Origin of the sequence: Streptomyces sp. NBC_00510 (genome assembly GCA_036013505.1) — a bacterium.
Taxonomy (GTDB): domain Bacteria; phylum Actinomycetota; class Actinomycetes; order Streptomycetales; family Streptomycetaceae; genus Actinacidiphila.
Genome location: CP107851.1, coordinates 3758964 through 4666945, shown reverse-complemented (window position 1 = coordinate 4666945; position 907982 = coordinate 3758964). Strand labels below are relative to the sequence as shown.

Genomic DNA, 907982 nt, shown 5'->3' with positions numbered 1-907982 from the left:
AACGGCCGCCGTACCGGTGGCCGCGCCGGCCGGGGCCGCGCCGCGAAGGGCGCCTCCCGCGGGGGCGCCGCGAGCCAGGACACCGCGAAGATCCGCGCGTGGGCCAAGGAAGAGGGTTACGAGGTCAACGACCGCGGCCGTGTCCCCGCGCAGATCCGCGAGGCGTACGAGAAGGCGCACGGCTGATCGGTCCGGGCGACACGCAGCCGGACCCGGTGGCAGGCGGTCGCGAGCGCGGAGACCAGGGCCGTCAGGCCCACGGTCCCTCCGGAGCGTCCGTCCGCCGCGGGGTTGGGCTGCGTGCCGAGGGTCATGGCGGGCAGGGAGAACGGCGCGCCGGCGTGGCGCCCGCCGTCCGGAACGGGCGGCCGGAGCCAGGCCTGCGCGCCGTCGTCGTAGGCGGCCTCCCGCCCGCACAGCGGTACGAGGTCGAGCGGGATGCCGCTCCACTCCAGCCAGTCCAGCAGGCCGGGCAGTTCCTCGGCGCTGCCCGGGGCGACGAAGAAGCGCATCCGGTACCCCGCCAGGGCGACAGGTCCCGTCCGGGGCGCCGGGAAGCGGCCGAGCACCTCGTGCCCCGCCTCCGCGGGGACGTCGAGGGCGTCCGCGTGTTCCAGGGTCGCCGGGACCCGTGAGGCCTGCATGCCCTGCGCAACGCTCCCCGGGGGTCCCGGGTTACGAGGCGGGTCACCGGGAGTGCCCGGCCGGCCGGTTCCCGTCACCCTCCGTGAATCCCCAGGACGCAAGTCTGTTCGCCTATAGCAGACAGCGGGCGTGCTCCCGGCATGGACTGTCCGTGCGGGCGGGTAAGAAATACCTAGTGGGAACGGACGACGGCCATGTCGGACAGGCGGGGCGTTCGCCCTCGGCGTACTGGATAAAGGGCTATCCGCCTGGCCTGCGGGAACATCGTCTCGCACCATCGGGTTGAGGCTGTTGTCGACGGCGCGGGGGTTAACGACCTCGCAAGGTGTCGACGGTTGAAGTGAGCTGCCCCGCTGTGCGGGACTAGCATGCGGAAGGACAGGGAGGGGACACGCCCCTAACTGCCCGACCGCTCTGAGGAGCGATTAACGATGTTCGAGAGGTTCACCGACCGCGCGCGGCGGGTTGTCGTCCTGGCTCAGGAAGAAGCCCGGATGCTCAACCACAACTACATCGGCACCGAGCACATCCTCCTGGGCCTTATCCACGAGGGTGAGGGTGTCGCCGCTAAGGCCCTGGAGAGCCTCGGGATTTCGCTCGAGGCGGTCCGCCAGCAGGTTGAGGAGATCATCGGACAGGGGCAGCAGGCCCCGTCCGGCCACATCCCCTTCACCCCCCGGGCCAAGAAGGTCCTGGAGCTGTCGCTCCGCGAGGCCCTCCAGCTCGGCCACAACTACATCGGCACCGAGCACATCCTGCTCGGCCTGATCCGCGAGGGCGAGGGCGTCGCCGCCCAGGTCCTCGTGAAGCTGGGCGCCGATCTCAACCGGGTGCGGCAGCAGGTCATCCAGCTGCTCTCCGGCTACCAGGGCAAGGAGGCCGCCACCGCCGGCGGTCCGGCCGAGGGCACCCCCTCGACCTCGCTCGTCCTGGACCAGTTCGGCCGCAACCTCACGCAGGCCGCTCGTGAGACCAAGCTCGACCCGGTCATCGGGCGCGAGAAGGAGATCGAGCGCGTGATGCAGGTGCTGTCGCGCCGCACCAAGAACAACCCCGTCCTCATCGGCGAGCCCGGCGTCGGCAAGACCGCCGTCGTCGAGGGCCTGGCCCAGGCCATCGTCAAGGGCGAGGTCCCGGAGACGCTGAAGGACAAGCAGCTCTACACCCTGGACCTCGGCGCCCTGGTGGCCGGCTCCCGGTACCGCGGTGACTTCGAGGAGCGCCTGAAGAAGGTGCTCAAGGAGATCCGCACCCGCGGCGACATCATCCTGTTCATCGACGAGCTCCACACCCTGGTGGGTGCGGGCGCCGCCGAGGGCGCGATCGACGCCGCCTCGATCCTCAAGCCGATGCTCGCCCGCGGCGAGCTGCAGACCATCGGCGCCACCACGCTCGACGAGTACCGCAAGCACCTGGAGAAGGACGCGGCCCTGGAGCGCCGCTTCCAGCCCATCCAGGTCGCGGAGCCGTCGCTGCCGCACACCATCGAGATCCTCAAGGGCCTGCGGGACCGCTACGAGGCCCACCACCGCGTGTCCATCACGGACGCCGCCCTGGTGGCCGCGGCGACCCTCGCCGACCGCTACATCTCGGACCGCTTCCTGCCGGACAAGGCGATCGACCTGATCGACGAGGCCGGTTCCCGGATGCGCATCCGCCGGATGACCGCTCCGCCGGACCTGCGCGAGTTCGACGAGAAGATCGCCGACGTGCGCCGGGAGAAGGAGTCCGCGATCGACTCGCAGGACTTCGAGAAGGCCGCTTCCCTCCGCGACAAGGAGAAGCAGCTGCTCTCCGCGAAGACCAAGCGGGAGAAGGAGTGGAAGGCCGGCGACATGGACGTCGTCGCCGAGGTCGACGAGGAGCTGATCGCCGAGGTCCTGGCCACCGCCACGGGCATCCCGGTCTTCAAGCTCACCGAGGAGGAGTCCTCGCGTCTGCTGCGCATGGAGGACGAGCTGCACAAGCGCGTCATCGGCCAGAAGGACGCGATCAAGGCCCTCTCGCAGGCCATCCGCCGTACGCGGGCCGGTCTGAAGGACCCCAAGCGCCCCGGTGGCTCGTTCATCTTCGCCGGCCCGTCCGGTGTCGGTAAGACCGAGCTCTCCAAGACGCTCGCCGAGTTCCTCTTCGGCGACGAGGACGCGCTGATCCAGCTCGACATGTCCGAGTTCAGCGAGAAGCACACCGTCTCGCGGCTGTTCGGCTCCCCGCCCGGATACGTCGGCTACGAGGAGGGCGGCCAGCTCACCGAGAAGGTGCGCCGCAAGCCGTTCTCGGTCGTCCTCTTCGACGAGGTCGAGAAGGCCCACCCGGACATCTTCAACAGCCTGCTGCAGATCCTGGAGGACGGTCGCCTGACCGATTCCCAGGGCCGGGTCGTGGACTTCAAGAACACGGTCATCATCATGACCACCAACCTCGGCACCCGGGACATCTCCAAGGGCTTCAACCTCGGCTTCGCGGCCGCGGGTGACGTCAAGACCGGGTACGAGCGGATGAAGGCCAAGGTCGGCGAGGAGCTCAAGCAGCACTTCCGCCCCGAGTTCCTGAACCGTGTCGACGACATCGTGGTCTTCCACCAGCTCAGCGAGGAAGACATCATCCAGATCGTCGACCTCATGATCGCCCGGGTGGACGAGCGCCTCAGGGACAAGGACATGGGCATCGAGCTCAGCCCCGAGGCCAAGTCGCTGCTCGCCAAGCGTGGCTACGACCCCGTGCTGGGCGCCCGGCCGCTGCGCCGGACGATCCAGCGCGAGATCGAGGACGTGCTCTCCGAGAAGATCCTCTTCGGCGAGCTGCGCACCGGTCACATCGTGGTCGTGGGCACCGAGGGCGAGGGCGAGAACATCAAGTTCACCTTCCGGGGTGAGGAGAAGGTCGCCGTCGCCGACGCGCCTCCGGTCGAGGCGGCCGGCGGGCCGAACCTCAGCAAGGAAGCGTAACCGCAAGTAATCGCACAGCGAGCCGACCCCGTCCGCACATTAGTGCGGGCGGGGTCGTCGTGTTTTGTGTTCCCCATGAACCCACCCTTGTTGCGCCGGTTGCATTTGTGGAAAGGTGAGCGATGTTCAGCACGGACTCCTCCTTCTCCGTGCTCCGGCCGGTGTCGTGCCGTCATTCCGGCAGGCATTCGAAAAGATCAGCCGAGAGTGAGGAGAGGCCACCTTGCCCCTTCACCGGCGCCCCGGCCTCACCTCCCCCCACGTAGCTGCGTCCCGCGCCGGCACATTGGTTCGTACTTTTCCCGGCGGGGCGAACGCGGAAGGAAACTCTCGTTGAAGGAATCCCCGCATCCGAATTCCGCGCACCCCGGCCGGCTGTTCGGCGTACCGGACGAGGCGTTGTCCGGAGAGATCGGAAAGTCCCTGGGAAAGGAAGGCGCGCACCAGCCGTTCGAGGAGTTGCTGGCCCGCCATTGGCGGCCGGTCTCCGAGTACGCGGAGTTGTGCACGGTCTCCGGACACGCCGCCGGCATCCTCGCGGCGGCCGCGTTCACCCGGGTCTTCGTCGACACCTTGCGGCTGACCGGGCCCTCGGCGGCCTGGCGCCCCGAACTCCTGATCACCGTCCACAAGATCGCCGAGGAGTGGGCCGTCGACCGCCGCCGCGCCTGGCTCCACCGGCGGCTGCGTCCCCGGCCCGACCAGACCGACACCCGCCTGGCGGTACCGGAGAACCGCCGGCTGGCGAACCGGGCCTTCATGCGGCTGCCCGAGCCCGCCCGCTGCCTGCTCTGGCACGCCGAGGTCGACGCCGAGCCGCTCGACGTGCCGGCCGGGCTGCTGGGCATCGACCCGGAGCGGGCAGCGGCACAGCTGGAGCTCGCCCGCACCCGCTTCCGCGAGGCCTGCGTCCAGGCGCACCGGGACCTCGCGCCGTACGAGGCCTGCCTGCAGTTCAGCCGTCTGCTGGACATATCCATCCACCGCGGGGGCGCCGGTCTCGTACCCGACCTGCAGCGGCACATCGCCCGGTGCGACCACTGCCGGTACGCGGCCGAGCAGCTCGACCACTCCGGGGACCGGCTCGGCGTGCTGATCGCCGAGGCGGTGCTGGTCTGGGAGGCGCGGGGCTACTTCGACTCCCGCCCCACCCGCCGGGCGGCGCGTGACAACGATGCCGAGAAGGGCTCCGGCGGTTCTCCCGGGCGGCGCCACGGCGGCCGAAGGCGCCGCGCCGCGAGCGGCGGCCGCCGGGGGCTCGCCGCGACCCTGCTGGGCATCGGCGGCTGCGCCCTGGTGATCGCCCTGGTGGTCGGCCTCACCACCGGCGACGGCGGCAGCGACGACCGTGCCTCCGGTACGGCGCCCACCGCGGCCACGGCGTCCCCCACCGCCTCGGCCTCGGTCACCACCTCGGACACCGCGCCGGGCACGGTCACCGCCGACCCCGCCCCCACCGACGGGCTCCGCGGCCGGCTCCGGAACAACGGCGACGACCTGTGCATCGACCTGTCCGGCCGCCGCACCGTGATCGGCACCGGGGCGGCCACCGCGCGCTGCGACTCCGGTGCCACGCAGTTCTGGTCGTACGAGCCGGACGGGCTCATGCGGAGCGTCGCCCAGCCCGCGTACTGCCTCAACTCCCACCGCGGTCCCGCGCTGGAACTGGGTCTGTGCACGGCGTCCTTCGTCACCGGCGCCGAGGACGTGCGCTACGACCTCACCCTGACCGGGGACCTCATCCCCCGCTGGAACCAGCAGCTCGCGGTCGCCCCCGAGGGCCGCGAGCCGGGTGCGGAGGTCGTCCTGCGGCCCCGCGACGGCCGGCCCGTCCAGCGCTGGACCTTCGACACCTCCGTCGCCCCGCCCCGCTTCCAGTCGGTGGCGTACACCACCGGCTCGCAGCTGCTCGCCGGCTCGACCCGGGTGGCCGCGCTGCCCTCGGCGCCGCCGAGCCCGACGCCCACGGCCACCGGTTCCCCGGCCCCCGGCGGGGAGCCCTGCGAGGGGGACTGCGACGGCGACGACGGCCGGGGCCACGGCGGCTGGGACGGCTGGGGGGACCGGGACGGCGGCTACCGCCCCTGACCCGGTCCCGGGACGACGGTCACGTGCGCGGGCAGCCGGTCGGCCCCGGCAAGACGGTCGGCCGGCAGCGGGATGCGCACGGTCAGCGGCCCGGGGTGGGCCGCCAGCGGTGACAGGTCGAACCGGCCGTCGGCCGGGGCGGCCAGCTCCAGCTCCCGCAGCGCGGGCAGCCCGCCGATCGACCCCCAGTCGGCGGGCGTGCCCGGACCGAGCAGCGCGAGCCTGCGCAGGCCCCGCTGGCCCGCCAGGAAGCGCAGGTCGGGCAGCGCGCAGTCCTTCAGCCTGACCTCGGTGAGGGCGAGCCCGGCCACGTACCCGGTCAGCTCGTCCACGGGCAGGTCGCCCCGCAGGTCGAGGCGGGTGGGCCGCAGACCGAGCCTGCGCAGTTCGCGCAGCTGGTCGGCGGAGCGGACGGTGAAGTCCAGGCCGTCCGGGTCGAGACGGGCGACGACCTCCTGCGCGTACACGGCGCAGTCGAAGCGGTGCCAGGACCACATCAGCTGGGCGCGGACGCGTACGGACGGGTGCGCGGCGAAGCGGCCCAGATAGCCGGCGGCCCGGTCCGAGGGCAGGTGGCAGGCCGTGACCACGACGTGGAGGGCGTCCTCGTCGGAGAGCCCGTCGGGGCCGGGGAGCAGGTCCAGGACGAGCGGTCCGGCCTCCGCCAGGGCGCGGGCCTCGGCCGCGTCGGCGGGCGGGACGAGCGCGGCGGCGCGCCGTTCCACGGCCCCGCGCACGGCCGGGTCGAGTGCGGTGGCGTGCTCCAGGCAGGCGGCGGCGAGGAGGTGGAGCCGTGCCCGGGTGCGCCGGTCCGCGGCGAGGTCACCGCGGTCGAGGAGGTCCTGGAGGATCGCGACCCGCTCGCTCGGGCGGGCGAGCGCGACGGCCATGCGCAGGACGTCCTCCCACCGGTCGTCGGCGGCGTGGGCGGCGAGCAGCCCGAAGTCGCCCTCCTCGACGGCGGCGCGGGCGCCCAGGTAGTCCTGGAAGGTGCGGTGCACGAAGTCGACCGTGCCGGGTGCGGGCCGGCGCAGCACGCCGCCTCGGTCGAGGAGGTGGGTGAGGACGGCGGCGGCGTCGCCGAGCGCGGCGGCCTCGGGCACGGCGGGCAGCGCCCGCGCGACGACGGCCTCGGCCCGGTCGAGGTCCATCTCGGTGCGGCCGTTGCGGACCAGCCAGTGCGCCAGCCGCTGCAGCAGCTCGATCTGCGCCTCCTCGCGCAGCGGCACGACCGCCGCCTCCCGTTCCCGGTCCCGGCGGACCAGCAGCATCGACAGGGCGGCGGCGTACAGGTCCTTCCTGGCCCGCGGGAGGTAGCCGCGGCGGTCGTGGTGCAGGGCGCAGATCAGGCCGCACATCAGGGGGTTGGTGGCGAGCCGGCCGAGGTCCGGCTCTGCTCGTACGGCGCTCAGCAGCCCGTCGGCGTACCCGGCCGGCTCCGGCCCGGCGGCGGCGTGCCAGCGGCGGACGAAGGCGGCGACGTCGGCGGGGCCCATGGGGGTCAGGGCCAGCTCGGTGAAGCCCTCCCCGGCCAGCCAGTCCTCCCGTACGGCGGAGGGGCGGGAGGTGACCAGCCAGCGGTTGCCGGGATGGGCGTCGAGCAGGTCGCGGAGCCAGGCCCGGGCGCGGCGGCGCTCGGACTCGGGGATCTCGTCGATGCCGTCGACCAGCAGCAGCCCGCGGCCCTCCGTCAGGACCCGGGTCTCCCAGCCGGCGGGCTGCGTGCCGGCGAGCGGGCAGCCGGCGGCGGCGAGGAAGCCGGGGGGCGCGGGCAGGCGTTCGCCGTGGCGGGTGAGGGTGCGCAGCGGGAGGACGAAAGGGATCCGGTCCTCCAGGTACGCCATGCCCTCGTCCGGGTCCTGGCGCGCGCAGGCGATCGCCAGCCACTGCACGAGCGTGGTCTTCCCCGACCCGGCCTCGCCGCGCAGCAGGACCCGCTCGTGCGCGGCGAGCGCACGGTCGGCGGCGCGGGGTCCCCCGGGCCCCTCCGTCCCACCGTCCGCAGGCCCGCCGTCCGGGGGCCCGGCGGACGGTGCCGCCTCCAGGCTGAGGTAGGCGGTGTCCAGCGGCCAGCGGTCCGGGGTGTCCGCCAGGTCGAGGCCGTGGATCGTGAGCCGGCCGTGCTTCTTCGCGACGTACGCCAGGTAGCGCCGCTCGAAGGCCGCGTCCTCGCCGCCCGGCAGCGGGGTGCGGGCGATGAGCTCGTCGACGCGGGCGGTCAGGTCGCCCAGGGTCCGGCTCTGCTCGACCAGGGTGGCGGCGACGAAGGTCGAGCGCTGGGTGAAGAAGTGCAGGATGTGCAGGCAGGCCGTGTCGAGCAGCCGTTGGTGGAAGTGCGCCCCGTCGGCGCTGAGCTCCCGTTCCGGGGACCCGGCCGCACGGCGCAGGGCGCGGGCGAACGCGGTGTGCCCGAGGCCCACGGCCTGCAGGTCGGTGAGGTCGAGGTCGCCCAGGGCCCGCAGGGAGGCCGCGAGGGCGTCCGCGACGGGGGTCTCCTCGTCGGCGCCGACGGGGCGTTCCCCGGTGCGCAGGGCCTGGTGCACCAGCTTGGCGGCCAGGGCGCGCAGGTCCGCGTCGGTGAGGGTGCGCTTCTCGCCCCTGAAGGAGACGCGGGAGGAGATGCGGACCGGCCGGTCCACGAGGCCCGCGCCGGGGCCCTCTGCCACGAAGAGCCTCTTGACCAGTGGCCCCGCGACGGCCGACGCCAGCCGTACGCCCACGGTAGAAGGATCCACGTTCCCGCCCCCCGTCGCGCGGTTCGCGCGGTTTTCCTTTTCGCGCGCTCCGCGTGCTCCCGGATTTCCCATTCCGTGTGACCCGGGCCACGGGACCTAGGTCCCGAAGGGCAATTCCCTTTGGTCCCTGGGCCGGTGACGTGACCCACGTGACCTGGGCCACGTACGAATCACCATAGGGGACAGGGCTCTTGCCGCAGGCGGGGAAGCGGGGCGCGGACGGTGAATCCTACGAAAGACGGTAGTAATCGGGGGGGTTTGTCCGGGGCCGGAATGTCGGGTTACCAAGGGATCGCGGCGAACGCGTCGCAATGTTCTTGTCCGGCTATTTCCGCGAGGTAATTCCGAATGCGCATGCCCAAGATCTCGAACTCCGTCTTCCGCGGCCGTCGCACCGTCGTCACCGCCGGCGTCTGCGCCTCGCTGGCACTCGGTGCGGCTGGGACGGCCATGGCGGAGACGCAGGACGGGAGCCTGCTGGGCCTCGGCGCGGCCGGGAAGCTGGCGGACGTCACCCGGGCGCAGGCCGACGTGCAGCAGCGTGCCGCGCAGGCCGTGAAGGCCGACCGTCACGCGCGCGCCGAGCTGCACTGGAAGCACCGGAACCACGTGGCGCAGTCCGCGAAGAGCGCCCCGCAGCAGCAGAGCCGCAGCAACAGCGCCTGGTCGGTCCCGGTCAAGAAGTACGCGCTGTCCGCCGGTTACATGCAGAACGGCGCCCGCTGGGCCCACAAGCACTCCGGCCAGGACTTCGCCGTGCCGATCGGCACCAACGTCCACGCCGTGAGCGCCGGCACCGTGGTCGAGGCGGGCTGGGGCGGCGCCTACGGCAACAACATCGTGATCCGCCACGCCAACGGCATGTACTCGCAGTACGGCCACCTGTCGAAGATGCAGGTGCGCATCGGCCAGCACGTCGGCCAGGGCCAGCAGATCGCGCTGTCCGGCAACACCGGCAACAGCACCGGCCCCCACCTGCACTTCGAGATCCGCAAGACCCCGTACTACGGCTCGTCCGTGAACCCGCTGCCCTACCTGCGGGCTCACGGCGTGTCGGTCTGACCCCGGTAGGTCTGGGCGATCAGTTCCTGGGCGACCTCGAGGACGGCGGCACGCTTCTCCTCGGGGTCGCCCTCGAGGTTCTGCATGGCGAACATCCCCGCGTGCATCGCGAAGACCGCGGTGATCGAGCGCACCTGGTCGGTCAGCGGCGCGTCCGGGTCCTTGAGCAGGGAGTGGACGGCGAGCAGCTTGGTCTTGAAGGTCTCGCCGATGCTCAGGTCGCGGACGGTGGCCTGGTTCTCCTGGACGAAGCGGAACAGCGGTCCGGCGCTCCACAGCGCGTCCGCGTAGCGGCGCAGCACCTCGCACTTGGTCTCCAGGGTGCGCGGCTGCTCCGTGGCCCAGGCGATCAGCTCGTCGACCGGTGAGGCGAGGTCCTCGACGATGCTGTTGAGGATGTCCTCCTTGGTCCTGAAGTGGTAGTACAACGCCGCTTTGGTCACGTCCAGGTGCTCGGCGATCTCGCGCAGGGACGTCTTCTCGTATCCCTGCTCGGCGAAGAGTTGCAGCGCGACGTCCTGGATGCGGCGTCGCGTATCACCTCTGCGTGCGTGGGGCGTTGCCATGGGCGAACTTTAACTTACTTGACGCCCGGCTAGTAAGCCGCATACTGTCAGGGTGCCCCAGGCAACTAGCCGGGCGGCAGGTAAGCAACCGAAGACAAGCAGGAAACAAGTAGGGGAGCTTGTGATGGCGGACACCGCCGACACCCCGCAGCGCAGCGTGCGCGTGGTGTTGTTCGGGCTCATGATCGCGATGTTGCTCGCGATGCTGGACAACATGATCATCGGCACCGCGATGCCCACCATCGTGGGCGAGCTGGGCGGCCTGGAGCACCTTTCGTGGGTGGTCACCGCGTACACGCTGGCCACCGCCGCATCGACGCCCGTCTGGGGCAAGCTCGGCGACCTGTACGGCCGCAAGGGCATCTTCATGTCGTCGATCGTGATCTTCCTGATCGGATCGGCGCTGTCCGGCATGGCGCAGGACATGGGCCAGCTGATCGCCTTCCGCGCCGTGCAGGGCCTGGGCGCCGGCGGTCTGATCGTCGGTGTGATGGCGATCATCGGTGACCTGATCCCGCCGCGGGAGCGCGGCAAGTACCAGGGCATGATGGCCGGCGTCATGGCGGTCGCCATGATCGGCGGACCGCTCGTCGGTGGCAGCATCACCGACAACTGGGGCTGGCGCTGGAGCTTCTACATCAACCTCCCCCTCGGCGTGGTCGCCCTGTTCATGATCTCGGCGGTGCTGCACCTGCCGAAGAAGCAGATCAAGACCAGCATCGACTACCTCGGCACGGTGCTGCTCACCGTCAGCATCACCTCGCTGGTCCTGCTCACCACCTGGGGCGGCAACCAGTACGCGTGGGGCTCGCCGCAGATCCTGGGCCTGCTGGTGCTCGGCCTGGCCGCGCTGGCGGCCTTCCTCTTCGTGGAGAACCGCGTCGCGGAGCCCGTCATCCCGCTGCACATCTTCCACAGCCGCAACTTCTCGCTGATCTCGGTGATCGGCTTCCTGGTCGGCTTCGTGATGTTCGGCGCGATGACCTTCCTGCCGCTGTACCAGCAGACCGTCCAGGGCGCCTCCGCGACCAACTCCGGCCTCCTGCTGCTGCCGCTGCTGCTGGCGATGATGGTCGTCTCGCTGATCGCCGGCCGGATCACCACCCAGACCGGCAAGTACAAGATCTTCCCCATCGTCGGCGGCGGCCTGATGACCGTCGGCCTCTACCTGCTGTCCACGATGGACACCGGCACCACCCGCTTCGTCTCCGGCCTGTGGATGGCCGTGCTCGGCGCGGGCATGGGCTTCCTGATGCAGATCACGATGCTGATAGCGCAGAACAGCGTCGAGATGAAGGACATGGGCGTCGGCTCCTCGTCCTCCACCCTCTTCCGGACGATCGGCGGCTCCTTCGGCGTCGCCCTCTTCGGTGCGATCTTCACCCACCAGGTGCAGAACACCATGACGGACCGCCTCGGCGGCGGCGCCGCGGGCGCGGCGTCCGGCTCCGCCCAGCTGGACCCGGCGGGTCTGGCCAAGCTGCCCCCGGCCGTCAAGGACGCCTACCTCCACGCCGTCGCCGGCGGAACGCACCACGTCTTCCTGTGGGGCGCGGCGGTCAGCGTCATCGGCTTCCTGCTGGCCTTCTTCGTCAAGGAGATCCCGCTGCGCTCGGCGCCGACCACGCCCAGCACCGAGGAAGCGGTCGCCGCGGTCGAGGTCGTCTGAGCCTCCGGCCCACCCCGCCCCACCCGCTGCCGATGCTCGCACGGGGGTCGTCGTCCGACCCGCGTGCGAGCATCGTCCGTTCGGCGGACAACCTGCGGCCCACGGCGTGGGACCGCTGCGTCGGGCCCGCCGTCACTCGCGGGGCAGCAGCAAGCGGGCGACCGCGCCGCCGCCCTCCTCCTCGGGCACGTTGCGGAAGGTGAGGCGGGCGCCGAGGACGCGGGTCTGACCGGTGGCGATGGTCAGTCCCAGGCCGTGGCCGCTGCCGGCCCGGTCGCTGCTGCCCGTGCGGAAGCGGCTCGGGCCGTCGCGGAGCAGGTCGCGGGGGAAGCCCGGGCCGTGGTCGCGGACCTCCACGTACGGGCCGTCGACGGTGACCTCGACGGGCGGCCGGCCGTGCCGCCCGGCGTTCGCCAGCAGGTTGCCCAGGACACGCTCCAGCCGGCGCGGGTCGGTGCGGACGACGGCGTCGTCGCGGACGGTCACGGTCGCCTCGGGAGCGGCGGCCGCGACCCTGCGCCGTACGAAGTCGCCGAGCGCCACGTCCTGGAGGTCGGCCTGCTCGGCGGCCCCGTCCAGCCGGGCGACCTCCAGGACGTCCTCGACGAGCGTGCGCAGCGCCTGCGAGCGGTCCCTGACCAGCTCGGAGGGGCGGCCCGGCGGCAGCAGCTCGGCCGCGGTGACCAGCCCCGTCACCGGGGTGCGCAGCTCGTGGGCGATGTCCGCGGTGACCCGGCGCTCCGCCTCCAGCCGGCCGGCCAGGACGTCCGCCATGGCGTCCACGGCGCGCGCCAGCTCGTCCGTCTCGTCCCGGACCCGGCCGCCGATCGCGTCGCGCACCCGTACGTTCGTCTCCCCGTCGGCCACCCGGCCGGCCGCCTCGGCCGCCTTGCGCAGCCGCCGGGACAGCTGCCCGCCGATGAGCACGCCCAGCGCCGTGCCGCCCACGACGACCGCCGACGAGCCGATGACCAGCGCCTGGTCCAGGTCCTCCAGGACCGAGAAGCGGTCGGTGAACGCCGAATTGAGGGACAGGACCTTGCCGTCCGCCAGCGGGGTCTCCGCCCACACCACGGGCGCGCCGCCGGTGTCGGAGACGTAGGTGGCCCGCTTGCCCTCCCGGGCCAGCCGCCTCAGCGGCGCGGGCAGGTCCGGGTCGTCCAGCCGGGCGTCGAAGGTGAGCCGGCCGGTGGACTCGTAGATCCGCTGGGCGAACTGCACCCGCTCGTTCTGCACGTCACGGGAGTTGTCGATCATGCTGGCCCGGGCCGCGTTGTGCACCACCAGGCTCAGCACCAGCGCGACCAGCGCCGACACCACGGCGATCGCCACGCAGACCTTCCAGCGCAGCCCGATCTTCGGCAGCGGACGGGGCCTCCTCGCCGCGGGGCCCCCGGGACGCGCGGTCACCGCGTCAGCCCCTGAGCTTGTAGCCGAAGCCGCGCACCGTCTCGATGCGCTCCTGCCCGATCTTCGCCCGCAGCCGCTGCACATGGACGTCCACCACCCGGGTGTCGCCGCCCCACTCGTAGTCCCAGACCCGCTCCAGCAGCCGGTCCCGGGACAGCACCGTCCCCGGCGCCGCCGAGAACTCCAGCAGCAGCCGCATCTCCGTGGGCGTCAGCGCCAGCCGGTCACCGGCGCGCCGCACCTCCATCCCCTCCGGGTCCACCTCCAGGTCCCCGAAGGTCAGCACCCCGGCCCCGGCCGGGGGCTCGTCCGCCGCGGCCACCCGGAAGCGCCGCAGCACCGCCCGCATGCGGGCGGTCAGCACGGCCCCGTCGAAGGGCTTGGTGACGTAGTCGTCGGCACCCGCCTCCAGGCCCAGGACGACGTCGATCGCGTCGGCCCGCGCCGAGAGCATGATCACCGGCACCGTCGACTCGTCCCGGATGCGCCGGCACAGGCTCACCCCGTCCAGGCCCGGCACCATCACGTCCAGCAGCGCCAGGTCAGGCTGCCGGGCCCGGAACGCCTCCAGCCCGGCCAGACCGTCCGGCACGGCGGTCACGTCGAAGCCGTCGCGCTCCAGCGCCAGGGTCGTCGCCTCGCGGATGACGTCGTCGTCCTCGACGAACAGGACGTGCGTGTCAGCCATGCGGACCGCTCCCGGTGTCGTCGTCCGTCTCGTAGTCGCGGTGGGAGAACGAGACCTCCTCGAAGCGGGAGCCGTTCCACCGGTACGTGGTCACGTCCTCGCCCGAGGGGTTGGAGACCGCGTCCTGCGGCTCGTACACCTGGTGGGTCACCTTCAGGGTGCCGTCGCCGATCTCGGCGAAGACGGGGGGTTGCTCGTCTGCGAAGACGTTGACGTACGCGCCGTCCACACGCCGGTAGACGTAGCTCCCGATGCCCACGCTGTCCGCGCAGGTCGAGACGTTGACCACCAGGTCCGTGCCGTTCCCGCCGGTCAGCCGGCCTGAGCGGCGGTCCACCGGGTACGGCTGCTCCGCGGCCTTCGGGCGGGTCCCCGCACCCGTGGACGGCGCGGCGCAGGCCACCAGGCTGTCCCGGATGTCCCGGGCCACCTTCGGGTCGTGCTTCACCAGGCGCACCACGTCCGCGGTCGCCTTGGCGTCCACCGCCCGCGGGTCCGCCGACCGCCCGCCGTCCAGCGTGCGGGCGTCCGGGACCGGCGCCGACACCGAGGGGGACGGCAGGGCCGGGGAGGCGACCGAGGCGGTGCCCTCCTCGCGCACGCCGCCGGCGTCGCGGCAGCTGGTCACGGCGACGAGTGCCCCGCACACCGCGACAGCGGCGGCGGCGGTACCCACCGGGACTACGCTGCGGCGCACACGCCCTCCGTCCTGCCCGTGACGGGCTCCACGGGCCTTCCGTATCCGTTGCTCTGCCGCTCGAGCTCGGCGCGCAGCCGCGCCAGCGCCCGGTGCAGCGTGCTCTTCACGGTACCCACCGACATGCCCAGCGCGTGCGCCGTCTCCTCCGTGCTGAGCTGCCGGTAGTGGCGCAGCAGCACCACCTGGCGCTGCTTGGGGGCCAGCATGCCGAGCGCGTCCAGCAGCATCGCCCGGTCGGCCCGCTGGTCGGCGCCGTCGTCCACGGATCCCTCCGGCAGCTCGGGGGTCGGCACCTCCTCCAGCCGGCGGGCGCGCCACCACTCGGTACGGGTGTTGATCATCACCCGGCGCATGTAGGCGTCGGCCAGGTTCTTGTCGGCGATGTCGCCCCAGCGCGGGTAGGTGCGGGCCAGCGCCGTCTGCACCAGGTCCTGGGCGTCGATCGGGTCGGGGACGAGCCGGCGCGCGCTGCGCAGCAGGGCCTCCTGCCGGTTCCGCACGTACTCCTCGAAGTCCATGACCTGGGCTGTCCCCTGGGCGTTCGCCGCCATGGCGTCCCTCCGTCCGGCGCGCTTGATTACGACCCGGTCGACGCTACGGAGCGGATGTACGGCTTTCGCGACCACCGCCGCACAGCGGACCCACAGCCACCCATCGGTTGTGTAACGACAGGGCCGTCCGGAGTGCGCGGCACTTAGCCGGGCAGCCGGTACAGACCGTCCTCGAGGGGTTCCACCAGGCCGTCGGCGACCAGGCCGTCCAGGGCCCGGGCGCGCTGGACGGGCTCGTGCCACACGGCGTCCAGCTCGGCCTGCGCCACCGGCTCCGTGCCCTCGCGCAGCACGGCCAGCAGCCTGCCCCGGACCTGGCGGTCGGTACCGGCGTACGTCTGGCCGCGGCGGGGCGGGCCCTCGTGCGCGGGGGAGCCGGCCAGCCGCCAGGCGCACTGCCCGGCGATCGGGCAGCGCACGCACTCGGGGCCGCGGGCGGTGCAGATCAGGGCGCCCAGTTCCATCGTGGCCGCGGCCCAGCGGGCGGCGGTGGCCTCGTCGGCGGGGAGCATCCGGTGGGCGATCCGGCGCTCGGCGGCGGTCGTCGCGTTCGGCGGGTACTCCACACCGGTCACGGCGCGCGCGAAGACCCGGCGCACATTGGTGTCCAGCACCGCGTGCCGCTGCCCGTACGCGAAGGAGGCCACCGCGGCGGCCGTGTACTCGCCGACCCCCGGCAGGGCCAGCAACTCGGAGTGCTCCGTAGGCACTTCGCCGGCGTGCAGCTGGGCGATCGCGGTCGCCGCGGCGTGCAGTCGCAGCGCCCGGCGCGGATAGCCGAGCCGGCCCCAGGCGCGGACCGCCTCGCCGGAGGGCTCCGCCGCGAGGGCGCCCGGCGTGGGCCAGCGCTCCAGCCACGGCCCGTACACCGGCAGGACCCGGCTGACCGGGGTCTGCTGCAGCATGAACTCGCTGACCATGACGCCCCAGGCGCCCGCTTCGGGACGGCGCCACGGCAGGTCCCGGGCGTTGTCGTCGAACCAGTCGATCACGGGGGAGTGCAGCTGCTGGTGGTCGCGGTCGTCGTTCATAGCGCCTCCGATCCTACGTCCCCGGGGCCGCCGTGGCGGGCAGCGCGAACGGGTGGGGGAGCTCCCCGGAACGGAGGGGAGATCTGCTGATCAATCACACAAGTTGCCAGCGTGCCGCGCGTGCCTTGGTCCGATTCAAGGGAAACCGCATAAGGTTTGCGCGTGGGCTCAATGCGCAATCCCGTGGGACCTCTCCCGTCCTCCATCTACTGGCGGCGACGGGCGGTTGTGCTGCTCCTGGTCGGGCTGCTCACCGTCCTGGTCGTATGGGCCGTCAACTCCCGTGACGGCGGGGGGAACAGCGCCAACGGGCCGGACGGCCGTTCACCCGCGCCGTCCATCACCCCCGGCCCGTCCGCGAGCGGTCCGCTCAACAGCTCCCGCCCGGGCGGCTCGGTCGGCGGTGGCTCCGGCGGCGACGACGGCGGTGACGCCACGGACGGCGGCACCGGCAACTCCGGCGCCACGGACGGCAGTTCGCAGGGCGCCGACTCCGGTGCCACCGACGGCGGCACGGACGCCGGTGCCTCGGGCGCCGCGGACGCGGGTGGCTCCGGCGGCAGTGGCGGTGGGAGCGGCAGCGGCGGTGCGCAGTTGCCCGCGGGCTCCTCGCTGCCGAACTGCGGGCCGGGCGTCTCGCTGAGCGTGCGCAGTACCGACAACGCCTACGAGCCCGGTGAGCGGCCCCGGTTCACGCTGACCGCGACCAACCCCTCCGCCACCGCCTGCAAGCTGGACTTCGGCCCGGACTCGGCGGTCTTCTCCATCAGCGACGTCAACGACCACCACGTGTGGGCCAGCGACGACTGCCCCAAGAGCCGTGCCTCGTACCTGCTGCAGGTCCCGGCGGGCGGCTCGACCTCGTACGACGTCGAGTGGGACCGCCGGACGAGTTCCCCGCAGTGCGCCACGCCCAAGGGCGGGGCGGCCCCGTACGGCACCTACCTGCTCGAGGTGAAGCTCCCGGGCCGCTCCGCGAAGCAGACGTCCTTCGTCCTGAAGAACGTCTAGGACGTCCGGGGCGGCCAGGACGCCCGGACGTCCGGCGCGGGGCGGGACCCCCGGGCCTCAGACGTAGCGTTCCAGGATGGAGGACTCCGCGAGGCGCGACAGCCCCTCGCGGACGGAGCGGGCCCGGGCCTCGCCGACGCCGTCGACCGTCTGCAGGTCGTCCACACTGGCGGCGAGCAGTTTCTGCAGCCCGCCGAAGTGCTCGACCAGCCGCTCCACGATCGTGTTCGGCAGCCGGGGCACCTTCGCCAGCAGCCGGTAACCGCGCGGCGAGACCGCGGAGTCCAGCGCCTCGGGGGAGCCGGCATAGCCCAGCGCCCTTGCCACGGTGGGGAGTTCGAGCAGCTCGCCCTGGGGCAGCGAGTCCAGTTCGGTGAGCGCCTCGGCGACCGTGCGGCTGCGCTTGGCGGTCGGCTCCGGCACGTAGTCGCGGACGACCAGCTCGCGCTCGGGCTCGACGCCCGCGATCAGCTCGTCCAACTGCAGGGAGAGCAGCCGGCCGTCGGTGCCCAGCTCGACCACGTACTCCGCGATCTCCGTGGCGATCCTGCGCACCATCTCCAGGCGCTGCGCGACCGCCGTGACGTCCCGGACGGTGACCAGGTCCTCGATCTCCAGGGCGGAGAGGGTGCCCGCGACCTCGTCCAGGCGCAGCTTGTAGCGCTCCAGGGTGGCCAGCGCCTGGTTGGCGCGGGAGAGGATGGCCGCCGAGTCCTCCAGGACGCGGCGCTGACCGGCCACGTACAGGGCGATCAGCCGCATCGACTGGCTGACCGAGACGACCGGGAAGCCGGTCTGGATGGAGACCCGCTGCGCGGTGCGGTGGCGGGTGCCGGTCTCCTCGGTGGGGATCGCCGCGTCCGGCACCAGCTGGACCCCGGCCCGCACGATCTTGGTGATGTCCCGGTCGAGGATGAGGGCGCCGTCGAGCTTGCACAGCTCGCGCAGCCTGGTGGCGCTGAACTCGACGTCCAGCACGAAACCGCCGGTGCACAGTGATTCGACGGTCTTGTCCATGCCCAGCACGATGAGGCCGCCGGTGTTGCCGCGCAGGACCCGCTCGAGGCCGTCCCGAAGGCCGGTGCCGGGGGCCACGGCGCTCAGGGAGGCGCGCATCAGACCCTCACCGCCCGAGCCCTCGCGACTCCAGGCCTTGCCGGGAGCTGACGCCCGGTCGTTGGCTGCCACTGCTCTCCTCCGGTCGTACGGATGCCCGGATGGGCGAGACCAGGGCAAAGTTTACCGTCGGAAGGGTCAGGGACGTGGGGCCCTCTTGGGCAGGACGCGCAAGGCGTCCCCTATGTCCGCCACCTCCGTCACCTTCATCCCCGACGGGATCTTCCCCGGGTCCGGCGGCACGAGGGCGTGGGTGAAGCCCAGCCGGGCCGCCTCGGCGAGCCTGCGCTGCACCCCGGTGACCCTCCTGACCTCGCCCGCCAGGCCCACCTCACCCACCGCGACCAGGTTCTTCGGCAGCGGCGTGTCGATCGCGGCGCTGGCCAGGGCGAGCGCCACCGCCAGGTCGGCGGCCGGCTCCCCGAGCTTCACGCCGCCGACGGTCGCCGTGTAGATGTCCTGCTTGCCGATCGACCGGATCCGGCCGCGCTGCTCCAGCACCGCCAGCATCATCGACACCCGGGAGTTCTCCAGCCCGGAGGTCGTACGGCGCGGGGAGGGGATCTGGGTGTCGACGGTCAGCGCCTGCACCTCGGCGACCAGCGGGCGCTTGCCCTCCAGGGTGACGGTCAGGCACGTGCCCGGGACCGGCTCGTCGCGCCGGGTCAGGAAGAGTCCGGACGGGTCGGCCAGGCCCGTGATGCCCTCGTCGTGCAGCTCGAAGCAGCCGACCTCGTCGGTGGCGCCGTAGCGGTTCTTGATGCCCCGGATCAGCCGCAGGCGGGCATGGCGGTCGCCCTCGAAGGACAGCACCACGTCCACCAGGTGCTCCAGCAGCCGGGGGCCCGCGATCGCGCCGTCCTTGGTGACGTGGCCGACGAGCAGCGTCGACATGCCGCGCTCCTTCGAGGCGCGGATCAGCGCGCCCGCCACCTCGCGGACCTGGGCCATGCCGCCGGGGGCTCCGTCGATCTCGGGGGAGGCGACCGTCTGCACCGAGTCCAGGATCAGCAGCGAGGGCTTGACGTCGTCCAGATGCCCCAGCACCGCCGACAGGTCGGTCTCGGCGGCGAGGTAGAGGTGGTCGGACAGGGCGCCGATGCGGTCGGCCCGCAGCCGCACCTGCGACGCGGACTCCTCACCGGTCACGTAGAGCGTGCGCGCCTGGGGCCCGGCCGCCTTCGCGGCGACGTCCAGCAGCAGCGTCGACTTGCCGACGCCCGGCTCCCCCGCGAGCAGCACCACGGCCCCGGGCACCAGCCCGCCGCCCAGGACCCGGTCCAGCTCCGGCACGCCCGTGCCGCGCGCGGTGGCCTGGCGGCCGTCCACCTGCCCGATCGGCTTCGCCGGCGTCGTCACCCGGCCGGCCGCGGTCGTGCGCACCGGCGACGCGCCGCCGTACTCCTCGACCGTGCCCCACGCCTGGCACTCGCCGCAGCGGCCGAGCCACTTGACGGTCGTCCAGCCGCACTCCGTGCAGCGGTACGACGGACGGTCCTTGGAAGCGGGGCGGGTACGGGCAGCCATGTGCCGCACGCTATCGGGTGCCACCGACAACGCCGCACCGCCCGGGGCGCGGGTCCCTGCCGTCCCGCTCCGGAAAAGGCTCGCGCACGCGGCCGGAGGGTCACCCGACCGGGTGAGCGGCGTGTGCTCTTTCGGGCGGGATCACCACCCATTTGGATTAAAGCCCGCCGTGATGCCTGAGGGTGTACGGGTCGTGGTCCTACCGTCACGGAGTGATGAGCAGCAGGTCTGACACACCCTCCCAGACAACCGGCGCGCCCCGCCGACACCGCGCGCCGGTCCAGCGTGGCCGCGCCGCGCCGGGGACCACGGGGTCCCCGGCGCGGCGGCGGCCGCGCCCGCAGGGGACCCTGCCCGCGCAGCCCCCGGCGCATTACGAGCCGTACCTGGACGGGCTGTTCACCTACTGCCTCTCCGTGCTGTGCGAGCACGACTCCGCCGCCGCCGCCCTCGGCGACGTGCTGGCCGTGGCCGAGCGCCAGCGCGCCCGGCTGCGCGACACCGAGCTGCGCAGGCCCTGGCTGTACGCGCTGGCCCGCTGGGCCTGCCTGCGCACCCTGGCCGAGGGGCGGCCGGTGTCGGTGCAGGCCTCGGCGGACGTGGCCGCCCGCAGACGCGGCGAACTGGCGGCGCTCGCCTGGCCCGAGGCGGCCGGCACCACCCCCGAGCAGCGCGAGGCGCTGGAGCTCGCCGTCAGGCACCAGCTGGCGCCGCACGAGGTGGCCCTGGTCGTCGGGCGGGAGCCGGACGCGACGCGCGCGCTGCTCGCCCAGGCGGCCTGCGAGGTGGAGCGCACCCGGGCGGCGCTCGCCGTGGTCGAGCTCGGCAACTGCGCGGCGGTCGCCCGCCTCGCCGGTGACGCCCGGGTGCTGCTGGGCTCGGCGCTCCGCCGCGAGCTGGTGACCCACGTCGACGTGTGCGCGCACTGCCGGGTCACGGCCGAGCGCGCCGTGGCGACGGGACCGTGGCCGGGCCTGGCCACCACCGCCGCGACGGCCGTGCTGTCGACGGTCGAGGCCCCCCGCTCCGCCGCGTACGCCGCCTTGCTGCACGCCATGCGGGGCGGCGTCGGGCGCGCCCGCCAGGGCACCCCGCGCTTCGACCGGCGCGGCTTCCCGATGGACCTGAAGGAGCGGATGGCGCGGCGGGCCCGGATGCGGCACCGCGCGGTGACCTCCACGGTGGTCGCGGCCGTCGTCGCGGCACCGGTGCTGGCGCTGTGGGCGGCGTACCACGGGGCGCCGCTGGCGCCCGAGCACAAGGGGGAAGGTTCCTTCAGCGCCGGCGAGGGCCTCGACGGCGTGCAGTACGAGAAGGCCGGTGTCGCGGGCGCGGCCGACGCGCGCGGGCGTTCCACGCGCGGCGGCCAGGGCCGTCTGTCGGTCTCCGTCGTGTCAGCCGCCCCCTCGGCGTCCGCCGCCGCCTCCGCCTCGGCCGGCGCCCGGGGCTCCGCCTCGCCGCCGGGCGACGCCACGGACGGCGACGACCGCTCGGTGCCCCGCCCGGGCCGGCTGCTCGTCGAGGCCCGCTCGCGCGGTCATGTCACCGTCGTCACCCTCACCGCCGAGGGTGCGGCGCCGGTCCGCTGGAGTGCGGCCACCTCCGAGCCGTGGCTGCGGCTGAGCCGGAGCCACGGCAGGCTGCGACCCGGGGAGAGCATGACGCTGACGGTCTCCGTGGACCGCTCGCGGGAGCCCGTGGGGCCGTGGACGGCACGGATCTGGTTCGACCCGTCGGGCGCGGTCGTCACGATCGAGGGGAGGGGGAGGCAGTCGCCTTCCCCCGACCCCTCTCCGACCCCGTCCGCCCCCGACCCGTCACCGAGCGACCCGCCGAGCCAGAGCCCCTCGGCCTCCCCGTCCTCCGCCGAGGGGGACGACCAGGGCGACGACTAGGCGTCCTCGCCCTCGTCCTGCCCCTGATCCTCACCGCGGGAGCCCGGCACCGGGTCCGCGGGGTGCGGCGCCATCGGCAGCAGGGAGGCGAGCCGCTGCTCGCACAGCTCGACGAGCCGGTCGTAGCCCTGCGGTCCCATCAGCTCCGTGAGCTCCGCCCGGTACGAGACGTACACCGGTTCGCCCGCGCCGTGCGCGGACCGCGCGCCCGTGCACCACCAGTGCAGGTCGTGACCGCCGGGGCCCCAGCCGCGCCGGTCGTACTCGCCGATCGAGATCATCAGCACGCGCGTGTCGTCGGGCCGGTCCACCCAGTCGTACGTCCGCCGGATCGGCAGCTGCCAGCACACGTCCGGCTTGGTCTCCAGCGGCTCGCGGCCCTCCTTGAGCGCGAGCGTGTGCAGCGCGCAGCCGGCGCCCGCGGGGAAGCCGGGGCGGTTGAGGAAGATGCAGGCGCCCTGGTGCCGCCGGGTCTGCCGGTCGCCGTCCTCGTTGACCTCGGCCCAGCCGCCCTCCTCGCCGACCGGGTGGAACTGCCACAGCTCCGGGGTGAGCCGCTCCACGTGCCGCGCGACGCGCTTCTCGTCGTCGTCGTCCGAGAAGTGCGCGCCGAGGGTGCAGCAGCCGTCGTCCGCCCGGCCCGCCTGGATGCCCTCGCAGCCGCGGCCGAAGACGCAGTTCCACCGTGAGGTGAGCCACGTCAGGTCGCACCGGAAGACCTGTTCCTCGTCCGCCGGATCGGGGAACTCGACCCACGCGCGCGGGAAATCGAGCCCGACCTCGTCCGACACGTCCGGGTGATGCTGCCGCTTCGTCGCCTTTTTCACCTTCGCCACGATGTCAGGGTAAGCATGTGAAGCTCCTCCAGTGGTCACCCGCGCATGTGCCCATACCCCGCATGTCCCCGGTCAAGGCGCGGCGCAGTAGCGTTCCGGGCATGAGACTCGGTGTCCTCGACGTGGGTTCGAATACCGTCCACCTTCTGGTCATGGACGCGCACCCCGGCGCGCGTCCGCTCCCCGCCTACTCCCACAAGGCGGAGCTGCGGCTGGCGGAGCTGCTGGACGAGGACGGCGCGATCCGCGAGGACGGCGTGCGGCGGCTGGTCGCCCAGGTCGCCGAGGCCCTGGTCGTCGCCGAGGACAAGGGCGTCGAGGACGTCCTGCCGTTCGCCACCAGCGCGGTGCGCGAGGCCGCCAACGGCGAGCAGGTGCTCGCCCGGGTCGCCGCCGAGACCGGGGTCGCCCTGACCGTGCTGTCCGGGGAGGACGAGGCGCGGCTCACCTTCCTCGCCGCCCGCCGCTGGTTCGGCTGGTCCGCCGGCCGGCTGCTCATGCTGGACATCGGCGGCGGCTCCCTGGAGGTCGCGTACGGCATGGACGAGGACCCGGACGCCGCGGTCTCCCTGCCGCTCGGCGCCGGCCGGCTCACCAGCGGCTGGCTCCCCGGCGACCCGCCCACCTCCGACGACGTGCGCGGCCTGCGCAAGCACGTGCGCGCCGAGATCGCCCGCACCGTGGCGGAGTTCAGCAGGCTCGGCGGGCCCGACCACGTGGTGGGCACCTCCAAGACCTTCAAGCAACTGGCCCGGATCGCGGGCGCGGCCCGCTCCGCCGAGGGCCTGTACGTGCAGCGCACGCTGAGCCGCAAGGCGCTGGCGGAGTGGGTGCCGCGGCTGGCCGCCATGACGGAGGGCGCCCGCCGGGACCTCCCGGGCGTGTCGGAGGGCCGGGCCCGCCAGCTGCTGGCCGGGGCGCTGGTCGCGGACGCGGCGATGGACCTGTTCGGGGTCACCGAGCTGGAGGTCTGCCCGTGGGCGCTGCGCGAGGGCGTCATCCTGCGGCGCCTCGACCTGATGACGAGCGACCGGGGCTGAGCGCGGCGCACGGCGTACCGCCGCCGTGCGGGCGCCGCGCCGCCCCGCGTGTCGATCGCGTCACGTCGGCCGGGTGCGATGTGCCGTCGGGCCGACCGGCCGCCGTACGCTGTTCCCCGTGGCAGCCCCTGACCCTGTGGACCCGAACGGACACACCGTGCGCGTACCGGACGCGAAGGTCGCGCTGTCCACGGCCTCGGTCTACCCCGAGTCCACGGCGACGGCCTTCGAGATCGCGGCCCGGCTGGGCTACGACGGCGTCGAGGTGATGGTGTGGACCGACCCGGTCAGCCAGGACATCGAGGCGCTGCGCCGTCTGTCGGACTACCACGGCATCCCGATCCTGGCGGTGCACGCGCCCTGCCTGCTGATCACCCAGCGGGTGTGGTCGACCGACCCCTGGGTGAAGCTGCAGCGGGCCCAGACGGCGGCGGAGAAGCTGGGCGCCTCGACCGTGGTCGTCCACCCGCCGTTCCGCTGGCAGCGCAGCTACGCGCGGGAGTTCGTCGCCGGCATCTGGCGGATGGCGAACGAGACCGACGTCCGGTTCGCCGTCGAGAACATGTACCCGTGGCGCTACCGCGACCGGGAGATGCTCGCGTACGCCCCCGACTGGGACCCCACCAAGGACGACTACCGGCACTTCACCATCGACCTGTCGCACACCTCCACGGCCAGGACCGGGACGCTGGAGATGCTCGACCGCATGGGCGACCGGCTCGGTCACGTCCACCTGGCCGACGGCAGCGGCTCCGGCAAGGACGAGCACCTGGTGCCCGGACGCGGCAACCAGCCCTGCGCGGAGGTGCTGGAGGGCCTGGCCTCGCGGGGCTTCGACGGCCATGTGGTGATCGAGGTGAACACCCGGCGCGCGATGTCGGCCGCCGAGCGCGAGGCGGACCTCGCCGAGGCGCTGGCCTTCACCCGGCTGCACCTCGCCGCGGCCGCGCGGGTGCGCTGATGGCTCCGCAGGACGGGACCGGCAGGCGCGGCCGCGGCCGCCCCGCCGGGAGCCGCTCGGGCACCGCCGAGACCCGCGAGCTGATCCTCGCCGCGGCCCGGCAGGAGTTCTCCGCCCGCGGCTACGACAAGACCTCGATCCGCTCCATCGCCAAGTCCGCGGGCGTGGACCCGGCGCTGGTGCACCACTACTTCGGGGCGAAGGAGCAGGTCTTCGCCGCCTCCATCGAGTTGAGCTTCGAGGCCGCCTTCGGCGTCCCCGACGTCCTCGCGACCGGTCCCGAGGGCGTCGGCGAGCGGCTGGCCCGCTTCTTCGTCGCCATCTGGGAGAACCCGGTCTCCCGGGCCCCCATGCTGGCGATCGTCCGCTCCGCCGTGACCAACGACACCGCCGCGGGCGTGCTGCGCGGCATCGTCCTGCGGCGGCTGCTGGAGCGCGTCGCGTCGGAGCTGAAGGTCCCCGACCCCCGGCTCCGCGCGGAACTCGCGGGCGCCCAGATGATCGGCATCGTGATGATGCGCTACGTCATCAAGATCGAGCCGCTGGCGTCGGCCGACATGGAGGACGTCATCGCCCTCATCGCGCCGACCCTCCAGCGCTACCTGACCGATCCGGGGCCCGTCACGGGATGAGCCGGCCGCATGGCAAACGGGTCGACAATGGGGGAGAGCGCCCCGTCGCCGGCCCGCTGCGGACCCGTCGTGTCCGGTACCGGATCGCCATCCACACCGTGGACTCGCCGTCCGCAATACGGACACACCGCCGCGTACCACGACCGGGGGCGTACGCTCGAAGGCTCCGAGATGGAAACGTAGGGAGTGGTCCCCGTGCCCGAGCTGAGGTCCCGCACAGTCACCCACGGCCGCAACATGGCGGGCGCCCGCGCCCTCATGCGCGCTTCGGGCGTAGCGAGCGAGGACATCGGCAAGCCGATCATCGCGGTGGCCAACAGCTTCACGGAGTTCGTGCCCGGGCACACCCACCTGCAGCCCGTCGGCCGCATCGTCAGCGAGGCGATCAAGGCCGCGGGCGCCGTGCCGCGCGAGTTCAACACGATCGCCGTCGACGACGGCATCGCCATGGGCCACGGCGGCATGCTCTACTCGCTGCCCTCCCGCGACCTGATCGCCGACTCCGTCGAGTACATGGTCGAGGCGCACTGCGCCGACGCGCTGATCTGCATCTCCAACTGCGACAAGATCACCCCGGGCATGCTGATGGCCGCCCTGCGCCTCAACATCCCCACCGTCTTCGTCTCCGGCGGCCCCATGGAGGCCGGCCGCGCCACCCTCGTCGACGGCACGGTGCGCACCCTCGACCTGATCGACGCGATCGCCGACGCCGTCAACGACAAGATCTCCGACGAGGACATCCTCCGCATCGAGGAGAACGCCTGCCCCACCTGCGGCTCGTGTTCCGGCATGTTCACCGCCAACTCGATGAACTGCCTCACCGAGGCGATGGGCCTGTCGCTGCCCGGCAACGGCTCGGTCCTGGCCACCCACACCGCCCGCAAGGCGCTGTACGAGGACGCCGGCCGCACGGTCGTGGACATCACCCGGCGCTACTACGAGCAGGACGACGAGTCCGTGCTGCCGCGCTCGATCGCCACCTTCGAGGCCTTCGAGAACGCCATGGCCCTCGACATCGCCATGGGCGGCTCCACCAACACGATCCTCCACCTGCTGGCCGCGGCCCAGGAGGCGGACGTCCCCTTCGGCCTCACCGACATCGACGCCGTCTCGCGCCGCGTGCCGTGCCTGGCCAAGGTCGCCCCCAACGTCGCGAAGAGCCGCACGTACTACATGGAGGACGTGCACCGGGCCGGCGGCATCCCCGCCCTGCTGGGCGAACTCCACCGGGCCGGCCTGCTCAACGAGGACGTCCACTCCGTCCACTCGCCGTCGCTCGCCGACTGGCTCAAGACCTGGGACGTCCGCGGCGGCTCCCCCTCCGCCGAGGCCGAGGAACTCTGGCACGCCGCCCCCGGCTGCGTCCGCTCCGCCGAGGCCTTCTCCCAGTCCGAGCGCTGGGAGGCCCTCGACCTCGACGCCGCCGAGGGCTGCATCCGCTCCGCCGAGCACGCCTACTCCAAGGACGGCGGCCTGGCCGTGCTCCACGGCAACCTCGCCGTCGACGGCAGCGTGGTGAAGACCGCCGGCGTCGACGAGTCCATCTGGACCTTCGAGGGCCCGGCCGTGGTCTGCGAGTCCCAGGAGGAGGCCGTCGACAAGATCCTCCGCAAGGAGGTCAAGGAGGGCGACGTCGTCGTCATCCGCTACGAGGGCCCCAAGGGCGGCCCCGGCATGCAGGAGATGCTCTACCCCACCTCCTTCCTCAAGGGCCGCGGCCTCGGCAAGGCCTGCGCCCTCGTCACCGACGGCCGCTTCTCCGGCGGCACCTCGGGCCTGTCCATCGGCCACGCCTCCCCCGAGGCGGCGTCCGGCGGCACGATCGCGCTGGTCGAGGACGGCGACCGCATCCGCATCGACATCCCCGGCCGCAGCATCGAACTCCTCGTCCCCGAGGAGGAACTGGCCGCCCGCCGCGCCGCCCTCGGCGGCGTCTACGCCCCCAAGGACCGCGACCGCAAGGTCTCCCTGGCCCTCAAGGCGTACGCCGCGATGGCCACCAGCGCCGACAAGGGCGCCGTCCGCGACGTCACGAAGCTCGAGGGCTGACCCCGGCCCCGGCCCCGTCGTCGTCCCCGGGACCCCTTCCGCCGATCCCCACGATCACCAGCGGGAGGGGTCCTTCGCGTCCACGGCGAACACACTGCCGTCGGGCGCGGTCGCGAACACCTTCCCGTCGGCGACGACGGGGGAGGGCGGGGCCTCGGTGTTGCCGGGCCCGTCGCCCAGACGCGGCTTCGTCTGTCCGAGGAACACGCCCCGCTCGGTGTCGACGGCGAGCAGCCGTCCGTCGCTGGAGGAGAGGTACAGCCGGCCTCCCGCGACCATGGGCTGGGAACCGTCGCTCACCGAGGTCTCCAGCCGCCACAGTTGGGCCTTCGCGTTGAGCCCGCCGGCACCACCGGCGTTGACGGCCAGCAGTGTGCCTCCGTACCCCAGCACGTAGACCACGTCGTCGCGGACCACCGCCTGTGCCGCGTCCAGCGGTTTGGTGAGCGGGATACGCCGGACCGTGCGGTCACGTAGATCGAGTCGGAGAACCGCGTCGGTACGCGAGTACGCGTCGAAGGAGGTGAGGTACAGGGCCGAAGCGGAAGCCCCGACGGCATGGAGTTCCCCCTCGAGCCGGTGCTGCACCAGCAGTCTCCCGTCGGCCGGATCCACCGAGCTCACCAACGTGTGCCCGCCGTCTCCCGACACCTCCGTGGCGTACGCGCTCGTGGAGCCCGGGAACATCGTGAAGAGCGGCCGGGAATGCCCCCGCAGTCTCTTGTGCCACCGCTCCGTACCGGTCCGGCCGTCGACGGCGGTCACCGTACCGTCCCGCCCCACGAGCAACACGGAACCGCCGGCGTCGTAGAAGGCACCGTCGTTCGCGGAGATGTCGAGCGCCCAGATCAGCTTGCCGTCGGCCGGGTCCAGACCTTCGAGACGGTTCTCGCCGCGGGTGACCACACGCAGGACCCCGTTGCCGAGGACGGGAGGGTGGGACGTTTTCCGCGCGTCGTTCACGCCGGAATTGGCACGGGCGGACCACTGCAGGAGCCCGTTGCTCGGGTCGATCTTCGCCGCGTCCACCCCTCGCTGGGAGCAGAACAGGAAATGCGTCGCGTATGTGCAGCCCGCCAACGCGTTCCCCGTCGTACCGCCCTGCAGAACCGTGGACCAGGGCCGGAAATCCACGGAGGAGGCGGTGCTTGCCGCGTGACGGGAGGCGGTCTCGCCGAAGGGACCGCCGTGGATCTGGACCGCGGCGACACCTCCGGTGATCAGCAATGCCGACGTCGCCGCCACTGCGGCGATCCGGCTCATCCCACGCCGGGGCGCCCCGGTGCCGGAGTTCCGCTCGGACGGTGGTTCCTCGGCACTCCGTGGTGATTTCCCGGAAGCGGCCCGTCGCTGCAGGGGGATGAGGCCTTCGCTGTCGATGCCTTCGACGTCGAAGGCACTGAAGGTCTGTGTGTCGTAGGAGGCCGAGATCGTTCTCAGCTCGGCCATCAGCGTGTCCGGAGTGGGACGGTCATCCGGGTCCTTGGCGAGGCAACGCCTGATGAGCGGGAGCAGGTCCGCGGGCAGGCCGGTCAGCTCGGGCTCGTCGTGGACCACCTGGTAGGCCACGATGTAGGGACTGTCGGAGTCGAAAGGGCTGCGTCCGGTGGCAGCGTGCACCAGGACGCTGGCCATCGCGAAGACATCGGCTGCAGGGCCCACCGACCGTGGACGCCGGAACTGTTCGGGAGCCATGAACGGGGGCGTCCCGATGAGTTTGCCCGTCTCGGTGCGCAGTTCGCTGTCCAAGGGGCGCGAGATGCCGAAATCGATCACCTTCGGGCCGTCGGCGGCCAGCAGCACGTTGCTCGGCTTGAGATCGCGGTGGACGACGCCCACTCGGTGAATGTCTCGCAAAGCCTCGGCGAGGCCCGCCATCAGGTAGCGCACCTGGGGCGGCGAGACCGGCCCGTTCCGCTTCACGAACTCGGCCAGCGTCGGCCCGGGTATGTAGAGCGTGGCCATCCACGGCCGCCCGGCATCCGGATCGGCGTCCACGACGGACGCGGTGAAGGCCCCGCTCACGCGCCGGGCGGCGGCGACCTCCTGTCGAAAACGCGCCCTGAACTCAGGGTCCTTGGCGAACTCCTCGTGCACGACCTTGACGGCAAGACGCATGCCCGACGTGGAGCGTGACAGATGCACCACGCCCATGCCGCCGGAGCCGAGCCGACTCTCGAGCCGGTACTGCCCCGCGTATTCCGGATGTTCCGCTTCCGGGTCGGTCCCGAGTCCCCGTAGTGGCGGCATGACCCACCCCCGTGTGTTCGTCCGCAGCCGCAACTCGGTGAGCCTAGTCGATCCCCGTAACGGCGACGGCTCGGATTGCTAGCCTGCACTTGACAGAGCGTGAATCTTCACGGGGGAGGGCCAATGGCCGAGAAGAGCCTTGACGAGCCGGCGCACGAGCAGAGCGAGAAGACCGCTGCCGCGGCCGACGTCTCCCTGGTGTACTACTCCGTCGCGCCGGGTTGCCGGGTCAACGTCCGCACGGGTCCGGGCACCAGCTACCAGCTCGTCAGGATCCTGCCGTACGACGCCAAGGTGCCGATCTTCTGCCAGACCCCGGGCACGACGGTCAACGGCTACTACGGGACCTCGAACATCTGGGACCGGATCGCCCCTGGCCAGTACGTTTCCGATGCCTACGTGCACACCGGCAGCGACGGGTACGTCGCCGGACGCTGCGTCTGACGTGAGACCGTCGGCCGGGAACGGTCGCGGTTCATCACAGCTCAGCTCCATCCACCCGCCGGGCTCCGTGGCTTGCCGGAGAGCCCTCGGCGTGTGCGTCCACAAGTGGCCCATCCCACGGGAGGAACGCGTTGAGCAAGAGCAAGGGCAAGAACAGGCGCGTGGTGCTGGCGGCCGGGATGGCCGGCGCCGTTTTGGTGGTGCTCGGGGGTGCCGCCGAAGCGACCGCGGCGTCCGCTGATCTCGTGTACTACCCGGTCGCTCCCGACGTACGGCTCAACGTCCGTATCGGCCCCGGGACGGGCTATCAGATCGTCAAGGTGCTGCCCTACGACGTCAAGGTGCCGATCATCTGCCAGACCCCGGGTGAGACGGTCAGCGGCTATTACGGCACGTCGAACATCTGGGACCGGATCGCCCCCGGCCAGTACGTCTCCGACACCTATGTGCACACCGGTAGTGACGGGTACATCGCGGGACGCTGCGGATGACCGTCCGCGGTTCTTCATCCATCAGGAGGGCACGTTGAGCGAGGGCAAGAGCAGACGCGCGTTACTCGTCTCCGGCGCGGCGGCGTTGACCGGGGTGGCGTTCCCGGTGCTCGGGGGCGCCGGCGATGCCGCGGCGGCCACGGCTTCGGCCTCGGGCGATCTCATCTACTACTCGGTCGCGCCGGACGTGCGCCTCAACGTCCGCTCAGGGCCGGGCACCGGTTACCACATCGTGAAGGTCCTTCCCTACGACGCCAAGGTGCCGATCTTCTGCCAGACCCCGGGCACGACGGAGAGCGGCTACTACGGGACCTCGAACATCTGGGACTGCATCGGCACCAACCAGTACGTCTCCGACACGTACGTGCACACCGGCAGCGACGGGTACGTCGCGTCGCGCTGCAGCTGACATCGGCCGTTCGTGTCCGTACGTTCACTGGTCGTCCGCAGGAGGAACGTGTTGAGCAAGGGCAAGGGCAGAAGCAGGCGCGCCGCACTGGCGGCCGGCGCGGCCACCGGCATCGACGGCTACGTGGCCGCACGCTGTACCTGACCGAGCCCACGCGGTGGGTCGCACCCGCGTCCGACGGGGAAGGACAACCCCCATGACCACACACCCGGCCCACCGCGTGCTCGCCCAGTCGTTCGACACCGTCGCCGCGCAGTACGCCGCGGCCCGCCCCGGTTACCCGGGGGAGCTGTTCGACGCCGTCGAGGAGATCAGCGGCCGTCCCTTCGCCGGGGCCGCGGTCCTGGACGTGGGGGCCGGGACGGGGATCGCCACGGCGCTGCTGCGGGCGCGCGGGGCGAACGTGACGGCCGTGGAGCCCGGGGCGGGGATGGCCGCGCAGTTGCGGGCGGGGCAGCCGGACGTGCCGCTCGTACGCGGGGACGGGGACGCGCTGCCGTTCGCGTCCGGGGTGGCGGACTTCGTGACGTACGCCCAGGCGTGGCACTGGACGGACGCGGCCAAGTCCTCCCCCGAGGCGGCACGGGTGCTGCGGCCCGGCGGCGCGCTCGCGCTGTGGTGGAACGTGCCGGACATGGGCGTCGCCTGGGTGCGGGAGCAGGAGGAGCGGCTGGCCCGCGCGGTCCCCCGCTACCACGAGAACGGCCTGACGGGGACGGCGGAGGACATCCTCCGCTCGCTCGGCTCCCGCCTGGGGATGCGCACCGAGACCCGCGTCCTGCACTGGACGCGCACCGTCGCGCTGGACACGCACCTCACGATGCTCGGCAGCCGTTCCTACTTCGCCGTGCTCGCACCGGACACCGCCCGCCGCATCCTCGACGACGAGCGGCGCGCGCTGCTGGCGCTCTTCCCGGACGGTCACGTGGTCGAGCCCTACAAGGTCGACCTCACGGTGGCGGTCAAGGACTGACGGTCAAGGACTGACGGTCAAGGACCGAGGGGGTCGGACCGAGGGTCAAGGCCCGGCGGGCCGGCCCTAGCCGGCCCGCCGCCTCCCGGCCACCGAACCGACGACGCCGACCACGCCCGCGACGAGGACCCCTCGCCACAGGCCGTCCCAGAGGCTGCCGAAGAAGCCCTCGGAGGTCAGGATCTGGCGCATCACGACGTCGGTGACGAGCAGCATCCCCGCCGGGACCAGCGCGACGCGCCAGGGGTGGGCGGCCGCCCAGCGGCGGATGCGGCGGTCGGCGCGCGGGCCGCGCCCGGTCACCGCGCCGGCGCCGCCGACGAGGAAGAAGAGCATCAGCGCGACGGACACGGCGCCGGCGACGACGCCGAGCCCGAAGTCGCCGCTCAGGGCGGAGGCGGCGAGGGAGACCCCGCCGCCGATCGCGCCGACCGCCGCCGCCGGGCGCCAGGGGCCGAGGGTGGCCGAGGCCACCGCGAGCTGCCGCTTCTCGGCTCCGGTCACGTCCCGGGATACATCGGTAGAACGCCTCATATGGCCACGGTCACTCCGCTCCGCTCCCGAAGCCATAGGGGATGACCCTGAGACGGCCCGGAACCGTGGGTCAGGGGCGGCGCCCCGTCCCGCCCGGTCCCGGGCCGCCGCGTCACACCGGTGCGCCCTGCACCCGGACGGGCGTCACCCCCTCCTCGTTGTGCCGCTCGGCCCAGCCGAGCAGGGCCATGCCGCAGGCGTGGTCGAGGTGCCGCAGCCGGCGCAGGTCGAGTTCCATCGGGCGGTCGCGGGGCAGGGCCTCCAGTTGGTCCAGCAGCTTGGGCAGCCGCAGGAAGGTGGCGTTGCCCAGGACGCGGACGACGATCGGGCCCTCGCCCTTGTCGTGGATCTCCACATGCGTCTGCGAGGTCTCCCAGGCCGCCTTGACCACGGCCGTGAGCAGCCCGATGAGGACCCCCTCGAACATGTTGGTGGCCACGATCGCCGTCGCGGTCACCACCAGGACGACGGCCTCGCCCCGGTGCGCGCGCCACAGCGGCACGAGCTCCTTCACCGGTACGAGCTTCCAGCCCGCGTGCACCAGCACACCCGCCAGCGCGGCCACCGGGATCACCCCCAGGGCGCCGGGGATCAGCGCGGCGAACAGCAGCAGCCACACGCCGTGCAGTACCCGTGCCGCCTTCGTACGGGCGCCCGCCTGCACGTTGGCCGCGCTGCGGACGATCACCGCGGTCATCGGCAGGGCCCCGAGCGCCCCGCAGACGGCGTTGCCCGCGCCCTGCGCGATGAGTTCCTTGTCGTACTCCGTGCGCGGCCCGTCGTGCAGCCGGTCCACCGCGGCGGCGCTGAACAGGCTCTCGGCGGAGGCGATCAGCGTGAAGGCCAGCACGGTGCCGATCACCGACAGACTCGCCAGCCCCGCGAACTGCTCGGCACCCGGCGGCTGGATGACGTCGAGCAGTCCCGCCACCTCGACGCGCTCGACCGGCAGGCCAAACAGCACGGCCGCGCCCGTGGCCAGCGCGACCGCGGCCAGTGGCCCCGGCAGCAGCCGCGCGGCACGCGGGATGCGGGGCCACAGCACGAGGACCGCGATGGTGCCGCCGCCGACGGCGAGCGCGGTGAGCGCCGTGGGCGAGGCGACGGTGCCCGCGACCAGTCCGGGTAATCCGGCGATCTTCGCGACGCCGCCTGCCGGTGCCGCGGTGTCGGTGAGCGCGTAGACCTGTCCGGCGATCAGCACCAGGCCGATGCCGGCCAGCATGCCCTGGACGACGGCGACGGAGATGGCCCGGAACCAGCGGCCCAGCCGGAGCACGCCCATGGCGAGCTGCAGCCCGCCCGCGCAGAGCACGAGCACGCCCAGTGAGGGCAGTCCGAACTCCTGGACCGCCTCGTAGACCAGGACGGTGAGTCCGGCGGCCGGGCCGGACACCTGGAGGCTGCTGCCGGGGAGCAGCCCGGTCACGATCCCGCCGACGATGCCGGTGACCAGGCCGAGTTCGGCCGGCACCCCCGAGGCGACGGCCACGCCCACGCACAGCGGCAGGGCGACGAGGAAGACGACGAGGGAGGCGGTGACGTCGGCGCGCAGCGACTGCGGGCGGGGCAGTCGCGACGTGGCGCGCATGAGGCGGCTCACCGCGCGGGGGCGGGGGTGAGGGAGCCGCGGACGGGCCGGAGGGGCCGGGCGGCTGGTGGGGGGAGGGCGGCTGGTGGGGGGAGGGCGGAACAAGAGGTGGGGGATGGGGGGATGAAGGTCTTCACGCGGGTGTCCTCCATTGCGCCCCGGCGCCGGTGTGGGCGGGGGCGTACGTGGTCGAGCAGTGTGGGGGGACGGTTCTCCCGGACCGCGGGCGCCGCGTACGAGTGCATGTGCGTGCACGTGGACGCGCGGGCGCCGGCGCGGGCTCGGGCCGGGGTCGGGCCCGGGCCGCGGGCGACGACCGCGGTCAGGAGGGAAGGGCAGGCGGCAGGCCGTGCCTCAGCAGCGGAACGCGCCGAGGGCGATCGGTAGTTCTCCGGATCTGGAGAGGGGTACCGCCTGCCGGGCGGTCCGCAGCGCCGTCACGGCGGCGGACACCTGGGCGCCTTCCGCCGGGACCGTCTCATCGGTCCCGGTGCCGCCCCGTGGTGCCGGTGCCGGTGCCGGGACGCTCACGGTCCCGGGCAGCACCAGGCGTATGCCGTTGCTCCCGTGCCTGCGTGCCAGGCAGTTCCGGGTCTCGGGCTCCACGCGCGCCACCGTCGTGCCCGCGCCGCGGCCGGAGACGGGAACGGGCTCGGCGGCGGCGCAGCCTATCGCCGCGAACAGGGAGAGCAGCAGTGCCGCCATTCCGGCGACAGCACGCGCAACTCCCTTGGCCGATACCACAGGTGCCCCCGTTCCGATGCGTAGCCGCCCTCCATTTTGCGCAGACAGCCACTCCATTTTGCAAGCTCTTTAAGCAAACGGAGTGTAAATGATCCGTCACTCAAACGCATGCATCCGCCGCTCCTTGACGTCCCGACGCGCCCCGGAGCATTATTCACCGCATGATGAATAAAGCCGAGGAGCCCGGAGAACCGGGCCCCGGATCCGCCGTGCACGCCTCCGGGCTCACCGTCGCCCGCGGCGGCCGCACCGTCCTGGACGCCCTGGAGTTCACCGTCCCCCGTGGCGAGATCACCGGCCTGCTCGGCCCCAGCGGCTGCGGCAAGTCGACCCTCATGCGCGCCGTCGTCGGCACCCAGGCGGGCGTCACCGGCACCCTCGACGTCCTCGGCCTGCCCGCCGGCCACCGCGACCTGCGCCCCCGCCTCGGCTACGTGACCCAGGCCGCCTCCGTCTACCTCGACCTGACCGTCCGCCAGAACCTCGCGTACTTCGCCGCCGTCCTCGGCGGCGACGCGCCCGACCACGTCGAACGCGCCATCGCCGACGTCGACCTGGCCTCCCACGCCACCGCCCTCGCCGGCAACCTCTCCGGCGGGCAACTGGGCCGCGTCTCCCTCGCCGTGGCTCTGCTCGGCACCCCCGAACTGCTCGTGCTCGACGAACCCACCGTCGGCCTCGACCCCGTCCTGCGCCGTGACCTGTGGGAGCTCTTCCACCGCCTCGCCGCCGAACGGGGCGCCACCCTCCTCGTCTCCAGCCACGTCATGGACGAGGCCGAGCGCTGCCACCGGCTGCTGCTCATGCGCGAGGGCCGCATCCTCGCCCAGGGCGCACCCGACGAGCTGCGCGCAGGCACCGGCGCCCCCACCGTCGAGGACGCCTTCCTCCGCCTCGTCGACGAGGCCGCCGGGAAGCTCCCCCACCAGACCGAGGAGCCCGTCCGATGAGCACGCGCCGCACCCTCGCCACCGCCCGCCGCGTGCTGCTGCAACTGCGCCACGACCCGCGCACCATCGCCTTGATGGTCGTCGTGCCCTGCGTCCTGCTCACCCTGCTGTCCTGGGTGTACGACGCCAGCCCGCGCACCTTCGACACCGTCGGCGCCTCGCTGCTGGGCATCTTCCCGCTCATCACGATGTTCCTGGTCACCTCGATCGCGACGCTGCGCGAACGCACCTCCGGCACCCTGGAACGCCTGCTGTCCATGCCGCTCGGCAAGGGCGACCTGCTGGCCGGGTACGCCCTCGCCTTCGGCGCCATCGCCGTCGTCCAGGCCGCCCTCGCCACCGGGCTCGCCGTCCTCGCCCTCGGCCTCGAGGTCACCGGCTCCGCCTGGCTGCTGCTCCTGGTCGCCCTCGCCGACGCCTGCCTGGGCACCGCCCTCGGGCTCTTCGTCAGCGCCTTCGCCGCCAGCGAGTTCCAGGCCGTGCAGTTCATGCCCGCCGTGCTGCTGCCGCAGATCCTGCTCTGCGGACTGCTCATGCCGCGCGACCGGATGCAGCCGGTGCTGGAGGCCATCTCCCACGTCCTGCCCATGTCGTACGCCGTCGACGGCATGCAGGAGGTCCTCACCCACACCGGCGTCACCGGTGACTTCGTCCGCGACCTCGCCGTCGTCGCCGGCAGCGCCGCGCTCGCACTCGCCCTCGGCGCGGTCACGCTCCGCCGCCGTACGGCCTGATCCCCCAGGGTGACCGCACCGTGGACGGCACGGCCTCCGGGCCGCCCACGGTGCGAGGATGACCCCTATGACGCAGAAAGTCGCGGTGCTCGGCACCGGCAAGATCGGCGAGGCCCTTCTGTCGGGCATGCTCCGTGCCGGCCGGCAGCCGGAGAACCTCCTCGTGACCGCCCGCCGCCCGGCGCGCGCCCAGGAGCTGCACGCCCGCTACGGCGTCGAATCGGTCTCCAACGAGAAGGCGGCCAAGACCGCCGACACCCTCATCCTCGCCGTGAAGCCGCAGGACATGTCCGCCCTCCTGGAGGAGCTCGCCCCGCACGTCGCCGCCGACCGGCTGATCATCAGCGCCGCGGCCGGCGTCCCGACCTCCTTCTTCGAGGAGCGCCTCGCGGACGGCATCGCGGTCGTCCGCGTCATGCCCAACACCCCCGTCCTGGTCGACGAGGGCATGTCCGTCATCTCCGGCGGCAGCCACGCCGCCGAGGAGCACCTGCTGCGCACCGAGGAGATCTTCCAGCCGGTCGGCAAGACCCTGCGCATCCCCGAGTACCAGCAGGACGCCGCCACCGCCCTCTCCGGCTCCGGACCCGCGTACTTCTACTACCTGGTCGAGGCCATGACCGACGCCGGCATCCTCCTCGGCCTGCCGCGCGCCCAGGCCCACGACCTGATCGTGCAGTCCGCGATCGGCGCCGCCGTGATGCTCCGCGACAGCGGCGAGCACCCCGTCAAGCTCCGCGAGGCCGTCACCTCCCCGGCCGGCACCACCATCAACGCCATCCGGGAACTGGAGAAGCACGGCGTGCGCCACGCCCTGATCGCCGCCCTGGAGGCCGCCCGTGACCGCAGCCGCGAGCTGGCCTCCGGCAACGGCTGACCGACCGGCCGGCCGGGGTCGGCGGGCCCCGGCCGCCGTCAGCACGACCTCAGCCCGGCGGCAGCAGCCCGATCGCCCGGTAGGCCGCGTCCACCGTCGGCCGGGCCAGGGCCCGCGCCCGCGCGGCACCGTCCCTGAGCACCCCGTCCACGTAGCCGGGCTCGGCCACCAGCGCCGCGTGCCGTTCCCGCAACGGCCGCAGCTCCTCCACGACGGCCTCGGCGGTGTCCTTCTTCAGGGCGCCGTACGAGTCGTACCCCGCCGAGAGGTCCTGCGGCGCCCGGCCCGTGCACGCCGACAGGATCTCCAGCAGGTTCGCCACCCCGGGCCGCTCCTGCGGGTCGTACGCCACGTCCCGCCCGCTGTCCGTCACCGCCCGCAGCACCTTCCTGCGGACGACGTCGGGCTCGTCGAGCAGGTAGACGATCCCCGGGCCGGTGTCCTCCGACTTCCCCATCTTCGACCCCGGGTCCTGCAGGTTCATCACCCGCGCCGCCACCTGCGGCAGCACCGCCCGGGGGACGGCGAACACATGCCCGTAACGGTGGTTGAACCGCACCGCCAGATCCCGCGTCAGCTCCACGTGCTGCGCCTGGTCGTCCCCGACGGGCACCTCGTCCGCCCCGTACGCCAGGATGTCCGCCGCCATCAGCACGGGGTACGTCAGCAGCGACAGCCGCACACTGCCGCCCCGCCGCTGCTCCCGGGCCGCCTTCTCCTTGTACTGGACCATCCTGCGCATCTCCCCGTCAGTGGCGGTGCATTCGAGGAGGTACGCCAGGCGGGCGTGCTCATCCACATGGCTCTGCACGAAGAGCGTGCAGACCCGCGGGTCGAGGCCGGCGGCCAGCAGGAGCGTCGCCGCCTGGCGGCTCAGCCGCCGCACCCGCGCCGGATCGTGCTCGACGGTCAGCGCGTGCAGGTCCACGACGCAGAACAGCGACTCGGCCCGGTGCTGGTCCACAGCCGCCCACTGCCGCACGGCGCCCAGGTAGTTGCCCAGGGTCAGGTGTCCCGTCGGCTTGATCCCGCTGAAGACCCTCGTCATCGCTGTTCCTCCCGGCTGTGGGACCACCGCGGTCGGCGAGCCGGAGCAGAAACACGTACGGCCGCCGAAGCGGCGGCCGTTGGATGCATGCGCTGAGCGTCGGCCGCCGTCAGGCGGCCCACCACAGGTACGAGTGCGCATGCTCGGTCATGCCCCGAAGGTAACGCGCAAACCTGTTGACGGCCACAGGTTTGAAGCACCCCGGGGCGTGGTGTAGTGTTCTCAAGCTGCCTCGGACGGGTCACCTTCTAGAGGTGGCCACTCAAGCCGCCCGGCGGCAAACCACTACTGCACGACTTCCCCTCGGGGACGATTTCGGCATGCCGAAATCGGATCCGAATGGCTCGATTATGAACCGCCGGGGAAATCCGCTAACGTGGTGGACACGCCGGAAGGCGCGAAACGAAAAACCCCGCTCCAATAGGGGGCCGGAAACGAAGAGCGGAAACGCGAAACGGATCTGGTAAGGTTGGAGACAACGAAGGGAAAGCCCGGAGGGGCCGGTGAAACGGTCTCGAAGGAAGCTTCCGTTCCTTGAGAACTCAACAGCGTGCCAAAAGTCAACGCCAGATATGTTGATACCCCGTCCATCTCGGACGAGGTTCCTTTGTAAAAACACAGCGAGGACGCTGGGCACGTCGGGATTATTCCTCCCGATGGTGCCGCTCTCGTGAAGACATTCACGGAGAGTTTGATCCTGGCTCAGGACGAACGCTGGCGGCGTGCTTAACACATGCAAGTCGAACGGTGAAGCCCTTCGGGGTGGATCAGTGGCGAACGGGTGAGTAACACGTGGGCAATCTGCCCTGCACTCTGGGACAAGCCCTGGAAACGGGGTCTAATACCGGATATTACCTTCCTCTGCATGGGGGTTGGTGGAAAGCTCCGGCGGTGCAGGATGAGCCCGCGGCCTATCAGCTTGTTGGTGGGGTAATGGCCTACCAAGGCGACGACGGGTAGCCGGCCTGAGAGGGCGACCGGCCACACTGGGACTGAGACACGGCCCAGACTCCTACGGGAGGCAGCAGTGGGGAATATTGCACAATGGGCGAAAGCCTGATGCAGCGACGCCGCGTGAGGGATGACGGCCTTCGGGTTGTAAACCTCTTTCAGCAGGGAAGAAGCGAAAGTGACGGTACCTGCAGAAGAAGCACCGGCTAACTACGTGCCAGCAGCCGCGGTAATACGTAGGGTGCGAGCGTTGTCCGGAATTATTGGGCGTAAAGAGCTCGTAGGCGGCTTGTCACGTCGGTTGTGAAAGCCCGGGGCTTAACCCCGGGTCTGCAGTCGATACGGGCAGGCTAGAGTTCGGTAGGGGAGATCGGAATTCCTGGTGTAGCGGTGAAATGCGCAGATATCAGGAGGAACACCGGTGGCGAAGGCGGATCTCTGGGCCGATACTGACGCTGAGGAGCGAAAGCGTGGGGAGCGAACAGGATTAGATACCCTGGTAGTCCACGCCGTAAACGTTGGGAACTAGGTGTGGGCGACATTCCACGTCGTCCGTGCCGCAGCTAACGCATTAAGTTCCCCGCCTGGGGAGTACGGCCGCAAGGCTAAAACTCAAAGGAATTGACGGGGGCCCGCACAAGCGGCGGAGCATGTGGCTTAATTCGACGCAACGCGAAGAACCTTACCAAGGCTTGACATACACCGGAAACACCCAGAGATGGGTGCCCCCTTGTGGTCGGTGTACAGGTGGTGCATGGCTGTCGTCAGCTCGTGTCGTGAGATGTTGGGTTAAGTCCCGCAACGAGCGCAACCCCTGTCCTGTGTTGCCAGCGGATTATGCCGGGGACTCACAGGAGACCGCCGGGGTCAACTCGGAGGAAGGTGGGGACGACGTCAAGTCATCATGCCCCTTATGTCTTGGGCTGCACACGTGCTACAATGGCCGGTACAATGAGCTGCGATACCGCGAGGTGGAGCGAATCTCAAAAAGCCGGTCTCAGTTCGGATTGGGGTCTGCAACTCGACCCCATGAAGTCGGAGTCGCTAGTAATCGCAGATCAGCAGTGCTGCGGTGAATACGTTCCCGGGCCTTGTACACACCGCCCGTCACGTCACGAAAGTCGGTAACACCCGAAGCCGGTGGCCCAACCCCTTGTGGGAGGGAGTCGTCGAAGGTGGGACTGGCGATTGGGACGAAGTCGTAACAAGGTAGCCGTACCGGAAGGTGCGGCTGGATCACCTCCTTTCTAAGGAGCATCTAGACCTGCGCAAGCAGGTCCAGAGCCACTTCGCCGGCGAATGTCCGGCGGTGGTTAGCTCATGGGTGGAACGTTGACTATTCGGCACGGCTGGTTGTGAGTGTTAGTACTGCTTCGGCGTGGAACGCACATCGTCAACTGGTCGGGTCGGGCGCGCTGTTGGGTCCTGAGGGCACGGAAGTGTTCTCGGTTGTGGACCGGACTCGATCGAAGCTTCGCTGGTTGCGGGGTGGGTGTTGGGTGACGGGTCGTTGTTTGAGAACTGCATAGTGGACGCGAGCATCTGTGGCCAAGTTTTTAAGGGCGCACGGTGGATGCCTTGGCACCAGGAACCGATGAAGGACGTGGGAGGCCACGATAGGCCCCGGGGAGCTGTCAACCAAGCTTTGATCCGGGGGTGTCCGAATGGGGAAACCCGGCAGTCGTCATGGGCTGTCACCCGCTGCTGAACACATAGGCAGTGTGGAGGGAACGCGGGGAAGTGAAACATCTCAGTACCCGCAGGAAGAGAAAACAACCGTGATTCCGGGAGTAGTGGCGAGCGAAACCGGATGAGGCCAAACCGTATGCGTGTGATACCCGGCAGGGGTTGCGCATGTGGGGTTGTGGGATCGTACTTCAGTCGTCTGCCGGCGGCTGGGCGAGTCAGAAACCGTTGATGTAGGCGAAGGACATGCGAAAGGTCCGGCGTAGAGGGTAAGACCCCCGTAGCTGAAACATTAGCGGCTTGCTTGTACGACACCCAAGTAGCACGGGGCCCGAGAAATCCCGTGTGAATCTGGCGGGACCACCCGCTAAGCCTAAATATTCCCTGGTGACCGATAGCGGATAGTACCGTGAGGGAATGGTGAAAAGTACCGCGGGAGCGGAGTGAAATAGTACCTGAAACCGTGTGCCTACAAGCCGTGGGAGCGTCGCATGCAAGCTTGCTTGTATGTCGTGACTGCGTGCCTTTTGAAGAATGAGCCTGCGAGTTTGCGGTGTGTGGCGAGGTTAACCCGTGTGGGGTAGCCGTAGCGAAAGCGAGTCCGAATAGGGCGATTTTAGTCGCATGCCCAAGACCCGAAGCGGAGTGATCTAGCCATGGGCAGGTTGAAGCGTGGGTAAGACCGCGTGGAGGACCGAACCCACCAGGGTTGAAAACCTGGGGGATGACCTGTGGTTAGGGGTGAAAGGCCAATCAAACTCCGTGATAGCTGGTTCTCCCCGAAATGCATTTAGGTGCAGCGTCGTGTGTTTCTTGCCGGAGGTAGAGCACTGGATAGGCGATGGGCCCTACCGGGTTACTGACCTTAGCCAAACTCCGAATGCCGGTAAGTGAGAGCGCGGCAGTGAGACTGCGGGGGATAAGCTCCGTGGTCGAGAGGGAAACAGCCCAGAGCATCGACTAAGGCCCCTAAGCGTACGCTAAGTGGGAAAGGATGTGGAGTCGCACAGACAACCAGGAGGTTGGCTTAGAAGCAGCCACCCTTGAAAGAGTGCGTAATAGCTCACTGGTCAAGTGATTCCGCGCCGACAATGTAGCGGGGCTCAAGCGTACCGCCGAAGTCGTGTCATTGCAGCAATACTCCCAACGGAGGCTGTGATGGGTAGGGGAGCGTCGTGTGCCGGGTGAAGCGGCCCTGTAAGGGAGTCGTGGACGGTTCACGAGTGAGAATGCAGGCATGAGTAGCGATACAAGAGTGGGAAACTCTTGCGCCGATTGACTAAGGGTTCCTGGGTCAAGCTGATCTGCCCAGGGTAAGTCGGGACCTAAGGCGAGGCCGACAGGCGTAGTCGATGGACAACCGGTTGATATTCCGGTACCCGCTTTGAAGCGCCAGCGCTGAATCTGGTGATGCTAAGGCCGTGAAGCCGCCCTTGATCTCTTCGGAGTGATGGGGAGTGGTGGAGCCGCTGAACCTATCCAGTAGTAGGTGAGCGATGGGGTGACGCAGGAAGGTAGTCCAGCCCGGGCGGTGGTTGTCCCGGGGTAAGGGTGTAGGCCGAGTGGTAGGCAAATCCGCCACTCATTGAGGCTGAGACCTGATGCCGAGCCGATTGTGGTGAAGTGGATGATCCTATGCTGTCGAGAAAAGCCTCTAGCGAGTTTCATGGCGGCCCGTACCCTAAACCGACTCAGGTGGTCAGGTAGAGAATACCGAGGCGTTCGGGTGAACTGTGGTTAAGGAACTCGGCAAAATGCCCCCGTAACTTCGGGAGAAGGGGGGCCATTGCTGGTGAGGGGACTTGCTCCCTGAGCTGGTGGTGGCCGCAGAGACCAGCGAGAAGCGACTGTTTACTAAAAACACAGGTCCGTGCGAAGCCGTAAGGCGATGTATACGGACTGACGCCTGCCCGGTGCTGGAACGTTAAGGGGACCGGTTAGCTCCATTTCGGTGGGGCGAAGCTGAGAACTTAAGCGCCAGTAAACGGCGGTGGTAACTATAACCATCCTAAGGTAGCGAAATTCCTTGTCGGGTAAGTTCCGACCTGCACGAATGGCGTAACGACTTCTCGACTGTCTCAACCACAGGCCCGGTGAAATTGCACTACGAGTAAAGATGCTCGTTTCGCGCAGCAGGACGGAAAGACCCCGGGACCTTTACTACAGCTTGATATTGGTGTTCGGTTCGGCTTGTGTAGGATAGGTGGGAGACTGTGAAGCGATGGCGCCAGCCATTGTGGAGTCGTCGTTGAAATACCACTCTGGTCGTGCTGGATGTCTAACCTCGGTCCGTGATCCGGATCAGGGACAGTGTCTGGTGGGTAGTTTAACTGGGGCGGTTGCCTCCTAAAGAGTAACGGAGGCGCCCAAAGGTTCCCTCAGCCTGGTTGGCAATCAGGTGTTGAGTGTAAGTGCACAAGGGAGCTTGACTGTGAGACTGACGGGTCGAGCAGGTACGAAAGTAGGGACTAGTGATCCGGCGGTGGCTTGTGGAAGCGCCGTCGCTCAACGGATAAAAGGTACCCCGGGGATAACAGGCTGATCTTCCCCAAGAGTCCATATCGACGGGATGGTTTGGCACCTCGATGTCGGCTCGTCGCATCCTGGGGCTGGAGTCGGTCCCAAGGGTTGGGCTGTTCGCCCATTAAAGCGGTACGCGAGCTGGGTTTAGAACGTCGTGAGACAGTTCGGTCCCTATCCGCTGTGCGCGTAGGAGTCTTGAGAAGGGCTGTCCCTAGTACGAGAGGACCGGGACGGACGAACCTCTGGTGTGCCAGTTGTTCTGCCAAGGGCATGGCTGGTTGGCTACGTTCGGGAGGGATAACCGCTGAAAGCATCTAAGCGGGAAGCCTGCTTCGAGATGAGGACTCCCACCCCCTTGAGGGGTTAAGGCTCCCAGTAGACGACTGGGTTGATAGGCCGGATGTGGAAGCCCAGTAATGGGTGGAGCTGACCGGTACTAATAAGCCGAGGGCTTGTCCATAGGTTGCTCGCGTCCACTGTGTAGTTCTGAAACAACGAACCGTTGGGTTCGTATAGTTTCATAGTGTTTCGGTGGTTATAGCGTTAGGGAAACGCCCGGTTACATTCCGAACCCGGAAGCTAAGCCTTTCAGCGCCGATGGTACTGCAGGGGGGACCCTGTGGGAGAGTAGGACGCCGCCGAACAATCATTAGCCTCAGCCCCTGAGTTTCGACTCGGGGGCTGAGGCTTTTCTGCGTTGTCCCCCAAAAGCGCCGGGCCGGCCGGATCCGGTGCCCGACTACAGTGGGGCGGTGCGCTACGACCTGGTCATCTTCGACAACGACGGCGTGCTCGTGGACAGCGAGCCGATCGCCAACCGCATCCTGGCGGGCCTGCTGACGGAGTTGGGCCACCCCACCACGTACGAGGAGTCCGTCCGCGACTACATGGGCTCCGCGATGCACCGCGTCCACGACCTGGTCGCCGAGCGCACGGGGCAGCGACTGCCGGAGGACTTCGACGCCACGTACTACGCACGGGTCTTCGAGGGCTTCCGGCGTCAACTGGAGCCGGTACCGGGCGTGGCGACCGTGCTGGGGAAGCTGGCGGCGGACGGGGTGCCGTACTGCGTCGCGTCCTCAGGCAGCCACGAGCGGATCCGGGTGGCGCTGAAGAAGACCGGGCTGTACGGGTACTTCGACGAGGAGCGGATCTTCAGCGCGCAGGACGTCGGGCGCGGGAAGCCGGCACCCGACCTGTTCCTGCACGCGGCGCGCACGATGGGCGTGGCGCCGGAGCGGTGCGCCGTGGTGGAGGACAGTCCGCTCGGGGTGCAGGCCGCGGTGGCGGCCGGGGATGGACGCGTACGGCTTCACGGCGATGACGCCGGCGGAGAAGCTGGCGGGAGCGGGAGCGGGAGCGGGAGCCGGGGCGCGGGAGTTGTTCGCGGACATGGCGGAGCTGCCCGCGAAACTGTTCGTGTGATCGATCTACCCGTCCGTAGCCCGCGGCCCTACGCTGCACGCTCATGGACGGCATCGACGGCGGATTGCGCCATGGACGGGCCTCGTTGGCCGTCAGTTTCTTCGCGCAAGGGGCGGCGTTCGCGCTGCTGGTGACCCGGATCCCGGCGCTGCAGGACCGTTACGGCATCAGTGACGCGCTGCTGCCCGTGTTCCTGGCCGCGGTGCCCGTCCTGGCCGGCGTGGGCAGCGTCGCCACCGAGCACCTGGTCAAGCGGGTGCGGCCGAGCGTGGTGCTGCGCTGGGTGCAGCCCGTGGTGTGCCTGGCGCTGCTGGGCGCCGGCGCCGGGGACGCGCTGTGGCAGTTGGCGACGGCACTGGCCGTCTTCGGGATATGCGTCGGCGCCCTGGACGCGTCCATGAACATGCTCGGGGTGAGCCTGCAACGCGCGTACGGGCGCAGCATCATGCTGGGCTTCCACGCCGCGTACAGCTTCGGCGGCATCCTGGGGGCGTCGCTGGCCTGGGCGGGGGCGCACTGGCACCTGTCGCTGGCGGTGCTGTACGGGCCGGTGGTCGCGGTGCTGATCCCGCTGACGCTGGCGGGCAGTCGCTGGTACGTCGACCAGAAGGCCGATGCCCCCGACGGGCAGGACGCGACGGCCTCGCCGGCCGCGACCGCGGTGGCGATGCGGCTGCTGCTCCCGCTCTGCATGGTGATGGCCTTCGCGTACATCGGGGACTCCACCGTCTCCAACTGGAGCGCGAAGTACCTGCAGGACGTGCTCGGCAGCTCCGAGCAGTTGGCGACCGTCCCGTACAACGTCTACATGGTCACCACGCTCCTGGGCCGCGCGGTCGGTGACCTCGGGGTGCGGCGCTTCGGGGCGGCGGTGGTGGTGCGCGCGGGCGCGCTGGTGGCGGCGGCGGGCTTCGCGGTGGTCGCGGCCGCGCCGGGCGCGTGGGTGGGGATGGCGGGGTTCACGCTGCTGGGCCTGGGGCTGTGCGTGATCGTGCCGCAGACGTTCGCGGCCGCCGGGCGGCTCTTTCCGGGGGCGTCGGACACGGCGATCGCGCGGCTGAACATCTTCAACTACGTGGGTTTCCTGGTCGGTTCCCCCTTGGTGGGTGCGCTGGGCGACGCGTGGAGCTACCGGGGGGCGATGCTGGTCCCGATGCTGCTGGTGACGGCGACGCTGCTGTACGCCCGCTCGTTCGGGGCGGAGCCCGCCCGATACGGTGTCGACCATGAGCGGCCGCGCACAGCTGATGTGGGACGAGCAGGTAACGGGCTATGACTTCGGTCGCGGCCACCCGATGGACCCGGTGCGGCTCGCACTGACCATGGGGCTGGTCCGGGCCTTCGGTCTGGACCGGGCGGTGACCGTGGCCGCGGCCCCCGCGGCCGGCGACTCGACGCTGCGCCTGGTGCACGACGCGGAGTACGTGGCGGCGGTGCGCCGCGCCTCCGCCGACCCCAAGGGCATGACGGAACTGGCGTACGGCCTCGGCACCGAGGACACCCCGGCGTTCGAGGGCATGCACGAGGTCTCCGCGCTGATCGCGGGCCAGTCGGTGGGGGCGGCCGAGGCGGTGTGGCGCGGCGAGGTGACGCACGCGGTGAACTTCGCGGGCGGGCTGCACCACGCGATGCCCGGGATGGCCTCGGGGTTCTGCGTCTACAACGACGCCGCGCTGGCCGTCGCCCGGCTGCTGGAGCTGGGCGCGGAGCGCGTCGCGTACGTGGACGTGGACGTGCACCACGGGGACGGCGTCCAGACGGCCTTCTGGGACGACCCGCGCGTGCTGACGATCTCGCTGCACGAGCACCCGCGCACGCTCTTCCCGCAGACCGGCTGGCCGGAGGAGACCGGCGGCCCGGAGGCGGAGGGCGGCGCGGTGAACGTGGCGCTGCCGGCCGGCACCGGGGACGAGGGCTGGCTGCGGGCGTTCGACGCGGTCGTCCCGGAGCTGCTCGCGGCCTTCCGGCCGCAGGTGCTGGTGACCCAGCACGGCGCGGACACGCACTTCGAGGACCCGCTGGCGCACCTCGCGGTGAGCCTGGACGCGCAGCGGGCGGTTGCGGAGGCGCTGCACGGCCTGGCGCACGAGCACGCCGAGGGCCGCTGGGTCGCCCTGGGCGGGGGCGGCTACGCGGTGGTCGACGTGGTGCCCCGGACGTGGACGCACCTGGTGGGCATCGCCGCCGGGCAGCCGGTCGCGCCGGAGGCGGCGACGCCCGAGGAGTGGCGGGCAGAGGTGTACCGCAGGACGCGGCAGATGGGGCCGCTGCGGATGACGGACGGCCGGGACGCGGCGTTCACCGGCTTCCACGATGCGGGGTACGACCCGGCGGACCGGCTGGACCAGGCGATCCTGGCGACCCGGCGGGCGGTCTTCCCGCTGCACGGGTTGCTGCCCTAGGTGTACTCGGCCGACACCAACGTGTCGGCCGAGTACACCTAGGCCGGGCGTCAGGTACGGCCGGGCCCCGCGAGGGGCGGTGGGGCGCCGGCCCGCAGCAGCTCCGCCGCCCGTTCGGCGATGGCGTAGACCGTGGCGTTGGTGTTGGCCGAGACCGGGGCCGGCATCACCGAGGCGTCGGCCACGCGCAGACCGTCGACGCCGCGCACCCGCAGGGCGGGGTCGACGACGGCGTACGCGTCGGTGCCGATGCGGCAGGTGCCCGCGTAGTGGTTGTAGGAGCGCAGGTTGCGGCCGAGGTAGGCGCGCAGCTCGGTGCCGCCGGTGGTGTCCGGGCCGGGGAGGACCTCCTCGCCGTACCAGTCCGCCAGCGCGGGGCCGGCGGCGATCTCCCGTGCCGCGTCCAGGCCCCGCACCATGGTGTCGAGGTCGCGGATGTCGGCGTAGTAGCGGGGGTCGATGAGCGGTGGCGCGCCGGGGGCGGTGCCGGAGAGCCGGACCGTTCCGTGGCCGTAAGGCGCCATGAGGGCGACCATGACCGTCCAGCCTTCGCCGACGGCCGGCCCGGGCAGGCTCTCCTCGCGGATCGGGACGTCGACGACCTGCAACTGGACGTCGGGGCCCGGTGCGTCGGGCCGGGTGCGGATCAGGCCCTGGACCTCGCCGTGGTTGTTGGCGCCCGGCGGGACGGGGCGGGGGGCCCGTACGACGACGCCGGAGACCACGTGGTCCAGCAGGTGGGAGCCGACGCCGGGCAGGTGCACGGCGGTGGGGACGCCCCAGTGGCGCAGGTGGTTGCGGGGGCCGATGCCGGAGAGCATGAGCAGTTGCGGGGTGCCGACCGCGCCCGCGGCCAGGACCACCTGCCCCGACGGGGAGCAGCGGGCGGTGCGCAGCTCGCCGTCCACGGCGTACTCCACGCCCGTGCAGCGGTCGCCGGCCAGGAGGACCCGGTGTGCGAGGGCCCCGGTCAGCACGTGCAGGCCCGGCCGGTGCCGTGCCGGGCGCAGGTAGGCCGTGGCGGCGTCCTGGCGTACGCCGTCGGCGATGCTGAGGTCGCCCCAGCCGAATCCCTCCTCCAGGCCGCCGGCGAGGTCGCCTGCCTCGGGTTGGCCGGCGTCGACGGCGGCGCGCAGGAAGTCCCGGGCGACGGGGTGGCGGTCGGCGGCGGGGCCGACCCGCAGGGGTCCTTCCATGCCGCGCAGTTCCGGGTCGCGGCCCGGGACGCCGGTGAGGTCCTCACTGCGGCGGAAGCAGGGCAGCAGGTCGTCCCAGCCCCAGCCCTGCGCGCCCTCGGCGGCCCAGGCGTCGTAGCCGGAACGGTGGCCGCGCAGGAAGTTCATGGCGTTGATGGCCGAACTGCCGCCCAGGCCGCGGCCGCGGGGCCACGGCACGGTGAGACCGGTCCCGGTCTGCGGCACGGTGCGGTCCGCCCAGTCCAGGGAGGTGCCGAGCAGGCCGGGCCAGGCCGCGGGGACGGAGACCTCCGGAGGGTGGCCTGCCCCTCCGGCCTCCAGGAGCAGCACGCGGGCCGCGTCGTCCTCGGAGAGACGGGCGGCGAGCACGCACCCCGCGGATCCCGCCCCCACCACGACGTAGTCGAACTCGCCCGCGTCGGCGGAGGTGTCGGCCACGGGGGTCCTCCCATCGCTGTCGCGCGCTATGTCCGTATTGTACGGAGGGTTTCGCCGGGTACGCCGACCCGAACGGCCGCCCCTCGGGAGTGATGTCCGGGCTGTTCCGGCACGTGAGGGGGGCGGGGGAGGCCACCATCGGCGCGTGGTGACTGTTGCCGCGCTGCGGGCGCATCTGGTGGGGGCGGGGATCGCGGGGGTCGTGACGACACCGCGGGAGAAGAGCCTGCGCAGCTATCGGCTGTTCGCCGCGGGTGATCCGCGGCAGACGCTGGGACTGGAGCCGGCGCGGCCCTGGACGCAGTCCGGTCTCTTGCGGTTGATGGCCGACCGATGTGGGGTTTCGCCTGACCCGGGGCACACTTCCGGGCAGGATGTGATCGACCCGGACCGCACGCTCGCGGGGCTCGAGGCCTTCGCCGGCCGGCTGAAGGAGGCCGCGCGGCGCAGGGAGCCCGTGCTCATCGGTACTGGTCACCCGCATCGGCTGCTCGGCTTCTACGCCGGATTGGCGGCCGGGCTGTCGGCGGCGGGATGTCCCGTCCTCACCCCATCGCATGGCCGATGTATCGACATGGCGACGCAATTCGGTCTACGCACGTACAACCTCTGGTACGTAGGGGGCGTCGCGACGGTCCGGGATGCGCCGGGTGAGGGCGCCCGTGGTGCGCCGGCGGTACACACGCACTCCCCGCTCCCGGTTCGGGCCGCGCTGGCCGGTGCGGCAGGACGCGGGGGACTGCTGCCGAGCCTCGTGGTGGGAGACCACGGCTGGGTCTGCGGAGCAGGTCAGCTGGGCATCGAGGCCATCGGGCTGGCCGATGCGGACGACCCCGCGGTCTTCGTCGCCGAGGCGGAGGGCAGGGTTTCGGTCGCGGTTCCGCTTGATGACGCTGTGCGGTCCGATTACTACCGACCGCTTACGCGCTATGTACTCAATCGAGCGTGTCTGTCACAGTAGTCAACCGATCGCTACTCCTCTTCCCCACTTGCATCACCCGCACCTAATCTGGGGAGGAGCGCACGTGCGAGAGGGAGTCACCGGAGGGGAAGCCGGTGCCCGTCATGTGCGGAAGGTTCAGGTGTGTCATGGCTTCAAGCGAGAGGCCTCTCAACGAGGTCGTGTTCCTGACCGTGGCAGAGGTCGCCGCGGTGATGCGAGTGTCCAAGATGACCGTGTACCGGCTGGTGCACAGCGGTCATCTGCCGGCGATCCGGGTGGGGAGGTCCTTCCGGGTGCCGGAGCAGGCCGTCCATGACTATCTTCGGGAGTCCTACGTGGGGGTGGGGGAAACTGCCTGACGGCCGCCTCGGTTTCTACTCGGCGCTTGCGGACGGGTAGGCTGAGCCGACGTAGGTCGTGTGGGCTCGGACGCCCCGCACCGAGTGAAAACGAAGCGAGGGTAGTCGTGGGCTCTGTCATCAAGAAGCGGCGCAAGCGTATGGCCAAGAAGAAGCACCGCAAGCTGCTGAAGCGTACGCGTGTGCAGCGTCGCAACAAGAAGTAAGCGAGCTACGCGTCGCACTTCACTGCCCTCCCGCCCCCACGGACCGTGGGGGCGGGAGGGCAGTCGCGTTCCCGGGGGGACCGCCGGCCGGGCCCTCCTTGACGGTGCTCGTACGTTCGGGCGTCATCACGGCGCAACATCGAACCGATACGGTGCGTACATGCGGTGCGAGGGAAGGCGCTGATCTTGGGCAAAGTGGTGCTGGTGACCGGAGTCGCCCGCCAGCTCGGCGGCCGGCTGGTACGACGCGTGATGCGCGACCCCGACGTCGACCGGGTGATCGGGGTCGACACGATGCCGCCCCCGCACCATCTGGGCGGCGCGGAGTTCGTCCGTGCCGACATCAGGCACCCGATGATCGCGAAGGTGCTGGCGGAGCACTCGGTGGACACGGTGGTCCACATGGACGTCAGCGGCACGCTGCCCGGCCGCAGCAGCCGGACCGCGGTCAAGGAGACCAACGTCATCGGCACGATGCAGCTGCTGGGCGCCTGCCAGAAGGCCCCGACGGTGCGCCGCCTGGTGGTGAAGTCCACGACGAACGTGTACGGCTCGGCGCCCCGTGACCCGGCGGTCTTCACCGAGTCCATGCCGCCCAAGTCGTTGCCCAGCGGCGGCTTCGCCAAGGACGCGGTCGAAGTCGAGGGATACGTACGCGGCTTCGCACGGCGTCGCCCGGACGTTGCCGTATCGGTTCTGCGGTTCGCCAACATCCTGGGCCCGCGGGCCGACACCCCGCTCGCCGAGTACTTCGCGCTGCCGGTGCTGCCGACCGTGCTCGGCTACGACCCGCGGCTGCAGTTCGTGCACGAGGACGACGTCATCGACGTCCTGATGCTGGCCCTGCGCGACGAGCGCAACGGGACGATCAACAGCGGCACGTTCAACATCGCCGGTGACGGGGTGCTCCTGCTGTCGCAGACCGCGCGACGGCTGGGGAAGCCCACGGTGCCGGTGCTGCTGCCCGCCGTCACCTGGGTGGGGCAGATGTTGCGCACCGCCGGCGTCACCGACTTCTCGCGCGAGCAGATCCGGCTGCTCACCCACGGCAGGGTCGTGGACACCACGCAGATGCGCGAGACGCTCGGTTTCACCCCGAAGTACACCACCGCCGAGACCTTCGGCGACTTCGCCCGCAGCCACGGCCCCGGCCTGCTGCCGCCGGACCGGCTCGCCGAGGCCGTCGACCGGCTCGCCGCGCTGGTCCCCGCGGGCGGCCCCCGAGGACTGAGCTCGTGAGCACTGCTGCGAGGAGGAACCGCACCATGGCGGACGCCAAGGTCATCCCGTTCGACGAGGACACGCGGACGCGGAGGGGGGCACCGCGCTCGCGCGGTCGGGCCGCGGCCCGCGGAAAGGCGGGCGGCGACACCGGGAACGCGGTGGCCGCGCTGCCGGTGGAGGAGCGGGCCGTGCGCGTCGCCTCGGAGCCCGACGCCGTCCAGGACGCCGTGACGGCCTCCGCGGACACCCCTGGCACCGATGGTGCCGGTGAGGCGTCCGAGGGCGCGCAGGCCGCGGCGGAGGGCGCTGAGGGGCACCCCGGCACACCGGGCGGCCCGCTGGTCGCCGCGCTCGGCTCGGCCGCTGACCGGCTGCTGGGCGGGCCCTGGGAGCGCCGGGTGGCGCACGGGCTGGCCTTCCTGCGCCGCCGGATCACCGGCGACTACGAGGTCGACGACTTCGGCTACGACGAGGAGCTCACCGACCAGGTCCTGATGTCGCTGCTCCGGCCGCTGTACGAGTCGTACTTCCGGGTCGAGGTGAAGGGCATCGAGAACATCCCGGCCGAGGGTGGTGCCCTCGTGGTGGCCAACCACTCCGGGACGCTGCCGATGGACGGGCTGATGATGCAGGTCGCCGTCCACGACCACCATCCCGCGGGGCGGCACCTGCGACTGCTGGCGGCGGACCTGGTGTTCGTGCTGCCGCTCGTCAACGAGCTGGCCCGCAAGGCCGGGCACACCCTCGCCTGCGCGGAGGACGCCCAGCTGCTGCTCGAACGCGGCGAGGTGGTCGGCGTGATGCCCGAGGGCTTCAAGGGGCTCGGGAAGCCCTTCTCCGAGCGCTACAAGCTGCAGCGCTTCGGGCGGGGCGGCTTCGTCGCGACCGCGCTCAAGACCGGGGTGCCGATCGTCCCGTGCTCCGTCGTGGGCGCGGAGGAGATCTACCCGATGGTCGGCAACGCCAAGACGGTGGCCCGGCTGCTGGGCTTCCCGTACTTCCCGGTGACGCCGACGTTCCCGTGGCTGGGGCCGCTGGGCATGGTGCCGCTGCCGACGAAGTGGACGATCCAGTTCGGCGAGCCGATCCCGACGGACGGCTACGCACCGGAGGCGGCCGAGGACCCGATGCTGGTCTTCAACCTGACCGACCAGGTACGCGAGACGATCCAGCACACCCTCTACAAGCTGCTGGTGCAGCGCCGCTCGGTCTTCTTCTGAGGTTCCCGGGCTTTGTGCCCGGCCGGCAGGAGCCGGACATGGCGGTGGGCCGGGGCATGGCGCCCCGGCCCACCGCCGTGAGGTCCCCGCTCAGTCGCCCCTGTCGTCCTCGGCGCTGAGCCCGAGGCCCGGGAGCAGCCCGGGCAGCAGCGGCGGGAGGGTGACCGACGGCTGGGTGCCGTCGCCGCCCGAGGAGCTGCCGGTCGGCGTGGGGTCGAGCAGATCGCCGGTGCCGCCGATGAGGCCGCTGTCCGAACTGCGCGACGCCGAAGGGCTGGCCTTGTCGCCGCCGCGCTCGTCGGCGGACCCGCTCGCGGAGCCGCTGACCGAGGGCGAGGGCCCGCGGGTGCCGCTCGCGGAGCGGTCGCCGCTGCCCGGGACGCCGCGGCCGTCACCGTGGCCGGAGCCGGTGGAGGGCGGCAGCAGCCTCTGCAGCGGGGCCACTTCGTCCTCTATGGCGTCGAAGACGGAGGTGACCTTGTTGCCCACGTCGTCGAGCCGGGAGGGGAGCTTTCCGCGCAGCTCGGTCCAGCCCTTGCGGTGGTTGCTGGAGAACGCGGAGAGCGTTTCGATCGGCTGCAGCGAACCGTCCTTGCGGTACGCGGCGGCGAGCAGTCGGTGGCCCTCGGAGGCCTCCTGCTGCATCCCCGACAGCGCCCTGCGGATCTCGCCCACGGACTCGTCGTCGAGCTCGCCGCCCCGGCCGCGTTCCATGAGGCGGCGCGCCTCCTGGAGCCGGGTGGAGGCGAGGTCGAGATAGACCTTGCCGCGGTCGGCGTCGTCGTCGGCGAGGTTGAGGCGCATGTCCTCCATGCCCCGTTTGAGGCCGTAGAGGGTGTCGCCGGGCAGCGCGTCCGTGCTCGCGGCGGCGACGCCGCCGAGGGCGCCGGCCGCCACACCGACGGAGAGGCCGCTGGCGGCGAGCCTGCGCGACCACGCGGAGCGCGGTTTCAACTTGCCGAGACCGCGGCCGTCGGCGCGGTGTGCGCCCCGGCCGCCGTCGCGCTGTACGGGAACCGTCAGGGTGCCGTCGGCGAGCGCGGCCTCCATGGCGGCGATCAACTGGGCACGCTGGACGGTCTTGGTCTCCGGGTCCAGCGTCGGTCGCGGTACGTCCCGCAGGGCGTCCGCCAGGGCCAGGAACGTGCCCTGGCCCGGATCCGCATGCCGGTCCGCGGCGTGGGCGCCGTGCTGTACGCCGGCACCCGTCTGGGGGCCTTCGCCCTCGAGGGCGTCGGCGAAGGCGTTAGCCCGCCGGTGCGCCGTTGGATTCGCGATCACGGGCGGCACCTCCTCTCGTCATCCACCTCGACTCCCCGTAGTGCCTTCAAGGTTGTGCACCTTGAGCCTTTCCACCCGATCGAGTGATCGGAAGCGGGCAGAGCACGGCATTGGGGGGTCCGCATGTGATGCAACGAGTGCCGCCCGAGTTGGGTTACGCAGTCATGATGATCGGACCGTGGAGGCAGTCGCAAGATGAAGATCCATCCATCGCGCTATCGCGCGTCGTCGGGGAGCAGCCGGGCGAGGGTCCGTACGGCGCGGTACTGCAAGGTCTTGATCGCGCCCTCGTTCTTGCCCATGATGCGGGCCGTCTCGGCGACCGAGAGCCCCTGCAGGAAGCGCAGCGTCACGCACTCCTGCTGCTGGGGGTTGAGCTTGCGGACAGCCCTGAGCAGCGACTCGTTGGACAGCGCCTCCAGGACGCAGTCCTCCGGGCTGGGCTCGACCTCGTTGGCGTCGAGCATCTCCCCGGTGGTCACCTCCAGCCGGAAGCGGCTGGACTTGAAGTGGTCGGCCACCAGGTTGCGCGCGATGGTGACCAGCCACGCGCCGAAGTCACGCCCCTGCCAGGTGAAGGTGCCGATGCGGCGCAGGGCGCGCAGGAAGGTCTCGCTGGTCAGGTCCTCGGCGGTGGCCTTGCCCCCGACGCGGTAGTAGATGTAGCGGTAGACGGTGTCCGAGTAGTGGTCGTAGAGGCGCCCGAAGGCCTCGGTCTCGCCGGCTTGCGCGCGCTCGACCAGGTCCATCATGCGTCCGCTGTCACTGTCGGCCGCCGGCCGGCGCGGGGTGGCGCCCGTGGACCGGTCGGCCTGCTGGGTGCTGCGGGACCGTCTGCCGACCGTGGCCCGGCCGTCGGCCAGCGCGTAGGCGCGGCCGGCGGGCGCTGCCGCCGTGGCGAGTGCGGGGACGAGCACGGCGTGCGCGGGGACAACGCGCAGCAGGTGCTCGGCCACCAGTGCGCGCAGCGTAGCCAGGCCAGAGGCGTCAACCCCGGTGTGTGGGTACACGGGACTCCCAGAGGCAGAACTTCCATCACGTGCAGTACGGAACCGTTCACCCGTCGTAGGGACGTGTGGGTACCGGCTTGCGTCTGAGGAGAATAACGCTTCGTACAGGCGACGCTACACCGAGTTGCTGAAATCGTCGGTTCCGCCCACTCTCTGGCGGAATGGTGATCGATCAATTATCGAACACCGAAACACTGTTGACCACATAGCGTCGTGAAATGCTCGCGTGGAGAGCGTGTTGTGGCTGTGTGGCTCACCGTGAACTGACGGGGCGCCAGAGGGTGACCCGGGCGTGTCGCCCGCGTCCCTAGCGGCGGCGGCGTTGCAGGGCCATCGCGGCGGCCGCGCCGCCCGCCACGGCGCCCACGCCTGCTGCCGCCGGGATGCCGATCTTCACCGCCTTGCGGCCGGTGCGGTAATCGCGCAGCCGCCAGCCCTTTTCGCGTGCGTGTTTGCGCAGCCGCGTATCGGGATTGATCGCATATGGATGTCCGACGAGCGACAGCATCGGGATGTCGTTCGACGAATCGCTGTACGCGGCGCAGCGCGAGAGTTCGAGTCCCTCCACGGCGGCGAGCGCCTTGACCGCCTCGGCCTTGGAGGGGCCGTGCAGCGGCTCGCCGACCAACCGGCCGGTGTAGAGGCCGTCGACGTGCTCGGCGACGGTGCCGAGGGCACCGGTGAGGCCGAGCCTGCGGGCGATGATCGTCGCCGTCTCCACCGGGGCGGCCGTCACCAGCCAGACCCGCTGTCCGGCGTCGAGGTGGGCCTGGGCGAGCGCGCGGGTGCCGGGCCAGATCTTGTCCGCCATGTACTCGTCGTAGATCTCCTCGCCGATGGACATGAGTTCCTCGACGCGGTGCCCCTTGATGATCGAGAGCGCGCTCTCCCGCACCTCCTGCATGTGCTCGGGGTCCTCGGACCCGGCGATCCGGAAGTACGCCTGCTGCCACGCGAAGCGCGCGAGGTCACGGCTCTGGAAGAACTTCCGCTTGTACAGGCCGCGCCCGAAGTGGAAGATCGCGGCGCCCTGCATCACGGTGTTGTCCAGGTCGAAGAAGGCGGCCGCGTGCGGATCGCCGACCACGGGGAACGCGGGGACGCCCGCCCGGTCGTCCTTCTTCTCCACGGGTGCCGCGAGCGCGGCCTCCGCCGCGGCCTCGCCGGCCAGCACGCTGCGCGCGGTGGCGGAGCGCTTACGGGGGGTGAGCCATCGCAGAGCGGCCATGGGGCGAGCATAGCCAGTCCGTTGGGCAACTCCGGTGCACCGATGGAGCAGGTGAATGAACTCCTCGCGACGAGGGTGTTACTGCGGGTCGGGAGTTGACGGAGGCAGAATGGCCGGCATGAGCCCTCTGTTCGGACGCGATGCCCGCAATGCCCGGAGAAACCCGGCGGATCGGACGGTGACGCTGATCGCCAAGCCCGGCTGCCACCTGTGCGACGACGCGCGGACGGTGATCCGCAGGGTCGTCGACGACCTGGGCGCGCGCTTCGAGGAGAGGGACATCACGCGCGACGAGGAGCTGCACGACCGGTACTGGGAGCAGATCCCGGTCGTCCTCATCGACGGGGAACAGCACACCTTCTGGCGTGTCGACGAGGGCCGGCTGCGGCGCGGGCTGGGCGCCTGAGGGCCCTGGTGCGACAGGTGGGCGATTTGCGCGTGTTCCTCTGGACGCGGGTGCTCGATTACCATCAAGGCGTTTTGTGTAGTGCGGGGGTGCGTGAGTAAGGGTGGTGACTGCGTGCTCCCGGGCAGACTTCAGGCGCGCGGCGGCTTCGCCGTGGTCGATCTGGAGGCCACCGGTTCCAGTTCGCGGCGCCACCGGGTGGTCGAGCTGGCTGTGGTGCTCCTCGACAGCGAATTCGGGCACGAGGGTGAGTTCTCCACCCTCGTCGACCCCGAGGGGCCGGTCGGCCCCACCCACATCCACGGCATCGAGTCCCGCCACGTCGAGGCGGTCGGCGCACCCCTGTTCGGGCAGATCGCCCCGAGGCTGCTGGGGCTGCTGCGCGGGCGGGTGCTGGTGGGGCACAACGTCGGCTGCGACCGCGCGTTCCTGGCGGCGGAGTACGCCCGGCTCGGCGTGGAGTTCCCCGTCGTCCCCGAACTGTGCACCATGCGGATGGCCGCGCTGCGGGAGACCGCCCCGGGCGGGCTGAGCCTGCTGGCGTGCGCCGAGGCGGCGGGACTGACCGGCTGGACCGCGCACACCGCGCTGGGGGACGCCCGTACGACGGCCCGGCTCTTCGCCTCGTACGTCCCGGACCACCCGGGTGGACCCGCGCAGACCGAGAAGGCGCTGGCGCGCGCGGCGGTGGTCGAGTGGCCGCAGCTGGCCGGAGCGGACGCGCTGTGGGTGGGGCGCCGGAGTGCGGACCGGGCGCCCGCGTGGAACGTTCCGTCGCAGCAGAAGGTTTCTTATGTCCGTAATGGGGGTGCGTGATGCCGGTCACTTCCCCCGGGCAAATCGGACACCATCTTTGTGCACGCGTTCACAAAGACATAGCCTGGCGTGCACGGGGCGGTCCCAATGACGGGTGCCGCTCGCAGCCCAGCTCTACCCGCAGGAGCATCGTGGCAACTGGCCGAACTCACCGACCGGCGACCCGCAGCCGAGGGATTCCCGAGGCCACCGTCGCCAGGCTCCCGCTGTACCTGCGGGCCCTGACCGCGTTGTCCGAGCGATCGGTGCCCACCGTGTCCTCGGAGGAACTCGCGGCCGCCGCCGGGGTGAACTCGGCCAAACTGCGCAAGGACTTCTCCTACCTCGGTTCGTACGGAACCCGCGGGGTCGGCTACGACGTCGAGTACCTCGTGTACCAGATCTCCCGCGAGCTGGGCCTCACCCAGGACTGGCCGGTCGTCATCGTCGGCATGGGAAACCTCGGGGCCGCGCTCGCCGGGTACGGCGGCTTCGCCTCGCGGGGTTTCCGCATCGCCGCGCTCATCGACGCGGACGTCCAGCTCACCGGACGGCTCATCGCCGGGCTGCCCGTGCGGCACGCGGACGAGCTGGAGGGCATCGTCCACGACAACCAGGTGTCCATCGGAGTGATCACCACGCCGGCCGGGGCCGCCCAGGAGGTCTGCGACCGCCTGGTGGGTGCCGGGGTCACCTCGATCCTCAACTTCGCCCCGACCGTGCTGACCGTCCCCGACGGGGTCGACGTCCGCAAGGTCGACCTCTCCATCGAGCTGCAGATCCTCGCCTTCCACGAGCAGCGGAAGGCCGGCGAGGAGCTGGAGGGCAGCCTCGCGGCGCCCCCGGTGGCGGCCAAGGCGGTCCGTGACGGCGGCCGCCGTCCGGGACCTGACGGGGACGTCCCCGCCGTGATGCCGGCATGAGCCTCCTCGTCGTCGGACTGAGCCACCGCACCGCCCCCGTCAGCGTCCTGGAGCGCGCGGCGCTCGGTGAGGACACCAAGGGCAAGCTGCTGCTGGACGTCATGGCCGCCGAGCCCGCCGGTGAGGCCGCGGTGCTGTCCACCTGCAACCGCATCGAGCTGTACGCGGACGTCGACAAGTTCCACGCCGGTGTCGCCGAGCTGTCCACGCTGCTGGCGCGGCACAGCGGGGTCGGTCTCGACGAGCTGACCCCGCACCTGTACGTGCACTACGAGGACCGGGCCGTCCACCACCTGTTCTCGGTCGCCTGCGGCCTGGACTCCATGGTCGTCGGCGAGGGCCAGATCCTCGGCCAGATCAAGGAGACCCTGGGTCTCGGCCAGGAGCTGCACACCGCGGGCCGGTCCCTGAACGACCTGTTCCAGCAGGCGCTGCGGGTCGGCAAGCGCGCGCACTCCGAGACCGGGATCGACCGGGCCGGTCAGTCGCTGGTCACCTTCGGCCTGGAGCAGATGGCCGAGGCCGTCGGCGGCGTCCCCTTCGAGGAGTGGGGCAAGGGCAAGCGCGCCCTGGTCGTCGGCGCCGGCTCGATGAGCTCGCTCGCCGCGGCCACCCTCGCCCGTGCGGGGGCGGGCGAGATCGTGGTCGTCAACCGCACGCAGGAGCGCGCCGAGCGCCTCGCCGAGAGCGTCGGCGGCCGCGCCGCGTCCATGGCGGACCTGGCCGGCGAGCTGTCGTACGCCGACATCGTCGTGTCCTGCACCGGGGCGACCGGCCTGGTGCTCACCGCCGACACCGTCGCCCGCGCCACGCTCTCCCGGGCCCTGCGCTCCGGCGGCGAGCCCGTCGCGCCCATCGGGATGCTCGACCTCGCACTGCCGCGCGACATCGACCCGCTGGTGCACTCCCTGGACGGCGCCCACGTCACCGACCTGGAGACCATCGCCGCGGCCGCCGCCGACGCCCCGATGGCCGCCGACGTCGACGAGGTGCGAAAGATCGTTTCCGCTGAGGTGGCCGCCTTCGGCGCCGCCCAGCGTGCCGCGCACATCACGCCGACCGTCGTCGCCCTGCGCGCCATGGCCGCCGACCTGGTCGCCACCGAGCTGGCGCGCCTCGACGGCCGCCTCCCCGACCTGGACGAACGGCAGCGCGCGGAGGTCACCCAGACCGTGCGCCGCGTCGTCGACAAACTCCTGCACGCGCCTACTGTGCGGGTCAAGCAGCTCGCGGGCGAGCCCGGCGGTGCCGGGTACGCCGACGCGCTGCGTGAACTCTTCGACCTGGACCCCCAGGCGGTCGCCGCGGTCAGCAGGGCCGACTCACCGGGCACGCCGGTGATCCCCTCCGCGGCCGTCCCGCCGGCGGTGTCGGCTGCTTCAGCAACGAGTGACTCGAATCGAGGGCGGGCATGACGAGCCCAACCGCACTGAAACTGGGAACCCGGCGCAGCGCGCTGGCGCTGGCGCAGTCCGGCATGGTGGCCGAACAGGTCCGCCGGATCACCGGCCGTGACGTGGAGCTGGTGGAGATCACCACCTACGGCGACGTCTCGCGCGAGCACCTGGCGCAGATCGGCGGTACCGGCGTCTTCGTCTCCGCCCTGCGCGACGCGCTGCTGCGCGGCGAGATCGACTTCGCCGTCCACTCCCTCAAGGACCTCCCGACCGCCGACCCCGAGGGCCTCACCCTCGCCGCGGTCCCCCTGCGTGAGGACCCGCGCGACGCCCTGATCGCGCGCGACGGCCTCACCTTCGAGCAGCTGGCCGCCTCCCCCCGGGGCGCCCGCATCGGCACTGGCTCGCCGCGCCGCATGGCGCAGCTGAACGCCTGGGCCCGCTCGATGGGGGTGCGCGTCGAGACCGTGCCGATCCGCGGCAACGTGGACACGCGCATCGGATATGTTGCCTCAGGCGACCTCGACGCCGTCGTGCTCGCCGCCGCCGGACTCAGCCGGCTGGGCCGCCTCGCGGAGGCCACCGAGCTGATCTCCTGCGACGTCGTGCTGCCCGCTCCCGGACAGGGGGCGCTGGCCGTCGAGTGCTCTGCGGACGACGCAGGGCTCGCCGGTGTGCTCGCCGAGCTCGACGACCCGTTCACCCGGGCCGCCGTGACCGCCGAGCGCGCACTGCTCGCCGCCCTCGAGGCCGGCTGCTCCGCGCCCGTGGGCGCGCTGGCCGACCCCGTCGTGGACGGGCAGATCACCGAGCTGCGCCTGCGCGGTGTCGTCGGGACCACCGACGGCTCCTCGCTGGTGCAGATGTCCATCACCGGTCCGACCCCCGCCTCCCGGGACGAAGCCGTGGCCCTCGGCCACGAGCTCGCCACCGAGATGCTCGCCAAGGGTGCGGCCGGTCTTATGGGGGAGCGCGAACTTTGAGCCCCACCGCCGCCGCAGCGACCAACACGACCGCAGACGCCACCGCGGCCGGGCCGGTAGGACCGGCAGGAACGGCAGGCAGGACGGGTACCGCGGGAACCGCGGGCCAGACCGGGACCGCGGGCACGGGTACGCCGCGTTCCGCCCACGGGCACGTCACCTTCCTCGGTGCCGGGCCCGGTGACCCCGGGCTGCTGACCCTGCGCGCCGTCGAGGCGCTCGCCCACGCCGACGTCCTGGTCGGCGACCAGCACGTGCTGGACGTCGTACGGACCCATGCCCGGCCGGGCGTGGACACGGCGCAGCCGGGCGACGCCGAGGGGGAGTTGAGCCCTTCGGCCGCCGCGGCCAAGCTTTTCATGGCCTCCGCGCGCACCGGCAAGCGGGTCGTCCGTGCGATCGCCGGGGACCCCGGACTCGACTCCGCGGCCGCCACCGAAATGCTCGCCTGCGCGCAGGCGGGCATCCCCTTCGAGGTCGTCCCGGGCGTCGCCGCGGCCGTGGGCGTGCCCGCGTACGCCGGCGTGCCGCTCAGCGGCGACGTGCGGTTCGTGGACGCCGCGACCGCGTCCGGACGGTGCTGGAGCGAGGCGGGCACGAGCGACGCGACCCTGGTCGTCTCCACCACCCTGCAGACCGTCGCCGCCAACGCGGCGGAGCTGGTCTCGGGGGGCCGCAAGCCGGACACCCCGCTGACCGTGACCGTCGCCGGTACGACGACCCGGCAGCGCACCTGGTCGGCGACCCTGTCGACGATCGCGGCCGAGCTGAAGGCGACGAAGGCGCTGCCCACCCCGGAGGGCCCGATCGCGGCGATAGCCGTGGTCGGCGAGCCGACCACGCGGCGCGACCTGCTCTCGTGGTTCGAGACCAAGCCGCTGTTCGGCTGGAAGGTGCTCGTCCCGCGCACCAAGGAGCAGTCCGCGTCCCTCTCCGACCAGTTGCGCTCCTACGGAGCCGTGCCGCACGAGGTGCCCACCATCGCGGTGGAGCCGCCCCGTACGCCGCAGCAGATGGAGCGCGCGGTCAAGGGCCTGGTCACCGGACGGTACGAGTGGATCGCCTTCACCTCGGTGAACGCGGTCAAGGCCGTCCGCGAGAAGTTCGAGGAGTACGGGCTCGACGCGCGTGCCTTCGCCGGGATCAAGGTCGCGGCGGTGGGCGAGCAGACCGCCCGGGCGCTGGTGGACTTCGGCGTGAAGCCGGACCTGGTGCCCAGCGGCGAGCAGTCCGCCGCGGGCCTGCTGGAGGACTGGCCGCCCTACGACCCCGTCTTCGACCCGATCGACCGGGTCTTCCTGCCGCGCGCCGACATCGCGACGGAGACCCTCGTGGCGGGCCTCGTGGAGCTCGGCTGGGAGGTCGACGACGTCACGGCCTACCGGACCGTGCGGGCGTCGCCGCCGCCGGCGGAGACCCGTGAGGCGATCAAGGGCGGCGGGTTCGACGCGGTGCTGTTCACCTCGAGCAGCACGGTGCGGAACCTGGTCGGCATCGCGGGCAAGCCGCACAACGTGACCGTGATCGCCTGCATCGGCCCGGCCACCGCGAAGACCGCGGAGGAGCACGGGCTGCGGGTGGACGTGATGGCCCCGGAGCCGTCCGTCCACGCGCTCGCGCAGGCGCTGGCGGACTTCGGCGTCCGGCGGCGCGAGGCGGCGATCGCCGCGGGCGACCCCGTGACGCGTCCCAGCGAGCGCCGTCCCGGGTCCCGGCGCAGGGCCCGCGTCTGACGGGTCGGCGGGCCCCCGCGGCCCCGCTCCTCGTGCCCCCGGCTCCCTCCGTGGAACCGGGGGCCGTCGCGTTCCGGGGCCGACACCGGGTCGGCATGAGCACGGCGCACACGGGCGTACCGTGGAACGCGGAAACGGCCCGGGACGGAGAAAGGCGCGGCGCGGTGATGAGCGGAAACGGAAGCGGATACGGTCAGTTCCCCGGTACGAGGCCCCGCCGGCTGCGCACGACGCCCGCGATGCGCCGCCTCGTCGCGGAGACCCGGCTGCACCCCGCCGAGCTGATCCTCCCGGCTTTCGTCCGCGAGGGCATCGACGCGCCGGTGCCGATCTCCGCCATGCCGGGCGTCGTCCAGCACACCCGTGACACCCTCCGCAAGGCCGCCGTTGAGGCGGCCGAGGCGGGCGTGGGCGGGATCATGCTCTACGGCGTGCCGCTGGAGGAGAAGAAGGACGCCGTGGGAACGCCCGGCACGGACCCGGACGGGATCCTGCAGGTGGCGATCCGCGACGTGGTCGGCGAGGTCGGCGACGCCCTGGTGGTCATGTCCGACCTCTGCCTGGACGAGCACGTCGACCACGGCCACTGCGGCGTGCTGGACGCCGAGGGCCGGGTGGACAACGACGCGACGCTGGAGCGGTACGCGGAGATGGCCCGGGTCCAGGCGGACGCCGGCGTCCACGTCGTCGGCCCCAGCGGCATGATGGACGGTCAGGTCGGTGTGATCCGGGGCGCCCTGGACGCCGCCGGGCACCAGGACGTGTCGGTGCTGGCGTACACGGCGAAGTACGCGTCGGCGTTCTACGGGCCGTTCCGGGAGGCCGTCGGATCCTCGCTCAAGGGCGACCGCAAGACCTACCAGCAGGACCCGGCGAACCTGCGGGAGTCGCTGCGCGAACTGGCGCTGGACGTCGCCGAGGGCGCCGACATGGTGATGGTGAAGCCCGGGCTGCCGTACCTGGACGTGGTGGCGAAGGTCGCCGAGTCGGTGGACGTGCCGGTGGCGGCGTACCAGGTCAGCGGCGAGTACGCGATGGTCGAGGCGGCCGCCGAGCGCGGCTGGATCGACCGCGACCGGGCGATCATGGAGGCCCTGACCGGCATCCGCCGCGCGGGTGCACAGCTGATCCTCACCTACTGGGCGACCGAGGTGGCCGCGCAGCTCTGACGGCTCCGACGGCTCTGCCGGCGGCCGATCGGCCCGCCGGTACGGCCGTCACCGCGCACCGGGCGCCGCTGCCGATGAACAGCCGCGCCGGGCAGGCGACTCCGGTCATGGCCGCGATCGGCGGCGGAAGCGCCGGGACGCGCCACCTGACCCGCTGTCACCCCTCGGCAAGCGGGTCGCTTCCGCGTGCGCATCGCCCGTGTCACCGTTCGGCAGGTGAGGCAACGTGCCGCGGTGCCCGTGCCGTTCGGGTCCACACGGCGTGGGACGGGCGGCTGCCGGTCGTCCTGGGCCCGGTCGGGGCGTGATCGGCGGCAGAGGAGTGATCATGCTCGGCCGGGTCTGCAGCCGGGGCGGTCACCTGCCGAAGGAGGGGTGGCGGCGTTCTTCCCGCCTGCTCGGGCGTGGTGCCTTCAGATGATCGCGCGCAGGACGCGGAAGCGGACGGCATGGTTCCAGACCGCGCGGCATTTCATTACATCAAGTGGCTTTGGTGGCGATTCGGACTTAACGGCTGATGTGGGTGGCAAATTCACAGCAAGTCCACAGCAGGCGGAGGCGCAAGGGCCTCCGCCGTGAAAGGAGAACCGCGATGCGGATTCCCCGATTCGCCGCCGCGCTGGGCGTCGCGGCCGCCGTCCTTCTGGGCGGGGCCGGTGCCGCCGGCGCCGCAGCGCCGCCACCGGCGGCGGTGTCGCACACGACCCAGGCGACAAACGACCGGGGCGGCGAGTACCGGCACGACGGTGACCGAGGCCGGGGCGGCGAGTACCGGCGCTACGGTGACCGCGGCCGGGGCGGCGAGTACCGCCGTGACCGGGGGCGTGACGGCCGCTGGTACCACCGCCACCACCGGCACCACCCTCGTTGGCACCACCGCCACCACCGTCACGACCACCGCTGGCACTTCCACCGCTGAGCGGTACTGACCGGGTCGTCTCGGGGGTGTCCTTCCACCGCGGGGAAGGACACCCGTACCTCGGGCCCGGCAGGGGATCCGTCTAGTCCCACCAGAAGGACCAGGTGGGCACGTCCACCAGGGACTTGGCGTACGTGCGGAGCGAGCCGCTGCCCTGGGTGACGTTGTCCGGGCAGAAGGCGAAGTGCTCGGCGGCCACGGCCTCGGCCTCCCGCACGGTGGCCGGCGGCGCTGCCACGGACAGCACGAGCACGTCGAAGGCGAGGGCCACGACGCGCACGCCGAAGCGCTCCTCCCAGGAGCGCAGCACCGAACAGAGCCGGGCCACGTCGTTCTCGTGGTTGCACGGCCCCGTCCAGCCGATGGCCGCGGGGACGTCGGCGCTGCGCCGGGCGGGGACGAGGGCCGCTCGGGGGTCCTTGAACCACCCCGCCTCGACCACGGCCGCGGCGACCTCGGCCGCCCTGACGTCCGGGTCGGCCTCGAACTCCCGCGCCGGGGCGAGGCCGGGCCACGCCCGGCCGAACGGGGCGACCAGGTCCGCCGCGTCCTCGTCGGGGGCCTCGTCCTCCTGCTCGTCGTCCTCGTCCTCATGGCCCCAGAAGCCGGCCAGCACCTCGTCGGCGTCGTGGTCGCCCGGGTAGGACATCATCCCCGGGTCCAGTTCCGCCGTGGCCGGCAGCGCCGCGTCCATGGAGAGCAGCACCGGGTGCAGCCCCGCCGTCATCCGCGCGGGGAGCAGCCGTTCCCAGGAGCCGGGCCCGGCGGTCTCCTCCGCGTGCCAGAGCAGCGGTTCGGGCCACCGGCCGTCGCACGTGGCGTCGACGAGCGTGCCGGGCGGGAGGTCGAGGCCCAGGGACCGGCCGGCCGGGTCCTGCGCGAGCTTCGGGAGCTGGTTGGGGAGCATCGCCATGGCCGTGAATGTAGGGGTGCCCACTGACAACGGCGGCCCCGGGGGGAGTGTTGACTCCCGCCGGGGCCGCCGTCGTACGGACGCGGGGCGCGTCAGAGGCGCTCGGGCGTGCGGATGCCGAGCAGCGCCATCCCCTGGCTCAGGGTGCGGGCGGTCAGGTCGCAGAGGAAGAGGCGGTTCTCCCGCAGTTCGGGGGTCTCGGCCTTCAGGACCGGGCACTGGTCGAAGAAGGTGGTGTACGCCGAGGCGAGCGCGTACAGGTACGAGGCCAGCTTGTGCGGCTCGTACGTCTCCGAGACGCCCGCCAGGGTCTCCGCGAACTCGTCCAGCAGCAGGCCGAGCGCCCGCTCGGCCGGTGCCAGCGGCAGCTCCGGGTGCGCGACCGGCTTCGCGTCGCCGGCCTTGCGCAGGATGGAGCGGTTCCGGGCGTACGCGTACTGCAGGTACACGCTCGTGTCGCCGTTGAGCGAGACCATCCGGTCCAGGTCGAAGACGTAGTCCCGGCCGAGCGAGGTCGACAGGTCGGCGTACTTGATCGCCCCGATGCCGACCTCCTTGGCCCGCTCGGTGACCTCCTGGTCCGTCAGGTCCTGGGACTTCTCCCGGATGACGGTCGCGGCCCGCTCCACGGCCTCGTCCAGCAGGTCCACCAGCCGGAAGGTCTCCCCGGACCGGGTCTTGTACGGCTTGCCGTCCTTGCCGAGCAGCGTGCCGAACGGGATGTGGAGCGCCTTGACCTCGTCGGTCAGCCAGCCGGCCCGCCTGGCCGTCTCGAAGACCATCTTGAAGTGGAGGGCCTGCCGGGAGTCCACCACGTACAGGAGGGTGTCCGCGTGCAGGTCCGCGGTGCGGTTGCGGATCGCGGACAGGTCGGTCGCGGCGTAGCCGAAGCCGCCGTCGGCCTTCTGCACGATGAGCGGGACCGGCTCGCCGTCCTTGCCCTTGACGTCGTCGAAGAACACGCACAGCGCGCCGTTGGAGCGCACGGCGACGCCGGACTTCTCCAGCAGCTCGCAGGTCTCGACGAGCATGTCGTTGTAGCCGGACTCGCCGACGACGTCCTCGTCGCGGACCTCGATGTCGAGCTTGTCGTAGACAGAGTTGAAGTAGATCTTCGACTCGTCCACGAACCGCTGCCACATCGCCAGCGTCTCCGGGTCGCCGGCCTGCAGGTCCACGACCCGCTTGCGCGACCGGGTCTTGAAGTCGTCGTCGGAGTCGAAGACGGCCCGCGAGGCCTTGTAGAGCCGGTTGAGGCGTGACATGGAGGCCTCGCCGGCCTCCTCGCCCGCGTCGGACGCGTCGTGGTCCAGCTCGTGCGGGTGCTCCACCAGGTACTGGATGAGCATGCCGAACTGGGTGCCCCAGTCGCCGATGTGGTGGCGACGGATCACCGTCTCGCCCTCGAACTCCAGGATCTTGACCAGCGCGTCGCCGATCACGGAGGACCGCAGGTGGCCGACGTGCATCTCCTTGGCCACGTTCGGCTGCGCGTAGTCGATCACCGTGACGCCGGGCGCGGCCTTCGCGGGCACGCCGAGCCGTTCGTCGGCGGCCCGGGCGGCGAGCGTCCGGGTGATCGCGGAGTCGGCGACGGTGATGTTGAGGAAGCCGGGGCCGGAGACCTCGACGGAGGAGATCAGCCCCTCGTCCGCCGGGAGGGCGGCCACGACCTCGGCGGCCAGCTCGCGCGGGTTCGCCTTGTTCCGCTTGGCGAGGCCCAGCACACCGTTGGCCTGGAAGTCGGCCCGGTCGCTACGTCGCAGCAGCGGATCGGCACCGAGGGCGTCAGCGACGCGCTGCTGGATCGAGGCGGAAAGCGAGTTGACCGAGGCCATGGGATGGGTGCTTCCTGAGAGGGATCGGAGATCAACCCTCAGTATCCCACGCGCTACCACTCATTTTTCTCTGGGACAATTGCCGGGTACCGCGCTACCCGCTGCACAGGTGGAAGGAAGTCGAGACAGTGGCTCAGAGCACCGAGGCCGACTGGGTCGCCCGCTTCGCGGACGACGTCATCGCGGAAGCCGAGCGGCGGGCTCCGGGCAAGAAAATCGTCGTCGCCTCCGGGATCAGCCCCTCCGGGCCGATCCACCTCGGCAACCTGCGCGAGATCATGGTCCCGCACCTGGTCGCCGACGAGATCAAGCGGCGCGGCGTGCCGTGCGAGCACATCCTGTCCTGGGACGACTTCGACCGTTACCGCAAGGTGCCGGCCGGCTACGACCCGTCCTACGCCGAGCACATCGGCAAGCCGCTGACCTCCGTGCCGGCGCCCGAGGGCAGCCCGTACGAGACGTGGTCGGACCACTTCAAGGCCCCGTTCCGCGAGGCGCTGGCGGCGCTGGGCGTCGAGGTCACCGAGATCAGCCAGACCGTCGAGTACACCTCCGGCACCTACCGCGAGCGGATCCTGCACGCGATGCGCGAGCGCCGGCGGATCGACGAGGTGCTCGGCCGCTACCGGACGAAGAAGAAGGGCGGCGAGGAGCAGGACGACGAGGAGGCCTCGCTCGCACAGGCCCCCGAGTACTTCCCGTACAAGCCGTACTGCTCGGCCTGCGACAAGGACCTGACCACGGTCGTCGCCTACGACGACGACACCACCGACCTCACCTACGAGTGCCAGGCCTGCGGCAACCGCGAGACGGTGCGGCTGAGCGAGTTCGACCGCGGCAAGCTGGTCTGGAAGGTCGACTGGCCGATGCGCTGGGCCTTCAAGGGCGTGGACTTCGAGCCCTCCGGCGTGGACCACCAGTCGCCCGGCTCCTCGTGGATGGTCGGTCAGCAGCTCGTCCGCGAGATCTTCGGCGCCGAGCCGCCCATCGGCCCGATGTACGCCTTCGTCGGCATCAGCGGCATGGCCAAGATGTCCAGCTCCAAGGGCGGCGTGCCGATCGCGGCCGACGCCCTGCAGATCATGGAGCCGCAGCTGCTGCGCTGGCTGTACGCCCGCCGCCGGCCGAACCAGGCGTTCAACATCTCCTTCGGCGACGAGATCTCCCGCACCTACGACGAGTGGGACGCGCTGGAGCGCAAGGTCGCCGAGGGCACGGCCGCCCCGGTGGACCTCGCGGTGCACTCGCGGGCCGCGCGCACCGCGAGCGGTGAGCTGCCCACCACCCCGCGCAAGCTGCCCTACCGCACCCTCGCCTCGGTCGTGGACATCACGACCGGGGACGAGGAGCAGACGCTGCGCATCCTGCGCGACTTCGACCAGGAGCAGCCGCTGGCCTCCCTGGACGAGGCCCGGCCGCGGCTGGACTGCGCCGAGCGCTGGGTGAACACCCACGTCGAGCCCGAGGCCCGCACCCGGGTGCGTACCGAGCCCGACGCGGAGGCCCTGGCGGCGCTGTCCGGCGAGGAGCGGGAAGCGCTGAAGCTGCTGGTGGACGGGCTGCCCGAGCACTGGTCGCTGGACGGGCTGACCACCCTGGTCTACGGCGTGCCGAAGGTCCAGGCCGGGTTCGCGCCCGACGCCAAGCCGACGCCGGAGATGAAGGTCGCCCAGCGGTCCTTCTTCGCCCTGCTCTACCGGCTGCTGGTCGGCCGGGACACCGGGCCGCGGCTGCCCACGCTGCTGCTGGCGGTGGGTCAGGACCGCGTGCGGGAGCTGCTCGCGGCGAGCTGAGCCGGACGCGGATGTGACGGCGGCGGGTGGCGATGCCACCCGCCGCCGTCGTCGTGCGGGCCGGCGAATATTCGAACGCGGCGGTGAGCGGCGCGCGCTATGGTCATCGGGCGCGGGGCGGCTCACGGTGTGCTTCCTTCTCTCACTTTCCCTGAACCAGGGCACCGGCTTCCCGCCCCGCCCACGCAAACCGGCTCACCGGCCCGGACATGGGGACCGGGCACGGGACCACCGGTTCCCGAGGCGGCTCCGGGCGTGCTTCCTCCTCACAGTCATCGCTATTGCTGTGCCGCGAAGGTTGTCAGCGCGCCCACTTCCCGCCCCGGCACGTCCACCAGGGGGAGACACAGGGATGTCCACGGCCACCACCACCGCCACCACGACCGCGCCGCGCACGCTCGCCGGCATCCTGCTCGCGCGCCGCGGAGCCGTCCACCTGCCGGCCGCTTCGGCCGGGCCGTCGCTCGCCACCACGGCGGGCGTGGCACTGCTGGAAGCGGACCTCCTCGACCGCGGTTACCTGATGGCGCCCGCCCTGCGGGCGGCGCTCACCGAGCGGAGCGAGGCCGCGCTGACCGCTGCCGGCCGGGCCCTGCTGGCCGACGTCGACCAGGCGCTCGGCGCCGACCGGCCCCACGAGCCGCTGTTCCGCGACTTCCCCACCAGCACCCCGAGGGACACCTTCGCCTTCTACGTCGACCGTGTCCTCACCCTGCTCTTCCAGCACGCGGAGCAGCCCTGCGTGCTGTGCGGCACGCAGGGCACCGTCCACGCGGTCTCGCCCTGCGCGCACCTGGTGTGCCGTTCCTGCTTCGACGGCGCGGACTTCTCCGCGTGCCCCGTCTGCCACCGCCGGATCGACGCGGACGACCCCTTCCTGCGACCGCGCCGGCCGCGGCGTTTCGGCGGGCTGCGACGCACGCTGCCCGAGCGGCTGCGCGTGCTGCAGTACGGCGGCGACCTCGCCGCCCGGGACGCGGACGCCACGGGGGAGATCCGCGGGCTCCTCGCCCGTACCGGCGCCCTGAGCCCGCAGGACGCCGACGACCTCATGGCCCTGCTGGAGACCCGCGACCGGGCCGGCCTGGCGTGGCTGCCCGAGCAGATCCCGGGCCGGGAGACCAAGGCCCGGGTGCTGGCCTGGCTGCTGGCCGATCCCGACGCGTACACGACGAGCCTCCCGGCCGTCGCGGCCCGCGTCGACACCGCGACGGACGTGCTGCGGCTGCTCGCCGTGCGCTCCGGCGGCGACCCGGGTCTGGTCGACCTGCCGCGGCTCCGCACGATGCCCAGGCCGCTGCGGCGTGCCCTGCTCGGGGTGCTCGACGGACTGGCTCCGGACCTGGTCGCACAGGACATGCGCCGGCACCGGCACGCCTGGCTGCGGGCCGCGGAGCTCCTTCACCCCTTCGAGCACGCCGGCCGCTTCCCGCGGGCGGCGCTGGCCGTCGCGGCGCTGCGCGACACCCGCCTCGCGGACGGCGACGCGCTGACCGCGACCCTGCGGACGGCGGCCGACGGCGCGGCGCGGGTCGACGCGACGGGGACGGTGGTGCGGGTCCGCGGCTGGGCGGGCCGGGTCGAGGCCGCGCTGGACGCCATGGACGTACCGGCGGCCGTCGCGCTGCTGGCCCAGCGGCCGGGCGAGTTCGTACGCCGGCTCGACCACCTGCTGCGGCTCTCCGAGGCCGCGGAGGCGGACGTCGTGCTGTCGGCGCTGGAGACGGCGGTGCCCCGGGTGTCGCCCGCGGTGCTGCTGTCCGCGCTCGGCGCCATCCGCAGCCGTCCGCACGCGGACGGCACCCGGGTGTTCTTCCCGAAGGGCGGCAGCGCCAAGGCGCACCTGGCGGACGACGACCGGCTGCCGATCGCGGCCGACGTGGTCGGGAAGGCCGTGGCCGTCCTCCACGCCGAGGTGCTGCGGAGGGCCGCGGAGCGGGAGGCGGTCGACGTCGCCGTCGTGGACGCGGGCCTGGACGGCCTGATCGCGCCGTTCACCGAGCGCACCGCCTCACGCGCCCTGGTGACCCTGCCGCGCGGCAGCGAACTGCCCGTGCCGGACGGGAGGACGGTCCGGCTGTTCCTGCACTGGATGGAGAGCGAGCGGTCCGGGCGGACCGATCTCGACCTGTCCACCGCCCTGTTCGACGCGGAGTGGAACCCGGTCGGCCACTGCGACTACACGCGCCTGCGGTTCGCGGAGGACGCCGCCGTGCACTCCGGCGACCTCACCAGCGCCCCGGCGCCGCAGGGCGCCAGCGAGTTCGTCGACCTCGACCTGGACAAGCTGGCGGACGCCGGGGTCCGCCACCTGGTCGCGGTGGTCTTCTCGTACAACAACGTCCCCTTCGAGGACCTGGCGGAGGGCTTCGCCGGGCTCATGGCGCGCGACCTGCCAGGCGACCACGGGCCGGTCTTCGACGCCCGCGCCGTGGAGCAGCGCTACGACCTGACCGGACGGTCCCGCGCGGGCGTGCCGCTGGTGATCGACGTGGCGGCCCGCACGATGCGGTGGCTCGACGTGGTCAAGGGCGTCACCGGCACCGGCCACTCCGTGGCGCGGCACGGCGACGACCTTGCCGCGCTCGGCAAGGCCCTCACCACTCTGTTCGCCTCCGGGGCCCGCGTGGGGCTGGGCGAACTGGCCGTGTGGCAGGCCGCGGCGCGCGCCGCGACGGTCCTGATGCGGCACGCGGACGGTTCCACGACCGCCTACCGGCGCCGGGAGGCCGAGTCCGCGGCGGAGTTCGCCGCGCGGATCGGGAGCCCGTCCGGTGACCCGGCGGACGGCGCCGTGCGGGAGGCGGCCCGGCTGGCGTACCTGCTGCGCGGCGACGTCGCCCTGCCCGAGGGCGGCGAGGTGTTCGCGCTGCACCCGGCGGCCCTCGACGCGGCGAAGGTGCGGCTGCTGTCGGCGTCCGACGTGGTCGCCTCGCTGGCCCCCGCCGCCGGCTGAGGCGCTACGACGCGTACTGGCCGTCGAGTTCGAGGCGGCGGCGCAGTTCGCGGACGTAGGGGCGCAGCGTGCTCTCGCTGAGCGGGCCGCCGTTGGGGCTGGAGATGCCGTACCGGTCCTGCAGGATCAGGCCGAACTGGCGGGCGTTGGGGAAGTTGCCGAACTGCTGGTGGTAGGCCCGGAAGGCGCGGTCGTAGATCTCCTCGCGCGAGGTGTCGTCCGTGACTGGCTCCGGTTCGGGCTCGGGCTCGGGGTAGTAGTCCGAGTCGGGCTCCGGGGCGAACTCACTGCGGGGCGTGGGGATCACACCGTTGCCGTCGGCGAGGGCGCGGCGGCGGTTTCCGGCGCCGACCGGGGCGGTGACCTGCTCGGCCGCGGGGGCGGGCGCCTGGTACGGCTCCGGTGCCTGGTACGGCTCGGGCGCCTGATAGGGCTCGGGTGCCGGTTCCGGCGCGGGAGCGGGGGCCCGGTACGTGACCTGCGCGTCGGCCCGGACCGGTTCGGGGGCCGGGGCGGGGGCGGGCTGCTGCTCGGGCGCGGGTGCCGGTTCGGGTGCCAGTGCGGCCTCCGGGGCGGGCAGCGCGGCGACGGCCGGGGCCGGCAGCTCGATGCCCGCCGCGGCAAGGCCGATGGCGGCGGTCTGCTCCATCGGCACCCCGTACCGGGCGAGCTTCAGCGGCATCAGGGCCTCGACCGGGGCCTTGCGGCGCCAGGCGCGGCCATAGCGGGCGCGCAGCCTGGCCCGGTAGACGAGACGTTCCTGCTCGACCCGGATGACCTCGTCGTAGCTGCGCAGCTCCCACAGCTTCATGCGCCGCCAGAGGCGGAAGGTCGCGAACGGCGCCAGCAGCCAGCGCGCGAGCCGGACCGACTCCATGTGCTTGTCGGCGGTGATGTCGGCGACCCGGCCGATCGCGTGCCGGGCCGCCTCCACCGAGACGACGAAGAGGATCGGGATGATGCCGTGCATCCCGACGCCGAGCGGGTCGGGCCAGGCCGCCGCGCCGTTGAAGGCGATCGTCGCCGCCGTCAGCAACCACGCCGTCTGGCGCAGCAGGGGGAACGGGATGCGCAGCCAGGTCAGCAGCAGGTCGAGCGCGAGCAGGACCACGATCCCGGCGTCGATGCCGACCGGGAAGACGTTGGCGAACCAGCCGAAGCCCTTGCTCAGCGCCAGCTCGCGCACGGCCGCGTACGAGCCCGCGAAGCCGATCGCGGCGATGACGACGGCGCCCGTGACGACCACACCGATCAGGATCCGGTGCGTCCGGTTCATGCGTATCGCGGACACCCGCGACCCTCCCAGGCTCGGAAACTGGCCTGCCCAGCCTGCCACACGGGGCAACGGGCAGGTTGCCCAAACGTGGTGAATCGGTACAGCGGATCCCGCAGTTGTTACGCGTTCGCCGCCGCGACCGCGGTGGCCGCCTCCTTGGCCGCCTTGAGCGCGCCGGTCTTCAGGCCGGACTCGGCCGGGGTCTTCGCGTCCTCGAGGCCCGCGCCGTTGTAGGTGAGCACCAGCACGGCGTTCCCGGTGCGGGCGACGACCGTGACGTCCCGGTACTCCTCCTTGTCCTTCCTGACCGACGAGGTGACCGCGGTGCCCGCGTCCCACACGCCGTCCACCGTGACCGGCGTGCTCTTGGCGCCCTTCGCCCTGCCGGCCTCGGCGACCTGCTCGGCGTAGCGCTCCTTCGCCTGCTCCTCGGCCGAGCCGAGGCCCGCCACCGCGTCGTAGCGCTGGAGCGAGACGTCCAGCCAGCGGTACTGGTAGCCGTCCAGGCCGTTCCAGGAGCAGCCGCCGCGCTCGTCGCGCTCGGCCGAGTGCGCGGGGGTGCCCGCGGGCTTCTTGGCCTTCGGTACCAGGGACTTGACGGTCTTGGCGCCGATGACCCGGCACGGGTCGGGGAGTTCGGCGTACCTGGCGGCGACGGCGCTGGGTGACGGTGACGCGGACTTCGACGCGGGGGCCGATGCGGCCGCCTTCTGCGCGTCGTCCTTCGACGAGTCCGAGCCGGAGGAGCAGCCGGCGACGAGCATCACCGGCACGGCCGCGCCGACGAGCAGGCGGGCGAGGTGCGGGGCTGATCGGTGCATGGATCCTTCGCTCATTTCGGTGCGTTTCATGTCATGGCACAAACGGCCAGACTACGCGCTTCGCCTCATTCGTCGAGTTGATCTGCGAGCTCCGCCGCGACCTGGCGGGCCCCCAGCTGCAGCTCCTCGCTGGGCGGTTCGACCGATTTGTCCGTTGACCACTGCGAGAGTTCGACGGTGACCAGGACGTTCGCCATGCGGAAGACGACGGTGATGTCGCGGTGGAGTCCGGGGCCCTGGTTCTTGAGGACGTCGTCGAGGAAGGCCCCGTCGCCGAGGTCGTCGAGGGTGCGCGGGGCGGTCTCGCCGGTGGCCGTCACGGACGGCGAAGGGGCGTCCGGTGCCACCGGGCTGCCGCCCTCTGAGCTGGGCCGACCCGCGGTGGCCGACGCGGACGCGGCGGCGTCGGCCGGCGCCGTGGCGGCCGGGATGTGGGCCTCCGCGGCCCGGCTGTCGTAGTCCGCCGTGGCCTGGCTCTCGTCGCTGACGGATGTGTCGTACGACACGACGCGCTCGAGGTCGATCTGGAGGTAGCGGTTGCCGAGGTCGGTGCGGCCGGTCCACTTGCAGCCCACCTTGCGGTCCGTGTCGAACGTCACGGTCGCCTCGCCCGCGTCGTCGTCCGCGTCCGGGACGAACTTCTCGAGGGTGTCCGCGGCGACCGAACCGCACGGCTCGGGCAGCACCCGGTAGCGGCCGGGTGGGGCCGCCGGGGTGGACTGCCTGCCGTCCGCGGTGTCGCCGTTGCGTGCGCCGTCCCCGGAGCCGCCCGACCCGCTGCACCCGGACAGTGCGGCGACGGCGAGCGCCGTCGTGCACGCCGCGGCCAGCAGGCCCCGGATCCGGTGGACGCGGTCTCCCGTTGGCTGCACTGAGGTGGCCCCTTCCTCCGGCGGTCGGTCCGGCGCCCGCGTAAATCCCTTGGCGGGGGTGGGCGACGGGTAGACACAATGTCTACCGCACGCGCTGCGGCCGTCGCCGGATCATGGGGCTGTATGGCTGACTTCGCCCTTTATTTCGCTTTCCATTAAGACGTGTTGTTTGTGTTGCCTTGATGGATTCCACCGTCCGACCCAGGGGGGAAAGAGATGTCGTACACGGAAGTGCCCGGAGTGCAGGTACCGATCCGCATGTGGACCGACCCGGCCGCGGTCGAGGGCGTCGCCATGCAGCAGCTGCGCAACGTCTCCTCGCTGCCGTGGATCAAGGGACTCGCCGTCATGCCCGACGTCCACTACGGCAAGGGCGCCACGGTGGGCTCGGTGATCGCGATGCACGGCGCGGTCTGCCCGGCCGCGGTCGGCGTGGACATCGGCTGCGGCATGAGCGCGGTGCGGACCTCCCTGACGGCGAACGACCTGCCCGGTGACCTCTCGCGGCTCCGCTCCAAGATCGAGCAGGCCATCCCGGTCGGCCGCGGCATGCACGACGAGGCCGTCGACCCCGCCCGGCTGTACGGCCTGCCCGCGGCCGGCTGGGACCGTTTCTGGGACGGCTTCGACGACCTGGCCGAGCCCGTCAGGTTCCGGTACGAGCGCGCGACGAAGCAGATGGGCACGCTCGGCTCCGGCAACCACTTCATCGAGGTCTGCCTCGACGAGGAGGGCGCGGTCTGGCTGATGCTGCACTCCGGTTCGCGGAACATCGGCAAGGAACTCGCCGAGCACCACATCGGCGAGGCCCAGAAGCTGCCGCACAACCAGGGCCTGGTCGACCGCGACCTGGCCGTCTTCATCGCGGACACCCCGCAGATGGCGGCCTACCGGCGCGACCTGTTCTGGGCTCAGGACTACGCGAAGCGCAACCGCGCGATCATGATGGCCCTGTTCCAGGAGGTGCTGCGGCGCGAGTTCCGCAAGGCCAGGGTCACCTTCGACGAGGTCATCTCCTGCCACCACAACTACGTGGCCGAGGAGCGCTACGACGGCATGGACCTGCTCGTCACCCGCAAGGGCGCGATCAGGGCCGGCAGCGGCGACCACGGCATCATCCCGGGCTCCATGGGCACGGGTTCGTACATCGTCCGCGGGCTCGGCAACACCGACGCCTTCAACTCCGCCTCGCACGGCGCCGGCCGCAAGATGAGCCGCAACGCGGCGAAGAAGCGGTTCTCCACGCGGGACCTGGAGGAGCAGACCAAGGGCGTCGAGTGCCGCAAGGACTCGGGCGTCGTGGACGAGATCCCGGGCGCGTACAAGCCGATCGAGAAGGTGATCGAGCAGCAGCGGGACCTCGTGGAGGTCGTCGCGAAGCTCAAGCAGGTCGTCTGCGTCAAGGGTTGAGCCCGGCGGGCGGGTCCGGGGCCGTGCGCGGCCGCCGGACCCGCCGGTCGTACGGCGACGGCGGGAGGAGCGGTGACGCGCCCGCCGGGCGGCTACGGCTCCCGGTGCTCGCGGTGCACCCGGTGCTGGGCGGCCTGGGCGCGGGGGCGGACGACCAGCAGGTCGACGTTGACGTGGGACGGGCGGGTGACCGCCCAGGTGACCGTGTCGGCGATGTCCTCGGAGGTGAGGGGCTCGGCCACCCCCGCGTAGACGGCGGCGGCCTTCTCCTCGTCGCCGTGGAAGCGGGTGAGGGCGAAGCCCTCGCTCTTCACCATGCCGGGGGCGATCTCGATCACGCGGACCGGCTCACCGAGCAGCTCCAGGCGGAGCGTGCCGGCGAGGGCGTGGGTGCCGTGCTTGGCCGCGACGTAGCCGCCGCCGCCCTCGTACGGGGTGAAGGCGGCGGTGGAGGAGAGCACGACCACGGTGCCGTCGCCGGAGGCGATCAGCCCGGGCAGGAACGCCTGGACGGTGTGGAGCACGCCGAGGACGTTGACCTCGTACATCGTGCGCCACTCCTCGGGGTCGGCGGTGGCGACCGGGTCCGCGCCGAGGGCACCGCCGGCGTTGGCGAACAGGACGTCCACCCGGTCCAGCGAGGCGGCGAGCGCGTCGACGGCGCCGCGGTCGGTGACGTCGAGGGCCACGGCGGCCGCCGAGTGGCCCGCGGCGGTGATCTCCTTGGCGAGCGCCTCCAGGCGGTCGGCGCGGCGGGCGGTGAGCACGACGTGGTAGCCGGCTTCGGCCAGCCTGCGGGCGGTGGCGGCACCGATGCCGCTGCTCGCGCCGGTCACGACTGCGGTACGGGGGCTCATGGTCGTGCTGCCTTTCGCCGGTCGGGAGGTCGGGAGGTCGGGAGGGGCAAGTGCCCGCCTACGCTTGCAGCATAGGCGCGGTGGTGCCGGGCGCTCTCAGGGCGGTCCGCTGGGTGAACCACAGCAGGAACACCGGCTCCCTGCCTTGCCCGCAGCCTCCCGTCCCGTGCCCGGCGGCAGTCAGGTGCGGATGCCCGCGGTCGGCCGGGACATGTGTCCCGCCTCCCCGGCCCACGCGGTGAGGGCGGCGCCGTGGTCGCCGCCGGCGGCGCCGTCGGCGGCCCAGGCGACGTAGCCGTCCGGGCGGACGAGCAGCGTGGTGCGGCCGCCGTCCGTACGGGTGACGTGGACGGCGCGCGCGTCGGCGGGTCCGGCCGCCGCGCCCTCGGGGGTGACGAGCACGAAGCGGCCGGCGCGCAGGGCCTCGTACAGCCGGCCCTCCCGCAGCGGCAGGTCGGGGGCGCGCCCGCCGGTCAAGGGGTGGGCGCCGCGCGGGGCGGGGTAGGCGATGCCGATGCCGGTGATCGCGCCCAGGGCCCTGCGGCGCAGCGTCGGGAGGTGGCCCACGGCCAGGGAGACCAGGTCGCGGAAGGCCCGCTGGAGGGCGTTGTGGGCCATGGCGAGCCGGATGATGCCGCCACTGCTGCGCAGCACCGTCGCGCCCACCGGATGCCGTTCGGCCTGGTAGGTGTCGAGCAGGGCGTCGGTCGCGTGGCCGCGGACCACCGCGGCGAGCTTCCAGCCGAGGTTGGCGGCGTCCTGCAGGCCGGTGTTCATCCCCTGGCCGCCGGCGGGGGAGTGGACGTGCGCCGCGTCGCCGGCGAGCAGCACGCGGCCGGCGCGGTAGACGGGCACCTGGCGTTCGTCGCTGTGGAAGCGGGAGAGCCAGCGGGCCTCGCCCATGCCGTGGTCGGTGCCCAGGGCGCGGCGCGTGACGGCGCGGACCTCGTCGAGGCCGACCGGGTCGCCGTCGGGCCGCTCGCCGGTGCGGTCCCAGCACATCACGCGGTACCAGCCGTCGCCGAAGGGCGCGAGGAAGGCGAAGGCGTCGCCCGTGCCGCCCACGGTCAGCAGTTCCGCGGGCGGTTCGGCGAGCCGGACGTCGGCGAGCACGATCGACCGGATGACGGACCGGCCGGGGAAGGGCAGGCCCAGGGCGGTCCGGACGGCGCTGCGGTGGCCGTCGGTGCCGACGGCGTACGCGGCGCGCCGGGTGGTGATCGTGCCGTCCGCGGTGCGGACGTCGAGTGCGACGCCCTCGTCGTCCTGGCGTACCGCGAGGACCTCGGCGCCGTGCTCGAAGCGCGCGCCCGCGGCGCGGGCCCGGCGCTCCAGCAGCCGCTCGACCTCGTACTGGGGGGTGATCAGCAGGTACGGGAAGCGGGAGGGCAGCTCCGTCAGGTCCAGCGACAGCCGGCGGAAGAGCCGCAGGCCGCGCAGCCGGTGGCCGGTGGCGACCAGCTCGTCGGCGAGGCCGCGGGCGTCGAGGAGTTCGAGGGTGCGGGCGTGGACGCCGAAGGCCCGGCTCAGGTTGCCGTGCCCCGGGCCGCGCCGCTCCAGGACGGTGACGGGGACACCGGCGGCGGCCAGGTCCCCGGCGAGCAGCAGACCGGTGGGGCCCGCGCCCACGACCAGGACCCCGGCGGGGTGCTCCCCGGTGCCGGTGGCGGTGGCGGTGCGGGTGGCGTCGGTGCGGGTGGCGTCGGTGCGGTTCTCGGTGGTCATGGCGGTCTCCTCGGATGCCAACACTTGTAGGCCAACGCTTGTTGGCAAACGTAGCGCCGCCGCTCTGGCGATGTCAACAGCCGTTGGCCTACAGTTGTGGGCATGACCACGACGTCCCCCGCCCCCCGCCGTTCCGACGCCACCCGCGCGGCGATCCTCGCCGCGGCCCGCGACCGCTTCGCCGCCGACGGCTACGAGCGCGCGACCATCCGCGCCATCGCCAAGGACGCCGCCATCGACCCCTCGATGGTCATGCGCTACTACGGCAACAAGGAGGGGCTCTTCGCCGCCGCCTCCGAGTTCGACCTGCGCATGCCGGACGTGACCGCGGTCGCGACCGAGGACGTCGGGGCCGTCCTCGTCGCGCACTTCCTGGAGCGCTGGGAGGAGGACGAGACCCTGACCGCGCTGCTGCGCGTCGGCGTCACCAACCCGGCCGGCGCCGAGCGGATGCGGTCGATCCTGCAGTGGCAGCTCGCACCGGTCGCCGCCGCCGTGTGCCCGGACCCGGAGCCCGGCCGCGCCACGGAACGCGCCGTGCTCGTGGCCTCGCAGATCCTCGGCATGGCCGTCAGCCGGTACGTGCTCCGCTTCCCGCCGGCCGTGGCGATGCCGCGCGAGGAGGTCGTGGCCTGGCTGGCGCCCACCGTCCAGCGGTACCTGACGGCCGCGGCGCCCTGACCCCCGCGGACGGATCCGCGAACGAAGGAGTGACGAGGCATGGAGCCGAAGAACGTCCTCGCGGTCATCGCGCCGCACGTCGGGGGCCGCCGCGTCGGTGCCGCCATGGCCGGGCTCTTCGAGGGCCGGGCCGCCGTGACCGTCGTCGAGTCCGCCGACGAGGACCCGGCCGCCCTGGCCGCGGCCCACGTGATCATGACCGCGCTGGGCCCCGTGACGGCCGGGCACCTCGCCCGCGCGTCCGTCCTGGAACTGGTCCAGTGCACCGGCCACGGCCACGAGCACGTGGACGTCGCCGCCGCCCGCGCCCGCGGGGTGCCCGTGTGCACCATCGGCTCCAGCGGGGCCGAGACGCAGAGCGTCGCCGAGCAGACCTTCGCGCTGATGCTCGCGCTCGCCAAGCGGATCGTCCCCGCGCACGACGCGCTGTCCCGCGGCGAATGGCCGCTGCCCCGCCTGCAGCGGTCACTGACCGAGCTGGACGGCAGGGTCCTCGGCGTGATCGGCCTCGGGGCGATCGGGCAGGCCGTGGCCCGGCGGGCCGCCGCCTTCGGGATGACCGTCCGCTACACCTCGCGCGGGCCCGTACCGGCCGCGACCGAGCAACTGCTCGGGGCCCGCCGCCTCCCGCTGGAGGAGCTGCTGGCGACCGCCGACTACGTGTCCGTCCACGTCCCGCTGAACGACGCGACCCGGCATCTGCTCGACGCGCGACGGCTGGCGCTGCTCAAGCCCACCGCCTTCCTGGTCAACACCGCGCGGGGCGCGGTCGTCGACCAGGACGCGCTCGCCGACGCGCTGGAGGCCGGGCGCCTGGCCGGTGCCGGGCTCGACGTCTTCGACCCCGAACCGCCGCCGGCCGGGATGCGGCTGCTCCACGCGCCCAACGTCGTCCTGTCCCCGCACGCGGGCGGCGCCACCGGGGACACGGTGGCCCGGATCGCGCTCGCCGCCGTCCGCAACGTCCTGGACTTCCTCGACGGCCGCCCGCCACGCGACGTGGTCACCGCCACGGAGGCCTGAACCGGCCCGCCCCGGCTCAGGCGCTTTGATCGCCCTCGACGTTGGTGCCCGGGCCGAGCCCGGCGAGCGCGTCCTTGGCCACGGCAAGGGCGCCGTCGCGGACCTCGGACTCGTCCGGCGCCTTCTTGTTCTCGAAGTCGCTGCCGTTGTACGTGACGGTCACGACCGCGTTGCCCTTGCGGAACACCACGACCGCCTCGCGCGTCTGCTGCTTGTCCTCGGTCGTCAGCTCCACGGACACGGACGCCTCGTCACCGATCCCGGACGCCGTGGTCGCCTTCTTCAGGCGCTTGTAGGAGGCCTTCGCCGCCGCCTCGCCGTCCTGGCCGCCACCGGTCGTGGACACCTCGAAGGTCACGTCGAGCCAGCGGTAGTCGAAGCCCTTGAGGGCGTTCCACGAGCAGCCCGTGCGGTGCGAGGGGTCGGTGAGGGACAGTTGCTTGCCCGTCGTCTTGGCCTCGGGGACCAGCTTCTTGATGGTCGCGGTCTTGATCGCGGTGCACGGCGCGGGTGGCTTGGAGTACGTGGCGGGCGCGTCTTTGGAGCCGTCCGAACCGGAGCCGGAGCCGGAGCCGGAACCGGAGTCCGAACCCGCGCCGGAGTCCGACCCGGACGGCGCGGTGGAGCCGGTCCGGGATCCGTTCGCCGACGTGCGGCCGGCGTCCTCGTGGGACGAGGAGGCCATCGTCCAGCCGACGATGGCGAGTATGGCGGTGGGCAGCAGACGAGCCGCCAGGGTGAGGGGCAGGGACGCCACGGCGGTCTTCTCTTCGTCGATCCTGAGGAACCTGGGGCTGAGGAGGTGAGCGTGGGGGACGTGGGCCTGAGCGTACGACGTGAAGATGAGATTGCCATATGAAAGTGGCCCGGGAACAGACCAGGCGCGTAGGGGTTGCGGTACCGGGCGTGACGGGTGTAGCCGCGCGCCCCTGAAAAACCGGGCGCGCCGCGGACACGTCGACACCGGGACGGGTGCCGTGACGGACCGCCCCCGCGCACGACCGGTGACAGCGTGGGAGCGCTCTCATAGCATGCGGGGGCATGAAGAGCCTGACCAAGCGCGCCCTCACCGCCGGACAACTGGCCGCCCTGCTGCGGGAGTCGGCGGGCCTCGGCTGCAGCGTGGAGGCCGAGCTCACGGACGGCTGGTTCAACGCCGCCTACCGGGTGCGGCTCGACGACGGGCGTCCGGCGGTGGTGAAGATCGCCCCACCGCCGGACGCCCTGGTGCTGCGCTACGAGCGCGGCATCATGGCCACCGAGGTCATGGCGCACCGCCGGATGGCCGCCCTCGGCGATGTGCCGCTGCCGGAACTGCTGCACGCGGCACCGGACTTCATGACCCTGTCGGTCCTGCCCGGCACCCCCTGGGACAAGGCGGCGGACCGCCTCCCCGCGGACCGGCAGGCCGCGCTGCGCCGTGAACTGGGCCGGATCGTGGCGCGGCTGCACACGCTCGCCCCGGAGGACGGCCGGTACGGCTACCCGGCCCCCGAGGCCGGGCTGTCGGCGGCGGACTGGCCGACGGCCTTCCGCGTCATGGTGGAGGCGATGCTGGAGGAGGCCGTGCGCTGGAGCACCCCGCTCGGCGTCGCCCCCGACGAGGTCCGCGCGCTCGTCGCGGAGGGCGCGGACGTCCTGGCGGAGGTGACCGAGCCGCGGCTGGTCCACTTCGACCTGTGGCCCGGCAACGTCTTCGTCGCCGAGGACGGCTCCGCCGTCACCGGGCTCATCGACCACGAGCGGGCCTTCTGGGGCGACCCGGTGGCCGAACTGGTCTCCCTGGCCCTCGGCGGCGACGCCGGCCCCGGCAGCGACCTCGTCGCCGGCTACCACGAGGCGGGCGGCACCCTGGACTTCGGGCCCTCCACGCTGCACCGGCTGGCCCTCTACCGCGTCTACCTCGGCCTGATCCTGGTCGTCGAGTGCGGCCCGCGGGGCTATCCCGCCGACCACGCCGACCACGTCCGCGACGTCCTGCGCCGCTGGGTCGCGGAGCTCCGGGCCGTACGGCGGGGCTAGGCCGTGTCGTCACATGCCCTCCCCCAACCTTCGGCCGGGGGTGCCCCCACCCCGCGGCGCTCCCCCAGCTGGCGCTGGGAGGTGCGTCCAGGCACGGCACTCCACCAGCCTTCGGCCCGGGGGACTTGTCGAATCGTCCGAGTAGCCCACTACGAGGACGATCCTCCGCCTTGCGATGCACCGCATCTGGGGGCACCTCCCAGCGAAGCTGGGGGAGCCGCGGGGCCCGCCCTCCGGGCGGTGGGGGCACCTCCCAGCGGTAGCTGGGGAGCTCATTTGACGACACGGCCTAGTACAACCCCGGCGGCCCCTCGTGGGTCTCCTCACCGCGGCACCCGGGTCCCGGGCTCCCGCCCGACCCCGTCCCCCTGCTTGGAGACACGTAAGTGAAGCACCCCCTGCGCGGCGCCGCGGCGCTGGCCACCCTGCTCGCCGCGGGCCTCGCCCCGTTCGCCCTCTCCTCCCCCGCCTCCGCCGCCCCCTCCGGCCTCGCGGGCGACTTCAACGGCGACGGCTACCGGGACGTCGCCATCGCCGCCCCCGCCGCCAAGGTGAGCGGGAAGCTCTGGGCCGGTCAGGTCGCCGTGGTCTACGGGACAGCGAGCGGGCTGAACCCCGCCAAGCACCAGGTGATCAGCCAGAACACCGCGGGCGTCCCCGGCGCGGCGGAGGCGGACGACGAGTTCGGCGACCAGGTCGCCGCCGCCGACCTCAACCGCGACGGCTACAGCGACCTCGTGGTCGGCGCCCCACGCGAGAAGGTCGGCAGTTACCCGGACGCGGGCACGGTCGTCATCGTCTGGGGCTCCAAGAGCGGCCTGTCCGGCGGCACGACGGTGAAGAACCCGCTGTCGTATGCCGGAAGCTACTTCGGCATGGGCCTCGCGGCCGCCGACTTCACCGGTGACGGCAAGCCGGACCTGGCGGTCTCGACGCAGGGCCGCACGGGCGAAGCCTCCTGGCGGATCCGGTTGATCCGCGGCCCGTTCGCCAAGTCGGGCAGCACCGGCAAGGCGTCCTCGTACGCCCCGGGCATCGACCGGCCCGCCCTCACCGCGGGCCGGGTCGACGGCGACAACAGGGCCGACCTCGTGGCCACCGGCAGCAAGGCCAATCGCGACCAGCTCGGCTCCGCCGTCTACTACCGGGGCACCGCCTCCGGCATCACCAGGGCGGCGACCCTGCGGCCCGCCGGGACGGCGGCGATCGGCGACCTGAACAAGGACGGCTACGGCGACATCGCGCTCGGCAACCCCGAGGACCGGGCCGCCGAACCCACGGCCTCCACCGGCGGCAGGATCGACGTCGTCTACGGCACGTCGTCCGGTCCGAGCGCCACCCGGCGCGTCGCGCTCACGCAGAACTCCGCGGGGGTCCCGGACTCCTCGGAGACCGGGGACCGCTTCGGCCAGGCCCTCGCGATCGGCGACTACGACAAGGACGGTTACGGGGACCTCGCGGTCGGCGCGCCGGGCGAGTCCTTCGGCGACGCCGTCGACGTCCGGACGTGGGCCGGGGCGGTCACCCTGCTCCGGGGTACGGCCTCCGGCGTCACCACGGCCCGGTCGGTGTTCCTCACGCAGGACAGCCCCGGTGTGCCCGGCGAGACGGAGATGAACGACGCCTTCGGCCACCGCCTCCTGGCCTCCGACGTGAACCGCGACGGCCGTGCCGACCTCACCGTCGTCGCCGACGGGGAGAACGACCCCGAGGGCGCCGCCTGGTTCCTGCCGGGTGCCGCGTCCACGCTCTACTCGACGACGGCCTCGACCAGCTTCGGCCCGGCCAAGGTGGGGCTCCCGGCGCATACCTACACGGCGTTCGGATACGGACTGGCGGGCTAGCCTCCCAGCCGCACCCCGCGGTTGAAGCGGAAGAGGTCGCCGGGGTCGAGGGCCGCCTTCAGGCGGGCGAGGCGTTCGGCGTCCGGCGCCGGGTGGCCGGAGCGGAACTGGGCCGGGTTGGCCCCCGCCCCGTCGCCGTAGACGAAGGTCAGGCAGCGCCCGGCCGTCCGGTCGGCCACCTCGGCCAGGACGCGGCGCTGCACCGCCCGGACCGGCTCCATCTCCGGCCCGGTCGCCGAGATCACCCGCAGCAGGAACCGCCCGTCGCGGTGGCCGGTCGCGCCCGGTACGGCGGGCGGCCGGGACAGGGCGCCCCCGAGGTGGCGCAGGTCGACGACGGTGCCGGCGGCCGCCGTGAGGACCCGGCGCAGGGCGGCCGCGTCGACGTCGCGCAGCACGGCGTTGTCGGCGGCGTAGGCGTGCGGCCGCGGCGGGTCGCGGTGGATGGCGCCCGACTCGGTGTACGGCACGAGCCGCACGTCGTCGGTCGTACGCGGCCCGGTCGCGCGCAGCGGCGCCACCAGGCGTTCGCCCTCCGCCGCCGGGCCGTTGAAGGCGATCCGCACCGAGGCGAGGTGCCGTCCCCCGGGCCCGGCCGGGACCAGGGCCACCGAGGACGTCAGCTCCTCGGGCACCTCCCGGGTCCAGCGCAGGTACGCCTCCAGCACCTCCTCCGTCGCCCCGGCCGGGAAGACCAACTGCCCGCCGTACAGCGCCGGCACGGGCAGCAGTCCGATCTCCATCCCCGTGACCACGGCGAGGCCGTGGCCGGCGCCGCGCAGCGCCCACGAGAGTTCCGGCTCGGTCCGGGCGGTGACGTGCCGGGCCCGGCCGTCCGCCGTGACGACGTCGAAGGCCCGTACGTGGTCGCAGGCCCAGCCGTACTGGCGCGCCGTCAGACCCAGTCCGCCGCCGAGGGTGTAGCCGACCGCGCCCACGTCCGGCGAGGAACCGCTCGGCGGCGCCAGCCCGAAGGGCGCGGCCGCCGTGACGACGTCCGCCCAGCGGGCACCCGCCCCGACGTACGCGGTGCGCGCCACCTGGTCCACCCGGACCGCGCGCATGCGGCGGGTGCTGATCAGCACACCCCGGTCGGCGGCCACGGACAGGCCGTGCCCGGTGGCCTGGACGGCGACCGGCAGCGCGCGGGCCGCCGCGTGGACCACCGCCGCCCGGACGTCCTGGGCGGTCCGGGCGGCGACGATCAGGTCCGGGCGGTGGAGCCAGGCGGTCTGGAAACCGGAGCGCTCGGCGTCGTACCCCGCGTCGCCCGGGGTGATCAGGGTGTCCTCGTGCGTGTTCGTCCTCATGGGGACGACGCTAGGAGCGCTTGAGGACACATCCTGTCCCCAGGCTGTGGAAATCTCGGCGCATGACGACGGACCGCCCGACGATGCCCGCCCGGATGCTGCGGCTGCTCTCGCTGCTGCAGAGCCGCCGCACATGGTCCGGCGCCGAGCTCGCCGGCCGTCTCGGCGTGACCGGCCGCACCGTGCGCCGGGACGTCGACCGGCTGCGCGAACTGGGCTACCCCGTGCACGGCACCACGGGCACGGCCGGTGGCTACCGGCTGGCCTCCGGCCGCGACCTGCCGCCCCTGCTGCTGGACGACGACGAGGCGGTGGCGATCGCCGTCGGACTGCGCACGGCCGCCGCGGGCGGTGGTGTGGCGGGCATCGAGGAGACGTCGGTACGCGCCCTGGCCAAGCTGGAGCAGGTGCTGCCCGCGCGGCTGCGGGCCCGGGTCGCCGCCGTCGGCGCGGCCACCGTCCGCGTCCCGGTCGGGCAGCCGGTTCCGGAGGCCGATCCGGAGGCACTGGCCGTACTCGCCGCCGCCTGCCGCGACCACGAGGTGGTGACCTTCGACTACCGCGGGCGCGCCGCCACCGCCCCGGAGCGGCGCCGTGCCGAGCCGCACAGCCTCGCCACCGCGTACGGGCGCTGGTACGTCATCGCCTACGACACCGACCGCGCGGGCTGGCGGGTGTTCCGGCTGGACCGGCTCACCGGCCCCGCCCCCGTCCACCGCCGCTTCACCCCGCGCGACCTGCCCGGCGGCCCGGGTACCGACCCGGCCGCGTACCTCGCCGCGACGCTGACCGCCGCCCCCTACCGCTTCACGGCCGCGGCCACGGTCGGCGCCCCCGCCGCCGAGGTGCTGGCCCGCCTCCCGGCGCCGCTGCCCGGGCGGGTGACGCCACTGGACGAGGGCCGCTGCCGCGTGACGTTCGGCGCGGACTCGCCGGACCTGATCACGCACGACCTCGTGGCGCTGGCCGGGCTCCCCGTCGTCCTCGACGAGGACACCCCGGCCGCGCTCCGCGCCCATCTGCGGGACGTCGGGCGCGCGCTCGCGGCGATGTGAGCCGTTGAGCGGTTGAGCGGTTGCCGGGGGAGTGGGGGGCTACCCGGCGGCGGTCGTGGGCTGCTCCACGATGTTGCGGCCACCGAGCGGCGCCATCCTGCCCGGGTGCTCGGGCTGCTGGCCCGGCATGAGCCCGGTGCCGGACGCCGGGGCGGATGTGTGGGCCGACGCGTGCGCGGATGTGTGGGCCGCCGTGTGGGCCGACGCGTGCGCGGGGGCCGCGTGGGTGGGAGCCGCGTGGGCGCCGCCGGACTGCTGCGCGGCACCCGGCGCGATCGCCATCGGGGCGGCGGAGGAGGGCACCGCCGCGGTGACCGCACGGCTCGCCTCGGTCTTCGGGTGTTCGTCCTTGTCGGGCGCGTGGCTCACCCCGAAACGGGTCCGCAGATGGTGCCCGGCCGCCTCGTCGAGGCTCACCGGCCGCTGCAGCCGCACCGCCAGCCGGCTCGCCTCACGGCCCAGCGCCGCGAGGTCCTCCCACCGCAGGTGCACGACGAGCGGCAGTTCCGCCTCGCCGTCGGGGAGCGCTTGAAGGCCCTGGAAGGGGACGTTGCTCTGAGCGTTCATCGGCCGGTCCTCACCATTGGCTGCAGTGCGGTACGGCAGGGGATACGCACCCCGTCACCGGAACGTTCAGCCGCGCCCCCGCAGTGCCCGCCGCGCGGCGGGGATGATGGGACCGTGCGCACCCTCGGGATCGACCTGGCCGCGAGCCCCCGGACGACCGCGGTCGCGGTCGTCACCTGGCCCGGTGACGGCACGGCCGTCGTCTCCCCGCCCCTGCTGGGGTGTGCCGACGACGTGCTGGCCGACCTGCTGTGCGGCCTGGAGCCGGGGGAACGGGCCGGGGTGGACTGCCCCTTCGGCTGGCCGATCCCGTTCGTCGAGGCCGTCTCCGCGCACGCGGCGGGCACGCCGTGGCCCGGGCGGGGCACCGACGGCTCGGCGTACCGGGCGACCCTGCGCCACCGCCGCACCGACGTCCTCACCCATGAGGAACTCGGCGGCCGGTGGCCGCTGTCCGTCGCCTTCGACCGGCTGGGCGCCACCGCCGCCCGCTGGGCCCACCTCGCCGACGAACTCGCCGCCCGCGACCGCCCGGTGGCCCGTGACGGCTCCGGCCGGATCGCCGAGGTGTACCCGGCGGCGTCCCGCAGACGATGGGGCCTGGGCACCGAGCGCTCGACGGCCGGACTCCGCGCGGCCGCCCCCTGGCTGCGGTGCGGCCCGGCCGAACGCGCCGCGTACGACGGCAGCGAGCACGCCTTCGACGCACTGGTCGCCGCCCTCGCCGCACGGGCCGTCCAGCGTGGACTCACCCGCGGCCCCGCCGGCCCGGAGGAGACCTACGCGGCCGCCGTCGAGGGCTGGATCCACATCCCCGGTGAAGGCACGCTCCCGGCCCTGCCGTGAGTCCGGGTGCGGACCGCAGGGTGGGCGCCGCCAGAGGTCGTGCTCGGGCGGCCGCCGCGCACAGCGGCGGGCGTGGCGGACGGGAGCGGGCCGGGGATCGCCAGGGCGTTCGCGGTGTGGTGCGTGGGTGACCCGGACCGCAGGAGCCCCGGAGGCGTGCTCGGGGCGCCGCGCGGAGGGGGCCGCGCGGCGGCCCGGGCGGCCCGGCCCTGCCCGGGCGCCGCCCGCTCAGTGGAGGCGGATCGCAAGGGTGACGACCGCGCCGACCGGGCCCGTGGCGATCGTGAGGTGGTCGGTGACCAGGCGGGCGAGCCACAGGCCGCGCCCGCAGCGGGAGTCGAGGCCCGGCAGCAGTTCGGGAATGACGGTGGCGCTGAAGCCGGGGCCGGCGTCGGTGATCCGGCACTGCACCTCGCCGTCGGTCCGGCGCAGCATCAGGCGGCCGCGGCCGCCGCCGTGGGTGATCGCGTTGGAGGCCACCTCGTTCACCGCGAGGACGAACTCACCGCGGCGTGCCGCCGGGAGCCCCGCCCACATCGCGAACTCCTCGGCCAGCACCCGCAGTCGGGGCAGCTCACCCTCCGTGAAGTCGCGTTCCAGCCAGCAGCCCCCGGCGGCCGGATCGCCGGCGGAGGGTTCGTGCAGCTCCTCCAGCATCAGCCGCTCACCTCGATCAGTGTCAGCCCCGGCAGGGACGTCGCGCCCAGCGTGCGCAGCAGCGTCAGGTGGAAGGCCGAGCAGCGGACCTCCACCCGTACCCCGCGCTCCCCGGCGGAGGCCGCCAGCGTCAGGAGTTCCGTCGCGCAGCCGACGCCGAGGAAGTGCAGGTCGCGCAGGGCCAGTACGAGCCGCCCGCCCTCCGCGGTCCGCCGCAGCGCGTCCTCGACCACGCCGTGGAACCGTTCCCGTGTGCTGAGGTCGGCTCGCCGAGCAGCCGCAGCAGGCCCTCGGTGTGCGTCGCGTACAGCGCGCCGAGCCGGGTCAGCAGGTTGCGCGGGTGGGCCTGCGCCATCGCGTCGAGCACGTCCCCGGTGAACCACCGGCGGTCGTAGGCGCAGATCTCCGCGTACGGCCGGCCGGTGAAGAGGTGGTCGGCGTGGGTCTCGCGGTGCACCATCGCGTCGATGGGCGCGCCCATGTCGCGCACCCAGTGCATGTCGATGTACGCGCGCAGGCCCGCGTACCCGTCGCGGACCGCGCGGTCCGTCTCCTCGGCGAGCCGGCCCTGCTGCCGCACCGCCGTGAACGCGAGGTCCGGACGGATCAGCTCGCGCATGCTGCTCAGCACGAGCTGTCCGCGCCGGTGCGCCGATTCCACCCGTGCGTCGGCGTGCCCGGGATGCCCGGCGTCGTCGGCCGGACCCAGGTGGGCCAGCACCTCCCGGTCCGGCACGCCGGGGGCGGCGAAGACCATGACCCGCTCGCCGGCCGCCAGCCCGAGCCGTGCGAACGCGGCCAGGACGTCCCAGCGTGTGTCGTCGCCGTCGTAACTGACGAACGCGTGGTCGCCGGGCCGCATCCGCTGCACCGGCACGACCCGCACATCGGCGGCAGGCATCGGTCCTCACCCCCTGGTTTCCGAGCTGCCGAGGGTAGGAGCGCGCACCGGGACCACCAGGCGGGACCGACTCTGCCCGGGATCGGGCGGGGAGCGATCGCGGGCACGCCGGAGCTGGCCGGAAGCGCCCGTCCGTCAACGCGAAGTGACGGACGGGCGATCAACGCACCGGCCGTCCGGACGCCGGCCCGGCCGTTCTGCGTGACGTCACCCGGATGCGCCATGAAGCGGAGGTTCTCGTCCCCGCCGTGGTCCAGTGGGTAGCGAGGTCCCGCCCCCACCAGCAGGGAGCGGCGGCCCGTGCCAAGCTGGGGTCCGTCAGGTCTGTGGTGTGCGTCACACGCGGTGACCCCGCTTCTCGCCGGCCGGACAGCGTCGGCCGAGGACGCCACGGGCGGCGTACGCGCCCCGGCCCGACCGTCGGGCCAGGGCCGGCGAACGGAGTGGGGACCGTCGGATCGGCCGTGGGAAGGAGGTGGCGGCGACGCCCCGCCGGGCCCGGCACGACTGTGAGAGCGGCCACGTGCCCCCCTTTCGGCGGGCTGCGGGGATTAAGCACCGGTAAACTCCCTGTTCGCCATTTGTGACGCCGGGTGAACGAACCCGTCGCCAATCCGGTCCGGACGGCCGCGGTACGGGGATGCCGGGCGTGCGCCAGTCGCGGGGACGACCCCGCGCGCCGGGACACCGTGGTCCCCGGCCGGCCGGTCGAGGGGCACCGGCACCGCAGTGGTCCTGAGTTTTTGGAGGGTTTGACATGCGTCTGTCTCTGGCCGTGAGCGACCGGAACAAGGTGCCCGGCGCGTCCGCGGCGGCGCCACCGACCCCCGGCTCGTCCGAGCCGGGGAGCACCGTATGACCCTCGTCGAATCGCCCTTCCCGCTCCTCGAGGACCCCGCGCCCGCCGGTGTCGCCGGCACCTCCGGCGTCCTGTGTCCCGCGCGGGCGCTCTTCCGGGCCGGCGACGCCGCCCCCGTGCGCACCCTGCTCGGGGTCCTGGCCGCCACCGCCCGGGCGCACCCCACCGCGCCCGCCGTCGACGACGGCACCACGACGCTGAGCTACCGGGCCCTGGCCGCCGCGACCGAGCGCCTGCGCCGCCGCCTGGCGGAGGCCGGCATCGGCGCCGGCGACCGGGTGGGCGTACGGGTGCCCTCGGGCACCGCCGACCTGTACGTGGCGGTCCTCGCCGTGCTCTCCGCGGGCGCCGCCTACGTGCCGGTCGACGCCGAGGACCCCGAGGAACGCGCCCGGCTGGTCTTCTCCGAGGCGGAGGTGTGCGCCGTCATCGGCGAGCACCTCACGATCACCCCGTGCGCCGAGCCGCGCGGCACCGTCGGCCGCCGTCCCGGGCCGGACGACGACGCGTGGATCATCTTCACATCCGGTTCCACCGGCAAGCCCAAGGGCGTCGCCGTCACCCACCGTTCGGCCGCCGCGTTCGTGGACGCCGAGGCCCGGCTCTTCCTCGCCGAGGAGCCGCTGGGACCCGGCGACCGGGTGCTGGCCGGGCTCTCGGTGGCCTTCGACGCCTCCTGCGAGGAGATGTGGCTGGCGTGGCGGCACGGCGCCTGCCTGGTGCCCGCGCCGCGCTCCCTCGTCCGCACCGGGCTGGATCTCGGCCCCTGGCTCGTCGAGCAGGGGATCACGGTCGTCTCCACCGTGCCCACCCTGGCCGCGCTGTGGCCCGTCGAGGCGCTGGACGACGTCCGCCTGCTGATCTTCGGAGGCGAGGCCTGCCCGCCGGAACTGGCCGAACGGATGGCCGTCGAGGGGCGCGAGGTGTGGAACACCTACGGCCCGACCGAGGCCACCGTCGTCGCCTGCGCCGCCCAGCTCACCGGCGAGGGCCCGGTCCGCATCGGACTGCCCCTGGACGGCTGGGAGCTGGCCGTCGTGGACGCCCACGGCGAACCGCTGGCCATGGGCGCGACCGGCGAGCTGGTCATCGGCGGGGTCGGCCTCGCCCGCTACCTGGACCCCGCCAAGGACGCCGAGAAGTACGCGCCGCTGCCCGCCCTCGGCTGGGACCGCGCCTACCGCAGCGGCGACCTGGTCCGCGCGGACGCGGAGGGCCTGGTCTTCGTCGGCCGCGCCGACGAGCAGGTCAAGCTGGGCGGCCGCCGCATCGAACTGGGCGAGATCGACGCCGCGCTGCAGGCGCTGCCCGCCGTCGCCGGGGCGGCCGCCGCCGTGCGCACCACCAAGGGCGGCAACCAGATCCTGGTCGGCTACGTCGCGGTGACCGGGGACTTCGACCAGGCCGACGCGCTCGCCCGGCTCCGCGAGGCGCTGCCGGCCGCCCTCGTCCCGCTGGTCGCCGTCGTGGACACCCTGCCCACCCGGACCTCGGGCAAGGTCGACCGGGACGCGCTGCCCTGGCCGCTGCCCGGGCTCGACGCGCCCGCCGTGGAACTGGGCGGCACCGAGGGCCTGCTCGCCGGCCTGTGGGGCGAGCTCCTCGGCGCGCCGGTGACCGGGCCCGACGCCGACTTCTTCGCGCTCGGCGGCGGCAGCCTGACCGCCGCCCGCCTCGTCTCGCAGCTGCGCACCCGCTACCCCGCGGCCGCGGTCGGCGACGTCTACCAGCACCCCATCCTCGGGGCGCTCGCCGCCCGCCTGGACGAGGCCGACGCCCGCCGTGCCGCCGCGCGCCCCGTACGGCCGGTGCCCCGGCGCGCCGCCGCGGTCCAGCTGGCGCTGATGCTCCCGCTGTTCGTCCTGGCCGGACTGCGCTGGGGCGTCGTGGCGGCCGCCATCGGCAACGCGCTGCGCCTCCTCGGCCCGTTCCCGTGGGTCCCGGCCGTCTCCTGGTGGTGGGTGCTGGCCGGCTGGGCGCTGCTCATCAGCCCCGCCGGACGGGTCGCCGTCTCCGCGGGCGGCGCCCGGCTGCTGCTGCGCGGGGTGCGCCCGGGCACCTATCCGCGCGGCGGGGCGGTGCACCTGCGCCTGTGGGCCGCCGAACGCCTCGCGCAGGTCAGCGGCGCCGGCAACCTCACCGGTGCCTGGCTGAGCCACTACGCCCGCGCGCTGGGCGCCAAGGTCGGCGACGGCGCCGACCTGCACTCCCCGCCGCCGGTCACCGGCATGCTCAAGCTCGGCAAGGGCAGCGCCGTGGAGCCCGAGGTCGACCTGTCCGGGCACTGGCTCGACCGCGACCTGCTGCACATCGGCAAGATCCGCGTCGGGGCGGGCGCCACGGTCGGCTCCCGCAGCACCCTGCTGCCCGGCGCCCGGATCGGCAAGCGCGCCGAGATCGCCCCCGGTTCCGCGGTCGTGGGCGCCGTCCGGGCCGGGCAGCGGTGGGGCGGCGTGCCCGCCGTCCGCACCGGCAAGGCCCCGCACCGCAGCCCCGACTCCCGCCCGCCGCGACGGCTGCGCTGGTCGGCGGCGTACGAGGCGACCGCCTTCGCCCTGGACCTGATGCCCGCGGTGTCGGCGCTGCCCGCCCTGCTGGTGCTGGCCCGGTTCCTGCACGGCGCCGGCGCCGCGCCGCTGCCCGCCGCGCTCGCGGCCGTGCCCCTGGCCACGCTCGCCTGGCTGCTGACGTACGCGCTGCTGGTGCTGGCCGGGGTGCGGCTGCTGGGCGTCGGGCTGCGCGAGGGCCACCACCCCGTGCACGGCCGTGTCGCCTGGCAGGCCTGGACGACGGCCCGGCTCATGGACCGGGCCCGCGCGCACCTGTTCCCGCTCTACGCCAGCCTGCTGACGCCGGTGTGGCTGAGGGCGCTCGGCATGAAGGTCGGCCGCCACGTCGAGGCGTCCACCGTGCTGGCGCTGCCGACGATGACCACCGTCGGCGACGGGGCCTTCCTCGCCGACGACACCATGGTGGGCAGCTACGAGCTCGGCGGCGGCCTGATGCGCATCGCGGAGGCCCGGATCGGCAAGAAGGCCTTCCTCGGCAACTCCGGCATGACCGCCCCCGGCCGCTCGGTGCCGAAGAACGGCCTGGTCGGTGTGCTCTCGGCGACGCCCAAGGGGGCCAAGGCGGGCAGTTCCTACCTGGGCATGCCGCCGATGCGGCTGCCGCGCGTCCCCGAGACGGGCGACCGCAGCCGCACCTTCGCGCCGCCCCGGCGGCTCGTGCTGGCCCGCGCGGCCGTCGAGCTGTGCCGGGTCGTCCCCGTGATGTGCGCGGTCGCGCTGGTGGTGCTGGTGCTCGCCGGGTACGCGGCGGTGGCGGACCGGTACGGGGCGCCCGTGGCGCTCGCCGCCGGCGGGGCGCTGCTCGCGGGCGCCGGTGCGGTCGCCTGCGCGGTGGCCGTGGTGATGAAGTGGCTGCTGGTCGGGCGGGTGCGGACGGGCGAACGGCCGCTGTGGAGCTCGTTCGTGTGGCGCAACGAACTGGCCGACACCTTCGTCGAGGTGCTGGCCGTGCCGTGGCTCGTCGGCGCGGTCGGCGGCACCCCGCTGATGAACCTGTGGCTGAGGTGCCTGGGGGCGCGGATCGGACGCGGCGTATGGTGCGAGACGTACTGGCTGCCGGAGGCGGACCTGGTCCGGGTCGGGGACGGCGCGACCGTCGGCCGCGGCTGCGTGGTACAGACACACTTGTTCCACGATCGGATCCTGCGGATGGACGAGGTCGTACTCGGGGAGGGCGCGAGCCTCGGCCCGCACGGCATCGTGCTGCCCGGGGCGACGGTCGGGGCCCGGAGCGCGATCGGTCCCGCCTCGCTCGTCATGCGGGGCGAGAGCGTGCCCGAGGGCACCCGCTGGCTCGGCAACCCGATCTCCGCCTGGCACACAGAGGGGGCCCGCACAGGGTGAGCAACGGCAAGCGCGTGCGTGGCGGGGCCGCCGTCCCCGCCACGCCCGGGGCGGAGGTGTCCGCGGACACCTACTTCCCCGAGCACGGCAACGGCGGCTACCGGGTCACCCACTACGACCTGGAACTGGAGTACCGCCCGGCGGCCAACCGCCTCTCGGGCCGGGCCCGGATCTCCGCGCTGGCGGACCGGGCCCTTTCCGCGTTCAGCCTGGACCTCGGAGCCTTCCGTCTCGACCGGGTCCTCGTCGACGGGCGCCCCGCCCGCTACACCCACCGCGCGGGGAAGCTCCGCGTCAAGCCCGCGAAGGCGCTGCCCGAGGGCCCGTTCGCGGTCGAGGTCCGCTACGTCGGCAACCCGAGGCCCGTCCGCTCCCGCGACTGGGGGGAGCTGGGCTGGGAGCAGCTGGAGGACGGCGCGCTCGTCGCCAGCCAGCCGATCGGCGCGCCCTCCTGGTTCCCCTGCAACGACCACCTCGGCGACCGGGCGGGCTACCGGATCACGGTGACCGCGCCCTCGCCGTACACGGTCGTCGCCAACGGCAGCCTGGAGTCGTACCGGGTGGGCGCCTCCACGACGACCTGGGTGTACGACCAGCCGCGGCCGATGCCGCCGTACCTGGCGACCGTGCAGATCGGCCAGTACGAGCTCATCGACCACCTCGGCGGCGCCGTACCCCAGCCGGCCGCCGTCCCGCCGCGCCTGACCGCGGACTTCGACCACGACTTCGGGCGCCAGCCGCGGATGATGGAGGTGTTCAGCGAGCTCTTCGGGCCCTACCCCTTCGGCGAGTACGCGGTCGTCGTGACCGACGAGGAGCTGGAGGTCCCGGTCGAGGCGCACGGGCTGTCCGTCTTCGGCAGCAACCACCTGGACGGCCGCCGCGGCTCCGAACGCCTCGTCGCCCACGAACTCGCCCACCAGTGGTTCGGCAACAGCCTCGCCCTCGCCGACTGGCGGCACATCTGGCTCAACGAGGGCTTCGCCGCGTACGCCGAATGGCTGTGGGCCGAGTCCTGCGGCGAGGCGACCGCCGCCCGCAACGCGGCCCGCGCCCACGCCAGGCTCGCCGCCCAGCCCCAGGACCTGCGGCTGGCCGACCCCGGTGCCCGGAACATGTTCGACGACCGGGTGTACAAGCGCGGCGCCCTCACCCTGCACGCGCTGCGCACGGTCATGGGCGACCCGGCGTTCTTCCGGCTGCTGCGGGCCTGGACCGCCGCGCACCGCCATGGCACCGTGACCACCGGGCAGTTCACCGCCCTGGCCCAGGAGCACACCGACCGGCCGCTGGAGGCGCTGGTCTTCCACCCGTGGCTGCACGGGACGCGGCTGCCACGCCTGCCGATCGGGGGAGCATGAGCGACGCGCACACGGACGGGGGCGGGATCGTCGTCTACTGGCGGCCGGGCTGCCCGTTCTGCATGAAGCTGCGGGCGCAACTGCTGTTCACGCGGCTGCGCCACACCAAGGTCGACATCTGGCGCGATCCGGACGACGCCGCCTTCGTGCGCTCCGTCGCGGACGGGAACGAGACCGTGCCGACCGTCACCGTGGCGGGCCGGCCCCTGGTCAACCCCTCGCTGCGGCAGCTCAAGGAGGCGGTCAGGGCGTACGCCCCGCACCTTCAGGCGAAGCGCGACACGTAGCGGCGCTGCCAGGGCGTCTCCACCGCGCGCCGGGTGTAGTGCTCCCGGACGTAGGCGACGGCCTCACCGGACGGCACCCCGTCCAGCACCGCTAGGCACGCCAGGGCCGTCCCCGTACGGCCGAGTCCGCCGCCGCAGGCGACCTCCACCCGCTCGTCCGCAGCACGCCGCCATGCCGCGCGCAGCGCCTGAGCGGCGTCCGCACGGTCCGCGGGCAGCCGGAAGTCCGGCCAGCGCACCCAGCGGCTCTCCCAGGCCACCGCCGGGGGTTCGTGGCCCAGCAGGTACAGCCCGAACACGGGGACGGGACCGGCCGGCAGCGGGTGCCGCAGCCCCCGTCCACGCACCAGCCGCCCCGACGGCAGCCGCAGCACCCCCGGGGCGCCCGGCTCCCAGCCGGCGGCGGGCTCAGCGCCCATGGCCGCCGCACGCCGCCGGGTAGAGCACGGCGCCGGCCAGTTCGCCGCCGTCCGCGGCGTCCGCCGCCAGGCCGGACAGGCGCAGGCACGCTTCGGCGGTGGCGTCCACGGGAGGGCACTCGACGCCCACGGCGCCGACCGCGGTCACCGAGCCGTCGTGGTGGAGTTCGCCGCCGGAGGACGGCGCGGGCAGCCCGCCCTGCAGGGTGCCGAGGGCGACGACGTCGCCGGACGCGGTCGAGGCCTCACGGATGTCGAAGCGCCAATGGGCGTCGCTCGCTTTGAGGAGGTATTTCCCGGACCTCCCGCATTCAGCCAGGGAATCCCGGCGGGCGCGGACGAGTTCGGCTATCGCGCAGCACAACGGGGCGTCATGTCCGGCCGTCGTGCGGAAGCGGCTGAAATCGGCGAGCGGCGCGGACCGCATCGCGCCGTCGAGGAGGACGACCGCCGACTCCCGTGCGTGCGGATGGCCCTGCTCGGCGATGTCCAGCAGAAAGGGGGCCGCGACCACGGCACCGGGGAGCACCTCGCCGGTGCGTCCGCGCAGCAGGGAACTGCTGGTCAGGGCCGCCACGGCGGAGGCGACCGCATCGAGGTCGTGGGCCGCGGCCAGTGCCCTCAGCCCGGCCGCGGGGTCGGGCCGCTCGGCCCGCGCCCCGTCCCGGGCGTCGGCGGTCCGAGGGCGCGGCCGCGGCGTGGGAATGGCATTCCAATTGACGGCGTCGATCTCGGTGAGCAGCATCCGCACATGATTCCACCCGCTCCGGAATTTCGGGGTTCCGCATGCGGGACAAGCGTTCGAGCGGCTATGCTCCGCCGCCTCAAGCGGTATGACGCAGATACAGCGCGCCGCAACTGTGGCAGAAGGGCTGCGCCGCCGGCGTCCCCCACACGTCCTCCGCCTGCACGGCCGCGGCGGGGGAGAGCTCCCGACCGCAGAGCCCCGTCGCGGCGCCGTCCTCCACCATGTGCCACGCCCTCAGCGGGCTGCCGTCGGCCGGGCCGCCGTCCTCGGTGTCGTACTCGGCGCGCATCTCGTACACGGGCATCGTGGTGCCTCCGGGTCGGTCATGCCCTTCTTGGTGCCGGTAGTCCAGTATGTCCGGGCTCCGTGTGTGCGGCGATCGCAGCCCCGCGCGGGCGGACGTACCGCAGACGGCGGGCCCGGGGCTCGGCCGGTCGTACGACCGGCCCGGGCGGGAGCGCGTGCGCCGACCGGCGCGGCGGCGTCCCGGCGGCCACCGGCCGTCGCCGGCGTCACTGTGGGCCCCGCCGGGCCCGCCGGTGTCCGGGGCACCGATTGACAGGCCGGGACCGGCGTCCTTGAGTGAGGGGCGCCAGGCAGGAGCCTCAGGGGGAAGCGTCATGCCGAGCCACGGTCAGCCGCCCGCACCGCAGCCGCCACTGCCCGGAGTGCCGCCCGAGCGGCTGTGCGGGGAACTGCTCGGCGCGAGCGACGCCGCCGCGGACGTGGGGGACCTCGCGACCGCCGCGGTCCACGCACGTACCGCCGCGATGCTGGCGGCCTCGGCGGGGCTGCCGGCGCTGTTGCGCGCCGCGCACTGGCAGCAGGGGCGGCTGGCGCGCTCGCCGGCGACCGGGAGGCCGCGGACGGCTGGTTCCGGCAGGCCGGCCCTTCCGGCGCCGCCGCTCCCGCCGTCCCTTCCGTTCCCTCCGGCCCGGTCCCGTCCGGGGCCGACGCCGGCGGCGCCGGGCTGTGGGCCCGCTTCCGCCGCGGCCCGCGCGCACCGGAACAGCCCGCGCCGCCACCGGACCGCCCCGCCGCGCCACTGCTGGCGGTGGGCCTGCTCGGCTCGCTCAGCGTCAGCGTCGACGGTGTTCCGGCCGAGGGCTGGCACGGCCACCGCACCCGTTCCCTGCTCGCCTTCCTGCTCACCCACCGCGACCCCTGGCCGCACCGGGAGACGCTGATGGACGCCTTCTGGCCGGACTCGGCCCCCGGGGCGGCGCGCAACAGCCTCGGCGTCGCGATGCACCAACTGCGCCAGACGCTGGGCACCGCGACCGGTGAACCCGTGGTCGTCTTCCGCTGCGGTGCCTACCGGCTCGGTCCCGGGCTCGGCCTCTGGCTGGACTGCGACGAGTTCGACCTGCTGCTGCGCACCGCCCGGGAGGCGGAGGACCGGGGCGACCGCACCGGCGCGGCCGAGGAGTACGAGCGGGCGCTCGCCCTCTACCGGGGCGAGTTCCTCGCCGAGTCGCCGTACGAGGAGTGGACCGTCCTGCACCGGGAGCGGCTGCGGCTGGCCCACCTCGACGCCCTCGCCCGGCTGAGCGAACTGCACTTCACCGCGGGCCGCTACGCCCCGTGCGCCGAACTCTGCCGCCGCCTGGTCGCGTTGGACCCGTGCCGGGAGACCGCGCACCGACGGCTCATGCGCTGCCTGAGCCGGATCGGCCAACCGCACCTGGCCATCCTCCAGTTCCGGGTCTGCGTGCGGACGCTGCGCGAGGAACTCGGCGTGCCGCCGCAGCGCGAGACCGTCGAGCTGCACCAACGGCTGCGCGACGACCTGCCGGTGTGAGCGGTGCGCCCGCGCTTATCGCGTCGCGGCCGCCGGGTTAAGCGACGGCACGGCGGCCGGTTAAGCGCGGTGCGGAAGAACGGACGCCGAGCCCGGCGGCGACCCGCCGCCGCGCCGGCGCCCACCTCGCAGGGGAGAGAACATGCCCGCACAGCCCGACCTGAACAACCCCGCCTTCGGCTTCGACGCGCGCGACATCCAGGTGACGGACAACGACGCGATCCCGTCCGGCCTGGTCCTCACCGCGTCCCTGCCGATCACGGTCAGTGTGACCTTCGAGGTCGGTGGCCTCACGCTGCCGTTGCTGCACGACACGCCCTTCAGGGTGACCTACGCCTTCGCCGCGCTCTCCGGCACCGACGACTTCACGTGCCCTGTCGACGGCAGGCTCGTCACGCTCCCGGCGCCCGCGACGACCCTGTACAGCGGTGCCGACACGGCCGTCACCGTCCCGGCGAACACGCTGCAGCCCGGGCTCTACCAGGTCTCGGCGGTGATCCAGTTCCCGGGGGCCACCACCATGGGCGCCTTCGCCACGCTGCCGGTGATCGAGGTCGTCGAGGGGCCGTGAACGAGGACGAGCTGACCCGGATCGACGGCGTCGGCGCGACCACCGCGCGCCTGCTGGCCGCCGCCGGGATCCGTACGTACGCCGAGCTGTCCGCCGCGTCCACGGACGAGGTCATCGCCGCGGTGCGTGACCTGCGTGTGGTCTCCGCGATCCGGGTCGAGCAGTGGCGCAAGGACGCCGCGGAGCTGGCCTCGGCGGTACCGCCGCCGGGGCCGGCTCCGGAGGCGGAGTCGGCGGACACCGGGTACGAGAGCTTCGTGCTGCGGGTCCGGCTGGACCGGGGGCGGATCCGGGCGACGGAGATCCGCAGGGTGCGCACCGGGGAGACCCGGCACTGGCCGGAGTGGGACGCCGGAGCGCTGCTCGCCTGCGTCCTGGGCCGCCCGGCCGATCCCGGTCCTGGTCCCGGCTCCGTTCCCGGGTCCGTTCCCGCTCCCGATCCCGTCCCCGGACCCGGACGGGCGACCGGGGCCGGGACCGGGGGCGGGAACGACGGCGATCCCCGTGCCGGCGTCGCCCCGCCGGTCACGCTGCTGGCCGAGCCGCTGCCGGCGGTCGCGGGCGGCGCCGTACGGCCGGGCGTGCCGTTCACGCTGGACGTCACGCTGGCCCTGCCCCCGGCCACCGGTTCCGGGGCGTGCTTCGCGTACTACGCGGCCGTCACCGTGAGCCCGGGCGGCGCGGGCCGTCGCGTGCTGGCGGACGACCGGGGCGTGCTGCGGGCCGGCGATCCGGTCGTACGGCTGTCGCTGCCCGGCCTGCCGCCGGGCACCCACCGCCTGGGGATCGCGGTGAGCCTGCGCGAACCCGGCGGGCACCGTCCCAGCGCGCTGGCGGCAACGGTGGACGGGATCGTGCTCACCGTGTGACGTGCCACCGCGTCACGCGGCCGAGTCCGTGTCCTCGTCCCACTCGACACCGATCTCCCGCAGCCAGCGCCGGTCCTCCGGGCCCGGAGGACCGGGCGGCCCGGCCAACGGCTGCGGGGGACCGGTGAGTTCGGCGCCGGTGAGCGACACCCCACCCTTGCCGCCCGCGTGCGCGACGCTCTCGTCACCGCGTTCGAGGACCAGGAGTTCGTAGTGGGGCGGCCACCGCAGCAGGATCCGCCGCCGGCAGACCGGGCAGTACCACTCCTCGGCGCCGGAGCTCCTCGTCTCCGCCAGCCGCATCTCGTGGATCTCGCTCATGCTCGTCTCCGTCCGCGCGAAGGGCACAGGGGAGGGCGGCGAACCGCCCCGCGTACCGGGTTGATGCCCGATCCGCCCCGATCAACCCCGCTTGTACGGGCGCCTCGTGTGACCGGCGGACGACGGGCCGTCACCGATTTCGTCACCCTTCGTGACCGGGGAAGTTCCCACCGCATGAATCGAGTCCGAAATTAGGGGATTTCACCCTATGTATTGACTGCGGGGAGTAATGGAACTTAAGGTTCATGTCAGAGGATGACTCCTATGAGCCGCATCCCGTCCGACATTTCACGTCTGTGATGGTGCGTCCGCACCCGAGGCCCGGACGCACCCCCCGTCGCACCCGTGCCATGCGCACCGGCCGGTGCGACCCGCGCCCGGTCCCCCACGGCCGGCGCCGACGTTCCGCATCTCGAAGGGAACGACCATGCGCGTCACGAGCACGACCATCCGCCGGGTCGCCGCAGCGGCACTCGCGGCACCGATCCTCGCCCTCGTCGGAGCCGGCGCGGCCGGCGCCGCGCCGCAACAGGCTGCCCCCGCCTCGCACCAGTCCGTCGTCACCCACGGGGACGGCTGCCGGGGCTACGGCGACTGGGGTTACGGATGGCGTTACGACCATCACTTCGACGACGACTGTGGCTACGGCTACGGCTACGGCGGTTATGGAGGCTACGGAGGCTACGGAGGCTACGGCTACGGAGGTTACGGCTACGACAACGGCGTCGTCGTGGTGGTGCTGTAACCGTCAGTGAACCCGCACCCGCCCGGCGCCCGTCACGGCCACACCAGGCAGTACAGCTGGTGCCCGCTCTCGTGACAGCGCTGGGCGAAGTCCTGCCACTCGTGCAGCATCGTGTAGATCACGAACGCGTCCCGCGGCCCGCGGCGGTCGGGGACGGTGGACCAGATGAAGGCGGCGGCGCCCAGGGCCTCCTCGTCGGCCTTGCGCAACGGCTCGACGACGGAGTGGGGCAGCTTGACGACGGCGTAGTCGGGGTGGAGCACGACGAGTTCCAGCGGCGGGACCTTGGCCGGGGGTATGCCCTCGATGCCGGTCAGCACCATGGCGGCCATGGTCTCCGGCTTGACCTTGGTGTACATGCCCTGGCCCAGCTCGTCGCCGCCGAGTTCCTCGGGTCGCATCGAGATGGGGACCCGCGCGGCGGTCGCACCATCGGGTGCGCCGAAGTACTTGTAGGTCACCCCCACTCGGCCACCCCTGCTCCCGCTTTTCTCAACGGCCCTGTCGCGCTCTTTCGGCGGCCGGCGGCGCCGACCGGTGGGGCGGGCGTGCTCCGCGTCGGGGTCGTCCGCCCCGCCGCCCACGTCGCCGCGTTCGCCACCGCGCTGCATTCCACTACCCGACCATCCGCAGACCCAACCGCGCAACCCGATCATCGTCTCAGATGCACGGTCGATACCTCGTCGCGCAACGCCCGGCATTTGAGAGCATGTGCTTGTGAGCTATCCGTACGCCTACGAAGCGCCAGTTTCTCAGACCTTGTTCGATCGAGCAGCCACCGTGACCCCCGGTGGGGTGAACAGCCCGGTACGCGCCTTTCGTGCCGTGGGCGGTACGCCCCGGTTCATGGTGTCCGGAACGGGTCCTTACCTGAAGGACGCGGATGGTCGCGAATACGTCGACCTCGTCTGCTCGTGGGGGCCGATGATCCTCGGCCACGCCCACCCCGAGGTGATCGCCGCCGTGCAGGCGGCGGTTGCGCGGGGTACGTCCTTCGGCACGCCCGGTGAGGGCGAGGTGGAACTGGCCGAGGAGATCGTGGCGCGCGTCGCGCCGGTGGAGCAGGTGCGGCTGGTCTCCTCCGGCACCGAGGCCACGATGTCGGCGATCCGGCTGGCACGCGGGTTCACGGGCCGGGCCAAGGTGATCAAGTTCGCGGGGTGTTACCACGGTCATGTGGACGCCCTGCTGGCCGCCGCGGGTTCCGGGGTTGCCACTTTCGGGTTGCCCGACACCCCCGGGGTGACGGGCGCGCAGGCCGGGGACACGATCGTGCTCCCCTACAACGACCTGGGGGCCGTACGGGCCGCGTTCGCCGCCCACCCCGGTGAGATCGCCTGCGTGATCACCGAGGCGTCGCCCGGCAACATGGGCGTCGTGCCGCCGGCCGAGGGCTTCAACCAGGGCCTGGCGGACCTCTGCCGGGAGAACGGCGCGCTGTACGTCTCCGACGAGGTCATGACCGGCTTCCGTGTGTCGAGGGCCGGCTGGTACGGCATCGACGGCGTCCGCCCCGACCTGATGACCTTCGGCAAGGTGATGGGCGGCGGCTTCCCCGCCGCGGCCTTCGGCGGCCGTGCCGACGTGATGGCGCACCTCGCGCCCGCGGGCCCGGTCTACCAGGCGGGCACGCTCTCCGGTAACCCGGTGGCCACCGCCGCGGGCCTGGCCCAGCTGCGGTTGCTGGACGACGCGGTGTACGAGGCGGTGGACTCCGTCGCCGCCGAGGTGTCGGGCCTGGTCGCCGCCGCGCTCTCCAAGGAGGGTGTGGCGCACACCCTGCAGACCGCGGGCAACATGTTCTCGGTGTTCTTCACCGGGGACCGGGTGACGAACTACGACGAGGCCAGGAAGCAGGAGGCGTTCCGCTTCACGGCCTTCTTCCACGCGATGCTCGCCCAGGGCGTGTACCTGCCGCCCTCCGCCTTCGAGTCCTGGTTCGTGTCGTCGGCGCACGACGGCGCGGCCATCGAGCGGATCGCGGCCGCCCTGCCGGCCGCCGCCCGCGCCGCAGCGGAGGCCACCGCATGAGCGAGATCACAGTCGTCCACCTGATGCGGCACGGCGAGGTGGAGAACCCCACCGGCGTGCTCTACGGGCGCCTGGCCGGCTACCACCTGTCCGAACTGGGCCGGAAGATGGCCGACCGGGTCGCCGAGCACCTCGCGGGCCGTGACATCACCCACGTCGTCGCGTCCCCGCTGGAGCGCGCCCAGGAGACCGCGGCGCCGATCGGCACCGTCCTCGGCCTGGACGTCGCGAGCGACGAGCGGCTGATCGAGGCGGACAACGTCTTCCAGGGCAAGACCTTCGGCGTCGGCGACGGCGCGCTCAAGCGCCCCGCCAACTGGAAGCACCTGGTCAACCCGTTCCGCCCGAGCTGGGGCGAGCCGTACGCGGACCAGGTCGTCCGCATGACGGCCGCGCTGGAGGCGGCCCGGGACGCGGCCCGCGGCCACGAGGCGGTGTGCGTCAGCCACCAGCTGCCGATCTGGATCGTGCGCAGCGCCGTCGAGCAGCGGCGCCTGTGGCACGACCCGCGCAAGCGGCAGTGCACCCTGGCGAGCCTGACGTCCTTCACGTTCGAGGACGACAGGATCGTCTCCGTCGGCTACACCGAGCCCGCCCGCGACCTGGTCCCTGCGCATCTGCTCGCCGGGGCGAAGCCGGTCAAGGGCGGCAGCAAGGGCTTCGGCGCCTGACGACCGCCTCGCGCTGGTTCCGGAGGGCACCGGTCACGCAGACCGGCGCCCTCCGGCACGCCCTGTGACGGCCGCCGCCGCGGGGCCCGATCCGGCGCCCTGCCCGGTGAATTCGTGCGCCCCGCGAAGGAACCCGCCGTACGCGCACGGCATCTAGCGCGGTGAGCGGGGGCGAGGCACGGGGATTGGGGCGCGGAATGCGGGAGATCAGCCGACGAGGGGTACTGGGCCTGGCGGCCGGAGCGGCCGCCGTCGGGCTGGCGGGCTGCGCCGGGGAGGGTCCCGGCGGCCGGCACGTCAGCGAGGGGCCGTCGGCGTCGCCCACCCCGTCCGCCGGCGGCCCGCAGGGGCGGCCCTCCCTGTCCCCGTCGGTGCGGACGATCGGCGACGGCTCGACGGCCGACACCGGGCCGCAGCCCCATCAGCCCGCCGTGGAGCGCCTGGAACCCGGGCAGACGCCACCGCAGTTCGTGATCTTCTCCTGGGACGGGGCGGGCGAGCTGGACAACGGCCTCTTCGAGCGGTTCCGCAAGCTCGCGGGCGAGCACGGGGCGACGATGACCTTCTTCCTCTCCGGCGTCTACCTGCTCCCCGAGTCGAAGAAGAGGCTCTACAAGCCGCCGCGCAATCCCGTCGGCGCCTCCGACATCGGCTACCTCACCGACGCCCACGTCCGCGCCACCCTGCAGCAGTTGCGGCTGGCCTGGCTGGAGGGCCATGAGATCGGCACGCACTTCAACGGCCACTTCTGCGCGGGAGCGGGCTCGGTGGGCCGCTGGAGCCCGGCCGACTGGCGCAGCGAGATCGAACAGGCCGTCGGCTTCGTGGAGAACTGGCGCACCCACACCGGTTTCACCGACCTGCCCCCGCTGCCCTTCGACTACCGCAAGGAGCTGATCGGCGGCCGTACGCCCTGCTTGCTGGGCCAGCGCTCGCTGCTGCCCACCGCCGCCCGCCTGGGCTGGCGGTACGACGCCAGCGGGCCGGGCGGCCTGCAGGTGTGGCCGGGCAAGAGCCACGGGCTGTGGGACCTGCCGCTGCAGGCGGTGCCCTTCCCCGGCCGCTCCTTCGAGGTGCTGTCGATGGACTACAACATGCTGGCCAACCAGTCGGTGAACTCCACGCGCGGCAACCCCGCCCACTACCCGGCCTGGCGGCGGCAGGCCCGCGACGCCTACCTGGGGGGCTTCCGCCGGGCGTACGAGACCAACCGCGCGCCGCTGTTCATCGGCAACCACTTCGAACAGTGGAACGGCGGGATATACATGGACGCCGTCGAGGACGCGCTGCGGCGGATGGCCGACCACCGGGACGTGCGCCTGGTGTCGTTCCGCCAGTTCGTGGACTGGCTGGACGCGCAGGACCCGGCGGTGCTGACGAAGCTGCGCACCCTCGGCCCGGGGCAGCGCCCCGCGGGCGGCTGGCGCCGCTTCCTCGCGCAGGAACGTTCCTCCGTGTCACCCTCCGCCACGCCCTCCTCCGCCACGCCCTCCGCCTCTTCCTCCCCCTCCTAGACCGATCCGCCCGTTTCGTCCCGGGGGTGGCGGGCAGGCGAACCGGTGAACGGGAACGTCCCGGAGGACCGAGCCGAGGAGGTCGGAGGCCATGCGCGCGTCCCTGAAGGGGAGGAGGATCGCCTTCCTGGTGGCGCCGGAGGGCGTCGAGCAGACCGAACTCACCGGCCCCTGGGAGGCCGTCCGCGAGGCGGGCGGGACGCCCCGGCTCGTCTCCACCCGCCACGGCCGCGTCCAGGCCTTCGAGCACCTCGACCGGGCCGGCACCTTCCCCGTCGACGACACGCTCGGGGACGTGGTCGCCGCGGACTTCGACGCGCTGGTGCTCCCCGGCGGTGTCGCCAACCCCGACCTCCTGCGGATCGACCCGGACGCCGTCGCCTTCACCAGGGACTTCTTCACCGAGGGCCGCCCCGTCGCGGCGATCTGCCACGCGCCGTGGCTGCTCGTGGAGGCCGGCGTCGTGCACGGACGTACCCTCACCTCCTGGCCCAGCGTCTGCACCGACGTCACCAACGCCGGCGGCACCTGGATCGACCAGGAGGTCGTGGTCGACTGCGACGGCCCCAACGTCCTGGTCACCAGCCGCAGGCCCGGCGACCTCAAGGCCTTCCAGGACGCCCTGGTGGACGAGTTCGCGCACCAGACCGGGAGTCGCGATTAACCATCGCTTACTTGGGGCATTTGCCGCTTTCGGCAAAGCTGTCGGGGGTGCGCGAGATCGCTCCCGGCCTCATGCGAAACTTTTCACATGAGTCCTACGCGCGCCCTCCGACGCCGTCCGCTCCGCGGTGCCGCGGCACTCGCCGGAGCAGCCGCGTTCGCGCTGGCCGTCACGGCCTGCTCGACCTCCACCGCGTCCTCCGACGGCACCGGCCCCGGAACGAACTACGTCGGCGGCACCGGTGAGATCTCCACGGTCAAGCCGGGCCACCGGGTGGCCGCGCCGGAGCTGAGCGGGAAGTCCGTCGAAGGAGCCCCGCTCAGCCTCGCCGACCACAAGGGCAAGGTCGTCGTCCTCAACATCTGGGGCTCGTGGTGCCCGCCCTGCCGGGCTGAGGCGCCGCACCTGGCCAAGGTGGCCAGGGAGACCGAGTCGCAGGGCGTGCAGTTCATCGGCATCAACACCCGGGATCTGCAGACCGCGCAGGCCAAGGCATTCGAGAAGGAATTCGCCATCCCCTTCCCGAGCTTCTACGACCCGTCCGGCGACCTGGTGCTGCGCTTCCCCAAGGGCAGCGTCAACCCGCAGGCCATTCCCTCCACGCTGATCATCGACCGCCAGGGGAAGATCGCGGTGCGCGCGCTGAAGGAGCTCGGCGCCGACGAACTGCACGAGGTCCTCGACCCGGTGATCGCGGAGAAGTGACGTGAGCGTACTCGCCGCCGGCGCCAACCAGACCGTGGTGAACGGCGCCCTGCTCGCCGCCGTGCCGGTCGCGCTCCTCGGCGGCCTGGTCTCGTTCTTCTCGCCGTGCGTGCTGCCCCTCGTCCCCGGTTACCTGTCGTACGTGACCGGCGTCACCGGCACCGACCTGGCCGAGGCCCGGCGCGGCCGGATGTTCGTGGGCGCGTCGCTGTTCGTCCTCGGCTTCACCGCGGTCTTCGTCTCCGGCGGCGCGCTGTTCGGCAACTTCGGCACGACGCTGCTGGAGCACAAGGTGGTCATCACCAGGGTGCTCGGCGCGCTCACCATCGTCATGGGGCTCGCCTTCATGGGGGTGGTCGGCGGCATCACCCAGCGTGAGTTCCGCTTCCACCGCAGGCCCGCGATGGGTCTGGCGGGGGCGCCGCTGCTCGGTGTGCTCTTCGGCATCGGCTGGACGCCGTGCCTGGGTCCGACGCTGAGCGCCGTCAACTTCCTCGCCTTCAACGAGGCCAGTGCCGGCCGCGGGGCACTGCTCACCGCCGTCTACTGCCTCGGCCTCGGCCTGCCGTTCATACTGGCCGCCATCGCCTTCCGCCGTGCGCTCGGCGCCTTCGGCTGGGTCAAGCGCCACTATGTGTGGGTGATGCGCCTCGGCGGTGGCATGCTCGTCGCTGTCGGCCTGCTGCTCGTCACCGGCGTGTGGGACCACATCGTCTACCAGATGCAGATCTGGTCGTCCGGCTTCACTCCAGGGATCTGATCCATGAGCTCCAAAGACACCGCCGGGACACCCCCCGACGCGGCGGCGGACGCCGGTGCCGACCTCGGCGCGGCCGGCGCACAGCTGTCGACCGCGCCCGTCGAGGACCTCGGCCAGGTCGTGCCCGGCTCCTTCGGTGGCGTCCGCAGGCCGGGTACGGCCGGCGGACTCGCCTGGACCGGGCGCGAGGTGTGGGGCTGGACGCGCTGGACCTGGCGCCAGCTCACCTCGATGCGGGTGGCGCTGATCCTGCTCTTCCTGCTGTCGCTGGCCGCCGTCCCCGGTTCGCTGGTGCCGCAGACCAGCGTCGACGAGATCAAGGCGCAGACCTTCAAGGACGCCCACACCACCCTGGCGCCGCTCTACGAGAAGCTCGGGCTGTTCAACGTCTACAGCTCGGTGTGGTTCTCGGCGATCTACATCCTGCTGTTCGTCTCGCTCGCCGGCTGCATCGTCCCGCGCAGCTGGCAGTTCGTCGGCCAGCTCCGGGCCAGGCCGCCGGCCGCCCCGCGCAACCTCACCCGGCTCCCGGCGTACGCGACCTGGCGCACCGAGGCCGAGCCGGACGCGGTGCTCGCCGCCGCCCGGCGTGCGCTCCGCGGCCGCCGCTTCCGAACCCAGGTCACCGGTACGGCGGTCGCCTCGGAGAAGGGCTTCCTGCGCGAGGCCGGCAACCTGCTGTTCCACATCGCCCTGTTCGGCCTGCTGATCTCCTTCGCGGTGGGCGGGCTGTTCAAGGCCGAGGGCGGGAAGCTGATCGTCGAGGGCGACGGCTTCAACAACACGCTCACCCAGTACGACGACTTCAAGCCGGGCACCTTCTACGACGCGGACGACCTGGACACCTTCGGCTTCAAGCTGGACGGCTTCACCGCCTCGTACGCGCGCAGCGGCCCGCAGAAGGGCACCCCGCGCACCTTCCGCGCCAACATCCGCTACTGGACGAGCCCGGGCGGCAAGCAGACGAAGTCCGCGATCGAGGTCAACGAGCCGCTGGAGGTCGGCAGCTCCAAGGTCTACCTGATCGGCCACGGCTACGCGCCCGTCGTCACCGTCAAGGACGGTCAGGGCAACGTCGTCTTCCAGGGCCCGGTGCCGTTCCTGCCGCAGGACGGCAACCAGACCTCGGTCGGCGTGATCAAGGCGATGGACGTCCGCGACCACGCCGACAAGAAGACCCAGTACGGCTTCCAGGGTCTGTTCACCCCGACCTTCGCGCTGAACGCGCAGCAGGGCCCGCACTCGTCCTTCCCGGCCCTGGACTACCCGGCGCTGATCCTCACCGCCTACCACGGCGACCTGGGCGTGGACGCCGGTCTGCCGCAGAACGTGTACCAGCTCGACACCGACAAGATGAAGCAGTTCAAGGACGCCGACGGCCGGATCGTGAGCAAGGCGATGAAGCCGGGGGAGACGCTCGCGCTGCCCGACGGCGACGGCTCGCTCACCTTCGACGGCGTCAAGACCTGGGCCACCTTCCAGGTCTCCCACCAGGCCGGCAACGGCTGGGCGCTGGTGAGTGCCGTCGCCGCCATCCTCGGCCTGGCCGGATCGCTGTTCATCCAGCGCCGCCGGGTCTGGGTGCGCGCGGTGCGCGGCGCGGACGGTGTCACCGTCGTCGAGCTGGCCGGACTCGGCCGCAGCGAGTCGGCTCGGATCGCCGACGAGCTCGGCGAGCTCGCCGCCGACCTCACGGCCACGGCCCCGCCGCTGCCCGAAGCGGATCCCGAACCCTCAGAAGAACCCCTGCCCGATGACGAAGGAGCGCGCGCGTGACCATCGCTGCCGCGGTCAACGAGAACGTCGCCCACCTCAGCAACTACCTGATCTACTCGGCGATGGCGGTCTACACGCTGGCCTTCCTCGCCTACATCGCGGAGTGGGTCTTCGGCAGCCGCAGCAAGGTCGCCAAGACCTCCGCCGCGCTCGCCCCCGGCGCCGCCGGGTCCGCGCCCGCGGTCACCGTGACCGTGAAGCAGGGCGGCGGCACCGCCACCCTGGCGCGTCCCAAGGTCGTCACCCGGGCCTCCGCCAGTGACCGCGGCTTCGCCGACGGCCCCGGCGCGGCCGGCGACACCGAGCAGGGCGACCTCTACGGCCGCATCGCGGTGTCCCTGACCGTGCTGGCCTGGGCGCTGCACGTGGCCGCCGTGGCGGCGCGCGCCTTCTCGGTGCAGCGCGCCCCGTGGGGCAACATGTACGAGTTCTCCACCACCTTCGGCGCCACGGCGGTCACCGCCTACCTGGTGCTGCTCCTGCTGGGCAAGAAGGTCCGCTGGATCGGGCTCTTCCTGACCACCACGGTCCTGCTCGACCTCGGCCTCGCCGTCTCGGTCCTCTACACCGACAGCGACCAGCTGGTCCCGGCGCTGCACTCCTACTGGCTGTGGATCCACGTCTCCTGCGCCATCATCTCCGGCGCGGTGCTCTACCTGGGCGCGGTGGCGAACGTGCTCTACCTCTTCCGCGACCGCTACGAGACCGGCCTCGCGGCCTCGGGCACCGCCGAGGGCACCTGGGCGAACATCATGTACCGCCTGCCGTCGGCCGCGAGCCTGGACAAGTTCGCGTACCGCGTGAACGCCATGGTCTTCCCGCTGTGGACGTTCACGATCATCGCCGGCGCGATCTGGGCCGAGGCGGCCTGGGGCCGCTACTGGGGCTGGGACCCCAAGGAGACCTGGTCCTTCATCACCTGGGTGGTCTACGCGGCCTACCTGCACGCCCGCGCCACCGCCGGCTGGAAGGGCCGCAAGGCCGCCTACCTGGCGCTGCTCGCCTTCGCCTGCTTCCTGTTCAACTACTACGGCGTGAACATCTTCATCACCGGCAAGCACTCCTACGCCGGCGTCTGAGCCCCGGCGTCCGGCTCCGGCCGGGGGTCAGCCCAGGCCGATGGCGTCCAGCTTCGCCCGCAGGTACGCGTGCGAGTCCACCGGCTCGTACGCGTGCCTGCCGACGGGCGCGGGCAGCGGCGTGACGCGGGTGCCGGGGTCGCACTCGTAGAACCACACCAGCGACATCAGCTCCTCCGCCGGCGCGTCGGCCGGCGGGGGCAGCACGCGGTGCCGCCCGGAACGCCAGCGGTCGCCGGTCCAGCGGGCCATCAGGTCGCCGATGTTGACGGTGAAGGAGTCCGGCTCCCAGGGGGCGTCCTGCCAGCCGTCCTCGCCGGTGTGCACCTGGAGCCCGCCCTTGCCCCGCTGGCGGTCGAGCACGGTGACCGTGCCGAAGTCGGTGTGCGGGCCGATCCTGAACTGGCCCGGCTCGGGCGGTCCGACCACGTCGGTGCCCGGGTACCAGTTGATGTTGAAGCCCCAGGTGGGGTGGCGGGTGTGCCGGGTGAAGAGGTCCCCGGGTCCGCCCAGGGCGGCGGCCAGCAGCTCCAGCAGGTGGTCGGAGAGATCGCGCATGTGCGTCACGTACGCGTCCACCAGCGGTCGCAGCCGCGGCGCCTCGGCCGGCCAGAGGTTCGGCAGGAACCACTCGGCGTCCACCGCCGGGTCACCGGTCGGCTCCTCGGCGGCGAACGACCAGGACTCCTTCAGGTCCGGCGGGGTGGCCGTGCCCTCCGCGTAGCCGTTGGCCTCCGCGCCCTGGCCCAGCCAGCCGCGGCCCCCGACCCGTACCGCGTACGGCTCCTTGACGGCGGCCGGCAGCCGGAAGAAGCCGCGGGCGGCCTCCCGGATCGCCGCGCGCAGTCCCGGGTCGACGCCGTGCCCGGTGACCAGCAGGAAGCCGGCCGAGCACAGCGCCTCGTCGACGGTGGCGGCGACGCGGGCGCGGCCGGCGGCGTCACCGGTGAGCCAGGGCCCGAGGTCGATGGTGGGGATCATGCGCCGATGTCCTCGTTCCACAGCTCGGGGCGGGCCGCGACGAACTCCGTCATCAGGGCCACGCACTCCGGGTCGTCCAGCAGGACGATCTCCACGCCGTGCTCGGCCAGCCAGTCGTGGCCGCCGTGGAAGGTGCGGGCCTCGCCGATGACGACCCGGGAGATCCCGAACTGCCGGACCAGGCCGCTGCAGTACCAGCACGGCGACAGGGTGGTCACCATCGTCGTCCCGCGGTAGGTGCGCTGCCGCCCGGCCGCGCGGAAGGCAGCCGTCTCGCCGTGCATCGACGGATCGCCGTCCTGCACACGGCGGTTGCGGCCGCGGCCCAGCACCGTGCGGCCGTCCGGGCCGTACAGGGCCGCCCCGATGGGGATCCCGCCCTCCGCGAGGCCCGCCCGGGCCTCGGCGACGGCGGTCGCCAGCATCGTCTGCGCGTCGTCCATGACGCCCAGTGTCCCGCAGGATCAGCCGCGGGGCTGGTTGTCCTGGCCGTCGGCCGGGCCGTTCTCGCGCTGCCGCAGCTCCTCCTCGCGGCGGCGCAGGTCGGCCTCCCAGCTCTTCAGCAGCTGCTCGTCCTTCTTGTTCTCCTCGCGCAGCGAGTGCAGGAACTCCGGGTTGTCGTCCGGGGCGACCCACTGCGTGCGGTGGTTGCGGTGCCACTCCGCGGGCGTGCTGCCGCCGGCCGGCGCGGTGCGGTGCTTGCCGGCGACCAGCCAGGCGATCGGCCCGATCAGCACCTCTCCGAAGAGCAGGATGACGATGACCCACACGACCTTGGGGAGGCCGCGGACCTGCTCCTCGGGCGTGTTGAGGCAGTCGATGAAGGCGTAGATCCACAACGCCAGCACCAGCAGGAACGGGATGTACCGGATCATCGCGGGAGTGCCCCCCAGGCAGCGACGGCGGGGCGCGGCAGGGCCCCGGTGACGGGTCCAGGGTAGTGCGTGCCGGATACTGGACCGCATGGCTTACGACGATCTTCGCTCGCTGCTGAGGGCCCTGGAGAAGGAGGGGGACCTCAAGCGCGTCACGGCAGAGGTCGACCCGTACCTGGAGGTCGGTGAGATCGTCGACCGCGTCAACAAGGCGGGCGGCCCGGCGCTGCTGTTCGAGAACGTCAAGGGCTCCTCGATGCCCCTGGCGATGAACGTGTACGGCACCGACCGCCGGCTGCTGAAGGCGCTCGGCCTGAAGTCCTACGCCGACATCGGCGACCGCATCGGCGGGCTGCTCAAGCCGGAGCTGCCGCACGGTTTCGTCGGCGTCCGCGAGGCCTTCGGCAAGCTCGCCGGGATGACGCACGTACCGCCGAAGAAGGTGAAGGACGCCCCCGTCCAGGAGGTCGTCCTCACCGGCGACGACGTCGACCTGGACGCGCTGCCGGCCCTGTTCACCTGGCCCGAGGACGGCGGCTCCTTCTTCAACCTCGGCCTGACGCACACCAAGGACCCCGAGACCGGCGTCCGCAACCTGGGCCTGTACCGGCTGCAGCGGCACGACCGCCGCACCATCGGGATGCACTGGCAGATCCACAAGGACAGCCGCAACCACTACCAGGTGGCCCAGCGGCGCGGCGAACGGCTCCCGGTGGCCATCGCGTTCGGCTGTCCGCCCGCCGTGACGTACGCCTCCACCGCGCCGCTGCCGGGCGACATCGACGAGTACCTCCTCGCCGGCTTCGTCGGGGGCAGGCGCGTCGAGATGGTCGACTGCAAGACGGTGCCGCTGCAGGTGCCCGCCCAGGCGGAGGTGGTCCTGGAGGGCTGGCTGGAGCCCGGGAAGATGCTGCCCGAGGGGCCGTTCGGCGACCACACGGGCTTCTACACCCCGCAGGAGCCCTTCCCGGCGCTGACCATCGACTGCGTGACGATGCGCCGCCGGCCGCTGCTGCAGTCCATCGTGGTGGGCCGGCCGCCGACCGAGGACGGCCCGCTGGGCCGGGCCACCGAGCGGTTCTTCCTCCCGCTGCTGAAGGTCATCGTGCCGGACATCGTGGACTACCACCTGCCGGAGGCGGGCGGCTTCCACAACTGCGCGATCGTCTCGATCGACAAGAAGTACCCGAAGCACGCCCAGAAGGTCATGCACGCCATCTGGGGCGCGCACATGATGTCGCTGACCAAGCTGATCGTCGTGGTCGACGCCGACTGCGACGTGCACGACCTGCACGAGGTCGCCTGGCGGGCGCTGGGCAACACCGACTACGCCCGTGACCTGTCGGTGGTCGAAGGTCCCGTGGACCACCTCGACCACTCCTCCTACCAGCAGTTCTGGGGCGGCAAGGCAGGCATCGACGCGACCCGGAAGCTGCCCGAGGAGGGCTACACCCGCGACGGCGGCTGGCCCGAGATGGTGCTCTCCGACCCAGAGACCGCCGCGAAGGTCGACCGCCGCTGGAAGGAGTACGGCCTGTGAGCGCCGAATCCGCGACTCCGGATCTCTTCGGACCCTCCCCGCGCCCGGACGGCAAGGTCCGGGCGTTCCTGCGGCTGGTGATGATCGAGCACTCGGTCTTCGCCCTGCCCTTCGCCTACATCGCCGCGCTCAGCGCGATGTTCGCGCAGGACCGGTCCGTCCACTGGTGGCAGCTCTTCCTGATCACCGTCGCCATGGTGGGCCTGCGCACCTTCGCGATGGCGTGCAACCGGATCATCGACCGCGAGATCGACGCCCGCAACCCCCGCACCGCGGGACGCGAACTGGTCACCGGCGCCGTGTCCGTGCGCTCGGCGTGGACCGGCGCGCTGATCGCCGTGGTGTTCTTCCTGGGCGCCGCCGCGCTGCTCAACCCGCTGTGCCTGGCGCTGGCGCCGATCGCGGTGGTCCCGATGGTGGTCTACCCGTACGGCAAGCGGTTCACGGACTACCCGCACGCCATCCTCGGCCTCGCCCAGGCCATGGGCCCGGTCGGCGCCTGGCTCGCGGTCTCCGGCTCCTGGTCGTGGGACGCCGTCGTCCTCGGCCTCGCGGTGGGCGTGTGGATCGGCGGCTTCGACCTGATCTTCGCCTGCCAGGACGTCGCCGCCGACCGCGCCCACGGGGTGCGCTCGGTGCCGGCCCGCTTCGGCGTCGACGGCGCGCTGTACGGGGCGCGGGTGAGCCACGTGGTGACGACCGTGCTGCTTGTCTGGTACGGACTGGCGGTCGGCGCCGGGGCCTTCTGGTGGGTCGGCATGCTGATCGTGGGCGGTGCCTTCGTCTACGAGCACAGCATCGTGAAGCCCGGCGACCTCAGCAGGCTCAACCGGGCGTTCTTCACGGTCAACGGCTTCATCGGGATGGCGCTGTTCCTGTGCGCCCTGCTCGACCTCGCGGTGCGCGGCCTGGGCGTGTGACGCCCCCGCGCCCGGCGCGGTCGCGCCGGGTCAGCGGCGCACGAACGGCAGGGCGACGAACTTCGGGTAGCTCCACCACTGGCCGCCGTTGGCCTTGGTGCTGCCGATGATGCAGAAGATCACCCCGGTCAGGAGGTGCAGCGCGGCCAGGGCCATCAGGCCGAAGGCCACGAAGGGCAGCCAGACCGGTCCGCCGTGGTCGTACGCGGCCACGGAGGCGATGCCGCCGACGTAGCCGACGATGCCCAGGAGGCCCGCGATGGCCGCGGTGATGCCGTAGTTGATCCCCTGCGCGGCGTGGTGCCGGATGAAGGGGTCGTGCTTGTTGCGCTCGTTGGAGCGGATGACCAGCGGGGTCACCCAGGCCAGCGCCCAGCCCAGGCAGCACATGCTGCTGCCCGCCACCACGGTGAGGAGCGCGCCCAGGTGGGCCCACATGGCCGGTGTGGTGGGCGGCCGCAGCGGTGGGGGCGGGAACGGCAGCGGCCCCTGGGCGTGGCCGTAGCCGTAGCCGTACGGGGGCTGCGGCGGTGCGGGCGGCGGGTACGGCGGGGGCGGCGACGGCATGGCGTGGGGCCCCTGCGCCGGACCCGGCTGCGGTGGCACGGGCGGCACGGTGTCCCGCGGCGGTACGTCGTCGTGCTTGCTGAAATCGGTCATGGAGAACCGCCCCCCGTCGTTTGGTCCCCGGATCCTACGGCCTCATCTGATCAGCCCGTCGGCGGGGCGGTCCCGGAAGAGGAAGGCGCCCACGACGCCGCCGAGGAGGCCGAAGAGGTGGCCCTGCCAGGAGACCCCCTGCGCGGTCGGCAGGACACCCCACAGGATCGAGCCGTACGCCACCGCGACGACCAGCCCGACCGCGATGTCGATGAGGCGCCGGTCGACGAAGCCGCGCACCAGCAGGTACCCGAACAGGCCGAAGACGACGCCGGAGGCGCCGGCGGTGTTGGTGTGCGGCGGCGCCACCAGCCAGACCCCGCCGCCGCTCGCCATGACGATGACGAACACCACGCTCAGCAGGCGGGTCGTGCCGCGCAGCGCCGCGAGGAAGCCCAGCACCAGCAGCGGCAGGCTGTTGGCGGCGACGTGGTCGAAGCCGAAGTGGATGAACGCGGCGGGGATGATGTCGCGCAGTTCGCCGATCTGCCGCGGCACGATCCCGAAGGTGTCGAGCGCGTGATGGGTCATCACGTCCACGCACTCGATCAGCCAGAGCAGCCCCACCCAGATGAACATGATCGCCGCGGCCGTCTTCGCCCGCTCTCCCGGAGCGGCGTCGCCCCGGACACGCCGCCGGGCGTCACCGGCGTCATGGCCGGCGATGGGTTCGTACGCCACAGGCCCCCCTCGTGGTGGTGGACCGCCCGCCGGTCCGGCCGGGCTCCCCTCACGGTAGACAACGACGACGGCATCCGCGGCGGTTCCCGGGCCCACTCGTCCATTCCGCCCAGCCGGACCGGCCGGGGTCGTGCCACGGGTGGCCGGATAGGCTCGCGGCATGGACGACAGCGAACGCGGGACACCGTGGGTGGTCGGGGTCTCCGGGGCTTCCGGGACGCCGTACGCCGCGGCGGTGCTGCGGGCGCTGCTGCACGCCGGCGAGGCGGTGGACCTGGTGGTCAGCCGGGCCGCCCGGCTCACCGTCCTGGACGAGACCGGGTCGCCTTTCCGGGACGCCCACTGGCGCGAGGACCTGGCCCGCTGGCTGGCCCGCGGCGCGGACGGCACCCCGGACCGGTTCGAGACCGATCTGAGCCGGGTGCGCCACTGGTCCGCCGGGGACCTCGCGGCCGGGCCGAGCTCGGGTTCGTACCCGGTCAAGGGGATGCTGATCGTGCCGGCGAGCACCGCCTGCGTGGCGGGCGTCGCCCTCGGGCTCTCCAAGGACCTGCTGCAGCGGGTGGCGAGCGTCACCCTGAAGGAGCGCCGGCCGCTGGTGGTCGCGGTACGGGAGACGCCGCTGGGCGGGCAGACCCTGAGGCACCTGGTCGCGCTGGACGAGGCGGGCGCCGTGGTGCTGCCGGCCTCGCCCGCCTTCTACGCCGGGGCCAGGGACATCCAGGACCTGGTCGACTTCGTCGCCGGCCGCGCGCTGGACGCCGTACGGGTGCCGCACAAGCTGTACCGCCGCTGGGAGGGCGAGCTGGGGGCCGCCGGGGCCGGGGTCGACGGGGCTGCCGCGGATTGATGCGCAGGGCACATCCCCGTTCATGCCTTAGATTCTTGTCCTGACAGCGCAGTCGCGGCACGAATGAAGGGGTCCAGTCTGATGGACGCGGTGGACAGGCAGCTCATCCAGGCCCTCCGTGAGAACGGCCGGGCCTCGTACGCCGAGCTGGGCCGGCTGGTGGGCCTGTCCGGACCGAGCGTCACCGACCGGATCAACCGGCTGGAGCAGGCCGGTGTCATCACCGGCTACCGCGCCACGATCCGCCCCGCGGCGCTCGGCCTGGGGGTCACCGCGCTGGTGGGCCTGCAGCTCAGCGACGCCGCCGACCACGAGGACGTGGCGACCCGGCTGCGCGACCTGGACGAGATCGAGGACTGCTGGTTCATCGCCGGCGACGACTCGTACATGCTCAAGGTGCGCGTCCCCGACGTGGACGGCCTGGAGCACACCATCCGCCGGCTGTCCGGCACCAAGGGCGTCGCCCGGACCCGCACCACCATCGTGCTCTCCACGAAGTGGGAGAACCGGGTCGGGGAACTTCCCGAGAGCATCTAGGCGTAAGGTCGGACGGTCGATTACGGATGGTGAAGGCGAGGCGGGCGATGGACGCGGGGCTCAAGCGCGAGCTGGAGGAGAAGGTCTACGCGGGTGAGCGGCTGACCCGCGAGGACGGCATCGCCCTCTACGAGTCCGACGATCTGGCCTGGCTGGGCGGTCTCGCCCACCACGTGCGGACGCGGAAGAACGGTGACGTCGTCCACTTCAACGTCAACCGTCACCTCAACATGACCAACGTCTGCACCGCCTCCTGCGCGTACTGCTCCTTCCAGCGCAAGCCGGGGGAGAAGGACGCCTACACGATGCGCATCGAGGAGGCCGTCCGGCTGGCGAAGGAGATGGAGGGCGAGAACCTCACCGAGCTCCACATCGTCAACGGCCTCCACCCGACGCTGCCGTGGCGCTACTACCCGCGCTCGCTGAAGGCGCTCAAGGAGGCGCTGCCGGACGTCTCCCTGAAGGCCTTCACCGCCACCGAGATCCACCACTTCGAGACGATCTCCGGGATGAGCGCGAGCGAGATCCTGGACGAGCTCATCGAGGCGGGCCTGGAGTCGCTGACCGGCGGCGGCGCCGAGATCTTCGACTGGGAGGTGCGGCAGCACATCGTCGACCACCGCACCCACTGGGAGGACTGGTCGCGCATCCACCGGCTGGCGCACGAGAAGGGCCTCAAGACCCCGTGCACCATGCTGTACGGGCACATCGAGGAGCCCCGGCACCGGGTGGACCACGTGCTGCGGCTGCGCGAGCTGCAGGACGAGACGGGCGGCTTCCAGGTCTTCATCCCGCTGCGCTACCAGCACGACTTCGTGGACCTGAAGGACGGCAAGGTCCGCAACACCCTCCAGGCGCGCACCACGATGGCCAGCGGCGCCGAGGCGCTGAAGACCTTCGCGGTCTCCCGGCTGCTGTTCGACAACGTGCCGCACGTGAAGGTGTTCTGGGTCATGCACGGCGTGCAGACCGCCCAGCTCGCGCTGCAGCACGGCGCGGACGACATGGACGGCTCGGTCGTCGAGTACAAGATCACGCACGACGCCGACAACTACGGGACGCCCAACAAGCTCACCCGCGACGACCTGCTGGAGCTCATCCAGGACGCGGGCTTCCGTCCGGTGGAGCGCAACACCCGGTACGAGATCATCCGCGAGTACCCGGGTCCCGACGCGGCGCGCCGCGAGTCGCCGCAGCCGATGCGTCTGTGAGCCCGGGCGTGCGCCGTCGCGCGACGGCGCACGCCCAGCGCACATTTCCCGGCCCCCGGAACTCACGCGGGGGCTTCGAGGCCTCCCCTTCACCCTGACGTCGTCCGGCGGCCGGACGCCCGTCGATCGGTGTCAGCCTCGATGCCTAGGGTGTGCGCCATGGCACTGCGCTTCACCCTCGACCCCGAGCTCACCCCCGAACTGCGGGAACAGCTCGTCTCCCTGTGGACCGACGTCTCCAACGCGGGCGGCGCCGTCGGCTTCGTCGCGCCCGTGGCCCGGGCCGACGTGGCCCTCGAGGCGGAACGGCACTACGCGGCACTGTCCGGGGGCAGGGCGCACATGGTCGCCGGTTTCGACGGCGACCGGCTGGCCGCCTCGACCTTCCTCACCTTCAACACCCACCGCCTGATGAGGCACTGGGCCTGGCTGTACACCGTGATGGTCGACCCGTCCCTGCAGGGCCGCGGGAACGGCGCGGAGTTGCTGCAGGCCGCGGAGCGGTCCGCCCGCGACCTCGGACTGGAGGGGCTGAAGCTCACCTGCCGCGGCGGCATGGGTCTGGAGCGCTTCTACGCCTCGGCCGGCTACAAGGAGGTCGGGCGTGTCCCTGCGGCGATACGCGTCGCCGCAGGTGACGACCGTGACGACATCACGATGTGGCTCCCGCTGACCTGACCCTTCCGGGCCCGTGCTTCACTGATACGGGTACGTCCGGTACCTCCCGCAGGCCGGAACGAGGGAACGAAGGAAGTGGCTACGACCGTGAGCTGGAAGCCGAGCCCCATGCTGCGCTACTCCCTGATGCGTCTCGGCCTGTTCGCGGCCTGCTTCCTGGCGATCTGGGGCCTGGTCTACGTCCACGTGCTGCCCGCCGGCCTCGGCGACTCCAACCTGCTGTGGGTGATGCTGCTCGCGCTGGTGATCAGCGCGCCGCTCAGCTTCGTCGTGCTGCGCGGGGTGCGCGAGGAGGCCTCCGTGCAGGTCGCCGAGCGCGTGGAGCGCACGAAGGCCAACCTCGCCGCCAGCGCCTCCCAGGAGGACGAGGCGGACGACGCCTCGCGTGCGGCGGCGCAGCGCGGCTGACACACCGGAGGCCGGGACGCACACCGCCGGCCACCCCGACGGCTGAGCCGTCCTCCACCGTCAGGCGCGCACCGCCGGCGAGCCCTTCGCGGCCGAGGCGGACGCCCTGCGCGAGGGGCTCCTGGCCGCGGAGTCCCCGGCCGACCGGCCAACGGCGCGTCCGGCGCCTTCGGCGTCCGTCCCGGGCCCGAGGACACCGCCGCCCCGCTCGCCCGCGCCTGGACCCCAGGGTCCGACGGTCCCGGTGAGATGGATCCGGTCCCCGGAGCGGACGACGAAGCTCCTTCCCTTGCCCGGCCGGGAGGGGTCCGGGGCCGAGGCCGCGTAGGTGACGGTGGCGGGCAGCAGGACGGGGGCCTTGAACTCGGCCCGCAGGGTGACCGTTTCGGCGTCCTCGGGCACGGCCTCGGCGGCGCAGCGCGCGACGGTCCACATCCCGTGGGCGATGGCGCGGGGGAAGCCGAGCGGCCGCGCGGTCAGCGGATGGACGTGGATCGGGTTCCAGTCACCCGACACGGCGGCGTGCCGGCGCCCGAGGCCGGCGGGGAGCCGCCACTGCGCCACGGCGGGCAGTTCCGCCCCCTCGGCGGCCGCGGTGCCGCCGCCGACCGGGGCCCCGCCTCCCGTACCGCCCGCGCGGGTCCGCGCGAGGTAGCCGCTGCGGTCGCGCCAGACGACCTCCCCGCCGACGGACGCCTCGGTGACGAGCACGACCTCCACGCCGCGCCGGTGGACGCGCAACTGATCGGCGTGCACGGTGATGTCGGGGCGGTCGCCGGGCAGCAGCGGGCGCCGCTGGACGATCTCGATCCACGTGTGCACGAGGCCGAGCAACGGCAGCGGGAAGCTCCGCCGGGCCATCAGCCGGGCGGCGAGCGGGAAGCCGAGGACGTGCGGGTAGGTCAGCGGGAGCCGTTCCGCAGGGGGGAAGCCGCACACCTCGGCGTACGCGGCGAGCCGCCGGGGGTCCACCCGGACGTCCGGCGCGGTCATGTGACCGGCGGGCAGCGGCGCGTCGGCGGCCGGGTGCTTGCCGAGGCCGGTCAGTACGCCTCGGGCGAAGGTGAGGAGCAGGGGCATCGTGGGTTCCCGCGCGGGTCGGTGGGCGGTCGGTGGGTGGTCTACCCACACGTGATGTTACCGAAAGTAACAGCCCCGGCGTGAGCGCCGGAAGCGGATGCGTCACAGGGCCGGGGCCCGACCGGGCGCCCTGGTCTCCGACGCGGAACTGCCGGTCGACCTCCACTCGGCCGTGGACGACGCGCATTCCACCGTTTACCGTGCCGAGTCCCTGGGCCGTTTCGCCGTGCTCCCCGTCGAATTCAGCGGTCGGGGCATCCCACCGCGTCCAGGAAACCGCGCCGGGCGGTCGTCGCCGCCGAATTCGCACAGGAGATCGAGGTGCTTTGCGCCGCGTTCTGACCGGGGCCCTGCAAAGGCAGGAGCCCCGCACGACCGTGCGGGGCTCCTTGGGTACTGCTCGTTGGGTGCGACGTGTCAGTCCGCGATCAGGCGGGGGAGACGTTCTCGGCCTGCGGGCCCTTCGGACCCTGCGTGACGTCGAAGGTCACCGCCTGGTTCTCCTCCAGCGAACGGAAGCCGGAGGCGTTGATCGCCGAGTAGTGGACGAAGACATCGGGGCCGCCGCCGTCCTGGGCGATGAAGCCGAAGCCCTTCTCGGCGTTGAACCACTTGACGGTTCCGGTAGCCATAAGCCCTCCTTGGGCCAAAGGGTTGCCCTGCTCCAGAACCTGCCCTGCGCACTGCAAGAAGTCTGAAAACTACAAAAGCCCGCGGTCACATGCTCCGCAGGCTCTGTACTGCAAGGGAAACCAAACTGCAACTTGCGACGACAGTAGCACGGAGCATCTGCGGCGGGGAAGAGCGACAAGATCGGTTTTCAGCCGTGCCGCGGGACGCGCGAACGCGGCGTGGACGAGGTGCCGGACTGCGACGGCCCGGCGTGGGAGGCCGGTACCCGCCGCAAGATCCCGGGGGCGGGGGTCTAGCCTCCTGATGTGGACAAATCTGCGCCTCTTCCCTCCGCCGGTGGTGTGCGCCGGGCCCGGCCCCGCGTCGGGCACATCCAGTTCCTGAACTGCGTACCCCTTTACTGGGGGCTCGCCCGAACGGGTGCCCTGCTCGACCTGGAGCTGACCAAGGACACGCCCGAGAAGCTCAGCGCCCAGCTCGTCTCCGGGGACCTGGACGTCGGCCCGATCACCCTCATGGAGTACCTCCGGAACGCCGACGAGCTGATCGCGCTCCCGGACATCGCCGTCGGCTGCGACGGGCCGGTGATGTCCTGCGTGATCGTGAGCCAAGTGCCGCTGGGCGCGCTGGACGGCTCCCGGGTCGCCCTCGGTTCCACCAGCCGCACCTCGGTCCGCCTGGCCCAGCTGCTGCTCGCCGAGCAGTACGGGGTCGAACCCGAGTACTACACGTGCCCGCCCGACCTCTCGCTGATGATGCAGGAGGCCGAGGCGGCCGTCCTGATCGGGGACGCGGCGCTGCGCGCCTCGCTGCACGACGCGCCGCGGCTCGGCCTGGAGGTCCACGACCTCGGGCTGATGTGGAAGGAGTGGACCGGGCTGCCCTTCGTCTTCGCCGTCTGGGCCGCCCGCCGCGACTACCTGGAGGCCCTTCCCGCCGTGGTGCACGAGGTGCACCAGGCCTTCCTCGCCTCCCGCGACCTGAGCATGGAGGAGGTGGAGAAGGTCGCCGAACAGGCCGCCCGCTGGGAGGCCTTCGACGCCGGCACCCTCCAGCGCTACTTCACCACCCTGGACTTCTCGCTCGGCCCCGAGCAGCTCACCGGCATCGCCGAGTTCGCCCGCCGGGTGGGCTTCCCGGCGCAGGCGCGCGTCGAACTGCTGGGCGCCGGGGGCTGATCCGCAGGGCCGGCGGCAGCCCGCCGCCGGCCCGGGCCCGGCCCGCGGGCCCACTACGATCGGCGACGGCCCCGGCTGGGGTGACCACGGCGGCCACGGGTACAACTCCACTGACCTTCCGCACCGGCGAGAGGCGCGCAGATGCAGCCCCTGCAAGCGAACGACCCCCCGGCGATCGGCCCGTACCGCCTCCTCGGCCGGCTGGGGGCCGGCGGGATGGGCCGGGTCTACCTGGGGCGCAGCCCCGGCGGCCGGACGGTGGCCGTGAAGGTGGTGCGCTCGGAGCTCGCGGACGACCTGGAGTTCCGCACCCGGTTCCAGCGGGAGGTCGACGCGGCGCGCCGGGTCGGCGGTGCGTGGAGCGCGCCGGTGCTCGACGCCGACACCGACTCGCCGGTGCCGTGGGTGGCCACCCGCTACGTCGCCGGTCCCGCCCTGTCCGAGGCCGTCGCCACCTTCGGGCCGCTGTCGCCGCAGGGCGTACGGGCGCTGGGCGCCGGACTCGCCGAGGCGCTGGAGGCCGTGCACGAACGGGGGCTGGTGCACCGCGACATCAAACCGTCCAACGTGCTCCTCTCGCTCGGCGGTCCCGTGCTGATCGACTTCGGCATCGCCCGCGCCATGGACGCCACGGCCGCGCTGACCAGCAAGGGGGTCGTCGTCGGATCGCCCGGCTACATGGCGCCCGAGCAGGTCACCGGCAGACCCACCGGCCCCGCAGCCGACATCTTCGCCCTCGGCGCGGTGCTGGCCTTCGCCACGACCGGCCGCGGCCCCTTCACCGGGGACAGCGCGGCCGTCCTGCTCTACAAGGTCGCCCACGAGGAGCCCGAACTCGACGGCATGCCCGATGAGTTGCGCCGGATTGCGGAGTCCTGCCTCGCCAAGGACCCCTCGGTGCGCCCGACGCCCCGCCGGCTCGCCGAACTGCTGACGGCCGGCGGCGACGCCGCCTCGCTGGTGCGGGCCGGCTGGCTGCCGTCCCCGCTGACGGAGCGCCTGGGGAGGCAGGCCGTCGAGCTGCTCGACCTCGAACCGACCCCGCCCCCGGGCTCGAACGGCCCGGTCGGCGGTCCCCCCGTCGGGATCACCGGGGGGACCGCCGGGGGGCCGGGCGGCGGCTACGGCTCGTACGGTTCGCACCCCTCGTACGGGTCGTTCGGGCCGCCGCCCTCGCTGACCGAGCCCCAGGACGCGCCGCCGTTCGCCGCCACGCCCCCGCCCGCCCCCGTCCCGGGCCGGCGCCGCGGCCGCGCCGCCGCGCTGGCCGCGACGGGGATCCTGCTGGCCGCGGCCGCCGTGACCCTGGCGCTCGTGCTGCCGGGGCTCGGCGACGACGCGGACCAGGCCAAGGGCGGTGAGCGCACCCCCTCGCAGAGCGCGGGCTCCGGGCCCTCGACAGGGTCCTCGGCCACGTCCTCGGCCACGTCCCCGTCCTCGCCGCCGGCCTCGGAACCGCGGCTGGACGCACTCCCCAAGGCCTTCGTCGGTACGTGGAAGGGCGACACCGTCACCGCCCACGGCGTGCCGGGGACGATGGAGATCACCCTCCGCGAGGGCAAGGTCGGCGCGGTCGTCGGGCGGGACAGGAGCGTGCTGGACCTGCTCGGCCAGTCCTACGACTGCAGCGGCGACTGGAAGCTCGCCGAGGCCACGGAGAAGAGCGTCGTGCTCGACACCAGCGGCGGCACCAACCCGCATCCCGGGGTCTGCTCGGACGGCTCGGCCGACGAGCGGTTCACGCTCAACGCGGACGGCTCGCTGCACTACCGCTCGGGCGACTCCCTGGCCGGTCAGCCGGAAGGGGACCTCAGGAAGCAGGGCGGCTGACCCCCTGGCGTAGGCTGGGCGCGTCCGTCACGACCCCCGGAAGGGATGCCCCGGTGAGCGAGAACGCCGACCTGCAGTCCGTCCTCGACCGTGCGGCCGACGGCGGCCGCATCACGCCCGAGGAGGCGCTCGACCTCTACCGCTCCGCGCCCCTGCACGCCCTCGGCGCCGCCGCCGACGCCGTACGCCGCCGCCGCTACGCCGGCACCGAGCACATCGCGACGTACATCATCGAGCGCAACATCAACTACACCAACGTCTGCGTGACGGCGTGCAAGTTCTGCGCCTTCTACGCCGCGCCCAAGGACACCGCCAAGGGCTGGACCCGCGACCTCGACGACATCCTGCGCCGCTGCGCGGAGACCGTCGAACTCGGCGGCACCCAGATCATGTTCCAGGGCGGCCACCACCCCGACTACGGCGTCGAGTACTACGAGAAGCACTTCAGCGCCATCAAGCAGGCCTTCCCGCAGCTGGTCATCCACTCCCTCGGCGCGTCCGAGGTCGAGCACATGGCCCGCATCTCCAAGGTGCCGGTGGAGGAGGCCATCACCCGCATCCACGCCGCGGGCCTGGACTCCTTCGCGGGCGCCGGCGCCGAACTGCTGCCGGCCCGGCCGCGCAAGGCGATCGCCCCGCTGAAGGAGAGCGGCGAGCGCTGGCTGGAGATCATGGAGGCCGCGCACAACCTCGGCGTCGAGTCGACCTCCACGATGCTCATGGGCACCGGCGAGACCAACGCCGAGCGCATCGAGCACCTGCGCATGATCCGTGACGTCCAGGACCGTACGGGCGGCTTCCGCGCCTTCATCCCGTACACCTACCAGCCGGAGAACAACCACTTGAAGGGCCGCACGCAGGCCACGCTCTTCGAGTACCTGCGGATGATCGCCATCGCGCGGATCTTCCTGGACAACGTCGCCCACATCCAGGGCTCCTGGCTCACCACCGGCAAGGAGGTCGGCCAGCTGTCGCTGCACTACGGCGCCGACGACCTCGGCTCGGTGATGCTGGAGGAGAACGTGGTCTCCTCGGCCGGCGCCAAGCACCGCTCCAACCGGATGGAGCTGATCCACCTGATCCGCGCCGCCGGCCGGGTCCCCGCCCAGCGCGCCACCACCTACGAGCACCTCGTCGTCCACGACGACCCGGCGAACGACCCGGTCGACGACCACGTCGTCTCCCACCTGTCGTCGACCGCCATCGAGGGCGGCACGGCGCACCCGGAGCTGAAGCTGCTCAGCACCTCCTGACCCCGCCGATGCTGACGATCCATTCCGGGACCGACGGCACGGCCCTGCTGGTGGACGGCGGTCTCGTCGCCGCCGTCGGCCCGCTCGACGCGCTACGGGCGGCCCACCCGGGCGCCCGTGTCCGGAGCTGGCCGGGAGCGCTGCGTCCGGGCCTGACCCACGAGGGCGGGCTCCCGCAGGCGCCCACCCCGCGCGAACGCGTGCACGCCCTGCTGCTGCGCGGGGTCACCGCCGTCGCCACCGCCCCGGCCGACCCCGCGCTGCGCTCCGCCCTGGACCGCAGCGGGCTGCTGCCGGCCCGCCAGGCCCCGCCCCTGGAACCGGGCGTCCGGGCGGACTTCGCCGTCTTCGACGAGCAGGGCGCCTGCCTCGCCACCGTCGTCGGCGGCCGGCTCCTGCACCGCAGGGCCTGACGGGCCCACCCCCACCAGCGCGCCCGACGGACCGCCGCGCGGCCCCGGGCGGTGCTCCGCGCGGGCGCTCGCCCCCGGATCCCGCCCGGCCTCCCGTGGCGGTAGCCAGGGCCCCTGCGCGGGACGCGGGGCCGCCGGGTGAAGAATGGGGGGCGTGACCCGAGCCTCCCTGGACAAGCAGCCGCACGAAGTCGCCGCGATGTTCGACGACGTCGCGGCCAACTACGACCTGACCAACGACGTGCTGTCGCTCGGCCAGGACCGCCGCTGGCGCAAGGTCGTCGCACAGGCCCTCGCCGTCCGTCCCGGCGAGCGCGTGCTGGACCTCGGCGCCGGCACGGGCACCTCCTCCCTGCCCTTCGCCGAGGCGGGCGCCCACGTGGTGCCCTGCGACTTCTCCCTGGGCATGCTGCGGGAGGGCAAGCGCCGCCACCCCTTCCTCCCGCTCACCGCGGGCGACGCGACCAGGCTGCCGTTCGCCGACGGGGTCTTCGACGCCGTCACGATCTCCTTCGCGCTGCGCAACGTCCACGACACCGACGCCGCGCTGCGCGAGATGCTGCGGGTCACCCGTCCCGGCGGCCGGGTCGTCATCTGCGAGTTCAGCCACCCCACCTGGGCGCCGTTCCGCACGGTCTACACCGAGTACCTGATGCGGGCGCTGCCGCCGGTCGCCCGCGCGGTCAGCAGCAACCCCGACGCGTACGTCTACCTCGCCGAGTCCATCCGGGCCTGGCCCGACCAGCCCGGCCTCGCCGCGCGACTGCAGAAGGCCGGCTGGTCGAAGGTCGCGTGGCGCAACCTGTCGGGCGGCATCGTGGCACTGCACCGCGCGGTGCGCTAAGCCGGGGCGCCCGGCCCGCGCGCAAAAGCGGCCACATAGACTGCACGGGTCCGGTCCGGCCGCCGCCGGCTGGTCGCAGACAGGCCCGCATCAGCCCAGAGCAGCGAGGAGCACCGTGACCGAGACCGCCGCTTCGGAACGCAGCGCCGATGTGATCGTCGTGGGTGCCGGGCCCGCAGGTTCGACGACGGCGTACTACCTGGCGAAGGCGGGACTCGACGTCCTGCTGCTGGAGAAGACCGCCTTCCCGCGCGAGAAGGTGTGCGGCGACGGTCTGACGCCCCGGGCGACCAAGCAACTGGTCGCGATGGGCATCGACATCTCCGAGGAGGCCGGCTGGCTGCGCAACAAGGGCCTGCGCATCATCGGCGGCGGGGTCCGGCTGCAGCTGGATTGGCCCGACCTGGCCTCGTTCCCCGACTACGGGCTCGTGCGCAAGCGCGAGGACTTCGACGAACTCCTCGCCGGCCAGGCGCAGAAGGCCGGCGCACGGCTGTACGAGCGCTGCAACGTGGGCGCCCCGATCCGGGACGAGCGCACCGGCCGCATCACGGGCGTCGAGGCCAAGCTGGGCGAGGAGAAGACCCCGGTCACCTTCCACGCGCCGCTGGTGGTCGCCGCGGACGGCAACTCCACCCGGCTCTCCCTCCAGATGGGCCTGCACCGCCGTGAGGACCGCCCGATGGGTGTGGCCGTCCGCACGTACTTCACCTCGCCGCGGCACGACGACGACTACCTGGAGTCCTGGCTGGAGCTGTGGGACCGGCGCGTCCCGGGCAACCCGCGGCTGCTGCCCGGCTACGGCTGGATCTTCGGCATGGGCGACGGCACCTCCAACGTGGGCCTGGGCGTCCTCAACACCTCCGCCTCCTTCAAGGAGCTGGACTGGCGTGAGGTGCTGAAGGCCTGGTGCGCCTCGATGCCCGAGGAGTGGGGATACACCGAGGAGAACATGACCGGGCCGATCCGCGGCGCGGCGCTCCCGATGGCCTTCAACCGCCAGCCGCACTACACCAAGGGCCTGCTGCTGGTCGGTGACGCGGGCGGCCTGGTCAACCCGTTCAACGGCGAGGGCATCGCCTACGCGATGGAGTCCGGCCAGATCGCCGCCGACGTCATCGTCCAGGCGCACGCGCGCGGCACCGCGGCCCAGCGGGAGCTGGCGCTCCAGTCGTACCCGCGGATCCTCAAGGACACCTACGGCGGCTACTACACGCTCGGCCGGGCCTTCGTGAAGCTGATCGGCAACCCGAAGGTCATGAAGCTGGCGACCCAGCGCGGCCTGACGCACCCGATGCTGATGCGCTTCACGCTGAAGCTGCTGGCGAACCTCACCGACCCGTCGGGCGGCGACGCGATGGACCGCGTGATCAACGGTCTGTCGAAGGTGGCGCCGCGCTCCTGACGCCCCGGCATCCGCTTGCCGCGCCGGCCCGTGCTGCACGGGCCGGCGCGGCTTTTTGCTGCCGTCACATCGCGAGAGGGTATCCGCAAACGTCCCTAACATTACCTTCACGGGGTAGGATGCGTCCCCATGGAGAGGGAGTGGTTGTCCGTCGAGCAGGTCGCGGACCGGCTCGGCCTGCACGTGCGCACGGTCCGCGGCTACATCCGCGACGGCCGGCTGAAGGCCGTGCGCATCGGCAAGCAGTACCGCGTCGCCCGGGCCGACCTGGACGCACTCACCGGTGCGCCGGCCGCCGCCCGGCACCGGGTGGAGGTCTCGGCCATCGTCGAGGTCGACGGCATCGGGGCGGCCGCAGCGGACCGTCTGAGCACCCTGCTCGTGGCCGGCGCCCAGATGGCGCGGGACCCCCACGAGTTGGCCCGGGTCCGGACGGCGTACGACGACGAGCGCTCGCGGCTGAAGGTCGTGGTGCTCGGCGGCGCCGCGGCGACGGCGGACGTCCTGCGCACCGTCGACGGCGTCCTGGGAGGGGAGAACGACATGTTCCCGGAGGAGCAGGCCGAGGACCCGGAGGCGGGCCGTGGCTGACGTGGTGACCGAGCGAGGGGGCGTGCCCGTCCTCGTCTGCGGCGAGGAGGGCGCGAGGATCTCCGGCGTCCAGGACGCGCTCGACGTGATCGGATCCGCCTTCTCCCGGGCGGAGGTGGTGGCCGTGCCCGTCGGCCGGTTCGACGAGCGGTTCTTCGTCCTGCGCACCGGGCTGGCGGGGGAGATCCTGCAGAAGTTCGTCAACTACCGCATCCGGCTCGCCGTCGTGGGTGACGTCTCGGCGTACACCGCGGCCAGTACGGCCTTTCGCGACCTGGTACGCGAGTGCAACCGCGGCGACCGCACCTGGTTCGTCGACGACCTCGAAGCGCTCGACGCCCGCCTGGGCTGACCGGGCGCCGGCCGGCCCCAGGGGCGAATTCCCCGCATCATGGCGCCCGTTGCCCCGGCCGGCGCCGCGGCCCGCCGGGCGGGACGGCGAACTCCGCCGTCTCGGGGACCGGTTGACACGGGTCGGCGGGAAGGGGCGTGGGCCGGGCGGATCGCCGATCCTCTGACATCGATGTCGTTGACATCGATGTCAGATGCGCCTGCCCCGGAGTCAGCTCGCGCCCGAAATGCGGGATTTGAGGCGTTGTGCTCATACTTTTGATCACTGCTCGGGGATCCGTGATCAAGAGAAGGGTGCAGTCATGAGCACGCGCATAAACCAGGTCCTGGCCGCCGCGGCCGCATCGGTCCTGCTCGCCGGAGGGGGCGTGCTCGCCGCCGGCCCGGCCTCGGCGGCCCCCACGGACCACCGCCCGGGCGACCGCCAGGGCGATGACCGGCGGGGTGACGACCGGCGGGGCGACGACCGCCGCGACGACGACCGCCGGGGCGACGACCGGCGCGACGACGACCGGCGGGGAGACCGGCAGGGGCAGTGCTCGGTCGGGCACGGTTCCTGGAAGCTGGAGTACCGTCCCGGACGCCTGGTGCGGGTGTCCAGCCACGGCCGCGCCAAGTGGGTCCGCACGCCGGGCCAATGGGTCAGGGTCTGGCACAGCGGGGGCCGTGACTGCCACCGTCGATGAACCCGGCGTCCGGAGCCCGGTCCCCCGCCACGGCGGAGCCGGGCTCCGGCCCGTGAGCCCCGGACGGGGCTCCCCGGTCGTCCGGCCCCGTGTGCGGTACGTCTCCTTGCGGCGGGGCCGGACTTTCGTTTGCGGCCGCCTGCCGCGGGGCGCGGTGCGGCGGCGCCCCCTCGCGGCGGCGGGGGAGGAGGGCGCCGGGTGGCCCGGCGCACACGTGCGTGGGTCCTGTCCGGGGCACGGAGGACCGCACGGGGCGGAACGGAGGAGGCCGCCGGCCCGGTGCGGGCCGGCGGCCTCCGTGGGGACGGGGCGCGTGATCAGAGCACGCGGACGGCGGACGTCGGCATGTAGTTGGACATCTGCTGGATGACGACGCCCTTGCTCGGGTTCGCCGCGTCCAGGTACTGCCCGCCGCCGATGTAGACGGCCACGTGGTAGGCGGAGCCGACTCCGCCCCAGAAGACGAGGTCGCCCGGCTGGACCGCGCTCACGGAGATCTGGGTGCCGAAGGTCGACTGCGCCTGCGAGGTGCGCGGGAGCTCGACGCCGATGGTGCGGAAGGCGGCCTGGGTGAGACCGGAGCAGTCGTACGCACTGGGGCCCGTGGCGCCGTAGACGTACGGCTTGCCGACCTGGGCCTTCAGGAAGCCTATGACGGAGGCGACGCTGCCCGTCGCGCTGGAGGAGGAGGCCAGCGCGGTGCGTCCGGCGGAGCGCGACGCGGTCGCGGTCTCGCGCGCCTTGGCGGCCTTGGCCGCGGCGCGGTCGCGCGCGTCGGCGGCGGCCTTCTTCTTCTGGGCGGCCTTCATGGCCTCGGTGCGGGCCTCCGCACGGGCGGCGTCCAGCTGCTGCTCGACGACGGTCTCGTCGATGGCGTCAGCGGCCTCCGCGGCGGTGGCGGTGGTGGAGAGGGCGGGGATGACGGGGATGCTCCCCGTGGTCGCCGGGTCGGCGGCCGAGGGCTCGGCGTTCGCCGAAGACGACATTCCGGTCAGGGCGAGCGTTCCGATGACGCCGCCGGCGACTCCTGCGCGGCGCACCCAGTTGGGGCTCTGCGAGGCGCGTCGCCGGCGGCGTATATGCGAGGTCTGAAGGGACATGAAGACTTGGGTATCAGGCCCGGTCGGTTCCGTTCAACAAAAGTGTGATGCGCCACAGTTGGCTGTCGAGCAGTGGTATTGTCCCTTTTTTGATCTTCCTTATTCAGGATGTTCTGGACATTCAAGTCCAAATCCTCGTGCGCGCGTTCACGTGCCTCCGGCCGCCGTCAGCGGGGTGTTTCGCGGCTCATCCGCAGGAGTGGCGAGGCGCTATCACGTCCCCCGGTCCAGCTCCAATTTGCCTTCGATCGTCGGCGCCTGATAGTGCGGCACCCTTGTTCACCAGCGGAAACGCAGGAAAATGTGACTTCTGGTGATCGTTTGGGATTACTGAGTGAGAAGATCACCGCTCATCCCCGTTCATGATCGTTCGCCTGGTGTCAGAGATCACAAAGGTCAGAGTGAACCCCGTGTCGCAGATCACAGACCAGGAGGCATAGGATGCGGGCAGTCTGGGCTTGTGAACTGCCTCACATGGAGAGGATCTAGGTGGCGCGGGGCGCACGTCCGGGCACGGTCCGTCATCAGTCATCGTCGACTGGAAGGAGCGGGGACGTGAATGCCTACGCGCCCATCCTCGTGCTGGGCGGCCTCGGGGCCGGCTTCGCGATCTTCTCCGTGGTCATGGCCTCCATCATCGGCCCAAAACGGTACAACCGGGCCAAGTTGGAGGCGTATGAGTGCGGCATCGAGCCGACTCCGCAGCCAGCCGGGGGCGGCCGTTTCCCGATCAAGTACTACCTGACGGCGATGCTCTTCATCGTCTTCGACATCGAGATCGTCTTCCTTTACCCCTGGGCCGTCACGTTCGACGCCCTCGGGGTCTTCGGGCTCGTCGAGATGCTCCTCTTCGTGCTCACCGTCTTCGTCGCCTACGCCTACGTCTGGCGTCGCGGCGGCCTGGAATGGGACTAGGGGCGGAGAATAGCCATGGGTATTGAAGAGAAGTTGCCGAGCGGCTTCCTGCTCACCTCCGTCGAGGCGGCGGCCGGCTGGGTCCGGAAGGCCTCGGTCTTCCCGGCCACGTTCGGCCTCGCGTGCTGCGCCATCGAGATGATGACGACCGGGGCCGGGCGGTACGACCTGGCCCGTTTCGGCATGGAGGTCTTCCGCGGGTCCCCGCGCCAGGCGGACCTGATGATCGTGGCCGGCCGGGTGAGCCAGAAGATGGCCCCCGTCCTGCGCCAGGTCTACGACCAGATGCCGAATCCCAAGTGGGTGATCTCGATGGGGGTCTGCGCATCGAGCGGCGGGATGTTCAACAACTACGCCATTGTGCAGGGTGTTGACCATGTGGTGCCTGTTGACATTTATCTCCCTGGATGTCCGCCCCGTCCCGAAATGCTGATGGACGCGATTCTCAAGCTCCACCAGAAGATCCAGCACAGCAAGCTCGGCGTGAACCGCGAAGAGGCCGCGCGCGAGGCGGAGGAAGCGGCGCTGAAGGCGCTGCCGACGATTGAGATGAAGGGGCTCCTCCGATGACGGATTCCCCGGACACCCCGAACCCGGACAAGGACGTCAACGCGGCCGGGCTGCCCGGCCAGCGCGGCGACCACGGGGAGGCGATCCGCGTCCAGCGCGGCATGTTCGGTGCCCGCAACGGCGGCGACACCTCCGGGTACGGCGGCCTGGTGCGCACCGTGCGGCTGCCCGGGGCGGCGAGCCGGCCGTACGGCGGCTGGTTCGACGACGTCGCCGACGAGCTCGAGGGTGCCCTCGAGGAGCAGGGCCTCGTCCCGGACAACGCGATCGAGAAGGTCGTCGTGGACCGCGACGAGATCACCTTCCACGTCGCGCGCGAGCACCTCCCGCTGGTGGCCAGGACCCTGCGCGACGACCCCGCGCTGCGCTTCGAGCTCTGTACGGGCGTGAGCGGCGTCCACTTCCCCGAGGACAAGGGCCGCGAGCTGCACGCCGTGTACCACCTGCGCTCGATCACCCACAACCGGCTGATCCGGGTGGAGGTGAGCGTCTCCGACGAGGACCGGCACGTCCCGTCGCTCGTCGAGGTCTACCCGACCAACGACTGGCACGAGCGCGAGACCTACGACTTCTTCGGGATCGTCTTCGACGGCCATCCCGCATTGATGCGGATCATGATGCCGGACGACTGGCAGGGCCACCCGCAGCGCAAGGACTACCCCCTCGGCGGCATCCCCGTCGAGTACAAGGGCGCCCAGATCCCTGCTCCGGACCAGCGGAGGTCGTACTCGTGAGCACTCACCACGCACCCCGGCAGGCATCGGAGCGGGAGACCACCGAGGGCCGGGTCTTCACGGTCACCGGCGGCGACTGGGACGAGCTGTCCGAGACCGTCGGCAAGGCCGACGACGAGCGCATCGTCGTCAACATGGGCCCGCAGCACCCGTCGACCCACGGCGTGCTCCGGCTGATCCTCGAGATCGACGGCGAGACGGTCACCGAGGCCCGCTGCGGCATCGGCTACCTCCACACCGGCATCGAGAAGAACATGGAGTTCCGGACCTGGACCCAGGGGTCCACGTTCGTGACGCGCATGGACTACCTCACGCCGTTCTTCAACGAGACGGCGTACTGCCTGGCGGTGGAGAAGCTGCTCGGCATCACCGACGCGGTCCCGGACCGCGCCTCGGTCATCCGCGTGATGCTGATGGAGCTCAACCGCATCTCCTCGCACCTGGTGGCCATCGCCACCGGCGGCATGGAGCTCGGCGCCACCACGATCATGATCTACGGTTTCCGCGACCGCGAGATGATCCTGGACGTCTTCGAGCTGATCACCGGCCTGCGGATGAACCACGCGTTCATCCGCCCCGGCGGCCTCGCCCAGGACCTGCCGCCCGGCGCCGTGGACCAGGTCCGCGAGGTCGTGAAGAAGTTCCGCAAGAACCTCCCCGAGTACGACAAGCTCGCCACCGGCAACCCGATCTTCAAGGCCCGCATGCAGGACGTGGGTTACCTGGACCTGGCCGGCTGCATGGCGCTCGGCGCCACCGGCCCGATCCTGCGCTCCACGGGCCTGCCGCACGACCTGCGCAAGTCCCAGCCGTACTGCGGTTACGAGACCTACGAGTTCGAGGTCCCGACCGTCGACACCTGCGACTCCTACGGGCGGTTCCTGCTCCGCCTGGAGGAGATGCGGCAGTCGCTGGACATCGTCGAGCAGTGCCTGGACCGGCTGGAGCCCGGCCCGGTCATGGTCGCCGACAAGAAGATCGCCTGGCCCGCGCAGCTCGCGCTCGGCCCGGACGGGCTCGGCAACTCGCTCGACCACATCAAGAAGATCATGGGCACCTCCATGGAGGCCCTGATCCACCACTTCAAGCTGGTGACCGAGGGCTTCCGGGTCCCGGCCGGCCAGGCGTACGTCGCCGTCGAGTCGTCCAAGGGCGAACTCGGCGTCCACGTGGTCAGCGACGGGGGCACCCGCCCCTTCCGCGTCCACTTCCGCGACCCGTCCTTCACCAACCTGCAGACCATGGCGGCGATGTGCGAGGGCGGCCAGGTCGCCGACGTCATCGTCGCGGTGGCGTCCATCGACCCCGTGATGGGAGGCGTCGACCGGTGACTGAGGTATCACTCGGCATCCCCGCGATGCCCGCGCCGGACTACCCGGCCGACGTACGGCAACAACTGGACGCGGACGCGGCGAAGATCATCGCGCGCTACCCCGGCAGCCGCAGTGCCCTGCTGCCGCTGCTGCACCTGGTGCAGGCGGAGGAGGGCTACGTCTCCCGCACCGGGGTGCGCTTCTGCGCAGAGCAGCTGGGGCTGACCACGGCCGAGGTCACCGCGGTGGCCACCTTCTACTCGATGTACCGGCGGGGGCCCTCCGGCGAGTACCAGGTCGGGGTCTGCACCAACACCCTGTGCGCGGTCATGGGCGGCGACGCGATCTTCGACGAGCTCAAGCAGCACCTCGGCGTCGGGAACGGCGAGACCACCGACGACGGCAAGATCACGCTGGAGCACATCGAGTGCAACGCGGCGTGCGACTTCGCCCCCGTGGTGATGGTCAACTGGGAGTTCTTCGACAACCAGGACCCCGCGTCGGCCAAGCGGCTCGTCGACGACCTCCGCGCCGGCCGCACCGTCGAACCCACCCGCGGCGCTCCGCTCTGCACGTACAAGGAGACGTCCCGGATCCTCGCCGGGTTCCCCGACGAGCGCCCCGGCGCCGTCGAGGCGAGCGGCGGCGCCGGCCCCGCCTCGCTGGCGGGCCTGCGGCTCGCCCGCGGCGAATCGCTGCCGGGCACCGGGGCCGGCGTGCCCCGGCAGACCTCCGCCCCGCCGCAGGACGAGACACCCCCGGCCCACCCCAGCTCCCACGACGCTCCGTTGGACTCCGCGGTCTCCGACCCGGAGCACCCGGCGGGACCGGTCACGCAGGAGCGTCCGACGGAAGGTGAGGAGGACCGGTGACCATGGTCGACTCGGCGGAGAAGGTGCTGTCACCCGTTCTCTCGGCCTTCTGGGACGATCCGCAGTCCTGGACCCTCGACACGTACCGCCGCCACGAGGGCTACGAGGGCCTGCGCAAGGCGCTGGCCCTGCCCCCGGACGACGTGATCGCCCTCGTCAAGGAGTCCGGCCTGCGCGGCCGCGGCGGCGCGGGCTTCCCCACCGGGATGAAGTGGCAGTTCATCCCGCAGGGCGACGGCAAGCCGCACTACCTCGTCGTCAACGCGGACGAGTCGGAGCCCGGCACCTGCAAGGACATCCCGCTGCTCTTCGCCAACCCGCACTCGCTCATCGAGGGCATGGTGATCGCCTGCCACGCGATCCGCTCGAACCACGCCTTCATCTACCTGCGCGGCGAGGTCGTCCCCGTGCTGCGGAGGCTGCACCACGCGGTGGCCGAGGCGTACGAGGCCGGACTCCTCGGCGAGGACATCCTCGGCAGCGGCTTCGACCTGGAGCTGACCGTGCACGCCGGCGCCGGCGCGTACATCTGCGGTGAGGAGACCGCGCTGCTGGACTCCCTGGAGGGACGCCGCGGCCAGCCCCGGCTGCGCCCGCCCTTCCCGGCGGTCGAGGGCCTGTACGCCTGCCCGACGGTGGTCAACAACGTCGAGTCCATCGCCTCGGTGCCGTCGATCCTGCTCAAGGGCAAGGACTGGTTCCGCTCGATGGGCAGCGAGAAGTCCCCGGGCTTCACGCTGTACTCGCTCAGCGGCCACGTCGCCAACCCCGGCCAGTACGAGGCCCCCCTCGGCGTCACACTGCGCCAGCTGCTGAACCTCAGCGGCGGGATGCGTCCCGGCCACAAGCTGAAGTTCTGGACCCCGGGCGGCTCCTCGACGCCGATGTTCACCGACGAGCACCTCGACGTCCCGCTGGACTACGAGGGCGTCGGCGCCGCGGGCTCCATGCTCGGCACCAAGGCGCTGCAGTGCTTCGACGAGACGACCTGCGTGGTGCGGGCCGTCACGCGCTGGACCGAGTTCTACGCCCACGAGTCCTGCGGCAAGTGCACCCCCTGCCGCGAGGGCACCTACTGGCTCGTCCAGTTGCTGCGCGACATCGAGGCCGGCAAGGGGACCCTGGCGGACCTCGACAAGCTCGCCGACATCGCCGACAACATCAACGGCAAGTCCTTCTGCGCCCTCGGCGACGGAGCGGCCAGCCCGATCTTCTCCTCCCTCCAGTACTTCCGCGACGAGTACGTGGAGCACCTGGAGGGCCGCGGCTGCCCCTTCGACCCGTCCAAGTCCACGGTCTGGGCCGACAAGTCTCACCTGGAGGTGAACGCGTGACCGTCACGACCAACGCCGCCTCCGGTGAGGCGGCGGTGCCGCCCGAGGACCTGGTGTCCGTCAGCATCGACGGTGTCGAGATCTCCGTGCCGAAGGGCACCCTGGTGATCCGTGCCGCCGAACTGATCGGCATCGAGATCCCGCGCTTCTGCGACCACCCCCTCCTCGACCCCGCGGGCGCCTGCCGCCAGTGCATCGTCGAGGTCGAGGGCCAGCGCAAGCCGATGGCGTCCTGCACCATCACCTGCACCGACGGGATGGTCGTCAGGACCCAGCTCACCTCCGACGTCGCGGACAAGGCCCAGCGCGGGGTGATGGAGCTGCTGCTCATCAACCACCCGCTGGACTGCCCGGTCTGCGACAAGGGCGGCGAGTGCCCGCTGCAGAACCAGGCGATGTCCGCCGGGCAGGTCGACACCCGCTTCGAGGGCCGCAAGCGGACCTACGAGAAGCCGGTCCCGATCTCCACGCAGGTGCTGCTGGACCGCGAGCGCTGCGTGCTGTGCGCGCGCTGCACCCGCTTCTCGCAGCAGATCGCCGGAGACCCGATGATCGAGCTGGTGGAGCGCGGCGCGCTGCAGCAGGTCGGCATCGGTGAGGGCGACCCCTTCCAGTCGTACTTCTCCGGCAACACCATCCAGATCTGCCCGGTCGGCGCCCTGACCTCGGCGGCCTACCGCTTCCGGTCCCGGCCCTTCGACCTGGTCTCCTCGCCGAGCGTGTGCGAGCACTGCGCGGGCGGCTGCGCCACCCGCACCGACCACCGGCGCGGCAAGGTCATGCGCCGGCTCGCGCAGGACGACCCCGAGGTCAACGAGGAGTGGATCTGCGACAAGGGCCGCTTCGCGTTCCGCTACGCGCAGCGCCCGGAGCGGCTCACCACCCCGCTGGTCCGCAACGCCGACAGCGGTGAACTGGAGCCCGCGAGCTGGCCCGAGGCGCTGGAGGCCGCGGCCCGCGGACTCGCGGCGGCCCGCGGCCGCACCGGTGTGCTGACCGGTGGCCGGCTCACCGTCGAGGACGCCTACGCCTACGCCAAGTTCGCCCGCGTCGCCCTCGACACCAACGACGTCGACTTCCGGGCCCGCGCCCACTCCGCGGAGGAGGCCGACTTCCTGGCGGCCGTCGTGGCGGGCCGCGGCCGGGACCTGTCCGGCGACGGCGTCACCTACACCCTGCTGGAGAAGGCCCCCGCCGTCCTGCTGGCCGGACTGGAGGCCGAGGAGGAGGCGCCCGGCGTCTTCCTGCGACTGCGCAAGGCCTGGCGAGGGCACAAGCAGCGCACCTTCGCGCTGGCGCCGTTCGCCACGCGCGGTCTGGAGAAGGCGGGCGGCACCCTGCTGCCCGCCGCGCCCGGCACCGAGACCGAGTGGCTGGACGCCCTGGCCAGTGGCGTCGGCCTGGACGGCAACGGCCTGACCGCCCACGAGGCGCTGCGCGCCGAGGGCGCGGTCGTCCTGGTCGGCGAGCGGCTGGCGGCCGTCCCCGGCGCGCTGACCGCGGTCGTGCGGTTCGCCCAGGCGTCCGGCGCCCGGCTGGCGTGGATCCCGCGCCGCGCGGGCGAGCGCGGTGCCGTCGAGGCGGGTGCCCTGCCCGGGCTGCTGCCCGGCGGCCGCCCGGTCACCGACCCGCGGGCCCGCGACGAGGTCGCCGAGGTCTGGGGCGTGACCACGCTCCCGTCCCGCCACGGACGCGACACCGGCCGGATCCTGGAGGCGGCGGCGAGCGGCGAGCTCGGCGCGCTGCTGGTCGGCGGCGTCGAGCCGGCCGACCTGCCCGACCCGGCCCGGGCCCGCGCGGCCCTGGACGCGGCGGGCTTCGTGGTCAGCCTGGAGCAGCGACCCGGCGAGGTCACCGACCGCGCCGACGTCGTCCTGCCGGTCGCCGCGGTCGCCGAGAAGGCCGGCACCTTCCTCAACTGGGAAGGCCGGGTACGGCTCTTCGAGGCCGCGATCAAGCCGGCCCAGCAGGTCCAGCGGCACCAGTACCCGGACGCCCGGGTGCTGACCATGCTGGCCGACGCGATGGACGTCTCCCTGGGCCTCGCCGACGTCCGCTCGGCCCGCGCCGAGCTGTCCCGGCTCGCCCCGTACGAGGGCCCGCGCGCCGAGGCTCCGCAGGAGACCGGCCGGCAGCTGCCGAAGCCCGGCAGCGGCGAGGCGGTCCTCGCGGGCCACCGGCTGCTGCTCGACCGGGGCCTGCTGCAACAGGGTGACGACGCCCTCGCCGGCACCCGCCACCCGGCGGTCGCGCGCCTGTCGGCGACGACCGCTCAGGAGATCGGCGTCGCCGAGGGCGAGCTGATGGAGGTGACCGGCCCGCTGGGCTCGGTCAGGCTGCCGCTGCAGGTGACGGCGATGGCCGACCGGGTCGTGTGGGTGCCCCTCAACTCGGCCGGCGGGGGAGTCGCCTCGGACACCGGCGCCCTGCCGGGCCAGGTCGTCCGGATCGCCCCGGCCGCCGTGGACGCCGCTGCCGCACCGGAGGTGACCCCGTGACGGGACTGACGACCCTCGCCGCCGAGGACCTGTCCATGTTCGGGCGGGACCCGTGGTGGCTGATCGCCATCAAGGCGGTCTTCTGCTTCGCGTTCCTGATGGTGACCGTGCTCTTCTCCATCGTGTGGGAGCGCAAGGTCGTCGCGTGGATGCAGCTGCGCATCGGCCCCAACCGGCACGGCCCCTGGGGCATGCTCCAGTCGCTCGCCGACGGCATCAAGCTGATGCTCAAGGAAGACCTCATCGTCAAGAAGGCCGACAAGGTCGTCTACGTGCTGGCCCCGATCGTGGCGGCCATCCCGGCCTTCATGGCGGTCGCGGTGATCCCCTTCGGCCCGGCGGGCAACGAGATCTCGATCTTCGGCCACCGTACGCCGATGCAGCTCACCGACCTGCCGATCGGCGTCCTCTACATCCTGGCCACCGCCTCCGTCGGCATCTACGGCATCGTGCTGGCCGGCTGGTCGTCCGGCTCGACGTACCCGCTGCTCGGGGGCTTGCGCTCCTGCGCGCAGATGATCTCGTACGAGATCGCGATGGGCGTCGCCTTCGCGTCGGTCTTCCTCTACTCCGGCTCGATGTCGACCTCGCAGATCGTCGCCCAGCAGGAGGACCGCTGGTACGTCCTGCTGCTGCCGGTCTCCTTCATCATCTACATCGGCACGATGGTCGGCGAGACCAACCGCGCCCCCTTCGACATGCCCGAGTCCGAGGGCGACCTGGTCGGCGGCTTCAACACCGAGTACTCGTCGATCAAGTTCGCGCTCTTCATGCTCGCCGAGTACGTGAACATGGTGACCGTCTCGGCGGTGGCGACCACCCTCTTCCTGGGCGGCTGGCGGGCCCCGTGGCCCATCAGCACCTTCTGGGAGGGCGCCAACCACGGCTGGTGGCCGCTGCTGTGGTTCGTGGTGAAGGTGCAGTTGCTGCTCTTCTTCTTCATCTGGCTGCGCGGCACGCTGCCCCGCGTCCGCTACGACCAGCTGATGAAGCTGGGCTGGAAGGTCCTGATCCCGGTCTCGATGGTGTGGCTGATGCTGGTCGCCACCGTCCGGGCGCTGCGCAACGAGAACTACGACTTCCAGTCGATCGTGCTCTACGTCGGTGGAGGAATCGTCCTGCTGCTCCTGGTCTCGCTGGTCTTCGACGTCTTCCGCGACCGCGGCGACAAGGCGAAGGAGGCGGCCGAACAGGCCGGGCCGCAGGAGCCGTTCGATCCCATGGCGGGCGGGTACCCCGTGCCGCCGCTGCCCGGCCAGGAGCTGCCGCCCGTCCCGCGGCGGCCGTCCCGCGCGGAGCGTCAACTCGTAGGCAAGGAGGCCGACGATGCCTGAGTTCCTGGGCCCGGTCGCGGGCTTCGGCGTGACCTTCAAGGCCATGTTCAAGAAGCGCCTGACCGAGCAGTACCCCGAGGAGAAGAAGCCGACCGCGCCGCGGTTCCACGGCCGCCACCAGCTCAACCGTCACCCGGACGGGCTGGAGAAGTGCGTGGGCTGCGAGCTGTGCGCCTGGGCCTGCCCGGCGGACGCGATCTACGTCGAGGGCGCCGACAACACCGACGAGGAGCGCTACTCGCCGGGCGAGCGCTACGGCCGCGTCTACCAGATCAACTACGCCCGCTGCATCCTGTGCGGGCTGTGCATCGAGGCCTGCCCGACGCGCGCGCTGACCATGACCAACGAGTACGAGCTCGCCGACAGCAGCCGCGAGTCGCTGATCTTCACCAAGGAGCAGCTGCTCGCGGGCCTGGAGGAGGGCATGGTCGACAGCCCCCACGCGATCTTCCCCGGCATGGACGAGGGCGACTACTACCGCGGCGCGGTGACGCACGCGGCCCCCGGGACCGAGCGCCAGGTCGCGGTCTCCAAGGGCGAGAAGCCGGACGAGACGGTGGAGGGCGAGCGGGACGGCGACGGCACGGCGGGCACCGAGGTCCCCGCGACGGGCGGCGCCGCTCCGGCCGGGACGGGAGGCGAGGCATGAACGGCGTGACCACGCTGGCCGCGTACACCACCTCCACCGGGGAGGCGGTCCAGTTCTGGGTGCTCGGCACCGTCGCGGTGCTCGGCGCGCTCTCGACCGTGCTGATGAAGAAGGCCGTGCACAGCGCACTGTCGCTGGCCGGGACGATGATCGTCCTGGCGGTCTTCTACCTGGCCCAGGGCGCGTACTTCCTCGGCGTCGTCCAGATCGTCGTCTACACCGGCGCGATCATGATGCTCTTCCTCTTCGTCGTCATGCTGGTCGGCATCACCGCCGCCGACTCGCTCAAGGAGACGCTGAAGGGGCAGCGCTGGCTGGCCGCCGGAGCCGGCATCGGCTTCGGCGTGCTGCTGATCGCCGGCATCGCCAACGCCTCGATCAAGAACTTCCAGGGGCTCGGCCAGGCCAACGCCGGCGGCAACGTCGAGGGACTCGCCTCGCTGATCTTCACCAAGTACGTGTGGGCCTTCGAGATCACCGGTGCGCTGCTCATCACCGCCGCGATCGGCGCGATGGTCCTCACCCACCGCGAGCGCACCGAGGCCCGTGCCACCCAGCGCGAACTCGCCGAGCGGCGCGTGCGCGAGGGCAAGCAGATCACCCCGCTCCCCGCGCCCGGCGTCTACGCCCGCAACAACGCGGTCGACGTCCCCGGCCTGCTGCCGGACGGCACGGTCTCGGAGCTCAGCGTCAGCCCGACGCTGCGCGGCCGCGGCCAGTACCGGGACGTGTCCGCGGAGGCGGTCGACAGGGTCGCCGAGCTGGAACAGCGCTCCGAGGAGGCGTCGAAGTGAATCCGGTCAACTACCTGTACCTGTCGGCGCTGCTGTTCACCATCGGCGCGGCCGGGGTGCTGATCCGGCGCAACGCGATCGTCGTCTTCATGTGCGTCGAGCTGATGCTGAACGCCGCCAACCTGGCGTTCGTCACCTTCTCCCGCATGCACGGCAACCTCGACGGCCAGATCATCGCCTTCTTCACGATGGTCGTCGCCGCCGCCGAGGTGGTCGTGGGCCTGGCGATCATCGTGACGATCTTCCGCTCCCGCCACTCGGCCTCGGTCGACGACGCCAGCCTGATGAAGCTCTAAGGGGTAGCGAAAGTGGACTACTTGATCGGATGGCTCGTCCTCCTGCCGCTGCTGGGCGCCGGCGTGCTGCTCACCGGCGGACGGAGGCTGGACCGCACGGGCCACTGGATCGGCACCACGCTCGCGGGGGCGTCCTTCGTCGGCGCGGCGGTGCTCTTCTTCGACATGCTGGGCCGCGGCGGCGAGGACCGCGCGCTGCACTCGACCGCCTTCACCTGGATCTCCGTCGGCGGCTTCCACGCGGACGTGGCCTTCCAGCTCGACCAGCTGTCGATGACCTTCGCCCTGCTGATCACCGGTGTGGGCACGCTCATCCACATCTACTCGATCGGCTACATGGAGCACGACGAGCGGCGCCGCCGCTTCTTCGGCTACCTCAACCTCTTCCTCGCGGCGATGCTCCTGCTGGTCCTCGCCGACAACTACCTGCTGCTGTACGTCGGCTGGGAGGGCGTGGGCCTGGCCTCGTACCTGCTGATCGGCTTCTGGCAGCACAAGCCCAGCGCGGCGACCGCGGCCAAGAAGGCCTTCATCGTCAACCGCGTCGGTGACGTCGGCCTGTCGATCGCGATCATGCTGCTGTTCACCACCTTCGGCACCTTCACCTTCGAGCCGCTCTTCGGCCAGGTGGACAAGGCGGGCGAGGGCGTCCTGACCGGCATCGGCCTGATGCTGCTGCTCGCCGCCTGCGGCAAGTCGGCCCAGGTCCCGCTGCAGTCCTGGCTCGGCGACGCGATGGAGGGCCCGACCCCGGTCTCGGCCCTGATCCACGCGGCGACGATGGTGACCGCCGGCGTCTACCTGATCACCCGCTCCGGGGTGATCTTCAACGCCGCGCCCACCGCACAGGTGGCCGTGGTGACGGTCGGCGCGGTCACGCTGCTCTTCGGTGCGATCGTCGGTTGCGCCAAGGACGACATCAAGAAGGCGCTGGCCGGCTCGACGATGTCGCAGATCGGCTACATGGTGATGGCCGCGGGCCTCGGCCCGATCGGCTACGTCTTCGCGATCATGCACCTGGTCACCCACGGCTTCTTCAAGGCCGGGCTCTTCCTCGGCGCCGGATCGGTCATGCACGGCATGAACGACGAGGTGGACATGCGGAAGTACGGGGCCCTGCGGAAGTACATGCCGGTCACCTTCGTCACCTTCGGCCTCGGCTACCTGGCGATCATCGGCTTCCCGGGACTGTCCGGCTTCTTCTCCAAGGACAAGATCATCGAGGCCGCCTTCGCCAAGGGCGGCACCGAGGGCTGGATCCTCGGCGGCGCGGCCCTGCTGGGCGCGGCGATCACCGCGTTCTACATGACCCGCGTGATGCTGATGACCTTCTTCGGCGAGAAGCGCTGGCAGCCCGACGCGGACGGCCACGAGCCGCACCCGCACGAGTCGCCGAAGTCGATGACGATCCCGATGATCGTCCTGGCCTTCGGCTCGGTCTTCGCGGGTTTCCTGTTCAGCTGGAACGAGGCCTTCGTGAAGTGGCTGGAGCCGGTCACCGGTCACGAGGAGGGCCACCCGCCGATCGGCGCGGCCGCCGTCACCGGCGCCACGATGGTGGTGATGGTGCTCGGCGTCGCCCTGGCCTGGGCCGTGTACGGACGCCGCCCGGTGCCGTCCGTCGCCCCGCGCGGCAGCTGGCTCACCCGCGCCGCCCGGCGCGACCTGCTCCAGGACGACTTCAACCACGTCGCCCTGGTGCTGCCCGGCGAGTACCTCACCCGCGGTCTGGTCTACGTGGACCACAAGGGTGTGGACGGCGTCGTCAACGGCACCGCGGCCGCCGTCGGCGGCCTCTCCGGCCGGATGCGCCGCCTCCAGAACGGTTATGTGCGCAGCTACGCCGTGTCGATGCTGGCGGGCACCGCGGTGCTGGTCGCCGCGACGCTGCTGATGAGGGGTGTTGCCTGATGTCCTTCCCCCTGCTCACCCTGACCGCCGGCCTGCCGGCGCTCGGCGCGATCGCCACCGCCGCCGTGCCGGCGGCGCGGCGCGAGGCCGCCAAGTGGCTGGCGCTGGCCGTCTCACTGGCGACGCTCGTGCTGGCCGTGATCGTGTTCGTCCGCTTCGACCCGGGCGGTGCCCGCTACCAGCTCACCGAGTCCCACGCGTGGATCGCCGACTTCGGGGTCCGCTACGAACTCGGCGTGGACGGCATCGCCGTCGCGCTCATCGGGCTGACCGCGCTGCTCGTCCCGTTCGTCATCGCCGCGGGCTGGCACGACGCCGACCCGCTGGAGGAGAAGAACCCAAACCGCCGCTGGCGGCCCACCCAGGGCTTCTTCGCGCTGATCCTGCTGGTCGAGGCGATGGTGATCATCTCCTTCGAGGCCACGGACGTCTTCCTCTTCTACATCTTCTTCGAGGCCATGCTCATCCCGATGTACTTCCTCATCGGCGGCTTCGGGGACCGTGCCCACGAGCACGGCGAGGAGGAGGCGGCCCGTCAGCGCTCCTACGCGGCGGTGAAGTTCCTGCTCTACAACCTGGCCGGCGGGCTCATCATGCTGGCCGCGGTCATCGGGCTCTACGCCGTCACCGCCGACCAGCTCGGCCAGGGCACCTTCTCCCTCCAGGAGATCCTGCAGGCCCGGGCGGCCGGCAAGCTCGACATGTCCACCACCGCGGAACGCGCCCTGTTCCTCGGCTTCTTCTTCGCGTTCGCGGTCAAGGCCCCGCTGTTCCCGCTGCACACCTGGCTGCCCAACGCCATGGGCGAGGCCACGGCGCCGGTCGCGGTGCTCATCACCGCGGTCGTCGACAAGGTCGGCACCTTCGCGATGCTCCGCTTCTGCCTCCAGCTCTTCCCCGAGGCCAGCAAGTGGGCGACGCCGGTGATCCTGGTGCTGGCGCTGATCAGCATCGTCTACGGCGCCCTGGTCGCCGTCGGCCAGCGCGACATCAAACGGCTGGTCGCGTACGCGTCGATCTCCCACTTCGGCTTCATCATCCTGGGCATCTTCGCGATGACCTCCCAGGGCCAGGGCGGGGCGACGCTGTACATGGTCAACCACGGCATCTCCACCGCCGCGCTGATGCTGGTCGCGGGCTTCCTGATCTCCCGTCGCGGCTCCCGTCTCATCGCGTCCTACGGCGGGGTGCAGAAGGTGGCCCCGGTGCTGGCCGGCACCTTCCTGATCGGCGGTCTGGCCACCCTGTCGCTGCCGGGGCTCGCCCCCTTCGTCAGTGAGTTCCTCGTCCTCGTCGGGACGTTCAGCCGCTACCCGGCCGTCGGGATCGTCGCCACCACCGGCATCGTCCTCGCCGCGCTGTACGTCCTCGTCCTGTACCAGCGGACGATGACCGGCCCGGTGAAGGCCGAGGTGCAGGGGATGCCCGACCTGAAGGTCCGGGAACTCGCCGTCGTGGCGCCGCTGATCGCGCTGCTGATCGTGCTCGGGGTGTACCCGAAGCCGCTCACCGACGTCGTCAACCCGGCGGTGCAGCAGACGCTCTCCGACGTGCACAAGACCGACCCCAAGCCGGCGCTGGAGGCATCCAAGTGAGCAGCACAGTTGCCGTCCACAGCCTGTGGACAACGGCGGCACCGCTCGCCGCCGACAAGATCAACGCGCCGAAGATCGAGTACGCCCAGCTGGCTCCGGTCCTGATCGTCTTCGGTGTGGCCATCCTCGGCATCCTCATTGAGGCGTTCCTGCCGCGGCGCCTGCGCTACACCGGGCAGGTCGGCCTCGCGGTCGTCGGCATGGCCTCCGCCTTCGCCGCGGTCGTGGCGCTCGCGGCGGGCGGCTACGCCACGACGAAGGCCCACATCGCCGCCATGGGCGCGGTCGCCGTCGACGGCCCGGCCCTCTTCCTGCAGGGCACGATCCTGCTGGTGGGCCTGGTCGGGGTGTTCACCTTCGCCGAGCGCCGGCTCGACCCCAAGGCGCACGGCCGGCACGTCGACTCCTTCGCCGCACAGGGCTCCGCGGTGCCGGGCAGCGACCAGGAGAAGAACGCCGTCAAGGCCGGTTTCACCACCACCGAGGTCTTCCCGCTGCTGATGTTCGCCGTCGGCGGCATGCTGATCTTCCCGGCGGCCAACGACCTGCTGACGCTCTTCGTGGCCCTGGAGGTCTTCTCCCTCCCGCTCTACCTGCTCTGCGCCCTCGCCCGGCGGCGGCGTGTGATGTCGCAGGAGGCGGCGGTCAAGTACTTCCTGCTGGGCGCCTTCTCCTCCGCCTTCCTGCTGTTCGGCATCGCCCTGCTGTACGGCTACGCGGGCACCGTCTCCTACTCCGGCATCGCGTCGGTCGTGGACGGCACCGCCAAGCTCAACCCGGCGCTGGCCGACTCCGCGGGCAACGACGCGCTGCTGCTGATCGGTGCCGCGCTGGTCGGCATGGGCCTGCTGTTCAAGGTGGGCGCCGTGCCGTTCCACATGTGGACGCCGGACGTCTACGAGGGCGCTCCGACCCCGGTCACCGGCTTCATGGCCGCGGCCACCAAGGTCGCCGCCTTCGGCGCGCTGCTGCGACTGCTCTACGTGGTCCTGCCGGAGCTGCGCTGGGACTGGCGGCCGGTGCTGTGGGGCGTGGCGATCCTCACGATGCTGGTCGGCGCGATCGTCGCGGTCACCCAGACCGACGTGAAGCGCCTGCTCGCGTACTCCTCGATCGCGCACGCCGGCTTCATCCTGGCCGGTGTCATCGCGACCACGCCGGAGGGCATCTCCTCGGTGCTCTTCTACCTGGCGGCGTACTCCTTCGTGACGCTGGGCGCCTTCGCCGTCGTCACGCTGGTGCGCGACGCCGGCGGGGAGGCCACGCATCTGTCGCGCTGGGCGGGCCTGGGACGGCGCTCCCCGCTGGTGGCCGCGGTCTTCGCGGTCTTCCTGCTCGCCTTCGCCGGCATCCCGCTGACGTCCGGCTTCGCCGGGAAGTTCGCGGTCTTCAGCGCCGCCGCGCAGGGCGGGGCGGTGCCGCTGGTGATCGTGGGTGTGATCTCGTCCGCCATCGCGGCGTTCTTCTACATCCGGGTCATCGTGCTCATGTTCTTCAGCGAGCCCAAGGCCGACGGTCCCACGGTCGCCGTGCCCTCGCCGCTGACGTCCACGGCCATCGCACTGGGCGTGGCGGTCACCCTCGTGCTGGGTGTCGCGCCCCAGTACTTCCTGGACCTCGCGAGCCAGGCGGGCGTCTTCGTCCGCTGACCCCACCGCACGGCCCTGCCCGTGCGGCCATCCACGGCGCGGCTCCCCGCACTTGGCGGGGGCCGCGCCGTTCGGCATGGCGGGCGGCTCGCGGGGAAGGCGGGAGAGCGACGGAGGCCCCTCGCGGAGCCCGCTCCGGGTGCCGTGCGGGGGCGTGTGCGAGGCGGCGGTGAGGCCCCGCGGCCGGGCGTGGTACCGGAAAGGACCGGCCGTACACGCGGGCAAAACCGGGCGTAGTGGCCCGCGGGGGCCATGCCCTCGCAGTGATCGAGAGGCGACCGGTTACTCTGCCAGGTGTAGTGCAGCGCCACGCCGCAAGCCGCAGAAGTGATCTCAGCGACAGGAGAATCCCAGGTGACGACCGTCGTCGGGCCCTTCGGGCTGAGCGTAATGGACGAGGACCTCGAGTCCGCCGTCCGGGCCGGGCTGTCCGCCGTCGAGGCAGGCCTCCTGGAGGCCACCAAGAGCGATGTGCCGTTCATCACGGAGGCGGCCCGCCACCTCGTGCACGCGGGCGGGAAGCGGTTCCGTCCGCTGCTGTCGCTGCTGGCCGCCCAGTTCGGCGATCCGCACGCGCCCGGCATCGTGCCGTCGGCCGTGGTGGTGGAGCTGACGCACCTGGCGACGCTGTACCACGACGACGTCATGGACGAGGCCGCGGTGCGCCGCGGCGTGCCGAGCGCCAACGCCCGCTGGGACAACTCGGTCGCCGTGCTGACCGGCGACTTCCTGTTCTCCAAGGCCTCGCACATACTGGCCGACCTCGGGCCGGAGGCCGTACGCATCCAGGCCGAGGCCTTCGAGCGGCTGGTCACCGGTCAGATCCTGGAGACCGTCGGCCCGCGCGACGGACGCGACCCGATCGACCACTACCTGGAAGTGATCGCCGGCAAGACGAGTTCGCTGATCGCCGTCTCGTGCCGCTTCGGCGCCATGATGTCCGGCGCGGACGAGAGCGTCGTCGACATCCTCACCCAGTACGGGGAGCGCGTCGGCACGGCCTTCCAGCTCGCCGACGACGTGCTGGACATCGCCAGCGACTCGCACGAGTCCGGCAAGACCCCGGGCACGGACCTGCGCGAGGGCGTGCCGACCCTGCCCGTGCTGCACCTGCGTTCGGCCGTGGCCAAGGCCGACGGATTCGCCTCGGCGGACGACCTGCGGCTGTGCGAACTGCTGGACGGCGATCTGACGGACGACCGGCGGCACGCCGAGGCGCTGGAGCTGATGCGCGCCCATCCGGCGCTGGAGCAGGCCCGGCGCGACACCGTGCGCTACGCGGACGAGGCGCGGGCCCTGCTGGCACCGCTCCCCGGCTGTGCCGCCAAGCAGGCCCTGGAGGGGCTCTGCGAGGCCGTGGTGCACCGCGCGGGCTAGGCCGGCCCGGGAGGTGACCCGGACGGCCGTCCCCCGGCGCCCGAGCGGTCACCGGGGGCGAAGGGCGCCTTCCGCCCTGAGCCGTTGTCAGGGATCGTCATCCCAGAGGTGTATGCCGAGTTGATCCCGGCGGGCGATGCGCCTGAGTGGCCGGATTGATGGGATAAGAGGCACCACCACACGGCGGATCGGGTGACAATGGCCCGAGGTGGACGAGTGCGACGATGACGGGAACCCGCCGTTGACAACGGAGGTAGGGACGTAATGGCACCCATCCAGCCCATGGACGACGACCGGGAGCCCCGGCGCCGGACCAAGGCGATACGTTACGCGGTCCCGGTGGCGGCGGCGGGAGTCGCCGCGGCGACCATCGGGCTCGTACCGGCGCTCGCGAACGCGGGCAGCCCGGATCTGCCCGGGATCACGGCCGAGGAGCTGATCGCGAAGGTCGCGGCCTCGGACACCCAGACGATCTCCGGCTCGGTCCGCATCAGCACGGACTTCGGCCTGCCGGCCCTGCTGACCGGCGCCACGGGCGCCGGTGGGCCCTTCGGCGGCGGTGGTGGCGGCCGCGGCGACTCCTCGGCCGACCCGAAGGAGCAGCTGACCCAGCTGCTGGCCGGCTCCCACACCCTGCGCGTGGCGGCCGACGGCCCGCAGAAGCAGAAGGTGTCGATCGTCCAGAACGCCGCGGAGTACAGCCTCATCCACAGCGGTGACGAGGTCTGGGCCTACGACAGCGGCAGCAACCAGGCCTACCACCTCACCGGTCTCCCGCGGGAGGCGCAGGGTGAGGACCAGGCCAAGGGCGACCGAGAACTGCCCGAGGGCTGGCCGGCCACCCCGCAGGAAGCCGCGAAGAAGATCCTCGACGCGGCGGACGACAGCTCCACCGTCACGGTGGACGGCACCGCGCGCATCGCCGGGCGGGACGCCTACCAGCTGGTGGTCAGGCCCAAGGCCACCGACTCCACGGTCGGGTCGATCCGGATCGGCGTGGACGCCGGCACCGGTGTGCCGCTGAAGTTCACCCTCGCCCCGAGGGGCGGCGGCAAGGCCATCGTCGACGTCGCCTTCACCAAGGTCGACTTCTCCCGGCCCGCCGCCTCGGTCTTCGACTTCACCCCGCCGAAGGGCGCGAAGGTGACGACGGAGAAGGCCGGCGAGAAGGCGGACGGGACGGCGGACGGGAAGGCCGGGCGGGAGGCCCGCGGGGCGCACGAGGAGTTCGGTGACCTCGGCGGCCTGGACGGTCTGGAGGGCCTCGGCGTCCTCGGCAAGGGCTGGGACTCGATCGCCGAGCTGAAGCTGCCTCAGGAGGCGCTGAACGCCGGCCCGTCCGAGGGCGGGGACAAGGCCCCGGGCCTCGGCGGACAGGGGCTGCTCGGCACCTTCGGCAAGGAGGTCAAGGGCGAGTTCGGCACCGGCACGGTGGTCGGCACCCGCCTGGTGAACGCCCTGATCACCGACAGCGGCAAGGTCTACGTGGGCACCGTGACCCAGGACGCCCTGATCAAGGCCGCCGACGCGGCCGCCGAGTAGGGCCCGGAGCAGGGCACCGGCACAGACCGAAGGAGCGCCGATGGGGGAGCCGTCCGCCGAGACCGGTGAGCACGCGATCTCCACGAGCGGACTCACCAAGAGGTACCGCGGCGGACAGCTCGCCGTCGACGGCCTCGACCTGGCCGTCCCCCGGGGCAGCGTCTTCGGCTTCCTGGGGCCCAACGGCTCCGGGAAGACGACGACGATCCGCATGCTCATGGGGCTCATCGCCCCGACCTCCGGCACGGCGCGGGTACTCGGCGAGCCCATGCCGCGCGCGGTGCGCAGCGTCTTGCCGCGCGTGGGCGCGCTGATCGAGGGCCCCGCCCTCTACGGCTTCCTCTCCGGCCGTGACAACCTGCTGCGCTTCGACGCGGCCGATCCGACCGCCGGTCCCCGCACCCGCGGGGACCGGGTCGACGCGGCCCTGGAGAGGGTCGGCCTGGCCGCCGCCGCGGGCAAGAAGGCGCGCGCCTACTCCCTCGGCATGAAGCAGCGGCTCGGCCTGGCCGCCGCGCTGCTGCGGCCCCGCGACCTGCTGGTGCTGGACGAGCCCACCAACGGCCTGGACCCGCAGGGCATGCGGGAGATCCGCTCGCTCGTCCGCGAGCTGGCGGCGGACGGCACCACGGTGTTCCTCTCCTCCCACCTCCTCGACGAGATCGAACAGGTCTGCACCCATGCCGCCGTGATGTCCCGCGGCCGGCTGATCACCCAGGGCCCGGTGGAGGCGCTCTCCTCCGCCGGACGCCTGGTGGTCACCACCCCCGACCCCGCCGAGGCGGTGCGGGTCCTGAAGGAGCAGGGGGTCACCGGCCTGGCCGCCGAGGGCGACCGGGTCACCGGGGAACTGCCGCAGGACCCCGCGGCACTCCCCGAACTGGCCGACCTCAACGCCGCACTGGTCGCCGCCGGGGTCCGCGTCCGCGGCTTCGGCGTCGAACGGGCGTCACTGGAGGACGCGTTCGTCGCGCTGACCGGAGAGGGCTTCGATGTCGCAGGCTGACACCCTGACCAGGTCGGTGTGGCCGATCCGCTCGCTCGGGCTGTTCCGTAGCGAACTGGTGACCGTGCTGCGCCGCTGGCGCACCCTGGCCCTGCTGGCCGTCCTGGCCGGGGTCCCGGTGCTCATCGGGATCGCGGTGCGGATCGAGACCGGTGACGGCGGCTCGGCCGGCGGCGGGGGCGGCGACGGCCCGGCCTTCGTCGCGCTGATCACCAACAACGGCCTCTTCCTGGTCTTCGCCTCGCTCGCCGCGACGCTGCCCTTCTTCCTCCCCATGGCGATCGGTGTCGTGGCCGGAGACGCCGTCGCCGGCGAGGCCAACGCGGGCACCCTGCGCTATCTGCTGGTTGCCCCGGCCGGGCGCACCCGTCTGCTGGTCTCCAAATACGCCTCCGTCCTGGCCTTCTGCCTGATCGGCACCCTCGTCGTGGCCGTCTCGGCACTGGTGACCGGTGCCTTGCTCTTCCCGCTCGGCGACGTCACCCTGCTGTCGGGTACGACGGTCCCCTTCTCCGAGGGGCTGTTGCGCGCCCTGCTGGTCGCCCTGGTCGTGGCCGCCTCGCTCACCGGCATCGCCGCGCTGGGCCTGTTCATCTCCACGCTCACCGACAGCGGCATCGCCGCCATGGCCACCACCGTGGGCCTGCTGATCACCGTGCAGATCGTCGACACCATCCCCCAACTGCACGCCGTGCAGCCCTACCTCTTCCCCCACTACTGGCTGAGCTTCGCCGACCTGGTCCGCGACCCCGTCTACTGGGACGAGATGCGCAGCAACTTCCAGCTCCAGGCCCTCTACGTCGCCGTGTTCGGCTCCGCGGCCTGGGCCCGCTTCACCACCCGCGACATCACGGCCTGACCCCCGCCGGTCAGCTGAAGAAGGTCTTGGCCCGGCCCAGGGCCGCCGTGTCCCTCAGCACGTCACCCGGCCGGGTGCCGTAGCCCAGCAGCGCCCCGCCCCAGCGCATCCCGGCGTAGTCGGCCGTGTGGCGCAGCGTCCCCACCAGCGGGGCGGCCGTCGCCGGGTCCTGGCCGCCGTGCACGGTCACCGACCACAGGGTCTTGCCGCGCATCCGCTCCAGGAAGTCCAGCCCCGGCACCCGCATCCAGCCCGACCAGTGGTCCAGGTAGAGCTTGGTGCTGGTCGAGACGCTGTACCAGTACAGGGGGGAGACCACCACGATGTCGGTGGCCGCCAAAGTGGCCTCCAGGAGTGTCGCGGCGTGCCCCGACGGTGCGGGATAGCGGCCCTCGCCGTCGTGCCGGAGGTCCTCGAAGAGCGGCAGCGGCAGGTCCTTCAGTCGCAGCCAGCGCCGGTCCACCGCGGGCGGAAGCTGCTCGGCGGCGTGCCGCGCCAACATCTCCGTGTTGCCGTCGGCGCGGCTGCTTCCCACCAGGAACAGGAAGGTCCGCTCTGAGTCCGACACCCCGTCATCTCCTTGCGTATGCATTAGTTGCGTACGCATGGAGATGTTGTCACCGCGCCGCCCCCGCCGTCAAGGCGAGTGCCGGAGGGCCGGCGGGCTACTCGACGTCGAACTCGTTCCCCTCCGGGTCGGCCATGGTGACCCAGGTGCCGGAGGGCTCCGCTATCCGCCGCAGCACCGTCGCGCCGAGCCCTTCCAGCCGGGCCACTTCCGCCTCCAGCCGTCCGGTGCCCGGGTGGAGGTCGATGTGCAGCCGGTTCTTCACCGTCTTGGCCTCGGGCACCCGCTGGAAGAGGATGCGCCGCCCGAGGCCCGAGCCCTTCTCCTCGTCGTGGGGGTCGTCGGGGTGGCGCACGGCGGCCAGGTCCCGCCAGGCCTTGCGGCCGGCCGCCTCCGTCAGGACGTCCTCCGTCACGGCGCCGAACCCCAGCAACTTCCCGATCAGCACGCTGTGGTCCTCGAGCGTGTACTCCAGGGCCTCCGCCCAGAAAGCGGCCTGCCGGTGCGGATCCGCCGCGTCGATCACGAGCTTCCAGTGAACCGCCATGCCGAGCCCCCTCGTTCGCGTCTCCTCCGGCCCTCGGCCGGTCTGTAACCAGTTATATTGGTTACGTGACGGAGCCCGCAATCGGTCTGGTCCTCCATTCATCCGAAGGAGTCGCCTACCGCTTCGATCCGGGCGCGCTCGGCCTGGAGCTGCTGCCCACGGGCGGCCCCGGCGCCTACGCGCGCCACGAGGTCCTCCACGAGCCCGGCGACCTGGTCCGCTGGGCCGTGGCGTCCCGGCTGCGCCCCGAGCCGGGCGGCCTCGCCGTCTCCCCGGAGGACGTCGCCGCGGCCCGCTACCTGCGCGACGCGCTCTGGCACATCGCCGTCGCCCGCGTCCACGGGGAACCCCTCCCCGCCCCGGACCTCGTTGTCCTCAACGAGGCCGCCGCCTGGCGTCCCCCCGCCCTGCGTCTCGCCCCCAACGGGGGCCGCACCTGGCGTACCCCGATCACCGGCACCCAGGTGCTGGCGGCCGTCGCCCGGGACGCGGTGGAGCTCTTCTCCGGCCCCCACGCCGACCGCGTCCGCGAATGCTCCGCCCACGACTGCCGACTGGTCTTCGTGGACACCTCACGCCCCGGCCGGCGTCGCTGGTGCTCCATGGAGCACTGCGGCAACCGCCACAAGGTCCGTGCCCACCGCTCCCGCAGACAGGCGTACGAGGCGCCGGAAGGCTAGTGACCGTGCGCCCCGCGCGCCCGTGCGTGAACGCCGCTCAGCCGGTGACGGCCCCGCGCGGCGCCGCCTCGCCGGGCACCACCGCGGCGTCGCGCACCGCGATCCGGCCGCGCCGCGCGGCGCGCAGCGCGTCCCAGGTCAGCAGGGCCAGGGCGAGCCAGACGAGGGCGAAGCCGGCCCAGCGCTCGGCCGGCATCTCCTCGTGGAACCAGAGCAGTCCGAGCCCGAACTGGAAGACCGGCGCGAGGTACTGCAGCAGCCCCAGCATGCTCAGCGGGATGCGGATGGCCGCCGCGCCGAAGCAGATCAGCGGCACCGCGGTGACGACGCCGCACGCGGCGAGCAGGGCGGCGTGGCCGGCCCCGTGCGAGGCGAAGGTGGTGTCGCCGCGGGTGCCGAGGAAGGCCAGGTAGCCGAGCGCCGGCAGGAACTGGAGGGCCGTCTCGGCCGCCAGCGACTCCAGGCCGCCCATGCCGACCTTCTTCTTGATGAAGCCGTAGGTGGCGAAGGAGCAGGCCAGGGTCAGCGCGATCCAGGGCAGCCGCCCGTAGCCCAGGGTCAGCACCAGGACGGCGGCGGCACCGACGCCCACGGCGGCCCACTGCGCGGGACGCAGCCGCTCGTGCAGGACGAGGACGCCGAGGCCGATGGTGACGAGCGGGTTGATGAAGTAGCCCAGCGAGGTCTCGACGACGTGGCCGCTGTTGACGCCCCAGATGTACAGGCCCCAGTTCACGGATATGACGGCCGCGGCCACGGCCAGCAGCGCCAGCCGCCGCGGCTGGCGCAGGAGTTCGGGGACCCACGCCCAGCGGCGCATCACCAGCAGTACGAGGGAGACGACGACCAGCGACCAGACCATGCGGTGGGCGAGGATCTCGCCCGCGCCGGACGGTTCGAGGAGCGGCCAGTAGAGGGGGAAGAGCCCCCAGAGCCCGTAGGCGGCGAATCCGTACAGCAGACCGGCACGCTGCTCGTTCACTCGTTCCTCCCGGGGCGCTGGCCGACCGCTCGAAGGTAGCGTGCGGGGCCTTCTCCCGTCATCTGCGTATCGCATGACGGTCATGACACCCTCGTCGCGGGCCGGGAACGCACCGGGACCGGGCGGACACGGGGCGGGGCCCCCGCGGCAGGAGGGGATCCGCCGTGGGGGCCCCTCCGTCCGGGCGGGCGGCCGGGGTCAGCCCTTGAGCGCCGCCGCGATCGTGTCCGCGAGCGGGGTGGTGGGACGTCCGATCAGCCGGGCGAGGTCGCCACTGCCGCCTTGGAGGAGGCCGCGGGAGACACCGGCGACGTCCACGTCGACGTAGATCCCGGCCACCGTCTCGGGCAGCCCGGCGCCGGTCAGGACCGCCAGGAAGGCGTCGGCGGGCAGGTCGGCGTAGGCGACCGGGCGGCCGGACTGCCGGGCCAGCTCGGCGGCGTACTCGGCCAGCGTCCAGGCCTCGTCCCCGCTGAGCTCGTACACCGCGTCCTCGTGCCCCTCGCCGGTCAGCACGGCGGCCGCGGCCGCCGCGTAGTCCTCGCGGGTGGCGGAGCCGATGCGGCCCTCGCCCGCGCTGCCCGCGACCCCGTGCTCCAGCTGGACGGCGATCTGCGCGGTGTAGTTCTCGGTGTACCAGCCGTTGCGCAGCAGCGTGTAGGTCAGCCCGGAGTCCAGCAGGGCCTGCTCGGTGGCCTGGTGCTCGGCGGCGAGCCGGAAGTCGGCGGCCGGCCCGCCGAGGACGCTGGTGTACGCGAGCCGGGCGACCCCCGCCTCCTTGGCGGCCTCGATCACGGCGGTGTGCTGCGCGACGCGCTGCCCGACCTCGCTGCCCGAGATCAGCAGCACCACGTCGCCGGCCCGGAAGGCGCCCTTGAGGGTCCCGGGCGCATCGTAGTCGGCCACCCGGAGCTCCACGCCCCGGGCGGCGAGGTCCGCGGCCTTGTCCGCGTCGCGTACGACGGCCACGACCCGCTCGGCCGGGACGTCGGCCAGCAGCCGCTCCACGACCAGCCGGCCCAGCTGTCCGGTGGCTCCGGTGACGACGATGCTCATGACGGGTTCTCTCCAGTCCCTGGTGTCCTTGTGCGTGCTGACGGGACTAACCCTAGGGCCGGTACTAACTTCCAGAAAGTACCCACTTCAAAGTAAGCTAGTGGTATGGACGTAAGGGACGAGCTCACCGCCGTGCTGCAGGCGCCCCCGGACGTGAACGCGCGCAACTGCCCCTCGCGGGTGATCCTCGAACACGTCACCAGCCGCTGGGGCGTACTGGTGCTCGCCGCACTGACCGACGGCACCCTGCGCTTCAGCGAGCTGCGCCGCACGGTCGGCGGGGTCAGCGAGAAGATGCTCGCCCAGACCCTGCAGACCCTGGAGCGCGACGGCTTCGTGCACCGCGAGGCGCACCCCGTCATCCCGCCGCGCGTGGAGTACTCCCTCACCCCGCTCGGCAAGGAGGCCGCGGACCAGGTCTGGGCCCTGGCCCGCTGGACCGAGGGCCGCACGGAGCAGGTGATGGCGGCCCGCCGGGCATACGACGAGGCCCGGACCTGATCGTCAGGTCCGGGCCCCGTACGGCCGCTGCGGTCGATGTGAGGGACGCCGGGGGGTCAGCCCACGACCGTCCACGTGTCGTTGCCGGCCAGCAGGGCGGCGACGTCGCCCTTGCCGTGCTGCTCGACGGCCTGCTCCAGCTGCTCGGACATCAGCACGTCGTAGACCGGCCGTTCGACGCTGCGGAACACGCCGATCGGCGTGTGGTGCAGCGTGTCGGGGTCGGCGAGTCTGGACAGGGCGAAGGCCGTCGTGGGCGACGCGGCGTGCGCGTCGTGCACCAGGACCTCGTCCTCGTTGGAGGCGTCGACGTCGACGACCTTCAGGTCGCCGGTGGCCCGGTCGCGTACGACCCCCTTGGCGTTGTCCGCGCCGAAGCGGATCTGCTCCCCGTGCTCCAGCCGGATCACCGCGTTCTCCGCGGAGGCCCGGTCCTTCAGCACCTCGAAGGCGTTGTCGTTGAAGATGTTGCAGTTCTGGTAGATCTCCACGAAGGCCGTGCCCGGGTGCGCGGCGGCCGCCCGCAGCACGCCCGTCAGGTGCTTGCGGTCGGAGTCGACGGTGCGCGCCACGAAGGAGGCCTCCGCGCCCAGCGCCAGCGAGACCGGGTTGAAGGGCGCGTCCAGCGAGCCCATCGGCGTCGACTTGGTGATCTTGCCGAGTTCGGAGGTCGGGCTGTACTGCCCCTTCGTCAGGCCGTAGATCCGGTTGTTGAAGAGCAGGATCTTGAGGTTCACGTTGCGCCGCAGCGCGTGGATCAGGTGGTTCCCGCCGATGGACAGCGCGTCGCCGTCACCCGTGACGACCCACACCGACAGGTCGCGCCGCGAGGCGGCGAGCCCGGTCGCGATGGCCGGGGCACGCCCGTGGATGGAGTGCATCCCGTAGGTGTTCATGTAGTACGGGAAGCGGGAGGAGCAGCCGATTCCGGAGACGAAGACGATGTTCTCCCGGGCCAGGCCCAGTTCGGGCATGAAGCCCTGCACCGCGGCGAGGATCGCGTAGTCACCGCAGCCGGGGCACCAGCGCACTTCCTGGTCCGACTTGAAGTCCTTCATGGACTGTTTGGCTTCGGCCTTGGGGACCAGGGACAGCGCCGGCAGCCCCGGCGTGCGGTGTTCGACGGCAGGCGCCTCAGACATCTGCGCTCTCCTCCTGGATGGCGGCAGCGAGTTGCTCGGCCTTGAAGGGCAGGCCGGTGACCTGGGTGTGCGAGCGGGCGTCGACCAGGTACTTCGCCCGCAGCAGGTGGGCGAGCTGGCCGAGGTTCATCTCCGGGACCACTACCTTCTGGTAACGCCCGAGGACCTCCCCGAGATTCCTCGGGAAGGGGTTCAGATGGCGCAGATGGGCCTGCGCGACCGCGCCCCCTGCGCCCCTGATGCGCCGTACGGCCGCCGTGATCGGCCCGTACGTCGAGCCCCAGCCGATCACCAGCGTCCGTGCCTGGCCGTCCGGGTCGTCGACGACGACGTCGGGCACCTCGATGCCGTCGATCTTGGCCTGCCGGGTGCGCACCATCAGGTCGTGGTTGGCCGGGTCGTACGAGATGTGCCCCGTGCCGTCCTGCTTCTCGATGCCGCCGATCCGGTGCTCCAGACCGGGGGTGCCCGGAACCGCCCAGGGGCGCGCCAGGGTCTCGGGGTCGCGCAGGTACGGCCAGAACTCCTCGGTGCCGTCCTCCGCGACGTGGTTGGGCGTCGTCGCGAACTGCACCCGCAGGTCGGGCAGCTCGTCCAGCTCGGGGACCCGCCACGGCTCGGAGCCGTTGGCCAGGTAGCCGTCGGAGAGCAGGAGGACCGGGGTGCGGTAGGTCAGCGCGATGCGGGCCGCCTCCAGCGCCGCGCCGAAGCAGTCGCCGGGGGTGCTCGGCGCCACGATCGGGACCGGCGCCTCGCCGTTGCGCCCGTACATCGCCTGCAGCAGGTCGGCCTGCTCGGTCTTGGTCGGCAGGCCCGTCGAGGGCCCGCCACGCTGGATGTCGACGACCAGCAGCGGCAGCTCCAGCGAGACCGCGAGGCCGATGGTCTCCGACTTCAGCGCGACACCCGGGCCGGAGGTGGTCGTGACGGCCAGCGAGCCGCCGAAGGCCGCGCCGAGAGCGGCGCCGATGCCGGCGATCTCGTCCTCGGCCTGGAAGGTGCGCACGCCGAAGTTCTTGTGCTTGCTCAGCTCGTGCAGGATGTCCGAGGCCGGGGTGATCGGGTACGAGCCCAGGAAGAGCGGCAGGTCCGCCTGCCGGCTCGCGGTGACCAGGCCGTACGACAGCGCCAGGTTCCCCGAGATGTTGCGGTAGGTGCCCGCAGGGAAGGCCGCCTCGGCCGGGGCCACCTCGTAGCTGACCGCGAAGTCCTCGGTCGTCTCGCCGAAGTTCCAGCCCGCGCGGAAGGCCGCGACGTTCGCCTCGGCCAGCTCGGGCTTCTTCGCGAACTTCTTGCGCAGGAAGTCCTCGGTGCCCTCGGTGGGCCGGTGGTACATCCACGACAGCAGCCCGAGCGCGAACATGTTCTTGCTGCGCTCGGCCTCCTTGCGGGTCAGCGGGAAGTCCTTGAGCGCCTCGACCGTCAGGGTGGTCAGCGGCACCGGGTGCACCGCGTAGGCCGACAGCGAGCCGTCCTCCAGCGGCGAGGCCGCGTAGCCGACCTTGGCCATCGCGCGGGTGGTGAACTCGTCCGTGTTGACGATGACCTCCGCGCCGCGCGGCAGGTCCCCGATGTTCGCCTTCAGTGCCGCCGGGTTCATCGCGACCAGGACGTTCGGGGCGTCACCCGGGGTGAGGATGTCGTGGTCGGCGAAGTGCAGCTGGAAGCTCGACACGCCCGGCAGGGTGCCTGCCGGAGCCCGGATCTCGGCCGGGAAGTTCGGCAGGGTGGACAGATCGTTGCCGAACGACGCCGTTTCCGAGGTGAACCGATCTCCCGTGAGCTGCATGCCGTCGCCGGAGTCCCCGGCGAAACGGATCACCACCCGATCGAGCTTCCTGGTCTCCTTGGCCGGTTTCCGCTGCTCTCCCAGAACGGGATGATCGGGGGTTGTCGGGCTGCTGACCTGGCTGGTCACTGAATCGGACCTCCTTCGAGGCGGCGGCTCACGACCGGGGCCGTGACCTTGTGTCCCACGCGCCATCGTACGTGGGTAAGGGTCGCCTTCCCGGGTCTTCCCGCATCGTGAACGCCGCGCTGGGCTCCCTTTGTGCCCTGATGGGTCACGGTCACCGCCCCCCGGAGCCCGTGCTGCCTGCTTCCTCCATATGGGACGCCTTCCGGCGCCGCTTCGGTTCTACGCTCCGCGGGATCCTCTGACGATACGTCAGACGATCAGGAATTGAGGTACGTGAGCACGGCCAGGACACGCCGGTGGTCGCCCTCGCTGGGGGCCAGCCCCAGTTTGAGGAAGATGTTGCTGACGTGCTTCTCCACCGCCCCGTCGCTCACCACCAGCTGCTTGGCGATCGCGGAGTTCGTCCGTCCCTCCGCCATCAGCCCCAGCACCTCGCGCTCCCGCGGGGTGAGACCGGCCAGCACGTCCTGCTTGCGGCTGCGTCCCAGCAGCTGCGCGACCACCTCCGGGTCCAGGGCGGTACCGCCGCCGGCCACCCGTACGACCGCGTCGACGAACTCCCGCACATCGGCTACCCGGTCCTTGAGCAGATACCCGACCCCGCGGGAACTGGCGGCCAGCAGCTCGGTGGCGTACCGCTCCTCCACGTACTGCGACAGCACGAGCACGCCCAGCCGCGGGTGGTCGCGGCGCAGCCGCACCGCGGCGCGTACGCCCTCGTCGGTGTGGGTCGGAGGCATCCGCACGTCGGCCACGACCACGTCGGGCACCGCGTCCTCGGCGGCGAGCTCGCCGATCACCTTCAGCAGGGCCTCGGCGTCGCCGACCCCGGCGACGACCTCGTGCCCGCGGTCGGTCAGCAGGCGGGTCAGTCCCTCCCTCAGCAGCACCGAATCCTCGGCGATGACCACCCGCACCCTGTCCTCCACCGCTACCGGCTCCCCCGTGTCGACGTCGACGTGCTGTCCCTCCCCAGCATTCCAGCTTCCGGCGGCGGGCACACGGCCTTGCCGCCGGGGCGGAGTGCGGGGAGGGACGGAGGGGGCGCGGTCAGCGTCCTCTCGGTTCTTCCGGTCTTCCCGGTCCTATTGGTCCTTGCGGTTCTTCTGGTTTTTCCGGCTCTTCCGGCTCTTCCGGCTCTTGCGGTCCTGCTGCCCCGGCGGTCGGTCCCCCGCGGGGTCAGGTCCGCCAGGGCAGCTCGGCCGCGACGGTGGTCGGGCCGCCGGCGGGGGAGTCCACCGCGAGGACGCCGTCCACCGCCCCCAGCCGCTCGGCGAGCCCGGCCAGGCCGGAGCCGCGGGCCGTGGAGGCGCCGCCGCGCCCGTTGTCGACGACGTGGATCATCAGCCGGTCTCCGGAGCGCCACAGGTCGACCGTGGCGCGCGAGGCGCCGCTGTGCTTGCTGATGTTCTGCAGCAGCTCGGAGACGGTGAAGTACGCGATGCCCTCGATCGCCGGCACCGGACGCCCCGGCAGGTCCACGCTCACCTGCACCGGCACGGTGCAGCGCGCCGCGAGGGAGGACAGGGCGGCGTCCAGGCCACGGTCGGTGAGGACGGCCGGGTGGATGCCGCGGGCCAGGTCGCGCAGCTCCTGCAGCGCGAGCTTCACCTCGCCGTGCGCCTCCTCGACCATGGTGGCCGCCGCCTTCGGGTCCTCCTGCAGCTTCTCCTTGGCCAGGCCGAGGTCCATGGCGAGCGCCACGAGCCGGGCCTGGGCGCCGTCGTGCAGGTCGCGCTCGATGCGGCGCAGGTCGGCGGCGGCGGTGTCCACCACCGTGCCCCGGTCCGACTCCAGTTCCGTGACGCGGCTGGCCAGCCGCGAGGGCCCCAGCAGCCCGGCGACCAGGCCCCGGTCGACGTACGCCATGCCCCGGATCAGCCAGGGGGTGGCCAGGACCAGCAGCAGTCCCAGCACGGAGGTCATGGCCACCTCGAACGGCGAGTCCAGCCACCAGCCGTTGCCGTTGCCGTCCCCGTACAGCTGGAGCCCGGGCTGGTCGGTGTAGGCCGGGAACACCCACTGCCACAGCGGGTACGTGAGGAGCCCCCAGCCGTAGGTGAAGAAGGAGATGGCCACCGAGAAGGTGAACACGCCCCACGGGAAGTGCACGAAGAAGTACAGGATGTGCCGCCAGGAGGCGCCGCTGGTCAGCTGGCCGCCGAGCCACGACATGAAGCCCTGGCCCGGCCGCCGGCGCAGCGGTTCCGGCGCGGCCACGTCGATGCGCAGGCACTGGCGCGCCCGCTCGCGCTCCACGACGCCGAGCCCCCGGCACCCGGCCAGCATCACGGCGAGGACGGGCAGTCCGAGGAAGGTGACCAGCAGGCCCGCGCCCAGCGACAGCATCGTCACCGTGAAGACGAAGCCGATGATGCCCATTGGCAGGTTCAGCAGGAGATACAGGAACTCGCGCCAGGTGCGGGCCTCGATCGGCGCGCGCAGCGCCGCGGGCAGCCGGTGCTCGCGCGGCTCCGGGAAACCGTATGCCATGGTCACGTCCGTCCTCTTCGTCGTACCTCTGCGTCCGCTGGTGATGCCTCCAGCCTCGTCCTGCGGGCCCCTCGCGCCCATGGTGCGGATCGGCGTCTTGGACCTGGGGAAAACCCCACCCCCGCGGTGCGGCGGCCGGGACCGGGGCGGTGTCAGCGGGGGAGCCGCAGCGCCAGCCCGTCGAGGACGACGTCCAGGCCGTAGGCGAACTTGGCCTCGCGCAGCGCGACCGGGTCCTCGATGGCGGCCGTGGGGTCGGCGTAGGAGCCGGACAGGTGGTCGTGGGGCGCCGCGGCGGCCTGGGCTGCGGGCATGAGACGGGCGATGAAGCCGGCCTCGGTCTCGCCGGAGCGGGCGACCGTGGTGAGCCAGGCGGCTTCCGTGGTGCTCATGCCGATCACGTAGCTCAGGAGGGTGTCGATCGCCCGGCTCGGCTCGGGGAAGCCGGCGGCGGCGAACAGGGCGGCCAGCCGCTCGGAGTACGACATGAGGTTGGGGCCGAGGTAGGCGAGGCCCGCCTGGCCCAGGACCGAGGACAGCCACGGGTGGCGCAGCGCCGTCGCGCGGAAGGACCCGGCGGCCTCGGTGACCGCGGCGCGCCAGTCCGCGCCGCCGGCGGCGGGGACGGCGATCTCGGCGGCGACCTCGTCGACGGCCAGCTCCATCAGCTCGTCCTTGGTCGCGACGTGCCGGTAGAGGGAGGTCGCGCCGGCGTTCAGCCGGGCCCCCAGCTTGCGCATGCTGAGGGCGTCGACGCCCTCGGCGTCCAGCATGGCGATCGCCTCGCGGACGATCGCGCCGCGGCTGAGCGCGGGCTGGTCGGCCTCGCGCTGCTGCCGGGCCCACACGGACGGGATCGGGCTCGGCTTCGTCCTGGCGGCCATGGCGCTCCTTCGGGGACCGGCGTGCGGGCGGACTGCTGCGTACGGCGTTCGCATTCAGCGTACAGGAGCGAGTGTTGCGCACACCGTTCCGCCATGCGTACAGTGTTCGCATTGAAGGAACGGTGTACGCACGAGCCGATGCCCGAAAGGACGCCCCATGGAGACCCGCAACCCCCGCCGCTGGTGGATCCTGATCGTGCTGTGCCTCAGCTCGCTGGTCCTGGTGGTCGACAGCATGGCGCTGACCGTGGCGGTGCCCGCGATGACCGCGGACATCGGCGCGAGCGCCCAGGACACGCAGTGGATCCTCGACTCCTACATCCTGGTCTTCGCCGGTCTGCTGCTGGCCTCGGGAAGCCTCGGGGACCGGTTCGGGCGCCGGAAGGTGATGCTCGCCGGCCTGCTGCTCTTCGGGGCGGCCTCCCTGGCGGCCACCTTCTGCACCAGCCCGGGTGAGGTCATCGCCGTACGGGTCGCGATGGGCGTCGGCGGCGCGCTGATCATGCCCTCGACGCTGTCGATCCTCATCACCGTCTTCGACGAGGAGGAGCGCGGCAGGGCCATGGCGGCGTGGAGCTCGGTGTCGATGCTCGGCCTGGTCGGCAGCCCGGTGCTCGGCGGCGTGCTGATCGACCACTTCTCCTGGCACGCGATCTTCCTGATCAACGTCCCGGTCGTCGCGCTCGCCGTCGCCGCCGGCCTCACCCTCATGCCGGAGTCCAAGGGCCCGTGGAGCAAGCCCGACCCGCTCGGCGCGGTGCTGTCCGCGGCCGGCATGACCGCCCTGGTCTGGTGGATCATCGAGCTCCCGCAGCACGGCGCCTTCGGTGGCCGCTCCGGGGTCACCCTGGCCGTCGCCGTCGTCGCCCTGGGCGCCTTCGTGGTCTGGGAGAACGTCACCCCCGCGCCGATGGTCCCGCTGGTCCTGTTCCGGCACCGCAACTTCAGCGGCGGCTCGCTCTCGCTGACCCTGGTCCAGATCGGCAACGGCGGCCTGCTGCTGGTGCTCACCCAGTACCTGCAGTTCGTGCTGGGCTACTCGCCGGTCAAGGCGGGTGTCGCCTTCGTGCCGCTGGCCGTCGCCGCGCTGGCCGGCAACGTCCTGGGCACCACGTTCGCCGCGCGGATCGGCAACCGCCTGCTGATCCTCGGCGGCATGCTCGTCATGGCCTCCTCCTTCGCGCTGCTGACCACCGTCTCGGCCGGCACCGGCTTCGCCGTCCCGGCAGCCGCCCTCGGCCTGCTCGGCCTCGGCGCGGGGCTGGCGATGCCGGCCGCCGTCGGCGCCCTCATGGCCACCATCCCCGCGGAGAAGGCGGGTGTCGGTTCCGCCCTGAACGACACCATCCAGCAGGCCGGTACCGCGCTCGGCATCGCGATCCTCGGCTCGTTGCTGGCGAGCGGCTTCGCCCGCGAGATGCCCGCAGGCACCCCCGAGGAGGCGAGGCACTCCATCGCCGGCGCGCTGGCCGTCGCCCAGGGCGACAGCGGGATGGTCCGCGCGGCCCGGGAGGCGTTCACCGCCTCGATGTCGGCCACCTTCACCATCAGCGCGATCGGCGTCCTCGCCGCCGCCCTGCTGGCCGCCCTGGTCATGCGCGACAGCAGGCCCGAGCCCTCCGCCACCCCGGCGCAGGAGACGGAACTCGCCGCCTGACGCGAGCACAGAAGGCCGGTGCCCTCGCTGGAGGGCACCGGCCTTCCCGCACGCGGCTCAGCCGCGGTCGCGCCAGGGCAGCTCGGCCGTCACCGTCGTCGGGCCGCCGGCCGGGGAGTCGATCACCAGCAGGCCGTCCACCGCGTCCAGCCGTTCGGCCAGCCCGCCCAGCCCGCTGCCGTCCGACGCGCTCGCCCCGCCCCGCCCGTCGTCACGGACCTGGATCATCAGCCGGCCGTCCGAGCGCCACAGCTCGACGACGGCCCGGCGCGCCCCGCTGTGCTTGCTGATGTTCTGCAGCAGCTCGGAGACGGTGAAGTACGCGATGCCCTCGATCGCCGCGGCCGGCCGGCCCGCCAGGTCCACCTGGACCTGCACCGGCACCGTGCACCGGGCGGCCACCGAGGACAGGGCGGCGTCCAGGCCGCGGTCGGTGAGGACGGCCGGGTGGATGCCGCGGGCCAGGTCGCGCAGCTCCTGGAGGGCCAGCTTCACCTCGCCGTGGGCGTCGCCGACCATCCTCGCCGCCGCCTCCGGGTCCTCCTGCAGCTTCTCCTTGGCCAGGCCGAGGTCCATGGCGAGCGCCACGAGCCGGGCCTGGGCGCCGTCGTGCAGGTCGCGCTCGATGCGGCGCAGGTCGGCGGCGGCGGTGTCCACCACCGTGCCGCGGTCCGACTCCAGCTCGGCGATCCGCCGCTCCAGCTCGTCGGAGGGCGACAGCAGGCCGCGGACCATCGCGCGGTCCGCGTTGGCCAGCCCCCGGGCGATGAACGGCAGCACGGGCCACGCCACGAAGAGCGAGGTCAAGGCGACGGTGAAGGTCGCGATCCCCCACGGCAGCCGGATGAAGAAGTACAGCGCGTGCCGCCATCCCACCGGGTCCTTCAGCGAGGTCCACAGCCAGGGGAAGAACCCCATCCGCCCGGGACGCAGCGACCGGGGCTCGTCCACGGCCACCCCGAGCATGCCGCGCGCCCGTATCCGCTCCAGCCGCCCCAGCAGCCGGCACCCGGCCAGTCCCAGCGCCAGCAGCGGCAGGCCGACCACGGTCACCGACAGCCCGATGCCGAGGTAGAGCACGACGGCGACGTAGACGAAGCCCACGAGGTCCACGGGCAGGTTCGCCAGGAGATACGCGATCTCCTTCCACGTCACGGCGTCGAAGGCGAAGCGCGCCGGCGGCAGCGGGGCGGCTTCCCCGCGCTGGGAGTTGATGGTCATGACGCCAAGCCTGCCGGGGACCGGGCGGCCACCGCCATGGGGTGCGCCTGCCAGGACAAGGTGGGGTTATCCGTACCACCGGACAGGACGGGTGGTTCCGCTCCGGGAGGCAGGGCCTAGACTCCGATCGTACAGATCGTCTAAAGATCCACCGGGATCGCTGGACAACGCGCTTACGACGAGAAACGAGGGGCGGACGGACGTGGACTACTTCCACGGCTACTCGGTCGTCGGGCTGGTCGCCGTGCTCGGGGTGCTCTTCGTGACCGTGGCCTTCGGGGCCGGTCGCCTGCTGCGGCCCGTCGTGCCGACGCAGGAGAAGATGCTCACGTACGAGTGCGGCGTCGACCCCGTCGGCGAGGGCTGGGCGCACACCCAGATCCGCTACTACGTCTACTCCTTCCTGTACGTCGTCTTCGCGGTCGACGCGATCTTCCTCTTCCCCTGGGCGACGGTGTTCGCCGCCGAGGGGTACGGCGGCACCACGCTGGTCGAGATGTTCGTCTTCCTCGGCTTCCTCGCCGTCGGTCTGCTCTACGCCTGGAAGAAGGGCGTCCTGGAATGGACGTGACCGATGTGACCGATGTGAGCACTCCCGAGTACCTGCCGGAGCCGCGCCGCCTCGGTACGCTCGCGCGGCTGGCACCCGAGCCGATGAAGGTGGTCCTGAACTGGGGCCGCCGCTACAGCCTGTGGGTCTTCAACTTCGGGCTGGCCTGCTGCGCCATCGAGTTCATCGCCGCGTCCATGGCCCGGCACGACTTCATCCGGCTCGGCGTGATCCCCTTCGCGCCCGGCCCGCGCCAGGCCGACCTCATGATCGTCTCGGGCACCGTCACCGACAAGATGGCCCCGGCCGTGAAGCGCCTGTACGAGCAGATGCCCGAGCCGAAGTACGTCATCTCCTTCGGCGCCTGCTCCAACTGCGGCGGCCCCTACTGGGACTCGTACTCCGTGACCAAGGGCGTCGACCAGATCATCCCCGTCGACGTCTACGTGCCCGGCTGCCCGCCGCGGCCCGAGGCGCTGCTGCAGGGCATCCTCAAGCTCCAGGAGAAGATCGCCCGCGAGTCGCTCGGCGAACGCTACGGCGACGGGGGCACCCCGCCCGCGTCCACCGCCGCGCTGCGCAGCGGCCTCGTCCAGGCCCCGCCGCCGCCCGGGGAGGCCGCGAAGTGACCACGCCCTTCGACCGGCTCCCCGAGCCGGACGCCGTCGCCGAGGTCTTCGGCGCCGAGGCCACGGCGGAGGAGGCGTACGGCCTGCTGACCGTCGACGTCCCCGCCGCCTCCTGGACCGACGCCCTGCGGGCCGCCCGGGACACCCTCGGCTGCACCTTCTTCGACTGGCTCAGCGCCGTCGACGAGGGCGCCACCGGGTTCCGGGTCTGCGCCCACGTCGTGGCCCCCGCGGTCGGCTCCGTGCGGCGCCTGATGATCCGTACGACCGTCCCGCACGAGGCCCCGGCCCTGCCGACCGCCGTCGGCGTCTACGCGGGCGCCGCCTGGCACGAGCGCGAGACGCACGAGATGTTCGGCGTCGACTTCACCGGCCACCCGCACCTGGTGCCGCTGCTGCTGCCCGAGGGTTTCGAGGGGCACCCGCTGCGCAAGGACTTCGTCCTGGCGGCGCGTGTGGCGAAGGCGTGGCCGGGCGCCAAGGAGCCGGGGGAGCCTGCGGCGGGAGCAGCGCACGGCGGCCCCAAGCGCCGCCAGATGCTGCCGCCGGGCGTGCCCGACCCCAACGAGTGGGGCCCGCTGAAGGGGCAGTTGCCGCCCGCCCCGGCGAGGCCCGCCCGCACCCCGCGCGCGGCCGGAGCCGCCGGTGCCGCCGGCGAGGCCGGTGCGGCGGGCGCCGCGGAGCGTCCCGCCCGGCGCACCCGCAGCGTCACCGAGGGCTCGGCGAGCCAGGCCGCCGCCGCGGCCCCCGCCGCCACCCCGCGCCGCACCCGCTCGGCGGGCGATGGCTCCGTCAGCCAAGCCGGCATCGCCGAGACCCCGGCGGCTCCCGGGACCCCCGCGGCTCCGGCGGAGCCCGCGACGCCCCGCAAGCGCACCCCGGACGCTCCCTGGGACGTCCCCCGCGACCCCGAACCGGCCGCCGCCCCGGCAGCGGAAGCGCAGCCCGACGCCGAGCCCGCGCCGGCCGCACCGGCGAGCCCCGACGGGCCCGCGCAGCCCGACGCGGCGAAACCCGCGACCGCACCGGACGAGGGCCGGGACGGCGAACCCGCGCGGCCCCCCGCGGACGGCGACACCCCCGGCACCACCCCGGACACCCCCGGCAACGACGACGCAGAAGGAGGCAGCACACCGTGAGCGACGCCCTCGAAGTGATCCTCCGGCTGCTCGCCGTGCTCGTCGCCTTCCTCGTCCTGCCCCTCGTCGTCGGCCAGACCGAGCACAAGGTCATGGCCCACATGCAGGGCCGCCTCGGACCCATGTACGCCGGCGGCTTCCACGGCTGGGCCCAGCTCGTCGCCGACGGCGTGAAGTTCGCGCAGAAGGAGGACGTGGTCCCGGCCGACGCGGACCGGAAGATCTTCCAGCTCGCGCCCGCCGTTGCGCTGCTGCCCTACCTCCTGGTCCTCATCGCGATCCCGGTCGGCCCCGACGGACTCGTCGGCCAGGACATCGACGCGGGCCTGTTCTTCGTGCTCGCCGTCATGGGCGTCGGCGTGCTCGGCTCCCTCATGGCCGGCTGGGCCTCCGCCAACAAGTTCTCCCTCCTCGGCGGTCTGCGCACCGCCGCGCAGCTGATGTCGTACGAGCTGCCGATGCTGCTCGCCGCCGCGTCCGTCGCCATGGCGGCCGGGACGCTCTCGCTGCCCGGCATCGTCGACGCGTACGCCTGGTGGTGGACGCCGTGGCAGCTGATCGGCGCCTTCGTGTTCTTCACCGCCGGCCTCGCCGAACTCCAGCGCCCGCCCTTCGACATGCCCGTCGCGGACTCGGAGATCATCTTCGGTGCCTACACCGAGTACACGGGCATGCGCTTCGCCCTGTTCCTGCTCGCCGAGTACGCCGGCATCGTCGTGCTGTGCGGCCTGACCACCGTCCTCTTCCTCGGCGGCTGGCACGGCCCCTGGTCCGGCAGCCTCGGCTGGCTGTGGACGCTACTCAAGACCGCGGCCCTGGCCTTCGTCGTCATCTGGCTCCGGGTCACGTACCCCCGCCTGCGCGAGGACCAGCTGCAGAGGTTCGCCTGGACCGTCCTCATCCCGCTCGCCCTGGCCCAGATCGCGCTCACCGGCGTGGTGAAGGTGGTGATCTCCTGATGGGCATCCCCGGTTCCGGCCTGGCCAAGGGCCTCGCCGTCACCCTGCGCACGATGACCCGGCGCTCGCACACCGCGCAGTACCCCGAGGTGCAGCCCGAACTGCCGCCCCGCAGCCGCGGCGTGATCGCGCTGTTCGAGGAGAACTGCACGGTCTGCATGCTGTGCGCCCGTGAGTGCCCCGACTGGTGCATCTACATCGACTCCCACAAGGAGACGGTGCCCGCCGTGACCCCCGGTGGCCGCGAGCGCAGCCGCAACGTGCTGGACCGCTTCGCCATCGACTTCTCGCTCTGCATGTACTGCGGCATCTGCATCGAGGTGTGCCCCTTCGACGCCCTGTTCTGGTCGCCGGAGTTCGAGTACGCGGAGACCGACATCCTCGACCTCACCCACGAGCGCGACAAGCTGCGCGAGTGGATGTGGACGGTGCCGGCCCCGCCGCCGCTCGACCCGGCCGCCGAGGAGCCCAAGGAGCTCGGTGCCGCCCGCAAGGCCGCGGAGAAGGCCGCCGCCGCGGTCGCCGCCGCCGAGGCCGAGCCCGAGGCCGGGCAGCCGGGGGGAGACGCGTGAACCTCTCCGCAGCCCACCCCGGTTTCCTGTCCCCGACCGGGGTCGAGATCGTCTTCGTCCTCGTCGGCGTCGCGACCCTCGCCGCCGCCGTCGTCAGCGTCACCACCAAGCAGCTGGTGCACGCCGCGCTGTGGCTGGTCGTCGCACTCGGCGGCGTCGCCGTCGAATACCTGCTGCTCACCGCCGAGTTCATCGCCTGGGTGCAGGTGCTGATCTACGTCGGGTCGGTCGTGGTGCTCGTCCTGTTCGGGCTGATGCTCACCAAGGCGCCCATCGGCCGCTCCCCGGACGCCGATTCGGGCAACCGGATCGCGGCGCTGGCCGTGGCCGTCGCGGCCGCGGGCACGCTGGTGTGGGTCGTGGTGGATGCCTTCCGGGCCACCTGGATCGACGTGGACGGCGCCGCGCAGGGCTCCACCAAGGTCACCGGCCAGATCCTCTTCCGGCACTGGGTGCTGCCGTTCGAGGCGCTGTCCGTGCTCCTGCTCGCCGCGCTCGTCGGTGCGATCGTCCTGTCCCGCAAGCAGTTCCGTCAGCAGCCGGGGGAGCGCTGATGCATCTCGCCTATCCCGCCGTCCTCGCCGTCCTCCTGTTCTCCGTCGGCCTGTACGGCGTCCTCGCCCGGCGCAACGCGATCCTCGTCCTGATGTCGGTCGAGCTGATGCTGAACGCGGTCAACCTCAACCTGGTCGCCTTCGACGTCTGGCTCCGCGACACCCTCCACGCCGGGCAGGCGCTGACGCTGTTCGTCATCGTCATCGCCGCCGCCGAGATCGGCATCGGCCTCGCCATCGTCCTGCTGGTGTACCGCAACCGGGGCAGCTCGGACGTCGACCGCCTCACCGACCTCGCCGAGCACGACCCGCAGGGCGAAGGGGACGGGCCCTCCGCACCCGAAGAGAAGGCCGAGGCCGCAGCGTGACCCTGACGACCCTCGCCGTCCTCGTCCCCCTCCTCCCCTTCCTCGGCGCCGTCGGCGGGCTGCTGCTCGGCCGCACCGCCCCCGGCTTCGTCCGGCCGCTGGCCGTGCTGCCCACCGCGACCGCCTTCGTGCTGGCCGTCGTCGTCGCCGTACGGCAGGGCAGCGGCCCGGCCACCGACGCCGCGACCCGGCTCACGCCGACCGGCTCGGTGCCCGTCGACCTCGCCCTGCACCTCGACGGCTTCGCGGTCCTTATCGCCGTCCTCGTCGGCCTGGTCGCCACCTGCGTGCAGCTGTACTCCACGGCCTACCTGCGCCACGACCCGCGCTACGCCTCCTACTCCGCCCTGGTCTCCCTCTTCACCGCCGCCATGTTCCTGGTCGTCTACACCGGCGACCTGATGGTGCTGCTGGTCGGCTGGGAGGTCATGGGCATCTGCTCGTACTTCCTGGTCGGCCACTACTGGGAGACCGAGGTCGCCCGGGCCGCCTCGCTCAAGGCCTTCCTGGTCACCAAGCTCGGCGACGTCCCCTTCCTGATCGGCGTCTTCGCGCTCGCCGCCGACGCCGGGACGTTCCGGATCAACGGCATCCTCACCGCGGCCACCCACGGCGGGATCGCGCACCCGACCGTCGTCGGCCTGCTGCTGCTCGCCGGCGTCGCCGGCAAGTCGGCGCAGTTCCCGCTGCACACCTGGCTGCCCGACGCGATGGCCGGCCCCACCCCGGTGTCCGCGCTGATCCACGCCGCCACGATGGTCGCGGCCGGCATCTACCTCGTCGCCCGGCTGCTGCCGGTCTTCGAGGCCTCCACCGTCACCCTCGCGGTGCTCGGCGTGCTGGCCGCCGTCACCATGATCGGCTCCGGTCTGGCCGCGCTCGCCCAGGACGACATCAAACGCGTGCTCGCCTACTCGACGATCGGTCAGCTCGGCTACATGGCCGCCGCCCTCGCCGTCGGCGACCGCAGCGCCGCCGTGTTCCACCTGGTCTCGCACGGTGCCTTCAAGGCCCTCCTTTTCCTTGCCGCCGGCGTCGTCATCCACGCCGCCGGCACCAACTCGCTGGCCGCGATGTCCCGCATGGGCGACCTCGGCAAGCGCGTCCCCGACGCCATGTGGACCATGGGCATCGCGCTGGCCGCCCTGGCCGCGATCCCGCCCTTCTCCGGGTTCTTCTCCAAGGAGTCGGTGCTGCGGGCGGCCGAGCACGCCGCCTCCGGCCACGCCGAGGGCGTCCCCTCGGCCGTCGGCTGGCTCGTCCTGGTCGCCGCGCTGGTCACCGCCGTGCTCACCGCGGGCTACGCCACGCGCCTGTTCCTCCTCGCCTTCCGCGGCCAGGGCGCCGCGGCACCCCAGGCGCACGGCAAGGAACCAGCCGTCATGACCGCCGTGCTGTGGGTGCTGGCGATCCCCACGGTCGCCTTCGGTGCCGTCTCCCTCGTGCCGAAGTTCTTCGACCTCCCCGCCTGGCTCGACGGCAACGAGCTCGCCCCGACCCTGGTCACCTCGATCCTCGGCGTCGGCCTCGCCGTCGTCGGCATCCTGGCGACCTACGGCGCCTGGCAGGCCACCGCGACCCGCCGCGGCGCGCCCATGGGGGCTCTGGTCCCCGCGGCGGCCGACGAGGAGCCGGCGCTCACCGAGGCCGCCGCCTTGCAGACCCACGAACAGGTCTACGGTGACGTCGCCGCCGCCCGGGACCCCGGCGACCCCGGACGCCTGCTGCTCGGCCCGCTCTTCGAGCCCGCCTCGCACGGCTTCCGCCTCGACGCGCTGTACGCGGCGCTCTTCGTCCGCCCCGTGCTCGCCGCCTCCGGCCTCGTCCGCTTCCTCGACCGCGAGGTCGTCGAGACGTACGTCCGCGGCGCGGGCGGACTGCCCCGGCTGCTCGGCGCGCTCGTGCGCCGCACCCAGACGGGCAACGTGCAGACCTATATCAGCGTGCTGCTGGCCGGCTCCGTGATCCTCGCCGTCCTCGTCGCCGTCGGAGCGTGAGCCGTGAACGACACCGTCCTCCAGTACGTCCTCGCGGCCGCCGTCGTCCTGCCGCTGCTCGGCGCCGCGGCGGCCCTGCTGCCGCCCCCGCCCGGTCTGCGGGGGAAGGACCCCGACCAGGCCGTGCTGCGCCACGGCGTCACCGTCACCGGTCTCGTCCTCGCCCTGAGCATCGTCCTCGCCGTGGGCTTCGACCACGACCACCCCGCGACGATGCAGGCGAGCACCGACATCAGCTGGATCCCGGCCCTCGGCATCCGCATCCACCTCGGCATCGACGGCATCAGCCTCCCCCTCTTCGTCCTGAGCGCGCTGCTGACCTTCCTCTGCGCGCTCTACAGCTACTTCAAGATGCCCGCGGGTCCTTCCCCGAAGGCCTTCGTGGCGCTCCTGCTCCTCCTGGAGACGGGCACGCTCGCCACCTTCGCCGTGCTCGACCTGCTGCTCTTCTTCCTCGCCTTCGAGACGGTCCTCATCCCGATGTACTTCCTCATCGCCCGCTGGGGCGGCGAGAACCGGGAGAAGTCCGCCCTCCGTTTCATCCTCTACACACTGCTCGGCTCCGTGATCATGCTGCTCGGCCTGCTCCTCATCGGGCTGAAGGCGGGCACATTCGACATGGTGGCACTCGCCACTGACAGTGGCCCCGGAGCGGCTCTCAGTCACTCCACGCAACTGGTCGCCGTCCTCGCCATCGGCCTCGGTCTCGCCGTCAAGACCCCGATGTGGCCGCTGCACAGCTGGCTCCCCGACGCCCACACCGCCGCCCCCACGGTCGGCTCGGTGCTCCTGGCCGGCGTCCTGCTCAAGATGGGCACGTACGGCTTCGTGCGGATCCTTCTGCCCATCGCCCCCGAGGGCATGCAGACCTTCGCGCCCTACCTGGCCGCCTTCGGGGTCGTCGGCATCGTCTACGGGTCGCTGGCCTGCCTGGCCCTGGCCCGCCGCGGCGCCGGCGGCGACCTCAAGCGCCTCATCGCGTACAGCTCCGTCGGCCACATGGGCTTCGTGCTGCTCGGCATCGCCAGCCTGACCACCACCGGCGTCAACGGCGCGCTCTTCGCCAACATCGCCCACGGACTCATCACCGGCCTGCTCTTCTTCCTGGTCGGCGCCCTCAAGGACCGCTACGGCACCACCGACCTCGACGGCCTCGCCGGGCAGACCGGCGCCGCGCTGTACGGCAAGGCCCCACGCATGGGCGGCCTGCTGGCCTTCGCGGCCGTCGCCTCCCTCGGCCTGCCGGGCCTGGCCGGCTTCTGGGGCGAGATGCTGGCGATGTTCGGCTCCTTCAAGCCCGCCCCGGGCCTGGACCGCGGCGCCTACCTCGTCTTCACCGCGGTCGCGGCCTTCGGCACCCTGCTCACCGCCGCGTACCTCCTCCTCGTCGTGCGCCGGGTCTGCATGGGCGAACGCGACACCGTCCACGCCGCGCCGGCCCTCGCCGACGTCCGGGGCTACGAGTTCGCGGCCTGGACCCCGCTGGTCGTCCTGACCGTCCTCGCGGGCCTTTGGCCCGCCGCCCTGCTCGGCCTCACCGACCCGGCCGTGCGCACCCTGCTCGGAGGCAGCTGATGAGCACCCTCGCCACCTCCGTCGTCCAGTCGGTCGACTGGGCCGCGATCGCCCCGCCCGGCATCGTGGCGGCGGCCGCGCTCATCGTGCTGGTCGCCGACCTCTTCCTGCCCGACGGCCGCAAGCAGCCGCTGGTGGGGATCACCCTCGCCGGCCTCGTGCTGGCCGGGCTGAGCCTGCTGCCGCTGCTCGACGGCGACCGCACCACCTTCTGCCTCGTCGGCAGCCCCGCCGACTGCTCCTACGTCGCCGACCACTTCACGCTCGTCGTGCAGCTGCTGGTCCTGGCCGGAGCGCTCGTCGCCGCCCTGCTGTCGGTGCACACCCTCGACGAGCTGCCGGCCGGCGAGTTCTGGTTCCTGCTGCTCTCCTCGGCCTCCGGCGCCGCGCTGCTGCCCGCCTCCCGTGACCTGGCGACCCTCGTGATCGCCCTGGAGGTGACCACCCTCCCGTCGTTCGCCCTGGTCGGCCTGCGCCGCGGCGACCGGCTGTCGAGCGAGGCGGCCCTGAAGTTCTTCCTGTCCTCGGTCGCCGCGACCGCCGTCACCCTGCTGGGCGTCAGCTTCGTCTACGCCGCCACCGGCACGCTCCACCTGGAGGCCATGGCCAAGGGACTGCAGGGCGTCGACCCCCGCCTGGACACCCTCGCCGCCGCCGGCGCCGCCCTCACCGTCGTCGGCTTCGCCTTCAAGCTCGCCGTCGCGCCCTTCCACTTCTGGGTGCCCGACACCTACACCGGCGCCCCGCTCCCGGTCGCCGGCTACCTGTCGGTCGTCGGCAAGGCCGCCGGGTTCGCCGGCCTCATCCTCGTGACCGTCGTCGCCTTCCGGCCGTACGCGCACGTCTGGGGCCCCGCCGTCGCCGTCCTGGCCGCCCTCACCATGACCGTCGGCAACGTCGCCGCCCTGGTGCAGCGCCCCGACCGCCCGCGCAGCGCGGTCCGCCTGCTGGCCTGGTCGTCCATCGGCCAGGCGGGCTACCTGCTGGTCCCGATCGCCGCCGCCGCGTACACCGACCCCGACCGCCAGGTCGGCACCACCCTCGCGTACGCGCTGATGTACGGCGCGGTGAACCTCGGCGCCTTCGGCGTGGTCGCGCTCGTCGCCCGCACCGCGCCGCAGAACCGGCTCACCGACTACCGCGGCCTCCACAGCGGCCACCCGCTCGCCGCACTGGCCATGGCCTTCTTCCTGCTCTGCCTGGCCGGCCTGCCGCCCGGCGTCATCGGCCTGTTCGCCAAGGTCGCCGTCTTCTCCTCGGCCGTCGACGCGGACCTCGGCTGGCTGGCCGCCGTCATGGCCGTCAACGTCGTCATCGCACTCGTCTACTACCTTCGGTGGACGGTCCTGCTCTTCGCCAAGCCCGGGACGGAACCGGCCGCCACCGCCCGCCCGGCCGGCACGCCGCGCCCGCTCAGCGCCGCCATCGCGCTCACCGCCGTCGTCGGGATCGTCCTGTCCGGCGCACCCCAGCTCATCCTCCGCTTCGCCTCCGACACCCTGCTCTGAGCACCCGGAAGAAGGTGCACAAGGGAACTAACGCCCCTCCGGTGGCGTTGGCCCCTACGGGAGGTTCTCCTTGGACGAGGAGAGAAGGTCCTCCTGATGCACACCTTGGAGGGTGTACCGTGCACCGCCGGCACAACGGCCTGAAGACCGCCGCGCTCCTGGGCGGAATGTCGGCTCTCATCCTGGTCATCGGCAGTTTCTTCGGCCGTACGGGACTGATCGTCGCACTCGTCGTAGCCCTCGGGACCAACACCTACGCCTACTGGAACAGCGACAAGATCGCACTGCGCTCCATGCGTGCCCGCCCGGTCAGCGAGTTCGAGGCGCCGGCGCTGTACCGCATGGTGCGCGAACTCTCCACCTCCGCCCGGCAGCCCATGCCGCGGCTCTACATCTCCCCGACCGAGGCCCCCAACGCCTTCGCCACCGGCCGCAACCCGCGCAACGCCGCCGTGTGCTGCACCGAGGGCATCCTGCGCCTCCTCGACGAGCGCGAGCTGCGCGGCGTCATCGGCCACGAGCTGAGCCACGTCTACAACCGCGACATCCTCATCTCGTCCGTCGCCGGTGCCCTGGCCTCCGTGGTGATGTTCCTCGTCAACTTCGCCTGGCTGATCCCCATCGGACGCTCCGACGACGACGAGGGCCCGGGCCTGTTCGGCCTGCTCCTGATGATGATCCTCGGCCCGGTCGCCGCCTCCCTCATCCAGCTCGCCGTCAGCCGCTCCCGCGAGTACGAGGCCGACGCCTCCGGCGCCCGCCTCACCGGCGACCCGCTCGCCCTCGCCTCGGCGTTGCGCAAGCTGGAGACGGGCACCAAGCGCGCCCCGCTGCCGCCCGAACCCCGGCTGGAGACCACCAGCCACCTCATGATCGCCAACCCGTTCCGCCCCGGCGACGTGTCCAAGCTCTTCTCGACCCACCCTCCGATGGGCGAGCGCATCGCCCGCCTCGAGGAGATGGCCGGCCACCGCCGCTGACGCCCACGTGCGGCCCGGCCCGCCCGCGGGTACGGGCCCTGTGGGGGACGGCTGACGGAGCGGCGGCTCCCGTCCTCCTGACGGGCGGGGCCCCCGGACGCATGGGAGGCTTGGGCAATGAAGGCGGTCAACATCGTCCTGAACGTCGTGTGGCTGATCATCTGGGGTCTGTGGATAGCCATCGGCTACGCCCTGCTGGGCCTGCTGATGTTCATCTTCATCATCACCATCCCCTGGGGGATCGCGTCCCTGAGGATCGCCAACTACGTGCTGTGGCCCTTCGGCCGCACCACGGTGGAACGCCGCGACGCGGGCGTCGGGTCGCTGCTCGGGAACATCATCTGGCTGATCTTCGCGGGGATCTGGCTCGCCATCGGCCACGTGCTCGCGGGCATCGGCTTCTGCCTGACGATCATCGGCATCCCGTTCGGCATCGCGAACTTCAAGATGGTGCCGATCTCCCTGGTGCCGCTCGGCCGCGAGATCGTCCCCGTCGACGCCCCGTACGCCACCCGCTGAGCCGCTGCCCCCCGGCCGGGGCCCCGGCCGGGGTCAGTCCGGCTCGATGTTGTGGTTGAGCCGGAAGACGTTCTGCGGGTCGTACTCCGTCTTCACCCGGGCCAGCCGCCCCAGGTTGTGCGCGCCGAACCCGGCGATCACGCGGCCCTCGCCCTCGTCGCCGATGAAGTTGAGGTAGACCGCCCCGGAGGACCACTGCCGTACGTCGGCGCGGATGCCGTGCGCCCACCGCCGGGCCCGCTCGTCGTCCGCCGGGTCCGCCCACAGGCCGAACGGGTGCACGACCCACGGCGCCCGTCGCCAGGGCAGCGGGTAGTCGGCGGAAGGGCGCGCCACGGCGCCGCCCACGGGGAACAGCACGTGCTGGGAGGGGGAGGGGACCACCATGTCCCGGGCCCGGGCGCAGAAGCGGTCCACGGCCTCGTCGGGGAAGTCGTCCAGGTACTCCGCCGACCAGTGGTTCCGGTAGCCCGGCGGGTCGTCGAACATGGACTGCAGGTCCGCGTACGGCAGCTCCATCACCAGGCGGCCCTGGGGGCCGAGCGCGAGCAGCGGGTCCAGCACCTCGCGCGCCGCGTCCCCGGTGCCCGCGTACGTCACCAGGACGGCGCAGGTGAGCGCGCCCACCAGGTGCTCCGGCACGAACTCCTCCGGGGGGCCGGTCAGGAAGAGCAGGCCCCCGCCCATCTCGTCCGGCGCCGACGCCAGCAGGGTGCGGTAGGCGCGCAGCACCTCGGGGCCGGCGTCCGGCGGCCACAGCAGCAGGGCCATGGTGACCGCGGGCAGCGGGTGCAGCCGCAGCGTGAGCGAGGTGGCGACGCCGAAGTTGCCGCCGCCCCCGTGCAGAGCCCAGAACAACTCCGGGTTCTCGTCCTCGGCGGCCCGCACCATGGTGCCGTCCGCCGTCATCAGCTCGACTTCCACCAGGTTGTCGCAGGCCAGCCCGAACGCGCGCTCCAGCCACCCCGATCCGCCCCCGAGGGTGAAGCCGCCCACGCCCGTGGTGGACACCCGGCCCCCGGTGGTGACCAGGTCGTACGGCTGCGTCGCCCGGTCCAGGTGGCTCATCGTGGCGCCCCCGCCGACCCGCGCCGTGCGCGCCTGCGGGTCGACGACGACCGCGTGCATGCGCCGCAGGTCGACGACGATGCCGCCGTCCGTCAGGGCATTCCCGGCGACACTGTGCCCGCCGCCGCGGACGGCGACCTCCAGCCCGCGCTCACGTCCGAAGCGGATCGCCGCGGCGACGTCCTCCACCGACTCGCACAGGGCGATCACGGACGGCCTGCGGTCGATCATGGCGTTGAAGAGCGTGCGGCTCTCGTCGTACGACGGGTCGCCCGGTGCGACGACCTCGCCCGCGAAGCCGGAGCGCAGGGCGTCCAGGGTCGCGTCGTCCAGGACCCGGGGTGCCATCGGCGCTGCCCCCTCTCTCCACCTCCACGGTAGGACGAGGGCATGGGCCCGGCACGTCGGCGCCGGGCCCGCGCGGTCAGTCCGCCAACCCGGCGGCCAGGGTCGCGCCCAGCTCCCAGCAGGCCTGCAGATCGGCCTTGGACGGCTCTCCGGTGACCGTCACCTCGGCCGCCGCCTGCTCCCAGCCCAGGCCCGTGGTGATCGACCGGATCCCCCGCACCGTCCCCGTCACGTCGTTGCCGCCGTGCACGTAGTAGCCGAACGGGCGGCCGCGCGTGCCGTCCAGGCACGGGTAGTAGACCTGGTCGAAGAAGTGCTTGAGCGCCCCCGACATGTAGCCGAGGTTCGCCGTCGTGCCCAGCAGGTAGCCGTCCGCCGCGAGCACGTCGGAGGCGGTCGCCGCGAGGGCGGCCCGCCGCACGACGTCCACGCCCTCGATCTCGTCGGTGGTCGCGCCGGCGACCACCGCCTCGAACATCGCCTGCAGGTTCGGCGACGGCGTGTGATGCACGATCAGCAGGGTCGGCACTCAGCTCACTCCGACGGGCGCCGACGCCGGCAGGCTGTCCATGAACGAGCTCACCGAGAACACCGCGTTGCCGGGGCCGGCCGGGCCGTACCCGGGCGGCGAACTCAGCCCGTACTCCTCCAGCGTCGCGCGGTACACGTCCAGCAGGCGGATGTGGTACTCCAGCGGCGCGCCCTCCGGGTTCGCCTTGCCCAGCGGGGTCGTCGGCTCCGGGCACCAGGTGGTGAAGCGCGGCGTGATGCCCCGCGACATGAAGAAGCGCAGGCCCTCCGCCGTGGAGTCGATCGCCTCCCCGACGCTGCCGAAGCCGAACGGCTCGGCCATCTCCACGCCCGCCACGAAGTTGGGGATCACGTTGCGCGGGCCGAAGATCTCCGCCGAGTCCAGGATGCGGCGGTGCCACTCGTCCCGGCCGACGTAACGCTCCTTGCCGGGGCAGTACAGCTCGAACAGACGGCGGTCCCACACCTCGTAGTTGGGGTGGTAGATCTGCACGCCGTAGTCCTTGAAGCGCTGCACGTCCTCCTTGGGCAGCGCCTGCGCGACGACCTTGCCGATCCAGCGGCCGGGGAAGCGCTCCTCGATGGCCTTCGCGTAGTGGCCGTAGAAGTCCGCCTCGTCCCGCCCGGCGACCTTGGAGGTGATCGCCCCGCCGGTGAGGGTGTACGCGGTGGAGGACTTCGTCTCGTCGTACTTGTCGATGATCTCCAGCGCCTCCAGCACCTCCTCGACCGGCTTCACACCCGTGTAGGGGCGCCCGGCCGCCTTGTGCTGGCGCCAGTTGTGGTTGATGTCGCAGTACTGGCACTCCTCCTTGGCGCCGAAGTACTGGCACACGCGGAAGACCGTCAGGTAGATCAGGTAGCCCCACTGGATCGTCGGCGCGACCTCCATCACCGACTTGCCGTTCTCCAGGGTGTGCCGGTAGTACGCCGGCATCGGCGGCAGGCCGACGTCCGCGATGCGCACCCCGTCGAGGTAGAGGCCGAGCACACCGCGCCCGCCCGCCCGCACGCGGTACGGCGAGGCCGGGTTCACCCGCACCGACACCACCGTGCGGCGCAGGTCGTACGGCCCGCCGGTGAGCACGATCTCCTCCGGCGGCCGCTTCAGCGCGGCGGCCCCCAGCTCGGGGAGGGTGCGGTGGTCGAAGGAGAAGATGAAGTACGACTTCGGCTTGACGTCGCCGTCCTCGTTGCCGCTGAGCGCGGACTCGTCGAACGCGATCCCGCCGCGCAGCAGGTCCTCCTTGATGACCGCCTCGCGGGGGACGTGCGGGAAGCGGCTCATCAGGTCCTCGACCAAAGCGGTGCGGCTTTGCATGCCCGGCTCCATCCTCGAGACGCTGCCCCGGGTCCGCCGTCGACGGGCGGGGTAGGTCCCGGGGAGACCTAACAGGAAGACACTACGCACCTGCGGCGGCTTCCCGGGCGGCACCCTCCGAATGCGCCCCGTCGTGCGCGTGGCAAAGGCCCCGGCCGCCTGCTCCCGGCCGGGACCTCGGCAAGACCTCGCTCAGCGGTAGTTCACGAACTGCAGCGCGAAGTCGAGGTCCTTGCCCTTCAGCAGCGCGATGACGGCCTGCAGGTCGTCCCGGCTCTTGGAGGTGACGCGCAGCTCCTCGCCCTGGACCTGAGCCTTGATGCCCTTGGGCCCCTCATCGCGGATGATCTTGGCGACCTTCTTGGCGTTCTCCTGCGAGATGCCTTCCTCGATGGTCGCGAAGATCTTGTACTCCTTGCCGGACAGCTGGGGCTCGCCCGCGTCCAGCGACTTCAGCGAGATCCCCCGCTTGACCAGCTTGGTCTCGAAGACGTCCAGGATGGCCTTGACCCGCTCCTCGGAGTTGGCCTGCATCAGGATCTTGTCCCCGGACCACGAGATCGACGCGCCGACGTTCTTGAAGTCGTAGCGCTGCGAGATCTCCTTGGCGGCCTGGTTGAGGGCGTTGTCGACCTCCTGCCGCTCGACCTTCGAGACGATGTCGAAACTGGAGTCGGCCATCTTCTGTTGGCTCCTTGGCTCTGATCCGTCAGGTCCGCGACCCGCCTGCGGGCCGCCCCCGCAAGCCTAGCCACCGGACCCGCCCGAAGCGCTGATCAATAGGGTGGCGAAGCACCCCCGCGCATCGGGTATTGTTTACGACGTCGCCACGGGGACCGCACACAAGCGGCCCGCGGAGACACTTCCCAGGCGGTGTGCCCGAGTGGCCAATGGGAGCGGACTGTAAATCCGTCGGCTTAGCCTACCCAGGTTCGAATCCTGGCGCCGCCACAGGAGCGAAAAGCCCCTCTGACCAGCAGAAACGCTGATCGGAGGGGCTTTTTTCGTGCCGGTTCCAGCACTACCGAACGAGAACCGAAAACAGTGGCTTTGTCTCGCCCTGTCTCGGGTGAGTGGCAGCCCTGATCAGGGCGTGTCCCCCAGGTGTCCCCCGGGGGACGGAGGCTCCGGCGTGTGCCACTCCCTGAGCGCCGCGTCGATGCGCTCATTGGCCCGCTCCCGCGTGTGCGCCAGCACCTTGGCATAGACCCGCAGAAGGACGGCGAGGCTGTGCCCAGCCCTCCGTGCGCACTCCATTGGGTCCACTCCCGAGCTGAGCCAGAACGACACCCCGGCATGGCGAAGGTTATATCGGAGCCATCAGTCACCCTGAAGCATCGAGACCGGGTGTGCACGAGGGCCTTCGCCTTGGAAGCGAAGGCCCTCGCGATGGGTCAGAAGGCGCCGTTGAGGATCCACCAGTCGGCGTTGTTCTTCTCGGCCGGCCGCAGGCCGCCCGTACCCTTCCCCTGGTACTGGACCAGCCAGTCGCCGCTCGTCGCGAGAAGGTCTGCACGGCCGTCGCCCGACCAGTCGCCGACGGCGATGAGAGAGCTCATGGCGTTCCAGCCGCTGCTGCCGATCAGCACCCGGGTACCGAGGTGGCCGGCCTTGCCCGGGTAGAACCACAGCTTGCCGGTGGCGGCCTGGCGGGCGATCAGGTCCGCCCGGCCGTCGCCGTTCATGTCGCCCGCGCCCACGAGGGCGTTCATGCCGTTCCAGCCGGTGCCGATCAGCTTGCGCGCGCTGTGTCCGCCGTTCCCCGTGCCGGGGTAGAGCCAGAGCTTGCCGGTGGACTTCTCCACGGCGAGCAGGTCCGCGCGTCCGTCGCCGGACAGGTCACCGAACGCGGTGATCTTGGTCATGCCGTTCCAGCCGGTGCCGATCAGCTTGCGCGCGCTGTGTCCGCCGTTCCCCGTGCCGGGGTAGAACCAGAGCTTGCCGGTGGACGCCTCGCGGGCGATCACGTCCTCCCGGCCGTCGCCGCTGAAGTCACCGTGCCGGACGAGGGCGTTGAAGGCGTTCCAGCCGCTGCTGCCGACCAGGCGGCCGGTGCCGTCACCGGGCAGGAACCACAGGCGCCCGGCTGTGTCGCGAACCAGGATGTCCGACCTCCGGTCGGCGTTCATGTCGCCGAAACCGGACAGCTTGGGCGCGGTCTCCGCATACCAGTAGGGGTAGGCGGGACCCTCGCACTCACGCACGGTGCGGACGAACTTCAGCGAGCTGGCGTAGCCCGGGTTCATGCCGGTGGGGTAAGACTCCTTGGGCTGATGGATTCTGTACCCGTGCGCGGTGCTGTACTTCGGGTCGTCGTACATGCAGGAGATCAGGGACGTGCGGTTGATGACCAAACGGAAGCTGTTGTCCCAGGTGCCCAGCGTCGCCTTGTTCGTGTTTGTCTTGAACATCGACCCTGTGCCGCTTTCGTTCTTCCAGGCGCAGAAGTACCCCGATGGGCAGCTGCTGACCGCGGCTTGCGCGGGCGTCGCGCCCGCGCCGAGCAGGCCGAGCGACGCGAGCCCCAGCGCGCCGGCCGCAGAGGCCAGGCGCCGGAGCATTGATATACGCATTCTTTCCCTCCCTATAGCGGCGTGCACAGGCTTCGTGCCGCACCGTGAGGGCACCGTACCCGCGCTCCTGCTCACCCGGCGAGCGGGTTACCCTCGCTTGTTTGCCCGCGGGCTCAGAGGCTCCCGCCGAGAATCCCGGCGATTTTCACCAGGGCCGCATGGGGGGTACACCCCTTTGAACAGTGGATACGCCGATCAAAGGGGCTTTTTCGTGCTGGTTCCAGCATTACCAAATGAGAACCGAAAATAGTGGCTTTGTCTTGCCCTGTCTCGGGTGAGTGGCAGCCCCTGATCAGGGCGTGTCCTCCAGGTGTCCTCCGGGGGACGGAGGCTCTGGCGTGTGCCACTCCCTGAGCGCCGCGTCGATGCGCTCGTTTGCCCGTTCCCGGGTGTGCGCCAGGACCTTGGCGTAGACCCGGAGAAGGACGGCGAGGCTGTGCCCCGCCCTCCGTGCGCATTCCATTGGGTCCACTCCTGAGCTGAGCCAGAACGACACCCCCGCATGGCGAAGGTCATACGGACGCCGGGCGAGGGGAGACGCCACTTCCTCCTGCGAGAGCGCCGCGGCCCTCGCCTTGGCCCACACGTCCCCGTAGCCGCTCTCCTGCAGCAGCCCATCGCGTGCCGTGCGGAACAGCCGGCCGTCCGGGGCAGTGCCGTGCTGGTCGAGGTGGGCCCGGAGCATCGCGACGAAGTGCGGAGGGATGGGCACCGGGCGGGAGTCCTGTTCGGCGCGGGCTTTCAGGTGCCGGGTCTCGTGTGCCTTGCCGTCGCGAGTCCAGCCGCGGCCCGCCCGCACGACGCCCCTCCGCAGGGTCAGGACACCCCATCCGGTCTCGGGCAGGTGGCACCGGTCCCGGGTTAGCGCCGCGGCCTCTGCCGGGCGCATGGCGGCATAGTAGAGACACCCGAAGAACGCTTCCAGGAGTTCCCCTCGCTTGCCCTGTTCCCGGACTCCGGACAGCAGAGCGCGCACCTGCCGGGGATTTGCGACGGCTTCGGGGTCCACGTCTTCGACGGTCTTCGGCGCCGTCCACTTCACGGCGGCGAGGGGATTGACCGGCATGGTGAAGTACTGCGCCTCCACAGCGAAGCCCAGGACATCGCTCAGGCACGCTCGCTTACGGCGGGCGGTACGCGCGGCGGCCGGCTTGCCGTCCAGCTTCTTCCCTAGGGCGTCCAATGCCTGTCGGAGAGTCGCCGGATCTTCCAGCGCCGATATGGGCAGTGAGTGGCGCTCCATCCATGCGAGGGCGTCGCTGATCTCCTTGGGCGGGGTCTCAGCCCAGCGATTCCGGTTGAAAGCCCAGCCGTAGAGGGCACGTCGCAGGGCGGATTGCTCTGGCATGCCGGCGCGCGTCCTGACGAGGGCGGGCGTGATCGTGGCCAGGGCATCGGCGTACGACTTGCGCGATTTAGCGGGCGCCAGGTCCCACTTGCGGTCCACGTAGTCACGGGCGTGCTGATACCAGGTGACCGAACCGCGTTGCGCCCGCAGCTCCGATACCGGCAGGCCGGACTCTTCATCGAACTGATCGCCGGAACGTACGGCGCTCATCAACTCCGAGCGTCGCCCGTCTGCCTGGGCCTTGAGCGTGTAGCTCTTGGAATGCTTCTTCGTACCCACAAGCCAGCGCAAGCGGTACGGCTTGGGCCGGTCTGAGCGGGTCTCCAGCGAGTAAATGCGCACGTCGTACGTCAGTTTCATGGATCTCCGATGGCAGAAGTAGGGCCCGCCGGTAGCCTCCGGCGGGCCCTACGGCTTGATCAGTGGGCGTTCAGCTCGTAGGTCGCCCACCACGTGTCGAGATCCGTGCGACGGCAGCGGATCTGCCCGTTGGGCAACTTGATGAGACGCGGTGCTTGGCCGCGGGCGCGCATCCGGTAGAAGGCGGCGCGGCTCATGCCGATCTCTTCGAGGACTTCGGGGAGCTTGAGTACGGGCGGGCGGGCCATGAACGCACTCCTTCGGGTGTGTGGGCCGTCGTCGGCCCCCTTCCTGTCAGGTCCGCTACTTCCGCTACCTCCGCTACCGCCCTGGTCAGGGGCATGATCGAGGTAGCGGATAGGGGTAGCGGTAGCGGATAAAGCCGCTACCGGCCCTGGGCCAGCGTGGCCAGCGCGGGTAGCGGATGAAGCGGCGAGGTAGCGGATACGCGGGGGCTATCCGCTACCTCATCTAGGGCTCTGACCTGCGCGGTAGCGGAGGTAGCGGAAGTAGCGGACTTTCAGAGGGGGGTGGGCAGTACCGCTGCCACGCGTCGTGGAGGTCGGTGGCGTAGTAGCCCTTCATGACGTTCCCGCCGGCCTTGATGTTGCGGGCGGCGATGGGGGTGTTGTCGCCGGTCATGTACTCGCGCAGCATCCGGGACAGCCCGCGTGCGTCCAGCGGCTTGCCGGCCATATCCGCCCACGGTGCCTCTTCGAGGCTGTGGAGCCGGTCCAGTACGGCGACGGTGGGCAGGCGGTCGATGCCGTTGAAGACCTGGTCCCGCAGGTCGGTCAGCAGCCGAATGCCGGTGCTGCCCTTGTCGTCCACCTTGGCGGCGTTGACCAGCTCCACGCAGGCTTCCCGGGCCCGCTTGGGCCAGTCCCCGCCGGCAGCGTCCGCCACCGCGAGCAGGGCTTCCCACACGTCTGCGGGCCGGTCGGTGACGCCCTCGGGCATCTGCGGGAAAGCACCTTCGACCCGGTCCCGGACGCTGTCGGCCCACGCGGCGAGGCGGTCCCGCAGTACGTGTCCCTCGCCCTCGTGGACGCGCTGCCGGAACGGCTCCACGCGCTCGTTGCGGGCCCGGCGGCGCATGCGGATGATGACCGAGCGGGTCAGGATCGTGTCCGGCAGCGAGCCGAGCCCGGCGACGGCCACGGCGCAGAACGAGGGGAACTCCTGCACTTGCTGGTTGGCGCCGTCGCCCACGCACCGGTACATCACTCCGGAGCGGCGGTGTCCGGCGTTGAGGAATCCCCGGAGCTGTTCGTTCTCCCCGGCCTTGGGGCCGAAGACGGTGTCGATCTCATCGAACAGGATCGTGGGCCGCGCGCTCAGCCCGGACACGGCCCGGAACAGCGCGGACGCTGACGCGTTGACCGCGACCATCGGATACGGGACCAGGGTCTCCACGATCTCCAGCGCCCGGGACTTCCCGCTCGCCGGCTCCGGCGACAGGAACGCCAATCGGGGCGTGGCGTCGAAGCAGTCCAGTAGGTGCGCGTGGGCGTCCCACAGGACCACCGCGACGTAGGCGGCCTCCAGCGGGAAGACGTTGAATCGGCGGTGGAAGGCTTCCACCTCGCTCAGCAGAGCCGCGCCGTCGCTCATGCGGCGTTCCTCCTCTGGTCTCGGGTGCGCAACGGACAGAAGTCCCGGTGCGCGGTGTGGGCGTCGATCAGGCGCAGGACGGCGGCTTTCCCGGTGGCTTTGCGGTCGCGTCCGCAGGCACACCAGGACCGAGCGACCGCGGCCCGGCGCCAGGACGTGGGCGCGGACACGTGCAACCACGCCACGGGGGTGCGTCCGTTGCCGGGCGGCGGGTCCGGGCGAAGAGATGACAGGACGCCTTCGGCGGCGACCTTTGGCGCACCACCCGCCGCGGACCTGCCGGCCGGTGTGGCGGGGTTGGGCTGATCCGGGGTGGAGGTGAGGCGTTTCAGGCGGGGGGTGGATCCGGCCGTGGTCATGCCGTCTCCCGCGGGCGGACCGTGCGCAGGGAGTAGGCCAGTGCGCTGCGGATCGTGGCGCGGCACTCGGCAGCGGTGAGTCCCGCCGACTCGCCCGCCTCCTGAAACGCCGTCTCTACGGCCGTTCGGTCGATGTTGCCGCGCGCGACGTACCGGCCCACGCGGATGACTGCCCGCAGCAGTTCCTCATTGCGCCGCCCGGCCTCCCGGCGCGCGGCCACGCCGGCACTCTCGCGTTCGAGGGCGACCGCCGCGCAGCGGGTGGCGTTACGGACCGGCGCCAGCCGGATTGCCGTCGCCGTCGGCTCCTGAGGGGCCGTCAGAGCGTGGTGGAGCCATTCGGGTAGCTCTGCAACGGGGGTGTTGTCCACGACCGTGTACGGGCCGTGTGGCGTCTTGCTGCCGGGGGCGACGACGTACCCGCCGCATCCCCGAGTGTCGATCTTCTTGGCCAGGCGTCCCGCGGTGGAATGCAGCCGGGCCCCGGGCGGGGCGGTGAAGTACAGATGCACTCCGCCGCCCGCGGTCCGCACGGTGCGCGTGGTGGGCACGGGCTGTCCGGCGCGCTCGCAGAGCGCCGCGAAGGCGGTTACGCCGTCAGGTGTTCCTTTCTTGTCTGTGGGCTTGAGCGTGTCCAGGTCCACGACCAGCAGCCCGGCCGGGCCGGTGGCGATGCCAACGTTGAACGGCCTCTGTGACCACGCGGCGCGGATGCGGTCGGGGTCGGTGGTGGCGCGCTGTTCCCACTTGCGGTGCCCGGTCGTGCAGTCGCCGGTGCGGGGGCAGTGACGTTCCCCGTGCAGGGCGGGTGTCTTGCGGCCGGCGTGGAGCGGGAAGACGTGCCATCCGCGCTCGGCTGCCTGTAAGGCTGCCGACAGCAGCGCGGATTGTGCGTCGTAGGTCATGCTGGAGGTCTCCAGTTCTCTGGTGGGACGGAGATCCGGGCGGGCCGCAGTCTTTGGCGAGAGGCGGCCCGCTCGGGGCGTTAGTCGTCGGTGTCGACGGGTGCGGGGAAGCGCGTGGACGCGCGGACCGGCGGGTGTCATGATCACGCGAGTGTTCGGCGTGGGTCCGGCTTGTAAGGGGGAACCGTGAAGCTCTACTTGGGCATAGCGCTCGTGTTGCTGGCGTCGCTTGTTGCCGTCTCTGGCGTGGCGGCGCTTGCCCGGGGTTGGGTGCTTCCCTGGAACCGGCGCCATGTCAACCGCCTGCGCCTCTACGGCTGGGGCCAGTTGGTGCTTGCCTTTGCCCTCTACTGGCAGGCGCTTTTCGGGTTGGTGCTCAACGACCCGGGCGCTCGGGCGTGGGGCACCCTGGCCGGCAGCGTGATTCTGTTGGCCGGCGTCATCGTGATGGGGTTGGCTCAGTTCATGAGCAGCAGTCGACGGGGCAGCGGCACGCCTTAACTGGTTCAACCGTGGAAGTTGTTGCGCTTGAAGACGGCCTTGCGGATGTTGACTGTGGTCCCGCGGTCGCCCTTGTCGCTGCGGAGGACCTGTACGGCGATCCATCCGCCGAAGATGACCGCGGCCAGGATGATGAGCTGGTGGACCAGGGCCGCGAGTGCGGCGATGAACGTCGTCAGTAGCACCAGCCCGCCGCACACCGCGGCGAAGCCGACACCCCCGAGCGCGATGTTCACCGCTGCGCGGGACACAGCCGGCCGTGCCTGCTCCGGCACTGGGGCGAGGCCGTGTGGTGTGAGGGTGTAGCCGGTGACGATCCGCCCGTCCGGGAGCTGCACGCTCTGCACTGCCGGGACGGCGCCGGATGCGGTGGGCATGAGCGGGGCCGGGTAGGGCTGCGCGGGCGTGAGCGGTATGGGCTGGTGGACTTCCACGGCCGCGTTCGCAGTGGCCGGGTGGGTGCTGTGGTGTGTCATGGCGGATTCTCCTCAGCGGAGGTCGGCGAGGCTGGCCGCGAGCGCGGCACACAGGTTGCGGATGGGGTCGTAGGCGCCGGTTCCGGCGGTGAAGAACCCGAAGAGGAACAAGACGACGGCGGCGGCGCCGTTGGCGGCTTTGGTGCGGACGGTGAAGTAGGCGGCGATGCCGAGCAGCAGCACCGCGGAGACAGTCAGGGCCACGGGGTCTCCGTTCGGGTCAGCGGGTGCCGTCGCGGTGGATGGCGCGGGCGAGGTTGTACAGGTGCCGGCCGGTGCGTATGCGGATGCCGTGGCCTTTGCAGGGGCGGCAGGTCTTGCCGCGCTGCGGCCGTCCCTTGCGGTCAGTGGTCGTGGCGAAGCCGAAACCGTTGCAGTGCCGGCAGCGCGCGAACGGCTGAGTAGCACACACACCGGCATAACCGAGCGTGATGGCCAGCAGGAGTGCGATAGCGAGCAGGGGGAGGGTCACAGGGTGCCTCCAGGCGTGTTTTCGGGGTTTTCGCAGGCAGGGCCGCTAACGGCTAGCGGCCAGATCAGATAGGGCGCGGGCTGCTAGCGGGACCTCTAGCGCTAGAGGGTTGAGCCCCTAGCGCTAGAGGCCCTGGTCGGTCAGCCCGCGGACCGCTTCCGGTCACGCTCCGCAATCGCCGCGGCGATGTGGGCGCGCTCGAAGCCGGTCCGGTTGACGGTCTTGCCGTTGATCCGGCGGGCGACCTGCCCCGTGGACACGCCGTGGGGCTTGAGTGCGGTGGTGAGCTGCCGTGCCTTGTCGGCAGGCTCCATCTCGCCCCACGGCCCGTACAGTTCCGGCCGGAGTTCGGCGAGCCGGTCCACCGCGACGTCGTTCCACACCTTCGCCTCGCCGGAGGGCACGACGGCGAGCACGTCGTCCAGCAGCGTGTCCGCCGCCTCCCTGCGCTCCGGCGCCTCGCCTGCGGCGAGACCGGTGAGGGTGCCGGCGTTCTTGCGGGCAGTGCGGGCCCGCTCGCAGATCCGGTCCGCGGCCGGGTTGTCCAGGTAGTAGGTCCGGACGATCTGCGGATCGTCGGTGGCGCCGGCGAGGTAGCCGATGCCCTTGTCGGACTTGGTGAACGTCGTCGCCCGGATCCCGTTCTTGTACGCGGAAGTCCCCAGGATCATGTCGTTCTCGATCTGACCCATGACCCGCAGGCAGAACCGCGTGCCCACGTTCGCGCTGATCGAGGTGGGCAGGCTGTCCTTGTCCGGGCGCTGCGTGGCCAGCAGCAGGATCACTCCGAGGGCCCGGCCGCGCTTGATGATGCCGGTGCACAGCGCGCCGGCTTCCTTGCCGTACTCGGGGTGGGAGAACAGTTCCTGGCACTCGTCTATCGCCAGGACCAGCGGATGCAAGCCCAGCGAGCGCACCGCGGCGAGGTCGGGGGTGACCTTGTTCTCCGGGCACTTGTCCTTCGGCAGCGAACTGATCACCTTGGCGCGGCGTTCCAGGTCGCCGTAGACGTAGCGGATGGAGTCCAGCGCCGCCGCGGCGGTGGCGTCGTCCGGCCCGGAGCCGTAGTCGGCCGCCACCTTCGCCAGGGGCTCCAGGTCGCCGGTGCCCTTCAACTCCCACACCAGCAGCTCCGCCAGCGGGTCCAGCGCGGCGGCGAGCAGCGGCAGGCGCAGCGAGAACGTCTTGCCCATGCCGGGCATGGCGCCGATGAGCACGTTGTCGTACATCAGCGTCATGTCGATGGGCCGGCCGCGCTGGTCAAGGCCGAACGGGACCGGCTTGAACAGCGACACCGCGCCGGCCTTGGCCAGCGGTCCGGCCACCGGGGGCAGCTTGTTGAGGGCCTTGTCGCCGACCCACAGCATCATCCGGCCGGCGTGCTCGTCGGCGACGGGCTCGGGCCAGACGCACCCGAGCGGGCGGCGCAGGCCGGAGGCGAGCCGGTCCCGGCGGTCGAGGATGTCGGTCACCGTCACCCCGTAGGGCAGGTCGACATCCGCGCGCCAGCCGGGGCCGTCGCGGGTGATCGGGGCGGGGAAGCGGATGCCCTCGCCGCCCTTGCCGAGTGCCTTGTTCACCTCGGCAATGCCCAGCGCCCCGAGGGCGCGTTCCACGACGGTGGAGGTGAGGCGTTCCACCTCGGTGGCGACCACGGCGTGGGAGACGACGGGCTTGTCGGCCGGCGCCCCGGCGAACCCGAACACCGTCACGAGTGCTGCGACGGCCACGGCGAGGATCCACGTCGGGCCCAGCACCCACAGCGCGAGCGCCAGGATCGGGCCGACGATCGCGGCGAGGGTGAACAGGATGCCGCGCAGCTTCACCCGCCGGTCCCGCTGCCGGGACAGGTTCAGGTACTCCCCGGCGTCCTCACGGCGGGCCGCGGCCCGACGCAGCGGGTCCCCCTCGGCGTCGGAGACCCAGCGCAGGGAGGCGCCGACGAACTTGGCGAACCCCACCGGCGCGCGGGCGGTCAGCACCGCTGCGTACCAGGGAAGGCGCACCGCGTGGAACGCCGTGGAGTGCCCGGCGTATCCGGCCAGCCACCCGGCCGCGTTCACGAACTCCGGCCGCGAGGTCGCCCACCCGGGCAGCACCGGCCGACGCCGCGCACCCCGTACGCGCTCCATCACGCCCGGACCGGTCGGCCCCGGGGCGTCCACCAAAGTCGGCCCGCCGTCGTCCGACGCGTCACCGGACCGCCAAGCGTTCGGGTCGTCCATCGCGTCGGACGACGCGTCGGTGTCGGAGTCGGGTCGGGGGTCGGCCGACTCGCGGGCGGCGCGGGCCTTGTCCAGGTCCACCACCTCACCGCCGAAGTCGGACGACAGGTCGGCTTCCAACCGGTTGAAGAAGTCGTTCTCGTCCTCGTGCTTCACTGAGGTTCCTTCCAGAAATGGCAGGGGAAGCGGGTCCGGCCGACGCTGTGAGAGGTTGAGCGGTCGGACCCGCGGGAGCTTTCCGCCCGATCAGGCGGCGCGCTGTTCCTCGGGGTAGGCGCACGGCACGCACGTGCCGAGTGAGCCGGGGATGACGTATCCGGCGTCGGTACGGCACTGCGGGCAGGTACGGCGGGCGGTCATCGCCGCAGCGAGCGCCCGCCGTTTGCCCGGCGTCATCGGCCGCACCGGCAAGGCAAGGTCGATCCGGTACAGGTAGGCGATCAGCACGCCGGCTTTCCGGCGCCGTGCCTGTCGCATGAGTTGCGCAGCAACGGGCTGACCGCCCGGCCGCAGCCCGCGGGCGCGCAGTTGCCGGCGCGTGGCGTAGCCGTCCGGGGCGAGCCGCCATGGGAAGGTCGGTATGCCCCACGTGGCGCCGGTCGGGTCGTAGCACTTGCCGAACGCCGGGGACATCACGCCACCGCTCCGCGGCGCCCGGAACGGCGGCCAGCCACGGTGGCGAACAGCCGCCCGATCCCCGCCCGCCTCACACCGGCGTGGGCGCGCTTGGCGGCGTACATCGCTTCATCGGCCCGGCGCAGCAACTCCGGCAGGCCCTCGCCGGGGAAGTCCGTGACCCTCGCCCAACCGAGCGAGACCGTGGTGTGCACCGCCGGGTCAAGCCCCTCAGCGGGCCGTGCCAGGACGCTGCCGAGTACGGCGAGCATGTCGTCCGCCATGCCGTGCCGGTCGATCACCACCGCAGCGAACTCATCGCCCCCGAGCCTGCCCGCCACTCCCGTGGGGCCGGTGTAGTGGGCCAGGCGGCCCGCGGTCGCCCGCAGCAGCGCATCCCCGGCAGCGTGCCCGTGGGTGTCGTTGACGTGCTTGAAGTGGTCCACGTCCGCCAGCACCACTACCGCCCGCGGGTCGCGCAGCAGTACCGCGGCGCGGCGGGCGAACCCCTCGCGGGTCCACAGGCCGGTCAGCGGGTCGCGGCGGGCCGACTCCAGCCGCCGCCGCAACCACCACAGGTGCACCGACCACCCGGCCACCAGCGGACCAGCGGCCATGGTGGCGGCAATCAGGGCGCTCATGCTGCCACCGCCTCCGGCTCACCCGCGCCACCCTCGCGCTCGGCGCGCAGGGCCTCGCGGGCCGTACGGGCGTGGGCGGCGCCGCAGCTCACGGCCTGCCGGATCCGGTCGGCCGTCAGGTGCTCTACCGGCCAACCGGCCGTGACCTCGCGGGCTTCGCTCAGCACGTCATCGACGCTCCGGCGGGCCGGCTTGGACGCCGGCTTCCCCGGGCGCTTGCGCGGTGCCGGCTTCGGCCCGGACGGCGCCACCGCAGGTACAGCCACGGTCTCAGCGGGGGCGGGTGCCGGGGCGGTGTCGGCCGGTGCCGTCTCGCCCAGCTTGAGCAGCACCCGCGTACGCCGATCCGTCTTGGACCGCCACCGCCGGCCGTGCCGCTCCCGCAGATCCGCGCGGGCCAACTGCCGCTCCCGCTCCCGGGCGAGAGCATCGCCGTAGGAGGTGATCTCCCACAGCGTCATCCGCCGCCACAGCACGAACGTGCTCACCGGGGCGAGCAGCCACCGGGACCGGCGGATCTTCTCCATCCGCCTGCCGGTCACGGCGCCGATCCGCGCTGCGTAGACGTGCGCGACAACCTCGGACAGCACCACCCACAGCAGCGGCATCGTGCCGTGCGCGATCTTCGCCGAAACCGATTGACCGGCCGCGATGTTGAGCCAGCAGGTGACCAGGGTCAGCGCCCACGGCACGAACCGCACCCAGCTCAGCGCGATGTCCAGCCGGGTCAGCAGCAGATTGACCACGGTGAACACCGGAATCGCCAGGTCGATGGCCAGCGGCAGCATCTCCGGCGTGGCGAAGCCCCACCGGGCTCCGGCCGCGGACACGGTGTCGAACGACATCGCCAGCCCCACGCCGCCGACCCCCACGCCCAGCAGCCCCGCCACAGCGACTAACAGCCGCTCCGGACCAGACAGCGGGGGCAGTGCGGGCCGCTCCTTCTGCGGGGCGCTCATGCCGCCACCGCCCCGTTTCGGCGCGGCCGGCGGCGCGGGGTCGCCCGCGGGAGGGCCGCCGCAGCGGCGAACAGCTCCGGCGCGTACGCCTCAACCGCCTCTGCCGCGACCTGGCTCAGCCGGTCCGGCAGCATCGGGTCGTCCGCGAGGATGTCCCGAGCCGCCGCCAAACGCGCCGCCCGCTCCATCTCGCTCTCACCCTCAACCCCCAGCCACAGATCCACCGGGGTACCAAGCGCAAGTTCCACAAACTCCGTGGCAGTGACAGCCACATGACCAGCAACGATACTTTTCACGGGTCGTGCTCCCTTCACCAGGAACGGCCCACAGCACGGCCCCGGGTCGCACCCCGGGGCCGTGCGCCGTAGAGCGGAAGTACTTCCTCCGGCTCCCCTCAACGCTGCTCGTACGAGACGAACAGCGGAGGCAACCGCCGCAGCAGCAGAGCCGCGGAAAGGTTGGTTGCGCTACACCTCACGCGGGCGTCAGCCCACGTAGCCGCCTACTTGGCCGAGGAGAGGCGGCATGATCCCCATTCAGTTTTCAAGGAGCGGCTGCTTCCGGCAGGTGCGGTAACCCCTAGCGAGGGCTCCCGTGCGTGGACACATGGGGCCCACCGGTGCAGCGAAAGCTACCTAGGTAACTTTCCTGAGATCGAAGCTACCTAGGTAGCTTGCTTGGGTCAACCCCGCCAACACGGCAAGGGCGAACTACCTAGGTTGGATAAGCTCTAGGCATGGACTGGAAGCCGGAGAGACCCCCGACCGCCAAGGAGATCGCTGCCCGGTTCCGCGACAACCTCGCGGACGGCCTGTACTCGCCCGGGAGCCGCCTCCCCGGGGCCAAGGGTCTGGCCAAGGAGTTGGACGTCTCGCTCATGACGGTGCAGAGCGCGTACAAGCAGCTTGCGGACGACGGCCTGGTAGAGGGTCGGCCAGGAAGCGGCACGTACGTCATCGACCCACGCGAGGGCGAGCCCACAGCCGCCAAAATGGCTGCCGGACTCCGCGAACTGCAAGACCAGCTGACTCATGTCACCTCCCAGCTCTCCGAACTTCGGCGCCGGGTCGAACATCTGGAGACTGTCCGCTCCGGCGGCGCTGACGAGAACCAGTAAGCCGCACCACTGCGAGATACGCAGCGAACAGGGTTAACAGCCCGGACCCGTTAGCTGTTAACCACCCACGTCAGACGGTGTGTTGGCATGATGAGGATCTGCCCGCATCGTCTGACGGCTGGGGAACGCGATGAAGACGAAGCTGCAAGAGGCACGTGTGCAACGGGGCTGGACTCAGTCTCAGCTCATACAGGCTGTGGAAGACGCAGCCGAGCGGCTTGGGATCACGTTGCCATCTCTCTCCAGCTTGAAGGCTCAGATCTCGATGTTCGAGAACGGTCGAAGGGTGCCGGGGAACGACTACCAAACGCTGTTCTGCGAGGTGTACCAAGCCAGCCGCAGAGATTTGGGCCTCGCCCTTGAGTCAGCCCCTTCCCAGCTTGAGACCCTGCCGACGCTGCCAAGCCCACAGGGCCCGGCGCCTGAAGCGAGTCCGGCAGTGCTGGACTACCTCAAGTCCGTGTTCGTCCAGCATGCGCAGGCCGAACCCCTTGTCGGGCCCCGCTTCCTGGTCCCCGCCGTACAGAGTCAGGTCCCGCTGATCGAGGAGCTCTGCAAGGAAGCCTCCGGCCCGCACCGCGAAGAAGTCGTCCGCCTCGGCTCCCGGTACGCCGAATTCCTCGGGTGGCTGCACCAGGACTCCGGAGACTCTCGGTCTGCGATGCTCTGGACGAACCGTGCGCTCGACTACGCAGCGGAACTGGACGACCCGGCACTCAGCTCGTACGTGTTCCAGCGGCGGAGCAACATCGCAGGCGAGGCAGGTCAAGCTGGCTATGCCATGGGGCTGGCCAACGGAGCCTTACGAGAGGGCCGAAGGCTGCCGCGGAAGATCCGCGCCGTTGCTCTGCGGGCCAGTGCATACGCCCATGCTCAGCTTGGGCACGCTGACGAATCAGCTCGCGCGCTCGACGACGCCCGGACACTGGCTGATGCCGCAGCCGGCGAAGGGTCCGACCTCGCCCCGTACTGTTCCGTCTCGTACATCGACATGGAGGCAGCGAACTGTGCCCTCCAGCTCGGACACCCCGAAGACGCGGTCCAGACGTTGGAACAGAGCTTGACGCGATGGCCAGCCGAGCAGCAGCGAGACCGAGGGCTCTGTCTCGCACGCCTCGCCACGGCTTACGCACAGATGGAGGACGTGGAGGCGGCATACAACGCGGCCTCGCAGGCGGTGTCCATCGCGCAGACGACGGGATCCGCGCGCATCCTGGCTGAACTCGGGCGGTTACAGGGCTACCTCACGCCATGGAGCAAGCTCGTGGAGATTGCCGAACTCAACCGTACGTTGGGCACTATGAAGGGGAGCTGAGCCGAACCGGAGGATAGCCGTGAACCTGCTGCCTACCATCACCACCGTAGATGTCCAGGACCAGGCCCCGCGGGTCGCCGTCCTCCCGATCGGGTCATTCGAGCAGCACGGCGCGTACCTGCCGCTCATCACAGACGCAGCCATCGCCAGCGTCATTGCCCGGGAGGTTGCCGCGGCTTACCCCGTGCTGCACCTCCCGCCGATCACCATCGCGTGCAGCCACGAACACGGCACGTGGGCTGGAACGGTCAGCATCAGTGCTCGGACGCTGCACGCGCTCGTGACGGACATCGCTCAGTCCCTCGAAGCATCCGGCATCCGCAAGCTCGTCCTGGTGAACGCCCACGGTGGGAACTACGTCCTGTCGAACATCGTCCAGGAAGCCAACCTCACTGAGCCGCGAATGAGCCTGTTCCCTCAGGGCGGCGAATGGAACCGCGCACGCGAGCGCGCCGGCCTGGCCACCAACGCGCACGAAGACATGCACGCGGGAGAGATCGAAACCTCAATCCTCCTCCACGCTGAACCGTCCCTCGTCCGCCCCGGCTACGAGACCGCCGACCACGACGGCGGCGAACGCCGCTTCCTCCTTACCGAAGGCATGAAGGCATACACCGAGACTGGCGTCATCGGGTTTCCGTCCTACGCCACGGCGGAGAAAGGGAAAGCCGTCCTAGGAAGTCTGGTGGAAGACTTCGCATCGCACTTGCAGGTGCTTGGCGAGCCAGCCAATTCCCGCTAATGGGCGACTGTATGGAGTGGAAGTCGCGCTTTCCCGTCACTTCGACGGCATGACTGCAAGTCAAGCTGTGGTTCGCCGTGCCCACTGATTCGCAAATTCGACTGCGGCTTCTACCTCCTCAACGTCTGCCATGCCTAGATCCACGTATTCCTTGAACATTGAAGAATTGAGGGGAATCGACTCGCCTTGGCCGTTCAGGAATATTTCATTAGGCCCAATTCCGCACGCTGCAAGTTCGTCGTCACCGCTCGCCGTGAAGCTACACAGGGGACAGTAAAAAAAACGCAAGTCGGAGCCTTCCAGAGGTCCAGACCCAATATTCGGCAAGTTGAAGACTAGGTGACCAGTGCAATGGCATGCCGGACAACCCTTCGGTGAGCGGAGGCTGTAGAGGCCGCACCGGGCAATAAGCCCGTGACGCGCGACGTCCGGATCTCCCGCCTCTGCATGCTCGTAGATAACAGAGACGGCCTTTTGTGGTAGGTACTTCAATCGCTCGGAGAGGTGGTAGCGCGCGCCCTCAATTCGCCTTGCTACTTCCTTGGCAACGTATTCGAGTGCGTCACTTTCCGTGATTTCAATAATTCCAATCCAATCGTCCCAGTATTCTTCGCGCTCCTTTCCGAGATAGCGCAGCAGGGCTGTGGTGGCTCTCACGAAAACCGACAAGCCGTCGAATGATTCGTCAGCGTCGGCGTCCAGGTGTGCGATTCCATTCCGTAGCTCGATCAGCTCATCGAGCCCCGTATCTTGTTTCGGTAGGACGTTCATCACTCGAAGTCGAGCCAAGGCTTGTGCGGCTCCAACAGTCCTAACCTTGGGTGCCTCCTGCACGCCAGCTAGATGCAGCAAGGTATCTTCCTTTCCCTTCATTTCGATGAGGAGAAAGGGGGATTGCTTCGACAGGGCAGATTTGGCAAGCCTTTCAATGCTGACGCCCGCGTGCAATAGAAACACGTCCCGATCGTTTCTGGCGTGGGCATCCATTGCCGTATGCGCAAACTTCCGCGCGCCCTGGTAGAGGCTCTCATGGGAGAGGAAATCGCTCATAGTCGAAAGTTAGTGCAACGACCTCGCTCCACGCGACCCCTTTGACGCAACGCAGTCAGGTGCCGCCTCGGACCTTCGTAAGCGCTCGGACAGTGCGTGGTCCACCGGACCAGTACGGCACGGACTCCGCAGCAGAGTCTGGACCGTTCGGGGGCTGTCCCCCCGCGACGGCCCGACCTTGGTTTACCCCGACCGCCATCTACAGGACAGCCCTCAGCTGGCACATGCTGTGATGCCGAACCTGAGGGAGCTGGATCAGACCCTGCGACTAAGGCTTGTCCCGTTACTCCCGACCGCGGGGACGTGAGTGCTGGCATGATGACGTCCATGACTGCATACCGAAAGGCAGATGCCGCGTAGACGGCCTGGCGCCCTGCGCGTCGAACAGCATGGGCCTCGCGCCTGGGAGTGCCCGCCGCCGGATCGAATCCATGGGCTCTCTAGCTGCACTAGCCTCGCGATACATCGAGTGGAGAGGCTGTCAGCCGACTATTACGTCTATCTCGGTGCCACTGACCGTGCGCTGCGACGTTACCAAACGTTTCTGGAACCGCTTGGACGTCGGCCTCTCTATCCGCAGGACGCGGAGTGCTCGTGCCGCGGCTGTTCCTTTGACGATGTGAGGCATGCCCGGGACGTGCTCGAGCTGGTCCTGGAGCAGCTGCCTGTCCGGGCTCGTGCCGAGCTGAAGCGCAAAGTGGTCTCTCTGGACACTGTGTATCTCAAGCGCACCCTTCCCGACCCGTTTGCCCACTGCCGGCAGTGGCGCTCTGACCTTTGGTGGCGTCGTCGGCTTGCGGGCGGCAGGGAGGCTGGGTGAATACCCGAGGTCCAGAGCAGCAGCAGTGAAATGATCACGGCGTGGCTGGTGTGATCACGGCGTCGGCGCCGTCCTGGATAGCGCCCTTCAGCGGGCTGAACCCGCGCCAGTTCGGCAAGTTGGTGACTGCTGTGCGGCGTCAAGGTGCAGACGCTGCACGTCGGGGACGGCCGTGGGGGCTGCCGCTGGAGGACCGGGTGCTGCTGGTTGCGGCGTACTGGCGAACCAACTTGACGCTACGCCAGCTCGCCCCGCTGTTTGGGGTCTCGAAGTCTTCAGCCGACCGCATCGTCGGCCACCTTGGCCCTCTGCTTGCGCTCCCGCCCCGCAAGCGGTTCTGCAGAGACACCGTGCTCATCGTGGATGGAACTCTTGTTCCAACCCGCGATCACGCGGTGGCCGAACAGTCAAAGAATTATCGGTACTCCACCAATCACCAGGTCGTCATCGATGCGGACACTCGGTTGGTCGTCGTGGTCGGCCGGCCGCTTCCCGGCAACCGAGCCGACTGCAAGGCATGGGAGGAGTCTGGCGCCAAGGCCGCCGTCGGCGGCACCATGACGATCGCCGACGGCGGCTATCCGGGCACCGGCCTCGTAATGCCCCACCGGCGCCGCAAAGACGAGGAACTCCCCGACTGGAAGCAGGCTCATAACAAGTCCCACAGACAGGTCCGTGCCCGCGTCGAGCACGCGTTTGCCCGCATGAAGGCCTGGAAGATCCTGCGCGATTGCCGACTCAAGGGCGACGGCGTACACCACGCCATGAGCGGCGTCGCCCACCTGCACAACCTCGCCCTCGCCGGATAGGCGATCGGGTCGAACGACTGTTGACCTCGCCCACGCCTCATCGAAGATCAGTTACGGGACAAGCCTTAGGCTGCATCGCGGGCGGCCGATATGACATCGGTTGCCGCCATGCCGCACTGCGCCCATGTCATTCCGAAGCTCGCGCCCGCTCTAACGTTCTGACCGTCAATTTGATAGGGCGCGCGAATCTCATTCTGTAGCCGCAGCATTATTTCTTGCGCACCCGAGTGGTCAACTCCATGGATGAGTACGACGAACTCGTCTCCGCCGAGTCGGGCCACGGTATCTCCGGCCCGAAGCGGGAGAGCCAGGCGCCGGCCGACTTCGATAAGGACTGCGTCGCCACTGTTGCGGCCAAATCGGGCATTGAACGACTTGAAGCCGCGGAGCGCGCAGAAGATGACAGCCAGGCCTTGGGTGCTTGAGTCGTCATCGGGGGCCACCACATGCCGGTGGTATTCCTGGAAGCCAGTGGGTTTGTCGGTGGGTTCGTCGGTGGCTTGGCACAGGCGGTCACTGAGGCGAGTGTGGAGCTCGGAGGCGTTTGGCAGGCCAGTGAGCTGGTCATGTGAGGCCCGATGGGCGAGCTCAAGCTCGCGGAGCTTACGTTCCTGGATGTCCTCAACATGGGTGAGCAGGTAACGCGGCCCGTCTTCGGTGTCAGCAACGACAGAGTTACGGAGGGATACCCATACGTACATGCCGTCGCGACGACTGAGGCGCAGCTCGGCGCGCCCTCCCTCTGCAGACGTAAGGAGCAGGGTGCCAACATCATCGGGGTGGACAAAGTCGATGAAGGAGTAGCGGCCAATCGCGGTGGCAGAGCGGCCCAGTAGGCGGCATAGCGCGTCGTTTATGCGGGCGAATCGGCCGTGCTGGTCGCCGCCCATCTCGGTTATGGCCAGACCGCTGGGTGCGTACTCGAAGGCCTGCCGGAAGCTTTCCTCGCTTGCCCGCAAGCTCTCTCGCTCCTGCTCCAGGCGGACAAGCGCACGCTGCATGCTAGCCCGAAGCCGAGCGGCTCTGATGGCGATCGCGGCTTGGAACGCGTACGCCTGCAAGGCCTCACACTGCGCTAGTCCAGGTCGGCGGCTGGAACGTGGTTTGCCTACGGAGATGATCCCTATCAACTCGCCGTCGGCGAACATCGGCACGTATAGCCGGTCCGCTGGGTGCCACTCATACTCGGAGGACGGTGCGGGCCCACCTGCGAACCACTCCGGAACATCGTCTCCGTCGAGGACCCAGCCCTCGGTATGGGGAATGAAGCGGACCCCGCCCCAGGCCTCTGCCAGGCATAGGCGGCGCTCCCAGGAGGCGCGGGAGCCGCTGCGTCCGGTGAGGTCGGGCGCGGCCTCGTCGTCGCCGGAGAACGACGCGACGACAAGGTCGCCATCCGAACTCACAAGGTGTACCCACGCCAGCTCAAATCCCAGAGCGCTTACAACGCCGTCCGAGACAGCCTTTAGTGTCTCGGCGAGGCTGCGGCCTAGATGGAGGTCTTGGATGGCGGCCTGTAGGTCATACCGCAAGTCATGTGCCTGTTCCGGCACGTAGGCGGAGTTCCTGGCAAACGACGTTCGCCCAACCTGATTGCGGCCCAAACATTGAGGATCGGGTCGCGCCTGACGCCTCAGGATGGACTGAACCCCTTGGAAAACCGTGTCAAGGTCGAGCAACTCGGGGGCGTCGGCCATGCCATCGGTCAAGACGCGGACCAACGCTCCAGTAAAAGCCGTGAACGCTTCGCCGGGCGGTGCCAAAGCGATAGCGCGTTCGTCGGCCGCTGCGAGCACATACGTGCCCTCCGCCTCGGCGAGCTCCGCGATGCTTGATGCGGGAGACTGCACCCCCATCGCACGTGCACTAAAACAGCAGTCGAGAATTACGATGCACCGCGAAGCGCCACTCTCGGCCAGGCGCATGCGTATCCAGTCGTAGGGAAATGAGGTGGAGTGGACTGAATCCTTGTCACTGTCGGACATAGCAAGATGCAGACGTCCCTGCCGATCGAGCAGCCCATGCCCGGCGTAGTACAGGAGCAAGGTATCCGTTGCCGCTTTCGCGGCACGCGAGATCGCTTCGTCCACTTCCCGAGTCGAAGCGGGATTGAGTAACTGCGTGCAGTGCGAATAATCCAACCCCCACACGTCACCAACAAACAAGTCGACGAGGGTCGAAAGATTCCGACGGACTGCTGGCAACGGATCGAGGCTGTCAAACGTGTCTACCCCGATGAACAGTGCCTGCGACTTATTTGGATCGGGGAGCTTACTCACTCGCGACGCCTACTGTTGATCATTGAGCAGTTGCTCGATCAAGCGCTGCGCCTCATCTCGGGAAGCGCCTGTGACCGTCACCTTGCTGCCGTCGGCGCGCTCGACAGTGACGGTTGGTTCCTTGGGGCGTGTAGACCGCCATGCAGCGAGGGCCACACCAAGCGAGGCCGCGTTGAATCCACTACCGACCGCCAGCGACACCAAGTCCAGTAGATCCCCCTGCTGCCCAGGGACCGGCACAGATGATGACGCCATCTCCACCTGGGCCTCGCGCCTGAGATTACGATCCAGGAGCAGCCAGTCGTACAGGGAGCGGACGTCGTCCTCGGTCGAGTCCCCTTCAATCCGCAGCGTCAGCCGCACATCCCACCCCCACACTGCCCAACCTGACAGAGCTACAGCATAGGCAGCCAACAGACCCAGAGGTAGTGGATCCCGGTATCGGGGACCCACAGGGTTGGTTCATACGGAGCAGGGCCCGAGCGGTCCGTGCTGCTACCTCGATGCCTGGGCCAGTGACGAGAGCGCAGGTCGGTCAGATGCCGCTGCCAGAACGGGGTACGGTTTTTGCTGGCACGCTTCGCGGTCGCAGCTCGGCGGTCGCCTGCCGAGCGCCGCGGCGCCAGTTGGCGATCTGGTGTTAACGGCAGCGAGCGTCTTCGCTTGCGCTGTCCCCCATGTGTCCCCCGCGCGGGCTCATGCACAGGAATTTGCCAGGTCAGGCCTACTAAGAGTGGCCCGCTGTAAATCCGTCGGCTTAGCCTACCCAGGTTCGAATCCTGGCGCCGCCACAGTGGAAACACAGCCCCTGAGCTGCGGAAACGCGGCACAGGGGCTGTTTTGTTTGCGCCAGCGGATGCGGGTCACTGTCTCGCTCCGTCCCGTTCTCGCACGGTCTCTACCAGCGGTTGTGGACGGGGCGTGGACGGGAATCTGGGGCCCGACCTGCGGCTGTGGGGCATCCGTGGGACGGCGGACCCTGGTCGGCGTCGACCGCGTTGTCAGTGGCCGGTGCGAGGCTCCCGGCGTGGCTGTGCGAGGAGATCATCATGGGTACCTGGGCTACCGGCCCCTTCGACAACGACACTGCCGCGGACTTCGCCTGCGCTCTCGACGACGCCAAGCCCGAGGAACGTGAAGCCCTGATCCGCGGCGTCCTCACCCGCACCGTGGACGCCGGCGGCTACCTCACGGAAGCGGAGGAAGCTGTGGCCGCTGCGGCACTGATCGCGGCGCAGTGTCCAGGCGGTGAACCAGTCGACACGTCCTACGGCCCTGAAACACCCATGCCGACCTTCCGCTCCGACCTCCGGAACCTGGCGGACGAAGCCCTCGCCCGCATCGTCAGCGACGAATCCGGAGTGGCGTCGAACTGGGTCAATCCACGGGACGGCAGGCAATGGCGGGCGACGCTCAACAGCCTTCGTGCCGTACTCGCCCCGCCGCCACCGACCATCCCGCTCTTTGACGTCAAGCCATAGCGCAGGGCTCAAGAGCCCACTGTGCCACCGGGGTTCATCAGCCACTGCATGTACCAGTCGTGGAAGTCCGGGCCGGGGTTGAGCCCCTGGTCGGAGAGGAGGTGGTCCGACCTGACCTGGCCGCGGGCCTCGCCGGTGACCACGAGGCGGAAGTAGGAGGCGCAGCCGATCTCGGCGATGACGAGTGAGCCGGTAAACCAGCACGGGTCGTAGTACTCGTCTTCGGGAGCGTGCCGTGGACGGGCCGTCTCCTCGGGCCAGGGCTGGAAGCGATCGGTGTGGGGGAACGGTGTGGCCGGCAGGTCTGCCCACCGTTCGCCGAGATCGGTCTGCTGGCGTGCCCACACTTCACTGCCGAACCGGAACAGCCCGTGGCAAGGCCCCCCGCCCCCGCTTCCCACTGCCGTGATGAAGGCGCGGTAAGAAGGAGGAAGGCTTATCCCGTGCTCCTGCTCGAAGCGGGCTATTCGGGATTCCGTGACCGGCGGGTCGAGCAGGTAGCGGTGACGTGCCGCACCGAATCGCCGATGGCCGGGGTCGGCTTCGGTCAGCGCCTGGAGCCGCTCGTGCACCTCCGTGACGTTCCACATGCGCCGATCGTGGCACGAGGTGAGCTCGCCGACGCTGGATTTTCGCAGCGCGGGCTCCCGCACCGGCGGACGACGACTCGGTGGAAGGGGACCGGAAACTCACTTCCGGTCCCCTTCCCGGCTGTCGCCGCCGGCGCGGGCGGGGTCAGTAGCTCAGGGCGGCGACCTCGGACGCGCCCGATTCCGTGCCGTCCGCGTAGAGGACCGTGACGCGGTAGTAGACCGTGGTGGCGGCCGGCTGGGTGCGGTCGGACCAGTACCAGTCGGTCGAGTTGCCCTTGGGCTCCGTGGCGAGCACGTCGAAGCTCCCGCTCTCGCGGTTCCATCGGCTCACGGTGAAGGCGGTCACCGGGCTGCCGTTGGCGTTCCTGTCGTCGGTGAGGAACCAGTGGAGGGAGCCGGTCTCGTTGCTGTTCAGGTGGATCGGGGCGCCGGTCGCCGGTGGGGCGGTGGGGCGGAGGTCGAGTTCGGTGACCTCGGTGACGGTGGCGCCGGTGTCGGGGGTGAGCTGGTTGCCGTACTGGTCGACGGAGACGACCGCGTAGCGGATCCGTTGGCCGTCGGCCGCCGTCCGGTCGTGGAAGGTCGTCGCCTTGATCTCCCGCGGCCGCAGGGTCCAGGGGTCGATCAGCGGGGCGTACGTCCACCGCCCGTCGGCGAACGTGCCGCGCAGCACGCGGTAGTGGTCGAGGCCCGGTGCGGTGTCGGCGTCCCAGGTGAGGGTGACGCCGTTCTCCTTGGGGTCGGCGGTCAGGCCGGTGACCGGGGCGGGAGCCGTCGTGTTCCCGGAGACGGTGACGACGACCTCCTGGGACGGGGTGCCCCCGTTGCCCGCGTGGTCGACCGCGACCACCCCGTAGTAGTAGGTGGCGCCGGGCGGCGGCGCGGGGTCCGTGAACGTGGTGCCCTCGACCCCCGTGCCGACCACCTCCCGCGGGCCCCCGGTACCGCGCGGATTGGCGTACCGGATGACGGTGTAGCCCGCGAAGTCGTCGCTGGTCCGCTCGGAGGGATCCCAGGTCAGCGTGACGCCTGCCTCGTCCTCCCGGCCGCGCGCGTTGAGTGCGGTGTCGACCGGACCCGTCAGGTCGCGGGTGTAGTACATCGCCGCCTTGGAGGCCGCCGACTCGTTGCCGTGCGTGTCGACGGCGGTGACCACGTAGTAGTGGATGTCGCCGGTCGGCGGCAGCGGCCCCGTGTAGCCGCCGTGCGACAAGGCGTCGCCGGTCACCCGGTTCTCCGGGGTGAGGGCGACCGGCAGGGACGTCGAGCGGTAGACGCGGTAGCCGGCCAGGTCGGGCTCGGAGTTGCTGTCCCAGTACAGGGTGATGGTGCCGGGGTAGCCCATGGCCCAGTTCTCCTCGACGCCCTTCGGGGCGGCGGGGGCGGTGCGGTCGACGGTGGTGATGCCGAGGTCGGCGGTGCCCGACGAGGTGTTGCCGGCCTTGTCGTAGGCGCGGACCTCGTAGTAGTAGACGTTGCCGTCCTTCGGGACGGTCGTGTCCGTGTACGAGGTGGACGTCGTGGTGGCGATCGGCTTCGAGGGGAAGGAGGCGCCCTTCAGCCGCCGGTACACGCGGTAGCCGACGAGGTCCATCTCCTTGTTCTTCGCCCAGCCGACCTTCGTGGACGCGGTGTTAGCGCTGTAGGCGACGGTGGTGCCGGCCGGGACGAGGGGCTTGACCTTGTCGACCGTCGCCGACGTGCGGGGGGCGTAGCCGAACGTGACGTTGGCCGCGCCCGTCCAGTTGACGAAGTCGACGCGCAGGGTGTGCTTGCCGGAAGGGACGGTGACGTTGGCGGTCCTGCGCACGGTGGACGACACGTTCTTCCACAGGTCGACCTTGCGGACGCCGTCGAGGTAGACGCGGATGCCGTCGCGGGAGGAAGCGGTGAACGTGAAGGGCCCGCCGGAACCGAAGTCGCGTGTGGTGGACCAGCGGACGCCGAAGTTGTTGACCGGCAGGCCCTTGTAGGGCGCGCCGGTGCCCCAGTTCTGGTCGATCGCGGAGTCGCAGTCCGTGTGCCTGGGTGTCCCGGAAAATGTGGTGTTCGCGTAGAACGTCCGCTTGAAGACCGGCGACGTGCAGGTCACGGCGGCGGAAGCGGGCGTGGCCGCGGTGAGCAGGCCGCCCGCGGTGGCGAGCACGACGGTGGCGGCCGTGGCGACCGTCGCGCCTCTGGGTCGGTTCATGCGTTCCTTCGCTCCTGGTCCTCGGCGGCATGACGGCACCGCCGACGATCAGGACTGGTGAGGAGCGCGCTTGGTTGTACGCCCCGAACCTCGGTTTCCACGGTTTCTGCCGCGGCGTAGGAGCAGGAAGACGGCCTTGGCCAGGACGACGGCCACGAGGGCGCCGACGGCCCAGTGCTTCCAGGGCCCGGACGCCAGCAGCAGCCCGCCCAGGCCCAGGTGGGCGACGACGACCAGCACGACGACGGCTGCGACGCCGAGCTTCGTACGCCGACGTGCCAGGTACCGGGCCGGGTGGTCGGTACGGACGTGCCCTTCGGCCTGCTGCGACCGCTCGACGCCCATGATGAGGAACCCCCACCTTCCGTGGTCGGTGTGCTCTTCGTCCATGACGACAGGGCGGCGGGGCGGTATGTGACACCGGCCGTGCGACGGGTCCCCTCCTCCCGGGTCAGCGCCAGTCGGTGTCGCGGGTGAGGCGGTGGTGGTGGGTGTCGTACTGGTCGACGGTGGCGATGGTCCTGCCGTCGGGTATGGCGACGGCCCAGGCGCGGTAGTCGGTGCCGGGGACGGTGACGGTGGTGGCCTTGAGGTGGGTGCCGTCGGTGAGGTTGACGATGCCGTGGGCGACGTCGGCCTCGGGGTTGGAGACCATGAGGCGGGAGCCGGTGGTGCCCTTGTCGTGCAGGCCCCACAGGCCCATGCCGCCGCTGCCGGCGGGGTCGTGGGCGCCGGTGACGGGCTGGCAGTCGGACCAGGGGCCGCCCTGGTGGTCGATGCGGATGCCGCCGATGTACATGCGCTGGCACAGCAGCGCCGTGCCGGGGGCGGTGGTGCCGTCGGGGAGGGTGGGGAGGCGGTAGCCCCGCGGCAGCGTCCGGTGGAACTCCAGCGCCACCGACCAGGGGGCGCCGCCGGTCGTGCCGCCGGCCACCCGGACGGTGAGGGGGCCGGGCGTCGCGGTGGCGGTCGGGCTCGCCGCCGGGGAGGAACGGTCCGCGGGGCCGGCGGAGGGGCGGGCCCCCTGGATCGACACCGCCACGACGACGGCGAGGACGCAGGCGGCACCGGCCACGGCGCCGACGGCGACCGCCGCGCGGTGGCGCTTCCTGCGCGCCCGCGCGGTGGCGAGGATCCGGTCGACGGGGGCCTGGGAGGCGGGGTAGGCGTCGCGCGACCGGGCGAAGGCGTCGCGCAGCCAGTCCTCTTGGGCGGGACGGCGGTCGTGGTCGGGAGTCATCGTGCCTCTGCGGGGCGGCTTGACGGGTGAAGACGGGCGAGGGTCGCCCGGTTGCGCAGTTTGTCCAGGGCCCGGGAGGCCTGGCTCTTCACGGTGCCGACCGAGCACCCGAGGACGTCCGCCACTTCCTCCGCGGACAGGTCCTCGCAGTAGCGCAGCACGACGACCGCCCGCTGCCGCTCGGGCAGTCCGGCGAGCAGGCGGGCCAGGGCGTCGTACCCGTCCACGCCCCCGACACCCGCCCCGTCCTCGGGGGCGGGGCGGGTGTCGGGCAGTGACGGGAGGAGGAGGTGGGCGATCCTGCGGCGGCGGTGCCGGCTGCGGTTGGTGTTGACCAGCGCCCGCCGCACGTAGTGCTCCGCGTGCTCGGGCCGCAACCGCCCCCAGTGCGGGTACACCTTGGCCAGCGTCGACTGCACCAGGTCTTCCGCTTCGTGGAAGTCCCCGGTGAGCAGGTACGCGGTGTGCGTCAGGGCGCGCCAGCGGGCGGCGACGAACCGGGTGAACTCCGCGTCCGGTTCGCTGCCCTCGGCTAGGTGGTCACGTGGCTGCACGGCAGGAGGTGCCCGTCCTTCTTCCCGGGATCAGCGCCAGTAGGTGTCGTGGCTGAGGCGGTGGTGGTGGCTGTCGTACTGGTCGACGGCGGCGATGGTCCTGCCGTCGGGTATGGCGACGGCCCAGGCACGGTAGTCGGTGCCGGGGACGGTGACCGTGGCGGCCTTCAGACGGGTGCCGTCGGTGAGCTCGACGACGCCGTACGCGATGGCGGCCTCGGGGTTGGAGACCATGAGGCGGGAGCCGGTGGTGCCCTTGTCCTGGAAGCCCCACAGGCCCATGCCGCCGCTGCCGGCGGGGTCGTGGGCGCCGGTGACGGGCTGGCAGTCGGACCAGGGACCGCCCTGGTGGTCGATGCGGACCCCGTCGATGTACATGCGCTGGCACAGCAGCGCCGTGCCGGGCGCGGTGGTGCCGTCGGGGGACGTGGGAAGGTCGTAGCCCTCCGGCAGCGTCCGGTGGAACTCCAGCGCCACCGACCAGCGCTTGCCGTCCACCCGGCCCTTGCCGATCAGCTGCGTGACGACCTGGGGCGCCTGCTTCCCGGGCGCGGCGACCGCCTTCGCGGCCACGGCGGCGGGTGCGCCGGCGCGGTGCGTGGCCGGGGCGGACGGGGCCGACGGCGCCGCCATGGCGGAGGCGCCGAGCGACATCGCGCCGATCGCGACCGCCGCGGCGGCCGCCACGCCTGCCTTCCTGGCAAAACTGAGAGCCACGGAGCATTTCTCCTTCGAAGCCGCCACCCGGCACCGCGCCGGGCGGTCCTTGACGGCCGGCGCGTGGGCCCGCGCGCCAGCCTGCGGTGGCCACCGGATGCGGTGGCCGCCGCTTGGACGTCCATTCGTAGGTACTCCCGAATGCGCGCGGAGGGTTGCACGGCCGCGCAACTTCCCTCGGGAAGCGGCCGGTTGCGGTCGCACCGTACGGTGGCGTCCGGCAGGCCCCGTCACGTGGGCCGCAGGTGAGAGGGGGCCGGGAATGGCAGGCACGACCGCGTCCGAATGGTGGGAGATGCTGCCGGCCGGGGTCCGGGAACAGGTCGACGGGTACGTCCTGCAGGACAGCCTGCTCCGCGCGGTGCGGGTCGTCTTCGAGGCCGGCCGGGCCCGTGGCCTCGGGCTCCACGAGGCCCAGATCGTGGTGGGCGAACGCTACGACCACCACGGCGACCGGATCGCCCGCACCCCCGACAGCCCCCTCGACACGGAATCCCTGCACGCCCGCGCCGCCGGTCTCCCCGGCCGCGTCGTCGCGATCGAGGCGGTGTGGGACGGCGACACCGTGCACGACTGGTTCGTGGAGCTGCTGGCGATCACCGCGGATCCCGCCGGCGAGCATCACCTGGCCACGATCTACTGGGGCACCGCGGTGCGGTACCTGGGCGAGGAGCGGGACCCGGGTCGGCGCCACCCCTCGGCGGTCGCTGCCGACCGGGCAGGCCGGGCACTGGCCTCCGTCCTCTCGGTCCCCTTCCACTTCGCGAGTCCGGACACCCCGGACGACGAGGCGCCGCGCCTGCGGCTCTGAGCGACGCGAGGCCACCGCCGGCCACCGGTGGGCATCGGTACCACCCGGCACTTCCGGCATTTCGGGATGAGATGTGCGAAAGAGGGGGAAGTGGTTGAACGTGGCACACAGCTGTCGCGTACCTCCTGCTGAGGGAGGAGGGATGCCTGTGTGATCCGCGGTGACTGCACTGACGAGGGGTTTCCCCATGCATCACATAGCCGAACGATTGCGCGTCCAGCCGCAGGCCGAGGACGCCGTACAGGCGCCGCCGCGGGTGACCGCCGGTGACTGCGGCCTGCTGCTGATCCGGCTCACCTTCGGTGTCCTGATGGCGGGGCACGGGCTCCAGAAGCTCTTCGGATGGTTCGGCGGCCAGGGGCTCACCAGCACCGGCAAGAGCTTCGAGATGATGGGCTACTCGCCGGGGAAGGTCTTCGCCGCCATCGGCGGGGCCTCGGAGTTCCTGGGCGGCGTGGGCCTGGCGCTGGGGCTGTTCACCCCGCTCGCCGCGGCGGCGCTGATCGGCGTGATGATCAACGCCATGGTCACGGTGACCGGCGCCCGCGGGCTGTGGGACGAGCAGGGCGGCATCGAGTACAACCTGGCCATCACCGTCGTCGCCCTCGGCATCGCCGCCATCGGCCCAGGGAGGCTCGCGCTGGACCGGTACTTCCGCTGGGGGAGGGGCGGCTGGGCCGATGCCGCCGTCGCGCTGGCCCTGGGCGGCGTGGGGGCGCTGGTCGTCCTGAACCTGTAGGCCGGGCCCCCGTACCGGGGGTGCACCTGCCCGGTGACCCCGGGGCGCAAGGGAGCCCCGGGGTCACCGGACGTCCGACGCGGGCGCCGCGGCAAGCTCACCCCTACGAGTGACGTGTGAGGCGTGCGCAGTAAATCGAACACATGATTGAATCCTGTGCATGGCCGACACCGTGTTCCCGCCCGACCTGGTGCAGGCGCAGCGCGAATGGCACCGCACCTACGCGCAACTCGCCGCGGAGCCCGCCCACGCGGCGATCCTGCGACGACGCCTGCTCTGGCTCTCCTGCCGGCTGTTCTGGCACCCGTACTGGCGTACCGGCCCCGGCCGGTCGCCCGCGGCCCGCGTGGAGCTGCGGCGGCAGGCGCGGGCCGCTCAGAACCCGAGGTCGGACAGACCGGGATGATCGTCGGGGCGCCGTCCGAGCGGCCAGTGGTACGCGCGCTCCGACTCGGCGATCGGGGTGTCGTTGATGCTGGCCAGCCGTACGCGCATCAGGCCCTCGTCGTCGAACTCCCAGTTCTCGTTGCCGTACGAGCGGTACCAGTTGCCGGAGTCGTCGTGGCACTCGTAGGCGAAGCGGACCGCGATGCGGTTGCCGTCGAAGGCCCAGAGCTCCTTGATGAGCCGGTACTCCTGCTCCCTGGTCCACTTGCGGGTGAGGAACGCGACGATCTCCTCCCGCCCGTGGACGAACTCACCGCGGTTGCGCCACCGGCTGTCGGGTGTGTAGGCGAGGGACACCTTCTCGGGGTCGCGGCTGTTCCAGGCGTCCTCCGCGAGGCGGACCTTCTCGATCGCGGTCTCGCGGGTGAACGGGGGTGCCGGGGGCTTCATCGGCATGGTCTCTCCGTGACGTCAGGGGGATGGCGCTGGCCGTCCCCATACGATCAAGTGCAGCCCAGAGGAGGACTGATCGCATCTCGGCCGTTCCCCCTCTACCCGTCCGCCCGCGCCCGCATCCCGCGCCCCGCGGAATCCGCCCGTCTCAACCCGGAGGCGAACTCGGCGCCAGGGCCCACCAGGCCACGTGCTCCCTGACGTCCTCCACCGGTCTCCGCCCTGCCCGGGGGTGCGGTTCAGTTGCCGGCGACGTCCTTCACCGCGACCGACACCGGGGTGTGACCCTCGATCAGTTCCAGGGTGAGCCCCGCCGTCGAGGGCGTGTCGAGCAACTCCGCCAGGACCGCCGCGACGTCGTCACGGGTCACGGAACCGCGCCCGGTGGAAGCGGCGAGCCGGACCCGCCCCGTGCCCGGGTCGTCGGTCAGCCGGCCGGGGCGGACGATCGTCCATTCCAGGGCGGCGCGACGGCGCACCTCGGCGTCGGCGGCGCCCTTGGCGCGCAGGTAGGCGGTGAAGACCTCGTCGGTGCCGGGGCGGGACCCGGCGTCGGCCCCCATGGCGGAGACCATCAGGTAACGGCGTACGCCCGCGCGTTCCGCCGCGTCGGCCAGCAGCACGGCGGCGTCCCGGTCGACGGTCTCCTTGCGGGCGGCGCCGCTGCCCGGCCCCGCTCCCGCCGCGAAGACGACCGCGCCGGCGCCGGCCAGCGCCTGGGCCACCTCGTCCACCGATGCCGACTCCAGGTCGAGCACGATCGGCTCGGCGCCGGCCTCGCGCAGGTCCTCGGCCTGTTCCGGCGTGCGGATGATGCCCGCCACCTCGTCCTCGCGCGCGGCGAGCAGCCGCTCCAGCCGCAGCGCGATCTGTCCATGTCCACCAGCGATCACAGTGCGCATGCCACCGACGCTACGCCCGGCGCGCCGTTCATGCCGGGTCACGGCGGCTCCTCGACTGACGCGGCAGGTCGAGCGCCAGGGTGTCGGTGTACTCGCGTACCGCGCTGGTCCGGGAGACGACCCGCCCCCGGTGGATGACGATCCGGCTGTACGCGAGCGAGAGCGCGCTCTCCAGCCGGTCGGCCCGTACCGCGAGCAGCTCGGCGGGGAAGCCCGCCTCCACCCGCACCTCGGGCAGCCCCATGACGGCGCGGGCGTCCCGGCTCACCGTCTCGTACGCCTCCCCGGGGGCGCACTCGCCGTGGGAGGCGAGCAGGAAGGCGGCCTCCAAGGGGTCGCCGCGGCCGACGGGGTTGGTCAGGTCGCGCAGCGCGCCGCTGCCCGCGGCGATCCGGACGCCGGCCGCCCGCAGGATGCGCACCGGCGCGGTGCCGCCGCGGCGCAGCGACTCCAGGGCGCCGCAGCCGCCCTGCGGGAGGGCGGTCAGCGAGACCCCGGCGGCGGCGAGCTGCCCCGCCAGGCGGACGGTCGTGTCGTACGGGAGCCGGGTCAGGCCGCCGCAGGGGCCGAGGGCGACGCCGGGGCGCAGTCCTCCCGCCATCGCGGCGAGCCGGGAGAGCCGGGCCGGGTCGGCGGCGTCGGTGTGCAGGTCGACGGGGAGGCCGAACTCGGCGGCGACGGCGAGCACGGCCTCGGCGTACCCGCCCGGGTCGGGGTCGAGGTCGGGGCAGCCGCCCACCACGTCGGCGCCCATCTTGAGGGCGTCGCGGAGCACGGCGAGGCCGTCCGCGCCGGCGGGCCCGGTGAGCACCCGGGGCACGGCCACGGTCTGCACGTCGACCAGGCCGCGCAGGGCGCGCCGGGCCTGCAGCGCCGCCTCCAGGGCGCGCAGCCCCTGTACGTCGCCGATGCGGATGTGCGTGCGGACCGCGGTCGCGCCGTGGCCGAGCTGGTGGAGGGCGCCCTCGGTGACCCGCCGCTGCACGTCCTCGGCGTCGTACGAGGGCGGTCCGGCGGAGCCGGCGGTCAGGGCGGTGTCGAGGTGGGCGTGCGGTTCGGCGGGGGCGGGCAGCAGGAGGTAGCCGCCGAGGTCGACACGGGTGCCCTCGTGGAGGCTGCCGGCGGTGCCGACGGCCTCGATGCGCGCTCCGGCCAGGCGCACGTCGACGGTGCGGCCGTCGGCGAGGCGGGCACCGCAGAGCAGGAGGGCGGGGGCTGGGGCGGTTTCGCCCAGCGGCGGGTCGGTGGGCTGCTGCGGCTGGCTGTCGGTCATCGCGCTCCTCGGGGCCGGAGGCAAGATCACGCGGTTCCGAGCCTAGGGCGCTGCGCCCGGTCCGTCTGGGAAGAGCGAATAGTCGTACTGGTGACGTCAAGTGACGTATGGGGCCGAGCGGCTGGGGCGGCGGAGGTGGGAGGTGGTCCGGCGACTGCCCGCAAGATACGGATTTCACCTTCGGCGGCGGACCGTGTAATGTCTTCCTCGCTCGCCCCAATAGCTCAGTCGGCAGAGCGTCTCCATGGTAAGGAGAAGGTCTACGGTTCGATTCCGTATTGGGGCTCTGGTGATCGGATGACCCGCCACCCGGCGGGTGATCTTTTCATCGAAGCGGCGTAGCTCAGTCGGTAGAGCAAGCGGCTCATAATCGCTGTGTCACCGGTTCAAGTCCGGTCGCCGCTACCCCGCGTAGCCGATTGTGGGATCGGTCCTTCAATCGGCTACTCTTTCCGTGTTCAAACCTTATTGCCGTTCGTCAAGGAGCACTCACGTGGCCGCCACCGACGTCCGCCCGAAGATCACGCTGGCCTGCGTGGAGTGCAAGGAGCGGAACTACATCACCAAGAAGAACCGGCGCAACGACCCGGACCGTCTTGAGATGAAGAAGCACTGCCCGCGCTGCAACGCGCACACCGCGCACCGCGAGACGCGCTGATCCAGGCCGTAAGACCAAAGAGGCCGCCCCTGTACCGGGGGCGGCCTCTTGGCGTTGGCGGACCCGCCGACGCGCAAACCACAGCTCCAGGAGGTGCCGATGGCGCTGGACCAGTCCTTCGTGGGGCGGACGTATCCGCCCACCGCTCCCTATGAGGTGGGCCGGGAGAAGATCCGCGAGTTCGCCGAGGCCGTCGGCGACCCGAACCCGGTCTACACCGACCCCGACGCGGCCAAGGCCCTGGGCCACCCGGACGTGATCGCGCCGCCGACCTTCCCGTTCGTGATCACGTACAAGGCCTCGGGGCAGGTCGTCCTCGACCCGGAGCTGGGACTGGACTACGGCCGGGTGGTGCACGGCGACCAGAGGTTCAGCTACACCCGCCCCGTGCGGGCCGGTGACCGCCTGTCGGTGACGGTCACCATCGAGGCCATCAAGTCGCTCGCGGGCAACGACGTCATCGACGTCCGCGGCGAGGTCCACGACGAGAGCGGCGAGCACGTGGTGACGGCGCTGATGAAACTGGTGGCGCGCGCGCCGGAGGGTGAGTGAACCGATGACGGCGAAGATCTCCTACGACGAGGTCGAGGTCGGCACCGAGCTGCCGGCGCGGTCCTTCCCCGTGAACCGCGCCACACTCGTGCAGTACGCGGGCGCCTCCGGTGACTTCAACCCGATCCACTGGAACGAGAGGTTCGCCACGGAGGTCGGCCTGCCGGACGTCATCGCGCACGGCATGTTCACCATGGCCTCGGCGATCCGCGTGGTGACGGACTGGGCGGGCGACCCGGGCGCGGTCGTGGAGTACGGGGTCCGCTTCACCAAGCCGGTCGTGGTGCCGAACGACGACACGGGCGCGCTGATCGAGGTCAGCGCCAAGGTCGCGGCCAAGCTGGACGACGACGAGCGCACGGTCCGGGTGGACGTGACGGCCGTCAGCGCCGGACAGAAGGTGCTGGGCATGTCGCGCGCGGTGGTCCGGCTGGCGTAGTCGTGAGGAGAGGGCGGCGGGGCGTCCCGCCGCCTTCCTCTTGCCCAGGATTGTTATTGACTGATAACTTACTTGGCATGGCAGGTGACGGCATGCGGATGAGCGCGGAGGAGCGTCGCGAGGCGGCGATCCGCGCGGCGATGACGGAGTTCGGCACGGGTGGCTACAACGGCACCTCCACCGGCGTCATCGCCAAGCGCATGGGTGTGTCGCAGCCGTACCTCTTCCGGCTCTTCCCGAACAAGAAGGCGCTGTTCATGGCCGTCGCGGCGCGGTGCGTCCAGACGATCGAGGCGCACTTCGAGAAGGCGGCCGAGGGGCTGGAGGGGGAGGAGGCGTTCGAGGCGATGTGCGGCTCGTACCAGGAGCTCATCGGGGACGGTGACGTCCTGCGGATGCAGTTGCAGATGTACGTGGCCGCCGTCGACGACGAGGAGATCCGCGAGGCCTGCCGGCGCGGCTGGCTGGGCCTGTGGGACTACGTCAGGGCACGCACGGGGGTGGGTGACCGCGATGCGGCGGAGTTCTTCGGCACGGGGATGCTCGTGAACGTACTGGTGGCGCTCGGTGTCCCACAGCACGAGCGCGGCTGGGCGGGGATCGAGGACCTCTACGCCGACCGCTTCCCGGGGAAGGGCTGACGGGTCGCGCCGGCCTGCCGCGGGGCCCACCCATGTCCATGAAAGTTATTGATCAATTACTAATCAGCTGGGGGAGTTCATGGCACAGCAACCGACGGAGGGCCGGCGCGGCAGCGTCGTGTGGGCACTCGTCATCACCAGCGTCGCCGGGTTCATGGCGGCGCTCGACAACCTGGTCGTCACCACGGCGCTGCCCTCCATCCGCGCGGACCTGGGCGGCGCCCTGGAGGACCTGGAGTGGACGGTGAGCGCCTACACGCTCACCTTCGCCGTCCTCCTGATGTTCGGTGCGGCCCTGGGCGACCGCTTCGGCCGCCGGCGCATGTTCCTGGTGGGCCTCGGCGTCTTCTCCGCGGCCTCCGCCGCCGCGGCCCTCGCCCCCGGCATGGGCGAACTCATCGCCGCCCGCGCCGTCCAGGGCGTCGGCGCCGCGATCCTCATGCCGCTGACCCTCACCCTGCTCTCGGCCACCGTGCCGCCCGAGCGACGCGGCATGGTGTTCGGCATCTGGGGCGCCGTGAACGGTCTCGCGGTCGCCGCCGGACCGCTCATCGGCGGCTCGCTCACCGAACACATCTCCTGGCAGTGGATCTTCTGGCTGAACGTCCCGATCGGCGTGCTCCTCCTGCCCCTCGCCCGGCTGCGGCTCGCCGAGAGCCGCGGCCCCGACCCCCGGCTCGACGTGACCGGCACGGTGCTCGCCAGCGCGGGTCTGTTCGGCATCGTCTACGCCCTCGTCCGCGGCAACGCCGACGGCTGGACCAGCGGTCCGGTCCTCGGCGGACTCGTCGGCGGCGGTGTGCTGATGGCCCTCTTCGTCCGGCACGGCATCCGCGCCCGCAACCCGATCCTGCCGATGCGGCTCTTCCGCAGCCGTGCCTTCGCCGCCGTCAACACGGCCAGCCTGCTGATGTTCCTCGGCATGTTCGGCTCGATCTTCCTGCTCAGCCAGTTCCTCCAGGGCGTCGCGGGCTACTCCCCGACCGAGGCGGGGCTGCGCATGCTGCCCTGGACGGGCATGCCGATGATCGTCGCGCCCATCGCGGGCTTCCTCTCCGACCGCGTCGGCGGCCGCCCGGTCGTCGCCGCCGGACTCGCCCTGCAGGCGGTGGGCCTCGGCTGGTTCGCCGTGGTGATCGAGCCGGGCGTGTCGTACGCGGCACAGGTGCCGGCGCTGATCGTGAGCGGCATCGGGATGGCGATGTACTTCGCCCCGAGCGCCAACATCGTCATGGGCAGCGTCCTGCCGGAGGAGCAGGGCATCGCCTCGGGCGCCAACAACGCCCTCCGCGAGGTCGGCGGGGCCCTCGGCGTCGCGACCCTCGCGGCGGTCTTCTCCGCCCAGGGCGGCTACGAGTCGGCGACGCGGTTCGTCGACGGCCTCACCCCCGCCCTCTGGGTGGGCGCGTCCGCCGTCGCGGTCGGAGCGCTCGCGGCCCTGCTCATCCCGGGCCGACGCGCCGCGAAGGCCCCCGAGTCGGCCTCCGCCCCGCCCAAGTCCCTGGTCGACGCGACTTCCTGACGCCCCGTCCGGCGCGCGTCACCACCGGCCGGTCCGGTGGTGACGCGCGCTCCGGTCTACCCGGACCCCGTCCGCCCCGCGGGCGTCCACCCCTCGCTGCGGATGTCGAGCGCCAGGTCGCGGTCGTGGACCTCCTCGCCGCACGCGCGGCAGTACTCGACCGCGTCCACCGGATGGTCGTCCCGGTGCCGGAGCACGACCGGCGGCTCGTCCACCGCCCACTTGTCGCCCCACACCACCAGGGCCCGGATGACCGGCGCGAGGTCACGCCCCGCCTCCGTCAGGTGGTACTCGTACCGCGGCGGCCGCTCGCTGTAGGCGCGCCGCTCCACGATGCCGGCCTCCTCCAGGGCGCGCAGCCGCGCGGTGAGGCGGTCGCGCGGTGCGCCCGTGTTGCGGGCGATGGCGTCGAAGCGCCGGTTGCCGTAGAGGATCTCGCGGACCGCGAGCAGCGCCCACTTCTCGCCGACGACGTACAACGCCGCGGCCGCCGAGCAGGGGCGCCCCGGCAGCGGGGGCACAGGTGTGGTCGGGCTCACCGGGTCAGTCTCACACGGAAGGTTGTGATGTCAAACCCTCTCGTCCTACCCTCGTCCTCACGCGATCGTTGGAAAATCAAACTAACTACGCACCGCACCCTCAGGAGGCGAGAACGTCATGCGCGACGCCGTCATCGTCGAAGCCGTCCGCACCCCCATCGGCAAGGGCAAGCCGGGCGGGGCGCTCGCCGGGACGCACCCGGTGGAACTGCTCGCCCACACCCTCAAGGAGCTCGTCGGCCGCAGCGGCATCGACCCGGCGCTGGTCGACGACGTCATCGGCGGCACCGTCGACCAGGTCGGCGAGCAGGCCATGAACACCACCCGCTGGGCCTGGCTGTCGGCGGGCTTCCCCGACTCCGTCCCGGCCACCACGGTCGACCGGCAGTGCGGCTCCTCCCAGCAGGCCGTGCACTTCGCCGCGCAGGGTGTCATCGCCGGCGCCTACGACGTCGTCGTGGCCTGCGGTGTGGAGTCGATGAGCCGGGTGCCCATGTGGTCCAACGTGCCGCCCGGCGCGGACCCGTTCGGCCCCGGCGTCGCCGCGCGCTTCCCGGGCGGACTGCTGCCGCAGGGCGTCAGCGCGGAGCTGATCGCCGCCAAGTGGTCGCTGGGCCGGGAGGCGATGGACGCCTTCGCCGCCGAGTCGCACCGCAAAGCCGCCGCCGCCTGGTCGGCCGGCGCCTTCGACGCCGAGGTCGCGCCGCTGGCCGGGCTCACCACGGACGAGTCCGTCCGTCCCGCGACCACCCCGGAGATCCTCGCCGGGCTGCGCCCCGCCTTCGCCGACCCCGGCTACGCCGAGCGCTTCCCGCAGATCGACTGGTCGGTCACGGCCGGCAACAGCAGCCCGGTCAACGACGGGGCCTCCGCCGTGCTGATCACCAGCAGCGAGACCGCGGAGCGCCTGGGCCTGCGTCCGCTCGCCCGGCTGCACAGCTTCGCGGTCACCGGCTCCGACCCCCTGCTGATGCTGACCGGGGTCATTCCGGCCACCGAGCGGGTGCTGCGCCGCGCCGGGCTGGACCTGGCGGACGTCGACCTGTTCGAGGTCAACGAGGCCTTCGCCAGCGTCGTCCTCGCCTGGCTGCAGGAGACCGGCGCCGACCCGGCCAAGGTCAACGTCAACGGTGGCGCCATCGCGCTGGGCCACCCGCTCGGCGCCAGCGGCACCCGGCTGATGACCACCCTCGTCCACGCCATGCGGGCCCGTGGCGCCCGCTACGCGCTGCAGACCATGTGCGAGGCGGGCGGCCTCGCCAACGCGACGGTCCTCGAGGCGCTCTGATCCGTACGGGGCGGGCGGCATCCCTGGCGGGGCCGCCCGCCCCGTAACCTGAATGCCGTGCACGTACTCAACGACGCCCCGCTCGCACCCCTGACCACCTTCCGCCTCGGTGGCCCCGCCACCCGCCTGGTGACGGCGACCACGGACGCCGAGGTCGTCGAGGCCGTCCGGGAGGCGGACGCGGCCGGGACGCCGCTGCTGGTCATCGGCGGCGGCAGCAACCTGGTGATCGGCGACGAGGGCTTCGCGGGCACCGCGCTGCGCATCGCCACCAGCGGCTTCCAGCTCAGCGGCACCGAGCTGGAGCTCGCGGCGGGCGAGGTCTGGACGGACGCCGTCGCCCGCACCGTGGAGGCGGGCCTGGCGGGCGTCGAGTGCCTGGCCGGCATCCCGGGCTCCTCCGGGGCCACGCCCATCCAGAACGTGGGCGCGTACGGCCAGGAGGTCGCCAGCACGATCACCGAGGTGGTCGCGTACGACCGCACCACCGGCAAGACGGTCGTCCTGGACAACGCCGCGTGCGCCTTCTCCTACCGGCACAGCCGCTTCAAGGCGGACCCCGCGCGCCACGTCGTGCTGCGCGTGCGCTTCGCCCTGGAGGACGCCGGCGGCATGTCCGGCCCGCTGAAGTACGCGGAGACGGCCCGCGCCCTCGGCGTCGGGACGGGCGACCGGGTACCCCTGGCCACCGCCCGCGAGACGGTGCTGAAGCTGCGCTCGGGCAAGGGCATGGTGCTGGACCCGGAGGACCACGACACCTGGTCGGCGGGCTCCTTCTTCACCAACCCGGTCCTCACCGAGGCCGGTCACGCGGACTTCCTGGCCCGTGTCCACGACCGCCTCGGCCCGGACGTCACGCCCCCCGCCTACCCCGCGGGCGACGGCCGCATCAAGACCTCCGCCGCCTGGCTGATCGACAAGGCGGGCTTCGCCAAGGGCTACGGCACCGGCCCCGCGCGGATCTCCAGCAAGCACACCCTCGCCCTCACCAACCGGGGCGGGGCCACGACCGCCGACCTGCTCGCACTGGCCCGCGAGGTCGTCGAGGGCGTCCACGCGGCCTTCGGGATCACCCTGGTCAACGAGCCGGTGACGGTCGGCGTCAGCCTCTAGGCCGCCGCGGGGCGCCGTTCTCGTCGCACCGCTCCCGGTCCACCCCTCGTACTAGTACGCCACCCCGACCGCCTGCTTCAGCGTCGCCGCGTCGTCGACCACCGCGAGCATCGCGTGCGCCACGTCGGCGCGGCCGATGGTGAAGCCGCCGCGCAGATTGGCGTTGAGCGCGGTCCGGTAGACCCCGGTCAGCGGCCTGTCGCTGAGCTTCGGAGGCCGTACGGCGGTCCAGTCGGTGGCGCTGCGGCGCATCTCGTCCTCCATCGCCCGCAGGTCGTCGTAGACGGGCCGCAGCAGCCCAGAGACGACGGGTGCGGTGATCCGGCCGAGCAGCGTCTCGTCCTCCGGGACCGGGCCCAGCGGGGCCGCGCTGACCGCCACGAAGCGGCGCACGCCCTCCGCCTCCATGGCCCGCAGGACCGGACGGGTGACCGCGGTGGCGATCCCCGCGTCCCTGCGGCGGCGCGGCCCGAGACCGGAGAGCACCGCGTCCCGCCCGGCGACCGCCGCGCGCAGCGGCTCCGGGTCGGTCAGCGACGCCGTGACGACCTCCAGGCCGGATCCCGTCACGGGCAGCCGTGCCGGGTCGCGCACCACCGCGGTGACGCGGTGCCCCGCGGTCAGCGCCTGGCGCACGATCTGCCGGCCTATGCCCCCGGTCGCGCCGAACACCGTGATGTCCATCGTTCCCTCCCTGGTGGGTGAGTACTCACTCACCCTTAGGGTGAGTGCATGCTCACCCCCGAGTCAACACCCACCCGGACGCGGATCCTGGACGCCGCCGAGCGCCTGATGCGCACCATCGGCCTCGCCCGCACCACCACCAAGGAGATCGCGAAGGCGGCCGGCTGCTCGGAGGCCGCGCTCTACAAGCACTTCAGCAGCAAGGAGGAGTTGTTCGTCCAGGTGCTCAAGGAGCGGGCGCCGCGGCTCGGGCCGCTCATGGCCGAGCTCACCGCCGACCCGGGCGACCGCAGCGTCGAGAGCTGCCTCACCGACATCGCGCGCACCGCGGTCCTCTTCTACGAGTCCAGCGTGCCGATCGCCGCCTCGCTCTTCGCGGAGCCCGCGCTGCTGGCACGGCACCGTGACGCACTGCGCCCCATGGGCTCCGGGCCGCACGTGCCGCTGCGGGAGCTCGCCCGCTACCTGCGCGCGGAGCGCGACAGCGGGCGCATCCGGGCCGACGCCGACCCCGAGGCGGCCGCCGCGCTGCTGCTCGGCGCGTGCTTCCAGCGCGGCTTCCTCAACTGCTACCTGGGCGAACCCGTCGACGACCAGCCGCTGGACGACTTCGCGCTCGCCGTCGCCCGCACGGTCCTGGCCGGGATCAGTCGCTGAGCCAGTCGTCGATCCCCGCCAGGAGCTTGGTCCGCACGCCCTCCGGCGCCGCGGAACCGCGCACCGACTGGCGGGCCAGTTCGGCCAGCTCCTCGTCGGTGAAGCCGTGCGCGTCCCGGGCCAGTTCGTACTGCGCGGCGAGCCGGGAGCCGAACAGCAGCGGGTCGTCGGCGCCGAGCGCCATCGGCACCCCGGCGTCGAAGAGGGTGCGCAGCGGCACCTGCTCGGGCTGCTCGTAGACGCCCAGGGCGACGTTGGACGCGGGGCAGACCTCGCAGGTCACGCCGCGCTCGGCGAGCTTCGCCATCAGCCGCGGGTCCTCCGCCGCCCGCACGCCGTGCCCGATGCGGCTGGCGTGCAGGTCGTCCAGGCAGTCGCGGACGCTGCCCGCGCCCGCCAGCTCGCCGCCGTGCGGGGCCGCCAGCAGGCCGCCCTCCCGGGCGATGGCGAAGGCGCGGTCGAAGTCCCTGGCCAGCCCCCGGCGCTCGTCGTTGGAGAGCCCGAAGCCGACCACCCCGCGGTCCGTGTAGCGCACCGCGAGCCGGGCCAGCGTACGGGCGTCCAGCGGGTGCTTGGTGCGGTTGGCGGCGACGAGGACGGCCATGCCCACGCCCGTGTCCCGGGAGGCGGTCTCCACCGCGTCCAGGATGATCTCCAGCGCCGGGATCAGCCCGCCCAGGCGCGGCGCGTACGAGGTGGGGTCGACCTGTATCTCCAGCCACCCCGATCCGTCGCGGGCGTCCTCCTCGGCGGCCTCGCGCACCAGACGGCGGATGTCGTCGGGGGAGCGGAGCACGGAACGCGCGATGTCGTACAGGCGCTGGAAGCGGAACCACCCGCGCTCGTCGGTCGCGCGCAGACTGGGCGGCTCGCCCGAGGTCAGTGCCTCGGGGAGGTGCACCCCGTACTTGTCGGCGAGCTCCAGCAGCGTCGCGGGCCGCATCGAGCCGGTGAAGTGCAGGTGGAGGTGCGCCTTGGGGAGGAGGGATACATCGCGTGCCATCCACAGATCCTGCCGCACCGGCGGGGGGTGCCGGTACCTCTTTCGGTCGCTTTCCCCGAACGAGCGCTTGCCCGCACACACACGCGGGCCCCCGGACCGGCCGGTCCGGGGGCCCGCGGGGCGGTCGGCTCAGGCCTTGGCCTCGCCCAGCAGCTTCTGCAGCCGGGAGACGCCCTCGACGAGGTCCTCGTCACCGAGCGCGTACGACAGGCGCAGGTAGCCGGGGGTGCCGAAGGCCTCGCCCGGGACCACGGCGACCTCGGCCTCCTCCAGGATCAGCCCGGCCAGCTCCACCGAGCTCTGCGGCCGCTTGCCGCGGATCTCCTTGCCGAGCAGCGCCTTGACCGACGGGTACGCGTAGAACGCGCCCTCCGGCTCGGGGCAGACGACACCGGGGATCTCGTTGAGCATCCGCACGATGGTCTGGCGGCGGCGGTCGAAGGCCTTCCGCATCTCGGCCACGGCCACCAGGTCACCGGAGACGGCGGCCAGGGCGGCGACCTGCGCGACGTTGCTCACGTTCGAGGTGGCGTGCGACTGCAGGTTGGTGGCGGCCTTGACGACGTCCTTGGGGCCGATGATCCACCCCACGCGCCAGCCGGTCATGGCGTAGGTCTTGGCCACGCCGTTGACGACCACGCACTTGTCGCGCAGCTCGGGGAAGAGCGCCGGCAGCGAGACCGCGGCGGCGCCCCCGTAGACCAGGTGCTCGTAGATCTCGTCGGTCAGCACCCACAGGCCGTGCTCGACGGCCCAGCGGCCGATCGCCTCGGTCTCGGCCTCGGTGTAGACGGCGCCGGTCGGGTTGGACGGCGACACGAAGAGCACGACCTTGGTCTTCTCCGTGCGGGCGGCCTCCAGCTGCTCGACGGAGACCCGGTAACCGGTCGTCTCGTCGGCGACCACATCCACCGGGACACCGCCGGCCAGCCGGATCGACTCCGGGTAGGTCGTCCAGTACGGCGCCGGGACGATGACCTCGTCACCCGGGTCGAGGATCGCGGCGAAGGCCTCGTAGATGGCCTGCTTGCCGCCGTTGGTGACCAGGATCTGGGAGGCGTCGACCTCGTAGCCGGAGTCGCGCAGCGTCTTGGCGGCGATCGCGGCCTTCAGCTCCGGCAGGCCGCCGGCCGGGGTGTAGCGGTGGTACTTCGGATTGCGGCACGCCTCCACGGCCGCCTCGACGATGTAGTCGGGCGTCGGGAAGTCGGGCTCGCCGGCTCCGAAGCCGATGACCGGTCGCCCGGCGGCCTTGAGGGCCTTGGCCTTCGCGTCCACGGCGAGCGTCGCGGACTCGGAGATCGACCCGATGCGGGCCGACACGCGTCGTTCAGTTGCAGCGGTCATGCCTGCATCGTCGCAGACCCGGCGGTACCGGAGCACACGAGTTCACGTTCCGGTCGGAACCGCGCGCAACCGCGCCGAACCGCGCCCGGACACGCGACGCATTCGACGCCCGGCCCGCGAACACGTACACTCATCCGTCGATGGCCCCCGCGAGCTGATCTTGGCTGCACACATCGTGCAGCCGCTCGGATGCGGTACGTTGGGGGGCACTCAAAGGGTCGTAGCTCAATTGGTAGAGCACTGGTCTCCAAAACCAGCGGTTGGGGGTTCGAGTCCCTCCGGCCCTGCTACAAGCAGGCAGACGCTTTGAGGATTGTTTCGGCAAACGACCCGGATTCAGGTGAGGACGAGTGACGGAAGCCCTGGGCTCCACCGCGACGCCTGAAAGTGGTCGTCCCGACGGTGAATCCACGGACGCCGGCTCCAAGAAGCCCCGCCGCGGCGGCAAGCGCGGCAAGAAGGGGCCCCTCGCGCGCCTCGCGCTCTTCTACCGCCAGATCGTCGCGGAGCTCCGCAAGGTCGTCTGGCCCACGCGCAGCGAGCTCATCACCTACACCAGCGTGGTGATTGTCTTCGTTGTGGTCATCATCGCGCTCGTTACCGTGATTGACTGGGGATTCAACAAGGGCGTCTCGTACGTCTTCGGGTGATTCCTCCCGCGGAGGGCGCCCGCGGCGCCCGACCGCCTGTTCCACATCGTGAAGGAAGAAGCAGCGACCGTGTCTGACCCGAACCTGTACGACGCCGACGAGACCGTCGAGGGCGACGACACCGCGCTTGACATCGTCGAGGCAGCCGACGGCGACATCGACCAGGCGGAGGCTGCAGACGAGGCCGCCGGCGAGCCGGCCGAGCAGGCTGCCGTCCAGGTCGTCGACGAGGACGAGGCCACGGAAGAGGAAGCCGCGGAGGAGCAGGCCCCGGTGGACCCGGTCGCCTCGTTCCGCGAGGAGCTGCGCGCCCTCCCCGGCGAGTGGTACGTCATCCACACCTACGCCGGCTACGAGAACCGCGTGAAGTCCAACCTGGAGCAGCGCGCCGTCTCGCTGAACGTCGAGGACTACATCTACCAGGCCGAGGTGCCCCAGGAAGAGGTCGTCCAGATCAAGAACGGCGACCGCCGCACCGTCCGCCAGAACAAGCTGCCCGGCTACGTGCTGGTGCGCATGGACCTGACGAACGAGTCCTGGGGCGTCGTCCGCAACACCCCCGGCGTCACCGGCTTCGTCGGCAACGCCTACGACCCGTACCCGCTGACGCTGGACGAGGTCACCAAGATGCTGGCCCCGGAGGTCGAGGAGCAGGCCGCCGCCGCCGAGGGCGGCGAGGGCGGTGCCGTCCCGAAGCGCAAGGTCGAGGTCCAGGTGCTGGACTTCGAGGTCGGCGACTCGGTCACGGTCACCGACGGCCCGTTCGCGACGCTGCAGGCCACGATCAACGAGATCAACCCGGACTCGAAGAAGGTCAAGGGCCTCGTCGAGATCTTCGGCCGCGAGACCCCGGTCGAGCTCAGCTTCGACCAGATCCAGAAGAACTAGCAGCCCGGAACACCGGAAGAGCCCCCGCCCGCGGTCACCCGCCGGGCGGGGGCTCTTCCGCGTACGGCGGGGACGGTCACCGCGGGGGTGGGCGAGCGTCCGGCCCGGCCGCGAAGACTCCCTCGGCAGGCGGCGCGGACGGCCGCTCCAGGCGGTTTCCGGGGGTCCTCGGGTGTCCCGCCGGGTCGTCTCTGACCTGCTCGGTTTCAGAGCTCGGCACGATACCCGCTATCGTGGTGCGGTATGCCTGCTCGCAGGCAGGAAACTCTCACTAGGACCCGGAGAGAGCACATGCCTCCCAAGAAGAAGAAGGTCACGGGGCTTATCAAGCTCCAGATCAACGCTGGTGCGGCCAACCCGGCCCCGCCGGTGGGCCCGGCGCTGGGTCAGCACGGCGTCAACATCATGGAGTTCTGCAAGGCCTACAACGCGGCCACCGAGTCGCAGCGTGGCTGGGTGATCCCGGTGGAGATCACGGTCTACGAGGACCGTTCCTTCACCTTCATCACCAAGACCCCGCCGGCTTCCCGCATGATCCTCAAGGCCGCGGGTGTGGAGAAGGGCTCCGGCGAGCCGCACAAGACCAAGGTCGCGAAGCTTACGCGCGACCAGGTCCGCGAGATCGCCACGACCAAGCTGCCCGACCTCAACGCGAACGACCTGGACGCCGCCGAGAAGATCATCGCCGGCACCGCGCGTTCCATGGGCATCACGGTCGAGGGCTGACCACACCACCAGCAGTTCCGTGGCAGGGCCTGCTCGGCCCGCACCACGACTCCTCAGGACACACAGGAGCAGTAGTGAGCAAGCGCAGCAAGTCTCTCCGCGCTGCGGACGCCAAGATCGACCGGGAGCGTCTGTACGCGCCCCTCGAGGCCGTCCGTCTCGCCAAGGACACCTCCACCAGCAAGTACGACGGCACCGTCGAGGTGGCCTTCCGCCTGGGCGTCGACCCGCGCAAGGCCGACCAGATGGTCCGTGGCACCGTGAACCTTCCGCACGGCACCGGTAAGACCGCCCGGGTCCTGGTCTTCGCGACCGGTGACCGTGCCGAGGCCGCGCGTGCCGCGGGCGCCGACATCGTCGGCGCCGACGAGCTCATCGACGAGGTCGCCAAGGGCCGTCTGGACTTCGACGCCGTCGTCGCCACCCCGGACCTCATGGGCAAGGTCGGCCGCCTCGGCCGCGTCCTCGGCCCCCGTGGTCTGATGCCGAACCCGAAGACCGGCACCGTCACCCCCGACGTGGCCAAGGCCGTCACCGAGATCAAGGGCGGCAAGATCGAGTTCCGTGTCGACAAGCACTCGAACCTGCACTTCATCATCGGCAAGACCTCGTTCGGTGAGCAGCAGCTGGTCGAGAACTACGGCGCGGCCCTGGACGAGATCCTCCGTCTGAAGCCGTCCGCCGCCAAGGGTCGCTACATCAAGAAGGCCGCCATCAGCACCACGGTGGGCCCCGGCATCCCGGTCGACCCGAACCGCACCCGTAACCTCCTCGTCGAGGAGGACCCGGCCTCCGTCTGACCGGGTCGGGCCCCTGGGCCCGTGCAGTTGTGAACCGGCCCCGCGCCTCTCCGGAGGTGCGGGGCCGGTTTTTTCGCACGACCGTGTCGGCGCGGTGCGTTACCGTGGCAAGCGGTTCCACGGGGACCCGGGGACGACGGACGGCATGGGGTGGGGATTTCATGAGCTTGTCGGCAGCGAAGCGTCTGGGCGTCGGTCTGGCGGCCGTGGCCGTCGTGGTCGGGCTCGCGGGCTGCGACGACGGCGACGGGGGCGGCAAGAAGCGCAAGAAGGCCGATGCGCCCCACGGGGCGGTCCAGGCGCAGGGCGAGGTCGCCAAGGCCATCCAGGCCGCCTTCGAGAAGACCTCGGAGGCGAAGTCCGCCAAGGTGCGCATGACGCTCACCCTGCCGGCCGGCGCACAGGGCGGCGGCACCCTGCGGATCGCCGGCGTGCAGGGGTGGGACCCAGCGGTCATGGACGTCACCATGGCGGGCTCTGCCTTCACCGCCGCCGACCCGGACGCCCCCTCCCGGATCCGCATGATCATGCTGGACCAGGCCATGTACATGGACATGGGGGCGAAGCAGGCCGCCGAGATGGACGGCAAGCGCTGGATGAAGCTGGACCTGAAGGCCGCGGCCGAGGTGAGCGGCAGCGAAGAGCTGCAGAAGCAGATGACCGGCGGCCTGAACAACATGAACCAGGACCCGGCCGAGCAGCTCGCCCTGCTGCTCCAGTCGCCCAGCCTGAAGCACGTCGGCGCGGAGAAGGTCGGAGGTGTCCAGGCGGACCACTACAAGGGCACGCTGACCTTCGCGGAGATGGTGGACGCCAACAAGGCCACCGGCGTCCTGTCCGAGAAGGAGCGCAAGGCCCTGGTCGCCAACGCCGAGAAGGCGGGCATCAAGGGCTACGACACCGAGATCTGGGTCAACCAGGACCACTACCCGGTGAAGATGGTCGTGGGCGTGAAGACGCCCGAGGGCACGCTCCGCATGAACGCCTCCTACTCCGACTACGGCACCGCGGTGAGCGTCCAGGCGCCGCCGGCGAAGGACACCGTCGACCTCTTCGGGATGCTCGGGGACATGAAGGCGTCAGGCTTGACCGGGGGCTCCGGCCTCACGGGCTGACCTGCCCCGACACCGGATTTGCCTGGCGCGGATCCGTTCGCGTACTCTTCAATGGAAGCCAAAGACCGCTGGTTGTTGGCGCGCCCGTGAGGGCGCGGCAGCCGAAGGATCCGCTGATGCGGACGGCCCGCGCAGGTGACAGTGGATGCACTCCCGGAAACGCTCCTCGCGATCCCGGTCGAGTCACGCCCCGTGCGCCTGCGCCGGGGCGTTTGTTTTGCCCGGCCCCTTCCCGTGCGGTCCGAATCACCCGGAAGGAGGCCGAGGCTCTATGGCGAGGCCCGACAAGGCCGGTTCGGTTGCCGAGCTGACGGACAAGTTCCGCAGCTCCAACGCCGCCGTGCTGACCGAGTACCGCGGTCTCACCGTGGCGCAGCTCAAGACGCTGCGCCGTTCGCTCGGTGAGAACGCCCAGTACGCCGTGGTGAAGAACACGCTGACCAAGATCGCGGCCAACGAGGCCGGGATCACCGCTCTGGACGACCTGTTCGCGGGTCCGACGGCGGTCGCCTTCGTCACCGGTGACCCGGTGGAGTCGGCGAAGGGTCTCCGTGACTTCGCCAAGGAGAACCCGAACCTCATCATCAAGGGCGGTGTGCTTGACGGCAAGCCGCTGTCCGCCGATGAGATCAAGAAGCTCGCGGACCTCGAGTCCCGCGAGGTGCTGCTCGCCAAGCTGGCGGGTGCCATGAAGGCAAAGCAGGGCCAGGCCGCTGCTGTCTTCCAGGCCCTGCCTTCGAAGCTCGTCCGCACCGTGGAAGCGCTGCGCGAGAAGGTCGAGCAGGGCGGTGCCGGTACGCCGGCTCCCGCCGAGGACGCGGAGTAGTCACTCCCGTGCTCTAGCGGGCCCGTACGCCCGCCGACATGTACATCCGGCACCTGCCGAATTAGTGGAAGGACCGCCATCATGGCGAAGCTCAGCCAGGACGACCTGCTCGCGCAGTTCGAGGAGATGACCCTCATCGAGCTCTCCGAGTTCGTGAAGGCCTTCGAGGACAAGTTCGACGTCACCGCCGCCGCCCCGGTCGCCGTCGGCGTTGCGGGCCCGGGTGCCCCGGTCGCCGAGGCCGTCGAGGAGAAGGACGAGTTCGACGTCATCCTCACCGGCGCCGGTGAGAAGAAGATCCAGGTCATCAAGGTCGTGCGCGAGCTGACCTCCCTGGGTCTGAAGGAGGCCAAGGACCTCGTCGACGGCACCCCGAAGCCGGTCCTCGAGAAGGTCAACAAGGAGGCCGCCGAGAAGGCCGCCGAGTCCCTCAAGGCCGCGGGCGCGTCCGTCGAGGTCAAGTGATCCCTGCCCCTTCCGGGGGGCTGATCAGCCGCGGGGCGGCCACCCTTTCGGGTGGCCGCCCTCGGTCGTTTGCGTGGTGCGTCACCCGGTCCGGCGACCGACCCGGGTAGGGTGATCATCACTGTTCCGGGACCGTCGGCTTCCTCGAGCTGTGACGATCTCCGCGGGGCGGAGGCCTTGACGAACCGCACGCAGCGCGCGATTCTCAGGACGCGTCGTCACATCGGCCATGGACCGAGGCATGGAACGAAGGCGATGCGGGAATGCCTAGCGTGGCAAGCGTGAAAGAGGGCATGACGGCTCACAACAAGGGGCTCCTACCGACCCCTCCGGAGGACGAGATTGGTGCAGTACCGGTCTCCGAAACTCTGCACTGGACATCAGTGTGCCAAGTGGCTACACTGACCCTTTGCGCTGCCTGTTAGCTGCCGCCTGGCCCGTCACCAGGGGCAAGCCCAAGCCTGAGCACACATGAGGAACCGTCCTGACCAGGGCCTCCTTGTCTGCGCCCGGGGGCGGAAGCCGGTACGCGCGTAGTGAGTCCGAGCCCTCGGAAGGACCCCCTCTTGGCCGCCTCGCGCAACGCCTCGACTGCCAATTCGAACAACGGCGCAAGCACCGCCCCGCTGCGCATCTCTTTCGCGAAGATCAAGGAGCCCCTCGAGGTCCCGAACCTCCTCGCGCTGCAGACCGAGAGCTTTGACTGGCTCCTCGGCAACGCCGCCTGGAAGGCTCGCGTCGAGGCGGCCCTGGACAGTGGCCAGGACGTCCCCACCAAGTCCGGTCTGGAGGAGATCTTCGAGGAGATCTCCCCGATCGAGGACTTCTCCGGGTCGATGTCGCTGACCTTCCGCGACCACCGTTTCGAGCCTCCGAAGAACTCGATCGACGAGTGCAAGGAGCGCGACTTCACGTACGCGGCCCCGCTCTTCGTCACGGCCGAGTTCACCAACAACGAGACCGGCGAGATCAAGTCCCAGACGGTCTTCATGGGCGACTTCCCGCTCATGACCAACAAGGGCACCTTCGTCATCAACGGCACCGAGCGTGTCGTGGTGTCCCAGCTGGTGCGCTCGCCGGGTGTCTACTTCGACAGCCAGATCGACAAGACGTCCGACAAGGACATCTACTCCGCCAAGGTCATCCCCTCCCGTGGTGCCTGGCTGGAGATGGAGATCGACAAGCGCGACATGGTCGGTGTCCGCATCGACCGCAAGCGCAAGCAGTCCGTGACCGTCCTCCTGAAGGCGCTCGGCTGGACCACCGAGCAGATCCTCGAGGAGTTCGGCGAGTACGAGTCCATGCGCGCCACCCTGGAGAAGGACCACACCCAGGGCCAGGACGACGCGCTGCTGGACATCTACCGCAAGCTGCGTCCGGGCGAGCCGCCGACCCGTGAGGCCGCGCAGACGCTGCTGGAGAACCTCTACTTCAACCCCAAGCGCTACGACCTGGCCAAGGTCGGCCGCTACAAGATCAACAAGAAGCTGGGTGCCGACGCGCCGCTCGACGCCGGCGTGCTGACCGTCGAGGACGTCATCTCGGCGATCAAGTACCTGGTCAAGCTGCACGCGGGCGAGACCGAGACCACCGGCGACAACGGTTCCTCCGTGGTCGTCGAGGTCGACGACATCGACCACTTCGGCAACCGTCGTCTGCGCAACGTCGGCGAGCTCATCCAGAACCAGGTCCGTACGGGTCTGGCCCGCATGGAGCGCGTCGTCCGCGAGCGGATGACCACCCAGGACGTCGAGGCGATCACGCCGCAGACCCTGATCAACATCCGGCCGGTCGTCGCCTCCATCAAGGAGTTCTTCGGCACCAGCCAGCTGTCCCAGTTCATGGACCAGACGAACCCGCTGTCGGGCCTGACCCACAAGCGCCGTCTGTCCGCGCTGGGCCCCGGTGGTCTGTCCCGTGAGCGGGCCGGCTTCGAGGTCCGTGACGTGCACCCGTCCCACTACGGACGCATGTGCCCGATCGAGACCCCCGAAGGCCCGAACATCGGTCTGATCGGCTCGCTGGCCTCCTACGGCCGGGTCAACGCGTTCGGTTTCGTGGAGACCCCGTACCGCAAGGTCGACGAGAACGGTGTCGTCACCGACGAGGTCAACTTCCTCACGGCCGACGAGGAGGACCGCTTCGTCATCGCCCAGGCGAACGCCCCGCTGACCGACGACAACCGCTTCGCGGAGTCGCGCGTCCTGGTGCGCCGCCGTGGTGGCGAGATCGACTACGTCCCCGGTGAGGACGTGGACTACATGGACGTCTCGCCGCGCCAGATGGTGTCGGTCGCGACCGCCATGATCCCCTTCCTCGAGCACGACGACGCCAACCGCGCGCTCATGGGATCGAACATGATGCGCCAGGCCGTGCCGCTGCTCAAGGCGCAGGCCCCGCTGGTCGGCACCGGCATGGAGTACCGCTGCGCGGTCGACGCCGGTGACGTCATCAAGGCCGACAAGGACGGCGTGGTCCAGGAGGTCTCCGCGGACTACGTCACCGTCGCCAACGACGACGGCACCTACAACACCTACCGGGTCGCCAAGTTCTCCCGCTCGAACCAGGGCACGTCCTTCAACCAGAAGGTCGTCGTGGACGAGGGCGCCCGCGTGATCGCCGGCCAGGTGCTCGCCGACGGGCCGTCCACCGAGCGCGGTGAGATGGCGCTGGGCAAGAACCTCCTGGTGGCGTTCATGCCGTGGGAGGGCCACAACTACGAGGACGCGATCATCCTCAGCCAGCGTCTGGTGCAGGACGACGTCCTCTCCTCGATCCACATCGAGGAGCACGAGGTCGACGCCCGTGACACCAAGCTCGGCCCCGAGGAGATCACCCGGGACATCCCGAACGTCTCCGAGGAGGTCCTGGCCGACCTCGACGAGCGCGGCATCATCCGCATCGGTGCCGAGGTCGTCGCCGGCGACATCCTGGTCGGCAAGGTCACCCCGAAGGGCGAGACCGAGCTGACCCCGGAGGAGCGCCTGCTGCGCGCGATCTTCGGCGAGAAGGCCCGTGAGGTCCGTGACACCTCGCTGAAGGTGCCGCACGGCGAGACCGGCAAGGTCATCGGCGTGCGCGTCTTCGACCGCGAGGAGGGCGACGAGCTGCCGCCCGGCGTGAACCAGCTGGTCCGCGTCTACGTGGCACAGAAGCGCAAGATCACCGACGGTGACAAGCTCGCCGGCCGCCACGGCAACAAGGGCGTCATCTCCAAGATCCTGCCGATCGAGGACATGCCGTTCCTGGAGGACGGCACCGCGGTCGACATCATCCTCAACCCTCTGGGTGTCCCGTCCCGAATGAACCCGGGACAGGTCCTGGAGATCCACCTCGGCTGGCTCGCCGCCCAGGGCTGGGACGTCTCCGGCCTCGGCGACGAGTGGGCGCAGCGCCTCACGGCGATCGGCGCCGACCAGGTGGAGGCCGGCACCAACGTCGCCACCCCGGTGTTCGACGGTGCCCGCGAGGACGAGATCGCCGGTCTCTTCGAGGCCACGATCCCGAACCGCGACGGCCAGCGCCTGGTGCTGCCCTCCGGTAAGGCCCGGCTCTTCGACGGCCGCTCCGGCGAGCCGTTCCCGGACCCGATCTCGGTCGGCTACATGTACATCCTCAAGCTGCACCACCTGGTGGACGACAAGCTGCACGCCCGTTCCACCGGTCCGTACTCGATGATCACCCAGCAGCCGCTGGGTGGTAAGGCGCAGTTCGGTGGTCAGCGCTTCGGTGAGATGGAGGTGTGGGCCCTTGAGGCGTACGGCGCGGCCTACGCGCTGCAGGAACTCCTCACCATCAAGTCCGACGACGTCCTGGGCCGCGTGAAGGTCTACGAGGCGATCGTCAAGGGCGAGAACATCCCCGAGCCGGGCATTCCCGAGTCCTTCAAGGTGCTCATCAAGGAAATGCAGTCGCTCTGCCTCAACGTGGAGGTGCTGTCCTCGGACGGCATGTCCATCGAGATGCGCGACACGGACGAGGACGTCTTCCGCGCGGCGGAGGAGCTCGGTATCGACCTGTCCCGGCGCGAGCCGAGCAGCGTCGAAGAGGTCTGACGGGCCGGCCGGGGAGCTGCCGTGAGCAGCTCCCCGCCTCCCCCGGACCGTTCAGACATGTTTGACTTTCGACCCCGAAAGAGGGATTGACGACAAAGTGCTCGACGTCAACTTCTTCGACGAGCTGCGGATCGGCCTTGCGACCGCGGACGACATCCGACAGTGGTCCCATGGCGAGGTCAAGAAGCCTGAGACCATCAACTACCGCACCCTGAAGCCCGAGAAGGACGGACTCTTCTGCGAGAAGATCTTCGGCCCCACCCGGGACTGGGAGTGCTACTGCGGCAAGTACAAGCGTGTCCGCTTCAAGGGCATCATCTGTGAGCGCTGCGGCGTCGAGGTCACTCGCGCCAAGGTGCGTCGTGAGCGGATGGGCCACATCGAGCTGGCCGCCCCCGTGACCCACATCTGGTACTTCAAGGGCGTTCCGTCGCGGCTGGGCTACCTGCTCGACCTCGCCCCGAAGGACCTCGAGAAGGTCATCTACTTCGCCGCCTACATGATCACGTGGGTGGACGACGAGCGTCGTACCCGCGACCTGCCCTCGCTGGAGGCCCAGGTCTCCGTGGAGCGTCAGCAGGTCGAGCAGCGCCGTGACTCCGACATCGAGTCCCGGCAGAAGAAGCTCGAGGCAGACCTCGGCGAGCTGGAGGCCGAGGGCGCCAAGTCCGACGTGCGCCGCAAGGTGCGCGAGGGCGCCGAGCGGGAGATGAAGCAGCTGCGCGACCGCGCCCAGCGCGAGCTGGACCGGCTCGACGAGGTGTGGTCCCGCTTCAAGAACCTCAAGGTCCAGGACCTGGAGGGTGACGAGCTGCTCTACCGCGAGCTGCGGGAGCGCTTCGGCACCTACTTCCAGGGTTCGATGGGTGCCGCGGCGCTGCAGAAGCGCCTGGAGTCCTTCGACCTCGACGAGGAGGCCGCCAAGCTCCGCGAGATCATCCGTACCGGCAAGGGCCAGAAGAAGACCCGTGCGCTCAAGCGCCTCAAGGTCGTCTCCGCCTTCCTGCAGACCACCAACAAGCCCCAGGGCATGGTGCTGGACTGCGTCCCGGTGATCCCGCCGGACCTGCGTCCGATGGTGCAGCTGGACGGTGGCCGCTTCGCGACCTCCGACCTGAACGACCTGTACCGCCGCGTCATCAACCGCAACAACCGCCTCAAGCGCCTCCTCGACCTCGGTGCCCCCGAGATCATCGTGAACAACGAGAAGCGCATGCTCCAGGAGGCCGTCGACGCGCTCTTCGACAACGGCCGTCGTGGTCGCCCGGTCACGGGCCCCGGCAACCGTCCGCTGAAGTCGCTGTCCGACATGCTCAAGGGCAAGCAGGGCCGGTTCCGTCAGAACCTGCTCGGCAAGCGCGTCGACTACTCGGCCCGTTCGGTCATCGTCGTCGGCCCGCAGCTCAAGCTGCACCAGTGCGGTCTTCCCAAGGCCATGGCGCTGGAGCTCTTCAAGCCGTTCGTGATGAAGCGCCTGGTGGACCTGAACCACGCGCAGAACATCAAGTCGGCCAAGCGCATGGTCGAGCGCGGCCGCACGGTCGTGTACGACGTGCTCGAAGAGGTCATCGCCGAGCACCCGGTGCTGCTGAACCGGGCGCCGACCCTGCACCGTCTCGGCATCCAGGCCTTCGAGCCGCAGCTGGTCGAGGGCAAGGCCATCCAGATCCACCCGCTCGTCTGCACCGCGTTCAACGCGGACTTCGACGGTGACCAGATGGCCGTGCACCTGCCGCTGTCCGCGGAGGCGCAGGCCGAGGCCCGCATCCTGATGCTGTCCTCGAACAACATCCTCAAGCCCGCCGACGGCCGTCCGGTGACGATGCCGACGCAGGACATGGTCCTGGGTCTGTTCTTCCTCACCACGGACGCGGAGGAGCGCGAGCTCCGGGGCGAGGGCCGGGCGTTCGGCTCGACCGCCGAGGCGATCATGGCCTTCGACGCGCGCGAGCTCTCGCTCCAGTCGCGGATCGACATCCGGTTCCCGATCGGCACCGTCCCGCCGCGTGGCTGGACCCCGCCGGCGGACGTCGAGGGCGAGGAGCCCTGGCAGCTGGGCGACTCCTTCCGGCTGAACACGACCCTGGGCCGTGCGCTCTTCAACGAGCTGCTGCCCGAGGACTACCCGTTCGTGGACTACCCGGTGGGCAAGAAGCAGCTCTCCGAGATCGTCAACGACCTCGCCGAGCGCTACCCGAAGGTCATCGTGGCGGCGACGCTCGACAACCTGAAGGCGTCCGGTTTCCACTGGGCGACCCGTTCCGGTGTCACCGTGGCCATCTCCGACGTCGTCGTGCCCGAGGCCAAGAAGGCCATCATCGCGGGCTACGAGGCACAGGACGAGAAGGTCCAGAAGCAGTACGAGCGCGGTCTGATCACCAAGGACGAGCGCACGCAGGAGCTCATCGCGATCTGGACCAAGGCGACCAACGAGGTCGCCGAGGCGATGAACGCGAACTTCCCGAAGACCAACCCGATCTTCATGATGGTCGACTCGGGTGCCCGCGGAAACATGATGCAGATGCGTCAGATCGCGGGTATGCGTGGCCTGGTGTCCAACGCGAAGAACGAGACCATCCCGCGGCCGATCAAGGCGTCGTTCCGCGAGGGTCTCACCGTGCTGGAGTACTTCATCTCCACCCACGGTGCCCGTAAGGGTCTCGCGGACACCGCTCTGCGTACCGCCGACTCCGGTTACCTGACGCGTCGTCTGGTCGACGTCTCCCAGGACGTCATCATCCGCGAGGAGGACTGCGGCACCGAGCGCGGCCTCAAGCTGGCGATCGCCGAGCGCTCCGAGGACGGTTCGCTGCGCAAGACGGACGACGTCGAGACCAGCGTGTACGCGCGCTGCCTCGCCGAGGACGTCGTGGTGGACGGCAAGGTGCTGGCCACCGCCGGCACCGACCTCGGCGACGTGCTCATCGAGCAGCTCATCCACAACGGCGTCGAGGAGGTCAAGACCCGCTCGGTCCTGACCTGCGAGTCCGCGGTGGGCACCTGCGCGATGTGCTACGGCCGTTCGCTCGCGACCGGCAAGCTGGTGGACATCGGTGAGGCGGTCGGCATCATCGCCGCCCAGTCCATCGGTGAGCCCGGCACCCAGCTGACGATGCGTACCTTCCACACCGGTGGTGTGGCCGGTGACGACATCACGCAGGGTCTGCCGCGTGTCGTCGAGCTCTTCGAGGCGCGTACCCCCAAGGGTGTCGCCCCGATCTCGGAGGCGGCGGGCCGCATCCGGATCGAGGAGACCGAGAAGACCAAGAAGATCGTCATCACCCCGGACGACGGTGCCGAGGAGATCGCCTACCCGATCTCCAAGCGTGCCCGGCTGCTGGTGGGCGAGGGCGACCACGTCGAGGTCGGCGAGAAGCTGACCGTGGGTGCCACCAACCCGCACGACGTGCTGCGCATCCTGGGTCAGCGGGCCGTCCAGGTCCACCTGGTCGGGGAAGTCCAGAAGGTCTACAACTCGCAGGGCGTGTCGATCCACGACAAGCACATCGAGATCATCATCCGGCAGATGCTCCGCCGGGTGACGATCATCGAGTCCGGCGACGCGGAGCTGCTGCCGGGCGAGCTGGTCGAGCGCGGCCGCTTCGAGACCGAGAACCGTCGGGTCGTGGCGGAGGGTGGCCACCCGGCCTCCGGCCGTCCGCAGCTGATGGGTATCACCAAGGCCTCGCTGGCCACCGAGTCCTGGCTGTCGGCCGCCTCCTTCCAGGAGACGACCCGAGTCCTCACCGACGCGGCGATCCACGCCAAGTCCGACTCGCTGCTGGGCCTCAAGGAGAACGTCATCATCGGCAAGCTCATCCCGGCCGGTACGGGTCTGTCCCGCTACCGCAACATCCGGGTCGAGCCGACCGAGGAGGCCAAGGCCGCGATGTACTCGGCCGTCGGCTACGACGACATCGACTACAGCCCGTTCGGCACCGGCTCCGGCCAGGCCGTCCCGCTGGAGGACTACGACTACGGCCCGTACAACGGCTGAGTCGTCCGCTCGAAGCCGCTGGGCGGCCATCCCTCGGGGTGGCCGCCCAGCGGCTTTGTGCCGCCCTGGACGGGCCTGTGGGGCCTTTCCGGGGCGGTACGGCCGGGGGAGGGGCGGCACGGACCGGCCGACCGTGTGACGGGGCGCCCTGGGAACGTGGTTTTCCGGGCATAATGGAGCGATGCGGGCTGCGAACGATGATCGCGAGCGTACGGTGGACGTGCTCAAGGCTGCGTTCACCGAAGGGCGGTTGACCCAGCCGGAGTTCGAGGACCGGGTGGGGCTGGCCTACCAGGCGGTGACGTACCAGGAGCTGTACGGACTCACCGCGGACATCCCGCGCCCACGCCGGCTCCCCGCGCCCCCGCCGCCGGTCAACGCCAAGGCGGTCGCCTCACTGGTCTGCGGCGCGGTGGGCATGTTCGGACTGGTGATCCCCGGGATACCGGCCGTGGTGCTGGGGCACATGGCGCGCCGGGAGATCCGGCGCACGGGCGAGCGGGGCGACGCGCTCGCGGTGTGCGGACTGGTGATGGGATACCTTCTGACCGCGTTCACGGTCGCGATCACGGCGATCGTCGTTATGGTGGTAGTGGCGGTCAGTCACGGCTGAGTGCGTTCTCGCGAGCTCCCCGCGGGGCCCGGCGGGAGGGTGCGGCATCGGCCGAGACCATATGTTTTGACCGAAGGCTGGGCGCTGGGTACGCTCTGACCTTGTGCCTGGGGTGTGCCCGGGTTCTCGTGCGTGCACTTGTCCGTACGGGACACCGAGGCCGATACACCGACAAATACGCAGTTTCGTTTCGACGGAAATCGTATGAGGTGCGCGACACACCCGACCGCGTGGGTCGGCGTGAGCCGCTGAAACCCCAGGTTAGAAGTATCGAGTCGGCACACAGAAACCGGAGAAACGGTGCCTACGATCCAGCAGCTGGTCCGAAAGGGCCGGCAGGACAAGGTCGAGAAGAACAAGACGCCCGCACTGAAGGGTTCCCCTCAGCGCCGCGGCGTCTGCACGCGCGTCTACACGACCACCCCGAAGAAGCCGAACTCTGCCCTGCGTAAGGTCGCGCGTGTGCGACTGACCAGCGGCATCGAGGTCACCGCTTACATCCCGGGTGAGGGTCACAACCTGCAGGAGCACTCCATCGTGCTCGTGCGTGGTGGTCGTGTGAAGGACCTGCCGGGTGTTCGCTACAAGATCATCCGCGGTTCGCTCGACACCCAGGGTGTCAAGAACCGCAAGCAGGCCCGCAGCCGCTACGGCGCCAAGAAGGAGAAGTAAGAATGCCTCGTAAGGGCCCCGCCCCGAAGCGCCCGGTCATCATCGACCCGGTCTACGGTTCTCCTCTGGTGACGTCGCTCGTCAACAAGATCCTGCTGCACGGCAAGCGCTCCACCGCCGAGCGCATCGTGTACGGCGCCCTCGAGGGCCTGCGCGAGAAGACCGGGCAGGACCCGGTCATCACGCTCAAGCGCGCCCTGGAGAACGTCAAGCCCTCCCTGGAGGTCAAGTCCCGCCGTGTCGGTGGCGCGACCTACCAGGTGCCGATCGAGGTCCGCCCCGGCCGTGCCAACACCCTGGCGCTGCGCTGGCTGGTGGGTTACTCCCGCGCCCGCCGCGAGAAGACCATGACCGAGCGTCTGATGAACGAGCTGATGGACGCCAGCAACGGTCTGGGCGCCGCGGTGAAGCGTCGCGAGGACACCCACAAGATGGCCGAGTCCAACAAGGCCTTCGCGCACTACCGCTGGTAGTCCGCGCCCCCATCGAGAGAACCGAGAGAAGACTGAAGCCTTATGGCTACCACTTCACTTGACCTGGCCAGGGTCCGCAACATCGGGATCATGGCCCACATCGACGCGGGCAAGACGACGACCACCGAGCGGATCCTGTTCTACACCGGTGTCTCGTACAAGATCGGCGAAGTCCACGACGGCGCTGCCACCATGGACTGGATGGAGCAGGAGCAGGAGCGCGGCATCACGATCACGTCGGCCGCGACGACCTGCCACTGGCCGCTGGAGAACGTCGACCACACCATCAACATCATCGACACCCCGGGTCACGTCGACTTCACCGTCGAGGTGGAGCGCTCGCTGCGCGTGCTCGACGGTGCCGTGACGGTGTTCGACGGTGTCGCCGGTGTCGAGCCGCAGTCCGAGACCGTCTGGCGTCAGGCGGACCGCTACGGTGTGCCGCGTATCTGCTTCGTCAACAAGCTCGACCGCACCGGTGCCGAGTTCCACCGCTGCGTCGACATGATCGTGGACCGCCTCGGTGCGGTTCCACTGGTCATGCAGCTGCCGATCGGTGCCGAGGCCGACTTCAAGGGCGTGGTCGACCTCGTCCAGATGAAGGCCCTCGTGTGGTCCGCCGAGGCCACCAAGGGCGAGATGTACGACGTCGTCGACATCCCGGACACCCACACCGAGGCCGCCGACGAGTGGCGCGGCAAGCTGCTCGAGGCCGTCGCCGAGAACGACGAGGAGATGATGGAGCTGTACCTGGAGGGCACCGAGCCCAGCCAGGAGCAGCTGATGGCGGCCATCCGCCGCATCACCCTCGCCTCCAAGGGCGGCGCGGGCTCCGTCACCGTCACCCCGGTGTTCTGCGGAACCGCGTTCAAGAACAAGGGCGTCCAGCCCCTGCTCGACGCGGTCGTGCGTTACCTGCCGTCGCCGCTGGACGTCGAGGCCATCGAGGGCCACGCCGTCGGCGACGCCGAGCAGATCATCAAGCGCAAGCCCTCCGACGACGAGCCCTTCTCCGGCCTCGCGTTCAAGATCATGAGCGACCCGCACCTCGGCAAGCTCACCTTCGTCCGGGTGTACTCGGGCCGCCTGGAGTCCGGCAGTTCCGTGCTGAACTCCGTCAAGGGCAAGAAGGAGCGCATCGGCAAGATCTACCGCATGCACGCGAACAAGCGTGAGGAGATCGACTCGGTGGGCGCCGGCGACATCGTCGCCGTCATGGGCCTGAAGCAGACCACCACCGGTGAGACGCTGTCCGACGACAAGAACCCGGTGATCCTGGAGTCCATGGACTTCCCGGCTCCGGTCATCCAGGTCGCGATCGAGCCCAAGTCCAAGGGTGACCAGGAGAAGCTGGGTGTCGCCATCCAGCGTCTCTCGGAGGAGGACCCCTCCTTCCAGGTCCACTCGGACGAGGAGACCGGCCAGACGATCATCGGCGGCATGGGCGAACTGCACCTCGAGGTGCTGGTCGACCGCATGAAGCGCGAGTTCAAGGTCGAGGCGAACGTGGGCAAGCCCCAGGTCGCCTACCGCGAGACCATCCGCAAGGCGGTCGAGCGGATCGACTACACGCACAAGAAGCAGACCGGCGGTACCGGCCAGTTCGCGAAGGTGCAGATCGCGCTGGAGCCGCTGGAGGGCGGAGACGCCTCCTACGAGTTCGTCAACAAGGTCACCGGTGGCCGCATCCCCCGCGAGTACATCCCGTCGGTGGACTCCGGTGCCCAGGAGGCCATGAAGTTCGGCATCCTGGCCGGCTACGAGATGGTCGGCGTCCGCGTCACCCTTCTCGACGGTGGCTACCACGAGGTCGACTCCTCCGAGCTGGCGTTCAAGATCGCCGGTTCGCAGGCCTTCAAGGAGGGCGCCCGCAAGGCGAGCCCCGTCCTCCTCGAGCCGATGATGGCCGTCGAGGTCACCACGCCCGAGGAGTCCATGGGCGACGTCATCGGCGACCTCAACTCCCGCCGTGGCCAGATCCAGGCCATGGAGGAGCGCAGTGGTGCCCGGGTCGTCAAGGGCCTGGTACCGCTGTCGGAGATGTTCGGCTACGTCGGCGACCTCCGCAGCAAGACGTCGGGTCGCGCGAGCTACTCGATGCAGTTCGACTCCTACGCCGAGGTTCCCAAGAACGTCGCCGAGGAGATCATCGCGAAGGCCAAGGGCGAGTAACCCAGCAGTTGTTCCCGCACTAGGCTTGACCGGGAGGCTTGGGGGCATTCCGCCGCGAACCGCGAGGGGAGCGTCGGATGCCCCGGCCGCCCGTAACCCAGCAAAGATCACCCTGGCGCCGATGAAGTAAGGCGTACAGCAACTCCACAGGAGGACCCCAGTGGCGAAGGCGAAGTTCGAGCGGACTAAGCCGCACGTCAACATCGGCACCATCGGTCACATCGACCACGGTAAGACCACTCTTACCGCTGCGATCACCAAGGTGCTGCACGACGCGTACCCGGACCTGAACCCCTTCACGCCGTTCGACCAGATCGACAAGGCGCCGGAGGAGCGGCAGCGCGGTATCACCATCTCCATCGCGCACGTCGAGTACCAGACGGACGCGCGTCACTACGCGCACGTCGACTGCCCGGGTCACGCGGACTACATCAAGAACATGATCACCGGTGCCGCGCAGATGGACGGCGCCATCCTCGTGGTCGCCGCCACCGACGGTCCGATGCCGCAGACCAAGGAGCACGTGCTCCTGGCCCGCCAGGTCGGCGTTCCCTACATCGTCGTCGCCCTGAACAAGGCCGACATGGTGGACGACGAGGAGATCCTGGAGCTCGTCGAGCTCGAGGTCCGTGAGCTGCTCTCCGAGTACGAGTTCCCGGGCGACGACCTGCCGGTCGTCCGCGTCTCCGCGCTGAAGGCGCTGGAGGGCGACAAGGAGTGGGGCGAGAAGCTCCTCGGCCTGATGAAGGCCGTGGACGAGGCCGTCCCCACCCCCGAGCGCGACGTCGACAAGCCGTTCCTGATGCCGATCGAGGACGTCTTCACGATCACCGGTCGTGGCACCGTCGTCACCGGTCGTATCGAGCGCGGCATCCTCAAGGTCAACGAGACCGTCGACATCATCGGCATCAAGACCGAGAAGACCACCACCACGGTCACCGGCATCGAGATGTTCCGCAAGCTGCTCGACGAGGGCCAGGCCGGTGAGAACGTCGGTCTGCTGCTCCGCGGCATCAAGCGCGAGGACGTCGAGCGCGGCCAGGTCATCATCAAGCCGGGTACGGTCACGCCGCACACCGACTTCGAGGCCCAGGCCTACATCCTGTCGAAGGACGAGGGTGGTCGTCACACCCCGTTCTTCAACAACTACCGCCCGCAGTTCTACTTCCGTACCACGGACGTGACCGGCGTCGTGACCCTCCCCGAGGGCACCGAGATGGTCATGCCGGGCGACAACACCGCCATGACGGTCGCGCTGATCCAGCCGATCGCCATGGAGGAGGGCCTGAAGTTCGCCATCCGCGAGGGTGGCCGGACCGTCGGCGCCGGCCAGGTCACCAAGATCCTGAAGTAAGGATCCCGGCGATCTGCCGCTTGCCTTACGCGAGCTGTACGAGGGCCCCGGCCCACCGTTCACGCGGTGGGCCGGGGCCCTCGGCGTTTTCCGGGCCCGGGGCCGGGGGGCCGGGGGGCTAGACCGGGGTGCGCAGCTCCGGCCGCCAGATCCAGGGCGTGGCGTCCGTCCCGAACCCCACGACGGCCGGCCGGGCCCCGGGGCGGGTGTGCAGGGCCGGGAAGCCGTACCCGGGGGCGCCCCGGCGCAGCGCGCCGGCCGGGTGCGTGAGGCCGGCGACGTGGACGGCACCGTCGGCGGCGCGTCCGGCGAGCAGCCCGTGGGCCTGGGCGAGGGGGCCGTAACCGTCGAAGAGCCGCGGCCGGTCCGGCCCGAGCGCCGCCGGGACCACGCCGAGCCGGTGGACGAGGAGTCCGTCGCTCGCGGGCAGGCGGTAGACCAGGGACAGGGAGCCGTCGGGCTCCGCCGCGGCCGCCGGGGGATCGGCGGGGACCGGCAGCGCGGTCAGCGCCCGGCAGAGGAGCGGCCGGCCCGGCGCGTCCTGGGACCAGTGGTGCACGGCGGTCCGCCCGGCGGCGAACACATGCACCCTCCCGTCGCGGTCCACGACCGCGCTCAGCCCGTCCTGCACCTCGCCGCCGCCCAGGTCCTGCCAGCCGGTCCACGTGCCGTCAGGCTCCCGTACGCGGGTGCTCAGGCCCTTGGCCGCGTTGCGCACGAACAGGTGCACCCGGCGGTCCGGCGCGGCCACCGCGACGGGTACGCCGATCCTGCGCCCCCGGTCCGGGTCGTCCTCGGGCGAGCCCAGCCCCTCCCAGTCGCGGCCCTCCGCCAGCACCACGACGTCACGGGTGTTGGCCGCCCGGTCGCTCTCCAGGGCGGCGAACCGCAGCGCGAACAGCAGCGGTCCGCCGCCGGCCGGGTCGGTGACGACGCTCAGCGCGGGGGCGAGCGGTCCGCCGCCCAGGTCCCGCGGCGTGCCCCAGCGCCCGCTGCCGGGTGCGGTCTCCCGCCAGCGCACCGCGCGCGTGCCGAGCACCCCGTGGGCGACCAGCCGCCCCTGCGCGTCGGTCCCCGGTACCAGGCGGGCGCCGGGGTGGCGGTAGTGGGTGCTGCGCACCCAGCCCTTGCGGTTGGCGAGCGGCCTGCCCATGCCGACCTGGTAGTCGCCGCAGCCGGAGGGGTCGCCGCACGGCCAGTCGGGGGCGCCTCCGTACGGGGCGAGGTAGCCGGCCTTCCGGCGCAGCAGCGCGGGCGGGAGGTTGTAGGGCCAGTGGTGGTTGTAGTAGCCGCGGTAGGCCGTCGTCAGGAAGGCGGGCGCGATGCCCTCGCCGCGGGCGACGCCCTCGGCGTAGCGGGCGATCGCCTTCCAGGTGAACAGCGCGGTCGCGGTGTGGTCCCAGTGGTCGCTGTAGCCGGGTTGCTCGACGTCCCGTCGCCGGGTGGCCGCGTTGGCCTCCATGTCCGGGTCGGGGTCGAGGGTGTGGACGAGGGTCGGCCGGTGGTGCCGCAGCAGTCCGGCGAGCACGTCCACCAGTACCTCGTGGGTGTAGGTGTCCCTGGCGGCGTTCGGTGAGCCCGCCGAGGCGAAGGTCGGCAGCGTCATGCCTGGCAGCTGCCACAGTTGCGGCAGCCCGACCCTGTCGGTCGTGCCGTGCATGGCGAGGTTGAGGAAGACCAGCACCGCCTCCCGGTCGCCCACGCGCAAGGTGTCGACCTCGGCGGTCATCCCGTGGGCCAGCCGCGTGGTGCCGCGCCGCCAGGGCGTGAAGATGTCGGTGCCCAGCATCGCCGCGTACGCCTGCCGCAGGCCCTGGTGACGGGCGGCGGAGTAGGCGGCCTTGTCGGGGGCCGGACGCGGCTGTCCCGGTGGGCGGTTGACCCCGTGCGCCTCGCCCGCGGTGACGTACACCGACACCACGGGGACGCCCGCTTCCACGGCCTGCACGGTGTCGGGGTTCATGAAGTACAGCTCGTCGTCGGGGTGCGCCAGCACCTGGAACAGCCGCGCCCCGCCCGCCGGGGCGCTGAACGCCAGGGGGGCGGGCGCCGGACCGGTGGCCGTGCCCCCGGACCGGGAGCAGCCGCCCAGGGCGACGGCCGCGGAGCCGGCGGCGAACGCGGCGAGGAAGCGCCGACGGGTGGGGACGATCTTCACGCCACGTTAGAGGGCCGTTCCAGCCGGGAGGTTGCCGGGCCCCGCCGCGGCGTGCGCCACTCGGGCGACGCGTGTACGTCATCGGGGCGCCCGCTCACCCGCTCGCCCGATTGGCACACTGCGCGAGCAGCGTACGACCACTCGGTGTTACGACTTGTGACGTTCGGTGCACACCCGTACGAGTCCCCCGAGGAGCCCGCCATGCGCCTGTCCCAGCGCCGGGCAGTGGTCGTCGCCGCCGTCCTGGCGGCCGTCCTGCCCGCCCTCGGCGGGGCCGCCGCGACGCCGGAGCCGCCCGGGGCCCCGCTGCGGATGGCGGCGCAGGGCGGCATCACCGGGCAGTACCTGGTGATGCTGCGGCCGGGCACGGACCCGGGCTCGGTGCTGCGCAGCGTCGAGGCGCAGCCGATGTTCACGTTCACCAGCGCGCTGGTGGGCTTCGCCGCCCGGCTGAGCGACGGCCAGGTCTCCCGGCTGCGCGCGGTGCCCGGGGTGGAGGCCGTGGAGCAGGACGCCGAGGTCGCGGCACCGAAGCCGGCGACGCAGGTGGCCGCGGCCGCCGCCGAGACGTCCTGGGGCCTGGCCCGGATCGGCAACCGGGCCCACGACGGCGGCGCCTTCAGCGTGCGGGCGACGGGAGCCAAGGTCACCTCGTACGTCATCGACACCGGCATCGACTTCGGGCACGCCGAGTTCGGGGGACGGGCGGTGCCTGGATTCGACGCGGTGGGGGACGGCCGGGACGGCACCGACTGCAACGGTCACGGCACGCACGTCGCCGGGACGGTCGGCGGTGCCACCACCGGGGTCGCCCGGGCGACGAAGCTGGTCTCGGTACGGGTGCTGGGCTGCGACGGCCGCGGATCGGTGGCCACGGTGGTCGCCGGGATGAACTGGGTGGCCGCCCACGCGGTGAAGCCCGCGGTCGCCAACCTGTCGACCGGTGGCGCCCGCAGCGAGACGGCCGACCGCGCGGTGGAGGGCCTGGCGGCCGCGGGGGTCTTCCCGGTCGTCGCCGCCGGCAACTCCGACGGGGACGCCTGCCAGGTCTCCCCGGCCGCGGCGCCCGGCGCGTTCACCGTCGCCGCGATCGACGAGTCGGACCGCAAGGCGTCCTTCAGCAACTGGGGTGGCTGCGTGGACATCAGTGCCCCGGGGACGGGGATCACCTCCGCGGCCATGGGCGGCGGCCTGGTCCGCATGAGCGGCACCTCGATGGCCGCCCCGCACGTCACGGGGGTGGCGGCGCTCTACAAGGACACGTACGGGGACGTCTCCACGTCCTTCCTCGCCTCCTGGCTGCTGGCCGGCGCCACCCCGGGCGTGCCCGTCGACGCCCCGGCCGGCACCCCGCGGCTGCTGGTGTACACATCCGGACTGTGACCCGGGTTTGGGGGAGCGGCGGCGGGGGGTAAGGTACTGCGCCCCGATTGGCGTCCGAGGCGTCCGGTATGGCAGACTAGCCGGGTTGCTCGGTCGAGTGCCGATGCTGCGCGCCTCCCGTCGGGAGGACCGGAAGCGAGTCCCACAGTACTCGTCGTCACTCTCCGCCCCAGGCGGGGTGGCGGACGTACGGGAATCTTCCGGGAAGCTCAGCGGGGTGCTCACCAGGTGCTCGGTGGGTGTCTTCTCCCACGTATCCCCTCCCTGAGGGTCTCCGTCATGCGGTGATTTAAGGGAAGGGAAGCGACACGCCCGACCGCGTGGGTCGGAGAAGGCGGTCGAACCACCGAGTTCCAGAGCGCTGACTAGCAGACAGGACTACGAAGTAGCCATGGCGGGACAGAAGATCCGCATCCGGCTCAAGGCCTACGACCACGAGGTCATCGACTCCTCGGCGAAGAAGATCGTCGAGACGGTGACGCGTACTGGTGCGCAGGTCGCGGGCCCGGTGCCGCTGCCCACTGAGAAGAACGTGTACTGCGTCATCAAGTCGCCGCACAAGTACAAGGACTCGCGCGAGCACTTCGAGATGCGCACGCACAAGCGCCTGATCGACATCCTCGACCCGACGCCCAAGACCGTTGACTCGTTGATGCGCCTGGACCTTCCGGCCGGCGTCGACATCGAGATCAAGCTCTGAGAGGCGCGGAACAGATGGCTAAGCAGATCAAGGGCATCCTGGGCGAGAAGCTCGGCATGACCCAGGTCTGGGACGAGAACAACCGTGTCGTCCCGGTGACCGTGGTCAAGGCCGGCCCGAACGTCGTGACCCAGGTCCGTACGAACGACGTCGACGGTTACGAGTCGGTCCAGATCGCCTTCGGCGAGATCGACCCGCGCAAGGTGAACAAGCCCCTCAAGGGCCACTTCGCCAAGGCCGACGTGACCCCCCGCCGCCACCTGGTGGAGCTCCGTACCTCCGACGCCGCCGAGTACACCCTCGGCCAGGAGATCACCGCGGAGGTCTTCGAGGCGGGCGTGAAGGTGGACGTCACCGGCAAGAGCAAGGGCAAGGGCTTCGCCGGTGTCATGAAGCGTCACAACTTCAAGGGCCTCGGCGCCGGACACGGCACCCAGCGCAAGCACCGCTCTCCCGGCTCCATCGGTGGCTGCGCCACCCCGGGCCGTGTGTTCAAGGGTCTGCGCATGGCGGGCCGCATGGGCAACGAGCGGGTCACCACCCAGAACCTGACCGTCCACGCCGTTGACGCGGAGAAGGGCCTGCTGCTCATCAAGGGCGCGGTTCCCGGCCCGAACGGCGGCCTCGTCCTGGTCCGCACCGCGGCCAAGGGGGCCTGAGGATATGAGCACCATTGACATTCTGTCGCCCGCGGGCGACAAGGCCGGGACCGTTGAGCTCCCGGGCGAGATCTTCGACGCGAAGGTCAGCATCCCGCTGATCCACCAGGTCGTCGTGGCGCAGCTGGCCGCCGCCCGTCAGGGCACGCACAAGGTCAAGACGCGTGGCGAGGTCCGCGGTGGCGGCAAGAAGCCGTACCGCCAGAAGGGCACCGGCCGCGCCCGTCAGGGTTCGACCCGCGCCCCGCAGTTCGCCGGTGGTGGCGTCGTGCACGGTCCCGTGCCGCGTGACTACTCGCAGCGGACCCCGAAGAAGATGAAGGCCGCCGCCCTGCGCGGTGCCCTCACCGACCGGGCGCGTCACAACCGCATCCACGTCGTGACCGGCGTCATCGAGGGCGAGTCCCCGTCGACGAAGGCCGCCAAGACGCTGCTGGGCAAGATCAGCGACCGCAAGAACGTGCTGCTCGTCGCCGACCGCGCCGAAGAGGCCGCGTGGCTGTCCGCCCGCAACCTGCCCCAGGTGCACATCCTGGAGGCCGGCCAGCTGAACACGTACGACGTGCTCGTCTCCGACGACGTGGTCTTCACCAAGGCCGCCTTCGACCGCTTCATCGGTAACGGCGCCGCCGAGACCGAAGGGAGCGACGCCTGATGGCCGAGCAGACCGCGATCACCAGCCGGACCTTCACGGACCACCGTGACATCCTGGTCAAGCCGGTGGTCTCCGAGAAGAGCTACGCGCTGCTGGACGAGAACAAGTACACGTTCGTCGTCGACCCGCGTGCCAACAAGACCCAGATCAAGCAGGCCGTCGAGGCGGTCTTCCAGGTCAAGGTCACCGGGGTCAACACGATCAACCGTCAGGGCAAGCGCAAGCGCACCAAGACCGGTTTCGGCAAGCGCAAGGACACCAAGCGCGCCATCGTGACCCTCGCTGAGGGCGACCGCATCGACATCTTCGGCGGCCCGGTCTCCTAACGGGGACCGGAACGTTCAGAAGTCCGGAATCTTCCGAGGACTGAGAAATGGGTATCCGCAAGTACAAGCCGACGACCCCGGGCCGTCGTGGCTCCAGCGTCGCCGACTTCGTCGAGATCACGCGGTCCACGCCGGAGAAGTCGCTGGTCCGCCCCCTGCACAGCAAGGGCGGCCGTAACAACACCGGTCGTGTGACCGTTCGCCACCAGGGTGGTGGCCACAAGCGCGCCTACCGCGTGATCGACTTCCGTCGTCACGACAAGGACGGCGTGCCGGCCAAGGTCGCGCACATCGAGTACGACCCCAACCGCACCGCGCGCATCGCGCTCCTGCACTACGCGGACGGCGAGAAGCGCTACATCCTGGCCCCGGCCAAGCTGAACCAGGGTGACCGCATCGAGAACGGCGCCGGCGCCGACATCAAGCCCGGCAACAACCTCCCGCTGCGTCACATCCCGGTGGGTACGACCATCCACGCCATCGAGCTGCGGCCCGGCGGCGGCGCGAAGCTGGCGCGCAGCGCCGGTGCCTCCGTCCAGCTGCTGGCGAGGGAGGGCTCCATGGCCACCCTTCGCATGCCGTCCGGTGAAGTCCGCCTGGTCGACGCCCGCTGCCGCGCCACCATCGGCGAGGTCGGCAACGCCGAGCAGTCGAACATCAACTGGGGCAAGGCCGGCCGTATGCGCTGGAAGGGCGTCCGCCCGACCGTCCGCGGTGTGGCCATGAACCCCGTCGACCACCCGCACGGTGGTGGTGAGGGCAAGACCTCCGGTGGTCGCCACCCGGTCAGCCCGTGGGGTCAGAAGGAGGGTCGTACTCGCTCGCCGAAGAAGGCCAGCAGCAAGTACATCGTCCGCCGCCGCAAGACGAACAAGAAGCGCTAGGAGCGGGTTTAGATGCCGCGCAGTCTCAAGAAGGGGCCCTTCGTCGACGACCACCTGATCAAGAAGGTGGACGTTCAGAACGAGGCCGGTACCCACAACGTCATCAAGACCTGGTCCCGCCGCTCGATGATCATCCCGGCGATGCTGGGCCACACGATCGCGGTGCACGACGGCCGTAAGCACGTCCCGGTGTTTGTCACCGAGTCGATGGTCGGCCACAAGCTCGGCGAGTTCGCGCCGACCCGCACCTTCCGCGGCCACGAGAAGGACGACCGCAAGTCGCGTCGTCGCTGATCTGCGGAGAGCGAAGACCATGACAGACACCGAAGGGACAACCATGGAAGCCAGGGCCCAGGCGCGGTACATCCGCGTCACGCCCATGAAGGCCCGCCGCGTGGTGGACCTCATCCGTGGCATGAGCGCCACGGAGGCTCAGGCGGTCCTGCGTTTCGCCCCGCAGGCCGCGAGCGTGCCGGTGGGCAAGGTGCTCGACAGCGCCATTGCCAACGCCGCGCACAACTACGACCACACCGACGCCGAGTCGCTGTACATCAGCGAGGCGTACGTCGACGAGGGCCCGACCCTGAAGCGGTTCCGTCCGCGTGCCCAGGGTCGTGCCTACCGGATCCGCAAGCGGACCAGCCACATCACCGTGGTCGTCAGCAGCAAGGAAGGAACCCGGTAATGGGCCAGAAGGTTAACCCGCACGGGTTCCGGCTCGGCATCACCACGGACTTCAAGTCCCGGTGGTACGCCGACAAGCTGTACAAGGACTACGTCAAGGAAGACGTCGCCATCCGCCGGATGATGACGCAGGGCATGGAGCGGGCCGGCATCTCCAAGGTGGAGATCGAGCGCACCCGCGACCGCGTCCGCGTCGACATCCACACCGCCCGGCCGGGCATCGTCATCGGCCGTCGCGGCGCGGAGGCCGACCGCATCCGCGGCGACCTGGAGAAGCTGACCGGCAAGCAGGTCCAGCTGAACATCCTCGAGGTCAAGAACCCGGAGACGGACGCTCAGCTGGTGGCCCAGGCCGTCGCCGAGCAGCTGTCCTCCCGCGTCTCCTTCCGTCGTGCCATGCGCAAGAGCATGCAGAGCACGATGAAGGCCGGCGCCAAGGGCATCAAGATCCAGTGCGGTGGCCGTCTCGGCGGCGCCGAGATGTCCCGCTCGGAGTTCTACCGCGAGGGCCGCGTTCCGCTGCACACGCTGCGCGCCAACGTCGACTACGGCTTCTTCGAGGCCCGTACGACCTTCGGCCGCATCGGTGTGAAGGTGTGGATCTACAAGGGCGACGTCAAGAACATCGCCGAGGTCCGCGCAGAGAACGCCGCCGCCCGCGCCGGCAACCGCCCGGCCCGCGGCGGTGGCAACGACCGTCCGCAGCGCCGCGGTGGCGAGCGCGGCGGCCGTGGCCGTCGTCCCCAGGGTGACGCCCAGGCCCCCAAGGCCGAGGCGACCACCGCTGAGGCTCCGGCTGCGGAGACCACCGGAACGGAGGCCTGACCCCCATGCTGATCCCCCGTCGGGTCAAGCACCGTAAGCAGCACCACCCGAAGCGTGATGGCATGGCCAAGGGTGGCACCGAGCTGGCGTTCGGTGAGTACGGCATCCAGGCCGTCACCCCCGCGTACGTGACGAACCGGCAGATCGAGTCCGCTCGTATCGCCATCACCCGTCACATCCGCCGTGGTGGCAAGGTCTGGATCAACATCTACCCGGACCGTCCGCTCACGAAGAAGCCGGCCGAAACCCGCATGGGTTCCGGTAAGGGTTCCCCGGAGTGGTGGGTCGCGAACGTCAAGCCCGGTCGGGTGATGTTCGAGCTGTCCTTCCCGAACGAGAAGGTTGCGCGTGAGGCGCTCACCCGAGCCGCCCACAAGCTTCCGATGAAGTGCCGGATCGTCCGGCGCGAGGCAGGTGAGCTGTAATGGCGGCCGGTACCAAGGCGACCGAGCTGCGTCAGCTGGGCGACGAGGAGCTCGTCGGCAAGCTGCGTGAGGCCAAGGAGGAGCTGTTCAACCTCCGCTTCCAGGCGGCCACCGGACAGCTCGAGAACAACTCCCGGCTGAAGGTTGTCCGCAAGGACATCGCCCGGATCTACACCCTCATGCGTGAGCGTGAGCTCGGCATCGAGACGGTGGAGAACGCCTGATGAGCGAGAAGAATGTGACTGAGAGCAGCGAGCAGCGCGGTGACCGCAAGACCCGTGAGGGTCTCGTGGTCAGCGACAAGATGGACAAGACCGTCGTGGTCGCCGTCGAGGACCGTGTGAAGCACGCCCTGTACGGCAAGGTCATCCGCCGTACCAACAAGCTCAAGGCGCACGACGAGCAGAACGCCGCGGGCGTCGGCGACCGTGTCCTCCTCATGGAGACCCGGCCGCTGTCCGCGAGCAAGCGCTGGCGCGTCGTCGAGATCCTCGAGAAGGCCAAGTAAGACTGCTCGGCCGGCCGGGCCGCGCGACCCGTTCGCGCGGTCCGGCCCCGGCCGGCACGTAATTCCTGCGGGGGGTTCCCCGCAGGACGGTTCCGCCAGGCTCTCCGGGCCCGCCCCGGAGGGAACCGGCAGACGATCAGGAGATAGACGTGATCCAGCAGGAGTCGCGACTGCGTGTCGCCGACAACACGGGCGCGAAGGAGATCCTTTGCATCCGTGTCCTCGGTGGCTCCGGTCGCCGCTACGCAGGAATCGGTGACGTCATCGTCGCCACCGTCAAGGACGCGATCCCCGGTGGCAACGTGAAGAAGGGCGACGTCGTCAAGGCGGTCGTCGTGCGCACCGTCAAGGAGCGCCGCCGTCCCGACGGTTCGTACATCCGCTTCGACGAGAACGCGGCCGTCATCCTCAAGAACGACGGTGACCCCCGCGGCACCCGTATCTTCGGCCCCGTGGGCCGGGAGCTGCGCGAGAAGAAGTTCATGAAGATCATCTCGCTCGCGCCGGAGGTGCTGTAACCGATGAAGATCAAGAAGGGCGACCTGGTCCAGGTCATCACCGGTAAGGACAAGGGCAAGCAGGGCAAGGTCATCGCGGCCTACCCGGCTGAGGACCGTGTCCTGGTCGAGGGTGTCAACCGGGTCAAAAAGCACACCAAGGCCGGCCAGACCGCCCGTGGTTCGAAGACCGGCGGCATCATCACGACGGAGGCTCCCGTCCACGTCTCCAACGTCCAGCTGGTCGTGGAGAAGGACGGCAAGAAGGTCGTGACCCGCGTCGGCTACCGCTTCGACGACGAGGGCAACAAGATCCGCGTTGCCAAGCGGACGGGTGAGGACATCTGATGACTGCCACCACTTCGCCTCGTCTGAAGGCGCGCTACCGCGAGGAGATCGCGGGCAAGATGCGTGACGAGTTCCAGTACGAGAACGTCATGCAGATCCCCGGTCTCACCAAGATCGTGGTCAACATGGGTGTGGGCGACGCCGCCCGCGACTCCAAGCTGATCGAGGGCGCGATCCGCGACCTCACCACGATCACCGGCCAGAAGCCGGCCGTCACCAAGGCCCGGAAGTCCATCGCGCAGTTCAAGCTGCGTGAGGGTCAGCCCATCGGCGCCCACGTCACCCTCCGCGGTGACCGCATGTGGGAGTTCCTGGACCGGCTGCTGTCGCTCGCGCTCCCGCGCATCCGCGACTTCCGCGGTCTGTCGCCGAAGCAGTTCGACGGCCGAGGCAACTACACCTTCGGTCTCACGGAGCAGGTCATGTTCCACGAGATCGACCAGGACAAGATCGACCGCACCCGGGGTATGGACATCACCGTGGTGACCACGGCGACCAACGACGCTGAGGGCCGCGCGCTCCTCCGTCACCTCGGCTTCCCGTTCAAGGAGGCGTGAGCCGTGGCGAAGAAGGCTCTTATCGCGAAGGCCGCCCGCAAGCCCAAGTTCGGCGTGCGTTCCTACACGCGCTGCCAGCGTTGTGGCCGTCCGCACTCCGTGTACCGCAAGTTCGGCCTGTGCCGCGTGTGCCTTCGTGAGATGGCGCACCGCGGTGAGCTGCCGGGCGTGACCAAGAGCTCCTGGTAACCACCAGGGGCTCTCGGTAAGCAGATGAGTGGCGGGAGCCCAGCCCTGCATACCGTAAGGTAGAAGGGTTGGGCGCCCGCCGCCCATGACCGTCTTACTACGCCGTAGGTCCCCGCGCCGCACCCGTCCCCAGTCTGATGGGGGAGAGGGATGGCGCATATAGGAAACCCCGGCGAGAGAGGCCTAAGGCCATCACATGACCATGACTGACCCGATCGCAGACATGCTGACGCGTCTGCGGAACGCGAACTCCGCGTACCACGACGAGGTCACCATGCCGTTCAGCAAGATCAAGTCGCACATCGCGGAGATCCTCCAGCAGGAGGGTTACATCACCGGCTGGAAGGTCGAGGACGCCGAGGTCGGCAAGAACCTCGTTCTCGAGCTGAAGTTCGGTCCGAACCGCGAGCGCTCGATCGCCGGCATCAAGCGCATCAGCAAGCCCGGTCTGCGGGTCTACGCAAAGTCCACCAACCTGCCGAAGGTGCTCGGCGGCCTGGGCGTGGCGATCATCTCCACCTCCCACGGGCTCCTCACCGACAAGCAGGCAAACAAGAAGGGCGTGGGTGGGGAAGTCCTCGCCTACGTCTGGTAGTCGGGAAACGGAGGTATAGCCATGTCGCGTATTGGACGGCTGCCCATCCCGGTTCCCGCCGGCGTGGACGTCACCATCGATGGCCGGACGGTCTCGGTGAAGGGCCCCAAGGGTTCCCTGACCCACACCGTTGCCGCGCCGATCGAGATCGTCAAGGGCGAGGACGGCACCCTGCAGGTGTCGCGTCCGAACGACGAGCGTCTGAACAAGGCCCTGCACGGCCTGTCGCGCACGCTGGTGGCGAACATGATCACCGGCGTGACCGTGGGCTACGTGAAGAAGCTCGAGATCAGCGGTGTCGGCTACCGCGTCCAGGCGAAGGGCTCCAACCTGGAGTTCGCCCTGGGCTACAGCCACCCGATCGTCGTCGAGGCCCCCGAGGGCATCTCCTTCAAGGTCGAGAACCCCACCAAGTTCTCGGTCGAGGGCATCGACAAGCAGAAGGTCGGCGAGGTCGCCGCGAACATCCGCAAGCTGCGGAAGCCCGACCCGTACAAGGCCAAGGGCGTCAAGTACGAGGGCGAAGTCATCCGCCGCAAGGTCGGAAAGGCTGGTAAGTAAGCCATGGCATACGGTGTGAAGATCGCCAAGGGCGATGCTTACAAGGGCGCCGCCAAGAAGCGCCGCCACATCCGCGTCCGCAAGCGGATCTCGGGCACCGAGGCGCGCCCGCGCCTGGTCGTGACCCGCTCCAACCGCGGTATCACGGCGCAGGTCATCGACGACCTCAAGGGCCACACCGTGGCCTCGGCGTCGCACCTGGACACCTCCATCCGAGGCGTCGAGGGTGACAAGACCGAGCAGGCCAAGAAGGTCGGCCAGCTGGTCGCCGAGCGCGCCAAGGCGGCCGGTGTCGAGACCGTCGTGTTCGACCGTGGTGGCAACCGGTACGCCGGGCGCATCGCCGCCCTTGCCGACGCCGCCCGCGAAGCCGGGCTCGGTTTCTGAGCCGGTTCCGTAGCTAGCGGAAACAGAGAGAGGTAATCCAATGGCTGGACCCCAGCGCCGCGGTGGCGGTGCCGGTGGCGGCGAGCGGCGGGACCGGAAGGGCCGTGACGGCGGCGCAGCTGCCGCCGAGAAGACCGCGTACGTTGAGCGCGTTGTCGCGATCAACCGCGTCGCCAAGGTTGTGAAGGGTGGTCGTCGCTTCAGCTTCACCGCGCTGGTCGTGGTGGGCGACGGTGACGGCACCGTGGGTGTCGGTTACGGCAAGGCCAAGGAGGTGCCGGCCGCCATCGCCAAGGGTGTTGAGGAGGCCAAGAAGCACTTCTTCAAGGTCCCCCGTATCCAGGGCACCATCCCCCACCCCATCCAGGGCGAGAAGGCCGCGGGCGTCGTCCTGCTCAAGCCTGCTTCCCCCGGTACGGGTGTGATCGCCGGTGGTCCGGTGCGCGCCGTTCTGGAGTGCGCCGGCATCCACGACGTGCTGTCGAAGTCGCTCGGCTCCGACAACGCGATCAACATCGTGCACGCCACGGTGGCCGCTCTCCAGGGCCTGCAGCGCCCCGAGGAGATCGCCGCCCGTCGTGGCCTGCCCCTCGAGGACGTGGCTCCCGCGGCTCTGCTCCGGGCGCGTGCTGGGGTGGGTGCGTAATGGCTCGCCTCAAGGTCACGCAGGTCAAGTCGTACATCGGCAGCAAGCAGAACCACCGTGACACCCTGCGTTCGCTCGGCCTGAAGCGGCTGAACGACGTTGTGGTCAAGGAGGACCGCCCGGAGATCCGCGGCATGGTCCAGACTGTCCGCCACCTCGTCACGGTCGAGGAGGTTGACTGACATGGGCACCGACAACACGTCGAACCCGCTGAAGGTCCACAACCTCCGTCCGGCCCCCGGTGCCAAGACCGCCAAGACCCGTGTGGGTCGTGGTGAGGCGTCCAAGGGCAAGACGGCCGGTCGTGGTACCAAGGGCACCAAGGCCCGCTACCAGGTTCCGGCACGCTTCGAGGGTGGGCAGATGCCCCTCCACATGCGTCTGCCGAAGCTCAAGGGCTTCAAGAACCCGTTCCGCACCGAGTTCCAGGTCGTGAACCTGGACAAGCTGACCGCGCTCTACCCCGAGGGTGGCGAGGTCACGGTGGCCGACCTGGTCGCCAAGGGTGCCGTGCGGAAGAACCAGCTCGTCAAGGTGCTGGGCACCGGCGAGATCTCCGTGGCGCTGCAGGTGACCGTCGACGCGGTCTCCGGCTCCGCCAAGGAGAAGATCACCGCCGCGGGCGGCTCGGTCACCGAGCTCGTCTGAGAGTGATGCCACATCCAGCCGGGGATGTTCCGCACTTTCGTGCGGGGCATCCCCGGTTGGTCATTCCGGGGACGGACGCTCGCCGGTAAGGTGGGCCGGGCTAGTCTTGCGGAGCCTGTGCGCTGACGCGGGTCAGGCAACCCCCATCGTTTTGCAGTTCGACCATTCGTAGCTTTCAACACCGTCACCTCCCGCCGAAGAGGCGGGGGGCGCAGGAGGCACCGTGCTCACCGCGTTCGCCCGGGCGTTCAGGACGCCCGACCTGCGCAAGAAGCTGCTGTTCACGCTGGGCATCATGATGCTGTTCCGGCTGGGAGCGCACATCCCGATCCCTGGGGTCGACTACCAGGTGGTCAACTCCTGCATCAAGGCGGTCGGCGGGAACCAGGGCCTCTTCGGCCTGGTGAACCTCTTCAGCGGCGGCGCGCTTCTGCAACTCACGATCTTCGCGCTCGGCATCATGCCGTACATCACCGCGAGCATCATCCTGCAGCTGCTCACCGTGGTCATCCCGCGCCTGGAAGCCCTCAAGAAGGAGGGCCAGGCCGGTCAGACCAAGATCACGCAGTACACGCGCTACCTCACCGTGGCGCTGGCGATCCTGCAGGGCACCGGCCTGGTGGCCACCGCCCGCTCCGGCAGCCTCTTCCAGCAGTGCCCCGACCGCTTCAACATCGTCCCCGACCAGTCGATCTTCACCACGATCACGATGGTCATCACGATGACCGCGGGTACCGCCCTCATCATGTGGCTGGGCGAGCTCATCACCGACCGCGGCATCGGCAACGGCATGTCGATCCTGATGTTCCTGTCGATCGCGGCCGGCTTCCCCGGCGCCCTCTGGGCGATCAAGAAGTCCGGGAAGATCGCGGACGGCTGGGTCGAGTTCGGCGCGGTCATCATGGTGGGTCTGGCGATGGTCGCCCTCGTCGTCTTCGTCGAGCAGGCGCAGCGCCGCATCCCCGTGCAGTACGCGAAGCGCATGATCGGCCGTCGTTCGTACGGAGGAACGTCCACCTACATCCCGCTGAAGGTGAACCAGGCGGGTGTGATTCCCGTCATCTTCGCGTCATCGCTCCTGTACATCCCGTCACTGGTCGTCCAGTTCAGTGGATCGACCTCTACCTGGGCAAACTGGGTCAGGGACAACCTGGTCAAGGGTGATCACCCGATCTACATCACCGCGTACTTCCTGCTGATTGTCTTCTTTGCCTTCTTCTACGTGGCCATCTCGTTCAACCCCGAAGAAGTCGCGGACAACATGAAGAAGTATGGTGGGTTCATCCCGGGCATCCGGGCTGGTCGTCCCACCGCGGAGTACCTCAGCTACGTGCTCAACCGCATCACGTGGCCGGGCGCGATGTACCTGGGGCTGATCGCCTTGGTGCCCACCGTGGCGCTGGTGCTGTTCAACGCGAACCAGAACTTCCCGTTCGGCGGGACGAGCATCCTGATCATCGTGGGTGTCGGCCTGGAGACCGTGAAGCAGATCGAGAGCCAGCTTCAGCAGCGTAACTACGAAGGGTTCCTCCGCTGATGCGCATCGTCCTCGTCGGGCCCCCCGGGGCCGGCAAGGGTACGCAGGCTGCGTACCTTGCCAGGAACCTGTCGATCCCGCACATCTCCACGGGCGACCTCTTCCGGGCGAACATCAGCCAGGGCACGGAGCTGGGCCGCAAGGCCCAGGAGTACATGGACGCCGGCCGGCTGGTACCCGACGAGATCACCATCGGGATGGCCAAGGACCGCATGCTGCAGCCGGACGCCGGGAACGGCTTCCTGCTCGACGGCTTCCCGCGGAACGTGGGCCAGGCGCAGGCGCTCGACAAGATCCTCGCCGAGGCCGGGATAGCGCTGGACGCGGTGCTGGACCTCGAGGTCCCCGAGGAGGAGGTCGTCAAGCGGATCGCCGGTCGCCGGCTGTGCCGCAAGAACGGCAGCCACGTCTTCCACGTGGTGTACAACCCTCCGGCCGGTGACGGCGTCTGCGACGAGTGCGGCGGCGAGCTGTACCAGCGGTCGGACGACACCGAGGAGAAGGTGCGGGTCCGGCTGGAGGAGTACCACAGCAAGACCGAGCCGATCATCGACTACTACAAGCAGCAGGGCCTGGTGCGCACCATCTCGGCCCTGGGCAAGGTCGCCGAGGTGACCAAGCGGGCGATGGACGCGCTGCACGACAAGAAGGACTCGGGCGACAGCGCCGCCTGAGCACATGCGTGACCGGTACGGCCGCGGTGTCCCCCAGGACCCCGCGGCCGTACCGTTGAGGTATCCGGTGGGACGAAGGAAGGCCAGGACCGATGGTGGAGATCAAGAGCCCCGAGCAGATCGCGAAGATGCGCGCGGCCGGCCTGGTCGTCGCCGCGATCCACGAGGCCACCCGTGAGGCGGCCGTCCCCGGAGCCACCACCAAGGACCTGGACGACGTCGCCCGCAAGGTCCTCGCCGACCATGGGGCCAAGCCGAACTTCCTGGGGTACGGCGGTTTCCCCGCCACCATCTGCACCTCCGTGAACGACGTCGTCGTCCACGGCATCCCGGACACCGCGACCGTCCTGAAGGACGGTGACGTCATCTCGATCGACTGCGGCGCGATCGTCGACGGCTGGCACGGCGACGCCGCCTACACGGCGTTCGTGGGCAGCGGCCACGCTCCGGAACTTGTGGAGCTCAGCCGGGTGACCGAGGAGTCCATGTGGGCCGGCATCGCCGCCTTCCGCAAGGGCGACCGGCTGGTCGACATCTCCCGTGCCATCGAGACGTACATCCGCCGGCAGCCGAAGCCCGGCGGCGGCAAGTACGGGATCATCGAGGAGTACGGCGGCCACGGCATCGGTTCGCAGATGCACATGGACCCCCACCTGCTGAACTACGTGTCCCGCAAGCGCGGCAAGGGCCCCCGCCTGGTGCCCGGCATGTGCCTGGCCATCGAGCCGATGGTCAGCCTCGGCACCCCGCTCACCCACGTCCTCGAGGACGAGTGGACGGTCAAGACCGACGACGGCACCTGGTCCTCGCACTGGGAGCACTCCGTCGCGCTCACCGAGGAGGGCCCGCTGGTCCTGACCGCCCGCGACGGCGGCAAGGCCAAGCTGGCGGAGTACGGGATCACGGCCGCGCCGGACCCGCTCGCCTGAGCGCCCCCGTCCGCCGCGCTTACCGATCATCTTTCGCGGGCATACACCCCGGATTCGTCTTTCCAGATCGGCTGACGTAGACTGTCACGTCGGCCCGCGTATGCCTTCAGGCATGCCAAAAGCCGACCAAGGTAGCCGATCCCGAAAGCAGGACATGGCCAAGAAGCAAGGCGCCATCGAAATCGAGGGCACCGTGATCGAGTCTCTGCCGAACGCTATGTTCAAGGTGGAGCTGCAGAACGGTCACAAGGTCCTCGCGCACATCAGTGGCAAGATGCGCATGCACTACATCCGCATCCTTCCCGATGACAGGGTCGTTGTGGAGTTGTCCCCCTACGACCTCACGCGCGGACGGATCGTCTACCGCTACAAGTAGATCTCAAGACCCGGAGAACCTGACATCCCATGAAGGTCAAGCCGAGCGTCAAGAAGATCTGCGACAAGTGCAAGGTGATCCGCCGTCACGGCCGGGTCATGGTCATCTGCGACAACCTGCGCCACAAGCAGCGCCAGGGCTGACGCACGCCGACCTGCACCTCGCAGTTCTTCGCGCGACGCGAAACACATGTACATACGCAGCGCCCGTCCGGTCGGAACGCTCCGGCTGACGGCACCTCCGGCGGGGGCCGGAGACCTGATCCGTACCTGGTACGGCGGTCAGGAACGGCGCTGTGGAAGACCCCCGGACACCAACAGGAGCCATTGAATGGCACGCGTTTCAGGTGTCGACATCCCGCGCGAGAAGCGTGTGGAGGTCGCCCTCACCTACGTCTTCGGCATCGGCCGCACCCTGGCCAAGGAGACCCTCGCCGCCACCGGCGTGAACCCGGACGCCCGGGTCCGCGACCTGGACGAAGAGGACCTGGTCAAGATCCGCGAGTACGTGGACGCCAACATCAAGACCGAGGGTGACCTCCGTCGCGAGATCCAGGCGGACATCCGTCGCAAGGTCGAGATCGGCTGCTACCAGGGCCTGCGCCACCGTCGCGGCCTGCCGGTCCACGGCCAGCGGACCCACACCAACGCCCGCACCCGCAAGGGCCCGCGTCGCGCCATCGCCGGCAAGAAGAAGCCGGGCAAGAAGTAGTCCTCAGCGGACGCTCGTCAGCGGTCTTCGCTGTAGGACCGACCACCTCCACCGGGAGTAACCACATATGCCTCCGAAGGGCCGTCAGGCCGGCGCCAAGAAGGTGCGCCGCAAGGAGAAGAAGAACGTCGCTCATGGGCACGCCCACATCAAGAGCACGTTCAACAACACCATCGTTTCGATCACGGACCCGTCCGGCAACGTGATCTCCTGGGCCTCCGCCGGCCACGTCGGCTTCAAGGGCTCGCGCAAGTCGACCCCGTTCGCCGCGCAGATGGCCGCCGAGTCGGCCGCGCGCCGCGCGCAGGAGCACGGCATGCGCAAGGTCGATGTGTTCGTCAAGGGCCCCGGCTCCGGCCGTGAGACCGCGATCCGCTCCCTCCAGGCCACCGGCCTCGAGGTCGGCTCGATCCAGGACGTCACTCCGACCCCGCACAACGGATGCCGCCCGCCGAAGCGCCGGCGCGTCTGATCAGCAATCCGCTGAGCAGGTAGGAGACAAACAGGAATGGCGCGTTACACCGGGGCCGACTGCAAGCGTTGCCGTCGGGAGAAGCAGAAGCTCTTCCTCAAGGGGAGCAAGTGCGAGAGCGCGAAGTGCCCGATCGAGATCCGTCCTTACCCCCCGGGTGAGCACGGACGCGGGCGCACCAAGGACAGCGAGTACCTGTTGCAGATGCGCGAGAAGCAGAAGTGCGCGCGCATCTACGGTGTCCTTGAGAAGCAGTTCCGCGGGTACTACGTGGAGGCGAACCGCAGGTCCGGCAAGACCGGTGAGAACCTGCTCCGCATCCTCGAGTCCCGGCTGGACAACGTGGTCTACCGGGCGGGCTTCGCCAAGTCGCGTGATCATGCGCGGCAGCTGGTCCGTCACGGCCACTTCCTCGTGAACGGCGTCAAGACCGACATCCCGTCGGCCCGTGTCGTCGCGAACGACATCGTCGAGGTCCGCGAGTCCTCCCGTAACCTGACGCCGTTCGCGGTGGCCCAGGGGGAGGCCGGCGAGAGGACCGTCCCGGCCTGGCTGGAGGCGATCCCCTCGCGTCTGCGGATCCTCGTGCACAACCTGCCCGAGCGCCCGGTGATCGACACCCAGGTGCAGGAGCAGTTGATCGTCGAGCTCTACTCGAAGTAGCAGCGCTCACGGTCCCGGGCGGTGCGGTGCTCCTGGCGCCGCGCCGCCCGTACCCTTGAAGCCTCGGCATCAAATAGTGGGTGCCGAAGACTGGAGGCATTACCCCATGCTGATCGCTCAGCGCCCTTCGTTGGCCGAAGAGGTCGTCGACGAGTTCCGTTCCCGGTTCGTGATCGAGCCGCTGGAGCCGGGCTTCGGCTACACCCTCGGCAACTCGCTCCGCCGCACGCTCCTCTCCTCGATCCCGGGTGCCGCCGTCACCTCGATCCGGGTCGACGGCGTCCTGCACGAGTTCACCACCGTGCCGGGTGTCAAGGAGGACGTCACCGACCTCATCCTCAACATCAAGCAGCTCGTCGTCTCCTCGGAGCACGACGAGCCCGTCGTGATGTACCTGCGCAAGCAGGGCCCGGGTGTGGTCACCGCCGCCGACATCGCGCCTCCGGCCGGTGTCGAGGTGCACAATCCCGACCTCGTCCTGGCCAGCCTGAACGGCAAGGGCAAGCTGGAGATGGAGCTGACCGTCGAGCGCGGTCGCGGCTACGTCTCGGCCGTCCAGAACAAGCAGCAGGGCCAGGAGATCGGCCGCATCCCGGTCGACTCCATCTACAGCCCGGTGCTCAAGGTCACCTACAAGGTCGAGGCGACCCGTGTCGAGCAGCGCACCGACTTCGACAAGCTGATCGTCGACGTCGAGACCAAGCAGGCCATGCGTCCCCGCGACGCGATGGCCTCGGCCGGCAAGACCCTGGTCGAGCTGTTCGGTCTCGCCCGCGAGCTGAACGTCGACGCCGAGGGCATCGACATGGGCCCGTCCCCCACGGACGCCGCCCTGGCGGCGGACCTCGCGCTGCCGATCGAGGAGCTCGAGCTCACCGTCCGTTCCTACAACTGCCTCAAGCGTGAGGGCATCCACTCGGTGGGTGAGCTCGTGGCACGCTCGGAGGCCGACCTGCTCGACATCCGCAACTTCGGTGCGAAGTCGATCGACGAGGTCAAGGCGAAGCTGGCCGGCATGGGCCTGGCCCTCAAGGACAGCCCGCCCGGATTCGACCCGACCTCCGCCGCCGACACCTTCGGTGCGGACGACGACGTCGACGCCGGCTTCGTGGAGACCGAGCAGTACTGATCTGACTGCCCCCAGGCGTCCGCCTGGGGGGCCTGACACCGGTACCTGACACGGCCGGTGCAGAGATTGAGGAGAAACACCATGCCGAAGCCCGCCAAGGGTGCCCGTCTGGGCGGCAGCGCCGCGCACGAGCGTCTGCTTCTCGCGAACCTCGCGAAGTCGCTGTTCGAGCACGGTCGCATCACCACCACCGAGGCCAAGGCGCGCCGTCTGCGTCCGGTCGCGGAGCGCCTGATCACCAAGGCGAAGAAGGGCGACATCCACAACCGTCGCCTGGTACTGCAGACGATCACGGACAAGGGCATCGTCCACACGCTCTTCACCGAGATCGCCCCGCGGTACGAGAACCGCCCGGGTGGTTACACCCGCATCACCAAGATCGGTAACCGCCGCGGCGACAACGCGCCGATGGCCGTCATCGAGCTGGTGGAGGCGCTGACCGTGGCCCAGCAGGCCACGGGTGAGGCGGAGGCCGCGACCAAGCGCGCGGTCAAGGAGGCCGAGGCCAAGACCGAGGCTCCGGCCGAGGTCGAGGACAAGGCCGAGGCCACCGAGGCTCCGGCCGAGGAGTCCAAGGACGCCTGACGTCCTGACCGGACGGGCCCGCACCCAGATCTCTGGGGGCGGGCCCGTCCGCGCGTTTGAGAGGATCTGCGGGTGAGTGTGGCGAGCGATGAGGTGGAGCCCGGGTACGTCCGGGTGCGGCTGGACCTGGCGTACGACGGGGCCGAGTTCTCCGGCTGGGCGAAGCAGCGCAACCGGCGGACCGTGCAGGGGGAGCTGGAGTCGGCCCTGCGGACGGTGCTGCGGCTGCCCGAGCCGGTCGAGCTGACCGTCGCCGGGCGTACGGACGCGGGTGTGCACGCCCGCGGGCAGGTCGCGCACGTCGACCTGCCGGAGGACGTCTGGGCGGCGGAGGGCGGCAAGCTGCTGCGCCGGCTGGCCGGACGGCTGCCCTGGGACGTACGGGTGTGGAAGGTCTCGCAGGCCCCGGCCGGCTTCAACGCGCGCTTCTCCGCGATCTGGCGCCGCTACGCCTACCGGGTCGGCGACCACCAGGGCGGGGTCGACCCCCTGCTGCGGGGGCACGTGCTGTGGCACGACCGGCCGGTGGACGTCGACCTGATGAACGAGGCGGCGCGCAAGCTCCTCGGCGAGCACGACTTCGCGGCCTACTGCAAGAAGCGGGAGGGCGCGACGACCATCCGCACCCTCCTGGAGCTGCACTGGGAGCGGGACGCCTCCGGGCTGGCGGTGGCGACCGTACGGGCGGACGCCTTCTGCCACAACATGGTGCGCGCCCTGGTCGGCTCGATGCTGCTGGTCGGCGACGGCCACCGGCCGGCCGGTTTCCCCGGGGAGGTCCTGGCGGGACGGGTCCGGCACTCGGCGGTCAACGTGGTGCGGCCGCACGGGCTGACCCTGGAGGAGGTCGGCTACCCGGCGGACGAGCTGCTGGCCGCGCGTAACCGCGAGGCCCGCAACATGCGTACCCTGCCGCTGCCGCGCGCCTGAGGGGCGGCCGCGCCGCACCGGGCCGCCGCGGGCCCGTGCGTTCATCTGCGGCGCCGCAGTGCCGTGACCACCTGCGTGAGGACGTAGCCCGAGCCCAGGGACGTCAGCACCAGCGGGACCGGGCGGAGGCGGTCGTGGAAGGCGCCCCACCAGGAGAAGCAGGCGGCCGGGACGAGCAGCAGCAGGTAGAGCGCGCGCATCGCCCACCAGCGGGCGGGGAGGCGCACCGGGGTGTCCCGTGGGGGGAGCGGCATCGCGCCCGTCTCCGTGGTGAGGGTGTCCCTGACCCCGGAGAGGAAGCCGCGCGGGGCGAGCACCCGGGCCCCGGGCACCCCGTCGAGCGCGGCCGGACGCTCCCCGAAGCCCTCCGGCAGCACCGGCAGGCCCAGTGCCGCCACCGTGTCCGCGAGCCGCCGCCCCGGGTCGTCCATGCCGCGCAGCAGCGCCGTGAGGGGCCGTGCGTCGTGGACGCCGTAGGCCGCGGCGAGGGCGGCGGCCGTGGCGCCGGCGGCGTCCAGGGAGGGTACGGGCGCCCCCGGTGCCCACTCGTGCGCGGCGACCTTCCTGCCCTTGGCGTACAGCGTGATCCCGTACCGGTCGCCCGAGCGCTGCAGGACGACCGCGGGCCACTTCTCGCCCGCCGTGAACAGGTCGACCGCCCCCGCCAGACTGCCTTCCCCGGTCAGCTCGACATGGGTGAATCCCGCTCCCGCCGGGGCCAGCCGCAGCTCGGTCCGGCACAGCAGCGCCGCCTGCGCGACGGCGGTGAGCGGTGCGGAGGCCACCGCCAGGGCGCGCGGCGCCCAGTCGGGGGCGCCGGCCGGTACGGGGACCGCGGGCGGGGCGGAGAAGAACGGCGTGCGGGTGGCGACCTGCATCCGCACCCCGGTACGGAAGTCCAGGAACTCCTGGCGGGGGTCCGCGCCCAGGTGGGCCCAGGGGAGGCTGGTGGCGTGCACGCCGATGTCGCGGAAGACGCGCAGCGCCTCCTCCCAGCGGCCCGCGCGCATCAGCATCAGCGCCAGGTGGTTGCGGAACCCCGCCGCCTCCGGGTCGCCGGGGTCGTACCAGCCGGACAGCTCCAGGGCGCGGTCCACGGCGGCGGCGATGCGGGCGGGCTCGACGGCGTCCGCGCCGGACGCGTCGTCGGCGGCGGGTCCGCCCGCGACGATCTCGTACTCGACGGCGGCGAGCAGCGGCAGTGAGTTGATCTTCGAGCCGGGCAGCGCCTCCTCGGCGGCCTGCTCGGCGAAGTCGAACATCTCGCGGTGGGCGCCGTACCACTTGGCGCACAGGTACTGCAGGGCGGAGGCGTGGCAGCCGTAGTGGTGCGGGGCGCGCTCGACGGCCTCGGTCCAGTACGCGTCGAAGATCTCCCGCGAGGACTGCATGCCCCGCGCGTGGGTGAGCGCGACGCGCCACGGCACGGGGTCGGCGGGGTTGAGCTCGGCGGCGGCGCCGATCACCGGCACCGCGTCCTTGAGCAGCGCGAAGAAGGCCTTGAACTGCTCCGGCGAGACCTCAAAGGCGCGGGCGCCGCTGCGTATCTCCCAGGCCTGGAGGACGCACAGGTCGGCCTTGACCAGCGCCGCGTCCGGGTCCTCGGGCGCGGCGGCGAGCCAGGCGTCCAGCCACCCGGGGTTGTGGAGCGCGAACTGCGCCAGCTCGCAGACGTAGGTGTCGCGCAGTTCCCACTGGCAGCCCAGCCGGCTCGCGGACAGCAGCTCCCGGGCGGGCCCGTGGTCGCCGGTGCCCGCCGCCGCGAGCGCGCCGCGCAGCGGGACGCCGGGGACGTCCAGGAGGACGGCCTCGTCCGGTGGCAGGCCGGCCCCGACGGCGGCGCCGTGGCGGAGCATGCGGGGCAGGGTCAGCAGCGTGCGCAGGGAGGGCATGGGTGGGGTCAGCCGGCCGGCGTGCCGGCCTCGGTGGGGCAGGGGCCGGAGCCGCCGGATCCGACCCGTCCGAGGAGCACGTGGCGCCGCTCCCGGGGGACGCCCGGGACGCCCTGCCGTCCCGGCGGTGCGGTCCATCCCTCGTCCGGGTGGTACGGCTGCAGCGGCCCGTCAGTCATGGCGCGGATTCTATAGAGGAGAAAACCAGTTTGGCGGCGGGCGACCGTGCTACGAGAATCCACGGCATGGGACATGTGGACGTTGCGCATCTGGAGTACTACCTGCCGGACGGCCGGGTGTTGCTGGGCGACGTCTCGTTCCGGGTGGGCGAGGGCGCCGCGGTGGCCCTCGTCGGGGCGAACGGCGCCGGCAAGACGACCCTCCTGCGGCTGATCTCCGGTGAGTTGAAGCCGCACGGCGGCACGGTCACGGTGAGCGGCGGGCTGGGGGTCATGCCGCAGTTCGTCGGCTCGGTGCGGGACGACCGCACCGTGCGGGACCTGCTGGTGTCCGTGGCGACGCCGCGGATCCGCGAGGCCGCCGCCGCCGTCGACGCCGCCGAGCTGGAGATCATGGCGCAGGACGACGAGGCCGCCCAGCTGGCCTACGCGCAGGCGCTCAGCGACTGGGCCGAGGCCCGCGGCTACGAGGCCGAGACGGTCTGGGACATGTGCACCACGGCCGCGCTGGGCGTCCCGTACGAGCGGGCCCAGTGGCGCGAGGTGCGGACGCTGTCGGGCGGCGAGCAGAAGCGGCTGGTGCTGGAGGCGCTGCTGCGCGGCACCGACGAGGTGCTGCTGCTGGACGAGCCGGACAACTACCTCGACGTCCCCGGGAAGCGCTGGCTGGAGGAGCAGCTGCGGCAGACCAGGAAGACGGTGCTGTTCGTCTCCCACGACCGGGAGCTGCTGGCCCGCTCCGCCGAGAAGATCGTCAGCGTGGAGCCGGGACCGGCCGGTTCGGACGTGTGGGTGCACGGCAGCGGCTTCGCCACGTACCACGAGGCGCGGCGCGAACGCTTCGCCCGCTTCGAGGAGCTGCGGCGGCGCTGGGAGGAGGAGCACGCCCGGCTGAAGAAGCTCGTGCTGACCCTCCGTCAGCAGGCGGCGATCAGCCCCGACATGGCCTCCCGCTACCGGGCCGCGCAGACCCGGCTGCGGAAGTTCGAGGAGGCGGGGCCGCCGCAGGAGCCGCCGCGCGAGCAGGACATCCGCATGCGGCTGTCCGGCGGGCGCACCGGCCTGCGCGCCGTCACCTGCGGGCGGCTGGAGCTGACCGGGCTGATGAAGCCGTTCGACCTGGAGGTCTTCTACGGGGAGCGGGTGGCCGTCCTCGGTTCGAACGGCTCGGGCAAGTCGCACTTCCTGCGGCTGCTGGCCGGTGACCCCGGCGTGCGGCACACGGGGGAGTGGAAGCTGGGCGCGCGGGTCGTACCGGGGCACTTCGCGCAGACGCACGCGCACCCGGAACTGGCGGGGCGCACCCTCGTCGACATCCTGTGGACCGAGCACGCGCGCGACCGCGGCAAGGCGATGTCCGCCCTGCGTCGCTACGAGCTCGACCGGCAGGGCGACCAGCGCTTCGACCAACTGTCGGGCGGGCAGCAGGCGCGCTTCCAGATCCTGCTGCTGGAGCTGGCCGGGGCGACGGCACTGCTGCTGGACGAGCCGACCGACAACCTGGACCTGGAGTCGGCGGAGGCGCTGCAGGAGGGGCTGGAGGCGTTCGACGGGACCGTGCTCGCGGTGACGCACGACCGCTGGTTCGCCCGCAGCTTCGACCGGTACCTGGTCTTCGGTGCGGACGGGGTCGTGCGGGAGGCGCCGGAGCCGGTGTGGGACGAGACACGGGTCGCGCGGGAGCGGTGACCGGGGGCCCGGGTCGGGGGCCCGTGGCCGCGCCCCCGAGGCGGGCGTGCGGGCGGGGGCGGCCGGTGCGGGCACGCCCCCGCACCGGCTGTTTTGACCCGAACGGGCAGCCGCGGGTATTCTGCAGGTTCGTTATGCGTATTGGCTTGCTCGTTCTCACGTGAGAGGCCGCTACGCCGGTCCACCGGGCCGATGACCAGCGTTCACCTCGCGGTATGCGTCGCCGCAGGGTGACAGGGCTGTCGTGATCGTCCGGGTGGCCTTGTCAGTACCCACTCACTGAAGAAGCGAAGGCTACGACCGTGCGTACGTTCAGCCCCAAGCCCGGCGATGTCCAGCGCCAGTGGCACGTCATTGACGCGCAGGACGTCGTCCTGGGCCGTCTGGCGTCCCAGACCGCGTCCCTCCTGAGGGGCAAGCACAAGCCGATTTATGCGCCTCACGTCGACACCGGTGACTTCGTCATCATCATCAACGCCGACAAGGTGCACCTCTCCGGTAACAAGAAGCAGCAGAAGCTGGCCTACCGCCACTCGGGCTTCCCGGGCGGTCTGCGTTCCGTCCGCTACGACGAGCTGCTCGACAAGAACCCCGAGAAGGCCATCGAGAAGGCCGTCAAGGGCATGCTGCCCAAGAACAGCCTGGGCCGCCAGATGCTCTCCAAGCTGAAGGTGTACGCGGGTGCCGAGCACCCGCACGGCGCCCAGCAGCCGGTTCCGTTCGAGATCAGCCAGGTCGCGCAGGGCTAGTCCCGGCCACCACCGATACAGAAAGCATCTGAGGAGCATCGTGGCCGAGACCACCCCTGAGACCCCTCTCGTCGAGGACGGCGAGATCGTGGAGACCATCGAGATCCCGGAGGAGTACACCTCCGAGTCCCTCGCCTCCCGCTTCGGCGAGCCCCAGCCGGCCGCCGGCACGGGCCGCCGCAAGGAGTCCGTCGCCCGCGTCCGGATCATCCCGGGCTCCGGCAAGTGGACGATCAACGGTCGCACCCTTGAGGAGTACTTCCCCAACAAGGTGCACCAGCAGGAAGTCAACGAGCCGTTCAAGATCCTTGAGCTCGACGACCGTTACGACGTCATCGCCCGCATCAACGGCGGCGGCATCTCCGGCCAGGCCGGCGCGCTGCGCCTGGGCGTCGCCCGTGCGCTGAACGAGGCGGACGTCGACAACAACCGCGGCCCGCTCAAGAAGGCCGGCTTCCTGACCCGCGACGCTCGCGAGATCGAGCGCAAGAAGGCCGGTCTGAAGAAGGCCCGCAAGGCGCCGCAGTACAGCAAGCGCTAAGCATCACGCGCGCGCTGCACTGCACGTACGCCCCGGAGGCACTTTGTGCGTCTCCGGGGCGTACGCATTCCGGGGGGTATAGACGTATAACCGGATGAACGCCCGGTGAGTACGGGGCGGAGCACGGCAACATCTCGGAGGTAAAGACGTGGGACGACTCTTCGGTACGGACGGTGTGCGCGGTGTCGCGAACGCGGATCTGACGGCTGAGCTCGCGCTCGGACTGTCGGTCGCGGCGGCGCACGTGCTCGCCGAGGCGGGCACGTTCGAGGGCCACAAGCCGGTGGCCGTGGTGGGACGGGATCCGCGCGCGTCCGGAGAGTTCCTGGAGGCCGCGGTGGTGGCCGGGCTCGCCAGCGCCGGCGTCGACGTGCTGCGGGTGGGCGTGCTGCCGACCCCGGCCGTGGCCTACCTCACCGGCGCGCTCGGCGCGGACCTGGGCGTGATGCTCTCCGCGAGCCACAACCCGATGCCCGACAACGGCGTCAAGTTCTTCGCCCGGGGCGGCCACAAGCTCGCGGACGACCTCGAGGACCGCATCGAGTCCGTCTACGAGGAGCACCGCACCGGCGCCCCCTGGGACCGCCCCACCGGCGCCGGCGTGGGCCGCGTGCGCGACTACGACCAGGGCTTCGACCAGTACGTCGCCCACCTGATCGGCGTCCTGCCGAACCGCCTGGACGGCCTGAAGATCGTCCTGGACGAGGCCCACGGCGCGGCCGCCCGCGTCTCCCCCGAGGCCTTCGCCCGGGCCGGCGCCGAGGTGGTCACCCTCGGTGCCCAGCCGGACGGCCTCAACATCAACGACGGCTGCGGTTCCACCCACCTGGACCTGATCAAGGCCGCCGTCATCGAACACGGCGCGGACCTCGGCATCGCCCACGACGGCGACGCCGACCGCTGCCTGGCCGTGGACCACCAGGGGAACGAGGTCGACGGCGACCAGATCCTGGCCGTCCTGGCCGTCGCCATGCGCGAGGCGGACCGGCTGCGGAAGAACACCGTCGTCGGCACGGTCATGTCCAACCTGGGCTTCAAGCTCGCCATGGAGCGCGAGGGCATCGAGCTGATCCAGACCGCCGTCGGCGACCGCTACGTGCTGGAGTCGATGAAGGAGCACGGCTACGCGCTCGGCGGCGAGCAGTCCGGCCACGTGATCATCCTCGACCACGCCACCACCGGCGACGGCACCCTCACCGGCCTCATGCTGGCCGCCCGGGTCGTCTCCACCGGCCGTTCGCTGGCCGAGCTGGCCACCGTCATGGAGCGGCTGCCGCAGGTCCTGGTCAACGTCCGGGACGTCGACAGGAGCCGAGTCGGGTCCTCCACCGAGCTGTCCGCCGCCGTGGCCGAGGCGGAGGCCGAACTCGGCACCACCGGCCGCGTGCTGCTGCGCCCCTCCGGCACCGAGCCGGTGGTCCGCGTCATGGTCGAGGCCGCCGACATCGACCACGCCCGCTCGGTGGCCGGCCGGCTCGCCGACGTCGTGAAGTCCGCGCTCGGCTAGACCGCCCCCGCGCCAACGACGCCGCCCGCCCGGACTTCCGGGCGGGCGGCGTCGTACGTCCGGGGGTGAGGCGCTCAGAGCTTGCGCAGGGAGAGCTTCTGTACCTTGTGGTCGGGGCCCTTGCGCAGGACCAGGGTGGCCCGGCCGCGGGTCGGGAGCACGTTCTCCAGCAGGTTGGGCTGGTTGATGGCGCGCCAGGTGTGGCGGCCGTACTCCATGGCCTCCACCTCGGAGACCTCGGTGTAGCGGTGGAAGTACGACAGGGGGTTCTGGAAGGCGGTCTCGCGCAGCTTGCGGAAGCGCGCCAGATACCACTGCTCGATGTCCTCGGTGCGCGCGTCCACGTACACGCTGAAGTCGAAGTAGTCGGCGAGCGCGACCCGGGTGCGGCCGTCCTTGCCCGGCAGGGCGGGCTGCAGGACGTTCAGGCCCTCGACGATGAGGATGTCCGGCCGCCGGACCAACAGCTCCTCGTCCGGCACGATGTCGTAGATCAGGTGCGAGTAGACGGGTGCGCGCACCTCGTCCTTGCCGGCCTTCACGTCGGCCACGAAACGTGTCAGGGCGCGCCGGTCGTACGACTCGGGGAAGCCCTTGCGGGACATCAGCCCGCGGCGCTGCAGCTCGGCCTTGGGCAGCAGGAATCCGTCGGTGGTGACCAGTTCCACCCGCGGGTGCTCCGGCCAGCGGGCGAGCAGCGCCTGCAGGATGCGCGCGGTGGTCGACTTGCCGACCGCGACGCTGCCGGCGACGCCGATGACGAAGGGCGTACCGGTCTGCGAGCCGTGGCCCTCGCCGGTGTCGTCGAGGAAGGTGTTGACCGCTCCGCGCAGGCCGTGGGTGGCGCCGACGTAGAGGTTGAGCAGCCGCGACAGCGGCAGATAGACGTCGATCACCTCGTCCAGGTCGATGACGTCGCCGAGGCCGCGCAGCCGCTCGACCTCTTCGGCGGTGAGCGGCAGCGGCGTGCGGTCGCGCAGCGCGCTCCACTCGGCCCGCGTCAGGTCGACGTAGGGAGTCGCCTCCGACCTGGGCCGGTGGGCGCTTTGGGGCATCGGGGAGACCGGTGAGATCACAGTCCATTGTTAACGGAGTTTGAACGGGACGGTGGAGTGGGGTGCGTCACGCCGCGGCTACCAGGGCAGGAGTCGGGCATCCAACCCACTGGTTCTGTTTTCCGGTGAGGACGGCGGCACCGGGCAGCGGAGGGACGTCCGGCCGAAGAAGGCGGCGAAGGCGCAGACGACGGTACGGGCCGGTGTCGTCAGGAGGCGCGAGTCGCCGTCGCGGTGGCAGGCGTCTGCCGACGCCCGCCACCCCGACGGCATACGGCCCTATGCCGAAGTTGCGCTCTGCGCGGGCCTGGCGACCGGGGTGTCGGACGGCTCGTCCGGGGCCGACTGCCCTCGCCGGCCCCTGAGCCGGCGCAGCACCACCGGCCAGGCCAGGCCCAGCAGCGACACCCCGGCGACCGCCGAGCCCAGCCGTAGCCCCGGCGGGTGGAAGTCGCAGCTGATCCGAGTGGTGTCGCCGTCCAGTGGCACCGAGATCAGGCCGAGGTAACTGCCGGCCGGCTTCGCTTCACCGTCGCCGGCGGCGCACTGCCAGCCGGCCGTCCGCGGGACGGCGATCACGGCCGTGCCCGTGCTCCCGGCGGGCAGTTCGGCCTCCAGGCCGCTGCCGCTGACCTGGACGCCGGTGGCCGCGGCGGCCTTGAGGCGCTGTACGGTGGCGGCAAGCCGGGTCGGGTCCAGGCAGCCCACCGGCTGCTCGGGCAGCACTCCTGGCAGGCCGGCATGCAGCTCGACGGTGAGCGGGGTCGTTCCTGTGGCCGTGCCGAGCCGTCGCATCGCGGCTCCCCTGTGCGGCGGTCTGCCCTGGAACCCTTGGGCCGGTCCGCCGGAGAGCCGCGCGGTCCCGCTGTATCCGGGGGCCCACAGGTACACCTCGCTGCCGGCCGGGCAGGAGAAGGTGAGCCGGTCCGTCGCCCCTGCGCCGTCCGCACTCCGTCCGGAGAGCCGGTAGCCGTGGTCGGGGGTGCGGGCGGGGGCCTGGCCGTCGGCCGGGCTGACCGAGATGCCGGGCAGGGTGTAGACCTGCGCGCCGAGCAGCTGTTCCTGGTTGCGGAAGGCCGACCGGCCGAAGGCAGGGGGGTGCTCGGACGGCCGCACGGTGACCAGCGGCGGCACATCCCTGCGGGTGACCGTCATGGTGTCGGGGTGCACCCGGGCGCCGATCGAGAAGATGGCGTCGGTGACCGGGTTGTCCAGGCTCTGCGGCGACCGGCCGAGCGCGGTCCAGCCCGCGCCCAGGGAGAACAGGGTCCGGCTGAGAGCGACCGAGGTGAGGCTGCTGTAGTACTGCGCCCCCTGCCCACCGACGACCAGCGGATCGTTGCCGACGGTCTCGGGGTGGCCGGGTTCGGTGCGGTACCGCGGCCAGCCGTCCGCCTCGGCCGCCAGCTGACTCTGGCGCTCCTGGTACGCCCCCCACACGGGGTGGCCGGGGAACGCGCGCTGCCGTTCCCGGGCCGCGTAGAACGTACTGACGGTGGCCTGTCCGAGCTGCGCACCCACGAGCAGTACGGCCGCGAACGCCACCAGGAACCGGCGGTGGCGGCGAGCGGTCAGGCCCAGCAGCACCACGGCGCCTGCAGCGGCCGCGGTGCCCGCGAGCAGGGTGGGCAGCGTCCAGCCGCTGATGAGCTCGCTCCGCATGGCGCCCGCGGTGATCAGCACCAGCGTCCCCAGTCCGGCGAGCAGCGGCCGGAAGCCCGGTACACCGTGCGCGAAGGCCTGCCAGGCGGCGATCACCAGCAGCCCGCAGAAGATGAACGCCTGCCGGTAGGCGCTGCCGTTGGGCGTGGTGAAGGCATGCCAGGCCAGATGGGTGGGCCCCCACTGCATGGACGCCAACGTCCCCACCACCAGCAGGGTCCACACCAGACGCACGCGTGCGGGTACCGCGCCGTTGAACGGCAGACACAAGGCGAGGAGCAGCACCGCGGTACTCACGTAGACGGCGGGATCCAGCGAGCTGTAGGTGGCGGGGAGCATCCGGGCGAGTACGTCCGTCCAGTCCCGGGGGGAGAACTCCCTGACCAGTCCGGGATAGGCGTGCCGGGTGCCCAGCGCGATGGTGAACAGCAGTGGCGCGGACAGACCGATGCCGAGCGCCGTGGTGAGTGCGGCGCGCAGTAGGGCCGCGCCGCGCTCTCTCAGCGTGGTGTCGCTGATCAGCAGCTGGGCGACCAGCACCAGGCCGGCGCCGATGGTCGCCATGTACGCCGTGTAGAAGTTGGCGATCCAGACCACCGCGACCAGTGCCGTGCCGAGCAGTCGGCGACGGCCGGAGCGCGCCCACTCCCCGACCAGGCACAGCAGCGGGAATCCGATCAGTCCGTCCAGCCACATGGGGTTGATCGCGCCCTGGAAGAGCGACCAGCCGCACAGCGCGTACCCGGAGCCCAGGGCCGCCGCCACCCAGCCGCGGCCGCGCCTCAAGGAGAGCAGCAGCCATGTCATCGCGGCTGCGGCGACGGCCAGTTTCAGCACGGTGATCACATAGAGCGCCAGGTCGATCCGGTCCCTCGGGAAGAGCACGACCAGCAACGCGAAGGGGCTGCTCAGATAGGTGCCTACGTCGGGCAGTGAGCTGGAGCCGTAGCCGGACTGCCAGTTGACCGGCAGGCCGCCGTCAGCGCGGCCGTGCAGGAGGTCCCACAGCCAGGTGTGGAAGGGGACGAACTGGTTGGCGAGGTCGATCACACTGCGGGAGCGGGGTCCGAAGGGGAAGCTCCGGGCCAGCGCGTCACCGGCGCAGAGGGCCACGGCGGTGAGCAGCGCGGCAAGTCCCGCGGCACGCAGGCGGTCCCTGTCCGGCGTCCGGATTGGCATCTGGCCCCTTTCCCTCCGAACGGTCTCCCGGAATAACGCGCGCCGCTAATGCGAGCGCGCACGCACGAAGTCCGGACTGATCGCCCGAAAATCGGACTGAACTCGGGGATGCTAGCAGCACGAGTTAAACCGCCTAACCCGCTCCACGTCGTGCTGTGGCAGGGTGACGGCGTGCGGAGTGCCGGGCCGGCCGAAGGTGCCGATGCCATTGTTCGGTAAGTGGACTTGTTGTCGTTACCCACGGCACATCCTCGGCGGGTATACAGGGCAGCCTGTCGGTCCGTCAGGCCGCATTCGTCACCGCCCCCGCCAATGGACTCGTGTTAGGGTCGCGGCGCACTTGGCCTAGTAGCACGCTTGGAGCGAGAAGCATGCTCATATCCGTCGTGGTTCCCTGCTTCAACGAAGAGGACGTCATAGCGCGCTTCCATGATCACCTGGTCATGGAACTCGCGATGATCGGCCATGACTTCGAAATCGTCTACGTGGACGACGGAAGCCGGGATCGGACCCTCTCCATCCTGGAGCAGCTGGGAAACCGGGACGGCCACGTGCGATTCGTCTCCTTCAGCCGCAACTTCGGCAAGGAGGCGGCCATGCTGGCGGGACTGCAGCACGCCTCGGGCGATGCCGTCGTGATCATGGATGCGGATCTGCAGCACCCTCCCGAGCTCATACGGCGCATGGTCGACCTGCATGCCGACGGTTACGACCAGGTGATCGCCAAGCGAACCAGGGAGGGCGACCGGGTTACCCGGACGATCGCCGCCCGTGCCTACTACCGGCTCATCAACCGCCTGGTCGACGTGGAACTGGTCGACGGGGTCGGTGACTTCCGGATGCTCTCCCGCCGCGCGACGGATGCGGTGCTCGCGCTCACCGAGTACAACCGCTTCTCCAAGGGCCTCTTCGCCTGGGTGGGATTCTCGACCGCCACTTTCGAGTACCAGAACGCCGTGCGCGAAGAGGGCCGCAGCAAGTGGACGTTCGGCAAGCTGCTCAACTACGGACTCGACGGCCTGCTGTCCTTCAACAGCAAACCGCTGCGCATCGCGCTGTATCTCGGCATGCTGCTGCTTTCCGTCGCTTTTGCGTATGCCGCATGGATTGTCGGTGGCGCACTGGTGAACGGAGTGAGAACTCCTGGATATGTCACGCTCGTGGTGGTCATCACGGCGCTGTCGGGTGTACAAATGGTCATGCTGGGAGTGGCCGGTGAATATGTTGGCCGAATTTACTACGAGGTCAAGCGGCGCCCGCACTATCTGGTGAAGGCGACCAATATCGCCTCCGCCCGGACCGGGAGCCGGAACGCGTCGGAGGTGCAGAAGGAACTGGTCGGCTGATGCTCGGCCAGCTCATTCGGTTCGGGTTGGTGGGAGTCGCCAACACCGGCGTCTACTACGGCCTGTACCTGTTGTTTCTGCTGCGGCTGCCCTACGTGGCGGCGCACATCCTGGCCTTTGCGCTCAGCATGATCGTTTCGTATTTCCTGACGACCTGGTTCACCTACCGGACCCGGCCGAGCTGGCGCACTTTCCTGCTCTTCCCGCTCACCAACGCGGCCAACTTCGTGATCACCACCGGAGGTCTCTACCTGTTGGTCGACGTGCTGCGTCTGGGGAGCTGGTTCGCGCCGCTGATCGCCTCGGGAGCGGCCGTGCCGATCACCTTCATGGTCTCCCGCATGATCATGGTCCGGCCCGGGGCCGAAGCGGTCGGTGGGCAGGCGGTGTGACGCACGGCACCGCCGTCCCGGAAGATCCTCCCCGAACCCCGCGTGTGGATCTCGGGGCGGGCCCGTCGAGATCGAGCCCGACCACCGCCGGGTGACATCGCGGCGCAACGGCCCGGCGCACCAAGGGTTCGTGCCCGTGGGAAATTCCGATTCCGGGCAAGCTCCGGCAGGTCCGGGCGCCAGTCGGACCGTAGGCTACGGCACATGTGCGGAATCGTTGGATACGTGGGCGGTCAGTCCGCCCTCGACGTCGTCATCGCGGGTCTGAAGCGGCTCGAGTACCGGGGATACGACTCGGCGGGTGTCGCCGTCCTCGCCGACGGCGGGCTCGCCGCGGCCAAGAAGGCCGGCAAGCTCGCCAACCTCGAGAAGCTGCTGGACGAGCGTCCGCTGCCGAGCGGCCCCGCCGGGATCGGGCACACCCGCTGGGCCACCCACGGCGGCCCCACGGACGCCAACGCGCACCCGCACCTGGACAACGCGGGCCGGGTCGCCGTCGTCCACAACGGCATCATCGAGAACTTCGCCGCCCTGCGCGCCGAACTCGCCGAGCGCGGCCACGACCTGCTCTCCGAGACCGACACCGAGGTCGTCTCCCACCTCCTCGCCGAGGCCTACTCCTCCACCGGGGACCTCGCCGAGGCCATGCGCCAGGTCTGCGGCCGCCTCGACGGCGCCTTCACCCTGGTGGCCGTCCACGCCGACGCGCCGGACGTCGTGGTCGGCGCCCGCCGCAACTCCCCGCTCGTCGTGGGCGTCGGCGACGGCGAGAACTTCCTCGCCTCCGACGTCGCGGCCTTCATCGCGTACACCCGCGAGGCCATCGAGCTCGGCCAGGACCAGGTCGTGGAGCTGCGCCGCGAGGGCGTCACCGTCACCGACTTCGAGGGCAAGCCCGCCGACGTCCGGCCGTACCACATCGACTGGGACGCCTCCGCCGCCGAGAAGGGCGGCTACGACTACTTCATGCTCAAGGAGATCGCCGAGCAGCCCAAGGCCGTCGCCGACACGCTGCTGGGCCGGATCGACGCGAGCGGCCTGCTGACCCTCGACGAGGTACGGATCCCGGCCTCCGTGCTGCGCGAGGTCGACAAGATCGTCATCGTCGCCTGCGGCACCGCCTTCCACGCCGGAATGATCGCCAAGTACGCGATCGAGCACTGGACCCGCATCCCCTGCGAGGTGGAGCTCGCCAGCGAGTTCCGCTACCGCGACCCGATCCTGGCCCCGCGCAGCCTGGTGGTCGCCATCAGCCAGTCCGGCGAGACCATGGACACCCTCATGGCCCTGCGGCACGCCCGCGAACAGGGCTCCAAGGTGCTGGCCATCTGCAACACCAACGGCTCCACCATCCCGCGCGAGTCCGACGCCGTGCTCTACACGCACGCCGGCCCCGAGGTCGCCGTCGCCTCCACGAAGGCGTTCCTTACCCAGGTCGTCGCCTGCTACCTCGTCGCCCTCTACCTGGGCCAGGTGCGCGGCACGAAGTGGGGCGACGAGATCCTCGCCGTCATCCGCGAGCTCTCCCAGATCTCCCGTCAGGTCGAGCAGGTCCTGGAGACCATGGAGCCGGTCCGTGAACTGGCCCGGTCCCTCAAGGACAAGAACACCGTCCTCTTCCTCGGCCGCCACGTGGGCTACCCCGTCGCCCTGGAGGGCGCGCTCAAGCTCAAGGAGCTCGCCTACATGCACGCCGAGGGCTTCGCCGCCGGCGAGCTCAAGCACGGCCCCATCGCGCTGATCGAGGAGGACCTCCCCGTCGTCGTGGTCGTGCCGTCGCCGCGCGGGCGCTCGGTGCTGCACGACAAGATCGTCTCCAACATCCAGGAGATCCGGGCCCGCGGCGCACGCACCATCGTCATCGCGGAGGAGGGCGACGAGTCCGTCGTCCCCTACGCCGACCACCTGGTGCGGGTGCCGCAGACCCCGACGCTGCTGCAGCCGCTGGTCGCGACCGTGCCGCTGCAGGTCTTCGCGTGCGAACTGGCCACGGCCCGCGGCAACGAGGTGGACCAGCCGCGGAACCTCGCGAAGTCCGTCACGGTCGAGTGAGCACGCCGTGATCATCGGGGTGGGCATCGACGTCGCCGAGATCGACCGCTTCGAGCAGTCCCTGGAGCGCACCCCCGGCCTGGCCGAGCGGCTCTTCCTCCCCGGCGAGCTCCACCTCCCCAGTGGGGCCCGCCGGGGCGGCGCCTCCCTCGCGGCGCGGTTCGCCGCGAAGGAGGCGGTCGCGAAGGCGCTGGGGGCGCCCGGGGGGCTGCACTGGTCGGACGCGGAGGTCGTCACGGAGGATTCGGGGCAGCCGCGGCTCATCGTCCGGGGGACGGTGGCGGCGCGGGCCGAGCAGTTGGGGGTGCGGACGTTCCACGTCTCGCTCAGCCACGACGCGGGGGTCGCGTCCGCGGTGGTCATCGCCGAGGGCTGACCCCGTCCGGGGTACGTTCCGTGGGGCCCGGGTGCGTTCTGTGCGGGCCGGTTGTTGTGTGCGGGTCCGTTGCGCCTGCGGCGGGCTGTTCTCCCGCCCTCCCGCCCTCCCCCAGCCTTCGGCCGGGGGGACCCCCATCCGGCACGGTCAGTGACCGCCTCGCGGCGTGCGTGGTGGGCCGGGGGCGGGGCCTCCGGGGCTGCACGTCCTGGACTGGCATATTTTCGTGCATGGCGGGCGGTAGCCGTTGTGCCGTCTCTGCCGCACACAAATATCCCGCAGCGTCCAGAACATCCACCCTCCCCCAGCCTTCGGCCGGGGGTGCCCCCAACTCCCCCGCCCCCTCCATTTCGCTGGGCGACTGACGGCCGGTGGGGGGTCATGAGGGCACGTGCGGCCGCCCCGGGACCGCCTTCTCACCCTCCACCGGCCGTTGGTCGCCCGCGATACGGAGGGGGCGGGGTCGTAGGGGTGGGCGTTCTGGACGCTGACGTGTATTTGTTGTGCGGCATCCGGGGCAGCAAGAGCAGGTGCCCGCCATGCACATAAATATGCGGTACAGAATGCCCAGCCCCGGAGGCCCCGCCCCCGGCCCACCACGAACGCGCGACGCCCGCACCAACCGCGCCGGGCAATCGGGAGGGCGGGCGGGTGGACGCCCGCCGCAGGCGCAGCGGACCCGCACGCGACAACCGGCCGCAACCACAACCGCGCTGTCACAAGGACCGCGCGCAACAATGCGCGCCCGGTGGGAACATGGCCGCATGCGGGTGGCGTACAGCGTGGAGACCGTACGGGCGGCGGAGCGGGCGCTCATGGCGCGGGTCCCGGAGGGGGCCCTGATGCAGCGGGCGGCGGCCGGGCTGGCGGCCGCGTGCGCGAACGCGCTCGGCACCGGGGGCGGGGTCTACGCGGCCCGCGTCGTCGTGCTGGCCGGGAGCGGGGACAACGGCGGCGACGCGCTGTACGCGGGGGCGCGCCTGGCGCGGCGCGGGGCGGGGGTGACCGCCGTCCTGGTGGCGCCGCAGAAGGCGCACCGCGGTGGCCTGGCGGCCCTGCGTGCCGCGGGCGGCCGTGCGGTCGCCCCGGACGACGTGGACGCGGTGGCCCTGATCCACCGTGCCGACCTCGTGCTGGACGGCATCGTGGGCATCGGGGGCAAGGGCGGGCTGCGCCCCGAGGCGGTGCCGCTGGCGGAGGCCGCGCACGCGTCCCGGGCGGTCGTGGTCGCCGTGGACCTCCCCAGCGGGGTGGACGCCGACAGCGGCGAGGTCCGGGGCGCGGCGGTGCGGGCCGACATGACGGTGACGTTCGGGACGTACAAGCCGGGCCTGCTCGTGGACCCGGCCGCCGGGCACGCCGGCGCCCTGCGCCTGGTCGACATCGGCCTCGGCCCCTGCCTGGACGGCACCCCGCCCGACCTGGAGGCGCTGCAGCACGCCGACGTCGCCGCGCTCCTGCCGGGCCCGGACGCCGAGAGCGACAAGTACCGGCGTGGCGTGGTCGGCGTCGTCGCGGGCTCGGAGCGCTACCCCGGGGCCGCCGTGCTCGCGGTGGCGGGGGCGTTGCGGGCCGGCGCGGGGGCAGTGCGGTACGTGGGCCCGGGGGCGCGGGCCGTGCTGGCCCGCTTCCCGGAGACGCTGGTGTCGGCCGGGCCGCCGCACAAGGCCGGACGGGTGCAGGCCTGGGTGGTGGGCCCGGGGCTGGGCGACGGGCCGGAGGCGCGGCGCTCGGTGGACGACGTGCTCGCCTCGGACGTGCCCGTGCTCGTCGACGCGGACGGCCTGCGGCTGCTGGACCGGGCCGTGGTGCGCTCCCGCGCCGCGGGCACCGTGCTGACCCCGCACGCGGGGGAGGCGGCGGCGCTGCTCGGTGTGGCCCGCGAGGAGGTGGAGGCGGCGCGGCTGGACCATGTGCGGCGGCTGGCCGACGCGTTCGGCGCGACGGCGCTGCTGAAGGGCTCCACGACGCTCGTCGCGTCCCCGGAGTCCGGGGTGCCGGTCCGGGTCAACCCCACGGGGACGTCCTGGCTGGCCACGGCCGGCAGCGGTGACGTGCTCTCCGGTATCACCGGGTCCCTGCTGGCCGCCGGGCTCGCCCCGCGCGACGCGGCCTCCGTCGGCGCCTACCTGCACGGTCTGTCGGCGCGGGTCGCCGCGGGCCCGGTGGGCGCGCCGATCGCCGCGCACGATGTGGCCGCCGCCCTTCCCGACGCCTGGCGCGACATCAGGTCCTGAACCGCCGTCAATCAACTGGGCGAAACGGGTGGAGTCCGCCGACGTGGCGTTCCGCCGGGCGGCCGCACGTCAATTTGTGTGTTCATGGGAACGTATGCCAGAAGCAGGGCCCGGCTGCTCACCGCGGCAGTGGTCGCCCTTGCCGCACTCGGTGTGCACACGACGGCCGCCGCGGACGACGACTGGCCGGTGCCGGTCGACCGGCTCGTCCCCGGGGTCCCCTTCGGCCCGGCCGCCTCCCGGCAGGTCGACACCCCCGACCAGGGCGCCCTGCCCCGCACGATCGGCGTGTCGCCGACCGGGCCCACACGCAGCGCCGTGCCCTCCGAGGACGAGGGCGAGGACTGGGTGGATCCGCAGTTGGTGGAGTTCGTGCCGGCCGAGGACGTCGAGCGGGCCCGCACGTTCGAGAAGGAACGGGCAGCCGAGGAGGAGGACGAGGACCCGTACTACGACGAGGACGAGGACGACGGGGGGAACCCGCGGCCCGCCGAGTACTGCACGTCCTTCACCGGCCCCTACCAGCGCGAGGTCGAGAAGCGGCTGCGGCTGCGCGTGAACGGCAGGCAGTCCGCGGCCGACTGCGCGGAGATCCGCCGCTACCAGAAGTCCAGGGGCATCGTCCCCGCCACCGGCTTCGCGGGCCCCACCACCTGGGGGTACCTCCGCCTCGACGAGGCCACCAGGAAGGGCCCGAACGCCTCCCGCCGGTGCCCGGCCCCGGCCCGGGGCAAGCGCATCGTCTGCATCGACCTCAACCGCCAGCTGTTGTGGGTGCAGAGCAGCAGCACCAAGGTCGTCTTCGGCCCGGTCGCCATCCGCAGCGGCCGTACCGGTTACCTCACCCGCACCGGCCGTTTCTCCGTCTTCTGGCGCCACAAGGACCATGTCTCCGACATCTACGACGCGCCGATGCCCTACAGCCAGTTCTTCAGCGGCGGCCAGGCGATGCACGCCACTCCCGGGAGCGTCTACAAGGCGCCCGGATCGCACGGCTGCATCAACCTGTCCAACCGCAACGCGCGCCTGCTGTGGAACGTCCTGAAGCTCCAGGAGGCGGTGTACGTGTGGGGCAGGAAACCCGCCACGTGACGGCGGCACAGGGCCGGCCTGAGACACTGGGCGCGATGGATGAGACGAATCTGCGCGCCCAGGCCACGATCGACCTCGCCGCCCTGCGGTCCAACGTCGCGGCGCTGCGCGCCCGCGCGCCCCGCTCCGGGCTGATGGCCGTGGTCAAGGCGGACGCCTACGGCCACGGGATGGTGCCGTGTGCCCGGGCCGCCCTCGAGGCGGGCGCGGGCTGGCTCGGCACGGCGACGCCCGACGAGGCGCTGGCCCTGCGCGCAGCCGGGATCACGGCCCCCGTGCTGTGCTGGCTGTGGACGCCGGGAGGGCCCTGGCGGGCCGCCGTGGAGGCGGACGTCGACGTGACGGTCAGCGCGCTGTGGGCGCTGCGCGAGGTCTCGGAGGCCGCCGCGGCCGCGGGCCGGACCGCGCGCGTCCAGCTGAAGGCCGACACGGGCCTGGGCCGCAACGGCGCCCAGCCCGCGGAGTGGCCCGACCTCGTCGCCGCCGCCCGCGCCGCCGAGACCGAGGGCCTGGTCAAGGTCACCGGGCTGTGGTCGCACTTCGCGTGCGCCGACGAGCCCGGCCACCCCTCCATCGCGGCGCAGCTCGCCGTCTTCCACAGCGCCTTGGAGACCGCGGAGCGCGCCGGGTTGCGCCCCGAGGTCCGGCACATGGCGAACTCCCCGGCCACGCTGACCCTGCCCGAGGCGCACTTCGACCTGGTCAGGACCGGGGTGGCGATGTACGGGATCTCGCCGGTCCCGCAGGTCGGCGGCCCGGCCGACTTCGGGCTGCGCCCGGTGATGACGCTGTCGGCGCGACTGGCCTCGGCCAAGCGCGTCCCCGGCGGCCACGGGGTCTCGTACGGGCACCACTACACGACGCCCGGCGAGACGACCCTCGCCCTGGTGCCCGTCGGGTACGCCGACGGCATCCCGCGGCACGCCTCGGGCACCGGCCCGGTGCTGGTGGCGGGCAAGTGGCGGACGGTCGCCGGGCGGGTGGCGATGGACCAGTTCGTGGTCGACCTCGGGGGCGACGGCGCCGACGCGGGTGACGAGGCAGTACTGTTCGGCCCTGGTGACCGCGGTGAGCCGACCGCCGAGGACTGGGCACGGGCGGCGGGCACCATCGCATACGAGATCGTCACTCGGATCGGGACCCGGGTGCCGCGCGTCTACGTGGGTACGTAAACGCGTAGCCAAGGGGAAGCAGCGATACGACCATGACCGAGAGCGGTAAGGCAACGGGGACGGCGATCGAGGCGGTGGCCGAAGCGGCCGCCGCTTCCGGTCGCTGGCAGCGCGCCGGGATCGTCGGCGCGGCCGTGGGCGTCGTCGCCGCGGGTGCCGCCGCGGGCGTGGCGCTGGAGCGGGCCACGGTGGGCCGGGGCATGCGCAAACGCGCCCGGCTCGCCCTCGACCTGGCCGGGCCGTACGGCTCGCTGCGCGGGATGCCGGGCAGGGCCGCCGCGGAGGACGGCACCGAGATCTACTACGAGGTCGAGGAGGCGGACCCGGCGGCGGTCGACGCGGCCGCGCCGACGCGACGCTGGCAGTTCTTCCGACGCAGCGGCCAGGCGCCGCCGCTGACCGTGGTCTTCTGCCACGGGTACTGCCTCAACCAGGACTCCTGGCACTTCCAGCGCGCCGCGCTGCGCGGGGCGATACGCGCCGTCTACTGGGACCAGCGCAGCCACGGCCGCTCCGGCCGGGGCAAGGACCAGGCGGACGGCGAGCCCGCCACGATCGACCAGCTCGGCCGCGACCTGAAGGCGGTGATCGACGCCGCCGCGCCGGAGGGCCCATTGGTGCTCGTCGGGCACTCCATGGGGGGCATGACGGTCATGGCGTTCGCCGACCAGTTCCCCGAGGTGGTGGCCGAGCGCGTGGCCGGCTTCGCCTTCGTCGGCACGTCCTCCGGCAAGCTGGCCAGCGTGACGCTGGGCCTGCCGGCGGCCGGCGCGCGGGCGCTGCGGGCGCTGGCGCCGGGGGTGCTGCGGATCCTGGGCACCCAGGTCGACCTGGTGGAACGGGGGCGCCGGGCGACGGCCGACCTCTTCGCCGGGATCATCAAGCGTTACTCCTTCGGCTCCGAGGTGGACCCGGGCGTCGCGCGCTTCGCCGAGCGGATGATCGAGTCGACCCCGATCGACGTCGTCGCCGAGTTCTACCCGGCCTTCACCGAGCACGAGAAGAGCGAGGCCCTGGACGTGCTGGACGGCCTGCCGGGGCTCGTACTGGCCGGGGACAAGGACCTGCTGACGCCCAGTGAGCACAGCCGGGCCATCGCCGAGCGCCTGCCGGACACCGAGCTGGTGGTGGTGCCCGGGGCCGGGCACCTGGTCATGCTGGAACACCCCGAGCTGGTCAACACGCACCTGGCGGCGCTGCTCGCCGAGGCGGCCGACGCCTCGCGCGCAGCGGTCCCGCAGGCGCTGCGCGAACTGGCGGTGCCGCCGCCCGCCGGGCCGGGCAGGGCGGACCGCGTGGTCTCCGGCGGCGCGTAGCATTCGGGCACATGGGCATGGAAGCCATCGGCATGGAAGCGATCCGGGTCACCGTCAAGACCCCCGACCAGATGCGCGAGCTGGGGCGCCGTCTCGCGCCGCTGCTGCGCGCCGGCGACCTCGTCGTCCTCAGCGGTGACCTGGGAGCGGGCAAGACCACGCTGACCCGTGGCCTCGGCGAGGGCTTGGGCGTCCGGGGCGCGGTGACGTCGCCGACCTTCGTGATCGCGCGGGTGCACCCCTCGCTGGGCGGCGGCCCCGCCCTGGTGCACGTGGACGCGTACCGGCTGACCGGCGGCCTCGACGAGATGGAGGACCTGGACCTCGACGTCTCGCTGCCGGAGTCGGTGGTCGTGGTCGAGTGGGGCGAGGGCAAGGTCGAGGAGCTCTCCGACGACCGGCTGCAGCTGGTGATCCACCGCGCGGTGGGCGAGGTCGCCGCGAACGGGCAGGAGGACCACGACGTGCGCGAGGTCGTCGTCACCGGGGTCGGCGGGCGCTGGGCCGGTGAGGACCTGGCGGGGCTCGGCGTCTGAGCGCGTAACCGTTCCGACAAGGTGTCGGGAAGATGTTGCGTACGGCACGTTCCCCGTGTTCTGCTGGAGTCCAGGAGTTGGTTAGGGCTGCCTAACCCGACCCCCGTCGGACCCAGGAGGCATCCATGTCGGCCCACACGGCCCCGGAGCCGGAGCCGGGTTACTCGATGCAGGCGCTGCTGGCGGCGGCCGCGGCGGCGAACGCGGTGTGCACCCCGCCGGGGGAGCCCGAGGATCCGGAACCGGACACGGACACGGCGCAGGACGAACCCGCGCGGCGCCCCGAGGCGGACGCTGCCTAGTCGGACGCTGCCCGGGCGGAGGCCACCCGGACCTGCCCGGCCGGGCAGCGGGACACGAGGTGCCCGCCGCCCGCCGGCTGAAGCCGGTGGGCGTTCACTCGTCCGGGGGAAATCAGCGCACGACGACGATCTTGGTGTTCACGGTCGCGAACTTCCACAGCGCCGTCCCGTCCTTCCGCTTCTCGCGGATGCCGCCGGTGTGCTGACCCGGGGGCGGGGCGTCGGGCAGGGAGCCGTCCTTCGCCGCGCTGAAGCCGATCACCACGCTGTCGACGGTCGTGAACCGCACCACGTTCTCGACGGCCACGCCGTCGCCGCCGACGCTGCCGGCGCTGCGGGAGGTCACGGAGTAGGTGCCGGGGGCGGGGTCCACGGTGCCGGGGACGACCTTGTACGTGGTGCGCACCTTCCCGTCGTCGCCGACCAGCCACACGCGGTCCGCGCGCAGCGAGTACACGACCCTGCTGCCGCTGCCGGAGGCCGCGGGGAGCTCGTCCGTCCGCTCCGGCGAGGGCGAGGCGGAGGCCGCCACGGAGGTGTCGCGGCCGCCGGTGTCCGTGGGACGGACGCCCTTGGTCATCTCACTGGCGGAGCTGGAGGCCTGGACGGCGAGCACGCCGACGGCGGCCAGTGCGGCTGCGGTCAGTCCGGTCACGATCGTCCCTGAACCGATCCTTGCCACGGCTTTCCTCCGGAGGTGGGCGTCACGCTGGGTTGACGTTAGCAGCCGGGCCGCACGCCGACGGGAGCGCCGTCCCGGGCCGCGGTGGTGCCCCCGTCCTGGCAGGGCCACCCCGGTGAACGCCGTAGGCTGAACGCGTGCTGCTGCTTGCCTTCGATACCGCAACCCCCGCCGTGACGGTCGCCCTGCACGACGGCCGGCGCGTGCTCGCCGAGTCGACGGAGATCGACGCGAGACGGCACGGGGAGCTGCTGATGCCCGCCGTGGACCGTGTGCTGCGGGAGGCGGGGACCGGACTGGGCGACGTGACCGGGATCGTGGTCGGCGTCGGCCCCGGTCCGTACACGGGGCTGCGCGTCGGGCTGGTGACCGCGGTCTCCTTCTCCGACGTGCTCGGCGTCCCCGTCCACGGGATCTGCACCCTCGACGGGCTGGCCTACGCCGCCGGGATCGAGGGGCCGTTCGTCGTGGCGACGGACGCCCGCCGCAAGGAGGTCTACTGGGCCCGGTACGAGGGCCCGCGGGCCCGGGTGACCGACCCGGCCGTGGACCGGCCCGGCGACATCGCGGGCGAGGTCGCCGGGGTGCCCGCGGTCGGCGCGGGCGCCGCCCTCTACCCCGAGGCCTTCACCGACGTCCGCCCGCCCGCCGACCAGTCCGCCGCCGCGCTGGCCGCGCTCGCCGCCGTGAAGCTGGCGGACGGCGAGGACTTCCTCCCCGCGCTGCCGCTCTACCTGCGCCGCCCGGACGCCCAGGTGCCGGCCGGCTACAAGGCGGTCCTGCCGAAGTGACCGCGCTGATGCGCGAGATGCGCTGGTGGGACCTGGACCCGGTGATGGAGCTGGAGCACCGGCTCTTCCCTGACGACGCGTGGTCGCGCGGCATGTTCTGGTCCGAACTGGCCGACGCGCGGCACCCGTCGGCGACCCGGTACTACGTCGTGGCCGAGGACGAGGCCGGGCGGATCATCGGCTACGGGGGCCTGGCCGCCGTCGGCGGCACCGGGGACGTGCAGACCATCGGCGTCGCCCCCGAGCAGTGGGGCACCGGCCTCGGCGCGCTGCTGCTCGGGGAACTGCTGCGCCAGGCCACCGCCTTCGAGTGCCACGAGGTGCTGCTGGAGGTGCGGGTCGACAACGTCCGCGCCCAGCGGCTGTACGCGCGCTTCGGCTTCGAGCCGATCGGCTTCCGCCGCGGCTACTACCAGCCGGGCAACGTCGACGCGCTCGTGATGAGGCTCGGCGAGCTGCCGGCATCCCCTGACGTACCGGGACTACAAGGAACAGAGACCACCCATGGCTGACGAGCCCCTTGTCCTCGGCATCGAGACGTCCTGCGACGAGACCGGTGTCGGCATCGTGCGCGGGCACACCCTGCTGGCCGACGCGATCGCGTCCAGCGTGGACGAGCACGCCCGTTTCGGCGGCGTCGTCCCCGAGGTCGCCAGCCGCGCGCACCTGGGGGCGATGGTCCCCACGATCCAGCGCGCGCTGAAGGAGGCCGGCGTCGCCGCCTCCGACCTCGACGGGATCGCCGTCACCGCCGGCCCCGGGCTCGCGGGCGCGCTGCTGGTCGGCGTGTCGGCGGCCAAGGCGTACGCCTACGCGCTCGGCAAGCCCCTGTACGGGGTCAACCACCTGGCCTCCCACATCTGCGTGGACCAGCTGGAGCACGGGCCGCTGCCCGAGCCGACGATGGCGCTGCTGGTGTCGGGTGGCCACTCGTCGCTGCTGCTGGCCCCCGACATCACCGGCGACGTGCGCCCGCTGGGCTCCACCATCGACGACGCGGCAGGCGAGGCCTTCGACAAGGTCGCCCGCGTGCTGGGCCTCGGCTTCCCCGGCGGCCCGGCCATCGACCGCGCGGCCCGCGAGGGCGACCCGGGCGCGATCCGCTTCCCCCGCGGCCTGACCGGCTCCCGCGACCCGCTCTACGACTTCTCCTTCTCCGGCCTGAAGACGGCCGTGGCCCGGTGGATCGAGTCCAAGCGCCGGGAGGGCGTGGAGGTGCCGGTCGCGGACGTGTCCGCGTCCTTCCAGGAGGCCGTCGTCGACGTCCTCACCCGCAAGGCGATCCGGGCCTGCAAGGACAACGGCGTCGACCACCTGATGATCGGCGGCGGCGTCGCGGCCAACAGCCGGCTGCGCTCGCTGGCGCAGGAGCGCTGCGAGGACGCGGGCATCGTCCTGCGCGTGCCGCGCCCCAAGCTGTGCACCGACAACGGCGCCATGGTCGCGGCCCTCGGCGCGGAGATGGTGGCCCGCGGCCGGCCGTCCTCCACGTGGGACCTGCCGGCGGACTCCTCGCTGCAGGTGACGGACGTGTCCGTGCCCGGCCACACGCACGACCACGACCACGACCATCTCCACGAGCTCAGCAAGGACAACCTCTACTCGTGACCGTCGCCCTGATGTGGGAGGCCCGCGCCGTCGAGGGGCGCGGGCCCGAGCTGCTGGCGTGGGCCCGCGAGTGGACGCTGTCCCCGGCCCCGCTGCGCCGGGAGACCTTCTCCGCCCCTCAGGACCGGGTCCTGGTCATCACCTGGTGGGACGCCCCGTACGACGCGGAGCTGCCCGAGCTGCCCGAGCCCGGCGACGGCCTGGCGCGGCGGGCCGTCCACCGCTGGCGCTTCGAGTCGGTGGGGGACACGGCCTAGCCCCGGGTCGCGGGAGGGCCGGTCGTATGATGAGTCCGGCGTCGATCGCAACCGGGCTTCTGCTCGGCGCCGCCCCCGAGCAGGCGTCCTGCCGGACGACCGGTGTCCGGGAGGCGTTCTCGCAGGTGGCGAAGTACGCGTGACCGATTCCGGCTGTGCCGTCCTCTTCGATCTGGACGGCGTCCTCCTCGACAGCCGGCGGGCGATGCGACGGGCGATCCTCGACGTCGCCTGCGCCGCCCTGGGCGAGCCCGTCGACGAGAGCCGTCTGCCGGCCGGACTCGACCACCTTCCCCATCACGAACTCCTGGCGCGTCTCGGCGTGACCGACGAGGAGACCGTGTTCGGAGCCTCCTGGGAGGACGCGCTCGCCCTCGCCACGTGGGGTGCGTCGCCGTTCCCGGGCGCCGTCGACGTGCTGCGCGACCTCGCGGCCTCCGGTACGGCGATCGGGGTGGTGACCATGCAGCCCGCGAGCCGCGTGGCGCGGCTCGTCCCCGCGGAGCTGTCCGCGCACTTCGGCGTGGTGGTCGGATGGGGCGACGCGGCGCCCAAGCCCTCCGGGGAGGGGATCCTGCTCGCGCTCGACCGTCTCGGGGTGCCGCCCGGCAGCGCCTGCTTCGTGGGCGACAGCCCCTCCGACGTCGCCGCCGCGGCGGCCGCCGGGATCCCGTCGATCGGCGCGGTCTGGGGGTACACCGGCCCCGCGCTGGGCAGCTGCGACCCCACCGTCCTCGCCGGTGCCCTCACCGACGTGCCGGGCGCCGCGCGGCGCCTGCTGCGGCGGACGTAGCCGCCTCAGCCGCGGGCCGGGCCGCCCAGCAGCATGCTCGGGGCGCCCGCGACTCGGGTGAGGAAGACCGTGGCCGCGTGGGGGCCCTGCGGCTTGACGCGGCGGCGCACCTCCTCCGGCTCGACGGCCGAGCCGCGCTTCTTGACGGTCAGCACGCCGACCTCGCGTTCGCGCAGCAGGGCCTTGAGCCGCTTGAGGTTGAAGGGCAGCACGTCGGTGATCTCGTAGGCGGTCGCGTACGGCGTCGTGTGCGGCTCGTCCGAGGTGACGTACGCGATGGTCCCGTCGATCAGCCCGCCGCCGACCTGCGCCGCCACGTCGGCCACCATGTGGGCCCTGATGACCGCGCCGTCCGGCTCGTACAGCCAGCGCCCCACGGGGCGCACCTGGGGGTCGGGCAGCCCGGCCGCGGGCAGCGTGGCACCCGACGGCAGGAGGGTCGCGCGGCGGGCGCCCGGCGCGGTGCCGAACCACAGCACGGCCTCCTTCACGTCGCCGTGGTCGGAGACCCATTCCGCCTCGGCGTCCTCCGGCACGGCCTCGTGCGGGATCCCCGGCGCCACCTTCACGGCGGCCAGCGGCGCGCTCCGCGCCGCCGCCACCGCCCACGACAGCGGCGGGGAGTACGCCTCGGGGTCGAAGATCCTGCCCCGTCCGCCGCGCCGGGCCGGGTCGGCGAACACCGCGTCGAAGCCGTCCGTGGCGGTCTCCGTCACATCGGCGCAGCGCACCTCGATCAGGTCGGCCAGCCCCAGCGCCTCGGCGTTCGCCCGCACCACCGCGCAGGTCAGCGGGGAGCGGTCGACCGCCAGCACCTCCACTCCGGCGCGGGCCAGCGGGACGGCGTCCCCGCCGATCCCGCAGCACAGGTCCGCCAGCCGCCGCACCCCGAGCGCGGCGAACCGCTCCGCCCGGTGCCGGGCGACGGAGGCGCGCGTCGACTGCTCGACCCCGTCGGGCGTGAAGTACATCCGGTACGCGTCCTCCCCGAACTTCGCCGCCGCCCGCTGCCGCAGCCGGGCCTGCGTCAGCGCCGCCGCCACCAGGGCGGCGTCGTGCTGCCGCCGCAGCCGTGTCGCGGTCGCCAGTTCGGCGGCGGGGTCGTAGTCCCGCAGGGAGGTCAGCAGCGACTGCCCCTCGTCGGTCAGGAGAGCCGAGAACGCGTCAAGATCCACGCCGTCCATTGTCCCGCGGCGCCGGTGCGTGCTGGACTGGCCCGGTACGTGTGGACGAGGGGGGACGGATGACGGCCGTGCTCAGCACGGAATGGGACTCCTTGCGGCAGCGGGCCACGCTCGGTGCCGGCGCACCCGGCCGCGCCGCCCCGGTGGAGCGCGTGGACGCGCGGACCCGGGCGGAACTGCTCGGGCGGCTGCGCTGGGAGGTCCTCCAGGGCGGCAGCCTCTTCCTGGCCTACTCCCAACTGCTCGACGGCGCCGCCTTCGCCGTGCTGCGGCCCGCCGAACTCCTCGACGAGCTCGCACTGCGCGCCGTCGGCGGCGGGGCGATGATGCCGATCCGGGTCAACGCCCGCGACGCGGACCTGGCGGGGCAGCTCGTCGCACTCCTCTCCCGCGGCTTCCTCTTCTCCTCCCTGCCGCTCTCCGACGACCGGTGCCTGCGCCTGCAGCGCGAGCTCGCCGCCCGCGCCGACCCCGCCGCGGCCGCCGCGACGCTCGCGGCGGAGGGTCCGGCCGCCACGGCGGACCGGCTGCTCGCGGCGACCGGGGTCCTCGGCACCCCGTTGCGGCGGCGCGTGGTCACCCGCTGGGACGACTGGCTGCAGGCGGCCGGGCGCGGCCAGCTGGAGGTCAGCCCGCTGCGGCCGGCCGACTACGGGGCCGCGTACGCCGTGCAGCCCCCGCCCCCGCCCGGGGCGCTCGCCGGTGCCGCGGGGCGGGCCGTGCTGGCCGCGTGGACCGGCGGGGAGTTCGACGTGGACGGCATGCCCCAGCGCAGCCGCGTGCACGAGCGGCTGGACGCCTTGCTGCACGACCCGGACCCGGACGTACGGGCCGACGGGCGCATGCTGCGCGACGCCTTCGACGAGACGTACTACCGGGCGATCGCCGCCGGTGAGGGGTGCGCGCTCGGGGTGAGCGCCACCCGGCACGGCGTACCGCGGGCGGAGGCCGAGGCGCTGGGGGAGCGGACCCGGGTGGTGGCCTGGCCGACCCGCTTCGAGCTGCGGCTCGGGCTGCTCACCGCGGCGCAGTGGCAGCGCTTCACCGACGACGCCGCGGACGCCCTCGCGGTGTGGTGGGAGCGGCAGGACCTCGCCGCGCTCCAGGAGGTCGGCGACCTGCTCGGCGGACGGACCAAGGAGCCCCCGGAAGGCCGCGGGGACGAGGTGCCGGTGACCCGCGTCCAGCGCGTCGCGCGGGCGGTCCGCGGGCTCGGCACCGAGACCCTGGCGGCGGGCGGGCTGAGCGTCGCCGCGGGGGTGCTCGGCCAGGGGGCGCTCGGTTCGTTCGCGGCCGGCGCGGCCGGGGCCTTGACGCCCGTGCTCGTCGCCGCCGTGACCGCGGGGCTGCCGCGCCTGCGGGGCTACCGGGGCCGGTACGACGTGATGGAGTTCCCGGCGACCCCGCGGGGGGCGGTCTGATGGACGGCGAGGCGGCCCGTACCGGGAGCCGCAAGGCGTACGTCGACGCCGAGGGCGGGCGGTGGTGCGAGGTCCACCTCGACACCTACCGGCTGCCGTCCGGGGCGGAGGTCGAGCTGCACCGGGTCCGGGTCGGCGGCGGTCGCACAGGTGTCGTGGTCCTCGCCCGACGGGGTGAGGACGTGCTGATGGTCCGTCAGTGGCGGCCTGCGGTGGGACGCTGGGCCTGGGAGCTGCCGCGCGGCTTCGGCGAGGCCGACCCCGCCGCCGACGCGCTGCGCGAACTCGCCGAGGAGACCGGGCTGGTGGGCTCGGCGGCGACGGTGGTGGCGGTCCTGGACGTCGACTCCGGGCTGCTGGAGAGCCAGGTGGCCGTCGTGGAGGTGGCCGTCGCCGGGGACGCCGTGGCCGGGCCCGGTGCCGCCGGGGACGGCGAGGTCGCCGAGGCGCGCTGGTGGGGCCCCGACGACATCGCCGGGGCGGTCCGCTCGGGCGAGCTGCGCGACGGGTTCACCCTTGCCGCGCTCGGCGCGTGGAGCGCCGTCCGCCGGTGAGCGGCGCGGGCGAGCCGGGCCCGGAACCGTGCGTCCGGGCACCCCGTTCCCCCCGGGGGAGCGCGGATCGTGCGGCGCGGCGTTGGCACTCCGCTTGACCGAGTGCTAAGCGCGTCCTAGTCTCGGACCTGGCACTCAGCCATCCCGAGTGCCAGCACAAACGCGACGGGCAGGTCCGGCACCCGCGACGACGGGCCTACCAGGTCGCCACCCCAGACAGACACTCCCGTGAGCCCTTTGAAGGGGGAGGTCGGATCGTGACGACCACCAGCACCAAGGTTGCCATCAAGCCGCTCGAGGACCGCATCGTGGTCCAGCCGCTGGATGCCGAGCAGACCACCGCCTCCGGCCTGGTCATCCCGGACACCGCCAAGGAGAAGCCCCAGGAGGGCGTCGTCCTGGCCGTCGGCCCGGGTCGCTTCGAGGACGGCAACCGCATCCCGCTCGACGTCAAGGTCGGCGACATCGTGCTGTACAGCAAGTACGGCGGCACCGAGGTCAAGTACAGCGGCGAGGAGTACCTCGTCCTCTCGGCTCGCGACGTCCTCGCGATCGTCGAGAAGTAAATCCGGCGCCGCTCGTAACCGAGAAATGCCGTGATCACGCCCCGGGCACACCGAGTCCTCGCACGGACCGGGGACCCGGGGCGCGGTCTTTGACGAGAACCCAAAGACGAGGAATTCCGCCGGTATGGCCAAGATCCTGAAGTTCGACGAGGACGCCCGTCGCGCCCTCGAGCGTGGCGTCAACAAGCTCGCCGACACCGTGAAGGTGACCATCGGCCCCAAGGGCCGCAACGTCGTCATCGACAAGAAGTTCGGCGCCCCGACCATCACCAACGACGGCGTGACCATCGCCCGCGAGGTCGAGCTCGACGACCCGTACGAGAACCTCGGCGCGCAGCTGGTGAAGGAGGTGGCGACCAAGACCAACGACATCGCGGGTGACGGCACCACCACCGCCACCGTGCTCGCCCAGGCGCTGGTCCGCGAGGGTCTGCGCAACGTCGCCGCCGGCGCCTCCCCGGCCGCCCTGAAGAAGGGCATCGACGCCGCCGTCAAGGCCGTCTCGGACGAGCTGCTCGCGACCGCCCGCCCCATCGAGGGCAAGGACGACGTCGCCGCCGTCGCCGCGCTGTCCGCCCAGGACAAGCAGGTCGGCGAGCTGATCGCCGAGGCGATCGACAAGGTCGGCAAGGACGGTGTCATCACCGTCGAGGAGTCCAACACCTTCGGCCTGGAGCTGGACTTCACCGAGGGCATGGCCTTCGACAAGGGCTACCTGTCGCCGTACTTCGTGACGGACCAGGAGCGCCAGGAGGCCGTCCTGGAGGACCCGTACATCCTCATCACCCAGGGCAAGATCTCCTCCATCCAGGACCTGCTCCCGCTGCTGGAGAAGATCCTGCAGGCCGGTGCCTCCAAGCCGCTGCTGATCATCGCCGAGGACGTCGAGGGCGAGGCCCTGTCGACCCTGGTGGTCAACAAGATCCGCGGCACCTTCAACGCGGTCGCGGTCAAGGCCCCCGGCTTCGGCGACCGCCGCAAGGCCATGCTCGGCGACCTCGCCACCCTCACCGGCGGCACCGTCGTCGCCGAGGAGGTCGGCCTCAAGCTCGACCAGGTCGGCCTGGACGTGCTCGGCACCGCCCGCCGCGTGACCGTCACCAAGGACGACACCACCGTCGTCGACGGCGCCGGCGAGTCCTCGGAGATCACCGGCCGGATCAACCAGATCAAGGCCGAGATCGCCTCGACCGACTCCGACTGGGACCGCGAGAAGCTCCAGGAGCGCCTCGCCAAGCTGGCCGGCGGCGTGTGCGTCATCCGCGTCGGCGCGGCCACCGAGGTCGAGCTCAAGGAGAAGAAGCACCGTCTGGAGGACGCCATCTCCGCGACCCGCGCCGCGGTCGAGGAGGGCATCGTCTCCGGTGGTGGCTCCGCGCTCGTCCACGCCGTCAAGGTGCTGGAGGACGGCCTCGGCAAGACCGGCGACGAGGCCACCGGTGTCGCGGTCGTCCGCCGCGCCGCGGTCGAGCCGCTGCGCTGGATCGCCGAGAACGCCGGCCTGGAGGGCTACGTCATCACCTCCAAGGTCGCCGAGCTGGAGAAGGGCCACGGCTTCAACGCCGCGACCGGCGAGTACGGCGACCTGGTGAAGTCCGGCGTCATCGACCCGGTCAAGGTCACCCGCTCCGCCCTGGAGAACGCCGCCTCCATCGCCTCCCTGCTCCTCACCACCGAGACCCTCGTGGTGGAGAAGAAGGAGGAGGAGCCCGCCGAGGCCGGTCACGGTCACGGCCACTCCCACTGAGCTGGACCGCGAAGGCCCCCGTTCCCGGCCGGGAACGGGGGCCTTCGGGCTGTCCCGACCAGGGACGGCCCGCGCTGCCCGGACGGCGGTCTCAGTCGCGGGGGTAGGCCGGACCGAAGCGCCTCCCCGCCTTCGACGAGACGCGGCCGAGCGCCCCGCTCGGCGCCAGCCTGGCCGCCGCCACCGCGACCTTGTAGCGGGGGTCGGGGACGCTGAGGGAGCGGCCGCGGGCCAGGTCGCGTAGGGCCGCGGCGACCACCTTGTCGGCGTCCAGCCACGCCCAGGAGGGGATGCCGCCGGTGTCCATCCCGGCCCGCTGGTGGAACTCGGTGCGGACGAAGCCCGGGCACAGCGCCAGCAGCCGCACCCCGGTGCCCGCCAGGTCGCGGGCCACGCCCTGGGTGAAGCTGACGACCCACGCCTTGCTGGCCCCGTACGTGCCGCGCGGCACGAAGGCCGCCACCGAGGCCACGTTGATCACGAAGCCGCGCCCGCGCTCCCGCATGGCGCCGGTCGCGGCGCCGGTCAGCCGCAGCACCGCCTCGCAGTGCACCTTGAGCATGGTCAGCTCGTCGGTCATCGGCACGTCGCCGAAGCCGCCCCGGTTGCCGAAGCCCGCGTTGTTGACCAGCACGTCGACCGGGCGTTCGCGGTCGCGGAGCCGTGCCTCGACCGCCCCGATGCCCTTGTCCGCCGACAGGTCGGCGGGCAGCACCTCGACGGTCACCCCGTACGCGCGCCGCAGGTCCTGCGCGCACTCCTCCAGCCGCTGCTCGTCGCGGGCGACCAGGACGAGGGCGTGACCGTCCCCCGCCAGCCGGCGCGCGAACGCCGCGCCGATCCCCGCGGTGGCTCCCGTGATCAGTGAAGTCGTCATGCACCGCAGGCTAGTGAGCCCCCGTGCGTCCGCGGGCCGCGGCGCGCACGTCCTGCGGGAGCGCGTCCGCCGCCAGCAACCGGGGGAGCAGCGCGGGCTCCAGGGTGACCGCGCGGAAGGTCAGCGCGACGGTGACCTCGTGGTCCGGGCGGTGGACGACCTCGACCCGGTCGCCCGCCCGGACCTCCCCGGGTTCGGCGACCCGGAGGTAGGCACCGGGCAGCGCGGCGCGGGTGAACGTCTTGATCCAGCCGCCCTGTTCCAGCCAGCCCTGGAACGTGGCGCAGGGGATCCGGGGGCAGGACACCTCCAGGACGGCGCCGCCCGGCCCGCCGATCCGCCAGCGTTCGCCGATCAGGGCCTGGTTGACGTCCAGCCCCGAGGTGGTCAGGTTCTCCCCGAACATGCCGTTGCGCAGGGGCAGGTCGAGTTCGCGTTCCCAGGTGTCGAGGTCCTCGCGTGCGTAGGCGTAGACCGCCTGGTCGGTACCGCCGTGGTGCGCCACGTCGTACACCCGGTCGCCGGCGAGGCCGACCGCGCCGGTGCCCTTGGGGCCCGGTGCGGTCACCGCCACCGGACCCGGCACCGGGAGCTTGTCGATGCCGGTCGTCCCGCTGGTCTTCCACGGGTTCGGACGGGGCCGGCCCACGTTCACCGAGAGCAGCTTCATCCCGCGACCGTACGGCTCCCGCCCGGCACCCGGCGAGGTCTTTTCCGGCGACCGGGACCGCCCGGCGGTGCCTAGCCCGCGAGCACCCGGAGCAGCCGGTCCACGTCCGCCTCGGTGTTGTACAGGTGGAAGGCCGCCCGCAGGTTCCCCGCGCGGGCCGAGACGCGGATGCCGGCGGCGGCCAGCCGTTCCGCCGCGTCGCCCAGGCCCGGGACGGCCACGATCGCCGAGGCCTGCGCGCCGGAGGGCACCGGCTTGTGGCCGAGCCGCAGCAGGCCCGCCCGGAAGCGCTCGGCCAGCGCGACGTCGTGGGCGCCGATGGCCTCGACGCCCAGCTCCTCGACGAGCCCCAGCGAGGCCGCCCCGGCCAGGTACGGCAGCAGCGGCGGCATCACGTCGAACCGCCGGGCGGAACGCGCGAGGTGCGCGACCGGCCCGTAGCAGTCGCCCCAGGGGTCCTCGGCCGCGTACCAGCCGGCGAAGTGCGACGACAGCCCGTCCTCGGCGCCCTCCCGCACGGTCAGGAAGGACACCCCGCGCGGGGCGAGCAGCCACTTGTAGCCGCCGCACACGACGAAGTCGAGGCCGTCCGCGCACAGCGGGAGCCAGCCGACCGCCTGGGTGGCGTCGACGAGCACGCGCGCCCCGTGCCGCGACGCGGCCTCGCGGACCGCCGCGAGGTCGGCGACCCGGCCGTCCGCGGACTGCACCGCGCTGACCGCGACGAGGTCGGTGGTGGGACGTACGGCGTCGGCGACGCCCTCCAGGGGCACGGTGCGCATCACGACGTCGGCGCGGGAGGCGAAGGGGTTGACCAGCGAGCTGAAGTCGCCGTCGGCCAGCACGACTTCGGCCCCGGCGGGGAGGGCCGCGGCGATCATGCCGACGTGCGTGGTGACGGAGGAGCCGACCGCGACGCGGTCGGCGGCGACCCCGGTGAGGCGGGCGTAGGCGGCGCGGGCGGCGTCCAGGACGCGCTCGTCGCGCACCCAGTCGTCGGTGCCGTCGGACCAGGCGGCCACGGCGGTGCGCAGCGCCTCGACGGAGCGGAGCGGGCCGATGCCCGAGGAGGCGGTGTTGAGGTAGGTGATCCCGGCGTCCAGCGCGAATTCCCCGGCGATGTCCATGGTTCCTCAGCCTGCGCCCCGGTCTGCCCAAAGTCCATCATCGATCACTGAACGCCACCCCCAAGGAACGCTTGTGCTCGGGGCGTGTTCGAGGCCCGCCACCTCCGTGTGCTGCGCGCCGTGGCCCGTACCGGCTCGCTGTCGGGCGCCGCGCGGGAACTGGGCTGCACCCAGCCCGCGGTCAGCCAGCAGATGAAGGCGCTGGAGCTCGCCGCGGGCACCCCGCTGCTGGTCCGCGGCGGGCGGACCACCCGGCTGACCGAGGCGGGCGAGGCGCTGGCCCGGCACGCGAGCGGCATCCTGGCGGGGCTGGCCGCCGCGGAGGAGGAGGTCGCGGCCATCGGGGGCCTGCGCGCCGGGCGGGTGCGGCTGGTGTCGTTCCCGAGCGCGGGCCCGTCCCTGGTACCCACCGCGCTGGCCGCGATGCGCGCCGCGCACCCGGACGTACGGATCACGCTGGCCGAGGCCCAGCCGCGGCGGGCGGTGGAGATGCTGCGCGCCGGCGAGTGCGAGCTGGCGCTGGCCTACCGCTACGAGGACGAGGACGGCGGCGAGCAGGCGGCCGCGTGGGAGGGGCTGCTGGTGCGGCCGCTGCTGTTCGACCGGCTCTTCGCGGTGCTTCCCGCCGGGCACCGGCCGGCGCGCGGGGGTGGTCCGGTGCGGTTGTCCGACCTCGCGGACGAACCGTGGATCGCGGGCTGCCCCCACTGCCGCCGGCACCTGGTCGAGCTGTGCCGGCGGGAGGGTTTCGAGCCGCGCATCGACTTCGCCACGGACGACTACCCGGCGGCCGTCGGCCTGGTGGCCTCGGGCATGGGCGTCCCGGCGCAGCCCGGCCTCGCGCTGGAGGCGGTACGGCTGCGCGCAGTGGCCGTACGCGAACTTCGGCCGGCCGTACGCCGTGAGGCGGCCGCGGTGACGCTGCCCGACCTGGCCCAGGTGCCGGCCGTCGACATGATGCTGGGGCGGCTGCGTCTCGCGGCTCTGCGCGACCGCCCTTCGGTCCGAGTCCGCGCGGAGGCGGACGTCCGTCGTTGTGGTGAAACGTTTCCTCTGTGGCTGTTGTCCGGTGAGTCAGTGACTGCCGGTGGCGTGCGAGCTCATGACCCGGTTGCGGGACCGGCCCATCATCTCCTCGCGCTCGTCCTCGGTGAGTCCGCCCCAGACCCCGTAGGGTTCGCGGACCGTCAGAGCGTGCGTCGCGCACTCGGCGCGGACGGGGCAGCGCATGCACACCTCCTTCGCCGCCGCCTCACGCGCGCTCCGGGCAGCACCGCGCTCTCCCTCGGGGTGGAAGAACAGGGAGCTGTCGACACCGCGGCAGGCGGCGACGAGCTGCCAGTCCCAGAGGTCGGCGTTCGGGCCCGGGAGGCGGGAGAAGTCTGCCATTGCTCATCTCCTCGAGAGGTGGGCTGCAGGGACACCGTCCAGGCGCGTAGCTCTGGGAGGGTGCTGTCGACGTTACATCTACTGTCGAAGTAGATGTAAATATGATTCATCACAAAATCGCCAACGAACTCCCGCCATGCGGGTAAAAAGCCTCCAAACAGGCAAAATCTGACATTGCCCCCCGGTCGGCGGCTGATGTGTGCTGCAAGCGGGCGCCCGTTGTGCGGGTTTTTGGGGCCCGGCGAACGGCCGCGACCTGCGACGTTGCTGATCCGTGTCGGTCCGCGCACGGAGAGTGCGGGAGTCGGCCGCCAAACTCCGTAACTCTTTCGAGTGAGGGTCGTTGAAGGTGCGGAAGTGGTTGGCGGTCGAACTAATCGGGCAGACGCCCGAGGCCGTCATCCCCACCGGTGAACGATTCGTACAGCCTGGAGGCTCAACGTGACGCGGATCAGCTGCGGAGGACGGTCATGACTTCCGTTCTCGTCTGCGACGACTCCCCGCTTGCCCGAGAGGCCCTGCGCCGCGCGGTAGCGACCGTGCCCGGCGTGGAGCGTGTGACGACCGCGGCCAACGGCGAGGAAGTCCTCCGCCGCTGGGGCGCCGACCGCTCGGACCTCATTCTCATGGACGTCCGGATGCCCGGCCTCGGCGGCGTCGAGACCGTACGGCGGCTGCTGTCCGCCGACCCCGGCGCCCGCATCATCATGCTCACGGTCGCCGAGGACCTGGACGGGGTGGCCCTCGCGGTCGCCGCCGGTGCCCGCGGATACCTGCACAAGGACGCTTCGCGCGCCGAGTTGCGGGCCACGGTCACCCAGGCGCTGGCCGACCCGACCTGGCGGCTCGCCCCGCGCCGGCTGCGCTCGGCCGAGATGGGCGCCGCCCCGACCCTGACCGCCCGCGAGATCCAGGTGCTGGAGGGCATGAGCCACGGCCGCTCCAACGCCGAGATCGGCCGCGAGCTCTTCCTCTCCGAGGACACCGTCAAGACGCACGCACGACGCCTGTTCAAGAAGCTCGGCGCCTCGGACCGGGCCCATGCGGTGGCGCTCGGCTTCCGCTGGGGCCTGGTGCGCTGAGGCAGCGGCTTCGAGGGCTGGAGGGGCCGATGAGCTGTGGGGCAGCTGTGCGGCTGCCCCGCTCGTACCGGTTTCCGCGCCGAGGGCGCATGCTTGAGGCATGGACTCTCGGGGACACGGTCGGGCGGGGCGGCGGGTGCATGACATGACTACGGCCGGTGCGGTCCCTCGGAACGCTCCGCACGGCGCGCCGCATAACGCTTCGGAGCACAACCATGGGTGTGAGCCCACGGAGCGGCCCGCGGCGATGCACTATGGACGGATGCGCGACGAGGCCACCGGCAATGAGACAGCCATAGGGGCACTCGTACGTCGAGCCGTGGACGGCGACGAGCAAGCGACGCACGATCTGCTCGCCCATGTGCACCCGCTCGCCGAGCGGTACTGCCGTACGAGGCTGTCGCGGCTGCCGGGCGGCGCGCGCCACTTCGTGGACGACCTCGCGCAAGAGGTCTGCCTCGCGGTGCTGTGCGCACTGCCCCGCTACCGGGACCAGGGCCGGCCCTTCGAGGCCTTCGTCTTCGGCATCGCCGCGCACAAGGTCGCCGACCTCCAGCGGGCCGCCATGCGCGGTCCGGGCTCGACGGCCGTGCCCTCCGACGAGATGCCCGAGCAGCCGGACGACTCGCTCGGGCCCGAGGAGCGGGCGCTGCTCAGCAGCGACGCGGAGTGGGCGAAGAAGCTGCTCGCCAACCTCCCGGAGCACCAGCGGGAGCTGGTGCTGCTCCGCGTTGCCGTGGGCCTCACGGCCGAGGAGACCGGTCAGGTGCTCGGCATGTCGCCGGGCGCCGTCCGGGTGGCGCAGCACCGCGCGCTGTCCCGGCTGCGGGCGCTGGCGGAGGAAGCCGCCGCGGGTGCTCCCGGGCTGAGCGCCTAGCGCACGCCGCCCCCGGCCCCCACACCAGGGGCGGAATTGGTTTCGCGCGGGAGCCATTAGCATTGAACATCTCGCCGGGCAAGACCATGGGGAAGGTGTCATGACGCTGAACGCCGACGGAGTAGCCGAGAAGTTCGGGCTGCTCGGACTCACCTACGACGATGTGCTGCTGCTCCCAGGTGCGTCGGACGTCGTGCCGAACCAGGTCGACACCCGCTCGAAGGTCTCCCGGAACGTCAGCGTGAACATCCCGCTGCTGTCGGCGGCGATGGACAAGGTCACCGAGGCGCGGATGGCCATCGCGATGGCCCGCCAGGGCGGTGTGGGCGTGCTCCACCGCAACCTGTCCATCGAGGACCAGGTCAACCAGGTCGACCTGGTGAAGCGGTCCGAGTCCGGCATGGTGACCGACCCGATCACCGTCCACCCCGACGCCACCCTCGCCGAGGCCGACGCGCTGTGCGGCAAGTTCCGCATCAGCGGCGTCCCCGTCACCGACGCCTCCGGCAAGCTGCTGGGCATCGTGACCAACCGCGACATGGCCTTCGAGAGCGACCGCTCCCGGCAGGTCCGCGAGGTCATGACGCCGATGCCGCTGGTCACCGGCAAGGTCGGCATCTCCGGCGTCGAGGCGATGGACCTGCTGCGCAAGCACAAGATCGAGAAGCTGCCGCTCGTCGACGACGAGGGCCGTCTCAAGGGCCTGATCACGGTCAAGGACTTCGTGAAGGCCGAGAAGTACCCCAACGCCGCCAAGGACGCCGAGGGCCGCCTGCTGGTCGGCGCCGCGGTGGGTGTCGGCGACGAGGCCTTCCTCCGCGCCCAGCGGCTGGTCGAGGCCGGTGCCGACTTCCTGGTCATCGACAGCGCGCACGGCCACAGCCGCGGCATCCTCGACATGGTCGCCAAGGTCAAGGCCAACATCAAGATCGACGTGGTGGCCGGCAACGTCGCCACCCGCGACGGCGCCCAGGCGCTGATCGACGCGGGCGCCGACGGCATCAAGGTCGGTGTCGGCCCCGGCTCGATCTGCACCACCCGGGTGGTCGCCGGTGTCGGCGCGCCCCAGGTGACGGCGATCTACGAGGCCTCCCTCGCGGCCGGCCCGGCCGGTGTCCCGCTGATCGGCGACGGCGGCCTGCAGTACTCCGGCGACATCGCCAAGGCCATCGCGGCCGGCGCGGACACCGTCATGCTGGGCAGCCTCCTCGCGGGCTGCGAGGAGTCGCCGGGCGAGCTGCTCTTCATCAACGGCAAGCAGTTCAAGTCCTACCGCGGCATGGGCTCGCTCGGCGCGATGCAGTCGCGCGGGCAGGCCAAGTCGTACTCCAAGGACCGCTACTTCCAGGACAACATCCTCTCCGAGGACAAGCTCGTCCCCGAGGGCATCGAGGGCCAGGTGCCCTACCGCGGCCCGCTCTCCGCCGTGGCCCACCAGCTCATCGGCGGCCTGCGCTCCTCCATGGGCTACGTCGGCTCCCACACCATCCCCGAGCTCAAGGAGAAGGGCCGCTTCGTGCGGATCACCGCGGCCGGGCTCAAGGAGAGCCACCCGCACGACATCCAGATGACCACCGAGGCGCCGAACTACCACACCCGCTGACCGGTACGAGCGGATCACCCGGAGCCCGCGGCGCCGCACGGCCGCGGGCTTCCGGCTGCCCTGCCTGGGATACTGGACGGGCAGGCCACGAAGGAAAGGCATAGCGACAGTGACTGAGATCGAGATCGGGCGGGGCAAGCGCGGCCGCAGGGCATACGCATTCGACGACATCGCCGTCGTCCCGAGCCGCCGTACGCGGGACCCCAAGGAGGTCTCGATCGCGTGGCAGATCGACGCCTACCGCTTCGAGCTGCCCTTCCTGGCGGCCCCGATGGACTCCGTGGTCTCCCCGGAGACCGCGATCCGCATCGGCAACCTCGGCGGCCTGGGCGTGCTCAACCTCGAGGGTCTGTGGACCCGCTACGAGGACCCCGAGCCGCTGCTCGCCGAGATCGCCGAGCTGGACGACGCCTCCGTCACCCGGCGCCTGCAGGAGCTCTACGCGGCACCGATCAAGGAGGAGCTGATCGGCCAGCGCATCAAGGAGGTGCGCGACGCCGGTGTGGTCACGGCGGCCGCGCTCTCGCCGCAGCGCACCGCGCAGTTCTCCAAGGCCGTGGTCGACGCGGGCGTGGACATCTTCGTCATCCGCGGCACGACGGTCTCCGCCGAGCACGTGTCGGGCTCCCACGAGCCGCTCAACCTGAAGCAGTTCATCTACGAGCTCGACGTCCCCGTCATCGTCGGCGGCTGCGCCACGTACACCGCAGCGCTGCACCTGATGCGCACCGGTGCCGCGGGCGTCCTCGTGGGCTTCGGCGGCGGCGCCGCCCACACCACCCGCAACGTCCTCGGCATCCAGGTGCCGATGGCGACCGCGGTCGCCGACGTGGCCGCGGCCCGTCGCGACTACATGGACGAGTCCGGCGGCCGCTACGTGCACGTCATCGCCGACGGGGGCTTCGGCTCCAGCGGCGACCTGCCCAAGGCGATCGCCTGCGGCGCCGACTCGGTGATGATGGGCTCCCCGCTGGCCCGCGCCACCGACGCACCCGGCCGCGGCTTCCACTGGGGCATGGAGGCCACGCACGAGGAACTGCCGCGTGGCAAGCGCATGAACCTGGGCACCGCCGGCACGACCGAGCAGATCCTGCTCGGCCCCTCGCACGCGCCCGACGGCTCCATGAACTTCTTCGGCGCGCTGCGCCGCGCGATGGCCACGACCGGCTACTCCGAACTGAAGGAGTTCCAGCGGGTCGAGGTCACGGTGTCGCCGACGCACCACCGCTGACCGCCGTTCCGGACTCCCGGGGCCCGTACCGCCGCCCGGCGGTACGGGCCCCGGCGCGTTCCGTGGGTGATGAACGGATGCCGCACGGAGCCGGGCTTAATCGGCGAGTCCGGTTCCGGTTGGGTCGCTAAGAGACCGTCAATTACGGGCACTCGGGACGGTCTTTGGGTGAAGCAAAGACATCCGGAAGGTTAAGCACCATGGATGAGCATGTGGTTTTCGATTACGATCGTGTATCCGTGGTTCTGCTGTGCTAATTGTCGTCTACAGTGATCGATGCCATCGGATGGGTCCGGCTGGGGGGTGTGAGAGCACAGATGCCGGGTCTCGACTTGGTCTCTGCGTACACCACCAGCTGGGGGGAACCTGCTGTGTCCACTCTGTCCATCGTCATTCCCGCCTTGAACGAGGCCGAGAACCTGCCGCACGTCTTCGGGACGATCCCGCTCGAAGAGCTCACCGCGGAAGGTTGGGGCGTCGAGGTGGTCATAGCCGACAACGGTTCCACGGACGGCACCGCCGAGATCGCCGCGTCCTACGGAGCCCGGGTGGTGCACCAGCCGTTGCGCGGCTACGGCAACGCCTACAAGGCCGGGATCGCCGCGGCGTACGGCGACGTGATCGCCACCGGCGACGCCGACTGCACCTACCCGTTCGACGACCTGCCCCGGCTGCTGAGGATCGTCGACGAGCACCAGGTCGAGTTCCTCAACACCAACCGGCTCGGCCGCGAGAACCGCGCGGCGATGAAGCCCTCCCACACCGTCGCGAACCACGCGCTCAGCCTCGTCAGCCGCGTGCTCTTCAAGAGCGAGATACGTGACTCGCAGAGCGGGATGTGGGTGTTCCGCCGTTACATCTGGGAGACCCTCAAGGTCACTTCGGACGGCATGGGCTTCTCCCAGGAGATCAAGAACGCCGCCGTGCGGGAAGGTTTCCGCTGCATGGAGGTGCCCATCGAGTACCGGCCCCGCGGCGGTGAGGTGAAGCTCAACGCGGTGTCGGACGGCGTGGCCAACCTGTCCCAGCTGTTCCGTCACCGGCTCCGGGACAACGCGCTGCGCACCGACACCCGGGCCCAGTGGTACGACCGCTCCACGCGGCCCGAACCGACGCCGTTGATGCCCCAGCAGCGGCAGGCGGAGTCGTTCGAGGTGGGCGACGCGGAGTGGGGACGAGTGCCGAGCGAGCACTACACCATCTGACGGGCACGGCAGATGAGCGGTGTCGTGCCGGCTGAGGCGGCGCCAGGGAGACCGGGAGGACGTCCGGTGCGCCCAGGGGGACCCGGACCGGGCGGCCCGTCCAGGGGGCGGGAACACGCCGTGAGGGATTGGCCTACGCTGTGCGCATGGTGAAGGATTCCAGTAGACGGCATCGCCTCCTCGTGGCGCTCGTGGCGTTCGTGGTCTCGGCGGTCGCGACCGTCGTCGCCGCGTCCATGCCGTCGACATCCCCCCGTGCCCCGCAGGCCGGTGGTGCGAAGAGCCCCACGCCGTCCCCTTCGGAGAAGGCCGGCGTGCGCGATGTGAAGATGGGCATCTCGTACGGTGACACCCTCACCTGGAAGTCGGACGCGGACCTCGCGCGGGGCCTCAACGACGCGGTCGCGGTCGGTGCCAAGTGGGTCCGGATGGACCTGTCGTGGAACAACATCCAGCCGGACTCGCCCTACGCCTACGAGTGGCAGCGCTTCGACAGGGTCGCCGAGGCGGCCAGGTCCCGTGGTCTGAACGTGCTCCCGGTGCTCGGCTACACCCCGAAGTGGGCGCGCCCGGCGAGCTGTACGTCCACCCAGAACTGCGGGCCCGCCAACCCTGACGTCTTCGCCGCCTTCGCCAAGCTGGCCGCCGAGCGGTACGCCCCGAAGGGGATCCACACCTGGGAGGTGTGGAACGAGGAGAACATCGGCTTCTGGCGCCCCACCCCCGACCCGGCCGCCTACACCGCGTTGCTGCGGGCGACGAGCAAGGCGCTGCGCGCCGGTGACCCCAAGGCCTACGTGGTCATGGGCGGCCTCGCGGTGTCCAAGACCGAAGCCGAGTCCCGCAGGATATCCCAGACGGACTTCCTGACCGCCGTCTGCAAGCTGGGCGGCAACAAGTACGTGGACGCCGTGGGCTACCACCCGTTCAACTATCCCACCCTGCCCAGTGCCACACCCGGCACCGGTACCGCCTTCGAGCGGATCAGCAGCTTCCGGGACAACCTGGTGGGGATCCTGGACAAGTACGGCACCCCCGACATCCCCATCTGGCTGACCGAGACGGGAGCACCGACCAGCGGGCCCGGTGAGGTGTCGGACGGCAGGGTGACGCCCCCCGGCACCACGCACGTGACCGAGGGACGCCAGACCGAGATCGCCACCGACACGGTCCCGGCCGCGGTGGCGAATCCGCACGTCGACGCGATGTTCTGGTACACCGACCAGGACCAGGCCCGTCCCGAGGAGAAGAAGGAACGGGCCCTGTACTACGGGATGCGCCGCTACGACGGCACGAAGAAGCCGTCCTTCGAAGCGCTCAAGGCGGCGATAGCCGCCTACGAGCGCAAGAAGAAGTAGCGGCCGGCCCGCGGGCCGGCCGCCGCTACAGCGCCTGGAACAGCCTGATGTAGTGCTCCATCAGGCCGTTCCAGGCGAAACGTCGTTCCGCCTCCTGCCGGCCCCGCGCGCCCAGCCGGTCGGCGAGTGCGGCGTCGGTCAGCACCTTGCGGCAGGCGGCGGTCAGCGCACCGGGATCGCCCTGCGGGACCAGGAGCCCGGTCTCGCCGTCCGTCACGACGTGCGGGATGCCCCCCACGGCGGAGCCCACCACCGGGGTGCCGCAGGCCATCGCCTCGACCAGCACCATGCCGAAGGACTCCGCCTCGGTGCGCGACGGCAGTACCGCGAGGGCGGCCGTCCGCACCACGTCGACCAGGGCGTCCCCGGTCAGCTCGCCGACCGCCTCCACCCGCTCCGCGATGCCGAGTTCCGCCGCGAGCCGCAGATGGTCCGGCACCGCGTCGCCGCCGCCGACCAGGCGCAGCCGCGCATCGGGCACCTCGGCCGCCAGCTCGGCGAACGCCCTCACCAGGACGTCGACGCCCTTCCAGGCCGACGAGCGGTCCATGCGGCCGACGTATACGACCGTCCGGGGACGTTCCGAGGCGGGCCGCCCGGGGGTGAACCGCTCGACGTCGACGCCGGGGGTGATCTCGACCGCGTGCGGGTGCCCGGCGGCCAGTGAGACCGGCGACACCGCCACCAGCGTCCGCGCCCGCCGGAACACCCGCGGCAGCACGCGGCGTTCGTACAGGCCGATGAGCCGGTCCGCCGCACCACTGCCGGGCTCGCCCTTGTGCATCGAGCCCGCGTGGTAGGTGAGGACGGCCGGCCGCTTCCCGGAGACCGCGACCGCCAGGTCGGCCAGCCCGGGGACCGGGGCGTGGGCGTTCACCACCTCGGCCCCGGTCCGGCGCAGCCAGCGGCGCAGTTGCAGCGGCCATAGGGGGCTGAGCGGGGTGTTGGACAGCTTCAGCCAGGCGCCGAGCCGGATGACCTGCACGCCCTCCTCGACGTCCACGGTGGTGCGGAGCCCGGAAAGCCGTGTCGTGATGACGACCGGCCTCAGCCCGGGCGCGTCGGCGACCGCGCGGGCGATCCGGGCGGCGTAGTTCTCCACGCCGCCGACCTTGGGAGGGTAGTAGGGGGCGACGACCGCGACGGTGCGTTCGGTGGTCATCCCCGGGTCACCTCGGGTACGTCGGTGCGCAGGAGGCCGACGAACTCCTCCGCGCGCGCGGAGTAGGCGGGGATCGCGGTCTGGAGGTGCTGACGGTAGGAGTCCGCGTCGGCCAGCAGCTTGTCGACCAGGCTGATCAGCGAGTCCGGCGTCGCTTCCGACATCCGGATGACCCAGTGCTCCAGACCGAGGTCCCGCATGATCCCGCGGGTCTTGTGGTCGTACTCGATCGCGGCGCAGGGCACCTTGGAGACCAGACCGAAGATCACCGAGTGGAAGCGCGTGCCGAGGATGAAGTCGGCGGCGCCGTAGAGGGCGAAGATCTCGTGGTGGTCGATGGCCTCGTCGTCCAGGACGTGCAGCCGGGGGCTGTCGAGGGTGGCGGCGATCCGGCGGTTGACGATGCGGTCGTCGTCCGCCTGGAAGGCGCAGGTGACCTGGGGGACGATCACCACGTGGCAGTCCTGGTCGAGCAGGTGCCGGACGGCGGCGGTCATCGCGTCCTCGTACGCGGACTGCGCCGCGGCGTCGAGGAACTGGCGAGCGGTGACCAGCACCAAAGGTGCGTCCTGGGGAATCCCGAGCTCGTGCCGCCAGGGCCGCTGGGACATGCCCTGGAAGGCGAAGGCGCTGTCCACGCCGCGTATCACCATCCGGTCGGGGACGCCGGCCTCCGCGAGCCTGGTGAGGCTGATCTCCTCACGCGCCACGACGCGGCGGCTCCTGCCCAGCACCCGCCGCATCACCAGGCGCTGCCACCGGGTGGGGAACGGGCCGTACGACTGGGGGGCCAGCACGACGGGCACCTTGAAGCGGTGGGCGAACCACATCGGCAGCAGCAGGAAGGTGATGCTGAGGTCGGAGGCGAAGTCCGCCTTGCCGTTGAGGTAGCCGCCGCCGAGGGAGAGCACCAGATCGGCCTCCGCGAGGGCGCGCACCTCCGTCCGCATCTCCCGGGGGAGGAGCCGGGCCAGCGCCTTGACCAGTCGCCCGCCCCCGGGGAGGGCGGCGAGTGCGGCGAGGGCCAGGGCCGTCGCCTTGCGGGCGGGCCGGGCGAGCCGTCCGGCCTTCTCGTCACCCACGTACCTGCGGACCGAACCGAGGTTGGGGACGCCGTCGAACTCGGGCCAGACCTCCGGCTCCTCGAAGCCCGCGATCGCGATCCGCGCCGACGGGTAGGCCCGCTGCAACTGCTGGATGGCCACGCTCAGCAGGGCCGCGTCGCCGCGGTTCCCGCGTTCGAAGGCATTGACGACAACGATCTTCACTCTGCAACGACCTCTTTGTAGTGATGTTCGAGGGCGTCGAGGAACTCCTCGACGCCGTACCGCTCGGCGCGCGCGGCCGAGGCCTCCCCCATGCGCTCCAACACCTGCCGGTCGCCGACGAGCCGGCCCAGCGCCGCGGCGAGCCCGGCGACGTCCCCCGCGGTGACCAGCGCACCGTTGTCCTCGCCCACCAGCTCCGGCAGTCCGCCGACCCTGGAGGCGACCAGCGGGCGGCCCATCTGCAGGGCCTCCAGCCCGACGGTGGGGAAGTTCTCCGGCCACAGCGACGGCAGCACCACCACGGAGGCAGCCCTCAGGCAGTCGGCGACGCCGTCGGGGGAGAGCCAGCCCCGGAAGGTCACCCGGCCTGCCTCGACGAGCCCGGCGGCGGAGTCCTCCAGACGCTTGCGGTCCGTTCCGTCGCCCACGATGGTGAGCCGCGCGTCCGGATGGGCCGTGAGCAGCTCGCGGAACGCCTCCAGCAGCACGTGGACACCCTTGACCGGCTCCAGTCGGCCGACGAACACCAGGTGCCCGGTCTCCTTGATCGGTTCCGGGAAGGTGCTGCGCTCGATCCCGTTGGGCGTGACGAAGACCGGGACGGCGCCGGCGTCCGCGCGGACGGCGTCGGCGTAGTACCGGCTGGGGGCGATCACCCGGTTCACCCGCCGCAGCCGCGGCAGGTACGCGGGCCGCTGGAAGTACCGCAGGTAGAGGTAGCGGGCGGCGTCGCCGGCCGAGAGCCGGCCGCCGGAGGTCGCGCTGGCCAGGTTCCACCGCAGCAGCGACCTGGTCCAGTCCTCGGGCCCGTGCACGGTCAGCACCCGCGGGCTGCCCTTGGTGGCCGCCAGTACGGCGGGGCTGAACTCCCCGATGGTGTGGAGGTGGACGACATCGGGCCGGAAGTCCCGCAGGACCTGACCGACCCGGCGGTACGCCGGGCGGTGCCAGAAGTAGCCGAGAAGCCGCTTGGCCGGGTTGCCGGTGACGGCGGGGACCAGGTCGTGGGCGAAGACCTGCTGGTCGGCCGCCCCGGTCAGCAGGAGGTCGGTGGAGAGCACCCGCACCTCGTGCCCCCGGCGGCCGAGACCGTCCATGATCAGCCGGACGCTCTTCTCCGCTCCTCCGGCTTCGAATCCGATGTTGACGATCTGCAGGATCCTCATGCCTGTGCCTCCACGGTCCGGGGCGGGTCCAGTTCCAGTTGGTGCTTCTGCGCCCGTACGGCCGCCAGGCTGCGGCGCCGGTGCCCGAGCACGGCGACCAGGGCGACCACCCCGGACGCGAGGTTGCCCGCACCCCAGGCGACGCCGACCCAGACCAGACCCCGGGACGCCCAGAGCAGGGTGAGGGAGACGGACACGGTCACGTACACGACGTTGTTCACGACCAGCTGCCGCATCTGGCCGGTCAGCTTGAGCGCGAAGTTCGCCCAGGTGGTGAGTGCGACCGCCAGGCCTCCGGCGGCGAACGCGATCAGCAGGGGCTTGGCCTCGGCGGCGTAGCTGCCGCCGAACAGCTTCAGGATCAGCCCGCTGCCCAACGCCACCACCGCGGAGGCGGGGATCATCAGCCCCGCGATGATCGCGGCGGTCTTCCGGAGGAGGACGCCGATCCGGGAGGGGTCGTTGGAGCCCTCCGCGAACAGGGCCTCGCCGACGGAGAAGGACACCGAGTTGAGCAGGCTGGCGATCTGGAAGGCGACGTAGTAGTAGCCGGCCGCCGCCGCGCCGAGCTGGTGCAGCACGATGAGCGGGACGACCAGCTGCGGCAGCAGGTTGAGCAGGCTGGTGACGTAGCTCGCGACGGAGAACCGCAGCTGTTCGCGGAGCCTGGTGCCCCGGGCGCGGAAGTCGAAGCGGAAGCCGAGCTGGCGGTGCATCAGGAACAGCGCGACCAGCGCGGTCGCCGCGAAGCCGCCACCGGTGGAGCCGAGGATGCCGGCCGAGCCGTAGCCGACCAGGGCGACCGGCAGGGCCAGCTTGACCAGTCCCTGGAGCAGGCCGTAGACCAGCGCGTTCTGGTGGGCCATGCGGGCGCTGACGAAGACCGAGAAGGTCAGCTGGCTCACCGCCGCGCAGATGCAGAACACCACGAACGCGGCGGCCGCCGTCGCATGGTCGCGGATGAAGACCAGTTTCGGCGCGTACAGCGGCAGGCCGAGCAGGTAGAGCGCGGCGATCAGGAACGAGACCGTCCCGACCAGCGCGATCGACTGGGTGAGCTGTCCGTTGCGGGCGGGGCCCGCCGCCGGGAAGCGGATCAGCGTGCTGTTGAGCCCGAACAGGCTCAGGTAGGAGATCAGCGAGGTCGCCGAGATCAGCGACGTGGCCAGACCGACCTGTTCCGGGGTGTAGAAGCGCGCCACCACCACCCAGAAGACGAAGCCGAGGGCGGCCGTGGTCGCCGTCGACGCCATCAGGAAGAACGAACTGCGGTACACCTGGTCCGAGGGACGGGCGTGCCTGCCCCTGTTCCTAGCCATCGGTGGCCGGTTTCGCAGCGTCCCGGTAGTACTGGGTCAGCGCGCTCACGTGCTCCTCCCAGGCGAAGGCCGTGGTCGCGAGTTCGCGCGAGTACAGGCCCATGTGCTCGCGCCGCTGCTCGTCCCCGGCGAGCGCGGACAGCGCGGAGCGGATCTCCCCGGCGTCCCGGTTCAGCAGTGTGACGCGCGAGCGGTCGAGACGGTAGGGCGCGTAGCCCGGGTCGTCGGTGGTGACCACGGGAAGCCCGGAGGCCATGGCCTCCTGGACGGTGAGGGGGAAGCCCTCGGCGGTCGACGGCAGCGCGAAGACGTCGCAGGCCCGGTACGCCTCGGCCAGTTCCTGCGGGGGCAGCCCGCCCAGGTGGTGCACGCCGGGCCGGCCGGTCAGGGCGGTGGAGTCGCCGTCCCCGGCGAACACCAGGTCGTAGCCGGCGGAGGGGTCGTAGCCGGACAGCAGCAGGTCGTAGCCCTTCTTCGGCACCAGGCGTCCCGCGAAGAGCACCAGCGGCCGGTCCTGCGGCAGGCCGAAGTGCTTGCGGGCCAGCGCCCGCTCCTCGCCCGAGGCGGCAGGCCGGAAGAGGGCGGCGTCCACGCCGTTCGCGAGGTGGCGGGCCCGGGCGGGACGGGCGCCGTAGCGGCGTACGAAGTCCGCGACCGAGGCGTTGAGCGTGATGACGGTGCGGGCCCGTCGCAGCAGGCCGCGGCCTGCGACGGCGTACACGGCCCGCTGCACCCCGCGCACCAGCGCGGACGGGTGCTGCACCAGGGCGACGTGCTGGGTGACCAGGTGCGGGGTGCGGGTGAGCGCGGAGACGAGTCCGGCCGCCCACGAGGTCAGGTACAGGCAGTCGTGCACATGGACCACGTCGGCCCGGCGGACCCAGCGGAATGCGGCCGTCAGCAACCGCGGCGACAGTACGGGGAAGGGCACACCGGCCCGCTCCGCGCCGTTCCACGCCGCGACACGGACGACGCGTACGCCGTCCTCCTGGCTGATCGCGGTGCGCTCGCCGCTGGTGAGCACCGTGACGTCGACACCGCGCGCGGCGAGGTGCACGGCCTCCATGCGGACGACGTTCTCGATGCCGCCGACGTGCGGCGGGTAGTAGTGGCTGACCAGGAGGACCCTCATCGGTAGATCCTTGCTCCCTCGCTGCTGTAGATCTCGTTCTTGGTCTTGTCGAGGAGCCCGACGGGGTAGCGGAAGGTGATGAGGTCGCCCCGGTAGGAGAAGGTCACCTGTCCGGTGCGCACGGTCGAGGTACCCAGCAGGAGGTACGAGTCGGTGCGCAGCCTGGTGGGGAAGATGTTGCCCATGACCGGGCCGGTGAGGACGGTCTGCTGCCGGTTGAAGGTGAAGCCGTCGGTCTGCACCAGGGTCGGTCCGCCCTCGGCGGCGAAGCGCTGCGACAGCCAGTAGGCGGCCATCCGCTCCTCGGTGCTCGGATAGTAGATGTCGTAGTACTGGCCGGCGTTGCTGAGCTGCAACTGCGGCGGGTAACCGCCGAGCAGTTTGGGCACCACGCCGGTGAGGTCCAGGAAGAGCGCCACCACCAGTGCGTACACGGTCAGGATGCGGCGCCGCCCGATCCAGCGCAGGACGGACAGCATGCCCGCCGCGATGAAGGGCGCGAAGAAGAACAGTCCCTGCTGGAAGGCGCGGAGCACGCCGTAGTCGACCGAGAGCTGGGGGACGACCGTGAGCACGCCGAGCAGGGCGACGGCGCCGATGGTCAGGGTGGTCTGGTCGCGCACCGGCCGGAAGGCCCCGCGCTGCCCGATGTCGATCACGATGACGCCGATGATCAGCAGCAGCTGCAGCAGGCCCGCGGTGAACTGGCGCAGCAGGGAGTTGACCGTGACCGCCTTCAGCCCGACGGCGTCGAGCACGTGCCCGGCGGTGGTGAGGGCCATGTTCCGCTGGGTCATGACGGGGGTCGGGTAGGCGTCCACCGTCTCGAGGGGCAGATACGATCCCTTCGCGCGGTCGGCGGCCGTCTCCTTGATGGTCTCGGCGCGGTACTCGCTCAGCCGCTGCTGCGGCGTCAGCGAGGGCCCGCCGCCGAAGAGGCTGTACGAGGTGTCGGACGAGCCGCCCTGCGCATGCCCCGGGTTGGTGATCTCCTGCACGACGCCGCTCAGCGTGCTCCGTAGCTGCCCGCTGGTGTGCGTGACCGGGCCCGCCCACACCAGTGCCATGGCCGCGGCTCCCGCCACGATCCACCAGGTCAGGAAGGAGGCGGCCTCGGCCGGACGGTATTTGCGCTTGCGTGCGCGCTTGGACTTGAACCGCTCCACCCAGCGCCAGACCACGTCGCTGGCGACGGCGACTCCGAGGACGACGATCACCACGTAGATCGTCGAGTAGTGCGAGAGCGTGATGCCGGCGAGGAGCACGACGAACGCGATCCGCCGCACGCGCAGCGGCCGCCCGGGGTCGGTGAGCACCATGATCCCGCAGCCGAGCAGCACGAACGCGACCTCCTGGCGGCCCAGGAAGGTCATGTCGGAGAGGAAGGTGGGGAAGAGCATGAAGAAGACGGCCGACAGCAGGGACACCAGCTGCGGGGCGACATTGCGCACCGCGCGGTGGACCAGCACCGGGGTGAGCGCGAACAGCACCGGCAGCACGATCTTGAAGACGTAGATGTCGGGGATCGCGGTGAGCCGGAACACGCTCACGGGCAGCAGCGTGATGCTCAGGCAGGCGTTGTACGCATCGGGATAGGTGGAGATGTCCCAGAGCGATCCGCCGAGCGTCAGCCGGAAGTACTCGTACTCGCGCTGGATGTCGTGTCCGGTGATGGACCAGCCGCGCAGCGAGTTCAGCAGGAGCAGTGCGGCCGCGCCGAGGAACAGGCCGGTTTCGAGGACGGCGACCGGGTAGCGCCAGCGCCGGACCATGAGCAGCACCAGCAGCGCGACGACGGCGATCAGCGCGGTCATGCTGACCCCACCGCCGTAGCCGTTGTTCAGCCGGATCGCCCCGGCCACCGACAGCACCAGGGCGACGCCCGCGAGCGCCGCCACGGGGATCGCGCCCGGCGGCAGTCCGTCGCGGAGCCAGGACCTCCTCTGCTCCGGCCGTTCCTCCTCCGGCACGAAGGCGCCGATCACGATGAGCGTGAGAGCCGTGGCCCCGGCCAGCGACACCCGCGTCAGCGGGCGCTCCACCCCGGCCAGCGGCAGCACCGTGTTCACGGCGAGGGCGATCACGAGATCCGTGATGATCGCCATGCCGACGGCGAGCAGGAGGCTGCCGTCCCTGGTGGACACCACACGGGAGGCGACGCCGCGCCACACCGCGATGGGCGCCCCGAACAGCAGCCACAGGCCCGCCACCGTCAGCAGCACCCCGGGCACGCCGGGCAGCATCTCCACGACACAGGCCAGCGCGATGCCGAGCAGCACCGCGAGACGGCCGCGCAGGAGGTCGGCGGCCCGCAGGCCCGCGGCCGGGGCATCCCCGGACGACGCCACCTCGCGGTTCGCACCCCGGCGTCCGCGCCGGGACCCACCGCCCGCAGCGTCGTCCTCGGCCGGGTACGTCAACGGATCCGCATCCGCCTCGGCGGCCCACGACGGGGACCTGGTGGCGCGGCTGCCGCTGGTTCCCGTGTCATGGGCCGTCATACGCCGGCCTCGGGGTAGACGCGGGCGTAGACCTGCTCGACCTGGGCAGCCACGGCTTCCCAGGAGTAGTCGGGGGCCTTCGCGGCGCTCTGCCGGGCGAGCCGCAGGCGCAGCCCGGGGTCGGCGGCCACCGAGTCGATGGCGGCGGCCAGCGCCGCCGGTTCGGGAGCGGCCAGCAGTCCGACCCCCCTGAGCAGTTCTGCGGTGCCGGGGACGTCGGTCGCGATGACCGGCAGGGCGGCGGCCATCGCCTCCAGGACGACCAGCGGCATGCCCTCCCGGTCCGACGGAAGCACGAAGGCGTCGGCGTCCGCGTAGGCCCGCACCAGGTCCTCGCCGAGGAGCCCGCCGGAGAACTCGACGTTCCGCAGCCCCAGCTCGGCGGCGTGCGCCTCCAGCTTCTCCCGCAGCTCGCCGTCGCCGACGATGCGCAGCTGCACCGGCTCCCGCAGCAGGGCCGTCGCCTCCAGCAGCCGGGCCACGTTCTTCTGCGCGCTCAGGCGGCCGACGAACAGCAGCCGCAAGGGGCGCTGCGCCGTCTCCCGCACCGGCATGAAGTAGCCGGCCCCCACGCCGTTGGGGACGACGAAAATCCGGTCCGCCCGCACGCCGTAGGTGTCGCGGACGAAGGCGCCCTGTTCCTCGGTGAGCACGATCACCCCGGCGGCGGCGCGCATCGACCGCCCGAAGACGTGCTTCTTGTAGGCGGGGAGCAGCCCGCCGAAGCGCCCGGAGGCGTCCACGTCGAGGTGGAAGTGGAGGATGAAGCGCTGCCCGCGCATGCGGGCGATGACGGCCACGAGCTCGGGCATCAACGCGTGCGCGCAGTGCAGGTGCAGCACGGCGTCGCGCGGCGTGCGCACCGCCAGCGAGACCGGCAGGCCCGGCGCGAGCGCGGTGTGCGCCACCTCGACCGCGCGGTGCCGCCGCACGGTGACCCGGCCGGCACCGTAGCGGCGCGGTCCGCCGTCGGCACCGAGGGCGGTGGTGATGACCCGCACGTCGTGGCGCTGCCCGAGCTGGTTGGCAAGGTGCTCCACGACGCGTTCGAGCCCGCCCAGGTGGGGCGGATAGTACGGGGTGATCTGCAGAATGGTGCGTCGCATCAGGCTTCAGTCTCGTACGTCGGAGGGGGTCGCACTCGGGGATCGCTTCGGGGTCTTCGGGGTCTTCGGCGTCACGAAGTTGTAGTGCAACGACTGGGCGTGGCCGACGAGGCTCACCCGCAGGAGCGCCGTCTTGGTGGCCTTCGTGAACCGCGCGACGACGGGGACCGCCGTGCCGTCCTTGGGCTTGAGGCCGACCGTCCTGGAGGCCACGGGCTTGCCGTCGGCCGATTCCAGCGTCACCTTCAGCCGCAGCGGCGCGGGACCCGTCCCGTGGGCGTTCACGGCGACGGGGACGATCAGCGTGCCGCCGTCGAAGCGGGGCGCATCCGTGAAGTAGAGCTCGGTGAACGGGGCCGGCTGCCGGGTGAAGGACTGCAGCAGCACCGTGCGCACCGGCGGCACGGACCACAGGCCCGCGGACAGTGCGACGGCGACCACCACGGCCACCGCCGCACCCGCTATCCGCCGTCCCGGCGGGACCGGGGAGCGGCGCTTCCTGCGGTTGCCCCGGGCGGCACCCGCCCGGCCGGGCGAGGCCGGTTCCGGACGGGGCTCCGGGGCGTGAGCGTCGGACTGGTCGGGCTCGTCAAGCGGGGGGTTCATGCCGTTTCACACCGCTCTGCGGCCACGACGTCCGGCAGGTCGCACGCTTCGCCGTACGCAGGGATGGCTATGGACAGGCTTCTCATGCGTCATGCCCCCCCGGGCGCTCGGACGGGGCGGCGAGCCCTCGTGAGTTTCTCCGCAAGACATCTCTGCGCAAGGAAATGGCCACCAGCGGCCAATGGCGGCGGTGGGAACTCCGGCAAACGAAGGGCGCTCGCCTGTCAGAACGATGAAGTGCGGAACAGATGCGACTGTAGTCCAACATTTTGAAGTGCTGTTGATGGTGTGACCAACTTGTGATGACTAACGAGCAAAAGTGATCGTCAGCCGATCAGCCAGGAGGCGATCGGCTTGGCATCGCCGCCGGCCTGGCCCTTGCTGAGGCCCGCCACCTGGTCCTTTGTCAGCGCCTTGTCCCAGACCATGACGTGCCCGAGGACACCGGCCCAGTAGTCACCCCAGGTGCCGTGCGTACGGGCCCGGCCGAGCTGCAGCGGGCCCTTTCCGGCCCAGATGCCGGGGACCTTCTTGGCGCCGGCGGGCTCCCCGTTCACGTAGAGCGTGATCGCCTTCGCCCCGGCGTCGTACGTACCGGTGAGCAGCACCCACTCGTTGACCGTGTTGACGGATTTGGCGGCCTCGGCCTGCAAGGTCGTGCTGTCCGCCCCGCCGGCGGCGGTCTGCACCTTGAAGACCCACTTGCGGTCGGCGCCCGAGGCGTCCCGGCCCAGGCTGAAGGAGGAGGAGACGCCGTCGCCCTGGCTGATCGCGGAGCGGGAGACGTTCGGCGCCTCGTTGTAGACCCACGCCGAGATGCTGAAGCTCTTGGTGACGTCGATCAGTTGCGCCGTCGACTGGGCGTAGGAATTGCCGTTGCTCCGGAACCTGACGGCGTAGCCGTTGGTCACCTGGCTCACCCCGGCGTCCGGCCCCAGGGCCAGATTGTTCTGCCCGGATTTGTCCGCCAGGACCTTGTCATCTCCGGGGACCGTGGGCGAGTCGGCCTTCGCGGAGGCGGATACCGAGGGGGAAGCGCTGGGGGTGGACGGGGTGGCCGTGTCCTTCGTGTCCTTCGTGTAGTGGAGCGCGACGACGCCGGCCCCCACCCCGAGCACGCAGGCCACCAGGACGATCACACCCGTCCTGAGTCTGTGGCGGCGACGCTGTCTGGCCTCGTTGGCGTCGGCCAGCGCCTGCCAGTCCGGCTGGGGGGAGTAGGAGGGCTGCTGGTAGCCGGTGGCCGGCCCGAAGCCGGGTTGCTGCCCGTACGGTATGTGTTGCTGTGGGTACCCGTAACCGCCCGGCGCCGCGGACGGCTCGGGAGCGGACGGGGTGTTCCAGGGGCTCTGCCCAGGAGCGGCAGCCGCGTCTTCCGGGTTTTCCACGGGGTCAGTCACACCACGGATGCTAGAGCAGCACCGTGGTGTCCCGTAAAGCCACTTCGCGTCGGCTACAGCCGTGCGGCCGCTCCGGCCGGGGTGGCCCCGCGGGTGTCCAGCATCAGCTGGGCCTTCACCGCCAGGCCCTGCATGTCGTAGGTGCGGTGGTGCTGGAGCAGGACCGTCAGGTCGGCGTGCGCCGCGGCCTCCCACAGGGAGTCGGCGCGGGGGACCGGGCGGTCCAGCACCCGCCACTGCGGGGCGTACGGGTCGTGGTAGCTCAGCTGCGCCCCCAGCTCGACGAGCCGGGCGCCGATCTCGCGGGCCGGTGAGCGCTCCTGGTCCGGCAGGTCCGGCTTGTACGTCACGCCCAGCAGCAGCACGCGCGCCCCGCGCAGCGACTTGCCGTGCTCGTTCAGCAGGGCCGCGGCGCGCTGCACCACGTAACGCGGCATGCGGGCGTTGACCTCCTGCGCGTACTCGACCAGGCGCAGCGGATGGCCGCCCACCCGGCCCTGGTACGGCCGGTGACCGGGGTCCAGCGGCATGGTGTGGCCGCCGACCCCGGGGCCGGGGCGGAAGGCCTGGAAGCCGTGGGGGCGGGTCTCGGCGCAGCGGATGACGTCCCAGACGTCCACGCCGATGTCGTGGCAGAACACGGCCATCTCGTTCGCCAGGGCGATGTTGACGTGCCGGTAGTTGGTCTCCAGCAGCTGCACGGTCTCCGCCTCGCGCACGCCCCGGGCCCGGACGATCCGCTCGGTGAACCGGCCGTAGAAGACGGCCGCCGCCTCCGTGCAGGCGGGGGTGAGCCCGCCGATCACCTTCGGTGTGCCGGGGTGTCGCGCGGGGGCGTACGCCAGGTGGAAGCCGTGGCCGGCCCGCAGGCCGGAGCCCTCCTCCAGCAGCGGACGCAGGAAGTCCTCCGTCGTCCCCGGGTACACCGGCGACTCCAGGACGACCGTGCTGTGCGGCCGCAGCTGCCCGGCCAGCGCGCGGGCGGCCTCCGCCAGCGCCGTCAGGTCCGGCTCCCCGCCTTCCCCGAGCGGGGTCGGCGCGCACAGCACGGCCGCCCGCACCCGGCCCAGGGCCGCCGTGTCCGCGGTCGCGCGGAAGCCGCCCGCGAGCATCCGCCGCACGTCGGCGGCGGCCAGCGCCCCGCAGGGCACCCGGTTGCCGGCGTTGATCGCCTCCACGACGTGCTCGTCCGGGTCGTACCCGATCACCCCCAGCCCGGCGGCGCTGGCCGCCTGCGCGAGGGGCAGCCCGGCGTGGCCGAGTCCGATGACTGCGAGGTCTGCGGGCATGGGGGTCCTCTCCGGCGGCGGGGTGCGCCCTGGTACGTCCTGGTACCCAAATGGCGCGAAATCAGGCTAACCAGACAGGTAGCTGATATGACTGCACGCCACGCGGTCCGGGGTGCGCCTATGGAGCCCGTCTCGTGTGCGGCGCCGTTGTGTGTTGCGGGCGGCTGCGCCGGGCTGCCCGGGTGTCTGCGTGCGGGTTGTTTGCGCCTGCGGCGGGCGTCCACCCGCCCTCCCTCCCTCCCTCCCTCCCCCAGCCTTCGGCCGGGGGGACCCCCACAGCGCTCGCGGTTTACCCCCACGTCGTTCGGTGCCGCGTTCGCCGCTCCTCTCCCCCAGCCTTCGGCCGGGGGGACCCCCATGGGCGCACCCCGCCACACCCCCTCATGCCGGTTGGGGCGACTGACGGCCGGTGGGGGTTCAGTGGGGCACTTGCGGCGACCCCGGACCGCCGTCTCAGCCACCCTCCGGCCGTTGGTCGCCCGCGATAGGGAGGGGGCGGGGGAGGTGGGGGCACCCCCGGCCGAAGGCTGGGGGAGGGTGAGCGTTCTGGACGCTGACGTGTATTTGTTGTGCGGCACGGGCGGCACAACAAATACCGCCCGTCATGCACATAAATATGCGGTCCAGAATGCCCAGCCCCGCAGGCCCTGACCCCGGCCCACCACGAACCGCGCGAGGCCCGCACCAATCGCGCCGGGCAATCGGGCGGGAGGGCGGGGGATGCCCGCCGCAGGCGCAAACAACCCGCACACGACAACCGGCCCGCACAGAACACACCCCGGACCGGCGGAGCCCGAAGTAGCCGGGGCCCACGACACGGGTAACGATCGTGGGGACGGGGAATGCGCTGAGGCGCGACCCCGCGTCACGACGGGAGGCCAGGATGCTGACGGCGACACTGGGACCGGCGGAGCGTGCCTCCGCGCTCGCCCGGATGGCGGAGCAGGAACTCGACGTACTCGTGGTGGGCGCGGGCGTCGTGGGCGCCGGGACGGCGCTGGACGCCGCGACGCGCGGGCTGGCGACCGGCATCGTGGAGGCCCGCGACTGGGCGTCCGGGACGTCGAGCCGGTCGAGCAAGCTGATCCACGGCGGGCTGCGCTACCTGGAGATGCTGGACTTCGCCCTCGTCCGGGAGGCCCTCAAGGAGCGCGGTCTGCTGCTCCAGCGCCTGGCGCCGCACCTGGTGAAGCCGGTGCCGTTCCTGTACCCGCTGCAGCACCGCGTCTGGGAGCGCTTCTACGCGGGCGCCGGTGTGACGCTGTACGACACGATGGCGTTGTCCTCCGGGCACGGCCGCGGCCTGCCGCACCACCGCCACCTGAGCCGGAAGAACGCGCTGCGGGTGGCGCCGTGCCTGCGGAAGGAGGCCCTGGTCGGGGCGCTGCAGTACTACGACGCGCAGATGGACGACGCCCGGTACACGATGACGCTGGTCAGGACGGCCTCCGCGTACGGCGCGCTGGCCGCGAACCGGGCCCGGGTGATCGGGTTCCTGCGCGAGGGCGAGCGCGTGGTGGGCGCCCGTGTCGAGGACGTGGAGGCCGGGGGCGTCTACGAGGTGCGCGCCCGGCAGATCGTGAACGCCACCGGGGTGTGGACGGACGACACGCAGGCGCTGATCGGGGAGCGCGGCCAGTTCCACGTGCGGGCGTCCAAGGGGATACACCTGGTCGTGCCGAAGGACCGGATCCACTCCTCGACGGGGCTGATCCTGCGGACCGAGAAGAGCGTGCTCTTCGTGATCCCGTGGGGCCGCCACTGGATCGTCGGGACGACGGACACCGACTGGAGCCTGGACAAGTCGCACCCGGCCGCGTCCAGCGCGGACATCGACTACCTGCTGGAACACGTCAACTCCGTGCTCGCCGTGCCGCTGACGCGGGACGACGTGGAGGGCGTGTACGCGGGCCTGCGGCCGCTGCTGGCCGGGGAGTCGGAGGCCACCAGTCAGCTGTCGCGCGAGCACACCGTGGCGCACCCGGTGCCGGGCCTGGTGGTGGTCGCGGGCGGCAAGTACACGACGTACCGGGTGATGGCCAAGGACGCGGTGGACGCGGCCGTGCACGGCCTGGCGCACCGGGTCGCCGAGTGCGTCACCGAGGAGGTCCCGCTGGCCGGCGCGGAGGGCTACCACGCCCTGTGGAACGCGCGGGCCCGGATCGCGGCGCGCACCGGGCTGCACGTGGCGCGGATCGAGCACCTGCTCAACCGTTACGGCTCGCTCTGCGAGGAACTGCTGCAGCTGATCGAGGACGACCCGTCGCTGGGCCGCCCGCTGGGCGCGGCCGACGACTACCTGCGTGCCGAGGTCGTCTACGCCGCCTCGCACGAGGGGGCGCGGCACCTGGACGACGTGCTCACCCGGCGCACCCGCATCTCCATCGAGACCTTCGACCGCGGCACGCTCAGCGCCCGTGAGGCCGCCGAGCTGATGGCCCCCGTCCTGGGCTGGGACAAGGAGCAGGTGGAGAAGGAGGTCGAGCACTACGAGAAGCGGGTCGAGGCCGAGCGGGAGTCCCAGCGCCAGCCCGACGACCAGACCGCGGACGCGGCCCGGCTGGGCGCCCCGGACATCGTCCCGCTGTAGCCGCCGCCGGTACGCCGCGTGAGGCGTGGGCCACGGCTTCGGCGGTTCCCGTGGCCCGGCCGGATATCGTTCCTTCTCGTAGGTTCCAGGAAGGGGCGCGCGATGTCCGAGCTCGGACGCCTGGTGGCCGGGAGATACCGGCTGGTGGAGCGGATAGGCCGTGGCGGCATGGGCACGGTCTGGCGGGCCGAGGACGAGCTGCTGGGCCGCGCGGTGGCGGTCAAGCGTTTGCACCCGCCCCAGCCGCACCTGCAGGACGACGAGCTGGAGACGTTGTTCGAGCGGACCCGGCGGGAGGCGCGCAGTGCGGCGCGGATCAGTCATCCCAATGTCGTGGTGGTGCACGACGTGGTGGACGACGAGGGTCTGCCGACGATCGTGATGGAGTACGTGCCGTCGACGACCTTGGGTGATCTGCTCAAGGAGCGGGGTCCGGTGGGGCCGGCGGAGGCGGCCCGGATCGGCCGGGGGATGGTGGCGGCGCTGCGTGCGGCGCATGCGGCGGGGGTGCTGCACCGGGATGTGAAGCCGGGCAATGTGCTGTTGTCGGAGTCGGGGCGGGTGGTGCTGACCGATTTCGGGATCGCGCAGGCTTCGGGGACGTCGACGCTGACGCGGACGGGTGAGTTGATCGGTTCGATCGATTTCCTGGCTCCGGAGCGGCTGACCGGTGGTGCTCCGGGTCCGGAGGCGGATCTGTGGGCGTTGGGGGCGACGTTGTTCCAGGCGGTGGAGGGGCGTTCGCCGTTCCGCCGGGACACGGCGATCGAGACGGCGTACGCGATCGCCACCGATGAGGTGCCGGTGGCGGGTCTGGCGGGGCCGTTGGGGCCGGTCATCGCGGGGTTGCTGGTGCGGGAGCCGGAGCGGCGTCTGTCGGCGGCGGACGCCGAGCGGATGCTGCGGGCGAGCGCCGCCGAGACCGAGACCGCCAACGTCCCCCGCGAGAGCCTCACCCTGTCGCACACCGCGCCGACCGCCGTCGTCCGGCCTCCGGCACCGGCCGCGCAGCCCGCGCCGTCGCACGCCCCCACGGTCCCGTCTGGGGTTCCGGTCCCGCCGCCCGTCCCGGAGCGGCGGCGCAGCACCGGTGTACGGGCGCTGGTGGCCGTGGCGCTGGCCGCCGCCCTCGCCGGCGGCGGGTTCTACGCCGCCGAGCACTTCGGCAGCTCCGGCGGCGCGCAGGGCGACGCGGCGCGGCCGAGCCATTCCGCGACCTCGTCCTCGCCCTCCTCGCCCTCCTCACCCTCCCCGTCCGTGCCGGGTCCGTCGCCCGTGCCGGCCGGCTACCACCTGGCGGAGGAACCGGACCGCGGGTTCTCGGTCCCGGTGCCCGACGGGTGGACCCGTCAGGTCAGCGACGACGGCCAGCAGGTCATCTACATCGACCCGACCGGTCTGGCCGGCATGCGGATCGGCACGCTGGACTACGCGGCGAACGACCCGCTGGCGCACTTCGAGGAAGAGGAACAGCAGACCATCCCCAAGCTGCCCGGGTACGAGCGGCTGCGCATGCAGAGCACCCGCTGGCGCGAGCGCCCGGCGGCCATATGGGAGTTCAGCTTCGAGGGCAAGGCCCGCGACTTCCGCGCCATCGACCTGGGCTTCGGGGAGCCCGGTGAACGCGAGTTCGCCGTCTACCTCTCCGCGCCGACGGCTCAATGGGGTGATTTCCGGCCGGTCTTCGACAACGCGGTGGCCGGACTCGTCGTCCACGACTAGCACACGCCGGGGCCGGGGTGGGACCACGGCCCCGAGTCAGGGATGATGGAGGTCTCCATCCCCCGGTCGCCGAAAGCAGGCGATGAGGGAGCTTCATCTTCAGCGACGGCAGAGGGAATTCATGGGCCAGGCGCACGACACCGACCAGCGTCTCATCGCCGACCGCTACCGTCTCGGCGCCGTCCTCGGCAAGGGCGGCATGGGTACCGTCTGGCGGGCCGTCGACGAGACGCTCGGTCGCACGGTCGCCGTGAAGGAGCTGCGCTTCCCGCACAACATCGACGAGGACGAGAAGCGCCGCCTGGTGACCCGCACCCTGCGCGAGGCCAAGGCGACCGCCCGGATCCGCAACACCGGGGCCGTGACGGTCTTCGACGTCGTCGAGGAGGACGGCCGGCCCTGGATCGTCATGGAGCTGGTCGAGGGCCGCTCGCTGTCGGACGCGATCCGCGAGGACGGACCGCTCACGCCCAAGCGGGCCGCCGAGGTCGGGCTGACCGTCCTGGACGTCCTGCGGGCCGCCCACAAGGAGGGCATCCTCCACCGCGACGTGAAGCCGTCCAACGTCCTGATCGCCGACGACGGCCGCGTCGTGCTCAGTGACTTCGGCATCGCCCAGATCGACGGCGACCCGTCGGTCACCTCCACCGGCATGCTCGTCGGCGCTCCCTCGTACATCTCGCCGGAGCGGGCGCGCGGCCAGAAGCCTGGCCCGCCGGCCGACCTGTGGTCGCTGGGCGCCCTGCTGTACGCCTCGATCGAGGGCCGGCCGCCCTACGACAAGGGCTCCGCCATCGCCACGCTCACCGCGGTCATGACCGAGCCGCTGCGCACCCCGCGCAACGCGGGCCCGCTGGCCGACGCGATCCAGGGGCTGCTCAACAAGGACCCCGAGCTGCGGCTGGACGACGCGGGTGTGCGCCCGCTGCTCACCGGCGTCGCCCACGCGCCGGACGTCCCGGTCGCCGAGGCCACGCGCACCATGCCGCTGCCGCCTTCCGACCCGCAGCCGACCCCCACCGACGCGCCGCCGGCCACCCGGGCCGCCGCCGCCGACCAGGCGGCGCTGCGGGCCGCCAAGGCCAAGCCGGAGCCCGAGACCACCCCGGCGACCGCGGTCACCCCGGCGACCGCGTCCGCGCCGGTCGCGCCGGTACCGGTCCCCGCCCCGGCCGCCGCCCCCCGGGTGCCGTTCCTGGCGTCGCTGGACGAGCGCCGCCGCCGCGGACTGCTCTTCGCGGCGGTCGTGGTGGCCCTCGCGCTGCTCGGAACCGGGATCGGTTTCTGGGCCGCCCAGGGCGACGACGACCCGGGCGCGAGGCAGCCCGCCGGGCCGGCCGCCTCGGCGAGCCCCAAGTCCGGTGACGACGGCGTCCAGGACGGCAAGGGCGGCGACGACCAGGGCAAGGGGAGCGAGGACGACTCCGGCAAGGGCGGCGACGACAAGGGGAACGACGACAACTCCGGCAAGGGGTCGGGCAGTTCGTCCTCCGGGTCCTCGGACGGCTCCGGCAGCGGGAAGGACGGCGCCGCTGCCGTTCCGGCCGGCTGGAAGACCTACACCTCGTCGGCCGGTGACTTCTCGATAGCGCTGCCCGACGGCTGGGCCGCGAACAGCAAGGACAACGGCTACGGCACCGGCCGGATATTCAACGCCGGCAACCGGCCGCGTGTGCAGGTCGACTGGACCACCACGCCCGGCAAGGACGCGGCGGCCGCCTGGCGGGACCAGGAGCCGCGGTCGAGGAGCGGGTACCCCGGCTACCAGCGGCTGTTCATCAAGACGGTCGACTACCGCGGTTACCGCACCACCGCCGACTGGCAGTTCACCTTCACCTCCGGCGGCACCAAGATGCGCGCGGTGAACCGGGGCTTCGTGGTGGACGACCACCACGGCTACGCGATCCTGTTCACGGCGCCCGCCGCGGACTGGGACAGCCCGAAGACCCAGGCCATGCTGGCGAGCTTCTTCAAGACCTTCAAACCGGCCAAGTGACGCCGCTCGAGCACGTATCGTGAGTCATTGCGGACTGTCCGCATCCAGAACGGATCGGATCTGACGCTTTGGGGAGGCGTCGTGGACGACTACGCGGGACGCGTACTGGCCGACCGCTACCGCCTGCCGCGGCCGCCCGCCGACGAGTTCGAACTGGTGGAGACCCGGGCCTGGGACACCTTCAGCAACCAGGAGGTGCTGATACGCCAGGTCCTGCTCCCCGAGGTCGTCAGCGCCGAGCCCGATCCCCAGCACGGTGACGGCAGGGACACCGCCCGCCGGGCCCTGGAGGCGGCGCGGGCCGCGGCCGCGATACCCGATCACCCCCGGCTGGTGCAGGTCTTCGACATCTTCGTCGAGGGCGGCAGCGTGTGGATAGTGAGCGAGCTGGTCGCCGCCCGCCCGCTGGCCGCGGTCCTCGCCGACAAGCGGCTCAGCCCGTACCGCGCCGCCGAGGTGGCCTCCGACGTGCTGACCGCCCTGCGCGTGCTGCACACGCAGGGCTGGGTGCACCGCAATGTCACCGGCGGGACCGTGCTGGTCTGCGACGACGGCCGGGCGATGCTCTCGGGCCTGGCCGTGGGCGCCGCCCAGGAGGCGCTGTGCGGGTACAACCCGGTGCCGGTGCCCGCCATGGTCGGGGGCGGTGAGGCGCCCGGCGGCAGCTGGGACGGCCCGCACTCCGCGCTGGAGCTGGAGCGCGCCCGGCAGGCCCGGCTCACCGTGGTCGGCCCGGTCACCGAGCGGTGGGCCCCGGAGCAGGCCACCGAGGTCCACGAGAACTGGCAGCTCGCCCCGCCGGTCGGTCCGGCCGCCGACCTGTGGGCGCTGGGGTCCCTGCTGTTCCGCAGCGTCCAGGGGCATCCGCCGTTCCCGGAGGAGAGCACGGCGGAACTGGTCCAGCTGGTCATCGCCGAGCCGCCCGCGTACGCCGAGGAGTGCGGCCCGCTGCGGCCCGTCGTGGAGTCCCTGCTCCGCCAGGATCCCGAGGAGCGGCCCGACGCGGAGGAGCTGCGCGGCTGGCTGCGCTCGCTCGTCCGGTCCGCGCCCGAGCCGGACGTGGGGCTGAGCACGGTGCCCGTGCCCGCCGACGATCCGCACAAGCTGCCGGTCGTACGGCGCCGCGGCGAACTGGTGCGGCGCCGCAAGGCCGCCGCCGACCCCGTACCCGCCCATCCCGCCCACGGGCGCCACAAGCGCACCAAGGAGCGGCGGCAGGGGACGGCACGCGGTCCGCGCAGCCTCGGGGTCACCCTGGTCGGTCTGGTGCTGCTCCTGATGGTCGCCGCCGTGCTGTACGCGGTGCTCTTCATGCCGCGCGGCGGGGCCATGGACGACCAGGGCGCGGCCGGCGCCACGCGGACCCTGCCCGCGCAGGTGCCCGGCGGCGACGAGCGGCCGCAGACGACCAAGCCGCCGGGCACGAAGGCCCCGCGGAGCACGGCCCCCGCCACGAGCGCCCCGCCGCCCACGCGGTCCGCCCCCGCGGACGCCGCCACCACCACCGGCCTCGGCGGCGACTTCCGGCTGCGCACCGACCCGGCCGGCTTCAGCCTCGCCGTCCCCAACGGCTGGCAGCGCACGGGGAAGAACGCCGACGGGCAGGTCCGCTACACCGGCGGCGACTACCAGCTGCTCGTCGTACCCGGCCGCGACTCCGTCGCCGACAAGGGCGGCGACCCGATCGTCTACCAGAACGACGAGCCGGAGCTGGCGGGCTTCCGCGCCTCCGGGTGGTCCTCGGCCTCCGGCCTGCGCCGCCTCGACATGGGTGGGATCGCCGCCGCCGAAGGGGAGTTCAGCTGGAGCGACGGCTCCGGGCGGCAGCTGTTCGCGCGCAACCTGGTGATGATCCGCGACGGCAGGTACCACGTCGTCCTGGTCATCGGGCCGGACGGCCGGCGCGCCGACGTCAAGCGGTACTTCGAGAAGGCCGCGGAGACCTACCGCACCACCTGAGGGCGGCGCCCGGACCGGAACCGCGCGGCTGCGGCGCGCGTCGCAGAAGCCGTGGGGGCAGGGGAGTGAGCGGGAGCGGAAGCGTGCTGGCCGGACGGTACCGGCTCGGCGACGTCATCGGCCGCGGCGGCATGGGGCGGGTGTGGGAGGCCCAGGACGTCGTGCTGCGGCGCACCGTCGCCGTCAAGGAGCTGACGCTCGGCGCCCACCTCGCCGAGGACGACCGCGCCGTGCTCCAGGAGCGCATGAAGCAGGAGGCCCGCGCCGCGGCCCGGATCAACCACCCCAACGTGGTGACCGTCCACGACGTCGTGGAACAGGACGGCCGGCCCTGGATCGTCATGGAACTGGTCGACGGCCGTTCCCTGGACGAGGTGGTGCGGCGGGACGGCCCGCTGCCTCCGCGGCGGGCGGCCGCCGTGGCCGCCGCCGTGCTGGAGGCGCTGCGCGCGGCGCACGCCGCGGGGGTGCTCCACCGGGACGTGAAGCCGGCCAACGTGCTGCTCGCCCGCGACGGCCGGGTCCTGCTGACGGACTTCGGCATCGCCGTCGTCGAGGGCGACTCGGCGATCACCCGGACCGGCGAACTCGTCGGCTCCGTCGACTACCTGGCGCCCGAACGGGCCCGCGGCGGCCGTCCCGGGCCGGAGTCCGACCTGTGGTCGCTGGGCGCCACGCTCTACGCGGCGGTCGAGGGACGCTCGCCGTTCCGCCGCACCTCGCCGATCGGCACGCTGCAGGCCGTGGTGTACGAGGACCTGCCCGAACCCCGGGCGGCCGGTCCGCTGCGCCCGGTGATCGCGGCGCTGCTCGCGAAGGAGCCGGCCGCGCGGCCGGAGGCCGGGCGGTTGGCGACCACCCTCGCGGCCATCGCGGCGGATGGTCCCCGGCGCCGCCGCCCCGGCGGGCGGCGCACCGCCCTCGTGGCGGCCGCGGTCGCGGTGGCGCTGCTCGCGGGCACCGGAGCCGTCCTGGCGGTGGTGAAGGGGCACGGCGACGGCACCGGGGTCCCGGCCGGCTACGTGCGGGTCCACGACCCGGCGGGGTTCAGCCTGGCCGTGCCGCGCGGCTGGAAGCGGCAACTGGACGGCGACCAGATCGACTACACGCCCGACGACGGCGCGCACCGGCTGCGCATCGGTGTCGGCCGCGCGGCGCCGGGGCTCAATCCGTACATGCACCTGCTCGAACTGGAGAAGAGCGTCCGGGCGCTGCCCGACTACACCCGGGTGCGGCTGCACCAGAACACCTTCCGGGGCGGCGACGGCTGCCTGTGGGAGTTCAGCTGGACCGACTCCAAGGAGCACCCGGGCCCGCGCCGCGCCGTCGACCAGGCGTACGTCGCGGCCGACGGCAGCGAGTACGCCATCTACATGGGGGCGCCGGCCGGCGACTGGGCCGCCGCCTCCGCCGGGTTCCAGGTGGCGCTGCGGACCTGGCGACCGGAGCCGGGGAACTGACGGTGCGGCATCATGGCCCCATGACGGGCGACGGGGGGCGGCTGGTCGCCGGGCGCTACCGGATCACGGGGCGGCTCGGGCGCGGCGGCATGGGCACGGTGTGGCGGGCCGACGACGAACTGCTGGGCCGCCGGGTGGCGGTCAAGGAGTTGCACGCCGAGGGCGAGGAGGACCGCGCCCTGCGGGAGGCCCGCACGGTCGCGCAGATACGGCATCCCCACGTGATCGTCCTGTTCGACGTGGTCGAGGAGGACGGCCGCCCCTGGATCGTCATGGAACTCGTCGACGGCCGCTCGCTGGCCGAAGTCCTCGCCCAGGACGGCCCGTTGGCACCGCGCGAGGCCGCCCGTGTCGGCGCCGCCGTCACCGGCGCGCTGCGGGCGGCGCACGAGCGCGGGGTCCTCCACCGCGACATCAAGCCCGGCAACGTCCTCGTCGAGCACGGCACCGGGCGGGTCGTGCTGACCGACTTCGGCATCGCGCGGGTGGCGGGCGCGACCACGCTGACCAAGGCCGGGGACTTCGTGGGCTCTCCCGAGTACACCGCCCCCGAGCGCATGTCCGGGCAGGCCGCCGGGCCCGCCTCGGACCTGTGGTCGGTGGGCGTCCTGCTGTGCGCGGCCGTCGTCGGGCGGTCGCCGTTCCGCCGTGACTCGCTGGGGGAGGTGCTGCACGCCGTCGTCTTCGACGAGATCCGGCCGCCGGAGCGGACCGGGCCGCTGCTGCCGGTGGTCGAGGCGCTGCTGCGCCGCGAGCCCGGGCGGCGGCCGACCGCGGAGGAGACCGAGACCCTGCTCGCCGCCTACGCCGAGACCGGTGTGCCGCCCACCGCGGTGCCCGCGCCGGCGCCCGTCCCGGAGGCGGAGCGGCAGGACGCGCCGCTTCCGCGGGCCCGGCGCAGACGGGCCCCGCTCGCGGCCGCGCTGGGCGTGGCGGTGCTGGCGGGGGCCGGTGTCGCGGCGGCGTCCCTGCTGCCGGACGGGGGATCCCCGGGGGGTGGCGCCTCCCCGGTCCGCACCGTCGCCACCAGCGGCAAGGCCACGCACGCCACCCCGTCCGCCTCGTCCACACCGGCCTCCCCGGCGCCGTCCGCCTCGGAGCTCCCCGCGGGCTTCCGCACGGTCGACGACCCCGCCGGTTTCTCGCTCGCCCTGCCGGAGGGCTTCCGGCGCTCCCCGGAACCGCCGCGGATCTTCTACTACTCCGCCGGCGAGGAGTTCCGCGTCGGCATCCGCAGCCAGCCGCCGGACGCCCGCGGCCCCGAGGCGGTCATGCGGGCCCAGGACGCCTCCGGCCCGGCGGCGTACCGGGGCTACCGGGACGGCTTCGTCACCCCCACCACGCAGAACGGGCACCCGGCCGCGCTGTGGCAGTTCACCTGGGACGGCTTCACGCTCGGCGAGCCGCGCCGCACCTTCGACCTGTGCTGGGAGGAGGGCGGCCGCCAGTACGACCTGTGGGTCTCCTCGCCCCTGCAGCTGGCCGAGCGGGGACGGGACTACTTCGACACCGCCCGCGTCACCTTCCGCACCGGATGACGTCCCGGCACGGAGGGGCCGGGGACGGGTCGCGGCGTTCCTGCCAGCTTTTGCTGGCGTAATTGTGAAAACTGGCTACTGACGGGTATGCACGCGGTGTCACCCCGTCGTACGCTCCCGCCATGACGGACTCTCCTACTGCCGGTAACGGCAATCCGGTCGCCCCCTCCGGCACCAGGACCGCCGCGGACGTGGTGACACCGGACCTCGTGGCGCGGCTGACGCGGGGCGTCGCCGGCAGCGGCCGGACCGTGAACCACACGCCGCTGACCGGCGAGAAGCTGGCGGAGCTCCCCGAGTCGACGCCGGAGGACGTGGCGACGGCCTACGAGCGGGCGCGGGAGGCGCAGAAGGCGTGGGCGGCGACGCCGGTGCGCCGCCGCGCCGCGGTGCTGCTGCGCTTCCACGACCTCGTACTGGCCCGCCAGTCCGAGGTGCTGGACCTGATCCAGCTGGAGACCGGCAAGACGCGGCTGCACGCGCACGAGGAGGTGCTCGCGGTCGCCGTCGCCGCGCGGCACTACGGCGTCAAGGCCCCGTCGTACCTGAGGCCCAAGCGGCACACCGGCGCCATCCCGGCCCTCACCAAGGTGCGGGAGCTGCGGCACCCGCGCGGTGTCGTCGGCCAGATCGCGCCGTGGAACTACCCCCTGGAACTCTCCATCGGCGACGCGCTGCCCGCCTTCGCCGCCGGGAACGCCGTGGTGATGAAGCCCGACACCGAGACCGCGCTGACCGCCCTGTGGGCGCGCGAGCAGCTGATCGAGGCCGGACTGCCCGCCGACGTCTGGCAGGTCGTCATCGGCGAGGGCCCGGTCGTCGGCCCGGCGGTCGTGGAGCACGCCGACTACGTGTCCTTCACCGGCTCCACCCGTACCGGCCGGGACGTGGCCACGCGTGCCGCGGCCCGCCTGATCGGCGCCTCCCTCGAACTCGGCGGCAAGAACGCCCTGCTGGTGCTGGAGGACGCCGACCTCGACAAGGCGGCCGAGGGCGCGGTCCGCGCCTGCTTCTCCTCGGCGGGCCAGCTGTGCATCTCCATCGAGCGGCTCTTCGTCCACGCGTCCGTCGCCGACGCCTTCCTGGAGCGCTTCACCGCGCGCGCCGGGGCCCTCAAGCTCGGCACCGCCCTCGCCTACGGCGCCGGGATGGGGTCGCTGGCCGGCGAGCGCCAGCTGGAGACCGTCACCCGGCACGTGGAGGAGGCCGTCGCCAAGGGCGCCACCGTCCTCACCGGCGGCAGGGCCCGGCCCGACGTCGGCCCGTACTTCTTCGAGCCGACCGTCCTGGACGGCGTCGAGCCGCCGATGGCCGTGTGCGCGGAGGAGACCTTCGGCCCGGTGGTGTCCGTGTACCGCTTCACCGACGAGGACGAGGCGGTCGAGCGCGCCAACGCGACGCCGTACGGCCTCAATTCCAGCGTCTGGACCAAGGACACACGCCGCGGCGCCCGCATCGCCGCGCGTCTGCGCAGCGGCACCGTCAACGTCAACGAGGGCTACGCGCCGGCGTACGGCAGCGTGCAGTCACCGATGGGCGGCATGAAGGACTCCGGGCTCGGCCGCAGGCACGGCTCCGAGGGCATCCTCAAGTACACCGAGGCGCAGACGGTGGCGACGCAGCGCCTGCTGCCGATGGCCCCGTCGCTGGGCATGGACGACGCGGCGTACGCGGCCTTCATGAGCCGCAGCCTCCGGGTGATGAAGGCGCTGAGGCTCCGCTGATGGAGGGGGAGCGGATGTCCTACGACTACGACGTGATCGTGATCGGGTCCGGCTTCGGCGGATCCGTGTCGGCGCTGCGCCTGACGGAGAAGGGCTACACGGTCGGCGTCCTGGAGGCCGGCCGCCGCTGGACCCGGGAGTCGCTGCCGAAGAACTCCTGGCACATCAAGGACTACCTGTGGGCCCCGGCGCTCGGCCTGTACGGGATCCAGCGCATCCACCTGCTCGACAACGTCATGATCCTGGCCGGCGCGGGGGTCGGCGGCGGTTCGCTCAACTACGCCAACACCCTCTACGTCCCGCCGAAGGCCTTCTTCGAGGACCGCCAGTGGGGCCACATCACCGACTGGCAGGAGGAACTGGCCCCCCACTACGACCAGGCCAAGCGCATGCTCGGCGTGCGGCTCAACCCGACCATGACCCCCTCGGACGTCCACCTGAAGGCGACCGCCGAGCGGATGGGCGTCGGCGACTCCTTCCACATGGCCCCGGTCGGAGTGTTCTTCGGCGACGGCCAGGACGCCTCGGGCGACGCCAAGGCCACGCCCGGCGGCGAGGTGCCCGACCCGTACTTCGGCGGCGCCGGCCCCGCCCGGCGGGCCTGCACGGAGTGCGGGGAGTGCATGACCGGCTGCCGCCACGGCGCCAAGAACACCCTCAACGAGAACTACCTCCACCTCGCCGAGAAGGCGGGCGCCGAGATCCACGCGATGACCACCGTCACCGGGCTGTCGGAGAACGCCGAGGGCGGCTACGACGTCACCGTCGTCCCCACCGACCGCCGGCGCAAGGCGAAGCCGCGCGTGCTGCGTGCCGGGCACGTGGTCGTCGCCGCCGGCACCTACGGCACCCAGACGCTGCTGCACCGCATGCGCGACGCGGGCCGGCTGCCCGGCCTGTCCGCGCGGCTCGGCGAGCTGACCCGCACCAACTCCGAGGCGCTGGTGGGCGCGCAGACCGACAGCCGCCGCTACCGCCGGCGCACCGGCGAGCAGCGGGTGGACTTCACGCGGGGCGTGGCCATCACGTCCTCGATCCACCCCGACGAGAACACCCACATCGAGCCGGTCCGCTACGGCAAGGGCTCCAACTCGATGGGCGGCCTGTCCATCCTGCAGGTCCCGCACGGCACGCGGCTGCCGCGCGGGCTGGCCTACCTGGCGCACTGCGCGCGCCACCCGGTCCTGCTGATGCGGTCGCTGTCCAACCGCCGCTGGTCCGAGCGCACCATCATCGGCCTGGTCATGCAGTCCCTGGACAACTCGCTGACCACCTACCGCAAGCCCAAGGGCCTGGGGAAGGGACTGCTCACCGCCCGGCAGGGGCACGGCGCGCCCAACCCCTCCTTCATCCCCGAGGGCGCCGAGGCCGCGCGCCTGCTGGCCGAGGAGATCAACGGCTTCGCGGGCAGCAACGTCGGCGAGTTGATGGGCACCCCGCTCACCGCCCACTTCCTGGGCGGCTGTGTGATCGGCGAGGACGCCGGGCACGGCGTGATCGACCCGTACCACCGGCTGTTCGGGCACCCGGGCATCCACGTGGTGGACGGCGCCGCGGTCTCCGCCAACCTGGGGGTCAACCCCTCGCTCACCATCACCGCGCAGGCCGAACGCGCCATGTCCCTGTGGCCCAACAAGGGGGACGCCGACCCGCGTCCGGCCCAGGGCGAGGCCTACCGGCGCGTCCCCGCGGTCGAGCCCAAGCACCCGGTCGTCCCGGCGGACGCCTTCGGCGCCCTGCGGCTGCCGGTGCTGCCCGTCCCGCCGGTCCCGCCCAAGGCCTGATCCCGCCGGACGCCGAGGGGGCCGCACCCGCCCGGGACGCGGCCCCCTCGGCCGTGCTCCGTACGGGTTCCGGACCGTGCGGGGGCGCGATGCGGGGTCCGACTCACTCGATCGAGGGTCGGATACCTGCTCAAGTGCCGCGAAATGAGTAGTGTGTTCCTCGCAGAGCGGCCGGTCCCGGGCGTCCCCGGAACCGACCGCCACTTTGAGTCGTGACCGGGCTGCTGTCCCCTGCTGTCCGGTCACTGGATCACCGGAGCGAGGTCCCACGGCGCGGCCGCATTGCTTCCACTCGCGCGGGCGCGCCTCATCGCTCCGGTGGCACCCCGCCCAGCTGCGTCTGAGCGGTGTCCACGCGTGGTGTTCGACGTCCTTGCTTCCCTGGCCCGGGGTGACCGCGCCTGGCTGGCACGGACACCGGATTCAACGAAGGCGTCCGTAGGCGGTCACGTGCCGTACGGGTGATGCCCCCCGAACGGGTCACAGGGCCGGTGCCACGGGGGTTTCAGACCCGTCCGCGGCACAGTTCCAGCAGGGTCATGGCGAGGGTGGTGCCGGGCTTGCCGAGCCGGTCGCTGTAGCGGCGCAGGATGTCCATCTCGCGGGAGAGGTGCACCCGGCGGCCGCCGGACTCGATGCGGGCGCGCTGGATGCCGGCCGAGACCGTCATGCGTTCCCCCACCAGCGCGATGATCCTCGCGTCGAGCTCGTCGATGCGCTCGCGGGCGTCCGCGATGACGGCGGCGGGGTCGGTGGCGGGGGCGTTGGCGGGGCCGGTCGTCCGCTGTGCTGCCGGGGTGCCGCTCATGGGGGTTCCTCCTCGGGGGCCGGGCCCCCGGGCCGCACGGGACGGGAAACGCCAGGCGCCCCGGGCCGTGTGGCCCGGGGCGCCTGGTGACGTCTGGTTGCGTTTCCTCGCTCAGACAGCACGACCATGGCAGCCGGACCAGCCGGTGCCATAGGTAAACGCGAAGCGCGTGCCGTGGAGCATGCGGCACAGTGTGCGCCCTCGGGCCGGGGAAGTAAAGCTGTGGGCCCCGGTAGACTCGGTGGGGACCCCACGTTCGACACCGCCGGAAGGCCCACCGTGGCATCAGCGACCCCAGCCGCCCCCGACACCGTCCTCGTCGTTGACTTCGGGGCGCAGTACGCCCAGCTCATCGCCCGCCGCGTCCGCGAGGCCCGGGTCTACAGCGAGATCGTGCCGAGCACGATGCCGGTCGAGGAGATGCTGGCCAAGCGGCCCGCGGCGATCATCCTGTCGGGCGGCCCGTCGTCCGTGTACGCCGAGCACGCCCCGCGCCTGGACCGCGCCCTGTTCGAGGCGGGCGTCCCGGTCTTCGGCATGTGCTACGGCTTCCAGTTGATGGCGATCACCCTCGGCGGCACCGTCGACAACACCGGGTCGCGCGAGTACGGCCGTACCCCGCTGCACGTCGGCAAGACCGGCTCCACGCTCTTCGAGGGCACCCCGGCCGAGCAGTCGGTGTGGATGTCGCACGGCGACACCTGTTCCGCCGCCCCCGAGGGCTTCATCGTCTCCGCTTCCACCGACCTGGTGCCGGTGGCCGCGTTCGAGAACGACGAGAAGAAGCTCTACGGCGTCCAGTACCACCCCGAGGTCCTGCACTCCGACCACGGCCAGCAGGTGCTCGAGCACTTCCTCTACCGCGGCGCGGGCATCGCCCCCGACTGGACCACGCACAACGTGGTCGAGGAGCAGGTGGCCGCGATCCGCGCCCAGGTCGGCGACAAGCGCGCCATCTGCGGCCTCTCCGGCGGCGTGGACTCCGCGGTCGCCGCGGCCCTGGTCAACAAGGCCATCGGGGAGAAGCTGACCTGCGTCTACGTGGACCACGGCCTGATGCGCAAGGGCGAGTCCGAGCAGGTCGAGAAGGACTTCGTGGCGGCCACCGGCGTGCAGTTGAAGGTCGTCGACGCGCAGGAGCGCTTCCTGACCGCGCTCGCCGGGGTCTCCGACCCCGAGGAGAAGCGCAAGATCATCGGCCGGGAGTTCATCCGGGTCTTCGAGCAGGCCGCGAGCGAGATCGTCGCCGAGGCCGGCGCGCACGGCGAGTCGGTGGAGTTCCTGGTCCAGGGCACCCTCTACCCGGACGTCGTGGAGTCCGGCGGCGGCACCGGCACCGCCAACATCAAGTCCCACCACAACGTGGGCGGCCTCCCCGAGGACCTGCAGTTCCAGCTCGTCGAGCCGCTGCGCAAGCTGTTCAAGGACGAGGTCCGCATGGTCGGCCAGGAGCTCGGCCTGCCCGAGGAGATCGTCCAGCGCCAGCCCTTCCCGGGCCCGGGCCTGGGCATCCGCATCGTCGGCGAGGTCACCAAGGAGCGCCTGGACCTGCTGCGCGACGCCGACGCGATCGCCCGCGAGGAGCTGACCGCCGCCGGTCTCGACCGCGACATCTGGCAGTGCCCGGTGGTCCTCCTCGCCGACGTCCGCTCGGTGGGCGTGCAGGGCGACGGCCGCACCTACGGTCACCCCATCGTGCTGCGCCCGGTCTCCAGCGAGGACGCCATGACCGCGGACTGGTCGCGGCTGCCGTACGAGGTGCTGGCCCGGATCTCCACCCGGATCACCAACGAGGTGGCCGACGTCAACCGCGTCGTGCTGGACGTCACCAGCAAGCCCCCGGGCACCATCGAGTGGGAGTAGCCCCCGACGTGGGGCAGGCTTGGGGCGATACCGGGGAAACCTGGTATCGCCCCTGTTCATCTGCGGTACCTCGGGGTAACTTCCGCGCCATGACCGACACCGTGCCGCAGCCCGTACCCCCCGATCGGCTGCATTTCGCCCTCCCGCCCACCTTCGAGGACCCGGCGGAGGAACGCCGCCACCGCAAGGAGCGGCTGGTGGTGGCGCTGCGGGCGTTCGCGGAGCTGGGGTTCGAGGACGGGGTGTCGGGGCACATCACCGTGCGCGATCCGGATCTGCCGGACCACTACTGGGTGAACCCCTTCGGGGTGCCGTTCCGGCACCTCGCCGTGGGCGAGCTGATCCTGGTCAACCAGTACGGCGCCGTCGTCGAGGGCCGGCACCACGTCAACCAGGCGGCCTTCACCATCCACGCCCATGTGCACACCGCACGGCCCGACGCGACGGCCGTCGTCCACAGCCATTCCACCTACGGCCGGGCGCTGGCCGCGCTGGGGGAGCGGCTGGAGCCGATCACCCAGGACGCCTGCGCCTTCTACGAGGACCACGCCCTGTTCGACGCCTACACCGGGGTCGTCGTGGACGAGGCGCAGGCGCGGCGCATCGCGGTGGTCCTGGGGGCGCACAAGGCGGTCGTGCTGCGCAACCACGGGCTCCTGACGGTCGGCGAGACCGTGGACGCGGCGGCGTGGTGGTTCATGACGATGGAGAAGTCCTGCCAGGTGCAGCTGAGCGCGAAGGCGGCGGGCAAGCCGGTGTGGATCGCGCACGAGGACGCGATCGCCACGCGTGAGCAACTGGGACACGATCTGGTCGCCTGGATCAACTACCAGCCCACCTATGAGCGGATAGCCCGCGATAATCCAGAGCTTTTTGATTGAACGACGGCCGCTTCGCCTACGTATCTCCTAGGGCGCTCCTGGAGAATCGGTCCGGGAGGGGGTCCACGGCAGGTGTGTGCGAGAGGGCGGACGTCATGAGCGTGACGGGCATAACGGGCATGAGCGGAACGAGAGACACGGAGCGGTACCCCAGTCAGGGACCGTGGCGGGACACGGCACGGCGTTACGCCCTGCTGCCGCTGCGCATCTTCCTCGGCGTGACCTTCGTCTACGCCGGCTTCGACAAACTGCTGTCCGACACCTTCTTCACCGACGGCGCCCCGGGCTCGCTCGTCGGCACCCTCAACGGGGTCCGCGGCACCGCCGCCATCCCGGCCATGATCGACCTGGCCCTGGAGAACCCGCACGGCTTCGGCTACGCCATCGCCTTCGGTGAGATCGCCGTCGGCATCGGCACGCTGCTCGGCCTGCTCAGCCGGATCGCGGCCCTCGGCGGCGCGCTGATCTCGCTGAGCCTGTGGCTCACGATGAGCTGGTCCACGCAGCCGTACTACTACGGCAACGACCTGGCCTACCTGATGGCCTGGCTGCCGCTGGTCCTCGCCGGCGCCCCGCTACTGTCCGTCGACGCGATGATCGCCGGACGCCGCGGCCGGGGACGGCGCGGCCTGGCCTGAGCTCCGGGCGCTCCGCCCCCGGAGCATCCGGGAGGTGACCGCGCCGAGCGCCGCGAGCCCCAGACCCGCGCAGGTCAGGGGCACCGCGGCGTGCGGGGACAGCGACACCTCGCCGGCGGCGTCGAGCAGGAACACCGCGGCCAGTCCCAGCAGGACCAGGCCGGTCAGGAGCGCCGAGGGCGCGAACCGATGCCGTCTCACGGGAACTGCACCACCTTCACCTGTCCGACGCCGACTTCCACGTCGAGTTCCACCGTGCCCGCGGACTTCCGGCCGTCCACCGGGTCCAGGGTCACCTTCCGGTCCAGCCCGGGCTGGACGTCGATGTCCTTCTCCTTCTCGCCGGGCAACTGCACGTCGCCCACGCCCACCTGGACGTGCATCCGCAGCGTGACGTCCTCCGGGATCCTGACCACCAGCTGTCCCGCCCCGACCTCGGCCCGCGTCGTGACGGTGCGCCCGCCCGGCTGGAGCTTGGACAGGTCCAGCGTCGCCCGGCCCGTGCCCAGCTCGTACGAGTCCTGCACCGCCGAGAGCGTGGTGGGCGTCCAGGTGCGCTGCTTCCAGTCGGTGCCGACCGACCGGGGCAGCGTCGTGGAGCCCACCAGCAGCGCGGCGGTCAGCAGCACCGCGAAGACGGTGCCGCCGCCGAGCCGCCCCCACCAGGTGCTCACCACGAAGCCCAGGCCGAAGACGGCCAGCGCCGAACCGAGGCCGATCTGCACGCCGGTGGCCAGCGGCTGGGACGACCAGGACGCGGCCAGGCCGGCCGCGGCCGCCGCCGTCGCCGCGAAGAACACGAGCACGCCCAGCCAGGCGCCCTCGCGCCGCACCGCCCGGCGCCGGTCCCGCCACTCGCGGCGGTCGCGCTCCACGTCCGCGGGGCCGTCGTCCGGCCCCCACAGGTAGCCGCCCGGCCCCGGCACCGGGGGCGCGTCCTCGACCGAGGTCTCCTTCCACCACGCGGCCGTGGCGGGCTGCGGCGGCGGCTGGGTCGGCGGTGGCGCGACCGGCTGCGCGGGCGCCTCGGTCGCCTGGCGCCGGTGCACCGACCAGTACACGGCACCGGCGAACGCCGCCAGCAGTCCCAGCGAGAAGGCCAGGTTCCCGCCGCTGCCCAGCATCGACAGGAACAGCCCGCAGCCGACCAGCGCGACCAGCACCGCCGTCAGCGCGGTCCCCTCCACCCGGCCGGACAGCAGCCGGTGCGCCTCGCTCTCGGTCTCCCCCTCCAGCGGGACGAGCAGCCACGCCAGGCCGTAGGCCACCAGCCCGAGGCCGCCGGTGAGCGCCAGCACGCCGAGCACGATCCGGAAGACCACCGGGTCGATGTCGAAGTACCGTCCCGCGCCCTCGCAGACGCCGGCGACCACCTTCCGTTCGCGGCAGCGCGCCAGCCGCCGGCCCGGCGGTGCCCCGGCCGCCTCCGTCTCCGTGTGCTGCTCCGTCATGGCTCCATGGTGGCGGGCCGGGACGTGTGCCGGTATCCGGAACGACCCTGACCCCGCATGGGGGCCAACCCTGATACCCACCGTGCGCGAAACGTGTGACGATCGGGACATGCCAGCCGCCGGACCACCGACCAGCCCACCCAACGGGGCGTCGTACTTCGCGCCGCCGGACCCGGCCGGATCCCCGGTCCGCAAGCTCTACCGCAGCTCCGAGGGCCGGATGATCGGCGGTGTCGCCCGGGGGCTGGCCGGACACCTCGGACTGCCCGTGGCCTGGGTGCGCGTCGTCTTCGTCGTCCTCGCCACCATCCAGGGCCTGGGCATCCTGCTGTACGCGGTCTTCTGGTTCGTGGTGCCGCTCGGCGTCGGCGGGGTGGTCGAGGCCAAGGAGCCGCGCGACGCCCGCTCCTGGCTCGCCGGACGCAGGCCCGACCGGGGCCAGATCGTCGCGCTCATCGCACTCGCCATCGGCCTCGGCATCCTGCTGGACAACCTCAACCTCGGCAGGGCCAACGCCTACGTCTGGCCGCTGCTGCTGATCGGGCTCGGCGTCGCCCTGGTGTGGCGGCAGGCCGACAACGCCCGCCGGGCCCGCTGGGCCGAGCTGAGCCGCCGCAGGAGGCTGCTGCCGTTCGCGCGCGGCGCCGCCGGGGTGATCCTCGTCGGCGTGGGCGTGACCGGTTTCCTCGTCGTGCAGGGCTCCGTCAGCCACCTGGGCACCATCCTCCAGGCCGCGCTCGCCGTCCTGGTCGGCGTGGCGCTGATCGCCGGACCGTACCTCGTGCGCATGACCCAGGACCTGTCGGCCGAGCGGCTGGCCCGCATCCGCGCGCAGGAGCGGGCCGAGGTCGCCGCACACGTCCACGACTCCGTGCTGCACACCCTGACCCTCATCCAGCGGCACGCCGAGGACCCGCGGGAGGTCGCACGGCTGGCCCGCGCGCAGGAACGGGAGCTGCGGGCCTGGCTCTACCGGCCCGAGGGCAACGGCAAGGAGGACGAGCCGGCCACCCTCGCCGAGGCGGTGCGCCGTGCCGCGGCCGAGGTGGAGGACGCCCACGGCGTCCCCGTCGAAGTGGTGTGCGTCGGCGACTGCCCGCTCGACGAACGCCTGGTGGCGCAGATGCAGGCGGCCCGCGAGGCCATGGTCAACGCCGCCAAGTACGGTGGGGACGAACCCGTGCAGGTGTACGCGGAGGTCGAGGAGAGCAGGGTCTTCGTGTCGGTCCGCGACCGCGGACCCGGCTTCGACCTCGACGACGTACCGTCGGACAGGATGGGCGTCCGGGAGTCCATCATCGGCCGGATGCGGCGCAACGGCGGCGAGGCGCGGCTGCGCTCCGCGCCGGGCGGGGGGACGGAAGTGGAGCTGGAGATGGACAGGGCCCAGGGACCAGGGAGGTCGTCATGAGCACGGAACGACGCGTGAGGGTCGTCCTCGTCGACGACCACCGGATGTTCCGCACCGGGGTGCAGGCCGAGATCGGCGAGACCGAGCGGACCGGGGTCGACGTGGTCGGCGAGGCCGCCGACGTGGACCAGGCGGTCTCCGTGATCACCGCGACGCGGCCAGGCGTCGTCCTGCTCGACGTCCACCTGCCGGGCGGCGGCGGGGTCGAGGTCCTCAAGCGCTGCGCCGGTCTCATGACCGACGCCGAACACCCCGTGCGCTTCCTGGCGTTGTCGGTCTCCGACGCCGCCGAGGACGTCATCGGGGTGATCCGCGGCGGCGCCCGCGGCTACGTCACCAAGACCATCACCGGCCCCGACCTGGTCAGTTCGGTCTTCCGGGTCGCCGACGGCGACGCCGTCTTCTCACCCCGGCTGGCCGGCTTCGTCCTGGACGCCTTCGCCTCCACCGACGCCCCGCCGGTCGACGAGGACCTGGACCGGCTGACCCAGCGCGAGCGCGAGGTGCTGCGGCTGATCGCGCGCGGCTACGCGTACAAGGAAGTCGCCAAGCAGCTCTACATCTCGGTGAAGACGGTCGAGTCGCACGTCTCGGCGGTGCTGCGCAAGCTGCAGCTCAGCAACCGGCACGAACTCACCCGCTGGGCGACCGCGCGCCGGCTGGTCTGAGGGCCCGCGGCGCGGGCGTCACGCCGGACGCGCGGCGCCCGCGAAGGGCATCTGGTCGACCGGGGCGAGTTTGACGACGTCACCGGTGCGGGGGGCGTGGATCATCATGCCGTTGCCCACGTAGAGGCCGACGTGGCTGATCCCCGAGTAGAAGAACACCAGGTCGCCGGGCTCCAGTTGGGAGCGGGAGATCCGGGTGCCCGCGTTGATCTGGGTGTACGTCGTGCGCGGCAGGGAGACCCCGGCCGACCGCCACGCGGCCTGCGTGAAGCCCGAGCAGTCGTACGCCGAGGGCCCGGTGGCGCCCCAGACGTAGGGCAGGCCGAGGGAGTCGTAGGCGAAGGAGACGGCACGGGCGGCGCGTGCGTTGGGGGCGGCCGCGGGCGCCAGCCCGGCGCGGGAGCCGGTGGCGCCGCGGCCGGCGCGGGCCGGGTCGGCGGAACCGTGGCCCCCGTAGGACAGCACCTCGGCGCGCTGGGCGGCGGTGAGACGGCCGAGCAGCTGCCGCGCGGAGGCCAGGCGCCGTTCCACGGTGTGCTTGTGGCGGGCGAGTTCGGCGCGGGTGCCGCGCAGTTCCGCCAGCTCGCCCTCGGTCTCGGTGCGCAGCTGCTCGATGCCCCGCCGCTGGGCCGACAGGGCGCGCAGCGCGGCGTTCTGGCGGCTGCTCATCCGGTCCAGCATCCCGGCGCGCTCCAGGTAGTCGCCGGGGGAGGAGGCGAGGGCCAGCTGGACGGCGGGGTCGATGCCGCCGCTGCGGTACTGGGCGGTGGCGAGGGAGCCGAGGCCGTCGCGGGTGACGTTGAGCCGCTCGGTCCTGCGGGCGAGTTCGTCCTGGAGGCGCTCGATCCGCCCGGTGGCCGTGTCCGCCTTCTCCTTCGCTCCGTTGTACCGCTCGGTGGCCTGCTCCGCCTCCTCGTACAGCCGGTCCACCCGGGCCCTGGCCTCGTCCGTGGTCAGCCGGGGTTCGGCGTGCCCGGCCTCCCCGAACAGCGTCACGGAGGCCGCGCCCGCCAGGGCCAGACCGGCTGCGGTGCGCGCGGTCGTGCCTGCCAGGCCGCGTTCCTTGGGCCTTCTGTGCGACGCCACGCGCCGTCACTCCTTCCGGGCTGTCCGTACGCCCCCCTGCGGTCCGGCGGCGGGCGGACGGGGAGCCGTCCACCGCCGGACCTTCGGCGGGGGCGGCCGTGCCGGGGACGGGGTCCTCGCGGCAGTGGGGATCGGCCACCTGGGGCAGGACGCTAAACCTGGACGTCGTGAGCGGGCTCCGGACTGTGCGGGACTGGTCCGATTCGGCCGCGGACTGCCCGCGGATGACCGCTGTTCGACGGGTGACCTGGTCACTTGCGGTCCGGCCGTGACCGATATGACGGAAGAGGGCGACCTCGGTGCCGAGTGCTGCTATGAGCCTGACTAGGGTCCTGAGCCATGGACGTACTCATCAACCTGATCGTCGGCCTGCACATCATCGGCATCGCCGCGCTGCTGGGCGGCTTCCTCACCCAGATGAAGGCCATGGGCCGCGGCGAGGCCCGGTTCGTGCCGGGCATGCTGCACGGCGCGCTGACCATGCTGGTCACGGGCGCGCTGCTGGTCGGCCTCAACCAGGCCGACGACCAACCGGTCAACAACATCAAGATCGGCGTGAAGCTGGCGATCCTGGTGGTGATCCTCGGCCTGGTCTACGTCAAGCGGGACGAGGAGAAGGTGCCGGCGGCGGCCTTCGGCACCGTGGGTGCGCTGACCACCGCCAACATCTTCATCGCGGTGCTGTGGACCTGAGCCCGGCCGGGGGGACGGGGCGGGCGGGGGCTCAGGCCATCCGGGCGTAGCCGTAGATCGGCATCTCCGTGATCGGGGCGATCTTCACCACGGTCCCGGTGTGGGGGGCGTGGATCATCCGGCCGCCGCCGATGTAGAGGCCGACGTGGGTGACGTCCGAGTAGAAGAAGACCAGGTCGCCGGGTTGCAGCTGGTCGGCGGTGACGCGGCTGCCGAAGTCGACCTGGTCGTAGGTGACGCGGGGGATCGAGACGCCCGCGGCGCCCCAGGCGGCCTGGGTCAGGCCCGAGCAGTCGTAGGAGTTGGGGCCGGTGGCCCCGTACACGTACGGCTTGCCCAGCTGGGCGCGCGCGAACTCGATCGCCTTGGCCGCCTTGGCGGCGTAGGTGCCGGACACCGGGGCCGTCGAGCCCGACTCCCCGGCCGCCTCCTGCGCGGCCTTCTCCTTGGCGGCGATCTCCGCGGCCTTCGCGGCGGCCTCCTCCTGCCGCTTCTTCTCCAGCGCCGCCAGCCGCGCCTTCTCCTGGGCGGTGAGGCTGTTCAGCAGCTTCTGCGCCGCGGCGAGCTTCTGCTTGACCGTGGTCTTCTCCGCGTTCAGCCGCCGCTGCGCGTCGGTCAGCTTCTGCAGGCTCTCGACGGCCTCGGCGCGCTTGGCCGTCGTCTCGGCCTGCTCGGAGCGGAAGGTCTCCAGCGCGTGCTCCTGGCGGTCGGACAGGCGGTCCATCAGGTGCGCCTGGTCCAGGAACTGCTGCGGGTCGGAGGTGAGCAGGAAGCTCGTCGTCCCGTCCAGGCCGCCGCCCCGGTACTGCGCCGCGGCGTACTCGCCGATGGTGCGGCGGGCGGAGTTGAGCGTCTCGGTCCTGCGGGCCACCTGGTCCAGCAGCGCGTCGGCGCGCGCCCGCTGCTGCTCGGTCTGCTCCTTGGCGCCGTTGTAGCGCTCGGTGGCGGCTTCGGCCTGGTGGTGGAGCTTGTCGACCTGGGCCTTGACCTCGGTGATGGAGGGCTTGTCGGGTGAGGCGGGCGCCGCGCTCGCGCTCTCGCCGAAGAGGGTGACGGTCGCCAGTGCGGCGGTCGTGAGCCCCACCGCGGCCCGGGGGCCGGGGACGGTCAGCGCGCGCGGGCGCGGCTTGCGGTGCGTCGCCAAGTCAGGCGGCTCCTTCCGTGGACCGCCTACCGGGTTAGCTGTCGGGTTCGGGCTTCGGAAGGCCGCCCTACGGGCCGTGCGGGCGCGCTGCGCTCGTACGGACCGATTCACCCCAAGGTCGTGGGTCCCCGGCTCCGGCGGTCGCCGGACTCAGCGGAGGCGGCCCGTGACGGCACGGTCGCCGCCGCATGGAGCGGACCGCCTGATGCGGCACGGTAGTCAACTGCGGGGGTCCGTGGGAACCCTGGTGTTCGAATTGTCCGCAATCATTTCGTGACCTTCGCCATGCGGGGCCGCCGCGGGCGGCGACGGGCCGTGCCGCGGAGGGTGCGGACGCGGGCTCGGGCTCGGGCAAGCGGCGCACCGCTGTCCGTCCCACGGCCTAGACTCGGGAGGCGATGAGCAGCCTCTTTGACGACAGCTTCCTGGCCGGCCTCGAACCGAGGGAGGAGGAGCCCCCGCCGCCTCCCGAGGACGAGCCCGACACGGCTCCCGACGACCTCTTCGAGGGGCGCTTCGACGCGCCCGTCGACCGGGACGCGTACTACCGGGACGGCGCCCCCCGCCCGGTCGTCGACCCGACCGCGCTGCTGGAGGGGCTCAACGAGCAGCAGCGTGCCGCCGTCGAGCACACCGGCTCCCCGCTGCTCATCGTCGCCGGCGCCGGCTCAGGCAAGACCCGGGTGCTCACCCACCGCATCGCGTACCTGCTGGGTGCCCGCAAGGTGCACCCCGGCCAGATCCTGGCGATCACCTTCACCAACAAGGCCGCCGGCGAGATGAAGGAGCGCGTCGAGCAGCTGGTCGGCCCGCGCGCCAATGTGATGTGGGTCTCCACCTTCCACAGCGCGTGCGTCCGCATCCTGCGCCGGGAGTCCAAGAGGCTCGGCTTCACCTCCAGCTTCTCGATCTACGACGCGGCCGACTCCAAGCGGCTGATGGCCCTGGTCTGCCGCGACCTGGACCTGGACCCCAAGCAGTTCCCGCCGAAGTCCTTCAGCGCCAAGGTCTCCAACCTCAAGAACGAGCTCATCGACGAGGAGACCTTCGCCGACCAGGCCGAGAACCCCTTCGAGAAGAAGCTCGCCGAGGCCTACGCGATGTACCAGTCGCGGCTGCGCGAGGCCAACGCGCTCGACTTCGACGACATCATCATGACCACGGTCAACCTGCTCCAGGCCTTCCCGGACGTCGCCGAGCACTACCGGCGCCGGTTCCGGCACGTCCTGGTCGACGAGTACCAGGACACCAACCACGCCCAGTACACCCTGGTGCGCGAGCTGGTCGGGACCGGTGACGCGGAGGAGGGCGGCGAGGGGCCCGCCGAGCTGTGCGTGGTCGGTGACGCCGACCAGAGCATCTACGCCTTCCGCGGCGCCACGATCCGCAACATCCTCCAGTTCGAGGAGGACTACCCGCAGGCCCGCACGATCCTGCTGGAGCAGAACTACCGCTCCACCCAGAACATCCTGACCGCCGCCAACGCCGTCATCGAGCGCAACGCCTCCCGCCGCCCCAAGAACCTGTGGACGGAGGCCGGCCAGGGCCCCATCATCACCGGCTACGTCGCCGACCAGGAGCACGACGAGGCGCAGTTCATCGCCGACGAGATCGACCGGCTCACCGACGCCGGCGACGCCCGCCCCGGCGAGGTCGCGGTCTTCTACCGCACCAACGCGCAGTCCCGTGTCTTCGAAGAGGTCTTCATCCGCGTCGGCCTGCCCTACAAGGTCGTCGGCGGGGTCCGCTTCTACGAGCGCAAGGAGGTCCGGGACGTCCTGGCCTACCTGCGCGTGCTCGCCAACCCCGAGGACACCGTCCCGCTGCGCCGCATCCTCAACGTGCCCAAGCGCGGCATCGGGGAGCGCGCCGAGGCCATGGTCGACGCCCTGGCGTCACGCGAGCGGATCTCCTTCGCCGCCGCGCTGCGCCGGGTCGACGAGGCCTTCGGCATGGCGTCGCGCTCGGTCAACGCCGTCAAGCGCTTCAACGAGCTCCTGGAGGAGCTGCGCACCGTCGTCGACTCGGGCGCCGGCCCCGCCACCGTCCTGGAGGCCGTGCTGGAGCGCACGGGCTACCTGGCCGAGCTGCAGGCCTCCACCGACCCGCAGGACGAGACCCGCATCGAGAACCTCCAGGAACTCGCGGCGGTGGCACTGGAGTTCGAGCAGGAGCGCACCGAGGAGGAGCCCGGCACGCTCGCGGAGTTCCTGGAGCGGGTCGCGCTGGTCGCCGACTCCGACCAGATCCCGGACGACGACGAGGGCGGCGGCGTCATAACGCTGATGACCCTGCACACCGCCAAGGGCCTGGAGTTCCCGGTGGTCTTCCTGACCGGCATGGAGGACGGGGTCTTCCCGCACATGCGCGCGCTCGGCCAGACCAAGGAACTGGAGGAGGAGCGGCGGCTCGCCTACGTCGGCATCACGCGGGCGCGGCAGCGGCTGTACGTGACGCGGTCGACCATGCGCAGCGCCTGGGGCCAGCCCTCGTACAACCCGCCCTCGCGCTTCCTGGAGGAGATCCCGGAGCCGCTCATCGAGTGGAAGCGCACGGGCGCCTCCGCGGCACCCTCCGCCTCGGTGTCGGCGGCGGCCTCGATGCTGTCGCGTTCCCCGTCGAAGAGCGGGCCCTCCGGATTCGCGACGCGGCGCACCCAGGACCGCCCGGTCATCTCGCTGGCGGTCGGTGACCGGGTCACGCACGACACCTTCGGGCTGGGCACGGTCGTCGCGGTCGACGGCAGCGGGGAGAAGGCCAAGGCCACCATCGACTTCGGCGACGAGCGGCCGAAGGTGCTGCTGCTGCGGTACGCGCCGGTGGAGAAGCTCTAGCCGGCTTCAGGAGGGGTCCTCGCCCGGCCCTCGTCCGGTCCCGGTTCCGACCCTGGTCCCGGCCCTGGTCCCGCTCCGGCGGGGCCCGGGCTCAGCGCGGGTCGATCCCGTGCTTCAGCAGCCACTGCAGCGGGTCGATGGCCGCGCCGCCCGCGGGACGCACCTCGAAGTGGAGGTGCGGCCCGGTGGAGTTGCCCGAATTGCCGGAGTAGGCGATGACCTCGCCGGCCTTGACCGAGCCCGAGCGGATCTTGGTGCTGCTCAGGTGGCAGTACCAGGTCTCGGTGCCGTCGGGGGCGGTCACTATCGCCATGTTGCCGTAAGCGCTGTTCCACTGGGTGCGCACGACGCCGTCGGTCGCGGCCATCACCGGGGTGCCGTAGTCCACCGGGAAGTCGATGCCGGTGTGGACCGACATCCAGTTCACGCCCGCCTGCCCGAAGTAGGCGCTCAGGCCGTGCTGCTTGACCGGGAGCAGGAACTTGGGGCGCAGCTGCTCCTTGAGGGCCGCCTCCGCCGCCTTCTTCGCGCGCTCCAGCGCCTGGCGCTCCTTGAGGTCGATGCGCTCCTGGTTACGGCTGGCCCGGTCGGTGAAGTCGTCGACGTCCCGGTTGACCCCGGCGAGCTGCTGGTCGAGCTTCGTGGTCGGGGCGTTGGCCGCCTCGGGCACGCCGTCGGCCTGGGTGCGGCTGCTGTCGGGGTCGTCGGTGTTGACGGTGACGGCGGCCGCGCAGGCGACGCCCATCACCGCCACGGAGGGGACGGCGACGGTGAGCAGGGCGGAGCGCCGGGCCGGGCGGCGCCGGCGGCTCCCGACGCCGTTCCCGCTGCGCGGGCGCGGCAGGGGGGCCGGGGCGGCGCCGTCCTCGGCGCCGTGCTCCGGGTCCGGCTCCGCGTCGTCCTCGGCGGTGTCGTGGGCGTCGGGCTCGTAGGGCTCGGCCTCGTACGACTCAGGCTCGTACCGGTCGGCCTCGTAGTGCTCGGCCTCGTAGTGCTCCTGGGCGTACGCCTCGGTCCCGTACCGGTCCGGCTGCTCGTAGGCGGCGGGCTCGGGAGCGTGGGCGTGAGCGGCCTCGGGAGCGTGGGCGTGGGCGGCCTCGGGCTCCTCGTAGGCGGCGTGGACGGCCGTGTGCTCGTACTGCGCGTAGTCGTAGGCCGCCGCCGGCTGCGCCTGTGTGGCGTCCGGGTACCAGGTGCCGGTGGCCGTGCCCGCGTGGTCGCCGTAGGCGGCGGTGCCGGCGGCCTGCCCCGAGGGCCAGTAGCCGGTCGCGGTGGTGTCGTACGAGACGGTGGCGTAGGACCCCGTGTCGTAGGCGGGGTAGCCCTGGCAGGAGCCGAAGAGTGGATCGTCATCCGCGTGAGCGGCGCCCACGGGCGCGTAGGAGGCGTCGGAATGCCCCTCGTACCCATAGCCGCTGTACTCGGGGGCGTACCCCGCCGGATGACGGTCGTTCACCGCTTCTCTTTCGCCTCGGCAGCAGGAGAATTAGCGGCGACTGTATCCCCCAGCGGGCGACGCCCACAATCTTCGGCGGGATTCGGGTATCCCCGATGCCTTGTGTTCGATGGCCTTTCGATGCTTATGGGGGCAAGGCCGTCAGGCGGCGTCCACGGCCCCCGACGCCAGTTCCTCGCCCAGCAGTGCCTGCCGGATGCCGGCGGCGATGGCCGCGTGGACCGGCATGGTCAGATGTCCGACCCCCGCGACGTGGACGTTGCGGGCGATGAGGTCCGGGTGATCGAGCCGGGCGGCCTCGACCGGGCTCATCAGCTCGTCCAGATCACTCCAGAACGCCACGAAACGGGTACGGCACCCGGTCGCCGGCTTGGCCAGTTCCTCGATGAGGTCGGAGTTGGGCCGCATCTGGCGGACGATCGGATGCGGGTTCAGTAGCGGCGCGGCGCGGGTCCCGGCGTGCGGGGTGCCCAGGGTGACCACGGTGCGCACCCGCGTGTCGCCGCCCAGGCGCTGGGCGTAGTAGCGGGCGATGAGCCCACCGAGGCTGTGGCCCACGATGTCCACCTGGCGGTGCCCCGTCTGCTCGCAGATCTGTTCGACGTGGCGTCCGAGGAGGGCGGCCGCCGTACGGATGTCACAGGTCAGCGGCGAGTAGTTGAGCGCCTGCACATGCGGCCAGCCGTGCCGTCGCAGCGACCGGCGGAGCATCGCGAACACCGAACGGTTGTCCACGAAGCCGTGCAGCAGGAGCACCGGGGGATGGCTCCGGCCCGCGGTGGGGAGGCGTGGCGGCGCCTCGGAGTCGCCGGCCGCCAACTGTGGCCCGCGCTCCTGGAAGATACCGGTCGGGTAGAGGAAAACATGACCGGTCAGGATGGCGATCTCGATCGCCGCGGCTCGTACGTAGGCCGCCTGGCGTACCAAGCGGTCTCCGACACCGAAAGACAGGACGCCCATGGCCTACCTCCCGTGGGCACACGGAGACGGCCCTGTCCCCCGTGCGCCGAGAACGCGACGGCCCGTGTCGCCTGCTGAACGAAGGACGGCCACGGGCCGAACGCGTTTCTAACGTGAACGTGTCCCATGTGTGATTTCCCCCTCGGGGCCCTTCGTGAAACTGTCCGCACGGGGGATGCTGGCGATAACGTTCGTTCACACATGTGCCCGCTGAGCGCAGCAATCGTGTATGGAGGCAGCGATGGGAGTGTCCGGACCGATCCGTGTGGTGGTCGCCAAGCCGGGCCTGGACGGCCACGACCGCGGGGCCAAGGTCATCGCGCGAGCGCTGCGGGACGCCGGCATGGAGGTCATCTACACCGGTCTCCACCAGACGCCCGAGCAGATCGTGGACACCGCGATCCAGGAGGACGCCGACGCCGTCGGGCTGTCCATCCTCTCCGGAGCCCACATGACGCTGTTCGCCAAGGTGATCGAGCTGCTCCGGGAGCGTGACGCGGAGGACATCAAGGTGTTCGGCGGCGGGATCATCCCCGAGGACGACATCGCCCCGCTGCAGGAACTGGGCGTGGCCGCGATCTTCACCCCGGGCACGTCGACCGGCGACGTCGTCACCTGGGTGAACGACAACATCCGCCATCCGGCCGAAGCCTGATCGTCACGGGCGGCGGTGCGGGCCTTTCGCCCGGACCGCCGCCCGCTCCCGGTCGCCCGCTCCGGTCGCCCGTTCAGGCGAGCTCCGCCAGCATCGCGGCCCGCAGGCGCAAGGTGCCGACCAGTCGCTGGAAGGCCTCCGCCCAGTACGCCCCGGCGCCCGGTGAGGTGTCGGCGGACTCGGCCGGCACCGCGGCCAGCGGGGCCGCCCGGTCGGCCTCCGCGGGGTCCATGCAGCGTTCGGCCAGGCCCATGACCCCGCTGAAGCTCCACGGGTAGCTGCCCGCGTCCCGCGCGATGTCCAGCGCGTCCACCGCCGCCGCCCCCAGCGGCTCGGCCCAGGGCACGGCGCATACCGCGAGCATCTGGAACGCCTCCGACAAGCCGTGCGCCGCGATGAAGCGGGCCACCCACTCCGCCCGCTCCGGGGCCGGGAGGATCGACAGCAGCTTCGCCGGGTCCCCGACGGGACTGACCGCCGTCGCGGGCGCCGGGGTGGGGCCCAGCAGGGCGCGTGCCCAGGCCGCGTCCCCCTGGCGCACCGCGGCCCGGCACCACGCCGCGTGCAGATCCGCCTGCCAGTCGTCCGCGACCGGCAGCGCGATGATCTCCTCCGGCGTCCGGCCGCCGAACCGCTCCCGCCACGTGACGAGCGGCGCCGCGTCCACCACCTGGCCGAACCACCACGCCCGCTCCCCGCGCCCGGCGGGCGGTATCGCCACCACGCCGTCGCGTTCCATGGCCGCGTCGCACTCGTACGGCGCCTCCGCCCCGATTCGGCCACCCCCCGGATCCCACGCGACGCACGTCCTGGCCCGTGCGGCCATCCGGGCGGCGAGGGCGGAGCCGGGGAGCGCCGACAGCAGCTCCGCGGCGGTGGCCCGCACATTGCGGCTGCGGTCGGTGAGGGCCTGCTCCAGGAACGGCTCGTCCTGCGGCGACAGGCCCTCGCGGAGCGAGTCCAGGAACATCAGCCGGTCCTCGGCGCGCTCCGCGGCCCATCCCGAGCGCAGCAGCTCCAGCGCCTGCCGCGGGTCGCGGGCCCGCAGCCGGGACAGCAAGGCCACCCGTTCGGCGAACAGCCCCTCCTCCCACAGCGTCCGCACGGCGCCCGGGTCACCGGTGTCCGGTACGACGCCCGGCGCCCCGGCGCGCAGCGCGAACCGCCAGTCGGAGTTCAGCTCCGCCAGCCACAACCCGCGCGGTCCCGCCAGCGCCAGGGCGTCCGGCCGCAGGTCGGTGCGTGCGCGGGCGGCGTCCAGCAGCGCGGGCAGCAGCTCCGGCGGGGCCGCCCAGCCGCGGGCGTTGGCCACGGCGAGCCACTGGGGCAGCAGCTCGGCGAGGTTGGGGGCGGCGCCACGCCGGCTGCCCCCGCCGCCCCCGACCGAGCGGTCCGCCAGCAGCAGGGACAGGCGCCGTCGTGCCGCCTCGGGCAGCGGCGGCCGCGGGTCGTGGGGCGTCGTGGCCGGCCGCGCCCCCGCCGTCGCCGGCCGCGCTCCGGCGCGGCGCCGTACGACGGCGAGCGCGGCGGAGTCCAGCAGCTCCTCGGGTGTGCTGCCCCTGCGGTCGGTGCCGAGGAGCGCGGTGCCGACCAGGTCGGCCCAGGTCGTCGTCATCGGTCCTCCTTCGTCGTCTCCTCCGTGCGGCCGCCCGCGGGAGCCCGCCGGGATCACACCGTCAGCGGCACCGGCTCCGCGCCCGCGCCGCCCCAGGCCGTGAACGGCCGGAAGCCCTGGTGGCCGAGCTCGCCGAACACCGTCACCGGGTGGCCGCCGGAGACCGCCGCGAGGCGCCACAGACCCGCTCCGGCACCGGCGCCGCCCGCCGTGACCGGGACGGCGTCGCTCCCGTCCCCGTCCGCCACCTGCCAGCCCGTTCCGCCCGGTATCGGCACGACGCCGGCGAGCACGACCGGCCAGGCGTCCAGCCACGGGTCGTCGGCCAGGGCCTCCCCGTAGGCGCCGAGTGCCGCGGCGACCGGCACGCCCGGCGGCACACGGCCGGGCAGCGGCGTGTCGTGCCGCGGCCCGAGCACCGCCCGCAGCTGACGGGCCCCCGGGTGGAAGGCCAGCTCCGCGTCGAGGCCGAGGCCGACCGGCAGTGCCGGCTCCGGCGCCCGGCCCGCGGCCCCGAAGGACAGCAGCAGCGCGGTACGGGCGGTGGCCTCGCCGTGCAGCCAGGTCCTGCGGGTGGTGAGACGGTCGTCGGCGGTGTCGTGCCGTGCCAGGACCAGCCAGCGGTCCCGCACCGTCGGTCCCGCCAGGAGCTCCGCCGAGTCCACCGTGAAGCCGACCCGGGACCGGACGGTGGCCGCCAGCGGCGCGGGCAGCGCGTCCTGCCGCAGACAGCCCCGGGCCAGCAGATGCAGCAGCGCCGTCTCCTCCAGCAGCCGTGACGGCCAGTCGCCCCCCGACCCCGCCAGCGCGCCCAGCTCGCGCACCCGCGAGGCGAGCCCGGGGGCCTGGGCGTCCACCATGCGCGCCGCCGTCTCGTCCCACCGCCGGTACCCCTCGCGGTCCGCTCCCGCCAGGCCGTCCCGCAGCAGATCCGCCAGCCGTCGCTCCAGCTCCGTGGCGCCGGCGGCCACCCGCCCCGCCCGGCGCTCGGCCCGTCTGCGCGCCGCCTCCGGGTCACCGCCGCCGGACGTGCCGCGCCCGCCCGGGGACGTCCGCTCCTCGCGCGCGCGGCGCGCGTCCAGCCACTCGGTGACCCAGTCGGGCCGGCCGCCCCCGTGTGCGGCCGGTCCGACCTCGCCCCCCGCCCACAGCAGGAGCAGCGCGAGCGCGTGCTTGCACGGGAACTTGCGGCTGGGGCAGCCGCACCTGAAGGCGGGCCCCGCCGTGTCGACCACCGCCTGGTACGGCGTGCCGCCGCTGCCCGCGCACAACCCCCACACCGCCGTGCCCGAGGACCCCGTCCCGGACCAGCGGGCGGCCGTCGCCAGCGCCGTCCCGGCCTTGCGCGACGACGCGTCGGGCGCGAGTGCCAGGACCTGGTCGGCGGTCCACCGCTCCGCCCGCTGTCCGTCCATCCCGTCCATGGCCACGACGCTACGGGCAGGCACTGACAAACCGCCCTGAGCTGCGGGTTCCTGACGGGGGGACGGGATTGTCAGTGGGGTGCGCGAAGGTGGGAACGCGGACGCCCCGCGGGGGGCTGACGGGGCGTCCGCGCCATCCGCTCCACGTGAGAACAGGGGAGAACCATGTCCGTGGACACCGCACTCCGGCCGCACGCCGAAGACGCGTTCGCCCATGAGCTCAAGGCTCTCGCGGCGGCCGACGACCGGCCGCGCCCCGCCCGGTGGAACCTGTCGCCGTGGGCGGTCGCCACGTACCTGCTCGGCGGCGAGCTGCCCGACGGCACGGTCGTCACCCCCAAGTACGTGGGTCCGCGGCGGATCGTGGAGGTCGCGGTCAGCACGCTCGCTACCGACCGGGCGCTGCTGCTGCTCGGTGTCCCGGGCACCGCGAAGACCTGGGTCTCCGAACACCTCGCCGCCGCCGTCAGCGGTGACTCCACGCTGCTCGTGCAGGGCACCGCGGGCACGCCGGAGGAGGCCATCCGCTACGGGTGGAACTACGCCCGGCTGCTCACCGGCGGGCCGAGCCCGGAGGCCCTGGTCCCGAGCCCGGTCATGAGGGCGATGGCCGAGGGGCGCATCGCCCGCGTGGAGGAGCTGACCCGCGTCCCCGCGGACGTCCAGGACACGCTCATCACCATCCTCTCGGAGAAGACGCTGCCGATACCGGAGCTGGGCACCGAGACCCAGGCGGTGCGCGGGTTCAACCTGATCGCGACCGCCAACGACCGGGACCGCGGTGTCAACGACCTGTCCAGCGCGCTGCGCCGGCGCTTCAACACGGTCGTGCTGCCGCTGCCCGCGACCGTGGAGGAGGAGGTCGACATCGTCAGCCGCCGCGTCGGCCAGCTCGGGCGCTCGCTGGAACTGCCGGCCGCCCCGGAGGGCGCGGACGAGATCCGGCGGGTGGTCACCGTCTTCCGTGAACTGCGCGGCGGGGTCACCGCCGACGGGCGCACGAAGGTGAAGTCCCCCTCCGGCACGCTCTCCACGGCCGAGGCGATCTCCGTGGTGACCAACGGGCTCGCCCTGGCCGCGCACTTCGGCGACGGCGTGCTGCGCGCAGGGGACGTCGCCGCCGGGCTGCTCGGCGCGGTGGTCCGCGACCCGGCCGCCGACCGCGTGGTCTGGCAGGAGTACCTGGAGACCGTCGTCCGTGAGCGGGAGGGCTGGAAGGACTTCTACCGCGCCTGCCGGGAGGTGACCCCGTGAACGCCGTGACCGCCGCGGACGGGGTGGCGCTGCTGGGGGTGCGGCACCACGGCCCCGGGTCGGCCCGCGGCGTGCGGGCCGCGCTCGACCGGCTGCAGCCGGGGATCGTGCTCGTCGAGGGGCCGCCGGAGGCGGACGCGGTGCTGGCACTCGCCGCCGATCCCGGGATGCGACCGCCGGTCGCGCTGCTCGCCCACGTCGTCGACGAGCCGTCCCGGGCCGGCTTCTGGCCCTTCGCCGAGTTCTCCCCCGAGTGGGAGGCGATCCGCTGGGCGGCCGGACGCGAGGTGCCGGTGCGCTTCATCGACCTGCCCGCCGCGCACTCGCTCCTGCTCCGCGACGAGCGAGGAGAAGGGGAGGGAGGAGAAGGAGACGGGGGAGAAGCGGAGGCGGAGGGGGCGGACGCGCGCATCGACCCGCTCGCCGTGCTGGCGCGCACGGCCGGCCACGACGACCCGGAGCGGTGGTGGGAGGACGCCGTCGAGCACCGCGGCAGGGACGGGGAGGGGGACGGCGACCCGCTGGCCGCGTTCGGGGCGCTCGCCGAGGCCATGGGCGTGCTGCGCGAGACCTACGGCGACGGGGGGCATCCGCAGGACGCGGTGCGCGAGGCCCACATGCGGCTGCGGATACGGGAGGCGCGCCGCGCGCACGGGAGGGTGGCCGTGGTGTGCGGGGCCTGGCACGTGCCCGCGCTCGCCGGGGGCGGCGGGGTCACCGCCGACCGGGCCCTGATCAAGGGCCTGCCCAAGGCGAAGGTCGAGGTCACCTGGGTGCCCTGGACGCACCGCAGGCTCTCCCGGGCCAGTGGCTACGGGGCGGGCGTCGACTCCCCCGGCTGGTACCGCCATCTGTTCACCTCGCCCGACCGGCCCGTCGCCCGGTGGATGACCAAGGTCGCCGGCCTGCTGCGCGAGGAGGACCTCCCGGTCTCCTCCGCGCACGTCATCGAGGCGGTACGGCTCGCCGGCACCCTCGCGACGCTGCGCGGCCGTCCGCTGCCCGGGCTCGGCGAGACCACGGACGCGGTACGGGCGGTGATGTGCGAAGGATCGGATGTGCCGCTGGCGCTGATCCGGGACCGGCTGGTGGTGGGGGACGTGCTGGGCGAGGTCCCCGAGGGCGCGCCGGCGGTGCCCCTCGCCCGCGACCTGGCGCGTGAGCAGCGCAGGCTGCGGATGAAGCCGGAGGCCCTGGAGAAGGAGGTGGACCTGGACCTGCGCAAGGACACCGACGCCGGACGCAGCCGCCTGCTGCACCGGCTGCGGATGCTCGGCATCGGCTGGGGCGAGCCGAGCCGGTCGCGCACGGCCGCCACCGGCACCTTCCGCGAGAGCTGGCGGCTGCGCTGGGAGCCGGAGCTCGCGGTGGCGGTCGCGGAGGCCGGGGTGTGGGGCACCACGGTGGAGTCCGCGGCCACCGCCCGGGCCGAGGACGAGGCGGTGAGCGCGGGGGCGCTCGCCGAGGTGACGGGCCTCGCCGAACGCTGCCTGCTCGCCGGGCTGGCGGACGCCCTGCCGACGGTGATGCGGGTGCTCGCCGACCGCGCGGCGCTCGACGTGGACGTCGCGCACCTCGCCCAGGCGCTGCCGGCGCTGGTGCGCTCCCTCCGCTACGGCGATGTGCGGGGCACGGACGCGGGGGCGCTGCGCGAGGTGGCCGAGGGGCTCGCGGAGCGCGTCTGCGTCGGGCTCCCGCCCGCGTGCGCGGGGCTCGACGCGGACGGCGCCGCCGAGATGCGCGGTCATGTCACGGAGGTGCAGCGGGCCCTGGTCCTGCTCGGCGACGACGCGCTGCGCGACCGCTGGGCCGGCGTGCTGCGGAGGCTGGCCGTGCGCGACCGCGGCGTACCGGGGCTGCTGCGGGGCAGCGCCGCACGGCTGCTCCTCGACGACGCGCGCCTGGAGCCCGGGGAGGTGGCCCGGCTGATGGGGCTCGCCCTGTCGCCCGGCACGGCGCCGCAGGAGGCGGCCGCCTGGGTCGAGGGCTTCCTCGCCGGGGGCGGGATGCTGCTGGTCCACGACGAGCGGCTGCTCACGCTGGTCGACGGCTGGCTGTCCGGGGTGCCGGCGGCCGCCTTCGACGACGTGCTGCCGCTGCTGCGGCGGACCTTCGGCGGCTTCGACCCGGGGGCGCGGCGCACGGTGGGGGAGCTGGTGCGGCGCGGCCCGGGAGGCGGGGGAGCGGGCGGCGGGGCCGCGGGGGAGGGCCTGCCGGGCTTCGCCCCGGGGCTCGACGAGGAGCGGGCGGAGGCGGCGCTGTCCACGGTACGGCTGCTGCTCGGGCCCGGCGGAGAGGACGGGGGTCGGGACGCATGACGGGCACGGACACGGGCACGGGCACGGACGCCGACGAGCGGCTGCGGCGCTGGCGGATGGTGCTCGGCGGAGGGCCCGCCGACGGCACGGGCCGGCGGCTCACCGGCCGGGACGCGGCGATGGACCAGGCACTGGAGGCGCTGTACGGCACCGCCCCGCACGGCGGGGGCGGGGCACCGCCCGCGCGGAGCGCCGGGCTGGGCGGCTCGGCGCCCCAGGTCGCGCGCTGGCTGGGGGACATCCGCAGGTACTTCCCCAGCAGCGTCGTCCAGGTGATGCAGCGCGACGCCATCGACCGGCTCGGGCTGTCCGCGCTGCTGCTGGAACCGGAGATGCTGGAGGCGGTCGAGGCCGACGTCCACCTGGCCGGCACGCTGCTCTCGCTGAACAAGGTGATGCCCGGGACGACGAAGGAGACGGCGCGGGCGGTGGTCCGCAAGGTCGTGGAGGACCTGGAGCGGCGCCTGGCGACCCGGACCCGGGCCACCCTCACCGGCGCGCTGGACCGTTCGGCGCGGGTCCACCGTCCCCGGCACCGGGACATCGACTGGGACCGCACGATCCGTGCCAACCTCCGGCACTACCTGCCCGAACACGGCACCGTCGTCCCCGAACGGCTGATCGGCCACGGCCGGGCCTGGCAGGCGGTGCGGAAGGACGTCGTGCTCTGCATCGACCAGTCGGGCTCGATGGCGGCCTCCGTGGTCTACGCGTCCGTCTTCGGCGCCGTGCTCGCCTCCATGCGCAGCATCGACACCCGGCTGGTCGTCTTCGACACGGCGGTCGCCGACCTGACGGAGCATCTGGACGACCCCGTCGACGTGCTGTTCGGCACCCAGCTCGGCGGCGGCACCGACATCAACCGGGCGCTGGCCTACTGCCAGTCCCTCATCGGCCGGCCCGCCGAGACCGTCGTCGTCCTCATCAGCGACCTGTACGAGGGCGGCATACGCGACGGGATGCTCAAGCGGGTCGCGGAGATGAAGGCGTCCGGTGTGCAGTTCGTGGCACTGCTGGCGCTTTCGGACGAGGGCGCGCCCTCCTACGACCGCGAACACGCGGCGGCGCTCGCGGCGCTGGGGGCGCCCGCGTTCGCCTGCACCCCGGACCTCTTCCCCGAGGTCATGGCGGCCGCCATCGAGAAGCGGCCGCTGCCCGTGCCCGAGCCCGCCCCCGGAGGGTGACGCAGGGACCGGGCGGGTGGGAGCGGCCTCGTCACCCTCGGTGAGCGGACCTCGGCCGCGGCGGACCCCGTTCCGGCGGACCCCGCCGGGGCGACCCGCCCACGTCCCCGTTGCCGCGGGAACCCCCCGAACGGCTGGTCTGTGACCGTTCTCACCGCTCTCGCACCATCTCGGATTTACCCGTGCCGCCTGCGCGGCGATAACCTGCGAGACGGACATGCCGCGTGCTCGGCCGACGTGTGCGCCCCCCGTACGGCCGTTCGTATGGTTCGTTACGAAGACGTCAGCGACGACCCGCCCCGGCACGCAGACAACGAACCGCGATAACCAAGGACGGACGCGCGTGGACCTGTTCGAGTACCAGGCGAGGGACCTCTTCGCCAAGCACGGTGTACCGGTGCTGGCCGGTGAAGTCATCGAAACGCCTGAGGCGGCGCGCGAGGTCGCGGAGCGGCTCGGTGGCAAGGCTGTCGTCAAGGCACAGGTGAAGACCGGTGGCCGTGGCAAGGCCGGCGGCGTGAAGGTGGCGTCGGACCCCGAGGACGCGGTGGCGAAGGCCGGCCAGATCCTCGGCATGGACATCAAGGGCCACACGGTCCACAAGGTGATGCTGGCCGAGCTGGCCCCGGAGATCGCCTCCGAGTACTACGTCTCCTTCCTCCTCGACCGCGCCAACCGGACCTTCCTGGCGATCGCGTCCGTCGAGGGCGGCATGGAGATCGAGGAGGTGGCGGCGACCAACCCGACGGCCGTCGCCCAGATCCCGGTGGACGCCATCGAGGGCGTGACCCCGCAGAAGGCCCGCGAGATCGTCGAGGCGGCCGCGTTCCCGGCCGACGTCGCCGACCAGGTCACCGAGATCCTGCAGACCCTGTGGAAGACCTTCATCTCCGAGGACGCGCTCCTCGTCGAGGTCAACCCGCTCGCCAAGGTCGCCGACGGCCGCGTCATCGCGCTCGACGGCAAGGTCTCGCTGGACGAGAACGCCGACTTCCGCCAGCCGGAGCACGAGGCGCTGGTCGACCACGCCGCCGCCAACCCGCTGGAGGCCGCGGCCAAGGCCAAGGGCCTCAACTACGTCAAGCTCGAGGGCGAGGTCGGCATCATCGGCAACGGCGCGGGTCTCGTCATGAGCACCCTGGACGTCGTCGCCTACGCCGGCGAGGGCCACGGCAACGTCAAGCCCGCCAACTTCCTCGACATCGGCGGTGGCGCCTCCGCCGAGGTCATGGCCAACGGCCTCGAGATCATCCTGGGCGACCCGGACGTCAAGTCCGTCTTCGTCAACGTCTTCGGCGGCATCACCGCCTGCGACGCGGTCGCCAACGGCATCGTCCAGGCCCTGGAGCTGCTGAAGTCCAAGGGCGAAGAGGTCACCAAGCCGCTCGTCGTCCGCCTGGACGGCAACAACGCGGAGCTCGGTCGGCAGATCCTGACCGACGCCAACCACCCGCTGGTCGAGCAGGTCGACACCATGGACGGCGCCGCGGAGCGCGCCGCCGAGCTGGCTGCGAAGTAAGGGACAGGTCACCACATCATGGCTATCTTCCTGACCAAGGAGAGCAAGGTCATCGTCCAGGGGATGACCGGTTCCGAGGGCACCAAGCACACCCGGCGCATGCTCGCCTCGGGCACCAACATCGTCGGCGGCGTGAACCCGCGCAAGGCCGGCACCAGCGTGGACTTCGACGGCACCGATGTGCCGGTCTTCGGCTCCGTAGCCGAGGCCATGGAGAAGACCGGTGCCGACGTCACCGTCATCTTCGTCCCGCCGAAGTTCGCCAAGGACGCGGTCATCGAGGCCATCGACGCCGGTATCGGCCTCGCGGTCGTGATCACCGAGGGCATCGCGGTCCACGACACCGCCGCCTTCTGGGCGTACGCGGGCAGCAAGGGCAACAAGACCCGGATCATCGGTCCCAACTGCCCCGGCCTGATCACCCCCGGCCAGTCCAACGCGGGCATCATCCCGGCCGACATCACCACCTCCGGCCGCATCGGCCTGGTGTCGAAGTCGGGCACGCTGACCTACCAGATGATGTACGAGCTCAGCGACATCGGCTTCTCCTCGGCGGTCGGCATCGGCGGTGACCCGATCATCGGCACCACCCACATCGACGCGCTGAAGGCGTTCCAGGACGACCCCGAGACCGACCTGATCGTCATGATCGGCGAGATCGGCGGCGACGCCGAGGAGCGTGCCGCGGCCTTCATCGCCGAGCACGTCACCAAGCCGGTCGTCGGCTACGTCGCGGGCTTCACCGCGCCCGAGGGCAAGACCATGGGCCACGCCGGCGCCATCGTCTCCGGCTCCTCCGGCACCGCCCAGGCGAAGAAGGAGGCCCTCGAGGCCGCCGGCGTCAAGGTCGGCAAGACCCCGTCGGAGACGGCCCGCCTCGCGCGCGCCATCCTGCAGGGCTGATCCTCGCCTCCGTACGCAGGCACGCACACGGGCCCGCTCCCTCCGGGGGGCGGGCCCGTGTGCGTGCGTGCGGGCGTGCTCAGCGCGCGGGGGCGGAGGTGCGCTGCCCGACCGGGTCGTGGTCGGCCGCGACGCGGTCGCTGAGCGGTCCGAAGACCAGCCCGACCGCCGTCGCCAGCGCGATCACCACCGTCGCCACCACGGCACCCACCGTGCGGATGCGCAGCCACTGCTCGCTCAGTTCGCGCACCATGGCCGCCGGGAACTCCGGCTGCGGCTGCTCGTCCAGCAGGTCGCCCAGCCGGGCCGGCGCCCCCTCGCCCAGGGCCTCGCGCCCCCGGACGATGCGCCGCCTGGTCATGGAGGTGGTGGCCATGCTCTCCGCCGCCGTGCGCCGCAGGCTCAGCCCCAGGCCGTCGTGGAGCAGTACGGCGTGCCGGGTGCCGCGCGGCAGCCGCTGGAACGGGCTGCGCTCCCGTGGCGGGGTGCGGTACCAGGGCAGCGTCTGCTGCCAGGGCGCGAGGGCGTGGTGGTGCGCCTCCGCACGGATCCACCCCGCCGGGTCGGGGTCGACGGCGACCTCGGGCCACCGCTGCCAGGCCAGGTCGAAGGCGCGGTGCACGGCGTGCCGGGCCAGCCGCATGTTGCCGGTGAGCAGTTCGACCTGGCGGAGCAGGGCGGGCGCGTTGCGGGTGTACAGCCCGTCGAAGGCCGCCTGGGCGGCCTCGGCGATCCGTACGGCCTCGATCGCCGGGTCCTCCGCCTCAGCCGCGGCCTCGACCTCCGGCTCCGGCTCCGGGGCGGGCTGCCCGCCGGGCCCCTCGGCCCCCGTCGGCTCCACCCGTTCCGCGGGCGCGCCCGATTCCCCCGCAGCGGCCGCCTGCGCGGCCTGCGGGTCCTTCGCGGCGTTCCCGGCCTGCGCCGCCCCGAGGGCCTTGGCCGGCCGGGGACGCCTTCGCTTCCTGATGGCCTTCGCGGCCCTCGCCGTGGATGTGCGGCTCATGCGATCGACCACTCGGATCGAATGAAGAAACGCATAACGCCATATTCCGCGACACGACGGTCATTCGCATGCTGCCACGACGAAAGGGGGTGTTCTTGGCAGCATGAGATCCGTGAGTGCCGCAAGCGCCCTGAGTCACGTCCTGCACCGGATCCGGGCCGCCCACGAGACCCTGCGCACCTCCGAGTCCGCCCCCGCCTTCACCGGCGGCGTGGTCGCCGCGGGCCTCGGCCTGGGCGGCTTCGCCATGCTCGTGCTCTTCCTGTGGGTCGTCTCGCCGTTCCCCGACAGCGGGCTGAACGGCGCCCTCCACGTCGCCGCGGACTGCTGGCTGCTCGCCCACGGCGGCGGCCTGGTGCGCACCGAGACCCTCTCCGGCGTCGCCGCGCCCATCGGCGTCACGCCGCTGCTCCCCATGGCGTTCCCGGTGTGGTTGCTGTACCGGGCGGGGGCGGACGCCGTCGCGCCGGCCTCGGACGACAAGGTCGCGCGGTCCGCCGTCGCGTGGCTGATCGGCGGGTACCTCGCGGTGGGCGCCGGGGTGGTCGTCTACACCTCGTACGGGCCGGTGCGCAGCGACGCCCTCGGCGCCGCGGTGCACCTGCCCCTCGTCGCCGCCCTCGCGGCGGCCGCGGGGGCCTGGATGGAGCGGGGGCGGCCGCGGATCCCGCTGCCCGCGTGGCTGTCCCGGGTGAGCGTGACCGTGACGGTGCCGCTGCGGGACGCCGCGGTCGTGCTGCGCTCGGCGGGGGCGGGCGTCTGCGTCCTCGTCGCGGGCGGTGCGGCGCTCATGGCGGTGACCCTGGCGCTGCACCCCGGCGCCGCGGGGGCGTCGTTCACCCGGCTCAGCGAGGCGCTGTCCGGGCGGCTGGCGGTGCTGGCGGTGGCGGTCGCGCTGATCCCGAACGCCGCCGTGTGGGGCGCGGCCTACGCGCTCGGCCCCGGTTTCGCCCTCGGCACCCAGGCCGCGGTGCGTCCGGCCGGCGTGGTGGGGGAGCCCGTGCTGCCGGACTTCCCGCTCCTCGCGGCGCTGCCCCAGCCCGGGCCCGGGACGTCGCTGACCTGGGCGGCGCTGGTCGTGCCGGTGCTCGCCGGGCTCGCGGTCGGGGTGCTCGCCGTCGACCGGCGGGAGCCGTGCGGCCTCGGGCGCACCGCGGCGCACGCCGCCCTGGGCGGGCTGGTGTGCGGGATCGCCATGGCACTGCTCACCGGGTTCGCGGCGGGGCCGCTGGGCACCGGGGCGCTGGAGGACTTCGGGCCGTCCTGGTGGCTCACCGGGTTCGCGGCGGCCGGGTGGACGGCGGCCGCCGGTACGCCCACGGCCCTGCTGGTGCGCTGGGTGCGGGTCCGCCGCGCCGCCGCCGCGACAAAGGGCCGGGACGCGGAGGGCGAGGAAGCGGTGGCCGAGGAAGCGGTGGGCGAGGAAGCGGAGGCGCAGAACGACGCGCTGCCCGGCGCCGCCCCGTCGGAGGCCTGAGCCTCCGTCCGGGGTCGGCGCGAGCGGCGCGTCAGGGCGTGTGGAGCACGTCGCGCAGCGGGGTCGGCAGCAACTGCTGGCAGGCGTCGCGCGACGAGGAGGTCAGCGCGTCGCGCGTGCAGGAGTAGTAGTCCTTGTAGACCACCTGGGTCGTGAAGGTCGTCGCCACGACGCAGAGGGCGAGCCCGCCCATGATCAGACCGCCGAGCGCGGCCGGGCGCTGCGGCTTGCTGCGGGGGTCGGTGGGCCGCTGCGGCGGAGGGGTGGCGCCGCCCTCGGTCAGCAGGGCGGCCGCCTCGGCGCGGGCCTTGGCCCGTTCCTCGGGCTTCATCCGCAGCGCGTTGACGCTCCAGTACAACGCGAGGGCGCCGAGCAGCAGCCCCACGTACGTCCAGCCCAGGAACAGGGCGAAGAAGAGCCCCCACATGCCGCAGATCATGGCGTAGCGGGCACGCCGCTGGGCGGGGTCGGTGGGGTCGAAGCGCGGTCCGTCCGGGCGCCGCCCGCCGCCGTAGCCGCCACCGGGGCGGTCGCCGTAGCCGCCGTCCTGCCGGCCGGGCTGCCGCTCGCTCCACTGGCCGCCCCATGCCGGGGGCGGCGGAGGCGGTGTGGGCGTGGGGCGCTCGTCCCCGGAGTCGGAGGGCTGCTCCGGCCGGCGCGGCTGCCAGGGCTGCTCGGGCGCGTTCTCCGCCGGCGGGGCGAACGGGTTGTCCTGCTCGTGGCCTCGGCCACTGCTCATGCTTGCCTGGGTCATCCCCTTGCCGTCGACTCCTCGAGTTGTCGGACGTGTGACTTCGCCGTTCTTCACCCCAGACGCTACCGCCCGCGCGCTCCCCCGTCCCGTGGGGGCGGTCGGGTGTGCCGGTATCGTTGCTGACGGTCGACGGCCTCGTAGAGTTCCCCGGAATTCCGGCGATCTTCGAGTCGTACGATCCTCCAAAGCGTCGGATCCCGAGAGATGACCCGCAGTGGCCACAGTCTTTCCGCCCCTTTCCCGCCCCGCCCGACTCGTCGTGCTCGTCTCCGGTTCGGGCACGAACCTGCAGGCGCTGCTCGACGCGGGACTGGACGTCGTCGCCGTCGGCGCGGACCGGTCCGGCATCGCCGGCCTGGAGCGCGCCGAGCGCGCCGGGCTGCCGACGTTCGTCTGCCGGGTCACCGACCACGGCGACCGTGAGGCGTGGGACGCCGCGCTGACCGGGGCGGTGGCCGCGCACGAGCCCGACCTGGTCGTCTCGGCCGGGTTCATGAAGATCGTGGGCAAGGAGTTCCTCGCCCGGTTCGGCGGCCGCTTCGTCAACACCCACCCGGCGCTGCTGCCGAGCTTCCCGGGTGCCCACGGGGTGCGCGACGCCCTCGCGTACGGGGTGAAGGTCACCGGCTGCACCGTCCACTTCGTCGACGACGGCGTCGACACCGGCCCGATCATCGCCCAGGGCGCGGTCGAGGTCCGGGAGGACGACACGGAGGAAGCGCTCCACGAGCGCATCAAGGAAGTCGAGCGCACGCTGCTCGTCGACGTCGTGGGGCGGCTGTCCCGCGACGGCTATCGCATTGAGGGACGAAAGGTTCTGTTGCCGTGAGTACCAAGCGGGAGATCCGTCGCGCACTGGTCAGCGTCTACGACAAGACCGGTCTGGAGGAGCTGGCCCGCGGCCTGCACGAGGCGGGCGTCCAGCTGGTCTCCACCGGCTCGACGGCCGGGCGGATCGCCGCCGCCGGGGTGCCGGTCACCAAGGTCGAGGAGCTGACCGGGTTCCCCGAGTGCCTGGACGGCCGGGTGAAGACCCTGCACCCGAAGGTGCACGCCGGCATCCTCGCCGACCTGCGGCTGGAGGACCACCGCCGGCAGCTGGAGGAGCTGGGCGTCGAGCCCTTCGACCTGGTCGTGGTCAACCTCTACCCCTTCCGTGAGACGGTCGCCTCCGGCGCCTCGGAGGACGAGTGCGTCGAGCAGATCGACATCGGCGGCCCCTCGATGGTCCGTGCCGCGGCCAAGAACCACCCGTCCGTGGCGGTCGTGACCAGCCCCGAGCGGTACGCGGACGTGCTCGGCGCCGTCCGTGAGGGCGGCTTCGACCTCAGCACCCGCAAGCGCCTGGCGGCCGAGGCGTTCCAGCACACCGCGGCGTACGACGTCGCGGTCGCGAGCTGGTTCGCGAGCTCGTACGCGCCCGCCGACGACAGCCCCTTCCCGGACTTCCTGGGCGCCACCTACGAGCGCAAGAACGTGCTGCGCTACGGCGAGAACCCGCACCAGGCCGCCGCGCTCTACACCGACGGCGGCGCGGGCCTGGCCAATGCCGAGCAGCTGCACGGCAAGGAGATGTCCTACAACAACTACGTGGACACCGAGGCCGCGCGCCGGGCGGCGTACGACCACGACGGGCCCTGCGTCGCGATCATCAAGCACGCCAACCCGTGCGGCATCGCGGTGGGCGACGACGTCGCGCAGGCGCACCGCAAGGCGCACGCCTGCGACCCGCTGTCCGCCTTCGGCGGCGTCATCGCCGTCAACCGGCCCGTGAGCGTGGCCATGGCCGAGCAGGTCGCCGAGATCTTCACCGAGGTCATCGTCGCGCCGGACTTCGAGGAGGGCGCGGTCGAGGTCCTCGCCCGCAAGAAGAACATCCGCGTGCTGCGCTGCCCGGAGGCGCCCGTCGCGGAGACGGAGTTCCGTCCGGTCGAGGGCGGGCTGCTGCTGCAGGAGAAGGACCGCCTCCAGGCCGCCGGGGACGACCCCGCCACCTGGACGCTGGCCACCGGCGAGCCGCTGACCGCCGACGAGCTGGCCGACCTGGCGTTCGCCTGGCGGGCCTGCCGGGCCGTGAAGTCCAACGCCATCCTGCTGGCGAAGGACGGCGCGACGGTCGGCGTCGGCATGGGCCAGGTCAACCGGGTCGACTCCGCCAAGCTCGCCGTCCAGCGGGCCGGCGAGGAGCGGGCCGCGGGCTCCTACGCCGCCTCCGACGCCTTCTTCCCCTTCCCGGACGGGCTGGAGGTGCTCACCGGCGCGGGCGTCAAGGCCGTGGTGCAGCCCGGTGGTTCGGTGCGCGACGAGGCCGTGGTCGAGGCCGCGCGCAAGGCCGGCGTGACCATGTACCTCACCGGGACGCGGCACTTCTTCCACTGACCGGCCGGTGTGCCGGAACGCCGAAGGCCCCCGCTCGCGCGGGGGCCTTCGGCCTGCGGGCGGCCCGCTCAGTACTGCGGGCGCTTGAACCAGGCCGCCGTCTCGGCCTTCGCCGCGAAGACGATCAGCAGCACGCTGAGCGCGAGCGGTGCGAGCAGCAGGAAGGCGCCGCTGATCATGGTGGCGACACTGCTCAGCGCGACCAGCACGCCGATCACGATGGACCCGATCCGTGTGCCGTTGCCGCCGGTCCTGTACTTGGCGCCCATGCCGATCGACAGCACGGCGAAGGCGAGGAAGAGCACCCCCATGACGTAGACCAGGCCGATGGGCATGGTCAGTTCGTCGGTGTCGTCCACGCTCTTGAGCGCCGCGGCCCCGAGCAGGAGCAGCAGGCCGCCCAGGATCTGCAGCCCGCCGAGCACGAAGAGCATCGCCCGGGCCGTCCTGGCCGACGACGGCATGACCTCCGGCCCGCCCGGGTACGCCGCGAACGGCGCGTGCGGCTGCGGCTGCTGGGGGTAGCCGTACGGCGGCTGCGCCTGCGGCTGGGGCTGCGTCGGGTAGCCGTAACCGGGCTGGGCCGGGGGCTGTTGCGGGTATCCGTACGGCTGCTGCGGTGGCTGCCGGCCGTAGGGATCGCCGGGGCCGGGCGGATAGCTCACTTCTCACTTCCTTCGCGGGGACGGGACCGGGGAACCGGGCCTACTGGGTCTTGACGACGACCGAGTTGAGGATCTTGTCGGCGAAGGTCTGCTTCTTGTCGTCCCACAGCGGCCACAGGTAGCCGATGTAGCAGGCGGCGCCGTCCAGGCCGTGGCACAGCCGGCGGACGAAGGCCATGCCGAAGCCGAGCGGACGGCCGTCCAACTCCCGCAGCACGCTGATGCCGAGGGCCTTCTTGCCCGGCGTCTGGCCGGTCTTGCCCTCGCGGTAGCACAGGAACAGGCTGCCGGCGAGGGACAGCAGGAAGCCGAGGCCGATCAGGGCGATGGCGCCACCCGGCATCGTGGGCGCGGGGCAGGAGTAGGTGCCGCTCTGGTCGCACGCGCGGGCCGCGTCGACCACCTCGGCGATGAACTGCGCGTAGCCGATGCCGATGAGGATCATCGGCACGAGTCCGGCGACCAGGAAGTCGATCAGCGTCGCGCCCACCCGCGCACCCCAGCTCGCGAACGGGGGCATGCCCGGGACGGGACCGGCGGGGCCCCCGGGGTAGCCGTAGCCGTACGGGCCCTGGGCCTGCGGCGGAACGGCGCCGTAGGGCGGCTGGGGCTGCGTCGGGTAGCCGTAACCGGGCTGGGCCGGGGGCTGCTGCGGGTAGCCGTAGGGCTGCTGAGGCGGCTGCTGGCCGTACGGATTGCCGGGACCGGGCGGGTAGCTCACGTTGGCTTCTTTCGCGCGGATGGGACTGGGGACGGGCCACATCGTCCTGGGCGGCGTCATCCGCTGTCCAGCGTTGGTGTGCGGACCTGAGAAGATGGAGGTATGACCGCCCAGATTCTCGATGGCAAGGCCACTGCCGCCGCGATCAAGTCCGAACTGTCCACCCGCGTCCAGGCGCTCAAGGCGCGGGGTGTCACCCCGGGGCTGGGCACGCTGCTGGTCGGCGACGACCCCGGCAGCCGCTGGTACGTCGCGGGCAAGCACCGCGACTGCGCGGAGGTCGGCATCGCGTCCATCCAGCGCGAGCTGCCGGAGACCGCCACCCAGGAGGAGATCGAGGCGGTCGTCCGTGAACTCAACGACGACCCGGAGTGCACCGGCTACATCGTCCAGCTGCCGCTGCCCAAGGGGATCGACACCAACCGCGTCCTGGGGCTGATGGACCCGGCCAAGGACGCCGACGGACTGCACCCGACGAACCTCGGGCGGCTGGTACTGAACGAGCGCGGCCCGCTGCCCTGCACCCCCAACGGCATCGTGGAGCTGCTGCGGCGGCACGGCGTGGAGATCAACGGCGCGCACGTCACGGTGGTCGGCCGCGGCGTCACCGTCGGCCGCTCGATCGGGCTGCTGCTGACCCGCAAGTCGGAGAACGCCACCGTCACCCTCTGCCACACCGGCACCCGTGACCTGTCCGCCCAGCTGCGCCAGGCCGACGTCATCGTGGCCGCCGCGGGCGTGCCGCACCTGGTGAAGCCGGAGGACGTGCGACCGGGCGCGGCCGTGCTGGACGTCGGCGTCAGCCGCGACGAGAACGGCAAGATCGTCGGCGACGTGCACCCGGGCGTGGCCGAGGTCGCCGGGTGGATCTCGCCGAACCCCGGCGGCGTCGGCCCGATGACCCGGGCCATGCTGCTGGCGAACGTCGTGGAGGCCGCGGAGGGCCGGTACGCATGACCGGGACGGGGCCCCGTACGCGAGCGACGGAACCGGAGGGGGCCGGCGAAGCCGGCCGCAGCCGCCGCTTCCAGGTGCTGACCCGCGGTACCGCGCGCCCCGAGGGCGGCGGCCGGGCCATGGGCGCCCACGCCCCGGCCCCGGCCCGTCAGTGGCCGATCCTCGTGGTCTCCGGCGCGGTGCTGCTCGGCCTGGTGCTGGTGGCCGCGGACGTCACCCGGGCCGGCCTGGTGCTGGTCGGCTCGGCGCTGCTCGCGGGCGCGCTGATGCGCCGGCTGCTGCCCTCAGTCGGCATGCTGGCCGTCCGCAGCCGCTTCACCGACATGATCACCTACGGTGTGCTGGGCGCCCTGATCGTGCTGCTGGCGCTGATGGCGCAGCCGCACCCGGTGCTGGAGATCCCCTTCCTGGAGGATGTCGTCCGCTTCTCCGTGCGTTGATCCGGTTACGCTGTGTGGCGAGTGTCCTGACGTACGACGTGCACCCCGGGCACACGTCACCGGTGTGAGAGGGAGAACGACTCCCATGGCCAAGATCAAGGCAAGGAACCCGGTCGTCGAGCTCGACGGCGACGAGATGGCGCGGATCATCTGGCGGTTCATCAGGGACGAGCTGGTCCTGCCGTACCTCGACATCGAACTGGTCCGCTTCGACCTGGGCATCGAGCACCGGGACGCCACCCACGACCGGGTGACGGCGGAAGCGGCGGAGGCGGTCGGCAGGCACGGCGTCGGCGTGAAGTGCGCCACCGTCACGCCCGACGAGGCCCGGGTCGCGGAGTTCGGCCTCAAGGGGATGTACCGCTCCCCGAACGCCACCATCCGCGACCGCCTCGGCGGTGGGATCTTCCGCGAACCCGTCGTCCTGCGGAACGTGCCGAGGGCCGTGCCCGGCGGGACCCGTCCCGTGGTGATCGCCCGGCACGCCTTCGGCGACCAGTACCGGGCCACCGAGCTGCGGATCCCCGGCGCGGGCACCCTCGCCCTGAGCTTCACCCCGGCCGACGGCTCCGACCCGGTCGAGCTGGAGGTCCACCACTTCCCGGGCGCCGGCGTGGCGCTCGGCATGGTCAACCTGGACGACTCGATCCGCGAGTTCGCGCGCGCCGCCTTCCGCTACGGGCTGGCGCGCGGGCTCCCCGTCTACCTGTCCACGAAGAACACGGTGCTCAGGAAGTACGACGGCCGCTTCAAGGACCTCTTCCAGGAGGTCTTCGACGGCGAGTTCCGGCGCGAGTTCGAGGCGTCGGGCCTGGGCCACGAGCACCGCCAGGTCGACGACATGGCGGCCTCGGCCCTGAAGGGCGCCGGCGGCTACGTCTGGGCGTGCAAGAACTACGACGGCGACATCCTGTCCGGGGTCCTCACCCGGGGCGTCGGCTCGGCGGGGCTGATGACCTCGGTCCTCATGACCTCCGACGGCAGGACCGTGCTGTCGGAGGCGGCGCACGGCACGGTCACCCGCCACTACCGCAGGCACCAGGCGGGCCGGCCGACCTCGACCAACCCCATCGCCATGGTCTTCGCGTGGAGCCGCGGCCTGGCCCACCGCGCCCGGCTGGACGACACCCCCGAACTCGCCCGGTTCGCCGGGACGCTGGAGAACGCCTGCCTGGAGGTCGTCGAGGCCGGCCAGCTGACCCAGGACCTGGCGGTGCTGGTCGGCCCGGAGCAGCCGTGGCTGACGACCGAGCGGTTCCTCGCCGCCGTCGACGAGAACCTGCGCAAGCGCATGTCCGTCTGAGCCGGACGTCCGACGCCGCGCGGCACCCGCACGAGCGGGTACCCCGTCCTCCCCCCGTCGGAGGACGGGGCACCGTCGTGTTGGGGCGCCCCCCTCTGGCCCCCGGCGACGACGCTACGGCCGGCGGTGCCGGGAGGTCGTCCCGTGCCGGTTTGACCTTTGGGAACAGGACGTACAACTTCCGTGGTACGGCGGGGGACTGACGCACACCCGTACGGCCGGGGCCTACGCTGCGCCCGTGGGGAAAAAGGGGCTGGTCGACGTCCTGCTGGCGGTGGGCTTCACCGCCGCCAGCATGCTGCTGGGGCACGAACGGCCACCCGGGGACTGGATACGGCTGGACCTGTTCGGCTACGCGCTGACCGCCCTGGTCAACCTGCCCATCGCGGTGCGCCGCTGGGCGCCGGCCGGTGTCTGCGTCTTCGTCTGCGCAGCCTGGACGCTGTACGTCGCCGCCGGGTACTGGCCGGTCGTCAACTCGATGGCGCCGCTGCTCGCGCTCTACACCGTCGCGGCCCTGCGCCCGGTGCGCACCGCGCTGGCCTGCGCGGCGCTGACCGGCGCGGTCTGGGTGTACGCCGGGCTGACGGCGGCGCAGAGCTCGATGGCCACGGTGGCCGCCCAGGCCGTGGTGTTCGCCCTGGTGATGTGCCGTTTCGGGCGGTCCGCCCGGGTGTCGGGCAAGCGCGAGGAGCGGCTGGCCCGGCTCACCGAGCAGCTGCGCACCGAGCAGCAGGACCGGGCCCGGGAGGCGGTGGCGGAGGAGCAGGCGCGGATCGCCCGCGAGCTGCACGACGTGGTCGCCCACCACATGTCGGTGATCTCGGTGCAGGCGGGCATGGCAGCGTACGTCTTCCACACCTCCCCGGAGACCGCCCGCGGCGCGCTCGACACCATCTCCGACACCACCCGTGAGGCGCTGCAGGAGATGCGCCGCATGCTCAAGGTGCTCCGCGCCGGGCCGGGCGAACCGGAGGAGGGCTGGGCCTCGTACGATCCGATGCCCTCGGTGACCCGGCTGGGCGAGATGATCGAGCGGGTGCGGGCCGCCGGCCTCGCCGTCGAGCTGCGGATCGAGGGCGAGCCGCGGCCCGTCGCCCCCGGTGTCGGCCTGTGCGCGTACCGGGTGGTGCAGGAGGCGCTGACCAACGTGCTCAAGCACGCCCCCCTCGCGCGGGCCCGGGTCCTGGTCGTCTACGAGCCGCACCACCTGGCGGTGACCGTCACCGACGACGGCACCGGCACCGGCACCGGCCCGGGCAGCGGCTCCGGAGCGCCACCGGGCCGATCCGATCCGGCCACAATCGTCCCGGGAACGGGCCACGGCTTGATCGGCATGCGGGAGCGCGCCAGGCTCTACGGCGGGACGGTGGACATCGGCCCGCTCGGCGAGGGCTTCGAGGTACGGCTCGTGCTCCCCACGTCCGCGCGGGGGACAGAGCGGCGAGGGGACGCATCGGGCGTATGACCAGGGTGCTCGTCGTCGACGACCAGTTCCTGATCCGGGCCGGCCTCGTCGCGCTGCTGCACGCCGCGCCCGGCGTCGAGGTGGTCGGGGAGGCGGGCGACGGCGAGGAGGCCGTGGAGCGCGCGGCGCGGACCGTGCCCGACGTGATCCTCATGGACATCCGGATGCCGGGGATCAGCGGGGTCGTCGCCACCGAGCGCATCCTGGCCGCCGCGGCGGACCCGCCGCCGCGGATCCTCGTCCTCACCACCTTCGACCTCGACGAGTACGTCTACACGGCGCTGCGCGCCGGGGCCTCCGGATTCCTGCTCAAGGACGCCGGTCCCGAACGCCTGATCGCCGCCGTCCACGCCGTCGCCGGAGGGGACACCCTCTTCGCCCCCAGCGTCACGCGGAGGCTGATCGAGGCCTACGCGCCGCCCCGCCCCGGTGCCCCGCCCGTCGGCGCGGACCGTGCCCCGCCCGCCGAACTGGCTGCGCTGACCGCCCGGGAACTGGAGGTGCTGCGGCTGATCGCCCGTGGCCTGTCGAACCCGGAGATCGCCGACCTGCTCTTCATCAGCGAGGCGACGGTCAAGACCCACCTCAACCGCACGATGTCCAAGCTCGACCTCGGCAGCCGCGCCCAGGCGGTCGTCCTCGCCTACGAGACCGGACTCGTCACCCCGCGGGGAGCGTGAGGATTCTCCGGATTTCATGCATCGAGCGTATGTGCGTCGCTACCGTGGGTTGACCGACGGAGCCGGGGGGTGCGTGGTGGCACGCTGGGAGCCATTGCCCGAGACACTGGACGGTGGCGCGCGCCGTCTCGCCGTGCATCTGCGCCGGATGAAGGACCGCAGCGGGCTGAGCGTCCCGGCGCTCGCCGCACGCACGGCGAGCAGCACCGGAGCCTGGGAGCAGTACCTCAACGGCGTGCGGATCCCGCCGCGTGACGCGGTCGAGGTGCTGGGGCAGCTCAGCGGCGCCGACTACGACCGGCTGATCGCCCTGTGGGAGCTGGCCGACCGCGGGGTCACCGACACCATGAAGGGCTTCCCGTACGCCGACCCGCTCGACCCGCTGGCCCCCGTCGAGGGGATGCCCCGGCACGCCCTGCGGCGACGGCGCAAGGCCCTGCTGGCGGCCGCGGGCGGGCTGGTGCTGGGCGGGGTGTTCGCGCTGCTCGTGGCGAGCGGGGTGGCCACGGACGGGACCGGGCGGGCCGATGCGCCGCTGGCGGCCCGCCCCACGGCCAGCGTGCCGGCCGGCCCCGCGCCCTCCGCCACGGGCTCCGCCGGGTCCGCCGTCACCTCCTGGCCCGGGTCGGTTCCCCCGGCGCAGGCGACGGACGCGCGGGCCTCCCGTACCGCGGGCGCCATGTCCCCGGACGGCGGCACGCCCGCCGCGCAGGTGGCGGAGACCGGCGGGGTGTCCTCCGCCCCGGCCAAGGGCCCGCACACGGCGCCCGGCACGGGCGGGACGACGACGGCGGCACCCGGTGGCGGCGCCCCCACCACCCAGGCACCGCCGCCCGCGACGAGCGCCCCGGCGGCGCCCTCCCCCTCCCCGAGCCGCAGCTCCGGCAAGGGGCTCTGCCTGGGCCTGATCATCCTGGGCATCTGCATCGGATGACGGGCGCAACCGGACGGGCCGCCCGAAGCATCTTCAACGGTAGCCTTCCGGGGCAGAACGGCAACAGCAAGAGGGGGAACGAGAGATGGCCCGCTGGCGGCCACTGGCCGATGACCTGGACCCGCGGGTACGGGAGTTCACCGAGCAGCTGCGGCGCCAGGTCGACCGCGGCGGCCTGAGCGTCGCGGCGCTCGCCGAGGCGACCGGGTACAGCAGGAGTTCGTGGGAGCGGTACCTCAACGGCCGGCTGCTGCCGCCCCGTTACGCCGTGGTCGCCCTCGCGGAGGCGACGGGTGCCGACCCGGCGCACTTCACCACGATGTGGGAGGTCACGGAGCGGGTCTGGAGCCGTGCCGAGGGCCGCCACGACGTCACGATGGAGGCGCTCCGGATCGCCGAGGCCCGCGCCGCGCTCGGGGAGTTCGGCCCGGCCCCGGGTCCGGCTCCGGCCCCTTCCGCTTCTGCTCCCGCGTCCACTTCTGCTTCTGGTTCTGTTTCCGCTTCCGCTTCCGCTTCCGCGGTACGGCGCCGTCCGGTCGTGCTCTTCGTGGTGGGCGTCGTGGCCGTCGTGCTGGCGGTGGTCGGCGCCACCGTCCTGACCGGCGGCGGGGGAGGGGACGACCGCGCGCGGCCCGGCCCGTCCCCTACCGCGCGGGCGGCCGAACTGCCCGCAGGCGTGAAGTGCACCGGCCAGGACTGCACCGGCAAGGACCCGGAGGGCATGGGGTGCGGCGGCGGCAACGCCCGTACGGCCGCGGCGGCCTGGGTGGGCGGCGCGTACGTCGAGATGCGCTACAGCCGGGTCTGCGCGGCCGCCTGGGCCCGCATCTCCGCCGGGGCCCCCGGCGACACGGTCAGCGTCACGGAGGCGGGCGGGGCACGTCGCTCCCAGCACAGCCGCATCGGCCAGGACCCCGCGGCGTACACGTCGATGCTCGCCGTCCGCACCCCCGGTGCCGCCCGCGCCTGCGCCACCCTCACCACCGGCCCCCACGGCTGCGCCACACCCCCGCCGGGCTGACGACCGCCGCCGACCCCCCGGGCGGTGCGGCGGCCGTACGCCCCGCACCGCGACGGACCGTCCCCAACGGAGCGGCACCGCCACGGTGACCGGGGACGAGCCCGCTGCGCGGGGGCGGTGACCGGGGCCACACTGGGGGTGGCAGCCGCCACGACGGCACGGGTATAGCCTGGCGTGGGTCTCTTGACGCCGAGAGATCCCCGTTCCGGGGCAAGGGACGCTGCCGGGGCGGCAAGGGATCCAGCAGGAGAAGGCCAGGAGAAGGCAATGACTCGCACTCCCGTCAACGTCACCGTAACCGGAGCGGCCGGCCAGATCGGCTACGCGCTGCTCTTCCGCATCGCCTCCGGCCACCTGCTCGGCCCCGATGTCCCGGTGAAGCTGCGGCTGCTGGAGATCACCCCGGCGCTCAAGGCCGCCGAGGGCACCGCGATGGAGCTGGACGACTGCGCGTTCCCGCTGCTCCAGGGCATCGACATCTCCGACGACCCGAACGTCGCCTTCGACGGCACCAACGTGGGCCTGCTCGTCGGCGCCCGCCCCCGCACCGCCGGCATGGAGCGCGGCGACCTGCTGGAGGCCAACGGTGGCATCTTCGGCCCGCAGGGCAAGGCCATCAACGACCACGCCGCGGACGACATCCGCGTCCTCGTCGTCGGCAACCCGGCGAACACCAACGCGCTCATCGCGCAGTCCTCGGCCCCGGACGTCCCGGCCGACCGCTTCACCGCGATGACCCGCCTGGACCACAACCGCGCCATCTCGCAGCTGTCGAAGAGGACCGGCGTGCCGGTGAGCGAGATCCGCCGCCTCACCATCTGGGGCAACCACTCCGCCACGCAGTACCCGGACATCTTCCACGCCGAGGTCGCCGGCAAGAACGCCGCCGAGACCGTCAACGACGAGAAGTGGCTGGCCGAGGAGTTCATCCCCACCGTCGCCAAGCGCGGTGCGGCGATCATCGCGGCCCGTGGCGCGTCCTCCGCCGCGTCGGCCGCCAACGCCGCGATCGACCACGTCTTCACCTGGACCAACGGCACCGCCGAGGGTGACTGGACCTCCGCCGGTGTCGTCTCCGACGGCTCCTACGGCGTGCCGGAGGGCCTCATCTCCTCCTTCCCGGTGACCGCGAAGGACGGCAAGTTCGAGATCGTCCAGGGCCTGGACGTCAACGAGTTCTCCCGTGCGCGCATCGACGCCTCGGTCAAGGAGCTCGAGGAGGAGCGCGACGCGGTCCGCGGCCTCGGCCTCATCTGAGCCCGGGACGCCGAGTCCCACGACCGGCCCTCCGCCGCGCCCCGCACGGGCGCGGCGGAGGGCCGTTCCGTGTGCTCAGCCGGTGTGCGCCGCGAGCAGCGCGCACAGGACGTCCAGGCAGCCGGCGAAGGCGTGCTCGGGCGGTGCGCCGTAGCCGACGACGATCGCGTCGCCCTCCGTGCCGCCGAAGTCGGCGATGCCCTGCAGGGCGAGGCCGTGCTCGCGCGCCTGTGCGACCAGCGCGTCGGCCGGGGTGCCGGGCGGCAGCCGCAGTACGGCGTGGAGGCCGGCGGCGATGCCCGACACCCGTACGGCGGGGGCACGGGCGGCGAGTGCGGTGACGAGGCGGTCGCGGCGGCGGCGGTAGTGCAGCCGCATCCGGCGCACGTGGCGGTCGTAGCCGCCGGAGACGATGAGTTCGGCGAGGGTCAGCTGGTCGAGCACGGGGGACTGGTGGTCGGCGAGGACCTTCTCGGCGAGTACGGGTTCCACGAGGGCGGGCGGCAGGGCGAGCCAGGCCAGCCGCAGCCCGGGGGCGAGGCTCTTGCTGGCGGTTCCGGCGTAGACGACGTGCTCGGGCGCGAGTCCCTGCAGGGCGCCGACCGGCTGCCGGTCGTAGCGGAACTCCCCGTCGTAGTCGTCCTCGACGACCAGGCCGCCGGTGGCGCGGGCCCAGGCCACCGCGGCCGTGCGCCGCGCGGGGGAGAGCGGGGCGCCGTACGGGAACTGGTGCGCGGGCGTGAGCAGCGCGGCGTCGACGCCGGCGTCGAGGAGGGAGACCTGCGCCCCGTCGTCGTCGACGGGCAGGGGAACGGTGGTGAGCCCCGCCTTGCGAAGGATCCGCAGGGTGTGCGGGTAGCCGAGCGCCTCGACGGCGACGCTGCAGGCCCCCCGGGCCCGCAGGGTACGGCCGATCAGCCCGGCGGCCTGGACGAAGCCCGTGCACACCACGACGAGCTCCGCAGTGGTGCGCACGCCGCGCACCCGGCCCAGGTACGCCGCGAGGGCCTCGCGCAGTTCGGGGCGGCCGCGCGGGTCGGTGTAGCCGAGGGCCTCGTTGGGCGCGGCCGCCAGGGCGCGGCGCGCGGCGGCGGACCACGCGGCGCGGGGGAACGAGCCGAGGTCGGGCGAGCCCGGCCGCAGGTCGTACGGGACCTGTTCCCGGGGCCGCGGCGGGCCGGCCGGTTCCGGGATGCCGGCGGGGTCCGCGGTGCCCTCCGGTTGCGGTGCGGTGGTGAGGGCGTGGCGGCCACGGGGCGGGGCGGCCGCGCGCCAACCGTCGCCGACGCGTGTGCCGGAGCCCTGGCGGGCGGTCAGCCAGCCCTCCGCCACCAGCTGCCCGTAGGCGTCGGCGACGGTGTTGCGGGCGACGCCCAGGTCCTTGGCGAGCGTCCGGGAGGACGGCAGCCGGGTGCCGGGGGCGAGCCTGCCGTCGCGCACGGCCTCACGCAGGGCGTCCTCCAGCCCGGCGCGCGCACCGGTGCCGCCGGCGAGGTCCAGATGGAGGTCGACCCCTGAAATGGCCCACTCGTTCACCCTCCAAGTGGACCACGGGCCGAGGCCACCCCGTCACTACGTTGGGTCGCATGACGATGATCACGACTCCCGCCGGCGCTCCGTCCGACCTTGGCCCGGACGACCTGGTGCCCGCCCACGCGCCGCGCATGGTGCTCGGCAAGGCCGCCCCCGACTTCTACAAGGCGATGATCGCGCTGGACGCGGCGGCGGCAACCGGCCTCGACCCCGTGATCAAGGAACTGGTCAAGGCCCGTGCCTCGCAGCTCAACGGCTGTGCCTACTGCGTGGACCAGCACCTGAACGACGCCCGCAAGCTCGGGCTGACCGAGCAGAAGCTCAACGGGCTCACCGTGTGGTGGGAGACCCCGTTCTTCACCGTGCGCGAGCGTGCCGCGCTGGCGCTGAGTGAGGCGGTGACCCGGCTCGGGGAGCGTGGCGTCCCGGACGAGGTCTACGACGAGGCCGCCCGGGTCTTCGACGAGGAGGAACTGGCCCGGCTGATCGCCATGTGCATCACCATCAACGCCTGGAACCGCATCGGCGTGACGACGCGGATGTCCCCGGCGGTCCGCCCCGACGGCGTCTGACCGCCGGGGCGCACCCCTCCACCCGGCCCCGGTTCCCGGGGCTCAGGCCGACAGCACGGCCCGCAGCTGGTCGAGACCCCAGTCCAGGTCCTCCTTGGAGATCACCAGCGGCGGCGCGAGCCGGATCGTGGAGCCGTGGGTGTCCTTGACCAGGACACCCCGCTCCAGGAGCCGTTCGGAGACCTGCCGGCCGGTGCCGTGCTCCGGGGCGATGTCCACGCCCGCCCACAGACCGCGGCCGCGGACCTTCGTGACGGCGCCGCTGCCGGTCAGCAGTGCCAGCTCGTGGTGCAGGTGGTCGCCGAGTTCGGTGGCCCGCTGCTGGTACTCGCCGGTGCGCAGCATCGCCAGGACCTCCAGGGCCACCGCGCAGGCCAGCGGGTTGCCGCCGAAGGTGGAGCCGTGCTCGCCGGGCCGGTAGACCCCGAGCACCTCCGCGGAGGACACGACCGCCGAGACGGGGACGACGCCACCGCCGAGCGCCTTGCCCAGCACGTACATGTCCGGGACGACGCCCTCGTGCTCCGACGCGAAGGTCCGGCCCGTCCGGCCCAGTCCCGACTGGATCTCGTCGGCGATGAAGAGGATCCCGCGCTCCTCGGTGAGCCGGCGCACGCCCGCCCAGTACCCGGCCGGCGGCACGAGGACCCCCGCCTCGCCCTGGATGGGCTCCATCAGCACGGCCACGGTGCGGTCGTCCAGCACCGCCTCCAGCGCGGCCAGGTCGCCGTACGGGACGACCTCGAAGCCGGGGGTGTACGGGCCGAAGTCCGCGCGGGCCTCGGGGTCGGTGGAGAAGCTGATGATGGTGGTCGTCCGCCCGTGGAAGTTGTCCGCGGCGACGACGATCTTGGCCTGGCCGTCCGGCACGCCCTTGACCCGGTAGCCCCACTTGCGGGCCGTCTTCACCGCCGTCTCGACGGCCTCCGCGCCGGTGTTCATCGGCAGCACCATCTCCATGCCGCACAGCTCGGCCAGCTCCGTGCAGAAACGCGCGAAGCGGTCGTGGTGGAACGCCCGCGAGGTGAGCGTCACACGGTCGAGCTGGGCCTTGGCTGCCTCGATGAGACGGGCGTTGCGGTGCCCGAAGTTCAGCGCCGAGTAGCCGGCGAGCATGTCGAGGTAGCGGCGGCCCTCGACGTCCGTCACCCAGGCGCCCTCGGCGGAGGCGACGACGACCGGGAGGGGGTGGTAGTTGTGGGCGCTGTGCGCCTCGGTGGCGGCGATGTGCTCGGCGGCGGTCGACACGTGAGTGCTCCGTTCGTGGTACGTCGGGAGTTGTGGCGCTGGGGCCCGGTGGGGCCCCTTTCTATCGTCGCTCGTCCCGGATGCGAAGAAACCTCGCGCCGGGCGGCTTCCCCACGGGCGTTGCTAGGCTGGCCACGGGTCGTGACTGGCGCGCTGGGATGGGATTGACCATCGGGGAGCGGCCCGTGAACTGTGTGCCGTGCGCCTGGGCCGTCCCGTATGCCGTGCCGTGCAGCAGGAGGTCTGACATGACGAGTGGTTCCACCGAATCCACCGCCTTCCGCAGTGCCCTTGAGGTGATCAGGGGCGTCGAGCCGCGCGTGGCCGATGCCATCGGCCAGGAGCTCGAGGACCAGCGTGCCTCGCTCAAGCTCATCGCCAGTGAGAACTACGCCTCCCCGGCCGTGCTGCTGACCATGGGCAACTGGTTCAGCGACAAGTACGCCGAGGGTACGGTCGGCCGCCGCTTCTACGCCGGCTGCCGCAACGTCGACACCGTCGAGGCGCTCGCCGCCGAGCACGCGCGCGAGGTGTTCGGCGCCCAGCACGCCTACGCCCAGCCGCACTCCGGCATCGACGCCAACCTCGTCGCCTTCTGGGCCGTGCTCGCCGCCCGGGTCGAGGCGCCCGCGCTGGAGCGGGCCGGGGCCCGCCAGGTCAACGACCTGACCGAGGAGGACTGGGCGCGGCTGCGCCACGAGCTCGGCGACCAGCGCATGCTCGGCATGTCCCTGGACGCGGGCGGCCACCTCACGCACGGCTTCCGGCCCAACATCTCGGGAAAGATGTTCGACCAGCGCAGCTACGGCACCGACCCCGCCACGGGGCTGCTGGACTACGAGGCCCTGCGCAAGACCGCCCGTGAGTTCCGGCCGCTGATCATCGTGGCGGGCTATTCGGCCTACCCGCGGCTGGTGAACTTCCGGATCATGCGGGAGATCGCCGACGAGGTGGGTGCCACGCTGATGGTCGACATGGCGCACTTCGCGGGCCTGGTCGCCGGCAAGGTCCTCACCGGTGACTTCGACCCCGTGCCGCACGCGCAGATCGTCACCACCACCACGCACAAGTCGCTGCGCGGCCCGCGCGGCGGCATGGTGCTGTGCGACTCCTCGCTCGCCGAGCAGGTCGACCGCGGTTGCCCCATGGTGCTCGGCGGCCCGCTGCCGCACGTGATGGCCGCCAAGGCGGTGGCCCTGGCGGAGGCCCGCCGCCCCGAATTCCACACCTACGCGCAGCGCATCGTGGACAACTCCCGGGCCCTGGCCGAGGGGCTGCTGCGGCGCGGTGCCACGCTGGTGACCGGCGGCACGGACAACCACCTCGTCCTGATCGACGTCGAGTCCTCCTACGGGATCACCGGCCGGCAGGCCGAGGCCGCGCTGCTGGACTCGGGCATCGTCACCAACCGCAACTCCATCCCCCAGGACCCCAACGGAGCCTGGTACACCTCCGGCATCCGCATCGGCACCCCCGCGCTGACCACCCGCGGCCTCGGCACCGGTGAGATGGACGAGATCGCCGGGCTGATCGACCGGGTGCTCACGGCCACGACGGCGGGCGTCACCTCGGCCGGCAAGCCGTCCAAGGCGCAGCACGTGCTGGACGTGAAGGTCTCCGACGAGATCGCGCAGCGCGCGGCGGACCTGCTCGCCGGTTTCCCGCTCTACCCCGGGATCGACCTGAGCTGACCCGCCGCCCGCGCGGGGTGCGTGCCGGTGTGGCCCGCACCCCCGTCGCGTCAGGCCTCGACGAGCTCCTGGCGGGGCCCCTCCCCGGGCGTGTGCCGGGATATCCGGCGCAGGACGAGGAAGGTGCCGGCGCCACCGACGAGCAGACCGACGCCGAGCCCGGGCAGGGACGGCCACCAGCCGTCCGGTCCGCCGCCGTCCCCGGCCGCCGTGGCCTGCGGGGCGGTGGCGGGGTCATCCGGTACGGCCGCCGCGGTCTCCTCCACGGTCGTGGCGCCGTCCGGGCCGAGCGGGTAGTCCGGGGCGCTGATGCCGAGGCCCTTGTCGGACCCCATGAGGCCCAGCCGGCCGAGCAGGCGGTCGAGCTTCTCCGGCTGCGCCGCCTTGTGCCACACGCCCTGCTCCGGCAGACCCGTATCGGTCACCGTGCGGGTGTGGACCCAGGCACCGCCGGGACCGTCCGGGTACACGTAGTCCACCTTCCAGACCGACACGTCGTGGATCAGCCACGTCAGGGTGACCTGGCGGTGGTGGTCGTTCATCACGTCCGACAGCGAGTCCGGCGGACCCTCCTTCGGGCCGTTCCCGATGGACTGGTCCAGTTCCTGGTAGTCGGGTGAACTGGCGTAGATACCCGCGGCCTTGCCGCTGCCCGGAGCGACCAGCATCACGCTGGTCGGCCCGCCCGCGGCCGCCGGGCCCGACCCGCCGATCACGGCGGCGAGCGCCGTGACGGTGACTCCGGCCCAGCTGACGATCCTTCTGATCCGCATCCGGTCCCCCTCTCGCTCCGTCCTGCCCCTGTTACACCGCCCGAGCCCGCCAGGTTCCCGTCCCCGGGAAAAGGGGACGGAAGAGGCACGCGGAGAAGGGCCCTAACGCGGCCGGGCGGACTTCGCGACGGCGACCGCGCGTGCCAGGTCCGGCACGCCCTCCAGGCGCAGCGTCGTCTGCCCGCGCTGCCAGACCAGGGTGGCTCCGGCCGTCCGGGGAGGCTCGCGGCGGGCACGGCCGTCGGGGTCGACGAGCCGGACGTAGTGAGGCTCGGCGAACCACACCCCGTAGTCGCTCCCGGGGCCCAGATCGACCCATTCGACCGCGTCGCCGACCGTCTTGAGGAAGACCACGTCGATCGTGGCCCGGAACTGGTCGAGCCGTACCGTGCGCCCGTCCACCCGCCAGCTCATCGACAGCACCCGCCCCCCGTCGACCACCGACACCCCGTCCGGCTCGCCCAGCTCGGCCGGCACGTACGCCCCGTCCAGCGGCGCGTCCCCCCGCACCGGCGGCGGGGCGCCCGTGCTCGGGCGGGCGGAGGGGTCCCGGTGCACGACGACACCGCCGAAGCCGAACCAGTCCGCGACCGCGGCCCGCACCGGCGGGGTGAGCACGAGCACCACGAGCAGCCCGCACAGCGCCGCCGTCAGGGCACGCCAGCGCGCCGCGGCCCACGCGCGCGCCCGGGCGCCGCGGCCGGGGCCGGGCACGACGGGAGCGGGCACGACGGGGTCCGGCACCGCCTCGGCCAGCAGCCGGGCCAGCACCTGCTCGGCGACGGAGTCGGGCGACGGCGCCGGGATCTCCAGCCGCCGGCCCACCTCGCGCAGCTCCTCCGGGAGACGGTCGGTCATGGGCGCCGCCCCCCGTCGTCGCACGGGCTGGACAGCACCGGCTCGCCGAGCCCCGCCCGCAGCCGGGCCAGGGCCCGGTGCAGCCGGGACTTCACCGTGCCACGCGGCCAGCCGAGCACCGTCGCCGTCTCCTCCTCGTCCAGGTCCAGCAGATAGCGGCAGGTGACCACCATCCGGTGCGGCTCGCTCAGCGCCCGCACGGCGGACAGCAGCTCCGCCCGGCGTTCCCGCGACACCGCCAGCGACTCCGGGTCGTCCTCCGCGAGGGGCAGGGCCTCCAGCGCGGCGTTGCGCTCCACCGCCGACCGCAGACGGCGCGCCGCCCGCCCGGCGTTCCTCGCCTCGTTGGCGACGATCCGCAGCAGCCACGGCCGGAAGGCGGCCCCCTCCTGGAAGGTCGCGAGCGCGCGGTACGCCTTGACGAACGAGACCTGCACCACGTCCTCCGCGTCGGCGCCCGCGCCGAGCAGCACGGCGGTGCGGTGCGCGACGTCCGCGTGCGGGCGCACCAGCTCCGCGTACGCCTCCCGCTCACCGGCGCGTACGCGCGCGATCACCGCCGCCTCCCCCTCCGTGGCGGACCCCCTCCCGTCGCCGGCGCCGCCCCCGTGCGGCTCCCGTCACCCCTACTACACCGCTGCCCGCCCCCGGGTTCCCACCGCGGCCGTGGAATCCGCGCGGACCTGAGAGAATGAGTGCCATGGCTCTCGATCGTCCCCGTGTGCTCTCCGGCATCCAGCCCACCGCAGGTTCGTTCCACCTGGGCAACTACCTGGGCGCGGTCCGCCAGTGGGTGGCCCTGCAGGAGTCCCACGACGCCTTCTACATGGTCGTCGACCTCCACGCGATCACCGTGCCGCAGGACCCGGCCGAGCTGCGCGCCAACACCCGGCTCGCCGCCGCCCAGCTGCTGGCCGCCGGGCTCGACCCCGAGCGCTGCACCCTGTTCGTCCAGAGCCACGTCCCCGAACACGCGCAGCTCGGCTGGGTGTTCAACTGCCTCACCGGCTTCGGCGAGGCGTCCCGCATGACGCAGTTCAAGGACAAGTCCGCCAAGCAGGGCGCGGACCGGGCCACCGTCGGCCTGTTCACGTACCCGATCCTGCAGGTCGCGGACATCCTGCTGTACCAGGCGAACGCCGTCCCGGTCGGCGAGGACCAGCGCCAGCACATCGAGCTCACCCGCGACCTCGCGGAGCGCTTCAACGGCCGGTTCGGCGAGACCTTCACCATCCCCGGCGCCTACATCGTCAAGGAGACGGCGAAGATCTACGACCTGCAGGAACCGCTGTCGAAGATGAGCAAGTCGGCGGCGTCCCCGAAGGGCCTGATCAACCTCCTGGACGAGCCCAAGACCTCGGCGAAGAAGATCAAGAGCGCGGTCACCGACACCGACACCGTGATCCGCTACGACGAGCAGGAGAAGCCGGGCGTCAGCAACCTGCTGACCATCTACTCCACCCTCACCGGCACCGGTATCCCGGAACTCGAGCAGAAGTACGAGGGCAAGGGCTACGGTGCGCTCAAGACCGACCTCGCGGAGGTCTTCGTGGAATGGGTCACGCCCTTCCGCGAGCGCACCCAGGAGTACCTGGGCGACCCGGAGACGCTGGACTCGGTCCTCGCGAAGGGCGCCGAGAAGGCCCGGTCCGTCGCCGCGGAGACCCTGGCGAAGGCGTACGAGAGGATCGGCTTCCTGCCCGCGAAGCACTGACGGCTCCTTCCGCGCCCGTGGACGCCCGGAAAGAGGGGCCTTAGGTCCCGCGCAGGTGTGACGGACGACGCTCGCGCGGGAGGCCGCGCGCGCGTCACACTGGCAGCTGACGCAGTGGTGTCGTACGGCGTGCGTACGATGCCGCGAACCGACCCGGGGAAGGGGTGAACACGTGGGAAACCGCATGATCGGCGTGTCGATCGCGGTCCCCGAGCCTTACGGCAGCCTGCTGCAGCAGCGCCGCGCCGGCTACGGAGACCCGCTGGCGTACTGCATCCCGACCCACGTCACGCTGCTCCCGCCCACCGAGGTGGACACGGCGCTGCTCCCGACCTTCCGGGAGCACCTCGCCGAGGTCGCCGCCACCGGCCGTGCCTTCCTCATGCGGCTGGAGGGCACGGCCAGCTTCCGGCCGGTCACCCCGGTCGTCTACGTCGAGCTCGTCCAGGGCGGCCTCGACTGCGCCGACCTGCAGGAGCGCGTCCGCTCCGGCCCGGTCCGGCGCGAGCTCCAGTTCCCGTACCACCCGCACGTCACCATCGGCCACGGCATCCCCGACGAGGCGCTGGACCGCGCCGAGACGGAGCTGTCCGACTTCGTCGCCACCTGGACCGTCAGCTGCTTCTCGCTGTACGAGCAGGACGACGAGGGCGTCTGGCGCAGTGTGCGGGACTACCCCTTCGGCGGCGCCGGGCCTTCCCTCGTGCCGCACCAGCCCGGTGCGTGCGAGCCGCTCAGCCCGGCTCCCGCGGGAGGCCCACCGCACGCGTGAGCACGCCGGGCGGAGCCGCGCACGACCGCCCGCCTACGCTGCCGCCATGCACCCCACACTCGCCGCGGACCGCGCACACCTCCCCGAACTCCTCCAGGCGGTAAGGGACCTGGCCGCCCGTGAGCTGGCCGCCGTCGACGACCGCCCGGCCGCCCGCCCCGGGCCCGCACCCGAGCCGCAGCCCCTCCCCGTCACCGGGACCGGCGCCGACGGCGCGCTCGCGCTCTTCGAACGGCGCTGGGCACCAGGTTTCTCGGGCAGCGCCGGCCCGCGCTACCTGGGCTTCGTGACCGGGGGAGCGACCCCCGCCGCCGTCGCGGGGGACTGGCTCACCAGTACCTACGACCAGAACGTCTCGGCGGGCGGCGACTCCTCCGCCGCCGCCCTGGAACGCGAGACCGTCGGCTGGCTCCGCGCGATGCTCGGCCTCGGCGAGGAGCACAGCGGCGCCTTCGTCACCGGCGCGACCGTCTCCAACACCGTGGGCCTGGCCGTGGCGCGCGAGTGGCTCGGCGAACGGCGGGGGCTGTCCGTGTCCCGCGACGGGCTGGCCGCGCTCGGCCCGGTGACGGTGCTGTCCGGAACCCCGCACTCCAGCATCGGCAAGGCCCTGTCCGTGCTCGGCCTCGGCCGGTCGTCCCTGACCCGCGTACCGGTGCTGCCCGGTGGCCGCGAGGCGGTGGACGTCGACAGGCTCGCCGCGGCGCTGGAGTCGCTGGAGGGCCGTCCGGCCGTCGTGGTCGCCAACGCGGGCACCGTCAACACCGTCGACTTCGACGACCTCCGCGCGATCGCGGCCCTGAAGGAGCGCCACGGCTTCTGGCTCCACGTCGACGCCGCGTTCGGCGGCTTCGCCGCGCTGTCACCCGCGTACGCGCACCTCGCCGAGGGCATCGACGCCGCCGACTCCGTCTGCGTCGACCTCCACAAATGGCTGAACGTGCCCTACGACGCCGCCGTCCAGTTCACCCGCCGCCAGGACCTCCAGGTCCGGGTCTTCCACAACGACTCGCCCTACCTGGGCCTGCCGTCCCTCCCCGACCCGGACTTCCTCCACCTCACCCCCGAGAACTCCCGCCGGCTGCGCGCCCTCGCCGCGTGGTTCTCCCTCACCGCCTACGGCAGCGAGGGCCACCGCGAGGTCGTCGAACGCAACGCCGCCTGCGCCCGGCGCCTCGGCGAGCGCATCGAGGCCGACCCCCGCCTGCGGCTGCTGGCCCCCGTCCGGCTCAACGTCGTCTGCTTCACCCTGGCCGACGACCCCACGCCCGAGCGCGTCGACGCGCTCGTCCGCGCCGTCGCCGCCTCCGGGGAGGCCTTCCTCACCCCGACGGTCCTCCACGGCGTGCCCGCCGTGCGGGCGGCCTTCAGCAACTGGCGTACATCCGAGGCCGACACGGACCGTGTCCTGGACGCGATCACCACCGCGACGACGACCGCCACCTAGAGTGCACGTCGTGACGGAGGGTAGGCGCGCGGTATGGAATGGCTGACTCGGCTCCCAGGGATCGGACCGTGGATCGCGCGGCTCATGCGCACCCACGCCTGGCGCACGTACGAACATCTGGAGGACGTGCACTGGACGCGGCTCGCCGCCGCCATCACCTTCGTCAGCTTCGTCGCGCTCTTCCCGCTGCTGACCGTCGGCGCCGCCGTCGGCGCGGCCCTGCTGTCCCCCGGCCGGCTGAAGGAACTCGAGGACAAGCTGGCCGAGCAGGTCCCCGGCATTGCCGACCAGCTCAACATCGGCGGGCTCGTCGACAACGCGGGCACGGTGGGCACCATCGCCGCCGTCCTGCTGGTCGTCACCGGCGTCAGCTGGGTCGGCGCCCTGCGCGACTGCCTCAGGGCGGTCTGGCGCAAGGACGACGAGGCCGAGAACCCCTTCGTCCAGAAGCTCAAGGACTTCGGCGTCCTGGTCGGCCTGGGTGTCGTCGCCCTGCTCTCCGTCGCCTGCTCGGCCCTCGCCGGGACGGCCGTCGGCCGTCTCGGCGACGCCCTCGGCCTCGACGAACACGGACCGGGGCGGGCCCTGTTGTCGGTGGCGGGCTTCTGCATCGCCGTCCTCGTGGACCTGCTGATCCTCGCCTACCTGCTCACCCTGCTGCCCGGGGTCACCCCGAACCGCCGCGATCTCGTCGTGGCGAGCCTCATCGGCGCGATCGGCTTCGAGTTGCTGAAGCTGCTCATCAGCGGCTACCTGCAGAGCGTGGCCACCAAGAGCATGTACGGCGCCTTCGGGGTACCCATCGCGCTGCTGCTGTGGATCAACTTCACGGCGAAGCTGCTGCTGTACTGCGCGGCCTGGACGGCCACCCCGCACAGCGCCGAACTCGCCACCGCCCGCACGGACGAGCCGGGCGGGCCGGGCGCCCCGGAGCACGCGCGGCCCGAGCGGCCCGAGACCGCCTGACGAGGCGGAAGGGCCCGGCCGTCAGTAGGCCGGCGTCGCCGGCCAGGCGCCCCGGCGCGCCAGGTCCACGACGAGGGCGGCGATGTTCCACGCGTCGTCCTCGCCGCGGTGGTGGCGGCCTTCGACGGGCAGCCCGACGAGCCGGAGCGCCTCCGCCATGCCGGGGCGCTTGGTGAGGCGGTGGGCCTGGGTGAAGAGCGTCTTGACGTTGATGTGCCGGCTGCCGAAGGGGTACGTCGTATCGGTCGCCCGGCACTGGCGGTTGAACTGGTGACGGTCGTAGTCGCCCCAGCTCGCCCATGCCCGCGACCCCGCCCGGTGCTCGACGGCGAGCAGCTTGCACGCGTCCGCGAAGTCCAGGCCCGAGTCCACCTCGGCCTGCGTCAGGCCGGTCAGTTGCGTGCAGAAGGGACTCACGGCGGAGCGTGCGGGCCGTACGAGGACGCGGTGGCGGGCGACGCGCTCGCCCGCGACGAGGTCCACGACGGTCAGCCCGATCTCGATGATCTCGCTCACCGAGCCTTGCGGCGGCTCGCCGTCCCAGCACGTCGCCTCGACGTCGATGACGTTCAGGAGTCCCAGGTCACTGTCCATGGCGCGAACCCTACGTCGAGATCAGGCCACTGGTCACTACTGTTTACGAATGGTTTTGTCACTCTGAGTTCGAACCAGACCGTTTTACCGATGCCGTACGGCCGAGGTTGAACGTTCCAGGCGTCGGCGAGCAACTCCACGAGCGCCAGCCCGCGTCCCGACTCGTCCGTCGCCGACGCCTGCCGTGGTACGGGCGGGTCGTCGCCGGCGTCGCAGACCTCCACCCGCAGCGTCCCCGAGGCCAGGGCGGCGCGAGCGGCGATCCGTCGGTCCGGTGGGACCCGTGCGTGGCGGACTGCGTTGCCCATCAACTCGCTGAGCAGCAGGACCGCGGTGTCCGTCGCCTCGGCGCCGAGGCCCCACGCGAGGGCCTGTTCCCGCAGCCTGGCCCGCGCCCGCCCGACGCTGCGCGGGTGGCGCGAAAACCACCACTCGGCAGGGGGAGTTGTCTCGTCCATGGCTCAAAAGTGCAGGTCGCAGCGTACCGTCGGGAGTAGCGGCGCGAGTACGGAGGGTGGTTGTACCCGAGTGGCCAGTGACGTGTCCCCGCCTCCGATGGCGTGGCGGTACTGCGGCAACCAGGTCAAGCTCTGGCGCGAACACGCCGGCGTCACGCGCGAGCAACTGGCCGACGAGGCGGGGTACGGCTACGAGACCGTCAAGTCGATGGAGCAGGGGCGCCGCCGCCCGACACAGCGGCTGCTCCAGATCGCCGACGGGCTGTGCGGGGCACAGGGCAAACTCACGGCGGCGGAGGCGTTCCTCGCCCCGGAGAAGTACCCGACCTACGCCCGGGACTACATGCGGTACGAGGCCGAGGCGATCGCCGTCAACTGGTACGAGAGCCAGTACATCCCGGGGCTCCTCCAATGCGAGGCGTACGTGCGCACGTTGCTCTCGTCCCATTGGCCACCGCTTGACGAGGAGACGCTCGAAGAACGGGTGGCGGCGCGGCTGGAACGCCAGTTGATGCTGGACAACCGAACCCGCTCGTTCAGCTTCGTGATCGAGGAGTCGGCGCTGCGCTCCTTCGCGGACCCCGGCGCACACCGGGAGCAGCTGCGGACGCTGCTGGTGCGGGGACGGACCCGGAACGTCACCATCCAGGTCATGCCCGCGGAGCGGGGCCTCCATCCCGGGCTGCACGGCCCGTTCGTGTTGCTGGAGACCGCCGAGCACCAGCACCTCGTCTACGAGGAGGGACAGACCACGGGAGTCCTCTATGCGGACCCGGCGCGGGTCAGTATCGTCATGCGGCGCCACGACATGATCACCCGCCAGGCCCTCGGCCCCGAGGAGTCCGCGCGGTTCATCGAAGACTTGGCGGAGAGGCCATGACCGACGGGCTCGTGTGGTTCACGTCCAGCTACAGCAACTCCGAGGGCGGCGCCTGCGTCGAGGTCGCGTTCGGCCCCGGCGCGGTCCTGGTGCGGGACTCCAAGGACCGGGCCGGGGCTCGGCTGACGTTCACGCCCGGCGCGTGGGCGGACTTCGTGGCGTACGCGGTCACGCGCGGCGCAGACGACGCCAGGCGACGACGCCCATCAGGGCCGCGATGACGATGGGCGTGGCCGCGTTCTCGCCGTCGAAGTAGACGACCTGGAAGGTGAACGCGCCGGCCATCAGGCCGATGAAGGCCACCGCCGCGATCCCGGCCAGGCGCGGGACGACGAGGCCGATGGCACCGGCGAGTTCGAGGGCACCGATGAGGTACATGAACCAGTTGCCGTAGCCGATGGTGTCGAAGCTCTCGGCGGCCGAGGAGTGCGCGATGAGCTTCGGCGTGGCGCTGGCGAGCGCGAAGAACAGGGCGAGCAGGATCTGCAGCGCCCACACGGCGGTGTCCGCCCGGCTGCGGTCGCGGGACGGGGCGGTCGTGGTGGTGGCGGTCATCGTGGTCTCCTCCGGTGTCGGGTGTACGCGGAGGTGGACCGGACGGCCGCCCGGAACTCATCGGTTCAGCGCAGGAAGTGGGCGACGGTGAACCACGCGGCGGCCAGCACCAGCACGGTGACGAGGATGTAGCCCACGAGGTAGACCCCGGCGAGCACGGCCGCCGGGGCGGCCATGAACCATCCGGCGCGTCCGGCGGGGGTCTTGGCCCGGAGTGCCGAGCGGAGACAGTAGGCGACCGCGACGAGGCCCAGGACGAGCCCGAAGACCGACAACATGCCCATGGCGTGCTCCCTTCCCGAACCGGCTTTGCCTGGTTCCTGGGTACCGGCCGGGCGGCCCGCGCGGCAGGGGGCGGTCGCAGCGGGGTGGGCGCACGAGCCGCACGTGCGCCGTCGAGCGCCCCCCGGGCCCCGGGCATGTGCGCGTGGCACGACACGACTGCGGCCGGTGGCGGGAGCCACCGGCCGCAGCCCGGCCGCAGGACCGACGGGAACGATCTTCCGGCTCGGGCCGACCTTAGTGGGGCGCCGCCGGCCGGCGAAGCGGGACGTGACGGATCAGGCCACGTCGGCCGGCGGTCAGGCCGGATGGTCCGCCGTGGCTTCCGCCTGCTGCGCGGGCGCCTCCCGCTCGGTGCCCTCCGCGGCCGCCCCCTCCGCCTCGTCCGCCTTCTCCGCGGCCTCCTTCGGCCCTTCCTCCGCCTTCTCGGCGTCGGCCTTCTCGGCGTCCGCCTTTCCGGCGCCCGTCTCCGTGTCCGCCTCGGCGGTCTTCGCGGGCGCGTCGTCGCCGGGCTTGGTCGGGGCGGGGATGGCGGCCGTCGACGTCCGCTGCGGCAGCGGCCAGCGGCGCCGTACGAGGAAGGCCAGGGCGGCGACGACCAGGACGGAGCCGCCCGCGAGCGCGAGGGCGGTCCACGCCCCGCCGCCACCGGAGGAGGCGTGCGGGGCGGCCTGCGCCCGCGCCTGCTTGCCGGGGGAGGCGGAGGGTGAGGGCGAGGCCGACGCGATGGCGGACTTCGGGGGCACCAGGGTGCCGACGGGGGTCACCATGCCGTCCGCCTGGAAGCCCCAGTCGAGCAGCTTGGCGGCCTCCTTGTAGGCCATGTTGTGGCCCTCACCGGGGTGCATGACGGTCACCAGCAGCGTGCGGTCGCCGCGCTGCGCGACACCGGTGAAGGTGTTGCCCGCGTTGGTGGTGTAGCCGTTCTTCACGCCCGCGATGCCGTCGTAGGTCGCGAGGTCGTAGTCGCCGGAGAGCAGCCGGTTGGTGTTCTGTACCTCGAAGGTCCCGCGCTTCTTCGTGCTCTTCTTGCCCTTCTTCCCCTTGACGGTCTTCCACTCGCCGGGGAACTTGGCGCGCACGGTCGAGCAGTACTCGCGGAAGTCCGCGTTCTGCAGGCCGGCGCGGGCGAAGAGGGTCAGGTCGTACGCCGAGGAGACCTGGCCGGGCATGTCGTAGCCGTCGGGGGAGATCACGGTGGTGTCGTCCGCCTGCAGGTCCTCGGCCTTGCGCTGCATCTCCAGGACGGTCGCGTCCACGCCGCCGTTCATGGAGGACAGGACGTGGACGGCGTCGTTCCCGGAGCGCAGGAAGACACCGAGCCACAGGTCGTGGACGGTGTAGGTGAGGTTCTCCTTGATGCCCACGAGGCTGCTGCCCGCGCCGACGCCGTCGAGGTCGGAGGGTTGCACCTGGTAGGTCTGCGACTTGTCCAGCTTCGGCAGGACCGTGTCCGCGAACAGCATCTTGAGCGTGCTGGCGGGCGGCAGCCTCCAGTGCGCGTTGTGGGCGGCCAGCACCTGCCCGGTCTCGGCGTCGGAGACGATCCACGACCGTGAGGTGAGCTTCCCGGGCAGGGCGGGAGCGCCGGTCAGCGGGCTGACCTGGGTGCCGGGCTGTCCCAGCCGTTCCCCGCCGACCGCCGACATCCGTGCGGGCGGCGTCGGAGTGGCCGAGGGCGACGGGGTCTTCGCGTGCGCGACGGGCGCGGCGGTCAGGGCCGTACCACCGGCGAGTGCGAGGGCGGACAGCACCAGGGCGGAACGGCGCGCGGCGCGGGGGGAGGAGTTCGGCACGATGAGAAGTTACAGGCCGTCCGGGACCTGCGGCAGTCGTGGGGGGCCGATCGGGCCGTGACCGATCCCACGTCCCGGATGTGCAACCGGGCGGTGCCCACGGGCGTCTTGGGCGGCGGCCCGCGGTACGGGTGGCGGGACGACCCCGGCGGAGGGGGCCGCGCGGCGGCCCCCATACTGGTCGCATGAAGCTCAGCCGCCCCGTGTCCTGGTTCCTGACCGCCTTCGGGGTGTGGAGCTGGATCGTATGGACGACGTTCGTCAAGAACCTGTGGAAGGACGCCAGCGGGCTCGCCTTCGAGGGCGGTGACCACGGCTCGCCCACCGCGTACTTCTGGGTGCACCTGACGCTGGCGGTGACCTCCCTCGTGCTGGGCACCGCGATCGGCGTCCTCGGCGTCCGCGGTCTGAGAGCGCTGCGGGCTGCCCGGTGATCCTCGCGGTGGTCGCCGTCGTCGCGGCCGTCCTGGCCCTCCTCGGCGGGGTGCACTACTACCTGTGGCGCCGCCTGGTCCGCGACGTGTCCGCGCCCGGGGGCTGGTGGCGGCGGACGGGGACGGTGCTGGCGGTCGTCCTGCCGCTGCTGAGCCTGGGCGCGCTGGTCGGCGGGCGGGCGCTGCCGCTGGCGGCCGAGCGGTGGCTGGCCTGGCCGGGCTACCTGTGGCTGGCGGTGCTGCTGTACCTGACGCTGGCGGTACTGGCCGGTGAGGCCGTACGGCCGCTGCTGCGGGGCGCGCTCGAACGCAGGGACCGGTCCCGGGGCGTACGGGAGGCCGGGGCCGGGGCCGCCGAGCCGACTGGGCAGGACGCCGCGGATCCCGGGCCGCGGCCGGAGCCCGCGCCCGCCGGGCAGACGAGGCGGCTGTTCGTCGCCCGTACGGTCGGTGCCGCGGCGGCCGTGGCCGCGGGGGTGACGGTCGGCCAGGGCACGTACGGAGTGCTGCGCGGCCCGCGCCTGAAGTACGTCACCGTGCCGCTCGCCAAGCTCCCCGCGCGTGCCGACGGCTACCGGATCGCCGTGGTGAGCGACATCCACCTCGGCCCGGTCCTCGGCAAGGCGCACACCCAGCGGATCGTGGACACGATCAACGGGGCCCGCCCGGACCTCGTCACCATCGTCGGCGACCTGGTCGACGGCTCGGTGCCGGAACTGGGCGCCGCGGCCGAGCCGCTGGCCCGGCTCCGGGCGCGGGACGGGAGCTTTTTCGTCACCGGCAACCACGAGTACTTCTCCGGGGCCGCACCCTGGATCGACTTCGTGCGCGACCTGGGCGTCCACCCGCTGGAGAACGCCCGCACCGAACTCGCCGGCTTCGACCTGGCCGGGGTCAACGACATCAGCGGCGCGGACCACGACCACGCCCCCGACTACACCAAGGCGCTCGGCGACCGGGACACCTCGCGGGCGGTCGTGCTCCTCGCCCACCAGCCGGTGATGATCCACGAAGCGGTCCGGCACCACGTCGACCTGCAGTTGTCCGGGCACACCCACGGCGGGCAGCTGTGGCCCGGCAACTACATCGCGGAACTGGCCAATCCCACGGTGGCCGGCCTGGAAAGCTACGGCGACACCCAGCTGTACGTGACCCGTGGCGCGGGGGCCTGGGGCCCGCCGGTCCGCGTGGGCGCGCCCTCGGACATCACGATCGTGACCCTCGCCTCACCGCGCGCCTGAATGTGGCCGGAAAGTTCTCACCGAGTGAGAACAATCCGACACGGAGCGCATTCCCCGCGTCGAAACTGGTAAGGGATGGCGCAACGGAAGGGGGGCGTTCGCTCATGGGGAGAGTGACCTGATGAGGCGCAGTGCGTTCCGGCTGCCCCGGCACCCGACCTCGGTCGGGCTGGCCCGACACCGGGTGCGTGACCACCTGGAGGGCTGGGAGCAGGAGGGCGAGACCGTCGAGTCGGTCGTCCTGGTCGTGTCGGAGCTGGCGACCAACGCCGTACGGCACAGTCCGCTCCTGGAGCGGGAGTTCGAGGTGGCGGTGACCGTCCACAGCGACGGCTCGTGCGTCGTCGAGGTCTCCGACGGCGATGCGCAGTCCCGCCCCGTGCCGCGCGAGGCGGGGGACGGCGACGAGTCGGGGCGCGGTCTGCGGCTGGTGCAGGCGCTCTCGGACACCTGGGGCGTCCGGGAGCGCGGCCGGTACGGCAAGACGGTCTGGGCGGTGCTGGCCGAGCCCGCCGTGGGCTGACGGGGTGCGCCGTAGGACCGGTGGGAGCGGCGGGAGCGGCGGGCCGGCTCAGCGCCGGAAGAGGAACTCCGAGAGCAGCTCGCGGATCTCACGCACGATCGGCCGCAGCAGCCGGTAGCGGGAGAGCCTGAGGATCCGCGCGCCCAGCGGAGCGGTCCGCGCGACCAGCCGGCGGGTGCGCTCGGTGTCGGGGGAGTGGTCGAAGACCCAGTAGACGACGATGCCCATCTGGTACATCCACATCAGCTCGGGCAGCACCTCGGCCAGTTCGGCGTCGACCTTGATGTCGGAGCCGGAGAGCACCCGTTCGTGGATGGAGATGGCGGCGTCGCGGGCCGGGTGCGACTCGGGGGAGAAGGGGCTGAGCGGGCTCGCCGGGTCGGCGGCGTTCTTGAAGAACTGCGCGGCGAACTGGTGGTAGGGGCGGGCCACGTCGATCCAGGAGGTCATGACGGTGAGCAGCCGTGCCGCCAGGTCCCTCTCCCCGCCGCCGTCCAGGAGGCCCTGGACCGCGGCCGCGTGTTCGGCGGCGAGGCGGTCGTAGAAGCCCTGGACGAGGTGCTCCTTCCCCTCGAAGTAGTAGTAGGCGTTGCCGACCGAGACCCCGGCCTCCTTGGCGATGGCGCGCATCGTCGTCTTGTCGTAGCCCCGTTCCTCGAACAGCCGCATGGCCGTCTCGAGGATCAGGGCGCGCGTCTGCTCGCTCTTGGGGGGCCGGGGTGCCCCGGAGGTCGTGCCGGGGGGTGCTTCTTCCACGTCCGTGAGCCTAACCGGGCGGGGCGCAGCCGTCCGCGCAGGCGTCCGGGACGGCGCCCGGGGCACGGTGCGTCCAGCCGTCCTTGGGGTCGTAGGACCAGCCCTCGCCGCTGGGGTACACACGGCCGCCCCAGCCCGTCGCGGCGGCCCCGCCACCCCACTGCGCCTCCCGGTAGCGGGCGGCGGCGAGCACGGCGGCCCGGGCGACGGGCGCTCCGGCACGGGTGCTGAGGCGGTGCGCCATCGGCCGGTACTCGGCCAGGGCCCACAGGCAGACCAGCCAGGCGGCGTCGTCGCGGTAGACCTGTCCCGAGTCCCCGACGACGGTGATCTCGCGCAGGGTCGCGGTGTGGTCCAGCTCAGGGAAGCGGCGGCGGGCCTCGTCGGAGCCGAGCGGGACGAGGTCCAGCGGCACGATCTGCCGCTGGCGCTCCAGCCAGCGGCGGACGAAGGAGCAGAGCGAGCAGTCCGGGTCGTACAGGACGGTCAGCAGACGGACCGGCACCGGGGCCGCCGGAGCGGCCCCGGTCGCTGGGGTGCGGTCCATCGCCGTCACGCCCCGGGCCGCGCGGGGGCGGTCCAGCCCTGCGGGCGGACGGGCGGGATCTGCTCGCGGTCCATGACGCCCCGGCGGCGGATCTTGTTGAGGACGTACACGTTGCACAGGTGCAGCACCCCGAGGACGAGCAGGACGACACCGAGCTTGACCGACAGCGCCTCGAAGAGCTCGCGGGCGTTCCCGACCTGGTCGGCGTTCTTCAGGTACAGCGCCACGAAGCCGAGGTTCACGAGGTAGAAGCCGACCACCAGAAGGTGGTTGACGGCGTCGGCCAGCTTCTCGTTGCCGTGGAGCACGTCTTCGAGGAAGACCTTGCCGGCCCGGCTGAGGGTCCGGGCCACCCACACCGTCAGCGCGACGCTGACGAGCAGGTAGATGACGTATGCGACGACCGTGAGGTCCATGGGTCCCACCCTTTTCGAACGTGTTCAAAACCCGTTGCCGATGACTGTAGACCTGTTTTTGAACATGTTCAAGCAAGAAGTGCGGTGGCCCGCAGGGGCCGTGGGGCGGGTGCGCCCCGTCCCGGGGCCGTCAGCCCTTCGCGGTCAGCCCTTCGCCGTCCGGTCGGCGGCCGGAACGGGCGCGGCCGGCTCCGCGTGGACCTGGGACCCGATCGCCCGCACCGCGGGCACCGCCGCGGTCGCCAGGCAGGCGGCCGCCACCAGCGCCGCCGACACCGCCAGCGGGACCGCCGAGCCCCACAGGTTCGCGGCGAGCGGGGCCAGCGCGTAGCCCACGGGCATCGCGGCGAGCGACAGCAGCCAGTCGTACGAGGTCACCCGGGCCAGTGCCCGCGGCGGCACCTGCTGCTGGACGACCGTCTCCCAGACCGGGTTGAGGTAGCCGAGCGCGGTCAGCGCCAGCCCGTACGCCGCGACGAGCAGCGGGGCCGGGGCGGCGAGGGCCAGCAGGGTCAGCGGCAGCGCGTACGTCGCCAGGCCCAGGTTGGCGACGAGCACGGGACGGCGGGGACGGGCCCGCGCGGCCAGCAGGGAGCCGAGGACGAGGCCGACCGCCCCGGCCTCCAGGACCCAGAACCACACGCCCTCGCCGCCGAGCCGGTGGATCGCGACGGCCGGGCCGAGGGTGGTCAGGACCGCGGCTGCCCCGTTCCACACGGCGTGCGCGACCAGACTCGTCCAGTACCAGTCGCGGGAACGGACCTCGCTCCAGCCCTCCTTGAGGTCCGCGAGCATCGACGCGCGGGGCAGCGGGGTCCGCTCGACCCGCAGCACCGCAAGGAGCGCGGCGCTCACCGCGAAGGAGGCCGCGTCCAGCACGAAGGCCAGGCCGGGGCCGGCGGCCCAGATCAGCGCCGCGGCCAGGGCCGGGCCGCACAGCCGGGTCGCGCTGTTCGCCACGCCCATCAGGGCGTTGGCCCGCTGCCGCGCCGCCCCGTCGGTCACCGTGCCGGCGACCAGCGGCGACTGGGTCGGCATCGCGAACGCCGAGGCGGTGCCGCCCACCGCCTCGGCGAGCGCGATGGGGGCCAGCGACAGGTCGCCGCCGAGCAGTTCGAAGCCGACGAAGAGCTGGGCGGCGCAGCGTACGAGGTCGGTGAGGAGCGCCACGCGCCGGGCGTCGAAGCGGTCCGCGACCACCCCGCCGAGCGGCAGGAGCAGCAGCTTGGGCACCATCGCGCAGGCCAGGACGAGGGCGAGGGCCGAGACGTCGCCGGTCGCCCGGGTCACGGCGATGACCAGTGCGGCGGGCACGACCCCGTCGCCGAGCAGGGACAGGGTGCGTCCGGCGAACAGCAGCCGGAAGCCGCGGAGCCGGAGGGGATGCGTGGTCGTCATGGCACCGCAATGTATTTCGGCACCGAATCATTCGCCACCGAAATATACTGCGCCGTAGGATTCGGCCATGGACGCAGACGCCGACGCCGACGCCGTGGGAGCCCCGGTGGAACGGGACTGGACCGACGGGCACGTGGAGCGCTGGCTGCCCCTCCTGCCGGACCTCGACCCCGACATCGAGGGCGCCGTCACCCGCATGAAGCTCGTCACCAGCCACCTGCGCAAGGTCCGCGAGCAGTCGCTGGTCGACTTCGGCCTGCAGCGGCACGAGTTCGACACCCTGCACGCCCTCGCCGGGCGTGGCGGCCGCGCCGCCCCGTCCGAACTCGCCGCGGACCTCGACCTGGCCCCCGCGTCCGTCACCGGCCGCCTCGACGCGCTGGAGGCCCGCGGCCACGTCCGGCGCACCCACTCCACCGCCGACCGCCGGCGCGTCGACGTCGAGCTCACCGACGACGGCCGCGCCACCTGGCTCGGTGCCATGGACGTCCTCGGCCACGAGGAGTACCGGCTGCTGGGGACCCTCGACGCCGACGAACGCCGTTACCTCTCCGACCTGCTGCGACGCGTCATGGTGGTGGCGGAGGGCGGCTGAACACAGGATCCGGGAAGATCCGACATCCTGTGCGAAATTTGTGAGCGTTCCCCGCTGACAGGCCGCCGAACCGCCGAGTAGCTTTACCTTCTCTTCGGCACGCAACCGCTCCGTCACCGGCCGAAGGCCCGACCTGGGGGCAGCATGTTCGACGAGGACCGCTACCGGACCCTCCCCTACCCGCGGGGACCCTTCCCGGGCTTCCCCGTCTCCGGGGGCGTGGGACTCGCCACGCCGTCCGGCGACATGCGCCGCCCCGGGGCCGTCTGGCTCCTGGGGTCCCTCACCTTCGGCGTGTACTGGCTCGTCTGGTACTACCGGGCCAACAAGGAACTGCGGGAATTCGACCCCGGCATCAAGGTCCGCCCCGCCCTCGCCGTGCTCGCCGTCAGCCTGGGCGCGCTGCTGCTCGTGCCCGCCGTCGTCTCGCTCTACAACACCGGCTGCCGCATCGCCCGTGCCCAGCGCCGCGCGGGCCTCCACGACACGGTCTCCGGCCTCAAGGGACTGCTGCTGGCCCCCGCGTTCGGGCTGACCTCCTTCTACTACCAGGAGCAGCTCAACCAGGTCTGGGTCGCCCGCAACTGACGCTCAGCCCGTCGCGCGGTCTCCCGCTCCCAGGTCCGCGGCGCGGTCGGGGCGCGTGAACTGCTCCGTCACCTGGATGAACGCCGCCTTCAGGTGTTCGGGGATGCCCAGGGCGTCCGCCGCCTGCGCGGCGGTCATCCGAGGTCCCGCGGGGCCGGCGCCCGAAGCGTGGACGTCCGGCCGGGGAAGGTCGTCCTCGGTCAGCTTGCCCGACCGGACGAGCACGTCGCGCACGGGGATGCCGAGCGCACGGGCGAGCCCGCGCATCGTCTCCAGATCCGGCATGCTCTGCCGCTGCAGCAGCCGTGTGATGGCCGCGCGGTGCACCCCGGCGTCGTCCGCGAGCTTCGACCTGCCGCCCCCGCGCGGGCTGTCGATGTCGTACCCCCGGCCGCGCATGAGGCCTTCGATCCAGTCGGCGAACTCTTCGATGTGGTCGGCATCGCTCGGCACCTGTGGGGCTCCTCCCTCTTGCTTCTTCACGATAACCAGCGTGCGCGCACGAAATGTACCGTTGCGCGTTCGCATCGGTGAAGATCCCGTGTTCAGGGCGCCCCTGGTCCGCGGGATGTCGGGCATATTCCTCAGGCACGTGCCGTAGGCCTGCGCCGGGAACAAATTTGTTGCGTGCGCGTTCGCAACATGCGAAAGTATGTTCGAATTCGCAACGTCAACCGTCGGAGGGTCCGACCGTCGTGTCCTTACGTTCCCCGTACGAACCTCAGCCCCCGCAAGCCGCCGCCTGTGCCGGTCTGCCGCCCTCCGTGGTCTTCGCCCGGCACGCCCGGGAGGCGCTGCCGGCGCTGCTCGCCTGCGGCCGGTGCCCGATCCGCGCGGGGTGCGAGGAGGTCGTCGACCCCGAGCACAGCTGGTTCGACGGCGTCTGCGCGGGCCGCCTGTGGCGCAACGGCCGGGTGACCGCGGTGGCGCCGGCGCCCGGCCTGTCCGCGTGAGTCCGCGTGAGTCCCGGGACCGCCGTCCGCAACGAAAGGAATCGTCACGTGACCTGCAACCTCGCCACCGAGCACACCGCCCGGGCCGTCCGGTGGCTCGACATCCTCCGGCGCCAGTTCCCCGAGCTCGTCCGCGAACTCGTTCCCGGAAGTCCCGGCTCCGCGGGCCCGTCCAGGGACCCCCTCACGCCGCAGGCGCTGCGGACGCTCGCGGAACGCGACCGGGAGGACCGGACCGACCGCGAGTGGGTGCTCGGCGGGGGCGCCGCTCCGCTGCGGCTCCATGTGTCCGACGCCCTGCGGGACATCACCGACGGCGTCGTCGAACTGGAGGAGGCCGTCCGGGACAAGCTCGGCCTCGGCCGTGCCCGCCGTGCCCCCGTCCCCGAGCGGTTGGGCCGGATCGCGGGCCTGCTCGACCGGGTCGCCGAGCACCCCGTCCTGGCCGCGCACGTCCTCGACGAATGCCGTCGCATGGCCCGCCGCTGCGGGTCGGTGCTGGGGGAGACCGAGGTCCTGGTCCGGGTGGACGGACGCTGCCCCTGGTGCGACTCGGTCTCGTTGCGAGCCCTTCCCGCCCGGAGGACGGTGCTCTGCGTGAACCCCGGGTGCCGCTGCACGGACGAGGACTGCGGCTGCGCGGACGACCCCGCGCACCGTCACACCTGGGCCGAGACCGCATGGGGACAACTTCCCCTGGATCCGGCGGCGATCGCCGGCCTCGTGGACCGGGAGGCCGTGTGAGGAGCGCGCGGTACCCCGGCCCGACGCTGATCAACGGCGAGTCCGCCGCACGGGAGACGGGGGTCGTCCCGGCCACGGTCCGCAAGTGGGTGCAGCTCGGGCACCTGGCCGCGGCCGGCCGCAGCGGCCGGGCGAGCCTGTACCGGCTGGAGGACGTGTTCGCCGCCGAACGGGTGGCGCGTGGCCGAAAAGCGCCCACGCGGCGCGCCTGACGCCACGACATCTCCCTGCATCGCCCCGCGTACCCGAGGAGGTACGCGGGGCGGCGTCGTGTCCGGGGACCGGCCGGCGTCAGGTCATGCCCGCCCCCGGCAGACCCCGGGGCGGGCGGCGCGGGCGCCGCGGCCGGGGAGCCGGCGCGGGCCCCGGCGGGGCGGACGCCGTGTCGGGCGCCGGGCTCACGAGCCGCGGAAAGTCCCCCGGCCGGGGACGGGCGACGCCGTCCTCCCGCTCCGTCTCCGCCTCCTCCTCGTACTGGCTCATCGCGTCCTGCCAGCCGTGGGCGTAGGCGCGCAGAGTGATTTCCTCCAGGTGGGAGCGGGTGACGGCCACGAGGCCCTCGGGCAGGCACGCCTGGACGATCTCCTCGATGAGCCCTCGGGCCTCCGCCTCCGTCAGTGTCCGGGCGGCCGGCGGAGCGGCCGGCCGGGCCTGTTCCTGTGCGTGTTCCTGCGTGCGCTCCCGCGCCCGGTGCTCCGCCGGTTCGTGCATGTCCTCCGTGCCTGGCACGGCACTCCCTCCCCGTTGCCCCCTGGTGCCGAGCGGCGGTCGAGCGTCGCCGGACCCAGACGTCCTTCAAACACGTGTTCACCACTTTCGGGTGCCGCCAATCCTCGGGCGGCGCGGTTCGGTCCACGGATCCAGCCATTGCGGAGACGATTCAAGTTGCGCGCGCGAGCGCAATCAATCACCATGGATGCAGCGGCGGAGCTGTGCCCGGGACCGGGCGACGGACCGCCGCTTCGTGCTGGACGGCGGCCCACCGCTCGCACCGCGGAGCCGCCGCCACCGTTCGAAGGGAGCAGAAACCCTTGCCCAATCCACCCGTCTTCCCCGATGTGGAGAAGCTGGTCGTCGACTTCCTGAAGGCCCGCCCCGAACTGACCGGAGCGACCGTCGACAACGCCGCGCCCGCCGGCTTCGACGGCACCCAGCCGGTCGTGCTGGTCTCCCGTGCGGGAGGGGCCTGGATCGACGACGCGCACCTGGACCAGCCGCTGGTCGACCTGGAGGTCTACGGCCCGACCAAGACGGCCGCCCACACCCTGGCCCTGTCCGCCCGGTCCGCCGTGCAGGCGCTGCGGGCGACGACCTACGGGACGGCCGTCGTCACCGACGTCGTCGAGGCCGACGGCCCGCGCTGGCTGCCCGACTGGAACCGGGCCGCCGCGAACCGCTACTACTCCACGACGCGGCTGTACATCCGGCCCGCCTGAGCGCCCGGCGCTCACCTCTGATCAGGCCCTGCCGTCCGGCGGGGCCTTCGTCATATCCGCATCCCCGGCAAGGAGTTCAGCATGGCAGGCAACAACTCTTCCGAGATCCGCGTCGCCGGCACCGGCCGCATCCTCGTCGCCCCCGTCGGCACCGCCGCCCCGGCCGACACCGTCGTCGCCTGGGCAGCCGCCTGGAAGGACCTCGGCTACACCTCGCCCGACGGCATCAAGTTCAACAAGAAGGACAAGCTCGACCCGGTCGAGACCTGGCAGTCCGTCAGCCCGGCGCGGTTCATCTACTCCGACCGGGACCTGAGCGTGAAGTTCCAGCTGCTGCAGCTCAACGAGGACACCCTGCCCTTCTTCATGGGCGGCGACAGCGTGGCCGCCTCCGGCACGGAGTGGAAGTACGACCTGGCAGGCGCGCCGAAGTTCAACGAGAAGGCGATGGGCATCGAGTTCACCGACGGCGCCAACGTCACCTACCGCTTCGTGATCCCGCGCGGCCAGGTGACCGAGACCGAGGAGATCACGCTCAACCGCACCTCGTCGGTCAAGCTCGGCGTCACCTTCACCGCGCTCGCCGTGGACGACGTCAAGCCGCTGGCCACGATCCTCATGAAGGACGCCTCCTACGCGTAGGCGCCCCGTCCGACCGCCGGGGCCGGTGGCGTCACGCCACCGGCCCCGGGTCCGGCCCCCGTCCCGCACCTTCCGCTCCACCCACCCATCACAGAGGGGATCCACCATGGCCGGTTTCGACGTCAGCGCAGCCCGGGCCCAGCGCCTGGAGGCGCTCGGCCGCTCCTGGACCTTCACCGTCGACGGTGACACCTTCGAGCTCCCCACCGAGCTCGGCCGCTCCACGGCCCGCAAGCTGCGGGCCCTGGACGACAACGACGTGGACGGGCTGCTCGAACTGCTCCTGGGCGACTCGCAGTTCGAGCGCTTCGACCGCCACGAGGTCACGATGCAGGACATCGCGGCCATCCTGGAGGCCTACGGCAAGGAGACCGGGCTCGGCCTGGGGGAAGGCTGAGCCTCGGCGGGTTCGTCGACGAACACGCCGAGGCGCTCGAGGCGGACCTGCTCCGCCACTACGGCGTGGACCTGCTGGACTGGCACCGCGGCCGGCTGTCCTCCCGCCGGCTCGCGGTGCTGGTCCGGCACCTGCCACGCGACAGCGCGACCCTGCGCCGCATCCACGGGGAGGCCGCCGACTGGTCGGTGGGCGACCACCTGCTCGCCCACGTGGTCGACCACCTCGCCGAGGCCAACTGGATGTTCGCCACCGTGAACCGCGACGAGGACGCGGAGGCGCTCGAGTACCCCCCGCCCGTCCCACGCCCCGGCGCCGGGACCGGCCCCGGCGCGGACCAGGGCCCGTCGCCGGTTCCCGAGAACCCCACGCCCGCGCAGTTGATCCGTTTCTTCGCTTGAGGGGCCGATCCATCCGTGACCAGTTACACGGCGCTCAGCGCGCTTCCGTATCCGCAGTCCACCGACAACGCCGACCTGCCGGCCCACGTGAAGGCCCTCGCCGAGGCGGCCGACGGCCGTACCGTCCTCCGCTTCCCCGACGCGGCGACGCGGGACGCCAAGATCACCGCACCCGCCGCGGGCATGCTCGTTTGGCTGACCGCTCCCGGCTGCTTCACCTACTGCACCGGCACCGCCTGGGTCGGGCTCGGCGTCTGGAACGGCTACACCCCCACATGGACGGCCGCGACCACCAACCCCGCGATCGGCGACGGTACGATCGCCGGCCGCTACGCCCTCGTCGGCAGGACCTGCCACTTCCAGATGTACCTCGCCGTCGGCGCCACCACGGCGAACGGCAGCGGTGCCTACACCTTCGGCCTGCCCGTCGTCGCCGGCGCCACCGGCACCCTCGTCCAGTTCGTCGGCAACGCCTCCAACTCCACGGGCCGCGCACTCGTCAGCGGCCAGCTCACCGCCGCCTCGGGAGCCACCGGCTTCACCGTGTGGGCGCCGGGCTCGACGAGCGCGTCCACCCTCAACCAGGTCGGCAGCGGCGGCGTGTTCGGCACGGCGTTCTCGAGCGGGAGCTTCCTCCGCGTCAGCGGTACGTACGAGACGGCGTGAGGCCGGCGCGGTCCGGGGTGGCGCGTGGTTGCGCGGTCGGCCCTGTCTTCAGCGGGACCTGTCACTCACTCAGTTCACCGGCCGGGGACGGGCCTTACGCCAGCGGACGAACGGCTTCAGTACGCCGCGGAAGAAGAGATACTCGGGCGTCTCCTGGATCGAGTCCCATCCCTGGTAGAGGTCCAGGTTGGCGATGTGCGGTGCTTCGGCCCGCAGCGTGTCCAGGCGGTCGAGGACGGACGACCCCATGCCGGTGTCGCCGACGAACTGCCAGAAGACGTTCCCACCGGACGCCGCTTCGAGCTGGTCGGCCAAGCCGGGACCCTCCGAGTGGAATCCCCACACGAAGAACAGCACGAGGGCCGGGCCGTCGTCCGCGCCGAGACTGCGCGCGATCTCCCGGATCGCCGCGGCTGCGTCCTCGGGGCCGAAGAGTTCGTAGCGCTCCGCGTGCCGGGCCAGGGGATTGCCCGGCACGGCGTCCCGGGAGAGCAGCGGCTCGCGTGGGAGCACCGCCCAGTCGGCGATCCACCCCGCGGCTTGGGGCAGGCGGAGCTCCGGAAGGCGGTGCGGCCGTGAGGTGTACATCCAGACGTCCACGCCCGCCCCCGGAGCCAGGAATCCGCCCAGCGTGGCAGCTCTGCGGGCCATGTCGGCGATGACGCCGGTCTCGAACGGATAGCGGTGTGCGCCGGGGAGGGCGAGGACGACACGGGTCGAATGCCGCTTCGTTCCGCTGATCCGGGTGGCCATGGAGGCAGCGAAAATCCCTTTGCGGGGGTTCGCGCCCTTTCCCGGTGGACGCAGCTCTCCGGCAGCCATGTCGGGAGGCTATGACGCCGCCCGACGTCGATGCAACCAGGACTACAGGAGTTCGCATGGGCTTTGACGTGGACAAAGACCTCTACTTCGTACGCAAGGAAACGGAGGGAATCAAGAAGGCCCTGACCGGAATAAGCCTCACGACGACCGGAATCAGTCATTCGATGACCGGAATCAAGGGTGACGTCGAGGGACTGAAGGCCGCCGTCGCAGTGGTGGCGGCCACCGCGCAGCTGTTCAAGGTCGACTACAGCTTCGTCAAGATCGACGAAAAGGGACTCAGCGTCCGCGGTGTTCAGAGAATCACCTTCGGCAACGTGAAGGCGGCGGAGCAGGCGAAGGACGAGAAGAAGCAGAGGGAACTGGACAACCGTCTACGGCGGATGTTCCTCGCCCAATCGGAGCACCATGCGATTTCCAGCGCCCAGGCGGCGGCCGACCGGGCGAACAGAGATGTCCGTGACCTCAGGACCAGGCTGCGCGGCATCGGCCAGGGAGCGGACCTCGGTGTCCGGGGCGGCAAGCGCGAGGAGTTCAACAAGCTGCGGGGCTCCGTGCAGGGGCTCAGCCAGGCGCTCGCGGGGATCTGATCGCTCAGCACAAGGGAATTGAGGCAGACATGAATCTGAAGCAGGCCATTGCCGGAGTGGATGCCCGGCTCGCGGGACTGGGGGGTTCCCTCAGCCGTACCGGGACGGCGATGAACCGGGTCAAGGGGGGTGCGGACTCGGCCGGCGGCGCCGTGGGCAGGCTGCGTACCGGTCTCGGCACAGCCGACACGGCCCTCGGCAAGTCCCGTGGGAGCACCGACAAGTTCAAGACCTCCCTCGACAAGCTCAAGGGTTCCTCCGGCAAGGCCGAGGAGGCACTGCGCGACGTGAAGCGTCAGTCCGACGCCGTCGAGAAGTCCGTCGGGAAGGCCGGCAAGAACGCCGACCGCGGTGGGAAGTCCATGGGGGGCCTCGGGAAGGGGCTCAAGGGGGCCTCGCTCGCGCAGCGGGGGCTCAACCTCGCGATGGCGGCGAACCCGTTCGGGCTCGTCATGGCACTGCTCGCGCCGATCATTTCCCAGTTCATCAACATGGACAAGGTGTCCGCCGCCCTGGCCAAGGGCGTGAAGTGGGCCTGGAACGCCATCCTCGGTGCCATCAAGTCCCACGCGGGTCCCATCAAGTCCGTTCTGAAGGGCATCATCAACGCCTTCACCGCGCTGCCCCGCGCCTACATCAGCGGCATCAACTACATGATCTCCGCGCTGAACCGGGTCCACGTGTCGATCCCGGGCTGGGTGCCGGTGATCGGCGGCAAGTCCTTCTCGATCCACCTCCCGCAGATCCCCAACATCCCCACCCTCGCCCAGGGCGGTGTCGTCCCCGCCCGCGACGGCGGCACGCTGGCGCTGGTCGGTGAGGGCGGTGAGGCCGAGGCGGTCATCCCGCTCAGCAGGCTGGAGCAGATGCTCGGCAGGGGCGGCGGATCGCCGGCGCACATGGCGCGGCTGGCGGCGGCCGTGGAGAAGCTCGCGGAGCGCCCCGTCGTCGTCCAGGTGGACGCGCAGACCATCGCGCGGGCCGTGTCGCTGGGCAACCGGCAACTCGCGCGGCGCTGAGCCGCGCCCCTCTCCGCCCTTCGTACGGATTCGACGCCGGCGACCGTGTCGCCGGCCTTTTTCATGCCCTGACGGCAAGAGACGAGGTGACACATGGGCAGGAACCTGTGGATCGGACCGCCCGGTTCGCTGTACGAGATCGACCGCGCGGCACGGAGCTTCGACCGGAGCGCCGACCTCGGCGTGTCGGAGTTCACGTCGCTCGGCGGCCGGGTGACCGTCGTGCGCAACGCGCGCGCCAACCGCCGGACCAAGCTGAGCTGGGACACGCTGGAGCCCGCGCAGGCCAGGGTGCTGGACCGGCTGGCCCGCCGCACCGACGGCACCGGGCCGGTCGCGCTGCTCGACCCGGCGGCTGCCAACATGCTGGACGCCCTGCAGGCGGCCGGCCGGGGGGAGCCGGGGAGCCTGGGGCTCAGCCAGTGGTTCCTGGTGGTGGGCGGTGGCACGGGGACCGTTGCGGAATCGGCGTCCCCCGGGGTCTTCGCCTTCACCGCCTCGGACACCGCCGGAAAGGTCGCCTGGCGCCACCGCTACTGGGGCAACCACCCCGTCGCGCCCGGCACCCGGATCTCCTTCCGGGCCCCCACGGCGATCGCCGCCCTGCCGACGTGCGCGGTGAACCTCGACTTCAAGAACGCCGCCGGTGCCTACCTGTCGTCGGTGTCGGCGAACGGCGCCTACGTGGCGGGGACCGTACCGCCGGGCGCGGCCTTCGTGACGCCCTGCGTGAAGCCCGGGGCCGCCGGGACGTACGCCCTCGCCGGGGCCTGCCTGTCGTACGACGACGGCGCCGCGGACGGCGTCCCCGGCGACGGCTGCCCCGCGATGGCGGTCACCGGGTACAGCGACGTGCCGGCCCAGCCGCTGCCGTACCGCGGCGTGAGCATCGACCTGGTGGAGGTGGCCGGTGCAGCGGGCTGACGACGCGCTCGGCGCGGCCCTCGCGCAGGGCGAGCGGACCACGTCCCACTCCACCCGCTTCGGCGGCAAGGACCTCGGCGCCCAGGTGCAGTCGTGGAGCGTGGACCGGTCGTACGCGACCGACCTTCCGGAGGCGATGCGGGCGTTCGCCGGCAGCGCCTCGGCCCAGGCCGAGTTCGAGATCTCGGGTGCGGCCGTCTCGTCGGACGAACACCTGCAGGGCAGAGCCGACCAGTCCGGCCCGCAGCTGTACTCGCCGTGGGCGCCCAGGAGCACGGGAGACCTCGTCCGTCCCGGCCAGTCCGTGGTGCACGCCGCGGGGCTCGGCGGGAACGACCTGGCCGTCTTCCGCGGCACGGTCCGGGCCCGCAGCGCGGCCTCCGGCAGCGACACCGTCAAGGTCACCGCGCTGGACGGGGCCGAGCGGCTGCGCGGCCCCGCCGTCCTGCCGAAGCCGTACATCGGGTTCTTCCGGAAGCGCCCGGTGTCCTCGGCGACCTGGTGCGTGGACGAACTCCTCCGGCAGGCGGGACTCCACAGCTCCCCGCCCGCGCGCTACCCCGAGTTCGTCGAGGGGCAGCCGCTCACCCTCGTCCACGCGACGCTGCACGGCGGGTTCACCACGCCCTACGGCCAGCCGGAGGTGCTGCCCGATCCGCGGAACTACACGTGGACCAGGCAGGACGCGCCCCACGAGATGGCGCTCGTGCCCACCGGGCTGGAGCCGGGCACCACGGGCCTGACGACCTCCTGGTTCCCGCGCAGCCGGGTCACCGTGCCGGGCAGCCGGCTGTTCGCCGAGGCGTGGGTCAACAACGCCGTCGGCATCGGCGACACGGTGGAGATCCACCTCCAGCTCAACCGCACGGGATCGGCGACGGGCACCCTGCGCCTGGTCGTCGACTTCGTCGCCGGCACCGTCCGCCTCTACTCCGAGGGCTCGGACCAGGGCTACTGGTACTTCGAGTGGTCATGGCCGGCCATCAGGGCACAGCGGGGCGTCTGGCACATCGGCGCGTTCTTCGACACGGCGGGCACCGGGACCGCGGTGTACCCCACCGTGCAGCCGAGGCTGACCGCACCCGACGGAACGCAGCTGCTGGGGACGGCGGCCACGTACGTCCAGCCGTCCGGCCTCCAGAAGTCCGCCGAGCTGGACCAGGTGCGGCTGGTCACCACCGTGGCCGTGGAATCGCTGCAGGTGACCTCCGGGCTGGCCGCGATGCCGGCCGCGGCCGTCTTCGGCCAGTCCGGCACCTGGACCAAGGGCGCGGTCCTCGACGACGCGGTCTTCCCGCTGGTCTCCGTCCCCCGCGTCTCGGGCTCGCAGTGGGACGTGCTGACGCAGATCGCCAAGGCGACCATGGCGACCGCCGAGTTCGACGAGCTCGGCGTATTCCGCTGGCGCAACCACACCCGGTTCGCCCAGCCCCCCACGGCGGCCGACCTCACGCTGACCACCGTGCGGGACATCGCCGCGCTGACCGTCACGGAGGAGATCGACGCCTGCCGGAACTACTGCGTCCAGCCCGCCAAGGACTGGTCCAAGACCGGCGCGGCGACCGGGACCGTCTACGACGACGGCACCATCCGGGAGATCCCCGCGAACCGATCGGTCACGGTCAGCTACGTGATGGCCGAGGAGGAGTTCGACATCGGACCACCGCTGACCGACGACGACTCCGTCACCACCTCCGGGTCCTCGGTGCGCTTCGCGACGTCGCCCGCGGCCGGGGCGACGGCGGTCAAGGGCGCGGTCGACGTCCTGACCCGCCGCGAGGACGGCTACCTCGTGGTGCGCTTCAGCAACCGCAGCGCGCAGACGCTCTACACCGTCACGAAGACCGGCGAGCCGTCCGTCCACCTCGAGACCCTCAAGCCGGCCGACGACCCGGCCGAGCGCTTCGCCACATCCTGGGTGGCGGGCAGTGCCGGCGAACGGTTCTACGGACGCCAGGAGTACTCCGCCGAGGCCACGGACTGGGTGCAGGACCTGCGGGGCGCGCAGTCGCTCGCCGACGCCATGCGCAAGGCCGGCGAGTACCCCGTCCCCGTCATCGGCGACGTCGAGGTGCTCCCCGACCCGCGGATCCAGCTCGGCGACGTCGTGCGGCTGGTCGACACCAGCGGCGCCCGACTGGACACCCTGGCCTGGGTCACCGGGATCAAGACCTCGGCGACGGCGGCCGGCGGGGTGCGGCAGAGCCTGACCCTGCGCGGGACCGTGCCCAACGGGGTCCCCGCGGACTCCGGGCTGACCCCCGACGCCCCGGCGGCCCTGGTGACGGAGGTGTGGCAGACGTACGCCCAGGTGGCGGCCGCGTATCCGACCCTCGCCGAGGTGAAGGCCGGCGGCCGGACCTGGCGGGACATCAAGGAGGGCACCCATGCCTGAGAACACCCCCGGGTCGCCCGGGCCCGTCACCCTGACGGACGTCCAGTTCCTGCAGCTGGCCGACGCGGTGACGACGGAACTCGCCGGATACCTCGGCGTCGGCGCGGCCGCGGACCACGGGCCCGACCTTCCGGTCGCCGTCACGGTCAGCGACGGCCTGCCGCCGGACGGGGAACCGGACCCGCCGTCCCCGCACGGCCCCGGCGAGGAGGAGGAAGCCACCCCGTCCCCGTACACCGCCGAAGGCGGCGGCGTACCCGAGCCCGCAGCGGAGGCCACCGCGTGAGCACGCAGTACACCCCGATCAGCAATCTCCCCTACCCCCAGGCCACCGACGCCGCCGACCTGCCCGCGAACCTCAGGGCGCTCGCGGAGGGCGTGGACGGCCGCACCGTGATGCGCTTCGCGGACGCGGCGTCGCGCGACGCCAAGGTCACGGCACCCGTGGCCGGCATGGTCGCCTGGCTGACGACCCCCGGACGGCTGGTGCAGTACACCGGGACCGTCTGGGCACCCGTGGGGGCCGTCCCGGTGTTCCGGGTGAACGTGGACGGTGGCACCACGAACTCGACGACGTACGCGGAGACCCTGACCGACGCGGTCGGCGACCCCATGGCGGCCGCCTTCACGGCGCCCGCCTCCGGCCAGGTCATCGTGACGGTGGGCGCCTACATGTGGAGTTCGGGGGCGTACAGCTCCTACATGTCCGCCACGGTCCGCAGAGCCTCGGACAACGCGGTGATCCTCGCCACCAGCGACGACCGGGCGGCGCTGGTCACCAACACCGGCCGGGGTTCGTCGTCCAGCCAGTTCCTCGTGACGGGCCTCACGGCGGGCACCGGCTACACCGCCACACCCGCCTACCGCTCCGGCAACGCGTCCAGCACGGCCAACTTCGACACCCGCTTCATCCGGATCGACCCGCTGCTGTAGGACCGTCCGCCCCCGGGCCCAGAACCCCGGGCCGCCGTGCACACGGCGGCCCGGGGCTTCCCCGTTCCCGTTCCCAGTCCCAACGTCCCACCGTCCCACCGATCAGAGGAGGAACCATGGCCACACCCGTCTCCGCGACGGCATTCCTGGCCGCTCTCGATGCCGAAGGCGTCACCGTCGCCGGACACGGCGACTGGCGCACCCACAACCGCAACGACGTCGCCGCCTGGGGCCAGGTGCACGGTGTGATGCTGCATCACACCGCCGGCCGGGACAGCGTGGGCCTGTGCCGGACCGGCCGCGCCGACCTGCCGGGACCGCTGTGCATCGGGGTCATCGCCAAGGACGGCACCGTGCACCTGGTCGGGTACGGGCGCACCAACCACGCCGGCAGCGGTTCGAGCGCCGTGTACGACGCCGTCCGCGCCGGCCGCTCGCTGCCCGCGAAGCCCGGTGCCGACGCCGTCGACGGCAACGCCCACTTCTACGGGTTCGAGATCGAGAACGTGGGCGATGGCCACGACCCCTACCCCGCCGCCCAGTTGGCGGCCGTGGAGAGGACCGCCGTCGCCCTGTGCCGGGTGCACGGCTGGAGCGCCGGCCACGTCATCGGGCACAAGGAATGGACGCGACGGAAGATCGATCCGAGCTTCCCGATGCCGGCCATGCGGGAGCGCGTCGCCAAGCGGCTCGGAACCCCGCCCGCGCGGACGTACGAGCCCTTCCCGGGCGCCGCCTTCTTCCGGCCCGGCCGTCGCAGCGACGTCGTCACGGCGATGGGCCGGCGCCTCGTCGCCGTCGGCTGCGGCCGCTACCGGCAAGGGCCCGGGCCGGAGTGGACCGAAGCCGACCGCCGCTCCTACGCCGCCTGGCAGCGCAAGCTCGGCTACGGCGGCGCGGACGCCGACGGCATCCCCGGCCGCACCAGTTGGGACGGACTGCACGTCCCGAAGAGGAAGGAGACCACATGACCGACGCCGACCGGCGTACCATCCGCACCCTTGTCCAGACCGGCGTCGCCCTCGCCGCCGCCGCGCCGCTGCTGGTCGACGCGACCTGGCCGGGCGCCTGCACCGTGCTCGCCGTCGCGGCCGCCGTCACCCGCGTGATGTCCCTCGACGCCGTCGAGCGGCTGCTGCCCTCCTGGCTGAGGCGGTGAGGCAGATGACCACGCATCAGGAAGGCACCCTCGGGGTCGCCCTCGAACTCGAGCGACTGCGCCGCTCCGTCGACGTCGGCTTCGCCACCACGCGGGGTGATCTCGCCCTGCTCCTGCAGCGCGCCGACCAGACCGACAAGGTGCTGGGCGAGCATGAGGACCGCATCGAGGCGCTGGAGCGTTCCCGCTGGCCGCTGCCCGCCGTGGCAGCGCTCACCGGGTTGCTGGCGCTGGTCGTCGCCGCCTACGGGACCTTCGCCGGGTGAGCCGCGTACCCCGGCCGCGGGACGGCGACCTCAGCGGGCGCGGCTCGAGCCGCGCCCGCGCCGCCCGGCGTCCCCCCGGGCCGCCGCCCGCTGCGGCAGGGGGCGGCGCCTGATCGCCAGGACGAACGCCGCGACCGCCGCCACCAGGACCGTCTCCACGGCCGGTCCGAACCACGAGGAACCCTTCGACGCGTCCCCCGCCGCCGTGGGCCGCGGGCCGCGGCTCTCGCCGGGAGGTCCCCCGGCCATCGCGCGCACCTGGCTCAGCGTCGGCACCAGCTCCCCGACCGGTTCCACGCGGCCCACCGCGTCGAACCCCCAGTCCAGCAGGTCGGCCGCCTCCCGGTACACCTCGTCGTACCCCGACTCCGGGTGCATCACGGTCACCAGCAGCGTCCGTCCGTCGCGCTCCGCCGCGCCCGTGAAGGTGTTCCCGGCGTTGGTGGTGTAGCCGTTCTTCACCCCGATCATGCCGTCGTAGTCGCCCAGCAGCCGGTTGGTGTTCTGGATCTCGAAGGTCGCGCCCTTCTCCGCGGGGAACCGCGCGACCTGCGTCCGGCAGTAGTACCTGAAGTCCGGGTTCCGCAGCCCCGCCCGCGCGAAGAGCGTCAGGTCGTACGCCGACGACAGCTGGTCGGGCGTGTCGTAGCCGTCCGGGCTCACCACATACGTGTCGTTCGCCTGCAGTTCCCGCGCCCGCGCCCGCATCTCCCGGACGGTCTTCTCCACCCCGCCGTTCATCGAGCACAGCACGTGCACCGCGTCGTTCCCCGACCGCAGGAACACCCCGAGCCACAGCTGCTCGACCGTGTAGGTGATCCCCGCCTCGATCCCGACCAGACTGCTCCCGGCTCCTATGTCCGCCAGGTCCGCGTGCGTCACCTCGTGCCGGGTCCGCCGGCCGAAGCGGGGCAGCAGCGTGTCCGCGAACAGCATCTTCAGCGTGCTCGCCGGAGGCAGCTGCCGGTGTGCGTTGTACGACGCCAGCACGTCACCGGAGTCGGCGTCCGCGACGATCCACGACAGGGATTTCGTCTCCGGCAGCCTCGGCGCCCCCGCCGCCACCTGCACCCCGCGCCGCCCCAGCCGCTCGCCCCCGACCACGGATCTGCCGGCCGCCATCGCCTTCCCGGCGGGAAGCAGCGCGGCGGCCACGCCGAGTCCGAGGACGGCACGTCGCGGCGGTGTGGGGGGTGTCGCGGCCATGGGGGGACGGTACAAGCTGCGACCCCCCACAACCGAACCGGGGGCACCGCTGTGGACACCGGTCGGCCCAGCGCATACTGGGTTCCTTGATGCGAATGGGGGAAGGGCGGGAACCCGTTGCGCCGGATGCTGGCCGTGCACTTCGCGCCGAGCGCCCTGTTCGTCACATACGCCTGGACCCTCACCCGTGCGGGCGCGTTCTCCGGCCGCACCCGATGGCACGAAGCCCTCCCCGCCACCCCCGCCTCGGCCGCGGCCGCAGTGCTCGCGATCTCCGCCTCCGCCGCACTGCTCGGCCTGCTGCTGCACCCTTTCCAGGTACGGGCCGTCCGGGTGCTGGAGGGCTACTGGGAGCGGTGGGCGCCGACGTCGCGGCTGGCGGGGGTGCTGGTGGAGTACCAGCGGCGCAGGTGGCTGGTCCTGTTCGACGCCACCACACGCGAGAACACGGCCGTGGAGAGCCCCACGGGCAAGAGTCTCGGCGAGCAGATACGGGAGCGGGACTCCCTCGCCCGCCTCGAACGCGACCGCCATCAGGCCGTCCTGCGACTGGCGGCGCTTCCCCCGGGCAACGTGCTGCTTCCCACGGCCCTCGGAAACGCCCTGCGCGCGGGCGAACTCAGAGCCGGCGAGCGCTACGGCCTGGCGACGCTGGCCTCCTGGCCGCGGATCCTCCCGCAGGTCTCCGGCCGCCTGGCCGCCGCGCTGAGTTCCGCCCGGGACTCCCTCGACACCGCGGTGAACCTGTGCCACTGCTTCCTCGCCTGCGCCCTGTGCGGCGCGGTGGCCTTCCACGACGAACCGCGGCAGTGGTGGCTCCTCGCCGTGTCCCTGGCGGGTGCAGCCCTCGCGTACAAGGGGGCGGTGACGGCCGCCCAGGCGTACGCGGGGCTGATGTACGTCGTCTACGACCTGCACCGGCTCGATCTGGCCAAGGCGCTGGGCCACGAACTCCCCGACCACGATGGTGAGTGGGACCTGTTCCGGCAAATATCCGACCGTCTGCGATGAGCGCTACGCCCGTACGAGGCTGACCGCGCCGCCCAGTCCCAGGAGATGCAGGCCCACGCCACCGGAGTCCGTGTCGATGGCATCCCTCGGCCCTGAGTCGGTGACCCGCGTGAGGACCATGCCCGTCGTCTGCACCGTGACCGGCCAGCTCCGGGGAACGGTCAGATGCACGTGCCCCGCGACCGCCGTGATATGGACGGTCACGTCGCCGTCGAGCGCCGAACCGGTGAGGTCCGCCCGTATCTCACCGGCGACGGCCCGCAGCTCCAGGCGCGGGTGCCGGGTGCGTTCTCCGATCGCCCCGGGACCGCGGACGCGGCCTGTGGACAGGAACCGCGTCCACCGCCCGTCCCCCGGCCGAACGGAGGGGCGCAGCAACGCGACGCCCACGACCGCGAGTGAGACGGGCAGGACGACGTTCACCAGGACACGGCCGCTGACGGCGTGCCCGTGGGCGAGCCCCACGAGAGCGATCGCGGCCAGGACACCAGGGGCTATGAGGGAGCTGACGGCGACGAAGGACCGTACGAGGTTGAGTACCGCCAGCGCGAGCAGCAGCCAGGGCCACCACGTGACGGCCCACTCCGCTGCCACGCGCACCCGGTGCAGGGTGTCCCCTACGGCGAAGCTCCCGAGCGCCAGCGCGCCCAGACCCAGCCACGGGGCGGGACGACGCCCCCGTTCCCTGTCCGTCCGAGCCACGCGCGTCATCGTAGTGGCGGGCGTGGCCCAGGATGCCGGACGGGTGGCTACTGCCCCTGGTTCAGGGCCTCGTTGAGCGCAGCGAGGTCTTTCTTGAGAGCGGGCCTGGGATTGCCGCCTTCATGCGTGGCCGCGTTGTGGACCGATGGCGGAAGGTCCCGGAATTGGCACTTCGCGTTGTGCGCCACATTGTTGTGTTGCCTCTGATATTCGGCGATGACGAGCGGTCCCATACTGAGAGCCTTTTTCCACGCCTCTTGCGTATCTGCACCGGTATTACTGGGAATCAGTCCGGAACATCCCACTCCCCAGCACTCTTTCTCCTTGCCGGTGTTGTCCGGTTCCGGGACGATTCCCGGCAGTGTCATGGAATCCGAATTCATCGCTGCCTCGCTCCTCGCTGATGCGCGGGTCGTCGCTCTAACGCTGCCGATTCCGTTCCCTGTACAGGTACGTGATCCATAGAATGTCTGCGACAGTGCACGCGAGGACCATGGCGAGCGCCACCCAGCGCCAGACGGCCTGAGGTCCGCCGTTCGCGGGTGCGAGGGCGAGGGAGACACCCAATCCCAGCAGAGAGGTACCCGCGTTGAAACACACGATGGCCCAACGGATGTAGCGCCGCCACTCGTCGAGATCGAGCCGCTGCGCAGCGCACAGATCAAGGTATTCTTCGGACTCGGTCGACACGTCCGGGCCGTACCATGCCTGGATATCCGCCGTCGTATAGTAATAATGGCGGGCGTGGTAGTGGAGCTGGATGCTCGCGACGAGCGTGAGAGAAGCGGCGACCAAGACCAAAAGCGTCGGTCCGGGCCATAGGAACAATTCCGGGGCCGCGCCGGCGACGACGCCTGCCAAGGCGAGCGCCGCGGCGGTCAGCATAGGGGCCGCGATGGAGTGGGCCTCTTGGGCCGCCTGGCCGTGTCCGAGCGGCTTGGGCCGCCCCGTTATGCCCATGATCCCCCCACAGGAGCTCCCCGCATCCTGCTCGGAGCATGACAGATCATCAATAAACGCACCATAGGCTGAATCAAGTCACGTACAAGCGCAGACGGGGCGTTGTCAGAGGGCGGTCCTACGCTCGGCGGGGATGGGGACTGCGGGGGTCGCCGCACAGGGGGTGGACGGTGAGTGTGATCGCGTGGGGGGACGTCGGGGAGCCGGCCGTGCCCGGGTACGGGATCGGGGTGGCGCAGCGGCTGGGTGGGGTCACCGCGGAGCTGGGGATCCGGGACGGGCGGGCCGTGCTGGGGTGGCGCAGCGCGGCGGGCAAGGCCCTGAAGGGCGCCCCGGCCGCCGTGCGGCGCGAGCACGCGGGGGAATTGACGCGGCTCAGGGCGACCGTCGGGGACATCGACCGGACGCTGGCGGCGCAGGCCGCGTGGCTGGAACGGCAGTTCCCGGAACGGCGCACGTGGGCGTACCCCGTGTGGCGGGAGCGGCTGCTGGGCCATCCGCTGCTCGGGACCCTCGTCCGGCGCCTGCTGTGGACGGTCGACGGGGTCGCCTGCGGGTGGGCCGAGGGCGGCCTGCGCACCCTCGACGGCGAGCGGGTCCTGGGCGGCGGGGAGGACGTCGTCGGACTGTGGCACCCCTGGGGGCGCGACCGCGTGGAGATCACCGCCTGGCGGGAGTGGCTGGAGCGGCACGGCGTCACGCAGCCCTTCCGGCAGGCCCACCGCGAGGTGTACGGCCTCGCGGACGCCGCACGCGTCACCGCCACGCACCACGTCCTGAGACAGCACCGGTTCGCCTCGCTGGCCGCCGCCCGCGGCTGGCGGTACCGCCTGCGCCTGCCGGTCGACGAGGCCTTCCCGCCCGCCACGCGCGAACTCCCGCGGTGGGGGCTGCGGGCGGAGCTGCGGGTCCAGGGCGTCGACGGGGACGGCTTCGGTCACTTCGGCAGCCATCTGTACGTCGACACGGACCAGGTGCGCTTCCTCCCGCTGTACGCCCCCGGGAACCGGGCCGCCGATCCGCTACCGCTCGCCGACGTCCCGCCGCTCGTCCTCAGCGAAGTCCTGCGCGACGTGGACCTCTTCGTGGGCGCCGCCGGCATCGGCAACGACCCCACCTGGCAGGACGGCGGCCCCGACGGCCGCTTCCGCGCCTACTGGGCGTCCTACGGCTTCGGCGAGCTGACCCCGTGCGCGAAGACGCGCCGCGAGGTGCTGTCCCGCCTCGTACCGCGGCTGGCCATCGCCGGACGTTGCACTGTCGAGGGACGCTTCCTGCGCGTCCGCGGTGACCGGCACACGTACCGGATCCACATAGGTTCCGGCAACGTCCTGATCTCCCCGGGCGACCGCCACCTGTGCGTCGTCCCGCCCGCCCACGCCTGCGCGGTCCCGGGCCCCCTGCCCTTCGAGGGCGACCCCATGCTGTCGGTGGTCCTCGGCAAGGCGCTGCTCCTCGCCCGCGACACGGAGATCACCGACCCGACGATCGTGAGCCGGCTGTGAAGCGCGCGCTGACCCCGGGAACGCCCGAGGGCCCCGCTGCCGGCTGACCGGCTGCGGGGCCCTCGGGGGAGCCTCGGCGGAGGGGATCAGAAGCGACGCGTGATGAGCGCGCGCTTCACCTCCTGGATCGCCTTGGTGACCTCGATGCCACGCGGGCAGGCGTCGGTGCAGTTGAACGTGGTGCGGCAGCGCCACACGCCGTCCTTGTCGTTCAGCACCTCGAGCCGCTGCTCGCCGCCCTCGTCACGCGAGTCGAAGATGAAGCGGTGGGCGTTGACGATGGCCGCCGGGCCGAAGTACTGGCCGTCGTTCCAGAAGACCGGGCAGGACGACGTGCACGCGGCGCACAGGATGCACTTGGTGGTGTCGTCGAAGCGCGCGCGGTCCTCGGCGGACTGCAGGCGCTCGCGCGTCGGCTCGTTGCCCTTGGTGATGAGGAAGGGCATCACGTCCCGGTAGGCCTGGAAGAACGGGTCCATGTCGACGACCAGGTCCTTCAGCACCGTCAGGCCCTTGATGGGCTCGACGGTGATGGGCTTGTCCGGGTTGATGTCCTTGATCAGGGTCTTGCAGGCCAGCCGGTTGCGGCCGTTGATGCGCATGGCGTCGGAGCCGCAGATGCCGTGGGCGCAGGAGCGACGGAACGTCAGCGTTCCGTCCATGTCCCACTTGATCTTGTGGAGACCGTCGAGGACCCGCTCCTTGGGGTCGATCTCCAGCTCGAAGTCCTGCCAGGTGGCCTCGTCCGAGATCTCCGGGTTGAACCGGCGGATCCGGAAGGTGACCGTGATGTAGGGCGAGGCCTGGGCCTCGGCCTCGACCTTGTCGAGGGTCGCGGTGCTCATCAGTACTTACGCTCCATCGGCTGGTAGCGGGTCTGCACGACCGGCTTGTAGTCGAGACGGATCGCCTCGGTGCCGTCGGCACCCACCTCGCGGTACGCCATCGTGTGCCGCATGAAGTTGACGTCGTCGCGGTTCGGGTAGTCCTCGCGGTAGTGGCCGCCGCGGGACTCCTTGCGGGCCAGGGCCGAGACCGCCATGACCTCGGCGAGGTCGAGCAGGTTGCCGAGCTCGATGGCCTCGAGCAGGTCGGTGTTGAACCGCTTGCCCTTGTCCTGGATCGACACGTTCCGGTACCGCGCGCGCAGCTCGCCGATCTTCTCGACGGCGGTCTTGATGGTCTGCTCGGTGCGGAACACCATGACGTTCGCGTCCATGGTCTCCTGCAGCTCCTTGCGCAGCTGCGCGACCCGCTCGTTGCCGGTGGAGGCACGCAGCCGCTCCACCAGGTCGACCACGAACTGCGCCGGGGCCTCGGGGAGCTCGACGTAGTCGTGGTCCGCGGAGTACTCGGCGGCGGCGATGCCGGCCCGCCGGCCGAAGACGTTGATGTCCAGCAGCGAGTTGGTGCCGAGGCGGTTGGCGCCGTGCACGGAGACGCAGGCGACCTCGCCGGCGGCGTACAGGCCCGGGACGACGGTGGTGTTGTCCGACAGGACCTCACCCTGGACGTTGGTGGGGATGCCGCCCATGGCGTAGTGCGCGGTCGGCTGGATCGGGATCGGGTCCGTGTAGGGCTCGATGCCGAGGTAGGTCCGCGCGAACTCGGTGATGTCCGGGAGCTTGGCGTCCAGCTGCTCCGGCGGCAGGTGGGTCAGGTCGAGGTAGACGTGGTCGCCCTCGGGACCGCAGCCGCGGCCCTCGCGGATCTCGGTGTAGATCGCGCGGGAGACGACGTCACGCGAGGCGAGGTCCTTCATGACCGGCGCGTACTTCTCCATGAAGCGCTCGCCGTCCTTGTTGCGGAGGATGCCGCCCTCACCGCGGGCGCCCTCCGTCAGCAGGATGCCCATGCGCCAGATGCCGGTCGGGTGGAACTGGAAGAACTCCATGTCCTCCAGCGGCAGACCGCGGCGGTAGACGGCGGCCTGGCCGTCACCGGTGAGGGTGTGCGCGTTGGAGGTGACCTTGAAGAACTTGCCGGTGCCGCCGGAGGCGTACACCACGGCCTTCGCCTGGAAGACGTGGATCTCGCCGGTGGCCAGCTCGTACGCGATCACGCCGGCGGACCGCTTGACGCCGTCCTCCTCGACGATGAGCTGGTCGAGGACGTAGAACTCGTTGAAGAACTCCACGCCCTCCTTGACGCAGTTCTGGTACAGCGTCTGGAGGATCATGTGGCCGGTGCGGTCGGCCGCGTAGCAGGCACGGCGGACCGGGGCCTCGCCGTGGTTGCGGGAGTGGCCGCCGAAGCGGCGCTGGTCGATCCGGCCCTCGGGGGTGCGGTTGAAGGGCAGGCCCATCTTCTCGAGGTCGAGGACCGCGTCGATGGCCTCCTTCGCCAGGATCTCGGCGGCGTCCTGGTCGACCAGGTAGTCACCGCCCTTGATCGTGTCGAAGGTGTGCCACTCCCAGTTGTCGTCCTCGACGTTCGCGAGGGCCGCGGCCATGCCGCCCTGGGCGGCGCCGGTGTGGGAGCGGGTGGGGTAGAGCTTCGTCAGCACTGCGGTGCGGCTGCGCTTCGTCGCCTCGATGGCGGCGCGCATGCCGGCGCCGCCCGCGCCGACGATGACGGTGTCGTACTTGTGGATCTGCATGAGGGGTCGCTTCCCTGTCCAGCCCTGGCTAGCGGATGTTCGGGTCGAAGGTGAAGATCACCAGCGTGCCGAGGATGATGGTGAACGCGGTCGCGGTGTAGACCAGCATCTTCAGCCAGAACCGGGTGTTGTCCCGCTCCGCGTAGTCGTTGATCACGGTGCGCAGGCCGTTGCCGCCGTGCAGCATCGCCAGCCACAGCATGAGCAGGTCCCAGGTCTGCCAGAACGGCGAGGCCCAGCGGCCGGCGACGAAGGCGAAGCCGACCTTGGTGACGCCGCCGTCGAGCACGAGCTGGATCAGCAGGTGACCGATGACCAGGACGACCAGGACGATGCCGGACAGGCGCATGAAGAGCCAGCCGTACATCTCGAAGTTGGTCCGGGTGCTGCGCGGGGTGCGCTTGGTCCGGGCGCGCGGCGGCTCGATGACCGGGGCCGGGTTGTCGGGGCCGTAGGCGGCGCTGGAGGAGCTGAGCTCCACGTGGTCCGTTGCGGACATGACTTCGCTCAGCTCCCGAACAGCACTCGTGCGGCGTGACCGAGGACGGGGTAGATGGCCCCGATCATCAGCACGACCCAGATTCCGATGACCGTCCACAGCATCTGCTTCTGGTACTTCGGGCCCTTGGACCAGAAGTCCACGGCGATGACGCGCAGGCCGTTCAGAGCGTGGAAGAGGACAGCCGCGACCAGCCCGTACTCGAGCAGGCTGACGATGGGCTGCTTGTAGGTGTTGACGACCTTGTCGTAGTCCTCGGGGGAGACACGCACCAGTGCGGTGTCGAGGACGTGGACGAACAGGAAGAAGAAGATGAGGACACCGGTGACTCGATGAGCCACCCATGACCACATGCCTTCCCGGCCGCGGTACAACGTTCCAGCCGGCACGGAAAAAACCCTCCGGGAGCGGTGTGGGGCCTGCCGGCTTCGTTGGTCGGTCGGCCCGGCCGGGTACGGTCCTCCGGCCCTGGCCATCGTAGCGACGGCTTGTCGGCCACGTCCTGCCGGGTCCTTCAGGTGTGATCGATCCCGCACGTGTGGGTGTATCGGCCGGGAACCCCCGGCTCGCCCCGCGCGTCCCCGAGGGCCAGTCGCCCCAGGCGGGACCGGGTGACGCGGCGCAGTTCCTCGGCGGCCGTGACCCGCTCCTCGTCCGCTTCGTTGCCGAGACGCTGACGGAGTGACGCCAGCATCCGGTCGAGGGACTCACCGGGGTGCACCCCGTCGAGGGAGAGCACGAAGACGTGGCCGAAGCGAGCCTCGTACGCGGCCTGCGCGGCCCGCAGCGCCGTGTGCGCGGCGAGGCTGCCGCGGGTGGGGGCGGCGTCCGGCGGGGCGCCGGCCGCTTCGGCGGCGAAGGCCTCGGCGAGGTCGGCGGGCGTGAGGTCGTAGGCGGCCTCGTCGGCGGCGGCCAGCAGTGCGGCCAGGTCGGGGTAGGGGCGGTGCGCGGCGACCCTGCGGGCCCAGCGCAGGCTGCCGCAGCAGGTCAGCAGGACGGCCTCGGCCGCCCCGGGGGAGGCCTCGTTGAGCCGCCGCAGGCCGTGGGGGAGGCCGGGACGGCCCGTCGGCGCCGGTCGGGGGGCCCGGCCGCGTGACTGCGCCGGGAGGTGCGCAGGGAGGTGCGCCGGGGTCCGCGGCGGGACGGCGGGGGTGTCGCTGGACAGCGGTGGGCTCCTGGGAGGGAACGGTGACGGGGGTGGGGGGAACCGCGAGGCGGCTGCGCGGCGTGAACCACAGGGGGACGACGAGTGACGACCACCGTATCGGCCTATGTTCGGCCCTGTACGACGGATGCACGAATTTCACTCGTACGGGAACGAAAGTGCACGGCTTCCCCTGGTCCGCACGGCGAGATGCGCACAGCGGGCATAAATTCGGATCATGTGGCAGATGCGGGCGAAACGTGCGTCGGCGTACGCGGCGACGGCCGTGCTGACCGCCGTGCTCGGGGCCGGTCCCGCGCTCGCCGCACCCGCGGGGACCGCGGGCCCCGGCGCCCCGCCGACGGAGCGGGCGAGCACGTCCACCGGGTTCCCCTCGATCCCCGCCGTCCGTTCCTTCACCCCTGCCGCCGGTACCGCCGCCTTCGTACCGGGCCCCGGCTCGCGGGTGGTGGCGCCCGCCGGGAGCGCCGTGGAGGACGAGGCGCGGCTGCTCGCGGAGGAGCTCCGCCGGCCGTACGTCAGTGGGCCCGCCAAACCGGGGGACATCGCGCTTTCACTCGAACGGAGTAATGCGGGCCCGGAGTCGTACGAGATGACAAGTTCGGCCGACGGGGTGACAGTGCGCGCCGGCACCGACGCCGGGGTCTTCTACGGCACGCGAACCCTCCTCCAGGCGGTCCGTTCCACCGGACGGGTGCCGGCCGGCACCGTCGAGGACCGCCCGGACCGGCCGGAGCGCGGACTGATGATCGACATCGGGCGCAAGTACTTCAGCCGCGAATGGCTGGAGGCCAGGGTCCGCGAGCTGGGCGACCTGAAGTACAACCAGCTCCACCTCCACCTCAGCGACGACCAGGGCTTCCGCGTCCAGAGCGACAGCCACCCCGAGATCGTCTCGCCCCGGCACCTGTCGAAGGAGGACATCCGCGCCGTCGTCGACCTGGCCGCGCAGCGGCACATCACCGTCGTCCCGGAGATCGACAGCCCCGGTCACATGGGTGCCGTGCTCGACGCCCACCCGGACCTCCAGCTGCGTTCCGTGGACGGCACCCCCGTGCGCGGGGCGCTGGACATCTCCCGGCCCGGTGCCGCGGACGTCGTCGACGACCTGCTCAAGGAGTACGCACCGCTCTTCCCCGGCGCGTACTGGCACGTCGGCGGCGACGAGTACGGACCGCTCGTGGCGGACCACCCCGAGACGTCCTTCCCGCAGCTCGCCGCGTACGCGCGCGAGCGCTACGGCCCGGACGCCGGGGTGGCCGACGCGGCGGCCGGCTGGCTCAACGACCGCGCCGCCACCCTGCGATCGCTCGGCAAACGGGTCGAGGCCTGGAACGACGGCTTCTCCGACGGCGCCCGGGTCGCCGCGGACCCGGACCGGGTGGTCGCCTACTGGTCCAGCAACAAACTGCGCGGACGGCTGCCCGAGGACCTCCTGCGCGAGGGCCGGCAGCTGCTCAACCTCAACTCCTGGTACCTCTACTACGTCCTCGGCGCGCCGGCGAACTTCCCCTACCCCAGCGGGCGGCGCATCTACGAGGAGTGGACCCCGGCCGTCGTCTACCGGGACGGCGCCGTGCCCGCGGCGCTCGCGGGACCGGACCGCATCCTCGGCGCGCGGCTGGCCGTGTGGTGCGACCGGGCGGACGCCCAGACCGAGGACGAGGTCGCGGCCGGCATCCGGATGCCCCTGCGCGCGCTCACCCAGAAGCTCTGGGACCCCGGCCCGCCGGTCCTGAGCTGGCAGGACTTCAGCACCCTCGCCGACCGGGCCGGCTGAGCCGCCGTACCCGGCCGTCTCAGGTGAAGCGGCCGAAGTCCGCCTCCCCCCACAGGAGCGTCTTCGGCCGCTTCTGATTGTTAAAGCGTCAACGCGGCCGAAAATGTCACACCCATCGCCAGGGCGGCCCGACAGGTGTGACGATTCAGTGCGAATCCACGCTGTACAGGATGTCGGCGATTCGAGAGGACAGTGTGGCCAGCAACGGGGGGCGCCACGACCCGCGGACCGACCGCGACATGGAGCTCGGGGCCGCGGTCGGGCGCGCCCAGGGCGGGGACGAGCACGCCTTCGCGGTGGTCTACCGGCTGGTCCAGCCGTTGCTGCTCGGCTACGTGCGCGGCCTCGTCGGCGACGACGCGGAGGACGTCACCTCCGAGGCCTGGCTCGAAATCGCCCGCGACCTCGGCCGGTTCCGCGGGGACGGGGCGGGCTTCCGGGGCTGGGCGGCGACCATAGCCCGGCACCGGGCCCTGGACCACCTGCGGCGCCAGGACGCCAGGCCCCGTGCCCGTCCCCTCGACACCGAACTGCTGGACCTCCCCGCGGCCGAGGACACCGCGGACCGCGCGCTGGAGGCGCTGGCCACCGAGCGCGCGCTCTCCCTGATCGCCTCGCTCCCGCCCGACCAGGCGGAGGCGGTGCTGCTGCGCGTCGTCGTCGGGCTCGACGGGGTGTCCGCGGCCCGGGTGCTGGGCAAGCGGGCGGGAGCGGTCCGTACGGCGGCGCACCGCGGTCTGAAGCGGCTCTCCCGGCTGCTGTCCTGACCCTTGGTGACCGGCGGGTAGCCGCCCCCGGACGCCCTGCCGGCGCCCATCATGGGGCAGTATGGTGCGCGATTCCGAGGGGGAGGCCCGCACGTGGATTTGGCGACCGCGGTACGCGCGGCGCAAGAGGGGGACGAGGACGGCTTCCGGTTCGTGTACCGAGCGGTGCAGCCGCAACTGCTGCAGTACGTACGCTCGCTGGTCGGCGCGGGGGACGCCGAGGACGTGGCGTCGGAGGCGTGGTTGCAGATAGCGCGCGACCTGCCGGCCTTCCACGGTGACGGGGACGCGGTACGCGGCTGGGCGGCCCGGGTCGCCCGCAACCGGGCGCTGGACCACCTGCGGGCGGTGGGCCGCCGACCGCTGGCCGCCGCCGGGGTGGAGGAACTGCTCGACCGGCCCGCCGTCTCGGACACCGCCGAGGAGGCGGTCGCCGCGGTGGGCACCGGCGCCGCGCTGGCGGCGATCGCCGCCCTTCCCCACGACCAGGCCGAGGCCGTGCTGCTGCGCGTCGTGATGGGCCTGGACTCCCGGTCGGCGGCCGAGGTCGTCGGCAAGAGGCCCGGTGCGATGCGCATGGCCACCAGCCGCGGCCTGCGCCGTCTGGCTGAGCTGCTGGATTCCGACGGCGGGTCGTCAAGTGTGACGTTTTCGGCGTCCCGAACGCTTGAGGACATGAGATGAGCGATAACCGAGGACAGGACTGGCTGGACGAGGCCACCGCCGAGCGGTTGCTGCGGGGTGCCCACGGTGACGACCCCGCGGAGCGGGCCTGGCGCGACGAGCGCGCCGCCGCCCTGGCCGGGTTGCTGGCCGCCGCCGCGGCTCCCGCGCCCCTCGACCCGGAACGCGAGGAGGCCGCCGTCGCCGCGTTCCGTGCCGCGCGCGGCGACGACGCGCTCACCGGAGGTTCCGCGGGCGTCCGCCTCGGCACGGCCGACGACTGGTCGCCCGGCGCGGGCGCGGGCGCGGTGCCCCGGAGCGGGCGGAGCCGTACGGCCCGTCACTCCAGATCGCTGACGGGGACGTTGATCGCGACCGCCGCGGTGGCCGGGGTGAGCGTGGCGGCCGCCGCCGGCGCGCTGCCGGCCCTGCTCGGCAACGGCGTCCCGGACCCCTCCCCGGTGCACACCCAGAGCGCGGCGACGGCGGCCTCGGACAGCGGTTCGCCGTCACCCGGCCGCACCGCCCCGCCGACCTCCCGCCCCGGTCCCGGCCACGGCCGCCCGGCGGGCGGCACCGGCGGCACCCACGGCACCGTCCTGCCCGGCCGGCCGGCCGGGACGCCGTCCTCCACGCCGGCCCTGGACCACAAGGCGCTGTGCCGGGCCTACGCCGCGGCCGGCCGGCACCGCAAGGGCGTGGACGAGCAGGCCTACAAGCAGCTGCGCAAGGCGGCGGGCGGCGGCCAGCGCCAGATCCGCCGCTACTGCGCCGGGCTGCTCGGCTGGAACGCCGGGCACGAGGGGAACGGCGGCAAGGCCGGGAAGGGGGACGAGCGGGGCGACGACGACTCCCGGGACGCCCGCGGCCGTTGGAAGAACCGTTCCGGCGGACACCACCGCCTGGGCGGCCACGGCCCGCGCGGCACCTCACGGTCCGCCCCGGCCGCACCGTCCGTACCGACCTCCAAGGCCGCCCCGTCCGCCCAGGCCGCACCACCCGACGGGCGGCCGGGACCGCACCGCGGTCACGGCCGCGAGTGACACTTTCCGGCCGCCGCGCGCTCCCATGGAGGGGCCGATTGGTCATCGGCCCCGCGGATCCGGGCTCTTCCCGTGCCCACGGGTCCGCACCCGGGCGCGGCCGGGCAGCTCTCCCTCCCGGCCGCGCTCCCGGGCGCGGCGGGTGCGGGGTGTGACACTTTCGGCTTCCCGGGCGCTTTAACCAGTAGACCGACTGGTCATCGGTCGAGGGGTCGCCCGGTCCCCCCGTATCGGGCCCCCAACGAGGGACGTGGGCGGAGCGCTTTCCCCCCGCTCCGCCCGCGTCCTCACGTAGCGCCGCAGGAGCGGCGGCGTAGGGTCGACGACGTGATCTTCCGGATCGAGCGGCGCTGCCCGCTCCCCGCCGCCGAGGCCTGGCGCCGGGTCACCGACTGGGAACGCCACGCGGAGCTGGTGCCGTTCACCACCGCCGTCGTCACGGGGGAGCGGTCGTTCACGGCACGCACCGGACTCGGGCGGATGGCCGTCGACGACCCCATGGAGATCGTGCGCTGGGAGCCGCCGGACGCGGGCCGTCCCGGGCGGTGCCGGCTGGAGAAGCGCGGCCGGACCGTGCTCGGCTGGGCCGAGATCGAGGTGTGGCCGCGGGAGGAGGGGGGCTCACGCGTGGTGTGGCGCGAGGAGTTGAGGGTGCGTCCGCTGCCGGGGGCGTTCGACCGGCCCACCGCGTGGGCCGGCCGGCTGCTGTTCGGGCGGGCGCTGGACGGGCTCCTGGCCCGGGGTCACCAGTAGACGACGACCTTGTCGCCGACCCGCACCTGGTCGAAGAGCGCCGAGATCTTCGCGCGGTCCCGCACGTTGACGCAGCCGTGCGAGGCCCCCGCGTAGCCGCGGGCCGCGAAGTCGGCCGAGTAGTGCACCGCCTGGCCGCCGCTGAAGAACATCGCGTACGGCATGGGCGTGTGGTAGATCGTCGACACGTGGTTCCGGCTCTTGGCGAAGACGCTGAAGGTGCCCTCGCGGGTTGGCGTGTACTGGGAGCCGAAGCGGACGTCCATCGCGGAGACGACCTTGCCGTTCACCACCCAGGCCAGGGTGCGGCTGTTCTTGCTGACGCACAGCACGCGGCCGGTCATGCAGCGCGGGTCGAGCTTCGCCACCGGGTTGCTGGTCGGCGGGTACATGGCGCCGCGCGTGGGCTGCCGGGTGACCGAGCGCAGCTTCGCCCAGGTCCTGTCGGTGACGGTGCCCGAGGCGGGCAGCTTGTGACGGGACTGGAAGGCGCGCACCGCGGAGGCGGTGACGTCGCCGTAGTAGCCGGTGGGGTTGCGGCCGAAGAGACCGAGCTGCTTCAGCCGCGCCTGCAGTTCGCGCACCTTCGCGCTGCTGCTGCCCCGCGCGATGACGACGACCGGCCGGGGGGTGCGGTCGGCCTCCGGCTTCTTCGTGGCGGACGGCGACGCCGTCGGCGAGGGGGAGCCGCTGCTCGGCGTCGTGCTCGGGCTCGTGCTCGCGGAGGGGCTCGCCGCGGGGCCCGCGGTGTCCGGTGCCACGGAGGCCCTGGCGGTGGGCTCGCTCGCCTGGGCCGTACAGCCGGCGAGGAGGGCCCCGGTGAGCAGCGCGCCGGCCGCGGCCGCCGCGCGTGATCTTGTGACGGATATGAGTGCCACTTCGTCCCCCTGGAGATGAGTCGGTACACCCTTTGACTGATTTCCCCGGCATGTAGTTGCACCGGCCCGGTCACGGTTCGCCGCACACTGAGGAAAGGGGACCGAGTCGCTGGAGGCATGACGCATGGCACGCGAGTCCGAATCCGGTCTGCCGATCGAGCCCGTCTACGGCCCCGACGCCCTGGACGGCTGGGACCCGGGCGAACGGCTCGGTGAGCCGGGCGGCTACCCCTACACCCGCGGTGTCCACCCGACGATGTACACCACCCGGCCCTGGACGATGCGCCAGTACGCGGGCTTCGGCACCGCCGCCGAGTCCAACGCGCGCTACCGGCAGCTGATCGCCCACGGCACCACGGGCCTGTCCGTCGCCTTCGACCTGCCGACCCAGATGGGCCACGACAGCGACGCCCCCCTCGCCCACGGCGAGGTCGGCAAGGTCGGCGTGGCCGTCGACTCGGTCGAGGACATGCGGGTGCTCTTCGACGGCATCCCGCTGGACCGGGTCTCCACCTCGATGACGATCAACGCGCCCGCCGCCCTGCTGCTCCTGATGTACCAGCTCGTCGGCGAGGAGCAGGGGGTGCCCGCGGACCGGCTCACCGGCACGATCCAGAACGACGTGCTCAAGGAGTACATCGCCCGCGGCACGTACATCTTCCCGCCCAAGCCCTCGCTGCGGCTGGTCGCGGACCTCTTCCGCTACTGCCGCGCCGAGATCCCGCGCTGGAACACCATCTCCATCTCCGGCTACCACATGGCCGAGGCCGGCGCCTCGCCCGCTCAGGAGATCGCCTTCACCCTCGCCGACGGCATCGCGTACGTCCGCACCGCCCTCGCGGCGGGCATGGACGTCGACGACTTCGCGCCCCGGCTGTCCTTCTTCTTCGTCTCGCGCACGACGCTCCTGGAGGAGGTCGCCAAGTTCCGTGCCGCCCGCCGCATCTGGGCCCGCGTCATGCGCGAGGAGTTCGGGGCGAGGAACCCCAGGTCGTGGATGCTGCGCTTCCACACCCAGACCGCGGGCGTCCAGCTGACCGCCCAGCAGCCGGAGGTGAACCTGGTGCGGGTGGCCGTCCAGGGGCTGGCGGCGGTGCTGGGCGGCACGCAGTCGCTGCACACCAACTCCTTCGACGAGGCGATCGCGCTCCCCACCGAGAAGTCCGCCCGGCTCGCGCTGCGCACCCAGCAGGTCCTGGCGTACGAGACCGACGTGACGGCGACCGTGGACCCCTTCGCCGGGTCCTACGTCGTGGAGTCGATGACCGACGACCTGGAGGCGGCCGCGCTGGAGCTGATGGCCAGGGTGGAGGAGCTCGGCGGGGCGGTGAGCGCGATCGAACGCGGCTTCCAGAAGGCCGAGATCGAGCGCAACGCCTACCGGATCGCCCTGGAGACCGACTCCGCGGAGCGGGTGGTCGTCGGCGTCAACCGCTTCCAGCTGGGGGAGGAGGAGCCCTACGAGCCGCTGCGCGTCGACCCCGCGATCGAGGAGGCGCAAGTTGCGCGGCTGGCCGCGTTGCGTGCCGGGCGCGACGGGCGGGCCGTGGACGCGGCCTTGTCCGCGCTGCGGATGGCCGCCGAGGGCACGGAGGACGTCCTGTACCCGATGAGGGACGCGCTCCGTGCCCGGGCCACGGTGGGCGAGGTGTGCGGAGCGCTCCGCGAGGTCTGGGGGACGTACGTCCCCTCGGACGTCTTCTGAGTCACCCGGCGAAGCGGGCGAGCCAGGCGGTGACGCGCTCCGGGTCGCGCGTGGCGAGGCCGACGTAGCCGTCCGGGCGGACCACGAACAGGCCCTCGCCGTAGGTGCGGTGGACCGCGCTGCCGGGCCCGGCGCGGTGCGCGCGGGCGAAGCCGGGCAGCGCCGCGGGCGGTTCGGCGCCGACGGCCAGCACCGTGAAGTGGGGGCCGCGCAGGACGTCGAAGAGCCGCCCGCCGCCGGTCAGGGGTGCGTCGGGCGCGCGGTCCCCGGCCCGCAGGGCGTCCTCGGCGAGACCCTCGCGGGTCTCGGCGGTGAGCGGGCCGTCGCGGTAGCCGAGACCGAGCTGGTGGACCTCGGCGCCCCGCTGGTTCATCGGCCGGCCCCGGCTGATGGTGCTGCGGTGCAGGTGGGTGCTCATGCCGAGGACGTCGGCGGCGACCGGCAGCCGCTCCTGCCCGTAGCTGTCCAGCAGCTTGGCTGCGGCGCCGTGCCGCAGCACCTGGCCGAGCTTCCAGCCGAGGTTGTAGGCGTCCTGGATGCCGGTGTTGAGGCCCTGGCCGCCCGCGGGGGAGTGGATGTGGGCGGCGTCCCCGGCGAGCAGGACCCGGCCCTCCCGGAAGCGCTCGGCCAGGGCGGCGCGCGGCCGGAAGTCGGAGCTCCACATGACCTCGAGCACGTCGTCGGCCGACAGGTGGGTGCGCTGTCCGACGGTCTTGCGCACCCCGTCCGGTGAGGTGTCGGGGCGCTCCGCGCCGGCCGGGTACGTCGCGACGAACTGGAAGTCCCGCTCGGTGCCGCCCATCGGGAAGGCGACGGCACCGGTGTCGCCCGGGCCCCGCCACACGTGGGTGTGCTCGCGGTCCAGGCCGGTCAGCGTCACGTCGGCGACGAGCATCGGGGCGGGGTCGACGGTCTCGCCGTGCATGGCGATGCCCAGGGCCCTGCGTACGGCGCTGCGCCCGCCGTCGGAGGCGACCAGGTACGCCGCCCGCACGGTCGTGCCGTCGGCCAGTTCCGCGGTCACGCCGTCCGCGTCCTGGGCGAGACCGGTGAGTCCGGCGCCGAAGCGGACCGCGCCGCCCAGTTCGCGCAGCCGCGCGTACAGGATCTCCTGCGTGCGCCACTGGGGGATCATCCACGTCGCGCCGTAGGGGGCGGCGGAGGTGGCGGGCACCCGCTCGAACATCTCCCACTCGTGGACCGGGCGGCCGTCCTGCCAGACGCGGCCCTGCGGGTAGGGGCCGCCCGACGCGAGGACGGACCCGACCACGCCGAGGTCGTCGAGCACCTCCAGCGAGCGGGGCTGCAGGCCCTTGCCCCGTGAACCGGGGAACAGCCGGTCGGAGCGCTCCACGACGAGCGCGGGCACGCCGCGGCGGGCGAGGTCGATGCCGAGGGCGAGTCCGGTGGGGCCGGCCCCGACGATCAGGACGCCGGTTTCCTTAACGCTGTTAAGTTCCATGTCCCGAGGGTCCCCTTAACGGTGTTAAATTGTCAAGGGGTACCGACGGACGGACAGGATGGGCACGTGGCAGCGACGCGACTGGACCGCGACAAGGTGGTGGAGACCGCCCTCGGCCTGCTGAACGAGGAGGGGTTGGAAGGGCTGACCCTGCGCCGGCTCGCCAAGGAGCTCCAGGTGCAGGCACCGGCCCTGTACTGGCACTTCGCCAACAAGCAGGCCCTGCTCGACGCCATGGCCACCCGCATGCTGCGGCAGATGCTGGAGCGCGGCATGGGTCAGGAGGTCCCCGGTTCCGACTGGCGGGACTGGATCGCCACCGCCTGCCGCGGCACCCGTGCGGCCCTGCTGGCCTACCGGGACGGCGCCAAGGTCTTCAGCGGCACGCACCTCACCGACGACAGCCACGCGGGCGCCCTGGAGCGCTACCTGGGTGCCTTCGTCGAGCAGGGCTTCCGCGTCGAGGACGCCCTCAACGCGTGGTTCACCGCGTACACCTTCACCATCGGCTTCGTGATCGAGGAGCAGGCCGTGCAGCCGCTGCCCGGCCGGCGTGACCCGCGCTACGACACCGACGAGCGGCAGGCCCGTCTCGGCGGGGAGTTCCCGCTGGTGGGCGGGGCCGGCCGGGAGATGTTCGACCACTACGACGCGCGCTTCGAGACCGGTCTGCGGATCCTCGTCGCGGGCATCGAGCGGACCCTCGCCCCGGACGGCGCGCGGTAGTCACCGTGCGGTCGTCACCGCGCGGTGGGCCGGCGCGATCCTCCGCGCCGGCCCTCGTGGCCCTGACGGCCGCGGTCAGCCGCGGGACGTCACATGCCTGATCCGCCGTGCGACCCTGCGCACGGCCGGGTTGGCCGGCAGGAACGCCAGCTGGGACGGCACCGCCCCCGGGAGCGCCAGGGACGCCAGCCGGCGCCGCTTGAAGTAGCGCCAGGTGCCGGTGTCCAGGCCGTCGGTCAGGTAGCGGACCGCCTCGTCCCGCAGATGCGCGTACGTCTGGTGCTGCATGCAGTAGCCCACGGCGCGCACCAGCGGCGTCAGGTCCCGCTCGACCCGCTCCGCCGTCGGCGGCCGCCAGGCCTCCGCCGCCTCGCGGTACGTCCGGTCCTCCAGGTCCGGCAGGAGGCGGTCGGCGATCGTGACGGGCACGCGGTTGCTGTTCTGGTACGGCGACAGCCGGTCCAGCACCAGCTCCGTGCCGACCCGGGCGACCGGCAGCCCGTACAGGGCGGACGCGGTGAACAGCGCGGTGGAGAAGCAGCCGACGACCAGCCGCGGGCGGGCCCGCAGGAAGAGCACCTCGGCGAGCTCGGCCGCCCCGGCCACGGTCAGCTCCGCCCCCAGGGCCTCCGCCTCCCGCTCCAGCCGCCGGGACCAGTGCGCGGGCGCCGTCGGGTGCGGCTTGAAGACCACCGTGCGGTGCCCCGCCGCGACGGCGCCGCGCACCATGCGGACGTGCAGCTCCTCCTCCTCGGCGGTGGTGAGGACGTCCAGCGCCGACAGGTACTGGCCGAGCAGCAGCGCGCCGCCCTCGGGGAGGGGAGCCGGGGCCGCGTCGTGCTCCGCGATCCCCGCCAGGACGCCGGTGAAGGCCTGCGCGGGGACGAGCCCGGCGGGGACGTCGTGCTCCGACAGCAGCAGCGGCCGCAGCCCGGGGACCAGGTCCAGGTGCAGCAGCCGGCCCACCCGGGTCGTGACCAGCGGGTCCAGCTTGTCCCGGGTCGGGCCGTAGACCATGAGGCCGTCGGCGTACACCTCGACGGGCGCGCCCGGGAAGACGTTCACCAGCGCCAGGGCCGGGTCGACGTGCAGGGACTCGACGACCAGCTCGACCTCGTCCTCGCCGAGGTCCCACAGCCGCCGAAGGTGGCGCTCCCACAGGGGCACGTCCTCGGGGCGCGGGGACCAGCCGGAGGGGTGCAGCGGGGCGATCGTGTCGTTCCACGAGAGCACCCGGTCGAAGCGGCCGCGCAGCGCCCCGAAGCCCGGTGCCGTGTCCAGCGCCGGCGCGATCTCGGGCACGGCGGCGTTGTTGCTGACCAGCAGCAGCCTGCGGTCGGCCGGGGTGAACAGTCCGGCGTCCATCGCGGCGGCCACCGTGGCGGCGCCGAACAGCGTCGACGCCAGGAACACCTGGGTGCGGGGCATCACGCGGCCACCGCCCCGGCGACGCCGAGGCGCCTGCGTGTCCGGCGCAGCAGCAGGCTGCGCTTCATGTCCATCGAGTCCAGCGCCTCGTTCAGGATCTCCTGCGGCATCTGCTTCAGGGCGGCCGCGCTCATCGCCTTCAGCTTCCGCGCGACCCGGGGCTCGTAGCGGCCCATGGCGCCCAGGTGGTGCGCGATCACCGCGCAGTAGGTGCGCACCGCCTTGGGCAGGAAGCGGTCCGCGTCGGGGTCCGCCGCGGTCTCGGCGAGGACCTGGTCGAAGGAGCGGATGAAGTCCAGCTGGCGGATGTCGCCGATCTGGGTGAGCGAGGTGGCCACCCCGCGCCGGTAGAAGACGCCCAGCAGGCCGACGACCGCGAAGGACTTCGCCTCGCGGTGCAGCCGCCAGATCCACGGCCGGTCCTCGGCGGTGCGCAGCCCGTCGGGGAAGTGCAGCAGACCCGCGTCGACCAGCCGCCGGTGGTAGATGCCGGCCCAGGCGTACGGGTAGTCCACCGAGGTCGTGCGGTCGGCGGGGAGGATCGCCTCGCGCGGGTCGAGGGCGACCCCGCGGCGGCCGTGCGGCACCCGGGCGACGGTGCGCCTGCGCCCGTGGGAGACGACGTGGTCGGTGCGCACGAAGTCGGTGCCGAGGGTCTCGATGGCCTCCAGCAGCCGGGGCAGGTAGCCCTCGGCCAGCCAGTCGTCGCCGTCGAGGAAGGTCAGGTACTCGCCCCGGGCGGCGTCGATGCCCGTGTTGCGGGCGGTGGCGAGCCCGCCGTTCCTGTCGTGGGAGACGAGTATCGCCCCGGGCAGGTCGGGCAGCGCGCGCTCGAGGATTCCCGGGGTGTCATCCGTTGCGCAGTCGTTCACGAGAATGAACTCGAAATCCGCGCGCGTATTCGCGCGGAGGCTCCTCAACATGTCAGGAGCAAAATCCTGCACGTTGTAGAACGGGACGATGACGGAGAGCTTAACCACGTCGCGCACCCTATGGGGCGGCTCGTCCCCCACCCTGACGCCTTCCCCACCCCCGGGTGAACGGGAGATGGCGGAATCATGAATCCGCCGTCAGGGGCAGCCGATTCCCCATTCGGCGGCGCGTTGTTAACCGTCCGTTGGCGTTGCGTTGGAGACCCGCTCGGAATGCATTCCTAGCGTCTGCGGCGTGCCAGCAAGTACCGCCGACCCGATCAGGGTCACTGTCCTCGCCGACTCGGACACCCGATGGAAATGGGGTGCGCTGACGGCGCGCCGCATCGCCCCGGAGGCGCGGCTCGACGCCCGCCTGCTCCGCGGCCGGGCGACCCCGACCGAGCGCCAGCTCGCCGAGGTCGGCATCCCCGCGGACTCGATGCGCGAGGTCACGGCCGCGCAGTTCCTGGCCGGGACCTCGCGTGACACCACGGACGTCGTCGTGCTCTCCTGCGTCGGCGGCACCGTCCAGGCCATGCTGCACGGACTCGCCCGCTCCTGGCAGGGCACCCCCCGCCGCCCGGTCGTCGTCACCGGCTACGTCGGGGTCGTCTACGAGAAGCTCGCCGACGGGCTCCTGCTGCGGGCCGGTGCCGACGCCGTGCTCGCCAACAGCGCCCACGACGCGCAGCGCTTCCGCGACGTCTACGAGGGCGTCGGAACCGACGCCGGGACGGTCGTGGAGACCGCCCTGCCCTTCCTGGAGGGCAAGCCCTACGAGCCCTCCGGGGACCGGCCGTTCACCGTGGTCTTCGCGGTCCAGCCCTCCGTGCCGGACAGCCGCAGGGACCGCACGTACCTGCTGCGCCGCGCGGTGGACCACGCGCGCTTCCACCCGGAGCGCGAGGTGCTGGTCAAGCTGCGCAGCAAGCCGGGCGAGCACACCACGCACATCGAGGAACAGCCGTACCAGAAGCTGGTGTCCAAGCTGGACCCGCCGAAGAACCTCAAGCTCGTCTACGGGCACATGGGCGAGGTTCTGGACCGCACCGACCTGCTGGTGACGGTGAGTTCGACGGCGGCGCTGGAGTCCATGCACCGCGGCATCCCCACGGCCGTCCTCACCGACCTCGGGATCCGCGAGGCGCTCGGCAACCACCACTTCCTCGGTTCCGGCGCCTACGCCTCCTGGGACCAGATCGACTCCGGCGAGGTGCCGAGGGTGCACCCCGAGTGGGCCCGCAGCCAGGGCATCGCCTCCGACGGCGACCCCTTCCGTGCCGTGCGCGAGCGCGTCACGGAACTGGTCGCCGCCCCTGTGCTCCCGCCGCTGGCGCCGTACTACACGACCACCACCGCGCCCGGTTACCTGCCCGGCGTGCTCGCCCGCCACGGCCTCGACCCGAAGGGCGAGCCGCTGCCCGGCGCCGCGACCGAGCCCACCGAGCCCAGCCCGCTGCGCCGGGCCGTGCGCGACATCGCGCGCAACTCAGCGCGCGCCGCGTACCGCCAGGGCGTGCAGCGCGTCGCGCCCGTGATCCGCAGGTGGGGCCAGCTGTGAACCCGCCCCCCAAGTCGCAAGGAGCCACCATGCCAACGGTGTTGGCCGTCATTCCCGCCCGCGGCGGCTCGAAGGGCGTACCCGGCAAGAACCTCGCACCGGTCGGCGGTGTGCCGCTGGTCGTCCGCGCCGTGCGCGCCTGCCGGGAGGCCGACCTCGTCACCGACGTCGTCGTCTCCACCGACGACCCCGCCATCGCCGAAGAGGCCCGCACCGCCGGCGCCGAGGTCGTCCTGCGCCCGGCCGCCATCGCCGGGGACACCGCCACCAGCGAGGCCGCGGTCCTGCACGCGATGGACGCGCACGAGGCGATGACCGGGCGCGGCGCCGACGTGGTGCTGCTCGTCCAGTGCACCAGCCCGTTCATCACCACCGAGGACGTCAACGGCGTGGTCGCCGCGATCGTCGAGGACGGCGCGGACACGGCCGTGACCGTGGCCCCCTTCCACGGCTTCATCTGGCGTGACGCCGCCGACCAGATCGGCGCCGCCGCGGCCGCCGACGAGGCCGCCGAGGGCGGCCGGTCCCGTACGACGGTGGCCGCCGCGACCGGCGGCTACGGCGTCAACCACGACAAGGCCCACCGTCCGCGTCGCCAGGACCGCCCGCAGGACCTGCTGGAGACCGGCGCCGCCTACGCGATGCGCGTCCCGGGCTTCCGCGAGGCGAAGCACCGCTTCTTCGGCCACACCGCGCTGGTGCGGACCGACCCCGCCAAGGTCCTGGAGATCGACGAGCCGGACGACCTGGCCCGCGCCCGCGCCCTGGCCCCGCTGCTCGACCCCGCGACGGAGACCGCCCCAAAGGCGCCGGCGCACCCGACCCGCGACGACGTCGACGCGGTCGTACTCGACTTCGACGGCACCCAGACCGACGACACGGTGCTGGTCGACTCCGAAGGACGCGAGGCCGTCACCGTGCACCGCGGTGACGGGCTCGGGATCGCCGCCCTGCGCGACAACGGCCTGCCCGTCCTGATCCTGTCCACGGAGACCAACCCGGTCGTCGCCGCGCGGGCCCGCAAGCTCAAGGTCCCCGTGCTCCACGGCATCGACCGCAAGGACCTCGCACTCAAGCAGTGGTGCGAGGAGCAAGGAATCGCCCCCGAGCGGGTCCTGTACGTCGGCAACGACGTCAACGACCTCGGCTGTTTCGCGCTCGTCGGCTGGCCCACGGCCGTCGCCAACGCGCACGACATCGTCAAGGACGCCGCCCGCTCCGTCACCGCAATGCCCGGAGGAAGCGGAGCTATCCGCGAGATCGCCTCGTGGATCCTCGGCCCCTCACTTTCCCGAAGGGAACTCTCCCAGTGACCACCACCAACGCCCGCCTTCGTCCGATCGGCGACCGCCTGGTCGGCCCCGGCCAGCCCGTCTACGTCACCGGCGAGATCGGCATCAACCACAACGGCTCCCTCGAGGACGCCTTCGCCCTGATCGACGCGGCCGTGGAGGCCGGCGCCGACGGTGTGAAGTTCCAGAAGCGCACCCCGGAGATCTGCACCCCGCGCGACCAGTGGGACATCGAGCGTGACACCCCCTGGGGCCGCATGACGTACATCGACTACCGCCACAAGGTGGAGTTCGGTGAGGACGAGTACCGCGCGATCGACGCGTACTGCACCAAGAAGGGCATCGACTGGTTCGCCTCCCCGTGGGACGTCCCCTCGGTCGAGTTCCTGGAGAAGTTCGAGAACGTCCGCGTCCACAAGGTCGCCTCGGCCTCGCTGACCGACGACGAGCTGCTGCGCGCCCTGCGCGCCACCGGCAAGACGGTCATCCTCTCCACCGGCATGTCCACCCCGAAGCAGATCCGCCACGCGGTGGAGGTGCTCGGCAGCGAGAACATCATCCTGTGCCACGCCACCTCGACCTACCCGGCGAAGCACGAGGAGCTCAACCTGCGGATGATCAACACCCTGCAGAGTGAGTTCCCGAACGTGCCGGTCGGCTACTCCGGCCACGAGATCGGCCTGCAGACCACGCTCGCGGCCGTCGCCCTCGGCGCGGTCTTCGTGGAGCGCCACATCACCCTCGACCGCGCCAACTGGGGCTCGGACCAGGCCGCCTCCGTCGAGCCGCAGGGCCTGGACCGCCTGGTCCGCGACATCCGCATCATCGAGCAGGCGCTCGGCGACGGTGTCAAGAAGGTCTACGAGGGCGAGCTCGGCCCGATGAAGAAGCTGCGCCGCGTGCCCGGCGTCATCGCCGAGCAGGAGGCGGCCCAGGCGGCCGCCGCGGCCGAGCCGCAGTCGGTGTCGGCCTGATCCATGAGCGACAGCGGCACTCTGGCACTCGTAGAGAGCCCCGTTCAGCTGCTCAACGTGCTGGAGTGGGCGCATGTTCACCCGCCCGCGGTGCCCACGCCGCGGCCCGGGACGGCCACGGCCGTCCCGGGCCCGGTGGCGCCCGGGCGGCCGCTCACCATCGTCGCCCTCGCCCCGCGTGACCCCATGACGCGTGGCCAGCTCCGCCGCATGACGGAGCTGGCGATGGACGAGGGCATCACGGTGCGCTGGTGCGAAGCCCGTTCCTCCCGGGGTTCGCTGGTGCGCACCGCCGTCGAACTGACCCCGGCCCTGCGGGCCGCGGGACGGGTCGTCCTCGGCGACCCCTTCTCCCGGCTGGTGCAGGTGCTCCTGCCGCTCAGCCGGGCGAAGGAGATCACCGTCGTGGACGACGGCACGGCGACCATGGAGTTCACCGAACTCCTCGCCAGGGGTGCCCGGCTCGTCCGCTGGCACCGCAGCGGCCGCCGGCTGTCGCCGGTGGACGCGGCCTTCGGCGTCTTCGCCTCTGCCGCCCGGCGCCGACTCACCCCAGGTGCCGGGCGGCGGGTCGAGCTGTTCAGCTCGATGCCCGCCTCGCCTCCCCCCGGAATGGCGCTGCGGACCAATCGCTTCGCCTGGACACGGGCACGGTTCGGCCCGCCCACCATCAGTGCCGGCACCGACATCGTCGGCACCTCCCTCGTGGAGACCGGGGTGGTCGACCCCGAGCGCTACCTGGCCGCCGTCGCCGCCCTGACCAGGGCGCACGGTGCCACCCGCTACTTCGCGCACCGCCGGGAGAGCGCCGACAAGCTGCACCGGCTCTCCGCGGAGACCGGGCTGCAGATCGTCCGGCCCGACCTGCCGCTGGAACTGATCGCCCGCCGTGGCCCGATCGGGCACACGGTCCTGAGCTTCCCCTCCACGGTCGTGCACACCCTGCCGCTCGCCCTGGAGGGCACCGGCGTCAAGATCACGGTCTGCGACGTCGATCCGGAGTGGCTGACCGACCGGGCCTCGCCGCGGGCCCAGAGCTTCCTGTCCGGGATCACCGGCAGCGCCCGCGACCTGCACGGCCTGGCCTCGGTGGCCTCGGGCACGGCCGCCGTCAACTGAGCCCGTCCGTCCGTCCGGTCGGCCCTCCGGTCGGCCGGACGGACGAGACCGACCCGCACCGGCCCGCCGGCCCGTTCCGCCGGCGGGTCAGTGCGTCACGGAGACGAGCTCCATCTCCGTCGGCAGACCGCCGCTGCCCAATTGGGCGGCCAGCCGGCCGGCGGAGCTGCGGGTGTAGTTGCCGGTGATGACGGCGGTGCCGCCGGTGATGGCCGAGTTGACCAGCGGCGCCGACAGCACCGCGCCGTCCAGCACCATCGCGCACTGGTTGGCCGGGCTCAGCTGTGCCGCCAGCTGCGCGGTGAGGTCGGCGAACTTCCGTGCGCCGCTGCTGCCGAAGGTCATCCGGATCTGCCATCCGGTGGCGTTCCGCGCGTCGAGCACGGCCTCCGCGTCGCTGATCTCGGTGCCGCCCAGGGCGACGGGTCCGAGCAGGTACTTCGTCCACGTGCCGCTCTCGGCCCGTTCGGCGCAGGCCACGGCCCACCGTGCGGCGCCCTGCTGGTGGTCGACCCGCTGGGCGGGCGCCGAGCAGTCCAGAGCGGCGTACTCCGCGCCGCCGGGAGCGGAGCCGCCGGTGCCCGGGCCGGGACCCGTCCCGGAGCCGGACGGGGGCGCGGGCGAGCCGGTGCCGGAGGTCTCCAGCAGCACCACCGGCCGGAAGACCAGGACCGCGGGCTTCCCCAACGAGTCGATCTCCCGCTCGCTCCCTCCGCGCAGGGAGAGGGTGACCCGGCCCGCGCCGGCCTCCACGGTGACGTCCTCGTAGCCGAAGCCCTCGGCGCGCCGCCCCATGAGGTCGGCGATCTGCCGCAGCCGCGCCGCGTCCACGGGATCACGCGGGGCGAACACCGCCGTCGTACGGGGGCCGTCGGCGGACTTGCCCGCCCCCTCGCCGTCCCCCGGCAGCGAGCACGCCGCCGCCAGCGCCGCACAGCAGACCGCGAGCGCCGCCATCGACCGCCCTCGGCGCGGACGCTCACCCACCGGTGATCGCCCGTACGCTCTCGTGCACCGCCGTGACCAGCCCGGTCAGCGCGGTGGCGTCGCCGACGAGGGCCCGCAGCCGGGTCAGCCGTTCGCCCACCCGGCGCCCGTCCACCTCCTCCGCCGTGAGGTCGTCCGCCAGGGCGCCGGCCTCCTCCCCGGCAGCCTCGGCGCCCTCCAAGGCGTCCAGGCGACGGCGGAGTTCGCCGATCGCGGCGAGCGCCGCGCGCAGCGCCTCGGCGTCCGTGCCGTCCTTGCGGGCGGACGCCCCGCGCCCGGCGGCCAGGGCCGAGTCGCCGACCCGGGCGTCGCCCGCGATCACGATGCCGTGGTTGATCTGCGGAGCCGGATCCTGCGGCGTCACTTCGCGCCCCCCTCGCTGCCCGTCCCGGCCGCGGGCTGCCGGCCGCCGGTGGAGATCGCGGCGGTACCGGAGCCCGCCGCGATGCTGCCGCTCATGGAGCCGCCGGTCATCATGATCCCCTGGTTGAGGATGACGTTCCGATGCTGTGTCAGATCTCCTCGGTCCAGGCCGTGTTCGGCGAGGAACTCGGTGAGCGTGCCGAGGATCTGCAGCTCGATCTGCTTGCCGATGCGCGTGACGTCCACCTTCTGGAAGAAGTCGCGGTAGGTGTGCGAGGACGCCAGCTCGCGCAGGCTGATCCTGGCCCCGAAGTCATAGCGCCGGTCGTCCGTGATGGCCGTCCGCTGCGCCGCCAGGGCGCGCTCGCGCCGGGCCGGGGCGCGCAGCTCCGCGTAGGCGTCGGGCAGCGCGGACATCAGCACCGAGCGGCTGAGCAGCAGCGCGTCCGCGAGTCCGGGCGCCGCCTCCTCGGCCTCCTCGGGACGGGAGACGGAGTCGGCGACCCGGTAGGCCTCCCGGACCGGGGTCAGCACCAGGGTGTCGGCCTGCAGGTACAGCGTCGCCCCGCTCACCGCGGTCTGGACGAAGACCGACAGCACCAGGTCCGTCCCCCAGCTGCGCACCTGCGCGGCCAGGCAGTGCCGTACGGGGCCGTCGACGACGCCCCGGGCCGCCGCGATCCGCTCCGAGGAGAGCTGGTCGGCCGGCCTGCCCTCGGGCGGCCAGTGGCCCGCGGCGCCGGGCCAGAACACCGCCTCCCCGTACAGCGCGTTCTGCCGCAGTTCCGTGCCGTGGACGAAGACCTTCTCCGTGACCTCCAGGCCGGGGATCCGGTCCACCGGGGAGGCCGCGGCCGCGCGCAGGGCGTCGAGGTCGTCGGCCATCCGCCGGATCAGCCCGGCCGTGTCGAAGGGCACCGCAGGCGGTTCCTGCCCGGAGCCCGGCTCATGGCCCTCGGGGGTCAGCCGCATCGCGAAGGACCACGAGGTGACCTCGTCGCCCGCGCCCACGAAGGGCCGGTAGCCGCTGTAGACGACCAGGTTCGCGTCGCCGCCCACGGAGGACTGCGGCAGCCCCGCCGCGTCCGGGTCGCGGGGCGGATCCTCCGCGGGGGAGCGGAAGGCCTCACGGGTCAGCTGCTCACGGATGGCCTTCCACGCCGCGTTGCGCTGCTCCCAGGTGAACAGCCACGGGCAGCCGATCAGCAGCACCAGCGTCAGCAGGAAGGTCACCACCGGTCCGGCGCTCGGCCAGAACGGCACCAGCGCGCCGAGCCAGGAGGCCGCCAGCAGGACGGCGAGCTGCACCGCCAGGGCCCGCAGCACCGCCATGACGGCCGGGTCGCGCTGCCCCTCCCGGACCCGGCGCCGCCGCGGCACCACCGAGCCCGCCTGCGTGCCGCCCCCGGGCAGGAAGGCGGTGGCGAACCAGTAGGCGAGGGTGGTCACCGGGGCGACCAGCAGCGAGAGGACGAAGACGGCGCCGACGGCCAGATCCCGTTTGCGCAGGTCGCGCAGGGTCTGCTCGGCGTGGGCGCCGACCCGGTCGAGGTCGACGCCGTAGGACGGCGCGCAGGCCCGGTACCGCTCGTGCCGCAGCTCGTGCACCACCCGGCGCGCGAAGCCCTCGTCCAGACGCGCCCCCGCACACATGTAGCGGGTGGACGCGCTCCAGTCCTCCTCGGCGCCGTACGGAGCCGCGGACGCCCCCTGCGGCGTCCGCGGCGCGTGCCCGGGGCGGGGCGGCGGCACCGCGGCCGCGCCTCCGTCGTCCGCACCCCCGTCTTCCGCGCCGTACGCCTCCGTGTCCCCGGTGGCCCCCGTGCTCCCGGCGCCCGGGTATCGCGATGTCACACGCCCCACCCCTTTTCCCCTCGTCACACCAGTCTGGTGGCCGCCGGCGAGCTCCCGAAAGGCGTGGCAAGAGGGAAAACCGGTCGCGCCGGGGCGTGTTGAAGTGCGGGGGCGCGCAAGGGCGCGCGGGTCGGCGGCCGGTGTCGTTCCACTCTCCGCAAGATCCACTTCACCGAGCGGTCACCCGTACCCGGTTGTCTTGATCCATGGCAACGGCACCGAGGTCCGCGCCGCGCATCGCGGTCCTCGCGGACAGCGCGCTCGACGGCGACTCCCGGGCGCACCGTGTGGCGGCGGCCGCGGCCGCCGCGGGGTACGAGGTCACCCTCATCGGCCGTGCCCCGGAAGGGCCGGCCGCCGGTGCCGGCACCGCGCCCGGGGGAGTGCGGCTCATCCGCGTCACCGTCGCCGAGACGCTCCACCGGCGTCGGCTGCAGCGCCCCCGTCCGGGCCTGCGGCACGCCCTCGCCTACCGCAGCTCCGAGTCGCACGCCTACCGCAACGCGCTGCTCGCCGCCCACACGGCCCTGCTGGCCTCCCGCGGGGCCGAGCTGGACGTGATCCACCGCCCTTTACCGGTGAAGGCCGCCGCCCGTCTGGCCCACGCGGGCGGCAGGTTCCGGCACGTGCTGCGCCGTGCCTGGACGGCGCTGCGCTCGGCGCAGTACCGTGCCGCCGTCCGCCGCCGCGCCACCCCCGGCGGACCCCTCGAAGGCGCCGCCGCCACCACGACCCGGCTGCTGCTCGGCAAGCGCTGCTGGCGCCGGCTCGACCCGCTCCTGCTCGACCTGGAGATCGCCTACGGCCCGGTCCTCGACGAACTGCGCCCGCACCTCGTGCACGCCCTGGGCCACCGGACCCTGGGCACCGCCGTGCGGGCCGCGATGCGCGCCGAGGGCACCGGCCACCGGGTGGAGGTGGTCTGGGACACCACCGCCAAGACCGAGCCCACCCGCCGTGCCGCCGTCGCCCGCGACGCCCACGAGCGCAGCTACGTGCCGCTGACGGACGGCGTCGTCACCGTCGCCGACACCTACGCCGACCGCCTCCGCGAGCGCCACGGGCTGCCCGCCCGCCCCGCGGTGGCCCGCAACACCCCGCCGCACGAGCCGCTGCCCTCCCCGCCGCCGCCCGGTGTCCGCGACCGCTGCCACCTCGCCCCGGAGGTCCCGCTGCTGGTCCACAGCGGCTCCGCCGGCCCCGCCCGCGGCCTGCTCACGGTCGTCGACGCGCTGCCCAAGCTGTACGACCTGCACGCCGCGCTGGTCGTCCCCGACCTCGACGACCCCTGGATCCGCACCCTCACCGGCCGCGCCGCCGAGCTGGGCGTGGCCCGCCGGCTGCACGTGCTGCCCTACGTGCCGCCCGCCGAGATCCCGCGTTTCCTGTCCTCGGCCGACATCGGGGTGCTCCCGGTGCACCGCCTCCCCGACCGACAGGTCGCGCTCCCGGCCCGTTACTTCGAGTACGCGCACGCCCGGCTGCCCGTGGTGGTCAGCGACGTCCGCGTGCTGGCCCGGCCGACCCTGGAGATCGGCAACGGTGAGGTCTTCCGCTCGGCAGACACCGCCGACTTCGTCCGTGCCGTCGGCGCCGTGCTGACCAACCCGCGCCGCTACCGCAAGGCCTACGAGCGTGCGGACGTGCTGCGCGAGTGGTCCTGGCAGAAGCAGTCCGAGCCGCTCATCGACCTCTACGCGCGGCTCCTGGGCCCGCGCCGGCCCTCCCCTGAGCCGTCCGGATCCGAGGCTCCCGCCGCCTTCGCCTGAGCCGCCCGGGGCCGGTCACAGGGCGTCGCCTAGCGGCGGGCCGGCCGTCCGTGCCGGCCAGGTCCGCGTGCCGACTCGGCCGACCTCGCGGAGGCCGGCGGGCCGCCCGCCGGTGCCGGAGCCAAGGGGGATCCGGGCCCTCGCCCGACCCGTGCCGGGTCACCCGCGGGGAGTGGTCCCGCGCCGGGTCGTCGGTGGTGGACCGTGCCGTCCGCATTGCCGGTCCGGCAGACGCCGGAGGACGCTCCTGGGCCCGCGCCGCCCCTCCTCTGAGCCGTCCGGATCCGGGGCTCCCGCCGCTTTCGCCTGAGCCGCCCGGGGCCGGTCACAGGGCGTTGCCTCGCGGCGGGGCGATCGTTGGGCCACTATGGAGTGGCTAGGGATAAACCAGGTTCATACCCCTGTACAGGGCGGGGTACGCGCCGGACGGGGGAGTTTTTCTTCCTCGCGCGGCATGAATTTACGGCGATGTAGCGATCAGGAGTACAGATGCGGTCTAGCCTGTCGGAGGTGAACGACTCAGCCTCCGAACCCTCCGAAAACCCCGTGCCAGTGGCGCCCACAGTTCCCGCCGCACCCGAAGGTGCGCTGTTGGGCGTCGTGCCCGAGCGGCTCCGGGCCGAACTCGTGGCGTTCCGGCGGGACCTGCACATGAACCCCGAGCTGGGCCGGCAGGAGTTCCGTACCACCGCCGCGGTGAAGGCCCGCCTGGAGCAGGCCGGCCTCAAGCCCCGTGTGATGCCCGGCGGCACCGGTCTGCTGTGCGACATCGGCGCCACCGACCCGGAGCGTCCGCGGCTGGCGCTGCGCGCGGATCTCGACGCGCTCCCGATCCCGGACACCAAGCGTGTGGAGTACCGCTCCACCGTCCCCGGCCGGGCGCACGCCTGCGGCCACGACGTGCACACCACGGTGGTGCTCGGCGCCGGCCTGGTACTGGCGGAGCTGGAGCGCGAGGGCAAGCTGAGGCGTCCGGTACGGCTGGTGTTCCAGCCGGCCGAGGAGGTCATGCCGGGCGGTGCGCTGGACGCCATCAAGGCGAACGCGCTGGAGGGCGTGGGCCGGATCCTGGCCCTACACTGCGACCCGAAGGTCGAGGTCGGGCGGATCGGGCTGCGCCAGGGATCGATCACCTCCGCCGTGGACCGGCTGGAGCTCTCCCTGGACGGCGCGGGCGGCCACACGGCCCGCCCCCACCTGACCACCGACCTGGTGATGGCCACCGCCAAGATGGCCACCGAGCTGCCGGCCGTGCTGGCCCGCCGGATCGACCCCCGTTCCGGGATGAGCATCGTGTGGGGCCGCATCGAGGCCGGTCACGCGGCCAACGTCATCCCGCAGCACGCCGAGCTGGAGGGCACGGTCCGCTGCCTGGACCTGAACGCCTGGCACGAGGCCCCCGACCTGGTTCACGAGGTGATCGACCAGGTGGCCGCCATGTACCGGGCGAAGTGGGAGCTGACGTACCACCGCGGGGTGCCGCCGGTGGTCAACGAGGCGGACTCGACCGAGCTGCTGCGCGACGCCATGACGGCCCGCTACGGCGCGCACACCGTCGAGGACACGGAGCAGAGCCTGGGCGGCGAGGACTTCTCCTGGTACCTGGAGAAGGTTCCGGGCGCGCTCGCGAGGTTGGGCGTACGGCCCGTTGGGGACACGTCAAAGCGTGATCTGCATCAAGGTGACTTCGACGTCGACGAGGGCGCGATCAAGGTCGGCGTGGAGCTGTTCACCTCCGCTGCGCTGCTGGCATGACGGTGGGTGACCCGGTCGACACGGCCGGGTCACCTGGCCGAAATGCGACGATCCGATAACGGGCGGCCAACCCCCCTTTACCTGACATCTACGCGCGTTAAGCTCCGGTTAAGCCAGCGCCGGACGGGGCGCTCAGAGTTGAAGGGGTACCCTCTTGCGCCGGGTAACCAAGATCGCCGCCGCGGGTATAGCCTCCGCGGCTCTCGCGCTCACCGCGACCGCTTGCGGCAGCAGCTCCAAGGACAGCGACGGTGACAGCAGCAGCAGCGGCAAGCTGAAGGTCGGCGTCGCCTACGACGTGGGTGGCCGTGGTGACCACTCGTTCAACGACTCCGCCGCCCAGGGCCTGGACAAGGCGAAGGAGGACTTCGGCGTCGACGTCAAGGAGCTGACCGCCAAGACCTCCGACACCGAGGCCGACCGCGAGCAGCGCCTGGAGGACCTGGCCGACGCGGGTTACAACCCGGTCATCGGTGTCGGCTTCGCCTACGGCGAGTCCATCACGGCCGCGGCCAAGAAGTACCCCAAGACGACCTTCGCGATCGTCGACTCGGTCGTCGATGCCAAGAACGTCGACAGCATCGTCTTCACCGAGGAGCAGAGCTCCTACCTCGCCGGTGTCGCCGCCGCCCTGAAGACCAAGGACAACAAGGTCGGCTTCATCGGTGGCGTGGACATCCCGCTGATCAACAAGTTCGAGGCCGGCTTCCGCCAGGGCGTCGAGGAGACCAACCCGAAGGTCAAGGTCACCACCCAGTACCTGACCAGCGGCTCGGACCTCTCCGGCTTCTCCGACCCCGCCAAGGGCAAGGCCGCCGCGCAGGGCATGCTGGACAACGGCATCGACGTGATCTACGCGGCCGCGGGCTCCTCCGGCAACGGCGCCATCGAGGCCGTCGCCGGCAAGTCCGGCGCCTGGGCGATCGGTGTCGACTCCGACCAGCACGAGCAGCCGGGTCTGGCCAAGTACAAGGACTCGATCCTGACCTCCGCGCTGAAGAACGTGAACGTCGCGGTCTACGAGGTCGTCGAGTCGGTCAAGAGCGGCTCCCCGCTGACCGGCACCCACGCCTACGACCTGGCCAAGGACGGTGTCGGCCTGTCCACCAGCGGTGGCTTCATCGACGACATCAAGTCCCAGCTGGACGAGGCCAAGAAGAAGATCGTGAACGGCGACATCAAGGTCAAGACGACCGTCAAGTGACGCCCGGTCTCTCGTGAGCGCCGGTCGCGAGGCTCGGGAGGGGACAGCCCAGGCTCCCCCCTTCCCGGGCCTCGCGCCTGCGTTCAGCCGGGTGTCGCGCACGCGGTGTCCGTTGTGACTCTTCCCCTTATGGATCTGGCAACGCTACGCGCGTAGAGGCCCCTCCTCGCGATACGTTCGCCACACCCCGCCCGCCCCGCTCTTTTCCGCGAGGAGAGTGCGCCATCAACGCGTCCAGCCCCCCCAGCCAGAATGCCGTGGAGCTCCGCGGCATCACCAAGCGATTCCCAGGCGTCGTGGCCAACCACGACATCGACATCACGGTTCGCCGTGGCACGGTGCACGCCCTCGTGGGCGAGAACGGCGCCGGCAAGTCGACCCTGATGAAGATCCTCTACGGCATGCAGAAGCCGGACGAGGGCACGATCACCATCGACGGCGAGCGGGTCACCTTCCACGACCCGGGCGACGCCATCGCCCGCGGCATCGGCATGGTGCACCAGCACTTCATGCTCGCCGACAACCTCACCGTCCTCGAGAACGTCGTCCTCGGCAGCGAGAAGCTGTACGGCATCGGCGGCAAGGCCCGGGCCAAGATCAAGGAGATCTCCGACGCCTACGGCCTCGGGGTGCGCCCGGACGTCCTGGTGGAGGACCTCGGTGTCGCCGACCGTCAGCGCGTCGAGATCCTGAAGGTCCTCTTCCGCGGCGCCCGTACGCTGATCCTCGACGAGCCGACCGCGGTCCTCGTCCCGCAGGAGGTCGACGCGCTCTTCGACAACCTGCGCGAGCTCAAGGCCGAGGGCCTGACCGTCATCTTCATCTCCCACAAGCTGGGCGAGGTGCTCTCCGTCGCCGACGAGATCACCGTCATCCGCCGGGGCACCACGGTCGGCTCCGCCGACCCGCGGACCACGACCCCGAAGCAGCTTGCGGAGCTGATGGTCGGCAGCGAGCTGCCGTCCCCCGAAACCCGGGAGTCCACGGTCACCGACGTCCCGATGCTGACCATCGAGGGTCTGCACCTGTCGGAGACCGACCTGGAGGGCATCGAGCGCGTCGTCCTGGACCAGATCTCCTTCACCATCCACAAGGGCGAGGTCCTCGGCATCGCGGGTGTCGAGGGCAACGGCCAGGCGGAGCTCGTCGAGGCGATCATGGGCATCCTGCCGCCCGACGCGGGCCGGATCGGCCTCGACGGCGACGAGATCACCCACCGCCCGACGCGCAAGCGCCGCGAGGGCGGCATCGGCTACATCCCCGAGGACCGGCACCGGCACGGCCTGCTGCTGGAGGCCCCGCTCTGGGAGAACCGCATCCTGGGCCACGTCACGGAGCGCCCCAACAGCAAGGGCGGCTTCCTCGACCCGGCCGCGGCCCGCCGCGACACCGAGCGGATCGTGCGCGAGTACGACGTCCGCACCCCCGGCATCGAGGTGACCGCCGCGTCCCTGTCCGGCGGCAACCAGCAGAAGCTGATCGTCGGCCGCGAGATGAGCCACCGGCCCAAGCTGCTGATCGCCGCGCACCCCACCCGCGGTGTGGACGTCGGTGCCCAGGCGCAGATCTGGGACCAGATCCGCGAGGCCCGGCGCGAGGGCCTGGCCGTCCTGCTGATCTCCGCCGACCTGGACGAGCTGATCGGCCTGTCCGACACCCTGCGCGTCATGTACCGCGGCCGTCTGGTCGCCGACGCCGACCCCGCCACCATCACCCCGGAGGAGCTGGGCTCCGCGATGACCGGCGCGGCCGCCGGCCATCTGGAGCACGAGGACGGCGACGCCGACCACGGGGGAGAGGAACGATGAAGAAGATCGACAAGGAGCGGGTGCTCCTCGCCGTCGCCGCCCCCGTGCTGGCGCTCGTGGCCGCGTTCGTGATCACGGCGCTGGTGCTGCTCGCCACGGGCAAGGAGCCGTTCGGCGCCTTCGGGACGATGTTCGACTACGGCTTCAAGAGCGACAGCCAGGTCGAGATCATCAACAAGGCGACCACGTACTACATCGCGGGCATCGCGGTGGCCGTCGGCTTCCGCATGAACCTGTTCAACATCGGTGTCGAGGGCCAGTACCGCCTGGGCGCCTTCTTCGCCGCGGCCGTCGGCGGCGCCGTGACGCTGCCGGGCTTCCTGCAGGTTCCGCTGATCATCGTGGTCGCCATGATCGTCGGCGCGATGTGGGCCGGTATCGCGGGCCTGCTGAAGACCTCGCGCGGGGTCAGCGAGGTCATCGCGACCATCATGCTGAACTCGATCGCCACCTACATCGTCGGCTACCTGCTCAAGGACGGCCGGCTCGGCCACCTGGACAAGGCGCAGACCTCGGTGTCGACCACGCCGCTGCCCTCCTCCGGCCACCTGTTCAACTTCGACATGGGCGAGGACATCGGCCAGATCTACGGCTTCGTCGTGCTCGCCGTGGTCATCGGCATCGGCTACTGGTTCGTGCTGGGCCGTACCCGCTTCGGCTTCGACCTGCGCAGCGTCGGCATGTCCGAGAGCGCCGCCACCGCGAGCGGCGTCAGCGTCAAGCGCATGGTGATCACCAGCATGCTGATCTCCGGCGGTCTGGCCGGTCTCACCGGCATGCCGCTGCTGCTGAACGACGCCCACGCCTACGGCTCCGACCTCTTCCCGGCCGGCATCGGCTTCACCGGCATCTCGGTGGCCCTGCTGGGCCGCAACAACCCGGTCGGCGTCGCGCTGGCCGCGCTGCTGTGGGGCTTCCTGGAGCGTGGCTCGGGCCGCCTGGAGTTCGACGGCTACGACAAGGAGATCGTCGGCGTCATGCAGGGCGTCATCGTCCTGAGCGTCGTCATCGCCTACGAGGTCGTCCGGCGTTACGGCCTCAAGCGCCAGCAGCAGAAGGTCGGCGAGGAACTCGCCGCCCAGGCCCGCACCAAGAAGGAGGTGACGGCGTGACCGCCACGATGACCCAGACCCCGCCGCCCGCGGCTCCCAAGGCCGCAGGGGCCAAGGGCCGCAAGGGCCGCCTCTCCTTCCCGATGGTCCTGCTGATCATCGCCGCCGCGCTCGCGCTGGTGTCGGTGGTGCGGATCATCACCGGTCAGGACCAGCTCACCGCCCAGGGCCAGATCACCGCGGCACTCGGCCTCGCCGTGCCGATCGGCCTGGCCGGTCTGGCCGGTCTGTGGTCCGAGCGTTCCGGCGTGGTCAACATCGGCCTCGAGGGCATGATGATCCTCGGCACCTTCTTCGGTGCCTGGGCCGGCTGGCAGACCAACCCGTGGCTGGGCGTCCTCGCCGGAGTCGTCGGCGGTGCGCTCGGCGGTCTGATCCACGCGGTCGCCACCGTCACCTTCGGCGTCGACCACATCATCTCGGGTGTGGCCATCAACATCCTGGCGCTCGGTGCCACCCAGTACCTCGCCAAGCTGTGGTTCTCCACCGGCGACGCGGCCACCAAGGGCGGCAACCCCAAGCAGTCCCCACCGGTCGACGCCCTGCCGTCGTTCGACATCCCCGGGCTGTCCGACGGGCTGGCGAGCATCGAGAAGCACGGCTGGTTCTTCGTCTCGGACCTCGCCGGCGTGCTCGGCGGCCTGGTCACCGACGTCTCCGCGCTGACGGTCGTCGCGGTGCTGCTCTTCGTCGGCAGCTTCTTCCTGCTGTGGCGCAGCCCGTTCGGTCTGCGGCTGCGGTCCTGCGGTGAGAACCCGGTCGCGGCCGAGTCTCTCGGCGTCAACGTGTACCTGTACAAGTACATCGCCGTGATCACCTCCGGCGGTCTCGCCGGCCTCGGCGGCGCCTTCCTGGCGATGGTCCCCGCGCACATCTACCTCGAGGGCCAGACCGGCGGCCGCGGTTACATCGGCCTCGCCGCGATGATCTTCGGCAACTGGCGCGTCGGCGGCCTCGCCACCGGCGCCGGACTGTTCGGCTACTCCGACGCGCTCCAGCTGCGCAACGGCGGCCCGACGGTGCACGCGCTGCTGCTGCTCCTGGTGGTCCTGCTGGTGGTGCTGGCGGCCTGGAAGCTGTGGAAGCGCAGCTTCTGGCAGGGCGGCGTCAGCCTGGTCGTCGGCGCGGCGGTGCTGGGCTGGTACCTGTTCACCGACGAGGTGCCCGGCGAGTTCGTGGGAGCGACCCCGTACGTCGTCACCCTGCTGGTGCTCTCCCTGTCGGCACAACGTCTGAGGATGCCCAAGGCTGACGGTATGAGGTACCGGAAGGGTCAGGGCAAGTGAGCGACACCGCGGGCCCGGTCGGCGTCGACGACGTCGACTGGGAAGGCCTGCGGGCGCAGGCCCGGGACGCCATGTCCCGGGCCTACGTCCCCTACTCGCACTTCCCCGTCGGCGTGGCCGCACTGGTGGACGACGGGCGGGTCATCTCGGCGTGCAACGTGGAGAACGCCAGCTACGGCCTCGGACTGTGCGCCGAGTGCGGGCTGGTGTCGATCCTGCACGCCACCGGGGGCGGCCGGCTCGTCGCCTTCACCTGCGTCGACCGCAAGGGCGACCAGCTGATGCCGTGCGGCCGCTGCCGTCAGCTGCTGTGGGAGCACGGCGGCCCCGAACTGCTGGTGGAGATGTCCGACGGCATCCGCACGATGCGCGACGTCCTCCCCGACGCGTTCGGCCCGGACGACCTGACCAACCGCTAAGAAGGTACGTGAACCATGGACGCCATTTCCGTCATCCGCACCAAGCGCGACGGCGGCCGCCTCGGCGACGACCAGATCGACTGGGTCATCGACGCCTACACCAAGGGTGAGGTCGCCGACGAGCAGATGTCCGCGCTCGCGATGGCGATCCTGCTCAACGGCATGGACCGGTCCGAGATCGCGCGCTGGACGGCTGCGATGATCGCCAGCGGCGAGCGCATGGACTTCTCCTCGCTGCCCCGCCCGACCGCCGACAAGCACTCCACCGGTGGCGTCGGCGACAAGATCACGCTGCCGCTCGCACCCCTGGTCGCGGCCTGCGGCGCGGCCGTCCCCCAGCTGTCCGGCCGCGGCCTCGGCCACACCGGCGGCACCCTGGACAAGCTGGAGTCCATCCCGGGCTGGCGGGCGCTGCTGTCCAACGAGGAGATGCTGCGGGTCCTGGGCGACACCGGCGCCGTCATCTGCGCCGCGGGCGACGGCCTCGCCCCCGCCGACAAGAAGCTGTACGCGCTGCGCGACGTCACCGGCACCGTCGAGGCGATCCCGCTGATCGCCTCGTCGATCATGTCCAAGAAGATCGCCGAGGGCACGGGATCGCTCGTCCTGGACGTCAAGGTCGGCTCCGGCGCCTTCATGAAGAACCTGGAGCAGGCCCGGGAGCTGGCCTCCACGATGGTGGGGCTGGGCACCGACCACGGCGTGAAGACCGTGGCGCTGCTCACCGACATGTCCACCCCGCTCGGCCTGACCGCGGGCAACGCGCTGGAGGTCCGCGAGTCCGTCGAGGTGCTGGCGGGCGGGGGCCCGGCCGACGTGGTCGAGCTGACCGTCGCCCTGGCGCGCGAGATGCTCGACGCGGCGGGGCTGAAGGACGCCGACCCCGCCAAGGCGCTCGCCGACGGCTCCGCCATGGACGTGTGGCGCCGCATGGTCGCCGCGCAGGGCGGCGACCCGGACGCGGCGCTGCCCGTCGCGCGCGAGCAGCACGTCGTCATGGCCGAGCGGTCCGGTGTCCTCACCGGCCTGGACGCCTACGCCGTCGGTGTCGCCGCCTGGCGCCTCGGCGCCGGGCGGGCGCGCAAGGAGGACCCGGTGCAGGCCGGCGCGGGCGTCGAGCTGCACGCCAAGCCGGGTGCCACGGTCACGCAGGGCCAGCCCCTGCTGACCCTGCACACCGACACCCCGGAGAAGTTCGACTACGCGCTGGCGGCCCTCGCCGGCGGCGTCGAGATCTCCCCGGCGGGCACCGCGTTCACGCCGGCCCCGATCGTGCTGGACCGCATCGCCTGAGCGGGGCCGCCCGCGACACGGAACGGGACCGGTGGACTTCCACCGGTCCCGTTCCGTGTCGTACGGCCGTCAGACCGTGCGTCCCGCCGGGACGGCGAGCCGCCGGTCCGCGACCGCGCGCCGGGTCGCGTACACGGTGATCCCCGCGACGCCCAGGACGGCGGCCAGGCACAGGGCGACGGTGCCGCCCCAGCCGGCGGTGTGGAAGGCGGAGGCACCCAGGGTGCCGCCGAGGCTGTTGCCGACGTAGTACGCGGTCAGGTAGAGCGCGGAGGCCTGGGCGCGGCCGGTGGCGGCGGTGCGGCTGACCGCGCCGGAGGCGATGGAGTGGCCGGTGAAGAAGCCGGCCGTGATGAGGACCAGTCCGCTCAGCACGGCGGCGAGGGAGCCCGCGAGGGTGAGCAGCAGCCCGCCGGCGGCCAGCACCACGGCGACGTACAGGGCGCCGCGCCGCCCGAGGCGGGCGTGCAGGACGCCGGAGGCCGCGGAGGCGCCGGTGCCGACCAGGTAGACCAGGAAGATGAGGCCGATCGCGGTCTGCGACAGGCCGAAGGGCTCGGCGGCGAGCCGGTAGCCCAGCACGTTGTAGACGGCGCCGAAGACCGCCATGAAGAGCAGCCCGATCAGGTAGAGCCGGCGCAGCAGCGGGGTGCCCAGGTGGCCGATCACCGTCCGCCAGAGGGCGGCGGGACTGACCGGGCCGGGACGGAAGTTGCGGGCGGTGGGGATCAGCAGGCGGAAGGCGACGGCGCACAGCACCGCCATGGCGCCGGCGGCGAACAGCGCGGCGCGCCAGCCGAAGGCCTGCGCCACGGCGCCGGTGAGGACCCGGGAGCTCATGCCGCCGATGCTGTTGCCCGCGACGTAGAGGCCGATCGCGGAGGCGACCGCCTTGGGGTGGATCTCCTCGCCGAGGTACGCCATCGCGGTCGCCGGGAGCCCGGCGAGGGCCACGCCCTGCACGGCGCGCAGGACGACCAGGGTGGTGAGGTCCGGCGCGAAGGGGATGACCAGGGCCAGTGCCGAGGCGCTGAAGACCGACGCCGTCATCACGGCCGTGCGGCCGTACTTCTCGCTCAGCGCGCTCACCGGCAGCAGGGCCAGCGCCAGCGCGGCGGTGGTGGCCGAGACGGTGAGGCTGGCCTGGGCGGGGCTGAGGGACAGGCCCGTGGAGAGCGCCGGCAGCAGGGCCTGCGTGGAGTAGAGGAGGGCGAAGGTGGCGAGTCCCGCGGCGAAAAGGGCCAGGATGGCGCGTCGGTAGCCGGGTTCACCCGGTCGCAGTGTGACGGCTGAGGGGGCGGAGGCGGCGGCGCCCGACCGTGTCACGGTGGACGCCCCTGTATCGGCGGGAGACATGCCTTCACGCTAGGCCGGGCCGGTTTCATGCGTCCAATGCACGGAGTGGCGATAATCGTTCCCATGGCGCATGAAGCGAGGTCAGCCGGGTCGCTGTCACCGTCCCGTGACGCAACAGACACGCGGGCGGAGCTGGACAGCACCTCCTGGGCGGCGGTCCTGGCCCCCAGGCTCGCCCAGTTCGCCGCGGTGGCGCGGCACGAGCACGTCACCCGCGCGGCGCGCGAGCTGGGGGTGCCCCAGTCCACGCTCAGCCGGGCCATGGTCCGGCTCGAACTCGACCTGGGCGTCACGCTCTTCGCGCGTCAGGGCCGTACGGTCTCGCTCACGCCCGCGGGCCGCGGCTTCCTCGCCTCGGTAGAGCGGGCGCTGGGCGAGGTGGAGCGCTCGGCCGAGTCCGTACGCGCCGACGCCGACCCGCAGTCGGGACGGGTCGCCTTCGGCTTCCTCCACACGCTCGGCCCCGAGACCGTACCGGCCCTGCTGCGGGCCTTCCGCGCCGACCATCCGCGGATCCGCTTCCAGCTCGTGCAGAACTACGGCGAGGCGATGCTCGCCGGGCTGCGCGCGGGCGATCTGGACCTCTGCCTGACCTCACCGGTGCCGGACGCCCCCGACCTGGTCGTCCGGCGCCTCGACGAGCAGCGGCTGCGGCTGGTCGTCCCCGCCGACCACCGGCTCGCCTCCCGCCGCAGGGTGCGCCTGGCGGAGGCGTCGGGGGAGCTGTTCGTGAGCCTGGAAGCCGGTTACGGGCTGCGGCGCATCACCGACGCCCTCTGCGCGGAGGCGGGCTTCACCCCGCGGGTGGCCTTCGAGGGGGAGGAGGCCGAGACCCTGCGCGGGCTGGTCGCCGCCGGACTCGGGGTGGCCCTGCTGCCGCCCCCGCTCGTGCCGCGTCCCGGCGTCGTGGAGCTCACCGTCACCGCCCCGCGCGCGGTCCGGGAGATCGGCGTGGCCTGGCTCGGCGGCCACCCCGACACGGCCCCCGTCGCCGCGTTCAAGAAGTTCCTGCTCGGCAGGCGCGGTCAGCTCCTCCCCGGCTGACGGCGCCGGCCCGGAACGCGGATGCGCGCAGTGCCGCCGGTCCCGGACGATACGGGGCATGCCCCCTGCGACCGACCCTGCCCTGCCGCCCCCGCATGTCCTGGAAGCCTTCGGGCTCTCCGGCCGGCCCGAGCCGCTCGCGGGAGGCCAGGGGCACAGCGTCCGGGTGGCGGGCGCGGTGCTGAAGCCGGGCGCCGACGCCGCGGAGACCGACTGGGCCGCGGGGCTGATGGAACGTCTGCAGGGCCGCCGGGACTTCCGGGTACCGCGATTCCTGCGCTCCGTGGGTGGTGGTCACGTCGTCGAAGGATGGTCGGCGACCGAGTTCCTGGTGGGTGAGCCCGGTCCCGCCGGCAGATGGGGCGCCCTGCTGGCCGCGGGCAGGGCCTTCCACGAGGCACTGCGCGATGTGCCGCGACCCGGCCGCCTGGACGCGCACCGGCATCCGTGGGCGGTGGCCGACCGCCTCGCCTGGGGCGAGCCGACAGCGGAGGCGCCGGCGGTGACGCCGGCGGAGATCCGGCGGCTGGTCACCAGGATGGAACGGCTCCGCGAACCGGTCGACGCGCGGGACCAGCTCATCCACGGCGACCTGACGGGGAACGTCCTCTTCGCGGTCGGCCGGGCCCCCGCGATCATCGACTTCTCGCCGTACTGGCGGCCCGTCGCGTACGCCGACGCGATCGTGGTGGCCGACGGCCTGCTCCACCACCGCGCCGGGCACGGTCTGGTGGACTCGGCGGTCCCCGGTGCCGAGGGCGCGCAGATGCTCCTGCGCGCCCTGCTCTTCCGCCTGGGCGCGTCGGCCGTGCCGGCCGGTCCTGGCGCCGCCCTGCCCGAGGACGAGATGGCCGGGTTCACCCGGGTGGCCGACCTCGTCGAACGGAGGGTCCGCGGGGGGTGACCCCGGCGGCGGCCGCCCCGCGCTCAGCGCAGTTGGGGCGACCGTCCGAAACCCGAGGCCAGGGGCATGCGCAGGCCGAGCGGGGGAGGGGCGGCCAGCGCGTCGGCGACCGGGCGGGCGAAGGACCGCCCCAGCAGGGTGCCGAGGACGAAGTCGGCGGTCAGGGAGGCGACTTCGGCCCGGTGGTCGTGGAGCAGATGGCCGTCGGTGTGCACCTCGAACCGGCACACGTCCCGGTTGACCTTCTTGACCCGTTCGGCCAGCCGGTAGGAGAGGTCGGGGTGCGTGGAGTCGTCGTTCGTGCCGTGCACGATCAGGACGTGGCGGCCTATCAGCTGCTTCACCGGATCGGGCTCCGGCGCGTCCGGCAGCCACGGCGCTATGGCGACCGCCGAGTTGACGGCCGGGTGGCCCGCCGCGCGCAGCGCCGCGCGGCCGCCCATGTCCATGCCGACCAGCGACACCGGTACGTCACCGTAGCGGCGGACGACCTCGTCGACCGCCCACCGCGCGTCCTCGGCCGGGTGGGCGTGACCGCCGTTCCAGCCGCGGAAGCGGTAGTGCACGACGTGCACGGCCAGGCCCTCTCCGCGGCCCGCTGCCCGCACCAGCCGGCGGGCCAGCGGCACCATCGCCGCGGCGGCCACGGGGGAGCGCCGACGGGTGCTCAGCGCACTCCCGCCGGGCAGCACCAGCACGGCGGCACGGACCGCCTCGTCGTCCGTATCCCGCCGTACCGCCGGGTTCAGACCCGGTGTCACTCTCTTCCCCAACCGCGCACCACGCACCGGTAAAGCTTGCGAAGCCATGGCGTAACCATGGCAGACGGGAAGGTGTGCACGACCTGGCCGGGAGGTCAATATTCGGCATCATCCAAGAGTTCTACGCGCGTAGGGGGTATGTTTCGGAAATGACGAGCTCAAGCACGCTCCCCTTCCCCGCGGGCGCTGCGGGGGCCACCCCCACGCCCGAGCAGATCCGCCGTGCGCCCAAGGTGCTGCTCCACGACCACCTCGACGGCGGCGTCCGCCCCGGGACCGTCGTCGACCTCGCCCGCGCGTCGGGCTACGACGGCCTGCCGGAGACCGATCCGGACAAGCTCGGCACCTGGTTCCGCGAGGCCGCCGACTCCGGCTCGCTGGATCGTTACCTGGAGACGTTCTCGCACACGGTCGGCGTCATGCAGAGCCGCGAGGCGCTCACCCGGGTCGCCGCCGAGTGCGCCGAGGACCTCGCCGCGGACGGCGTCGTCTACGCCGAGGTGCGCTACGCCCCCGAGCTCCACGTCGAACGCGGGCTCTCCCTCGACGAGGTCGTGGAGGCCGTCAACGAGGGCTTCCGGGAAGGCGAACGGCGGGCCCGCGAGGCGGGCGGGCGGATCCGGGTGGGCGCCCTGCTCACCGCGATGCGGCACGCCGCCCGCTCGCAGGAGATCGCCGAACTCGCCATCCGCTACCGCGACCGGGGCGTCGTCGGCTTCGACATCGCGGGCGCCGAGGCCGGCTTTCCGCCCACCCGCCACCTCGACGCCTTCGAGTACCTCCAGCGGGAGAACTTCCACTTCACCATCCACGCCGGCGAGGCCTTCGGCCTGCCCTCGATCTGGCAGGCCCTGCAGTGGTGCGGCGCCGACCGGCTCGGGCACGGCGTGCGCATCATCGACGACATCGAGGTCGCGGACGACGGCACGGTCTCCCTCGGGCGGCTCGCCAACTACGTGCGCGACAAGCGCATCCCCCTGGAGATGTGCCCCACCTCCAACCTGCAGACCGGCGCGGCCGCCTCGTACGCGGAACATCCCATCGGGCTGCTGCGCCGGCTGCACTTCCGGGTCACGGTCAACACCGACAACCGCCTGATGAGCGGCACGAGCATGAGCCGCGAGTTCGCCGAACTGGTGGCCGCCTTCGGCTACACGCTCGACGACATGCAGTGGTTCACGGTCAACGCGATGAAGTCCGCATTCATCCCTTTCGATGAACGTCTCGCGATGATCAATGACGTGATCAAGCCCGGATACTCGGAGCTGAAGGCCGAGTGGCTGTTCCGCCAGACGGCCGCCGCCACCGCCGTGGCCAGCGATTCCTCGCCGGAAGAGGGATGAGAGCCGGGCCGTCCCGCCGTGCGGCGGCGGGGCGGCCCCGGCCGCGTGCGGCCGCGTGCGGCCGCTTGCACCGCCCCGCGTCCCGTCGATACGTTCCGAAATCCCGCGAACACGTTCCGTGTGTGCCGCGGCGGACGCACCATCCCCCATCACGAGGATCGCAACCATGAAGACCGGAACCGTCAAGACTCTCGGTGCCGCCGCGCTGGGCGTGGCCTTCGTCGGGGCCGCCGCGGGCGTCGCCTCCGCCGCTCCGACGGACACCAACCTCGGCCTGCCGAACGCCTCGGCCCTGCCGGTCTCCGTGCCGGTCGCCGACGTGGCGAAGTCGGTCCCGGTCGGAGCCGTGACCAGCGGCCTGCCGAAGACCGCCAACATCGTCCCCGGCGTGCAGAACGCCCCCACGGGCCTGAGCACCCTGCTCGGCGGCCTCCCCGTCGGCGGCCAGTTGCCGCTGGGTCAGCTGCCGCTGCAGGGCCTGCCGATCGGCGGCTGAGCACCACCCGGACGAACGCCGGACGGGCCGCGCCCCCTCGGGGGTGCGGCCCGCAGGTGTTCCGGGGCCCGTGGCGTCACACGGCGGTCTTCGCACGCCCCTCGTCCGGCAGCAGCAGCCACAGCGCGAGGTAGAGCAGGAACTGCGGCCCGGGCAGCAGGCACGACAGCAGGAAGATCACACGCATCGTGGTGGCGGAGGTGCCGAACCGGTCTGCGAGTCCGGCGCAGACCCCGGCGATCATCCGGCCGTGACGGGGGCGGACCAGTGCGGACATGGCGGGTGCTCCTTCGGGAGTCCAGGCCGGTCTCTCCGGCCGATGACATCACCGTACGAGCGCATACCGCCGTGAATCGTCGCTCTACGGTGCGATCCCGACCCTGGGAATCCTCGGGGTCCGCCCCTGAGCACCGGTCAGCCGGTCCTCCCGGCGGACGCTGCGGCGGTGCACCCACATGCGGGCCGCGGGCACCACGGCGAGGTGGGCCAGCGCGACGCCCGCCGTGTTGAGCAGCAGGGCGTCCACGTCGAAGATCTGGCCCGGCACCCCGGTCTGCACGAACTCCAGGGCCAGCGAGATCATCAGCCCCGCGAAGACCGTGCGGGCGAACGAGCCCGGCGCCGACACCCGCACCCGACCGCCGGCCATCGGCAGCAGCACGCCCAGTGGGGCCAGCAGCGCCAGCCCCGCGCCGATCCGGCGGGCCGCCTCCGCGGGCCCCATGGCGAGGTCGGAGCGGATGGAGGCGAACGGACGGAGGTTGGGGGCGTCCACCCAGGGCACGTACTGCGGACGCAGCATCAGCCACCCCACCAGAGCCAGATGAACCGCGGCGAGTACCAGGCCCACCGCGCGCACTTTCGGGAGAGAGCCGTCGCGCCGCACGCCTGGAAGGACGTCTGTCACTTCACGGCGGTTCCAGCGGTTTCCGCCGCCTCGGGGTCGGTGCGCAGGTCCCCGGTGCAGGTGAAGCGGCGCACCGGGGTGTCGTCGGAGCCGCCCAGGAGCACCCCGCCGCTGCCGGAGCCCGCGGCCGTACCGGCGTACGTGCAGACCACCTGGGCGAGCGCGAACGGCGGCAGGTCGCCCAGCGGGGCGCTGAGCCGGAGCGATCCGCGCGGGTCGTCGCGGCGCGGTCCCTCCACGGCCAGGTCGCCCTGCACGGCCGTGGTGAAGCCGGCCGACGACTCTCCGCCGCGCGGCTTGCGCTGCAGCTCGCGCAGGAGCAGCACGGCCATGCCCAGCTGGTCCAGGCCCCCGGTCCGCACCGAGCGGTTCACCGCGGCCACCTGGGCGCTGCACACCAGGAACACCCGGGCGGCCGGGCCCTGCGGCGACGCGGAGGCCGTCGCCGTGGGGCTCGCCTCCTCGTCCGGCACCGCGCAGGAGACACGGGAGGGCGCGGGCCCGGCGTCCACTGGCACCGAGGTGGTGCGGATGCCGCAGCCGGCCAGCAGGACCACGCCGAGCAGGATGAGGAGCGGGGCGCGCCGGCGACGGCGGGCGGCACCCGCGGACGGGAGACCCGGGGCGTCCGGGGCGGCGCCCCGGGACGGCTGCGTCACTTGCTCTCGTTCCCTTCCTCGGTCTCCGCCGCCTGGCCGGCCCCGGTGCGCATCGGCAGGCGCAGCGTGAACACCGCGCCGCCACCGGGGTTGTTGGCCGCGGCGATCTCTCCGCCGTGGATGTGCGCGTTCTCCAGGGCGATGGACAGGCCCAGGCCGCTCCCCTCGGAACGGGCCCGGGAGGCGTCCGCCTTGAAGAACCGGTCGAAGACGTGCGGCAGCACGTCCTCCGGGATGCCGGGGCCGTTGTCGGCGACCTCGACGACGAGCTCGTCCCCGTCCTGCCGCACCTTGACGCGGACCGGCGAGCCGCCGTGCTTGAGGGCGTTGCCGATCAGGTTGGCCAGGATCACGTCGATGCGGCGCGGGTCGAGCAGCGCGATGATGCCGCGCGGCGCGTCCAGCTCCACCGCGTCGAGCCAGGCACGGGCGTCGATGCAGGCGGTGACCAGGTCGGAGACGTCGACGTCGTCCATGACCAGGCGTGCGGTGCCCGCGTCGAAGCGGGTGACCTCCATCAGGTTCTCCACCAGCTCGCCCAGCCGCTTGGTCTCGCTCACCACCAGCCGCACCGCCGGGGCGATCATCGGGTCGAGGGAGTCCGCCTCGTCCTCCAGCACCTCGGTCACGGCGGTGATCGCCGTCAGCGGGGTGCGCAGCTCGTGCGACATGTCGGCGACGAAGCGGCGGCTGGCCGCCTCACGCTGGCTGAGCTCGTCGACGCGTCGCTCCAGCCGCTCCGCGGTGCGGTTGAACGTCCTTGACAGCTCGGCGAGTTCGTCGGTGCCCGTGACCCGCAGCCGGGTGTCGAGCTTGCCCTCGCCGAGCCTCCTGGCGGCGTCGCCGAGACGTGCCACGGGCCGCAGCACGGTGGAGGCCGCGGCCTGGGCCAGCAGCGCCGCACCGATCAGGGCGAGGGCGGTGGCGATGCCGAGCGACCAGGCCAGCGAGTTGAGGTCCTTCCGCTCGGCCTCCAGCGACTTGAACATGTAGCCGGTGGGCCCGCCGCCGATCACCTTGGCCCCGCCCACCAGGTACGGCTGTCCGTTGCGGGTGACCCGCTGCCAGTACAGGTGGTACTCGGCGGGGTCGCCCTCCTTGGGGTTGCGCTTGCTGACGGCCTTGCGCAGCGTCGCGGGGACGGCGTCCAGCGAGAAGCCGTCGCTCTGCGACTTGGTCGCGCAGCGCTCGCCGTCCGGGCCGGTGCCGATCAGCAGCACCTGGTAGGTCTGCGTGCTGGTGCCGATGCTGCGCGCGGCGTCCGCCAGTTTGTCGCAGGACGGGTGCCGCGGCAGCGAGCCCGCGTTGCGGGTCATCGAGGCGCGGAAGTCGTTGAGCGCGGCGTTCTGGGCGCGGGTCAGCACGGCGTCACGGTTGAGCCAGTAGGCGATTCCGGAGGCGGACACGGCGGCCGCCAGCGCCACGGCGGCGAAGACGGCGACCAGGCGCAGCCGCAGGCTGGTGAGCCGCAGCAGCCGTGATCTCCAGCCGCTCAGCCGCTGATCCGTCGTGTTGTCACCGGTCGTGTCCTCGTGGTGCGGTTGACTCACGCCGGCGCGTCCAGGCGGTACCCGACACCCCGGACGGTACGGATCAGGGTCGGCGACGAGGGCACGTCCTCGATCTTGGCCCGCAGCCGCTGCACACAGGCGTCCACCAGGCGCGAGTCGCCGAGGTAGTCGTGCTCCCACACCAGGCGCAGCAACTGCTGCCGGGACAGGGCCTGCCCCGGACGGCGGCTCAGCTCCAGCAACAGCCGCAGCTCGGTCGGCGTGAGCTGCAGGTCCTCGCCGTTCTTCGTCACGGTCATCGCCGAGCGGTCGATGACGATGCTGCCGAAGGCGGCCGCGTCGGTGCTGTCCCGCTCGCCGCGGCGCAGCACGGCGCGGATGCGGGCGTCCAGCACGCGCGGCTGGATGGGCTTGACGACGTAGTCGTCGGCTCCGGACTCCAGACCCACCACGACGTCGATGTCGTCGCTGCGCGCGGTCAGCAGGATGATCGGCAGCTGGTCGGTGCGCCGGATGCGACGGCACACCTCGAAACCGTCGATGCCCGGGAGCATGACGTCCAGCACGATCAGGTCCGGTCGCTGCTCGCGCAGCAGCTTCAGCCCGTCCTCGCCCGTGGCCGCGGCCACCACACGGTGGCCTTGGCGCGACAGGGCGAGTTCGAGGCTCGCTCGGATGGCGTCGTCGTCCTCGATCAGCAACAGGAAAGGCACGCCCGCATTCTCTCCCAAGTGGACCGTGGAAGGTACCGCCGTCGTCTGTGACGGGGCTGTGACACTCGGCGGACAACGCCATGAAACTGGCGCGGGAAGCTATTGGTCATCGACGGGGACGCCTACCGGGCGGCCCCCGCCGGACGGGTACGAAGACCAGGCCGGCTCCACCCACGGGGGGCGCGAAATGAACGCACTGCACAGCACGACGACCACCGCAGTCCTTCAGCCGCGCCTGCACACCGCGGGTCGGGGCGTCGAGAAGTCCGGTGCCACGGGCGGGCGGGGGTGCGCTCGTGGCACCGGGCGTCAGGTGGTCCGCACCCGGCCGCCGTACATCACGGCGATCGAGGGCGGTCACGGGGGAGACGGGGGGCACGGGGGTGTCGCCCACGGGGAGGCCACGGGGGCCCGGGAGATCCCGGGGGAGCGGTGCTTCACGGCGGACGCGGACTTCACCGCCTACGTCCAGGAGCGCCGGGCCTCCCTGTACGCGACCGCCTACCACCTGACGGGCGACCGCTTCGAGGCGGAGGACCTGCTGCAGAGCGCGCTGTTCTCCACCTACCGGGCCTGGGACCGGATCAGCGACAAGGCCGCGGTCGGCGGTTACCTGCGCCGGACCATGACCAACCTGCACATCAGCGCCTGGCGGCGCCGCAAGCTCAACGAGTACCCGACCGAGGAGCTGCCGGAGACGGCGGGCGAGACGGACGCGATGCGCGGCACCGAGCTGCGGGCCGTGCTGTGGCAGGCGCTGGCCAAGCTCCCGGAGCCGCAGCGCACGATGCTGGTGCTCCGTTACTACGAGGGCCGCACCGACCCGGAGATCGCCGAGATCCTCGGCATCAGCGTCGGCACGGTGAAGAGCAGCATCTGGCGCTCCCTGCGCCGGCTGCGCGAGGACGAGACGCTCAGCGCGGGCGTCGACGAGGAGGCGGCGTTCGGCGAGCTGGTCGCCTGACGCCGGGGGGAACGGGGAACCGGGGGGTCCACGGGGGGAATCGGGGGAACCGGGGGGAATCGGGGGAAGCAAGAGGGAGCGGTCGCGCGCAGCGGGGGGTCTGTGCGCACCGCTCCCTCACGCATGTCCTTACGGACTCGCGCGCCGCTTCGTTCAAACCCGGACGGCGACCGGTGGAAAAGATGCGCGACCGATCCGTTCCAGTGCCTCGTCCCGGTCGCACACGTGCGCCCCGAGCGCCGCGTGCCGGGCGACGATGCCCCGCTCGGCGCGCATCAGGTTCCAGCCGCGGCGCAGCAGGAAGGACAGCGACTTCCGGCCCTCGCGCAGGTCCCGGACGAAGCGGCGGCGGGCGGTGGTGGCCGCGCCGCGGCTCAGGCACAGCGCGTCGGCGAGCACGCCGAGTTCGGCGCAGCGCGCGACGATGTCGGCGGCGAAGATGCCCTCGGCTATGAAGAGCGGCGCACCGTCGAGGCCGACCTCCGCCCCTCCGGTGATGGAGCTGGAGGAGAGCTCGTACACCGGGACGGCGGTCCGGCCCGTGGCGCACAGCTCCGCGACGGCGGCGACGGCCGCGTCGGCGTTCCAGGACAGCGGGGAGTCCCAGTCGGCGCCGATGCCGCTCGGCAGCATCGGGAGGGACGGGTCGTCACCCTCCTTGTAGAAGTCGTCCAGTCGCAGGACCGGCAGTCCGGTGCGGGCGGCGAGGGAGGACTTGCCGGACCCGGAGGGGCCGGTCAGCAGGATCACGCGGGCGGCGGGAGGGCGAGAGCTCACGGGACACCAGTGTGACGCATTCAGCCTTTGGAGTGACCCGCCGGGACATGCTTTGGATGCGTGATGTTCAACCAACTACCGTGAGTGACGTCATTGTCGCGTACGGAGACGGCCGCCGCGCCGTCCCGGGACCGGTCCGTACGCGGGCCGGGGACCAGGCAGGTGGATCCTCATGCCGCAGTTCTCCCGCACCCTTCTCCGCGCCACCGTCCTCGCGGTGTCGTCCGTCGCGGCCGTCGCCTCGGCGGGGGCGGCGCACGCGGACGCCCGGAGCGGAGGAGCGGCCACGGCCGCCGAGGCCGGCCGGGCGGCGACGTCGGCCCTGATCGGCACGGTGAACCAGCTGCCGGTGAACCCGTTCGCGCAGACCAGCGTCAACCCCCTGGACAACGCCGTGAGTTCGCAGGTCGCCGACTTCAAGCCGGTCTCCACCGCGGACGTCACCAAGCCGATCGCCGACAGCCGCTCGGTCGCCGACCTGCCGCTGATCGGCGACACCGTCAGGACCCTGCAGGGCGGCTGACGGCGCTCGGACGCGTACGGCGGCGGGCCCTCGCGGGGACACATCGGTCGCGGGGACCCGCCGCCGGGCCGTGCGGGAGGTGCCGGTCCCCCGGCGACGGGACGGGCCGCCGGGGGGACCGGGTCAGTAAGCGGAGCCCGAGGCCGCGCCGGCACCCGCGGGGTGCCAGACGGTCTTGGTCTCCAGGAAGGCCGTCAGGCGGTCCGTGCCGGGCTCGGCGGCCCAGTCCACAGCCTGTGGACGGAGCACGCGCTTGAGGTTGTCGGCGGCGGCGACCTCCAGCTCCTTCGCCAGCGCGGCGTCGTCCACCGTCCCCGCCAGGTCGAGCGCGTTGACGTCCATGTGCGCGGCGAGCGTCGGCGCGACCTCGGACGTGCGGCCGGACAGGATGTTGACGACCCCGCCCGGCAGGTCGGAGGTGGCCAGCACCTCGCCCAGCGACAGCGCGGGCAGCGGGGCCCGTTCACTGGTCACCACGACCGCGGTGTTGCCGGTGGCGATCACCGGGGCGACCACCGAGACCAGGCCGAGGAAGGACGACTCCTGCGGCGCGACGACCGCGACGACCCCGGTCGGCTCAGGGCTCGACAGGTTGAAGTACGGCCCCGCCACCGGGTTGGCGCCGCCCACGACCTGGGCGATCTTGTCGGTCCAGCCGGCGTACCAGACCCAGCGGTCGATCGCGGCGTCCACCACGGCCGCCGCCTTGGACTTCGACAGCCCCTCGGCCTCGCCGACCTCGCGGACGAACTGCTCCCGGCGGCCCTCCAGCATCTCCGCGATGCGGTAGAGGATCTGCCCGCGGTTGTACGCGGTCGCGCCCGACCAGCCCGCGAAGGCCTTGCGGGCGGCGGACACCGCGTCACGGGCGTCCTTGCGGGAGGACTGCGGGGCGTTGGCGAGCCACTTGCCCTTGGCGTCGGTCACCTCGTACACCCGCCCGCTCTCGCTGCGGGGGAACTTGCCCCCGACGAACAGCTTGTAGGTCTTGAAGACGGACAGCCGCACCGTCTCGGACTTCTCAGACATCGAGGTACGCCTCCAGGCCGTGGCGGCCGCCCTCGCGACCGAAGCCCGACTCCTTGTAGCCGCCGAAGGGCGAGGTCGGGTCGAACTTGTTGAACGTGTTGGCCCACACCACACCGGCCCGGAGCTGGTTCGCGACCGAGAGGATGCGCGAGCCCTTCTCCGTCCAGATCCCGGCGGACAGGCCGTACGGGGTGTTGTTGGCCTTCTCCACGGCCTCGGCCGGGGTGCGGAAGGTCAGCACCGACAGGACCGGGCCGAAGATCTCCTCGCGGGCGACCCGGTGCGCCTGGGTGACCCCGGTGAAGAGCGTCGGCGCGAACCAGTAGCCCGCGGAGGGCAGTTCGCAGGCCGGCGACCAGCGCTCCGCGCCCTCGGCCTCGCCGGCCTCGGCGAGCGCGGTGATCCGGGCCAGCTGCTCGGCGGAGTTGATGGCGCCGATGTCGGTGTTCTTGTCCAGCGGGTCGCCGACGCGCAGCGTCGACAGCCGGCGCTTGAGCGCGTCCAGCACCTCGTCCGCGACGGACTCCTGGACCAGCAGGCGGGAGCCCGCGCAGCACACCTGGCCCTGGTTGAAGAAGATGCCGTTGACGATGCCCTCGACGGCCTGGTCGATCGGCGCGTCGTCGAAGACGATGTTGGCGCCCTTGCCGCCCAGCTCCAGGGTGACCTTCTTCTTCGTACCGGCGACGGTGCGGGCGATCTGCTTGCCGACGGCGGTGGAACCGGTGAAGGCGACCTTGTCGACGCCCTCGTGCGCGACCAGCGCGGCACCGGCGTCCCCGTAGCCGGGGAGGATGTTGACGACGCCCTTGGGCAGGCCCGCCTGGCGGCAGATGTCGGCGAAGAACAGCGCCGACAGCGGGGTGGTCTCGGCCGGCTTGAGGACGACCGTGTTGCCGGTGGCCAGCGCCGGGGCGATCTTCCACGCCAGCATCAGCAGCGGGAAGTTCCACGGGATGACCTGGCCGGCCACGCCCAGCGGACGGGGGGCCGGGCCGAAGCCGGCGTGCGCGAGCTTGTCGGCCCAGCCGGCGTAGTAGAAGAAGTGCGCGGCGACCAGCGGGAGGTCGGCGTCGCGGGTCTCCTTGATCGGCTTGCCGTTGTCCAGCGACTCCAGGACGGCCAGCTCGCGCGAGCGCTCCTGGACGATCCGGGCGATGCGGAACAGGTACTTGGCGCGCTCGGAGCCGGGCAGCGCCGACCACGACGCGAAGGCCTTGCGGGCGGCCTCGACGGCCCGGTCCACGTCCGCTTCGCCGGCCCGGGCGACCTCGGAGAGGACCTCCTCGCTGGACGGGCTCACGGTCTTGAAGACCCGGCCGTCGGCGGCGTCGGTGAACTCGCCGTCGATGAACAGGCCGTAGGAGGGGGCGATGTCGACGACGGAGCGGGACTCGGGCGCCGGCGCGTACGCGAAGGCGGAGCCCGGCTTCGGCTGCCCGGCCGGCTGGGTCCGCTGGGGCTGCTGGGGCTGCTGGTTCTTCTTGGTCTGTGTCATCGGGGTTCTCAGTCCACCGTCACGTAGTCGGGACCGGAGTAGCGGCCGGTGCTCAGCTTCTGGCGCTGCATGAGCAGATCGTTCAGCAGGCTGGACGCGCCGAAACGGAACCACTCGTTGCTCAGCCACTCGTCGCCCACGGTCTCGTTGACGAGGACCAGGAACTTGATGGCGTCCTTGGAGGTGCGGATGCCACCGGCGGGCTTCACGCCGACCTGGACGCCCGTGGCGGCGCGGAAGTCGCGCACGGCCTCGAGCATCAGGAGGGTGTTGGCGGGGGTGGCGTTGACCGCCACCTTGCCGGTGGAGGTCTTGATGAAGTCGGCGCCGGCGAGCATGCCGAGCCAGGAGGCGCGGCGGATGTTGTCGTACGTCGCCAGCTCGCCGGTCTCGAAGATGACTTTGAGGTGGGCGGAGCTGCCGTCGGGACGGCGGCAGGCCTCCTTGACCGCCTTGATCTCCTCGAAGACCTTCAGGTAGTGGCCGGCGAGGAAGGCGCCGCGGTCGATGACCATGTCCACTTCGTCGGCGCCCGCGGCCACCGCGTCGGCGGTGTCGGCGAGCTTCACCGGCAGCGCGGCGCGGCCGGCCGGGAAGGCGGTGGCGACGGACGCGACGCGCACGCCGGAGTCGCCGAGGGCCTCCTTGGCGGTCGCGACCATGTCCGGGTAGACGCAGATCGCGGCGACCCGGGGGGTCGTGCGGTCGGTCGGGTCCGGGCTGACGCCCTTGGCGGACAGCGCCCGGACCTTGCCGGGGGTGTCCGCGCCTTCGAGCGTGGTCAGGTCGATCATCGAGATCGCCAGGTCGATGGCGTACGCCTTCGCCGTGGTCTTGATCGAACGGGTGCCGAGGCTTGCGGCGCGGCCTTCGAGGCCGACCGCGTCGACGCCGGGCAGCCCGTGCAGGAAGCGGCGCAGCGCGGCGTCGGAGGCCGTGACGTCGGCCATGGACGCCAGCCGGGCCGCGGCGTCGGGGCCGTGAGCGGGAACAGTGGTGGGCATGGTCACCAGACCAGCATATCTACGCGCGTAGCGAATGTCACCGGTCGGAACGGGTCCGACTGTCCCCGTACGGGGGGTCCGGCAACCGAATCGGCGGAACCGGTGGTCTGGTGGGTGAAGGGGGTCATCGATGAATCCAGACGACGAGGCGGAGTTCCAAGGCTACGTCCGTGCCAGATGGACCCATCTGGTCAGGACCGCCTATCTGCTCACGGGTGACCGGCATCACGCCGAGGACCTGGCGCAGACCGCGCTGGCCAAGGCCTACCGGTCCTGGCGGCGGGTGCAGCGCAGCGACAATCCGGACGCCTACGTGCGACGGATCCTGATCAGCTGCAACAAGGACCGGTTCCGCAAGAAACGCGTGGCCGAACGGCTCACGGACGTACCGCCCGAAGGCGCCGGAGCCGATCCCACGGCGCGGGTGGCGCTGCGGGAGGAACTGCTGGCGGCGCTCGGCGAGCTGCCCGCCCGGCAGCGGGCCGTGGTCGTGCTGCGGTACTGGGACGACCTGTCGGAGACCGAGGTGGCCCATGCACTGGGCTGCTCGGCCGGGACGGTCAAGAGCCAGGCGGCCCGGGGCCTGGCCAAGCTGCGGGCCCGGCTGGGCACGGCCGTGGTGGCCGCGGAGCCGGTCGCCGCCGGGGCGGCCACAGGGACGAGGACGGGGCCATGGGGCCCGGCGAAGGACACGAGGGTCGAAGGAGGGGTCCGATGAGGGACAAGGGCGACATGGCGGGGTTCGGCCCCGCGGACGGCGACACGGAGTTCGAGGCGCAGCTGCGCGAGCTCCTCGAGGAACAGACGGACGGGCTGCGCACCGGCGAGGCGCCCTACGCCACGATCGTGCGCCGGGGCAGGACGAGCCGCAGACGCCGGGTGTTCGCCGCCGGGGCCGGGCTGGCGGCGCTGGTCGCGGTGCCGGGCACGGCCGTCGCGATGCACTACCAGCCCGGCGGTGCCGGCACGACCGCCCTGCCGGCCCACGACGCCCGGCCGTCCGTGACGGCGAGCGCCGCCCAGCCGCGCACCTCCGCCCCGGCGCGGGCGAGCGGGCCCGAAGGCCCCGCGACGCCGGGGCAACTGGCGGACGGGATCACGATGGAGCGGGCGGGCGAGGTGCTGGAGAGGTGCCTGGCGTACGGCGGGCAACACCAGCCCAAGGTGTCCGCCTTCGCAAGCGACTACGGGAAGGCCGAGGACTACCGCGTGATCCTCGCGCTGAACGCCACCGGCGACAAGAACTCCCCGGGCGACGGCATCCGTGTGGTGGCGGTCGGCACCGTGGACGGCGCCCCCGTCCGCCTGATCTGCACGGACAAGGACGGGAAGGCGGGTGGCATCAACAGCAGCACCGGAGCGGACGGCGCCCCGGGCCGCGGGCCCGTCGTGCCGGACGACAACGCCTACCGGCTCTACAAGCAGGACGGCACCACCGGCCCGGGGCTGCCGTACGACTTCCCCTTCCGCTGGGGCAGCATCGGCACGGTCGAGCCCGGGGTCGCCAAGGTCACCGTCTCCTGGGGCGGCGTCACCCGGCAGGCGGCGCTCGACCACGGCTACTTCGTCGCGACGGGGGTCCTTGCCGCGCCGGAGGATTCCCTGCCGCACATCCAGGGCTACGACGCGGCGGGCAAGCTCGTCTACGACTCCAGGGAGGACAAGGCGTACCAGTAGGTCGTCGCTGACGCCGATGCACTAACGCAACCTCCGTCCCGCAGGGCGCAGGGCCGGGGTCAGGCACAATCTGATCTCATGACGAGCTCCGAGAACCCCGCCCCCGAACCGCAGCCCGACCCCGGGCAGCCGAAGTACGCCGAGCGCTCCTACCGCTCGACGGCCGGCGTCGTTGGCGGCGTGCTCATGCTCGCCATCACGCTGTGGCTCGGCATCGACGCGATCGTCCGCGGTACGGGCGACACGCCCTGGGTGGCCCTCGCACTGCTGCTGCTGATCGTGCCGCTGGTCGTCGCGTTCACCCTGCGTCCGGTCGTCCTGGCCGGTGACGACCGCCTCCTGGTGCGCAACCCGTTCCGTACCGTCACCGCGCCCTGGAGCGCCGTGGAGGGGCTGCGCTCGGGGTACTCGACGGAGCTGTTCGTGGAGGGCAAGAAGTACCAGTTGTGGGCCGTCCCCGTGTCGATGCGCGCCCGCAAGCGGGCCGCGCGGGCCAAGACGCGCGCCGCCGCGGCGGGCGACCCGGGCGCGACGCTGGGGTCCCGTCCCGGCGCCACGGACTCGACCCGGGCCTGGTCCGACCGGGTCGTGGACGAACTGCGCGAGCTCGCGGAGCGGCACGGCGGCCACGAGGGCGCGCAGGGCGAGGTCACGGTCCGCTGGGCGTACGAGGTGATCGCCCCGGCGGTGGCGGGGGCGGTCGTGCTGATCGTCCTGCTCGCCATCGGCTGAGCCGGCGGACCCGGGCGCACACCCCGACGCCCCGGTCGTGCCCGAGCGGGCACGACCGGGGCGTCGGCGTTGTCTGAGCGTCAGGCCTTCGCCGCGGCCTCGTCCCGGGGGAGCCCGGCGGCGGTCGCGAGGTCGGCCTTGACGGCCGCGAGGACGTCGGCTGCCTGGGCGCGGACGCCGGCCAGCCGGTCGGCGCCCGGCACGGGCAGCACGACCTCCAGGTAGCACTTCAGCTTGGGCTCGGTGCCGCTCGGCCGCACGATCACCCGCGCCGACTCCACGCCGGCTCCCGGGGAGCCGGCCAGCCGGTAGCGCAGGCCGTCGGTCGGCGGCAGCTGCGCGCTGCCCTGGGAGAGGTCCTCGGCGGTGACGACGGCGAGACCGGCCAGCGAGCTGGGCGGCCGCTCCCGCAGCCGGCTCATCGCGTCGTCGATGACCGACAGGTCGGCGACCCGTACCGAGAGCTGGTCGGTGGCGTGCAGCCCGTACTCCAGGGCGATGTCGTCCAGCAGGTCGCAGAGCGTACGGCCCTTGGCCTTGAGCTCGGCGGTCAGTTCCGCGACGGCCAGGGCGGCGGTGACTCCGTCCTTGTCCCGCACGCCCTCGGGGTCCACGCAGTAGCCCAGGGCCTCCTCGTAGCCGAACCGCAGGCCCTCCACCCGGGAGATCCACTTGAAGCCGGTCAGGGTGTCGGCGTACCGCAGTCCCGCGCGGGCCGCGATGCGCGAGACCAGGGAGGAGGAGACGATGCTCGCGGCGAAGGTTCCGCTGGCCCGGCGGTGCACCAGGTGGGTGGCGAGCAGCGCGCCGACCTCGTCGCCGCGCAGCATCCGCCAGCCGTCCGCGGCGGTGCGGTCCGGCACGGCCACGGCGCAGCGGTCGGCGTCGGGATCGTTGGCGATGACGATGTCGACGTCGGGGCCGAGGGCCCGGGCCGCGGCGAAGGCCAGGTCCATCGCCCCCGGCTCCTCCGGGTTGGGGAAGGCGACGGTCGGGAAGTCCGGGTCGGGCTCGCCCTGCTCGGCGACGACGTGCGGGGCGCCGAACCCGGCCCGCTCGAAGGCGGCGGTCAGCACGTCGCGGCCGACACCGTGCAGGGGGGTGTAGACGACCGAGATGTCGCGCGGGGTGTGCCGGTCCACGACCGAGGCGGCGCGGTCCAGGTAGGCCTCGACGACCTCCTCGCCGAGGAGCTGCCAGCCCTCGTCCGCCAGCGGGACGCCGGTCAGCGGGCCGATCGCGGCGATCTCGTCGGCGATCCCGGCGTCGGCGGGCGGGACGATCTGCGAGCCGTCGCCCAGGTAGACCTTGTAGCCGTTGTCACGCGGGGGGTTGTGGCTCGCGGTCACGGCGATGCCCGCGACGGCGCCCAGGTGACGGATCGCGAAGGCCAGCACCGGCGTGGGCAGCGGCCCGGGCAGCACGGCCGCCCGCAGGCCCGCGCCGACCATGACGGCGGCGGTGTCACGGGCGAAGTCCACCGACTTGTGGCGGGCGTCGTGACCCACGACGACCAGCCCGTCGCCCTGGCCCTGCGCCTTGAGGTACGCGGCGAGACCGGCGGCGGCCCGGATGACCACGGAGCGGTTCATGCGCATCGGGCCAGCGCCGATCTCCCCGCGCAGCCCCGCCGTACCGAACTGCAGGGTGCCGGCGAACCGGGCCGCGAGGTCCTCGGCCGCCGCCGGGTCGCCCGACTCGACCGCCGTGAGCAGCGCCTCCAACTCGGCCCGGGTGTCGGGGTCCGGGTCCTCGGCCAGCCAGGTGCGCGCCTGAGGGATCAGCTCCGCCTTCTCGCTTGCGCTTGCCACGTGATGCTCCTGCGATGTCGTCTTCGGTGCCGCCCGCGCAGCGCGCGGGTCGGCCTGGGGCCTCCGGCCCGTGCTGCCCGCGACCGATGCCACAGCGGGAGGCCGCGCGGCGGGATCCCGTCCGGCCGGGCGGCGGCGGAGCGGGCTGCCGCGGCGGGCGCCGCCCGGTTACCTCCCCGTGGCACGCCTTCCCTAACCAGGGTGCGGGCACCCCCGGGATCGCGCGCGGCGTGCCCGTACGGGTACGCCGGTCCGCCCCACCGGGGGTGTGGGGCGGTCAGATCCGCTCGAGCACCTGGGCGAGCAGGCTGCCCATCCGCGCGGCGGAGTCGCGGCCGGCCTCCAGGACCTCCTCGTGGTTCAGCGGCTCGCCCGTCATGCCGGCGGCGAGGTTGGTCACCAGGGAGATGCCGAGCACCTCGGCGCCCGCCTCGCGGGCCGCGATGGCCTCCAGCGTGGTGGACATGCCGACGAGGTCGCCGCCGATGACCCGGACCATCTTGATCTCGGCCGGGGTCTCGTAGTGCGGGCCGGGGAGCTGGACGTAGACGCCCTCCTCCAGGGAGGGGTCGACCTCCTTGCACAGGGCGCGCAGCCGCGGCGAGTACAGGTCGGTGAGGTCGACGAAGTTGGCGCCGACGATCGGCGAGGCGGCCGTCATGTTGATGTGGTCGCTGATCAGCACGGCCTGGCCGGGACGGTAGGTGGGGCGCAGCCCGCCGCAGCCGTTGGTCAGGACGACGGTCTTGCAGCCGGCGGCCACGGCGGTGCGCACGCCGTGCGCGACGGTGGCGACGCCGTGGCCCTCGTAGAAGTGGTTGCGGCCCAGGAAGACCAGCGCCCGCTTGTCGCCGATCCGCACCGAGCGCACCTTGCCGGAGTGACCGGCCACGGCGGGCGGCGGGAAGCCCGGCAACTCGGTCACGTCGAACTCGTACTCGGCCTCGCCGAGGGCGTCGGCGGCCGGCACCCAGCCGGAGCCCATCACCAGGGCGACGTCGTGGGTCTCGCCGCCGGTCAGCTCGCGCAGCCGGGCGGCGGCGGCCGTGGCGGCGGCGTACGGGTCGCCCAGCGGGGTTCGGGCGGCGTGGGGAGTTGCGGAAGAGTTCACGCGGATGAGAGTAGCCGGTTCTCTCCTACGCGCGTAGACGTCCCAGGTCACGGTCTGCGAAATTTCGGAGGATCCGCCGATTGACGGGCCCTGCGGGACCTTCCGGACGTCCTGCGGCCGTCGTTGCCGGCGGGTCAGCAGGGACGCTTGCGCAGTTCCATGACGTAGTCGTGCGGGGCGCCCGCGGACTCCGCCGCGTCGGCGATCTCGCCGAGGTAGCGCGCGGACGGCAGGCCGCCCTCGTAGTCGTTGAGGACGTAGAGCCACGCGGGCACGTCGCCGTCGAGGGTGTGCACCCGTGCCATGTGGCGCCGGTAGATGCCCAGCGGGACACCCTCCCAGCGGTCCATCGGCTCCTCGTCGACCGGGGCGATGTCGTACAGCCCGACGAAGACCTGGTGCAGCGGGTCCTCCACCAGGGTGGCGAGCGCGCCCTCCCAGCCCATCTGCTCGCCGCCGAAGGTGAGGCGCCAGCCGCTGAGCCAGCCGGTGCCGCGCAGGGGCGAGTGCGGGGCGCGGCGCGTCATCAGCCGGGCGTCGAGGTTGCCGGCGTAGGCGGCGTAGAGCGACATGGTCATGAGAGTACGACAGCGGGGCACCGCCCCCGTAAGTGATCACTTGGCGCGTGCGGGACAATGGGGTACGTGACTCGGATCGTGATCATTGGTGGCGGACCCGGCGGATACGAAGCGGCCCTCGTGGCCAGCCAGCTGGGCGCGGAGGTGACCGTCGTCGACTGCGACGGTCTGGGCGGGGCTTCGGTGCTCACCGACTGCGTGCCGTCCAAGACCCTGATCGCGACGGCCGAGGTGATGACCACCTTCGACTCGTCGTACGAGGAACTGGGCATCATCGTGGCGGACGACACACCGCACATCGAGCAGGCCGCCCGGGTCGTCGGCGTCGACCTCGGCAAGGTCAACCGACGGGTGAAGCGCCTCGCGCTCGCCCAGTCCCACGACATCACCGCCTCCGTCACCCGTGCGGGCGCCCGGGTGATGCGCGGCCGCGGCCGGCTGGAGGGCATGCAGGCGATCGACGGCTCCCGCACGGTCATCGTCGAGGCGGCCGACGGCACTTCGGAGACCCTCACCGCCGACGCCGTCCTGATCGCCACCGGCGGCCGCCCCCGCGAGCTGCCCGACGCGAAGCCGGACGGCGAGCGGATCCTCAACTGGACGCAGGTGTACGACCTGGACGAGCTCCCCGAGGAGCTCATCGTGGTCGGCTCCGGTGTGACCGGCGCCGAGTTCGCCGGCGCGTACCAGGCCCTCGGCTCCAAGGTGACGCTCGTCTCCTCCCGCGACCGCGTCCTGCCCGGCGAGGACCCGGACGCGGCCGCCGTCCTGGAGGACGTCTTCCGCCGCCGCGGCATGAACGTCATGGCCCGCTCCCGTGCCGAGTCCGTCAAGCGGGTCGGCGACCGCGTCGAGGTCACCCTCTCCGACGGCCGGGTCATCACCGGCAGCCACTGCCTCATGGCGGTCGGCGCGATACCGAACACCGCCGCCATGGGCCTGGAGGGCGCGGGCGTCAAGCTCAAGGACTCCGGCCACATCTGGACCGACAAGGTCTCGCGCACCTCGGCCCCCGGCGTGTACGCGGCCGGTGACGTCACGGGCGTCTTCGCGCTCGCCTCGGTCGCGGCCATGCAGGGCCGGATCGCGATGTACCACTTCCTGGGCGAGACGGTCGGCCCGCTCAACCTCAAGACGGTCTCCTCGAACGTCTTCACCGATCCCGAGATCGCGACCGTCGGCTACACCCAGGCCGACGTCGACGCGGGCGTCATCGACGCACGGGTCGTCAAGCTCCCGCTGCTGCGCAACCCGCGCGCCAAGATGCAGGGCATCCGGGACGGCTTCGTGAAGCTGTTCTGCCGTCCGGGCACCGGCATCATCGTCGGCGGTGTGGTCGTCTCGCCGCGGGCGAGCGAACTCATCCACCCCATCTCGATCGCGGTCGACAACAATCTGACCGTCGAACAGATGGCGAACACCTACACGGTCTACCCGTCGCTGTCGGGCTCGATCGCCGAAGCCGCACGGCAGTTGGCGACCCGCAAGGCGGCCGGGGAGCTCTGAGACCCGCCTCCGGCGCAGGCCGGTCGTCAACCGAGCGAATGCCATTGTCTCTATAGCACGGGACGTCCGGCACTGCGAACAACTTCTGTTAATCGGTGCAAACTGCTGATAGCAGACGGTCATTGGCGTTACTGTCAGTTTCGTGTTCGCAGCAGAACGTCGCCAACTGATCCTCGAAATGGTGCGCGCCAACGGAGCGGTTTCGCTCCGTGAGCTCGCCCGCGTCGTCCAGACCTCGGAAGTGACCGTACGGCGTGACGTGCGGGCGCTGGAGGCAGAAGGACTGCTCGACCGCCGGCACGGCGGTGCGGTGCTGCCGGGGGGCTTCACCAGGGAGTCCGGCTTCCCGCAGAAATCCCATCTATCGACCGCGGAGAAGACGGCGATCGCCGATCTCGCGGCAGGTCTCGTCGAGGAGGGCGAGGCCATCGTCGTCGGCGCCGGCACGACCACCCAGGAGCTGGCACGCCGGCTCGCCCGGGTGCCGGGGCTGACCGTCGTCACCAACTCCCTGCTGGTGGCACAGGCCCTGGCGCACGCGAACCGGGTCGAGGTCGTCATGACCGGTGGCACGCTCCGCGGCTCCAACTACGCGCTGGTCGGCAGCGGCGCCGAACAGTCCCTGCAGGGGCTGCGGGTGTCGCGGGCCTTCCTGTCCGGGGCGGGACTGAGCGCGGAACGCGGGCTGTCCACGTCCAACATGCTCTCCGCCAGCGTCGACCGGGCCCTGGTCCAGGCGGCGGCGGAGGTCGTGGTCCTGGCCGACCACACCAAGCTGGGCACGGACACCATGTTCCAGACCGTGCCCACGGACCTGATCACGCATCTGGTCACGGACGAACCGCCGGCGGGCGACGACCGCGCCGCGACGGAGCTCCAGGCTCTGGCCGACCGCGGTGTCCAGGTCGCCGTCGCGTCGACCGACGGGGCGGACAACGGGATGCCCCACGGGCGGCAGCGACGGGAGATGCCGCCCGTGCCGGGACCCCGGCGCCATCAGCACCCTTCCGGCAACTATCCGGGCGGTACGGCTCCCGGCGAGCCGCGCGCCAGGGCCGCCGGCCAGTCGGGCGGCGGCGTGTCGGGCATGTCCCCGCTGCGCACCGCCCAACTGGCCGGGGAGCAGCAGGCCGCCCGGATCGCCGACCTGGCCCCGCGGCGCCGCTAGGGCCTGTCGTCGAATTGACGTCGGCCGCCCGGAGGGCGGGCCCAGCGGCTCCCCCAGCTCCGCTGGGAGGTGCCCCCAGGTGCGGTGCATCGCAAGGCGGAGAGTCGTCCTCGTAGTGGGCTACTCGGACGATTCGACAACGCAGCGTGGGGGCACCCCCGGCCGAAGGCTGGGGGAGTGCCGTGCCAGGCGCCGCGGGGCAGGCGGCAATTTGACGACTGGCCCTAGGGCCACACCTGGGCCGTCCCGGACGGAGAACGCCGCGGGCCCCAGCCGATCACCGGCTGGGGCCCGCGGCGTTCGTGCTGCCGTCCGCGGACGGGACGTCAGTCCTTGATCTCGCAGAGGAGGGCACCCGAGGAGACGGAGGAGCCGACGTCCGCGGTGAGGCCCTTGATGGTGCCGGCGCGGTGGGCGTTGATGGGCTGCTCCATCTTCATCGCCTCCAGCACCACGACGAGGTCGCCCTCGTTGACGTGCTGGCCCTCCTCGACGGCGATCTTGACGATCGTGCCCTGCATCGGGGAGGTCAGGGAGTCACCGGAGGCGGCGGAGCCGGCCTTCTTGGTGGCGCGGCGCTTGGGGCGGGCACCGCCGGCGGCGGCGGTGCGGGCCAAGGTCATGCCCAGTGAGGCGGGCAGGGAGACCTCCAGCCGCTTGCCGCCGACCTCGACCACCACGGTCTCGCGGCCGGGCTCGGCGTCCTCCTCGGCGTCGGCCGGGGCGGCGAAGGGCTTGATGTCGTTGACGAACTCGGTCTCGATCCACCGGGTGTGGACGGTGAACGGACCGGGCTTGCCGTGGACCTCGGGCGCGAAGGCGGGGTCGGCGACCACCGCGCGGTGGAACGGGATGGCGGTGGCCATGCCCTCGACCTGGAACTCGGCCAGGGCGCGCGCGGCGCGCTGCAGGGCCTGCTGCCGGGTGGCGCCGGTGACGACCAGCTTGGCCAGCAGGGAGTCCCAGGCGGGGCCGATCACGCTGCCGGCCTCGACACCCGCGTCCAGACGCACACCGGGGCCGGTGGGCGCGTCGAAACGGGTGACGGTGCCGGGGGCGGGGAGGAAGCCCCGGCCGGGGTCCTCGCCGTTGATGCGGAACTCGAACGAGTGGCCGCGCAGCGGCGGGTCGTCGTAGCCGAGCTCCTCGCCGTCGGCGACGCGGAACATCTCGCGGACCAGGTCGATGCCGGTGACCTCCTCGGTGACCGGGTGTTCGACCTGCAGACGGGTGTTCACCTCCAGGAAGGAGATGGTGCCGTCCGTGCCGACCAGGAACTCGCAGGTGCCGGCACCGACGTAGCCGGCCTCCTTGAGGATGGCCTTGGACGCCGCGTACAGCTGGGCGTTCTGCTCCGGGGTCAGGAAGGGCGCGGGGGCCTCCTCCACCAGCTTCTGGTGGCGGCGCTGCAGGGAGCAGTCCCGGGTGGAGACGACCACGACGTTGCCGTGGCTGTCGGCCAGGCACTGGGTCTCCACGTGCCGGGGCTTGTCGAGGTAGCGCTCGACGAAGCACTCGCCGCGGCCGAAGGCGGCGACGGCCTCGCGGACGGCCGACTCGTACAGCTCGGGGACCTCGTCCAGGGTGCGGGCGACCTTCAGGCCGCGGCCGCCGCCGCCGAAGGCGGCCTTGATCGCGATCGGCAGGCCGTGCTCGCGCGCGAAGGCCACGACCTCGTCGGCGCCCGACACGGGGTCGGGGGTGCCGGCGACCAGGGGCGCTCCGGCGCGCTGGGCGATGTGGCGGGCGGCGACCTTGTCGCCGAGGTCACGGATGGCCTGCGGCGGGGGGCCGATCCAGGTGAGCCCGGCGTCCAGGACGGCCTGGGCGAAGTCGGCGTTCTCCGACAGGAAGCCGTAGCCGGGGTGGACGGCGTCGGCCCCGGACTCGGCTGCGGCCGCCAGCACCTTGGAGATGTCCAGGTAACTGGTGGCCGGGGTGTCACCGCCCAGCGCGTACGCCTCATCGGCCACGCGCACATGCAGCGCGTCCCGGTCCGGCTCCGCGTAGACGGCCACGCTGGCGATCCCGGCATCCCGGCAGGCACGGGCGACGCGGACTGCGATTTCACCGCGGTTGGCGATGAGCACCTTGCGCACGATGGCTCCCTCCTTGAAACAAGCAGAGTTTAGGTACTGGCGACACTTCGTGCCGAGGCACCCCTGGGGGTGAGCTTGCCCACACGGAGGGTGATACGGGCCCCCATTCGGGACCCGGATGCCTTGGCTTCCTACGGTAAAGCCCCATTTATCCCGGTGCTTGAGGCCCTGGGGTGTGGGCCGGGTCACCGTCCTCCACCGTGACCGACGTGGCGCTTTTTTTGTGGGAACTCCACGAAGGCCCGGGGAAATCTTTGCCGGACCGGCGCCCCATACGGGTGGTGCCGCGCGGACTCTTGCCGCAACTCCTACCCGTTAGTAGCGTTCGGCCCACGAAATACCGCCGGTAATGGGGTCCTGGGACAGGGGGCGCGCAGTGCGCAGAAGTGTCGCCGTGGCGGCGGCTGTGTTGTTGGTCCTGGAGGCGTTCGGGTTCGCCTTCGTCAACTGGATCATGGGCATAGCCGTGCGCCACCAGCAGATGTCCCTGGCCGGGCTCGATCCGGACGCCATGGCGGTGGGCGCGTGGGCGGCCGGTGTGCTGATGGCGCTCTTCCTCATCGGGTGCGCGGTCGTCCTCGTCCGCATGGCGCAGCGCGACCGGGCGCCGGGCCGCTTCGGCCGGATCGTGCTCATCGTGTGCGCGGTGACCCACGCGGTCCTGGGCGCGGGCCTGGCGGCCCCGGTGGGCTGGGCAGCGTTCGTGGGGATGATGGTGATCCTGGGGTTCGTGGTGCTCGCCCTGGTGCTCTACGCGGGGGAGGAGGCCCCGGCCGCCGGTCCGGCCCCGGGTCCGGGCGACGAGCCCGGCGGGACCACGCCCCCGCCGCCGGTGGCCCCCGCCGCCGTCTGACCGGGCCGACCGGTCGGACCGGTCAGACCCAGAAGTCGGTGATGCGCAGGTCCAGCTCGGCGAGCAGACGGCGCAGCAGCGGCAGCGAGATGCCGATGACGTTGCCGTGGTCGCCCTCGATGCCCTCGACGAACGGCGCGGAACGGCCGTCGAGGGTGAAGGCGCCGGCCACGTACAGCGGCTCGCCCGAGGCGACGTAGGCGGCGATCTCGTCGTCGTCCGGGGTGCCGAACCGCACCGTGGTGGAGGCGGTGGCCGAGACCCGGCGGCCGGTGGCGAGGTCGATGACGCAGTGACCGGTCCGCAGCACACCGGAGCGGCCGCGCATGGACTTCCAGCGGGCCGTGGCGTCCTCGGCGTCGACCGGCTTGCCCAGCGCCTGGCCGTCCAGGTCCAGGACGGAGTCGCAGCCGACGACCACCTCGCCGTCGGAGAGCTGGGCCGCGACCACCGAGGCCTTGGCCTCGGCCAGCACCCGGGCCAGCTCGGCGGGCGTGTCCGCGCTGATCGCGTCCTCGTCGACGCCGCTGACGACGACCCGCGGGTCGAGCCCGGCCTGCTTCAGCAGTCCCAGGCGCGCGGGGGAGGCAGAGGCGAGGACGAGCGGGCGGGGGCTGCGGCTGCTGTCGGTCATGCCCGTCATCGTAGTCAGCCGCGCCAGGCCACCAGGGCCGTGATCAGGGGGACGGCGACGGCGATCACGATCATCGCGCGGCGCAGCATCGCCTGCGCCTGCCGCATCTCCTCGGGGGGTTCGTCGGACGGGTCTGACCACAGCATGCCGTCCAGGTTGCGCCGTGGCGGACGCCCGCGCCTGAGTACGGATACTCAGGCGCGGGCGGGCATGCGGACCATTTCCGTCCGCTCCGTGCTCAGTGCGGCCAGTAGGTGGCGCGCCAGGCCGCCGGCGCCGGGCGCAGCATCCGGCCGGGGACGTTGCGCGCGGGGGAGGCCCACTCGTCGGACGCCCGCGGGCCGTCGGCGGGCCCCGCGGCCGCCGCGGCCCGGGCCTGGACGAGGGCCACGACGGCCGCCAGCTCCTCGGGGGTCGGGTTGCCCCGTTCGACCTTGATCACCATGGCTGGGCGCGCTCCTTACAGGGGGATGTTGCCGTGCTTCTTGGGGGGCAGGCTCTCGCGCTTGTTGCGCAGCGTCCGCAGCGCCTTCACCAGGTGCGTGCGGGTCTCCGAGGGCAGGATCACGCCGTCGACGTAGCCGCGCTCCGCGGCGACGTAGGGGTTGAGCAGGGTGTCCTCGTACTCCTGCATCAGCTGGGCGCGCAGCGCCTCCGCCTCCTCCGGGGAGCCCGCCTCGGCCAGGGTCCGGCGGTGCAGGATGTTGACGGCGCCCTGGGCGCCCATGACGGCGATCTGGGCGGTCGGCCAGGCCAGGTTGAGGTCGGCGCCCAGGTGCTTGGAGCCCATGACGTCGTAGGCGCCGCCGAACGCCTTGCGCGTGATGACGGTGATCAGCGGGACCGTGGCCTCGGCGTAGGCGTAGATCAGTTTGGCGCCGCGCCGGATGATGCCGTTCCACTCCTGGTCGGTGCCGGGCAGGAAGCCGGGGACGTCGACGAAGGTGACGACCGGGACGTTGAAGCTGTCGCAGGTGCGGACGAAACGCGCCGCCTTCTCGCTGGCGTTGATGTCCAGGCAGCCGGCGAACTGCATCGGCTGGTTGGCGACGACGCCGACCGGGTGGCCCTCGATCCGGCCGAAGCCGGTGACGATGTTGGGCGCGAACAGCGCCTGGGTCTCCAGGAACTCGCCGTCGTCCAGGACGTGCTCGATGACCTGGTGCATGTCGTACGGCTGGTTCGCCGAGTCCGGGATCAGGGTGTCGAGCTCGAGGTCCTGCGCCGACACCTCCGGCTCCGCCTCCTGCGGGAAGGCCGGGGCCTCCTGGAGGTTGTTGGACGGCAGGTAGGACAGCAGCGCCTTGACGTACTCGATGGCGTCCTTCTCGTCGCCGGCCATGTGGTGCGCGTTGCCGGACACGGTGTTGTGCGAACGGGCGCCGCCCAGTTCCTCGAAGCCGACGTCCTCACCGGTGACGGTCTTGATGACGTCCGGGCCGGTGATGAACATGTGCGAGGTCTGGTCGACCATCACCACGAAGTCGGTGATGGCGGGGGAGTAGACCGCGCCGCCCGCGCAGGGGCCCAGGATCAGCGAGATCTGCGGGATGACGCCGGAGGCGTGGGTGTTGCGGCGGAAGATCTCGCCGTACAGGCCGAGCGAGGTGACGCCCTCCTGGATGCGCGCGCCCCCGGAGTCGTTGATGCCGATGACCGGGCAGCCGGTCTTCAGCGCCCAGTCCATGACCTTGACGATCTTCTCGCCGTAGACCTCGCCGAGCGCGCCGCCGAACACGGTGAAGTCCTGCGAGAAGACCGCCACCGGGCGGCCGTCCACGGTGCCGTAGCCGGTGACGACGCCGTCCCCGTAGGGGCGGTTCTTCTCCAGGCCGAAGTTGGTCGAGCGGTGCCGGGCCAGCTCGTCCAGTTCGACGAAGGAGCCCTCGTCCAGCAGCAGTTCGATGCGCTCACGCGCGGTCAGCTTGCCCTTGGCGTGCTGCTTCTCCACCGCGCGCGCCGAGCCGGCGTGGGTCGCCTCGTCAACGCGGCGGCGCAGGTCCGCGAGCTTCCCCGCGGTGGTGTGGATGTCGATCTCCGGCTCGGCCATGGGAGGCGGCTCTCCTGCTCTCGTCGGGTCGTGCTGAGGGTGTGACGTGACTGGCGAGTAATGCTGTTTTCGTAGCGTAACCGCGCGGATGCTGCCCGGTCAGTGCGGCGTTGGCCACACTCCACTCCCAGGGTCCGCCTTCCCGGCCGCCGCGTCGTCCCGGGCCCCGGCGGGCACGTCCGCGGCGATCCGGAGGGCAGACCCTAGGCTGGGAGGTATGACCTCGAACCGCTGGTCCGACCTCGAGCGGCCGCCGCTCAAGGCGGCCGCCCTGCGCCGCGCGATCGTCACCCCCGACAGCCTGTGGACCGACCTGGACGTGGTCGACTCCACCGGCTCCACCAACAGCGACCTGGGCGCCCGGGCCCGGGAGGGCGCCGCCGAGGGCGCGGTGCTGGTCGCCGAGGAGCAGTCCGCGGGGCGCGGCCGCCTGGACCGCCAGTGGCAGGCCCCCGCCCGCTCCGGGCTGTTCTTCTCCGTGCTGCTGCGGCCGACCTCCGTCCCGCCCCGGCGCTGGGGCTGGCTGCCCCTGCTGGCCGGTGTGGCGACGGCCACCGCCGTGGCGCGGACGGCGGGCGTGGACACCGGGCTGAAGTGGCCCAACGACGTGCTCGTCACCGTCGACGGCGAGGAACGGAAGACCGGCGGCATCCTCGCCGAGCGCGTCGGCGACGACGCCGTGGTGATCGGCATCGGCCTCAACGTCACCCTCCGCGAGGAGGAGCTGCCGGTCCCCGCCGCGGGCTCGCTCATGCTCGCCGGGGCCAAGGTCACCGACCGCGACCCGCTGCTGCGCGCGGTGCTGCGTTCCGTGGCCGACTGGTACGGCGAGTGGCTGCGCGCCGACGGCGATCCGGCCGGCTCCCGGCTGCAGCAGGCGTACGCCGCCGGCTGCGTGACGCTCGGCCGCACCGTGCGCGCCGAACTCCCCGGCGGGGGCGAGGTCGGCGGGCGGGCGGTGGCCGTCGACGACGACGGGCGGCTGGTCGTCGCGACCGGCGAGGGCGAGCGGGCGGTCGCCGCGGGCGACGTCGTCCACGTGCGGCCGGCGGGACAGTGAGCCAGGCCACACCTGCCGTATTGTTGAGGCGGCAGCCTCCGACGCGGTGATCGGAAGGGCCGGTGGGCAGGGACCCAGGAGGGGGCGGGCGGTGACCGTGGACGACGCGAGCGACCTCCCGCCGCACGAAGAGCCGGGCGGGCCTCGTCGCGAACACGCGGAACACGAGGACTACGACGAGCGCGAGGAGCCCGAGGAACGGGGCGGATCCGCCCGGTCCCACGCCATCGAAGAGGACCCGATCGCACTGCGCCTGGAGCACCTGATCCTGGGCTCCGGACGGCACTACACACCCTTTCAGGCGGCCCGCAGCGCCGGCGTCTCCATGGACCTCGCCGCCCGGTTCTGGCGCGCGATGGGCTTCGCCGACATCGGCCAGGCACGCGCGCTGACCGAGGCCGACGTCCTGGCGCTGCGCCGTCTGGCCGGTCTGGTCGAGGCCGGGCTGATCAGCGAGAGCACGGCGATCCAGGTCGCCCGCTCCACCGGCCAGACCACGGCCCGGCTGGCCGAGTGGCAGACCGACTCCTTCCTGGAGGAGCTCACCGAGCCGCCCGAACCCGGCATGACCCGGGGCGAGGTGGCCTATCCGCTGGTCGAGCTGCTGCTGCCGGAGCTGGAGGAGTTCCTCACCTACGTGTGGCGGCGCCAGCTCGCCGCCGCCACCAGCCGGGTCGTCCGCTCGGACGACGAGGAGGCCGTCGACCGCCGGCTGGCGGTCGGCTTCGCCGACCTCGTCGGCTTCACCCGGCTCACCCGGCGGCTGGAGGAGGAGGAACTCGGCGAGCTGGTCGAGGCCTTCGAGACCACGGCCGCCGACCAGGTGGCCGCGCACGGCGGACGGCTCATCAAGACCCTCGGTGACGAAGTGCTGTTCGTCGCGGACGACGCCGGCACGGCCGCCGAGATCGGCATGCGGCTGATCGAGACGATGAACGGCGACGAGACGATGCCGGCGCTGCGCGTCGGCATGGCCTTCGGCACCGTCACGACCCGCATGGGCGACGTCTTCGGCACCACGGTGAACCTGGCGAGCCGGCTGACCTCGATAGCGCCACGGGACGCGGTGCTCGTCGACGGCGAGCTGGCGCAGGCGCTCGTCGCGGCGGGCGAGGCACCCGAGTCGGAGGCGGAGATCGAGCCCGGGTCGGAGGAGAAGTACCGCTTCGGGCTGCAGCCCATGTGGCGGCGGCCGGTGCGCGGTCTCGGCGTGGTCGAGCCCTGGCTGCTGAACCGCCGGGGCGGCTGAGCGGGCACGCCCACTACGCTGGCGGTCGACGGTTCACGATCGTTAACAGCGACCCGGAGGTGGCGGCGCGATGGCCGAGCAGCGGTTTGGCGAGTGGGTGGCGGTACGCAGGCACGGTGACGCCGGGCGGGTGGCGGAACTGGTGCTGGACCGGCCCAAGGCGATGAACGCCATCTCGACGGACATGGCCCGGGCGGTCACCGAGGCGTGCGCGGCGCTGTCCGCCGACCGGTCGGTCAGCTGTGCCGTGCTCACCTCGACCCATGAGCGGGCGTTCTGCGTGGGCGCCGACCTGAAGGAGCGCAACTCCTTCACCGACGCCGACCTCGCGCGGCAGCGCCCGTACACGCGGGCCGCCTACACGGCCGTGCTGGAACTGCCGATGCCGTCCGTGGCCTCGGTGCACGGCTTCGCCCTCGGCGGCGGGTACGAGCTGGCGCTGGCGTGCGACGTGATCGTCGCCGACCCGACGGCCGTCGTGGGGCTGCCGGAGGTCACGGTGGGCGTGATCCCCGGTGGCGGCGGCACGCAGTTGCTGCCGCGCCGGGTGGGCGCGGCCCGGGCGGCGCAGCTGATCTTCACCGGGCGCCGGGTGCCCGCGGCGGAGGCGCTGGCGCTGGGTCTGGTGGACGTGCTCGCGGAGGAGGGCCAGGACCGTGTGGAGGCGCTCGGCCTGGCCTCGCGGATCGCCGGGAACTCGCCGGTGGGCCTGCGTGCGGCCAAGCGGGCGCTGCGGCTGGGCCAGGGTACGGACCTGCGGACCGGGCTGGACGTCGAGGACGCCGCGTGGCGCACGGTCGCCTTCTCCGGGGACCGCACCGAGGGTGTCGCGGCCTTCAACGAGAAGCGCGACCCGGTGTGGCCGGGTGAGTGATTGAGGCGGAAAACGACCGCGCCGACGGGCGCGTAACGTGCGGGGCCGTGCGAACGTCGCAAACTGGTAAAAAGTCTGCGGGCGACAGGAGACGGGCGCATGAACGGCACCGGCGGGGACGCTCGACTGCGCGCCGTCGCCGAACTCGCGCGGGCGGTGGCGGCGGCGAAGTCGCCCATGGAGGCGGTCGTCGCCGCCGCGTCCTCGGCACGGTTCGCCCTCGGCGGTTCCATGGCGGCGATCTCCCGCTGGGAGCGCGACCGGGGGCGGCTGCGGGTGCTGGTCAACGACGGGGACCTGGCGCCCGGCGAGGAGCCGCAGCCCGTCGAGGAGGTGTACTCGGTCGCGGACTTCCCGGAGATCGTGGAGTTCCTGCACGCGAAGTGGACCGAGGGCGGCGAGCCGCACGCCTGGATCGAGACGGCCGAGGGCCCGGCGGAGGGCCGTACCGGTGCCTACTGCCACCAGCGGGTGGCCACGCTGCGGCGGCGCGGCCGTACCTCCTGCGTCGTCGCGCCGATCATGCTGCACGGGCTCGCCTGGGGCGAGCTGTACGTGGCCCGGGGCGCCGGGCGGCCGGTCTTCGACCGGGACGACGCCGAGTTCGCGACCGTGCTCGCGGCGCTCACCGCGGCCGGGATCGCCCAGACCGAGCGGCTGGCGGAGGTGCGCCGGCTGGCCTTCACCGACCCGCTGACCGGGCTGGCCAACCGGCGGGCGGTCGACCAGCGGCTGGAGGAGGCGGTGGAACGGCACCGGGCCGACGGGACCCCGGTGAGCCTGATGGTCTGCGACCTCAACGGGCTCAAACGGGTCAACGACCAGCTCGGGCACGCGGTCGGCGACCGGCTGCTGGTCGGCTTCGGCTCCGTGCTGTCGCTGTGCGGGGCCGCCCTGCAGGGCAGCCTGGTGGCGCGGCTGGGCGGCGACGAGTTCTGCCTGCTGTCGGTCGGGCACCGCGCGGAGCAGGTCGTGGTGGTCGCCGAGGAGCTGTGCGTGCGGACCAAGTGGCTGGGGCTGGGCGACGGGGTGGCGGTCGGGGTGGCCTCCACGGACGCCGAGATCGGCGTGGTGACCTCGGGGCGCCGGCTGTTCCGGCTGGCGGACGCGGCCCAGTACCGGGCGAAGGCCCTGCACTCGGTGGAGCCGGTGGTCGCCGGGCGCGGGGCGCCCGAGGACCCGGTGGTCCGGCTCGCCGACCAGCCCGCGGGCCACGACGTGGAGCGGCGCCGCTTCCGGGGGCGGGACTGAAGCCCGCCCGGGGCCCGGGGAGCGGACCATGGGACGGGCCGGCGGGTGCGGCGAGGGCCGCGCGGAAGAGGCCCGTCCGGCACGTGACAGGTAGCGATTCAGTCCGTAGGGTTCGTGAATATGAGTATGCATAACGTGGTGATCGGGGCCCACGGGGCCGCGGCGGAGGACGTGCTGGCGGTGGCCCGCGGTGGCGCGCGGGTCGAGCTGTCTGCGGAGGCGCTGGCCGGGATCGCCGCGGCGCGCGAGGTCGTGGAGGCCCTGGCGGCGAAACCGGAGCCGGTCTACGGCGTCTCGACGGGCTTCGGCGCGCTCGCGGTGCGGCACATCAGCCCCGAGCTGCGCGCGCAGCTGCAGCGCAGCCTGGTGCGCTCGCACGCCGCCGGCATGGGCCCGCACGTGGAGCGCGAGGTGGTGCGCGCGCTGATGTTCCTGCGGCTGAAGACGCTGGCCTCCGGCCGTACCGGTGTCCGTCCGGTCGTCGCCGAGACGATGGCCGCGCTGCTCAACGCGGGCATCACCCCCGTCGTCCACGAGTACGGCTCCCTGGGCTGCTCCGGCGACCTGGCACCGCTCTCGCACTGCGCGCTGGTCCTGATGGGCGAGGGCGAGGCGGAGGGCCCCGACGGCGTCGTGCGCCCCTCCGCGGAGCTGCTGGCCAAGCACGGCATCGAGCCCGTCGAGCTGCGCGAGAAGGAGGGCCTGGCCCTCATCAACGGCACCGACGGCATGCTCGGCATGCTCGTCATGGCCATCGACGACCTGCGCCGGCTGTTCACCGCCGCAGACGTCACCGCCGCGCTGTCGATGGAGGCGCTGCTGGGCACGGACAAGGTGCTCGCCCCCGAGCTCCACGCGATCCGCCCGCACCCCGGCCAGGCGGCCAGCGCCGAGAACATGCGCCGTGTGCTCGCCGGCTCCGGGCTCACCGGGCACCACCAGGACGACGCCCCGCGGGTCCAGGACGCGTACTCGATCCGCTGCGCCCCGCAGGTGGCCGGCGCCGGCCGGGACACCGTGACGCACGCCATGACGGTCGCCGACCGCGAGCTGGTCTCCGCCGTCGACAACCCGGTCGTCTTCGCTGGGGGCACCTCCCAGGCCGAAGGCTCTGGGGGAGGGAGGGTGGAGTCCAACGGCAACTTCCACGGCGCCCCCGTCGCCTACGTGCTGGACTTCCTGGCCATCGCGGCGGCCGACCTCGGGTCGATAGCGGAGCGGCGCACCGACCGGCTGCTGGACAAGAGCCGTTCGCACGGCCTGCCCGCCTTCCTGGCCGACGACCCGGGCGTGGACTCCGGCCTGATGATCGCCCAGTACACGCAGGCCGCGCTGGTCAGCGAGAACAAGCGGCTCGCGGTCCCGGCCTCGGTGGACTCCATCCCGTCCTCGGCGATGCAGGAGGACCACGTGTCGATGGGCTGGTCGGCCGCGCGCAAGCTGCGGCAGGCGGTGGACAACCTGGCCCGGATCGTGGCGGTCGAGCTGATGGCCGCGTCGCGCGCCGTCGAGCTGCGCGTGCAGGGCAGCGAGGTACTGGTGGCCGCCCCGGCGACCCAGGCCGTGGTGAAGGCGGCGCGCGAGGCCGGAGTGGGCGGACCCGGTCCGGACCGCTTCCTGTCCCCGGACCTGGAGGCGGCGTACGACTTCGTGCGCGGCGGCGGTCTGGTGGCGGCGGCCGAGTCGGTCACCGGCCCGCTCGCCTGACACTGACCCCGACCAGAACCCGCCCGCCCCGGCCTCCGGCCGGGGCGGGCGGGTTCTGGTCCGACAGGGCCTAGTACATCTCGCGGGCTCGGCGGCTCGCGTTGATCACGAGCGCCGCGCCCAGACCGAGGAAGGCGGTGCCGCCGACCAGGTACGGCGTGGTGTCGACGCTGCCGGTGTCCGCCAGGTGCTGTCCCTGGTCGGTGCCCGACCCGGTGGTGGCGGTCGAAACGGACGACTGCGCGCTCGTGTTCGCCGTGTGCTCGGCACTGGCGGACGCGTTGGGCACGAAGTACAGGGCGCCGAGGACGGCGGCAGCCGTGACGGCGACGAAAGCGGGTGGACGGTGCGAGGTCAACGGATCCCCCAGCGGTTGCGGCGACTTGACCGTGAAGGCCGATGGTAGTGAGACAACCGCCGCTGAGGGAAGTTCGACCCCGGAACCGGAGCTTCCGCGGGTTCCCGGAGGGCCGCCGCGGGTATCCTTCCGCGCCGGAAGCGGACTGCCTGCGCAACGGGGGCCGTTCCCCCGCATACGCTCCGTCACATGAGCACTACTGACATCCCCACCGGGGAGAGCGGGCCGCGCTACGTGCGGCTCCAGGTGGAGCTGGTCCTGGAGATCACCGGGTCCGGCGAGCTGACCGACGCCGCGCTGGACCAGATCGGCGGCGACGAGTACATGCCGGACGACGAGCGGCAGCACGCCGAGGCGTCGGTGCGGCAGGACGAGTCGGAGGCGCTGGCCTACCTGGTCGATCCGTTCGACCTGGTCACCAGCGTGCCGGGGATCGAACTGGTGCAGGCGTCCTGGTCCTGTGCCCACACCGAGTACGACCCCGACTCCGACGAGTGGGACCTCTACGACGACGAGGCCGACGACGAGGTGGACGACGAGGTGGACGAAGCCGACATCGAGGAGGAGGAACCGCAGGGACGCTGAACGCGTCTTCGGCAGTGCGTGACTCACCCGCCCCGGGCCCCTCACGGGTCCGGGGTTTCGCACGGGCCGCGTGACCGCGCCCATGTCACGTGCGTCACGCACGTGTTCTTCCCCACACTTCCCGGGGTGGGGGAACGGACCAAAGACCCTGGCAGTTCCTGGACGTACGAGTGAGGCTCGATCGAGGGCCGTGGCCCGCGACGCACGCGGGCCGGGGGAAACGCGTACCGGAAGACATTGGAGATCTGTGTGAAGCGCGCCGAGACCGGCACAGCCACCGACACGAGTCCCTCGCGCAAGCGGCGAGCCGGGCTGGCAGCTCTGGCGCTGCTCGCCGTCGGGGCGATCACGCTGACCGCCTGCGGGGGAGACAAGGCGGGCACGGCCGGTTCCGACAACAACGCCAAGTCGCAGGCCTCGGTCGACGAGCAGGCGGCCAAGGACTCCTCGGACGCCCGAATATCGATCACCCCGAAGACCGGCGCCAGCGACGTCAGCATCAACACGGGCGCCAAGGTGCAGGTGACCGACGGTGAGCTCACCAGCGTCACCATGACCTCGGTCGCCGACGGCTCCGACGTCAAGGGCACGATCTCCGCGGACGGCTCGAGCTGGGCGCCCGACGGCCCGCTGAAGCGGGAGACCCAGTACAAGATCGCCGCCAAGGCGGAGGACGGCAAGGGCCGCAAGGCCGCCGAGAACTCCACCTTCACCACGGTCACCTCCGCGCACAGCTTCATCGGCTACTACACGCCCGAGAACGGCCAGACCGTCGGCGTGGGCATGCCGGTCTCGATCAACTTCACCAAGGCGATCGAGGACAAGAAGGCCGTCCAGTCGGCGATCGCGGTGACCTCCAGCAGCGGCCAGGAGGTCGTCGGCCACTGGTTCAACTCCACCCGGCTCGACTTCCGCCCCGAGTCCTACTGGCAGGCCGGCTCCACCGTCACCCTCAAGCTGAACCTCGACGGCGTCGAGGGCTCCTCCGGCGTCTACGGCGTCCAGGAGAAGACCGTCAGCTTCAAGATCGGTCGCAGCCAGGTCTCGACGGTCGACGCCTCGACCCACCGGATGAAGGTCGTGCGCGACGGCAAGGTCATCCGCGACATCCCGATCTCCGCAGGCTCGGACGAGAACACCACCTACAACGGCCAGATGGTGATGTCGGAGAAGTTCACCGAGACCCGGATGAACGGCGCCACCGTCGGCTTCACCGACGACGACGGCAAGGGCGAGTACGACATCAAGGACGTGCCGCACGCGATCCGCCTGACCACGTCCGGCACCTTCATCCACGGCAACTACTGGGGCGCCGACTCGGTGTTCGGCGCCGTCAACACCAGCCACGGCTGCGTGGGCCTGAACGACACCAAGGGCGCCAAGGACACCTCCACCGACGCCTACTGGTTCTACACGAACTCGATCGTCGGCGACGTCGTGATCGTGAAGAACTCCAAGGACAAGACCGTCGACCCGGCGAACGGCCTCAACGGCTGGAACATGAACTGGAGCGCCTGGAAGGCCGGCAGCGCGGTCTGAGACCGCTCCCGCCCCGGACGGCGGCAGGGGCCCGGAACCTCATGGTTCCGGGCCCCTGTGGCGTCCTTGGCGCCCTCCTCGGGCGGGCCGTCAGTCCTTCGTGCCGTCCACGATGACCGGGGAGCCGTTCGCGCCCGTGCCGCAGGGCACCGCGTACACGGGGTTGGACTTCGCGGCCTCGCGGTAGGCGTCCAGGCACTGGTTGTAGAGCACCTTGTCGCTCAGCGACCGCGCGATGATCCGGTTGGCGCTCGCGATGCCCTCCGCCTCGATCCGCTTGCGCTCCGCCTCGGCCTTGGCCGTCCTGGCCGCCTCGGTGGCCCGCTCGGTGGCCTGCTGCTGCTGGATCTTCTTGTCGATCTGCTCCTGCAACTGGTCGGAGGGCCGCACGTTGCGCAGGTTCACCGCGGTGACGTCGATGCCGCGCGGGGCGAGGCGCTGCTTGATCAGGGCGTCGATCTCCGACCCGATCCGCTCGCGGCCGGAGGCGTACCCCTCCTCGCTGCTGTGCTTGGCGAAGACGTTGCGGATGATCTCGCGGCTGTCCGGCATCACCAGCCGCGACTGGATGGCCTCCTCGTTGCCCGCCAGCCGGTAGAGCTCGACGGCCTTGGCCGGCACCACGGCCCACTTGATGGTCACGTCGGCGTAGAGCACCCCGCCCTGCGAGGAGCGCACCTCGACCACGTCCTTGTCGTGCAGATCGAGGTCGACCGGGCGCGTGGAGAACGACGTGACGTCGGTGAACGGCGACCTGAAGTGGATGCCGGAGGTCAGCGGGGAGCCGACCTTGCCGAAGGTCACCGGGACGCCGACTTCGTAGGCGCTCACGACGTGGACGCACGCGAAGACGCCGGCCAGCACGCCCGCCAGGGCGCTGAGCGCCGCTCCCAGCTTCCAGCCGACGGAGCTCTGGCCCCGGGCGACGAAGAACAGCACGACCGCCGCCATGAGCAGCAGGATGGACAGCACGAACACAGGGATCCCCCTCCGGAACACGGACCGGCGCCGCCCCCCGGCCGCGCCGCGCAGCGCATCGTAACGGCCCGAGGTGACGGTTCCGTACGTCGTGTGACGAGCCGTGACGAGCTGTTGCGAGGCTGTTGCCGGGCCCGGACGCAGGCCCTGGAGTGGGCGCCGCGGGGGCTACCGCGTCCGCAGCGCCTGGGGGTCGTCCAGGACCGAGCGCACCACGCTGTACGCCGCCCCGAGCAGCACGCCCTCGCGGCCCAGCCGGGACACCCGCACGGCGTCCGCGCGCCATTGACGGTCCGTCACGCGGCGGCCCAGCTCGCGTTCGACGGCCGAGCGCAGCCACGGCGCCAGCGAGGCCAGCGTGCCGCCCAGCACGACGGCCTGCGGGTCCAGCAGGTTCACCGCGCCGCTCAGCGCGATCCCGAAGGCCTGCCCGGCGGCCGCGAGCGCCTTCAACGCCGCCGGGTCGCCCTCCACGGCGGCCGCCTGGAGGGCCTTGAGCGCGTCCGGCCGCTCCGGGGCGATGCCCGCGGCGCGCAGCACGGCCTCCTCGCCCGCGTACTGCTCCAGGCAGCCGCGGGCCCCGCAGGAGCAGCGCGGGCCCGTCGGGTGCACGGGCACGTGGCCGAGCTCCCCGGCGAAGCCGCGCGCCCCGCGGAACAACCGGCCGTCGACGACCAGCGCCGCGCCGATGCCGATCTCCGCCGAGACGTGCACGAAGTCGGTGACGCCCTCGTGGCCGCCCAGCCAGAGCTCGGCGAGGGCGCCGAGGTTGGCCTCGTTCTCGACGGTGACCGGGATGCGGGCTCCGGAGAGGCCGTCGTCGCCGGCCCGGTCGAACCAGCCCGCGGCGTCGACGTCCTCCCAGCCGAGGTTCGGCGCCCGCATCACGACCTGCCGGTCCCGGCCGACCAGGCCCGGCACGGCGAGCGTCAGTCCGGCCGCGCTCAGTCCGGCGGCCCGCGCCTCCCGCCGCACCTCGCCGACGAGCGCCGCGAGTTCGCGCAGCACCTCCGGCGCCGGACGGCCGCGGTTGTCCGCCTCGACACGGGCCCGGGCGCGCACGGTGCCGCGCAGGTCGACCGCGACGGCGGCGAGGTGGTCCACCCCGACCTCGGCGCCGAGGCCCGCCGGACCGGTGTCGTTCAGCGCCAGGGCGGTGCCGGGGCGGCCGACCGTGCCGGGGCGCTGGGTGCCCAGCTCCACCAGCAGGCCGGCCGCGAGCAGCTCGTCGACGAGGGTCGACACGGTGGCCCGGGTCAGCCCGACCTCGGCGGCGACGGCCGCGCGCGAGACCTCGCCGTGTTCCGCCACGGCTCGCATCACCAGCGCCAGATTCCGCCGTCGCAACCCCGCCTGCGACCCCGGCCCTTCCGCCACGCCCCGGTCCCCTTCCGCTCTCGTCCGTCATCCGTCCTGGTCAACGTCGTCCTGCCCCCACCCTCGCACGCCCCGCCCGGCGGCCGGACCCCGGGCGGGGCGACCGGCTCACCGCACGTCGAAGGAGTCGGCCAGCGCCGCCGCGAGGCGGTCGCGCGCGGCGTCGTCTCGCGGGACGGGGTCGTAGGAGGGGCCGGCCGTGGTGTCCCAGCGGCGGGCGACGGCCTGCGGGGACTCCCCGGTGAGCAGGCCGGCGGCCTGCGCGGCCGCGCCCAGCGCGACCAGCTCGTCCGCGACGGGGATCCGGACGGCCCGCCCCGACAGACGCCGCACGGTCTCCCGCCACGCCGTTCCGCGGGCGCCGCCGCCGATGAGCAGCAGGGGCTCGTCCGAGGTGGTGCCGTCGACCGCGAGCACCTGGTCGAGTGCGGTGAGCAGGGCGTACGCCGCGCCGTCGTACGCGGCCTGGAGGATCTGCCCGGGGGTGGTGTCGTGCCGCAGCCCGGTGAGCAGCCCGGAGGCGTACGGCAGGTTGGGGGTGCGCTCGCCGTCGAGGAAGGGCAGCAGGACCGTGCCGCCGCCCGGCTCGACCGCCTCGCGGTCCAGGGAGAGCAGCCCCGCGATCTTGTCGACGGCGAGGGTGCAGTTGAGGGTGCACGCCAGCGGCAGCCAGTCGCCGTGCCCGCCCGCGAAGCCGGCGACGATGCCGCTGGGGTCGGTGGGCCGGGTGGCGGCGGGGGTGTAGACCGTGCCGGAGGTGCCGAGGCTCAGCGCGGGCTGACCGGGGAGGAGCCCGAGGCCGAGGGCCGCGGCGGCGTTGTCGCCGGTGCCCGCGCCGACCAGGACGCCCTCGCGCAGCGGCAGCCCGGGCAGGGTGACCCCCGCGGCCTCGCCGGGGCCCAGGACCCTGGGCAGCAGGGCCGGGTCGAGGCCGATCTCGGCGAGCAGCGCCTCGTCGTACGTCTCGGTGTCCGTGGCCCACCAGCCGGTGCCGGAGGCGTCGCCCCGGTCGGTGACGCCGGCGCCGCCGAGCCGCTCGGTGAGGAAGTCGTGCGGGAGGCGCACGGCCGCGGCGGCCTTGGCGGTCTCCGGCTCGTGCTCGGTGAGCCAGGCCCACTTGGTCACGGTGAAGCTCGTGCCGGGCACGCTGCCGAATCGCTCCGCCCAGTACGCGGCGCCGTGCCGCTCCACCAGCGCGGCGGCCTGCGGGGCGGACCGCACGTCGTTCCAGAGCAGGGCGGGCCGCAGGGGCCTGCCGACCGGGTCGAGGACGACCAGGCCGTGCTGCTGGCCGCCGACCGAGATGGCGTCGGCGCGCTCCGCGTACGGCCCGATCTGGGCGAGGGCGGCGCCGAGCGCACGCCACCACACCTCGGGGTCGGTCTCGCGGCCGGCGCCCTCACTCACTGTGTGCCGGGCCTGTCCCCTGGCCAGCACCTCGCCCGTCTCCACGTCGACTGCGAGCACCTTGGTCGACTGGGTGGAGCTGTCCACACCCAGCGCGATCGGTCCGTTACCCATCCTGCGGCTCCCTTCACAAAGCGGCGATGGCATATTAATTTGTTCAGTGGTCTTACGAATAGGAGCCGCCGCGATGAGTTTCACCCCCACCCCCGAGGACAAGTTCACCTTCGGTCTCTGGACCGTCGGCTGGCAGGGCCGCGATCCCTTCGGTGACGCGACCCGCCCCGCCCTCGATCCCGTCGAGAGCGTCAACCGGCTGGCCGAGCTCGGCGCGTACGGCGTCACCTTCCACGACGACGACCTGATCCCCTTCGGCTCGGACGACACCGCCCGCGAGGGCCACATCAAGCGGTTCCGCCAGGCCCTGGACGCCACCGGCCTGAAGGTGCCGATGGCCACCACCAACCTCTTCACGCACCCGGTCTTCAAGGACGGCGGCTTCACCGCCAACGACCGCGAGGTCCGGCGCTTCGCGCTCCGCAAGACCATCCGCAACATCGACCTCGCCGCCGAGCTGGGCGCCAAGGTCTACGTCGCCTGGGGCGGCCGCGAGGGCGCCGAGTCCGGTGCCGCCAAGGACGTGCGGGTCGCCCTCGACCGCTTCAAGGAGGCCTTCGACCTCCTCGGCGAGTACGTCCTGGAGCAGGGCTACGACCTGCGCTTCGCGATCGAGCCCAAGCCGAACGAGCCGCGCGGCGACATCCTGCTGCCGACGATCGGCCACGCGCTGGCGTTCATCAACGAGCTGGCCCACCCCGAGCTCGTCGGCCTCAACCCCGAGGTCGGCCACGAGCAGATGGCCGGGCTGAACTTCCCGCACGGCATCGCCCAGGCGCTGTGGCACGGCAAGCTCTTCCACATCGACCTCAACGGCCAGACCGGCATCAAGTACGACCAGGACCTGCGCTTCGGCGCCGGCGACCTGCGCTCGGCGTTCTGGCTGGTCGACCTGCTGGAGTCGGCCGGCTACGAGGGCCCGCGCCACTTCGACTTCAAGCCCCCGCGGACCGAGGACATGGACGGTGTGTGGGCGTCCGCCGCCGGCGGCATGCGCAACTACCTCATCCTCAAGGACCGTGCCGCCGCGTTCCGCGCCGACCCGGCCGTGCAGGACGCGCTGAAGGCCGCCCGCCTGGACCAGCTGGCGCAGCCGACCCTCGGCGAGGGCGAGTCCCTGGCCGACCTGCTCGCCGACCGCGGCGCCTACGAGGAGTTCGACGCCGACGCCGTCGCGACCCGCGGGTCCGCCTTCGAGCAGCTCGACCAGCTCGCGATGGACCACCTGCTCGGCACCCGCTGAGCCCGCCGGAAACCGGGTTGCCGCCGGGCCCGGCCCGGCGGCAACCTGCGGGGGTGATCGAACTGCGCGTGCTCACCCCCGACGACTGGCCGCTCTGGCGGGAGCTGCGGCTCGCCGCGCTCGCCGACGCGCCGCACGCCTTCGGCGCCCGGCTCGCCGACTGGCAGGGCGACGGCGACCGCGAGGAACGCTGGCGCGACCGGCTCGCCCTGCCTGGCTCGTACAACCTGGTCGCCCTCGTGGACGGCCGGCCCCGCGGCATGGCCAGCGGCGTCCCCGGCGAACTGCCGGACAGCGCCGAGCTGATCTCGATGTGGGTGGCGGGCGAGGCCCGCGGCCGCGGCGTCGCCGACCTGCTGATCCGGGCCGTCGAGGAGTGGGCCGCGGGCACCGCGGGCGTCGCCCTGCTCCACCTCGCCGTCGCGGAGGGCAACGCGGCCGCGACGGCGCTCTACGTGCGCAACGGCTTCGCGGACGACGGGGGCCCCGGCGGGGTCATGCCGGACGGCCGCCCCGAGCGCGTGCTGACGAAGCGGCTCGCGGCGGCGCCGGCCTGATCGGGCCGGCGCCACCGGACCCGGTCACCAGGCGAAGGCCTCCGGTGCGGGACCCGGTCCGGGGAAGATCTCGTCGAGACCCGCCAGCAGCTCCTCGTCCAGCTCGAGTTCCACCGCGCGCAGCGCCGAGGCGAACTGCTCCGGCGTGCGCGGCCCCACGATCGGCCCGGTGACCCCGGGCCGGGTCAGCAGCCAGGCCAGCGCGACCTCGCCAGGCTCCAGCCCGTGCTTGCCGAGCAGGTCCTCGTACGCCTGCACCCGCGCCCGGACCACCGGGTCGGCCAGCCCCGCCGCCGAGCGGCCCACCTTGGTGCGGGCCCCGCCGTCCTCCCGCTCCTTGCGCAGCGCGCCGCCCAGCAGCCCCTGGTGCAGCGGCGACCACGGGATCACACCGAGCCCGTACTCCTGCGCCGCCGGGATCACGTCCAGCTCGGCGCGGCGCTCCGCCAGGTTGTACAGGCACTGCTCGCTGACCAGACCCATCGAACCGCGGTTCGCGGCGGCCTCGTTGGCCTGGGCGATCTTGTAGCCGGGGAAGTTCGACGACGCCGCGTGGAGGATCTTGCCCTGGCGGACCAGCACGTCCACCGCCTGCCAGATCTCCTCGAACGGGGTGCGCCGGTCGACGTGGTGGAACTGGTAGACGTCGATGTGGTCCGTGCCGAGCCGCCGCAGGCTGGCCTCGACCGCCCTGCGGATGTTGAGGGCGCTGAGCCGGTCGTGGTTCGGCCACGACTCCTCGTGCCACGCCTTCCCGTCCGCCGACATGTTCCCGTAGACCTTCGTGGCCAGCACCACCTTGTCGCGGCGGCCCCCGCCCCGCGCGAACCACGAGCCGATGACCTTCTCCGTCAGGCCCTTGTCCTCCGCGGTGCCGTAGATGTCCGCCGTGTCGAAGAAGTTGACCCCCGCGTCGAGCGCGGCGTCCATGATCGCGTGACTGGTGGACTCGTCCGTCTGCCCGCCGAAGTTCATCGTCCCCAGGACGATGCGGCTGACCTTGAGGCCGGTGCGGCCGAGCTGTGTGTACCTCATGGGGCACCAGCGAACCTCTTCGAGTGGACTCCCGGCAAGTGCGTTGCCCGGGGCGGGGGGTTGTGGTTGCGGCCGGTTGTCGTGTGCGGGTGCGTTGCGCCTGCGGCGGGCGTCCACCCGCCCGCCCTCCCGATTGCCCGGCGCGGTTGGTGCGGGCCTGCGCATCGTGTGCCTGGGTCGGGGCCGCGCCGGCGCACTCCCCCCAGCCTTCGGCCGGGGGGACCCCCATGGGCGCACCCCGCCACACCCCTCCGGTCGTGTGGGCGCATGACGCCCGGTGGGGGGTGAGTAGGGCTTGCGGCAACCCCGGACCGCCCTCGGAACCCCCACCGGCCGTTAGTCGCCTCAACCGGCAGGAGGGGGTGTGGCGGGGTGCCCCCGCAGGCGACGAGCGGAGCACGGGGCGCCGAATGATGTGGGGCAGCGCCGCGAGCGCCGAGGTGGGGGTCCCCCGGCCGAAGGCTGGGGGCGTGCCCCGGCGCGGCACCGACCCCATACGTACGCAGCGAGGCGGTCACTGACCGCGCCGGGCAATCGGGCGGGCGGGTGGGGGAGAAACCGCAACAGCAACAAACGCGGCGCCGCACGCGACAACGAACCGCAACCACGACCGCGCCGCACCCTCGCGTTCACGCGCCCGTCGGCAGCCGGACCGTGAAGCAGGCGCCCCCCTCGGGGGAGGCGCACGCGGCGGAGATGGTGCCGCCCAGCAACGTGGTGAGGCGGTGGGCGATGGCGAGCCCGAGGCCGGTGCCGACGGGGCGGACGCCGCGGTAGCGGGTGGCGAGGGCGGCGCGCTGGAAGACGACGGTGAGGTCGTCCTCGGTCAGTCCCGGGCCGCCGTCGCGGACCTCGAACACGGCCTCGCCGCCCTCGGCGCGCAGAGCCAGCACGAGCGGGCGGCCGGCCGGGGTGACGCGCAGCGCGTTCTCGGCCAGGCCGTCGAGGAGTTGGCGGACCCGGAAGGGATCGGTGTCGGCGGGCAGCGGGCGGCCCGGGCGTTCGAGCCGGAAGCGCACGTCGTGGCGGGCGCAGCGGTCGGCCCAGACGGCGCCGGCGTCCTCCACGAGGGCGTCGAGGTCGGTCCGCGCCGCGTCGAGCCGGAAGTCGTCGGCCTCCAGGCGGGCGAGGTCCAGCAGGTCGTGGACGAAGCGGTCGAGACGGCCGGTCTCGGCGAGCAGGGTGCGGCCGGTGGCGGGAAGGCCGTCGGGGCCGATCACCCCGTCGGCGAGGGCCTCGGCGTAGCCGCGCACGGCGGTCAGCGGGGTGCGGATCTCGTGCGACACCGAGAGCAGGAACGCGCGCTGCCGGTTCTCGCTGCGGGCGAGGGCGGCGTCAAGGGCGGTGAGCGCGGCGGACAGTTCGGCGACCTCGGCCGGGCCGTCGTCCGGTAGGGCGAGCCCGCGTTCGCCGGCGGCGAGGCGGTGGGCGGTGCGGGCCGCCGCGGTCAGGGGACGGGCCAGGCGCCGGGCCAGCAGGGCACCGGCCGCGCCCGCGCCCGCCAGACCGGCGGCCAGGGGCAGCGCGAGACCGCCGCGGATGCGGGCGGCGGCGTCGTCGACCGCGGTGAAGGGCTTGGTGAGCACCACCGCGCCGCCGCCCGGGGACGGATGACCCTCCACCAGCACGGCACGCCCGCCGAGGGCGGCCGTCGCCGACGCCGGGTCCCCGCCGCGCAGCACCGCGAGCACGGACGTGGTGACGGCGGCCGCCGCCGGTCCGGCCGTCGTACCGTCCGGCGCGACCACCGCGAGCTCGACGCCGTTCGACCCGGCCAGCCGCTGCTCACGTTCCAGCAGCAGGGACGACAGCGCCGGGGTACGGCTGAGCACGTCGGCCTGCCGTGCGAGCCGGTCGCGCTCCTGCGCCTCGGCGGTCGTGCGGATCGTGTGCCACGACGCCAGCCCGGCCAGCAGCACGGCGACGGCCGCCACGGCGGTGGTGAGCAGCACGAGGTTCCCGGCGAGCGAACCGCGACCGGTCATGCCGGGGCCGGGCGGGGTGGGGCGGCGCTGTAGCCGACGCCGCGGATCGTGCGGATCAGGGAGGGGTCGCCGAGTTTGGAGCGCAGCTGGGAGACGTAGACGTCCACCACACGGCCCTCGCGGTAGTCCGGGGCGCCCCAGACGTGGGCGAGCAGCTGGTCACGGGTGAAGACCTGGCCGGGGTGGCTCATCAGGCACGCCAGGAGGTTGAACTCCGTCGTGGTCAAGGTGAGCGGCTCACCGTCCTTGTGGACGGTCCGGCGCAACGGGTCCAGTGCCACCGGGCCCAGGGTGCGCGGCCGTCCGCCGCGGGGCGGGCCGTCCACCCGGCGCAGGACGGTCTTGACGCGGGCGACGAGTTCGCGGGGTGAGAAGGGCTTGGTGACGTAGTCGTCCGCGCCCAGCTCCAGACCCAGGATCCGGTCGGCCTCCTCGTCGCGTGCCGTGACCAAAAGGACCGGCGTCCAGTCGCCCTCGTCGCGCAGCGCGCGGCAGAACGCCGTGCCGTCGAGCCCGGGCAGCCCGATGTCGAGCACGATCGCCACGGGCCGCAGCCGGCGGGCCGCGGCGAGCCCGGAGGGACCGTCGGCCTCCACGTGGACGCCGAAGCCCTCCCGGGTCAGGTACAGCCGCTGCAGGTCGGCGATGTGCCGTTCGTCCTCGACGACCAGGACGAGGCCTCGTTCTTCCGCCATGGCCCCGATGCTAACCACCCCTGTTGCCGCGGCCCCGCGGGCGGCGGGGATCCTGACACTCCCCGAACATTCCGCCAACGCCGTCCTTGCGTCCGTCCGCCACGATGCGGACGGTGCCCGGCGGACCGGCCGGGCGGAGGGAGGAACCGGTCGTGGTCGTGGCATTCCCATACGCCGGCGCGGAGCCCGCACTGCTCGGCGCCACCCTGGCGGCGGGCGTCGTCGCGCTCGTCGCCGTCGTCCTGCTGCTGCGCAGGACCCGCCCGCCCCGCACCGCCGGACCCGGTCTGCTGCACCGGGCCGGACGCGGCTGCGCCCGGCACCCGTGGCGGGTGATCGCCGCATGGCTGCTGGTGCTGCTGGCCGCGGTCGCCGCCGACCGGGCCTGGGGCGGTGCGTACCAGGACGACTTCGCGCTGCCCGGCACCTCCGCGCAGACCGGCGCGGACCTCCTCGACGCCCATGGCGCGCCCGGCACCCGGGGCACCGCCTCGCAGATCGTGCTGCGGGCACGGCACGGCGGGCTGGCGGACCACCGGGACGCCGTGGCCTCGGCGGTCGCCCGCGTGGCGGACCTACCGCACGTCCTGTCCGCGGCCGGCCCGCTGACCACCCCGGGCGCGGTCTCCTCCGATGGCGCCATCGGTTACGTCGGCGTCCGCTTCGACACGAACCCCGCGACCCTCGACCGCTCCTACGTCGCCGAGGTCGACGCGGCGGTCTCGGCGCTGCGCGCCGACGGCGTCACCGTGGAGTACGGCGGTCCGCTGGGCCAGTTGGCGCGGCCCAAGGCGGCGGACCGGGCCTCGGAGGCGATCGGCCTGGGCACCGCGGTGGCCGTGCTGCTGCTGGGCTTCGGCAGCCTCGCCGCGGCGGGGCTGCCGCTGCTCACCGCGGTCCTCGGGCTGGGCGCCGGGACGGCCGTCCTGGGGCTGCTCGCGGCGGCCTGGTCCTTCGGTGCCGCCGCCCCCACGCTGGCCACGATGATGGGCCTCGGCGTGGGCCTGGACTACGCGCTCTTCCTCACCACGCGCCACCGCGGGCTGCTGCACACCGTCGACGATCCCGCGGAGGCCGCCGGACGCACCCTCGCCACCAGCGGCCGGGCCGTGATCGTGGCGGCCGTGACGGTGGCGATGGCCCTGGCGGGCCTGTACGCCTCGGTGGTCGTCTTCATCGGCACCCTCGGCGCCGCCGCGGGCGTCACCGTCGCGGTCGCCGCCGTGGCCTCACTGACCCTCACCCCCGCGCTGCTGGGGCTGCTCGGCCGCCGGATCGACCGCTGGTCGGTGCGCACACCGGTGGACGAGCCCGCCCCGGGCGGCGCCGACGTCTGGCACCGCTGGGCCCGCGCCGTCGGGCGGCGCCCCTGGCTCTTCCTCACCGCGGGCGTGCTGGCGCTCGGGGTGCTCACCGTGCCGCTGGCCTCGATGCGGCTGGGGCACGTCGACGCCGGCGCGGGTCCGGCCGGCAACACCGACCGCCGCGCGTACGACCTGCTCTCCGAGGGCTTCGGCCCGGGCACCAACGGCCCGCTCACCGTGGTCGTCGCCCTGGACCCCGACCGCACCCGGACCACGGCCGACCGGGAACGGCTCGCGGCGTCACTGCACGACGCCCTCACCGGCGCCGGCGACGTGGCCGCCGCGACCACCCCGTCCGCGACCCCCGACGGCGCCCTGCTCGTCGCGACCGTCACCCCGCGGGGCGGGCCCGAGGAGCGCTCCACCTCCGACCTCGTCCACCGCCTGCAGGACGACGTGCTGCCCGCCGCCCTGCGGGGCACCGGCGCCCAGGGCCACGTCACCGGGACCACGGCGGCCCAACTCGCCTTCCGGGACGTCGTGGTGGACCGGCTGCCGGTCATCGTCGCGGTGGTCGCCGGCGCGGCCTTCCTGCTGCTGCTCGCCGTCTTCCGCAGCCCGCTGGTCGCCGTCAAGGCCGCGGTGCTCAACCTGCTGTCGATCGGCGCCGCGTACGGCGTGGTCGTGGCCGTCTTCCAGTGGGGCTGGGGCGGTCCGTGGCTCGGCGTCGCGGAGAGCGTGCCGGTGGAGTCCTACGTCCCGATGATGATGTTCGCCATCGTCTTCGGGCTGTCCATGGACTACGAGGTCTTCCTGCTCTCCCGGATCCGCGAGTCCTGGCTGGCCACCGGCGACGACCGCGGGAGCGTGGCGCACGGGCTGGCCGCCACCGCCCGGGTCATCTCCTGCGCCGCGATCGTCATGACCAGCGTCTTCCTCGCCTTCCTCCTGTCGGCGAACGTGGTCGTCAAGATGCTGGCGCTGGGGCTCGGGGTGAGCGTCGTCGTCGACGCCACGATCGTCCGGCTGCTCCTCGTCCCCGCGACGATGTACCTGTTCGGCCGGGCCAACTGGTGGATCCCGCCCTGGCTGGACCGGTTGCTGCCGCGCCTGGACCCGGAGGGCGGCGGCCGCGCCGCGCAGGCCGTTCCCGCGCCCGCCCGCGCCGAGGCCGCCGGGAAGACGCGGTGACGGCCGTCCGGTGGCGCCGGACCAGGACCGTGCTGGTGGCGTCCGTCGCGCTGACGGCCCTGACCGGCGGCGCCGGTGAGCTGGTCGCGCGGGGCGTCCTCCACCACCGCGTCGCGGCCGCGGCGGGCCGCGCCCTCGGCGTCGCCCCGGACCGGGTGGCGGTCGACACCGGCGGTGGGCCGGCGCTGTCCGCGCTCGCGCACCGGCGCCTGGACCGCGTCGAGGTCGCCGGCGACGACGTCACCGTGGGGCGACTGCACGGCGCCTCGGTGCGCGTCCGCCTGGACGGCCTCCGCTTCGGCGACGCACCCACCGTGGCGTCGTCCCATGCCGACGTCCGCGTTCCCGCCGGGTCGCTGCGCGCACGCTCGGGGAGCGGCGGTAGGGACGGGGGCCTGCCGGTCACGGACGTCGTGCCGGACCCGGTCGCGGGCATGCTGCGGCTCGAACTCGGCGGCCAATGCGGCCGGGTGACGGTCCGTCCGGTGCTCCGTGAAGGCCGGGTGGCGGTCACCGTGACCGGCGCGGAGCTCTTGGGCCGGGCTGCCGCCCCGGCGGTCGTCGACCGGATCGAGCGGCGGCCGGCCGACCGGGCCCCGCGGGCGCGCTACCCCCTCGCCCTGCGGGCGACCTCGGTCGACGTCACGTCCGGCGGCCTGCACGTCACCCTCGACGGCGGCCGCGCGGCGCTGCCCCGCCGGGCGGCTCAGGCCGCCTGGCCGTCCACGACGCCCTTGGCGAAGTCCGCGCGCAGCCGGGAGAGTTCGTCGTCCGGCACCGCGCGCGCCCAGGCGTCGGGGAGACCGCGGACGGTGTGGTCCTTGGTGGTCGCGGCGCTGTAGGTGGCGGTGCAGGTGAGCGAGACGGTGCCGGAGGGCTTCATCTTCTTGTGGAAGACGCAGGTCTTCACCTTGCGGCCGTCGAGGGTGATGGCGATGCTGATCTCCGCGTACACGGGGTCGTCGGTGGTCTCGGGGTCGTCCAGGGCGTCGTACAGGGAGTTCTGGAGGGTGAAGCGGGCGGTGCAGCTGCTGTTGCCGCAGGGGGAGAAGCGGGCCTTCCCCGTGGTGCTGAAGCTGACCGCCGGGTCGACGGCCGACTTCAGGTCGGCGAGGTCCCGGTCGTAGGCGGTCGTGAAGGTCTCGCGGTCGGCGCCGGTGAGCGCGGCCACCGTGGTGTCCAGGCCGTCGGGCAGGGGCAGCGGCCCCGAGGCGGCGGGGGAGTCGCCCGCGGCCAGGCGCAGCAGGGTGCGGGGGGCGGAGTCGGTGATCCAGAAGCGGCCGCCGGTCGTGGTCAGCACCTTGACGGGGCGTCCGGCGACCGTGGAGGAGGAGATGGCGTCCGGACGGCCGCGGTCGGCGGCGTCACGGAGCAGCGCCGAGACGTTGGCCGGGTCCAGGGGGGTCGTCAGGTCGTCGATCTCGGGCAGGTCGGCGGAGGAGTCCAGCCAGCGGTCGTCGATCCGGTCGAGGAGGTCGCCCGCGTAGCCGCGGTCCTTCCAGTACGCCCTGTCGGCCTTGGTCAGGCGGTGGTCGTCGGTGGTGAGCAGCCGGACGGTGGCGCCCTCGTCCTGCAGCGAGCCACGGCCCCAGCCGCCGGGCGTGGTCTGCAGGTCGAACGGGGTGCTCGTCCCGCTGTCGAGGGCGAAGTCGCCCCGGTAGGAGACGACCTGGGTCCCGCCCATGGTGTCCGCCGCCTCGCGCAGCATGCGCTCGGCCTCCGCCGCCGGGTCCTTGCGCGCGCTCGCCGCCGGGCCCTTGCCGTCGCCGGAGCCGCTCCAGGGAGCCCATATGAGGAGGCCGGCGACCAGGGCCGCGGTGGCCAGTCCCGCCACGGCCAGCAGCGGGCCGCGCCGCCGCGGCGGCGGTGTGGGGTAGCCGTTGTGCGGCGGGTACCAGGGCGCTTGGTGGTGGGCCTGCGGTTGCGGCGGGTACGGCGGCGCCGGCGGGGGCGGCGGTCCGAAGCCGCCGCCGGCGCCGCCGGTCCCGTGACCGGGGCCCCAACCGCCGCCGCCCCACGGTGTTCCGTCCGTCATATCCGCGTCTCCCCACGTCGTGCGGCCACTCGTGCCCCCGCCGATCTCCCCGCCGGGACGTTCCCCGCCGGGCGCCGACCTTCTCATCCGGCCCGCGCCCCCGCCCCGGCCTTCCGCAAATCCGCCACCGGCCCGGCCCGGCGGGCGTGCGGGGGTCCAGGGCAAGGTACTGCAGTGGCCGCACCGCCCCGGCGGGAGGGTTTCTCATACGGCTCTCATCCACCGCTCAGGCTCTCATCACGGCTGGTTCCTACCGTCGCCGCAGTGGAGAGACAGGCACCGCCTCCCTCCCGCTTCCCGTTTTCCTGACTCGGCGAGGAATCGCATGTTCTTCACATACCTCCGGCGCGAACTCCGACGCCGCAGAAAAGCGGCGCTCGTCATCGCGATGGGCCTCGCACTGGGCATCGCCCTGGTGATCACCGTCAACTCGGTGTCGGCCGGCATGACGCAGGCCCAGGGCAAGGTGCTGGAGTCGTTGTACGGCCTGGGCACCGACATGACCGTCACCAAGGCCGCCGACGCGGACTCGTCCTCCGCGGAACGACCGCGCTTCCAGTTCGACGCGCGCGGCGACGACAAGGAGCAGAGCAGCGACCGCGTCATGGTGCAGGGCTTCCAGTCGCTGAAGTCCTCGATCGTCGACCAGGTCTCCGAGCAGAGCGGGGTCAAGGACGCGGTCGGCGGGCTCAGCCTGGTCGTCATCAAGGTCAACGGCCAGTTCCAGCGCGGTGAGTTCCAGCAGGCCCCGGGCAGCGGCGACCGGCAGCGGGGCGGTGGCAGCGGCCAGCCGCAGGGCACGGTGCGCGGTGGCGGAGCCAACTTCGACATCAACAACTTCACCGTCTTCGGCACGGACGTCGCGCACCCCGCCCTCGGTCCGCTGACCTCGTCGAAGATCACTTCGGGGAAGACCTTCACCAGCGCGCAGGACAACGCCAAGGTCGCCGTGCTCGACAGCGCGTACGCGAAGCAGAAGAAGCTGACCGTCGGCAAGACGCTCACGATCTCCGGCACCAAGTTCGAGATCATCGGCATCGCGACCGCCGACAGCGGCTCCTCCTCCGCCAACGTCTACATCCCGCTCAAGCAGGCGCAGACGCTCGCGGACGCCAAGGACAAGGTCACCACGATCTACGTCCAGGCCGCCGACTCCCAGAAGATCGGCTTCGTCAAGTCCGCGATCCAGAAGAACATCTCGGGCACGACGGTCACCACCTCCTCGGACCTGGCCTCGACCGTCTCCGGTTCGCTGTCCACGGCCTCGAACCTGGCGACCAACGTCGGCAAGTGGCTCTCCATCGCCGTCCTGATCGCCGCCTTCCTCGTCGCGGGGCTGCTGACCTCCTCCGCGGTCTCCCGCCGGGTGCGCGAGTTCGGCACGCTCAAGGCGCTGGGCTGGAAGAGCGGCCGGGTGACCCGCCAGGTCATGGGCGAGGCGATCGTCAACGGCCTCATCGGCGGCGCCCTCGGCATCGCCCTGGGCCTCGGCTGCGCCTACCTCATCACCTCGATCAGCCCCACGCTGGACGCCACCGTCGGTGGCGGCGGAGCGGGCGGTCCCGGTGGCTTCGGCGGCCCCGCCCGGCGCGCGGCCGGTGACGCCGTCGAGATCGCCCTCCAGGCACCGGTCAGCGTCAACACCATCGTCCTCGCGGTGGTCCTGGCGGTCGCGGGCGGTCTGATCGCCGGGACCTTCGGCGGCTGGCGGGCCTCGCGGCTGCGCCCGGCGGACGCCCTGCGCCGCGTCGAGTAGCCGTACCCGCCCCACGAGACCGGGGGCCGCGTTCCGCACGTTCCCCCCGGCGTGGCGCGGCCTCCGCCCTTCCCCTTCAGGACTTCAGGAGTCACCTCATGTACAAGCTGAGCGGCGTGACCAAGCGCTACTCGCGCGGCAAGGACACCGTGCACGCGCTGCGCGGCGTCGACCTCGTGATCGAGGACGGCGACCAGCTCGTCATCCAGGGCCCGACCGGCGGCGGCAAGTCGACGCTGCTGCAGATGCTCGGGGGCCTCGACCGCCCGACGGAGGGCTCGGTGGAGCTGGACGGCACCGACCTGGCCCGGCTGAGCGAGGCCCGGCTGACCAAGGTCAGGTCGCAGAACATCGGCATCATCTTCCAGAGCTTCAACCTGATCCCGACCCTGACCGCCCAGGAGAACGTCGAGACCGCCCTCGTCCCGCTGGGCGTCAAGGCCTCCGAACGCCGTGCCCGTGCCGCCGAGGCCCTCGCCTCCGTCGGCCTCGGCGACCGTCTGCACCACCTGCCGGGCGAGTTGTCGGGTGGTCAGCAGCAGCGAGTGGCGATCGCCCGGGCGCTGGTGAAGCGCCCCAAGGTGCTGCTCGCGGACGAGCCCACCGGAGCCCTCGACGAGGGCACCCGTGACGAGATCCTCGCCCTGCTGGAGGGGCTGTGGAAGGAGTACGGGCTGACCTTCGTCATGGTCACCCACGACTCCGCCATCGCCCGGCGCGCCACCCGGGTCGCCACCATCAAGAAGGGCCGGGTCACCGTCACCGAGCGGACCCCCGCGGCCTGAGACCGCCGCACCGCGGCCCCGCAGCCCCCACCCCGGTCCCCACCCCCGGCCCCCGGCGCGTGACGCCGGGGGCCGCGCGGCGTCTCAGTCCGTGACGCCCAGGTCCTCGCGCATCAGCCGCTGCAGCGTCCGCAGCAGCGGTTCGGCGTCCTTCAGGTCCTCCAGCGCGCCCTGCGGGCTCTCGCCGTCCCGGGTGAGGCCGCGGTCGAGCCGCTTGGCCGCGGCGTCCGCCGCCGCCAGGACGCGGTTGACGTCCCGCGAGGCCGCCAGGACGCGCTCCGGGACGATCATCTGCGCCTCGGCGTACCGGTCCCGGTACTCCCGGCGGGACTCCTCGACCTGGTCCCGCTCCTCGGCGGAGTAGACGCCGTCCCTGATCCGGTGCAGGGCGTCCTTCAGCAGCGTGTGGAACTGCCGCGAGGCCCGGTTCACCGCCGTGTACGCCGCCCGCCGTTCCTCGAACCGGCGCAGCCGTTCCGCCTCGGCGGCCTCCGCCAGGCGCCGCCGGTCGGTGCCCCGCTGGGCGAGCACGGGCGCGAACAGGGTGCCGAGCACTCCGACGACTGCGGTGATCATCGCGCCGAGCGTGGCATTCATGGTCCGCTTCCTATCCCGCCCGTCCGGGCGTGGGGAGCCGGTCGGTCGCACCGAGCGCCGGCCGGCAGCGTGCGCAGGCGGGCGACCCGCCCGGAACGGAGCTCCGTTCCGAGCGGGCCGCCCTGATACCCGCCTGTTCGTGCTACTTCGCGAGGTACGCGTTGTAGATCACCTGGGACAGGGTGTTGCCCTTCTTGTCGCTGACCAGGGCCTTGAAGGAGACGCCCTTGCCCGCCTTGGGGTTCTTCAGCGTCACCTTGCCGCCCTTGACCGTCAGCTTCGACCAGTGCGCCCCGCCGTCGGTGGAGACGTACACCTTCAGCGACTTCAGGTTGCGCCCCGCGGCCGCACCCTGGACCGTCACCGGCACCTTGACCGTGGCCTTCGCCTTGGAGGTGCTCGTGGCGGACAGGGACGGGGTGAAGCGCACCACGGAGACCGGCAGCGTGGCCGGGACGTCGCCGCCGACGTGCCGGGAGGAGAACGTCCAGGACGCGGTGATGCGGGTGCTGACCGCCGCGGTCGTGGCGCGGGTCACCGAGGTGGCCAGCCGGTAGCCGGCCTTGGCGCCGTCGACGGTGAAGGAGACGCCGTCGTCGAGCGCGCCGTCGTGGCTCCCGACCTTCGTCCCGTTGCGGTAGAGGGTCGTGGTGGCCTTGTCGTACGACGCGAAGCCGCTGTGGCCCTGGCCGTCGGTGAAGAGGCCGACGGTGCCCCAGATCTCGTCACCGGAGCGCATGATGCCGGAGTACTTGTCCAGCTTCGGTCCGAAGACGCCGACGTTGAAGCTGCGGCTGTAGCTCCTGCCCTTGGTGAAGGACCGGGCCGGGGCCTCGTAGTAGCCCTCGGGAATCTCGCCGGAGGAGTCGGTCTGCAGGAAGTCCTGGGCCCAGGTGACGCCGGAGCCGTTGACGTACACGGTCCTGGTGAACGGCAGCCCGGTGAGGAAGCCGCTCGGCGTCACCATGGCCGCGTTCACGAACGGGGTGGTGAAGACCGCGCCGAGCTTGCGCTTCACCGAGGAGCCGCCGGTGGTGGTGATCTTCGCCAGGTCGGTGCTCCGCACGGCCTTGGTGTAGCCCGTGTAGAACGACTTCGTGCGGCCGTACGCCACCGTGTAGACCTTCGAGCCGTGCTCGAACAGGCCGGCGACGGTCGCCTGGTACTCGGCGGCGGTCAGCGCGGGACCGGAGTGCGCGGTGCGGAAGTCCCGCAGCGTGCCGGTGTTGAAGCTCAGGCCGGTGCCGGCGGCGCCGTGGTTCAGGTTGTAGCCGACCATCAGGTCCGACTGCCGTGCGGCCCGGTCCGGCAGCGTGAACGCGAACGGTTTGGCCTTGCTCGCGTCGAGCGTCACCTCGGTGTCCTTGGTGAGCTCGACCAGCGGGCGGCTCACCCAGTTCGCGCTCTCGAACGTCCGGCCGTCGGCCGCGAGCTTCACGATGAGGCTGTCCACGGCGTAGCTGCCCTTGGGCAGGCGCAGCGCCGTGCTGCCGCTGTCGTTGGTGACCTCCTCGAACGCGTCGCCGTCCAGTCCGACGACGAGCGTGTCGTAGGCCGCCGCCGGTCGCCCGTCGCGGTCCAGGTTGGTGATCCGCAGGTCGTACGACTCGGCCTCGCGCACCACGCCCGCGGCGGTGCGCACCGACCGCGTGCCGTCGCCCGCCACCACGGCCGCGCTGTAGGCGCCGTCGGCGGTGCCGAGGGTGGTGTCGGCGGTCAGCGTCGCCTCCGCGGTGCCGCCGGCCGGCACGGTCACCTGCTGCTTGTCGAGGGTGAAGAACCCGGCCGGTGCCGCGGCGCCGTCGGGGTCCTTGCCGGTGACCGACAGGTCCAAGGTGACGTCGGCGTCACCGGAGTTGCGGTAGGTGATCGTCCTGGACTGCTGCACGTCGTCGGCGTGCGGCCACCGGGCGACGCCGAAGCTCAGCGAGACCGGGTCGGCGACCACCTCCTGGTGGATCGCCCGGGCCAGGTCGATCTGGCCGGAACCCTGCTGGAAGGCGGTGTAGCCGCCGTCCGTCGTGGAGCCGGTGAGCGCGGCCTTGATCTGCCGGCCCGTCCAGTCCGGGTGCTCCTGGGCGAGGATCGCCGCGGCGCCCGCCACGTGCGGGGTGGCCATCGAAGTACCGGAGATGGTCAGGTAGTTCCCGTCCGCGGTGTGCGGGACCTCGGGGTCGGTGTCGATGACACTGCCCTTGGCCGCGGCCGCGGTGATGTCCACGCCGGGGGCGGTGACGTCGGGCTTGACCGCGCCGTCGCCCACGCGCGGGCCGCGCGAGGAGAAGCCGGCGAGCTTGGAGTCCTTGTCGACCGCGCCGACGGTCAGCGCGGCGTCCGCGCTGCCGGGGGAGCCGACGGTCGAGGCGCCGTCGCCCTCGTTGCCCGCGGCGATGACGAACAGCGTGCCGGTGTCCGCGGACAGGCGGTTGACCGTCTCCTCGATCGGGTCGACCCCCGGGGTGTCGCTCCCGCCGAGGCTCAGGTTGGCCACCTTGGCCCCGGAGGCGGCGGCCCACTCCAGGCCGGCGATGATCCCGGCGTCGTCCCCGAAGCCGTCGTCGTCCAGCACCTTGCCGCTGATGATCCGCGCGCCCGACGCCACGCCCTTGTAGGCACCGGCCGACTTCTCGCCGGTGCCGGCGGCGATGGAGGCGACGTGGGTGCCGTGGCCGAAGTGGTCGAGCAGGTTGTCGGCGGTGGAGAAGTTCTTCTCGGCGACGACCCGGCTGGTCAGGTCCGGGTGGCTCTTGTCGACGCCGGTGTCCAGCACCGCGATCGTGACGCCGGTTCCGTCGTAGCCCGCGTCCCAGGCCTCCGGCGCGTGGATCTGCCGGGTGTTCCAGCTCGGTTCGGCCGCGGCCTTCTGGATCGCGTTCAGCCAGACCGTGCGCAGGCCGGACTCGGCGGTGGCGTACGGGGAGCCCGGCGCGTCGTCGGTCAGCGCCGTCCAGACGCCGGCGGCGGCGTCCTCGGGCGCGGTGACGGACTCGCCGCCGAGCGCCGCGAAGGTGTGGGTCACCTCGGTGCCCTCGGCCCGGTGCAGTTCGGCCCGCGCCTCGGGGCGGCTGCCCCGGTAGGTGACGATCAGTCCGAGGCCGCGGCGCTGGGCCGCCTTGCGGTACTCGGCCCGGCTCAGCGTGGTCACGTCGAAGAGCCGGCGGTCGATCCGGCCCTTCGCGATCAGCTGCACCGCGTCCTGCGGGACGACGTAGACGTGCCCGTGCTGCCGGCGTATCTGCACCGGTATGTCCTCGCGCCCCTTGGTGCGTTTCAGGGCGACGGGCCTGCCCTGTGAGTCCACGGCGACCCGGTCGCCGGTGATCAGCGTGATCCACACGCGGTCCTTGACCGCCGTGGCGGACGCGGAGCCGGTCGGCCCCGTGGCCGCCGGCCCGGCGGCCGAGGCCGGTGTGACGGCGCCGGCGGTCAGTGCCGCCGCGACCCCCGTTGCGAGCGCTGCCGCGCGCGCCTTCTTCCATCGTCGGTGCAACGTATCCCCTTGTGTCTGCGTCATGACACGCGGGAGCGCTCGTCCCCGGGCGCGCGCACGCGATGTTCCCCCACGGCGTTCCCCCGGCGAAGCCCCCGCCTTGCCGACGCAGTATGTACCGTCTGTCGCGGACATCTCAAGAGTCACTTCGTGAACGGATTGCCGGATCCGGCCACAGGTGTTGTCGAAGCGCTTCGACACGTGTCTGGACAGGGATACAGGGTCCCCGGTAGCGTCTGAGTCGAAGCGCTTCGAAAGGTTTCGACACTTCCCGGGGGGACGGAGAACGGCAATGGCCACACTCGCTGAGGTAGCCCGCCACGCCGGGGTCTCCGCCAGCACCGTCTCGTACGTCCTGAGCGGCAAGCGGTCGATCTCCGAGGGCACGCGCCGGCGGGTCGAGCGGAGCATCCAGGAACTCGGCTACCACCCGCACGCGGGCGCGCGGGCGTTGGCCAGCAGCCGCTCGAACATCATCGCCCTGATGGTGCCGCTCCGTACAGACATGTACGTCCCCGTCATGATGGAGATCGCGATAGCCGTCGCCACGACGGCCCGTCAGCACGGCCACGACGTACTCCTGCTCACCGGCGAGGAGGGCCCCACCGCGGTCCGGCGGGTCGCGGCCAGCGGACTCGCGGACGCGATGATCCTCATGGACGTCGAACTGGAGGACGAGCGCATCCCGCTGCTGCGCGCCGGGAACCGGCCCGGCGTGCTCATCGGCCTGCCCGCCGACACCGCAGGACTCACCTGCGTCGACCTCGACTTCGCCGCCACCGGCGCGCTCTGCGCCGACCACCTCGCCGACCTCGGCCACCGCTCCGTCGCCGTCGTCGGCGAGGCCGCGGCGGTCTACCGGCGTCACACGGGCTTCGCCGAGCGCACCCTCCAGGGCCTGCGCTCCCGCGCCGCCGCACGCGGGATCCGGCTCATCCACCGTCCCTGCGAAGGCAGTTACGAGTCCACTGCGGGCACCCTCTCCCGCATCTTCGAGGAACGGCCGGACACCACCGCGCTCGTCGTCCAGAACGAGTCCGCCATCGCCCCCCTCCTCGCGCTCCTGCGCCAGCAGGGCCGCGCCGTGCCCGAGGACGTCTCCGTCGTCGCCGTCTGCCCCGACCAGGTGGCCACGCAGGCCGCCCCCCAGCTCACCTCGGTCGCCATCCCCGCGCAGCAGATGGGCCGGCACGCGGTCGAACTCGTCATCGCCAAGCTGGGCGGCAGCCCGACGGAGGAGGTCCGCCTCCTCGGCCCCGAACTCACCGTGCGCGCGAGCAGCGGCCCCGCGCCGTCCGCGTGACGACGGCGGGGCGCGTGCTCAGGCCCGCAGCCCCTGGAGCCCGTCGTAGGCGGCCATGACGAGTTCCATCCCGCGGGTGTCGTCCGCGGGTTCGCGCATCTGGTTGGGCACGTACGCCACCGTCATACGGGCCTCGGGGTCGATCATCACGAGCGAGCCGCCCCAACCGCCCCACCCGAAGCTGTTGCCGAACAGCCCGTAGCCCAGCCCCCAGCGGACCGGCATGCCCAGGCGGCGGTCCTCGCCGCTGAACTGCTCCTCCCGCGCGCGGTCACAGCCCGCCGGCGACAGCAGCCGCACCCCGCGCACCGCTCCGCCGCAGGCCAGCACCGACTGCACGAGGGCGACCGAGCGGGCGTTGCCGAAGCCGCTCGCCGCCGGGATCTGCGCGCGACGCCACGCCACGCCGTTCCCGTCACGGAGCCGCACGGCGGTGCCGGAGCCGGGCGACGCGCTGCCGCCGGGCGCGCTCGCCGCGTAGTCCTCGTCCCGGGACGGCGGCGGGACGGCGAGCGCCACGCGGGGGTCGTGCTCGGCGGGCAGTCCGATGTGGAAGTCGGCGCCCAGCGGTCCGGCCACCTCCTGCGCGAAGAACCCGCCCACGCTCCGGCCGGTGATCCGGCGTACGACCTCGCCCACGAGGTACCCCTGGGTGAGCGAGTGGTACCCGGCCGCGCTGCCCGGTTCCCACTGCGGGGCCAGCGCCGCCAGACGCGCGGTGGCGGACGGCCAGTCGTAGAGCTCGTCGATCGGCCCGTCCCAGTCGGGCAGGCCCGCGGTGTGCGCGAGCAGGTGCCGCACCAGCACCTTCTCCTTGCCCGCCGCGGCGAACTCCGGCCAGTACCGGGCGACCGGCGCGTCCGGATCGAGCGCGCCGCGGTCGGCCAGGACCAGCGCGCACAGTGCCGTCATCGTCTTGGTGACGGACCAGACGTTGGTGATCGTGTCCCGCTGCCACGGGACCGTGCGGTCCCCGTCGGCGAACCCGCCCCAGACGTCCACCACCGGCTCGCCGTCCACGAAGACCGCGACGGAGCCCCCCGCGTCCCCGCCGTCCAGCAATCCGGCCAGCGCGCCCGGCACCGCGGTGAACAGGTCGTCGTACGTGCCCTGGATATCGGCCATGCGCCGTATTAGCGCGTACCGGCCGGGCGCAGGCAATCGAATTTCCCGCTCGGGACCGGCGGGAGGGGCTCAGCCATCGGCCTTCGCGATGCCGACCGGGCAGGAGACCCCCGTCCCCTCGATCCCGCAGTAGCCGCCGGGGTTCTTGTCCAGGTACTGCTGGTGGTACGGCTCGGCGGCGTGGAAGGGGCCCGCAGGGACGACCGCCGTGGTGATGGTGCCGTGCCCCTTGGCGCGCAGGGCGGACTGGTAGGCCTCGCGGGAGGCGAGGGCCGTCGCGAGCTGCCCGGGGGAGTGGGCGTACACCGCGGAGCGGTACTGGGTGCCGATGTCGTTGCCCTGGCGGTGGCCCTGGGTGGGGTCGTGGGCCTCCCAGAACACCTTCAGCAGCTCCCCGTACGTGATCAGCGCCGGGTCGAAGACGACACGCACGACCTCGGCGTGGCCGGTGAGGCCGCTGCAGACCTCCTCGTACGTCGGGTTCTCCGTGTACCCGCCCGCGTAGCCGACGAGCGTCGTCCACACGCCGGGCGTCCGCCAGAAGACGCGCTCGGCGCCCCAGAAGCAGCCCAGCGCGAAGTCGGCGACCTCCAGGTCGGCCGGGTAGGGGCCGGTGAGCGGCCTGCCGAGCACGGTGTGGCGGTCGGGCACCGTGTGGAGCGGGGCGGGGCGGCCCGGTATCGCCTCCTCACGGGAGGGCAGGCGCGGCGTCAACGGGTGCGCCCGCGCTCGGAGTTCCACTCCAGCCCCGCGAGCGCCTGCGAGCGGCCTGCGGCGTACGCGGCGGCCGGGTCGGCCTCGTAGGCCCAGGGGGCCGCGCCCGCGTAGCCGTCGACGGCGCGGAACTGCTCGACCGCCTCGGGGAAGCGTTCCGCGCGCAGCAGGAAGGCCGCCAGCAGGTGCCGCACCACGGGCAGCACCGGGTCGGAGGGGGAGGCGTGCTCGGTGGCGTAGAGCGCGCCGCCGATGGCGCGGGAGACGACGTCGCTCTCGTAGAAGCTGCGGACGAGGATGATGTCCGGCAGGTGCGCGAGGACCTCGAAGAGCGGCAGGGCCGGCAGCAGGCTGCCCTCGGGCGCGGAGGAGGCGGCCCGCTCGGCGAAGTCGCGTGCGGCGTCCTCCGGAAGGCGGGCGAGGGCGGCCAGGTGGGCGCCCATGTGGTGCGGGGCGCGGGAGGCGATCTTCTCCCAGACCGTGGCGAAGTCCGCGTCCGCGGCGAGGGCGACGACGTACGGGACGGGGTCGCCCGGCGCGAGCAGCGCGGCCTCGTCGGCGACCGTGCGGGCCTCCTCCAGGATCATCGGCACGTCCGGGGACCCGGCCGGCTCACGCCGGGCCCGCTGCACCAGGAACGCCGCGTGGACGGCCGCCCCGCCGACGTCCTTCGGGTCCTCGACCCGCCAGGTGCGCAGCCACGCCGCGCCCGTGCCGGGGGACTGCGTCAGCTCGACCGCCGCGGCCCCGGCCAGGGTCTGGACCCGCTGCCAGCGCAGCTCGCCCGCGGCCGGGGTGCCCTTGAGGAGGGCGGCGACCGCGCGCCAGTCCTGGGTGCGCTGGGTCACGGTCAGCGCCTGCGTCAGCTCGTCGTCCGGACCCGGCAGCCGGATGTCGATCTCCTCCCGGGGCACGAAGCCGTACCGGGCGGGATCGACCGCGGCCACGGCCCGCACGCCGCGGCCGCGCAGCATGCGGGGCACCAGCACGATCGCCGAGATCAGCAGAACGCCGTACAGGACCCACAGGAATTCCATGATGAGCAAGCCTACGCGGGCCCGGCCGGCACGTCCCGGCCCGCGGCTCGCACTACGCTCGGCGGTATGAGCGAGCAGCAGCACCAGAACTTCGAGACCCTCGCGATCCACGCGGGTCAGCCGGCCGACGCCCAGACCGGGGCCGTGGTCACGCCGATCTACCAGGTCTCCACGTACAAGCAGGACGGGGTCGGGGGCCTGCGCGGCGGCTACGAGTACAGCCGGTCCGCCAACCCCACGCGCACCGCGCTGGAGGAGAACCTCGCGGCCCTCGAGGGCGGCCGCCGCGGCCTGGCGTTCGCGTCCGGCCTGGCCGCCGAGGACTGCCTGCTGCGCACGGTCCTGAAGCCCGGCGACCACGTGGTCATCCCCAACGACGCGTACGGCGGCACCTTCCGGCTCTTCGCCAAGGTCGTCGAACGCTGGGGCGTGCAGTGGTCGGTCGCCAACACCTCCGACCCGGCGGCGGTCCGGGCCGCGCTCCGGCCCGAGACCAAGGTGATCTGGGTCGAGACGCCCAGCAACCCGCTGCTCGGGATCACCGACATCGCGGCGCTGGCGGACATCGCGCGCGGCGCGGACGCCCGGCTCGTCGTCGACAACACCTTCGCCAGCCCCTACCTGCAGCAGCCGCTGGCGCTCGGCGCCGACGTGGTCGTGCACTCCACCACCAAGTACATGGGCGGGCACTCGGACGTGGTCGGCGGCGCGCTGGTCGCGGCCGACGCGGGGCTCGGCGAGGAACTGGCCTACCACCAGAACGCGATGGGCGCCGTCGCCGGCCCCTTCGACGCGTGGCTGGTGATGCGGGGCATCAAGACGCTCGCGGTGCGCATGGACCGCCACAGCGAGAACGCGGCCCGGGTCGCGGAACTGCTCTCGCTGCACCCGAAGGTCACCCAGGTCTTCTACCCCGGGCTGCCCGAGCACGCGGGGCACGACGTCGCGGCCAAGCAGATGAAGCGGTTCGGCGGGATGGTCTCCTTCCGCGTCGCGGGCGGCGAGGAGGCGGCCGTCGAGGTGTGCAACCGGGCGCGGCTGTTCACGCTGGGCGAGTCCCTGGGCGGCGTCGAGTCCCTCATCGAGCACCCCGGCCGGATGACGCACGCCTCGGTCGCGGGCTCCGCGCTGGAGGTCCCGGCGGACCTGGTGCGGCTCTCCGTGGGCATCGAGTCCGTCGACGACCTCCTGGAAGACCTCCGCCAGGCCCTCGGCGCGTAGCGCCCCGTTGCCGGGTGCGGCGCCGTTGTGGTTGCGGTTGGGGTTTCTCCCCCCGCCCTCCCGCCCGATTGCCCGGCGCGGTCAGTGCGGGTCGCGCACCGTGTGCCTGGGTCGGTGCCGCGCCGGCGCACGCCCCCAGCCTTCGGCCGGGGGGACCCCCACCTCGGCGCTCGCGGTTTGGCCCTACGTCGTTCGGAGCCGGGTTCGCCGCTCGTCCCCTGCGGGGGCACCCCGCCACACCCCCTCCGGTTGTCGGGGCGCATGACGGCCGGTGGGGGGTCAGTGGGGCACTTGCGGCGACCCCGGACCGCTTTCTGAACCCCCACCGGCCGTTGGTCGCCCGCGATAGGGAGGGGGCGGGGTCGTTGGGGGCACCCCCGGCCGAAGGCTGGGGGAGGGTGGGCGTTCTGGACGCTGACGTGTATTTGTTGTGCGGCAGAGACGGCACAGCAAGTGCCGCCCGCCATGCACATAAATATGCGGTCCAGAATGCCCAGCCCCGGAGGCCCCGACCCCGGCCCACCCACGAACCGCGCGAGGCCCGCACCAACCGCGCCGGATGGGGGTCCCCCCGGCCGAAGGCTGGGGGAGGGCGGGAGGGCGGGTGGACGCCCGCCGCAGGCGCAACGCACCCGCACACCAGGCACCGGCCGCGAGGGGCACCCCCGGCCATCCGGCGGAGCCGATCACCACTCGCCGGGCGTCGTGTCGAGCGGCTCCGCCGCCGGCCACCACAGCGCCGCGAGGACGAGCGCGACGACGACCGCCACGACGAGCAGCGTCCACAGGACGGCGTGCAGCACGCGGCGGCGGGCCAGGACGCGGCGGCCGCGCTCGGCGGCGCGCGGGGCGAGGTCCACCGGCACCGCGGGGTGAGGCCCGTCGAGCAGCCGGCGGACCTCGTCCTGCTTGCGGTCGTACGGGCTCACGACGCGACCTCCCGCACCCGGGGCGCCGCCCCGCCGCGGGCGGGCCGGCTGCGCAGGGCCGCGCTGGCCCGCAGGGTGATCACCCGCACCCGTTCCGACGGCATGCCGAGCTGCGCGGCGGCCTGTTCCTCGGCGATGCCCTCGTACAGCCGCAGCACGATCACCAGCCGCTCCCGCACGTCGAGCGGCCCGAGCACCCCGCCGCGCGGACGGCGCCACCAGGGCCGGTGGGCGAAGCGGCGGACGATCTCGGCGCGGGTGCAGGCGTACGGGTCCTCGCCGCGCATCCGGAACCAGTCCGCGTAGCTGCGCGACAGGGCGGCGCACAGCAGCTCGGTCCCTTCCGCCCGGTCCCCCGTGAGCAGGACGGCGACGTGCAGCAACCGCCCTGCCGCGCCCGCCGCGAACGCCTCGAACTCGGCCTCGCGCAGGCGCTCCGCTGCCTCCCGGCGCTCTCCCACAGCGACATGGGACGGCAGACGGCGACCTCAGGTCAAGAGTTCTGCTCGTCTCCTTGCGTGACGGAGGAGTGGTACTGCGCGAGCGCGCCGTTGAACCGGCCGAGGAGGTCGGTGAAGGACTCGCGCTCCTGCGGCGTCCAGTCCTCCGTCACGACCGCCATGAGCTGCTGCCGCGAGCTGCGGACCTCCTCCAGGCGGGAACGTCCGCGCGGGGAGAGCGCGAGCACGACCGCCCGCCCGTCCTCGGGGTGGGAGGTGCGCTTGACCAGTCCGCTGTCCACGAGCGGGGCGACCTGGCGTGTGACGGTGGAGGAGTCGATGCCCATGCCCTCCGCGAGCGCCTTCACGCCCATCGGGCCCTCGTTGTCGAGGCGGTGGAGCAGCAGGTACGCGGCCCGGTCCATGGAGTTGCGGGCCTTGCCGACGCCACCGAGGCGCGTCTGTTCCGCGCGGCGGGCGAAGAGCGCCACCTCGTGCTGCAGGCGCTCCAGGAGGTCGGTCGTGATCTCCGAGGGGGGAATGGGCATGGCCGGAAGCTCGCGTTCTGTCGGTCCTGCGAAGGTTGGGAGAAGAGTACGCGGAGAGCGTCACCCCGGGACCCCGCCGCGGAAAACTGCTCGGTCCGTCCGGGCGGTGGCCGCTGCTGCAAGACTGGGGACCATGGAAAGCCCCGCACGTCCGGCACGTCGCACCAGTCGCGCGGTGGTGGCCGCGCGGCCGTCTCCGGTCACCATCGACGATGTGCGCGGCGCGCACAAGATGCTGTCGGGTGTGGCCCGCGTGACCCCCATGGAGGGCAGCCGCCACCTGTCCCGTCTGGTGGCCGCCCCGGTGCACCTGAAGTGCGAGAACCTGCAGCGCACGGGCTCCTTCAAGGTGCGCGGCGCCTATGTGAGGATCGCCGGTCTGCGGCCGGAGGAGCGCGCGGCGGGCGTGGTCGCGGCGAGCGCCGGCAACCACGCGCAGGGCGTGGCACTGGCCGCGTCGCTGCTCGGGGTGCGCTCCACCGTCTTCATGCCGTCCGGCGCCCCGCTGCCGAAGGTCGCGGCGACCCGCGACTACGGGGCGGAGGTGCGGTTGCACGGGCACGTGGTGGACGAGACGCTGCGCGCCGCCCAGGAGTACGCGGAGCAGACGGGCGCGGTCTTCATCCACCCCTTCGACCACCCGGACATCGTCGCCGGGCAGGGCACGGTGGGCCTGGAGATCCTCGACCAGTGCCCGGAGGTGCGCACGATCGTCGTGGGGATGGGCGGCGGCGGGCTCGCGGCCGGTGTGGCGGTGGCGGTGAAGTCGGTGCGCCCGGAGGTGCGGGTCGTCGGCGTGCAGGCGGCGGGTGCGGCCGCCTATCCGCCGTCGCTGGCGGCGGGGCGGCCGGTGGCGCTGGACGCGGTGGCGACCATGGCGGACGGGATCAAGGTGGGCTGCCCCGGGGAGGTGCCGTTCGCCATCGTCCGGGACCTGGTGGACGAGGTGTGCACGGTCACCGAGGACGAGCTGTCCAGTGCGCTGCTGCTGTGCCTGGAGCGGGCGAAGCTGGTGGTCGAGCCGGCCGGGGCGAGCCCGGTGGCGGCTCTGCTGTCGCGGCCGGAGGCCTTCGACGGGCCGGTCGTCGCCGTGCTGTCCGGCGGCAACGTCGACCCGCTGCTGATGGAGCGCACCCTGCGGCACGGCATGGCGGCCGCCGGGCGCTACATGTCCTTCCGGCTGCGGCTCACGGACCGGCCGGGAGCGCTGGCGGCGCTGCTGGAGATCCTTTCGGCGAGTGACGCAAACGTGCTGGACATCGCGCACGTGCGCACGGATCCTCGGTTGGGGCTGACCGAGGCGGAGGTCGAGCTGCAGCTGGAGACCCGCGGCCCCGAGCACCGGGCCGCCGTGGCGGCGGCCCTGCGGACGGCTGGGTACGTGCTGCTCTGAGGCCGTTCGGGCCGGATTGTCAGTGGGGTGCGGCATGGTGGAGTCAGGGTGTCGTGGACGCGGGATGACGCGTGCGGGCGGAGCACGGATAAATCCGCTTGACGCGATATATCGCGTCTGGGATGCTCGCGACACATCGTGGTGCGCTGCCGTGCGGCCGCGTGCCCGCACAGTCCCCATGCACCCCAAGCCCCGAATCGGAGACATCGCATGCCAGGCGCCATCCATGCCGAAGGTCTGGTGAAGACCTTCGGTGACGTACGGGCACTGGACGGAGTGGACCTCGACGTCCCTGAGGGGACCGTCCTGGGCCTCCTCGGCCCCAACGGGGCCGGGAAGACGACCGCCGTACGCGTCCTGACCACCCTGCTGCAGCCCGACAGCGGCAAGGCCGTCGTGGCCGGCATAGACGTGCTGAAGCACCCCAACGAGGTGCGCCGGCAGATCGGCCTGTCCGGTCAGTTCGCGGCGGTCGACGAGTACCTCACCGGCCGCGAGAACCTGCAGATGGTCGGCCAGCTCTACCAGATGAGCGCCCGGGACGCGAAGGCCCGCGCGGCGGAGCTGCTCGAGCGCTTCAACCTCGCCGAGGCGGCCGACCGTACGGCCAAGACCTACTCCGGCGGCATGCGGCGCCGGCTCGACCTGGCGGCCGCGCTGGTCGTCAGGCCGCCGGTGATGTTCATGGACGAGCCGACGACCGGCCTCGACCCCCGCAACCGCCTCGCGCTGTGGGAGGTCATCCAGGACCTGGTCGCCGGCGGCACCACGCTGCTGCTCACCACGCAGTACCTGGAGGAGGCCGACCACCTCGCCCACGACATCTGCGTGATCGACCACGGCAAGGTCATCGCCCGCGGCACCTCCGACGAGCTCAAGGCGCGGACCGGCGGCGAGCGCGTCGAGGTCGTCGTCCACGACCGCGAGCACCTGGTGACCGCCACCGAGGTGCTGAACGGCTTCGGCAAGGGCGAGACCGCCGTGGACAACCACACCCGGCGGATCACCGTGCCGGTCACGGGCGGCGCCAAGCTGCTCGCCGAGGTCATCCGTGAGCTCGACACCCGCGGCATCGAGATCGACGACATCGGTCTGCGCCGGCCCACGCTCGACGACGTGTTCATGTCCCTCACCGGCCACGCCGCCGAGGAGAAGGAAGAGGAGTCCCAGTGACCACGGTGACCGACGCGGTCTCCACCAGCGCGCCGCGCACCTCCAACCCGATCGTGCAGTCCGTCCGCGACTCGCTGGTGGTCGCCCGGCGCAACCTGATCCGCATGCTGCGCATCCCCGAGGTCGTGATCTTCGGCCTCGTGCAGCCGATCATGTTCGTGGTGCTGTTCAGCTACGTCTTCGGCGGCTCCATGAACGTCGGCGGCTCCACCAGCCCCGCGCTCTACCGCGAGTTCCTGATGGCCGGCATCTTCGCCCAGACCGTGACCTTCGCCACCGCGGGCGCCGGCGCGGGCATCGCGGACGACATGCACAAGGGCCTCATCGACCGCTTCCGGTCGCTGCCCATGGCCCGCGGCGCGGTGCTCACCGGCCGCACCCTGGCGGACCTGGTGCAGACCGCCCTGACCGTCGTGGTGCTCGCCATCGTCGCCGTGCTCGTCGGCTGGCGCGTCCACGAGGGCCTGCCCAAGGCGCTCGCGGCGTTCGGCCTGCTGCTCCTGCTCGGCTACGCCTTCTCCTGGATCGGCGCCCTGATCGGCTTGTCCGTCCGTACCCCGGAGGCGGCCACCTCCGGCGGTCTGATCTGGCTGTTCCCGCTGACGTTCATCTCGAACGCCTTCGTGGACTCCAACCAGATGACCCCCTGGCTGCGGCACATCGCCGAGTGGAACCCGTTCAGCGCCACCGTGCTGGCCTGCCGGGAGCTGTTCGGCAACCTGCCGCCGAACTACCAGACCCCGGACGTCTGGCCGATGCAGCACCCGGTGCTCGCCTCGGTGCTGTGGTCGATCGTCATCATCCTGGTCTTCCGCACCCTCGCGGTGCGCAAGTACCGCTCGGCGACCGCCTGACCCCGGCCCGCGGGCGCACGCCCGCGGCACACGACGAGCCCCCGGCCTTCCGGCCGGGGGCTCGTCCGCGTCTTGGGGGCGGCGTCAGCCGCTGTGCGGCTTGGCCTCGATGATCCGCACCGAGGCCTTCTTGCCGTTCGGGAGCTCGTACGTCGCGTCCTCGCCGATCTTCTTGCCGTTCACGCCCGAGCCGAGCGGGGACTGCGGCGAGTAGGTCTCCAGGTCGGAGGAGACGTACTCGCGCGAGCCGAGCAGGAACGTCAGGGTGTCGTCGGGGTCGCCGTCGAAGGCGATCGTCACGACCATGCCGGGCGCGACCACGCCGTTGTCCGCCGGCGCCTCGCCCACCTTGGCGTGCTGCAGGAGCTGCGTCAGCTGGCGGATCCGGAGCTCCAGCTTGCCCTGGTCCTCACGCGCCGCGTGGTAACCGGCGTTCTCCTTGAGATCGCCTTCCTGACGGGCTTCCTCGATCTTGGCGACGATCTCGGTGCGTGCGGGACCCGACAGGTGCTCCAGCTCTGCCTTGAGCTGGTCGTACGCCTCCTGGGTCAGCCAGGTGACGTTCTCGCTGGTCTGGGTCACAGGTGCTCCTCGTCGTACTCGAACTCGCTTGCTTACAAATGAACGCCCTACCCAAAAAGATGCGTCTTCGCGGGAGGGCGAAACCACGAGCGTAACAATTCCCCCCGACAATCGGCGAGAGGGAAATCATCAAGAAGCGATAAACGCAGGTCAGGGGGCGAATGACCGGGCAGGTCGGATCATCGGGCGGGCTGGCAGCCGACCAGTTCCGCGGTAGTGCCGCGACTGGTGGTGCGAATGGTGACGACGGTGTCGATGCGACCGGTGTGCTGATTGAGGCGAACGTCCTTGCGTCCGACTTCGCTGTGGTCCTCGGCGAGCGAACGCAGGGTGCACACCGCCGTCACCCCTGTGTCCTTGCGCACCTCGATGTGGACCTGGACCTCCTGGTCGGAGACGACCTGGAACTTGATCAGTTCGGCGCTGACCTCCGTGCCGGTGAGCTTGTCCCAGCCGATCCAGCCGACGAACAGCAGCAGCACCACACCGAGCACCGAGCCGACGAGCCGCAGCCTGCGGTCCGCACGCGCGTCGGCCTCGGCCTCCCGCCCGTACCGTCCCTGGGGCAGTCCGTCGCGCACCGCGCTCATCGTTCAGTCCTCCCGGGGCCCGGGGAATCCCGCCTTGGAATCAAACAGCCCCTCGCTTCGGTCACTATAGAAGCCGCTACTTACGACCCATGACTGAGGATCCGACCTTGACCGAGCAGCTGCGACTGATGGCCGTGCACGCACACCCCGACGACGAGTCCAGCAAGGGCGCGGCCACCATGGCCAGGTACGTCTCCGAGGGCGTCGACGTCCTGGTCGCCACCTGCACCGGTGGCGAGCGCGGTTCCGTGCTCAACCCCAAACTGCAGGGCGACACGTACATCGAGGAGCACATCCACGAGGTCCGCGCCAAGGAGATGGACGAGGCGCGCGAGATCCTCGGCGTCCACCAGTCCTGGCTCGGCTACGTCGACTCCGGGCTCCCCGAGGGCGATCCGCTGCCCCCGCTGCCCGAGGGCTGCTTCGCCCTCCAGGACGTGGACGAGGCCGCGGGCACCCTGGTGAAGCTCATCCGCGAGTTCCGCCCGCACGTGATCACCACGTACGACGAGAACGGCGGCTACCCGCACCCCGACCACATCATGACCCACAAGATCTCGATGGTCGCCTTCGACGCCGCGGGCGACCCCGAGCGCTACCCCGAGGCCGGCGAGCCGTGGACGCCGCTGAAGCTCTACTACAACCAGGGCTTCAACCGGCAGCGCACCGTCGCCCTGCACGAGGCCCTGCTCGCCCGCGGCCTGGAGTCCCCGTACGGGGAGTGGCTGGAGCGCTGGCAGACCGCCGACCGGCCGGAACGCAACATCACCACGCACGTGCCGTGCGCGGACTTCTTCGAGATCCGGGACAAGGCGCTGCTCGCCCACGCCACCCAGATCGACCCCGACGGCGCCTGGTTCCACGTCCCGATGGAGGTCCAGAAGGAGATCTGGCCGACCGAGGACTACGAGCTCGCGAAGTCCCGGGTGGACACATCCCTCCCCGAGGACGACCTCTTCGCGGGCATCCGGGAGAATTGAGCGCGTGAACGCGACACTCGGCACGGCCGCAGCCCAGCTCGTCCCCCTCGCCGTCAAGGACCTGGACGAGAACAAGGTGACGCCCGGCCTCCTCGGCTTCGTCATCTTCGCCCTCATCGGCCTCTCCCTGTGGTGGCTGATGAAGAACATGAACAAGCAGTTCAAGAAGATCGACTTCGAGGAGCAGCCGGATCAGCCGGAGCAGGCCGGGCAGCCCTCGGAGCCGGCCAAGGCCTCCGCCGCTTCCGGCGCCGAGGGCCCCGGCCGCAAGGGCTGAGGCACGCCGGACACCCCCTCCCGGCACGGGAGGGGGTACGGCGGCGCGCTCACTCCGGCGCGGCGACCGTGACCCGTGTGAAGAGCAGCGGGACGCCCTCGTCGTCGGAGCGGGTGTACGAGGTCCGCACCGCGACCACCCGCACGTCGTGGTCGTGCACGGCGACGTGCCCGCCGACGGCCGGTACGGGGAGCGCCCCGCTGGAGACGATCACGGCGAGGCCGTCGTCGACGCCGTCCGGTGCGTCCCAGGCGAAGGTGATCGTGTGCCGCACCGGACTCTCGTGGTAGATGCTGGCCTCGCGCGGCAGCGCCTGCTCCCGGTCGCGGATGGGCTGGAGCGCAGCGGGCAGCCGGTCCATGGTTCGTCCTCTCGCGGTCGGTCCCCGTCGCGATTGTCGCCCGTGGGACGCCCCGGAGCGGGTGACACGCTGGGCCGGGCCCTCAGCCCTCCACCGCCCGGTCCACCGGCACGGCCATCACCATGCGGGCGCCCCGCGACGGCACCATGCCCAGCCGCCAGGCCTCCCACGGGGTACCCGGCTCCACGCCGCGCTCCAGCAGCAGGGCGTAGGCCTCCGCGTACTCCTGCAGGTCCAGGTCGCGGCCCTCGTACGGGTCGTCCGTCAGCCGGGCGAGCCGCCCGCGGGCCTCGGCGGCGCCCTCGCGGGAGAGCAGCGGCAGCAGCGTGCACTGCAGGAAGCGCGCCCACGCCAGGCCGCGCCGGTCGTCCATCCCGGCGAAGAGCCGCTCCGCCTCCCGCACCAGCTCCAGGGCCGCCGGGACCCGCCCGTTGCCGGCGTCGACGACGGCGAGCTCCACACAGGACCAGCCCTCGCCGTGCGGCACCCCGACGCGGTGGAAGTCGGCGCGGGCGTCCTGCAGGAGCTGGCGGGCGAAACCGCTGTTGCGCAGGTTGCCGGTGAGCGCCGCCCGCTGGTCGCGGGTGACCCGGCCGGAGTGGTGGCGGGCGCAGGCCAGCCCGTAGACGTCCCGCATCCGGCTGAACATGGTGCGGGAGCGCTCCAGGGCCCGCAGGGCCGCGTCCAGCTCACCGCCCTCCTCCAGTGCCTGGCCGAGGTAGTACAGCGACCACGCCTCGCCGCGGGCGTCCTCGTTCGCGCGGTGGCGGGCCAGGGCGTCGCCCAGCAGGTGCTGGGCGGCGCCGGCGTCCCCGCGCAGCAGGCGGGCGCGGCCGAGCTGGGTGACGGTCCAGGCCTCACCGCGGGGGTCGCGGGTCGCGGCGTAGCACTCGCCGGCGGTACGCAGTTCGGTCTCGCCGCGCCCGGCGTCGCCGAGCCGCAGCAGCAGTTGCCCCAGTTGCAGGTGGGCCCAGGCCTCGCCGTGCACGCTCTCGCTCTCCCGGTGCAGGGCCAGCGACTCGGCCAGCAGCCCGTGCGCCTCCGCCAGCCGGCCGGCGTCGCGCAGCACCGCCGCCAGCGCGTGCTGCGTCCAGGCCCGGTCGGCCCGCAGCTCGTCGCCGGCCTGCAGTTCCAGGGCTTCCCGCAACTTGGCCTCCGCCTCCCGCAGGCCGCCCTGCTGGTGCAGCGTGATGCCCAGGCTGCACAGGGCGCGGGCGGCGCCCGCCGGGTGCTGCGCCTCGAAGTACAGGTCGACCACCGACGACAGCGTCGAGCGGGCCTTGTCCAGCTCGCCGAGCTGCCGCGCGGCGATGCCGGTGCGCCACTGCACCGAGCGGACCAGCACCGACTGGTCGGCCTCCCGCTGGTGCGCCTGGGCCAGCTCGCTGATCTCGCCCAGCCGGTACAGGTCGCCGCGGAGCAGGCAGTAGTCGCACAGCGCGCCGAGCAGGTGCTGCACCACCCGCTGGTCGACGCCGTCGGAGTGCCGCAGCGCCGCGGTGATGAAGCTCGACTCCTCGTCCAGCCAGCGCAGCGCCTGGTCCAGCGAGGGGAAGCCCTGCGGCCCGAAGCGGTCGGCGCGGGTCGAGGTCCGGCCGTCGACGAGCCGGATGACCGCGTCCGCCAGCTCGGCGTAGCTGCGGATCAGGCGCTCCTGGGCGGCCGCCCGCTCGGCCGGGTCCTCCTCGTCCAGCAGGCGCGCGTGCGCGAAGCGCCGTACGAGGTCGTGCAGCCGGTAGCGGCTGCCGCGCACGTGCTCGATGAGACCGGCCGAGGCCAGTTCCCCCAGCCGCCGGGCCGCCTCCTGCTCCTCCGCCCCCAGCAGGGCCGCGGCGGCCGCCGCGCCCAGGCTCGTCCGCCCGGCGAGCGCCAGCCGCCGCAGCAGCCGGCGGGCGGGCTCGGGCTGGTCGTGGTAGCGCAGCGCCAGCGCACGGTCGACCGGGCCCACCGGGCCGTACGCCGCCAGGTCGGCCGCCAGCCGCTCCGCGCCCCGGTCGGGCAGCGAACTGCCCGCGATGCGCAGCGCCAGCGGCAGCCCGCCGCACAGCCGCCGTACGGCGTCGGCGGCACCGGCGCCGTCCGCCGCCGTGAGGGCGCCGGACGACAGGCCGGCCAGCAGCTCCCGTGACGCCTCCGCCCCGAGCGGGTCCACCGGCAGGGCGTAGACGCGGGCCGCAGGCACGTCGAGGGAGAGCGGTTCCGCCGACGTGACCAGGACGAGGCTGTCGGAGCGCTCCGGGACCAGGGCGCGGATCTGCTCGGGTCCGGCGGCGTCGTCGAGGACGATGACGACGGGCACGTCGGTGAGGTGCTTCTGGTACTGGTCGGCCAGGCGCCGCAGATGCTGCTCCTGGGAGGTGCGCTCGCGGAACAGGAGTTGTTCGCGGGGCGCCCCGAGCCGGTTGAGCAGGTGCAGCAGCGCGTCCCGTACGGGCAGCGGGCGCTCCCCGGGAGCGGCGCCGCGCAGGTCGACGACGCAGGCGCCGCGGAACTGGTCCTTGAGCTGCTGGGCGGCGCGCACGGCGAGCGTGGTGCGCCCGGAACCGGCCTGGCCGTGCAGGACGACCACGACGGGCTCCGACGCCGGGGAGACCCGCGCCTGGTGCACCCACTGGGCGATCTGCCGCAGCGGGTCCCGGCGGCCGGCGAACGGCCCCTCGGTGGCGGGAAGCTGGGCGAAGGACTGCTCCAGGACGCTGCGTCCCCGCGCGGCGGCGCTGCGGTCGGTGCGGCGCTGCGCCGGCACCTTCGCGGGGGCCGGCGCGGCGCGCCGGCGTTCCAGGAACGGCCGTACACCGCGCTGTTCCACGGCCTCCAGCCAGACCTGCCGCAGGTCCTGCGGCCGCGTGCCGCCACCGCCCGTCGCCAGCGCGGCCGTCACGGCCGCACCGGCGACCGCCACCACGCCGCCGACGCCCAGCGCGGTGGAGGTCGGCGTGCCCCAGCCGAGGTCCGCCACGCATGCCGCGACGGCGGCGACGGCGGTCACCAGCGCGGGGGTGACCAGCGACGACCGGCGGCCCGAGCGTTCCGCCGCCAGCGCGGCGGTGTACACCCCGTACTCGGCCGCCGCCGCGGCCGCTATCTCGTCGACCGCCGCCCGGGCCTGCCGCAGCGCCTCCTCCGCCTCGCCGGAGCGCCCGCCCTGCGGCTCACCGGCGACGGCGCGTTCCAGCAGCCGTAACACCTCGGCCCGGTCGGACGTGCTCAGTTGCGTCTGCCGTCGCGGCGTCTGCTTCGTCACCCATGGCCCCCTCGGTAGCCGCCCGTCCCCAAGTGTCCTGCCGAACACGTCACATCGCGACACCGCGTGCGCGGGCGGACACGCCCGGACGTGCCCGGACCGCCCGCCCCGTGCGGCGGCTGGAACGCCTTTTGAGCGCCTTTGCGGCTCATGCGTCGTGACGCAAAGGTGACTTGTCCTCTGACCGACAGGTGAAAGTGCTGACCGCCGCCGGTGGCGGGGCCACGCTGTCGCCCCATGAGACAGATGAACTACAGGTGGCGGCCGAGGGTCGGAACCCCTCGGCCGCAGTATGTGGCGGCCGCTGCCCTCGCCGCGCTGCTGGCGGGTCTGACCGCCACCCCCGGCGCCGCCCAGGGCACCGAGCGGGCCGACGCGGCCGTGCAGGGCGAGGCAGCCGGGTCCACCGGATCCGCCCGGCACCACGTCACCCTGATCACCGGCGACCGCGTCACGCTGGAGACGGCCCCGTCGGGCGGGCAGAGCGTCTCGATCCAGCCGGCCGCGGGCCGGGAGCACATCACCTTCGTCAAGCGCCAGATCGGCGGCGACTGGTCGGTCATACCCGCCGACGCGCTGCCCCTGCTCGCGGCGGACCGCCTCGACAAGGCGCTGTTCAACGTCTCGGCCCTGGCCAGGGGGAAGTACGCCGAGCGGTCGAGGCTGCCGCTCATCGTCGAGTACGCGGGTGACGCGGGCACCGCCGGACGCCGGCTCACCGCGGCCGGTGCCGACGGTGTCCGCACCATCGCCGGGACCTCCTTCGCGACCCTCGGCCAGGACCGCGCGGGCGCCGCGGAGTTCTGGAAGGACATCGCCCCCGCCAAGGCGGGCGCCACGTCCTTCGGCGCGGGCATCCGCCGGGTCTGGCTCGACGGCCGCTCCAAGGTCCAGCTCGACCGGACGGTGCCGCACATCGGGGCACCCCAGGCCTGGGCGAAGGGCTACCGGGGCGACGGCGTCAAGGTCGCGGTGCTCGACACCGGCTACGACCCGAACCACCCGGACCTGGGGGGCCTCATCGAGGAGTCCGCCAACTTCACCGCCGAGGCCGGCACCGACGACCTGAACGGCCACGGCACCCACGTCACCTCGACCGTCGCCGGTTCCGGCGCGGCCTCCGACGGCCGGTTCAAGGGTGTCGCGCCCGGCGCGCGGATCCTGTCGGGCAAGGTCTGCAACGCGGGCGGCTCCTGCGACGACTCCGACGTCCTCGAAGGCATGGCCTGGGCCGCCGAGCGCGGCGCCAAGGTGATCAGCCTCAGCCTGGGCGACGCCGACACCCCGGAGACCGACGCCCTCGAGGCCATGGTCGAGAGCGTCACCCGTGACCACGGCGTCCTGGTCGTCGCCGCGGCCGGCAACAGCGGCCCCGGCAAGGTCGGTTCCCCCGCCTCCGCCGACCGCGCGCTCGCCGTCGGCGCCACCGACCTCGACGACGAGCTCGCCCACTTCAGCTCGATCGGCCCGCGGGTGGGCGACTTCGGCCTCAAGCCGGACCTCGTCGCCCCCGGCGTCGGCGTCGTCGCCGCACGCGCGGGCGGTACGACCGCCGAGGACGGCTACACCGCGATGGACGGCACCTCGATGGCGACCCCGCACGTCGCCGGTGCCGCCGCCATCCTCTTCCAGCAGCACCCCGACTGGACGCCCGAGCAGGTCAAGCGCCAGCTGATGCAGTCGACGGCGGCCGGCAAGGAGCGCGGCACCTACTTCCAGGGCGCGGGCCGGGTCGACGTCGCCCGCGCGGTCGGCCAGCAGGTCACCGCCGGGACCACCGCAGTGGACTTCGGGCAGATCCGCTGGACCGACGGCCCGCGGCCGCCGGTGCAGAAGACGATCACCTACCGCAACCCGGGCAGCGCGCCCGTCACCCTCGGCCTGTCGCTCAACGTCTCCCACGACGCGGGCGAGCCCGCGCCGCAGGGCCTGTTCCGGCTCGGCGCCGACCAGGTCACCGTGCCCGCCCAGGGCACCGCCGACGTCACCGTCACCGCGACCCCGGAGACCGCCACGACGTACGCGGCGTACAGCGGCGTGGTCATCGCGGCCACCGCCGACCAGGCCGTCTCGGTGCGCGTCCCGGTCGGCATGGACGTCGAGCAGCCCTCGCACAGCCTCCGCCTCACGGTGAAGGACCGCGCGGGCAAGGCCCCCGCCCACGCCTACCTGCTCGTCACCGCGGCCGACGGCGAGGTCCGCGAGGTGGAGCTGCACGGCAAGTCCGGCACCGAGCTGAGGGTGCCGCGCGACGGCAGGACCTACTCCGTGAACGGCTTCCTCTTCGACGCGGAGTACACCGAGGCAACCGTGGTGGGCGCGCCGAAGATCGTGATGAGCGCCGACCGGGACGTCGCCATCGACGCCCGGAAGGCGAAGCCCGTCACGGTCTCGGCCCCGAGTCGCTCGGCCCGCATCAAGTACGCCGAGGTCGGTACCATCGGCCTGGACGGCAACCCGTTCTCCGTCCCCGTGAACGACGCGGTCGGCGGCGACCGCATCGCGAACGTGTACGCCGTCCCGACGGCGACGTCCAAGGACTCGACGTTCACCTACCTGGTCAGCACCATCTGGGTCGATCCCGCGGGCACCGACGGGAACCCCTCCTCGGTCTACTACCTCACCCGGCCGGTGCGCGGGCAGATCCCGGCCGATCCCGGCTACCGCCCCCGTACGTCGCAGCTGGCCACGGTGAACAGCACCCTCGCCGCCACCGCGCCGGACACCACCGCGTACCGCAGTGTGTGGCTGTCCCTCGGCAAGCTCCGCTGGGTCCACGGGATGGACGGACTCCCGCTCCCGAACCGGCGGGTGGACTACTTCTCGCCGTCCGAGGACCTGCGCTGGCAGAGCGTCTTCGAGCAGAACTTCTTCACCAGGCCGGACGCCCACGGGCAGAGCTTCCTCAGCCGCCTGCACAGCTACCGGGCCGGAACCTTCGAGGAGCGCTGGAACCAGGGCGTCCAGGGCTCGGGCTTCTCGCCCGAGTGGGTGATCACCTCCCGCGAGGGCGACGCCATGACGTTCGCGATCCAGGACGCCGCCAACGGGAACCTCGACCTGGTGGCCGGGACGACGTCCAGCAGCCGGCCGAAGTGGGAGCTGCGACGCAACGGTGAAGTCGTCTCGACGAACCGGGGGTTCGCCACCGTGCCGGCCGACGTCACCCCCGCCGACTACGTCGCGACGTTCGAGCAGGAGCGCGACCTCGTCCCCAGCACCATCTCCACGCGTCTGAAGTCCGAGTGGCGGTTCCGGTCGCAGACGACGGCGACCCGGCAGGCACTGCCGATGATGGCCGTGCTCATGTCGCCCCGGCTGGACGAGTGGAACGGGGCCGAGGCCGGTTGCCGGTTCGACATCCCGGCCCTGGTCCAGCGTCCGGTCGGCGCAGCCGAGTCGCCCGTCCGCACCTTCACCGCCGAGGTCTCCTACGACGAGGGCAGGACCTGGCACACGGCCAAGGTCAAGGGCACCGGGACGAAGCGCACCGTGACCGTGGACCACCCGCGCCGCTCCTCGGCCGGTTCGGTGAGCCTGCGCACCTACGTCAAGGACGCGGCGGGCAACTCCTTCAAGCAGACCGTGATCAAGGCCTACCTGCTCAAGTAGCCGCCGAACGGCTCGGCAGGGCCCGCCGGATCCGTCCGGCGGGCCCGCACCGCCGTCCGCTCAGAGCCAGTTGCGGCGCGCCGCGTGCCAGCCCAGCTGCATGCGGGTGGCGACGCCCGCGAGGCTCATCAGCCCCTGGATGCGCCGCTGGACGGTGCGCTTGCTCACGCGCAGCTGCCCGGCGATCGCCTCGTCGGTCATGCCGGCGACCATCAGGGAGAGCAGGTGCCGGTCCTCCGCGACCGGCGCCGCCGGATCCTCCGGCCCCGCACCGCCGATCTGCCCCTCCTCGGTCACCCGCAGCGGCGCGCCGACCTCCCAGTAGTGCTGGAACAGGTCGATCAGCGCCTCCAGCAGGCTGCTCTCCCGCACCAGCGCCGTCTTGAGCTCCCGCGGACCGGCCGGCGCACCGGCGGAGGACAGCGGGAGGACGGCCAGCGACCGGTCGGCCACCGCCATCCGCAGGGGCAGCCTGGGCACCGCCCGGGCGACCTCGCCGGCGCGCACCCCCTTGACGACGTTGTCCACCGCACCGGGGTCGTCGAAGTAGGCCTGCTCGTACAGGACCCGGTACAGCACGCCCCGGCCCAGCGCGTCGTACTCCTCCCGGTTGCTGCCCGCGGGCATCGCCACGTGGCGGGCCTTGCAGAACCACAGCATCTCGTGGCGGACGCCGTCCTGGAGCTGCCGCAGACGCTGCCGCAGCGCCGCCGCGCCGCTGATGACCTCGATCGCCTCCCCCGCTCCCCAGGAGCGGGCGCTGCGGCGGTAGGTCTCCACCAGCCCGAGCACGACCGCCCGGTCCTGCTCCAGTGCCTCCGCGTGGCGCTGCAGCCGGGGTACGAGCGCGACCTCCGGCGGGATGGCCGCGAACGCGCCGGGACTCTCCTCCAGCGCGTACGCCAGTCCCTTGGCCTCCAGAGCGAACAGCAGCCGCCCGACCGCCGGGCGGCCGAGGTCGGTAAGTGCGCAGATCTCCTCGGCGGACGCCGACTCGGTGACGAGCAGCAGCCGGTACACCTCGGCCTCGGCGGCCGTGAGACCCACCGTCTCCAGCATGTCGGCCCCTCTCGCAGCACCGTCCGCCGGTCGATTCCATCAGCACGAACGGCTGCGGACAACGTCCGTTGCCGCGGGCAACCGGGCTCGCCGCGCGGGGACGGGACGCCGGACGGCGCGATGTGTGAGGCTGGGGGCATGGTCAATCGACTGAGCGGTTCCACGTCCCCGTACCTGCTGCAGCACGCCGACAACCCGGTGCACTGGTGGCCGTGGGGCGAGGAGGCCTTCGCGGAGGCCCGGGACCGCGGGGTGCCGGTGCTGCTCAGCGTGGGGTACAGCAGCTGCCACTGGTGCCACGTCATGGCCAGGGAGTCGTTCGAGGACGAGGCGACCGCCGCCTACCTCAACGAGCACTTCGTGTCGGTGAAGGTCGACCGCGAGGAACGCCCCGACGTCGACGCCGTCTACATGGAGGCCGTGCAGGCGGCGACCGGGCAGGGCGGCTGGCCGATGACGGTCTTCCTGACGCCCGGGGGCGAGCCGTTCTACTTCGGCACCTACTTCCCGCCCGCCCCGCGGCACGGCATGCCCTCCTTCCGGCAGGTGCTGGAGGGCGTCGAGGCCGCCTGGCGCGAGCGCCGCGACGAGGTCGGCGCGGTCGCGGCGAGCATCGTGAAGGACCTGGGCGGACGTTCGCTGACCCTCGGCGGGACGGCCGCCCCGGGGGAGGAGCAGCTCGCGGCGGCACTGCTGGGGCTCACCCGGGACTACGACCCCTCGTACGGCGGGTTCGGCGGCGCGCCGAAGTTCCCGCCGTCGATGGCCCTGGAGTTCCTGCTGCGGCACCACGCCCGCACCGGTTCCGAGGGCGCCCTGCAGATGGCGCGGGACACCTGCGAGGCGATGGCCCGCGGCGGCATCTACGACCAGCTCGGCGGCGGCTTCGCGCGCTACTCCGTGGACCGCAAGTGGGTCGTGCCGCACTTCGAGAAGATGCTCTACGACAACGCGCTGCTCTGCCGGCTCTACGCGCACCTGTGGCGCGCCACCGGCTCCGACCTGGCCCGCCGGGTCGCCCTGGAGACCGCGGACTTCCTCGTGCGCGAGCTGCGCACCCACGAGGGCGGCTTCGCCTCCGCGCTCGACGCCGACAGCGACAAGCCGGGCGGCGGCCACGGCGAGGGCGCCTTCTACGTCTGGACGCCGGCGGAACTGGAGGAGGTCCTCGGCAAGGAGGACGCGGCGCTGGCCGCCGAGTACTTCGGCGTGACGGAGGACGGCACCTTCGAGGAGGGTGCGTCCGTGCTCCAACTCCCCGCCGACGGTGGCTTCGTGGACGCCGGGCGGATCGCCTCGGTGCGCCGGCGGTTGTTCACCGCGCGGGAGGGACGGCCCCGCCCCGGCCGCGACGACAAGGTCGTCGCCGCCTGGAACGGGCTGGCGGTCGCCGCGCTCGCCGAGACCGGCGCGTACTTCGAGCGCCCGGACCTGGTGGCGGCCGCCGTCGACGCCGCGGACCTGCTGGTGCGGGTCCACATGGACGCCCGCGGCCGGCTCGCCCGGACCTCGCGGGACGGCACGGTGGGCGGCAACGCCGGGGTGCTGGAGGACTACGCCGACGTCGCGGAGGGCTTCCTCGCGCTCGCCGCGGTGACCGGCGAGGGCGTGTGGCTGGACCTCGCCGGGCTTTTGCTCGACTCCGTGCTGCGGCACTTCACAGGGGAGGATGGCACGCTCTACGACACCGCCGACGACGCCGAGACGCTGATCCGCCGCCCGCAGGACCCGACCGACAACGCCGCCCCCTCGGGCTGGACGGCCGCGGCCGGCGTGCTGCTGTCGTACGCCGCGTACACCGGCTCGTCCCGCCACCGCGAGGCCGCCGAACGGGCGCTGGGCGTCGTGGGCGCCCTCGCCGGACGGGTGCCGCGGTTCATCGGCTGGGGGCTGGCGGTCGCCGAGGCGGCGCTCGACGGCCCGCGCGAGGTCGCCGTGGTCGGCCCGGCGGGCGACGCCGGCACGGCGGCGCTGCACCGCACCGCGCTGCTGGGCACCGCCCCGGGCGCGGTGGTCGCGGTGGGGGAGCCCGCCACGGACGAGTACGCCCTCCTGGCCGACCGCCCGCTGCTCGACGGCCGTCCCGCGGCGTACGTCTGCCGGCACTTCGTGTGCGCGGCGCCGACCGCGGACCCGCAGGCCCTGGCGGAGCAACTGGGCGCCCGCTGAGGCGCGTCGCGTCGTGCAGCCGCGCGGCGTTCGCCGGCATCTCCCTCGCGCGCAAGGCCGGTCGGTGAACCGGCCTTGCGCGAACCGCCGTTGAGTGACATGGCGTCCGGAACCCCTCCGCGTCGCGTGCCGACGCTCCCCGCTGGTCCGCGGAGCCGCCGCGCGGTTCCCGATCGCTAGCGGCAGAGGTTGGCCGCGAGGAGGGCCAGCGAGCGGTCGAGGACGGCGGCGAGGTCGGCGGTGCCGTCCGAGTCGAGCCAGTGGAAGACGGCCTCGGACCAGGCCCCGATCAGCGCCGCGACGACGACCCGGATCTCGAAGTCGTCCTCGGGGCGGCCGAGGCGTTCGGCGGTGACGGAGGCCAGCAGCCGGCTGGACTCCTGGATGTTCTCGCCCATGCGGGCGCGGATGGCGGGCACCGAGCGCACCAGCCGCAGCCGCTGCCGCATCTCCTCGAACTCGCCCTCGTCGGCGAGCATCTCGCGCAGCGGGCCCAGCAGGGCGTGCCGCAGCGAGGCGACGATGGGCTCCTGCGCCGGGCGGGCGCGCAGTTCGGCCACCATGACGGGGTCGTACTCGTCGGAGAGGACGATGTCCTCCTTGGTGGGGAAGTACCGGAAGACCGTGCTGGCCGAGACCTCGGCCGTGGCCGCGATCTGCTCGACGGTGGTGCCGTCGTACCCCTGCGCCTCGAAGAGCCGGTAGGCCGCGCGGCGGATGGCCCGCCGGGTCCGGATCTTCTTGCGTTCGCGCAGGCTCGGTCTGGTCGGTACGGTCACGCTCGTCATTGTCGTGCATCGACGGCGGGCGGGGCCATCCGCGCGGTGCCGGGCACCTCCTGGCCGGTGCGGGGGTCGGGGAGGAAGAGCGCGGTCAGCACGGCCGCCACGAGCGAGGCGGCGGCGCAGGCCAGCAGGGCGAGGTCCATCCCGTGCACGTACGCCGCGTCCGCCGAGGCGGCGAGCGCCGGGTCGCCGAGGGCGGCCGCGACCGCGTGCGCGGCCCCCACGGAACCCGAGGCGGCGTCGGCGGCCGCCGCGGGCAGGCCCGTGGTGGCGAGACGGTCGGTGTAGGCGCCCGCCAGCAGGCTGCCCAGGAGGGCGACACCAATCGCGCCGCCGGTCTGCCGCAGGGTCATCAGCAGTCCGGAGCCGCTGCCCGCGCGGTCCCGGGGCAGCGCGCCCAGCGCCGCGTCCATGGCGGGGATCATCGCGAAGCCGAAGGCGAAACCGGTGACGGACAGCCACAGCGCGGTCGCCCCGTAGCCGTCGTGGACGTCGGTGCGGCTGCCCAGCGCCGCGGCCGCGGTGAGCAGGAGCAGCCCCGCCGTGACGACCGGCCGCGGCCCGAACCGCGCGACCAGCGGCGCGCTGCCCCGGACGGCGACGATCAGGCCGCCCATCATCGGCAGCAGCCGTACGCCGGTGCCGAGGGCGTCGTTGCCGAGCACGGCCTGCAGGTACTGCGGCAGGACGAAGAGCAGGCCGGTGAGGATGAAGGTCACCAGCGTCGCGGCGACCGCGTTCCACAGGAAGCCCCGCTGCCGCAGCAGACCGAGGTCGAGCATGGGCCGCTCCAGCCGGCGTCCGCGGAGCACCAGCCCGGTCAGCAGCGCGACGGACGAGAACAGCGTCAGCAGCACCAGCGGGTCGCCCCATCCGCGGCGCGGCCCCTCGATGATGCCGAAGACCAGCGCGCCGAGCCCGGCCACCGCGAGGACGGTGCTGGGCGGGTCGACGCGGGGCGTGGCGGGGTCGCTGGTCTCGGGCAGCAGGAACAGGCAGGCGGCGATGCCGAGGACGACGAGCGGGATGTTGACCACGAAGATCGAGCCCCACCAGAAGTGGTCGAGCAGGGTGCCGCCGATGATCGGCCCGAGCGGCATCCCCAGCGCCATGGCGGCGGTGACCGCGCCGACCGCCTTGGAGCGCTCCTCGGGCCCGAACAACGAGGGCAGGACGGACAGGGCCAGCGGCATGACGAGTGCCGCGCCCAGGCCCATCACCGTGCGGGCGGCGACGACCGGTCCCGGACTGTCCACCAGGGCGCCGAGCACCGAGCCGACGAGGAAGATCCCGAGCCCGGCGACGAGCATCCGCCGCCGTCCCCAGCGGTCGCCCAGCAGGCCCGCGGGGAGCATCGCGGCGGCGAAGACCACCGTGTAGCCGTCGACGATCCACTGCTGGTCGCCGGTGTCCGCACCCAGCTCCGCGGCCATGGTCGGCAGTGCGACGTTGAGGATCGTCATGTCGAAGCCGAGCACGAGCATGCTCGCCACCAGGGCCCCGAGGGCCCACCAGTGCCGTGGATCGGCCGTCGTCGTCATGAGGGTCTCCTCCGGCGGGCGCGGGGCACCGGCTGACCGGGCACCAGGACGACATCCGAAAGTCGCCGTCAAATGACAGTGACTCTCAAAAAAGAGTAGCTGTCACTTCGGGCATGCGAAAGCCCCGCGGACCGCCGTCGCGGTCCGCGGGGCTCCAGGGCCGTCGCGGAAGGGCTACGCGTGGTTGTAGGCAACCAGCGAGATGCCGACGTAGTGCACGATGAACGCGGCCAGCGTGAACGAGTGGAAGACCTCGTGGAAGCCGAAGAAGCGGGGCGAGGGGTTGGGCCGCTTGGTCCCGTAGATCACCGCTCCGACGCTGTACAGCAGGCCGCCCACGACGATCAGGACGAGCACCGCGATGCCGCCCTGCCGCATGAAGTCGGGCAGGAAGAAGACCGCCGCCCAGCCGAGGGCGATGTAGCAGGGGGTGTAGAGCCAGCGCGGCGCACCCACCCAGAAGACGCGGAACGCGATGCCCGCCAGGGCCCCGGCCCAGACCAGCCAGAGCAGGACCTCCTGCTTGCCGTCGGGCAGCAGCAGGAGCGTGAAGGGCGTGTAGGTCCCCGCGATGATCAGGAAGATGTTCGCGTGGTCCAGTCGGCGCAGCACCGCCGAGGCCCGGGGGCCCCAGTCGCCGCGGTGGTAGAGCGCGCTCACGCCGAACAGCGCGCAGGCGGTGAGCGTGAAGACGGCGCAGGCGATCCGTCCGCGGGTGCTCTCGGCGAAGGCGGTCAGGGCGACCCCGGCGACAAGGGCGGCGGGGAACATCCCGGCGTGGAGCCACCCCCTCAGTTTGGGCTTCAAGGGGGCGGCAGCGGATGCGAGTTCTTCAAGGGCGGCGGGCACAACGGGAGTCTCGTCCACGGAGCTCATGAAATCAATGCTACCTACGGTTGCGTAGGTTACCGATCCGTAGTACGGGGTGTCGCCGGACGTTGGGAGTGGCGATGCTCACCCCACGCGCCCTGGACAGATCGCGTTTCCTGTCCTGATACTCATATGAGTGCGGACGGCACCGGATGAGCATCCCACGACAGCAGCATCCGGGTCGCAGCCCCCAAGGGGCCGACAACACACCCTCGGAATCTGACGCCAGGTGAGTGCACACCGGGCGGAACGGAGCGATCGTGGCGCGCGTCAATGCGGCTCCCACCAATCACCAGGACCTGATCGCATGGGTCGGCGAGATCGCCGAGCTGACCCAGCCGGACGAGATCGTGTGGTGCGACGGCTCCGAGGAGGAGTACCAGCGCCTCGCGGACGAGCTCGTCTCGAAGGGCACCTTCAAGAAGCTCGACCCGATCAAGCGCCCCAACTCGTACTACGCCGCCTCCGACCCGACCGACGTCGCTCGTGTGGAGGACCGCACCTTCATCTGCTCCGAGCGGGAGCAGGACGCCGGCCCGACCAACCACTGGAAGGCCCCCGCCGAGATGCGGGAGATCTTCACAGGGGAGCACGGGGGCACCTCCCAGGCCGAAGGCTCCGGGGGACTGTTCCGCGGCGCCATGCGCGGCCGCACCATGTACGTCGTCCCGTTCTGCATGGGCCCGCTCGGCTCCGAGCTGTCCGCGATCGGCGTGGAGATCACCGACTCCGCGTACGTCGCCACCGCCATGCGGACCATGACGCGCATGGGCCAGGACGTGCTGGACGAGCTGGGCGAGGACGGCTTCTTCGTCAAGGCCGTGCACTCCGTCGGCGCCCCGCTGGAGCCCGGCCAGGAGGACGTCCCGTGGCCGTGCAACTCCACCAAGTACATCTCGCACTTCCCCGAGAGCCGTGAGATCTGGTCCTACGGCTCCGGCTACGGCGGCAACGCCCTGCTCGGCAAGAAGTGCTACGCCCTGCGCATAGCCTCGGTCATGGCCCGTGACGAGGGCTGGCTGGCCGAGCACATGCTCGTCCTCAAGCTCACGCCGCCGCGGGGCGAGGCCAAGTACGTGGCCGCCGCCTTCCCTAGCGCGTGCGGCAAGACCAACCTCGCCATGCTGGAGCCGACGATCCCCGGCTGGACCGTGGAGACCATCGGCGACGACATCGCCTGGATGCGCTTCGGCGAGGACGGCCGCCTCTACGCCATCAACCCCGAGGCGGGCTTCTTCGGCGTCGCGCCGGGCACCGGCGAGCACACCAACGCCAACGCGATGAAGACCCTGTGGGGCAACTCGGTCTTCACCAACGTCGCCCTCACCGACGACAACGACGTCTGGTGGGAGGGCATGACCGAGGAGCTCCCGGCCCACCTCACGGACTGGAAGGGCAACTCCTGGACGCCGGAGTCCGGGACCCCGGCCGCCCACCCCAACGCCCGCTTCACCGTGCCCGCCGCCCAGTGCCCGACGATCGCGCCCGAGTGGGAGGACCCCAAGGGCGTGCCGATCTCGGCCATCCTGTTCGGCGGCCGCCGCGCCTCGGCCGTGCCGCTGGTCACCGAGTCCTTCGACTGGCAGCACGGTGTCTTCCTCGGTGCCAACGTCGCCTCCGAGAAGACCGCCGCCGCCGAGGGCAAGGTCGGCGAGCTGCGCCGCGACCCGTTCGCGATGCTCCCGTTCTGCGGCTACAACATGGGCGACTACTTCGGCCACTGGGTCAAGCTCGGCCAGAAGCACGACGCCGACAAGCTCCCGAAGATCTACTACGTGAACTGGTTCCGCAAGGACGCGGACGGCCGGTTCGTGTGGCCGGGCTTCGGCGAGAACAGCCGCGTGCTCAAGTGGATCGTCGAGCGCCTCAACGGCCAGGCCGAGGGCGTCGAGACCCCGATCGGCGTCCTGCCGGCCGAGGGCTCCCTCGACACCAGCGGTCTGGACATCTCCCAGGCGGACCTCGACCTGCTGCTCTCGGTCGACGTCGACACCTGGCGGCACGAGGCCTCCCTCATCCCGTCCCACCTGGAGACCTTCGGCGACCACACGCCCAAGGAGCTGTGGGACGAGTACCGGGCCCTGGTCAAGCGTCTGGACTAGGCCCCACCGGAATCCGGGCGGCCCGACCCTCCCCGTGCGTGCGGCGCGGGCGGGCGGCCCGGTGGTGGGCATGGCCCGGTCGTGGGATCCCCGACCCTGACCATGGCCCCGCGGGCGGGCCGCGCCGACCCTCACGCCGAGGGCCGGGACCGGAGGCACGAACTCCGGTCCCGGCCCTCGGGCGGTTCCTAGGCGGCTGCGGTGTGGACCGCGATGTGACGCTCGGCGAGCGCCGCGGCCTCCGCGTTCTGGCGTGACTCGGCGACCACCAGGGCCCGGCCGGCGAGCGCGCGCGCCCTCCGGTGCAGGGCCGCCACACGGGCCGCTTCCGCCCGCCCCCGTCCGGCCGGAGCCGGGGAGAGCCGCAGCGGCGGACGCCCGTGGTGCAGGCCCGCCACGGCCTCGGCGAGCTGCTCCGCGGCACGGTCGAGGTCCGGGCTGCACTCCAGTGCCCGCAGCTCGTCGGTGACGGTCAGCAGGGCGGCGAGGTGTCCGGCGAGCTGGAGGTCCAGCTCCTCGTCACGACTGCGTCGCGGAGAGGTGGGCGCCGCCGTCGTATGGACCGATTTGGTGCGGATCGGCTCGTACATGGGTGCACTCCTCCTGCAATCAGGAGTACATCCTACCTTGGACTCAGTCCAAGGAGGGCGCTTTTCGAGGTATTGGCCCGGGCTACGGCTGTCCGTAGCCGTCCAGGAAGCGCGCGATCCGGCCCACCGCGTCCGCCAGGTCCTCCTTCGCCGGCAGCGTGACCAGGCGGAAGTGGTCCGGCTCCGGCCAGTTGAATCCGGTGCCCTGCACCACCAGGATCCGCTCGGCCCGCAGCAGGTCCAGCACCATCTGCTGGTCGTCCTTGACCTTGTAGACCTTCGGGTCGAGCCGCGGGAACGCGTACAGCGCGCCCTTCGGCCGCACGCAGGTGACCCCGGGGATCTGCGTCAGCAGCTCGTACGCCACGTCCCGCTGCTCGGCCAGCCGGCCGCCCGGCAGCACCAGGTCCTTGATCGACTGGCGGCCGCCGAGGGCGGTTGCCACCGCGTGCTGGGCCGGGACGTTCGCGCACAGGCGCATGTTCGCCAGGATGGTCAGGCCCTCGAGGTAGCTGGTCGCGTGCTCCTTCGGGCCGCACACCGCGAGCCAGCCGCTGCGGTAGCCGGCCACCCGGTAGGCCTTCGACAGGCCGTTGAAGGTCAGCGTCAGCAGGTCGGGGGCGACCACCGCGGTCGGGGTGTGGGTCACCCCGTCGTAGAGGATCTTGTCGTAGATCTCGTCCGAGCAGACGATCAGGTTGTGGCGGCGGGCGATGTCGGTGAGAGCCCGCAGCAGCTCGTCGTCGTAGACCGCGCCCGTCGGGTTGTTCGGGTTGATGATCACCAGCGCCTTGGTGCGGTCGGTGATCTTGCGCTCGATGTCGGCGAGGTCGGGGAACCAGTCCGCCTGCTCGTCACAGCGGTAGTGCACCGGGGTGCCGCCCGACAGCGAGACCGCGGCCGTCCACAGCGGGTAGTCCGGCGCCGGGATCAGCACCTCGTCGCCGTCGTCCAGCAGCGCCTGCATCGCCATCTGGATCAGCTCGGACACCCCGTTGCCGAGGTAGATGTCCTCGACGTCCAGCTCGATGCCCTTGGTCTGGTAGTGCTGCATGACCGCCCGCCGCGCCGGGAGGATGCCCTTGGAGTCGCCGTAGCCGTGCGCCCCGCCGAGGCTGCGCAGCATGTCCTCCAGGATCTCCGGCGGGCACTCGAAACCGAAGGCGGCGGGATTGCCGGTGTTCAGCTTCAGGATGCGATGACCCGCCGCCTCCAGCCGCATGGCCTCCTCCAGCACCGGGCCGCGGATGTCGTAGCAGACGTTGGAGAGCTTCGTGGACTGGATCACCTGCATGTCCGTGAGCTTACGGGCACGTACCGGGGACCGCCCCGTGTTCTTGGCCACGTATGCGCCGAATGGTGAAGTGGCGCTACCTTCCGGGCCCGTTCTCGTTGCGCACGGAACGCCCCGCCAGGACGTCCGTACGGCGGCCGTCCTCGATGACGAACCGCCCGTCGACGAGGACGTACGGGATGCCGGTGGGCAGCGTGCGAGGCGCCTCGTACGTCGCGCCCGCGGCGACCGTCCCCGGGTCGAACAGCACCAGGTCCGCGCGGTGGCCCTCGCGGACCAGGCCGCGGTCCGGCAGCCCCAGCCGGGCCGCGGGGCGTCCGGTGAGGTGCGCGACGCACTCCTCCAGGCCGAGCACGCCGAGCTCGCGCACGTAGTGGCCGAGGTAGTGCGGGAATGTGCCGTACGCGCGGGGATGCGGCTTGTCGCCGACGAGCAGGCCGTCGCTGCCGCCGGTGTGGACGCGGTGGCGCATGATCGCCCGGACGTTCTCCTCGTGGCCCACGTGCTGGAGGATCGTCGTGCCCAGCCCGTCCTCCAGCAGCAGCCGTCGCGCCGTCGCGAAGTCCGGCAGCCGGCGCCCCACATGACCGGCCAGCCCGGGTTCGCGCACCCCGGAGACCTCGAGCGTCCGCCACTCCACGGGCACGCCGTGGCAGCCGTCCGACCCCTCCACCTCCATCGCGTGCCGGATGCGTTCCGCCTGCGCGTCGTCCCGGAGCCGGGCGAGGGTCGCCTCCGGGCCGCCCTCCGTCGCCCAGCTCGGCAGGGTCGCCGCGAGCGTCGTGCAGCCCGGCAGGTAGGGATACGTGTCGAGGGTGATGTCCGCCCCCGCGGCGAGCGCCTCGTCCAGCAGCGCGAGCAGCTCCGGCGCACGGCCCGCGTTCACGCCGAAGTTCATCGTGGCGTGCGCCAGGTGCAGGGCGCAGCCCGCCTCCCGGGTCACGGCGATCATCTCGGCGTAGGCCTCGAGCGCGCCGGCGCCGTAACTGCGCTGGTGCGGGCAGTAGTAGCCGCCGTGGGCGGCCACGACCCGGCACAGCTCGGTCAGTTCGGCGTCCGAGGCGTACATGCCCGGGGTGTACGTCAGCCCGGACGACATCCCCACGGCCCCCTGTGCCAGTCCCTCGGCGACCAGTTCCTTCATCCGGTCCAGCTCCGCCGGGGTCGCCGGACGGTCCTCCCACCCGACGGCCAGCATCCGCACGGTGCCCTGCGGGACCAGGTACGCGGCGTTCACGGCGATGCCCCGGTCCAGGCGGTCCAGGTACTCGCCGACGCTGCGCCAGTCGTACTCCAGGCCCTCGGGGTCGCCGTTCCACCCCGCGATCTGGCGGCGCAGCCCGGCCAGGGTGCGGTCGTCCACGGGGGCGTACGACAGGCCGTCCTGGCCCAGCACCTCCAGGGTCACGCCCTGCGCCGCCTTCGCCTCGTGCGCGGGGTCGGTGAGCAGGGCCAGGTCGCTGTGCGCGTGCATGTCGATGAACCCGGGGGCGAGCACGAGCCCGCGGGCGTCGAGCGTGTGGCGTGCGCCGCGCACCGTCCCGATCTCCGTGACGCGGCCGTCCACGACGCGCACGTCCGCCCGGTACGCCGGGGTCCCCCCGCTCCCGTCCACGACGGTCGCGCCGCGAATCGCCAACTCCATCCGTGCGTCTCCTTTGTGCCGGTTGGGTTTGTGTTGCGGCCGGTTGTCGTGTGCGGGTGCGTTGCGCCTGCGGGCGGGGCGCAATGCACCCGCACACAACCACCGGGCAGCCCGGCGCAGCCGCCCGCAGGCGCAAGCAACCCGCAGACGACAACCGGCCGCACACAACAACCACCCGGCCCGTCAGAAGAACGTGCGGACGAAATCCGTGACGACCCCACCCGCGTCCACGACAGGGATGAGCTGCCACTTGTCGAACGCCGTGCACGGATGCGACACCCCCAGCCCCACCCAGTCGCCGACCGCCAGGTCCCGCGCCCCGGGGGCGACGTCCACGAACGCGTGCTGGTCGGCGAGCTTCGTGACCGTGAGCCCGGCCGCCGGGACGGCGGAACCGTCGGCGCGGCGCACGAGCTGCGGCACCGGGAGGTCGAGGTCGTACGGCGCGTCGCGCTTGCCCGCGTTGAGGAGGGCGAGGCCGGGCTCGGGCCGGGAGAGCACCTGCGTCCAGAGGCGGAAGGCGGGCTCGAGCGACCCCTCCGCGGGGATGCGGTCGTGGAACGGCGTCAGATCGCGGTAGTGGACGTCGTCGTGGGTGACGTACGCCCCGGACCGCAGGAGCCCGAGCACCGGCAGGGACAGGTCCCCGAGCGTGCCGAACGCGTCCGCCACGGCGTCGAACCATTCGCTGCCGCCCGCGCTCACCACGATCTGCGAGGCCCCGGCGAACCGCCCGGCCGCGTCGAAGTCCCGTGCCAGCGCGACCAGTTCGCCGAGCCACCCGTGCGGGTCCGGGGCCGGCGCCTCGTAGCCCGCGACGCCGACGAGCCGCAGGTGCCGGGCCGCGGCGACGGCGTCGGCGACGCGCGCCGCCTCCTCCGGGCCGCGCACGCCGGTGCGTCCTCCCTCCGCGCCGAGCTCCACGACGACGTCCACGACCGCCGTGAGGGCCGCGTCCATCAGCTCCACCCCGCGCACGGAGTCCACGTAGCAGACGAAGCGGAACTCCGGGTCGCCCGCGAGCTCACGGGACAGCCAGCGCAGCGCGGCCGCGTCGACGAGCTCGTTGGCGAGGAAGACGCGCCGCACGCCGAACGCCCGGTAGACCCGCACCTGGTGCGGGGTGGCGGCGGTGATGCCCCACGCGCCGTGGGCGAGCTGGCGGGCGAAGAGCTGAGGGGCCATGGAGGTCTTGCCGTGCGGCGCGAAGGCGAGGCCGTGCTTGCCGGCCCACTCGGCGAGCTGGGCGAGGTTGTGCTCCAGGGCGGGCTCGGAGAGCGTGAGCAGCGGGGTCGTGAAGCCGCCGTCGAAGACGGTGCGGCGCTCGGCGGCGAGTTCGCCGACGGTCAGGCCGTCGGCGTCCGGCGGGAGTCCCTTGAAGCGGTGGTCCACCCGCTCCCGGTGCAGCTCGTCGATACCCGTGACCTGGTCCATCCCGCCTCCGTCCGCCATCGTTGCACTATGTGCAACGACCGTTGCGTGCTGTGTTGCCCGCTGTCTAACATCCCGGCCAGCACCGGGTCAACGGTGCGCGGAGAGGAGCGGAAGTGACCGGGACCGTGGCCGTGGACGTCGTGTGCGTGGGCGAATCCATGGTCACCTTCGTCCCCTCCGTGCCCGGGCAGCGCCTCGCCGACGCGGCCGCCTTCGACCGTGGGACGGGTGGCGCGGAGTCCAACGTGGCCTGTGCGCTGGCCCGTCTCGGCCATGCCGTGCGCTGGATCAGCCGGGTGGGTGCCGACCCGTTCGGGGACCACCTGGTGACGGCGATCGCCGCGGCCGGCGTCGACGTCTCGGGGGTGCGCCGCGACCGGGACCGCCCCACCGGGGTCTACTTCCGCACCGGCGACGGCGAGGTCGCCTACTACCGGGCCGGTTCGGCCGCCACCGCCATGGGCCCGGACAACGTCGCCCGGCGCGACGCCTGGGCGGGCCGGGTCCTGCACCTGTCCGGCATCACGCCCGCGCTCTCCGAGCGGTGCGCGGACCTCGTCCACGAGCTCACCGCCCCCGCTCCGGGCCGCCCGCTGGTCTCCTTCGACGTCAACCACCGCCCCGCCCTGTGGCGTTCGGCCGACCCGGTACGGCTGGCCCGGCTCGCCGCCCGCTGCGACCTCGTCCTGGTCGGCGAGGACGAGGCCGGGGCCGCCTGGGGCCTGCCGGACGCCGACGCCGTGCGCGAGGCCCTGCCCGGTCCCGCCGTCCTCGTCGTCAAGCAGGGCGCGCACGGTGCCACCGCGTACGAGGGCGGCGCCGACGGGGTCTTCGTGCCCGCGCCGGACACGCCCGTCGTCGACCTCGTCGGGGCCGGGGACGCCTTCGCCGCGGGGTTCCTGTCGGCGACGCTGCGCGCGCTCCCGCTGCGGGAGAGGCTCGCCCGGGGCCACGCGCTGGCCGCGGCGGTGATCGGAGTACGGGGCGACTCCCTCGCCGCCCTCGGTGACGGGGCATGGGGGAGACTGCGCGCATGAGCCAGACCGTGGACCGCGCGCTGCGCATCCTGCCCCTGCTCGCGGAGGGGCCCGCCAACCTGGAACAGGTCGCCACCCGCCTGGACGTGCACAAGTCCACCGCACTGCGGCTGCTGCGCACCCTGCACGAGCACGGCATGGTCTACCGCCAGGACGACCAGCGCTACCGCCTCGGCGCCCGGCTGTTCGCCCTCGCCCAGGAGGCGATGGAGAACCTGGACGTCCGCGGCATCGCCCACCCCCACCTCGCCGCCCTGGGCGAACTGACCGGGCACACCGTCCACCTCGCGGTGTACGAGGAGGGCGAGGTCGTCTACATCGACAAGGTGGAGAGCCGCTACCCGGTCCGCATGTACTCGCGGATCGGCAAGCCCGTCGCCATCACCGTGGCCGCCGTGGCGAAGCTGCTCCTGGCCGACCTGCCCGAGGCGGAGCGGCGCGCGGTCGCGCGGGGCCTGGAGTACCCGCGCTACACCGCGCGTTCCACCACCGACGCCGCCGCCTACCTCGCCGAACTCGCCCGGGTCCGCGAGCAGGGCTGGGCGAGCGACCTCGGCGGCCACGAGGAGTCCATCAACTGCGTGGCCGCGCCGATCCGCGGCGCCGACGGGCGCGTCGTGGCCGCCTGCTCCCTTTCCGCCCCCAATGTGGTCGTCAGCGCGGAGGAGCTGCTGAAGCTGCGCCCGCAGGTCCGGCGCACCGCGGAGGCGATCAGCCGCGAGTACTCCGGGAGACCGAGCGAAGGAACCAGATGAGCGAGAAGACCGCGATCACCCCGGCCGGCCACAGCACCCCGCCGGCCAGGTTCTCCCACGGTGTCCGCAAGGGCAACATCCTGCAGGTCGCCGGTCAGGTCGGCTTCGGCCCCGCCGTGCCGGGTCAGGCGCCCGCGCCCGTGGGCCCGGGGCTGCGGGAGCAGACCCTGCAGACCCTCGCCAACGTGCAGGCGGTGCTGGAGGAGGGCGGCTCGTCCTGGGAGGACGTCGTCATGATCCGGGTCTACCTCACCGACACCGCGCACTTCCCCGAGTTCAACGCCCTCTTCGACGAGTTCTTCGCGGGCCTGAAGGGCGCTCCCGCCGCCCGTACGACGGTCTACGTCGGCCTGCCCGCCGGACTGCTCGTCGAGATCGACGCCCTCGCCGTCCTGGACTGACCGGGCGGCGTCTTCGGCGCGGTGAGCCCGGTGGTCCGACGTGACACCGCGCCCCCGGGGGACGGGACCTCTCCCGGGAGCGCGATGCGTCGGTGACGGTCCCGACGGCTACGGCAGTCCGTGCACGTGCGGGCCGACGGTGCCCGAGAAGGCGTTGCCGTTGGTCGCGTCCCAGTTGGTGGACCAGGTCATCGCGCCGCGCAGCCCCGGCCAGGTGGTGGAGGGCTTGAAGGAACCGCAGTTGGTGCCCTTGGTCAGGCAGTCCAGGGCGTTGTTCACCACGGTCGGCGAGACGTAGCCGCTGCCCGCCGCCCGGGTCGACGCCGGCAGGCCGAGACCCACCTGCGAGGGGGCCAGACCGCTCTGCAGCTGGATGCAGGCCAGGGCGGTGATGAAGTCGACCGTGCCCTGCGAGTACACCTTGCCGTCGCAGCCGTTCATGGAACCGCTGTTGTAGTACTGGGTGTTGACGACGGTCAGGATGTCCTTGACGTTCAGCGCGGTCTGGAAGTAGCCGAAGGACGTCGACTGCATGTCGATGGTCTGCGGGGCCATCGTGATGACCAGCCCGGAGCCGGCCTTGGCCGACAGGGAGCGCAGCGCCTGCGTCATGTAGGTCGCGTTGATCCCGTTCTCCAGGTCGATGTCGACGCCGTCGAACCCGTACGTCTGCATCAGCGAGAAGACGCTGTTCGCGAAGTTGTTCGCCGAGGCGGAGTCGGTGACGCTGATCGTGCCGTTCTGGCCGCCGACCGAGACGATGACCTTCTTGCCGGCCGCCTTCTTCGCCGCGATGTCGGTCTTGAACTGGCCGACCGGGTAGTTCAGCGCCGGGTCGAGGGTGAAGGAGACCGCGCCGGGCGTGGTCGTGGCGTCGGCGAACGACACCGCGATGATGTCGTACTGGCTCGGGACCTGGGCGATGGTCTGGACGGTCGCGCCGTTGTTGAAGTTCTGCCAGTAGCCGGTGAGCACGTGCTTGGGCAGCGAGCCGCCGCCGGTGGGCGTCGGCGTCGGTGTGGGAGTGGGGGTCGGCGTGGGAGTGGGCGTCGGGTCGGTCGGCGTGGGGGTCGGGGTCGGCGTCCCCGTGCCGGGCGCGCCCAGCAGGCTCACGTCGTCGGCCAGGTACGCGGGCTGCGCGTACCAGCCGTGCAGGTAGACGGTGACCGAGGTGGTGCTCGCGCCCGTGGTGAAGCTCGTGGACAGCTGCTGGTACGAGGACGCGGACGGGGTCCAGACCGAGGCCTCCGTCATCCCGGTGCCGGTGGCGCCGAGGTAGACGTAGCTCCCCTGGACGAACGCGCTCAGCGTGTACGTGGAGTTGGGCCGGACGCTGATGGTCTGCGAGCAGCGGGAGTTGTCCGAGGAGGAGGGTGTGCCCTGGAGCGCCTTGGTGCCGCCGTGCACGGGGGAGCCGACGGCCGCGCCGCTGGAGGCGGTGCAGGACCATCCGGACAGGCCGCTCTCGAACCCGCCGTTGGTCACGATGTTGGTGTCGGCGGCGTTCGCGCTGCCGGACGTGGCGACGAGTCCCGCCACCGCGAGGGCGGCGGCGCCGACGGCCGCCGCGGCTCTGAGGGCGGTGCGCCGTGGGCGTGCGTGTTCCACTACTGCCTCCTGGGGGCGAGGAGTTGGGCGGTTACGCGAGTGGCCACTCTTCTGTGGACGCAGTTTGGTCCAGACCAATGCGGGGGTCAATACCCCTGCCGCCGTGCGTAGACCGGCGTCCCGCGGGTACCACCGACTTCATCAACTGTTCGGCGACTTTCCGCACTGCTCCGGCTACGCAGGGATAAGCTCTCCGGGCAGGGACTGGGCGGGAGTTCCGGGAGGTCGCGGGTGTCGAGCGTCATAGCGGTCACGGCGGACGACCTCGCGCTCCCGCTGGAGCAGCACGTGATGCGTACCGCCGCCGCCCTGGAGGCCCACGGCCACCTCGTCGTGCTCGTCCCGCCGGAGCCCACCGACCCGTTGCGCCGCCGCGTCCACACCGTGCGCGCGGCCCTGGAGGCGGACCGGGTGGCGATCGTCCCGGTCGACCTGCCACCGCTGGCCGCCCTGCTCCTGGCCGAGCAACTGCGCCAGCTCGCCGCCACCGACCTCGGGCCCGGCGTGCTCGCCGGTGCCGCCCGGCTGCTGTCGCACTACCTCCACTCCGGCGCCCTGCTCGGTTCGGTCTCCCGGCTCGACCGGGTGGACGTGCCCGTCGGCGCCCATCTGAAGTCCCTGGTGCCCGGGCGCCACTTCGCCGTCCTCGCCCACCCCGAACCGCACCTGTCGGAGGCGCGCCCCGACGCCGTGCCGGCCGGGCCCGCGTTCCTCACCCAGCTCGCCGTCGCGCACGGCCACGGCATCGACGCCGGCTGGGTCACCGGGCCGCTGGCCCGCGCCTGGCGGAGCCTGCACGTACGGGAGGTTCCGCTGCCGGCGGACTCCGCGCGCTGGTGGGGGACCGGCAGGCTGGTCGAGTTCACCGCCTACATCGGCGACGTCGGCGTGCTCTACCAGCTGGTCACCTCGGTCCGCCGGGACACCTGCGGCTGGTGCGGCCTGGCGGTCATCGGCGACCGCTGCCTGTTCTGCTCGGCCACCGTGGACGGGCAGCAGCGCGTCCGGCCCCCGGAGCGGCCGCGCCAGGTCGTGCACTCGGGACCCCGCGCGCCCTCCCTGGCGCCCAGGGCGTCGCCCGCCCCCCAGGTCTCCCCCCACCAGCAGTCGGCACTTGAGCGATAGGGCCCCACCTCTATGAACTCACGTCAGCGTCGCGGCGTCGTCCTCCTCGTGGTCTCCGCGCTGTGCGCGCTCGCCGCCTTCGCCGGCGTCGTCACCGTCATCGGGGACGCCCGCTCCCAGGTCGGGCCGAAGGTGACCGCGTACCGGCTGGCCGCGGACGTGCCCGCGTACGAGACGGTCGGCCGCGCCCAACTGCGGGAGGTCCGGATACCCGAGCGCTGGCTGCCCGTCACCGCCGTCCGCGACGTCGGCCAGCTGGACGGCAAGATAGCCGCGGTCCCCCTGCACCGCGGCTCCCTGCTGCAGACGGACATGGTCGCCGAGCGGCCCGCGCTGCGGGCCGGGCAGATGGAGATCGCGATCATGATCGACGCGGAGACCGGCGTCGCCGGGAAGATCACCCCGGGGGCGAGGGTCAACATCTTCGCCACCTTCGCCCCGCGCAGGGACACCGACCCCGAGGTCTCGAAGATCATCGTCGCGGGCGCCCGGGTCATCGACGTCGGCCGGATCAAGGCCTTCGACACCGGCGGCGACAACCGCCGGGTCAGCAGCCAGGGAGTCCCCATCACCTTCGCCCTCGGCGCCGCCGACGCCCAGCGGGTCGCCTTCGCCGAGTCCTTCGCCCGGCACGTCCGCCTCGCGCTGGTCGCCCCGGGGGACGCGACCGCCCCCTCCGAACGGGACCGCACCTACACCCTCGCCGGTGACGGAGCCGCCTCGTGACCGGCGTCCGCATCCTGTCGGGCACCCCCGACCCCGACACCGCCCGTGCCCTGACCGGGGTCCTCCACCAGCTGCCGGGAGCCGAACCCGGGCCCGCGCTGCCGGACTCCACCACGCTGCTGGACGTCCTCGCCCGCGCCGCCGGGACCGGGGTCGACGAACTGCCCGAGGTCGTCGTCGTCCACGACCGCATCACCCCGGTGCCCGCGCTGGAGGTCATCCGCGAGATCGCGCTGCGCTTCCCCGCGGTCGGCGTCATCCTGCTCACCGCCGACCCGAGCCCGGCCGTCCTGTCCGGCGCCATGGACGCCGGCGCGCGCGGTGTCGCCGGGGTGCCCCTGTCGTACGACGAACTCGGCGCCCGCGTCGAGGCGGCGGCCGCCTGGGCGGCCGGCGTACGGCGCCACCTCAGCCCCCAGCAGCCCGCGCTGCCCGCCGTCCCCGGGGGCAGGCTGGTCGCCGTGGCCGGAGCCAAGGGCGGGGTCGGCACCACCGTCGTCGCCGTACAGCTCGCCCTCGCCGCGCAGGCCGCCGGCAAGTCCACCGCCCTGGTCGACCTCGACCTCCAGGGCGGCGACATCGCCTCCTACCTCGACGTCCAGTTCCGCCGCTCCGTCGCCGACCTCGCGGACATCGCCGACGTGACCACCCGCGTACTGCAGGACGCCATGTACGTCCACGAGTCCGGGCCCGCGCTGCTGCTCGCCCCCGGCGAGGGCGAACGCGGCGAGGAGGTCACCGACCGTGCCGCCCGGCACGTGCTGCACGCCCTCCGGCAGCGGTACGAGGTCGTGGTCGTCGACTGCGGCACCCAGATGACCGGTGCCAACGCGGTCGCCGTCGAGACCGCGGACACCGCCCTGCTGGTGACCACGCCCGACGTGGTCGCCGTGCGCGCCGCCAAGCGCATGGTGCGCATGTGGGACCGGCTGCAGATCCGCAAGCCCCAGGACGTCGTCGCCACCGTCAACCGGTACACCCGGGGCAGCGAGATCCAGCCCTCGCTGATCGCCCGCATCACCGGCACCCGGATCGCCTCCGCCGTGGTCCCCGCCGCCTTCCGGGAACTGCAGGCGGTCGTGGACGCCGGACGGCTCCAGGACCTCGACAACCGCTCCACCGTCAAGCAGGGCGTGTGGACGCTCGCCGCGGAGATCGGCGTCTGCGGGCCCGGGCACGCGGTGCCGCCCCGCAGGAGCCGCCGCGGCCGCGGCGAACAGGGCCAGGTCACCCTGGAGACGCTGGGCATGACACCGCTGATCCTGCTGGTGCTCGTCCTGGTCTGGCAGGCGGTGCTGACCGGGTACACCTTCACCCTCGCCGGCCACGCCGCCGACCAGGCCGCCCGCGCGGCGGCGGTGGGGAAGGACGCGCAGGCGGCGGCGGCCGACGACCTGCCCGGCGCGTGGCAGATCGAGGACTTCGGCACCACGCACGCCGACGGCATGGTCGGGGTCACCGTGGGCCTGCGGGTCCCGGTCCTCTTCCCGGGCGCGATCGACTTCCCGCTGACCGTCCACGGCCACGCCTCGGCCGTCGACGAAGAGGCGGGCACGCCGTGACGGCCCGGACCCGCCGCCGGCGCGACCGGGGCAGCGCCTCCCTGGAGTTCCTGGGGATGCTGCCGATCCTGCTGCTGATCGCCCTCGCGGGGCTGCAGTTGGGCCTCGCCGCCTACACCGCGGCCCAGGCCGGCACGGCCGCCCGCGCCGCCGCGCGTATGGCCGCCCTGCACGACCCTCCCGTGAGCGGCCCCGTCGCGGGCACGGAGGCGGTGAGCTCCTGGCTGCAGGACGGTACGCAGGTCAGCACCACCGGCGACACGGGGGACTCCGTGCACGCGACGGCGACCGTGGAGATCCCGTCGGTGCTCCCGGGCCTCAGCCCGGGCTCCGTCACCCGGACCGCCACGATGCCCAGGGAGGACGACGAAGGGGCCGACGAATGAGCCTGCGCGACCGCATCGCCGCGAACGAGGACACCGCCCCGCAGACGCAGGAGGGCCACCTCGTCGCCGTCTACCGGGCCAAGCTCCTCCAGGAGATCGACCTCGCCGAGATGTCGGCGCTCGCCGCCGCGGAGCGCCGGGTGCGCCTGGAACGCGTCCTCGGCCACATCATCAGCCGCGAGGGACCGGTGCTCTCCACCAAGGAGCGCACCGGCATCATCCGCCGGGTCGTGGACGAGGCCCTGGGCCTGGGCATCCTCGAACCGCTGCTGGAGGACGCCTCCATCACCGAGATCATGGTCAACGGCCCGGACCGCATCTACATCGAGCGGGCCGGCCGGGTGGAGCCCGTCGCCGCCCGGTTCAGCAGCCCCGAGCAACTGCTGCAGACCATCGAGCGGATCGTGTCGACCGTCAACCGCCGGGTGGACGAGTCGAATCCGATGGTGGACGCCCGTCTGCCCTCCGGCGAGCGCGTCAACGTCATCATCCCGCCGCTGTCGCTGACCGGCCCGGTCCTCACCATCCGCCGCTTCCCCCGCGCGTACGCCCTGCACGAGCTGATCGGCCTCGGCACCCTCGACGAGCACATGCTGATGCTGCTCTCCGCCCTCGTGCGGGCCAAGTTCAACATCATCGTCAGCGGCGGCACCGGCTCGGGCAAGACCACCCTGCTCAACTCGCTGTCGGGACTCATCCCGGACGGGGAGCGCATCATCACCGTCGAGGACGCCGCCGAACTCCAGCTCCAGCAGGAGCACGTCGTACGCCTGGAGAGCCGGCCGCCCAACGTCGAGGGCCAGGGCCGGATCACCATCCGCGACCTCGTGCGGAACTCGCTGCGCATGCGCCCCGACCGGATCATCGTCGGTGAGGTCCGCGGCGGCGAGACCCTCGACATGCTGCAGGCCATGTCGACCGGCCACGACGGCTCGCTGGCCACGGTGCACGCCAACTCGGCCGAGGACGCGGTGCTCAGGCTGCAGACGCTGGCCTCGATGTCGGAGGTGAAGATCCCCTTCGAGGCGCTGCGCGACCAGATCAACAGCGCCGTCGACGTCATCGTCCAGCTGCGCCGGGACGTCGACGGCACCCGCCGGATCGCCGAGATCGCCGTGCTGTCCTCACGGGGACGCGACACCTTCCGGCTGACCACCGCGACCCGCTTCCGCGCCGAGCCGATGGGGCCCGACCGGATCGTGCGGGGCTGGTTCCACCATCAGCCCGTACCGCGTCAACTGGCCGAACGCTTCCACCTGGCGGGCGAGTCCGTGCCGGCGGCCTTCGGGGTCGGCGAGACCGAGCTGGAACTGTCGAGCAGGGAGGCGAAGTGAACACGCCGACGATGGCCCTGGCCGTGCTCGGCGTGACGGGCCTCGCGCTGGTGCTGGGCGTCTGGGGCCTGCACGCCTGGAGCGGCGGGCGCGCCGACCGCGCCGCGCTCGTGGACCGGCTGGCCGACGTCCCGGCCGCGGAACGGCGCGCCGTGCCCTTCGCCGGGCTGGACCTGCGGGTCCGGCGCACCGCCTGGGGCCGCCGGCTGGCCGCGCGGCTCGCCGCCACCGGCACCGACCTGACGCCCGGACAGTTCACCGCGGCCGCCCTCACGGTCGTCGGCGGCGCCTGGCTGGTCGCCGACATCGTGCTGGCCCCCTTCTTCGGACCGATCGCCGCGCTCCTGGCGGCCTGGGCGGTCAGCTCCTTCCTCGGCTGGCGACGACGGGTGCGCACCGAGCGCTTCATCGCCCAGCTGCCCGAACTCGCCCGCGTCCTGGCCAACGCCACGCAGGCCGGGCTCGCCCTGCGCACCGCCGTCGGCATGGCGGCGGAGGAACTGGAGGCCCCGGCCGGTGAGGAACTGCGGAAGGTCGCCGACGCCATGACGCTCGGGCACTCCATCGAGGACGCCATGGCCGAACTGCAGGAGCGGCTGCCCAGCCGGGAACTGGTGGTGCTGGTCTCCACGCTCGTCCTGTCGGCCCGGGCCGGCGGCTCGGTGGTGGAGTCGCTGCGGAACCTGACGGTGACCCTGGAGGAGCGCAAGGAGACCCGACGCGAGATCCGCACCCAGATGTCGCAGGTCACGGTCACCGCGTACGCCGTTCCCGTCATCGGCGTCGGCTCGCTGCTGCTGCTCGACCGGATCATGCCGGGCTCGCTGAGCGCGATGACCGGCTCCGGGGCCGGACGGATCGCCGTGCTCGTGGCGCTGGGCCTGTACGTCGTCGGCTTCGGGCTCATCCGCCGCATGTCGCGGATCGACGTGTGAGGGGGGCGGGGGAGCTGTGATCACCGTCGCGCTGGCCGCCGTCACCGCCCTGGGAGTGGTGGGCGTCTGCTACGGCATCGGCCTCTACCGTTCCGAGGTCAAGCTGCCCAGCGACCTCCAACTGGCCCTGGAGGTGGGGCAGACCCGCACCACCAAGGTCGGCAACGCCGTCGACCGCCTCGGGATGCGCTGGGCGCCCCTGGTGCTGCGCCTGATGGGCCCCGCCCGGGTCAACCGGATCCGCACCCGCATCGACCACGCGGGCCACCCCTACGGCCTCACCGTCGACCGCTACGCCGCCCGCCGCGCCGTCTACGGCGCCCTCGGCGGCCTCGCGGCCCTGGTGCTCCTCCGGGCGGGCCACTGGTTCGCCGCCCTCCTGATGGTCGCCTACGGCCTGGGCTGGACCGACCTCGGCATCCGGCTCGCCATCCGCAGACGCCGCGACGAGATCGAGCGCACCCTCCCGGACTTCCTCGACGTCCTCGCGGTGGTGGTGAGCGCCGGCCTCGGCTTCCGTCAGGCCCTCGAACGCGTCGCCTCCGTCTACAAGGGCCCCTGGAGCGACGAGATCCGGATCGCGCTGCGCCAGATGGACGTCGGCGTCAGCCGCCGTGACGCCTTCGACCAGCTGCGCAGGCGCAACGGCAGCGAGCAGGTCGGGCAGTTCGTCACGGCCCTGCAGCAGGGCGAGGAACTGGGCGCGCCCATCGCCCGCACGCTGCTCCAGATCGCCACGGACATGCGGCGCACCGAGGCCCAGAACGCCCGCCGCCGTGCGGCCCGCACCGTGCCGCGCGCGACGGGCGTGATCACCACGCTCCTCGTCCCCGCGACGATGATCCTGCTGATGACGGGCACGATCCTCGGGTCGCGCATCAACTTCGGTGACCTGCTGGGGTGATGGGGGTGACAGGGCTGTGAACGCATGTTCGGTTCGGGTGGTGGGTAGTGACCGGAGCCGCCATATTGGGTGCGGAGCCCACGGTCGCGGTGTAGATTTGCAGCCGCAACCACATTTGCACCTGCAATCAGGCACGGATCGCGGCGGGTTGACCCGATGGGAGGCGGTGCGCCGTGGACCTCACCGGCACCGCAGCCGCCCGCGACGATAGCCAGACCCCGGCCGACGCAAGGGGCGCGGCCGGCGCACGTCACGTGACTACGGTTTGGGGCACGGAAGATGAGCAGGTGGGTTGTGAAACGACTGACCGCGCTGCGCACGCGCATGCGCGTCCGCGGCGACTCGGGGCAGACGTCGTTCGAGTACCTGGGCATCGCGGTGGTGATCGCGGTCATCATCGGTGTGCTGGCCGGGACGACGGACATCGGCACCGCAGTTCTGAATGGGATCCTCGACAAGATCCAGGACATCGTCGACGCCGGCTGAGCAGGCGTGGGCGCGGCGATGGCGGCCAGACCCTCGGCATCTACATCGTGGCCGTCGCGGCGCTGTTCTTCCTCGCCTTCGCCTACTTCGCCGTAGGTCAGGCGTCCTCCATCCGCAACACGGCACAAACGGCGGCCGATGCCTCGGCCCTAGCGGCGGCGCGGGAGGTTCGCAACAGCGTCCGGGAGCGGTTCCTCGAGGCCCTGGAGTCCGGCGACCTGGACCAACTCCGGGAACTGCTGGCCCTGAATGGGATGACCGTCGGCAACGCCTGTGGTGCGGCCATGGATTACGCGGGTCAGAACGATGCGGTCGTCGACGAATGTGACGTGGGCGGTCCGGGCGGCGCCTCGGTCGCACTCCACACCTCGGGCACCGTGGGCAAGTCCGTCGTGTCGGGTACTGAATCGATGCATGCGCGCGCGACAGCGACCGCCGTCGTCGAAAGCCGCTGTGGCGTCGACGACAGGGACGGCGACGAGATCACGTTCATCTGCGACGGTGACCGGCTGACGGTGGACCCGACGAGCGACGACTTCCAACTGAATCTGGCGGAGTTCTACTCCGTCCATCTCAGCGAGTGAGGAACGGGGGACCGATGCGTATCCAGAAGCAGGGCCTGGCTGCAATCGTCGCCGTAGTTCTTGCCGCGGCCCTGGCAGGTTGCGGCGGTGGTGGTGACGAAGGCAAGGGTGGGACCACTCCGTCCTCAAAGACGAGTGCGCCGAAAGGCTCGGCCAAGGCGAGTGCAACGCCGACCGACACGCCTGAACAGATCCTGGCCCAGATGAAGGGTGAGAAGGGCATCACGGTCACGGTCAGCGAGGCCACCCGGGACTCGGGAGGCTTCGTGACGGTGAAGGGCACGATCACCAACAATGGGACGGATTCGTTCAACGCCTCGAATTGGATCGGCCAGGAGCTCGCGGTCGCCAAGTCCGGGGCGTCCGTGGCCGGTGCCGTGCTGGTCGACCCGGTCGGCAAGAAGCGCTACTACGTGCTCCGCGACACCGACGGCATCTGCCTCTGCACGACCAAGCTGATCGGCATCCGGCCCGAGGAGACGAGGCCGTTCTTCGCGCAGTTCCCGGCGCCGCCGGAAAGCACCACCGAGGTGGAGTTCCAGCTGCCGACGATGCCCCCGGCCAAGATCACGATCGCGGAGGGGTGAGCCGTGCCCCGTCCCCGTCCGCATCCCCGTCCCGGTGTCGCGGCCGTGCTGGGCCTCGCGCTCGTGCTCACGCCGCTCACCGCCGCGAGCGCGCGGGCGGACGACGACCCGACGGCGCAGCCCACCCCGTCCGCGCCCACGAAGGTGGACGCGGCCGACCCGGACCTGCGACTGCCCGAGGGGGCGACGCTGGCGCCGCCCAAGGTGCTGGACATCGTCTCCGTGTCGGACGCGTCGTCCTCCGAGGACGCCTCGGCCGACGACGGCGAGGAGCGGCACGAGGAGTCGAACTCCTCGGTCACCTACGCCCTTCAGGCGGACGTCCTGTTCGGCAGGGACAGCGCCAAGCTGAACGCGACGGCCACCGCCCGGATCAAGGCCATCGCGTCCGACATCGATGCCAAGGACGTCACGCAGCCGATCCGTGTGTTCGGCTTCACGGACGACCTGGGCTCGTACGAGCACGGCAAGGTGCTGTCCAAGAAGCGGGCCGACGCCGTCTACAAGATCCTGGCGGAGGAGCTCGGTTCGCTCGGCAACTCGGTCCACTCGTTCCAGGTGCGCGGGTACAGCGAGGACTACCCCATCGCCGACAACTCCACCGAGACGGGCCGCAAGCAGAACCGCCGCGTGGAGATCACGTTCCGTCCGTCGTAGCGTCGCGGGCCGCCCGGTCAACCGAACGGCTCACCCACGGGGGTAAGGCGCGGCAACAGGGCCCTTAAATCCCGGGCCAAAGGTCTGGTGCGTTCCGTGACGGAGCGTATGCGGTGCGGATGTGGCGTGGGTGGACGAGTCGCCGCATTCACGGCCATTCGGTCTAATCGCCCGGCGATCGAGCCACTTCTTCGAGGGAACCTTCACATCTCCCTCATGACCTTGGACCTGGAGAGCGGTTCCGGCGCGGTACCTTGGAATCCCCCCCCTCGGGCCGGTCCGCTCTCCCCCCCTGCGGACCGGCCCGTCTTCTTTCTCCCCGTGTCTCACTCCGTGAGGAAGGGCCGCACGCACGCCAGGAACAGGTCCGGCCGCTCGTTGTACGCCTCGTGCGCCGCGGGCAGGGTCGCGAACGTGGCGCCGGGCGGCAGCGAACGGCGGGCCCGGCGACCGTCGGTGAGCATGGGGAGCAGCGGATCGCGGCGGCCCCAGAGCAGCAGGACGGGCGGGACGATCCCCGGCAGGACGCCGCTCAGCCCGAATCCGGGCGCGGCGAAGGCGCGCCACAGGGCGCAGTGCACCGCGAGCCGGCCGGCGTCGGCACGGACCCCACGGGCGCGCTCGTACGTCGCGCGGGCGCTGCTCGTACGGAGCCGTCCCAGGTAGGCACGGGCCAGCGGGGCGATGAGGCGCCCGGCGCTGGACGGACGTCCCATCACGGCACGGCAGAACCAGCGGGTCACCGGGGTGAGCCGGGTGAAACCGGCCGGGTCGACCAGGACGAGCCCGGCCACCTGCGCCGGGCGGCGCTCGGCCAGCCGCACGGCGGCCCAGCCGCCCACGCTGTTGCCGATGACGTAGACGCGCGGCGCGCCGCCCCGTGCGATGGCGTCGAGGGCGCGCTCCGCCACGTCCGCGAGTCCATCGGGGGTGACGGAGTGCGGGGCGGCGGCGGTGGAGCGGCCGTAGCCGGGCCAGTCGAGGGCGAAGACCTCGCGTTCCGCGGCGAGTCCGGCCGCGACGGCTCCGTAGTCCCGGCTGTCGCCTGGGTTGGCGTGCAGCAGCAGCACGGGCGTGCGCGGGGTGCCGGTGGCCGGGGTGCCGAGGCGGTGCAGGGCGACGTCGCCCAGCGGGGTGGCGAGCACGGTGTGGCCCATGGCGGGAGCGTAGTGCCGGCGCGGCACCGCCAACGCTCCCTTCCACGAGCCCGGTTGAGTGAGCTTCGGCACCCGCCCCGGCAGGAACCGTCCGGGCGCGCCGCGTGTCTCCGTACGACGACGGGGGCGGTCGCCCCCGGAGCGATGACGGGGGATGTCGATGGAAGCCGCGATACCGGTGCTCTTTGTCGCGATGGCCGCACTGATCACGCTCGTACCGCTGGTGGTCGCGGTACGCGCGGGACGTCGTGTGCTGTGGATACGGCGGGCCCTGCACGGCGGGCTCCGCGCCGAGGGGCGCTGTGTGCGGGTCTACACGACCGTGGGCTCGACGGGCGAGGGCCCGACCCACTCGCGGCAGCACTTCGTCTTCGAGTTCCGGACCGCCGACGGGCGCGACGTGCGCTTCGAGGACCCGGGGGCGCCGGGCACGACGATCGAGGGCGACCACCTGACGGTCGCCTACGTCCCCGAGGCACCCGAGCGCGCGCTGGTCGTCCCGGCCGGCTACCGGGTGCCGTACGGGCAACTGGCGCTGACGCTGGTCTTCCTGGGGATCTTCCTGGCCGTGGGGATCCTGCTCCTCGTCATCGGCGCACAGTCCCCCGACTTCCCCGGCTTCTCCGACTCCGCGGACTTCGGCGGCGGCGGGTTCTAGAAGGCCGCCACGGCCGCCCGCAGCGGACGGGACGCGGAAGGGGTCACGCCTGCGCCTCCACCGTCACCGCCGCCCCCGGCACCAGGCCCCACGCCGCCATCGCACCTGCCTCCGCCTCCAGCACGTGACGGGCCCGCAGCCGCGGGCGGCCCAGCCGGCCGGGCGGCATGGTGCGGACGGCGAGGACCCGCAGGCGGCGGTCGAGGTAGGCGACGTCGATGGCGAAGCGCATGCCCAGGGTGTGCACGCTCGCGGCGGGCGTGAGCAGCAGCGCCCCGGTGATCCCGGTTCGGCCCAGCAGCCCCCGGGTGCGGGCCCGGTAGGAGGCCGCGATCTCCAGCGGTATCCCCGTGCCGTCCGGCGTCCCCTCGCCGTCCGTGCCGCGGCCGCCGGTGAGGCGCAGCAGCCCGGTCCCGTCGCGCCGGCGGTCACCCATGCGGCTCACGTCCCTTCGCGTGGTGCGCCCGTGTACGGTCGGGCCCGATGCATGTCTATCCGATCGCCGCGGCCGTCGTGTGGGGAACCGTCGCGGGGCTCGCCCTGCCGCGTCCGGCGTACCGGCTGTCCGTCGCACCCGAGCAGCCCTGGCGGACCCGGTGCCCGGCGGACGTGCCCTACCCGGTCGGCCGGCGCGGCTGGTGGGGGCCGGTGCGCAACGCCGGGAAGCCGGCCGCCGGATGGCGCTACGCCCTGGTGACCGCCGTGGTCTGCGCGGCCGTCGCGGCGGGCACCGGGCCGCGGCCCGAACTGACGGTGTGGCTGCTGCTCGTCCCGCTCGGAGTGCTGCTGGCCCGCGTCGACCTGACGGTGCTGCGGCTCCCGGACGTGCTGACGCTGCCCGCGGCCCCGGGGACGGCGGCTCTGCTGGGCGCGGCCGCGCTGCTCCCGGGCCATGAGGGATCGTGGCCCCGGGCGCTGCTGGGGGCGGCCGCGCTGGGGCTGTTCTACCTCGTGCTGCACCTGGTCAACCCGGACGGCATGGGCTTCGGCGACGTCAAACTCGCCCCCACCGCGGGCATGGTCCTCGCCTGGTACGGGTGGGGGACGCTCGCCGCCGGCACCTTCGCGGCCTTCGCGCTGGGCGCGGTCACCGGCCTCGTGCTGCTGGCGGCCCGCCGCGCCGAGCGCCGTACACCGCTGCCCTTCGGGCCGTTCATCCTGGCCGGCGCCCTGGCCGGACCGCTGCTGCCGTCCTGACCAGGGCGCCCGCCGACGTCACGCGTCGCTGCTGCGGGACCAGAGGTTGACGCCCGACTCGAGGGCGAACTCGTCGATCTCGGCGAGATCCTCGGCCGTCAGCGGGGCGGCGCCCACCGCCGCGACGTTGGCCTCCAGCTGGGCGACGCTCGACGCCCCGATGAGCGCCGAGGTGATCCGCTTGTCGCGCAGCACCCAGCTCAGCGCGAGCTGCGCCAGGGACTGACCGCGCCGGGCGGCGATGCCGTTGAGGCCGCGCAGCCGCCGCACGACCTCGTCGGTGATCAGGGTGGGGTCGAGGGACTTGCCCTGGGCGGCCCGGGAACCCTCGGGGATGCCGTTCAGGTACTTGTCCGTCAGCAGGCCCTGGGCCAGGGGGACGAAGGGGATGCAGCCCATGCCCTCCTCGTCCAGGACGTCCAGGAGACCGTCGTCCTCGACCCAGCGGTTGATCATGGAGTACGAGGGCTGGTGGATCAGCGCCGGGACGCCCATCTGGCGCAGCAGCGCGGCGGCCTCGCGGGTGCGCTGCGCGCTGTAGGAGGAGATGCCGACGTAGAGCGCCTTGCCCTGCTGGACGGCGGACGCGAGGGCGCCCATCGTCTCCTCCAGCGGCGTGTCGGGGTCGAACCGGTGCGAGTAGAAGATGTCGACGTAGTCCAGGCCCATCCGGTTCAGGGACTGGTCCAGCGAGGAGAGCAGGTACTTCCGGCTGCCCCACTCGCCGTACGGGCCGGGCCACATGTCGTACCCCGCCTTGGTCGAGATGACCAGTTCGTCGCGGTAGGGCCGGAAGTCCTGGGCGAGGACGGTCCCGAAGTTGCTCTCGGCGGAGCCGTAGGGCGGGCCGTAGTTGTTGGCCAGGTCGAAGTGCGTGACGCCGAGGTCGAAGGCGCGGCGCAGGATGGCGCGCTGCGAGTCGAGCGTGCGGTCGTCGCCGAAGTTGTGCCAGAGCCCGAGGGAGATCTCGGGGAGCTTGAGGCCGCTGCGGCCGGTACGGCGGTACGCCATCGCGTCGTAGCGCTCGTCGGCGGCGCGGTAGAGAGAACGAATATCCACAGAAGCGGTCCTATCACGACGGTGGTCCACAGCCCCGCACCCGGTTCGGCGGCCCGAGGGGAGGCGCAGTAGGGTGGCGAAGGGGTGACGACCGCAGGAGGGGCCCGCCAATGAATCTGCGCGACCTGGTACGTCTCAGGTTGACCGACCTGTACGCCCACCGTGTGGAGCGCCGGCTCGACCTGTCGCAGGGCCCCAAGCACATCGGCGTCATCCTCGACGGCAACCGCCGCTGGGCCAAGGCCGCCGCGCGGACGACCGAGCAGGGCCACCGGGCCGGCGCGGACAAGATCACAGAGGTCCTCGGCTGGTCGGAGGAGACCGGCGTCGAGGTCGTCACGCTCTGGCTGCTCTCCACGGACAACCTGGACCGCCCGGCGGAGGAACTCGTCCCGCTGCTCGGCATCATCGAGGACGCGGTCCGCGGGCTCGCCGCGACCGGCCGCTGGCGCGTCCACCACGTCGGTGCGAAGGACCTGCTGCCCGCCCGCACCCAGTCGGTCCTCAAGGAGGCCGAGCAGGCCACGGAGGGCGTCGAGGGCATACTCGTCAACGTCGCCGTGGGCTACGGCGGCCGCCAGGAGATCGCCGACGCGGTCCGCTCCCTCCTCCACGAGCACGCCGGCCGCGGCACCTCCATCGAGGACCTCGCGGAGATCCTCGACATCGACCACATCGCGGAGCACCTCTACACCCGCGGCCAGCCCGACCCCGACCTCGTCATCCGCACCTCCGGCGAGCAGCGCCTGTCGGGCTTCATGCTCTGGCAGAGCGCGCATTCGGAGTACTACTTCTGCGAGGTGTTCTGGCCGGCGTTCCGCAGGGTGGACTTCCTGCGGGCGTTGCGTGATTACGCGGCGCGGCACCGGCGCTACGGGGCCTGAGGGCGGACCCCGGCTCCCGGGGTCACCCGAACGGCCCTGCCGAGGAGAGATGCGCCACACCGGGGTTGCGGCGAACGGCCGAAGGGGCGGTGGCCGGATTACGTCCCGGCGACGGGGGCGCGAACATCGGGCGGCGGGGCGGCAAGGGTAGGGCCCGGGCCAACACCTGTCATATGCAGTCGCATAGGCCTCCACTTTCGAGGGAATAGACCCGTCAGACCGACATCCGGCCCATGGATGTCGGACAGAAGCGGACGGCACCTGGCCCGTCCGCCCGGGAGGCCCCTTGCTCACGGACGTGCCGTTGTCAACCCTTGACTCGGACGGCATTGACCGCGTCGACTCGAAGGGCCGCGGTCCGGCCCTCCTGGTCGGTCCCGGCCCTGTCCCGCGCGACGCCGTCGCACCCCGACCTCTTCCGAGGGGGTTCGTCCACACGTGGTGACCAGCAAGAATCGCCGTGAGCACGACCGGCGCACTTACGTACTCGACACCAGCGTGCTGCTTGCCGACCCGCATGCCCTCCTCCGCTTCGACGAGCACGAGGTGGTCCTGCCGGTCGTGGTGGTGACCGAGTTGGAAGCCAAGCGCCACCACCCCGAGCTCGGCTACTTCGCCCGCCAGGCGTTGCGGCTGCTCGACGAGTACCGGATCCGGTACGGGCGGCTGGACGCACCCATCCCGATCGGCGAGCTGGGCGGCACCCTGCGCGTCGAGCTGAACCACTCGGACCCGGGCGTGCTGCCCGCGGGGTTCCGCCTGGGCGACAACGACTCGCGGATCCTCGCGGTGGCCCGGAACCTCCAGGCCGAGGGGTACGACGTCACCGTCGTCTCCAAGGACCTGCCGCTGCGCGTCAAGGCCTCCTCCGTCGGCCTGCTGGCCGAGGAGTACCGGGCCGAGCTCGCGATCACCTCCGGGTGGACGGGGATGCACGAGCTGCAGGTCTCGGCCCAGGAGGTGGACGACCTCTTCCAGGAGGAGACGGTCGACGTGCCCGACGCGGCCGGGCTTCCGGTGCACACCGGTCTGGTGCTGCAGTCGGACCGCGGCAAGGCGCTCGGCCGGGTCACGGCCGACGGCCGGGTCCGGCTGGTGCGCGGCGACCGGGAGGCCTTCGGCATCCACGGCCGCAGCGCCGAGCAGCGGATCGCGCTGGACCTGCTGCTCGACCCGGACGTCGGCATCGTGTCGATGGGCGGCCGGGCCGGCACCGGCAAGTCGGCGCTGGCGCTGTGCGCGGGGCTGGAGGCGGTGCTGGAGCGTCAGCAGCACCAGAAGGTCATGGTCTTCCGGCCGCTGTACGCCGTGGGCGGTCAGGAGCTCGGCTACCTGCCGGGCACCGAGGCGGAGAAGATGAGCCCGTGGGCCCAGGCGGTCTTCGACACCCTGGGCGCGGTGACGTCGAAGGAGGTCATCGAGGAGGTCGTGGCGCGCGGCATGCTGGAGGTCCTGCCCCTCACGCACATCCGGGGCCGCTCCCTGCACGACGCCTTCGTGATCGTCGACGAGGCGCAGTCCCTGGAGCGCAACGTCCTGCTGACCGTGTTGTCCCGTATCGGGCAGAATTCCAGGGTTGTCCTGACTCATGACGTCGCCCAGCGCGACAACCTGAGGGTGGGTCGGTACGACGGAGTGGTCGCCGTCGTCGAGAAGCTCAAGGGCCACCCGCTGTTCGCGCACATCACCCTGACCCGTTCCGAGCGCTCGCCGATCGCCGCGCTCGTGACGGAGATGCTGGAGGACGGGCGGGCGTAACAGGCGAGTTGGCGGTCCGCTAGGCTGCTGCGCCGCGAGGGCGCAGCAGCCTAGCGCTGTGTGCGGAGGCTACGGATGCGTAACGGAAATTTCCGTGGCCCACGTGGCGTGTGAGCTTTGACACGCAACGGGGAATTGCGTGGACGCGTCCGCCTACGGCAGGCTGTCGGTTCTGTCAGGCCCCCGCCCTCGGCACACCCGTACCCGTAAACGTACGGAACCTCAGAACTGAACAGCGTTCGCCGTGGGCCGCCCGAACTGAATCAGCGCACTCCCGCCCCGTCGGGGGAGCCGCACCGGGCCAGTGCTTCTGTGACCGGTGCAGCAGGAAGCCAGTGCGGAGGGGCACGATCGCGTCCGCGAGGTCACCAAGCGGGCGACGCTGGAAGGAAACCGTGTGAGCCGGATCTCGGTCCGGGGATTCGCGGTGGCTTCGGCCACTGCGGTCACCACTGTGGGCGCCGTCGTCGGTGTCGCCTCCGGCAGCGAGGGTGTCGTACAGCCCGTCGCCGCCGCCGATGCGACCACCGTCCTCGCGGACATACCCGCTGGGCAGCAGGTTCAGCAGGCTTCCCTCACGCAGCAGGTGCAGGCGCAGTCCGACGCCGCCGACGCCGGTGCGAAGAAGGCCGCCGAGGAGGCAGCGCGCAAGCAGGCCGCCAAGGACGCCTCCGCCCGCAAGAAGGCGGAGGAGAAGGCCGAGGCCGACCGCAAGGCCAAGGAGGCCTCCCGCGCCGCGGAGCGCGCCGCGCTGGTCGTGAAGGCCTCGTACACGGTCTCCGAAGTCCAGGCCATGGCCCAGGGCCTCATAGGCGACGCCTCCCAATACCAGTGCTTCTCCAACATCGTCACCCGTGAGAGCGGCTGGAACTACACCGCGACGAACGCCTCTTCCGGCGCCTACGGCCTCGTCCAGGCCCTGCCCGGCTCCAAGATGGCCTCCGCGGGCGCCGACTGGCGCACCAACCCCGGTACCCAGATCAAGTGGGGCCTCAACTACATGAACAGCCGGTACGGCAGCCCCTGCGGTGCCTGGTCGTTCTGGCAGGCCAACCACTGGTACTAGGCCGTACATCCACAAATCGCCGACGAGCCCCCGACCCCTTGAGGGATCGGGGGCTCGTTGCGCGTACGGTGGTGCGGACGGACAGGCCGGGGGGCGGGGGACAGGGGAAGCGATGTCGGAGAAGCGCCAATGGGGCTCCGGGCTGGCGGCGGAGCTCGCCAAGCTCGCCGGGAGGCTGGAAGAACAGCGCCGGGCCGCGGCCGAGGGCGCCCGCGAGGAGTCCCGCCGTCAGGAGGAGCAGACCGCGCGCCGGTACCCGCCGCGCGCCTCCGGCCCCGGCGACCCGGTCGCCCGGGTGCCGTGGAGCATGCGGGTCGCGGCCGAACTCGGCTGGCGGCTGCTGGTGCTGGCCGGCACCGTCTGGGTGCTGATGCGGGTGATCGGCACCATACAGCTGGTCGTCCTCTCCTTCGTCGCCGCGCTGCTGATCACCGCGCTGCTGCAGCCCTTCGTGGGCCGGCTGAAGCGGCTGGGGGTGCCGCGCGGGTTCGCCACGGCCATCGTCTTCATCAGCGGCTTCGTGATGATGGGCCTGGTCGGCTGGTTCGTGGTCTGGCAGGTCATGGAGAACGTCGACAACCTCTCCAACAGCCTCCAGGACGGCATCACCGAACTGAAGCGCTGGCTGCTCAACAGCCCGTTCCACGTGACCGAGGACCAGATCAACCAGATCGCCAAGAACCTCCAGGAGGCGATCGGCACCAACTCCAAGGCGCTGACCGACGCCGGGCTGCAGGGCGTCACCGTCGTCGTGGAGATGCTCACCGGCATCCTGCTGGCGATGTTCAGCACGCTCTTCCTGCTCTACGACGGCCGGAACATCTGGAACTGGTTCCTCAAGCTCTTCCCCGTGGACGCCCGCGACGGGCTCGGCGGCGCGGGGCCGCGCGCCTGGCGCACGCTCACCCTCTACGTGCGCGGCACGGTGATAGTGGCCCTGATCGACGCCATCTTCATCGGCATCGGCATCTTCGTCCTCGGGGTGCCGATGGCGGTGCCGCTGGCCGTCATCATCTTCCTCGCCGCGTTCGTCCCACTGGTCGGCGCGGTCGCCTCGGGCGTCATCGCGATGGTGGTGGCGCTGGTGACGGAAGGTCCGTTCACGGCGCTGATGGTGCTGGTGGTGGTCCTGCTGGTGCAGCAGATCGAGGGCCACATCCTGCAGCCGTTCATCCTGGGCCGGGCGGTGCGGGTGCATCCGCTCGGCGTGATCCTGTCGGTGGCGGCCGGTTCGCTCGTCGCGGGCATCGGCGGGGCGGTCGTGGCCGTACCGCTGGTCGCGGTGACCAACACCGTGGTCGGCTACCTGCGGGCCCACTCCCGGGAGGCGGCGATGGCCGACGAGCCCGCGCCGCACGGCGCGACGGCCGCCGAGGTGGCGCCGGTCGGCGCGCGGGGACTCCCCGACGCCACGCCGGGGGAGACCGTCTGACGGTGTGACCACCCGGTGCCGCGGCCGCCCCTCGGGGCGGCCGCGCGCGTGTGTGCCCGTGCGTCCACCGCGGCGCCGCCGGCGGACCGCCCCGGGGCACGGTGGAGTTCACGCGGCCGGCCTGACGCGGGGCGGCCGAAGGGCCCGGCCCCCCGAAGGGTGGCCGGGCCCGCAGGAACACGCGTCACGCGCCGGCGAGGACCGCCTCGGCGTCCAGCGTCGCCGCGACCGCCTGCACGACGGCGGCGATCTTGAAGGCCTCCTGGACCGTCTCGCGCTCGACGCCCGCCTTGCGCAGCACCTGCTCGTGCGAGTCGAGGCACATCCCGCAGCCGTTGATCGCCGAGACCGCCAGCGACCAGAGCTCGAAGTCGGTCTTGTCGACGCCCGGGTTGCCGATGACGTTCATCCGCAGACCGGCCCGCAGGTTGCCGTACTCCGGGTCCGACAGCAGGTGCCGGGTCCGGTAGTAGACGTTGTTCATCGCCATGATGGCGGCGGCGGCCTTGGCGGCCTGGTACGCCTCCGGCGAGAGGTTCTCGCGGGCCTCGGGCTCCAGCGCGCGCAGCACGACGGCCGAGCGCGAGGCGATGGCGGTGGCCAGCACCGTGCCCCACAGCTGCTGCTGGGGGAGCTCGGAGTTGCCGATCACGGAGCCCAGGTTGAGCTTGAGGTCCTTGGCGTAGTCCGGCAGCGCGGACTTCAGCTCATCGAGCGCCACGGTCACTCACCGGCCAGCAGCTTGACGACGTCGAGGGTCTCGTCGCCCTTCTTCCAGTTGCAGGGGCACAGCTCGTCCGTCTGCAGCGCGTCGAGGACCCGCAGGACCTCCTTGGGGTTACGGCCCACGGAACCGGCGGTCACCATGACGAACTGGATCTCGTTGTTCGGGTCGACGATGAAGGTGGCGCGCTGGGCGACGCCGTCCTCGCCGAGGATACCGAGGTCGGTGCACAGCTCGCGCTTGATGTCCGACAGCATCGGGAAGGGCAGGTCGCGCAGGTCGTCGTGGTCCTTGCGCCAGGCGTGGTGCACGAACTCGGAGTCGACGGAGAAGCCGAGGATCTGCGCGTCACGGTCGGCGAACTCGTCGTTCAGCTTGCCGAACGCAGCGATCTCCGTCGGGCAGACGAAGGTGAAGTCCTTCGGCCACGCGAAGTAGACCTTCCACTTGCCCTCGTACGACTTGTGGTCGATCTGGGCGAAGGCCTTCTCGGGGTCGAGGTCCACACAGGCGGTCAGTTCGAACAGGGGGAACTTGTCACCGACGGTGAGCACACGCACTCCTAGGGAGGGTCGGGACCCGGGCGCGGGGTGGCCGCACGGTCCCTCGATGGGTCCCGCTCACCCTGCCATGAGCCCATTGATCAGTGAAATCGCCCCGGCGGGTCGCATTGATCGGAACCCCTTATCGACGAGTGAGGTTCTGACGAGCCGCTGCGCAGAGTGACCGACGCCACAGGGGGCGGGCAGCCGCCCGGGCCCGGCGGTCATTGATCGTGTACGCAACTAGACTGGAGGTCGTTGATCGGAGGCGGTTATCAGTAGTCAGCGCGGCAGCCAGCGCCAGCCGAGCCTGTCCCAGTTGCGGGCTTTCGCGGCCGTTGCCGAGCACCTCCACTTCAGGGACGCGGCCGCGGCGATAGGCACGAGCCAGCCGGCGCTGTCCGGGGCGGTCGCCGCGCTGGAGGAGGCGCTCGGGGTGGTGCTCGTGGAGCGCACGACCCGCAAGGTGCTGCTGACCTCGGCGGGGGAGCGCGTCGCGGTCCGGGCGCGGGCGGTGCTGGGAGCGGTCGGCGACCTCCTCGACGAGGCGGAGGCGGCGCGCGCGCCCTTCACGGGGGTGCTGCGGCTCGGGGTGATCCCGACGGTGGCGCCCTATCTGCTGCCGACCGTGCTGCGGCTGGCGCACGACACGTACCCGGAGCTCGACCTGCAGGTGCACGAGGAGCAGACGTCCTCGCTGCTGGAGGGACTCACGGCGGGCCGGCTGGACCTGCTGCTCCTCGCCGTACCGCTCGGTGTCCCCGCCGTCGCCGAACTGCCCCTCTTCGACGAGGACTTCGTCCTGGTCACCCCGCGCGACCACTGGCTGGCCGGACGGATGGACATCCCCCGCGAGGCCCTGCGGCAGCTGGACCTGCTGCTGCTGGAGGAGGGGCACTGCCTGCGCGACCAGGCGCTGGACGTCTGCCGGGAGGCGGGCCGCACCGAGGGGGCGACCGCCACCACGACCGCGGCGGGGCTGTCCACACTGGTGCAGCTGGTGGCCGGCGGGCTCGGGGTGACGCTGCTGCCGAGGACGGCGGTCCCGGTGGAGACCGGACGCAGCGCGGACCTCGCCACGGGGTACTTCGCCGACCCGGCGCCGTCACGGCGCATCGCGCTGGCGATGCGCGCGGGCACCGCGCGCGCGGAGGAGTTCGAGGCCTTCGCCTCCGCGCTGCGCGGTGCCCTGGCACCGCTGCCGGTACGGTTCGCCCGCTGACGGCCGGGGGCCGCCGGCGTCACTCCGTCCGCAGACCGTCCGGACGCATCATCCGCCACAACGGCGGCAGGCTCAGCGCCGTGACCAGGATGACCACTCCCGCACCGGCGCCGGTCATGGCGCCCACGCTTGCCCAGTCGACATGCGGGCCCAGGCCCACCATCTTCCGCAGGGCCGCGGCGAGTCCCGCACCGCCGACGACCGCGAGGGCGAGCCCCAGGGCGACCGGCAGCGCCGTCTGCCAGAGCACCGACAGACCGAGCACGGACCGCCGGGTGCCGAAGGCGACCAGGACGGCCAGCAGCTTCCTGCGCTCGCGCAGTTGCTCCAGCATGGAGACCAGCAAGCTCGCGCCGATCAGAGCGAGGGTGGCCGTGGCGCCGATGAACAGCCCGCGCCGGATCGTCGCGAACTTGCGGTCCTCGCTGGTCGCCTGCAACTGGTAGACCGTGAGCGTGGGGTCGATGCGCGCGGCGGTGTTGCGGGCGTGCTCGACGGCGTCCGGCGAGCCCGGGTCGGTCCTCAGCATGAGCCGGACGGCGGGCGTGCGCAGTGCCGCCACGTCCAAGGCGGCGGGGGTGGCCAGCACGCCCCACTCCTGGTTCCCGTCCGGCGCCACGCGGGACTTCGCCGGGCGGGCGTCGGCCGGGATCCGCCACGGCTGGCGCGTGCCGGTGTACTTGTCCGTGACCGGCGTGTTCAGATCGAGCGTGCCGCCCGGCTTGATGAAGCTCATGCCGTCGTAGCCTTCGGGGTCGGACACCAGGAACACGTCGCCGTCGGCGCAGCCGGCTCCGACCTCGGCGAGCTCGCGCAGCGTTGCGCAGTCGCCCACGACCAGGGGCGCGTACCGGATGTCCTCGGACTTCAGCGTCGAGGCGTTCCCCTGGACGCTGTTGCCCTGGACGACGCCGAGTACCGTCCGGACGCCCGGGGTGTCGGCGAAGGCCTTCTCCACGCGCTGCGCTTCCGCCCCGCTGCCGACGTTCTGCGAGATGCTGAGCTGGGCGCGGTCCGGGTCCTGGCCGGTCTCCGTGACGAAGTCGCCCTGCACCCCGGTGAAGAGCGACTGGAGGGCGATCGCCCCCGCCACGGCGACGGTGACCCCGCTGACCATGCGGGCGGCGGCGCTGCTGTCGAGCTGGATGCGGCGCGTGGCCAGCTGCCAGGGCAGCGACCCGCCGTGGAAGCGCCCGACGACCGACTCGACCAGCCAGGGCAGCACGGCGGTGAGACCGACCAGCAGCAGGACCACACCGGCCGTCACCTGGTAGGGATTGACCGAGGAGTTCTGGGAGATGCTCCCGAACAGCGGAACCAGCAGTGCGAGGCCGGCCAGCGGGATCAGCAGCCGCCACCACAGCCGTCGCTTCTGCGCGGTGGCCTTGCGCACCACGCCGAGCGGCTCGACGGCGATTCCGCGCATCGCCAGCAGGGTGACCGCGACCGCCGACCCCGGAACCGCCACCGCCACCAGCGCGGCCAGCCCGGGACCGGGCGTGATGTCGGACGGGAAGAGGCTGATGTCGTACAGCGTCACATCGGGCGAGAACTGCCGGGCCCACAGGAAGATCCCGGTGCCCACGACGAGTCCGAGCAGGGAGCCGAAGAGCGCCTCGCCGGCCGCGACCCGCCGGGTCATCCGGCTGTCGGCGCCGACCAGCCGCAGCGCGGCCAGCCGCCGGTCGCGGCGTTCGCCGCCGAAGCGGACGGCGGTGCCGATGAAGACGGCCACGGGCATCAGCAGGACGACGACGATGATGACGACCAGCAGGCTCAGCACCCCGCCCAGCGGCTCGGGTTTGACGGTGCCGCGTCCGAAGTACGGGATGCGGGTGGCGTTCCCGACGGAACCGTCCTCGTTGCGGGCGACGAGCTTGTCGCTGCCCGCGTAGTAGGCCAGCTCGGCCGGTCCGAGCAGGCCCTCGTCGCCGATGACGCCGGAGATGCGGTAGTCCAGCCGTTCCCGCAGCAGCTTGCTGCCGGGCTGGTCGAGCAGCTTCTTCAGCGCGGGGGAGACCACCATCTCGCCGGGCGCGGGCATCGCGTCGAGGCCCGGCGGCAGCACCGGCCGGTCGCCGTCGGCCTTGAGCAGCAGACCCCGGATGGAGTCGTCGCGGAAACGGGTGTCGGCCTGTTCGCGCAGCACCGTGGTGGCGGACTGCTTGGGCTGGTCGTTGAACCAGGAGTAGTCCCGGTCGTAGCCCCGGTCGGCCCGGGCGCCCAGCATGGCGGGCACGGCGGCCGCCACCAGCAGCAGCGCGACGCCGAGGCCGACGCCGACCGCGGTGAGCAGGGTGCGGGTCCAGCCCTCGCGGCCGCCGGTCGCCGCGAAGCGGACGCCCAGGCCCAGATCACGGACCCAGCCGGCGAGGCCGCCGTTCGGAGGCGGGTGGGCGGTGCTCATGCCACCCTCTCCATGTCGCGCGACTTGCCGTCACGGACGACGACCTCGCGGTCGGAGTAGGCGGCCACCCGCGCCTCGTGCGTGACGAGGACGACGGCGGCGTCGGTGTCACGGGCGGCGTCGGTCAGCATGCGCATCACCCGCTCGCCGTTGAGGGAGTCCAGGGCGCCGGTCGGCTCGTCGGCGAAGACCACCCGCGGGCCGGTGACCAGTGCCCTGGCCACGGCGACCCGCTGGCCCTGGCCGCCGGAGATCTCGCCGGGGCGCTTGCCCGCCAGGTCGTCGACCTCCAGCCGGGCCAGCCACTCCTTGGCGCGCGCCTCGGCCTCCTTGCGCCGGGTGCCGTTCAGCCGCAGCGGCAGGGCCACGTTCTCCACACAGGTCAGCTCCGGGACGAGCTGGCCGAACTGGAAGACGAAGCCGAACTCGCCGCGGCGCAGCGCGCTGCGCTCGGCGTCGCTCATGGCGGTCAGGTCCCGTCCCCGGTACAGCACGCTGCCCGAGTCCGGCCGGACGATGCCGGCCAGGCAGTGCAGCAGCGTCGACTTGCCGGAGCCGGACGGCCCCATGACGGCGACGACCTCCCCGGCGCGTATCGCGAACTCCGCGCCGTCCAGGGCCGGGGTCGGGCCGTACGCCTTGTGCAGGTCGACGGCCTCCATCAGGTTCTCCGTGGTGCTCACTCGGCTACCTCCGCCGCGAGTAGGTCGAGGCGGGCGGCGGTGAGCTCCAGCCACCGCAGGTCCGCCTCCAGGTGAAACAGGGCGTGGTCGCAGATGAGCTGGTCCGCGAAGTCGCCGTGCCGCTTGCGTCCGGTCAGTTCCCGCATCAGCCGCAGATGCTCGGACCTCTGGGTGTCGAGGAGGCCGGCGGCGCTGCGCCCGGTGAGCAGCGCGAGGACGACCTTGGTGTAGAGGGTGTTCTGCAGGTAGGGCTCGGGCTTCTCCGGCTGCCCGAGCCACTTCTCGACGTCGGTGATCCCGGCCTCGGTGATCGCGTACCGCTTGCGTTCCGGGCCGCCGCCGGGCTCGATGCCGTCGACCTCGACCAGCCCGTTCTTCAGCAGCCGCGCCATCGTCGAGTAGACCTGGCCGTAGTGCAGCGGGCGGTCGTGGCCGAACTTGTTGTCGAATGCCCGCTTCAGGTCGTATCCGTGGCGCGGGCCGGACTCCAGGAGTCCGAGCAGGGTGTGGCCGATGCTCATGACCGAGGACTCTACACGACGCGTATACCTACGGTGTATAGACCTCATGCATAGTGGCGAGCCGGTGACCTAACCCATCCTGAACAGGCCCTTTCCCGGTTCGTACCCGAGATGGGCCTGATAGGCGGTGGGCTCGCAGCGCGGGCCGTTCGGCTGCCACTTCTTGAGCGTGACGTCGATGCGCTCGTCCACCGCGGGCTTGGTCGCGGTCCCCGGGGCATTCTGCGCGGTGCCGGTGAAGCGCACCGTGACCCGCTTCGGCCCGGTCGCTTCGGGCAGGTCCAGGGCGAGCAGCATCTCCTGCCCGTCGCCCGTTCCGCTCCGCGAGCACACCGCGCCGGCGCACAGCCGGTAGGTCGTGCCGGGCTCCGTGTCGAACACGAGCCGCACCCCCGACTCCGCTCCGATGTCGGTGCAGTCGGGGCCGTCCGCCCCCAGGACCCCGCAGCCCACCGCCGTCACCAGGGGTATGACGGCCCCCGCCCTCGCCCACCGTCTCGTCCTCATGCCGATGGGATGCGCGCGGGGCCCGCCCGGTTCCGTTCCGGCCGGACGCGATGCAGCCCCGGGGCACGGACGGACATCACGTGCACCGGGGCTGCGGCCGTGGGGAGGTCCGGCTCACAGGCCGTTGACGTTGGCGGCGATGCGGTCGCCGACCTCCTTGTCGATGTTGCGCCAGTACTCGACCGCGCGGGCCAGGACGGGGGCGCTGACCCCGTTCTTCAGGTGGCCCGACACGTTGGAGACCAGCCGGTCGCGGGCGGCGTCGTCCAGGACCTGGCGGACCATCGTCCCGGGCTGGCCGAAGTCGTCGTCCTCGCGGTGCAGCTTGTACGGCTCGTGCACCATGTTGCCCGCCACCTCCCAGCCGGCCGGGTCGCCGAAGCGCCGGATGTCGGCCTCGGGCCCGCCGAAGGAGTTCGGCGCGTACGGCGCGGCGGTGCGCGAGGGCTCGTAGCGCATCGGCCCGTCCTTGGCGTACGAGCGCACCTCGGTGTGGGCCCGGTTTGGCGGCAGCTGCGCGTAGTTGGGGCCGATCCGGTAGCGGTGGGTGTCGGCGTACGAGAAGAGCCGGCCGAGGAGCATCTTGTCCGGCGAGGGGCCGATGCCGGGCACCATGTTGCTGGGCTCGAAGGCGGCCTGCTCGATGTGGATGAAGTAGTCCTCGGGGTTCTTGTTCAGGGTCATCCGGCCGACCTCGACCAGCGGGTAGTCGCCGTGCGGCCACACCTTGGTGAGGTCGAAGGGGTTGAACCGGTAGTCCGCCGCGTCGTCGAACGGCATGATCTGCATGTACAGCGTCCACGAGGGATGCTCGCCGCGTTCGATGGCCTGGTACAGGTCACGGCGGTGCAGATCGCCGTCGGCGCCCGCGTAGTGGTCGGCCTCCTCCTGGGTGAGGAAGTCGATCCCCTGGTCGGTCTTGAAGTGGTACTTGACCCAGAACCGCTCGCCGCCGCCGTTGACCCACATGTAGGTGTGGGAGCTGTAGCCGTTCATGTGGCGGTACGACTTGGGCACGCCGCGGTCGCCCATCAGCCAGGTGACCATGTGCGCCGACTCCGGGGACAGCGTCCAGAAGTCCCACTGCATGTTGTTGTCGCGCAGTGAGCTGTCACGGCGGCGCTTCTGGCTGCGGATGAAGTCCTGGAACTTCATCGGGTCGCGCACGAAGAAGACCGGCGTGTTGTTGCCGACCATGTCGTAGTTGCCGTACTCGGTGTAGAACTTCAGGGCGAAACCGCGTGGGTCGCGCCAGGTGTCGGGGCTGCCCAGCTCGCCGGCGACCGTCGAGAAGCGGGCCAGCATCTCCGTGCGGCGTCCCGGCTGGAAGAGGTCGGCCTTGGTGAACTGGCTGACGTCGTTCGTCACCTCGAAGACGCCGTACGCGCCCGAGCCCTTGGCGTGCACCACACGCTCCGGTACCCGTTCGCGGTTGAACTGCGCCATCTTCTCGATCAGGTAGTGGTCCTGGAGGAGGATGGGGCCGTCCGAGCCCACCGTGAGCGAGTGCGCGTCGCTCTCCACCGGGATCCCGGCGTTGTTGGTGGTGTAGGGGGTGCTCATGTGAGTGTGTCCTCCCGTCGATCTTCGGAAGAGTCCGTCGGGGGCTCCTGGTCGCTAACGACCACACAAACACTGAATCACCGGCTCGGCACGCCGGGCAATGACTTCACGTCATGGATCTGGACAATGTCCAAAAATAAAACGTGTACCGATACGGAGTGTCTACCGGTCGACACCGCCCGGAATGCCCATTTCGAACCAGACCACCTTCCCGGCGCTCAGCCGGGTCGCTCCCCAGCGCTGCGCCATCCGGTTGACGAGGTACAGCCCGCGCCCGCCCTCGTCCTGCGGCTGCGCGTGGCGCATCCGCGGCAGCGTCGGGGCGTCGTCGCCCACCTCGCAGCGCAGCACGTCGGTACGGAGCAGCCGCAGCGTGATCGGCCGCTCCGCGTACCGCACCGCATTGGTGACCACCTCGCTGACCAGCAGCTCGGTCGCCTCGGCCAGCGGCTCCAGGTTCCAGCGGCTGAGTGCCTGCCGCACCAGCCGCCGGGCCCGGCCGGCCGTCTGCGGCCGCGGCTCCAGGAACCAGTAGGCGACGTCGCGCGGCGCGATGCCGTCGAAGCGGGCGGCCAGCAGCGCGATGTCGTCGTCCCGGTCGCCCGGGCCGACGATCTCCAGCACCTCGTCGCACAGCGGCTCCAGCGGCGGCGGGCACAGCACCGCCGACGCCGTGTGCAGCCGCTCGCGCAGCATCTCGATGCCGCCCCACACGTCACGGGTGCGGGACTCCACCAGGCCGTCGGTGTACAGCAGCAGCGTGGCCCCGGCCGGGGCGGGCAGCTCCACCGCCTCGAAGGGCACGCCGCCCACGCCGATCGGCGCGCCCGGAGGCACGCGCAGCACCTCGGCCAGGCCGCTGGCGTGCAGCAGCACCGGCGGCGGGTGGCCGGCGTTGGCGATCGTCACCCGGTGCGCTATCGGGTCGTAGACCGCGTAGATGCAGGTGGCCATGCGGTCCTGGCCGAGCCGCTGGGCCTGCTCGTCCAGGTGGTAGAGCACCTCCTGCGGCGACAGGTCCAGGCCCGCCAGGGTCTGCACGGTCGTCCGCAGCTGGCCCATGATCGCCGCCGAGGTCATGGAGTGGCCCATGACGTCGCCGACCACCAGCGCCACCCGGCTGCCGGGCAGCGGGATCGCGTCGTACCAGTCGCCGCCGACCCGGGCCGACTCGGCGGCGGGGAGGTAGCGGCTGGCCAGCCGGACCCCGGTGGGCTCCGGCAGGGAGTCCGGCAGCATCTCGCGCTGCAGGGAGTCGGCGATGGACGCCTCGCGGTCGTAGAGGACCGCCTTGTCCACGCCGAGCGCCGTGTGGGTGGCCAGCTGGGCCGCGATCAGCAGGTCGTCCGGGTCGAACGGGGCCCGCTCGGGACGGCGCAGCAGCACGGTCGCGCCGATCACCCGGCGGCGGCCGCGCAGCGGTGCCAGGATGGCCCGGCGTCCGGTCGGCAGGTCTAACGTCTCGCCGAACTCCGCCTGCCGGCAGCCCCCGACCAGCTCGTGGAGGGCCGCCGTGGCCTGCGCGCTGTCGGAGAACACCGGGCGCACCCCGCGCAGCACCTCGGCCAGGGCGCCGTCCATGGGGACGGTCACGACCTCGGCGGCAGCGCCGTACGCGCCCTCCGTGGAGGGGACGACCGGCATGAGCAGGCCCTCCACCGGCTCCGGGGCGTTCTCGTCCGGCACGCGGTCGGTGCGCCGCAGCCGCAGGACCAGCGGGCCGGAGGGGCGCTCGTCGCCCACCGGCAGCGGGTCGCGCAGGTAGACCAGGATCGCGTCGGCGAAGGCGGGCACCGCGGAGCGGCACAGGCCCAGCACGATCTCGTCCAGGTCCAGGCCGCGGGCGATGCGGCGGGTGGCCGCGCCGACGTAGCGCAGCCGCTCGGTCTCCGCCTGCCCCGCCCGGCCGCGGTTCTGCGGGCCGATCTTCTTCAGCGGCTGGCCGCCGGTGGAGTCCTCGTCGACGGGGTGCCCGCCCGCGTGGCCCCCGCGGCCGCCCTGCCGGCCCGTCGTCCGGGACGTGGGCAGCGTCGTGTCGGGGGTCCGCTGCCGGGTGCGCGGCTCGCCGCCCTCCGGCTGCGTCGGACCGGGGACACCCGGGACGCCCGGGGTCCCGCCGCCCGCCGTGGCCCGGCGGCCGGGCTCCACGGGAGCGGCCATGGCGGTGGCGGCCCGCCGGTCCCGGCCCGCGGAGCCGTCGAAGGACGGACCGGTGGCCGGGGCGCCGCCGGGGGCGTCGGCGGAGCGCAGCCGTACGGTCTGCCGTCCGCGGGCGCCGTCCGCGGGGGCGGCGGCCATGTGCTGGACGGTGGCCACCCCCTCGCCTGCGACCACCCGGGCGGCCTGACGGTCCCGCACCTCGGAGGACTGCCGCGCGGTGCGTCCGCCGCGCGCACGCCGGCCGCCACGGCCGGGCTTGGCGGGGGCGGGGGCCGACGCGGGGGGATCGGAGGGGGTCTGACGTTCCGCCGGCGGCATGGCCGTGCCGCCGGGATCGCCGGCCCCGCCGGCGGCCGCGCCGCGCTTGGCGCCGCCGCTCCGGCGGCCCCGGCGCGGGCGGTCGCCCGCCGCGGACGGGTCCGGGGACCGCCCGGGGGCCGGCGCCCCGGCCGTGGACGCGCCCGGCTCGCCGCCCGGCGCGGGGTCCGCGGGCAGCCGGAAGCCGGCCCGTGGATCCGGTACCGGTTCGGTGTCACCCGGACGTGCCGGGCCGGCCGTCGTCCCCTGGACGGCGGCCTGCTCAGAAATGCGCTCCGTGCTCACGCTGGTCGTTCCATCCGGTCGGGTGCGTCACGTGCCGGGCACGTGGCGGGGCGGCCGCGTCAGGCGGGTCGTCGGCAGTGCAGGAAGAGCTGCTCCTCCGGCGGCACTTCGGTCGTGTGCGGCGCGTACGCGTACGAATCCTCCTTAAGGACCGTGAATCCCGCGTCGGACACCACCTGGCGCAATTCATCCCGTAGATAACCCGATACCCGGATGGTGTTACCAAGGAACGGAATCGCGAAGTCATCCACGTCGGCTTCCACCATCGAAAGGGTGAACATCCCGCCCGGGAGGAGGAGGTCGTGGACGCTGCGCAGGGCCAGCGGGATCTCCGCCCGAGGCAGCATCAGCAGCGAGAAGAAGGCCACGGCGGCGTCGAAGCGGCCCGGGTCCCCCGGGCCGTCGGGTCCGTGGCGGCCACCGGCCCGCAGGTCGGCGATGTCGGCCTGGAGGAAGGTCGCCCGGGGCACGTGCCGGCGGGCGAGCGAGAGCATCCCCGCGGAGAGGTCCACACCCGTCACCTCGTGTCCGGCCTCGACCAGCTGACGGCAGGTCGGCAGCCCCGTGCCGCAGCCGAGGTCCAGGACGCGGGAGCCCGCCGGGAGCTGGGCCAGGAGCCACTCGCCCGCGGCGACCTGGCCCTCCTTGTGCGGGAAGGCCTCGTCGTAGCGGTCACCTATGGCGTCGAACCCCTCGGCCTGGCCGGTGCGGTCCAGCTGTATGTCCTCGTAGCCGCCGACTCCCACAGCCCGGGCCTCCCGTATGACCTTGGTGACATAGCGTCAAACTCTAGTGTGAGCCTGTGTTTTGTGCAGCACTATGGGCCACGATCTTATGATTGGGGCAGGGGTCCCCGGCAAGCCGCTCACGCGGTCACCTTGCCGGACGATCCCAGTCAACCGGAAGGGCCGGTACCGGCCACGCCGGATTCGGACGCCAGTGCTCCCAGCCGTCCCGGAAGGGGTGCCCCCAGGCGCCGATCGCCTCGACCGCCCGGCGGCCGGCCTCCCGTACCCGCTCCGCCGTGACCGCCGTCATCAGGCCGGCGGCCTGGGCCTGCGCGAACTCGTCCTCGTCCCGCCACTGCCAGCCCCGGTCCGGGGTGACGTGGATGTCCAGGAAGTGGTCCTCGGAGTCGACCCCGCCCGGCCAGCGGTGCCGCGGCTCCTCGAGGTTCACGTACCAGTTCTTGAAGCGCCAGCCCTGTTCCCAGAACAGCCACACCGACCAGGGCTCGTCCGGGCGCGCCAGCTTCAGCACGCCCGCGCCCCACCAGCGGTCGACGCAGGTCGTGCGCGGCTTGAGGTAGCGGGTCTCCAGCGGCTCGTGATGGATCGGCGAGCCGTCCGCCAGGACCGGCTTGACGCACTCGGTGCCCGGCGCCATCCACACCGCCAGCAGCTCCGGGTCGTCGCGCACCACGGTCACCGGACGGCAGATGTGCACCGCGTCGCTGCCGTTGCCGCGGTAGCGCCACAGCACCTGCTCGCCGGGGGCCCAGTGGCCCGCGCCGCCGTCCTGGCCCGCTCCACGGGGAAGAAGGATGTCCGCTGTCATGAACGGATCTTACGGACCCCGTGTTACGGGGGCGTCACCCTTGAGCCGAGCGTTCGTCACGCCGGGCACCGGGGACGGCCGGGACGACGGCGCGGCGCGCCGTCAGGGCCGGGTCATCCGCAGCACGTCCAGCGCCTCGTCCAGCTGCTCCAGGGTGAGCAGCCCGCGCTCGACGTAGCCGGACTCCAGGACCACCTCGCGGATGGTCTTCCGCTCGGCCAGCGACCGCTTGGCGACCTTGGCCGCCTCCTCGTAGCCGATGTACTTGTTGAGCGGGGTCACGACCGACGGCGAGGACTCCGCGTACTCACGGGCGCGCTCCACGTTCGCCGTGATCCCGTCGACCGTGCGGTCGGCCAGCAGCCGGGAGACGTTGGCGAGCAGCCGCACCGACTCCAGGACGTTCCTGGCGATCACCGGGAGCATCACGTTCAGCTCGAAGTTGCCCGCGGCGCCGGCCGTGGTGATCGTCACGTCGTTGCCGATGACCTGCGCGGCCACCATCAGCACCGCCTCGGGGATCACCGGGTTCACCTTGCCCGGCATGATCGACGAACCGGGCTGCAGGTCCGGCAGGGCGATCTCGGCGAGACCGGTGCGGGGGCCGGAGCCCATCCAGCGCAGGTCGTTCGCGATCTTGGTCAGGCCCACGGCGATCGTGCGCAGCTGCCCGGAGGTCTCCACGACCCCGTCGCGGGCGCCCTGCGCCTCGAAGTGGTCCCGCGCCTCGGTCAGCGGCAGCCCGGTCGTCCGCGCCACCTCGGCGATCACCGCCGCCGAGAAGCCGGGCGGGGTGTTGATCCCCGTGCCGACCGCGGTGCCGCCCAGCGGCAGCTCCGCCAGCCGGGGCAGCGACGCCAGCAGCCGCTCCACCCCGTAGCGGACCTGGGCCGCGTAGCCGCCGAACTCCTGGCCCAGGGTCACCGGCGTGGCGTCCATCAGATGCGTACGGCCGGACTTCACGACGTCCGCGAACTCCGCGGCCTTGCGCTCCAGCGACGCCGCCAGGTGCTCCAGCGCCGGGATCAGGTCGCCGGTCACCGCGGCGGTCGCGGCGATGTGCAGGGAGGAGGGGAAGACGTCGTTGGAGGACTGGCTGGCGTTGACGTGGTCGTTGGGGTGCACGTCGCGGCCGAGCCGCTCGCTCGCCAGGGTCGCGATGACCTCGTTGGCGTTCATGTTGGACGAGGTGCCGGAACCGGTCTGGAAGACGTCGATCGGGAAGTGCCCGTCCCAGCGCCCCCCGGCCACCTCGGCGGCGGCCTCCTGGATCGCCTCCGACACGTCCTTGTCCAGGACGCCCAGCTCCGCGTTGACCTTGGCCGCGGCCGCCTTGATCCGGGCGAGCGCCTCGATGTGGGACCGCTCCAGCCCGCGTCCGCTGATGGGGAAGTTCTCCACCGCGCGCTGGGTCTGCGCGCGCCACTTGGCGTGGGCCGGGACGCGCACCTCGCCCATCGAGTCGTGCTCGACGCGGTACTCGCGCTCGTCCCCTGCGTCCTGCTCGGGCATGGCCGGAATTCCTTCCATCGCGGACATCGTCGGGCGTACCGGGTACCTCCCAGTAGAACCCGAACCCCTCGGTAGGACAGCGGCGCGGGACGTTTCATTCCCCCCGGCGGCCCCCCCGGAAGGCGGCCCGCACGGACCGAGGAACAAGGCGGCCCGGCACCGCGCACGCGGTGCCGGGCCGTCCCGGACGGGTCACGCCCCCGGGCGCACCGGGATGCCGGTGAACGTCGGCGCGGGCGCCGGGTCCGTGAAGAAGTCGTTGCCCTTGTCGTCGACGACGATGAAGGCCGGGAAGTCCTCGACCTCGATCTTCCAGACCGCTTCCATGCCGAGCTCGGCGTACTCGACGACCTCGACCTTCTTGATGCAGTCCTGGGCCAGGCGCGCCGCCGGGCCGCCGATCGAGCCCAGGTAGAAGCCGCCGTGCGCGGCGCACGCGTCGGTCACCTGCTTCGAGCGGTTGCCCTTGGCGAGCATGACCTTGGAGCCGCCCGCCGCCTGGAACTGCTCGACGTAGGAGTCCATGCGGCCGGCCGTGGTCGGGCCGAAGGAGCCGGAGGCGTAGCCCTGCGGGGTCTTGGCCGGGCCCGCGTAGTAGACCGGGTGGTCGCGCAGGTACTGCGGCATCTCCTCGCCCGCGTCCAGCCGCTCCTTGATCTTGGCGTGCGCGATGTCGCGGGCGACGACCAGCGGGCCGGTCAGCGACAGCCGGGTCTTGACCGGGTACTTGGACAGCTCCGCCAGCACCTCGTCCATCGGCCGGTTGAGGTCGACGCGCACGACGTCCTCGTCCGACAGGTGCTCGTCGGTGGTCTCCGGCAGGTACTTCGCGGGGTCGGTCTCCAGCTGCTCCAGGAAGACGCCCTCGGCGGTGATCTTCGCGACGGCCTGGCGGTCGGCGGAGCAGGACACGGCGATGGCGACCGGCAGGGAGGCGCCGTGCCGGGGCAGCCGCACCACGCGCACGTCGTGGCAGAAGTACTTGCCGCCGAACTGCGCGCCGATGCCGATCTTCTGGGTGAGCTCGAAGACCTTCTCCTCCAGCTCCTTGTCCCGGAAACCGTGGCCGGTCGGCGAACCCTCGGCCGGCAGCTCGTCCAGGTAGTGCGCGGAGGCGTACTTCGCGGTCTTCAGCGCGAACTCCGCGGAGGTGCCGCCGACCACGATCGCCAGGTGGTACGGCGGGCACGCGGCCGTGCCGAGCGAACGGATCTTCTCCTCCAGGAACCTCATCATGGAGGCCTCGTTCAGGACCGCCTTGGTCTCCTGGTAGAGGAAGGACTTGTTGGCCGAGCCGCCGCCCTTGGCCATGAAGAGGAACTTGTACGCGCCGCCGTCGGTCGCGTACAGCTCGATCTGCGCGGGCAGGTTGGAGCCGGTGTTCTTCTCCTCCCACATGGTCAGCGGGGCCATCTGGGAGTAGCGCAGGTTGAGCTTGGTGTAGGCGTCGAAGATGCCGTGCGACAGGGCCGCCTCGTCACCGCCCTGCGTGAGCACGTTCTGGCCGCGCTTGCCCATCACGATCGCGGTGCCCGTGTCCTGGCACATCGGCAGGACGCCGGCCGCGGCGATGTTGGCGTTCTTCAGCAGGTCCAGGGCGACGAAGCGGTCGTTGGGGGACGCCTCGGGGTCGTCGAGGATCCGGCGCAGCTGGGCGAGGTGCGCCGGACGCAGGTAGTGGGAGATGTCGTGCATCGCCTCGGCGGCGAGCTTGCGCAGCGCCTCCGGCTCCACCTTGAGGAAGGTCCGGCCGTCGGCCTCGAAGGTGCTGACGCCCTCGGAGGTGACCAGACGGTACGGAGTGGTGTCCTCACCGAGGGGGAGCAAGTCGGTATAGGCAAACTCGGGCATTTATGGACATCCTCACTGGCGCTGCGTCATAGAAGCCCAACAAGCGTAGAACGTGCGCGGGGTACCGGATGTGTGAGGTGACCCTCACCGGCCCTAGTCGCGATCTATCGCGTTTGTGTACGGTAGTCGGGTGGATGAGTCGTCGCTCCAGAAGCGTGAACAGCACCCCGTGCGCCCCGTCGCCGAAGCCGATATCCGTGCGTCCGACGCGGACCGCGACCGGGTGGCGGACATCCTTCGCGATGCCCTCGCGGAGGGTCGTCTGACCACCGAGGAGCACTCCGAGCGGCTCGACGGGGTCTACGCGGCCAAGACCGTCGGCGAACTGGAGCCGTACGTCCGCGACCTCCCCGCGGGACGCACGACGAGCGCACCCGCCCCGTCGCCGGGGGCGCACCACTGGGTGCCGGACGGCTCCGGCGAGAACCCCAACCTGATCGGCATCCTCGGCGGTGCCGAGCGCAAGGGGCGCTGGCGGGTCGGCTCGAAGATCAACGCCGTCGCCATCATGGGCGGCGTCGTCATCGACCTCACCGAGGCCACCTTCACCAGCCCCGAGCTCGTCATCAACTGCACGGCCATCATGGGCGGCATCGAGATCAAGGTCCCCGAGAACGTGACCCTGCACGGCGGCGGCGTTGTGGGCATCATGGGCGGCTCCGACGTGAAGGCGTACGAGTCGCCCGACCCGCACGCCCCGGTCATCAAGGTGCAGGGCTTCGCCTTCTGGGGCGGCGTCGAGGCCAAGCCGCGCCGGGGCAAGCGTGTGAAGAAGAAGGGGCTCGGCCCCGCCGAACTCGACGGCTGACCGCGGCGCGGGTCAACTCCCGTGCCGTGCAAGGGGGTCGGCGGAGCGTGGTCCCGGTGCTATGGAGGCGTGGCCCGGGCGGCGGCCCCGACACGGTGCGCATGAACGCGCGCACAGCGGGTAGGGCAAGGGGACACGTCGCTCGCCGCAGCCCTCCTCACGCCGACAGACCCGTGGAGACGCACCGGCACCGCAGCGACGGGCAAGGGTGACACCAAGCCGAGCCGTCGTCAGGAGTATCCCGTGCTTCAACCGATCGAGCCCCCGGCAGCCTCCAGGTCCTCCCTGAGTCACCCCCGGGACCTGGGCGGCCCATGGCACTCGGAGGCGGCGTGCCGCAGTGACGAGGCGGGTCTGTTCTTCGCGCCTTCGAAGGAGCCGACCGCGGCGCGGCTGTCCCGGGAGGAGGCCGCCAAGCGGGTGTGCGCGCGCTGCCCGGTGATGCTGGAGTGCCGCGAGCACGCGCTGCTCCAGCCGGAGCCCTACGGCGTGTGGGGCGGGATGACCGCCGCGGAGCGCAGGGTCGTACTGGCCCGGCGCCGCCGCCGTGAGGCGGAGCTGCAGCGGCCCGGGACGCAGATCGCCGCGGCCGGCTGAACGACGAAAGGGCCGGGACCCCGCCGATACGGCGGGGTCCCGGTTCTCGTGTGCCGGTGCGCGGCGGCTGCCGCGGCGGCTCAGCGCGCGCGGTCGAAGTCGATGGTGCTGTAGGCGCGCAGCTTCGACAGCCGGTGCGTGGAGTCGATCTGGCGGATCGTGCCGGACTTCGAGCGCATGACCAGCGACTGGGTGATCGCGGTCTCGGCGCGGTACCGCACCCCGCGCAGCAGCTCGCCGTCGGTGATGCCGGTGGCGACGAAGAAGACGTTGTCGCCCTCGACCAGGTCGTCCGTGTGCAGGATCCGCTCCAGGTCGTGGCCCGCGTCCAGGGCGCGCTGCTTCTCCGCCTCGTCCTTCGGCCACAGCCGGCCCTGGATGGTGCCGCCCAGGCACTTGATCGCGCAGGCCGCGATGATGCCCTCGGGCGTGCCACCGACGCCCATCAGCATGTCGACGCCGGTGCCCTCGCGGACGGCCATGATCGCGCCGGCCACGTCGCCGTCGGAGATGAACTTGATCCGCGCGCCGGTCTCCCGGATCTCCTTGACGATGCCCTCGTGGCGGGGGCGGTCGAGGATGACGACCGTGACGTCCTCGGGGGCGCTGCCCTTCGCCTTGGCGACCCGGCGGATGTTGACCGAGGGCGGGGCGGTGATGTCGACGTAGTCGGCGGCCTCGGGGCCGGTGACCAGTTTGTCCATGTAGAAGACGGCCGAGGGGTCGTACATCGCGCCACGGTCCGCGGCGGCGAGCACCGCGATGGCGTTGGGCATGCCCTTGGCGGTCAGGGTGGTGCCGTCGATCGGGTCCACGGCGATGTCGCACTCCGCGCCGTTCCCGTCGCCGATGCGCTCCCCGTTGAAGAGCATCGGGGCCTCGTCCTTCTCGCCCTCGCCGATGACGACGACGCCGTTCATCGACACGGTGGAGACGAGGGTGCGCATGGCCTTGACGGCGGCGCCGTCCGCGCCGTTCTTGTCGCCGCGTCCGACCCAGCGGCCGGCCGCCATGGCGGCGGCCTCGGTGACCCGGACGAGTTCCAGGGCGAGGTTGCGGTCGGGAGCCTCGGGATTCACCTCGAGTTGCGGCGGCAGGTTGTGGTTTTCGTGCTGCTCGGTCATCACAGCGCACCTTTCTGTACGAGGACGGCCGGGATAAGAGGGTGTTACGACCTTATCCGGACCCCGCCAGGATGAGCAGGGCACCTGTCACATGAGCGGAATTCCGCCGGGTGCGACCCCGGGCGGACGGACGGTCCGGGGCATGGTGGACCATAGGGGGCGTGGCAAAGAAGCGCGGCACGGAAACACTGCGGGACATGGTGCTCTCGATGGCGGCGATCGGCGTCGTCGCCGGGGGCATCTGGCTCTTCATCCCGCACGACGAGAACCACGACCCCGTCAAGGTGGTCGGCTACCGGGTCGAGCTCGACCAGGCACGGCGCGACGCCCCGTACCAGGTGGCGGCCCCGGTGGGGCTCGGCGAGGACTGGCGGGCGACCTCGGTGACGTACGAGTCCACCGACCCGCGGGCGGTGCGGTGGCACCTGGGCTTCGTCGACCCGAAGAACGAGTACGCGGCCGTCGAGCAGAGCAACGAGGCCGCGGAGAAGTTCGTCGCGCAGAAGAGCCACGAGGCGAAGCGGGTGGGTACCCGCACCGTCGGCGGTGAGACCTGGCAGCGCTACGAGGGCCACAAGTACGACGCGCTGGTGCGCGAGGAGGGCGGGGTGACCACGATGGTCACCGGCACGGCCCCGATGGCCCGGCTCGCGGAACTGGCCGCCGCGCTCGAAGAGCGGGGCGGCCGGCAGGGCTGAGCCCTGAACCCTGAACCACCTCACCGCCGCCGGCCCTGCCGGCGGCGGTGACGTGAGGGGCGGTCGTCGTCAGACGGTGGTGACGACCTCGTCGTAGGCCAGGCGCGGCCCGCGCTCGCGCCAGGCGTTCTCGCCCGGCTTGCCGATGTTGACCACGGCCAGCACGGAGTGGTCGCCGTCGGGGAAGAAGTCCTTGTCGATGGCGTCGGCGTTGTAGCCGGTCATCGGTCCGGCGGCCAGGCCCGCGGCGCGCACGCCCAGGATGAAGTAGCCGACCTGCAGGGCGGCGTTGAAGCCGGCGGACGCCTCACGCACCGGGCGCTCGGCGAAGAGCACCTCCTTGGCCTGCGGGAAGGACGGGAACTGGACCGGCAGCTCCTCGTGGAACTCGTTGTCGGCGGCCAGGACCGCGACCAGCGGCGCCGTGGCGGTCTTCGCCCGGTTGCCCTCGTTCATGTGGCCCACCAGACGCTCGCGGGCCTCGGGGGAGCGCACCAGCACGACGCGCAGCGGCTGCTGGTTGTAGGCGGTCGGGGCGTACTTGACCAGGTCGTACACGGCCTGGACCTGCTCGTCGGTCACCGGTTCGTCGGTGAAGGCGTTGGCGGTGCGCGCATCGAGGAAGAGGAGGTTCTGGGCGGCGGTGTCGAGCTGGAGGGTCATCGGTACCTCTGTGGGGATGTGGAACCGCGCCCTGGGGAGGGGCGCGTCGGGACACTCCCGTCAGCATAGATGAATTTTCAACTGAACTTTCAACTATTACGACGTGAAGCGGCTCACGCCGCCCGCGCCCCGCTCACCCGGTCATCCCTCCTCCGCGGCCTCCGGTCCCTGCCCGGCGGCGCCGGACTCCTCCGCCAGGGCCGCGTCCAGCCGGGCGCGGGCGCCCTCCAGCCAGTCGCGGCACACCTTGGCGAGCTGCTCCCCCCGCTCCCACAGGGCGAGGGACTCCTCGAGCGTGGAGCCGCCGGCCTCCAGACGGCGAACGACGTCGACGAGCTCGTCGCGGGCCTGCTCGTACCCCAGCGTGTCCTGATCTGCCATGGCACCAGCCTAGGGCCGCCCTCCGACACGGCGGCCGGACGCGCGGCGGCCGGCCCGGGACCGGCGCTCCGGCGGTCAGCGCGTGACGCGGACGGTGAACTCGCCCTCGGCCACCCGGGCGCGCAGCTTCTCCTCCTCGGCCACCTCGTCCGCGGCGCGCACGACCTGCCCGTCCTCGCGCTGCAGCACCGCGTACCCGCGCTGCAGCGTGGCGGCGGGGGAGAGCGCCACGACCCGGGCCCGGGTGTGCGCCAGCTCGTCCTCCGCCCGGTCCAGCCGGTGCCGCAGATGGCGGCGGGAGCGCTCCAGCAGCGCCGTGACCTGCTCGGCGCGCTCGTCCACCATCAGATGGGGCCGTGCCATGCACGGCCGGCTCACCGCCGCGGCCAGCCCCCGCTCCTCCCGGTCCAGCAGCCCGCGCATCACCCGCAGCGACCGCTGCCGCAGCTGCTCGACCCGGGCCAGCTCCTCGCCGACGTCCGGCACGACCCGCTTGGCCGCGTCGGTCGGCGTCGAGGCGCGGAGATCGGCCACCAGGTCCAGCAGCGGGGTGTCCGGCTCGTGCCCGATCGCCGACACCACGGGCGTACGGCACTCCGCGACCGTCCGCACCAGCCGCTCGTCCGAGAACGGCAGCAGGTCCTCCACGCTGCCGCCGCCCCGCGCCACGATGATCACGTCGACCTCGGGGTGCGCGTCCAGCCCGCGCACCGCCTCGATCACCTGGGGCACCGCGTACGCGCCCTGGACGGGCACGTTGCGCACCTCGAAGCGGACCGCGGGCCAGCGCAGCCGCGCGTTCTCCAGCACGTCCCGCTCGGCGGCCGACGCCCGGCCGCAGACCAGCCCGATCAGCTGCGGCAGGAACGGCAGCGGCCGCTTGCGCTCCGGGGCGAACAGGCCCTCGGCCGCCAGCCGCTTCTTCAGCTGCTCCAGCCGCAGCAGCAGGTCGCCGACGCCTATCGGGCGGATCTCCGCCGCGCGCAGCGACAGCTGGCCGCGCGGCGCGTACCACTCCGGCTTGGCGTGCACCACGACCCGGGCGCCCTCGCCGACCGCCCCGTCGAAGGCGTCGAAGACCGCCCGGCGGCAGGTGACGCTGAGCGAGATGTCGTGCGACGGATCGCGCAGCGTCAGGAACACCACGCCCGCGCCCGGGCGCCGTGACAACTGGGTGATCTGCCCCTCGACCCACACCGGGCCGAGCCGGTCGACCCAGCCGCCGATCAGCCGGGACACCTCGCCGACAGGGATCGGCGCCTCCGAGGACGTGTTCACAGCCATACGCCGAGACTAGCCCCCGCCACGGACAGTGACGCCCCTCCCGCCCGACCCGAATGGCACGCCCCGCTGTCCCCCCGCCCGGCCGCAGCGCAGGCTGGGGGCAACCCGGTAAACCGCTGACGTCGGTGACGCCGGCGTCTCCGACAGGTCCCGGGAGCTCCCATGCGCCGACCCGGCCGGTACGGCTGGACCCCGTCCGAACGCCCGCCGCGTGTCCACGCCGGGTTCCGCGTCGGCCGCTACGGTCCCGGCTGCGGCTGCTTCAGCTGCCTGCCCCTGGCGGGCGCCGCCCTCGCGACCGGATGGGCGCTCGCCGCCCGCCGTGCCGCCCGGGGCCCGCGGCGCTGCCGCTGAGCCCCGTGCCCGGTCCGTGCCGTCCGCGCGTGCGCCCCGCGGTGCTCCGCCGCCGCCTCCGCACCCCCGGCCGGACCATGCGGGGCAGCGATGGGGCCCCGTCCGGGCCCCGTACGATGGGCACATGACCGCTACGACTTCCCGCCGCGTCCTGCTCGCCGCCCCGCGAGGCTACTGCGCGGGTGTGGACCGTGCCGTGATCGCCGTCGAGAAGGCCCTGGAGCAGTACGGGGCCCCCGTGTACGTCCGCCACGAGATCGTCCACAACAAGTACGTCGTGCAGACCCTGGAGCGGAAGGGCGCGATCTTCGTCGAGCAGACGGAGGAGGTGCCGCCTGGGTCGATCGTCATGTTCTCCGCCCACGGCGTCGCCCCGGTCGTCCACGAGGAGGCCGCCAAGGGGCGGCTCGCCACGATCGACGCGACCTGCCCGCTGGTCACCAAGGTCCACAAGGAGGCCGTGCGGTTCGCGGGCGAGGACTACGACATCCTCCTGATCGGCCACGAGGGCCACGAGGAGGTCATCGGCACCTCCGGCGAGGCCCCCGACCACATCACCCTGGTCGACGGCCCCGGCGACGTCGGGAAGGTCGAGGTCCGCGACCCGTCCAAGGTCGTCTGGCTCTCCCAGACCACGCTCTCCGTGGACGAGACGATGGAGACCGTCGACGCGCTCAAGGAGAAGTTCCCGCTGCTGATCTCGCCGCCGAGCGACGACATCTGCTACGCCACGCAGAACCGTCAGCTCGCCGTGAAGCAGATGGGCGCCGAGGCCGAACTGGTCATCGTCGTCGGCTCGCGCAACTCCTCCAACTCCGTGCGCCTGGTCGAGGTCGCCAAGCTGGCCGGGGCCCGCGCCTCGTACCTGGTGGACTTCGCCGACGAGATCGACGAGGCGTGGCTGGACGGCGTGTCCACCGTCGGTGTCACCTCCGGCGCCTCCGTGCCCGAGGTGCTCGTCGAGCAGGTGCTGGAGTGGCTGGCCGCCCGCGGCTTCGAGGACGTGGAGATCGTCAAGGCCGCCGAGGAGTCGATCACCTTCTCGCTGCCCAAGGAGCTCCGCCGGGACCTGCGCGCCGAGGCCGCCGAACTGATGCGGGGCGGCACCTCCGAGGGGTGACCGACCGTGCCACGTCGTAGCGTTGGGGCATGAGCGTTTTCGGTGTGGACATCGGCGGATCGGGCATCAAGGGTGCCCCGGTCGATCTCGGGCGTGGTGACTTGGCGGAGGAGCGCTTCAAAGTGCTCACCCCCCATCCCGCGACCCCCGACGCCGTCGCGGAGTGCGTGAAGCAGGTCGTCGACCACTTCGGGTGGACGGGCCCCGTCGGGGCCACCTTCCCCGGAGTGGTCACGCACGGCATGACACGCACGGCGGCGAACGTCGACAAGGGCTGGATCGACATGGACGCCGCCGGGCTCCTGTCCCAGAAGGTCGGCTGCGCGGTGACCCTGCTCAACGACGCGGACGCCGCCGGCATGGCCGAGATGGAGTACGGGGCGGGCCGTGGCCGCAAGGGCACGGTCATCGTGCTCACCCTCGGCACCGGCATCGGCAGCGCCGTCTTCATCGACGGCAGCCTGCTGCCCAACACCGAGCTGGGCCACCTCGAACTGCACGGCCACGACGCCGAGACGAAGGCCTCCACCAAGGCCAAGGACGACGAGGACCTCACCTGGGAGCACTGGGCGAAGCGCCTGCACAAGTACCTCACCCACGTCGAGATGCTCTTCTCGCCCGAGCTGTTCATCCTCGGCGGCGGGGTCAGCCGCAAGGCCGACAGGTTCCTGCCGCTCCTGACCGGCATCAGGGCCGAGATCGTGCCGGCCGCGCTGCAGAACAACGCGGGCATCGTCGGCGCGGGCATGGCGGCGGCCGCCGTCCGCACCTGACCGCGGCGGCCGGCGGGAGGCGGCCGGTGGAGGGCGGCGCTCAGCGGCGCCGTTCGCGCATCACATAGGCCACCTTCCGCGCGGCCGCGATCACCGCGGCACCGACCGTGCCCCCGTACAACCAGCCCGTCTGCGTGGCGAGGCCGGTCAGCAGGCCCATCAGGTGGCCCGTGAAGCCCCCGCCGTCGCCGCCGGCCGTCACGGCCAGCGCGATGGTGAAGGCGATGGGCGCGCTGACCGGCGCCGCCGACAGGTCGTACGGCCGTACGAACGCTCCGGCGGCGAGGCAGGCCAGCAGGAAGACGACCCCGAAGAGGGTGCCGGGCTCGCCCGTGATCAGCGAGTCCGCGGCGCCGCCGGCGAGCGCGGTCAGCGTGATGAAGACGCCCGTGCCCAGTCCGGTCAGCCGGGGCTCCGTCCGGCGCAGCCGAGCCACCCGCAGCAGCAGCGGCCCCCGGGGCAGACCGCCCCGGACGGCGGTCGCGCCCTGCGGGCGACGCTGCGGGCGGACCGGCCGCGGCAGCGGGGAGGCGGCGGTGGGTGCACCGCTGTTCTTGTGGGGTGTGCGCGCACTGTGTTGCTCCACGCACCCAACGTAGGCGCCGAGGAGGGGTGAAACGGGGGCAGGACACGACTTTTCACCGCCACAGGGGGCCACTGGGGGCGCGGCCCGTCTTGGGGCCGGTGCGTTCCGTAGACTGGTGGATCGGTCCGCCGGTCGCCCGCCCGGGCGTGGCGGCCCATTCCACCCACCTCTCGCTACGGGAAGTCGTCACGTGTCGCTCACGATCGGAATCGTCGGCCTGCCGAACGTCGGCAAGTCGACCCTGTTCAACGCCCTGACCAAGAACGACGTGCTGGCGGCCAACTACCCGTTCGCCACGATCGAGCCCAACGTCGGCGTCGTCGGTGTCCCCGACCCCCGTCTGGACAAGCTCGCCGAGATCTTCGACTCGCAGCGCAAGCTCCCGGCGACCGTGGACTTCGTCGACATCGCCGGCATCGTCCGCGGCGCCAGCGAGGGCGCGGGCCTGGGCAACAAGTTCCTCGCGAACATCCGCGAGTCCGACGCGATCTGCCAGGTCATCCGGGCCTTCGTCGACCCGGACGTGGTCCACGTCGACGGCAAGGTGTCCCCCAAGGACGACATCGAGACGATCAACACCGAGCTGATCCTCGCCGACCTGCAGACCATCGAGAAGGTCGTGCCGCGGCTGACCAAGGAGGCCCGCCTCCAGAAGGAGAAGGCGCCGGTGCTCGCCGCCGTCCAGGAGGCCCAGCAGATCCTCGAGGACGGCCGCACTCTGTTCTCCGCCGGCATCACCGCCGGCACGGAGAAGGGCCGGCTGCTGCACGAGCTGCACCTGATGACCACCAAGCCCTTCCTGTACGTCTTCAACGTCGACGAGGACGAGCTGACCGACGAGACCTTCAAGGCCGAGCAGCGCGCCCTGGTCGCCCCCGCCGAGGCGATCTTCCTCAACGCCAAGATCGAGTCCGAGCTCATCGAGCTCGAGGACGACGAGGCCCTGGAACTGCTGCAGTCCATGGGCCAGGAGGAGCCGGGCCTCGCCACCCTCGCCCGGGTCGGCTTCGACACCCTCGGCCTGCAGACGTACCTGACCGCGGGCCCCAAGGAGGCCCGCGCCTGGACGATCAAGAAGGGCGCCACCGCCCCCGAGGCCGCCGGTGTCATCCACACCGACTTCCAGAAGGGCTTCATCAAGGCGGAGATCGTCTCCTTCGGCGACCTGGTGGAGGCCGGCTCCATCCCCGAGGCCCGCGCCAAGGGCAAGGCCCGCATGGAGGGCAAGGACTACGTCATGCAGGACGGCGACGTCGTGGAGTTCCGCTTCAACGTCTGACCGGCCGTTCCCTCCGGCGTCACGGGCCGGGCCCCTCGGGGTCCGGCCCTTCGTCGTTTCGTACGCACATCCCAGGCGATGGTCGGCGGATGTACGGGAGGCAGCCGGATGGTGAATCGTTTCGGTCGCGGGGATGCACAGTAGGTGCAGGTCCTTTTGGGATGTGCGGGACGCGGGGTGGAATCGGCGCATCCCGGCTTTGAGATGTGAGGAAACGATGGCGTCCCTCGGCAGGCTCTACTCGATGTTCGACGACGTGGTACTCCCGGAGGAGATCCCGTACGCCCAGATGAGCGACTGGGAGCAGAAGTTCCTCTACCTGGTGGCGCGTCACCACGTGAACGGCACGGGCGCCCTCGTCGAGCTGGGCTCGGGCGGCGGCGGCTCCACCTACGCCATCGCCAAGGGGCTGCGGGAGAACCCCGCGTTCGACGAGCAGAAGGGCCGGCTGCAGGCCTTCGACTTCTTCCGCGTGGGCAAGGGCACCTTCGCCACGCAGAGGTTCTTCAAGGCGGGCAAGGCGCCGGAGGGCGACAACTCCTTCCGGGAGGACTTCGAGGCGGCGCTGGCCCCGTTCATGGGGTTCATCGAGGTCCACGCCGGCGACATATGGAACACCTCCGACCCGGAGGACAAGACCCCCATCGAGTTCCTGCACGTCGACATCGCCAAGACGGCGCGGGTGTTCCGGTGCGTGGCGGAACGCTTCCTGCCGCGCCTGGAGCCCGGTGCGGTCGTGCTGCACCAGGACTTCGCGAGCCCCCGCCTGCCGTGGCTGCACCACAGCACCGGCGCCCTGCTCCCGTACATCGGGATCGCCGGTGCGCCGATCCGCTCCACCCTCGCCTTCGAGGTCGTCCGGCCGGTCCCGGCCGAGCTGCTGGAACGCATCGCCAAGGACGACTACACGGTGGACGAGAAGCTCGCCCTGATCACCGCGGTGCAGGACGAGGTGGACGTCGACCACACCGGACGGGTCCCCTTCAAGCAGGTCCTGGAGCTGGCCAAGGCGTACGTGTGCCACTACGCGGGCGACCACCAGCGCGCCTGGAAGATCGCCAAGCCGCTGCTGAAGGACCCGTACCTCTCGGAGACCCGCGCCGACCACTTCGCCCAGCTCCAGCGCGCCCTCGGCCAGGAGGCCGCCCCCGCGCCGTCGCGGGTGCGGCGGCTGCTGCGCAAGGTGACGGGCGGCTGACCGCCCTCCCGCAGGTCACAGCACGGCGACGGAAACCGCGCACCGGGGGGTGCCGGGGGGTGCCGCGGGCCACCATGGCGGGCATGCGTACACGCCTCAGCACCGGAGTGCTCCTCGCTGCCGTGCTCCTCGCGGTCCCCGCCTGCAGCTCCGGCACCGACGACTCCGGCAGCAAGCCCGACGCCGGTGGCACGCCGTCCGTCGCGGCGTCCGGTTCGAAGGTGCCGGACATCAGCGAGGGCATCCCCGAGGAGCCGACCGGGGCCCGGCGCGCGGCGCTGCTCGCCGCGCTCAAGGCCGTCGACCCGGCCCTGGCCGCCGACGCGGACAAGGCCGTCGCCAACGCACGTCAGCAGTGCGCCACCATCACCGGCGGCGGCAACGCGGTGGCCGCCGCGCAGTCGCGCTTCGGCAGCGCCGGCCACCAGCTCACCGAGCAACAGGCCGAGGCCGTCAACGAGGTGCTGGAGCAGACGCTCTGCACGTCCTGAGCCGCCCGCCCCGGTCTACGGGGACGGGGCGGCGGCCACCGGGTTGACGCTGTCGAAGCAGACCAGTCCCCGGGCCTGCGACAGCAGGAACGAGCCGCTGTAGGCGTCCGCGGTGATCTCGGCGTCGAAGGACCCGCTCCGCAGCCACCGTGCGTCCGCCGGGAGGAAGCCGGCCAGCCGGCCCGGGAGCACGGGCGGGCTCGCCGGGCGGAAGTCGCGGTGGACGGTGAGCGCGGCGACCCGGCCGTCCGTGAGGGCGGCGACGCCGACCACCCGCACGTCCGAAGGACCGGGGACCGACCTCCCGTCGTTGCCCGCGACCAGGTCGTACCCCAGCCAGTGGGCGCCGTGGAGCCGACCCAGCAGCGGGAAACGCCGCTCCAGCGGGGCGGTGTCCGTCCGTACCGGGCCCTCCGCGGCCTCGCGCCGCTCCGCCTCCGGACGGCGCGAGCCGCATCCGGCAGCGAGCACCGCCGCACCCGTGGCCAGGACCGTCCGCCGTGTCGTCATGCGCCCGCCCCCTGACGGCCCGCGTCGATCGCGGGGTTGTCCAGCGTCGTCCAGAAGACGGCGTCCGGCTCCGGCGGCAGCGGAGGGGAGCCCAGGTCGGCGTGGAGCGCGGCGCGCCAGTCGGAGGAGATCCGGGAGCGGACGTCGGCCGTCCTCACCAGCGCCCGGTGGGGCAGGTCGGTGAGCAGCAGCACGAGGCACATCACGGCCTGCCCGCGGACGCCGTCGTGGTGGGCGGACGCCTCGCGGCGGACCTGGCGCAGCCTGAGCCCGAGCGGACCGGTGCCGGTGAGCCCGACGGCACGGCCGCCGTCGAGGGTGTCCAGGGCCGCGGCGACCTCGGGGTACCTTGCCAGGCCGGACTCTTCGGCCAGCCGGCGCATCTGCCGGGCCGCGGCGGTGGCGACCGTCCTGCGGGGGAGCGTGGCCACGAGTGCGCCGAGATCGCCCAGCTTGCGCACGTGGACGGCGCGCAGCGGCTCCTCGGAGCCGCGCGGCGGCAGCGGCGGCAGCGAGGCGTCGTCGGGGGAGGGCGGCGGGTCCGACGGATCGCCCCACTCGGGGTGGGCGCGCTCGGAGTCGTCCCACTCCAGGACGCCGTCGCTGACGACGGGCCAGGTCCAGCCGCCCTGGAAGGGCAGCCCGCGCTCCAGGCTGTCGGCGACGTCGCCCAGGTACGCGCCCAGCGACGGGGCGTGGCCGAAGTCGGTGCCGGACTCGTCGAAGAAGCGGCCGACCGCGCCGAAGGACGCGCCGGGGCGGCAGTCCACGGTCAGGCCGTCCGCGGTGATGGCGTAGGAGGCGAACTGCACGAAGCGGTGGTGCCAGTAGGCGCCGTCGTTCTCCTCCTCGTCCTCGTCGAGGACCTCGGCCAGCATGCCGCGCAGGAACCCGGACCGCTCCTCGCATCCGTGGGTGCCCAGCAGGCCGTCGTGCGTCGGCAGGAGGAAGTCCTCGTCCGCGCCGTCGTGCCGGCGCAGCGTGGCCACCAGGTCCGGCGGGAAGGTGACGCCCATGCGCCGCTGCACCGCGGCGATCTCGTCCTCCGGCGCCGGAGGATGGAGCATGGCGAACGTCGCCGGGGCGTGGGCGCCCAGCCAGAAGTCGATGCGGTCCCAGGCCTGTTCGGCCGCTTCGGCGGACATCGTGGCTCCCCCTCGGGTGTCTGCGCCCGGCTGGCAGAACCCTAACGGTGGCCGCCGACAGCGGGTGGCGGAGGCCGGGATATATTCGCGCGGCCGTTCGCCACGCCACCCGTCCGTGAGGAGCCGTTCGTGCAGCCTCCGCCGTATCCGTCGTACCCCCTCCAGCCGGCGCTCCCGCCCGCGGCGCAGCGGGCGCCGCTGAACGGGCTCGCCGTCGCCGCGCTGGTGACCGGGTTGCTGTGCATGCTGCCGGTGGTCGGCGTCGTGCTGGGGACGATCGCGCTGGTGCAGATCAAACGGACCGGCGCGCGCGGCAAGGGCATGGCCGTCACCGGCCTGGTGCTGTCGGCCGTCGGCACGCTGCTGTGCGCCCTGGTGCTCGCCGGCGGGGCCGCCGCGTTCGTCGAGAACTTCAAGGAGGGCGTCAGGGAAGGGGCGCGGGACGACGGCGCCTTCTCGCTGCGCCGGGGCGACTGCTTCGACACCCCCGGCGGCGACCTGGAGGCCCCGACCGCCGACATGGACACCGTGCCCTGCGCACAAGGGCACGCCGGCGAGGTGGTCGGGACCTTCCGGCTGCCCGGGCCCCAGGGCTACCCGGGCGACACGGAGCTCAAGGACCTCGTGGAGGACCGCTGCCAACGGCTGTCCGACACCTACGCCATGGACAGCTGGGCGGTGCCGGCGGACGTCACGGTGTACTACTACGCCCCGGACCGGGAGACCTGGAAGCTCGGGGACCGGGACGTGACCTGCGTGTTCGGCAAGGACAAGGGCGCGCTCAAGGGCTCCCTGCGGCAGGACGCGAGCACGCTCGACGCGCACCAGGTCGCCTATCTGAAGGCCGCCAACGTCCTCAACGAGGCCATGGCGAAGGGGCCGGAGGAGGAGTACGTCGAGGACGACCTCGAGGGCTACCCCACCTGGGCCGGCGAGGTCTCGGTCGCCCTCGCCGCCGAGGCCCGGGCGCTCGACGCCCACGACTGGCCGGCCGGCGCCGAGCAACCGGTCGCCGCGCTCGTGGCGGAGGCCGGGAAGGCACGCGCGCAGTGGACCGAGGCCGCCGCGGCGAAGGACGCGGACGCCTACTACGAGCACTACGAGGCCGCGGACTCGCACAGCGGCCACGAGGAGGCCGTCAGGGCACGGGAGGCGCTGGGGCTGGCCACGACGGTCGCGGCGGCGAACCCTTCGGTGTGATCAGCCCCGACTCGTAGGCGTAGACGACCAGTTGGGCGCGGTCGCGGGCGCCCAGCTTGGTCATCGCCCGGCTGACGTGGGTCTTGGCGGTGAGCGGGCTGATGACCATCCGCCCGGCGACCTCGTCGTTGCTGAGCCCGCGGGCGACGAGCGCGAGCACCTCGCGCTCCCGGTTGGTCAGCGCCTCCAGGCCCGCCGCGTGCGTGGCGTCGGGCGGCCGCGCGACGAACTCGCCGATCAGCCTGCGCGTGATGGCGGGGGAGAGCAGGGCGTCACCGCGCTCGGCGACGTGGATGGCCTGGACGAGGTCGGCGGGTTCGGTGTCCTTCAGCAGGAATCCGCTGGCGCCGGCGCGCAGCGCGTCGAAGACGTACTCGTCCAGGCCGTAGTTGGTCAGGATGACCACGTGCACCCCGGCCAGCCGCGGATCGGCGGCGATCAGCCGGGTCGCGCCGATCCCGTCGAGCACGGGCATCTGGACGTCGAGGAGCACCACGTCGGGCACGTGCCGCCGGGCGAGTTCGACGCCCTGCTGACCGTCGCCCGCCTCGGCCACCACCTCGATGCCGTCCTCGGCGTCGAGGAGGGCGCGGAATCCGGCCCGCATCAGCGCCTGGTCGTCGACGATCAGCACGCGGATCACGACACCTCCTCCAGCGGCGCCCCGGCCGTCCCGGCCGCCGTCCTGCCGTCGGCCGCCGGCAGCGCGTCCAGGGGCAGTTCGGCCCGTACGGAGAAGCCGCCCTCGGGCCGCGGCCCGGCGCGCAGCCGTCCGCCGAGCGCGGTCACCCGCTCCCGCATCCCGGTCAGCCCGACCCCGGGCACCGCGCCGTCCCCGGGGGCCGCGGTGCCGTCGTCGTCGATCTGCACGACCAGTTCCCGGTCGCCGTACTCGATGCGGACGGTGGCCCGGGGCTCAGGACCGGCGTGCCGGGTGACGTTGGTGAGCGCCTCCTGCACGATCCGGTAGGCGGCCCGGTCGACCCCGTCGGCCAGCGGCCGTTCCCGTCCGCCGACCGTGACGCTGGTGGGCAGTCCGGCCGTGCGCGAGCGCTCCACCAGGTCCTCGATCCGGTCCAGGCCGTGGCCCCCGCCGGTGCCGCGCAGCACCTCCAGGGTCGCGCGCAGCTCCCGCATCGCCTCCCCGCTCGCCTCCTGGATCGCCAGCAGCGCGGCGGGCACCTCCTTGCCGCGCTTGCGGGCCAGGTGGACGGCGACCCCGGCCTGCAGCTTGATGATCGAGATGCTGTGGGTGAGCGAGTCGTGCAGCTCCCGGGCGATCCGCAGCCGCTCCTCGCCGGCCCGGCGCAACGCCGCCTCCTCGCGGGTGCGTTCGGCGTCCAGCGCCCGCCGCTCCAGCTGCTCCAGGTAGGCCCGGCGGTGCCGGCCCACCACGGCCATGGCGACCGAGGCCAGGAACCAGCCGAGCAGCAGCGCGGTGGACTGCGCCGACGTGGGCGCGGGCTGCCCGGAGGCGAGGTAGCCGGTGAGGAACGCCAGGGCCGACAGCTGCACCGGCAGCCGCTTCCCGCCCGACCTGACCGCCATGTGGACCGCGACCAGCACGGGGAACGCCGCCGAGGGGCCGGGGTGCACCCGCAGGGCGTACGCCAGCATGCAGCCGGTGCACAGCAGCAGCGCCGCCGCGGGCCGGCGGCGGCTCCCGGCCACCGCCAGCGCGCCCACAAGGCCCAGTGCCAGGTCGAGGGCGTTCGAGGGGCGCGGTACCCCGGGCAGCAGCAGGACGTCGACGGCCAGGACGACGCCGAGCACCGCGTCGAAGGCGACGCCCCGCCACCCTCGCAGCCCGGCCCACCCCTGACGCCCGATCAGCGTGCCACCCATGCCCGCACCCTACGCCGCCCCGCGGGGCGGCACGTCCTCCCCGAAGACGGCTCCGCGGCTACTCCCGGTGGAGTAGTCCCGCCCGCGGCCCCGGCGCCCGGAGCAGTGGCATCCCCCTTCCCCCGGAGGACGACCGGCGGGACCCCGGGCGGCCACCATCGAGCCGTCGAGAACACCGCCGTCCACGATCCGTCAGCGAGGAGGCCCGGCCATGGCCACGCCCTTCCGTCTCACCACTCCCGCGCCACCCGGCGACGCCACGGGCCGCACCGCCGAGGTCTACGCCCAGCTTGCCACCGACTTCGGCATCGGCCGCGCGCCGACCTTCGTCGCGCTGTCGGCCGCCCCCGACCTGCTCGCGGCGACCTGGGCCGTGCTGCGCGAGTCACTGCTCGCCGGCCGCGTGCCGCGCACCGACAAGGAGCTCGTCGCCCTGGGGGTGTCGGCGGCGAACCGCTGCCCCTTCTGCGTGGACGCGCACACCGTCCTGCTGCACGCCACCGGTGACCACCGCCTCGCCGAGACGGTCGCCCGCGGCGGCACGCCGGACGACCCCGCCCAGGCCGCGCTGGTCTCCTGGGGCGGGGCGACCGCGACCCCGGGCGCGCCCGCGGCCGCGGCGCACCCCTTCGGCCCGCAGGACGCGCCGGAGTTCATCGGCACCGCGCTCGCCTTCCACTTCGTCAACCGGATGGTGTCCGCCCTGCTGACCGAGGACATGCTCCCCGGCGGACTGCAGCGGCTGCGGCTGGTGCGCAGCCTGGGCGGCCGGGCCCTGGCCCGTACCGTCCGCAGGCCGCTGCCCCCGGGGGCCAGCCTGCCCCTGCTGCGCGGCCCTGCCGGGCCGGCGCCGCAGTGGGCCGCGGACGCCCCGGTGGGCACCGCCTTCGCCGCGCTGCGGCGGGCCGCCGCCGTGGGCGGGCGGCGGCTCGGCGACGCGGCCCGGGAGGCGGTCGTGGCCGCGGTCGGCGCCTGGGACGGCGCGCATCCGCCGCTCGGCGGCGACTGGACCGCCGCGCCGCTCGCCGCCGTGCCCGCCGCCGAACGCCCCGGCGCACGGCTGGCGCTGCTCGCCGCCCTCGCCCCGTACCGGATCACCGAGGCGGACGCCGAGGCCTGGCGGATCGCCGATCCCGACCCCTACGACGCCGACCTGGTGAGGGTGCTGGCCTTCGGCGCGATGACCGCGGTGTGCCGGATCGAGACCTCGGTCCACGAGCCTTTGCGTCGCCCCAGGTTGACAGCCCATTGACAGAGCCACGACGATGCGTGGTGCCACTGGGGCCGATGAGCCCCGTGTGCACTTCGACCACTCGCCCGGTGACGCCTCGGCCTGCTCACGTACGGGGAGAGCTGCCGTCAGCCGCGCCCGCCGGGCCACGCAACGCCAAGATTGGGTTCTGCATGTCCATATCGCGACGTGTCACCATCGGACGGCTGCTGGGCGTGAGCGCCGCGGCCGTCGCCCTCACCGCCGTGGGTGCCACCTCCGCCTGGGCCGGCGACTGCCCGGGCGGCAAGGGCTGGGACCGCGGTGGCCACCACGGCTACAAGCCCGGCCAGGGGGGCGGCACCAAGACCTCCACCGACCGCTGCGAGTTCTCGCTCGACGGCACGGCCTGGTACCCGTCGGTCAAGGTCGACGATGTCAACCTCAAGCCCGGCGAGGACGGCAAGGTCCACGTCAAGGTCCGGGTCGCGGACGGCTCCTCGTCCTGCACCGTGTCCCTCGCCTCCTACCGCACCCACGGCGCCACCTTCCAGACCTCCGGCAAGCAGGTGTTCCACGACTGGGACACCGTGAAGATCACCACCGGCACCGACACCCTCGACGTGGCCGTGCCGGACGTCACCTGCTTCGCGCAGATCGACCTGTACTACGGCAACAAGAAGTACGACGGCGTCCTGGACGCCAACGACGGTTACGAGCACGGCGACCTGCCCGAGGGCCCGGACCACGCGGTCATCGGCGACAAGAAGATCGCTTGGTGGAACGGCGGCACGAAGGACTGCACCACGCAGACCGTCCCGACCACCCCCGCCACCTCGACCCCGACCACCCCCTCGGGCGGCGAGACCACCCCCGCCGGTGGCGAGACCACCCCGGCCGGCGGCGAGGAGACCACCCCCGCCGCGACCGAGACCCCCTCGGCCACCGCCCCGGCCTCGGAGTCGGCGTCCGCCTCGCCGTCCGAGTCCGTCGAGGCCGCGACCTCCGAGTCCCCCAACGGCGGCTCGGGCGACCTCGCCGAGACCGGCAGCAGCAACGTGGGCATGATCTCGGCCGCCGCGGCCGTGCTGCTGGCCGCCGGTGGCGGTGTGGTCCTCGCGACCCGTCGCCGTCAGGCCGCCGGCCGGCACTGACCGCGCACCGGCACCCGCCGGGCGGAGGAGGGGTACGGCTGCGTCAGCAGCCGTACCCCTCCTCCGTGTCGGGTCCGACAGCCGCCCGACGCGCTCTAGCCCCGGCTCCGTACGGATTGGAACAATCCGAACCTGACCGTAGGGACCGATGCGGGGGGCTGCATGACATCTCCGGGGGAGACCGCTGTCGGCGAGCGCTACCCGACCGTGGACGAGGTCGCCGCGGCGGCCAGGGCCCTGGCGCTCCGCCGGCCCGACGTCTGCCGGCTGCGGACGGTGGGCCTCTCCCGGGCCGGGGAGCCGCTGCTGCTGCTCTCGGTCGGGCACGGATCGCGCAACGTCCTGGTGGTGGCCGGCCCGCACGCCAACGAGATGGTCGGCGGTGCCACCGTGCTGCTGCTGGCCCGGCGGGTCACCGCCGACCCCGTGCTGCGGGACGGGGCCGACGCCGCCTGGCACTTCCTGCTCTGCGCGGACCCGGACGGCGCCCGGCTCAACGAGGCCGTCCCCGACGCCCGGTTCACCATGCTCGGCCACTACCGGCACTTCTTCCGCCCGCGCGCCGCCGAGCAGCCCGAGTGGCTGCCGGACGACGGCACGCTGGACGGCGCGCTGCCCGAGACCCGCGCGCTGATCGGGGTCATCGACGAGCTGCGGCCGGTGCTGCAGTGCTCGCTGCACGGCATCGACGTGGGCGGCACCTTCATCCAGGTGACCCGGGAGATCCCACGGCTCGCGGAGCGGATCGCCAAGTCCGCCGCCGAGTTCGACATCCCCCTGGAGGCCGGTTCCTCCGACGCCTTCCACTGGCCGAGCCCCGGCCCGGGGGTGTACGTGCTGCCGCCGCCCGGCGGCCCGCGTGAGGACGCCTCCAACTCGACCTGGACGTACGCCCACCGGTACGGCGGGGTCACCGCGATCGCCGAAGTGCCCATGTGGGCGTGCGACCGCGCCGCCGACACCTCGCCGCACCCGAGCGCCGACGGCGCGCTGCGCACGGCGGGGGAGGCGCTGCGCCGCGCCAGCCTGCTGGTCGGCGGGCTCATCGGGGAGGTGGGCCCGCACCTGCCCGGGGACGGCGGGCCGTTGCTGCGCGCGGCGCGGGAGATCGTCGCGGTCGGCCCGGCGCTGGCCGCGGACTGGGACCCGGCCCTGCGCACCGCGGCCGCGCCGCCGCTGCCCGCGATGACCCGGGCCCGGGTCAGCAGCGTCGAGATCTACGCGCAGCGACTGCCGCTGCGCGCCGCCGCGATGCTGCTGCGGGTGGCCCGTACCGTGGACCACGGTCCGACCCCGCTGGTGGCCGTGCGCGAACTGCTGGAGGGGCTGGTGGCGGACTGGTGCGAGGCGTACGGGACCGCGCACCGGGCCCGCTGGATCCCGGTGCGCCAGCAAGCGGAGCAGCACGCACGGGTGGTGCTCGCGGCCTTCGATCTGCTGCCCGGGTGACGCGACACGGGTAAAGCCTTGCGGAAGGCTTGCGGGTGGCAACCCTGAGTTGTCAAGCTGTTGCACACAGTCAACCCGAGGGAGGGGCACGTGCCTTTCGGTGAGCAGCCCGCGTACCTGCGCGTCGCCGAGGATCTCCGCCGCAAGATCCTCGACGGCAGCCTCCCTCCGCACACCCGCCTGCCCTCGCAGGCCCGCATCAGGGCGGAGTACGGGGTGTCGGACACCGTCGCCCTGGAGGCCCGCAAGGTGCTGATGGCCGAGGGCTTCGTCGAGGGCCGGTCCGGCTCGGGCACGTACGTGCGCGAACGCCCCGACCCGCGGCTGGTCGTGCGCACCGGCTACCGGCCGGGCAGCGGCCAGGCGACGCCGTTCCGGCAGGAGCAGGCCGACGAGGGCTTCAAGGGCACCTGGGAGTCGAACAGCTTCCAGGAGGCGGCGAACGCGCGCGTCGCCGAGCGGCTCGGCATCAAGCCGGGCGACCGCGTGATGCGCACGCGCTACCTCTACCGGACGGAGGGCGAGCCGATGATGATGGCCACGTCCTGGGAGCCGCTGTCGGTGACCGGCCGCTCGCCCGTCCTGCTGCCGGAGGAGGGCCCGTTGGCCGGCCAGGGCGTGGTGGAGCGCATGGCCGCGCTCGACGTCGTGGTCGACAACGTGGCCGAGGACGTCGGCGCCCGGCCGGGACTCGCCGAGGAGACCGCGGTGCTGGGCGGGGTGCCCGGCCACGTGGTCATCGAGATCCACCGGACGTACTACGCCTCCGGGCTCCCCGTCGAGACCGCGGACATCGTCATCCCGGCCGACCGCTACCGGGTGTCGTACCGGATGCCGGTGAAGTGACGCCGGGCGGCGCCCGGCGGGCCGCGCCGCTTCCGCGCCGGTGTCCGCAAGTCCGCTGGTGGGCCGCGTGGGCGCGGGGCGCCGGCGGTGCGCGGGGCGTGGAGGGCGGCGCCGGGGCGCGCGCCGATGCGCAGGAGGCGCGGACAAGAGCCCCTTCTGAGTCAACTCCCAATCGAACATGGCCCGATCGAGTCGAATACTGCCCGAACGTGTCCGGCGCGTCACGTTCGGGCGTAGGCTCCGGCATATGCGCATCGCCGTTTCCTCGGACATGGACGAGCCGGTTGCGCGGCTGGTCGTCGACGAACTGCGCCGCCGCGGCCACACCGTGATCGCCTACGGAGCCCTGCGCGCCGGCGACCGCAAGGACTGGGCGTGGAGCGCGGAGAGCGCCGCCCGGGACCTCGCGGAGGGCCGCGCGGACCAGGCCGTCGTGTGCTGCTGGACGGGCACGGGGGCCGCCATCGCGGCCAACAAGGTGTCCGGCGTCCGTGCCGCCCTGTGCGTCGACGCCTATTCCGCGGACGGCGCCCGCAAGTGGAACGACGCCAACGCCCTCGCCCTGAGCCTGCGTCTGACCAGCGAGCCGCTGCTCAAGGAGATCCTCGACGCCTGGTTCGCCGGCGTCCCGAGCGGCGAGGACGACGACCGGGCCAACGTGGCGCACCTGGAGGACATCCGATGAGCGAGCTGGTCTGGGTTGTCATACGTCAGGACGACAACGGCAACCGTTACCGGGTCGGCCGCTACGCCACCCGGCAGGAGGCCGAACGCGTCGCCGACGCCCTGGACGCGCGCGGCCACAAGCAGCTCTACCTCATCGAGCGGATCGACCGGCGCGCGTCGTAGCCGTCCGCCACGGACAGCCGCCACGGATAGGGTGCCGCCCATGACGACGCACGACGTGACGGTGGTGGTCGGCGCGGCCGTGCTCGACCGGGGCAGGCTGCTCGCGGCGCGGCGCAGTGCGCCGCCGGAGCTGGCGGGGCGGTGGGAGCTGCCCGGCGGCAAGCTCGAACCCGGGGAGACGGCGCCGCAGGCGCTGACCCGTGAGCTCCGCGAGGAACTGGGCGTGGAGGCCGAGGCGCTGGAGCGGGTCCCCGGCGAATGGCCACTGGGGCCCGGCTACGTCCTGCAGGTGTGGACGGCCCGCATCCTGTCCGGGGAGCCCCGGCCGCTGGAGGACCACGACGAGCTGCGCTGGCTCACCCCCGACCGTCTCGACGAGGTCGACTGGCTCGACCAGGACCGTCCCGCGGCCGCCTGGGCGGCGGCCCGGGCCGTCCGGGGGCCCACCCCGGGCTGACCGCCCCGGCTCCCCCGGGACCGCCCCACGGCGCGCCAGGACGGATATGCGGCGCGGAATATCGGGTATGGGGGGATTGATCCGCCGACGGTCGGCCGGCCCTGAGCCGGTGGCCCTGCAATGGTCTGGGGTCCCCACACGTGAGCGGGAGCGAGGACGGCACAGGCAAGGGCGAGGACCCGGGACACCCCGAGTCCCCGGCCGGGCACGGGCGTGCCCACGCCGGTCTCCATCCCGGACCCGCGGGACCGGTGCCGGGCGGGCCCACCGCCTCGGGGACGCTCCTGGACACACTGCGGCTGGCCGTGGTCATGCTCGACACCTCCGGCCGCGTCCTGCTCTGGAGCCCCCTCGCGGAGGAGATGCTCGGCTGGGCGGGCGAGCACATCGTGGGCCGCCGGGTCTCCGCCCTGATCGGCCCCGGCGAGGACGGCCGGCCGGGGAGGACACCGCCCGCCGCCCGCCGGACGGCCTCCGTGCCCCGCCCCGGCCCCGCCGAACGCGTCCTCGCCGAGCTGCTGCGCACCGGCCGCTGGGAGGGCATCCTCTCCGTCCGGCACCGCGACGGCCACCAGGTGCAGGTCGAGGCGCGCGCCTCGCTCCTCGTGGACGGCGACGGCCGGCCCTTCGTCCTGGTGTCGATCGCCGAGACCAGCCGGATCCGCAGCATGGAGCACGACCTGGCGGCACTGGACTCGCTCTTCGGCTCCTCGCCCCTCGGCGTCGCGATCTTCGACACCGAGCTGCGCTACGTCCGTGTCAACGAGGCCCTGGCGCGGATGAACGGCGTCCCCGTCGAGGACACCCTCGGCCACCGCGTCGAGGAGATCGTGGCCGCCGAGGCCGCCGACGAGCTCGCCACCCTCCAGCGGCACGTGCTGGCCACCGGGCGCGCGGTCATCGACGTCGTCGTGCCGGGCCCGGCCGGGGGGTGGCGCTCGGTGTCGTACCACCGGCTGGAGGACCGGGCGGGCCGGGTGCTGGGCATCAGCTGCACCGTGATGGACGTGACGGAGCGCCAGCAGAGCGCCGAGAAGATCGAGCGGGCCCGGCGCCGCCTGGCGCTGCTCAACGACGTCGGCTCACGCCTGGCGGACCTGCTGGACGTACGGCGGATCGCCGAGGAACTGGCCAGGACCGTCGTGCCGCGGTTCAGCGACTACAGCGGGGTGATCCTGCACGCGGCGGTGCCGGACGGCGGGGAACTGCCCGGCGCCCCGTACGGGGAGCGCACCGAGATGCGCCAGCTCGGCATCGGGGCGGCCAAGGAGGGCCCCCTGGTCGACCGGATGATCGGCATCGGCAAGGTCATCCAGGTCGACCGGGCGTCCGTCTTCGGCTCCGTGCTGCACAGCGCACGGCCCGCCCTGGTGGGCAGTGCGGACGAACTGCGCGACACCGTCGCCACCTTCCCGGGCGACCCCAAGGTGCAGGCCGCCCTGGACCTCGGCATCCACTCGCTGATGGTCGCCCCGCTGCGGGCCCGCGGCATCGTCCTCGGGCTGCTGGTCGTCAGCCGCGCCGGCGGGCGCGAACCCTTCGACGCCGACGACGTCGCCCTCGCCATGGAACTGTGCGACCGCTCCGCCGCCGCCCTGGACAACGCCCGCCTCTACATCCGCGAACGCGAGGGCGCCCTGATGCTGCAGCGCAGCCTGCTGCCGCGGAGCGTGCCCGAGCCGCCCGGCGTCGACCTCGCCTTCCGCTACGTCCCCGGCAGCACCGGGGCGGCGGCGGGCGGCGACTGGTTCGACGTGATCCCGCTCGCCGGCGGCCGGGTCGCCCTCGTCGTCGGGGACGTCATCGGCCACGGGCTGCGCGCCGCCGCCACGATGGGCCGGCTGCGCACCGCCGTACGGACCCTGGCCGCCCTGGAGATGGCGCCGGAGGAACTGCTGCGCCGCGTCGACGACCTCGGCGACGACCTGGCCGCGGGCACCGCCGAGGGCTGGACCGCGACCTGCGTCTACGCCGTCTACGACCCCTCCACCCGGCGGCTGGTCATGGCCCGCGCCGGGCACCCGCCGCCGGTCCTGGTGGAGCCCGGCGCCCACGGGGGCGGCCGGGCCCGGCTGCTGGACTCCCCGGCCGGGGTGCCGCTGGGCGTCGGCGGCGTGGACTTCGAGTCGGTCGAGCTCGACGTGCCCGACTCCTCCGTCCTCGTGCTCTACACCGACGGCCTGGTCGAGGCGCGCGGCGAGGACATCGGGATCGGCATGGACCGGCTGCGGTCGGTGCTCGCCCGCCGTCCGCTGCGCTCCCTGGAGGAGGCCTGCGACGACCTGCTGGCCACCCTCGCCCACGGCCGCGAACCCGACGACGTGGCCCTGCTCATGGCCCGCCTCGGCGGCCTCCCGGAGGGCAGCACCGCCCACTGGACATTCGCGGCCGAGCCGAGCGCCGTCCGCCGTGCCCGGCGGCAGGTGCGGGAGACCCTCGGGGACTGGGGGCTGCGCGACCTCACCGACGTCACCGTGCTGCTCGTCAGCGAACTCGTCACCAACTCCCTGCGGTACGCCCGCGGGCCCATCGGCGTGCGCATGGTGCGCGGCACCTCGCTGCTGGTCGAGGTCTCCGACCCGCTGCCCGACCCGCCCCGCCGGCGCGCCGCGGGCGAGGAGGACGAGGGCGGCCGCGGGCTGCAACTGGTCGCCCACACCTCCCGCCGCTGGGGCACGCGGCACGGGCCGCTGGGAAAGACGGTCTGGTTCGAGCTCGCCCTCCCCGCCCCGGCGACCGCCGCGGGCGGCCCGCGCGGTTGACCGGTCACGCACGGTTCGGCGGGCCGGAGCAGGGTAGTTGAAGTGGGGCGTCGGCGGAATTCGTACGCCTCGAGATGATGCTGTGATCGACAAGTGCATGTGCGGAACGGGGGTAATGCTGAATACTCGGCACCAGCCGGTCCGTATGTGTGAGCTGGAGGGGTCGGGCGTGAACGATGAGCCGTCGGGGGTTGTTGGGCCCCGGAACCCTGAGGCCGTGACACAGAGCGCCTGGCAGTCCAGTCCGCCCGGCTCCCTCTACGACTACATCCGGGTGGCCTCGTTCTCCCTCGGCCCCGACGGGCGGATCGAGCAGTGGAGCGAGCGCGCCGAGGAGTTCTTCGGCGTATCCGCCGCCGAGGCGCTGGGCCAGGACCCGATCACCGCCTTCGTCCCCGAGGACCGGCGTACCCGGGCGCACGAGCGTATCGCGGAGATCCTCGACGGGCGCGAGTGGATCGGCACCGTGCCGTACCGCGACAAGGCCGGCCAGGAGGGCCTGGCCGAGGTCTACGTCATGCCCTCGCGGAGCGGGACCGGCGGGCGCGGGGCGCTCTGCATCGCCGTGGACGTCCGCGTCCTGCGTCAGATCGAGACCGATCTCGCCTCCTCGCAGGCGGTGTTCGGCCAGTCGCCGATGGGCTTCATCCTCTTCGACACCAACCTCAAGCTGCTCCGCGTCAACCAGCGCTTCGCCACCGTCTTCGGCCGCAGCCCCGGCGACCACCGGGGCCGCACCCCGCACGACTTCCTCTCCCGCGTCGAGGCGGACCGGCTCACCGCCGCGCTCAAGCAGGTGCTCGACAGCGGCGACCCGGTGCTGGACATGACGATCGTCGGCACCGTCTCCTCGGGGTCCGGCGCCAACAACCGCAGGCGCTGGGCGATCTCGCTGTACCGGCTGCACAGCGGCAGCGGCCGTCCCATCGGCGTCGCCGGCCTCGCCCAGGACGTCACGGGACGCCAGCGCGCCGAGCGGGAGGCCGCGCACACCCGGCGCAACCTGGCCCTGCTCAACGAGGCCAGCCGGCGCATCGGCAGCTCCCTGGACCTGGAGACCACCGCCCGCGAACTGCTCGACGTCGCCGTGCCGCACTTCTGCGACCTGGCCTCCGTCGACCTCTACCAGGCGCTCCTGGTCGGCGAGGAGGGCCCGGTCGGCACCGCCGACGGCAGCGGCGAGGTCCGCCGGGTCGCCTTCGCCAGCGCCGTCTCCGACGCGCCCGTCGCCCCCCTGGACGGCGGCCACACGGGCGGCCCGGTCTCCGTGGGCGCCGTCCACCGCTACCCCTTCAACTCCCCCTGGGCGGGCGCCCTGCGCACCGCCCAGACCCAGGTCATAGGCGCCGACGGCGGCGACCCGGAGGTGGAGCTCGGCGAACTCGGCGGGGGCCTGGTGCAGTCCACCCTCGCCGTGCCCGTCGTCGCCCGCGACACCGTCCTGGGCCTGGTCCAGTTCGCCCGCGCCAAGGGCAGCGAACCGTTCTCCGAGCGCGACCGGATGCTCGCCGAGGAACTCGCCGCCCGCGCCGCCGTCTTCATCGACAACGCCCGGCTCTACCGGCGCGAGCACGAACGCGCCCTCATCCTGCAGCGCAGCCTCCTCCCGCCCGGCAACCCCGAGGCCGCCGGACTCGACATCGCCTGCCGCTACCTGCCCGGCAACATGGAGACCGAGGTCGGCGGCGACTGGTTCGACGTCATCGAGCTCCCCGGCCACCGCACCGCGCTCGTCGTGGGCGACGTCATGGGCCGCGGACTGCGCGCCGCCGTCGCCATGGGCGAGCTGCGCACCGCCGTACGCACCCTGGCGCTCCTGGACATCGAGCCCGCCGACGTGCTCTCCGCCCTCGACGAGGTCGCCCGCGGCCTCGGGGGCAGCGGCGACGGCCGCAGCAACCGGCGCGGCAAGGAGGCCGACGGCTCCGACCTGTCCGAGGTCTACCTCGCCACCTGTGTCTACGCCGTCTACGACGCCATCACCCGGCGGGTCACCATCGCCAACGCCGGCCACCTGCCGCCGGTCCTGGTCGAACCCGGCGAGCAGGCCATGATGCTGGAGGTGCCCACCGGCATGCCGCTGGGCGTCGGCGGCGAGCCCTTCGAGGAGGTCGAGGTCGACCTGCCGGACGGCGCCCTCCTGGCCCTCTACACCGACGGTCTCGTCGAGTCCCGCAACCACCCGCTCGACGAGGGCCTGCGCGCCTTCCGTGCCGCGCTCGACGAACCCCAGCGCCCGCTGGAGGACGTCTGCGACCACATACTCGCCCGGCTCGACACCGCCCACGGCGAGGACGACATCGCCCTGCTCATGGCGCGCGTCCACGGCCTGCCCGAGGACTCCGTGGGCGACTGGACGCTGGAGCCCAACCCCCGCTCCGTGGCCCGCGCCCGCGAGCTCGCCCGCGACTGCCTGGTCGCCTGGGGCCTGGCCGCGCTGGTCGACACCACCGAACTGCTCGTCAGCGAACTGGTCACCAACGCCCTGCGGCACGGCCAGGGCGACATCCGGCTGCGCCTGTTGCGCGACCGCACCCTGGTCTGCGAGGTCTGGGACGACGCCCTCGCCCAGCCGCGCCGCCGACGCGCCCGGGCCACCGACGAGGGCGGCCGCGGACTGCAGCTGGTCTCCTTGCTCAGCACCCGCTGGGGCTCCCGGCGAACCCACCGCGGTAAGACCGTCTGGTTCGAGCTGGACCTGCCCTCGGACGGCGAGGGCAGCACCGGCGAGGACACGATAGAGGCGCTGCTCAGCCTCTTCTGAGCAGCGCCTCCACCGCGGGGGAGCACCGGACCGGTCAGCTCCTGCGCCGGATCCTGTTGCCGAGCCAGACCAGCGGGTCGTACTTGCGGTCCACCGCGCGCTCCTTGAGGGGGATGAGCGCATTGTCGGTGATCTTGATGTGCTCGGGGCAGACCTCGGTGCAGCACTTGGTGATGTTGCAGTACCCGAGCCCGTGCTCGTCCTGGGCCGACCGCTTGCGGTCCAGGCCCTGCTCCTCCGCCGCGTCCAGCGGGTGCATGTCCAGCTCCGCCACCCGCATCAGGAAGCGCGGACCGGCGAACGCCTTCTTGTTCTCCTCGTGGTCACGGACCACGTGGCAGGTGTCCTGGCACAGGAAGCACTCGATGCACTTGCGGAACTCCTGCGAACGCTCCACGTCCTCCTGGAGCATCCGGTACTCGCCCGGCGCCACGCCCTCGGGCGGGACGAAGGACGGCACCTCCCGCGCCTTCTCGTAGTTGAAGGACACGTCCGTCACCAGGTCCCGCACCACGGGGAAGGTCCGCATCGGCGTGACCGTGATGGTCTCGTCCCGGCCGAACACCGACATGCGGGTCATGCACATCAGCCGCGGCCTGCCGTTGACCTCCGCGCTGCACGAGCCGCACTTGCCGGCCTTGCAGTTCCACCGCACCGCCAGGTCGCCCGCCTGGGTCGCCTGCAGCCGGTGGATGATGTCGAGGACCACCTCGCCGTCGTGGACCTCGACCCGGTAGTCCTGCAGCCCGCCGCCGTCCGCGTCGCCACGCCAGACCCTGAAGTGCCCCGTGTACGTGCTCACCGGTCCAGCTCCTCGTCCGTCAGGTACTTCAGCAACTCGTCCTTCTCGAAGAGCGCGAGCAGGTCGGGCCGGATCGGGTCCATCTCGCGCCGCGTGACCGCCACCTCGCCGAACGCGTCCGCCGGATCGGCCAGTTCGCAGACCAGGTTGAGCTTGCGCCAGCGGCGGTCCATCTCCGGGTGGTCGTCGCGGGTGTGGCCGCCCCGGGACTCGGTGCGCTCCAGCGCCGCCCGGGCCACGCACTCGCTCACCAGCAGCATGTTCCGCAGGTCGATGGCGAGGTGCCAGCCCGGGTTGAACTGCCGGTGCCCCTCGACGCCGGCCCGCCGGGCCCGTACGCGCAGCGCGTCCAGCCGGGTCAGCGCCTCCTCCATCTCGCCCTGCCGGCGGATGATGCCGACCAGGTCGTTCATGGTCTGCTGCAGTTCCTGGTGGAGCGTGTACGGGTTCTCCGGGACCCCGTCCGGCACGGCCCCGGCCTCCGCGCTGAACGGCCGCAGCGCCTCCGCCGCGGCGGCGTCGACCTGCCACTCCGCGACGGCCGGACGCGTGCCGCCGGTCCCGGCCGCGTACTCCGCCGCGTGCAGGCCCGCCCGGCGCCCGAAGACCAGCAGGTCCGAGAGCGAGTTGCCGCCCAGCCGGTTGGAGCCGTGCATGCCGCCGGCCACCTCGCCGGCCGCGAACAGCCCGGGCACCCCGGTCGCCGCCGCCGAGTCCGGGTCGACGTCCACGCCGCCCATCACGTAGTGGCAGGTGGGGCCGACCTCCATGGCCTCGGCGGTGATGTCGACGTCCGCCAGCTCCTTGAACTGGTGATGCATCGAGGGCAGTTTGCGCCGGATGACCTCGGCGGGCAGCCGCGTGGAGACATCCAGGAACACCCCGCCGTGCGGGGTGCCGCGGCCGGCCTTGACCTCGGAGTTGATCGCGCGGGCCACCTCGTCGCGGGGGAGCAGCTCCGGGGGCCGGCGGTTGTTGTCCGGGTCCTCGTACCAGCGGTCGCCCTCGTCCTCGCTCTGCGCGTACTTCTCCTTGAAGACGTCCGGGACGTAGTCGAACATGAACCGCTTGCCCTCGGAGTTCCGCAGCACCCCGCCGTCGCCGCGCACCGACTCGGTGACGAGGATGCCCTTCACCGACGGCGGCCAGACCATCCCCGTCGGGTGGAACTGCACGAACTCCATGTTGATCAGCGGCGCCCCGGCCAGCAGCGCCAGCGCGTGCCCGTCGCCGGTGTACTCCCAGGAGTTCGACGTCACCTTGAAGGACTTGCCGATGCCGCCGGTCGCCAGCACCACGGCCGGCGCCTCGACGACGAAGAAGCGCCCCGACTCGCGGACGTAGCCGAAGATCCCGGAGACGCGGTCGCCGTCCTTGAGCACCCGGGTGACCGTGCACTCCTGGAAGACCTTCAGCCGGGCCTCGTAGTCACCGTGCTCCCGGTGGTCCTCCTGCTGCAGCGAGACGATCTTCTGCTGGAGGGTGCGGATCAGCTCCAGGCCCGTACGGTCGCCGACGTGTGCCAGGCGCGGGTACTCGTGACCGCCGAAGTTTCGCTGGGAGATCTTCCCGTCCTTCGTGCGGTCGAAGAGCGCGCCCCAGGTCTCCAGCTCCCACACCCGGTCCGGCGCCTCGCGGGCGTGCAGCTCCGCCATCCGCCACTGGTTGAGGAACTTCCCGCCGCGCATGGTGTCGCGGAAGTGGACCTGCCAGTTGTCGTGCGGATTGACGTTGGCCATGCTCGCGGCGATGCCGCCCTCGGCCATCACCGTGTGCGCCTTGCCGAAGAGCGACTTGCAGATCACGGCGGTGCGCATGCCCTGCTCGCGCGCCTCGATGGCGGCGCGCAGCCCCGCCCCGCCCGCGCCGACCACGACGACGTCGTACGCGTGCCGTTCGACTTGTGCCATCAGAAGAACCTCGGATCGTCGAACGCCCCACTGGCGACCAGGTAGACATAGAGATCGGCGAGCGCCACGCTCACCAGCGACAGCCAGGCCAGCAGCATGTGGCGGGAGTTGAGCTTCCCCACCCAGGTCCACATGCGGTAGCGCACCGGATGCCGGGAGAAGTGCCGCAGCCGGCCGCCGACGATGTGCCGGCAGGAGTGGCACGAGAAGGTGTACGCCCAGATCAGGGCGATGTTCACCAGCAGCACCAGGGTGCCGAGGCCCATGTGGCCCCACGCCCCGTGCTCGTCCCGGAAGGCGAGCACGACGTCGTAGCTCAGGATCCCGGCGACCGGGATGGCGAAGTAGAAGAAGTACCGGTGGATGTTCTGCAGGATCAGCGGGAACCGCGTCTCACCGGTGTACTTCTCATGCGGCTCGGCCACCGCGCAGGCGGGTGGCGAGGCCCAGAAGCCGCGGTAGTACGCCTTGCGGTAGTAGTAGCAGGTCAGCCGGAAGCCCAGCGGGAAGATCAGCACCAGCAGGGCGGGGGACAGCCCCCACCAGTCGCCGAAGAGCGGCCAGCGCGCGCCGAGCGGCATGTCCACGCAGTTCGAGCCCAGGCAGGGCGAGTAGAACGGCGAGACGTACGGCTCGGCGTAGTAGTGCGCGTTCGCGAAGGCCCGCCACGTCGAGTAGACGACGAAGGCGCCCAGGCCGAGCGCGGTGAGCAGCGGCTGCAGCCACCAGCGGTCGGTGCGCAGATGTCGTGCCGGAATGGCCGCGCGCCCGGCGGAAAGGACGCCGTGGCGCGCGGGTGGAGCGGGTGGAGTCGGTGGAGCGGGCGGTTGTGTGTCGGTGGCCAAGGACTACTCCTAGGGCGCTCGGCGGTCCGGCGCCCCCAGCCCTTCGTCTTCCGCGCCGGACCAGAGACTGGGGTCGTACGGCGTATCCGGGATCGTCACCATCTCCTGCCGCGCCTTCTGCCCGGCCGGGGTGGTGCCGACGCTGTCGCGCAGCAGCGCGAGGTCGTCGCTGAGGTGCTTGGTGTCGGCACGGACACGCCTCATGTCCAGGCTGTCGCCGACGTGCTGCTCCAGCTTGGACACGGCCCGGCCCAGTTCATCCAGCCGGCGTTGTACCGATGCAAGTTCGTCCTGCAGGGACATGGCTGTCCTCACCTCCGCCACGTTGCGGGTGCACGACGCTAACGCCAAGCGAGTGTCGCGCGTCACAGTCGCGCTTGGGAAGAGATCTGCAGGGATTGTCCCACCTACGGGTGGCGCGCGCCCTGTGCGAACGCGCCGTGGCGCGTGATTCCCCCGAAGGCCGCGCACCCGTGCGGGGGTGGTGTCCGGCGCACGGGGACGGGGGCCCGCGGAGGCGTTGCGCCGGGCGGGTGGGAGGGCGGGGGCGCGCGACGTGTCGGTGGCGTCCGCGGTCGCGGAATGGCTTTCAGTAGGTGCGATAAGCGGCAAATAGACCGTCCTGTGATCATGGCCCCCTCGCGGAGGTACGCACGCATGGCCCGCAGCGCCACCTTGATCCGCTCCGCGACCGCCGTGGCACTCGCCGCCGCGGTCGCCGCCTCCGCCGGGTGCTCCGCCGGCAAGGACGACCCCCTCGCAGGGACCGACCTCGCCTCGGCGCCCCGGGACGGGGTGCGCGACGGAGGCACCCTGCGCTGGGCCGTGGACGCGGCGCCCGGCACCCTGAACGCGTTCCAGTCCGGGGCGAACGACGCCACCTCCCTGGTCGCCGCGGCCGTGCTGCCCGCCGCCTTCCGGCTGGACGGGCAGGGCCGCCCGTACCTGGACACCGATCTGCTGCGGTCGGCCAAGGTGGTGCGGAGCGAGCCGCAGCAGGTCGTGTCGTACCGGCTCAACCCCAAGGCGGTCTGGAGCGACGGCCGGCCGATCGCCGCCGCCGACTTCGCCGCCCAGTGGAAGGCGCTGCGCGGCACCGAGGACGCCTACTGGACCGCGCGCAACGCCGGGTACGACCGGATCTCCTCCGTCACGGCGGGCAAGGACGCGCACGAGGTGAAGGTCACCTTCGAGAAGCGGTACGCGGACTGGCAGTCGCTGTTCACCCCGCTCTACCCCAAGGCCGTCACCGGCACCGCCAAGGCCTTCAACGAGGGCGCGCGCCGCGAGCTGCCGGTGGCCGGCGGGCCCTTCGCCGTCCGCAGCGCGAGCGGGAAGTCCGTCACGCTGGTCCGCAACACCAAGTGGTGGGGCGACCGCGCCAAGCTGTCCCAGCTGGTCCTCGCCGCCACGCCCGCCCACCAGAGGGCCGCCGACCTGGCCTCCGGCGCGCTGGACGTGGCCGAGGTCGACCGCGACGTGACCGGCAAGCACGTGGCCGTCTACCGGACGCGCGCCGCCTCCTACACGCAGCTCGCCCTCAACGGTTCCACCGGGCCGCTCGCCGACGAGCAGGTGCGGCACGCCGTGGCCCGCGCGGTGGACCGCCGGGCCATCGCCAAGGCGGTGCTGGGGCCCCTCGGCCTGCCCGACGAACCGCTCGGCAACCACCTGCTGCTGCTCACGCAGGCCGGGTACGCCGACCACAGCTCGGCCCTGGGCACGTCCGACACGAAGGCCGCCCGCGCCCTGCTCGCCGCCGCGGGCTGGCAGCGCACCGCCCTGGACCCCGGGGCCGGGGCGGGCGGCGGCGGTGCCGGGGCGGCGGAACGCAACCAGGCGGCGCCCGCGCACAAGGTCGAGGTCAGCGTCGTCGAACCGGCCAAGACGGTGCTGCGCAAGAACGGCAAGGCGCTGACGCTGCGCTTCGTCCTGCCCAAGTCCTCGGCGACCCTGAACACGGTCGGCGAGCGCATCGCCACGATGCTCTCCGGCATCGGCGTGCGCACCGAGCTGCAGCGGGTCTCCGACGACAGCTTCTTCCGCGACCACATCGCGGCCGGCGACTTCGACCTCGCCCTGTACGGCTGGCCCGGCACGGCCTTCCCGGCGACCGACACCCGCCCGATCTTCGCCAAGCCCGAGCCCGCGCCGGACGGCTCCCTGGTGGTCGAGCAGAACTACCCCCGGGTCGGCACCGACCTCATCGACCAGCTCTTCGACCAGGCCGCCGGCGAGCTCGACGCGGCCGAGGCCCGGGACTTCGCCGCCCGCGCCGACGCCCGCATCTGGGCGGCCGCCGGTTCCATCCCCCTCTACCAGCGCCCCGAGCTGGTCGCCCTGCGCAAGGACGTCCTCAACGCGGGTGCCTTCGGCTTCGCGACACCGCGCTTCCAGGACATCGGCTTCAGGAAGTAGGGGGAGCGCCGGATCAGGGCCGGGGCCGTGACGCCGGTCGTCGCGGCCCCGGCCGCGTGCACCGCGCACACGCTTGACGCGAGGGACCGGGCGCCGGAGGCGCAGGAGAAGGGCGGCGGCCCGCTGCGGAACCCGCCGGCGCGGCCGTCCACGTCCGTGACGTCCGTCACGGTGGCCGGGCCCGTACTTCCGGCGCGCGCCGTGCCGTCCTCCCCCGCCCTGCGGATCGGGGAGGCGGCCCGGCCCTGACCGACCCGGGACGATCATGCCCGGGCGGCCCTTGCCGCCCGGGCCCCGTACCATGGGGTGAGGCCGTGGCTTGACTCGCCCGGCGGGCTAGGTGTGCCGACGAGGGCACGCCGCCCCACCTACCTACCCGGGAGAAGCGCCCCAGTATGCCCACGCGTAACGACATTCGTAATGTCGCCATCGTCGCCCACGTCGACCACGGCAAGACGACGCTGGTGGACGCCATGCTCAAGCAGGCCGGAGCCTTCGCCGCGCACCAGCATCTGGACGACCGGATGATGGACTCCAACGACCTGGAGCGCGAGAAGGGCATCACCATTCTCGCGAAGAACACGGCCGTGAAGTACCACCCCAAGGGTGGCGGCGAACCCATCACGATCAACATCATCGACACCCCCGGCCACGCCGACTTCGGCGGTGAGGTCGAGCGCGGCCTGTCGATGGTCGACGCGGTCGTGCTGCTGGTGGACGCCTCCGAGGGCCCGCTGCCGCAGACCCGCTTCGTGCTGCGCAAGGCGCTGTCCGCGAAGCTGCCGGTCATCCTCTGCATCAACAAGACCGACCGCCCGGACTCCCGGATCGACGAGGTCGTCAACGAGACGTACGACCTGTTCCTGGACCTGGACGCGGACGAGGACCAGATCGAGTTCCCGATCGTCTACGCCTGCGCGCGGGACGGCGTGGCCTCGCTGACCAAGCCGGAGAACGGCACCGTCCCGGCCGACAGCGACAGCCTGGAGCCGTTCTTCTCCACGCTGCTGGAGCACGTCCCGGCCCCGGTGTACGACGAGGCCGCCCCGCTGCAGGCGCACGTCACCAACCTGGACGCCGACAACTTCCTGGGCCGCATCGCGCTGCTCCGCGTCGAGCAGGGCGAGCTCAAGAAGGGCCAGACGGTCGCGTGGATCAAGCGCGACGGCTCGATCGCCAACGTCCGCATCACCGAGCTGATGATGACCGAGGCGCTCACCCGCAAGCCCGCCGAGAAGGCCGGCCCGGGCGACATCTGCGCCGTCGCCGGCATCGCCGACATCACCATCGGCGAGACGCTGGCGGACCCGGAGAACCCGATCGCGCTGCCGCTGATCACGGTGGACGAGCCGGCGATCTCCATGACCATCGGCGCCAACACCTCGCCGCTGGTCGGCCGTGGCCCCGGCGGCAAGGGCGCCGACAAGTCGGCGGTCAAGGACCGCAAGGTCACCGCCCGCCTGGTCAAGGACCGCCTGGAGCGGGAGCTGATCGGTAACGTCAGCCTCCGCGTGCTGCCGACCGAGCGCCCCGACACCTGGGAGGTGCAGGGCCGCGGTGAGCTGGCGCTGGCCATCCTCGTCGAGACCATGCGCCGGGAGGGCTTCGAGCTGACCGTCGGCAAGCCGCAGGTGGTCACCCGCGAGGTCGACGGCAAGCTCCACGAGCCGGTCGAGCGCATCACCATCGACGTGCCCGAGGAGCACATGGGCGCCGTGACGCAGCTCATGGGCACCCGCAAGGGCCGGATGGACAACATGTCCAACCACGGCTCCGGCTGGGTCCGCATGGAGTTCGTCGTGCCCTCCCGCGGTCTGATCGGCTTCCGTACCGAGTTCCTGACCGGCACCCGCGGCACGGGCATCGCCCACTCCATCCACGAGGGCCACGAGCCGTGGTTCGGCCCCCTGGTGACCCGTAACAACGGCTCCCTGGTCGCCGACCGTGCCGGTGCCGTCACCGCCTTCGCGATGACGAACCTCCAGGAGCGCGGTGTGCTCTTCACCGACCCGGGCACCGAGGTGTACGAGGGCATGATCGTCGGCGAGAACTCCCGCGCCGACGACATGGACGTCAACATCACCAAGGAGAAGAAGCTCACGAACATGCGGTCCTCGTCGGCCGACTCGTTCGAGGCGATCGTCCCGCCGCGCAAGCTCTCCCTGGAGCAGTCGCTGGAGTTCTGCCGCGACGACGAGTGCGTCGAGGTGACCCCGGAGACGGTCCGCATCCGCAAGGTCGTCCTGGACCAGAAGGAGCGCGGCCGCACCGCCTCCCGCGCCAAGCGCTGAGGCCCCTGCGGTCCGCGCCGGCGGCGCGGACCGCACCCTCGGCGGTGCATGGACACCGGCCCGGCCGTCCCCGGTCCACGGGGGCGCCGGGCCGCTTCGCGGCCGCTCCCGGACGGGAGCGGCGCGGAGACGACATCACGGGACATCCACGTCGATCCCGGTGTGCGCGGAGCGCCGTTTTCCGTGAGGGCGGTCACATCGAGGGGCCCTTGCTGGGCAAGTTGTGACCGAACTCACCGGGGCGCAGCCCGCTGTGCGCGGTCCGGTTCCCGGGACGGCGATGTGTCGCGGTTGCGCCAGTGGCGTGGGCGCGACAGCTCGTTCCCTGTCGGCCCGTCAGGCACGTACATTCGCGTGGAATCTACGCGCTTTGAGGGCAACCGGATTTCAGTCCGGCGACGTCCGGATACCGGACGGCGTTCACCGGTACTTGTGTTACAAGTCCGTTTCGTCGGTGTCTGTCTACAATCCAAATGTCCGAATTGCGGGATTGTTTTGGACCGGTTGTGACCAAAACGAGATCGTAAGTGTGTGGTTCGTAGGCCCAACGTGACCGATAGTTGGAGCCGTTGAGCTCGGGTCAATGGGTCCAAGCGCTTATGGGGAGCGCCGACTCACGAGCACAGGTGACCGGTATCACTGTCAGGGGTGTCAGTGAGGCCGGCCCTTTCACGTAAGAACAGTGACTCCTGAGGAGGCAAACCCATGCGCGGTGCCAAGAGCGCCACTTGGGTCGCAGGTGCGATCATCGTCGCTATGGCTGCTACCGCTTGCGGTGGCGGCGGTGGTGACAAGGGCAGCAGCAACGACGCTGGCGGCGTCAACCCCAACGGCAAGTTCTCCGTCGAGGTCGGCGAGCCGCAGAACCCCCTGCAGCCTGCCAACACCATGGAGTCCAACGGCAGCATCGTCGTCCGCTCGCTGTTCTCGCAGCTCGTGGACTACGACCCCAAGGGCAACATCGTCATGGTGAACGCCAAGTCGGTGGACACCAAGGACAACAAGACCTACACGGTCACGCTGCAGGACGGCTGGAAGTTCCACGACGGCACCCCGGTGACCGCCGAGTCCTACGTCAAGGCGTGGAACTGGGCCGCCAACATCAACAACGCCCAGACCAACGCGTCGTGGTTCGCCGACATCAAGGGCTTCGAGGACGTCCACCCCGAGAAGGAGGGTGCGAAGCCGAAGGCCGACACGATGTCCGGCCTGAAGGTCGTCGACGACAAGACCTTCACCATCGAGCTCACCACCCCGATCCCGTACTTCGTGTACAAGCTCGGTTACGAGGTGTTCTCGCCGCTGCCGGAGTCCTTCTACAAGGACCCGAAGGCCGCGGGCGAGAACCCGGTCGGCAACGGCCCGTACCAGTTCGTCAAGTGGGACCACAAGAAGCAGATCGAGGTCAAGCGCTTCGACGGCTACAAGGGCCCGGACAAGGCGAAGAACGGCGGTGTGATCTTCAAGAACTACACCGGCCTCGAGGCTGCGTACGAGGACCTGAAGTCCGGCAACGTCGACGTCCTGCGTCAGATCGCGCCGAAGGACCTCCCGGTCTACCGCGACGACCTCGGTGACCGCGCCGTGGACCAGGCGTACTCCGCCATCCAGTCCATCGTCCCGGCCTTCTACTCCAAGCAGTGGAAGAACGTCGACCCCAAGGTCATCCAGGGTCTGTCGATGGCGATCGACCGCGACACCATCACCAAGACGGTGCTCCAGGGCACCCGTGAGCCCGCCACCGGCTTCGTCGCCAAGGGCGTGCTCGGCTACCAGGACAACGTGGGCGGCGACGTCTTCAAGTACGACCCCGCGAAGGCCAAGGAGCTCATCAAGGCCGGCGGCGGCGTCCCCGGCAACAAGATCTCCATCCAGTACAACGCCGACGGTGGCCACAAGGAGTGGGTGGAGGCCGTCTGCAACAGCATCACCAACGCGACCGGTATCAAGTGCGCCGGCGACTCCAAGGCCGACTTCCAGAGCGACCTGGACGCCCGCGAGGCCCACGAGGTCAAGTCGATCTACCGCAGTGGCTGGGTGCTCGACTACCCCGTGAACGCCAACTTCATCCGTGACCTCTACGGCACCACCTCGGCGGGCAACCAGTCCGGCTTCTCCAACAAGGAGCTCGACGCGCTGATCAAGAAGGCCGACACCGCGGCCACGCTCGACGAGTCGGTCAAGGAGTACCAGGCCGCCGAGAAGAAGATGGTCGAGCTCATGCCCGCCATCCCGCTCTGGTACTACAAGGTCAACGCCGGCTACTCGGAGAACGTCTCGAACGTCCAGTACGCGCAGAACGGTGACCCGATCCTCACCGGCGTCGAGGTCAAGAAGTAACCATCGCGTAGTGAGCACGCCGGTGCGGGGCTGACGGAGACGTCGGACGCGCGGGGTGCAGGCAACGGCTGGGGGGCCCTTCTCCCGTCTTCCCGAAGAGGAGGACGGGGGAAGGGCCCATCTCTGCTGCCACAGCGACTGACATGGAGGCACGATGGGGCGTTACGTCGCGCGGCGACTGCTCCAGATGATCCCGGTATTCATCGGGACGACTCTGCTCATCTTTTTCATGGTCTACGCCCTGCCTGGCGACCCCGTGCGGGCGCTCTTCGGCGACAAGGGCGCGGACCCGGCGACCGTGGCGCGGATCCGTCATGACCTCGGTCTCGACCAGCCGATCCTGAAGCAGTACTGGGATTACATGACGGGCATCATCCTGCACTTCGACTTCGGCAACCAGATTGCCAGCGGTCGTCCGGTGCGTGACGTGCTCGGGGACGCCTTCCCGGTGACGCTGCGGCTCGCGGGGCTCTCCTTCGCGATCGAACTGGTCGTGGGCATCGCCCTCGGTGTCTGGGCCGGCATGCGCGCGGGCAAGCTCGCTGACTCGCTGGTGCTGATCTTCACCCTGCTGCTGATCTCGGTCCCGGTCTTCGTCCTCGGCTTCATCTTCAAGCTGGTCTTCGCCTTCCAGCTCGGATGGATGACACCGAACGTCCAGGACTCCACCAACTACAGCCAGTTGCTGATGCCGGCCATCGTGCTGGCCAGCCTCTCGCTGGCGTACGTGGCGCGCCTGACCCGTACCTCCATAGCCGAGAACCTGCGCGCCGACTACATGCGGACCGCCATCGCCAAGGGCCTGCCCCGGCGCCGCGTGGTCGGCGTGCACCTGATGCGCAACTCGATGATCCCGGTGGTCACCTTCCTCGGTACCGACATCGGCGCCCTGATGGGCGGCGCGGTCGTCACCGAGGGCCTGTTCAACATCCACGGTGTCGGCGGCACGATCTACGAGTCCATCCTGCGCCGCGAGGGGACCACGCTGGTCGGTCTCGTCACCGTCCTCGTGCTGGTCTTCCTCGTCACCAGCCTGATCGTCGACCTGCTCTACGCGGTCCTGGACCCGAGGATCCGTTATGCCTGACGTCACCAAGACCGCCGTCGAGAACGCGGACCCGATGGCCGCCACGGCCGCGGACACCGCTTCCGCCACCGGGCCCGCGCCCACGGCGGAGAAGGCGCGCAGCCTGTGGGGCGACGCCTGGCGGGACCTGCGCCGCAACCCCTACTTCGTGGTCTCCGGGATCCTGATCCTGCTCCTGCTGGTGATCTCGGTCTTCCCGGGCCTGTTCACCAGTGCCTCGCCGACCTACGCCGACCTGCGGAACCACTACCTGGGCAAGCCCGAGTACGGGCACGTGTTCTCCGCGGAGTGGCTCGGCTACGACGGACAGGGCCGCAGCGTCTTCGCCCGTGTGATCTACGGGACCCGGGCCTCGATCACGGTCGGCGTCAGCGTGACCCTCCTGGTCACCGTGCTGGGCGGCCTGGTCGGCATGATCGCCGGTTACTTCGGCGGCATGGTCGACACGATCCTGTCCCGGATCACCGACATCTTCTTCGCGGTCCCGTTCCTGCTCGGCACGCTGGTCGTCCTGAACTCCTTCACCGACCGCACGGTCTGGGTGGTGTCGGGTGCGCTGGCCTTCCTCGGCTGGACGCAGATCGCCCGCGTCATGCGCGGTTCGGTGATCACCATCAAGCAGGCGGACTACGTGCACGCCGCCCAGGCCCTGGGCGCGAGCACCACGCGGATCCTGTTCAAGCACATCCTGCCGAACGCGGTCGCACCGGTGATCGTGGTCTCCACGATCGCGCTCGGCGGCTACATCTCGGCCGAGGCCACCCTGTCCTACCTCGGACTGGGCCTGCCCACGTCCGTGGTCTCCTGGGGTCAGGACATCTCCGGTGGTGCCGCGCAGATCCGTACGGCTCAGCACATCATGCTGTACCCGTCGATCATGCTGAGCATCACGGTCCTGGCGTTCATCATGCTCGGCGATGCGGTCCGCAACGCCCTCGACCCCAAGCTGCGCTGAGGGAGGCGTACGTGACCACCATCGACAAGACCGCGGACGTGCCCGCACCCCGTACCGGGGATGCCGCCGCTCCGCTGCTGGAAGTGCGCGACCTGCACGTGGAGTTCCACACCCGCGACGGCGTCGCCAAGGCCGTCAACGGTGTGAACTACACGGTGTCGGCCGGTGAGACCCTGGCGGTGCTGGGCGAGTCCGGCTCCGGCAAGTCCGTGACCGCGCAGGCGATCATGGGCATCCTGGACATGCCCCCCGGGCGGATCCCGCAGGGCGAGATCCTCTTCCAGGGCCAGGACATGCTCAAGATGTCCGGCGAGCAGCGCCGGAAGATCCGCGGTCGCAAGATCGCGATGATCTTCCAGGACGCGCTGTCCTCGCTGAACCCGGTGCTCACCGTCGGCTACCAGCTCGGCGAGATGTTCCGGGTCCACCAGGGCCTGTCCAAGAAGGAAGCCAAGGCCAAGGCCATCGAGATGATGGACCGGGTCCGCATCCCGGCGGCGAAGGAGCGGGTCAACGACTACCCGCACCAGTTCTCCGGCGGTATGCGCCAGCGCATCATGATCGCCATGGCGCTGGCCCTGGAGCCCGAGCTGATCATCGCGGACGAGCCCACCACCGCGCTCGACGTGACGGTGCAGGCCCAGGTCATGGACCTGCTCGCGGAACTGCAGCGCGAGTACAACATGGGCCTGATCCTGATCACCCACGACCTCGGCGTGGTCGCCGACGTCGCGGACAAGATCGCGGTGATGTACGCGGGCCGGATCGTGGAGACCGCGCCGGTCCACGAGATCTACAAGCGGCCCGCGCACCCGTACACCAAGGGCCTGCTGGAGTCGATCCCGCGCCTGGACCAGAAGGGCCAGGAGCTCTACGCGATCAAGGGCCTGCCCCCGAACCTGCTGCGCATCCCCACCGGCTGCGCGTTCAACCCGCGCTGCGAGATGGCGCAGGACATCTGCCGCACCGAGGTCCCCACGCTGCACCGGGTGACCGAGCAGGACGGCAGCGAGCTGCCGGGCCGCGGCAGTGCGTGCCACTTCTGGAAGGAGACGATCCATGGCTGACGTCACCAAGAACGACGAGGCCGTCTCCGACGAGGTGGCGGCGGTCGAGGCCGCGATCGCCCAGCCGGTCAAGCGCGGCGAGCCGATCCTCCAGGTGCGCAACCTGGTCAAGCACTTCCCGCTGACCCAGGGCATCCTCTTCAAGAAGCAGATCGGCGCCGTCAAGGCCGTCGACGGGATCTCCTTCGACCTGTACCAGGGCGAGACCCTGGGCATCGTGGGCGAGTCCGGCTGCGGCAAGTCCACCGTCGCCAAGCTGCTGATGAACCTGGAGCGGGCCACCGCCGGCGAGGTCTTCTACAAGGGACAGGACATCACCAAGCTGTCCCGCCGTGCCCTGAAGGCCGTCCGCCGGAACATCCAGATGGTGTTCCAGGACCCGTACACCTCGCTGAACCCGCGCATGACGGTCGGCGACATCATCGGCGAGACCTTCGACATCCACCCCGAGGTGGCCCCGAAGGGCGACCGGCGCCGCAAGGTGCAGGAGCTGCTGGACGTCGTCGGCCTGAACCCGGAGTACATCAACCGGTACCCGCACCAGTTCTCCGGCGGTCAGCGGCAGCGCATCGGCATCGCGCGCGGCCTGGCGCTCAACCCGGAGATCATCATCTGCGACGAGCCGGTCTCGGCGCTGGACGTCTCCGTGCAGGCGCAGGTCATCAACCTGATGGAGAAGCTGCAGGACGAGTTCAACCTCTCCTACATCTTCATCGCGCACGACCTGTCGATCGTCCGCCACATCTCCGACCGTGTCGGCGTGATGTACCTGGGCAAGATGGCCGAGATCGGTACCGACACCGAGATCTACGACCACCCGACCCACCCGTACACCCAGGCCCTGCTCTCGGCCGTGCCGGTGCCGGACCCGGAGGCGCGCGACCACCGCGAGCGCATCATCCTGAGCGGTGACGTCCCGTCGCCGGCCAACCCGCCGTCCGGCTGCCGCTTCCGCACCCGGTGCTGGAAGGCACAGGACCGGTGTGCCACCGAGGAGCCGCTGCTCGCCATCCCGCAGCGCTTCAAGGGCGAGGACACCCCGGCCGCGCACGAGTCGGCGTGCCACTTCGCCGAGGAGAAGGACGTCGTCCACGCGGTGAACTGAGCACCACCCGCACCACCCACGAGGGGCGCCTGCACGATTGCCGTGCGGGCGCCCCTCGGGCGTTCACGGCCGTACGGGGCGGCCGTCCGGCCCGGCGAGCGCCAGAGCGGTGAGGAAGGCCCGCTGGCGCGGGTCGGCCCAGTCGTCGCTCTCCGTGGCGTCCAGGAGCGTCCACACGCCCCACTCGACCTGCATGTAGCGCACGGCCACCGGCCACAGGGCCACCTCGGCCGCGGTCAGCGTGCAGTGGCGGCGGTAGGCGTCGTGGAAGACCGCCCATTCGCGGGGCGTGAACGGCCGCGGCGGGGCGCCCGGGGACTCGGTGTGGAAGAGCAGCAGCGCCAGCGCGAGGTCGAGCAGCCGGGGCGCGTACTCGGCGTTCTCCGGGTCGATGAGGACCGGGCCGCCCTCGGCGTAGACCAGGTTGTTCGCCTTGAAGTCCATCGACGCGACGACACGGGGCAGGCCCGCGTCGCGCAGGGCGGGCAGCAGTCGCGTCATCAGGGTCCGCGACCACAGCTCCAGCCGGGCCGTCGCGGCCTCCCGGACCGCCGGGGCATGGCGGGCCAGGGCGGGGCGCAGCGCGTCGAGGTCGGCTTCGAGGTCCGTCGGTCCGTGGTCCGGCCAGGTGAAGGCGGGGACCGCGGCGGGGCCGTCGGCACTGTGGGCGTGCAGCCGTCCCAGCAGGTCGCCCGCCGCCTCGATGTCCGCCTCCGTACCGCGGTAGGGCCGGCCCTCCACCCAGGGGTAGGCCACCCAGTCCCCCTCGCCGATCCGGGCCGGGTTCGCGGCCGGCCCGTCGAGCGGGGTGACCACCGGGACGCCCCGAGCCGCCAGGGCGCGCGTCCAGCCGGCGACGGCCGCCGCCGCGGTCTGCGGCGAGGCGGCCTTCTTCAGTGCCGCTTCCGTACCGGCCACACGGCAGCGGAAGACCGGCGAGTGCGGGTGGACCGAGCGGGCGGGACGGTCGCCTTCGGCCACCCCGAAATGGGCGAAGACGTCGGCGAAGGGCCGGGAGCGCGCGAGGGGCATGGCGGGGATCCTGTCCTGCCGGGAGACCCGGCCGCGGCGTGCGGGACCGGCAACGGTCCCATGGCGGCGCCCACTTCGGCCACGCATATAGAGCGGTCCGCCCCGCCACCGAGGTGCGGTGACGGGGCGGTCGCGGTGCCGGGAGCCGGCGCGGCTTACTTCAGGAAGCCGATGTTCTCGTAGCGCAGGTCCTGGAAGCCGTAGGCGCCGATGTTGGCCAGGTCCTTCTTCACCGCGTAGATGTCGGGACGCTGGTACAGCGGCAGCAGGTTGGCCTGCTGCCAGATCAGCAGGTCCGCGGCGTTGGCGTCGTCGATCGCCTGGGCCGGGTCGGTGTCGGCGGCGGCCTTGTTCATGGCCGCGTCCAGCTCGTCGCTGCCGACGCCGGTGTAGTTCTGCTGGATGTTGTCACCCACGGGCTTGGCGTAGATCGACTTGGTCGACGACACCGGGAAGGACGTGCCGAGCCAGGAGAAGGCCGTCAGGTCGAAGCTGCCGGTGTTGACGTACTTGTCGAAGAACTCCTGCAGCGGCACCGACTTGATGTTCAGCTTGATGCCGACCGCCTTGAGCATCGGCTGCATCAGCTTGCCCTCGTTGGCGGAGGTGCTGACGTTCGCCGGGATGACGAAGTCCAGCTCCAGGGTCTTGCCGCCCTTGGTGCGGAACTCGCCGCTCTGCTTCCAGCCGGCCTCGTCCAGCAGGCTCTTGGCCTTGGCCTGGTCGAAGGTGCCGATGCCGGTGGAGTTGTCCTTGTAGCCCTTCTGGTTGGTGACGAAGAAGTGGTTGTTCAGCGGCTTGGCGTCCCAGTCCAGACCCTGCAGGTCGGACTCGGCGATGGCCTGCCGGTTCAGGGCGGACATGATGGCCTGGCGGACCTTGACGTCCTTCAGCGCGCCGCGGGCACCGTTGAAGGTGACGTGGCGGTAGTTGGGGCCGGCCGCCTTGCGGATGTCGGCGCCCTTGACCTCCTTGGCCTGCTTGTAGGCGGCCGAGTCGGGGCCGACGTTGAAGAAGTCGACCTCGCCGTTGGCGAAGGCGCCGGCGGTGGCGTCCGAGTCCAGCGCGCGGTAGATGATCTTGTCCAGGATGGCCTTGTTGCCCCACCAGCTGTCGTCGCGCACGATGGTCAGGGTCTTGGTGGTCTTGTCGATGCCCTGGAACTTGAAGGCGCCCGCGGTGACCGGGAACTTGCCCAGGTAGCCGGTGTTGAAGCCGTCGGCGGTGCCGACGACCTTGGCCGGGTAGAGCGGGCTGAACAGGCCCTTCCAGTCACCGTAGGGGCTGGAGAAGGTGACCACGGCCTCCTGGTCGTTGGCGCCCTTGGCGACGCTGCTGATCAGCTCGTAGCCGGTGCTGGAGGAGATCTTGTACTTGGCGTCCTTGCCGTTCAGCGCCTTCCAGCTGGCCTCGAAGTCCTTCCAGGACAGCGGGGTGCCGTCGGACCACTTGGCCTTGGGGTTGATCTTGTACGTGACGACCTGCTTGCCGGCGGTGTCGGCGACCTCGGCCGAGGTCAGGTAGTCCGGGTTCGGGGTGACCGTGCCGGTGGCGTCCGACATCATGATGATCGGCATCACGGCGCGCTCGACGTCGTAGCCGTCGGCCAGGGTGCCGTCGATCTGGTTGTAGTTGAAGTTCTCGGCGATCTCGCCCAGCGGCCAGTTCAGGGTGCCGCCCTGCTTGAGCTGGTCGCGGTCGGTGGCCTTGATGTTGTTGACGCTCGACTTGGGCACCGAGTTCTTCTTGGACGCGGCGTCGCTCTTCCCGTCCCCGCCGCCGCACGCGGTCAGGGTCAGCGCGCTCGCCGTGGCCAGCGCCACCACGGCGACGGACATACGTGTTCTGTTCAACGGACTCTCTCTCCTCTTACTGGGTGGGAAATCACACGACGGTGACGGCGGCGGCAAAGTGGCAGGCCGCGGTGTGGTCGCCCGCCAGTCCGGTCGGTGCCGGGTCCTCCTCGCGGCACCGGCCGCGGTCGGACTCGTCGAGGGAGGCGAACTTCGGGCAGCGGTTGCGGAATCGGCAGCCGGTCGGCACGTCCGCGGGGCTGGGAAGGTCGCCGGTGAGCAGGATGCGCCTGCGATCGCGCTCCTTGCGGGGATCGGGCAGCGGCACCGCGGAGAGCAGCGCCTGGGTGTACGGGTGGGAGGGTGCTTCGAAGACGGCCTCGGCGGAACCGAGTTCCACGATCCGGCCGAGGTACATCACCGCGATCCGGTCGGCGATGTGCCGCACGACGGACAGGTCGTGCGCCACGAAGAGGTAGCTCAGGTTCATGCGCGCCTTGAGCTCGTCCAGCAGGTTGAGCACACCGGCCTGGATGGACACGTCCAGGGCCGAGACCGGCTCGTCCAGGACGACCAGCTTGGGCTCCAGCGCCAGCGCCCGCGCGATGCTGATGCGCTGCCGCTGCCCGCCGGAGAACTCCGCCGGGAAACGGTCCACGTGGTCCGGGTCGAGGCCGACCTGGTTCAGCAGTTCCGGCACCCGGGCGGCGATGCGGTCCCGGGACCAGCCGTGGGTCTTCATGGGCTCGGCGAGGATGTCGCCGACCGGCATCCGCGGGTCGAGCGCGGCCATCGGGTCCTGGAAGACCACCTGCAGGTCGCGGCGGAGCGCCTTGCGGTCGGCTCCCTTCAGGCCCCGGATGTCCTTGCCGAAGACGGTGACCGTGCCGGACTGCCCGGAGGGCAGGTCGAGGATCTCCAGCAGTGTCGTGGTCTTGCCGCAGCCCGACTCGCCCACCAGGCCGAGCGTCTCGCCCTCGCGGATGTCGAAGCTGATGCCGTCGACCGCGCGGACCTCGCCGACCTTGCGCTTGATGACCGCGCCGTGGAGCAGCGGGAAGTGCTTGACCAGCCCGTCGACCTCCAGCACCGGGGCGCGGTCCGCGCGGGGCACGGAGTCGGCCGGGGCCTTCGGCACCGGCGGTACCGGGTAGATGGTCGCGGGGTCGAGGGAGCCGCCCGCCACCAGCTCGTGGCTGCGGTGGCAGGCCGTGGGGTGGTTGCCCCCCTCGCGCACCGTCAGCTCGGGCTCGATGCGCCGGCACACGTCGATGGCGATGGGGCAGCGGGCCGCGAAGGGGCAGCCGGTCGGCAGGTCCACCAGCGAGGGCGGGTTGCCGTCGATCGGGGTCAGCGCGTGGCGCCCGCCGTCGTCGAGCCGGGGGATCGAGCCGAGCAGACCGATGGTGTACGGCATGCGCGGGGTGTAGTAGACGTCGTCCACGGTCCCGGTCTCCACCGGGCGTCCCGCGTACATCACCTGGACCCGGTCGGCGAAGCCGGCCACCACGCCCAGGTCGTGGGTGATCATGACGATGGCGGCGCCGGTGACCTCCTGGGCCTTCTTCAGGACGTCGAGGATCTGCGCCTGGATGGTCACGTCCAGGGCGGTCGTCGGCTCGTCGGCGATGATCACCTCGGGGTCGTTGGCGATCGCCATGGCGATCATCGCGCGCTGGCGCATGCCGCCGGAGAACTCGTGCGGGAAGGCGTCGGCGCGCCGCGCCGGGTCCGGGATGCCCACCAGGTCCAGCAGCTCGATCGCGCGCTTGCGGGCGGTGTCCTTGTCCAGGTCCTGGTGGATCCGCAGCGCCTCGACGATCTGGTTGCCGACGGAGTAGACCGGGGTCAGCGCGGACAGCGGGTCCTGGAAGACCATCGCGATGTCCTTGCCGCGGATCTCCGTCATGTCCCGGTCGTCCAGCTCCAGCAGCTCGCGGCCGTGCAGCTTGACCGAGCCCTTGATGTCGGCGGTCTCCGGGAGCAGTCCGAGGACCGCGAGGGAGGAGACGGACTTGCCGGAGCCGGACTCGCCGACGATGCCGAGGACCTCGCCGGGACGCACGGAGAAGGACACGCCGCGCACGGCCCTGACCGGCCCGGCCTCGCTCGGGAAGGAGACGTGGAGGTCGGTGACCTCGAGGGCGGGGGGCGTCTCGCTCACGACGTGCGTCCTTCCGTGGACGTGCTCTTCTTGGTGGTGCGGGGTGCGCGGGCCTTGGCGCCGCTGGAGTTGGGGTCGAGGGCGTCGCGCAGGCCGTCGCCGATGAAGGCGATGGACAGGCAGATCAGCACCAGGCAGCCGGCCGGGAAGTAGAACAGCCACGGGAAGGACGGGGCCGCCGGGGTGCCGGTGGCGATGACCGTGCCCAGCGAGACGTCGGGGGACTGCACGCCGAAGCCGAAGTACGACAGGCTGGTCTCGCCGATGATCGCCGCGCCGACCTGGATCGTCCCGTCGATGATCAGCATCGAGGCCATCGACGGCAGGATGTGCCGGAAGATGATGACCGGCGCGGGCACGCCCATGTACTTGGCGGCCTTGACGAATTCACGGTCCTTCAGGGTGAGCGTCATGCTGCGGACCACCCGGCCGGTGATCATCCAGCTGAACGCCGCCAGCAGCACCACGAACACCAGCCAGGTGGTGCCCTGGAACAGGGGCGACAGCACCGCGATGATCAGGAAGCTGGGCATGACCAGCAGCAGGTCGACCACCCACATCAGGGAACGGTCCGTCCAGCCGCCGAAGTAGCCTGCGCTGGCGCCGACCGCGGCGGCGACGAACGTGCAGATGAGACCGGTCAGGATGCCGATGACCAGTGACTTCTGCATACCGCGCGCGGTGAGTGCGAAGAGGTCGGAGCCGGTCTGGTCGGTGCCGAACCAGTGGGCGGCCGAGGGCGGCTTCTGGAAGGCGGTGAAGTCGAGTTCGGTGTAGTCCCACTTGTAGAACAGCGGTGAGACGTACGCCATCAGGAAGAGCAGGACCAGCATGACCAGGCCGAACAGGGCCATGCGGTTGCGCGCGAAGCGGACGGCGGTGAGCCGGAGCCTGCTGTTCGCGCGGCGCTTGGCGGGCTGGTCGCCCGGCGCGGCGGGCACGTGCGCCGGAGGCTGTACGGAGGGGGTCTGGACGGCCATGGGTGGAGGCTCCTGGTAACGCGGGATCGGGGCGGCGGAGGGGTGCGGTGGGTCTCAGCGCACCCGTACGCGGGGATCGAGCGCCGCGTAGAGCACATCGGACAGCAGACCGGCGATCAGGACCACGGACGCCGTGAACATGCCCACGGCGGCGACCGCGTTGACGTCGTTCGTGCTGATGGAGTTGACCAGCCACTCGCCCATGCCGTGCCAGCCGAAGATCTTCTCGGTGAAGGTCGCGCCGGTGAAGAGCAGGACGACGTTGTAGACCAGCAGCGGGACCACCGGGAGGACCGCGGTGCGCAGGCCGTGCTTCATCAGTGCCGCCCGCCGCGACAGGCCCTTGGCCCGGGCGGTGCGCAGGAAGTCGCTGCCGAGGACGTCCAGCATGGTGCTGCGCTGGTAGCGGCTGTAGAGGGCGACCTGGATCACGATCAGGGTCAGGCTGGGCAGCAGCAGGTGCTGCAGCCGGCTGGCGAGGATCTCCCCGGTCCCGGTGAGCCCGGGATCGTACTCACCGGTGTACTCGATGACCTTGTGACCCACGGCGTCGTTGATGTCGATCGCCCAGAGCTTGAAGGTCACCGCGATCACGAACACCGGCATGGCCAGGACGAAGAACGAGGCCAGTGTGGTGACCCGGTCCGATGCCCGGTATTGCTTGATGGCCCCCCAGGCGCCCACCAGGACGCCGCCGATGGAACCCAGGATGGTGGCGATCAGCAGCAGGCGCGTGCTCACCCCGACGCGCCGGCCGAACTCGTCGTTGACCTCACCGCCGGTGACCGTCCGTCCGAGGTCCCCGTGGGCCACGCCGTTCGCCCAGTGGGCGAAGCGGACCACGACCGGGGTGTCGGGGTTGAGGTTGTAGTCGTTCAGGGTGGCCGTCACCGAGGACGCCGCCACCGGGGGGTTGCGGCCCGCGAAGTTGGCCCGCGGGTTGAGGCTGATCGCCGCCAGGAAGTACGTGAGGGAAGCCGCGATGAGAACCAGCGCCACGTGGTTGATCAGTCGGCGCAGCAGGTAACGGCCCACGGCTCACACTCTCAGTCGGTTCGTTTCGAACAAATAACAAGGTTGAACTTTCTTCGCCGACCGCGTCTGACATAGTTGTGTAGCACGGCCGAAACATTTGCACCCGGGCCGTCTGCGCAGGTCGTGCGCATTCCACCCGGGCTTGAAGGGTTGATGGGACTTTCGCAACCGAATTATGGCCGCGTCAACGAGCGCCGGTTCGTCGTGATGGATCCTTTATTTTTTTGGTCGAAATTTAACCCGACTATCGGGATAACCCTCATTGACGGGCCGGTGCATAGGGAAAACCCTCTGTCCCCCCTCCGGGGCGCCCGGGTCGGTGAGCCGCTGTGCAATATGTATGGGTTTGCGATGTCATGGTGAGTCTCGTGTCCTTCATGGCGTAGAGAGCTCCCCGAGGAGGCATCCGATGCGACGGAGCGCGGCGAGGTGGGCCGCCGGCGCGGCCGCGGCCGCCCTGGTGGCCACCGGCTGCGGGGGTGGGGGCGGAGGCGGCGGTTCGACCGGCGCCTCCGGGGTGTTCAGCGCCTCGTGGACCGATCCGCAGAATCCGCTGGAGCCCGCCAACACCAATGAGGTGCAGGGCGGCAAGGTGCTGGACATGATCTTCCGCGGCCTGAAGAAGTACAACCCGAGGACGGCGGCCGCCGAGAACGTCATCGCCGACGCGATCACCACCACGGACCAGCGGACGTTCAAGATCACGCTCAAGGACGGCTGGACCTTCAGCAACGGCGAGAAGGTCACCTCCGGTTCGTTCATCGACGCCTGGAACTACGGGGCGCTGGTGACGAACAAGCAGATCAACGCCTCCTTCTTCCGGTACGTCGAGGGCTACGACAAGGTCCACCCGGGGTCCGGCCGGCCGGCCGCCGGGAAGCTCTCCGGCCTGACCAGGCAGGACGACCTGAACTTCACCGTCAAGCTCAACCAGAAGTTCTCCACCTGGCCCGACACCCTCGGATACGCCGCCTTCATGCCGCTGCCCCGGGCCTTCTTCACCGACCACGCCGCCTGGCTGCGGAAGCCCGTCGGCAACGGCCCGTACCGCGTGGAGTCCTACACCAAGGGCCAGGGCATGCAACTGCGCACGTGGGACGGGTACAAGGGCGGCGACGCGGCCGTCAACGGCGGCGTGGACCTCAAGGTCTACACGGACAACATCACCGCCTACACCGACCTCCAGGCCGGCAACCTCGACCTGGTCGACGACGTCCCCGCCTCCCAGTTGAAGAACGTGAAGGGCGACCTGGACGGCCGCTACCTCAACACCCCGGCCGGCATCATCCAGACCCTCGCCTTCCCGCTCTACGACAAGGCCTGGTCGGGCGAGCACTCCGACAAGCTCCGCCAGGGCATCTCCATGGCGATCAACCGCAAGCAGATCACCCGGCAGATCTTCCAGAACACCCGCATCCCGGCGCGGGACTGGACCTCACCCGTGCTCGGCGCGGACGGCGGCTTCGACGACACCCTCTGCGGCCGGACGTGCGACTACGACCCCGCCCGGGCCAGGCAACTGGTCAAGGAGGGCGGCGGCCTCCCCGGAGGCACCATGAGGATCACGTACAACGCGGACAGCGGCTCCCACAAGGACTGGGTCGACGCGGTCTGCAACAGCATCAACAACGCCCTGGGCAAGGACGACGCCTGTGTCGGCGACCCCGTCGGCACCTTCGCCGACTTCCGCAACCAGATCGTCAACAAGCAGATGAAGAACCCGTTCCGGGCCGGGTGGCAGATGGACTACCCGCTGATCCAGAACTTCCTGCAGCCGCTGTACTACACCGACGCCTCGTCCAACGACGCGCACTTCAGCGACCCGAAGTTCGACGAGCTCGTCGACCGGGCGAACGCCGAGAGCGACACCGCGAAGGCCGTCGACACCTTCCAGCAGGCCGAGCGGATCCTGCCGCAGCAGGTCCCGGCGATCGCCCTGTGGTACCAGAACGGCAGCGCGGGCTGGTCCGGGCGGCTCACCGCCGTCTCCCTCAACCCCTTCAGCGTCCCCGTCTACAACCAGATCAAGGTCAGCTGACGCCCATGGGACGGTACGTCATCCGCCGTCTGCTGCAGATGATCCCGGTCTTCGTCGGCACCACCGTGCTGATCTTCGTCATGGTGTTCGCGCTCGGCGACCCGGTCCAGGCCCGGTGCGGGGACCGCGCCTGCGACCCCGCCACGGCGGCGCAGATCCGCCACGACCTGTACCTGGACCACCCGCTGTGGCAGCAGTACCTGCACTACATGGGGCAGATCTTCCGCGGCGACTTCGGGGTCGCGTGGAACGGCCAGCCGGTCACCGAGCTGCTGGCCACCGCCCTCCCCGTCACGCTGCGGCTGACGGTCCTCGCCGTCCTCTTCGAGATCGTCATCGGCATCACCCTCGGCGTCCTCACCGGACTGCGCCGCGGCCGTCCCGCGGACACCGCGACGCTGCTCGGCACCCTCGTCGTCATCTCCGTGCCGACCTTCGTCACCGGCTACGTGCTGCAGTACCTGCTCGGCGTCAAGTGGAACCTCATCGCGCCCTCGGTCTCCTCCGAGGCCCGGTTCGACGAACTGATCGTGCCGGCCCTCGTGCTGGCCCTGACCTCGCTGGCCTACGTCACCCGGCTCACCCGCACCTCGGTGGTGGAGAACGTCCACGCCGACTACGTCAGGACCGCCGTCGCCAAGGGGCTGCCGCGCCGCCGGGTGATCACCCGTCACCTGCTGCGCAACTCCCTCATCCCGGTGGTCACCTTCATCGGCACCGACATCGGGGCACTGATGGGCGGGGCCATCGTCACCGAGCGCATCTTCAACATCCACGGCGTGGGCTACCAGCTCTACCAGGGCATCCTGCGGCTGGACTCGGCCACCGTGGTGGGTTTCGTGACCATCCTGGTCATCGTCTTCCTCCTCGCGAACCTGCTGGTCGACCTGCTCTACGCCGTCCTCGACCCGAGGATCCGCTATGCCTGAGCCGCGCAACCACCCCGACGAGGCCATGGAGCCGGCCGGCGGGACGGGAGCCTCCATGGGCCTGGGGCAGGACGAGGCACGCACCCTGGAGCGGGCGCCCGGCCCCGGCACGGGACCGCCCGTCCCGGCCGCCCTCCCCGGGGCGGACCGGCCGCGCAGCCTGTGGTCGGACGCCTGGCGGGACCTGCGGCGCAACCCGGTCTTCGTGCTCGCCGCACTGGTGATCCTCTTCCTCGTCGTCATCTCCGTGTGGCCGCAGCTCATCGCCTCCGGCAACCCGCTCAGCTGCAACCTGGACAACTCCCAGAAGGGCTCCGCACCCGGCCACCCCTTCGGCTTCGACACCCAGGGGTGCGACGTCTACACCCGGGTCGTCCACGGGGCGCGCGCCTCGGTCACCGTGGGCGTCTGCGCCACCGCCGGCGCGGCCCTGCTCGGCGCGCTGCTCGGCGGCCTCGCCGGTTACCACGGCGGCTGGGCCGACGCGGTGCTGTCCCGGGTGAGCGACATCTTCTTCGGCATCCCGATCGTCCTCGGCGGCCTGGTCTTCCTGTCCGTCGTCACCAGCACCACCGTCTGGCCGGTGGTGGGCTTCATCGTGCTGCTCGGCTGGCCGCAGATCGGCCGCATCGCCCGCGGCTCGGTGATCACCACCAAGCAGAACGACTACGTCCAGGCCGCCCGCGCCCTCGGCGCCGGCACCACCCGTCTGCTGCTGCGGCACATCGCGCCCAACGCCGTCGCGCCCGTCATCGTCGTGGCGACCATCGCGCTCGGCACGTACATCTCCCTGGAGGCCACCCTGTCCTACCTCGGCGTCGGGCTGAAACCGCCCACCGTCTCCTGGGGCATCGACATCTCCCAGGCCTCCACCCAGATCCGCAACGCACCGCACATGCTGCTCTGGCCGGCCGGGGCGCTGAGCGTGACGGTGCTGGCCTTCATCATGCTCGGTGACGCGGTGCGCGACGCCCTCGACCCCAAGCTGCGCTGATGGACGGAGGAACGATGACCGCCGCGGCCCGGGACGAGCCGCCCCTGCTCGACGTACGCGACCTGCACGTGGAGTTCCGCACCCGGGACGGCGTCGCGCGGGCCGTCAACGGGGTCTCCTACGCGGTGCGCCCCCGTCAGACGCTCGCCGTGCTCGGCGAGTCCGGCTCCGGCAAGTCGGTGACCGCGCAGGCCGTCATGGGCATCCTCGACTCGCCGCCCGGGTTCGTCACCCGCGGCGAGATCCTCTTCCACGGCGAGGACCTGCTCACCATGGGCGCCGAGGAGCGCCGCAAGGTGCGCGGCGCCAGGATGGCGATGATCTTCCAGGACGCGCTGTCCGCCCTCAACCCCGTGCTGACCGTCGGCGAGCAGCTCGGCGAGATGTTCCGGGTCCACCGGGGGATGTCCCGCAAGGACGCCCGGGCCAGGGCGGTGGAGCTGATGGACCGGGTGCGGATCCCCGCGGCGCGCGAACGCGTCGGGCAGTACCCGCACCAGTTCTCCGGCGGCATGCGCCAGCGCATCATGATCGCGATGGCGCTGGCCCTGGAGCCGGAGCTGATCATCGCGGACGAGCCCACCACCGCGCTGGACGTCACCGTGCAGGCACAGGTCATGGAGCTCCTGGCCGAACTGCAGCGCGAGTACGGCATGGGCCTGATCCTCATCACCCACGACCTCGGCGTGGTCGCCGACGTCGCCGACCACATCGCGGTGATGTACGCGGGCCGGATCGTGGAGACCGCGCCGGTCCACGAGATCTACAAACGGCCCGCGCACCCGTACACCAAGGGCCTGCTGGACTCGATCCCGCGCCTGGACCAGAAGGGCCAGGAGCTCTACGCGATCAAGGGCCTGCCCCCGAACCTGCTGCGCATCCCCACCGGCTGCGCCTTCCATCCGCGCTGCCCCCTGGCGCAGGAGGTGTGCGCCACCGACGAGCCGGAGCTGTACCGGATCAGCGCGCGGCGGGGCAGCGCCTGCCACTTCTGGAGGGAGTGCCTCGGTGAGCACCAGCGGTGAGCCCGTGCTCCAGGTGCGCGGGCTGTACAAGCACTTCCCGCTCACCCAGGGGATCCTCTTCAAACGGCAGATCGGTGCGGTGAAGGCGGTCGACGGCGTCGACCTCGACCTGTACCGGGGTGAGACCCTGGGCGTCGTAGGCGAGTCCGGGTGCGGCAAGTCCACCGTGGCCCGGCTGCTGGTCCACCTGGAGCGGGCCACCCGGGGGCAGATCCTGTACAAGGGGCAGGACATCACCAAGCTGTCGGGACGGGCCCTGAAGGCCGTGCGCCGGAACATCCAGATGGTCTTCCAGGACCCGTACACCTCGCTCAATCCGCGGATGACGGTCGGCGACATCGTCGGCGAGCCGTACCAGATCCACCCCGAGGTGGCCCCGAAGGGCGACCGGCGCCGCCGGGTGCAGGAGCTGCTGGACGTCGTCGGCCTCAACCCGGAGCACCTCAACCGCTATCCGCACCAGTTCTCCGGCGGCCAGCGGCAGCGCATCGGCATCGCCCGCGGGCTGGCGCTGCGGCCCGAGGTGATCGTCGCCGACGAGCCGGTCTCGGCGCTGGACGTCTCGGTGCAGGCGCAGGTCGTCAACCTGATGGAGAAGCTGCAGGACGAGTTCGACCTCTCCTACATCTTCATCGCGCATGACCTGTCGATCGTCCGGCACATCTCGGACCGGGTGGCGGTGATGTACCTCGGGCGGATCATCGAGACCGGCGACGGCACCCAGATCTACGACCACCCGACCCACCCGTACACCCAGGCGCTGCTGTCGGCGGTGCCGGTGCCCGACCCCGGGGCGCGCGAGCACCGCGAGCGCATCATCCTGAGCGGTGACGTCCCGTCGCCGGCCAACCCGCCGTCCGGCTGCCGCTTCCGCACCCGCTGCTGGAAGGCGCAGGAACGCTGCACGCTGGAGGTGCCGGCACTGGCGGTGCCCGCGGTGTTCCGCGGTGTGGACTCCCCGGCGGCGCACGACAGCGCCTGCCACTTCGCCGAGGAGAAGACGGTGGTGCCGCCCGAGCCGCCGGGCGAGTGAGCCACGGAAAAGCACCGCCCGCGCCCGGTGGTGCAGGGGTGTGGGCGCGGGTCGGGGCTCCGAACGGAGACGTCTGTCGGCCCGGGTCAAAGGGTCCTGTCGGCGGGCGTCTCCTCGGCCGCGGCGAGCGCGGGGTCGAGGACGACGTCCTCGCCGCGTGCCGCGGTCGTCGGTTCCTCGGGGAAGTGGCACGCGCTCAGGTGCCCCTCCCGGTTCCCCTCCAGGCGTACCAGGGGCGGTTCCTCGGTCGCGCACTTGTCCTGCGCCTTCCAGCAGCGCGTGCGGAAGCGGCAGCCGGACGGCGGGGAGACGGGCGAGGGCACGTCGCCGGCGAGCCGGATCCGCTCGTTCGCCTCCCGCTCGTCCGGGTCCGGCTCGGGCGAGGCGGACAGCAGGGCGTGGGTGTACGGGTGGCGGGGCCGTTCGTAGATGTCCCGGCGGTCGCCGACCTCCACGATCCGCCCGAGGTACATCACGGCCACGCGCTGCGAGAAGTGCCGCACCACCGCGAGGTCGTGGGCGATGAAGAGGAAGGCGATCCCCAGTTCCCGCTGCAGACGCTGCAGCAGGTTGACCACCTGGGCCTGGATCGACACGTCCAGCGCCGACACCGGCTCGTCCGCCACGATGAGCTTGGGCTCCAGCGCCAGCGCCCGGGCCACCCCGATGCGCTGCCGCTGCCCCCCGGAGAACTCGTGCGGGAAGCGGTTGTAGTGCTCGGGGTTGAGGCCCACGGTCTCCAGCAGCTCGCGCACCCGCTTCTCGCGGCCGCCCGGCGGGTTGATCCCGTTGATCTCCAGCGGTGCCGACACGATGTGCCCGACGGTCTGCCGCGGGTTGAGCGAGGCGTACGGGTCCTGGAAGATCATCTGGATCTCGGAGCGGATCGGGGCCAGCTCCTTGCGCGAGGCGTGCGTGATGTCCCGGCCCCGGTAGTCGATCCGTCCCGCGGTGGGCTCCAGCAGCCGGGTCACCAGCCGCCCGGTGGTGGACTTGCCGCAGCCCGACTCGCCGACCAGGCCCAGGCTCTCGCCCTCGGCGATGGCGAGGTCGATCCCGTCGACGGCCCGCACGTCCGCCACGTGGCGCTTGATCAGGAAGCCGCCCCGCACGGGGAAGTACTTGCGCAGTCCGGTCACTTCGAGCAGCGGGCTCATGGTCTCCCTCGGCGCGTCGTCCTGCTGCGGGGCGCTCACCGCGCACCTCCGCCCAGCCGCGGCTGGATCTGCCCGGCGAAGATCTCCCGCTTCCGGTCCTGGCCCAGGTGGCAGGCGGAGCCGCGCCGCTCGCCCTCGGGGATGCCGGGCCGCTCGGTGGCGCAGCGCCCGCCGCCGACCTCCTCGGTGAAGGTGCACCGCGGATGGAAGGGACACCCCGAGGGCGGGTTGAGCAGGCTGGGCGGGGTGCCGGGGATCGGGGACAGGGGCAGGTCCACCGGCGCCGACAGTCGTGGGATGGAGGCCAGCAGGCCCCAGGAGTAGGGGTGCTCGGGCGTCTTCAGGATCTCGCGCACGGTGCCGCGCTCCACGCAGCGCCCCGCGTACATCACCATCACGTCGTCCGCCGTGTTGGCCACCACGCCCAGGTCGTGGGTGATGATGATGATCGCCGTGCCCGTCTCCCGCTGCAGGTCCTTCAGCAGGTCGAGGATCTGCGCCTGCACGGTGACGTCCAGGGCCGTCGTCGGCTCGTCCGCGATGACCAGCGCCGGGTCGCAGACCAGCGCCATCGCGATCATCGCGCGCTGCCGCATGCCCCCGGAGAACTGGTGCGGGAAGTCGTCCACCCGCAGCCGCGGCTGCGGGATGCCCACCCGGGCGAGCATCTCGACCGCCCGCTCCCGGGCGGCCTTCTTCGAGGCGCCCATGTGCTTCCTGTACGGCTCGGCGATCTGCCGGCCGACCGTGTAGTACGGGGAGAGCGCGGTCAGCGAGTCCTGGAAGATCATCGCCATCTTCCGGCCGCGCAGCCGTTCCAGGGTCCGTTCGGGGGCGCCCGTCAGCTCCTGCCCGTCCAGCACGATCTCGCCGCGGATGGTGGTGTTGCGGGGGTTGTGCAGACCGAGGACCGCCAGGTTGGTGACCGACTTGCCGGAGCCGGACTCGCCGACGATGCCCAGGGTCCTGCCGCGCTCCAGGTCGAAGGAGAGCCCGTCGACGGCCTTGACCACGCCGTCCTCGGTGGCGAACTGCACGTACAGGTCACGGACCGACAGGAACGGCCCGGACGGCGTCGGGTCCCCGGGGCCGGGCGGCCCCGCCTCGGTCTTGGTGAGGATGCTCAACGGTGCTTCTCCTCTGCGTGCCGGCAAGCGTTCCGGCTCACGAAAGCCTGATCCGCGGGTCGATGAGGGCGTAGGCGGCGTCGACGACGATGTTGCAGACGACGATGATCGTGGCGCCGATCAGCATCACGGCCATCTCCAGCGGCAGGTCGCTGCGGAGCACGGCCTGCACGGACAGCAGGCCGAGCCCGTGCAGTCCGAAGGTGACCTCGGTGATGATCGCCCCGCCGAGGACCGCGGTCAGGTCGATGCCGAAGATGGTGATGATGGAGGCGGCGGCGCCGCGCAGCGCGTAGCGCAGGAACACGTACCGCGAGGACATGCCCTTGGCGCGGGCCGCCCGGATGTGGTCCTCGGACAGCTGCTCCACCATCAGCGAGCGGGTCTGACGGCTGTAGTTGGACCAGAAGATGACCGACATCACCAGGCAGGGCAGGATCAGCCCCTGCACCGAACCCCACGGGTCGTGCGACCAGTCGGGGTCGTGGCCGCGGTCCAGCACGTGCCAGCTGCTGGCGAACAGGCCGATGGCGATAGGTCCGAGGAAGTAGATCTGCACGGAGTTGCCGACCAGCGAGATGCCGCTGGCGATCCGGTCGAAGGCCTTGCCCTGCTGCCAGGCGGAGACGAGCCCGAGGCCGACGCCGACGCACAGGAACACGGTGGCGCCGCCGATCGCCAGCGACAGCGTGGTCGGGTAGCGGTCGGCGATGGTGCCCCAGACGAGCTGCTGGTCGGCGAAGGAGTAGCCGAAGCACGGCGCCGGGCAGTGACCGATGGGCATGTCGCGGCCGGCGAAGACGCCGACCATGAAGTGCCAGTACTGGGTCCAGATCGGCAGGTCCAGGCCGAGGTTCTTGCGGATCAGCGCCACGTTCTGCGGGCTGCAGTTCTTGCCGCAGGACAGCAGCGCCGGGTCGGACGGCAGGAAGAAGAAGAGGAAGTACGTGATGGCGCTGATCAGCAGCAGGATGACCAGCGCGCCCAGCACACGGCGTACCAGGAAACGCAGCATGGGTCAGGCTCTCCGTCGGTTCCGTCGGGGCGCCGGTCCCGGCCCGGGGAGAGGCCGGGACCGGCGTGTCTGCGCGGGGACTACTGCTTGACGAAGATCGTGTTGGGGTTGATCGTCCCGTAGACCTCGTTGTAGGTGACGCCGCCGAGGCCGGAGCCGTGGATGTTGAAGTACTTGTCGAAGATGAACGGGATCTGCGACGTGTCGTTCTTCAGCACGTACTCGGACAGGGTCCGGAACTCGTCGTTCTGCTTGTTGATGTCCGTGATCGCCAGGATGCGGTCGATCTCGGAGTTGACGTGATCGTCGTTGAGGAACGAGTAGTTGTTGGTGCCGTCGGCGAGGTTGCGGCCGTCCATGGTCGGCGGGACCACGGTCGAGGAGGCGGGCCAGTCGGCTCCCCAGCCGGTGCGGTAGATGTCGTACGGGGTGTCGAGCTTGCCGACGACCGTGTAGTACGAGGTCGGGTCGATGGCCTTGCGCTGGACGTCGAAGCCGGCCTTCTCCAGGGCCTTCTCGATGGTCAGCGACACGTTCTGCCAGCGCGGGGTGTTGGAGTAGGCGTAGGAGAGCTTGACCTTGCCGGTGACCCCGGCCTCCTTCAGCAGCTCCTTGGCCTTGTCGATGTCACCGGTGGGCTTGTCGAGCTTGCCGAAGGGGTCGTACTTCTTCCAGCCGGCCACGGTCGGGCTGATCAGGGTGGTGCCGAGCTCGCCCTGGGCGCCGCCGCCGAAGGCCTGCTGGACCTGGGTCATGGGGAAGGCGTACATGATCGCCTGGCGGATCTTCGGATCCGTGATCCGCTTGGTGTTGATGTTGATGACCTCGACGTACGGCTGGTACTGGTTCACCGTCCGCGACTTGTACTGCGCGTCCGTCGTCAGGGTCTGCATCTTCGACGGGTCGGAGGAGCCGGACAGGTTCACCGCGTACTTGTCGTTGCCGTCCTCGGCGGCGAGCCGGTTGGTCAGGCCCGGCTCGGCGATGCCGAGCTGGAAGTTCCAGCCGTCCGGGTAGGCGTTGCGGATCGGGTCGGTCTTCGGGTCCCAGTTGGTGTTGCGTTCGAAGACCAGTTCCTTGCCCGGCTTGTAGCTGGCGATCTTGTACGGGCCGGTCGCGACCGGGTGGTTGTTGTACTTCTGCTTGTCGTCCTTGGCCTTGGGCACCGGCGAGATGTTGGGCATCGCGGCCGCGTAGGGCGTGTCGGCGTGGGCTTCCAGGAAGTGGAAGACGATGGTCTTGTCGTCCGGGGTGTCGATCTTGTCCGCAGGGATCTCCTTGCCCTCGTACGGGCCGGTGTACGCCTTGCGGTAGTCGGCGCCGTAGAGCCACTTCTGGATGTACTGCGGGCCCTGGGTCTGGTAGTCGGCGAAGAGCCGCTCGATGCCGTACTTGACGTCCTTGGAGGTGACCGGGGTGCCGTCCTCGAACTTCAGGCCGTCCTTGAGGGTGAAGGTCCAGGTCTTCGCGCCGTCGGAGGACTTGCCGGTGTCGGTGGCGAGGTCGCCCACGAGGATCGTCTTGCCGGTCTTGGCGTCGATCTTGTAGCCGGTCAGCGAGCGGTTGTAGAGCAGCTGGACCGACAGCTGGTCACTGACGTACTGCTGGCCGGGGTCCAGGTAGTCGAAGCCCGCCTGGTCGAGGTCGTACGCCGTGCCGCCCTTCGCGGCCCCCGGGACCTCCGGGGCGGGGCCCTTGGAGTCGGCGGCCGTGCCGATGCCGAAGTTCTGCACGGTGGCCTGCTTGCCCTCGCCGCCGCCGGTGCCCGTCCCGCCGCCGCCACCGCTGCTGCACGCGGCGGACAGTGTCAGAGCCCCCAACGCCAGGAACGCGGAGGCGTAACGCGCCTTGCGAATTCTCATTGATCCCTGCCTGTCAGTGAACCGAACTGCGGATACCGACGTGCCCGGTCTCCCCCCACAGGGGCCCGGCGCGGCGGCTTGGACACCTAGCGCACGGTCTTGGGGTCGAGTGCGTCCCGGACCGAATCCCCGAGCAGGTTGAAGGCGACCACGAAAATCACCATGGCGATGCCGGGGAAGAACATGAAGGTGACGTCGGATTCGTAGTACGCCGCGGCCTGCTGGAACATCAGTCCCCAGTCCGGGGTGGGCGGCAGGATTCCGACGCCGAGATAGGAAAGGCCCGCCTCGGCGGTGACGTTCACCGGGAGCAGCAGGGTCGACTGGACCAGGATCGTGGACCAGATGTTCGGCAGCAGTTCCCTGCGGATGATCCGCGCCGACGAGGCGCCGCTGATCCTCGCGGCCTCGATGAACTCGCGCTCGCGCAGGCTCAGCACCTGGGCGCGCACCAGCCGGCCCACGCTCATCCAGCCGAGGACGAACTGGACGACGACCAGCGCCGCGATGCGCACGTAGGTCGGCTCCTCGTCGCGCGGGGAGACGAAGAGGGCCACGATCACCGGCGTGAAGGCGATGAAGAACAACTGCTGCGGGAAGGACAGCATCAGGTCCGAGAACCGGCCCATGAAGTAGTCGGTGCGCCCGCCGAGATACCCCTGGACGAGCCCGATGAGCACGCCGACGACGACGGAGACCGTGGTCACGGCGAGTGCGATGCCCAGCGAGGTGCGGATCCCGTAGATGAGCAGGGTGAACACGTCCCGGCCGAGTTGGGGTTCGAGCCCGAACCAGAAGTCGCCGTCGATGCCGCCGTTGGGCTTGAGCGGGATCCCGTAGCTGTTGAGCAGGCCCAGGTCCTGGCCGTACAGCTCGTAGGGGTTCTTGCCGTACACCTTGGAGATCAGCGGCGCGGCCAGCGCCACGACGAGGTAGAAGAGCACGACGCCGGCGCAGACCATTCCGGTGCGGTCGCGGCGGAAGCGCAGCCAGGCGAGCCGGCCCGGGGAGCGCCCCACGAGTTCGGAGGGTTCCTTGCCGGTGCCCTCGACGGGGGCGGGCGCCTCTGCCGGAACGGGTTCCGGCCGGTTCGCGGCCGTGCTCGGACTGGACATGGTCATCTGCCCCCGCACCAAAGAGTTTTGGTGGCGCATGTGTACGCCCGTGGCTAGCTAGCCGGTATTGGGCAATGGATTTGGCGGCCAGTCAAGGGGGTGAAGCGATCAGAAGACGAGATCGCCGTTATCTTGGGGCAAGGTTTTGGATATCGTCGTGAACGCGTGCTTGACAGCTTCCGCGGTCCACCCGCGAATGCGGAGGATTCAGGATGAAATTCTTTTACACGCAGGCAACTTGATCGACGCATCACCGATATACGGACGCGCCACGCTGAGCAGCGTACGGCCGTGCGGGTGCCGTGGGCCGGCCGGGGTGATCACGCATCGCCCCGGCCGGCCGCCGTACGTCCGCGGTGAACGCTGGACCGGCCCGGTACGTATCCCCTCGGAAGGCCAAACGACAGTGCTGCCGGAGGGGCCGGGGAGGTGGCCATGCGGCAGGCGTATCGGCTCGGAGGAATGGTCTGTGCCGCCCTGGGGGCCGCCGAGGCGGCCTGGCTGGGCCAGGACCTCGTGCAGTTCCGGGCGGAGGGCGCCGTCAGGGTGTGGGCGGGTCTTGCGGTACCCGTCGGAGGGGCGCCGTTGGTGACCTCCACCGTGGACCTGCTGCTCCTCGGGCTCTACGTGGCCGCCGCGGTCGCGTCCCTCAAGCCCGGCGGCGTCGGGGTCCTCGGGGCGGCCGCGGTGCTCACCCTGGCGCTGCGCACCCCCACGGCGTACCTCCTGGCCCCCTCCTCGGGCGGCAGCCCGCCCGGGCTGCAGGGAGCCCTGCTGGTGACCGCGGGCGGGCAGATCGCCGGTGCCCTCGTGCTGCTCGTCGTCGTACGGCGCACCGGCGAGGACGCGCCCGCCCCGCCGCGGCCCGCGGCGGGCGTGCTGGCGGGGATGCTGCTGCTCGTGGTGGCGCTCATCGCCGGCGTCCTGGAGTTCTCCCGGCGGTCCGACCCGGCGGCGCCGCTGCCGCCGGGGTTCTTCTGGCGCACCGCGGGCGGCGGCTACCTGGTGGACTCCCAACTGGGGGCGCCCTACGAGTGGCTGGTCTGGGCGACGGCCGGCCTGGCCGCGGCCGCGGGCCTCGCCGCGTTCGTACGGGCCCCGTTCGCCCGGCCGCTGGGCATCTGTGTGGCCGGACTGCTCGCCGTGACCGCGGTCCCGGTGATCGGCACCTCACGGATCGACGCCCCGGGCGCCGACGACTTCGCCGCCGCCTTCGCGGTGGGCGCCGCGCTGGTGGTGACGCTGCTGCTCGTCCCCGGCGACCTGGCGGCGGTGGGCGTGCCGGGCGGCGACCCGTACGTGGAGGCGGAGGTCCCCACGGCAGCGGACAACCTGTCCATGCCGCTGTACGAGCAGACCGCCGTCCTCCCCGTCTTCGGCTCCTACCCGCAGCCGCCGCCCGGCCCCGCCTCCGAGGCGCGGGCGGCGTACCTGCAGGACCCGCCCTAACCTCCCGCGACGCCCAGGGAACGCTTCAGGAACGCGACCTGGAGCAGGAGCAGGTTCTCGGCGACCTCCTCCTGCGGCGTCATGTGCGTGACCCCGGACAGCGGGAGCACCTCGTGCGGGCGGCCCGCGGCCAGCAGCGCGGAGGACAGCCGCAGGGTGTGCGCGGCCACCACGTTGTCGTCGGCGAGGCCGTGGATGATCATCAGCGGCCGGACCTCGTCCGCCGGGTCCGCCAGACCGGCGTCGGTGACCAGGGAGTTGGCGGCGTACACCGCCGGCCGCTCCTCGGGGTGGCCGAGGTAGCGCTCGGTGTAGTGCGTGTCGTACAGCCGCCAGTCGGTGACCGGCGCGCCCGCCACCGCGGCGTGGAAGACGTCCGGGCGGCGCAGCACGGCGAGCGCCGCCAGGTACCCGCCGTACGACCAGCCGCGGATGCCCACCCGGGTGAGGTCCAGGGGGTAGTGGCCGGCCAGGGCGTGCAGCACGTGGACCTGGTCGTCGAGCGTGACGCCCGCGAAGTCGCCGGCGATCGCCTTCTCCCAGGCGGGGGAGTGCCCGGGGGTGCCCCGGCCGTCCGCGACGACCACCGCGAAGCCCTGGTCGGCCAGCCACTGCGCCTGCAGGTAGCCGCGCTGGGCGCTCACCACCATCTGGCCGTGCGGCCCGCCGTACGGGTCCATCAGCACCGGCAGGGGTCCGTCGCCCTCCCGGTGCCCCGAGGGGAGCAGCACCGCCGCCGGGACGCCGCGCTCGCCGGCACTGACGAGCACCGGGCGCGCGGTGAGGACCGGGATCTCGGCGTGCGAGGCGATCTCCGCCACCCGCTCGCCGTCCCGCAGCACCCGGACGGTCGTGGCGGCCGACTCCAGCGACGCGGACGACAGCACCGTCACGGCCCCGGCGCGCACCGCGGAGTGCACGCCCGGCGCACCGCTCAGCCGGACCGCTCCGGCGGGGCCTCCGTCGGCGCGGTACACATGGATCTCGCCGATCTCCGGGTCCTTGGCGCCGTGCCCCGCCGAGGCCGACAGCAGGACGCCGTCGCCGTCCGTCCCGAGCACCGCACGCACGTGCAACTCCGGTCCCGTCCACGGCTGTTCACCGACGAACAGCGCTCGCGAGCCGTTCTCGTCGGAGATGCGCACGAGGCGCTCGCCGGGCATCCAGGCGGGCACCCCGGGGAAAAGATCAAGCCAGATTTCATCGCTGTCCCGGTGCACCTCCCGGGTGCCGCCGGTGGCGGTGTCCACCGTCAGGTACAGCTGCTCGCGCTGGTCCCGGGTCTGGACCAGCAGCAGCGGCGGGCCCGCCGCCGACCAGTGCACCTGTGCGAGGTACGGATGGCGCTCGCGGTCCCACTCCACCGGCGTCGCCGCCCCGTCCAGCGTCAGCAGGACCAGCGTGACCTCGGCGTTCGGGGTGCCGGCGGCGGGGTAGGCCACCTCGGCGGGCGGCTGCGCGGGGTTCGCGGGGTCGGCGATCCACCAGCGGCGGACCGGGGACGCGTCCACCCGGGCCGCCAGCACGGAGGCACCGTCCGGGGCCCACCAGTAGCCGCGGCTGCGGGACATCTCCTCGGCGGCGATGAACTCCGCCAGTCCGTAGCCGACGTCCGGGCCCTCGGGCTCGGCCAGCGCCCGGTCCCCGCCGCCGTCGGCGTCCACCACGCGCAGCGCACCGTCCGCCACGTAGGCCACCCGGCGGCCGTCCGGCGACGGACGCGGGTCCACCACGGGGCCCGGCACGGCGATCTCCCGGGCCGTGCCGGCCCGCAGCTCCGCCGTGAAGAGCCTTCCGGACAAGGCGAACGCGGCCAGCTCCACCGCGTCGTCGGTCGCGTAGCCGACGATTCCGGCCGAACCCTCCCGGCTGCGCTCCCGGCGCGCCCTCTCCTGCGGCGACAGTTCCTCCGCCGCGCCGGACAGCAGCACCCCGGGGTCCGCCGCGACCCGTTCGGCGCCGGACTGCGGGTCCAGCACCCACAGCAGGTGCGAGCGGTCGGTCCCGAAACGGGAGCGCAGGAAGACGATCCGGCCGCCGTCCGGCGACACGGTGAAGGCGCGCGGGGCGCCGAGCGAGAACCGCTGCGTGCGGGCGTACTGCCGCGGGAACGAGAGCGCTTGCGTCATGGGGGGAGTGTGTCACCGCCCGCCGGTGAGCCCGGCGCACGCCAACCACGAGATCCGGCCATGCGCCCCCGCGTGCTCCCGTGCGACGAGCTATGCGGTGCGCCACAAAGTTATGATCCACTGCCGAGAGTGGGTAACAACCGGTTGGCAAGTGCTGTCGGACTCTGAGGCCCTGGAGGTGTGCCGCTGTGGCACTTTCGATTTCGGCGGTGCTGCTGCTGCTGATCGTCGTCTTCCTGCTGGTCAGGAAAGCCGGTTTGAAGGCGGGGCACGCGGTGGTCTGCGTACTGCTCGGGTTCTACCTGGCGAGTTCCTCCATCGCGCCGACGATCCGGGACCTCACCAGCAACGTCGCGGGCATGATCGGCGACTTCAAGTTCTGAGCCCGTGGCTTCCCCCTGGTGAGCCGCGGGGCCTGCCCTAGGCTCTCCTCATGACCGCACCGCCCGCCCGCCGACTGCTGCTCGTCCACGCGCATCCCGACGACGAGTCGATCAACAACGGCGCCACCATGGCCAAGTACGCCGCCGAGGGCGCGCTCGTCACGCTGGTGACGTGCACCCTCGGCGAGGAGGGCGAGGTCATCCCGCCCGAGCTGGCGCACCTGGCCCCCGATCGCGACGACACCCTCGGCGCGCACCGGACCGGTGAACTCGCCGAGGCCATGGCGCAGCTCGGCGTCACCGACCACCGTTTCCTGGGCGGCCCCGGCCGCTTCCGGGACTCCGGGATGATGGGCGTGCCGCAGAACGACCGGCCGGAGAGCTTCTGGCAGGCGGACCTCGACCTCGCGTCCTCGTACCTCGTGGAGGTGATCCGCGAGGTCCGTCCGCAGGTCCTGGTCACCTACGACCCCGACGGCGGCTACGGCCACCCCGACCACATCAAGGCGCACCGGGTCGCCATGCGCGCCGCCGAACTGGCCGCGGAGCCGGCCTACCGGCGTGACCTCGGCGGCCCGCACTCCATCGCCAAGATCTACTGGAACTGCATCCCGCGCCACGTGGTCGAGGAGGGCTTCGCCCGGCTGCGCGGTGCCGGCCGGCAGATCCCCTTCGAGGGCATCGCGACCGCAGACGACGTCCCGGGCGTGGTGGACGACGGTCTGGTGACCGCCGCCATCGACGTGGAGGCCCGCTACGCCGGGCAGAAGGCCGCGGCGATGAAGGCCCACGTCACCCAGATCGCGGTGGACGGCCCGTTCTTCGCGCTCTCCAACGACCTCGGACAGCCCCTGTTCGGCGCCGAGTTCTACCGTCTGGTCAAGGGCGTGCCCGCGCCGGCCGGGAGCCTGGAGGACGATCTGTTCGCGGGGACCGGGGCATGAGGCGCGCCGCCTACCCGTTGCTCGCGGTCCTGGGCGTGCTGGTCGCCGTCGCGGGGTCGCTGGTCCAGGCCGCCTGGTTCCCGGGCGGGTTGCTGCTCGCTCTCGCCGGGAGCGCGGCGCTCTTCCACGGCGGCGCCCGGCTGACCGGCACGCGGCTGGGCGCCGTGGTGCCGGCGGCGGTGTGGCTGATCACCGTGATGCTGCTGAGCTCCGCCCGCCCGGAGGGTGATTTCCTGTTCGCCAACGGAATCAGTCCGTACGTCTACCTGTTGGGCGGAGCGATGGCCGGCGTGATGTCGGCCACGCTTGTGCAACCCCGTCCTCCCGCCGGTGGATCACTTGAGGCACCATAGGCGCCACGTTGCGTCCGTTACGGAGCGAGCGTCGCCCGTTTTGGCGGTTGACGTCACATAAACCCCTTTGATCAGGGCGGTCTCCATCCGGCGGGCAGGCGGCTCCGACGCGGCGCCCAGTATGGTGGTGCGCGCCGCCGGGCCGCCCGCGGAAAGGCCGTGACGGGTGGCGAAGCGAACCGGGAGAGCCTGCTTTGAGTCGTGAAACTGATCGTCCGTCCCCCGGCCCCCAGGGCCGGGGCGGAGCCGCGTACCCCTCGGGTACCCCGCCGTACGGAACCCGACCGTTTCCGTCGCTGCATCCGCAGGAGGACCCGCGCGACGGGGCCGCGACCGGGGAGCCCGCTGCGGCTCCCGCCGCGGAGGAGACCAAGACCGAGACCACGTTGACCACCCGGGTGCGCATCAACATCCCCGGGTCCCGGCCGATCCCGCCGGTCGTCGTCCGCACGCCCGTCGAGGGCGGCGCGGAGGGCGGGGCGCCCGCCGGGTCCGCCCCGGCCGCCCCCGAGGCCGAGTCGGCCCCGCTGCCCACGGGCTGGACCGTCGGCGGCGGCACCGGGGCCGGTCAGGGCGTTCCGGCGCCCGCGCCGGAACCCGCCGTGGAGCCGGCTCCGGCGCCGAAGGGCGAGAAGCCGGCCAGCGACTGGTTCGCGCCGCGGAAGGCAGCGCCCAGGCCCGAGGCCGGCCCGGGGCCGGGCCCGGCGCCCGGTCCCGAGGCGACGCAGGGGTTCTCCGCGCCCGAGGTCACCCAGCCGATGCAGCTCGGCGACATCCCCGCCCAGCCCGGCCCCATGGAGCGCGGACCGGTCCCCGGACCGGGCGCCGCCCCCGGCGGCCCGCGACGCGGTGGCATCCCGTACCTGAACGACGGCGCGGTCGGCCCGGCCGGTCCCGGCGGTCCGGTGGCGCCGGGTGGCCCCGGTGGCCCCGCGGGTCCCGGTGGCCCCGTGATGCCGGGCGGCCCGGGTGGCCCGGGTGGCCCGGGCGGTCCCGGTGGTCCCGGCGGCCCTGGGGGCCCCGCGGGTCCCGGACGCCCCGCGCCTGCACCGCGCCCGTTCCCCGGCGGCCCCGGCGCGGGGCCCGCCGGTCCCGGAGCAGGCACGCCCTTCCCGGGGCAGCACCCGCCGGCCGGCCCCACCACGGGCCCGGTCACCGGGGAGATGCGGGTGCCCCCGGCGGGCCCCGCCGCCGGCCGGCCGCCGTTCCCCACGCCGTTCCCGTCCTCCGCGGCCGACCGGATGTCCGGCGACACCGTCGTCAGCGGCATCCCGGCGGTTCCCCCCGCGGGACCGTCCGCCACCCGGCCGGCCCCGCCCGCCGGCCGTCAGAGCGCGGCGCAGCCCGAGGCCAAGGGCCGCTCCAAGCTCATACTGGCGGGCGTCGGCGTGCTGGGCGTGCTGGGCATCGCCTACGGCGCGGGACTGCTGATGGACCACTCCGACGTCCCGGCCGGCACGACCGTCTACGGCGTCGGGATCGGCGGGAAGACCAAGGACCAGGCCGTCGCGGTCCTCGACCAGGCGCTCGGCTCCCGCAAGAACGCGCCGATCACCGTCACCGTCGGCGACCAGCGCACGTCGCTGAAGCCCGCGACCGCCGGTCTCGTCCTCGACACCGACGCGACCGTCCGCAACGTGGCGCATCGCGACTACAACCCGGTCACCGTCATCGGCTCGCTGTTCGGCGGCTCGCGCGCGGCCGAGCCCGTGCTGACCACGGACAGCGAGAAGCTCCGCGCCCAGTTGGAGAAGCTCTCCCAGGGGCTCGGCGGCTCGGGCTCCGAGGGCATGGTCAAGTTCGTGAAGGGCAAGGCCGTCGCCGTCCCCGGCAAGCCCCACGAGGGCGTGGACGTGGCCGCCTCGATCGACACCGTCACCGCCGCCTACGCCACGCAGGTCGCCACCGGCAAGGCCGGCGCGGTCAGCCTGAAGGTCACCACCGTCCAGCCCAAGGTGACCCAGGAGGCGCTCGACAAGGCCGTCAACGGCTTCGGGAAGACGGCCATGTCCGGGTTCGTCATGGTCCGTGCGGGCGCCGCGGATCCCGTCCCGTTCAGCCCGCAGAACTCGCTGTCGAAGATCCTCACGATGGTGCCGGACCAGGACGGCAACCTGACGCCGTACATCGACCGCAAGGTGCTCCAGGGCCTGTACGGCGGCGCCTTCGACGGTGTCCTGGTCGAGCGCGGGGACGGCAGCAAGACCGCCGTCACCCCGGAGGACGTCGCCTCCGCGATGCTGCCCGCGCTGCAGACCACCGACACCGCCAAGAAGACGGTGACCATCGAGGGCACGTCCTGACCCCCGGTCGCCCGATCCACGCGTCAAGGGTGTGGCCCCGGTACCCGTACCGGGGCCACACCCATGACATCTGTCATCCGCGGGACAGGACGCCCGGCACTGCCGCGCGGACCGCGCCGTAGGCGACGCTGCTGCCATGACCGCAACAGTGTTCACGCACGTGAGCAAGAGCTTCGGTCAGGTCCGGGCCGTCGACGACCTGAGCCTGACCCTCCACCCGGGTGAGACCGTCGCCCTGCTGGGCCCCAACGGCGCCGGCAAGTCGACCACCCTTGACCTGCTGCTGGGGCTGCGCACGCCCGACTCCGGCACCGTCGAGGTCTTCGGGACCACCCCGCGCCGGGCGATCACCGAGGGCCGGGTCGGGGCCGTGCTGCAGAGCGGCGGCCTCATGGAGGAGGTCACCGTGCGCGAACTGGTACGGCTCGCCTGCGACCTGCACCCGCGGGCCCACCCCGTCGCCGAGGTGATGGCGGCCGCCGGGCTGGAGTCCATCGGCGACCGCAAGGTCGACAAGCTCTCCGGCGGCCAGGAGCAGCGCGTGCGCTTCGCCCTGGCCACGGCGGGCGCGAGCGACCTGCTGGTCCTCGACGAGCCGACCACCGGCATGGACGTCTCCGCCCGGCAGGCCTTCTGGGAGGCCATGCGCGGCCAGGTGAAGCAGGGCCGCGCGGTGCTCTTCGCGACCCACTACCTGGAGGAGGCGGACGCCGTCGCCGACCGGGTGCTCGTCCTGCAGGGCGGGCGGCTGGTGGCCGACGGCACCGCCGCCGAGATCAAGGCGCGGGCCGGGGCCCGGCGTATCGTCTTCGACCTGGACACCCCGCCGGACGAGCCCGCCCTGCGGGCCCTGCCACGGGTCACGGACGTGGAGATCACCGGGCGCACGGTGCGCATCCGTTCCACGGACGCCGACGCGACGGTGCACGCGGTCTACGCGGCCGGGCTCTACCCCCGGCACCTGGAGGTCGCCGGGCTCGGCCTGGAGCAGGCCTTCCTGGCCATCACGGAGTCGTCCAAGGAGTCCGAGGAGGAGGTGGCGGCGCGATGAGGACGCTGGCCCGGCTGGAGATCCTGCGCGTCCTGCGCAACCGCAGGTTCATGTTCTTCTCGGTGCTGTACCCGGTGCTGCTCTTCATGATCCTCACGGCGGGCCAGAAGGCCGCGATGGTGCCGTACTACATGGTCGCGATGTGCGCCTTCGGCGCCATGACCGCCGTGCTCATGGGCAACTCCGAGCGGATCGCCCGGGAGCGCGACAAGGGCTGGGTGCGCCAGCTGCGGCTCACCGCCCTCCCCGGGCGCGGCTACGTCCTGGCGAAGATCGCCGCGGCGGCCACGGTCAGCCTGCCCTCGATCGTGCTCGTGCTGCTCGCCGGCGGCGCCGTGAAGGGCGTGCGGATGGCCGCCTGGCAGTGGGCCGGGGTACTGCTCACCAGCTGGGCGGGGAGCTTCGTCTTCGCCGCGCTCGGCGTGGCCATCGGCTACGTCGCCTCGGCGGAGACCGCCCGCCCCATCGCGATGATCGCCTACTTCGGGCTCGCGCTGCTCGGCGGCCTGTGGATGCCCTTCAGCTCCTTCCCCGGCTGGCTGCGCGACATCGCGAACCTGCTGCCGGCCCGGCCGTACGCGGCGCTCGGTCAGGCCGTCGAACTCGGCCAGGCCCCGCACGCCCGGGACGTCGCCGTACTGGTGGTCTACGGGCTGGTCTTCGCCGGGACAGCCGCTTGGATGTACCGCAAGGACACCGCGAAGGCCTGAGAGGAGAACGATCGTGGCCGCCGGAACGACACAGCAGCGGGAGGCCGCCGAGCCCCGGGACGCCCCGGCCATCGGCCGGGCCCCGGAGAACCGCCGCCAGGCCGTGGTCAAGCTGGTCTGGGTGGCCATGTGGATGCTCTACCTGGGCGCCCCGGTCAGCGACCTCGCCGAGGGCGGGCACGGCCTCACCGCGACCGTGCTCGGCTGGCTCGGGCTCGCCGCCTTCGTCGCCGCCTACCTGGGCATCGTCTTCCTGCGGACCAACGCGGAACACCAGCCGCGCTGGGTGTACGGGCAGCTCCTGCTGCTCGGCGCGCTGGGCCTGCTGATGACGTTCACCCTGGGCGACGCCTTCCTCGTGCTGTTCGTCTACCTGGCCGTCGGCTGCGGGGCGGTGCTGCCCGGCCGGCAGGCGCGCTGGGCGATCCCGCTGGTCACCGCGGTGCTCGCGGCCGTCGCCGGGCTCACCGGGGCGAACGAGGCCACGGTGGTCTCGCTGCTCGTGCCGTGCCTGCTCGGCGGCTACGCCATGACCGGGGTGCGCCAGCTGGTGCGCACCACCCGCGAACTGCGCGAGGCCCGGGCGGCGGTGGCCCAGCTCGCCGCCACGGAGGAACGGCTGCGGCTCGCCCGCGACCTGCACGACCTGCTCGGCCACTCGCTGTCGCTGATCACCCTCAAGAGCGAACTGGCCGGACGCATGCTGCCCGGCCGTCCCGAGGACGCCGCCGCGCAGGTCGCCGACATCGAGCGGGTCAGCCGGCAGGCCCTCGTGGACGTCCGGGAGGCCGTCAGCGGCTACCGCAGGCCCACCCTCGCCGCCGAGCTCGCCGGCGCCCGCGGCGCCCTGCAGGCCGCCGGCGTCCGCGCCGAGCTGCCCGCCACCGTGGCCGCCCCGCTCACCCCGGAGGCCGAGGGCGCGCTGGCCTGGGCCCTGCGCGAGGCCGTCACCAACGTCGTACGGCACAGCGGCGCCTCCCGCTGCGTGGTGACCGTCGCCGAGGACGACGGCACGGTACGGCTCACCGTCGCCGACGACGGCCGCGGCCCGGGCCCCGGCGGCACACGGCGCGGCAACGGCCTGACCGGCATGGAAGAGCGCCTGCTGCTCGCCGGTGGCCGCCTGGAGACCGCCGCGGACGGCGGCTTCACCCTCCACGCCGTCGTCCCGGCCGACTACGCTCACGGCCATGATCCGGGTGCTGCTGGCGGAGGACCAGTCGATGGTGCGCGAGGCCCTGGCCGCGCTGCTGGGGCTTGAGGAGGACATCGAGGTGGTCGCGCAGGTCGCGCGCGGCGAGGACGTCCTCGGAGCGGCCCGCGACGCCGGGGTGCAGGTCGCGCTCCTCGACATCGAGATGCCCGGCGTGATGACCGGCCTCGACGCGGCCGCCGTGGTGCGGGCGGAACTGCCCGGGGTCCGCGTCGTCATCGTCACCACGTTCGGCCGGCCCGGGTACCTGCGCCGGGCCATGGAGGCGGGCGCCGACGCGTTCCTGGTCAAGGACGCGCCTGCGGGGGAACTCGCGGAGGCGGTGCGCAGGGTGCTGCGGGGGGAGAAGGTGATCGACCCGGCGCTCGCCGCCGCCGCGCTCTCGGAGGGGGCCGACCCCCTCACCCCGCGCGAGCGCGACGTCCTGCGCGCGGCGGCCGACGGTTCCCTCAACGCGGACATCGCCCGCCGCCTCCACCTCTCCGAGGGGACCGTCCGCAACTACCTCTCCACCGCGATCCAGAAGACCGCCGCGCGCAACCGAACCGAAGCGGTCCGCATCGCCCTCGAACGCGGCTGGCTCTAGCCGCCCGCCGCCCGCCGCCCGGGCCCGTGGGGGTCGCGGGAAGTCGTTCCTCCCCCAGCTACCGCTGGGGGTGCCCCCAGCCTCCGGCGGGCGGCCGACCCGCAACCCTCCCCGGGTGGTCAGTTGAGGAGCGCGCGGGCGGCCCGCGCCTGCCGCCGCATCGCCGTCGCGGCGGACGGCTCCGCCTCGGCGAGCACGTCCGCGTACGCCTCCATCTCCGCGGCGCCCCGCGCGAAGTCCCCCTTCCGCACCAGGAGCTGGGCGTGCTCGAGGCGCAGCCGTGCCGGATGGTGGGGCAGCAGCAGCGCCAGTTCGACCGCCCACAGCTGTGTCGTCAGGTGCTCCGGCCGTGCCGAGGCCCACGCGCGGATGTTGTTGAGCACCCGCAGCACGATGTCCAGCGGATCCGCGGGTTCCAGCATCGCCGGGGAGGGCGCGGTCCCCGTCGCGCCCGCCACCAGCAGGCGCACGTCCTCCTCCCCGAGCCGCCGGCCGCCGTTGAAGGGGTCGGCCAGCACGAAGACGCCCGCGGGGTCGCCGAAGCCCACGACGAAGTGCCCGGGGAGGGCGACGCCGTGGACCGGGCCGCCGGCACGCCGGACGACCTCCATCCAGACCACCGACAGCAGGATCGGCAGCCCGCGCCGCCGTTGCAGCACCTCGTGCAGCAGCGAGGACTCCAGCCGCTGGTAGTCGGCCGGGGAGCCGCCGAACCCGCAGCGGCCGGCGAGCAGTTCGGCGGCGGCGTCGGCCCACTCGGCGGGGCCGGTGAGGCCGTACGGCAGGAGCCCGGCGAGACGGTCGAGTTCCATCTGCGCCGCGTCCGTCCCGGCCTCGTCGAGGGACGGGTCGGCCTCGGCCCCGATGAGCAGGCACAGGTCAGCGAGGTCGGGGCGCACCTCGCGGGCGGCCTCGGCGAAGCGCTGCCTGGTGGAGTCGTCCATACCGGGGTTCTCACCCTTCCGCGGACAGCGGGCCGCGCCGGTAGTGGTACGCGTGGTGGGTGGTGAAGCCCATCCGGTCGTAGAGGGCGCGCGCGCCCTCGTTGTCGGTTTCGACCTGCAGGTACGCGCCGGAGGCGCCCTCGTCCAGGGCCTTGCGGGCGAGCGCGGCCATCACGGCCAGGGCCAGTCCGCGCCGCCGGTGGGAGGGGGCCACCTCGACGGCGCCGAAGGAGGCGAAGCGGCCGTCGACGACGCAGCGGCCGATCGCCGCGGGCCCGGCGTCGGCGGGGTCGCCGTCCCCCGGCACCGTGGCGAACCACACCGAGGGGCCGCCGGTGAGCACCTTCAGCGCCGCGTCGCCCAGGTCACCCGTGCGGTGGTAGCGGGCGAGCCAGGCCGCGTCGGCCTCGCGGGACAGGTGCACGGCCTCGGCGCCGGGCAGGTCCGCGATCGGCGCCAGCGCGGCCGTGCGCAGCAGGGCATGGCCCTCCGCCGTCCAGCCGAGGCCGCCCAGCGCCTGCGCCAGCGTCTCGTCGGAGTCCTCGCCACCGGTGGTGACCTGCACGTACGGCGGCAGTCCGCGGTCGCCGTACCAGCGGGCGATCCGCGCGGCGGCCTCCGTCAGCGGGACACCCGGATCGCCCAGCGGCAGCACGGAGTTGGCGCGCCGGGTGAAGCCGCCGGCCGCCCGGAGCGTCCACGCGCCCAATCGGGCGGCCTCCTGCGCGGGCCAGCAGCGGGAGGCCGATTCCTGCAGTTCCCTGGCCGTCGCGCGGGGCGCGCGGGCGCCGCGGCGCGCCGGTGCGTCGGGCACGATCTTGCCCGCGACCAGGGACGATTCCGCGATGCGGACGGTCTCCCCGTCCCGACGGGTGACAACAAGCACCCCTTCGTTCCACGATGTGAGAATCCCGACGGCGTCGGCGAACACCGGCCGCCCCTCGACGATCTCCGCGATCCTCCGAACCGAAACGCGTTTGCCCACGTCAGAAGGGGTTATGCGTACCTCGAGCCGGCCTCCGGCGGTGAAATCCATGCTCATGACCGCCCCTCCTGTTCGTCTGCTGCCCAAGAACGGAGATACTAGGGGCGGGCATCGACGACGCCGCGCTCCCGCGCGAGACAGCCCTACCGAGGAGGAACGACAGCGTGACCTACGTCATCGCGCAGCCTTGTGTCGACGTCAAGGACAAGGCGTGCATCGAGGAGTGCCCGGTCGACTGCATCTACGAGGGCCAGAGGTCCTTGTACATCCACCCGGACGAATGCGTCGACTGCGGAGCCTGTGAGCCGGTCTGCCCGGTGGAGGCCATCTTCTACGAGGACGACACCCCGGAGGAGTGGAAGGACTACTACAAGGCGAACGTCGAGTTCTTCGACGAGCTCGGCTCGCCCGGTGGTGCCTCCAAGCTCGGGCTGATCGAGCGCGATCACCCCTTCATCGCCGCCCTGCCGCCGCAGGGCGAGTGATCCGACCGTTGCGGGCGGTCCCGTACGGCACACCGCCGTACGGGACCGCCGTGTTTCAGGCAGTGGCAGGCCGCGTGCCTGCGAGGAACGGAAAGTGAGCACCACCGTGGCGCAGCCAGTCTCGTCCAGACTCCCCGTCTTCCCCTGGGACCGGCTCGAACCGTATAAGGCCACGGCCGCCGCCCATCCCGGCGGCATCGTCGACCTGTCGGTCGGCACCCCGGTCGACCCGGTCCCGCACATCGTGCAGCGGGCCCTGGCCGGGGCCGCGGACAGCCCCGGGTACCCGACCGTGTGGGGGACGCCCGAGCTGCGCGCCGCCATCACCGGCTGGGCCGGCCGCCGGCTGGGCGCCACCGGCCTGACCGACGCGCACGTGCTGCCGGTCGTCGGCTCCAAGGAACTGGTCGCCTGGCTGCCGACCCAACTGGGCCTCGGCGCGGGCGACAAGGTGGCGTACCCGCGGCTGGCCTACCCGACCTACGAGGTCGGGGCGCGGCTGGCGGGCGCCGAGGCGGTCGTCTACGACGAACCGACCGAGCCCGACCCGGCCGGGCTGCGGCTGCTGTGGCTCAACAGCCCCTCCAACCCCACCGGTCGCGTGCTGTCCAAGGACGAGCTGACCCGTGCCGTCGCCTGGGCGCGCGAGCACGGCGTGCTGGTGTTCAGCGACGAGTGCTACCTGGAGCTGGGCTGGGACGCCGACCCGGTCTCGGTCCTGCACCCGGACGTCTGCGGCGGCTCCTACGAAGGCATCGTGGCCGTCCACTCGCTGTCCAAGCGCTCCAACCTGGCCGGCTACCGCTCGGCGTTCCTCCTGGGCGACCCGGCCGTGCTCGGCGAGCTGCTGCAGATCCGCAAGCACGGCGGCATGATGACGCCCGCCCCGGTGCAGGCCGCCACGGTCGCCGCGCTCGGGGACGACGCCCACGTGGCCCGGCAGCGCGAGCGCTACGCGCGGCGGCGGGCGTCCCTGCGGGAGGCCTTCGAGGCGGCCGGCTTCCGCATCGAGCACAGCGAGGCGAGCCTGTACCTGTGGGCGACGCGTGACGAGTCCTGCTGGGACACCGTCGCGGACCTGTCCAAGGACGGCATCCTCGTGGCCCCCGGCGACTTCTACGGCGCGGCGGGGGAGCGGTACGTACGGATCGCCTTCACGGCCACCGACGAGCGGGTGGCGGCGGCGGTGCGCCGGCTGTCCTCCTGAGCCGCGGGCGGCCACGACGCGGGGCGCAAAGGGCCCGGGGAGCACCGCTCCCCGGGCCCTTTCGGTGCGGCTGTGGGGGGTCAGCCGCCGATGGGGAGCCCCTGGAGGGGCAGCCGGCCGGTGGAGGGGAGGCCGCCCGGCAGCCCGGAGCCCTTGGCGGTCGTCCCGAGCTCCTGGGCGGTGCCGCCGACGGTCCTGGCGGTCTGCGTCGCGGCTCCCTTGACGGCGGGCTGGGCGCCCTTGGCCAGGTCGCTGACGGTGTCGGTCGTCGCGGGCAGCGCCTCCTGCACGGCCTTCACGGCGCCGGACTGCTTGGCCACGCCGTTCACGGTGCCGGTGAGCTCGGGGGTCTTGTCCACATTGGTCAGCCCACCCAGGTCGCCGACCTGCGGCAGCGCGGCGGCGGACGCGGCACCGGCACCGATGAGAGGAGCCGCGGCCGCGCCGACCAGCAGGGCAGCCCGGGCGATCCGACGCGCGAGGGGGAGAGACATGGTGCTCCTTTTACGGAGAGACGACAGTTTCGACGTGACATGTCCGCGGGGCGGACGTCGTGACTACCGCGTGAAGGGGGCCGAAGGTTGCGGCCGCCAAGAGTAAAGAATTGGTAATGTGAAAGGATTCCCGGGGCGGTAAAGCGGAGCAATTCGGACGGACCCGGAAGTGCCGCGGAAACGTCACAGCCCTTGATCGGAAGCTTTTTTCGCACCCCCGAACGAGAGGATTCACATCTGATGGTTTTGGCGTATCAATCACCCGCCTGGGGGTGAATACCCGCACTATTGCGCGACGGTGATCCTGACGTCGCCCCCGGCCCCGTGCGCGGCGTCGGAATTCGACGCCGTCCAGCCCCGGTCGGAGGCCTCGGCCGACCACTCGCGGTTCCCGAAGGACACCTTCTCCACCTTCAGTTCATGGGCGTGCGCCACCGCCCACTGGGCCAGCTCCCAGCCCCGCCGGCCCTTGTCGCCGCGCGCCTCGTTCCTCGCCGGGGCCGACGGCACGGCCACCGTGCGCCGCGCCGGACCCCCGCCCCGCGCACCGTTCTTGGCGTCCCGCGCGGCCTCGTCGTCCGGGTCCGCGGGCGTCTCGGTGGTGCGCGGCGCCACATCGGCCCCGAACTCCCGCACCAGCCGCTCTCGCACCTTCGCCGGGTCGCCCCCGGAGACCGCCCCCGCGGCCACCGGGGTGACGCAGGTGAGCGCCCCGGCGTGCCGGCCGGTCAGCGCGCCGGCCAGCAGCGCGGCGTCCGCCTCGTGCTTGGCGTACGCCTGAGGGAAGCCGCTCTTCTGCACTTTCTGGGCGGCCACCGTGAGGGGCAGCCGGGAATAGCCGTGGATCTTCACCAGGCCGTCGAAGAATTCGTTGGAGGCGTAGACCGGGTCCATGATCTGCGCGGCCGTGCCCCAGCCCTGCGAAGGGCGCTGCTGGAACAGGCCCACCGAGTCGCGGTCCCCGTGGTCGAGATTGCGGAGCGCCGACTCCTGCATGGACGTGGCCAGCGCTATCGTCACCGCCCGCTCCGGCAGCCCGCGCGAGGTCGCCACCGCGGCGATCGTCGAGGCGTTCGCCGCCTGCTGGGGCTCCAGGGTCAGGCTGCCGGCCTCCGTGGTGACCGTGCAGGCCGGATGGCGCGGACCGCCGCCGACGCCGGCCAGGTGGTACGCGGAGTAGCCCGCGACCCCCAGCAGGACCAGTCCTGCGGTGATCAGACGGGCTGCGCGCCCCCGCCTGCGGGGGGCACTTGCGGCGGGTGTCGAGGTCGACGGTGGCTTCGGCACGCGCACACCGTACCGAAGCCCGCTGTGCCGGTGGCCTCGTCAGGCCCCCGGTAGGGTCGGCGGCATGGAACGGCCCGTGCTCGATCTCAGTCAGGACGCCGCCGCCGTGACGGCGCAGCTCGTCGACATCCCCTCCGTCAGCCTCGCCGAGAAGCCGCTGGCGGACGCCGTGGAGAGCGCCCTGCGCGCCCTGCCCCACCTCACGGTGGACCGGGACGGGGACGCCGTCGTCGCCCGCACACGGCTCGGCCGGGCCGAGCGCGTCGTACTCGCCGGTCACCTGGACACCGTGCCGATCGCCGCGAACGTGCCCTCCCGCCTCGACGAGGACGGCGTCCTGTGGGGCTGCGGCACCTCCGACATGAAGTCCGGGGTCGCCGTCCAGCTGCGGCTCGCCGCGACCCTCACCGAGCCCAACCGCGACCTGACCTTCGTCTTCTACGACGCCGAGGAGATCGCGGCGGAGCACAACGGCCTCAAGCGGCTCGCCGAGAACCACCCGGAGTGGCTCGCCGGCGACTTCGCCGTCCTGCTGGAGCCCACCGACGCAAAGGTCGAGGGCGGCTGCCAGGGCACCCTGAGGTTCCGGGTGGAGACCACCGGCCGCCGCGCCCACTCCGCGCGCAGCTGGCTGGGCGAGAACGCCATCCACAAGGCCGCGCCCGTGCTGGCCCGGCTCGCCGCCTACGAGCCGCGGCAGGCGGTCGTCGACGGCCTCACCTACCGCGAGGGCCTCAACGCCGTCATGATCGAGGGCGGTCACGCCGGGAACGTGATCCCCGACTCCTGCGCGGTGATCGTCAACTTCCGCTTCGCCCCCGACCGTTCCGAGGCCGAGGCGTTCGCCCACGTCCGCGAGGTCTTCGAGGGCTACGACGTGCGGCTGACCGACAGCGCCCCCGGCGCCCTGCCGGGCCTGTCCCACCCCGCGGCGGCCGCCTTCGTCGAGGCCATCGGCACCGAGCCCGCGCCCAAGGAGGCCTGGACCGACGTGGCCCGCTTCTCCGCGCTGGGCGTCCCGGCCGTGAACTACGGCCCCGGCGACCCCCGGCTCGCCCACACCCGCGAGGAGCACGTCGCCGTCGCCGCCGTCCTGGAGGCGGAGGAGAAGCTGCGCGCCTGGCTGTCGTAACGAGCAATTCAGCGGCGCGTTCTTGATCCGCCCGGCGGACGCGGTCGTACCCTGACCGGACGGCAGCGAAAGGAGCGCGACATGGACAGTGACGCGGAGGAGGCGTCCGCCGCCGAGACAGCCGCGGCGGAGGGCAGCCCCACGGGGCGCGGCTGGCCCGAGCGCCACACCGGTCCCGTCGTACGGCGCCGGGGCCAGGTGCAGAAGTCCACGACCGACCAGCGGTTGCTGGACACCCGCGGACCCTCGGACTGGGTCCACGGGGACCCGTGGCGCGTGATGCGCATCCAGTCGGAGTTCGTCGAGGGCTTCGGCGCGCTCGCCGAACTCGGCAGGGCGGTCAGCGTCTTCGGTTCCGCCCGTATGGCGGAGGGCTCGGCCGACTACGAGATCGGCGTCCGCATCGGCCGCGCCCTGGCCGAGGCGGGCTTCGCCGTCATCACCGGCGGCGGCCCCGGGGCCATGGAGGCGGCCAACCGGGGTGCCTGCGAGGCCGGCGGGGTCTCGGTGGGCCTGGGCATCGAGCTCCCCTTCGAGCAGGGGCTCAACCCCTACGTCGACATCGGCGTGAACTTCCGCTACTTCTTCGTCCGCAAGACGATGTTCGTGAAGTACGCCTCCGGGTTCATCGTCCTGCCGGGCGGCTTCGGCACCCTCGACGAGCTCTTCGAGGCCCTCACGCTGGTCCAGACCCGCAAGGTCACGCAGTTCCCCATCGTCCTGTTCGGCTCCGCCTACTGGCGCGGCCTGGTCGACTGGGTCCGCAACACCGTCGTGGACGGCGGCAAGGCGTCCCCGGTCGACCTGGAACTCCTCCACGTCACGGACGACGTCGACGAGGCGGTCGCCCTGGTGACCAAGGAGATCGGCGACTGAACCGCGGGCCCTACGCCAGCCCCCGCCGGGCGACCGCCGGGGGCCGGTGTCCCGCGATCGAGGCCACCATGTCCAGCACCTGACGGGTCTCGGCGACCTCGTGCACCCGGTACACCCGGGCGCCGAGCCACGCCGAGACGGCGGTCGTCGCCAGGGTGCCGATCAGCCGCTCCTTGACGGGGCGGTCCAGGGTCTCGCCCACGAAGTCCTTGTTGGACAGCGAGACCAGCACCGGCCAGCCGGTGGCCGTCATCTCCGGCAGCCGCCGGGTCGCCTCCAGCGAGTGCCGGGTGTTCTTCCCGAAGTCGTGGCCGGGGTCGATGAGGATGCCGTCCCGCCGCACCCCGAGCGCGGCCGCCCGCTCCGCGAGGCCCACCGTCACCTGCAGGATGTCGGCCATCACGTCCTCGTAGCCGACGCGGTGCGGCCGGGTGCGCGGCAGGGCGCCGCCCGCGTGGGTGCAGACCAGGCCGACGCCGTGCTTCGCGGCGACCTCGGCGAGCCGGGGGTCGACGCCGCCCCAGGCGTCGTTGAGCAGGTCCGCGCCGGCCTCGCAGACCGCCTCGCCGACCTCGTGGCGCCAGGTGTCGACGCTGATCACCACGTCGGGGTGGCGCCGGCGCACCTCGGCGACGAAACCGGCGGTCCTGCGGATCTCCTCCTGCGCCGAGACCTCCTCGCCGGGGCCCGCCTTCACCCCGCCGACGTCGATGATCGCCGCACCCTCCGCGACCGCGCGCCCGACGCGTTCGAGGGCCGGTGCGTCGGTGAACGTGGCGCCCTGGTCGTAGAACGAGTCCGGCGTCCGGTTCACGATCGCCATGATCACGGGCTCGTGCTCGCCGAATTCCCGTGTGCCCAGCCGCAGCATGTCGCGCCTGCCTCCCTCGAAATGTCGTACGCCGATCGAAGATAGTCGCCGACCGCACACCGCGCGCACGGCGCGACGTGGCACGATCGTGGCGTACACGTCGGGCCGACCCCGGGAGAGGTCTTGTTCTGGTTCATGCTCATCGCGTTGGTCGCGGTGGTCGCCGCGGTCGCCCTCGCGGTGCTCGGCGACGGCGGGGTGCTCCGTGACGTGCAGCCGGACCGGGTGGACGACCGACTGCCGCCGCAGCGGCCGGTGGGCCGCGCGGACGTCGAGCGGCTGCGCCTGCCGGTGACCGTGCGCGGTTACCGCATGGTGGACGTCGACGACGTGCTGGAGCGCCTCGGGGCGGAACTGGCCCAGCGCGACGCCCACATCGCCGACCTGGAGGCCGCGCTGGCCGGCGCCCACGCCACCCGGCTCGGCGGCCACTCGCTGCTCAAGGACGCCGACGAGGCCCCGCGGGCCCCCGAGGACCCGCGCGCCCCCGGGAGCGGGCTGTGAGCGACGGCGGCGTGGTGACCGGGCCGGACGGCCTGGCCCGCTGCCCGTGGGGGCTGTCCACCGACGACTACGTCGACTACCACGACACCGAGTGGGGGCGCCCGGTGCACGGCGAGGCGGCCCTCTTCGAGCGGCTGTGCCTGGAGGCCTTCCAGTCGGGCCTGTCCTGGATCACGATCCTGCGCCGCCGCGAGGGCTTCCGGAAGGCCTTCGCCGGCTTCTCCCCGGAGGCGGTCGCCGCCTTCACCGACGACGACCGGGAGCGGCTCCTCGCCGACACCGGCATCATCCGCAACCGCGCCAAGATCGACGCCTCCATCGGCAACGCGCAGGCCACCCTGGCGCTGCGCGAGGCCCACGAGGGCGGTCTGGACGCCCTGGTCTGGTCGTACGCGCCGGACCCCGCCGGACGCCCGGCACCCCGCACGGTCGCGGACGTGCCGGCCGTCACGGCGGAGTCCACCGCCCTGGCCAAGGACCTCAAGAAGCGCGGCTTCCGCTTCGTCGGCCCCACCACGGCCTACGCGCTGATGCAGGCCTGCGGCCTGGTGGACGACCACCTGGCCGACTGCTGCGCCCGCCGCTGAGCGCCCCGGCCGCCCCGCCTGCCCCGGCTCAGCGGCCGAGGAAGCGGGGCTTGTCCTTCTTCAGGAACGCCTCGACGGCGATCCGGTGGTCCTCGGAGGCACCGGCGGCCGTCTGCAGCTCGTCCTCCTTGGCCAGGGTGTCGACCAGCGAGTGCCCCTCCCCGTACGCCAGGGAGGCCTTCACCGCCGCGTAGGCGACCGTCGGGCCCTCGGCGAGGGTGCGGGCGACCGAGGCGGCCTCGGCGGCCAGCTCGCCGGCCGGGACCAGGCGGTTGGCGACGCCCAGCTCGAAGGCCTCCTGCGCGCTGATCGTGCGCGGGAAGAGCAGCAGGTCGGCGGCGCGGCTGCGGCCCACCAGCCGGGGCAGCGTCCAGGAGGCCCCGGAGTCGGCGGTCAGGGCGACGCCGACGAAGGAGGTGTTGAAGGCGGCGGTGTCGGCGACCACGCGGTAGTCGCAGGCGAAGGCGAAGCCGGCGCCGGCGCCCGCGGCGACCCCGTTGACCCCGGCGACGACGGGCTTGGGCATGGTGGCGATCGCGGTGACGATCGGGTTGTAGTGCTCGCGCACCGTGGACATCGCCGGCCCACCGCCCTCCTGCTGGAGGAACGCGACGTGCTCCTTGAGGTCCTGGCCGACGCAGAAGGCCTTGCCGTTCGCGGTCAGCAGCACGGCCCGCACCGCGGGGTCGGCGCCCGCCGCCTCCAGGGCGTCCCGCAGGGCGACCTTGGTCTCCACGTTCAGCGAGTTCATCGCCTCGGGGCGGTTCAGGGTGATGGTGGCGAGCCCGTCACTCACCTCGTACAGCACGGTGTCGGCCATGTGGTCCCCTTCGTCGCGGCTCACGTTCGGGGCCAGCATGCCGGAGATCGCCGGGCACGGACATGTGACCCCCATCAAACGCGGCCGAGAGTGCCATCACCGAAATGGACGGTTTTGCGGGACCGGGTTCTCGAACGGATGGGAACCGATGTTGGTCATCAGGTCACCCGATGCGGGATAATGGCCGAGAACCAATGTGTTCGAGTCCGGTGGCGCCTGGGCCACCGTGTGCGAAGAGCTGGTTTCAGGAAGGGGAACGAGCATGGCGGCCATGAAGCCGCGGACGGGTGATGGCCCGCTCGAGGTGACCAAGGAGGGGCGGAGCATCATCATGCGCGTTCCGCTCGAGGGCGGCGGACGGCTTGTCGTCGAGCTGACTCCCGACGAGGCGGATGCACTCGGCGAGGCTTTGAAGAAGGCCATCGCCTGACAACCGGCCAATCCAAGCCTTGGGCCCCTGGCGGCATGCGCCGGGGGCCCACTTGTTTGTCCGTTTACGCGCCGCTCCGGAAACAGGTGCATTCCGGGCGGGGAAATTGTCAGCCGCGCCGTACCGCGCAGAGCAGGCCGTCGTCGGTCGGCAGCAGGACGGGGGCGAGGGCCGCGTTGTCGCGTACCGTCCGCATCAGTTCGCGCAGCCGGATGACCTCCGGCTCGGAGTGGGCGGCGTCCATGGACCGGCCCTGCGCGAAGGCCCCCTCGAAGCAGACCAGCCCCCCGGGGCGCAGCAGGCGCAACGATTCGCCCAGGTAGTCCGGGTACTCCAGCCGGTCCCCGTCGCAGAACACCAGGTCGTAGCCGCCGTCGGCGAGCCGGGGGAGGACGTCCAGCGCCCGGCCGGGGATGAAGCGGGCGCGGTTCCCCGCGAAACCCGCCTCCCGGTAGGCGGTGCGGGCGTGCTGCTGGCGGTCCGGTTCGGTGTCGACGGTGGTCAGCACGCCGTCGGGGCGCATGCCCTGCAGCAGGTGGATCCCGGAGACCCCGGTGCCGGTGCCGATCTCCACCACCGCCTTGGCGTCCGTGGCGGCGGCCAGCAGTCGCAGTGCCGCGCCGGTGCCGGGGGAGACGGGGCGCACGCCCGCCTCACGAGCTCGCCCGCGGGCTCGTATCAGCGCGTCGTCCTCGGCGACGAAAGCGTCCGCGAACGCCCAGCTCGCCTGCCGGTTGCCGGTAATTGCCCTCTCCTGTCCGCCTGACGGTTGCAGCCCGCCTGGCGACTGTATCCGTTGCGGTCGGGAACCCGCAGATGGGACCGCTCGTTGGTACCTGCGACGGACCTGAACGTCAGGGGCCGGGAGCGATGCGCCCGGCACTTATCCGGAGCTAACGGGCGAGGTGGCTATGGTAGGGGCTCTACTGGACACCACCAGAGCCGACAGGGGAGGTGCGGCTGCGGCGGGTCACCGGGGAGTGCTCTCGCGCTTCCGCAGGGCGGCCGGCGAGCCGAAATCCGTGACCGATACAGCTGACGACCGTCCGCGCAACGACGAGTCCGTGACTGTGGCCGCCAACGCGACCTTCGCCACCGACGGGGACAACCAGGCGTGGACTCCCCCTTCGTGGGAGGAGATCGTCAGTACGCACAGTGCCCGGGTCTACCGCCTGGCGTACCGTCTCACCGGCAACCAGCACGACGCCGAGGACCTCACCCAGGAGGTCTTCGTCCGCGTCTTCCGCTCGCTGTCGACGTACACCCCCGGCACCTTCGAGGGCTGGCTCCACCGCATCACCACCAACCTCTTCCTCGACATGGTCCGCCGTCGCCAGCGCATCCGCTTCGACGCCCTGGGCGACGACGCCGCGGAGCGGCTGCCGAGCCGCGAGCCGTCCCCGGCGCAGCACTTCGCCGACACCCACTTCGACGCGGACATCCAGCAGGCGCTGGACACCCTCGCCCCGGAGTTCCGCGCGGCCGTCGTGCTCTGTGACATCGAGGGCCTGTCCTACGAGGAGATCGCCGCGACGCTCGGCGTGAAGCTGGGCACCGTGCGCAGCCGTATCCACCGCGGTCGTTCGCACCTGCGCAAGGCGCTGGAGCACCGTGCGCCGGCCGCCCGTCCGGGCCGCGCGCCCGTCCTGGCCACCGGCCGGCCGGCCCTGGAGGGCGGGAGCACGTGAGCAGCGGTGTCAGCCGGCATCTCACGTGTGCCGACCAGCACTTGGGCGACCACCTCGCCGCCTTCGTCGACGGCGAGCTGCACGACGACGCCCGCGACCGGGTGCTCGCGCACCTGGCGACCTGCCCCGACTGCAAGGCCGCTGCCGACGAGCAGCGCCGGATGAAGGACGTGGTCGCCGCCTCGGCGCCGCCCGCCCTGTCCGCAGGCCTGCTCGCCCGCCTCCAGGAGCTGCCCGGGGGTGACGGGGACGGCGGAAGCGGGCCCTTCGGGGACGGCGGACTGATGGAGACGGCCAGCCTCGGCGGTGAGCGCCTCGGTGGCGGTCTGTTCGGGAAGGCGCGCGAGGAGTTCTCGCTGCCCCTGTCCGCGTCCGCGTCGCGCGGCTTCCGGATCCACGAGAGCGGCCGCTCCGGCGCGGCGGTCGCGCCCGTCGGCCCCGCTTCGTCCGCCGCCGCGGTCCGCGGCCGGCGCCGTTTCGCCTTCGCCGCGGCGGGCGCGGTCTCCATGGCGGCCATCGCGCTCGGCGGCGCCCTGCCGCTGGACGCCGCGGTCGACGGAGCCGGCGGCACCCCGCTCTCCCGCAGCGGCCCGGGCGCCCCCGCGACGCCGTTCAGCGGCGCGACCGCCCGCGCGGCCGCCGACGTGTGGAGCACGGCCACCAGCGACCTGCTGCACCCCGACTCCCGCGGCATGCATCCGTACGGCGTCGGCGCGGCCGACGGCCGGGTGCCCGCCGGCACCGTCACCCGGCCGCTGGGTCTGTCCGACGACGACCGGTCGGTCACCGGCTCGGCCGCATCCGCGGTCCCCGGGGTCACCCCGGCACCCGCCCTGGCCCCGTCGGCGACCGCGAGTCCCTCCGCTTCCCCCGGCTCGTCGAGCGGCACCAAGGCCTCGCCGGCCGTGCCCGTTCCGCTCGACTCGGTCGTCCCCCTGGTCGGCCACTTCCCCGTGACCCGCTGAGCGGTCGGCTGCGGGCGGCGCCGACTCCTGGTTCAATCCAGGGAGGACTGGTCGTCGTAGGGGAGCACCGTGGACGAGGGGAAGGCCGAAGGGCCGAAGTGGTGGAGCCGGCCGGAGACGGTCGCGCCGGTTCCCCCTGAGCCGCGGGACCGGCCCGCCCCGGACGCGGTCCCCGACGCACCCGCCGGGCCCCCCGCCGGAGCGGCCCCGCGGCACACCCCGGACCCGTACGACACCCCGCCGTACGGCGAGCCCGGCCCCTGGGCGCCCGCGCCGCCCGTACAGCCCCCCGCTGGTGCGGCGCCACCGCCGCACCAGCCCGTGCCCCCGCCCCCGCCGCCGAGCGGCCCGCCCGGACCCCCGGCGCCGCTGTCCGTCGGTCAGTGGCACCGCTACGACCCCTGGGCGCCCCCGGGCGGCACCACGGGACAGCAGCCGACCGCCCAGCGGACGGGGAGCCGGCGCGCCCCGCTGGCGGCCGCCCTGATCGCCGTCACCCTGATCGCCGGGGGCATCGGAGGGGCGCTGGGCGCCTACGTGCACGACAGCGGCGGCACGCCGGAGGTGACCCTGCCGCAGGCCACCGCGGAGGCCGGCACCCGCGCCCCGGACAGCATCGCGGGCATCGCGGCCCAGGTCCTGCCCGGCGTCGTCTACATCCACGTCAAGGGCGACGCCGGTGAGGGCACCGGCACCGGGTTCGTGCTGGACGGCGAGGGCCACATCCTCACCAACAACCACGTGGTGGAGAGCGTCGCCAAGAGCGGCACCATCTCGGTGACCTTCAACGGCGGCCAGGTGAAGCCCGCCACGATCGTGGGCCGGGACACCGGCTACGACCTGGCGGTCATCAAGGTCAGCGGGGTGAAGGGGCTCCACCCGCTGACCCTCGGCGACTCCGACGCCGCCCAGGTCGGCGACCCGGTCGTCGCCATCGGCGCCCCGTACGGCCTCGAGGGCACCGTCACCTCCGGCATCATCAGCGCCACCCAGCGCCCGATCACCGCGGGCGGGGAGACCAACAGCAGCGACGTCAGCTACGTCGACGCCATCCAGACCGACGCCCCGATCAACCCCGGCAACTCCGGCGGTCCGCTGGTCGACGCCAAGGGCCTGGTCATCGGGATCAACAGCGCCATCCGCTCGGCGGACAGCGGCTCCGACCCCTTCGGCAACAGCAGCCAGGGCGGGAGCATCGGCCTCGGCTTCGCCATCCCGGTCAACCAGGCCAAGCGGGTGGCCGAGCAGCTGATCAACGACGGCAAGGCCACCCACCCGGTGATCGGCGTCAGCATCAACCTGCAGTACTCCGGCGACGGCGCCCAGGTCAGCCCGGAGGGCCAGGGCGAGGGGGACTCGGTCACCCCGAACGGCCCCGGCGCCAAGGCGGGCATCGAACCGGGTGACGTGATCACCGCCATCGACGGCAAGCGGGTGCACAACGGCGAGGAGCTGATCGTGCGGATCCGCGCCCACCGGCCCGGCGACACGCTGCAGCTCACCGTGAAGCGGGACGGCAAGCAGCACGCCATGGAGCTGACCCTGGGCTCGGCCAGCGGGAACTGAGCACGGCGAATTCGGGATTTACCGGGGCGCGACCTACTGTTGACCCTGCCCACTCCCGTGCAGACGGTTGGGGCAGGTACGGTGAGATCCGCCGGATTCCGTCCGCGGCCGAGGACCACGAGGAGCTGCACGGTGTTTTCAGACATAGGCGCGCTGGAGGTCGTCGCGCTCGTGATCCTTGCCGTGCTCGTGTTCGGGCCGGACAAACTGCCCAAGGTCATCAAGGACGTGATGCAGTTCGTCCGCAAGGTGCGGGAGTTCTCCGACAGCGCGAAGGCGGACATCCGCAGCGAGCTGGGTCCGGAGTTCAAGGACTTCGAATTCGAGGACCTGCACCCGAAGAACTTCGTCCGGAAGCAGTTGCTGGACAACGACGAGCTGGGCCTGAAGGAGATCCGCAACGGATTCGACTTCAAGGAGGAGATGTCGGCGGTCACCGACGCCGTGCACGGCCGCGACAGCGGCGGCGGCTCGGGTTCCGCCGCGGGGTCCTCGGGCACCCCGGACCGGCTGCGCAAGCGCGACGGCCTGACGCCCGGCGAGGCCCCGCCGTTCGACTCCGACGCCACCTGATGCAGGGGCCTGCCCCGATCACGTAGCGCGAGTGGCTATTCTCCCTTTGTTTGCCCTTATGGAGGAGGCGCCGCGCGTATGGAGACCACAGCTGATCCGGCGGATCGTACGACCGGCGGCTATCTCAAGGCCGACTTCACCTGGTACGGACTGGACGAGGCGTTCACCGGCGACCGCTGGCTCGCCCCCGTCGGCATGAGCGCCGACGGCACGGTCGAGCACGGCTCCACCGGCCACGGCGACGAACCGTCGGTCAAGGTCGAGCCCACCCCCGACCACCGCCGCTTCGTGGTGGTCGTCACGGTCGCCGACCGCCCGGTCCGGCGCAGCTCGGACGGCACCGGCGTGCTGGACGCCACCTCGGTCGCCTCGGCGGCCTGGCTGGCGGGTTCCGGACTGCTGACCTGCACCTGGCCCACCCAGATGGAGCGGCACCTGCGGCAGAACTGGCTCGACCAGCAGACCGCCATCGCCTGGGACCTCGCGGACAACCTCGAGGGCCCCGACTGGTCGGCGCTCAGCCTGCCGGTGGACGGCGTTCCCACGCCGTTCCACTACCGGGAGTCGGAGTACGGCTGGGTGATGGCCGGATCGGCGCGCGGGGTGCACCTGGGTGCCTTCGGGCGCGGGATGAGCGCCTACGGCCTCGGCCTGGCCCAGGTGAAGGACATCACCACGTACCGGCCGTGAGGCCGTGAGCGACGGCTCAGGGGCGCCTCCCGGACCGGGAGGCGCCCCTGAGGTGTTCCGGGAGCCGGTCGCGGCCGGCCCGCCGGTTCAGAACTTGTTGCGCGGCGTGATGCCCAGCGACATGCCGGCCAGTCCGCGCTGACGCCCGCCCAGCTTGCCCGCGATGGCCCGCAGCGCCGAGCCGGCCGGGGACTGCGGGTCGGTCAGGACGACCGGGCGGCCGTCGTCGCCGCCCTCGCGCAGCCGCACGTCGATGGGGATCTGGCCGAGCACCGGCACGGTCGCGCCGGTGGTGCGGGTCAGGCCCTCGGCGACCCGCTCGCCGCCGCCGCTGCCGAAGACGTCGACCATCTCGCCGCAGTGCGGGCAGGGCAGCCCGGACATGTTCTCGATGACGCCGACGATCTTCTGGTGGGTCTGCACGGCGATGGTGCCCGCGCGCTCGGCGACCTCGGCCGCCGCCTGCTGGGGCGTGGTGACCACGAGGATCTCGGCGTTCGGGACCAGCTGCGCGACGGAGATGGCGATGTCGCCCGTGCCGGGCGGCAGGTCGAGCAGCAGCACGTCCAGGTCGCCCCAGTACACGTCGGCCAGGAACTGCTGCAGCGCCCGGTGGAGCATCGGGCCGCGCCACACGACCGGGGCGTTGCCCGGGGTGAACATGCCGATGGAGATGACCTTCACACCGTTGGCCGAGGGCGGCATGATCATGTTCTCGACCTGGGTCGGACGACCGTCCGCGCCCAGCATCCGCGGCACGCTGTGGCCGTAGATGTCGGCGTCGACCACACCGACCTTCAGGCCGTCGGCGGCCATCGCGGCGGCCAGGTTCACCGTCACCGAGGACTTGCCGACGCCGCCCTTGCCGGAGGCGACCGCGTACACCCGGGTCAGCGAGCCGGGCTGGGCGAAGGGGATCTCCCGCTCCGCCTGCCCGCCGCGCAGCGAGGTGGCCAGCTCGCGGCGCTGCTCGTCGCTCATCACGTCCAGCTCGACGGCCACCGCGGTGACCCCGGCGACCTTCGACACGGCGGTGGTCACCAGGTTGGTGATGGTGTCCCGCAGCGGGCAGCCCGACACCGTCAGGTACACGCCGACCCGCACCGCGCCGTCGTCCGCGATGTCGACCGACTTGACCATGCCCAGGTCGGTGATCGGCTTGTGGATCTCGGGGTCGTTCACCGTCGCGAGCGCGGCGCGCACCGCGTCGGGCGAGGGGGAGGAGCCGTACGCTTCGGTAGCCATGCGTCGATGGTACGTCCCGCACCGTGCCCGCAGGACCCCCGGTGGGCGGGTTCACACGGCGGCGGGACGACCCCGGCGGTCACTCCGCCTCGGCACGCTGCCGCTGGTCGATGTCCTTCAGCAGCTCCTGCAGTTCGGAGCGGATCCAGTCGCGTGTGGCGACCTCTCCCAGGCCCAGCCGCAGCGCGGCCACCTCGCGGGTCAGGTACTCGGTGTCGGCGATGCTGCGGTCGTTCGCCTTGCGGTCCTGCTCCAGGTTGACCCGGTCGCGGTCGTCCTGCCGGTTCTGCGCCAGCAGGATCAGCGGGGCGGCGTAGGAGGCCTGCAGCGACAGCATCAGGGTGAGGAAGATGAAGGGGTAGGAGTCCCAGCGCAGATGGCGGGGCGCCAGCGCGTTCCACGCCACCCACGCGATGATCACCACCGTCATCCAGACGATGAACCGCCCGGTCCCCAGGAAGCGGGCGATCTTCTCCGAGAGCCGCCCGAACGCCTCCGGGTCGTAGGAGGGCAGGAAGCTGATCCGCGGTACCCGCGGCTGGTCGAGGCGGACGCGGGGGCGCTCGTCGCTCACTGCGCCGCCTCGTGCAGCTCCGTCTCGCGCCAGTCCTCCGGCAGCAGGTGGTCCAGGACGTCGTCGACGGTGACGGCGCCCAGCAGCGATCCGCTGTCGTCGACGACCGGCACGGACACCATGTTGTACGTCGCGAGGAAGCTGGTGACCGCCGGCAGCGGGGTGTCCGGCGACAGTGGTTGCAGGTCGCTGTCGAGGAGCGCGCTGACCAGGGTGAACGGGGGGTCGCGCAGCAGCCGCTGGAAGTGCACCGTGCCCAGGTACTTGCCGGTCGGGGTCTCGTCCGGCGGCCGGCAGACGTACACCTGGGCGGCGAGCGCGGGGGACAGGTCCGGGTTGCGGACCCGCGCCAGGGCGTCGGCGACGGTGGCGTCGGGGCGCAGCACGATCGGCTCCGTGGTCATCAGACCGCCGGCGGTGCGCTCCTCGTACGACATCAGCCGGCGCATGTCGGCCGCCTCGTGCGGCTCCATCAGTCCCAGCAGCCGTTCCTGCTCCTCCTTCGGCAGTTCGGCCAGCAGGTCGGCGGCGTCGTCCGGGTCCATCGCCTCCAGCACGTCGGCGGCCCGCTCCTGCTCGAGCTTGCCGAGGATCTCCACCTGGTCGTCGTCCGGCAGCTCCTCCAGGACGTCGGCGAGGCGGTCGTCGTCGAGGGCCGCGGCGACCTCGGCGCGGCGCTTGGGCGACAGGTGGTGCAGGACGTTCGCCAGGTCGGCGGCGCGCAGCTGGTCGAAGGTGGCGAGCAGCGCCTCCGCGCCCTGCGCGTGCTCGTCCAGCGAGAAGCCGGTGACTGCGGACCACACCACGGTCAGCGTCTCCCCGCTGCGCCGCAGCGGGCCGCCCTTGCCGCGGCGCACGAAGGCCTTGTCGATCTCCCAGTCGCGGCGCGCGGCGAGCCGCACCATGGACACGTCCAGCACGGTCACGTCCTCGCCGGTCTCGACCAGCGTCACCCGCTGGTCAAGCAGCTCGCCGAGGACCAGGGTCTCGGTCGGGCGCTGTTCGAAGCGCTGCATGTTGACGACACCCGTGGTGATCACCTGACCGGACTCCACGCCCGTCACCCGCGTGATCGGCAGGAAGATCCGGCGCCGGCTGACGACCTCCACCACCAGACCCAGCACACGCGGCGGCCGGCCCCCGACCCGCAGCATCACGACCACGTCCCGGACCCGGCCGACCTGGTCGCCGTTGGGATCGAAGACCCGCACCCCGGACAGGTGCGAGACGAAGACCCGGGAGGTTCCCGCTGGCATGCCGCCAGGCTAACTCCGCCCCCGCCCCCCAGGCGCGCGGTAATGCTCCACGGGGGCTTCGCACGGCGTTCACAGCGGTTCACCCGGCCAGCGGTACGCTGCGGTAGCTTCGGCTCCGCTTCGCCGCTGCCCTCGTGTGACGGGCGCGTACAACTGCAGGAGGAAGAGAACACGTGATCCCCGGCCGCAGGTCAGCCGTCCTCGTGAGCCTTCTGGGCGCGGTCCTGGTGTTCGTCGGAGCGACGGGGTGCGCGGGTGATCCGGACGCGGGGACCAACGGCGTCGGCAAGCTGCCGGCCGGGACCATCGAGAAGCGCGCCCGCACCGCCGCCGACGCGGCCGACACGGTGCGGCTGTCCGGCACCGTCGTCAGCAAGGGGCGTGCCTACACCCTCGACATGCGGCTGCGCGGCAACGGCGGCCTGGGCGAGGTCACCTCCGAGGGCAGCACCTTCGAACTGCTGCGGGTGGGCGACGACCTCTACCTCAAGGCGGGCGCCGGCTTCTACGGCGACCAGGTCGGCGCCAAGCTCAAGAACAAGTACGTCAAGGTGCCCGCCGGGGACCCCACGTACGACCAGTTCAGCGGCTTCACCGACAAGGAGGTGCTGCTGGAGGGCCTGTTCGTCCTGCACGGCGAACTCGCCGTCGGGGACCACCGCTCGGTCGGCGGCGTCCGCACCATCGCGGTCACCGCGGACGGCGGCAACGGCGGCACGATCGACGTGTCCCTGGAGGGCAAGCCGTACCCGCTGCGCTACGAACGTGCGGGCGGCGCCGGCACGCTGACCATGGCCGACTGGGGCAAGGACTTCACGCTGCGCGCGCCGGACGAGGACGACGTCGTCGACTACGGCAAGGCCGTGACGCAGTAGGCCCGGGGCTCAGGCCCTCTTGCGGCGCCGCAGCAGCAGCTTGGGCAGACCGGCCGGGACCGGGTGGCGGGTGGTCGCGGCCGTCGGCACCGGGGCCGCCGCGCCACTGGCGTCCGTCATCGCGCCGGGGCGCTCCAGGGGGTCGCCGGTGGGCTCCAGGCGCAGCACGCGGCACTCGCGGGCCCAGCGTCCGGTCATCGTCTCCGCGTCCGGCGCGTTCAGCCGCTTGCCCTTGAGCTCCTCCACCGCGGCCGTCCACGCCTCGCCGTCCGGGCGCAGCTCGGTGACCCGGACCGCGAAGACGACCAGCCGGCCGCCCTTGTCCTTGCTGCGGACGGTGACCGTGGCGGTGCCGCCGTCGGTGAGTCCGGGCCCGGGCAGCGGCTGCTCGCCGGGGCCGCCGCCGACGACCACCACGGCACCGTCGACCCAGGCGTGCCACAGCGCCTGACCGTCGGCCCAGAGCAGACCGGACTTCTTCACGGCCTCCTCGATCAGGGCCTGGTCCAGCTGCGGCTGCGTCACGGTGTCCGTCATGCGCCCACCCTATGACGTGGGCCGCGCGGGCCGCCGCCGTGGTGCCGCACACATGGTGAGACGACAGGAGCTCGGGGCCCGGACGGGCCTTACGCTAAGGAGGCCACCGTCCCACCGTGCCCCGAGGAGACACCGCGTGTCCGCCGCGCCGTCCGCCAGCACCACGCCCGCCGTACCGAAGGCGGACACCGACTCCGGCGCAGCCCCGCACGGGAAGCCGCCACTGGACTTCGCACTCCTGGCCGTCGCCATCGCCGGTGTCTCCCTCTCCGCGCCGCTGATCGCCGCCACCGCCGCGCCCGCGCTGGCCATCGCCTTCTGGCGGAACGCCATGGCCGTGGGCGTGCTGAGCCCGTTCGCCTGGTTGCGGCACCGGCGGGAGCTGCGGGGGATGGGCCGCCGTGCGTTCTGGCTGTCGATCGCGTCCGGCCTGGTGCTGGCGCTGCACTTCGGGCTGTGGCTGCCGAGCCTGACCATGACCTCGGTCGCGTCCTCGACGGCGCTGGGCACGACGACGCCGGTGTGGACCACCCTGATCCTGTTCATGCGCGGCCACCGGCCGCCGCGGATGGTGTGGCTGGGCTCCGCGCTGGCGGTCGCCGGCGTGGTGCTGCTGACCGGCGTCGACCTGTCGCTGTCACCGCGCGCCCTGGTCGGGGACGCCCTGGCACTGGGCGGCGGCATCGCGGCGGCGGGGTACGTCCTGCTCGGCGCGGAGGTGCGACGGACCGTCAGCACGACCGCGTACACCTACGTCTGCTACTCCACCACGGCCGTGGCCCTGCTGGCCGTCTGCCTGGCCTCGGGCTCGGCGCTCGGCGGTTACGACGGCGGCACCTGGGCGAAGCTCGTCGCCCTGACCGTGGCCGCGCAACTGCTCGGCCACAGCCTGCTCAACCGGGTGGTGCGCGGGCTCGGGGCGTCGACCACGTCCACGGCGATCCTGCTGGAGACGCCGGGCGCCGCCCTGGTGGCGGCGGTCTGGCTGGGCCAGACCCCGCCCGTGGCGGCCTACCCGACGCTCGCGGTGATCCTCGCGGGGCTGGCCCTGGTGATCCTGGCGGACCGCAGGAAGGCCGGTTAGGGCCTGCCCTACAGCCAGCCGTTGCGGCGCAGGATGCGGTGGATGGCGAGGCAGATCCCGCCGATCGCGACCAGCACCATCGGGTAGCCGTACCGCCAGTGGAGTTCCGGCATGTGCTCGAAGTTCATGCCGTACACACCGCAGATCATGGTCGGGACGGCGATGATCGCCGCCCATGAGGTGATCTTGCGCATGTCCTCGTTCTGCGCGACGGCCGCCTGGGCGAGGTTGGCCTGCAGGATGGAGTTGAGCAGGTCGTCGAAGCCGACCACCATCTCGTGGACGCGGGCGACGTGGTCGGCCACGTCCCGGAAGTACTTCTGGATCTCGGGGTCGACCACGCGCATCGGCCGCTCGCTGAGCATCTGCATCGGGCGCAGCAGCGGGGACACCGCCCGCTTGAACTCCAGCACCTCGCGCTTGAGCTGGTAGATGCGCCCCGCGTCGGTGGCCCGCGGGGACTTGCCCTGGGCGGAGAAGACGTCGATCTCCACCTCGTCGATGTCGTCCTGCACGGCCTCGCTGACCGCCAGGTAGTCGTCCACGACCTGGTCGGCGATGGCGTGCAGCACCGCGGAGGGCCCCTTGGCGAGCAGCTCGGGGTCGTCCTCCAGGCGGTGCCGCAGGGCGCGCAGCGAGCCGTGGCCGCCGTGCCGGACGGTGATGACGAAGTGCCGGCCGGTGAAGACCATCACCTCGCCACTTTCCACCACCTCGCTGGTGGCGGTGAGTTCGGCGTGCTCGACGTAGCGGATGGTCTTGAAGACCATGAAGAGCGTGTCGTCGTAGCGCTCCAGCTTCGGCCGCTGGTGGGCGTGGACGGCGTCCTCCACGGCCAGCGGGTGCAGTCCGAACACCTCGGCGATCTCCGCGAACTCCCGCTCCGACGGCTCGTGCAGGCCGATCCAGACGAAGCCCTCGTTGCCGCCGCGCACCTTCTCCAGGGCCTCGCGCGGCGAGATGTGGTCGCTGCCGCGGCGGCCGTCCCGGTAGACGGCGCAGTCCACGACCGAGCTGGGCGTGGCCGACGAGGTGCGGGAGCGGTCCGGGCCGTAGTCGTATGACGTGCTGCTCTTGCGCAGGGCGGGGCGGACGACTGCGCGCAGGTCGCGGATCATCGACATGGCAAGCTCCTTCACGGACTGGCCGGGCTGAAATGCGGATCAGGGCAGGGTGATCACCGTTGATCACTGCGCAGTTCAGGGAGCTCTTCCGGAGGCGGCAGGGCGGACCCGGGCAGGCCGTTCGAGCGGACACGCGGCGCCGTCACACGCTCGTGCTCGTGCTCGTGGAAATCCGAGAATCCCCGTCGGTTCCGTGGTTCTTTGGTTTCACGCCCGGGTGACCGGGTACGGAACGCGGGGGATCAGGAGGGTTGCCGGGCGGAAGAGCTGCCGGTACTGCACGGTCGACTAGGATCCATTGCAGCCCCACCTCCTCCGGCCGATCCCCGCTGGGGGAAAGTGGCACGCCTCTACCGGCGTAGCCGACGGCCCACCTTATCAGGCGCCTCCTGCGCGAAGCCGCGGCTTTGCACGTTCCATACGCGCTCTATGCTCACTTCATGGTCGACGTACTGGGGCTCGTTGAGGCGCGGCTGCACATGGCCTTCGGTGAGCCGGACGCCCGCGCCGCGGTCACCTTCCTGGGCACCGAACGGATCGAGGTGCTGCGCTTCCGCGAGGGTGAGCTGCTGCGGTACGTCACCCTGGGCATGTCGCGCGCACCGATGAACGACCCCGTCACCGTCGTCGCGGACCCGGTGCGCGGCCCGCGCGCGGAGCTCGTGCTGACCCTGCGCGGCGGGCGCGGCGCCGACACGGACAAGGTCCTGCGGCCGCTCGCCGTACTGGCCGCCAGCCCCCAGGTCGAGGGCGTCGTCGTCGCGCCGGGGAACTCGCTGGACGTGAGCGAACCGCTGTGGCCCGGGGCGGCGTTCTCGGCCGTCCTGGTCGCCGAGCCCGGTGGTCTGGTGGAGGACCTGGAACTCGACGCCCCGATGGACCCGGTCCGCTTCTTCCCGCTCCTGCCGATGACGGCGAACGAGGCCGCCTGGAAGCGGGTGCGCGGCGCCGGGGCGCTCCAGGAGCGCTGGCTGCAGGCGGGCACCGACCTGCGCGACCCGCAGCGCGCGGCGGTCCCCCTGACGGACTGAGCCCCGGCGGTCGGTGACGCCCCCTCAGCGGTCCGCGCGGGCCCGCCTCCGGGCGACAGGCGTGACCGGTGGGGGAGGTGTGCCGTGCGGCGACGCCACGCGTCGAACTCGGACGGGTGATCGTCCTTGACGCGGGCACGCCGCCGGAGGACCGTGGGGCGTTATGAGGGGCGAACCCAGTTGCCCGAAGTGCGGTGGCCGGGTCCGAGCGCCCGGGCTCTTCGCCGACTCCTGGCAGTGCGACGAGCACGGCGCCGTGTATCCGTTGCAGCCTGTCGTGCCGCCGAGTGTGGAAGCCCTCGGCGTGGTCGTGAGCCGGTCGCACGTCCCGGTGTGGATGCCCTGGCCGCTGCCGGTGGGCTGGCTGTTCACCGGCGTCGCGTCCGCGGGGGACGACCGCAGCGGCGGACGGGCCACGGCGGTGGCGTGCTCGGGGCCGGGGCCGCTCGGCGGGCAGGGCGAGATGGTGCTGGTGGCGGAGGAGCTCGGGGTCGGGCTCGGGGCGAGGTTCGCCGGGATCCCGGGGCCGGACCCCGGTCCGGCGATGTGCATCGGCAAGCCGCCGGCCGCCAAGGTGATCGCGGCCGGGAGGCCGACCGGCCTGTGGCACGTGAACGGGACGCCACCGGACCGCGCGGTCTTCGCGGGCGAGTCGTTCGGGCTCTGGCTGTGGGCGGTCGTGTGGCCGGAGGAGTCGGGCCTGCTCATGTACGACGAGCTGATACTGACCGATCTGCGCGAGGCCGGCGCCGAAGTCGATCTCGTACCGTGCGGGGCGCTCTCCCCTCGCCTGCTCTCCTGAGATTCACAGGTTGTCCGGGCAGTTATCCTGGTAATCACAACCCCTGAATCCGTCCGAGCACCGAGCGCCTGGAGTGACCTGCGTGCGAATCGATCTGCACACCCACTCCACGGCCTCCGACGGCACGGACACCCCCGCAGAGCTGGTCCGGGCCGCGGCCGCGGCCGGGCTGGACGTCGTGGCCCTCACCGACCACGACACGGTCGGCGGCTACGCCGAGGCCGAGAAGGCGCTGGCCGAACTGCACGCCGCGGGCGCCGCGGCGCCGGTCCTGGTCACCGGCGCCGAACTCTCCTGCCGCATCGACGGGGTGAGCCTGCACATGCTCGCCTACCTCTTCGACCCGCAGGAGCCGGAGCTCCACCGGGAGCGCGAGCTCGTGCGCGACGACCGGATGCCCCGCGCGCAGGCCATGGTCGCCCGGCTCCGCGAGCACGGGGTGCCGGTGACCTGGGACCGCGTCGCCGAGATCGCCGGCGACGGTGCCGTGGGCCGGCCGCACATCGCCCAGGCGCTGATCGAGGCGGGACTGGTGGACAGCATCGCCGAGGCGTTCACGCCCGAGTGGATAGGGCCGGGCGGGCGCGCCTACGTCGAGAAGCACGAACTCGACCCCTTCGAGGCGATCCGGCTCGTCAAGAACGCGGGCGGGGTGACGGTCTTCGCCCATCCCGCCGCCGTCAAGCGCGGCACCTGCGTGCCCGAGGGCGTCATCCACGACCTGGCCGCGGCCGGGCTCGACGGCATCGAGGTGGACCACATGGACCACGACGAGCCGACCCGTGCCCACCTGCGCGCCCTCGCGGCGGAGCTGGGACTGCTCCCCACCGGGTCCAGCGACTACCACGGCACCCGCAAGACCGTCCGGCTCGGTGAGTACACCACCGACCCCGAGGTCTACCGGGAGCTCGTCCGCCGGGCCACCGGCGCGGCGCCCCTCACCCGTCCCTGACCCCCCACCCACCCCCGCAACCCTTCGCAAGGCCCATGGATCTGTTCTCCCTCACCCTGTTCGGGTCGGTCTTCGTCACGCTCTTCGTGATCATGGACCCGCCCGGGATCACCCCGATCTTCCTCGCCCTCACCTCCGGCCGCGCGGCCAAGGTCCAGCGCCGTATGGCCTGGCAGGCCGCCACCGTCGCGCTGGGCGTCATCACCGTCTTCGGCATTTGCGGCCAGCAGATCCTGGACTACCTGCACGTCTCGGTGCCGGCCCTGATGATCGCCGGCGGTCTGCTCCTGCTGCTCATCGCCCTCGACCTGCTCACCGGCAAGGCGGACGAGCCCACCCAGACCAAGGACGTCAACGTCGCGCTGGTGCCGCTCGGCATGCCGCTGCTCGCCGGGCCGGGCGCGATCGTGACGGTGATCCTCGCGGTGCAGCGCGCGCACGGGTTCGGGCAGCAGCTGTCGGTGTGGGTCGCCATCGTCGCGATGCACGTGGTGCTCTGGCTGACGATGCGTTACTCACTGGTGATCATCCGTCTGATCAAGGACGGCGGTGTGGTGCTGGTCACCCGGCTCTCCGGCATGCTGCTCTCGGCGATCGCGGTGCAGCAGATCGCCAACGGGGTCTTCGGCTTCATCCGCGGCGAGGGCTGACGGACCGTCGGCGGAATCCGGACGCGAGAAGGGCCCCGTACCGTGGTGTACGGGGCCCTTCGCGTTCATGGCGTCCGGCCGTGCGGCCACGCCGGGGTGACGGGGCCTTACTGGGCCGGGCGGATGTAGATGCGCTGGCCGATCGCGGCGGCCTGCTGGACGATCTGGTCGACGGAGGCGGCGTCCACGACCGTGCAGTCGACGGCGCGACCGTCCTGGTCGTTGAGGCGCATGATCTCGAAGCGCATGGTGTTCACGGCTTCTCCCTTCGTCCGGGCACTCCTCCATTGGAGTACGGGGCTGCTTCGCAGCCGTTACCTGCCTGGGTCATTCATGTATCAACAACAGTTGCCCCCGCGAAAACCTTCCCTGTCCTAAAGAAAATTTTTCCCACGCATCTACCGGTGGGTAGCCACCGGTACCGGCGGTCCTGGTTCCGGTTGTGTGTGCGGACGGAACCGCCGGACAATGTGATCTCTATGAACGACGACGCCCTTTCCGCCATCGCCGCCGGCATCGAGCGCACGAACGAGCTCCTGCAGCGGGTGCTCGCCGAGGTCGCCACGACCCCGGCGACCCACGCCGTGTTCGTCGACGCCGGGTACGTGTACGCCGCGGCCGGTCGCCTCGTCGCGGGCACCGAGGACCGGAGGGCCTTCGAACTCGACGCCGAGGGCATCATCGAGGCCTTCATCGACCGGGCCCGCACCCTCTTCGCCGACAGCCGCCTGCTGCGCGTCTACTGGTACGACGGCGCCCGCCGCCGCATCCACACCGCCGAGCAGGAACGCATCGCCGAGCTCCCCGACGTCAAGGTGCGGCTCGGCAACCTCAACGCCAGCCGCCAGCAGAAGGGCGTCGACTCGCTGATCCGCAGCGACCTGGAGTCACTGGCCCGGCACCGCGCCATCAGCGACGCCGTCCTGATCGGCGGCGACGAGGACCTGGTCTCCGCGGTCGAGGCCGCCCAGGGCTACGGCGCCCGCGTCCACCTGTGGGGCATCGAGGCCGCCGACGGCCGCAACCAGGCCGACCCCCTGCTGTGGGAGGTCGACAGCCTGCGCACCCTCGACCTCGACTTCTGCAAGCCGTACATCACCCGGCGCACGGCCCCCGTCTACGGCGACGCGCCGATCCCCACCGGGCCCATCCCGACCCGTGAGGACGTGCACTTCGTCGGGGCCCGGGTCGCCTCGCAGTGGCTGGCGACGCGCGGCCGCGACTCCCTGGCCGAGCTGCTGCCCGGCCACCCGTACCTGCCGCCGGCCTACGACCAGGAACTGCTCGTCGAGGCCGAGGGCATGCTCAACATCTCGCTGCGCGGCCACGCCGACCTGCGGCGCGTGCTGCGCGACGGCTTCTGGGAGCACCTGCAGGCGCGGCTCTAACCCCAGAAGCCGATCAGCGCGCCGGCGGTGCGGGCCGGCTGCTCGGCGTTGGGGGAGTGCTCGGCCCCCTCGACCACCACGCGGCGGGCGCCGAGGCGCTCGGCCATCGCGTCCAGCCACGGGACGGGCCAGGCGTAGTCCACCGCGCCGGAGAGCACCAGCTTCGGCAGGGGCACGGCCGCGAGTTCCGCCACCCGGTCCGGCTCGTCGAGCAGCTGCCGGCCGGTGGCCGTCAGTTGTTCGGGCGCCGTCGCCAGCCAGCGGCGGTGCAGGAACTCCTCGACCGCGCCCTCGGCGTTCGCCGTGCCTTCGAGGTCCTCGGCGTCCAGCTCGCGCATCGCGCGCCACACGCCCTCCATGTCCATCGCGGACAGCGCCTCGAGCAGCAGCTTCGTACGGGCCTGCTGGGCGGGTTCGATGGCGGCCGGACCGGAACTCATGAGGGTGAGCGACGCCCAGGGCAGGGCGGCGCCGTCGCCGTGCTCGGCCAGGACGGCGGCGCGGACGACCAGGCCGCCCATCGAGTGCCCCAGCAGGTGCACCGGCTCGCCGGGAGCGGTGCCCAGTGCGGCGGTCTGCGCGACGACGTCGGCGGCCAGCTCGGCCTGTGCGTACGCCGCCTCGTCCCGCGGGCCCGGCGACTCGTGCTGGCCCCGGCCGTCCACGGCGACCGTGCGGTAGCCGGCGGCCGCGAGCGGCTCGAGCAGCGCGACGAAGTCCTCCTTGCTGCCCGTGAACCCGGGCACCAGCAGGGCGGTGCCGCGCCGCGGCGTGCCGGCCGGCGGGACGGCGTCCAGCACGGCGAAGGCGCCGCGGGCCGTCTCCAGGGGGTACGCGGTGGCGTTCTCGGGCAGCGTCAGGAACGGCGGTCGGCTCATGCGCCGAGGCTAGCCGGGCCGGGTTGCCCCCACACGACGCGGGCCCCGACCTCCGGCGCCGCGCGGGCGAACGCCGACGGCCGGGCGCCCCACGAGGGGCGCCCGGCCGTCCGGGTACGGGTGTCGCGTCAGCCGGTGGCCTCGTCGGCCGGCTTGGCCGTCCGCGTGCGGCGACGGCGGCGGACGGTCTTGGCCGCGCCCTCGCCCTCCGCGGGAGCCGCTTCCGGGGCCGCCGCCTCGACGGCGGCCGGAGTCTCGGCACCGGTGGCGGCGCCGGACCGCGTACGGCGACGGCGGGGGGCCGGGACCTCCTCGGCCGCCGGGGCGGCGGCCGTGACGGTCTCGGTGCCCGAGCCCGTACGGGTGCGGCGACGGCGGCGCGGAGCCGGGGCCTCGGCGTCCGGGGCCTCGACGGTCTCGACGACCGCCTCCGCCTCGGCGGACACCCCGTCGACCGTCTGTCCGCCGCGGGTGCGGCGGCGCTGGCGCGGCGTACGGGTGCGGGCCGGACGCTCCTCCGCCTCGGCCGAGGCGGCCGGGCCGGACTTGCGGCCACCACGGCCGCGCCCGCGGCCGCCGGTCTCGCCGAGGTCCTCGATCTCCTCCGCGTCGAGGCCGGCCCGGGTGCGCTCCGCCCGCGGCAGGACGCCCTTGGTGCCCTCGGGGATGCCGAGCAGCTCGTAGAGGTGGGTGGAGGTGGAGTACGTCTCCTCCGGGGCGTTGAACGGCAGGTCCAGCGCCTTGTTGATCAGCTGCCAGCGCGGGATGTCGTCCCAGTCGACCAGCGTGATCGCCGTGCCGGACGCGCCCGCGCGGCCGGTGCGGCCGATGCGGTGGAGGTAGGTCTTCTCGTCCTCCGGCGTCTGGTAGTTGATCACGTGGGTGACGCCCTCGACGTCGATGCCGCGGGCGGCGACGTCGGTGCAGACCAGGACGTCGACCTTGCCGTTGCGGAAGGCGCGCAGCGCCTGCTCGCGGGCGCCCTGGCCGAGGTCGCCGTGGACGGCGCCCGAGGCGAAGCCGCGCTGCTCCAGCTGCTCCGCGAGGTCGGCCGCGGTGCGCTTGGTACGGCAGAAGATCATCGCCAGACCGCGGCCCTCGGCCTGCAGGACGCGGGAGACGAGCTCCGGCTTGTCCAGGGAGTGGGCGCGGAAGACGTGCTGGGTGATGTTGGCGACGGTGGCGCCCTCGTCGTCCGGCGAGGTGGCGCGGATGTGCGTGGGCTGCGACATGTAGCGGCGCGCCAGACCGATGACGGCGCCCGGCATCGTCGCGGAGAAGAGCATCGTCTGCCGCTTGACCGGCAGCATCTCGATGATCTTCTCGACGTCGGGGAGGAAGCCCAGGTCGAGCATCTCGTCGGCCTCGTCGAGGACGAGGGCGCGGACGTTGCGCAGGTTGAGCTTCTTCTGGCCGGCGAGGTCCAGCAGACGCCCCGGGGTGCCGACGACCACCTCGATGCCCTTCTTCAGGGCCTCGACCTGGGGCTCGTACGCGCGGCCGCCGTAGATCGCCAGCACGCGCACATTGCGCACCTTGCCGGCGGTGAGCAGGTCGTTGGTGACCTGCGTGCACAGCTCGCGGGTGGGGACGATCACCAGGGCCTGGGGACCGTCGACGACGTCCTCGGGCTTGGCGCGCCCGGCCTCGACGTCGACCGGGACGACGACCCGCTCCAGGATCGGGAGGCCGAAGCCCAGGGTCTTGCCGGTGCCGGTCTTGGCCTGGCCGATGACGTCGTTGCCCGCGAGGGCGACCGGGAGCGTCATCTCCTGGATCGGGAAGGGAGTGGTGATGCCGACGGCCTCGAGGGCCTCGGCGGTCTCGGGGAGGATCCCCAGGTCACGGAAAGTCGTGATGGTGGTCAGGATGCTCTGCCTCTTCTGTTTGGGACGCGGCGCTGAGCGTGTGAACGGGGGAGGGTCGAGCGCAGGGAACTGCGCTGACCGCGCGAGGTGTCGTACGGCCCTGGGTGGCCGAGGTGCGCGGGACCGCTGCCCTCGCGCGCGCCGCGATACGGGCCCCTCCCCACGTGGGGAGGGCGGTCGGTAGGAGCCGATCGGGCCACCGACCGGGCATCCATTCATGCGTGACCCGCCGGGTCACCTGGCGGGTCCATATCACTGTACCCCGGAATGACACACCTGCGGCGGATGGATTTCGGGGTACGTGGGACAGGTCACGTCGCTGCTTCCGCGCGCCGGGGCCGCACGGGATGGTTGCCGCGCTGGTGGGGTTGGCTATTGTGCGCAGCATGGAGACGCCTGACACCCCCGCCGACACCCCCGCCGAGACGACCATCGCCGCCAAGGACTGGGTCGCCGCGTCCGCGGACCCGCAGTACCGCGCGGCGGTCGTGGACCTGCTCGGGGCACTCGCGTACGGCGAGCTGGCCGCCTTCGAGCGGCTCGCGGAGGACGCCAAGCTCGCGCCGTCCCTGGAGGACAAGGCGGAGCTCGCGGCGATGGCGTCCGCCGAGTTCCACCACTTCGAGCAGCTCCGCGCGCGGCTCACCACCGTCGAGGCGGACCCGACCGCGGCGATGGAGCCCTTCGCCGCCGCACTGGACGAGTTCCACCGCCTGACCGCGCCGTCGGACTGGCTGGAGGGCCTGGTCAAGGCGTACGTCGGCGACTCCATCGCGTCCGACTTCTACCGCGAGGTCGCCGCCCGCCTGGACGCCGACACCCGCGAGCTGGTGCTGGCCGTGCTGGACGACACCGGCCACGCCTCCTTCGCGGTGGAGAAGGTGCGCTCCGCCATCGAGGCCGACCCGCGGGTCGGCGGGCGGCTCGCGCTGTGGGCGCGCCGGCTGATGGGCGAGGCGCTGTCGCAGGCGCAGCGGGTCGTGGCGGACCGGGACGCGCTCAGCACGATGCTGGTCGGCGGGGTCGCGGACGGCTTCGACCTCGCGGAGGTCGGCCGGATGTTCACCCGGATCACCGAGGCCCACACCAAGCGGATGGCGGCGCTGGGCCTGGCCGCCTGAGCGGTCCGGGCCGTGGGGAGCCGTACGGAGGCCGTGCGGCTCAGGCCGTGCGCGGCGACGACGGGCGGGCGCTCCGCGGCGGGCGCACCAGCAGCGAGAGCAGGGCGGCCGCCACCCCCACCGACACGGCGAGGCTGATCAGGAACCGGTCCGAGCCGAGGACGGTACGGGTGATGAGACCGCCGAGGACGGCGGCGACCGTTCCCGTGGCGAGCACCAGCGTCGCCGCGGGAAGGCGGCGGCGGGGGAGCATCCGGGTCGCGGCGTACGCGACGGACAGTCCGACGGCGGCGAACGCGAGCGCTTCCCACATCATCGTGCGGCCCCTCCCGGAGACTTCGGTCGCACGGGTCCTACCCCGCGGGCCCGCACGGCGAAACGGCGGGTCACCCCATTCGGGGGTGACCCGCCGTGCGTCGTCCCGGTGCGGGAGCGGCGAGGCTCTGACCTGCCCTGCCCCCTGCCCTGCTTAGAGCTGGGCGCCGAAGCCCACCCGGCGCGCCGCCTGCTCACCGATCTCCACGTAGGCCAGCCGTTCGGCCGGCACGAGCACGCGCTTTCCGTGCTCGTCGGTGAGGCTGAGCAGCTTGGCGGTGCCCGTGAGCGCCTCGGCGACGGCCTTCTCGACCTCCTCGGCCGTCTGCGCGCTCTCGATGATGATCTCGCGCGGCGCGTGCTGCACGCCGATCTTGACCTCCACGGCTTTTGTCCCTCCGAACGGTCTGCGGTGTGCGCGGTTGGAAATCGCGCCGTACGCAGGACACATTAGCCGCGCCCGGCACCAGGGCACCGGCCGACGGGCACGCCCAGAGCGAACAGCCGCCGGGCGGAGGCGTCAGTGCTCGGCGCCGTGCAGCGGGAAGCCCGCGATGCCGCGCCAGGCCAGCGACGTCAGCAACTGCACCGCGGTCTCGCGGGGCATGGAGCTGCCGCTGGAGAGCCAGTAACGGGCCACGACCTGCGAGACGCCGCCGAGGCCGACGGCGAGCAGCATGGACTGCTCGGTGGTCAGCCCCGTGTCCTCGGCGATGACCTCGCTGATCGCCTCGGCGCACTGGAGCGCGACCTTGTCGACGCGCTCGCGGACGGCCGGCTCGTTGGTGAGGTCGGACTCGAAGACCAGGCGGAAGGCGCCGCCCTCGTCCTCCACGTACGCGAAGTAGGCGTCCATGGTGGCCGCCACGCGCTGCTTGTTGTCGCTGGTGGAGGCCAGTGCGGTGCGCACCGCGTCCAGCAGGGCCTCGCAATGCTGGTCCAGCAGGGCCAGGTAGAGCTCGAGCTTGCCGGGGAAGTGCTGGTAGAGCACGGGCTTGCTGACGCCCGCGCGCTCCGCGATGTCGTCCATCGCGGCGGCGTGGTAGCCCTGGGCGACGAACACCTCCTGGGCTGCGCCCAGCAGCTGGTTTCTCCGGGCCCGGCGCGGCAGGCGTGTGCCGCGAGGGCGCGCCTCAGTCTGCTCGATGGCTGTCACGCCGCCTCCCATGTGATGTCGTTCTGCGCTGCGGGTGCCATCGTACTTTTCGGTAGCGGGGGCATGCGCTGTGCGAACGCACATTCTCACCAAGTGGAACTCAGCGATAGTCGTCCTCGTCGAGTTCCACCACCCTGTGCTGCTCGGCGACGTCCGCCGGATCGGCGTCGTCGGGGCGTTCGGTGATCGGGACATCGCGGTGCTGCAGCAGTTCGAGGTGCTGTTCGGCGATGTCCGCCTCGGGCGCCTCGATGTCGGTCTCGGCGTCCTCCAGGTCGTCGATGACGTCGTCGTCGAAGGTCTCGATGTCGTCGGACACGGGCACCTCCCGTCTGGTCGTGCGCTGCCGTCCCCCGCTGCTACCCACTGTCCCCCTCTTTCCCCTTCTGCGAGCGTAGGAGACAGGGACGGGGTGTGCAGAGTGACGGGAGGGACGGAAAATCCCCACGACGCGTGTGAGGGCGAACACACGAGCGCACGCGTGATCACCTCGTAACATTGCCCCATGTCCTCGACGGAGTCGCCCGAAGCCGCGTTCGCCGCCGTGCCCGTACCGCCTTCGGGAGCCAGAGCCGGGGACGGGGAGGTGGTGCGGACCGTGGCCTTGCCGGGGCGGACGCTGGCCGTACGGGCGCGGGCGGAGCAGGCCGAAGGGCTGCCGCCCGCGCTCTTCGTGCACGGCCTGGGCGGGTCGTCCTCCAACTGGTCGGCGCTGATGCGGCTGCTGGCGGACCGGGTGTCCTGCGAGGCCCTGGACCTGCCCGGTTTCGGGCATTCGCCGCCGCCGGACGACGGCAACTACTCGATCGGGGGGCACGCGCGCGCCGTCGTGCGCCTGCTGGAGGCTTCCGGGCGCGGGCCCGTGCACCTCTTCGGCAACTCGCTGGGGGGAGCCGTCGTCACCAAGGTCGCCGCGGCCCGGCCCGACCTGGTCCGCACCCTGACGCTGATCTCGCCCGCGCTGCCGGAGGTGCCGCCCCAGTACGGCGCCTGGCCGACCGCGTTCCTCGGGCTGCCGGGCGCGACCGCGCTGGTGTCCCGCGCCACCCGCGACTGGTCCGTGGAACGGCGCACCCGGCAGCTGCTGTGGCTCTGCTACGGCGACCCGTCGCAGGTCAGCGAGGAGTCCTTCGCCGAGCACGCCACGGAGTACGAGCGCCGGCTGGCGCTGCCGTACTTCTGGGACGCGCTGACCCGCTCGGCGCGCGGCATCGTGGACGCCTACACGCTCGGCGGCCAGCACAGCCTGTGGCGGCAGGCCGAGCGGGTGCTCGCGCCGACGCTGCTGGTGTACGGGGGCAAGGACAAGCTGGTGGCCCCCCGGATGGCGTACCGTGCCGCCCGGACGTTCCGTGACTCGCGGCTGCTGACGCTCCCCGACAGCGGGCACGTCGCGATGATGGAGCACCCCGATGCGGTGGAGCGGGCCTTCCGCGAACTGCTGGACGCCACGGACGCGCGGACGGATCACTGACTTCATGGGCAGGCACAGCGCACCGGGCGGCCGTGACGGCCGCCGCGACGACGTACCGGGCATAGCCGGCGGCAACTCGGGCACCGGCCGCCGCCGGCGTTCCGGCCCGACGACGACCCCGCAGCGGCCGGGCGGACCGGGTCAGGCGCCCGGTGGTTCCGTGCCGGGCGGCCGGGACGGCTTCCGGCCCGGGGACGCCGGGCACGGTCACGACGACGTCCCGGGCCACTCCCACCCCGAGCACCGCGAGCACTCGGCCTGGGGCCGGGCCGGTTCCTGGGCCCCGCCGCGCACGCCGCGCGGGACCCGGCCCGCGGAGCTGGCGGACACCGCGCTCGGCACGGAGTACCCGGAGGACGACGACCCCCTCGACGCGGACCTCTTCACCGCGCCCCGAATAGCGGGCTTCCCGCGCCAGCGCCGGGCGCCCGGCGCGGGAGCCCGTGGCGGCCCCGGCCCGCGGCGGGACTTCGTCGCGGCCTTCGACGCGCCCTCCGCCACCACGGAATCCGGGGCACCCGTGGAGGGCGCCGCGGAGGCCGGGGAGGGCGACGAACAACCCGAACGGCCCAGGAAGGGCGTCAGGACTCGCGCGCTCAGCGGCGCCGCCGCCGCTGCGGTCGTGACCGTGCTGGCCGTCGTCGTCGCGGGCCAGATGGCCGCCGGGGGTGAGAAGCGTCACTCGTCCGCCGCCGCGGCACCGGGCGGCAGCCGGGGCGCCGACGACTCCGCGTCCCGCTCCCAGGGCCGGGCGACCCCCTCGACCTCACCCTCCGCGGTCACCGCCCCGCTCACCTACGACCAGGCGATGGTCCGGCGCTACCCGCTCGACCAGGAGCTGAGCCTGGCGGGGAAGTTCCAGACCGTGGCCGGCCACGAGAAGGCCCCCGGCAAGGGCAAGCTGCTGCGCGTGCGGGTGGACGTCGAGAAGGGTCTGCCGCTGGACGCCCGGCTCTTCGCGGACGCGGTCTACAAGACGCTGAACGACAGGCGGAGTTGGGCGCACGCCGGGTCCCGCACCTTTGAGCGGGTCTCAACGGGCCCGGCCGACATCGTGATCACCCTGGCCAGTCCCGGCACCACGGCCACCTGGTGCGCGAAGTCCGGCCTGGACACGACGGTTGACAATGTGTCATGTGACGCGGCGTCGACTCCCCGGACGATGATCAACGCGTACCGCTGGGCGCAGGGGTCAAAGACGTACGGCCCGGACCGGATGCCGGCCTACCGCGAGATGCTGATCAACCACGAGGTCGGGCACCGGCTCGGCTACGACCATGTGCTCTGCCCCCAGCAGGGTGCCCTGGCCCCGGTCATGATGCAGCAGACGAAGTTCCTCTCCTACGGGGGCCTGACCTGCAAGCCCAACGCCTGGCCCTACCCCCGGGGCTAGCTTTTTGACATCGGGCGATTAATCGTTCAATGTTTTCGGCATGCCGCACAGCCCCACCACAGACGCCGACGCCAGCATCGAGCTGGCGCTCATTGGCGTGGCCGGGCATTGCGTCGCCGACATCCTGTGTCGCCGTTCCACGGTGCCGGGCGCGTAGAGGGCGCATCTCCCCTCGCTCCGGTCCTCTCCGACCCGTGGGCGCGCGTCTCGACGCTTGATCGATCCTTCACGGTCCCCTTCGCGGGGTCCGTCGCCGCTGCCTGCGGGCCTTCCCCAGCCCCGCCCTCTCCAACTCGCAGCCGCGAAAGGGATCTTCGATGTCTCACCTGTCCGTCACACCCCGCCGCCTCGCAGCGGCAGCCGTCGTCCTGGCGATCACCGGCGGCGCCGCCGCCTGCGGCCCGGAGGACAGCGGGGCCAAGGCGGCGGCCGACGGCAAGCCCGCCAAGGGCGGCACGCTCTACGTCCTCAACCAGTCCCCGCAGGAGGACTTCGACCCGGCGCGGCTCTACACCTCCGGCGGCGGCAACGTCCCCGGCCTGGTCTTCCGCACGCTGACCACCCGCAACCGCGAGAGCGGCGCGGACGGCGCGAAGGTCGTCCCCGACCTGGCCACCGACACCGGCACGCCCAACCAGGACGCCACCGTCTGGACGTACCACCTCAAGGACGGCCTGAAGTACGAGGACGGCAGCCCGATCACCACCGCCGACATCAAGTACGGCATCGAGCGCTCCTTCGCCGCCGAACTGTCCGGCGGCGCCCCCTACCTGCGCGACTGGCTGGTCGGCGGCAAGGAGTACCAGGGCCCGTACAAGGACAAGGGCGGTCTGGACTCCATCGAGACCCCGGACGCGAAGACCATCGTCTTCCACCTGAACAAGCCCGAGGGCGACTTCCCGTTCCTGGCCACCCAGACCTCCTTCGCCCCCGTGCCGAAGGCCAAGGACACCGGCACCAAGTACGAGAACCACCCGTTCTCCTCCGGCCCGTACAAGGTCGTCGGCAACGAGAACGACGGCGAGCACCTCGTCCTGGAGCGCAACACCCACTGGGACCCGAAGACCGACGAGGAGCGCAAGGCCTACCCGGACCGCATCGACGTCCGCTCCGGGCTCGACGCCGCCGTGATCAACCAGCGGCTGTCCTCCGGCTCCGGCAAGGACGCCGCCGCCGTCACCACCGACACCAACCTCACCGCCGCCGAACTCGCCAAGATCACCGGCGACAAGGAGCTCGCGGGCCGCGTCGGCACCGGGCAGTTCGGCTACACCGACTACATCTCCTTCAACCCGAAGGTGAAGCCGTTCGACAACCCCAAGGTGCGCCAGGCGATCTCCTACGCGGTCGACCGCAGCACCGTCGTCAACGCCCTCGGCGGCTCCTCGCTCGCCGAGCCGGCCACCACCTTCCTGCCCGCGCAGGAGTCCTTCGGCTACACCCCGTACGACGCGTTCCCGGCCGGCAAGAGCGGTGACGCCGCCAAGGCCAAGGAGCTGCTGAAGGAGGCCGGTTACCCGAACGGCCTGACCGTCACGCTGACCCACGACAGCAGCGGCGGCGACGAGCAGGGTCCCGAGGTCGCCACCGCCCTGCAGGACGCCCTGAAGAAGGCCGGCATCACCGTCAAGCTGGAGGGCCTGGAGTCCAGCGCCTACAGCGAGAAGATCCACGGCATCAAGACCGAGCCGGGCTTCTTCCTCGCCGGCTGGGGCGCCGACTGGCCGTCCGGCGGCCCCTTCCTGGCCCCGATCTTCGACGGCCGGCAGATCGTCAAGGACGGCTACAACTTCAACAACGCCCAGCTCGACGACCCGGCCGTGAACCAGGAGATCGACGAGATCAACAAGCTCACCGACCTCAAGGCCGCCGCCGTGCGCTGGGGCGCCCTCGACAAGAAGATCGGCGAGCAGGCGCTGACCGTGCCGCTGGTCCACCCGGTCTACAAGCGCCTGTACGGCAAGGACGTCAAGAACGTCGTCATCAGCGACTGGACCGGCGTCCTCGACGTCTCGCAGGTCGCGGTCAAGTGACCACGACCGACGTGCTCGCCGCGCCCGGCAGCTCTGGCGGCGGCTGCGCGCCCAGCGTGCCGCCCTCGCCGGGGTCGCCGTGATCGCCCTGCTCGTCCTGGTGGCCCTCGCCGCCCCGCTGCTCGCCGCCCTGGAGGGGCAGGACCCGGACGCCTACCACGCCTCGGCCGTCGACTCCGCCCTCGGCGGCGTACCGACCGGCTCCTTCGGCGGAGTGAGCGCCGACCACTGGCTCGGCGTCGAACCCGGCACCGGACGCGACCTGTTCGCCCGGCTCGTGTACGGCGCGCGGATCTCGCTGGGCATCGGCCTCGCCGCCACCGTCGTGCAGGTCGTCCTCGGGGTCGCGGTCGGCCTCGCCGCCGGCCTCGGCAACCGCTTCCTGGACAACCTGCTCAGCCGGACCACCGACGTCATGCTGGCGCTGCCCACCCTGGTCTTCTCCATCGCCCTGCTGGCGATCGTCCCCGCCGGCTTCCCGCGTCCGGTGCTGCTCGTCCTCGTCCTCGGCCTGCTCGGCTGGGGCGGCACCTCCCGCATCGTCCGGGCCCAGACCCTGAGCCTGAAGTCCCTCGACTACGTGGCCGCCGCCCGGCTCGGCGGCGCCGGCCGGTGGCGGATCGCGCGCCGCGAACTGCTGCCGTCGCTGGCCGCGCCCGTGGTGACGTACAGCGCGCTGCTGGTGCCCTCCAACATCGCGTCGGAGGCGGGACTGTCCTTCCTCGGCATCGGCGTCAAGCCGCCCACGCCCTCCTGGGGACAGATGCTCTCCTCCGCGACCACCTGGTACCAGGCCGATCCGACGTACGTGCTGCTGCCCGCCGGCCTGATCTTCGTCACCGTCCTCGCCTTCACCGCCCTCGGTGACGGCGTGCGCACCGCCCTGGACCCGCGGGCCGGCAGCCGCCTGCGGTCCGTGGCCCGCAGGCGCAAGGAGGCGCGGTCATGATCCTCCTCACCCGGTTCGCACTGCGCCGGCTGCTGGCGGCCCTGCTGGTCCTGCTCGTACTGAGCATCGCGGTCTACGCCCTCTTCTACGTCCTGCCCGGCGACCCGGCACGCCTGGCCTGCGGGCCCAAGTGCACCGCCGACCAGGTCGCCCAGGTCCGCACCCAGCTGGGCCTGGACGACCCGGCCTTCGCGCAGTACGCCCACTTCCTGCACGGCCTGTTCGCCGGCACCGACATCAGCACCGGTGTCGGCACCGAGCACTGCGGCGCACCGTGCCTGGGCTTCTCGTACCAGAGCGGCGAGCAGGTGACCTCCCTGCTCGCGCAGCGGCTGCCGGCCACCGCCTCGCTCTCGCTGGGCGCGATGGTGCTGTGGCTGGTCATCGGCGTCGGCACCGGGGTGCTCTCGGCGCTGCGCCACGGCGGGCTCACCGAACGGCTGCTGACCGGGCTCACCCTCGCCGGCAACGCCGTGCCCGTCTTCATCATCGGCATCCTGCTGATGCTGCTGTTCGTCTCGGTGCTGGGCTGGCTGCCCTTCCCGTCCTACGTCCCGCTGACCGAGGACCCCGAGCAGTGGGCGTGGAACCTGGTGCTGCCCTGGCTCTCCCTGGCCATCCTGGAGAGCGCCAAATACGCCCGGCTGACCCGTAGTTCCATGCTGGACACGCTCGCCGAGGACCATGTGCGCACTTTCCGCGCCTACGGCGTCCGCGAGCGTTCCGTCATCGGACGGCACGCCCTGCGCGGCGCCCTGCCGCCGGTCATCGCACTGACCGCGCTGGACCTGGGGACGATGTTCGGCGGCGCGGTGCTCACCGAGTCGCTCTTCGGCATCCCCGGGCTCGGCAAGAGCCTGGTGGACTCGGTGAAGACCGAGGACCTGCCGGTCGTCGTCGGACTGGTGCTGGTCACCGGCTTCTTCGTGGTCCTCGCCAACGCCCTCGCGGACGTCCTGTACGCGGTGGCCGACCGACGGGTGGTGCTGGCATGACGTCACGGCTGATCGAGGTCGAGGACCTCACGATCGACTTCCCCACCGGCACGGGCACCGTGCGGGCCGTGGACGGGCTCTCCTTCTCCCTGGAGCAGGGCGGCGCCCTCGGCGTCGTCGGCGAGTCCGGCAGCGGCAAGAGCGCCACCGCCTTCACCCTGCTGGGACTGCACCGCGGCAGCGGTGCGCGGATCGGCGGCTCGGTGCGGGTGGCCGGCGTCGACGTCCTGACCGCGGGGGAGAAGGAACTGCGCGGGCTGCGCGGCGGGCTCGCGGCGATGGTCTTCCAGGACCCGCTGTCCTCGCTCGACCCGTACTTCGCGATCGGCGACCAGATCGCCGAGGTCTACCGGGTCCACCACCCCAAGGCCTCCCGGCGGGCGGCCCGCGCGCGGGCGGTCGAGGTGCTCGACCGGGTCGGCATCGCCGACGCACCGAGGCGGGCCCGCTTCCGGCCGCACGAGTTCAGCGGCGGCATGCGCCAGCGGGCCCTGATCGCCATGGCGCTCGCGTGCGAGCCGCGGCTGCTCGTCGCGGACGAACCGACGACGGCCCTCGACGTCACCGTGCAGGCGCAGATCCTCGACCTGCTCGGCGAACTGCGGCACGAGACCGGCATGGGGCTGCTGCTGGTCACCCACGACCTGGGCGTGGTGGCCGGGAGCGTAGACGAGGTCCTGGTGATGAAGGACGGCCGTGCCGTGGAGCGCGGACCGGTCGGCACCGTGCTGGGCGCACCGCGACAGCCGTACACGCGGGACCTGGTGGCCGCGGTCCCGCGGGTGGAGACGGCGAAGCCGCGCGGCGCGGCCGTGGGCGAGGTCCTCCTCGAAGCCGTCGGCGTGCGGCGGGAGTTCGGCCGGCGCGGCTCCCGGGTCGCGGCGGTCGACGGCGTCTCGCTGACCGTGCGCGCGGGCGAGACGCTCGGCGTCGTCGGGGAGAGCGGCAGCGGCAAGACCACGCTCGGGCGGATGCTCGTGGGGCTCCTGGAGCCCACGGGCGGCGAACTGCGGCGCCCGGGCGCACGCTCCGTCGCGGGCACGCCGGGACTGCAGATGGTGTTCCAGGACCCGGTGTCCTCGCTCAACCCCCGGCGCAGCATCGGCGAGTCCATCGCGGACCCGCTGCGCACGGCGGGCGTGCTCGACGACGCCGCGGTCGTCGCCCGCGTGCGGGAACTGCTGGAACGGGTCGGGCTCGACCCCCACTGGTACCACCGCTATCCGCACGAGTTCAGCGGCGGTCAGCGGCAGCGGGTCGGCATCGCCCGGGCGCTGGCGCCCGAGCCCCGGCTGATCGTCTGCGACGAGCCGGTGTCGGCGCTCGACGTCACGACGCAGGCGCAGGTCATCCGGCTGCTGGGCGAGTTGCAGCGCGAACTGGGGCTCGCACTGGTCTTCATCGCCCACGACCTGGCCGTGGTGCGCCAGGTCAGCGACAACGTCGCGGTCATGCGGGCGGGCCGGGTCGTGGAGTACGGCCCCGCCGGGCGGGTCTACGAGGCGCCGGAGCACGAGTACACCAAGGGGCTGCTCGCGGCGGTCCCGGTGCTCGACCCGGAGGAGTCCGCCGCCCGGCGCGCCGCCCGGCGCCACGCACTGGCGGCCACCGCCTGACGCGCCGGGGTGCGCCCGGCCGGGTCGGACGGGCGCGCCCCGGTCCGCCGTGCCGCGCGGGGGTCAGGCGGGGTCCTCGCCCCCGGGCCACAGCTCCACGTCATGGGCGGCCACGGCCGCACGGACGCGCTCCACTACCACTTCCCCGGGCAGCGGCGGAAGGCGGCGGCCGTCGCGGAGCCGCAGGGCGACGTGCGCGTCCGCGGCCTCCTTCGGGCCGATGACGGCCTGGTAGGGGACGAGGCGGGCCTCCCGGACGCGCGCCCCGAGGGTGCCGCGGTCCGGTGCGCGCAGGTCCGCGCGCAGTCCCAGGTCGAGGCACCGCCCCATTAGCGCCTCGGCCTCGGGCAGCTCCGCCTCCGACACCGGGAGGACGACCACCTGGGTGGGCGCGAGCCACGGCGGGAACGCTCCGCCGTGCTGCTCGACCAGGTGCGCCACGGCCCGCTCCACGCTGCCGACGACGCTGCGGTGCACCATGACCGGACGGTGCTTCGCGCCGTCCGCGCCGATGTAGTGCAGCCCGAACTGCCGGGGCTGGTGGAAGTCGATCTGCACGGTGGACAAGGTGGCCTCGCGGCCCGCGCCGTCGGCGACCTGGACGTCGATCTTGGGCCCGTAGAACGCGGCCTCGCCTTCCGCCGCCTCGTAGGGCAGCCCCGAGCGGTCCAGGACCTCGGTCAGCAGGGCGGTGGAGCGTTCCCACAGCTCGGGCTCGGCGACGTACTTGCCGCCGGGCCCGGGGAGGGAGAGCCGGTGACGGGCGGGGGTGATGCCCAGGGCGCGGTACGCGCGGCCGATCATCTCCAGGGCGGCGGCGGCCTCGTCGGCGACCTGGTCGAGGGTGCAGAAGATGTGCGCGTCGTTGAGCTGGATGGCCCGTACGCGGGTGAGCCCGCCGAGCACGCCGGACAACTCGGAGCGGTACATGCCGCCCAGCTCGGCCATGCGCAGCGGCAGTTCGCGGTGGCTGCGGGAGCGCGAGCGGTAGATCAGCGCGTGGTGGGGACAGAGGCTGGGCCGCAGCACGACCTGCTCGCCGCCGAGGTCCATCGGCGGGAACATGTCGTCGCTGTAGTGCGCCCAGTGCCCGGAGATCTCGTACAGCTCGCGTTTGCCGAGCACGGGTGAGTACACGTGGCGGTAGCCCGCACGGCGTTCGGCCTCGCGGACGTACTCCTCCAGGGCGTGCCGGACGGCGGCGCCGTCCGGCAGCCAGTAGGGCAGTCCCGCGCCGATCAGCGGGTCGGTGTCGAACAGGCCGAGCTCGCGGCCGAGTTTGCGGTGGTCGTGCATGGCGGTCTCCTCGCGGACGGCGGGCGGATGACCGCAAGGGAAAGCCCCGGGCACTCGCCCGGGGCTTCCTCATGACAGGGGTCAGCGCGCCGGGACACTCTCCGGCGTCGTCGTCATGGCAGCGCGCTTCATACCGGTGACGATAACAGCCACCGCCGGCGCCCGCGCGGGAATGGCACCGCGCCCCGCTCGCCCGTGAACCACCCGGCGAACGTCTACCCGGTCACAACGCACAACGCTGGGGAAAGTTACGTCTCTTCACCCCTTTCGGTGGCACTGCGGACAACCGTCCGTCGTGCCCCCACTTCGCCGGAATACGGTCATCGCGCCCGAACAGACCACTGCGGAGAGGGGGCAGACGTGCGTATCGCATTACTCGCGGAGGGTGGTTATCCGTACGCCCGGGGTGAGGGGGGCGCCTGGGTCGACCGGCTCGTGCGCGGGCTCCCCGGGCACGAGTTCGCGGTGTACGCGATCGGCAGGAGCGAACGGGCCGGGACGGCGGGGATGCCGGCGCTGCCGCCGCAGGTGCGGGACGTGCGCGTGCTGCCGCTGTGGGGGCCGGCGCCGGGGCCCGGGGGCGTGCCGGGCAAGGCGCGCCGGCGGCGGGCGCAGGCGCTGGAGCAGTACCGCGACCTCGTCGGGGTGCTGGCGGGGGACGCCGGGGCCAATGGCGTGGCGGACCGTTTCGCCTCCGCGCTCTACGGCCTCGCCGAACTCGCCCGCGAGGACGGTGGCGTCCCGGCGCTGCTGCGCTCCGAGCACGCGGTGCGCGTGCTGGAGGAGGTCTGCCGGGCGCCCGGCGCGCGACCCCTCGTCGGGGAGGCCGGAGTGGGCGATCTCCTGCTCGCGGCCGACCAGTTGGAGCGCGCGCTGCGGCCGCTGGCCGCGCCCTGGTACGACGAGTTCGGCGACGCGCTGGCCACCGCCGACCTCTGCCACGCCGTGACCGGCGGCACCGCCCTGCTGCCCGCGCTCCTGGCCAAACGGTTCTTCGGTACGCCGCTGCTGGTGACCGAGTACGGCGTGCGGCTGCGCGAGACCCTGCTGCTGCACCGTGCCGCGGGACTGTCCGCCCCCGTACGCGCCCTGCTCGCCGCCTTCCACCGCCACCTCGCGGGCGAGGCGTACCGCCGGGCCGCCCTGGTCACCCCCGGCAACGCCCACGCACGCCGCTGGCAGGAGCACTGCGGCGCCGAGCGGGACCGCGTCCGTACGGTCTACCCCGGCTACCAGGGGCCCGTGCCCGAGCCGCCGGCCGACGCCGAGGGCGGCGACCCGGCGCTGGTGTGGGTCGGCCGGGTCGATCCCGGCAAGGACCTGGTCGGGCTGCTGCACGCCTTCGGGGAGGTGCGCAAGGAGGAACCCGGAGCGCGGCTGCGCGTCGTCCGCGCCGGCGAGGGCGACCCCGCGTACCTGGAGCAGTGCCGCTCCCTGGCGGCGCAGCTCTTCCCCGACGAGGCGGCCGACGCCGTCACCGCCGGGGAGAACCCGGTCACCTTCGAGGAGCTCGGCTCGCCGGGCGCCCCGGCGCTCCCCGACGCCTACGCGGCCGGGGACGTGGTCGTCCTCTCCAGCGTCGTCGAGGGCTTCCCGGTCACCCTGGTCGAGGCCATGTTCTGCGGCCGGGCCACCGTCTCCACGGACGTCGGCGCCGTACGGGAGGTCATCGGCGGGACCGGCCTGGTCGTGCCCCCGCGCAACCCGAAGGCGCTCGCCGAGGCCTGCGTCGCCCTGCTGCACGACCCCGAGCGCCGGCAGCGGCTGGGCGCCGCCGCACGCGAACGCGCCCTGGAGCTCTTCACCGTCGAGCGGAACCTGGCGGCGTTCCGGGAGATCTACCTCGACCTGGTGGCCCACGCGCCCGGCCGTCACGCCCCGCTGCGCGACCCGGACGGCACCCCCGTCCCCTTCGGCAGGCCCGCCGAATCCCGTGTCCCCGGCCACTGGACGGCCGCGCCGGCCTGGGCGCTCGCCGCCCGCGAGCCCGCGTACGCCGGAGCCGAGAGGCGGGAACGCGCATGAGCCACGTGCAGGAGAGCGAAGCCGGCGCCCGCAGGGGCGGCCCCCGCAAACGCGGCCCCGCCGACCCCGTCCGCGCCCTGATGCACCGTCACCGGCAGCTGTGCGCCGAGGCCGTGGACCCGCTGGAGATCGTGGCCGGACTGGAGGCGCAGGGCGTCACCGACCGCGTCGCGGCGGGCTTCCGGCACCGCGACGTCTTCTCCCTCGCCGAGGAGCTCTACGCCCGGGTGCCCCGCGCCACCGCCCCTCCCGCCGCGGGCCGGCCGGCGGACCGCCCCGCCCTGCTGCTCACCCTCGCCCCGGGCGCCGTCTGCGCCGCCGCGAGCGGGGCACTGCGCGTGCTGCCGCCGGTCACGGTGGTCGCGGTGGCCGTGCCATTGCTCCTGCTCGTGCTCCTCGCCGCCCTGCGCCGCGGACCGCTGAGGGCGCCGTACGGCACGGGCCCGGCCGGCGCGGTGTGGAGCTGCTGGCTGGTGGGGTTCGGGCTGTACGGGCCGCGCGCCGTCGACGGCTTCGCCGGGGGCGTGCTGCCCGCCGCGGACGCCGCCGAGCTGACCGCGCTCGCGCTGTCCCTCGCGCCGGCCGCCTGGTGCGCCCACCGCTTCGCGGTGCGCTCCCGCGGGCACCTGCTGCGCAGCCGCAGCCTGGAGGAGTTCGGCGGTGCCGTGCGGCCGCTGCTGGCGGGCACGCTGGCGCTCTTCCTCGCCTTCGTGCTCGCGCTGCTGTGCGCCGCCCGGGCCGTGGCGGGTGCCCCGCTCACCCCCGGCGCGCTCGCCGGGCCCGCGGCGCTCGCCCTGCTGCTGTTCACCGCCCGTCTGCTCGCGGTGCACGGCCACCCCGACCCGGCCGCCATCGGCACCGGGCTCGCCTGCGCCACCGAGGCCGTGGCCCTGGCCGCGGCCCTGCTGAACCGGTCCCCCCTCCCGCCGGCCGCCGTCCCCGCGCTGGCCTGCGCGGCCGCCGCCCTGGCGCTGGCGGCCCACGCCCTGACCACGCTCTCGCGCGCGTCGGCGCACACGGCCGCGGCGGCGCCGCGATGAGCGGCCGGCGGCCGGGGCGGCCCGGCACACCCCGCAGTTCCGTAGAAGAAGCCAAGGAGCCATTCACGATGACCCACCCGCACCCCCGACCACGGCGAGCGCAGCGGAGGCGCTCGCTATGAGAGTCCTCCTCCTGGGCGCCAACGGATTCGTCGGCCGTCACGTGGCCGAGCGGCTGCTGGCCGACCCCGCCGTGCAGCTGACCGCCCTCGGCCGCAGCGACGACGCGGACGTGCGCTTCGACCTGTCGTCCGGCAGTCCCGGCGCGCTGGCGCGCTTCATGGACGCCGTCCACCCCGGGGTCGTCGTCAACTGCGCGGGTGCCACGCGCGGCGGGGCACGCGAACTCACGCGGCACAACACGATCGCGGTCGCCTCCGTGTGCGAGGCGATGCGCCGCAGCGCCACCTCCGCCCGGCTGGTCCAGGTGGGCTGTGCCGCGGAGTACGGGCCCTCGCCCACCGGTTCCTCGACGGCCGAGGACGCCGTCCCCCGGCCGGGCGGTCCGTACGGGGTCAGCAAGCTCGCCGCGACGGAACTGGTGCTCGGCTCCGGGCTCGACGCCGTCGTGCTGCGGGTCTTCACCCCGGTCGGCCCGGGGACGCCCACCGCCTCGCCGATCGGGCGGCTCGCGGAGGCGATGCGCCGGGCCATGCAGACCGGCGACGGTGAGCTGAAACTGACCGGACTCGGCGTACAGCGGGACTTCGTGGACGTGCGCGACGTGGCCCGCGCCGTGCACGCGGCCTCGCTCTCCGCCGCCCAGGGCCTGGTCAACATCGGCACGGGCCGCGCCGTACCGCTGCGCGAGGTGGCCGCGGCCCTGGCCAACGCCGCGGGCTACGCGGGCGCCCTCCACGAGGTCGAGGACCCGCACCTGATGGCGAACGGCACCGGCCACCCCCACTACCCGGACGGCTGCGGCGCCTGGCAGCAGGCCGACATCCGCACCGCCCGCGACCGCCTCGGATGGCGCCCGCGCATCGCCCTCGAGGAATCCCTCGCCGACGTCTGGATGGAGGCGGCATGCCGCGTGTGACACCGAGCGGCCTGCGCAGGCCGATCGACCGCTGTGACGGACTGGGCTTCGGGGTCCCCGCGTACGCGCACCCGCTGGTCGCCCCGGGCGAATGGGCCGAACTGGCCCGCCCCGAGGCGCCGATGCACTGGGTGGTGCTCAACGTGGCGCGGGGCCCGGGCGCCCGGATCGACCCGCTCTACACGCAGGCGTGCGCCCGGCTGCGCGACGCGGCCGTGCCCGTGCTCGGCTACCTGGACACCCGGCACGGGGCACGTCCCTTCGGCCAACTGGTCGCCGACGCACACCGCTTCCTCGACTGGTACCGGGTCGACGGCTTCTACCTCGACCGTGCCCCGACCACGAGTTCGGAGCTGTCCGACTGCCGCCGGGTGATCACCACCCTGCGCGCGCTGCTGACGGTGGAGGGCGGCAGCACCGGGCACGTCGTGCTCGGTCACGGCTGCCATCCGTACGAGGGCTACGCCGAAGCCGCCGACCAACTGGTGACCTTCGCCGGGCCGTGGATGCAGTACCGCTGGTCGGAGGCCCCGGAGTGGACGGCCGCGTACCCGCCGGAGCGCTTCTGCCACCTGGTGCACGGGGTCCCCGCCCCGCACCTGGAGAACGCCATGCGGATCGCCCGCTGGCAGGGCGCGGCGACCGTCTACTTCACCGACCGCACCGACCACGCGGCCTGGGACGGCCTGCCGGGCTACTGGGACGAGGCCTCGCGCATGCTCCGCCGCCAGCCACCGCCCAGCATGTGACCAAAGTCGGTCTCGCCCCTCGGGACGGCGGTCTCGGAATGAAGAAGGGCGTGGCAGTGTTACGGGAATAACCACCGTAGTGATCGATCGACAAACGGAGTCCCCGTGTCGCTGCCACCCCTGGTCGAGCCGGCCGCCGAGCTCACCGTCGACGAGGTCCGCAGGTACTCCCGCCACCTGATCATCCCCGACGTGGGGATGGACGGGCAGAAGCGGCTGAAGAACGCCAAGGTGCTCTGTGTGGGCGCCGGCGGTCTCGGTTCGCCCGCCCTGATGTACCTGGCCGCCGCCGGGGTGGGCACGCTCGGCATCGTGGAGTTCGACGAGGTCGACGAGTCCAACCTGCAGCGCCAGATCATCCACAGCCAGGCGGACATCGGCCGCTCCAAGGCAGAGTCCGCCCGCGACAGCGTCAAGGGCATCAACCCCTACGTCAACGTGGTCCTTCACGAGGAGCGGCTCGAGGCCGACAACGTGATGGACATCTTCAGCCAGTACGACCTGATCGTCGACGGCACGGACAACTTCGCGACCCGCTACCTGGTCAACGACGCGTGCGTGCTGCTGAACAAGCCGTACGTCTGGGGCTCCATCTACCGCTTCGACGGCCAGGCGTCGGTCTTCTGGTCCGAGCACGGCCCCTGCTACCGCTGCCTGTACCCCGAGCCCCCGCCGCCGGGCATGGTGCCCTCCTGCGCCGAGGGCGGTGTCCTGGGCGTGCTGTGCGCGTCCATCGGCTCCATCCAGGTCACCGAGGCCATCAAGGTCCTCACCGGCACCGGCGAGCCGCTCGTCGGCCGCCTGATGATCTACGACGCCCTGGAGATGCAGTACCGCCAGGTCAAGGTCCGCAAGGACCCGGACTGCGCGGTCTGCGGCGAGAACCCGACCGTCACCGAGCTCATCGACTACGAGGCCTTCTGCGGCGTCGTCTCCGAGGAGGCGCAGGAGGCGGCGATGGGGTCGACGATCACTCCCAAGCAGCTCAAGGAGTGGATCGACGACGGTGAGAACATCGACATCATCGACGTCCGCGAGCCCAACGAGTACGAGATCGTCTCCATCCCGGGCGCGCGTCTGATCCCCAAGAACGAGTTCCTCATGGGCAACGCCCTCCAGGACCTCCCGCAGGACAAGAAGATCGTCCTGCACTGCAAGACCGGCGTCCGCTCCGCCGAGGTCCTCGCCGTCCTGAAGTCCGCGGGCTTCTCCGACGCGGTCCACGTCGGCGGCGGCGTCATCGGCTGGGTCAACACGATCGAGCCCGACAAGCCGGTGTACTGACCGACAGGTGAGGCCAAGGCCCGCGGCGTCCGACCGGTTCGGACGTCGCGGGCCTTCGCCGTCCCCGCGGGCCGGACGTCACGGACCTGCCGGCGCGGCCTCGGCCGGCGCCGGCCGGGCCGGGCCGGTGGTCCGCGAACGGGCCGGCGCGAGCAGGGACTTCCAGGAGCGGTGCCGCTTGAAGGGCAGCTCGAAGACCCGGGCGAACAGCCACGCCACCAGCAGTGAGACGGGCAACGCCAGTACGAGGGTGAACCAGAACGTGGGCAGCCCGGGGGAGACGAACCTGGGGGCGACGCGCCTGATGACGGTCATGACGACGGGCAGGTGGACGAGGTAGAGGCTGTACGAGAAGTCGCCGAGGACACGGACGGGGCGTGCGGTCAGGAGCCGTAGCAGGAAGGCGGGCCGTCCGGTGGCGACCGCGGCGATCAGCATCGTCATGGCGGGCGCGACGGCGAGATCCACCCAGAAGTAGTGGTCCACCGTCCAGACCCGGCCCTTGACGGCGGCGAGCGCCACGACCGGCGCGGCGGCCAGGACGGCGAACCAGTGCCACGGCAGGCGCCGGACCCGGGCCGACGCGACGACGATCCCCGCGCCCGCCAGGCCGGCGACGAACACCGGGGCGAGATGCGGGGTGAGCCAGTTGTTCCCCTCCACCGGGGTCGCGTGCGCGGCCATCAGGCCCCGGGCGACGACCAGGAGCGTCACTCCCGCGACCAGGACCACGGCGCCCAGCCGCCGCCGGACGAACAGCAGGAGCGGGAAGAGGAGGTAGAGCTCCGCCTCGACACCGATCGACCAGAACGTGCCGTTCGGCGTCGGCGCGGTGAACACGTCCTGGGCGACCAGCCCGTACACCAGGACCGTCGCGCCGGTGGGCGGCCCGAAGTGCGAGGCCGGCACCACGAACAAGGCGACGACCAGGCTCAGCGCGAGCGCCGCCCAGTATGGCGGGAGGATGCGCCAGGCCCGGCGCCGCAGGAAACGGGCGGCACCGCCCAGCCGCCAGCCGTCGCGCGCCGGGGATATGGCCAGGGAGAACCCCGACAGCACGAGGAAGAAGACGACGGCGAGACGGCCGTACATGAGCCCGTCCAGCCACCAGGGGGCGGAACTGTCGGGATACCCCGGGAACGTGTACAGCCAGCAGTGGAACAGGAGTACGTACAGTGCGGCCAGGCCGCGGAGACCTTCGAGGCCCGGCACTTCCTGCCGGCCGTGCGCCGTGCCGGCGCTGCTGACGGGGCGGCTCGCGTCCAAGGGGATCGTTCGGCCCTTTCCTTCCGCGTCGGCGACCCGGTGCCACCCACGGTGACTGGTACGTCGCGTTCGGCCGAGCGGTTCAACGGGCCGCGCACGCGACCGTCCGGGTCACTGCACGCCGTTGCGGATGACGTCCGGGCGGTTGGTGATGATGCCGTCGGCGCCGAGGGCCGCCATGCGGACGGCGGTGGTGAGGTCGTCGACCGTCCACGCGTTCACGCGCAGCGGCTTGCCGTCGGGGCCCTTCGTGCCGTGGACCGCCTGCACGTAGGCGTAGGTGACGTCCTTCTCGTCCGGGTTGATCTGGTCGGCGAAGGCCGCGTACTCCTTCAGCTGTGAGACCGGCGGGCTGCCCAGGAAGCCGGTCTCCACGGCCGGGCGCAGTTCGTGGGTGCGGCGCAGGGCGTCGGCGCTGAAGCTCTGGATGACCAGGCGGCCGGAGAGGTGGGCCCGGTCGAGCCAGCCGGCCTTCTCGAGGGTGTCGACGGTCTGCTTCTCGATGCCGGGGTAGAGCTCGGGCTGCTTGAGCTCCAGCAGCAGGCCCTGCTGGTCGCGGTCGAGGAGGGTCAGGTACTCCTGGAGGGTGGGGACGCGCTCGCCGCGGAAGTGGGGGGCGAACCAGCTGCCGGCGTCGAGCCGGCGGATCTCGGCGAGCGTGAAGTCGGCGACGCGCCAGGGGGCGCGGTCCGGGAAGACCTGCTCGACGTCGGTGGTGCGGTTCAGCGTCGCGTCGTGGATCACCACCAGGGCCCCGTCCTTGGTGCGCTGGACGTCGTTCTCGATCCACTTGATGTGCTGCTCGTTGGCCCGGCGTACGGCCGCCAGGGTGTTCTCGGGGGCCTCGGTGGACGCGCCCCGGTGGGCGAAGACCGTGGGGGAGGAGGGGTCCGCGGGGGCCGCGTGGGCCGGCATGGTGACGAACGCGGAGGCTCCCAGCAGGGCGGCGGCCGTGGCGGTACGGGCGAGGTGCTGGTGCATGCGTACTCCTCACGACGGCGCGGGTCCCCCCGACCGAGGGTCGCAGCCCGTACCCGGACACGGCAGTGCACGACATGACAAACGGGTGAATATCATCATCCCGTTCCCCCGCCAGGGTGGCACGGATGACGTCCGGCCGCAGGTCCTGAGGTCCACCCGGGCGGCGGCCTTGCCACGACGGGCCGCGGGGCCGTCCGGAGCGCCGCTGCGGGCACCCCGGGCGGCCCCGCCGTCACGGAACGTGAGGTTCGGCGTGAGGTTTGGCGTGAGGCCGGGTCCTGGGATCAGCGGTGGCGGCCCTCCACCATCGCCTCCAGCGTGTCCCGGTGCAGGATCAGCGCGTCCGGGTCGGCCGGCATCTCGCGCTCGCCGAAGTGCACCTGGCGGTGACCGATCCGCAGCATCACGACCGCGTGCCGCAGCGCGGCGTACAGGAGGTGGAAGTCCAGGTGGCGCGGGGTGTGCCCGGTGAGCTCCGCGTAGGTCGCCGCGACGCGGTCGCGGTCGAGGAAGTCCGGCATGCCGGGGAAGCCGGCGGTGACGGTGAGGTCCTGGAAGAAGCGGTGCAGGTACACCAGCCAGGCCAGGTCGAGTTCCCGGGGGCCGGCGGAGGCCATCTCCCAGTCGAGGACGGCGACGGGGGCGAAGTCGGCGTCGTAGACGATGTTGCCGACCCGGGCGTCGCCCCAGCTGAGCACGGACGGGCCGGGATCGGCGGGCCAGTGCTTCTCCAGCCACGCGAAGGCCCGCTCGATGACGGGGGAGGGGGCCAGCCCGTCCACGACCCATTCGTAGTAGGCGCGTTGGGCGTCGACGTGCGCGCGCAGCGTCCCCTCGCCGGGGACGGTGTGGAGTTCGGCGAGGACGCGCACCGTCGAACGCTCCAGCCGCGCCCGGTCCTGCTCGGAGGCGTCGAAGAGCCAGTTGCCGCCGTAGGTGTAGGGCATGACGTCCGGCGGGACGCGCCCCGGGACGCGCTCCATGACGAAGAAGGGCGCGCCGAGCGGCCCCGGGTCGGGCTCCAGCCACAGCAGTTCGGGCACGGGGACGCGGGTGCGCGCGGCGACCGTCCGGATGACGCGGTACTGCGCGGCCATGTCGTACGTCGGGAAGACGGTGTAGGCGTCGGGGTCGCCGGCCAGCCGCAGCACGCAGGGGCGGATGCGCTGGCGCGCGGTGCCCGCCGGATGGGGGACGGCCAGGTCGAACAGGACGGTCTCGCTGGACAGGCCGTTCGCGGAGGGGGCGTGCACCGCGCGGCTGTGGGCGCCGGGGTGCTTCGCGGCCAGCCACTCGTCGAGGCGGCTGCGCAGCAGTCGGGGATCGCGGGTGGTGGTGCGCACCGTTGTCACATGGCCTCCTGACCGGTGAAGCCGCTGGGGGTGTGGCGGCCGAAGCTGCCGTGCTCAAAGATGCCGTAGCCGACCCGGCCGTCCCAGGCGAAACGCGCGGCGTGGTCGGTGACTCCGTAGGCGGCGGGCGCCATGACCGCCGGATCCGTCAGGTCATACGCACGGCGGTCGAGCCATCCGCGGCCCTTCCACTCGCCGTGCTGCCAGTCGCGGGCGGGCGGGTAGCCGGCCCCGACGGCGAGCGGGCTGGAGACCAGCACCTCGGCCTCGATCTTCCCGCCGTCGAGGTGGACGACGGCGGAGACCGGGGTGCGGGTGCCCTCCCGGTAGGTGATGCCGACGTGGGCCCGGCCCAGTTGCCGGTCCGGGCCGTGCTCGGTGATCTGCAGGGCCTCGTCCAGGGAGCGGTAGCCGTCGGCGTCCTCCTGGGCGATCACCATGACGAAGCGGTCGTCGAACCGGATCGGTATCCACAGCCAGTGGAAACCCTGCGGGCGGTGCTCCTCCTCGGCCCGTCCCGGGGCCTCGCCGGGCACCGGGCGCACACCCCAGCTGCGGTCCCGGGTGGCCGTCCAGCGGCCGCGCTCCACGCGGATCTCCTCGCCGTCGCCGGTGCGGACCACACCGTGGCAGGTGCCGGCCTGGACGAAGCGGCTGGCCTCCAGGAAGAGCCGGCCGCCCCGGTACTGGGCGTGGTGCGGCTCCTCGACGGCCGGGAACGCGGCCTCCCATTCCAGGTCGTACGAGAGGAATTCGTCGTCGCAGGTCAGCCGGAGCCTGCGGAGCGGTTCCAGGACGTCGATGCGCAGCGGCCCGACCTGCTGCCGCATGCGGTCCTCGCCGAGCGCGTCCGAGGCGCGCACCGCGAGCATGCCGGTGCCGCGCGTCAGGGTCGCGTAGGCGTCGGTGACGCCGAGGTTGGGGTGGACGCCGAGGCCGGTGACGAGCAGGGCCCGGCCCTCGTGGTCGAAGAAGTGGAAGATCGAACGGTCGTAGGCGTTGCGGTCACCGGTCGCGACGTGGCGCATGGAACGGGCGATCTGATGGACCGGGTACTCGTCCAGGGGCACGGGTCGAGGCGCGGGCATGCGCCTGATGATGCGTCAGTGCGGTCGCGGTGGGAAGGGGTCGTGCCGCGCCGCCGTGCGTGCCGTGCCGTCCTGTCGCGCCCTCGTACCGCGCCGTCCTGGCGCGCCGTCAGTCCCCGCCGGCGTCGCCGTCCGGCGTGCGCCTGGCCCGGCTCGGCTGCACCCGCAGCGGCTCCCCGGGCATCTTGGGGTGGTCCGGCGGGTACGGCATGTCACCCAGCCCGCGGTCGTGCTCGTCGCGTTCGGCCAGTTCCAGGACGGCGTCCAGCCGGAAGGCGTGCTCCTCCATGCCGCCGTGGACGTCGCCCAGCTCGGCGTAGCGCGCGGGCATGGTGACCAGGTCGAAGTCCCGCGGGTGCGCCTGCGGCACCTCCTCCCAGCGCAGCGGCGCGGAGACCGGGGCGTGCGGCTTGGGCCGTACGGAGTAGGCGGAGGCGATGGTGCGGTCGCGCGCGGTCTGGTTGTAGTCGACGAAGATCTTCTCGCCGCGCTCCTCCTTCCACCACGCGCTGGTGACCTGCCCGGGCATCCGGCGTTCCATCTCGCGGGCGATGGCGATGGCCGCCCGCCGCACCCCGGTGAACGTCCACTCGGGCTCGATGGGCACGAAGACGTGCAGGCCCCGCCCGCCGGAGGTCTTGGGCCAGCCGCGCAGGCCCAGCTCCTCCAGCAGCCCGCGCAGTTCGCCGGCGACGCGCACCGCGTCGGCGAAGTCGGTGCCCGGCTGCGGGTCCAGGTCGATGCGCAGCTCGTCCGGGTGGTCGAGGTCGCCGCGCCGGACCGGCCACGGGTGGAAGGTGAGGCAGCCGAGGTTGGCGCCCCAGACGACCGCGGCCACCTCGGTCGGGCAGATCTCGTCGGCGTGGCGGCCGGAGGGGAAGCGGATGCGGCCGGTGGGGATCCAGTCCGGGGTGTTCTTCGGCGCGCGCTTCTGGAAGAACGACTCGCCCTCGACCCCGTCCGGGTAACGCTCCATCGTCGTCGGCCGGTCGCGCAGCGCCCGCAGGACGCCGTCGCCGACCGTGAGGTAGTAGCGGGCCACGTCCAGCTTGGTGAAGCCCGGTTCCGGGAAGTACACCTTCCCCGGGTTCGAGATCCGGACCGTCCGCTCGCCGACGGTCAGCTCGACCGCCTCTGCCATGCCGTCACCGCCTCTCCCGTCCCCGACACGGTAGGCCCGACGGGCGGGCGGCGCGCGTCGGGCGGAGAATCGCGGCATGGACCTGCCGGTGATGCCGCCCGTGAAGCCGATGCTCGCCAAGTCCGCCACCGAGATCCCGCCCGGCATGCTGTACGAGGGCAAGTGGGACGGGTTCCGCGCCATCGTCTTCCGCGACGGCGCCGAGGTGGAGATCGGCAGCCGCACGGGCAAGCCCCTGACCCGCTACTTCCCGGAGGTCGTCGAGGCGGTCCGCGCCCAACTGCCGCCGCGCGCCGTCGTCGACGGGGAGATCGTCATCGCCGGCGGGGGCAGGCTGGACTTCGACGCGCTGCTGGAGCGCATCCACCCCGCCGACTCCCGTGTGCGGCAGCTCGCCGAACGCACCCCCGCCTCCCTCGTCGCCTTCGACCTGCTGGCGCTCGGCGACCGCTCCTTGATGGCGGACCCGCAGACCTGGCGCCGCCAGGCACTGGTCGACGCGCTCGGCACGGCACGGCCACCGGTCCACGTCGCCCCCGCCACCACCGACATCGAGCTGGCCCGGCGGTGGTTCGAGCAGTACGAGGGCGCGGGACTGGACGGCGTCGTCGCCAAGCCCCCGGACGTCGGCTACCGCCCCGACGAACGCGTCATGATCAAGGTGAAGCACGAGCGCACCGCCGACTGCGTGCTGGCCGGCTTCCGCTGGCACAAGTCCGGTCCCGTCGTCGGCTCCCTCCTGCTCGGCCTGCACGACGCCGCCGGCCGACTCCAGCACGTCGGCGTCTGCGCCGCCTTCCCCATGCGCCGCCGCGAGGAACTCGTCGCCGAACTGGAGCCGCTGCGCATGGAGTCCGCCGAGGGCCACCCCTGGGCCGACTGGGCCGAGGCAGAGCCCGGCGGCCGCATGCCCGGGGCCCAGAGCCGCTGGAGCGCGGGGAAGAACCTGTCCTGGATCCCGCTGCGGCCCGAGCGCGTCCTGGAGGTCGCGTACGACCACATGCAGGGCGACCGCTTCCGGCACACCGCCCGGTTCCGCCGCTGGCGGCCCGACCGCGACCCCGCCGGCTGCACCTATGCGCAGCTGGAGGAACCGGTCGGCTACGACCTCGGCGACATCCTGCGCTGAGGCCCCGGAACGCGCACCGGGGCGAGCCGCAGCCGCTGCGGCGGCCGCAGCAACCGCCGCTCCGGGCCGGCGGGCAGGACGGGCTCCTCGGGGCGTGCGCCGGCCTCCGCGAAGGCGGCGAACCAGACCACGACGTCCTCGCCGGTGCGCACGGGCAGCGCCGGGAAGCCGTTGGCCGCGTGCTCGGTGCGGTGCACGGCGCGGGCGGAGTCCGGGGGCGCGAAGCCGGACGGGTCGGCGGGGTGGCAGACGGTCGCGACGACCAGCCCGGCGTCGTCCGGCACGCGGTAACCGGGGCCGCGCAGCAGCAGGACGTCGTCGGAGTCGGTCATGGTCGCGTTGGCCTCCTCGCGGTGCGCCCGCCAGACGGGCCCGTCGTAGAAGGCGTGCAGGGCGCGGGTCCTGGCCGCCATGTCGGGGAAGGCCCGCATCCATACAAAGCGGTCCGGGTCGTCCAGGTCGCGGAACCGGCCGCCGACCCGGATCCCGGCGGCCTCCTGACCGGTGACGAACTCGCGCTCGAACAGCTCGACCAGGGTGTCCCGGGCGCCGGGGTGCAGGGTGTACTGCCGCAACTCGACGATGTGCGTGGTGTCCATGACCGGGGACCGTAGGGGCGGCCCACTGACATCCTCTGTCAGTGGGCCCGCGTCACAGCGCCTGCCGCCTGGTGAGCTGGGTGAACGCCAGCCAGCCGGGCAGCACCGGCAGCCAGAAGGTCAGCACCCGGAACAGCAGCACCGCGGAGGTGGCCGTCGCCGAGTCCAGGTGGCCGATGGTGGTCAGACCGGCGATCAGCGCGCCCTCGACCGCGCCCAGGCCACCCGGGGTCGGGGCGGCGGACCCCAGCGCGTTGCCCGCCAGGAAGATCACCGCGACCGCCGCGAAGTTCACCTCGCCGTGGAAGGTGCGGATGCTGGCGTCCAGGCACAGCACGAAGGCGAGGGTCAGCAGCAGCGTGCCGCCGATGCCCGTGGTGAGCTTCATCGGCTGCTGCAGCACGTCCAGCATGCGCGGCACCACCCCGGCGAACAGCGCCCGCACCCGCGTGGACACGAAGCGCCGCAGCGGCGGCACGGCGGTGACGACCAGGAAGAGCACGCCGGCCGTGAGCAGGCCCGCCATCACCGTCCGGGACGGCGACAGGGAGGGCGTCTTCTCGGTGCCCGTGATGTAGCCGAACACCAGCAGCAGGCTGATGTGCGAACCGAGGCCGACCAGCTGCGAGGCCCCCACGCTCGCCACCGCGAGCCCCGGGCGCACGCCCGACTTCTGCAGGTAGCGCGTGTTGAGCGCCACGCCGCCGATGGCCGCGGGGGCCACCAGCTTCACGAAGGAACCGGCGATCTGCGCCAGCGTGGTACGGACGAAGGACAGCTTCTCCGGCACGAAGCCGGACAGCGCCATCGCCGCCGCGACGTAGCTGAGCGCGGAGGCCAGCACGGCCACGATGACCCAGATCCAGTTCGCCTCGGCCAGCAGTGTCGCCGGGTCGATGCTGCTGATCTGGGAGAGCAGGAAGTACGCGGCGAAGGCGCCCGCGATGATGCTGATCAGCGTGCGCGGCCGCACCCGCTCCAGCCGTACCGGCTCGACCGGGGCCTGCGGACGGATGAGCAGCACCTGGTGGCGGATCCGGGTGAGCAGGTCCTCCTCGCGGACCCCGTCCAGCGCGTCCTCGATCGCCTTCTTCTCGGCCCGCCGCTCGGCCTTGGTCTCCTTGCCCGCGTCCTTGCCGGCTGCCTCACCCGCGTCACCGGCCTCACCGTCCGCCCGTCGGGCGCGGGAGGCGGCCAGCACCGCCTCGCGTTCGCGCTGCGCCCGCTCCCTGGCGAGCTGCTTCAGCGTGGCCCGGGTGGTGCGGCTCAGCGCGATCGGCTGCAGCAGCGGCAGGGAGTCGGCGACGGCGTCCGGGCCCAGCACGGCCACGGCCGAGGCCACCGACCGCTCCGGGCCGACGCGCAGCGCCAGGGTGGTGAGCAGCTGCGCCACGTCCATGCGCAGCACGATGTCGCCCGCCGCGATCTCCCCGCCGCGCAGGTCGGTCAGGAAGACGTCGCCGCAGCGATCCATCTTCAGCGCCTCGCCGACCAGCCTGCGGTGCGCGATCCGCCGCGACTGCAGCGCCCGCACCTGCTCCCAGGCGCCGTGCAGCACCTCGTCGGTGATCTCCTCGTCCGACAGCGCGTCCAGGGAGCGCCCGCCCATGTGCTCGTACACCAGCATCACGGCGTCCGGGCCCAGCTCGGAGGTGGCGATCAGCCGCGGGGCGTTGGCGCCGGCGGCGATGGCCGCGTAGGCCAGCAGCGCCTCCTGCTCCAGCGCCTGGCGCAGCGACTGCAGGCTGCGCCGCTGGGTGATCCCGCGCAGCTGGAGCCGGCGCCACATGCGGTAGAAGAAGCCGTGCGCCTGCTGCTCGCGGTCCACGACCGTGACGTCGAGCAGCGGGCCCTGCTCCAGGGTCACCAGGTAGCGGCGGCCCCGGTCGGAGTCGGGCGCGTCGGGGAACTCGTCCTCCGCGCGGACCGCCGTCAGCGGGGCGAAGCCCACCCGGCGCAGACCCGCGAGCAGGTTCTGGCCGGTCGGGCGGACGTTCGGCGAGCCGACCCCGTAGAGCGTGCCGTACGCCACGGTCCAGCCGATGAGCACGGTCACGATGATCGAGAACGGTGTCGTGTAGCCGCCCACCAGCACCGCGAAGGAGTCCACGACCAGCACGAACCACAGCGCGACCCGCCAGCGCGGGCGCCGGGCCATGCCGACCGCCGTCATGTAGGCGATCACCGGGGCCAGGTAGCCGTGGACCGGGTCGGTGATCCCGCCGCCGGGCGCGTCGCGGGTCAGCGCGTCCCGGATCGCCACCGGTGCCGCGTCCGACACCCACAGGTCGGTGGCGAGCGACACCCCGTGGGCCAGGACCGCGGCCAGCACGCCGTCCGCGATGCGCAGCCCGTCCCGCTTGATCAGCCGCTCCACGGCGAACGCCACGGGCACGATCAGCACCGCCACGGTCGCCAGCAGCCCGGCGATCGTGATCAGCGGCTCGGGCGCGTGCGTCGCGCCCTCGGCGATGTCCTGCTCCACGCCGGAGGTCGTCGCGTGCGCGAAGCCCGCGATCATCAGCACGATCGCGATGCCGAGGAGCCCGAAGAGGAAGCGCATGAGGTCGACGGGCCGGTGCACGCGCGCGGGCAGCAGCGGCTCGTCCCGCGCCACCGGGTCGGTGTGCGGGGTGGTGCCGGTGAGGGACTCTTCGGCGCCGGGGCCGTCGGCGGTGTCCGGGGCCTCGGCCGTGCCGGGAGCCTCGGTGTCCGGGGCCTCGGTGGTGCCGGGGGTGTCGTCCCCGGACCGCGCGGGCGTCACCGCCGGCTGTCCGGCCGGGGCCTTCGATGTGGCGCGGGTCTCACCGCGCGGGGCGTCACCGGACGCGGACACGGCCTGCTCGGCGCGCTCGTCCGGGGTCGCCGGGGCGCCGTCCCCGGGGCCCTCGGAGGCAGCGGGGACCGCGCGAGCGGCTCCGTTCCCGCTCACGTCGTGCTCTCCGGCTGTCTCTTTTTGATCTCGTATCACCAGTCACCGCCCGGATGATGGTGGCACGAGCGGCGCGCGCATGGGCGCAGGAGGGGGCAATTCGCCGTCCCGGGCGCCCCCGCACACGCGGGCGCCGGCCGCGACTGTCGGTGCCGTGGGGCACCATGTGACGGATGAGCAAGGACACCGCGCACGACCCGGACGACGGTCCGGACGACGACGTCCAGGAGTTGCCCGCGTACGCGGAGCGCGTGCTGGACGTCGCCGAGCGGATCCCGCCCGGACGGGTCATGACCTACGGCGACGTGGCCGAGTGGCTGGGGGAGGGCGGTCCCCGGCAGGTGGGCCACGTCATGGCGCTGTACGGCGGGGCCGTGCCGTGGTGGCGCGTGGTGCGCGCGGACGGCGGGCTGCTGCCGGGCCACGAGCTGCGCGCCCTGGAGCACTACCGCGCGGAGGGCACCCCGCTGCGCCCGGCCCCCCGGGCCGCGAAGGGCCACATACCCCGCCTCGACATGCGCGAGGCCCGCTGGGACGGCACGGACCCCGTGCCCGCCCCCGGCGGGGACGACTGACGACCGGACGCTCACACCATCCAGCTTCCGCCATCGGGGACCGGTTGATGCCATCGGCCGTCCGGACGGAGTACGGCGCCCCGCGCCCGGCCGCTCCCGCATCCGTACGGGAAGGACGGGACGCGCGGCGGTCCGCTCGACCGGTGGCGTACCGTCGGCACCCGGCCTCCCCCGGCCACCGGCGGCACAGGCCGCCGCACACGCACCCGCACGCACACGGAACCGGCGAACCACGTGACCTCCTCCTCCACCCGCCAGACGGACGCCGCCGCACGGCGCTCCGGGGGGACGGTCGGGCCTTCCGGCGGCTACCGACTGCTACGGACCGCTCCGGAACCGGTGACGCCCCCTGAACTGGACGCCGCACAGCGCGCGGTGGTTGAGCACGCGGGCGGTCCGCTCCTGGTACTCGCCGGTCCGGGCACCGGGAAGACCACCACCCTGGTCGAGGCCGTCGCCGAACGCGTGCGGCGCGGCACCGACCCGGAACGGATCCTCGTCCTCACCTTCAGCCGCAAGGCCGCGGGCGAACTGCGGGACCGCATGGCCGCCCGGATGGGTGGCGCGGCCGCACCGCAGGCGACCACCTTCCACTCGTTCTGCTACGCCCTGGTCCGCGCCCACCAGGACCCCGAGCTGTTCGCCGACCCGCTGCGGCTGCTGTCCGGCCCCGAACAGGACCTGGCGGTGCGCGAGCTCCTGGCCGGCGAGGCCGAACTGGAGCGGCGGGGGCGGACCCGCGTGCGCTGGCCGGACGAGCTGCGCGCGGCGCTGACGACCCGCGGCTTCGCCGACGAGGTGCGGGCCGTGCTGGCCCGCACCCGCGAGCTCGGCCTCGGCCCGCGCGCCCTGGCCGCCTCCGCCGGCCGCACCGGCCGCCCCGACTGGTCGGCGGCGGCCGGCTTCCTCGCCGAGTACCTCGACGTCCTCGACCTCCAGGGCGTCATCGACTACGCCGAACTGGTGCACCGCGCGGTGCTCCTGGCCGGGCGTCCCGAGGTGGCCCGCCACCTCGCCGGGGCGTACGAGGCCGTCTTCGTCGACGAGTACCAGGACACCGACCCGGCGCAGGTGCGGCTGCTGCGGGCGCTCGCGGGCGGCGGCCGCCACCTGGTGGCCTTCGGCGACCCCGACCAGTCCATCTACGCCTTCCGCGGCGCCGACGTGAACGGCATCCTCGGCTTCCCCGAGGACTTCCGGCACGCCGACGGCCGCCCCGCCGGCGTCCGCGTCCTCACCACCTCCCGCCGCTCCGGCGCCGCCCTGCTGGCCGCCACCCGGCTCCTGACGCGGCGGATGCCGCTGACCCGGCTTCCGGCCGCCGCCGTCCGCGCCCACCGCGAGCTCGCGCCGGTCCGCGACGGCGGCTCGGCCGCCGTCCGCACCTACCCCACGCCCGGTGCCGAACTCGACGGCATCGCCGACGTGCTGCGTCGCGCCCACCTCGAGGACGGCGTCCCCTGGTCCGACATGGCCGTCCTGGTGCGCGCGGGTTCCCGCTCGCTGCCCGTGCTGCGGCGGGCCCTGACCTCCGCCGGGGTGCCGGTCGAGATCGACGGGGACGACCTCCCGCTGCGCGACGAGCCCGCCGTCGCCCCCCTCCTGCTCGCCCTGCGGGTCTGCGCGCACGCCGTCCTGCCCGACGCCCCGGAGCCGGGCCTGAGCGTCGAGGACGCGCTCACCCTGCTGGTCTCCCCGCTCGGCGGCATGGACGCCGCCGACCTGCGCCGCCTGGGCCGCGCCCTGCGCGAGGAGGAGCGGGCCGCCGGGGTGGCCGTACCGCGGCCCTCGGACGAGTTGATCGCCGAGGCGCTCACGGAGCCCGAGCGGCTCGTGGCGCACGACCCGTCGTACGCGCGGGGCGCCCAGCGGCTCGGCGGGCTGCTGCGCAAGGGGCGCGAGCTGCTGGCCGGCGGCGGCACCGCCGAGGAGGCGCTGTGGGAGCTGTGGGACGGCACCCCCTGGCCCGGCCGGCTGGAGCGCGCCGCGGCGCGCGGCGGCGCGGCCGGACGCAACGCCGACCGGGACCTGGACGCGGTGTGCGTGCTCTTCGACACCGCCGCCCGCGCCGAGGAGCGCACCGGCGGCCGTGGCGCGCTGAACTTCCTGGAGGAGCTGTCCGCCCAGGACATCGCCGCCGACGTGCTGACCCGGCGCGCCGTGCGGCCCGACGCCGTACGGCTGATGACCGCGCACCGCTCCAAGGGCCTGGAGTGGCGGCTCGTCGTCGTCGCCGGCGTCCAGGAGGGGCTCTGGCCCGACCTGCGCCGCCGCGGCTCGCTGCTGGAGGCCGACCGCATCGGCCGCGACGGCCTCGCGGAGCCGCTCACCCCGGGTGCCCTGCTCGCCGAGGAGCGCCGGCTGTTCTACGTCGCGGCCACCCGCGCCCGTGAGCGGCTCGTCGTGACCGCCGTGAAGGCCGCCGCCGACGACGGCGACCAGCCCTCCCGCTTCCTCACCGAACTCGGCGTCGAGCCCGTCGACGTCACCCACCGGGCCCGCCGCCCGCTGTCGGTCGCGGCCCTCGTCGCCGAGCTGCGCGCCACGACCGTCGACCCGGCCGCCTCCCCCGCCCTGCGCGAGGCCGCCGCCCGGCGCCTGGCGCGCCTGGCGGCCCTGGAGGACGCGGGCCAGCCGCTGGTGCCCGCCGCCCACCCCGAACGCTGGTGGGGCCTGTACGAGCAGACCCGCTCCGAGGTCCCGCTGCGGGACCGCGACCAGCCGGTCACCCTCTCCGGCAGCGCGCTGGACCAGCTGGCCAACACCTGTGCCCTGCAGTGGTTCCTCGGCCGCGAGGTGAAGGCCGAGCCGCCCTCCACGGCGGCCCAGGGCTTCGGCAACGTCCTGCACGTCCTCGCCGACGAGGTCGCCTCGGGCAGCACCCCGGCCGACCTGGACGTGCTCATGGAGCGGCTGGACTCGGTGTGGAACGCCCTGGCCTTCGACGCCCCCTGGAAGTCCCAGCAGGAGAAGGAGAACGCCCGGGCCGCCCTGGAGCGCTTCCTGCGCTGGCACGTCATGGAACGCGGCCGCCAGGCCGTCGCCTCCGAGCACGGCTTCGACGTCACCTTGGAGACGGGGGACGTGGCCGTCCGCATCCGCGGCAGCATGGACCGCGTCGAGACCGACGCCGACGGCAACGCCTACGTCGTCGACTTCAAGACCGGCAAGGCCAAGCCCACCGCCGCCGAGGTCGAGGGCCACCCGCAGCTCGCCGTCTACCAGCTCGCCGTCCGCGAGGGCGCCGTCGACGAGCTCTTCCACGGCACCCGGCCCGCCCCCGGCGGCGCCGAGCTCGTCCAGCTCCGCCTCGGCGCCGCCCGCCGCGACGGCGGCGACACCCAGCCCACCGTCCAGCACCAGGAGGCGCTCAGCGGCGACTGGGCCGACACCCTGCTCGCCGGCGCGGCCGCCCGCGTCCTCGACGAGCGCTTCACCCCCTCCACCGGCCAGCACTGCGAGAACTGCGCCTTCCGGGCCTCCTGCAGCGGCCGCCCCGAGGGACGGCACGTGGTGGAGTGAGGCGGGGGTCTCAGCCGCCCGGTGCCTCGGCCCGCAGCCCGATGTCCTGGGCCGCCTTCAGCAGGCGCTGGTCGTACGTGACGAAGACGAGCGGATCCGCGCCCACCTGGTCGGCGAGGAGCTGCGCCGTCGCGAGGTGGATCGAGTCGAGCGAGCGGAGGAGCGGATCGCCGTAGGCGGAGGCCGTGGCACGGACAGTCGCGTCGATCTCGACCCGGTAGAGCCGGGTGATCACACCGGGGACGCCGGCGAGCGCCTGCGGGGCCGATCGGCGCAGAGCCCGTGGCACCTCCACCTCGACGAGCGACGACGACACCAAAGGCTCGTCGGGGCGGTCGTTCAGCCAGGCGACCAACTCCCGGGTGCCCTGTTCCCGGCGGACCATCTTCACGATCGCCGCCGAGTCGAGGTAGATCACCAGCGCTCCTCGTCGCGCAGCGAGACGAGCACGGCCGCCGTGTCGATCCCCGGATCGCCGAGCACGGGCGGCACCGGGACCGGACCTGAGGCCGCCGGTGGGGTGGCGCGTCCCTCGGCGACCATGCGGTCCAGCACGGACTGGCTGCCCGAGATGGGTACGAGGCGGGCCACTGGGGTTCCGCTCACGGTCACCTCCAAGGTTTCGCCGTGCTGCACGCGCGCGAGCACGGCACTGGTGTTCTGGTTCAGCTCGCGTACCGGGATGCGCTCCATGGTTTCAGCGTAGAACGCGATGTTCTACGGCGGTAGTGCGGAATGCGCCCGAGCGGGTGACAGCCGGCGGACGGGCGGCGGCGGCCGGTGTCGGTGGTGCCCGATAACCTCCCCTTCGTGTCCTCCCTCATCACCGGTCCCCAGCAGCTCAAGGAGCTGCTGGGCATCCCGTTCACCCCGGAGCAGCTGGCGTGCATCACCGCGCCGCTCGCCCCGCAGGTGATCGTGGCCGGTGCCGGTTCCGGGAAGACGACGGTCATGGCGGCCCGCGTGGTGTGGCTGGTCGGCACCGGGCAGGTCGCCCCCGAGCAGGTGCTGGGGCTGACGTTCACCAACAAGGCCGCCGGCGAGCTCTCGGAGCGCGTGCGCAAGGCCCTCGTCCGGGCCGGGGTCACCGATCCGGACCCGGCGGACCCCGACCACGCGCCGGGCGAGCCGCAGATCTCCACGTACCACGCCTTCGCCGGACAGCTCCTGAAGGAGCACGGGCTGCGCATCGGGCTGGAGCCGACCGCGCGGCTGCTCGCCGACGCGACGCGCTACCAGCTGGCGGCGCGCGTCCTGCGGACCGCGCCCGGTCCCTTCCCGGCGCTCACCAAGGGCATCCCGACCCTGGTCAGCGATCTGCTGGCGCTGGAGGGCGAGCTCGCGGAGCACCTGGTGCCGCCCGAGCGGCTGCTCGCCCACGACCGGGAGTGGCTCGCCGCCCTCGACGGCGTCCGGCTCACCAACGCGGATCTGCGCAGGCTCCCCGAGACGGCGCGCGCCCGCATCGACCTGACCGGGCTCGCCGCCGCGTACCGCGCCGAGAAGAAGCAGCGCGACCTGCTCGACTTCGGCGACCAGATCGCCCTGTCGGCGAGCCTGGCCCGCACCCGTCCCGGGGTCGGCCGCATCCTGCGCGAGCAGTACGCCGTGGTGCTGCTCGACGAGTACCAGGACACCTCCGTCGCCCAGGGCCTGCTGCTCTCCGCCCTGTTCGGCGACGGCACGGGCCATCCGGTGACCGCGGTCGGCGACCCCTGCCAGGCCATCTACGGCTGGCGCGGCGCCTCGGTGGCCAACCTCGACGACTTCCCGCTCCACTTCGCGCACGCCGACGGGACGCCCGCCCGGCGCCAGTCCCTGTCGGAGAACCGGCGCAGCGGCGGCCGGCTGCTCGACCTCGCCAACGACCTCGCCGCCGAGCTGCGCGAGCGTCACGAGGGTGTCGAGGCCCTGCGGCCCGCGCCCGGCGCCGAACGGGACGGCGTCGTGCGCTGCGCGCTGCTGCCCACCCAGGAGGAGGAGATCGCCTGGATCGCCGACTCCATCGCGCACCTGGTCCGCACGGGCACCGCGCCCGGCGAGATCGCGGTGCTGTGCCGGGCCGCCGGTCACTTCGCCGACATCCACGCGGCGCTCGTCGCCCGGGACGTGCCGGTGGAGGTGGTCGGCCTGTCCGGGCTGCTGCACCTGCCGGAGGTCGCCGACCTCGTCGCCGTCTGCGAGGTGCTGCAGGACCCGACGGCCAACGCCGCCCTCGTCCGGCTGCTCACCGGGCCGCGCTGGCGGATCGGGCCGCGCGACCTGGCGCTGCTGGGACGGCGGGCACGGCTGCTCGTACCGGGCCGCGGCGACACCGCGGACCGGCTGGCGGCCGCCGTGGAGGGCGTCGACCCGGCCGAGGTGATCTCGCTCGCCGACGCCTTGGAGACCTTCGTCGATGGCGAGCCCGGCGACCACCTGCCCTTCTCGGCCGAGGCGCGGGTGCGCTTCGCGCGCCTGGCCACCGAGATACGCGAGCTGCGCCGGTCCCTCGCCGACCCGCTCATGGACGTACTGCACCGGGTGCTCGCCGTCACCGGCCTGGAGGTCGAACTCTCCGCGTCCCCGCACGCGCTGGCCGCCCGCCGCCGGGAGACCCTGCACGCCTTCCTGGACGTGGCGGCCGGCTTCGCCTCCCTGGACGGCGAGGCCACGCTGTTGGCCTTCCTGGGCTTCCTGCGCACCGCCGCCCAGTACGAGAAGGGCCTGGACAGCTCGCTGCCCGGCGGCGAGAACACGGTGAAGGTGCTCACCGCGCACAAGTCCAAGGGGCTGGAGTGGGACGTCGTCGCCGTCCCCGGGCTGGTGCGCAAGGGCTTCCCGAGCGAGCGGGGCCGCGAGCTGTGGCACTTCAACGCCAAGGCGCTGCCGCACGCGCTGCGCGGTGACGCCGCCACCCTCCCCGACGTCGAGGAGTGGTCCCGGGCGGGCCTGGCCACCTTCAAGGCGGCCATGGCCGAACACAACCGCGTCGAGGAGCTCCGGCTCGGCTACGTCACCTTCACCCGGCCGCGTTCCCTGCTGCTCGGCTCCGGCCACTGGTGGGGGCCCAGCCAGAAGCGGGCCTTCGGCCCGTCCGCCTTCCTCGACGCCCTGCGCGCGCACTGCGAGGCCGGCCACGGCGAGGTCGAGCACTGGGCGGAGGAGCCCGCGCCCGACGCCGTCAACCCGGCCCTGGCCCGTACGGCCGAGACGCCGTGGCCGCTGCCCCTGGACCCGGCCGCCCTGGCCCGCCGCCGCGAGGCCGCGCGCAAGGTGCTGGCCCACCTGCGGGCGCCGGCCGCGTACCCGGTGGCCGCCCCTCCCGATCCCGACTGGCCGCCGCCCCCCGAGGACGAGGAGGAGCCGCCGCCGTACGACGCGTACGACGACCAGTACGACGCCCAGTACGGCGAGGAGGACGCCGGCGACTGGGAGGACTGGTCCGACGACCGGCCGCCCGCCATCCCCGGGCAGCCCGGCCCGCCCGTACCCGGGCCCGCCTCCATACCCGTACCCGTGGCCGTGTCCGGGTTCGACCGGGGTGAGGCGCTGCTCCCCGAGGAGGCCCGTGCCGTCGCGTCCTGGGACCGGGACCTCGACGCGCTCACCGAGGAGCTGCTCCGCTCGCGCGCGGCCGTCCGCGACGTCCCCCTGCCCACCACGCTCACCGCCTCCGCGCTGCTGCGGCTGGCCGCCGACCCCGACGGCTTCGCCCGCGAGCTGGCCCGCCCCATGCCCCGCCCGCCGAGGCCCGCGGCCCGGCGCGGCACCCGCTTCCACGCCTGGGTCGAGTCCCGGTTCGAGGAACTGCCGCTGATCGCCCCCGAGGAGCTGCCCGGCATCGAGGGCGACGACGAGATCGCCGACGAGCGCGACCTCGCCGAACTCAAGGAGGCCTTCCTGCGGACCCCGTACGCCGAGCGCACCCCTTACCGCGTCGAGGCGCCGTTCCAGATCGACCTCGCCGGGAGGGTGATCCGCGGCCGGATCGACGCGGTGTACCGGGAGGGTGAGGGCTACGAGATCGTCGACTGGAAGACCGGGCGGGCCGGCACCGCCGACCCGCTGCAGCTCGCCGTCTACCGGCTCGCCTGGGCCGAGCGGCGGGGAGTGCCGTTGTCGCAGGTCACGGCCGCTTTCCTGCACGTGAGGACGGGGGAGCTGATCCGGCCCGAGGCGCTGCCCGACCGGGCCGCGTTGGAACGCCTCCTGCTGGGCGGCCCGGAGCCCGGGCCGGGGGGCGCGCCCGGTGCCGACGCCGAGGGTCCCGGCGTCGCCCGATAGGCTCAAGGACATGAGCACCACCCCGGACAGCGCCGTCCGCAGTTACGTCGAAGCACATCGTGACGCCTTCCTCGGCGACCTCGCCGAGTGGTTGCGCATCCCCTCGGTCTCGGCCGATCCGGAGCGCGCCGCCGACGTACGGCGCAGCGCCGAGTGGCTGGCGGCGAAGCTGAAGGAGACCGGCTTCCCGGTGGCCGAGGTGTGGGAGACCCCGGGTGCTCCCGCGGTCTTCGCCGAGTGGCCCTCCGACGCGGCGGACGCGCCGACGGTGCTGGTCTACGGCCACCACGACGTGCAGCCCGCCGCCCTCGAGGACGGCTGGGACGGCGAGCCCTTCGAGCCGCGGATCCGCGACGGCCGGATGTACGGACGGGGCGCCGCCGACGACAAGGGGCAGGTGTTCTTCCACACACTCGGCGTCCGCGCCCACCTGGCCGCCACCGGCCGCACCGCCCCCGCGGTGAACCTGAAGCTGCTGATCGAGGGCGAGGAGGAGTCCGGCTCCCCGCACTTCACCGACCTCGTCCGCGCCCACGCCGGGCGGCTGGCCTGCGACACCGTGATCGTCTCGGACACCGGCATGTGGGACGAGGACACCCCCACCGTGTGCACCGGCATGCGCGGCCTGGCCGACTGCCAGATCGACCTGTACGGCCCCGACCAGGACATCCACTCCGGTTCCTTCGGCGGCGCGGTCCCCAACCCGGCGACCGAGGCCGCCCGGCTGGCCGCGGCGCTGCACGACGCGGACGGCCGCGTGACGATCCCCGGCTTCTACGACGGCGTCGTCGAGCTCACCGACCGCGAGCGCGAGCTGTTCGCCCGGCTGCCCTTCGACGAGGAGCGCTGGCTGCGCACCGCGAAGTCGCACGCGACGAGCGGCGAGGCAGGGTACTCCACCCTGGAGCGGGTCTGGGCCCGGCCGACCGCCGAGGTGAACGGCATCGGCGGCGGCTACCAGGGCCCCGGCGGCAAGACGATCGTGCCGTCCTCGGCCCAGCTGAAACTGTCGTTCCGGCTGGTGGCCGGGCAGGACACCGACCGGGTGCAGCGGCTGGTCGCCGACTGGGTCGCCGCGCGCGTCCCGGCCGGGATCCGGCACGAGATCACCTTCTGGGGGGCCACCCGCCCCTGCCTGACCCCGCTGGACCACCCCGCGCTGGGCGCGGTGACCCGGGCCATGGGCCGGGCCTTCGGCAAGGAGGTCCTGTTCACCCGCGAGGGCGGCTCGGGCCCGGCGGCCGACCTGCAGGACGTGCTCGATGTCCCCGTCCTGTTCCTGGGAATTTCCGTGCCGTCCGACGGTTGGCACTCGGTGAACGAGAAGGTGGAACTCGACCTTCTGCTCAAGGGCGTGGAGACGTCCGCGTACCTCTGGAGCGAGTTCACGACTCTGTGAGCATCCGCATCCATCCGCGCGCTACGGGGAGTTGACAGCAATCTTGTCCGATACGTCCGGAACCGGAACCACCTTCGACGGGGCGGCCTTCCCGCCGCCCCTCGCCCGCCCGTCGGGCGTGGACCGCGCCGCCGAGCACCGGCTCGACGAGGCGTGGCTGGCGGCGGCCTGGAGCCACCCGAAGACGCAGGTGTTCGTGGTCTCCGGGGGGCAGGTCCTGGTCGAGGACACCCCGGACGGCCGCACCGAGCTGGTCATGATGCCGAGCTTCGAGGCACCGGAGAGCGAGGTCCACCGCTACTTCCTCGGCGTCGACGAGGAGGGGGTGCGCTACTTCGCGCTGCAGAAGGACGCGCTGCCGGGACGCCTGGACGAGGCCGCCCGCCCGGCGGGGCTGCGGGAGGTCGGGGCCCTGCTGTCGGACCGCGACGCGGGGCTCATGGTGCACGCGGTCGCGCTGGAGAACTGGCAGCGCATGCACCGCTTCTGCTCGCGCTGCGGCGAGCGCACCGTGGTGGCCGCCGCGGGTCACATCCGCCGCTGCCCGGCCTGTGGCGCGGAGCACTACCCGCGCACCGACCCGGCGGTGATCATGCTGGTCACCGACGAGGAGGACCGGGCGCTGCTGGGCCGCCAGGCGCACTGGCCGGAGGGACGCTTCTCGACGCTGGCCGGCTTCGTCGAGCCGGGGGAGTCCATCGAGCAGGCCGTGGTGCGCGAGGTCGCCGAGGAGGCCGGAGTGACCGTCGGCGAGGTGAGTTACGTCTCCAGCCAGCCCTGGCCGTTCCCCTCCAGCCTGATGCTGGGCTTCATGGCGCGCGCCACGTCCGCCGAGATCACCGTGGACGGCGAGGAACTGCACGAGGCGCGCTGGTTCTCCCGCGAGGAGTACCGCAAGGCGATGGAGACCGGCGAGGTGCTGCCGCCGTACGGGATCTCCATCGCGGCGCGGCTGATCGAGCGCTGGTACGGGATGCCGCTGCCGGCCCGCCGCTGAGCGCGGGCCCGTGCGGCCCGGCCGTGCCTGCCGCGCGGCCGGGCCGGGCCGGCCTCAGCCGGCGAGGGCCTGCTTGACCTGGGCCAGGCTCGGGTTGCTGAGCGCGACCGCCTCGGCGCCGCTCTTGGGGGACACCAGGAGGGTCGGGACGAGCTGGTTGCCCCCGTTGACGCTCTCGACGAACTTCGCCGACTCCGGGTCCTGCTCGATGTTGACCTCCGTGAAGGTGATTCCCTCACGGTCCAGCTGACCCTTCAGGCGGCGGCAGTATCCGCACCACGTGGTGCTGTACATCGTCACAGTGCCGGACATCGGTGTTCGCTCCTCAAGGCGGGGGATGACGTCGATCCCGAGAACGCTAACCCCTTGCCTCGGCATTCCTTGCAATCGTTCGCGGTACGACCATCCCACCTCAGCTGTGGATAACTTTCCCGGCCGTCTCCCGGGACCTGGCAGCATGGCGGGGTGACTGCACCAACCCACACCCCGCTCTTCCCGGACTTCCCCGCCGTCCCGGACTCGGCGGACGCCGTGCTCGCCGGGCTCGACCCCGAGCAGCGCGCGGTCGCCACCGCCCTGCACGGCCCGGTGTGCGTGCTGGCGGGAGCCGGCACGGGCAAGACGCGCGCGATCACCCACCGGATCGCGTACGGGGTGCGGGCCGGGATGATGCAGCCCGCCAGTGTGCTCGCGGTCACCTTCACCGCCCGTGCGGCCGGTGAGATGCGCGGGCGGCTGCGGCAGCTCGGCGCGGGCGGCGTGCAGGCGCGCACCTTCCACTCCGCGGCGCTGCGCCAGCTGCAGTACTTCTGGCCGCGGGCCATCGGCGGCGAGATGCCGCGGCTGGCCGAGCGCAAGATCCAGCTGGTCGCGGAGGCCGGGGCGCGCTCCCGCATCCGGCTGGACCGCAACGAGCTGCGCGACGTCACCGGCGAGATCGAGTGGGCCAAGGTCACCCAGACCGTCCCGGAGGACTATCCGGCGGCCGCCGCCAAGGCGGCCCGGGACATCCCGCGCGACGCCGCCGAGATCGCCCGTATCTACACGACGTACGAGCAGCTCAAGCGCGACCGCGGGGTCATCGACTTCGAGGACGTGCTGCTGCTCACCGTCGGCGTCCTGGAGGACCGGCCGGACGTCGCCGAGGCCGTCCGCTCCCAGTACCAGCACTTCGTCGTCGACGAGTACCAGGACGTCAGCCCGCTGCAGCAGCGGCTGCTGGACCTGTGGCTCGGCGGCCGGGACAACCTCTGCGTCGTCGGCGACGCCTCGCAGACCATCTACTCCTTCACCGGTGCCACCCCGGAGTTCCTGCTCGGGTTCCGCAGCCGGCACCCGGAGGCCACGGTGGTCAAGCTGGTCCGCGACTACCGCTCCACCCCCCAGGTGGTGCACCTCGCCAACGGACTGCTGTCCCAGGCCCGGGGCCAGGCCGCCCAGCACCGTCTGGAGCTGGTCTCGCAGCGCGAGGCCGGCCCCGAGCCGGTCTACACCGAGTACGCCGACGAGCCCGCCGAGGCCGAGGGCACCGCCCGGCGGATCCGCGAGCTGATCGACGAGGGCGTGCGGCCCAGCGAGATCGCCGTGCTCTACCGGGTGAACGCCCAGTCCGAGGTCTACGAGCAGGCGCTGGCCGACGCCGGCGTGCCGTACCAGCTGCGCGGTGCCGAGCGCTTCTTCGAGCGTCCCGAGGTCCGCGAGGCCGGGATGCTGCTGCGCGGGGCCGCGCGGGCGGGCGGCGGTTCCGACCCGGGTCTGGACGACGCGGACCTGCCCGCGCACGTGCGGGCGGTGCTCAGCAGTCGCGGCTGGTCCTCCGAGCCACCGGCCGGGTCGGGCGCGGTCCGCGACCGCTGGGAGTCGCTGGCGGCGCTGGTGCGGCTCGCCGAGGACTTCGCGCGGGCCCGGCCGGAGGCCACGCTCGCGGACTTCGTCGCCGAGCTCGACGAACGCGCAGGCGCCCAGCACGCCCCGACCGTCGAGGGCGTCACCCTGGCCTCGCTGCACGCCGCCAAGGGCCTGGAGTGGGACGCGGTGTTCCTGGTCGGCCTGACCGAGGGCACGATGCCGATCACCTACGCCAAGACCGACGAGCAGGTCGAGGAGGAGCGCCGGCTGCTCTACGTCGGCGTCACCCGCGCCCGGTTCCACCTCGCCCTGTCGTGGGCCCTGTCCCGCTCGCCGGGCGGTCGCGGCGGCAGGCGGCCCTCGCGCTTCCTGGACGGGCTGCGGCCGGGCTCGGCGGCCCGGGGCAGGGCGGGCGGCCGTTCGGCCGCCACGGGCGGCGTGGAGCGCAGCCCGGGCGGCAGGAAGCGGCGCGGGCCGGTGCAGTGCCGCGTGTGCGGCCGCACCCTGTCCGACGCGGGTGAGATCAAGCTGATGCGCTGTGAGGACTGCCCCTCCGACATGGACGAGGCGCTGTACGAGCGGCTGCGCGAGTGGCGGGTGGAGCAGGCGAAGGCACTGGGCCAGCCGGCCTACTGCGTCTTCACCGACAAGACGCTGCTGGCGATCGCCGAGGTGCGGCCCACCACGGAGGGTGAATTGTCCGTCATCTCCGGGGTCGGGGCCCGCAAACTGGACAAGTTCGGCGCCGACGTCCTCGCCCTGTGCACGGGGCGGGAGCCCGTCGGCGAGGCCGGTGACGAAGCTGTTGCGGAAGAGCCCGGAAAATAGTTTGCGCGCCCCGAGGAAATCCCCATAGCCTGCGTGAGCGCGAACGGCGCGGCTCTGTGAAGGACCTTCCCGGAGCGGTGCGATCCGTGATGTACTGACCCAGCACCACCTGTCAGACCAGCCCAACGAGACGCCGAGAGGAGGCGAGACCAGTGACCAGGTTCATGACGAAAATGACCGATCGTCCGGTCGCCGCCGCCTGCTCCCTTGGTGCCTCGCTCCGTGGCACCGGTCTGTCCAGCCGCCTGTCCGGCGGTCTGCCCACCACCGTTCTCTCCATCCGGGAGCGCGGCGGCGAGCGACCGACGCAGGCGCCGGCGGTGGCAGTAATGGCTGAGGCCCAGGCCTATGCCTTTGCGGCGACCAATGGTGCCGGAACCCAGAAGCAGCAGCACCCGAAGTGGGCCTCCCGCGGGCTCGAACCCTGGAGTGATCCAGCCTGATCGACGATCAGGCCGGCACCTTCAGGGCCGCGGAATCCCAGACCGGGATCCGCGGCCCTTCTGTTTTCCCCACCCCCCGACAAACAGATGAGGAACGAAGCGATCGTGCATCTCACCCCGCACGCACCGTCCGTACCCGCCCCCGTACGCCCGCCTGACCCGGAGGTCCCCTTGCTGCCCCTCACCGAGCTCGACGACGAGATCGACCGCCTCGGCGTCCCCGTCCCGTGCCGGACCTACGACCCGGAGGTCTTCTTCGCCGAGTCCCCGGCCGATGTCGAGTACGCCAAGTCGCTGTGCCAGACCTGCCCGGTCCTCGAGGCCTGCCTCGCCGGCGCGAAGGACCGCCGTGAGCCCTGGGGTGTCTGGGGTGGAGAGCTCTTCGTCCAGGGCGTCGTGGTGCCGCGCAAGCGTCCCCGTGGCCGTCCGCGCAAGAACGCGGTTGTGGCATGAAGCGCCCTGCCGTCGGAACGATCGACCGTCCCCTCACGCACGACCCCAAGAAGCAGGCCCCGATGAACCCGTCCGCCACCGAACGCCCCGCCCCGCCCTCCGACGCTCCCGCTGAGCGTCAGAACAGGAACCTCGAAATGCAACTCATGCCAGAAGCCATGGCCCGTGCCCATATGCAAGAGCGCCTCTACGAGGCCGAGCACGAACGGATGGCCCTCCGCGTGCTCAACGCCCGGCGCCTGCAGCGCCGCGCCGAACGCGCCTCGCTGCGCGCCCGCCGGGCGCTGGCGATGGCCGTGATGCAGTAGCACTCACACATCGGCAACGACACACAACCGCGGGGCCGGTCGATTTCGACCGGCCCCGCGATATCGTCACGAAGTGGACCAGAAGACTCAATTCGAACGGGTCGGGACTGCTCCCACCACGACGACGTGCGCCCGCTGCGGGGCCGTCGCCGAGGGACTCCCCCTCACCTGGACCTGCTCCGTCGAGAACGGCAGCCGCGTGTACTTCTGCGACGACTGCGCCCGCACCAACATCCGTAGTATCGAGGGCCGGCTGGACTCCTCCTGGTGGTAGGGCCTCCCCAGCCCCCCTGGGACTAGGCCGAGGCGTCCTCGGCCTCGGGCAGCGGGGCCAGGTCCTCCCCGGAGAAGCCCGGCAGCCACTCGAGCAGCTCGTCCCGCAGCCTGACCGTGGCCGCCAGCTGGCACAGCACCCCGATGGTGCTGAGCGTCACCCGGTGGATGAGCAGGTACGAGGGCGGCAGGTTGAGCTGCTTGCCCAACTGGTGCGCGGGTGAGCGCGGGTCGGCGACCCGTGCCGCCTGTGCGCGCATCCAGCCGCGCGCGAAGGTGAACTCGTCCACCGCCGCGGGCTCGATGATCGGCCGCAGGTAGTCCAGCACGGCGTCCGGGTCGAGTGCGATCGTCGGCTTGACGAAGCCCTCCTGGCGGAGCATCGAGTGCACCGACTCCGCGTCGTCGGCCAGCGCCAGGCGCAGCGCCGTCCCTATCGGCACCGGCAGGCCCTCCGGCAGGCGGTCGACGGTGCCGAAGTCGAGCACGCCCAGCCGCCAGCCCTCCGCCGGGCCGTCGTCGACGAGCAGCCGGAAGTTGCCCGGGTGCGGGTCGGCGTGGAGCAGCCCCGTGCGGGCCGGGCCGGCGAACAGGAAGCGCGCCAGCAGCTGACCGGCGCGGTCGCGCATCTCCGCCGTGCCCCGCGAGATCACCTCCGCCAGCGGCACCCCGTCCATCCACTCCGTGACCAGCACCTGGTCCGTGCGGTGCACCACGTCCGGCACCTCCACGTCCGGGTCGTCGGCGAACTCCACCGCGTGGGCGTGCTGGGCCTGCGCCTCCAGCTCGTAGTCCAGCTCCTCCGAGACCCGGTCGCGCAGCTCCGAGATCAGCGGCTTGATGTCCATGCCGGGGATCAGCGGCCCGAACAGCCTCGCCACCCTGCCGAGTTGGTTGAGGTCCGACAGCAGGGCGTCCCCCGCGCCGGGGTACTGGACCTTCACCGCGACCTTGCGGCCGTCGTGCCACACGGCCCGGTGCACCTGCCCGATCGAGGCGGCCGCCGCCGGCTGGTCCTCGAACTCGGTGAAGAACGTGCGCCAGTCCTCGCCGAGGCGCTCGGCCAGTACGGCGTGCACGGTGCGGGCGGGCATCGGCGGCGCCGCGTCCTGCAGCTTGGTGAGGGCGGCGCGGTAGGGGCCCGCTACCTCCTCGGGCAGGGCGGCCTCGAAGACCGACAGGGCCTGCCCGAACTTCATGGCACCGCCCTTCAGCTCGCCGAGGACCTTGAAGAGCTGTTCGGCCGTCCGCTCCTGGAGCTCGGTGGCGACCTCTTCCGCGGGGCGCCCGCCGAGCCGCTTGCCCAGTCCCAGCGTCGCCCGCCCGGCGAATCCCAGTGGGAGCGCCGCCAACTTGGCGGTACGGGTCACCGCTTTGCGCGGAAGATCAGACATGCGCCCCCTCTTTCCGATCGGTCACGTCGTCATTGTCCCCCGCCCCTCCCGGACCATGGCACCGGCCGTGTCACAAACCTCCGGCGTCGTCCGCCGCGCCGGCACCCGCGGCGTGCGCACCGCAGCCGCATCTGCGGTCACCCGGCACCGGCCGCACCTCCGTCGTCAGCCGGGCGAGGCCCATCTCGACGCGCCCCCCGCAGCTCGGCGGCCGGCCGCCGTCGACGAAGGCCAGGGCGTGCGCCGCGGCGAGCCCCGCGACGGTGGTGGCCAGCGCGACGTCGCAGGCGGGGACCCCGCTCCGCCCGGACCTCAGCTGCGCCAGCACCCTGGGCCAGGCCGCGTCGGCGTCCGCCATCCGCAGTCCCAGACATCCCGCACACCCCGTGCTCCCCGGCACCACCAGGGGACCCACCACGCCGCGGCCTTCCAGCACCCCCGCGTAGAGATGGGGGATCCCGGCGGCCATCAGCGGTTCGGCCTCCCGGGCGTCAGGGGCGTAGGCGGCCAGGCCGTCGCGCGGCGCGACCACCACCAGCGACAGTCCGGGTTCGGGCGCGGCGGACGGCCCCCGGCGGCCCACCGCCGCCGCCCGCGGATCGGGCGCCGCCCTGCGCACCAGCCCCCGCGCCGCCGCGTCCCGGCGCTCACCGATGTGTTCGGCGGGGATGCCGCCCGGCGCGGTGTCCCAGGGCTCGACCCGGCCGCCGTCGCGCACGTTGACCCGGCCGACCCCCGCCGCGGAGAGGACCGCCGCGATGGTCGCGCCGACCCGGCCCGCCCCGGCCACCCGTACGCGGGCCGCCCGCCGCCGGCCCATCCGGTCCGCCGCACCACCGGGGTCGGAGTGCACCACGGACAGCGCGGCCAGGTCGGGGCGGAGCCGGTCCAGCGCGGCCGAGTGGTGCCGTATCGTCTCGGACAGCTCGGCGTGCGCCGTCGCGTCGTCGAGCACACCGCCCTCGGCCAGCAATCCGAGCAGCCGCCGCGCCTGCGGGGGCCGCAGCCCCAGCGATTCGGCATCGCGGGCGAGCGGACCGAGTCCGCGCGTGCCGTCGAGCAGGTCGAGGAAGGCGGCGGCCGCACCGTCCACCGGGTCCAGGACCACCGCGTGCGCCGGGTCGACGCCGAATTGCAGGCTTTCCCGGCTGCGCCAACTGCGGCGCATCGCCGGCTTGAGCATGGGACGCATCGCCACCCCCGTGGGCCGAGTTCCCGATCGAGAGATCGTTCCGATTCCGTGTCAGGCCAGCATGCCCGAAATCCCCGCACCGGCCGTGAAAGTTATCCACAGGCGATGCAAATGATCATTCGAGATGACTACAGCCCGGTATCTCTCCGCTCTCCTTTCTCACCGAGCACCCCCGCGGGCGGGACTTCCCGGACCTGGTGCGGGTAACGTCGGGGCGTGTCCGCCGACCACGCCCAGAGCCTTTCCGGCCAGCCCCCGCGCGCCCCTCGGACCAGCGCGGTGGAAGTGCGCCGAAGCGCCCGTCGACGCCGGACGGTGTCGGCGTACCGCGAGGGCGACGTCACCGTGGTCCTCATCCCCGCCCGGATGTCCGTCGCCGAGGAGAAGCGCTGGGTGACGGTCATGCTGGACAAGCTCGCCGCCCAGGAGAGCCGCCGCAGGCTCGGCGACGACGGGCTGGCCGCCCGCGCCGCGCAGCTGTCCGCGCAGTACCTCGGCGGCCGCGCGATACCGCGGACCGTGCGCTGGGTCACCAACCAGAACTCCCGCTGGGGCTCGTGCACACCGGCCGAGGGCAGCATCCGGCTGTCCCACCGCCTCCAGGGCATGCCCGAGTACGTCGTCGACTACGTGCTCCTCCACGAGCTCGCCCACCTCCTGGTGCCCGGCCACGGGGCGGACTTCTGGAAGCTGCTGGAGTCCTACCCGCGCACCGAACGCGCGCGCGGGTACCTCGAGGGCGTCGCCGCCGCGGCCCGGCTGCCCCACCCGCCCACGGCACGCGAGGAATAACGGGGGAATAGCCCCTGTCACGGCCAGCGGTTAGCCTGGCGCAACGCAACAAGTACGTACGTACGGATGGGGGGACGGTCCTTAGCAATGGCCAGGGAATTCCAGCGCGGCCACAAGGCCAAGATCAGTGACCTGACCGCAGGGACGGATCTGTACATCGGCGTGCAGATCAGCGGCCCCGGTCTCGGCTTCGACATCAGCTGCTTCGGGCTCGACGCCGGGGAACAGCTGTCCGACGACCGCTACTTCATCTTCTTCAACCAGCCCAAGTCGCCCGAGGAGGCGATCCAGCAGCTGGGGGCGCAGGCCGGGGACACCGAGTCCTTCCGCGTGACGCTGGACCGGATCCCCGCGCAGATCCAGAAGCTGAGCTTCACCGCGACGATCGACGGCGCCGGGCAGATGTCGCAGATCGGCCCGGGCTACGTCAGGATCGTCGCCGGGGGCGAGGAGGTCGCCCGCTACACCTTCACGGGCGCCGAGTTCAGCACCGAGCGCGCGGTCATGCTCGCCGACTTCTACCTCAAGGACGTCTGGCGCTTCGCCGCCGTCGGCCAGGGCTTCGACGGCGGGCTGGACGCCCTGCTGAAGAACTTCGGCGGCGAGGTCGCCGAGGAGCAGCAGCCCGCGCCGCAGCAGCCCGCCGCGGCACCGGGCTTCGGGCCTCCGGCGGGTGCCGCGCCCGGGTTCGCGCCCCCGGCTGCCTCCGCGCCGCCCGCCCCGCCGCAGCCCGCACCGGCCTTCGGCGCTCCGCCCGCACCGGCTCCCGCTCCGGCCCCCGTGCACGCCGCCCCCACCATGGTGGCGCCGATGACCACGCCGCCGCAGGCGCCCCCGGGTCAGCCGCCGTTCGGCCAGGTCCCGCCGCCGCAGGCGCCTCCGGGCCAGGTCCCCGGCCAGATGCCGGGTCAGCCGCCCTACGGCCAGCCCCCGTACGGCCAGCCCGCGCCGGGCCAGTCCCCGTACGGCCAGCCCTCCTACGGTCAGCCCGTCCCCGGTCAGCCGATGCCGGGTCAGGGCATGCCCGGCCAGCCCGCGTTCGGCCAGCCGCCGCAGGCCCCGCACGCCGGCCAGGTCCCGCAGACCCCGGGTGCCGGTCTGGCGGCCGCGATGCAGAAGTACCGCGAGCTGCCCACCGGCCAGCGCTGGACCCAACAGAACCCGAAGCTGATGCGCGCCGACCTCTCGCAGGCCGGCGGCCAGCCCGTGCTCGCGCGTCAGGGCAGCATGGTGCTCTACCAGGGCAAGGTCGAATTCGGCTACAAGGGCGCCGGGTTCACCGGCCGCATCGTCGGCAACATGACCGGCCAGGAGATGCAGCTGATGCGCTGCACCGGCCGCGGCCAGGTCTTCTTCGCCGAGGACGCGTCCTACCTGCACCCCATCGAGCTCCAGGGCGACGCCATCTGCGTCTCCGCCGAGAACGTGCTCGCCTTCGACGAGTCCCTCCAGCACGAGGTGCGGCGCATCGAGGGCCACGGCATCCCCGGCGGCGCTCTGTTCACGATGCAGTTCCAGGGCACGGGCACCGTCGTGGTCAAGACCCACGGCACCCCGGTGGTGCTGCCGGTCACCCCGACCACCTACGCCGACAGCAACGCGATCGTCGCCTGGTCGGCGGCCTCGCAGGTGGTGCTCTCCAGCCAGGTGCGGCTGCGCAGGAACGCCTACCCGGGACACAGCGGGGAGACCGTGAACCTGCAGTTCCGGGGCGCCCCCGGCAACTTCATCATCGTCCAGCCGTACGAGGTCTGAGGGGAGCCCGTCATGGACCAGTCACTGATCTCCGGGTACGCCCCGGCACCGGTCACCGCCCGCATGGAGAACCACGGCAGCAGCATGCTGAAGGTGGCCATGCAGAGCGGCCAGGACCTCTTCGCGCGCACCGGTTCGATGGTCGCCTACGAGGGCTTCGTCCAGTACGAGCCCAACCCGCCCGCCGTCCGCCAGATGGCCTCGCAGTGGCTCACCGGCGAGGGCGCACCGATCATGAAGTGCTCCGGCGACGGACTGCTCTACCTCGCCGACTACGGCGCCGACGTCGTCTGCGTCTACCTCAACAACGAGGCGCTGTCGGTCAACGGCAGCAATCTGCTCGCCTTCGACGCCCACCTCCAGTGGGGCGTGGAGCGGGTGAAGGGCCTGGCCAAGTTCGCCGGCCAGGGTCTGTTCAACGTCGGGATCTCGGGTACCGGCTGGGTGGCCATCACCTCGCGCGGCACCCCGGTCGTGGTCGACTGCGGCCGCGGCGAGGACGAGACCTACGTCGACCCGGACGCCCTCGTGGCCTGGTCGAGCGGGCTGAAGACGAAGGCGAAGCGCAGCTTCAAGGCGTCGGCCCTCATCGGGCGCGGCAGCGGCGAGGCCTTCCAGATCGGCTTCTCCGGTCAGGGCTTCGTCGTCGTACAGCCCAGTGAGGACAGCACCGACCGCCTCCGAGTCCGGGGCTGAGGGGGAGCGAGACACCATGCAGAGCCCGCTTTTCGGCTACACCGAGGTCCAGACCGAGGACCAGTACGCACTCCAGAACCCGTACCTGCTGCGGGTCAAGCTCGACGGCCGCACCGACTGCCTGGCCCGCAAGGGCGCCATGGTCGCGTACCAGGGCCTGATCGAGTTCGACGGCGAGTACCAGAGCCACGCCCAGCGCACCGCCCGCTACCGCACCGGGGAGGGCCTGGAGCTGATGCGCTGCTCCGGGCAGGGCACGGTCTACCTCGCCAACCTGGCCCAGCACATCCACGTCGTCGACGTGGACCAGGAGGGCCTGACCGTGGACGGCGCCTATGTGATGGCGCTCGACTCCGGGCTGCACTGGGAGGTCATCTCCGTCGACAGCCAGTTCGGCATCTCCGGCAGCGGCGCCTACAACCTCAACATCTCGGGGCACGGCAAGGTCGCGCTGATGACCTCGGGCAAGCCGCTGCTGATGCCCGTCACCCCGGACAAGTACGTCTCGGCCGACTCCGACGCGGTCGTCGCCTGGTCGTCCTCGCTCCGGGTGCAGATGCAGGCGCAGACCAGTTCCTCGGGCGTCTGGCGGCGGCGCGGCAACACCGGTGAGGGCTGGGAGCTCAACTTCCTCGGCCAGGGCCACGTCCTGGTGCAGCCCAGCGAACTGATGCCGCCGCAGAACGCCCAGCTCGGCGGTGGGGCCGCCGCCCAGTACGGCTTCGGCCAGCAGGGCGCGCACGGGATGAACCAGGGCAACATCTTCAGCAACCGCTGAGCTCCCGCCGCCGGTCCCGCCCCGCGCGCCGCCTCAGAGCAGCGCGCGGGTGCGGGCCAGCAGCGTCCGGACGGAACCGTCCGCGACGTCGGCGACCTCGTCGTAGGAGAACCACTTCAGGTCCAGCGACTCCTCGCTGATCTCCTCCACCGCGCCGGGCGGCGCGATGGCGGCGTACTGCACGTCGAGGTGCCAGGCGCACGGCGTCAGGTGCCGGTCGAGGTTGACCGGCCCGGGACGCAGCAGGGTGAGTCCGGGGATGCCCGACTCCTCGACGCCCTCACGCAGCGCGGCTCCGGCCAGCGAGGTGTCCTCCGGCTCGCAGTGCCCGCCCATCTGCAGCCACATGCCGAGCTTCTTGTGCAGGGTCAGCAGCACCCGCCCGCGCTCCGGGTCCACCACCAGGGCGCTGCCCGTGACGTGCCCCTCGGCGCAGGCCTTCCACATGCCGTCCGGGTGCGCCTCCAGGTGGGCCAGGTAGGTCTCCCGGAGCCGCTCCTGTCCCGTGTCGGGCGCGGACCAGTCCTTCAGGACGCGCACGGCGTCGTCGTGCAGGCTCACTTCTCGTCGTCGCCCTTGTCCTCGTCGGTGCCGTCGCGCTCGTCCTCGTCCCGCCGGACGTCCTTCCCGTGGCCGCCCGCGGCCTCGCCGAGGATCTTGTCCAGCTCGGAGAAGTCCAGCTGCTCGTGGTGGACGAAGCCGTCGGGGTCGTCGAGGTCGGCGGCGGTCGGCAGCATGTCGGGGTGGGCCCACAGCCCGTCGCGCCCGTCGACGCCACGCGCGTCGGTGAGCGAGGCCCACAGCCGGGAGGCGTCCCGCAGCCGGCGGGGCCGCAGCTCCAGGCCGATCAGCGTGGCGAAGGTCTGCTCCGCGGGGCCACCGCTCGCCCGGCGCCGGCGCAGCGTCTCGCGCAGCGCTCCGGCCGACGGCAGGTGCGGGGCGGCGGCCGCGTGGACGACCGCGTCCACCCAGCCCTCGACGAGGGCCAGGGCCGTCTCCAGACGGGCCAGCGCCGCCTTCTGTACCGGGGTGTCCTCGGGCTGGAACATGCCCTGCTGCAGGGCGTCCTGGAGCGCCTCGGGGTTCGACGGGTCGAGCTGGCCGACCGCGTCCTCCAGCTTCGCGGTGTCCACCTTGATACCGCGCGCGTACCCCTCGACGGCGCCGAACAGGTGTGCCCGCAGCCACGGCACGTGGGCGAACAGCCGCTGGTGCGCCGCCTCGCGCAGCGCCAGGTAGAGCCGGACCTCGTCCTGCGGCACGCTCAGGCCCTCGCCGAAGGTCTCCACGTTGGCGGGGAGCAGCGCGGCCTTGCCTGCCGGCCCGAGCGGCAGGCCGATGTCGGTCGAGCCCACGACCTCACCGGCGAGCGTGCCCAGCGCCTGGCCGATCTGCGTGCCGAACATGGCGCCGCCCATGGAGCGCATCATGCCGAGCAGCGGGCCCGCCATGGCCTGCATCTCCTCGGGCAGCACATCGCCCATCGCCGTCCCGACGCGCTCGGCGACCGGGTCGACCAGCTCCTTCCACACGGGCAGGGTCGCCTCGACCCATTCGGCCCGGCTCCACGCCACGGCCGAGCCGGCGCCGGAGGGCATCGACGTCACCCCGTCGAGCCACAGGTCCGCCAGCCGCAGCGCCTCCTGGACCTTCGCCCGGTCCGCGGGACCCACGCTGACGTCCTTCGAGCCCTCCGGGGTGCCCTGGGCCACCGTCTGCCGGGCGATGTCCTTGGCCATGTCCCAGTTCACCGGGCCGCCCTCGTACGAGAGCATCTGGCCCAGCTGCTGGAAGGCCGCGCCCAGGTCGTTGGGGTTCAGCGAACCGAACATGGCGGCGAACGGGTTGTCCCCGCCGGCGCCGCCGCCGAAGGGATTCCCGCCGCCGTAACCGAAGGGATTGGCCGGTCCCCGGGAGCCGCCGCCGGAACCGCCGGACTTCTTGCCGTCGTCCCCTTCCTCGGGCTCCTCGGGAGGGACTCCGAATCCGAATGGGATGTCGCTCACGGTTTCCTCGGCTCTGTGTGTTGTGGGCTGTACCTCCAGCCTAGACACCCGTCAGGCAGGATGGCTGCGTACGGACCGCGGTTGCGGACCGCGCACCCGGTACCAGAGACAACCGTGGGAGACACCTGGTGAGTTCCCCAGAACCGACCGTTCGCCCAGAGCGGAGCGGCGGCAGGGCCCCCGCCGGACCTGTGGTCGCCGTCACCGGCGCCGCCTCCGGTGTCGGCCTGCTGCTGGCCCTGCGGCTGGCCGAATCCGACCAGGTCAAGAAGGTCGTGGCGATCGACGAGCGCCGCGGCGACGTCCCCGGTGCCCAGTGGGCGGTGCTCGACGTACGGGACCCGGCGATCGCCGAGCGGCTGCGCGGCGTGGACGTCGTCGTCCACCTCGCGCTCGACCTGGACCTGGAGTCCGACCCCAAGGCACGCAGCGCGTTCAACGTGCGCGGTACCCAGACGGTGCTCACCGCGGCGGCGGCCGCCGGCGTGCCGCGCGTGGTGCTGTGCACCTCGGCCATGGTCTACGGCGCCCACCCGGACAACGACATCCCGCTCGCCGAGGACGCCCCGCTGCGTGCGACGGCGGAGGCGTCCTTCGTGGGCGACCTGCTGGAGATCGAGCGGCTGGGCAAGCGCGCCCCCCGGGCGCACCCCGGCCTCAACGTGACCGTCCTGCGCCCGGCCGTGCTGGTCGGCGGCACCGACACCGCGCTGACCCGCTACTTCGAGTCGCCGCGATTGCTGGTGGTGGGCGGCAGCCGCCCCTGCTGGCAGTTCTGCCACGTGGAGGACCTGGTGACGGCGCTGGAGCACGCGACGCTGGAGAAGGTGGACGGCGAGATGACCGTGGGCTGCGACGGCTGGCTGGAGCAGGAGGAGGTCGAGGAGCTCTCGGGCATCCGCCGCATGGAGCTGCCGCCCGCGGTGGCGCTCGGCGCGGCCTCCCGGCTGCACCGGCTGGGGCTCACCCCCTCCCCGGCGGGCGACCTGGCGTACACGATGCACCCGTGGGTGGTCAGCGGCAGCCGGCTGCACGAGTCGGGCTGGCGGCCGAAGTGGACCAACGAGGAGGTGCTGGCCGTCCTGCTGGAGGAGGTCTCCGGCCGCAACTCCGTCGTCGGGCGGCGCCTGGGCCGCAAGGACGCGGCCACGCTCGGCGCGGCCGGCGCGACGGTCGCCCTGGTCGGCACGGCGGCGATGGTGCGGCGGGCGCGCAAGCGCCGCGGTGTCTGAGCGTCGCCGCGCGAACTCGTTCCGGAAGGGGGTTTCCGCATGGCGGGTGATGGGGCAGCATGAGCCGCATGGCACAGACGCACGACGAACCCGTCCGGCTCATCGAGATCCGGGACACGGAGCTGTCCGTGGACGAGGTCTTCCGCGCCGTGGGGCACGACTCCGCCGGAGGCACCGCGCTGTTCGTCGGCACGGTCCGTGACCACGACGGCCCGTCGGGCGCGGAGGTGACCGGGCTCGGCTACTCGGCGCACCCGGGCGCGGAGGCCGAACTGCGCCGGGTCGCGGAGAAGGTCGTCGCGGACTTCCCGGTCAAGGCACTGGCCGCCGTCCACCGTGTGGGCGAGCTGCGCGTCGGCGACCTCGCGGTCGTCGTCGCCGTCTCCTGCCCGCACCGGGCCGAGGCCTTCGCCGCCTGCCGGCGGCTCATCGACGACCTCAAGCGCGAGGTCCCGATCTGGAAGCACCAGGCCTTCGCCGACGGGACCGAGGAGTGGGTCGGCGCCTGCGACCACTGACCCCCGGGGGAGGGGGGTCACCGCCCGCCTCGCCACTGAGTGGCCCACCTGCGGTTGCGTAACCTGCCACCCACTCTGAACGTTGTAGCAGCAGAAGATTAGTCTGCTCATAGTTCTTGATCGGCATGCGCGTCCAGGAGGCCGAAGTGGCAGCGCTCGCATGGTTGCTCATCCCGCTGGTCGCCGCGATCGCCGCGGCCGTCTGGGGAAGCTGGGCGGCGCGTACGCGGTCCACCGGGGACGGCGCCTCGCTCGCCGATTACGAGCGTTTCCGCGAGGCCATGCAGCGCACCGGATCGGGCGGCCCGGCCTGAGGCCCCACGGGGCGGCTGCGGGTTCCGTACCGTACTGTCGTTCCATGCCACGCCGCACCGCGACGCTGCTCGCATCGACCCTGACCCTGATAGCGCTGCTGTGTGTCGCGCTCCTGTGGCCCGTGCCGTACGCGGAGATGTCGCCGGGTCCGACGGTGAACACGCTCGGGTCGCACGGCGGGGCTCCGGTGCTGCAGATCTCGGGGCACAAGACCTACCCGACCAGCGGTCACCTCAACATGACCACGGTGCGGGTGACGAGCGCGGACTACTCGATGAACCTGGTCGAGGCGGTCGTCGGCTGGCTGGCGCACGACCAGAAGGTCGTCGAGCACGACACGCTCTACCCCAAGGGGCAGACGGCCGAAGAGGCCGACCAGGAGAACGCCGAGGAGTTCACGCAGTCCCAGGACAGCGCGAAGGTCGCGGCGCTCGACGAGCTCGGCATACCCGTCGGTTCCCGGGTGATCGTCTCCGCCGTGGTCAAGGGCGCCCCGGCCGAGGGCGAGCTGCACGCCGGAGACGTGATCAAGGCCGTGGACGGCGATCCGGTCAAGGCGGCGGGCGACGTCGCATCGCTTGTCACCAAGCACCAGCCGGGGCAGAAGGTGGTCTTCACCGTCGTGCCCAAGGGCACCAAGGGCGACGCCACCCGGGACGTGACCATCACCACGGCGAAGTCGGACGACGACGGCGAGGCCCGGGCGGTCGTGGGCATCCAGGCCGGTGTCGAGCACACCTTCCCGTTCAAGATCGACATCAAGCTGGCGGACGTCGGCGGCCCGAGCGCCGGCCTGATGTTCGCGCTGGGCATCGTCGACAAGCTCACCCCGGAGGACCTCACCGGCGGCAAGTTCGTCGCGGGCACCGGCACGATCGACGACGAGGGCAAGGTCGGTCCCATCGGCGGCATAGACATGAAGACCATCGGCGCGCGGCAGAAGGGCGCCGAGTACTTCCTGACCCCCGCCGACAACTGTGCGGAGGCGGCGACCGACACCCCGAGCGGCCTCACCCTGGTCAAGGTGAAGACCATCGACGACGCCCTGGACGCGCTCAAGGACATCCGCGACGGCAAGACGTCGGCCCTGCCCTCCTGCACGACGGGCTGAGCCCGGACGCATCCGCATCCGTACGGGCCGACGGCCCCGGGGAGCCCCCGGGGCCGTCGGCGTCAGTCCTCGAAGGTCGCCGCCAGGGCGTCGGCCAGCCCCGGCACCAGCGCGGAACCGGTGAGCACCTCGGTGGGGGAGTCCTTCTCGCGCAGCCGCACCGCCGACTCCCGGGAGCCGTCCCGCAGCACGCCCACCGTCATGCGGACCTCCTGGCGGTCGGGGTGCCCGGCGACCCAGCGGGCCAGCGCGGCGTCGTCCAGCCCCTTCGGGATGGACTCCTCCGCGGACGGCGGCAGCATCAGCCGCTCCACGGTGAGCGCGCAGCCGCTGACGACGCCGGGCCAGGCGATGGTGGCCAGGAACTCGTCCAGCGCGGCGCCCGGCGGCAGCTCGTCCTGCTCGATCGGGGTCAGCCCCGCGGCTGTCCCGTCGCCGAGGCCGAGTTCCTCGGCCAGCTTGGGCTCCTGTACGCGCAGCGCCGCGGTGTCGACGAGGGCGAAGAGCCGGGCGGGCTGGTCCCAGCCCAGACCGGACGCGTAGTCGTCGATTTCCAGGACGGCACGGGTGAGTGGGTTCGCGGTGAGCGGCGCACCCTCGGACGTGTTGTTGGACATGCTCAATATCCTGCCTGTTCTGTGACCCGCATCCCCAATCGGGAGCCTTGGGGAACTGAGTAAACGCTGAGTAAGTTGCATCAGTGGGCGCCGGTAGGGCGTCCGACGGAGACCGACACTTCGAGGTGCGCACCTTGGTATTCCAGATGCCGGACCGCGGCGGGGGTCCGCACGGGCCGCGGATCAGAGTGGGCCGCCCGTCGCGGCGAGCCCGGACACTGCTCATGACCCTGGGCGTCCTGGCCGTGCTGGCCATGGCCTTCGTCATGTTCTCGGGTTTCTGGACCGACTGGCTCTGGTACCGCTCCGTCCACTATTCCTCGGTCTTCACCACCACCCTGTGGACCAAGATCGGCCTGTTCTTCGTCTTCGGTCTGCTGATGGCCGCGGCCGTCGGCGTCAACGTGTACCTCGCGCACCGGCTCCGGCCGCCGCTCAGCGCGATGTCGATGGAGCAGCAGAGCCTCGACCGCTACCGGATGGGCATCGCCCCCTACAAGAAGTGGGTGCTGCTCACCGTCTGCGCGCTCGTGGGGCTGATCGCCGGAGCCTCGGCCTCCAGCCAGTGGCGCACATGGCTGCTGTGGACGAACTCCACGTCGTTCGGCACCAAGGACCCGCAGTTCCATGTGGACATCTCCTTCTACGCCTTTGACCTGCCCTGGTACCGCTTCCTGCTGAGCTTCGGCTTCGCGGCGGTCGTGCTGTCGCTGCTGGCGGCGGCGCTGGTGCACTACCTGTACGGGGGCCTGCGGCTCACCTCCCCGGGCGGCCGGGCGACGGCGGCGGCGACCGGGCACCTGTCGGTGCTGCTGGGCCTGTTCGTCACCCTGAAGGCGGTCGCGTACTGGCTGGACCGCTACTCGCTGGCGGTGAAGTCCGGCAACCTCAGGTCGGGCGACTGGACGGGCCTGCGCTACGTCGACGCCAACGCCTACCTGCCGGCCAAGACGATCCTGTTCGCCATCGCCATCATCTGCGCGCTGCTGTTCTTCGCCACCTTGTGGCGGCGCACCTGGTCGCTGCCGCTGATCGGCTTCGGCCTGATGGTGCTGTCGGCGATCCTGATCGGCGGCCTGTACCCGGCGATCGTGCAGAAGTTCCAGGTGCAGCCGAACGAGGCCGCCAAGGAGCAGCCGTACATCCAGAAGAACATCGACGCCACGCGTGAGGCGTACGGCATCGACCACGCCGACGTGACGGACTACTCGGGCACGAGCGGCGACGGCAAGGAGAAGCTGCGCAGCGACGCCGACACGGCGGCGTCCATCCGCCTGCTGGACCCGAACGTGGTCTCGCCGACCTACCAGCAGCTGCAGAAGGTGCGCGGCTACTACGCGTTCCCGTCCACGCTCGACGTCGACCGCTACACGATCGGCGGCAAGGAGCAGGACACCGTGGTGGGCCTGCGGGAGCTGAACCTCGAGGGCATCCCGCAGCACAGCTGGATCAACGACCACTTCAAGTACACGCACGGCTACGGCATGGTGGCGGCCAAGGGCACCACCACGACCGCCAGCGGCGAGCCGGACTTCACCGAGTACAACCTGCCGACCAAGGGCGACCTCGGGACCTACCAGCAGCGGATCTACTACGGCGAGCAGACCAAGCAGTGGTCGATCGTCGGCGACAAGACCACGCCGGAGATCGACTACACCGACGACAGCGGCGAGAAGCCGTACACGTACACCGCCAAGAGCGGCGTCGGCCTGAAGAACCCGGTGACCAGGCTCGCCTACGCGGTGTCCTTCGGCGAGCCGCAGATCTTCTACTCCGGCGCCGTCGGCGACGACTCGCAGATCCTGTACAACCGCATGCCCAAGGAGCGGGTCGAGGCGGTCGCGCCCTGGCTGACGATCGACGGCGACTCCTACCCGGCGGTCGTCGACGGCCGGGTCGTGTGGATCGTCGACGCCTACACGACGAGCAACGGCTACCCGTACTCGTCGCGCACGACGCTGGGCGACACCACCGCGGACTCGCTGACCGACGGGCAGCGCGCCGTGCTGGCGCAGCAGAACCAGGTCAACTACATCCGTAACTCGGTGAAGGCGACCGTCGACGCGTACAGCGGCAAGGTCACGCTCTACCAGTGGGACACCGAGGACCCGGTGCTGAAGACCTGGATGAAGGCCTTCCCGGACACGGTCAAGCCCAAGACGGCGATCGACGACGGGCTGATGGCGCATCTGCGCTACCCGCAGGACCTGTTCAAGGTGCAGCGCGAGCTGCTGACGCGCTACCACGTCACCAAGGCGTCGACCTTCTACAGCGGCAGTGAGGTGTGGGCGGTGCCCAACGACCCGGCCGCCAAGACCGGCAAGTCGGTGCCGCCGTACTACCTGAGCCTGAAGATGCCCGGCCAGAACGACCAGGCGTTCTCGCTCACCACGACCTTCACGCCGAACAAGCGCGAGAACCTCAGCGCCTTCATGGCGGTCGACGCGGACGCGAAGAGTCCGGAGTACGGCGCGATCAGGGTGCTGAAGCTGCCGTCGAACACCACGGTGTCCGGACCGCAGCAGGTGCAGAGCCAGTTCAACTCCGACCCCGACGTGGCGGAGAAGATCAGGCTGCTCAAGGGCGGTGACTCGGAGGTCGAGTACGGCAACCTGCTGACCGTGCCACTCGACGGCGGGCTGCTGTACGTCGAGCCGGTCTACGTCCGCGGCGCGGGCACCAACTACCCGCTGCTGAAGAAGGTGCTGGTGAGCTACGGCGGCCAGACCGAGTTCGAGGACACGCTCGCGCAGGCGCTCGACGCGGTCTTCGGCTCGGACGGCGGCACGCCCGAGACGCCACCGGAGACGGGCGGGGGCACCCAGCCGCCGGCCTCCGGCAATCCGACGGTCGCCCAGGCCCTGGAGGACGCCCAGCAGGCGTACGACGCGGGTCAGAAGGCGCTCAAGGAGGGTGACTGGGGCGCGTACGGCCAGGCACAGAAGGATCTCGCCGACGCGCTGAAGCGGGCCCAGGAGGCCGAGCAGCAGGCGGGCCGGCAGGGCTGACGGGGCCCACCCCGCGTCGTGGTACTGTTGTTCCACCGACGCGGGGTGGAGCAGCTCGGTAGCTCGCTGGGCTCATAACCCAGAGGTCGCAGGTTCAAATCCTGTCCCCGCTACTGTTGGAGAGGGCCCGGAGTCAATAGACTCCGGGCCCTCTCACTTGTAGGGGGGAACTCGTACCGCAGAGGTTTCGGTTGGCATCATGTCGGGAAGTCGACAAAACGCTGTAGTGACCTACGAAGTGACCAACTGGGATCGGCTGAACTCTGCAGGTTTGCCGCATACCAGGTGTACTGCGGGTACGGGTGATGCGACGATGGACCTCATGGGGGATGGTGCAAGGCTGCTGAAGGCTCGTCAGATCCGGGATCCCGGGTCCGCGGGGCGGACGACCGTGCCCGCGGCCGGGGCCGCGCTGGTGCCGGCCGTCGCCGACCTGCTGCCCGGTCCGCGGGTGGGCGGTCTCGACGAGGAGCGCCTCATCGAGTCCGACCTCCCGGACGAGGAGACCCTTGAGGCGCGCGAGGAGGCCGAGCTCGAGGCGCGCCACCGGCGGGCCGCCGAGCACGGCGACATCGGGGCCATGAGCGTCCTGGGCACCCTGCTGCTGCGCCGCGGCGACCTCGAGGGCGCCGAGCCCCATCTGCGCGGCGCCGCCGCCGGAGGGGACCGCCCCGCCGCCAACAACCTGGGCCTGCTGCTGCACCAGCGCGGCTACGCCGACGAGGCCGCCGCCTGGTGGCGCATCGCGGCGGTCGCCGGTTCCGCCGCGGCCGCGCACGCCCTCGGCCGGCACTTCCGCGAGCGCGGCGACGAGCCCGGCGCGGAGTACTGGCTGCGCCAGGCCGCCGAGTCCGGGCACACCCTGGGCGCGTACGCGCTGGCCGACCTCCTGGACCACCGGCGCGACGTCGGCGCCGAGCGCTGGTTCCACGCCGCCGCCGAGCACGGCCACCGCGAGGCCGCCTACCGGCTCGCCGGCATCTGCGCCGAGCGCGGCGAGGAGCGCGAGGCCGAGCAGTGGTACCGGCAGGCCGCCGCCCGCCGGCACCGCAGGGCCGCCCTACGCCTCGGCACGCTCCTGGAGGAGCGCGGCGAGTTCGAGGAGGCCAAGCGCTGGTACCTGACCGCCGCCCGCGACGGGGAGCCGCGCGCCGCCTGCGCGCTCGGCTTCCTGCTGCGCGACGCCGGTGACGTCGACGGGGCCGCCACCTGGTGGCGGCGTGCCGCCAACGCCGGCGACGGCAACGCCGCCAACGCCCTGGGCGCGCTGCACGCCCAGGAGGGCGAGACCCAGACCGCCGAGCGGTGGTACCGGGCCGCGCTCGAGGCGGGGGACATCAACGGTGCCTTCAACCTCGGTCTGCTCTGCGCCGGTCAGGGCCGCACCACCCAGGCCGAGCAGTGGTACCGCAAGGCCGCCTACACCGGGCACCGCGAGGCGGCCAACGCGCTTGCCGTGCTCCTGCTGCAGCGCGGTGACGCGGCGGGCGCCGAGCCCTGGTTCTCCAAGGCGGCGGAGGCGGGCAGCGTGGACGCCGCCTTCAACCTCGGCATCCTGTACGCCGGGCGGAGTGACGACGCCACCGCGCGGCGCTGGTACGAGCGCGCCGCGGCCAGCGGTCACGGCGAGGCCGCGCTCCAGGTGGCCATCGCCCTGCAGAAGGAGGGTGACGCGCACGGTGCCGAGCGCCACCTGCGCTGCGCGGCGGGCGGCGGCAGCCCGGAGGGCGCCTTCCGGCTCGGCGCGCTGCTGGACGCGCAGGGCACGCAGGAGGCCGAGGCCGAGGCCGAGGAGTGGTACGCCCGCGCCGCCGGCCAGGGGCACCGCCGTGCCCAGGTGCGGCTCGGCATGTGCGCCGCCAAGCGCGGGGACGTCGTGGACGCCGCCCACTGGTACCGGGAGGCTGCCGAGGGCGGCAGCCGCAACGGGGCCTTCAACCTCGGGCTGCTCCTTGCCCGCGAGGGCGCGGAGCCGGAGGCCGCCCTGTGGTGGACGCGTGCCGCCGACGCGGGCCACGGACGCGCCGCGCTGCGGCTGGCGCTGCTGGCCGCGCGGCACGGACAGCTCGCGGACGCCCAGGCGTGGTGCGCCCGCGCGGTGGAGTGCGGCCCCGCCGAGGTGGCCGAGCGGGCGGCCCGGCTGACCGACGCCCTGGAGCACGAGCTGTCCGCGTGAGAAGCGATTTGCGCTGCTCAGCGCCGGGAGGGTAGTCTAAAGACACAACGACGCGGGGTGGAGCAGCTCGGTAGCTCGCTGGGCTCATAACCCAGAGGTCGCAGGTTCAAATCCTGTCCCCGCTACTGAAGAGAAGGCCCGGAAGCCATGGCTTCCGGGCCTTCTCGTATGCGTTGGGTACAGGCCAGGCATGGTTCGGGCAAAAGGGTGCGGACGATCCTGGGCCCGCCGGCGCCGGCGCGCGATCCTGAGGACAGGCCCTCAGGCGGCGCGAGGAGGCGGGGTTGCTGCGCAGGCGGCGTAAGCGGCGGCCGACGGAACTCAGGGATGTGACGCGGTGGGGTCGCCTGTGCGCGGCCGCGGAGGCGGAGGGCCTGCTGCGCGAGCTGCGGAGCGCCGCCGACGACGAGGAGGCCGCCTACGACCGCGCGGCGGCGCTCAAGGCGCTGGCCGCGGCGCCGCCCCGGCTGTGGCTGCTGCTGGACCGTGCCGCCCGGGTGCAGGAGGGCACGCCCCCGGCGCCCGGCGACAGCGAAACGCTGCGCCTGTTGCTGGCCGCGATGGACCGGGACGGCCGCGTCCGGCAGGCCGCCGTGGAGGAGCTGGCGGTGCACGGCGGGCCGCTGGTGGCCTCCGTCCTGGCGCTGCGGACGGCGGACTGGGTGGACCAGGTCCGCGACCGGGCCCTGGAGGCGCTGCTGCGCCGCACCGCCCCGGACGAGGCCGCCGCGGCCGTACGGCTGCTGCTGAGGCTGCGCGGACGGAGCCGGGCGACGCACACCCCCGAGGCGTACCGCGGGGTGCTGGCGGCGCCCGAGGCCCGGCGGGCGGTGCGTGCGCTGGCCGCCGACACGGACCCGCTGACCCGGCGCTTCGGGGTCGAGCTGGCCCTGGAACTCGGCGAGTTCGTCCGCGGGGACCTGGTGCGCACGGCGCTGCGCGACCCGGACCAGGTGTGCCGCAGGATGTGCGCCGAGCGGCTGCTGCAGATGGACCCGGACCAGGCGGGGCGGCTGCTGTGGGCCCGCTCGGCGGCCGTGCGGGAACTGGCGGTCGCAGCGCTGCCGGACGACGTGCCGGCGGCCCGGCTGACCGCGCCGCTGGCCGACCCGGCGCGGATCGTCCGCGCCCAGGCCCGCTGGCGCCTGTACAGCAGGGGAGAGCCCCCGGCGCTGGCGTACCGCAGGCAGCTGCTGCGCTGCGGCCCGCAGAGCCCGCCGCGGCTGGTGGCCGGGCTGGTGACGGGGCTGGGGGAGTGCGGGGACGCCTCGGACGCGCCGCTGCTGCTGCGGCTGGCCCGTGAGGTGCGCACTCCGTGGCCGCCCGTGGTGCGCCGTGCCGCGGTGCGCGCGGCGGGACGGCTCGTCCCGCGGGAGGGGCTGCTGCGGCAGCTGGCGCCGCTGGCCGTGGACCCGGACGCCGGGGTGGCCAGGGAGGCCTTCGAGGCGCTCTCCAAGGTCGCCGGCCAGGTGCCGGTGGAGACGGTGTGGGTGGGCCGTACCCGGCCGGAGCCCGGGGTGCGGAAGGCCGCGGAACGCGTGCGGCGGGCCGCGCAGCGTCAGGCGCAGGCGGGGCACAGGCCCCGGTAGGTGACCTCGACCTGGGAGACGGTGAACCCGAAACGCTCCGCGTCGGGCAGGTCCGCCAGCGGGTTGCCGTGCGGGTGGACGTCGCGGACGGTGCCGCAGCTGGAGCACACCAGGTGCTGGTGCGGGCGGTGGGCGTTGGGGTCGTAGCGCTTGGCGCGGCCGTCGGTGGCGACCTCTATGACCTCGCCGAGCGACACCAGTTCGCCCAGGGTGTTGTAGACGGTCGCGCGGGAGATCTCGGGCAGTCGGGCCGCCGCGCGGGCGTGCACCTCGTCGGCGGTCAGGTGGACGTGGTCGCCGTCCAGGACCTCGGCCACGACGCGCCGCTGCGCGGTCATACGCCATCCGCGGCCGCGCAGTCGTTCCAGCAGGTCACTCATTCCATTTCACCTATCAGTGGGATGGCAACAGCTTAACAGTGACAGTCCGTGTTCCGACCGGGTACGAGTTTGGGGCTCTTCTTGACTTGGACTCTGTCTATCGTAGGATCGCATCCGGCGTAAGCCACGGCACAGCACCAACCCAGGGAGAAGCACGTGACGGTTCAGGAGACCGGCCCGCTGACCACGGAGGCGGGCGCCCCGGTCGCGGACAACCAGAACAGCGAGACCGCGGGCCCCGGGGGACCGGTCCTGGTCCAGGACCAGCAGCTGCTGGAGAAGCTCGCCCACTTCAACCGCGAGCGGATCCCGGAGCGCGTGGTGCACGCCCGCGGGGCGGGCGCCTACGGCACCTTCACGGTGACCGCCGACGTGACGAAGTACACGCGGGCGGCGTTCCTCTCCGAGGTCGGCAAGCAGACCGAGACCTTCCTGCGGTTCTCCACCGTCGCCGGCAACCTGGGCGCGGCGGACGCCGTGCGCGACCCGCGCGGCTGGGCGCTGAAGTTCTACACCGAGGAGGGCAATTACGACCTCGTCGGCAACAACACCCCGGTGTTCTTCATCAAGGACGCCATCAAGTTCCCCGACTTCATCCACACCCAGAAGCGCGACCCGTACACCGGCTCCCAGGAGGCGGACAACGTCTGGGACTTCTGGGGGCTGTCGCCCGAGTCGACGCACCAGGTGACCTGGCTGTTCGGTGACCGCGGCATCCCGGCGAGCTACCGCCACATGAACGGCTACGGCTCGCACACCTACCAGTGGAACAACGAGGCCGGCGAGGTCTTCTGGGTCAAGTACCACTTCAAGACCGACCAGGGCATCCAGAACCTCACCCAGGAGGAGGCCAACCGGCTCGCCGGTGAGGACCCGGACTCCCACCAGCGCGACCTGCGCGAGGCCATCGAGCGCGGCGAGTTCCCGAGCTGGACCGTGCAGGTGCAGATCATGCCCGCGGCCGAGGCGGCGGCCTACCGCTTCAACCCGTTCGACCTCACCAAGGTGTGGCCGCACGAGGACTACCCGCCGATCGAGATCGGCAGGCTGGAGCTCAACCGCAACCCGCAGAACATCTTCGCCGAGGTCGAGCAGTCGATCTTCTCCCCGGCGCACTTCGTGCCCGGCATCGGCCCGTCCCCGGACAAGATGCTGCAGGGCCGGCTCTTCGCCTACGGCGACGCCCACCGCTACCGCGTCGGCATCAACGCCGACCACCTGCCGGTGAACCGCCCGCACGCGACCGAGGCGCGCACCCACGGCCGCGACGGCGCGCTCTACGACGGCCGCCACGGCGGGGCCAGGAACTACGAGCCGAACAGCTTCGGCGGCCCGGCGCAGACCGGCCGTCCCCTGTGGTCGGCCACCGCGGTCGCCGGGTACACCGGCAACCACGAGACGCCCTCGCACGCCGAGGACGACGACTTCGTGCAGGCCGGCAACCTCTACCGGCTGATGTCGCAGGAGGAGAAGGAGCGCCTGGTCGCCAACCTCTCCGGATTCATCGCCAAGGTGTCGCGCGACGACATCGCCGAGCGCGCGATCGGCAACTTCCGCCGTGCCGACGAGGACTTCGGCAAGCGGCTGGAAGCCGCCGTCCAAGCCCTGCGCGGCTGACCGGCGTCCGTCCCACAGACCCGGAGGGGACCGGGTGCGTCCAGGCACCCGGCCCCCTCCGATCCATGTCCCGGCCGTCAGCCGGCCAGGGCGCGCGCGGGCTGCCAGCAGCGCACGATGTCGCGTACGGAGACCATGCCGACCGGGTTGCGGTCGTCCAGCACCACCAGGTGCCGGAAGCCGCCGCGTACCATCGCGGCGGCCGCCTCTTCGAGGGTCCACTGGGGCGCGGCGAAGACCACGTCGGTGGTGGTGTGGGCGGCGGCGGGTTCGTGGTCGGGGTCGAGCCCCGCACCGATGGCGTTGAGGATGTCGCGCTCGGTCAGGATGCCGAGACCGCAGGTGTCGGGATCGAGTACCACCGCCGCGCCCACCCGTCGGGCGGACATCAGCCGGGCGGCCTGGCGGAGGGTGTGGGCGGGACCGACCGTGAGAACGACCGTGCTCATGGCGTCGCGTACGAGCATGGGATACCCCTCGGGCTGCGTCGTGGCCGTCTTGAGAATCGTTTCACAAATGCACAAGCTCACGCATTCTCATGTTCACATGCGCCGCGGTCCGCAGCAAGGGGTGCGCGGAGGGTGATCGGTAGTGTGAGGGAGCGGTCGATTACGGGCGGTTCAGGAAGTCGAGCATGTCCTCGTGCAGCAGCCCGTTGGACGCCGCCGCGTTCCCGCCGTACGGTCCCGCGGTCCCGTCCAGGCTGGTGAAGCGCCCTCCGGCCTCGCGCACGATCACCTCGTTCGCCGCCATGTCCCACAGGCTCAGTTCGGGCTCGGCGCAGATGTCCACGGCGCCCTCGGCGACCATCATGTAGGGCCAGAAGTCACCGTAGGCGCGCGTCCGCCAGCAGGACCGGGTCAGGTCGAGGAAGCCGTCCAGGCGGCCCTGCTCCTCCCAGCCGCTCAGCGAGGAGTACGCGAAGGAGGCGTCCGCCAGCCGGCTCACCTGCGACACCCGCAGCCGCGTGGCCGAGGACAGGCTGCGCCCGGTGTACGCCCCGCCGCCCTTCACCGCCCACCAGCGGCGCCCCAGGGCGGGCGCGGACACCATGCCGACCACGCCCTCGTCGCCCCGCTCCCCGCGCACCATGAGCGCGATCAGGGTGGCCCACACGGGCACCCCGCGGACGTAGTTCTTGGTGCCGTCGATCGGGTCGACGATCCAGCGCCGCGGACCGCTGCCCTCCGTGCCGTACTCCTCGCCGAGCACGGCGTCGCGCGGCCTGGCCCGCCCGAGCTGACTGCGGATCAGTTCCTCGGCACGCTTGTCCGCCTCGCTGACCGGCGTCATGTCGGGCTTGGTCTCGACCTTGAGGTCCAGGGACTTGAAGCGCTCCATGGTGGCGGCGTCGGCGGCGTCGGCAAGGATGTGCGCGAGGCGCAGATCGTCGTTGAAGTCGGGCATGGAGCGAACAGTATCGATCGCGGCAGGTCGAGGTCACGCAGGGTACGCGGGGAGGGTTGACACGGACCGACGGCGCGTCAATTCTGGCCCACAGCCCCCTGAGGCCGCTCGGTACCGGTGGAGACCGCTCGAGACCCGCTTGAGACCGCTTGGAGGCGATCGTGCCGACAGCGCGTGAATCACTCCTGGACGCGGCGCTGTCCGCACTGGGCGACCGCTCGTGGGCGACGATCAGGATGGTCGACGTCGCGGCCACGGCCGGGGTGTCGCGGCAGACCCTCTACAACGAGTTCGGCACCAAGGAGGGGCTCGCGAGAGCCCTGGCGCGGCGGGAGGCGGAGGCGTTCCTGGCGGGCGTGGAGCGCGCCCTGGACGCCGCCGGGCGGCAGGGCGCCGACGCCGGTGACTGCTTCGCCGCCGCGACCGCCTGGACCCTGCACAGTGCCCGCCGCAGACCGCTGGTGCGTGCGGTGCTCACCGGCTGCCGCGGGGACCGGGTCCCGGCGGCGGCCGTCGTGCCGGTGCCGGTGCCGCGGCTGCCGGGCCGGCGGCAGCGGGGGGACGACGCCCCGCTCGCCCCGGCCGAACTCCTCGACGGCTTCCGGGCGCGCGCCGCGACCGTGCTGGGGCGGCGCTTCCCCAGACTCGACCGGGCCGAGGCCGACTGGGCCTGCGAGACCGCAGTGCGCGTCACCGTCTCCTACGTCGTCGCGCCCGCGGCCTCCGACGAGGAGGCGTGCCGGCGGGTCGCCCGGCTGGTCCGGGGGCTGCTCCAGCGCGGCTGGTGACGGGCGCGGCCCGGCCCTGGTGCGGACCGGCCGGGGCGGTCAATGGGTGGAGCCGGAGAGCTGGAGCCCGATGACGCCCAGGACGACCAGGCTGATGGAGATCAGCTTCAGGGTCGAGACGACGTCGCCGAGGAAGGCCATGCCGTAGATCGCGGTCCCGGAGGCCCCGATGCCCGTCCACACCGCGTACGCGGCCCCGACGTCCAGCTTCTTCAGGGCGAGCGTGAGCAGGCCGAAGCTGCCGAGCGCGAAGGCGCAGAAGGCGATGGTCGGCCACAGGCGGGTGAACCCGTGGGAGAGCTTGAGGCAGACCGCGAAGCCGGTTTCGAGGAGTCCAGCGACCACCACGAGGAGCCAGGCCATCGAACGCCCTCCCGTTTCCGTCTGTCGATGAGCGATCATCACACAGCATGCCCGGAAATGGCGTCTCAGTCCCCTTCCTTGCGCTCACGCGTCGCGAGCAGCCGCCGCAGCGAGAACAACCGGGCGGGTTCCGCGTGCCCGTCGGCGACCCAGGCGTCCAGCGCGCAGTCGGGTTCGTCGTGGCTGCAGGCCCGCGGACAGTCCTCCGTGCCCGGCTCCAGATCGGGGAAGGCGTGGATGACCCGGGACGGATCGACGTGGTGGAGGCCGAAGGAGCGCACCCCCGGGGTGTCGATGACCCAGCCCTCCGCGCCGCTGAGCGGCAGCGCGAGCGCCGAGGTGGTGGTGTGCCTGCCCCGTCCGGTGACCGCGTTGACGAGGCCGGTCGCGCGCTGACGCTCCACCAGGGCGTTGACCAGGGTGGTCTTACCGACGCCGCTGTGGCCGACGAAGGCGGTGATCCCGCCCTTGAGGTGCTCGCGGACGGCCGCCGTCGCGTCGGCGTCGAAGTGCTCGTGGCTGGTGACGACGTAGGGGACGCCCAGGGGCGCGTACGTCTCCAGCAGCGTTTCCGCCGAGGCGAGATCGGACTTGGTGAGCACCAGCAGCGGCTCGAGCCCGGCGTCGTACGCCGCCACCAGGCAGCGGTCGATGAGCCGGGGGCGCGGCTCGGGGTCGGCGAGGGCGGTGACGATGGCGAGCCGGTCGGCGTTGGCGACGACGACCCGCTCGTACGGATCGGTGTCGTCGGCGGTGCGGCGCAGCACCGAGGTGCGCTCCTCGACGCGCACGATGCGCGCCAGCGTGTCCTTCTCGCCGGACAGGTCGCCGACGATGCCGACCCGGTCGCCGACCGCGATGCCCTTGCGACCCAGCTCACGGGCCTTCATCGCGGTGACCGTGCGGTCCTCGACGAGGCAGGTGATGCGGCCGCGGTCGATGGTGAGGACGAAGCCCTCCTCGGCGTCCTCGTGCTTGGGCCGGATGCTGGTGCGGGGACGGTTCCCCTTGCGGTTCGGGCGGACCCGGACGTCGTCCTCGTCGGTGTGCTTGCCGTAGCGCCGCATGGTTCAGGCCCGCACCGGGGACGCGGAGGCCGCCGGTGCCGTGCCCAGCATGGCCGTCCACATCTCGGGGAAGTCGGGGAGGGTCTTGCCGGTGGTCGCGACGTTCTCGACCCGGACGCCGTCGACGGCGAGGCCCAGGACGGCGCCGGCGGTGGCCAGCCGGTGGTCCTCGTAGGTGTGGAAGACGCCGCCGCGCAGCGGCCGCGGCCGGATGCGCAGTCCGTCCTCGGTCTCGGTGACGTCGCCGCCGAGCTCGTTGATCTCCTTGCTCAGCGCGGCCAGCCGGTCGGTCTCGTGCAGCCGCAGGTGGCCCACGCCGCGCAGCACGGACTCGGAGTCGGCGAGCGCGGCGACCGCCGCGATGCCGGGCGTGAGTTCGCCGACGTCCGACAGGTCGGCGTCGATGCCGTGGATCCGGCCGGAGCCGGTGAAGACCAGGCCCGTGTCCGTCAGCTCGCACGAACCGCCCATCCGGGTGAACAGCTCGCGCAGCGCGTCACCGGGCTGGGTGGTGCGCCGCGGCCAGTCGGGGATGACCACACGGCCGCCGGTGACCAGCGCGGCGGCGAGGAAGGGCTGGGCGTTGGAGAGGTCCGGCTCGACGGTGAGGTCGACGCCGAGCAGCGCGCCGGCGTCGACCCGCCACACGTCGGGCTCGCCGCCGTTCTCCGGGGTGTCGACCTTGGCTCCGGCGTGCCGCAGCATCTCCACGGTCATCTTGATGTGCGGCAGCGACGGCAGCGTCGGGCCGGTGTGCCGCACCTCGACGCCCTGGTTGAAGCGGGGGCCGGACAGCAGCAGGGCGCTGACGAACTGGGAGGACGAGGACGCGTCGACCGACACCGGGCCGCCGTCCAGCGCCCCGCCGCCGTGCACGGTCAGCGGCAGCGCGCCGCGGCCCTCGTCGTCGATGCGGGCGCCCAGCGTGCGCAGTGCGTCGATGACCCCGTTCAGCGGGCGCTCGTGGCTGCGGGGGTCGCCGTCGAAGTGCACCGGGCCGTCGGCGAGCGCGGCGACCGGCGGCAGGAACCGCATCACCGTGCCGGCGTTGCCGACGTCGACGGAGGCCGGACCGTGCAGCCCCGCCGGGATGACCCGCCAGGCCTCGCCGCCGTAGGGATTGACCACCTCGTCGATCTGGACGCCCATGGTGCGCAGCGCGTCGGCCATCAGCAGGGTGTCGCGGCTGCGCAGCGGGCGGCGCAGCCAGCCCGGCTCGGAGGCGAGCGCCGCGAGCACCAGGGCGCGGTTGGTGACCGACTTGGATCCGGGCACGGTGACCGTCGCGTGGACGGGGGCGGACGCGAGCGGCGCGGGCCACAGGGCGGTGTGCGCGGGGTTACCGGTCATGGCCCCCAGCGTAGTGGCTCAAGGAGAAGGCGAATCGCTCACAAAGCGGACGAAACCTGAAGGAAACAGATACCCGCTCGCAAGGCCTACAGACCCACCAGCCAGCGGCCGCCGCCGAACAGCGACAGCAGCGCCACCGCGTAGAACAACAGCATCCACAGCGCCGCCGGGGTGTGCGTCAGCCGGGCCAGCTGGTCCGCGTCCGATCCGGGCGCCGCACCACCGCGCCGCTTGCGCTGGAGCTCCAGGACCGGGCGTACGCCCCCGAACAGCAGGAACCACACCACCAGGTAGGCGAAGGCCGCCTGGACCCCGGGCTCGGTCAGCCAGGACACCAGCAGGAAGAGGCCGCCGGTCACGAAGACGGTCAGCACCCCGTACGCGTTCCTGATCATCACCAGCATCACCAGCAGCAGGGCCGTCGCCCCCCACAGCAGTGCCGTGATGTGCCCCGCCGCGAGCAGCAGGGCCCCGCCGAGGCCCAGCAGGGACGGCGCGGTGTAGCCGGCCGCCGCGGTGAGGATCATGCCGAGGCCGTACGGCTTGCCGCGGGAGACGGTCAGGCCCGAGGTGTCCGAGTGCAGCCGGATGCCCTGCAGACGGCGTCCGGACAGCAGGGCGACCAGGCCGTGGCCGCCTTCGTGGGCGATCGTGATCGCGTTGCGGGACAGCCGCCACAGGACGTGCGGCAGCACCGCGGCCAGGGCGACGGCCGCCGTGGCGCCGACCAACCAGGGGGAGGGCGCGGGCTGGGTGCCGAAGATGGAGTCGAAGAGCTGCACGGTTCCGCACCATACGACGCCCGGCTGTGTCCGCGCCGTGGCAATCTGGCACTCATGTGCGGTCGATATGCAGCCAGCCGGAGGCCCGAGGATCTCGTCGGGCTCTTCGACGTGCGGAAATGGGATCCCACCGAGGCGCTGGACCCCAATTGGAACGTCGCGCCGACCGACAGCACCTACGCGGTGCTGGAGCGGCCCGACAAGGAGACCGGCGAGATCGTGCGCCAGTTGCGCACCCTGCGCTGGGGGCTGGTGCCGAGCTGGGCCAAGACGCCCGACGTCGGTGTGAAGATGATCAACGCGCGGGCCGAGACCGTGCACGAGAAGTCCTCCTACCGGCGCCCCTTCGCCTCGCGCCGCTGCCTGCTGCCCGCCGACGGCTACTTCGAGTGGGTCACCGGCAAGGACGAGCGGCAGCTGGAGGAGGAGGGGAGGAAGAAGCGGCCCCGCAAGCAGCCGTACTTCGTCACCCCCGTCGACGGCTCGGTGTTCGCGATGGCCGGGCTGTACGAGTTCTGGCGCGACCGCACCCTGCCCGACGAGCACCCGCGCGCCTGGTGGGCCACCTGCACCGTCATCACCACCGAGGCCGAGACCGAGCCCTTCGCCGACGCCGACGAGCGCCCCGGCGGCCCGCGCTCCCTGGCCGAGATCCACCCGCGCATGCCGCTGTGGATCACCCCGGAGCACTGGGACGACTGGCTCGACCCCGTGCGCACCGACGTCGCGGACCTGCGCGGCCTGCTCGTGCCGCCGCGGCCCGGCCTGCTGCGCGCGTACCCCGTGCGCACCGAGGTGAGCAACGTCCGCAACAACGGGCCGGAGCTGGTCGAGCCGATCGAGGCGCCCGAGGAGGCGACGCTGTTCTGATCGCCCGCGGTGCCAGACTGGCCGCTGTGAGCGAGATCATGGAGACCGTGCCGACGCCCGTGGGGGACGCCCGCGTCACCTGGCACCGGGCCCGCCGGCCGCGCGCCGTCGTGGCGCTGGGCCACGGTGCGGGAGGCGGCGTCGAGGCCCGTGACCTGCAGGCCCTGGCCGCTGCCCTGCCGTCGCGCGGCTGGACGGTCGCGCTGGTGGAGCAGCCCTGGCGGGTGGCCGGCAAGAAGCTGGCGCCCGCGCCGAAGACCCTGGACACCGCGTGGACGGCGCTGTGGCCCGCACTGACCCGGCCCGGCCTGCCGGTCGTCTCCGGCGGCCGCAGCGCGGGGGCCCGGGTGGCCTGCCGTACGGCGGTGGAGCTCGGCGCGGTCGCGGTGCTGGCGCTGTCCTTCCCGCTGCACCCGCCGGGCAAGCCGGAGAAGTCCCGGGCCGGCGAGCTGACCGGCGCCGGGGTGCCGGTCCTGGCCCTGCAGGGCGGGCGCGACCCCTTCGGCCGCCCCGACGAGTTCCCGGAGGGGTACGAGCCGGTCGAGGTGCCGTACGGCGACCATGGGTTCGCCGTGCCGAAGTCCGCGGACCTCACCCAGGAGGCAGCACTCAGCGTCATCACGGACGCGGTGCTGGGCTGGCTGGAGGAACTGCCCCCGCTTCGGGAATGAGCGGTGCGCGGCCCGTGTTGTGCGAGGCGTCCACGCGAAAGAACGTACGCACAGTGAGGAAGGCAGCCGGATGGTCAGAGCCGAGTGCCGCGCCCGTGCCGAGGCGCCCTACCTGTCGTGGCCGGAGTGGCCGGCGATGGGCGGGGCGGACAGGAACAGCGCGCCGATCCCGCCCGGGATATCCTCCGATGGCGTGGGGTCCGCTTACGGCCCCGTGACCGTCGTGGAGGAGGTGGGTCCGGTCAGCGGCAACGACGACAGCCCGTCCGAGGTGCCTGAGGTGCAGGTGACTCCGGAGTCCGACGTCGAGCGCAGCGCGCGCTTCGAGCGGGACGCCCTGGAGTACCTGGACCAGATGTACTCGGCGGCGCTGCGCATGACCCGCAACCCGGCCGATGCCGAGGACCTGGTGCAAGAGACGTACGCGAAGGCGTACGCGTCGTTCCACCAGTTCCGTGAGGGCACCAACCTGAAGGCGTGGCTGTACCGCATCCTCACCAACAGCTTCATCAACTCCTACCGCAAGAAGCAGCGCGAGCCCCAGCGCAGCGGCACGGAGGAGATCGAGGACTGGCAGCTGGCCCGAGCCGAGTCGCACATGTCGACGGGTCTGCGCTCCGCCGAGTCCCAGGCCCTGGACCACCTTCCCGACTCGGACGTGAAGCAGGCGCTGCAGGCGATCCCGGAGGAATTCCGGATCGCGGTCTATCTCGCGGACGTCGAGGGCTTTGCCTACAAGGAGATCGCCGACATCATGGGAACCCCCATCGGTACGGTGATGTCCCGTCTGCACCGGGGGCGGCGGCAGCTGCGTTCGTTGCTGGAGGACTACGCGCGGGAGCGCGGGCTCGTCCCGGCGGGCGCGGGAGATGAGAAGGGCTCGGGCACATGAGCTGCGGCAACCCGCATGAGACGGACTGCTCCGAGGTACTCGAACACCTTTACGAGTACCTGGACAACGAGATGTCCGACGACGCCTGCGCCAAGTTCAAGCAGCACTTCGACGAGTGCCACCCTTGCTTGGAGAAGTACGGCCTCGAGCAGGCCGTCAAGAAGCTGGTCAAGCGCTGCTGCGGGCACGACGACGTGCCCACGGACCTGCGGTCCAAGGTGCTCACGCGGATCGAGCTGATCCGCGCGGGCGAGGTGGCGCCGGTGCCGGAGCCCGCGGACGGCGGCAGCGCGCCGACCGGTTTCCCGGCCGGCTGACACAGCCCGTACAGGCAAGTCACCCGGGATCACCCGAAGGCGGGAATCGCGGCCGCTCGCCCACCGCGCGACGGCCGCGCCCCTAGCCTCGGTGGGGTGCGTGCGAAGCGGACGGTCCGGATGCTCCCCGCGGCGGCGCGGGTGTACATCCCGCTCGTCGTGGTGTCGGCGTGCGGCGCCCTCGTCACCGGCCCCCACGAGGGCACTCCCTGGGCGACCGCGGCCGTGCTGGCGGTGGTCTACGCGGTGGGGGAACGGACGGGGGCGTCCCTGCCCCCGGTGCTCTTCGCGGCCGCGCTCCTGCTTCCCCCGGGCGCGGCCGCACTCGTCGCCGTCCCCGGTGGCCTCCTCGCGCCGGTCCGGGGCGAGCCGGGCCCGGTGCGCCGGGTGTGGCACGCCGCGCAGCTCGCGCTGGCGACGGCGGCCGCCGCCCAGGTCCGGGACGCATTCGGGGAAGGCGACTTCGCGCGGTTGCCGGGACTGCTGGTGCCCGCGCTGGCGGCCGTCCTCGCCTTCTGCCTCTACTCCGCCGCCCTCACCGCCGGCGTGCTGATCACCGCCGAGCGCACCGCCCCGTCCGTGGCCCTGCGGGAGGCCCTGCTCGAACCGCTCGCCCCGCACCTCACCTACGGCCTGGTGGGGCTCATGGCCGCGGTGCTCTGGCAGGGCCCGTACGGGGCGGTGGCCGCGGTCCTCGCCCTGCTGCCGACGCACATCGCGCGCTGGGCCGTCGGCCAGGCGCGCCGCGAGCGGGCCGCGCACCAGGCGACGGTGCGGGCGCTGGTGCAGGCCGTGGAGATCAAGGACCGCTACACCCGGGGCCACAGCGAGCGCGTCGGCCGGGCGTCCGCACTGATCGCCCGCGAGATCGGACTGCCGCCCGAGCGGGTGGAGGCCCTGCGCCTGGCCGGAATCCTGCACGACATCGGCAAGCTCGGGGTGCCCACCCGGGTCCTGCGCAAGGACAGCCCGCTCACCCCCGAGGAGCGGCGGATCATCGAGCTGCACCCCGGATACGGCCACGAGATGGTGCGCGGCATCGCCTTCCTCGACGACGCCCGCACCGCGATCCTCCACCACCACGAACGCCTCGACGGATCGGGCTACCCGTACGGCCTGGCCGGCGAGGCCATCCCGTCCTCGGCGCGGCTGGTGGCCGTGGCGGACGCCTTCGACGCGATGACCTCCACGCGGGCCTACCAGGCCACCCGCGGGGTCGACGACGCACTGGGGGAGCTGCGCCGCTGCGCCGGCAGCCACTTCGACCCCCTCATGGTGCAGGCCCTGATCCGCGCCGTCCGGCGGGACGGCTGGAACCCGGCGGTCACCGCCGACGAGCCGGAGCCCTTCGCCCCCGCGCAGACCCGGCGCCACGCCCGCCGCGAGGCCCCGCCCGGCCGTACCCCCGAGCCGCGCCCGTGAGCGCCTCCGGACGCCGCGGAGGCGGCGACCACCGCCGCCGTCGCAGACGCACGCCGTTCGTCGTGCTCGCCGTCCACGGGGTCGCGCTCGCCGTGGGCGGCGCCGCCCTGGTCTGGACGGCGTCGCACGGCGTCGCCGACCCCGCGGCGGCCGCCGCGTTCGGGGCGCTGGTCGTCGTCGGCGAGGCCTTCCGGATCCCGGAGCCCGAGGGACGGGAGGCCGCCCCCGTCGCCTTCGCCGGGGCCCTGGCGTACGCGCTGCTCGCGGCCGAGGCGGTGGCGGTGGTGGTGGCCGTCTCCGCCGCCGCGGTGATCGCCGGGCAGTTGAGGGGCGCGCCACGGGACGCGGCGGCACGGCGCGTGCTGACGGTGGCGTTCGCCGCGGCGACCGGGCAGCCGCTCTACGGCGGCAGCGGCGGCCATCCGGGCTACGCCGTCCTCCTGCTGGCCAGCACGATCCTGTGCGACGCCGTGCTGGCCGCCGTGCTGGGCACCGCCCGCACCGGGCATCCCTTCGCCTCCGTCCTCCGTGACGAACTGGCCGTCCTGCCGGGCGTCGGTTCCGCCGTGTGCGCCGGCGGGGTCGTGCTGGCGCAGGCCGAGCAGGCGGCCGGGCTGTGGGCGCTGCCCGTGTGCGGGGTGCCGCTGCTGCTGACGCAGACGGCCTTCCGGCGGCACGCGGCGATCCGGGCCACCCACCGGGAGACCATCGCCTCGCTGGCCCGGGCCACCGAGGTCGCCGGCTACACCCCGGTGGGGCACGCCCGCCGGGTCAGCGAGCTCAGCCACGCCATGGGGCGGGAACTCGGCCTGGGCGGACGGTCGCTGGCGGCCCTGGAGCACGCCGCGCTGATGCACGACATCGGCCAGCTCTCCCTCGTCGACCCCGTGCCCGGCGGTGCCACCTCGTCCCTCGATCAGGTGGAACGCCGCCGCATCGCCCTGCTCGGCGCGGAGGTCGTACGCCGGACGGGTGCCCCGGAGGAAGTCGCGCGGATCGTGGAGGGACAGGCCGATCCGTACCGGGAGCAACCGCTCGCGGGACGCATCGTGCGTACGGCCAACGCCTACGAGGACCTGGCCGGAGGCGGCACCGCCGTGGGCCGGGGGCTGCAGGCGCTGGAGCGGTTACGCCTCGATACCGCGCACGAATACGACCCTCGCGTGGTCGAGGCGCTGACCAGGGTCGTTGCCCGGGCCGGGCAGTGAACCCACCGGTAATGAGCGGGCGCACCAAGGGGCATGGTTGGATGCCCGCAGGGGCGCAGAGCGCTCAAGAGGCGCACCATGGCGGCGATGCTGCCAAACCGACGCGCCCGGCCGTGTGTGACAGGCCCTGCCGATGGCAAGGAGGACTGATGAGCACCGCTGAGCACGGGACGTGGGGGGACGGACGGGGCACCGTGGGGCACCAGCGAAAGCGAACGGCAGGCGGGACACCTTGAGGATCTTCGGCAGGGCACGGCACCGGCCCTCCGCCACGTGGCGGCAGGCGACCGACCGGGCGTTCACGTTGATCAGCGACGGACGGTACGAGGACGCCGGCGCGCTGCTGATCCGTGCGGCCGACCTGGAGCCCTGGCGTTCGGAGTCCTGGTACAACCTCGCGCTGCTGCACAAGTTCCGGCACGACTGGGAGCAGGCCCGCACCACCGGCCTGCGGGCCGTCGCCCTGCTGGACCGCGCGCCCGGGGCCCCCGACTGGTGGAACGTCGGCATCGCCGCCACCGCCCTGCAGGACTGGCCGCTCGCCCGCCGCGCCTGGCAGGCGTACGGGCTGCGACCCGACGTGTCCGGGACCGGCCCCGTCGAGATGGAGCTGGGCAGCTCGGCGGTGCGGCTCTCCCCGGAGGGCGAGGCCGAGGTGGTCTGGGGCCGCCGGATCGACCCGGCCCGCATCGAGGTGCTGAGCATCCCGCTGCCGTCCTCCGGCCGCCGCTGGGGCGAGGTCGTGCTCCACGACGGCGTCCCGCACGGCGAGCGGCGTACCGCCGGCGGCGCCACGTACCCCGTCTTCGACGAGATCGAGCTGTGGGCGCCCTCGCCGGTGCCGACCTGGCTCGTCCTGCTGGAGGCGGCGACCGAGTCGGACCGCGACGCCCTGGAGCAGCTCGCCGCCGACGCCGGGTACGCCGCCGAGGACTGGTCGTCCTCCGTACGGCTGCTCTGCCGCACCTGCTCCGAGAGCCGCATGCCGACCGACGACGGCTCCGACGCCTCCCGCGACCCGCACGACCAGGGCGAACCCGGCCACCCGGGCCACCTCAGCCACCGCACCCCCGGCGCCCTGTGGGCCCCCGAGCGAGAGTGCGGCATCGCCGCCCCGGTCGGCCTGGTGCGCGGCCTGCTGGACAGCTGGGTCGCCGACAGTCCGGACACCCGGGACTGGCGCGATCTCGAAGAGGTCTGCTGACACCTTCGCGGGCACGTACCCTTGATGGGCTATTGAGCTTTGGAGAAGGCCCCAGGAAGGCGTACGACGGACCATGTCGCAGCAGGAGACCGAGCAGACCGCATTCACCGACGACGTGACGGACGCGGAGGAGCGTGAGGCCGCCCACCGTGAGCGCGGCACCGCCCGCCCCATCACGGTCGTCGGCAACCCGGTGCTGCACCAGCCGTGCAAGACGGTCACGTCCTTCGACGACGAGCTGGCCACGCTGATCGACGACATGTTCGCCAGCCAGCGCGCCGCCGAGGGCGTCGGCCTCGCCGCCAACCAGATCGGCGTGCCCCTGCGGGTCTTCGTATACGACTGCCCGGACGACGACGGCGTCCGCCACGTCGGCCACGTGGTCAACCCCGTCGTCGACGACCTCCCCGCCGAGCGCCGCGTCCTCGACGACGGCAACGAGGGCTGCCTGTCCGTGCCGGGCGCATACGCCGAGCTGCCGCGCCCCGACTACGCGGTCTGCCGTGGTCAGGACCTGCACGGCAACGACGTCGTCATCGAGGGCAAGGGCTTCTTCGCCCGCTGCCTGCAGCACGAGACCGACCACCTCAACGGGTACCTCTACATCGACCGGCTCTCCAAGCGGGACCGCAAGGACGCGCTGAAGCAGATGGCGGAGCTGACGCCGAAGTACGAGACCGTCCCGAACGACTGAGCGCCCGCCCGGCACCGCGGACCGGCGTCGTCCGGTCTGCGGTGGGCGGGTGCGAGACGAGCGTCGAGGTACGGCCGGAGTGGCTAGGCTGAGCTGCGGTACCCGGAGGAAGACCGCACCATGACCACTCAGCCCGAGCACCACGGGGTGGAGCTCATCGCACGGTCGGCGAGGACGCCCGACGCACTTCGCGCGGCGCTCGCGCAGGTGGCCCCTCACCGCCTTGCGGAGATGGAGCAGCAGAAGAACGAGGCGATCGCCCTCTCCGTCGACTCGGGCTCGATCGAGCCGCTGCGCGGATTCCTCACCGCGTGGGCCGTCCATGTCGAGATCGCCCGCGATCTCGACACCGCGGGACGTCTGCGCTCGGCGGAGCACACGGCCCAGACCCTCGACAGGGACGATCCCGCGTGGAAGGCGGCGATGGCCGAGATCCGGGCGATCTTCGACCAGGCCCGCGCGGCGGTGGGTGAGTGAGCTGGGCCTGGGAGTACGAGCCCAGTGAGGAGTACGTGGTCGGAGGAGAGAACCCCGCCCCCGTGACACTGCTCGCGCAAGTGGAGGAGCGGGCCGGGGAACTGGTTCGCGCCGCCGAGGCCCGGTACCTCGACGGGCCCGTTTTCCAAGGCGTCGGGGAGGGGACGAGGACGGCAGCCGTGACGGACGACCTTTTCCTCTATCTCGTCGTTCCCCGGCACGAGCAGGTCTACATCCTCCAGGTCACCGCGTTCTGATCGCCCGACGAACGGGCGGGGTTGCGGGCGGCGGCGACCGCCCGCAACCCCGCCCCGTCGCCGGATCAGAAGTCGTCGTCGAAGGAGACCGAGCCCTCGACCGCCACCTGGTACGCGGAGGCGCGGCGCTCGAAGAAGTTGGTCAGCTCCTGGACGTTCTGCAGCTCCATGAAGGAGAACGGGTTCTCCGAGCCGTAGCGGGCCGGCAGGCCGAGGCGGACCAGGCGCTGGTCGGCGACGCACTGCAGGTACGCGCGCATGGAGTCGGTGTTCATGCCGGGCAGGCCGTCGCCGCACAGGTCGCGGGCGAACTGGAGCTCCGCCTCGACGGCCTCCTCCAGCATCGCGGTGACCTGCTTGCCCATCTCCTCGTCGAAGAGCTCGGGCTCCTCCGCGCGGACGGTGTCGACCACGTGGAACGCGAAGTCCATGTGCATCGACTCGTCGCGGAACACCCAGTTGGTGCCGGTGGCGAGCCCGTGCAGCAGCCCGCGCGAGCGGAACCAGTAGACGTACGCGAAGGCGCCGTAGAAGAACAGGCCCTCGATGCAGGCCGCGAAGCAGATCAGGTTGAGGAGGAAGCGGCGGCGGTCCTCCTTGGTCTCCAGGCGGTCGATGGACTCCACCGAGTCCATCCAGCGGAAGCAGAACTGCGCCTTCTCGCGGATGGAGGGGATGTTCTCCACGGCCGCGAACGCGGCCGTGCGCTCCTCGGGATCGGGCAGGTAGGTGTCGAGCAGCGTCAGGTAGAACTGGACGTGCACGGCCTCCTCGAAGAGCTGCCGCGACAGGTACAGCCGCGCCTCGGGGGAGTTGATGTGCTTGTACAGGGTCAGCACGAGGTTGTTGGCCACGATCGAGTCGCCGGTGGCGAAGAAGGCCACCAGCCGGCCGATCATGTGCTGCTCGCCGGGGGAGAGTTTGGCGAGGTCGGCGACGTCGGAGTGGAGGTCGACCTCCTCCACGGTCCAGGTGTTCTTGATGGCGTCGCGGTAGCGCTCGTAGAAGTCCGGGTAGCGCATCGGACGCAGGGTCAGCTCGAAGCCCGGGTCGAGCAGTCTCTTGGTGGAGCTCATCACTGGCAGGCCTCGCAGGACTCGGGGTTCTCAAGGGAGCAGGCGATCGCGTCGGCGTCGGGCGTCGTCTGCTGGAGCGGGATGGGGGCGGCCGCGCGGGCGGACTGCGCGATGCGGGTGGCCGGGCGGGAGCGCAGGTAGTACGTCGTCTTCAGGCCCCGCTTCCAGGCGTAGGCGTACATCGAGCTGAGCTTGCCGATGGTGGGCGCGGCCATGAAGAGGTTGAGCGACTGGCTCTGGTCGAGGTACGGGGTGCGGGCCGCGGCCATGTCGATCAGGGCGCGCTGCGGGAGCTCCCAGGCGGTGCGGTACAGCTCGCGGACGTCCGCGGGGATCCAGTTGAAGCCCTCGACGGAGCCGTTGGACTCGCGCAGCGCGTCGCGGGTCTGCGCGTCCCAGACGCCGAGCTTCTTCAGGTCGGCGATCAGGTAGGAGTTGACCTGCAGGAACTCACCGCTGAGCGTCTCGCGCTTGAAGAGGTTGGAGACCTGCGGCTCGATGCACTCGTACACGCCCGCGATCGAGGCGATCGTGGCGGTCGGGGCGATGGCCAGCAGCAGCGAGTTGCGCATGCCGGTGGCGGCGACGCGGGCGCGCAGCGCCTCCCAGCGCTCGGGCCAGTTCTCCTCGGTGTCGTAGTGGTCCGGGTGCAGCACACCGCGGGCGGCGCGGGTCTGCGACCAGGCCGGGTGCGGGCCGTGGCGCTCGGCCAGTTCGCAGGAGGCCTCGTACGCGGCGAGCATGATGCGCTCGGCGATCTTCGTGGAGAGCGCCTTGGCCTCGGCGGAGTCGAAGGGCAGCCGCAGCTTGAAGAACACGTCCTGCAGGCCCATCGCGCCCAGGCCCACCGGGCGCCAGCGCTCGTTGGAGGAGGCGGCCTCACGGGTCGGGTAGAAGTTGATGTCCACCACGCGGTCGAGGAAGGTCACGGCGGTGCGGACGGTGGCGTCCAGCCGCTCCCAGTCGATGACTTCCTCCCCGGCGCCGCCGTCTTTGCCCACGAAGGCGCCGAGGTTGACCGAGCCGAGGTTGCAGACCGCGGTCTCGCCGTCGTCGGTGACCTCCAGGATCTCCGTGCAGAGGTTGGAGGAGTGGATCACGCGGCCGGGCTCGGCGGTCTGGTTGGCGGTGCGGTTGGACGCGTCCTTGAAGGTCATCCAGCCGTTGCCGGTCTGCGCGAGGGTGCGCATCATGCGGCCGTACAGCTCGCGCGCGGGGAGGGTCTTGCGGGCCAGGCCCGCGGCCTCGGCCTTGCGGTAGGCGGCGTCGAACTCCTGGCCCCACAGGTCGACCAGCTCGGGCACGTCGGCGGGGGAGAACAGCGACCAGGTGCCGTCGGTGTCGACGCGGCGCATGAACTCGTCCGGGATCCAGTGCGCCAGGTTGAGGTTGTGGGTGCGGCGCGCCTCCTCACCGGTGTTGTCGCGCAGCTCCAGGAACTCCTCGATGTCCGCGTGCCAGGTCTCCAGGTAGACGCAGGCCGCGCCCTTGCGGCGGCCGCCCTGGTTCACGGCGGCGACGGAGGCGTCGAGGGTGCGCAGGAACGGGACGATGCCGTTGGAGTGGCCGTTGGTGCCGCGGATCAGCGAACCGCGGGAGCGGATGCGGGAGTACGACAGGCCGATGCCGCCGGCGTGCTTCGACAGCCGGGCGACCTGGTGGTAACGGCCGTAGATCGAGTCCAGCTCGTCCAGCGGGGAGTCCAGCAGGTAGCACGAGGACATCTGCGGGTGCCGGGTGCCGGAGTTGAAGAGCGTGGGGGAGCTGGGCAGGTAGTCCAGCCGGCTCATCAGGCCGTAGAGCGCGGCGACCTCGTCCACCGAGCGGCCGGTGCGGTCCTCGGCCAGGCCGCAGGCGACGCGGAGCATGAAGTGCTGCGGGGTCTCGATGACCTGGCGGGTGATCGGGTGGCGCAGCAGGTAGCGGCTGTGCAGGGTGCGCAGGCCGAAGTAGCCGAAGCGGTCGTCCGCGCCGTCGGCGAGCGCGCCGTCGACCAGCGCGTCCAGCCGCGCGGCGTGCTCGGCGACGAAGGCGGCGGTGCCGTCGGCGATCAGGCCCTCGCGGTGGCCCACCGCGATGGACGTGGAGAACGACACGGCGCCCTCGCCCGCGGCCTCGTCGGCGACGGCGAGGGTGAGCAGGCGGGCGGCGAGCCGCGAGTACTGCGGGTCCTCCGCGATCAGCCCGGCGGCGGCCTCGGTGGCCAGCGCCCGCAGCTCCGCCTCGTCCGCCGTGGCGCTGCGGCCGCGCAGCGCGGCGGCGGCGACCCGGCCGGGGTCGGTGTCGGGGAGGTCTGCGGTCAGTTCCGTCAGGACGCGCAGCAGATCGGCTCCGGTTGAGGCAGGTTCCGATGCGGTGGCGGGTGCGGCGGGCGCGATGGTCACGTGTGCTCTCTCCCTCGTACGGCGGCGACGCGGAGGAGCGACGGGGCGCACGCAGGGCAGGCCAGGGCATGCCGCGGCGCGTCCGCCGGCCCAACCCGCGAGGCCCGGACACTTCACCGTCCGGACGGCGCGCCGGACGGTGCCGTCGGCAGGTACTCGGACTCGCGGGCACGCCTTCAGGCGCCCGCACACCGTTGCGGGGCAGTCCCGGATTCCCACCGGCTTCCCCTGCGGCGACAGCGGAGTTGAGCATACATCTAGTGGCGCCCGCCCGTGACACCACCAGATGTTGTGTCGGTGCGGTTACACAGTGACGGACTCACCGGTGCCAGTCATGGCCGTCGCGGGAGTCGTGGACGTGCCCGGTCAGGGCGGCGAGCGCCAGGGCCAGGAAGAAGACCAGTGCGGTGACGGTGGCGAGGAAGGTTTCCATGCCTTCGACTGTGCTCCTCGCGCGACCCCGCCGGGAGTGGCAGGACCGACGTGCTACCTCGAAATCCTGCCACGCCCGCGCGGCCCCTCTGTCATCCTGGACGCATGCTGCAGAACGTGGCCGTGGTCCTGCTCGACGGTGTCCATCCCTTCGAACTGGGGGTGGTCTGCGAGGTGTTCGGAATCGACAGGTCGGACGACGGCCTGCCGGCCTACGACTTCGCCGTGGCGTCCGCGGAGGGCCCGACGCTGACGTCGCCCGCCGGGTTCACCATCGGCACCCGGCACGGGCTGGAACGGCTGGCGGAGGCCGACCTGGTCGCGGTGCCCGCCGGGGACTCCTACGTGCGCCGGGAGTACCCGCCGGAGCTGCTGGAGGCGCTGAACCGCGCCGTCGGGCGCGGGGCGCGGGTGCTCAGCGTCTGCTCGGGGGTCTTCGTGCTGGCCGCCGCCGGCCTGCTGGACGGGCGCCGCTGCGCCGCCCACTGGCGGCACGCGGAGGAACTGGCGCGGCGTTACCCCCGGGTGCGGGTCGAGCCCGACGTGCTGTACGTGGACGAGGACCCGGTGATCACCTCGGCCGGCACCGCCGCCGGGATCGACGCCTGCCTCCACCTGGTCCGCAAGGAGCAGGGCAGCGACGTGGCCAACGCCATCGCCCGGCGCATGGTGGTGCCCCCGCACCGCGAGGGCGGCCAGGCGCAGTACGTCGACCGCCCGCTGCCGCGCACGCGCTGCGACACCGTGGGCGAGGTCCTGGCGTGGATGGAGCGCCACCTGGACCGCGAGGTCACCGTCGACGAGCTGGCCGCCCGGGCGCACATGTCGCCGCGCACCTTCGCGCGCCGCTTCCAGCAGGAGACCGGCACGACACCGTACCGCTGGCTGCTGGGCCAGCGGGTGCTGCTGGCCCGGGAGTTGCTGGAGGGCACCGACGAGACCGTGGACGCCGTCGCCGCGCGCGCCGGCTTCGGCAACGCGGCGACCCTGCGGCACCACTTCGCCCGCTGGGTGGGCACCACCCCGCAGGCGTACCGCCGCACCTTCCGCTGCCCGGAGGCGGCCCGTACGGCATGACGACGGGCCGCCGCCCCGTCCCAGGGCGGCGGCCCGTGATCGTGGCCGGAGCGGCGGTCAGTGACCGGCGCCCACCGGCAGGTCCCGCTGCACGCCCGGCTCGCCGGCGTCGGCGGTGAAATCGCTCTTGCTGGTCTCGTCCACGCCCTCGGGGGCCTTCAGGGCCCGCAGGACGAAGGTGAGGACGACGGTGACCGCCAGGTTGAGCACGAAGGCGGTCAGGCCGATGTAGCCGATCTGCCCGATGACCGGGATGGTGTCGGAGGAGCCGCCGAAGTGCTTCTGGGCGGGGCTGGCGACGCCGTACGCCACCCAGGTGCCGTAGACCATGCCGACGGCCCAGCCCGCCAGCAGCGCCCAGCGGTGGAACCACCGGGTGAACAGGCCGCCGACCAGGGCCGGGAAGGTCTGCAGGATCCAGATGCCGCCCAGCAGCTGGAAGTTGATCGCGACCGTCTTGTCCATGGTGAGGACGAAGACCAGGGCGCCGACCTTGACCAGCAGCGAGACCACCTTGGAGACCTGGGTCTCCTGCGCGGGGGTGGCGTCGGGTTTGAGGAAGTCCTTGTAGATGTTGCGGGTGAACAGGTTGGCCGCGGCGATCGACATGATCGCCGCCGGCACCAGGGCGCCGATGCCGATCGCGGCGAAGGCCACGCCCGCGAACCAGGACGGGAACATGTTCTCGAACAGCTGCGGGATCGCCAGCTGGCCGTTGTAGCCCTTGACCCCGGCCCCGACACCGCTGGCCAGCGCCATGAAGCCGAGCATCGCCAGCAGGCCCAGCATCAGCGAGTACAGCGGCAGCACGGTGGTGTTACGGCGGATGACGTCACGGCTGCGACTGGAGAGCACGGCGGTGATGGAGTGCGGGTACATGAACAGCGCGAGCGCCGAACCCAGCGCCAGCGTGCCGTACGCCCACTGGGCGGTGTCGCCCGGCGCCAGGGATCCGCGCGGCTTGCCGGTGGCGGGGTTGACCTGGGAGTAGGCGTCGCCGGCCTTGGCGAAGATGTCGTCGAAGCCGCCCAGCTTGATCGGGATGTAGATGATCGCCACCGCGATGACGATGTAGATCAGCGTGTCCTTCACGAACGCGATCAGCGCCGGCGCCCGCAGGCCGGAGGAGTACGTGTAGGCCGCCAGGACACCGAAGGCGATCAGCAGCGGCAGGTCCTTGACGAACCAGTTGGACGACTCGCCGCCGCCTACGCCCATCACGTCCAGCACGGCCTGGATGCCCACCAGTTGCAGCGCGATGTAGGGCATCGTGGCCAGGATGCCGGTGACCGCCACCGCCAGCGACAGGCCCTTGGAACCGAAGCGCCCGCGCACGAAGTCGGAGGTGGTGACGTAGCCGTGCTTGTGCGACACCGACCACAGCCGCGGCAGGAAGGTGAAGATCAGCGGGTAGACCAGGATCGTGTACGGCACGGCGAAGAAGCCGGACGCACCCGCCGCGTAGACCGCCGCCGGCACCGCCACGAAGGTGTAGGCCGTGTACAGGTCACCGCCGAGCAGGAACCAGGTGATCCAGCCGCCGAAGCTGCGGCCGCCCAGGCCCCACTCGTCCAGGTGCAGTGCGTTCTCCGCCCTGCGCCAGCGTGCGGCCAGGAAGCCCAGGACCGTCACGACCAGGAAGAAGAAGATGAAGACGCCGAGTGCGACGCCGTTGACCCCGTCCTTCACTTCGCGGCCTCCTTCCGTGCCCGCTCCTCACGACGGACCAGCACGTACGCGGCGTACGTCAGTCCGGAGGACAGGAACACCCACAGCATCTGGTACCAGTAGAAGAACGGGATGCCGATGAACTCCGGCGTCAGCTTCGCGTACGAGCCGACCCAGAGCATGGCGACGAAGGGGATGACGAGGCAGACACCGGCGATCACGCGGGTGGTGGTGACCACCGGTGGCCGCCCGGAGGTTCCGGATGGTTCGGACATTGCTACGGCTCCGTCCTGATCTCTTACTCCTGTGTAATGCGCAGGCAATCTAGAGTCAGGACGGGAGGCACGTCACTACCTGCCCGCATTGCGGTATGGAAACGATCTACAAGACCCGGGAACCGCGCGGGAGTCAGGGTCGTTGCAGGCGGGCCACGAACTTGTAGCGGTCGCCGCGGTAGACCGAGCGCACCCACTCCACCGGCTCGCCGCCGGTGTCGATCGAGTGCCGGGACAGCAGGAGCATCGGCAGCCCGACGTCCGTGCCCAGCAGGCCCGCCTCGCGCGGGGTGGCGAGCGAGGTCTCGATGGTCTCCTCCGCCTCGGCGAGCCGGACGTCGTAGACCTCGGCCAGGGCCGTGTAGAGCGAGGTGTACTTCGCCAGGCTGCGGCGCAGCGCGGGGAAGCGCTTGGCCGACAGGTGGGTGGTCTCGATGGCCATCGGCTCGCCGTTCGCCAGGCGCAGGCGCTCGATGCGCAGCACGCGGCCGCCGGCCTTCATGTCCAGCAGTTCGGCCAGCCGGTCGTCGGCGGTGATGTAGCCGATGTCGAGCAGCTGTGAGGTCGGCTCAAGGCCCTGGGCCCGCATGTCCTCGGTGTACGAGGTCAGTTGCAGCGCCTGGGAGACCTTGGGCTTGGCGACGAAGGTGCCCTTGCCCTGGATGCGCTCCAGGCGGCCCTCGACCACCAGTTCCTGCAGCGCCTGCCGCACGGTGGTGCGCGAGGTGTCGAACTCGGCGGCCAGGGTGCGCTCGGGGGGCACCGGGGAGCCGGGGGGCATCGTCTGGGTCAGTTCGAGCAGATGGCGCTTCAGGCCGTAGTACTTGGGCACCCGCGCGGTCCGTCCGGCCGCGGTCCCGGGCGCCTCCGCGGTCCCCGTCACCGCTGTGCCGGCCTCGCCGTCCGTCTCCATCGCTTCTGCTCCCGAGTGCTGTCGTGCTGCCGTCACCGGCTCCTCCGTCATTCGCGGCTCACATCGTGGCACGGGCCGGGCTCATATCGCGTTACGAGCCCAGATGTCGGTCCGGTAACGGACGCGTCCGGTGCTCTTATACACCCTTGACACCCCTAAAGGTCTAGGCCAAGCTTCGGGCACTGGTCTACACCACTTGGTACTCACTGCCCTGGGGAGGGTGTTGTGAAGCGCAAGCTGATCGCGGCGATCGGTGTCGCCGTCATGGTCGCCGGCGTTGCGGCCTGCGGTTCGGACGACAAGGGCTCCGACAAGGCCTCGGCGCCGAAGGAGATCACCGTCTGGCTGACGGTCGACGCACAGAAGAACTGGCCCGAGCTGGTCAAGCAGGCGGACGACGCCTTCACGGCCGAGCACAAGGGCGTGAAGATCCACCACGAGTACTACGAGTGGACCGCCAAGAACCAGAAGCTCGACGCCGTCCTCGCCACCAAGAAGGTGCCGGACGTGGTCGAGATGGGCAACACCGAGACCCTCGGCTACCTGGTCAAGGGCGCGTTCGCGCCCATCGACAAGAGCAAGTTCGAGAACTCCGGCGACTGGCTGGACGCCCTCGAGGGCTCCGTGACGTACAACGGCAAGACCTACGGCGTGCCTTACTACGCCGGTGCCCGCGTCGGCACCTGGCGCAAGGACGTCGCCAAGGCGGCCGGCGTCACCAAGGCCCCCACCACCTGGGCCGAGCTGACCGACGCGCTCGACAAGATCCAGAAGAAGAACGGCGACAAGTTCTCCGCCTGGTACCAGCCCAGCCGCGACTGGTACACCGCGCTGGCCTTCGTCAAGGACGCCGGCGGCGACGTCGCCAAGGAGGACGGCGGCAAGTGGACCGCCACCCTCTCCGACCCCAAGTCCATCGAGGGCCTGAAGACCTGGAAGGGCGTCCTCGACGCGTACTTCCACGGCGACAAGAACAAGGACGAGTCCGACCGTTACATCGTCTACGGCCAGGGCAAGTCCGCGCTCATCTACGGCGCCAGCTGGGAGGGCGGCGCCGCCGCCGACCCGAAGACCGACAAGACCGGCAAGCTGAAGGACAACCTGGAGACCTTCGCGCTGCCCGGCCCCAACGGCGAACTGCTGCCGAACTTCATCGGCGGCTCCGACCTGGTCATCCCGGCCAAGTCCGCCGCGCAGGACCTCGCCGCCGATTGGATCAACGGCTTCACGAACAGCGCCGCCCAGAAGGTCCTCATCTCCAAGGGCAACCTGCCCAACGCCAAGTCGCTGCTCGCCCCGCTGAAGGACGACCCGGCGACGGCCGCCTCGGCCCGGGCCAACGAGAACACCTGGTTCGTCCCGACCGCCCCGGGCTGGCTGCAGGTCGAGAAGAAGCAGATCCTGCAGAACATGCTCAACGACATCGCAGTCGGCAAGGCGTCCATCGAGGACGCGACCAAGTCCGCGGACGAGCAGATCAACGCGGTGATCAACGCCGGCTGACCGGCACACGGGCAACACAGTGATCGACGCCGGCCGGCCGCCCCAGGGCGGCCGGCCCCGGCGCGACGCCAGGGACTGGAGTAGCCGAGGAGCACATGATGAGTGCCGTTGACACACCGTTGGACAAGGCGCCGCGCCCGCGGCCGGCGGGACCGGGCCGCAGGCCACGCCGCTTCGGCGGAGCCGCGCTCCCGTGGACGCTGCTCGCGCCGACAATCGGCGTCCTGCTGCTGGTCCTCGGCTATCCGCTGGTCCGGCTGGTCACCCTCTCCTTCAAGCAGTACGGGCAGGCCGAGCTCTGGCAGGGGCTGCCCGGCGACTGGCAGGGAGTCGCCAACTACACCCACGTCCTGGGGGACTCGGTCTTCTGGGGCGTCGTCCTGCGCACGCTGCTCTTCACCCTCGCGGCGGTGCTGCTCACGCTCGTCGTCGGCATGGGGGTGGCGCTGCTGATGCAGCGGGTCTCGCCCTGGGTCAAGGCGCTGATCAACATCGTGCTGGTGGCGAGCTGGGCGATGCCCGTGGTCGTCGCCATCACCATCTTCAAGTGGATGTTCGACAGCGACTACGGCGTCCTCAACTGGCTCCTCAGCCGGCTGCCCGGGGTGGACCTCAGCGGCCACAACTGGTTCACCGACACCAAGCAGGGCTTCCTGGTCATCACCCTCATGGTGGTGTGGGGCGCCATTCCCTTCGTCGCCATCACCCTGCACGCCGGCCTCACCCAGGTGCCCAAGGAACTGGAGGAGGCCGCCCGCATGGACGGCGCCGGGCCCGTCAAGGTCTTCCGGCACGTCACGCTTCCGGTGCTCAAGCCGATCATCGTCATGCTGACGACGCTGTCGGTCATCTGGGACATGGGCGTCTTCCCGCAGGTCTTCCTCATGCGCGACGGCCACCCCGAGCCCGCGTACCAGGTCCTCACCACCTACTCCTACGACCAGGCCTTCGTCGCCAACGACTACGACGCGGGCGCGGCCATCGCCGTCATCACCGTGCTGCTCCTCCTCGGGGTGATGGCCGTCTACATGCGCCAGATGCTGAAGATCGGAGAGGTGGAGTGACGGCCATGCTCGACACGGCTCCCGCCGAGAGGGTGCCGGCCGCCGCTCCGGCGGCGCGCGCCGCCCGGCGGCCCCGGCGCAAGGGGCGGACGGTCTACAACCTGCTCGGCCTGCTGGTCGTGGTGGTCTCCGGCTTCCCGGTCTACTGGATGCTCAACACGGCGTTCAAGCCCGCCAAGGACGCCATCGACCCCGACCCCAAGCTCTTCCCGACCAGCCTGTCCTTCCAGAACTTCTCCGACGCCCTCGACGTCGGCGACTTCTGGGGATCGGTCGGCCGCAGCCTGATCGTCTCCGGCTCCACCGTCGGCCTCGGCCTGGTCATCGGGCTGCTGGCGGCGCTGGCCATCTCCCGCTTCGTCTTCCGCGGCCGCAAGGCGGTGATCGTCGCGATCCTCGCCGTGCAGATGGTGCCGCTGGTGGCGATGATCATCCCGGTCTTCCTGCTGCTCAACCAGATCGACCAGATCGACAAGCTCTCCGGGCTCGTCATCACGTACCTGACCTTCGTGCTCCCCTTCACGGTGTGGACGCTGCGCGGATTCATCGTCAACATCCCCAAGGAGCTGGAGGAGTCGGCAATGGTCGACGGCTGCACGCGCATGGGCGCGTTCTTCCGGATCATCCTGCCGCTGCTCGCCCCGGGCCTCGTCGCCACCTCCATCTACGCGCTGATCCAGGCCTGGAACGAGTACCTGTACGCGATGCTCATCATGAGCCAGGAGCACCAGACGGCGACGGTGTGGCTCGGCAACTTCGTCACCTCGCGGGGCACGGACTACGCGCCGATGATGGCCGGTTCGACCATGATGGGCGTGCCCGTGGTGATCTTCTTCCTGATCGTGCAGCGCAGGGTCGCCGCCGGACTGACCGCCGGGGCGGTGAAGGGATGACCGAGACCTTGAGCCAGATCCACGACGGCACCGCGGACTCGGGCGACCTCGTCCGCGACGCCCTCACCGTCCTGCAGCCGGGCTTCCACGGCACCACCGCACCCGAGTGGCTGCTGCGCAGGCTCGCCGAGGGACTGGGCTCCGTCGCCCTGTTCGCCCGCAACATCGAGTCGCCCGGGCAACTGGCCGCGCTCACCGCGCAGCTGCGCGCGGTACGGCCCGACGTCCTGATCGCCGCCGACGAGGAGGGCGGTGACGTGACCCGGCTGGAGGCCCGCAGCGGTTCCTCCTTCCCCGGCAACCTCGCCCTCGGCGCCGTCGACGACACCGCCCTGACCCGCGACGTCGCCGCCGCACTCGGCCGCCGGCTGGCCGAGTGCGGGGTCAACCTCAACTGGGCGCCGTCCGCGGACGTCAACTCCGACCCCCGCAACCCGGTCATCGGCGTGCGCTCCTTCGGCTCCGATCCGCTGCTGGTCGCCCGGCACACCGGCGCGTACGTCGAGGGCCTGCAGTCCGCCGGGGTCGCCGCCTGCACCAAGCACTTCCCCGGTCACGGCGACACCTCCGTCGACTCCCACCACGCCCTGCCGCGGGTGGACGTCGACCCGGACACCCTGCACGCCCGTGAACTCGCCCCGTTCCGGGCCGCCCTGGCCGCCGGCAGCAAGGCCGTGATGAGCGCGCACATCCTCGTGCCCGCCCTCGACCCGGACCGCCCGGCCACCCTCAGCCCCGCCGTGCTCACCGGACTGCTCCGCGACGAACTGGGCTACGACGGCCTGATCGTCACCGACGGCATCGAGATGCGCGCCATCGCCGACGCGTACGGCATCGAGCGCGGCACCGTCCTGGCGCTCGCCGCCGGCGCCGACGCCATCTGCGTGGGCGGCGGCCTCGCCGAGGAGGAGACGGTGGTCGCCCTGCGCGACGCCATCGTCGCCGCCGTGCGCGACGGCGACCTGCCCCGGGAGCGGCTCGCCGACGCCGCCGGACGGGTGCGGAGCCTGGCCGCCTGGGCCGCCGAGCGCTCCGCGGCGCCGGCGAGCGCGGCACCGGACCCCGGGATCGGCCTGGTCGCGGCCCGCCGCGCCCTGCGCGTGACCCGTACCGACGCGTACCTGCCGGTCGCCGAGGCGCCGTACGTCGCCGCCTTCACCCCGGTCGCCAACATCGCCGTCGGCGACGAGACCCCGTGGGGCGTCGCCGCCGAGCTCGACCGGATCTTCCCGGGCACGGTGACCGGGAGCTTTCGCGAAGGTGACGCGCTGACCGCACATGTGCTGCGGTCGGCGGGGACTCGTAGGATCGTCGCAGTGGTGCGTGACGTGCACCGCCACCCCTGGATGGCCGAGGCGCTGGGCGCGCTGCTCGCCGCCCGTCCGGACACGGTGGTGGTGGAGATGGGCGTTCCCCAGGCGGCACCGTCCGGCGCGCTGCACATCGCGACCCACGGCGCCGCCCGCGTGTGCGGGCGGGCGGCCGCGGAGGTCATCGCGGGCAAGGAGGCCGGCGACTGAGGTCCGCCGCGGCACATCCGTCCCGGATCCACCTGGAGGCCCCGAGAATGTCCGCCCCGTCGCCGACCGAGCAGCAGCCGACGCCTGGCCGGATCATGTCCGGCGAGATGGCCGAGCAGCCCGCGGTGCTGCGCCGCATCCTCGAGGAGGGCGCCCCGCGGATCCGGCGGACCGCCGAGCGGATCGCCGCGCGCGGACCGCGTTTCGTCCTGCTCACCGCGCGCGGCACCTCCGACAACGCGGCCCTGTACGCCAAGTACCTGGTGGAGGTGGTCCTCGGCAAGCCCGCGGGGCTGACGTCGATGTCGACCACCACCGCCTACGGCGCGCGCCCGGACCTGACGGACTGCCTGGTCGTCACGGTCAGCCAGTCCGGCGGCTCACCGGACCTGGTGGCCTCGACCCGGGCCGCCCGCGAGGCCGGCGCGATCACCCTGGCGGTCACCAACAACGCCGACTCGCCACTCGCCGAGGTCTCCGAGTTCCACATCGACGTCCTGGCCGGCCCGGAGAAGGCGCTGCCGGCGACCAAGACGTACACCGCCGAGCTGCTCGCGCTCTACCTGTTCGTCGAGGGGCTGCGGGGCGGCGACGGCAACGCCGCCAAGGTCCTGCCGGAACTCGCGGAGCGGATCCTCGCCCGCCAGGACGAGGTCAGGGCGCTCGCCGCGCGCTACCGCTTCGCCGAGCGCCTGGTGCTCACCTCGCGCGGCTACGGCTACCCGACCGCGAAGGAGGCCGCGCTGAAGCTGATGGAGACCAGCTACATCCCGGCCCTGTCCTTCTCCGGCGCCGACCTGCTGCACGGCCCGCTGGCCATGGTCGACAACGTCTCCCCGGTCATCGCGATCGTCACCGAGGGCAAGGGCGGCGAGGCGCTCCAGCCGGTGCTGGACCGGCTCCGCGGCCGTGGGGCCGATCTGGTGGTCATCGGCAACCAGGCGTCGGTCGACGCCGCCTCCGCCGGCTTCGTCCTCCCCACCGAGGGCGTCGCCGAGGAGGTGCAGCCGATCCTGGAGATCCTCCCGCTGCAGATGCTGGCCTACGAGATCACCATCGCCCGCGGCCAGGACCCCGACGCGCCGCGCGCGCTGGCGAAGGTGACCGAGACGCGCTGAGCCGGAAGGCGGGCCGGAAAGGACCCTGACACCACTTCGGGCCGCGGCGCCGGGACGGGACCCTCAACCCGCCCAGCACCGCAGCCCGGAGCTGCCGTCGGCCCGTGGCGCGCGGGATGTGCGGTTCCCGCGGCCCGTCAGGGCCGACCATGAGGCCTGGCGCAGTCAGGGCAGAGAGCGCCGGGGCCTCGCTCCACCCTTCTGTGCGGGAAGGATGGAAGTTCGGTTGTACGTCAATTCTGGACTAGACCACTAACGCCTGTCCACAAGGTGACGCAGTCAGATCATAGGTCGTCGGAGACCTTTGTGGGGACTGGATGACGGCGCCTGCCATGAGCGCGGGATACGCTCATTTGCGTGCCCTCCATGAACGATCTCGTACGCCAGCACACGGACCTCGACGATTCCGATCTCGAGTGGCTCCACCTGCTGGTATCGGAGTGGCAACTGCTCTCCGACCTCTCCTTCGCGGACCTCGTGCTGTGGGTCCCGACCAGTGACGGGACCCGCTACGTCTCCGTCGCCCAGATGCGGCCGAACACCGGCCCGACCTCGTACCAGGACGACATGGTCGGCCACCTGGTGCCGCGCGGCCGCCGCCCGATGCTGGACGCCGCACTCGACGAGGGCCGGATCGTCCGGGAGGGTGACCCGGAGTGGCGCGAGGAGGTCCCGGTCCGGGTCGAGTCCATCCCGGTGCGCCGTGCGGGCCGGGTCCTCGGGGTCATCGCCCGCAACACCAACCTGCTCACCGTGCGGACCCCCAGCCGCCTGGAGCTCACCTATCTGCAGAGCGCGTCCGACCTGGCGCAGATGATCGCGGCGGGCAGCTTCCCGTTCCCCTCCGAGCAGGTCGACATGGACGCCTCGCCGCGTGTCGGCGACGGCCTGATCCGGCTCGACGCCGAGGGCGTCGTCCAGTACGCCAGCCCCAACGCGCTCTCCGCCTACCACCGGCTCGGCCTGGCCGCCGACCTCGTCGGCCACCACCTGGGCTCGGTCTCCGCCGAACTGGCCCCCTCGCGGACCAAGAGCCACGAGGCGCTGGTGACCGTCGCCGGCGGCAAGGCGCCGCGGGAGACCGAGATCGAGGGCAACGGCGGCGTCATCCAGCTGAGGGCGATCCCGCTGAGCCCCAAGGGCACGCACAACGGCTCCCTGGTGCTGCTGCGGGACGTGACCGAGCTGCGCCGCCGGGAGCGCGAGCTGATGACCAAGGACGCCACCATCCGGGAGATCCACCACCGGGTGAAGAACAACCTGCAGACGGTCGCGGCGCTGCTGCGGCTGCAGGCCCGGCGGATGGACTCCGACAAGGGCCGGGAGGCGCTGGAGGAGGCGGTGCGGCGGGTCGGCTCGATCGCGATCGTGCACGAGACGCTGTCGCAGAACCTCGACGAGTGCGTGGAGTTCGACGAGATCGCCGACCGCGTGCTGGCGATGGTCGCCGAGATCTCCCCGGGCAGGGTCACCGCGCGCCGCAGCGGGCGGTTCGGCATCCTGACGGCCGAGGTGGCCACCCCGCTGTCGATGGTCCTCACCGAACTGCTGCAGAACGCCCTGGAGCACGGGTTCGGGCCGGGCGAGCAGGGCACCGTCGAGGTGGCCGCCGAGCGGCACGGGCAGAAGCTGGGCATCGCGGTACGGGACGACGGGCGCGGCCTGCCCGCGGAGTTCGACCCGCAGCGGGCCGGCAACCTCGGGCTGCAGATCGTACGGACCCTGGTGGTGGGGGAGTTGGGCGGGAGCTTCGACATGGTCCCGGCCGAGGAGCGCGGGACGAAGGTCGTCCTGGAACTGCCGCTGGAGGGCTGAAACCCGTCCAGGCCCTGCGAGTCCGCAGCGTCGGGAGACTTCGCAGGACCGGGCTCCGGGAACGCCGAAGCCCCGGCTGCTCGGGGAGCGGCCGGGGCTCTTCGCGTCGCGATGCTGCGCGGTTCGGAGGTGCTGCGCGCTGCGGCTCGGGGGTAAGCGAGTGCGTCAGGCGCTGGCGTTGCGGGCGCGGTTGCGGGCGGCGCGGCGCTTCATTGCGCGACGCTCGTCCTCGCTGAGGCCACCCCACACGCCGGCGTCCTGGCCGGTCTCCAGCGCCCACTGCAGGCACTGCTCCATCACGGGGCAGCGGCGGCAGACGGCCTTGGCTTCCTCGATCTGCAGCAGCGCAGGACCGGTGTTGCCGATGGGGAAGAAGAGCTCGGGGTCTTCCTCGCGGCAAATGGCGTTGTGACGCCAGTCCATGGCTGCTCCATCTCCTTGTGTTGCATGTAAGTTGCTTGTGAATGTGAACGCTTTCACGAATCCTCAGACACGACACGGGACATCGCCCAGTCTCCTGGTGCGGTCCCGCGGGGGTGTGGTGAGGATTCCGGCTGCCGAGGACGCCCGATGAGCGGCTGTCCCGATCGCCAGGAAGAGCCTCGCAAACCTGGGCTGCGGATACAACCCCTTCCGAAAAGTTTTTTTTGAATCCTCGGTGTCGGCTCCGTCACAGCCGTACTTCCATGGGGTGCAGGGCAGCCTAAACGTTCGAGTGAAAGGACTTTATGTCCTTCTGCTTACACAATCACACGCAGTGCACGGCGTACGCCTGTGAAGGTTGCGCTCATTCGCAGTCCCAGGTGGTCTCCGTCCACCTGGAACGGCAGTGGCGCCTGCGAATGCAAGGTGAAGTCCGTCAGATCGTGCAGGGAGGTCGCGTGCTTGCCCTGCGGCCCGCGCTCCGGGGTCGAACGGAGCAGCTGGGTGGCGTAGCGGGTGACCGCCGCGCTGGTCAGCCGGGAGAGTCCCAGCACGTCGAGGGCGGTGTCGAAGGACGCGCGCGGCGAGGCGTAGATCGGCCGGTTGCCCAGGTAGGTCCACGGCGCGGTGTTGCACACCAGGGCCAGCACGAGGTCGGTCACCGGGTCCTCGCCCGGCCGGTCCAGGGTGATCGCGCCGGCGCGCCGGTTCGGCTCGGTGAGGAACTGGCGCACGACCTGGCGTATGTAGAGCGCGTGGGTGGAGCGCTTGCCGTGCTCGCGCTGCTGTTCCACCCGTCCCACGACACCCGCGTCGAATCCCAGCCCGGCGCAGAAGGTGAACCAGCGCGCCGGCACCCCCTCGTCCTCGGTGCCCGGGGTGCCGCTCACCAGGCCCAGGCCGACCGTGCGGGAGCTGCGCTCGCGCAGCGCGTCCAGCAGCGCGCCGGTCGCCTCCACGGCGTCGTTGGGCAGCCCCAGGGCGCGCGCGAACACGTTCGTGGACCCGCCGGGCACCACCGCGAGCTTCGGCAGGCCGTCGGGGTCGGGGCCGTTGTGCAGCAGACCGTTGACCACCTCGTTGACCGTGCCGTCCCCGCCCAGGGCGACGACCAGCTCGATCTCCCCGCCCTCCGCGGCCTGCCGCGCGAGGTCGCGGGCGTGGCCGCGGTACTCGGTCGCGGCGACCTCCAGCTTCAGGTCGCTGGCGAGCGCGTGCGCGAGTACGTCACGCGTCCGGGCGCTGGTGGTGGTGGCGGCTGGGTTGACCACGAGAAGGGCGCGCATGCCCGCCAGGGTACCTACCGGGCGGTACCGGGCCGCACCCCTGGTGGCCCGGATGCGGCGGCTACCCTGCTGGGGTGAGTGGCAACGAGAAGCCCGCGCAGCCGGGCCGTACGCGCCGCCTCGCGGCGGCGGCCGCGGTCGCGGCACTGGAAGGCGCCGCCCTGGCGGCCTGGGGGATCGCGATGCTGGCCCTGGGGATCCTCGGCGACCCCGACAGCCCGCGCCAGGCGGAGGCCGGAGGCGTGACCGTCCTCGCCCTGGCGGCCATGCCGCTGGCGGCCGCGTACGGGCTCTGGCACGCGCGCCGCTGGAGCCGAGGCCCCGCGCTGATCATCCAGCTCGTCGCGCTCCCCGTCGCCTGGAGCATGGTGCAGGCGGGCGGCGTCATGATCGCCGCCGGCGCCGCGCTGGGCGTGGCCGCGGTCGCCGAGCTGGTGCTCCTCGTCCATCCCGCGGCCACCGACGCCCTCGGGATCGGGCGTACGGCGGAGCAGTGAGCCGCGGCGCCCGGGGGCGCCGCCGTCACCTCAGCCGTACCGTCACTCCTCGACCAGGAGCTTGTCGCGCAGCTGGGCCAGCGTCCGGGCCAGCAGCCGGGAGACGTGCATCTGGGAGATGCCGACCTCCTGGGCGATCTGCGACTGGGTCATGTTCCCGAAGAAGCGCAGCAGCAGGATCTTCTTCTCGCGCGGCGGCAGCTGCTCCAGCAGCGGCTTGAGCGACTCCCGGTACTCCACGCCCTCCAGCGCGTCGTCCTCGGCGCCGAGGGTGTCGGCGACGGCCGGCGACTCGTCGTCGGTGTCGGGCACGTCCAGGGAGAGCGTGCTGTAGGCGTTGGCGGATTCGAGGCCCTCCAGGACCTCCTCCTCCGTGATCTTCAGGTGCTCGGCCAGCTCATGCACCGTCGGGGCCCGCCCGTGCTGCTGCGAGAGCTCGCCGGTCGCCGTCGTGAGGGCGAGCCGCAGCTCCTGCAGTCGGCGCGGGACACGCACCGCCCAGCCCTTGTCGCGGAAGTGCCGCTTGATCTCGCCGACGACGGTGGGGGTCGCGTAGGTGGAGAACTCCACCCCGCGGTCCACGTCGAAGCGGTCCACGGACTTGATCAGCCCGATCGTGGCGACCTGGGTGAGGTCGTCGAGCGGCTCGCCCCGGTTGCGGAAGCGCCGGGCGAGGTGCTCGACCAGCGGCAGGTGCATGCGGACCAGGCGGTTGCGCAGCTCGGCGCGCTCCGGGGAGCCCGGGGGGAGCTTGCTGAGTTCCACGAAGAGCGCCCGGGCCCCGGCCCGGTCGTGGGTCTCGTGGTGCCCGTGCTGCTCCTGCCCGTGGTCCTGCTCCTGCTGCTCCTGCTGCTCCTGCGCCATGCGATCCGCCCGATCCGCCTGATCCGTCTGCCCGGCCGCGTCACTGCTCCCGAGGCCGGACACGGGCCCGGTACCGGGGTGCGGCCGCGCCTCGTGGCGCCGCGCCGCAGGGGCGGGTACGGGGCGGCCCCGCACCCCCGGCGTGCTGCCTTCCAGATCGTTCACGGCGATTCCCCCGTTACAGCTGTCCCGGTCCGGCACCGCGCTTCTTGTGCAGGGCGATGCTCACGGTCTTGTCGTCGGCCACGCTGGAGTCCACCTCGCCGGCCAGCGCGGACAGCACGGTCCAGGCGAAGGTGTCGCGCTCCGGGGCGCGGCCGTCAGTGGTGGGCGCCGACACGGTCACCCACAGGGCGTCCCCGACCAGGCGGAAGACGCAGCTCAGCACGGACCCCGGGACGGCCTGCTGGAGCAGGATGGCGCACGCCTCGTCCACGGCGATGCGCAGGTCTTCGATCTCGTCGAGGGTGAAGTCCAAGCGGGCCGCAAGTCCTGCCGTCGCCGTACGCAGCACCGACAGGTAGGCCCCCGCCGCGGGCAGCCGGACCTCGACGAAGTCCTTCGACCCGGGCTCGCCTGCGATCTGGGACACCCTCACCTCCAAGGTGGCACACGCACTGCCCACATCGGCATTGCACTGGATCTGATTCGGTTCGCCAGCGACGCTATCGCGATCCGTACCCCGGTGTCGCCCGGACGGAGCACGGTCGCCGCCATGAATGAGCCCTGACCCGGCACCCCATGGCTGTCACCCATAGTAGGCGCACGAGCACGCAACGTCGCTAGTGGTCTGCGGTGTCAAATCGAAAGAGTTGTCGCTTTGTTGACACGTGCCTGCTCAGCGAGGGCACGAAGGGGGTCGCCGGTCAGTCGTTGCACCGTCCATTCGTCCTGGGGACGGGCGCCCATCGCACGGTAGAAGGCGAGGGACGGCTCGTTCCAGTCCAGCACGGACCATTCGAAGCGTTCGTAGCCCCGTTCCACGCATATGGCGGCGAGTCCGGCGAGCAGGGCCTTGCCGTGGCCGCCGCCGCGCGCAGGGGGGCGCACGTACAGGTCCTCCAGGTAGACGCCGTGGGTCCCGGTCCAGGTGGAGAAGTTCCGGAACCACAGCGCGAAGCCCACGGGCGCGCCCAGGGCGTCGTCCTCGGCCAGGAGCGCGAAGACGGCCGGATCCGGGCCGAAGAGCGCGTCGTGGAGCTGCTGCGTGGTGGCCCGCGCGCTGTCCGGCTCCCGCTCGTACTCCGCGAGTTCGCGGATCATCGCGTGGATCTCCGGGACGTCGGCAGGTGTCGCGGCTCGGATCATGCCAGCAAGGCTAACCGGTCGGCCGCCCGGTCACGACGGCCGCGACCGTCGTCCCGGGCGCGAAGGCACCCTCCTGCGCCAGCGAGAACAGGCCGTGGAGCATCTTCGCGACGTAGACGGAGTCCGGGACGAAGCCGTGCCGCGCGCCGAAGTCCGCCGCGAACGCACGGAGCTCGGGCGAGGTACGGGCGTAGCCGCCGTGGTGGAAGCGGTCGTCCAGCAGCCAGGACCCGCGCGGCCCGCCGAAGGCCGCTTCCTGGAGCCGGCGTATCTCCCCGGCCAGGAACCCGCCGCCCTTGAGGACCGGGAACCCGATGACCCGCTGCCCCGGGTCCAGCCCGGCCGCCAGGCCCGCCAGGGTGCCGCCGGTCCCGCAGGCCACGCCCACGACGTCCGCCCTGCCGCGCAGCTCCTCGCCGAGCGCCACGCAGCCCCGCGCCGCGAGCGCGTTGCTGCCGCCCTCGGGGACGACGTAGGCGGGCCCCAGACGGTCCAGGAGGGCCGCCAGGACCTCCGGCTCGTCCTTGCGGCGGTAGGTGCCCCGGTCGACGAAGTGCAGCCGCATGCCGTCGGCGGCGGCCCGCGCGAGGGAGGGGTTGAGCGGGCGCCCGGCCAGCTCGTCGCCGCGGACGACGCCCGTGGTGGCGATGCCGAGCAGCCGGCCCGCGGCGGCGGTGGCGCGCAGGTGGTTGGAGTAGGCGCCGCCGAAGGTCAGCAGGCCGCGGTGGCCGCCGTCGAGGGCGGCCCGCAGGTTCAGGTGGAGCTTGCGCCACTTGTTGCCCGGCAGATCGGGGTGGATCAGGTCGTCCCGCTTGACGAGCATCCGGACGCCGCGTCCGGCCAGGCGTTCGTCGTCGCGCAGCTCGACCAGCGGGGAGGGCAGGCGGACGTCCGGGATCACCCGTCCATTGTGTCCGTCACCTGGGCGAGAGGTGGACGCGGTAGCCCTGGTGGTAGTTCAGGTCCGGCAGCGGGTGTGAAGGCCAGTCACGCGCGTACGCGGGCGGCTGCCCGCCCCGCGGGGTGAGGACGGCGACGGGCTGGGTGCGGGCCAGGCGCAGGATGCCGGCCGGGGTCAGGTTCTCGTTGTTCCCCGCGGTCTGGCCGGAGGCGCAGCGCGCCTGGTAGCCGACGGGCGTCGCCATCGGCCCCGTCACCAGGCACGGCGGGCGCACCCCCAGCCGGTTCAGCTCCGCGGCCATACGGGCGTAGTCGTCGTTGCCGATGGTCGAGCTGCGCACCGCGCGGTGGAGCACGATCTGCTGGGTGACGAGCTGCGCGAGCACGACGGCGACCACGGTGCCGGTGACGGCCGGGCGCAGCGCCGGCCGTACCCGCGCGGGGAGCAGGAGGAGGCACTGGGCCGCGGGCAGGGCGAGCAGGGCGTACGCCGGGAGCAGGAAGCGCGGTGCGGCGTAGTCGATGAGCACCAGGTAGGGCAGTGCCAGGGACAGGCCGCACACCGCCGGCAGGAACCGCGCCCCGGGCGCCTGCCCCTCGCGCCGCGGCGCGAGGGCGACCCCGGCCGCCACCAGGGCGGGCAGGGCGAACCACCACACGGCGTCACCCTTGTGCTGCCAGACGGCGTCGCAGGGGCGGCACAGTGTGTGCGACGCGTCCAGGGTGCTGAGCTGGTCGGCGAAGGCCAGGTGCCAGCCGAGGCCGCCCTCGATGGCGTTCGCGCGGTCCATCCGGGCCAGGATGCCGCCGTAACTGGTGAACGCCTCGACGACCCACTGGGCGCCGCCCAGCAGCACCCCGGCCGCGATGACCGCGAGTAGCACCGGCCGGCGCCGGCCGCGCACGAAGAGCGCGGCGACACCCAGTGGCAGGGCCAGCCAGGCGGCGTCGTGCGGGCGCAGCAGGGTCAGCGCGGCGAACGCCACCGCCAGGCCGGCGAGTGCGCCCCGGCCGGTGTGGCCCGGCGCCGCCGCGTGCAGGTAGCAGCCCACCGCGATCAGGGCCACCAGCGCGACCCAGAGGTTGGGCATCGCCTGGGGGCCGTACAGCAGGGTCACCCACAGTCCGGTGAAGAGCAGCCCGGCCAGCGCCACCACCCGGGTGCCGAGCAGCGGCCGCCACAGCCACAGGGCCAGGAACAGGGCCGCGCCCGACAGGACCGTCAGATAGACGCGGAGCGCGAGGGTCGACGCGGTCAGCAGCGCGATCGGCGCGACGAGGACCGGCACGCCCCGGGAGCGGGGCGCGCTGAAGAAGGCCGAGGGGATGTCCGGGGAGACCTGGCTGACGTAGACCGACTCGTCCCAGCCGAGGCCCATGCCGGGCGCGACGACCAGGAGGAGCTGGACCACGGTGAAGAGCGCCGCCAGGGAGGCGAGCAGAAGGACCTCGGAGTGCGGGCGGCTGCGCGGCGGTGCGGCGTGGCGCGCGCGGGGCCGGGCATCCGGTGACGTCAGCTCATGCGTCGTCGCCATAGTGCGTCATGGCAACAGCCGTGACGCACGTGATCAAGGCGGCGCGCCGCTCCCCGGGGGCGGCTCGACCGGTGGGGTGAGCGTCGCCGGGCCCGTTCGCCCGGGTGGCGCCGCCGGTGGGGACGACAGGAGACGCGGCGCCTTCGCCGGTCCGTGTTGCGGGCCGCGTCCGGGTCCTGGCCACGGGTGATGGTGACCTCGTAGGCCGGCATCTGCGGCGGGAGGATCTCCAGGATCGGCTGCACCTGCTCGGCGAGGCCCTCGGTGGGGAGGACGGGCTCTCGCAGCAGCACGAGCGGGCCCGACGCCGTCGCGGAGCCGGTGCTGGCCGGCGGCTCCTGTCGCGATCACGACGCCGCCCGTCTGCGTCATGTCCAGGTCACGGGGAGCGCGACGAGGGAGGCCGCAGGAGTGCTGCCGGGCCGGTCGCCGTCGGCGGCCGGAAACGGCACGGGGTCTGCACGCCGGGGACGCGTGGTCGCCCGTGAGGGAGGCGTCAGCGGTCCGCGGGTACCGCTTGCCGCGGCGAGGCCGGGCGGCCGCGAGAGGGCCCGCCACGGGCTCTCAGGCAGGCGTGGCGAGGGAGGCCAGCCGGGCGAGGGCGTCCTCGGCGTCGGCCATGACGCGTGCGACGAGTTCCGCGCAGGAGGGCAGGTCGCCGATCACGCCCGCGACCTGCCCGGCGGCCATCACCCCCAGGTCCGGCCGGCCGTCGACCATCGCGGACTTCAGCATCATCGGCGTGCTGGCGGCGAGCAGGGTCTGACTCCAGGTCAGCTTTCTGCCGTGCCGCATCGCCAGGCCGTCGCGGACCATGGCGCGCGGGCCCATCCCCGAGACGCGGCGGAAGGCCGCCGCGTGCCGCAGGGCCCGCAGTAGGGCGGCCGCCTTCCCCGAGCGCTCCAGGGCGGTCACCAGGTCGGTGCGGAGCATGCGGTGCGGCAGTCCGTCGACGCGGTCGGTGACGACGACGTCCCGCACGGATGCGGCCAGGTAGCGGGTCTTGACCGCGTCGGGCACCGGGCTGTCGGAGGTGAGCAGGAAGCGGGTGCCCATACCGACGCCCGCCGCGCCGTACGCGAGGGCGGCCGCCAGGCCGCGGCCGTCGAAGAAGCCGCCCGCCGCGATCACGGGGATGCCGACGGCGTCCACGACCTGGGGCAGCAGCACCGTGGTGGCGACGTTCCCCGTGTGGCCGCCGCCCTCGGCGCCCTGCACCATCACGGCGTCCGCGCCCCAGGCGGCGACCTTCTCGGCGTGCCGCCGCGCGCCGACGGAGGGGATGGCGACCACCCCCGCGTCCTTGAGGCGGCCGATGAGCTCACGGGTGGGGGCCAACGCGAAGGAGGCGACGCGGACGTCCTCCTCGACGATGATGCGCACCCTTTCCGCGGCGTCGCCCGCGTCCGCCCGCAGGTTGACCCCGAACGGCGCCCCCTCGGTGCGCTCCCGTACCTCCCGCACCGCCTGGCGCAGCCGCTCCGGGCTCATGGTGGCCGAGGCGAGGATGCCGAGCGCGCCGGCGTTCGCCGTCGCCGACACCAGGCGGGGACCAGCGACCCAGCCCATGCCGGTCTGGACCAGGGGGTGGCGGACCCCGACGAGCCGGGTCAGCGCGGTCTCCATCAGACCCGCACCTCCCGCTCCCGCAGCCCCTCGGGGTCGAGGACGGTACGGATCAGCCGCAGCTCCTCGGCGCCGGGCGGGCGGGTGCGCGGCGGGTCCGCGGGGACCGGCAGCGGGAAGCCGGTGGCCTCCTGGAGGGCGGCCGGGCTCACCCCGGGGTGCAGGGAACGGACGCGCATGGTGCGTTCTGCGGTCTCGAAGTCGAAGACGCCGAGGTCGCTGACGACCCGCCGGATGTCGTGGAACCGGGTGGCGGACGGGCCGGCGGCGGCCGCCCTGTCGTGGCCGACGCCGCACACCATGTCGACGCGTTCGACGAAGACGCGGGGCGAGTGCCGCGGCACCCAGTAGCTGGTCGGGTTGTTGAGCGTGTTGACGGGCGCGCCCCGCACCCCCAGCAGCTGCCGGGCGGGACGCCGCCAGTCGCCGATGCACGAGATGTTCTGGTTGCCGTACCGGTCGAGCTGGCTCGCGCCCATCATGACGTGCCGCCGCCCGCCGGTGACCAGGGCCAGGTGCTGCCGGTAGGGCAGCCAGCCCTCCACCTCGCCCGCCGCGTCCAGGAGGAGGGCCTCACCGTCGGTGAGCAGCAGACCGGGTGCGAAGGTCAGCCGGGCCAGCCGCGCGCCCAGGGAGGGGATCAGCCCCATGGGGGCGGCCAGCACCTCACCGTCGCCACGCCACGCCTCGGCGCAGGCGACGACGGCGTATTCGGCGCGGGTGGGGTTCACGGCCGTTCCTTCCCCGTGCCCGACACCAGGCGTTCCGCGAAGGCCGTCCAGGCGGCGGGATCGGCGGCGGCCCGGGCGTACTCCTGCTGGAAGTCCTCGTCGCGCTCGTAGTCCGGGACGCAGGAGGTGAAGTGTGCCCCGTGCGGGGCCTCGACGACCCCGGTGACGAACTGCCGCTTCACCAGGAGGGACTGGGGGCCGGCCGCCTTGAGCAGGTCGGCGGTGTCCACGACGCGTTCGCACGACACATAGGCGGCGTCCGCCGCCTCGCAGAACAGGTCGTCGAAGTACGGGTCCGGGCCCAGGTACTGGCCGTTGCCGCGGGCGTCGGCGCGGTTGAGGTGCACCAGGGCGGCGTCCAGGTGCAGCGCGGGGACGGCGACCAGCTCCTCCCCGTCGTCGTAGGGCGAGGTGACCGTCCGCAGCCAGGGGTTGACCCGCATCACGTCGGAGCCGAGCCCGGCGCGCACCGGCAGGAAGGGCAGCCGGTGGGCGGCCGCGGTCAGGCCCCACATCATCATGGCCTCGTCCAGCTCGGTGAGTTCCAGGGCGCCGCGTTGCCGGGCGGCGCGGAAGTGCGGTTCGAGCGGGATCGAGTCCAGGGTGACGAAGGCGGTGACCAGCCTGCGGATCCGGCCCGCCGCGGCCAGCAGGCCGACGTCCGGGCCCCCGAAGGAGACGACCGTCAGATCCGTGACGCCGGACCGCAGGACGGCCGTCACCAGGGCCATCGGCTTGCGGCGGGAGCCCCAGCCGCCGATGCCGACGGTCATCCCGGAGCGGAGCCCGGCCGCCACCTCGTCCGCGGTCATGAGCTTGTCGCTCATCGTCGCCCCCCGGACCCGGACCCGGAACGGGACACGAAGGCGTCGCGGTGCCGGTCCGCGACGCCACTGAGGTTGGCCTCGAAGGTGAAGCCCTGTTCGAAGCGGTAGCTGCGGCGGACGTCGACGGGGTCGATGCCGTTGATGGCGGCCTTGGCGAGGCGGAGCAGCTCGCCGTCCTTGGCCGCGATCTCGCGGGCGAGGGCGAGGGCCGCGGCGTCGAGTTCCCCGCGGGGCACGACCTGCCAGACCGAGCCGTGGCGGTGGAGTTCGGCGGCGGTGACGGTGCGGGAGGTGAAGTAGAGCGTGCGCATCAAGTGCTGGGGGACCAGCCGCGCGAGGTGGGTGGCCGCGCCCAGGGCGCCGCGGTCCAGCTCGGGAAGGCCGAAGGAGGCGTCCTCGGCGGCGACGACGGCGTCCGCGTTGCCGACCAGACCGACGCCACCGCCCAGGCAGTGCCCCTGCACGGCGGCGACGACCGGCACCTCGCACTCGTAGACGGCGGCGAAGGCCTCGTAGCAGCCGCGGTTGGCGCCGATCAGGGCCGTGTGGCCCGCGGTGCGCTGCATCTCCTTCAGGTCGACGCCCGCGTTGAAGCCGCGGCCCTTGGCGCGCAGGACGACGCAGCGGGTGCCCGGGTCGCGGCCGGCGGCGCGCAGGGCGTCCGCCAGCTCGTACCAGCCGCGTACGGGGAGGGCGTTGACCGGCGGGTGGTCGACGGTGACGGCGGCGACGCCGGGTTCGGGGTGCGCGGTGGAGACAGTCATCCGTGGATCAGCTACCTTTCCACCAAACGTTTGTTAGGGGAAAGGTACTCCGGCGTGAGCATGACTGTCGATCTGTCGGACCGGGTGGCCGTCGTCACCGGCGGCACGCGCGGGGTCGGCGCCGGCATCGCCCGCGCGTTCGCCGAGGCCGGTGCCCGCGTCGTGGTCTGCGCCCGCCGCCCGCCGTCCGGGCCGGGCCCCGACGGGGCCGACTTCCGGGCGGTGGACCTGCGCGACCCGGCCGCCGTAGCCGAGGTCATCGGCGCGGTGGCGGAGACCTACGGGCGCATCGACGTCCTGGTCAACAACGCGGGCGGGACGCCCTACCGGCTGCTCGGCGAGGCGGGACCCGAACGGCACGCGCGGGTCGTCGAGCTCAATCTGCTGGCGCCGCTCAACGCCTCGCTCGCCGTCCGCCAGGTGATGGCCCGTCAGCAAGAGGGTGGCGCGGTCGTGATGATCGGCAGCGTCAGCGGCGGCCGTCCCTCACCGGGAACGGCGGCCTATGGCGCGGCCAAGGCGGGCCTGGAGAGCCTGGCCCGCTCCATGGCCGTCGAATGGGCCCCGCTGATCCGCGTGAACACCCTGGTGCTCGGCATGGTCCGCACCGAGTCGTCGCACCTGCACTACGGGGACGAGGACGGCGTCGCCGCCGTGGAGCGCACGGTGCCGCTCGGGCGGCTCGCGGAGCCGGCGGAGGTGGGGGACGCCTGTGTCTTCCTCGCCTCCGAGAGGGCCCGTTACATCAGCGGCGCCAGCCTGCACCTGCACGGCGGCGGCGAGGCTCCGGCGTTCCTCGCCGCGGCCCGGGACGGAAGGGGAGCGGGATGGGCGGGATGACCGCGGAGGGCGGCGCCACGGCGGGGATCTGCGCCGGGCGCGTGGTCGCCGTGACCGGTGCGGGGCGCGGGCTGGGCCGGGCGCACGCCCTGGCGTTCGCCGCCGAGGGCGCCCGGGTCGTGGTCAACGACCTCGGCGGCGGGCCGGACGGCGCCGGGAGTTCGGCCGCGCCCGCCCACGAGGTGGCCGCCGAGATCCGCGTCCGGGGCGGCGAGGCCGCCGTGCACGACGGCGACATCGCCACCGCGCAGGGGGCGGCGTCGCTCGTCGCCACCGCCCTGGAGGCGTTCGGGCGGCTGGACACCCTGGTCAACAACGCGGGTTTCCTGCGTGACCGGATGCTCGTCAACCTGGACGAGGACGACTGGAACGCCGTCCTGAGGGTCCATCTCACCGGCCACTTCCTTCCGCTGCGGTACGCCGCCGCACACTGGCGGGCCGAGACCCGCGCCGGCCGCACCCCTGACGCGCGGATCGTCACCACCACGTCCGGCGCCGGACTGCTGGGCAGCGTCGGGCAGGGCAACTACGCGGCCGCCAAGGCGGGCGTCGTCGGCCTGACCCTGGTGGCCGCCGCCGAACTGGCGCGGTACGGGGTACGGGTCAACGCCGTCGCCCCGGCGGCCCGGACCCGGATGACCGAGGCGGTCTTCGCCGAGGCCATGGCCGTGCCCGGGGCAGGCGCCTTCGACGCCATGGCGCCGGGGAACGTCTCGCCGCTCGTCGTCTGGCTCGGGTCGGCCGCCTCGGCCGGTGTCACGGGGCGGGTCTTCGAGGCCGAGGGCGGCCGCATCACGGTCATGGAGGGCTGGCGGCCGGGGCCCACCGCCGACCGGGGCGCCCGGTGGACGCCCGCGGAGGCGGGGGAGGCCGCCGTGAAGCTGCTCGCGGCGGCGGAGCCGCCCGGGCGGGTGTACGGGGCGCGGGCGGAGGGGGAGTGACGCGGGGGCGGTGAGACGGGCCCCCACGTCGTGGTGCGGTCGCGCCGACGCCGGGCTCGGCTTCCCGGTCGTCCGGGCGGTGGGTCAGAGCCGTTCGATGATCGTCACGTTGGCCTGGCCGCCGCCCTCGCACATCGTCTGCAGTCCGAAGCGCCCGCCGGTGCGCTCCAGTTCGTGCAGGAGGGTGGTCATCAGCTTCACACCGGTGGCGCCGAGCGGGTGGCCCAGCGCGATCGCTCCGCCGTTGACGTTGACCCGGCCTGGGTCGGCACCGGTCTCCTTGAGCCAGGCCAGGACGACGGGGGCGAAGGCCTCGTTGATCTCGACCAGGTCGATGTCGTCGATGGTCATCCCGGTCTTCTTCAGGGCGTGCGCGGTCGCCGGGATGGGCGCGGAGAGCATGCGGATGGGGTCCTCGCCGCGCACCGACAGGTGGTGGACCCGCGCCCGCGGGGTGAGCCCGTGCTCGCGGACCGCGCGCTCGGAGGCGATGAGCATGGCGGCGGCCCCGTCCGAGACCTGGGAGGACAGGGCCGCGGTCAGGCGCCCGCCCTCCACCAGGGGTTTGAGGCCGGCCATCTTCTCCGCAGTGGTGTCGCGGCGCGGGCCCTCGTCGGCGGTCACACCGGCGTAGGGGGCGAGTTCGCGGTCGAAGCGGCCCCCGTCGATCGCGGCGACCGCCCGCCGGTGCGAGCGCAGCGCGAACTCCTCCATGGCCTCACGGGTGATGCCCCACTTCGCGGCGATGAGCTCCGCGCCGTGGAACTGGCTCACCGGGGTGCTCCCGTAGCGGGCGCGCCAGCCCTCGGAGCCGGAGAACGGGCCCGCGGTCATGCCGAGCGGTTCGACGGCCCGGTGGTTGGCGTAGCCGATGGGGATGGCCGACATGTTCTGGACGCCGCCCGCCACGACGAGGTCCTGGGTGCCGGACAGCACGCCCTGGGCGGCGAAGTGGACGGCCTGCTGGGAGGAGCCGCACTGGCGGTCGACGGTCACGCCGGGGACCTCCTCGGGCAGCCCGGCCGCGAGCCAGCTGGTGCGGGCGATGTCGCCCGCCTGCGGGCCGACCTGGTCGAGGCAGCCGAAGACGACGTCCTCGACCGCGGCCGGGTCGACCCCGCAGCGTTCCACCAGGGCCTTCAGCACATGGGCGCCGAGGTCGGCGGGGTGGACCGCGGACAGCCCGCCGCCGCGCCGGCCGACCGGGGTGCGGACCGCTTCGACGATGTAGGCCTCGGCCATGACTGCTCCTCCGTGGGGACCGGGTGGTGGACCGGGTGGGGCTGCGTCATTCCCGGACGGTGACGCCGTCCAGCACCATGGACAGGTACTGCCGGGCGATCTCCTCGGGGCTGTGCTGCCCGCCCGGCCGGTACCAGGACGCCGCGACCCAGACGGTGTCGCGGATGAATCGGTACGCCAGCCGCAGTTCGAGGTCGGCGCGGAACACCCCGGCGGCGGCGCCGCGTTCCAGCGTCCCGAGCCAGAGCCGCTCGAACCTGCGCTGCGAATCGCCGAGATAGGCGAAGCGCGGCTGGGAGGACGCCAGCTGCCGGGCCTCCCGCTGGTAGATCGCGACGGCGTCCAGGTGCCGGTCGATCTCCCGGAAGGACTCGGTGACCAGGGCCTCGACGGTCTCCCGTGGGCCGAGGCCGGCGGCGAGCACGTCCTCGTACCCGGCCCACAGCTCGTCCAGGAAGGCCGAGAGGATCTCGTCCAGCATCGACTCCTTGGAGTCGAAGTGGTAGTAGAGGCTGCCCGCGAGCATCCCCGCCTCGTCGGCGATCCGCCGGACGGTGGTGGCGTTGTAGCCCTGCGCGGCGAACACCCTGGCGGCGATGGCCAGGAGTTCGGCGCGGCGCCCGTCGGAGGGGGCCGCGGCCCCCGCGGGGCTCTTGGCGGTCCTCGGCGTGGTTCTCGGCGTGGTCTTCGCAGTGGTCTTGGGCACGGGGATCATTCTCGCTTCACGCGTGCTGGCTGCTCACCGGGACGACCTCCCCGGTCATGTACGAGGAGTAGCCGGAGGCGAGGAAGACGATCACGTTGGCGACCTCCCAGGGTTCCGCGGGGCGGCCGAAGGCCTCGCGCGCGGTCAGTTCCGCCAGCAGGCCGGGGGTGGTGACCTTCACCAGGTGCGGATGCATGGCGAGGCTGGGGGAGACGGCGTTGACCCGCACCCCGTACGCCGCCGCCTCCACCGCCGCGCAGCGGGTGAGCGCCATGACCCCGGCCTTGGCCGCGGCGTAGTGCGCCTGCCCGGCCTGGGCGCGCCAGCCGGCGACGGAGGCGTTGTTGACGATGACGCCGCCGGCCCCGGAGGCCTTCATCCGGCGCAGTGCGGCGCGGGTGCAGCGGAAGGTGCCGGTCAAGGTGACGTCGAGGACCTTCGCCCACTGCCCGTCGGTCATCTCGGTCAGTTCGGCGGTGCCGCCGAGGCCGGCGTTGTTGACCACGACGTCCAGCCGCCCGTGCCGGCGCTCCGCGAGGTCGAGCAGCGCCGCGACCTGGGTCTCGTCCGTGACGTCGCAGGGGAGCGCGGCGACCCGGTCCGGCCCGAACTCGTCCGCCAGGGCGGCCGCGCACTCCTTCAGCCGCCGCCTATGGACGTCGCCGATCACCACCCGGGCGCCCTCCTCCAGGAGGCGCCGGGCCGTCGCGCCGCCGATGCCGGCGCCCGCCGCTGCGGTGACGACCGCGGTGCGGTCCGCCAGCAGCGCGTGGCCCGGCTGGTACGGGGGTGGTGGAGTCACGCCACCGACGTTAATCTACCAAACACTTGTTAGGGAAGGGGGAGCGGGTGGATCTCGACTTCACCGCGGAGGAACGGTCCTTCCGGCGCCAGGCCCGGGACTGGCTCGCCGCGCACGTCCCCGCCGTCCCGCTGCCCTCCCTGGAGACGGCCGAGGGCTTCGCCGCCCACCGCGCCTGGGAGCGCCGGCTGGCCGTCGGCCGCTGGTCGGTCGTCTCCTGGCCTGCCGCCTACGGAGGGCGGGACGCGACGCTCCTCCAGTGGCTGGTCTTCGAGGAGGAGTACCACGCCGCCGGGGCGCCCGGCCGGGTCGGCCAGAACGGGATCAGCCTGCTCGGACCCACCCTCCTGGAGCACGGCACCCAGGAGCAGCGCGACCGCGTCCTGCCGCCCATGGCGCGCGGCGAGGTGATCTGGGCGCAGGCCTGGTCCGAACCGGAGGCGGGTTCCGACCTGGCGTCGCTGCGCTCCACGGCCACCCGCACCGAGGGCGGCTGGCTGCTGCGCGGCCAGAAGACCTGGTCCTCCCGCGCCGCCTTCGCCGACCGCGCGTTCGGGCTGTTCCGCAGCCACCCCGGGGCGCCGCGGCCGCACCAGGGGCTGACCTACCTGATGTTCGGGCTCGACGCGCCCGGGGTGACCGTGCGGCCGCTCGCCCGCCTCGACGGGAAGCCGGCCTTCGCCGAACTCTTCCTGGACGACGTCTTCGTGCCCGACGCCGACGTGGTCGGCTCCCCCGGCGACGGCTGGCGGGTCGCCATGAGCACGGCGGCCGACGAGCGCGGCCTCACCCTGCGCAGCCCCGGCCGCTTCACGGCGGCCGCCCGCCGCCTGGCGGCCCTGTGGCACTCCTGCGGCGAGGACGCGGACCCGTCCGCCGCCGACCGCGTCGCGGACGCACTGATCGGCGCCCGCGCGTACCAGCTGGCCGCCTACGCGGGCGCCGCCCGCGCCGCCGAGGGCGGCGCACCGGAGGCAGGGGCGTCCAGCCTCACCAAGGTCTTCTGGTCCGAGCTGGACATCGCCCTGCACGAGACCGCGCTGGACCTCCTGGGGCCGCCGGGGGAGGCCGCCGGGGGCCCTTGGGCCGAGGGCTGGGTGTTCGCGCTCGCGGGGCCCGTCTACGCCGGTACGAACGAGATCCAGCGCGACATCGTCGCCGAGCGTCTGCTCGGGCTGCCGAGGGGGCGTCGCCGATGAGGTTTCCGCCGGGTGCCCGGGTCGTGGGGGAGCACGGTCCGGCCCGCTGTTGCCGGGGGCTTCGCGCCGGCCGTGCCGGGGCGTACGGCGCTTGTGGCTCGTGTCGTGCTGTGTGTGCGGGTGCGAGCGGGATGCAGCGCAAGATCACGGCCGAGCGTCTGCCCGGGCTGCCGAGGGGGCGTCGCCGATGAGGTTCCTGCCGACCGTGGAGCAGGCGGACTTCGTCCACGCCCTGGACCGCATGCTCGCCGCCGCCGGGACGCCGGAGGCGGCGCGTGCCTGGGCCGCGGGGGAGCACGCACCGGGGCGGCGGCTGTGGGCCCGGCTGGCCGACGCCGGGCTCTTCGCGCTCGCCGTGCCGGAGGCGTACGACGGCTACGGCCCGCGCCCCGTCGAGCTCGCCCTCGCCTTCGTCGAGCTGGGGCGGCACGCCGTACCGGGCCCGGTCGCCGAGACGGTGGCCGCCGCCGAGCTCCTGGACGCGCTGCCCGACCCGGGGCCGGCCAAGGAGTGGCTGCCCCGCGTCGCCGCGGGACGGGCCGTGCTGGGCCTCGCCGCGCCGGAGGGCGGCCACGCACTCGACGCCGACGCCGCCGACGCCGTCCTGGTCGTGAGCGGCGACCGGCTGCTCCTGGCCCGCGACCACGGCCCGGTCCTGGCCTCCCTCGACCCCGTCCGGCGTCTGGCCGTCCCGCAGGAGGGCACCGCGGCGGTGCTGGCCACCGGGCCCGCCGTCGCGGCCGCGGCCGCCCGGGCCGCCGACCGGGCGGCGCTCGTCACGGCGGCCCAGGCGCTCGGTGTCGGGCTCGCGCTGCTGGCCCGTACGGTCGACCATGTGCGGCGGCGCCACCAGTTCGGGGTGCCGGTCGGCTCCTTCCAGGCCGTCAAGCACCGGCTGGCCGACACCCTGATCGCCCTGGAGTTCGCCCGGCCCCTGCTGCACGGCGCCGCCGTGACCGGGACCGGCGCCGACGTCGCCGCCGCGAAGGTGGCCTGCGGCGAGGCCGCGTACCGGGCCGCGCGGACCGCGCTGCAACTGCACGGCGCCCTCGGCTACACCGCCGAGTACGACCTGTCCCTGTGGCTCACCAAGGCCCGCGCGCTGCGCTCCGCCTGGGGTACGCCTGCCCGGTGCCGGGCCCGCGTGCTGGCGCAGACGCCCGGCTGAGCCCGGGGCGTTCACCGCGTCGAGGCGTCGACCGCGCCCGTCAGCCGCGCGCCCGCGTCCAGGGCGCGGTCCGCCCAGGCGGGCAGCGGCTGCTCCGCCCAGATCACCTTGCCCTCGGGGGTGTAGCGGGTGCCCCAGCGTTCGGCGACCTGCGCGACCAGGAACAGCCCGCGGCCGCCCTCGTCGGTGGTGGCGGCGTAGCGCAGGTGCGGCGAGGTGCTGCTGCCGTCGGACACCTCGCAGGTCAGCGTGCGGTCCAGCAGCAGCCGGACCCTGATGGGCGCGGAGCCGTAGCGGATCGCGTTGGTGATCAGTTCGCTGAGCACCAGCTCCATGCCGAACGCCAGCTCCGACAGGCCCCACTCGTCCAGCTTCTCCGCGACGGCGGCCCGCATCCCCGAAACGGCCGCGGGATCGAGGGGCACGTCCCATTCGGCGACGTGGTCGGCGGGGGTGCACCGGGTGCGGGCGATGAGCAGCGCCACGTCGTCCTTGGGACGGCCCGGCAGCAGCGCCTCCAGCACGGCCTGGCAGCTCTCCTCGGGCGGCCGGTCCGGGTGGGCGGCCAAGGCCTGCCTCAGCATCTCCATGCCGACGTCGAGGTCCCGCCTGCGGTCCTCGATCAGCCCGTCGGTGTACAGGACCAGCTGGGTGCCCTCCGCCAGCTCCAGTTCCGCCGTCTGGAACGGCATGCCGCCCAGGCCCAGCGGCGGTCCGGCGGGCAGGTCGGGGAACTCCACGCCGCCGTCGGGGCGGACCAGGGCGGGCGGGTGGTGCCCGGCCCGCGCCATCACGCAGCGCCGCGAGACGGGGTCGTAGATCGCGTACAGGCAGGTGGCACCCATGACGCCGGCCCCGACGCCGGTGCCGGACTCGTCCTGGTCGATGCGGCCGACCAGGTCGTCCAGGTGGCCGAGGAGCTCGTCGGGCGGCAGGTCGAGGGTGGAGAAGTTGTGCACCGCGGTGCGCAGCCGCCCCATCGTGGCGGCGGCGTGCAGCCCGTGGCCGACGACGTCGCCGACGACCAGCGCCACCCGGTTGCCCGGGAGCGGGATCACGTCGAACCAGTCGCCGCTGACGCCGGACTGCGCGGGCAGGTAGCGGTGGGCCACGTCCAGGGCGCTCTGCTCGGGCAGCGCGCGCGGCAGCAGGCTGCGCTGCAGGGTGACGGCCAGGGCGTGCTCGCGGGTGTAGCGGCGCGCGTTGTCGATGTTGATCGCGGCGCGGGCGACGAGTTCCTCGGCGAGCGAGAGGTCCTCCTCGTCGAACGGCTCCGGCTTCTCCGAACGCCAGAAGTTGGCGATGCCCAGCACCACGCCGCGGGCCTTGAGCGGGGCCGCGATCAGCGAGTGGATGCCGTACCCCACGACCCGGTCCGTGCGCTCGGGGTCCTGGGCGAGCCAGCCGGGGTCCGCGGAGAGGTCGGCGACGATCTCCGCGCGGCCGCTGCCGAAGCCGCGCGCCTGCGGGGTGGAGGGCAGGAAGTTGATCAGCCTGCCGAGCGGGTAGAGCGGGGCGTCGGAGCGGATGCCGTTGACGGCCGTGCGGCGCATGTCGGAGCCGGCGATGCCGCTCGGCTCCTCGCCGCGCAGCACCGGGTCGGCCAGGTCGACGGTGACGAAGTCCGCGAAGCGCGGCACGGTGACCTGCGCCAGCTCCTCGGCGGTGCGCACCACGTCGAGGGTCGTGCCGACGCCCAGGCCCGCGTCGTAGAGCAGCTTGAGGCGTTCCCTGGCGTCCTCGGCGCGGCCGGACAGCGCCTGCAGCTCCGTGGAGTCGCGCAGGGTCACGATCGAGCCCTTGGGACCGCCGTGGCCGTCGGTGGGACGCTGGTTCACCGCCAGCAGGCGGTCGCCCGCCGGCAGCACTTCGTCGGTGGCCACCCGCTGGGAGGTCAGCAGCTCGACCGTGCCCGGGTCGAGCCCCGGCAGGTCGGTGATCCGCCGGCCCTCGGCGTCGGGGGCGAGGTCGAGCAGGCGCTTGGCCTCGTCGTTGGCGAGCAGCAGCCGCCCGTCGTCGTCGACGATGAGCACGCCCTCCCGCACGGAGTGCAGCACGGTGTCGTGGTGCTCGTACATGCGGGTCATCTCGGCCGCGTCCAGGCGGTGGGTCTGCCGGCGCAGCCGTCTGGCGACCAGGGCGGTGCCGCCCATGGCCAGGGCGAGCGCGGCCGCGCCGGCGCCGAGGATGATCGGCAGCTGCTTGGCGACCACGCCGGTCACGTTCTTCACCTTCATGCCGGCCGACACCAGTGCCACGACCTGGCCGTGCGGGTCGGCGACGGGGTCGAAGACGGGCACGACCGCCTGGACCTCGTGCCCGAGCGGGCCCTGCACGCTCTCGGTGTAGACCCTGCCCTCCAGGGACGGCCCGATGGTGCCGACGAACTGCTGGCCGATCCGGCCGGGGATGGGGTGCGTGTAGCGGATCCCCTTGGTGTCCATCACCACGATGAAGTCGACCCCGGCCTCCTTGCGGGCCAGTTCGGTGATGGGCTGGAGGGTCTTGGAGGGGTCCGGTTCCTTCAGCACGTCCACCAGGCCGGGGGAGCGGGCGAAGGTGCTCGCCGCCGCGATCGAACGGTTCACGGCCTCGCGCTCGCTGTCGTGCCGGGACTGCACGACGAGCGCGAACACGCCGCCCGCCACGAGCAGCACGACGATCGCCACCTGCAGGATGAAAACCTGTCCGGCGACGCTCCGCGGGCTCTTCTCGGTCAGTGACCGCATTGTGACGCCCCGAATCGGTCGAAAACGTCGACCATGCCGACATTTCTAACACTGCCCCGCTTGACGTTGCCATAGGCCACAAGGTCCCCGGACCGGGTGCCGGGCCTGCGCGCGGGCGTACGCCGCGGCGCGGGGCCCGGTGTCCGGCAAGGGGCCGGGCGACCGCCGTCAGAAGTGCAGCTCGGCCGGGAAACCGGTCCAGCGCAGTTCCTCCGGGAGGTGCCGCATGTCGTTGAGGAGCAGCACCGAGTCCGGCCGGCCGGGGGTGTAGCGGATCACCGTCAGGGCGGCGTTGGCGTGGTTGAGGCTGAGCCAGCGCCAGCGGGGCGCGTCCAGCGCCGCCGAGACCAGCCAGCCGATCAGGAAGTTGTGGGTCACGACCAGCTCGTGCGCCGCCTTGCCCGCCGCCATCGGCCCGGCGAACCGGGTCAGCGCCTCGGCGGCCCAGTGCGGCCCCCAGGCGCGCTCCTCGGCGGAGAAGTGGTCGAGGAAGCGGGAGAGATAGTACGCGCTGTCCGGCTGCAGCTCGGACTCCGCGGGGAAGTACGGCGGGTAGTCCCCCGCGAGCTCGCTGGGCGCCACGGGCACCCCGCTCCCGAGCCGCTCGCCGATCAGCGCCGCGGACTGCGCGGCCCCGGGCAGCGGACCGTGGTGGACGGCGGAGATCGGGGAGTCCCCCAGCCGCTCGCCGAGGAGCCCGGCCTGCCGGAAGCCGTTCTCCGTCAGGCCGCTCCCGTCCGGCAGCGCTTCGGCGTGCCGGGTGAGGTAGAGGTAGCGGCTCGCCGTTCCGGTCATGCCCTGCCCCTCTCGGGTGTCGACGACGATGGGTGTCCCGCGCGGGCACCGCGTCGGGCGGGGACCGTGCGCAGCGATGCTCCGGCCTCCGGTGACGCGACGGCCGCATGGGGCGGTGCCCCGCGCGCGGGCCGCGGTTCACGCCGCGCCGCGGGCGGCGCACCGCAGGATGATCCCATGAGCGGGACGTATGTCCACCCGCCCGGCACCCCCTCGGTGAGGGCGCGCGGGAGTCCGCGGGTGACTGCGGGGGCGCGCGCCGTCCTGCCGGGCCCGCCCGTCACCCGGGTCCCGCGCAGGGGCCGCCGGCGTCCGGATGCGGCACGTGCCCGCGGCCGTACGATGAAATCCAGGCCGTCGGCGAGACCGCGGGAGGCCGCGATGGACAGGACGAGGGCGACCGGCCGGCACTACGGGCTGTACGGGCTCGTCGCCGCGGCCGCGGTGGTGGTCGCGGTGGGGCTCGGTGTGCCGATCGGTGCGATCTTCATCCTCGCCGTGGCCCTGATGTGCCCCCTGCTGATGCTCGTGATGCTGCACGCCCTGCGGGGGTCCGAGACCCACCGCCACCCCGTCGTCGAGGCCATCGACGGCACCGCCGGCCGCCGCCGCGGCCCGGGACCCGGCGCCCGGCCGCCTACCCCTTAGCCGCCAGGCTCGCCCGGGCGGCGCGCTCGACCAGCAGGGCACGCTCGCGCTCGTTGCGCGTCAGGGAGGCGGCGCGCAGGAACTCCTCGCGGGCCTCGGCGTACCGGCCGAGCCGCTCCAGCAGGTCACCGCGGACGCTCGGCAGCAGGTGGTAGCCGCGCAGCGACGGCTCGTCGGTGAGCCGGTCCACGAGCGTGAGCCCTTCTTGCGGTCCGTACGCCATGGTGACCGCGACCGCCCGGTTGAGTTCCACCACCGGGGACGGCGCGCGCCGCGCCAGGGCCGCGTAGAGCTCGGCGATCCGCCGCCAGTCCGTGTCCCGCGGGTGCAGGGCGCGGGCGTGGCAGGCGGCGATGGCGGCCTGCAGCGCGTACGGGCCCGGCGGACCGCCCGCCGCCTCGGCGCGCGCCAGGGCGGCGAAGCCGCGCCGGATCAGCAGCTGGTCCCAGCGCCGCCGGTCCTGGTCGGCCAGCAGGACGGGCTGCCCGTCCGGGCCGGTGCGGGCGGCCGAACGGGACGCCTGGATCTCCAGCAGCGCGGCCAGGCCGTGGACCTCGGGCTCCTTGGGCATCAGTCCCGCCAGCACCCTGGCGAGGCGCAGCGCGTCCTCGCACAGCGCCGGGCGCATCCAGTCGTCGCCCGCGGTCGCCGAGTAGCCCTCGTTGAAGACCAGGTAGATGACCTCCAGGACGGAGGAGAGCCGTTCGACCCGGTCGGGTCCGTGCGGCTGCTCGAAGGGCACGTCCGCCTTCGCCAGCGTCCGTTTCGCCCGCACGATGCGCTGGGCGACGGTCGCCTCCGGGACGAGGTAGGCGCGCGCGATCTCGGCGGTCGTCAGACCGCCGAGCAGCCGCAGGGTGAGCGCCACGCGGGCCTCGGTGGACAGCACCGGGTGGCAGGCGGTGAAGACCAGCCGCAGCAGGTCGTCCTCGATGTCGCCGTCGGCGGCCGCCTCGGCCGCCGCGAAGTCGGGCTCGTACGCCTGGCCGCCCTCCAGGGTGTGGCCGAGTTCCCGGAGCTTGCGCGCGAAGACCTCCTTGCGGCGGACGAGGTCGATCGCGCGGTGCTTCGCCGTGGTCGTCAGCCAGGCGCCGGGGTTGTCCGGGACGCCGGCGCCCGGCCACTGCTCGAGGGCGGCGACCAGGGCGTCCTGCGCGAGCTCCTCGGCGACGCCGATGTCGCGCACGATCCGCGCGACACCGGCGATCACCCGGGCCGACTCGATCCGCCACACCGCCTCGATCGCGCGGCGGGCGTCATCGGTACCTGGAGCCGAAGCCGTCACAGCCACCCATCAGAGCAGCCGCTCCGGGCGAGGGCAACCGGCGGCGCTCCGGGCGCCCAGGGCGCTCAGGAGAGCTCGGGGGCCTCCTCGACCTGCCGCAGCTCGCAGGTGATCTCCCAGGCGTCGCCGTGGATCTGCAGGAAGCGCTTGGTCCACTCCACGGCCTCCTCCTTCGACTTCGCCTGGACGATCGCGTAGCCGCCGATGAACTCCTTGGACTCGGTGAAGGGCCCGTCGACGACGGACAGCTTCCCGTGGTCCCAGTGCAGCCGCGTCCCCTCGGAGGTCGGCCGCAGACCGGCCGTGTCCAGCAGCACGCCGGCCTTGGACATCTCCTCGATGAGCTTGCCCATCTCCTCCATCAGCCGCTCGTCGGGGCCGCCCTCGGGGACGTTGTCCTCGTTGATCCGGATCAGGGACATGAAACGCATCGCGTTCTCCTTCTTCAGGTACGGGTCACTCGGGCACGGGCGGGGATCCTCCCCGCTCCTGCCTACGCGTCGAACGGGCGGCGCGCGGATCGACACGTCGGCGAAGTTTTTTTCTGCGGACGTGCTCCGGGGCCGTTCCGGGCCCCGCTCACTCGGACCGGTGATATCCGGCGCCATGGCTTGGACCGGGAGGAACCGGTCCGTGATGCTGGGCCACGAGCGGCAGCGCCGCGCCCCGGACCGGATGCCGCGCCGGGCGCGCGGCGACACGAAGGACGAGTGGATGACCCAGATCTTCTTCGCCGCCACCCCTTACGCGGCGGCGACCGTCACGGCGGCCATCCGGGCGGGGTTGTTCGGACCCCGTGGGGGCCGCCGCCGTCTCCTCGTGGTGAGCGACGTCTCGGCCGTCCCCGAGCTCGCCACGCCCCTCGACCGCACGCCGGGCTTCGCCGCGCTGCGGCCCGAGTACGACGCCGTGCGCTCCTGGAACGCCGCCATCGCCCCGCACCACCCGGCCGACTGGTCGCCCCGCGAGGAGGACCTCACCCTGTGGGAGCGGGCCCTGCGGCTCGCCTGGGAGCTCGGCGAAGGGCCCGTGGAGATCGTCTGCGAGGCGCCGCACTCGCCGCCCGCCCGCTCGGTAGCCGAGATCTTCGCCGAGAGCCCGGTCCATGTGTACGCCGCCGGCCTGACGGGCTACGGACCGACCGCCGCCCGGCTGTCCGCCGGCCTCGGCTGCCGTATCGCGCGGCTGCTCCACGTCGACCTGCTGCCGGGGCTGCGCCCGCTGCTGCTCGCCGAGCACGCGGTGGAGCCCGTGGCCGTCCCCAAGGACGTGCTGCTGAGCACGCTCCAGGGCATGGCCGCCCTCGTCCCGCCGGTTCCCGAGCGGCACACCGCACTCCTGCTCGGCGAGCACCTGAGCGCGAGCGGCCTCGTCGACGGGCGGGAGGAGGCCGGGCTCCACGTGCGCATGCTCCGCGGAGCGGTCGCGGCCGGTCACACCTCGCTGGTCTACGCCCCCGATCCCGGCGCGCCCGAGGACCTGACGTCCTCGCTCGGCAAGGCCGCCGCCGGGCTCGGCGTGGAACTGGCGGTCCTGGAGGGGCCCGTCGCCGCCGAGGCCCTTCTCGCGCGGTTCCGCCCCGCGCTGGTCGTCGGCTGTTCCTCGACCGCCCTGTTCACCGCCGCGGCCCTGCACGGCATCCCCGCCGCGCGCGTCGGCACCGGACCGCTGCTGGACCGGATCGCCCCGTACGAGAGCGAGGACCGCATCCCGCTCACCCTCGTCGACGCCGCCCTCCCGGACCTGGAGCGGGACGCCGCCCTCGTCGGCCGCTCTCCGGCCCTCACCGCGGAGGTGGTGGAGGGGACCCTCGCCCCGCTGCTGCGGACCGTGGGCTACTGCATGCAGGCCCGTCTCCACCCCGGGCTGCGCCCGGAGGCCGAGGAGTGGCTCCGTCGTCATCTGCCGCGCCACCCCCGGTACTTCAAGCGCCGTCGCCTCACCAGCCTGCACCTGCCCGGGGCAGCCCGGTCCGCGCCGAGGCCCTCCGCCGGCACCGCGCCGTGCGCCGGGTGGTGCGCACCCTGCGCGCCATGCGGGGCGTACGTGCCGTGCGCGGCGGGCGGGCGCTGCGGGTGTGACGGGCCGGCGGCCGTCTCACAGGGGCGCGGGAACGCGCGGCAGGGGGCGGGCGCCGGCGGTCAGCACCCCCAGGCAGGCGATGTAGAGATATGCCGGGCCGGTGAGTTCCACGGCGCCCGTGGAGTGGATCCACAGGGCCGGGTGCCGGGCCGGCCTGCGCGGGTCGGCGGCGGCCAGCCACCCGCCGAGGGTGAGGAAGCGCAGCCCGAGCGGGGACCAGACGTCCTCGGCGCGGGGCGGCACCAGGAAGTACAGGAAGCCGCAGCGCCGGTCCCACATGACGGGCCCGACGGGCGCGGTGCTGTCCTGCAGTCGTGCCAGGACCTCGTGGCCCGGCCGTTCGGGGATCCTGACGGCGTCCCACCGGTGGCCGGCCGGCAGCAGCGTCACCCGGTTCCTGGCGCGTGCCCACTCGTCGAGACTGCGCCGTGGGTCACCGGCTCCTCGGGCGAGCCATGCCGCGAGGGCGGGCCCGCAGAATTCGTCGCACATACCACTCCCGGATTCTGCTGCGAGTGATCGGCGCACGGACACCGTCCGGCCGGGGGAGCCGACGAAGCATGCATATATCTGCTGTCGGCATGTGCGGAGAGCAATGCCCATGACGTTGAATCACTTGATCGGATGGGGCAAAAGCGGCCAGTTTTGGGCAACCGGGTTTCGGGGGCGTTGATCACCCCTAGATTCCGTCCGACGTCACCGGCGCCGGGCGTGACGCGCCGCGTCCCGGCGCGTTGAAGGTACGGGTTTCGGAGGAGGGAGGGCAGTTTTGGCGACGCCGGATGAAACCGCCCGGGGAAGCGCAGAATCACTGTCGGGATTCCGGGGTGCGGACCGCCTTCGCAGGGGAGCCCGGTGGGGCGGTCGGGCGGAAGCGGGTCCGCACCGCGTCGTCCATGGCCATCGGACGAGTTGTCTGATGACATTGGACGCTAGCCCCTGGCGCGCCCCGCGGCAAGCATTTCGCGGCAGTTCGGTCCGGCCGACGTGGCACGCCGGGGTGAAGGTGCAGGTGAGGGGGTGTGGGTCCGGGTCGGGCGGGTGGGGCCGCTGTAGACTCGATCTCACTCGTACGGGTCAACCGACGTGCTAGCAGGAAGAATCCATCCCGTGGTGAACGCACTGCAGGAACTGATCAAGCGCCGGCTGGAGCAGCGGGGCTGGTCGTACGGTGAGGTGGCGCGGCGCGGTGGTGTCCCGCGGTCGACGGTGCATCACCTGGCGACGACGGCGCGGGTGGCCCGGATGCCGCAGCAGTCCACGCTGGAGGGCCTGTCACGGGGGCTGGAACTGCCCCTGGAAGCGGTACGCCGGGCCGCGGCCGAGGCCTGCGGGATCCACCTGTACGTCGAGGACGGCGCCGGCACCACCCCCGACCCCGAGGTCGCCACCCTCATCGCCAGCGTCCAGCAACTGTCCGAAGCCGACCGCCGGCACGTCGCCGCCCTCGTCGAATCCCTCCTCCGCAGCTCCACCGAGCCCCGGTCGGCGTCCGGTCCGGAGTCCGGCTGACCCCTGGGGGCGCGCGCAGGCGCAGGGAACATCGCAACGCCAAACGCCGCTCGGCGACTACTGCGGACGGCCCGGTCCATCTGGTGCAGCAGCGTGCTGATTTGGCCCTTGCTGCTGTCCGCTGACCGGTACCCGGCGTTCGATTGGCCATGCCCATGCCGTGCCTGACGGGGCGTGTGGTGGTGAAGTAACCCAGAACGGACAAAGAGTGGGGAGCACGGGGATATTCTCTCCAGTCTCGGGACGACGAGTTCGTGGACCCGGGGCCTCCGGTGAGAGGGGTGCACGTGCTTGTCGTTCAAGGGGCGACCGCCACCGCCGTCGTCCGCCACCGGACCGGAGAGCCGGTGGTCCTGCTTTCCGGCGAACTCCCCGCGGTCCTCACGCCGGCCGCCCTGAACGAACTGCTGAATCTGGCCGCGGCCGTCCTCACGGCCGAGGAGATGACCCTCTTCCGCAGTTGCCTGACCGCGCTGCGCTGCGGGGAGAAACTCCAGGAACGCCGTATCGAGGTCAGCGGCGCCGTCCTCACCGTCTACAGCAGCTGAGCGGCGGGGCGGACGGAACGGAATGCGCACAGGGGTGGGCCCCCGGGAAAGTCCCCTTCCCGGGGGCCCACGTCATGGGTGGCCGGTTCAGTAGCGGTAGCGGCAGTCGCAGTCGCGGTCCTGCCAGTACCGGTCGAACCCGAAGCGGTCGTACCGCTGGTGGGCGAAGCCGCGACCGTGGCCGCGACCGTGGCCGTGGCCCCGGCCGCGGTCCCAGCGATCGTCCCACCTGCCGTACCCCCACTGGCGTGGCCCGCAGCGGCCGTAGTCCCCGCCCCAGTTGCCGTGCCCGGCGTTCCGGTAGTGGCCGGACGCGGAGTGGGACGGGGTGGCGGATGCCGTCGCCGTCATGGGGACCGCCAGGGCGACCGTGGCCAGTGCCGCCGTTGCGGCAGCGCGAACGAATTTTCTCACCGCATTTCTCCTCAAACTCGGTGAATTGCCGGATGGCCCGCCAGACGTTACTCGGGACTTGTGCCGCATTCATTCCACTGATCGGTGCCGCGCGGCCGAACGGGCGACCCGTCGCCTTACCCCCGGTTTCGGGGGAAAACCGCACCTGAGCTTTGGGAGTTGGTGCTCGGGTATCCCTCGGGAGAGGTTCGGGAAACACCCTCCAGGGTGATCTGTATCCGGCATGTCGCCCGCGCCGGACGTTTTGAAAACGCCCCGGGAAATGCAATCCAAAAAGGGTGGAATTCGGTTCTGGTCAGCTGCTGTAGACGGTGAGGACGGCGCCGCTGACCTCGATACGGCGTTCCTGGAGTTTCTCCCCGCAGCGCAGCGCGGTCAGGCAACTGCGGAAGAGGGTCATCTCCTCGGCCGTGAGGACGGCCGCGGCCAGATTCAGCAGTTCGTTCAGGGCGGCCGACGTGAGGACCGCGGGGAGTTCGCCGGAAAGCAGGACCACCGGCTCTCCGGTCCGGTGGCGGACGACGGCGGTGGCGGTCGCCCCTTGAACGACAAGCACGTGCACCCCTCTCACCGGAGGCTTGGTCGGCCCAAGCACCTCGGGGATCGAGAGGATAGCCACCGGTTCGTCGCGCTTCGCCCCCTCTGCCGGGACTTCCCCACATCGGGCAGGGGGCGGATTGACCCGTTCGAGTGATATCCGGGGGGTGGGGCCGGGTGTCCGAGGTGCCCTCGCCGGCGCTCCCACCTGTCGTTTCCCTTGTGCAGCCGCCGCGTTGACGGACAGTCATGGGTCCGAATCGCTTGCCGGGCCCGTGGTGCCCGACTACTGTCCAACGCCGTCAGACAGATCGTCCGGTGTGGATGGACGGGTCCTGGGACCCGACCCCCGTCCGCACCCCTCGTCCGAAGGATCCCCCATGCTCGACATGCGTGAGCTGGACACCGAGTCCGCGGAGCTGCTGCCCGGCCGCGAGGCCCTGGGCAAGCTCAAGTTCAGCTTCGTCAAGACCACGCACGTGACCAAGCACGTGGCCCACGTCGACGCCCACAACGAGTCGCTCGCGGCCAACGAGTGGTCGCCGTACGCGGTCGCCCAGTCGCAGGCCACCCAGGCCATCAACATCAAGCAGTAGTCGGCGTTCCACCTCCTTCCGCATACCGAGAAAGGTATCCCCCCCCATGAACATGGACCAGCTCGACGCCGAGTCCGCGGAGCTGCTGCCCGGCCGCGAGGCCCTGGGCAAGCTGAAGTTCAGCTTCGTCAAGACCACGCACGTGACCAAGAACATCGCGCACGTCGACGCCCACAACGAGTCGCTCGCGGCGAACCAGTTCTCCCCGTTCGCGGTCGCCCAGTCCGAGGCCGTCCAGGCCATCAACATCCGCCAGTAACAACACCCGTACGTGTGCGGACCGCGCCCGTCGTGGCGCGGTCCGTCTCGGGAGGAAGAGCAGGACGGTGACGGAAAGTCACATTGCTCACGGCCCCGGCCCCACGGGAACGGCGGTGTACGGCGCGGACGTGATGGAACCTCCCCTCCACGACACGGGCTTCCCCGTCCCGCGGCTCGGCGCGGGCCTGCAACTCCTCGGCGAGTACAAGGGCTCGGGGACCACCGAACCCCGGTACATCGTCCGCCGGGGGGACGGGCAGGTCGTGCAGCTGAGCCGGCTGCTGTACCTGGTCGCCCGCGCCATCGACGGGCGGCGCGACACCGAGGCCATCTCGCACCGGGTGAGCGGGCGCTTCGGCCGTGAGGTCAGCGCCGAGAACGTGCACTACCTGATCGAGAACAAGCTCCAGCCGCTGGGCGTCACCGTCCCTTTCGGGCAGGAGGACGACGAGGTCACCGGGCCCACCGCGGACCTCCTGCTCGTCCTGAAGGGCCATCGGGTCATCTTCCGCGAGCGGCAGGTCGCCCGGATCGCCCGCTCCCTGGCCTGGCTGCACCGTCCGCTGGCGGTGACTCTGGTGCTCGCGACGGCGGTCGCCATGGAGATCTGGCTGTTCGCCGTCCACGGGGCGATGACCCCGGTGCTCCAGGTGCTGGAGCAGCCGGTGCTCATGCTCGTGGTGTTCGCGCTGACCGTGGCCTCGCTCGTCTTCCACGAGTTCGGGCACGCCTCCGCGTGCCGCTACGGCGGGGCCCGCCCCGGGGCCATCGGCTGCGGCATCTTCCTCATCTGGCCGTCGATGTACACCGACGTCACCGACGTCTACCGGATCGGCCGGGGCGGGCGCATGCGCACCGACCTGGGCGGCGTCTACTTCAACGTCGTCTTCATACTGGCCCTGGCCGGCGGCTACTTCGCCACCGGGCAGTCCTTCTTCCTCGCCGCCATCTACCTCGCCCACTTCGAGATCATCGAGCAGCTGATGCCGGCCGTCCGGCTGGACGGCTACTACATCCTCGGTGACCTCGCCGGCGTCCCGGACCTCTTCGGCAAGATCAAGCCGATCCTGCGCAGCATGCTCCCGGGCCGCCCGGTGCCCCCCGAGGTCTCCGACCTCAAGCGTTCCGCCCGGATCATCGTCACCACCTGGGTGCTGACGATGGTGCCCCTGCTGCTGGCCGAGCTCGGCTACGTGCTGTGGAACCTGCCGCGCCTGCTCGAGACGAGCCTGCGGTCCCTGGTCGAGCAGCTGACCGGGACCGGTTCCGCCTTCGCCGAGGGCCAGTTCGCCGCCGGGACGGTCGGGGTCATCGGCAGCCTGATGCTGATCTTCCCCTTGGCGGGGGCGGCGTACCTGTCGGTGCGCCTCGGGGGCCGGCTCGTCCGCTACGTCGTCCGTGCCACGGAGGGGAATCTCCGGCTGAGGCTCCTCATCGGCGGGGCCACACTGGCCGGAGCTGCGGCGCTGTGCGCCGCGTGGGTGGGCGGGGTGACCCCCAAGCCGCTGCCACCGCAGCCGCCGATCGCGCCCATCCTGCAGCCCGGAGTGCCCGAGATCAGGCCCCTGCGCCCGGTCGCCCCCGCACCGCTGCCCAGCGTCACCACACCCCCGGTGACCGTGGCCGTGGGCGAGCCGTCGGCGAGCGCGTCCTCGGCCGAACCCTCGGAGTCCGGCTCGGCCGACGCCTCCGCCTCGGCGAGCGGCAGCCCCTCGCCGTCGAACTCGCCCAGCCCGCGGGCCTCGCGCAGCGAACCGCAACCGAGCAGCACCCGGACCACGGCCACGGCAGGGCCGAGCCCGTCCGACGGCTCGCCCTCCGCCACACCGTCGGACTCCGCGACGCCCTCGGAGCCCCCCATCCCGAGCTTCACCGTGTCCTTCCCCGCGCCGCTGCCGACCTGACGCGGGCCGTCCCTCCCCTTCCCCCTTCCCCCTTCCCCCTTCCCCCGACATCCCTTCCACCGGTACAGGAGAAGTCCGTGACGCACCGAAAGCCCCACACCAGCACGGTGGGCCGCAAGGCCGTCCGGCTGGGCATGCTGACCACCGCCGGCCTCGTCGCCCTCGCCACCGCGGCCCCGGCGGGCGCGGCATCGGGGTCGCACATCCCCCGCAGCGTCGGCGCCGCCGTGGACGAGGCGCACACCCTCGCCAACCGGGCGCACCCCGTCCAGTACGACGAGGAGTTCTCGATCCACCAGTTCGGGCCGCTCGTCGCCGCCGCGGCGCACAACCGTGCGGTCGCCGCCTCCGTCGGCTGCTCGCTCTCCCGTCCGTGCCGTTCGATCGCCCTCTCCTTCCAGATCGTCACCACCTCCGGTGTCGACCTCCGGCGGATCAACGCCACGAACATCAGCCGTGCCGTCAACCAGCACTGCACCGGATGCCAGACGTTCGCGGGCGCCTACCAGTTCATCGTGGCGACCCCGCGGCCGCTCACCCTGAGCGCCCGCGACCGGGACCGGCTCGCCGACATCCGGCGCCGGGTGGCCGAGCTGAGGCGGTGCGGCGACCCGATCTCCGAGATCGAGCGCCGCGCGGACGCCCTCGCCGCCGAGGTCAGGGCCGTCCTCGACCGCGCGGCGGCAGCCGTCCCGGCCGGCGCCGGAACCAGCACGCTGCGGGAGTTCCGGCCCACCGTGACCATGCACCGCCACGTCAGCTGACGCCCCCACCGCTTCCGGGCCGGGGGCACGTCCCTCACCTCCCCAAACCCCCAGACGGGTCCCCGGCCCGGGACCACGACCGGCCTTCCGGAGGACGAAGTGCCCAAGCGATACCCGCCCGAGCTGCGCCGCAAGGCCCTCGACCTGCTGGTCGCGGGCGAGCCGGTGAAGAAGGTCGCCCTGGACCTCGGCCTCGGCGACCAGACGATCTACCAATGGCGGCGCACGCACCTGCCGCACCTGGGCAGGCCGCGGCGCGCACCGATGGGCACCGCCGAGCTGACCGCGGCCCGCAGGCGCATCACCGAACTGGAGACCGAACTCGCCGTCCACCGGCGGGTCACCGAGCTGCTGCGCGATGTGGTGTCCCCAAAAGGCGATTTGAGGCCGTGCAGGTGATGGCCGGTGAGGGGCTCCCGATCCGGACCGCCACGCGCGTCCTCGGCATCTCCGAATCGGGGTACTTCACCTGGCGCGGCCGGCCCGCCTCGCCCCGCTCCACCCGGCACCTGTGGCTGACGGACCTCATCAGCTCCATCCACGCCGCCTCGCGCGGCACCTTCGGGTACCGGCGCATCCACGAGGAGCTCACCCTGCGGCACGGCATCCCCATCAGCCACGGCACCGTCGAACTGCTCATGCGGCGTGCCGGGCTCCAGGGCCGCCCCGGGGTGCCCGACCGGCTCTGGGTGACCGACGCCGTCGAACTCGCCACCCGCCAGGGCCAACTGCTCTGCGTGATCGTGCTCGACGCCCACGCCCGTCGGCTGATGGGCTGGAGCACGGGCTCCGCACCGGCCGCCGCCGTGGCGGCGGACGCCCTGAGCAGGGCGGTGCTGCGGCACTCCGTCCACCCCGGGCCCCGGCCCGAGGGGCGCTTCACCACCCTCGTCTTCACCGAACGCGCCCACGCCCGCGGACTGGCGCCCCCCACCGGCCTGGTCGCCGACCGGAACGACCACGCCGTGATCGGCGCCTTCTGGGCCCGGACACAGACCGAACTCCTCGACCATCGCACATGGCACAGCCGGCTCGACCTCACCACAGCCCTGTCCGACTACTTCGAGGGAACCCGAGCATGACCGTGGACCGACCGACGCCCCCGTTGCCGATCTCCTACCTGCTGCGCACCCAGATCCGTGCGGGTCAGACCCTGCCGCCCACGCAGGCGCACCTGGTCATGCTGCACTGCGCCCTCGACGCCGCCGGGGTCCCGGTCCGCCGGGACGACGCGGACGCCGTCGCCAGGATCGCCGAACTCGACTACGCCACCGTCAACGCGGTCATCGGCTGGCTGCGCGGCGTCAGACCGGCGGCGTGCTGACATGGCCCGGACCGCTCCTGCGGAGCGCAGGACACCGCGCCCGGCGTACGGCCGCGCGCTGCTCGGCGCGCTGACGGCGTACCGCTTCGAGCGACCGCCCGTCGAACCGATGGCGGCGCTGTGCGGCCTCGACCAGGACGACTTCCTGTACCGCTGCCGCTCCGCACGCGGCGCAGGACCACCGGACGGCGCGGCGCCGGACGGCCCGGCGGCGGGCGGGCTATGACCGGGTGGAGCTGCGGAGGAGGGATTCGACGAGGGCGGCGACGTGCCGGCGGTCGGCTTCGGACAGTTGCTGGACGCTGGCGATGAGGGTGGCGACCTCGGGGTCGGGGGTGGTGCCGGAGCCGTCCTCGACGTACAGGTGGATCCCGCAGGCCTCGGCTGCGGCCCGGCGTACCGCTTCCAGGGGCAGTTCCAGCCCCCGTGACAGGCCCTCCAGCGTGGACTGCTGCGGCATCCGGGCCACCCGCGCCGTCGTCGCCAGGTGATGCACCGTCGACCGCGGGACACCACCGCGCCGCGCCACCTCACCGTACGACCAGCCCCGCTGCTCCAGCCGGCGCTTGATCAGTTCCTGCAGTGCGTTCACCACGGGATGGATTCTTCCTGCTAGCACGTCGGTTGACCCGTACGAGTGAGATCGAGTCTACAGCGGCCCCACCCGCCCGACCCGGACCCACACCCCCTCACCTGCACCTTCACCCCGGGCTCGGGAGCGTTACCGCCACGGGGGCGAGTCCATCAAAGTCGGGTCGCCCCGCACACGGACTTCCGCGGTATTGCCCCCGCCCTTCCGGAGCGCGTGCCTGCGCGCACGCGGGAGCGCGAGTGACGGCTCGGGGGTGGCGCGCCGGTACCCCGCGGAAGCGCCCCCCGGGCCGTCACTTGCCTCCGGCCCGGGGGGTCCGTCCGGCGGGGGCGGCCCCGGCGGTCCGGGTGAAGGTGCCCAGGCCGTCGGCGTCGAGGTGCTCCACGCGGACCCGGCCGGCCCGGCCGTCCGCACCCAGGGCGAAGGTGACACCGGAGCGGCCCACCGCGTTCTCGCCGGTGGTCTCGTAGCTGAAGGTGCCGCCCGCGTAGTGGCGCAGCGCGAAGCGCACCGGCCCCGGGCCCAGTTCCATCGTCAGGGCGCCGTCGCGGACGCGCACGGTCATCGGGCCGTAGTAGTCGTTGGCGTAGGTCCCGGTGTACGCGTCGTTCGGCGCGGCCGGGGCGGCGCGCGCCCATCGCCTCCCGCACGGAACCGTCCAGGCGGTCCACGGCGCGGGCCACCTGCGCGGCCGTCAGCTGCGGCGGGGGCTGGACGGGCGGGGCGTCCGGGAGCGTGCCGGCGCCGCCGGAGGGGGAGGGGGCCGGTCCGCCCCGGTGCGCGGAGGGTGCCGGGGCGACCGCGCCGGCGAGACCACCGGCGGTCAGCGCGGCCACCAGGCCGAGTGCGGTCAGGGCGCGGGGGCGTGAGGTCCGGACCCGGAGGGAGCGGAGCGGCATGGCGCCCATTCAAAGCGCGCCGGGAGGCCCTGTCCTGCGGTCACGGTCCGATCGGGGGGCGTACGACCGCGCCCGGTCCGCGCGGGCCCTCGCGGGGCCGCCCGGACCGGGCGCGGTGCGCCGACGCCAGGTCAGGCCTTCTTCGTCTCCTGGAAGATGGCGTCGATCTGGTCGATCAGGTCGAGCAGCTTCTGGCCGGTCGCCGGGTCGGTCGAGGCCTTGGCGGCGCTGCCCGCCTTCAGCGCGTCGTTGAAGAGCTGGTGCAGCTGCGGGTACTTCTCGAAGTGCGGCGCCTTGAAGTAGTCGCTCCACAGCACCGACAGGTGGTGCTTGACGAGCTCCGCGCGCTGCTCCTTGATGACGATGGCGCGGGCCCGGAAGTGCGGGTCCTCGTTGGCCTGGAACTTCTCCTGGACCGCCTTGACGGACTGCGCCTCGATGCGGGCCTGGGCCGGGTCGTAGACACCGCAGGGCAGGTCGCAGTGGGCGCTGACCTTGACCTTGGGCGCGAACAGGCGAGCGAGCATGACTGTCCTTCCTCGTGATCGTCTTTCCACCAGGGAGATTACTCCCCTGTCGAGTGGTTTTCTCGGGCGCCCCTTGGTGCTTAGGACAAAAGTCTGGTGTCACCCTGGGCTGGTGGAGCATGGAGGAGGAGGCTGAGCATGCGTGAGCCCGGGCTTGGGCAGAGGAGGAGAGTGCCGTACCAGCTGGTCGAGGTGACAGGTCCGTCGATGGTGCCGACGCTGCAGCACGGCGACTGGCTGCTGGTGCAGCACGTCAGGAGCGCCGCGGAGGTCCGCGAGGGTGACGTGGTGGTGCTGCGCCATCCGCTCCAGCAGGACCTGCTGATCGTCAAACGCGCCGTGGAGCGGCGCGAGGGCGGCTGGTGGGTGCTGGGCGACAACACCTTCGTGGAGAACGACAGCAGGGAGTTCGGCACCGTCCCGGACGAGCTGGTGCTCGCCCGGGGACGGGGGCGCTTCCGGCCGCCGCGCGAGGTTCAGCGGTCGGCGGCCGGTGTGGCGGGCTGGCTGGTGTCCTGCGTCAGGCCGCTCAGGGCGGACCGCTCGTTCTCCAGGCGCTTGCGGGCGCGGTAGGCCGCGACGTTGGCGCGGGTCGCGCAGCGGTCCGAGCAGTAGCGGCGGGACCGGTTGGTCGAGGTGTCGATGTAGGCGTTGCGGCACGTGGTGGCCTGGCAGATGCCGAGCCGGTCCACACCGAGGTCGGTGAGCTGGAAGGCCAGGCCCATGCAGGCGGTCGCGGCGTAGGAGGCGGTCGCCGTGGCCGCGTGCTCGGCGAGGTGCATGTGCCAGTCCGGCCGGCCGCTCTCGTCGAGGTACTCGTGGCCGGAGATCTGCGGGCTGACCGGGAACTCCAGCAGCAGTGCGTTCAGCAGGTCCACGGCGCGCACCTCGTCGCCCTCGGAGGCGGCCTCGAAGACGCCGCGCAGCCGGGTGCGGACGGTGCGCAGCCGCTGTACGTCGGCGTCGCCCACGCGGCCCGCCGCCTGGCTGGCCGGACCGAACAGCTCGCGCACGGCATCGACCGAGGTCAGATGGTCGAGGCCGCGCTCGGGCTCCTCGCTGTTCACCAGGCGCACGGCGTAGTCGGAGTAATAGGCGAGTTCCACTTGTAGTCCTTACGCGTGCGCTCTAAGGTCGGTAATGACTGCTCTTGCTCTAAGGGTATTACGACTGGAGGGGAACCGTATGTCCGACACCACTGCGGCGGTGGCCGACTGGCAGGCCTGGCAGGACAGCTGGGACCGGCAGCAGGAGTGGTACCTGCCGGACCGCGAGGAACGGTTCCGAGTCATGCTCGACATGGTGGAGGCGCTGGTCGGCCCCGCGCCCCGGGTGCTGGACCTGGCCTGCGGCACCGGCAGCATCTCCGACCGGCTGCTGCGGCGCTTCCCGGACGCCGTGTCGACCGGCGTGGACCTCGACCCGGCGCTGCTGACGATCGCCCGCGGCCACTTCGCCGGCGAGCGCAGGATCGAGTTCGTCACCGCCGATCTGCGCGACCCGCGCTGGCCGCAGGCCCTGCAGTACGACACCTACGACGCCGTGCTCACCGCGACCGCCCTGCACTGGCTGAAGCCCGGGCCGCTGAAGGCCCTGTACGGGACGCTGGCCGGCCTGCTGCGCGACGGCGGGGTGTTCCTCAACGCCGACCACATGCCCGACCCCTCGACGCCGCGGCTCAACGCGGTCGTGCGCGAGCTGGACCGGGCCCGCCGCGAGCGGCGGAGGGCGGAGGGCGTGCTGGACTGGGAGCAGTGGTGGGCCACCGCCAAGGCCGACCCCGTGCTGGCCGGTCCCACCGAGGAGCGGTTCGTGATCTACGGTTCCCACGCCGACGGGGACGAGCTGCCCCCGGCCTGGCACGCCGCGGCCCTGCGGGAGGCCGGCTTCGGCGAGGCCCGGGAGGTCTGGCGTTCGGTGTCGGATGCGATCGTCCTCGGGCTGAAGTGATCCGTACCCCGCCGCGGGGGAACGCGTGAGGGGCGGCGCCGGACGGCGCCGCCCCTCACGCACGTCCGGTCAGAGGACCTTGGAGAGGAAGGCCTTGGTGCGGTCGTGCTGCGGGTTGGTGAGCACGTCGCGCGGGTGGCCGGACTCGACGACGACGCCGTCGTCCATGAAGACCAGGGCGTCGCCGACCTCGCGGGCGAAGCCCATCTCGTGGGTGACCACGATCATCGTCATGCCGTCCTCGGCGAGGCCCCGCATGACGTCCAGGACGTCGCCGACCAGCTCCGGGTCGAGCGCGGAGGTGGGCTCGTCGAAGAGCATCAGCTTCGGCTCCATCGCCAGCGCGCGGGCGATGGCCACCCGCTGCTGCTGACCACCGGAGAGCTGGGCGGGGTAGTGCCCGGCCTTGTCTCGCAGGCCGACCCGGTCCAGCAGGGCCAGCGCGCGCTCGCGGGCGACGGCCTTGGCCTCCTTCTTCACCCGCACCGGGGCCTCGATCACGTTCTCGATCGCGGTCATGTGGGGGAAGAGGTTGAAGCGCTGGAAGACCATGCCGATGTCGCGGCGCTTGGCGGCGACCTCGCGGTCCTTGAGCTCGTAGAGCTTGTCGCCCTTCTGCCGGTAGCCGACCAGCTCGCCGTCGACCGAGAGCCGGCCGCCGCTGATCTTCTCCAGGTGGTTGATGCACCGCAGGAAGGTGGACTTGCCCGAGCCCGACGGGCCGATCAGGCAGAACACCTCACGCGGGGCGACCTCCAGGTCGATGCCCTTGAGGATGTGGGCCAGGCCGAAGTGCTTGTGCACCGCCTCGGCCTTGACCATCGGGTGGGCGCCGGTGCCCTTGCTGAAGTCGGTCATCGTGCCACCTCCGGGCGGCGGAAGGTGCCCAGGTTGGCCCTGACCCGCTGCCACGGGGTGGGCGGCAGGTTGCGGGTCGTCCCGCGGGCGTAACGGCGCTCCAGGTAGTACTGGCCGACCGAGAACACCGAGGTGAGGACCAGGTACCAGACCGCGGCGAGGAAGAGCATCTCCACGGTGGCGCCGGTGGTGTTGCCGATGTCGGTGGTGGAGCGCAGCAGTTCGGCGTACTGGGCGGCCTGCGCGGCCAGCGACGAGGTCTTCAGCATGTTGATGAACTCGTTGCCGGTCGGCGGGACGATCACCCGCATCGCCTGCGGCAGCACCACACGGCGCAGGTTCTGGCCCTGGGTCATGCCCAGCGCGTGCGACGCCTCGGTCTGCCCCTCGTCGACGGACTGGATGCCGGCCCGCACGATCTCGGACATGTACGCGGCCTCGTTCAGACCCAGGCCGAGCAGCGCGGCCATGAAGGGGGTCATGAACTGGTTCATCTCGTCCTTGTAGAAGCCGAGATTGATGACCGGGAAGATCAGCGCCAGGTTGAACCAGATGAGCAGCTGGACGTAGACCGGGGTGCCGCGGAAGAACCAGATGTAGCCCCAGGCCACCGAGGAGGTCACGGGGTTCTTCGACAGCCGCATCACCGCGAGCACGATGCCCAGGATCAGGCCCAGCGCCATCGAGACCACGGTGATGATGACCGTGTTCCGCAGGCCCTTGAGGACCGCGGAGTCGAACAGGAAGTCCGGGATCGCCCCGTAGTTCACGTTCGCGTTGGCGAACGCGTTGACCAGCAGCCCCAGCACGGCGAGCACCAGGATCGCCGAGATCCAGCGGCCGTAGTGGCGTACGGGGATCGCCTTGATGGCCTCCGGGCGGGAGGCCGCGGCGGGCGGGGTCCCGGCCGGGGTGCCGGCCGGGACCTTGTCATTCGCTTCGGACATGGAGGGAAGCCTCTTGCTGTCGTGACTCAGGAGCCGCCGTTGATCTTGGCCTCGGTGACGGCGCCGTCGGTGACGCCCCACTTCTCCAGGACCTTGGTGTAGGAGCCGTCCTTGATGACGGCGGTCAGCGCGGCCTGCAGCGCGTCGCGCAGCTCGGTGTTGCTCTTGGAGACCGCGATGCCGTACGGGCCGGCCTCGACCTGCTCGCCGGCGAGCTCGAAGTCGTTGCCGCCGCCGGAGGTCTTCACGGCGTACGCGGCGACCGGGAAGTCGGAGACGTCGGCGACGACGCCGCCGGCCTTCAGGCGGGTCTGCGCCTCGGTGTCGGTGTCGAAGGGCTCGATCGACATCGGCTTGTCGCACTTCTGGGCCTTGAGCAGGTCCTGGGAGGTGGTGCCGCGCTGCACGGCGACCTTCTTGCCGCACAGGTCCGCGAGGGACGTGATGCCCTCCGGGTTGCCCTTCTTCACGATGACCGAGGAGCCCGCGGTGAAGTAGTCCACGAAGTCGACGCCCTCGCCGACCTTCTTGCCCGTGGAGGAGTCGACACCCTCCTGGCGGTCCTTGGTGTCGCTCATCGCCGACATCACCATGTCGTAGCGCTTGGCGCGCAGACCGGTCAGCAGGGTGTCGAAGGTGCCGTTGTTGAACTCGACCTTCACGCCGAGCTGCTTGGCCATGGCGTCGGCCAGGTCCGGGTCGATGCCGACGTTCTTGCCGTCCTTGACGAACTCCACCGGCGGGTACGCGATGTCCGAGCCGACCTTGAGCACGCCCGCCGACTGCACCGACTTCGGCAGCTTGTCGAAGAGCGGCGCCTTGGACGCGTCGCTCGACGCGGACGAGGAGCCGCCCTTGTCCGTCTGGTCGCCGCAACCGGTGAGGACGAGGGCACCGGCGACCGCGATCGCTCCGACCGCGGCGAAGCGGCTCGTCACGGTCGAGCGACGGGTGGTACGTGCGGTCATTGGTGGTTCCTCCTGCGGGAATCCTGGGAGCAGCCGATCTCCGGGTACACACGTTCGGATGTCGCGTTCACGTGTGATCTCCGCATCTTGCCATCCGGACACGTCCTCATGGGGGCCCGGATGTGTCAAAATCGCATAACGGGCGATCCCCTGACCCCCACCAGGCCGGTACACCAAGGCCGGACCGCGGTGGGGCCGTGCTGCGAAGTTGCGTGCATCACTTTCCTTGTCCCGCTATTCGGACGACTTGTTGCGTTGTGCGCAGAAGTTCCCGATGTGCGACACCGTGGTGCGGCGCACAGACTCGTCAGCGGAAACCGCCTTCCGGTACAACAGACCCTTACCCCTCACCGGGGGCCCCTCGGCGTGCGTGCGGCGCGCCTGGCCTCCGTCGCGCCCGGGACCACTCGAGTCCGGGTGTACGGAAGCCGATCCCACCTATCCCCTGTTGTAGGGGGTAGTACCCTCATAGACAATTCGGACAAAGGGGTCAACAGTGGCAGCGGAGATTGTCAATCCTCGCACCGACGGCACGGACAGCACCGACAGGACCGAACACGCGGAGAGCACCGACGGCGACGGCCCGGAAAGCCCCGTGGACCCGGTCTTCGCCCTCCACCGCGGCGGCAAGATGGAGGTGACCGCCACCGTCCCGGTGCGGAACGCCGACGACCTGTCGCTCGCCTACACACCGGGCGTCGCCCGCGTGTGCACCGCCATCGCCGAGCAGCCCGAGCTGGTCCACGACTACACGTGGAAGTCCCAGGTCGTGGCCGTGGTCACGGACGGTACGGCGGTGCTGGGCCTCGGCGACATCGGCCCGGAGGCGTCCCTGCCGGTGATGGAGGGCAAGGCGATCCTCTTCAAGCAGTTCGGCGGCGTGGACGCGGTCCCGATCGCGCTCGCCACCACCGACGTGGACGAGATCGTCGACACCGTCGTGCGCCTCGCACCCTCCTTCGGCGGGGTGAACCTGGAGGACATCTCCGCCCCCCGCTGCTTCGAGATCGAGCGCAAGCTGCAGGAGCGCCTGGACATCCCGGTCTTCCACGACGACCAGCACGGCACGGCCGTCGTCACGCTCGCCGCGCTCCGCAACGCCACCCGGCTGACCGGCCGCGCGCTGGGCGAGCTGCGCGCGGTGATCTCCGGGGCCGGTGCCGCGGGCGTCGCCATCGCCAAGATCCTCGTCGAGGCCGGCATCGGGGACGTCGCCGTCACCGACCGCAAGGGCGTGGTGCACGCGGGCCGCGAGGACCTGAACTCCGCCAAGCGCGAACTCGCCACGTACACCAACCGGGCCGGGCTCACCGGGACCCTGGAGGAGGCGCTCGCGGGCGCGGACGTCTTCATCGGCGTCTCCGGCGGCACCGTGGCGGAGGAGGCCGTCGCCACCATGGCGAAGGGCTGCTTCATCTTCGCGATGGCCAACCCCACGCCGGAGATCCACCCCGAGGTGGCGCACAAGTACGCGGCCGTCGTCGCCACCGGGCGCAGCGACTTCCCGAACCAGATCAACAACGTGCTCGCCTTCCCCGGCATCTTCGCGGGCGCGCTGCAGGTGCGGGCCTCCCGGATCACCGAGGGCATGAAGATCGCCGCCGCCGAGGCGCTGGCCGCCGTCGTGGACGGCGAACTGTCCGCCGACTGCGTGATCCCCTCGCCGTTCGACGAGCGCGTGGCCCCCGCGGTCTCCGCCGCCGTGGCCGCGGCCGCCCGCGCCGAGGGCGTCGCCCGGCGCTGAGCGCGCCGTACGCCCGCAGACCACGTCGCCGTGCGGCGCGGTGCCCGCCGGTCGGGGGCACCGCGCCGCGCGGCGCGTGTCACATCCCCGTGCGGTTACGCCGGGGCACCGCGCGGCGCTAGCGTCAAGGTCATGTTCGCTGCCTACGCCGCCCGAATCGACCGTGACCAGCCGCTGAGCGGCCTCGAACTCGGGGAGCGCCCCGAGCCGGAGGCACGGCCCGGCTGGAGCACCGTCACCGTCAAGGCCGCCTCCCTGAACCACCACGACCTGTGGTCGCTGCGCGGGGTGGGGCTCGGCGAGGAGAGCCTGCCGATGATCCTCGGCTGTGACGCCGCCGGGATCGACGAGCACGGCAACGAAGTCGTCGTCTACCCCGTCGTCGGCCTGAGCGGGCACGGGGTGGGCCCCGACGAGCCGCGCAGCATCCTCACCGAGAAGTACCAGGGCACCTTCGCCGAGAAGGTCTCCGTGCCCACCTGGAACCTGCTGCCCAAGCCGAAGGAGCTCTCCTTCGAGGAGGCCGCCTGCCTGCCCACGGCCTGGCTGACCGCGTACCGGATGCTCTTCACCAACGCGGGTGTGCGCCCCGGTGACTCCGTCCTGGTCCAGGGTGCGGGCGGCGGCGTCGCCACCGCCGCCATCGTGCTGGCCAAGGCCGCGGGCCTGCGGGTCTTCGCCACCAGCCGCGACGAGGCCAAGCGGGGGCGCGCCGAGGACCTCGGCGCCGACGCCGCCTTCGAGCCGGGCGCCCGGCTGCCGCAGCGCGTGGACGCGGTCATCGAGACCGTCGGCGCCGCGACCTGGTCCCACTCGGTCAAGTCGCTGCGCCCCGGCGGCACGCTGGTGATCTCCGGCGCGACCTCCGGGCCCAACCCGAAGAGCGCCGAGCTCAACCGGATCTTCTTCCTGGAACTCAAGGTCGTCGGCTCGACCATGGGCACCAAGGACGAGCTGGAGGACCTGCTGAGCTTCTGCGCCGTCACCGGGGTGCGCCCGGTCGTCGACACCGTGCTGCCGCTGGACCGGGCCCGCGAGGGCTTCGAGAAGATGGCGGGCGGGGACCTGTTCGGGAAGGTCGTCCTGACGGTCTGAGGCCCGGCGCGCGGTCCGGGGGCCTCAGCGGGCCCCGGACCCAAGGCCGTTGGGAACGCCGGGAGAGCAGTACGTGCGCCGGCAGGCACACCGGCACGGCGCCGCCCAGGACGTCCCCGATCGTCACCGCACACCAGGGCCGGCAACGCGATCTTCGCCGGCGGATCACCCCGCGTGCGCCCGCGGTGCCATGGGGCGCACGCGGTTCCACGCCCCTCCACCAGGCGGCGGTGACGGTGCGTCGGGCAGGCGCCGCTGGAGACGCACGCGCCCGGCCGCGCCGGGCGGGGCGGCGGCGAGCGGCTCGTCCCCCACCCGGTGCCCACCTCCCCGGTGGCTGCGGCATCACATGGACTGCGGCAATCTGGTCCGCGACGTGGTGGCCGGAGACTTCGGGGTGGGGCGATGGACACGGAGAACGTGGTGGGGACCGGGAGTGCCGGGGGGACCGGTGCGGATGACGCACCCGGCGGAATCCGGCTGTTCGGCCGGGAGAGGGAGCGCGCGGAGCTGGACCGCCGGGTGGCCGGGGTCCCGGAACGGGGCGGGGCGATCCTGCTGACCGGCGAACCGGGGGTCGGCAAGAGCGAGTTGCTGGCCTACGCGGCGCGCGGTCACGGAGGGCGGGTCCTGCGGGCGCGCGGCGTGGAGTCCGAGGCGGTGCTTCCGTACTCCGTACTCGCCGACGTCCTGCTCCCGCTGCGCGCACACTTCGCGGAGCTGCCGCCGCCGCAGCGGCGCGCGCTCGAGGGCTGCCTGGCGCTGTCGGAGCCGGCGGAGCCCACCCTGTACGCGGTGTGCTCGGGTGCCCTCGGCGTCCTGGCCGCGGCCGGGGACGCCGAACCGCTGCTCGTCCTGGTGGACGATCTGCAGTGGGCGGACTCGTCCTCCCGGCACGTGCTGCAGTTCGTGGCCCGCCGGCTGGAGCGGGAGCGCGTGCTGCTGGCCATGGCGACCCGGCACGGCGCCGAACCGGAGACGGGCTGGGCGGGCGTGCCCGGGCTGGCACTGGCCGGCCTGGACGGCGCCGCCTGTGCGGAGCTGCTCCTGGGCATGGGGCTCGATCCGGAGGACGCCGCCGTGGCCCGGCTCGTGGAGCTGAGTCTCGGGAATCCCCTCGTACTGGTCGAGTACGCCGCGTTGCTGCGGGACAGGAGGCACGCTCCGGACCCGTCGGCGGACGAGGGAGAGGACCCCATGGCCGACGCCTGGTCCAGCCCCCGCCCGCTGGTCGAACGCGCCTGGCGGGGACCCCTGCGGGCACTGCCCCCGGCCGCCCGGGAGGCGCTGACCTACCTGGCGGCGAGCCGCTCGGGGGACGGCACCGTCTTCGAGACGGTGCTGGCCTCGGTGGGCCTGTCGACGGCAGCGCTGCAGCCGGCCGAGGCCGCCGGCCTCGTCGTCCTCGAACCGGGATCCGGGTACCGGCTGCGGCATCCGGTGCTGCGGGGGCTGGTGCTGCACGGATGCCCGCCGGCGCGACGGCTGCGGGTGTACCGGGTCCTGGCCGACTGCGCGCCTCCCGAGCTGCGGGCCTGGTATCTCGCGGCGGCGGCCACGGGGCCCGACGAACAGGTGGCCAGGGCACTGGCGGACGCGGCCGAACAGGCGAGGCGGCGTGGTGCACCGGGCAGCGCGGCGGAGACCTGGTACCGGGCCGCCGAGCTGTCTCCGGCGCCGTCCGACCGGGCGGTGCGCCTGCTCAACGCGGCGGTCGACGGTTTCCACAGCGGCGCCGCGCGCAAGACCGTCCACTGGTGCGAGGAGGCGCTGCGGTGGAGTCCGGACCTCCGCCTCACCGCGGACATCGACCTGGTCCGCGGACAGGCGCACGCCTGGCTGGGCGATCCCGGGCGCGCGCACCGCGTCCTGGTGTCGGCCGCCGAGAGCGTCCGCGCCGTCGACCCGCACCGCGCCGGTGTGCTCTACGGCGCGGCCACCTTGCCCACCGCCATGTCCGGGCGGACCGATCTCGCGCTCGATCTCGCCCGGCGCTGCGCCGAGTTCACCGCGGGGACGGCGGGGACGGCGGGGACGGCGGGGACGGCCCCCTCCGGAACCGGCGGTGACGGGCACGGCGCACCGGGACGGCGGCCACGACTGGGCGGCGCCCTGCTCGGTGCCACCATGGCGCTGGCCGGCCAGGTGCGGGAAGGCAGGGAACTGCTGCTGCGCGAGCGGGCGGCCCTTCCCGAGGCCGTCACCCCCGAGCTGCAGCAACTGACGGTGCAGATAGGCGAGGCACTCTCCTGGGCCGACGAGGACGCCGCCGCGGCCTCCCTGCTCGGCGAGGTCGTCGAGCGGATCCGGCGCGGCGCCTCGCTCGGACTGCTCGCCTACGCCCTGGCCGGCCGGTGCGAGGCCGAGAGCTGGCGGAACTGGGCGGCGGCGAGGGCCGACGCCGTCGAGGCCGTCCGCTGGGCACGCGAGCTGGGCCAGGTCACCACGGGCAGCTATGCCGCCATCCTGCTCGCCCGTATCGACGGACGCCGCGGCGACCGCCAGGGCTGCGAGCGGCACATCGCGGCCTATCGGGAGCGGAACGGCTGGCCGGTGACGCACGGCCTGGAAGTCCTGGCCCTCGGGGCCCTCGGCTCGGCCGCACTCACCGCGGGCGATCCGGACGACTGCGTCCGCCATCTGGAGCGGGCCTTCGCGCTCGCCGAGGACTGCGGGCTGGGCAATCCCAACATGCTGACCTTCGTGGCCGACCTGGCGGAGGCGCACGTCCGCGGCGGGAACCGCGACCGGGCGGCCGGACTGGCCGACTGGCTCGACGAGCGGGCCCGGGCCACCGGCCTGGCCTGGCCCGAGGCGGCGACGGCACGCTGCCGCGGTCTGCTGGCGACCGACGCCGACGAGGCGGTACGGCTGTTCGCCGCGGCGGACCGAGCGCACGCGCGCCGGGAGATGCCCTTCGACCAGGCGCGGACGGCTCTGGTGCACGGGGAGGTGATGCGGCGGTTGCGTCGCCCCGCGGAGGCGCGCGTCCCGCTGCTCGCGGCCCACACCACCTTCAGCGCGCTGGGCGCCCGTCCCTGGGCCGCGAGGGCGGAGGCCGAACTGGCGGCGGCCGGACACCGCGTCGCGCCGCAGCGGGCGCAGGTCTCCCTCGCCGACCTGCTGACCGCCCAGGAACTCCAGATAGCCCGCGCCGTTGCCGGCGGGCTCAGCAACCTGGAGACCGCCTCGACCCTGTTCCTGTCCCGCAAGACCGTGGAGGCGCACCTCACGCGGGTGTACCGCAAGCTCGGCATCCGGTCGCGCTCCGACCTCGCCCGTACGCTGGCGACGGCCGGCATGGTGCGGTGAGCAGGCTCCGGGTGGTCAGCGCAGCGGTGTCCACAGCGTCTTGGTGACCGGCGGTCGGCCCTCCCGCAGCGTGACCTCCACCGGCTGCCCGGCTTCCGGGAGCCCCGGGACGGGGCCTTCGCCCTGCACGCGGCACGACAGTTCGACGTCTTCGGGGAAGGCGCCCCTCTCGGCGGACGGCTCCCAGGCGTACGGCACCCCGTGGACGGTGATGCGGAGCACCGGGGACGCGGACCCGTCCGCGGTGAAGGCGGACCTCCACGCGGCCCCGGCCAGGGAACGGGCCGGGTGGGGATTGCGGATGATCAGCGTGACACCGTGCCCCTCGCCGGTTGCCCACGCCGTCAGGCGTATGCCGTCGGGCAGGGGGACATGGGTCCCGGCGGGTGCGTCCGGCCGGGGGAGCGTCGGGGGAGCCGCCGTTCGCACTGCGCGCCTGCCCCGGGGGGATTCCTCCACGTCGGGCCTGCGCATGGCGACTTCGGCGCGGGAGCGGGGCGGCCGGTCGAGGTCGACGACCTCGGGTGCCTCGGCTGCCGCCCCCCTGAGGCTTCCGGCGACCATGCCGACGAGCCGGACGACGGTCCCGCGGAGCGTGCCCGAGCCGGTTTCGGCGGGGACGGTCTCTCGTTCGCCCCTCCTGGTGCTGCCCTGGGTGCCGCCCCGGGTTCCCCGGCGTTCATGGGCGTTCCTGGGGGTCACGGTCACCGCCTCCGTCCGAACGGGCAAGAACTCCGCCCCGCACCGCGCGGGACGGCCGTCGTCATGGGGTCACCGGGCTTCCCGCCGCCTCGGGCACCCCGGTCCACGGCGCCCCGCCCGTGGCGGTCCCGCTCCCCGCCGCGTCCGGCAGGCCGGCCCCGTCGTGGCCTGCGGGATCCGACCCTCCGCGGACTGCGGTAGCCCCTCGGCCTCCGCCTGGGGCGTGGACGGGACCAGCGGCGCTCCGGGCCATGCGAACGCGTCAAGAACGGGCATGTCCCCTCCCGGCCCGCGGCACCGTGGCCACCGGGCAGTCGACCGGCCGGGCCACCGCCGGGCCGCGGGCACGGCTCCCCCGGGCCGGCCTCCGCGTACCCGACGGCGCCCGGCCGGAGCCGGTGCCGTCGCATGGGAGAGCCTGCCAGCGGGCGGGGGCCGCGGCATCGGGGAACTCCCTACGTCCTCAGTTCCGGGCCCCGCTCGTGTCCGGACTTCCGCCCCGCCGACGGGGCCCGGACGTATCGGGGAGGACCCCGTCCGGGCGCTGCGGCTAGTCCCGGCCCTTGTGCTTGCCGCGCAGCACGACGCCGATGTGGGCGGCCGCGGTGGACAGATGGCGGCGGACCTCGCGCAACTGCTCGGCGTCCACGCCGTTGTCGCGGGCGGCGTCGCGGACGTCGTCGCGGAAGCGGTCCAGCAGGCGCTCCAGGTCGCGGGCAGGGTCCTCGGTCACGGCGGCGTCCTCCGCGCCCCACTCGGGCGCCTCGGCGGGCTCGGGCTTCACATACGGCGGCCAGGGGGTGGAGGCGCGGCCGAACTGGCCGAGCTCCCGGGTGAGTTCCGCCAGCCCCTCGCGGACGCCGGTCTGCCAGTCGCCGCGCCGGACGTGGTCCTGGACCTCCTCCTGGACGCGGCGCGCGATGCGCTGCACCTCGTCCCGTGCGGCGTCCTGGGCCTCCCTGGCGGCGCGCTTGGCGGTGCGGGCCTCCTCGCGGGCCTGCCGGATCTCCTCCTTGGAGCGGCGCATCTGCTCCTTCCAGTCCGCCGGGGAGGACTTCTGCTGGGTGTGCGCCGCCTGCTGGGCGGCCGCCCGGATCTCGCGGCGCAGGTCGCCCGCGGCGCCGCGGACGTCCTCGCGGATCTCGGCGGCGAGCGTGGAGACGGAGTCGCGGATCTCGTTCTCCAGGTCGGCGATCTCGTCGCTGCGGGAGGCGAGTTCCGCGCGGCCCGCGTCGGTGATCGAGTACACCTTGCGGCCGCCCTCCGTGGAGTGGGTGACCAGGCCCTCCTTCTCCAGCTTGGCCAGCCGCGGGTAGACGGTGCCGGCGGAGGGGGCGTACAGGCCGTGGAAGCGTTCCTCCAGCAGCCGGATCACCTCGTAGCCGTGACGGGGGGCCTCGTCCAGCAGCTTGAGCAGGTAGAGGCGGAGCCGGCCGTGGGCGAAGACGGGGGCCATCTCAGACGTCCTTCCGGAACGGATCGGCGTCCGCGGGTCCGTGGTCCTCCTGGGGCGGGCGGCGCAGCAGCGCGATCGCGCCCGACACCGTGGTGGCCTTCAGCCGGGAGCCGCCGGACCCCATCCGGCCGGAGATCCGCTTGGCGCCCCACTGCCCGCTGACCCGCAGCTCGTCAAAGGCGCAGGAGACGTCGCCGCTGGTGGTGTTGGCGTCCACCTCGGCGTCCCCGGGCTCCGGGATGCGGATCGCGATCTCCCCGGAGACCGAGGTCAGGCGGACGTCCGCGCCGCTGCGCGGGTCCAGGTCGAGCACCATGTTGCCGCTGACCGAGTCGGCCTTGACGGCGGCGCCGCTGCCCTCGACCACGGTCAGGTCGCCCGAGACGGTGTTGACCCGCAGGTCGCCGGAGACCGCCTGGGCCTCCACGTTCCCCGCGACCGTCTCGGCGGTCACCGGGCCGGCCTGGCCGACCAGCGTGATGTCGCCGTTGACGCCCCGTACGGCGGTGCGGTCCGAGATCCCCGAGATCACGGCGTTCGCCCCGACGACCCCCACCGACACGCTGGTGCGCTGCGGGACCGCGAGCGAGACGACGGCGTGCCGCCGCCAGCCCTTGCGGTCGAGCCACTTGAGCAGGCCCTTCCAGGGCAGGTCCTCGTAGGTGACGGTGAGCGTGCCGCCCTCGTGCGACACGATCAGCGGGGGGCCGTCGAGCTCGCTCACCTCCAGCCGGGCCGGGCCCTCGTCGACGCCGACCACGTTGACGGCACCGTTGACGATCCGGACGTGAAGGGTGTCGACGTTTCCGTCGAAGACCATCTTGTGCGGCTCGGTGACCGTCCACTCCCGTGAGCCGGGGGTTCCGCTCATTTCGCCCCTCCTTGGGGTCACCCGGGCACGCCGGGGCAACGCCGACAACGCAACATATCGCGTCTCTCCGGTAGACACGATATATCGCGTGGATCGGAAGTCAAGGGAGCGCCGTGCGCGCCCTGGTGGCGGTTCGCGGCGGAACGGCGCCCGGGTACGGCTGGTCGCGCGGCGAACGGGTGAGGTCTTCCCCGCGGGACGCGGCGCCGTGCGCGCCGCGAGCGGCCGTACGGGCCCCGGGTGATGTGCTCATCCCTCATGGGCCCTCGAACCGCCACCGCCGCGACCGTCCTGCTCCTGACGGGCCTCGCCCTGGCCGCCTGCGGCACCCGTACCGAGACCGGTGGGCCCGCCGCCGAGGTGAGCCCCGCGAACGCCCGGGTGAGCGCCTGCACGGCCGGCACGACCGCCGTACGCTTCCTGGCCGCCACCGTCCACGCGACCGCCTCGCAGCCCGCGGTCGCCCGGGTCGAGGTCGCCAACACCTCGGGCGCCCCCTGCAGGCTGACCGGGGCCACGACCCTCACCGCGAGGGACGACCAGGGCAAGGCCGCCCCCGTCAAGGCGGACAACTCCGCCGCCGGCACCGAGGCCGTGGAGCTCCGTGGGGGCACCACGGCCGTCGCCGACGTCCGCTACACCGACCTCAACTTCGAGGGGACCCCCTCGGCGCGCGAGGTCTGCCCCGTCCAGGCCTCCCGCGTGCAGGTCGCGCTCCCCGACGACGTGGCCCGTACGGTCGAGGTCACCACGGCCGACGGCACCCCGGCGGTCTTCAGCGTCTGCGGCGACGGGGTCCGGTTCGGCGCCTTCCGCACCTGAGCCCGCCGGTCCCGCCGCTCGCGGCTACTCGTCCTCGTCGTCGTCCAGCCGGGCCAGCCACGTCGCCAGCCGCTCCACCGGGATCTCGAACTCGGGGTTGAGGTCGACGAACTCCCGCAGCCGCTCGGCGAGCCACTCGAAGGTGACCTCCTCCTGGCCGCGCCGGTTCTCCAGCTCCTCGATGCCGCGGTCGGTGAAGTACAAGGGGTGCTCCGGATCAGGGTCGAAGGATGACGTACCAGGCCAGGATAGGTACTCCCGCCGCCCGGGCCGGGGCTCCCCCTCCCGCCGGCCGGCGTACGCGCAGGGGCCCCGCACTCGAGGAGTGCGGGGCCCCTGCGCGTCGTACCGGGGACTACGGGCCTCAGAGCTCGAAGACCTCGTGCACCAGCTGCTCCTGCTCCTGCTGGTGCCGCTTGGCGGAACCGACCGCCGGCGACGAGGAGGACGGACGCGACACACGACGCAGCCGGTCGGCGTTGTCGGGCGCGGCGCCGAGCACCAGGTCGAGGTGGTCGATCAGGTTGAGGGCGATGAACGGCCAGGCACCCTGGTTGGCCGGCTCGTCCTGGGCCCAGACGTACTTCTGGGCCTTGGTGAACGGGGCCAGGGCGGCCTGGATCTCCAGGCCCGGCAGCGGGTAGAGACGCTCGATGCGGATGAGGGCGGTGTCGAAGGCACCACGCTTCTCACGCTCGGCGACGAGGTCGTAGTAGACCTTGCCGGAGCAGAAGACGACCTTGCGGACGTCCTCGGGCTTGACGGTGCCGTCGCCGATGACCGGCTGGAACTGGCCGGAGGTGAACTCCTCCGTCTTCGAGGTCGCCGCCTTCAGGCGCAGCATCGACTTCGGGGTGAAGACGATGAGCGGCTTGTGGTGCGGGTTGTGGACCTGCCACCGCAGGAGGTGGAAGTAGTTCGCCGGGGTGGTCGGGACCGCGACCGTCATGTTGTTCTGCGCGCACAGCTGCAGGAAGCGCTCGATGCGGGCGGAGGAGTGGTCCGGGCCCTGGCCCTCGTAGCCGTGCGGCAGCAGGAGGGTGACGCCGGAGGTCTGGCCCCACTTCTGCTCGGCGGAGGAGATGAACTCGTCGACGACGGTCTGGGCGCCGTTGACGAAGTCGCCGAACTGGGCCTCCCAGGCGACCAGCGCGTCCGGGCGGGCCAGCGAGTAGCCGTACTCGAAGCCCATCGCCGCGTACTCGCTGAGCAGCGAGTCGTAGACGTTGTAGCGCGCCTGGTCCTCGGCGAGGTAGAGCAGCGGGGTGTAGTCCTCGCCGGTCTCCCGGTCGACCAGGACGGCGTGCCGCTGGCCGAAGGTGCCGCGGCGGGAGTCCTGGCCGGCGAGCCGGACCGGGGTGCCCTCCATCAGCAGGGAGCCGATGGCGAGGGTCTCGCCCATGGCCCAGTCGATGGTGTCGTCCTCGACCATGGCCGCGCGGCGCTGCAGCTGCGGCATCAGACGCGGGTGGACGGTGATCCGCTCCGGGATGTTGACCTGGGAGGCCGCGATCCGCTTGACGGTCTCCTGGCTGATCGCGGTGTCCGCCGGGACGGGGAACTCAGGGCCGGTGGCCTGGTTCTCCTCCTCCTGCGGGGCGGCCGGCGCGGTCGCCTCGCGGACCTCGGTGAAGACCTTCTCCAGCTGGCCCTGGTAGTCCTGCAGGACCTGCTCGGCCTCTTCCAGGGTGATGTCGCCGCGACCGATGAGGGACTCGGTGTAGAGCTTGCGCACCGAGCGCTTCTTGTCGATCAGGTCGTACATCAGCGGCTGGGTGAAGGACGGGTTGTCGGCCTCGTTGTGACCGCGGCGGCGGTAGCAGATGAGGTCGATGACGACGTCCTTGTTGAACGCCTGGCGGAACTCGAAGGCGAGCCGCGCGACGCGGACCACGGCCTCCGGGTCGTCGCCGTTCACGTGGAAGATCGGCGCCTCGATCATGCGCGCGACGTCGGTGCTGTACATCGACGAGCGCGAGGACTCCGGGGCGGCGGTGAAGCCGACCTGGTTGTTGATCACCACGTGCACGGTGCCGCCGGTGCGGTAGCCGCGCAGCTGCGACATGTTCAGGGTCTCGGCGACGACGCCCTGGCCGGCGAAGGCCGCGTCGCCGTGGAGGACGACCGGCATGACGGTGAAGTCCGTGCCGCCCTTGCCGATGACGTCCTGCTTGGCACGGGCGATGCCCTCGACGATCGGGTCGACCGCCTCCAGGTGCGAGGGGTTCGCGGCCAGCGAGACGGTGATCTGCTCGCCGTCCAGGCCGGTGAAGGTGCCCTGGGCGCCCAGGTGGTACTTCACGTCGCCGGAGCCGTGCATCGACTTCGGGTCGAGGTTGCCCTCGAACTCGCGGAAGATCTGGGCGTACGACTTGCCGACGATGTTGGCCAGCACGTTCAGCCGGCCGCGGTGGGCCATGCCGATGACGACCTCGTCCAGCCGCGATTCGGCGGCGGCGTCGATGACGGCGTCGAGCAGCGGGATGACGGACTCGCCGCCCTCCAGGGAGAAGCGCTTCTGGCCGACGTACTTCGTCTGCAGGAAGGTCTCGAAGGCCTCCGCCGCGTTGAGGCGGCGCAGGATGCGCAGCTGCTCGTCGCGCTCGGGCTTGGTGTGCGGGCGCTCGACGCGGTCCTGGATCCACTTGCGCTGCAGCGGGTCCTGGATGTGCATGAACTCGATGCCGACGGTGCGGCAGTACGAGTCGCGCAGCACACCGAGGATGTCGCGCAGCTTCATCAGCGACTTGCCGGCGAAGCCGCCGACGGCGAAGTCGCGCTCCAGGTCCCACAGGGTGAGGCCGTGCTCGGTGATGTCGAGGTCGGGGTGCTTGCGCTGCTTGTACTCCAGCGGGTCGGTGTCGGCCATGACGTGGCCGCGGACCCGGTAGGAGTGGATCAGCTCGAAGACGCGGGCGGCCTTGGTGACGTCGTCGTCGTGGCTGGCGTCGATGTCCTTGAGCCAGCGGACCGGCTCGTAGGGGATGCGCAGCGCCTTGAAGATGTCGTCGAAGAAGTTGTTCTCGCCCAGCAGGAGCTGGTTCATGATGCGCAGGAACTCGCCCGACGCCGCACCCTGGATGACCCGGTGGTCGTAGGTGCTGGTCAGGGTCATGACCTTGGAGATGCCCAGCTTGTTCAGGGTGTCCTGCGAGGTGCCCTGGAACTCGGCGGGGTAGTCCATGGAGCCGACGCCGAGGATCACCGACTGGCCGGGCATCAGGCGCGGCACCGAGTGGACGGTGCCGATGCCGCCGGGGTTGGTGAGCGAGACGGTGACGCCGGAGAAGTCGTCCATCGTCAGCTTGCCGATGCGGGCGCGGCGGACGATGTCCTCGTAGGCCTGCCAGAACTCGAAGAAGTTGAGGGTCTCGGCCTTCTTGATGGCCGCGACGACCAGCTGGCGGTCGCCGTTGGGCTTGACCAGGTCGATGGCGAGGCCCAGGTTGACGTGGTCGGGCTTGACCAGCGTCGGCTTGCCGTCCTTCTCCGCGAACGACCAGTTCATCGCGGGCATGATCTTCAGCGCCTGCACCATGGCGTAGCCGATGATGTGCGTGAAGGAGACCTTGCCGCCACGGGCGCGCTTGAGGTGGTTGTTGATGACGATGCGGTTGTCGAACAGCAGCTTCACCGGGACGGCGCGCACGGACGTGGCCGTGGGCAGCTCCAGCGAGGCGTGCATGTTCTTCGCCACGGCCGCGGACGGGCCGCGCAGCGTCACGTACTCGGGTCCCTGGGCCGCCTCGGTGGCCGGGGCGGCCTTGGCCGCCGGCTGCGGCTGCGCCGGAGTGGGCTTCTCGACGGCGGGCTTCACGGGGGCCGGGGCGACCGGAGCCGGAGCGGCCGGCGCGGGGGCCGGGGCCTGGGCGACCGGGGCCGGTGCGGCGGCGGGCGTCACGGGTGCCGGGGCCGGCGCGGCCGGAGCGGCCGGAGGCGCTGCGGGGGCCGCCTGAGGCTGGCCCGAGGCGACTGCGGAACCCGTATCCGCTCCCGGCTTGTAATCGGCGAAGAAGTCCCACCAGGCTCGGTCCACCGAGTTCGGGTCCTGGAGGTACTGCTGGTAGATCTCATCGACAAGCCACTCGTTAGGCCCGAAGCCCGCGGCAGGGCCCTGGCCCTGCCCATCGGTTTCGGTCGGGACGCTCGAGCTACTGGGGTGTGGCGACACGGCGGCAACCGCCCTCTTCCGCTTCACAAGGTGATGGACAGCGGAAATAAAGGCTACGCCTACCTGAGCGTTTCCTGCAGGCGGGGAGGCCAGTCGTCGCCTAAGTCACATCGGAAAGGCGGTTTCGGGGCGGAGTTTGGCGGGAATGGGGTCCTGAATCGACTGGTCCGGTTGCCTCTGGCAACGTCTGCCCTGGCAGGAGCGTCAAGCCGACGCCGTCGCGGACCCCGGGAGGGTGACGCGGATCCGGCAGCCGCGGGGGGACTCGGCCACCGCGATGCGTCCGCCGTGGAGGTCCACCGCCCAGCGGGCGATCGCCAGTCCCAGCCCCGTGCCGCCGTCGCCCGGTCCCGCGGTGCCGCGGTTGAACCGCTCGAAGACACGGGTGCGCTCGGCCTCGGGTATCCCGGGGCCCTCGTCCAGGACCTCCAGGTCGAGGCTGCCCGGACCGGTGCCGCGCCGGGCGCGCACGGTGACCCGGCCGCTGGGCGGGCTGTGCTTGACGGCGTTGTCGATCAGGTTGGCGACCACCTGGTGCAGCCGCTCCGCGTCCGCGTACGCGGTCAGCTCCGGCGGTGAGACGTCCAGGTGGAGGTGGACGTCCTTGCGCGCCCGGCCGCCGTGCGCCCTGGCGTCCTTCAGACCGAGGCCGGCCGTCTTGATCACGGCCGACAGGTACGGCCAGACCTCGAAGCGCTTGGCGTCCAGCGGCACGATGCCGTTGTCCAGGCGGGAGAGGTCCAGCAGGTGGGCGACGAGCAGGCTCAGCCGCTCCGCCTGCTGCAGCGCGGTGCGCATCGTCTCCGTGTCGGCCTCGGAGACCCCGTCGACGACGTTCTCCAGGACCGCGCGGAGCGCCGCGATCGGGGTGCGCAGCTCATGTGAGACATTCGCCACCAGCTCCTTGCGGTGCTGGTCGACGGCCTCCAGGTCGGCGGCCATCCGGTTGAAGGTCTCGGCCAGTTCGCCGACCTCGTCGCGGCGCACCGCGGTGACCCGCCGGCTGTAGTCGCCGCGCACCATGGCGCCGGCGGCCGAGGTCATCTCGCGCAGCGGCGCGGTCAGCCCGTGCGCCACCAGCTGCGAGATCAGCAGCGAGGCGATGATCGAGAAGATCGTGATGATCCGGATCTCGGTCGCGGAGTGCATCGCCACGAAGATCAGGCCCGTGGTGATCAGCACGGAGGCGAGCACCAGGTACTGCAGCGCCGCCTTGATCGACCGGAAGGGGTCGTACGGCCTCAGCGCGGCCCAGACACGTTCCCGCAGCTTCGGCGGGCGCGGCGCGCTGTAGGGGCTCACGGCGTGGGCGTCTCGAGCGCGTAGCCGACGCCGTGCACGGTACGGATGCGCTCCGCGCCGATCTTCCGCCGCAGCGCCTTGACGTGGCTGTCGACGGTGCGGGTGCCGGAGGCGTCCGCCCAGTCCCAGACCTCGGCGAGCAGCTGCTCCCGGGAGAGCACCGCGCGCGGCTGCTGGGCCAGGCAGACCAGCAGGTCGAACTCGGTCGGGGTGAGGTGCACGTCGGCGCCCCGGACCCGGACCCGGCGCTGGGCGTTGTCGATCTCCAGGTCGCCGAGCTGCATGTTGGCGCCGCGCGGGTCGCGGGCGGCGATCGTGGCGCGCTCCACGCGGCGCAGCAGCACGTGCACCCGGGCGACCAGCTCGCGCAGCGAGAAGGGCTTGGTCATGTAGTCGTCGGCGCCCACGCCGAGCCCGACGAGCATGTCGGTCTCGTCGTCGCGGGCGGTCAGCATCAGCACCGGGACCGGCCGCGAGGCCTGCACGCGGCGGCAGACCTCCAGGCCGTCGTACCCGGGGAGCATGACGTCGAGGACGAGGAGGTCGGGCTGCCAGGAGGCGGCGGTCTCCACGGCGGCGGGGCCGTCGCCCGCGGTGCGGACCTGGAAGCCCTCGGCCCGCAGGCGTACCGCGATGGCGTCGGCGATCGTCGCGTCGTCCTCCACCACCAGCACGCGGCGCTGCGCGCCGGGGGTGGCCGCCACCGCTGCGGCGTCGGCGGTCGTCGGCTGTGTGCTGTCCATGTGGGGTCCCCCATGGTCGTTTGCGTTGCGCAGCAGCGTACGGGGCGGGACGGTGACGCGGCTATGCGGGTTTGATTGCCAGGTGCACGACATCCGGAACGCCCCGATTCACCGGGATCTCGATGGTCCGGACCTGCGTGAACTGCGCCGACCTCAAGGCGTCGTCGAACGCGGCGGACGGCTGCGCAGACCATACCGCCAGTACGCCGCCGGGTTCGAGCCGCTCCCTGCAGGCCGCCAGACCCTCCGGTCCGTACAGCCCCCCGTTGCCCTCGGTGACCGTCCAGTCGGGGCCGTTGTCGATGTCCAGGCACAGCGCGTCGTACGTCACGTCCGCCTCCCGCACGTACGCCACCAGATCGCCCTCGACGACGCTCACCCGCGGGTTCTCCAGCGCGTGCTCGGAGAAGTCCGCCAGCGGGCCCGCGTGATGCCAGTCGATCACCGCCCGCTCCCGTTCGGCCACCGCGATCCGCGCCCAGCGCGGCTCGGCCGCCGCCCGCGCGAGCGAGAAGCCCACCCCGAGGCCGCCGATCAGCACCGACAGCTCCGCCCGGTCCGCCGGGAGGGCGTCCAGCGCCGCGTCGACCAGCAGCCGTTCCGAGCGGCCGTCGGAGGTGTCCATCAGGAAGGTGCCGTTGGCGATGATCTCGTAGCGCCCGCCGCTGCGCCGGAGCGCGACCTCCCCGTACGGCCCGTCACGACGGTCGAGCGTGACGGGCCGTTCCTCTTCGTTCGCGTCCATGGACCCAGCGTAATGAGCCGACCCTCCGGGCCGGACGGGTTTTTTACCCGCAGCCGCCCGGGGCCGCCGGTCCCCGCACGGCCACCAGGGCGGCGCCGCCCGCGAAGAGGACGGCGGCGGTCGCCCAGGCCGCGGGCTGGGCGCCCGGCTGCATCGACCAGGCCCACACCGCGGCCGCCCCGCCCGGAGTGCGGGGAGCCGCCATGTAGACGCTGCCGCCGTAGAGCACGGGCGGCAGCCAGCTCAGCCGGGCCCCCAGGACGGCGGCGCCCGCGGCCGCGAGACCGGTGAAGCCGAGGACGCCCCGGACCATCGTCGGGGCACCGAAGCGGTCCGGATCCCCGGGGACCGCCGCGCCCAGCCAGAGCACCGCCGGCCCGGTGAGGGCGAGCAGGTGCACGGCCCGCCACCGCCACCAGGGCAGCGGGGCGCCACGGTCCACTTCCCCGGAGTGGGTGTGGAGCGAGACCCCGGTGACGGCCGCCGCGAGGACCGGGGCGAGGACGACCACCGGGACGCGGGCGCCGGTGTCGAAGAACGGCCGGCCGACCAGCCAGTCCGCGCCCCAGCGGGAGGCGGCGAAGAGGACGGCCAGCGCGACGGCGGCGCCGGGCAGACCGCGTGAGCGGACATAGAGGGGCAGAAGGGCTGGCGTCATCGTGAGGGCTCCTCGACGGGTCCGGTGGGGGTCACGGTGCGGGGACTCCGCCGACGTCGCAGGCCCGGACGCCGGCCAGGTAGCGGCCGAACCAGGCGCGGCGGTCGGCGGCCGTCATGGCGCGCAGGCGCTGCGCCCCCGACCGTGCGAGGCGCGCCTCGGCCGGGTCGGCGGCGAAGAGGGGACCCCCGAGGCGCAGCCACTCCTGGGCGGCGTACTCGTTGGCGTAGGCGCGCGCACCGGCTTGGGCCCTCTCGCATCCGGCCGAGGAGGAGACCGCGTACACGAAGTCCCGGTAGAGCATGCCGTCGTCGCCGAGGCGGCCCTGGAAGACGCCGCCGTACAGCTGGAACCGGACCTCCCCGGGCGGCGCCGTCTCCGGAGATCCCCCCTCGCGGTACCGGACGGGCGCCCCCGGGGCGCCGTCCAGCAGGGCGTCGACGCGGTCCACCACCGCGCGCACCGCGGGCAGGGCCGAGCCGTGCGCCGCGCGGACGCACACCGAGGGGGTGCCCTGGTCGCAGACGAGCGCGGACGCGGCGGGGTCGGGCCGCCACAGGTCGGCGCCGCTCCGGTACAGGACGGACGCGGCCGCGACGGCGACGACCAGCGGCAGGACGGCGAGCACCCGCCGTCTGGCGTGACCGGCCAGCAGCGCGGCGGCGGCCGCTCCGGCGAACCACACCGCCGCGAGAGGGGCGGCCCACCACACCGGGGCGTCACCGGAGGGGCCGGCGTACGCGGGGCTGAGTACCGTGGCGCCCGACTCGCCGTAGGCGCCGATGCCGAGCAACAGATACCCGGCGACCGCGAGCAGCGGTGCCGCGAAGCGCCAGGGCAGTGCCCGCCCTGCCGCGAAGCCGAGTGCGCCCAGAGCCCCGAGCGCCACCGCGTCCGCGGCCGGCCGGTCCCACGCGGGGTGCCCGTAGGACGCGTACGGCAGGACCAGCGCCAGGCACACGCCGACCGCCGTCAGATAGCCCAGCACCGGCCAGGCCATCGACGGCAGGGCCGCGACCAGCGCCCTGCGCAGCGGCGGCCGCGCGGCCGAGGCGAGCAGGTCGCCGGTGCCGCGCCGCCGTTCGCGGCCGCCCTGCCAGCAGCCGGCGGCGAGGGCGAGCGGACCGCCGAGGAGCAGGCCGGCCTCGCGCAGCGCGCCGTGGAGCACCGCCCAGTCGTCCCCCAGCGAGTACCGCCTGGCCAGTACGGCGATGAGGACGCCGCCGGCCACGGCGGCCCCCGTCCACGCCCCGAAGCCGCGCAGCAGCTCGGTGCGGTGGACACGGTGGACACGGGGCGCGGCGGGAGGCGCCTGGGGAGCGGTGGCCAGGGTGCCCGGGGCGCTCATACGGCGGCCTCCCGGACGCCGGAGGCCGCGCCGCGGTGACGGCGCAGCGCCGCCGTGTAGCCGCGTTCGATCGGGCTGTCCCCGGCCGCGTCGTCGTCCCCGGCCGCGGCGAGCTCCGCCGCGGTGCCGCGGAAGGCGACCCGTCCGCCGTCGAGCAGCGTCACGTCCGTGCAGGCGGTGGCCACGTCCTCGACGAGATGGGTGGAGACCAGCACGGTCGCCGTGGTGCCCACTTCCCTGAGCAGGGCGCGGAACTCCACCCGCTGTTCCGGGTCGAGACCGGCGGTCGGCTCGTCGAGCAGCAGCAGGTCGGGGTCGTTGACGATGGCCTGGGCGATGCCGACCCGGCGCACCATGCCGCCGGACAGGGTCCTGATCCTCACGTCGGCGCGCTCGGCGACGCCGACCCGCTCCATCGCACGGTCGACGGCCGCCGGCACCGCGGCCTTGGGCATCTCCTTCAGCCAGGCCACGTACGCCACGAACTCGCGCACCGTGAAGCCCGGGTAGTAGCCGAACTCCTGCGGCAGGTAGCCCAGGCGCCGCCGGATCGCGGTGCGCCCTGCCTGGGTCGCCGGGTCGTGGCCCAGCAGCTCCAGGCGGCCCGACCGGTACCCGGCCACGGTGGCCAGTACCCGGATCAGCGAGGTCTTCCCGGCGCCGTTGGGGCCGAGCAGCCCGTGGACCCCGCGCCCGACGCGCAGGTCGAGGGCGTCCAGGGCGGTGGTCCGGCGATGTCTCACGGTCAGACCGTCGAGGGAGACGGTCGGCTCGGTCGTCATGGGCGCTCCAGGTGGTCGAAAGCGGTACGGCGAAGGGTCAGGAGAAGGGCGCAGGCGGCGCCGGCCGCGGCCCAGGCGGGCTGCGCGGCGGGGGAGAGCAGCAGGGGCGCGGACCCGGGCGGGAGCCCGCAGAGGACGACGGCGCACAGCCAGCCGGCCGTCACCACGGCGGCGGCCCGGTGGCAGCCGGTCCAGCTGCCCAGCGCGAGCGTGGCCCCGGTCAGCACGAGCCCCGGCAGCAGCCACGCCACCGCGGCGCCCGTGCCCGCCAGGACGCCTCCGGCGGCGGTCAGCAGCGGCACGCACACCGCCAGCACGGCTGCGGTGCGCGTCAGCAGCAGCCGCAGCCCCCCCGACGGCGTCGACGCGGCCAGTTCGTGGGCCGGGTCGCCGTACCTCCCGTACGCGAGGGCCACGCCCACCGGCGGCAGCGCCGGGGCGAGCACCAGAAGCCAGGGGCGTCCCTGCGGCGCCCCGCCCAGCCGCGTCAGGGCCACGGCCACCGCCAGCGTCAGCAGCACCGACGCCACCCAGGCCGGACGCAGCGTGCGCGCGGGGCGGACGGCGGCGTGCCAGGGACGGGCCCCGGCCGCCCGCGCGAGGGGCGGGGCCGGCCGGGGCGCGGTGCCCGTGGCCGCGGTGAGCACGGCGTCCCGGACCTCGCAGAGGACCGCTCCGCCCCCGCCCGCCCTGGCCAGCGAGGAGATCCGGGCGGCGCAGGCCGCACAGGACTCCAGGTGCTTGTCCACCGACCAGGCGGCGGAGTCGGCGAGCGTGCCGTCGGCGTAGGCGGCGGCCGTGCCGTCCGGCACGTGCCAGCCGGTCCGGTCAGCCTGCGGGGTTCCGGGGGTGCGCCACGCGAGGCGTCCCCGGGCGGGGGTCAGCATGCGGCTCCTCCTGCGGTGCCGAGGGCGGCGAGGGCGGCGCGCAGTTCGCGGCGCGCCCGCGAGGCCCGGGTCTTGACGGTGCCTTCGGGTATCCCGAGCAGGCGCGCGGCCTCCCGCGTGGTGAGGCCGTCGATCACGGTCGCCCGCAGGACGGCCCGCAGTTCGGGGGAGATCCGGTCGAGCGCGGCGCCCACGTCGCCGTACTCCAGCCCGGCGAGGACGTGCTCCTCGGCGGAGGGGGTGGTGCCGGGCTCCTCCGCGGCCAGGAGGTCGCGGGTGCCGGCCCGCACCGCGGCGCGGCGGGCGTCCGCCAGCCGCCGGGCGGCGATCACCCACAACCAGCCGCCCGCGGCTCCGCCGCCGTAGGTGCCCGCCGAGCGCCAGGCCGCCATGAAGGTGTCCTGCAGCACCTCCCGGACGGTCTCCGGGTCCGGGCAGCGCCGCGTGAGCCGGGCGTGCAGCCATCCGGAATGGCGGTCGTACAGGTCTGCGAGGGCCTGGGTGTCGCCCCGGGCGATCGCGCGCATCAGCGCGTCGTCCCCGGGCGGCTCGTGGCTCATGGGGCGGAAGAGTCTCACGCCCCTCTATCGCCGCCGACGCCGCGAACGGTTCTCGGGCGCGGCGGAGGAGGCGCGCACCCTGCGCCGCGGCCGATCGCTCAGAGCGAACACGGCTCGGGGAACACCAGGGGCATCAGATGCATTGAGTCTGCATAGCTCAACTTGATTGCTTAGGGAGAGATAATGGCTCAATCGTCTTCGTCGGCGTTCGCGCCGCTCACCCTGCCCGTGCTGCCCCTCGACGACTCGGTGGTCCTGCCCGGCATGGTCGTGCCGGTGGACCTGACCGACGCCGAGGCGCGCGCCGCGGTCGAGGCGGCGCAGGCCGCCCAGCGGTCCGGTCGTCCCGGACTCGGCAACAAGCCGCGGGTGCTGCTCGTTCCCCGGGTGGACGGGGACTACGCCGGCGTGGGCACGCTGGGCACCGTCGAGCAGGTGGGACGTCTGTCGGACGGCGATCCCGGTGCCGTGATCCGCGCGGTGAGCCGTGTGCGCATCGGCGCCGGCACGACCGGCCCCGGCGGCGCCCTGTGGGTGGAGGGCACCGAGCTCTCCGAGCCCGCACCGGCCGAGGCCCCCGGCACCGTCGCGGAGCTCATGAAGGAGTACAAGGCCCTGGCCACCAGCTGGCTGCGCAAGCGCGGGGCCTGGCAGGTCGTGGACCGCGTCCAGCAGATCGAGGACGTCTCGCAGCTCGCGGACAACGCCGGCTACTCCGGCTTCCTCACCACCAGCCAGCGCATCGAGCTGCTGGAGACCCTGGACCCGGTCGCCCGGCTGAAGCTGGCCACGCAGTGGCTGCGTGACCACCTGGCCGAGCAGGACGTCGCGGAGACCATCCGCAAGGACGTCCAGGAGGGCATGGAGAAGCAGCAGCGCGAGTTCCTGCTGCGGCAGCAGCTGCAGGCCGTCCGCAAGGAGCTGGCCGAGCTGAACGGCGACCCGGAGGACGAGGCGGACGACTACCGTTCCCGCGTCGAGGCCGCCGACCTGCCCGAGAAGGTGCGCGAGGCCGCCCTGAAGGAGGTCGAGAAGCTGGAGCGGTCCAGCGACGCGTCCCCCGAGGGCAGCTGGATCCGCACCTGGCTCGACACCGTCCTGGAGCTGCCGTGGAACACCACGACCCAGGACGCCTACGACATCCCCGGCGCGCGGGCGGTGCTGGACGCCGACCACGCGGGCCTGGAGGACGTGAAGGAACGCATCACCGAGTACCTGGCCGTGCGCAAGCGGCGCAACGACCGCGGTCTCGGGGTCGTCGGCGGCCGCCGCGGAGGTGCGGTGCTGGCCCTGGTGGGCCCGCCCGGCGTCGGCAAGACCTCGCTCGGCGAGTCCGTGGCCCGCGCGATGGGGCGGAAGTTCGTGCGCGTCGCGCTCGGCGGCGTCCGCGACGAGGCGGAGATCCGCGGCCACCGGCGCACCTACGTCGGCGCGCTGCCCGGCCGGCTGGTGCGCGCCATCAAGGAGGCCGGGTCCATGAACCCGGTGGTCCTGCTGGACGAGATCGACAAGGTGGGCTCCGACTACCGCGGCGACCCGGCCGCGGCCCTGCTGGAGGTCCTGGACCCGGCGCAGAACCACACCTTCCGGGACCACTACCTGGAGGTCGAGCTGGACCTGAGCGACGTGGTGTTCCTCGCCACCGCCAACGTCCTGGAGGCCATCCCCGAGCCGTTGCTGGACCGCATGGAGCTGGTGCGGCTGGACGGCTACACCGAGGACGAGAAGGTCGTCATCGCCCGTGACCACCTGCTGCCGCGCCAGCGGGAGCTGGCCGGGCTCGGCGAGGACGAGGTGACGGTCGACGACGTGGCCCTGCGCAAGCTGGCCGGGGAGTACACCCGCGAGGCGGGCGTGCGCACCCTGGAGCGTTCGATCGCCCGCATCCTGCGGAAGGTCGCGGCCAAGCACGAACTCGGCGAGCGCGAGCTGCCGTTCACGGTGACCCCGCAGGACCTGCGGGACCTCATCGGCCGGCCGCACCACGTGCCGGAGTCCGCGCAGGACCCGCAGGAGCGGCGCACGGCGGTGCCGGGCGTCTCCACGGGCCTGGCGGTGACCGGCGCGGGCGGCGACGTCCTCTACATCGAGGCGTCGCTGGCCGACCCGGAGACCGGCGGCAGCGGGCTGCAGCTCACCGGGCAGCTGGGCGACGTGATGAAGGAGTCCGCGCAGATCGCGCTCTCCTTCCTGCGCTCGCACGGGGCCGAACTGGAGCTGCCGGTCGGCGACCTGAAGGAGCGCGGCGTCCACCTCCACGTCCCCGCGGGCGCGGTCCCCAAGGACGGCCCGAGCGCGGGTGTCACCATGACCACCGCGCTGGCCTCGCTCCTGTCGGGGCGGCGGGTCCGCACCGACGTGGCGATGACCGGCGAGGTGTCGCTGACCGGGCGCGTGCTCCCGATCGGCGGCGTCAAGCAGAAGCTGCTCGCGGCGCACCGCGCCGGGATCACCACCGTGGTGATCCCCAAGCGGAACGAGGCGGACCTGGACGACGTCCCCGCCGAGGTCCTGGAGAAGCTGGAGGTCCACGCGGTCTCGGACGTCCGGCACGTGCTCAAGCTGGCCCTGGAGCCCGCAGTCACCGGCGCGGACTCCGGCCTGGAAGCCCCAGTCGCGGCCTGAGTGAGGCCCTGACGGGGTGAATGGAGAGCGGCCCCTCCCACGGCCTGAGGAGGGGCCGCTCCCGTGCGTGCGGCAGCCGGCCCACGCGGCGGCGTCCGCGTGGCCGGGCCGTGCGGGGGCGGGGACACCAGGCGGGGAAGGGGCCCTGGTCACGCTGTGCGTCCAGGTCTGCGAAATACTGGGGACGCTGCGTACACGGCGGCCGGATACGACAGGTCTTCACGACGGAAAGCGGGTGACGAGGTGGCCGGAACCGCCGGCTCCCCCGGGGAGGCGGATCCCGTGATGGAGGCGCTCGAACGCGAGCTCACCGTCCTGTTGCGGCGCGCCCGCGCCTCCTCCGGCGAGATGGCCCGCGAGGTCCATCCGGACCTGGAGCCCGCGGCGTACGGGATCCTCGCCAGGCTCGCCGAGACCGGGCCCGAGCGGGCCACCGTGCTCGCCGGCTACTTCGGCGTCGGCAAGGCCACGATGAGCCGTCAACTGCGCGCCCTGGAGGTGCTCGGGCTCATCCGACGCGAACCCGACCCCGCCGACGGCCGGGCCTACCTGGTACAGCTCACCGCGGGGGGCGCCGAGCGCTTCTCGCGCGTCCGCACGGCGCGCCGGGCGCGCTACGTCAGCCGGCTGAGCGGCTGGGACCGGGACGAACTGCGGGAACTGGCCCGGCTGCTGGGCCAGCTGAACGACTCGCAGGAGCAGGACGGCGCGTAACCCGCGCGGTCCTCCGCCCGGCGCGCGGCCACGCCGTCGTCACCACTGCGCGAACACCGCGGTCGCGTCGTCGCGCGTCTTGCCGCGGGGGAAGCGGGTGCCGTCCGGGTCGGCGGACTCCGCGGCGCGCACGCGCCGCAGGAGCTCCTCGGGGCCGGCCTTGCGCAGCAGTGCGACCGTGCCCTGCCAGTCCTGCTCGTGGAAGACCTCGACCAGCCGGGCGGCGCCGTCGGTCAGGGCCGCGACCGCGCGGACCTGCGAGCGCGGCCGGGTGCCCGTGACGGCGCGCTCGGCGACCGCGGGGTCCGCCGCCGCGGTGAAGAAGCCGCCCTCGGCGTTGCGCAGGGCCTCCACCGCCCGCCCGTACTCCGCGGCGGCCTCGGCACGGGCGGGCGTGCCGCGCGGCAGGGCACGCACCGCGGCGCGCAGCGCGGGCACCGGACCGGGCAGCCGGCCCAGCCGGTCGTCGCGCACGGCACCGACGTGACCTGTGGTGTCCTCGATGAGCAACACCGAGTCGGATAGCACCAGATGCTCCACGGTGTCCGCATTCCACCGGACCGCCACCACGGTCGCCTGCGGGGTGCGGCGGTGAGAAAGGTCACAGGCGCCGCGGTGCGCGTCGGCCGTGCGCAGGACGGATTCCGCGAGACACTGCGCCAGGCTCGGGGCCGCGGGCGAAACGGACAGTTCGATCATGGATCCGCCCAGCTCGGCGACGTACCAGGGGACGTCGTGACGGCATCCCGTGGGGCCGTCGGGAGGGGTGACGCCGTCCAGCAGGACCAGTGAACCGCCGCCGCCTGACGCGGGCATGGCCACCGCGACGAAGTCCTCGTTGGGGCGTCCGGGGCTGCCGGGCTCGGTCGCCGTCTCGATGCGCATGCGGCCAGTCTGCAGCAGCCGCCCGGGGGAGCTGTTCGAACCCCGGGGGCGCTCGCCGGGGGTTACCGGTCAGTGAAGGTGCGCATCCTGCCAGGGCGGCGGCTCCGATGCCAGTTCCGGTCCCGGTCGGCCGGGGGGCGTGCGCGTAACGATCCAGCCGGGGAGTTGAACGTCAACTTGTCGTTGCGATTCACTCGTTCGGGTGTCGAGGCGGGGGACGCACATCTGCATTCCGGGTCGGCCTGAGAAGGTCGGGACGATGCCGGGATGAGGCCAGACGTTGCCGTGCTCGGCGCTCGGCCGATGTGTCGTCATCTCGGGACCAGTGGACCAGGCGAGACGGGATAGCGAGCACCGGTGCGAACACGACGTAACCCGCGGACCAAGCGCGTACGGCAGAGACTGCTGGGCGCCCTGCTGATCTGCGCCGTCACGGTCCTGGCCGCCTCCGCCCCGGGCATGGCCACGGGCGTGCGCGATCTGGCCGAGTCCCAGCGGCTGGTCGGCATGGCGCGACTGGAGGCCCAGGCGGTCTCGTTGTCCCACGCCTTGGCCGACGAACGCGACGGCATGGCCGTCTTCGTGGCCGGCGGCCGCTCCACCGAGGGCGGCACGGGCGTCTCCGAGGCCCAGCGGGAGCGGGTCGACCGCCAGGTCCAGGAGGTGCTGACGGCGGCGGCCGACACCGACACCGACGACGCCCCGGCCTTCGCCGACGCGACCGCCGAGGTCGTCCGGCAGCTCGGGGAACTCCCCGCCGTCCGGCAGAAGGTGCTCTCCGGCCCCGGCTCCGCCGAGGCGGCCGTCGCGGCCTACGACCCGGCGATCCGGGCGCTGAACGGGGTCGGCGCCGCCGTCGCCCGCTCGCTGCCCGCCCGCGGTGCCTCCGCCGACACCACCGCGCTGCCCGAACTCGCCCGCGCCGTCGACCAGGCTTCCGTCCAGCGCGGCCTGCTGGTCGGCGCGCTCACCGCGGGCGGCGAGGAGTCCGCCCTGGTCACTGCCGCGCAGACCGCCGCCGTCAGCGAGCGGTCCGCGCTCGCCGACTTCCGCGGCGGGGCCTCGCAGGCCGCGGTCGAGCAGTACGACCAGACGGTCACCGGCTCCGACGTCAACCAGGCCGACAAGCGCCTGAAGCAGCTGCTGAACAGCTCCTCGCTGTCCGCCGCCGACCGCGCGCTCAAGCCGCGAGCGGTCCAGGCGGCGCTCTCCGCGCGGATCGACATGATGCGCGGCGTCGAGTCCTCGCTCGCCGCCGCCGCCGCCGACCGGCTCGCCGCGCTGCGCGACGACGACGTGACGGCCCTCGAACTCCACGTCGCCCTCGCCTCCGTGTGCTTCCTGCTCGTCCTCGGCGTCGGCGTCTCCACGGCCCGCTCCATCACCCGGCCGGCCGCCGCGCTGGGCCGCTTCGCCCGCGGGGACGTCCCCGCGGGCGAGCAGGTCAGGATCGTCGGCTCCGACGAGTTCGCGGCGACGGCCCGGGCGGTCAACGCGCTCCGCGCCGAGGTCGGCGGGCTGCGCGAGCGCGTCGCCGCGCAGGACGCCGAACACACCAAGCTCCAGGGCGTACGGGACGCCCTCGCCGCGGAACGCGACCTGCTGCACGGCCGGCAGGAGGTGCTCACCACGCGCCTGGGCAGCCTGCAGGGCAACGTCCACGGCACCTACGTCAACCTGACGCTGCGCACCCTCGGTCTGGTCGAGCGCCAGCTCACGCTGATCGAGCGGCTGGAGGAACTGGTCCACGACCCGGACGAGCTCGCCCAGCTGTTCAAGCTGGACCACCTCGCCACCCGCATGCGCCGCAACAGCGAGAACCTGCTGCTGCTCGCCGGAGCCGAACACGGTCACGCGCAGCCCAAGCCCGTCCCGCTGGTCGACGTGGCGCGCGCCGCGGTCTCCGAGATCGACAAGTACGAGCGCGTCCGCATCCAGCAGCTGCCCGCGGGACGCATCGCCGGCTTCGCCTCCGACGACCTCAGCCACCTGATCGCCGAGCTCCTGGAGAACGCGGCCGCGTTCTCCCCGCCGGAGACCGAGGTGGAGCTGTCCGGCTGGATGCTGGAGAGCGGCGAGCTGATGCTGTCGGTCGAGGACCAGGGCATCGGCATCCCCACGGCCCGGCTGGACGAGCTCAACGCGCTGCTGACGCAGGCCGATCCCGTGGAGCAGGCCTCCGGCGGCGAGGCCACCGGCATGGGCGCCTACGTGGTGGCCCGGCTCGCCGCCCGGCACGGCATCCGCGTCCAGCTCCGCGACGCCAAGCGCGGCGGCACCACCGCCGTGGTGGTCGTCCCCGCGGCGCTCACCGCGCCGGCGGAGGACCCGGACGGCCCGCAGACCCCCGTGGAGGCGGCCGTCGCGGGCGAGCCGTGGCAGCCGGGCACGGCGCTGCGGAGCGCACGCGACGAGCAGGCCGTAAAGGCGGAGCGGACGGCACCGGCGGCCGTGGAGCCCGTGACGGAGCCGTCGCCCGATGAGGCGCCCGGACCCGGGGGCGACGCCATCGAGCACGCCCGCGCCGACCAGCCCGCCCCCGCCCCGACGCCGGCCCCGGAAACCGGGCCGGCACCGGTCGAGGCGGCCGAAGCGGCCGAGGCGCCCGCGGCACCGGCTCCGGCCTCCGCGGAGGTGCCGGACGGCGTGGCGCTCACCGCCAAGGGGCTCCCGCAGCGGGTGCCGCGGTCCACGGGGCTGTCGGGTGAACCGCAGCTCCGTGGGCGGGCCCGGCAGGGCGGCGGGGTGGACCCGGAGGAGCTGCGGCGCAAGCTCGGCGGCTTCGCCCGGGGTCTGCGCGACGGCCGGGCGGAGGCCGAGGCCGAGACGCAGGAGATCCGGCGCGGCCTGCCCGCGCCGAGGGCGGCCGCGGACGCGGCCGCGGCAGAAGGCAGTTCGGGGGGACACCAACAAGTCGAAGCCGAAGGCGTCGAGGAGGCACGCGGTTGATGTCGGCCGGTACGGACACCCAGAGTGAACGGGGCCTGAGCCACGAGGCACGTAGCCTCCAGTGGCTGCTGAGCAATTTCGTGGAGGACGTGCCCGGGGTCCGCTCCGTGGCCGTCGTGTCCTCGGACGGACTGCTGCTGCTGACCTCGGAGCCCGAGGACGAGGCCGACGCGGCTGACGAAGGCACGGAGGACGGCGCGGCCGGACGCCCCAGGGGCCCGGCGGGCACCTCCGCCGACCTGGCCACGGTGGTCTCCGGCATCGCCTCGCTGACCGATGGCGCCGCGCGCCTGATGGACGGCGGTGGCGTGCGCCAGACGGGGGTGGCGATGGAGAACGGCAGCGTGTTCGTGATGACGATCGGGGACGGTTCGCTGCTCGGCGTCCACGCGGACGCCGAGTGCGACATGAGCGTGGTGGCCTACCACATGGCCCTGTTCGTGGGCCGGGCCGGCCACGTGCTCACCCCGGCGCTCCGCACGGAGCTGCGCCAGGCGATCGAGGGGGGCCGCTGATGCGCCGTCCGGTGATCGCCGCGGCCCGGGCGGCCGCCGTCCTCCCCGTACGGGGCGCCGGGCGCAGGGCCGCCCGGGTGCGCCCGTACGCGCTGACCGGCGGCCGTACGTCCTTCGGCCACGTGCTGCTGGTGGAGACCTTCGTCGCGACGATCGATGGCTCCACCGAGCGCAGGGAGCTGACCTCGGGCAGCTGGGCCGAGCGCGTCATGCCGGAGATGCGCGCCATCGTGGAGCTGTGCCGCCGGATGCGCTCGGTGGCGGAGATCTCGGCGCTGCTGCGCATGCCGCTCGGCGTCGTCCGGGTGCTGCTCAGCGACCTGGCCGATCAGGGAAGGATCCGCGTGTACGGGACCGGGCACGGGCCCGGCGCCCCGGATCGCGCACTGCTGGAGAGGGTTCTCGGTGGACTTCGCAGGCTCTGACATGTCGTCCCTCGCGGAAGAAGACGGCCTGCAGGAGTGGCAGCTGGACGTGAGCCAGGCGCCCACCTCGACCAAGATCGTGGTGGCGGGCGGCTTCGGCGTGGGCAAGACCACCTTCGTCGGCACGGTCTCGGAGATCACCCCGCTCACCACCGAGGCGGTGATGACCAGTGCCAGTGAGGACATCGACGACCTCGGGTCCACCCCGGACAAGACCACCACCACGGTGGCGATGGACTTCGGCCGGATCACCCTCGACCGGGAGCTGGTGCTCTACCTGTTCGGCACCCCCGGCCAGCAGCGCTTCTGGTTCATGTGGGACGACCTGGTGCGCGGGGCGATCGGCGCCGTCGTCCTCGCCGACACCCGCCGGCTGGCCGACGCCTTCCCGGCACTGGACTACTTCGAGAGCAGCGGCCTGCCCTACGCCGTGGCGGTCAACCGCTTCGAGGGCACCACCGCCTACGACGAGATCGACGTCCGCGAGGCGCTCGCCGTGCCGGACGAGATCCCGGTGGTGATATGCGACGCCCGCGACCGCCAGTCGGTGATCCAGGTACTGCTGGCCCTGGTCAAGCAGGCCCTCGTCGCCCAGCCGGAGTAGCAGTCTTCCGGCGGAGTCGTGGGGACGCCCGCCGGACGCATCCCAGCCGCACCGTACGAGAGAGCATGCCGCCTTGCGCAAGATACTGATCGTGGGAGCCGGCCAGTCCGGGCTCCAACTGGCCCTGGGCCTGCAGTCCCGGGGATACGAGGTCACCGTCATGTCCAACCGCACGGCGGACGAGATACGCCACGGGCGTGTCATGTCCACCCAGTGCATGTTCGGCACGGCGCTGGGCCACGAGCGCGACCTCGGTCTCGGCTTCTGGGAGGACCGGACCCCCCGGATCGAGGGCCTGGGGGTCTCCGTCGCCGCCCCCGACGGATCACGGCCCATCGACTGGGTGGGACGGCTCGACGCGTACGCGCAGTCCGTCGACCAGCGGGTGAAGATGGCCGGCTGGCTGGAGACCTTCGTCGAGCGCGGCGGCAAGCTGGTCGTGCACGGCGTGACCGTCGGCGACCTGGACTACTTCTCCCGCGCCTACGACCTGGTGATGGTCGCGGCCGGCAAGGGCGAGCTGGTCTCCATGTTCGGCCGGGACGCCGAGCGTTCCCCGTACGACAGCCCGCAGCGTGCGCTGGCCGTCGCCTATGTGCACGGCCTCGGCCCGCGCCCGGAGCACCCCGACTTCCACGCGGTGCGGCTCAACATGGTGCCCGGCGCCGGCGAACTGATCGTGATCCCGGCGTTCACCACCTCCGGCCCCTGCGACATCCTCTTCTGGGAGGGGCTCCCGGGCGGTCCGCTCGACGTCTTCGGCGGTGTCAAGGACCCACAGGAACACCTGCGCATCACCCTGGAATTGATGGAGCGTCATATGCCGTGGGAGTACGACCGCGCCCGTGACGTGGAGCTGACGGACGCCGGCGGCACCCTGGCCGGGCGTTTCGCGCCGGTGGTCCGGCACCCCGTCGCGGAACTGCCCTCCGGCGGGCTGGTGCTGGGCGTCGCCGACGTCGTGGTGGCCAACGACCCGATCACCGGGCAGGGCTCCAACAGCGCCTCCAAGTGCGCGGCCGCCTACCTCGACGCCATCGTCGAGCAGGGCGACAAGCCCTTCGACCGGGACTGGATGGAGTCCGCCTTCGCCCGCTTCTGGGCCACCGCCGAGCCGGTGACCAAGTGGACCAACGCCCTCCTCGGCCCGCCGCCGGAGCACATCCTCGGCCTGATCGGTGCCGCCGGGCAGTTGCCGGCGGTCGCCGACCGCTTCGCCAACGGCTTCGACGACCCGTCGGACTACGAGTCGTACTTCTATGACCCGGGGGCGACCTCCGCCTACCTGGCCTCGGCCGCCGGGGCCTGACGGCCTAGGGCCTGTCGTCAAATTGCCGCCTGCCCCGCGGCGCCTGGCACGGCACTCCCCCAGCCTTCGGCCGGGGGTGCCCCCACGCTGCGTTGTCGAATCGTCCGAGTAGCCCACTACGAGGACGACTCTCCGCCTTGCGATGCACCGCACCAGACACCGCAGGGCCCGCCCTCCGGGCGGCTGACGTCAATTTGACGACAGGCCCTAGCGGCGCCGGCGGTGCACGCCGCCGGTGCCGGACGGCCCGCCGCCCTCAGCCGCGCAGGCGCGTCCGCTGCATCGCGGCGAGCCGCAGCACCACGGCGATGCACAGCGCCCCCGCCAGGACGTAGAGCGCGGCACCGGCCGTCTCCGCCGCAGGCGGGCCCGTGGTGGCGGAGGGGGAGGCGAGGAGCTGCGCCGCCACGAAGAGCAGCCACCACGAGGTCAGCAGCACACTGGTGCGCCGCGGGCGTCCGGGCGGGGAACTGGCGGCCCAGATGTCGTTGATGATCCGCTTGGGCAGGACGAAGCCGACCAGCGGTATCAGCCACGCGCCCGTGGTCCAGCCGCGTCGCATCCGGTGACCGCCGGGCGCCAGCGCCTCGGCGTTCACCCGCATCTGCCACAGCCAGCGCAGGAAGACGACCCCGGTGAGCACGAAGGCGAGATGGCTCAGACCGGTGAGGGTGACGACCTCGTCGCCGCGCGCGAGGGCGGCGGCCGAGCCGCCGGCGGCGCGGTCGAGGAACAGCCGGGCGACGAGCAGCGCGGCGTTCACCAGCACGCAGACCCCGAGCGCGGCCACGACGAGGACGGTCGTCGCCTTGGGGACGAAGACCGGCTCGCCCTCGGCCGGCCGCACGGGCGGGGACATGACGATGGCGTCGTCGTGGGTCACGAAGCCGCAACCTAGTGCCGGCCCCGCCATCCGGTCCAGTGCCGCCCGCGTCCCGGCAACCGGGCCCGGCGCGGCGGCGGGCCGTCCGGGCGCCCGGGGTCCCGCCTTGGCACCTCTCCGGGGCTGTGAAACGCTCGTCGTACGGGACATCTGTCCGGCGTCCGCACACAGATCCCGCACGGCTGGGCCCGGTCGTCCGCCGCAAGGCCCCTGGTCCGGGCTCCCGTACGGGAGAGGGAACAGCCATGACGACGACCGAGCACGACCGCGACGGCCACCGTGACCCCACCCTGTACCGCACCCCGGCGGACGCCGTCGCCGCGCCCGCCGAGAAGCTCGCCTACGTCGTCGGGTTCGACCCGGCCGGAGAGCGCCCGGACGCACTGTTCACCGTCGTCACCGATCCGGGATCCCCGGTGTACGGCCAGGTGGCCGCCCGCGTCGAGATGCCCGACCGGGGCAACGAACTGCACCACTTCGGCTGGAACGCCTGCTCGAGCGCGCTGGCCCACGCCGGCCACCACCACGCCGCGCGGCGCTACCTCATCGTCCCGGGCCTGCGTTCCTCCCGGCTGCACGTCCTCGACACCGGCCCCGATCCCACCCGGCCGCGCCTGGTCAAGGTGGTCGAGGCCGGGGAGCTCGCCGCCAGGGCCGGTTACTCGCGGCCGCACACCCTCCACTGCGGCCCCGACGGGGTGTTCCTGTCCTGCCTCGGCGGCGCGGACGGCGCGGACGGGCCCGGCGGCGTCGCGCTGCTGGACCACGAGACCTTCGAGGTGCTGCGGGCCTGGGAGAGCGAGCGCGGACCGCAGTCGCTCGCCTACGACGTCTGGTGGCACCTGCGCGAGAACATCGCCGTGACCAGCGAGTGGGGCAGCCCCTCGATGATCGAGGACGGGCTCGTGCCCGAACTGCTGCTGGACCGCCGCTACGGGCACGCGGTGCACTTCTGGGACCTGGACACGGGCCGGCACCTGCAGCGCGTCGACCTGGGGGACGAGAACCAGATGGTGCTGGAGCTGCGTCCCTCGCACGACCCCGAGGCCACCTGGGGGTTCGTGAACACCGTCGTCGACGTCGAGGACCTGTCGGCGTCGGTGTGGCTGTGGACCCGGGAGGGCGGCGACTTCACGGTCCGCAAGGTGATCACCCTGCCCGCCGAGCCCGCCCGGGCGGAGGACCTGCCCCCCGCGTTACGGCCGTTCGGCGCCGTGCCCCCGTTGATCACCGACATCGACCTGTCGGTGGACGACCGGTGGCTGTACGTCTCCGCGTGGGGGACCGGTGACCTCCACCAGTACGACGTGGGCGACCCGCTCCGGCCGAGGCGGACCGCGTCCGTGCGGCTGGGCGGCATCACCGGCCGGCAGGCGCACCCCGCGGAGCCGGACGTCCCGCTGAGCGGCGGAGCGCAGATGGTCGAGCTCAGCCGCGACGGACGGCGGGTGTACGTGACGAACTCCCTGTACGGCGCCTGGGACGCGCAGTTCTACCCCGAGGGCATCGACCCGTGGATGGTCAAACTCGACGCCGACACCTCACGCGGCGGGCTCCGCGTCGACAGCGGCTTCTTCCCGCACGGCCCGGACTTCCGGGGACTGCGGGTGCACCAGACGCGCCTGGAAGGCGGCGACGCCTCCTCGGACTCGTACTGCTACCGCCGCTGACCGCCGCTGACCGCCGGGCACCCGTCACCCGGCGACGTCCACGATGACCTTGCCCCGGCCCTCGCCGCGCTCGACCACGCCGTGCGCCTCGGCGGCCGTGGCCAGGGTGAAGCGGCGCGGGTCGACCAGCGGCCGCAGCGCGCCGGCCTCGGCGAGGGCGGCGGCCTCGCGCAGGATCCCGCCGTGGTGCTCGCGCCCGCGGCCGGTGAGCATCGGCAGCAGTGTGAAGACCCCGGAGTAGCTGGCACCGCGGAAGGACAGCGGCGCGAGGCTGTGGCTGCCCCAGCCGAGGGCGCTCACCACATGGCCGGTGTAGGTGCGCACCGCGGTGAAGGAGGCGTCGAGCGTCTCCCCGCCGACGGTGTCGACGACGACGTCGAAGCCCTCGCCGCCGGTGTGCTCGGCGACGTAGGCGTCGACCGGGGTGGCGGTGCGGTCGATCGGGGTCGCCCCGAGAGCGGCGATGGTCTCCAGGCTGCACGGCGAGCCGGTGGCGAAGACCTCGGCACCGCGGGCCCGGGCGAGCTGGACGGCCACGTGCCCGATGCCGCCGGCGCCGCCGTGGACGAGCACCTTCTGCCCCTCGTGTACGCCCGCCCGGTCCACCAGGCCCTCCCAGGCGGTGATGAAGACCAGCGGGAGCGCCGCCGCCTGACGCATCGTCAGTGCGGCGGGCTTGCGGGCCAGCAGCCGGGCGTCCACGGCCGCGTACTCGGCCAGCGACCCCTGGAGGCCGCCGACCCCGCCGGTCATGCCGAAGACCTCGTCCCCGGGTGCGAAGCCGGTGACGTCGGCCCCGACCTCCTCGACGACGCCGGCCAGGTCGAGGCCGAGCACGGCGGGCGGCCGGGTGCGGGCGTGGGCGGCCTTCCCGGCGCTGATCTTGGTGTCCAGGGGGTTCACCCCGGAGGCTGCGATCCGGACCAGCACCTGGCCGGGGCCGGGTGCCGGGGTTCGGATCGCGCCGAGGACGAGGGGGCTGCCGAACTCTTCCAGCAGGACCGCGCGCATGGTGGTGGCCACCGGGGGGCGGGAGGAGGTCATCGGATGTCCTTTCGAACAGACAGGTCTGTTTGATTCGGGTCGAAGGAACGCCCTCGTCCCCATGGTGCGGACGAGGGCGCGGCCGGGATCAGACGGCGGGCGGGCAGGCCCGCTCGACCGCGGCCCGCGCCGCGGCCTTGGCGGCGGCCGGCATCGCCGGGTCCTGTTCGAGCTTGCCCGCGGCCAGGGTGCCGTCGACGAGCAGGGTCAGCTGGAGTGCCAGCTCGTCGGGGTCCGCGGCGCCGGCCGCCTCGGCCAGCCCGCGCACCCATGCCCGCACGGCCCGCTTGTGCGCCAGGGTCACCTCGTGCGGCAGGCTGCCCGGCTCGCTCTCCGCGGCGGCGTTGATGAAGGGGCAGCCGTGGAAGCCGTGGCGCGCGTACGAGGCCGAGACGGCGTCGAACAGGCCCACCAGCCGCTCGCGGGGATCGTCCCCGGCCGCCAGCGCGGCGGCGCGCAGCCTGCCCCGCCAGGAGTCGTCGACCCTGCGCAGGTACGCGGCGGCCAGTTCGTCCTTGGAGGGGAAGTGGACGTAGAGCGTGGACTTGGCCACGCCCGACTCGGCGATGATCCGGTCGATCCCCACGCCGCGCAGGCCGTGCGCGGCGAACAGCGCCTCGGCCGTGGTCAGTATGCGCTCGCGCGCCGGGGGGCGCTTCGCGGTCGTGGGCATGGTGCTCACCGTGGTCCTCGCCGGGGCCCGGCGGGCCCCTCACGGCAAAACTAACAGACAGGTCTGTCCGATGCCGGTGAGTCCCTGGTCACACCGCGGCCTCAGGAGTTCGAGGCGCCGCCGAGCGGGGTCGGGTCGTGGGCCGACTTGGGGGCGACGGGGGAGACGTAGTGCTTCATCGACGGGTCGTCGGAGTCCGGACGGACGGCGCCGAGGACCGGGTTGGCGGCGATCGGGGAGATCTTGACGAAGCCGCCCGGGCGCGGGGCCTGGATGACCATGCCGTTGCCGATGTACATCGCCACGTGGGTGGCGCCGGGGAAGTAGACCACCAGGTCGCCGGGGCGCAGCAGGTTCAGCGGGACGTGCGGCAGCTGCTTCCACTGCTCCTGGCTTGTGCGCGGGATGGTGGTGCCCGCGTGCTCCCAGGCCTGTGAGGTCAGGCCCGAGCAGTCGTACGCCTTCGGGCCCTCGGCACCCCAGACGTAGGGCTTGCCGATCTGGGCGTAGGCGAAGCTCAGCGCCCTGTTGCCGGCCTTCGACGGCGTGAGTGCCGTGCTGCCGAGCCGGCCGGACCGCAGGAAGGCCGCCTGCGCCTGGTCGATGCCCTGCTGCTCCAGTTCCTGGAGGTCCTCGATCTGGGCGCCGGTCAGTCCGGCGAGGATCCGTTCGACGTCGGCCAGCTGCCGCTCGATGTCCTCCTTGGCCTCGCGCTGTTTCTTCTCCAGCTGCTCCGAGCCGTCCAGCGCGTGCTGCTGGGCCCGGTTGAGCGCGGCGATCCGCTTCTCGCCGTTCTCCAGCTGGGCGACGAGCTCGGCCTGGCTGCCGGCGGCGCGGTCGAGCATGTGCCCCTGGGTGAAGGCGTCCTGCGGGTCGTTGCTGAGCAGCAGGTTGAGGTACGGGGAGACGCCACCGGACTTGTACTGTTCCCGCGCAAGCTGCCCGGCCAGGGCGCGGGCGTCACTGAGCGCGGTGCGCTCCTCGGCGAGCTGGTGGTCGAGGCGGTCGGCCTTGCTCTGGTTCTCATCGAGCTCGACCTTGGCCTGGTCGTAGGTCTCGGTGGCCTGCTCGGCCTTGTGGTAGAGGTCCTGCAGCTGCTCCAGCAGCACGACGAGCGTCCGGTTGTCCGGCGCCGGATCGTCGGGAGCGGCGTAGGCCTGGGCGGGGATCCCGAGCGCCGCGGCGGCCAGCAGCGTCCCGCAGACGAGTGCCCTGCGCACCCACTCCTTGGGCCGGTGTGCTGCTGACATCCCGTCACCTCCGCCTGTTCCACCGATACGTGCGGGTAGATCCTTACATGATCGGGTCGGCTAGGACAGAGGGACGGGCCGGAACGGGCGGCTCCGCCGGTCGCGGAGCCACCCGTTCGTCCGGCGTCATCCGAAATAGGTGTCGAAGTTCCGCTGGAATTCCCAGTTGCTGTACTTGTCCCAGTTCACGGACCAGGTCATCAGACCGCGCAGCGCGGGCCAGGTGCCGTGGGTGGCGTAGCCGCCGCAGTTGACCTTCCGGGTAAGGCAGTCGAGCGCCTTGTTCACCTCGGCCGGGGTGGTCCAGCCGTTGCCCGCGTTGCTGCTGGCGGGCAGGCCGACGGCCACCTGCGACGGGGAGAGCGGGGGGAACACCCGGGAGGTGTTGCCCGCGACCGGGAAGCCGGTGAGCAGCATGTCGGTCATGGCGATGTGGAAGTCGGCGCCGCCCATCTGGTGGTACTGGTTGTCCAGTCCCATGATCGGCCCGGAGTTGTAGTCCTGGACGTGAAGGAGCGTCAGATCCCCGCGCAGGGCGTGGATCACCGGCAGGTACGCGCCGGCCCGTGGGTCCTGGGCGCCGCCCGGGCCCGGGCCGTAGAACTGGTACCCGAGCTGGACGAAGAAGGTCTCGGGGGCCATGGTCAGCACGAAGGCGCCGCCGTACCTGGCCTTGAGGGTCTTCAGCGCGGAGATCAGGTTGACCACGACCGGGGTGGTCGGGTTCCGGAAGTCGGTGTCACCGGCGTTGAGGGAGAGCGAGTGGCCCTCGAAGTCGATGTCGAGGCCGTCCAGTCCCCAGGTGTCGATGATCTTGCCGACGGAGCTGACGAAGGCGTCGCGAGCGGCGGTGGTGGTGAGCTGGACCTGGCCGTTCTGGCCGCCGATGGAGATCAGCACCTTCTTGCCCTGCGCCTGCTTGGCCTTGATCGCGGCCTTGAACTCCGCGTCGGACTCCACGTTCGGGCACTCGGCGACCGGGCAGCGGTTGAAGCGGATGTCGCCGGAGGTGGTGGAGGTGGGCTCGCCGAAGGCGAGGTCGATGTAGTCCCAGCTCGCGGGGACGTCGGCCATGCGGACGTAGCCGGAGCCGTTGGCGAAGCTGGAGTGCAGGTAGCCCACGAGGGCGTGGGAGGACGGCGTCGGATCGGTCGGGGTGGGGGTCGGCGTGGGGGTCGGCGTCGGCGTCGGGTCGGTGGGGGTCGGGCTGGGCGTCGGGCCGCCGGGCCCGGTCAGCGACAGGTCGTCGGCGTAGTACGTGGGCTGCGCGTACCAGCCGTGGACGTAGACCGTCGCGCTGGTCTGGTTCGCGCCGGTCGTGAAGCTGACGTTCAGCTGCTGGTACGCGCCGCCGGTGCCCGGGGTCCAGGTGCTGGTGCCGCCGTCCACGCCGATGTAGACGTAACTCCCCTTGACCTGCGCCGAGAAGGTGTACGCCGTGTTGGGGGCGACGCCCACCGTCTGCTTGCACTGCGCGGTCCCGGTGCCGCTCGGGGTGCCGGCGAGGGCGCGACTGCCGCTCTTCGCCTGCCCGGTCACCACCTGGGTGGTGCCGGAGTCGCAGCTCCAGCCGGACAGGTTGCCCGACTCGAAGCCTCCGTTGACCAGGAACTCACCGGCGTGCGCCGTGGGGGCGAGGGCGACCAGCCCGCCGAGGACGGCGGTGCAGGCGAGGGTCGCCGTCGCGGCGACGAGGTGTCTCATGGGGGCCGCTCCTTCGGGGGCGAGAAGAAGTGCGCATGACAACTCGCAGCAAACAGGTCTGGACCAATCCTGTCAATGGTCCGGACCATTCCCGTGGCCGGTCACCTGGATCACCCGTCCGGCGGCGGTCCGCCCGCGCGACCGCCCCGGCGGCTCACGTCCGCGGTTTCGACCAGGGCCAGCGCGGCTTCTCCGGCCGGTTCCCCTCCGGGTCGTAGACGAAGACCCAGCGCGTACGGCGCTGCGCGCGCGGCCCGGGACTGGGCTCGCGATGATAGACGTGCACGACGGGGGGTGCGCCGTCCTCCTGCGGCACCGGCACCTCGTACACCTTCGGGGGCTGCCCGGTGATGCCGGTCAGCACCCCCAGCACCCGGCCGTCCAGCGGCCCTCCGACGAATTCCGTGTCCTCATGCCTCACGGGGTCAGGGTAGGCCCTGCGGCGGGGGCCACGTTCAGGAAACGGCAGGTGGGAGCAGATGTGCGACTGCCTGGGCCAGCGGGGTCACCCGGCGGGCCAGGTCGCCGGCGGGGCTGCCCGCGGTCTCCCGCTCCAGGGCGGCCAGCGCGACCCCGGCGGTCTCCTGGTCCGTGGTGGAACTGACCAGCAGCAGCGCGATGAAGTGGTCCACCAGCCACCGCCGCAGCTCCTGGGCGGGGGGCTGCTTGCCCTCGTCCAGCCAGGTCAGCGAGACGGCCTCGACGCTGGCGATCCAGGAGCGCACCATCATCGCCAGCCGTGGTCCGGGGTGCGGCGCTCCCAGGTGCATCAGGATCTGCTCGGCCGCGCCGCGCCGGACGCCGTCCACGATGGCGTCGGTCCGGCTGGTCTCCGCGACGCTGCCGCCGCGCAGCAGGGCGGAGTACGCCGCGTCGTGCTCGTCCACGTAGGAGAGGTAGCGGTCCAGCGCGTTGGACAGGCGCTGGGTCATCTCGCCCTCCGCGGGCTCCACGAAGCAGGTCCGCAGCTCCTCGGCGGCGTTGCGCATGGCGGCCTCGTACAGCTGCTGCTTCCCGCCGGGGAAGTAGCGGTAGACCAGGGGACGCGAGACCCCGGCGGCCGCGGCCACGTCGTCGACCGAGACGTCCTCGGGCCTGCGGTGCCCGAACAGGTCCACGGCGGCGGCAAGCAACTGGGTACGGCGCTGCTCGACGCTCAGCCGGCGGTAGGCGGGAGCGGCGGCGGGCGCCGGCGTCGAACTGCCGTTCATGAACGCCAGCGTATCCGCCCGCGCGCCGTGCTACCCGAGAAGTCCCGAGCTGCGCCACATGCGCCGTACGCCCGGACCCTCGAACATGCCGATCTCCTCCAGGAAGTCCATCAGCTTCCGCGCCGCCTGCCGCATCACGTCGCGGCGGTGCGGGCTGGTGCGGGCCAGCTCGGCGGCGTACCGGGGGTCGAGCCCGACCGAGGCGTACACCTGGGGGCTGATCAGCGACCGGGCGATCACCCGTGCGGCCTCGGCGGAGGAGACCCGGGTGAAGGCGATCTCCCAGCGCGGAGCCGAGCTCATCTGGCGGCGCAGCTCCTCACGGGCGTAGCGGATGTGCCGGGCCTCCTCGACCACGTGGATGCGGGTGACGCCACGGGTCAGCGGCTGCACGCGCTCGTCCGGGAAGGTCAGCCGCTGCATCCAGTCGAGGATCTCCTCGGCGAGCAGGGTGCCGGTGAAGGAACCGGGTGTGGTGGAGACGGTCTTCAGCACCCGGCCGAGGTTGTGGTCCGTGCGCGACGGCTTGTAGACGGGCGTGCCGAGCCGGGTCACCAGCCGCGCGAACATCTTCGAGTGGCGGCACTCGTCGGCGATCTCGGTGAGCGCGTAGCGGACGTGCCCGCTGGTGGGGTCCAGGTCGTAGGAGTGCCGCAGCAGCAGCTGCATGAGGATGATCTCGAACCAGATGCCGATCGAGGCCAGCGACGCCGCCTCGTGCCGGCTCAGCTCGATCCGCTGTTCCTGCGACATGTGCTTCCACAGCGGGGTGTCGTACAGCGAGCACAGCTCCGGCGGCCAGAACCACGCGCCGTCCTCGAACGGGGCCTCCCAGTCCAGCTCGGTGTCGGGGTCGAAGGAGTGCTTCGCGGAGGCGTCGAGCAGCCGCTCCGCCACTTTTTCACGCGTTGCAAGAGGGGTGCCAGCGGTCATGCTCTTATGAGACTGTGTGTCAGCAAGCCCGTCAAGAGTCGAGGAGACGCCAATGCCGTCGCAGGACAACTTGTGGGAGATCCCGGCTTCCGGAGCCGCACGCTTCTCCTGGGAGTACGACGACGGGCGCGACCGGCTGCTCGCCCTCTACCAGAAGGGCAAGGACAAGCAGTGGGACGCGGTCACCCGCATCGACTGGGACATCGAGGTCGACCCGTACGACCCGCTCGGCGTGCCGGACCAGAACATGACCGTCTACGGCACCCCCTACTGGGACAAGATGTCCGAGCGGAACAAGCGCGACATGCGCCGTGCCTACGCGTCCTGGCAGTTCAGCCAGTTCCTCCACGGGGAGCAGGGCGCCATGGTCTGCGCCGCCCGCATAGTGGAGTCGGTGCCCGACCTCGACGCCAAGTTCTACTCCGCGACCCAGACCATGGACGAGGCCCGGCACGCCGAGATCTACTCCCGCTTCCTGCGCGAGAAGGTCGGCATGGTCTACCCGATCAACGACTCGCTGCAGGCCCTGCTCGGCGACACCCTGCGCGACTCCCGCTGGGACATGCCGTACCTGGGGATGCAGGTGCTCATCGAGGGGCTGGCGCTGGCCGCCTTCGGCATGCTGCGCGACACCACCGACAAGCCGCTGCCCAAGCAGATCCTCGCCTACGTCATGCAGGACGAGGCCCGGCACGTCGCCTTCGGGCGGATGGCGCTGCGCGACCACTACAAGCAGCTGTCCGACGCCGAACTGCGCGAGCGCGAGGAGTTCGTCATCGAGGGCTGCTACCTCATGCGCGACCGGCTGCGCGGCGCCGAGGTGCTGGAGGACTTCGGCATCCCGCGGCAGGAGGCCGAGGAGCTGAGCGAGCGCTCGGAGTACCTGCAGCTCTTCCGCAAGCTGCTGTTCAGCCGCATCGTGCCGTGCGTGAAGGACATCGGGCTGTGGGGCGAGCGGCTGCAGCGCGCCTACGTCGACATGGGCGTCCTGGAGATGGGCGACTCCAACCTCGACCTGCTGATGGCGCAGGACGAGGAGATCGCCGAGAAGCTCGACGCCGAGCGCTTCGCCCAGGAGGAGACCGAGCGGGCCGCCGAGGTCGACCGGGCCATCGCGCTGGGCGCCCAGGACTGACCGCGGCCGGGCAAGCGGTCAGCGTCCCAGCACCGCCCGCATCACGGCGCGGGCGACCGGGGCCGCCTTGCCGCCGCCGCTGATGTCGGCGCGGTCGGCGGCGGCGTCCTCCACGACGACGGCGACGGCGACCTTCGCCGGGGCCCCCCGGCTCTGTTTCGCCCAGGAGATGAACCAGGCGAACGGGTTCCCGCGGTTGTCCTCACCGTGCTGCGCCGTGCCCGTCTTGCCGCCCACCACCGCGCCGGGCAGGGCGGCGTTGCGGCCGGTGCCGTGCCGCACCACGGCGACCATCATGTCCTGCATCGCGAAGGCCACGGTCGCGTCCATCACCTGCCGGTAGGCCCGCTCACCGGTGATCTCCAGCGGGAGGCCGGCGCCGTCGGTGATCCGGTCCACCAGGTGCGGGTACATCAGCGTGCCGTCGTTGGCCACGGCCGCCGCGACCATCGCCATCTGCAGCGGGGTGGCCCGGGTGTCGTACTGCCCGATGGACGACAGCGCCAGCTGCGCCCGGTCCATGCGGCGGTCGAAGACGCTGACCGCGGGGTGCGACGGGACCCCGATGGAAGGGTCGTTGAAGCCGAAGGCCTCCGCCGTCTCGCGCATCGCCCGCAGCCCCACGTCGTCGCCGAGCTTGCCGAAGACGGTGTTGCAGGAGACGACGTACGCGTAAAACAGCGGCGCGTCCTCACAGCCCGCGGACGCCGACTCGTTGCCCAGCGTCGTCGTCGTGCCCGGCAGGCGATAGGGGTCCGGGGAGTCGGTGGGCTTCCCGACGTCGGTGACCACCCCGGAGGCGAGCGCCGCGACCGCCGTCACCGTCTTGAAGGTCGAACCCGGCGGGTACGTCTGGCGCAGCGCCCGGTTGAGCATCGGCTGGTCCTCGGCGGTGACGAGCCGGTGCCAGGCGCCGAGCGCCTCCGGGCCGGTGCCGGCGATCGTCGCAGGGTCGTAGGAGGGCGTGCTGACCAGCGCCAGGATCCGGCCGGTCGCCGGGTCGAGGGCGGCGACCGCGCCCTTCTTGCCGCCCAGCGCCTTGTACGCGGCCTGCTGGGCGGCCGGGTCGATGGTGGTGCGGACGTCGCCCGGGCGCTGCGGCGCCCTGCTGATCGCGTTCCACAGCGGGAGCACCGACAGCCCGGGGGAGGAGCCGGACAGGATGTCGTCCGCGGCGGCCTCCAGCAGGGCCGTGCCGTAGGTCTGGGAGGAGAAGCCGGTCACGGGCGCGTAGAGCGGGCCGTCGGCGTAGGTGCGGACCCAGTCCAGCTGGGCGCCGGTGGACCGGGAGCCGGTCACGGGCCGGCTGCCGACGAGGATGTCGCCGCGCGGCTGCGCGTAACGGTCGATCGGCACCCGCCGGTTGGCGGGGTTGGCGTCGTACGCGGGGGCCCGCACCACCTGGACCCGGATGGCGTTCACCAGCAGGGCGACGAGGAGCAGCAGGCACAGCGCCGCGGCCCGGCGGGCGTACGGGGTCACGCCGCGGCCGCCCCGCCGCCGGTGGCCCGCCCGGCCCGGCCGGTGTCCGGGCCGGGCGGCGGGCGGCGTGCGGTGTCGCTGAGCAGGATCAGCAGCGCGACGATCACCCAGTTGGTGACGACCGACGAACCGCCCTGCGCCAGGAACGGCATCGCCATCCCGGTCAGCGGGATCAGGTCCGTCACCCCGCCGGCGATCACGAAGACCTGCAGCGCGACGATCGAGGCCAGCCCCACGGCCAGCAGCCTGCCGAACGGCTCGCGGATCGACAGCCCCGCCCGGTAGCCCCGGGCCACCAGCAGTCCGTACAGCAGGAACAGTGCGGTCAGCCCCGTCAGTCCCAGCTCCTCGCCCGCCGTGGCCAGGATGAAGTCGGACTTGGCCGCGAAGCCGATCAGGATCGAGTGCCCCTCGCCCAGGCCCGTGCCCAGCAGCCCTCCGGCGGAGAACGCGAACAGCGACTGCGCCATCTGGCCCGGCCCGTGCCCGGCCTCGATGCTGGCGAAGGGATGCAGCCAGTCCGCCACCCGGGAGTGCACGTGCGGTTCGAGCGTGCCGACGAGGAAGGCGCCGGCCGCCGACAGCAGCAGCCCGATCGCGATCCAGCCGGTGCGTCCGGAGGCGACGTAGAGCAGGATCACGAAGAGGCCGAAGAACAACAGCGAGGTCCCCAGGTCGCGTTCCACCACCAGCACGCCGAGGCTGATCGTCCAGACCGCCAGCACCGGGCCCAGCACCCGGCCGGTCGGCAGCTGCAGCCGGCGGAACCGCCGGACCTGCCGGCCGGCGTACGCGAGCGCGGCGCGGTTGTCCGCGAGGTACGCCGCGAAGAACACCGCCAGCAGCACCTTCGCGAACTCGCCGGGCTGGAAGGAGAAGCCCGCAACCCGGATCCAGATCCTGGCGCCGTTCACGGCGGGGAAGAGGCTCGGCACGATCATCAGCACCAGGGCCGCCACGACGCCCAGGTACGCGTACCCGGCCAGGGCACGGTAGTCGCGCAGCAGCAGGACGACCGCGATGAACAGGGCGACACCCAGCCCGGACCAGATCAGCTGCGCCGGGGCGGCGGCGTCGGGGGTCTCCAGGTCGAGGCGGTAGATCAGGACCAGGCCGAGGCCGTTGAGCAGCACCCCGATCGGCAGCAGCAGCGGGTCCGCGTACGGCGCGCGCAGGCGCACCGCCAGATGGGCCACCAGCGCCAGGCCGCCGAGCGCCGCGCCGTAGCCGGCCGCCCCCTGCGGTACGGCGCCGTCGTGCGCGAGGCCCACGGCGCAGTAGCCGTACACCGGGATCAGCACCGCGCCGACCAGCAGCGCCAGCTCGACGCCCCGGCGCCGGGGCAGCCGGACGGCGGGCACGGCGAGGGCCGGTGGCGAGGTCCCGGGGGCGGGGGCGGTCATGGGACGCAACGTAGCAAGACATCCCGGACAAATCGCTCATATTCATGAAGGGTGGCGTTGTCACAGGGGGCCACTAGCGTGGCGCCATGACCTTCAAGGCACCGCAGTCCCTGTCCGAGCTGCCGTACGCGGAGGCGCTGGAGCCGTTCGACGAGCCCGGACTGGGCGTCGAGGAGCGGTACGACACCGTCCACTTCGACGGACTCACCTTCGGCGAACAGGACGCCGGCGGCGCCGTCTTCCTGGAGTGCGCGGTCACCGACACCGTCTTCGAGGGCGGCAGCCTGCGCCGGGCGCGCTTCAACGAGGTCTGGCTGCAGGGCGACCGCTTCGTCGGCACCTCGGCGGCCGAGACGAACTGGATGGACGCCACCGCCGACTCCTGCGTGCTCGCCGGGGTCGAGGCCTTCGGCGCGGTGCTGCGGCGGGTGGCCTTCCGGCGCTGCAAGTTCGACTCCGTCAACCTGCGCTCGGCCCGGCTGCACGAGGTCGTCTTCGAGGACTGCGTGCTGCGCGACGTCGACCTCGGCGGCGCCCGCCTGAAGGACGTCTCCTTCCCCGGCACCGCCCTGGAACGCCTGCGGCTCGGCCGTGCCGAACTCGACGCCACGGACCTGCGCGGCGCCACCCGCCTCGACCTCGCCGACGGGCACGACTCGCTGCGCGGCGCCGTCATCGGCAGCGCCCAGCTGCTCGACCTGGCCCCGGCCCTGGCGGCCGCGCTGGGCATCGTCGTCCGGGACGGAACGGACGACGGCCCCCGCCGTCCCCGGCGGCGCTGACCCGCCCACGGCCGAAAAGGTGCGGCGGAAGCCGGGCCGCCGCCGCAGAATCACAGGCATGGGAAAGACGTACGAACACATCGACGGGCGCCTGCGCGCGTTCATCGAGGAGCAGAAGGTCTTCTTCACCGCCACCGCGCCCCTGTCCGGCGACGGGCACGTCAACGTGTCGCCCAAGGGCCTCGACGGTTCCTTCGCCCTCCTCGACGATCGCACCTTCGCCTACGCCGACCTCGGCGGCAGTGGCGCCGAGACCATCGCCCACCTGCGGGAGAACGGACGCATCACGCTGATGTGGTGCGCCTTCACCGGGCCGCCGACCATCGTGCGGGTGCACGGACGCGGCGAGCCCGTCTTCCGCGACGACCCGCGCTGGGACGACCTGCTCCCGCACTTCTCCGACGACATCCGGAAGCGCACCGACCTGCGCGCCGTCATCGGCGTCACCGCCGAACGCATCAGTGACAGCTGCGGATTCGCCGTCCCCTTCCTGGACTTCCGGGAGGAACGGCCCCTGCACACCCAGCGCTTCTCCCGCGAGACCGAGGAGTCCTTCAGCGACTACTGCGTGGGCAAGCCGCACGTCGCGGTCAGCCTCGACGGCCTGCCGGGCCTGCCGCTCCCGCTGCCGCCCCGCACGTCCTGACGGGGGCGCCACCGCGCCAACCCGGTTCCGGGCCGCACGGTTTGGGACGACAGAGTCTCAAAAGCACCCTTGCGGCGACAAGATCCCTCTGTCGTACTTGTACGGCCGTGTGTCCGGAGCCGAGAGGTGGTCCCCCCATGCCCGTACGGCCCGTGCGCGGTCGCCACCGCAGACCCCAGCCGCCGAGCCGGCTCTCGCCGGTGTCGGTCGCCGTCACCGCCGCCTCCGGCGCGGGACTCGCGCTGCCGCTGGTCGCGGCCACGGGCGCGGGCGCGGCCACGACCGGCACGTGGGACAAGGTCGCCCAGTGCGAGAGCAGCGGCCGGTGGCACATCAACACCGGCAACGGCTACTACGGCGGGCTGCAGTTCGCCCAGTCGACCTGGAAGGCCTACGGCGGTGGGAAGTTCGCCGCCCGGGCCGACCTGGCGACCAGGTCAGAGCAGATGGCGATAGCCGAACGGGTCCTGGACGGGCAGGGTCCCGGGGCGTGGCCCGTCTGCTCGCAGCGCGCCGGGCTCTCCCGGGGCGGGCCGCAGGCGCAGGACCCGCCGCGACGTGCGGCGGCCCCGGCGAAGAAGACCGAACGCAAGGAGAAGCCCGGGACGGACCGTCACCCCGCGGCGCGGGACGACTCCTACACGGTCGTCAGCGGGGACACGCTCTCCGGGATCGCCGACGAGCAGGACGTCCACGGCGGCTGGCAGCGGCTCTACGCCGTGAACCGCCGGGTCGTCGGAGCCGACCCCGACCTCATCCTCCCCGGACAGGAACTGTCCGTGCCGGGAGCGGAGCCCGCGAAGGACCCCAAGCCGGCGAAGGCTTCCAAGCCCGCGAAGTCCGCGAAGTCCGGCAAGCCGGCCACGTCGGCCACGTCGGCCAAGCCCGCGAAGACCTCGAAGACCTCGAAGACCTCGAAGACCTCGAAGACCGCCAAGAGCGCGAGGACCGCCGAGCGGCAGGCCGCACCCGCCTCCGCCGCGCAGGCGTTCGTCGCGCCGGTCGGCGGAGCGCTCGGCACCCCGTACCACCGCAGCGGATCCCACTGGGCCAGCGGCTACCACACCGGCCAGGACTTCGCCGTGCCCACCGGCACCTCCGTCAAGGCGGTCGCCGCGGGCACCGTCGTCGAGGCCGGCTGGGGCGGCGCCTACGGCTACCAGGTCGTGATCCGGCACCACGACGGCATGTACACCCAGTACGGCCACCTGTCCTCGCTGACCGTACGGACCGGCCAGACCGTGGCCGCGGGCCGCCAGGTCGGGCGCTCGGGCTCCACGGGCAACACCACCGGCCCGCACCTGCACTTCGAGGTGCGCACGGGCGAGGGCTACGGCTCGGACGTCGACCCTGTCGCCTACCTGCGGCGGCACGGGGTCCGGCTCTAGCGGCACACCCCCGTCGCGGTCCGTGCGAACCGCACGGACCGCGCGAAGGGCCGACTAGTGCTCGCGCTCGACGAGGTCCTTGAAGCGCTCGAGGTCGTCACGGACCGTGCGCTCGATCGCGCTGACCTGGGCGAAGCCCTTGGGGCCGCCGAAGGCGTCGCGGATCTCGGCGGGGTCGTACTCCATGCGTACCTGGACGCGGCTGTGCTGCTCGTCGATCGGGAGGACCGAGCACGTCCCGGTGATCTCGGCACCGCCGCTGGTGCGCCAGGTCATCTCCCGGGTGTCGCTCCGGGCCTTGGTGCGGTCGGAGAACTCCGCGTCGAGCAAGCCGCCACCGGCCCCCGACACGCCGAGCCGGGCCTTGCCGTCCCCGGTGGCGCCGGCCTCCCGGACACCCGCGACGAACTGCGGGTACTCCTCCAGGCGGTGCAGGTGCTGCCACGCCACCTCGGTCGGCACGTTCAGGTCGATCTGCTCTTCGAGTCTGCTCATGAACTGCCACCTGCCTTCCTCCCTCCAGCGTGCCCCCCGGCCCCGGCTCACGCCACGTTGACCTCCGGGACGTCAGGGAGGCGAGGGACGTCCGGGACCTCGGTGACCGCTTCCGTCACGGCGACGCGGCCGCCGAGGCGGGGGGCGGTGCGGAGCCCGGCGTCACCCTGGGTGAGCAGGCGGACGGCGGCCCAGGGCAGGTTCACGCCGGTGAAGGCGGTCTGGAAGATCCCGGCGGAGGGGCGCGGGTTCGCTTCCAGGAGCACGGGCTCGCCCTTGCGGTGGCGCAGCTGCACATTGGAGAGGTAGGCGAGGCCGAAGTGCCCGACGAGGCGACGGGCGATCTCCGTGATGGCGGGGTCGTCCAGCAGGAGCCGGTAGCGGCCCTCCTTGGCCCTGGGGATCGCGGCGAGCAGTTCCCCGCCCGGGGCGGACAGGCAGTCGACGCTGACCTCGGGGCCTTCCAGGTACGGCATGACGATCATGCTGGGCACGTGCTCGCCCTCGTCGGCGGCCCGCTTCATCGCCTGGGCGACCGCGTCGACCGAGGCCATCGGCCTGGCGGGGGCGAGCAGGTCACGGATGTCCATCGGCCGGTCTTCCAGGATGCGGAAGCCGAAGGCCGAGTACTCCCCGGCGGGCTTGATGCAGAGGGTCTCGCCGGTCGCGGCGAGCTCGTCCACCGCGTCCCGCAGGCCGTCGGCGTCCCGGACCACCCGCCACGGCGGCACGGGGATGCCGGCGGCGAGCGCCTCCTGGTACGTACGGCTCTTGCTGGTCAGCACCTTGATCGAGGCCGGTGGCGAGCACATCAGCCGGGTGCCCGCGGCGGCGAAGTCACCGGCCCGCCCGGCGAGCGCGGTCAGCCGGCGCGGCGGGACGAGGACGTCGATGCCGTGCCTGCGGCAGAAGTCGAGGGCGAATTCGGCGTACGCGTCGTCGCCGACGTGGCGGGGCTCCACCTCGGCCACGTCGCAGGCGGCCAGGGCGGGTGCCGAGGGATCGACATTGCTCCCGTAGACGCGGACGTCCACGGAGTCGGGGTTGCCGCGCAGCATCCGCATCACCTGGGTGGTGGCCACCCCCGCGCTGCTGAGCCATATTCGGAGGGCTATCGGACGCTCCCCTCATGCATGCGGCGCGGCGGGAAGGCATGCGGGAGCGCACTGTTTCCGGCCGTCCGGGATCTTGTGTGAGGCGGATCATATCCGTGTTCGATGACGCCGGTGTTTCACGTCCGCGGAGCGCACGCGAAGAGCGGACGACCCGCCGTCACTCGTCCGTCCCCCGGGAACGAGCGGGACGGCGGCGGCGGGCCAAGGCTGGGAGGCGACAGCAGCCCCTCCGGCCGGAAGAGAGAACAGCATGGCTGGGCCGTCCGCCCCCGCTCCGCTGAACCGACGTCGCATAGCCCGCGCGGGAGCGCTCGTCGCGGCGCTCGCCTCGACGGCGCTCGCCGCCGCCCCCGCCCTCGCCTCGTCGGCCGCCGACGGCGCCGCCGCGGGCGGCGGGGCCCGGCCGACCGTGGTGCTGGTGCACGGCGCCTTCGCCGACGCGTCGAGCTGGACCCCGGTCGTCGAGCGCCTCGAGAACGCCGGCTACACGGTCGTCGCCCCCGCCAACCCGCTGCGGGGGCTGGCCGGCGACTCCACCTACGTGGCCAGTGTGCTGAAGAGCATCGACGGCCCGATCGTGCTCGCGGGCCACTCCTACGGCGGCGCGGTGATCAGCGGCGCCGCGGCGGGGAACCCGAACGTCAAGGCACTGGTCTACGTCTCGGCGTTCATGCCGGACGCGGGGGAGACCCTGGGCGCGCTCTCGGCCAAGTTCGCGCCGAGCGACCTCGCCTCGGCGCAGCGTACCGTGCCGTACCGGGACGGGTCGGGCAGCGGCACGGACATCTACATCCGCGACTCCGTCTTCCGCAAGGTCTTCGCCGCGGACCTGCCCGTGGCGGCGACCCGGCTGATGTCCGCCGAGCAACGGCCGGTCGCACTACGGGCGTTCATCGACAAGGCGCCCGGCGCGGCGTGGCGGACCATCCCCTCGTGGGCGCTGGTCGCCTCCGCCGACCACGCCATCAACCCGGCGCTGGAGCGCTTCGAGGCCAAGCGGGCGGGCTCGCACACCGTCGAGGTCGACTCCTCGCACGTCGCGATGCTCTCCCACCCCGACGCCGTCGTGCGCATGATCCGCGAGGCCGCCGACAGCACCGCGTCCGGATCCGAAGGCGGTCCCGCGCTCGCCGACACCGGCCCCCGGGACGAGGTCCTCACCAGCGTGGGCGGCGTCGCGAGCGTCGCCCTCGTGTCCGGCGCGGTCCTCGTCGCGGCGGTGCGGCGCTTCCGCCGCTGAGCGGTGTGCGGTGGGGGTCGCCGCCCCCACCGCGCCGCGGTGTCGTCCCGGGGGCCCGCGTCCGCGCTACGCCGCGGCCGGCCTGCGGGCCAGGAACACCGCGGCCGGCACGGCCGCCGCGAAGGACACCCCGGCGACGACCCACAGGCCGCTGCCGCTTCCGCCGCTGCGCGCCACCGCCACGACCGCGTCGGCGACCGGCGGCGGCACATGGGCGGCCGTCAGCCGCTCCGGGAGCGCACCGATGAAGCGGACCGCCAGGACGGCGCCGAGCACCGAGGTCGCCGGCACCGAACCGATCCGCCGGAACGCGGTCACGGCGTTCGACCAGACCATGCGCTTCCTCACCGAGGAGTACGCGCGCCAGGTCCGGTCGCAGAGGTCGAGGCCGGGAACAGGGCGGGGCGGGGGCAGGCGGCGCCTCAGCCCAGGCGTACGGCGACGGCCGCGCGGTGGCCCTCCCCGACGGCGACGTCGGAGAGCGACCAGCCCTCGGGGCCCGCGGCGGGTGCGGGTCCGGAGCCCACGTAGTCCTCGGACGGGTCCCTGGCCAGGCCCGTCCCCAGGCCCTTCAGGTACGCCTCCTTGCGTGCCCACGCCCGCGCGAAGGCCTCGCGGCGCTCCACCGCCGGCAGCCCGCCCAGCTCGTCCACCTCCGCCGGGTGCAGCGAGCGCCACACGCCGTCGACGGCCTCCTGACCGGGCAGCGCCTCCACGTCCACCCCCACCGGGGTCGCGGCGAAGGCCAGCAGCGTCAGCTCCCGGGAGTGCGAGAGCGAGAAGTGCGGCGCGCCGCCCTCGACCGCGGGCCGGCCGTGCGGGCCGCCGCAGGCCGGGCAGGTCTCCCGGGTCAGCGGCACCTTGCCGGGCGGGGTCCCCAGGTACGCCGCCAGCAGCAGGCGCAGCGCCACGTGCGCGGTGACGTAGCTGGTGCGGTCACGGTCGAAGTGGAAGGCCGTGGCCCGCTCGCGCTCCTCCCGGTCCAGCAGCCCGGGCGCGAGGTGGACGGCGGCGGCCGCGTTCGCCGCCGTGTCCACCAGGCACAGCCGCGGGGGTTCACCGGGCCCCGGCGGGGGCAGGCGCCGGGCCGCCGCCGCCACGCTGAACCGCTCCGGGACCAGCGTCACGGCCGGGCCGCCGGGGCCGTGGATCCGGCCGGGACGATCGCGAACGCCTCGACCTCCAGCAGCAGTTCGGGCCGGATGAGCGCGGCCACCTGGACCGCCGAGCTGGCCGGGGGCCGCTCGGTGTCGACGTACGCGTCGCGCGCCTCGCGGACCGCGGGCAGGAAGGCGACGTCGGTGACGAAGAAGGTCAGCTTGACCACGTCGCCCCAGCCCGCCCTCGCGGCCGTGAGGCAGCGGTCGAGGTTGCCGAAGACCTGGCGCGCCTGCGCCGCCGGGTCGCCCGGCCCGACGAGCTCACCCCGCTCGTCCACCGCGATCTGGCCCGAGACGGCGACGAACCGGCCCTCGCCCCACACGACGTGGCTGTAACCGGTGCCCGGCGGGACACCCTCCGGAGCGGTGACGTGGGTGAGGTGCGCCATGCGTTCCCCCTTGATGATCGACACCGCTCCATGCTCTCCCAGGGGGTCGACCCGGCGCCACAGCGGACGTCATGACCGGTGTCATTGGCCAGGGATTCTCTGGGCATAAATCGTCATATGGGCGGAGACAGGAGGTTCCCCTCATGAGTCATGCCGAAACCTACGATCTGACCTTCCCCGTCTCCGGCGACACCGTGGTCGTCAAGCGCACCGAGCGCAAGGGTGCCGGGGGGCACCCGGTGTACAGCGACGACACCGGCATCGTCCAGGCGGAGATCAGCGACCGGGGGGAGGTCCGCATGCTCGCGACGGGCGGGCACCAGCACCACGACGTCCCCTCGCGGGCGACGCCGCACTGAACGCCCCGTCGCCACCGGCGTCCCGGAACGGGCCACGTGACCGCAGCCGGACGCCGCTGTGAGTCGCCCACCCCTGGTTGCCGTCCGTGTCCGTGCGGACCGCCCCCGTCACCCCGCCGGGATTCCGTCGAGTTGATTTGAATATCCAACTCACTGGATTACCGTGGACCGGACAGCGAACCCACATTCCCAGGGGGACGTCATGCCCGCCTCGATCACGGACACGGACACGGACACGGACACGGATACCGAGGACACCACCGGCACCGTCCGCATCGACCGCTCCTGGTGGTCCTGGAACGGGGCGCAGGGAGGCTACGTCGCGGCCCTCGCGCTGACCGCCATGCGCGACGACCTGGCCGTGCGGACGGGGGAGCGCCTCCCGGTCCGCACGCTGGGCGCGCACTTCCTGGCCCCCGTCGACGAGCGCCCGCTGCGGCTGGCGGCGACCCCCCTGCGCGAGGGGCGCCGTACGTCCGTGTCCTCGGTCACCGCCCTGCAGGACGGTGCCGCCGCGCTCACCGGCACCGCCGTGTTCGGACGGAGCGAACCCGGCCCCGCCCACACCGGCACGCCCGCGCCCGACGTCCCCGCGCCCGGCGCCTGCCCGCCGCTCACCCTGCCGCGTTCGCTGGCGGCGTTCGCCGCCCACCTGGAGATCCGCCCGGCCGGCGACGCGCGCCCCCTGGCCGGCGGGGAGCGCGCCGAACTATTCGCCTGGATGCGGTTCGCCGACGGGCGGCCGCTGGACCCGCAGGCGCTGGTCGTCCTCGCCGACGCCCTGCCGCCCGCGCTGTTCGCGGTGTGGACCGAGCCCCGCCCCGTGCCGACGGCCGAACTGACCGTGCACTTCACCGACGTCCTGGACGCCGCGCCCGCGCAGGGCTGGGTCCTGGTCCGCAGCCGCACCGAACACGCGGGCGGCGGCTGGGCCGTGGAGGACAGCGCCGTGTGGACCGAGGACGGCCTGCTGCTCGCGCTCGCCCGTCAGGCCCGCGCCGTACGCGAGTTCCGCCCCGGCCGGCAGGGCTGACGGGCCCGTTCCCGCCCCGTTCCCGCCCGTCCCCACGCGGACGGCGGCGGCGCCGGACCCCCTCCCGGTTTCGGGGAGGGGTGTCCGGCGCCGCCGCCGCGCCGTGGCGCCGCGAGGGGTCAGCCGATCTCGGCCCCGTACACCTCGAGCGCGTCCGTCACCGGCTGGAAGAACGTCTCCCCGCCGCCGGTGCAGTCGCCGCTGCCGCCGGAGGTCAGGCCGAGCGCGGTGCTGCCGGAGAAGAGGGCGCCGCCGCTGTCGCCGGGCTCGGCGCAGACGTCGGTCTGGATCAGCCCGGAGACCGATCCCTCCTGGTAGTTGACGGTCGCGTCGAGCCCGGTGACCGTGCCGTCGTGCACCTGGGTGGTGCTGCCGCTGCGCCGCACGGCCTGGCCGACGGTCGGCGTGGCCGCCGACGTGATCTCCTGCGTCGAGCCGTTGTAGAGGTCGACCGCGCTGGGGTGGTCGACACCGGTACCGGTGTACTTCACCAGCGCGTAGTCGTGGCCGGGGAACGTCGCGGCCTCGACCGAGCCGATCTCCTGTCCGCCGGAGCTGTCCGACCAGCTCTTGATGTCCACGCCGCAGTGACCCGCGGTGAGGAAGTACGGCTGCCCGTCCTTGACGACGTTGAAGCCGAGCGAACAGCGCGCGCCGGAGCCGAAGATGGCGTCGCCGCCGGCGATGAAGGGCTTGAATGCGCCCTTCGACTTGTGAATCCGGGCGGTGCCGGCGCCGAGTCCGTCCACCGCTTTGCCGAGCCGCGCCATCCCGGCCGCGGACACGGTCCGGTCGGCCGTCACGACCACCTGGTTGGTCCGCGGGTCGACGGACCAGGCCGTGCCGGGGATGCGGGCCTCCAGGCCCAAGGTGCGTGTGGCGGAGCGCAGTTCGGCCATGGTGTTGGCGACCGTCTTCGGCACGGCGCCCGCCGCGCGGACGGTGTCGGCGGCCGCGGCGTCGAGCACGTTGACGACGAGCCGGTCGCTCGCGGCGTCGTAGTACGACCCCGCGGTGTCCTCGGTGCCGAGCTGCGAGGTGAGGTGCGCGGCGAGGGTCACCGCGGCCGCGGGCGTGAGGCTCTTGGGGGCGGGCGCCGGGCTCGGCGCCGCGTTGGCCTGCGGCAGCACGATCAGTGCCGCCAGCACGGCCGTCGCCCCGCCGCCCGCGAGCACGGCCTTCCGCCCGGATATTCGACGATGCTTCAAGTCCTGTACCTCCACGTGGGGGGATGGGTCGGCTCAACTGCCGCCAACCCGGAGGAATTTGCGGTCCAAGGCGTCACATCCCGAAAAGAATGCGTGTCCACGCCAAGCAACGCCGTCGAGTATTCCGAGGCCGTTCCGTGACCGGCAAGGCGGGATTCCGGTCTCCACAGCCGTCTCACAAGACATCCCGATTCCCGGTGTGGAACCTTTCATTCCGCTGTGCGGGAGGGCTCCCACCGCGCTGCGCGACAGGCCGGGCACGTCCGGTGAGGACTACACCTGTCCGGTAACCGCCCCCGCGAACGCCGACAGGCGCCCCCGCGGGGGCGCCTGTCGTGCCGTCGGTTCCGGTCCGCTACGTGCCCGGCGGGACGGCGGGGATCGCCTCCTGCGGGGTACGCGTCGTCGACTGCGTCCCCGCGGCGGTGGCCGCCGGGTTGAGGTCCCGGTGGACGACGCGGGCGACCGCCTCGATCGTGGCGACCCCGGTGTTCATGGTGCGGTTGTCCTGCGTCAGCACCGTGAGGGAGTAGTCGTGCCCCGAGCCGGTGAACGCGCCGAGGCTGTGCACCCGCCAGCCGTGGGTGGCGCGCGGCAGCCAGCCGTTCTTCACATGGACCGTCACCCCGCGCGGGGCGCCGGCGGGGGTGCCCCAGCGCTGCGTGCCGACCACCTTGTTCATCAGCTTCAGGATGTACGCCCGGGAGTTGTCGCTCAGCACCGCGTTCTTCGCCGTCACCAGGTCGAGCAGCCGCTGCTCGTCCTTCGCCGTGATTTGCGTGAGCCCCCAGTAGCCGTTGCTCCCCGGCACGGTGCGGGTCATCCCCGCGGCCTTCAGGAAGCCCTTCACCTTGGCCACCCCCAGCTGCCGCCACAACTGCGTGGTCGCGGCGTTGTCCGACTTGGTGATCATCGCCGTGGCCAGCTTCACCTCACGCGCCGTCAGGTAGCGGTTGTGCTTCTTGTTGTCCCACAGCAGGGTGGCCAGCACCGTCACCTTCACGGTGCTCGCCGAGTCGAACCGCTGGTCCGCGCGGAGCGTGCACACCGTCTTCGTCCTGCGGTCCCGCAGCGACAGGGCCACCGTCGCCGTCCTGCCGCGCAGCGCGCCGGTGATGTCGGTGCGCAGCTTCGCCGCGAGCCCCGCCTTGCCCGAGGTGCACACCACCGCCGGTGCCGCCGCCGCCGCGCTCCCCGCACCCGTCCCCACGACGGCCGTCGGCACGACCGCGCCCATCACGACCGCGGCCGCCACCGCTCTCCCGGCGCGCCGCGCCGTCCGTCCCCGCCCCATGGCCCCTCCCCGTCATCCCCCGGACCCCGCTCCCGGGCCTCGCAGACGTTGACTCACGGCCGTGGGCGAAAGGTTGTACGGGTACGGCACCGGGGTGCGGGGCGGGGGTCAGCGGACGCCGCGCGTGCGGAACTGGACGCTGATCCGCGGCCCCATGGCGCGCGTGCTCTTGGGGATCGCGTGCTCCCACGTCCGCTGGCAGGAGCCGCCCATCACCACGAGGTCGCCGTGCCCGAGCGGCAGCCGCATCGAGGCGGCGCCCCCGCCGCGGGGCCGCAGCGCCATGTCGCGCGGGTCGCCGACGGACAGGATCGCCACCATCGTGTCCTGGGTCGCCGACCGTCCGGTCCGGTCCCCGTGCCAGGCGACGCTGTCCCGGCCGTCCCGGTAGAAGCAGAGCCCCGCCGTGACGAAGGGCTCGCCGAGCTCGTCCGCGTAATGGACGTCGAGCGCGGCCCTGGCCTCGTCGAGGACGGGGTGCGGCAGGCGCTCGCCCTCCGCGTAGAAGGCCAGCAGCCGGGGTACGTCGACCTCCCGCTCGTACATCTGCCGCCGTTCGGCCCGCCACGGGACCGAGCCGGCCAGCTCCTCGAACAGGGCGTCGGCCCCCTGCAGCCACCCGGGGAGCAGGTCGAGCCACGCGCCGCTGCCGAGCCCGGTCCGCCGGAGGCCGTCCAGCGGACCGAGCAGCAACTCGTCGGTCTGGTCGAAGAGCGATCCCTGGAGCGGTGCGGTCATGCGTCCAGGGTAACCCCTCAATCGAACAAATGAGCTATTCGCCGAACGCGGCCAGGTCGAGCCCGGCCAGCCGCTCGGGATCGGCCAGGATGTCCAGCTCGACGACGAGCCCGTCCACGATCGTGAAGCCCATGACCGACACCACCCGGCCCTGAAGGGCGGTGACCACCCCAGGCGCCCCGTTGACCAGTGCCGGCCGTGCGTGGAGGGCCGTCCGCCGGAAGGAGAGCGCCTGGCTCGCGACCGTCCGCGCGCCGCGCACCTCCCGGGTCGCCCCCGGGAAGGCGGCGCCGGTGTCCGCGCGCAGCACGACGTCCGGGTGCAGCACCGCCACCAGGGCCTCGAAGTCACCCGCGCGCGACGCCGCCAGGAACGCGCCGACGACCTCCCGCTGACGGCCCAGGTCGGCGTCCGGCACCGGCGCGGCGCCCTGCACCCGGCGCCGTGCCCGGCTGGCCAGTTGCCGCGCCGCCGCCGGCGTGCGCCCGACCATCGGGGCGATCTCCTCGAAGGGCACCGCGAACATGTCGTGCAGCACGAAGGCGAGCCGCTCGGCGGGCGACAGCGTCTCCAGCACGACCAGCAGCGCCAGCCCCACCGAGTCCGCCAGCAGCGCCGCCTGCTCCGGGTCGCCGGCCGCGTCCTCCCGGCTCACCACCGGATCGGGCACCCGTACGTCGTCCAGCGACGACTCGCCCCGGGAGGTCCGCGAGCGCAGCATGTCCAAGCACACCCGGCCGACCACGGTCGTCAGCCAGCCGCCCAGGTTCCCGATCCCGTCCGCCCCGGCCCGGTTCAGCCGCAGCCACGCCTCCTGCACGGCGTCGTCCGCCTCGGCCAGCGACCCCAGCATGCGGTACGCCACCGACCGCAGGTGCGCCCGGTTCTCCTCGAACCGCTCCGCCAGGAACTCCTTGTCGTCCATCGGTCCCATTCCCTCGTCGCGTCCCCCCGGCTTCCCTCGGCGCACTGACGAACCGGTCACGTCCAATGTGACAGAGGGGTGTGACAGGGGGCCGGGGCCACGGAGGGGCGGCGTCCGCGGCCTTGGTCACCAGCCGGCGAACAGCCGTCCCCGGTGCGACGCGCGGCGGGCGCTGTTGAGCAGCGCCTGGATCTGGCTCCCCGCCTGGTCCGCGTTCTCCAGGCGGGACGGGAAGGGCAGCCGGGCGTCGGTGTGGCCGTTCGCGTACTCCACGCGCAGCGTGATCCCGTAACGGTCCACGGCCACGGGCAGGACCTGCCGCGCGCCGGGGGCGGGGGCCGGCTGCACCAGCCGCAGGAGCAGCGGCACCAGCTCCGCGTGGTCGTCCACCAGGTGCGTCAGCATCCCCGCCTCGGCCGTCGCCAGCGGGTCCGCCTCCGCCGTCGTCAGCTCGGCCAGGCCCACGGAGGCGGTGCCCTCCGCCGTCTCCAGCCTCGCGTGCACGAACTGCACGCACTGGCTGTCCGGTGCGTCCGCCCGGTACGCCGCGGCCGTCCAGCCGGTGACCGTCACACGGGCCCGCACCCGGTCCCGTACCGGGGTGGGGGCGACGTCGGTGAACTCCAGCGAGATCGGGGTGCTCTCGGGGCCGAAGGCCGTCTCGAGGGGGTGCAGATGGACGTGACCGGCGAGCGCCTGCGCGGTCAGCCGGGTCACCTCCGTGCGCTCCCGGTCGGTGACCACGGTCATGGAGTGGGCCGAGGAGAGGACGGACCGGATGCGTTCGGCGTGCGTCGGCCGGGCGGGAGCGAGGGGGGCGGTGGTCTTGCTGCGCATCCGGATCTCCGCGAGAGCTAGGTTAGGTTTGCCTAACCTAACCATATGTGCCCGGGCGTCGCCATACCCCCGGGGGTCGCGTGTCCGCGGGCCCTCACGTTCGCGGCGCGGCACGCGGGCGCGTTCCCTCCTCTCGTCGCGGACCACGGCGCGGCCGACCGGGCCGGCGTGAGACCGCCCCCGCTCCCACGCACAGCGCCACGAGGCCCGGCAACACCGGTGTGATCAGCCGCCACGACCGCTCCGCTCACCCAATGGGCACCGAGCACGCTGTGCATCGCCGCCCCGCGGTCCCCAAAGCCCACCGTGAAGAACCGCCGAGCCCGTGTCGACGCGGCCGAAGCCGAGCCCCGACAGCGGTGCCGCACCCGGCGCGAAGGCGCCGACGCCAACCGCCATCAGCGGGTACGACAACGCCGGCGGCCTCCGGCTGCTCAGCCCAGCCCTCGTACCGCGTCCCGCACCTTCGCGGCGAGTGCCTCCGGCAGCCGGGCGTGGCCCTGGCGCTCGGCGGCGGTCTGCCCCGGACCGCTGACCGCGTACAGCAGGAACGCCTTCAACGTCTCCAGGGAGGCGGGCTCGTTGCCCTTGTCGCAGACCACGGCGTAGCCGACCCGGGTGATCGGGTAGGCGCCGGGGGCCGCGCCCGTGCCGTCCAGGTCCAGCGCCAGGCCGCCGCCGCTCCCCGCCGTCCGCGCGGTGGCCAGGGCGCGCGTGGCGGTGGTGACGGCGGCCGCCACCGGCTCGGCCGCCCCGGTGTCCAGCCGCACCGCGTCGAGCCCTCCGACCGAGGCGAAGTCCAGATAGGCGATCGCCCCCGGTTCCTGCGCGACCCGCGCGGCCACACCGTCCGCGCGGGCCACGCCCTCCCCGCCGCTCCCCGGCCAGTCGGACGTCGCCTCGTACGGCCACGCGTCCGGCGCCGCCTCCCGCAGGTACCCGGCGAACGTCCTCGTGCTGGTGGTGGCGTCGGCCCGGTGGACGGCCGTGATCGCCCGGGACGGCAGGGTGACGTCCGGGTTGAGCGCGGCGATCGCGGGGTCGTTCCAGCGGGTGATCCGCCCGTCGAAGACCTTCGCCAGCGTCGGCGGGTCCAGCACCAGCCCGTCCACCCCCGGCAGGTGGTAGACGACCGCCACCGGCGTGGCCAGCAACGGCAGGTCGACGGCCTTGCCGCCGCCCGTGCAGAGCTTCCCGGACTGCTGGACCTCCCCGGTGGCCAGTGGCACGTCGGAGAGCGCGAAGTCCGCCGTCCCCTGCAGGAACGCCATCGTTCCCGCGCCCGAGCCCGTCGGCTGGTACGAGACCGTGGAGCCGGGGCAGGCCGCCTGGAAGCCGGCGGTCCACGCGTCCACGGCCCCGCTCACGGCGCTCGCCCCGCCGCCCGCGAGGGCGCCCCGGGCCACCGGGCAGGAGAAGGACGCTTCCGCGGAGGACGCTCCCCGCTTCCCCGAGGGGCCCTGCGCCGCCGCGCCGTCCCCGTCCTTCCCGCCCGAGCCGTCGCGGTCGACGAGGAGGGGGATGCCCACCGCGAGCGACGCGGCGACCAGCACGGCGCCGGCCGCCAGGGCCACCCGTCTGCCGCGGGCCCGCCCGCGCGGTCCCGGAACCGGACCGGTGGGCCCCGCCTGGTCCACCGGCGGCGATCCGAAGGCCCCGGGGCGCGGGACCGGGCGGATGACGCGTGTGACGGTGTCCCGGGGGCGGTCGGCGAGGGTGGGGGAGCGCTCCTGGCCGGGTCCGGCATCGGGTTCTTCGGCCTCCGGCTCGTCGGGCTCCGGTTCCTCCGGCTCCGGCGGGGCGGGTTCCGGGTCCCGCCCGGATCCCCCGGCGCGCGCCAGCGTCAGGAAGGCCAGCAGCTCCTCCACCGAGGGGCGCTCCTGCGCGTCCTTGGCCAGACACGGCGCCACGAACGCGTGCAGTTCCTCCGGCAGCCCGGTCAGGTCCGGCTCCTCGTACACCACACGGAACCCGATCGCGTGCGAGCTGTCGCCGTCGAACGGGCCGTGGCCGGTCGCCGCGTACACCAGGACGGAACCCAGCGCGAAGACGTCGCACGCCGGGCCGACGGCGCCCGCGCGGAACTGCTCGGGGGCCATGAAGGCGGGCGTGCCGACCACCGTCCCGGTCCTGGTCAGCCGCTCGGTGTCGGCGGCCCGGGCGATCCCGAAGTCGATGACGCGCGGCCCGTCCGCCGCCAGCAGCACATTGCCCGGCTTCAGGTCGCGGTGGACCAGCCCGGCCCGGTGGATGTCGCGCAGCGCCTCCACCAGACCCGCGCTCAGCCGCAGGACCTCCTCCGCCGGCAGCGGCCCCCGCTCCGCGACCCGCCGGGACAGCGCCGGCCCCGGTACGAACAGCGTGGCCAGCCACGGCTGTTCCGCGTCGGCGTCGGCGTCGACCACGGGCGCCGTGAACGCCCCGCTGACCCGCCGCGCGGCTGCCACCTCGCGCCGGAACCGGTCCCGGAAGCCGGCGTCCTCGGCGAACTCGGGACGGATCACCTTGACCGCCAGCGCCCTCCCCGACACCGACCTGGCCAGGTAGACGACCCCCATCCCGCCCGTGCCCAGCCTGCCCTCCAGCAGGTACCCGCCGACGGACCGCGGATCCCCCTCCACCAGCGTCACCCGGTCGCTCCCTCCCCGCGCCCAGCAGCAGCACACAGCATAGGGAGCGGCCCCTCACCAGGGGCCCGTACCGGGCAGCCGGGACCTCACCGGCCGCCCGCCGCCGCAGCCGCCCGACCGCGAACTCCTTGCGCTCCCGTGCGATCACCCGCGTGCGTACGTACCCGCGGATCGTCACGCGCCCGGGGGAGCAGGTCATTCCCAGCCGGTACCCCCGTACCGCGAGGACCGCCGAGACGACGGCGAGGACGCAGGCGACGAGGCGGGCGGACGGCGCCCCCGCCTGCGCGGCGTACGCGACGCAGCCGCCTGCGGGCAGGGCGCCGAGGCAGCCGTTCGCGAGGCGGTTCGGCCTCGTCGGCGACAGCTCCATGATCCTTCGAGGCTATCCACGGGTCGCGGGCTGCGGCAGGATGTGCGCGGTTCCCAGGAGGAAGACGGAGACCCAAGTGGACGCTGCGGAGGGCACATTGACGGCACAGAGCGAAATCCTGGCACGGACGGTCCTGGACAGCGTCATACCGATGTTCCCGGCGGTGTCCCCGGACGGCCGCACGGTCGTCCACACGGCGCGGCCCCTCGCCATCGCGGACCGCCTGGCCAGTGCCCTCTGGGCGGTGCCCGCCGACGGTGGCGCCCCGGCACGGCAGCTGACCGACGGCACGACCTGGATCGGCGCCCCGCGCTGGACCCCGGACTCGGCGGCGGTCCTCTTCACCACCGCCGGGCAACTGCACCGCGTACGCCTCGCCGACGACGGCGGACCGGACGGCCCCGCCGAGGCCCTCACCGCCTGGCCCGGCGGCATCGCGAACCACCTGCCGCTCGCCGACGGCCGCACCGTCGCCCTGATCGCCGCCGACGAACCCGACGAGGCCGAGGACGACGACGTGATGGTGTGGACCGAGCGGACGGGCCCCGAGCCCTCCGCCCGCCTTCGCCTCCTCGACCTCGACAGCGGCGCCGTCCGCACCGTCGGCACCCTCGGCGACCGGCACGTCGTCGAGGTGGCCGAGCGCCCCGACGGCGGCATGCTGGCCGTGCTCACCTGGGAGTGCGCGGAGGAGGACCCCGGCTCGCTCACCGCGGAGCTCCACCTCGTCGACACCGCCACCTTCACCGTCCACGACCTCGGCCCGGCCGGGCACGCGGCGCAGCGCCCCGTCTGGTGGCGGGCCGAGGACGGCTGGCACCTCGCCCACCTGGCCACCACCCCGCCCGGCCTGGTCGGCTCCCCGGCCGTCCTGGACCGTACGGTCCCGGCCGACCCGGCGCAGCGGCCCCTGCCCGAGGCACGCGACCTGACCGCCGGTATGACCGTCTGCCCCACCGAACTCCTCCAGGTCGCCGACGGCCCGCCCCTGGCCGTCTTCGCCGACGGCCTGGACACCGCGCTGTTCCGGCTGGACCCCGGCGAGCGGCGCTTCCGCCGCCTGCACACCCGCCCGGGCATCGTCCACGCGCTCACCGCGAGCCGTACGGGAGAGACGGTCGCCGTGCTCGCGGGCACCGCGTACGAGCCCAAGGACGTCCACGCCGGACCGCCCGACGGCCCGCTCACCCGGATCAGCGACACCCGCCCCGAGATCCGCGACATCCCGTGGGGCAGCCAGGAACGCCTCTCCTACAAGGCCTCCGACGGACTCGCCCTCGACGGCCTGCTGCTCCTGCCGCCCGGCCGCACCCGCGAGGACGGCCCCTTCCCGTTGATCACCCTCGCGCACGGCGGCCCGTACGGGCGCTACAGCGACTCATGGCAGTTCCACATCGACCTGCCCCCCGGCCAGCTCCTCGCCACCGCCGGCTACGCCGTCTTCCTCCCCAACCCCCGCGGCGGCGAGGGCCACGGCCACGTCTTCGCGGCCACCGCGACGGACGGCGCCATCGGCGGTGCGGAATGGACCGACATCACCGAGGGCATCGACCTCCTCGTCGCCCAGGGCGTCGCCGACCCCGACCGCCTCGGCATCGGCGGCTGGAGCCACGGCGGCTACCTGGCCGCGTGGGCCGTCACGCAGACCGACCGCTTCAAGGCCGCGATCGTGGGCGCCGGCATCAGCGACTGGGGCATGCTGGCCGCGACCGGTGAGCAAGGGGCCGTCCGTGAGTCGGCGGGCAGCGGCAGCATCGGCTGGGAGGGCCCCGGACCCCACCCCCACGATCGCGTCAGCCCCGTCTCGTACGCCTCCCGCGTCCGCACCCCGGTCCTGATCCTCCACGGCGAGGACGACACCAATGTGCCGGTCAGCCAGGGCCTCTTCCTCCACCGCGCCCTGCGCCACCACGGCGTCCCCCACGAGTTCGTCGTCTACCCCGGCGAGGGCCACATGATCGGCGGCCGCGGCCACCTGCTGGACCTGCTGCGCCGCAGCGTGGCCTGGTACGACCGCTGGCTCACCGCCCCGCGGCAGCCCTGACCCGCACCCGCCGCTACCGCCCTGCCCCGTACTCCTCGGGGCAGGGCGGCAGCACGTCGAGGAACTCCTCCGTGGTGAGGATGGCGTGCGCGTAGACCGGCGCGTTCACCTCGAAGGTCGCCTCCATCTCCGCCGGGCTGAAGGCGGCGATCGCGTCCCGCACCAGGGTGACGTGGTAGCCCAGCTCCTGGCCGAAGCGTGCCGTGGTGTCGACGCAGGTGTTGGCCCGCATGCCGATCAGCACGATGCGCGACAGCCGGTGCTGCTTCAGCTGGAAGTCCAGGTCCGTGTTGGCGAAGCCGCTCGACGACCAGTGCTCGTGCACCCGGATCTCACCGTCGACGGGCTGGAAGTCGTGGTGGAACTCGCCGCCCCAGGAGCCCTGGGCGAAGACCTGCCCCTTGACGGTCGCCTCCTGGGCGGGGGAGAGGTGTTCCCACTCCTGGTAGTCCCCGGGGGCGGTGCGGCGGTGCGCGACGAAGAACGTCCGGATGCCGCGGGCCCGGGTGGCCGCGAGCACCTCACACATGTGGTCGAGCAGCCCCACCTGCTCGGCCACCGCCTTCGCGCGGGGCCACAGTTTCCCGCCGTCGGACAGGAAGTCGTTGTACGGGTCTATCAGCAAGAGACCGGTGTTCGCGCTGGTGTATCCCACTGCTTCCATGTACCGATTCTCGTCCCCGACCCGCAGGGCCACCTGCGCAGCAGGTCACGCCACGGAAGCCGGTGCGGCGGGAACCGCTTCGCGGATGCCCCACTGCCGAAATTCCCGTGAAACATCACGCTTTCCGGAAGGGCGCACATAATGGAATCGGAGGGCGCACGGGAATCGACCTCAATTCCCGATGCCCCACGTCTGGGGAGAGTGCCGTGAGTTCCATACCTCCTCCGCCCGAACGCCCCACCGGCCCTCCGTCCGGACCGCTGTCCGGCCGGCCGTCGGGTGAGCACCCACCGGTGACACCGGGCCCCCCGCCCCCACCGGCGGCGCCACCCCCCGGCCCGCCGCCACCACCGGGCCCATCAGGCGGAGAACCCGGCCGCCACCGCGGACCCCCCGCCCCGTGGTGGCGGGCCCGCCGGACCCTCGTCACCGCGGGCACCGCGATGGTCGTGGCGGTCGCGGTGATTTTCGCCTTCTCGTTCCTGGGCGGCACCAAGGGCGGCGGCGAGATCTTCCTGCAGAACGCCTCCGCGGCCGGCCCGGACCCCTTCACCCCCTCCACGGCGGGCGAATCGGGCACCGCGGTCACCCCCACCATCACCCCCAACGAGTCCTCGGCCCCGGGCGGCACCCTCAAGGTCAGCGGTGCCCACCCGGGGCTTTACAGCGGCAAGCAGAACGAGGCCGCCTGCGACGTCGAGAAGCAGATCACGTACCTCACCAAGGACCCGGCCCGCACCGCGGCCTTCGCCGACACCCTCAAGGTCGAGCCGCAGGACCTCCCCTCCCACCTGCGCGCGCTGACGCCCGTTCAGCTCAACTGGGACACCCGCGTCACCAGCCACGGCTTCAAGGACGGCAAGGCCACCGACTACCAGGCGATCCTCCAGGCCGGCACCCCCGTCATGGTCGACGACCACGGCGTGCCGGTGGTCCGCTGCACCTGCGGCAACCCGCTGAGTTCGCCCGACGCCGTCAACGGCACGCCGACGTACAGCGGCCGCCAGTGGGACACCTTCCGCGCGGCCGGCCTGGTGGCGGTCGTCCCGTCCGACAAGCCGATGAAGACGCTCACGCTCTACGACCAGGACAGCAAGCGCTGGTTCGAGCGCCCCAGCGGAAAGGTCGAGGGCAAGCAGGACCACAAGGTCGAACCCCCCAAGGGCCAGCCGTCCGACTCTCCGGTGCCGGTCCTGCCGTCGCCGTCCACGGGCTCGCAGCTGGAACCGCCGGGGAAGACGGCGCCGCCGCCGAGCGAGGAGAAGAAGCAGGAGGAGCCCAAGTCGCCCGGCACGGAGGAGCAGTCGCCGGGGAAGGGCAAGGAGGAGTCGCCGAAGAGCGAGGAGCAGTCGCCGAAGGAAGAGTCGCCCAAGGAGGAGTCCCCGAAGGGCGAGGAACAGAAGAAGGAGGAAGGGGAATCCCCGAAGAAGGAAGAATCCCCGAAGAGCGAGGAGCAGTCGCCGAAGGAGGAGCCGAAGTCTCCGGAGTCACCGGGCACGCAGGAGCAACCCAAGCCCCCGGCCACGCCCAACACCCCGGAACAGCCCCAGAAGCCCCCCTCCGAGCCCCAGCAGCCCGAACAGCCCCCGGCCCCGCCCAAGTCCTCCGGAGGAGGCGGCGGCACGGGCGACCAACCCCAGCAACAGCAACCCCCCACCCAGCCCAAGTCCCCCGTCGAACCCAGCTGACGCATCGGCGCATCGAGGATCGACGAGGTCGCGGTCATGCAGCTCCGCGCGCAGACGAGCACCGCACGGGGCACTGGCTCGCGGACGCAGTGACGTGAACGCCGTCGACCGGCTCGACGCATGACCGATGCCCCCCGTATGGCGATGTCCGACGGTCAAGCCCCCACAAGCGGACGTCCCAGCCCGGGGCGTTCTCGGTCGCGGTGGGCCAGAAGGGGTAATACGCTCACAAAGTGAGGCCGTACCGGAGCCGGGAACCGTCGCACGGAGGCGTTCGCACCTCGCACACCCTGCGTACCGCGTATGCCTTGATCGGCGCGCTGGCAATGCTGTGCTGGTTGGTCCTGCCCGCCGCAGGCGCCCGTGCCGACGATCCGATCGTGTTGTCGAGGACCGGCCAGATCACCGACAAGGTGGACGCGCTCGGCGACCGCAAGGGCGCCGTCGGGACGGCACTGAGGAATCTCGACGACGTGCACCGCGTCCAGCTCTACGTCGCCTACGTACGTGACTTCTCCGGCCGCTCAGCCCAGGACTGGGCCGACGCGACCGCCGAGCGTAACGGCCTCGGCCTGAACGACGTACTGCTGGCCGTCGCCACGCACGACCGGCAGTACGCGTATTCCGTGGACCAGCACTCGCAGCTGACCGACGCCCAGCTGCAAGACGTCGCACAGACCGCGGTCGAACCGGCGCTGCGGCAGAACGACTGGGCGGGAGCGGCCATCGGCGCGGCGGACGGCATCGGCGCGGTCCTCGCGGGCATGCCCGTGCCCACTCCGGCGATCACCCCGGGCGAGGCCGACCCCGGTGGCGCCGGCGGTGACACGGGCGCTGGTGATCTCGTTCTGCCGGTCGCGGTACTCGGAGCCGCGCTCGCCTTCGCCTGGTACGTGTACGCCCGGCGCAGGAAGCGTTCCGGACCCCGTACCACCCAGGGCTGGGGGTCCCCCGGCCCGAGCGGAACCGAGAGCGTGCCCCTGCCCCTGCCCGAACTCGACCAGCGGGCCAGGGAGCTGCTCGTCGAGACGGACGACGCGGTGCGCACCAGCACCGAGGAACTCGGTTTCGCCACCGCCCAGTTCGGCGAAGAGGCGGCCGCGCCCTACAGCGAGGCGCTCGGGTATGCGCAGGCGCAGCTCACGGCGGCCTTTCGGCTGCGGCAGCAGCTCGACGACGCGATGCCCGAGGACGACGCGGCCAAGCGCCGCATGCTGGACGAGATCATCGCGCGCTGTACCGAGGCCAATCGCCGGCTCGACGCGGAGGCCGAGGGCTTCGACCGGCTGCGCGCGCTGGAGCAGAACGCGCCTCAGGCGCTGGAGCACGCCGAGGCGAAGCTGCGGGACATCACCGGCCGCACCGACACCGCGCAGGCCACGCTCACCGCGCTCGGCACGCGGTACGCGCCCACCGCGGTCCAGCCCGTCACGGGCCACGTCGAGCAGGCCAGGGACCGGCTCGCGTTCGCCGCGGCCCAGGTCGGCCAGGCTCGCGAGGCCGTCGTGGCCGGCGCGGGCGGCACGGCCGCGGTGCATCTGCGGGCCGCCGAGGGCGCCATCGACCAGGCGGGCACGTTCGTGGACGCCGTCGGCCGACTGGCCAAGGAGCTCGCGGAGGCGGCGGGCAAGCTGCCCGGCGCGCTGACGGAGACCGAGACCGACCTCGCGGAGGCGCGGGGCATGCTCGTGGGCACTCCCGAGGGCATCTCCACAGCCGACCTGCACGGCCGCATCGCCCGCGCCGAGTCGGTCGTCAGCGAGGTGCGGACGCGGATCGCCGCGGGACCGTACGACCCGATCGACGTGCTGCGTCGCGTGGAGGAGGCCGACGCGGCCCTCGAGGACGCCCTCACAGGAGCGCGCGCACACGAGGTCAGCAACCGAAGGGCCCGCTCCCTGCTCGACCAGGCCCTGCTCACCGCGCGCAGCGCCGTGGGCGCCGCTTCGGACTTCATCACGACCCACCGTGCAGCGGTGGGCAGCGAGGCCAGGACGCGTCTCGCCGAGGCACAGCGGCACCTCGAACTGGCGCAGGACTCCGCAGTCGAGGGGCCCACCGATCCCGCCGCCGCGCTCGCCGAGGCCCAGCGGGCGGACGCGCTGGCCCGCGCGGCGCAGCAGCAGGCCGAGGGGGACGTGCGCATGTACGGCAGTCCGTACGGCGATGCCATGGGCGGCCGCCGCGGGGGCAGCGGCATGGGCGGTGCGGTGCTCGGCGGCATCCTGCTCGGGGAGATCTTCGGCGGTATGGGCCGCGGGACCGGCGGGGGCATGTTCGGCAGCGGGCGAAGCGGTGGCTTCGGCGGCGGGTTCGGCGGGGGCGGCCCCGGCAGCTTCGGCGGCGGAGGGACACGCGGGCGGAGGGGCGGTGGCGGCAGGTTCTGAGCCAAGGCGTACGCAGACGGCAACCCAAGGAAGGGGTCGGTCCCATGACCAAGCAGACGATCTTCGGCCGCGTCGCACAGCTGGCGAAGGCGAACATCAATGCCCTGCTGGACCAGGCGGAAGACCCGCAGAAGATGCTCGACCAGCTGATCCGCGACTACAGCAACAACATCGACGAGGCCAAGCAGGCGGTCGCCACCACCATCGGCAATCTGCGCCTCCTGGAGCAGGACCATCAGGAGGACGTGGAGGCGGCCACCGAGTGGGGCACCAAGGCGCTGGCCGCCAGCCGAAAGGCGGACGAGCTGCGGGCCGCCGGTTCCGAAGCCGAGGCCGACGCGTTCGACCGCCTCGCCAAGGTGGCGCTGCAGCGCCAGCTCCAGGCCGGGCGCGAGGCGAAGGACGCCGAGCCGACGATCGCCATGCAGCGGGAAGTCGTCGACAAACTGAAGTCCGGCCTCGCCCAAATGGAGGTCAAGCTGACGGAGCTCCACTCCAGGCGCGACCAGTTGGTGGCCCGCGCCAAGACCGCCCACGCGCAGAGCCAGATGCTGGACGCCGCCGAGAACATCAATGTTCTAGACCCAACGTCCGAGTTGAGCCGCTTCGAGGAGATAGTCCGCCGCGAGGAGGCGAGGGCACTCGGCCAGCAGGAACTCGCCGACTCCTCACTGGACGCCCAGTTCGAGCGCCTCGACAGCATGGGCGACGCGGCAGAGATCGAGGCCCGCCTGGCCGCCCTCAAAGCCCACGCCTGACCGCGGGAACACCTCGTTCCGAGACTGTCCACTCACGCACCGCTCACGCGTCGGGGTGGTCCTCGCCTACGGTACAGCGGGCACTGGCGCAGGCGAGCCCAGTAAGATCTACAAGGAGCTGGCTAGCCACGTTGACGCAGCTGTTGGACTACCGGCACCACAGCGAGACAGAGCAGCGCGGTTCCGCCGAACCCTGCACCTGCCGAGAGCAGAGCCCCGGAAACCGGAGTGCCGTCGAGAACCTTGAGGAATCCGACGCATGCGGCGACGAGGGCAGAGAACAGGACCATGACCAGAAGCCAGGGAATCCATGCACTGTTCGCGGGTTCGGAGGCTGGCGTGGGAGGGGGCGTCGGAGCGGACGTCTGGGGCTGGGTGTTCACAGCGGCGCCTCTTTCTCGAATCGGTGGCCGAGGAAGGTGTCAGGGGCGGGTTCGGTAGACGGGCCGAGTAGCGCACCGGCCAGCGCGATGCGGGTGCGCCGGACTGAGGCAGCGACGGCCAGATGCGCGCGGTCCAACTCGTCAAGACCGCTCAGCACGGCTACGATCTCGTGCTGCTCGGCCAGGTCCGGTAGCGGAACCCGCAGTGATCCGAGGGATTCGGACCGGAGGGATGGGGCTGCGGTCGCCGCGGCCCGGTCCCGCATCCAGGCGACGGACTCGTCCAGGCACAGGTAGTGGAGAAGGTACTCCGGCAGTACCCGGTCTTCCTGTCTCTCTGGCACACGGAGTCGGATGACATTGGGGCTCATCAGCCAGCCGGCCTGATGCTGCTGCACCAGGGCAGGCGGCACGATCGCACCAGATCGGACGCACACGATGTCCTTGTGCCGCAGCTCGAAGTTTCTCAGACGGCGGGCCGACTCCTCCGTCACCCGCTCGTCTGCCTCGTCGCTGATGCGCCGGTCCCTCAGGTGCCGTGGGAACACCACGGGAACGGAGCCGTGGGTGCTGCGCTGGTTCTTGCCGAGCTTGGAATAGGACGGTCCGGCTTGGATCTCGCACAGTGAGTCGAGGCTGACCAGGGAGGCCGGCTGGTTCCTCCGGAGCAGCGGTCCATGCTCCCCGATGTATGGCAGCCGCGCGGCGGCATGCTGGACGTTCCGTAGGCGGTCCTTGGCGTCGTTCAGTTGCTGGCGGGTGGACACGAGCTCGCGCTCGGAGCCTTCCCCGCCGTCGCTCCGGCGTTCGACATGGTCAAGAGGGTTGAGCGAGTAGTCGCTGCGCCGCAGTTCTTCCCGGGATACCAGGGCGGCGGCCACGTGTGGCTCTGAGATCATCGTTCCGAGGGGAAGCGCGGCCCCTCCCGTGTTCCTGTGAGCGCGGTAGGCATCGAGGAGAGATTCGACGTCCACTGCACTGAGGACCCGACGCGAGCCGTACTTCACTCCCATGTGCCGTGCGTCGAGGAACAGTGTGCTGTCGCGCGGGTTGTCGGGGTGGCGCAGTAGCCATACGGAGACAGGTACGGCAGTGCCGGTGAACAACTGGGCAGGCAGTGCGATGACGCAGTCGACGACTCCACTCTCCACCAGATTCCGCCGGATGGCCCGTTCGGCCTTGTGACTGGAGTTTCCTGCCTTGTTGGGCATGATGATCCCGGCGCGGCCCCGCTCGCGCAGCTTGGCCAGACAGTGCTGGACCCAGGCGAGGTTGTCGTTGTCGAGCGGCGGAGCCCCGTACGCCCACTGGCCCCCGCGGCGTTCCTCGCGGCCGGGGTCGCTCATGTTGAACGGTGGGTTGGTGAGAACGATGTCGAACGCCTCCAGCGGGGCCCGCCCCGGGCTGTCGTTCCACGGGGCTGTGTGCTTGAGGTCGAGGGCTGGGGGGACGCCGTGAAGAAGGAGATTCATGGTCGCCAGTCGCCATGTCTCGGCGCGCCGGGTCTCGCCGTACGTCCGCAGCGTCGCGTTGCGCGGCAGACCGTCCTTGTCCAAAGCACAGGCGGCCATCGCCTCGATGAGGAATCCGCCGTCGCGGGCGTAGGGGTCGTAGACGGACTCCGGTTCTCCGGGACCGAACTCCGAGCAGGCCAGCCGTGTCATCAGCCTGACCACAGGGCGAGGAGTGAAGAATTCACCGCTGCCCAGCGCGGCTCGTTGCTCGTACTCGTCGAGGATCAGCCCGAACACGTCCTCGGTAAGGCGGCTCATCGCATCGACGACATTGCGGAGATCACGAGAGGTCCTCGGTTCCAGGCGCCCCAAAGCCTCCTGCATGCTCGAATGGACGCCGAGACCGCGCATGTCCTCGTCGGCTGCGCGGCCGACATCTCGGAGCAACTGGGCTGCCTCGTCAAGATTGCCGAGGGTACGGGCCCGGGCGGTCAATGCGTCGAAGCGTTCCACGGCCGCATCGCGGAGATAGTGGAGACAGAGCAGCAGGTTCAAATAGTCGAGCACGCTGGCCGCCCCCCGTACCCGGTCGACGAGACTGCCCATCAGGTCGGATACAAGTCGTCGGTTTTCGGGGCGGGGTTCATCGACAGCGCCGGTCGGGATGCGGTACGACGACCCGGCGCCGAGACGGTGCCTCACCCCGCTGGCTGGGGGCTTCCTGGATCCTTCCCCATTCCGGACACGGTCCCCGTAGGTGGTGCCGACGGGCTCTCCCACGACGAGGCGCCCGGACGGCACCAGCCGCCGGTCCAGCCAGTCCATGATTTCCGACCGTCGAAAGTAGTCCTGTCCGTTGGAGCGCCGCGGCGAGGGGAAGCCGGACCCCTCTCTTTCCCAGGCCGTTACGGCCGGTCGGCTTACGCCTGCGAGCGTGGCGATCTGTGCTCGTCCGAGCAACGGGTCGTCATTGGTCGGCGGATACGACATGAGCGCGGAGCCCCCTTCAACTGCGCCATGAAGAATGGTTGATGGACAGTGAGCCTAGAGGCGCTCGACTCTGCTGAACAACTGCGCACCTGGAGTGCGCAAGTCTCCGTAGAGCTGCCGGGGTAGTGGCGTTCGTGAGTCGTTGGCCCCTGCGACACTGTTCTGGCGGCCGTCTCGGTGCACTTGATCGCCACGCACCGCTTGAAGAGGGTATTGGCATCATCTTGCTCGCTCGCACGGCGCCGACCAGAACTTCTGCCGTTGGGCGAACTGCCCTCCGGTGGCGGCGTGTACACCCTTGCCGGGCAAGGCGCTGCATCAGCTGGGCCAGATGACCACCAAAGCCGAACGGAACGCCTCCCTGGGGAGAAACCTCAGGTGCGACGCAGTGCGAGTTCCCCTGCAGGATTCGAACCTGCGACACCCGCTTTCGGAGCGAGGTGGGCGAGCTTGGGCCTGACCTGTGCCCTGCCGACCTTGACCGAGACTGGCTGTGTGCGACGCCGGTGCCCGTGGCTCCCCATCGCTGCCCGTCCGAACTGGCACGGTGAGCAGCTACGCACTCTGAGATCCACCCACACCTGGCGGATTCAATCGGTGTGCGCGATGAGTTCGGCGAGTCTTTGTGATGGTGTCAGGTAGCCGAGGGTCTCGCGTGGTCGACCGATGAGGCTGCGGGCGACCCGGGCGAGGTCGTCGGCCGAGTGCACCGACAAGTCGGTGCCTCTGGGTGGGTACTGGCGCAGCAGCCCCATGGTGTTCTCGTTGGATCCACGCTGCCAGGGCTTGTGCGGGTCGCAGAAGGAGACCGGGAGCCGGCGGCGAGGGTGAAGTCGGCTTGATGGGCCATCTACTTGCGCTGGTCCCAGGTGAGGGTGTGGGCCAGCTCTGCGGGTAGCGCGGTGATGGCCTGCCGTATGGCCTATTCGACCAGGCGCGCGTCGCGGCCAGCGGGCAGGTGCGGCAGCAGGTAACGGGTGGTGCGTTCGACCAGGATGCCGACCGCGGACTTTCCGGGCTTGCCGATGATCAGGTCGCCTTCCAAGTGACCGGGCATCGCACGTTCCCCGACCTCGGTCGGCCGCTCGCTGATCATCATCATGCCGCGGATCCGACCTGTGTTCTCGCCGAGGCTGACACCGCTTGCTCGGTTTGGCTGTGTGCGTCTGGTTCGGCGCATGGGGAGGGCCTGCGCCGTGCTGGTGGAGTCGTGCGTAGTCGAGCAGCGTTATCACGCGGTCATGGAGGTGGCCGCGGGCGCTCCGGTGTCGAGGTCGCGAAACGTTATAGCGGTGTTGCGGCAGTCGGCACATGCTTGGGCGCGCAAGTACGAGCAGGCCGACAATTTCCGCTCCAAGGTCCTGCGGGCAGCCCACGACGGTGAAGAGTTCGACTCCGGTAGCGGTCTCCCTGAGTCCATGGCGGAGAAGAAGGCCACGCTGACCTGGTACGACTTCGCGCTCAAGTACCTGGCTATGAAGTGGCCGCATGCCGCGCCGAACCCGCGCGTCGGGATTAATGAATCCCTGGCGGCGGTCACCGTGGCGCTCCTGGACGAGCGTCTCGGCCGGCCGCCGGAGGAACTGATCCGCAAGGCTCTGCGGAACTGGGCCTTCGTCCTGCCGGGGCCGAGTGATCGGGAACTGCCTCCGGAGATCGCCAACGTGCTGCATTGGGTGTCCAAGGCATCACGTCCGCTGGCAGATCTCGGTGACCCGGTGATCGGTCGTGCCGTGCTCGATGCCCTCAAGATCAAATTGGACGGTACTGCCGCGGCTGCCGAGACTGTGCGTCGGAAGCGACGGACGCTCGTCAACGCCATGCACTACGCGGTCAACCTGGACGAGTTTTCCGAGAATCCGCTCGGTGGCGTGCGGTGGCAAAAGCCCAAGGTCTCCAGCGAGGTGGATCCTCGGGTCGTCGCCAACCCTCACCAAGCCCGTTCCCTGCTGTGCGCCGTGTCCTACGTCGGCGGCTACCGCCGCGCTCGTGGCCGGCGCCTGGTCGGCCTGTTCGCCGCGATGTGCTTCGGTGGCCTGCGTCCGGCCGAAGCGGTCGGTCTCGCCGATACCGATCTCACCCTTCCCGACACCGGGTGGGGGCTGCTCTGCTTCACCGGACGCGCCCCAGCGTCGGGAAGCAATGGACTGACTCGGGGGAGAGCCACGACGACCGCGGGCTGAAGAACCGGCCGGCTGAGGATGTGCGGCGGGTGCCGATTCCCCCGCAGCTGGTGGCCATCTTCCGCGAACACCTCGACACCTTCGGGACGGCTGGTGACGGGCGTCTGTTCTTCAGCGAGGGCGGGGGAGTGGTGTCCTCGTCCTCCTATTACCGGGCCTGGCAGGAGGCACGGCTGCTGGCGCTGCCGCCGGCGGTGGTCGTATCGCCCCTCGCGCGCCGCCCGTACGACCTGCGGCACTCGGCCCTGTCGACGTGGCTCAACGCCGGCGTGGACGCCACCGAGGTTGCCGAACGGGCGGGCAACAGCGTGGAGGTGCTGCTGAGTCGGTACGCGAAGTGCATCGACGGGCGGCAGGAGGTGGCAAATCGCCGTATCGAGGACTTGCTGCGCGAGTACGAGTGACCGACGGTGCGCTCCTGCCGCGCACCGATCGCGTACCGCTGGCCGTGTGCTAGGCGCTTCTTCAAACGTGAACGGTGTGGCGTAATTGTTATGTCGGACCTATGGGGTAGTTGTGACGTAGTCCGACTAATGAGGTCAACCATTCCTTGACGTGCAGGTCGGAGAGGTGAAGCCTGGCCGCCTCCCCCCGCATTCCGTTTCACAACCCCACAGGTGGTACGCCCATGCGCGCCCTTTCTACGGCAGGCGCGGCGACGGCGGCCCTGGCAGCATCCCTGCTGTTTGCGCCCGCCGCCCTCGCCCACAACGCCCCCGGCGACAACGGCAATGTGAAGATCCACGACGCGAAGACCGGCGAGGAGCTGCACAACAACGAGCCGCATGTCTGCACTTTCTACCTCGACGGCTTCCAGTTCGACGGAGCCCAGAAGGCCGACTGGTCCATCGAGCGGTGGTCGCCGACCGACGGTCAGAAGGGCGAGACGGTGAAGTCCGGCTCGCTGACCCTCGACGGCTCCGGCCACGAGCGCACCGAAAACCTCGCGCTCGCGGACGGCCACTACAAGCTCTTCTGGAACTTCGACGGAGAGCACGGCCGCGCCAAGCACAAGGTCTTCTGGGTCGACTGCAAGGACGAGGGCAACGGCGGCGGGACGGAGCCCTCCGGCTCTGCGTCGCCGTCCGCCTCCGCTCCGGAAGGCGGTGAGCAGCCGAGCGGCTCACCCTCGGGCTCCGCGTCGCCGTCGGCCTCCGGCCCGGCGGGCGGTGAGCAGCCGAACGGCTCCCCCTCCGCGACCGTCGCCCCGTCCGCTTCCGACTCCTCCGGCACGGAAAGCGGCGGGCTCGCCGAGACCGGCGCCCAGGTCGGTGGCATCGCCCTCGCCGCGCTGCTGCTGCTGGGTGCGGGTGCCGTGCTGGTGCTGCGCCGCCGCAAGGGCGCCGCACAGCACTGATCGACCGCACATTGCCGTCACGCGGCGCCGGCCCCGGGTAGGGTCCGGCGCCGCCGCCGTCTCAGGATGCCTTGGGCTCTCGGAACTTGAGGCGGTTGCCGAAGGGGTTCTCGGGTAGAACCGGCGGTCCTGGCTGCCGACGGCGATCTCTAGCCGAATTCGCCGTCACGCACGCCCAGTCGAAACGCGGCCCACTCCTCTGCGGTGAATCGGAGCGGCGGCAACTCCCTGTTCTGCGAATCGCGGACCGCAACCGCGCCGCCGCCGAGGTCTGCGACCTCCACACACGTCTTGTCCCACCTGTTGCTGTAGCTGCTAGTAACCCACGCCGCATCAGTCAGGTCTATTGCGTACAGCTCAGTCTTGGCTGCGTCCATCATGGGATCTCCTGTTGCAATCGGATGGACGTTCTCCTTTCAGCATCACCCTGATGGTCCTGCTGCGCATCTTGCCTGAAGGCGCGGGCGGCACGAACGGCCTGCGGCACTACGGCCCGTCTTCAAACCGATCTTGCGCAGAGCAAGAACGACGCGAGGGTGACTGCTGCCTCGTAGGAGGTGGCGGTCTTCTCGTATCGGGTGGTGATCCCAAGGAAGCCTTTTGAGCTGGTTGAAGCACCGTTCGACGGTGTTGCGGCGGCGGTAGGTTTCCGGGTCGAACATCGGGGGTCTGCCGCCGTGGCGACCACGGGCTTGGCGGTGCCGTTGTTGGCCGATCTTCTCGGGGATGGTGTGGACGATCCCGCGTTTGCGCTCAGGCGCGCCGATCGCGCACCCGCTCAGTTCGTCACATGTGGGTGAAGATCTTGTCGGCGTCGAAGCGCGAGACCAGCTGGCGAGAGACGCGCGTCTCGTCCGGGTACCCGAGCACGACGAGCAGCGTCGTGGTGAAGTCGGTGTCGGTGAGGCCGAACGCTTCGTCGATCGTCGCGCGGTCGAACCCTTCCAGCGGGGTGGCGTCGACTCCAAGAGAAGCGGCGGCCATCATGGTCGCGCCGACCACGAGGTACGTGTTCTTCTCCAGCCAGTGGAGCACGTCGCCGCCATAGTTCTCCGACTGGATCTCCACGAAGTTGGACGCTCCAGCCTCCCATCCCTTCTGGATCTCCGGGTCCGCGAAGCGACCGTCCGCGCGCTCCTTCGCGAAGATCTCCTGCAAGTGCTCGTCGGGAATCGTCTTGCGGGTCGTGAACACGATCGCGTGCGACGCGTTCCGCACCTTCTCCGCGTTGTCCGCGAAGCGGCCGACGAGAGCCTCCGCAAGCTTGTCCTTGCCGGCCTGCGACTCCAGTACATGGAAGTGGTTCGGCTGGATGTTGATCGTCGTCGGCGAGGTGCGCAGGTAACGCAACAGGAGCTGGAAGGTCTCCTCCGGGATCTTCTTGTTCGGGTCGAAGTAGCGGGTGAGGTGCTTGGTGATCAGATTGTCGAGATCCATGATGCTTTCGTTTCCTTGTCGGAGAGATCGGGTCAGGAGGCGGTTTCCGGGCGTTGGCCTTACGTCAGTACGTGGTGAACATCGCTTTCATTGGGGCGACCTCCGTGCCAGTCGACGTAATCGCCACGTCGCTGGTCACGCGCCCGCACCGGGGATGTCGACGACGGTGTCGTTGACGTTGTTGAGGTAGTTCGTGAGCAGCGTGACGACCACGACGGTGACGATTGCCTGGATCTCGGGGTCCGTGTACCCGGCCTCGCGAACCGCGGCGATGGCCTCGTCGCCCACCTGACCACGGGTCTCGATCACCTGCTGGGAGAAGCGAGCGACGGCGGCACGCTTGGGATCGGTGGAGCCGCCGGTGCGGGCCAGCTCGATCTCCTCGGTGGACATGCCTCCGAGGTTCGCGGAGATGTATCCGTGCAGCGCCGAGCAGTAGTCGCAGTTGTTGGAGTGGGACGTGGCCAGCGCGATCGTGTGGCGGGTCTTCGCGTCGAGGAGCTTCGCGATGCTGCCCTGCAGGCCCATCACGATCTCGAGGACGGTCGGGTTGCCGGCGAGCGTGGCGAACATGCCCGGAGCGAAGCCGAACTGCTTGGCGATGGCGTCGAGCGTGCCCTGCGTCTTGACGTCGATGTCGGTGAGCTCTGGCGTGGTGAGACGAGACATGGTGGTGGCCCTCCGGGCGGTATCAGTCTGGGCTGCTCAGCCCACTTAGAGTCAACCCGACGCGGAATGGGCTGTCAAGCCCAATCCGTGGTCGTGTTGGGCCGCCGAGCCCAATCTGCGGGATAGGCTGGTGACATGCAGATGAACGATGGATCGCGTGAGCTTCGCGGGCGCACCGGCAAGGGGCTGGCGACGCGAGGTCGCATCCTCGAGCACGCCGCGGACTTGATCTACAAGCGGGGGGTCCACGCGACGAACAACGAGCTGGTGCGAAGAGCAGCGGGGGTCAGCGGCTCGCAGCTGAGCCACTACTTCCCGAACAAGGAAAGCCTGGTGCGCGCCGTCATCGACTGGCAGGCCGAGAGCGTGCTCGGCTTCCACCGAAGCGAACGGTTCGCCGGCTTCGACACGATCGAGGCGTACCAGGAGTGGGCGGACTTCTACGTCGTCTCCGGTCGCCCGTTCGAGAACGGCTGCAGCCTCGGATCCCTCGCGAGCGAGATCGTTAAGACCGATCTGGATGTCCGCGACGACCTCACCCGCGTCTTCGCCGAATGGCAAGACATCTTCCGAGCGGGACTCGAGCGGATGCAATATGAGGGACGACTCGACGCGTCGGCGGATCCGGCGCGACTCGCACACATGCTGATCGCCGCCTACCAGGGAGGTAGCCTGCTCGCGCAGATCGCCCGCGGCGTAGCACCGTTGCGTGACGCGCTGTATGCCGCGGTCGAGCATCTTCGGACGTACACAACGTCAGACGACGTCGCGTGAACCTGATACGAAGCCCGAGCCTCTTGTTCCAGAGTGTGAACGCGAAATCGGTAAGACCGTGGCGTCGGTAGACGCTAACCAACTCGCGGGGCACGTAGCGGCCTGGCGACCCGTCATGCGTGGTGAGTTGACCCAGGGCCTTCTGCTGCTTTCTGCGAGCGTCGGGGCTGGCGCGGCCAGTACTTCGACTACCTCGGTGATGTAGCGGTAGGCGTTGGTCGTGCCGACCCTGAACGCGGCCGCGAGCTGGATAGAGTCGCCGGCGTGGGACTTTGGCTACTCAACAACCTGGACACGGCCAGCCTTGCGATCCTCATCGTTGGCGGCGTTGTTGTTTTGTCGCTCGCCGCTTGCTTGGTGGCGCGCCGTGTTTTTCCCGAGTTGAGCAATGGCGTGACCAATGATGTGTCGCGCACGGTACTTGAACTGTTCGGAGCCATCTACGGAATCGTCCTGGCTTTCGTCATCGTGACCTTGTGGACCGATCTTGAGCAAGTTCAAGCAGTGGTGACCTCGGAGGCAACAGATCTCGCTGTGATCTCCCGCAACGCCCACGGTTTTCCAGACGATGTGCGGCAAAAATTGGACCGTGCGATCGGGAACTACGTCCACGCCATCGTGGAGGATGCATGGCCGCTGATGCGCGAGGGAAAGAATAGCCTCAGCGCGACATCAGGTAAGGTTGAGGCGTTGTATACAGCCCTCCAGGATTACGATCCTAAAAACGCTTCCGAAGAGGCCTTCTACAGCGCGTCGGTGGAGCGACTGAACGATGTGACCGCACAGCGCAGAACCCGCATCCTGGCCGCAACGCAACATCTGCCCCCGCTCTTGGAGGTTCTCACTTACGGGGGAGCGTTGGTCGTCATGCTGATCACCTTGCTTTACGGGGTGGCGAACCTCAAGGTGCAGCTGCTTTTCGTAGGGTCGATCGCGTTGCTGGTAGGCCTGAGCCTCACCCTCGTCCTCGTACTTGAGCATCCCTTCGCCGGCGAAGTGAGTGCGAGTCCCCACCCATTCATGGAAGGTCAGCTGAGCAAGTACTGGGGTAAGTGACGTGGTGAAGTCCGGCGAGGGATCCGCCGGGCCCCCTGCAAGGGGCCGATGACCTGTGCGCAGGCAGCTCTCAGATCAAGGTCATGGGAGACGGTATGAGGCTGGAGCTGCGTCGAGCCGACGGCGGCGTGATATCGGTCGAGGTGGTGGGGGAGCCGGACGCGCCCGCGGTGCTGTTCTGCCACGGGTTGGCCGACTCCGGGTCGACCGTGTACGCCTTGGCGGGCGCGGCCCGCACGCTCGGTCTGCGCCTCATCGCCCCGGATCGCCCCGGCATCGGTGGCACCGACGCCTGTCGCCTGACGCAGGTCGTGGACTGGGCTGCGGAAGCCGCCTCGGTGCTGGACGCTTTGGAAGTCGGCTCGGTGGCGCTGCTCGGCGTCTCGGGCGGCGGAGCGTTCGCGGCGGCCTGCGCGTCCGAGCTGCCCGACCGCGTCCACAGCCTGCTGCTCATCGCGCCACTTGGGCCGCCCAACTGGCCCACCCGCGGGATGGCTGCCGGGCAGCGCGCGTCCTTGCCGATCGCCCGGCACGCTCCGGCCTTCGGTGGCTGGTTTCTGGGCCGCCTGGCCACGCTGGCGCGCCGGACACCAGGGCTGTTCCTTCGCCTGGCGACCAGCGAGATGCCCGCCGGCGACCGGCGTGCCCTCGCCGAGCCGGACGCACGCGCGGCCTTCGTGGCCAACTACCTGCGGGCGTTCCACCGAGGCAGTTGGGGGGTCGCACAGGATCTGCGCCTGCTGACCCGGCCCTGGGGTTTCGACCTCGAATCGATCAGGGTGCCTACGTCGATCCACCACGGGGACGCGGACACCACCGTCCCGCTCCAGCACGCCCGCCGCTTCGCCGCGGTGATTCCGGGCGCACGCCTTCACATCCATCCCGGCCAGGGCCACTTCTCGATCCTTGCCGCACCTGAGTGGACGCTGGCGACACTGGCCGCATGACCGGGCCGTAAAGGGCCCACTGCTTGCTCGACTATCAGGGACGCTGCCTTCTGGCAAGTCCCGAGTTCTCGTGTCACGCAATCTCGGAACATGACGTGATTCCGCATTGAACCTTGAATGGAACATGGGTTCACGCAGAGCAGTTGGGTGCCTGCGTCACCCGGAAGTGAGTCAGGCGGTACGGCGGGATATGGGCCCGCCGCGAAAAGGTCCGCGAATTGCCAGGGCCGTCCGACACACACCTGTTCCCCATGTCTCGCAAGGAGTGATTCTCATGGCTCGCCTCTCGTCAACGCAGCGCTTTCTGATGGTTGCCGGCGCGACTTCCCTAGCTGCAGGAGGCGTGCTGCTTCCCGCCAGTGCCTTCGCCGCCCCGGCGCCGTCATCCGCCGGCATCGAGGCAGTGGCGGTGGCCGAAAAGGGCGATCAGGACCAGGCCAATGCTGCGAAATGGGCGAAGACCACGGATTCCCCCACTGGCATCACTTTCAAACTTCCCGGAAAGGCCACGAAGGAGGAGATCGTCGAAGACGACATTACTTACGCCGCTCGCTCGTATTCGGTGACTACCGCCGACGAAACCACATCCATCACCGTTAATGACGGGCCTACCTTGTCGGCTGGCCTGGACTTGCAGCTTCAGTTCCTCCTGAACGCCAACAACGACTATCCCGACGACGACCTCAAGGCGACCAACATCAAGAAGAGCACGGTGAATGGCCATGCGGTCCTCGATGCTCGTGTCACCAATCCCGCTGTCGCCGACTGGGTTGGTTTCATTCGCATCATCAGCGACGACGACCATGTCGTTAACGTCGCAACCGACGCTCCCGCGGCAGACGAGCAGGCAGCGAGCCAGACGCATCAGGAAGCCCGTGACAGCGTTCGCTTCCCCAAGTCTTGACCCAGGGACCGGCGTCCGCGAAGCCCAGCACCATCCGGGGAGGGAACGGAGCGGCCGGCGCCCGTGGGACCTGCCGGGCATGGGTAACGGTCCGTCGAATGTGGCGGCTGACCTTGGTGAACGCTCCAAGATCCTGTCCACATACTGTCCACAGACTCCGTCATACGGCCACTCCGGGCGGCACACGCCTGCGCATACGCGAAGACCCCGCATCCAGCGTTCTGGCTGGTGGCGGGGTCTTTTGGCACCTCGTGCGAGGTGCCCCCGGCAGGATTCGAACCTGCGCACACGGCTCCGGAGGCCGTTGCTCTATCCCCTGAGCTACGGGGGCGTGTCGGCCGCTGTGGCGGCGACGGGTGAAACCTTACCAGCCTGGGAGGGGTGTCCGTGTACAGGGTTTCCGGGGAGGCGGGTTGCGGGTGGGGAGGGGGTGTCGGGCGTGCCTCGCGCCGTGTGCCGGTGGCATAGCCCATGGCGGCGGCGCGTGTCCGGCGCACCGGGGCGGGGTCGCCCGGTCGGGGAAGGAATGGGGAAAACGCGGACGCATCCGATCCGGCGCGCCTAGGCTCTTCATGTGCCGGGCGAGTCCGGCCGGGTGCTTGTCGTCGACGACAACAAGGTCATCCGGCAGCTGATCAGGGTCAACCTCGAGCTGGAGGGCTTCGAGGTCGTGACCGCGGCCGATGGTGCCGAATGCCTGGACGTGGTGCAGCAGGTGCGCCCCGATGTGGTGACGCTGGACGTCGTCATGCCGCGCCTGGACGGGATACGGACGGCGGCCCGCCTCCGCTCGGACCCCCGCACCCGTGACGTGCGGATCGTCGTGGTCAGTGCCTGCACCCAGGCCGAGGTGGAGCGCGGCGTCGCCGCCGGGGTGGACGCCTTCCTCAGCAAGCCCTTCGAGCCCGGCGAGCTGCTCAACGTGGTGCGCGGGCTCGTCGACAAGGACATCGACGCACCCCAGCAAGGCGCGCCGGCGGCCACGCCGGGCACTGCCTGACCGCGGGTGACCAGGGGTGACCAAAGGGTGAAACCCGTTCGCGTCGGTACCCCCCTCCTCGCCTACGCTTGCGTCTGTGACCCCCGCTGAGCTCTCCCGCACCGTGCTCGCCACGGTCCGTCGTGCTGTGGAGGCCGACGAGCTCAGCCTCGCGGGCCCGGTGCCCGAGCGGGTCGTCGTGCGCAGGCCGCCGCGGCCCGGGTGCGGGGACTACGCCACGAACGTGGCCCTGCAGCTGGCCCCCCTGACCGGTGTCGCGCCGCTCGCCGTCGCGGACGTCATCGGCCGCCGGCTCGCCGGCGCCCCCGGCATCGCCCGGGTGGACGTCGCCGCACCGGGGTTCCTCAACATCACCCTCCAGGGGGAGTCCCACGAGGCCCTCGTCGATCTCGTACGCGAGCGGGGCCACCGCTACGGGGTCGGGGAGTACGAGGCCGCAGCCCTCCCCGCACCCACCGGCGAGGCCCGCGCCGACGTCTACGCCGCCGCCCTCCGCAGGCTCCACGCGGCCACCGGCATCGAGCCGCCCGCGCGGCGGCCGCACCCCGTACGGGAGACGCCGGACGAGCTGGCCCGCAGCCTCGGCGCCGACGCCACCGCCTGGGCGCTGCTGCGCCCGCCCGCCGAGGACGCCCCCCGCACCGACCCCGCGGCGCACCTGGCGCAGCGCGAGGACAACCCCCTGTTCCGGGTCCGGTACGCTCACGCCCGGAGCCGGGCCTTGTTGCGCAATGCCCACGACCTGGGCCTGGAACCCGGCGCCGAATCCGGCCGCCGGGATCCCGCGGAGACCGAACTGCTCGGCCTGATCGCCGACTTCCCCCGCACCGTGGAGGCCGCTGCCCGGCACGGCGCACCCGACCGGGTGGCGCGGCTGCTGGAGCGCACCGCCGATGCCTTCCTCCGCTTCCACGGCGAGTGCCCGGCGCTGCCGAAGGGCGAGGAGAAACCCTCGGCCGTTCACGGGGCCCGCCTGGCGCTCGCCGACGCCGCCGGGACCGTGCTCGCCAACGGCCTGACCCTGCTCGGCATCAGCGCCCCCCGACACCTGTGAGAGCAGAGAGCACGAGACGATGAGCCGTTCCGCACACCCCGCAGGGCCCCGTTACGCCGATGTCCTCCCCGAGGGTCACTACGCCGCGCCGCCCGCCGACCTGAACACCCTGGACCCCCGGGTCTGGGCCCGTACCGTCACCCGGGACGCCGAGGGCGTCGCCACCGTCGGCGGACTGGACGTCCGCGGCCTCGCGGAGGAGTTCGGCACCCCCGCCTACATCCTGGACGAGGCCGACTTCCGGGCCCGCTGCCGTGCCTGGCGCGAGGCCTTCGGCGCGGACGCCGACGTCTTCTACGCGGGCAAGGCGTTCCTGTCCCGTGCCGTGGTGCGCTGGCTGCACGAGGAGGGGCTCAACCTCGACGTGTGCTCCGGCGGGGAACTGGCCGTGGCGCTGTCCGCGGGGATGCCGGCCGACCGGATCGCGCTGCACGGCAACAACAAGACCACCGAGGAGATCCGCCAGGCCGTCGAGGCCGGGGTGGGTCGGATCGTGGTGGACTCGTTCCAGGAGATCGTCCGGGTGGCGGACGCCGCGCAGAAGCTGGGCAGGCGGCAGCGGGTGCAGGTCCGCGTCACGGTCGGCGTCGAGGCGCACACCCACGAGTTCATCGCCACCGCGCACGAGGACCAGAAGTTCGGTTTCTCCCTGGGCGGCGGGGACGCGGCCGAGGCGGTGCGCCGGGTGCTGCGCCTGGACTCGCTCGAACTGGTCGGCATCCACTCGCACATCGGCTCGCAGATCTTCGACACCTCCGGCTTCGAGGTGGCGGCGCACCGCGTGATCGGCCTGCTGCGGCAGATCCGCGACGAGCACGGGGTGGAGCTGCCCGAGATCGACCTCGGCGGCGGCCTCGGCATCGCCTACACCCCGGACGACGACCCGCGCGAGCCGCACGAGATCGCCAAGTCGCTGGGGGAGATCGTCTCCCGCGAGTGCCGGGGCGCGGAGCTCGCCGTCCCGCGGCTGTCGGTCGAGCCGGGTCGGGCGATCGTGGGCCCGACGGCGTTCACCCTGTACGAGGTGGGGACGATCAAGCCGCTGGAGGGCCTGCGGACGTACGTGAGCGTGGACGGCGGCATGTCGGACAACATCCGCACCGCGCTGTACGACGCCGAGTACAGCGTCGCGCTGGTGTCGCGGTCGAGCGACGCCGAGCCGATGCTGAGCCGGGTCGTCGGCAAGCACTGCGAGTCGGGCGACATCGTGGTGCGCGACGCCTTCCTCCCCGCCGACCTGGCGCCCGGCGACCTGCTGGCGGTGCCGGCGACGGGTGCGTACTGCCGCTCGATGGCCAGCAACTACAACCACGCCCTGCGCCCCCCGGTGGTCGCCGTCAAGGACGGCGAGGCCCGGGTGATCGTCCGGCGCGAGACGGAAGAAGATCTCCTGCGTCTCGACGTCGGCTGACGTGAAATCTCACATAGAAGGAGACCGGTCTCGCGATCCGGACGGCACGTGGAAACTTCCGTCCGGTGCGTGAGACTGGGACCGTCCAAGAGGCTTGAAAAGCCGTAAACCGCGAAGCGAGGTCGGATGATGCGTACGCGTCCGCTGAAGGTGGCGCTGCTGGGCTGTGGTGTTGTCGGCTCAGAGGTGGCGCGCATCATGACGACGCACGCGGACGACCTCGCCGCGCGGATCGGCGCACCGGTGGAGCTCGCGGGCATCGCGGTGCGGCGGCCCAACCGGGTGCGCGCGGGCGTGCCCGCCGAGCTGCTCACCACGGACGCGACCGCCCTGGTCAAACGCGGGGACATCGACGTGGTCGTCGAGGTGATCGGCGGCATCGAGCCCGCCCGCTCCCTGATCACCACCTCCTTCGAGCACGGCGCCAGCGTGGTGTCCGCCAACAAGGCGCTGCTGGCCGCCGACGGCGCCGCGCTGCACGCCGCGGCCGTCGAGCACGGGGTGGACCTCTACTACGAGGCCGCGGTCGCCGGCGCCATCCCGCTGATCCGCCCGCTGCGCGAGTCGCTGGCCGGCGACAAGGTCAACCGGGTGCTGGGCATCGTCAACGGCACGACCAACTTCATCCTCGACAAGATGGACACCACCGGCGCCGGCTACTCCGAGGCGCTGGACGAGGCCACCGCGCTGGGCTACGCCGAGGCCGACCCCACCGCCGACGTGGAGGGCTTCGACGCCGCCGCCAAGGCCGCGATCCTGGCCGGCATCGCCTTCCACACCCGGGTGACCATCGACGACGTGCACCGCGAGGGGATCACCGAGGTCACCGCGTCCGACATCGCCTCGGCCAAGAAGATGGGCTGCACGGTGAAGCTGCTGGCGATCTGCGAGCGCAGCGCCGACGGCCGTTCGGTCACCGCCCGCGTCCACCCGGCGATGATCCCCCTGACCCACCCGCTGGCCAGCGTGCGCGAGGCGTACAACGCGGTCTTCGTGGAGGCCGCGGCCGCCGGCCAGCTGATGTTCTACGGCCCCGGGGCGGGCGGCTCGCCGACGGCCTCCGCGGTGCTGGGCGACCTGGTGGCGACCTGCCGCAACAAGCTGGCCGCCACCACCGGGCCGGGGGAGTCGGCGTACGCGCAGCTCACCGTCAGCCCGATGGGTGATGTGGTGACGCGGTACCACATCAGCCTGGACGTGGCGGACAAACCGGGTGTCCTGGCCCAGGTGGCCACGGTCTTCGCCGAGCATCAGGTGTCGATCGACACCGTCCGTCAGCAGGGAAGGAATCCGGGCAGCGGCGACGGAGTCGCCGTCGAGCAGGGTGGTGGCGGGCGGCGGGAGGGCGGGGAGGCGTCGCTCGTCGTCGTCACCCACCGGGCGCCGGACGCGGCGCTCGCGGCGACCGTCGAGGCGCTGCGCAAGCTCGACACCGTCCGGGGCGTCGCCAGCATCATGCGTGTGGAAGGGGAGTAATCCAGCGATGAACGCAGTGTCTGCCGGCCGCGTGCCGGCCACCCACCAGTGGCGCGGCCTCATCGAGGAGTACCGGGAGCGGCTCCCGGTCGGCGCGGCGACCCCCGTGGTCACGCTGCTGGAGGGCGGGACCCCGCTGGTCCCCGCCCAGGTGCTGTCCGAGCGCACGGGCTGCGACGTGTACCTGAAGGTGGAGGGCGCCAACCCCACCGGTTCCTTCAAGGACCGCGGCATGACCATGGCGATCTCCAAGGCGAAGGAGGAGGGCGCGCAGGCGGTCATCTGCGCCTCCACCGGCAACACCTCCGCCTCGGCCGCCGCGTACGCGGTGCGGGCCGGGATGGTGTGCGCCGTCCTGGTGCCGCAGGGCAAGATCGCGCTGGGCAAGATGGGCCAGGCGCTGGTGCACGGGGCGCGCATCCTGCAGGTGGACGGCAACTTCGACGACTGCCTGGACCTCGCCCGCGGCCTGTCCGACAAGTACCCGGTGGCGCTGGTCAATTCGGTGAACCCGGCCCGCATCGAGGGACAGAAGACCGCCGCCTTCGAGATCGTGGACGCGCTCGGCGACGCGCCGGACATCCATGTGCTGCCG

Annotated in this window: 854 protein-coding genes, 7 tRNA genes, 3 rRNA genes, 13 pseudogenes and 3 riboswitches (2 of these 880 cut by a window edge); of the genes and pseudogenes, 515 read left to right on the top strand and 362 right to left on the bottom strand. The window is 72.3% G+C overall.

The window, feature by feature from the left end; genetic code table 11:
• Positions 1-186 carry the 3' portion of an Lsr2 family protein gene (locus OG937_20855; protein ID WUD73962.1) on the top strand. The gene continues 156 nt to the left of window position 1, outside the view, so the window shows 186 of its 342 coding nt (coding positions 157-342); its start codon lies off the left edge, out of view; it ends in the stop codon at positions 184-186.
• On the opposite strand, the gene OG937_20850 is transcribed toward OG937_20855, so the two are convergent.
• The gene (locus OG937_20850; protein ID WUD73961.1) at positions 117-644 is read right to left on the bottom strand and encodes a hypothetical protein; all 528 of its coding nucleotides are present in this window, start codon (positions 642-644) and stop codon (positions 117-119) included. The genes OG937_20855 and OG937_20850 overlap by 70 nt on opposite strands.
• Positions 645-1076: 432 nt before the next feature.
• Here OG937_20850 and OG937_20845 point away from each other — a divergent pair, with 432 nt between their 5' ends.
• Entirely contained in the window at positions 1077-3593 is a 2517-nt protein-coding gene (locus OG937_20845; GenBank protein WUD73960.1) for an ATP-dependent Clp protease ATP-binding subunit, read from the top strand.
• A gap of 333 nt (positions 3594-3926) precedes the next feature.
• Positions 3927-5681 (top strand): RICIN domain-containing protein, encoded by a 1755-nt coding sequence (locus OG937_20840; GenBank protein WUD73959.1) that lies wholly within the window; start codon positions 3927-3929, stop codon positions 5679-5681.
• Here OG937_20840 and OG937_20835 read toward each other — a convergent pair.
• Entirely contained in the window at positions 5669-8416 is a 2748-nt protein-coding gene (locus OG937_20835; GenBank protein WUD73958.1) for an NACHT domain-containing protein, read from the bottom strand. The genes OG937_20840 and OG937_20835 overlap by 13 nt on opposite strands.
• 348 nt (positions 8417-8764) lie before the next feature.
• Here OG937_20835 and OG937_20830 point away from each other — a divergent pair, with 348 nt between their 5' ends.
• A complete protein-coding gene (locus OG937_20830; protein WUD73957.1) occupies positions 8765-9478 on the top strand; it encodes a M23 family metallopeptidase in 714 nt (237 codons plus the stop codon).
• Here OG937_20830 and OG937_20825 read toward each other — a convergent pair.
• Positions 9460-10044, bottom strand: coding sequence for a TetR/AcrR family transcriptional regulator (locus OG937_20825; GenBank protein WUD73956.1), 585 nt, complete (start codon positions 10042-10044; stop codon positions 9460-9462). The two genes, OG937_20830 and OG937_20825, sit on opposite strands and share 19 nt — an antisense overlap.
• A gap of 124 nt (positions 10045-10168) precedes the next feature.
• Between OG937_20825 and OG937_20820 the strand changes: the two genes are divergently transcribed.
• On the top strand, positions 10169-11713 hold the full coding sequence (locus tag OG937_20820) for an MFS transporter (protein ID WUD73955.1): 1545 nt from the start codon (positions 10169-10171) through the stop codon (positions 11711-11713).
• A 132-nt stretch (positions 11714-11845) separates the two neighbouring features.
• Here OG937_20820 and OG937_20815 read toward each other — a convergent pair whose 3' ends face one another.
• From OG937_20815 to OG937_20795, 5 genes are all read right to left on the bottom strand, one after another.
• Positions 11846-13078, bottom strand: coding sequence for a HAMP domain-containing histidine kinase (locus tag OG937_20815; protein WUD78830.1), 1233 nt, complete (start codon positions 13076-13078; stop codon positions 11846-11848).
• A gap of 49 nt (positions 13079-13127) precedes the next feature.
• Positions 13128-13811: a response regulator transcription factor gene (locus tag OG937_20810; protein ID WUD73954.1), complete on the bottom strand. Its 684-nt coding sequence runs from the start codon at positions 13809-13811 to the stop codon at positions 13128-13130.
• Positions 13804-14508: a hypothetical protein gene (locus tag OG937_20805; protein WUD73953.1), complete on the bottom strand. Its 705-nt coding sequence runs from the start codon at positions 14506-14508 to the stop codon at positions 13804-13806. The genes OG937_20810 and OG937_20805 overlap by 8 nt, the downstream gene beginning before the upstream one ends.
• The gene (locus OG937_20800) at positions 14493-15062 is read right to left on the bottom strand and encodes a SigE family RNA polymerase sigma factor (protein WUD73952.1); all 570 of its coding nucleotides are present in this window, start codon (positions 15060-15062) and stop codon (positions 14493-14495) included. Before OG937_20800 ends, OG937_20805 begins: the two co-directional genes overlap by 16 nt.
• Positions 15063-15205: 143 nt before the next feature.
• Positions 15206-16093 (bottom strand): A/G-specific adenine glycosylase, encoded by an 888-nt coding sequence (locus tag OG937_20795; protein WUD73951.1) that lies wholly within the window; start codon positions 16091-16093, stop codon positions 15206-15208.
• A 162-nt stretch (positions 16094-16255) separates the two neighbouring features.
• Here OG937_20795 and OG937_20790 point away from each other — a divergent pair, with 162 nt between their 5' ends.
• Positions 16256-17104: a hypothetical protein gene (locus OG937_20790; protein ID WUD73950.1), complete on the top strand. Its 849-nt coding sequence runs from the start codon at positions 16256-16258 to the stop codon at positions 17102-17104.
• A 57-nt stretch (positions 17105-17161) separates the two neighbouring features.
• Here OG937_20790 and disA read toward each other — a convergent pair whose 3' ends face one another.
• Both disA and radA read right to left on the bottom strand, forming a co-directional pair.
• Positions 17162-18292, bottom strand: coding sequence for a DNA integrity scanning diadenylate cyclase DisA (gene disA, locus OG937_20785; protein WUD73949.1), 1131 nt, complete (start codon positions 18290-18292; stop codon positions 17162-17164).
• Positions 18293-18358: 66 nt separating this feature from the next.
• Entirely contained in the window at positions 18359-19747 is a 1389-nt protein-coding gene (radA, locus tag OG937_20780) for a DNA repair protein RadA (protein ID WUD73948.1), read from the bottom strand.
• A 215-nt stretch (positions 19748-19962) separates the two neighbouring features.
• On the opposite strand from radA, the gene OG937_20775 reads away from it, so the two are divergent.
• Entirely contained in the window at positions 19963-21642 is a 1680-nt protein-coding gene (locus OG937_20775) for a sigma-70 family RNA polymerase sigma factor (protein ID WUD73947.1), read from the top strand.
• On the opposite strand, the gene OG937_20770 is transcribed toward OG937_20775, so the two are convergent.
• On the bottom strand, positions 21639-22478 hold the full coding sequence (locus OG937_20770) for a hypothetical protein (protein WUD73946.1): 840 nt from the start codon (positions 22476-22478) through the stop codon (positions 21639-21641). The genes OG937_20775 and OG937_20770 overlap by 4 nt on opposite strands.
• Positions 22479-22579: 101 nt before the next feature.
• Here OG937_20770 and OG937_20765 point away from each other — a divergent pair, with 101 nt between their 5' ends.
• The 4 genes from OG937_20765 to ilvD all read left to right on the top strand — a co-directional run bounded on the left by OG937_20765 (position 22580) and on the right by ilvD (position 27160).
• Positions 22580-23518 (top strand): Ppx/GppA family phosphatase, encoded by a 939-nt coding sequence (locus tag OG937_20765; protein ID WUD73945.1) that lies wholly within the window; start codon positions 22580-22582, stop codon positions 23516-23518.
• Positions 23519-23675: 157 nt separating this feature from the next.
• Positions 23676-24479, top strand: coding sequence for a sugar phosphate isomerase/epimerase (locus OG937_20760; GenBank protein WUD78829.1), 804 nt, complete (start codon positions 23676-23678; stop codon positions 24477-24479).
• On the top strand, positions 24479-25111 hold the full coding sequence (locus OG937_20755) for a TetR family transcriptional regulator (protein WUD73944.1): 633 nt from the start codon (positions 24479-24481) through the stop codon (positions 25109-25111). The genes OG937_20760 and OG937_20755 overlap by 1 nt, the downstream gene beginning before the upstream one ends.
• A gap of 195 nt (positions 25112-25306) precedes the next feature.
• On the top strand, positions 25307-27160 hold the full coding sequence (gene ilvD, locus OG937_20750) for a dihydroxy-acid dehydratase (GenBank protein WUD73943.1): 1854 nt from the start codon (positions 25307-25309) through the stop codon (positions 27158-27160).
• Positions 27161-27214: 54 nt separating this feature from the next.
• Here ilvD and OG937_20745 read toward each other — a convergent pair whose 3' ends face one another.
• A complete protein-coding gene (locus OG937_20745) occupies positions 27215-29410 on the bottom strand; it encodes a serine/threonine-protein kinase (GenBank protein ID WUD73942.1) in 2196 nt (731 codons plus the stop codon).
• Positions 29411-29533: 123 nt separating this feature from the next.
• Here OG937_20745 and OG937_20740 point away from each other — a divergent pair, with 123 nt between their 5' ends.
• From OG937_20740 to OG937_20725, 4 genes are all read left to right on the top strand, one after another.
• A complete protein-coding gene (locus OG937_20740; protein WUD73941.1) occupies positions 29534-29854 on the top strand; it encodes an SH3 domain-containing protein in 321 nt (106 codons plus the stop codon).
• A 179-nt stretch (positions 29855-30033) separates the two neighbouring features.
• Positions 30034-30345, top strand: coding sequence for an SH3 domain-containing protein (locus tag OG937_20735; protein ID WUD78828.1), 312 nt, complete (start codon positions 30034-30036; stop codon positions 30343-30345).
• A 106-nt stretch (positions 30346-30451) separates the two neighbouring features.
• Complete coding sequence (locus tag OG937_20730) at positions 30452-30754, top strand: SH3 domain-containing protein (protein WUD78827.1); 303 nt, start codon at positions 30452-30454, stop codon at positions 30752-30754.
• 196 nt (positions 30755-30950) lie between these two features.
• The gene (locus OG937_20725; GenBank protein ID WUD73940.1) at positions 30951-31727 is read left to right on the top strand and encodes a methyltransferase domain-containing protein; all 777 of its coding nucleotides are present in this window, start codon (positions 30951-30953) and stop codon (positions 31725-31727) included.
• Between the two features lie 66 nt (positions 31728-31793).
• On the opposite strand, the gene OG937_20720 is transcribed toward OG937_20725, so the two are convergent.
• The 3 genes from OG937_20720 to OG937_20710 form a co-directional block, all read right to left on the bottom strand.
• Positions 31794-32261, bottom strand: a complete 468-nt coding sequence (locus OG937_20720; GenBank protein WUD73939.1) for a hypothetical protein — start codon at positions 32259-32261, stop codon at positions 31794-31796.
• A gap of 112 nt (positions 32262-32373) precedes the next feature.
• Positions 32374-33852, bottom strand: coding sequence for a SulP family inorganic anion transporter (locus OG937_20715; protein WUD73938.1), 1479 nt, complete (start codon positions 33850-33852; stop codon positions 32374-32376).
• 354 nt (positions 33853-34206) lie between these two features.
• The gene (locus OG937_20710; GenBank protein ID WUD73937.1) at positions 34207-34557 is read right to left on the bottom strand and encodes a hypothetical protein; all 351 of its coding nucleotides are present in this window, start codon (positions 34555-34557) and stop codon (positions 34207-34209) included.
• Positions 34558-34757: 200 nt separating this feature from the next.
• Here OG937_20710 and OG937_20705 point away from each other — a divergent pair, with 200 nt between their 5' ends.
• From OG937_20705 to proC, 3 genes are all read left to right on the top strand, one after another.
• Complete coding sequence (locus OG937_20705; protein WUD73936.1) at positions 34758-35546, top strand: ABC transporter ATP-binding protein; 789 nt, start codon at positions 34758-34760, stop codon at positions 35544-35546.
• Positions 35543-36280: an ABC transporter permease gene (locus tag OG937_20700; GenBank protein ID WUD73935.1), complete on the top strand. Its 738-nt coding sequence runs from the start codon at positions 35543-35545 to the stop codon at positions 36278-36280. The genes OG937_20705 and OG937_20700 overlap by 4 nt, the downstream gene beginning before the upstream one ends.
• Before the next feature lie 67 nt (positions 36281-36347).
• On the top strand, positions 36348-37157 hold the full coding sequence (proC, locus tag OG937_20695) for a pyrroline-5-carboxylate reductase (GenBank protein ID WUD73934.1): 810 nt from the start codon (positions 36348-36350) through the stop codon (positions 37155-37157).
• Positions 37158-37206: 49 nt separating this feature from the next.
• On the opposite strand, the gene trpS (OG937_20690) is transcribed toward proC, so the two are convergent.
• On the bottom strand, positions 37207-38205 hold the full coding sequence (gene trpS / locus OG937_20690) for a tryptophan--tRNA ligase (protein ID WUD73933.1): 999 nt from the start codon (positions 38203-38205) through the stop codon (positions 37207-37209).
• A 679-nt stretch (positions 38206-38884) separates the two neighbouring features.
• Here trpS (OG937_20690) and OG937_20685 point away from each other — a divergent pair.
• From OG937_20685 to OG937_20660, 6 genes and pseudogenes are all read left to right on the top strand, one after another.
• Positions 38885-40403, top strand: a 16S ribosomal RNA gene (locus tag OG937_20685).
• A gap of 299 nt (positions 40404-40702) precedes the next feature.
• Positions 40703-43825, top strand: a 23S ribosomal RNA gene (locus OG937_20680).
• A gap of 67 nt (positions 43826-43892) precedes the next feature.
• Positions 43893-44009 (top strand): 5S ribosomal RNA (gene rrf, locus OG937_20675).
• The 16S, 23S and 5S rRNA genes sit together here, the layout of an rRNA operon.
• 108 nt (positions 44010-44117) lie before the next feature.
• Positions 44118-44790 (top strand): annotated as a pseudogene (locus tag OG937_20670) (HAD family hydrolase).
• Positions 44791-44842: 52 nt separating this feature from the next.
• Complete coding sequence (locus OG937_20665) at positions 44843-46066, top strand: MFS transporter (GenBank protein WUD78826.1); 1224 nt, start codon at positions 44843-44845, stop codon at positions 46064-46066.
• Positions 46017-47192, top strand: a complete 1176-nt coding sequence (locus OG937_20660; protein WUD73932.1) for an acetoin utilization protein AcuC — start codon at positions 46017-46019, stop codon at positions 47190-47192. Before OG937_20665 ends, OG937_20660 begins: the two co-directional genes overlap by 50 nt.
• Positions 47193-47242: 50 nt before the next feature.
• Here the strand turns inward: OG937_20660 and OG937_20655 are convergent, their stop codons facing one another.
• Positions 47243-48826: a GMC family oxidoreductase N-terminal domain-containing protein gene (locus tag OG937_20655; protein WUD73931.1), complete on the bottom strand. Its 1584-nt coding sequence runs from the start codon at positions 48824-48826 to the stop codon at positions 47243-47245.
• A 145-nt stretch (positions 48827-48971) separates the two neighbouring features.
• Between OG937_20655 and OG937_20650 the strand changes: the two genes are divergently transcribed.
• From OG937_20650 to OG937_20630, 5 genes are all read left to right on the top strand, one after another.
• Positions 48972-49787 (top strand): phosphatase, encoded by an 816-nt coding sequence (locus tag OG937_20650; GenBank protein ID WUD73930.1) that lies wholly within the window; start codon positions 48972-48974, stop codon positions 49785-49787.
• Positions 49788-49915: 128 nt separating this feature from the next.
• Positions 49916-50128 (top strand): helix-turn-helix domain-containing protein, encoded by a 213-nt coding sequence (locus OG937_20645; protein ID WUD73929.1) that lies wholly within the window; start codon positions 49916-49918, stop codon positions 50126-50128.
• Between the two features lie 107 nt (positions 50129-50235).
• Positions 50236-50334 carry an AURKAIP1/COX24 domain-containing protein gene (locus OG937_20640; GenBank protein ID WUD73928.1) on the top strand — a complete coding sequence of 33 codons (99 nt, stop codon included), beginning with the start codon at positions 50236-50238 and terminating at the stop codon, positions 50332-50334.
• Positions 50335-50520: 186 nt separating this feature from the next.
• The gene (locus OG937_20635; GenBank protein ID WUD73927.1) at positions 50521-51573 is read left to right on the top strand and encodes an NAD-dependent epimerase/dehydratase family protein; all 1053 of its coding nucleotides are present in this window, start codon (positions 50521-50523) and stop codon (positions 51571-51573) included.
• Between the two features lie 26 nt (positions 51574-51599).
• Complete coding sequence (locus OG937_20630; protein WUD73926.1) at positions 51600-52778, top strand: acyltransferase family protein; 1179 nt, start codon at positions 51600-51602, stop codon at positions 52776-52778.
• A 90-nt stretch (positions 52779-52868) separates the two neighbouring features.
• Here the strand turns inward: OG937_20630 and OG937_20625 are convergent, their stop codons facing one another.
• The 3 genes from OG937_20625 to OG937_20615 all read right to left on the bottom strand — a co-directional run bounded on the left by OG937_20625 (position 52869) and on the right by OG937_20615 (position 56297).
• Complete coding sequence (locus OG937_20625; GenBank protein ID WUD73925.1) at positions 52869-54059, bottom strand: DUF5667 domain-containing protein; 1191 nt, start codon at positions 54057-54059, stop codon at positions 52869-52871.
• 215 nt (positions 54060-54274) lie between these two features.
• Positions 54275-55069 (bottom strand): sigma-70 family RNA polymerase sigma factor, encoded by a 795-nt coding sequence (locus OG937_20620; GenBank protein ID WUD73924.1) that lies wholly within the window; start codon positions 55067-55069, stop codon positions 54275-54277.
• A gap of 307 nt (positions 55070-55376) precedes the next feature.
• A complete protein-coding gene (locus tag OG937_20615) occupies positions 55377-56297 on the bottom strand; it encodes an HAD-IB family hydrolase (GenBank protein ID WUD73923.1) in 921 nt (306 codons plus the stop codon).
• A gap of 109 nt (positions 56298-56406) precedes the next feature.
• Here OG937_20615 and OG937_20610 point away from each other — a divergent pair, with 109 nt between their 5' ends.
• The 8 genes from OG937_20610 to OG937_20575 all read left to right on the top strand — a co-directional run bounded on the left by OG937_20610 (position 56407) and on the right by OG937_20575 (position 64622).
• Positions 56407-56703: a glutaredoxin family protein gene (locus OG937_20610; protein WUD73922.1), complete on the top strand. Its 297-nt coding sequence runs from the start codon at positions 56407-56409 to the stop codon at positions 56701-56703.
• 114 nt (positions 56704-56817) lie between these two features.
• A complete protein-coding gene (locus tag OG937_20605; protein WUD73921.1) occupies positions 56818-57519 on the top strand; it encodes a 3'-5' exonuclease in 702 nt (233 codons plus the stop codon).
• Positions 57520-57650: 131 nt separating this feature from the next.
• The gene (locus OG937_20600; GenBank protein ID WUD73920.1) at positions 57651-58421 is read left to right on the top strand and encodes a redox-sensing transcriptional repressor Rex; all 771 of its coding nucleotides are present in this window, start codon (positions 57651-57653) and stop codon (positions 58419-58421) included.
• Positions 58418-59836: a glutamyl-tRNA reductase gene (locus OG937_20595; GenBank protein ID WUD73919.1), complete on the top strand. Its 1419-nt coding sequence runs from the start codon at positions 58418-58420 to the stop codon at positions 59834-59836. Before OG937_20600 ends, OG937_20595 begins: the two co-directional genes overlap by 4 nt.
• Entirely contained in the window at positions 59833-60801 is a 969-nt protein-coding gene (gene hemC / locus OG937_20590; protein WUD73918.1) for a hydroxymethylbilane synthase, read from the top strand. Before OG937_20595 ends, hemC begins: the two co-directional genes overlap by 4 nt.
• Positions 60798-62534: a bifunctional uroporphyrinogen-III C-methyltransferase/uroporphyrinogen-III synthase gene (locus OG937_20585; GenBank protein ID WUD73917.1), complete on the top strand. Its 1737-nt coding sequence runs from the start codon at positions 60798-60800 to the stop codon at positions 62532-62534. The genes hemC and OG937_20585 overlap by 4 nt, the downstream gene beginning before the upstream one ends.
• A gap of 167 nt (positions 62535-62701) precedes the next feature.
• On the top strand, positions 62702-63703 hold the full coding sequence (gene hemB / locus OG937_20580; GenBank protein WUD73916.1) for a porphobilinogen synthase: 1002 nt from the start codon (positions 62702-62704) through the stop codon (positions 63701-63703).
• Positions 63704-64295: 592 nt separating this feature from the next.
• Positions 64296-64622 carry a hypothetical protein gene (locus tag OG937_20575; GenBank protein WUD73915.1) on the top strand — a complete coding sequence of 109 codons (327 nt, stop codon included), beginning with the start codon at positions 64296-64298 and terminating at the stop codon, positions 64620-64622.
• Between the two features lie 82 nt (positions 64623-64704).
• Here OG937_20575 and OG937_20570 read toward each other — a convergent pair whose 3' ends face one another.
• Positions 64705-65535, bottom strand: coding sequence for a DUF4253 domain-containing protein (locus OG937_20570; protein WUD73914.1), 831 nt, complete (start codon positions 65533-65535; stop codon positions 64705-64707).
• Positions 65536-65627: 92 nt separating this feature from the next.
• The gene (gene argS / locus OG937_20565) at positions 65628-67373 is read right to left on the bottom strand and encodes an arginine--tRNA ligase (protein WUD73913.1); all 1746 of its coding nucleotides are present in this window, start codon (positions 67371-67373) and stop codon (positions 65628-65630) included.
• Positions 67374-67501: 128 nt separating this feature from the next.
• Here argS and lysS point away from each other — a divergent pair, with 128 nt between their 5' ends.
• Both lysS and OG937_20555 read left to right on the top strand, forming a co-directional pair.
• Positions 67502-69166: a lysine--tRNA ligase gene (lysS, locus tag OG937_20560; protein WUD73912.1), complete on the top strand. Its 1665-nt coding sequence runs from the start codon at positions 67502-67504 to the stop codon at positions 69164-69166.
• Between the two features lie 352 nt (positions 69167-69518).
• Positions 69519-72122: a hypothetical protein gene (locus tag OG937_20555; protein ID WUD73911.1), complete on the top strand. Its 2604-nt coding sequence runs from the start codon at positions 69519-69521 to the stop codon at positions 72120-72122.
• 4 nt (positions 72123-72126) lie between these two features.
• Here the strand turns inward: OG937_20555 and OG937_20550 are convergent, their stop codons facing one another.
• From OG937_20550 to OG937_20540, 3 genes are all read right to left on the bottom strand, one after another.
• Complete coding sequence (locus tag OG937_20550; protein WUD73910.1) at positions 72127-73398, bottom strand: DUF2637 domain-containing protein; 1272 nt, start codon at positions 73396-73398, stop codon at positions 72127-72129.
• A 119-nt stretch (positions 73399-73517) separates the two neighbouring features.
• Positions 73518-74219, bottom strand: a complete 702-nt coding sequence (locus OG937_20545) for a DUF3558 family protein (protein ID WUD73909.1) — start codon at positions 74217-74219, stop codon at positions 73518-73520.
• A gap of 65 nt (positions 74220-74284) precedes the next feature.
• Positions 74285-75091 (bottom strand): hypothetical protein, encoded by an 807-nt coding sequence (locus tag OG937_20540; GenBank protein WUD73908.1) that lies wholly within the window; start codon positions 75089-75091, stop codon positions 74285-74287.
• A 216-nt stretch (positions 75092-75307) separates the two neighbouring features.
• Between OG937_20540 and OG937_20535 the strand changes: the two genes are divergently transcribed.
• The gene (locus OG937_20535; GenBank protein WUD73907.1) at positions 75308-76501 is read left to right on the top strand and encodes an RtcB family protein; all 1194 of its coding nucleotides are present in this window, start codon (positions 75308-75310) and stop codon (positions 76499-76501) included.
• 92 nt (positions 76502-76593) lie between these two features.
• Here OG937_20535 and OG937_20530 read toward each other — a convergent pair whose 3' ends face one another.
• Positions 76594-77358 (bottom strand): SDR family oxidoreductase, encoded by a 765-nt coding sequence (locus tag OG937_20530; GenBank protein WUD73906.1) that lies wholly within the window; start codon positions 77356-77358, stop codon positions 76594-76596.
• A gap of 180 nt (positions 77359-77538) precedes the next feature.
• Positions 77539-79083 (bottom strand): FAD-dependent oxidoreductase, encoded by a 1545-nt coding sequence (locus OG937_20525; protein WUD73905.1) that lies wholly within the window; start codon positions 79081-79083, stop codon positions 77539-77541.
• A 102-nt stretch (positions 79084-79185) separates the two neighbouring features.
• Here OG937_20525 and OG937_20520 point away from each other — a divergent pair, with 102 nt between their 5' ends.
• Together OG937_20520 and OG937_20515 are read left to right on the top strand one after the other, a co-directional pair.
• The gene (locus OG937_20520) at positions 79186-79764 is read left to right on the top strand and encodes a TetR family transcriptional regulator (GenBank protein WUD73904.1); all 579 of its coding nucleotides are present in this window, start codon (positions 79186-79188) and stop codon (positions 79762-79764) included.
• 39 nt (positions 79765-79803) lie between these two features.
• Entirely contained in the window at positions 79804-80787 is a 984-nt protein-coding gene (locus tag OG937_20515) for an NAD(P)-binding domain-containing protein (protein WUD73903.1), read from the top strand.
• Positions 80788-80803: 16 nt separating this feature from the next.
• Here the strand turns inward: OG937_20515 and OG937_20510 are convergent, their stop codons facing one another.
• Positions 80804-81544 (bottom strand): hypothetical protein, encoded by a 741-nt coding sequence (locus tag OG937_20510; protein ID WUD73902.1) that lies wholly within the window; start codon positions 81542-81544, stop codon positions 80804-80806.
• A 284-nt stretch (positions 81545-81828) separates the two neighbouring features.
• Here OG937_20510 and OG937_20505 point away from each other — a divergent pair, with 284 nt between their 5' ends.
• On the top strand, positions 81829-82809 hold the full coding sequence (locus OG937_20505) for an aminoglycoside phosphotransferase family protein (GenBank protein WUD73901.1): 981 nt from the start codon (positions 81829-81831) through the stop codon (positions 82807-82809).
• Between the two features lie 386 nt (positions 82810-83195).
• Positions 83196-84653 carry an FG-GAP-like repeat-containing protein gene (locus OG937_20500; GenBank protein ID WUD73900.1) on the top strand — a complete coding sequence of 486 codons (1458 nt, stop codon included), beginning with the start codon at positions 83196-83198 and terminating at the stop codon, positions 84651-84653.
• On the opposite strand, the gene OG937_20495 is transcribed toward OG937_20500, so the two are convergent.
• The gene (locus OG937_20495; protein ID WUD73899.1) at positions 84650-85963 is read right to left on the bottom strand and encodes an FAD-binding oxidoreductase; all 1314 of its coding nucleotides are present in this window, start codon (positions 85961-85963) and stop codon (positions 84650-84652) included. The two genes, OG937_20500 and OG937_20495, sit on opposite strands and share 4 nt — an antisense overlap.
• Positions 85964-86025: 62 nt before the next feature.
• Here OG937_20495 and OG937_20490 point away from each other — a divergent pair, with 62 nt between their 5' ends.
• Positions 86026-87018: a WYL domain-containing protein gene (locus tag OG937_20490; GenBank protein WUD73898.1), complete on the top strand. Its 993-nt coding sequence runs from the start codon at positions 86026-86028 to the stop codon at positions 87016-87018.
• A 39-nt stretch (positions 87019-87057) separates the two neighbouring features.
• On the opposite strand, the gene OG937_20485 is transcribed toward OG937_20490, so the two are convergent.
• Positions 87058-87585 (bottom strand): hypothetical protein, encoded by a 528-nt coding sequence (locus OG937_20485; GenBank protein ID WUD73897.1) that lies wholly within the window; start codon positions 87583-87585, stop codon positions 87058-87060.
• Positions 87586-87699: 114 nt separating this feature from the next.
• Between OG937_20485 and OG937_20480 the strand changes: the two genes are divergently transcribed.
• Complete coding sequence (locus OG937_20480) at positions 87700-88431, top strand: DUF429 domain-containing protein (protein ID WUD73896.1); 732 nt, start codon at positions 87700-87702, stop codon at positions 88429-88431.
• A 228-nt stretch (positions 88432-88659) separates the two neighbouring features.
• Here the strand turns inward: OG937_20480 and OG937_20475 are convergent, their stop codons facing one another.
• Positions 88660-89088: an ATP-binding protein gene (locus OG937_20475; GenBank protein WUD73895.1), complete on the bottom strand. Its 429-nt coding sequence runs from the start codon at positions 89086-89088 to the stop codon at positions 88660-88662.
• 130 nt (positions 89089-89218) lie between these two features.
• On the bottom strand, positions 89219-89989 hold the full coding sequence (locus OG937_20470) for an MEDS domain-containing protein (GenBank protein WUD73894.1): 771 nt from the start codon (positions 89987-89989) through the stop codon (positions 89219-89221).
• A gap of 855 nt (positions 89990-90844) precedes the next feature.
• On the opposite strand from OG937_20470, the gene OG937_20465 reads away from it, so the two are divergent.
• Genes OG937_20465 through OG937_20455 form a run of 3 tightly spaced genes read left to right on the top strand, consistent with a single transcriptional unit; the run spans position 90845 to position 96410 of the window.
• The gene (locus OG937_20465; protein WUD73893.1) at positions 90845-94762 is read left to right on the top strand and encodes an amino acid adenylation domain-containing protein; all 3918 of its coding nucleotides are present in this window, start codon (positions 90845-90847) and stop codon (positions 94760-94762) included.
• Positions 94759-96123 carry a M1 family metallopeptidase gene (locus OG937_20460; protein ID WUD73892.1) on the top strand — a complete coding sequence of 455 codons (1365 nt, stop codon included), beginning with the start codon at positions 94759-94761 and terminating at the stop codon, positions 96121-96123. The genes OG937_20465 and OG937_20460 overlap by 4 nt, the downstream gene beginning before the upstream one ends.
• Positions 96120-96410, top strand: a complete 291-nt coding sequence (locus tag OG937_20455) for an NrdH-redoxin (GenBank protein WUD73891.1) — start codon at positions 96120-96122, stop codon at positions 96408-96410. The genes OG937_20460 and OG937_20455 overlap by 4 nt, the downstream gene beginning before the upstream one ends.
• Here OG937_20455 and OG937_20450 read toward each other — a convergent pair.
• The 3 genes from OG937_20450 to OG937_20440 all read right to left on the bottom strand — a co-directional run bounded on the left by OG937_20450 (position 96389) and on the right by OG937_20440 (position 97881).
• On the bottom strand, positions 96389-96829 hold the full coding sequence (locus OG937_20450; GenBank protein ID WUD73890.1) for a protein phosphatase: 441 nt from the start codon (positions 96827-96829) through the stop codon (positions 96389-96391). The genes OG937_20455 and OG937_20450 overlap by 22 nt on opposite strands.
• On the bottom strand, positions 96819-97574 hold the full coding sequence (locus tag OG937_20445) for a hypothetical protein (protein WUD73889.1): 756 nt from the start codon (positions 97572-97574) through the stop codon (positions 96819-96821). The genes OG937_20450 and OG937_20445 overlap by 11 nt, the downstream gene beginning before the upstream one ends.
• Before the next feature lie 79 nt (positions 97575-97653).
• Entirely contained in the window at positions 97654-97881 is a 228-nt protein-coding gene (locus OG937_20440; protein ID WUD73888.1) for a hypothetical protein, read from the bottom strand.
• Between the two features lie 750 nt (positions 97882-98631).
• Between OG937_20440 and OG937_20435 the strand changes: the two genes are divergently transcribed.
• The 3 genes from OG937_20435 (at position 98632) to OG937_20425 (ending at position 100818) form a co-directional block, all read left to right on the top strand.
• Positions 98632-99378 carry a winged helix-turn-helix domain-containing protein gene (locus tag OG937_20435; protein WUD73887.1) on the top strand — a complete coding sequence of 249 codons (747 nt, stop codon included), beginning with the start codon at positions 98632-98634 and terminating at the stop codon, positions 99376-99378.
• Positions 99379-99520: 142 nt separating this feature from the next.
• Complete coding sequence (locus OG937_20430; GenBank protein ID WUD73886.1) at positions 99521-99949, top strand: hypothetical protein; 429 nt, start codon at positions 99521-99523, stop codon at positions 99947-99949.
• A complete protein-coding gene (locus OG937_20425; GenBank protein WUD73885.1) occupies positions 99946-100818 on the top strand; it encodes a DUF4332 domain-containing protein in 873 nt (290 codons plus the stop codon). Before OG937_20430 ends, OG937_20425 begins: the two co-directional genes overlap by 4 nt.
• A gap of 12 nt (positions 100819-100830) precedes the next feature.
• Here the strand turns inward: OG937_20425 and OG937_20420 are convergent, their stop codons facing one another.
• Positions 100831-101139: a hypothetical protein gene (locus tag OG937_20420; GenBank protein WUD73884.1), complete on the bottom strand. Its 309-nt coding sequence runs from the start codon at positions 101137-101139 to the stop codon at positions 100831-100833.
• A 427-nt stretch (positions 101140-101566) separates the two neighbouring features.
• Here OG937_20420 and OG937_20415 point away from each other — a divergent pair, with 427 nt between their 5' ends.
• Positions 101567-101884 (top strand): hypothetical protein, encoded by a 318-nt coding sequence (locus OG937_20415; GenBank protein ID WUD73883.1) that lies wholly within the window; start codon positions 101567-101569, stop codon positions 101882-101884.
• A gap of 32 nt (positions 101885-101916) precedes the next feature.
• Here OG937_20415 and OG937_20410 read toward each other — a convergent pair whose 3' ends face one another.
• Positions 101917-102495, bottom strand: a complete 579-nt coding sequence (locus OG937_20410; protein WUD73882.1) for a hypothetical protein — start codon at positions 102493-102495, stop codon at positions 101917-101919.
• A 106-nt stretch (positions 102496-102601) separates the two neighbouring features.
• Between OG937_20410 and hemL the strand changes: the two genes are divergently transcribed.
• The 8 genes from hemL (at position 102602) to ccsB (ending at position 111084) form a co-directional block, all read left to right on the top strand.
• The gene (hemL, locus tag OG937_20405; GenBank protein ID WUD73881.1) at positions 102602-103915 is read left to right on the top strand and encodes a glutamate-1-semialdehyde 2,1-aminomutase; all 1314 of its coding nucleotides are present in this window, start codon (positions 102602-102604) and stop codon (positions 103913-103915) included.
• Positions 103912-104586: a histidine phosphatase family protein gene (locus tag OG937_20400; protein WUD73880.1), complete on the top strand. Its 675-nt coding sequence runs from the start codon at positions 103912-103914 to the stop codon at positions 104584-104586. Before hemL ends, OG937_20400 begins: the two co-directional genes overlap by 4 nt.
• Positions 104587-104783: 197 nt before the next feature.
• Positions 104784-106100: a hypothetical protein gene (locus tag OG937_20395; GenBank protein ID WUD73879.1), complete on the top strand. Its 1317-nt coding sequence runs from the start codon at positions 104784-104786 to the stop codon at positions 106098-106100.
• Positions 106101-106191: 91 nt separating this feature from the next.
• Positions 106192-106764, top strand: a complete 573-nt coding sequence (locus OG937_20390; protein WUD73878.1) for a type 1 glutamine amidotransferase — start codon at positions 106192-106194, stop codon at positions 106762-106764.
• A gap of 87 nt (positions 106765-106851) precedes the next feature.
• A complete protein-coding gene (locus tag OG937_20385) occupies positions 106852-107469 on the top strand; it encodes a TlpA family protein disulfide reductase (protein ID WUD73877.1) in 618 nt (205 codons plus the stop codon).
• A 1-nt stretch (position 107470) separates the two neighbouring features.
• Positions 107471-108229, top strand: a complete 759-nt coding sequence (locus tag OG937_20380; protein ID WUD73876.1) for a cytochrome c biogenesis protein CcdA — start codon at positions 107471-107473, stop codon at positions 108227-108229.
• 3 nt (positions 108230-108232) lie between these two features.
• Positions 108233-110005: a cytochrome c biogenesis protein ResB gene (locus OG937_20375; protein ID WUD73875.1), complete on the top strand. Its 1773-nt coding sequence runs from the start codon at positions 108233-108235 to the stop codon at positions 110003-110005.
• The gene (ccsB, locus tag OG937_20370; protein WUD73874.1) at positions 110002-111084 is read left to right on the top strand and encodes a c-type cytochrome biogenesis protein CcsB; all 1083 of its coding nucleotides are present in this window, start codon (positions 110002-110004) and stop codon (positions 111082-111084) included. Before OG937_20375 ends, ccsB begins: the two co-directional genes overlap by 4 nt.
• A 27-nt stretch (positions 111085-111111) precedes the next feature.
• On the opposite strand, the gene OG937_20365 is transcribed toward ccsB, so the two are convergent.
• From OG937_20365 to OG937_20355, 3 genes are read right to left on the bottom strand one after another with little or no spacing between them, the layout of a single operon-like run.
• Positions 111112-112065 carry an isopenicillin N synthase family oxygenase gene (locus OG937_20365; protein WUD73873.1) on the bottom strand — a complete coding sequence of 318 codons (954 nt, stop codon included), beginning with the start codon at positions 112063-112065 and terminating at the stop codon, positions 111112-111114.
• Positions 112062-112508, bottom strand: coding sequence for a nucleoside deaminase (locus OG937_20360; protein ID WUD73872.1), 447 nt, complete (start codon positions 112506-112508; stop codon positions 112062-112064). Before OG937_20360 ends, OG937_20365 begins: the two co-directional genes overlap by 4 nt.
• 21 nt (positions 112509-112529) lie before the next feature.
• Positions 112530-112940, bottom strand: coding sequence for a PLD nuclease N-terminal domain-containing protein (locus OG937_20355; protein WUD73871.1), 411 nt, complete (start codon positions 112938-112940; stop codon positions 112530-112532).
• A gap of 88 nt (positions 112941-113028) precedes the next feature.
• On the opposite strand from OG937_20355, the gene OG937_20350 reads away from it, so the two are divergent.
• Both OG937_20350 and OG937_20345 read left to right on the top strand, forming a co-directional pair.
• The gene (locus OG937_20350) at positions 113029-114480 is read left to right on the top strand and encodes a menaquinone biosynthesis decarboxylase (GenBank protein ID WUD73870.1); all 1452 of its coding nucleotides are present in this window, start codon (positions 113029-113031) and stop codon (positions 114478-114480) included.
• A complete protein-coding gene (locus tag OG937_20345) occupies positions 114477-115400 on the top strand; it encodes a 4-hydroxybenzoate octaprenyltransferase (GenBank protein WUD73869.1) in 924 nt (307 codons plus the stop codon). The genes OG937_20350 and OG937_20345 overlap by 4 nt, the downstream gene beginning before the upstream one ends.
• 30 nt (positions 115401-115430) lie before the next feature.
• Here the strand turns inward: OG937_20345 and OG937_20340 are convergent, their stop codons facing one another.
• Both OG937_20340 and OG937_20335 read right to left on the bottom strand, forming a co-directional pair.
• Entirely contained in the window at positions 115431-116060 is a 630-nt protein-coding gene (locus OG937_20340; protein WUD73868.1) for a DUF4870 domain-containing protein, read from the bottom strand.
• Between the two features lie 42 nt (positions 116061-116102).
• On the bottom strand, positions 116103-116639 hold the full coding sequence (locus OG937_20335; protein ID WUD78825.1) for a rhomboid family intramembrane serine protease: 537 nt from the start codon (positions 116637-116639) through the stop codon (positions 116103-116105).
• A gap of 262 nt (positions 116640-116901) precedes the next feature.
• On the opposite strand from OG937_20335, the gene OG937_20330 reads away from it, so the two are divergent.
• From OG937_20330 to OG937_20310, 5 genes are all read left to right on the top strand, one after another.
• Positions 116902-117591, top strand: coding sequence for a UbiX family flavin prenyltransferase (locus OG937_20330; protein WUD73867.1), 690 nt, complete (start codon positions 116902-116904; stop codon positions 117589-117591).
• A gap of 81 nt (positions 117592-117672) precedes the next feature.
• Entirely contained in the window at positions 117673-118128 is a 456-nt protein-coding gene (locus tag OG937_20325; protein ID WUD73866.1) for an Lrp/AsnC family transcriptional regulator, read from the top strand.
• Between the two features lie 47 nt (positions 118129-118175).
• A complete protein-coding gene (gene mqnE / locus OG937_20320) occupies positions 118176-119339 on the top strand; it encodes an aminofutalosine synthase MqnE (protein ID WUD78824.1) in 1164 nt (387 codons plus the stop codon).
• Positions 119340-119498: 159 nt separating this feature from the next.
• The gene (locus OG937_20315; protein ID WUD73865.1) at positions 119499-120017 is read left to right on the top strand and encodes a GNAT family N-acetyltransferase; all 519 of its coding nucleotides are present in this window, start codon (positions 119499-119501) and stop codon (positions 120015-120017) included.
• A gap of 108 nt (positions 120018-120125) precedes the next feature.
• Positions 120126-120425, top strand: coding sequence for a DUF4229 domain-containing protein (locus tag OG937_20310; protein WUD78823.1), 300 nt, complete (start codon positions 120126-120128; stop codon positions 120423-120425).
• Positions 120426-120485: 60 nt separating this feature from the next.
• On the opposite strand, the gene OG937_20305 is transcribed toward OG937_20310, so the two are convergent.
• Together OG937_20305 and OG937_20300 are read right to left on the bottom strand one after the other, a co-directional pair.
• The gene (locus OG937_20305) at positions 120486-121505 is read right to left on the bottom strand and encodes a MaoC/PaaZ C-terminal domain-containing protein (GenBank protein ID WUD73864.1); all 1020 of its coding nucleotides are present in this window, start codon (positions 121503-121505) and stop codon (positions 120486-120488) included.
• A 428-nt stretch (positions 121506-121933) separates the two neighbouring features.
• On the bottom strand, positions 121934-122137 hold the full coding sequence (locus tag OG937_20300; GenBank protein WUD73863.1) for a cold-shock protein: 204 nt from the start codon (positions 122135-122137) through the stop codon (positions 121934-121936).
• A 306-nt stretch (positions 122138-122443) separates the two neighbouring features.
• Between OG937_20300 and OG937_20295 the strand changes: the two genes are divergently transcribed.
• The 9 genes from OG937_20295 to OG937_20255 all read left to right on the top strand — a co-directional run bounded on the left by OG937_20295 (position 122444) and on the right by OG937_20255 (position 130689).
• Positions 122444-123316 carry a menaquinone biosynthesis protein gene (locus tag OG937_20295; protein WUD73862.1) on the top strand — a complete coding sequence of 291 codons (873 nt, stop codon included), beginning with the start codon at positions 122444-122446 and terminating at the stop codon, positions 123314-123316.
• A 141-nt stretch (positions 123317-123457) separates the two neighbouring features.
• Positions 123458-125146 (top strand): serine/threonine protein kinase, encoded by a 1689-nt coding sequence (locus OG937_20290; protein ID WUD73861.1) that lies wholly within the window; start codon positions 123458-123460, stop codon positions 125144-125146.
• Between the two features lie 53 nt (positions 125147-125199).
• Positions 125200-126399 carry a dehypoxanthine futalosine cyclase gene (gene mqnC, locus OG937_20285; GenBank protein WUD73860.1) on the top strand — a complete coding sequence of 400 codons (1200 nt, stop codon included), beginning with the start codon at positions 125200-125202 and terminating at the stop codon, positions 126397-126399.
• 8 nt (positions 126400-126407) lie between these two features.
• Positions 126408-126812: a hypothetical protein gene (locus tag OG937_20280; GenBank protein ID WUD73859.1), complete on the top strand. Its 405-nt coding sequence runs from the start codon at positions 126408-126410 to the stop codon at positions 126810-126812.
• A 154-nt stretch (positions 126813-126966) separates the two neighbouring features.
• Positions 126967-127656 (top strand): demethylmenaquinone methyltransferase, encoded by a 690-nt coding sequence (locus OG937_20275; protein ID WUD73858.1) that lies wholly within the window; start codon positions 126967-126969, stop codon positions 127654-127656.
• Between the two features lie 115 nt (positions 127657-127771).
• Positions 127772-129061 (top strand): geranylgeranyl reductase family protein, encoded by a 1290-nt coding sequence (locus OG937_20270; protein ID WUD73857.1) that lies wholly within the window; start codon positions 127772-127774, stop codon positions 129059-129061.
• Positions 129062-129190: 129 nt separating this feature from the next.
• Entirely contained in the window at positions 129191-129652 is a 462-nt protein-coding gene (locus OG937_20265; protein WUD73856.1) for a helix-turn-helix domain-containing protein, read from the top strand.
• Entirely contained in the window at positions 129645-130004 is a 360-nt protein-coding gene (locus OG937_20260; GenBank protein WUD73855.1) for a DUF4180 domain-containing protein, read from the top strand. Before OG937_20265 ends, OG937_20260 begins: the two co-directional genes overlap by 8 nt.
• A 301-nt stretch (positions 130005-130305) precedes the next feature.
• Complete coding sequence (locus OG937_20255; GenBank protein ID WUD73854.1) at positions 130306-130689, top strand: hypothetical protein; 384 nt, start codon at positions 130306-130308, stop codon at positions 130687-130689.
• A 317-nt stretch (positions 130690-131006) separates the two neighbouring features.
• Here the strand turns inward: OG937_20255 and OG937_20250 are convergent, their stop codons facing one another.
• Positions 131007-131789: a C40 family peptidase gene (locus tag OG937_20250; GenBank protein WUD73853.1), complete on the bottom strand. Its 783-nt coding sequence runs from the start codon at positions 131787-131789 to the stop codon at positions 131007-131009.
• A 555-nt stretch (positions 131790-132344) separates the two neighbouring features.
• Between OG937_20250 and OG937_20245 the strand changes: the two genes are divergently transcribed.
• From OG937_20245 to OG937_20160, 18 genes are all read left to right on the top strand, one after another.
• Positions 132345-132704, top strand: coding sequence for an NADH-quinone oxidoreductase subunit A (locus OG937_20245; protein ID WUD73852.1), 360 nt, complete (start codon positions 132345-132347; stop codon positions 132702-132704).
• Between the two features lie 15 nt (positions 132705-132719).
• Complete coding sequence (locus OG937_20240) at positions 132720-133274, top strand: NADH-quinone oxidoreductase subunit B (protein WUD73851.1); 555 nt, start codon at positions 132720-132722, stop codon at positions 133272-133274.
• Positions 133271-134008 carry an NADH-quinone oxidoreductase subunit C gene (locus OG937_20235; protein ID WUD73850.1) on the top strand — a complete coding sequence of 246 codons (738 nt, stop codon included), beginning with the start codon at positions 133271-133273 and terminating at the stop codon, positions 134006-134008. The genes OG937_20240 and OG937_20235 overlap by 4 nt, the downstream gene beginning before the upstream one ends.
• Positions 134005-135339 carry an NADH-quinone oxidoreductase subunit D gene (locus OG937_20230; GenBank protein WUD73849.1) on the top strand — a complete coding sequence of 445 codons (1335 nt, stop codon included), beginning with the start codon at positions 134005-134007 and terminating at the stop codon, positions 135337-135339. Before OG937_20235 ends, OG937_20230 begins: the two co-directional genes overlap by 4 nt.
• 26 nt (positions 135340-135365) lie before the next feature.
• Positions 135366-136193 (top strand): NADH-quinone oxidoreductase subunit NuoE, encoded by an 828-nt coding sequence (gene nuoE, locus OG937_20225; protein WUD78822.1) that lies wholly within the window; start codon positions 135366-135368, stop codon positions 136191-136193.
• A gap of 2 nt (positions 136194-136195) precedes the next feature.
• Entirely contained in the window at positions 136196-137527 is a 1332-nt protein-coding gene (gene nuoF / locus OG937_20220; GenBank protein ID WUD78821.1) for an NADH-quinone oxidoreductase subunit NuoF, read from the top strand.
• Positions 137524-140025, top strand: coding sequence for an NADH-quinone oxidoreductase subunit G (locus OG937_20215; protein ID WUD73848.1), 2502 nt, complete (start codon positions 137524-137526; stop codon positions 140023-140025). The genes nuoF and OG937_20215 overlap by 4 nt, the downstream gene beginning before the upstream one ends.
• Before the next feature lie 35 nt (positions 140026-140060).
• A complete protein-coding gene (gene nuoH, locus OG937_20210; protein WUD78820.1) occupies positions 140061-141359 on the top strand; it encodes an NADH-quinone oxidoreductase subunit NuoH in 1299 nt (432 codons plus the stop codon).
• Entirely contained in the window at positions 141352-142008 is a 657-nt protein-coding gene (nuoI, locus tag OG937_20205) for an NADH-quinone oxidoreductase subunit NuoI (protein ID WUD73847.1), read from the top strand. Before nuoH (OG937_20210) ends, nuoI begins: the two co-directional genes overlap by 8 nt.
• Positions 142005-142802 (top strand): NADH-quinone oxidoreductase subunit J, encoded by a 798-nt coding sequence (locus tag OG937_20200; GenBank protein ID WUD73846.1) that lies wholly within the window; start codon positions 142005-142007, stop codon positions 142800-142802. The genes nuoI and OG937_20200 overlap by 4 nt, the downstream gene beginning before the upstream one ends.
• Positions 142799-143098 carry an NADH-quinone oxidoreductase subunit NuoK gene (gene nuoK / locus OG937_20195; protein ID WUD73845.1) on the top strand — a complete coding sequence of 100 codons (300 nt, stop codon included), beginning with the start codon at positions 142799-142801 and terminating at the stop codon, positions 143096-143098. The genes OG937_20200 and nuoK (OG937_20195) overlap by 4 nt, the downstream gene beginning before the upstream one ends.
• Positions 143099-143110: 12 nt before the next feature.
• Complete coding sequence (gene nuoL / locus OG937_20190) at positions 143111-145009, top strand: NADH-quinone oxidoreductase subunit L (GenBank protein ID WUD73844.1); 1899 nt, start codon at positions 143111-143113, stop codon at positions 145007-145009.
• Positions 145009-146604: an NADH-quinone oxidoreductase subunit M gene (locus tag OG937_20185; protein ID WUD73843.1), complete on the top strand. Its 1596-nt coding sequence runs from the start codon at positions 145009-145011 to the stop codon at positions 146602-146604. Before nuoL ends, OG937_20185 begins: the two co-directional genes overlap by 1 nt.
• The gene (gene nuoN, locus OG937_20180; protein WUD73842.1) at positions 146601-148253 is read left to right on the top strand and encodes an NADH-quinone oxidoreductase subunit NuoN; all 1653 of its coding nucleotides are present in this window, start codon (positions 146601-146603) and stop codon (positions 148251-148253) included. The genes OG937_20185 and nuoN overlap by 4 nt, the downstream gene beginning before the upstream one ends.
• A gap of 390 nt (positions 148254-148643) precedes the next feature.
• Positions 148644-149630, top strand: coding sequence for a polyprenyl synthetase family protein (locus OG937_20175; GenBank protein ID WUD78819.1), 987 nt, complete (start codon positions 148644-148646; stop codon positions 149628-149630).
• A 264-nt stretch (positions 149631-149894) separates the two neighbouring features.
• Positions 149895-151172 carry a DUF2092 domain-containing protein gene (locus OG937_20170; protein ID WUD73841.1) on the top strand — a complete coding sequence of 426 codons (1278 nt, stop codon included), beginning with the start codon at positions 149895-149897 and terminating at the stop codon, positions 151170-151172.
• 40 nt (positions 151173-151212) lie between these two features.
• Entirely contained in the window at positions 151213-152178 is a 966-nt protein-coding gene (locus OG937_20165; protein ID WUD73840.1) for an ABC transporter ATP-binding protein, read from the top strand.
• Complete coding sequence (locus OG937_20160) at positions 152165-153037, top strand: ABC transporter permease (GenBank protein WUD73839.1); 873 nt, start codon at positions 152165-152167, stop codon at positions 153035-153037. Before OG937_20165 ends, OG937_20160 begins: the two co-directional genes overlap by 14 nt.
• Before the next feature lie 10 nt (positions 153038-153047).
• Here the strand turns inward: OG937_20160 and OG937_20155 are convergent, their stop codons facing one another.
• Both OG937_20155 and OG937_20150 read right to left on the bottom strand, forming a co-directional pair.
• A complete protein-coding gene (locus OG937_20155) occupies positions 153048-153605 on the bottom strand; it encodes an NAD(P)H-dependent oxidoreductase (protein WUD73838.1) in 558 nt (185 codons plus the stop codon).
• A gap of 97 nt (positions 153606-153702) precedes the next feature.
• Positions 153703-154152, bottom strand: coding sequence for a hypothetical protein (locus tag OG937_20150; GenBank protein WUD73837.1), 450 nt, complete (start codon positions 154150-154152; stop codon positions 153703-153705).
• A 65-nt stretch (positions 154153-154217) separates the two neighbouring features.
• Between OG937_20150 and OG937_20145 the strand changes: the two genes are divergently transcribed.
• Positions 154218-154832 carry an ABATE domain-containing protein gene (locus OG937_20145; GenBank protein ID WUD73836.1) on the top strand — a complete coding sequence of 205 codons (615 nt, stop codon included), beginning with the start codon at positions 154218-154220 and terminating at the stop codon, positions 154830-154832.
• A gap of 37 nt (positions 154833-154869) precedes the next feature.
• On the opposite strand, the gene rarD is transcribed toward OG937_20145, so the two are convergent.
• Both rarD and OG937_20135 read right to left on the bottom strand, forming a co-directional pair.
• Entirely contained in the window at positions 154870-155814 is a 945-nt protein-coding gene (rarD, locus tag OG937_20140) for an EamA family transporter RarD (GenBank protein ID WUD73835.1), read from the bottom strand.
• A 198-nt stretch (positions 155815-156012) separates the two neighbouring features.
• Positions 156013-156870: an SDR family oxidoreductase gene (locus OG937_20135; protein WUD73834.1), complete on the bottom strand. Its 858-nt coding sequence runs from the start codon at positions 156868-156870 to the stop codon at positions 156013-156015.
• A 105-nt stretch (positions 156871-156975) separates the two neighbouring features.
• On the opposite strand from OG937_20135, the gene OG937_20130 reads away from it, so the two are divergent.
• A complete protein-coding gene (locus OG937_20130; protein WUD73833.1) occupies positions 156976-157371 on the top strand; it encodes a helix-turn-helix transcriptional regulator in 396 nt (131 codons plus the stop codon).
• Positions 157372-157427: 56 nt separating this feature from the next.
• On the opposite strand, the gene OG937_20125 is transcribed toward OG937_20130, so the two are convergent.
• From OG937_20125 to OG937_20105, 5 genes are all read right to left on the bottom strand, one after another.
• Entirely contained in the window at positions 157428-158513 is a 1086-nt protein-coding gene (locus OG937_20125; GenBank protein ID WUD73832.1) for a 2-oxoacid:ferredoxin oxidoreductase subunit beta, read from the bottom strand.
• Positions 158506-160431 (bottom strand): 2-oxoacid:acceptor oxidoreductase subunit alpha, encoded by a 1926-nt coding sequence (locus OG937_20120; protein ID WUD73831.1) that lies wholly within the window; start codon positions 160429-160431, stop codon positions 158506-158508. The genes OG937_20125 and OG937_20120 overlap by 8 nt, the downstream gene beginning before the upstream one ends.
• 257 nt (positions 160432-160688) lie before the next feature.
• Positions 160689-161360 (bottom strand): response regulator transcription factor, encoded by a 672-nt coding sequence (locus tag OG937_20115; protein ID WUD73830.1) that lies wholly within the window; start codon positions 161358-161360, stop codon positions 160689-160691.
• A gap of 250 nt (positions 161361-161610) precedes the next feature.
• Entirely contained in the window at positions 161611-162924 is a 1314-nt protein-coding gene (locus OG937_20110) for a sensor domain-containing protein (protein WUD73829.1), read from the bottom strand.
• Positions 162925-163076: 152 nt separating this feature from the next.
• Positions 163077-163808, bottom strand: a complete 732-nt coding sequence (locus OG937_20105; protein WUD73828.1) for a TetR/AcrR family transcriptional regulator C-terminal domain-containing protein — start codon at positions 163806-163808, stop codon at positions 163077-163079.
• Between the two features lie 157 nt (positions 163809-163965).
• Here OG937_20105 and OG937_20100 point away from each other — a divergent pair, with 157 nt between their 5' ends.
• Entirely contained in the window at positions 163966-165465 is a 1500-nt protein-coding gene (locus OG937_20100; protein ID WUD73827.1) for an MFS transporter, read from the top strand.
• 57 nt (positions 165466-165522) lie between these two features.
• On the opposite strand, the gene OG937_20095 is transcribed toward OG937_20100, so the two are convergent.
• Positions 165523-166686, bottom strand: a complete 1164-nt coding sequence (locus OG937_20095; protein ID WUD73826.1) for a sensor domain-containing protein — start codon at positions 166684-166686, stop codon at positions 165523-165525.
• A gap of 202 nt (positions 166687-166888) precedes the next feature.
• Between OG937_20095 and OG937_20090 the strand changes: the two genes are divergently transcribed.
• From OG937_20090 to OG937_20035, 12 genes are all read left to right on the top strand, one after another.
• Positions 166889-167257 carry an NADH-quinone oxidoreductase subunit A gene (locus OG937_20090; GenBank protein WUD73825.1) on the top strand — a complete coding sequence of 123 codons (369 nt, stop codon included), beginning with the start codon at positions 166889-166891 and terminating at the stop codon, positions 167255-167257.
• A complete protein-coding gene (locus tag OG937_20085; GenBank protein ID WUD73824.1) occupies positions 167248-167865 on the top strand; it encodes an NADH-quinone oxidoreductase subunit B in 618 nt (205 codons plus the stop codon). Before OG937_20090 ends, OG937_20085 begins: the two co-directional genes overlap by 10 nt.
• Positions 167862-169004, top strand: a complete 1143-nt coding sequence (locus OG937_20080) for an NADH-quinone oxidoreductase subunit C (GenBank protein ID WUD73823.1) — start codon at positions 167862-167864, stop codon at positions 169002-169004. The genes OG937_20085 and OG937_20080 overlap by 4 nt, the downstream gene beginning before the upstream one ends.
• Positions 169001-169963, top strand: a complete 963-nt coding sequence (gene nuoH / locus OG937_20075; GenBank protein ID WUD73822.1) for an NADH-quinone oxidoreductase subunit NuoH — start codon at positions 169001-169003, stop codon at positions 169961-169963. Before OG937_20080 ends, nuoH (OG937_20075) begins: the two co-directional genes overlap by 4 nt.
• Complete coding sequence (locus OG937_20070) at positions 169963-170535, top strand: NADH-quinone oxidoreductase subunit I (GenBank protein ID WUD73821.1); 573 nt, start codon at positions 169963-169965, stop codon at positions 170533-170535. The genes nuoH (OG937_20075) and OG937_20070 overlap by 1 nt, the downstream gene beginning before the upstream one ends.
• Complete coding sequence (locus OG937_20065) at positions 170532-171089, top strand: NADH-quinone oxidoreductase subunit J (GenBank protein WUD73820.1); 558 nt, start codon at positions 170532-170534, stop codon at positions 171087-171089. Before OG937_20070 ends, OG937_20065 begins: the two co-directional genes overlap by 4 nt.
• A complete protein-coding gene (gene nuoK / locus OG937_20060) occupies positions 171089-171457 on the top strand; it encodes an NADH-quinone oxidoreductase subunit NuoK (protein WUD73819.1) in 369 nt (122 codons plus the stop codon). The genes OG937_20065 and nuoK (OG937_20060) overlap by 1 nt, the downstream gene beginning before the upstream one ends.
• Positions 171454-173454 (top strand): NADH-quinone oxidoreductase subunit L, encoded by a 2001-nt coding sequence (locus OG937_20055; protein ID WUD73818.1) that lies wholly within the window; start codon positions 171454-171456, stop codon positions 173452-173454. Before nuoK (OG937_20060) ends, OG937_20055 begins: the two co-directional genes overlap by 4 nt.
• Before the next feature lie 3 nt (positions 173455-173457).
• A complete protein-coding gene (locus OG937_20050; protein ID WUD73817.1) occupies positions 173458-175029 on the top strand; it encodes an NADH-quinone oxidoreductase subunit M in 1572 nt (523 codons plus the stop codon).
• Positions 175029-176537 (top strand): NADH-quinone oxidoreductase subunit N, encoded by a 1509-nt coding sequence (locus OG937_20045; protein WUD73816.1) that lies wholly within the window; start codon positions 175029-175031, stop codon positions 176535-176537. The genes OG937_20050 and OG937_20045 overlap by 1 nt, the downstream gene beginning before the upstream one ends.
• A 119-nt stretch (positions 176538-176656) precedes the next feature.
• Positions 176657-177517: a zinc metalloprotease HtpX gene (gene htpX, locus OG937_20040; protein WUD73815.1), complete on the top strand. Its 861-nt coding sequence runs from the start codon at positions 176657-176659 to the stop codon at positions 177515-177517.
• 117 nt (positions 177518-177634) lie between these two features.
• Positions 177635-178036, top strand: coding sequence for a YccF domain-containing protein (locus tag OG937_20035; GenBank protein WUD73814.1), 402 nt, complete (start codon positions 177635-177637; stop codon positions 178034-178036).
• Between the two features lie 33 nt (positions 178037-178069).
• Here OG937_20035 and OG937_20030 read toward each other — a convergent pair whose 3' ends face one another.
• The 4 genes from OG937_20030 to OG937_20015 form a co-directional block, all read right to left on the bottom strand.
• Positions 178070-179452, bottom strand: a complete 1383-nt coding sequence (locus OG937_20030; GenBank protein WUD73813.1) for an FAD-binding oxidoreductase — start codon at positions 179450-179452, stop codon at positions 178070-178072.
• Positions 179453-179528: 76 nt separating this feature from the next.
• Positions 179529-179981, bottom strand: coding sequence for a flavodoxin family protein (locus tag OG937_20025; protein ID WUD73812.1), 453 nt, complete (start codon positions 179979-179981; stop codon positions 179529-179531).
• Positions 179982-181304: a radical SAM protein gene (locus OG937_20020; GenBank protein ID WUD73811.1), complete on the bottom strand. Its 1323-nt coding sequence runs from the start codon at positions 181302-181304 to the stop codon at positions 179982-179984.
• 192 nt (positions 181305-181496) lie between these two features.
• A complete protein-coding gene (locus OG937_20015) occupies positions 181497-181985 on the bottom strand; it encodes a YajQ family cyclic di-GMP-binding protein (GenBank protein ID WUD73810.1) in 489 nt (162 codons plus the stop codon).
• A gap of 188 nt (positions 181986-182173) precedes the next feature.
• Between OG937_20015 and OG937_20010 the strand changes: the two genes are divergently transcribed.
• A tRNA-Tyr gene (locus OG937_20010) sits at positions 182174-182255 on the top strand.
• A gap of 135 nt (positions 182256-182390) precedes the next feature.
• Here OG937_20010 and OG937_20005 read toward each other — a convergent pair.
• The 6 genes and pseudogenes from OG937_20005 to OG937_19980 form a co-directional block, all read right to left on the bottom strand.
• A pseudogene (locus OG937_20005) lies at positions 182391-182615 on the bottom strand (site-specific integrase).
• Positions 182616-182698: 83 nt separating this feature from the next.
• Positions 182699-183877: an FG-GAP-like repeat-containing protein gene (locus OG937_20000; GenBank protein ID WUD73809.1), complete on the bottom strand. Its 1179-nt coding sequence runs from the start codon at positions 183875-183877 to the stop codon at positions 182699-182701.
• A 292-nt stretch (positions 183878-184169) separates the two neighbouring features.
• Positions 184170-185585, bottom strand: a complete 1416-nt coding sequence (locus OG937_19995; protein ID WUD73808.1) for a tyrosine-type recombinase/integrase — start codon at positions 185583-185585, stop codon at positions 184170-184172.
• 59 nt (positions 185586-185644) lie between these two features.
• Positions 185645-185833, bottom strand: coding sequence for a helix-turn-helix domain-containing protein (locus OG937_19990; protein WUD73807.1), 189 nt, complete (start codon positions 185831-185833; stop codon positions 185645-185647).
• Positions 185834-186056: 223 nt separating this feature from the next.
• Positions 186057-187199: a DUF3631 domain-containing protein gene (locus OG937_19985; protein ID WUD73806.1), complete on the bottom strand. Its 1143-nt coding sequence runs from the start codon at positions 187197-187199 to the stop codon at positions 186057-186059.
• Between the two features lie 355 nt (positions 187200-187554).
• A complete protein-coding gene (locus OG937_19980) occupies positions 187555-188463 on the bottom strand; it encodes a bifunctional DNA primase/polymerase (GenBank protein ID WUD73805.1) in 909 nt (302 codons plus the stop codon).
• Between the two features lie 186 nt (positions 188464-188649).
• Between OG937_19980 and OG937_19975 the strand changes: the two genes are divergently transcribed.
• Positions 188650-188964, top strand: coding sequence for a hypothetical protein (locus OG937_19975; protein ID WUD73804.1), 315 nt, complete (start codon positions 188650-188652; stop codon positions 188962-188964).
• A 5-nt stretch (positions 188965-188969) separates the two neighbouring features.
• Here OG937_19975 and OG937_19970 read toward each other — a convergent pair whose 3' ends face one another.
• The 8 genes from OG937_19970 to OG937_19935 form a co-directional block, all read right to left on the bottom strand.
• Entirely contained in the window at positions 188970-189440 is a 471-nt protein-coding gene (locus tag OG937_19970) for a hypothetical protein (protein ID WUD73803.1), read from the bottom strand.
• 12 nt (positions 189441-189452) lie between these two features.
• Positions 189453-189644 (bottom strand): hypothetical protein, encoded by a 192-nt coding sequence (locus OG937_19965; GenBank protein WUD73802.1) that lies wholly within the window; start codon positions 189642-189644, stop codon positions 189453-189455.
• 16 nt (positions 189645-189660) lie between these two features.
• Positions 189661-189912, bottom strand: a complete 252-nt coding sequence (locus OG937_19960; GenBank protein ID WUD73801.1) for a hypothetical protein — start codon at positions 189910-189912, stop codon at positions 189661-189663.
• A gap of 140 nt (positions 189913-190052) precedes the next feature.
• The gene (locus tag OG937_19955; GenBank protein WUD73800.1) at positions 190053-192293 is read right to left on the bottom strand and encodes a cell division protein FtsK; all 2241 of its coding nucleotides are present in this window, start codon (positions 192291-192293) and stop codon (positions 190053-190055) included.
• A gap of 90 nt (positions 192294-192383) precedes the next feature.
• A complete protein-coding gene (locus tag OG937_19950) occupies positions 192384-192770 on the bottom strand; it encodes a hypothetical protein (GenBank protein ID WUD73799.1) in 387 nt (128 codons plus the stop codon).
• Positions 192770-193393 carry a GGDEF domain-containing protein gene (locus OG937_19945; protein WUD73798.1) on the bottom strand — a complete coding sequence of 208 codons (624 nt, stop codon included), beginning with the start codon at positions 193391-193393 and terminating at the stop codon, positions 192770-192772. The genes OG937_19950 and OG937_19945 overlap by 1 nt, the downstream gene beginning before the upstream one ends.
• Positions 193390-194352: a DUF2637 domain-containing protein gene (locus tag OG937_19940; GenBank protein ID WUD73797.1), complete on the bottom strand. Its 963-nt coding sequence runs from the start codon at positions 194350-194352 to the stop codon at positions 193390-193392. The genes OG937_19945 and OG937_19940 overlap by 4 nt, the downstream gene beginning before the upstream one ends.
• Positions 194349-194648: a hypothetical protein gene (locus tag OG937_19935; GenBank protein ID WUD73796.1), complete on the bottom strand. Its 300-nt coding sequence runs from the start codon at positions 194646-194648 to the stop codon at positions 194349-194351. The genes OG937_19940 and OG937_19935 overlap by 4 nt, the downstream gene beginning before the upstream one ends.
• A 440-nt stretch (positions 194649-195088) precedes the next feature.
• On the opposite strand from OG937_19935, the gene OG937_19930 reads away from it, so the two are divergent.
• From OG937_19930 to OG937_19920, 3 genes are all read left to right on the top strand, one after another.
• The gene (locus OG937_19930) at positions 195089-195469 is read left to right on the top strand and encodes a GntR family transcriptional regulator (GenBank protein WUD73795.1); all 381 of its coding nucleotides are present in this window, start codon (positions 195089-195091) and stop codon (positions 195467-195469) included.
• Between the two features lie 130 nt (positions 195470-195599).
• Positions 195600-196784 carry a helix-turn-helix transcriptional regulator gene (locus OG937_19925; protein ID WUD73794.1) on the top strand — a complete coding sequence of 395 codons (1185 nt, stop codon included), beginning with the start codon at positions 195600-195602 and terminating at the stop codon, positions 196782-196784.
• Positions 196785-196803: 19 nt separating this feature from the next.
• Positions 196804-197526 carry a creatininase family protein gene (locus OG937_19920; GenBank protein WUD73793.1) on the top strand — a complete coding sequence of 241 codons (723 nt, stop codon included), beginning with the start codon at positions 196804-196806 and terminating at the stop codon, positions 197524-197526.
• 60 nt (positions 197527-197586) lie between these two features.
• On the opposite strand, the gene OG937_19915 is transcribed toward OG937_19920, so the two are convergent.
• Entirely contained in the window at positions 197587-198576 is a 990-nt protein-coding gene (locus OG937_19915; protein WUD73792.1) for a hypothetical protein, read from the bottom strand.
• Between the two features lie 861 nt (positions 198577-199437).
• On the opposite strand from OG937_19915, the gene OG937_19910 reads away from it, so the two are divergent.
• Positions 199438-200205, top strand: a complete 768-nt coding sequence (locus OG937_19910) for a transposase (protein WUD73791.1) — start codon at positions 199438-199440, stop codon at positions 200203-200205.
• Between the two features lie 65 nt (positions 200206-200270).
• Here the strand turns inward: OG937_19910 and OG937_19905 are convergent, their stop codons facing one another.
• The 3 genes and pseudogenes from OG937_19905 to OG937_19895 form a co-directional block, all read right to left on the bottom strand.
• The gene (locus OG937_19905; GenBank protein WUD78818.1) at positions 200271-201758 is read right to left on the bottom strand and encodes a diguanylate cyclase; all 1488 of its coding nucleotides are present in this window, start codon (positions 201756-201758) and stop codon (positions 200271-200273) included.
• 63 nt (positions 201759-201821) lie between these two features.
• Positions 201822-202484, bottom strand: a pseudogene (locus OG937_19900) (caspase family protein).
• Between the two features lie 9 nt (positions 202485-202493).
• Positions 202494-202847 (bottom strand): hypothetical protein, encoded by a 354-nt coding sequence (locus OG937_19895; GenBank protein ID WUD73790.1) that lies wholly within the window; start codon positions 202845-202847, stop codon positions 202494-202496.
• Between the two features lie 686 nt (positions 202848-203533).
• Here OG937_19895 and OG937_19890 point away from each other — a divergent pair.
• Complete coding sequence (locus tag OG937_19890) at positions 203534-203965, top strand: DUF4259 domain-containing protein (GenBank protein ID WUD73789.1); 432 nt, start codon at positions 203534-203536, stop codon at positions 203963-203965.
• An 8-nt stretch (positions 203966-203973) separates the two neighbouring features.
• Here OG937_19890 and OG937_19885 read toward each other — a convergent pair whose 3' ends face one another.
• The 6 genes from OG937_19885 to OG937_19860 all read right to left on the bottom strand — a co-directional run bounded on the left by OG937_19885 (position 203974) and on the right by OG937_19860 (position 209260).
• Positions 203974-204555 (bottom strand): SMI1/KNR4 family protein, encoded by a 582-nt coding sequence (locus OG937_19885; GenBank protein WUD73788.1) that lies wholly within the window; start codon positions 204553-204555, stop codon positions 203974-203976.
• 145 nt (positions 204556-204700) lie between these two features.
• Positions 204701-206749, bottom strand: a complete 2049-nt coding sequence (locus tag OG937_19880) for a PA14 domain-containing protein (GenBank protein WUD73787.1) — start codon at positions 206747-206749, stop codon at positions 204701-204703.
• 48 nt (positions 206750-206797) lie between these two features.
• Positions 206798-207139: a hypothetical protein gene (locus tag OG937_19875; GenBank protein ID WUD73786.1), complete on the bottom strand. Its 342-nt coding sequence runs from the start codon at positions 207137-207139 to the stop codon at positions 206798-206800.
• Between the two features lie 61 nt (positions 207140-207200).
• On the bottom strand, positions 207201-207989 hold the full coding sequence (locus OG937_19870) for a hypothetical protein (protein ID WUD73785.1): 789 nt from the start codon (positions 207987-207989) through the stop codon (positions 207201-207203).
• A complete protein-coding gene (locus OG937_19865) occupies positions 207986-208543 on the bottom strand; it encodes a SigE family RNA polymerase sigma factor (protein ID WUD73784.1) in 558 nt (185 codons plus the stop codon). Before OG937_19865 ends, OG937_19870 begins: the two co-directional genes overlap by 4 nt.
• 30 nt (positions 208544-208573) lie before the next feature.
• Positions 208574-209260, bottom strand: a complete 687-nt coding sequence (locus tag OG937_19860; protein ID WUD73783.1) for a hypothetical protein — start codon at positions 209258-209260, stop codon at positions 208574-208576.
• 262 nt (positions 209261-209522) lie between these two features.
• On the opposite strand from OG937_19860, the gene OG937_19855 reads away from it, so the two are divergent.
• From OG937_19855 to OG937_19845, 3 genes are all read left to right on the top strand, one after another.
• Positions 209523-210071 carry a hypothetical protein gene (locus tag OG937_19855; protein ID WUD73782.1) on the top strand — a complete coding sequence of 183 codons (549 nt, stop codon included), beginning with the start codon at positions 209523-209525 and terminating at the stop codon, positions 210069-210071.
• Between the two features lie 187 nt (positions 210072-210258).
• The gene (locus OG937_19850) at positions 210259-210810 is read left to right on the top strand and encodes a DoxX family protein (GenBank protein ID WUD73781.1); all 552 of its coding nucleotides are present in this window, start codon (positions 210259-210261) and stop codon (positions 210808-210810) included.
• Positions 210811-210970: 160 nt separating this feature from the next.
• Positions 210971-211216 (top strand): hypothetical protein, encoded by a 246-nt coding sequence (locus tag OG937_19845; protein WUD73780.1) that lies wholly within the window; start codon positions 210971-210973, stop codon positions 211214-211216.
• On the opposite strand, the gene OG937_19840 is transcribed toward OG937_19845, so the two are convergent.
• The 3 genes from OG937_19840 to OG937_19830 all read right to left on the bottom strand — a co-directional run bounded on the left by OG937_19840 (position 211186) and on the right by OG937_19830 (position 213825).
• The gene (locus tag OG937_19840; protein ID WUD73779.1) at positions 211186-211653 is read right to left on the bottom strand and encodes a nuclear transport factor 2 family protein; all 468 of its coding nucleotides are present in this window, start codon (positions 211651-211653) and stop codon (positions 211186-211188) included. The genes OG937_19845 and OG937_19840 overlap by 31 nt on opposite strands.
• Before the next feature lie 236 nt (positions 211654-211889).
• Complete coding sequence (locus OG937_19835) at positions 211890-212552, bottom strand: NAD(P)H-binding protein (GenBank protein WUD73778.1); 663 nt, start codon at positions 212550-212552, stop codon at positions 211890-211892.
• A 28-nt stretch (positions 212553-212580) separates the two neighbouring features.
• The gene (locus OG937_19830) at positions 212581-213825 is read right to left on the bottom strand and encodes an amidohydrolase family protein (protein ID WUD73777.1); all 1245 of its coding nucleotides are present in this window, start codon (positions 213823-213825) and stop codon (positions 212581-212583) included.
• Positions 213826-214038: 213 nt separating this feature from the next.
• Between OG937_19830 and OG937_19825 the strand changes: the two genes are divergently transcribed.
• From OG937_19825 to OG937_19795, 7 genes are all read left to right on the top strand, one after another.
• Positions 214039-214111, top strand: a tRNA-Thr gene (locus tag OG937_19825).
• Positions 214112-214157: 46 nt separating this feature from the next.
• A tRNA-Met gene (locus tag OG937_19820) sits at positions 214158-214230 on the top strand.
• Positions 214231-214318: 88 nt separating this feature from the next.
• Entirely contained in the window at positions 214319-214483 is a 165-nt protein-coding gene (rpmG, locus tag OG937_19815) for a 50S ribosomal protein L33 (protein WUD73776.1), read from the top strand.
• Positions 214484-214582: 99 nt separating this feature from the next.
• On the top strand, positions 214583-215035 hold the full coding sequence (locus tag OG937_19810) for a MaoC family dehydratase N-terminal domain-containing protein (protein WUD73775.1): 453 nt from the start codon (positions 214583-214585) through the stop codon (positions 215033-215035).
• Positions 215036-215039: 4 nt separating this feature from the next.
• Positions 215040-215474 (top strand): MaoC family dehydratase, encoded by a 435-nt coding sequence (locus OG937_19805; GenBank protein WUD73774.1) that lies wholly within the window; start codon positions 215040-215042, stop codon positions 215472-215474.
• 77 nt (positions 215475-215551) lie between these two features.
• On the top strand, positions 215552-216115 hold the full coding sequence (locus tag OG937_19800) for a TetR/AcrR family transcriptional regulator (GenBank protein WUD73773.1): 564 nt from the start codon (positions 215552-215554) through the stop codon (positions 216113-216115).
• 79 nt (positions 216116-216194) lie between these two features.
• Complete coding sequence (locus OG937_19795) at positions 216195-217637, top strand: DHA2 family efflux MFS transporter permease subunit (protein ID WUD73772.1); 1443 nt, start codon at positions 216195-216197, stop codon at positions 217635-217637.
• A 56-nt stretch (positions 217638-217693) separates the two neighbouring features.
• Here OG937_19795 and OG937_19790 read toward each other — a convergent pair whose 3' ends face one another.
• A complete protein-coding gene (locus OG937_19790; GenBank protein ID WUD78817.1) occupies positions 217694-218158 on the bottom strand; it encodes a helix-turn-helix transcriptional regulator in 465 nt (154 codons plus the stop codon).
• Positions 218159-218294: 136 nt separating this feature from the next.
• Between OG937_19790 and OG937_19785 the strand changes: the two genes are divergently transcribed.
• Together OG937_19785 and OG937_19780 are read left to right on the top strand one after the other, a co-directional pair.
• A complete protein-coding gene (locus OG937_19785) occupies positions 218295-219464 on the top strand; it encodes a thiolase family protein (protein WUD73771.1) in 1170 nt (389 codons plus the stop codon).
• A 57-nt stretch (positions 219465-219521) separates the two neighbouring features.
• Positions 219522-220577, top strand: a complete 1056-nt coding sequence (locus tag OG937_19780) for a UDP-N-acetylmuramate dehydrogenase (protein ID WUD73770.1) — start codon at positions 219522-219524, stop codon at positions 220575-220577.
• Positions 220578-220628: 51 nt separating this feature from the next.
• On the opposite strand, the gene OG937_19775 is transcribed toward OG937_19780, so the two are convergent.
• Complete coding sequence (locus OG937_19775) at positions 220629-221261, bottom strand: NAD(P)H-binding protein (GenBank protein WUD73769.1); 633 nt, start codon at positions 221259-221261, stop codon at positions 220629-220631.
• 48 nt (positions 221262-221309) lie between these two features.
• Between OG937_19775 and OG937_19770 the strand changes: the two genes are divergently transcribed.
• Positions 221310-221918: a TetR/AcrR family transcriptional regulator gene (locus OG937_19770; GenBank protein WUD73768.1), complete on the top strand. Its 609-nt coding sequence runs from the start codon at positions 221310-221312 to the stop codon at positions 221916-221918.
• On the opposite strand, the gene OG937_19765 is transcribed toward OG937_19770, so the two are convergent.
• Together OG937_19765 and OG937_19760 are read right to left on the bottom strand one after the other, a co-directional pair.
• A complete protein-coding gene (locus OG937_19765) occupies positions 221908-222921 on the bottom strand; it encodes an adenosine deaminase (GenBank protein WUD73767.1) in 1014 nt (337 codons plus the stop codon). The two genes, OG937_19770 and OG937_19765, sit on opposite strands and share 11 nt — an antisense overlap.
• Positions 222922-223050: 129 nt before the next feature.
• The gene (locus tag OG937_19760) at positions 223051-224268 is read right to left on the bottom strand and encodes a pyridoxal phosphate-dependent aminotransferase (GenBank protein ID WUD73766.1); all 1218 of its coding nucleotides are present in this window, start codon (positions 224266-224268) and stop codon (positions 223051-223053) included.
• Between the two features lie 214 nt (positions 224269-224482).
• Here OG937_19760 and OG937_19755 point away from each other — a divergent pair.
• The 15 genes from OG937_19755 (at position 224483) to tuf (ending at position 243074) form a co-directional block, all read left to right on the top strand.
• Positions 224483-224555, top strand: a tRNA-Trp gene (locus OG937_19755).
• A 63-nt stretch (positions 224556-224618) separates the two neighbouring features.
• Positions 224619-224918 carry a preprotein translocase subunit SecE gene (secE, locus tag OG937_19750; GenBank protein ID WUD73765.1) on the top strand — a complete coding sequence of 100 codons (300 nt, stop codon included), beginning with the start codon at positions 224619-224621 and terminating at the stop codon, positions 224916-224918.
• A gap of 69 nt (positions 224919-224987) precedes the next feature.
• Positions 224988-225806: a transcription termination/antitermination protein NusG gene (gene nusG / locus OG937_19745; protein ID WUD73764.1), complete on the top strand. Its 819-nt coding sequence runs from the start codon at positions 224988-224990 to the stop codon at positions 225804-225806.
• A 291-nt stretch (positions 225807-226097) separates the two neighbouring features.
• Positions 226098-226532, top strand: a complete 435-nt coding sequence (gene rplK / locus OG937_19740) for a 50S ribosomal protein L11 (protein ID WUD73763.1) — start codon at positions 226098-226100, stop codon at positions 226530-226532.
• A 74-nt stretch (positions 226533-226606) separates the two neighbouring features.
• Complete coding sequence (gene rplA, locus OG937_19735; GenBank protein WUD73762.1) at positions 226607-227332, top strand: 50S ribosomal protein L1; 726 nt, start codon at positions 226607-226609, stop codon at positions 227330-227332.
• 161 nt (positions 227333-227493) lie between these two features.
• Positions 227494-228447 (top strand): hypothetical protein, encoded by a 954-nt coding sequence (locus OG937_19730; GenBank protein ID WUD73761.1) that lies wholly within the window; start codon positions 227494-227496, stop codon positions 228445-228447.
• A 271-nt stretch (positions 228448-228718) separates the two neighbouring features.
• Complete coding sequence (rplJ, locus tag OG937_19725) at positions 228719-229273, top strand: 50S ribosomal protein L10 (GenBank protein WUD73760.1); 555 nt, start codon at positions 228719-228721, stop codon at positions 229271-229273.
• An 81-nt stretch (positions 229274-229354) separates the two neighbouring features.
• Complete coding sequence (gene rplL, locus OG937_19720) at positions 229355-229738, top strand: 50S ribosomal protein L7/L12 (protein ID WUD73759.1); 384 nt, start codon at positions 229355-229357, stop codon at positions 229736-229738.
• Between the two features lie 566 nt (positions 229739-230304).
• Entirely contained in the window at positions 230305-233793 is a 3489-nt protein-coding gene (gene rpoB, locus OG937_19715) for a DNA-directed RNA polymerase subunit beta (GenBank protein WUD73758.1), read from the top strand.
• Between the two features lie 97 nt (positions 233794-233890).
• Positions 233891-237790: a DNA-directed RNA polymerase subunit beta' gene (locus OG937_19710; protein ID WUD73757.1), complete on the top strand. Its 3900-nt coding sequence runs from the start codon at positions 233891-233893 to the stop codon at positions 237788-237790.
• Between the two features lie 181 nt (positions 237791-237971).
• Complete coding sequence (locus OG937_19705) at positions 237972-238403, top strand: DUF1707 and DUF4190 domain-containing protein (GenBank protein WUD73756.1); 432 nt, start codon at positions 237972-237974, stop codon at positions 238401-238403.
• Positions 238404-238703: 300 nt separating this feature from the next.
• Positions 238704-239075 carry a 30S ribosomal protein S12 gene (rpsL, locus tag OG937_19700; protein WUD73755.1) on the top strand — a complete coding sequence of 124 codons (372 nt, stop codon included), beginning with the start codon at positions 238704-238706 and terminating at the stop codon, positions 239073-239075.
• A gap of 2 nt (positions 239076-239077) precedes the next feature.
• Positions 239078-239548, top strand: coding sequence for a 30S ribosomal protein S7 (gene rpsG / locus OG937_19695; protein ID WUD73754.1), 471 nt, complete (start codon positions 239078-239080; stop codon positions 239546-239548).
• Positions 239549-239590: 42 nt separating this feature from the next.
• On the top strand, positions 239591-241720 hold the full coding sequence (fusA, locus tag OG937_19690) for an elongation factor G (GenBank protein ID WUD73753.1): 2130 nt from the start codon (positions 239591-239593) through the stop codon (positions 241718-241720).
• Positions 241721-241880: 160 nt separating this feature from the next.
• Entirely contained in the window at positions 241881-243074 is a 1194-nt protein-coding gene (tuf, locus tag OG937_19685; protein ID WUD73752.1) for an elongation factor Tu, read from the top strand.
• 118 nt (positions 243075-243192) lie between these two features.
• Here tuf and OG937_19680 read toward each other — a convergent pair whose 3' ends face one another.
• Entirely contained in the window at positions 243193-245232 is a 2040-nt protein-coding gene (locus OG937_19680; GenBank protein WUD73751.1) for a PIG-L family deacetylase, read from the bottom strand.
• Between the two features lie 201 nt (positions 245233-245433).
• Here OG937_19680 and OG937_19675 point away from each other — a divergent pair, with 201 nt between their 5' ends.
• The 33 genes from OG937_19675 to truA all read left to right on the top strand — a co-directional run bounded on the left by OG937_19675 (position 245434) and on the right by truA (position 264715).
• On the top strand, positions 245434-246615 hold the full coding sequence (locus OG937_19675; protein ID WUD73750.1) for a S8 family peptidase: 1182 nt from the start codon (positions 245434-245436) through the stop codon (positions 246613-246615).
• A 391-nt stretch (positions 246616-247006) separates the two neighbouring features.
• Complete coding sequence (gene rpsJ / locus OG937_19670; protein WUD73749.1) at positions 247007-247315, top strand: 30S ribosomal protein S10; 309 nt, start codon at positions 247007-247009, stop codon at positions 247313-247315.
• 14 nt (positions 247316-247329) lie between these two features.
• The gene (gene rplC / locus OG937_19665; GenBank protein WUD73748.1) at positions 247330-247974 is read left to right on the top strand and encodes a 50S ribosomal protein L3; all 645 of its coding nucleotides are present in this window, start codon (positions 247330-247332) and stop codon (positions 247972-247974) included.
• Between the two features lie 4 nt (positions 247975-247978).
• Complete coding sequence (gene rplD, locus OG937_19660) at positions 247979-248629, top strand: 50S ribosomal protein L4 (protein ID WUD73747.1); 651 nt, start codon at positions 247979-247981, stop codon at positions 248627-248629.
• A complete protein-coding gene (gene rplW, locus OG937_19655) occupies positions 248629-248955 on the top strand; it encodes a 50S ribosomal protein L23 (protein WUD73746.1) in 327 nt (108 codons plus the stop codon). The genes rplD and rplW overlap by 1 nt, the downstream gene beginning before the upstream one ends.
• Before the next feature lie 47 nt (positions 248956-249002).
• Positions 249003-249839, top strand: a complete 837-nt coding sequence (gene rplB / locus OG937_19650) for a 50S ribosomal protein L2 (protein WUD73745.1) — start codon at positions 249003-249005, stop codon at positions 249837-249839.
• Between the two features lie 12 nt (positions 249840-249851).
• Entirely contained in the window at positions 249852-250133 is a 282-nt protein-coding gene (gene rpsS, locus OG937_19645; GenBank protein WUD73744.1) for a 30S ribosomal protein S19, read from the top strand.
• A gap of 43 nt (positions 250134-250176) precedes the next feature.
• Positions 250177-250524, top strand: a complete 348-nt coding sequence (rplV, locus tag OG937_19640; protein ID WUD73743.1) for a 50S ribosomal protein L22 — start codon at positions 250177-250179, stop codon at positions 250522-250524.
• Complete coding sequence (gene rpsC, locus OG937_19635; GenBank protein ID WUD73742.1) at positions 250524-251348, top strand: 30S ribosomal protein S3; 825 nt, start codon at positions 250524-250526, stop codon at positions 251346-251348. The genes rplV and rpsC overlap by 1 nt, the downstream gene beginning before the upstream one ends.
• 5 nt (positions 251349-251353) lie before the next feature.
• Positions 251354-251773, top strand: coding sequence for a 50S ribosomal protein L16 (rplP, locus tag OG937_19630; GenBank protein WUD73741.1), 420 nt, complete (start codon positions 251354-251356; stop codon positions 251771-251773).
• A complete protein-coding gene (gene rpmC, locus OG937_19625) occupies positions 251773-251997 on the top strand; it encodes a 50S ribosomal protein L29 (protein WUD73740.1) in 225 nt (74 codons plus the stop codon). Before rplP ends, rpmC begins: the two co-directional genes overlap by 1 nt.
• Positions 251997-252281, top strand: coding sequence for a 30S ribosomal protein S17 (gene rpsQ / locus OG937_19620; protein WUD73739.1), 285 nt, complete (start codon positions 251997-251999; stop codon positions 252279-252281). The genes rpmC and rpsQ overlap by 1 nt, the downstream gene beginning before the upstream one ends.
• Before the next feature lie 149 nt (positions 252282-252430).
• On the top strand, positions 252431-252799 hold the full coding sequence (rplN, locus tag OG937_19615) for a 50S ribosomal protein L14 (protein WUD73738.1): 369 nt from the start codon (positions 252431-252433) through the stop codon (positions 252797-252799).
• Positions 252800-252802: 3 nt separating this feature from the next.
• Positions 252803-253126: a 50S ribosomal protein L24 gene (gene rplX / locus OG937_19610; GenBank protein WUD73737.1), complete on the top strand. Its 324-nt coding sequence runs from the start codon at positions 252803-252805 to the stop codon at positions 253124-253126.
• A complete protein-coding gene (rplE, locus tag OG937_19605) occupies positions 253126-253683 on the top strand; it encodes a 50S ribosomal protein L5 (protein WUD73736.1) in 558 nt (185 codons plus the stop codon). The genes rplX and rplE overlap by 1 nt, the downstream gene beginning before the upstream one ends.
• A gap of 3 nt (positions 253684-253686) precedes the next feature.
• Positions 253687-253872: a type Z 30S ribosomal protein S14 gene (locus tag OG937_19600; GenBank protein WUD73735.1), complete on the top strand. Its 186-nt coding sequence runs from the start codon at positions 253687-253689 to the stop codon at positions 253870-253872.
• 196 nt (positions 253873-254068) lie between these two features.
• Positions 254069-254467 (top strand): 30S ribosomal protein S8, encoded by a 399-nt coding sequence (rpsH, locus tag OG937_19595; GenBank protein WUD73734.1) that lies wholly within the window; start codon positions 254069-254071, stop codon positions 254465-254467.
• A gap of 21 nt (positions 254468-254488) precedes the next feature.
• The gene (gene rplF, locus OG937_19590; protein WUD73733.1) at positions 254489-255028 is read left to right on the top strand and encodes a 50S ribosomal protein L6; all 540 of its coding nucleotides are present in this window, start codon (positions 254489-254491) and stop codon (positions 255026-255028) included.
• Between the two features lie 3 nt (positions 255029-255031).
• On the top strand, positions 255032-255415 hold the full coding sequence (gene rplR, locus OG937_19585; GenBank protein ID WUD73732.1) for a 50S ribosomal protein L18: 384 nt from the start codon (positions 255032-255034) through the stop codon (positions 255413-255415).
• Positions 255416-255455: 40 nt separating this feature from the next.
• On the top strand, positions 255456-256061 hold the full coding sequence (rpsE, locus tag OG937_19580) for a 30S ribosomal protein S5 (GenBank protein ID WUD73731.1): 606 nt from the start codon (positions 255456-255458) through the stop codon (positions 256059-256061).
• On the top strand, positions 256061-256243 hold the full coding sequence (gene rpmD, locus OG937_19575) for a 50S ribosomal protein L30 (GenBank protein WUD73730.1): 183 nt from the start codon (positions 256061-256063) through the stop codon (positions 256241-256243). Before rpsE ends, rpmD begins: the two co-directional genes overlap by 1 nt.
• 1 nt (position 256244) lies before the next feature.
• Positions 256245-256709, top strand: a complete 465-nt coding sequence (gene rplO / locus OG937_19570) for a 50S ribosomal protein L15 (protein WUD73729.1) — start codon at positions 256245-256247, stop codon at positions 256707-256709.
• Positions 256710-256932: 223 nt separating this feature from the next.
• Complete coding sequence (gene secY / locus OG937_19565) at positions 256933-258246, top strand: preprotein translocase subunit SecY (GenBank protein WUD73728.1); 1314 nt, start codon at positions 256933-256935, stop codon at positions 258244-258246.
• Positions 258246-258920, top strand: a complete 675-nt coding sequence (locus tag OG937_19560; protein ID WUD73727.1) for an adenylate kinase — start codon at positions 258246-258248, stop codon at positions 258918-258920. The genes secY and OG937_19560 overlap by 1 nt, the downstream gene beginning before the upstream one ends.
• 92 nt (positions 258921-259012) lie before the next feature.
• Complete coding sequence (map, locus tag OG937_19555; protein ID WUD73726.1) at positions 259013-259849, top strand: type I methionyl aminopeptidase; 837 nt, start codon at positions 259013-259015, stop codon at positions 259847-259849.
• A 154-nt stretch (positions 259850-260003) separates the two neighbouring features.
• Positions 260004-260225 (top strand): translation initiation factor IF-1, encoded by a 222-nt coding sequence (gene infA / locus OG937_19550; protein ID WUD73725.1) that lies wholly within the window; start codon positions 260004-260006, stop codon positions 260223-260225.
• A gap of 29 nt (positions 260226-260254) precedes the next feature.
• Complete coding sequence (rpmJ, locus tag OG937_19545; protein WUD73724.1) at positions 260255-260368, top strand: 50S ribosomal protein L36; 114 nt, start codon at positions 260255-260257, stop codon at positions 260366-260368.
• 187 nt (positions 260369-260555) lie between these two features.
• Positions 260556-260936 carry a 30S ribosomal protein S13 gene (gene rpsM, locus OG937_19540; GenBank protein ID WUD73723.1) on the top strand — a complete coding sequence of 127 codons (381 nt, stop codon included), beginning with the start codon at positions 260556-260558 and terminating at the stop codon, positions 260934-260936.
• A gap of 67 nt (positions 260937-261003) precedes the next feature.
• A complete protein-coding gene (rpsK, locus tag OG937_19535; GenBank protein ID WUD73722.1) occupies positions 261004-261408 on the top strand; it encodes a 30S ribosomal protein S11 in 405 nt (134 codons plus the stop codon).
• 36 nt (positions 261409-261444) lie between these two features.
• Positions 261445-262071, top strand: a complete 627-nt coding sequence (rpsD, locus tag OG937_19530) for a 30S ribosomal protein S4 (protein ID WUD73721.1) — start codon at positions 261445-261447, stop codon at positions 262069-262071.
• 106 nt (positions 262072-262177) lie between these two features.
• Positions 262178-263200 (top strand): DNA-directed RNA polymerase subunit alpha, encoded by a 1023-nt coding sequence (locus OG937_19525; protein WUD73720.1) that lies wholly within the window; start codon positions 262178-262180, stop codon positions 263198-263200.
• 81 nt (positions 263201-263281) lie between these two features.
• Positions 263282-263785 (top strand): 50S ribosomal protein L17, encoded by a 504-nt coding sequence (gene rplQ / locus OG937_19520; protein ID WUD73719.1) that lies wholly within the window; start codon positions 263282-263284, stop codon positions 263783-263785.
• Positions 263786-263857: 72 nt separating this feature from the next.
• Positions 263858-264715, top strand: a complete 858-nt coding sequence (gene truA / locus OG937_19515; GenBank protein ID WUD73718.1) for a tRNA pseudouridine(38-40) synthase TruA — start codon at positions 263858-263860, stop codon at positions 264713-264715.
• A 41-nt stretch (positions 264716-264756) separates the two neighbouring features.
• On the opposite strand, the gene OG937_19510 is transcribed toward truA, so the two are convergent.
• Entirely contained in the window at positions 264757-266607 is a 1851-nt protein-coding gene (locus OG937_19510) for a hypothetical protein (GenBank protein WUD73717.1), read from the bottom strand.
• 8 nt (positions 266608-266615) lie between these two features.
• On the bottom strand, positions 266616-266786 hold the full coding sequence (locus tag OG937_19505) for a hypothetical protein (GenBank protein ID WUD73716.1): 171 nt from the start codon (positions 266784-266786) through the stop codon (positions 266616-266618).
• 66 nt (positions 266787-266852) lie between these two features.
• Here OG937_19505 and OG937_19500 point away from each other — a divergent pair, with 66 nt between their 5' ends.
• The 4 genes from OG937_19500 (at position 266853) to glmM (ending at position 271272) form a co-directional block, all read left to right on the top strand.
• The gene (locus OG937_19500) at positions 266853-268475 is read left to right on the top strand and encodes an ATP-binding cassette domain-containing protein (GenBank protein WUD73715.1); all 1623 of its coding nucleotides are present in this window, start codon (positions 266853-266855) and stop codon (positions 268473-268475) included.
• Positions 268476-268777: 302 nt separating this feature from the next.
• Positions 268778-269224 (top strand): 50S ribosomal protein L13, encoded by a 447-nt coding sequence (gene rplM / locus OG937_19495; GenBank protein WUD73714.1) that lies wholly within the window; start codon positions 268778-268780, stop codon positions 269222-269224.
• 40 nt (positions 269225-269264) lie between these two features.
• Positions 269265-269765: a 30S ribosomal protein S9 gene (rpsI, locus tag OG937_19490; protein WUD73713.1), complete on the top strand. Its 501-nt coding sequence runs from the start codon at positions 269265-269267 to the stop codon at positions 269763-269765.
• Positions 269766-269913: 148 nt separating this feature from the next.
• A complete protein-coding gene (glmM, locus tag OG937_19485; protein WUD73712.1) occupies positions 269914-271272 on the top strand; it encodes a phosphoglucosamine mutase in 1359 nt (452 codons plus the stop codon).
• 74 nt (positions 271273-271346) lie between these two features.
• Here the strand turns inward: glmM and coaA are convergent, their stop codons facing one another.
• Both coaA and OG937_19475 read right to left on the bottom strand, forming a co-directional pair.
• Entirely contained in the window at positions 271347-272348 is a 1002-nt protein-coding gene (gene coaA / locus OG937_19480) for a type I pantothenate kinase (protein WUD73711.1), read from the bottom strand.
• A 258-nt stretch (positions 272349-272606) separates the two neighbouring features.
• Positions 272607-275168, bottom strand: coding sequence for a YfhO family protein (locus OG937_19475; GenBank protein WUD73710.1), 2562 nt, complete (start codon positions 275166-275168; stop codon positions 272607-272609).
• Between the two features lie 371 nt (positions 275169-275539).
• Here OG937_19475 and OG937_19470 point away from each other — a divergent pair, with 371 nt between their 5' ends.
• The 10 genes from OG937_19470 (at position 275540) to OG937_19425 (ending at position 285989) form a co-directional block, all read left to right on the top strand.
• A complete protein-coding gene (locus OG937_19470) occupies positions 275540-276514 on the top strand; it encodes a glycosyltransferase family 2 protein (protein ID WUD73709.1) in 975 nt (324 codons plus the stop codon).
• Entirely contained in the window at positions 276514-276906 is a 393-nt protein-coding gene (locus OG937_19465; GenBank protein ID WUD73708.1) for a GtrA family protein, read from the top strand. Before OG937_19470 ends, OG937_19465 begins: the two co-directional genes overlap by 1 nt.
• A 204-nt stretch (positions 276907-277110) precedes the next feature.
• Complete coding sequence (gene glmS / locus OG937_19460; GenBank protein ID WUD73707.1) at positions 277111-278958, top strand: glutamine--fructose-6-phosphate transaminase (isomerizing); 1848 nt, start codon at positions 277111-277113, stop codon at positions 278956-278958.
• 7 nt (positions 278959-278965) lie between these two features.
• Complete coding sequence (locus OG937_19455) at positions 278966-279334, top strand: holo-ACP synthase (protein WUD73706.1); 369 nt, start codon at positions 278966-278968, stop codon at positions 279332-279334.
• Between the two features lie 764 nt (positions 279335-280098).
• The gene (locus OG937_19450) at positions 280099-281571 is read left to right on the top strand and encodes an NAD(P)H-hydrate dehydratase (GenBank protein WUD73705.1); all 1473 of its coding nucleotides are present in this window, start codon (positions 280099-280101) and stop codon (positions 281569-281571) included.
• A gap of 84 nt (positions 281572-281655) precedes the next feature.
• On the top strand, positions 281656-282663 hold the full coding sequence (locus tag OG937_19445) for a L,D-transpeptidase (protein WUD73704.1): 1008 nt from the start codon (positions 281656-281658) through the stop codon (positions 282661-282663).
• 35 nt (positions 282664-282698) lie between these two features.
• Positions 282699-283835, top strand: coding sequence for an alanine racemase (alr, locus tag OG937_19440; GenBank protein WUD73703.1), 1137 nt, complete (start codon positions 282699-282701; stop codon positions 283833-283835).
• A 32-nt stretch (positions 283836-283867) separates the two neighbouring features.
• Positions 283868-285151, top strand: coding sequence for an alpha/beta hydrolase (locus OG937_19435; protein ID WUD73702.1), 1284 nt, complete (start codon positions 283868-283870; stop codon positions 285149-285151).
• An 11-nt stretch (positions 285152-285162) separates the two neighbouring features.
• Complete coding sequence (gene tsaE / locus OG937_19430; protein ID WUD73701.1) at positions 285163-285687, top strand: tRNA (adenosine(37)-N6)-threonylcarbamoyltransferase complex ATPase subunit type 1 TsaE; 525 nt, start codon at positions 285163-285165, stop codon at positions 285685-285687.
• A gap of 125 nt (positions 285688-285812) precedes the next feature.
• Positions 285813-285989, top strand: a complete 177-nt coding sequence (locus tag OG937_19425; GenBank protein ID WUD73700.1) for a hypothetical protein — start codon at positions 285813-285815, stop codon at positions 285987-285989.
• Positions 285990-286101: 112 nt separating this feature from the next.
• On the opposite strand, the gene OG937_19420 is transcribed toward OG937_19425, so the two are convergent.
• Positions 286102-286644, bottom strand: coding sequence for a hypothetical protein (locus tag OG937_19420; GenBank protein ID WUD73699.1), 543 nt, complete (start codon positions 286642-286644; stop codon positions 286102-286104).
• Positions 286645-286808: 164 nt separating this feature from the next.
• Here OG937_19420 and tsaB point away from each other — a divergent pair, with 164 nt between their 5' ends.
• The 5 genes from tsaB (at position 286809) to OG937_19395 (ending at position 290120) form a co-directional block, all read left to right on the top strand.
• Positions 286809-287462 carry a tRNA (adenosine(37)-N6)-threonylcarbamoyltransferase complex dimerization subunit type 1 TsaB gene (tsaB, locus tag OG937_19415; GenBank protein ID WUD73698.1) on the top strand — a complete coding sequence of 218 codons (654 nt, stop codon included), beginning with the start codon at positions 286809-286811 and terminating at the stop codon, positions 287460-287462.
• Positions 287463-287470: 8 nt separating this feature from the next.
• Entirely contained in the window at positions 287471-287974 is a 504-nt protein-coding gene (rimI, locus tag OG937_19410) for a ribosomal protein S18-alanine N-acetyltransferase (GenBank protein WUD78816.1), read from the top strand.
• Positions 287967-289070 carry a tRNA (adenosine(37)-N6)-threonylcarbamoyltransferase complex transferase subunit TsaD gene (gene tsaD / locus OG937_19405; GenBank protein WUD73697.1) on the top strand — a complete coding sequence of 368 codons (1104 nt, stop codon included), beginning with the start codon at positions 287967-287969 and terminating at the stop codon, positions 289068-289070. The genes rimI and tsaD overlap by 8 nt, the downstream gene beginning before the upstream one ends.
• The gene (locus tag OG937_19400; GenBank protein ID WUD73696.1) at positions 289067-289327 is read left to right on the top strand and encodes a hypothetical protein; all 261 of its coding nucleotides are present in this window, start codon (positions 289067-289069) and stop codon (positions 289325-289327) included. The genes tsaD and OG937_19400 overlap by 4 nt, the downstream gene beginning before the upstream one ends.
• Positions 289328-289466: 139 nt before the next feature.
• Positions 289467-290120 carry an HAD family hydrolase gene (locus tag OG937_19395; protein ID WUD73695.1) on the top strand — a complete coding sequence of 218 codons (654 nt, stop codon included), beginning with the start codon at positions 289467-289469 and terminating at the stop codon, positions 290118-290120.
• Positions 290121-290125: 5 nt separating this feature from the next.
• Here the strand turns inward: OG937_19395 and OG937_19390 are convergent, their stop codons facing one another.
• Positions 290126-291304, bottom strand: coding sequence for a methyltransferase domain-containing protein (locus OG937_19390; GenBank protein ID WUD73694.1), 1179 nt, complete (start codon positions 291302-291304; stop codon positions 290126-290128).
• 59 nt (positions 291305-291363) lie between these two features.
• Between OG937_19390 and OG937_19385 the strand changes: the two genes are divergently transcribed.
• The 4 genes from OG937_19385 (at position 291364) to groL (ending at position 295592) form a co-directional block, all read left to right on the top strand.
• Positions 291364-292725 carry a hypothetical protein gene (locus OG937_19385; protein WUD73693.1) on the top strand — a complete coding sequence of 454 codons (1362 nt, stop codon included), beginning with the start codon at positions 291364-291366 and terminating at the stop codon, positions 292723-292725.
• On the top strand, positions 292725-293279 hold the full coding sequence (locus OG937_19380) for an NUDIX hydrolase (protein WUD73692.1): 555 nt from the start codon (positions 292725-292727) through the stop codon (positions 293277-293279). Before OG937_19385 ends, OG937_19380 begins: the two co-directional genes overlap by 1 nt.
• Before the next feature lie 257 nt (positions 293280-293536).
• Positions 293537-293845, top strand: coding sequence for a co-chaperone GroES (gene groES, locus OG937_19375; protein ID WUD73691.1), 309 nt, complete (start codon positions 293537-293539; stop codon positions 293843-293845).
• 124 nt (positions 293846-293969) lie between these two features.
• Positions 293970-295592: a chaperonin GroEL gene (gene groL / locus OG937_19370; protein ID WUD73690.1), complete on the top strand. Its 1623-nt coding sequence runs from the start codon at positions 293970-293972 to the stop codon at positions 295590-295592.
• A gap of 91 nt (positions 295593-295683) precedes the next feature.
• Here groL and OG937_19365 read toward each other — a convergent pair whose 3' ends face one another.
• The 3 genes from OG937_19365 to OG937_19355 all read right to left on the bottom strand — a co-directional run bounded on the left by OG937_19365 (position 295684) and on the right by OG937_19355 (position 298266).
• On the bottom strand, positions 295684-296469 hold the full coding sequence (locus OG937_19365; GenBank protein ID WUD73689.1) for an SDR family oxidoreductase: 786 nt from the start codon (positions 296467-296469) through the stop codon (positions 295684-295686).
• 10 nt (positions 296470-296479) lie between these two features.
• A complete protein-coding gene (locus OG937_19360; protein WUD73688.1) occupies positions 296480-297139 on the bottom strand; it encodes an MOSC domain-containing protein in 660 nt (219 codons plus the stop codon).
• A 71-nt stretch (positions 297140-297210) separates the two neighbouring features.
• On the bottom strand, positions 297211-298266 hold the full coding sequence (locus tag OG937_19355) for an aminotransferase class V-fold PLP-dependent enzyme (protein WUD73687.1): 1056 nt from the start codon (positions 298264-298266) through the stop codon (positions 297211-297213).
• Positions 298267-298350: 84 nt separating this feature from the next.
• Between OG937_19355 and OG937_19350 the strand changes: the two are divergent.
• Positions 298351-299250, top strand: a pseudogene (locus OG937_19350) (LysR family transcriptional regulator).
• Between the two features lie 90 nt (positions 299251-299340).
• Here the strand turns inward: OG937_19350 and OG937_19345 are convergent.
• Positions 299341-299655, bottom strand: a complete 315-nt coding sequence (locus tag OG937_19345) for a WhiB family transcriptional regulator (GenBank protein WUD78815.1) — start codon at positions 299653-299655, stop codon at positions 299341-299343.
• Between the two features lie 470 nt (positions 299656-300125).
• Here OG937_19345 and OG937_19340 point away from each other — a divergent pair, with 470 nt between their 5' ends.
• The 6 genes from OG937_19340 (at position 300126) to OG937_19315 (ending at position 307011) form a co-directional block, all read left to right on the top strand.
• Positions 300126-300737 carry a response regulator transcription factor gene (locus OG937_19340; protein ID WUD73686.1) on the top strand — a complete coding sequence of 204 codons (612 nt, stop codon included), beginning with the start codon at positions 300126-300128 and terminating at the stop codon, positions 300735-300737.
• A gap of 145 nt (positions 300738-300882) precedes the next feature.
• Positions 300883-301614: a sigma-70 family RNA polymerase sigma factor gene (locus OG937_19335; protein WUD73685.1), complete on the top strand. Its 732-nt coding sequence runs from the start codon at positions 300883-300885 to the stop codon at positions 301612-301614.
• A gap of 100 nt (positions 301615-301714) precedes the next feature.
• Positions 301715-303217: an IMP dehydrogenase gene (gene guaB / locus OG937_19330; protein ID WUD73684.1), complete on the top strand. Its 1503-nt coding sequence runs from the start codon at positions 301715-301717 to the stop codon at positions 303215-303217.
• Between the two features lie 109 nt (positions 303218-303326).
• Complete coding sequence (locus OG937_19325) at positions 303327-304448, top strand: GuaB3 family IMP dehydrogenase-related protein (GenBank protein ID WUD73683.1); 1122 nt, start codon at positions 303327-303329, stop codon at positions 304446-304448.
• A 371-nt stretch (positions 304449-304819) separates the two neighbouring features.
• The gene (locus OG937_19320; protein WUD73682.1) at positions 304820-305653 is read left to right on the top strand and encodes a glycosyltransferase family 2 protein; all 834 of its coding nucleotides are present in this window, start codon (positions 304820-304822) and stop codon (positions 305651-305653) included.
• Positions 305654-305799: 146 nt separating this feature from the next.
• Positions 305800-307011, top strand: coding sequence for a cellulase family glycosylhydrolase (locus OG937_19315; GenBank protein ID WUD73681.1), 1212 nt, complete (start codon positions 305800-305802; stop codon positions 307009-307011).
• Positions 307012-307036: 25 nt separating this feature from the next.
• On the opposite strand, the gene OG937_19310 is transcribed toward OG937_19315, so the two are convergent.
• The 10 genes from OG937_19310 to OG937_19265 form a co-directional block, all read right to left on the bottom strand.
• Positions 307037-308173: a glycosyltransferase family 4 protein gene (locus OG937_19310; protein WUD73680.1), complete on the bottom strand. Its 1137-nt coding sequence runs from the start codon at positions 308171-308173 to the stop codon at positions 307037-307039.
• Positions 308170-309441, bottom strand: coding sequence for a polysaccharide pyruvyl transferase family protein (locus OG937_19305; GenBank protein WUD73679.1), 1272 nt, complete (start codon positions 309439-309441; stop codon positions 308170-308172). Before OG937_19305 ends, OG937_19310 begins: the two co-directional genes overlap by 4 nt.
• Positions 309438-310607: a glycosyltransferase family 4 protein gene (locus OG937_19300; protein WUD73678.1), complete on the bottom strand. Its 1170-nt coding sequence runs from the start codon at positions 310605-310607 to the stop codon at positions 309438-309440. Before OG937_19300 ends, OG937_19305 begins: the two co-directional genes overlap by 4 nt.
• Entirely contained in the window at positions 310604-311926 is a 1323-nt protein-coding gene (locus OG937_19295; protein WUD73677.1) for a lipopolysaccharide biosynthesis protein, read from the bottom strand. Before OG937_19295 ends, OG937_19300 begins: the two co-directional genes overlap by 4 nt.
• On the bottom strand, positions 311919-313058 hold the full coding sequence (locus OG937_19290) for a glycosyltransferase family 4 protein (GenBank protein ID WUD73676.1): 1140 nt from the start codon (positions 313056-313058) through the stop codon (positions 311919-311921). The genes OG937_19295 and OG937_19290 overlap by 8 nt, the downstream gene beginning before the upstream one ends.
• Positions 313055-315559, bottom strand: a complete 2505-nt coding sequence (locus OG937_19285) for a DUF2206 domain-containing protein (protein ID WUD73675.1) — start codon at positions 315557-315559, stop codon at positions 313055-313057. The genes OG937_19290 and OG937_19285 overlap by 4 nt, the downstream gene beginning before the upstream one ends.
• Positions 315556-316665 (bottom strand): glycosyltransferase family 4 protein, encoded by a 1110-nt coding sequence (locus OG937_19280; GenBank protein WUD73674.1) that lies wholly within the window; start codon positions 316663-316665, stop codon positions 315556-315558. The genes OG937_19285 and OG937_19280 overlap by 4 nt, the downstream gene beginning before the upstream one ends.
• Positions 316666-316671: 6 nt before the next feature.
• Positions 316672-317271, bottom strand: coding sequence for a hypothetical protein (locus OG937_19275; protein WUD73673.1), 600 nt, complete (start codon positions 317269-317271; stop codon positions 316672-316674).
• 326 nt (positions 317272-317597) lie between these two features.
• Positions 317598-318671 carry a hypothetical protein gene (locus OG937_19270; protein WUD73672.1) on the bottom strand — a complete coding sequence of 358 codons (1074 nt, stop codon included), beginning with the start codon at positions 318669-318671 and terminating at the stop codon, positions 317598-317600.
• 53 nt (positions 318672-318724) lie between these two features.
• Entirely contained in the window at positions 318725-319960 is a 1236-nt protein-coding gene (locus OG937_19265; protein WUD73671.1) for a nucleotide sugar dehydrogenase, read from the bottom strand.
• A gap of 883 nt (positions 319961-320843) precedes the next feature.
• Here OG937_19265 and OG937_19260 point away from each other — a divergent pair.
• The 8 genes from OG937_19260 (at position 320844) to OG937_19225 (ending at position 334733) form a co-directional block, all read left to right on the top strand.
• Positions 320844-322550, top strand: coding sequence for a glycerol-3-phosphate dehydrogenase/oxidase (locus OG937_19260; protein ID WUD73670.1), 1707 nt, complete (start codon positions 320844-320846; stop codon positions 322548-322550).
• A gap of 102 nt (positions 322551-322652) precedes the next feature.
• Positions 322653-324272: a serine/threonine protein kinase gene (locus OG937_19255; GenBank protein ID WUD73669.1), complete on the top strand. Its 1620-nt coding sequence runs from the start codon at positions 322653-322655 to the stop codon at positions 324270-324272.
• Between the two features lie 121 nt (positions 324273-324393).
• Complete coding sequence (locus OG937_19250; protein ID WUD73668.1) at positions 324394-326268, top strand: serine/threonine protein kinase; 1875 nt, start codon at positions 324394-324396, stop codon at positions 326266-326268.
• Between the two features lie 81 nt (positions 326269-326349).
• On the top strand, positions 326350-328227 hold the full coding sequence (locus OG937_19245) for a protein kinase (protein ID WUD73667.1): 1878 nt from the start codon (positions 326350-326352) through the stop codon (positions 328225-328227).
• Between the two features lie 83 nt (positions 328228-328310).
• Positions 328311-329687, top strand: coding sequence for a serine/threonine protein kinase (locus OG937_19240; GenBank protein ID WUD73666.1), 1377 nt, complete (start codon positions 328311-328313; stop codon positions 329685-329687).
• 20 nt (positions 329688-329707) lie between these two features.
• Complete coding sequence (locus tag OG937_19235; protein ID WUD73665.1) at positions 329708-331225, top strand: serine/threonine protein kinase; 1518 nt, start codon at positions 329708-329710, stop codon at positions 331223-331225.
• Positions 331226-331347: 122 nt separating this feature from the next.
• On the top strand, positions 331348-332949 hold the full coding sequence (locus OG937_19230) for a succinic semialdehyde dehydrogenase (protein ID WUD73664.1): 1602 nt from the start codon (positions 331348-331350) through the stop codon (positions 332947-332949).
• Positions 332950-332963: 14 nt separating this feature from the next.
• Positions 332964-334733: a GMC family oxidoreductase gene (locus OG937_19225; GenBank protein ID WUD78814.1), complete on the top strand. Its 1770-nt coding sequence runs from the start codon at positions 332964-332966 to the stop codon at positions 334731-334733.
• A 505-nt stretch (positions 334734-335238) separates the two neighbouring features.
• Here the strand turns inward: OG937_19225 and OG937_19220 are convergent.
• Positions 335239-335541: a chorismate mutase gene (locus OG937_19220; GenBank protein WUD73663.1), complete on the bottom strand. Its 303-nt coding sequence runs from the start codon at positions 335539-335541 to the stop codon at positions 335239-335241.
• A 279-nt stretch (positions 335542-335820) separates the two neighbouring features.
• Here OG937_19220 and guaA point away from each other — a divergent pair, with 279 nt between their 5' ends.
• The 3 genes from guaA to OG937_19205 all read left to right on the top strand — a co-directional run bounded on the left by guaA (position 335821) and on the right by OG937_19205 (position 338923).
• Positions 335821-337404, top strand: a complete 1584-nt coding sequence (guaA, locus tag OG937_19215; GenBank protein ID WUD73662.1) for a glutamine-hydrolyzing GMP synthase — start codon at positions 335821-335823, stop codon at positions 337402-337404.
• Between the two features lie 89 nt (positions 337405-337493).
• Positions 337494-338285, top strand: coding sequence for a class II aldolase/adducin family protein (locus OG937_19210; GenBank protein WUD73661.1), 792 nt, complete (start codon positions 337494-337496; stop codon positions 338283-338285).
• Between the two features lie 119 nt (positions 338286-338404).
• Positions 338405-338923, top strand: coding sequence for a DoxX family membrane protein (locus OG937_19205; protein WUD73660.1), 519 nt, complete (start codon positions 338405-338407; stop codon positions 338921-338923).
• On the opposite strand, the gene OG937_19200 is transcribed toward OG937_19205, so the two are convergent.
• The gene (locus OG937_19200) at positions 338861-339124 is read right to left on the bottom strand and encodes a hypothetical protein (protein ID WUD73659.1); all 264 of its coding nucleotides are present in this window, start codon (positions 339122-339124) and stop codon (positions 338861-338863) included. The genes OG937_19205 and OG937_19200 overlap by 63 nt on opposite strands.
• A complete protein-coding gene (locus tag OG937_19195; protein WUD73658.1) occupies positions 339121-340374 on the bottom strand; it encodes a PspC domain-containing protein in 1254 nt (417 codons plus the stop codon). Before OG937_19195 ends, OG937_19200 begins: the two co-directional genes overlap by 4 nt.
• Before the next feature lie 109 nt (positions 340375-340483).
• Here OG937_19195 and OG937_19190 point away from each other — a divergent pair, with 109 nt between their 5' ends.
• Positions 340484-341785 carry a PspC domain-containing protein gene (locus tag OG937_19190; protein WUD73657.1) on the top strand — a complete coding sequence of 434 codons (1302 nt, stop codon included), beginning with the start codon at positions 340484-340486 and terminating at the stop codon, positions 341783-341785.
• Positions 341782-342453: a response regulator transcription factor gene (locus OG937_19185; protein ID WUD73656.1), complete on the top strand. Its 672-nt coding sequence runs from the start codon at positions 341782-341784 to the stop codon at positions 342451-342453. The genes OG937_19190 and OG937_19185 overlap by 4 nt, the downstream gene beginning before the upstream one ends.
• 18 nt (positions 342454-342471) lie before the next feature.
• Here OG937_19185 and OG937_19180 read toward each other — a convergent pair whose 3' ends face one another.
• Complete coding sequence (locus OG937_19180; protein ID WUD73655.1) at positions 342472-343539, bottom strand: NlpC/P60 family protein; 1068 nt, start codon at positions 343537-343539, stop codon at positions 342472-342474.
• Positions 343540-343878: 339 nt separating this feature from the next.
• Here OG937_19180 and OG937_19175 point away from each other — a divergent pair, with 339 nt between their 5' ends.
• Positions 343879-344232, top strand: coding sequence for a hypothetical protein (locus OG937_19175; protein WUD73654.1), 354 nt, complete (start codon positions 343879-343881; stop codon positions 344230-344232).
• 31 nt (positions 344233-344263) lie between these two features.
• On the opposite strand, the gene OG937_19170 is transcribed toward OG937_19175, so the two are convergent.
• Positions 344264-345376 (bottom strand): NlpC/P60 family protein, encoded by a 1113-nt coding sequence (locus tag OG937_19170; GenBank protein ID WUD73653.1) that lies wholly within the window; start codon positions 345374-345376, stop codon positions 344264-344266.
• A gap of 7 nt (positions 345377-345383) precedes the next feature.
• Positions 345384-345542: riboswitch (cyclic di-AMP (ydaO/yuaA leader) on the bottom strand.
• Between the two features lie 232 nt (positions 345543-345774).
• Here OG937_19170 and pcrA point away from each other — a divergent pair.
• The gene (gene pcrA / locus OG937_19165; protein WUD73652.1) at positions 345775-348210 is read left to right on the top strand and encodes a DNA helicase PcrA; all 2436 of its coding nucleotides are present in this window, start codon (positions 345775-345777) and stop codon (positions 348208-348210) included.
• Positions 348211-348301: 91 nt separating this feature from the next.
• Here pcrA and OG937_19160 read toward each other — a convergent pair whose 3' ends face one another.
• Together OG937_19160 and OG937_19155 are read right to left on the bottom strand one after the other, a co-directional pair.
• Positions 348302-349666 carry a M23 family metallopeptidase gene (locus OG937_19160; GenBank protein WUD73651.1) on the bottom strand — a complete coding sequence of 455 codons (1365 nt, stop codon included), beginning with the start codon at positions 349664-349666 and terminating at the stop codon, positions 348302-348304.
• 141 nt (positions 349667-349807) lie between these two features.
• Entirely contained in the window at positions 349808-350626 is an 819-nt protein-coding gene (locus tag OG937_19155; GenBank protein ID WUD73650.1) for an alpha/beta fold hydrolase, read from the bottom strand.
• Positions 350627-350867: 241 nt separating this feature from the next.
• On the opposite strand from OG937_19155, the gene OG937_19150 reads away from it, so the two are divergent.
• Positions 350868-351281 carry a cobalamin B12-binding domain-containing protein gene (locus OG937_19150; protein WUD73649.1) on the top strand — a complete coding sequence of 138 codons (414 nt, stop codon included), beginning with the start codon at positions 350868-350870 and terminating at the stop codon, positions 351279-351281.
• A gap of 73 nt (positions 351282-351354) precedes the next feature.
• Here OG937_19150 and OG937_19145 read toward each other — a convergent pair whose 3' ends face one another.
• Complete coding sequence (locus tag OG937_19145; protein ID WUD73648.1) at positions 351355-352896, bottom strand: DUF5691 domain-containing protein; 1542 nt, start codon at positions 352894-352896, stop codon at positions 351355-351357.
• 53 nt (positions 352897-352949) lie between these two features.
• Positions 352950-354320, bottom strand: coding sequence for an SWIM zinc finger family protein (locus OG937_19140; GenBank protein WUD73647.1), 1371 nt, complete (start codon positions 354318-354320; stop codon positions 352950-352952).
• A 165-nt stretch (positions 354321-354485) separates the two neighbouring features.
• Here OG937_19140 and OG937_19135 point away from each other — a divergent pair, with 165 nt between their 5' ends.
• From OG937_19135 to sucD, 5 genes are all read left to right on the top strand, one after another.
• A complete protein-coding gene (locus tag OG937_19135) occupies positions 354486-355574 on the top strand; it encodes an AAA family ATPase (protein ID WUD73646.1) in 1089 nt (362 codons plus the stop codon).
• A 5-nt stretch (positions 355575-355579) separates the two neighbouring features.
• Complete coding sequence (locus OG937_19130) at positions 355580-357892, top strand: DUF5682 family protein (protein WUD78813.1); 2313 nt, start codon at positions 355580-355582, stop codon at positions 357890-357892.
• A complete protein-coding gene (locus OG937_19125) occupies positions 357889-359076 on the top strand; it encodes a VWA domain-containing protein (GenBank protein WUD73645.1) in 1188 nt (395 codons plus the stop codon). The genes OG937_19130 and OG937_19125 overlap by 4 nt, the downstream gene beginning before the upstream one ends.
• A gap of 343 nt (positions 359077-359419) precedes the next feature.
• Entirely contained in the window at positions 359420-360595 is a 1176-nt protein-coding gene (gene sucC / locus OG937_19120) for an ADP-forming succinate--CoA ligase subunit beta (GenBank protein ID WUD73644.1), read from the top strand.
• 18 nt (positions 360596-360613) lie between these two features.
• Positions 360614-361498, top strand: a complete 885-nt coding sequence (sucD, locus tag OG937_19115) for a succinate--CoA ligase subunit alpha (protein ID WUD73643.1) — start codon at positions 360614-360616, stop codon at positions 361496-361498.
• 79 nt (positions 361499-361577) lie between these two features.
• Here sucD and OG937_19110 read toward each other — a convergent pair whose 3' ends face one another.
• On the bottom strand, positions 361578-362501 hold the full coding sequence (locus OG937_19110) for a hypothetical protein (GenBank protein WUD73642.1): 924 nt from the start codon (positions 362499-362501) through the stop codon (positions 361578-361580).
• A 112-nt stretch (positions 362502-362613) separates the two neighbouring features.
• On the opposite strand from OG937_19110, the gene OG937_19105 reads away from it, so the two are divergent.
• Positions 362614-363978: a DUF6350 family protein gene (locus OG937_19105; GenBank protein WUD73641.1), complete on the top strand. Its 1365-nt coding sequence runs from the start codon at positions 362614-362616 to the stop codon at positions 363976-363978.
• A 31-nt stretch (positions 363979-364009) separates the two neighbouring features.
• On the opposite strand, the gene OG937_19100 is transcribed toward OG937_19105, so the two are convergent.
• Positions 364010-364717, bottom strand: coding sequence for a hypothetical protein (locus tag OG937_19100; GenBank protein ID WUD73640.1), 708 nt, complete (start codon positions 364715-364717; stop codon positions 364010-364012).
• A gap of 229 nt (positions 364718-364946) precedes the next feature.
• On the opposite strand from OG937_19100, the gene purN reads away from it, so the two are divergent.
• Together purN and purH are read left to right on the top strand one after the other, a co-directional pair.
• The gene (gene purN / locus OG937_19095) at positions 364947-365561 is read left to right on the top strand and encodes a phosphoribosylglycinamide formyltransferase (GenBank protein ID WUD73639.1); all 615 of its coding nucleotides are present in this window, start codon (positions 364947-364949) and stop codon (positions 365559-365561) included.
• A complete protein-coding gene (gene purH / locus OG937_19090; protein WUD73638.1) occupies positions 365558-367111 on the top strand; it encodes a bifunctional phosphoribosylaminoimidazolecarboxamide formyltransferase/IMP cyclohydrolase in 1554 nt (517 codons plus the stop codon). Before purN ends, purH begins: the two co-directional genes overlap by 4 nt.
• Before the next feature lie 68 nt (positions 367112-367179).
• Here the strand turns inward: purH and OG937_19085 are convergent, their stop codons facing one another.
• Positions 367180-367776 carry a DUF2076 domain-containing protein gene (locus tag OG937_19085; GenBank protein ID WUD73637.1) on the bottom strand — a complete coding sequence of 199 codons (597 nt, stop codon included), beginning with the start codon at positions 367774-367776 and terminating at the stop codon, positions 367180-367182.
• 40 nt (positions 367777-367816) lie between these two features.
• The gene (locus OG937_19080) at positions 367817-368497 is read right to left on the bottom strand and encodes an RDD family protein (GenBank protein ID WUD73636.1); all 681 of its coding nucleotides are present in this window, start codon (positions 368495-368497) and stop codon (positions 367817-367819) included.
• Positions 368498-368599: 102 nt separating this feature from the next.
• Between OG937_19080 and OG937_19075 the strand changes: the two genes are divergently transcribed.
• From OG937_19075 to OG937_19040, 8 genes and pseudogenes are all read left to right on the top strand, one after another.
• A complete protein-coding gene (locus tag OG937_19075) occupies positions 368600-369454 on the top strand; it encodes a bifunctional methylenetetrahydrofolate dehydrogenase/methenyltetrahydrofolate cyclohydrolase (protein WUD73635.1) in 855 nt (284 codons plus the stop codon).
• A 56-nt stretch (positions 369455-369510) separates the two neighbouring features.
• A pseudogene (locus OG937_19070) lies at positions 369511-369894 on the top strand (DUF3017 domain-containing protein).
• 85 nt (positions 369895-369979) lie between these two features.
• Positions 369980-371197 (top strand): NADP-dependent isocitrate dehydrogenase, encoded by a 1218-nt coding sequence (locus OG937_19065; protein WUD73634.1) that lies wholly within the window; start codon positions 369980-369982, stop codon positions 371195-371197.
• Between the two features lie 238 nt (positions 371198-371435).
• Positions 371436-372665: a histidine kinase gene (locus OG937_19060; protein ID WUD73633.1), complete on the top strand. Its 1230-nt coding sequence runs from the start codon at positions 371436-371438 to the stop codon at positions 372663-372665.
• Entirely contained in the window at positions 372662-373345 is a 684-nt protein-coding gene (locus OG937_19055; protein WUD73632.1) for a response regulator transcription factor, read from the top strand. The genes OG937_19060 and OG937_19055 overlap by 4 nt, the downstream gene beginning before the upstream one ends.
• Before the next feature lie 94 nt (positions 373346-373439).
• Positions 373440-374279, top strand: coding sequence for a helix-turn-helix domain-containing protein (locus tag OG937_19050; GenBank protein ID WUD73631.1), 840 nt, complete (start codon positions 373440-373442; stop codon positions 374277-374279).
• A gap of 85 nt (positions 374280-374364) precedes the next feature.
• Positions 374365-375300, top strand: coding sequence for an XRE family transcriptional regulator (locus tag OG937_19045; GenBank protein WUD73630.1), 936 nt, complete (start codon positions 374365-374367; stop codon positions 375298-375300).
• A 267-nt stretch (positions 375301-375567) separates the two neighbouring features.
• Positions 375568-376557 (top strand): malate dehydrogenase, encoded by a 990-nt coding sequence (locus OG937_19040; GenBank protein ID WUD73629.1) that lies wholly within the window; start codon positions 375568-375570, stop codon positions 376555-376557.
• A gap of 75 nt (positions 376558-376632) precedes the next feature.
• On the opposite strand, the gene OG937_19035 is transcribed toward OG937_19040, so the two are convergent.
• Positions 376633-378093, bottom strand: coding sequence for a PLP-dependent aminotransferase family protein (locus tag OG937_19035; protein ID WUD73628.1), 1461 nt, complete (start codon positions 378091-378093; stop codon positions 376633-376635).
• A 56-nt stretch (positions 378094-378149) separates the two neighbouring features.
• Here OG937_19035 and OG937_19030 point away from each other — a divergent pair, with 56 nt between their 5' ends.
• Positions 378150-378662, top strand: a complete 513-nt coding sequence (locus OG937_19030) for a carboxymuconolactone decarboxylase family protein (protein ID WUD78812.1) — start codon at positions 378150-378152, stop codon at positions 378660-378662.
• Between the two features lie 42 nt (positions 378663-378704).
• Here OG937_19030 and rocD read toward each other — a convergent pair whose 3' ends face one another.
• Entirely contained in the window at positions 378705-379910 is a 1206-nt protein-coding gene (gene rocD / locus OG937_19025) for an ornithine--oxo-acid transaminase (protein ID WUD73627.1), read from the bottom strand.
• 131 nt (positions 379911-380041) lie between these two features.
• Positions 380042-380128, top strand: a riboswitch (ZMP/ZTP riboswitch).
• A 30-nt stretch (positions 380129-380158) separates the two neighbouring features.
• On the opposite strand from rocD, the gene OG937_19020 reads away from it, so the two are divergent.
• Positions 380159-381601 carry a glycine hydroxymethyltransferase gene (locus tag OG937_19020; GenBank protein WUD73626.1) on the top strand — a complete coding sequence of 481 codons (1443 nt, stop codon included), beginning with the start codon at positions 380159-380161 and terminating at the stop codon, positions 381599-381601.
• A gap of 50 nt (positions 381602-381651) precedes the next feature.
• Here the strand turns inward: OG937_19020 and OG937_19015 are convergent, their stop codons facing one another.
• The 3 genes from OG937_19015 to OG937_19005 form a co-directional block, all read right to left on the bottom strand.
• Positions 381652-382374 carry a hypothetical protein gene (locus OG937_19015; protein WUD73625.1) on the bottom strand — a complete coding sequence of 241 codons (723 nt, stop codon included), beginning with the start codon at positions 382372-382374 and terminating at the stop codon, positions 381652-381654.
• Between the two features lie 102 nt (positions 382375-382476).
• Entirely contained in the window at positions 382477-383232 is a 756-nt protein-coding gene (locus OG937_19010) for a hypothetical protein (protein ID WUD73624.1), read from the bottom strand.
• Positions 383229-383789: a sigma-70 family RNA polymerase sigma factor gene (locus OG937_19005; GenBank protein WUD73623.1), complete on the bottom strand. Its 561-nt coding sequence runs from the start codon at positions 383787-383789 to the stop codon at positions 383229-383231. The genes OG937_19010 and OG937_19005 overlap by 4 nt, the downstream gene beginning before the upstream one ends.
• Positions 383790-383932: 143 nt before the next feature.
• On the opposite strand from OG937_19005, the gene trpS (OG937_19000) reads away from it, so the two are divergent.
• The 4 genes from trpS (OG937_19000) to OG937_18985 all read left to right on the top strand — a co-directional run bounded on the left by trpS (OG937_19000) (position 383933) and on the right by OG937_18985 (position 388131).
• Positions 383933-384946 carry a tryptophan--tRNA ligase gene (trpS, locus tag OG937_19000; GenBank protein ID WUD73622.1) on the top strand — a complete coding sequence of 338 codons (1014 nt, stop codon included), beginning with the start codon at positions 383933-383935 and terminating at the stop codon, positions 384944-384946.
• 172 nt (positions 384947-385118) lie between these two features.
• Positions 385119-385718, top strand: coding sequence for a 2'-5' RNA ligase family protein (locus OG937_18995; GenBank protein ID WUD73621.1), 600 nt, complete (start codon positions 385119-385121; stop codon positions 385716-385718).
• A 46-nt stretch (positions 385719-385764) separates the two neighbouring features.
• On the top strand, positions 385765-387165 hold the full coding sequence (locus tag OG937_18990; GenBank protein ID WUD73620.1) for a pyridoxal-dependent decarboxylase: 1401 nt from the start codon (positions 385765-385767) through the stop codon (positions 387163-387165).
• Positions 387166-387198: 33 nt separating this feature from the next.
• Positions 387199-388131 (top strand): YihY/virulence factor BrkB family protein, encoded by a 933-nt coding sequence (locus tag OG937_18985; protein WUD73619.1) that lies wholly within the window; start codon positions 387199-387201, stop codon positions 388129-388131.
• Positions 388132-388152: 21 nt separating this feature from the next.
• Here OG937_18985 and OG937_18980 read toward each other — a convergent pair whose 3' ends face one another.
• Together OG937_18980 and OG937_18975 are read right to left on the bottom strand one after the other, a co-directional pair.
• Complete coding sequence (locus OG937_18980; protein ID WUD73618.1) at positions 388153-388725, bottom strand: exonuclease domain-containing protein; 573 nt, start codon at positions 388723-388725, stop codon at positions 388153-388155.
• Positions 388701-389183 carry an ATP-binding protein gene (locus OG937_18975; protein WUD73617.1) on the bottom strand — a complete coding sequence of 161 codons (483 nt, stop codon included), beginning with the start codon at positions 389181-389183 and terminating at the stop codon, positions 388701-388703. Before OG937_18975 ends, OG937_18980 begins: the two co-directional genes overlap by 25 nt.
• A 97-nt stretch (positions 389184-389280) precedes the next feature.
• Here OG937_18975 and OG937_18970 point away from each other — a divergent pair, with 97 nt between their 5' ends.
• Complete coding sequence (locus OG937_18970) at positions 389281-390063, top strand: helix-turn-helix transcriptional regulator (GenBank protein WUD78811.1); 783 nt, start codon at positions 389281-389283, stop codon at positions 390061-390063.
• Positions 390060-390284 carry a DUF397 domain-containing protein gene (locus OG937_18965; GenBank protein ID WUD73616.1) on the top strand — a complete coding sequence of 75 codons (225 nt, stop codon included), beginning with the start codon at positions 390060-390062 and terminating at the stop codon, positions 390282-390284. Before OG937_18970 ends, OG937_18965 begins: the two co-directional genes overlap by 4 nt.
• On the opposite strand, the gene OG937_18960 is transcribed toward OG937_18965, so the two are convergent.
• From OG937_18960 to OG937_18950, 3 genes are all read right to left on the bottom strand, one after another.
• Positions 390232-390618 carry a DoxX family protein gene (locus tag OG937_18960; protein ID WUD73615.1) on the bottom strand — a complete coding sequence of 129 codons (387 nt, stop codon included), beginning with the start codon at positions 390616-390618 and terminating at the stop codon, positions 390232-390234. The two genes, OG937_18965 and OG937_18960, sit on opposite strands and share 53 nt — an antisense overlap.
• Positions 390619-390683: 65 nt before the next feature.
• Positions 390684-390902 (bottom strand): hypothetical protein, encoded by a 219-nt coding sequence (locus OG937_18955; protein ID WUD73614.1) that lies wholly within the window; start codon positions 390900-390902, stop codon positions 390684-390686.
• 297 nt (positions 390903-391199) lie between these two features.
• The gene (locus tag OG937_18950; GenBank protein ID WUD73613.1) at positions 391200-392696 is read right to left on the bottom strand and encodes a D-alanyl-D-alanine carboxypeptidase; all 1497 of its coding nucleotides are present in this window, start codon (positions 392694-392696) and stop codon (positions 391200-391202) included.
• A 185-nt stretch (positions 392697-392881) separates the two neighbouring features.
• Here OG937_18950 and OG937_18945 point away from each other — a divergent pair, with 185 nt between their 5' ends.
• The 3 genes from OG937_18945 (at position 392882) to OG937_18935 (ending at position 394894) form a co-directional block, all read left to right on the top strand.
• Entirely contained in the window at positions 392882-393130 is a 249-nt protein-coding gene (locus tag OG937_18945; GenBank protein ID WUD73612.1) for a hypothetical protein, read from the top strand.
• Positions 393127-394371: a metallophosphoesterase gene (locus tag OG937_18940; protein WUD73611.1), complete on the top strand. Its 1245-nt coding sequence runs from the start codon at positions 393127-393129 to the stop codon at positions 394369-394371. The genes OG937_18945 and OG937_18940 overlap by 4 nt, the downstream gene beginning before the upstream one ends.
• 118 nt (positions 394372-394489) lie before the next feature.
• The gene (locus tag OG937_18935; protein WUD78810.1) at positions 394490-394894 is read left to right on the top strand and encodes an ATP-binding protein; all 405 of its coding nucleotides are present in this window, start codon (positions 394490-394492) and stop codon (positions 394892-394894) included.
• 48 nt (positions 394895-394942) lie between these two features.
• Here OG937_18935 and OG937_18930 read toward each other — a convergent pair whose 3' ends face one another.
• The 4 genes from OG937_18930 to OG937_18915 form a co-directional block, all read right to left on the bottom strand.
• The gene (locus tag OG937_18930; protein ID WUD73610.1) at positions 394943-395650 is read right to left on the bottom strand and encodes a TetR family transcriptional regulator; all 708 of its coding nucleotides are present in this window, start codon (positions 395648-395650) and stop codon (positions 394943-394945) included.
• 10 nt (positions 395651-395660) lie between these two features.
• Complete coding sequence (locus tag OG937_18925; GenBank protein ID WUD73609.1) at positions 395661-396197, bottom strand: DUF393 domain-containing protein; 537 nt, start codon at positions 396195-396197, stop codon at positions 395661-395663.
• A gap of 5 nt (positions 396198-396202) precedes the next feature.
• Positions 396203-396613 (bottom strand): hypothetical protein, encoded by a 411-nt coding sequence (locus OG937_18920; GenBank protein ID WUD73608.1) that lies wholly within the window; start codon positions 396611-396613, stop codon positions 396203-396205.
• A gap of 144 nt (positions 396614-396757) precedes the next feature.
• Positions 396758-398011: an MFS transporter gene (locus OG937_18915; GenBank protein ID WUD73607.1), complete on the bottom strand. Its 1254-nt coding sequence runs from the start codon at positions 398009-398011 to the stop codon at positions 396758-396760.
• Positions 398012-398078: 67 nt separating this feature from the next.
• Between OG937_18915 and OG937_18910 the strand changes: the two genes are divergently transcribed.
• Together OG937_18910 and OG937_18905 are read left to right on the top strand one after the other, a co-directional pair.
• Positions 398079-398606 (top strand): MarR family transcriptional regulator, encoded by a 528-nt coding sequence (locus OG937_18910; GenBank protein WUD73606.1) that lies wholly within the window; start codon positions 398079-398081, stop codon positions 398604-398606.
• Positions 398607-398750: 144 nt separating this feature from the next.
• Positions 398751-399194, top strand: coding sequence for a DUF4234 domain-containing protein (locus OG937_18905; GenBank protein ID WUD73605.1), 444 nt, complete (start codon positions 398751-398753; stop codon positions 399192-399194).
• A 3-nt stretch (positions 399195-399197) separates the two neighbouring features.
• Here OG937_18905 and OG937_18900 read toward each other — a convergent pair whose 3' ends face one another.
• Complete coding sequence (locus OG937_18900; protein ID WUD73604.1) at positions 399198-399647, bottom strand: helix-turn-helix transcriptional regulator; 450 nt, start codon at positions 399645-399647, stop codon at positions 399198-399200.
• A 242-nt stretch (positions 399648-399889) separates the two neighbouring features.
• Here OG937_18900 and OG937_18895 point away from each other — a divergent pair, with 242 nt between their 5' ends.
• Genes OG937_18895 through OG937_18885 form a run of 3 tightly spaced genes read left to right on the top strand, consistent with a single transcriptional unit; the run spans position 399890 to position 401103 of the window.
• On the top strand, positions 399890-400147 hold the full coding sequence (locus OG937_18895; protein ID WUD73603.1) for a hypothetical protein: 258 nt from the start codon (positions 399890-399892) through the stop codon (positions 400145-400147).
• A 48-nt stretch (positions 400148-400195) separates the two neighbouring features.
• Complete coding sequence (locus tag OG937_18890) at positions 400196-400891, top strand: hypothetical protein (protein WUD73602.1); 696 nt, start codon at positions 400196-400198, stop codon at positions 400889-400891.
• Positions 400888-401103 carry a hypothetical protein gene (locus tag OG937_18885; GenBank protein WUD73601.1) on the top strand — a complete coding sequence of 72 codons (216 nt, stop codon included), beginning with the start codon at positions 400888-400890 and terminating at the stop codon, positions 401101-401103. Before OG937_18890 ends, OG937_18885 begins: the two co-directional genes overlap by 4 nt.
• A gap of 79 nt (positions 401104-401182) precedes the next feature.
• Here the strand turns inward: OG937_18885 and OG937_18880 are convergent, their stop codons facing one another.
• The gene (locus OG937_18880) at positions 401183-401620 is read right to left on the bottom strand and encodes a hypothetical protein (GenBank protein ID WUD73600.1); all 438 of its coding nucleotides are present in this window, start codon (positions 401618-401620) and stop codon (positions 401183-401185) included.
• 302 nt (positions 401621-401922) lie between these two features.
• On the opposite strand from OG937_18880, the gene OG937_18875 reads away from it, so the two are divergent.
• From OG937_18875 to OG937_18855, 5 genes are all read left to right on the top strand, one after another.
• A complete protein-coding gene (locus OG937_18875) occupies positions 401923-402327 on the top strand; it encodes a hypothetical protein (protein ID WUD73599.1) in 405 nt (134 codons plus the stop codon).
• Between the two features lie 81 nt (positions 402328-402408).
• Positions 402409-402969 (top strand): phage tail protein, encoded by a 561-nt coding sequence (locus OG937_18870; GenBank protein ID WUD73598.1) that lies wholly within the window; start codon positions 402409-402411, stop codon positions 402967-402969.
• 106 nt (positions 402970-403075) lie between these two features.
• Entirely contained in the window at positions 403076-403366 is a 291-nt protein-coding gene (locus OG937_18865; protein WUD73597.1) for a hypothetical protein, read from the top strand.
• A gap of 65 nt (positions 403367-403431) precedes the next feature.
• The gene (locus OG937_18860) at positions 403432-403767 is read left to right on the top strand and encodes a hypothetical protein (GenBank protein ID WUD73596.1); all 336 of its coding nucleotides are present in this window, start codon (positions 403432-403434) and stop codon (positions 403765-403767) included.
• 15 nt (positions 403768-403782) lie between these two features.
• Positions 403783-404433, top strand: a complete 651-nt coding sequence (locus tag OG937_18855; GenBank protein WUD73595.1) for a hypothetical protein — start codon at positions 403783-403785, stop codon at positions 404431-404433.
• 69 nt (positions 404434-404502) lie between these two features.
• On the opposite strand, the gene OG937_18850 is transcribed toward OG937_18855, so the two are convergent.
• The gene (locus tag OG937_18850; protein ID WUD73594.1) at positions 404503-405186 is read right to left on the bottom strand and encodes a VWA domain-containing protein; all 684 of its coding nucleotides are present in this window, start codon (positions 405184-405186) and stop codon (positions 404503-404505) included.
• Between the two features lie 125 nt (positions 405187-405311).
• Here OG937_18850 and OG937_18845 point away from each other — a divergent pair, with 125 nt between their 5' ends.
• The 9 genes from OG937_18845 to OG937_18805 all read left to right on the top strand — a co-directional run bounded on the left by OG937_18845 (position 405312) and on the right by OG937_18805 (position 412541).
• Positions 405312-405845 (top strand): hypothetical protein, encoded by a 534-nt coding sequence (locus OG937_18845; GenBank protein ID WUD73593.1) that lies wholly within the window; start codon positions 405312-405314, stop codon positions 405843-405845.
• Positions 405846-405874: 29 nt separating this feature from the next.
• Positions 405875-406864, top strand: coding sequence for a hypothetical protein (locus OG937_18840; GenBank protein WUD73592.1), 990 nt, complete (start codon positions 405875-405877; stop codon positions 406862-406864).
• A 93-nt stretch (positions 406865-406957) separates the two neighbouring features.
• Positions 406958-407788 carry a hypothetical protein gene (locus OG937_18835; protein WUD73591.1) on the top strand — a complete coding sequence of 277 codons (831 nt, stop codon included), beginning with the start codon at positions 406958-406960 and terminating at the stop codon, positions 407786-407788.
• Positions 407775-410183, top strand: coding sequence for a hypothetical protein (locus OG937_18830; protein WUD73590.1), 2409 nt, complete (start codon positions 407775-407777; stop codon positions 410181-410183). The genes OG937_18835 and OG937_18830 overlap by 14 nt, the downstream gene beginning before the upstream one ends.
• Positions 410176-410469, top strand: a complete 294-nt coding sequence (locus OG937_18825) for a hypothetical protein (protein WUD73589.1) — start codon at positions 410176-410178, stop codon at positions 410467-410469. The genes OG937_18830 and OG937_18825 overlap by 8 nt, the downstream gene beginning before the upstream one ends.
• Positions 410466-411116, top strand: a complete 651-nt coding sequence (locus tag OG937_18820) for a hypothetical protein (protein ID WUD73588.1) — start codon at positions 410466-410468, stop codon at positions 411114-411116. Before OG937_18825 ends, OG937_18820 begins: the two co-directional genes overlap by 4 nt.
• Before the next feature lie 116 nt (positions 411117-411232).
• Complete coding sequence (locus tag OG937_18815) at positions 411233-412087, top strand: peptidoglycan-binding protein (protein ID WUD73587.1); 855 nt, start codon at positions 411233-411235, stop codon at positions 412085-412087.
• Positions 412084-412275, top strand: a complete 192-nt coding sequence (locus OG937_18810) for a hypothetical protein (GenBank protein WUD73586.1) — start codon at positions 412084-412086, stop codon at positions 412273-412275. Before OG937_18815 ends, OG937_18810 begins: the two co-directional genes overlap by 4 nt.
• Before the next feature lie 5 nt (positions 412276-412280).
• Positions 412281-412541, top strand: a complete 261-nt coding sequence (locus OG937_18805) for a hypothetical protein (GenBank protein WUD73585.1) — start codon at positions 412281-412283, stop codon at positions 412539-412541.
• 30 nt (positions 412542-412571) lie between these two features.
• Here OG937_18805 and OG937_18800 read toward each other — a convergent pair whose 3' ends face one another.
• The gene (locus OG937_18800; GenBank protein WUD73584.1) at positions 412572-413747 is read right to left on the bottom strand and encodes a D-alanyl-D-alanine carboxypeptidase; all 1176 of its coding nucleotides are present in this window, start codon (positions 413745-413747) and stop codon (positions 412572-412574) included.
• A 126-nt stretch (positions 413748-413873) separates the two neighbouring features.
• On the opposite strand from OG937_18800, the gene OG937_18795 reads away from it, so the two are divergent.
• On the top strand, positions 413874-414758 hold the full coding sequence (locus OG937_18795) for a hypothetical protein (protein ID WUD73583.1): 885 nt from the start codon (positions 413874-413876) through the stop codon (positions 414756-414758).
• A gap of 3 nt (positions 414759-414761) precedes the next feature.
• Here OG937_18795 and OG937_18790 read toward each other — a convergent pair whose 3' ends face one another.
• The 3 genes from OG937_18790 to OG937_18780 are packed head-to-tail and all read right to left on the bottom strand — an operon-like array spanning position 414762 to position 416345.
• A complete protein-coding gene (locus OG937_18790) occupies positions 414762-415460 on the bottom strand; it encodes a hypothetical protein (protein WUD73582.1) in 699 nt (232 codons plus the stop codon).
• Positions 415461-415507: 47 nt separating this feature from the next.
• A complete protein-coding gene (locus OG937_18785; GenBank protein WUD73581.1) occupies positions 415508-415843 on the bottom strand; it encodes a hypothetical protein in 336 nt (111 codons plus the stop codon).
• A gap of 37 nt (positions 415844-415880) precedes the next feature.
• Positions 415881-416345 (bottom strand): hypothetical protein, encoded by a 465-nt coding sequence (locus OG937_18780; GenBank protein ID WUD73580.1) that lies wholly within the window; start codon positions 416343-416345, stop codon positions 415881-415883.
• Positions 416346-416611: 266 nt separating this feature from the next.
• On the opposite strand from OG937_18780, the pseudogene OG937_18775 reads away from it, so the two are divergent.
• Positions 416612-417925, top strand: a pseudogene (locus tag OG937_18775) (DUF4132 domain-containing protein).
• 86 nt (positions 417926-418011) lie between these two features.
• Here the strand turns inward: OG937_18775 and OG937_18770 are convergent.
• The 5 genes from OG937_18770 to OG937_18750 form a co-directional block, all read right to left on the bottom strand.
• A complete protein-coding gene (locus OG937_18770) occupies positions 418012-418770 on the bottom strand; it encodes a succinate dehydrogenase iron-sulfur subunit (GenBank protein WUD73579.1) in 759 nt (252 codons plus the stop codon).
• Complete coding sequence (gene sdhA, locus OG937_18765; GenBank protein WUD73578.1) at positions 418770-420524, bottom strand: succinate dehydrogenase flavoprotein subunit; 1755 nt, start codon at positions 420522-420524, stop codon at positions 418770-418772. The genes OG937_18770 and sdhA overlap by 1 nt, the downstream gene beginning before the upstream one ends.
• A 28-nt stretch (positions 420525-420552) precedes the next feature.
• Entirely contained in the window at positions 420553-421023 is a 471-nt protein-coding gene (locus tag OG937_18760; GenBank protein ID WUD73577.1) for a succinate dehydrogenase hydrophobic membrane anchor subunit, read from the bottom strand.
• An 8-nt stretch (positions 421024-421031) separates the two neighbouring features.
• Positions 421032-421412 carry a succinate dehydrogenase, cytochrome b556 subunit gene (gene sdhC, locus OG937_18755; GenBank protein ID WUD73576.1) on the bottom strand — a complete coding sequence of 127 codons (381 nt, stop codon included), beginning with the start codon at positions 421410-421412 and terminating at the stop codon, positions 421032-421034.
• A gap of 125 nt (positions 421413-421537) precedes the next feature.
• Entirely contained in the window at positions 421538-422062 is a 525-nt protein-coding gene (locus OG937_18750) for a 2-oxo-4-hydroxy-4-carboxy-5-ureidoimidazoline decarboxylase (GenBank protein WUD78809.1), read from the bottom strand.
• A gap of 352 nt (positions 422063-422414) precedes the next feature.
• Between OG937_18750 and OG937_18745 the strand changes: the two genes are divergently transcribed.
• The 5 genes from OG937_18745 to OG937_18725 all read left to right on the top strand — a co-directional run bounded on the left by OG937_18745 (position 422415) and on the right by OG937_18725 (position 427194).
• Positions 422415-423968 carry a family 20 glycosylhydrolase gene (locus OG937_18745; GenBank protein ID WUD73575.1) on the top strand — a complete coding sequence of 518 codons (1554 nt, stop codon included), beginning with the start codon at positions 422415-422417 and terminating at the stop codon, positions 423966-423968.
• A 239-nt stretch (positions 423969-424207) separates the two neighbouring features.
• A complete protein-coding gene (locus OG937_18740; GenBank protein WUD78808.1) occupies positions 424208-424735 on the top strand; it encodes an RNA polymerase sigma factor in 528 nt (175 codons plus the stop codon).
• Positions 424736-424828: 93 nt separating this feature from the next.
• The gene (locus OG937_18735; GenBank protein ID WUD73574.1) at positions 424829-425419 is read left to right on the top strand and encodes an RNA polymerase sigma factor; all 591 of its coding nucleotides are present in this window, start codon (positions 424829-424831) and stop codon (positions 425417-425419) included.
• A complete protein-coding gene (locus tag OG937_18730) occupies positions 425416-426441 on the top strand; it encodes a hypothetical protein (protein ID WUD73573.1) in 1026 nt (341 codons plus the stop codon). The genes OG937_18735 and OG937_18730 overlap by 4 nt, the downstream gene beginning before the upstream one ends.
• Before the next feature lie 327 nt (positions 426442-426768).
• Positions 426769-427194 carry an SRPBCC family protein gene (locus tag OG937_18725; protein WUD73572.1) on the top strand — a complete coding sequence of 142 codons (426 nt, stop codon included), beginning with the start codon at positions 426769-426771 and terminating at the stop codon, positions 427192-427194.
• Here the strand turns inward: OG937_18725 and OG937_18720 are convergent.
• Positions 427185-428072 (bottom strand): L,D-transpeptidase family protein, encoded by an 888-nt coding sequence (locus tag OG937_18720; protein WUD73571.1) that lies wholly within the window; start codon positions 428070-428072, stop codon positions 427185-427187. The genes OG937_18725 and OG937_18720 overlap by 10 nt on opposite strands.
• 124 nt (positions 428073-428196) lie before the next feature.
• Between OG937_18720 and OG937_18715 the strand changes: the two genes are divergently transcribed.
• Positions 428197-429777, top strand: coding sequence for a methylmalonyl-CoA mutase family protein (locus tag OG937_18715; GenBank protein ID WUD73570.1), 1581 nt, complete (start codon positions 428197-428199; stop codon positions 429775-429777).
• A 1-nt stretch (position 429778) separates the two neighbouring features.
• On the opposite strand, the gene OG937_18710 is transcribed toward OG937_18715, so the two are convergent.
• On the bottom strand, positions 429779-431239 hold the full coding sequence (locus OG937_18710; GenBank protein ID WUD73569.1) for an FAD-dependent monooxygenase: 1461 nt from the start codon (positions 431237-431239) through the stop codon (positions 429779-429781).
• Between the two features lie 66 nt (positions 431240-431305).
• On the opposite strand from OG937_18710, the gene OG937_18705 reads away from it, so the two are divergent.
• Entirely contained in the window at positions 431306-431965 is a 660-nt protein-coding gene (locus OG937_18705) for a TetR/AcrR family transcriptional regulator C-terminal domain-containing protein (protein WUD73568.1), read from the top strand.
• A gap of 75 nt (positions 431966-432040) precedes the next feature.
• Here OG937_18705 and OG937_18700 read toward each other — a convergent pair whose 3' ends face one another.
• Positions 432041-433393, bottom strand: a complete 1353-nt coding sequence (locus OG937_18700) for an alpha-2,8-polysialyltransferase family protein (GenBank protein WUD73567.1) — start codon at positions 433391-433393, stop codon at positions 432041-432043.
• Positions 433393-434373, bottom strand: coding sequence for a glycosyltransferase (locus OG937_18695; protein WUD73566.1), 981 nt, complete (start codon positions 434371-434373; stop codon positions 433393-433395). Before OG937_18695 ends, OG937_18700 begins: the two co-directional genes overlap by 1 nt.
• Before the next feature lie 187 nt (positions 434374-434560).
• On the opposite strand from OG937_18695, the gene OG937_18690 reads away from it, so the two are divergent.
• From OG937_18690 to OG937_18675, 4 genes are read left to right on the top strand one after another with little or no spacing between them, the layout of a single operon-like run.
• Positions 434561-435868 (top strand): hypothetical protein, encoded by a 1308-nt coding sequence (locus OG937_18690; GenBank protein ID WUD73565.1) that lies wholly within the window; start codon positions 434561-434563, stop codon positions 435866-435868.
• A 29-nt stretch (positions 435869-435897) separates the two neighbouring features.
• Positions 435898-437181, top strand: coding sequence for an acylneuraminate cytidylyltransferase (locus OG937_18685; protein WUD73564.1), 1284 nt, complete (start codon positions 435898-435900; stop codon positions 437179-437181).
• Entirely contained in the window at positions 437178-438134 is a 957-nt protein-coding gene (locus OG937_18680; GenBank protein WUD73563.1) for an N-acetylneuraminate synthase family protein, read from the top strand. Before OG937_18685 ends, OG937_18680 begins: the two co-directional genes overlap by 4 nt.
• Before the next feature lie 3 nt (positions 438135-438137).
• Positions 438138-439253 (top strand): hypothetical protein, encoded by a 1116-nt coding sequence (locus tag OG937_18675; protein WUD73562.1) that lies wholly within the window; start codon positions 438138-438140, stop codon positions 439251-439253.
• 87 nt (positions 439254-439340) lie between these two features.
• Here OG937_18675 and OG937_18670 read toward each other — a convergent pair whose 3' ends face one another.
• The 3 genes from OG937_18670 to OG937_18660 are packed head-to-tail and all read right to left on the bottom strand — an operon-like array spanning position 439341 to position 442457.
• Positions 439341-440210, bottom strand: a complete 870-nt coding sequence (locus OG937_18670) for a hypothetical protein (protein WUD73561.1) — start codon at positions 440208-440210, stop codon at positions 439341-439343.
• A gap of 22 nt (positions 440211-440232) precedes the next feature.
• Complete coding sequence (locus tag OG937_18665) at positions 440233-440604, bottom strand: hypothetical protein (protein ID WUD73560.1); 372 nt, start codon at positions 440602-440604, stop codon at positions 440233-440235.
• On the bottom strand, positions 440601-442457 hold the full coding sequence (locus OG937_18660) for a hypothetical protein (GenBank protein ID WUD73559.1): 1857 nt from the start codon (positions 442455-442457) through the stop codon (positions 440601-440603). Before OG937_18660 ends, OG937_18665 begins: the two co-directional genes overlap by 4 nt.
• Positions 442458-442663: 206 nt before the next feature.
• Between OG937_18660 and OG937_18655 the strand changes: the two genes are divergently transcribed.
• The 8 genes from OG937_18655 to OG937_18620 all read left to right on the top strand — a co-directional run bounded on the left by OG937_18655 (position 442664) and on the right by OG937_18620 (position 453103).
• The gene (locus OG937_18655) at positions 442664-444226 is read left to right on the top strand and encodes a glycosyltransferase (GenBank protein ID WUD73558.1); all 1563 of its coding nucleotides are present in this window, start codon (positions 442664-442666) and stop codon (positions 444224-444226) included.
• A gap of 552 nt (positions 444227-444778) precedes the next feature.
• Positions 444779-445981, top strand: coding sequence for an amidohydrolase (locus tag OG937_18650; protein ID WUD73557.1), 1203 nt, complete (start codon positions 444779-444781; stop codon positions 445979-445981).
• A 154-nt stretch (positions 445982-446135) separates the two neighbouring features.
• Complete coding sequence (locus OG937_18645; protein ID WUD73556.1) at positions 446136-447185, top strand: BMP family ABC transporter substrate-binding protein; 1050 nt, start codon at positions 446136-446138, stop codon at positions 447183-447185.
• Between the two features lie 257 nt (positions 447186-447442).
• Positions 447443-448993 carry an ABC transporter ATP-binding protein gene (locus OG937_18640; protein ID WUD73555.1) on the top strand — a complete coding sequence of 517 codons (1551 nt, stop codon included), beginning with the start codon at positions 447443-447445 and terminating at the stop codon, positions 448991-448993.
• A complete protein-coding gene (locus tag OG937_18635) occupies positions 448990-450105 on the top strand; it encodes an ABC transporter permease (protein WUD73554.1) in 1116 nt (371 codons plus the stop codon). Before OG937_18640 ends, OG937_18635 begins: the two co-directional genes overlap by 4 nt.
• The gene (locus OG937_18630) at positions 450102-451391 is read left to right on the top strand and encodes an ABC transporter permease (GenBank protein ID WUD73553.1); all 1290 of its coding nucleotides are present in this window, start codon (positions 450102-450104) and stop codon (positions 451389-451391) included. Before OG937_18635 ends, OG937_18630 begins: the two co-directional genes overlap by 4 nt.
• The gene (locus OG937_18625; protein WUD73552.1) at positions 451388-451810 is read left to right on the top strand and encodes a cytidine deaminase; all 423 of its coding nucleotides are present in this window, start codon (positions 451388-451390) and stop codon (positions 451808-451810) included. Before OG937_18630 ends, OG937_18625 begins: the two co-directional genes overlap by 4 nt.
• Positions 451811-451825: 15 nt before the next feature.
• On the top strand, positions 451826-453103 hold the full coding sequence (locus tag OG937_18620; GenBank protein WUD73551.1) for a thymidine phosphorylase: 1278 nt from the start codon (positions 451826-451828) through the stop codon (positions 453101-453103).
• A 69-nt stretch (positions 453104-453172) separates the two neighbouring features.
• Here OG937_18620 and OG937_18615 read toward each other — a convergent pair whose 3' ends face one another.
• Complete coding sequence (locus OG937_18615) at positions 453173-454459, bottom strand: MFS transporter (GenBank protein ID WUD73550.1); 1287 nt, start codon at positions 454457-454459, stop codon at positions 453173-453175.
• 63 nt (positions 454460-454522) lie between these two features.
• Between OG937_18615 and OG937_18610 the strand changes: the two genes are divergently transcribed.
• Together OG937_18610 and OG937_18605 are read left to right on the top strand one after the other, a co-directional pair.
• Positions 454523-455503 carry a LysR family transcriptional regulator gene (locus tag OG937_18610; protein WUD73549.1) on the top strand — a complete coding sequence of 327 codons (981 nt, stop codon included), beginning with the start codon at positions 454523-454525 and terminating at the stop codon, positions 455501-455503.
• A 58-nt stretch (positions 455504-455561) separates the two neighbouring features.
• Positions 455562-456407: an aminoglycoside phosphotransferase gene (locus OG937_18605; protein ID WUD73548.1), complete on the top strand. Its 846-nt coding sequence runs from the start codon at positions 455562-455564 to the stop codon at positions 456405-456407.
• Positions 456408-456430: 23 nt separating this feature from the next.
• Here the strand turns inward: OG937_18605 and OG937_18600 are convergent, their stop codons facing one another.
• On the bottom strand, positions 456431-457216 hold the full coding sequence (locus OG937_18600) for an alpha/beta hydrolase (GenBank protein WUD73547.1): 786 nt from the start codon (positions 457214-457216) through the stop codon (positions 456431-456433).
• Positions 457217-457317: 101 nt separating this feature from the next.
• Here OG937_18600 and OG937_18595 point away from each other — a divergent pair, with 101 nt between their 5' ends.
• Together OG937_18595 and OG937_18590 are read left to right on the top strand one after the other, a co-directional pair.
• Complete coding sequence (locus OG937_18595; GenBank protein ID WUD73546.1) at positions 457318-458511, top strand: adenosine deaminase; 1194 nt, start codon at positions 457318-457320, stop codon at positions 458509-458511.
• 166 nt (positions 458512-458677) lie between these two features.
• Positions 458678-459007: a hypothetical protein gene (locus OG937_18590; protein WUD73545.1), complete on the top strand. Its 330-nt coding sequence runs from the start codon at positions 458678-458680 to the stop codon at positions 459005-459007.
• A gap of 76 nt (positions 459008-459083) precedes the next feature.
• Here the strand turns inward: OG937_18590 and OG937_18585 are convergent, their stop codons facing one another.
• From OG937_18585 to OG937_18565, 5 genes are all read right to left on the bottom strand, one after another.
• Positions 459084-459284, bottom strand: coding sequence for a PspC domain-containing protein (locus tag OG937_18585; GenBank protein ID WUD73544.1), 201 nt, complete (start codon positions 459282-459284; stop codon positions 459084-459086).
• An 84-nt stretch (positions 459285-459368) separates the two neighbouring features.
• Complete coding sequence (locus OG937_18580) at positions 459369-459857, bottom strand: VanZ family protein (GenBank protein WUD73543.1); 489 nt, start codon at positions 459855-459857, stop codon at positions 459369-459371.
• 53 nt (positions 459858-459910) lie between these two features.
• Positions 459911-460573, bottom strand: a complete 663-nt coding sequence (locus OG937_18575; GenBank protein ID WUD73542.1) for a hypothetical protein — start codon at positions 460571-460573, stop codon at positions 459911-459913.
• The gene (locus tag OG937_18570; GenBank protein WUD78807.1) at positions 460570-462069 is read right to left on the bottom strand and encodes a HAMP domain-containing histidine kinase; all 1500 of its coding nucleotides are present in this window, start codon (positions 462067-462069) and stop codon (positions 460570-460572) included. Before OG937_18570 ends, OG937_18575 begins: the two co-directional genes overlap by 4 nt.
• A 50-nt stretch (positions 462070-462119) precedes the next feature.
• Positions 462120-462797: a response regulator transcription factor gene (locus OG937_18565; GenBank protein ID WUD73541.1), complete on the bottom strand. Its 678-nt coding sequence runs from the start codon at positions 462795-462797 to the stop codon at positions 462120-462122.
• A 187-nt stretch (positions 462798-462984) separates the two neighbouring features.
• Between OG937_18565 and OG937_18560 the strand changes: the two genes are divergently transcribed.
• Positions 462985-463761 carry a SigE family RNA polymerase sigma factor gene (locus OG937_18560; protein ID WUD73540.1) on the top strand — a complete coding sequence of 259 codons (777 nt, stop codon included), beginning with the start codon at positions 462985-462987 and terminating at the stop codon, positions 463759-463761.
• A 153-nt stretch (positions 463762-463914) separates the two neighbouring features.
• On the opposite strand, the gene OG937_18555 is transcribed toward OG937_18560, so the two are convergent.
• A complete protein-coding gene (locus OG937_18555) occupies positions 463915-464613 on the bottom strand; it encodes an ATP-binding protein (protein ID WUD73539.1) in 699 nt (232 codons plus the stop codon).
• A 97-nt stretch (positions 464614-464710) separates the two neighbouring features.
• Here OG937_18555 and OG937_18550 point away from each other — a divergent pair, with 97 nt between their 5' ends.
• Positions 464711-465061 (top strand): hypothetical protein, encoded by a 351-nt coding sequence (locus tag OG937_18550; protein ID WUD73538.1) that lies wholly within the window; start codon positions 464711-464713, stop codon positions 465059-465061.
• A gap of 123 nt (positions 465062-465184) precedes the next feature.
• Here OG937_18550 and OG937_18545 read toward each other — a convergent pair whose 3' ends face one another.
• From OG937_18545 to deoC, 3 genes are read right to left on the bottom strand one after another with little or no spacing between them, the layout of a single operon-like run.
• Positions 465185-466090 (bottom strand): aldehyde dehydrogenase family protein, encoded by a 906-nt coding sequence (locus tag OG937_18545; GenBank protein ID WUD73537.1) that lies wholly within the window; start codon positions 466088-466090, stop codon positions 465185-465187.
• Positions 466083-467588 carry an aldehyde dehydrogenase family protein gene (locus OG937_18540; protein ID WUD73536.1) on the bottom strand — a complete coding sequence of 502 codons (1506 nt, stop codon included), beginning with the start codon at positions 467586-467588 and terminating at the stop codon, positions 466083-466085. The genes OG937_18545 and OG937_18540 overlap by 8 nt, the downstream gene beginning before the upstream one ends.
• Positions 467589-467596: 8 nt before the next feature.
• Positions 467597-468592, bottom strand: coding sequence for a deoxyribose-phosphate aldolase (gene deoC, locus OG937_18535; GenBank protein WUD78806.1), 996 nt, complete (start codon positions 468590-468592; stop codon positions 467597-467599).
• A 130-nt stretch (positions 468593-468722) separates the two neighbouring features.
• Between deoC and OG937_18530 the strand changes: the two genes are divergently transcribed.
• From OG937_18530 to OG937_18520, 3 genes are all read left to right on the top strand, one after another.
• The gene (locus OG937_18530) at positions 468723-469310 is read left to right on the top strand and encodes a SigE family RNA polymerase sigma factor (GenBank protein WUD73535.1); all 588 of its coding nucleotides are present in this window, start codon (positions 468723-468725) and stop codon (positions 469308-469310) included.
• The gene (locus OG937_18525) at positions 469307-470269 is read left to right on the top strand and encodes a hypothetical protein (protein WUD73534.1); all 963 of its coding nucleotides are present in this window, start codon (positions 469307-469309) and stop codon (positions 470267-470269) included. Before OG937_18530 ends, OG937_18525 begins: the two co-directional genes overlap by 4 nt.
• A 78-nt stretch (positions 470270-470347) precedes the next feature.
• Positions 470348-471001: a PH domain-containing protein gene (locus OG937_18520; GenBank protein WUD73533.1), complete on the top strand. Its 654-nt coding sequence runs from the start codon at positions 470348-470350 to the stop codon at positions 470999-471001.
• Between the two features lie 80 nt (positions 471002-471081).
• On the opposite strand, the gene OG937_18515 is transcribed toward OG937_18520, so the two are convergent.
• From OG937_18515 to OG937_18505, 3 genes are all read right to left on the bottom strand, one after another.
• A complete protein-coding gene (locus OG937_18515; GenBank protein WUD73532.1) occupies positions 471082-472812 on the bottom strand; it encodes a phospho-sugar mutase in 1731 nt (576 codons plus the stop codon).
• Between the two features lie 277 nt (positions 472813-473089).
• Complete coding sequence (locus tag OG937_18510) at positions 473090-473923, bottom strand: purine-nucleoside phosphorylase (protein WUD73531.1); 834 nt, start codon at positions 473921-473923, stop codon at positions 473090-473092.
• Positions 473924-474057: 134 nt separating this feature from the next.
• Complete coding sequence (locus OG937_18505; protein WUD73530.1) at positions 474058-474495, bottom strand: gamma-glutamylcyclotransferase; 438 nt, start codon at positions 474493-474495, stop codon at positions 474058-474060.
• Between the two features lie 63 nt (positions 474496-474558).
• Between OG937_18505 and OG937_18500 the strand changes: the two genes are divergently transcribed.
• On the top strand, positions 474559-476007 hold the full coding sequence (locus tag OG937_18500) for an NAD(P)H-quinone dehydrogenase (GenBank protein WUD73529.1): 1449 nt from the start codon (positions 474559-474561) through the stop codon (positions 476005-476007).
• Between the two features lie 142 nt (positions 476008-476149).
• Positions 476150-477175: a DeoR/GlpR family DNA-binding transcription regulator gene (locus OG937_18495; protein WUD73528.1), complete on the top strand. Its 1026-nt coding sequence runs from the start codon at positions 476150-476152 to the stop codon at positions 477173-477175.
• 326 nt (positions 477176-477501) lie between these two features.
• On the opposite strand, the gene OG937_18490 is transcribed toward OG937_18495, so the two are convergent.
• Entirely contained in the window at positions 477502-479274 is a 1773-nt protein-coding gene (locus OG937_18490; GenBank protein WUD73527.1) for an ATP-grasp domain-containing protein, read from the bottom strand.
• A gap of 394 nt (positions 479275-479668) precedes the next feature.
• Here OG937_18490 and OG937_18485 point away from each other — a divergent pair, with 394 nt between their 5' ends.
• Entirely contained in the window at positions 479669-480127 is a 459-nt protein-coding gene (locus OG937_18485; protein ID WUD73526.1) for a hypothetical protein, read from the top strand.
• A gap of 22 nt (positions 480128-480149) precedes the next feature.
• Here the strand turns inward: OG937_18485 and OG937_18480 are convergent, their stop codons facing one another.
• The 4 genes from OG937_18480 to OG937_18465 all read right to left on the bottom strand — a co-directional run bounded on the left by OG937_18480 (position 480150) and on the right by OG937_18465 (position 482811).
• Positions 480150-480761, bottom strand: a complete 612-nt coding sequence (locus OG937_18480) for a Maf-like protein (protein ID WUD73525.1) — start codon at positions 480759-480761, stop codon at positions 480150-480152.
• A gap of 14 nt (positions 480762-480775) precedes the next feature.
• Complete coding sequence (locus tag OG937_18475; GenBank protein WUD73524.1) at positions 480776-480907, bottom strand: hypothetical protein; 132 nt, start codon at positions 480905-480907, stop codon at positions 480776-480778.
• A gap of 92 nt (positions 480908-480999) precedes the next feature.
• Entirely contained in the window at positions 481000-481206 is a 207-nt protein-coding gene (locus OG937_18470) for an acyl-CoA carboxylase subunit epsilon (GenBank protein WUD73523.1), read from the bottom strand.
• Between the two features lie 15 nt (positions 481207-481221).
• Positions 481222-482811, bottom strand: coding sequence for an acyl-CoA carboxylase subunit beta (locus tag OG937_18465; protein WUD73522.1), 1590 nt, complete (start codon positions 482809-482811; stop codon positions 481222-481224).
• Between the two features lie 217 nt (positions 482812-483028).
• Here OG937_18465 and OG937_18460 point away from each other — a divergent pair, with 217 nt between their 5' ends.
• The 5 genes from OG937_18460 to hutH all read left to right on the top strand — a co-directional run bounded on the left by OG937_18460 (position 483029) and on the right by hutH (position 488952).
• A complete protein-coding gene (locus OG937_18460; GenBank protein ID WUD73521.1) occupies positions 483029-483871 on the top strand; it encodes a biotin--[acetyl-CoA-carboxylase] ligase in 843 nt (280 codons plus the stop codon).
• Between the two features lie 226 nt (positions 483872-484097).
• Entirely contained in the window at positions 484098-485120 is a 1023-nt protein-coding gene (locus OG937_18455; protein WUD78805.1) for an adenylate/guanylate cyclase domain-containing protein, read from the top strand.
• Between the two features lie 70 nt (positions 485121-485190).
• The gene (locus OG937_18450) at positions 485191-485994 is read left to right on the top strand and encodes an enoyl-CoA hydratase-related protein (GenBank protein WUD73520.1); all 804 of its coding nucleotides are present in this window, start codon (positions 485191-485193) and stop codon (positions 485992-485994) included.
• A 99-nt stretch (positions 485995-486093) separates the two neighbouring features.
• Positions 486094-487245, top strand: coding sequence for a GGDEF domain-containing protein (locus tag OG937_18445; protein WUD73519.1), 1152 nt, complete (start codon positions 486094-486096; stop codon positions 487243-487245).
• A 126-nt stretch (positions 487246-487371) separates the two neighbouring features.
• Positions 487372-488952 (top strand): histidine ammonia-lyase, encoded by a 1581-nt coding sequence (hutH, locus tag OG937_18440; GenBank protein ID WUD78804.1) that lies wholly within the window; start codon positions 487372-487374, stop codon positions 488950-488952.
• Positions 488953-489022: 70 nt separating this feature from the next.
• On the opposite strand, the gene OG937_18435 is transcribed toward hutH, so the two are convergent.
• Entirely contained in the window at positions 489023-489310 is a 288-nt protein-coding gene (locus OG937_18435) for a hypothetical protein (GenBank protein ID WUD73518.1), read from the bottom strand.
• Between the two features lie 189 nt (positions 489311-489499).
• Between OG937_18435 and OG937_18430 the strand changes: the two genes are divergently transcribed.
• Together OG937_18430 and OG937_18425 are read left to right on the top strand one after the other, a co-directional pair.
• The gene (locus OG937_18430) at positions 489500-489895 is read left to right on the top strand and encodes a hypothetical protein (protein WUD73517.1); all 396 of its coding nucleotides are present in this window, start codon (positions 489500-489502) and stop codon (positions 489893-489895) included.
• 249 nt (positions 489896-490144) lie between these two features.
• Positions 490145-491434 (top strand): Ig-like domain-containing protein, encoded by a 1290-nt coding sequence (locus tag OG937_18425; protein ID WUD73516.1) that lies wholly within the window; start codon positions 490145-490147, stop codon positions 491432-491434.
• A 90-nt stretch (positions 491435-491524) separates the two neighbouring features.
• Here the strand turns inward: OG937_18425 and OG937_18420 are convergent, their stop codons facing one another.
• From OG937_18420 to xylB, 3 genes are all read right to left on the bottom strand, one after another.
• Positions 491525-492412, bottom strand: coding sequence for a prohibitin family protein (locus OG937_18420; GenBank protein WUD73515.1), 888 nt, complete (start codon positions 492410-492412; stop codon positions 491525-491527).
• 168 nt (positions 492413-492580) lie between these two features.
• Complete coding sequence (locus OG937_18415) at positions 492581-493732, bottom strand: ROK family protein (protein WUD78803.1); 1152 nt, start codon at positions 493730-493732, stop codon at positions 492581-492583.
• A gap of 165 nt (positions 493733-493897) precedes the next feature.
• Positions 493898-495310, bottom strand: a complete 1413-nt coding sequence (gene xylB, locus OG937_18410) for a xylulokinase (protein WUD73514.1) — start codon at positions 495308-495310, stop codon at positions 493898-493900.
• 73 nt (positions 495311-495383) lie between these two features.
• Here xylB and xylA point away from each other — a divergent pair, with 73 nt between their 5' ends.
• On the top strand, positions 495384-496553 hold the full coding sequence (gene xylA / locus OG937_18405; GenBank protein ID WUD73513.1) for a xylose isomerase: 1170 nt from the start codon (positions 495384-495386) through the stop codon (positions 496551-496553).
• Between the two features lie 53 nt (positions 496554-496606).
• Entirely contained in the window at positions 496607-497110 is a 504-nt protein-coding gene (locus tag OG937_18400; GenBank protein ID WUD73512.1) for a GNAT family N-acetyltransferase, read from the top strand.
• Positions 497111-497134: 24 nt separating this feature from the next.
• On the opposite strand, the gene OG937_18395 is transcribed toward OG937_18400, so the two are convergent.
• The 3 genes from OG937_18395 to OG937_18385 form a co-directional block, all read right to left on the bottom strand.
• Entirely contained in the window at positions 497135-498145 is a 1011-nt protein-coding gene (locus OG937_18395; GenBank protein WUD73511.1) for an aldo/keto reductase, read from the bottom strand.
• A gap of 629 nt (positions 498146-498774) precedes the next feature.
• The gene (locus OG937_18390; GenBank protein WUD73510.1) at positions 498775-500130 is read right to left on the bottom strand and encodes a HAMP domain-containing histidine kinase; all 1356 of its coding nucleotides are present in this window, start codon (positions 500128-500130) and stop codon (positions 498775-498777) included.
• Positions 500127-500825, bottom strand: coding sequence for a response regulator transcription factor (locus tag OG937_18385; GenBank protein WUD73509.1), 699 nt, complete (start codon positions 500823-500825; stop codon positions 500127-500129). Before OG937_18385 ends, OG937_18390 begins: the two co-directional genes overlap by 4 nt.
• A gap of 158 nt (positions 500826-500983) precedes the next feature.
• Between OG937_18385 and OG937_18380 the strand changes: the two genes are divergently transcribed.
• The 4 genes from OG937_18380 (at position 500984) to OG937_18365 (ending at position 507896) form a co-directional block, all read left to right on the top strand.
• Entirely contained in the window at positions 500984-503320 is a 2337-nt protein-coding gene (locus OG937_18380; protein WUD73508.1) for an MMPL family transporter, read from the top strand.
• Positions 503317-504162 (top strand): DUF2993 domain-containing protein, encoded by an 846-nt coding sequence (locus OG937_18375; protein ID WUD73507.1) that lies wholly within the window; start codon positions 503317-503319, stop codon positions 504160-504162. The genes OG937_18380 and OG937_18375 overlap by 4 nt, the downstream gene beginning before the upstream one ends.
• A 1518-nt stretch (positions 504163-505680) precedes the next feature.
• Entirely contained in the window at positions 505681-507111 is a 1431-nt protein-coding gene (locus OG937_18370; GenBank protein WUD73506.1) for an ABC transporter permease, read from the top strand.
• Positions 507112-507209: 98 nt separating this feature from the next.
• On the top strand, positions 507210-507896 hold the full coding sequence (locus tag OG937_18365; protein ID WUD73505.1) for an ABC transporter ATP-binding protein: 687 nt from the start codon (positions 507210-507212) through the stop codon (positions 507894-507896).
• Between the two features lie 84 nt (positions 507897-507980).
• On the opposite strand, the gene OG937_18360 is transcribed toward OG937_18365, so the two are convergent.
• Both OG937_18360 and OG937_18355 read right to left on the bottom strand, forming a co-directional pair.
• Positions 507981-508493 (bottom strand): hypothetical protein, encoded by a 513-nt coding sequence (locus OG937_18360; GenBank protein WUD73504.1) that lies wholly within the window; start codon positions 508491-508493, stop codon positions 507981-507983.
• A gap of 142 nt (positions 508494-508635) precedes the next feature.
• Positions 508636-512007, bottom strand: coding sequence for a S8 family serine peptidase (locus tag OG937_18355; GenBank protein WUD73503.1), 3372 nt, complete (start codon positions 512005-512007; stop codon positions 508636-508638).
• Between the two features lie 268 nt (positions 512008-512275).
• Between OG937_18355 and OG937_18350 the strand changes: the two genes are divergently transcribed.
• The gene (locus tag OG937_18350; GenBank protein ID WUD73502.1) at positions 512276-513286 is read left to right on the top strand and encodes a LacI family transcriptional regulator; all 1011 of its coding nucleotides are present in this window, start codon (positions 512276-512278) and stop codon (positions 513284-513286) included.
• 18 nt (positions 513287-513304) lie between these two features.
• Here the strand turns inward: OG937_18350 and OG937_18345 are convergent, their stop codons facing one another.
• The 3 genes from OG937_18345 to OG937_18335 all read right to left on the bottom strand — a co-directional run bounded on the left by OG937_18345 (position 513305) and on the right by OG937_18335 (position 516162).
• Positions 513305-514411: a beta-lactamase family protein gene (locus OG937_18345; GenBank protein ID WUD73501.1), complete on the bottom strand. Its 1107-nt coding sequence runs from the start codon at positions 514409-514411 to the stop codon at positions 513305-513307.
• A 69-nt stretch (positions 514412-514480) separates the two neighbouring features.
• Entirely contained in the window at positions 514481-515125 is a 645-nt protein-coding gene (msrA, locus tag OG937_18340) for a peptide-methionine (S)-S-oxide reductase MsrA (protein ID WUD73500.1), read from the bottom strand.
• On the bottom strand, positions 515122-516162 hold the full coding sequence (locus OG937_18335) for a hypothetical protein (GenBank protein ID WUD73499.1): 1041 nt from the start codon (positions 516160-516162) through the stop codon (positions 515122-515124). Before OG937_18335 ends, msrA begins: the two co-directional genes overlap by 4 nt.
• Before the next feature lie 66 nt (positions 516163-516228).
• On the opposite strand from OG937_18335, the gene OG937_18330 reads away from it, so the two are divergent.
• Positions 516229-517383, top strand: coding sequence for a cystathionine gamma-synthase (locus OG937_18330; protein WUD73498.1), 1155 nt, complete (start codon positions 516229-516231; stop codon positions 517381-517383).
• 686 nt (positions 517384-518069) lie between these two features.
• On the opposite strand, the gene OG937_18325 is transcribed toward OG937_18330, so the two are convergent.
• The 3 genes from OG937_18325 to OG937_18315 are packed head-to-tail and all read right to left on the bottom strand — an operon-like array spanning position 518070 to position 519300.
• Positions 518070-518312 carry a hypothetical protein gene (locus tag OG937_18325; protein WUD73497.1) on the bottom strand — a complete coding sequence of 81 codons (243 nt, stop codon included), beginning with the start codon at positions 518310-518312 and terminating at the stop codon, positions 518070-518072.
• A complete protein-coding gene (locus tag OG937_18320; protein ID WUD73496.1) occupies positions 518309-518773 on the bottom strand; it encodes an RNA polymerase in 465 nt (154 codons plus the stop codon). The genes OG937_18325 and OG937_18320 overlap by 4 nt, the downstream gene beginning before the upstream one ends.
• 32 nt (positions 518774-518805) lie before the next feature.
• Complete coding sequence (locus OG937_18315; GenBank protein ID WUD73495.1) at positions 518806-519300, bottom strand: MarR family transcriptional regulator; 495 nt, start codon at positions 519298-519300, stop codon at positions 518806-518808.
• Positions 519301-519532: 232 nt separating this feature from the next.
• Between OG937_18315 and ilvA the strand changes: the two genes are divergently transcribed.
• The 3 genes from ilvA (at position 519533) to OG937_18300 (ending at position 522720) form a co-directional block, all read left to right on the top strand.
• A complete protein-coding gene (gene ilvA / locus OG937_18310; protein ID WUD78802.1) occupies positions 519533-520693 on the top strand; it encodes a threonine ammonia-lyase in 1161 nt (386 codons plus the stop codon).
• A gap of 210 nt (positions 520694-520903) precedes the next feature.
• On the top strand, positions 520904-521866 hold the full coding sequence (locus OG937_18305; GenBank protein WUD73494.1) for an ATP-binding cassette domain-containing protein: 963 nt from the start codon (positions 520904-520906) through the stop codon (positions 521864-521866).
• Positions 521863-522720, top strand: a complete 858-nt coding sequence (locus tag OG937_18300; GenBank protein WUD73493.1) for an ABC transporter permease — start codon at positions 521863-521865, stop codon at positions 522718-522720. The genes OG937_18305 and OG937_18300 overlap by 4 nt, the downstream gene beginning before the upstream one ends.
• A gap of 84 nt (positions 522721-522804) precedes the next feature.
• Here OG937_18300 and greA read toward each other — a convergent pair whose 3' ends face one another.
• Both greA and OG937_18290 read right to left on the bottom strand, forming a co-directional pair.
• Positions 522805-523302 carry a transcription elongation factor GreA gene (greA, locus tag OG937_18295; GenBank protein WUD73492.1) on the bottom strand — a complete coding sequence of 166 codons (498 nt, stop codon included), beginning with the start codon at positions 523300-523302 and terminating at the stop codon, positions 522805-522807.
• Between the two features lie 179 nt (positions 523303-523481).
• Positions 523482-523892, bottom strand: a complete 411-nt coding sequence (locus tag OG937_18290) for a DUF4307 domain-containing protein (protein ID WUD73491.1) — start codon at positions 523890-523892, stop codon at positions 523482-523484.
• Positions 523893-523999: 107 nt separating this feature from the next.
• On the opposite strand from OG937_18290, the gene mca reads away from it, so the two are divergent.
• Together mca and OG937_18280 are read left to right on the top strand one after the other, a co-directional pair.
• Positions 524000-524872 carry a mycothiol conjugate amidase Mca gene (mca, locus tag OG937_18285; GenBank protein WUD78801.1) on the top strand — a complete coding sequence of 291 codons (873 nt, stop codon included), beginning with the start codon at positions 524000-524002 and terminating at the stop codon, positions 524870-524872.
• Positions 524873-524876: 4 nt separating this feature from the next.
• Entirely contained in the window at positions 524877-525149 is a 273-nt protein-coding gene (locus OG937_18280; GenBank protein WUD73490.1) for a hypothetical protein, read from the top strand.
• Between the two features lie 49 nt (positions 525150-525198).
• On the opposite strand, the gene OG937_18275 is transcribed toward OG937_18280, so the two are convergent.
• Together OG937_18275 and OG937_18270 are read right to left on the bottom strand one after the other, a co-directional pair.
• Positions 525199-525510 carry a hypothetical protein gene (locus tag OG937_18275; protein ID WUD73489.1) on the bottom strand — a complete coding sequence of 104 codons (312 nt, stop codon included), beginning with the start codon at positions 525508-525510 and terminating at the stop codon, positions 525199-525201.
• A gap of 82 nt (positions 525511-525592) precedes the next feature.
• Complete coding sequence (locus OG937_18270) at positions 525593-528754, bottom strand: tetratricopeptide repeat protein (GenBank protein WUD73488.1); 3162 nt, start codon at positions 528752-528754, stop codon at positions 525593-525595.
• A 294-nt stretch (positions 528755-529048) separates the two neighbouring features.
• Here OG937_18270 and OG937_18265 point away from each other — a divergent pair, with 294 nt between their 5' ends.
• Entirely contained in the window at positions 529049-532366 is a 3318-nt protein-coding gene (locus OG937_18265; protein ID WUD73487.1) for a S8 family serine peptidase, read from the top strand.
• 60 nt (positions 532367-532426) lie between these two features.
• On the opposite strand, the gene OG937_18260 is transcribed toward OG937_18265, so the two are convergent.
• A complete protein-coding gene (locus OG937_18260; GenBank protein ID WUD73486.1) occupies positions 532427-533425 on the bottom strand; it encodes a TrmB family transcriptional regulator in 999 nt (332 codons plus the stop codon).
• 138 nt (positions 533426-533563) lie between these two features.
• On the opposite strand from OG937_18260, the gene OG937_18255 reads away from it, so the two are divergent.
• Positions 533564-535594, top strand: a complete 2031-nt coding sequence (locus OG937_18255) for a thioredoxin domain-containing protein (GenBank protein ID WUD73485.1) — start codon at positions 533564-533566, stop codon at positions 535592-535594.
• Between the two features lie 176 nt (positions 535595-535770).
• On the opposite strand, the gene OG937_18250 is transcribed toward OG937_18255, so the two are convergent.
• The 3 genes from OG937_18250 to OG937_18240 all read right to left on the bottom strand — a co-directional run bounded on the left by OG937_18250 (position 535771) and on the right by OG937_18240 (position 538796).
• Entirely contained in the window at positions 535771-536382 is a 612-nt protein-coding gene (locus OG937_18250; GenBank protein WUD73484.1) for a TetR family transcriptional regulator, read from the bottom strand.
• A complete protein-coding gene (locus tag OG937_18245; protein ID WUD73483.1) occupies positions 536379-537920 on the bottom strand; it encodes an MFS transporter in 1542 nt (513 codons plus the stop codon). Before OG937_18245 ends, OG937_18250 begins: the two co-directional genes overlap by 4 nt.
• 174 nt (positions 537921-538094) lie before the next feature.
• The gene (locus OG937_18240) at positions 538095-538796 is read right to left on the bottom strand and encodes a hemolysin III family protein (GenBank protein ID WUD73482.1); all 702 of its coding nucleotides are present in this window, start codon (positions 538794-538796) and stop codon (positions 538095-538097) included.
• A 254-nt stretch (positions 538797-539050) separates the two neighbouring features.
• Between OG937_18240 and OG937_18235 the strand changes: the two genes are divergently transcribed.
• Positions 539051-540892: a phosphoenolpyruvate carboxykinase (GTP) gene (locus tag OG937_18235; protein WUD73481.1), complete on the top strand. Its 1842-nt coding sequence runs from the start codon at positions 539051-539053 to the stop codon at positions 540890-540892.
• 188 nt (positions 540893-541080) lie between these two features.
• Here OG937_18235 and OG937_18230 read toward each other — a convergent pair whose 3' ends face one another.
• From OG937_18230 to OG937_18215, 4 genes are all read right to left on the bottom strand, one after another.
• Entirely contained in the window at positions 541081-541482 is a 402-nt protein-coding gene (locus OG937_18230) for a hypothetical protein (GenBank protein WUD73480.1), read from the bottom strand.
• Positions 541483-541564: 82 nt separating this feature from the next.
• The gene (locus OG937_18225; protein WUD73479.1) at positions 541565-542776 is read right to left on the bottom strand and encodes a pyridoxal phosphate-dependent aminotransferase; all 1212 of its coding nucleotides are present in this window, start codon (positions 542774-542776) and stop codon (positions 541565-541567) included.
• A 76-nt stretch (positions 542777-542852) separates the two neighbouring features.
• Positions 542853-544421 (bottom strand): D-aminoacylase, encoded by a 1569-nt coding sequence (locus tag OG937_18220; protein ID WUD73478.1) that lies wholly within the window; start codon positions 544419-544421, stop codon positions 542853-542855.
• 183 nt (positions 544422-544604) lie between these two features.
• A complete protein-coding gene (locus tag OG937_18215; GenBank protein WUD78800.1) occupies positions 544605-545855 on the bottom strand; it encodes an alanine racemase in 1251 nt (416 codons plus the stop codon).
• 113 nt (positions 545856-545968) lie between these two features.
• Here OG937_18215 and OG937_18210 point away from each other — a divergent pair, with 113 nt between their 5' ends.
• The 3 genes from OG937_18210 to OG937_18200 are packed head-to-tail and all read left to right on the top strand — an operon-like array spanning position 545969 to position 548048.
• Positions 545969-546892 carry a sugar kinase gene (locus OG937_18210; GenBank protein ID WUD73477.1) on the top strand — a complete coding sequence of 308 codons (924 nt, stop codon included), beginning with the start codon at positions 545969-545971 and terminating at the stop codon, positions 546890-546892.
• The gene (locus tag OG937_18205) at positions 546889-547647 is read left to right on the top strand and encodes an IclR family transcriptional regulator (GenBank protein ID WUD73476.1); all 759 of its coding nucleotides are present in this window, start codon (positions 546889-546891) and stop codon (positions 547645-547647) included. The genes OG937_18210 and OG937_18205 overlap by 4 nt, the downstream gene beginning before the upstream one ends.
• Positions 547644-548048, top strand: coding sequence for a RidA family protein (locus OG937_18200; protein ID WUD73475.1), 405 nt, complete (start codon positions 547644-547646; stop codon positions 548046-548048). Before OG937_18205 ends, OG937_18200 begins: the two co-directional genes overlap by 4 nt.
• Before the next feature lie 108 nt (positions 548049-548156).
• Here OG937_18200 and OG937_18195 read toward each other — a convergent pair whose 3' ends face one another.
• A complete protein-coding gene (locus OG937_18195) occupies positions 548157-549656 on the bottom strand; it encodes a glycosyl hydrolase family 18 protein (protein WUD73474.1) in 1500 nt (499 codons plus the stop codon).
• A gap of 231 nt (positions 549657-549887) precedes the next feature.
• Here OG937_18195 and OG937_18190 point away from each other — a divergent pair, with 231 nt between their 5' ends.
• The 11 genes from OG937_18190 (at position 549888) to OG937_18140 (ending at position 558942) form a co-directional block, all read left to right on the top strand.
• Entirely contained in the window at positions 549888-550781 is an 894-nt protein-coding gene (locus OG937_18190; GenBank protein ID WUD73473.1) for a hypothetical protein, read from the top strand.
• 12 nt (positions 550782-550793) lie between these two features.
• Positions 550794-551507: a Flp pilus assembly protein CpaB gene (cpaB, locus tag OG937_18185; protein ID WUD73472.1), complete on the top strand. Its 714-nt coding sequence runs from the start codon at positions 550794-550796 to the stop codon at positions 551505-551507.
• Complete coding sequence (locus tag OG937_18180) at positions 551504-553069, top strand: AAA family ATPase (GenBank protein WUD73471.1); 1566 nt, start codon at positions 551504-551506, stop codon at positions 553067-553069. The genes cpaB and OG937_18180 overlap by 4 nt, the downstream gene beginning before the upstream one ends.
• Positions 553066-553455 carry a pilus assembly protein gene (locus OG937_18175; GenBank protein WUD73470.1) on the top strand — a complete coding sequence of 130 codons (390 nt, stop codon included), beginning with the start codon at positions 553066-553068 and terminating at the stop codon, positions 553453-553455. The genes OG937_18180 and OG937_18175 overlap by 4 nt, the downstream gene beginning before the upstream one ends.
• Complete coding sequence (locus tag OG937_18170; protein ID WUD73469.1) at positions 553452-554789, top strand: CpaF family protein; 1338 nt, start codon at positions 553452-553454, stop codon at positions 554787-554789. The genes OG937_18175 and OG937_18170 overlap by 4 nt, the downstream gene beginning before the upstream one ends.
• Positions 554790-554800: 11 nt before the next feature.
• Complete coding sequence (locus OG937_18165) at positions 554801-555724, top strand: type II secretion system F family protein (protein WUD78799.1); 924 nt, start codon at positions 554801-554803, stop codon at positions 555722-555724.
• 16 nt (positions 555725-555740) lie between these two features.
• Entirely contained in the window at positions 555741-556628 is an 888-nt protein-coding gene (locus tag OG937_18160) for a type II secretion system F family protein (protein WUD73468.1), read from the top strand.
• 279 nt (positions 556629-556907) lie between these two features.
• Positions 556908-557114 carry a hypothetical protein gene (locus OG937_18155; GenBank protein WUD73467.1) on the top strand — a complete coding sequence of 69 codons (207 nt, stop codon included), beginning with the start codon at positions 556908-556910 and terminating at the stop codon, positions 557112-557114.
• The gene (locus OG937_18150) at positions 557111-557698 is read left to right on the top strand and encodes a pilus assembly protein TadG-related protein (GenBank protein ID WUD78798.1); all 588 of its coding nucleotides are present in this window, start codon (positions 557111-557113) and stop codon (positions 557696-557698) included. Before OG937_18155 ends, OG937_18150 begins: the two co-directional genes overlap by 4 nt.
• Before the next feature lie 14 nt (positions 557699-557712).
• Positions 557713-558285 carry a hypothetical protein gene (locus OG937_18145; GenBank protein WUD73466.1) on the top strand — a complete coding sequence of 191 codons (573 nt, stop codon included), beginning with the start codon at positions 557713-557715 and terminating at the stop codon, positions 558283-558285.
• 3 nt (positions 558286-558288) lie between these two features.
• Positions 558289-558942, top strand: a complete 654-nt coding sequence (locus tag OG937_18140; protein ID WUD73465.1) for an OmpA family protein — start codon at positions 558289-558291, stop codon at positions 558940-558942.
• Between the two features lie 326 nt (positions 558943-559268).
• On the opposite strand, the gene OG937_18135 is transcribed toward OG937_18140, so the two are convergent.
• The gene (locus OG937_18135) at positions 559269-560099 is read right to left on the bottom strand and encodes an alpha/beta hydrolase (GenBank protein ID WUD73464.1); all 831 of its coding nucleotides are present in this window, start codon (positions 560097-560099) and stop codon (positions 559269-559271) included.
• A gap of 154 nt (positions 560100-560253) precedes the next feature.
• Between OG937_18135 and OG937_18130 the strand changes: the two genes are divergently transcribed.
• The gene (locus OG937_18130; GenBank protein ID WUD73463.1) at positions 560254-560757 is read left to right on the top strand and encodes a DUF3592 domain-containing protein; all 504 of its coding nucleotides are present in this window, start codon (positions 560254-560256) and stop codon (positions 560755-560757) included.
• 43 nt (positions 560758-560800) lie between these two features.
• Here the strand turns inward: OG937_18130 and OG937_18125 are convergent, their stop codons facing one another.
• Positions 560801-561193 (bottom strand): DUF192 domain-containing protein, encoded by a 393-nt coding sequence (locus OG937_18125; GenBank protein ID WUD73462.1) that lies wholly within the window; start codon positions 561191-561193, stop codon positions 560801-560803.
• Between the two features lie 47 nt (positions 561194-561240).
• On the opposite strand from OG937_18125, the gene OG937_18120 reads away from it, so the two are divergent.
• Positions 561241-561954, top strand: coding sequence for an A24 family peptidase (locus OG937_18120; protein WUD73461.1), 714 nt, complete (start codon positions 561241-561243; stop codon positions 561952-561954).
• An 18-nt stretch (positions 561955-561972) separates the two neighbouring features.
• On the opposite strand, the gene mgrA is transcribed toward OG937_18120, so the two are convergent.
• Positions 561973-563013 carry an L-glyceraldehyde 3-phosphate reductase gene (mgrA, locus tag OG937_18115; GenBank protein WUD73460.1) on the bottom strand — a complete coding sequence of 347 codons (1041 nt, stop codon included), beginning with the start codon at positions 563011-563013 and terminating at the stop codon, positions 561973-561975.
• A gap of 110 nt (positions 563014-563123) precedes the next feature.
• Here mgrA and OG937_18110 point away from each other — a divergent pair, with 110 nt between their 5' ends.
• The 4 genes from OG937_18110 (at position 563124) to OG937_18095 (ending at position 568153) form a co-directional block, all read left to right on the top strand.
• On the top strand, positions 563124-563897 hold the full coding sequence (locus tag OG937_18110) for an isoprenyl transferase (protein WUD73459.1): 774 nt from the start codon (positions 563124-563126) through the stop codon (positions 563895-563897).
• A gap of 438 nt (positions 563898-564335) precedes the next feature.
• Complete coding sequence (locus OG937_18105) at positions 564336-565655, top strand: PhoH family protein (GenBank protein WUD73458.1); 1320 nt, start codon at positions 564336-564338, stop codon at positions 565653-565655.
• 397 nt (positions 565656-566052) lie between these two features.
• Positions 566053-566721: a lytic transglycosylase domain-containing protein gene (locus tag OG937_18100; GenBank protein ID WUD73457.1), complete on the top strand. Its 669-nt coding sequence runs from the start codon at positions 566053-566055 to the stop codon at positions 566719-566721.
• A 112-nt stretch (positions 566722-566833) separates the two neighbouring features.
• The gene (locus OG937_18095) at positions 566834-568153 is read left to right on the top strand and encodes an AI-2E family transporter (protein WUD73456.1); all 1320 of its coding nucleotides are present in this window, start codon (positions 566834-566836) and stop codon (positions 568151-568153) included.
• Positions 568154-568337: 184 nt separating this feature from the next.
• Here OG937_18095 and OG937_18090 read toward each other — a convergent pair whose 3' ends face one another.
• Positions 568338-568874, bottom strand: coding sequence for an alkyl hydroperoxide reductase (locus OG937_18090; GenBank protein WUD73455.1), 537 nt, complete (start codon positions 568872-568874; stop codon positions 568338-568340).
• A gap of 2 nt (positions 568875-568876) precedes the next feature.
• The gene (locus OG937_18085) at positions 568877-569431 is read right to left on the bottom strand and encodes a peroxiredoxin (protein WUD73454.1); all 555 of its coding nucleotides are present in this window, start codon (positions 569429-569431) and stop codon (positions 568877-568879) included.
• A gap of 307 nt (positions 569432-569738) precedes the next feature.
• Between OG937_18085 and OG937_18080 the strand changes: the two genes are divergently transcribed.
• Entirely contained in the window at positions 569739-570641 is a 903-nt protein-coding gene (locus OG937_18080; protein WUD73453.1) for a LysR substrate-binding domain-containing protein, read from the top strand.
• A 19-nt stretch (positions 570642-570660) separates the two neighbouring features.
• Here OG937_18080 and OG937_18075 read toward each other — a convergent pair whose 3' ends face one another.
• The 10 genes from OG937_18075 to OG937_18030 form a co-directional block, all read right to left on the bottom strand.
• Positions 570661-573048 carry an ABC transporter permease gene (locus OG937_18075; protein WUD73452.1) on the bottom strand — a complete coding sequence of 796 codons (2388 nt, stop codon included), beginning with the start codon at positions 573046-573048 and terminating at the stop codon, positions 570661-570663.
• Positions 573045-573710, bottom strand: coding sequence for an ABC transporter ATP-binding protein (locus OG937_18070; GenBank protein WUD78797.1), 666 nt, complete (start codon positions 573708-573710; stop codon positions 573045-573047). The genes OG937_18075 and OG937_18070 overlap by 4 nt, the downstream gene beginning before the upstream one ends.
• 17 nt (positions 573711-573727) lie before the next feature.
• Positions 573728-574252 (bottom strand): PadR family transcriptional regulator, encoded by a 525-nt coding sequence (locus OG937_18065; GenBank protein WUD73451.1) that lies wholly within the window; start codon positions 574250-574252, stop codon positions 573728-573730.
• 69 nt (positions 574253-574321) lie between these two features.
• Positions 574322-574759, bottom strand: a complete 438-nt coding sequence (locus tag OG937_18060) for a hypothetical protein (protein WUD73450.1) — start codon at positions 574757-574759, stop codon at positions 574322-574324.
• A 114-nt stretch (positions 574760-574873) separates the two neighbouring features.
• Positions 574874-576322, bottom strand: a complete 1449-nt coding sequence (locus tag OG937_18055; GenBank protein WUD73449.1) for a catalase — start codon at positions 576320-576322, stop codon at positions 574874-574876.
• Positions 576323-576484: 162 nt separating this feature from the next.
• Positions 576485-579085: a SpoIIE family protein phosphatase gene (locus OG937_18050; protein ID WUD73448.1), complete on the bottom strand. Its 2601-nt coding sequence runs from the start codon at positions 579083-579085 to the stop codon at positions 576485-576487.
• A 59-nt stretch (positions 579086-579144) separates the two neighbouring features.
• On the bottom strand, positions 579145-579831 hold the full coding sequence (locus OG937_18045; GenBank protein WUD73447.1) for a class I SAM-dependent methyltransferase: 687 nt from the start codon (positions 579829-579831) through the stop codon (positions 579145-579147).
• A 127-nt stretch (positions 579832-579958) separates the two neighbouring features.
• A complete protein-coding gene (locus OG937_18040) occupies positions 579959-580642 on the bottom strand; it encodes a DUF402 domain-containing protein (protein WUD73446.1) in 684 nt (227 codons plus the stop codon).
• 102 nt (positions 580643-580744) lie between these two features.
• A complete protein-coding gene (locus OG937_18035) occupies positions 580745-582154 on the bottom strand; it encodes a class II fumarate hydratase (GenBank protein WUD73445.1) in 1410 nt (469 codons plus the stop codon).
• 192 nt (positions 582155-582346) lie between these two features.
• On the bottom strand, positions 582347-584005 hold the full coding sequence (locus OG937_18030; protein ID WUD73444.1) for a fumarate hydratase: 1659 nt from the start codon (positions 584003-584005) through the stop codon (positions 582347-582349).
• A gap of 130 nt (positions 584006-584135) precedes the next feature.
• Here OG937_18030 and OG937_18025 point away from each other — a divergent pair, with 130 nt between their 5' ends.
• Positions 584136-584813, top strand: coding sequence for a DUF1707 domain-containing protein (locus tag OG937_18025; GenBank protein ID WUD73443.1), 678 nt, complete (start codon positions 584136-584138; stop codon positions 584811-584813).
• A gap of 255 nt (positions 584814-585068) precedes the next feature.
• Complete coding sequence (locus OG937_18020; GenBank protein ID WUD78796.1) at positions 585069-585410, top strand: WhiB family transcriptional regulator; 342 nt, start codon at positions 585069-585071, stop codon at positions 585408-585410.
• A gap of 80 nt (positions 585411-585490) precedes the next feature.
• Here OG937_18020 and glpX read toward each other — a convergent pair whose 3' ends face one another.
• The gene (gene glpX, locus OG937_18015) at positions 585491-586534 is read right to left on the bottom strand and encodes a class II fructose-bisphosphatase (protein WUD73442.1); all 1044 of its coding nucleotides are present in this window, start codon (positions 586532-586534) and stop codon (positions 585491-585493) included.
• A 161-nt stretch (positions 586535-586695) separates the two neighbouring features.
• Between glpX and OG937_18010 the strand changes: the two genes are divergently transcribed.
• On the top strand, positions 586696-587232 hold the full coding sequence (locus tag OG937_18010; protein WUD73441.1) for a DUF4245 domain-containing protein: 537 nt from the start codon (positions 586696-586698) through the stop codon (positions 587230-587232).
• A gap of 69 nt (positions 587233-587301) precedes the next feature.
• Here the strand turns inward: OG937_18010 and OG937_18005 are convergent, their stop codons facing one another.
• From OG937_18005 to xseA, 3 genes are all read right to left on the bottom strand, one after another.
• A complete protein-coding gene (locus OG937_18005) occupies positions 587302-587895 on the bottom strand; it encodes a malonic semialdehyde reductase (protein WUD73440.1) in 594 nt (197 codons plus the stop codon).
• 141 nt (positions 587896-588036) lie between these two features.
• The gene (locus tag OG937_18000) at positions 588037-588276 is read right to left on the bottom strand and encodes an exodeoxyribonuclease VII small subunit (protein WUD73439.1); all 240 of its coding nucleotides are present in this window, start codon (positions 588274-588276) and stop codon (positions 588037-588039) included.
• A 75-nt stretch (positions 588277-588351) separates the two neighbouring features.
• On the bottom strand, positions 588352-589560 hold the full coding sequence (xseA, locus tag OG937_17995; protein WUD73438.1) for an exodeoxyribonuclease VII large subunit: 1209 nt from the start codon (positions 589558-589560) through the stop codon (positions 588352-588354).
• A gap of 162 nt (positions 589561-589722) precedes the next feature.
• On the opposite strand from xseA, the gene OG937_17990 reads away from it, so the two are divergent.
• The 3 genes from OG937_17990 to OG937_17980 all read left to right on the top strand — a co-directional run bounded on the left by OG937_17990 (position 589723) and on the right by OG937_17980 (position 591807).
• Complete coding sequence (locus OG937_17990; protein WUD73437.1) at positions 589723-589914, top strand: hypothetical protein; 192 nt, start codon at positions 589723-589725, stop codon at positions 589912-589914.
• 124 nt (positions 589915-590038) lie between these two features.
• The gene (locus OG937_17985) at positions 590039-591034 is read left to right on the top strand and encodes a 4-hydroxy-3-methylbut-2-enyl diphosphate reductase (protein WUD73436.1); all 996 of its coding nucleotides are present in this window, start codon (positions 590039-590041) and stop codon (positions 591032-591034) included.
• 29 nt (positions 591035-591063) lie between these two features.
• Positions 591064-591807, top strand: a complete 744-nt coding sequence (locus tag OG937_17980; GenBank protein WUD73435.1) for an ROK family protein — start codon at positions 591064-591066, stop codon at positions 591805-591807.
• Positions 591808-591847: 40 nt separating this feature from the next.
• Here OG937_17980 and OG937_17975 read toward each other — a convergent pair whose 3' ends face one another.
• The gene (locus tag OG937_17975) at positions 591848-592393 is read right to left on the bottom strand and encodes a hypothetical protein (protein WUD73434.1); all 546 of its coding nucleotides are present in this window, start codon (positions 592391-592393) and stop codon (positions 591848-591850) included.
• A gap of 190 nt (positions 592394-592583) precedes the next feature.
• Here OG937_17975 and ychF point away from each other — a divergent pair, with 190 nt between their 5' ends.
• The 3 genes from ychF to OG937_17960 all read left to right on the top strand — a co-directional run bounded on the left by ychF (position 592584) and on the right by OG937_17960 (position 595361).
• A complete protein-coding gene (gene ychF / locus OG937_17970; GenBank protein WUD73433.1) occupies positions 592584-593672 on the top strand; it encodes a redox-regulated ATPase YchF in 1089 nt (362 codons plus the stop codon).
• A gap of 217 nt (positions 593673-593889) precedes the next feature.
• The gene (locus OG937_17965) at positions 593890-594870 is read left to right on the top strand and encodes a class I SAM-dependent methyltransferase (GenBank protein WUD73432.1); all 981 of its coding nucleotides are present in this window, start codon (positions 593890-593892) and stop codon (positions 594868-594870) included.
• Positions 594871-594953: 83 nt separating this feature from the next.
• Positions 594954-595361, top strand: a complete 408-nt coding sequence (locus tag OG937_17960) for a hypothetical protein (GenBank protein ID WUD73431.1) — start codon at positions 594954-594956, stop codon at positions 595359-595361.
• Positions 595362-595376: 15 nt separating this feature from the next.
• On the opposite strand, the gene OG937_17955 is transcribed toward OG937_17960, so the two are convergent.
• Together OG937_17955 and OG937_17950 are read right to left on the bottom strand one after the other, a co-directional pair.
• On the bottom strand, positions 595377-595871 hold the full coding sequence (locus tag OG937_17955; protein ID WUD73430.1) for a hypothetical protein: 495 nt from the start codon (positions 595869-595871) through the stop codon (positions 595377-595379).
• Positions 595868-597016 (bottom strand): SMI1/KNR4 family protein, encoded by a 1149-nt coding sequence (locus OG937_17950; protein WUD73429.1) that lies wholly within the window; start codon positions 597014-597016, stop codon positions 595868-595870. The genes OG937_17955 and OG937_17950 overlap by 4 nt, the downstream gene beginning before the upstream one ends.
• Positions 597017-597145: 129 nt before the next feature.
• Between OG937_17950 and OG937_17945 the strand changes: the two genes are divergently transcribed.
• Positions 597146-598216, top strand: a complete 1071-nt coding sequence (locus OG937_17945) for a DUF4190 domain-containing protein (protein ID WUD73428.1) — start codon at positions 597146-597148, stop codon at positions 598214-598216.
• Here the strand turns inward: OG937_17945 and OG937_17940 are convergent.
• Together OG937_17940 and OG937_17935 are read right to left on the bottom strand one after the other, a co-directional pair.
• Positions 598155-598859 carry a response regulator transcription factor gene (locus tag OG937_17940; GenBank protein WUD73427.1) on the bottom strand — a complete coding sequence of 235 codons (705 nt, stop codon included), beginning with the start codon at positions 598857-598859 and terminating at the stop codon, positions 598155-598157. The genes OG937_17945 and OG937_17940 overlap by 62 nt on opposite strands.
• On the bottom strand, positions 598856-600061 hold the full coding sequence (locus tag OG937_17935) for a sensor histidine kinase (GenBank protein ID WUD73426.1): 1206 nt from the start codon (positions 600059-600061) through the stop codon (positions 598856-598858). The genes OG937_17940 and OG937_17935 overlap by 4 nt, the downstream gene beginning before the upstream one ends.
• Positions 600062-600272: 211 nt before the next feature.
• On the opposite strand from OG937_17935, the gene OG937_17930 reads away from it, so the two are divergent.
• The 9 genes from OG937_17930 to OG937_17890 all read left to right on the top strand — a co-directional run bounded on the left by OG937_17930 (position 600273) and on the right by OG937_17890 (position 611552).
• Entirely contained in the window at positions 600273-601313 is a 1041-nt protein-coding gene (locus OG937_17930; protein WUD73425.1) for a carboxymuconolactone decarboxylase family protein, read from the top strand.
• Positions 601314-601465: 152 nt separating this feature from the next.
• A complete protein-coding gene (locus tag OG937_17925) occupies positions 601466-602425 on the top strand; it encodes an LPXTG cell wall anchor domain-containing protein (GenBank protein ID WUD73424.1) in 960 nt (319 codons plus the stop codon).
• A gap of 162 nt (positions 602426-602587) precedes the next feature.
• Positions 602588-603874 carry a M14 family zinc carboxypeptidase gene (locus OG937_17920; GenBank protein WUD73423.1) on the top strand — a complete coding sequence of 429 codons (1287 nt, stop codon included), beginning with the start codon at positions 602588-602590 and terminating at the stop codon, positions 603872-603874.
• 90 nt (positions 603875-603964) lie between these two features.
• A complete protein-coding gene (locus OG937_17915) occupies positions 603965-604720 on the top strand; it encodes a GntR family transcriptional regulator (protein ID WUD73422.1) in 756 nt (251 codons plus the stop codon).
• 247 nt (positions 604721-604967) lie between these two features.
• Positions 604968-605405: an RpiB/LacA/LacB family sugar-phosphate isomerase gene (locus tag OG937_17910; protein WUD73421.1), complete on the top strand. Its 438-nt coding sequence runs from the start codon at positions 604968-604970 to the stop codon at positions 605403-605405.
• Complete coding sequence (locus OG937_17905) at positions 605402-605569, top strand: SPOR domain-containing protein (GenBank protein WUD73420.1); 168 nt, start codon at positions 605402-605404, stop codon at positions 605567-605569. Before OG937_17910 ends, OG937_17905 begins: the two co-directional genes overlap by 4 nt.
• Positions 605570-605609: 40 nt before the next feature.
• Positions 605610-606026: a (deoxy)nucleoside triphosphate pyrophosphohydrolase gene (locus OG937_17900; protein ID WUD73419.1), complete on the top strand. Its 417-nt coding sequence runs from the start codon at positions 605610-605612 to the stop codon at positions 606024-606026.
• Positions 606027-606166: 140 nt separating this feature from the next.
• Positions 606167-608788 carry a SpoIIE family protein phosphatase gene (locus OG937_17895; GenBank protein ID WUD73418.1) on the top strand — a complete coding sequence of 874 codons (2622 nt, stop codon included), beginning with the start codon at positions 606167-606169 and terminating at the stop codon, positions 608786-608788.
• Between the two features lie 217 nt (positions 608789-609005).
• Positions 609006-611552, top strand: coding sequence for a SpoIIE family protein phosphatase (locus tag OG937_17890; protein ID WUD73417.1), 2547 nt, complete (start codon positions 609006-609008; stop codon positions 611550-611552).
• A gap of 34 nt (positions 611553-611586) precedes the next feature.
• On the opposite strand, the gene OG937_17885 is transcribed toward OG937_17890, so the two are convergent.
• From OG937_17885 to OG937_17870, 4 genes are read right to left on the bottom strand one after another with little or no spacing between them, the layout of a single operon-like run.
• Positions 611587-612354, bottom strand: a complete 768-nt coding sequence (locus OG937_17885) for a succinate dehydrogenase/fumarate reductase iron-sulfur subunit (GenBank protein ID WUD73416.1) — start codon at positions 612352-612354, stop codon at positions 611587-611589.
• Entirely contained in the window at positions 612351-614264 is a 1914-nt protein-coding gene (locus tag OG937_17880; protein WUD73415.1) for a fumarate reductase/succinate dehydrogenase flavoprotein subunit, read from the bottom strand. The genes OG937_17885 and OG937_17880 overlap by 4 nt, the downstream gene beginning before the upstream one ends.
• Positions 614264-615109 carry a hypothetical protein gene (locus OG937_17875; protein WUD73414.1) on the bottom strand — a complete coding sequence of 282 codons (846 nt, stop codon included), beginning with the start codon at positions 615107-615109 and terminating at the stop codon, positions 614264-614266. The genes OG937_17880 and OG937_17875 overlap by 1 nt, the downstream gene beginning before the upstream one ends.
• Before the next feature lie 9 nt (positions 615110-615118).
• Positions 615119-615412: a hypothetical protein gene (locus tag OG937_17870; protein ID WUD73413.1), complete on the bottom strand. Its 294-nt coding sequence runs from the start codon at positions 615410-615412 to the stop codon at positions 615119-615121.
• Positions 615413-615766: 354 nt separating this feature from the next.
• Here OG937_17870 and OG937_17865 point away from each other — a divergent pair, with 354 nt between their 5' ends.
• From OG937_17865 to OG937_17830, 8 genes are all read left to right on the top strand, one after another.
• The gene (locus tag OG937_17865; protein ID WUD73412.1) at positions 615767-617527 is read left to right on the top strand and encodes an ABC transporter family substrate-binding protein; all 1761 of its coding nucleotides are present in this window, start codon (positions 615767-615769) and stop codon (positions 617525-617527) included.
• A gap of 27 nt (positions 617528-617554) precedes the next feature.
• The gene (locus tag OG937_17860) at positions 617555-617776 is read left to right on the top strand and encodes a hypothetical protein (protein ID WUD73411.1); all 222 of its coding nucleotides are present in this window, start codon (positions 617555-617557) and stop codon (positions 617774-617776) included.
• Positions 617777-617922: 146 nt separating this feature from the next.
• Positions 617923-619818, top strand: a complete 1896-nt coding sequence (typA, locus tag OG937_17855; GenBank protein ID WUD73410.1) for a translational GTPase TypA — start codon at positions 617923-617925, stop codon at positions 619816-619818.
• A 705-nt stretch (positions 619819-620523) separates the two neighbouring features.
• Positions 620524-622158, top strand: coding sequence for an ABC transporter substrate-binding protein (locus OG937_17850; protein ID WUD73409.1), 1635 nt, complete (start codon positions 620524-620526; stop codon positions 622156-622158).
• A 154-nt stretch (positions 622159-622312) separates the two neighbouring features.
• Complete coding sequence (locus tag OG937_17845) at positions 622313-623245, top strand: ABC transporter permease (protein ID WUD73408.1); 933 nt, start codon at positions 622313-622315, stop codon at positions 623243-623245.
• Positions 623238-624200, top strand: a complete 963-nt coding sequence (locus OG937_17840) for an ABC transporter permease (protein ID WUD73407.1) — start codon at positions 623238-623240, stop codon at positions 624198-624200. Before OG937_17845 ends, OG937_17840 begins: the two co-directional genes overlap by 8 nt.
• Before the next feature lie 11 nt (positions 624201-624211).
• Complete coding sequence (locus OG937_17835) at positions 624212-625267, top strand: ABC transporter ATP-binding protein (protein WUD73406.1); 1056 nt, start codon at positions 624212-624214, stop codon at positions 625265-625267.
• Positions 625260-626372 (top strand): dipeptide ABC transporter ATP-binding protein, encoded by a 1113-nt coding sequence (locus OG937_17830; GenBank protein WUD73405.1) that lies wholly within the window; start codon positions 625260-625262, stop codon positions 626370-626372. The genes OG937_17835 and OG937_17830 overlap by 8 nt, the downstream gene beginning before the upstream one ends.
• 63 nt (positions 626373-626435) lie before the next feature.
• On the opposite strand, the gene OG937_17825 is transcribed toward OG937_17830, so the two are convergent.
• The 5 genes from OG937_17825 to OG937_17805 form a co-directional block, all read right to left on the bottom strand.
• Positions 626436-627404, bottom strand: coding sequence for a hypothetical protein (locus OG937_17825; GenBank protein ID WUD73404.1), 969 nt, complete (start codon positions 627402-627404; stop codon positions 626436-626438).
• Positions 627405-627559: 155 nt separating this feature from the next.
• Entirely contained in the window at positions 627560-629257 is a 1698-nt protein-coding gene (locus OG937_17820; GenBank protein WUD73403.1) for an ABC transporter family substrate-binding protein, read from the bottom strand.
• Between the two features lie 31 nt (positions 629258-629288).
• Complete coding sequence (locus OG937_17815) at positions 629289-631361, bottom strand: ABC transporter ATP-binding protein (GenBank protein WUD73402.1); 2073 nt, start codon at positions 631359-631361, stop codon at positions 629289-629291.
• Positions 631358-632341: an ABC transporter permease gene (locus OG937_17810; GenBank protein ID WUD73401.1), complete on the bottom strand. Its 984-nt coding sequence runs from the start codon at positions 632339-632341 to the stop codon at positions 631358-631360. Before OG937_17810 ends, OG937_17815 begins: the two co-directional genes overlap by 4 nt.
• Positions 632342-632395: 54 nt before the next feature.
• A complete protein-coding gene (locus tag OG937_17805; protein WUD73400.1) occupies positions 632396-633376 on the bottom strand; it encodes an ABC transporter permease in 981 nt (326 codons plus the stop codon).
• Between the two features lie 409 nt (positions 633377-633785).
• On the opposite strand from OG937_17805, the gene OG937_17800 reads away from it, so the two are divergent.
• The 5 genes from OG937_17800 to OG937_17780 are packed head-to-tail and all read left to right on the top strand — an operon-like array spanning position 633786 to position 639395.
• Positions 633786-635414: an ABC transporter substrate-binding protein gene (locus tag OG937_17800; GenBank protein WUD73399.1), complete on the top strand. Its 1629-nt coding sequence runs from the start codon at positions 633786-633788 to the stop codon at positions 635412-635414.
• A gap of 5 nt (positions 635415-635419) precedes the next feature.
• Positions 635420-636343: an ABC transporter permease gene (locus OG937_17795; protein WUD73398.1), complete on the top strand. Its 924-nt coding sequence runs from the start codon at positions 635420-635422 to the stop codon at positions 636341-636343.
• A complete protein-coding gene (locus OG937_17790) occupies positions 636336-637337 on the top strand; it encodes an ABC transporter permease (protein WUD73397.1) in 1002 nt (333 codons plus the stop codon). Before OG937_17795 ends, OG937_17790 begins: the two co-directional genes overlap by 8 nt.
• On the top strand, positions 637337-638362 hold the full coding sequence (locus OG937_17785) for an ABC transporter ATP-binding protein (GenBank protein ID WUD73396.1): 1026 nt from the start codon (positions 637337-637339) through the stop codon (positions 638360-638362). The genes OG937_17790 and OG937_17785 overlap by 1 nt, the downstream gene beginning before the upstream one ends.
• A complete protein-coding gene (locus tag OG937_17780) occupies positions 638346-639395 on the top strand; it encodes a dipeptide ABC transporter ATP-binding protein (GenBank protein WUD73395.1) in 1050 nt (349 codons plus the stop codon). The genes OG937_17785 and OG937_17780 overlap by 17 nt, the downstream gene beginning before the upstream one ends.
• An 86-nt stretch (positions 639396-639481) precedes the next feature.
• Here the strand turns inward: OG937_17780 and OG937_17775 are convergent, their stop codons facing one another.
• From OG937_17775 to OG937_17755, 5 genes are all read right to left on the bottom strand, one after another.
• A complete protein-coding gene (locus OG937_17775; protein WUD78795.1) occupies positions 639482-640552 on the bottom strand; it encodes a dipeptide ABC transporter ATP-binding protein in 1071 nt (356 codons plus the stop codon).
• A gap of 35 nt (positions 640553-640587) precedes the next feature.
• Positions 640588-641679, bottom strand: a complete 1092-nt coding sequence (locus tag OG937_17770; GenBank protein WUD73394.1) for an ABC transporter ATP-binding protein — start codon at positions 641677-641679, stop codon at positions 640588-640590.
• 37 nt (positions 641680-641716) lie between these two features.
• Positions 641717-642694 carry an ABC transporter permease gene (locus OG937_17765; GenBank protein ID WUD73393.1) on the bottom strand — a complete coding sequence of 326 codons (978 nt, stop codon included), beginning with the start codon at positions 642692-642694 and terminating at the stop codon, positions 641717-641719.
• Between the two features lie 80 nt (positions 642695-642774).
• Positions 642775-644556, bottom strand: coding sequence for an ABC transporter substrate-binding protein (locus OG937_17760; protein ID WUD73392.1), 1782 nt, complete (start codon positions 644554-644556; stop codon positions 642775-642777).
• Positions 644557-644642: 86 nt separating this feature from the next.
• Positions 644643-645671, bottom strand: coding sequence for an ABC transporter permease (locus tag OG937_17755; protein WUD78794.1), 1029 nt, complete (start codon positions 645669-645671; stop codon positions 644643-644645).
• A 435-nt stretch (positions 645672-646106) separates the two neighbouring features.
• On the opposite strand from OG937_17755, the gene OG937_17750 reads away from it, so the two are divergent.
• A complete protein-coding gene (locus tag OG937_17750; protein WUD73391.1) occupies positions 646107-647120 on the top strand; it encodes a hypothetical protein in 1014 nt (337 codons plus the stop codon).
• Here the strand turns inward: OG937_17750 and OG937_17745 are convergent.
• Positions 647117-649249 carry a prolyl oligopeptidase family serine peptidase gene (locus OG937_17745; GenBank protein ID WUD73390.1) on the bottom strand — a complete coding sequence of 711 codons (2133 nt, stop codon included), beginning with the start codon at positions 649247-649249 and terminating at the stop codon, positions 647117-647119. The two genes, OG937_17750 and OG937_17745, sit on opposite strands and share 4 nt — an antisense overlap.
• 188 nt (positions 649250-649437) lie before the next feature.
• Here OG937_17745 and OG937_17740 point away from each other — a divergent pair, with 188 nt between their 5' ends.
• The 8 genes from OG937_17740 to OG937_17705 all read left to right on the top strand — a co-directional run bounded on the left by OG937_17740 (position 649438) and on the right by OG937_17705 (position 656792).
• Positions 649438-649632, top strand: coding sequence for a hypothetical protein (locus OG937_17740; protein WUD73389.1), 195 nt, complete (start codon positions 649438-649440; stop codon positions 649630-649632).
• Between the two features lie 50 nt (positions 649633-649682).
• A complete protein-coding gene (mshB, locus tag OG937_17735) occupies positions 649683-650576 on the top strand; it encodes an N-acetyl-1-D-myo-inositol-2-amino-2-deoxy-alpha-D-glucopyranoside deacetylase (protein WUD73388.1) in 894 nt (297 codons plus the stop codon).
• Positions 650573-650929: a DUF6113 family protein gene (locus OG937_17730; protein WUD73387.1), complete on the top strand. Its 357-nt coding sequence runs from the start codon at positions 650573-650575 to the stop codon at positions 650927-650929. The genes mshB and OG937_17730 overlap by 4 nt, the downstream gene beginning before the upstream one ends.
• Before the next feature lie 194 nt (positions 650930-651123).
• A complete protein-coding gene (locus OG937_17725; GenBank protein ID WUD73386.1) occupies positions 651124-653232 on the top strand; it encodes a hypothetical protein in 2109 nt (702 codons plus the stop codon).
• Positions 653233-653368: 136 nt separating this feature from the next.
• Positions 653369-654283 carry an ABC transporter ATP-binding protein gene (locus OG937_17720; GenBank protein ID WUD73385.1) on the top strand — a complete coding sequence of 305 codons (915 nt, stop codon included), beginning with the start codon at positions 653369-653371 and terminating at the stop codon, positions 654281-654283.
• On the top strand, positions 654280-654993 hold the full coding sequence (locus tag OG937_17715; protein WUD73384.1) for an ABC transporter permease: 714 nt from the start codon (positions 654280-654282) through the stop codon (positions 654991-654993). The genes OG937_17720 and OG937_17715 overlap by 4 nt, the downstream gene beginning before the upstream one ends.
• A 13-nt stretch (positions 654994-655006) precedes the next feature.
• Positions 655007-656254 carry a sensor histidine kinase gene (locus OG937_17710; GenBank protein WUD73383.1) on the top strand — a complete coding sequence of 416 codons (1248 nt, stop codon included), beginning with the start codon at positions 655007-655009 and terminating at the stop codon, positions 656252-656254.
• Positions 656184-656792, top strand: coding sequence for a response regulator transcription factor (locus OG937_17705; protein ID WUD73382.1), 609 nt, complete (start codon positions 656184-656186; stop codon positions 656790-656792). The genes OG937_17710 and OG937_17705 overlap by 71 nt, the downstream gene beginning before the upstream one ends.
• A gap of 119 nt (positions 656793-656911) precedes the next feature.
• On the opposite strand, the gene OG937_17700 is transcribed toward OG937_17705, so the two are convergent.
• Both OG937_17700 and OG937_17695 read right to left on the bottom strand, forming a co-directional pair.
• Complete coding sequence (locus OG937_17700) at positions 656912-657736, bottom strand: transglutaminase-like domain-containing protein (GenBank protein ID WUD73381.1); 825 nt, start codon at positions 657734-657736, stop codon at positions 656912-656914.
• A gap of 10 nt (positions 657737-657746) precedes the next feature.
• Entirely contained in the window at positions 657747-658772 is a 1026-nt protein-coding gene (locus OG937_17695) for a GNAT family N-acetyltransferase (GenBank protein WUD78793.1), read from the bottom strand.
• Positions 658773-658885: 113 nt separating this feature from the next.
• Between OG937_17695 and OG937_17690 the strand changes: the two genes are divergently transcribed.
• Together OG937_17690 and dapC are read left to right on the top strand one after the other, a co-directional pair.
• A complete protein-coding gene (locus OG937_17690; protein WUD73380.1) occupies positions 658886-659206 on the top strand; it encodes a ferredoxin family protein in 321 nt (106 codons plus the stop codon).
• A 94-nt stretch (positions 659207-659300) separates the two neighbouring features.
• Complete coding sequence (gene dapC, locus OG937_17685; GenBank protein ID WUD73379.1) at positions 659301-660413, top strand: succinyldiaminopimelate transaminase; 1113 nt, start codon at positions 659301-659303, stop codon at positions 660411-660413.
• Positions 660414-660493: 80 nt separating this feature from the next.
• Here dapC and OG937_17680 read toward each other — a convergent pair whose 3' ends face one another.
• Positions 660494-660907 (bottom strand): ATP-binding protein, encoded by a 414-nt coding sequence (locus tag OG937_17680; GenBank protein ID WUD73378.1) that lies wholly within the window; start codon positions 660905-660907, stop codon positions 660494-660496.
• Positions 660908-661192: 285 nt separating this feature from the next.
• Positions 661193-662194, bottom strand: coding sequence for a heavy metal transporter (locus tag OG937_17675; protein WUD73377.1), 1002 nt, complete (start codon positions 662192-662194; stop codon positions 661193-661195).
• Between the two features lie 64 nt (positions 662195-662258).
• On the opposite strand from OG937_17675, the gene dapE reads away from it, so the two are divergent.
• Entirely contained in the window at positions 662259-663326 is a 1068-nt protein-coding gene (gene dapE, locus OG937_17670) for a succinyl-diaminopimelate desuccinylase (GenBank protein WUD73376.1), read from the top strand.
• Positions 663327-663407: 81 nt separating this feature from the next.
• The gene (locus OG937_17665) at positions 663408-664202 is read left to right on the top strand and encodes a TIGR00730 family Rossman fold protein (GenBank protein WUD73375.1); all 795 of its coding nucleotides are present in this window, start codon (positions 663408-663410) and stop codon (positions 664200-664202) included.
• A 10-nt stretch (positions 664203-664212) separates the two neighbouring features.
• On the opposite strand, the gene folP is transcribed toward OG937_17665, so the two are convergent.
• Positions 664213-665073 (bottom strand): dihydropteroate synthase, encoded by an 861-nt coding sequence (gene folP, locus OG937_17660; protein WUD73374.1) that lies wholly within the window; start codon positions 665071-665073, stop codon positions 664213-664215.
• 123 nt (positions 665074-665196) lie between these two features.
• On the opposite strand from folP, the gene OG937_17655 reads away from it, so the two are divergent.
• Both OG937_17655 and OG937_17650 read left to right on the top strand, forming a co-directional pair.
• Entirely contained in the window at positions 665197-665577 is a 381-nt protein-coding gene (locus OG937_17655) for a cell division protein DivIVA (GenBank protein WUD73373.1), read from the top strand.
• Positions 665578-665588: 11 nt separating this feature from the next.
• A complete protein-coding gene (locus tag OG937_17650; protein WUD78792.1) occupies positions 665589-666164 on the top strand; it encodes a DNA-3-methyladenine glycosylase I in 576 nt (191 codons plus the stop codon).
• 28 nt (positions 666165-666192) lie between these two features.
• Here the strand turns inward: OG937_17650 and OG937_17645 are convergent, their stop codons facing one another.
• Positions 666193-666984 carry an enoyl-CoA hydratase-related protein gene (locus OG937_17645; protein ID WUD73372.1) on the bottom strand — a complete coding sequence of 264 codons (792 nt, stop codon included), beginning with the start codon at positions 666982-666984 and terminating at the stop codon, positions 666193-666195.
• 262 nt (positions 666985-667246) lie between these two features.
• Here OG937_17645 and OG937_17640 point away from each other — a divergent pair, with 262 nt between their 5' ends.
• Entirely contained in the window at positions 667247-667414 is a 168-nt protein-coding gene (locus OG937_17640; protein ID WUD73371.1) for a DUF3117 domain-containing protein, read from the top strand.
• Between the two features lie 109 nt (positions 667415-667523).
• Here OG937_17640 and OG937_17635 read toward each other — a convergent pair whose 3' ends face one another.
• Positions 667524-668189: an O-methyltransferase gene (locus OG937_17635; protein ID WUD78791.1), complete on the bottom strand. Its 666-nt coding sequence runs from the start codon at positions 668187-668189 to the stop codon at positions 667524-667526.
• 136 nt (positions 668190-668325) lie between these two features.
• Here OG937_17635 and sigE point away from each other — a divergent pair, with 136 nt between their 5' ends.
• The 5 genes from sigE to OG937_17610 all read left to right on the top strand — a co-directional run bounded on the left by sigE (position 668326) and on the right by OG937_17610 (position 672896).
• Positions 668326-669102, top strand: coding sequence for an RNA polymerase sigma factor SigE (gene sigE / locus OG937_17630; protein WUD73370.1), 777 nt, complete (start codon positions 668326-668328; stop codon positions 669100-669102).
• Positions 669099-670067: a zf-HC2 domain-containing protein gene (locus tag OG937_17625; protein ID WUD73369.1), complete on the top strand. Its 969-nt coding sequence runs from the start codon at positions 669099-669101 to the stop codon at positions 670065-670067. The genes sigE and OG937_17625 overlap by 4 nt, the downstream gene beginning before the upstream one ends.
• Positions 670068-670136: 69 nt before the next feature.
• On the top strand, positions 670137-671633 hold the full coding sequence (locus tag OG937_17620; protein WUD73368.1) for a trypsin-like peptidase domain-containing protein: 1497 nt from the start codon (positions 670137-670139) through the stop codon (positions 671631-671633).
• Positions 671634-671765: 132 nt separating this feature from the next.
• The gene (locus tag OG937_17615; protein ID WUD73367.1) at positions 671766-672206 is read left to right on the top strand and encodes a sec-independent translocase; all 441 of its coding nucleotides are present in this window, start codon (positions 671766-671768) and stop codon (positions 672204-672206) included.
• 78 nt (positions 672207-672284) lie between these two features.
• Positions 672285-672896 carry a hypothetical protein gene (locus OG937_17610; protein ID WUD73366.1) on the top strand — a complete coding sequence of 204 codons (612 nt, stop codon included), beginning with the start codon at positions 672285-672287 and terminating at the stop codon, positions 672894-672896.
• Positions 672897-672983: 87 nt separating this feature from the next.
• Here the strand turns inward: OG937_17610 and OG937_17605 are convergent, their stop codons facing one another.
• The 3 genes from OG937_17605 to OG937_17595 all read right to left on the bottom strand — a co-directional run bounded on the left by OG937_17605 (position 672984) and on the right by OG937_17595 (position 675971).
• A complete protein-coding gene (locus OG937_17605; GenBank protein ID WUD73365.1) occupies positions 672984-674141 on the bottom strand; it encodes an Mrp/NBP35 family ATP-binding protein in 1158 nt (385 codons plus the stop codon).
• Between the two features lie 79 nt (positions 674142-674220).
• The gene (locus OG937_17600; GenBank protein ID WUD78790.1) at positions 674221-674748 is read right to left on the bottom strand and encodes a DUF1003 domain-containing protein; all 528 of its coding nucleotides are present in this window, start codon (positions 674746-674748) and stop codon (positions 674221-674223) included.
• The gene (locus OG937_17595; protein ID WUD73364.1) at positions 674712-675971 is read right to left on the bottom strand and encodes a CBS domain-containing protein; all 1260 of its coding nucleotides are present in this window, start codon (positions 675969-675971) and stop codon (positions 674712-674714) included. Before OG937_17595 ends, OG937_17600 begins: the two co-directional genes overlap by 37 nt.
• Before the next feature lie 203 nt (positions 675972-676174).
• Here OG937_17595 and OG937_17590 point away from each other — a divergent pair, with 203 nt between their 5' ends.
• Complete coding sequence (locus tag OG937_17590; protein WUD73363.1) at positions 676175-676846, top strand: hypothetical protein; 672 nt, start codon at positions 676175-676177, stop codon at positions 676844-676846.
• Between the two features lie 9 nt (positions 676847-676855).
• Here the strand turns inward: OG937_17590 and OG937_17585 are convergent, their stop codons facing one another.
• Positions 676856-677383, bottom strand: coding sequence for a hypothetical protein (locus tag OG937_17585; protein WUD73362.1), 528 nt, complete (start codon positions 677381-677383; stop codon positions 676856-676858).
• Between the two features lie 223 nt (positions 677384-677606).
• Between OG937_17585 and OG937_17580 the strand changes: the two genes are divergently transcribed.
• Positions 677607-678467: a DMT family transporter gene (locus OG937_17580; protein WUD78789.1), complete on the top strand. Its 861-nt coding sequence runs from the start codon at positions 677607-677609 to the stop codon at positions 678465-678467.
• Positions 678468-678475: 8 nt separating this feature from the next.
• Here OG937_17580 and OG937_17575 read toward each other — a convergent pair whose 3' ends face one another.
• Positions 678476-679591, bottom strand: coding sequence for a magnesium and cobalt transport protein CorA (locus OG937_17575; protein WUD73361.1), 1116 nt, complete (start codon positions 679589-679591; stop codon positions 678476-678478).
• 440 nt (positions 679592-680031) lie between these two features.
• On the opposite strand from OG937_17575, the gene OG937_17570 reads away from it, so the two are divergent.
• The 4 genes from OG937_17570 (at position 680032) to OG937_17555 (ending at position 683026) form a co-directional block, all read left to right on the top strand.
• Positions 680032-680622, top strand: a complete 591-nt coding sequence (locus tag OG937_17570) for a suppressor of fused domain protein (protein WUD73360.1) — start codon at positions 680032-680034, stop codon at positions 680620-680622.
• A gap of 163 nt (positions 680623-680785) precedes the next feature.
• Positions 680786-681424 carry a hypothetical protein gene (locus tag OG937_17565; GenBank protein ID WUD73359.1) on the top strand — a complete coding sequence of 213 codons (639 nt, stop codon included), beginning with the start codon at positions 680786-680788 and terminating at the stop codon, positions 681422-681424.
• Between the two features lie 82 nt (positions 681425-681506).
• Positions 681507-682376 carry a PHP domain-containing protein gene (locus OG937_17560; GenBank protein WUD73358.1) on the top strand — a complete coding sequence of 290 codons (870 nt, stop codon included), beginning with the start codon at positions 681507-681509 and terminating at the stop codon, positions 682374-682376.
• A 41-nt stretch (positions 682377-682417) separates the two neighbouring features.
• The gene (locus OG937_17555; protein WUD78788.1) at positions 682418-683026 is read left to right on the top strand and encodes a MarC family protein; all 609 of its coding nucleotides are present in this window, start codon (positions 682418-682420) and stop codon (positions 683024-683026) included.
• A gap of 107 nt (positions 683027-683133) precedes the next feature.
• Here OG937_17555 and OG937_17550 read toward each other — a convergent pair whose 3' ends face one another.
• A complete protein-coding gene (locus OG937_17550; protein ID WUD79096.1) occupies positions 683134-683283 on the bottom strand; it encodes a hypothetical protein in 150 nt (49 codons plus the stop codon).
• A gap of 222 nt (positions 683284-683505) precedes the next feature.
• Here OG937_17550 and OG937_17545 point away from each other — a divergent pair, with 222 nt between their 5' ends.
• Complete coding sequence (locus OG937_17545) at positions 683506-684414, top strand: NYN domain-containing protein (protein WUD73357.1); 909 nt, start codon at positions 683506-683508, stop codon at positions 684412-684414.
• Here OG937_17545 and OG937_17540 read toward each other — a convergent pair.
• Both OG937_17540 and OG937_17535 read right to left on the bottom strand, forming a co-directional pair.
• Complete coding sequence (locus OG937_17540; protein ID WUD73356.1) at positions 684411-685292, bottom strand: alpha/beta hydrolase; 882 nt, start codon at positions 685290-685292, stop codon at positions 684411-684413. The two genes, OG937_17545 and OG937_17540, sit on opposite strands and share 4 nt — an antisense overlap.
• A 128-nt stretch (positions 685293-685420) precedes the next feature.
• Positions 685421-687061 (bottom strand): DEAD/DEAH box helicase, encoded by a 1641-nt coding sequence (locus OG937_17535; protein WUD73355.1) that lies wholly within the window; start codon positions 687059-687061, stop codon positions 685421-685423.
• Positions 687062-687546: 485 nt separating this feature from the next.
• Between OG937_17535 and OG937_17530 the strand changes: the two genes are divergently transcribed.
• Positions 687547-688281 (top strand): ferritin-like domain-containing protein, encoded by a 735-nt coding sequence (locus OG937_17530; GenBank protein ID WUD73354.1) that lies wholly within the window; start codon positions 687547-687549, stop codon positions 688279-688281.
• 40 nt (positions 688282-688321) lie between these two features.
• On the opposite strand, the gene OG937_17525 is transcribed toward OG937_17530, so the two are convergent.
• The 4 genes from OG937_17525 to OG937_17510 all read right to left on the bottom strand — a co-directional run bounded on the left by OG937_17525 (position 688322) and on the right by OG937_17510 (position 690077).
• Complete coding sequence (locus OG937_17525; GenBank protein ID WUD73353.1) at positions 688322-688597, bottom strand: hypothetical protein; 276 nt, start codon at positions 688595-688597, stop codon at positions 688322-688324.
• 153 nt (positions 688598-688750) lie between these two features.
• On the bottom strand, positions 688751-688981 hold the full coding sequence (locus OG937_17520; GenBank protein ID WUD73352.1) for a DUF3107 domain-containing protein: 231 nt from the start codon (positions 688979-688981) through the stop codon (positions 688751-688753).
• A 135-nt stretch (positions 688982-689116) separates the two neighbouring features.
• Positions 689117-689752, bottom strand: a complete 636-nt coding sequence (locus OG937_17515) for a TetR/AcrR family transcriptional regulator (protein WUD73351.1) — start codon at positions 689750-689752, stop codon at positions 689117-689119.
• 100 nt (positions 689753-689852) lie between these two features.
• Complete coding sequence (locus OG937_17510) at positions 689853-690077, bottom strand: hypothetical protein (protein WUD78787.1); 225 nt, start codon at positions 690075-690077, stop codon at positions 689853-689855.
• A gap of 180 nt (positions 690078-690257) precedes the next feature.
• On the opposite strand from OG937_17510, the gene OG937_17505 reads away from it, so the two are divergent.
• From OG937_17505 to OG937_17480, 6 genes and pseudogenes are all read left to right on the top strand, one after another.
• Positions 690258-691226, top strand: a complete 969-nt coding sequence (locus OG937_17505; GenBank protein WUD73350.1) for an alpha/beta hydrolase — start codon at positions 690258-690260, stop codon at positions 691224-691226.
• A 4-nt stretch (positions 691227-691230) separates the two neighbouring features.
• Complete coding sequence (locus OG937_17500; protein ID WUD73349.1) at positions 691231-692619, top strand: DUF3152 domain-containing protein; 1389 nt, start codon at positions 691231-691233, stop codon at positions 692617-692619.
• A gap of 317 nt (positions 692620-692936) precedes the next feature.
• A complete protein-coding gene (locus OG937_17495) occupies positions 692937-694652 on the top strand; it encodes an ABC transporter substrate-binding protein (protein ID WUD73348.1) in 1716 nt (571 codons plus the stop codon).
• 22 nt (positions 694653-694674) lie between these two features.
• A pseudogene (locus OG937_17490) lies at positions 694675-695601 on the top strand (ABC transporter permease).
• Complete coding sequence (locus OG937_17485; GenBank protein ID WUD73347.1) at positions 695598-696596, top strand: ABC transporter permease; 999 nt, start codon at positions 695598-695600, stop codon at positions 696594-696596. The pseudogene OG937_17490 and the gene OG937_17485 overlap by 4 nt, the downstream one beginning before the upstream one ends.
• Positions 696593-698212, top strand: coding sequence for an ABC transporter ATP-binding protein (locus OG937_17480; GenBank protein ID WUD73346.1), 1620 nt, complete (start codon positions 696593-696595; stop codon positions 698210-698212). The genes OG937_17485 and OG937_17480 overlap by 4 nt, the downstream gene beginning before the upstream one ends.
• A 63-nt stretch (positions 698213-698275) precedes the next feature.
• Here OG937_17480 and thrS read toward each other — a convergent pair whose 3' ends face one another.
• A complete protein-coding gene (gene thrS / locus OG937_17475; GenBank protein WUD73345.1) occupies positions 698276-699508 on the bottom strand; it encodes a threonine--tRNA ligase in 1233 nt (410 codons plus the stop codon).
• 360 nt (positions 699509-699868) lie between these two features.
• Here thrS and pelF point away from each other — a divergent pair, with 360 nt between their 5' ends.
• The 5 genes from pelF to moeZ all read left to right on the top strand — a co-directional run bounded on the left by pelF (position 699869) and on the right by moeZ (position 705645).
• Positions 699869-701533, top strand: a complete 1665-nt coding sequence (gene pelF / locus OG937_17470; protein WUD73344.1) for a GT4 family glycosyltransferase PelF — start codon at positions 699869-699871, stop codon at positions 701531-701533.
• A complete protein-coding gene (locus tag OG937_17465) occupies positions 701530-702573 on the top strand; it encodes a hypothetical protein (GenBank protein ID WUD73343.1) in 1044 nt (347 codons plus the stop codon). The genes pelF and OG937_17465 overlap by 4 nt, the downstream gene beginning before the upstream one ends.
• A 118-nt stretch (positions 702574-702691) precedes the next feature.
• Entirely contained in the window at positions 702692-703612 is a 921-nt protein-coding gene (locus tag OG937_17460; protein ID WUD73342.1) for an NAD-dependent epimerase/dehydratase family protein, read from the top strand.
• Complete coding sequence (locus tag OG937_17455; GenBank protein ID WUD73341.1) at positions 703600-704361, top strand: spherulation-specific family 4 protein; 762 nt, start codon at positions 703600-703602, stop codon at positions 704359-704361. Before OG937_17460 ends, OG937_17455 begins: the two co-directional genes overlap by 13 nt.
• Before the next feature lie 105 nt (positions 704362-704466).
• On the top strand, positions 704467-705645 hold the full coding sequence (gene moeZ, locus OG937_17450) for an adenylyltransferase/sulfurtransferase MoeZ (GenBank protein ID WUD73340.1): 1179 nt from the start codon (positions 704467-704469) through the stop codon (positions 705643-705645).
• Positions 705646-705723: 78 nt separating this feature from the next.
• On the opposite strand, the gene OG937_17445 is transcribed toward moeZ, so the two are convergent.
• The 5 genes from OG937_17445 to ligD all read right to left on the bottom strand — a co-directional run bounded on the left by OG937_17445 (position 705724) and on the right by ligD (position 711473).
• Positions 705724-706911, bottom strand: a complete 1188-nt coding sequence (locus tag OG937_17445; GenBank protein WUD73339.1) for an acyltransferase — start codon at positions 706909-706911, stop codon at positions 705724-705726.
• A 111-nt stretch (positions 706912-707022) separates the two neighbouring features.
• Positions 707023-707892: a glycerophosphodiester phosphodiesterase family protein gene (locus tag OG937_17440; GenBank protein ID WUD73338.1), complete on the bottom strand. Its 870-nt coding sequence runs from the start codon at positions 707890-707892 to the stop codon at positions 707023-707025.
• A gap of 284 nt (positions 707893-708176) precedes the next feature.
• On the bottom strand, positions 708177-709244 hold the full coding sequence (locus OG937_17435; protein WUD73337.1) for a phosphotransferase family protein: 1068 nt from the start codon (positions 709242-709244) through the stop codon (positions 708177-708179).
• A complete protein-coding gene (locus OG937_17430; protein ID WUD73336.1) occupies positions 709241-710332 on the bottom strand; it encodes a hypothetical protein in 1092 nt (363 codons plus the stop codon). The genes OG937_17435 and OG937_17430 overlap by 4 nt, the downstream gene beginning before the upstream one ends.
• Before the next feature lie 109 nt (positions 710333-710441).
• Positions 710442-711473 carry a non-homologous end-joining DNA ligase gene (gene ligD, locus OG937_17425; protein WUD73335.1) on the bottom strand — a complete coding sequence of 344 codons (1032 nt, stop codon included), beginning with the start codon at positions 711471-711473 and terminating at the stop codon, positions 710442-710444.
• A 76-nt stretch (positions 711474-711549) separates the two neighbouring features.
• Between ligD and OG937_17420 the strand changes: the two genes are divergently transcribed.
• Positions 711550-712602 (top strand): ATP-dependent DNA ligase, encoded by a 1053-nt coding sequence (locus tag OG937_17420; protein WUD73334.1) that lies wholly within the window; start codon positions 711550-711552, stop codon positions 712600-712602.
• Here the strand turns inward: OG937_17420 and OG937_17415 are convergent.
• Together OG937_17415 and OG937_17410 are read right to left on the bottom strand one after the other, a co-directional pair.
• Positions 712575-713201 carry an NIPSNAP family protein gene (locus tag OG937_17415; GenBank protein WUD73333.1) on the bottom strand — a complete coding sequence of 209 codons (627 nt, stop codon included), beginning with the start codon at positions 713199-713201 and terminating at the stop codon, positions 712575-712577. The two genes, OG937_17420 and OG937_17415, sit on opposite strands and share 28 nt — an antisense overlap.
• Positions 713202-713253: 52 nt before the next feature.
• Positions 713254-716133 carry a lysylphosphatidylglycerol synthase domain-containing protein gene (locus OG937_17410; GenBank protein ID WUD73332.1) on the bottom strand — a complete coding sequence of 960 codons (2880 nt, stop codon included), beginning with the start codon at positions 716131-716133 and terminating at the stop codon, positions 713254-713256.
• A gap of 173 nt (positions 716134-716306) precedes the next feature.
• Here OG937_17410 and OG937_17405 point away from each other — a divergent pair, with 173 nt between their 5' ends.
• On the top strand, positions 716307-716708 hold the full coding sequence (locus tag OG937_17405) for an MGMT family protein (GenBank protein WUD73331.1): 402 nt from the start codon (positions 716307-716309) through the stop codon (positions 716706-716708).
• Positions 716709-716942: 234 nt separating this feature from the next.
• Positions 716943-720230, top strand: a complete 3288-nt coding sequence (locus OG937_17400) for an ATP-dependent helicase (protein WUD73330.1) — start codon at positions 716943-716945, stop codon at positions 720228-720230.
• A gap of 10 nt (positions 720231-720240) precedes the next feature.
• Here OG937_17400 and OG937_17395 read toward each other — a convergent pair whose 3' ends face one another.
• Together OG937_17395 and OG937_17390 are read right to left on the bottom strand one after the other, a co-directional pair.
• Positions 720241-720648 (bottom strand): type II toxin-antitoxin system VapC family toxin, encoded by a 408-nt coding sequence (locus tag OG937_17395; protein ID WUD73329.1) that lies wholly within the window; start codon positions 720646-720648, stop codon positions 720241-720243.
• Positions 720645-720923 carry a type II toxin-antitoxin system prevent-host-death family antitoxin gene (locus OG937_17390; GenBank protein ID WUD73328.1) on the bottom strand — a complete coding sequence of 93 codons (279 nt, stop codon included), beginning with the start codon at positions 720921-720923 and terminating at the stop codon, positions 720645-720647. Before OG937_17390 ends, OG937_17395 begins: the two co-directional genes overlap by 4 nt.
• Before the next feature lie 117 nt (positions 720924-721040).
• Here OG937_17390 and OG937_17385 point away from each other — a divergent pair, with 117 nt between their 5' ends.
• The 3 genes from OG937_17385 (at position 721041) to nudC (ending at position 726892) form a co-directional block, all read left to right on the top strand.
• Positions 721041-724496, top strand: a complete 3456-nt coding sequence (locus OG937_17385; GenBank protein ID WUD73327.1) for an ATP-dependent helicase — start codon at positions 721041-721043, stop codon at positions 724494-724496.
• Positions 724497-724506: 10 nt separating this feature from the next.
• On the top strand, positions 724507-725895 hold the full coding sequence (locus OG937_17380; GenBank protein ID WUD73326.1) for a dipeptidase: 1389 nt from the start codon (positions 724507-724509) through the stop codon (positions 725893-725895).
• A gap of 118 nt (positions 725896-726013) precedes the next feature.
• Complete coding sequence (gene nudC / locus OG937_17375; GenBank protein WUD78786.1) at positions 726014-726892, top strand: NAD(+) diphosphatase; 879 nt, start codon at positions 726014-726016, stop codon at positions 726890-726892.
• Positions 726893-726946: 54 nt separating this feature from the next.
• Here nudC and OG937_17370 read toward each other — a convergent pair whose 3' ends face one another.
• Positions 726947-727204 (bottom strand): NrdH-redoxin, encoded by a 258-nt coding sequence (locus OG937_17370; GenBank protein ID WUD73325.1) that lies wholly within the window; start codon positions 727202-727204, stop codon positions 726947-726949.
• 153 nt (positions 727205-727357) lie between these two features.
• On the opposite strand from OG937_17370, the gene OG937_17365 reads away from it, so the two are divergent.
• The 5 genes from OG937_17365 (at position 727358) to OG937_17345 (ending at position 731046) form a co-directional block, all read left to right on the top strand.
• Positions 727358-729568 carry an ATP-dependent DNA helicase UvrD2 gene (locus OG937_17365; GenBank protein ID WUD73324.1) on the top strand — a complete coding sequence of 737 codons (2211 nt, stop codon included), beginning with the start codon at positions 727358-727360 and terminating at the stop codon, positions 729566-729568.
• Between the two features lie 152 nt (positions 729569-729720).
• Positions 729721-730011 carry a hypothetical protein gene (locus OG937_17360; protein WUD73323.1) on the top strand — a complete coding sequence of 97 codons (291 nt, stop codon included), beginning with the start codon at positions 729721-729723 and terminating at the stop codon, positions 730009-730011.
• A 174-nt stretch (positions 730012-730185) separates the two neighbouring features.
• Positions 730186-730464, top strand: a complete 279-nt coding sequence (locus OG937_17355; GenBank protein WUD78785.1) for a WhiB family transcriptional regulator — start codon at positions 730186-730188, stop codon at positions 730462-730464.
• Positions 730461-730772, top strand: a complete 312-nt coding sequence (locus tag OG937_17350) for a hypothetical protein (GenBank protein WUD73322.1) — start codon at positions 730461-730463, stop codon at positions 730770-730772. The genes OG937_17355 and OG937_17350 overlap by 4 nt, the downstream gene beginning before the upstream one ends.
• Before the next feature lie 73 nt (positions 730773-730845).
• Positions 730846-731046, top strand: coding sequence for a hypothetical protein (locus OG937_17345; protein ID WUD73321.1), 201 nt, complete (start codon positions 730846-730848; stop codon positions 731044-731046).
• Between the two features lie 22 nt (positions 731047-731068).
• On the opposite strand, the gene OG937_17340 is transcribed toward OG937_17345, so the two are convergent.
• Both OG937_17340 and OG937_17335 read right to left on the bottom strand, forming a co-directional pair.
• Positions 731069-732439: an AarF/ABC1/UbiB kinase family protein gene (locus OG937_17340; protein WUD73320.1), complete on the bottom strand. Its 1371-nt coding sequence runs from the start codon at positions 732437-732439 to the stop codon at positions 731069-731071.
• 70 nt (positions 732440-732509) lie between these two features.
• Positions 732510-733631, bottom strand: coding sequence for a TOMM precursor leader peptide-binding protein (locus OG937_17335; protein ID WUD73319.1), 1122 nt, complete (start codon positions 733629-733631; stop codon positions 732510-732512).
• A 216-nt stretch (positions 733632-733847) separates the two neighbouring features.
• On the opposite strand from OG937_17335, the gene OG937_17330 reads away from it, so the two are divergent.
• From OG937_17330 to OG937_17315, 4 genes are all read left to right on the top strand, one after another.
• A complete protein-coding gene (locus OG937_17330; GenBank protein WUD73318.1) occupies positions 733848-734423 on the top strand; it encodes a M48 family metallopeptidase in 576 nt (191 codons plus the stop codon).
• 87 nt (positions 734424-734510) lie between these two features.
• A complete protein-coding gene (locus OG937_17325; protein WUD73317.1) occupies positions 734511-736178 on the top strand; it encodes a TerD family protein in 1668 nt (555 codons plus the stop codon).
• 12 nt (positions 736179-736190) lie between these two features.
• Positions 736191-736874 carry an AIM24 family protein gene (locus tag OG937_17320; protein WUD73316.1) on the top strand — a complete coding sequence of 228 codons (684 nt, stop codon included), beginning with the start codon at positions 736191-736193 and terminating at the stop codon, positions 736872-736874.
• Between the two features lie 16 nt (positions 736875-736890).
• Entirely contained in the window at positions 736891-737652 is a 762-nt protein-coding gene (locus OG937_17315) for an AIM24 family protein (GenBank protein WUD73315.1), read from the top strand.
• 33 nt (positions 737653-737685) lie between these two features.
• Here the strand turns inward: OG937_17315 and OG937_17310 are convergent, their stop codons facing one another.
• Together OG937_17310 and OG937_17305 are read right to left on the bottom strand one after the other, a co-directional pair.
• Positions 737686-738213 (bottom strand): NUDIX hydrolase, encoded by a 528-nt coding sequence (locus OG937_17310; GenBank protein WUD73314.1) that lies wholly within the window; start codon positions 738211-738213, stop codon positions 737686-737688.
• Entirely contained in the window at positions 738210-739658 is a 1449-nt protein-coding gene (locus OG937_17305; GenBank protein WUD73313.1) for a zinc-dependent metalloprotease, read from the bottom strand. The genes OG937_17310 and OG937_17305 overlap by 4 nt, the downstream gene beginning before the upstream one ends.
• A 128-nt stretch (positions 739659-739786) precedes the next feature.
• Between OG937_17305 and OG937_17300 the strand changes: the two genes are divergently transcribed.
• The 4 genes from OG937_17300 to OG937_17285 all read left to right on the top strand — a co-directional run bounded on the left by OG937_17300 (position 739787) and on the right by OG937_17285 (position 742834).
• Entirely contained in the window at positions 739787-740890 is a 1104-nt protein-coding gene (locus OG937_17300) for an SDR family oxidoreductase (GenBank protein WUD73312.1), read from the top strand.
• A 59-nt stretch (positions 740891-740949) separates the two neighbouring features.
• Positions 740950-741408: a molybdenum cofactor biosynthesis protein MoaE gene (locus OG937_17295; GenBank protein ID WUD73311.1), complete on the top strand. Its 459-nt coding sequence runs from the start codon at positions 740950-740952 to the stop codon at positions 741406-741408.
• Between the two features lie 146 nt (positions 741409-741554).
• Positions 741555-741722, top strand: coding sequence for a hypothetical protein (locus OG937_17290; protein WUD73310.1), 168 nt, complete (start codon positions 741555-741557; stop codon positions 741720-741722).
• 44 nt (positions 741723-741766) lie between these two features.
• Positions 741767-742834, top strand: coding sequence for a PDZ domain-containing protein (locus OG937_17285; GenBank protein WUD73309.1), 1068 nt, complete (start codon positions 741767-741769; stop codon positions 742832-742834).
• Between the two features lie 62 nt (positions 742835-742896).
• Here OG937_17285 and OG937_17280 read toward each other — a convergent pair whose 3' ends face one another.
• Positions 742897-743451, bottom strand: a complete 555-nt coding sequence (locus tag OG937_17280; GenBank protein ID WUD73308.1) for a PPA1309 family protein — start codon at positions 743449-743451, stop codon at positions 742897-742899.
• A 146-nt stretch (positions 743452-743597) separates the two neighbouring features.
• On the opposite strand from OG937_17280, the gene OG937_17275 reads away from it, so the two are divergent.
• From OG937_17275 to OG937_17255, 5 genes are all read left to right on the top strand, one after another.
• Positions 743598-746459 (top strand): UPF0182 family protein, encoded by a 2862-nt coding sequence (locus OG937_17275; protein ID WUD78784.1) that lies wholly within the window; start codon positions 743598-743600, stop codon positions 746457-746459.
• Between the two features lie 39 nt (positions 746460-746498).
• Positions 746499-746572 (top strand) — tRNA-Met (locus tag OG937_17270).
• A 209-nt stretch (positions 746573-746781) separates the two neighbouring features.
• The gene (locus OG937_17265) at positions 746782-748635 is read left to right on the top strand and encodes a sel1 repeat family protein (GenBank protein WUD73307.1); all 1854 of its coding nucleotides are present in this window, start codon (positions 746782-746784) and stop codon (positions 748633-748635) included.
• Between the two features lie 51 nt (positions 748636-748686).
• Positions 748687-748760: transfer RNA gene (locus OG937_17260), tRNA-Met, on the top strand.
• Positions 748761-748964: 204 nt separating this feature from the next.
• A complete protein-coding gene (locus OG937_17255; GenBank protein WUD73306.1) occupies positions 748965-750224 on the top strand; it encodes a hypothetical protein in 1260 nt (419 codons plus the stop codon).
• On the opposite strand, the gene OG937_17250 is transcribed toward OG937_17255, so the two are convergent.
• Positions 750194-750604, bottom strand: a complete 411-nt coding sequence (locus OG937_17250; protein WUD73305.1) for a transcriptional repressor — start codon at positions 750602-750604, stop codon at positions 750194-750196. The two genes, OG937_17255 and OG937_17250, sit on opposite strands and share 31 nt — an antisense overlap.
• 156 nt (positions 750605-750760) lie before the next feature.
• Between OG937_17250 and OG937_17245 the strand changes: the two genes are divergently transcribed.
• A complete protein-coding gene (locus tag OG937_17245; protein WUD73304.1) occupies positions 750761-752221 on the top strand; it encodes a catalase in 1461 nt (486 codons plus the stop codon).
• 77 nt (positions 752222-752298) lie between these two features.
• On the opposite strand, the gene OG937_17240 is transcribed toward OG937_17245, so the two are convergent.
• Positions 752299-752688: a CBS domain-containing protein gene (locus OG937_17240; GenBank protein WUD73303.1), complete on the bottom strand. Its 390-nt coding sequence runs from the start codon at positions 752686-752688 to the stop codon at positions 752299-752301.
• 142 nt (positions 752689-752830) lie between these two features.
• Positions 752831-753628: a histidinol-phosphatase gene (gene hisN, locus OG937_17235; protein ID WUD73302.1), complete on the bottom strand. Its 798-nt coding sequence runs from the start codon at positions 753626-753628 to the stop codon at positions 752831-752833.
• A 161-nt stretch (positions 753629-753789) separates the two neighbouring features.
• On the opposite strand from hisN, the gene OG937_17230 reads away from it, so the two are divergent.
• A complete protein-coding gene (locus tag OG937_17230; protein ID WUD73301.1) occupies positions 753790-754416 on the top strand; it encodes a TetR/AcrR family transcriptional regulator in 627 nt (208 codons plus the stop codon).
• Between the two features lie 39 nt (positions 754417-754455).
• On the opposite strand, the gene OG937_17225 is transcribed toward OG937_17230, so the two are convergent.
• The 4 genes from OG937_17225 to OG937_17210 form a co-directional block, all read right to left on the bottom strand.
• Positions 754456-754779 carry a multidrug efflux SMR transporter gene (locus OG937_17225; GenBank protein WUD73300.1) on the bottom strand — a complete coding sequence of 108 codons (324 nt, stop codon included), beginning with the start codon at positions 754777-754779 and terminating at the stop codon, positions 754456-754458.
• A 65-nt stretch (positions 754780-754844) separates the two neighbouring features.
• A complete protein-coding gene (gene rsgA / locus OG937_17220) occupies positions 754845-755846 on the bottom strand; it encodes a ribosome small subunit-dependent GTPase A (protein ID WUD73299.1) in 1002 nt (333 codons plus the stop codon).
• A gap of 3 nt (positions 755847-755849) precedes the next feature.
• Positions 755850-757196 carry a 3-phosphoshikimate 1-carboxyvinyltransferase gene (aroA, locus tag OG937_17215; protein ID WUD73298.1) on the bottom strand — a complete coding sequence of 449 codons (1347 nt, stop codon included), beginning with the start codon at positions 757194-757196 and terminating at the stop codon, positions 755850-755852.
• A gap of 86 nt (positions 757197-757282) precedes the next feature.
• Positions 757283-757978 carry a M50 family metallopeptidase gene (locus tag OG937_17210; protein WUD73297.1) on the bottom strand — a complete coding sequence of 232 codons (696 nt, stop codon included), beginning with the start codon at positions 757976-757978 and terminating at the stop codon, positions 757283-757285.
• Positions 757979-758032: 54 nt separating this feature from the next.
• Here OG937_17210 and OG937_17205 point away from each other — a divergent pair, with 54 nt between their 5' ends.
• The 10 genes from OG937_17205 to OG937_17160 all read left to right on the top strand — a co-directional run bounded on the left by OG937_17205 (position 758033) and on the right by OG937_17160 (position 765990).
• Positions 758033-758848 (top strand): SOS response-associated peptidase, encoded by an 816-nt coding sequence (locus OG937_17205; protein ID WUD73296.1) that lies wholly within the window; start codon positions 758033-758035, stop codon positions 758846-758848.
• Between the two features lie 38 nt (positions 758849-758886).
• On the top strand, positions 758887-759519 hold the full coding sequence (locus OG937_17200; GenBank protein ID WUD78783.1) for a hydrolase: 633 nt from the start codon (positions 758887-758889) through the stop codon (positions 759517-759519).
• Between the two features lie 136 nt (positions 759520-759655).
• Positions 759656-760411 carry a sigma-70 family RNA polymerase sigma factor gene (locus tag OG937_17195; protein ID WUD78782.1) on the top strand — a complete coding sequence of 252 codons (756 nt, stop codon included), beginning with the start codon at positions 759656-759658 and terminating at the stop codon, positions 760409-760411.
• Entirely contained in the window at positions 760408-760728 is a 321-nt protein-coding gene (rsrA, locus tag OG937_17190; GenBank protein WUD73295.1) for a mycothiol system anti-sigma-R factor, read from the top strand. The genes OG937_17195 and rsrA overlap by 4 nt, the downstream gene beginning before the upstream one ends.
• 120 nt (positions 760729-760848) lie before the next feature.
• Complete coding sequence (locus tag OG937_17185; protein ID WUD78781.1) at positions 760849-762150, top strand: HD-GYP domain-containing protein; 1302 nt, start codon at positions 760849-760851, stop codon at positions 762148-762150.
• Entirely contained in the window at positions 762147-763358 is a 1212-nt protein-coding gene (locus OG937_17180) for an HD domain-containing protein (protein ID WUD73294.1), read from the top strand. The genes OG937_17185 and OG937_17180 overlap by 4 nt, the downstream gene beginning before the upstream one ends.
• A gap of 232 nt (positions 763359-763590) precedes the next feature.
• Entirely contained in the window at positions 763591-764562 is a 972-nt protein-coding gene (locus tag OG937_17175) for a tetratricopeptide repeat protein (GenBank protein WUD73293.1), read from the top strand.
• 73 nt (positions 764563-764635) lie between these two features.
• Complete coding sequence (gene def, locus OG937_17170) at positions 764636-765256, top strand: peptide deformylase (protein ID WUD73292.1); 621 nt, start codon at positions 764636-764638, stop codon at positions 765254-765256.
• 120 nt (positions 765257-765376) lie between these two features.
• Positions 765377-765733 (top strand): hypothetical protein, encoded by a 357-nt coding sequence (locus tag OG937_17165; GenBank protein WUD73291.1) that lies wholly within the window; start codon positions 765377-765379, stop codon positions 765731-765733.
• The gene (locus OG937_17160) at positions 765730-765990 is read left to right on the top strand and encodes a hypothetical protein (GenBank protein WUD73290.1); all 261 of its coding nucleotides are present in this window, start codon (positions 765730-765732) and stop codon (positions 765988-765990) included. Before OG937_17165 ends, OG937_17160 begins: the two co-directional genes overlap by 4 nt.
• A gap of 65 nt (positions 765991-766055) precedes the next feature.
• Here OG937_17160 and OG937_17155 read toward each other — a convergent pair whose 3' ends face one another.
• Both OG937_17155 and OG937_17150 read right to left on the bottom strand, forming a co-directional pair.
• Entirely contained in the window at positions 766056-767066 is a 1011-nt protein-coding gene (locus tag OG937_17155) for a ribonucleotide-diphosphate reductase subunit beta (protein ID WUD73289.1), read from the bottom strand.
• Positions 767066-769450, bottom strand: coding sequence for a ribonucleoside-diphosphate reductase subunit alpha (locus OG937_17150; protein WUD73288.1), 2385 nt, complete (start codon positions 769448-769450; stop codon positions 767066-767068). The genes OG937_17155 and OG937_17150 overlap by 1 nt, the downstream gene beginning before the upstream one ends.
• Positions 769451-769601: 151 nt before the next feature.
• Positions 769602-769678, bottom strand: a riboswitch (cobalamin riboswitch).
• A gap of 309 nt (positions 769679-769987) precedes the next feature.
• Between OG937_17150 and OG937_17145 the strand changes: the two genes are divergently transcribed.
• Complete coding sequence (locus tag OG937_17145; protein WUD73287.1) at positions 769988-770959, top strand: helix-turn-helix domain-containing protein; 972 nt, start codon at positions 769988-769990, stop codon at positions 770957-770959.
• A 57-nt stretch (positions 770960-771016) separates the two neighbouring features.
• Here the strand turns inward: OG937_17145 and OG937_17140 are convergent, their stop codons facing one another.
• From OG937_17140 to OG937_17130, 3 genes are all read right to left on the bottom strand, one after another.
• Positions 771017-772648 carry a sodium:solute symporter gene (locus OG937_17140; protein WUD73286.1) on the bottom strand — a complete coding sequence of 544 codons (1632 nt, stop codon included), beginning with the start codon at positions 772646-772648 and terminating at the stop codon, positions 771017-771019.
• Positions 772645-772902, bottom strand: a complete 258-nt coding sequence (locus tag OG937_17135) for a DUF3311 domain-containing protein (protein ID WUD73285.1) — start codon at positions 772900-772902, stop codon at positions 772645-772647. Before OG937_17135 ends, OG937_17140 begins: the two co-directional genes overlap by 4 nt.
• A gap of 133 nt (positions 772903-773035) precedes the next feature.
• Positions 773036-773815, bottom strand: coding sequence for a GntR family transcriptional regulator (locus OG937_17130; protein WUD78780.1), 780 nt, complete (start codon positions 773813-773815; stop codon positions 773036-773038).
• A gap of 225 nt (positions 773816-774040) precedes the next feature.
• Between OG937_17130 and OG937_17125 the strand changes: the two genes are divergently transcribed.
• The 6 genes from OG937_17125 (at position 774041) to OG937_17100 (ending at position 781728) form a co-directional block, all read left to right on the top strand.
• Positions 774041-775318 (top strand): extracellular solute-binding protein, encoded by a 1278-nt coding sequence (locus tag OG937_17125; GenBank protein ID WUD73284.1) that lies wholly within the window; start codon positions 774041-774043, stop codon positions 775316-775318.
• 98 nt (positions 775319-775416) lie between these two features.
• The gene (locus tag OG937_17120) at positions 775417-776382 is read left to right on the top strand and encodes a sugar ABC transporter permease (protein ID WUD78779.1); all 966 of its coding nucleotides are present in this window, start codon (positions 775417-775419) and stop codon (positions 776380-776382) included.
• A 5-nt stretch (positions 776383-776387) separates the two neighbouring features.
• A complete protein-coding gene (locus OG937_17115) occupies positions 776388-777275 on the top strand; it encodes a carbohydrate ABC transporter permease (GenBank protein ID WUD73283.1) in 888 nt (295 codons plus the stop codon).
• Positions 777272-778795 (top strand): glycoside hydrolase family 3 protein, encoded by a 1524-nt coding sequence (locus OG937_17110; GenBank protein ID WUD73282.1) that lies wholly within the window; start codon positions 777272-777274, stop codon positions 778793-778795. The genes OG937_17115 and OG937_17110 overlap by 4 nt, the downstream gene beginning before the upstream one ends.
• Positions 778796-778842: 47 nt before the next feature.
• Entirely contained in the window at positions 778843-779913 is a 1071-nt protein-coding gene (locus OG937_17105) for an SIS domain-containing protein (protein WUD73281.1), read from the top strand.
• Positions 779914-780279: 366 nt separating this feature from the next.
• Positions 780280-781728: a PAS domain-containing sensor histidine kinase gene (locus OG937_17100; GenBank protein ID WUD78778.1), complete on the top strand. Its 1449-nt coding sequence runs from the start codon at positions 780280-780282 to the stop codon at positions 781726-781728.
• A 165-nt stretch (positions 781729-781893) separates the two neighbouring features.
• On the opposite strand, the gene OG937_17095 is transcribed toward OG937_17100, so the two are convergent.
• On the bottom strand, positions 781894-782151 hold the full coding sequence (locus tag OG937_17095) for a WhiB family transcriptional regulator (protein ID WUD73280.1): 258 nt from the start codon (positions 782149-782151) through the stop codon (positions 781894-781896).
• A 317-nt stretch (positions 782152-782468) separates the two neighbouring features.
• Positions 782469-783437 carry a diacylglycerol kinase family protein gene (locus tag OG937_17090; protein WUD73279.1) on the bottom strand — a complete coding sequence of 323 codons (969 nt, stop codon included), beginning with the start codon at positions 783435-783437 and terminating at the stop codon, positions 782469-782471.
• A 74-nt stretch (positions 783438-783511) separates the two neighbouring features.
• Here OG937_17090 and OG937_17085 point away from each other — a divergent pair, with 74 nt between their 5' ends.
• Positions 783512-783934: a hypothetical protein gene (locus OG937_17085; protein ID WUD73278.1), complete on the top strand. Its 423-nt coding sequence runs from the start codon at positions 783512-783514 to the stop codon at positions 783932-783934.
• Between the two features lie 42 nt (positions 783935-783976).
• Here OG937_17085 and OG937_17080 read toward each other — a convergent pair whose 3' ends face one another.
• The 10 genes and pseudogenes from OG937_17080 to OG937_17035 form a co-directional block, all read right to left on the bottom strand.
• Positions 783977-784861, bottom strand: a complete 885-nt coding sequence (locus OG937_17080; GenBank protein ID WUD78777.1) for an RNA polymerase sigma factor SigF — start codon at positions 784859-784861, stop codon at positions 783977-783979.
• 115 nt (positions 784862-784976) lie between these two features.
• A complete protein-coding gene (locus tag OG937_17075) occupies positions 784977-785390 on the bottom strand; it encodes an anti-sigma regulatory factor (GenBank protein ID WUD73277.1) in 414 nt (137 codons plus the stop codon).
• Positions 785391-785596: 206 nt separating this feature from the next.
• Positions 785597-786106, bottom strand: coding sequence for a GNAT family N-acetyltransferase (locus tag OG937_17070; protein WUD73276.1), 510 nt, complete (start codon positions 786104-786106; stop codon positions 785597-785599).
• A 10-nt stretch (positions 786107-786116) separates the two neighbouring features.
• The gene (locus tag OG937_17065; GenBank protein WUD73275.1) at positions 786117-787007 is read right to left on the bottom strand and encodes a pyridoxal-phosphate dependent enzyme; all 891 of its coding nucleotides are present in this window, start codon (positions 787005-787007) and stop codon (positions 786117-786119) included.
• Between the two features lie 16 nt (positions 787008-787023).
• Entirely contained in the window at positions 787024-788541 is a 1518-nt protein-coding gene (locus tag OG937_17060) for a hypothetical protein (protein WUD73274.1), read from the bottom strand.
• A gap of 164 nt (positions 788542-788705) precedes the next feature.
• Positions 788706-788816 (bottom strand): annotated as a pseudogene (locus tag OG937_17055) (glucosamine-6-phosphate deaminase).
• Between the two features lie 289 nt (positions 788817-789105).
• Positions 789106-790167 (bottom strand): nitronate monooxygenase, encoded by a 1062-nt coding sequence (locus OG937_17050; protein WUD73273.1) that lies wholly within the window; start codon positions 790165-790167, stop codon positions 789106-789108.
• Positions 790167-790898: a CoA-transferase gene (locus OG937_17045; protein WUD73272.1), complete on the bottom strand. Its 732-nt coding sequence runs from the start codon at positions 790896-790898 to the stop codon at positions 790167-790169. Before OG937_17045 ends, OG937_17050 begins: the two co-directional genes overlap by 1 nt.
• Positions 790895-791725, bottom strand: a complete 831-nt coding sequence (locus OG937_17040; protein WUD73271.1) for an acyl CoA--acetate/3-ketoacid CoA transferase subunit alpha — start codon at positions 791723-791725, stop codon at positions 790895-790897. Before OG937_17040 ends, OG937_17045 begins: the two co-directional genes overlap by 4 nt.
• Positions 791722-792489: an enoyl-CoA hydratase family protein gene (locus OG937_17035; protein ID WUD73270.1), complete on the bottom strand. Its 768-nt coding sequence runs from the start codon at positions 792487-792489 to the stop codon at positions 791722-791724. The genes OG937_17040 and OG937_17035 overlap by 4 nt, the downstream gene beginning before the upstream one ends.
• A 54-nt stretch (positions 792490-792543) precedes the next feature.
• On the opposite strand from OG937_17035, the gene OG937_17030 reads away from it, so the two are divergent.
• Together OG937_17030 and OG937_17025 are read left to right on the top strand one after the other, a co-directional pair.
• Complete coding sequence (locus OG937_17030; GenBank protein ID WUD73269.1) at positions 792544-793329, top strand: SDR family oxidoreductase; 786 nt, start codon at positions 792544-792546, stop codon at positions 793327-793329.
• Positions 793326-794270 (top strand): SDR family oxidoreductase, encoded by a 945-nt coding sequence (locus OG937_17025; GenBank protein WUD78776.1) that lies wholly within the window; start codon positions 793326-793328, stop codon positions 794268-794270. The genes OG937_17030 and OG937_17025 overlap by 4 nt, the downstream gene beginning before the upstream one ends.
• Positions 794271-794354: 84 nt before the next feature.
• Here OG937_17025 and OG937_17020 read toward each other — a convergent pair whose 3' ends face one another.
• The 3 genes from OG937_17020 to OG937_17010 all read right to left on the bottom strand — a co-directional run bounded on the left by OG937_17020 (position 794355) and on the right by OG937_17010 (position 797020).
• Positions 794355-795512, bottom strand: coding sequence for an acetyl-CoA C-acetyltransferase (locus OG937_17020; protein ID WUD73268.1), 1158 nt, complete (start codon positions 795510-795512; stop codon positions 794355-794357).
• A 46-nt stretch (positions 795513-795558) separates the two neighbouring features.
• Positions 795559-796116, bottom strand: a complete 558-nt coding sequence (locus OG937_17015; protein WUD78775.1) for a TetR/AcrR family transcriptional regulator — start codon at positions 796114-796116, stop codon at positions 795559-795561.
• A 118-nt stretch (positions 796117-796234) separates the two neighbouring features.
• Positions 796235-797020, bottom strand: coding sequence for an SDR family oxidoreductase (locus tag OG937_17010; GenBank protein ID WUD73267.1), 786 nt, complete (start codon positions 797018-797020; stop codon positions 796235-796237).
• Positions 797021-797067: 47 nt separating this feature from the next.
• Between OG937_17010 and OG937_17005 the strand changes: the two genes are divergently transcribed.
• Both OG937_17005 and OG937_17000 read left to right on the top strand, forming a co-directional pair.
• The gene (locus OG937_17005) at positions 797068-798219 is read left to right on the top strand and encodes an acyl-CoA dehydrogenase family protein (protein WUD73266.1); all 1152 of its coding nucleotides are present in this window, start codon (positions 797068-797070) and stop codon (positions 798217-798219) included.
• Between the two features lie 187 nt (positions 798220-798406).
• Positions 798407-799387, top strand: coding sequence for an acyl-CoA/acyl-ACP dehydrogenase (locus OG937_17000; protein ID WUD73265.1), 981 nt, complete (start codon positions 798407-798409; stop codon positions 799385-799387).
• An 11-nt stretch (positions 799388-799398) separates the two neighbouring features.
• Here the strand turns inward: OG937_17000 and OG937_16995 are convergent, their stop codons facing one another.
• Both OG937_16995 and OG937_16990 read right to left on the bottom strand, forming a co-directional pair.
• On the bottom strand, positions 799399-802116 hold the full coding sequence (locus OG937_16995; protein ID WUD73264.1) for a SpoIIE family protein phosphatase: 2718 nt from the start codon (positions 802114-802116) through the stop codon (positions 799399-799401).
• 168 nt (positions 802117-802284) lie between these two features.
• Positions 802285-802911, bottom strand: a complete 627-nt coding sequence (locus OG937_16990; GenBank protein WUD73263.1) for a histidine phosphatase family protein — start codon at positions 802909-802911, stop codon at positions 802285-802287.
• Positions 802912-803292: 381 nt separating this feature from the next.
• Here OG937_16990 and OG937_16985 point away from each other — a divergent pair, with 381 nt between their 5' ends.
• Entirely contained in the window at positions 803293-803559 is a 267-nt protein-coding gene (locus OG937_16985; protein WUD73262.1) for a hypothetical protein, read from the top strand.
• Here the strand turns inward: OG937_16985 and OG937_16980 are convergent.
• Both OG937_16980 and OG937_16975 read right to left on the bottom strand, forming a co-directional pair.
• A complete protein-coding gene (locus OG937_16980) occupies positions 803549-804850 on the bottom strand; it encodes an RNA polymerase sigma factor (protein ID WUD73261.1) in 1302 nt (433 codons plus the stop codon). The genes OG937_16985 and OG937_16980 overlap by 11 nt on opposite strands.
• Positions 804851-804909: 59 nt before the next feature.
• The gene (locus tag OG937_16975; protein ID WUD73260.1) at positions 804910-805275 is read right to left on the bottom strand and encodes a YciI family protein; all 366 of its coding nucleotides are present in this window, start codon (positions 805273-805275) and stop codon (positions 804910-804912) included.
• Between the two features lie 283 nt (positions 805276-805558).
• Here OG937_16975 and OG937_16970 point away from each other — a divergent pair.
• Positions 805559-806925 (top strand): annotated as a pseudogene (locus OG937_16970) (alpha-2,8-polysialyltransferase family protein).
• Positions 806926-806941: 16 nt separating this feature from the next.
• On the opposite strand, the gene OG937_16965 reads toward OG937_16970, so the two are convergent.
• Positions 806942-807418: a hypothetical protein gene (locus OG937_16965; protein WUD73259.1), complete on the bottom strand. Its 477-nt coding sequence runs from the start codon at positions 807416-807418 to the stop codon at positions 806942-806944.
• Between the two features lie 618 nt (positions 807419-808036).
• Between OG937_16965 and OG937_16960 the strand changes: the two genes are divergently transcribed.
• Together OG937_16960 and OG937_16955 are read left to right on the top strand one after the other, a co-directional pair.
• Positions 808037-808438 (top strand): helix-turn-helix domain-containing protein, encoded by a 402-nt coding sequence (locus OG937_16960; protein WUD73258.1) that lies wholly within the window; start codon positions 808037-808039, stop codon positions 808436-808438.
• A gap of 287 nt (positions 808439-808725) precedes the next feature.
• Positions 808726-808986, top strand: a complete 261-nt coding sequence (locus tag OG937_16955; protein WUD73257.1) for a hypothetical protein — start codon at positions 808726-808728, stop codon at positions 808984-808986.
• An 87-nt stretch (positions 808987-809073) separates the two neighbouring features.
• On the opposite strand, the gene OG937_16950 is transcribed toward OG937_16955, so the two are convergent.
• Complete coding sequence (locus tag OG937_16950; GenBank protein WUD73256.1) at positions 809074-809400, bottom strand: hypothetical protein; 327 nt, start codon at positions 809398-809400, stop codon at positions 809074-809076.
• Positions 809401-809695: 295 nt separating this feature from the next.
• On the bottom strand, positions 809696-809956 hold the full coding sequence (locus tag OG937_16945) for a hypothetical protein (protein WUD73255.1): 261 nt from the start codon (positions 809954-809956) through the stop codon (positions 809696-809698).
• 361 nt (positions 809957-810317) lie between these two features.
• Between OG937_16945 and OG937_16940 the strand changes: the two genes are divergently transcribed.
• From OG937_16940 to OG937_16905, 8 genes are all read left to right on the top strand, one after another.
• Positions 810318-810533, top strand: a complete 216-nt coding sequence (locus tag OG937_16940) for a hypothetical protein (protein WUD73254.1) — start codon at positions 810318-810320, stop codon at positions 810531-810533.
• 46 nt (positions 810534-810579) lie between these two features.
• The gene (locus OG937_16935; protein WUD73253.1) at positions 810580-810792 is read left to right on the top strand and encodes a hypothetical protein; all 213 of its coding nucleotides are present in this window, start codon (positions 810580-810582) and stop codon (positions 810790-810792) included.
• 133 nt (positions 810793-810925) lie between these two features.
• Positions 810926-812698, top strand: a complete 1773-nt coding sequence (locus OG937_16930) for a hypothetical protein (protein WUD78774.1) — start codon at positions 810926-810928, stop codon at positions 812696-812698.
• 77 nt (positions 812699-812775) lie between these two features.
• On the top strand, positions 812776-813462 hold the full coding sequence (locus OG937_16925; protein WUD73252.1) for a hypothetical protein: 687 nt from the start codon (positions 812776-812778) through the stop codon (positions 813460-813462).
• A gap of 99 nt (positions 813463-813561) precedes the next feature.
• Positions 813562-813861, top strand: a complete 300-nt coding sequence (locus tag OG937_16920; protein ID WUD73251.1) for a transposase — start codon at positions 813562-813564, stop codon at positions 813859-813861.
• A complete protein-coding gene (locus OG937_16915; protein WUD78773.1) occupies positions 813861-814544 on the top strand; it encodes an IS3 family transposase in 684 nt (227 codons plus the stop codon). Before OG937_16920 ends, OG937_16915 begins: the two co-directional genes overlap by 1 nt.
• Positions 814541-814786, top strand: coding sequence for a hypothetical protein (locus OG937_16910; protein WUD73250.1), 246 nt, complete (start codon positions 814541-814543; stop codon positions 814784-814786). Before OG937_16915 ends, OG937_16910 begins: the two co-directional genes overlap by 4 nt.
• A 1-nt stretch (position 814787) precedes the next feature.
• Positions 814788-815012 carry a hypothetical protein gene (locus OG937_16905; protein WUD73249.1) on the top strand — a complete coding sequence of 75 codons (225 nt, stop codon included), beginning with the start codon at positions 814788-814790 and terminating at the stop codon, positions 815010-815012.
• On the opposite strand, the gene OG937_16900 is transcribed toward OG937_16905, so the two are convergent.
• From OG937_16900 to sodN, 3 genes and pseudogenes are all read right to left on the bottom strand, one after another.
• Positions 815007-815381, bottom strand: coding sequence for a helix-turn-helix domain-containing protein (locus OG937_16900; protein WUD73248.1), 375 nt, complete (start codon positions 815379-815381; stop codon positions 815007-815009). The genes OG937_16905 and OG937_16900 overlap by 6 nt on opposite strands.
• 289 nt (positions 815382-815670) lie before the next feature.
• Positions 815671-816000: pseudogene (locus OG937_16895) on the bottom strand (DUF3471 domain-containing protein).
• Positions 816001-816408: 408 nt separating this feature from the next.
• Positions 816409-816804, bottom strand: coding sequence for a superoxide dismutase, Ni (gene sodN, locus OG937_16890; GenBank protein ID WUD73247.1), 396 nt, complete (start codon positions 816802-816804; stop codon positions 816409-816411).
• Between the two features lie 138 nt (positions 816805-816942).
• Between sodN and sodX the strand changes: the two genes are divergently transcribed.
• The gene (sodX, locus tag OG937_16885; protein WUD73246.1) at positions 816943-817377 is read left to right on the top strand and encodes a nickel-type superoxide dismutase maturation protease; all 435 of its coding nucleotides are present in this window, start codon (positions 816943-816945) and stop codon (positions 817375-817377) included.
• Here the strand turns inward: sodX and OG937_16880 are convergent.
• The gene (locus OG937_16880; protein WUD73245.1) at positions 817281-817910 is read right to left on the bottom strand and encodes a CGNR zinc finger domain-containing protein; all 630 of its coding nucleotides are present in this window, start codon (positions 817908-817910) and stop codon (positions 817281-817283) included. The genes sodX and OG937_16880 overlap by 97 nt on opposite strands.
• Before the next feature lie 79 nt (positions 817911-817989).
• Here OG937_16880 and OG937_16875 point away from each other — a divergent pair, with 79 nt between their 5' ends.
• On the top strand, positions 817990-818754 hold the full coding sequence (locus OG937_16875; GenBank protein WUD73244.1) for a class I SAM-dependent methyltransferase: 765 nt from the start codon (positions 817990-817992) through the stop codon (positions 818752-818754).
• Positions 818755-818823: 69 nt separating this feature from the next.
• Here the strand turns inward: OG937_16875 and OG937_16870 are convergent, their stop codons facing one another.
• From OG937_16870 to OG937_16860, 3 genes are read right to left on the bottom strand one after another with little or no spacing between them, the layout of a single operon-like run.
• Entirely contained in the window at positions 818824-819576 is a 753-nt protein-coding gene (locus OG937_16870) for an amino acid ABC transporter ATP-binding protein (protein WUD78772.1), read from the bottom strand.
• Between the two features lie 32 nt (positions 819577-819608).
• Positions 819609-820559, bottom strand: a complete 951-nt coding sequence (locus OG937_16865) for an amino acid ABC transporter permease (GenBank protein ID WUD73243.1) — start codon at positions 820557-820559, stop codon at positions 819609-819611.
• A gap of 26 nt (positions 820560-820585) precedes the next feature.
• Entirely contained in the window at positions 820586-821527 is a 942-nt protein-coding gene (locus tag OG937_16860) for an ABC transporter substrate-binding protein (GenBank protein ID WUD73242.1), read from the bottom strand.
• 496 nt (positions 821528-822023) lie between these two features.
• On the opposite strand from OG937_16860, the gene OG937_16855 reads away from it, so the two are divergent.
• From OG937_16855 to OG937_16845, 3 genes are all read left to right on the top strand, one after another.
• Entirely contained in the window at positions 822024-823271 is a 1248-nt protein-coding gene (locus OG937_16855) for an NADP-dependent malic enzyme (protein ID WUD73241.1), read from the top strand.
• Between the two features lie 132 nt (positions 823272-823403).
• Positions 823404-824366 carry a zinc-binding dehydrogenase gene (locus tag OG937_16850; GenBank protein WUD73240.1) on the top strand — a complete coding sequence of 321 codons (963 nt, stop codon included), beginning with the start codon at positions 823404-823406 and terminating at the stop codon, positions 824364-824366.
• 405 nt (positions 824367-824771) lie between these two features.
• Positions 824772-827678 (top strand): AAA family ATPase, encoded by a 2907-nt coding sequence (locus OG937_16845; protein ID WUD73239.1) that lies wholly within the window; start codon positions 824772-824774, stop codon positions 827676-827678.
• A gap of 15 nt (positions 827679-827693) precedes the next feature.
• Here the strand turns inward: OG937_16845 and OG937_16840 are convergent, their stop codons facing one another.
• The 3 genes from OG937_16840 to OG937_16830 form a co-directional block, all read right to left on the bottom strand.
• Positions 827694-828380, bottom strand: a complete 687-nt coding sequence (locus OG937_16840) for a hypothetical protein (protein WUD73238.1) — start codon at positions 828378-828380, stop codon at positions 827694-827696.
• A gap of 550 nt (positions 828381-828930) precedes the next feature.
• Positions 828931-829836, bottom strand: a complete 906-nt coding sequence (locus OG937_16835; GenBank protein WUD73237.1) for a helix-turn-helix transcriptional regulator — start codon at positions 829834-829836, stop codon at positions 828931-828933.
• Between the two features lies 1 nt (position 829837).
• The gene (locus tag OG937_16830; GenBank protein ID WUD73236.1) at positions 829838-830707 is read right to left on the bottom strand and encodes a DUF4097 domain-containing protein; all 870 of its coding nucleotides are present in this window, start codon (positions 830705-830707) and stop codon (positions 829838-829840) included.
• A 258-nt stretch (positions 830708-830965) separates the two neighbouring features.
• Between OG937_16830 and OG937_16825 the strand changes: the two genes are divergently transcribed.
• Positions 830966-831529, top strand: a complete 564-nt coding sequence (locus OG937_16825; protein ID WUD73235.1) for a DUF4232 domain-containing protein — start codon at positions 830966-830968, stop codon at positions 831527-831529.
• Between the two features lie 24 nt (positions 831530-831553).
• On the opposite strand, the gene OG937_16820 is transcribed toward OG937_16825, so the two are convergent.
• The 10 genes from OG937_16820 to OG937_16775 all read right to left on the bottom strand — a co-directional run bounded on the left by OG937_16820 (position 831554) and on the right by OG937_16775 (position 842725).
• Positions 831554-831733 carry a DUF6104 family protein gene (locus tag OG937_16820; GenBank protein WUD73234.1) on the bottom strand — a complete coding sequence of 60 codons (180 nt, stop codon included), beginning with the start codon at positions 831731-831733 and terminating at the stop codon, positions 831554-831556.
• A 160-nt stretch (positions 831734-831893) separates the two neighbouring features.
• The gene (locus OG937_16815; protein ID WUD73233.1) at positions 831894-835700 is read right to left on the bottom strand and encodes a multifunctional oxoglutarate decarboxylase/oxoglutarate dehydrogenase thiamine pyrophosphate-binding subunit/dihydrolipoyllysine-residue succinyltransferase subunit; all 3807 of its coding nucleotides are present in this window, start codon (positions 835698-835700) and stop codon (positions 831894-831896) included.
• A 204-nt stretch (positions 835701-835904) separates the two neighbouring features.
• A complete protein-coding gene (locus tag OG937_16810; protein WUD73232.1) occupies positions 835905-837002 on the bottom strand; it encodes an ATP-binding protein in 1098 nt (365 codons plus the stop codon).
• Positions 836999-837745, bottom strand: a complete 747-nt coding sequence (locus tag OG937_16805) for a response regulator transcription factor (GenBank protein WUD73231.1) — start codon at positions 837743-837745, stop codon at positions 836999-837001. The genes OG937_16810 and OG937_16805 overlap by 4 nt, the downstream gene beginning before the upstream one ends.
• 61 nt (positions 837746-837806) lie before the next feature.
• A complete protein-coding gene (locus OG937_16800) occupies positions 837807-838490 on the bottom strand; it encodes a spermidine synthase (GenBank protein ID WUD73230.1) in 684 nt (227 codons plus the stop codon).
• A gap of 43 nt (positions 838491-838533) precedes the next feature.
• The gene (locus OG937_16795; GenBank protein ID WUD73229.1) at positions 838534-839148 is read right to left on the bottom strand and encodes a hypothetical protein; all 615 of its coding nucleotides are present in this window, start codon (positions 839146-839148) and stop codon (positions 838534-838536) included.
• Between the two features lie 31 nt (positions 839149-839179).
• Entirely contained in the window at positions 839180-840496 is a 1317-nt protein-coding gene (locus OG937_16790; GenBank protein WUD73228.1) for a hypothetical protein, read from the bottom strand.
• Positions 840493-841278, bottom strand: coding sequence for an ABC transporter ATP-binding protein (locus OG937_16785; GenBank protein ID WUD73227.1), 786 nt, complete (start codon positions 841276-841278; stop codon positions 840493-840495). Before OG937_16785 ends, OG937_16790 begins: the two co-directional genes overlap by 4 nt.
• Entirely contained in the window at positions 841275-842165 is an 891-nt protein-coding gene (locus OG937_16780; GenBank protein ID WUD73226.1) for a zf-HC2 domain-containing protein, read from the bottom strand. The genes OG937_16785 and OG937_16780 overlap by 4 nt, the downstream gene beginning before the upstream one ends.
• A complete protein-coding gene (locus tag OG937_16775) occupies positions 842159-842725 on the bottom strand; it encodes an RNA polymerase sigma factor (GenBank protein WUD73225.1) in 567 nt (188 codons plus the stop codon). Before OG937_16775 ends, OG937_16780 begins: the two co-directional genes overlap by 7 nt.
• 183 nt (positions 842726-842908) lie before the next feature.
• Here OG937_16775 and lon point away from each other — a divergent pair, with 183 nt between their 5' ends.
• Positions 842909-845350, top strand: a complete 2442-nt coding sequence (gene lon / locus OG937_16770; GenBank protein ID WUD73224.1) for an endopeptidase La — start codon at positions 842909-842911, stop codon at positions 845348-845350.
• Between the two features lie 285 nt (positions 845351-845635).
• Positions 845636-846064, top strand: a complete 429-nt coding sequence (locus tag OG937_16765) for a MarR family transcriptional regulator (protein ID WUD78771.1) — start codon at positions 845636-845638, stop codon at positions 846062-846064.
• Positions 846065-846103: 39 nt separating this feature from the next.
• Here the strand turns inward: OG937_16765 and OG937_16760 are convergent, their stop codons facing one another.
• A complete protein-coding gene (locus tag OG937_16760; protein WUD73223.1) occupies positions 846104-846949 on the bottom strand; it encodes a hypothetical protein in 846 nt (281 codons plus the stop codon).
• A gap of 357 nt (positions 846950-847306) precedes the next feature.
• Here OG937_16760 and OG937_16755 point away from each other — a divergent pair, with 357 nt between their 5' ends.
• The 5 genes from OG937_16755 to OG937_16735 all read left to right on the top strand — a co-directional run bounded on the left by OG937_16755 (position 847307) and on the right by OG937_16735 (position 852751).
• Positions 847307-849898: a nitrate- and nitrite sensing domain-containing protein gene (locus OG937_16755; GenBank protein ID WUD73222.1), complete on the top strand. Its 2592-nt coding sequence runs from the start codon at positions 847307-847309 to the stop codon at positions 849896-849898.
• Positions 849898-850413 carry a roadblock/LC7 domain-containing protein gene (locus OG937_16750; GenBank protein ID WUD73221.1) on the top strand — a complete coding sequence of 172 codons (516 nt, stop codon included), beginning with the start codon at positions 849898-849900 and terminating at the stop codon, positions 850411-850413. Before OG937_16755 ends, OG937_16750 begins: the two co-directional genes overlap by 1 nt.
• Positions 850413-850838 carry a DUF742 domain-containing protein gene (locus OG937_16745; GenBank protein ID WUD73220.1) on the top strand — a complete coding sequence of 142 codons (426 nt, stop codon included), beginning with the start codon at positions 850413-850415 and terminating at the stop codon, positions 850836-850838. Before OG937_16750 ends, OG937_16745 begins: the two co-directional genes overlap by 1 nt.
• A gap of 1 nt (position 850839) precedes the next feature.
• Positions 850840-851442 (top strand): ATP/GTP-binding protein, encoded by a 603-nt coding sequence (locus OG937_16740; protein WUD73219.1) that lies wholly within the window; start codon positions 850840-850842, stop codon positions 851440-851442.
• A 73-nt stretch (positions 851443-851515) separates the two neighbouring features.
• Positions 851516-852751, top strand: coding sequence for an FAD-binding oxidoreductase (locus tag OG937_16735; GenBank protein WUD73218.1), 1236 nt, complete (start codon positions 851516-851518; stop codon positions 852749-852751).
• A gap of 256 nt (positions 852752-853007) precedes the next feature.
• On the opposite strand, the gene OG937_16730 is transcribed toward OG937_16735, so the two are convergent.
• Positions 853008-853634 carry a DUF4328 domain-containing protein gene (locus OG937_16730; protein ID WUD73217.1) on the bottom strand — a complete coding sequence of 209 codons (627 nt, stop codon included), beginning with the start codon at positions 853632-853634 and terminating at the stop codon, positions 853008-853010.
• A gap of 245 nt (positions 853635-853879) precedes the next feature.
• On the opposite strand from OG937_16730, the gene OG937_16725 reads away from it, so the two are divergent.
• Complete coding sequence (locus OG937_16725; GenBank protein WUD73216.1) at positions 853880-855304, top strand: selenium-binding family protein; 1425 nt, start codon at positions 853880-853882, stop codon at positions 855302-855304.
• Between the two features lie 24 nt (positions 855305-855328).
• Here the strand turns inward: OG937_16725 and OG937_16720 are convergent, their stop codons facing one another.
• From OG937_16720 to OG937_16690, 7 genes are all read right to left on the bottom strand, one after another.
• Positions 855329-856348 carry a zinc-dependent alcohol dehydrogenase family protein gene (locus OG937_16720; GenBank protein WUD73215.1) on the bottom strand — a complete coding sequence of 340 codons (1020 nt, stop codon included), beginning with the start codon at positions 856346-856348 and terminating at the stop codon, positions 855329-855331.
• An 88-nt stretch (positions 856349-856436) separates the two neighbouring features.
• A complete protein-coding gene (locus OG937_16715) occupies positions 856437-857021 on the bottom strand; it encodes a TetR/AcrR family transcriptional regulator (protein ID WUD73214.1) in 585 nt (194 codons plus the stop codon).
• Between the two features lie 101 nt (positions 857022-857122).
• Positions 857123-858271 carry an NlpC/P60 family protein gene (locus tag OG937_16710; protein WUD73213.1) on the bottom strand — a complete coding sequence of 383 codons (1149 nt, stop codon included), beginning with the start codon at positions 858269-858271 and terminating at the stop codon, positions 857123-857125.
• Positions 858272-858397: 126 nt separating this feature from the next.
• Positions 858398-859975 carry a glycosyl hydrolase family 18 protein gene (locus OG937_16705; protein ID WUD73212.1) on the bottom strand — a complete coding sequence of 526 codons (1578 nt, stop codon included), beginning with the start codon at positions 859973-859975 and terminating at the stop codon, positions 858398-858400.
• Positions 859976-860129: 154 nt separating this feature from the next.
• Positions 860130-860396, bottom strand: a complete 267-nt coding sequence (locus OG937_16700; protein ID WUD73211.1) for a hypothetical protein — start codon at positions 860394-860396, stop codon at positions 860130-860132.
• Positions 860397-860430: 34 nt separating this feature from the next.
• Complete coding sequence (locus OG937_16695) at positions 860431-861186, bottom strand: TetR/AcrR family transcriptional regulator (GenBank protein ID WUD73210.1); 756 nt, start codon at positions 861184-861186, stop codon at positions 860431-860433.
• 30 nt (positions 861187-861216) lie between these two features.
• Positions 861217-862119 carry a diiron oxygenase gene (locus OG937_16690; protein ID WUD73209.1) on the bottom strand — a complete coding sequence of 301 codons (903 nt, stop codon included), beginning with the start codon at positions 862117-862119 and terminating at the stop codon, positions 861217-861219.
• A 52-nt stretch (positions 862120-862171) separates the two neighbouring features.
• Here OG937_16690 and OG937_16685 point away from each other — a divergent pair, with 52 nt between their 5' ends.
• Positions 862172-863254, top strand: a complete 1083-nt coding sequence (locus tag OG937_16685; GenBank protein ID WUD73208.1) for a ferritin-like domain-containing protein — start codon at positions 862172-862174, stop codon at positions 863252-863254.
• Positions 863255-863272: 18 nt separating this feature from the next.
• On the opposite strand, the gene OG937_16680 is transcribed toward OG937_16685, so the two are convergent.
• Together OG937_16680 and OG937_16675 are read right to left on the bottom strand one after the other, a co-directional pair.
• Positions 863273-864736, bottom strand: coding sequence for a penicillin-binding transpeptidase domain-containing protein (locus OG937_16680; protein ID WUD73207.1), 1464 nt, complete (start codon positions 864734-864736; stop codon positions 863273-863275).
• On the bottom strand, positions 864733-866139 hold the full coding sequence (locus OG937_16675; GenBank protein WUD73206.1) for an FtsW/RodA/SpoVE family cell cycle protein: 1407 nt from the start codon (positions 866137-866139) through the stop codon (positions 864733-864735). The genes OG937_16680 and OG937_16675 overlap by 4 nt, the downstream gene beginning before the upstream one ends.
• 86 nt (positions 866140-866225) lie before the next feature.
• Here OG937_16675 and OG937_16670 point away from each other — a divergent pair, with 86 nt between their 5' ends.
• The 3 genes from OG937_16670 to OG937_16660 all read left to right on the top strand — a co-directional run bounded on the left by OG937_16670 (position 866226) and on the right by OG937_16660 (position 868955).
• Positions 866226-866921, top strand: coding sequence for a pentapeptide repeat-containing protein (locus tag OG937_16670; protein WUD73205.1), 696 nt, complete (start codon positions 866226-866228; stop codon positions 866919-866921).
• 58 nt (positions 866922-866979) lie between these two features.
• The gene (locus OG937_16665) at positions 866980-867567 is read left to right on the top strand and encodes a pyridoxamine 5'-phosphate oxidase family protein (protein ID WUD73204.1); all 588 of its coding nucleotides are present in this window, start codon (positions 866980-866982) and stop codon (positions 867565-867567) included.
• 137 nt (positions 867568-867704) lie between these two features.
• The gene (locus OG937_16660) at positions 867705-868955 is read left to right on the top strand and encodes a transglycosylase family protein (GenBank protein WUD73203.1); all 1251 of its coding nucleotides are present in this window, start codon (positions 867705-867707) and stop codon (positions 868953-868955) included.
• 54 nt (positions 868956-869009) lie between these two features.
• Here OG937_16660 and OG937_16655 read toward each other — a convergent pair whose 3' ends face one another.
• Both OG937_16655 and OG937_16650 read right to left on the bottom strand, forming a co-directional pair.
• The gene (locus tag OG937_16655) at positions 869010-869450 is read right to left on the bottom strand and encodes an SRPBCC family protein (GenBank protein ID WUD73202.1); all 441 of its coding nucleotides are present in this window, start codon (positions 869448-869450) and stop codon (positions 869010-869012) included.
• A 47-nt stretch (positions 869451-869497) separates the two neighbouring features.
• Positions 869498-870532: an ATP-grasp domain-containing protein gene (locus tag OG937_16650; protein WUD73201.1), complete on the bottom strand. Its 1035-nt coding sequence runs from the start codon at positions 870530-870532 to the stop codon at positions 869498-869500.
• Positions 870533-870815: 283 nt separating this feature from the next.
• Here OG937_16650 and OG937_16645 point away from each other — a divergent pair, with 283 nt between their 5' ends.
• Positions 870816-871805 (top strand): alpha/beta hydrolase, encoded by a 990-nt coding sequence (locus OG937_16645; GenBank protein WUD73200.1) that lies wholly within the window; start codon positions 870816-870818, stop codon positions 871803-871805.
• 66 nt (positions 871806-871871) lie between these two features.
• On the opposite strand, the gene OG937_16640 is transcribed toward OG937_16645, so the two are convergent.
• From OG937_16640 to OG937_16630, 3 genes are all read right to left on the bottom strand, one after another.
• Positions 871872-872141, bottom strand: a complete 270-nt coding sequence (locus OG937_16640) for a hypothetical protein (protein WUD73199.1) — start codon at positions 872139-872141, stop codon at positions 871872-871874.
• A gap of 86 nt (positions 872142-872227) precedes the next feature.
• The gene (locus OG937_16635; protein WUD73198.1) at positions 872228-872932 is read right to left on the bottom strand and encodes a 4'-phosphopantetheinyl transferase superfamily protein; all 705 of its coding nucleotides are present in this window, start codon (positions 872930-872932) and stop codon (positions 872228-872230) included.
• Positions 872929-873354 carry a RidA family protein gene (locus tag OG937_16630; protein WUD78770.1) on the bottom strand — a complete coding sequence of 142 codons (426 nt, stop codon included), beginning with the start codon at positions 873352-873354 and terminating at the stop codon, positions 872929-872931. The genes OG937_16635 and OG937_16630 overlap by 4 nt, the downstream gene beginning before the upstream one ends.
• Before the next feature lie 143 nt (positions 873355-873497).
• Here OG937_16630 and OG937_16625 point away from each other — a divergent pair, with 143 nt between their 5' ends.
• On the top strand, positions 873498-873713 hold the full coding sequence (locus OG937_16625; GenBank protein ID WUD73197.1) for a DUF6296 family protein: 216 nt from the start codon (positions 873498-873500) through the stop codon (positions 873711-873713).
• A 202-nt stretch (positions 873714-873915) separates the two neighbouring features.
• The gene (locus tag OG937_16620; protein WUD73196.1) at positions 873916-874746 is read left to right on the top strand and encodes a thioesterase family protein; all 831 of its coding nucleotides are present in this window, start codon (positions 873916-873918) and stop codon (positions 874744-874746) included.
• A 119-nt stretch (positions 874747-874865) separates the two neighbouring features.
• Here the strand turns inward: OG937_16620 and OG937_16615 are convergent, their stop codons facing one another.
• The 6 genes from OG937_16615 to pstS form a co-directional block, all read right to left on the bottom strand.
• A complete protein-coding gene (locus OG937_16615) occupies positions 874866-875954 on the bottom strand; it encodes a S1 family peptidase (protein WUD73195.1) in 1089 nt (362 codons plus the stop codon).
• A 355-nt stretch (positions 875955-876309) separates the two neighbouring features.
• Complete coding sequence (locus OG937_16610; GenBank protein ID WUD73194.1) at positions 876310-877248, bottom strand: class A beta-lactamase-related serine hydrolase; 939 nt, start codon at positions 877246-877248, stop codon at positions 876310-876312.
• Positions 877249-877356: 108 nt separating this feature from the next.
• A complete protein-coding gene (locus OG937_16605) occupies positions 877357-877986 on the bottom strand; it encodes an alpha-ketoglutarate-dependent dioxygenase AlkB (GenBank protein ID WUD73193.1) in 630 nt (209 codons plus the stop codon).
• 34 nt (positions 877987-878020) lie between these two features.
• Positions 878021-878911 carry an RNA polymerase sigma factor SigJ gene (sigJ, locus tag OG937_16600; protein ID WUD73192.1) on the bottom strand — a complete coding sequence of 297 codons (891 nt, stop codon included), beginning with the start codon at positions 878909-878911 and terminating at the stop codon, positions 878021-878023.
• Between the two features lie 126 nt (positions 878912-879037).
• Complete coding sequence (locus OG937_16595; GenBank protein WUD73191.1) at positions 879038-879748, bottom strand: DUF2470 domain-containing protein; 711 nt, start codon at positions 879746-879748, stop codon at positions 879038-879040.
• Between the two features lie 434 nt (positions 879749-880182).
• On the bottom strand, positions 880183-882378 hold the full coding sequence (pstS, locus tag OG937_16590) for a phosphate ABC transporter substrate-binding protein PstS (GenBank protein WUD73190.1): 2196 nt from the start codon (positions 882376-882378) through the stop codon (positions 880183-880185).
• 449 nt (positions 882379-882827) lie between these two features.
• Between pstS and OG937_16585 the strand changes: the two genes are divergently transcribed.
• A complete protein-coding gene (locus tag OG937_16585; GenBank protein ID WUD73189.1) occupies positions 882828-884795 on the top strand; it encodes a prolyl oligopeptidase family serine peptidase in 1968 nt (655 codons plus the stop codon).
• Positions 884796-884808: 13 nt separating this feature from the next.
• Here OG937_16585 and OG937_16580 read toward each other — a convergent pair whose 3' ends face one another.
• Positions 884809-885459, bottom strand: coding sequence for a cysteine hydrolase (locus tag OG937_16580; GenBank protein WUD73188.1), 651 nt, complete (start codon positions 885457-885459; stop codon positions 884809-884811).
• Between the two features lie 449 nt (positions 885460-885908).
• Between OG937_16580 and OG937_16575 the strand changes: the two genes are divergently transcribed.
• From OG937_16575 to OG937_16565, 3 genes are all read left to right on the top strand, one after another.
• Positions 885909-887147, top strand: a complete 1239-nt coding sequence (locus tag OG937_16575; protein ID WUD73187.1) for a primosomal protein — start codon at positions 885909-885911, stop codon at positions 887145-887147.
• Between the two features lie 326 nt (positions 887148-887473).
• Positions 887474-889534 carry a TPM domain-containing protein gene (locus OG937_16570; GenBank protein ID WUD78769.1) on the top strand — a complete coding sequence of 687 codons (2061 nt, stop codon included), beginning with the start codon at positions 887474-887476 and terminating at the stop codon, positions 889532-889534.
• A 44-nt stretch (positions 889535-889578) separates the two neighbouring features.
• Complete coding sequence (locus OG937_16565) at positions 889579-890292, top strand: PspA/IM30 family protein (protein ID WUD73186.1); 714 nt, start codon at positions 889579-889581, stop codon at positions 890290-890292.
• Positions 890293-890671: 379 nt separating this feature from the next.
• Here OG937_16565 and OG937_16560 read toward each other — a convergent pair whose 3' ends face one another.
• Complete coding sequence (locus OG937_16560) at positions 890672-892954, bottom strand: N-6 DNA methylase (protein ID WUD73185.1); 2283 nt, start codon at positions 892952-892954, stop codon at positions 890672-890674.
• A 755-nt stretch (positions 892955-893709) separates the two neighbouring features.
• Positions 893710-894221: pseudogene (locus tag OG937_16555) on the bottom strand (IS30 family transposase).
• A gap of 235 nt (positions 894222-894456) precedes the next feature.
• Between OG937_16555 and OG937_16550 the strand changes: the two are divergent.
• Positions 894457-895706 (top strand): annotated as a pseudogene (locus OG937_16550) (site-specific integrase).
• Between the two features lie 224 nt (positions 895707-895930).
• Complete coding sequence (locus OG937_16545; GenBank protein WUD73184.1) at positions 895931-896659, top strand: LPXTG cell wall anchor domain-containing protein; 729 nt, start codon at positions 895931-895933, stop codon at positions 896657-896659.
• A gap of 149 nt (positions 896660-896808) precedes the next feature.
• Here OG937_16545 and OG937_16540 read toward each other — a convergent pair whose 3' ends face one another.
• The 3 genes from OG937_16540 to OG937_16530 all read right to left on the bottom strand — a co-directional run bounded on the left by OG937_16540 (position 896809) and on the right by OG937_16530 (position 898765).
• A complete protein-coding gene (locus tag OG937_16540; GenBank protein WUD78768.1) occupies positions 896809-897036 on the bottom strand; it encodes a DUF397 domain-containing protein in 228 nt (75 codons plus the stop codon).
• Positions 897037-897445: 409 nt separating this feature from the next.
• On the bottom strand, positions 897446-898096 hold the full coding sequence (locus tag OG937_16535; GenBank protein WUD73183.1) for a nitroreductase family protein: 651 nt from the start codon (positions 898094-898096) through the stop codon (positions 897446-897448).
• A gap of 135 nt (positions 898097-898231) precedes the next feature.
• Entirely contained in the window at positions 898232-898765 is a 534-nt protein-coding gene (locus tag OG937_16530; protein WUD73182.1) for a carboxymuconolactone decarboxylase family protein, read from the bottom strand.
• A 135-nt stretch (positions 898766-898900) separates the two neighbouring features.
• Between OG937_16530 and OG937_16525 the strand changes: the two genes are divergently transcribed.
• On the top strand, positions 898901-899539 hold the full coding sequence (locus OG937_16525; protein ID WUD73181.1) for a TetR family transcriptional regulator C-terminal domain-containing protein: 639 nt from the start codon (positions 898901-898903) through the stop codon (positions 899537-899539).
• A 141-nt stretch (positions 899540-899680) separates the two neighbouring features.
• Here the strand turns inward: OG937_16525 and OG937_16520 are convergent.
• Positions 899681-899788: pseudogene (locus tag OG937_16520) on the bottom strand (transposase family protein).
• Between the two features lie 15 nt (positions 899789-899803).
• On the opposite strand from OG937_16520, the gene OG937_16515 reads away from it, so the two are divergent.
• The 3 genes from OG937_16515 to OG937_16505 all read left to right on the top strand — a co-directional run bounded on the left by OG937_16515 (position 899804) and on the right by OG937_16505 (position 902446).
• Entirely contained in the window at positions 899804-900595 is a 792-nt protein-coding gene (locus OG937_16515) for a DUF4239 domain-containing protein (protein ID WUD73180.1), read from the top strand.
• A gap of 95 nt (positions 900596-900690) precedes the next feature.
• Positions 900691-901542, top strand: a complete 852-nt coding sequence (locus OG937_16510; GenBank protein WUD73179.1) for an alpha/beta hydrolase — start codon at positions 900691-900693, stop codon at positions 901540-901542.
• 274 nt (positions 901543-901816) lie between these two features.
• A complete protein-coding gene (locus tag OG937_16505; GenBank protein WUD73178.1) occupies positions 901817-902446 on the top strand; it encodes a hypothetical protein in 630 nt (209 codons plus the stop codon).
• Between the two features lie 259 nt (positions 902447-902705).
• Here the strand turns inward: OG937_16505 and OG937_16500 are convergent.
• Positions 902706-902777: transfer RNA gene (locus OG937_16500), tRNA-Arg, on the bottom strand.
• 243 nt (positions 902778-903020) lie between these two features.
• Here OG937_16500 and OG937_16495 point away from each other — a divergent pair.
• The 5 genes from OG937_16495 to thrC form a co-directional block, all read left to right on the top strand.
• Complete coding sequence (locus tag OG937_16495; protein ID WUD73177.1) at positions 903021-903446, top strand: response regulator; 426 nt, start codon at positions 903021-903023, stop codon at positions 903444-903446.
• 76 nt (positions 903447-903522) lie between these two features.
• Positions 903523-904500, top strand: coding sequence for a DALR anticodon-binding domain-containing protein (locus OG937_16490; GenBank protein WUD73176.1), 978 nt, complete (start codon positions 903523-903525; stop codon positions 904498-904500).
• Between the two features lie 19 nt (positions 904501-904519).
• Complete coding sequence (lysA, locus tag OG937_16485; GenBank protein ID WUD73175.1) at positions 904520-905911, top strand: diaminopimelate decarboxylase; 1392 nt, start codon at positions 904520-904522, stop codon at positions 905909-905911.
• A 126-nt stretch (positions 905912-906037) separates the two neighbouring features.
• Complete coding sequence (locus OG937_16480; GenBank protein WUD73174.1) at positions 906038-907387, top strand: homoserine dehydrogenase; 1350 nt, start codon at positions 906038-906040, stop codon at positions 907385-907387.
• Between the two features lie 7 nt (positions 907388-907394).
• Positions 907395-907982, top strand: partial view of a threonine synthase gene (gene thrC, locus OG937_16475; protein ID WUD73173.1) — the 5' portion only. Its footprint extends 501 nt past the window's final position; the window shows 588 of its 1089 coding nt (coding positions 1-588); it begins with the start codon at positions 907395-907397; its stop codon lies beyond the right edge, outside the window.

What these genes read in the sequence shown, in the direction of transcription:
- OG937_20850 (WUD73961.1), bottom strand. Translation starts at nt 644, where the DNA reads ATGCAGGCCTCACGGGTCCCGGCGACCCTGGAACACGCGGACGCCCTC.
- OG937_20845 (WUD73960.1), top strand. Translation starts at nt 1,077, where the DNA reads ATGTTCGAGAGGTTCACCGACCGCGCGCGGCGGGTTGTCGTCCTGGCT.
- OG937_20830 (WUD73957.1), top strand. Translation starts at nt 8,765, where the DNA reads ATGCGCATGCCCAAGATCTCGAACTCCGTCTTCCGCGGCCGTCGCACC.
- OG937_20825 (WUD73956.1), bottom strand. Translation starts at nt 10,044, where the DNA reads ATGGCAACGCCCCACGCACGCAGAGGTGATACGCGACGCCGCATCCAG.
- OG937_20820 (WUD73955.1), top strand. Translation starts at nt 10,169, where the DNA reads ATGGCGGACACCGCCGACACCCCGCAGCGCAGCGTGCGCGTGGTGTTG.
- OG937_20810 (WUD73954.1), bottom strand. Translation starts at nt 13,811, where the DNA reads ATGGCTGACACGCACGTCCTGTTCGTCGAGGACGACGACGTCATCCGC.
- OG937_20800 (WUD73952.1), bottom strand. Translation starts at nt 15,062, where the DNA reads ATGGCGGCGAACGCCCAGGGGACAGCCCAGGTCATGGACTTCGAGGAG.
- OG937_20795 (WUD73951.1), bottom strand. Translation starts at nt 16,093, where the DNA reads ATGAACGACGACCGCGACCACCAGCAGCTGCACTCCCCCGTGATCGAC.
- radA (WUD73948.1), bottom strand. Translation starts at nt 19,747, where the DNA reads ATGGCTGCCCGTACCCGCCCCGCTTCCAAGGACCGTCCGTCGTACCGC.
- OG937_20775 (WUD73947.1), top strand. Translation starts at nt 19,963, where the DNA reads ATGAGCAGCAGGTCTGACACACCCTCCCAGACAACCGGCGCGCCCCGC.
- OG937_20765 (WUD73945.1), top strand. Translation starts at nt 22,580, where the DNA reads ATGAGACTCGGTGTCCTCGACGTGGGTTCGAATACCGTCCACCTTCTG.
- OG937_20755 (WUD73944.1), top strand. Translation starts at nt 24,479, where the DNA reads ATGGCTCCGCAGGACGGGACCGGCAGGCGCGGCCGCGGCCGCCCCGCC.
- OG937_20745 (WUD73942.1), bottom strand. Translation starts at nt 29,410, where the DNA reads ATGCCGCCACTACGGGGACTCGGGACCGACCCGGAAGCGGAACATCCG.
- OG937_20740 (WUD73941.1), top strand. Translation starts at nt 29,534, where the DNA reads ATGGCCGAGAAGAGCCTTGACGAGCCGGCGCACGAGCAGAGCGAGAAG.
- OG937_20735 (WUD78828.1), top strand. Translation starts at nt 30,034, where the DNA reads ATGGCCGGCGCCGTTTTGGTGGTGCTCGGGGGTGCCGCCGAAGCGACC.
- OG937_20725 (WUD73940.1), top strand. Translation starts at nt 30,951, where the DNA reads ATGACCACACACCCGGCCCACCGCGTGCTCGCCCAGTCGTTCGACACC.
- OG937_20720 (WUD73939.1), bottom strand. Translation starts at nt 32,261, where the DNA reads ATGAGGCGTTCTACCGATGTATCCCGGGACGTGACCGGAGCCGAGAAG.
- OG937_20715 (WUD73938.1), bottom strand. Translation starts at nt 33,852, where the DNA reads ATGCGCGCCACGTCGCGACTGCCCCGCCCGCAGTCGCTGCGCGCCGAC.
- OG937_20710 (WUD73937.1), bottom strand. Translation starts at nt 34,557, where the DNA reads ATGGCGGCACTGCTGCTCTCCCTGTTCGCGGCGATAGGCTGCGCCGCC.
- OG937_20705 (WUD73936.1), top strand. Translation starts at nt 34,758, where the DNA reads ATGATGAATAAAGCCGAGGAGCCCGGAGAACCGGGCCCCGGATCCGCC.
- OG937_20700 (WUD73935.1), top strand. Translation starts at nt 35,543, where the DNA reads ATGAGCACGCGCCGCACCCTCGCCACCGCCCGCCGCGTGCTGCTGCAA.
- proC (WUD73934.1), top strand. Translation starts at nt 36,348, where the DNA reads ATGACGCAGAAAGTCGCGGTGCTCGGCACCGGCAAGATCGGCGAGGCC.
- trpS (WUD73933.1), bottom strand. Translation starts at nt 38,205, where the DNA reads ATGACGAGGGTCTTCAGCGGGATCAAGCCGACGGGACACCTGACCCTG.
- OG937_20660 (WUD73932.1), top strand. Translation starts at nt 46,017, where the DNA reads ATGAGCGGCCGCGCACAGCTGATGTGGGACGAGCAGGTAACGGGCTAT.
- OG937_20645 (WUD73929.1), top strand. Translation starts at nt 49,916, where the DNA reads ATGGCTTCAAGCGAGAGGCCTCTCAACGAGGTCGTGTTCCTGACCGTG.
- OG937_20630 (WUD73926.1), top strand. Translation starts at nt 51,600, where the DNA reads ATGGCGGACGCCAAGGTCATCCCGTTCGACGAGGACACGCGGACGCGG.
- OG937_20615 (WUD73923.1), bottom strand. Translation starts at nt 56,297, where the DNA reads ATGGCCGCTCTGCGATGGCTCACCCCCCGTAAGCGCTCCGCCACCGCG.
- OG937_20610 (WUD73922.1), top strand. Translation starts at nt 56,407, where the DNA reads ATGGCCGGCATGAGCCCTCTGTTCGGACGCGATGCCCGCAATGCCCGG.
- OG937_20595 (WUD73919.1), top strand. Translation starts at nt 58,418, where the DNA reads ATGAGCCTCCTCGTCGTCGGACTGAGCCACCGCACCGCCCCCGTCAGC.
- hemC (WUD73918.1), top strand. Translation starts at nt 59,833, where the DNA reads ATGACGAGCCCAACCGCACTGAAACTGGGAACCCGGCGCAGCGCGCTG.
- hemB (WUD73916.1), top strand. Translation starts at nt 62,702, where the DNA reads ATGAGCGGAAACGGAAGCGGATACGGTCAGTTCCCCGGTACGAGGCCC.
- OG937_20575 (WUD73915.1), top strand. Translation starts at nt 64,296, where the DNA reads ATGCGGATTCCCCGATTCGCCGCCGCGCTGGGCGTCGCGGCCGCCGTC.
- OG937_20570 (WUD73914.1), bottom strand. Translation starts at nt 65,535, where the DNA reads ATGGCGATGCTCCCCAACCAGCTCCCGAAGCTCGCGCAGGACCCGGCC.
- argS (WUD73913.1), bottom strand. Translation starts at nt 67,373, where the DNA reads ATGGCCTCGGTCAACTCGCTTTCCGCCTCGATCCAGCAGCGCGTCGCT.
- OG937_20555 (WUD73911.1), top strand. Translation starts at nt 69,519, where the DNA reads ATGTCCACGGCCACCACCACCGCCACCACGACCGCGCCGCGCACGCTC.
- OG937_20550 (WUD73910.1), bottom strand. Translation starts at nt 73,398, where the DNA reads ATGAACCGGACGCACCGGATCCTGATCGGTGTGGTCGTCACGGGCGCC.
- OG937_20545 (WUD73909.1), bottom strand. Translation starts at nt 74,219, where the DNA reads ATGCACCGATCAGCCCCGCACCTCGCCCGCCTGCTCGTCGGCGCGGCC.
- OG937_20535 (WUD73907.1), top strand. Translation starts at nt 75,308, where the DNA reads ATGTCGTACACGGAAGTGCCCGGAGTGCAGGTACCGATCCGCATGTGG.
- OG937_20530 (WUD73906.1), bottom strand. Translation starts at nt 77,358, where the DNA reads ATGAGCCCCCGTACCGCAGTCGTGACCGGCGCGAGCAGCGGCATCGGT.
- OG937_20525 (WUD73905.1), bottom strand. Translation starts at nt 79,083, where the DNA reads ATGACCACCGAGAACCGCACCGACGCCACCCGCACCGACGCCACCCGC.
- OG937_20520 (WUD73904.1), top strand. Translation starts at nt 79,186, where the DNA reads ATGACCACGACGTCCCCCGCCCCCCGCCGTTCCGACGCCACCCGCGCG.
- OG937_20515 (WUD73903.1), top strand. Translation starts at nt 79,804, where the DNA reads ATGGAGCCGAAGAACGTCCTCGCGGTCATCGCGCCGCACGTCGGGGGC.
- OG937_20505 (WUD73901.1), top strand. Translation starts at nt 81,829, where the DNA reads ATGAAGAGCCTGACCAAGCGCGCCCTCACCGCCGGACAACTGGCCGCC.
- OG937_20495 (WUD73899.1), bottom strand. Translation starts at nt 85,963, where the DNA reads ATGAGGACGAACACGCACGAGGACACCCTGATCACCCCGGGCGACGCG.
- OG937_20490 (WUD73898.1), top strand. Translation starts at nt 86,026, where the DNA reads ATGACGACGGACCGCCCGACGATGCCCGCCCGGATGCTGCGGCTGCTC.
- OG937_20485 (WUD73897.1), bottom strand. Translation starts at nt 87,585, where the DNA reads ATGAACGCTCAGAGCAACGTCCCCTTCCAGGGCCTTCAAGCGCTCCCC.
- OG937_20475 (WUD73895.1), bottom strand. Translation starts at nt 89,088, where the DNA reads ATGCTGGAGGAGCTGCACGAACCCTCCGCCGGCGATCCGGCCGCCGGG.
- OG937_20470 (WUD73894.1), bottom strand. Translation starts at nt 89,989, where the DNA reads ATGCCTGCCGCCGATGTGCGGGTCGTGCCGGTGCAGCGGATGCGGCCC.
- OG937_20465 (WUD73893.1), top strand. Translation starts at nt 90,845, where the DNA reads ATGACCCTCGTCGAATCGCCCTTCCCGCTCCTCGAGGACCCCGCGCCC.
- OG937_20455 (WUD73891.1), top strand. Translation starts at nt 96,120, where the DNA reads ATGAGCGACGCGCACACGGACGGGGGCGGGATCGTCGTCTACTGGCGG.
- OG937_20450 (WUD73890.1), bottom strand. Translation starts at nt 96,829, where the DNA reads ATGGGCGCTGAGCCCGCCGCCGGCTGGGAGCCGGGCGCCCCGGGGGTG.
- OG937_20445 (WUD73889.1), bottom strand. Translation starts at nt 97,574, where the DNA reads ATGCTGCTCACCGAGATCGACGCCGTCAATTGGAATGCCATTCCCACG.
- OG937_20440 (WUD73888.1), bottom strand. Translation starts at nt 97,881, where the DNA reads ATGCCCGTGTACGAGATGCGCGCCGAGTACGACACCGAGGACGGCGGC.
- OG937_20430 (WUD73886.1), top strand. Translation starts at nt 99,521, where the DNA reads ATGCCCGCACAGCCCGACCTGAACAACCCCGCCTTCGGCTTCGACGCG.
- OG937_20420 (WUD73884.1), bottom strand. Translation starts at nt 101,139, where the DNA reads ATGAGCGAGATCCACGAGATGCGGCTGGCGGAGACGAGGAGCTCCGGC.
- OG937_20415 (WUD73883.1), top strand. Translation starts at nt 101,567, where the DNA reads ATGCGCGTCACGAGCACGACCATCCGCCGGGTCGCCGCAGCGGCACTC.
- OG937_20410 (WUD73882.1), bottom strand. Translation starts at nt 102,495, where the DNA reads ATGCAGCGCGGTGGCGAACGCGGCGACGTGGGCGGCGGGGCGGACGAC.
- OG937_20400 (WUD73880.1), top strand. Translation starts at nt 103,912, where the DNA reads ATGAGCGAGATCACAGTCGTCCACCTGATGCGGCACGGCGAGGTGGAG.
- OG937_20395 (WUD73879.1), top strand. Translation starts at nt 104,784, where the DNA reads ATGCGGGAGATCAGCCGACGAGGGGTACTGGGCCTGGCGGCCGGAGCG.
- OG937_20390 (WUD73878.1), top strand. Translation starts at nt 106,192, where the DNA reads ATGCGCGCGTCCCTGAAGGGGAGGAGGATCGCCTTCCTGGTGGCGCCG.
- OG937_20385 (WUD73877.1), top strand. Translation starts at nt 106,852, where the DNA reads ATGAGTCCTACGCGCGCCCTCCGACGCCGTCCGCTCCGCGGTGCCGCG.
- OG937_20375 (WUD73875.1), top strand. Translation starts at nt 108,233, where the DNA reads ATGAGCTCCAAAGACACCGCCGGGACACCCCCCGACGCGGCGGCGGAC.
- OG937_20365 (WUD73873.1), bottom strand. Translation starts at nt 112,065, where the DNA reads ATGATCCCCACCATCGACCTCGGGCCCTGGCTCACCGGTGACGCCGCC.
- OG937_20360 (WUD73872.1), bottom strand. Translation starts at nt 112,508, where the DNA reads ATGGACGACGCGCAGACGATGCTGGCGACCGCCGTCGCCGAGGCCCGG.
- OG937_20355 (WUD73871.1), bottom strand. Translation starts at nt 112,940, where the DNA reads ATGATCCGGTACATCCCGTTCCTGCTGGTGCTGGCGTTGTGGATCTAC.
- OG937_20350 (WUD73870.1), top strand. Translation starts at nt 113,029, where the DNA reads ATGGCTTACGACGATCTTCGCTCGCTGCTGAGGGCCCTGGAGAAGGAG.
- OG937_20340 (WUD73868.1), bottom strand. Translation starts at nt 116,060, where the DNA reads ATGACCGATTTCAGCAAGCACGACGACGTACCGCCGCGGGACACCGTG.
- OG937_20335 (WUD78825.1), bottom strand. Translation starts at nt 116,639, where the DNA reads ATGTTCATCTGGGTGGGGCTGCTCTGGCTGATCGAGTGCGTGGACGTG.
- OG937_20330 (WUD73867.1), top strand. Translation starts at nt 116,902, where the DNA reads ATGGACGACAGCGAACGCGGGACACCGTGGGTGGTCGGGGTCTCCGGG.
- OG937_20325 (WUD73866.1), top strand. Translation starts at nt 117,673, where the DNA reads ATGGACGCGGTGGACAGGCAGCTCATCCAGGCCCTCCGTGAGAACGGC.
- mqnE (WUD78824.1), top strand. Translation starts at nt 118,176, where the DNA reads ATGGACGCGGGGCTCAAGCGCGAGCTGGAGGAGAAGGTCTACGCGGGT.
- OG937_20315 (WUD73865.1), top strand. Translation starts at nt 119,499, where the DNA reads ATGGCACTGCGCTTCACCCTCGACCCCGAGCTCACCCCCGAACTGCGG.
- OG937_20310 (WUD78823.1), top strand. Translation starts at nt 120,126, where the DNA reads ATGCTGCGCTACTCCCTGATGCGTCTCGGCCTGTTCGCGGCCTGCTTC.
- OG937_20305 (WUD73864.1), bottom strand. Translation starts at nt 121,505, where the DNA reads ATGCCCCTGCTCCTCACCTTCGCCCGAGGCGTACTGACCGGCCTCGGC.
- OG937_20300 (WUD73863.1), bottom strand. Translation starts at nt 122,137, where the DNA reads ATGGCTACCGGAACCGTCAAGTGGTTCAACGCCGAGAAGGGCTTCGGC.
- OG937_20290 (WUD73861.1), top strand. Translation starts at nt 123,458, where the DNA reads ATGCAGCCCCTGCAAGCGAACGACCCCCCGGCGATCGGCCCGTACCGC.
- OG937_20280 (WUD73859.1), top strand. Translation starts at nt 126,408, where the DNA reads ATGCTGACGATCCATTCCGGGACCGACGGCACGGCCCTGCTGGTGGAC.
- OG937_20265 (WUD73856.1), top strand. Translation starts at nt 129,191, where the DNA reads ATGGAGAGGGAGTGGTTGTCCGTCGAGCAGGTCGCGGACCGGCTCGGC.
- OG937_20255 (WUD73854.1), top strand. Translation starts at nt 130,306, where the DNA reads ATGAGCACGCGCATAAACCAGGTCCTGGCCGCCGCGGCCGCATCGGTC.
- OG937_20250 (WUD73853.1), bottom strand. Translation starts at nt 131,789, where the DNA reads ATGTCCCTTCAGACCTCGCATATACGCCGCCGGCGACGCGCCTCGCAG.
- OG937_20240 (WUD73851.1), top strand. Translation starts at nt 132,720, where the DNA reads ATGGGTATTGAAGAGAAGTTGCCGAGCGGCTTCCTGCTCACCTCCGTC.
- OG937_20235 (WUD73850.1), top strand. Translation starts at nt 133,271, where the DNA reads ATGACGGATTCCCCGGACACCCCGAACCCGGACAAGGACGTCAACGCG.
- nuoE (WUD78822.1), top strand. Translation starts at nt 135,366, where the DNA reads ATGCCCGCGCCGGACTACCCGGCCGACGTACGGCAACAACTGGACGCG.
- nuoF (WUD78821.1), top strand. Translation starts at nt 136,196, where the DNA reads ATGGTCGACTCGGCGGAGAAGGTGCTGTCACCCGTTCTCTCGGCCTTC.
- nuoH (WUD78820.1), top strand. Translation starts at nt 140,061, where the DNA reads ATGTTCGGGCGGGACCCGTGGTGGCTGATCGCCATCAAGGCGGTCTTC.
- nuoI (WUD73847.1), top strand. Translation starts at nt 141,352, where the DNA reads ATGCCTGAGTTCCTGGGCCCGGTCGCGGGCTTCGGCGTGACCTTCAAG.
- OG937_20200 (WUD73846.1), top strand. Translation starts at nt 142,005, where the DNA reads ATGAACGGCGTGACCACGCTGGCCGCGTACACCACCTCCACCGGGGAG.
- OG937_20185 (WUD73843.1), top strand. Translation starts at nt 145,009, where the DNA reads ATGTCCTTCCCCCTGCTCACCCTGACCGCCGGCCTGCCGGCGCTCGGC.
- OG937_20175 (WUD78819.1), top strand. Translation starts at nt 148,644, where the DNA reads ATGGACGAGGACCTCGAGTCCGCCGTCCGGGCCGGGCTGTCCGCCGTC.
- OG937_20170 (WUD73841.1), top strand. Translation starts at nt 149,895, where the DNA reads ATGGCACCCATCCAGCCCATGGACGACGACCGGGAGCCCCGGCGCCGG.
- OG937_20165 (WUD73840.1), top strand. Translation starts at nt 151,213, where the DNA reads ATGGGGGAGCCGTCCGCCGAGACCGGTGAGCACGCGATCTCCACGAGC.
- OG937_20160 (WUD73839.1), top strand. Translation starts at nt 152,165, where the DNA reads ATGTCGCAGGCTGACACCCTGACCAGGTCGGTGTGGCCGATCCGCTCG.
- OG937_20150 (WUD73837.1), bottom strand. Translation starts at nt 154,152, where the DNA reads ATGGCGGTTCACTGGAAGCTCGTGATCGACGCGGCGGATCCGCACCGG.
- OG937_20135 (WUD73834.1), bottom strand. Translation starts at nt 156,870, where the DNA reads ATGAGCATCGTCGTCACCGGAGCCACCGGACAGCTGGGCCGGCTGGTC.
- OG937_20130 (WUD73833.1), top strand. Translation starts at nt 156,976, where the DNA reads ATGGACGTAAGGGACGAGCTCACCGCCGTGCTGCAGGCGCCCCCGGAC.
- OG937_20125 (WUD73832.1), bottom strand. Translation starts at nt 158,513, where the DNA reads ATGTCTGAGGCGCCTGCCGTCGAACACCGCACGCCGGGGCTGCCGGCG.
- OG937_20110 (WUD73829.1), bottom strand. Translation starts at nt 162,924, where the DNA reads ATGGCATACGGTTTCCCGGAGCCGCGCGAGCACCGGCTGCCCGCGGCG.
- OG937_20105 (WUD73828.1), bottom strand. Translation starts at nt 163,808, where the DNA reads ATGGCCGCCAGGACGAAGCCGAGCCCGATCCCGTCCGTGTGGGCCCGG.
- OG937_20100 (WUD73827.1), top strand. Translation starts at nt 163,966, where the DNA reads ATGGAGACCCGCAACCCCCGCCGCTGGTGGATCCTGATCGTGCTGTGC.
- OG937_20095 (WUD73826.1), bottom strand. Translation starts at nt 166,686, where the DNA reads ATGACCATCAACTCCCAGCGCGGGGAAGCCGCCCCGCTGCCGCCGGCG.
- OG937_20085 (WUD73824.1), top strand. Translation starts at nt 167,248, where the DNA reads ATGGACGTGACCGATGTGACCGATGTGAGCACTCCCGAGTACCTGCCG.
- OG937_20070 (WUD73821.1), top strand. Translation starts at nt 169,963, where the DNA reads ATGGGCATCCCCGGTTCCGGCCTGGCCAAGGGCCTCGCCGTCACCCTG.
- nuoK (WUD73819.1), top strand. Translation starts at nt 171,089, where the DNA reads ATGCATCTCGCCTATCCCGCCGTCCTCGCCGTCCTCCTGTTCTCCGTC.
- OG937_20045 (WUD73816.1), top strand. Translation starts at nt 175,029, where the DNA reads ATGAGCACCCTCGCCACCTCCGTCGTCCAGTCGGTCGACTGGGCCGCG.
- OG937_20035 (WUD73814.1), top strand. Translation starts at nt 177,635, where the DNA reads ATGAAGGCGGTCAACATCGTCCTGAACGTCGTGTGGCTGATCATCTGG.
- OG937_20030 (WUD73813.1), bottom strand. Translation starts at nt 179,452, where the DNA reads ATGGCACCCCGGGTCCTGGACGACGCGACCCTGGACGCCCTGCGCTCC.
- OG937_20020 (WUD73811.1), bottom strand. Translation starts at nt 181,304, where the DNA reads ATGCAAAGCCGCACCGCTTTGGTCGAGGACCTGATGAGCCGCTTCCCG.
- OG937_20015 (WUD73810.1), bottom strand. Translation starts at nt 181,985, where the DNA reads ATGGCCGACTCCAGTTTCGACATCGTCTCGAAGGTCGAGCGGCAGGAG.
- OG937_20000 (WUD73809.1), bottom strand. Translation starts at nt 183,877, where the DNA reads ATGCGTATATCAATGCTCCGGCGCCTGGCCTCTGCGGCCGGCGCGCTG.
- OG937_19995 (WUD73808.1), bottom strand. Translation starts at nt 185,585, where the DNA reads ATGAAACTGACGTACGACGTGCGCATTTACTCGCTGGAGACCCGCTCA.
- OG937_19990 (WUD73807.1), bottom strand. Translation starts at nt 185,833, where the DNA reads ATGGCCCGCCCGCCCGTACTCAAGCTCCCCGAAGTCCTCGAAGAGATC.
- OG937_19985 (WUD73806.1), bottom strand. Translation starts at nt 187,199, where the DNA reads ATGAGCGACGGCGCGGCTCTGCTGAGCGAGGTGGAAGCCTTCCACCGC.
- OG937_19980 (WUD73805.1), bottom strand. Translation starts at nt 188,463, where the DNA reads ATGACCTACGACGCACAATCCGCGCTGCTGTCGGCAGCCTTACAGGCA.
- OG937_19970 (WUD73803.1), bottom strand. Translation starts at nt 189,440, where the DNA reads ATGACACACCACAGCACCCACCCGGCCACTGCGAACGCGGCCGTGGAA.
- OG937_19950 (WUD73799.1), bottom strand. Translation starts at nt 192,770, where the DNA reads ATGTCCCCGGCGTTCGGCAAGTGCTACGACCCGACCGGCGCCACGTGG.
- OG937_19945 (WUD73798.1), bottom strand. Translation starts at nt 193,393, where the DNA reads ATGAGCGCCCTGATTGCCGCCACCATGGCCGCTGGTCCGCTGGTGGCC.
- OG937_19940 (WUD73797.1), bottom strand. Translation starts at nt 194,352, where the DNA reads ATGAGCGCCCCGCAGAAGGAGCGGCCCGCACTGCCCCCGCTGTCTGGT.
- OG937_19930 (WUD73795.1), top strand. Translation starts at nt 195,089, where the DNA reads ATGGACTGGAAGCCGGAGAGACCCCCGACCGCCAAGGAGATCGCTGCC.
- OG937_19925 (WUD73794.1), top strand. Translation starts at nt 195,600, where the DNA reads ATGAAGACGAAGCTGCAAGAGGCACGTGTGCAACGGGGCTGGACTCAG.
- OG937_19915 (WUD73792.1), bottom strand. Translation starts at nt 198,576, where the DNA reads ATGAGCGATTTCCTCTCCCATGAGAGCCTCTACCAGGGCGCGCGGAAG.
- OG937_19890 (WUD73789.1), top strand. Translation starts at nt 203,534, where the DNA reads ATGGGTACCTGGGCTACCGGCCCCTTCGACAACGACACTGCCGCGGAC.
- OG937_19885 (WUD73788.1), bottom strand. Translation starts at nt 204,555, where the DNA reads ATGTGGAACGTCACGGAGGTGCACGAGCGGCTCCAGGCGCTGACCGAA.
- OG937_19880 (WUD73787.1), bottom strand. Translation starts at nt 206,749, where the DNA reads ATGAACCGACCCAGAGGCGCGACGGTCGCCACGGCCGCCACCGTCGTG.
- OG937_19875 (WUD73786.1), bottom strand. Translation starts at nt 207,139, where the DNA reads ATGGACGAAGAGCACACCGACCACGGAAGGTGGGGGTTCCTCATCATG.
- OG937_19870 (WUD73785.1), bottom strand. Translation starts at nt 207,989, where the DNA reads ATGACTCCCGACCACGACCGCCGTCCCGCCCAAGAGGACTGGCTGCGC.
- OG937_19855 (WUD73782.1), top strand. Translation starts at nt 209,523, where the DNA reads ATGGCAGGCACGACCGCGTCCGAATGGTGGGAGATGCTGCCGGCCGGG.
- OG937_19850 (WUD73781.1), top strand. Translation starts at nt 210,259, where the DNA reads ATGCATCACATAGCCGAACGATTGCGCGTCCAGCCGCAGGCCGAGGAC.
- OG937_19845 (WUD73780.1), top strand. Translation starts at nt 210,971, where the DNA reads ATGGCCGACACCGTGTTCCCGCCCGACCTGGTGCAGGCGCAGCGCGAA.
- OG937_19840 (WUD73779.1), bottom strand. Translation starts at nt 211,653, where the DNA reads ATGCCGATGAAGCCCCCGGCACCCCCGTTCACCCGCGAGACCGCGATC.
- OG937_19835 (WUD73778.1), bottom strand. Translation starts at nt 212,552, where the DNA reads ATGCGCACTGTGATCGCTGGTGGACATGGACAGATCGCGCTGCGGCTG.
- OG937_19830 (WUD73777.1), bottom strand. Translation starts at nt 213,825, where the DNA reads ATGACCGACAGCCAGCCGCAGCAGCCCACCGACCCGCCGCTGGGCGAA.
- OG937_19810 (WUD73775.1), top strand. Translation starts at nt 214,583, where the DNA reads ATGGCGCTGGACCAGTCCTTCGTGGGGCGGACGTATCCGCCCACCGCT.
- OG937_19805 (WUD73774.1), top strand. Translation starts at nt 215,040, where the DNA reads ATGACGGCGAAGATCTCCTACGACGAGGTCGAGGTCGGCACCGAGCTG.
- OG937_19800 (WUD73773.1), top strand. Translation starts at nt 215,552, where the DNA reads ATGGCAGGTGACGGCATGCGGATGAGCGCGGAGGAGCGTCGCGAGGCG.
- OG937_19795 (WUD73772.1), top strand. Translation starts at nt 216,195, where the DNA reads ATGGCACAGCAACCGACGGAGGGCCGGCGCGGCAGCGTCGTGTGGGCA.
- OG937_19785 (WUD73771.1), top strand. Translation starts at nt 218,295, where the DNA reads ATGCGCGACGCCGTCATCGTCGAAGCCGTCCGCACCCCCATCGGCAAG.
- OG937_19775 (WUD73769.1), bottom strand. Translation starts at nt 221,261, where the DNA reads ATGGACATCACGGTGTTCGGCGCGACCGGGGGCATAGGCCGGCAGATC.
- OG937_19770 (WUD73768.1), top strand. Translation starts at nt 221,310, where the DNA reads ATGCTCACCCCCGAGTCAACACCCACCCGGACGCGGATCCTGGACGCC.
- OG937_19765 (WUD73767.1), bottom strand. Translation starts at nt 222,921, where the DNA reads ATGGCACGCGATGTATCCCTCCTCCCCAAGGCGCACCTCCACCTGCAC.
- OG937_19760 (WUD73766.1), bottom strand. Translation starts at nt 224,268, where the DNA reads ATGACCGCTGCAACTGAACGACGCGTGTCGGCCCGCATCGGGTCGATC.
- rplK (WUD73763.1), top strand. Translation starts at nt 226,098, where the DNA reads ATGCCTCCCAAGAAGAAGAAGGTCACGGGGCTTATCAAGCTCCAGATC.
- OG937_19730 (WUD73761.1), top strand. Translation starts at nt 227,494, where the DNA reads ATGAGCTTGTCGGCAGCGAAGCGTCTGGGCGTCGGTCTGGCGGCCGTG.
- rplJ (WUD73760.1), top strand. Translation starts at nt 228,719, where the DNA reads ATGGCGAGGCCCGACAAGGCCGGTTCGGTTGCCGAGCTGACGGACAAG.
- rplL (WUD73759.1), top strand. Translation starts at nt 229,355, where the DNA reads ATGGCGAAGCTCAGCCAGGACGACCTGCTCGCGCAGTTCGAGGAGATG.
- OG937_19705 (WUD73756.1), top strand. Translation starts at nt 237,972, where the DNA reads ATGCGGGCTGCGAACGATGATCGCGAGCGTACGGTGGACGTGCTCAAG.
- rpsG (WUD73754.1), top strand. Translation starts at nt 239,078, where the DNA reads ATGCCTCGTAAGGGCCCCGCCCCGAAGCGCCCGGTCATCATCGACCCG.
- fusA (WUD73753.1), top strand. Translation starts at nt 239,591, where the DNA reads ATGGCTACCACTTCACTTGACCTGGCCAGGGTCCGCAACATCGGGATC.
- OG937_19675 (WUD73750.1), top strand. Translation starts at nt 245,434, where the DNA reads ATGCGCCTGTCCCAGCGCCGGGCAGTGGTCGTCGCCGCCGTCCTGGCG.
- rpsJ (WUD73749.1), top strand. Translation starts at nt 247,007, where the DNA reads ATGGCGGGACAGAAGATCCGCATCCGGCTCAAGGCCTACGACCACGAG.
- rplC (WUD73748.1), top strand. Translation starts at nt 247,330, where the DNA reads ATGGCTAAGCAGATCAAGGGCATCCTGGGCGAGAAGCTCGGCATGACC.
- rplD (WUD73747.1), top strand. Translation starts at nt 247,979, where the DNA reads ATGAGCACCATTGACATTCTGTCGCCCGCGGGCGACAAGGCCGGGACC.
- rplW (WUD73746.1), top strand. Translation starts at nt 248,629, where the DNA reads ATGGCCGAGCAGACCGCGATCACCAGCCGGACCTTCACGGACCACCGT.
- rplB (WUD73745.1), top strand. Translation starts at nt 249,003, where the DNA reads ATGGGTATCCGCAAGTACAAGCCGACGACCCCGGGCCGTCGTGGCTCC.
- rpsS (WUD73744.1), top strand. Translation starts at nt 249,852, where the DNA reads ATGCCGCGCAGTCTCAAGAAGGGGCCCTTCGTCGACGACCACCTGATC.
- rplV (WUD73743.1), top strand. Translation starts at nt 250,177, where the DNA reads ATGGAAGCCAGGGCCCAGGCGCGGTACATCCGCGTCACGCCCATGAAG.
- rpsC (WUD73742.1), top strand. Translation starts at nt 250,524, where the DNA reads ATGGGCCAGAAGGTTAACCCGCACGGGTTCCGGCTCGGCATCACCACG.
- rplP (WUD73741.1), top strand. Translation starts at nt 251,354, where the DNA reads ATGCTGATCCCCCGTCGGGTCAAGCACCGTAAGCAGCACCACCCGAAG.
- rpmC (WUD73740.1), top strand. Translation starts at nt 251,773, where the DNA reads ATGGCGGCCGGTACCAAGGCGACCGAGCTGCGTCAGCTGGGCGACGAG.
- rpsQ (WUD73739.1), top strand. Translation starts at nt 251,997, where the DNA reads ATGAGCGAGAAGAATGTGACTGAGAGCAGCGAGCAGCGCGGTGACCGC.
- rplX (WUD73737.1), top strand. Translation starts at nt 252,803, where the DNA reads ATGAAGATCAAGAAGGGCGACCTGGTCCAGGTCATCACCGGTAAGGAC.
- rplE (WUD73736.1), top strand. Translation starts at nt 253,126, where the DNA reads ATGACTGCCACCACTTCGCCTCGTCTGAAGGCGCGCTACCGCGAGGAG.
- rpsH (WUD73734.1), top strand. Translation starts at nt 254,069, where the DNA reads ATGACCATGACTGACCCGATCGCAGACATGCTGACGCGTCTGCGGAAC.
- rplF (WUD73733.1), top strand. Translation starts at nt 254,489, where the DNA reads ATGTCGCGTATTGGACGGCTGCCCATCCCGGTTCCCGCCGGCGTGGAC.
- rplR (WUD73732.1), top strand. Translation starts at nt 255,032, where the DNA reads ATGGCATACGGTGTGAAGATCGCCAAGGGCGATGCTTACAAGGGCGCC.
- rpsE (WUD73731.1), top strand. Translation starts at nt 255,456, where the DNA reads ATGGCTGGACCCCAGCGCCGCGGTGGCGGTGCCGGTGGCGGCGAGCGG.
- rpmD (WUD73730.1), top strand. Translation starts at nt 256,061, where the DNA reads ATGGCTCGCCTCAAGGTCACGCAGGTCAAGTCGTACATCGGCAGCAAG.
- rplO (WUD73729.1), top strand. Translation starts at nt 256,245, where the DNA reads ATGGGCACCGACAACACGTCGAACCCGCTGAAGGTCCACAACCTCCGT.
- OG937_19560 (WUD73727.1), top strand. Translation starts at nt 258,246, where the DNA reads ATGCGCATCGTCCTCGTCGGGCCCCCCGGGGCCGGCAAGGGTACGCAG.
- map (WUD73726.1), top strand. Translation starts at nt 259,013, where the DNA reads ATGGTGGAGATCAAGAGCCCCGAGCAGATCGCGAAGATGCGCGCGGCC.
- infA (WUD73725.1), top strand. Translation starts at nt 260,004, where the DNA reads ATGGCCAAGAAGCAAGGCGCCATCGAAATCGAGGGCACCGTGATCGAG.
- rpmJ (WUD73724.1), top strand. Translation starts at nt 260,255, where the DNA reads ATGAAGGTCAAGCCGAGCGTCAAGAAGATCTGCGACAAGTGCAAGGTG.
- rpsM (WUD73723.1), top strand. Translation starts at nt 260,556, where the DNA reads ATGGCACGCGTTTCAGGTGTCGACATCCCGCGCGAGAAGCGTGTGGAG.
- rpsK (WUD73722.1), top strand. Translation starts at nt 261,004, where the DNA reads ATGCCTCCGAAGGGCCGTCAGGCCGGCGCCAAGAAGGTGCGCCGCAAG.
- rpsD (WUD73721.1), top strand. Translation starts at nt 261,445, where the DNA reads ATGGCGCGTTACACCGGGGCCGACTGCAAGCGTTGCCGTCGGGAGAAG.
- OG937_19525 (WUD73720.1), top strand. Translation starts at nt 262,178, where the DNA reads ATGCTGATCGCTCAGCGCCCTTCGTTGGCCGAAGAGGTCGTCGACGAG.
- rplQ (WUD73719.1), top strand. Translation starts at nt 263,282, where the DNA reads ATGCCGAAGCCCGCCAAGGGTGCCCGTCTGGGCGGCAGCGCCGCGCAC.
- OG937_19510 (WUD73717.1), bottom strand. Translation starts at nt 266,607, where the DNA reads ATGCCCTCCCTGCGCACGCTGCTGACCCTGCCCCGCATGCTCCGCCAC.
- OG937_19505 (WUD73716.1), bottom strand. Translation starts at nt 266,786, where the DNA reads ATGACTGACGGGCCGCTGCAGCCGTACCACCCGGACGAGGGATGGACC.
- OG937_19500 (WUD73715.1), top strand. Translation starts at nt 266,853, where the DNA reads ATGGGACATGTGGACGTTGCGCATCTGGAGTACTACCTGCCGGACGGC.
- OG937_19475 (WUD73710.1), bottom strand. Translation starts at nt 275,168, where the DNA reads ATGCCAATCCGGACGCCGGACAGGGACCGCCTGCGTGCCGCGGGACTT.
- OG937_19470 (WUD73709.1), top strand. Translation starts at nt 275,540, where the DNA reads ATGCTCATATCCGTCGTGGTTCCCTGCTTCAACGAAGAGGACGTCATA.
- OG937_19465 (WUD73708.1), top strand. Translation starts at nt 276,514, where the DNA reads ATGCTCGGCCAGCTCATTCGGTTCGGGTTGGTGGGAGTCGCCAACACC.
- glmS (WUD73707.1), top strand. Translation starts at nt 277,111, where the DNA reads ATGTGCGGAATCGTTGGATACGTGGGCGGTCAGTCCGCCCTCGACGTC.
- OG937_19450 (WUD73705.1), top strand. Translation starts at nt 280,099, where the DNA reads ATGCGGGTGGCGTACAGCGTGGAGACCGTACGGGCGGCGGAGCGGGCG.
- OG937_19445 (WUD73704.1), top strand. Translation starts at nt 281,656, where the DNA reads ATGGGAACGTATGCCAGAAGCAGGGCCCGGCTGCTCACCGCGGCAGTG.
- alr (WUD73703.1), top strand. Translation starts at nt 282,699, where the DNA reads ATGGATGAGACGAATCTGCGCGCCCAGGCCACGATCGACCTCGCCGCC.
- OG937_19435 (WUD73702.1), top strand. Translation starts at nt 283,868, where the DNA reads ATGACCGAGAGCGGTAAGGCAACGGGGACGGCGATCGAGGCGGTGGCC.
- tsaE (WUD73701.1), top strand. Translation starts at nt 285,163, where the DNA reads ATGGGCATGGAAGCCATCGGCATGGAAGCGATCCGGGTCACCGTCAAG.
- OG937_19425 (WUD73700.1), top strand. Translation starts at nt 285,813, where the DNA reads ATGTCGGCCCACACGGCCCCGGAGCCGGAGCCGGGTTACTCGATGCAG.
- rimI (WUD78816.1), top strand. Translation starts at nt 287,471, where the DNA reads ATGCGCGAGATGCGCTGGTGGGACCTGGACCCGGTGATGGAGCTGGAG.
- tsaD (WUD73697.1), top strand. Translation starts at nt 287,967, where the DNA reads ATGGCTGACGAGCCCCTTGTCCTCGGCATCGAGACGTCCTGCGACGAG.
- OG937_19390 (WUD73694.1), bottom strand. Translation starts at nt 291,304, where the DNA reads ATGGACGGCGTGGATCTTGACGCGTTCTCGGCTCTCCTGACCGACGAG.
- OG937_19385 (WUD73693.1), top strand. Translation starts at nt 291,364, where the DNA reads ATGACGGCCGTGCTCAGCACGGAATGGGACTCCTTGCGGCAGCGGGCC.
- OG937_19380 (WUD73692.1), top strand. Translation starts at nt 292,725, where the DNA reads ATGGACGGCGAGGCGGCCCGTACCGGGAGCCGCAAGGCGTACGTCGAC.
- groL (WUD73690.1), top strand. Translation starts at nt 293,970, where the DNA reads ATGGCCAAGATCCTGAAGTTCGACGAGGACGCCCGTCGCGCCCTCGAG.
- OG937_19365 (WUD73689.1), bottom strand. Translation starts at nt 296,469, where the DNA reads ATGACGACTTCACTGATCACGGGAGCCACCGCGGGGATCGGCGCGGCG.
- OG937_19360 (WUD73688.1), bottom strand. Translation starts at nt 297,139, where the DNA reads ATGAAGCTGCTCTCGGTGAACGTGGGCCGGCCCCGTCCGAACCCGTGG.
- OG937_19355 (WUD73687.1), bottom strand. Translation starts at nt 298,266, where the DNA reads ATGGACATCGCCGGGGAATTCGCGCTGGACGCCGGGATCACCTACCTC.
- OG937_19345 (WUD78815.1), bottom strand. Translation starts at nt 299,655, where the DNA reads ATGGCAGACTTCTCCCGCCTCCCGGGCCCGAACGCCGACCTCTGGGAC.
- OG937_19340 (WUD73686.1), top strand. Translation starts at nt 300,126, where the DNA reads ATGACTTCCGTTCTCGTCTGCGACGACTCCCCGCTTGCCCGAGAGGCC.
- OG937_19335 (WUD73685.1), top strand. Translation starts at nt 300,883, where the DNA reads ATGACTACGGCCGGTGCGGTCCCTCGGAACGCTCCGCACGGCGCGCCG.
- guaB (WUD73684.1), top strand. Translation starts at nt 301,715, where the DNA reads ATGACGCTGAACGCCGACGGAGTAGCCGAGAAGTTCGGGCTGCTCGGA.
- OG937_19315 (WUD73681.1), top strand. Translation starts at nt 305,800, where the DNA reads ATGGTGAAGGATTCCAGTAGACGGCATCGCCTCCTCGTGGCGCTCGTG.
- OG937_19310 (WUD73680.1), bottom strand. Translation starts at nt 308,173, where the DNA reads ATGACCACCGAACGCACCGTCGCGGTCGTCGCCCCCTACTACCCTCCC.
- OG937_19300 (WUD73678.1), bottom strand. Translation starts at nt 310,607, where the DNA reads ATGAGGATCCTGCAGATCGTCAACATCGGATTCGAAGCCGGAGGAGCG.
- OG937_19295 (WUD73677.1), bottom strand. Translation starts at nt 311,926, where the DNA reads ATGGCTAGGAACAGGGGCAGGCACGCCCGTCCCTCGGACCAGGTGTAC.
- OG937_19290 (WUD73676.1), bottom strand. Translation starts at nt 313,058, where the DNA reads ATGAGGGTCCTCCTGGTCAGCCACTACTACCCGCCGCACGTCGGCGGC.
- OG937_19285 (WUD73675.1), bottom strand. Translation starts at nt 315,559, where the DNA reads ATGACGGCCCATGACACGGGAACCAGCGGCAGCCGCGCCACCAGGTCC.
- OG937_19280 (WUD73674.1), bottom strand. Translation starts at nt 316,665, where the DNA reads ATGCGACGCACCATTCTGCAGATCACCCCGTACTATCCGCCCCACCTG.
- OG937_19275 (WUD73673.1), bottom strand. Translation starts at nt 317,271, where the DNA reads ATGAACCCCCCGCTTGACGAGCCCGACCAGTCCGACGCTCACGCCCCG.
- OG937_19265 (WUD73671.1), bottom strand. Translation starts at nt 319,960, where the DNA reads ATGCCCGCAGACCTCGCAGTCATCGGACTCGGCCACGCCGGGCTGCCC.
- OG937_19260 (WUD73670.1), top strand. Translation starts at nt 320,844, where the DNA reads ATGCTGACGGCGACACTGGGACCGGCGGAGCGTGCCTCCGCGCTCGCC.
- OG937_19255 (WUD73669.1), top strand. Translation starts at nt 322,653, where the DNA reads ATGTCCGAGCTCGGACGCCTGGTGGCCGGGAGATACCGGCTGGTGGAG.
- OG937_19250 (WUD73668.1), top strand. Translation starts at nt 324,394, where the DNA reads ATGGGCCAGGCGCACGACACCGACCAGCGTCTCATCGCCGACCGCTAC.
- OG937_19235 (WUD73665.1), top strand. Translation starts at nt 329,708, where the DNA reads ATGACGGGCGACGGGGGGCGGCTGGTCGCCGGGCGCTACCGGATCACG.
- OG937_19230 (WUD73664.1), top strand. Translation starts at nt 331,348, where the DNA reads ATGACGGACTCTCCTACTGCCGGTAACGGCAATCCGGTCGCCCCCTCC.
- OG937_19225 (WUD78814.1), top strand. Translation starts at nt 332,964, where the DNA reads ATGTCCTACGACTACGACGTGATCGTGATCGGGTCCGGCTTCGGCGGA.
- OG937_19220 (WUD73663.1), bottom strand. Translation starts at nt 335,541, where the DNA reads ATGAGCGGCACCCCGGCAGCACAGCGGACGACCGGCCCCGCCAACGCC.
- OG937_19210 (WUD73661.1), top strand. Translation starts at nt 337,494, where the DNA reads ATGACCGACACCGTGCCGCAGCCCGTACCCCCCGATCGGCTGCATTTC.
- OG937_19205 (WUD73660.1), top strand. Translation starts at nt 338,405, where the DNA reads ATGAGCGGAACGAGAGACACGGAGCGGTACCCCAGTCAGGGACCGTGG.
- OG937_19195 (WUD73658.1), bottom strand. Translation starts at nt 340,374, where the DNA reads ATGACGGAGCAGCACACGGAGACGGAGGCGGCCGGGGCACCGCCGGGC.
- OG937_19190 (WUD73657.1), top strand. Translation starts at nt 340,484, where the DNA reads ATGCCAGCCGCCGGACCACCGACCAGCCCACCCAACGGGGCGTCGTAC.
- OG937_19185 (WUD73656.1), top strand. Translation starts at nt 341,782, where the DNA reads ATGAGCACGGAACGACGCGTGAGGGTCGTCCTCGTCGACGACCACCGG.
- OG937_19175 (WUD73654.1), top strand. Translation starts at nt 343,879, where the DNA reads ATGGACGTACTCATCAACCTGATCGTCGGCCTGCACATCATCGGCATC.
- pcrA (WUD73652.1), top strand. Translation starts at nt 345,775, where the DNA reads ATGAGCAGCCTCTTTGACGACAGCTTCCTGGCCGGCCTCGAACCGAGG.
- OG937_19155 (WUD73650.1), bottom strand. Translation starts at nt 350,626, where the DNA reads ATGGGCGTCCTGTCTTTCGGTGTCGGAGACCGCTTGGTACGCCAGGCG.
- OG937_19150 (WUD73649.1), top strand. Translation starts at nt 350,868, where the DNA reads ATGGGAGTGTCCGGACCGATCCGTGTGGTGGTCGCCAAGCCGGGCCTG.
- OG937_19145 (WUD73648.1), bottom strand. Translation starts at nt 352,896, where the DNA reads ATGACGACGACCTGGGCCGACCTGGTCGGCACCGCGCTCCTCGGCACC.
- OG937_19140 (WUD73647.1), bottom strand. Translation starts at nt 354,320, where the DNA reads ATGGACGGGATGGACGGACAGCGGGCGGAGCGGTGGACCGCCGACCAG.
- OG937_19135 (WUD73646.1), top strand. Translation starts at nt 354,486, where the DNA reads ATGTCCGTGGACACCGCACTCCGGCCGCACGCCGAAGACGCGTTCGCC.
- OG937_19125 (WUD73645.1), top strand. Translation starts at nt 357,889, where the DNA reads ATGACGGGCACGGACACGGGCACGGGCACGGACGCCGACGAGCGGCTG.
- sucD (WUD73643.1), top strand. Translation starts at nt 360,614, where the DNA reads ATGGCTATCTTCCTGACCAAGGAGAGCAAGGTCATCGTCCAGGGGATG.
- OG937_19110 (WUD73642.1), bottom strand. Translation starts at nt 362,501, where the DNA reads ATGAGCCGCACATCCACGGCGAGGGCCGCGAAGGCCATCAGGAAGCGA.
- OG937_19100 (WUD73640.1), bottom strand. Translation starts at nt 364,717, where the DNA reads ATGAGCAGTGGCCGAGGCCACGAGCAGGACAACCCGTTCGCCCCGCCG.
- OG937_19075 (WUD73635.1), top strand. Translation starts at nt 368,600, where the DNA reads ATGACCGCCCAGATTCTCGATGGCAAGGCCACTGCCGCCGCGATCAAG.
- OG937_19065 (WUD73634.1), top strand. Translation starts at nt 369,980, where the DNA reads ATGGCCAAGATCAAGGCAAGGAACCCGGTCGTCGAGCTCGACGGCGAC.
- OG937_19055 (WUD73632.1), top strand. Translation starts at nt 372,662, where the DNA reads ATGACCAGGGTGCTCGTCGTCGACGACCAGTTCCTGATCCGGGCCGGC.
- OG937_19045 (WUD73630.1), top strand. Translation starts at nt 374,365, where the DNA reads ATGGCCCGCTGGCGGCCACTGGCCGATGACCTGGACCCGCGGGTACGG.
- OG937_19040 (WUD73629.1), top strand. Translation starts at nt 375,568, where the DNA reads ATGACTCGCACTCCCGTCAACGTCACCGTAACCGGAGCGGCCGGCCAG.
- OG937_19030 (WUD78812.1), top strand. Translation starts at nt 378,150, where the DNA reads ATGATCACGACTCCCGCCGGCGCTCCGTCCGACCTTGGCCCGGACGAC.
- OG937_19020 (WUD73626.1), top strand. Translation starts at nt 380,159, where the DNA reads ATGACGAGTGGTTCCACCGAATCCACCGCCTTCCGCAGTGCCCTTGAG.
- OG937_19015 (WUD73625.1), bottom strand. Translation starts at nt 382,374, where the DNA reads ATGCGGATCAGAAGGATCGTCAGCTGGGCCGGAGTCACCGTCACGGCG.
- OG937_19010 (WUD73624.1), bottom strand. Translation starts at nt 383,232, where the DNA reads ATGACCGACCGTCTCCCGGAGGAGCTGCGCGAGGTGGGCCGGCGGCTG.
- trpS (WUD73622.1), top strand. Translation starts at nt 383,933, where the DNA reads ATGGCTCTCGATCGTCCCCGTGTGCTCTCCGGCATCCAGCCCACCGCA.
- OG937_18990 (WUD73620.1), top strand. Translation starts at nt 385,765, where the DNA reads ATGCACCCCACACTCGCCGCGGACCGCGCACACCTCCCCGAACTCCTC.
- OG937_18985 (WUD73619.1), top strand. Translation starts at nt 387,199, where the DNA reads ATGGAATGGCTGACTCGGCTCCCAGGGATCGGACCGTGGATCGCGCGG.
- OG937_18980 (WUD73618.1), bottom strand. Translation starts at nt 388,725, where the DNA reads ATGGACAGTGACCTGGGACTCCTGAACGTCATCGACGTCGAGGCGACG.
- OG937_18975 (WUD73617.1), bottom strand. Translation starts at nt 389,183, where the DNA reads ATGGACGAGACAACTCCCCCTGCCGAGTGGTGGTTTTCGCGCCACCCG.
- OG937_18970 (WUD78811.1), top strand. Translation starts at nt 389,281, where the DNA reads ATGGCGTGGCGGTACTGCGGCAACCAGGTCAAGCTCTGGCGCGAACAC.
- OG937_18965 (WUD73616.1), top strand. Translation starts at nt 390,060, where the DNA reads ATGACCGACGGGCTCGTGTGGTTCACGTCCAGCTACAGCAACTCCGAG.
- OG937_18960 (WUD73615.1), bottom strand. Translation starts at nt 390,618, where the DNA reads ATGACCGCCACCACCACGACCGCCCCGTCCCGCGACCGCAGCCGGGCG.
- OG937_18955 (WUD73614.1), bottom strand. Translation starts at nt 390,902, where the DNA reads ATGGGCATGTTGTCGGTCTTCGGGCTCGTCCTGGGCCTCGTCGCGGTC.
- OG937_18945 (WUD73612.1), top strand. Translation starts at nt 392,882, where the DNA reads ATGAAGCTCAGCCGCCCCGTGTCCTGGTTCCTGACCGCCTTCGGGGTG.
- OG937_18925 (WUD73609.1), bottom strand. Translation starts at nt 396,197, where the DNA reads ATGGACCGCACCCCAGCGACCGGGGCCGCTCCGGCGGCCCCGGTGCCG.
- OG937_18920 (WUD73608.1), bottom strand. Translation starts at nt 396,613, where the DNA reads ATGGACCTCACGGTCGTCGCATACGTCATCTACCTGCTCGTCAGCGTC.
- OG937_18915 (WUD73607.1), bottom strand. Translation starts at nt 398,011, where the DNA reads ATGACGACCACGCATCCCCTCCGGCTCCGCGGCTTCCGGCTGCTGTTC.
- OG937_18910 (WUD73606.1), top strand. Translation starts at nt 398,079, where the DNA reads ATGGACGCAGACGCCGACGCCGACGCCGTGGGAGCCCCGGTGGAACGG.
- OG937_18905 (WUD73605.1), top strand. Translation starts at nt 398,751, where the DNA reads ATGTTCGACGAGGACCGCTACCGGACCCTCCCCTACCCGCGGGGACCC.
- OG937_18870 (WUD73598.1), top strand. Translation starts at nt 402,409, where the DNA reads ATGGCAGGCAACAACTCTTCCGAGATCCGCGTCGCCGGCACCGGCCGC.
- OG937_18865 (WUD73597.1), top strand. Translation starts at nt 403,076, where the DNA reads ATGGCCGGTTTCGACGTCAGCGCAGCCCGGGCCCAGCGCCTGGAGGCG.
- OG937_18850 (WUD73594.1), bottom strand. Translation starts at nt 405,186, where the DNA reads ATGGCCACCCGGATCAGCGGAACGAAGCGGCATTCGACCCGTGTCGTC.
- OG937_18845 (WUD73593.1), top strand. Translation starts at nt 405,312, where the DNA reads ATGGGCTTTGACGTGGACAAAGACCTCTACTTCGTACGCAAGGAAACG.
- OG937_18840 (WUD73592.1), top strand. Translation starts at nt 405,875, where the DNA reads ATGAATCTGAAGCAGGCCATTGCCGGAGTGGATGCCCGGCTCGCGGGA.
- OG937_18835 (WUD73591.1), top strand. Translation starts at nt 406,958, where the DNA reads ATGGGCAGGAACCTGTGGATCGGACCGCCCGGTTCGCTGTACGAGATC.
- OG937_18825 (WUD73589.1), top strand. Translation starts at nt 410,176, where the DNA reads ATGCCTGAGAACACCCCCGGGTCGCCCGGGCCCGTCACCCTGACGGAC.
- OG937_18815 (WUD73587.1), top strand. Translation starts at nt 411,233, where the DNA reads ATGGCCACACCCGTCTCCGCGACGGCATTCCTGGCCGCTCTCGATGCC.
- OG937_18810 (WUD73586.1), top strand. Translation starts at nt 412,084, where the DNA reads ATGACCGACGCCGACCGGCGTACCATCCGCACCCTTGTCCAGACCGGC.
- OG937_18805 (WUD73585.1), top strand. Translation starts at nt 412,281, where the DNA reads ATGACCACGCATCAGGAAGGCACCCTCGGGGTCGCCCTCGAACTCGAG.
- OG937_18800 (WUD73584.1), bottom strand. Translation starts at nt 413,747, where the DNA reads ATGGCCGCGACACCCCCCACACCGCCGCGACGTGCCGTCCTCGGACTC.
- OG937_18795 (WUD73583.1), top strand. Translation starts at nt 413,874, where the DNA reads ATGCTGGCCGTGCACTTCGCGCCGAGCGCCCTGTTCGTCACATACGCC.
- OG937_18785 (WUD73581.1), bottom strand. Translation starts at nt 415,843, where the DNA reads ATGAATTCGGATTCCATGACACTGCCGGGAATCGTCCCGGAACCGGAC.
- OG937_18780 (WUD73580.1), bottom strand. Translation starts at nt 416,345, where the DNA reads ATGCTGACCGCCGCGGCGCTCGCCTTGGCAGGCGTCGTCGCCGGCGCG.
- OG937_18770 (WUD73579.1), bottom strand. Translation starts at nt 418,770, where the DNA reads ATGAGCACCGCGACCCTCGACAAGGTCGAGGCCGAGGCCCAGGCCTCG.
- sdhA (WUD73578.1), bottom strand. Translation starts at nt 420,524, where the DNA reads ATGCAGATCCACAAGTACGACACCGTCATCGTCGGCGCGGGCGGCGCC.
- OG937_18760 (WUD73577.1), bottom strand. Translation starts at nt 421,023, where the DNA reads ATGTCCGCAACGGACCACGTGGAGCTCAGCTCCTCCAGCGCCGCCTAC.
- OG937_18745 (WUD73575.1), top strand. Translation starts at nt 422,415, where the DNA reads ATGCGGGCGAAACGTGCGTCGGCGTACGCGGCGACGGCCGTGCTGACC.
- OG937_18740 (WUD78808.1), top strand. Translation starts at nt 424,208, where the DNA reads ATGGAGCTCGGGGCCGCGGTCGGGCGCGCCCAGGGCGGGGACGAGCAC.
- OG937_18730 (WUD73573.1), top strand. Translation starts at nt 425,416, where the DNA reads ATGAGCGATAACCGAGGACAGGACTGGCTGGACGAGGCCACCGCCGAG.
- OG937_18715 (WUD73570.1), top strand. Translation starts at nt 428,197, where the DNA reads ATGGCACGCGAGTCCGAATCCGGTCTGCCGATCGAGCCCGTCTACGGC.
- OG937_18710 (WUD73569.1), bottom strand. Translation starts at nt 431,239, where the DNA reads ATGGAACTTAACAGCGTTAAGGAAACCGGCGTCCTGATCGTCGGGGCC.
- OG937_18700 (WUD73567.1), bottom strand. Translation starts at nt 433,393, where the DNA reads ATGCCCCGCACCCAGGTGTTCCTGGCGTCGACGCTGTTCGGCGCCGCC.
- OG937_18685 (WUD73564.1), top strand. Translation starts at nt 435,898, where the DNA reads ATGCCAACGGTGTTGGCCGTCATTCCCGCCCGCGGCGGCTCGAAGGGC.
- OG937_18675 (WUD73562.1), top strand. Translation starts at nt 438,138, where the DNA reads ATGAGCGACAGCGGCACTCTGGCACTCGTAGAGAGCCCCGTTCAGCTG.
- OG937_18670 (WUD73561.1), bottom strand. Translation starts at nt 440,210, where the DNA reads ATGGCGGCGCTCGCGGTCTGCTGTGCGGCGCTGGCGGCGGCGTGCTCG.
- OG937_18655 (WUD73558.1), top strand. Translation starts at nt 442,664, where the DNA reads ATGGCAACGGCACCGAGGTCCGCGCCGCGCATCGCGGTCCTCGCGGAC.
- OG937_18635 (WUD73554.1), top strand. Translation starts at nt 448,990, where the DNA reads ATGAAGAAGATCGACAAGGAGCGGGTGCTCCTCGCCGTCGCCGCCCCC.
- OG937_18620 (WUD73551.1), top strand. Translation starts at nt 451,826, where the DNA reads ATGGACGCCATTTCCGTCATCCGCACCAAGCGCGACGGCGGCCGCCTC.
- OG937_18615 (WUD73550.1), bottom strand. Translation starts at nt 454,459, where the DNA reads ATGTCTCCCGCCGATACAGGGGCGTCCACCGTGACACGGTCGGGCGCC.
- OG937_18610 (WUD73549.1), top strand. Translation starts at nt 454,523, where the DNA reads ATGGCGCATGAAGCGAGGTCAGCCGGGTCGCTGTCACCGTCCCGTGAC.
- OG937_18605 (WUD73548.1), top strand. Translation starts at nt 455,562, where the DNA reads ATGCCCCCTGCGACCGACCCTGCCCTGCCGCCCCCGCATGTCCTGGAA.
- OG937_18600 (WUD73547.1), bottom strand. Translation starts at nt 457,216, where the DNA reads ATGGCTTCGCAAGCTTTACCGGTGCGTGGTGCGCGGTTGGGGAAGAGA.
- OG937_18595 (WUD73546.1), top strand. Translation starts at nt 457,318, where the DNA reads ATGACGAGCTCAAGCACGCTCCCCTTCCCCGCGGGCGCTGCGGGGGCC.
- OG937_18590 (WUD73545.1), top strand. Translation starts at nt 458,678, where the DNA reads ATGAAGACCGGAACCGTCAAGACTCTCGGTGCCGCCGCGCTGGGCGTG.
- OG937_18585 (WUD73544.1), bottom strand. Translation starts at nt 459,284, where the DNA reads ATGTCCGCACTGGTCCGCCCCCGTCACGGCCGGATGATCGCCGGGGTC.
- OG937_18560 (WUD73540.1), top strand. Translation starts at nt 462,985, where the DNA reads ATGAACGCACTGCACAGCACGACGACCACCGCAGTCCTTCAGCCGCGC.
- OG937_18550 (WUD73538.1), top strand. Translation starts at nt 464,711, where the DNA reads ATGCCGCAGTTCTCCCGCACCCTTCTCCGCGCCACCGTCCTCGCGGTG.
- OG937_18545 (WUD73537.1), bottom strand. Translation starts at nt 466,090, where the DNA reads ATGTCTGAGAAGTCCGAGACGGTGCGGCTGTCCGTCTTCAAGACCTAC.
- OG937_18540 (WUD73536.1), bottom strand. Translation starts at nt 467,588, where the DNA reads ATGACACAGACCAAGAAGAACCAGCAGCCCCAGCAGCCCCAGCGGACC.
- deoC (WUD78806.1), bottom strand. Translation starts at nt 468,592, where the DNA reads ATGCCCACCACTGTTCCCGCTCACGGCCCCGACGCCGCGGCCCGGCTG.
- OG937_18530 (WUD73535.1), top strand. Translation starts at nt 468,723, where the DNA reads ATGAATCCAGACGACGAGGCGGAGTTCCAAGGCTACGTCCGTGCCAGA.
- OG937_18525 (WUD73534.1), top strand. Translation starts at nt 469,307, where the DNA reads ATGAGGGACAAGGGCGACATGGCGGGGTTCGGCCCCGCGGACGGCGAC.
- OG937_18520 (WUD73533.1), top strand. Translation starts at nt 470,348, where the DNA reads ATGACGAGCTCCGAGAACCCCGCCCCCGAACCGCAGCCCGACCCCGGG.
- OG937_18505 (WUD73530.1), bottom strand. Translation starts at nt 474,495, where the DNA reads ATGTCGCTCTACGCCGCCTACGCCGGCAACCTCGACGCCCGGCTGATG.
- OG937_18500 (WUD73529.1), top strand. Translation starts at nt 474,559, where the DNA reads ATGGGGTACGTGACTCGGATCGTGATCATTGGTGGCGGACCCGGCGGA.
- OG937_18480 (WUD73525.1), bottom strand. Translation starts at nt 480,761, where the DNA reads ATGACCGACAGCAGCCGCAGCCCCCGCCCGCTCGTCCTCGCCTCTGCC.
- OG937_18475 (WUD73524.1), bottom strand. Translation starts at nt 480,907, where the DNA reads ATGCTGTGGTCAGACCCGTCCGACGAACCCCCCGAGGAGATGCGGCAG.
- OG937_18470 (WUD73523.1), bottom strand. Translation starts at nt 481,206, where the DNA reads ATGGTGATCAAGGTCGAACGGGGCAACCCGACCCCCGAGGAGCTGGCG.
- OG937_18465 (WUD73522.1), bottom strand. Translation starts at nt 482,811, where the DNA reads ATGGCCGAGCCGGAGATCGACATCCACACCACCGCGGGGAAGCTCGCG.
- OG937_18460 (WUD73521.1), top strand. Translation starts at nt 483,029, where the DNA reads ATGACCTCGAACCGCTGGTCCGACCTCGAGCGGCCGCCGCTCAAGGCG.
- OG937_18450 (WUD73520.1), top strand. Translation starts at nt 485,191, where the DNA reads ATGGCCGAGCAGCGGTTTGGCGAGTGGGTGGCGGTACGCAGGCACGGT.
- OG937_18445 (WUD73519.1), top strand. Translation starts at nt 486,094, where the DNA reads ATGAACGGCACCGGCGGGGACGCTCGACTGCGCGCCGTCGCCGAACTC.
- hutH (WUD78804.1), top strand. Translation starts at nt 487,372, where the DNA reads ATGCATAACGTGGTGATCGGGGCCCACGGGGCCGCGGCGGAGGACGTG.
- OG937_18430 (WUD73517.1), top strand. Translation starts at nt 489,500, where the DNA reads ATGAGCACTACTGACATCCCCACCGGGGAGAGCGGGCCGCGCTACGTG.
- OG937_18415 (WUD78803.1), bottom strand. Translation starts at nt 493,732, where the DNA reads ATGCGAGCCGTGGCGGAACACGGCGAGGTCTCGCGCGCGGCCGTCGCC.
- xylB (WUD73514.1), bottom strand. Translation starts at nt 495,310, where the DNA reads ATGGGTAACGGACCGATCGCGCTGGGTGTGGACAGCTCCACCCAGTCG.
- xylA (WUD73513.1), top strand. Translation starts at nt 495,384, where the DNA reads ATGAGTTTCACCCCCACCCCCGAGGACAAGTTCACCTTCGGTCTCTGG.
- OG937_18395 (WUD73511.1), bottom strand. Translation starts at nt 498,145, where the DNA reads ATGAGGTACACACAGCTCGGCCGCACCGGCCTCAAGGTCAGCCGCATC.
- OG937_18390 (WUD73510.1), bottom strand. Translation starts at nt 500,130, where the DNA reads ATGACCGGTCGCGGTTCGCTCGCCGGGAACCTCGTGCTGCTCACCACC.
- OG937_18385 (WUD73509.1), bottom strand. Translation starts at nt 500,825, where the DNA reads ATGGCGGAAGAACGAGGCCTCGTCCTGGTCGTCGAGGACGAACGGCAC.
- OG937_18370 (WUD73506.1), top strand. Translation starts at nt 505,681, where the DNA reads ATGTTCTTCACATACCTCCGGCGCGAACTCCGACGCCGCAGAAAAGCG.
- OG937_18365 (WUD73505.1), top strand. Translation starts at nt 507,210, where the DNA reads ATGTACAAGCTGAGCGGCGTGACCAAGCGCTACTCGCGCGGCAAGGAC.
- OG937_18360 (WUD73504.1), bottom strand. Translation starts at nt 508,493, where the DNA reads ATGAATGCCACGCTCGGCGCGATGATCACCGCAGTCGTCGGAGTGCTC.
- OG937_18355 (WUD73503.1), bottom strand. Translation starts at nt 512,007, where the DNA reads ATGACGCAGACACAAGGGGATACGTTGCACCGACGATGGAAGAAGGCG.
- OG937_18350 (WUD73502.1), top strand. Translation starts at nt 512,276, where the DNA reads ATGGCCACACTCGCTGAGGTAGCCCGCCACGCCGGGGTCTCCGCCAGC.
- OG937_18345 (WUD73501.1), bottom strand. Translation starts at nt 514,411, where the DNA reads ATGGCCGATATCCAGGGCACGTACGACGACCTGTTCACCGCGGTGCCG.
- OG937_18335 (WUD73499.1), bottom strand. Translation starts at nt 516,162, where the DNA reads ATGGAATTCCTGTGGGTCCTGTACGGCGTTCTGCTGATCTCGGCGATC.
- OG937_18330 (WUD73498.1), top strand. Translation starts at nt 516,229, where the DNA reads ATGAGCGAGCAGCAGCACCAGAACTTCGAGACCCTCGCGATCCACGCG.
- OG937_18315 (WUD73495.1), bottom strand. Translation starts at nt 519,300, where the DNA reads ATGCCCATTCCCCCCTCGGAGATCACGACCGACCTCCTGGAGCGCCTG.
- ilvA (WUD78802.1), top strand. Translation starts at nt 519,533, where the DNA reads ATGCTGTCGGGTGTGGCCCGCGTGACCCCCATGGAGGGCAGCCGCCAC.
- OG937_18305 (WUD73494.1), top strand. Translation starts at nt 520,904, where the DNA reads ATGCCAGGCGCCATCCATGCCGAAGGTCTGGTGAAGACCTTCGGTGAC.
- OG937_18290 (WUD73491.1), bottom strand. Translation starts at nt 523,892, where the DNA reads ATGAGCGCGGTGCGCGACGGACTGCCCCAGGGACGGTACGGGCGGGAG.
- OG937_18275 (WUD73489.1), bottom strand. Translation starts at nt 525,510, where the DNA reads ATGGACCGGCTGCCCGCTGCGCTCCAGCCCATCCGCGACCGGGAGCAG.
- OG937_18260 (WUD73486.1), bottom strand. Translation starts at nt 533,425, where the DNA reads ATGCTGGAGACGGTGGGTCTCACGGCCGCCGAGGCCGAGGTGTACCGG.
- OG937_18255 (WUD73485.1), top strand. Translation starts at nt 533,564, where the DNA reads ATGGTCAATCGACTGAGCGGTTCCACGTCCCCGTACCTGCTGCAGCAC.
- OG937_18250 (WUD73484.1), bottom strand. Translation starts at nt 536,382, where the DNA reads ATGACGAGCGTGACCGTACCGACCAGACCGAGCCTGCGCGAACGCAAG.
- OG937_18245 (WUD73483.1), bottom strand. Translation starts at nt 537,920, where the DNA reads ATGACGACGACGGCCGATCCACGGCACTGGTGGGCCCTCGGGGCCCTG.
- OG937_18240 (WUD73482.1), bottom strand. Translation starts at nt 538,796, where the DNA reads ATGAGCTCCGTGGACGAGACTCCCGTTGTGCCCGCCGCCCTTGAAGAA.
- OG937_18230 (WUD73480.1), bottom strand. Translation starts at nt 541,482, where the DNA reads ATGTACGAGCCGATCCGCACCAAATCGGTCCATACGACGGCGGCGCCC.
- OG937_18225 (WUD73479.1), bottom strand. Translation starts at nt 542,776, where the DNA reads ATGCAGGTGATCCAGTCCACGAAGCTCTCCAACGTCTGCTACGACATC.
- OG937_18220 (WUD73478.1), bottom strand. Translation starts at nt 544,421, where the DNA reads ATGGAGTTGGCGATTCGCGGCGCGACCGTCGTGGACGGGAGCGGGGGG.
- OG937_18215 (WUD78800.1), bottom strand. Translation starts at nt 545,855, where the DNA reads ATGGACCAGGTCACGGGTATCGACGAGCTGCACCGGGAGCGGGTGGAC.
- OG937_18205 (WUD73476.1), top strand. Translation starts at nt 546,889, where the DNA reads ATGAGCCAGACCGTGGACCGCGCGCTGCGCATCCTGCCCCTGCTCGCG.
- OG937_18200 (WUD73475.1), top strand. Translation starts at nt 547,644, where the DNA reads ATGAGCGAGAAGACCGCGATCACCCCGGCCGGCCACAGCACCCCGCCG.
- cpaB (WUD73472.1), top strand. Translation starts at nt 550,794, where the DNA reads ATGAACTCACGTCAGCGTCGCGGCGTCGTCCTCCTCGTGGTCTCCGCG.
- OG937_18170 (WUD73469.1), top strand. Translation starts at nt 553,452, where the DNA reads ATGAGCCTGCGCGACCGCATCGCCGCGAACGAGGACACCGCCCCGCAG.
- OG937_18165 (WUD78799.1), top strand. Translation starts at nt 554,801, where the DNA reads ATGGCCCTGGCCGTGCTCGGCGTGACGGGCCTCGCGCTGGTGCTGGGC.
- OG937_18155 (WUD73467.1), top strand. Translation starts at nt 556,908, where the DNA reads ATGAGCAGGTGGGTTGTGAAACGACTGACCGCGCTGCGCACGCGCATG.
- OG937_18145 (WUD73466.1), top strand. Translation starts at nt 557,713, where the DNA reads ATGCGTATCCAGAAGCAGGGCCTGGCTGCAATCGTCGCCGTAGTTCTT.
- OG937_18135 (WUD73464.1), bottom strand. Translation starts at nt 560,099, where the DNA reads ATGGGCCACACCGTGCTCGCCACCCCGCTGGGCGACGTCGCCCTGCAC.
- OG937_18130 (WUD73463.1), top strand. Translation starts at nt 560,254, where the DNA reads ATGTCGATGGAAGCCGCGATACCGGTGCTCTTTGTCGCGATGGCCGCA.
- OG937_18125 (WUD73462.1), bottom strand. Translation starts at nt 561,193, where the DNA reads ATGGGTGACCGCCGGCGCGACGGGACCGGGCTGCTGCGCCTCACCGGC.
- OG937_18120 (WUD73461.1), top strand. Translation starts at nt 561,241, where the DNA reads ATGCATGTCTATCCGATCGCCGCGGCCGTCGTGTGGGGAACCGTCGCG.
- OG937_18110 (WUD73459.1), top strand. Translation starts at nt 563,124, where the DNA reads ATGAATCTGCGCGACCTGGTACGTCTCAGGTTGACCGACCTGTACGCC.
- OG937_18095 (WUD73456.1), top strand. Translation starts at nt 566,834, where the DNA reads ATGTCGGAGAAGCGCCAATGGGGCTCCGGGCTGGCGGCGGAGCTCGCC.
- OG937_18075 (WUD73452.1), bottom strand. Translation starts at nt 573,048, where the DNA reads ATGAGCACCGCCCACCCGCCTCCGAACGGCGGCCTCGCCGGCTGGGTC.
- OG937_18070 (WUD78797.1), bottom strand. Translation starts at nt 573,710, where the DNA reads ATGGAGGCCGTCGACCTGCACAAGGCGTACGGCCCGACCCCGGCCCTG.
- OG937_18065 (WUD73451.1), bottom strand. Translation starts at nt 574,252, where the DNA reads ATGAGCATCGGCCACACCCTGCTCGGACTCCTGGAGTCCGGCCCGCGC.
- OG937_18060 (WUD73450.1), bottom strand. Translation starts at nt 574,759, where the DNA reads ATGAGGACGAGACGGTGGGCGAGGGCGGGGGCCGTCATACCCCTGGTG.
- OG937_18055 (WUD73449.1), bottom strand. Translation starts at nt 576,322, where the DNA reads ATGAGCACCCCCTACACCACCAACAACGCCGGGATCCCGGTGGAGAGC.
- OG937_18040 (WUD73446.1), bottom strand. Translation starts at nt 580,642, where the DNA reads ATGACAGCGGACATCCTTCTTCCCCGTGGAGCGGGCCAGGACGGCGGC.
- OG937_18035 (WUD73445.1), bottom strand. Translation starts at nt 582,154, where the DNA reads ATGCCCGAGCAGGACGCAGGGGACGAGCGCGAGTACCGCGTCGAGCAC.
- OG937_18030 (WUD73444.1), bottom strand. Translation starts at nt 584,005, where the DNA reads ATGCCCGAGTTTGCCTATACCGACTTGCTCCCCCTCGGTGAGGACACC.
- glpX (WUD73442.1), bottom strand. Translation starts at nt 586,534, where the DNA reads ATGACCGAGCAGCACGAAAACCACAACCTGCCGCCGCAACTCGAGGTG.
- OG937_18005 (WUD73440.1), bottom strand. Translation starts at nt 587,895, where the DNA reads ATGACCCTCCAGCTCGACACCGCCGCCCAGAACCTCCTCTTCCTCGAT.
- OG937_18000 (WUD73439.1), bottom strand. Translation starts at nt 588,276, where the DNA reads ATGGCAGATCAGGACACGCTGGGGTACGAGCAGGCCCGCGACGAGCTC.
- xseA (WUD73438.1), bottom strand. Translation starts at nt 589,560, where the DNA reads ATGGCTGTGAACACGTCCTCGGAGGCGCCGATCCCTGTCGGCGAGGTG.
- OG937_17990 (WUD73437.1), top strand. Translation starts at nt 589,723, where the DNA reads ATGCGCCGACCCGGCCGGTACGGCTGGACCCCGTCCGAACGCCCGCCG.
- OG937_17985 (WUD73436.1), top strand. Translation starts at nt 590,039, where the DNA reads ATGACCGCTACGACTTCCCGCCGCGTCCTGCTCGCCGCCCCGCGAGGC.
- OG937_17980 (WUD73435.1), top strand. Translation starts at nt 591,064, where the DNA reads ATGAGCGTTTTCGGTGTGGACATCGGCGGATCGGGCATCAAGGGTGCC.
- OG937_17965 (WUD73432.1), top strand. Translation starts at nt 593,890, where the DNA reads ATGGCGTCCCTCGGCAGGCTCTACTCGATGTTCGACGACGTGGTACTC.
- OG937_17960 (WUD73431.1), top strand. Translation starts at nt 594,954, where the DNA reads ATGCGTACACGCCTCAGCACCGGAGTGCTCCTCGCTGCCGTGCTCCTC.
- OG937_17955 (WUD73430.1), bottom strand. Translation starts at nt 595,871, where the DNA reads ATGACGACACGGCGGACGGTCCTGGCCACGGGTGCGGCGGTGCTCGCT.
- OG937_17950 (WUD73429.1), bottom strand. Translation starts at nt 597,016, where the DNA reads ATGTCCGCCGAAGCGGCCGAACAGGCCTGGGACCGCATCGACTTCTGG.
- OG937_17935 (WUD73426.1), bottom strand. Translation starts at nt 600,061, where the DNA reads ATGGGTGGCACGCTGATCGGGCGTCAGGGGTGGGCCGGGCTGCGAGGG.
- OG937_17930 (WUD73425.1), top strand. Translation starts at nt 600,273, where the DNA reads ATGGCCACGCCCTTCCGTCTCACCACTCCCGCGCCACCCGGCGACGCC.
- OG937_17925 (WUD73424.1), top strand. Translation starts at nt 601,466, where the DNA reads ATGTCCATATCGCGACGTGTCACCATCGGACGGCTGCTGGGCGTGAGC.
- OG937_17920 (WUD73423.1), top strand. Translation starts at nt 602,588, where the DNA reads ATGACATCTCCGGGGGAGACCGCTGTCGGCGAGCGCTACCCGACCGTG.
- OG937_17910 (WUD73421.1), top strand. Translation starts at nt 604,968, where the DNA reads ATGCGCATCGCCGTTTCCTCGGACATGGACGAGCCGGTTGCGCGGCTG.
- OG937_17905 (WUD73420.1), top strand. Translation starts at nt 605,402, where the DNA reads ATGAGCGAGCTGGTCTGGGTTGTCATACGTCAGGACGACAACGGCAAC.
- OG937_17900 (WUD73419.1), top strand. Translation starts at nt 605,610, where the DNA reads ATGACGACGCACGACGTGACGGTGGTGGTCGGCGCGGCCGTGCTCGAC.
- OG937_17880 (WUD73415.1), bottom strand. Translation starts at nt 614,264, where the DNA reads ATGGCACAAGTCGAACGGCACGCGTACGACGTCGTCGTGGTCGGCGCG.
- OG937_17870 (WUD73413.1), bottom strand. Translation starts at nt 615,412, where the DNA reads ATGTCCCTGCAGGACGAACTTGCATCGGTACAACGCCGGCTGGATGAA.
- OG937_17865 (WUD73412.1), top strand. Translation starts at nt 615,767, where the DNA reads ATGGCCCGCAGCGCCACCTTGATCCGCTCCGCGACCGCCGTGGCACTC.
- typA (WUD73410.1), top strand. Translation starts at nt 617,923, where the DNA reads ATGCCCACGCGTAACGACATTCGTAATGTCGCCATCGTCGCCCACGTC.
- OG937_17850 (WUD73409.1), top strand. Translation starts at nt 620,524, where the DNA reads ATGCGCGGTGCCAAGAGCGCCACTTGGGTCGCAGGTGCGATCATCGTC.
- OG937_17845 (WUD73408.1), top strand. Translation starts at nt 622,313, where the DNA reads ATGGGGCGTTACGTCGCGCGGCGACTGCTCCAGATGATCCCGGTATTC.
- OG937_17840 (WUD73407.1), top strand. Translation starts at nt 623,238, where the DNA reads ATGCCTGACGTCACCAAGACCGCCGTCGAGAACGCGGACCCGATGGCC.
- OG937_17830 (WUD73405.1), top strand. Translation starts at nt 625,260, where the DNA reads ATGGCTGACGTCACCAAGAACGACGAGGCCGTCTCCGACGAGGTGGCG.
- OG937_17825 (WUD73404.1), bottom strand. Translation starts at nt 627,404, where the DNA reads ATGCCCCTCGCGCGCTCCCGGCCCTTCGCCGACGTCTTCGCCCATTTC.
- OG937_17810 (WUD73401.1), bottom strand. Translation starts at nt 632,341, where the DNA reads ATGGCCGTCCAGACCCCCTCCGTACAGCCTCCGGCGCACGTGCCCGCC.
- OG937_17800 (WUD73399.1), top strand. Translation starts at nt 633,786, where the DNA reads ATGCGACGGAGCGCGGCGAGGTGGGCCGCCGGCGCGGCCGCGGCCGCC.
- OG937_17795 (WUD73398.1), top strand. Translation starts at nt 635,420, where the DNA reads ATGGGACGGTACGTCATCCGCCGTCTGCTGCAGATGATCCCGGTCTTC.
- OG937_17790 (WUD73397.1), top strand. Translation starts at nt 636,336, where the DNA reads ATGCCTGAGCCGCGCAACCACCCCGACGAGGCCATGGAGCCGGCCGGC.
- OG937_17785 (WUD73396.1), top strand. Translation starts at nt 637,337, where the DNA reads ATGGACGGAGGAACGATGACCGCCGCGGCCCGGGACGAGCCGCCCCTG.
- OG937_17775 (WUD78795.1), bottom strand. Translation starts at nt 640,552, where the DNA reads ATGAGCCCGCTGCTCGAAGTGACCGGACTGCGCAAGTACTTCCCCGTG.
- OG937_17765 (WUD73393.1), bottom strand. Translation starts at nt 642,694, where the DNA reads ATGCTGCGTTTCCTGGTACGCCGTGTGCTGGGCGCGCTGGTCATCCTG.
- OG937_17760 (WUD73392.1), bottom strand. Translation starts at nt 644,556, where the DNA reads ATGAGAATTCGCAAGGCGCGTTACGCCTCCGCGTTCCTGGCGTTGGGG.
- OG937_17755 (WUD78794.1), bottom strand. Translation starts at nt 645,671, where the DNA reads ATGTCCAGTCCGAGCACGGCCGCGAACCGGCCGGAACCCGTTCCGGCA.
- OG937_17750 (WUD73391.1), top strand. Translation starts at nt 646,107, where the DNA reads ATGCGGCAGGCGTATCGGCTCGGAGGAATGGTCTGTGCCGCCCTGGGG.
- OG937_17745 (WUD73390.1), bottom strand. Translation starts at nt 649,249, where the DNA reads ATGACGCAAGCGCTCTCGTTCCCGCGGCAGTACGCCCGCACGCAGCGG.
- mshB (WUD73388.1), top strand. Translation starts at nt 649,683, where the DNA reads ATGACCGCACCGCCCGCCCGCCGACTGCTGCTCGTCCACGCGCATCCC.
- OG937_17730 (WUD73387.1), top strand. Translation starts at nt 650,573, where the DNA reads ATGAGGCGCGCCGCCTACCCGTTGCTCGCGGTCCTGGGCGTGCTGGTC.
- OG937_17720 (WUD73385.1), top strand. Translation starts at nt 653,369, where the DNA reads ATGACCGCAACAGTGTTCACGCACGTGAGCAAGAGCTTCGGTCAGGTC.
- OG937_17715 (WUD73384.1), top strand. Translation starts at nt 654,280, where the DNA reads ATGAGGACGCTGGCCCGGCTGGAGATCCTGCGCGTCCTGCGCAACCGC.
- OG937_17705 (WUD73382.1), top strand. Translation starts at nt 656,184, where the DNA reads ATGATCCGGGTGCTGCTGGCGGAGGACCAGTCGATGGTGCGCGAGGCC.
- OG937_17700 (WUD73381.1), bottom strand. Translation starts at nt 657,736, where the DNA reads ATGGACGACTCCACCAGGCAGCGCTTCGCCGAGGCCGCCCGCGAGGTG.
- OG937_17695 (WUD78793.1), bottom strand. Translation starts at nt 658,772, where the DNA reads ATGGATTTCACCGCCGGAGGCCGGCTCGAGGTACGCATAACCCCTTCT.
- OG937_17680 (WUD73378.1), bottom strand. Translation starts at nt 660,907, where the DNA reads ATGTCTCTCCCCCTCGCGCGTCGGATCGCCCGGGCTGCCCTGCTGGTC.
- dapE (WUD73376.1), top strand. Translation starts at nt 662,259, where the DNA reads ATGGAACGGCCCGTGCTCGATCTCAGTCAGGACGCCGCCGCCGTGACG.
- OG937_17665 (WUD73375.1), top strand. Translation starts at nt 663,408, where the DNA reads ATGGACAGTGACGCGGAGGAGGCGTCCGCCGCCGAGACAGCCGCGGCG.
- folP (WUD73374.1), bottom strand. Translation starts at nt 665,073, where the DNA reads ATGCTGCGGCTGGGCACACGGGAATTCGGCGAGCACGAGCCCGTGATC.
- OG937_17645 (WUD73372.1), bottom strand. Translation starts at nt 666,984, where the DNA reads ATGGCCGACACCGTGCTGTACGAGGTGAGTGACGGGCTCGCCACCATC.
- OG937_17640 (WUD73371.1), top strand. Translation starts at nt 667,247, where the DNA reads ATGGCGGCCATGAAGCCGCGGACGGGTGATGGCCCGCTCGAGGTGACC.
- sigE (WUD73370.1), top strand. Translation starts at nt 668,326, where the DNA reads ATGGTAGGGGCTCTACTGGACACCACCAGAGCCGACAGGGGAGGTGCG.
- OG937_17610 (WUD73366.1), top strand. Translation starts at nt 672,285, where the DNA reads ATGGAGACCACAGCTGATCCGGCGGATCGTACGACCGGCGGCTATCTC.
- OG937_17605 (WUD73365.1), bottom strand. Translation starts at nt 674,141, where the DNA reads ATGGCTACCGAAGCGTACGGCTCCTCCCCCTCGCCCGACGCGGTGCGC.
- OG937_17595 (WUD73364.1), bottom strand. Translation starts at nt 675,971, where the DNA reads ATGCCAGCGGGAACCTCCCGGGTCTTCGTCTCGCACCTGTCCGGGGTG.
- OG937_17585 (WUD73362.1), bottom strand. Translation starts at nt 677,383, where the DNA reads ATGACGGACACCGTGACGCAGCCGCAGCTGGACCAGGCCCTGATCGAG.
- OG937_17575 (WUD73361.1), bottom strand. Translation starts at nt 679,591, where the DNA reads ATGTCGATGATCCGCGACCTGCGCGCAGTCGTCCGCCCCGCCCTGCGC.
- OG937_17570 (WUD73360.1), top strand. Translation starts at nt 680,032, where the DNA reads ATGGTCGACGTACTGGGGCTCGTTGAGGCGCGGCTGCACATGGCCTTC.
- OG937_17565 (WUD73359.1), top strand. Translation starts at nt 680,786, where the DNA reads ATGAGGGGCGAACCCAGTTGCCCGAAGTGCGGTGGCCGGGTCCGAGCG.
- OG937_17545 (WUD73357.1), top strand. Translation starts at nt 683,506, where the DNA reads ATGAACGACGACGCCCTTTCCGCCATCGCCGCCGGCATCGAGCGCACG.
- OG937_17540 (WUD73356.1), bottom strand. Translation starts at nt 685,292, where the DNA reads ATGAGCCGACCGCCGTTCCTGACGCTGCCCGAGAACGCCACCGCGTAC.
- OG937_17535 (WUD73355.1), bottom strand. Translation starts at nt 687,061, where the DNA reads ATGACGCTCCCGGTCGCCCTCGCGGGCAACGACGTCATCGGCCAGGCC.
- OG937_17530 (WUD73354.1), top strand. Translation starts at nt 687,547, where the DNA reads ATGGAGACGCCTGACACCCCCGCCGACACCCCCGCCGAGACGACCATC.
- OG937_17525 (WUD73353.1), bottom strand. Translation starts at nt 688,597, where the DNA reads ATGATGTGGGAAGCGCTCGCGTTCGCCGCCGTCGGACTGTCCGTCGCG.
- OG937_17505 (WUD73350.1), top strand. Translation starts at nt 690,258, where the DNA reads ATGTCCTCGACGGAGTCGCCCGAAGCCGCGTTCGCCGCCGTGCCCGTA.
- OG937_17500 (WUD73349.1), top strand. Translation starts at nt 691,231, where the DNA reads ATGGGCAGGCACAGCGCACCGGGCGGCCGTGACGGCCGCCGCGACGAC.
- OG937_17495 (WUD73348.1), top strand. Translation starts at nt 692,937, where the DNA reads ATGTCTCACCTGTCCGTCACACCCCGCCGCCTCGCAGCGGCAGCCGTC.
- OG937_17485 (WUD73347.1), top strand. Translation starts at nt 695,598, where the DNA reads ATGATCCTCCTCACCCGGTTCGCACTGCGCCGGCTGCTGGCGGCCCTG.
- OG937_17480 (WUD73346.1), top strand. Translation starts at nt 696,593, where the DNA reads ATGACGTCACGGCTGATCGAGGTCGAGGACCTCACGATCGACTTCCCC.
- thrS (WUD73345.1), bottom strand. Translation starts at nt 699,508, where the DNA reads ATGCACGACCACCGCAAACTCGGCCGCGAGCTCGGCCTGTTCGACACC.
- OG937_17465 (WUD73343.1), top strand. Translation starts at nt 701,530, where the DNA reads ATGAGCCACGTGCAGGAGAGCGAAGCCGGCGCCCGCAGGGGCGGCCCC.
- OG937_17460 (WUD73342.1), top strand. Translation starts at nt 702,692, where the DNA reads ATGAGAGTCCTCCTCCTGGGCGCCAACGGATTCGTCGGCCGTCACGTG.
- OG937_17455 (WUD73341.1), top strand. Translation starts at nt 703,600, where the DNA reads ATGCCGCGTGTGACACCGAGCGGCCTGCGCAGGCCGATCGACCGCTGT.
- OG937_17440 (WUD73338.1), bottom strand. Translation starts at nt 707,892, where the DNA reads ATGCACCAGCACCTCGCCCGTACCGCCACGGCCGCCGCCCTGCTGGGA.
- OG937_17430 (WUD73336.1), bottom strand. Translation starts at nt 710,332, where the DNA reads ATGCCCGCGCCTCGACCCGTGCCCCTGGACGAGTACCCGGTCCATCAG.
- ligD (WUD73335.1), bottom strand. Translation starts at nt 711,473, where the DNA reads ATGGCAGAGGCGGTCGAGCTGACCGTCGGCGAGCGGACGGTCCGGATC.
- OG937_17420 (WUD73334.1), top strand. Translation starts at nt 711,550, where the DNA reads ATGGACCTGCCGGTGATGCCGCCCGTGAAGCCGATGCTCGCCAAGTCC.
- OG937_17415 (WUD73333.1), bottom strand. Translation starts at nt 713,201, where the DNA reads ATGGACACCACGCACATCGTCGAGTTGCGGCAGTACACCCTGCACCCC.
- OG937_17405 (WUD73331.1), top strand. Translation starts at nt 716,307, where the DNA reads ATGAGCAAGGACACCGCGCACGACCCGGACGACGGTCCGGACGACGAC.
- OG937_17390 (WUD73328.1), bottom strand. Translation starts at nt 720,923, where the DNA reads ATGGAGCGCATCCCGGTACGCGAGCTGAACCAGAACACCAGTGCCGTG.
- OG937_17380 (WUD73326.1), top strand. Translation starts at nt 724,507, where the DNA reads ATGAGCACCACCCCGGACAGCGCCGTCCGCAGTTACGTCGAAGCACAT.
- OG937_17370 (WUD73325.1), bottom strand. Translation starts at nt 727,204, where the DNA reads ATGTCCGGCACTGTGACGATGTACAGCACCACGTGGTGCGGATACTGC.
- OG937_17350 (WUD73322.1), top strand. Translation starts at nt 730,461, where the DNA reads ATGAAGCGCCCTGCCGTCGGAACGATCGACCGTCCCCTCACGCACGAC.
- OG937_17340 (WUD73320.1), bottom strand. Translation starts at nt 732,439, where the DNA reads ATGTCTGATCTTCCGCGCAAAGCGGTGACCCGTACCGCCAAGTTGGCG.
- OG937_17335 (WUD73319.1), bottom strand. Translation starts at nt 733,631, where the DNA reads ATGCGTCCCATGCTCAAGCCGGCGATGCGCCGCAGTTGGCGCAGCCGG.
- OG937_17325 (WUD73317.1), top strand. Translation starts at nt 734,511, where the DNA reads ATGGCCAGGGAATTCCAGCGCGGCCACAAGGCCAAGATCAGTGACCTG.
- OG937_17320 (WUD73316.1), top strand. Translation starts at nt 736,191, where the DNA reads ATGGACCAGTCACTGATCTCCGGGTACGCCCCGGCACCGGTCACCGCC.
- OG937_17315 (WUD73315.1), top strand. Translation starts at nt 736,891, where the DNA reads ATGCAGAGCCCGCTTTTCGGCTACACCGAGGTCCAGACCGAGGACCAG.
- OG937_17295 (WUD73311.1), top strand. Translation starts at nt 740,950, where the DNA reads ATGAGCCGCATGGCACAGACGCACGACGAACCCGTCCGGCTCATCGAG.
- OG937_17285 (WUD73309.1), top strand. Translation starts at nt 741,767, where the DNA reads ATGCCACGCCGCACCGCGACGCTGCTCGCATCGACCCTGACCCTGATA.
- OG937_17280 (WUD73308.1), bottom strand. Translation starts at nt 743,451, where the DNA reads ATGTCCAACAACACGTCCGAGGGTGCGCCGCTCACCGCGAACCCACTC.
- OG937_17275 (WUD78784.1), top strand. Translation starts at nt 743,598, where the DNA reads ATGCCGGACCGCGGCGGGGGTCCGCACGGGCCGCGGATCAGAGTGGGC.
- OG937_17265 (WUD73307.1), top strand. Translation starts at nt 746,782, where the DNA reads ATGGGGGATGGTGCAAGGCTGCTGAAGGCTCGTCAGATCCGGGATCCC.
- OG937_17250 (WUD73305.1), bottom strand. Translation starts at nt 750,604, where the DNA reads ATGAGTGACCTGCTGGAACGACTGCGCGGCCGCGGATGGCGTATGACC.
- OG937_17240 (WUD73303.1), bottom strand. Translation starts at nt 752,688, where the DNA reads ATGCTCGTACGCGACGCCATGAGCACGGTCGTTCTCACGGTCGGTCCC.
- hisN (WUD73302.1), bottom strand. Translation starts at nt 753,628, where the DNA reads ATGCCCGACTTCAACGACGATCTGCGCCTCGCGCACATCCTTGCCGAC.
- OG937_17225 (WUD73300.1), bottom strand. Translation starts at nt 754,779, where the DNA reads ATGGCCTGGCTCCTCGTGGTGGTCGCTGGACTCCTCGAAACCGGCTTC.
- rsgA (WUD73299.1), bottom strand. Translation starts at nt 755,846, where the DNA reads ATGCGGCGCTACGGCAAGCACACCGACGAGGACGACGTCCGGGTCCGC.
- aroA (WUD73298.1), bottom strand. Translation starts at nt 757,196, where the DNA reads ATGACCGGTAACCCCGCGCACACCGCCCTGTGGCCCGCGCCGCTCGCG.
- OG937_17205 (WUD73296.1), top strand. Translation starts at nt 758,033, where the DNA reads ATGTGCGGTCGATATGCAGCCAGCCGGAGGCCCGAGGATCTCGTCGGG.
- OG937_17200 (WUD78783.1), top strand. Translation starts at nt 758,887, where the DNA reads ATGGAGACCGTGCCGACGCCCGTGGGGGACGCCCGCGTCACCTGGCAC.
- OG937_17195 (WUD78782.1), top strand. Translation starts at nt 759,656, where the DNA reads ATGGGCGGGGCGGACAGGAACAGCGCGCCGATCCCGCCCGGGATATCC.
- rsrA (WUD73295.1), top strand. Translation starts at nt 760,408, where the DNA reads ATGAGCTGCGGCAACCCGCATGAGACGGACTGCTCCGAGGTACTCGAA.
- OG937_17185 (WUD78781.1), top strand. Translation starts at nt 760,849, where the DNA reads ATGCTCCCCGCGGCGGCGCGGGTGTACATCCCGCTCGTCGTGGTGTCG.
- def (WUD73292.1), top strand. Translation starts at nt 764,636, where the DNA reads ATGTCGCAGCAGGAGACCGAGCAGACCGCATTCACCGACGACGTGACG.
- OG937_17165 (WUD73291.1), top strand. Translation starts at nt 765,377, where the DNA reads ATGACCACTCAGCCCGAGCACCACGGGGTGGAGCTCATCGCACGGTCG.
- OG937_17155 (WUD73289.1), bottom strand. Translation starts at nt 767,066, where the DNA reads ATGAGCTCCACCAAGAGACTGCTCGACCCGGGCTTCGAGCTGACCCTG.
- OG937_17145 (WUD73287.1), top strand. Translation starts at nt 769,988, where the DNA reads ATGCTGCAGAACGTGGCCGTGGTCCTGCTCGACGGTGTCCATCCCTTC.
- OG937_17135 (WUD73285.1), bottom strand. Translation starts at nt 772,902, where the DNA reads ATGTCCGAACCATCCGGAACCTCCGGGCGGCCACCGGTGGTCACCACC.
- OG937_17130 (WUD78780.1), bottom strand. Translation starts at nt 773,815, where the DNA reads ATGGAGACGGACGGCGAGGCCGGCACAGCGGTGACGGGGACCGCGGAG.
- OG937_17120 (WUD78779.1), top strand. Translation starts at nt 775,417, where the DNA reads ATGAGTGCCGTTGACACACCGTTGGACAAGGCGCCGCGCCCGCGGCCG.
- OG937_17115 (WUD73283.1), top strand. Translation starts at nt 776,388, where the DNA reads ATGCTCGACACGGCTCCCGCCGAGAGGGTGCCGGCCGCCGCTCCGGCG.
- OG937_17110 (WUD73282.1), top strand. Translation starts at nt 777,272, where the DNA reads ATGACCGAGACCTTGAGCCAGATCCACGACGGCACCGCGGACTCGGGC.
- OG937_17105 (WUD73281.1), top strand. Translation starts at nt 778,843, where the DNA reads ATGTCCGCCCCGTCGCCGACCGAGCAGCAGCCGACGCCTGGCCGGATC.
- OG937_17100 (WUD78778.1), top strand. Translation starts at nt 780,280, where the DNA reads ATGAACGATCTCGTACGCCAGCACACGGACCTCGACGATTCCGATCTC.
- OG937_17095 (WUD73280.1), bottom strand. Translation starts at nt 782,151, where the DNA reads ATGGACTGGCGTCACAACGCCATTTGCCGCGAGGAAGACCCCGAGCTC.
- OG937_17090 (WUD73279.1), bottom strand. Translation starts at nt 783,437, where the DNA reads ATGCGCGCCCTTCTCGTGGTCAACCCAGCCGCCACCACCACCAGCGCC.
- OG937_17070 (WUD73276.1), bottom strand. Translation starts at nt 786,106, where the DNA reads ATGATCCGAGCCGCGACACCTGCCGACGTCCCGGAGATCCACGCGATG.
- OG937_17060 (WUD73274.1), bottom strand. Translation starts at nt 788,541, where the DNA reads ATGGCGACGACGCATGAGCTGACGTCACCGGATGCCCGGCCCCGCGCG.
- OG937_17050 (WUD73273.1), bottom strand. Translation starts at nt 790,167, where the DNA reads ATGGAGACCGCGCTGACCCGGCTCGTCGGGGTCCGCCACCCCCTGGTC.
- OG937_17040 (WUD73271.1), bottom strand. Translation starts at nt 791,725, where the DNA reads ATGAGCGACAAGCTCATGACCGCGGACGAGGTGGCGGCCGGGCTCCGC.
- OG937_17035 (WUD73270.1), bottom strand. Translation starts at nt 792,489, where the DNA reads ATGACTGTCTCCACCGCGCACCCCGAACCCGGCGTCGCCGCCGTCACC.
- OG937_17025 (WUD78776.1), top strand. Translation starts at nt 793,326, where the DNA reads ATGACCGCGGAGGGCGGCGCCACGGCGGGGATCTGCGCCGGGCGCGTG.
- OG937_17020 (WUD73268.1), bottom strand. Translation starts at nt 795,512, where the DNA reads ATGGCCGAGGCCTACATCGTCGAAGCGGTCCGCACCCCGGTCGGCCGG.
- OG937_17000 (WUD73265.1), top strand. Translation starts at nt 798,407, where the DNA reads ATGAGGTTCCTGCCGACCGTGGAGCAGGCGGACTTCGTCCACGCCCTG.
- OG937_16995 (WUD73264.1), bottom strand. Translation starts at nt 802,116, where the DNA reads ATGCGGTCACTGACCGAGAAGAGCCCGCGGAGCGTCGCCGGACAGGTT.
- OG937_16990 (WUD73263.1), bottom strand. Translation starts at nt 802,911, where the DNA reads ATGACCGGAACGGCGAGCCGCTACCTCTACCTCACCCGGCACGCCGAA.
- OG937_16985 (WUD73262.1), top strand. Translation starts at nt 803,293, where the DNA reads ATGGACAGGACGAGGGCGACCGGCCGGCACTACGGGCTGTACGGGCTC.
- OG937_16975 (WUD73260.1), bottom strand. Translation starts at nt 805,275, where the DNA reads ATGCGTTTCATGTCCCTGATCCGGATCAACGAGGACAACGTCCCCGAG.
- OG937_16965 (WUD73259.1), bottom strand. Translation starts at nt 807,418, where the DNA reads ATGTGCGACGAATTCTGCGGGCCCGCCCTCGCGGCATGGCTCGCCCGA.
- OG937_16940 (WUD73254.1), top strand. Translation starts at nt 810,318, where the DNA reads ATGCTCGACATGCGTGAGCTGGACACCGAGTCCGCGGAGCTGCTGCCC.
- OG937_16935 (WUD73253.1), top strand. Translation starts at nt 810,580, where the DNA reads ATGAACATGGACCAGCTCGACGCCGAGTCCGCGGAGCTGCTGCCCGGC.
- OG937_16930 (WUD78774.1), top strand. Translation starts at nt 810,926, where the DNA reads ATGGAACCTCCCCTCCACGACACGGGCTTCCCCGTCCCGCGGCTCGGC.
- OG937_16915 (WUD78773.1), top strand. Translation starts at nt 813,861, where the DNA reads ATGGCCGGTGAGGGGCTCCCGATCCGGACCGCCACGCGCGTCCTCGGC.
- OG937_16910 (WUD73250.1), top strand. Translation starts at nt 814,541, where the DNA reads ATGACCGTGGACCGACCGACGCCCCCGTTGCCGATCTCCTACCTGCTG.
- OG937_16905 (WUD73249.1), top strand. Translation starts at nt 814,788, where the DNA reads ATGGCCCGGACCGCTCCTGCGGAGCGCAGGACACCGCGCCCGGCGTAC.
- sodN (WUD73247.1), bottom strand. Translation starts at nt 816,804, where the DNA reads ATGCTCGCTCGCCTGTTCGCGCCCAAGGTCAAGGTCAGCGCCCACTGC.
- sodX (WUD73246.1), top strand. Translation starts at nt 816,943, where the DNA reads ATGCGTGAGCCCGGGCTTGGGCAGAGGAGGAGAGTGCCGTACCAGCTG.
- OG937_16875 (WUD73244.1), top strand. Translation starts at nt 817,990, where the DNA reads ATGTCCGACACCACTGCGGCGGTGGCCGACTGGCAGGCCTGGCAGGAC.
- OG937_16870 (WUD78772.1), bottom strand. Translation starts at nt 819,576, where the DNA reads ATGGTCAAGGCCGAGGCGGTGCACAAGCACTTCGGCCTGGCCCACATC.
- OG937_16865 (WUD73243.1), bottom strand. Translation starts at nt 820,559, where the DNA reads ATGTCCGAAGCGAATGACAAGGTCCCGGCCGGCACCCCGGCCGGGACC.
- OG937_16860 (WUD73242.1), bottom strand. Translation starts at nt 821,527, where the DNA reads ATGACCGCACGTACCACCCGTCGCTCGACCGTGACGAGCCGCTTCGCC.
- OG937_16850 (WUD73240.1), top strand. Translation starts at nt 823,404, where the DNA reads ATGTTCGCTGCCTACGCCGCCCGAATCGACCGTGACCAGCCGCTGAGC.
- OG937_16845 (WUD73239.1), top strand. Translation starts at nt 824,772, where the DNA reads ATGGACACGGAGAACGTGGTGGGGACCGGGAGTGCCGGGGGGACCGGT.
- OG937_16835 (WUD73237.1), bottom strand. Translation starts at nt 829,836, where the DNA reads ATGGCCCCCGTCTTCGCCCACGGCCGGCTCCGCCTCTACCTGCTCAAG.
- OG937_16830 (WUD73236.1), bottom strand. Translation starts at nt 830,707, where the DNA reads ATGAGCGGAACCCCCGGCTCACGGGAGTGGACGGTCACCGAGCCGCAC.
- OG937_16825 (WUD73235.1), top strand. Translation starts at nt 830,966, where the DNA reads ATGGGCCCTCGAACCGCCACCGCCGCGACCGTCCTGCTCCTGACGGGC.
- OG937_16805 (WUD73231.1), bottom strand. Translation starts at nt 837,745, where the DNA reads ATGGACAGCACACAGCCGACGACCGCCGACGCCGCAGCGGTGGCGGCC.
- OG937_16800 (WUD73230.1), bottom strand. Translation starts at nt 838,490, where the DNA reads ATGGACGCGAACGAAGAGGAACGGCCCGTCACGCTCGACCGTCGTGAC.
- OG937_16795 (WUD73229.1), bottom strand. Translation starts at nt 839,148, where the DNA reads ATGACGCCAGCCCTTCTGCCCCTCTATGTCCGCTCACGCGGTCTGCCC.
- OG937_16790 (WUD73228.1), bottom strand. Translation starts at nt 840,496, where the DNA reads ATGAGCGCCCCGGGCACCCTGGCCACCGCTCCCCAGGCGCCTCCCGCC.
- OG937_16785 (WUD73227.1), bottom strand. Translation starts at nt 841,278, where the DNA reads ATGACGACCGAGCCGACCGTCTCCCTCGACGGTCTGACCGTGAGACAT.
- OG937_16780 (WUD73226.1), bottom strand. Translation starts at nt 842,165, where the DNA reads ATGCTGACCCCCGCCCGGGGACGCCTCGCGTGGCGCACCCCCGGAACC.
- OG937_16775 (WUD73225.1), bottom strand. Translation starts at nt 842,725, where the DNA reads ATGAGCCACGAGCCGCCCGGGGACGACGCGCTGATGCGCGCGATCGCC.
- lon (WUD73224.1), top strand. Translation starts at nt 842,909, where the DNA reads ATGGCTCAATCGTCTTCGTCGGCGTTCGCGCCGCTCACCCTGCCCGTG.
- OG937_16765 (WUD78771.1), top strand. Translation starts at nt 845,636, where the DNA reads ATGGAGGCGCTCGAACGCGAGCTCACCGTCCTGTTGCGGCGCGCCCGC.
- OG937_16760 (WUD73223.1), bottom strand. Translation starts at nt 846,949, where the DNA reads ATGCGCATCGAGACGGCGACCGAGCCCGGCAGCCCCGGACGCCCCAAC.
- OG937_16750 (WUD73221.1), top strand. Translation starts at nt 849,898, where the DNA reads ATGTCGGCCGGTACGGACACCCAGAGTGAACGGGGCCTGAGCCACGAG.
- OG937_16745 (WUD73220.1), top strand. Translation starts at nt 850,413, where the DNA reads ATGCGCCGTCCGGTGATCGCCGCGGCCCGGGCGGCCGCCGTCCTCCCC.
- OG937_16740 (WUD73219.1), top strand. Translation starts at nt 850,840, where the DNA reads ATGTCGTCCCTCGCGGAAGAAGACGGCCTGCAGGAGTGGCAGCTGGAC.
- OG937_16725 (WUD73216.1), top strand. Translation starts at nt 853,880, where the DNA reads ATGACGACGACCGAGCACGACCGCGACGGCCACCGTGACCCCACCCTG.
- OG937_16720 (WUD73215.1), bottom strand. Translation starts at nt 856,348, where the DNA reads ATGACCTCCTCCCGCCCCCCGGTGGCCACCACCATGCGCGCGGTCCTG.
- OG937_16715 (WUD73214.1), bottom strand. Translation starts at nt 857,021, where the DNA reads ATGCCCACGACCGCGAAGCGCCCCCCGGCGCGCGAGCGCATACTGACC.
- OG937_16710 (WUD73213.1), bottom strand. Translation starts at nt 858,271, where the DNA reads ATGTCAGCAGCACACCGGCCCAAGGAGTGGGTGCGCAGGGCACTCGTC.
- OG937_16705 (WUD73212.1), bottom strand. Translation starts at nt 859,975, where the DNA reads ATGAGACACCTCGTCGCCGCGACGGCGACCCTCGCCTGCACCGCCGTC.
- OG937_16695 (WUD73210.1), bottom strand. Translation starts at nt 861,186, where the DNA reads ATGAACGGCAGTTCGACGCCGGCGCCCGCCGCCGCTCCCGCCTACCGC.
- OG937_16690 (WUD73209.1), bottom strand. Translation starts at nt 862,119, where the DNA reads ATGACCGCTGGCACCCCTCTTGCAACGCGTGAAAAAGTGGCGGAGCGG.
- OG937_16685 (WUD73208.1), top strand. Translation starts at nt 862,172, where the DNA reads ATGCCGTCGCAGGACAACTTGTGGGAGATCCCGGCTTCCGGAGCCGCA.
- OG937_16675 (WUD73206.1), bottom strand. Translation starts at nt 866,139, where the DNA reads ATGACCGCCCCCGCCCCCGGGACCTCGCCACCGGCCCTCGCCGTGCCC.
- OG937_16670 (WUD73205.1), top strand. Translation starts at nt 866,226, where the DNA reads ATGACCTTCAAGGCACCGCAGTCCCTGTCCGAGCTGCCGTACGCGGAG.
- OG937_16665 (WUD73204.1), top strand. Translation starts at nt 866,980, where the DNA reads ATGGGAAAGACGTACGAACACATCGACGGGCGCCTGCGCGCGTTCATC.
- OG937_16660 (WUD73203.1), top strand. Translation starts at nt 867,705, where the DNA reads ATGCCCGTACGGCCCGTGCGCGGTCGCCACCGCAGACCCCAGCCGCCG.
- OG937_16655 (WUD73202.1), bottom strand. Translation starts at nt 869,450, where the DNA reads ATGAGCAGACTCGAAGAGCAGATCGACCTGAACGTGCCGACCGAGGTG.
- OG937_16645 (WUD73200.1), top strand. Translation starts at nt 870,816, where the DNA reads ATGGCTGGGCCGTCCGCCCCCGCTCCGCTGAACCGACGTCGCATAGCC.
- OG937_16640 (WUD73199.1), bottom strand. Translation starts at nt 872,141, where the DNA reads ATGGTCTGGTCGAACGCCGTGACCGCGTTCCGGCGGATCGGTTCGGTG.
- OG937_16630 (WUD78770.1), bottom strand. Translation starts at nt 873,354, where the DNA reads ATGGCGCACCTCACCCACGTCACCGCTCCGGAGGGTGTCCCGCCGGGC.
- OG937_16625 (WUD73197.1), top strand. Translation starts at nt 873,498, where the DNA reads ATGAGTCATGCCGAAACCTACGATCTGACCTTCCCCGTCTCCGGCGAC.
- OG937_16620 (WUD73196.1), top strand. Translation starts at nt 873,916, where the DNA reads ATGCCCGCCTCGATCACGGACACGGACACGGACACGGACACGGATACC.
- OG937_16610 (WUD73194.1), bottom strand. Translation starts at nt 877,248, where the DNA reads ATGGGGCGGGGACGGACGGCGCGGCGCGCCGGGAGAGCGGTGGCGGCC.
- OG937_16605 (WUD73193.1), bottom strand. Translation starts at nt 877,986, where the DNA reads ATGACCGCACCGCTCCAGGGATCGCTCTTCGACCAGACCGACGAGTTG.
- sigJ (WUD73192.1), bottom strand. Translation starts at nt 878,911, where the DNA reads ATGGACGACAAGGAGTTCCTGGCGGAGCGGTTCGAGGAGAACCGGGCG.
- OG937_16595 (WUD73191.1), bottom strand. Translation starts at nt 879,748, where the DNA reads ATGCGCAGCAAGACCACCGCCCCCCTCGCTCCCGCCCGGCCGACGCAC.
- OG937_16580 (WUD73188.1), bottom strand. Translation starts at nt 885,459, where the DNA reads ATGGAAGCAGTGGGATACACCAGCGCGAACACCGGTCTCTTGCTGATA.
- OG937_16570 (WUD78769.1), top strand. Translation starts at nt 887,474, where the DNA reads ATGCTGTGCTGGTTGGTCCTGCCCGCCGCAGGCGCCCGTGCCGACGAT.
- OG937_16565 (WUD73186.1), top strand. Translation starts at nt 889,579, where the DNA reads ATGACCAAGCAGACGATCTTCGGCCGCGTCGCACAGCTGGCGAAGGCG.
- OG937_16560 (WUD73185.1), bottom strand. Translation starts at nt 892,954, where the DNA reads ATGGACTGGCTGGACCGGCGGCTGGTGCCGTCCGGGCGCCTCGTCGTG.
- OG937_16545 (WUD73184.1), top strand. Translation starts at nt 895,931, where the DNA reads ATGCGCGCCCTTTCTACGGCAGGCGCGGCGACGGCGGCCCTGGCAGCA.
- OG937_16540 (WUD78768.1), bottom strand. Translation starts at nt 897,036, where the DNA reads ATGGACGCAGCCAAGACTGAGCTGTACGCAATAGACCTGACTGATGCG.
- OG937_16535 (WUD73183.1), bottom strand. Translation starts at nt 898,096, where the DNA reads ATGGATCTCGACAATCTGATCACCAAGCACCTCACCCGCTACTTCGAC.
- OG937_16530 (WUD73182.1), bottom strand. Translation starts at nt 898,765, where the DNA reads ATGTCTCGTCTCACCACGCCAGAGCTCACCGACATCGACGTCAAGACG.
- OG937_16525 (WUD73181.1), top strand. Translation starts at nt 898,901, where the DNA reads ATGCAGATGAACGATGGATCGCGTGAGCTTCGCGGGCGCACCGGCAAG.
- OG937_16510 (WUD73179.1), top strand. Translation starts at nt 900,691, where the DNA reads ATGAGGCTGGAGCTGCGTCGAGCCGACGGCGGCGTGATATCGGTCGAG.
- OG937_16505 (WUD73178.1), top strand. Translation starts at nt 901,817, where the DNA reads ATGGCTCGCCTCTCGTCAACGCAGCGCTTTCTGATGGTTGCCGGCGCG.
- lysA (WUD73175.1), top strand. Translation starts at nt 904,520, where the DNA reads ATGAGCCGTTCCGCACACCCCGCAGGGCCCCGTTACGCCGATGTCCTC.
- OG937_16480 (WUD73174.1), top strand. Translation starts at nt 906,038, where the DNA reads ATGATGCGTACGCGTCCGCTGAAGGTGGCGCTGCTGGGCTGTGGTGTT.